The sequence below is a fragment of the Candidatus Accumulibacter phosphatis genome (assembly GCF_000024165.1).
Classification (GTDB): Bacteria; Pseudomonadota; Gammaproteobacteria; order Burkholderiales; family Rhodocyclaceae; genus Accumulibacter; species Accumulibacter phosphatis.
In genome coordinates this window covers 3,724,679-4,642,719 of the sequence record NC_013194.1, presented here as the reverse complement: position 1 = coordinate 4,642,719, position 918,041 = coordinate 3,724,679, and the positions used below count along the sequence as shown (strand labels likewise).

Sequence of the window (918,041 nt, the reverse complement as noted above, 5' to 3'; positions counted from 1 at the left end):
CGCGTGCCCGAGAACCAGGTACTGGACGATGAACTCGACATCGATGATGCCGCCGCGATCGTGCTTGATGTCGAAGCTGTCCTCGCTGCGCGAGGCGTGCTGGTCGAGCATGCGCTTGCGCATCGCCAGCACCTCTTCCCTGAGCTTGGCCAGGTCACGCGGCTGGCGCAGGATCTCGATGCGGATCGCCTCGAACTGCTCGCCGACGGCCGGGTCGCCGGCGCAGAAGCGGGCGCGCGTCAGCGCCTGGTGTTCCCAGACCCAGGCGTGCTGCAGTTGATACTCGCGAAAGGCGGCGATCGGACTGACCAGCATGCCGGAATCGCCGTTCGGGCGCAGGCGCAGGTCGACGTCGAAGAGCATGCCGGCGGAGGTCTGTGTCGACATCCAGGTGCTCATGCGCTGGCCCAGGCGCGCGTAGAGTTCGCCGGCATTGGCTTCGGGGTCGTCGTGCAGGTAGACCAGGTCGAGGTCGGAAGCGAAGCCGAGTTCCTTGCCGCCGAGCTTGCCGTAGCCGATGACGGCGAAGCGCGGCAGCTGCTCGGGATGCGGATGCCGGTGCTTGAGCTTCTGCCAGCAGAGATCCAGCGTCGTCTGCAGCATGATGTCGGCGAGCTCGCTGAGTCGGTCGGCAAGGTGCTCGACGGTGTGCAGGCCGGCGATGTCCTGCGCCAGGAAGTGGAAGACCTGGGCGTGGTGGGCTTCGCGCAGGATGTCCATTTCGCGTTCGGTGTCGCCGGCGTCCTGGGCCAGGCGTGCCTGCAGGTTGGTGCGGAACTCCTGCCAGTCGGTGCTGACGTCGAACATGCGCGAGTCGAGCAGTTCGTCGAGCAGGATCGGGTGGCGCGTCAGGTAATCGGCGGCCCACGATGAGCTGCCGATCAGCTCGGCGAGCTTCATCAGCGCCTGCGGGTATTGTTGCAGGAGAGCCAGGTAGGCGCCGCGGCGGCTGATCGTTTCCAGGAAATCGAGGCCGCGCCGCCAGGTGGCATCCGGCGTGTCGGTGGCGGCGGCGGCGTCGATCAGGCGCGGGCCGAGGGCGTCGAGGCGCTCGCGATTGCTGGCCGGCAGTTGCAGGTAGCGACTGCTGGCGCGAAAGCTGTGCAGACGCTCGAGCATCGCCTTCGGCTCGCGAAAGCCGAGCGTCGCCAGGGGTTCGAGCGAGTCGTCGCCGATCGCCGGTCCGTCCCAGATGCCGGCGAGCGGATGCGTGCCTTCCTCGGGTTCCGAGAAAACCTGCTCGAAGTGGCGAGCGACATTGGCCCGGTGCGCATCGAGAACGGCCAGGAAGGTCGTCCAGTCGGCAAAGCCCAGCGAAACGGCGATCTGCCGGCGCTCCGCGTCGCCCGCCGGCAAGCGGTGCGTCTGAGCGTCGTTCACGTATTGCAGCCGGTGTTCGAGGCGGCGCAGGAAGTCGTAGGCGGCCGCCAGTTCGCGCGCATGTTCGACCGGCAGCAGCCGGCGCTCGACGAGCAGTTCGAGGACCCGCAGCGTCGGTCGCGCCTGCAGCGCGGGATCGCGGCCGCCGCGAATCAACTGGAAGACCTGGGCGATGAACTCGATCTCGCGGATGCCGCCGGGGCCCAGCTTGATGTGCTCGGCCATTTCCTTGCGCGCCACCTCGCGGCGGATCTGCGCGTGCAGGGCGCGCATGGCATTGATGGCGCCGAAGTCGAGATACTTGCGGAAGACGAAGGGGCGGCCGATGTCCTGCAGCGCCGCGACCCATTCGGGCTGCAGATTGACGCCTTCGTTCATCACCCTGGCCTTGATCCAGGCGTAGCGCTCCCATTCGCGACCCTGCGCGATGAAGTAGTTCTCGAGCGACCCGAGCGAACCGACGAGAGCTCCGGAATCGCCGTTCGGCCGCAGACGCATGTCGACCCGGAAGACCTGGCCATCGCCGGTGGAATCCCCGAGGGCGCCGATCAGGCGCTTGCCGAGGCGCAGGAAGAAATCGTAGTTGTCGATGCGCCGGCCGGCGCCGGCCGTCTGCCCTTCCTCGGGGTAGATGAAGATGTAGTCGACGTCCGACGAGACGTTGAGCTCGCGTCCGCCCAGTTTGCCCATGCCGACCACCAGCAGGCGTTGCGGCTTGCCGCCGCTGTCAAGTGGCTCGCCGAACTGTTCCGCCAGTTGCCGATGCAGGAAGTCGAGGGCGAAGTTGGTGGTGATGTCAGCCAGTTGGGTCATGCTTTCGACGACTTCAGCCAGTGTCGCCACTCCGCCGAGGTCGCGGACGATCAGCGTCGCCATCACGCGCTGGCGCAGGCGGCGTAGTGCCCGCTTCAGTTCGTCATCGCTCGCCGGTGCGTCAGCGGCGAGCAGGCTGTGCATCTGCTCTGTGGTCAGCGCTCGCCCGGCGTGCTCGGCGAGCCAGGCGGCGATCCCGGGTCGGGCGGCGAGCAGATTGCGCAGATAGGGACTGTGTGTCTGAGCCGCCGCCCACGGGGGAGCGAGCGTGGCGGTCTGTGGGTTGCGGGGATCGACGGTGGGTTCCATTCGGCTCTCGTTCTCTGACCGTTCGCCGCGCGATGCATCGTCGGCGCTGATGAGTGAAGGCAAAGCCGCTACAATGGTCGCTTGCAGCGGCATCCCAATTATCCCGATATTCTAGTGACGGCGACCGTCTGTTGGCAAAAGTCTGTTCCAGGTGGCCGCCACTGATGCGGCAGGAGGACTTGCGCCCGGCGCTCTACCACCGCTTGCACTGGCTCGTGCCCATCGCTTCGCATCGGGTGGCACGCGCGATCTGGCGCTTCGTGGTGCGCGCCTTCTGGGTGTCCTATTTCGGTTTCGTTCTGCTTGTGCTGGCGCTGCGCTATCTCGTCTTGCCGAATATCGAGAGCTATCGGCCCGAGATCGAGCGCCAGCTCAGCGTCGGGCTCGGGCTGTCGGTTGTCATTGGCAAGATTGAGGCCAGCTGGGCCGGCCTCAATCCTGACCTGATCCTCTCCGACGTGCGCATTGCCGATGCACAAGGGCAGCCGGCACTGGCCTTTACGCGTGTCGAAGGCGTTCTCTCCTGGTCGTCGATTCCGCACTGGCAGTTGCGCCTGGGCTTGCTGCAGATCGCCGAGCCAACCCTGCATCTGCGCCGCGACGTGGACGGCCGCTTCTATGTCGCGGGGATCGCGGTCAGCCAGGATGGTGGCGACGGTAGCGTGGCGGACTGGATACTGGCGCAGCGACGCATCCGGGTGGAGGGGGCGACGGTGGTCTGGGAGGACGCCAAGCGAGAGGCCCCGCCACTGATTCTCGAAGACGTCGACTTCGCCCTCGACAACAATGGGCGACAGCATCGGTTCGGCCTGACCGCCATGCCGCCTGCCGAATTCGCCTCCCGAATCGATCTGCGCGGCGATTTCCGCGGCAGGAGTATCGAGCAGGCACAGTCCTGGCAGGGTCAGGCGTTTGTCCAGATCGACTACGCCGATCTGGCGGTGTGGCGTGCCTGGCTCGACTACCCGCTTGCCTTGCCACATGGCCGCGGTGCCGTGCGCGCCTGGGCGGGCTTTGCCGACGGCGGCTTGCGCGACCTGACCGCCGACTTCTCGCTGCACGATGTTAACCTGCGCCTGGCGAAGGACCTGCCGGAGCTCGACCTGGAGCGCATGTCGGGTCGGCTCGGCGCCCGTTTCCTGCCGGCCGGGATGAGCGTCGACGGTCGTCAAGTGGAACTTCTGACGCGTCGGCCGCGCGGCGAGCATGCTGAATCGGCGCCGGCCATTCACGTCGCACCAATGGATTTTCATCTTGACTGGCAACAGACGACCGGCAGCACGTCAGTGCGTGGCAACGCGACGGCCAACGTTCTCGATTTGGCCGCGTTTGCCGGGTTGGCGACGCATCTGCCGCTGGCCGGCGGAGCGCGCCAGTTGCTGAGCGATCTCGCGCCGCGTGGCCGCATCGACGAGCTGCGCGCCGCTTGGGACGGCAACGGCGACGGCTTGCAGACTTACTCCCTAAAGGCGCGCTTCGAGGATCTGGCGTTGCGGCCCAGGGCTTCCTTTCCGGGAGCGTCCGGGTTGTCGGGTTCGCTCGAGGCAAGCGAGCAGGGTGGCAGTGCCAGCTTGCGCGCGAAGAAGGTCAACATCGAGTTGCCGACGGTCTTCCCGGAGTCGTCCATCGCGCTGGATACGCTCAACGCCGAGGGCAAGTGGAAGATCAGCCAGGGCAGGATCGATGCCGAACTCGCGCGCGCCGAGTTTGCCGGGCCCGACGCTGCCGGCTCGGCACATGGGACCTTTCGCCACACCGGCGACGGGCCCGGCAGCATCGACCTTGCCGCCGCTCTCACGCGCGCCGATGCGCGCGCTGTCTGGCGCTACCTGCCGGGTGCCATAAACACCGACGCGCGTCACTGGGTGCGCGATGCCCTGAAGAAGGGGGCGGCCAGCGAGGGGAAGCTGGTTCTCAAGGGAGATCTGGCGAACTTTCCGTTTCTCGACAAGCGGCAGGGGCAGTTTCTGGTGACCGTCAAGGCGAACGACGTGACGCTGGACTACGGGACCGGCTGGCCGATCATTACCGGTATCGACGCGGATCTTCGTTTCGAGGGGAACGGCATGGTCGTCGATGCTCGGCGTGGCGCCATTCTTGGCGCCAGCCTGTCACAGACCCGCGCCGAGATTCCCGATTTCGATGCGCCGGTGTCGACGCTGAAGATCAAGGGCCGTGCCGAGGGAGAGACTGCCGAGTTTCTCAAGTACATCGTGCAGAGTCCGGTGGCTGCCCAGATCGACCATTTTACCGAGAACATGAGTGCCGGCGGCAAGGGCCGGCTCGATATCGGACTGGTGATTCCCCTTGAGGAAGCGCGTCTGGGCGAGTCGAAAATCGAGGGAACGTACGTCTTCCTGGCCAACGACGTGACTGTCGATGCGGCGCTGCCGCCGCTGCGACAGGTCAATGGCAGTCTGCATTTCTCCGAGAAGGATCTGCGGATACCGGAAATCAACGCCGTGCTCTTCGGTGGCCAGGTCAAGATCAAGGGCGGGGCGCAGGGCGGCAAGGTCATGGTGCTTGCCAACGGCTCGCTGGGCATGGACGAGTTGCGCCGTCGCCTCGAACTGCCGCTGCTCGACGCCTTGAGCGGAACCGCCGCCTATCGTGTCGAGGTGAGCAGCAAGAAGCGCAATGTCGAACTGGTCGTGGACTCGAACCTCGTCGGTGTCGCGTCGACCCTGCCGGCGCCGTTCGCCAAGAGCGCCAGTGAGGTGCTGCCGCTGCACTTCGAAAGCGCCGTCGTGCCGGCCGTGCCGCCGCGCAGCGGTCAGCCGGTGGCGCGCGACCAACTGCGCGCTACCCTCGGCAGCATACTGAGCATGCAATTGATCCGGCGCAAGCAGGGTGACGACAGCCAGCTCGAACGCGGTGCGATCATGATTGGTCGCCCGTTGGGCGCGCTGCCGGAGCGCGGCATCAACGTCGGCGTCACCACCAGGAGCATCGATCTGGACTCCTGGCAGGCCGTGCTGCGCGGCAGCGGCAAGGCCGGCGGATCGGCTTCGTCGCCCGCTTTGCCGTTGAACGTCGATGTCAAGGCCGACGAACTGCTGCTCCTCGGCAAGTACTATAACGACGTCACGGCGGCGGTTGCCGGTGCGGCGCCGCTATGGCGGGGGACGCTGCAGTCGCGCGAGGCGGCCGGCAGCTTTCAGTGGGATGGTACCGGCGCCGGAAAACTGGCGGCGCACTTCAGGAAATGGCGTCGCCCCGACAAGGAGAGCGCGAGCAGCCAGCCGTCCGAGGTGCTCAAGGAATTGCCGGCTCTCGATGTCGTCGTCGATGACTTCGTCATCGGCGCGCGTCGTTTCGGGCGCCTCGAAGTGCAGGCCCACAACGACGGCGGTATCTGGCGGCTCGACAAGGTCGACATCGTCAACCCGTTCGGCAGGCTGTCGGGCAGCGGGCAGTGGCAGCTCGCCAGCGGCAACCGCACGCAGCTCGACTTTGCCCTGGTCAGCACCGACGCCGGCAAGTTGCTCGATCGGCTGGGCTACCTCGGTGCCGTACGCGGTGCCAGCACCACGCTGGAGGGCAAGATCGGCTGGAACGGATCGCCGACCGCGCTGGACTACGCCACCCTCAGCGGCGACATGAAGCTCGATGTGGGCAAGGGGCAGTTCGTCAAGCTCGATCCCGGCGCCGCCGGCAAGCTGCTCGGCCTGATCAGCCTGCAAGGCCTGCCGCGTCGCCTGTCGCTTGATTTCGGCGATGTGTTCAGCGAGGGCTTCGCTTTCGACAGTATCAACGGGAAGATGACCGTCAAGGACGGCTTGATGCGTACCGACCGCTTGCAGCTGGACGGCCCGTCGGCGCGCGTCGTGATGCGCGGCGAAGCCGACCTGAAACACGAGACGCAGCGCCTGAACGTCACCGTGCAGCCTGAACTGGGCGGCAGTGCCGCCCTGGGCATCGCCGTCGTCAACCCCCTGGCCGGCGTTGCCACCCTGCTGGCGCACAAGGTGCTGCAGAATCCGCTCAACAAGATCTTCAGCTTCGAGTACCTGGTGACCGGCAAGTGGGACGATCCCAAGGTCGAGAAGGTCTCCGCGTCGGCCGTTCCGGCGGGGCCCACTCCGTGAACCCGAATTCCGACAGGAGCCAGCCATGAATCTGACTACAGGTGCTTTGCCGGGCGACTCGCAGAAGGTCGCTCGCCTGCGTGTTGCGGCGGTGCAGATGGTGTCGACCCCGCGCGTCGACGAGAACCTGCGTGTTGCCGCCGGCCTGATTGCCGACGCCGTCGCGCAGGGCGCCGAACTGGTCGCCTTGCCCGAATACTTCCCGATCATGGGCATGACGGATGGCGACAAGGTTGCGGTGCGCGAGTCGGATGGCCGCGGACCAATCCAGGACTTCCTCTCGGCGACGGCACTGGCGCATCGAATCTGGCTGATCGGCGGCTCGCTTCCCCTGTGGAGCCGGCACGCCGACAAGGTCCTCAATTCGAGCCTGGCGTACAATCCGCAGGGCGAGCGGGCTGCCCGCTACGACAAGATCCACCTCTTCGGATTCCGCCAGGGTAGCGAAAGCTACGACGAAAGCGCGACGATAGAGGCCGGTCGCCAGGTGGTGGCGTTTGCCACGCCTTTTGGACGCATCGGCCTGTCGATCTGCTATGACCTGAGATTTCCGGAGCTTTACCGGGCGTTTGGTGTCACAGACTTGCTGGTGATTCCGGCGGCCTTCACCGAGACGACCGGCCGGGCGCACTGGGAAATCCTGCTGCGCGCCAGGGCGATCGAAAATCAGTGCTATGTGCTGGCTGTCGCCCAGGGTGGCCAGCACGAGAACGGGCGCGAGACACATGGTAACAGCATGCTCGTCGATCCCTGGGGGAACATCATCGATCGCAAGCTGAAGGGGCCGGGAATCGTCATCGGCGACCTCGAGCGAGGGCGTCTAGACGAAGTCCGCGACAGTCTGCCCGCGCTCGCCCACCGCGTCATGTAAACGGCATTTGAGCGACAGCCCAAGGGCAGCCAACACGGATATCCAATGAACAGACAAGCCGCAACCCTCCTCGCGCAGGCCCAGAAGACCCTGCTGACGCCCTATGGCCTCGACGTTGCCGACCTGACGAAGGTCTTTGGCAAGATCATGGTGCATCAGGTCGATTATGCCGACCTCTATTTCCAGTACACCCGTTCCGAGGCCTGGAGTCTCGAGGAAGGGATTGTCAAGGCCGGCAGCTTCAGCATCGACGAGGGGGTCGGCGTGCGTGCCCTGTCGGGCGAGAAGACTGCTTTTGCCTATTCGGACGACATCAGCGCTCAGGCGCTCGGCGATGCCGCCGGCGCGGTGCGGGCGATTGCCGTTGCCGGCCAGCAGCGGCGCGTTCCGGCACTCAAGAAACGGAGCGGGCATGCCTTGTACGTGCCGCACGACCCACTGGCATCGCTCGACGCGGCCAGCAAGGTGAGCCTGCTCGAGCGGCTCGAGGCGATGGCGCGCGCCGAGGATTCGCGCGTGACGCAGGTCATGGCCCACCTCGCCGGCGAGTACGAGGTCGTCCTGATTGCCGGTAGCGACGGTCGACTGGCTGCCGACATCCGGCCGCTGGTCCGCGTTTCGCTGACCGTGATCGTCGAGGAAAAAGGGCAACGCGAGCAGGGCTCGGCGGGTGGCGGCGGCCGCACCGACTACGGCTACTTCACCGACGCCATGCTCGCCGGCTACGCACGCGACGCGGTGCATCAGGCGGTGACCAATCTTGTGGCTCGCCCGGCGCCGGCCGGCACCATGACGGTCGTCCTGGGTTCCGGGTGGCCCGGCATCCTCCTGCACGAGGCGGTCGGGCACGGACTGGAGGGTGATTTCAACCGCAAGGGTAGTTCGACCTTTGCCGGTCGCGTCGGCAGCCGCGTTGCCGCGCCAGGCGTTACCGTCATCGACGACGGCACGATCGCCGAACGGCGTGGTTCACTGAATATCGACGATGAAGGGAATCCGACGCAGCGTACGGTGCTGATCGAGGATGGCATTCTGCAGGGTTATCTGCAGGACGGCCTCAACGCACGCCTGATGGGTGTCGCGCCGACCGGCAATGGCCGCCGCGAGTCTTTTGCCCACCTGCCGCTGCCGCGCATGACCAACACCTCGATGTTGAACGGCGACAAGAGCGTCGAGGAAATCATCAAGTCGGTCAAGAAGGGAATCTACGCGGTCAATTTCGGCGGCGGACAGGTCGATATCACCAACGGCAAGTTCGTCTTTTCGATGTCCGAGGCCTATCTGATCGAGGATGGCAAGGTCGGTGCACCGGTCAAGGGCGCGACGCTGATCGGCAGCGGGCCGGAGGCGATGACGCAGGTGTCGATGATTGGCAACGACACCCGTCTCGACCCGGGTGTCGGGACCTGCGGCAAGGACGGGCAGAGCGTGCCGGTGGGCGTTGGCCAGCCCACCTTGCGCATCGACGGCCTGACGGTCGGCGGTACGGCGTAGTTCGCGCTCCGCGCAGCTCCAGCAGTTCGCCGGGCCCCCCAATACAGGCGTTGCGCGAGCTCTTGAGTGGGCGGTGCGAGTATTGAGGGGCGCTTGGCTCTTCCCGAGTACGGCGCGCAAGTCTGGCGCGGCTTATAATTCGCCGCAATCGTCGCTGTCGACCGGATTTTCCCATGACCCAAGTCTTCTCGAAGTTGTCCGCGGCACTGCTGCTGTTCTCGTGCTTCTTGCTGGCTGGCGCCGACGCTGCCGCTCTGGCAGCCGAAGAGAAACACGGCAGGGAGGCGACCCTGCACTACCACTTCCGGCCGATCGTCACCTTGCGGACGAGTCTCGTCGGTGCGAGCGCGGAGGATCGCGTGCGCCGCAGCCTGCTCCGCATCGAAAGTCTGACACCGAGCCAGATGGCGCAGCCGATCGAGCGGACGCCGTTTACCGTCGACGGTAAACGGGGGATCAGCCTGCACATCGGGCAGACAGTGCTCTTCAACGTCCTCGAAGGTGACCTCGACCCCGAGGAGAGGATTTCGCTTGAGGAAGCGGCGCAGCGGGCTGCTCAGGAACTCGCCGTTGCGCTGGAGGCGGCTGCTGCGCAGGGGCGTCCGCGAGTTCTCCTGACGGGAATAGGTCTGGCATGCCTTGCCACGGCAGTCGCCATGACCCTCTTCTGGCTGATTGGTCGTGCGAGGACCGTGCTGGTCGTTCGCCTGGAGCACTTCATCGATGCCCACAGCACTTCAAACAGGGTGCGCTGGGCGCGCCACGGCTGGCTGCTGGTGCAGCGGGTCACGCAACTGGTCATGGGTTTTCTCTGGCTGACCGTCGCTTATCTCTGGTTGACCTTCGTGCTGGCGCGATTTCCGCTTACGGAGCCGCTTGGCGACCGCCTCACCGAGTTCCTTTTCGGTCTGTTGGACACGCTCGGCACCGGCCTCGTGCATGCCATGCCGGCGTTGACGACGGCACTGATCATCCTGTTCCTCACCAAGGCCTTCAACGAAGCCCTCGGCAATTTCTTCAGGGCAGCCAAGGAAGGCCGAGTACAGGTTCCCGGCCTGCACCCTGAAACGGTGACGGCCACCCATCGGATCGTCTCGATTCTCGTCTGGGGACTCGGTATCGCCATCGCCTACCCGTTCATCCCGATGTCCGACAGCGACGCCTTCAAGGGCCTGTCGGTGATGTTCGGCTTCATGCTCACGCTCGGTTCCGCGGGGATCGTCAACCAGTTGATGAGCGGGCTGGTGCTGGTCTATTCGCGCGCGCTTTCGGTGGGCGACTTCGTCGATCTTGGCGAGACGGTCGGCGTGGTGAGCGAGGTCGGCGCGTTGTCGACCAAGATCATCAACATGCGCAACGAAGAAGTGACGATTCCGAATGCGGTTCTCGTCAGCAGCCCGATCAAGAACTACTCGCGCCTGGCCGGGGCGCGCGGCACGCTGGTGTCGACGAAAGTGACGATCGGCTACGACACTCCGTGGCGGCAGGTGCATGCGATGCTGATCGCCGCCGCCCAGCAGACTCCCGGCTTGCGAACGACTCCCAGCCCCTTCGTCTATCAGCGCAGCCTCGCCGACTGGTACGTCGAGTACGAGCTTTTCGCGCACATGGACAAACCGCTCGAGCGCGTGCCCGTGCTGTCGGCCCTGCATGCCAACATCCAGGACCAGTTCAATACCTATGGCGTACAGATCATGTCGCCGCACTTCGTTGTCCAGCCGTCCGGCAACGTCGTCGTGCCGCCCGAAAACTGGCGTCCGGCGCCGGCAGCCCCGGACACTCCGCACAGCGAGAGCTGAGACCCACGCCGCACCGCGGACCCTTTCCCGGGCTCCGCGGACTCCTGCCGCTGCGCGCCTTCCCAGGATTTTCCGATGCTCAGCTTCGCCGTTACCGTCTTCCTGTCAGCCTTTCTGCTGTTCCAGATCCAGCCGATCGTCGCCAAGATGATCCTGCCGTGGTTCGGTGGCTCCTCGTCGGTGTGGAGCATCTGCCTGGTTTTCTTTCAGGCCGAACTCCTGCTCGGTTATCTTTATGTACATCTGCTGCACGAGTCACTTTCGCCGCGGCGTCAGAACCTTGTGCATGGCGCACTGCTGCTGCTGAGTCTGGCGACGCTGCCGGTGATCGCCAGTCCGGCGGCGCAGGGGTCCGGGTTCGAGAATCCCACCTGGAACGTCCTGATCGTGCTCGCCGCCACAGTCGGCATGCCGTATCTGTTGCTGTCGACCACCGGGCCGCTGATGCAGGCCTGGTATGCGCGGTCGTTCAACAGCTTGATGCCCTACCGCTTGTACGCTCTCTCGAACCTGGCATCCATGGTCGCGCTGCTGAGCTATCCGGTGCTCGTCGAACCGTATTTTCCCGTTCGCTATCAGGGCTTGATCTGGTCGGTCGGCTATGCTTTGTTCGTTGTCGCCTGTCTGGGCAGTGCCTGGCAGTCATGGCAGGGTGTGGCGAGCGAGCGCGAAAGGACGGCGAGCCCCCCTGAGTCGACGCCTCGTCCTCCCTGGCGAGAGTGTCTGCTCTGGGTGGGTCTGGCGATGACCGCATCGATCCTGCTGCTGGCCATCACCCGGCATCTGACGCAGGACGTCGCGCCAGTGCCATTCCTGTGGGTGCTGCCGCTCAGCATCTACCTCCTGAGCTTCATTCTCTGTTTCGACGCGCCGCGCTACTACTATCGGCCGGGATTCCTGTGTGCGCTGCCGGTCGCCTTCGTGGCTCTCGACCAAGTGGTCGACAACCGCGGCATGTCGGTGCCGGCTCTGGTCGCGCTGCTGTCGGTCTCCTTGTTCGTCTTCTGCATGGTCTGCCACGGTGAACTGGTCAGGCGCCGGCCGCCGGTCCGTCACTTGACGCTGTTCTATCTGATGCTTTCGATCGGCGGTGCTCTCGGCGGCTCCTTCGTCGGGCTTCTCGCTCCAGCGCTGTTCAACGCCTATTTCGAGTTGCCGATTGGCCTGTTTCTCTGCGGCGCACTGGTGATCATCGTTCTCTGGCGTGAGCTCAAGCCGATGTGGCGCTGGTTGGCGCTTCTCGCCCTGCTCGCCTACGGCATCCGTCTGGGCGGGATCTCGGTCGATTACGTCGCCGATTACCGACGCGTTCTGCGCAACTTCTACGGCCAGCTGCGTGTCTCCGACGTCACTTACGAAGGACTGGGCGTCAGGCGGGCGATCTACCACGGCCGGATCAACCATGGCGAACAGTTCCTGGCGGTCGAGCACCGCCGACGGCCGACGGCCTACTATTGCGAGCTGTCGGGAATCGGTCAGGCAATTCGCAGCCTTGCCGGCGAGCAGCCTCGGAAGATCGGCATTCTTGGCCTGGGCGCCGGCACGCTGGCCACCTATGGTCGACGCGGTGATGAAATGCGTATCTACGAGATCAACGAGCAGGTCCTCGACCTGGCGCGCGAGGACTTCACCTACCTCGCCGACAGCGCGGCGCGGATCGTCCCGGTGCTCGGTGATGGTCGTCTGATGCTCGAGCGCGAGCCCGCACAGAACTACGATCTGTTGGCCATCGACGCCTTTTCCGGCGATTCGATCCCGACCCATCTGCTCACCCTCGAAGCCATGCAGGCCTACCTGCGGCAACTGAAGGACGACGGTGTGCTGGCGATACATGTTACCAATCGGTACCTCGATCTGCGACCTGTGGTCGCCGGTGCCGCCGCACAACTGGGCAGGACTGCCCTGATTGTCGATCTGGACCCGGATGACGGCGATCGCTTCTGCCGCCACTCGGTGTGGGTTCTGCTTGCCCAGCCCGAGCGAGCGGCGCAACTGGCGAAGGCGATGACGAAGGTCGAGCCGCTCCTTCCGCGGCCCGGCTTCAAGGTGTGGACCGATGATTTCTCCAATCTGTTGAACATTTTGAAGTAGGCCGTCCCGATGATCCGCTTTGCCACTACCGTTTTCCTGTCGGCCTTTCTGCTCTTCCAGATTCAGCCGATCATCGCCAAGATGATCCTGCCGTGGTTCGGCGGCGCCTCGTCGGTCTGGAGCGTCTGCCTGGTCTTCTTCCAGGCCGAGTTGCTGCTCGGCTATCTATACGTTCACCTGTTGCACGAGTCCTTGTCGCCGCGGCGCCAGAACCTGCTGCATGCCGCCCTGTTGGTGCTGAGTCTGGCCACCCTGCCGGTAGTTGCCAACCCGACTTGGGCGGCGACTCTGGAAAGCCCGACCTGGGGCGTTCTCGTCGTCCTTGCCGCGGCCGTCGGTATGCCCTATCTGCTGCTCTCGACCACCGGGCCGCTGATGCAGGCGTGGTACGCACGCTCGTTCGCGACGGTCATGCCGTACCGGCTGTATGCCCTGTCGAACCTCGCGTCCATGCTCGCCCTGCTGAGCTACCCGGTACTCGTCGAGCCGTATTTTCCGGTGCGCGATCAGGCGCTGGGTTGGTCGGCCGCCTACGTCGTGTTCGTGCTCGTGTGCCTCGCCAGCACCTGGTTGTCGTGGCAGCGGGCAGCCAGAGAGGAGATCCGGCCGACAACCACCAGCGACGAGCCGGCGCCACCTCCGGCGTGGGGTGAGTGTCTGCTCTGGGTTGGCCTGGCGATGACCGCTTCGATCCTCTTGCTGGCCATGACCCGCCAGTTGACGCAGGATATCGCCCCCGTGCCTTTCCTGTGGGTGCTGCCGCTCAGCATCTATCTGCTGAGTTTCATCCTCTGTTTCGACGCCCCACGCTATTACTACCGGCCAGGGTTCCTGCTGGCCCTGCCGCTTGCCTTCCTGGCCGTCGATAGGGTACTCACGGGCAGCAGCCTGCCGGTGCCGATTCTGGTCGCTCTGCTGGCGCTGTCGCTGTTCGTCTTCTGCATGGTCTGCCACGGCGAACTGGTCCGCAGGAGACCGGCCGTACGCCGTCTGACCTTGTTCTACCTGATGCTCTCGATAGGCGGAGCCTTGGGTGGAACCTTCGTCGGCCTGCTCGCCCCGGCGATCTTCAACGCCTATTTCGAACTCCCGATCGGCCTGTTTCTGTGCGCGGCGCTGGTGATCGTCGTTCTCTGGCGCGACCTGCAGTCGCGGTGGCGGTGGCTGCTTCTGGCGGCGCTGCTGGTCTACGGCTATCGTCTCGGCGATATCTCGGTCGATTACGTCAAGGAGTACCGACGCGTCTTGCGCAACTTCTACGGCCAGTTGCGCGTCATCGACGTCAGCGACGGCGACTTGGGCGTCAAGCGCAAGATGGTGCACGGCGTCATCTATCACGGTGAACAGTTCCTTTCGCCGGCGTTGCGCCGGCGACCGACCGCGTATTTCTGTGAGCTGTCGGGCATCGGCCAGACATTTCTTGGCCTGGCCGGCGATCAGCCCCTGAAGATCGGCGTCCTCGGCCTGGGAGTCGGAACGCTTGCCAGCTATGGCCGCAGTGGGGACGAAATGCGCATCTACGAGATCAACGAGCAGGTGCTCGATCTGGCGCGCAGCGAGTTCACCTACCTCGCCGACAGTGCCGCGCGGATCGTTTCGGTACTCGGCGATGCCCGTCTGATGCTCGAGCGCGAGCCAACCCAGAACTTCGACCTGCTGGTGATGGATGCCTTTTCCGGGGATTCCGTCCCCACCCACCTGTTGACCATCGAAGCGATGGAGGGCTATTTCCGCCACCTGAAACGCGACGGTGTGCTTGCTGTCAACATCAGCAACCGCTATCTCGATCTTCGACCGGTGGTCGCCGCGGCGGCCCATCGGCTCGGTCGGACCGCGCTGATCATCGAAGCCAGACCGGATCCGGGCGACCGCTTCTGCCTGTACTCGGTCTGGGTGCTGGTCGTGACACCCGAGGGCCTGGCGAGGCTGCCGGAGGAGATGAGAAGTGCCGAGAGGCTCGTACCCCGCCCCGGGTTCAGCGAGTGGACTGACGGCTTCTCGAATCTTCTCGGCATCCTGAAGTGAAGGGTGCGGCGACCGATCGGCAGCGGTAGACCTTCGATTGACGGTGCTTGATGGCGCGACATATACTGAAATCGGCGCTGTTGAGTTTCCTGTGCTTTCTCTTCTGGAGGAACGTCCATGCTGCCGCTGATTCCACTGGCTCTCTCCATCGTTCCCGAACTCATCAAGATGATTGCCGGCGACAAGGCCGGCGCGGTCGCCACTACGGTGGCGAACGTCGTGCAGGAAGTCACCGGAACTCCCGATGCGGCCGAGGCGCAGCGCAAGCTGGCCGCCGACCCGGCGCTGGCGGCGCAGTTGCGCGTGCGTCTTGCCGAAATCGCGCTGGAGACGCAGAAAGCGATGGACCTGGCGGCCGAGCAGCAGCGGCAGGCCGAGCTCGCGGCGATCCAGAAGGCGCTGGAGAATACGCAGGGCGCGCGCAGTACGATGGTGGACCTCGTCAAGTCCGGCAGCGCCATCGCCTGGGGCGCGCCGCTGGTCTCGGCAATCGTCACCGCTGGCTTCTTCATCTTCCTGATCGTCTTGATCCATACGGACCTCAGGGACAATCCGACGGTCGCCAACGTCATCAACATCACCGTTGGTGCGCTGGCCGCGGCCTTTGCCACGGTCGTGAATTTCTGGCTTGGGTCTTCGCAGGGGTCGCGCGACAAGGATGCGACCAATCGCTCACTCCAGGAAGCTGCGCTCAACCTGACGGCGTCGACGGCGGATCGGACCGAGCGTGCCGTGCAGGCGATTGCCGCGGCGGGGACGGCAAAGCAGGCCGCGCCGGCGGCGCCGACCGGCGACGCGAAGTTCGACAAGTGCTTGGCAGTGGTTCTCGATAGCGAAGGGGGCTTCAGTGACCACCCGCGCGATCGCGGCGGCGCCACCAATCTGGGCATCACGCTGCGTACCCTCGCCGACTGGCAGGGGCTGAAACTCGACGAACTCACCGCTGCCGACAGGGACAAGTTGCTTGCCGATCTCAAGGCGCTCACCCGTCGGGAGGCGGCCGAAATCTACCGCGCCAACTACTGGCTGCCGATGCGCTGTGGGGATTTGCCCGCAGGGATCGACCTGATGGTTTTCGACTTCGGCGTCAATGCCGGCTCGCGCCGGTCGGTGAAGCTGTTGCAGCGGGCAGCCGGGGTGACCGACGATGGCTCGGTCGGACCCAAGACGCTGGCGGCGGTGATGGCCGCCGATCCGCTGGCGATGATTGCCGAGATGGCGGACGAAAGGCTCGCCTACTATCGGTCGCTCGATAACTTCGATGCCTTCGGCGTCGGTTGGACCAATCGGACGCAGCAGGTCAGTGCTCTGGCGAGGGCGATGTCGGGCTGAGCGGCGCTTGCGTTACTGTTACTTCTTGTCCATTTCGCGCGCTGCCCGAATCATGTCCGCGTCAAGGACGGCAGTGTCGGTTCCATAGCAGCGGGTCATCTCGATTTCCTCGAACAGCGGCGCCTCGGCGCTGCGCTCGGCATGCGCAGACGTGCTCGCGCCGTAACGCTGCCCTTTCCAGCGGGCGATCATGATCTCCTGCTCCGTCAGCCCGGTCTTCATGCCAGCCGGGATGTCTGCACCAAGCTCGATGAGAACCTTGACGACTTCGTTGCGGCTGCCGCGAACAGCCATGGACAATGGGGACGTCGCTTGCGAGTTGTCCGGCAGGTTGACCTTGGCGCCGCGACTTACCAATTCGCGGACGATGTCGGCGTAGCCCATGAAGCAGGCGACGCCAAGCGGCAGGCCAGGGTCGCCGCGACCGTCGTCGATCTCGACTGAAGTGCCGGCATCAAGTACCGCCCGGACATCTTGAAGGCGGCCTGTTCGTATGGCTCTGAGCAGGTCAATGGCAGCGTTCACAATCGTTCTCCGATAAAGGCAACTTCAAGGCCGCAAGCGCTACAGCGTGTCGGTCCCGCCGGCAACCGCCGGCCGGCAGCGGAATCAGGTCAGAGGCTGGTCGCTGACGATAACGCCGTCGCCGTCAGCATAGATCCACTCCCCCGGTCTGAACGTCACGCCGCCGAAGCTTACGGCCAGATCGCGCTCGCCGACCCCCTTCTTGACACTCTTCAGGGGGTGCGTGGCGAGCGCACGGACGCCGATGTCGATCTGGCCGATGTCCCCGGAGTCGCGGATACAGCCGTACACGACGATTCCCTCCCACTGGTTCCTGTGGGCCAGAATGGCCAACTGGTCGCCGACCAGCGCGCAGCGCAGCGAGCCGCCGCCATCGATCAGCAGCACTTTGCCGTCGCCACTCCCGGCGAGCAGTTCGCGCACCAGTGAGTTGTCTTCGAACAGCTTCAGTGTGACGATCTGTCCGCTGAATTCGGGTCGCCCGCCGTAGCTCTGGAACATGGGCGCGACGACGCGCAGGCTGCCATCGCGAACCTTGTCTTCGTTGTTGTCGAGGAGGTCGGGAGTCTTGAAACTCATGGTGCTTGTCTCGTGTATTCAACGTCTTGGGGTAAAGGAAACGCCCCTGTATTCCTCCGCAGGGCGGCTGATGGTCGCTGCCTCAGGCGACGATTTCGGGTTCTTCCTCGAAGACCAGCCTGACGGTCTTGTCGTCGTTGAGGTCGACGGTGACGTGGCCACCGTTGGCCAGCCGACCAAACAGCAATTCGTCGGCCAGTGACGAGCGAATCGTGTCCTGAATCAGTCGAGCCATAGGTCGAGCGCCGAGGAGCGGGTCAAAGCCGCGGGCCGCGAGATGCTCCTTCAGCGCCGTGGTAAACACAGCTTCCACCTTTTTCTCGTGGAGTTGCGCCTCGAGCTGCATGAGGAACTTGTCTACCACCCGCAGGATGACGTCGTGGTCAAGCGCCCTGAAGGAAATCGTTGCGTCGAGGCGGTTACGGAACTCGGGAGTGAAGATGCGCTTGATTTCTACCATTTCGTCGCCGGCCTGCCGCGATGGCGTGAAGCCCATCGTCGTCTTCTGGATGGCCTCCTGCCCGGCGTTGGTGGTCATGATGATGACCACGTTGCGAAAGTCCGCCTTGCGCCCGTTGTTGTCGGTCAGCGTGCCGTGATCCATGACCTGCAGCAGGATGTTGTAGATGTCGGGGTGCGCTTTTTCAATCTCGTCGAGCAACAGGACGCTGTACGGTTTCTTGGTGACTGCCTCGGTCAGCAGACCTCCCTGGTCGAAGCCCACGTAGCCCGGCGGCGCACCGATCAGGCGCGACACGGCGTGACGCTCCATGTATTCCGACATGTCGAAGCGGATCAGTTCGTTACCGAGGCAGTACGCCAGTTGCTTGGCAACTTCGGTCTTGCCGACGCCGGTAGGGCCTGAAAACAGGAAGCTGCCGATCGGTTTGGTGGGATTGCCGAGCCCGGAGCGAGCCATCTTGATCGCCCTGGCGAGCGCGTCGATGGCGACATCCTGGCCAAAGACCACTGCCTTCAGGTCGCGATCGAGATTGCGCAGGTTGGTGCGGTCGTCGGTCGAGACGTGGGTCGAGGGAATGCGCGCGATCTTGGCAACGATTTCCTCGATGTCGATCTTGCCGATCAGTTTCTTCTGCCGCGACTTGGGGAGGATCCGTTGCGCAGCACCTGCCTCGTCGATGACATCGATCGCCTTGTCCGGCAGATGGCGGTCAGTGATGAAGCGCACCGACAGTTCGACTGCCGTGGTCAGCGCCGCGGCCGAGTACTTGATGCCGTGATGGGATTCGAAGCGCGACTTGAGACCCTTGAGGATTTCGATCGCTTCGGCGCTCGACGGCTCGTTCACGTCGATCTTCTGGAAGCGCCGCGACAAGGCGTGGTCCTTCTCGAAGATGCCGCGATACTCGTTGTAGGTGGTCGCACCGATGCACTTCAACTGGCCAGTGGAAAGCGCCGGTTTGAGCAGGTTCGACGCATCGAGCGTGCCGCCGGATGCCGATCCGGCACCAATCAGCGTATGAATCTCGTCGATGAACAGGATTGCCTGCGGGTTTTCGCTCAGTTGCTTGAGTACGCCCTTCAGGCGCTGTTCGAAGTCGCCGCGATACTTGGTACCGGCCAGCAGCGAGCCCATGTCGAGACAGTAGACATTGGCCTTGGCCAGAATCTCGGGGATGTCGCACTCGACGATCCGCCGCGCCAGCCCTTCGGCAATCGCCGTCTTGCCAACGCCGGCTTCGCCAACCAGGAGCGGATTGTTCTTGCGTCGCCGGCAGAGTGTCTGGATGACACGTTCCAGCTCCCGGTCACGACCGATCAGCGGGTCGATCTTGCCCTGCAAGGCAAGCGCGTTGAGGTTGATCGTGTAGCTTTCGAGTGGGCCGGCAGCGCTCTGCTGGTCACTTTCGGGCTCGCCCTCCTGCTCGCTGCGAGGCGCGCTCTGCGGCACCTTGCTGATCCCGTGCGAAATGAAATTGACCACATCGAGGCGCGTGACGCCCTGCTTCTGCAGGTAGTAAACGGCGTGCGAATCCTTCTCGCCGAATATGGCGACCAGGACGTTGGCACCGTTGACCTCCTTCCGTCCGGACGACTGCACGTGCAGGATGGCACGCTGGATCACCCGCTGGAAGCCCAGCGTTGGCTGGGTGTCGATTTCGTCCTCGCCGGAGACGGTTGGCGTGTGTTCGCCGATGAAGCGCACCAGATCCTTGCGCAGTTGTTCGAGGTTCGCGCCGCACGCGCGCAACGCTTCAGCGGCCGATGGGTTGTCGAGCAAGGCGAGCAGGAGATGTTCGACGGTGATGAACTCATGGCGTTTCTGCCGCGCCTCGACAAATGCCATGTGCAAGCTGACTTCCAGTTCCTGCGCAATCATTCAGTTTTCCTCCATTACGCACGCCAGCGGGTGCTGGTTGCTCCGTGCGAAGGTTGTCACCTGTTCAACTTTCGTCGCCGCCACGTCGCGCGGGAAAACTCCGCAGACGCCACGACCTTCGGTATGGACTTTGAGCATGATTCGCGTCGCGTGTTCTCGATCCATCCCAAAAAACCTCTGCAGAACCACGATAACGAAGTCCATCGGTGTGAAATCGTCGTTCAGCAACAGGACCTTGTACAGCGGAGGCGGTTTGAGTTGCGTAGGTCTTGCTTCGAGTAGGGAGCTATCCTGATGCTTTGTCGCCATGGGTCAATTCTAACCAGTCTTTCCGGATGCGCAATACCGACCTTGACCGATTTTGGACTGGGCGGCAGCGCGGCGAACGCTCGCTGCTCGAAAACACTTGACTCGTCTACCTGACTTAGCGTAAAAAGGCCGAATGTTTTTGGTCAGGCCACCGCGCGGAGCTTTTGTCTGTCTGTAGTTTCGGGTGTCGGGCGTTGATCTGGAAGCATGCAAGTCGGGCGTCGCCCGGATTCAGTCTTTTTTCAAGGAAGTGGCAATATGGCAACTGGTACTGTAAAGTGGTTCAATGACGCCAAGGGTTTCGGCTTCATTACTCCCGATGACGGCAGCGAAGATCTCTTCGCGCATTTCTCCGCGATCACCATGGGCGGATTCAAGACCCTCAAAGAGGGCGAGAAGGTTTCCTTCGACGTGACGCAGGGCCCCAAGGGCAAGCAAGCATCGAACATCTCGCGCGCTTGATTTTTTTCGGGTGTGCAACAGGGACCCGCCTCCGGCGGGTTTTTTTTGCCCGCCTTTCGGGCGGCGACCGAGATTCCGGGATTTCAGGCCATGTGCGAGCGCCCGGATCCCCGTATCGCAAGCTTGTGGCAAGCAGCCTCAGAGGCGGTAATAGTGGCCATCGGCGCTATCCTTGCGCATCGTGACGCAGCTTCCGATAGCGGCCGCCGTGGAAGATCAGCGGTTCGTCGGCATCCCCGCGGGAAAAACGGTGTACGCGGCCGACCAGGATGAGGTGGTCGCCACCGGGGTACTGCGCCTCGTTGGAGCACTCGAACCACGCCGAACAGCCTTCGATCAGTGGGACTCCGCCAAGCCCCTTGCTGACCTTCACACCGTTGAAGCGATCATTCTCGCGTGCCGCGAAGCACTCCGAGATCCACTGCTGATCGGCCGCCAGGACGTTGATTGCGTAGTGCCCGGCCTGTGCGAAGGCCGCAAGGCTCGGTGATGCGCATGACAGGCTCCAGAGGATCAGGGGCGGATCCAGCGAGACCGAGTTGAACGAACTGATCGTCACGCCGATTGGGCTGGCGTCGGGCGCCAGTGCCGTAACCACGGTAACTCCGGTAGGAAAGCTGCCCAAGGCGTCCCGGAAATCGCGGCAGACCAGATCCCTTGCCGTCAGCGTGAGGTCGTCAGCATAGGCCGTGGATGGCAACTCGGCGATCGCCGCCGCAGTGTCCGGACATTCCAGGAAGGCAACAGGGAGGCGCATCAGTCGATCCGAAGGCGTTGTTGAAGTAAGTGAAAACTCGCAGTCGACATGAACAAGCGGCCAGCGTTGGCGTCACGGACCCGATCCTTGCACCCGTGGACAACAATCCAAGCTTCGATGTTCGTGCGTGCCTGCTTAGCGCAGGCCTCGATTTCCATGGGCCCATACCCGACCGACCGCGGCTCCGATTATCGCCGCACAGCGTTTTTGTGTCGAGGCGATTCGAGTAGACTGTCATGGTGATCCTCTTGCCCGGGTGGCTGTTGCCATGGCTCTCGCTGACCGACAGCATCAGACCGTGACGCCTGCGCAGCCGGGTGTACTGCGCTACGGCTGGCGAGTCGTGTCGGGGTGCTGCCGCTGAACGGGCGCAGCTCAGGCAGATCGGACGGGGGACGCTGCCTGTGACGGCTGCTGCCGGCTTCCCAGATTGCCCGAGCTTTGCCGGTCGGGTCATCGCCTGGCAGGAAGCCAATGGTCGCCACGATCTGCCCTGGCAGCAGACGCGCGATGCGTATCGTATCTGGTTGTCCGAGATCATGCTGCAGCAGACGCAGGTGCAGACCGTGCTTCCCTACTATGCCCGCTTTCTTCTCCGCTTCCCGACGCTGGAAGCCCTTGCCGCGGCGCCGCTCGATAGTGTCCTCGAACTGTGGTCCGGGCTCGGTTACTACGCGCGGGCGCGCAACCTGCATCGCTGTGCGCAAACCGTTGTGGCCGAACGGGCGGGCACGTTTTCGGCCGATCCGATCGAAAACGCCGGGTTGCCAGGGATAGGACGCTCGACCGCGGCTGCGATCAGCGTCTTTGCCTTCGCTCGCCGGGCCGCCATCCTCGATGGCAACGTCAAGCGTGTCCTGGCGCGCTGTTTCGCTGTCGAGGACGCGGGTTCGACGGCGGCAGGCGAGCGCGCGCTATGGGCACTGGCCGAGTCGCTACTGCCGGACAGCCGTATCGAGAGCTACACGCAGGGGATGATGGATCTCGGCGCGACGGTCTGCAAGCGTCGCAAGCCGGCCTGCGACGCTTGTCCCTTGCGGGAGATCTGCGCCGCCTGGCGTGATGGCCGGCAGGCCGAACTGCCGAGGCGTCTGCCGGCAAGGACGCTCCCGGAACGGGCGAGCAGCGTCTTGTTGCTCACCGACGGCCGGTGTGTGCTGCTCGAACGGCGTCCGCCGGTCGGTATCTGGGGTGGTCTGCTGACCTTGCCCGAGGGGGGCGCTGACGCGGCTGAGGTCTTTGCGCTACGGCACGGCTGCCGTTTGCGGAGCATGCGAACGCTGGCGCCGGTCAGCCACAGCTTCAGCCATTTTCGACTCACCCTCACCGTGCTGTGTTGCGAGGTCGACGAGCGCAGGCCGGTTGCGGCGCAAGCCTTTCGGGAATGGCTACCCCTCGCGGACGTCGCCCGCGCCGCCCTGCCGGCGCCGATCAGGAAGTTGCTGCTGGCGCTGCCGCGCGGGGCGTGACGCCGCCGCCGCTCGGCGGGTGCCCCCATGGTCACGCCACGAAGCCCTGCAGGAAGTCTTCAAACGCGTCAACAGCCAGCGGGCGACTGAACAGGAAGCCCTGATACCCGTCACAGCCATGGCTGTCGAGGAACTGGCGCTGTGCTTCGGTCTCGACGCCTTCCGCAACCACCTTTAGTCCGAGACTGCGCCCCATGGTGACGATGGTTTGCGCGATGACCGCGTCACTCCGGTTCTCGGGGAGTCGGCAGACAAAAGCACGGTCGATCTTGAGTTGGTCGAGGGGTAGGCGGGTCAGGTAGGACAGCGACGAGTAGCCGGTGCCGAAGTCGTCCATCGAGAAGGTGACACCGAGCAGCTTGATGGCGTTCATCTTGTCGATCGTGTCGGCGACATTGTCCAGCACCAAGCTCTCGGTCAGTTCCAGCTTCAAGCGCGCCGGGTTGGCGCCGCTGTTGTCGATTGCTTGTCGAAGTAGTTCGACGAAGTCCGGCTGCCGAAACTGGCGTGCACTGACGTTCACGGCGACCTGCAGTTTGCGGGTCCGTGCGTCGACCGACCAGGCCTTGATCTGCGCGCATGCGGTCTCCAGCACCCATTGTCCAATCGGCACGATCAGGCCGGTATCCTCGGCCAGCGGGACGAACCTGGCGGGCGGAACGAGGCCATGGTGGGGGTGCTGCCAGCGCAGCAGGGCCTCGACGGCGAAAACGCGGCGCTGCGCGTCCACCTGCGGCTGGTAATGCAGGACGAACTGCTTCTGCTGCAGGGCCAGATGCAGGTCCTCTTCGAGCTGGCGCCGGTCACTGGCCGCCTCGTTCATGCTCGCGGTGAAGAACTGAACGTTGTTGCGTCCGGCCGACTTCGCGTGATACATCGCGGCGTCGGCATTCTGCATAAGGACTTCCACGCTCTCGCCGTCGGCGGGGAAGACGGCGATGCCGATGCTCGAGGTCGAGTGCAGAGCATGTCCTTCGATCTGGTAGGCCCGCGACAGCGCCTTGAGAATCTTGCCTGCCACGCGCTCGGCCGCCAACGCGTCGGCCCCGGTGAGCACGACGACGAATTCGTCACCGCCGAGACGGGCGACGACGTCGCTGTCGCGCACGCTGCTGCGCAGCCGCGCCGCAACCTCCAGCAAGAGTGCGTCGCCGACGTGGTGACCGAGGGTGTCGTTGATGTTCTTGAACCGATCGAGATCGAGGAACATCACGGCCACCGAACGACCGTGGCCCTCGCGTCGCGCCGAGGCCAACGCCTGATCGAGGCGTCCCTGCAGGTTCGAGCGGTTGGGGAGATCCGTCAGCGTGTCGAAATGCGCCAGGTGGCTGATCTTCTCCTCGGCCGCCTTGCGCTCGGAGATGTCGACGAAACTGCCGATGTAGTATTCAGTGTTCCCCTCGGCACCGCGAATCGTCGAGATCGATAGCCATTTCGGATAATAGCTGCCGTCCTTGCGGCGATCCCAGACTTCGCCCTGCCAATGGCCGGTGCTGTTTATCGCCTGCCACATGGTCCGGTATTCTTCCGCGCTCGTCCGGCCCGACGAGAGCAGACGAGGATCGCTCCCGCGCACCTCGTCGGCGGCATAGCCAGTGAGGCGGCAGAAGGCATCGTTGACCTCAAGGATGCGGTTGTCGCGGTCGCTGACCATGATGGCCTCGGCGCTGTGCTCGAAGGCTGCCGCCAACAGACGCAAACGGGTCTCGGTGACCCGGCGCTCGCTGATGTCGCGCCAGAGGGTGTGCAGGATGACCTCGCCGCGCAGGGTGATCGGCGTCAGCGTCACTTCAACGGGGACAGGGGAGCCGTCGGCGCGCTGGTGCGTCCACTCGAAGCGGTGATAGCCGATGCGCAGTGCGGCGGCGATCAATGCGGCCGCCTTTTCTCCGGAGGCCTGACCGTCGGGTTGCCTGGCTGGCGAGATGTCGGCCGCGTCGCGCCCGAGCAACTGTGCCTTGGATCCGTAGCCCAGCAGTTCGAGAGTGGCTCTGTTGCAGTCGATGAAACTGCCGTCCTTGAGCAGGAGCAGCGGATCCTTGGCATCCTCGAAGAGGCGGCGAAACGCTTCTTCACTTTCCTGGAGAAGCTTGTCGGCACGCAGGCGCTCGGTGACGTCCTCCTTGACGGCCAGATAATGTGTCACTTCTCCGTGGTCGCCAATAATCGGCGCGATCGACGCCTTTTCCCAGAACAACTCGCCGTTCTTGCGCCGGTTGTGGAAGAGCCCCGTCCACACCTTGCCTTCGAGCAGGGTTTGCCAGAGGCTTCGATAGGTGTCGGATGGCGCTTCGCCGGACTGCAGAATCCGCGGGTTCTGGCCGATGGCTTCGAGTCGCGAATAGCCGGTTACGCGTGTGAAGCTCGGGTTGACGTACTCGATCTCGGCATTGCGGTTGGTGATGACGATGGCCACCGGACTTTGTTCGACGGCTTGCAGCAGGTTGCGGGATTCCTCTTCGGCCTCGCGCCGCTCCGAGATATCGGCGAAAACCCAGATGCTGCCCGCATGTGGCTGGCTGGGGTCGATCGCCCGCCCGGTCAACGCTCCCCAGAACAGGCTGCCGTCCTTGCGGCGGAGCGTCAGTTCGCCACTGAAGTTCCGATTCTCGGCAACGACCGCGTAGGCGCGCGCGCCGATTTTTTCGAAGACCTCGATGGACGGGTAGAAGACTTGCGACGACTTGCCGATCAGTTCGCCCGGCGCATAGCCGAAGATCTCCTCAAGACGTCGGTTGCACGAAACGACGCAGCGTTGTCGGAGGTGTACGATGCCGACCAGAGCATTGCCGAGCAAGGTTTCCATTTCGGCAAGCAGTTGGCGGTTGCGCTCCTCCATCTCCTTTCGCTCACTGATGTCGGCAAGCACAGTGGCGATGACCGGCGGTTCGTCAGCCGTGTTGTGGACGACGAACAGCGTGTGGATGGCCGGGGTGGTCCGGCCGGAAAGCGAACGCAGCTCGATCTCGCCGGTCCATTGGCCGGCCGGGAGAAGCATCGGCAGCACCGCGTGCTGCAGTCGGTTGGCCTCCTCCCGGCTGTAGAACTGCTTGAATGAGTAGTCGCTGCAGGCGGCGCCCTGCGGCATGTCGATCATTCGCCGCAGCGCAGGATTCGCATACAGTAGGCTTCCATCGAGCTGCGCCATGCCGATACCCTGCCCGGCGTTCTCTGCCAGGCGCTGAAAGATCTCGAGTCGTTCGCTGTTGGCACGCAACTGTCTGTCACGTTCCACGAGGTCGGCCACGACCTTCGCTTCACGCTGCTCGCTGCGCCAGATCTGCAGCAGGAGTCCGGCCAACAGTGCGAGCAGCAGGCAGCCGCTGAAACCGACCACCAGCGCGCGCGTGCGCCAGCCGGCAAGGGCGTCGTCGTGGCTGATGCCGATGATGAAATAGAAGGGATAGTGCTCGATGCGTTGGAAGCTGTAGATGCGGTATACCCCGTCCGACTGCGCGGCGAACTGCAGCGTCGCCGTCCGCTCTCCGGAGTTCATCCGCTGGCGAGCGGGATGCTCGGGATTAAGGGGCTTGTTCACCGCGTCGGCCAGGTGTGGCCAGCGCACCACCAATCTATGGTCGTCGCTGCGGCGCAGAACGATCGAGCCCGTGCTGCCAAGATCGACGGCGCGAAAGAGCGCCTGGTACTGTTGGAGGTCAAGCACCGCCGTGACAGCGCCGAGAAAGTCCCCCTCGGCGGTGCGCAGGGCGCGTGCCACGATCAGGCTGGGCCGGTTCGTGGCACGCGAAACGAGCACCTCCGAGAAGACCAGTCCGGCGTGTGGGTCGTCGCGCAGAAGGCGAAAGTAGTCGCGGTCGACGACGTTGATGTGTGGCGTGTTGGCCCAGTCCGTGCTGTACAGCAGATCACCATGAGCGTCGAAAACCCGCAGACCGATCACTTCGCCGAAATTGAGCAGGTGGGAGTCGAGTTCGCTCGTCAATTCGCCCGATTGACGTTCCGATGCCTGGCGAGTCAGCCGGCCAACCGGGATGCCGCGTGCGAGTTCCTGGAGGACGGCATCGGTGCGTCGCAGCGTCGCGTCAAGGCGGGTTGCAAAGATGGTTGCATAGTTGCGAGTCGTCGTCTCGGCTTCGCGGATTTGTTCCTGATAGCTCAGCCAGACCTGCCACGTCAACAGCTGCAGCACCAGGAGCAGCAGAACGCCGAGGCCGATCAACAGCCTTCTGCGTTGCCTCAGGTTGCCGGTGAGTGACTTGGGTGGGATCATCGTACAAATACTGCAAGACTTCGTCGGCGAAGGCAAGGACGCCGCACGCTGGAGAACCGTCAGACCGCGGGCGACGACTCGCCGCTCAGGGCGGTTGCGTGCCGCTCGGGGACGTCTCCAGCCGGCCAATCGCCCAGCGTCCGCAGCCGACTCCGCAGGCCAGTGTCGCGAAGGCCGCCAGCCAGCCGGCCTGGCTGTTGCGGCCGAAGGCGTCGAGTGCCACACCGAAGGCCACGGGTCCGACGAAGGCACCGGCAAAGCCGATCAACGAGTACAGCGCGAGTGCCGTGCCGCGGATCCCCGCAGCCGTTTCGGTGAGCAGGCCAGCCGTCAGCGCGGCTGAATCGAGGTTCGTGCTCGCCGCGTAGATCAGGATCAAGGGCACCAGCAGGTGGCGCGACAGTTCACCCGCAAGGCCGACGGCGAGCGCCAGAGCGCACGACAGAGGCATGACACTCTTCAGCCAGCGACTACGCCCCCAGCGGTGCGCTCCTTCATTGCCGAGGATGCTGGCGGGCACCGCGAGAAAGGTCGCCAGCGCGGCGATCAATCCCGGTAGGCTCGTCCACGGGTGAGGCATGCTGGCGTTCAACCAGGTCAGGTAAGCGACCAGCCAGCCCCGGAAACCGAATAGTTCCCAGTTGTGGCCGAAGTAGCCACCGCAGAAGGCAAGGAGGCGGCGGTCGCGCAGGACCGTGGCCCAATGGCCGCCCGTCGCCCGCACGGTGGCCAGGACAGGGGCGGGCGCGACACCGCGCCAGACGAGCAACAGCGCCAGGGCTGCGCACGCCGCGGCGACGGCGAACAGCGATGGCCAGGGCAAGGCCGCCTGCACCACTTCGATCCAGAGATACGACAGGCCGGCGCCGACCCCGAAAGTGGCCGTGTAGAACGCCGTGCCACGCGATTGCGCGGCAACCGGCAGGCGATCGGTCAACGCCTTCAGTCCCGGCATGTAGGTTCCGGCGAGGCCGAGTCCAGCCAGCCACCACCAGCAGATCGCGGACCACAGGTCGTCTGCGAAGCCGCCGAAGCCGGCCATGGCGACACCGCTGAGGGCAGCGCAGGCGAGGTAGATGCGCCGCGCGTCGATACGATCGGTCAGGCTGACCAGCACCGGTACGGCGACGATGTAGCCGAGGAAGTAGATACCCGCGAGCCAGCCGGCTTCTGTCGCCGACAGCGACCACTGTTGCGACAGGCGAGGCAGCAGCGACGGCACCAGCGCAAAGCCGGCCATCGACACGGCTTCGGCACTACAGAAAGTGGCGATCAGCGTCAGCGACGAGCGCCCTCGGCTCATCACCGTGCATCGACGGGAGAGGCGGCTTCAGCGTCTCCCCAGCGCGGCATCAGCGAATGCCGGACCTGCAGTTGGTCAAGGATGCGTGCGACGACGAAATCCACGAGGTCCGCGACGTGTTGCGGATGGTGATAGAAGCCCGGGTTGGGTGGCAGGATGACGGCTCCCGCACGCACCAGACGCAACATGTTTTCGAGGTGAATCGCGGACAACGGTGTTTCGCGTGGCACCAGGATCAGTTGTCGGCCTTCCTTGAGGACCACGTCGGCAGCGCGCTCGATCAGCTTGCTCGCCAATCCTTGCGCAATGGCCGCCAGCGTGCCCATCGAGCACGGGCAGACGACCATCGCGTCAGGTGGGTTGGAACCGCTGGCAACTGGCGAGAACCATTCGTCACGGCCATAAACGTCGAGCCTGCCGGGCAAGGCGTGGTAGCGCTCGCGAAGGCTGGCGCGGGCCTCGCTGGCGCGCGCCGGCAACTCGAGTCCCATCTCCTGCCTGGCGACGATCTGTGCCACCTGTGAGTAGAGGAGTTGCACGCGGCAGCCGGCGGTGAGCAGGCATTCGAGCAGGCGAACGCCGTAGGGCATGCCGGAAGCACCGGTGAAGGCCAGGCAGACGGTTTCAGGCATTTTCGACCTCAGCGTTTTCGGTCTCGGTCGCGGTGGGCGGCAATTCGGCCAGCAGTCGCGCGGCAAGCAGGCCGTTGATGATACCGAAAACAAGCGCGGCCACCGCGAAAAAAGGCACCAGGAAGAACAGGCCATCATGCGGAATCAGCCATAGCCGCGCCAGAAGCAACTGTCCGCCGATGTGGGCGAAGGCAGCCAGGATGCTCCAGCTGACCGGCCCGAACCAGCGGCCCGGCAGTCGCCGCGCCAAGGCCAGGGCGAGCAGGCTGAACAGCGCGCCGGTGAGACTCATGAAGAAGCCGGGCGACAGAAAGTAGCCTAGTAGCAGGCTGCCGGCGAAGACGCGCAGGCCGCTCACCCATGCGGCTGCAACCCAGCCGTAACGCGCCAGGACAATCAAGGTCACGATGTTGGCCAGGCCCGGCTTGACGCCGGGCAAGGGAAGCGGAATGGCCGCGTCGATCAGTGACAGACCGATCGCCGCCGCGGCCAGTTGGGCGATGCGGTGGTCCTCGGGCGTCGTCGTCAGTTTGATCAGCCGGTGGGTATCGGGCATCGCGGGGTGTCGGTGGCAGGCGGGGGGAGCACGGACGTGTCTTGCGGCCTGCTCACGGATAGTGCCGGCGCGCGACAGTACAGCCGGTGGCCTCCGTGCGCCGGTCCGCCCAGCGCCGAGCTCGGTTCCCCGCCACGCCAGCTGTGTCTGCCGGCGGGGCTCATGGCTCCGAAATCGCTCTGCCGCGCGAAATGAAGGCCACCGAATAGCCGGCCTGGAATCGCGAATGGAGGGCCTCGATCGTCGGCGGGGAGACGGGCGCGGCAGCGTCCCACTTGATCGCATAGTTGGCACCGGAACCACCGGCGTTCTCGCGTAGTTCGACGAACAACTCGAAGGTTCCGAAGGGGGGTACGACCTTCGGCGTCGGAACCGAGTTACGAATCAGTGCGCCTTCGGTATTGTAATAGGGTGCGGCGACGATGCGGATCGGGTTGCTGGGGTCGGTGTTGCGGACACTGACCAGCACCGACATCAGGGTGCTGTCAGGGGTGCCCGAGGATCCGACGTTGCCGTGGCGAATGGCGGAGTAGATCGGCACATAGACCGTCTGGCCCTTGGTGGGAGCTTCGATGCCTTCGGCGAGAGCAGTCGGCAGCAGGCAAGCCAGGGTGAGGGCCGACGCCAGTCGGGCGCTGCAACCATAAACCTGGTGGCGGGATCGGGAGGAGTTGCGGGCAGGGTTCATGGAGAGCTCACTTTCTCGGGGTGGGTGGCACAGCAATTCTCGCTCAGGGGACAAACTGTGGGTAGCGGCGGCCGAAGGCCGGTCTGCCGGGCCGCCGGACGGCGACCCGAGGCTCAGACCGGCTGCTCTCAGACCAGCCTGACAGCCAGTTCGCCGACTCCCGCCACCCCCGCTGTCAGTACCTCGCCGCGTACCACCGCCGACACACCGGCCGGAGTACCGGTGAATATCAGGTCGCCGGCGGCGAGGGCAACATAGGTCGATAGATTGGCAATCACTTCGGCGACCTTCCAGGACATCTGTTCGAGATCGCCGCTCTGGCGCAAATCGCCGTTGACCTTGAGCCAGATCGCGCCGCGCGTCGGATGGCCAACCGCCGCGACTGGGTGAATGTCCCCAATCGGCGCGCTCTGATCGAAGCCCTTGGCCATGTCCCAGGGGTGCCCCTTGTCCTTGGCGCGCTGTTGCAGATCGCGTCGGGTCAGATCGAGGCCGACGGCGTAGCCATAGACCCAGTCGAGGGCTTGTGCCGGAAGGATATTGGCGCCGCCGCCGGCAAGCGCGACCACCAGCTCGACCTCGTGCTGGAGGTTGCCGGTGGCTGGCGGATAGCACACGTCACCGCCACCGGGGACCAGCGCATCGGCCGGCTTGCTGAAGAAGAAAGGCGGTTCGCGCGTGTCGGCGCCCATCTCCGCGGCGTGGTCGGCGTAATTACGGCCAACGCAGTAGACGCGGCGCACCGGGAACAGGTCGTCGGTGCCGAAGACCGGGACGCTGACGCGCGGGGGTGGTGGAAAGACATAGCTCATTGTGGCTCCTTGTGGTGGTTCAGATCGGGTTGTCGATGTCGACGAATTGACAGTCCAGGCCGAAACGCCCGGCCAGGTGTTCGGCGAGCGACTGGACGCCGTGGCGCTCGCTGGCGTGGTGACCGGCGGCGAGGTAGGCGACGCCGGACTCGCGCGCCAGATGCACCGTCTGCTCCGAGATCTCGCCGCTCAGGTAGAGGTCGACGCCCAGCCCGATGGCCTGCTCGAAAAGGCCCTGGGCGGCGCCCGAGCACCAGCCGACACGGCTCACCAGGCGTTCTCCGTCGCCGATGCGCAGGGGTACGCGCTGGAGTTCGTGGCTGACGCGTTGCGCAACCTCGGACAGCGTCATCGGCTTGGCAATCCGGCCCAGCCAGCCAAGGTCCTGCTCGCCGAAGCGAGCCTCGGCGAGCCAGCCAAAGCGCCGGGCGAGCTGCGCGTTGTTACCCAGTTCGGGGTGGCTATCGAGCGGCAGATGGTAAGCAATGAGGTTGATGTCGTGCCTGAGCAGCGTTTGCAGACGCGTCTTGCGAATGCCGGTGACGCGGCCATCCTCGCCGCGCCAGAACCAGCCATGATGGACGAGGACGGCGTCCGCGCCACGTTCGACCGCCGCGTCCAGCAGCGCCTGACTGGCCGATACGCCGGCGACCAGGCGCCTGACCTCAGAGCGTCCTTCCACTTGCAGGCCGTTTGGGCAATAATCCCGGAAGCGCCCTGCCTCCAGCAGATTGTCCAGGTAGCGTGTCAATTCGTCGCGTTTCATTCACTGGCTCCGGTTTTGTCCATGCGCAGGCTCTGGCTGATTTTTGCACAAACGGTAACGGTTGGTCTCGCCGTTCTCTTCGTGGTGAGCACGCTCAAGCCGGAGTGGCTGGGCAAGCGGCCGCTCGTCGGCGCCAGCGTCGTGGCTCTGCAGGAGTCGGCGATACCGACGCCGGCGTCCGCCGTGGCCACTTCGTTTCGCGAGGCAGCGAAAAAGGCGCTGCCTTCGGTAGTGCACATCTTCACCTCGCAGAAGATCAAGACGCGCCGTCATCCCCTGCTTGACGACCCGGTCTTTCGTCACTTTTTCGGTGACGGGGCGGAAGGCGACAACCCGCGAACCTCCGGGCTTGGTTCGGGTGTGATTGTCAGCCCGAGTGGCTATATTCTCACGAACTTTCACGTCGTCGAAGCTGCTGATCAGATCGAGATCGCTCTCAGCGACGGTCGCAATCTGAACGCCCGCCTAGTGGGCAGTGACCCCGAGTCGGACCTCGCGGTGCTGCAGATTACCGAGCAGAACGGCAAGGAACTGATCCTGCCGGCGATTACGCTGGGCAAGATGGAAAGCGTCGTTGTCGGCGACGTCGCGCTGGCCATCGGCAATCCTTTCGGTGTCGGCCAGACCGTGACGATGGGGATCATCTCCGCCCTCGGTCGCTCGCATCTGGGAATCAATGCCTTCGAGAACTTCATCCAGACGGATGCGGCGATCAACCCGGGGAACTCGGGCGGTGCACTGGTCGACAGCCAGGGTAACCTGATCGGCATCAACACGGCGATTTACTCGCGCTCGGGAGGCTCGCTGGGGATCGGTTTTGCGATCCCGATCTCGATCGCCAGGAACGTCATGGAGCAGATCATCCAAACGGGTAGCGTGACGCGCGGCTGGATCGGTGTCGAAGCACAGGAGATCTCGGTCGACCTGGCCGAATCCTTCGGCCTGCCGGATACCAATGGGGCACTGATCGCCGGTGTCCTGCGCGGTAGCCCGGCCGACGCGGGTGGAATCAAGCCGGGCGACATTCTGCTGGCTGTCGACGGCCGGCCGGTCAAGGATCCGCAGGGCATGCTCGACCTGATCGCCAGCCAGAAGCCTGGCGACACGGTGACGTTCAAGTTGCGCCGCCAGAACAATGTCCTCGACACCATGGTCAGGATCGGCAAGCGCGCGCCGCAGCGCCGCGAGCGCGAGCGCGAGTAGGCAGGGGCAGACCACGTATGTGCCAGCTGCTCGGCATGAACTGCAATGTGCCGACCGACATCTGCTTTTCCTTCGCTGGTTTTCAGGCGCGTGGAGGGGCGACTGACGTGCATGCCGACGGCTGGGGAATCGCCTTCTTCGAAGGTCGCGGCACGCGGGTCTTCCTCGACCCGCAGCCGTCGTGTGTTTCGCCGGTCGCCGAGTTGGTGCGCAGCTACCCGATCCATTCGAAGAACGTCGTTGCCCATATTCGCAAGGCCACCCAGGGCGCTGTCGCGCTCGAGAACACGCATCCGTTCATGCGCGAACTGTGGGGCCGCTACTGGATCTTTGCCCACAACGGCAATTTGCCCGACTTCTCGCCCGAACTCGACGGCAGTTTCACCCCCGTCGGTCAAACCGACAGCGAACGCGCGTTTTGCTGGTTGCTGCAAAACCTGCGGCAGAGCTTCGGCAGCCGGGCACCCAGTCAGCGCATGCTGTTCGAGACCCTGCATCGACTGACCCTCGATCTCGGCGCGCGCGGCGCCTGCAACTACCTCCTGTCGAATGGCGACTGTCTCTTCGCCCACTGCTCCACCCAACTCACCTACATCGTTCGCCAGGCGCCGTTTGCGGTGGCTCACCTGCGTGATCAGGATCTGAGCATCGACTTCAGCGCCGTGACGACTGTCGAGGATCGCGTCGCCGTGATCGCCACCGTACCGCTGACCGACAACGAGTGCTGGACGACAATGGACAGCGGCAGCCTTTGGCTGTTCGAAGAGGGGCGTCCGGTCAGGCATGAGGCGACCGTCGTCGGGTCGGCGTAGCGCCCTTACCCGGGTGGCGTCGTGGCGGCACGGCCGCGCTTGGCGGCCGGATCTGCAATCAGCTGTCCGGTTTCTGATCGCTTGGCTTCTGGTGGCCGAGATCCGCGATCGCCTTGTCCATTTCCTCGGCAGACATCGGCGTCCAGTCGGGCGCCGTGGTCGCGGTGTCCTCCGACGCGAGCGAGTCTCCTGGCGCGGCCGCGGGTGCCGCAGCGCGCGTACGCACGAAGCGCGCCAGGAACAGCCCAAGCTCGAAGAGCAGACACAGCGGAATCGCCATCATCAGTTGCGAAATCACGTCAGGGGGCGTGAAGATGGCGGCCACGACGAAGGCCCCGACAATGACGTAGGGTCGCCATTCCCTGAGCTTGGCGAGATTGACGATGCCGACCTGGACGAGGACGACCACCACTACCGGTACCTCGAAGGTCACGCCGAAGGCGATGAAGGTGGTCATCACGAAAGAGAGATATTTCTCGATATCGGTCATCCAGGCGACTCCCTCGGGGGCCACGTTGGCCATGAAGCCGAAGACCGTCGGAAAAACCAGGAAATAGGCGAAGGACATGCCGATGAAGAAGAGCAGAACACTCGCGGCGACCATCGGCAACGCCAGGCGCTTCTCATGCGTGTAGAGGCCGGGGGCGACGAAAGCCCACACCTGGTAAAGGACATAGGGAAGAGCGATCAGGAAGGCCACCATCAGCGCCACCTTCATCGGCACCAGAAAGACGCCGACGACATCCGTGGCGATCATCTGCCCGCCTTGCGGCAGCGTCGCCAGCAGAGGCTGCGCCAGCAGTGCGTAGAGTTCCTTTGCCCAGGGGAACAGGCAGACGAAGACCACCCCGATCGCGACGAGCGCCCGGATCAGCCGGTCACGCAACTCGACGAGGTGGGAAAGGAATGAGTCTTCCGGCTGGTTCATGGACCCGCTCAGGGCGTGCTCTTGGGCTGTTCCGCTGGGACCACCACCGGAGGGGCGGCCGCTGGTGCTTGCGCGTCGCCGGGCGAAGCCGGCTGCGCAGGCACCGCAGCCGGGGTCGGGGTCAGGCTCTCGGTGACAGACTGCGCCGTCTGGCGGACTTCCTGGACTCCGCTCGTCAGGCTTTGCTCGACGCTACGCGCCGAATCACGAATCTCCGATTGGAGTTTCTTCAGCTCGTCGAGCTGGATTTCGCGGTTGATGTCCGACTTGACGTCGCTGACGTAGCGCTGCAGGCGACCGAGCAGGAGTCCGGCGGTGCGCGCCACGCGGGGAAGTCGTTCCGGACCGATCACCACCAACGCCACGATGGCTATGACGATCATCTCGGAGAACCCGATATCAAACATTGGCGGCCGCTTGAATAAGTGACGGGGGGAAGGGCAGGCCGGGAGTTGGCTGCTGTCGGAAAACGCTATCGGAAACCAGCGGCTGATGTCGCCACTTCACGGGCGCCGCGCCTAGCTCCTGGTTTTCTCCCTGACCTCGCCTTCGATCGTTTGTCCGGCGTTGACCTGCGCGGGCGGCGCCGGCGGCGTGCCGCCCTCGGCCGGCTTGTCCTCGGCGGTCGCGTCCCGCATGCCATCCTTGAAGCCCTTCACCGCGCCACCGAGGTCGGAGCCGAGATTGCGCAGCTTCTTGGTGCCGAAAATCAGCAGGATGATGATCAGTACGATCAACCAGTGCCAGATACTCAAAGAACCCATGTCAGGCCTCCTCAAAGGTGAAACTCGGCGGTGTGCAGGTGGCGCGACTGCAAGGCGGGTAGCGCCCACGCAGCCCGTGGTCGGCGGTTCGTTCAGATCCGCTTGAGCATCGGCCCGACCGGGTCCGGGCCACCGACGATGTGTACATGCAGGTGCTGAACTTCCTGATGGCCGATCCGTCCGGTGTTGATGATCACCCGGAAGCCGTCCGGGCTGCCTTGCTCACGTGCCAGGCGGTCAGCAATCACGAGCATCTTGCCGAGAACCGGTGCGTCGGACTCGCTGACCGTTGCCAGCGACGTGATGTGGCGCTTGGGAATTACCAGCAGATGGACCGGACGCGCCGGATTGATGTCGTGGAACGCCAGGACGTCGTTGTCTTCGTATACCTTTCGCGCCGGGATCTCACCGCGGGCAATCTTGCAGAACAGACAGTCGTCCATGCTCAGGGTTTCCGCGATTTCTTTTCGTCGATGCCCGAGATCCCCTCGCGCCGCCGCATTTCCTGCAGAACGTCCTCGATCGACAGGCCATAGAAGGCGAGCAGGACCATCGTGTGATAAAGGACGTCGGCCGATTCCCAGACCACATGCAGGCGGTTGCCTTCCTTGCCGGCCATGATCAGTTCGGCGGTCTCCTCGCCGATCTTTTTCAGGATCGCGTCCGGGCCCTTGGCCAGCAGCTGTGCGGTGTAGGAAGTCTCCGGGTCCGCCTTGCGGCGTGCGAGCAGTGTTTCCGAGATCCGGTGCAGCATGTCCATGTTCATTTGCCGTAGATTTCCTTGGGTTCCTTGAGCACCGGGTCGGCCGCGACCCAGGAGTCCCCAGCCAGTTGATAAAAGAAACAACTCTCGCGGCCGGTGTGGCAGGCTATGCCGCCCACCTGGTCGATCGAGAGGAGAAGCACATCGCCGTCACAGTCGGCACGAATCGCTCGCACCCGCTGCAGACGGCCTGACTCTTCGCCCTTGCGCCAAAGCCGCTGGCGGGACCTGGACCAGTATACTGCGATCCCGCCGTCTACCGTCGCCTGCAGTGATTGCCGGTTCATGAACGCAAACATCAGCACCCGACCGCTGGCGGCGTCTTGCGCAATGGCTGGAATCATACCCTGCGCGTCCCACTTCAGGGCGTCGAGCCAGGGCTGGCGCGGGTCGAGATCGCTCACAGGCGGACCTCGATGCCGCGTTCTCGCAGGTATTCCTTGGCCTGGCGAACCGTGTACTCGGAAAAGTGGAAGATGCTCGCCGCCAGGACGGCATCGGCATGCCCTTCACAGACGCCCTCTGCAAGGTGCTGCAGATTGCCGACGCCGCCGCTGGCAATCACGGGAATATCGACCGCCTCGGCTACGGCGCGGGTCAATGGCAGATCGAAGCCATTGCGGGTGCCGTCGCGGTCCATGCTGGTAAGCAGAATCTCGCCGGCGCCGAGTTGTTGAACGCGGCGAGCCCAGGCGATCGCGTCGATACCGGTATTCCGGCGTCCGCCGTGCGTGAATACCTGCCACGCGCCCGGCGCTATCTGCTTCGCGTCGATGGCGACGACAATGCACTGGTTGCCGACCTTCGCCGAGGCTTCGGCGACGAGGTCCGGATTCTCGACAGCGGCGGTATTCATGCTCACCTTGTCGGCGCCGGCATTGAGCAGGCGGCGCACGTCGGCGACCGAGCGTACACCGCCGCCTACCGTCAGCGGGATGAAGACCTGCGCCGCGCAGGCCTCGACGATGTGCAGGATGATATCCCGCTGATCCGAGGATGCGGTGATGTCCAGGAAGGTGACTTCGTCGGCACCCTGTTCGTCGTAACGGCGGGCGATTTCCACAGGATCGCCGGCATCGCGCAGGTCAATGAAGTTGGTGCCCTTGACGACGCGACCGGCGGTCACGTCAAGGCAGGGGATGATCCGTTTCGCCAGGCCCAAGGTCAGTTACCGCCTGGCGCCTGGCCGTCGGCAGCGCTCATCGCTGCGTTGCACGGTCGGCCTCGGCCTGCGCCAGCGCAAAGTCGAGCGAGCCATCGTAGATCGCACGGCCGGCGATCGCCGCGCTGATGCCCTCCTGTTCGACGGCGCAAAGGTGCCGGATGTCATCGAGACTCGACAGGCCGCCGCTGGCAATCACCGGAATCAGAAGCGCTTGGGCAAGCTTCACCGTGGCCTCGATGTTGATCCCCGAGAGCATCCCGTCGCGCCCGATGTCGGTATACACGATGGCTTCGACCCCGTAGTCCTCGTACTTCCTGGCCAGGTCGACAACGTCGTGCCCGGTCATCTTCGACCAGCCGTCGACGGCCACCTTGCCGTCCCGGGCATCGAGGCCGACGATGATGTGGCCGGGAAAAGCGCCGCAGGCGTCGTGCAGGAAACCGGGATTCTTGACTGCCGCCGTACCGATGATCACGTAACTGACGCCGTCGTCGAGACAGCGTTCGATCGTGTCCAGGTCGCGGATGCCGCCGCCGAGCTGCACCGGAATGTCGTCGCCGACGGCCTGCACGATCTCCTTGATCGCCCGCTCGTTCTTCGGCTTGCCGGCAAAGGCGCCGTCGAGATCGACCACATGCAGGCGGCGCGCTCCCTGCGCCAGCCAGTGGCTCGCCTGCTCTCCGGGCGAACTGGAGAAGATGGTTACCTGGTCCATGAGACCCTGTTTGAGGCGGACGCACTGTCCCTGTTTCAGGTCAATCGCGGGAATGATCAGCATGTTGGAGGCGAAGGCAGAAGTGAGAAATTGAAACGATCAGAATGAAACGATCAGGACTCGGGTGGTCGATCACGGTTTCCAGGCGACAAAGTTGCCCAGCATGGCAAGCCCGGCCAGGGCGCTTTTCTCCGGGTGGCACTGAATGGCGAAGATATTATCCCGCGCCACCGCACTGGTAAAGGGGAGGCCATAATCCGTCGTGCCGACGACGCAGGATGCGTCGACCGGGGCGACGAAATAGCTGTGCACGAAATAGAAGCGGCTGCCGTCGGCTATGCCCTTCCACAAGGGGTGCCCGCGTGTTTGCCGCACCTCGTTCCAGCCCATGTGCGGCACCTTGAGCCGGTTTCCGGCGTCGTCGACCATCCGTGCCGCCGGGAAGCGGCGGACATCACCCTCGATCACTCCCAGCCCGGTCACATCGCCCTCTTCGCTGTGCTCGAAGAGCATTTGCTGGCCGATGCAGATGCCGAGGAATGGCTTGTTTCTCGCCGCTTCGAGGACGGCTGCGCGCAGGCCGCGCGCCTCGATCTCGTGCATGCAGTCGGGCATCGCCCCCTGGCCCGGGAAGACGACTCGTTCTGCACTGGCGACCACGGCCGGATCGGCCGAGACAAGTACCTGGCGGTCAGGGGCTACACGCACGAGCGCCTGCCAGACGGAACGCAGGTTGCCCATGCCGTAATCGACGACGACGATAGCCGCGTTCGCCGCCCCGCTTGTCGACATCAGAGAGAGCCCTTGGTCGATGGGATGCTGCCGGCGGCGCGTGCATCCGGCTCCACCGCCATGCGCAGGGCGCGACCGAAAGCCTTGAACACCGTCTCCGCCTGGTGGTGGGCGTTGTCGCCGCGCAGATTGTCGATGTGCAGGGTCAACAGCGCGTGATTGACAAGACCCTGGAAGAACTCGTGCACCAGGTCGACATCGAAGGCACCGATCATCGCGCGCGTGAAATTGACATGAAAGTCGAGGCCTGGCCGCCCCGAGAGGTCCACGACCACACGCGACAAGGCCTCGTCGAGAGGCACATAGGCGTGCCCGTAGCGACGCAGTCCCTGCTTGTCGCCGAGTGCGCGTGCCAGTGCCTGCCCAAGGGTGATGCCGATGTCTTCCACCGTGTGGTGCGCGTCGATGTGCAGGTCACCGCTGGCTTCGACGTCCAGGTCGATCAGTCCGTGCCGTGCAACCTGTTCCAGCATGTGGTCGAGGAAGGGTACGCCGGTGGCAAGACGGCACCGACCGCTGCCATCGACATCGAGACGAACGGTGATCCGGGTTTCTAGCGTGTTCCTGGAAACTTCTGCTTGCCGCATCGAGAGTCCATCGCAGGGTGGCGTGTCGGGTCTGGAAAAGCTTCGGCCGGGGGCTGTGATGACGGGGGCAGCAGCGCGCGGGCCGACGAACGCGCATGATACCATCTCGTGCTTCCCGTGCACCCCACCTGAGCCGCCTTTCATGAGCCGATACTGGAGTTCCCTCGTCCACCGCCTGACGCCTTATGTCCCTGGCGAACAGCCGAAGCTGCCGAATCTGGTGAAACTCAACACCAACGAAAATCCTTATCCACCGTCACCGCGGGTCGTCGCGGCGATTGCCGATGAACTGGCGAACGGTGGCCAGGCGCTGCGGCTTTACCCGGATCCGAATGCCGACCGCCTCAAGGAGGCGATTGCTGCGCGCTTCGCCGGGTTCGGCATCACGCCGCAGCAGGTTTTCGTCGGCAACGGTTCCGACGAGGTGCTGGCGCACGTCTTCATCGCCCTGCTCAGGCACGAACTGCCGATTCTCTTTCCCGACATCACGTACAGCTTCTACCCGGTCTATTGTGGTTTGTACGACGTCGCCTGGACGGCGGTGCCGCTCGACGAGAATTTCGCGCTCCAGGTCGACGACTACGCCGGCGCGAACGGCGGCATCATCTTCGCGAATCCGAATGCGCCCACCGGTTGTCTGTTGCCCCTCGCGTCGATCGAGCGCCTGCTCGCCGTGCATAGCCAGTCGGTCGTCGTCGTCGATGAGGCCTACATAGACTTCGGTGGCGACTTTGGCACCGACTCGGCGATAGCGCTGGTCAATCGCCATCCGAACCTGCTGGTGGTGCACACACTGTCCAAGTCGCGTTCGCTGGCCGGCTTGCGTGTCGGCTACGCGGTTGGCCACCCTGACCTGATCGAGGCGCTCGAGCGTGTCAAGAACAGCTTCAACTCATATCCCCTCGACCGCCTGGCAATCGCCGGCGCCGTCGCCGCTCTGGCTGACGAAAGACATTTCGAAACGACGCGGCAGGCGGTGATACACAGTCGCGAGACGCTGTGTCTGGCGCTGCGGTCGCTCGCTTTCGAGGTTCTGCCGTCGGCCGCCAACTTCATCTTCGTTCGTCATCCGCAGCGTGACGCCGGCGACCTCGCCGCCGCTCTGCGTCAGCGCGGCATCATCGTTCGCCATTTCCGGCTGCCGCGCATCGACCAGCACTTGCGCATCACCATCGGCACCGATGCGCAATGCGAACTCCTGATCGTGGCGTTGCGCGAGATCCTGAACTGATCGGCGAGTGCAGGTTTCAGGCTTCAGCCGTCGACGCGATACTCGGCCGAGCGGGCGTGTGCCGGCAGGCCCTCGCCATGCGCCAGCGTCGCCGCGATGCGGCCGAGGATCCGGGAACCCGCCGGCGAGACGCGGATCAGGCTGGTCCGTTTCTGGAAGTCATAGACCCCGAGCGGTGACGAGAAGCGGGCGCTGCCAGAGGTCGGCAGGACGTGGTTGGGCCCGGCGCAGTAGTCGCCGAGCGACTCCGAGGTATAGCGGCCGATGAAGATCGCGCCAGCGTGGCGGATTTTCGCTACCCAGGCGTCGGCATCGGCCAGCGACAGCTCGAGGTGTTCGGGGGCGATGCGGTTGGCGATGCGGCACGCTTCGTCGAGGTCGCGCACCTCGATCAGCGCGCCGCGGTTCTCCAGCGCGGCACGAATCACCTGCTGGCGCGGCATCGTCGGCAACAGTTTCTCCAGGGATGCGGCGACGCGCTCGATATAGACAGCGTCCGGACAGATCAGGATAGACTGCGCGAGTTCGTCGTGCTCGGCCTGCGAGAACAGATCCATGGCCACCCAGTCGGGCTCGGTATGGCCGTCGCAGATGACGAGGATCTCCGACGGGCCGGCGACCATGTCGATGCCGACGACGCCGAAGACGCGGCGCTTGGCGGCGGCAACGTAGGCGTTGCCCGGACCAACAATCTTGTCCACCTGGGGAACCGTCTGCGTGCCGTAGGCCAGCGCCGCGACCGCCTGTGCTCCGCCGATGGTAAACACGCGATCGACGCCGGCGAGCGCGGCAGCGGCGAGGACCAGCGGGTTGTGCTCGCCGGCCGGTGTCGGCACGACCATGATCAGTTCGGCGACGCCGGCGACGCGCGCAGGAATCGCGTTCATCAGCACCGACGACGGGTAAGACGCCTTGCCACCGGGCACATAGAGGCCGACGCGGTCGAGCGGCGTCACTTTCTGGCCAAGCAGCGTCCCACACGCGTCTGCACCGTCATCCACATATTGCCAGCTCTCCAGCGTTTGCCGTTCGTGGTAGCTGCGCACGCGTTCGGCGGCGGCTTCGAGTGCCTGCCGCTGGTCTGCCGGCAGACCGGCGAGTGCCGCCTGCAGTTCGTTCTGCGAGAGTTCCAGTTCGGCCATCGAAGTCGCACGCAGGCCGTCGAAACGCCTGGTGTACTCGATGAGTGCGGCGTCGCCGCGTGTCTTCACGTCCGCCAGGATGGCGGCGACCGTCTGTTCGACGGATGCGTCCTGCGCAGACTCGAAGGCCAGCAGGGCATCGAGGCGCGCGCCGAAATCGGCGTCGCTCGTGGTCAGGCGCTTGATGTTGATCATCGCTCCACCACGCCGGCAATGGCGTCGAGAATCGGCACGAGAAGCTCGCGTTTCAGTTTCAGCGCCGCCTGATTGACGATCAGGCGCGAGGAGATGTCCATGATGTGCTCGACGGCGATCAGGTTGTTGGCTTTCAGCGTGCTGCCGGTGGACACCAGATCGACGATCGCGTCAGCGAGACCGGCCAGCGGCGCCAGTTCCATCGAGCCATAGAGCTTGATCAGGTCGACATGCACCCCCTTGGCGGCGAAGTGTTCGCGCGCGATATTGACGTACTTGCTGGCAATCTTCAGGCGTGCACCCTGGCGTACGGCGTGGGCGTAGTCGAAACCGGCAGGGACGGCGACCATCATCCGGCACTTGGCGATGTTCAGGTCGATCGGCTGGTAGAGGCCGTCGCTGCCATGTTCGAGCAGAATGTCCTTGCCGGCGACGCCGAGATCGGCGGCGCCATATTGGACGTAGGTCGGTGCGTCGGTGGCGCGGACGATGACGACACGCACATCGTCACGGTTGGTCGGGATGATCAGCCGCCGCGAGGTCTCGGGATCTTCGAGCGGCGTGATTCCCGCTGCCGCCAGCAGCGGCATGGTTTCCTCGAAAATCCGGCCCTTCGAGAGAGCGATGGTGATGCCGTTCACGGCGCTTTTCCTGCGTGGCAAAGCCGGCATTCTACCGCAATGCCGTCGGCGGGGCTGCCGGCGCAGCGGTGGCAGCAGCCGGTGGCTGGTGCTGGTGGCTAGCGAACGGTTGTCCGAGGCCCTAGAGTTTGGGCATAAATGGCGTATGATTCGCGCGCAACGGCGCAAACGGAGTCCAAACCTCGTAGAAAAGCAAGAAGTATGCTGAGTGCTGGGCCACGTCGGGGGGCGTCCAGTCGTTCGCACGCGGTGAAACCGAGCAGCACCCATGCTCTTGCAGTCGCCGAAGACACCGGAGGAGTACTGAAAAATGGAACAAATGAGTCTTTACATGAACCTGGTCCTGATCCTGGTTTTCGTGGCCGGCAATGCCTTTTTCGTCGGCTCGGAGATCGCCATCTCATCGGCCCGGCGCAGTCGGATCAGGCAATTGGCGGAGGAGGGCGACAAGCGGGCGGCGCGCGTGGAGATGCTGCACAACGAGCCGGAGCGCTTCTACTCGGTGACCCAGGTGGGCATCACGCTGGTCTCCCTCGGTCTCGGTGCCGTCGGCATGGAGACGATCAGCACACTGACCGATCCGACCTTCGTCACGATTTTTTCGATGTTCGGCGACAGCGCGGCCCTGCTCAAGACAGCGCATACCGTGTCCTACGTCTTCGCCTTCATCGTCATTTCCTTCCTGCATGTGGTGGCCGGCGAACTGGCGCCCAAGGTTCTCGCCTTCCACAAGGCCGAGCAGTTGAGCATGGCCGTCGGCTGGATCATCAACTTCATGTACCTCACGTTCAAGCCATTGATCTACATCATGAAGCTGTCTTCGAACGGTCTGCTCTGGATCTTCGGGCAAAAGGATCTGCGAGGCCATGGGGAAAGCCACTTCACCATGTCGGTCGAGGAAATCCGCATGATCCTCTCGGCGAGCGAGAAGGACGGCACGCTGGACCCCGAGGAAACACAGATGATTCGGGGGGTGTTCAAACTCGATGAGCACACGGTGCGCGAGGCAATGGTCCCGCGGACGCGTATCCGAGCCCTGACTCAGGAAGACACGCTGGCCGATGCGCTACGGGTCTTCCGCGACGTGCCGCATGCCCGCTTTCCGGTCTGTGACAAGAGCCTCGACCGCATCACCGGGGTCGTCGCGATCAAGGAGTTGCTGACCGTGATGGCGGAAAGCAGCGGCCAGACGCTCGAAGAGGTGAGCCGGCGCCCCGTTGGCGAGTTCGCACAGGCGCCGTTCATCGTCCCGAACAGCAAGTCGCTGAGCGACCTGCTCAAGGAATTCAAGCATACCCGGCAACAGATGGCGATCGTCATCGACGAGTACGGCGGTACCGAAGGAATAATCACGCTCGAGGACATCCTCGAGGAGATCGTCGGCGAATACGAGGACGAGTTCACGCGCCAGGCGCGGCGTGTCAAGAAACTGGTCGGCAGCCAGTACGAGATCGACGCCTCGATGCGCGTCTCCGATCTCGAAACGCTGATCGACTTCCCCTTCCCGACCGACGACGACTACGTCACCCTCGCCGGATTGTTCTACAAAAAGCTCGGCAGCGTCCCGAAAGTCGGGGACACGGTGAAACTGGAAGGTGGCCAACTGACGGTGCTCGAGATGGACAATCACCGGATCACCCTGCTGAGGTTTGAAGACACGGCAGTCGGCGAGGACGGGGTCATCCGCCTGGTTGAAAACTCTTCAGCGCCGGATGCCAGCCCAGCGCCGGACGTCGGGCCACGCTCCTCATGATCGTTGCTCGAAGGAGCCCGGGGGGCGTCGCCCAAGCTTCACTGCCGCGGAGTTTGGGCAACGGCGCAGTGCTGCAACAGACGCTTCCGTTGGGGTCGGGGAATCAGGCGCTTTCAGGAACCGGCCGGGATCCTTCCGTTGACCGTGGATTGCGCCCGTGTCAGCGAACGCAGTCCACGGAGTAGACCGCCTTGCCGTCGACGATCGCCTTCACCAGGCCGTGAACGTCGGTTTCGAAGCCCGGGAACCGTTCGTTGAAATCGCGGGCAAACTGCAGGTAGCGAACGATCGTCGCGTTGAAGCGCTCACCAGGAATCAACAAGGGGATTCCCGGCGGATAGGGGGTCAGCAGCGTACTGGTGATCCGCCCTTCGAGGTCGTCGATGGGGACCCGGTCGATCTCCCGGTGCGCCATCTGGGCAAAGGCGTCGGTTGGCTTCATCGCCGGTTCCATGTCGGAGAGATACATCCGGGTGGTCAGGTGCGCGACGTCGTTGGCGGCATAGATGCCGTGGATCTGGTTGCACAGGTCCTTGAGCCCCAGTCGCTCGTAGCGCGGATTCTTCGCGAGGAATTCCGGCATGACCTTCCACAGCGGCAGGTTCTGATCGTAGCCATCCTTGAACTGCTGCAGTTCGGTGACCATCGTATTCCAGCGGCCCTTGGTGATGCCGATGGTGAACATGATGAAGAACGAATAAAGCCCACATTTCTCGACGATGATTCCGTGCTCGGCCAGATACTTGGTGACGATCGCCGCGGGAATTCCCCAGTCGGAGAATTCGCCGTCGACATCGAGCCCCGGGGTGATGATCGTCGCCTTGATAGGGTCGAGCATGTTGAAGCCTTCGGCGAGCATGCCAAAGCCGTGCCAGCGCTCGCCGGGCTTGAGGATCCATGCGGCGCGGTCTTCGATCGTCTCTCCCGAGAGATCGTCCGGCCCCCAGACCTTGAACCACCAGTCGGTGCCCCACTCCTTGTCGACCTTGCGCATCGTGCTGCGGAAGTTGAGCGCTTCGGCAATCGACTCCTCGACCAGCGCCGTGCCTCCCGGGGCTTCCATCATCGCTGCGGCGACGTCGCAGGAGGCGATGATCGCGTATTGCGGTGACGTCGAGGTATGCATCAGGTAAGCCTCGTTGAAGACATCGCGATCGAGTTTTCGCCCTTCGGAGTCCTGAACCAGGATCTGTGACGCCTGCGACAGGCCGGCCAGCAGTTTGTGCGTCGACTGCGTCGAGAAGATCATGGCGTCCTTGCAGCGCGGACGATCCGCACCGATGGCGTGGTAATCGCCATAAAAGTCATGAAAGGCGGCGTGCGGCAACCAGGCCTCGTCGAAGTGCAGCGTATCGATCGCGCCGTCGAGCATTTCCTTGATCTCCTCGACGTTGTAAAGAATGCCGTCGTAGGTGCTCTGGGTGATGGTGAGGACGCGTGGTTTTGCCTTCACCGCGCGGGCGAACGGGTGCGCGGCGATCTTCTTCTGAATGTTCTCCCAGCGGAATTCTTCCTTCGGGATCGGGCCGATGATTCCGTAGTGGTTTCGCGTCGGCATCAGGAACACCGGTATGGCGCCGGTCATCATGATCGAGTGGAGCACCGACTTGTGGCAGTTGCGATCGACGATGACCACGTCACCCGGCGCGACGGTCGAATGCCAGACGATCTTGTTCGACGTCGACGTGCCGTTGGTGACGAAGAAGAGGTGATCGGCATTGAAGATGCGCGCCGCGTTGCGCTCCGAGGCGGCCACCGGTCCGGTGTGGTCGAGCAACTGCCCGAGTTCCTCGACTGCATTGCAGACGTCCGCGCGCAGCATGTTCTCGCCGAAGAACTGGTGGAACATGCGCCCGACCGGGCTCTTCAGGAAAGCGACGCCACCGGAGTGACCCGGGCAGTGCCAGGAATACGAGCCATCCTCGGCATAGTGCGTCAGCGCGCGGAAGAAGGGAGGCGCCAGGGTTTCCAGATAGGCCTTGGCTTCGCGTATCACGTAGCGGCCGATGAATTCGGCGGTGTCCTCGAACATGTGGATGAAACCGTGCAACTCGCGCAGCACATCGTTCGGGATGTGGCGCGAGGTGCGCGTCTCGCCGTACAGGAAGATCGGGATGTCCTCGTTGCGGCAGCGAATCTCCTTGACGAAGGCGCGCAGGCCGGCGATCGTCCCCTCGCCCTTGCCGTCCCGGAAGTCCTCGTCGTCGATCGACAGGATGAAGGCCGATGCGCGGCTCTGTTGCTGCGCAAACGACGTCATGTCGCCGTAACTTGTGACTCCGAAGACGTCAAAGCCCTTTTTCTCGATGGCTTTGGCCAGCGCCCGGACACCCAGCCCGCCGCTGTTCTCCGAACGATAGTCCTTGTCGATGATGATTATCGGGAAATCGAAATGCATGGGGAATCCAGTACCAGATCAAGAGTGAGGGGACAGAAGCAGGAGCCGTGCCACACGTCCGGCAGCGGTGGCGATTGGCCGGCCGGTCGCCGTGCGGTGCTCCTGTCGTCGCACATGGGTCACATCTTCGGCAGCGTAACGCCCTGCTGACCCTGGTATTTACCGCCACGATCCTTGTACGAGGTTTCGCATTCCTCGTCGGATTCGAAGAAGAGGACCTGCGCAATGCCTTCGTGGGCGTAGATCTTGGCCGGCAGCGGCGTCGTGTTCGAGAACTCCAGCGTCACGTGTCCTTCCCATTCGGGTTCGAAGGGCGTGACATTGACGATGATGCCGCAGCGGGCATAGGTGCTCTTGCCGAGACAGATGGTGAGCACGCTGCGCGGAATACGGAAGTATTCGACGGTGCGTGCCAACGCAAAGGAGTTGGGCGGAATGATGCAGAAATCGCCTTTCACCTCGACGAAAGAGTTGGGGTCGAAGTTCTTCGGGTCAACGATCGTCGAGTTGAGATTGGTGAACAGCTTGAAGTCGTCCGAGCAGCGAATGTCATAACCGTAGCTTGATGTGCCGTAGGAGACGATCCGTCGACCATCGACCTCGCGCACCTGGCGTGGTTCGAAGGGATCGATCATGCCGTGCTGTTCCGCCATGCGGCGGATCCACTTATCCGATTTGATGGACATTGCTGGTCATCCGAGGTCCGGTCGTGCAGGAAAGGTGCCCATTCTACGGTGTCCGGGCAGCGGAAGGAAACTGCTGTCAGGCTTGTACGCGTTCGCCACGCGCCGCAGTTCCGTCAGGGTTGCCGACATACGCTTGTCACATTTCCGCCGCACCATGTCGGCCTGATCCCGCGGGTGACCAAAGATGACAGACAAGACGCGCATCATTGACGCGCTCGGCGAGCCGAAGCTGCTCTTGCCGGCGCTGGTCAACGAAGCATTGGCCGCCAACGACCGTGCCAAATTCTACTTTACGCTGCTGCAGATGGCGCAGGCGCACGCCGACGATCCTCAGCGCCGCACCTCGGAACTCGTTGCCGAACGTACCGCCGCCGGCGTCGATGAAGATACGCTGGATTCCCTGCCGATCCACAGCGCCAGGCTCGGACCGGGTCGCTACTGTGTTCCAGACGTCATGATCACTTCCCAGCGAGCCCTACAGGAATTGTTGAGCAAGCAAAAGCTGTACGAAGGCCTGCTTCATAGTCAGCACGGTGTGCGCCAGCCGATCGTCCAATCGCTGGTGCACCGTAAGCACGTGGCGGAAGTCGCCAGCCGACTGGCCGGCATGCCCAGCCAAGCGATCGACAGTCTGTTCTGTTCACCTACCGCCACGAGGATCTGCCGGTATTCCGCCTGCCCGGGCAACGCGCCCGCAGCCAGGTCGGCTACGCCTCCGGCTGTCTGGACCTCATCCTCGACCTTTACGGCGCTGACGTCGAGTACTCGGCTGATGTGCTGGAGAGTATCTACAAACGGCTTGGGGAAGTCGGCCGTCAGGTACTCAGCGAGAAGAGGAGCGACGAGGACGCTGCGACCGTACTCGCGGGCATCGCGGAGGTAGAAAACCTCAACGGACGCATCCGCGGCAACATCCTCGACACCCAGCGCGACCTACCTGATGCTGAAGAACCTCAAGACCGGCAGGAAACCGAAAGCGGGTTGACTGCGTGTCCGCTTGCCGCTGCGGTCGGCTCGGCGCGGCTTGCTCGTGGACGGCCAGCGGCATCGCCTGCCACGCGCGGATCAGATCCAACCGGCCGTCGAGGTGTTCGACGACGGCGGTGCAGCTATCGACCCAGTCACCGCAGTTGGCGTAGGTCAGCCCGTCCCGGGCTCCTGCTCAGCCGTAGCGTCCGCGTCGGGACGCGAACCGGCTGGCCGGGACGCAGGACACGGGTCGCGTGTTTGCTCATGGTGTGCCTTCCGCTTTGATCGCCCGTGTTTCAATACGCGGCGTCGCCTCCCCCAGCTGCGGGCCGAGCGACGCGCGGCGAGCGACCAGAGTTCCATACAGGCTGGCCAATTGTTGCGCCGGCCGATCGGCACCCCATTCGTGGGCAAAACGCAGGGCCTCGGCAGCGAGTTCGGCAAGCCGCTGCGGGTTACCGAGCATATCGATCAGTTGCTGCGCGAAGGCGTCCGGTGTCGTCGCGGCGGCGATGGCGCCGCGTCCCGGATCGACAATCGAGCGCGTGCCGAGGGCCGCGATGGCCAGTACCGGCAGGCCGCTGGCCAGCGCTTCGAGCAGCACGAGGCCCTGCGTTTCGGTTTGTGAAGCGAAGACGAAGACCTCGGCCGCAGCGTAGCAGTCACGCAGTGCGGTGTTCCGATCGAGGCAGCCGACAAACAGCACATGCCTTTCGAGGCCAAGCGCTATCGCGCGCGACCGCAGGTCGGGAAGCGTCGGTCCGTCAGCGGCGACGACCAGCAGCAACTCGGGGTCCGTCGCGCGCGCCCGCGCCAGCATGCTGAGCAGGAAGTCGATGTTCTTCTCATGGGCAGCGCGCCCGACGAAAAGGACGACGCGGCGGCGCGGCGAGATGCCGTGGCGAACACAAAAGCGCATGCCGTCGCCACGCGCGAACTGCGACTCGGGCAGTCCGGTGGGAATCACCTGTAGCGGTACGCTGACGCCGTAATCGCGAAGCGTGTCGAGCATCGGCGCCGAGGGCACGACGACCGCAGCGAGCGCGTTGCACTGCTGGCGCGCCAGGGTGCGGGCCGCGGTTCTGAGCCAGGTGCGCGGCAAGAGCGGGATGTAGTGAGAAAGATACTCCTCGAAATGCGTGTGTTAGGTGGCCAGACACGGCAGGCCGCGCTGACGCGCCAAACGCAGCGAAGCGTAGTGGGCGGCCAACGGTGTCTGGACATGCACGAGATCGAAGGTGGTACCGGCGAGAGCGCGATCGAGGTGATAGAGCGTGCTCGGCGACATCAGGCGATCTTCCGGATCGCCTGGCACCGCTCGCGATGGCACCCGGATGACGCGCCATTCGTCGCCACCGATCTCCCTTTCGGGGTAGTCCGGGACGACCAGCGTGCCCTGAATGCCGAGTTTCGCCAGGGCGGCGCGAAACGTCTGGATCGACGTCGAGACGCCATTGACGCGTGGGAAATAGACGTCGCTGACCATCAGCACGTGTAGCCCAGGTGTGCTCGGTGAGCCGCTTGCCGGCGGCGCAGAGTTGACTGCCGTCATCGCGCGCCCCCGGCCATGCCGATCGAGGCTCGGCCGCGCTGCTGCGCGTGGCCTGCGCCCATCTCGGGAAAGCACGCTCGCGGCAGCGGCAGCGTCGACCGAGTACGGTGACTGCGGTGTCTACAGTGATCGGGATACCTGCGCGAGCAGGTCCCGAACAGGCGGCAGGCCGGTTGGTCGCTCGCCCGCGGGCGGCGCCGGAGGAACTGTTGTTCCATGCGGTTCTCCATTCGTGTCTTCATGAGTTCTCATTCTCGAACCCCTGCGTGACGAATGAATGACCTTGCGGTTACGGAACGGTGGCAGCTCCTCGCGAAGCCGTCGCGCGCGCGCGGACGGCGGACCGATGTGGCGTTGCGCTGCTGTGCCGCCGGGCTCAGGTATTCTGCACGACAATGTTGGGAAACTTGGCGCTCATGTCCCTGGCGCGCTCGGCAACCTTGACGGCAATGCGGCGGGCAATCGTCCGGTAGATCTCGGCGGCGGGTGAGTCGGGAGCGCCGACCACCGTCGGGCGGCCCGCGTCGGTCAGTTCGCGAATCGCCAGCTCCAGAGGCAGGGCACCAAGGAACTCGGTGTCGTAATCCTTGCACATTTGCTCGCCGCCGCCTTCGCCGAAGATGTGCTCTGCATGGCCGCACTGCGAGCAGATGTGGATGCTCATGTTCTCCACCAGGCCGATGATCGGAATGCCCACCTTCTCGAACATCTTCAGGCCCTTGCGCGCGTCGATCAGGGCGATGTCCTGCGGTGTCGTGACGATCACCGCGCCGGTCACCGGCACCTTCTGCGCCAGTGTCAGCTGCGTGTCACCGGTTCCCGGCGGCATGTCAACCACCAGGTAATCGACGTCCTGCCAATTGGTCTGCTTGAGCAACTGCTCGAGCGCCTGAGTCACCATCGGGCCGCGCCAGACCATTGGTGAATCGATGTCGATCATGAAACCGATCGACATTGCCTGCAGACCATGCGCCAACAGGGGATCCATCGACACGCCGTCGCTCGACTCGGGTTTCTGACCGACCAGACCGAGCATTTGCGGTTGCGAGGGACCGTAGATGTCCGCGTCCAGCAGACCCACCACCGCTCCCTCCTGGGCCAGCGCCAGTGCCAGGTTGACGGCCGTTGTGCTCTTGCCGACGCCGCCCTTGCCCGAGGCGACGGCAATGATGTTCTTCACTCCGGGCAGCGGCTTCAAGCCACGCTGCACGGTGTGGGCGACGATCTTGACCGTGACATTGGCGCTGACGTTGCCAATGCCGGGGATCGTCCGCAGTTTCGCGATCACGGTACGCCGGATCTCGTCGACCTGGGTCTTCGCGGGATAACCCAGTTCAATGTCGAGCGCGACATCGACGCCCTCGACCTTGATGTTTCTTGCCGAGCGGGTCGAAAGAAAATCCTTCCGGGTATTCGGGTCGATCAATTCCCTCAGTGCCGTCTGCACGGCTTCAAGCGTTACGGCCATTCGTTGCAGCTCCTCTCATGGATACTTGAGTGATTTACTATAGTTTATCCGAAAATGCCGCACAATGCACGCGCTGACTACACCGGGCAGTGCGTTGACTGCGGCGATTCGTCTGCTAAGCTCCGGCCATGACAACGACCATCGCCCTGTCGCGCCCCTTCGACAGAACCTGGGTACTCGGCGCCATTCGGCAGATCGAGGCCGATTTCCAGCGTTCCAGCGATACCCACCTGATTCCTTTGCCCGTGCCCGGTTTTCCAGGCATCGACCTGTACCTGAAGGACGAGTCCAGCCATCCGACCGGCAGCCTGAAGCACCGGCTGGCGCGCTCGCTCTTCCTGTACGCACTGTGCAACGGCTGGCTGCGTGAGGGCAGCACGGTGGTCGAAGCCTCGAGCGGCTCGACGGCGATCTCCGAGGCCTATTTCGCGCGCCTCATCGGCCTGCCGTTTATCGCCGTGATGCCGGCGGCAACCTCGACCGAGAAGGTGGCGGCGATCGAGTTCCAGGGTGGTCGCTGTCATCTGGTCGAAGACGCGATGGCCATCTACAGCGAATCGCAGCGGCTCGCGGAAGAGTTCGGCGGTCACTACATGGACCAGTTTACCTACGCCGAGCGGGCAACCGACTGGCGTTCGAACAACAATATCGCCGAATCCATTTTCGAGCAAATGCGCCTGGAAAGGTATCCCGTTCCAAGCTGGTTGATTTCCAGTGCCGGCACGGGCGGTACGGTGGCGACCCTCGGCCGCTACGTCCGCTACCGTGCGCGGCCAACCCGCGTCTGCGCGGCCGATCCCGAGCGTTCGGTCTTCTTCGACCACTACGTGAGTCGCGCTCCCGGCCTTTGTCTGCAGGAAGGTTCGCGCATCGAGGGTATCGGCCGGCCGCGCGTCGAAGCCTCGTTCCTCCCCGCGGTGATCGACGCCATGGTCCAGGTGCCGGACGTCTGGTCGATAGCCGCCATGTACGAACTGTCGGCGCGACTGGGTCGTACGGTCGGCGCCTCGACCGGCACCAATCTGGTGGCGACGCTGGCCTGCATGGCGCAGATGCGGGCGAACGGCGAGGCAGGCTCGGTCGTCACGCTGCTTTGCGACTCCGGTCAGCGTTACGGGCACACCTACTACAGCGAGGACTGGCTCGAGCGGGCCGGCTTGAACTGCCCGCAGGAGCGCGCCGCTGTTGCCGCCACCCTCGATTCCGGGGAGATCGCCGAGGCTCTCTCGGCCAGTTGGCGTCTTGCCGGCGAACTGGCCAGCGCGCCTTGATGTAGGGCGCCGGTTCAGCCGCTCGCCGGCGGCGTATTCTGGCGCACCCAGTTGCGCCAGGCGGTAAAGACGGCCGGGTGTAGCGCGGCGATGACCGGGCGGCGCCAAACGTCGTCTGCGTCATAGTCGTCGTGGGCCAGGGTGCACATGCGCCCACCCGCTTCGCGCAGGATCAGGCTGCCGGCGGCGTAATCCCAGAGCATCTGACCACCGTGCAGGTAGAGATCGAGTCGACCGGCGGCGAGGTTGCACCAGTCGAGAGTCGAACTGCCGAAGTTGCGCTGCGAGTAGAAGGGCGGGTTGACGGCGATCTGGTCAGCCAGATGTTTGGGGATTCGCTTGAAGTCGACGCCGCCGACGGCACGCCCGATGTCCGCGTGCACCTGGCGCAGAGGCAGGCGGCGGCCATTGAGGTAGGCGCCATGGCCCTCGCGGGCATAGAACATTTCGTCGGTGATCGGGTTATAGGTTACCGCCAGGCGCGTTCGTCGTGCCCTCATCCAGGCGATGGACACGGCAAAGACGGGCAAGCCATTGATGAAGTTGGTCGTCCCGTCGATCGGGTCGATGCACCACAGCCCAAGGTTGTCGCTGTTGCCAGCGTGCCAGATGGCCTGTTGCTCGGCCGCCGTCATTTCCTCACCGATGATCGGGCAACCGTGAATCTCCGTCAGGCGTTCGAGGAGGAAATGCTGGGCGGCGAGGTCGGCCTCAGAACACAGCGAGCCGTCGTCCTTGCGCTGCCCGTGCCTGACGCGCAGGAAGCGCGGCATGATTTCTCGCTGCGCGACTTCGCGAACCAGCGCGACAGTGGCGTCGAGCATGCTTTTTAGTTCACTGTCAGCACTTGGCGGCTTGCTCCTGCGGTCTGGCTCGCTCATGATCAATCAGGAGCGCCACTTGATCGAGCAGCCCATGCTGGCGACCTGCTCCGCGGGTCCGCGGCCGCTCTCGGCAACCAGCCGCATTGCCTCGACCAGCTCGCGTCGCGCGTCAGGTGCGGCCGGCATACGGCCGCTGGCATCCAGACGCCCGCGGTACTGGAGTTCGAGCTGGCGGTTGAAGCCGAAGAAGTCCGGGGTGCAGACGGCGCCGTAGCGGCGGGCGACGTCCTGCGTCGCGTCGTACAGATAGGGGAAGGGGAAGTCGAGTTGTGCGGCGACGCGCTGCATGTTGTCGAGGGAGTCCTCGGGGTATTCGGCAGGATCGTTGCTCATGATCGCGGCGACGCCGATCCCCTGCGCCTGTAGCGCGCGCGCGTCGCGGCAAATGCGGTCGATGATGGCCTTGACGTACGGGCAGTGGTTGCAGATGAACATCAGCAAGAGCCCGTTCGGGCCGCGCAGCGTGGACAGCGAGTGACGCGCACCATGGGTGTCGGCGAGTTCGAAGTCGACGGCCGGCCAGCCGAAATCACAAACGGGGGTATTCAAGGCCATGATCGGCATGCCTCCAAACACAGCGAACGGGGAAGCTCTTATAATACCATGGTGAGTGCGCCCCGCTTTCATTGCCCCGTGCCCTTGGCGGTCGGCGCGCAGGTCGACCTGCCGGAGGTCGTCGCGCAGCATGCGGTCAAGGTTCTGCGGCTGCGACGTGGCGATGCGGTGACCTTGTTCACGGGCGCCGGCGGCGAGTATTCGGCGCGGATCGCCGGCATCGAGCGCTTGCGGGTCAGCGTGGAGATCCTGCAGTGGTTGCCCACCGAGCGTGAATCGCCGCTTTCGATCACCCTGGTACAGGCGCTGCAGGCCGGGGACAAGATGGACATGACGGTGCAGAAAGCCGTCGAACTTGGCGTCGATCGCTTCGTCCCGGTGATTTCGCGGCGCAGCGTGGTTCGCCTTGCCGATCAACGTGCCTTGCGCCGGGCCGAGCATTGGCGTGGAGTTGTCGCTGCGTCCTGCGAACAGTGCGGACGCAACCGCTTGCCGGAGGTCGCGATTCCGGAAAGCCTCGAACATTGGTTGATGCGGCCGCCGCCGCCGGGCGTTCTACGCCTGCTGCTGGCGCCGGTGGCAAGTTACTCGTTGGCGATGCTGTCGGGTCCGTCGGCGGACGGCCATATCGAACTTCTGGTCGGCGCCGAAGGTGGGCTGGCGCCGGAGGAAGTCCGGTTGGCGGCGCTGGCCGGTTTTCTGTCCGTACGTCTCGGGCCGCGTATCCTGCGCACCGAGACGGCTGGCCTGGCTGCCCTGGCGGCAATCCAGTTTTTGTGGGGTGACTTGAAGGAGGGAACTACTGATGTTTGAATCGGCAGAACTGGGACACAAGATCGACAAGGAAACGTTCAAGGCGGAAGAGCCCAAGTTGCGCGCGGCCTTGCTCGAAACGCAGGAGCTATTGCGCGAGAATGGTTCGTTTCCGGTGGTCATCCTGATCAGCGGCGTTGACGGGTCGGGCAAGGGCGAAACCATCAACGTCCTCTACGAGTGGATGGATCCTCGCTACATGTCGACGCATGCGTTTTACGCGCCGACTGCCGAGGAGCGCGCGCGTCCGTCGATGTGGCGCTACTGGCGGGCGTTGCCGCCGAAGGGCCGGATCGGGATCTTTGCCGGTTCCTGGTATTCGCAGCCGATCGCCGAACGGATCACCAACAGTCTCTCGCGCTCTGATTTCGACCAGCGCATGGATCAGCTCAATCGCTTCGAAGCGATGTTGGTCAATGAAGGTGCGCTGGTACTCAAGTTCTGGATTCACCTTTCCAAGGACGCGCAGCGCGAGCGGCTGAAGGCGATCGAAGCCAACCCGTTGACCAAGTGGCGAGTGACCAAGGCGAGCTGGGATCGCCTGAAGACCTACGACAAGCTGCAGGAGGTTGCCGGCCACCTGTTGCGTACGTCGAATACGCCCTGGGCACCGTGGATCATCGTCGAAGGTACCGACGACCGCTATCGCCACCTTACCGTCGGCAAGACGATCCTCGAATCGCTGCAGAAGCGCCTGGCCGACAAGCGTGACCAGAACTCGCCGGTAGCGCCGCCGTTCTCGCCGCGCATCGACCGGCTGGACGTGCTCAGTTCGCTCGACATGACGCAGAGCTTGACGAAAAAGGTTTACGAGACCGAGCTTTCGCTGTGGCAGGGGCGCCTGGCGGAACTGATGCGCCACGCCGAGTTCCGCAAGCGCGCCTTGATCCTCGCTTTCGAAGGTTCCGATGCGGCCGGCAAGGGAGGCGCCATCCGGCGCATCACCTCGGCGATGGATGCGCGGCAGTATCAGCTCGTGCCGGTTGCCGCACCGACCGAAGAGGAGCGTGCGCAGCCGTACCTGTGGCGATTCTGGCGGCACATGCCGCGTCTTGGGCGGGTCGTCATTTTCGATCGCACCTGGTACGGGCGCGTCCTCGTCGAGCGCGTCGAAGGGTTCTGCACTGATGCCGACTGGTTGCGCGCCTACTCCGAGATCAACGATTTCGAGCATGACCTCTGGCGAGCCGGCGGTATCGTCGTCAAGTTCTGGCTGCAGATCAGCGACGAGGAGCAACTCAAGCGCTTCGACGAGCGCGCGAAGATCGAGCACAAGCGTTTCAAGATCACCGAGGAAGACTGGCGCAACCGCGAGAAAGCCGGCGCCTATCATGAGGCGGTCTGCGACATGGTCGACCGGACCAGTTCCGGAACCGCGCCGTGGACGCTCGTCGAGGCCAATGACAAGCTGTTTGCCCGGATCAAGATCTTGCGGACGATCTGCGAACGGGTGGAAAAGGAGCTCAAAGTCGATCCGATGAAGCTTTCGCCGGTGGCTCCGCCGAAGGCAGTCAGGGCGGCGAGTTCGGCCGATGCCAAGGTCGAGGAGGTTAGTGAGGCCAAGGAGTCGAAGACCGAGGTGACCAAGGAATCACGCGCCGACAAGGCGAGAGAGGCCAAGGCCGCCAAGGCAAGAGAAAAGGCACGACCCGCGGCGTGATATGTCCGACGACCTGAGTTCTGCACACTTCGTCGCCTGGTTCCGGTCGGTTGCGCCGTACGTCAATCTCTTTCGCGGCAAGACCTTCCTCATCGCCTTTGGCGGCAAGGCCATCGCGGGCCAATTGGCGCGCACGCTGGCGTATGACGTCAACCTGCTCGCGGCGTTGGGTGTGCGGCTCGTGCTGGTCCATGGAGCACGGCCGCAGATCGAGGAATTGCTGCGCGAACGCGGAATTCAGTCGGTCTATCACGGCAACTATCGGGTCACCGACGCCAAGGCTCTCGATTGCGTGATCGACGCGGTGGGCAGCATCTACGTCGAGATCGAGGCCCTGCTGTCGCAGGGCCTCGCCGATACGCCGATGGCCAACAGCACGATTCGCGTCGTTGGCGGTAACTTCATTACCGCCAAGCCGGTCGGCGTGGTCGATGGGGTCGATCTGCAGTACTCGGGTCAGGTGCGCAAGATCGATGGTGAGGGCATCCGTGCGCAGTTGGGGCTTGGCAACATCGTTCTCCTGTCGTGCATCGGATCGAGCCCGACCGGCGAGATCTTCAATCTGGCGATGGAAGAAGTCGCCGAAGCGGTGGCCACCTCGCTGCTCGCCGACAAGCTGATTTTCCTGACGGACAGCCAGGGTGCGACCGATATCGACGGTGCTCTGCTCGACGAGTTGACGGTGGAAGCGGCCGAGCGTTTGATCAGTCTCGGCGACTGGTTGTCAACCGATGTCAAGCGCTACCTTCCGTGCGCGGCGCGGGCCAGTCGCGCCGGTGTCGGGCGCGTACACCTGCTCGGCTACGACGAGGACGGCACGTTGTTGCGCGAGCTGTTCACGCGCGATGGCGTGGGCACGGTGATCACCCGCGAGTCGCTGGAACAGCTGCGCGATGCCCGGCCCGACGACATTGGCGGCCTGGTGGCGCTGATCGAGCCGCTCGAAGAGGACGGCACACTGGTCCGTCGTTCGCGTGAACTGCTCGAGCGGGAGATCACGCGCTTCTCGGTGGTCGAACACGACGGCCTGATCGTCGCTTGTGCCGCGCTCTACCCTTACGGTGAGGAACAGGCTGAACTTGCCTGCCTGGCCGTGCATTCGCACTATCGCCGCTGGGGCTACGGCGCGCTGCTGATGAAGCGTATCGAGGCAAGAGCCCGCGCATCGGGGGTCAGGCGCCTGTTCGTTCTCACCACGGTGACCGCGCACTGGTTCAAGGAGCGTGGCTTCAGCAAGCGCCGCGTCGATGATCTGCCGGCCGAGAGACGTTTGGTCTACAACCTGCAACGGCGTTCAAGCGTATTGATGAAGGAGTTGTAGTTTACTGGCGGTTCCGGCGCTTTTCATGGTGCACCGGCGACGGTGACCGACCGCCACGGACGAACCGCCGAAAAATCACTGAGGAGTTGATTGCATGGCAAGAATGGTTAACTGTGTCAAGCTCGGTCGCGAGGTTGAAGGTCTCGACTTCCCACCGTATCCCGGCGACCTGGGTAAGCGGATCTATGAAGGGGTATCCAAGGAAGCGTGGCAGCAATGGGTGCGCATGCAGACGATGATCATCAACGAGAATCGCCTCAATCTCGCCGATGCCGCGCATCGCAAGTATCTGGCCGAGCAGATGGAGAGGCACTTCTTCGGCGATGGCGCCGACAGGGTGCAGGGCTACGTTCCTCCCTCCGCCTGATCGGCTGCACGCCGGCGGGCGGGTCAGGCGGCGGTCAGGGTGCGCACGCCGTCAGCCGTGCCGAGCAGGCAGACGTCCGCTGGTCGGCAGGCAAAGAGGCCGTTGGTGACCACGCCGACGATCTGGTTGATGCGCGTTTCCAGTTCGACCGGATCGGCAATCGGCAAGCCGCCGACATCGACGATCAGGTTGCCGTTGTCGGTGACGAAGCCCGCACGCCGAAGCGGCGTGCCGCCGATCTTGGCCAGTTCGCGGCGGACATGGCCAAGAGCCATGGGAATGACTTCGACCGGCAGAGGAAAGCGACCGAGCACCGGTACGAGTTTCGATCCGTCGGCAATGCACACGAACTTCCGGGCGACTGCCGCGACGATCTTCTCGCGCGTCAGCGCGCCACCCCCGCCCTTGATCATTTGCATCGCTGCGTTGATCTCGTCCGCGCCGTCCACATAGACGGGCAGTTCCTCGACCTCGTCGAGGTCGAAGACCGCGATGCCATGGCTGGCGAGTCGTTGCCTGGTCGCCTCGGAACTTGCGACGGCACCGCCGATGCGGTGCTTGATGGCCGCCAGCGCATCGATGAAGCAGTTCGCCGTCGAGCCGGTCCCGACGCCGACGATCTTTCCGTCGACCACGTGCGCGAGGGCCGCGTGCGCGACCGCCTTCTTCATTTCGTCCTGGGTCATCGCTGTCCTGTAGCGTGGTGGAAGGCCGCCATTGTAACCATCCACGGCGATCGAGGACAGCCGGCCCCAGCGAGCAACGCGGCCGACCGGGATGACGCGTCGACTCGCTATACTGGCCGGCCTCGAACCACGGCAAGGAGCAGCACGTGACTGATGAAAGCCCTTTCAAGGGGCAGACGGGTTTGCGGCGGGTCTGGAACGCGTTCCACTATTCGCGGGCGGGCTTGCGCGCCGCCTTTCTCGCGGAGGACGCCTTTCGTCAGGAGGTGCTGCTCGCTGCAGTGTTGGTTCCGCTCGCGCTCTGGGTGGCCCCGGACGGCGTCGGGCGGGCGCTGATGATCGGTAGTGTGTTGCTGGTCCTCATCGTTGAACTGCTCAACTCGGCGATCGAGGCCACCGTTGATCGGGTCTCGCTGGACCGGCACCCCTTGGCCAAACGTGCCAAGGATATCGGCAGTGCTGCGGTGCTGCTCGCCTTGCTCAACGTGCTTGCTGTGTGGGCCTGCGTTCTCCTCGGCTAGGACCAGATCTGCTGCGCCGGCGATCGGCAGGTGGCTTTGTGCCTGGCCGCTCGGTTGCCGTTCAGGTAAGGCGGCGCAGGTGCATCATGACCGAGATCCTGGCGCCCAGCCAGCCCAGGGCACCGCCGATTGCGGCCAACCTCGCGACGTCGCCCGGCGACAGGCTCTGCAGCGTGAAGCTGGCCCCATAGAGCCGCGTCAGCTCGCTGACCGGCGGGATCAGCAACTGGAAGCCGCCGGTTACCAGGAGCGCCGCGCATAGCCCGCCGAGAGCACCCTGCAGCATGCCGAAGTAATGGAGTGGTCGTCGGACATAGGTGTCGGTCGCGCCGACCAGCCGGGCAACCTCGATTTCGGCCGCCTGGGCGAGGATCTGCAGGCGAATGGTGTTGAAGGTGATGGTTACCAGGGCTCCCGCGAAGAGCGCGCCGAGCAGCATGACGACGAGTCTGCCGAGCCGCAGCAGAGCATCGAAGCGTTTCACCCACTCCGAGTCCAGTTGAACATGTGCCACTTTCGGCCAGCCAGCGAAGACCTTGGCCAGGTGTTCGAGCGACTCCGGCTGCGGGTCCGCTGGGGTGATGACAAAGGCGTCCGGCAGAGGATTTCTCGGCAGGCTGGCGATGATCTCCGCCATTCCTTCGGATGCCTGCAGGCGTTTAAGCGCCTCGTCCCGCGGAACGAAACGCCAGTTGCCGACGCGTGCCTCCTTGAGTCGTGACTCGATCTCGCTGACCTCGCGTTTGCCGGCCTCGAGGCTCAGGAAGATGCTGATCTGTTGCACGCCGGGCGTGTCGCTGGTCAGTTGGCGCAGGTTTTCGAGAGCCAGCCAACCGGCCGTCGGCAGGGTCAACGCGACGCCGACGACGAGCAGTGACAAGAGCGTGTTCAGCGGTGCCGCGGTCAGGCGGCGCAGCGCGTCGCGCAGGGCGGCCAGATGCTGGGCGAACCAGGCCTTCACGGCACGACACCGTCGGCGGACGGGCACGGCGGTTGTTCGGTCATCTGGCCGTGTGCCAGGCGGAGAACCCGCGGCCGCATGCCGGGCGGGCACAGCGGGTCGTGGGTGACGATCAGAACGGTCACTCCGACCTGCTGAAAGGCGCGGAAGATTTCGAGGATCTCGATCGCCGATGCGGCGTCGAGATTGGCAGTGGGTTCATCGGCAAGAATGATGGCCGGTCGATTGACGACGGCGCGAGCGATCGCCAGGCGTTGCTGCTCGCCGCCGGAAAGCGCGATCGGCAAGGTTCTTTCGCGGTCGTGCAGACCCACTTTGGCGAGTGCGGCCTGTGCTCGGCGCTGTGCCTCCTTCGCCGGGTGACCGGCAATGGCCAGCGGTAACAGCACGTTATCGAGTACGTTGCGATCGAAGAGCAGCTTGCGGTCCTGGAAGATCAGTCCGAGCTTGCGACGCAAATAGGGAATGGCGTTCCGGCGCAAGGCCGCAAGGTTTTGACCGTTGATCACGATGCTGCCCGAGGTGGGCCGTTCGATCGCCGCCAGCAGCTTGAAGAGCGTCGATTTGCCGGCGCCTGAGTGGCCGGTGAGAAAAACCATCTCGCCGGCGGTGATTTCGAAGCTGACTCCCTTGAGCGCTTCGCGGCCTTCCGGGTAGCGCTTGGTGACCTCGTTGGCGGTAATCACTCGAAGAGCGCGTCGACAAAATCGCGGGCACTGAACGGTCGCAGATCGTCGATGCCTTCGCCGACGCCGATGAAGCGGACGGGTTTCGGGCACTGGCGAGCGATGGCGGCGACGACGCCGCCCTTGGCCGTGCCGTCGAGCTTGGTCAGCACCAGGCCGCTGACCTGGATCGCCTTGTCGAAGGCCATCACCTGCTGCAAGGTGTTTTGGCCGAAGGTCGCGTCGAGGACCAGCAGCGTCTCGTGCGGAGCGGTGGGGTCGGCCTTCTGGATGACCCGCCGCACCTTGGCAATCTCGTCCATCAGATGCAACTGCGTCGGCAGGCGGCCGGCGGTATCGGCCAGTACGACGTCGATGCCGCGTGCTTTGGCCGCCGCGATGGCGTCAAAGATCACCGCCGCCGGATCGCCGGATTGCTGCGCAATGACCGTTACGTTGTTGCGTTCGCCCCAGGTCTGCAGCTGCTCGCGCGCCGCCGCTCGGAAGGTATCGCCGGCGGCCAGCAGGACGGACAGGCCATGAGCCTGAAAGTGCTTGGCCAACTTGCCGATCGAGGTCGTCTTGCCGGCGCCGTTGACGCCAGCAATCATGATGATGAAAGGCCGGTGCGAGGAAAGGTCGAGGGCCTCCTCGAGCGGTCGCAGGAGTTCGTACAGGGCTTCCGACAACGCGTGCTGAATGGCCTCCGGCGTTTCGAGCTTGTCGCGTTTGGCACGCATCTTGAGTTGATAGAGCAGGTGCTGGGTTGCGTCGAGGCCGACGTCGCTGGTCAGCAGCAGGGCTTCCAGCTCTTCGAGCAGTTCGTCGTCGACTTTGCCGCGCGAGAAAAGCGACTTCAGCTTGCCGCCAAATTGGGCGCGCGTGCGTGCCAGGCCGGACTTGAGACGTTGTCGCCACGAGCTGGCAGTCGGCGCCTCTGTGGGTTCGGCAATGGTTGGGTCGGCCGTGGGAGCTTGAACAGGGGATTTCTTGAGGAAACCAAACATGGTGCTTCCGTGTCTGAAAGGCGCTCGGGTGGGCAGGCAGTGGTAAGATGCCGGCGCGATTGCCCGACAACCTCAAATTCTATCAGAAGCGATTCATGCCCATGCGTCACGCGAGACTGGTTCCCTGGCTGCTGGCTCTGGCGCTGCCGGTAACGGTACTGGCCAACCCCTATGAACGTCAACTGGCGAATGGCCTGCGGATCATCGTCAAGGAGGACCGGCGTGCGCCGACGGTGGCGCACATGGTGTGGTACCGGGCTGGCAGCATGGACGAAAAGAACGGTACCACGGGTGTGGCACATGTCCTCGAACACATGATGTTCAAGGGGACGCCAGCGGCCGGACCCGGCGAGTTCAACCGCCGCGTGGCGGCGGCAGGCGGGCGTGACAATGCCTTCACCAGCCGCGATTACACGGCCTATTTCCAGCAGGTGCCGAAGCACAAACTGTCCGACATGATGCAGCTCGAGGCGGATCGCATGCGTCACCTGACGCTGGATTCCGGTGAGTTCGCGCAGGAAATCAAAGTGGTCATGGAGGAGCGCCGACTGCGCACCGAGGATCAACCGCAAGCCCTCCTCTTCGAGCAGCTGATGGCTACGGCATTGCAGGCGCATCCCTACCGGGTACCGATCATCGGCTGGATGAACGACCTCGAGAACATGACGGCCTCGGACGCGCGCGTCTGGTACGAAAGCTGGTACGTCCCCAACAATGCCTACGTCGTGGTCGTTGGTGACGTCGACCACGAGGCCGTATTCGAGCTTGCCGAGCAGCACTACGGTCCGCTGCCGGCGCGTGCCCTGCCGAACCGGAAGCCGCAGGATGAGCCCGCGCAAACCGGCATCCGGCGGTTGACCGTCAAGGCGCCGGCGGAACTGCCGATCGTGATGATGGCCTACAAGGTACCGGTCATCCGCGATGTCGCCCAGGACATCGACCCCTACGCGCTGGAAATGCTGTCGGCAGTTCTCGCCGGCCATGAGGCCGCGCGCTTTTCCAAGAACCTGATTCGCCAGCAGCGTCTGGCTGTCGAGGCGACCACCAGCTATCGTACGACGGCGCGTGGTCCGGGCGTTTTCTACCTCTATGGGTCGCCTAGCGAAGGGAAGACGCGTGCCGAACTTGAAGCGGGTTTGCGTAGCGAAATTGCCGACGTGCAGGAGAAGGGCGTGGCTGCCGACGAACTTGCGCGTGCCAAGGCGCAGCTGATTGCCGGGCAGATCTACAAACTCGATTCGATGTTTGCGCAAGCGATGGAAATCGGTCAGCTGGAGTCGGTGGGAATTGCCTACGCGGAGAACCGGCGCATCATCGAGAAGCTGCAGGCGGTGACCGCCGAGCAGGTTCAGGCGGTGGCCAACAGGTATTTTCGCGATGAGCATCTGACGGTCGCCGAACTCGACCCGCAGCCCCTGCCCTCGGCGCCACGTGCGCGCTCCGCTTTCGCCCCGCGTCATTGATTGAGAGCCTGACGATGAATCCTTGCCAGCTGCTGGTGTGCACGTTTCTCGCCCTGGCCGCGCAGTTGACCCAGGCCGGCCCGAAGATCGAGTTCTGGCAGGCGACTTCCGGCGCGCGCGTGTTCTTTGTCGAGAATCACACGCTGCCGATTCTTGACGTTCAGGTCGATTTCGCTGCCGGCACGGCTCGTGAAGCCCAGGGCAAGGCCGGCGTCGCCCAGTTGACGCGCGCGTTGCTCGACCTCGGCGCGGCGGGGATGGACGAGACGCAGATTGCCAGCCGGATGGCTGATCTGGGTGCGCAATTGTCGGGAGGAGTGGACCTCGATCGGGCGTCAGTCTCACTACGTACGCTGTCGATGGCTGACAAACGGGGCCCGGCGCTCGCCATGCTGCGCGCCATCCTGACCAGTCCACAGTTCCCGACGCAGGTCTTCGACCGCGAGCAGGCACGTTCCGTGGCCGCTCTCAAGGAGGCGCTGACGCGGCCGGACACGATTGCCAGCCGGGCGTTCTGGTCGGCGATGTATCCCGCGCACGCCTATGGCAGGCATGCGACGCCGGAGTCGGTGAACGCGCTGGGGCGGGCCGATGTCCTCGCCTTCCATGCGGCGAATTACACCGCGCAAGGTGCTACCGTCACGATCGTCGGCGATCTGTCGCGTTCGCAGGCCGGGTTGCTGGCCGAGGAACTGACCGGCGGCCTGATGCCCGGGGCGGTGGTCGGCCCCGTCGCTGTGCCCGAATTGCCCCTCGCGGGTGAGCAGCGGATTGCTCACCCGGCAGCGCAGGCACATCTGCTGCTCGGGCTGCCGGCACTCAAGCGCGGCGACCCGGACTTCTTTCCGCTGGTCGTCGGAAACTATTCGCTTGGCGGTGGCGGCTTCGTTTCACGTCTGATGAAGGAGGTGCGTGACAAGCGCGGACTGGCCTATAGCGTGAGTAGTTTCTTCCAGCCGCTGGGGCAGTTGGGGCCCTTCCAGATCGGCATGCAGACCAAGAAGGCACAGGCCAACGATGCCCTGAAGGTGACGCGTGAAGTCCTCGCGGCCTTCCTCGCGCAAGGGCCGAGCGAGGTCGAGTTGCAGGCCGCAAAGCAGAACCTGATCGGCAGCTTTCCTTTGCGCCTCGACAGTAATCGCAAGCTTCTGGACAATGTCGCGATGATCGGTTTCTACGGGTTGCCGCTCGACTATCTCGACCGCTATCCCGAGAACATCGAAAAGGTGACCGCGGCCGACATCCAGGCGGCGTTTGCGCGGCATGTGCGGCCCGAGCACTTGGTGACCGTGGTGGTCGCCGGGGAATAGTCTCCTGAACTCGGTGCGGATCATCGGCGGTGAATGGCGGCGGCGTGTCCTGCGCTTTCCCGCTTTGCCGGGATTGCGGCCGACGCCGGACCGCGTGCGCGAGACCCTGTTCAACTGGCTCGGGCAGGATCTGAGCGGGTTGTCCTGCCTGGATCTGTTCGCCGGCAGTGGTGCTCTGGGTTTCGAAGCCGCGTCGCGCGGAGCGGCGAGGGTGGTCATGGTCGATACGTCGGCAAAGGTGCTGGCGGCGCTGGCGGACAACGCCACTGCGCTGGGAGTGGGCAAGCGCGTGGAGATTGTCCGCTCGGATGCGGTAAGATTCGCGAGTTCTGCCGGGTTGCGCTTCGACGTCCTGTTTCTCGATCCGCCGTTCCATCAGGGCTGGATGGACCGTCTGGCACCCCTGACCGCAGACGTCCTGGCTGAGGATGGGGTGATCTACGCCGAGGCGGAAATGTGCCTGGAGAGCTGCGGGGTCTGGCGGACGGTACGCCAGGGCAGAGCGGGCCAGGTTTTCTATCACTTGATGCGGCGAGGCGAAGCTGATGGCGCTGAATAAGCGGGTGGCAATCTATGCAGGAACCTTCGATCCGATGACCCGCGGTCATGAGGATCTCGTTCGCCGCGCGGCCTGTCTGTTTGACCGGCTGATCGTGGCGATCGCCGAGAGCCAGCCGAAGAGGCCCTTCTTTTCGCTCGCCGAGCGAGTGGAAATGGCAGGGGAGATCCTTGCGCCCTACCCGAATGCTGAAATCTGCGGTTTCAACGGTCTGCTCATGGACTTCGTGCACGCCAAGGGAGCCAAGGTGATTATCCGCGGCTTGCGCGCCATTTCCGACTTCGACTATGAGTTTCAGATGGCGGGGATGAACCGGAATCTCTACCCGGAGGTGGAAACTGTATTCTTGACGCCGGGTGAGCAGTATCTGTTCATCTCGGCGACGATGGTGCGCGAGATCGCTCTTCTCGGCGGCGATGTCAGCAAGTTCGTCCAGCCAGCCATCGGTGGCCGACTGGCCAAGCGTGTGCGAGAAATTTCAACGACCTGAAGGAACAGCAAGCATGTCTCTGATTATCACCGACGAATGCATCAACTGCGACGTCTGCGAGCCCGAGTGCCCGAACGAGGCAATTTTCCAGGGTGCCGAGATCTACGAGATCGACCCGAGCAAGTGCACCGAATGCGTCGGTCACTACGATACTCCCCAGTGTGTCGAAGTCTGCCCGGTTGACTGCATTCCGAAGGATCCGGCACACGAGGAAAGCGAGGACCAACTGTGGGTCAAGTACGAGAAGCTGACCGGCAACACGGGGCGTGCGTGAAGCGGGGAGCCAGGTCTTCGCCACACTGTGTCGGACGACGGCCAGAAGTGCTGCGTCAGTCGCCCGCGGTGTTCTCGGTCGGTGTTGTCATTCCATCGCGGCCAGGGTGACGTCCCTGACCAGATTCAGTTGCGCGCGTCGTGCTCGGGAGGAGTTCGTATGGCGGGCAAGCTGCGCGCCGTCAAGCGGGCGCGACTTCGGCAGCGTGGCTGCCAACGGATCGACCGGCTCGTCGTTGCCCCGGAACTCATAATGTAGGTGCGGTCCGCTCGCCAGACCCGTCTGGCCGACAGTACCGATCGTGTCCCCCTGACGGATGCGTGCTCCTGGTCGGATTCCCGGCGCAAAGTCATCGAGGTGACCGCAAGCGGTCGAGTAAGCGCCCTGGTGCCTGAGGACGATCAGCTTGCCGTAGCCATTGCGAAAGTCGGCGGCCTCGACGATACCGTCGGCGACGGCGAGGACTCTGGTTCCCGTGGGCGCAGCGTAGTCGACCCCCTTGTGAGCTCGCCAGGTTTGCAGGATCGGGTGCAAGCGAGCGTCGGCAAATCCTGAAGTGACCCGCGAGAACTCGATCGGCGAGAGCAGGAAGGCCTTGCGCAGGCTCCGGCCGTCTGCCGTGTAGTAGCCGGTTGTTAACACCCCATACGCATATTCCGCACTTTCCAGGCAGGAGCGAATCCTAAGCTGTTGATTTGCTTGATGCTGGATTTTTCCGACGTTTTGTAGTGCCATAATAGTTCCGCCAGGGCCGCTGGGCCTCTTGCTTTTGTTGTACGATCGTGTGCATGTTCATCCGACAGACAAGAACGAGCAACAAGGCGACAGGAGAAGGCTACGTCACCTACCGGCTGGTGCGTACCGAGCGCATCGGTGGCAAGGTCCGTCAGATCACGGTGTTGAACCTCGGCCGCCATTTTCCGATCAAGTCGGAAGACTGGCCGATCCTGTGCAGCCGCCTGGAGCAGTTGCTCAATCCGCAGGCTCTGATCATGCCTTTGGAATGTTCGGAGTCGATTGAGCGCGCGGCGCAGCGCTACCACGCGCAGCTGGTTGCCCGCGCGCCGATGTTGGTGTCGCCGGCTGACGAGGCGGCCGGGTCGGCGGGCGAAGCTCGCCCGCCGGCTGATTTCCAGGAAGTCGATGTGGACTCCCTGCAGATGACGCAACCGCGGTCGGTAGGCGTCGAACACGCCGGTCTGCATGCGGCAAGCGAGCTGGGATTGATCGAGACGCTGAACGACCTGGGCGTCAATGGGGTGATGCAGGCCTCGATCCTGGGCAACCTGATCGGGAGAATGGGCCAGCCGGGGTCGGAACTGGCGACCTGGAACTGGCTGCAGCAGCACAGCGCCCTGGGCGAGTTGATCGACGTCGACTTTGGGTCGATGTCCCACATGAGCCTGTACCGCGCCTCGGATGTGCTGATGAAACATCGGGAGGTGATCGAGACGCGTTTATTCCGCACCGCTCAGACACTTTTTGATCTGCAGGAAACGGTCACCCTGTACGACCTGAGCAACACCTATTTCGAAGGCGAAGCCAAGCGCAATCCAAAGGCCAGGCGCGGACGGTCGAAGGAGAAGCGCAGCGACTGCCCGTTGGTGACGCTCGGTCTGGTGCTCGACGGCAGCGGCTTCGTCAGGCGTTCAGAGACCTTCGCCGGCAACGTTTCCGAGCCCGGCACGCTGGCGTCCATGCTGGCCGGACTGGGGGCGCCGGCGGGCGCGCTGGTGGTCATGGATGCCGGCATTGCCACCGACGCCAACGTCGTCTGGCTGGTCGAACACGGCTACCGCTATCTGGTGGTGCGTCGCGGCGGCAGGCGCCAGTTCGATGCGACACGCTCGGTGAGCATCGAGACGGCTGGTGAGGAGTGGTTACATCTCCAGAAGGAGCTGAGTCCGGATGGCCAGGAGCTCTGCCTGTATTGCCATTCGCCGAGTCGGCAGCTCAAGGAAGAGGCCATGCTCGCGCAATCCTGTGGGCGTTTCGAGGCCGGCTTGCAGCAAATGAGCGATGGACTGCAGAAGCCGCGCAGCGAAAAGAATCACGACAAGCTGCTGGAACGTCTTGGCCGACTCAAGCAGAAGAGCCGCGGTGCCAGCCAACACTACCAGGTCAGGCTGGTCACCGAGGAGTCCGGCAAGACGGTGACGGCGATCACCTGGCAGAAGGTGCCGGTTCCCGGCACGATGGCCACACATCCCGGCGTCTACTGCCTGCGGACCAACGAACTCGCCTGGGATGAAGAGAAACTCTGGCGCACCTACACGATGCTGACCGACCTGGAGAGTGTCTTTCGCAGTCTGAAAGGCGAGCTCGGCTTGCGGCCCATCTACCACCACAAGGAGGTCCGCTCGGACGGCCACTTGTTCATCACCGTCCTCGCCTACCAGTGCGTGCAGTTCCTGCGCGTGAAACTCAAGGCGGCGGGAATTACCGACAGTTGGGCGACCCTGCGCGATATCCTCTCGGTTCAGCGCCGGGTCACCGCCACCTTCAGTCGGCGCGACGGGCACTCCCTGCATGTCCGCAAAGCCACCGTCGCCGAACCCGATCTGCTGGCCATCTATCGCGCCCTGGGCATCAGCGCCGCACCAGGAGGGACCAGAAAACTCATCAGCTGAATCCGCGATTACGGGCTTGTAGTGCCACTTGAGTTCTTCTTGGCTCGCAACCAATTGATTCAGTTATGGGTTTCATGGGGCTTGTTAAAGATGGGGTAGGCCCCCTCCGCGTGTTCCGGCTGAAACCAGTAGGCTTGCAGAAGTCTCTGGTTGTTTCTGATCTCGGCCGCCAGCAGGCGGCCACTGCGGATCGTCTGGCCGCGGTGGGTCAGCGTCTCGTAGATCAGGGCGAATCGGTCCCCCTTGCGCAAATCGCGATGAAAATCGATTTCGCTGCCAAGAGTCTCGATCAGCTGGTTGGCGACGGCGTCGGGAATACCGGCGTGGTCGGTTGCGGCAAAAAGGGAGCCGTGGATCTCGCCGGCAGCCACGACAGTCCGCGACGCGAATTCGACAGCCTCTTCATGTGCCAGGAAGCCGCTGTCGCCACGTCGGATCACCAGCTTGGCATCCTTGCCGCTCCGCAGGACTTCGAGCGTGTGCAGTTCCCCGTTGGCTCCCGCCTCGGCTGTCACGATGGTGCCCGGCCGCAGGTACTGCGCCAGTCTTCGCGCTTGGCTGTCGCTCCGCAGAAAGGTGAGCGCGTCGCGTTCGGTAATGCCCAGACGGTCCAGCAGGCTGACGATCGTATCGCCCCGCCGCACGCGGTCTTCACGATGGAAGCGGGTGTTCGCCGCTTCGAGCAGGCTTACGGCCGGTGGCGGCAGCCGGTCGAGATCCGTTCGGATGTCGACACGAGTCTTCTCCGTGGCCGGTGCGACAGCAAACGCGGCGACCATGCCGAGCAGCGACACAGCACCGATGAAGGTTGCAGCCCAACGATGGCGCACGAGCCGATCGATGGCGGGATGCGAATGCGGTAAAATCGAAAACGCGTTGTTTTCCATAGGCAGATGGCGGGAAAGCGCCGCAGTCTAGCAAGAACCCCCCCACCAGAAGCCATCCAGGCAGAAAAGGTTTGCATGCGCGCTGTCGAAGAAGACCTCAAGCAGATCAAGCGCGGGTCGGAAGAACTGCTGATCGAGGCCGAGCTGGTCGAGAAGCTGAAGTCCGGGCGACCGCTGCGGATCAAGGCCGGTTTTGATCCGACCGCGCCTGACCTGCATCTGGGCCATACGGTGCTGATCAACAAGCTCAGGCATTTTCAGGATCTCGGTCATCACGTGATGTTCCTGATTGGCGACTTCACCGGAATGATCGGTGACCCGACCGGGAAGAATGCTACGCGACCGCCGTTGTCGCACGAGCAGATCCGCGACAACGCAACTACCTATCGCGAGCAGGTGTTCAAGATTCTCGATCCCGCGAGGACTGAGGTCTGCTTCAATGCAAGCTGGTTCGAGCCACTTGGTGCCGCGGGGATGATTCGCCTCGCTGCCCTGCACACGGTCGCCAGAATGCTCGAACGCGACGATTTTGCGAAGCGCTACCGTGGCGGGCAGCCGATTGCCATCCACGAGTTGCTTTATCCGCTATGTCAGGGCTATGACTCGGTCGCCATGAAAGCCGATGTCGAGCTCGGTGGCACGGATCAGAAGTTCAACCTTCTCGTCGGGCGCGAATTGCAGAAGCACTTCGGCCAGGCACCGCAGTGCATTCTGACCATGCCCCTGCTCGAGGGACTCGACGGCGTGAACAAGATGTCGAAGTCGCTCGGCAACTATGTCGGGATCGACGAGCCGCCTGGCGAGATGTTCGGCAAGCTGATGTCGGTTTCCGACGAGTTGATGTGGCGATACTTTGAGCTGCTGTCCTTCCGCAGCAGCGAGGCCATCGCGGGCTTCCGGCAGGATGCCGTCGACGGTAGGAATCCGCGCGAGATCAAGGTCCTCCTTGCTCAGGAGATCGTCGGGCGCTTTCATGGTGCCCAGGCAGCGCTGCAGGCGCTTGCGGACTTCGACGCGCGTTTCCGTCGGGGAGCGATCCCCGACGACATGCCCGAACTCAGCTTTCCCGCCACCGACCAGCCTTTGACGATCGCGCAGGTCCTCAAGCAGTCGGGATTGACGGCGAGTACGTCCGAGGCGCTGCGCATGATTGAGCAGGGCGGCGTCAGGATTGACGGTACTCGGATTGACGACCGCAACCTCGTCTTCTCGGCCAAAGCTTGCTTCGTCCTGCAGGTCGGCAAGCGCAAGTATGCGCGAGTCAGTATTGCCTGATTGACCGCTCGCCGCGCCGGAGTCGGCAGTAACGCGGCAGCGCACATTCAAATAGTCTTCCGATAGGGTTGACGCCCGCATCCTGGCCTGTATAATTCGCACCTTCGTTGCTCGACACGAGAATAAATCTGAGTAAAATCAGATCGTTAGATCGTGTTGGCGGAGGCTGAAGTGGCCCTTTGGGGCCGCGCAGGTGGTCAGGGGTGATTTCGGCGGATGTGTGAAAAAGAAGTGTTGACGCCGCTGGAATCGACTGTATAATGCGCCCCTCTCGCTGCTCAGGCAGCGCCGCAAGCTGGTTATCCAGTCTGTTGGCAAGCTCTTTAAAAACTAGACAACCGATAGGTGTGGGTTCTTGATCTGGGGTGATCTGCGCAAGCGGATTGCCGAGCAGATGGAGTAACTCGCACGGAAGTAAAGCCTGCTGGTCTGGAGGAATCTGGGCTGGTGGGACGTCGAGCGAGGGTTTGAGGATTTGAACTGAAGAGTTTGATCCTGGCTCAGATTAAACGCTGGCGGCATGCCTTACACATGCAAGTCGAACGGCAGCACGGGGGCAACCCTGGTGGCGAGTGGCGGACGGGTGAGTAAAGCATCGGAACGTATCCTGGAGTGGGGGATAACGTAGCGAAAGTTACGCTAATACCGCATATTCTGTGAGCAGGAAAGCAGGGGATCGCAAGACCTTGCGCTCTGGGAGCGGCCGATGTCGGATTAGCTAGTTGGTGGGGTAAAGGCCTACCAAGGCGACGATCCGTAGCGGGTCTGAGAGGATGATCCGCCACACTGGGACTGAGACACGGCCCAGACTCCTACGGGAGGCAGCAGTGGGGAATTTTGGACAATGGGCGCAAGCCTGATCCAGCCATGCCGCGTGAGTGAAGAAGGCCTTCGGGTTGTAAAGCTCTTTCGGCGGGGAAGAAATTGCACGGGTTAATACCCTGTGTAGATGACGGTACCCGAATAAGAAGCACCGGCTAACTACGTGCCAGCAGCCGCGGTAATACGTAGGGTGCGAGCGTTAATCGGAATTACTGGGCGTAAAGCGTGCGCAGGCGGTTTGGTAAGTCAGATGTGAAATCCCCGGGCTCAACCTGGGAACTGCATTTGAGACTGCCAGGCTGGAGTTTGGCAGAGGGGGGTGGAATTCCACGTGTAGCAGTGAAATGCGTAGAGATGTGGAGGAACACCGATGGCGAAGGCAGCCCCCTGGGCCAATACTGACGCTCATGCACGAAAGCGTGGGGAGCAAACAGGATTAGATACCCTGGTAGTCCACGCCCTAAACGATGTCAACTAGGTGTTGGGAGGGTTAAACCTTTTAGTGCCGTAGCTAACGCGTGAAGTTGACCGCCTGGGGAGTACGGCCGCAAGGCTAAAACTCAAAGGAATTGACGGGGACCCGCACAAGCGGTGGATGATGTGGATTAATTCGATGCAACGCGAAAAACCTTACCTACCCTTGACATGTCAGGAATCCCGAAGAGATTTGGGAGTGCTCGCAAGAGAGCCTGAACACAGGTGCTGCATGGCTGTCGTCAGCTCGTGTCGTGAGATGTTGGGTTAAGTCCCGCAACGAGCGCAACCCTTGTCATTAATTGCCATCATTCAGTTGGGCACTTTAATGAGACTGCCGGTGACAAACCGGAGGAAGGTGGGGATGACGTCAAGTCCTCATGGCCCTTATGGGTAGGGCTTCACACGTCATACAATGGTCGGTCCAGAGGGTTGCCAACCCGCGAGGGGGAGCCAATCTCAGAAAGCCGATCGTAGTCCGGATCGCAGTCTGCAACTCGACTGCGTGAAGTCGGAATCGCTAGTAATCGCGGATCAGCATGTCGCGGTGAATACGTTCCCGGGTCTTGTACACACCGCCCGTCACACCATGGGAGCGGGTTCTGCCAGAAGTAGTTAGCCTAACCGCAAGGAGGGCGATTACCACGGCAGGGTTCGTGACTGGGGTGAAGTCGTAACAAGGTAGCCGTAGGGGAACCTGCGGCTGGATCACCTCCTTTCTAGAGAAAAACCGGATCGAGAACTCACAACCTATCGGTTGTCACAGGCTGCACAAGCGGATGGGTCTGTAGCTCAGTCGGTTAGAGCATCGTCTTGATAAGGCGAGGGTCGTTGGTTCGATTCCAACCAGACCCACCAGCGAAACGACGGAGGGGCCGTGCGAAGGCAGGCAGTAAAGCATTTCTGGCGTCGGCTGGGGGTGTGGTTGCCGGTCAGCGGGGGATTAGCTCAGCTGGGAGAGCACCTGCTTTGCAAGCAGGGGGTCGTCGGTTCGATCCCGTCATCCTCCACCATCCGCGCCGAGTGAACCGTCAGGCCTGCGGGGTAGTGATCTACCCTGCAGGCCTGACCCTTTACCGGGTGAGTGCTCTTTAAAAAACTGGAAGAAGGTTGTATTGCTGGCGCCCCTGTGGGGGTGTTGGTAATACGGTTGTGATTGCATCGATCCCCCGCAAGGGGGAGCACACATGAGTTGCCTGTAGCTTGGGGTCTCGGAAGAGAGCTCAAGGTTATAGGATCAAGCGAATAAGTGCATGTGGTGGATGCCTTGGCGATTACAGGCGACGAAGGACGTACAAGCCTGCGAAAAGCTCTGGGGAGCTGGCAATGAAGCTTTGATCCAGAGATATCCGAATGGGGAAACCCACTCCGCAAGGAGTATCCCACGCTGAATACATAGGCGTGCGGAAGCGAACCCGGCGAACTGAAACATCTAAGTAGCCGGAGGAAAAGAAATCAACCGAGATTCCCAAAGTAGTGGCGAGCGAAATGGGAACAGCCTGCAAGTGATAGCGATTGCGTTAGCGGAAGTCTCTGGAAAGTGGCGCCGTAGTGGGTGAAAGCCCCGTACGCGAAAACCCGATCGTAGTACTAAGTTTGCGACAAGTAGGGCGGGGCACGAGAAATCCTGTCTGAACATGGGGGGCCCATCCTCCAAGGCTAAATACTCGTAATCGACCGATAGTGCACCAGTACCGTGAGGGAAAGGCGAAAAGAACCCCGGGAGGGGAGTGAAATAGATCCTGAAACCGCATGCATACAAACAGTGGGAGCCTCCTTGAGGGGTGACTGCGTACCTTTTGTATAATGGGTCAGCGACTTACGTTCAGTAGCGAGCTTAACCGAATAGGGGAGGCGTAGGGAAACCGAGTCTGATAAGGGCGCCTAGTTGCTGGACGTAGACCCGAAACCAAGTGATCTATCCATGGCCAGGATGAAGGTGCGGTAACACGCACTGGAGGTCCGAACCCACTAATGTTGAAAAATTAGGGGATGAGCTGTGGATAGGGGTGAAAGGCTAAACAAACTTGGAAATAGCTGGTTCTCTCCGAAAACTATTTAGGTAGTGCCTCAAGTATCACCGACGGGGGTAAAGCACTGTTATGGCTAGGGGGTCATCGCGACTTACCAAACCATTGCAAACTCAGAATACCGTTGAGTGCGAGCTTGGGAGACAGACATCGGGTGCTAACGTCCGGTGTCAAGAGGGAAACAACCCAGACCGCCGATTAAGGTCCCAAAGCCATAGTTAAGTGGGAAACGAGGTGGGAAGGCTTAGACAGCCAGGAGGTTGGCTTAGAAGCAGCCATCCTTTAAAGAAAGCGTAATAGCTCACTGGTCGAGTCGTCCTGCGCGGAAGATGTAACGGGGCTCAAACTATGCACCGAAATCGCGGATATCCGTAAGGATATGGTAGGAGAGCGTTCTGTAAGCCGTTGAAGGCGTCTTGTGAAGGATGCTGGAGGTATCAGAAGTGCGAATGCTGACATGAGTAGCGATAAAGGGAGTGAAAAGCTCCCTCGCCGAAAGCCCAAGGTTTCCTGCGCAACGTTCATCGGCGCAGGGTGAGTCGGCCCCTAAGGCGAGGCTGAAAAGCGTAGTCGATGGGAAACAGGTCAATATTCCTGTACCTCTTTGTAATGCGATGGGGGGACGGAGAAGGTTAGGTCAGCCGGGTGTTGGACGTCCCGGTTCAAGCGTGTAGGAAGACCTTTTAGGCAAATCCGGAAGGTCAATTCTGAGGCGTGATAACGAGTGGTCATTGACCGCGAAGTGATTGATACCATGCTTCCAAGAAAAGCCTCTAAGCTTCAGTTACAAGGAGACCGTACCGCAAACCGACACAGGTGGGCAGGATGAGAATTCTAAGGCGCTTGAGAGAACTCAGGAGAAGGAACTCGGCAAATTTGCACCGTAACTTCGGGAAAAGGTGCGCCCTGATAGGTTGTAGCCCCTCGCGGGTGAAGGCTGAAAGGGTTGCAGTGAAATGGTGGCTGCGACTGTTTAATAAAAACACAGCACTCTGCAAACACGAAAGTGGACGTATAGGGTGTGACGCCTGCCCGGTGCCGGAAGGTTAAGTGATGGGGTGCAAGCTCTTGATCGAAGCCCCGGTAAACGGCGGCCGTAACTATAACGGTCCTAAGGTAGCGAAATTCCTTGTCGGGTAAGTTCCGACCTGCACGAATGGCGTAACGATGGCCACACTGTCTCCTCCTGAGACTCAGCGAAGTTGAAATGGTTGTGAAGATGCAATCTCCCCGCGGTTAGACGGAAAGACCCCATGAACCTTTACTGTAGCTTTGCATTGGACTTTGAACCGACTTGTGTAGGATAGGTGGGAGGCTGTGAAGCCGGGACGCTAGTTCTGGTGGAGCCAACCTTGAAATACCACCCTGGTTTGTTTGAGGTTCTAACCACGGCCCGTGAATCCGGGTCTGGGACCGTGCATGGTAGGCAGTTTGACTGGGGCGGTCTCCTCCTAAAGTGTAACGGAGGAGTACGAAGGTACGCTAGGTACGGTCGGACATCGTGCTGTTAGTGCAATGGCAAAAGCGTGCTTGACTGCGAGACTCACACGTCGAGCAGGTACGAAAGTAGGTCATAGTGATCCGGTGGTTCTGTATGGAAGGGCCATCGCTCAACGGATAAAAGGTACTCTGGGGATAACAGGCTAATACCGCCCAAGAGTTCATATCGACGGCGGTGTTTGGCACCTCGATGTCGGCTCATCACATCCTGGGGCTGCAGTTGGTCCCAAGGGTATGGCTGTTCGCCATTTAAAGTGGTACGTGAGCTGGGTTTAAAACGTCGTGAGACAGTTTGGTCCCTATCTGCCGTGGGCGCTGGAAATTTGAAGGGGGCTGCTCCTAGTACGAGAGGACCGGAGTGGACGAACCTCTGGTGTACCGGTTATGACGCCAGTCGTATTGCCGGGTAGCTAAGTTCGGAAGAGATAAACGCTGAAAGCATCTAAGCGTGAAACTCGCCTTGAGATAAGATTTCCCTGGGGACTTGATCCCCCTGAAGGGTCGTGGTAGACCACCACGTTGATAGGCTGGGTGTGGAAGCGCAGCAATGCGTTAAGCTAACCAGTACTAATTGCCCGTGAGGCTTGATCCTATAACCTTGAGCAGCAACTCCGCACCGGACATCGGTTCCCCAGGAACCGTCAAAAAGCCGGTTCGAAAAGCAATCACAACTCCCCTTCTTCCTGCGCACCCCGCTTCAACGCGGCGTGCGAACCCCTTACGCTTGGCGGCCATAGCCCTTTGGACCCACCCCTTCCCTTCCCGAACAGGACCGTGAAACGAAGGCGCGCCGATGATAGTGCATACTTCATGTGTGAAAGTAGGTCACCGCCAGGCTCCCCTTCTACAAAGCCCTCACCGCAACCGCGGCGAGGGCTTTGTGCTTTGTACCGCCGACGATGCTGGTCGGTCGTCGACGCGTCACCGCCATGAACGATCCTCGCTTTGTGGACAGAGAACTGGTCGTTACCGGTGACGGCTCGCACTCGCTCTACCTGCCGGGCTGCGATGAGCACTATCATTCGGTGCATGGCGCGCTGCGCGAGTCGCTGCATGTGTTCATCCGGCATGGCTACGATCACGTGATCGCTGCTGCCGGCGGTCGAGTGCGAATTCTTGAAGTCGGGTTCGGTACCGGGCTTAACGCCCTGCTGACTTGGGAGCGCACCAACCAGGGCAGCGCCGATGTCGAGTACACCGCTGTCGAACCCTTTCCACTTGCAGCCGAACTCGTGCTCCGCCTGAACCATGCCGATAGCACCTCTACGCCGCTGGGGGGCGGCGTCTTTGCCGCCATGCATGGCTGCGCGTGGGGAACGGGCGTTCGTCTTGGGGACCGCTTCTCGCTTGTCAAACTGCAGACCCGAATCGAGGACTTCTCGCCTGGCGACGACTACGATCTGGTCTACTTCGACGCCTTTTCTCCACCGGTGCAACCAGAGCTCTGGACGCTGGAAATCTTCGACAAATTGCAGCGCTGCATGCGGCGCGGCGGGGTGCTGGTGACCTACTGCGCCAAGGGTGCAGTGAAGAGGAATCTCCGGGCTGTCGGCTTCGCCATCGAGAACCCGCCCGGACCGCCGGGGAAGCGCGAAATCACGCGGGCGACGAAGCGCTGAGCCATGCTCAGTGCGTCAGGTGCACGTCGCATGTCGTGTGCGCCAATCGCTGAGGCCGTCGAGTGCTGCGGGAAGATTCGGCAGCAGCAAGGTGCCGCTGGGTGATGCGGGCGCTCGGTGGGCGCCCGCGCCGCCAACCCACAGTTCGATGTGCGTCGGGAGGAGTTCACGCAACTGGTTGGCCAGGGGGCCTACCTGCCTTGCCGGAAAGGCTGCCGAAAACGACACGGCCACGATGTCCGCCTGATGAGCCACGGCGGCCATCTGGATGTCGAACAAAGGTGTCTGGGTGCCCAGCGAAATGCAGGTTGCTCCCTCGAGGACCAGCAGCGCCTCCGCCATCAACAGCCCAAGAACGTGCTGTTCGTCAGGGACCGTGGTCAGCAGGATGCGTGGTCGACCACCACTTTGCGGTAGGCTGCCGATCGCCTGGCGCAACAGCGCCTTCATCTGTTCCGTATAGAGATGCTCCTCGAAGACGGCAAACTCGCCGTTCATCCACGCTTCACCGACGGCGTGATTCAACCGCGCGACGACGTCCATGACGAAGCTCTGCAGTCCCAGTCGCATCATCGATTGATTGAGCGCATGGCGCAGTGCTGGCACGTCGTTGGCTTTCACGAGCCTGATCAGCTGCCGGATCAGGTCTTCACTCGGTCCCGGTTCGCCGTCCCTGGCTGGCGCAGACGCATTGCACAGACGAGCGAGTTCTTCGTCGCTGGCCGCACACAGCTTGCCGGGACGGTAACCCTGATCGATCAGACGCTTCATCAAGCGCAAGCGCTCGACCTGCTCCGCCGGATAGACGCGCTCTCCGTTGTGGTCCCGCTCCGGTTGCGGGAAGCCGTAGCGGCGTTCCCATACACGCAGCGTATCTTTGCCGAGGCCAGTGTCGCGCTCGACGGTACTAATAGTCATTGCTGGTCGAGCGCACATATTGTCCTGGGCAAGGGTCATGGATATTCCATATGAAGCTCACTATTCGCAAATAATAGCCAGAATCTACAACTATGTCCAGGACAAACTATTCATTCTTGCCGGGCAAGCGCGCTCCCGACACGTGCTTGCCGAGTCTTTGGCCGTCGCTGACGGGCGACACTGGGACGCTGCCCTTCCGGGACGCTGGCACGACCGCGGGTCTTGTGCGAGCTTTCTCCTGCACGCATTGCGGCTGTCCTATTTCGCAACTGCCCAGCATACAATACGGCCTCTGGCCAGACGGTCGGAGCTCTGGACGTTCGTCATCCCCGACGATGCGCAAGGTGCGCAGGGGCGGATCGAGCGGTTTGCCGGCAGCAAGAGAGGACTTGACATGACGAGCGCTTTGCCGCGGCTACCGCGGGTCGGTTTGCGACATCGGACGCCGGCTTTTGCTGGCCGTCAATGCGGGCAGTGTGCGCGGTGGCAGCCACCGCGCACACGTTGTTTCGCTGGTTGCCTCTGATGGTGACCCTGTCGGTTTCGCCTGCCCTTCGCCAACGCCGCCCGTGGCTCTACGCCTGCCTTGGCCTGCTGGCGGTCATCCTGGCGATCGGCGCCTACCGCTATTGGCACAAGGCTCCCCGTTACAAGGGTGTGTCCCGCCTGCAGGTCGACCTGCGCCAGCCTGAAATGCTGCTGGCCACCCGCAATCTGGCGCAAGTGCCCAAGGATGTCGCGGCGGCCCCCATACTTGCCGGCCTGGTGGACGAACAACTGGTCTTTCACTACGAAGAGGACGAGGCGCGGCTATCGTTGGAGGGCAGCTTGCGTCGTCTCGCCTACGAGCACAAAGTCGGCATCGAGGACCGTTTTCTCTCGATGCTGCTGGCCGGACCCGCGGAGATCGGCATATGGCGTTCGGGCAAGGGGCGCCCCGAGCACTTCGTCGCCAGGCTGGAACGTGGCGTGCTCGCCCGACTGAGCGAAGCGTTTGCCCGGATTGCGCTTGACGATCGGCAGTTGAAACTCGTCGGCAAGTTTTCCGTGGCTGGCGACGAGATCAGCTTGTATGCGCTCGATTACGGCGGCGGCCGCCAGTTGGCCTTTGCCGGACACGGCGAAAACTGGGTGTTTCTTTCCGATCCGGCGCTTGCCCTCGACAGCGAAGGCACATTGACCGGCGACGCCGAGACGGTTCTCGGCGAGTTGCTGCGCGGCGCCCACCCGTGGCAGGCGAAGCTGCCCGCGTCGGTGACCGCACAGCACTCCTTCGTGATCGGCCAGCAGGCCCTGACGCTCGGCTACGCGCACTTCCTGCCGGCGCTCGCCGGCCTGCGCTTCGACCACGCAGACGGCAATTGGCAGGCCAGTCTCCGCCTGAACCAGACCAGCGCCACCGCTGCTCTCGACACCGCCGGCATCTGGCGGGCTGTACCGCTGGGCGCGGCCTTATGTACTGCCCTGCCCGTTGATTGGCCGGCCACTGCGGCGCCGCTGGCCGTGTTGCTCGGCAAGGACGCCGTGCTGCCGGCCACCCTCGCTGCCCTGGACCCGATCGCCGCCGTCTGCTGGTTTGCCGGTTCCCGCCTCTCGGCGCCCCTCTTCATCGCGCGTGCGGCGACTGCCATGCCGCTCGATGCCGGGCAGTTGCTGGCCCGCCTGGCGGAAAAATCCTGGTCTGCCACGGGCGCCAAGGCCGCGGGCAAGGATGCCGAGAGCCAGATCCATGCCGTCACCGTTGCCTCCCGTCACGGTATTCGCCCACCGGACGGCGGCGCGCGTGCCTTCGAGCCCGCCCTGGCCTGGCGCGGCGGGCTGATCTTCTTTTCTCCCGATCGTCGCCAGGTGGATACGGCGCTCGATGTGGCCGGCAAGCGGGCGGCGGCACTCGGCGACGAGCCCGGCCTGCACGGACCCGGGTGGCTGGTCTTCGACCCGCCGCAGCTGGCCCGGCTATTGCGTTCGGAAGTGCAGGAAGTGCTGCCGGCGGACGAAGAATCGTATTTTCGTGAGGTCGCCCGCAACCGGCTCTGGCCACGCCTCGATGCCTGGGGGCAACAGCACCAGGCGGCCGTCGCGGTTCCTGGTGCCGGCGGCACAGATGGTTTCGTTACTCTCGACATCAGACCGCTGCAGGAGAGCGCCCGCTGATGCAACGCCGGCGATTCATCACCGCGCTCGGGGGAATGATCCTCGGCAGCGCATGGCGACCCGCGGCAGCACTCACTGCGGAGCCGTCGACACCATCCTCAGCTGGCGCGCTTGACGGCACACAATCCGACCGCTTTCGCGCCTGGATGGCGTTGATCGTCGCCGACCAGATTCGCCATGGCCCGTCGCCGCGCTGGTTTCATCGCGACTGTGCCGGCCTGGCGCGTTTCGCCGTCGGCGAAGCGCTGCGTCCGCACGACACTCGCTGGCGCCGCGCCAACGGCTTCACCGGCCGCCTGCCGCCGGAAGTTGACCTGCGCCCGGAACAGGCTTCTTTGCTCAAGGGATGGACGACGCTGGCGGGAGACCAACAGGCTTTCGTCACCGCCCTGGCCCTGGTCCAGAAGAACAGCCACCGGCTCGGTCGCGAAAGCGCCATGAGCAAACCTGGAGATCTGCTTTTTTTCGATCACGGCGATGACCAGCACCTGATGATCTGGATGGGTAGCTGGATCGCCTATCACACCGGCCAGCCACCTGCCGCCGCGGAGCAAGGCGCCGGCAGACGTCGGCCATCTCCCGAAATGGGTGAAGACAACGGCCTGCGTGCAGTCACGCCGGCTCAATTGCTGCAATGGAAGGACACACGGTGGCGACCACGCGACGACAACCCGAATTTCGCCGGCTTCTATCGCCTGGCCTTCTTGTCGCGCTGATCCTGGCGCTGCTCGGCCTTGCCGGACCCGGCACGGCTGGCGAGATGGCGGCCGCGAACTCGAACTATCGCCCCGCCGCCGGCGAGGAGTTCTTCCTGCTTGCCGAAACCAGCTACGCTTCCGACGAACAAGCCTCGGTACGCCTGGAAATCCAGCGCGACTCGGCCGAACTCGAGGAGTACGGCGGCGTCGATATCGCCATCTACCGTGTCCCCGATCCGCTCGCCTTCCTGCGTGCCCAGAGCAACCTGCACCGCGTCAAGGTGCCGGCCAAGCCGCAGCCCGAGGGCATGGCCAACATGCTCAAGCTTTCCTGGGACAAGATCTGGGCCAACACCCGCTTCGCCTGGAAGCGTCTATTCTCCCCGGCAGCGCGGCTGGCGACGACCGCCGCGGCTCCCGATCTGAAGACGCCGAACCAGATCCTGACGCCGACCCGCCTGCGCCATCCGCCAGCCTACGCGCCCCTGCCGGGCATGACGCTGAGCGACCGTTTCCGCTACCCCGTGCATCGCGCCAAACCGATCGTGCCGCCTGCCGACGTCAAACTGGCCGGCAGCAGCAGCGAGTTCCTGCCCAACAACGAGGGCAATGTCCGGGTTCCCCTCGGCCAGCGGGCGCCCGGCCTGTATCTGGTCGAAGCTTCGGTCGGCAAGCACCGGGCCGTGACGCTGGTTTTCGTCTCCGACAGCGTTGCCGTGACCAAGAACGCGGCCACGGAGATGCTGGTGTGGACCGCCCGGCGCAAGGATGGCGTCGCCGTCGCCGACGCCGATGTCGTCTGGAGCGATGGCGTCGGCGTCCTGAAGAGCGGCAGGACCGCTGCCGACGGTGTCGTCCGCCTGCCCGCCGCCAGCCCGGAGACCAGTTACGTTTACGGTCAGGATCCGGCGGGCGGCGTCTTCATCTCGGAAAACTTCTACCACGACAGCGAGATCTACAACGCCAAGATCTATGCCGTCACCGATCGCCCGCTCTACCGTCCGGGCGACCTTGTCCAGGTCAAATTCCTTGGCCGTGAATTCCGTAGCGCCCGTCGCTCGGAACCGGTTGCCAGCAGCGACATCAGCGTCACTGTCGTCGACCCGGCGGGGACTGAAGTCCTCACCCGCAAACTGCGCTACGACTCGGTGAAGGGCGGCGAGACGGACTTCCGCCTGCCGGCAGCGGCACAGGCCGGCGGTTGGGAACTCGTCTTCGCCAGGGGCGACGACAGCTACGGCGCCGCCTTCCGTGTCGCCGACTACGTCAAGCCGCATTTCGAGATCGACGTCGTCGTCGACAAGAGCGAATTCAAGACCCGCGAAGCGGTCACCGGGCGCATCCGTCTCAGCTATCCCGACGGCAGGCCGGTGGCCGGCGCGCTGGTGCGGCTCACCGCACGCGCGCAACCGCTGACCATGGTCGAGGGCGAGTTGCGCTACGGTGGACAGTTTCCGGTCGCCATCAAGGCCGACGAACTGAAGACCGGTAGCGACGGGGTGGCGGCCTTCAGCCTGCCGCCGGCCGACGATCCTGCCCGCTACATCCTGAGTCTGCTGGCCCAGGACGGTGCCGCCTACCGCGTCCGGGCGACCAAGGAAATCCTCATCGAGCGCGGCGCCACGCTGTGGCAGTTGAGCGCGCCCGCCTATTTCTCGCGTCCCGGCGAGAGCGTCGATTTTCGCTACACGCCGCAGGGCAACGCCAGTCCGGCCAGCCGGCCGACGCGCTGGGAGATTCTCCGTCTCGAGGACAGGCAGCGGCGCGACGGCGCACTGGCCGAAGGTGACAGCGCCCGGCTGCCCTTCCCCGAGCCCGGTTCCTACACCGTCAGTCTGCGCGACGCCAGGGGCAACCTGCTCGCGGCGACCAGCCACTGGGTTTCCGGTGAGGGCATGAAAGCGATTCCCGGCAGCGTCGAGATCGTCTTCGACAAGGAAAACTACCAGGCCGGCGAGACGGCGCACGCGCTGATCACCTTCCCGCAAGCGGTCGGCGATGCGCTGCTGACCCTCGAGCGCGATCAGGTCGAGGCGCACGCGCTGCTCAGCGGCAAAGCCGCCTGGCTGAGCGTCAGCCAGGTGGCGCCGGCGCAGTGGCGGGCGGACATTCCGGTTCGGGAAGAATACGGTCCGAATGTCACCTTTTCCGTCCTCTACCTGGCCAACGGCGACTACGTTTTCCAGAACAAGGGGCTGCGCGTCGCCGTGCCGACCGTCGACGTCGCCATCCGCACACCCCGCGAACGCTACGCACCGGGAGAAACCGTCACGCTCGAACTGGAAACGCGGGTCGGCGGACGGCCGACACCGGCACTGGTCAATCTCGGCGTGGTCGACGAAATGATCTACGTGCTGCAACCGGAAATCGCTCCGAGCATCGGCAACTTCTTCTACCACCCCCGCCGCAACAACGTGCGCACCACCGTCAGCCTGTCGTTCATCGGCTACGATCTGGCGCGACTGCCCGGCAAGGGCAGCGCGCCGGTTCGCCGCTCACCGTCGGAACGCGGCGTCAAAGTGCTCGAGCGCCCGCGCCGCGACGATACCGACACCGCCGGCTGGTGGCCCAGCCTGATGACCGGTCAGGACGGCAAAGTCAGCGTCAGCTTCCGCATGCCCGACGCGCTGACCCGCTGGCGCGTCACGGCGCGCGCGATCACCGCGGCTGGCGTGGTCGGCCAGCAGACGCGGCATGTCGAGTCGCACAAGGATTTCTACGCCAAATGGACCGGCCCGGCGAGCTTCCGTCTCGGCGACCGGCCGGCCGCCACTGTCGTCGCCTTCAACCAGACCGGCGCCGCTGCCAAGGTGCAACTCGCCGCCAACGGCGGCGGCCTTGCCCTACGCCGGGAGATCGACTTGCAGCCGGGGGCGAACAACATCCCGCTGCCGATCGACAAACCCGTCTCGGGCGACGTGGCGATCAGCCTGGCCCAGGGCGGCAAGGAGATCGACAGCCTGCGCCAGGCGATCAGCGTCCTGCCCGTCGGCTGGCTCTCTGAGCGCAGCCTGTCGCTCGATCTGCGGGATGCCGAAACGCGGCTCGCCCTGCCGGCCGATGCGCGCGACCTCAGGGTCAGCCTGGCGCAGGGGAGTGCCGGACAGTTTGCGCGCATCGCTGAAGATCTGCTGGAGTTTCCCTGGGGTTGCGTCGAGCAGACGGCCAGCCGTCTGCTGCCGCTCAGCTTCGCCTATCGCGGTCTGCCCGCCGACGCGCCGCGTGTGCGCGAGATTGCGCAGTCGCTGGCCACGCAGCGCCTGCGTCTGGTGCAGATGGCCGGACCGGAGGCAGTGTTCGGCTGGTGGGGGCCGGGCACCACCGACAGCGGCTGGCTCACCGCCTACGCCTACTACGCCGACTGGCACGCCGCGCGCGCGCTCGGCCTCAAGCTGCCGGCGACGCACTGGCGGCAGAGCCTGGAAGCCTACCGCAAGCACTCGGCCAAGGAGCCGCTGCCGCTGCGCGTGCTGGCCGTCTGGTTCATGGCCGAGATGGAGCTGCCGGTCCGTACCCTGGTCGAAGGACTGCTCCAGGAGGCCGCCTCGCTGCCCGCCGTCAAGCCCGTCAGCCGGGGTCGCGACAGCCTTTGGCTGAGCAACACGGCGGCTGCCGACGGCCTGAGTCTGGTGCTGATCGGCCAGATGGCGCGCCAGCAGCAGATCGGTATCGTGCCCGAAACGGCTCAGGCGATCGATGGCGCGCGCGAATCCCTGCGCGCCCAGCCGGAAGCGCTGGGCCAGGCGCTGCTGGCCATGGAAGGCAAGGGCGCCGCCAAGGAAGACGCGGCACGTTGGCTGGCGACGCTCAGCCCGGGTGCCGCCACCCTCGATCGTGCCCTGGCGCTGGCCTGGTGGAACAAGGCGCTCGGCGGCAGCGCACCGGCCGAAAGCGCAGCGCTGGGCCTTGCCGGCAACTGGCAGCGGCAGGGCGGCCCGCTCGGTGCGCCCACCTGGCGGTGGACCGACAAGACACTGCCCACCGCCATCACCCTGGCCAGCCCGCCGACGGCGCCGCTCACCGCTTTCGTCCGTTACCGCTCGGCCGAGCCGGAAAAGGGCACGCTGCCGGTGAAGATCGAACGGCGCCTCTATCGCCTGGTGGCGGTGCCGGTGGTCAAGGCGGACCCGGCCGCCGCCAAGCCGTCCGGCGAGCGGCGCCCCGCCAGCGCCGCTCTCGCCGGCGAAGCGGTCGAGTTCCGGGCAGAAGCCGCAAGCGACGGCGATCTGCGCGCCAACGACCTCTATCTCGAAGAGATCCGGCTCAGCCCCGCTGCTGGCCAATCGCCGCGTTACGGCCTGGTCGAGGTGCCGCTGCCGCCGGGTGCCGATGTCGAGCGCGGAACCTGGGGTATCCGCGTACGTGGGCTCGATGGCGACGCCGTCGTGCCGATGGAGAAGGCCCGCTACCAGCCGGGTGAGTTGTCCTACGCCGTGCCCGTCGACCAGCTTGCCGAAAGCCGCGTTTTCCGCCACCTGCTGCGCTTCGGCAGCCGCGGCAGCTTCGTCGTGCCGCCGGCGCGCTTCCAGCGCATGTATCAGCCGGAAGAGAAGGCTTTCGAGGCGGTGGCGGAACGGCGCCTGCAGGTGAAGTGATGCGCGGATTGCAGCCGGCGTCACCCCGCCCATCGCCTGCCCGGCAGCTCCTTTGCTGCCTGGCAGCGAGCTTGTCGCTGGCGGCCGCCGAGGCCGCCGCCGGCCCGGCGGTGGAACTGGTTTTCGGCGATCCGGAAGCGCCCACGGCCGTGCGCGTATCGGCGAGCGGCAGCGAATCGATGCCGGTGCCGGGAAACACGCCGCTCGGCAGCCTGTGGAAGCTCTTCGTGCACGTCTACCTGAGCGCTGGTGCGCGCAGCGTCGCCGACTACCGCTGCACGGGTGGCGACCCTGGCGAGGAATCGTATTGTTGCGCGCCCGGCGAAAGCATCGGCCGCGACGAAGCGCTGGCCAAATCCTGCGGGCTCTACTTCAAGCCGCGTCGACTCGGCGTCTCGGCGGCGGCTTGGCGTGCCTGGTGGACGCGTCAGGCGCCAGGTGCTCCCGCGTGGTTGTTGGATCTCGACAAGCTGCAGCCGGCGACCGAGGTCTCCGTCGCCTCCCTGCTCGCCGCGCTGGCGGCGATCGACGGTGAGCATCGGCGGACGACGATGGCGGCGCTGCAGCGCGTCAGCCTCGAACCGCGCGCGCGTCCTCTGCTCTCGCATCTGGGCAACGGCCTGCGTGTCAAGACCTGGAGCTGGCACGACGGCAAGGGACGGCGAATCGGCGGCTTCGCCGGCTGGCTCAGCGACGGCACCCCGGTGTGGCTGCGCGGCAGCGGCAGCAGCGCCCAGGTCATCGAGCAGGCGGCGCCATGGCTGGCTGGCCAACTGCCGCAAACGACTCCGCCCGACGAGGCCTGCGTGCGCGTCCGTTTCTTCAGCCGTTACCCCCTCGCCGAGGTTCTCATCGACGGCCGTCCGGCAGCCGAAGGCCCGCTACGCGGCCGCGTCGAGGCCCGCTTTGTCAACTCCCGGCGCCTGCTCTTCGCCAGTAGCGGCGAGCTCGGATTGAGCCGATCCGGTGGCCGGCCAGTCATCACTGGCCGCGTCGGACTGAATGACTACGTCGCCCGTGTCATCCAGCGCGAGGCCGGCGCGGAACCACCAGCCGCCGCCCGCGCGCTGGCGGTGGCCGCGCGCACCTATCTCGTCCGGCACGCCGGGCATGGCGGCGGTTGCTACGAGATCGACGACGACAGCCGCGCCCAGCGGGTTTCGCCGGCGCCGCCGGAAAGCGCCAACCTGCGCGTCGCCGAGTGGAGCGACGGCCTGGTCCTCAGCGGCGTTGCCGGTCGCTACCACCAGACCCGCAGTGCGCCGCAACAGCTCTCTTGGCAGGCCGCTATTGCCGGCGCTGCCGAGGGTGCGCGCTGGGACCAGATCCTCGAACGCGCCTATGGTGGCGCCGGCTTCAGTGTCGCCGGCGAGGCCGATGCCGGCGAATGCCAGCCGCTGGCCAGTGCCGAGAACTGGCTGGCTGGCCGCCAGGCGGGATGGAAGCGGCGGCTGGCCGGCATCCCCGGCTTCGAAGCGCCGGTGCCGTTGCCGCGCGTCTGCCGCCTCGAGCACGGCAACCCCTATGCCGATATCGAGCGTGGCCGCATCTACGCGACTGGCATCGGCAGCGCCAACGAGCGGCTGACACTCGCCCACGAATACCTGCATTTCGCGCTTGCCAACCATCCGCGCGGCCGCGACGAGGACTTCGTCGAAGAGACGGCGCGTTCGCTGCTCGGCACCCCCTGACCGCGATGCCCATGCTCACCATCACTCGCCACTTCGTTGCCCCGCTTCTCCTCGTCGCCGCCACTTGCATGATGGCTTGCACGGCTTGCGCGGCCGCCGACGGCGGCATTGCGCTCGACGGTCCGCGCGGTGGCTGGCGCAACGGCGCGCTCGCCGAGGACAGGGAATCAGCCATCGCCGCCGCCTATCCGAAGCCGCCGGTCGACCGCGGCGGCCAGAAGAACCGCACGCTGATCGAGGGGCAGCTCCGGCAGGCCGGCAAGAATCGCCAGCCCGGCCGGCTGATCGTCAACGGCATCGACATGCCGCTGTACACCGACGAACAGGGACGCTTCGTCAAGCCCTGGGCGTTCGGGCCGGGCAGCAACAGCGTCGAGATCGTCGCCCCCGGCGGCACGCGCCGCCGTCTGCAGTTCTACGAAACCCACGCCGAGAAGACGCGTAGCAAACTGCGCATCGTCCTCGGCTGGGACGATGCGCGCGCCGAGGTCGACCTGCATATTCTGACGCCCGACGGCGAGCACGCCTTCTGGGCGCAACCGCTGCTCCGCCGGGGTGGCGGTCTCGACGTCGATAGCGTCGATGGCGGCGGTCCGGAGATCTTTTCCACCGCCACGCCGCTCCCTGGTACCTATCTCGTCTATGTCAACTATTGGGGCAACTTCAATGCCGCCGGCTACAACTTCGACGCCGATGCGCACGACAAGCCGTTGATCACCACCCGCGTCACCATCGTCAGCAACGAGAACACCCCGGACGAACGGCAGGAAACGCTGGTCGTCCCCTTGCGTCGCGTCGGCGACCTGACCTTTGTCCGCGCCGTGCGTTACGGAGAGAAAAGATGAGCCGCCTCGCCCTGCCGCTGCTCCTGGCCTTGTGCGCGCTGCTCGCCGCCGCTGCGGCGCCGGCGCAGGTGATGCTCGACGCGCCACGCGGCGGCTGGCGGCACTCCGGCGGCGAACCGGCGCAGCACATGCAGGACGTCAATTACCCGGCCAGCCGGGTCAATGCCGGGAGTACGCGCAGTGGCGAGGACGGCGGCGAACTCGGCGCGGCGATCCGCGGCAGGATTGCCGGCGCTACCGCGGCAAAGCGGAAACAGCCGCACCTGCTGGTCGTCAATGGCGTCGCCATGCCGCTCAGCGTCAACCCGGACGGCTCCTTCGCGCGTCCCTACGCGTTTCCGCCCGGCGCCAACAGCGTCGAAGTGCGCACCCCGGACCGCAAGCTGGGGCGGCGCGTCAACTTCTACGACGCCAACCCGGCGCGCCAGCGCGTCGGCCTGCGCATCGTCCTCAGTTGGGACAGCGACATGACCGACATCGACCTGCACGTCATCTCGCCGGACGGCCAGCACGTCTTCTTCGCCGAGCGCCTCGGCAGGAACGGCGGCGCGCTCGACGTCGATGTCACCGGCGGCTACGGTCCGGAGATCTATGCGATCCCGTCGCCGCCGCACGGCAACTGGCAGGTCTACGTCAATTACTTCGGCGGCGGCATGAGCGGCATGAGCGGCATGGGCGGCGATGGGCAACAGGAAGGCCAGGAAATCACCATCGCCCAGGTCGCCATCATCACCCGCGAAGGCACGCCCGATGAAAAACTGCAGGTCTTCCGGGTTCCTTTGCGCCGCCCTGGCGAACTGACGCTGGTCAAGTCCTTCGTTTACCCGTGAGCTCGTGTCGCCTGCCGGTGGCCTGGCTGGCGGCCGTGTTGCTCGCCGCCTGGCGCGGCAGTTGCCCGCCATCCCGACAACTGGACAATCCCTGCTCGAAATCATACGCTTGGCACGGGAGTACACGGTGTTCGGGTCGACTTGAGGGGATGAAAATGAAAAATGCATTTCTTGTGGCTTGGCTGTTCTGGGCCGTTACCGCTTCGGCGGCCGTGCTGAATGTCGAATTCCATTTCTCGCCCTACACCGGCGACCGCAGAGCGGACAAGGTGGAGCAAGTCGCCGGCCAGGCGCGGGTGTTGGTCAACGGCGTTCCGGTTGCCAGACAGGACGTGGTCGCGCAGCAGGTGCCGGTGTTGTTCGAGCAGCGGGAAGTGGCCGCTGCCGTATGGGCACCGGCGGCTTCTCTCGGCAGCTCGGTGCGCAAGGGCAAGAACCGCCTCCGTATCGAATTCACGCCCGCCGACGGTAGCAAGCCTTATCGTGCGCTCTTTCGCTACGCCACCGTCACGGACCAGGTGATCCGCACGGAGACTTCGCCGGGGCATTTCTCGGAAACCAACCAGATAGGTGTGGGTGAAGAGGAGAAGAGCGTCACCGGCCCGGTGAGCTTCGAAAGGGAGTTCGACGCCGATTTTGTCGAAGATCGTCCCTGGCATCATCAGCCAGCGGTGACTTCGCTCAGCGACGCCGACCGCCAGTCCCTCAAACAGCTGGTGCGCGACCGCGCCGCCGCCTTCAAACCCGGCTTTCAGCCCATCTACCAGGAATTGTCCGGGATCACGAACAGTTCCATGCAACTCAATAGCGAAGCCATCAGGAAGTCCAAATGCCTGGACAAGGCCTATGCTGCCGGGGTGCGCATCGTCCCAGCCGCCGACCTTGACATCGTGACGACCGGCAACCCGGAAATCGTCGTCAGCGCCAAGTCCGGCCAATTGTTCGGTCCTGAAGACAGCAAGGCCTTCTCGCGCATCAAGGGCAACGACATGCAGATGTGCATCGGTGTCGTTCTCGGCGTCTACTACCCGCAGCAGATGTTGGTGGTGCGCGGCAGCGAGGACAAGTGGATGGTGGTCCGCTGAAGACCGCGCATGCCTGTCACCGTCGCGACGGATCAAGCCACCCTTGACGCCGCTGCGGCGGCACAGGTGTCGCTCGGCGCACCACGCGGGGGCCGGCGGCACCCCGGCGGCGAGCCGGCGCAGCACAGGCAGGACGTCAATTTCCCGGCCAGTCGGGTCAAGTCCTTCGGTTACCCGTGAGCGCGCGCTGGCTGCCGGTGGCCTGGCTGGCGGCAGTCTGTCTCGGTGCCTGCGGGGAGAAGCCAGCACCGATGCCGCTCGCGCACGACGCCTACGTCTGGCAGCGCCGCTGGCAGCCCGCGCTGAGCGCGGCACTGCGCGATTCCGCCGACCTCGTGGGCTCGTGGCGGATCCTCGCCGGCGAGGTCGATCGCCAGGGTCGATTCGAGCCGATTGCCGTCGACCGGGTGGCGATCGTCGCCAGTGGTCGCCCGGCGATTCCCGTTGTGCGCATCGCCGCGCCGCTGGCAACGCTCGACGGCGCGACGCTGATTGCCGATCTCGTCACCCTGCGCGGCGACTGGCCGACATCGGCGACGCTGGAAATCGACCACGATTGCGGTAGCCGCCAACTCGCCGACTACACGCGTTTCCTCGTCGCCTTGCGCCGAGCCCTGCCGCCCGGGCAGCGCCTGTCGCTCACCATACTGCCCGATTGGCTGGGCGCGCCAGAGCTGGACGACCTGCTGGCAACGGTCGACGAAGCCGTGCTACAACTGCATTCGCTCGACAAGCCGGCCCGCCGCCTGTTCGATGCCGTCGGCGCGCGCGCCTGGACGGCGAGCCTCGCCCGTCGCACCGACAAGCCCTTCCGGGTGGCGTTGCCGAATTACGGCTCGCGCGTCGTGCTCGACGGGCAGGGTCGTATCGCTGCCGTCGAGAGTGAAGTGCCGTTAGCTGCAGGGCAGGTCGGCGAAGGGCCCGGCGAAGGTCGCGAGCTGTTCGTCGCGCCAGCCACCGTCGCGGCCTTCCTGCGCTGGCTCGAGAAAGCGTCGCCGCGGCAGCTCGCCGGCGTCGTCTGGTTCCGCCTGCCGCTTGCCGGTGACCAACGCGCGTGGACGCCGGCCACCTGGCGCGCCGTGGTCACCCACCGCGAAACAGCGGTGCGCCTGACCGGCGAACTGCAGCCGGGCGACCGGCCGGGGCAGCAAGTCGTCGTGCTGCACAACGCAGGCGCCATGGATGGCACGCTGCCGGCCGCCCTGATCGTCAAGGCACCTTGCCGCGGCATGGCGGGCCGCAACGGCTATGTCCTCGAACGAGAAGGCGACGACAGCGTCTTCCTGCGCAGCCAGCCGGCGCTGTTGCGCGCCGGTGGCGAGGTCATCGTCGGTCTTGCAGAGTGCCCGTCGGGGAGTGGCGGGGTTCGCATCGATGAGTGAGCCGTGGCGAACGAGCCGAGCCTGGATGCTGCCTCGTTTCTCCCGGTAGCGGCCGGTCAGTCAGCGCGACGCGCGAGCGCCAGGTAGCGTTCCGTAGCGTCGTCGATAGACACAAGGCGCCAGCCAGCGCGTTCGAGCAGCACTCGCAAGCGTCCCGGCGCGATGACGTCGTCGTCGGATGGGGTTCGCCGATGGATCGCGGCCAGTGCGATGCGACCGATGGCATGGAAGATGGCAAGTTGAGCGTGCGGGCGCGCCACTCGTGCCCATTCCCGAAGGGCCCGCTCGGGGTCAGCCAGATGCGGCACGATGCCGCCGGCGTGCAAGGCGTCGACGCTGCCGGCGGCAATCGGCAGGCTGTGAACGTCGGCGAGCATGAGTTGGGCGACATCTGCACGACCAAGCACGCGCGCTGCTTCAATCATCTCCGGGGTGCAATCAAGCGCGACCACGCGGCCACCAGCGCCCACGGCAGCACGCAGGTACGGCGTTGCCGGGGCCGTGCCGCAGCCCAGTTCGAGCACCGTCATACCCGGCTGCAACCTGCTGTCCTGTACGGCGCGGGCGATCTGCGCCGCGTCCATGGCGGTGTATTGCTCCCAGCCCGCCGCACGCGGCGCAAAGAAGGCGCGAATACCGGTTAGATCAGCGATGCTCATGGCGTCAACCCGGCTTTCAGGCGCTGCGTGTTGCGCCCCAGAACGTCCAGTAGGCCCTCGTCGGCCTCGGGGAAGTTGATCAGCACCACCCTGCGTGCTCCGGTGACCTCGGCGAGTGCTGCAGCGGGTGCGGCATGGGCATTGTCGATGATCAGCGTCGGGGCGAGAGCCTTGATCCGGAGCAAGTCCGCGGGCGACAGGGGGCCCGGTCCGAAGATGGCGGCCGGATCAACGCCGAGGAGGCGTGCCCAGGGCACCATGAAGCGCTGTACGACGACCACCGGCGGGCGGTTCCCGGCCCGCAGCCGCAGCCGCGCGCTGCTTTCGCGCCAGACGGCATCATAGGCGTCGGCGAAAGCACCGGCCTGGACAAGGTTTCCCAGCACCGCGGCGATCGCTTCGACCTCCTTGCGGACGACCTGCGGATCGTACGTCGTGTTGATGGTCAGCATCTGCCCCCTGGCGCCAAGCGCATCGCGTAGCCGTGGGACGAAAGCCTCATAGCCGCCGACCAGCACGAGGTCGGCCCGCGATACCGCCATCAGGTCCGAAGGCCTCGGATCGTAGTCCGGTGGGTGCGTCAGGCCAGCCGGCGCGATCACCGTGAGATCGGTGCTACCCGCTGCACGCGCGAAGGCGGCAACCCAGGTCGTCGAGGCAACGACCGCGGCGGCACTCTGCGCAGCCGGAACAGCGACGAAGAACAGTGTCAGCGCGGCGACCAGGATGCGCATCATCGTTTACCTCGAACGACGTAGCTGGCAAGCGTGATCGCGGTCATGGTCAGGATCAGTACCGGGCCCGGTGGCTGGTCGCTCCACAGAGTGAGCAAGAAGCCGCTGACAGCGCCCACGGCACCGATCCCCACGGCCCATGCCAGGATGCCGTCGAAGGACTGCCCGAGATTGCGCGCAGCCAGCGCGGGGAGGAGTGTCACCGCGTCGACCAGCAAGGCACCAGTCAGCTTGATCGACGCGGCTACGGCGACCGACATCAGTACCAGCAGGCCAACCGTCAGTGCGGCCACTGGCACGCCGGAGCACAGTGCGAGTTCGCGATCATGCAGCAGCAGCTTCAACGAGCGATGAAAACGCAGCTCAAACGCTGCCAGCAAGGCCACGACGACTGCCAGTGCGACGATGTCGGCCGGTTGCGTGGCGAGTACCGACCCCCAGAGCCACTCGAAAGCCCGCGTCGCGTTGCCCCCGGCGATTGATAGCACGAGTAGCGCCAGCGCGATGGACAGTGTCATCAGCAGCCCGAGCGGACCGGCCAGTCCCTCAGGGCGGGCGGCGAGCGGCGCCAGTGCTGCGCCCGAGAGTGCACAAAGGGCCAGTGCAACAAGCAGTGGCTCGATCCCCAGAAGGGCACCCAGGGCCACGCCGAGCAAGGCGACATGCATCATCGCAAAGCGCAGAGGGACGACTTCCAGGCCGAGGATCCATACCCCGGCGATGGGCAGCCCAGCGCCGGCAATCAGGGTTGCGGCAAAGCCTCGCTGCACCGGGGCGAGGCGCAATAGCTCGGCGATGTCGTTCACGGCGGCAGTCCCCGCAACTCGCCGCCGGCGATTTCAATGATCCGGTCGCAGCACTCGGCGAGCGCCCGATCATGCGTAACGATCAGTGCCGATACCGGTACGCTGGCAAGCAGTGCGCCGATTTCCGCGCGGCCCGCGAAATCCAGCGCGGCGGTCGGTTCGTCGGCGAGCAGCAGTCCGGCACCCCGAGCCACGCAGGCAAAGGCGCGCGCCAGCCAGGCACGTTGCAGTTGGCCCCCGGATAGCCCCGACAGCGGGCGGTGCAGAAGAGTTTCGACGCCGGCCTGCAGCGCGGCTTCTGCCGCATCGGCCGCGCTGACCCTGCCGGCACTGGCGATCAACTCGTCGACCCGTAGCGGAAACCTGCCACCGTTCTGGCGCTGCGGAACAAATGCGATACGCCGCCGCCAGGCTCGCCAGTCGCCAGGGTCGCGTCCGTCCAGACGCAGCGTTCCCTGGGTCTGCGGGTGCAGGCCGAGCAGGGCACGCAGGAGAGTCGTCTTGCCCGAGCCATTGCCGCCAACCAGGGCGACGCGTTCTCCGGCAACGATCCGCAGCGACGCGTTCGCGACGACCGCTCGCGTGCCGACGTTGCAGCTCAGTCCGCACACCTCAAGCGTCGCCGCGTCCATGTTCAGAAGCTCGCTGATAAGCCGAGCTGTCCCGAGGTGCCCGGCATGGGATAGCCGGGACGATAGGCATAGGAGGCGTCGAAGAGATTCTCGACAAAGACGAAGACTTCACCCTTCTTGCCCAGGGCTGGCAGCGGATAGGAGAGGCGCAGGTTCGCCACCGTGAATCCATCGACCTTGTCGGTGTTGATGGCACCGGCCGCACGAGCGCGGTTCAGGGCCCATACTTCCGATTGGTATTGGGCATCGAAAGCAACGCGGATCGGTCCGGCCTGCCCATTGACACCGACAGTGAACGCCCGATCGGGCGTGTACGGCAGGTTGTCGATGCTTGGGTCAAGCAGAGTCAATCCTCCGAATACCGTCCAATCGGCACCAATCGCCTGGCGGATCGCCAACTCCGCTCCCCTGATCCGATACGAGCCGAGGTTGACGAATTGCGGTGGCGGCGGCACAGCCGGTGGGAAGCCGAAGACATAGCGATTTTTCACCTTGTCGTTGAAGATACTGGCGTCAATCTGAGTGGCTGATGTCGGCGAGAATTTCACGCCGATTTCGGCATGATCGAGCTCTTCTGCCGACAGCTGCTCCCAGCTCTTGCCAAGCGGCTTGATCAGATTGGACAGCACCGTGGTTTCCAGACCGGGATAGTTGATCCCGCGCGACACGTTGGCAAAGACCGTCAGCTTCTCGGACACCAGCGAAAGGCCGGCAAGTGGTGCGGTCTTGGACTCGAACTGGTTGGAATCGTAGAAACGGAGCGCCGCCGACGGTAGCAGAGCCCAGTCCTGGTTCAGCGGAACCTGCTGGCTCAGCGCCACGTAGGGCGACGTAATCCTGAATGTGGGCGTATCAAAAGTGCCTCGCGGGGCCGGAGCGACGCGCTCGTACTTGACGTCACCGGACGTCTGGTCATAGTCGACACCCGCCACAAGCTTGCCGCCTGTCCACGGAGAGAATTGCTCCTTCCAGCGCAGCCCGCTCATCTGGAAATTGGTCAGCGTGTCGCCATCAGGTGACGGTTGATCCAGCCAGTTGCCCTCGCCGCGGTTGGTATAAACGCGAAATTCCCCTCGCCAGTTTTCATGGACGTGCGACAGCCCGGCGGAGATCATGCCGGCCTGGGTATTGTACTGAGGCGCAATCGCCGGGGCGGCGAGGCGGTTGTCACCAGGATCGCGCGCCTTGTTATCCACATACACAAAGCTCGCGCTCGCAGTCCAGTTGTCGTTGAGGCGCAAGCCAATACGCCCGATCGCGTTGTTCAGTTGTCCGTCGGAATTGGCGCGCTGGCCGTTGGACTGGGCATGACCCTGGGCCAGCATCCAGTCGACGTTGCCCTGGCGGCCGAACAGGTTGGCTTGCTCGATGAAGGTGCCGAACGATCCTGCGGAAAGCCTGGCATCGCCATGCACCCCTTCTTCCGTGGCGCGCCTGGTTTCCAGATTGATCGAGGCAAAGTTGTTACCGTTGATCTGTGGTTGAGGGCTCTTGTAGACCGTGATCGACTGCATGCCATTGACCGGCAGCAGATCAAGCAGGGGGTGATTCCAGACGCCCATGTAGAACGGTAGTCCGTCGATATAGGTCTTGATTTCACTGCCTGGACGGCTGCCGCCCATGCCCCGGATGAAGATGGCGCCGCCCTCGGCACCACCGAACGCGCCGACCGGGTTGAAGCGGGATATCTCGACACCAGGCGTACGGCGCAAGGCAGAAGCGAGATCGACTGCATTCTGATCGCGCAACTGGTCCTGGGTGACAACCGCCGAGACGCTGGAGAAGGCGTCCACCCGCACTTCTTCGATTACCGGATTGGCCGTGATGACAACGCTGGGCAAGGTTGTCGTTTGAGCGGCAGCGGCACAAGAAAAGGCAAGCGAAATGGCCAGTGCGAGCTTTTGTTTCTTCATTTGGACGCTCCAATAGTAAGCAAATTATCAGATTTGTCTTACATGGCTGGACAGAAAAGCCGGCGGAGCCGGCTCCAAACAACGGCTACTTCCCCTGCAGATGATGGCAAGCCGCTGGACGAAGTGTGAACCAAATACTTATTTTCATACGACAACCCATTCCAGATCAATCCTTTTCGTTGGTAGTGTTCCGGATTGGCTCGCCAAGTGGCGCTATGACTTGTGGCAGGAGCTAATCAGCGGGCCGGACGGTAGTGAATGTGGGCTTCGCCATCCTCGTCGTGGGCGTGGTGGTGGTCGGCCTCCAGAGCGATCACGTTCAGCTTCCCGTGACGAACGCCGCTTTCCGCCATCAAGGTATCGGCAAATTTGCGGACGTCCGCGGTCAAGCCTTTCAGAATGACCGATTCCAGGCAGTTCTCGTGGTCAAGGTGGCTGTGCAGGAGCGCCACCGTCAGGTCGTGATGATCGTGCTGCAAACCTGTAAGACGTTCAGCGAGTTCGCGTTCGTGATGGTTAAAGACGTAGCAGAGATTGGCAACACAATGGCCCGCCGGCGGGTCGCGCTGGCGGTCGCTCTCGATCGCGCCACGGATCAGATCGCGCACTGCCTCCGAGCGGTTGCGGTAGCCGCGCGCGGCAATCAAGTCATCGAACTGTCTTGCCAGAGAGTCGTCCAGTGAAATCGTGAAGCGCTCCATGCCGCTTTCCCCCAGAAAACGCCGCACACCCGCGGCGGCATCACGATAATAACCTCGTAACGTCAGGCCGGCGCAAGCGGACGTGTTGGACGGCAATTGCCCCACTGGCGATCCCGGTGGCGGGGTCAAAACGTATAGACGAGGCGGACGGCAAAGCGGTCGCCGACAGATCCGGTGACGATGTCCTGGTTGCGGGTTGCCACGGACGCATTGTTGATCGCTGCCGGCGTGTTGGCGACCGGCTGGACGGCAGTAGGTGCCTGGAAGTCTCGAAACTGATAATTGGCGCTCAGTTGCAGGTTCGGCATGAAGAAGTGAGTAACGCCGAGCGTCCACTCCTCGACTCGGCGCTCATCCGCCGGCTGCCAGACGCCCGCCGTCGAGTAGAGCGTCTGATTGAGGCCCCAGCGCAGATCGAACCGCCACTTGTCGCCGAGATAGTAGCCGTAGTCGATGGTGTAACCCCGCGCCTTGTTGCCACGCTCGGCGGCGATGCTCAGATTGCCGTCGCCAAAGTTGCCGTCCACCACGTTGCCCGAGGGCGTGGTGAAGATCATGCCTTGACCGTACATGGCGTCGAAGCCGACCCGGTGCCGTCCATTGCCCTCGCCGAACAGTTCGCCCAGTGCCCGTACGCCCACACCGTAGCGGATCCGGTCGAAGGCCTCACTCTCGGTACCCGCGGCGTTGATCTCGAACTGGCGCTGACCCTGCTGGTAGTATCCGTAAGCCTTGATGCCGTGCTTGTTCGGCCCTTGGCCGCCTGGCAGGTCGTACTCAGCAACCAACTCGGCGTTGACATCCTTGTGCGGATTCAGATTCTCCCGCAGATGGATGCCATTGCCCCAACCCCACATCAGCGCATAACTCAGCGTCCAGCGGTCCAGCTTGAACGAATCGAAAGCCTGCACCCCCCAGTCGCGTCCCAGGTCGGCATCGTATCCGTAGGATGCGACACCACCGAGATAGCCCTGTCCCGGGATAGGCAGCCCGGTACGGAAGTAGGCGTTACTGCGGACAAAGATCTCCTGCTGCCATTGGGCCAGCGACGCGCTGACGAAGATGAACTCCGGTGGCGCGGCGCGCTGGATTTCCTCCGGGCCCGGCTTCTTGAACAGGCCGACGCGTACGCGCGCACCGGGGATGTAGCTGAAAGTGAGACTCGCGTCCTGCACCGAAGCGACCACATGGCGGCTGGTCTGGAACGGCAGGTAGTTGAAGAAGTTCTGTCCAGCGTTGGCCGCGAAAAAGTAGTTGATGCGTCCGGGAATCAGGTTGCCGCGGATGCCGGCCGTCAGATTGTCGAGGTTCGTTTCGCGGGTGTCGCCGAACTCCGGCGGCACGACGCAGGCGTTATGGTACTCGCCGTTGTTCAGCGCCGGACCGCCGGACGGTGAGCCGTTAGGCGTGCCGTTGGGCGCGCGCAGGCCGGAGAACGCGTCGCAGCCGTAGTTGTTGGCGTAAGTCAGCCAGCCAGCGCCGAAGAACCGGTACGCGCCGGTGTCTGCCGGTTCCGTTCCCTGCTGCATGATCCAGTCGGCCGCCTGCACCGCCGATGCGCCGCAGGCCAGCACGAATGACGCGGCCACAACAAACTCACGTGCCTTCCTCATTGTTCTCCCCCTTTGCAATTCAACCGCATCACTTTCACAGGGCTGGAAGTCTAGGCGCCCTTTCGGAGGCGAACAATGTGGCAAATTGTCTCAGTGGCGGGAGCGCATCAGCCATGCTGGGCCCTGTCTGGTGGCGTCTACGAGGACAGGAGCAGCGCGCGGGTGATGAGCGGAACATGACATGAGGGTTGATCAGGGAGTTGCTGCGACAATTTGCCGCATTCAATGAAGTGGAGAAGCACACTAAGATTCGGCCATACCATTCGAAGACGCGTAAACGTCAACCGTGCCGGGGGAGGCCATCATGCAAGACAGCCAGCAAGACTGGAGCGAAGAAGACGGGGAACTGACCTCACTGCTGCTCGGTGCCGGGTTCGCTCTTGCTTCCCTGATCATCCTGCCGGCGTTGGCGCAGCGGGTTGGCATCGGCAGCAGCCTGACGATCGCCCTGCGCGGCGCCTTGATGCGGGCTGCGAATCGGGTTTGAAGCCATGCCGCGGCGAGTTTTCGCCTGAAGCCATGCCCGTTGCTCGCCTCAGCCATCTCGCCCTGGTCACCCTCGCCTGTGCCGCGAGTTTGGTCGCCGCTACCTTCGCTGACGCCGCCTGGCTTCGTCAGCAGCGCGCCGGCGGCATGGCGCAAATGCGCGATCTGGTTGAGCAGCTGCAGCTCACCGATCTTTGCCTGTTCACCGAAGCCCGCTACACTCGCCATCTGTCGCAGGCCGACCTGCATTCGGCGTTCCAGGATCACCCGCTCGGCCTCGAACACTTCCCAACGGGTTCGCTGGTCTTGCCGCCGACCCGTCTGACTGCCAGCCATGAACGCCTGGATCGAGAAACAGAAGTACCTGATTGACTTCACGCTGTCTTCGCTGGCGCGGCGCAAGGCGAAGAACCTCGGTCTGCTGCTGGTCTATACGCTGATCGTTTTTCTGCTCGCTTCGGTGATGCTGTTCACCCACGCGCTGCGCCAGGCCGCCGCCGAAGTGCTGGTCGGTGCGCCGGAAGTGATCCTGCAGCGGATGGTGGCCGGTCGCCACGACCTGATTCCACCCGGCTATCTCGAACGCATCGGACGCATCCGCGGTGTACAGCATAAGGAAGGCCGCCTCTGGGGCTATTACTATGACCCGGTGGTCAAGGCCAACTACACCTTCATGGTCCCTGGCAACCAGGACATCGCGGCCGGCACGCTGCTCGTCGGCGCCGGCATGGCCAGGGCACGCGGGCTTGCTGTCGGCAACCTCATTTCCTTCCGCTCGTATTCGGGTAAGCTCTTCAGCTTCACGATCGCGCGCATCCTGCCCCACGACTCGGAACTGGTCAGTGCAGACCTAGTGCTGATCAGCGAAGCCGACTTCCGGTCCTTTTTCGCGATTGCTCCCGGCTACTTCACCGACATCGCGCTGTCGGTGGCCAACCCGCTCGAGGTGCGCAATGTCGCCGCCAAGCTGTCGCAGCAGTTCCCCGACTCGCGGCCGATCCTGCGCGAAGAAATCCTGCGCACCTACGAATCGATCTTCAACTGGCGTGAGGGCATCGTCCTGGCCCTCGCCTCGCTGGCCATCCTGGCCTTCGCCATCTTCGCCTGGGAGAAGGCTTCCGGCCTGTCTGCCGACGAAAAGCGCGAAATCGGCATTCTCAAGGCGATCGGCTGGGAAACCGGCGATGTCCTCAAGATGAAGTTCTGGGAAGGTGCGCTCGTCTCGCTGGCGGCTTTCCTGATCGGCTACCTCGCTGCCTACCTGCACGTTTTCCGCTTTTCTTCGTCGCTTTTCGCACCGGTCCTCAAGGGCTGGGCGGTGCTCTACCCGCGCTTCGAGTTGAGCCCCGTGATCGATGGCTTCCAGGTCGCCACGCTGTTCTTCTTCACGGTCTTCCCTTACGCGGCGGCGACGCTGGTGCCGATCTGGCGGGCAGCGATTGCCGACCCCGATGCCGTGATGCGCGGCTGAGCGAGACATGATCGAGCTGAAAGGCATCCACAAGGCTTTCAACACCGGCAGGGAAAACGAGTTCCATGCCCTGAACGGCATCGACCTGCATCTGCCGACGCAGCGCGTTACCGCGTTTCGCGGGCCGAGCGGCTCGGGCAAGACAACGCTGCTGTCGATCATCGGCTGCCTCTCACGGCCGACCAGCGGCCGCGTTCGCCTCGGCGAAAGGGACATCTCGGGGCTGCCCGAGCGTTTCCTGACCCACATCCGCCGCCAGACCTTCGGTTTCATCTTCCAGCAGTTCAACCTGATCAAGGGCCTGTCGGCACTGGAGAACGTCATGCTCCCCGCCTACCCGCTCGGCGGCAACTGGCGCGCATTGCACGAGCGGGCCGAGTCCCTGCTCGGCGATCTGCGTCTGGCGCATCGGCGGGCGGCCGCGATCGAGCACTTGTCGGGTGGCGAGCAGCAACGCGTGGCGATCGCGCGGGCGCTGATCAACGACCCGCAGATCATCATCGCGGATGAACCGACCGCCAACCTCGACACCGGGCTGGCCATGGAATTCATGGCTATCCTCGAGAATCTGCACGCCGTCGGCAAGACGGTGATCCTGACCAGCCACGATCCGCTGGTCGTCGATGCGACGATCGTTCATCAGGTGATCGACATGCGCGACGGCCGCATCGTCACGCCCGTGCCGATTGCCGAAGGCTGTGCATGATTTTCCAGCCGGCGATCATTGCGCTACTCCTGGCCTCGCTGGTCTGCGTCGGATTGCTGCTCGCCGCGGCGCCGCTGGCCATCGACATCATCCGCCACTGGGATATCCACAGCGGCAGCGAACGCCAGTTGCTGCTCGAACGCCGTACCTACCTGCTGTCGACGCTGCTGTCCTTCATCTTCGCGACCCAACTCGTTGCCCTGCTGCTCTTCGTCTTCAACGCCGACCGAATGTCATCGCTGTTCGTCGGCGCCATGTGCGCGGTCGGCACGCTCAAGGTCAATGCCTTCGGTTTCCCGGCGCTGATCGCGCAGATCGTCGTTTTCTTTCTCGCTTCGAGCTGGCTGGTGATCAACCACGTCGACACTCTCGCCCATGATTACCCGCTGGTACGCGTCAAATACCTCCTTTTGCTGATCCTGCTGCCCTTCCTGGTTGCTGCCGCCATGCTTCAGTTGCGCTACTTCCTCGGGCTCAAAGCCGATGTCATCACCTCCTGTTGTGGCAGCCTGTTTTCCGAAGAAGCGCCAGGCCTCACCGCCGATGCCGCCGCCTCGCCGCCTCTGCCGACGATGATCGTTTTCTACCTCACGCTGACGCTGGCCGCCGGCGCCGGGGTCCTCTACCGCCTGCGGCAACGCGCGGCCTGGCTGGTCGCGCTGCTGTCCGGCGCCGCCTTCGTCGTGACGATCGCCGGCGTCCTCTCGTTCGTCTCGCTCTACGTCTATGAACATCCGCACCACCATTGCCCGTTCTGCCTTCTCAAGCCCGAATACAGCTATCAGGGTTACTGGCTGTACCTGCCACTGTTTCTTGCCACGGCGGCCGGACTCGGCGTGGGTGCCGTGCAGCCCTTCGCCCGTGTTCCCAGCCTGGAGAGCGTCGTCCCGGCCGTCGGCAGGAGATTGGCGACGGTTGCCGCGGCGATGTTCGTTCTCGTCGCCGCCGTCGCTTCGCTGATGATCCTGAAGTCGCGCCTGATTCTGCTCGAGGGCTAGCATGCTCCGGAAACCGCTCGCCTTGCTGAGCTTCCTTGCGGCCCTGGCCTTGACGGCTTGCGATGAAGGCAACACCAACCGGCTGAACACCGGCGACATCGCTCCCGCTTTCGCGGCCAGCAGCCTCGGCGCCGTCCCTTTCAGGTTCCCCGACGACCTGCGCGGCCAACCGGTCGTCATTCGCTTCTGGGCCGACTGGTGCCGTTTCTGCGAAGGCGAAATGAAGGCCATCGAACGTGTCTGGCAGCGTCACAAGGATCAGGGACTGATGGTCATCGCGGTCAACGCCGGCCAGAACCGGCAGGACGTGGCCGCCTTCATCAGCAAGATCGGCGTCACCTACCCCGCCCTGCTCGACGAGAAGGCCGCGATTTCGCGACAATACGGCGTCGTCGCGCTGCCGACGACCTACTTTGTCGGCGCCGACGGCAGGATCCGTGGCAAAGTGCTCGGCGAAGCCGATGAAGCCACCTTTGAGCGCCTGACCGTGGACCTGTTGAAATGAGCGACAACCAGAGCTGTGACCTGTGCGGACTCGACTGCGGCGCCAAACCATTCGTCCTGCGCACGCCAGAGCGGAACCTGCGGTTCTGCTGCGAAGCGTGCCGCGGGATCTACCAGATGCTGCACGAGATCAATGAAATGCCGGCCAGATCGGCGTGCAATGACGACCGGAAAGTCTGAGGAAGAAAGGGAGAATCATGAACATGATGATGAACGAAGGAACGATGGGAGCTCTCGGGCACATGATGAGCAAACCGGTTGCGCAGGGCGCAGCGACAAGCGGCGGCCTTGCCGCTGGCGGGGTCGTCGGCCGCTCGCTGCTGCTCAATCCGCTGACGGTGCTGGTGGTCGGCGTGGCGGGCGGCGTCGCCGCCGGCTACCTGCTGCACCGCTACCGCAAGGAGATCGTCCTGGCCGTTTCGAAGGCCTGCAGCATCGGCAAGGACTTTGCGCTGCAGCAGAAGGAGAGCCTCGCCGATCTGATGGAAGAGGCCAGGGAGCGCGAAGCAGGGACGGCGCAGCCCGCCGGTGATGCTGCGGGTACGGGCGAAGCGGCCGCACCGGCAAACTAAGTGTCGTGAACACCGCCGGAGCGATACGATGACTTCGACCGCCGATCCCGACGCCCTGTCGAGACAGATTCTCGTCCGCCACCGCGAGCCGGGCCATGTCCGCTTTGCCCTGCCGGCTGAACTCTGCTCCCTGCCCGCGGCACGCACTATTGAAGCAGCGCTACGCCTTCAGGACGGTGTCTATCGGGTGACCATCCACGCCGCTGAGCACAAGCTGTCGGTGTTCTACGACGAGCATGCCTGCGATCTGCATGCTGTCGCGCGTCGGCTGTTCGCGGCGCTCGGCGAACTGCCCGCGGGCGACGATGCGAGAGTCCTGGCGTCAGGCGATGCTCTCGCCACTCCAGCGTCGGCCGCGAAGAAGGGGCGGGCCGGCGGCGGGCTGAACATCGAAGCCCGCGCCAGGCGAGCACTGCGCCGGATGATGCAGGCAATGGCCCGCCACCCGCAGTTGCGCGGCGTCCAGGCGCGCGTGCAACCGATCCTTGAAAGCGCGCTGACCGAGAAGGCGATCATCAACTTCCTCAACGACCTGCTTGCCTTCTACCTGATCCGCGTGCATTGGGACCTGATCACCCAGCGCTGGTTGCGCGAGCCGCTGAAGTTCCGCTACGCCTGGCTGACCATCTTCTACCTGGTCTTCCTGCTCGTTCGCTATCGCAAGAGTGGCGACGGCAGATGAGCGCCGAGGCCTACCGGAACTTCCGCGTCGCGCACCGGCTGATCCGGCGCGTGCGCGTGGTCGCCCCGCCGCTGGTCCGGAACGTCGAGCGCTGCTACATCCTCGAAATCCTGCTGCGCAAGCGACCGGAAATCAGCGAGGTGCGGGCAGTGCCCGAAATCGGCTCGCTGGCGATTCACTACGACCCCGGTCGCTTGCCCGAGCAGCGCCTGCTGGCCATCGTCGATGGCGTGCTCGGCAATCTGATCACCTGCCCGCCGGCGAGGCCGGCCGCGTCAGTCATCGACGGTGCGCCATTGCAGGAACACTCGCTGGCCATAGAGGGAATGAGCTGCGCCTCATGCGCGCTGCTGATCGAACTCTCGCTGCGCCGTGATCCGCGCGTGCAACTGGCCAACGTAAACTTCGCCGCGCAGACCGCGATCGTGCGCGGCACGCTCAGCCGCGACGACGTGTTTGCGCTGGTCGGCCGGCTCGGCTACCGGGCGCAGCCGATGGACACGCTGGCACAGCGCCGTCTGCTCGTCGAGCGCGAAAAGGGACAACTGATGCTGGCCAGAAAGCGGGTGATCGTGGCTGCGGCGCTGACCGCACCCGTGATGCTGCTCGGCATGGCCATGCATCGCTCGCCGACACTGCGCGTACTCGAATTCGCGCTGGCAACGCCGGTGTTGCTCGGCCCAGGCAGAGAGATCTTCGACCGGGCCTGGCGGCTCGCGCAGCAGAAAAGCGCGAACATGGACTCGCTGATCGCGCTAGGCGCGGGTGCGGCCTACCTGTACAGCCTGCCGGGCCTGTGGCGACCGAACCATCACGTCTACTTTGAGGCGGCTGCCGGGATCATCAGTTTCGTCCTGCTCGGCCGTTTTCTCGAAGAACGTGCCAAAGGGCAGGCCAGCGAGGCCATCCGCAAGTTGATCGAGCTGCAGGCGGAGACGGCTGTGCTCCTGTGCGACGGTCAGGAGCATCGCGTAGCGATCGATGAGGTCGTCCTTGGCGACTTGCTGCGCGTACGTCCCGGTGACCGCGTACCGACCGACGGCGTACTCGTCGACGGCAGCTCGGAGGTCAACGAATCGATGCTCACCGGCGAATCGCTGCCGGTCGGCAAGCGGGCAGGCGACAAGGCATACGCCGGCTGCCTCAACGGCAACGGCACGTTCACCTTGCGGGTCACCGCCGTCGGCGTAGACACGGTACTCGCCGGCATCGTCCGCCTCGTCGACCACGCACAGGGCAGCAAGCTGCCCGTCCAGAAACTTGCCGACCGCATTTCGGCGCGTTTCGTGCCGGCGGTCGGCGGCATCGCCGCCTTGACCTTCGGCGGCGGGTTGCTGGCGCGCAGCCACCCGACGACAGCCCTCGCACACGCCATCGCCGTGCTGCTGATCGCCTGTCCCTGTGCCCTCGGACTGGCGACACCGACAGCGATCATGGTCGGTACCGGTCAGGCGGCTCGGCGTGGTATCTACATCCGCAACGGCGAAGCATTGGAAACGGCCGCGAGGCTGACGACGGTGGTGTTCGACAAGACCGGTACGATCACCGAAGGCAAGCCGGTGGTCACCGATTTCATCGCCGTCGAAGGCGTCGATGAAACGGCGCTGCTTGCCCGCATGGCCGCGGCCGAAGCCTGCTCCGAGCACTTCCTGGCGCGGGCCATCTCTGCCTGGTGTCTGGCCCGCGGTGCGGCGCCAGCCGCCTGCAGCGATTTCGCAGCGATCCCCGGACGCGGCGTGCGCGCCAATTGCGAGGGTGTGCCGATGCTGATCGGCAACGCCGCACTGCTCGAGGAAACCGGCGTTGCCTGCATCGCCCAGGCGCAGCAGGTCGCGGTGCTCGCCGAACAGGGCAAGACACCGGTCTTCGTCGCCATGGGCGGCCGCGTCGCCGCGCTACTGGCGATCGCCGACCAGCCGCGCCAGGGCGCGCGCGACGCGATTGCCAGGCTCCATCGCCTGGGCATCGAGACGGTGATGGCCACCGGAGACCTGCGGGCCGTCGCACAGCACATTGCCCGCCAGGTCGGCATCGAGCGGGTGATCGCGCGTGCGACACCGGCGATGAAGCTCGAACTGATCCACGAACTGCAGCAGCAGGGCAAGCGCGTCGGCATGATCGGCGACGGCATCAACGATGCGCCGGCACTGATTGCCGCCGATGTCGGTCTGGCCATCGGCGGCGGTGCCGACATCGCTGTGGAAGCAGCCGACGTCACGCTGCTCGGCGGCGACATTGCGCGCGTTGCCGCAACCGTCGAACTGTCGCGGCGCACGATGAGCATCATTCGTCAGAACCTGTTCTGGGCACTCGGCTACAACGTCGTCGCCATCCCGATCGCTGCCGCCGGGCGCCTCAACCCGATGATTGCCTCGGCGGCGATGGCCTTCTCGTCGGTATCGGTGGTCAGCAACTCCTTGCGCCTGCAGAAGCACTGAGCCTTGGATCACAGCCAGCACCAGATGATGGTCGAGTTCTCCTACGGGCTCGCCTTCATGACCGGCGTGCTCGGCAGCGGCCACTGCCTCGGCATGTGCGGCGGCCTGGTGTCGGGCTTCTTCATGAAGCTTGGCGCCAAGACCTTCGCCCCCTACCTGGCCTACCATTGCACGCGCGTTGCGGTCTACGCCGTGATCGGCGTGATCGCCGCCGCCCTGGGTACCGTGCTGGTGCAGACGGGCTCTTTCGGAAAACTGCAGGGTCTGCTGCAGATCGTCGCCGGACTGGTCGTGACCCTGCTCGGCCTCGACCTGCTCGGCGTCTCGCCGTGGCGCAACTCGCTGGGCTTCGCGCCGCTTGCCTGGTTGCGCCGGCAGTTTGTCGCCGCTACCGCGCGGGGTGTCTTGCCCGGCGCGATCATCGGTGGCGCGATCAACGGCCTGATGCCCTGCTCGATGACCATGGCCATGGCCGTCAAGGCGACAACCGCCCCGTCGGTCCTCGAAGGTGGCCTGCTGATGCTGGCCTTTGGCGCCGGCACCCTGCCTTCGATGCTCTCGGCGAGCTTCCTCTTCGGCAAGCTCGGTGCCAGAACGCGCGGCTGGCTGCTCAAGGGCGCCGCTCTGTTCGTCATCGTTCTCGGCCTGGCGACCGTCTGGCAGGGCATCGCTTACTACCTGGTGATGCAGCGGCTGCTGGGTTGAACCAGAGGCGGTGCGACGATTTGCCGCAAGACGCAAGCAAGCGGGAAACCTACCGTTCCGGATGACCGCCGAGCCCGCTGGGCCGTGCGCCCGCCTACCTCAAGGAGCCTCATCGTGAACTGACGTGACTTGCTGAAACTCTCGCTGGCCACCACTGGCCTTGCCGCCGCCGCAAGCACCGCCCATGCTCAGCAGTCGTGTGCCATCGACGGCACACCGGCACAGTTCCTGCCCAAGATGGCGGTCGACCCCAGGGCCTGGGAGAACGACGTCGAGAAGTTTCCCAAGTGTCCGTACTGCGGCATGGATCGCCGACAGCATCACCACTCGCGGATGTTCATCGAGTACAGCGACGACCTGCACGACGGCGTCTGCTCCCTGCACTGTGCCGCGATCAGTCTGGCGGTGAATGTGGACCGCGAACCGAAAACGATCTGGGTCGCCGACAACGCCTCGATTGCGGAAATCAAGCCGCCGCTCGAAGTCGACCAGGCCACTTTGCTGATCGGCAGCCAGATCAAGGACCTCATGACCAAAGGCAGTAAGATCGCTTATTCGAGTGAAGCATTGCCGGCATCTGGGTCACCCGAGTTCTATGGGCTGACCCGGGTCGATGCGCACCAGGCGTTGAACTAAAGCGCTCCGCGCTGGTGTAGGCACCCCACCGCTTCTTCTTCCTTCGCGGTCACTCCCTGAGTTCGCTTTCCCCTTCACCCTCACCCTGACCCTCTGACGGCTCGGAACCACGCTTCCCACGCCGTGCGCAAATCCTCGATCCTCCTCGCTGCGGGGGACGTCCCCGCAGCAACCGAGGAGATTGTCATGAGTGAGCTGCGTGAAAGAATGAGCAACGCCATGTGCCTGCGGGGAATGGCGGCACGGGCCCAGGAAGCCTACATCGATGCGCTCGTCGGATTGGCGAAGTACTACCACCGATCACCGGCGGATTTGCGTGTCGAGGAAGTCCAGGCCTACCTGCTGCACCTGATTCGCGACAAGAAGCTCGCCTACGCGAGCGTCAATCAAGCCTCGTGTGCCTTCCGCTTCCTCTATCGGCGGGTACTCGGTCGCCCGGAAGCCGGCTTCGACATCCCGATGGCCAAGGTCCCCCAGCGCCTGCCGCAGATCCTCTCGCGCGAGGAAGTCGCGCGCCTGATCGACTCGGCGCGAACCCTGCGCGGACGAACGCTGCTGATGACCACCTATGCCGCCGGCTTGCGGGTGTCGGAAGTCTGCGCCCTGCAGGTGGGAGACATCGAGAGCGCCGCCGACCGCATGTGCCTCAAGGTCCGCCAGGGCAAAGGCGGCAAGGATCGCTACACACTTCTGTCGCCCCACCTGCTCGCGGCCTTGCGCACCTACTGGCGCGACACCCGGCCGCGGCTCTGGTTGTTCCCCAACCGGGCCGGCACCGGTCCGATGGAAATCCAGACCGCCCAGCGGATCTACTATGCGGCGCGCAACGCCGCCGGCATCGCCCCCGAAGGCGGCATCCACGGTCTTCGCCATGCCTTCGCCACGCACCTGCTCGAAGCCGGGGTCGATCTCTACAGCATCGGCCGACTCCTCGGCCATGGTCATCTGTCGACGACCTCGCGCTATCTGCATCTGGCGCGCTCAAAGCTGACCGGCCACCCCTCGCCTCTGGATCTGCTCGACCCACCCAGTTGAGCCAGCGCCAGTGACCCTGGCCGAGGTCTTTCGCCGGCACGGGCCGGCGTACCTCGCCAAGCACGCTTTGTCGTCCGTCAAGGCCAAGGTCTGGCGAGCGATCATCGCCTGTCGCACGGCCATCCTCGGCGGCCACGTCGAGACCTGTGACAGCTGCGGGGTGACGCGACACGTCTATCACTCGTGCCGCAACCGCCACTGTCCGCAGTGCCAGACCCGAGCCAAGGAGCACTGGCTGGCGAAACGGCGCCAGGAACTGCTGCCGGTGCCCTACTTCCACCTCGTGTTCACGCTGCCGCACGCGCTGCACACGCTGATCGCGCTACGCCCACGGGTGATCTACGAGGTCCTCTTCGCCGCCGCGTCGGCCACCCTCGCCGAATTCGCCGCCAACCCCCGCTGGCTGGGCGGCAAGCTGGCGTTCTCGCTGGTCCTGCACACCTGGAAGCAGAACCTCGGGCGGCATGTGCATGTGCACGCCCTGGTCGCCGGCGGGGCACTGACGGCCGAGGGAGAGTGGAAGTCGCCCAAGCGCGGCTTCCTGTTTCCGGTCAGAGCGTTGTCGCGGGTCTTCCGTGGCAAGTTCATGGCGGCACTGAGTGAAGCCCGAGGCGCGGGCCAGCCCCTGGCCGCCGCGCTGGCCGACGACAAGGTCTGGCGCGCCCTGCGCCAGCAATTGCTTGCGCACGACTGGGTGGTCTACGCGAAACAACCGCTCGGTGGCCCGGAGCAGGTCCTCGAATACCTGGGTCGCTATACCCATCGGGTGGCGATCTCGAACGAGCGTCTTGTCGGGATGGACGAGACGACCGTCCGTTTCCGCGTGCGCGCCACGCCGGGTAAGCGCGTGCTCAGTGTGCCGGCGGAGGAATTCATCGACCGCTTCCTGCTGCACGTCTTGCCGAGCGGCTTCAAGCGGATTCGGCACTACGGCCTGCTGGCTCCGGCGGCGAAGGCGACACAGCTATCCCTGGCGCGGCAGGCCTTGTCGGTACCGGAACCCGATCCGGTGATCACGGCGACGGTGGAGGACTTCCTGCAGCGCATCGGCGGCGCCGAGTGGGCGCGCTGCACGCATTGCCATGAGGGCCGCTTCGTTCCGACGGCGGCGATTCCGCCCCAGCGTCAGGCGACGCCGCCGAGCACATCCGTTCGCGCACCGCCATGAGCACGGCTGAACAGGGGCGCGGAGCCTCGCGGGTGACGCTGGGTGACGTTTGGCGGTCAAGGCCGCCAGGAGTGGACGCGTCGACGAGGGGCCCAACTCACGGTTCTGATCCGGGGTTGCGGCAACCCGACGGCTTGCTTGACTCCGCTGAGGCTCCCGCGACGATCCGGAAGGCTCTCGTGAACCCCGCGCCAGCGCGTCCGAACCCTATCCGCGGCTTGACCCAAGCCGCGGGACGCTTACAATCCCCATAAGTACCGCCGTCGAGGCGCTTCAGTCCAACGAGGTTTATCTGCCGCGGATGCGCCAGAGCTTGGACCCGGTGCTTTCGGCGCGGCCGATAAACGCTATTCGTTCTACGTCATCGACGACGAACGCCTGGCGGGGTGCGGCCCTTGAGGTAGAGCGTCTCGGAGGTGTCGCTCTTCATTGTTTGCGCAGCATTGGGGTTGGATCGGCCGATGATACGTCAAGCGAGGTTTGCCGGATTTCGAGCTTGCCCGAGTGCGTATTCGCTGCCCGGCTTTGGCCAAACTACCTATGGCGAGCGAGTTGTACCTCGCATGGGGTTCTTCATTTCGATTTAACGTTGATCGTCATCGTCGTAAAGGTACTTTCCCAATCCCCGTCAGCTTGCGGAGCACTTCGCAACTCCGTGCCCCGTAATAGCCAGCGGCCCGCCCGGTCCAGGCGAAACGTGACGCGCCCTTGCGAGTCAGTCTTGCGTATCAGGCCCCGCGATTTACCTTCATGGACGATCCCCAGCGGAAACATCGGCAAGGGTTTGCCCGTTTTCAGAACCCGCACCGGCAACGTATCACCTGCGTGAAAAGTGGTGGGGTCCTTCTCGGGGACGATCTCCAGCGCCAGGCCGACCGGCTCGGCCCACGAATTGTCGGGTCTTGGCGCGCCGACGCGGAGGAACGTCTTGGCTTCCTTTGTGTAAGCCTCGCGCCAGCGTTTCGGTTGTGCGGCCTTGTTCCATTGCTGCCTGACTGAGTCCGCAGCGCCTATCTCGTGAAGATATTCCTGCACCTGTCTCGGCGTCAGTTCGATCGTTCTTGGCTTGAGTGCTACCCAGCATGTTGCGATGCTCAGTCCAGGCATACTGGCGTGCAAGCGCAGTGACTTTGCTTCGGGCGAAAGGTCCGCAATGGCAAATCGCTGTGCTGAAAGCCGACAGCCTGCGCGATCGACTCGATCCGGCTTGATGGCCGCAGCGAGCGCAGGAAACGACATACCGCTGGTGAGGTCCAGTTGCACAAGGGACTCCGTCGGAACTGCGAAGCGGTTGGGAATCAGCCAGGTGTCGTGCGCCAGAGCGGGTGCTGAAGTCAGGACGGCCAGCCACAAGGTGAGGCCGGCATCGCGAAAATTCATGGCAAAAATCCATAAGGTGACCGGTGCAGTCTGGGGCAACCGGTCACACGCTACAACAGGGTTTTGTCCTGTGCGACGATTTGCCACATTCTTGCCACCGCGCCCGCGCTTTATCATCCGCGTCCAAATCCACGGTTGCCCGTCCTGCCTTTCGCAAACGGCCAACGATCATTCGACCCGCTAGGGTCATTCAATACCGGGGGTAGAGATGTTGCGAATAGAGCGGGTCGACTGTCTGATAATGGAGCGCCCGTTGGCTACGCCAATTTCCCTGGCCGTGTTCACGCTCTTTGCACAAGGCGCGCTGGCTCAGGAGGCGGTTGCGAACAAACCTGCCGTGCTGAGCGAAGTGGTGATCTCCGACATGAGCATCGATCCGCTGGGCCTCGACCAGAAGGAGCGGACGGGCAGCCGACTTGGCCTGACGCCACGGGAAACGCCGGCTTCGGTAACAGTCATCGATCGCGAGGTCTTCGAGCAGCGCGGCGCGCAAAATACCCAGGAAATCCTGCAGGGGGTACCGGGCATCACCACCTCGTCGGCGCCGGGTTCGCCGGGGGCGGTGTTTTACCGGGGTTTTTCCGGCGGTAGCGTGACGCAACTGTTCAACGGGATTACCGTGCAGTACGACGTGATCGCCGCGCGCCCGGTCGATAGCTGGATCTACGACCGGGTCGAGGCCATCGGCGGGCCATCGTCGTTTCTATTTGGCGCTGGTGCGGTAGGCGGTTCGATCAACTATGTGACCAAGCTGGCCAATCGTGACGGCAACCTGATTGAGGGCAAGGCGCGTTACGGCAGCTACAACGATCGGCAATTGGCGGCTGGTACCAATCAGAAACTGGGCGAGAGCAATTACCTCCGGCTCGACGTCAACGGTAGCGCGATGGACGGGTGGAGCGACGGTACCGAGCGTAAGGCTTGGCAGGCCGCCGGTTCGTGGCTGGCCGACCTGACGCCGCAGTTGAGCAGCACGGTGGCCCTGGAATACCAATACGAGAATGTCGACCGGCCGTACTGGGGAACACCCGTATTGAGACCTTTTAGCGGCGAGGTTGGCATCGACAATGGCACCCGCTTCAAGAACTACAATTCCCAGGATGGACTCTACAAGCAGACGGTTAAGTGGGGGCGCTGGATCCTGGAATATCGGGTGGATGACACCCTGAGTTTACGCAACACCTTCTATCATTACGATGCCCTGCGCGACTACCAGAACGTCGAGACTTACACCTTCAACGCCAACAACACCCGCGTGGTTCGGTCGAACGCGCTGCTCCAGCGCCACGACCAGAACCTGAATGGCAACCGCACCGAACTCAACTGGAACACCCAGATCGCCGGCCTGCCCAGTAACTGGCTGGGCGGGATCGACTACAGCCTCAACAAGCAGACTCGCTACCCGCTGTCGGTCGCCGGCCCGTTCGGTTCGGTCGATCCGTACCATTTCGTGACCGAGAACTTCTTCTCGTTGCCCGGGGTCAGCCAGGTCTACAACCCGGATCGCAGCAACCGGGTGACGACGCTGGCTCTGTTCGCCGAGAACCGGACCTTCCTTACCTCGCGACTGTCGCTGCTCACCGCTTTGCGCTGGGACGACATTGATCTGGAAGTGACCAACCACCGCACGCCGACCGCGACCAATCCGGCGTACTTTGAACGAAATTACAAACCCCTGACCGGCCGCGCCGGATTGATTTACGATTTGACCCCGGCCGCCAACGTCTACGTGCAATACAGTACAGCGGCCGATCCCCCGGCTGGTATCCTGGCCACCGCCTCGTATGCCCAGGTCGAGAACTTCGACTTGACCACCGGACGGCAGGTCGAGATCGGCAGCAAGCTCGGTTTCGACGAAGGCCGGGGTAATGCCACCCTGGCCCTCTATGACATCACGCGCAAGAACCTCTCGATGGCGGACCCCAGCAGACCTGGTACGACGATCCCGGTTGGCGAGCAATCGTCGCGTGGACTGGAGCTGGCAGCGACCTGGTTGATGACCAACAATTTGCGACTGTCCGGCAACTGGGCGCTGGTTGACGCCAAGTACGACAAATTTGTCGAAAACGTTGGTGGCGTCGGTGTTTCGCGCGCCGGTAACCGGCCGACCAACATACCGAAGCAGGTCGGCAATCTCTGGGTGGCTTACACGCCGATTGCCAATCTCGAAGTGGGCGGCGATCTCCGTTATGTATCGTCGCGCTACGCCGACACTGCAAATACTGTCTACGATGACGCCTATACGCTGCTCGGCGCCTACGCCGCGTATACCTTCGACAAACGGACCCGGGTGACCGCGCGCATCAAGAACCTGACCGACAAGGTGTATGCCGAAAGTTTCTCGGGATCGAGCATGATGTACCTCGGTGCGCCGCGCATGCTCGACGTCTCGATCCAGACTGCATTCTGAGCCACGCCGGCGCAGGGGTGGCGCGATGAGGCGGCCGGTCAACGTCAAGCGGACTCTGTTCATAACCCACCGCTGGGCGGGCATCCTGCTCTGCCTGTTCATGGCGCTGTGGTTCGTTTCGGGCGTTGTCATGATGTACGTCGGCTATCCGAAGTTGAGCATGGCCGAGCGTTTGCGCGTGTTGCCGGCTCTGGATCCGACAAGCTGCTGCTTGCCCGTGGGGTCTGTGATTGGCGCGCTTCCGGCCGGCGATTCGCCCCGGACGGTTCGTCTGACGTCGATCGGCGGCTTGCCGCACTACGTGGTCGGACTGAGCAAGAACCGCGAGCTGGCGATCGACGGCCGCAGTGGCACGCCGGTCGCCGCGGTCGACGCCAAATTTGCCCTGAAATCCGCAGCGGCCTTCGCGTCGCCTGCCGAGGCACGCTACCGAGACCTTGTCGACGAGGATGCGTGGACGCATTCCAAGGCGCTCGATGGGCATCGTCCGCTGCACCGGGTCGATATCGACGACGAGGCGCGCACCCTGCTTTACGTTTCCGGCCGCACCGGTGAAGTCGTGCGTCGCGCCAGCGCAACCGAACGGCAATGGGGGTGGATCGGCGCCTGGCTGCACTGGCTGTATCCATTTCGCGGTGGTGCCGTCGACCGGTGGTGGACGGAAATCATAATCTACACTTCGCTCGCCGGCGCCTTGCTGGGGGTAACCGGACTCGTCTCTGGCATTCTGCGCTGGCGCCGCCGCCCTTATCCGCACGGCAGCCGCAGCCCCTACCGGGACTGGTTGATGCGCTGGCATCACTGGTTGGGCCTGGCTTTCGGTCTGCTGCTCCTGACCTGGATCGTGAGCGGTCTGCTCTCGGTGAATCCGTGGCAGGTCTTTGACTCGGGGGCGCCACGACCGCAGTTGGCCAAGCTGGTGCTTGTCACCGACGGCCAGCATGACGAAACGCGGCGCGCCCTCCACTGCTTCAATGCCGCCGGACTACAGGTTCGGGAACTGGAATGGCGGCCCATGGGCGGCGAGACCTTTGTGCTCGCTCGCGATGGCGCCGGGCGTGGCCGCCTGCAGGGCGCCTCGGCTGATTGCGCACCGTTCGAGGCGCATGAACTCGACGCCCTGCGCGCTGCGGGGGAAAGCATGTTGCCGGATGCTCGGGTCAGTGGCGCCCGGCTGCAGAGCGCGTATGACTGGTACTACTATGATCGGGCGACGCACTCGATGACCGGGCACGTCGGGCGACCGCTGCCTGTTCTGGTGCTCGAATTCGATGATCCTGCGGCGAGCTGGCTGTACCTCGATCCGAAAACGGGGGCTCTGGTGCAGCGCCTCGATGACCATTTGCGGGTCAAGCGCTGGCTCTTCGCGCTACTCCACAGTTGGGACTGGAAGCCGCTGCTTGACCGGCGACCTCTTTGGGACGCGCTGCTCATTCTGGGCAGCGTGGGCGGGTTGCTGGTCAGCCTGAGCGGAGCCGTGCTGGGCTGGCGTCGGCTGCGCCGACAGTGAGGGCGACCTGCGATGCTGTCCGCGTTCGTCGCCTCTCCACTAGTCATGCGCTGATGATGCGTCCTCAGCCGGAAACCCTGGCCGGTCTGGCTTTCGTCCTCGCCCTGCACGCTGCCGCGCTCCATGGCTTGTGGAGTCATCGGCTGATTCCCTCGCCGCTCGAGGCGACAACCTTGTTCGTCAATTTCATCGCCCCGCCGGCACCGGAAAAAGCGGCAGAGCCGCAGCGCCCGCCGCCGCCCGCGCCAAGACCCGTCGAAAAGCCACGTTCCAGGCAGTTGGTGGCGCAAGCGCCGGTGCTCAAGGCGACGGACAGTACGGCCCCGCCGCCGCCGGAAACACCCGTCCCCGAGCCGGTCGTCCAGGCGCAGCCGATGCCGCTGCCCGCCGGGCCGCTGGCCCTGTCCACGGATCTGGCGACGGACTGCCCGGAGCGCCCGGCGCCCATCTACCCGCCACTTTCCCGTCGCCTTCGTGAAACAGGTCAGGTGGTGCTGCGCGTGGAACTGAACGAATCGGGAAAAGTGGCATCCGCCCACGTTGACCACAGCAGCGGCCATTCCCGGCTTGACGAAGCCGCCCTCAGCGCTGTGCGCGCCTGGCGCTGCACCCCGGCGACGCGAAGCGGACTCCGGGTGCGCGCCGTCGCCCTGCAACCCTTCAAATTCATCCTGCACGGAAACTGATCCATGGAACATGCCGCCATCAATAGCCTGGGCTTCGCCCATTTCCTTACCGAAACCGACGGGGTGGGCAGGAGCGTGCTCGCCGCCCTGCTGTTGCTCTCGATTGCCAGCTGGTACCTGATCGTTACCCGGGCCTTGGCCAACGCCATCGCCCAGCGCAGGGCGGAAGAGTTTCTCAGGCGCTTCTGGCAGGCGTCGTCATTGTCTGAAGTCGAAACAACGCTCGGCGCGCATGCTGCCGACAATGCCTTTGCCGCGCTGGCGCGCAAGTCTCTGGACGCGCTGGCCGACAGTAGCCGGGAGAGTCTCGCTGTGGCCGGCGGGATGGCCGAATACCTGACCCGGACCCTGAACAACGAAGTCGACCGCGAAGCGGCAAAAGCTGAGTACGGTCTCACCGTCCTCGCCTCCGCCGGTTCCGCCGCGCCTTACATCGGGCTGTTCGGCACGGTGTGGGGTATCTACCATGCCCTGGTCCAGATCGGCCTCTCCGGCCAGGGGACGCTGGACAAGGTGGCCGGGCCGGAGGGCGAAGCACTGATTATGACGGCGCTCGGGCTGGCCGTCGCCATTCCTGCCGTGCTCGCCTACAACGCCTTCAATCGGCGCAACCGGGTATGGCTGGCCCGCCTGGAATCGTTCGCCCACGATCTTTACGTGCTACTGACGGTGAAAGCTGGCAGTGGCCAGGCGGCCGCCCCTTCCGTGTCAGAGTGGCGCTGAGTCATGCCCGGGGGAAGCTTCAAGCGCTATCGCGGCAAGACGGCGATGGCGGAGATGAACGTCGTGCCGCTGGTCGATGTGATGCTGGTGCTGCTGGTGATCTTCATCGTGACCGCGCCGCTGCTGACCCATTCGGTCAAGATCGACCTGCCGAAGGCTTCGAGTAGCGTGAATATCACCAAGCCCGAACATATCGAGTTCGGCATTCGTGAAAGCGGGGATCTATTCTGGAATGGCGAGGCGGTGACAATGGATCTTCTAGCGTCACGCTTCGCTCCTGAGGCCGCCCGAGAGCCGCAACCGGAATTGCATATCAGGGCGGATCGTCACGTACATTACGAAAAAGTGGCACAGGTGATGGCGCTGGCAGCGAAGAGCGGGCTGGTCAGGATCGGCTTTGTTTCCGATCCCGCGCACTAGCAGCCTGTCGGACTTAGGGCGGGGGAAATCCGCAAACTTCACAATGCGGGATGAAAAGGCCGGGTTTCCCCGATTTTCCGGCTTTTTCGAGGGCGTTCCCCTGGTTTTTGCCTACTGTGGACGCAATGCGGCCAGGCGCTTCAAATTCCACGCCAGGCAGACCAGCGTCCACTCGCCAGTGACCTTCTTCAGACCGCGGAGCGAGAACTGGCGGAAACCCATCACCGATTTGATGATGCCGAAAACCGGCTCGACGGTCTGCTTGCGTAAAGCGTAGAGCGCCCGTCCGGCCTTGGTCTTCAGACGATGGGACAGGGTCTGCACGGGTGTGGCATTCTCGGGCAGTGGCGCTGGCTCGCTGTGGCGCTCCCGCCAACCCGGATGATGCTCGTCGCGAGCCACCGCGATCAGCGGCTCGATGCCGGCCGCCTCGCACGCCTGGATGTTCTTCTCGCTGCAAAAGCCGGTGTCGGCGATGAAGCAGTCCACGGCACCGAGCACCTCGGCCTGTGCCTTGAGCGCCGCCAGCATCGGCTCGACCTGCTCCTTGTCATTTGGGGCTTGCGCGACCCCGACCGCCACGACCAGCATCGTGGCGGCATCGACCCCGGCCTGGGCGTTGTACGCTTGTTCACGCCGCCACCGGCCACCGGCATGATGCGCGATTCTTCGTCGGTCAGATCTTGGCGACCGTCTGGCAGGGCATCGCTTCCTACCTGGTGATGCAGCGGCTCCTGGGTTGAACCAGAGGCGGTGCGACGATTTGCCGCAAGACACGAGCAAGCGGAAAACCTACCATTCCGGATGACCACCGAGCCCGCTGGGCCGTGCGCTCGTCTACCTCAAGGAGCCTCATCGTGAACCGACGTGATTTGCTGAAACTCTCGCTGGCCACCACTGGCCTCGCCGTCGCCGCAACCACCGCCCATGCTCAGCCGTCGTGTGCCAGCGACGGCACGCCGGCACAGTTCATTCCCAAAAGGGCTGCCGACCCCAAGGCCTGGGAGAACGACATTGAGAAGTTTCCCAAGTGTCCGTACTGCGGCATGGATCGCCGGCAGTATCATCACTCGCGGATGCTGATCCAGTACAGTGACGACCTGCCCGACGGCGTCTGCTCCCTGCACTGTGCCGCGATCAGTCTGGCGGTGAATGTGGACCGCGAACCGAAAACGATCTGGGTCGCCGACAACGCCTCGATTGCGGAAATCAAGCCGCTGCTCGAAGTCGACCAGGCCACTTTCCTGATCGGCAGCCAGATCAAGGGCGTCATGACCAAACGCAGCAAGGTCGCTTATTCGACTGAAGCGGCGGCAAAGGCGGCGATGGCCGCCAACGGCGGCGAACTAGGCCGCTTCGACAAGGCACTGCTTGCCGCCTACACCGACATGTCACAGGACGTTTCAATGGTTCGCAAGAATCGCGAAGAGCGACGCCAACGCGCCGCCAGGCAAGACAAGGGCTGAGGCTACCGGCGGTGATGACGTTCTACCGCTGGCTACTGATCACGCTTGGCGTGCTGATGTTGCTTTCCGGTGGCGCATCGGCGGCGCCAACGGACAAGCTCCCGAAACCCGGCGATCGCGATCTCTGCCCGGTCTGCGGGATGCTGGTGGCCAAATACCCGAACTGGATTGCGATCGTCGTTTACCGGGATGGACACGCCCACTTCTTCGACGGAGCAAAGGACCTCTTCAAGTACCTCGGCAATCTCCCCAGGTATGCGCCCGGACACAAGGCCGCTGACATTGCCGGCATCTGGGTCACCGAGTTCTACGGGCTGACCCGGATCGATGCCCGCCAGGCGTTCTACGTCATCGGTTCCGATACGCTCGGACCGATGGGGCACGAGTTCGTGCCCCTGGCCAACCGTACCGATGCCGAGGATTTTCTCAAGGACCACAAAGGCAAGCGGATTGTCAGCTTCGCCCAGACCACACCAGAATTGGCCGCCCGACTCGACAAGGGTAGCTTCGACTGAACGCAGGAACGGCTTTCTCGACACACGAAAAGGGATTTCGACATGACGAATGTGATCATCAAGCTCCTTGTGGCCAGTGTCTTCATCGGCGCGTTGGCTGGCTGTCAGAGCACGCAGCAGATGCTGCAGTCGCGCCAGCCGGTGGCGATGGATGAGGCCGTCAGCCGCGCGCGCTTCGAGATGAACTGTCCGTCCGCCACCGGCAGCGTGCTGAGCGAGACCGTGATCGAGCCCGCGCTCCAGTGCTTCCGCTGCAACGGCGTGCAGCGCGCGGAGTACACCGTCGGCGTGGCCGGCTGCGGCCAGCGAGCCACCTACATGGTTATCTGCCCGCTCGACGGTAGCGGGTGCTGGAGCGCAGGCGCGCGCAACGAGATCCGCTGAGTCTGTTGCCGGCAGCGGGCACCGCCCACCCACCCTGGCACCGCCTGCAGCGAAAGAGGGCAGGGTGGCACGCCCGCTTCCCAATCGGGCAGGTGCCTGGCCGACATCCCGGCGCAGGCGGAGCGCGGACGCTGTTGGCCTTTCTCCAAACCCCGGTGGCGACCAAGCTGCCCCAGGCCGAAGCCGACTATCTCGCGACCTTGAACGCGGTGCCCGGGCTCACTCTCTTCCCCTTCGCCGCTTGGTTCACATTGGACCGCTAGATCCCAAGGGCATCTTCAATTGTACGCAGGACCCGGTCGGGCCCCGAACAGTCACCACCCTTCAGACGCATCACCAGTTGCCGAAGGCGGCAACTGATCAAGGGAGCGTTCACCCTGCAAGGGAGTTGTTACTGTAGCGGGGCTGCCCGGTGACGCGCGTCCGTGCCGACGGCGCGCGCCTGCTGCAGTGGACCGGGACGGCGCTGCGGCCGTGGGACGAGGGCTTACCGAGCGCCTGACCCGACCACACACGCGATGGCGCTGTTGGGCGGGGCAGCGACGGAGTGTGTCTGCCAGATCCCGCGACAGTGCCGCAGTCCCACTGCGGCCGGCGAGGGCGGTAAAGGCGGCGGCGAGCGGCGCGTGGCTGCGCCGATCTGCCTGTCGCGCTCGCCGGCAGGCCTGGGTCCAGGTGGACAAAGATCGCCTGTTGTCCTGGACAAAATAACAAAACAGCTTGACATCCCCGGAATGCGAGCTTATATTTGAGCCAGCTTCTCAATTTGTCCAGGACAGATATATGTCTCACCTGCTAGCCCTCAGCTTCGCCGATGCTGCTCCGACCCTGCAAAACGCTTGTCCACGGCTTGCAAGCCTCGTTGACCGGAACCTGGCCAGGAGCATTGCCAAGGAGCTAGACACTGCGTCTTCGGCCCCGGCACGCCGGTCGACCCGTCATGTCCTGGACAGCCCGCAAGCCCCGGGGCTGACCCGCCTGCGTTCTCTGCTGCTGCCGGCGGTCGTGCTCTCGGTCGTTTTTGTCCTCGCGTCGCCCGCCTTGGCCGCCGACTCCTGCCCAGCTCTCCTCAACCACAGCTTCCCTTCGCTGCAGGACCAGAAGCCGCAATCGCTCTGCCAGTGGCAGGGCAAGGTACTGCTGGTGGTGAACACGGCCAGCTACTGCGGCTTCACCTCGCAGTACGACGGTCTCGAGAAACTCTACGCCCGGCTCAGGGATCGCGGCTTGGTCGTCGTCGGCTTTCCGTCGAACGACTTCGGCGACCAGGAGCCGGGCAGCAACAAGGAGATCGCCGAGTTTTGCCGGCTGACTTACGGGGTGCAGTTCCCGATGTTCGCCAAGGCCACCGTCGTCGGCAAGAACGCCAGCCCGCTGTATGCGCAACTCGCCAAGGCGTCCGGCGACGCGCCGCAGTGGAATTTCCACAAGTATCTGATCGACCGCAGCGGCACGCGGGTGCTGAGCTTCGGCAGCCGCGTCAAGCCGGACGACCGGGAACTGGTCGCCAGGATCGACGAGTTTCTCGGCAAGTAGGAATCCGGCTGCCACTCTCACCGATCACCCCGCGAACCCCGATAGCCCATTCTTTCGCTTCCCCGGAGAACATGCCATGAACGCACCAGACAGATTCTTCCTCGCCGATGTGCAGGCCAGTGCCGACCAGCGCCAACTGGCGATCCACAAGGTGGGAGTGAAGGGTTTGCGCTACCCGCTCGCCCTGCTCGACGCCGAGGGCAAGGTTCAGCACACGGTCGCCCAGGTGGCGATGTCGGTCGGCCTGCCGCCGGAGGTCAAGGGAACGCACATGTCGCGCTTTGTCGAGATCCTCGAACAGCAGCGGGCGCCACTGAACGTCAATCGCCTGTTGCGCATGTTCGAGGACATGCTGCTGCGGCTCGACGCCAGCAGCGGTGAGATCGAACTCGCCTTCCCGTACTTCATCAGCAAGGCGGCGCCGGTATCGACCGTCGAGAGTCTGCTCGACTACGACGTGCGGATGATCGTCGCCAAGCGCGCAGGGCAGGCGGCCGAACTGACGCTCGAAGTCGTGGCGCCGGTGACCAGCCTCTGTCCGTGCTCGAAGGAGATCAGCGAGTATGGTGCGCACAACCAGCGTTCGCACATCACGATCATCGCCAGGCTACGTTCGGGGATGACGCCCGACGAACTGGTGCGGCTGGCCGAGGAGGAAGCGTCGTGCGAGGTCTTCGGGCTGCTCAAGCGGCCGGACGAGAAGTGGGTGACCGAGCGTGCCTACGACAATCCGAAGTTCGTCGAGGACCTGGTGCGCGACATCGCCTTGCGTCTGATGAGCGAGCCGCGCATTGCGCAATGGACGGTCAAGTCGGAGAACTTCGAATCGATCCACAATCATTCTGCTTACGCCGAGATCAGCGGCGACAACGCCTGAACCGGGAGGATCCGAGGATGTATCGACCACAATCAGCGCAGCGCATCGCCGTCGTCGGTGCGGGTATTTCCGGTCTGGCGAGCGCCTGGCTGCTGTCGCAGAGACACGCGGTGACGCTCTACGAAGCCGGCGATTATCTTGGTGGGCACACCAACACCGTCGATGTGACGCTGGATGGCGTGTGCCATCCGGTCGATACCGGTTTTCTCGTCTACAACACGCACACCTACCCGAACCTGACGGCGTTGTTCGCCCATCTGGGCGTCGCCAGTGTGGAGACCGAGATGTCCTTTGCGGTCAGTCTCGAAGAGCCCGCGATCGAGTGGGCGGGGAGCAGCCTGGCGACCGTCTTCGGGCAGAAGCGCAATCTGCTGCGCCCCGATTTCTGGCGCATGCTCGCCGACATCCTGCGCTTCAATCGAGAAAGCGTCGCGTGGATCGAACAGCATCCGGACTACGGCGGCAGCCTGCGCGAGTTTCTCGCCGCCGGTCGCTACTCGCGGCCCTTTGCCGAGTGGTACCTGTTGCCGATGGCGGCGGCGATCTGGTCGTGCCCGGCCGGGCAGATGCTCGACTACCCGCTGGCCAGCTTCGTGCGTTTCTGTCGCAATCACGGCCTGCTGCAGGTCTTCGACCGGCCGCTCTGGCGCACCGTCAAGGGCGGTGGTCGCGAATACGTGAGGAAGTTGGCGAGCCACCTCGCCGACATCCGCATCGCCACGCCGGTGCGCGGCGTGCGGCGTACCGACGATGGCCTGCAAGTCATCACCGATGGCGCCGTCGGCCACTACGATCAGGTCGTTCTCGCCTGCCACAGCGACCAGGCGCTGGGCCTCCTCGCCGATGCGGCGACGCCTGCCGAGCGCCGCCTGCTCGGGGCGATTCGCTACGAGCCGAACCGTGCCGTGCTGCACAGCGACGCTGCATTGCTGCCACGCAATCGGGCGCTGTGGTCGGCGTGGAACTACCTGTCGAGTGCTCAGGAACTCGACCGCCGTCCGGTCAGCGTCTCCTACCTGATCAACCGTCTGCAGCCGCTGCCGTTCAAGACGCCACTGATGGTCTCGCTGAATCCGCAGCGCGAGCCGAAGGCGGAGTCGGTGATCGCCGAATTCGACTACGAGCACCCGATTTTCGACGGCCCGGCGATCGCTGCTCAGCGCGAGTTGCCGGCGCTTTCCGGGACGCGCGGGGTGTGGTTCTGCGGCGCCTGGAATGGCTATGGCTTCCACGAAGACGGGCTGAAATCGGCATTGCAGGTGGCCAACGGCCTGGGCTGCCATGCTCCCTGGCAGGGCGGCGAAGCGGCGGCGGCGCCGGCGCCCGCTTTCCGGCAGAAGACGGAACTCGCCGCATGAACGCGACGCCGGCTCGCCTCTTCTTCGGACAGGTCATGCATCGTCGCTTGCGGCCGGCGGCCAATCGTTTCGTCTATCCGGTGTACTTCTGTGTGTTGCCGCTCTCCGGCGTCAGCCAGTCGGCGAGCGCGCTGTTCTCGGTCAATCGCTGGAACCTCTTCAGCTTCCACTTCGCCGACCACGGTGCCCGCGACGGCTCGCCGCCGCTGCCCTGGATACGACGTCTGCTGGCGCAGGAGGGCATCCGTGCCGACGGCGAAGTCTGGCTGCAGTGTTTCCCGCGCGTTCTCGGTTTCGTCTTCAACCCGATCAGCCTGTGGTTCTGCCACGACCGCGCGGGCGACCTGATCGCCGTGCTCGCGGAAGTGAACAATACCTTCGGCGAGCGGCACAACTACCTGCTCGCGCATGCCGATGGCCGGCCGATCCGCGACGGCGAGACGCTGGAGCGCAGCAAAGTCTTTCATGTTTCGCCGTTCATGGCCGTTGCCGGCCACTACCGCTTCCGCTTCCATGCGCGCGCCGGCGAAGACGGCATGGCCACCTGGCGGCTGGCGCGCATCGATCACGGTGACGCCGCTGGCGACCTGCTGCATACGGCGATCTCCGGCAACGCCGAGCCGCTGAGCAGCGGTCCTCTGCTGAAAGCCTTCCTCCGTTTCCCGCTGATGACCCTGGGAGTGGTACTGCGCATTCACTGGCAGGCACTGAAACTGTGGGTCAAGCGCGTTCCCTTCTTTACCAAGCCTGAACCTCCACTTGAGGAGACGTCGCGATGAATGCCATGGAATCAACCCTTTCATCATCCCTTGCCCTGCCGGGCACGCGTGCGCGCACGCCGCGTAGCGCCAGGGTCGTGCTCGCCCTGCTGGAACGGATGGAGCACGGAACGCTGGAACTTCGTCTGCCCGACGGATCGCAGCATCGCTTTGGCGAGGCGGGGCACGCGCCGGGGCACGCGCAGGGGCACGCACACGCGACGCTCGATGTCGGTGCCTGGTCGATGTTCGACAGCGTTGTCGAACGCGGCGATGTCGGCTTTGCCGAGGCGTGGATCGCCGGCGACTGGCACAGCCCGGATCTCACCGCGCTGCTCACCCTGCTGGCGAACAATCGCGAGAGTCTGGCGCAGGCGGTTTATGGTCAATGGTGGGGCCTGCTGTCGGCGCGCCTGCGCCACTGGTTCAATGCCAACACGCGCGCCGGATCGCGCCGCAACATCATGGCGCACTACGACCTTGGCAACGACTTCTACCGGCAATGGCTGGACCCGACGATGAGCTATTCGAGCGCTCTCTACTCGAGCGACGCACCGCGCTCGATGGCTGCCGCGCAACTTGCCAAGTACCGGCGCATCCTGAGTCGTCTCGACTCTCGGCCCGGGCAGCGCGTGCTCGAGATCGGCTGTGGCTGGGGCGGCTTCGCCGAAACCGCGGCGCGCGAAGCCGGGCTCGAGGTCGTCGGCCTGACGCTCTCGCCGGCGCAACTGGAATTTGCGCGCGAGCGCATGCAGATCGCCGGGCTGGAACGGCAGGTGACCCTCGAGTTGCGCGACTATCGCGAACTGGCCGGCGAGCCGTTCGACCACATCGTTTCGATCGAGATGTTCGAGGCGGTCGGCGAACGCTGGTGGCCGACCTACTTCGCGACCCTGCAGCGGCTGCTGGCGCCCGGCGGGCGAGCCGTCGTGCAGAGCATCACCATTCGTGACGACCTCTTCGCGCGCTACCGTCGTGGGACCGATTTCGTTCAACAACATGTTTTCCCCGGCGGCATGTTGCCGAGTCCCTCGGTTTTCCGCCGGCAGGCCGCCAGGGCGGGGCTGGTGGTCGGCGACGCCTTCGCTTTCGGGCGCGACTACGCGCGCACGCTGGCCGAGTGGTCGGCCAATTTCGAACAGCGCTGGCCGACGATCGAAACACAGGGCTTCGACGAGCGCTTCCGCCGCCTATGGTGCTTCTATCTGGCGTATTGCCAGGCCGGTTTCAACAGCGGCTGCACCGACGTTCTGCAGGTCGAACTGGCGCACGCCCGATGAGAACGCTGATCGCCCTGCTGTTCCTTGCCTGCAGTGGCCTGGCGCAAGCCCTGCCGGAAGCGGTGCGCAAATCCGAAGCCGGTTGGCGGCAGTGGGGGAGCGGCGAAATGAGCTGGCTCGGCTTCTCGCTCTACCGCGCCACTCTGTGGGTCGTCGGCGAGCCGACGCCGACCCTGCCGGCGACTTCGCCTTCGGCGCTGCAGCTCGACTATTTGCGCGACATCCCGCGCGACCGGCTGGTGCAGACCAGTGTGGATGAAATGCGCCGGCTCGGCGCCAGCGAGGCGCAGTTGCAGCGCTGGGAGCCTGAGCTGCGGCGCGTTTTCCCCGACGTCAAGGAGGGCGACAGCATCATCGGTGTGCATTACCCGGGGCGCAGCGCTGCCTTCTACCACCGCGGCCGGGCGACCGGCGAGGTGGCGGATGCCGAGTTCGCGCGCCTGTTCTTCGCCATCTGGCTCGACCCGCGCAGCCGCAGCCCGAGCCTGCGCTCGGCGCTCCTCAAGCGGCCGGAGATCTGACCGTGCCTCCCGCCCAGGGCGTGACGCTCCCCAACCGGCAGTTGCTCGCCTACGGCGCACTCGGCTTGCCGCTGGCCATGGCGGCACTGCCGGTGTACGTGCATGTGCCGCGCCTGTACGCCGAATCCGCGGGCATGAGCCTGAGCCTGCTCGGCTCCTTGCTGCTGGCCGCACGCCTGCTCGACGCGGGCATCGATCCGCTGCTCGGCGGCTGGAGCGACCGGACGGCGAGTCGGCAGCGGCTGATCGTTCTGGCCCTGCCGTGCCTAGCACTGGGCATGCTCGCGCTGCTGCACCCGCCGGCAGTCGCGGCGCCGTTGTGGCTGCTCGCATCGATGCTGTGCACCTACTTCGGTTTCTCGCTGGCCAGCGTCGCCTATCAGGCGTGGGGCGCCGAACTCGGCCGCGATGCCGGCGAGCGGACGCGGCTGACGGCCAGCCGCGAGGGCTTCGGCCTGATCGGCGTCGTTCTCGCGGCAGCGCTCCCGGGGCTGCTGGCTAAGGATCTCGCCCAGGGACTCTCCGGGTTGGCGCAGCTTTTCCCCGTGTTGTTGCTGTTCCTGGCGAGTTGGACCCTGCTCGGCACGCCGCCGTCGGCCGCGCGCCTGCCGGCGAGCGGCGGCTTGCTCGGCAACTTGCGTGCTGTCCTGAACGATGGCCGCTTTCGCCGCCTGCTGGCCGTTTTCGTCGTCAACGGCATCGCCGCCGCCTTGCCGGCAACGCTGGTCCTCTTCTACGTCGCCGATGTGCTGCAGGCCGAAGCCTGGAGCGGTGCCTTTCTCGCGCTCTACTTCGTCAGCGGCGTCGCGTTTCTGCCGCTGTGGGTCGTCTTCGCCAGGCGTTTCGGGCGCGTGCGCACCTGGGTCGCCTCGATGCTCGTCGCCGTTGCCTCATTCGCCTGGGCCTGGGGATTGGGTGCCGGTGACGTCTGGCCGTTCGCCGTCGTCTGCCTGCTTTCGGGGGCGGCGCTCGGTGCCGACCTGACGCTGCCGGCAGCCTTGCTCGCCGACCTCTGCGAACGTCCGGCGAGCGATAGCGTCGCGGGCGGCGGTTCGGCGCAGGCTGGCGCCTACTTCGGCTGGTGGAACCTGGTCGCCAAGCTCAATCTGGCGCTGGCCGCCGGCCTGTCCCTGCCGTTGCTCGACCTGGTCGGCTACCGGCCGGGGGTGGCGGCGACGACGGCCGGTCTCGCCGCCGTCTATTGCCTGCTGCCGCTGGTCTTCAAGTCCATCGCCGCCGTCCTCGCGTGGCAATGGCGCAGCACTCTGGAGGTCTCTCGATGAAAACCCTGTGGCTCGCCTGCTTCACTTGCGGAATCCTCGGTCTCGGCGGTTGCGCCGGCACGCCGGTCGATCGTTACCAGGCCCAGCAGCCGGCGCTCGATCTCGCCCGCTACTTCAACGGCACGATCGACGGCTGGGGAATGTTCCAGGATCGTTCGGGCGAAGTGATCAAGCGCTTCCATGTCGTCATCGACGCCAAGTGGGAGAAGCGTGACGGGGTCGATGTCGGGACGCTCGACGAGAACTTTGCGTGGTCGGACGGGACGACGTCGCGGCGGGTGTGGACGATTACCCGCGTCGATGCGTCGCGCTACGTCGGCCGGGCCGACGACGTGGTCGGCGAGGCGCAGGGCGAAGCGGCCGGCAACGCGCTGCGCTGGCGCTACGTGCTCGCCCTGCCGGTCGATGGCCGCGTCTGGAACGTCGACTTCGACGACTGGATGTTCCTGATCGACGACAAGGTGATGCTCAACCGCTCGGCGATGCGCAAGTTCGGCTTCCACCTCGGCGAGGTGACGCTGAGCTTCACGAGGCGGTAAAGCGATGAATCCACGCATTACCGACTGGTCGGGAAAACGCGTCTGGCTGCTCGGCGCCTCGACGGGCATCGGCGCGGCGCTCGCCAGCGTGCTGCTGGCGCGTGGCGCGCGCGTGGCGTTGTCGGCGCGCAACGCCGCTCGCCTGGCGGAGGTCGCCGCTGCCGGCGGTGGGCAGGCGCTGGTCGTTCCCTGCGATGCCGCCGACGAAGCGAGTCTGCGCGCTGCCTGGGACGCCGTGCTCGCCGAATGGGGCGGTGTCGATGTCGCCCTGTACGTGGCGGGCGACTATCTGCCGATGCGCGCCTGGGAGCTCGATATGGCCAAGGCGCGGCGGATGATCGACGTCAATTTCGTCGCCGCCGTCTCCTTCGCGGCCTGCGTCGTGCCGCAATTGCTGCGTCAGGGCAACGGCCAGATCGGTTTCGTGGCCAGCGTCGCCGGTTATCGCGGCCTGCCGAAGTCGCTGATCTATGGTCCGACGAAGGCCGCGCTGATCAACTTCGCCGAGTCGCTGTACCTCGATCTGCAGCCGCGAAACATTGGTGTGCGGGTGATCAATCCGGGCTTCGTCGCAACGCCGCTGACCGCGCAGAACGATTTCGCGATGCCGGCGCTGCTCACTCCCGAGCAGGCGGCGCTGGCGACGATCGCCGGTCTTGCCGGCGGCGCATTCGAAATCCACTATCCGAAGCGTTTTACACGCGTGATGAAGTTGCTGGCGCATCTGCCATACCGCCTCTACTTCCCGCTCGTCCGCGTTCTCGGCGGCGCCAAGGGGAGTTCAGGATGAGCAGTACGACTGCCGTCGACGCTCTGGTCGCCTTCTTCGAGGGCTTGTGCCTCGAGACAGTGGTCCGTTTTCCCGAGTACTACGCGGACGATGCGTATTTCAAGGATCCGTTCAACGAGGTGCGCGGCGTCGCGCCGATCCAGCGCATTTTCACGCACATGTTCGGTCAGGTTGACGAACCACGCTTCGTCGTCCTCGAGCGCGTGGTCGCCGACAACGGCGCGTTGCTGGTATGGGAACTGCACTACCGGCTGAAGGGCTCGCGGAAGACGGCTGCGCCGCAAGTGATTCGCGGGGCGTCGCACCTGCGCTTCGACAGCGCCGACAAGGTGACCTGGCACCGCGACTACTGGGACGCCGCCGAAGAACTCTACGCCAGACTCCCCGGAATCGGCTGCTTGATGCGGCTTCTCAAACGTAAGCTGGCGGCCTGAACCCGCGCTGTGGTCGGCAGGCGGTGCCGCCCGGTGAAAGTCCAGCCGCGCACGGGAAGCGGAGGTTCATGTTGCAGCCGCCCACATTCAAGCTATCGGACTTGGCGCGCGACCTCGTCCTTCACCCGCTTGACGGCGGAGGAAGCCATCAAGCCTCTGCGTACGCAGGGATATGCCAAGGATGTGCTGCCCCGGGAGCAGCAGGTCGGCAGTGCATCCGTGAGGGGTCGCGGTGGCGTCCGGTGCTCAAGGGCAAACCCCAGGAAAAGTCCCCGAAACCGAGGCCATCTTCGCCAATATCCGGGAACATGACCGCGCTCACTACGCGCCGAGCAGCCTTCTCGCCAACACCGACTGCATATCACGACGCCCGTCAGCAATCAGATAGATGATGACTTGGCTGCCTGTGACACGGTAGATCACGCGGTACGGCTTGAAGAAGATCTGGCGGTACTCTTTGATGCCGAGGCCGACCAGTTCCTTCGGGTAGCCGCCGCGCTCCGGAAACCTCGACAAGCTCTCCACGGCCTCCATCAACTCATCCAGTACGTAATTGGCGTTGGCCACGCAGTCGACTTCGGAGATGTAGTCGTGGATGGACTCCAAGTCGTGCTCCACGCCCTCGGTGAGCAAAACCTCGAACTTGGCTGGTGCGCCTGCCATCAGGCAGTGGCTCGCTTGGCGCGCAGACGGGCGACGACATCGGCCACGGGCTTGAGCTTGCCAGCGGCCACATCCTGGTTGCCGAGTGCCAGGATTTTCAGCAAGGCCAGCGTTTCTTGGGTCTCTTCGAACGAGGCCACGTCCTGCAGGACGGCCTTGGCCTCACCGTTCTGGGTGATGATGAGGGGCTCACGCTGCTCAGCGAGGTGCCTCAGGACTTCGGCAGCGTTGGCCTTGAGGTAGCTGATCGGCTTGACTTGAGATGAGTAGCGCATGGCAGTGCTCCTGAGTCGTTTGAGACTGAATATAGTCTTTATATGGTCTTATCACAAGAGGCCTGAATCGGGCAGGTGGGTGCCATCAACGAGTTGTTGAAGGCGATGGGCCAGCCAGCAGCGTCACCAGTCGCCGACAACGGCGCGTTGCTGGTATGGGAACGGCACTACCGGCTGAAGGGCTCGCGGAGGACGGCTGCGCCAAAAGTGATTGCCGAGGCGTCGCATCTGTACTTCGACAGCGCCGGCAAGGTGACCTGGCACCGCGACTACTGGGACGCCGCCGGAGAACTGTACGCCAGACTCCCGGGAATCGGCTGCTTGATGCGGCTTCGCAAACGCAAGCTGGCGGCCTGAGCCTGCGCTGCGGCCGGCAGGCGTTACAGTCAGTTCGCGCGGATAGGGGGCTCGGCGAACGCGAGCACGACTTGCCGGGTCATCGCCGATTTTTTCTCGATCCGGGCGATGACGGCGCCGATCTCCGCGGCCAGGACTTCCTTTTCGAGCGGTGCGGCCATGTGAAAGCCCAGCCGCGCATAGTTGCATGTTACCGAGCAGCCGTTGACCGGACTCATGAGGTCTTTCTCCTCTTCGGCCCACGCGGCGGCGCCGAGAGGCGAATCATCGCTTTCATGGGTTGCCGGGACCCAATCCGAGACTGACGCTACTTCAGGCGAGCTCCTATACGCTCGCTGGTGCCGTTGGTTTCCCAATCCATTGTTCAAACCCCGCCAATGGCAATGGCTTGCTGAACAGGTAGCCTTGATAGGCGTGGCAGCCGCTCTCGGCGAGAAAATTGCGCTGTTCTTCGGTTTCCACTCCCTCGGCGATCACCGCCAGCCCAAGACTCTCTGCGAGGGCGACGATCATCTTTGCGATCGCTGCATCGTTGGCGTCGGTGAGCACCTCGTTGACGAAAGACTGATCGATCTTCAGTTGATCAAGCGGTAGGCGCTTCAAGTAAGACAGCGACGAATAGCCGGTGCCAAAGTCATCGAGAGAGAAGCCCACGCCCCTGGACTTGAGCAAGGTCATTTTGGCGATGATGTCCTCCACATTGCTTACCAGCAGGCTCTCGGTCAGTTCCAGCTTTAGCCTCTGCGGATTCGCGCCGGCGTCAGCGAGCACGGCCAGTACCTGATCGACGAAGTCGGTCTGGCGGATCTGATGGGCGCTGACATTCACTGCGACGGTAAGCTGGGCCATCTCGGGCTGTGACGCCCAGGTCGCCAGTTGGGCGCAAGCGGTCTCCAGCACCCATTGGCCCAACGGTAGGATGAGCCCGGTCTCTTCGGCCAGCGGAATGAACTCGGAGGGAGGCACCATGCCTCGGCGGCTATGATGCCAGCGGAGCAAGGCTTCGGCGCCCGTCAGGCGATGGCTTTCGCCAACGACCTGGGGCTGGTAATAAAGCTGGAATTGCCCCGCCTCGACTGCTTCGCGAAGGTCAGCCTCCAGCGCAACGCGGCTGGTTATCGCGGCCTGCATTTCCGGATCGAAGAATCGAATGGCGTTGCGTCCCGAGTCCTTCGCCTGATACATGGCCAGATCGGCCTGTTTCAGCAGTTCATCGACATTTGTCGAATGAGCCCCGAAGAGCGTGATGCCGATACTCGCCGTGCAGTGATAGTTCAAGGCATTGCGCCTACCGAGTTCGGCGTCGAATACAAGCCGGTACGGGCAGTCGAGCGCGGCGAGAATCTTCCCTGCCACTGCCTCGACCTGCGCAACAACCATACTGTCTGCGGCGAGGTCCTGGACCATCACCACAAATTCATCGCCACCGAGACGGGCCACCGTGTCGCACTGACGAACCGAGGATTTCAGGCGCTGCGCCACCTCAGCGAGCAGGCGGTCGCCCACGTCATGGCCTTGTGTGTCATTCAGAGCCTTGAAATTGTCGAGGTCGATAAACATGATTGCGCCTTGGTTCCGGCTGCGCGTACTGCCGGCCAGCACGTGACCCAACCGATCCAACAACAGCCGGCGGTTGGGCAACTGGGTCAGCGGGTCGTAGAAAGCCAGCTTGTGCAATTGATCTTCCACCGCCTTGCGCTGAGTAATGTCGATATGCGTAGCGACATAATGGGTGACAAGACCGCCTTGTCCTTTTACGGCGGAGATCGTGAGCCAGACGGGATACACCTCGCCATTCTTCCGCCGGTCCCAGACTTCGCCTTGCCATGCTCCGCAGCGCTGGACGGTCTCCCACATTGCATCGTCAAGGGCGGCGTCCTCGCGACCTGACGTGAGCATAGTCCGCTTCCGGCCCACGACGTCCTCGGCCGAATAGCCGGTCTCTTCCACAAACGCTCGATTGACCCGCAGGATCACGCCATGGGCATCGGTGACCATCATTCCCTCTTGGGAATCGAAGGCGATGGCGGCGATGCGAAGTTCCGCTTCCGCTCGGCTGCGCTCGGCAATTTCGCGATTCAACTCCTGGTTGGCTGACTCCAATCTCGCTGTACGTTCAAGAACCCGCTGTTCCAACTGTTCATTGAGCTCGCGAATGCGCATCTCCTCGGCCAAGCCTCGATCCATTACTCCGCGCGCCAGAACCCAAGCGCCGCCAAATACCAGCAACCAGACGGCGAGCAGGATGGCCAGCGCCTGAACCAGATTCCTGTTCGCCGCCGCGAGCAGATCTTGCTTCGATACGCCAACCACGACATGCAGCCCCACTTCGGGAAACTCGGGCAATGTGCTGACTGCCCATATCCGCGACACACCGCCAAACTCGAGATCCTCGCGTACCGCCCCAGCCGTTTGCTCCCGGGCAAATCGAAACAACGGCGAATCCGCAATCGACCTGCCACGCAACTTCTCGGTGTCGGGATGCCACGTAAAAACTGTTCCCTTGTTGTCCACCAGGGCGATCACTGCATTTCTTCTTGGCAGAGTCCGCGAGCGGGATTGCATGGTCTTATCCAGGTCCAGCGATGCGAGCAGAATAAACTTCAACTCGCCCATCTTGTTCCGCGCAGCATAGGCGATCTGTAGCACCGCGGTTCCAGTCAGGCGGCCGAAGGCCGCCTCGACGGCGAGTGGATTACCAGGGTTGAGGGCGTTCTGGAAATAACGCCGGTCGGCGAGGTTCATCGTCCTGCCACTGCGCAGCGAATCGCAGAACAGGTCGCCGCTCGGCTTTATCGTGAGTATCCCCGTGTACTGAGGATATTCGTTGAGTACGTCGGCGAGAAAGGCGGAGCAGGCCGCCTGGTCCCGCGTATCGAGCTCCGGCGCGCGCGCGAGTCCATAGTGAAGCTGGGCGGTGGCCCGAACTATATCCTTGAGATCCAGCGCAATCTCTTGCACTGACGCCGCCAGGTCTTCGCTCGCACCGGAAATCTCCGTATCACGGCGTTCGATAAACTGGATCCCAGCCACCAGCGCAGGGATCAGCGTCGCGAACAGGATCAGGAGCAAAAGCCGAGCGCGGATGCTCACAGGCCCCCCTCATCACTCGCCTCATCTATGCTGTTATCCGATCGTCCCTCGTTCTTTGCGACTGAGTTCCTCGCCAACGAACAGTGATCAGCCAGAAGCGACCGCCGGGGATCGGCCATGGCAAACCGGGTAACGACGGCGTCAATGGACAAGGCGACGGGCATGGCCTGACGCAGGGCCGGATCTCCCTTCAGAGTACCACCTTGCTGCATTAATTCAGTCGCTAACATAATCGCCTCAAAATCATAGCCTATTCCCAATCACTCTACACGATCGAGAGATCTCATCATCGGCCGGACTACTGTGGGACCCCTCGGTCCGTAACCCAAGATCATGGATTCCCGACCGTCTCGTACTGACCGGATGCGCACAGTCGATTCGAGGTCCCGGCGGGGAGCTGAAGCTGATGGGCCAGGCGCTTGGCGTGATGGGTGCAGGCTTTTCGCTTGCGCGCAACACACGCTGAATGGAGCGTGCAGCGCAACGGCATGCTCTGGCGCAATCCTCAACGGATATTACTTGTCAATCTCAAGACGGCACCAGGCGGCGTTGGCGACGATCGCCGGGTTCCCCCGCGACGCATTGGAAGTCAACTCAGCTATCCGAAGCAATTTACGCGCGTGATGGCGGCCTGAACCCGCACCGTGGTCGGCAGGCGTTACCGTCAGTTGGCGATGGTAGCGGGTTCGGCGAACGCGAGCACGACTCGCCGGGTCATCGCCGACTTCTTCTCGATCCGGGTAACGACGACGGCGCCGATCTCGGCGGTGTTGGAGACATGCGTGCCGCCGCACGGTTGCAGGTCCACGCCTTCGATTTCGATGACTCGGACCCGGCCCAGCCCACGTGGCGGCTGCACGCTCATACTGCGTACCAGGCCGGGGTTGGCATCCAGTTCGGACTCGGCAATCCAGCGCTGGCGGACCGGGCGTGCCTCGCCGACAAGGCGCGCCAAGCCGGCGGTGAGGGCTTCCTTGTCGAGCGGCTCCGCCATGTGAAAGTCCAGCCGCGCATAGTCGCAGGTTATCGAGCAGCCGTTGACCGGATGGGGGATCAACGCGCACAGCAGGTGCGTCGTGGTGTGGAAACGCATGTGGCGCTGCCGGCGGTGCGCGTCGAGGCGGGCGTGAACGATCTGGCCGATGCTGATCTGCGCGAGCCGGGCCTCCTGGCCGGCCGCCGGCACATGCAGGATTTCGCCGGCCTGCGCACCCTTGCGCGTGTCGGCGATTTGCAGATCACTGCCGTCGGGCAGGATCAGGGCGCCGCGGTCGCCAGCTTGGCCACCCCCCAGCGGGTAGAAGATCGTGCGTTCGAGTTGTACGCCGCGTTCGTCGATGCAAGTGATGCGCGCTTCGCAAGTGGTGAGCGTGGCGTCTTCGCGGAAAAGTTCGTCGGTCATGGGCGTTTCCATCTGTGCGTTGGCATGGGCTGTGCGACTGGTCGGTGCAACAGGGCTGCCCATCTGATCGATGCAGTGGCACGTCTGGCGAGCTGCGTCGGGCTATCCGGTGCGATCAGCGACACAAGACGCTACGCATCGTACTTCCCCAGCGTGCTGCTGATCGCCCCGGAGGGATCCGCGTAAGATTGACTTCGTTCGACAGCCATTCGAATACGCTGGATCGTGTCGCTGACCGACGCTCGTCGTGGCACCTCCAGCCCCAGGTCCCGTGCGATCGTGTTGATCGTTGCCGGATTCAATGGAATCCCGCCCGAGTCTATGGCCGCGATGACTTCTTTGGCTCGCTGTACCTCTGGAGGCAACTTGGCTCGGGTCACAAACAAGCCCTTCAGCCACTTCAACAGTCTTGGCCTTCGGTGAGGTATCACGATGCGTGGCCTGCTGAGATTGACAATTCTGTCGCTGACATCCGTTTTGGCACAATTGCTCGCGTATCCGCTGATGCCTGCCTGGTGTCCGGGCGGCAACAACGCAAACTGGAGGAACTAGTAGTTCGTTTCAACAATAGACATGAAGATTCGGCGATACTGACATGATTTCAAGACGTTTGTGTGTGAGGTGTGGTCATGTCGGGAAAGACGAGTCGGGTGGCACTGGCCTTGACGGCGGCGGAAGAGGAGATGCTCGGGGATCTGGCCCGGTCGAGAACGGCGCCGGTACGTGAAGCCGAGAGGGCGAAGATTCTCCTGGCGTACGTGGAGAACCGGTCGATTACTGAAGTCATGCGTCGAGTGGGAGTCGGACGTTCGACGGTGTACAAGTGTATCGACAAAGCCCTGGCCGATGGTGTGGCGGCTGGCCTGAAGGATGCCTATCATCGCCCGCATGAGCCTGAGATTGGCGAGGAGGCCAAGGCTTGGGTCGTCAGTTTGGCGTGTACCAAACCGAAAGATCATGGACGGGCAGCGGAAGTGTGGTCGATTTCGGCGTTGGCGGAATTTGTCTCGAGCCATGCCGAGGAGGTCGGCCATCCGCGTTTGGCGCAAGCGGGCAAGAGTACCGTCTGGCGGATTCTCAACGAGCGGCAGATCAAGCCGCACAAGATCCGCTATTACCTGGAGCGGCGTGACCCGGATTTCGACCGGAAGATGCAAGAGGTTCTGATGGTTTATCAGGATGTGGCTTTGTACCGGGAGGGGGCTGTTCATGATGCGCGTCCCAATCCGATCTACTCCGTGAGCGTCGACGAGAAGCCAGGTGTTCAGGCGCTGGGTCTGACGGCGCCGGACTTGCCCCCGGTGCCTGACAAAGCGGCCACCCTCGGGCGTGATTACGAGTACGTTCGCCATGGCACCGTCTCGATTCTGGCTGGCATCGATCTGCACTCCGGTCATATCTTCGAGCGAGTCGAGGATCGGCACCGTAGCGCCGAGTTCATTGAGTTGCTCAAGGATATCGACGCCCACTATCCTCCAGAGGCGCTTGTTCGTCTCGTCCTCGACAATCATTCGGCACACATCTCGAAGGAAACCCGGGCGTTCCTTGCGACGCGTCCTGGGCGCTTCGAGTATGTCCACACCCCCAAACACGGCTCGTGGCTCAACCTCATCGAGTGCGCCTTCTCGAAGATGGCTCGCACCTTCTTGCGACATATCCGCGTCAGTTCTCTAGACGAACTCAAGACACGCATCCGCCAAGGGGTCGACGAGATGAACGCGGCCCCAGTCGTCTTTCGTTGGAAGAAGTTCGATCTCGCCATAGCCTAATCTGTATAGGTTTTAACGGAACGCACTACTAGCATGGACATGAGCATCACTTCAGATGCGTTCGATCACAGCGCATCGGTCCCCAAGCTGTACACCTGCGAGGGTAAGGATGTTCCGCCGCCACGGGTCTGGAGTGGTGCAGCTGCTCGCGCAAGGAGTCTAGCACTGATCGTGGCCGATCCTGATGCGCCGAATCCTGCCGCACCATGCATGACTTGGGTTCATTGGGTGCTGCACAAGCTGCCGGTCAACAGCACAGGGCGGCCCGTGTCCGCCCATCGGTAGACACCGCTATTTCGACAAGCTGTACGCACTTGACGCCGTGCTGCCCGACCTGAAAAGACCGACCAAGAAGGCCTTGGAGGAGGCGATGGAGGGGCATCTCGCCGGGGAAACGCCATGGTGAATCGTTGCGAACCCGACGACTGAGCACGGTTCACGTTCGTGATGGAATTCGGCGCCTGAATGATCAAGCAGAGTGGTGCTGGAGAGATCTTGGCGCTCGCCACGATCGACCCGCTTGTGCACACCAGAACCGATCCGCTGCCCCGCCCTGCCGCGTGGCGTGGCAAGGAATGTCCGCTGTCGACTGCCAAGCCGAACGGCGACGGCATTGGCAGGTATCAGCCGGTGCTGAAGATCCGCTGATCGTAGGCGCGCAAAGCTGGCGGAGGATGCTTGACGGCTGGAGTCAACGAAAATGGGTCCGATAAGCGGCCCTTGAGGTTTGACGCGTCGGTGCCGGTCAGCATGGCGATCGCTCAGGCGAGCCGTCGGCTACGCCGCGGTGAGCGGGTCCGCATGCGACGCGCCGCACGGGGCTCGCTTGTCGGTAGCGTGATAGAGGTACGCGAGATGCGTAAGCTTGGCGACACCGGTCGCCAGCTTGCCCCGATCAGCATTGCTCTGTCGAGACAAAGAGGGTACGGTGCGCACGTCTCCGTGGCCCTGAGTCTGGACGCGGATCGTTTTCTGTTGTTTACGGCTTCCCCGCATGGCAGTCGGGCTGTGTTGGGCTTGCGGCCTGGCGCCGGCTGCTCCTTCCCTCCCCTGAATGAGGAAACCACCATGGCCATTACGCTGAAGCAGTACTGGAAAAACCGTGACGTCGAGTACGCCAACGAACTGACACCGACCATCATGGCCAACGCCAAGGAAACGGTGCGGCGCGCCAACCTTTTTCTCAAGCGCTATCATGATGCGACCGGCGCGACGGCGCCGGACGGCGTCAACAGTGGTTGGCGACCGCCTTCGGTCAATGCGGCGACCAAGAACGCGGCCAAGAACTCGCCTCACCTGACGGCGCAGGCGGTAGATCTGTCAGACGACGTCGAGGCGATCGACCGCTGGATCGCCAGTCCGGAGGGCCTGCAAGCCTTGGTCGATTGCGATCTGTATGCCGAGGCGCCCAAGGCCACTCCGCGGTGGGCGCACCTGCAGACGCGAGCCATAGCGTCAGGCAAGCGGGTCTTCAACCCCTGATCAACCGCCGATCGTCCTGGGGCGCGCAGCGCTGGAGCAGGAAATCCACCTGCTGCGCGCAACGAAGCTGGGTCAGTGCGCGCCTGCCGCGGCGCGCTGTCGCAACACTGCCGGGCCGGCGAAATGCGTTGGCCGCTGGCGTCCGCCCTGTCACGGGTCTTCGAGCCCCCAGGAAAACGTTGAACGCAAGGCGCCAAGGCTGACCTGCCCCTCGCGGCTGGGGACGCAGCCATCAAGCGCTTTCCGCAAGGCCGTTTCGCGTGTGCGGAGCCGGCGCGGAGCCGTACGGACAAGGAACCCGGGATGGTGGAGCGTCCATCGTTGAGTTCGTGAGGATGGGCAAGTATGGCCACCCTTGTTGCGACTTTCGATGATCTGGACGACTGTTTTCATTGACGATCTGACGATCGCTGAAGAATTTTCGGAGGCTTGCCAAGTATGACGAAACAAGCGTTTGCCGGAGTCCCGGTCTGGAGCGTGGCCGTCCCGGTAGCGGCATGCGGCATGCTTGTTGCGATCTGGGGGCTGGTGCCCGGCGCTCTCCTTCTCGCGTGTGCCGCGACGGCCTTGATCGCCTCGGTGCTCGTTGCGGTACACCACGCAGAAGTGATTGCACATCGTGTCGGGGAGCCTTTTGGCACCCTGGTTCTGGCACTTGCCGTCACGGTCATCGAGTTGTCGTTGATCGTCTCGATGATGCTGTCGGGTGGTGTGGAGTCGAGTGCCCTGGCGCGGGATACGGTATTTGCGACCGTCATGATCATCTGCAACGGGGTGGTTGGCCTGTGCCTTCTGGTCGGCAGCCTGCAGCATCGCGTCATCGACTTCCGTGTCGAGGGCACGACACCCGCTCTGGCGGTGTTGGCGACGCTGACGACGTTGACGCTGGTACTTCCCAACTTTACCTCGACGACGGCTGGGCCGACGCTGTCGGGCTCGCAACTCGTGTTTGCCGGCGTGGTGTCACTGGTCCTTTACGGCGTGTTCGTCTTCGTGCAGACCGTTCGTCATCGCGATTATTTCCTGCCGGAAGGCGATGGATCGACTGGTGAGCATGCGCAGCGGCCCAGCCTGTTCGCCACAGTGGCGAGTCTCGTCCTGCTGCTTGTTTCCCTGGTTGCCGTCGTTGGCCTTGCCAAGATTCTTGCACCAGTCATCGAAACGGCCGTCGACGGCGCAGGAATGCCCAACGCGGTCGTCGGCATCGCCATCGCCATGATGGTGTTGCTCCCCGAAACCATGGCTGCGGTACGCGCCGCGCGTCGCAACCTCATGCAGATCAGTTTCAATCTGGCGCTGGGATCCGCTCTCGCCACCATTGGTCTGACCATTCCCGCGGTGGCCGTGACGGCCATCGCGCTCGATCTTCCCCTGGATCTTGGTCTCCCGGCCAAGGAGATGACTCTTCTTGCGCTCACGCTCTTGCTCACGTCGATGACCCTCGCGGGAGGGCGTGCCACGGTCTTGCAGGGATCCGTTCATCTGGTGCTCTTTGCCGTGTTTCTCTTCCTGTCGATGGTGCCATGAATGCACGCGGGCGTCGGCGCAGGCTTCCCATACCCTTCCCGATGTCGGCCCTGGACTGACCACGTCATCCCGTCGCTGGCGTTCGCAGCAAGCCACCCCTGGGCGTCGATGTGTTGCCGGCAGGCGTTTCGGCGATGCGCGCCAGGGAAGATGCGGATCTGGCGCTGGAAAAACCTGCTGTTGCTGTGCATACTTGCGGCGCCCGCATGACCCCCTTTGCAGCGGACCCTTTCCTCCTCACCACTCGATAGGACGCACCATGATCAAACGAACTCTGCTTCTCGGCGGGCTTGTCGCAAGCCTTGTCATCGCCATGCCGGTCATGGCATCTGAATCGGTACTGGCCAGGATCAAGCAGTCGGGGACGCTGAAGCTCGGCTACCGCGAGAACTCGATGCCTTTTTCCTTTGTCGGCGACGACAAGCAACCGCGCGGCTACAGCGTGGACCTGTGCCGGATCGTCGCCGAGGATCTTGGCAAGCAACTGGATCTGCCTAAGCTCGACGTGCGCTGGGTACCGGTGACTGCGCAGAGTCGCTTCGAAGCGCTGAAGAGCGGCGCGATCGACCTGGAATGTGGCAATACGACACAGACGCTGGCGCGTCGGGCCGACTTCGATTTCAGTCTGATGACCTTCATCGATGGCGCTGGCCTGTTGTTTCTGGACGGTGAGGTGCCTTCCTCTCTGGAAGCGACCAAGGGTCAACGGGTCGCGGTGGTCGCGGGAACGACGACCGAGAAGACGCTCGAGGACTTGATCGCAGCAGGCAAGCTCGGCGTTTACCTGATCAAGGTGCCGGACCACGATGCCGCCTTGCGGGCCTTGAAGGACAAGACCGCCACCGCCTATGCCGCCGATCGCACGGTACTGATCACCACTGCGCTGGTGCGCGGGCAGGGGCAGGCCTTCGCACTGGCCACACTGCAGTTCAGCTACGAACCCTACGGATTGGCAATGCGTCGGGATGCCGACTTCCGTCTCGCCGTGGACCGGACCCTGGCCAGGCTCTACCGTTCCGGTGAGATCAGCCCGATTCTCGGCCGCTGGTTTGGGCAACTCGGCAAGCCGAACGATGCCCTGCAGGCCATGTTCCTCCTCAACGGCCTCCCCGAGTAGCTTACAGCGACTGGTGGCGGTCGCCCGATGCTTCGCCGTTGCCACGTACACGAAGGAGCGCGTTGGGCGACGCCAGGGCCGGGAGCGCTGTGCTTGGAAGCGGGCCGTGACTGGCCGGGGAGCCCCGCGGCAAGTTGCGAACAGGCGTGTTAAGCTGGCATTGATGCGGATCGACGTGGAGGAATGTCATGAGTGTACAAGTTCAGCGCCCAACCGGAGCCTTCATCGGCGCATCGTGGGCTGCCCTGCTGGTGGGTGCCGCCGCCTATCTGGTCGGCTTGTGGAATGCCAGCATGCAGCTGAATGAGCAGGGTTACTATTTCACGGTCTTGATGTACGGGCTGTTCGCCGCCGTATCGCTGCAGAAATCGGTCCGCGACCGGCTTGAGGGCATACCGGTTACCGGGATCTATTTTGGCCTTTGCTGGATCTCGCTGGCGTTGGCAATTCTCCTGCTGACGGTCGGACTCTGGAACGCGACGATTGGCTCGAGCGAAAAGGGATTCTATGCCATGTCGTTTCTCTTGAGCCTGTTCGGTGCCGTTGCCGTACAGAAGAACATACGGGACCTCGCTCCGTTCAGGTCGCTGGAGTCCGAGTCTGGCAGCGATCAATTCGGCGCCTGACCGACACGTCGCTAGCCAGGCGCACGAGGTTCGGCCACGCGCACCGTCAGCCGCCAGAATGGACGAAATGACCGGATGTGTGAGAGCCGGAATCGGAAAGTGCTCTGGTGCGGCGCTCCGGCCGTACCGGCTGGCGATCAGCGGCGGCGGCTGGGCCCGGCCGCGCCGGTGCGCTCGACCGCATGGGCAGCCACAGCGGCGCCTTTCTGCAGGAGTGCTACTCCCGACCGAACTCATGAGGGCTCCAGACGAGTCCGCACGTGCGACAGTCGGCCAACTCGTCGGGATCGCGCCGGCCTCGACCGGGCCGTGTCCCGCGCAATCGCGGGGTCGGTAATGGAACATCGTCTCGTCGAACTCGAGATTCGCCTCGGCCTGGCCGAGAATCTGGTGGACGAACTCAATCTCACGGTCTATCGGCAGCAACAGCAGCTCGATCTGCTGCAGGAGCAACTGCGGCACCTTCACCGCCAACTGGAGGAGGGCCTGGCCGCAGGCGGACGACGCCCCGCCAGCGAGGAGATTCCACCGCATTACTGACGGTCGAGACGGCGCTATGGCCCGCGGCTGTGGCTTTCTTGACCCTTCCTGTCAACCGCCGGCAGGAGCGAGCGTTATCTCCTGCAGGTATGACGAGCACGGATACTTCGACAGGAGAACAAAATGGGTAGCCTGAGCAACGAGTCTTTCGACCAGTTTCTGGATTCACTCAAGCAGGCGGGTGTTGAAATCAGCAATGAGTCTGAACTGCGTGAGCGGTTGGCCGAGGCGCAGCGCTGGCGGTTTGCCTTTGCTACTCTGGCCGCCAATGGCCGGCCGCTGGGGATTTCTTTCCATGATGCGACCAGGGGCGTCAACGAGGCAGACATTCACCGTGCCTTTGCGCGCTTCCAGTTTCCCGAGAGCTTGCAGAATTCGTTCGCTGTAAGCCTGCGCGCCGGCCACTGATTTTTCCCTTATCTGTCCGTCGCCACGACCGGCATCGCCGAGTCAGCCCATTCCTGTGTGGCTTCGGCTGTCGGGGAAGCCAAAGGCCCGCAATAGTGCGGGCCTTTTCGTCACCAGCTCTGCGTAAACCACGCAAGCCTGTTGAACGACGCCTCCTGTGTGCGTCATAATGGGAGCATGAACGATTCACCTCCCCAGGATCCGCGTCGCCGGCTCCGAGAACTTCTTGCCATCCCCGAGCGCGATCGAAGCGACGAGCAATGGGATGAGATCATCGAGCTCGAGATCACCATGGCTCCGGGCAACCGTGAGTCGGAGCGCCCGTCGGACAGGCCGCTCGAGCGGCAGCCGGACAAGCGCCCCGGTGTTCAGGGGCCCGGTCGACGTCCGGATCCGCGAAAAGTCGGACCGAGGCCCGTCGCCGGGCCGCGTCCCGACCCACGGCCGCCCGCTGCCCGGCCGGAAGTGGGAGCGGACGGGCAGTCCGACGCGCGCACGCCGAAGCGGCACGGCCGACGGCCAAGGCGTCCGCCGGAGACGCCGAGCGAAAGCTGAGCGCTTCGCCACCTCAGTTTTTCGCCGCCCTTCTTCTGATGCGCCAGGGCCTTTGGCGCTTCGATCTGTAGGGTGCGCGTGATGCGCGCCGAAATCCCTAGCGTTGTGCCATCTGTTGCTGAATCCGAGGCGTCGTCGCGTCTGGCCGCGACACCGGTTCGGGATCGCGCAGTATGAGGGTCGGCAGGGCAAAAGGCGCAAGCCGCTCGAAAAAGTCGAGCAATTCGAGTGCCGGCGAGTTGCGGAAGAACCTGGCCATCGGCGTCTCTAGCCAGATCTGGTCGGCGTGGGCCCAGATTTCGTAGGGCGTGTCGCCGAAGCCATCGTCGTTGCGGTCGAATCCTTCGTAATTGTCCCAATAGTTTCCTCGCCATTCGTTGCCGTCGATGTCGCCGCTCGCGCCGACCAGCGCTTGCCACAGGTTGTGCTCGAAGGAGTTGAACAGAACCAGGTGACCACCTCTCTCGCCGTAGAAGCTGATGCCGGTGACGTTGTGCGCGATGCGGTTGTCGATCACCGTGATGCGATTGAGTGCGTGCATCGGCGAGTCGGACAAGATGCCCACCGCACAGTGAATGATTTCGTTGCCATGGATCAGCGTCGTGCCGCTCTCCTTGAGGGCGATACCGGCACCGCTGGCATCGCCGGCATGCATGATCCGGTTGTTGCGTATGGTGAGGCCGTCGGAGTTGAGGGCGGTAATGCCGGTCGAATTGCCGGTCAACAGATTCTTCTCGATCAGCGTGCGGTGTGAGAACAGGAGATTCAGCGCTCGGCGGCTGTCGCTGACGCTGTTGGCGACGAAGCGGTTGCGCAAGGAATTGGTGATCGTGATGTCCCGGATGCGCGAGATGTCGTTGTTTTCCACGCGGTTACCCATGCTGTACCAGAGGCGGATGCCGTCGCCGCGATCGGCAGGCTCGTCTGGCCGGGAACGAATGCGATTGCCGATGATACGGTTGTCGTTTGCCCGCTGCAGGGTGATGCCGAACAGCACGTCATCGATGGTATTGCCTTCGATCACGTTGTCGCTACCGCTGTCGATCAGCAGACCCGAATCGATGGCGTCGTGCGAGCCTCCCGAGCGGGTAATGTGGAGTCCACGCAAGCTTGCGCCGCTCGTCCGTAGCGTCAGCACGGTTCCCTGGCCTCCACCGTCGATGGTGATCGCTCCCTTGCCATCGATGACCATCGGTCGACTGATCACGACGGGTCCAGAGTACGTGCCGGCTGGGGCATTCAGGGTGCCGCCCGTGGCGGTGGCGTCGATCCATGCTTGCAGGGGAGGCGGTGCGCTGACGGTGGCGCGCACCTCGCGCGACGACGAAACGAGTGGGTTCAGCAGCGCTGTGCCAAGCAGAAGGCCAGCCGACAGCACCAGCAGCGGTGGGGCATCGGCAATCAGTCGCCGGCGGACCGCAACCACAGGCACTTGCCCTTGCTGGCTTCCTGGATGGCGGTCAGCACCTGCTGGTGTTCAGCCAGTTCTTCCGGGCTGGCTCGCTTGACCTGCAGTGTCTGGCGCCGGCCTGGCGATGGTGTTCTGCCGGCGGTGTCCAGTCGACCGCCGTTGTCATCACCGAGGTCCATGATCAGGCTTTCCTGGCCGCGAGTCATCGCCAGGTAGACCTCGGCGAGAATCTCGGCGTCCAGCAAGGCGCCGTGCAAGGTGCGGTGCGAGTTGTCGACGCCATAGCGCTCGCACAGCGCGTTGAGGTTGTTCTTCTTGCCGGGGTGCAGATCCTTGGCCATCCGCAGGGTGTCGCAGACCCCGTGGCATACGGTGTCCACCGGGGCCATGTCGAGCAGTGCGAGTTCGGCGTTCAGGAAACCGACATCGAACGCGGCGTTGTGGATGACCAGTTCGGCTCCGCGCACGAAGTCGAGAAACTCGACGGCCACATCGGCAAAGCGTGGTTTGTCGAGCAGGAACTCCCGGCTGATGCCATGCACCGACAGGGCGCCGGCATCGATATCACGGTCCGGATTCAGGTAGCGGTGGAAGTGCCGGTTGGTGAGCCGCCGATTGCGCATCTCCACGCAGGCAATCTCGATGATGCGATGGCCGAACTTGTGTTCCAGCCCGGTGGTTTCCGTATCGAGAAAGATCTGGCGCATCGACGCTGTGCTCTGGGTGAACCTGATGATCGGTCTGGTGCCGCTTGCGGGCGACGTCAGCTGCCGTCGCCCGCAAGCGGGCGGCGGTTGGCGGTGCGCTGCAGTTCATCCATGCCGCGATTGGCGAGAGCGTCGGCGCGTTCATTGCCGCTGTGCCCGGCGTGCCCCTTGACCCAGCACCACTGAATGCGGTGTTCACCGGCGAGTTCATCGAGGCGTTGCCAGAGGTCGGCGTTCTTCACCGGCTTCTTGTCAGCGGTACGCCAACCGTTGCGCTTCCAGTTGTGAATCCATTCGCTGATGCCTTTCTGCAGGTACTGCGAATCGGTGTGAAGACGCACGCTGGCTGGCCTCTTGAGGGCCTCCAGGGCACGAATCGCGGCGGTCATTTCCATACGGTTGTTGGTGGTGTCCGGCTCGCCGCCCCATAGTTCCTTCTCGTGTTCGCCCGCCTGCAGGACGACCCCCCAGCCGCCTGGGCCCGGATTGCCACGACAGCCGCCGTCAGCGAATATGGTGATCACCACTTCATCGGTCATACGATTCGGCGTCCTTCTGGCTGACTACGGACAACACCTTGCGCGGCGCCTTCTGCTGCTTCCAACTCGGCAGGATCAAACGCATGGCATGGACGCGCTTGATCGCGCGCATCAGGTAGACGCCACCGGCGAAGCTCCACCAGCGTGCGCCGGTGGCTTCCATGAAGTGCCAACGCTTCAACCAGCGTTCATGTTCGCACGGTGGCACGTAGCAACCGAAGTCGACGAGATCGACAGCAAAGCCCAGCAACTGCAGCCAGTCCTTGAGACGCAGGACCGACAGGTAGTGACCATTCCAGGGAAAGTCGCGCGGGCAATTGGGGAGTCGGCGGCGCAGACCCCAGATCGAAAGCGGGTTGAAGCCGGTGATCAATACCTCGCCCTCGGGAATCAGCACGCGCTCGACTTCACGCAGAATCTGGTGCGGGTCGTCATGGAACTCGAGGACATGCGCCATGACCAGGGCGTCGATGCTGTGCGCGGCGAACGGCAGCTGACGCAGATCGCAGATGACGTCGACTGGACCCGACGCGTCGGCGACCTGGCGTAGCGGGATGCGGTTCTGGGCGAGCAGGTCGAGTTGCGGAAGGCCGAGCTGGATCGCGTTGTAGCCGAAAACGTCGGCAACCGTCGCGTCGATGCGCGCTTGCTCCCAAGCCATGACGTAGCGCCCTTGCGGGGTTTGCAGCCAGGCATCGAGGCCAGCAATTGACATTTTCCGCAGTTCTTCCAAAATTGACCAATGTTTGACGTCATCCGGATTCCGGCCTTCAAGGACAACTACATCTGGTTGCTGCGCAAAGGCGCATCGGCCGCCGTTGTTGACCCCGGCGATGCGCGCCCAGTTCTCGCCGTGATCGAGCGCGAGGGCCTGTCGCTGACCACAATTCTCGTCACTCATCACCATGCCGATCATCAGGGTGGGGTGGCGGATCTTCTGGCGCGCCATCCGGCCGAGGTCTTCGGACCGGCGGCCGAGTCCATCACCGGCATCAAACGCTCTCTGTGCGGCGGCGAAACCGTTAGCGTCGCGGGCTGCGCTGCCGACTTTCAGGTGATCGCCGTTCCCGGGCACACGCTGGGGCACATCGCGTATTATGGCTCAGGCTGCCTGTTCTGTGGCGATACCTTGTTCGCCGGCGGCTGTGGTCGGCTCTTTGAGGGAACTGCCGCGCAGATGCTCGAATCGCTGGCCCGGCTCAGCGCCTTGCCTGACGACACGGCGGTCTATTGCGCGCACGAATACACTCAGGCCAACCTGCGCTTCGCGCTGGCGGTGGAGCCTGGAAACCCCCGTCTGCAAAGGCGCGCGGAGGAGGTGGCTGTGGCCCGCGCGGCGGGTTTGGCGACCGTACCATCGACAATCGCGATCGAGAAGGCGAGCAACCCCTTCCTGCGTTGCCGTGAACCCGAAGTGGTGGCGGCTGCCCAGCGCAGAGTGCCTGGCGCGCGCGACGAACTGGCTGTCTTTGCCGCCCTGCGGGAGTGGAAGAACACCTTCTGAACCCGTCATCGGGCCAGCTTGCCGTGGGCCCGTGCGCCGAGGTCGTTGCGTGAGCCAGGCGTGACCAAGTCTATTGGAGCACGGCACGTCCACTTGATTGCCAGGCCCGACTGAGGGTGTCGACGACCTTGCCGGCATTGAAGGGCTTGATGATGAAGCCACCGGCACCGCCCTGAATCGATTCGCGGACGTTGTCGACGCTTGGGCTGCCAGTGACCATCACGACGACGGTTTCCGGGTGCATGGCCTTGATCGCCTGCAGCGCTTCGAGCCCGCCCATCTCCGGCATCATCACATCCATGCAGATGATGTCCGGCCGCAGGCGCTCGGCGAGTTCAAGCGCGACAACCCCGTTGCGGGCCTCGCCGACGACATCGTACTGGCTGCCGCGCAGGATGCTGCGCAGCAGCGTCCGCATCAAGTCGTTGTCGTCAACGAGCAACACTCTCGGTGCGTACGCAACCCTGCCTGTCGCATTTTCGATCACGAGTCTACCTCGGTACGCCGCCAGTTGCAGGGATCGGCATCGACTGGTTCATGGCCCGTCTTCCCGGCAGTCGGTGGCGCCATCTGACTGATGCTGCCCGGAGAGTCGACCGGCAAGCCAAGCCTTGCGCTCGCCGATAGCGTGGGCAGACTTCCCATCTCGTGGCACGGATGCTGCGTGTGCACGACAGCCGTGGCCGGCGATGGGCACGCTTTGGCTGACCGGCGCCGTCGCGAGTGCGGCCAGTGCTTCTTCGTGCTAAATTCAGGCTTCCTCCAGACAGCTCGCGGGCTGCCGCCATGACTGAAAAAAGCGATCCTCCCAAGGCAACTGCCTCCATGCAAACCAGAAAATACGCACTGGGTGCCATGCTCGTCGTGCTCGTCATCGGCGCTCTCGGTTTCCTTGTTCTTCCGCCTCTCGTCAAAACGATGCTGGTCGACAAGCTCTCGGAGGTACTGCACCGACCGGTGACCGTACAAAGCATCAGCATAAACCCCTACACGCTGTCCGTGCAAGTTGCCGGATTGGCTATCCAGGAGAAAGGTGGGGGCGAGACCGTTGCGGGCTTCGACAGCCTGTACGTCAACGTCGAATCGAGTTCGTTTTTCCGTGGCGGGCCGGTGATCAGCGAACTCAGACTGGTGGGTCCGGTATTCAGGATCGTGCGCCTGACTGACGGACGCTTGAACTTCTCGGACCTGATCGACGAGTTCATCGCCCGGCCGGCCTCGGACGACCCGACACCGGCATTCTCGGTCAACAACATCCAGATCAGCGGCGGCAAGATCGAACTCGACGACCGAGCGCTCGCCGAGAAACACCTGATCAGCGACGTCAACATTGCCTTACCGTTCATCTCCAGCTTGCCCACGGCCACCGAGATCTTCGTCGAGCCGGCCTTCTCGGCGTCGATAGACGGCTCGCCGCTGGTCGTCCAAGGCAAGAGCAAGCCTTTCGCCACGTCCCTGGAGAGCGAGTTGGCGCTCGATCTTCGCGACGTGCAACTCGCCAAATACATCGATTACTCACCCGTTCGCCTGCCCGTGCAGGTCGTCTCGGGGGCCCTCGACAGCGACCTGAAGCTGCACTTTCAACGCCATGGCAGCGGTCACTCGGCGCTTGCTCTGTCGGGCAGCTTCGTGATCAGGGACGTCGATGTCAAGGATTCGGCCGGCGCGCCCCTACTGTCCCTCAAGCGCCTGGAGGTGCTCGCCGGCACGCTTGACCCGCTGGGCGGGAAATACGCGATCGACCGCGTCACGGTCGATTCCCCGGACATTCATGCCCGGGTGAGCCGGCAGGGAGCGATCAACTGGATCGAGTTCTTCAGCCAGGAGCTGGCGGCCCGGAGTGCGTCGGTCCCGGAAGCGAAAGCGGTACCTGTGGAATGGTCGCTCGGCGAAGCCAGAATCACCGGTGGTGCCGTACGCTGGCTTGACGAGTCGCAAGTTCAGCCCTTCAACGCGAATCTTGATGGGCTCGAGTTTGACCTGAAGAATCTCGACAGTCGCGGCACTTCGCGGGCGCAGTTCAATGTGGCGTGGCGGCTCGAGGCGGGCGAGTGGCTAAAGAGCGCTGCCGTTTCGATCAAGGGCGGGCTGCTCGACTTGGCGAAGCGGGACGTGCTCATCGAGCAGTTTACGCTGAGCGGCACCAGAGCGCTGATCCGGCGTGCAGCGAACGGTCGCATCGAGTTCTTTCCAACGCCGCAACTGAAGGTGGTTGCGGCCTCGCAGAAGGATCCGGCGGGTCCATGGAAGGTGAAGGTCGTCAAGTATCGCGGCGAGGATCTGGGAGTGCGTTTCGAGGATGCTGCCGTTTCGCCGGCGGCGACACACACGCTTGCCGGGATGAATCTCGAAGCCGAGAACCTCTCGACCGAGCCTGGCAATACAGCCACGCTGGCCATTCGCGGCAAGCTCAATCGCAAGGGCGAAGTGGCAGTCAGTGGGACCGCGAAGATCCTCCCGCTGGCGATGGATCTCAAAGTTGACGCCAGGACGCTGGAACTGTTACCGCTGCAACCGTACTTCACCGAGCGGCTGAACATCGAGGTGACGCGTGGGCAGGTGACGATGAGCGGCGATGTCCAGTTGCGTCAGGCGGGTAGCGGGGCGGTCGAGGTGGCAAAGCTGACCGGCGGATTCTCCGGCCAGGTGACCGTCGGCGATCTCTACGCGATCGACAAAGTGAACTCGGCCGACTTCCTGAAGTGGAAGTCCCTGTACCTGGGGCACCTCGACGTGCGCCTGAACCCGAATTCGGTGTCCATCGGCGAGGTGGCATTGGCCGATTTCTTTGCCCGCGTGATCCTCAGTCGCGAGGGCAAGCTGAACCTGCTGCAGATCGTTCGTCAGCCGGATGCGGCGCCTGTTTCCGTGACAGCCAGGGCTGCCGACCAGGCGGTGGTTGCGGGCGACGGCAAGGCCGTCGCGCCGGTGGGCACCACTGACCAGCCACTGCTGCCCATCAAGATCGGGAAGATCACCGTGCAGGGCGGCGACATCAGGTTCACCGACAACTTCATCAAGCCCAACTACTCGGCGAACCTGAAGCGGATTGGCGGCAGCATCAGCGGGCTGTCGTCGGCCGCCGGCAGCGTCGCAACCCTCGCTTTGCGCGGCAGCTACGACAACATCGCGCCACTTGGCATCACGGCCAAGCTCAACCCGTTGGCGCCATCGCCATACCTGGACCTGGAGGCCGACATCAAAGGCATCGAGATGACCTCTCTGTCACCGTACTCGGGCAAGTACGCGGGTTATGCAATCGACAAGGGCAAGTTGTCGCTGTTTGTCAAGTACAAGATCGAAAGTGGGCAGTTGACTGCCGAGAACCGGATCTTCCTCGATCAACTCACCTTTGGCGATCCGGTGGACAGTCCGGAGGCGACCAAGCTGCCGGTGACGCTGGCGGTTGCCCTGCTCAAGAATCGCAGCGGCGAGATCGACATCAACCTGCCGATTTCCGGCTCGCTCAATGATCCCGAATTCAGCGTTGGCGGTCTGGTGGTCAAAGTGATCGTGAACTTGCTGATGAAGGCAGTCACCTCGCCGTTTGCCTTGCTGGGGTCGGTTCTCGGCGGCGGGGAAGAATTGTCGAACGTCGAGTTCGATTTCGGGCAGGCGGTGATTACCCCGCCGAGCCAGCCGCGTCTGGAGAAACTGGCCAAGGCGCTGCTTGACCGGCCGGCGTTGAGGCTCGAAATCGAAGGGCGCGCGGACCCGGAGAGCGATCCCGAGGGCTTGAAGCGTGATCGCCTGGCCACCAAGGTGCGGGCGCTGAAACGTGAGGATCTGACGAAGAAGGGTCTCGAAAGCGGGTCGACTGACGCGGTCGAGCTAGGTGCGAACGAGTATCCGGCCCTCCTCGAGCGCGTGTACCGCGCCGAGAAGTTTCCGAAGCCGCGCAACCTCGTCGGTATGGTCAAGGGGCTACCGGTTGAGGAGATGGAGAAGCTGATTCTCGCCAACTCGCCGGTCGATGAAGAGGATCTGCGCGACCTTGCCGATCGGCGGGCCAAGGTGGTTCGCGACTGGCTGCTGGCGCACCAGGTTCCCGGCGAGCGCTTGTTCATGCTGCCGGTCAAGCTCGCGAAGTCGGAACGCAAGGCAGACTCCGCCGAGCAGGCCAAGGGCAGCCGAGTCGTTTTCTCATTGAAGTAAGCCCGACGGCGCTACGGGCGCAGATGCCCACCGCCGTTACCGGAAAGCGTCGCCCATGAGTGAGGCCTGGTGGTACGTAGCGATCTTGACTGGCGTCGCGATGGTGGCGCTACAACTTCTCCTGTTGCTGCGCGCGGCGCTGGCCAGGGAGAGGCTGGACACGCGTTTGCGCGAGTTGCAGGGCGGACTCGAGCGGCTTGAAAGGGAATTGCGGCAGGAGATGGCCCTCGGACGACAGGAAGCGGCCAGCGCGGCGCGCGGCGATCGGGAGGAGCAGTCGTTGTCGGTAGGTCGACTTTCGCAGACACTTGCTTCGCAGATGGCCCAACTGGGCCATCTGCAGGCGCAGCAGCTCGAGTCTTTTGGCCAGCACCTGGCGCACCTGACGAACAGCAATGAGCAGCGTTTCGAGCAGTTGCGGCTGGCCGTCGAAGCACGCCTCGGGGTGATGCAGGCCGATAACGCAAGCAAACTGGAGGACATCCGGCGTACGGTCGACGAGAAGCTGCACGCCACGCTCGAGCAGCGCCTGGGCGAATCGTTCAAGCTGGTCAGTGACCGGCTCGAGCAGGTGCATCGTGGCCTTGGCGAGATGCAGACGCTGGCCACCGGCGTCGGCGATCTCAAACGTGTACTGAGCAATGTCAAGATCCGGGGCACTTGGGGAGAAGTGCAGTTGGCAGCACTGCTCGAACAACTGCTGACCCCCGAGCAATACGTCAAGAACGTGGTGACCCGGTCTGCCGGGAGCGATCGCGTCGAGTTCGCCATTCGTTTGCCCGGACGCGATCTGGGCGACGATGACCAGCGTCCCGTCTGGCTGCCGATCGACGCGAAGTTCCCGCTCGAAGACTATCAGCGCCTGCTCGACGCGCAGGAGCGCGGCGACCCGGCGGCACTCGACGCGGCCGTCCGGGGCCTCGAACTGCGACTGCGTGAAGAGGCGCGCAAGATTCACGACAAGTATGTCGAACCGCCCTACACGACGGATTTCGCGATTCTCTATTTGCCGACCGAAGGTCTTTATGCCGAGGCGCTGCGCCGACCTGGGCTGGTTGACGTCCTGCAGCGCGACTGGCGGATCTGCATCGCCGGACCGACGACGCTGTCGGCGCTGCTCAATAGTCTTCAGATGGGCTTCCGGACGCTCGCGATCGAGCGCCGGTCGTCGGAAGTCTGGGCCGTTCTTGGCGCCATCAAGACCGAGTTCGGCAAGTTCGGCGAGATCCTCGAGGCGACGCGCCGGAAGCTGGAACAGGCCAGCCGGAGCATCGAGTCGGCGGGTGTCCGGACGCGCCAGATCGAGCGCAAGCTGAAGAGCGTCGAGGCGCTGCCGGTGGCCGAGGCACAACTGCGGCTGGGAGACCTCGAGGAGATGGAGGCGGCTGACGAAGAGGTCTGAACGGGTGTGCTATCGCGGTGGGAGCGAGGTGCGAGCAAGGTGGCTGCCTCGCCACGCCGTCAGATGCGCTTAGAATGCGCTTTTCGGGAGGATGGTCGCACACCGTGAGCAAGCGCGTTGGACGTTTCGAGATCATTCGCGAACTCGGCCGGGGGGCTCAGAGTGTCGTGTATCTGGCGCGTGACCCGCATCTGCAGCGGCAGGTCGCGATCAAGACGCTGCACTTCTCGCGGCCTGATGCCCGCCAGAATCGCCAACTGCTCGAAGAGGCGCGCGTCGTCAGCCAGTTGCGCCACCCGAGTATCGTGCCAATCTTCGAGGCTGCCGAAGAGCAGGGTGATCTGTATCTGGTGTTTCAGTATGTGCCTGGCAAGAATCTGGCCGAGTACCTGCAACTCAGCGCTGGTTTGACGCCCGCCAGGGCGATCGCCATCATGCAACCGATCCTCGACGCCCTGGCGCATGCGCACGCTGCGGGAATCATCCACCGTGACCTGAAACCGAGCAACATCCTGATTGACGACGATGGAGTGCCGCGAGTGATGGACTTCGGCATTGCCACGCGCGCCGAAGGGCTGGCCACCGATGGAGGACAACTGGTCGGCACGCCGGCCTACATGGCACCCGAGTACATCCTGCAGCGCACGAGCAGTGAAAGGTCGGACATCTTTGCTGCCGGTCTCGTTCTGTACGAACTGCTCAGCGGGCAGCGTGCGCTTCCGGGCAGCGACATCAAGCAGGTGATGCGCCAGATTGCCGGCGAGGACATCAAGTTGCCGCCAGCGGCGAGTGCGGCGCTCGACGAGCGCCTGGTGCACCTGCTCTACCGGGCGCTGGCCCGCGATCCGCAGGAGAGATACGTTTCGGCGGTTCAGATGCGTGAGGCACTGGACGACTTCCTGTCGCCGGAAAGCCCGGCGCCGTCGGCGGACGGCCGGCAAAGCACGATCGAGTTCCTTCTCCGCCGGATGCGGCACAAGAGCGATTTTCCAGCTCTGTCCGAGTCAGTTGGCGCGATAAACAGGATCACTTCCTCGGAGACGCAGAGCATTTCCGATGTCTCGAACACGATCCTCAAGGATTTCTCCCTGACCAACAAGATTTTGCGGATGGTCAACTCGGCCTACTATCGGCAGGCCGGTGGTGGCAACATCAGCACCGTGTCGCGCGCGGTCGTTGTTCTCGGTCTGGACGCGGTACGCAACATTGCCATCACCGTGATGCTGTTCGATCACTTGCAGAACAAGACCAATAGCAATCAACTCAAGGACGAGTTCGTACGCGCCAATCTGGCCGCCATCCTGGCCAAGGACATCGGCAGCAAGATATCGGTACGGGCCGAAAATGAGCAGGTGTTCATCTGCGCGATGTTTCACAACCTGGGGCGTTTGCTGAGCCAGTACTATTTCCCCGAGGAAAGCGCCGAGATCAGACGCTTGATGCAGCAGAAGAGCTGCTCAGAAGACGCCGCAGCGCTGCAGGTGCTGGGTATTTCGCATGAGGATCTCGGTATCGCCATCGCCCAGACGTGGGGCTTTCCGCGGCTGATCGTGAACAGCATGCGCAAGCTGCCGGCCGGCAGCATTCGCCGCCCCACCAACTCGGAAGAGAGTTTGCGTGCCGTTTCTGCCTTGTCCAACGAACTGTGTACGCTGGTTGCGGAGGCGACGCCCGAACAGCAGCAAAGGGAGCTGCGCCGGCTCGTGACGCGTTTTGCGGAGGTGGCTCCTCTCAATGAGCCGGACCTGCGGCGGACTCTCGAGAGGTCGTTCGAGCAGGTGTCGCAGTTTGCCGCGACGATTCACCTCAATCTGCAACAGACGCGTTTCGGCAGGCAGATTCGCGCGTGGGGAGGTGCCACCGTGATTGCGTCGGTGGACGCGATCGATGCGACGCACGTGGACGGCTTGGCTGGGGCGGTGCTGTCCGATGTCGGACCGGACACCGAAGCTGACGACCCACTGGCCGACGGCGGTCGCGGCGACGTCCTTCTGCAGGCGGTGGCAGCAAGCAGTGAGGTCATTCTCCTGGCAGGGATCCAGGACGTCAGCAATGCCCTGGTCAGCGATTTCAAGCTCAATGACGTGCTGCGCATCATTCTCGAAACCATGTACCGGGCGAAGGGCTTCAAGAATGTCATCCTGTGCATTCGCGATGGGCGCAGCAACACCATGCTCGGGCGTTTCGGCTTTGGCCCCAATGCTCAGGAGATTGCCAGGCGCTTCCGGTTTTCGCTGGTCTTTGCGCCCGACATCTTTCATGCGGCGCTGGCGAATGGCGTCGACATCCTGATCAGCGACACCAATGACCCCAAGATCGCGGCGCGCATCCCGTCATGGTTCCGCCAGGCGGTTGACGCCGAGACCTTCGTTGTCTTTCCGCTCTGCCTCAAGAGCAATCCGGTGGCCATGATCTACGCCGACTGTGCGCATGCTGGCGAGATCGTGATTTCCGAAAAGGAACTGTCCTTGCTACGAACCCTTCGCAATCAGGCTGTGCTGGCGGTCAAGCAGTCGATCTGAGGCGGTCGTCGGCAGTGTGCTGCCCAGTGTGCGGGCGCCAGCTTTGGCGGGTAGTCATGCTGCGCGCCTACCAGAGCTTCCACCACGGTTCCCGACGATCGAGGCCACGCCGGTAGTAGTCGCTGTTCGGATAGTTCGTGCGCATGACCCGTTCGGCGTCGTCGCGCAGATCGTTCAGACCGAGCGAGTCGTAGGCCTTGACCATGATGAACAGCGCTTCTTCGGTAGCCGGTGCGTCCGGGTAGTTCTTGACCGCGTACTGGGCGCGGTTGGCGGCGGCAAGGTAGGCTCCGCGTTTCATGTAGTAGCGGGCGACGTGGAGTTCGAGCGAGGCCAGCGCATTGACCAGATACTTCATGCGCAGGAGCGCATCGGGCGTGTACTTGCTGTCGGGAAAGCGGGTCACCAACTCCCGGAACGCGTCGAAGGATTCGCGCGCGCCCTTCGGGTCGCGTTCGGTCATGTCCTGGTTGCTGATGGTACCCATGATTCCCAGGTCTTCGTTGAAGTTGATCAGGCCGCGCAGGTAATAGACGTAGTCCACATTCGGGTGGTTCGGATGCAGCTTGATGAAACGGTCGCAAGCGGCTACCGCCGAAGCGGGTTCCTGATCTTTCCAGTAGGCATAGGCGATCTCGATCTGCGCCTGCTGGGCGTAGCGGCCGTAGGGATAGCGCGACTCGAGCTTTTCGAAGTACTTGATCGCCTTGGCGTAGGAGCCGTCGTTGAGTGCGTCCTTGGCTTCGGCGTAGAGCTTGTTGGCCGACCAGCCTATGGTTTCATCCTTCTCCGCCGGCAGAAGACCGCAGCCGGCAATGAGGGCGGCGACAATAAGCGCTGCGATAACCGCTAAACTACGCATGATGGAAAACCCACAGAAGAAAAAGGCGCCGGCGGATGCGTCCATCAAGGACAGCGGGCCGGCCGATTATAGCGCAAACGCCGGAATCGCCCTGCGCGTGCCCACCGCTTGTGGCGGTCAGCGCCTGGATCAGGTGCTGGCCCGCCTGCTGTCGCAGCACTCGCGCAGTCGTTTGCAGGACTGGATCCGCGAGGGACGCGTTGCCGTTGGCGGCGCGGTAACTGTGGAGCCCCGCTTCCGGCTCTGGGGTGGTGAGACCATCGCTCTCACCGAGTCGACTGACGAGCGTGCCGAAGCCTCGGCCCCGGAGGAAATCCCATTGCGGATTGTCTTCGAGGACGACACCCTGATCGTCCTCGACAAGCAGGCAGGCTTGGTGGTGCATCCCGGTAGCGGGAACTGGCGCGGAACACTATTGAATGGCTTGTTGCACCACGCGCCGCAACTCGCCAGGGTGCCGCGGGCGGGCATCGTGCATCGACTCGACAAGGATACTACTGGGCTGATGGTGGTCGCGAAGACACTGGAGGCGCAGACCGACCTGGTACGGCAGTTGCAGGCACGCAGCGTGAAGCGGTGCTATCAGGCGCTGGTGCGCGGCATCGTCGAGGGTGCTGGAATCGTCGATGCACCCATCGGCCGCCATCCGACGGTACGCACCAGGATGGCCGTGGTGAGCGGCGGCAGGCCGGCGCGCACGCACTATCGGGTGCTGGAGCGCTTCGTTGCCTGCACGCTGATCGAATGCGCACTGGAGACCGGACGGACCCACCAGATACGTGTGCACATGACGTCGATCGCCCATCCGCTGGTGGGTGACCCGATCTATGGTGGCGGCGCCAGCCGTGTGCCGCAAGGAGCCGTATTTCCTCGCCAGGCACTGCATGCCTGCCGTCTGGCGCTGGTACACCCGGCGTCCGGGAAGGCGATGCTCTGGAGATCAGGCGTACCCGCCGACATGGCGGCGCTGATCGACAGGCTGCGCCTGGAATCGCTGGCGGCGCATGGCGCTGAGCAGTTAGCCGAGGGCGCGGACGACGAGGACGACTGGGATGAGGGCGACGATCGCGCAGAGATGATCGACCTGGGTGACGAGGATCCTGACGATGGGGACCTGGGTGAGCAGTGAGCACTGGATCGTCCCCGACTGGCCGGCGCCGGCGTCTGTTCGTAGCCTGATTACCACGCGTCACGGCGGCGTGAGTGCGGCGCCTTACGGCAGCTTAAACCTCGGCGATCATGTGGGTGACGATCAGGGAGCGGTCCACGAGAATCGCCGGCGGCTTGCCCTGAGCCTGCCGGCGCCGCCGTCCTGGCTGAATCAGGTGCATGGGACGAGGGTAATCGATATTGCCGATGTCGGTTCGACGCCGGTGCCGGCTGCCGATGCTGCCATCGCGCGCAGTGTCGGCGTCGTCTGTGGGGTGATGACCGCAGACTGTCTGCCGGTGCTGCTCTGCGACCGGTCGGGCAGCGTCGTCGCCGCCGCGCATGCCGGCTGGCGCGGCTTGCAGGCGGGCGTCATCGAGCGGACCGTAGCGGCGCTCGGCGTTGCCGAGGGGCAAGTGCTTGCCTATCTCGGGCCGGCCATCGGTCCGCTCGCCTTCGAGGTCGGCGACGAGGTGCGCATGGCCTTCGTCGACGCCCGCGCCGAGGCGGCAGCGGCGTTCACGCCGCTGAGCGATCGCCAGAGACGCGACAGAGAGGACTGCGGCGAGGGCCCTGTTCCTCAACCGGCGCTGGGGTTGCCGAAGCATTCGGGCAAGTGGCTGGCTGATATCTACCTGCTGGCGCGGCAGGCACTGGGCAGCGTTGGCGTCGAGGCCGTGTACGGTGGCGGTTACTGCACCGTGCATGAAGAGAACCGCTTCTTTTCGTACCGGCGTGACGGCGTGACCGGGCGGATGGCGTCGCTGGTCTGGCTGGCCGGCGAGTAGTCAGCGATCGGGCGGGTCGGCGTCGGCGTCGCGAGTCGATTCGGGGTTCTTGCGGGCGGCACGGCGGCGCCTTCCAGGGCCGCCGAAGAGCCAAAGCAGCAAAGCAAGCGGCAGCAGACCGTAGAACAGCAGGGTCAAGATCCCGCCAATGACGCTGGTTTCGGTCAGCGCCATCAACACGGTGACGTACAGCCAACCGATGGCGACGATGTACATCAGGGAATTATAGGCGGATGCAGCATTGTGCTGGTGGCTCCGTCTGTGCCGTGCGACATCCCATGCGCCGCAGGCAAGTGAGAGAGGCATGGGCAGGACAGGTCGGCATGTTGGCATTGACAGCGTGGATGCTGCAATACAGAATCACGGGTCGGGTTGCTCGGCAGATGCTGTAATCGTGGCGGTATGGTACCGTCCATTGTTTCAATCGTCCTAACAGAAAGGGAAGAGCTATGACGCAACGTGTTGCTTTGGTTACGGGGGCCATGGGTGGGATCGGTACGGCCATCTGCCAGGAACTGGCGAAGGCCGGTCACAAGGTGGTCGCCGCTTACCATCCGGAGTTTGACAAGCCGGAAGAATGGACGAAGGCCATGGCAGAAGCCGGTTTCAACGACTTCATCTGTGTTGCCGGCGACGTCTCCGACTACGATTCCTGCGTCGCCCTCACCGCCGAAGCCGAAGCCAAGGCGGGTCCGATCGATATTCTGGTCAATAACGCCGGCATTACCCGTGACAAGATGTTCGCACGCATGGAACTGGCACAGTGGAATGCCGTGATCTCGACGAACCTAAGCAGCCTCTTCAACATGACGAAGCAAGTGTCGGCGAAGATGGCCGAGCGTGGTTGGGGTCGCATCATCAACATCTCGTCGCTCAACGGCCTCAAGGGTCAGGCGGGGCAGACCAACTACTCGGCGGCCAAGGCCGGTGTGATTGGTTTCACCAAGGCGCTTGCCGCCGAGGTCGCGGCCAAGGGTGTGACGGTCAACGCCATCTGCCCGGGTTATGTAGCGACGCCGATGGTCATGGCGATCAAGCCGGAGATTCTGCAGGGCATCGTCGACACGGTGCCGATGAAGCGTCTGGCCAAGCCGGAAGAGATCGGTGGTGCGTGCGCCTATCTCGCTTCCGACATCGCCGGCTTCATGACCGGTTCGACGATGAACATCTGTGGTGGCCTCTACTATCAGTAAACGTTCTTCCTGTTGCAGGGTGTGCAGAACAGGCTCCGAAAGGGGCCTGTTTTTTTTTGCTGGAGTATAATTGTGTTGCACCGCACCAATGAGCGTCAAAGAGCGCCCCCCGAGTCATCTGCCCATGGAGGAATGATCGTCATGCCCGAGCAGCTACGACTGATCAAGAAATACCCGAACCGTCGTCTTTACGACACCAAGACAAGCGCTTACATCACGTTGAGCGATGTCAAGGATCTGGTGTTGTCGCGCGAGAATTTCAACGTCCTCGACGCCAAGACCGGCGAAGACATCACCCGCGCCATCCTTCTGCAGATCATCCTCGAAGAGGAAGCGGCCGGCATCCCCCTGTTCACGACCGACCTGCTCGCCCAGATGATCCGCTTTTACGGCCACGCGATGCAGGGCATGCTCGGCAAGTATCTGGAAACCAACATCAAGTCATTTGTCGACTTCCAGAAGAAGCTGCAGGATCAGTCGCAACAACTCTACGGCGAGAACAGCAGCCAGATGCAGAGCGACATGTGGTCCCAGTTCATGAACTTCCAGGGGCCGGCGATGCAGACGATGATGGCGACCTACATGGAGCAGAGCCGGAAGATGCTGCACCAGATGCAGGACCAGTTGAAGACCCAGACACGCACTCTTTTCACCAGCATACCGCTGCCCGGCTTTCCGTCGGATGCCGGGAAACAGTCCACTGACGCCGAGAAGTAGTTCGTTGCCCGGGAGTTCCGGGTCGGTCTCAGTTGCTGCCTTTCAGCCGTGGATTCGTGTGTGCTCCACCTTGCCACGCCCATTCGACAAAACGGCCCGCCAGCGCGTGCGCCGGACAGGCCGTGCCGAAACCAGCAGCGCCGCTGCGCTGCCTAGAGCTAGCTAGCGCAACAGTGCCACATAGGTCGCCGCGATGATGGCGGTGGTAATGACGCCACTGATGTTGGCGCCGAGTGCCTGCGGCATGACGATCGCTCCGGCGTTGGCCGAACTGGCGACCTTCTGGACGATCTTGGCAGTCGTCGGGACGCAACTGACTCCGGCAATTCCAATGATCGGGTTGTACTTTCCACCGCTCCAGAAATACAGGATGTAACCACCCACCAGGCCGCCGAGAGCCGAGATCGTCAGCGCCAGCATACCTAGCAGCAGCAGCTTCAATACCGTCGGCTCGAGCAGGGTATTGGCTTCGCAGAGAACGCCCAGCGTCAAGCCGAGGAAGAAGGTCGCTGCATAGAGAAAGACTTCGCCGAGAAGCTTGGTGAAAGGCTCGATACCGCTCTCGCGCACCGCGACGCCGAGGAACAGCGAGAAGAACAGGGGGGCGGCCACCGGAAAAAGCAGGCACAGCAGCGTACAGGCGACCACGGCGAAAGTGAGTTTCTGCGAGCGACTGATTTTCGGCCCACGATCGGAGGCCATGCTGATGCCGCGGATCCGCTCGGGTACCAGCCACTTGATCAGGTACGGATAGGCACCATAGGTCAGGCCTAGGTAGAGGTAGCCGACGACCGTGATCGGCACGAACAGATCCTTGGCCAGCACCAGCGAGGTGAACAGGACCATCGGCCCGTCGGCGCCACCGATGGTGGCGACGGCTGCGGCCTGGCCTGGATTGAGACCCAGCCAGATGGCGATCGGGAAAACCGCAATGGTCCCCAGTTCGGCGAAGAGCGCAATGAAGATGCTCTGGAACGGCCGCGCCATCACGTAACCGACATCGAGCAGGACGCCGATGCCCATGAAGACCAGGCAGGCGATCAGGCCGTTGCTGAAGGTCAACGTGTAGATGGGCTGCAGCCAGTCGATCTGCATGATGTTCATCAGATCGAGTGGATCGGACATCAACGGGTCGACGAACAGCGTTCCCATCTTCTTGGCGTCGAGGAACATCACGCCAGCGTTGACCGACGACATGCCCAGTCCCATCGGGATCATCAGCAGAGGCTCGAGAACGTTCTTCGAGCCCAGGTAGATCAGCAAGAAGCCGAGCAGCATCAGGAAGATGCGCCCGAACATGATTTTCGGTTCGGAGGCAACCAGCGTGGCGATGCCTTGGAACAGATCAAGAAAATGAATGCCTTCCATACGCTTCAGTCCTCGCGCCAGGCGGCAGGAATCGTCTGCCCGCGCATCGAGTTGCAAACGACAGGAACTCGTCGCTCCTGCCTATGGGCTTGGCTCAAGCGATGGTCAGCAGCGGCTGACCGCCCTCGACCGCGTCACCGGGTGCGACCAGCACGCGTGTGACCTGACCGGCGCGAGTCGCGATGACCGGGGTTTTCATCTTCATGGCTTCGAGGACCATCAACCGATCGCCGACCGCCACCGCCTGGCCGACCTTGACGTCGACCTCGACTACCACGCCACCCATCCCGGCAACCTCGTCGCCCGCCCCGGCGGAAGCCGTGGCTGGTCGCGGTGCTGCGGCCGTCGGCGCGGCGCTGGTGGCGCTGCCTGCGGCGGCTACCGCCATGGGGGCGGCAGGGGCGGGTGATTGCGGCGCCTGGCCGGAAGTAAGTTCGAGAACGCTGACCTCGTACTCACGTCCGTTGACGGTAACCTTGAAATGTCTGGGCATATCGTGCTCCTTCTATCTGGGGCCTCGGCCCGTGGGCCCCGGCGTATGGGAATGCTGGGAGGCGCGTGCGCCGGCTGCCCAGCCGTGACTGGTTGGTGCAATGTGCAGGATGCGGTGCGGTCCCATGGCTGCGAAGATCGCCGCAGACAGCGCGGCGACATCTTCATCGGGAACGCCGAGGCCGACCGGACAAACGGTTCCCGTCGGGATATCGAGCGGTTTCGTCTTTTCCATCCGGCCGGTCACCGAAACCATTATCTTGATCAGCACGGCAACCAGCACCGAGATGACGATGGATATGCCGTAGACCTGCAGCGCCTTGAAGATGGCGTCAGTCACCATGGGGTGTTTTCCTTCCGTTGCCGATTACATGGGAATGTTGCCGTGCTTCTTCGCCGGCCTGAGTTCGCGCTTGTCGAGAGTCTTGCGCAGGGCGAGGGCAACCATCCAGCGCGTATCCTGCGGTTCGATGACATCGGTGATGTAGAAATTGCTGGCCGACACGTAAGGCGAGGCGAACTCGTCACGATATTCCTGCGCCAGTTCCGCCGCCCTGGCCTGACGATCATCGGCCTGTTCAAGTTCTTTGCGATAGAGGATCTTGACGGCGGCCTCGGCGCCCATGACGGCGATTTCGGCCGTTGGCCAGGCGTAAACCATATCGGCGCCCATTTCCTGGCTGCACATGGCGAGATACGAGCCACCGTAAGCCTTGCGCAGGATTACGGTGATCTTCGGTGCGGTGCACGAACCGTAAGCCGAGAGCATTTTGGCGCCGTGGCGGATGATGCCGCCGCGTTCCTGCTCGACGCCGGGCAGGAAGCCCGGGACATCGACCAGGGTCACCACCGGGACGTTGAAGATGTTGCAGGTCCGGACGAAGCGGGCCACCTTGTCGGCCGCATTGAGGTCGAGCGCGCCCGCCATCACCATCGGCTGGTTGGCGACGATGCCGACGACGACGCCGCTGATGCGGGCGAAGCCGACGATCACGTTGCGGGCAAAGCCGGCATGTACTTCGAGGAGCTCGCCATGGTCCACCACCCGGCGAATTACGGAATACATGTCAAGCGGCTCTGACGGGCTGTCAGGAATGCAGTCGTTGATCGCCGGGTCTTCCATTTCCTCGATCGGCACGGCGAGATTGTGCGGCGGATCCTCGGTGTTGTTGGCCGGCAGATAAGACAGCAGTTGCTTGACCAGGGCGATCGCGTGCTGGTCGTCTTCGGCGACGAAGTGGGCATTGCCGCTGATCGTCGAATGCATCTCGGCGCCGCCGACCTCCGCCATCGTCGTCGCCCGACCGGTCACCGCCTTGATCACCTCGGGGCCGGTAAGGAACATGTGCGCGTTGTTGCGCGTCATGATCACGAAGTCCATCAGCGCCGGCGAGTAGGCGGCACCGCCAGCGCAGGGACCACAGATCACCGCGATTTGCGGGACAACGCCGGAGAGCAGGACATTGGCGTAGAAGACGTCGCCGTAGCCGGAAAGCGCATCGACACCCTCCTGAATACGCGCACCGCCCGAATCCTTGAACGCTACCACCGGCACGCCGATCTTCAGCGCATGACGCATGATGCGGGTGATTTTCCGGGCTTGCATCTTGCCCAGCGTACCGGCGACGACGCTGAAGTCCTGGCTGAATGCCGCCACCTGCGTGCTGCCGACGTAGCCGTTGCCCGCGATCACCCCGTCGGCGGGGAGCACGCGCCCAGCCATGCCGAAGGCAGTGGCGTTGTGCGCCGCATAGAGGCCGAGTTCCTGGAAAGTGCCCTCCTCGAACAGCGTGTCGAGCCGCTCGCGAGCCGACAGGAGGCCCTTGGCGTGTAGCGCTTCCAACTTCTCGGGACTGACGTTTTCAGTCAGTTTTGCACGCTTCGCGCGCAGCTTTTCGATCAACTCCGGTCGTATCGTCATCTGGATTCCTAACACGTGGCTAAGTTTGAACTAATTCTCATTCTCGCGGCAGCGGACTGCTGGCGACCTTCCGGCAGCGTAGTATCCATATTTTCGAATGTGTTGGCTAGTGTCAGGCGAAATTTTCTGCGCAGCTCGCAGCCGGCCTGCCGGCGTCTGGCGAAGCGGCTGACGGGCGGCGATTCGCTCGCACCACAGGGGCAAGACGTGCAAGACACGTCGGCCGGCCGCGGTGGCGACCGGCCGTGGCGCGACAAGAGCGGCGTGGGGTGGCAACCGTGTGGCGAGGTGGCCGCGTGCTCGATCGTCGCGAAGGACGGCGCCTGAGGGCGTACAATGCAGCCTGGCTGAGTGTCGCCCCGCCGGACCTCCGGCCAGCGCCCTCTTGCTACCGAGCAAATGGCCGGGGCAAAAAAAAGCCCTGATTAATCAGGGCTTGTCTTGATCTGGTGCCCAAGAGAGGAATCGAACCTCCACGGTGTTGCCACCACTAGGACCTGAACCTAGCGCGTCTACCAATTTCGCCACCTGGGCATTTCCAGCGAAGGCCGGATTCTATAGGAACACGAGTAAATGTCAATAAAGAAACTGTCGGCGATCCGGCGCAGCGATCCGTGGCTCGAGCGCGAAATGAAGAGATACGAACACCCGCTACCCTCGCGCGAATACCTGTTGCAGATCCTGGCGGAGCAGGGCAAGCCGGTGGGTTTCGAAGCGCTGTGCGCGCTGCTTGACATCGAGGGTGCCGAAGTCGATACGTTCCAGCGTCGCCTGCGGGCGATGGAACGTGAGGCACAACTGCTGCGCAACCGCAAGGGCTCTTACATCCTGCCCGAGCGCGCCAGTCTGATCGCCGGGCGCGTCGAGGGACATCCCGATGGCTATGGCTTCCTGATTCCCGATGATGGTGGTGAGGATCTGTTTCTCGAGGCTCGGCAGATGTCGAAGGTCCTGCATCGCGATCGCGCGCTCGTACGCGTCGTCGGTGTGGACCGCCGTGGCCGCCGCGAGGGGGTAATCGTCGAAGTCCTCGAACGGGCGAATAGCAGGATCGTCGGGCGCGTGCTGGTCGAGCACGGCATTACCTTGGTCGTTCCCGAAAACCGGCGTATCAACCAGGACATTCTGGTTGCGCCTGGTGGCACGAGTCTTGTCCGGTCGGGGGAGGTCGTGACGGTCGAGATCATCGAGCAGCCAGACCGGCATGCGAAACCCATCGGTCGAATCGTCGAAGTGCTCGGCGCCTACGCCGACCCTGGCATGGAGATTGAAATCGCGCTGCGCAAGCACGAGTTGCCATTCGAGTTCTCGAGCGCAGCCCTTGCTGAAGCCGCAGCGCTGCCCGACGGTCTGACGAGTTCGGAGTCGGAAGGCCGCACCGATCTGCGTGCGCTGCCGCTCGTCACCATCGACGGCGAGACGGCAAGGGATTTCGACGACGCGGTCTTCGCCGAAAAGACGGGGCGTGGCTGGCGACTGGTGGTGGCGATTGCCGACGTCAGTCACTATGTGCGACCGGGGATGGCGCTCGATCGTGAAGGACTTCAACGCGGCAACTCGGTGTATTTTCCGCGCCGGGTGATTCCGATGTTGCCGGAGAAACTCTCCAACGGCCTGTGTTCGTTGAATCCCGACGTCGATCGCCTGGCCATGGTTTGCGACATGAACATCGATGCGGGCGGCGAGATTGTGGACTACCGGTTCTATCCGGCGGTCTTCCGCTCGCAGGCGCGCCTGACCTATGACCAGGTATGGCAGTGGCTATCGGGATCTGCACAGCCGGAAAGCGACCGGGAACGCGCCCTGCAGCCACGCCTGCAAGCGCTGTATGGCTTGTTTCAGGTTCTCGGTGAGGCGCGCGGCAAGCGCGGCGCGATCGACTTCGAGACGATCGAGACGATGATGGTCTTCAATGACCAGGGCAAGATCGAAAGGATCGTTCCCACCCACCGTAACGATGCGCACCGCTTGATCGAGGAGTGCATGCTGGCCGCCAATGTGTGTGCTTCGGCCTTTCTGCAGGCGAATCGGCAGCCGTGTCTGTACCGGATCCATGAGGGGCCGACACCCGAGAAACTCCAGGCCTTGCGCGATTTTCTCAGGGAGTTCGGCATCAGCCTCGGCGGTGGCGACGACCCGACCGCCAGGGACTATGCCAGCTTGTTGGACAGTATCAAGACCCGTCCGGATGCGCAGTTGCTGCAGACGGTGATGCTGCGCTCGCTGCGCCAGGCGATGTACAGCCCCGACAATGTGGGTCACTTTGGTCTGTCGTACGAGCACTACACGCATTTCACATCGCCCATCCGGCGCTATCCCGACCTGCTGGTGCATCGCTCGATCAAGGCGCTGCTGGCAGCGGGGCGATACGCGCCGGGCAACTGGGAGGAGATCGGCTTGCACTGCTCGATGACCGAGCGGCGTGCCGACGAAGCGACGCGCGACGTCAGCAACTGGCTCAAGTGTTACTACATGCGCGACCGGATCGGCGAAACGTTTGCCGGCACCATTGCCGCGGTGGTGCCGTTTGGCGCCTTCGTCGCGCTCGACGAAGTCTACGTCGAAGGTCTGGTACATGTCTCGGAACTTGGCGAGGACTATTTTCAATACGATAGCGTCAAGCACCAGATGCTTGGTGAGCGGACCGGCAAGCGTTTTCGCTTGGGCGATCGCCTGAGCGTCAAGCTCGTCCGGGCGGATCTCGAGACCGGGCGCATCGACTTCGTACTCGCCGACGCGGCGTGAGCGGGGCGGCGGCGACCATCGGCCGTGGTCACCGCGCGCCGCGCAGCCGGTCTGGCCGGTCTGGTAAGCTTCGCCCTTGAGGATTCACCCCCTGGAATTGCTGGAGAGCGCGGACTACATCATGAGTGATCATCGTTATTCGTCGGCGGATATTGCCGTGATCGAGCGGGTCATCCGCGAGCGACGCGATATCCGGCACTTCGTTGCCGGGAAGCTGCCCGATGGCCTGCTCGGCCGCCTGCTGGACGCGGCCCATCTCGGGCCCTCGGTGGGCTACATGCAGCCGTGGCGTTTCGTGCGTATCGCCAGTGGCGACACGCGCGAGGCTCTGTGGCGCATCGTCGATGCCGAGAGGGTGGCGACTGCCGCCAGTCTGCCGACACGCGCCGCCGATTTTCTCAAGCTGAAGATCGATGGCATTCGCGAGGCGGCCGAGGTCCTCGTCGTCGCGCTCATGCCGGGCCGCGAAGCGCACATCTTCGGTCGGCGCACCTTGCCCGAAATGGACCTCGCGTCGACCGCCTGCGCGATCCAGAACATGTGGCTGCTGGCACGCGCCGAGGGAATCGGCCTGGGCTGGGTCTCCTTTTTCGATCCCGATGCGGTCGGCGAATTGCTGGCAATGCCAACGGGAAGCCGGGCGATCGCCATATTGTGCCTCGGACCGGTAGCCGAGTTTCCATCGGCACCGGTCCTCGAGACACAGGGCTGGGGTAGTCGCCTGCCGATGCACGAGGTGCTCTTCGAGGATCGGTGGAAGGCCGGTGCCGGTGCGACGCCCACAGCCTACTGACGAATCGGTGCTGTGGGAGAGCGACCAGTGACCGCGCTGGTCAGCCGACGCAATTTCCTGCGTGGCCGCTTCTCGCCGCGAACGGCGCCCCTGCGGCCGCCGTGGGCGCTCGCCGAAGCGGTTTTCCTGCAGGCTTGTACGCGCTGCGGCGATTGTCGAACGGCCTGCCCGACAAGAATCATTGTCGGTGACAGCGATGGCGGCGGCTATCCGGTACTTGATTTTGGCGCCGGCGAATGCACGTTCTGCGCCGCCTGCGTCAGCGCCTGTGCCAGCGGTGCCCTGCACAGGGTGGATGAGCAGTCCGCCTGGCGGGTGCGCGCCAGCATCACTGCGCCCTGTCTGGCGCAGCGGCAGGTCGAGTGCCGGATCTGCGCTGACCAGTGCGCCGCCGGCGCCATCGCCTTCCTGGCACGACCTGGCGGCATTGCTGCGCCAGTTGTCGACACTTCCCGTTGTACAGGCTGTGGTGCGTGTGTCGCGCCCTGTCCGACGCGTGCCATCCGTGTTGCTTGAGACGATCTCCTGCGCCTCGGGGCGAGGCGCCGCGGTACGCGAACCAATCACCAGGAGGTGACCATGACGAGCGGAGAGGCGCGCGAGGCTCGGTTTGACGAGCGGTCGCCCGAGATATCGACAAGGCTGCTGCGTGTGGTTACGGCGATGGTCGAGGAAACTCGTCCAGGGCGGGCCGGGCGCGTGAGTCTGACCAGCCACCTCGAACGCGACCTGGGCCTGGACAGTCTGGCGCGGGTCGAACTGCTGTTGCGGGTTGGCAGCGAGTTTGGCCGGTCGCTGCCGGACGCCGCACTGGCCGAGGCCGAGACGCCGCAGGACTTGCTGCGATTCGTGGCCAGTGCGGGTGTCGAGGCTTTCTCGGGCGAACTCGTCGAACTCGCGACAGCCAGCGGTCTGACCAGCGTTCCTGCCCAGGCAGCGACGCTGGTCGAGGTTCTCGAGTGGCACGCTGAACGCAATCCACAACGGACGCACGTCCTGCTTTACGGCGATGGCGGGAGCGAACAGGGCTCCTTCCGGGCGGAAGCGATTTCCTACGCCGAACTGCTGGAGCAGTCGCGCCGTGTCGCCACCTCTCTGGTGACGCGTGGTTTGCTGCCACGGCAAGCCGTCGCGCTGATGCTGCCCACCGGGCGCGACTACCTGACCAGCTTTTTCGGCGTGATGCTCGCCGGCGGCATTCCGGTGCCGATCTATCCGCCGGCCCGGCTCGCTCAGCTCGAGGACCACCTGCGACGGCACGCGCGTATCCTGGCCAACGCGGAAGCCGCGTTCATCATCACCGTGCCGCAGGCGAAAGGGGTGGCCGCGCTGCTGCGTGCGGAGGCTCCCAGCCTCACAGAAGTCCTCACCCCGGCAGAACTCGACAGCGAACCGATCGGCCTGCTTTACCGGGCTGCACCGGCAGACATCGCCTTCCTGCAATACACGTCGGGCAGTACCGGCGAGCCCAAAGGCGTTGTCCTGACTCACGCCAATCTGCTGGCCAACCTGCGCGCGATGGGCGAGGCGGTAGCGGTGACCAGCGACGACGTCTTCGTTTCCTGGCTCCCCCTTTATCACGACATGGGACTGATTGGCGCGTGGTTCGGGTCGCTCTATTTCGGTATGCGGCTGGTGTTGATGTCGCCGCTGGCCTTTCTCTCCCGGCCGGTGCGCTGGCTGCGTGCCATCTCCCATCATCGTGGCACCCTCTCCCCGGCGCCGAACTTCGCCTACGACCTGTGCGCGCGAAAGCTCGCCGACGCCGACCTGCAGGGGCTCGACCTTTCCTCGTGGCGGCTGGCGCTGAACGGTGCCGAACCAGTGAGTCCCTTGACACTTCAGGCCTTCGCGGAGCGCTTCGCGCCCTACGGCCTGCACCCCGAGGCGCTCACCCCGGTCTACGGTCTGGCGGAGTGCTCGGTCGGTCTGGCTTTTCCGCCGCTCGGGCGTGGCCCGCGCGTCGACCGGGTCCAGCGTGCAGCCTTGGTCGGCAGAAAGCACGCTCGGTCGGCCGACAGTGGCGACACTGATGCGCTGTGCGTGCCAGCCTGTGGGCGTGTCCTGCCGGGGCATGAAATCCGCGTTGTCGACGAGCAGAACGGCGAGTTGCCGGACCGCTACGTCGGGCGCCTGCAGTTTCGCGGGCCGTCAGCGACGGCCGGCTACTATCGCAATCCGGTGGCGACGCAAGCCCTGTTTCGTGACGGCTGGCTCGATTCGGGTGATTTCGCCTATACCGTCGACGGTGAGATCTATCTGACCGGCAGGGTCAAGGATCTGATCATTCGCGGCGGGCGCAACCTTTATCCCTACGAGCTCGAGCAGGCGGTGGGCAGCATCCCGGGCGTGCGTCGGGGCTGCGTTGCCGTATTTGCCAGCAACGATCCGGTCAATGCGACCGAACGCCTGGTGGTGATGGCCGAAACGCGCGAAGAGGACGCGGATCGGCGCGAGATTCTCCGGCAGAAGATCAACGAAGCGGCTGTCGCAGCGGTCGGCATGCCGGCCGACGAGGTGGTCCTGGCGCCGCCCAATTCGGTACTCAAGACGTCCAGTGGCAAGATTCGTCGCAGTGCCTCGCGCGACGCCTTCGAGCATGGCCTGATCGGCGCTGGCCGCGCGCCGGTACGCCTGCAGTTGCTGCGCCTGGCGGTCGCGGCGCTACGCGCCCGCTTGGCCGAATCGGTACTACGCGTCGCCCGGGGTGCCTACGGTGCCTGGTGCTGGACGGTGTTCACGCTGCTCGCCATACCGGTGATCGGGCTGGTTATCGCTTTGCGCGCGCCGCCAATCGGCCGCCGCGTGGTTCATCGCGCGGCGCGCATCTTCCTGTTTCTGGCGGCTATGCCGGTACCGCGTACGGCGACGGCGAAGCTCCCGTCATCGCCACACCTGCTGCTGGCCAACCACTGCAGCTATCTTGATGCGCTGGCTCTCTGTGCGAGCCTGCCACCGACGTGGGCCTACAGCTTTGTCGCCAAGCGCGAGTTCGTCGGACAGCCGGTGGTCCACACTTTTCTGCGTGCCCTCGGCACCCTGTTCGTCGAGCGCTTCGAGGCGTCGAAAAGCGCGGAGGACGTGGGCGAGATCGTCGCGGCGCTGGGGCGAGGCCAGAACCTTGTGATCTTCCCCGAGGGTACTTTCTCGCGAGAGGCAGGCCTCAAACCCTTCCGGATGGGGGCGTTCGTGAGCGCCGTGCGGGCGCATGTGCCGGTACTGGTCGGCGCTCTGCAGGGGACCCGCGCCATTCTCCGCGATCGGACGTGGATGCCGAGGCACGGGCAGTTGTCGCTCCACATTGGACAACGGCTCGTCCCGAGCGGTGACGACTGGGGTGCCGCGGTCCGGCTACGCGATGCTACGCGCCAGGAGATGCTGCGGCTCTGTGGCGAGCACGATCTCGAACGTTAGGTGCGCGGTCGGCGCCGCGCCAGGCAGGACGGCAAGTCTTGCCCGCGGCGGCGGCCAGCGTGCTTCAGTTCTTCCTGACCGGTTTCTTGACCGCGTCGCCCTTGAAGGTGTTGTCGACCAGGGGTGGCGCATCGACCTGCGGGACGTGACACTGAACACAGTTGTAGCGTCCGCCTGTGGCTTCGGCGTGCTTCTTGCCTTCGCGGTCGAGGAAATGGCTGTCACCGATCTTCGGCGCCTTCTTCTTCTGGTAGGTTGCGGCCGAGTGGCAATCGAGGCACTGGTTGCCTTCCAGGTTGATCTCGTCGAAGTTCTCGACGGCATGCGGGATCACGGGTGGCTGGGTGCTGAAAGTGCGTGCCACCGGCGCCTCCGTCCCCGGGCGCTTGCCGGAATAGGTCTTGACCTCGGGTGCCTGGTCAGGCGCGGCGACGTCGCTGCCGCGCATGGAGTTGGCGCCGTCGGCGGCAAGGGCCAGTGACGCCAGGCAACTCGCCACGATGGCGACGGTGAATTTCAGTGACTTGTGCATGATTGGCGCTCCCTCCACGTCAAAGGATGATGATTCTCGAGTACTTCAGTTGCCGCGAGTCGCAGCGTGCCGGGTGATCTGCGCACCGTTGTCGGGCGGATTCTTGTAGCGCAGGTCGAAAGTGAAAACGTCCTTGGAACAAACATCGATACAGCGCCCACAGTTGGTGCAGTTGGCGGCGAGAATGACCGGGCCGATCCCCTTGCCGGCGCCCTTGAGCGCCGGGCGAATGACTTGAGGTTCGGGGCAGACCTCGAAGCAATCCATGCAATCATTGCAGGCAGCGCGTTTCGACGCCGAGATGCGCAGCGGGCTCCATTTGCCGAGGACGCTGTAGAAGGCGCCGACCGGGCAGAGATGCCCGCACCAGCCGCGGCTCATCACGAACAGGTCGAAGGCGAAGACGGCCAGTACGACTGCCGACGCGGCCCCCAGTCCGAAGAGCAGGCCACGATGCAGCATCGACACCGGATTGACCAGTTCCCAGGCAATCGTACCGCTCAGCCCTGCCAGCAGCAGCGTCATCGCCAGTATCGCGTAGCGACTGCTGCGCGAGACATGCGCGCTCCCTTTGATGCCAAGCCGCAACCGTAGCCAGCCGGCGAAGTCGGTGACCAGATTGACCGGGCAGACCCACGCACAGTAAGCGCGACCGCCAACGAGAAAGTAGAAGACGGTAACGATCAGGGCGCCGATCAGTCCGAGCCTCGCGGGCACATGTCCGGCAACGAGCGCCTGCAGGACGACATACGGATCGCTCAGGGGCAGCGTCTCGAGCGTCAGGCTGTACGCAAGGTTGCCCTTGACGATCCACAAGCCGGCGAGCGGCCCCAGGAGAAATAAGGCGAGGAGCGACAACTGACTGGCCCGGCGTGCCAGCAACCACCTGTGCGCAGCCAGCCACCCCTTGGCGGCAACTGCTTCGGCGCCGATACGCTTGTTGTTCATCGCGCGTCCTTGCTGGACAGGCGCTTGCCCTGCTCAGTCCCCGGTTTGCGTAACGCGCTGTCGCCCTGTGCGGTTGGTTCGCCACCCAACCCGGGTGGCAGGCTGGGCAGCGGCGGGCTGCTACCTGGATCGAAGTGTCCTTCCAGTTTGACTCCCTCGGGCAGGCGGTCCGGTAGATCCACGAGGCCCTGGTCTTCGACCAGCGAGTGCCCGCCAGCCTTGGTCTTCTCTTCCCAACCGAGGCGGTAGTGCTCGCCGAGCGCGCCCTTGGCCAGTTTTGCCGGCAGTACCCGGATCGATGCCTCGTCGGTGACGCAAGCGTTCTCGCACTTGCCGCAGCCGGTGCAATGCTCGGAGTGCACCGTCGGAATGAACATCGTGTGGCGGCCGGTGCGGGTGTTCGGGCGTAGATCGAGTGTGATCGCCTTGTCGATCACCGGGCAGACGCGGTAACACACGTCGCAACGCATACCGAGGAAGTTCAGGCAGGTTTCCTGATCCGACAATACGGCGAGGCCCATCCGAGATTGGTTGATGTCGGTCAGGGCATGGTCGAGGGCGCCGGTCGGGCAGGCCTTGATGCAGGGAATGTCCTCGCACATCTCGCAGGGTCCGCTGCGTGCCGTAAAGTAGGGTGTGCCCGTGGCGACCGGCGATTCCGGTCGGGCCAGATCCAGAATACTGTAAGGGCAGTCGCGCACGCACATGCCGCAGCGGATGCAGGCGCCGAGGAAATCGCCTTCGGCGCCTGCCCCGGGTGGGCGAATCGCCAACGGCGGCCGGGCCTTCGCCTGCTTGGTGTAGGCCGCCAGCCCCAGGCCAAGTAATCCGACGCCGCAAAGCAGGCGGGCGGAATCGAGAACGAACTGACGCCGTGCCGGGCCTTTCAGGGCGCGGGGCGTCGCCTGGCTGGCGGTGGTTCCTGGCGTGGGCATCGCGTGAGGTGGCCGAAGCAGGTGGTCAGCCCGGGGCGGGCGATGCGCTGCCCGCCTAGGCACTCCCTGATTGTTCTGGGCGGGTCGATCAGGCCTTGATCACCTTGCACGCGCATTTCTTGAAGTCGGTTTCCTTCGAGATCGGGCAGGTGGCGTCAAGCGTCAGTTTGTTGACCAGGCGATGTTCGTCAAAGAAGGGCACGAAAACGAGCCCGACCGGTGGCTTGTTGCGCCCGCGTGTTTCGACACGCAACTGAATCTCGCCGCGCCGGCTGGCCACCTTGGCGACATCGCCACGCTGCAGTCCACGCTTCTTCGCGTCATCAGGATGCATGTACATCCAGGAGTCAGGCATCGCCTTGTACAGTTCGGGGACGCGTCGGGTCATTGAGCCGGTATGCCAGTGTTCGAGCACACGTCCAGTGCATAGCCACAGATCGTAGTCCTTGTCGGGCATTTCGGCGGCCGGTTGGTAGGGCAGGGCGAAGATCACCGCCTTGCCGTCCGGGTGGCCATAGAATCTGACCCCCTCACCCTTCTTGACGTAGGGGTCGTAGCCTTCGCGGAAGCGCCACAGCGTTTCCTTGCCGTCGACCACCGGCCAGCGCAAGCCGCGCGCCTTGTGGTAGGTGTCAAACTCGGCCAGATCATGGGCGTGGCCGCGACCGAAAGCCGCGTACTCCTCGAACAGTCCCTTTTGCAGATAGAAGCCGACCGCCTTCGATTCGTCGTTGTCGAAACCCTTGTAGGTCTGGCTGAGCGGGAACTTGTTGACCTGGCCATTGGCGTAGAGCACGTCGTACAGTGTCTTGCCCTTGTACTCCGGATTCTTGTCCAGCAGCGCCGCCGGCCACACTTCGTCGGTCTTGAAGCGCTTCGAGAACTCGATGTACTGCCACAGGTCCGATCTCGCCTGACCAGGCGCCTTGACCTGTTGACGCCAGAATTGCGTGCGCCGCTCGGCGTTGCCGAACGCTCCTTCCTTTTCCATCCACATCGCGGCCGGCAGAACCAGATCGGCCGACATTGCCGAGACGGTCGGGTAGGCGTCGGATACGACGATAAAGTTGTCAGGATTGCGCCAGCCAGGAAAGATTTCGTCGTTGACGTTCGGCCCGGCCTGCATGTTGTTGGTTGTCGTCGTCCAGTAGAAGTTGATCTTGCCGTCCTTGAGCAGGCGGCTTTGCGCGACTGCGTGCGCGCCGATCCAGTCCGGGATCGTGCCGGGTGGCAGTTTCCAGAGTTTCTCGCTGGCTTCCCGATGTTTTGGATTGGTCACCACCATGTCGGCCGGCAAGCGGTGCGAGAAGGTGCCGACTTCGCGAGCGGTACCGCAGGCGGATGGCTGACCCGTCAGCGAGAACGGGCTGTTGCCGGGTTCGGAAATCTTGCCGACCAGAAGATGCACGTTGTAGATCATGTTATTGACCCAGGTGCCGCGCGTGTGCTGGTTGAAACCCATGGTCCAGAAGGAAGTGACTCGGGTCTTGGGATTGGCGTAAGCCTGCGCCAGCGCCTCCAGCTTGTCTTTGGGTACCCCCGAGATCGCGTGCGTCTTGTCGAGTGTGTATTCGGCAACAAACGTCTTGAACTCGTCCAAGCTCATCGGGCTCGCGGCGGCGGGATTGCCTTTTGGCTTGCCGTCTTCGCCGGGGTAGCCGTTGTTCATCGCCACCTTCTCGAGTGGATGATTTGCGCGCAGGCCGTAACCGATGTCGGTAACGCCCTTCTTGAAGTTGACGTTGCGAGCGACGAATTCCTGATTCACCGCGTTGTTCTGGATGATGTAATTGCAGATGTAGTTGAGGATGGCCAAGTCACTCTGCGGCTTGAAGATCAGTTCGTTGTCGGAGAGTTCGGTCGAGCGGTGGCTGAAGGTGGACAGCACGTGGATCTTGACGTCCTTGCCGGTGAGTCGCCGATCGGTGACGCGTGACCATAGGATCGGATGCATTTCCGCCATGTTCGAACCCCACAGCACGAAGGCATCGGCGTGCTCGATGTCGTCGTAGCAGCCCATCGGTTCGTCGATGCCGAAGGTGCGCATGAATCCGGCGACCGCTGACGCCATGCAGTGGCGCGCGTTCGGATCAAGGTTGTTGGTCAGCAGACCGGCCTTCATCAGTTTCGCGGCGGCATATCCTTCCCAGATGGTCCACTGCCCGGAACCGAACATGGCGATGTTGCGCGGACCACCCTTCTTGAGTGCAGCCTTGCACTTGTCGGCCATGATGTCGAAAGCCTGGTCCCAGGAAACCGGGGTGAACTCGCCGTTCTTATCGAACTTGCCATCCTTCATGCGCAGCAGCGGCGTCGTCAGGCGATCCTTGCCGTACTGAATCTTGGACAGGAAATAGCCCTTGATGCAGTTCAGTCCCTTGTTGACCGGGGCGTCGGGGTCGCCCTGGGTGGCTACGATGCGTCCATCCTTCGTTCCCACCAGGACGCCGCAGCCGGTGCCGCAGTAACGGCAGGCGCCCTTGTCCCAACGCACGCCGTCATCCTTTCCCGGTGCCGCCTGTGCAAAGCCGGGAAGGCTGATGCCGGCGACACTGGCGGCGGCAGCCACCGCATGGCTCTTGATAAAGTCACGACGTGTCAAAGTCAATTTCATCTCATGCTTCCTCATCAGGATCGGGTTCGAACTGGTGGTAGACCATGGACGCCGAGAGCACGCCCGGCTGCTCATTGATCTGCGCAAAAAGCTTGGTCACTGCTTGAGTCGAGTCGGCCTCGATGGTCACGATCATTTGCCCGGATTCGGTTGCCACATGCACCTCGACGCCACCGAGCGCGCAGAGACTTGCCTTGACCCGGGTAATCGCTTCGGGCCGGGCATTGACCAGTACGCTGGAGATATTCATGAATTCGCGACGCTCCTGTGCACAGGTCGGCCGGTTGCTGTGCCGGTACCGTCCGGCACGGACCGTTACAGTCCTGCGTCAGACGGACACTCTAAGCCTCTCGCAGAAGCTTTTTCTTGATACAAATCAAGCGGAAAAAATATGAGAGCGGGATTCGCCGGGCGACGATCCGCGGTTGGCGGCGGGCGGGCGCAGGGGCCATGCACCGGCCCGGTCAGGGCTGCCGGAAGGGGACGCTCACGCAGCGAGCGGTCGCCGTCAGCGCAGTGATTGGTGCCGGGAAGCCTGCGGGCATTCCCTGCAGGAAGCCGCGGGCCAGATGACTGGGCACGCCGACGATAGCGAAAAAAAAACGCGGAACCGAAGTTCCGCGTCTTCCCTTTTCCTTGTCCCCGCGAGTGCCGTCAGGCCGGCATCCTGAACCTGGATTCAGTTGGGTCACTTTCCTCCCGCATCAGGTATGCCCGACATGTGGGGCACACACAACAGCAGTTTCGATGGTCGGCGACCGATGCCAATAAGCATTGGTCCAAGGAATCTATGACCTTAACAAACACCGCAGGGAACTCTCTCGAAGGCTGGGAGGAACTTTACGTTCCAGTCACTCCCCGGTTTGCTGCGGCTTCAGCACCGCCACAAGTTCCGCCTCCATGAAAGAAATTCTACGCCGAACGTCGTCGATGTCCAGCCCTATTTCAGATTCAATTTTCTGATGCTGCTCGGGGCTTTCCTGATTCCGGTGAAGGTGCTCGTGGGCAATATTCAGGGCGGCCATGACGGCGATCCGCTCGGATAGATTGCTTCTGGTCTTCTCGGCGATGTCGCGCATCTTGCCATCGACGTAGGCGGCGGCGTTGAGCAAGGCCGCGCGCTCCTCGGGTGGGCAGGCAACACGGTATTCCTTGCCGAGCAGGGTGATGTCGAGAAAGCTGGCTTCGTTGGGCATCAGATGCGGATTCTTCAGGCCTTGGCCTCTGGCAGTTGCAGGGCAAGCGCTTCCAGCCGGGCGAAAGCGGCTCCCATGCGCTCGGTGAGGCGGTTCTTGTCGGTTTCGGCGGCAGCGAGACGTTCGCGGAGTCCGTCATTCTCCGCGCGCAACGTCTGGCAAAGTGACACGACCTCGGTGATCCGGCTCTCGAGCGCATTGAGTTCATCAAGCATGGGCCAGACTATAGAGTCAAAAAGCTTGTTCGGTCAAGGCGTAAGAGGCGGTTCTCAAGGTGGTTTGTGCCGGCACCGGCGCTTTGTCTCGTAATCACGTAGGCGTCTGGTCCGAAGCGAGGTTATACTCCGCGCTTCCGCGGACCTCGGGTCGCGGGAGAGATCGTGCAAGGTGCCGCAATGCAGCTTTGCTGCAGCGGTTAAACGGGAAACAGGTGCGTGTTCATGCAACATCATGCCTGTGCTGTCCCCGCAACGGTAAGCGAGTGTGGGCGTGTCGATAGGCCACTGGGCGAAAGCCTGGGAAGGCGACATGTCAAGACTTGCAAGCCCGGATACCGGCCTTCGCACACATGGACGGAGGTGCCGCGGGGATGCGGACACGCAACGCTCGGCGCGCTCGCGCCTGTTGATGGTATCCCTGTGCAGTTCCGTATTTTTGCTCGCCGACCTGCGGGGACGCTCGTCGGCAACAGGGAGAAACCCATCATGCATCCAAGCCAGGCGCGCGCACATTCTGCCGCGAAACTGCTCACTCTTGTCGCCGTATTCTTGTCGACCGCGGCAAGCTCCGCTGACCTGCCCCTTGATCCCATTGTCGTCACCGCGACTCGCCAGCCAACACGCAGCAACGAGTTGATGAGTGACGTGTCGGTCATCACGCGCGAGGAGATCGAGCAGGCCGGCGAAACCTCGCTCGCACAACTGCTGGCAAGGCAACCGGGAATTCAATACATCGCGAACGGCGGTGCGGGGAGCAATAGCGGCGTCTTCATTCGTGGGGCGGCGAACAATCAGTCGATCCTGCTGATCGATGGTCAACGAGTCGGCTCGGCGACCACCGGCAGCCCAGCGCTCTCGCGCATCCCGCTCGACCAGATCGAGCGCATCGAAATCCTGCGCGGCCCGGCGTCGTCGCTCTACGGTGCCGATGCCATCGGCGGCGTGATCCAGATCTTCACCCGGCGCGGCGAGGGGCCGCCGCGTGTGAACGCCAGCACCGGCTATGGCTCCTACCAGACGAGCGACAGCACGGTCGGCGTGTCGGGCGGTACGGATCTCGTTTCCTACAGCGTGCAGGCCGGCTACATCGACACACGCGGTTTCAGCACGGTTCACAACAAGCAGGACAGCAATTACAACCCCGATCGCGATGGCTATTACAACAGGAACTTGAGTGCCAGCTTCGCCGTTCGCCCGGCCAAGGACCAGGAAATCGGTGCGAACCTGCTGGCCAGCCAGGGTACCAACCAGTACGACGCGAATGACTTTGGCCCTCTCGGTGCGGCGCCGAACTACAACAGCGACCAGACCGTCAGTTCCTACTCGCTTTGTTCGCGCAACCGCGTGAATGCGACGTGGACCAGCACGCTGCGTGTCGGGCGCAGCACGGACGATGCCAGGGACTATGCCGGCGCTGTCAGAAGTGCCTCCTTCCGCACCGACATGGATCAGGCGTCCTGGCAGAATGACATCAAGTTGCCGGTCGGCGAAGCGCTGCTGGCGGCCGAGTACACCCAACAGAAGGTGTCCGGTACGACCGACTATGCGGTCAGCGAGCGGACCATTCGTTCCTTGCTGGCTGGCTGGAACGGCCGCATCGACCAGCACCGCCTGCAGTTCAACCTGCGACGTGACGACAACTCACAGTTCGGTGGTGAAACCACCGGTTCTGCGTCGTACGGTTACCAGTTTACGCCGGAGTGGCGTGCGCACGTCTCCTACGGAACGGCGTTCCGCGCCCCGACATTCAACGAACTGTACTTCCCCGCCAGTTTCCTTTTCGCGGGTGGTAACCCGGATCTGAAGCCGGAGAGAGCGAAGAACGCCGAGGTGGGCGTCAACTGGGAACACGCCAGCCATCGCTTTGGGGCCGTCTTCTACAACAATGATCTCACCGACCTGATCGAATTCCGGCCACCGACTTTTGCGCCGGTGAATGTCAGTAAGGCCTTGTTGCGGGGCGCGACGCTCACCTACGATGGGCGTTTGTCGGGCTGGGGGTTGGGGGTCGCCATCGACTTTCTGGATCCGCGCAACGAGGAGAATGGGCCAAACAACGGCAATCGCCTGGCGCGTCGCGCCGAGCAGCAGATGAGCAGCTACCTCACGCGAACGTTCGGTAACTGGGAATTGCGTGGCGAGTGGCAACTCGTGGGCAATCGCTACGACGACCCGGCCAACCGCGACCGCCTCGGGGGCTACGGTCTGATCAACCTCTATGCGGACTATCGTCTGCAGCGTGACTGGACATTCTTTGCGCGCGCCAACAACATCTTCGACAAGTATTACGAGACGGCCGACAACTACGCGGCAGCGGGAGCGAACGTTTTTGTCGGTATTCGCTACGCGCCGAAGTAGGATACGGCATGCCCACCCGTCGCCGTGCCGTGCTGATTCTCGCTGCCCTCACCGGGCTGTCGCAGTTGAGCATCATCCTGGCATTGATGGTGGGCAGCATTCCGATCAGCCCGGCAGAGGTCCTGTCGACGCTTGTCGATCCCGGCGGCAGCATTGCTGCCGATGTGGTGCGCAATCTGCGTCTGCCGCGAGCCCTGACCGGGTTCGCCTGCGGTGGCTTGCTGGCGCTTGCCGGCGCGCTCCTCCAGGTCCTGTTGCGTAACCCATTGGCCGACCCTTACGTCCTGGGTATTTCGGGCGGCGCCGGCATCGGCGCCCTGCTGGCGATCATTCTGGGATTCGGGGTGGTGGGCGTCAACGGCCTGGCTCTTGGCGGCGCGCTCGGCGCCATGTTCCTGGTGTTTGGCCTGGCGCATGGCGACGGCGGCTGGACGCAGTCGCGCTTGTTGCTGACCGGCGTCATCGTCGCCGCCGGCTGCGGTGCCGTCGTCACGCTGATGCTGGCTGTCGCTCCCGACGATCGCCTGCGCGGCATGCTCTTCTGGTTGATGGGTGATCTGTCGCAAACCAGCGACCCGGCACTGACCCTGATCGTGCTCGCCGCGATCCTGCTGATCGCGCTGCCTTTTGCGCGCGAACTGAATCTTCTGGCGCGCGGCGCCGACGTCGCTCAGGCGCTCGGCGTCGCCGTTCGCCCCTTGCGCCGCGGCGTATACCTTGTCGCTTCGCTGGCGACCGCCGCGGCGGTGACGCAGGCGGGCGCGATCGGCTTCATTGGCCTGATCGTACCGCACCTCGTTCGCCTGACCATCGGCAACGATCAGCGCTTGCTGCTTCCTGCCTCGGTGCTCGCCGGCGGCAGCCTGCTGGTGATCGCCGACACCCTGGCGCGGACGATGCTTGCTCCGCAACAACTGCCGGTTGGCGTGCTCACGGCGCTGATTGGCGTGCCGGCTTTTCTCTTCCTGCTTTCCCGTGCGACACCCGGCCGGCACTGAGATGACTCGCCCCGCGCCCCTGCTGACAACCCATGGTCTACGCGTCGGTATTGCCGAACACACCTTTTGCCGCGACCTCGCTCTCACCGTAAGGGCCGGCGAGTGCTTGGCCATTCTCGGCCGCAACGGCGCTGGAAAGTCGACCCTGCTGTCGGTGCTGGCGGGCTTGCGCGAGCCGCAAGCCGGTGAGGTGCTGCTCGCTGGCGAGACCTACGCGAGGCTCGGCGCTCGGGCGAGCGCGCGCATGCGCGGTTGGTTGCCGCAAAGCCGAAGCGAGGCTTTCTCGTCGACGGTACTCGAAACGGCGCTGGTCGGGCGTCACCCGCACCTCGCACGTTGGGAATGGGAGTCCGCGACCGACGCGCGCATCGCCCGGCAGGCGCTAGCCGCCGTCGGTCTCGGCGATCTCGCGCAGCGCGACGTGCACACGCTGTCCGGCGGCGAGCGGCAGCGGCTGTCGATCGCCAGCTTGCTGACCCAGGCGCCGCGCCTCTACCTGCTCGACGAACCCCTGGCGCACCTCGATCTCAATCACCAGATTGCGACTCTCGAACTGCTGGCCGAGCTGACCCGCGACGGGCAGACAGCCTGCGTGATGGTCCTGCACGAGCCCGGCCTGGCGGCCAGGTTCTGTTCGCGCGCCTTGCTGCTTTTCGGCGACGGGACGACGCAGCAGGGCGCTTCTGACGAGGTCATTACCAGCGATTCGCTGAGCCGTCTTTACGGCTATCCTCTGCGCGAAATCGGTGACGGGCGGCAGCGCTGGTTCATGCCGGCGTAGGGACTGCTGGTCCGCTGGCCTGTCGACAATCGCCGGGGTGACGCCTGATGCTGCCAGCGGGGCGACGGTTGCGCGCCGTGGCCGGCCCGCCGACGTGCGTTCAGCCGAGGGAGCCGGACGCCTTCCTGCGGGCCGTCTGCCTGGCCTGTTTGCGTCGGTACATGTCGGCGTCCGAGCACTGAAGCAGGGATTCCACGTCTTGCCCATCGTCCGGGTAGATCGCCAGGCCGACCGCGGCGCCGGCTCTTGCCCCCGTCGCCGTCGGTGCCAGCGACAGCAGCGGTGTCTCCAGCAGGTGCTCGAGTTTGCTGCGCGCGCTCTCGGCGTCCTGGCGATTGTGCACGGCATCCAGCATGACGACAAACTCGTCGCCGGCGTAACGCGCCACCATGTCTCGACTGCGCAAGCCGCCGAGCATGCGCTGCGCTGTTTCCTGCAGCACCTTGTCGCCGACATCGTGGCCGAAACTGTCGTTGATATGCTTGAAATCGTTGAGGTCGATGAAGAGGATGGCGAAAGGGCGGGGGTCGGCGACGGCGTGCTGCTGGACGAGGCGGTCGTCGACCCGGCGCAGGAAGGCCTCGCGGTTGGCCAGACCGGTCAGTCGGTCGCTCAGCAGTTTGCTTTGCATCGCCCGGAAGCTCTTGGCGAGATCACCGATTTCGTCACGCCGAGTGACGTCCAGTGTCGCGTTGAAGTCGCCGTCGCCGACGTTGCGCGCGGCGGTCGCCAGCCGTTTGAGGTCGCCGGCGACCACCGACAGGACCATCAGGCCGATCACCACGGTCATCAACGATGCCAGCAGGGCGAGTCCGACGTTGCGCTGGTAGCTCTGCGTGACACCGCCAAGGAAGTCGCTGCGCGGGACAGCGATGACGATCGTCCAGTCCAGTCCGGCGGCATCCTGAAGGCGGGCGTAGGCCGCTTCCACCGGTTGGTCGTCGGCGGTGGCGAAAACGGCCGTACGGGGATGGGTGGCAGCCGCGGAATCAGGCAGCAGCTTGCGGATCTCGCGGTAGCTGTCTACCACCAGCGGATCCGCACTGGCCTCCGCGTTGAGTCGGGCGTTGCCGCCGGCGGCGTCCTTGCGCAAGTGCGGGCCGCGCGACGTGCCGATCAGGTTGCCGTCCGGTTCGACCACGTAGGCGATGCCGTTGGCGGTCAGTTTCAGCGAGCGCAGGAACTGGTTGACCTGTTGCAGCGACAGATCGGTAGCCACGACGCCCTGGAACTCACCCAGCGCGTTGTTGACCCGGCGCGCACGCGTGGCGACGAGCTCCTCGGTCTTGAAATCAATATAGACCGAGGTCCAGGTGTGCAGGGCTGAACTCTGTCCGGACTTGAACCAAGGCCGCTCACGTGGTTCGAAGACGCGGGTTTCGCTTACCGGCTCGCGCAACTCGCCAGCGATTCCGCTAAAGCGATAGATCCTTCGCGGGCCCTTGCCGCTGGTCCGCAGGCGCAGTTCGGCTTCCGTCTCCGAATGTCGCCAGAGGCCGAAGAACTCGCCGTTCCGATCGCCATAGTAGGCATAGTGATTCGGATCCCGATGCACCGAGGTGGCCAGCCAGAAGCGCGTACGCAGATTGTCCAGGTCGGCCCCGATGTGCTCAGGCGCGGCCACGCCACTGGGAAAGGCAGTTTCGAGAACGGCGCTGGCCCCGAACACATGCCGCTCGGCCGCCTGAGCGATACGGTATACCATCTCCGAGAGCAACTGGTTCGACAGCGTATCGACAGCCACGCGGCCTGCCGAATAGGACAGTCCGCCGATGGCTGCGGCCAAGAACAGAACCAGGACCACGTACGGCACGGTCAGCATCTGCCGCAGTGAAAGAAATTGAAGCAACTTCATTGGCTTTCGCCCGGAGCGGGTCGGTGGAAGGCGTGCGGGGGAGGGTGAGCACGCGGCGCTTGGCTGAACTCCCGTCAGTCGAATCGGCAGTCAGACAGCAGGTCTGACGAGGGACCCGGTCACGCAAATGCTATCGCCGTCGGCATCACGCCGCGGTGACTAATGTCACGCCGCAAGGCCGGCCGCCATTGGCTCCCGGCCGTCATCAGGGGGCTGGTGGCGAGACCCGCTCGCCCAGGCGGGATCGTATCCCCGATCAGTGGGCAGGCAGGGACTGTTCCGGCTCAGTCCGGTTGCCGCGGCAGGTCAGAAGCTGCCCTGACACTCGGCACATAGGCGAAGTCGGCGATCAGGATATGATTGTAAAACCAGCCGTTGATCAGAAACTTGACCGCCTCGGCAATCTCGTCGAGCGTCATCTGCTTGGCGTTCTCGAGCAGGTCGAAGAGCATTCGACGGAACTCGGCGTGCAGGCGCTTATGTGCCTCCAGGCCGGGGTAGCGGCACGCGGCCATCATTTCCTCTTCCTCGCGAAGATGCACCTTGACGTACTCGGTGAGCATCGCCAGGGACTTCAGCACCCGGATCTGTTCGCCGTCGCCCGCGAAGGTGGCGGCAAGCTCGAACAACTGCCGATGTTGCGCATCGATCTCCGGCAAACCCACTTCGATCTTCGATGACCACTCCGCCAGCTCAAATTTCATCTAACCTGCTCCATGCGTTTCAGTAAGGGTCACGCCAGCCGCTCATGAAGGGATCGGGCGCGTTGCCATGTCGATCTGATCGGAAAGCGTGAGCCACTGGTTTTCCAATGTCGTCATTTCGTCAGCAAGTTCCTTGAGGCGCCGGCCAATCACCGCCAGATCCTGTGGCGATAATGAGATGGCCAGGCGGGCTTCGAGAGAACGCTGCTCGGCCTGCAGCACGAGGAGGCTCTGCTCTATCCGTTGTTGGTCGCGCGCGAGTGCCTTGAGGTTCCCCGATGTCTTCTTTCCCGCGCTGACGGGGGCCGCGTCGCGGCTGGCTGGTTTTTTCGCATTCCTTGCCGACTCCCGCAGGCTCTCACGGTTGCGTCTGGCTTCGTCAAGCAGATAACGCTGGTAGTCATCGAGATCGCCGGCGAAATCCTGCACTCCCCCGCGCGTGACCAGCCAGAACTCGTCACACACCGACCGCAGCAGCGAGCGATCATGACTGACCACGATGACGGTCCCCTCGAATTCGTTGAGCGCCAGCGACAGCGCCTCGCGCGTCGCCAGATCCAGGTGGTTGGTCGGCTCGTCGAGCAGCAGCAGGTTGGGGCGTTGCCAGACGATCATGGACAGTACGAGACGCGCCTTCTCGCCGCCGCTCATCGTCCCCACCGTCTGCTTGACCATGTCGCCGCTGAAGTTGAACGAGCCCAGGAAGGTGCGCAGATCCTGTTCGCGGTCGCCCTGCCCGGTCGCCCCACTCTCTCTGGCCAGTCGCAACAGGTGTTCGAGAGGGGTGTCGCCGGGGCGCAGGACGTCGAGCTCCTGCTGGGCAAAGTAGCCGATGTTGAGTCCTTTCCCTTCACGGATGCTGCCGCCGGTGCACGCCAGGACGCGGGCTATGGTCTTGACCAGCGTTGACTTGCCTTGGCCGTTGGCGCCCAGGATGCCGATGCGCTGGCCAGCCATCACCGATCGTTTCACCTGCCGGACGATCACTGTTGCCGGTGTGCCGGCGGGTGAATCGCTCGCCGGCGGGTAGCCGAAGCAGGCATCCTCCATGACCAGCATCGGGTTGGGCAGGCTGGCCGGCGCCTTGAACTCGAAGTTGAACTCGGCGCTGGTCAGTATCGGCGCCAGTCGCTGTATTCTGTCGAGTGCCTTGACTCGGCTCTGGGCCTGTTTGGCCTTGGTTGCCTTGGCCTTGAAGCGGGAGATGAAGCTCTGCAGATGGGCAATCCGGTCCTGCTGCTTGAGGTAGGCGTTCTGCTGCAGTTCGAGTTGTTGGGCGCGCAGCTCTTCGAAAGCGCTGTAGTTGCCGCCGTAGCGTGTCAGCTTGCCATTCTCGAGTTGCAGCGTCACCGTGCTGACGGCATCGAGAAACTCCCGGTCGTGACTGATGACCAGCATCGTGCCTTCATAGCGCTTGAGCCAGGCCTCGAGCCAGACGAGAGCGTCGAGATCGAGGTGGTTGGTCGGTTCGTCGAGGAGCAACAGGTCGGACGGACACATCAGCGCACGCGCGAGCTGCAGCCGCATCCGCCAGCCGCCAGAGAAACTGTCGACCGGATTGTCGAGGTCGGTGGCCTTGAAACCCAGGCCGAGGATGAGCGCTTGCGCGCGCGCCTGGGCGTCGTGCGCCCCGGCGTCATGCAAGAGCATGTAGGCGTGTGCCAGGGCTTCGCCATCGCCCTTGGCTTCGGCCAGGCGCAGTTCGTCCTGGGCGGCCAGCAGGGCGGTATCGCCTGCGATCACGAACTCGGTCGCGCTGCATTCGCTGGACGGCATCTCCTGCGCGACCTGTGCGAGGCGCCAAAGAGCGGGCCGGAAGAATTCTCCCGCGTCCTCGTGCAGACTGCCATCGAGCAGCGCGAACAAGCTGGATTTGCCGGCACCGTTGCGACCGACCAGACCGACTTTCTCACCCGGGTTGACCGTCACCGACGCGCCATCCAGCAACACTCTGGCGCCGCGCCGCAGGGTGACGCTGTTAAGGGTGATCATGCAGGGGAACTCCAGTCAATTGTCCGGCGGCAACGGTTGGGCAGTACGCAGCGATCGGCTCTGCATCCGCGTCGGCGTGCCTCAGCGGAAGATCACGGTCTTGTTGGCATGCACCAGAACACGGTCTTCGAGGTGGTAGCGCAGCCCGCGCGCCAGGACAGCTTTCTCGATGTCCTTTCCGTAGCGGACCATGTCGTCGATCGTGTCGGAATGATCGATGCGAATGACGTCCTGCTCGATGATCGGCCCCTGGTCCAGGTCCTTGGTGACGTAGTGGCAAGTCGCCCCGATCAGCTTGACGCCGCGCTGGTGGGCCTGATGGTAGGGGCGGGCACCGACGAAGCTGGGCAGGAAGGAGTGGTGAATGTTGATCATCTGCCCCGGGTAGCAGTCGCAGAGGTCGGGGGGCAGAATCTGCATGTAGCGCGCGAGGACCATCGTGTCACCCTTGACTTCTTCGTAGATGCGGCGGATTTCGTCGTAGGCGGCTTGCCGGTTGTCCGGGTTGACCGGCACGTGGTGGAAGGGTATGCCGTGCCATTCGACCAGGGCCTTGAAGGCGTCGTGATTCGATATCACGCACGGGATCTCGATGTCCAGTTCCTTTGACTGCCAGCGTGAGAGCAGGTCGTAGAGGCAGTGCTCCTGCTTGCTGACCATGACCACGACGCGCCGTTTGACTGCCGAATCGGTAATTCGCCAATCCATCGACAAGGACTCGGCGAGTGGCCGGAAGCGTTCGCGGAATTCGGCGAGGTGAAAAGGCAGCGAGTCAGCTCTGACTTCCATGCGCATGAAGTAGCGGCCGTCATTGCCGCCGCCGTCGTCTGCGTGGTAGCTCGACTCGAGGATCCAGCCCTGATGCTGGGCAATGAAACCCGAGACGCGTGCGATGATGCCGACCTGATCCGGGCAGGATCCCGACAAGGTGTAGAAACGTTTTGAGTGCATCGAGTGGTTTGTCTAGGCTGGCGCGCGAGCCACGAAAGCTTTGTCGATCTCGCTACGCAGTTCGCTGTAGGAACGCGTCACCGGGAACTGCGGGAACTCGCGGATCACGTTCTCGGGTGGGTGGAAGAGGATGCCGGCGTGCGCTTCGCCGAGCATTGCCGTGTCATTGTAGGAATCGCCCGCTGCGACGACCGTGAACCTGAGATCCTTAAGGCGCCTTACGGCCTCACGTTTCTGGTCAGGCATGCGCAGCCGGTAGTTGACCAACCGGCCGCTGGCATCGGCTTCCAGGCTGTGGCAGAAGAGCGTTGGCCAGCCAAGTTGCCGCATCAGCGGGTGGGCGAACTCGTAGAACGTATCCGAGAGAATGATCAGCTGGTAGTTCTCACGCAGTCCATCGACGAAGGATCGGGCACCTTCGAGCGGGCCCATTTCAGCAATGACTCTCTGGATGTCGGCGAGGCCAAGCCGGTGCTCGGCCAGCAGACGCAGCCGATACTTCATCAGCTTGTCGTAGTCGGGTTCGTCTCGGGTGGTCAGCCGTAACTCGGGAATTCCGGTCCGGGTAGCGAACTCGATCCAGATTTCGGGGACCAGTACGCCTTCGAGGTCGAGGCAAACGATGTGCACGGGCGAACTCCCAGTGGCCGAGCATTGGCCGAAAGACGCGATTCTAACAAACGGGCTTGGCTTTGTCAGACTACAGCCCTGCTCATGCCTGCCTTGAGGCCTCCGCGTCCTTGAGTTTTGTCGGCCGATTCCGCATAGTGCGCGCTCTCTTTTCTTGCGCCTGTCCACTTTCAACTGTCGCCACCGATGCTGCCACCAATGCTGCTACCGATCGAAGAACGAACGAGCGAGAGAATCGCCCGGAGAATTGCCGAGGAAATCGGCTGCCGTCCACCCCAGGTTCTGGCCACCGCCGCGCTACTCGACGAAGGCGCCACGGTGCCCTTCATTGCCCGCTACCGAAAGGAAGTCACCGGCGGTCTCGACGACATCCAGCTGCGCCTGCTCGACGAACGCCTGACCTACCTGCGGGAGATGGAAGAACGTCGGACAGCCATTCTCCACTCGATCGACGAACAGGGACAGCTCAGCCCGGAACTGGCCGCCGAGATCAAGGCCGCTGAAACCAAGCAGCGCCTTGAAGATCTCTACCTGCCGTACAAGCCCAGGCGACGCAGCAAGGCGCAAGTCGCTCGCGAGGCCGGTCTTGCGCCGCTCGCCGAAGCCTTGCTTGCCGACCCGGGCTTGTCGCCCGAAGAAGAAGCGGAGCGCTACCTGAATGGCGAAGCCGGTTTTGCCGATGCGCGCAGCGTCCTCGACGGGGCCCGCCAGATCCTGATGGAGCAGTTCGCCGAAGACGCCGAACTGCTCGGCGAGCTACGTGCTTACCTCGAAGCGCACGGGGTCGTGAAGTCGACGGTCGTCGTCGGCAAGGAAAGCGAAGCGGCCAAGTTCCGGGACTATTTTGCCTACTCGGAAGCGATCGCCGCCATCCCCTCCCATCGCGCCCTGGCGCTCCTGCGCGGACGCAACGAAGACATGCTGCAACTGGCTCTGCTACTCGACAGCGATGTCGACGACAAGGCCAGTGGCGGCCCCAACCCCTGCGAAGCGCGCCTGGCGCGGCGCTACGGCATCGTGGACCGGGGCCGGCCGGCCGACCGCTGGCTCGCCGACACGGTACGCTGGGCCTGGCGAATCAAGATCTCCTTGCATCTCGAACTGGAACTGATGAACGCGCTGCGCGAGCGCGCCGAGGCCGAAGCGATCCGCGTCTTCGGTGCCAATCTCAAGGACCTCCTGCTTGCCGCACCCGCCGGCAAACACGCGACCATGGGTCTCGATCCCGGACTGCGCACGGGCGTCAAGGTCGCCGTCGTCGATGCTACGGGCAAGCTGCTCGACACCGCCACAATCTACCCGCATGAACCTCGCCGTGACTGGGACGGTTCGCTGCACACGCTGGCCGGGCTGGCGGCTAGACATCGGGTCGACCTGATCAGCATAGGCAACGGCACGGCCTCGCGCGAAACCGACCGCCTCGTCGCCGACCTGATCCGCCAGCAGCCGGCACTGCACTTGCGCAAGATGGTGGTTTCCGAGGCCGGCGCTTCGGTCTATTCCGCATCGGAGTACGCCTCGCGTGAATTCCCGGACATCGACGTCAGCCTGCGCGGCGCCGTTTCGATTGCCCGCCGCTTGCAGGATCCGCTGGCCGAACTGGTGAAGATCGATCCCAAGTCGATCGGTGTCGGCCAGTACCAACACGACGTCAGCCAGACCCGGCTGGCGAGAGCGCTCAACGCTGTGGTCGAGGACTGCGTGAACGCCGTCGGTGTCGACGTCAATACCGCCTCGGCGCCGCTGCTGACCCGAGTCTCGGGACTCAGCCCGACGCTGGCGGCAAACATCGTTGCCCACCGCGACACGCATGGCGCCTTCGCCAACCGGCAGGCACTCAGGGCGGTGCCTCGCCTCGGCGAGAAGACCTTCGAACTGGCCGCCGGCTTCCTGCGCGTCAACGAAAGTGACAACCCGCTCGACGGCTCGGCGGTACACCCGGAAGCCTATCCGCTCGTCGAACGTATTCTCGCCGACCTCAGGAAGAGCATCCGCGACATCATCGGCGACTCGCGCATGCTCAGAACGCTGGAACCGGAAAGATTCATCGACGACAAGTTTGGCCTGCCCACCGTCCGCGACATCCTCCGGGAACTCGAGAAACCCGGCCGCGACCCGCGCCCGGAGTTTCGGGCGGCGACGTTCCGGGAAGGCGTCGAGCAGGTCAAGGATCTGCAGCCGGGAATGATCCTCGAAGGCGTCGTCACCAACGTCGCCAACTTCGGTGCCTTTGTCGACATCGGCGTGCATCAGGACGGTCTGGTGCATATCTCGGCCATCGCCGACCGCTTCGTCAAGGATCCGCGCGCCGTCGTCAAGGCCGGCGACGTAGTCAAAGTCAAGGTGCTCGAGGTCGACCTGGCGCGCCAGCGCATTGCGCTGAGCATGCGACTCGCCGACGAGGTGCCGACGGCTTCGACGGCTGCTGCCGCACCGGCCTCGGCCAGGGCCCGGCAGCACCAGCACAGCCAGCCTGCGCCGACAGGCGCCATGGCCAGTGCCTTTGCCCGGCTGAAACGCTGAGCCGGTCGGCACTCGCCCGCCTCCGCTACAATAGCGAATCCGCCAGCCACCAGCGCGGTCTCCCGCAGAACCCTCCGACCAGCCCGCACGCTTACCGACACCATGCCCACGACACCCGGAAAAGCCAGTACCCGAGGCCGCAAGGCGGCCGCCCGAGGCGCTGCCGAACCTCGCCTCTCTCGCCAGCGCAAACCCGCCGACCTGCCGGTCGACGAGTGGCAGCGGGCGTTGCGCCGACAGTTCGGCCGCGAGCAGCCGTTTGCCCTCGAGAACCTCGGCGACGACCCGGTGTTCTCCGAGTTCGCGGTGTTCAACCCGGCCAGCCGCCGACGCTACCGCGTGGTGATTCGCGGCCGGCTTCCCGGTGACAACCACTGCTCGTGTCCGGACTTCGCGACCAACGACCTGGGCACCTGCAAGCACGTCGAGTTCGCCCTCGCCCAGTTGACGGCCCAGGCGGGCGGCAGCAAGGCCCTCGCCGCCGGCTTCCAGGGATCGTTCAGCGAACTCTTCCTGGACTATGCCGGGCAGCGACGGGTTCGCCTGCGTCTCGGCAGCGAATTCCCCATCGCCCTGCAGCCGATGGTGCGGCAGTTGTTCGATCACGCCCACGGCTGGCAGCTCTCGCCGCAACACTTCGCCGATCTGCCGGCCCTCGTCGACCAGGTGCGCGCAACGGGCCACGAGTTACGCTGCGATGAGGACGCGCTCGCCTACGTTGCCGAAGTCCGCGACGCCGAGATACGCCGACAAGCCCTCGCCGACGCCTACCCACAGGGCGCCGACAGTCCTGGGCTGGCGACACTGCTGAAAGTCGCGCTCTATCCCTACCAGCGTGCCGGCGCACTGTTCGCCGCGCGCGCCGGGCGTGCCCTGATCGGCGACGAGATGGGCCTCGGCAAGACCGTCCAGGCGCTCGCCGCGATGGAGATTTTTGCCCGTCATTTCGCCGCCGCACGCGTGCTGATCGTCTGCCCGACCTCGCTCAAGCACCAGTGGGAGCGCGAGATCGCGCGCTTCACCGAGCGCCGCGCGACGGTCATTGGCGGCCTGCGCGCCATTCGCCAGGCGCGCTACGCCCAGGACGACTTCTGCAAGATCACCAACTACGAAACGGTCAGCCGCGACCTCGACCTGATCGAAGCCTGGGCACCGGACCTGGTGATCGTCGACGAAGCCCAGCGCATCAAGAACTGGAACACGATCGCCGCGCGAGCGCTCAAGCAGATCGACAGCCCCTACGCGGTGGTGCTCACCGGCACGCCGCTCGAGAACCGGCTCGAAGAGCTGATCTCGATCGTCCAGTTCGTCGATCAGCACCGCCTGGGGCCGACCTGGCGTCTGCTCGACGAACACCAGCAGCGCGATGAGCGTGGTCGCGTCATCGGCTACCGCGACCTGCACCGGATCGGCGAAACGCTGGCACCGATCATGCTGCGCCGGCGCAAGGCGGAAGTTCTCGAACAACTCCCCGAACGTGTCGACAACACCCTGTTCATGCCGATGACGCCTTTGCAAGCCGACCACCACGAGGAAAACCGTGCCCAGGTGGCGCGGATCGTTCATCGCTGGCGGCACACCGGTTTCCTCTCGGAGAAGGACCAGCTGCGTTTGCACTGCGCCTTGCAGAACATGCGCATGTCCTGCAACAGCAGCTTTCTGCTCGACCACCAGACCGACGACGGTTTCAAGGCCGACGAACTGATCGCTCTGCTCGACGACATTTTCAGCGATCCGCAAGCCAAGGTCGTCGTCTTCAGCCAGTGGTTGCGCACGCACGAACTCATCATCCGCCGCCTCGCCGGCCGTGACTGGCAGCATGTTCTCTTCCACGGCGGCGTCCCGGGCGACAAGCGCGGCGCGCTGGTCGACCGCTTCAACAACGATCCTGCCTGCCGGGTATTTCTCAGTACCGACGCCGGCGGCGTCGGCCTCAACCTGCAACACGCCGCGGCTGTGGTGGTAAACATGGACCTGCCGTGGAATCCCGCCGTGCTCGAACAGCGCATCGGTCGCGTTCATCGTCTGGGTCAGACACGCGGCGTGCAGGTGATCAACTTTGTCGCCAGGGGAACCATCGAGGAGGGCATGCTGTCCGTGCTCGCCTTCAAGCAGTCGCTCTTCGCCGGCGTCCTCGATGGCGGCGACAGCGACATCGTCCTGCAAGGCACCCGCCTGTCGAAATTCATGGAGACGGTCGAGCAGGTTGCCGGCGCGATGGAAACCGAGGCGGCCAGCGAAGACGACAACCAGGGTGTTCAACCGCTGGACGCGATGCCGGAAGCAGAACCCGGCGGCGAGGCCGAGGAACTCGTCGAGGCGAGGGCGGCGGCCCCAACCGGCGCCGCTGCCGGCCAACCCACCGCCGACCTCGGCAGCGTGACGCCGGATCAATCGGCCACCGCGAGCACGCCCAAGCCGGTCGCCGCCGATCCGTGGGCGCCGCTACTGGCAGCCGGCGCGCAACTGCTCGGCGAGTTGGCCGCAGCCGCGCAGGGCGAGCGTCAGTCGCCCTGGATACAAACCGACCCGGCCACCGGGCAGCGCTACCTCAAGTTGCCCATGCCCGAGCCGCAGAGCGTGCAACGCCTCGCCGAAGGACTGCTGAGCCTGCTGGGCGATCGGCGATAGGCGCGATCCGGGAGACCGATTACCGTACCTGCCCGGGCCGGCGCGATCGCAACAGCGCCCGCCGTTTCACTCGCAAGTGACGCTCCAGGCCAGATCGGCGCCACCCTCGGTGCTGCTGTGGCCCAAGCTGATACGCCCACTGCCACGCAGAATGAAGTCCTCCCGGTTGAGGACCACCTCGCCGTCGGCGTCGGCCTGAACGTAGGTCCCGTTGGTGCTGCTGTCGGTCAACACGAACTTGTCGCGCCGGAACTCGATTCGCGCATGCGTGCGCGACGCGCATCGCACCTGCAGGGTGATGGTGCAGGCGGAGCCGCGGCCGATCGTGACGGCCTCGTCGCCGGGCCTGAAGGTCAGCGCGCCATCGACGTAGTCGAGTTGCAGCAACATCGTCGCCGCGCTCAGGTTGGGCACACTGCCGGTGATCACCGTCAGGTTGTCGACCTGCCAGATGACCTCGCAGATGGCGATCGACTCGGTCTTGCCGCGCACCGGAAAGCTGCCCATGCCGCGCGTCGAATCGCGTAGCTCGGGGGACATCATGTGCGCCGCCGCCTCGGTGGTGATGATCTGACCGGCCTTGGCCAGGTCGGTAATCCGCGCCGCCGTATTCACGGCATCGCCGAACACATCCCCGCTCTCCTCGATGAGGGGGCCGGCGTGGAAACCGATGCGGATCGACAGGCCATGCTGTGTCGCCGAGTCATCCTCGGAAATCCGGCTCTGCATCTCGCATGCCGCCTGCGCCACCGCGTCCGGGCTCGGAAAGACGCACATCAACTCATCGCCGATCGTCTTGATGACGCGCCCGCCGAACTCGGCGGTGACGGCGCGAAGCACACCGAGACAAGCGTCCACCAACCGCTTCGCAGCGCTGTCGCCGATCGTTTCGTAGAGCCTGGTGCTACCGGTGATGTCGGCGAAGAGAACCGCCTGTTCCATTTTTGCCCTTTGACCTCGTATCGGCAAGTATCATAGCGCCTGGCGGACGCGAAGCAAGTACGGCCCGCGCGCCAAACGCCCGGCCGGCCACTTCGGGATACCGCAGCTTGTCGGCCACCTCCGCATGCCAAACCAGGCGAGGCGTGGCGCGATTATAGTTCAGACGCCGTCGCTCCCGGACGCTCCCGCGAAAACGAACCTCCGACCGTCCCATGGCACGCAACACCATCGAAGTCAGCGAGCAGGCTGGCGTACGCTATCTCCATTTCGCTTCCACGTGGGTGCAGGGAGCGATGCGCGTGCAACGCCCGTATGCGCTCGAACTGATCTACACGCGCGAGATGATGGCCGGATTGCTGCTGCGCGACCCGCCCTGGCCCCGCGCGGCCCTGCTCATCGGTCTCGGCGCCGGGTCGCTGGCCAAGTTCATTCATCGCCAGTTGCCGGCCACGCAGATCACCGTGGTCGAGATCGATCCGCAGGTCGAACTCGTCGCCCGACTGCATTTCAAGTTGCCCGACGACCCATTGCGACTGCGCATCGTCATTGCCGACGGCGCCGAATACATGCTCCGGGGCGGCGCACTCTACGACTACATCCTGGTTGACGGCTTCGACCGGAACGCGCGCGCCGGGGTCCTTGACACCCTGCCATTTTACCAGGCCTGCCGCGCTCGCTTGAGCGACGAGGGACTACTGGCGATCAACCTGCTCGGCCGCGAGCGTGGTTTCCAGGCCAGCGCCGAGCGTATCGGCCGCGCCTTCGACGGCCGCGCAGTGCTCTTTCCCTCCTGCGATGGCGGCAATACGATCGCCTTCGCCACCGCCGGCGATCCGGTGGATCTTCCCTTCGTCGACTTGCTGGCCCGCGCCACGCAGTGCAGGCAGGCCACCGGGCTGAACCTGTTGCCGACCATCGCCGGCCTGCAGAAGGCCCACTGTCTGGCCAGCGATCGGCTTACCCTCTGAGGTCCATGCGCCTGAAGCGTTGCCCGGGACCCGGACAACGCCATGTGGACAGGCATGACGAGTATACTTGCGGCCTTTGCGTGCCCCGCAGACCCGTTCAAGAATCGGCCAAGCCATGACTCGACCCGATCTTTCATCCGCGTTGCCAGCGGCGACCCTTGGTGGACCGTCGCCACCGGCGCTGCCGGCCGACTGGTCGGCACGCCTGCAGGCTGCCGGCATGGCACTGGCCGAAGACGAGAGACTGCTCGCCTGGCTGGCGATCGACCTCGATGCATCGTTGCGCTTCGCTCCCGGGATGATCATTGTCACCAGCGAGCGGCTGCTGGCGATGTCGGCCGACGACACGCAGTGGCAGGCCTGGAACTACCGGCGCGGCCTGACGCTGGCGCGCCGCGATCACGCCGGTGTCGGCACCCTCGAACTGTGTGACGCCAGTTCGCTGCTCGGGCATTGGCGCTACACCCTCGGCAGCGATGTTGCCGCCGGGCGTCTGGTCGATCACTTCGCCCGCCAGCTCAGCTTCCGACTGACCGGGGAAATCCCGGCCGTATCCGCGCTCGCGCTGTGCCCGAACTGTGAGACACCGCTGCTCGCCGGCCAGGAAGAGTGCCCGGTGTGCAGCAAGGAGATCCACGAACCCCCGTCGACGTGGACCCTGTTGCGCCTGGGACGCTTTGCCCGCCCCTACCGGGGGCAACTGCTTGCCGGCTTCCTGCTGTCTCTGTTGACCACGGCAGCGACCCTGGTGGCCCCCTATCTGACGATGCCGCTGATGGACAACGTGCTGATCCCTTACCAGAACGGCAAGGCGATCGACCCCGGGCTGGTCGCGCTCTATCTGTCGGGCCTGCTCGGCTCGTCGCTGGTGGCCTGGGTGCTCGGCTGGGGCCGCACCTACATACTTGCGCTGGTGTCCGAGCGCATTGGCGCCGACCTGCGCACGACCACCTACGAGCATCTGCTGAAGCTGTCGCAGGAATACTTCGGCGGCAAGCGTACCGGCGACCTGATGGCGCGCATCGGCTCGGAGACCGACCGCATCAACATCTTCATTTCGCTGCACCTGCTCGACTTTGCCACCGACGTGCTGATGATCGTCATGACGACGGCCATCCTGGTATCGATCGACCCCTGGCTGGCCGCGGTGACCCTGTTGCCGCTGCCGATCATCGCCTGGCTGATCCATGTGGTTCGCGAACGGCTGCGCACCGGTTTCGAAAGAGTAGACCGAGTCTGGGCGGAGGTGACCAACGTGCTCGCCGACACGATCCCCGGCATCCGGGTGGTCAAGGCCTTTGCCCAGGAGCAACGCGAAGCGGCGCGCTTCCGCGCCGCCAATGCGCACAATCTGGACGTCAATGACCGGGTCAACAAGGTCTGGTCACTGTTTTCGCCGACCGTCACCCTGCTTACCGAACTCGGCCTGCTCATCGTCTGGGCTTTCGGCATCTGGCAGATCGCCAAGGACCAGATCACCGTCGGCGTGCTCACCGCCTTCCTCGCCTACATCAGCCGCTTCTACCTGCGCCTCGACTCGATGAGCCGTATCGTCTCGGTGACGCAGAAGGCAGCCGCCGGCGCCAAGCGAATCTTCGACATCCTCGACCACGTGTCGAGCGTTCCCGAGCCGATCAATCCGGTGCACCTGCCCAGCGTCTCCGGCCGCATCGAACTGCGCAGCGTCGGCTTCCGCTACGGGACGCGCAGCGTCACCCGCGACATCAGCATCGTCATCGAGCCGGGCGAGATGGTCGGCCTCGTCGGCCACAGTGGCTCCGGCAAGAGTACCCTGGTCAACCTGATCTCGCGCTTCTACGACGTCACCGAAGGAGCGATCCTGATCGACGGCGTGGACGTCCGTTCGATACCGGTCGCCGAGTACCGCAAAAACATCGGCCTGGTGCTGCAGGAGCCCTTCCTGTTCTTCGGCACCATTGCCGAGAACATCGCCTACGGCAGACCCACGGCGACGCGGTGCGAAATCATCGCCGCCGCGCGCGCCGCGCACGCCCACGAGTTCATCCTGCGTCTGCCGCACGGCTACGACTCGCTTGTCGGCGAACGCGGCCAGGCGCTGTCGGGCGGTGAACGCCAGCGCATCTCGATCGCGCGGGCCCTGCTTATCGACCCGCCGATCCTCATCCTCGACGAGGCCACCTCGTCGGTCGACACGACGACCGAGAAGGAGATCCAGAAGGCGCTCGACAACCTGGTGCGCGGCCGCACGACGATTGCCATCGCGCACCGCCTGTCCACCCTGCGGGATGCCAACCGCTTGGTCGTTCTCGACCGTGGCCGCATCGTCGAAGCCGGCAGCCACGATGAATTGATGGCTCGCGAGGGCCACTACTACCGCCTCTACCAGGCCCAGGCACGCAACGTCGACACCGAAGACCAGTTGCACACCCTTCGCGTCGACCCCAAGGACGAGGGAGACCGCGAATGATGGACCCACCCCCCTATCGATTGTGCCGCAACGCTTTCGGGCGGCTGGAGTGCACCGGCACCGACGGCGAAGTGCACGAGGGCGTCGTGCCGGTCCGCGCCTTTCCGATCACCGCCCCCGAGCACGGTATCGCCCTGGTCGATCCGCACGGCCGGGAACTCGCCTGGATCGACCAGTTGAGCGACTTGCCCGACGACTTTCGCATCCTGGTGGAAACCGAGCTTGCCCGCCGCGAGTTCATGCCCGAGATCAGGCGCATCGTCAGCGTCTCGAGTTTCGCCACGCCGAGTACCTGGGAGGTGCAAACCGATCGTGGCAGCGCGCATCTGATCCTCAAGGGGGAAGAAGACATCCGCCGCCTGACGGCGCCGGCACTGCTGATCGCCGACAGCCATGGCATTCACTACCTGATCCGTGACCGCCATGCACTCGACCAGCAGAGTCGGCGGTTTCTCGACCGTTTCCTGTGAGGCCAGGTCCGCCACCGGCATCGCCTGCCGGTCAGCCGATTGCCGGACCGGACGTTATGCCCACGAAGATCCCGGCCACGGCCCCGACGACCGGCCGCCCATTTCTCGCCAATGCGCGCCACCTTCCCGTGCCTGGACTGACGACATGAAGACAAAAGACATCAAGTTTCTCGAGATCCGCTACCTGCGCGGCCCGAACATCTGGACCTACCGTCCGGTCATCGAGGCGATCGTCGATATCGGCGAACTCGAAGATTTTCCGTCGAACACCATCCCCGGGTTCTATGAGCGTCTGACCGCCCTGCTGCCGTCCCTGGCTGACCATCGCTGCAGCTACGGCGAACCGGGCGGGTTTTTGCGACGCGTCCAGGAAGGCACTTGGCCGGCGCACATCCTCGAACACGTGACCCTCGAACTGCAGAATCTGGCCGGCATGCCTGGAGGCTTCGGCAAGGCAAGGGAGACGTCGACACGCGGCGTCTACAAGGTGGTCGTTCGCGCGTGGCACGACGATGTCACCCGCTCCTGCCTGCACGCCGGCCGCGACCTGTTGCTGGCGGCCATTCAGGACACCCCGTTCGACGTTGCCGCGACCGTCGAGCGCCTGGCCGACATGGCCGAACGCAAGCTGCTCGGACCGAGTACGGGCTGCATCGTCGAAGCGGCGACCGCCAAGGACCGTCGCATTCCGGCGATCCGACTGCTGGCCACCGGCAATCTCGTGCAACTCGGCTACGGCGCGCGCAGCCGACGCATCTGGACCGCCGAGACCGACCGCACCAGCGCGATTGCCGAGGGCATCTCGCGCGACAAGGACCTGACCAAGACGCTGCTGCAATCCTGCGGCGTGCCGGTTCCCGAGGGACGTCTGGTGGAGAGTGCCGAGGACGCCTGGGAAGCCGCCGAGGACATCGGCGTTCCGGTGGTCGTCAAACCATCCGACGGCAACCACGCGCGCGGCGTGTTTACCAATCTAATGGCGCGTGCGGAAGTCGAGTCCGCCTATGCGGCGGCCGTCGTCGAAGGCAGCGGCGTCATCGTCGAACGTTACGTGCGCGGCTCCGAACACCGGCTGCTGGTCGTCGGCGGCAAGCTCGCCGCCGCCGCCCGTGGCGAGATCGCCAAGGTCGTCGGTGACGGCAAGGCAACGATCAACGAACTGATCGACCAGCAGATCAATTCGGATCCCCGCCGGGGTGCGGCCGAAGAGTTTCCGCTCGACATCATCGATCTCGCCGACAACCCGGTCGCCCGTCTCGAGGTGTCTCGCCAGGGGTTCGCCCCGGATTCGATCCCGGCGGCCGGACGTGAAGTCCTCATCGTGCGCAGCGGCAACCACACCGACGATGTCACCGACCTCGTGCATCCGGACACCGCGGCCACGGTCTCCCTCGCCGCACGCATCGTCGGACTCGACATCGCCGGCGTTGACCTCGTTTGCGAGGATATTTCCCGGCCGCTCGACGGACAGCGCGGCGCCATTGTCGAGGTCAATGCCGGTCCGGGCCTGTTGATGCACCTGAAGCCCGAAACCGGCCAGCCTCGCCCGGTCGGTCGCGCCATCGTCGATGAACTGTTTCCCAATGGCGACGACGGCCGGATTCCCATCGTCGGGGTCACCGGCAGCTTCGGCAAGACCACCGTTGCCCGCCTGATCGCTCGCTTTCTGACGCTTGCCGGCCAGCATACGGGTCTCGCCTGCAGCCAGGGGCTGTATGTCGATCGGCGCTGCATCGCCCAGGGAGACAGCGCCAACTGGGGCTCCGCGCACCGCATCCTGATGAACCGCGCCGTCGACGCGGCCGTCTTCGAGAACGGGACGGACACGATTCTCGGCGAAGGCCTCGCCTACGACCGCTGCCAGATCGGCGTGGTTACCAACGTCGACGCCGCACAGCACTTCGGCCGTCACGACATCGGCACCCCCGAGCAGGTGTTCACCGTTCTCCGCACACAGGTCGATCTGGTGCTGCCGACCGGTGCGGCAGTACTCAACGCCACCCAGCCGATGCTGGTCGACATGGCGTCGCTGTGCGATGGCGAGGTCATCTTCTTTGCTGCCGACCCCGACTTGCCGACGCTCGTCGAGCACCGGACGCAAGGCAGGCGGAGCGTTTTCGTGCGCAACGGCAAGGTGGTGCTCGCCCGCGGCTTGGACGAGCAGGCGATCGTCAACCTCGAAGGTGTACCACTCACCGGCATCGAGCCTGGCAGCGGCCAGGTCGAGAACATCCTTGCTGCCGCCGGCGCGGCATGGGCGCTCGGCATCGCACCCGAGCTGATACGCACCGGCCTGGAAACCTTCACCATCACCTGAGTCGGCACGCCGTCGATCATTCCGCCGATCCCCAAGCCGCTCCGGGCTGAACCCGAAAGAGGAAAACGTCAATGCAAGTTTCGCGTATCCGCGCTCTGCGTGGTCCCAATCTCTGGAGCCGCCATACGGCGATTGAGGCGATCGTCTGCTGTACCGAAGATGAGCGCAACATCGACAACCTGCCGGGTTTCGAAACGCGACTGCGCGAGCGCTTCCCGGAACTCGCCATGCTGCGACCGCTCGGTCATGACGAAGCGGTCTCCATGGCGCAGGCGCTCGAGTTTGCGGCGCTCGGCCTGCAGGCGCAGGCGGGCTGCCCGGTGACGTTCAGCCGCACGGCACAGACCGTCGAGGTCGGCACGTATCAGGTGGTTGTCGAATACAGCGAAGAGGCGGTGGGCCGGTTGGCTTTCGAGCTCGCCGAGGATCTCTGCCGGGCGGCCGGCGAGAATGCCGCCTTCGACCTCGATGAGGCGCTCGACCGTCTGCGCGAACTCGACGAGGATGTCCGCCTGGGCCCGAGCACCGGGGCCATCGTCTATGCGGCGGTGGCGCGCCGGATTCCCTACCGCCGGCTTACTGAAGGCAGCATGGTCCAGTTCGGCTGGGGCAGCCGCCAGCGGCGCATACAGGCGGCGGAAACCGACCGCACCAGCGCGGTTGCCGAATCGATCGCCCAGGACAAGGAACTCAGCAAGGTTCTGCTGCATGCGGCGGGTGTGCCGGTTCCGAGCGGGCGGCCGGTGCTCAGCGCCGAGGACGCCTGGGCCGCTGCCTGCGAGATCGGTTGCCCGGTCGTCGTCAAGCCGCAGGACGGCAACCAGGGCAAGGGCGTCGCCGTCAACCTGGCCACCCGCGAACAGATCGAAGCCGCCTACGCGATCGCCTTCGAGGTCAGCGACGAAGTCCTCGTCGAGCGCTATCTGCCGGGTCACGACTACCGCTTGCTGGTGGTCGGCGACAAGGTCGTCGCCGCTGCCCGCCGCGACCCACCGCTGGTTATCGGCGACGGCGTCCACAGCATCCGCCAGTTGGTCGAGCGTGTTAACCTCGACCCGCGGCGTGGTGAAGGCCACGCCACCTCACTCACCCGGATTCGTCTCGATGAGGTGGCGCTGGCCCGCCTGACGAGCGCCGGACTGACGGCGGAGTCCGTGCCTGCACGGGGCAGGCGCGTGGTTCTGCGCAACAACGCCAATCTGTCGACCGGCGGCACCGCGACCGACGTGACCGACGACGTCCATCCCGAGTTCGCGGCCCAGGCGATCGCTGCTGCCCAGACGATCGGCCTCGACATCGCCGGCGTCGACGTGGTTTGCGACAGCGTCCTGCGCCCCCTCGAAGCCCAGGGCGGCGGCATCGTCGAAATCAACGCGGCGCCAGGGCTGCGCATGCACCTGCAACCGTCGTTCGGCAAGGGGCGCCCGGTCGGTGAAGCCATCATCGCCAGCATGTTTGCCGATGGCGACGACGCGCGCATTCCTCTGGTTGCTGTGGCGGGAACCAACGGCAAGACGACCACCGTTCGCCTGATCGCCAGCATTCTGGGCGAGCAGGGCCTGCGTGTCGGCATGACGACGACCGACGGCGTCTACGTCGAGGGTCGGCGCATCGACACCGGCGATTGCAGCGGCCCGAAGAGCGCCAGGAACGTCCTCTTGCACCCCGGCGTGGACGCGGCGGTGCTCGAAACGGCGCGCGGCGGAGTGCTGCGCGAAGGCCTCGGCTTCGACCGTTGCGATGTCGCGGTAGTCACCAATATCGGCCTTGGCGATCACCTTGGGCTTTCCTACATCAGCACGGTCGAAGACCTTTCGGTGGTGAAACGCGTCATCGTCCAGAACGTCACGCCCGTGTCCGGCGTCGCTGTCCTCAATGCCGCCGATCCGATGGTGGCGCGGATGGCCGATTCCTGCCCGGGAACCGTCACCTTCTTCGCCTGCGACCGCAATCATCCGCTGATGGCCATGCACCGAGCGCAGCGCAAACGCGTCGTCTACCGGGACGGGGATGCGCTCGTCGCCTCAGGCGGCGGTGTCGAACATCGGCTCGCGCTGGCCGCCATCCCGGTCACCCAGAAGGGCGCCATCGGCTTCCAGGTGGAAAACGCCATGGCGGCGGTCGCCGCCGCCTGGGCGCTGGGCGTGGACTGGGCGACGATTCGCAGCGGCCTGGCCAGCTTCGTCAACGATGCACAGACCGCACCCGGCCGCTTCAACGTGTTCAGTTATCGCGGTGCCACGCTGATTGCCGACTATGGCCACAACCCGGACGCCATTCAGGCCCTGGTCAACGCCGTCGACAACCTGCCGTCAGGCCCCGGCAGCAAGCGCTCGGTGGTCATCAGCGGTGCGGGTGATCGGCGCGACGAAGACATTCGCCGACAGACCGAGATCCTTGGGAGCGCCTTCGATCGGGTCGTGCTTTATCAGGATCAGTGCCAACGCGGTCGCGCTGACGGCGAAGTCCTGGCCTTGCTGCAACAGGGCCTGCAGAGCGCTCGGCGAGCCTCCGAGATACAGGAAATCCACGGCGAGTTTCTCGCCATCGACACGGCGCTGGCGGAATTGCAGGCGGGTGACCTGTGCCTTATCCTGATCGATCAGATCGAGGAGGCTCTCGACCATATCGCCAGGCGGCTTGCCGAGGGGTAGGAGGCGTCACGACCCTCACCTGCGGCACGGCGCTCACCCTCGTCGCTTGCCGGCCGCCGCCGTGCATCAGGCCGGCGGCGTTCGCAATGCCCAGGCAAAGCTACCCGTCGCTCCGGTAAAAAGAAGTCTCGTCGCGCCGTCGGTGCGCCGCAACCGGGCCTTCAGATCCTTGCCCGTCAGCGCCGTCAGCGGTGTTTCGGCCAACCGGATGAGCAGCGTGCTGACGCGTGTTTCGCCTTCCACGCTGTCGACGGTACACGCGACCCCACTGCACGCATTTTCCTTGCTGACCCCCACCTCATCGATCTGCACGGCAAGGCCGCTTGCCTCTGCCGCCATCTCGTTCACCACTTCGCTGAGCTGACTCAGAGTACGCAGGAGAGGTGCGACCTGGGCCGAGAGCCTGCGCCAGCCGACCTGCTGCTCGGCGCTCAGGGTCAGTTCGTGGCGTCGCAACTTGCCGGCCAGCGCAAGATAGCTGGCCAGTTCCTTCTCACCGCGCAAGGCATCGATCTTCTGGCGATGTCCCGCCACCTGCGCCGTCACCGCCGCGCGTTTCTGTTGCAGGGCGGCAATCTTCGCCTCGTAGCTCGACAGGTCCGGCAAGAGAACCAGCAGGACGCTGTCAAGCTCCCGACGCGACTGGGAATGCCGTACATGGAGGGTCTTCCCGGCCAGCGCGCAGGCTTCGGCAACATCGATGCTGACGTCGTCGGCGACGATTTCGCAGTTCGTCGCGTGGCCGATGATTACCTGGCTGCCCATGATCACACAGTTGTCCGCCCGCTTGACGTTGATGCAGCCGTGCTGCGCGGTCAGCGTCGATCCCGAGGCGACGCCATCGACGAGGATGTCGCCGTCGTCGTTGCTGGCGCTGCCGCCAACCAGATTGTGCTTCAGATGGACGACCCCGCCGGCCGACACGATGTTGCCGAAGACGTCGGCGTAGGCCGTGATGCTGCGGCACTTGACGATGCGTTTCTCCTGGATCTCACCGTGCTGCTCGTAGATTTCGCCGGTGAGCAGGAGATCGCCGGTGGTGCGCGCACTGACCCCCTCATGGCTGACGATCTTGTCGGCGACCGAGAACTGGTTGGTGCGCGTGTCGATGTGGAGAAAGCCATTCACGGAAGTCACCAGGAACTCGCCATCCTTGTCGCGGCTGACGCACGTGCCGGGACCCGCCATGCTCTCCAGGTCGAAGTCCCTGGGTGCGGGCGCCGGCAGGACTTCGCCACTGATGTCACGCCCGTCGACCCCGGGAGTGCGCGGCACCTTCTTCACCAGGCGTATCCCGGCGGCCACTTGCGGATAGCGGGTTTCGAACTGGCGGAGATCGACGCGTCCCCCGAGAAGCCGGCGTGGGGCGTTGTTGCGACGCAGGCCCGCCGCCTGCTCGACCATTTCGGCGTCCTTGCCCGGCACGAATGGCCGACTGCGCGCCACCACCCGCCGCACCGGCTTGTCGAGCTGGATCGCCTCCTGAACCGCCGCGACATCGATGCCGAAGCGCACGCCCTTTTCCCAGGCACTGGCGATGAACTCATCGATGTCGAGTTGGGTGCGCGCCTCGCTGGAGTGCTGGCCGCCACCACTCACCACCTGGCGGCCATCCTCGCTTTCCTGGATCACCGTCCGATCGATCACCGATTCGAGGTAGACCGGCTGAAACATGTACGCAACCTCGCCATTCTCGATCCGCAATCCCTTGTAGAGCGCCTGGCGTTCGGGCTGAAAACACGTGATGTCGGCAGCGACGAAGACTTCGTCGGCCACCTCCTTGCCGTCGCCCGGCGGATCGTCGTAAAGGAGCGCGATGAACTGGGAATAATCGAGAGCCCGGAAGTAGAGGCCGACGCCCACCACACGATTGACGAAATCGAGGAAGTCCGTTGCCGACTCGAGGCGCGACCGCTTGACGTACAAACCACGCTCATGCTGCACGATGAATCGCGACAGCGCGATCTGTCCTTCCTCGAGGTCGGCGAGATTGCCGATGGCACTTGCAGGATGTTCTGGCATGGCGGCAAACAGATCATGGTCGGGGCTGACCCGGCACGCTCACGAGCGTCCGCTGCGTCCGCGCAGCCGCCGGTGAGGCCTGTCGAATCAGGTCGAGGGAGGGTGTCGCGCCGCACCCCGCGAGCTGCCGCGAAAACCAGTCAGGGCAGGGCACCCGGCTGATCGGTGACGCTCGTCGCGACGACACCTCCATCGCTGCGAGCGTACCAGAAACGGCCGCCGACAGCACGATCTGTGCCCGCAATCGCCTCAGAACGGAAAGGTGCAGACCTCCTGAGGGGTCGCATGTGCCAGCTGACTGCAAAAGAGACGAGCATCGGCTGCGCGCGATGAAGTCCTTGCCGCACGTCAGCCTGTCGGCGGCGGCTGCGTTATGGGAAGGATGCCCGCCGCAAAACACGTGCGACTCGCTGTGTCCTCAGGGCAAGGGCGTCGTCAACCAGAAAGTCGACAGATCCTCTTGATGAGACTACCCATGCCCAGCCCATGCCGATTCGCGCCCCTGTTGCTCTGTGTGCTCGCCGGCTGTGTCAGCCTACCGCCGGAGGGCCCGAGCGTCACTGCCCTGCCGGGATCAGGCCAGCGCTTCGAGACCTTCCGGGCCGACGACGCCATGTGCAGGAGCTACGCCCGCGAGGCGATCGGACCGCAGAGTCCTGCGCAGGCGGCCGTCGATGCCGGTGCGGCGAGTGCCGCGATCGGCACGCTTGTCGGGGCGGCGCTCGGAGCAGCCATCAACGGTTCGCGGGGAGCCGCCGTCGGTGCCGGCGTCGGCCTGCTGGCGGGCAGCACGGCGGGAGTTGGCGCTGCCAACGCATCGAGTCAGGCGCTGCAGCAACGCTATGACCAGAGTTACGTACAGTGCATGTACGCGCGCGGCCACAAGGTTCCGGTGATCGGAGGCGTCGCCGTGAAGGACGGGAGTGCCGACGGTTACCAGCCGCCCCCCCCACCACCGGCCGGCCCGCCGCCACCGCGTCCGCCCGCGGGATCCCCGCCACCGCCACCACGTTAAGCTCCCTTGCGCCTGCGCTCGCCAGCGGTCCACCACTGCGCGGCCGCCGCGCCCGCCGGGCCAACGGAACAGGCTCGCCGCAAGGAGAGCGACCGCCGGTTGCCGCGGCGAGTGGGAGAAGGGACGGCTTCTGGCGTAAACTACGCGGCCAGCCCGCCGGAAAGACTCGCCATGCCCCGCTCGATACTGAAACTGCCGCGAAACACCGTCACCACCCATCCGGTCGACCGGTCGCCAACCCGCAAGCCGATCCGCGGGGGCAGCAAGGCGACGACGAGGTGGCCACAGAAAGTGGATCGCGACAACCGCGTGCCGGCCAGCGCGGGGCAACGGCCGCAGCGCACTGATGCACCAGACAAGGGAGCCGAGGACAGCCCCACCGGCGCTCGCGTTGCCGATCAACCGGGCAAGACCGCCCGGCCTGCCCAGGTTGCCCAGGCTGCCCAGGCTGCCCAGCCTGCCAGCCCTGCCAGCCCTGCCAGGCCTGCCAAAAGTTATCCTCCACGCGGCATCGCCCGCAGTACCGGCGTGCGCGCGGCGCCGCCGGTTCGAGTTGCGCAGGACGCAGTGGGCGAGCCCTTGCCGGCGATGCTTGAAAGCAGGCCGCCACCGGCGCCGGCCGAACCAACTCCACCTGCCACGGCCATGCCGGAAGCGGCGACTGCCGGCGACCGCCAACGCGGCCTGGCGAAGGAGCCGCCACGGCTGTCGAAGCTGGTGAGTCAGCTGGCCCTCTGCTCGCGGCGCGAAGCCGACGAATGGATAGAGAATGGCTGGGTGACAGTGGACGGTGTCGTCGTCACCCGCCTGGGCGCACGCGTCAGCCCCAAGGCGAAGATCGAGATCACGAACGCCGCCAGCCAACACCAGACGGCCAGCGTCACCATCGTGTTCAACAAGCCGATCGGCGACGCGGCAGCGCCCGACGCTGGCCTTGCCGCGATCGCCACGCTCATCCGCCCTGACACGCACTGGGCTGAAGACGGCACGTGCCGTCGTTTTCAGGCGAGTCACCTGCGTGGTCTGGCCGTCGCCGGCAAACTCGACACCGAGGAACACGGAATGCTGGTGTTCACGCAGGACGGCAGCGTGGCACGCCGCCTGACCGGCGGTGGCGCGCGCCTGGAAAACGAATACCACCTGCGCGTGCAGGGCGAGCTGTCGCCCGATGGTCTGCAACTGCTCCGGCACGGACTGTCGCTGGACAACGTCAGACTCGAACGAGCTCAGGTGTCATGGCTCAGCGAACAGCAACTACGCTTCGTCGTGCATGAGAACAGAAAGCGACAGATCCAGCGCCAGTGTGAACTGGTTGGCCTGCAGGTGACGGACATCAAGCGCGTTCGTATCGGCGGCGTATCGCTCGGCAAGCTGCCGCCGGGGCAATGGCGCTACTTGCGGCCCGACGAACGCTTCTGAAGCGGAGCCTGCCGCTGTGGACCCCACGGGGGGCCCAGGCGGCGGCTGCATTGGCCAGCGAGCGGCGTTGGCAGTCAGCACTTGCGGGCGCGCAAGGCTGCCGCTACCATCTGCCGAACCCCGTGCGCGCCGTCCGGCACCTTTTGGTCGACGCGCTTGTCTGACGCCTTTGCGAAGGCAACGTCAATGCTCAACAAGCGTTTGCCACAGGACCTTGCCGGCTGGCTGATGCTCGTCAGCGATGCCGAGATCCCGATTCTTCGTCAGACGGTGCGCCGCCTGGACAAGGCTCGGCAACAGGTCGAGCGGGTCAATGGCCGCGACATCACCGACATCGTGCTGCAGGATCCACTGCTCGCCGTGCGCGTAGTGGCTTTCATCCAGTCCGTCGGCAGCAAGCACCTGCGCAGCGACATCACGAACATCGCCAGCGCCGTCATGATGCTCGGTGTCGAGCCCTTCTTCCGCACGTTCGAGAAACCACTTGCCATAGAGAGCATGCTCAGCCAGCAGCCGCAAGCGTTGCTGGGCATGCTGCAGGTCGTTCTACGCGCGCAGCGCGCTTCGCGCTATGCGCACGAGTGGGCGTTCGCCCGCCACGACATGAACGTCGAGGAAGTGGCACTCGCTGCGCTGTTGCACGACCTCGCCGAGATCCTGCTGTGGTGCTTCGCACCCGAACTGGCCATGGAGATTCGCTCGCTGCTGCACGCCGACCGAAACCTGCGCAGCGCCAGCGTCCAGCAGCAGGTCCTTGGCTTTCCGCTGGCCGACCTGCAACTGGCCCTCTGTGAGGTCTGGCACCTGCCTGCCTTGCTGACCACGTTGATGGACGACGGCAACGGGCAGTTGCCCAGGGTGCAGAACGTCAAGCTGGCCGTCAATCTGGCGCGCCACTCGGTCGACGGCTGGACCGATGCGGCGATTCCCGACGACTTCGCCGCCATCGAGAAGCTGCTTCACATCAGTCGCGAAACGCTGCTCGCACGCCTGCAGCTACCGCCCGAACTCCTTCCCGGATTGATGTCCGGGCCGGCGGCCGGGCGAAGCGCGTCGCCGAATCGCCTGGCGTGACGGCTGCCGTGCCGGAGCGTCAGCGCTGACGCACGGCCGCGCGTCCGGGCAGTTGGGCGGTCATGGCTCCGCGTGCGCCGGTTGCGCCAACGACAGGTTTGTCATCTCGCGCCGGCGGATGCCGAAATAGAGCTGGCGCGGCCGGGCGATCTTGTATTCGGGATCGGCCAGCATCTCTTCCCACTGCGCCATCCAGCCAACCGTGCGGGCCAGCGCATGGATGGCGGTGAACATCGACGGCGGCACACCGATCGCCTTGAGAACGATGCCCGAGTAGAAGTCGACGTTCGGGTACATTCGCTTGTCGACGAACCAAGGATCTTCGAGAGCGATCCGTTCGAGCGCCATCGCCAGCCTGAACAGGCGATCGTCTTCGAGATCGAGCTCCTTCAGCACCTCCTGGCACACTTCGCGCATCAACTGCGCGCGCGGATCGTGGTCCACGAACACCCGGTGACCAAAGCCCGCCAGACGAAAGCCATCGCTGTCCGGATGGGCCCTGGCCCTTGCGCGGGCCCGCGAGATGTATTCACCGAGATGCGACGCGTCGCCGATTTCTTCGAGCAAGGCCAGGCTCGCCTCACTGCCGCCAGCGTGCGCTGGGCCAGACAGGCAGGCAATCGCCGCCGACACGCAGGCAAACGGGTTGGCGCCTGAGGAACCGGCCATGCGAACGGTCGCCGTCGACGCATCGAGGCCGTTGTCGGCATTGAGCAGCAGAAGCCGGTCCAGAGCGCGCACCAGTACCGGGTTCGGCCGATACTCCTCACACGGCGTCGCGAACATCATGTGCATGAAGTTGGCGGCGTAGCCGAGATCGGCGCGCGGATTCATGAACGGATCGCCAATCGTGTACTTGTAGGCCATCGCCACGATCGCCGGCATCTTGGCGACCAGCCGGTGGAAGCTGAGGCTGCGCTGCGCGGCATCGGAGAAGTCCGCCGCGTCATGATGAAACGCCGACAGGGCTCCGACCACGCCAACCATCACGGCCATCGGATGCGCGTCACGCCGGAAGCCCTGGTACAGCTTCACCATCTGTTCGTGCACCGGCGTGTGCTCGCGAACGGCCGACGCGAAGGACTGCAGTTGCGCGGCGTTCGGTAGCTCGCCGTTCTTGAGCAGATAAGCTGCCTCGAGGAAGCCGCACTGTTCGGCAAGTTGCTCGATCGGGTAGCCGCGATAGAGAAGTTCGCCCCGCTCGCCGTCGACGAAGGTGATCGCTGTCTTGCAGCTTGCCGTAGACGCGAAGCCCGAATCGTAGGCAAAGAAACCGGTCCTGGCGCCCAGGGTGCGAATGTCGAGGCAGTCCCTGCCATGCGTGGGCGCCAGGACGGAAAAAGACACGGGGTCTTCCCCGGCAACGGTCAAAATGGCCTTGCGCTCGCTGTTCATCGCTTTCCTTTCTTTCGGTTGATCAGCATCACAGCAGACGACGGCCAGCGTGGTAGCCGGCGCGCGTCCTTACCACTCGCGGGCCAAAGCGCACCCGCTGTCAACAACCGCCAGGGCGGCTCGACGCAACTGCCGGTAGCCCTGCCAGTCTGTGGCTGCGGGCAGCGCCGGAACCTGCCGCCCCGTCTTGGGGATTCCCGCACAAGCCGCGCACCGGCTTTGTGCCGTCGATCGGTGGTGCCCTGCACCCACTCGGCGACGCCAAGCCAACGCCGACCCGTCAGGACGACGATTCCGCCCGCGACACGCCGCGCTGGCATCGCTCGGCGGACAGGCAGCGCGCTGCCGTCGGACAGTGTCAAGCAAGACGCATGCCTACCCAGACGCAAGCCTTGCACGAATTTTGCTTGGCAGTCCTGTCTGTCCGAAATGGCTTTGCGCCCAGTCGCCCTGCGAGGGCGGTCGCCGAGGTGTCATCTGCCGCGAAGCCGGTGCGGACCCTGATCAGAGGAGTTAACCGATGAGAATGCCCAAGATTCTTCCCTGGCTTGCCCGTCGAGCCACCGTGAGCGATTCCCGTGCCGCCGTGCTGTGGGACGAGGCCTGCCGGCAGGCGGCGGCAGTGACTGGCGAGCGCGACACGTCGTGCTACTGGGGCGCTGCCCAGCAGAACCTCCTGTATCTGCTGGAGAAGGAACGCTGGCGCAGCAACCCGCCGCTGGTCTGGCCCTGGCTGCTGCTGCATGACGGACTGGCATGCTGGTCACGGCTGGCGAAGCGCTGGCTGGCGCCGGTCAGCTCCGCTGTCTCGGCCTGGCCGGCCTCCGCCGGCGGTACCCGGACTGGCGGCCGTGGCGAAGGGCATGGCAGGGCCCTGTCACCCATGCCTTTTCTACCGCGCCTGGCTCTGTCCGCAGCCAGGCCGCGCGCCGCGGTAGACGCGCGATGAAAGTGGAAATGGCGCTGCACGGCACGCTCATGGCTCGCTTGCGGAGCCGCCTGCAGGATGAGCAGAAAGCGCTGCGCGATCGCTTTCTCGCCGCTGGTGATGCACCGCTGCTGCTGCACGAGCGCTGCCGTCTGGTCGACGAAATCCTGCAGGAACTGTGGAGCGAGCTTTCCTTGCCGCCCTCGCTGGCGCTGGTGGCAGTCGGCGGATACGGTCGAGGCGAGCTGTATCCGGCGTCAGATGTCGATCTGCTGATCCTGCTGCCGGAGCTACCCGGCGAGGTGCTGACGGCACAACTCGAACGGCTGGTCTGCCTGCTCTGGGACATCGGACTGGAGACCGGCCACAGCGTGCGCACGCTCGAACAGTGCCTGGAGGAGGCAGCCGGCGATACCACCGTACAGACCGCGATGATCGAGGCGCGACTGCTCGCCGGCAGTAGCACCCTGTTCCAGGGGTTTCGTTCGCTGCTCAAGGGAAGTCTTGATGGGCGCGCCTTCTTTCAGACCAAGCGCATGGAACAGGAAGATCGTCATCAGCGCTTCAGCGACACGCCCTGTAGCCTCGAAGCCAACTGCAAGGACGGACCGGGTGGCTTGCGCGACCTGCAGGTCATTCTCTGGATTGCCCAGGCAGCCGACTACGGCAGGTGCTGGCACGATCTCGAGAAGCTCGGTTTCATCACCGACGAGGAGGGGCAGCTTCTCGAACAGAGCGAGGCCTTCCTGCGCCGTCTGCGCATACACCTGCACCTGCACGCCGGGCGCCGCGAGGACCGCCTGCTCTTCGAGTACCAGACCGCTCTCGCCGAACGCCTCGGCTTCACCGCCACTGCCGCCAGCCGGTCGAGCGAGCAACTGATGCAGGAGTACTACCGGACCGCCAGGACGATCGCCCAGATCAACAGCATCGTCCTGCAGAACATCGGTGCCGCGCTTTTTCCGCTTCCGGACGAACCGCCACAGCCGATCAACGAGCGCTTCCAGAAGACGCACGATCTGCTCGACGTCGTCCACGAAGGCGTCTTCGTCGACACGCCGGAGGCCATCCTCGAGGCCTTCCTGCTGCGCCAGCAACACAGCGACCTCAATCAGATGAGCGCACGCACGCAGCGCGCCCTCTGGCGCGCGCGCGATCTGGTGGACGACGCGTTTCGCCACAACCCGGACAACCGTTCCCGCTTTCTGGCAATCATCAAGCAAGGGCGCGGCCTGGTCCTGGAACTCCGCCGCATGCACCAGTTCGGCATCCTGGGCCGGTACCTGCCCGCTTTCGGACAGATCGTCGGGCAGATGCAGCACGACCTGTTTCATGTCTACACGGTCGATCAGCACATCCTGCAGGTAACCCGCAACCTGCGCCGGTTCACGATGGAGGAGTTCGCTCACGAGTATCCGTTGTGCACACGCCTGATCAGCGATCTCGGGGATCCGTGGATCCTTTACATTGCAGCGCTCTTTCACGACATCGCCAAGGGCCGCGGCGGCGATCACTCCGAACTCGGCGCGGTCGATGCCAAGCAATTCTGCGACGAACACTCGCTCGCCCCGGAGGACACGGAACTCGTCGTCTGGCTCGTGCGCCAGCACCTCGTGATGTCCCGCATCGCCCAGAAGCAGGACATCTCCGACCCTGCTGTGGTCGCCCGATTCGCCGTCATCGTCGGCGACGAACGTCACCTGATCGCCCTCTACCTGCTGACCGTTGCCGACATCCGCGGTACCAGCCCGAAGGTCTGGAATGCCTGGAAGGGCCAGTTGCTCGAGCAATTGTTCTCCGCCACGCGGCGTTTCCTGCTGTCGCGCGAGGCACCGCCGCTGCCCGAGGGTGCCATCGCCCACCGCCAGCAGGAAGCGTTGCGCCTGATGCGCTATCTGGCGCTGCCCGACGCGGCACACGAGCGTCTGTGGAAGGAGGTTGACACGGTGTATTTCCTGCGCCAGACGGCCGAGGAAATCGCCTGGCACGCCGATACGCTGCACGACTGCGTCGACAGCGCGCAGCCGGTCGTCAAGGCCCGCCTCAATCCTTTCGGCGAGGGACTCGAGGTGATGGTCTATACGCAGGATCAGACCGACCTCTTTCTACGCATGGTCGGCTTCTTCAGCCGTGCCGGCTACAACATCGTGGACGCCAGAATCCACACCACCCGCCATGGCTACGCGCTCGACACCTTCATCCTCTTCGACATCAGCGACCGTGACAGCGATCGCGCAATGATCACCTACGTCGAGCACGAACTCGCCGAGCGGCTGTCTCACCAGGCGCCGGTAGACGTGCCGGCGACTGGGCGCATCTCCCGGCAGGTAAAGCACTTCCCTTTGCAACCCCTGGTGAGCATCCAGCCGCTGGTCAGCCTCGAACCCGACGAAACCGGGAAACTGTTCGTGCTCACCGTCGTCGCTGCCGATCGCCCGGGATTGTTGTTCATCGTCGCCAAACAGTTGGCCGAGCACCATGCCAATCTGCACACCGCCAAGATCGCGACGCTCGGCGAGCGGGTGGAAGACACCTTCCTGATCAGCGGTAGCGAACTCGAGGAAAGCGCTGGCCGGGTCCGCCTGGAGACCGATTTGTTGAAGCATCTGCAGATCTGAGTCGGCCAGCCACCGCTGCGCTGCGCACCAACGAAGGGCATGCATCGCCGCCAGACCGCTTTCAGGACGGATCCGGCGTGGTAAGCTTTTTGCTTTGAGTATTCTGATCATTTGCCCTGGAGCCGACCGTGTCCATTCATGTAGCCCTCAATCACGTTACCCACTATCGCTACGACCGCCTGATCAGTCTCTCGCCGCAGGTGGTCCGCCTGCGGCCGGCGCCGCACTCGCGCACCCCCATCCTCAGCTACTCGCTGAAGGTCACGCCGGCACAGCATTTCATCAACTGGCAGCAGGATCCGCAGGCGAACTACCTGGCGCGTCTGGTCTTCCCGGAGAAGACGCGCGAGTTCTGCGTCGAAGTCGATCTCGTTGCCGAAATGTCGGTGATCAATCCCTTCGACTTCTTCCCCGAGCCCTACGCGACCAACTTTCCTTTCAAGTACGAGGACTGGCAGCAGGAGGAACTCGAGCCCTACCTGCACCGCCTGCCGCTGACGCCGCTGTTGCGCCACTTTCTCGATACGGTTCCGGCGGATCCACGCCCAAGCGTGGACTTCCTCGTCGATATCAACCGGCAAATCCAGGGCAAGGTCGGCTATGTGATCCGCCTCGAGCCCGGCGTGCAGACGCCCGAGGAAACGCTCAAACTTGCCCGCGGCTCGTGCCGTGATTCGGCCTGGTTGCTGGTGCAGGTGCTGCGCCATCTCGGGCTGGCCGCGCGTTTCGTTTCCGGCTATCTGATCCAGTTGGTCCCCGACGTCAAGTCGCTCGACGGACCTTCCGGCACCGACCACGATTTCACCGACCTGCACGCCTGGTGCGAGGTTTACCTGCCGGGCGCCGGCTGGATCGGCCTCGACCCGACCTCCGGCCTGTTCGCCGGCGAGGGGCATATTCCGCTCGCCTGCTCGCCGCAGCCGTCTTCGGCTTCGCCGATCACCGGCTTCACCGAGAAATGCGAATGCGAGTTCGAACACCGCATGCGCATCGAGCGTGTCTGGGAAGCACCGCGGGTGACCCGGCCATACAGCGAACAGCAGTGGCAGGCCATCGAGGCGCTTGGCCACCAGATCGACGCCGACCTGATCGATGACGATGTTCGCCTGACGATGGGCGGCGAGCCGACCTTCGTCTCGATCGACGACCACGATGGTGCCGAATGGAACACCGAGGCGCTTGGGCCGACCAAGCGTGTCCGGGCGGCCGAGATCTTTCACCGCCTGCGCGAGAAGTACGCGCCGAATGGCCTGCAGCATTTCGGCCAGGGCAAGTGGTATCCCGGCGAACAGCTTCCGCGCTGGTCGCTGAACTGCCTTTGGCGCTGCGACGGGGAGCCGGTGTGGAACGATCCGGCGCTCTATGCCGACGAGACACGCGACTACGGTGCCGACGAGGTGCTCGCCGGGCGCTTCCTGAAGCACCTCGCCGGAGCCCTGGCGATCGACCCCAAGTACGTCTTCCCGGCCTACGAGGACGTCTACTACTACCTGTGGCGCGAACACCGCCTGCCCGCCAACGTCGATCCTTTCGACGCCCGCCTCGAAGACCCGCTCGAACGGCGACGGCTCGCCCAGGTCTTCCGCCAGGGGCTCGATCAGGCGATCGGTCACGTGCTGCCGGTGGTACGCGCACAAGGTCGCTGGCAGAGCGGACCGTGGTTCCTGCGTGATGGCCGCTGCTACCTCGTCCCGGGTGACTCACCGATCGGCTATCGGCTGCCGCTCGATTCGCAGCCCTGGGTCGCCCGCGACGACTATCCCTACATCCATGCCCCCGACCCGACCCAGAGCTTCGCACCCCTGCGCCCGCACGCCGAGATCCGCGCCCAGTATGCCGTCAGCCACAGCGAGAGTCTGGCTGCCGAAGAGGCCGCGGTCACCGGCGAAGGCTTTGCCAGGCAGGCGCTCGACCGTGACGCAAATTCCCGCGCGCACGCCAGCGACGGCATCGATCGCCCGCCACAGCACCTGGAGTCGGCGGCGCTGGTCACGCGCACGTCGATCTCGGCACAGGCCCGCAACGGCGTTCTCTACATCTTCATGCCGCCGACAGAAACGCTCGACGACTACCTCGAACTCGTCACCGCCGTCGAGGCCACCGCCGCGGCGCTCGCTTCACCGGTGATTCTCGAAGGTTACGAGCCGCCGCGTGATCCGCGACTGACGAACTTCCGCGTCACTCCCGACCCGGGCGTCATCGAAGTCAACATCCAGCCGTCGGCTACCTGGGACGAACTCGTCGCCCGCACGACCCATCTCTACGAAGTCGCGCACCTGTCGCGGCTGACGACCGAGAAGTTCATGCTCGACGGTCGTCATACCGGCACCGGTGGCGGCAACCATTTCGTCTTCGGCGGCCTGACGACGCTCGACTCGCCCTTCCTGCGCCGACCCGATCTTCTGCGCAGTCTGATCAGTTACTGGCACAACCACCCGTCGCTCTCCTATCTTTTCTCCGGCCTGTTCATCGGCCCGACGAGTCAGTCGCCGCGTGTCGACGAGGCGCGCAACGATTCGGTCTATGAACTCGAGATCGCCTTCAGCCAGTTCCCACCGCCGGCCGCCAGCGGTGGCGAGTGTGTCGCGCCCTGGAGCATCGACCGAGCCCTGCGCAATCTGCTGATCGATTCGACCGGCAACACACACCGCGCGGAGTTCTGTATCGACAAGCTGTACTCACCCGACGGGCCCACCGGCCGCCTCGGCCTGCTCGAGATGCGCGCCTTCGAAATGCCCCCGCACGCGCAGATGTCGCTCGCTCAGCAACTCCTGCTACGCGCGCTGATCGCCCGCTTCTGGCGCACCCCTTACGCGCCCGAACGACTGATGCGCTGGGGGACCGAGCTGCACGACCGCTTCATGCTGCCGCACTTCGTGCAGCAGGACTTCAACGACGTCATCGACGAGTTGCGCGCCGCCGGCTATCCGTTGGAGAGCAACTGGTTTGCGCCGCATTTCGAGTTCCGCTTCCCGGTGCACGGCAGCATCTCGGCGCAGGGGATCGCGCTGGAAGTCCGACATGCGCTCGAACCGTGGCACGTGATGGGCGAGGAGGGTGCGGTCGGCGGTACCGCGCGCTACGTCGACTCGTCGCTCGAACGCCTGCAGGTCAAGGCGACCGGGATGGCCGGCGATCGCTACGTGGTGGCCTGCAACGGCCGCGCCCTGCCGCTGCGGTCGACCGGCAAGGTCGGCGAGTTCGTCGCCGGCGTCCGTTACCGGGCCTGGAACCCGCCATCGGCGCTGCATCCGTCGATCGGCGTGCACGCGCCGCTGGTTTTCGACCTCGTCGACACCTGGATGAAGCGCTCGCTCGGCGGCTGCCAGTACCATGTGGAGCATCCCGGCGGGCGTAACCCGGACCGCTACCCGGTCAACGCCAACGAAGCCGAGGGTCGCCGTCTGGCGCGCTTCACGCCGTTCGGCCACAGCCCCGGCCAGATCGACGTACAGCCGGCGCCAACCAACGCCGGCTTCCCGTTCACACTGGACTTGCGACGAAGCTGAAAAGCGACATGGGGCGAGTGGTCCGTCGCCTGCTCGCGGCCGGCAGCCGTCGGCAAGCGGCGGCAAGCCGGGCTACATTGGCGGCGTCTGCCGCGACGCCTGCTCCTTGACTGCCGCTTCCGAAATCGGCACACACCGGAAGAACACCTTCGGGTAGTCCGGCGTATTGACGCTTCCGTAGGACGAGCTGCTTGCCACGGGGATCATGTCCTTCTTCTGATCCCGGCAGTAGTCGACAGCCCGGTGGTAGTTCACCCAACCAGCCGTATCCGACATCATGTAGGTGTCGGGGCCGGTGGGAACGATGTTCGTCGAGCAGCCCGCCAGGATCAGTGCGGACAGCAAGCCAGCGCAAAAGCCCTTGTTCGCCTTCACAGACTTTCCTCCAGAGCTGACAACAAAACGGCACGTCGGACCGGGCCCGCGGGCGCCTCTCCTGCGCAGCCACCGCCGGCGACGTCCTGCCGGGAGAGATGCGGAGCCGGCCCAGGCACCGATGGGGTTGCAGGCAGCAGACCGTGTGATGGTAGCAAGAAACCGGTCTCTTTTCACTCGGCAGCGTGGCTGTCGCTCATGGCTAGAGTTACCGACATGCCGTCGTCGTCGTCAGGGGCGTGCCTGACCGGCCGCCGCCTGAGCGCCGCGCTTCTCCACTTCCCGCCGATACGACTCCAGAATACGCGCTTGCTCGGCCTGCAGGCGACGCAAGGCCTGCGCCAGGAGAGGCGTCCGCGTTTCGCCGATGCGCTCCGGCGCTTCGCGTGCGACCTCGTTCTGCGCCGCAACCCAGCGCCGTCCCGCCGGCGTCCGGAACAGCTTCAAGGCGGCGTCCATATCGCGCTCGGCCAGCTTTTCCCGCCACAGGTCGCGGTAGACGTCGCGTAACGCCGTTTCGCTGTTGGCGGCAGAGCACAGTCCTTCGGCGTAGCGCTGATAGGCAGCGACCAGCTCAACCCAATAGGGGGAGTCCGGGCCGAGTCCGCCGAAGTAGTCGGGCTGCGACTTGACCAATTGCCCGGGCGCCACCAAGCTCATCTCGTGCAGGCAGTGCCGGCCCAACTGCCGAGCCTGATCGGGCACGGCGAACAAGCTGAGCAATTCGTCGTACTTGCCGCCCGCCACGGCCGGCAACCTGGCGTTGGCCGCCGTCGGCTGGGTTGACGCGACCTGCCGTGCGAGGGCAAAGGCGGCGAGCGGTTGCCGGATGGCCTCGCCAAGAGAAAGGCGAGGGTCCGACTCGGGGAAATCCTCCCGGGTCTCGCGCGCGGCGATGAGCGGCCGAGCTCTTTCGAAGGCTTCGACGAAGGAATAGGTCTGGCGCAACGCTTCATCGAAATAGGCTTTGCCGAAATAGGTGAAATCGGCCTCGTTGCTGCAGCCGAAGGAGTTCCTGTCCGGTGCGGCCGCCGCGATCACCAGGGTGTTGTCGTCTTTCAGGGCGTCGATGAAGCCGCCGGAATAGCAGGCCGAGATGACGACGACGCGGCGCTTGATCCCCGCTTCGTCGAGCAACTCGCGCAAGCGTCGCGGATCGAGCGTGTTGAAACGCATGGGCCAGAAATCGAGGGCAAACTTGTGATCCTTCGAACCATGCGAAGTGAGGAAGAGGAACAGGATGTCCTCGTCGGGATCCATGATCGCGCCAATCCGCCGCAGCGTCAGGCCCAGGCTCGTGGCACTGGCGATCGGCGACTCGGCGACACTCTTCGGATTGTTGATCAGGAGCACCGAACGCCCCTCGGTGGCGAAGCGTTCGCGGAACAGCTCGGCGACCGAGCGCACTTCCCGCATGAAGACGTCCTGCCGGGAATAACCCGCCGCGCCGACGAAGTACAGATCGGTGACGCCCGGCCGCCCTGGCTTGAGGGCAGCCAGTTCGCGCTCGAGGAGCCGTGGTTGCAGGTAGAAAGCATCTTCGGCGACCAGCGACAGGTGCTTCCGCTCGAAGTCGCCGCTCGCTTCCTCGTCATGCGCCTCGATCCACAGCGAGCGGTCGTGGTAGACGACGCTTGCCGGCAGACCGAGGAGCAGGCCGGCAACGGCAACCACGGCCAGGCTGCGGCCGGCCGGCAGCCCCAGGAAACGGATCGCCGCGCCGGCAAAGGCCAGGGCAACCCACCACGGCGGCAGGTAGTCGATGGCCTCGCGCCATTCGCGCGGCAGGAAATCCGTCGCCGCGCCGACGGCGTGGAAGAGGAGCAGGTAAAGGGCCTCGACCGCCACCTGCACTGCCGCCAGCAAGGTCAGCAGCGCCAGCGTCTGCCGCTGACGGCGGGCCAGGCAGGCGACACCCCAGGCGGCGAAGAGCATCATCGGCACATGGAACAAGGCGCCGGGCAGACCCTCTTCAGAAAACACGCCGTCCGGTCCGACGCGAAGCAGCGCCTCGACGACGGGCAAGACGATGCCGAGCGCCGTCAAGGCGATGAACTGTGACCACGACGCTGACGGAAGGCGCGACGGCAGGGGCAGGAACGCGGCCAGACGCAGGCCCAGCCGTAGATACTGGAGGAAAGCGCGCCAGCCGGAAGGTCTGCCGGCCGACCCGACGCCGGCAACGGGCAGGTCGCGCGGCACGGTGGCGGCGGGTGTGCCGGTCGGCACCGCCGCGCCGCCGATCCGCTGCCGCAGCAGCGCAACGAAATCGGCCTGCTCGGCATGCGAAGCGAAGGCACTTGCCGGGACAGGGATGAAGCTGACGTCGTCGAGGTAGATCAGAAGATCGTCATTGGCCGTTTCCAGCGAGCGGATCGCCGGCCAGGCCACGAAGCTCGTGCCGTCGTCGCTGGCCCAGCGCAGGCCGTCGTCCTTGACTTCCAGGACGCGTCGCCCGCGGACAAAACAGCTTCCTTCGGCGATCCTGCGAAGCATGCTCTCCTGGAGCAGTGCCTGCTGGACACCGAGAACGACGACCCCGACGAGCAGCGCCAGCGCCGGCCACTTCCCTTCGCCGCCGCCCAGCCAAGCCTCGCTGACCAGCAGACCGACGGCCACAAAGACCATCCTGATTAGCAATGAGCGTCAGCTGCCCGAATCGAGCGCTGGGGCCGCGGCGCGCAGACTACCGCGGCGACCAGGAGCCGCTCGTTCAACGTACTGAGGTCGAATCGGCGGTTGAATCGGTAGGTGAAAGCCGCGAGGTACTGAGCGCCATACTTTCGAAAGGCAAGCGCGTGGTAGCAACCCGAAAAGCTGGTCTTGAGATTGCCCAAGACCGTGTTGACCCACTTGAACTCTGGCAGGTCCTTGGGCTTCCGCCCGGCGACGACGGTCGGCTGATGAACGCAGCCGGCGTCGGTGACGGCGTTGAAGCAAGCCAGACCATCCGACAGCACCGTCGATCCCGGTGCGAGGTTGCTCTTGGCCCACTCGGCAATTGCCTTCAGGGTAAAACCGGGAACCAGCGTGAGTTTGGCACGCAGGGGGTGGCCCTCATCGCTGAACGAAACCGCTGCCACGAACGGGACCTTGTTCTCCGAACCCCGCCCTGCCTTGCCGCCCGTTCGTTCGCCGCCCAGGTAAGCGTCATCGACCTGCACCTGGCCATCGAGCACATAGCGTTCTTCCCGCTGTTCCATCGCCCGCATCAGCTTGTGGTGGATAAGCCAGGCAGTGGGATAACTCACTCCCAGATACCGCTTCAGAGCCAGCGCCGACAGACCCGTCTTGGCCTGGCTGATGAGGTAGATCGCCAGGAACCACACGGTCAGCGGCAGCTTGGTGCCCTGAAACACCGTTCCGGCGATCAGCGAGGTTTGATGCCGACAGGCGTTGCACTGAAACACCTTGCACGCCCCCCCGCGCAGCACACAGTGCGCCCGCTCACCGCAGCGCGGACAGGAAAACCCGTTCGGCCAACGTGCCGCCTCCAAGGCTGCTGCGCACTGCGACTCGCTTCCGAAGCGCTGGGTGAACTCCGGCATCGACAAACCCGGTTGAAACTGGATTCGATTCATGGCCATGGCGCTGCTCTCCGTGTGGTGACGGAGTGCAGCATAAGCGTCGCCGGGCTCACCCGATGCGCCCGGCTGACGCTCATTGCTAATCAGGAAGACCATTATCAGGGTCGCCTGATACACCACCCGGCGAGTCCACGACGATCGCTGGCGCATCAGGCGCTGCTGATTGCGCTTCAATAACGTCGCATAGTGATCGGCGTCGAGTTCGTAGGCTATCGTGGTAAGCATTCGCTTCCTCGCCGGCTTCTTGGCAGGTTTGCCCGGCGGCCACTTCCAGGGGGTCGTCTGTTCGGTGGTGCCGCCCAACCATGTTAGCACGCCGGGAACTTCGAGCTCTGCCGGCGCTTGGCGTTGCGCCTATTCCTCACCAGCACCCGGTAGTTCGCCTGCGGTGCCCAGCACACCTCGTTCACACGAAGGATCACCACGAAGGCGAAGGGGGCCCTCACCATCACTGTCGGCAGCAGATGGTGCGGCTGTTCGGGGAGCGATTTCATGTTGGTGGCCTACGGTCCCGCGCCCGGCAGAACCAGCGGAACGAGAGGCGCCGTCCGACCCGCGCGGTGGCAAGCCGCCGCAACGCCAGTACGAGCCAGACGCGGGGCGCCAAAGGGACGAAGCCATGCTAGCGGCGCTGCAGCGTTTTCATTTAGTATCGTCACGACACGTCGACGAGCCCTATCAATGACCGCACGCCTGCTTAATCGCATCGCCATCGACGCCGGGGACCACTGGCGCAAGCCGCCCTTTCCCGGCACGAGCATTCGGGGCAGCCGACATCGGTCGCGAGAAAGTCAAGTAACGCTGCGGTGCCAAGGAGGCCTGACATGACCACGATTCAGATTGATTTGCCCGATGCGACCGTGCAGGCGGCGCGCGATGCGGGGCTACTGACGACGCAGGCTCTGGAGCGTCTGCTCAACGAGGCCATCCGTCGCCAACAGGCCGCCGATGCGCTGCTGTCCATCGCCGATCGTGTAGCTGCTGCGGGTATCCCACCGATGTCGATGGAAGAAATCAACGCGGAGGTCAAGGCGACACGTGCGGAGCGCCGACAGCGTGCTGCGGGTAGTCATTGACACCAATGTAATGCTCTCTGGCCTGCTCTGGCACGGCGCGCCGCACGTCTTGCTCGAGCATGTCCGCGCGGGCACGCTTGGCCTGGTAAGCAGTCCCGCGATCCTGGCCGAGTTGGAGAATGTCATCGCCCGCCCTAAGTTTGACGTGATCCTCGCACGCTCGAACACCTCGCGCGAAATCGCCTTGGCAGAACTGCGGTAATTGGCCGAGGTGATCGAACCGCCACGTCTGGATACTCCAGTCTGCCGCGACCCCGATGACGATGCCGTCCTCGCCCTGGCTCTCGCTGCTCAGGTCGGCATCACGTGCGAGGAAAAACACACGCCGTTTGGTGTCGTCAATGAAGGCAGTCGGTCCCTCCATCGGCCCTTCGGAAGCTCGGCGAGGACCAGGGATCTCGTCATCGACAGTCTCTATGCGTGGTGGGAGCGTCAGGCACCGGAGGCGTGTGCTCGCTTCACGCACATCCAGAACAAGGGCGATAACGAACTGGAGAGCAATTGTTGGCGCACGCAATGCATCAAACGGTTGATCGAGTTCGCCGATTACATCGGCAAGTCCATCCGCGGTCTCTACTATCCGCCGTACCACAGCAGATACGATCCGGTGCAGCGTTGCGGGGGAATCCTGGGAAAGCACTGGATCTGCGCCAAACTGACCAATACCCAAACGATGATGGAGTGGACGAAGAGCATGACCTCGGAAGGCGTTCATCCTGTCGTCGAACTGAGCCGTACGGCCTATGAAAAAGGAGTTGCCGTCGCCAAGGATGCCATGCAAGAGTGTCGAGGCCAGGCTAGAAAGAAATGCACTTTCCCCAAGCGGGACATCTTGATCCGCCTAGCCTGCCTGGTATGACTATTCGTGGCATTCACCTATCGCCATAAGGGAGAGACAGGAATGGACGAGGCGATCGTTGTCTTTTCTCGGAAAGGGATTTTCCAGACCACCATTGTCGCGCGCGACGTTCGCAGCCGGGAACATGCGCGCAAGCTGTGGCCCCTGGTGTCTCCCGGCGCATCACGGCAGATGGTGACATGGGTAGGTCCCTCCTTTGCAAGCGGGAAGTTGCGTCGACGATCCCATTTCCGCGTACTTCCTGCTCAGCACACCTTTAACCCCAAGGCGCACTTTGACGCCGAAGAAGCCAGCCGGTGGCGGGCCGTGCAGGAAAGTCGCGAACACCAGCTAGCGAAAGAACTTATCGCGGCCGAAATCTCCCGACGCCTGAATGCCGGGCTTGCGATGCCGTGGGCGTTCAAGGATATGGATGCGTCGGACTATCCGCTGGAAGGCAACCTCTTGCTGGGCGCCGATAAGGTGGAAACCGAGCACCCCCTGGACACGCCGTTCGGCAGTCAATTCCGGCTTGACGTTGCTGTGCTCGGACCGCCAGTCCAGGCCGAGCCGATGGTGCTGGGCGGCGTGGAAATCGAACTCGGCCACGCCTTCGACGGGCGCAAGGCACTGATCGGGAAATCGCTCGGATTTCCACTGATCTCTATCGACATCGCCGAGATGACGCTGGCCGAACTCACGTCCGAGTGGGCACAGCAAGTATTGACGGCGACTACGCGGAGCCACGAGCAAGGGCGTCGGCAGACCTACATCTATCTCCACGACTTGCTGTACCCCCTCCACGCGCAACTGCCGACGTTTCTCGACGACGAGCAGCGGCATCAGTTTCTTGTGTTTGCTAACGATGAAACCCTGAACAAGCTGGTGCGCTGGATGAACCTGCTCGCCGAAAAGCTGGAGTACCCGAAGGGCACGGTCGCCGTTGCCCTAGTCAATGGCAAGAACGACCAGTCACGCAAGATGCTAGAGCGTGCGGGACAGGTCGTTGGACCCGACTGGAGGGAATTCAACGGCCAGCGGTGCCTACGGCTGACCCTACCGCGCCCCAAAGGCCCAGCGGATCTCCAGGCCCATCGCTTCCACATGACGATGGCGCGCATCCTGCTGTCACGCACAGATGCACTCGTTGGATACAAGTATCGTAACGGCGTGGACAACAATCACCCCGAAGAAGACGTGTGGGTCGCGCATTGCTGGGTCGCTGACCGGAGAACCCATACCCAGTTCCGCGTATTGCCGAAACGGCTGGCCGAACCGGTCAATAGGTTGATGGCAGTCGTCTCGGACTTGCATCGTAACCACGAAACCCTCTCGCTGAGGGAGTCACGATGCAAGAAGAAGACGAGCTGAAGGTCTTCAGAACATTCGCTTGCCTGGTTTGACGTGTCTGCCAGGAAGATCTCGATGCCCCCAAACAGAGTTCTTGACAGCTCAAATAGGCAGCGATAGAGATGGTTTGTAGCCGCCGTCATTCGCACCCTCGAAGTCGTACTCGTACAGCGTGCACCTGCCCAGGCCAGGCTGTCTTTGTCCGAGAAAGAACGTGAAGGCATTCGGTGCCGCAACGAATAGATGCAGCGGCGGTCGATGTCCAATGCGCCTCTCATTGATCTGCAGCGCCAACGCTTCGGCGAGATCAAAGGCGTGCTGTCCACACCCAACGGACCGCGCGCCAGCGCCACAGGTCGGGCGCGCAATCAGCAGCGAACTCACCTCCGGCGACGAAACTGCAAGATGTGATTTCACGGCCTGAACCACATCATGGGTAAGGCATACCGCCACAGCCATGTCCCCTCCGCTCCCGTTCAGTGTCTCCAGCTCGAACGCCCATCTTGGCCACGACGGATCACGTGGCATGTCGCTGGAATGCCAAACATTGCGGTGCACGGTCCTCTGCTCGATCTCGACGCTTCGGCCAGACTTGATGTTCAGCACCGTACCGGCAGCAAAGGCCAGCGTGATGTGGGCATCGAGGATCAGACGCAGATGCTGGCTGTCTGTGGCCGCAGTCTGCAAAAAGCTCTTGAGCATCGGATAGAGCGTCGTTGCCCACGCGGCCTGGTCGCGGATGGCGCGCTCGTCGAAATGGGGAATCAAATCCAGCACGACCGCGCACCGATCCTCCAGCCGATCAAAGGGGTGCTCGAAGGATTTCACGCCGAACACCATATGTGTGCGGCCGTCTCCCGCCAGTAGCCCCTCCCTCTTGCAAGCTTTTCGGAACGTTTGTCGATCGAACTCCAGCCGACCTTGAGCGAGCCACTGGAACACCACGTCGTCATAGACGAAGCTGCTCTCGTTCACGGGTATGCGTCGCAGGCCACGGTTCTCGAACAGCAGGTCCAGGTTGTCCCGATGATCGTCAAGCGAAGTAGAGTCTGTGTCCAATGACAGCGTTCGAGCCAGAAGCATGAGTTCCTGATCATCAATGCCCAAGTGTTCGCGCCAGAGTTTCCGGACCTTGCCGGCTGCAGAGCGGTCCGTCGAGCCGTCGAACAGGTCCTTCAAACGTAACGTCTTCGATTTCTGGTGGATGTAGCTCCGCAGCGGATCAGTTTGTCCAATGCGCCAATTGGTGAGGAGCTTGAACCGGGCCCCAACGCCGTCACGTGCGTGAGCGACCTGCGCTGTACGGGCTCGCTGCAACAACGAGAACTTGTTCGCGTTGATCCACTCCGGATCGATCAGGTCGGCGTAGCCGAAGTCGCTGATGGATACGTGCCACTTGCACTGGATATGTTCTCGCAGGATGGGCCTGCCTTCTTGATCGCCGGGCGCACGATCAGCCGCATAGGCAACCCATACATCGTCGAAGCCCTTCGGACCCGACTCAAAGCCCACCATAGCTACAGGACTGGCCGGGTCCAACAGGCAAGCGGCCTTGCGCCAGAAGATTCTGGCCTGAAAGGCATCTCCGTCTCTGCGGACGGCTACGGCTTGGGTCATGGTAAATCCTTGTGAGAGAGACAGACAGGCCTAAGATCGTCCACGACGTTTTGTTACGTATCGCGAAACGGTGGCGTCGGCGACATTGACCGCGCCAGTTCGATGGCACGCGATGGATCAATTGGACCATCTGGGTACGCATCTAACACGATGGCGGGCAGCAACCGCTGCGTGATATCCGAATAAGTGAATCCGTAGGCGCACTTAGGTAGCTCGCCGGTTGCGGCCACGAGCGCCTGCAAGTCCGTGTTGCCAAACCCTGCATTCCCCAGGCGACGCGAGAGCACATCATACCGTTGCAAGGCATCTGGGCGCTCGAACACAAGGATGTCCGCTGCTCGACGACGCACAGCCGGGTCCAGTGCATTCAACCGATTGGTGCACATCAGCACCACCGCCGGAAGTCCTCCGTTCGCGAACCTGTCGATGCCACGGATGAACGCGTTAACGCCCGCCCGATCTTCATGGTGCATCTGATCGGATTCACGCGACTGGGCCAGTGCGTCGGCTTCATCGATCAACAGGATGACTCCCCCGCGTGCGGCGCCTCTGACCGATTTGAATTTACTGGCCTCATTAAATGCATGCTCAAACGCGGTAGAGACGAGTTGTGTCATCTCGCCGACGCGACCCTGGCCGCGGGAAGAAAGACTCAGTGGCAGCAGAGTGATGTCGATGTCTTCCTGGCGCGCCACCTTGTCGCCGATGGTCTCCGCCAACTCCGTCTTACCCGAACCAACATCGCCAGCGAGGACCACCAGCGGCGGGCGGCGGATGACGGCATCAAGCAGGCCAGCTGCATCTGCATGGTGCTTGTCTTGCCATTTCCGAAGCCCAGTCGGATTGATCAGGACGCCCAGCACGTTGGCAAGGCGCTTGATTTTTCCGTCCATCCCAACGAGACGCGCGAGGCGGCTCTGGGCGTCTGGGTCAGGTAGTGTTGTTGGGCGTTCAAACAAGCCTTGAAGGTTAGGTTGCTGGCTCATCAATAGCTCCTGACACTGGCGCGACCAAGTGAGCGGCCGCCAGATGAATAGGTCTTGTCGTTGGCGAAGTAGCCATTGCTGACAGCGGCTTCTGATCCACTTACACGCTGCAGCGGAAGCTGCTGCTTGATCGCTACACGCTGGTCCGCGGTTAGGGCGTGCCAATCTGCGCTGTACGTCAAGTAGCTGTGAAACTGCGCGCCACTGATGTTTTTACGCGGGAGCACGCGTCCAGGATCATCATCTACGCTGCCACCTGCCAGCTCGCTTGCGGTGTATCGTAAGGTGGGTTCAATCCACTTGTCGTCACGCTGAAAGCCGTAGGTGACGGTTCCGAGATAGCCCTGGCGCAGCAGTTCAGTGACTTCCCCCTCAAACTCCGCAATGCGTTCGTCGGTGAGATGCCCGTACAGGCGTTGCAAGCGTTTGAGGTCTGCCGACACTTTTGCAGCAAGGTGTCTGGCATGCGTCAGTGTGAAGGTCCGAGTTGCGGTTGCAGTAAAGCTGTAGCTCATGATGTTCAACCTTGAAAAGATGGGCCAAAGACTTTCTGCCAGTAGTGCAGCGTCAGTTCTTTGTTCGGCGCGGACAGCGCAGAATCAATGGCGTCACCTGCATCCAAAGCAGCATCGACGATGGCGTCGGCAGTTTCTGTCGTATATAGCCGCGAGACGTTGTTGATGGCGTTGATCGGATCGATGATCTGCACAGGATCGTCGATCTTGGCCACACTAGAAGCCTTGTAGTGATCCTCGAAGACAATTCGTTCGCGGAGGTTGGACTGCGCCACGTATGTGAAAAACGACTGTAGTGCTTCGGGGTAGTCGGAAAAGTCCACTCCGTCATCGCAAAGCTTGGCGAGGATCATCTCGATCATGAAGGACTTGAATCGGAAGTCGTCGCGCTCCAGCTTCATACGCCGTGCCCAAAACTTCACTAGGCGTACCACCTGCGCGAAACGGATCGGCTGAGCCCGCTTTCGCTTCGTGGCGAACTCGAGATGCAGGGGGATGCTGGTCTCCAGGAAAGATCCATCGTCCTGGCTGATCAGGTCGCCGCGCCAGTCGGGGAGTCCTGCATACAGGATCGGGACCACATCCACATCCAAGCCCGATCCCTGAAAAGATACAGTGACAGAGTAGGTTTGGGGCTTGACCTGCTCCGGACGGAAATTGGGGAATGCCTTGCGCAGGCGCTCTGCCAGGTAGTTCAGCAGTGCTCGGATGTCATGAGGAACGTCCGAGCCGCTGACGTACAGCGCCATGTCAATGTCGTTGAGCGAGCGTAGCGCGGTACCCTTGGCGAGGCTGCCCGACAGTTGGATTCGCTTGAGCGAGAAGTCCGGGTGCTCCGAAATGTAGCCCTCCAGCTTCTCGCGCAGCCGGCGCGCTTGCGCACGGTATTCATCCGCCTTGTCTTTGGGCAGATTGACCCGATCTTCCGCGAACCGCACAAGGTCGCGATGGTCGATATGGGTTCGGGACATCTCAAAGGCTCCTTATAAGGCAATGATGGCTCGTATCAGTGAATCATGATGATAAGTTCGGAATCGTGAACACGCAGAGATCTTACACCAGTCTTCTCGGATGTCAAACAAAAAGTTCGGTATCGTGATATTGTTCGTCCACGCATTCTGGATAGGAGACCGACCATGGCGACACGTCTCGGCGAGAAGCTGCGCGAGCTTCGCAAGGAGCGCGGGCTGACACTCGAAAAGCTGGCCGACCTTGCGGGACTCAGCAAGAGCTACCTCTGGGAACTTGAAAACCGCGAGTCCCAACGGCCATCAGCAGAGAAACTAACGGCACTGGCCGACGCACTAGACGTCGCTGCTACCTACTTCCTAGAAGAAGATGTTCGCGCGCCGGAGGAGCGGCATTTGGATGAGGCCTTCTTTCGTGGCTATCAGAAGCTTCAACCCGAAGCGAAAGAACAGCTTCGCAAAATACTGAGCACCTTCAAGAAGTCCTCGCAATGACCGAGGTCTGGACTCCACAGCGTGCAGCCAATCGGCTTGTGAAACTGGCTGAACTGTTCAGCGCAGCACATGGTGTGGACCGCTTTCCTGTGGAGATTCCGCCGCTCGCGATGGAGGCTGCCCGCATCTTTGGTTGGGCCGACCCGATTACTCAGGTCCAGGCAGCCAACATCAAGGGTTTCGACGGCGCACTGTTTCCTAGTGATGGACGGACGGAATGGCTGCTGCTCTACAGCGAAGCGGTGTCGTCGCCAGGTCGGGTGCGGTTCACTCAAGCCCATGAGCTTGGGCACTACATCCTGCACCGGCAGATCAGAGAATCCTTTCAGTGCAGCGATGCCGACATGCTGAACTGGTCCAAGGATGACAAGAACATCGAGGGACAAGCCGACCTGTTTGCGTCCTACCTGTTGATGCCCCTCGACGACTACCGTAAGCAGGTCACTACCACGGTTGACTTGGATGTGCTCGCGCATTGCGCTGATCGCTATGGGGTGTCACTGACGGCGGCGATACTGAAATGGCTGCAGTACACGGAAGAGAAAGCCGTGCTGGTGATGTCAACCGATGGCTTCATCAACTGGGCTTGGTCAAGCGAGCCGGCGGTCAAAGCCGGCGCCTTCTTTCGCACCAGCAATAGCGTTATCTCGGTACCCGACGGAGCGCTCGCCTCCAATCCCGAAATCAAGCATGATCGGGCAGGCGCTCAAATCTCTGCCTCCGTCTGGTTTCCGCATGCTCGGGGCGACACGTCGCTGCGGGAGATGAAGATTCATGCCAAGCAATATGACCGCACATTAAGCCTGCTACACTTGCCCCGCTCTGTTGATGTTTGGCCACCATGGGCCAAAGAAGAGTAAGTGCTACAGGGGTCTGGACGGGCCACCTTGCCGAGTAGCTGGTCTGAGCGGCGGCGGACTGCAACGGGGGAAGGCAGTGGACAGAGTTGTAGATTGAGCACCGCAAGACGGGTAACCAATAGTCCTGCCCCAAGGATCTGAGGGCCCCGGCGTGCCGCCGTCGCGCTGTGCATCGAGCCTCACTGCGCGAGTCTCGCCCCCGTCGGGGCTTCCATCGCTCCCTCCCTTTGCTCGGCTGGCGCCTCCGGCCCGGCTCGTTGGTCCGAGCCGTTCAGCATGGTCATTGCCCAGCAAGCGTCCATCAGTGTCGCGTGACCAGGCAGCTGTTCTTCCGCTAACCGTACCAGTGACAGGTGTTGCCGCAGACTACAGCAGCCCCGCCAGCGCCGCCACCCACGCCTCGGCGCTCGGCCGCAGGAGTTCGAGCAGCGGCAGCGGATAGACGCCGATCGCCAGGATCAGCAGCGCCGGCAACAGCAGCAGCGCCGTCTCCCGCGGCAGCAGGTCCGCGGCTTCGGCCACGTCGGAATTGTGCACCGGCCCGAAAAACGCCTGCCGGAACGGTGCCAGGAATGCCGCCGCCGCGAGCACCGTGCCGAACAGCGCTGCCAGTCCGGCGCCGGTATGGCTGTGCAGCGCGGCGACGATGATCAGCAGTTCGGCGGGGAAACCGCTGGTGCCGGGCAGGCCGATGCCGGCCAGGCCGAAGAGGAGGAAGAAGCCCGACAGCAGCGGCATGCTGCGCATGACGCCGCCGAGATGACCGATGTCGGTCGAACCGGTGCGGCGCTGCAGGAAGGAGAGGATCAGGAACCCGCCACCGGTCGACACACTGAAATTGAGCATCAGCAGCAGTGCTCCCTGCAGCGCGGAAACCGAGAATGAGGCCAGTGCGAGCACCACCAGCCCGACGTGCGACAGGCTCGCATAGGCGAGCACGCCGCGCAGATTGCTTTGCGCGAGCGCGGCGACACCACCGTAGAGGATCGCCAGGGTACCGAAGCCGGCGAGCAGCCAGTGCAGGTCGCGCGCCGCCAGCGGCGCGAGGGGAATGGCCAGGCGGATCAGCCCGTAGGCGCCGAGTTTGAGCCCGACGAGCAGCGCGGTGACCGCCGCCGGTGCACCCATGGCGATCGACGGTAGCCAGGTGTGGACGGGGACCAACGGCACCTTGACGCCGAAACCCACGAGCAGCAACAGGAAGACCACGAACTGCACACCCTCGGGCAGCGGCGTCGCCAGCAGCGTCGGCAGGTCGAAAGCCAGCACACCGCCTTTCGCCTGCCCGAAAACGGCGGCCAGCAAGCCGAACAGCAAGGGCACGCCGCCGGCCAGCATGACCAGGAAATAGCGCACCGCTGCCGCCTGCCGGCCGTTGCCGACGCCCCACAGGCTGACCAGGAAGTACAAGGGGAGCAGCGTGAATTCCCAGCAGAAGAAGAACAGGATCGTATCGAGGGCACAGAAGACGCCGAGCGTCGCCGCTTCGAGCAACAGCAGCAAGGCGAAATACAAGCCCGGCGACAGGGGCGATGCCGCAGCGGTGACGCGCCAGCCGGCGACGACCGCACCGCAGAAAAGCAGTGCCGTCGCCGGCAGGAAGAGCAGCGAGATGCCGTCGACGCCGACCAGATAGCGGACCCCGAGCCCGGTGATCCACGTCGCCGACTCGAGGAACTGAAAGTCGGGATTGCCAGCGTCAAAGGTGAACACGATCAGCAGCGACAGCAGCAAGGTCAGCACGCTCGTGCCGAGCGCCAGCCGCGCCGCCCAGGGCGGGCGCCGCCACAGCGCCGTCGCCACGGCGCCTAGCACCGGCAGCGCCAGGAGGGCAGTCAGCAAGGGCCAGGAGTTCAGCTCAGCCATGATGGAAATAGGCCGACAGTGCCTGCGTTGCGCTATCGGTAAGCTTCAGCCACGGCTCGGGCCAGAAGCCGGCGGCGAGCAGAACGACCAGCGTCGCACCGCCGACGAGGTACTCCATCGGCCGGGTACGCGCGATCCTCGCCGCCGGCACGTCGCGTGGCCGCGGTGCCAGGAAGGCGCGCTGGAAAGCCCAGAGCAGGAAACCGGCCGCGGCGACGTTACCCAAGGCCGTAGCAATCGTCGGCAGCGCGCCGAAGGTTTCGATCGACGCCTCGAGGACGAGGTGCGCGGCGTCGAAGCCCGGCGTCCCGGGCATGCCGAGGATGGCCAGGCCGCCGATCAGGAAGGCGACGGCGATGAAGGGGACGCGATCGAACAGGCCGCCCAGCCGGTCGAGGCTGGTCGTGCCGGTGCGGCGGTACACATAGCCGACCATCAGCAGCATCACGGTGATCGCCAGGCCGAAGTTGACGGCCAGCAGCAAGGCGCCCTGCAAGCCGGCCGGATGCAGCGTAAACAGGCCGATGACGATCAGGCTGGTATGGCTGACGACAGCAAAGGCCATCAGGCGGCGCAGGTTCGCCTGCCGGAAGGCCATTGCCGCCGCGAAAAAGACGCCGACCATGGCGAAGGCGACCACGTATGGCTGCCAGAGCATCACGGCATCGGCGGTCAGCGGCAGCAGGAAGCGCGCCATTCCGTAGATCCCCACCTTGACGCCGAGCAGCAGCACCGGACCGACGGCGATCAGGCCGTAACCGGCCGAGTTGGGCAACCAGCCGTGCAGCGGAAACAGCGGCGTGCGCACCGCCAGCCCGTAGAACAACAGGTAGAAGGCCGCCGACTGGTACTTGCCGATCTGCGGCGTCTGCAGCAGTTCGAACAGGTCGAAGCTCCAGTGACCGCCGACGACATCGACGTGGCTCCAGGCGAGGACGACGGCGCCGGCCACGAACAGGCACCAGCCGAAGAGCTGATACTGGAGGAAGCGCGACAGCGCGAGACTCTCCTCCGGCGACGAGGCCCAGCGCCAGAGCAGGTAGCCGACGAGTGCCAACTGGACGGCCGAGGCGGCGGCAAACCAGAGCAGGTTCATCGTGGTCAGCATCGTCATCAGCGACGCTTCGGTGAGCAGCAGGACGCTGAGCAGGCGCACCGGCGTGATCTGCTGGCGTGCCATGCCATAGAACGACAGCAGGGCCCCGAGCAGGGCCGTGAGCAGGATGAAGAGCACGCTGACGCCGTCGGCCGCCGCGTGATAGGCGAGCTGATCGACACGCTCGGCGAACTGCAGGACGCTCGTCGACACGTCGATGCGTGCGTACAGGTCGATGGCGACGACCAGTTCGCCGACGGCAAGAACCCGACCAAGGATGAGCGCCAGATCCTGTTCGCGCATGATCAGGAGCAGCAGCGCACCGGCCAGCGGCAGCCACTGCAGGGTCGCCAGCGGCGGATAGCCGACCTGTGCGGCCCAGAGCACTTCGTTCACAGGATCACCACGAAAGTTGCCATCACCATCAGCATCAGATAGCGCGGTTGTTCGAGCAGCGACTCGATCACATCGACATAGTGTCCGACGCGCTGCAGGCCGCGGGTCAGCACACCGTCGCCGCTGAGCAGCAGGCGGTCCTCGAGAAGCTGCAGCCGGTCGGCAAAGGCAAGCAGCGCCCGGCCGGCGATGCCGTGGCCACGAATCAGCGTGTTCGCCGTCTCGCCCGCAAGCAAGCTCGCAGCGCCGTGCGGCGCACCGAGAGGCGCCTTTTCATCCTCACGCGGCGCACCGATCAGCGGATCGATGAAGCGTTCATCGAGCGCCCGCACGTCGCGTCCAAGCGCCAGCGTCGGTCGCGTCAGCAGGTTGCTGGCCAGCGGCTCGATCCAGAAACGCTGCAGCGTCGCCGTATAGAGCCAGCCCTGGTTGGCCAGCCAGCGCGGCACTGGGCGTGCCGGGCGACGCACCATGTGCATGTACGCCGGCGCCAGCAGGAACTGGTACGCGCGCCAGGCCGCATGCAGGCCCGAATAACAGGCGGCCAGCCAGAAGAAGCCGAGGCCGCAGAGCAGGAACATCAGCCCGACCTGCGTCACGGTCGAGAAGATCAGTGCCGACTTGACGTCGCTCTGCACCAGCGCACAAAGGCCGCCGTACAGGGCCGTCGCCAGGCCGGCGACGGCGAGCAGCGCCAGCATGTCGGGCACCTGCACGAGCAGGCCCTGCAGCCGACAAAGCAGGTACACGCCGGCGTGCACCATCAGCGATCCGTAGAACACGGCGGACGACGGCGTCGGCCCTTCGAGCGCCCGCGCGATCCAGGGTGTGAACGGCAACTGCGCCGACTTGACCAGCGCCGCGAGCACGAAACCCAGCGCCAGCAGGCGTGCCGTGACCGTAGACAGGGTTCCGTCGCCGGCCAGCGCCGCCCACTCGACGCTGCCCACCGTCCACACGGCGAGGCCGATGCCGAGCAGGAAGCCGGCGTCGCCGACCCGGTTGGTGAGAAACACCAGCAGGGCATTGCCGGTGGCCAGTGGCCGCTCCCAGGCGTAGGCGATCAGCAGCCAGGAACTGAAGCCGGCCAGTTCCCAGCCGACGAAGGCCAACACCGCGTTGCCGGCGAGGACGATCAACAGCATGCCGGCAAGGAACAGGCTCATGCCGAAGAAAAAGCGCTGGAAGCCGCTCTCGCGATGCAGGTAGGTCGCCGAAAAGCGCAAGGCGATCCAGGCGATCAGGGCGACCAGTGTCGCCATCGGCAGGCTCCAGGCGTCGACGACGAACGATAGCCGCACCGGCACCGCACCGATCCACAACCATTCGCCCGCCACCACCGAGGTTGGCGACAGCCCGGCGAGCGCGGCCGTGTCGATGATCAGTAGCAGCAGCAAGGCGCCGAGCGCCGCGCCGCTGGCCAGCCCGGCGGTGCGCGGCTCCTGCGCGTCACCACCCCCGCGGCGCCGCAGCCGGCGCAGTCCGATTGCCGCCGCGGCAAGCAGCGGCAACACCGGCACCAGCCAGATCAAGCGGCTTGACGCCATGAGCGCGCCGGCGAGCGTTGCGAGTCCGTCGTTCATCGTGCCATTACTGGGCGGCGCAGCAGTGCCGGTGGCAGCGGTTCGTGGTGACCGGAGAACCAGTCGATCGAGCGCTCGACCTCGGCCAGTGGTGGCGTCGGCTCCGGCTGGTCGGCGTTCCAGAGTTGCCAGCCGCTGGCCGGGTCGAAGAGGTGAATCGTCGCCGTCTCCGGGTGCTTGGCGGCGAGAAGGATCCAGCCGTTGCCGATCAGCTCCTGCAGCGGCGGCTGTCGCTGATAGACGGCGGTGACGATCTCGAGTGTCTGCTCGACGATCACCAGCAGGCGCATCGGCTCGTGGACCTCGACCATCTGCAGGGGCAGGCCGGTGCGCAGGTCGGAACTGGCGCCCTGCATCACGCCGAACAGGCCGGCCAGATTGTGCATGACCTTGGAACCGCAGCCGAAGTGCTCGTTGTTGACGGTCGAGAAGTAGTATTCGAGGTTGATGCCGGCGCCGACCGGGCCCGCCGCCAGCAGGGTCGCCTCGAGCACGCGTCCTTCGACGTCGGGCAGCGGGTCGTAGGAGATCAGGAAGACGCGTCGATCGAAGAAGGCGCCGCGGCTGAGCGTACGGCGACCGACAAAGGCCGCGGCAACGGTCGCATGCCCCAGTTCGGGCCGCGCCTGGCCGATGTCCTGGCGGCGGTCGGCGAGATGTCGCTGCGCCCGCTGCGGCGAAGGCTCGCGCGGTGCCGAAGCGAAGCGCCGGCAGCGCTCGACGGCATGCAGCCGCGCGGCCTGCTCGCAGTCACGACGCAGCGCCGCAAACGCCTCACGGTGGCTACCGGGGATCCGGTCGACGTCGTACCAGACGAAGGTTTCGTCGCAGGTATTGTGCTCGGCGCCGATGAAGTGCGTGCCGTCACCGACGACGATTCCCTGCACCGCCAGTCCGGCGCGCACTGCCGGCCGGTTGGCCATCGCCGCGAAGACGCGCGCGTTCGGCCCGCCATGCCGGCCGGAACAGGCGCCGCAATCGTAGGCGGCGAGATGCGGGTTATTGCGACTGTCGGAACCGTGACCGACGATGACTACCAGCGGCGCCAAGTCCCTGGTCAGACCGATGGTGCGCAGGAAGCCGGCGACGCGCGCCGCCTGCTCGTCCTCGCTGAAACCCAGTCGCGGCGCCGCGGCGCTGGCGATGCGGGCCGCCTCGGCCGGCTCGGCGGTCAGCTTCAGCTCGCCCGCCGGCCGCTGCTCGAAGCGATCGCGCCAACGCCCAAGGAGTCGCCCGAGCCTTCCCGGGGCGAGCGTCCGCGCCAGCAGTCCGAGCAGTGCCGGCGGCGCGGCGACGATCGTCAGCAACGCCGCCTGCAGCCAGCCGCGCCGGCTACCCTGGTGCAGGCGTTCGCGCCAGACCAGGCGCGTCTGCCGACGCCGCTGATGCCGCTGTGCGGCCACCGCGGCAACGGCCGGCGCGGCCTCGCGCACCGCGTTCTCGGGCCGTACGACGATTGGGCAAAGGGCCGTCGGCACCTCGTCGTCGAGGCCTTGCCAAAGCATCGGGACACCGAAGAAGCCGGCGGCGCCGAAAGTCTCGAAAGCCGGATTGACTTCCTCGAGATGGCGGCGCGTTCCCTCCTCGCGATCGTCCATGCACAGCACGAACTGCGCCTGTGCTCCGCCCGCGAGCGTCGGTGCCCGGCCGTGATTGGCGATCAGGGCCGCCAGGATCTGCTGCCGATAGTGGTGCTCGTAGGCGAGCAGCCAGACCCGACCACGCTCGTCGGCGCTCAGCGAGACGGCGCAGGCGTGCAGCGCGGCTGCGCCGACCGCCCCCATTTCCCGCAGTTCGCGAGCGCAGAGTCCCAGCCTTTGCGCCAGCGAGAACAGCGGCCAGGCCGCCAGCGCCTGACGATCGCCCGCTGCTTCGGCAGCACGGCGCGCGTCGACCAGTTGCACGGCGAGCCGTTGCCAGTCATCCCCTTCTCCTGCCCCGCCCGGCAGGGCGAGGCGCGGCCAGACGAGATCGAGCATCTCCTCCGGCACTTGCCGGCTGCCGCAAGCGTGCCGCACCGACAGTTCGGCCGGGTGACGGACGAAATGCTCGCCGAGCGCCGGCAGCCGCAGCGGCAGACCCCAGACGCGGCGCACGAGTTGCTCGCCATACAGGCGTTCGAGGACGACCCGCACAGCGAGAAAGTCAGCCAGGCCGACCGGCGGGTCGCCAGCCACCGGGTGCGCCTCGCGCCAGCGGCACATCCCCGCCCAGCCCGGCAACTCCAGCGCCAGTCGCTGCAAGCAGGCGCACCACTGCGACTCCTCGACACCGAGCCGGAGCAGTTCGCCGGCAATGGCCTGCAGCGGATCCTCGGGCAGTTGCTCGATGTCATGCCGCGCCCAGGGAACTTCGTCGAGCTCCCATGCCCAGTCGCGACCGGCACTCTGTCGCCATGCCGCATAGAAACCCTGGCCGCGCGCCGGATTCCGCCAGGCCGCCAGGCCTTGATCGAGATGGGCGCAGAGGTGACGAATCAGCGTGGCGTGCAGCACTTCGCGTCGGTCCTCGCCGGTCAGGTGAGCGAGCAGGGCGCCGAGCGTCCACTCGCGGCCGAGACGCCCGAGCAGGTCCTGCCACAACACGGCGGCAGCCTCAGGCGAGGGCTCGCCAGGATCGCCCCCCTCGGCTTCGCGCCACCCCGCCGGTGCCACCGCGTGCAGTTCGCGCGCGGCCGCCCAGAGGTCGGCGACAGCGGCTCTTTCGTCGTCGCCGTCAAGCGCTGCGGCAGCCAGCAGACGTTGGCGCGCCGCCGCGTCGAGATCCGGCGGCAGCCGCTCGAAGGCGGCCATTTCCTCGCCCCGCCAGCGCAAACGAGCCGGTGAGGGCTTGTCCTGCGGGGTCAACAGCGCCGCCCGAATAAGCTGACTGCGGCTCAGTGGGCACGTCGCCTCGGCGAACATGGGGTCGTCGACGCCGCTGCCGAGAACTTGCCGCAGGGCCACGGCGAGATCGACTGCGGTCACCCGCCCCCGCCGGAACAGCTCACGGCAACGCTCTTCGGCCAGCCACGGACGCGCGCCGGCAAGGCGGGCAACCTCGCCCAACGCCTCGGCAAAGGGCAGGTGCTGAAAAGCGTGCAGAGTGTTGTGATGGACGAAATCACGCAAGGGCGCCTGCGCCGGCAGGAGGTGTCCCAGTCGGTGCACACAGGCCTCGATCTGCGCCCGGTGATCGGTGGCCGGCGCTGGAGAGTCGGCGCTCGATGCGGTGTTCGCTGGCGGCAGGTGCGAAGTCATCCGCAGTCTTCCCGCTCAGGCGCCGACCTGGCGCACCAGCCTGGCCACCGACGACGCCATCAGGCTGAGCAGTGGCGCCGGGTAGAAACCGATGCCGAGAATGCCGGCAATCAACAGTCCGGCCGCTGCCGACTCCGATCGCTTGAGGTCGGCGAAGGCGGTGACGCCCGCCGCTGCCCCGGCGAAAGGTCGTTCCGGCCCGGTCGACAGGCAGCGGATTGCGCGCAGGGCGTAGGCTGCCGAGATCAGGATGCCGATCGACAGGAGCACCAGCCAGCCACCCCAGCGGGCATAGGCGCCCACCAGTACCTGCAGCTCGGCCATGAAACCGGCGCTACCCGGCAGGCCAACCGACGCCAGCAGGGTGAACACGATGGCAACGGCAAAACGCGGCGCGCTGCGATTCAGGGAACCGTAGGCGCCGAGATCACGCGTATGCGTGCGCTCGTAGAGCAGGCCAATGAGCAGGAAGAGCAGGCCCGCCGCCAGCCCGTGCGCGACCATCTGCGTCACCGCGCCGCTGAGTCCGGCCGGGTTGAGCGCGGCAATACCGAGCAGGACGACGCCCATGTGCGAGATCGACGAGTAGGCGATCATCGCTTTCAGATCGGTCTGCCGCCAGGCCAGCACCGCGCCGTAGAGCAGGCTGATCAGCGCCAGCAGGGCCAGCCAGTCCTGCAGTGCCTGGACCGCCGCCGGCAGCGTCGCGGCGGCACGGATCAGCCCGTAGGCACCCATCTTGAGCAGAATGCCCGAGAGCAGAATCGAGATCGGGCTCGGCGCTTCGACATGTGCCAGAGGCAACCAGCCGTGCAGCGGCACGATCGGCATCTTGACGCCGAAGCCGAGCAACAGCCCGAGAAAAACGAGAATCTGCGTTTTCACCGGCAGCTCGGCGCCACCCGCCGCCATGTCGGCCATCGCGAAACTGTGGCCGGGTGCGGCATCATAGAGCAGCAGCAGGGCAATCAGCATGAACACCGAACCACCGAGCGTGTACAGGACGAAATTGAGAGCGGCCCGGTGTCGATTGGCTCCCCCGAGACGGTCGATCAGAAAGAACAGCGGGATCAGCGTCAGTTCCCAGCAGACGTAGAACAGTGACCAGTCGCGAGCGGTGAAGACGATCAGCAGCGAGGTTTCAAGGACCAGAAGCAGAGAGAAGTAGAGTCTCGCGCCGCTGCGGATGCCCGTCGAGGAGACGATGGCGACGAAACTCAGGAGCGTCGCCAGGACGACCATCGGCAAGGAAATGCCGTCCAGCCCCAACGCCAGATGTGATCCGACGCGCGGATTCCAGGGGCGTGTTTCGAAGAACTGGAACTCGGCGCCGGCCGGATCGAAATCGGCGACCAGCAGGCAGGCGCAGAGCATCGTCGCCGCCGCGACGATGCTGGCCAGGTGGCGCATGAGATCGACGCTGCGAGTCGGCAGCAGCGACAAGAGAGCGGCGCCGACCAGCGGCAGGAGCAAGAGTATTTTCAGCACGGGCAGGTGGCAGCAGCCGGCGACAATGGAGACCTCTGCCATGAGCCCCTTGAAATTCTTCTTCTCATGGACGACGATTATGCCAGTATTGGCGGCGCTCGCACCGCCCGATCGACAGTCCGGAGACCGTATTGAGCGAAGCCATCTGCCGAAAACTGCGTATTCGCGGCCGTGTCCAGGGCGTCGGCTACCGCTGGTCCCTATGCTCGGAGGCACAAAGACTCGGTCTCAGCGGCTGGGTCCGCAACCGGAGCGACGGCAGTGTCGAGGCACTCGTGCGGGGACCCGTCGAGTCGGTTGACGCGCTGATCGACTGGGCGCACCGCGGATCTTCGATGGCGCGGGTCGACGAGGTCCTCAGCCAGACAGGCAACGCTGCCGAGATTGCCGTGGGCGCCGGCTTCGTTCAGATCGCCAGCCGCTGATGCATCCGCCAACGCTGCCCGCGCGCGATGCCGGACGGCTCCTGCAACCAGCCGATCGCTCGGCCACCTCGAACAGGCGCTACCGAGCCGATCCAGGCACCGGCGGCCCGGCTGGCGAGGGGCGCTCATCCGGCTTCGGCAATCCGTACTTCAGGAGGTAGTAAGTCCACTTCAGGTATTCGTTGAAAACCCCGATGAAGGCGTATTCATCGGTCCACCACTTGGCAACCCACTCCGGTCGCGCGGCAGCGGCATCAACGTCGATTCCCGAACCGGCAAAAACGCGGCGGAATATCCATCGCGCCCGGCTGGTGTGGAACCAGTCGGTGACCAACAGGATCTTGCGCGGTTCCGTCCCGGATTCCGGCGCCCCAGCCTGCAGGTAGGCGAGGTGGTAGCGTGCCTCCTCGAAGGATGAAGTCGCGCGCGCCATGTCCTTGCCGTAGATGATGTGGATGCGGTCCTCCGGCACACCAAGGCGTACGGCCAGGTCTCTGGCCAGGAAGGCCTGACCGCGCAGTACGCCATACTCCTCGTAGAGGCTGGACTCGGGTTGCACGATGTTGATGCGCTTGGCGACACCCCGCCTGAAATACTCTGCCGCAGCCTCGACGCGGCGGCCCTCCACCTCGCCCATCATGATGACGATCGCCTCGTAGGAAGCGTCCGCCGGGGCCTCGCACACGCATAACAACTGGGCGGGGAGACGCAGAATCGGCGGCAGCCCGCCAAGAAACGCAACCATCGTCAACACCAGCGCCGCGACGATCGCCGAAGCCATGACGGGCCAGCGCCTTATCCAGCCCTGGGGCGAACGGTGGCGCGCACGGCGAGCGGAATCGTCATCCATGATCACTGGCCTTCGTTCGCGACCGTCAGCGGCAATTCGGGCAGCTCCCGTAAAAGGTCAGCTCGGCGCGTTCGCAACGGAAGCCCGCCGGAAGCGTCGCCGCGATCGTCGGCTGCAGCGACTCCAGGCAGAAGACGGAGCCGCAGCGGGCGCAATGAAAATGCGCGTGCCCGTGCCCTTCATCGACTGCCGCATTGAAGCGCCAGACGCGGTCGGTACCGGAGACGCGGTGGGCGAGCTCGTGCGTCACCAGCCAGTCGAGCGTTCGGTAGAGCGTTACCCGATCGTGCTCGACACCGCCGTCGTCGAGTGCGACGCCTACCTCGTCGTGGGAAAGTGGCCGACCGGCACGGCTGAGGATGTCGAGGACGGCAACCCGCGTGCGCGTGGCGCGGCCGCCGCGTGCGGCAATGCGCAAGGCACTGGCGGTCGGGGTGGTTTCGAGCGATGAGGTCATCGGTGAGGCAATCGCGGAAGGGTCAAAGCTGGTGTCGACCAGGGTGGCCGGCTTGCCGATCGCCGATCGATGATGCGACGCAGTTGCGTCCCGAGTCGTTCATTCATTCTCTCCAGAGAAACCATTCGCCATGGCTTGTCGACGTGCTGTGCTGTCGGTCGCCAGCTTTTCGGCACCCAATGTCCCATTATGCTGCCATCCGAGGTCAGCGCTCAATCGAGCCACGCTCACTTCAAGACGCCACGCCGCGGAATTGGCGACGCCGGCGATGGCAACGAAGCGAGCGTCGCGCTCGGGAACCCGGTCGACAAGCGATCGGCTTCGAGCAGGCGCCGTCTTGTCGACCAACTGCACGCCGGAAACGGGCGAAAGGAAGACCTGATTAGCAACAATCGTCAGCTGAGCGCATCTGGTGAGCCCAGCGGGGCTTAGCCTGGACTCCGTCACCACACGGAGAGCAGCACCATGGCCATGAATCGAATCCAGTTTCAACCCGGTTTGTCGATGCCGGAGTTCACCGAGCGCTTTGGAAGCGAGTCGCAGTGCGCCGCCGCCTTGGAGGCAGCCCGTTGGCCGAATGGGTTTTCCTGTCCGCGCTGCGGTGAGCACGCTCACTGTGTTCTGCGCGGGGGGTCGTGCAAGGTGTTTCAGTGCAACGCCTGTCGGCATCAAACCTCGCTGATCGCCGGGACGGTGTTTCAGGGCACCAGGCTGCCGCTGACCGTGTGGTTCCTGGCGATCTACCTCATCAGCCAGGCCAAGACGGGTCTGTCGGCGCTGGCGCTGAAGCGGTATCTGGGAGTGAGTTATCCCACCGCCTGGCTTATCCACCACAAGCTGATGCGGGCGATGGAACAGCGGGAAGAACGCTATGTGCTCGATGGCCAGGTTCAGGTCGATGACGCTTACCTGGGCGGCGAACGGACGGGTGGCAAGGCGGGGCGCGGTTCGGAGAACAAGGTCCCGTTCGTGGCAGCGGTCTCGTTCAGCGATGAGGGCCACCCCCTGCGTGCCAAACTCACGCTGGTTCCCGGTTTTACCCTGAAGGCAATTGCCGAGTGGGCCAAGAGCAACCTCGCACCGGGATCGACGGTGCTGTCGGATGGTCTGGCTTGCTTCAACGCCGTCACCGACGCCGGCTGCGTTCATCAGCCGACCGTCGTCGCCGGGCGAAAGCCCAAGGACTTGCCAGAGTTCAAGTGGGTTAACACGGTCCTGGGTAATCTCAAGACCAGCCTTTCGGGTTGCTACCACGCGCTTGCCTTTCGAAAGTATGGCGCTCAGTACCTCGCGGCTTTCACCTACCGATTCAACCGCCGATTCGATCTCAGGACTCTGAACGAGAGGCTCCTGGTCGCCGCGGTAGCCTGCGCGCCGCGGCCCCAGCGCTCGATTCGGGTAGCTGACGCTCATTGCTAATCAGGAAGGAAGATGCATGGCGTTTCACGAATGGGGATTTCTTCCCACAATGCGGGAAGAAATCCCCAACTATCTGTTCCTGAAACATAAAAAATACATCTTATGTCTTATATAAGACTGTTGCCCACAAGGGAAAAGGTCTTTATACTTTCACTCCATTGGTCGCCCCGAGTCGTTGCTCCACCGCTGTCTTGATTCGACTCCCCGGCGTCACCATTGCCCCACCCACATTCAATATTCTTGGAGAGGTAAACATGAGCACGAGAGAGCAGCAGATCGCCGAACTGGAGAAGGACTGGGCCGAGAACCCCCGTTGGAAGGGCATCAAGCGCGGTTACTCCGCCGCCGATGTCGTCCGCCTGCGCGGCTCCTTCCCGATCGAATACACCGTGGCCCGTCGCGGCGCCGAGAAGCTGTGGAATCTGGTCAATAGTGAGCCCTACGTGAACTGCCTCGGTGCGCTGACCGGTGGCCAGGCCATGCAGCAGGTCAAGGCCGGCGTCAAGGCCATCTATCTGTCGGGCTGGCAAGTGGCTGCCGATAACAACTCGTACGCGGCGATGTACCCCGACCAGTCACTGTATCCGGTGGATTCGGTCCCCAAGGTCGTCGAGCGCATCAACAACTCCTTCCGTCGCGCCGACGAAATCCAGTTCTCCAAGAACATCGACGCCGGCGACAAGGGTTACATCGACTATTTCGCGCCGATCGTTGCCGACGCCGAAGCCGGTTTCGGCGGCGTGCTCAACGCCTTCGAACTGATGAAGGCGATGATTCGCGCCGGTGCTGCGGGAGTGCACTGGGAAGATCAACTGGCTTCGGTCAAGAAGTGCGGGCACATGGGTGGCAAGGTCCTCGTGCCGACGCAGGAAGCCGTCCAGAAGCTGATTGCCGCTCGCTTCGCGGCCGACGTGTGCGGTGTGCCGACGCTGGTCATCGCCCGTACCGATGCGGAAGCCGCTGACCTGCTGACTTCCGACTGCGACGCTAACGACACGCCTTTCGTCACCGGCGAACGCACCTCGGAAGGCTTCTACAAGACGAGGAAGGGTCTCGACCAGGCGATCTCGCGCGCCGTCGCCTACGCCGAATACGCCGACCTGGTATGGTGCGAGACCGGCACGCCCGATCTCGAATTCGCCCGCAAGTTCGCCGAAGCCGTACGCGCCAAGCACCCGGGCAAGATGCTCGCCTACAACTGCTCGCCGTCGTTCAACTGGAAGAAGAACCTCGACGACGCGACTATCGCCCGCTTCCAGAAGGAACTCGGCGCCATGGGCTACAAGTACCAGTTCATCACCCTCGCCGGCATCCACAACATGTGGTACCACATGTTCGATCTGGCACAGGACTACGTCGCGCGCGGCATGACTGCCTACGTCGAGAAGGTGCAGGAGCCCGAGTTCGCAGCGCGCGACCGCGGCTACAGCTTCGTCTCGCACCAGCAGGAAGTGGGTACCGGCTACTTCGACGAGGTGACCACGGTGATCCAGGGTGGAACGTCGTCGGTTACCGCGCTCACCGGGTCGACCGAAGAAGAGCAGTTCCACTGAGAGTCGCCTGCAGGCCAACCGAAAGCCGCGCCCTGGCGCGGCTTTTTTCTTGCAGCAAGGCCTGAAACCTGCAGCCGTTTTCCCGCTATCCTTGGTCGTCCGCAACTCGCCAAGGGGCCAGGCACATGCGCCGTCGTTACCCACTGCATCTCCACATCTCGACGCTCTTCCTGGGACTGATCCTCGTCGTCTGCGCCGTCCTCGGAGGAATCGGCTACAAGCTCAGCCGGGATCTGCTGGAAGCATCTGCCAGCGACCTGACGACGCGGATCGGTCGTCAGGCTCTGGCGGAAATGCAGCACCTCATCGAACCTGCGGAGATGGCGACGCGCCTGCTGAGCCTGCAGCGGCTGACCGGAGCCAGCTCGTTGAGCGAACGCCTCGACAGCCTGGAATTCCTGCGCCAGGCACTCGACAGCTCGGCGGCCCTCTCGTCGCTGTATGTTGGTTACGCCAATGGCGACTTCTTCCTCTTCGGTCGCATCGGTCACGGCAGTGAGAGCGAGGCTTCGCGCGTACCGGCCGGCGCCACCTACGTCGTACAGAGCATCGAAAACACTGCCGGCGACGTACGCGGCCACTTCTTGTACTTCGACGCGGCGCTGAGGAAGCTGCGCGATGACCTCCGACCCGACTACGCGGCTGCCTACGATCCGCGGCAGCGGCCGTGGTACACGCAAGGACTGGCGTCCTCGACGCAGATCAAGACGCCACCCTACCTCTTCTTCTCCAGCGGCAAGGTCGGCACGACGCTCGCCAACCGCGCCGCCGACGGGCGTAGCGTGGTCGGCGCCGACATTCTGCTGCACACCCTCGGCCAGACGCTCGCTGGCCAGAAGGCGACGCCGGGCAGCCAGATGGTCCTCGTCAATTCACAGGGCTATGCGCTGGCCCACGAAGAGCATTCCCGGCTGCTGCTCAGTTCCGTCGCCAGCGATGGCCGACCATCGCTGGCGCGTATCGACCAACTCGGCGTGCCAGCCCTTGTCCCGCTGTTGGAGACCGTCCGCAACATGGCCGGTACGGCCACCCGGACGCTACGTGTCGAGGCCGGCGGCAGCATCTGGCGCGCGTCGGTCAGCCCACTGCGGCTCGAAGGGGTGCCGCCGCTCTACCTCGTCGCGGCGATTCCCGAAGACGAACTGATGGCGGGCGCATTGAAGCTCATCCACCACTCTGCACTCGCCACTCTGGCCGTCCTGCTGTGCACGATCCCCCTCACCTGGCTGCTCGCGCGCAGTATCTCGCGGTCTCTGGGCAGCCTCGCCAACGAGGCGGAAGCCATACGTCACTTCGAGTTCTCGCAGCCAATCAACGTCGAGTCGTCGATCAAGGAGGTCGGCCAGCTGGCGCTGACGATGGACCAAATGAAGCGCACGATCCGCCGCTTTCTCGACATCAGCCACGCGGTCGCCGCCGAGCAGAATTTCGACCGGCTGTTGCCGCGCCTGCTCGGCGACACCCTATCGGCTTCCGCGGCGCATGCCGGGGTACTTTACCTTGCCGAGGGGCAGCAACTGAACCCCGCCGTCGCGCTGTCGGCCGACGGCTCGCCGCTGGCCGGACGACTGCCATCGCTGACCCTGACCGCCTGCGGCCCTCTGCTCGACGCGGCGCTTGCCGCTGGCGCGGCGCGCGCCGCTCCGCTCGAGCCCGGCGATCGCAGCCGCCTGGGCTTCGCCGCGGCGGAGCTACCCGACCTCAGCCACGCCATCGCCGTCCCGCTGCTTAACCGTCAGGCCGAACTGGTCGGCGCGATGCTCCTGCTGTGCGCAACCGCTACCGACGACAGCCGGCTGAGCTTCGTGCAGGCGCTATCCGGTGCGGCCGCGGTGTCGCTCGAGAGCAAGGCGCTCATCAAGGCGCAGAAGGACCTCTTCGAAGCTTTCATCCAGCTGATCGCCGCTGCCATCGATGCCAAGAGCCCATACACCGGCGGCCACTGCGCGCGTGTCCCCGAGCTGACCAAGATGCTGGCGCGTGCCGCCTGCGCAGCCGACAGCGGTCCCTATCGTGACTTCCAGTTGAGCGAAGACGACTGGGAGGCAGTACACGTGGCCGCCTGGCTGCACGATTGCGGCAAGGTGACTACACCCGAGTACGTCGTGGACAAGGCGACCAAGCTGGAGACCATCCATGACCGCCTCCACGAAGTGCGCACGCGCTTCGAAGTGCTCAAACGCGACGCGCAGATCGCCTGCCTGCAGGCAATCGCCAATGGCGACAACGCACAGTCGGCGCGCCAGCGTCTGGCTGTCGAGTGGCAGCAGATCGATGACGATTTCGCGTTCGTCGCCGCCTGCAACGAGGGCGGCGAGTACATGCCGCCGGAGAGCATCGACCGTCTGCAGGCGATCGCCCGCCGAACCTGGTTGCGCACCCTAGATGACCGCATTGGGATCTCCCAGGAGGAGAAGTTGCGCAAGGCCGCGACACCAGCCGCAACGCTGCCGGTCGTCGAACCGCTGCTCGCCGACAGGCCCGAGCACCGCATCGCTCGGCCCGCGCGTGACGGTCTGGCCGACGACGACCCCCGCGGCTTCAGGATGCCCGTGCCGGCACTGCTGTACAACCGGGGCGAGTTGTACAACCTCTCGGTCGGCCGTGGAACACTGTCCGAAGAAGAGCGCTACAAAATCAACGAACACATCGTGCAGACCCTGATCATGCTCTGGCAGCTGCCCTTTCCCCGGCACCTGAAGCACGTTCCCGACATCGCCGGCGGGCACCACGAGAAAATGGACGGCAGCGGCTATCCGCGGCGACTGCGGGGTGACGAGATGAATCCTCTGGCGCGCATGATGGCGATTGCGGACATTTTCGAAGCCTTGACCGCCATCGACCGTCCCTACAAGAAAGGCAAGACCCTTTCAGAGGCGATTGCCATCATGTCACGCATGCAGCAAGAGCAGCACATCGATGCCGATCTCTTTGCGCTGTTCCTGCGCTCTGGCGTATACCTCGACTACGCCAGGGCATTCATGCGGCCGGAGCAGATTGACGCGGTGGACATCGACCGCGTTCTCGGCCGTAGATAAGCGTCCCTTCGCCTCGCCTGAAGCGTGCGACAGTCCTCGGCGCATGGCGACTGGTCACCACACTTCGTCGCATTAGAACCCACACGGTCAGGCCACGCCACAAACGGCAGGCCGGTGTCAGGATTCTTTACAGCCGTGGTCCGGATGCCAACCGCGTTGTGATAAATGCAACACTAAACGACTGTATCAATAAGCCATCCTTATTGCTCGGCACGCTCTTTGCTTATCCGGAAGCGTATCGCAGACCCACTCGCGGGCCGCCGTGACGGACCAAGCGCTGCCGGCGCGCGTGTTGTCGGCTGTGTGCCGCGCCAGTACGGGCCGCTTTTGGGCCGCCGGCGAGCCACCAGGGACGGCACGGCACCCTGGCGTGGGATTGGCACGGCAAGCCCAGCCGCCGCAAGGCCGAGTGCCGTCGCGAGTCGGAGGCTGTGCGGGCGAGGCGACGGCTTTCGGCGAGCCGAGAGTCCGTGTTTGCGAGCCGCTTTCGCCGGCAGTGTCGGAATGTCCGGTGAGCCCGCTCGTCCCCAACGCCAGCAAGACCGGCAGCAGCGAACAAACTGGCCAGAACGAAAAGAGTGTTCGAAAAGCGGAAAAAGATCACTACCCATCAAGAGAAACTAACCAATAATTTCATTTATTCATCGCCCAGATGGATACGCCCTCATCTCCGGGTTCGCGACACCAGCGCATCGATTCGCCAGCCCACTCCTCCGACCGTGAGTTTCCGCACCTTGAATTGGGAACACGGTTTGCCGATGGTCGAGCCTGCTGGAAACGGCGGCCGCTAACCGTCGGAGCACCCAGTTCAGCCGTCTGGTAGCCGCTTGCTACCCAACCGTCTCTTTACCCGGTTCCCCCCATGAGCACAAAAGTATGCGTCAAGTGCAAGCAGGAAAAGTCCGTGCTGGAGTTCCACAAGAACTCGCGCAGTTCGGATGGCCTGCACTCCTATTGCAAGGAATGCAACAGAGCGCAGGCTCTCGCGCATATCAAGGCCGAGAAAGCCAGAAAAGCGCTGCTGCGAGCAGCGAAAAAAGCGGCGGCCACCGCTGACGAATGACGCGTGCGTCTTCGGGACCAATTCAGCACCCCTCCGCAAATCCTCACCTGTCATCCGCCGAGTTGCCAAGCTCCCAATAGTGCGGATCACCAAACGTGGTCTTGAGCTGATCGATGAATAGCCGCACCCGCAATGGCAAATGCCGGCGTTGCGGAAACACGGCATAAATGCCTACCGGCGCCGTAGCGTAGTCATCGAGCAAGGACACCAACCGGCCGCTGCGCAAGTCGTCGCCAACCTCCCACATCGATCGCCAGGCCAGGCCCTTGCCGGCGAGCGCCCAAGCGTGCAGGACAGCCCCATCGTTGCACTCGAAACTGCCGGATACCTTGCGGTTTGCTCCTTCGCCAGCGGGTGATTCGCGCAGGGTCCAGCCGCGTTGCTGATCGAGTGACAGGCAGTTGTGGTGGGCCAGATCGGCCGGGGTGCGCGGTACCCCGTGGCGGGCGAGGTACACCGGGCTGGCGACGACGACGCGACGCATCTCGCCGAGCTTGCTGCTCGCCAGACTCGAATCAGCCATGTCGCCAATCCGCACCGCACAGTCGACCCCTTCGTTGAGCAGATCGACCAGGCGATCGGTCAGATCCAGACGCACCGTGACGCCGGGATTGGCATCCATGAAGGCCGCCACCAGCGGTGCCAGATGCCGGCGCCCGAAACCTGCCGGTGCCGACACCTTGAGATGCCCGCTGGCACGGATGCCACCCAGCGACACCGCCGCCTCGGCGTTCGCCAGTTCATTGAGAATCCGCTGACAGTCTTCGAGAAAAGCCTGCCCTTCAAAAGTCAGCGACAGTTTGCGCGTCGTGCGCAGCAACAGCTTGACACCGAGGCGGGCTTCGAGAGCATCGAGCCGACGCCCGATCACCGCCGGAGTGACCGACTCCGCCCTTGCCGCCGCCGACAGGCTGCCGCGCGTCGCCGAATCGACGAACGCCTGAATCTGCTTGATCTGATCCACGACGGTGATTTGATACCTCAGGTAAAAGATACTTTGATTCTATTCGCTCTTATCTTTCACTGCAGCATTTAATACAATCTCTTCATCGTCTCTCAACCCCTCGACTGGAGTCCTTCATGAGCCTGAACCTGCCCGCTGGAATGCAAATCAACGCGCCGATCCAAGCCGCCTACGAAACCATTCTCACCCACGACGCTCTGGCTCTGGTGGCCAAACTGCACCGGGCCTTCGAGAGCCGGCGCCAGGAACTGTTGCAGGCGCGCGTGGCGCGTCAGGTGCGCATCGACGCCGGCGAAATGCCTGACTTCCTGCCCGAAACGAAGCACATTCGCGAAAGCGACTGGAAAATTGCGCCGCTGCCGAAGGCCCTCGAACGTCGCCGGACGGAAATCACCGGCCCGGTGGAAGCCAAGATGATCATCAACGCCTACAACTCGGGCGCCGACTCGTACATGACCGACTTCGAGGACTCGAACAGTCCGAAGTGGGACAACCAGATCCAGGGCCAGGTCAACCTCTACAAGGCGATCCGCCGGCAACTGTCGTTCACCAACGAAGCCGGCAAGGAATACGCACTCAACGACAAGATCGCCACGCTGCAGATTCGCCCGCGCGGTTGGCACCTCGACGAAAAGCACGTGACCGTCGACGGGCAGCGTGTCTCCGGCGGCATTTTCGACTTCGCGCTGGTCCTCTTCCACAACGCCAGGGAGCAGATCGCGCGCGGCGCCGGCCCCTTCTTCTACCTGCCGAAGATGGAATCGCACCTCGAAGCGCGCCTGTGGAACGACATCTTCATCATGGCCCAGGAACACATCGGCCTGCCACGCGGAACGATCAAGGCCACCGTGCTGGTGGAGACCATTCTCGCCACCTTCGAGATGGAGGAAATCCTCTACGAATTGCGCGAGCACTCCGCCGGTCTCAACGCCGGCCGCTGGGATTACATCTTCTCGTGCATCAAGAAGTTCAAGAAGAACCCGGACTTCTGCCTCGCCAACCGCGGCGCGATCACCATGGAAGTCCCCTTCATGCGCAGCTATGCCCTGCAACTGGTGAAGATCTGCCACAAGCGCGGGGCACCGGCGATGGGCGGCATGAGCGCGCTGATCCCGATCAAGAACGATCCGGAAGCCAATGAAAAGGCACTCGCCGGCATCCGTCACGACAAGACGCGCGACGCCAACGACGGTTTCGACGGCGGCTGGGTTGCCCACCCGGGCCTGGTCGGGATCGCCGCGGAGGAGTTCCAGAAGGTGCTCGGGGAGCGCCCGAACCAGTGGGAAAAGCAGCGCGACGAGACCTTCACCGCCGCCGACTTCCTCAACTTCCAGCCGTCACAACCCATCACCGAGGCCGGCGTGCGCAACAACATCAACGTCGGCATCCACTACCTGGGCAGTTGGCTGGCCGGCAACGGCTGCGTGCCGATCCACAACCTGATGGAAGACGCCGCGACAGCCGAGATCTCGCGCTCGCAGGTCTGGCAATGGGTGGTTTCGCCAAAGGGTGTGCTCGACGATGGTCGCAAGGTCACCGCCGAGATGGTGCGCGGCATGATCGCCGAGGAACTGGCCAAAGTGAAGGCAACGGTGAGCGCCCAGGGCGAAGACACCGCCAGTTACGACCAGGCGGCTGTCATCTTCGACAAGATGTCGCTGACGCCGGACTACCCGGAGTTCCTGACCCTGCCGCTGTACGAGGCCATGGATTGATGTTGTCGGTCGGTTTCCGGGCCAGGATCCGGCGGGAACCGACCCACGCGGCGCACGCCGCCCTCGCGGAGCCGCGGCGGCGTCCGGCGGCGCCCGTGCGCCGAGCCATCTGGCCGACCAGTTGTGAGAGAATGCCGGACTTTCGCTTCCCGCTCGTCGCGCGCCAGGGCCGCTGATACTCCTGGCGCCGGTGCGGCGATGGGCAGCCGACGCGTTCTGCAAGGATGAGCCAACCGCATGCCCGATCTCGCTTCGCCGGTTTTCTGGGTGTCCGTATTCCAGATCATCGCCATCGACATCCTGCTCGGTGGCGACAACGCCGTGGTGATTGCTCTCGCCTGCCGGAAACTGCCCGCGACGCAGCGCAACAAAGGCATTTTCTGGGGCGTCTTCGGCGCCATCGGGCTGCGCGTCGTCCTGATCTACTTCGCCCTGCAACTACTGGCGATTCCTTATCTGAAGATCGTCGGCGGACTGCTGTTGTTCTGGATCGGCGTCAAGCTGGTTCTGCCCGAGCACGAGGACGCACACGGCACCGTGCAGGGCAGCACCACCCTGGCGGGAGCAATCAGGACGATCATCGTCGCCGATGCCGTGATGAGCGTCGACAACGTCATCGCCGTCGCCGGTGCGGCACACGGGTCGATCATTCTGGTCATTTTCGGCATTTCGGTTTCGATCCCGATCGTCGTCTGGGGGAGCAAGCTGGTATTGACGTTGATGGATCGTTTCCCGATCGTGATCACTGCCGGCGGTGCACTGCTCGGCTGGATTGGTGGCGGCATGCTGGTCACCGACCCGGCATTGCCCACGGCATGGCGAGACCTCATTCCACACAGCAACTACCTGGCATCAGGTCTTGGCGCGTTGCTGGTCATCGGCGTCGGGAAATGGCTCGCCAGCCGGCAGAGCGCAGCGCATTCGACCGTTGAGCTCGCCAGCGCGGCTTCCGAAACGACAAGGGAAGGAGATCGGAAATGAACCCTCTATGGTTGGTTCCGGTCGACGGTTCGCTGCATGCGCTGCGCGCCGTCGACCATGTCATTCGTGAAGCAGCCAGGAACACCATCGCACCGGCAATGATGCTGGTCAACGTGCAGGCGCCGCTGCCGTCCGATGTGACCCGATTCGTGGACAGCGGCGTCGTTCAGGATTACCACCGCGAAGCCGGCGAGGCGGCACTGGCGAGCGCGCGCGCCAGGGTCGAAGCGGCCGGGCTGTCTTGCTCGGCACATGTTCTGGTCGGCGAGACGGCACCAACGATTGTCGACTTTGCCAGGGAACAGCGCTGCGCCTTGATCGTCATGGGCGCGCGCGGCCTCGGCTCGGTGGCCGGCGTGTTGCTGGGTTCGGTCACCAATCGCGTCGTCCACCTCACCGACCTGCCGGTCCTGGTCGTCAAGTAAGGGTAGGCAAGGCCCGCTACAGCACGTAGCGCGACAGGTCCTCGTTTTCCGCCAGTTCGGCCAGGCGGCTGTCGACATAAGTGGCATCAATGGCCACCAGATCGCTTGCCTCCTTGCCAGCCGAGAACGACACTTCCTCGAGCAGCCGTTCCATGACCGTGTACAAGCGGCGAGCACCGATGTTCTCGGTACGCTCGTTGACCGACCAGGCAATCTCCGCCAGCCGCTTGACCCCCTCCGCGGCGAAGTCGAGAGTGACCCCTTCAGTCGCCAGCAGCGCCTGATACTGCTTGGTCAGACAAGCGTCGGTCTGCGTCAGAATGCACTCGAAGTCGGCCACCGAAAGCGAGTCGAGTTCGACGCGAATCGGGAACCGTCCCTGCAACTCGGGAATCAGATCCGAAGGTTTGGCCAGGTGGAAAGCTCCGCTGGCGATGAACAGCACGTGGTCCGTGCGAATCATCCCGTACTTGGTCGATACCGTGGTGCCTTCGACGAGCGGCAGCAGATCGCGCTGCACACCCTGACGCGAGACGTCGACGCCGTGTGTGTCGCTGCGCGAAGCGATCTTGTCGATTTCATCGAGAAAGACGATGCCGTTCTGCTCGACATTCCGCACCGCTTCGAGCTTGACTTCCTCGTCGTTGACCTGCTTCGCGGCTTCCTCATCGATCAAGAACTTGCGGGCCTCGGAAATCTTCAGCTTGCGTGATTTCTTGCGACCACCGCCAATGTTCTGGAACATGCCCTGAATCTGCGCAGTCAACTCTTCCATTCCCGGCGGCGCAAAGATCTCGGCCTGCATCGACGGCGCGGCGACCTCCACCTCGATCTCCTTGTCGTCGAGTTCCCCCTCGCGCAGGCGCTTCCGGAATTTCTGCCGTGTCGCACTGTCCTCGCTCGATTGCGCGTCGTTGAAGAAGTTTCCGCGCGCTGGCGGCAGCAGGACGTCGAGGATGCGATCTTCGGCAGCATCCTCGGCACGCGCACGCACCCCTTTCACAGCCTGCTCGCGGCCGCTCTTGACGGCGATCTCGACCAGGTCACGGATGATCGTCTCGACGTCGCGACCGACGTAGCCGACCTCGGTGAACTTGCTCGCCTCGACCTTGATGAAGGGAGCGTTGGCGAGTCGTGCCAGACGGCGTGCGATTTCCGTCTTGCCGACTCCGGTGGGGCCGATCATCAGGATGTTCTTCGGCGTGATCTCCTGCCGCAGCGGCTCGGCCACCTGCGCGCGCCGCCAGCGGTTGCGCAGCGCGATAGCCACGGCCTTCTTGGCCTTGCCCTGGCCAACGATGTGTTTATCGAGTTCGTAGACGATTTCCTGCGGGGTCATGGCCGACATTATGGTTCCAACACCTCGATGGTGAAGTTCTGATTGGTGTAGATACACAGCTCGCTGGCAATCTGCAAGGACTTGCGGACCACCTCGGCGGGATCGAGTTCGCTGTTTTCGACCAGCGCGCGTGCCGCTGACTGCGCAAAGGCGCCGCCCGAACCAATCGCGACGATGCCGTGCTCGGGCTCGACCACATCGCCATTGCCGGTGATGATCAAAGAATTATCGCGATCAGCCACGGCCAGCATCGCTTCAAGCCGACGCAATGCGCGGTCGCTCCGCCAATCCTTGGCCAGTTCGACCGCCGAGCGCAGGAGGTTCCCCTGGTGCTTGTCGAGCTTGGCTTCGAAACGTTCGAAGAGCGTGAAGGCGTCGGCCGTGCCGCCGGCAAAGCCGGCAAGGATCCGCCCCTGATGGATGCGCCGGACCTTGCGTGCGCTGGCCTTGATCACCAGATTGCCGAGAGTCACCTGTCCGTCGCCGCCCATGGCGACCCGACTACCGCGACGAACCGACAGGATCGTCGTACCGTGGTACTGCTGCATGCGTGACTCCGAATGGTTGCTTTGATCAGTTTCTGGCGAGAACGATTTCGGCGACGTTCTTCAGACCGACGACGCGAAACAACTCGGCAAGCAGGTGGTTGGGGTGGCGGAAGATGATCTGCCTGCCCGTGCGCTTGACCGTCGCCAGCACGTTGAGCAGGGCTCCGGCACTGAGGAAATCCATGCGCGTGACTGCCGCGCAGTCGATCAGGACCGGATCGTTCGCCGCTGCGTAGGCGAGCAGGTCGGCAAAGCGCGACGCTTTGACGTCACCCTTGACCACGTACACCTCAGTCACCAGTTCATCCGCTACCGCCAATTGCAGCGGTGTCTGTTCGCCCGCCTGCACCCGCTCAGGCTCCCAAGATGGCGGCGAAATCTCGAAAGTCACGGCGTAGTTGATCGCCACCTCCTCGAAGGCCTCGAGTTGCCCCCTTAGCTGGCAGAATTCGAGTTTCAGCAGCCAGCAGCCGCGGTCCTCCGCACAACCGGGTACCACCCGGCTGTCAAGCAGCGCGGAGATGTAGTCCCGACTCAGCAACTCGATCTCGCGACGACTTCTGCGTGCCTGCTGAAGCAGCAGGAGAAACCGCTCGCAGCCGGCCGCATCCAGACGACGCACCTTCGCCAGGTCGAGTCGAAGCTGCGGGTTCTTCTCGATTGCCTGACGCGCTGCCTCAAACCCAGCATCGTTGTCGCCAGTCAACTCGCCCTTGAACAACACAGTTCCCGCCGCCCTGGTGCGCGCGGGCGATACGGCAGCCGCCTCCCGCCAGCCAGGCGGCGATTTCTCGAAGGCTTGCGCGTACTCGATCTCGAGCGCCTCAAAAGCGGCCTTCTGGCCCGTCAGCCGGAAGAAATCGAAGAGCATCAGCCAGAGGCGCTCACCCGCGCCGGAACGGTAGAGGCGCGTCGACTTCTCCAGCAGTGAGCGTACCGCCCGATCCTGGCCATTCGCATACAGCATCGCTGCCTCTTCGGCGTCGGCATCGATCGGATCAACCTCGGCTTCGACCTGATACTCGGTCGCCACCTCACTGAAGATGAATTCGCTCAGTTCGAGTGGCGGCTCGTCAGGCTGCACGACCGGGCTGGCGAACGGGATATCCCCGCGCGCCAGCCCTGCGGGCGGGCGGGTTGCGGGCGGCTTGAGCTTGTCGTCAGGCACTCCGCCCGGCGCCGAGCGCGTCTCCTCGCGCGCGCGCGGAACGGCGGCTGGCCTCGCCGTCATCTTCTTTTCCGGCTTCTTGAAAAACGAAAATACCATCGGCGTGAAGGATTGCGGATAGATTCGCGATAAACTCGTCTTTTAACACATCGCCCGACACACTGCAATTTGAATGCGGCCAAGCGACGGCCCGCCCTTCAGGCAGTAGCACCATGCCTGCGCGTGCGTCACGACGTCCCCGTACGCAAGCTCGGTCAGGCAGAAATCCTTGCCGCTGGTTCTCCACGAACGCCTGGCAACGATGCCCGGCCGGGGCGACCGGGCATCGCGTCAACCGGCTGGTCCGGCGGCCGCCTTGCGCTGTTCGTCGGCAGTCTTCTTCGCCGACCGCTCGGCATCCTGCTTGGCCCGCTTGTCGAGCTTGGCTTGCCGGCTGGCTTGCTCCGCCACGGCCTTTCTTCGTCCCTCCTCGGCCTTCCGGGCCTTGTCGGCCAGCTTCTGTTCGCGCGCCGCGGCCTTGGCGGCCTCGTCGGCTCGGTAGATCTCGGCGCGCTCTTTCTGCTGGCCTTCGCGCAGTGGCAGATCCGCCGCGTGTTGCCCCTCTTTCGCGGCGAGCTCCTGCCTCTTCGCTTCACGCTCGAAATCGCGCGCCGGCTGATCGAGCCGGCGCGCTTCGACGATCGCCTCCGTGTAGCGCTTCTTGGCGGCGGCAAGACAATCGTTGACCAGGAACTTGCTGTAGCATCGGTCCTGGGCCTCCTTCTGTTGACGCTCGGCCTCGGCGCGCATCGCTTTGGCGCGCTCGCGCTGCGCGCTCGCCTGTTCGAGCGTTTGCGGAACCTCAGGCGGCGGCGTGGACTCAGCCCAGGCCGCACAACTCATCCACACCGACACAGCCAGCACTCGACAACCTCGCATTGAATCCTCCTCTCACACCTGCCAGTGGACTTGCCTGATGGCAGGGCACCAGCCAGCGCGCCGGCCCGCCCACCGCAAACACCCGTACACTATAGTCGAGGCGGGTTCCCCGGCACATCTTCCCGGCCCAAGGCTGGCGTTGTGCGCCCTCTGGCTCCTCTTGACGCTCCTGGCCAACTTCGCTTCCAGCCCGGTCTCGGCTCAGGTTCGGATCGGACCAACGACGACCGAGGTTGCGTTGCGTCCTTTCATCGAGGTTCTCGAGGATCCGGACGGACAGTTGACCATCAGTGACGTCGAGCAGCCGGAGATCGCCAGCCGGTTCCGCTACGTCGCCGGCAGCGGCGACCTCAATTTCGGCTATTCGGCTTCCGCCTACTGGCTGCGCATGACGTTCGCGCCCGAAGCGGGCGCGGCCAGGCGCTGGCTGCTGGAGATCGCCTACCCTTCACTGGATCAGTTGGCCGTGTTTGCCGACCATGGCGACGTCCGACGGCGACAGGACGCCGGCGATCTGCAGCCATTTTCGGCGCGACCGTTCACACACCGCAACTTCGTCTTTCCGCTGGACCTGCTTGCCGGCAGCGAGCAGCGCGTGCATGTGCGCATCGCCTCGAGCGGCAGCCTGACGCTTCCGGTGACGCTGTGGTCACCCGCCGCCCTGCATGGCAACGATCAGGTCGTCTATACCATCCTCGCCATCTACTTCGGCATGCTGCTGGCGCTGGGTCTGTACAACCTGCTGCTCTACGTCTCGCTGCGCGAATCGATCTACCTGGTCTACGTTGCCTTTGCTGCCGCCATGGTCATCGGACAGTCGTCGATGTTCGGGCTGGCCAACCAGTTTCTCTGGCCCGACTGGCCTACCTGGGGACACGTCGCGCTGCCGCTCGGCTATTGCCTTGCGGCCTACTTTGGCGCGCTTTTCACGCAGATGTTCCTGGGTACGAAACAGACGACACCTGTGCTCCACCGCTGGATTCACGCCTTGCAGATCGGTTTCCTGCTGACCGCGCTGACCGCGATCTTCTACGCCTATCGGCCGGCGGGAATCGCGACGGCGCTGCTCGGCACGGCGTTCGCAGTAACCGCGGTTGTCACGGCCGGTCTCTGCGCCGCGCGTGCGCAGCCCGGTGCGCGCCTGTTCCTGGTCGCCTGGAGTCTGCTGCTCCTCGGCGTGGCCATGATCGCCCTGCGCACACTCAACTGGTTGCCGAGCAACCTGCTGACGCTGTATGCGATGCCGGTCGGATCGGCACTGGAAATGTTGCTCCTGTCGTTCGCTCTGGCCGACCGGATTCATGTCGTGCGGCGTGAAAAGGAACTCGCGCAGGCCGAAGCGCTACGGGCCAAGGTGGCGGCGATGGACGCCCTGCAGCAGTCGGAGAGAACACTTGAACAACGGGTTGTGCGGCGCACTGCCGAACTGGCCGAAGCCAACGAGCGCCTGCGGCAGAGTGAGGCCGAACTGCGCAAGCTGGCGCATCACGATCCGTTGACCGGCCTGGCCAACCGCTCGCTGCTCTACGACGAACTGCGGCGGAGCATCGCGCGCGGGAAACGCGGCGGCGAAACGTTCGCGGTGCTGATGATCGATCTCGACGGCTTCAAACCGGTGAACGACACTTACGGTCACGCTGTCGGCGACCGCCTGCTCGAAGTGATCGCCCCACGCCTGCAGGAATGTGTTCGCGTCTCGGACGTCGTTGCCCGCCTCGGTGGCGACGAATTCGTCGTCGTTGTCGAGGGTGTGCTCGACCAGCATCAGGCGCTGGCCATCGGCGCGAAGATCATCGCCGTTCTCAGCCAGCCCCTGCACATCGGAGCGCACGACATCCAGGTCGGCGCCAGCGTTGGCGTCGCCCTGTGGCCGCAAGATGGCGACGACACCCAGCACCTGCTGCAATCCGCCGATCGGGCAATGTACTTGGCCAAGCAAGCGGGTCGCGGCTGCTGTCTGCCGGCCTCCGCCGCTGACGAGGCATGAGCGTCCCAAGGCGGCTCGGATTGCTGCTGCGCCCGGAATCGGGTTAAATTGGTGTACTTGGTGGCCGGTTGAAGCTGCCGTTCGGGGGGTCAGATGAAAATCGATATCGAACACTTCGGTCTCAAGGATGTGCCGGTTGATCCGGAGACCGTATTCACGTTTGCCGACGGAGTCGCGGGCTTTGTCGACTGCAAGCGTTTCAAGGTTTTCCACGAGGAAGGCAAGCCGACCGTCTTCTGGTTGCAGTCGCTCGACGATCCGTCGGTGATGTTCCCAATCGTGGCGCCGGAGACGCTCGATCTCGAATACCAGATCGAACTCGCCGATACCGACTGTGCTCTGCTTGGCCTGGAGAGGGCTGAGGATGCAGTGGTGGTGGTCATCGTCTATCGCGACGAGGCGGAGGGCGGGAAGATCGCCGCCAACACGCGTTCGCCGATCATTCTGAACCCAATCAACCGCCGGGCGATGCAGAAGGTCCTGCAGGAAGTTCATCCGACGCTGCTCTATCGTGCCCGCTGATTGCGACGTGTCGACAGTCGGCCACAGCCTGGGCTTGCGGTGCCAGATTCGCGATCATGGCTGAGGCCATTCGCGCATCGCGCCAGCGTGGACTATGGCATTGGCGCGAGGATCTGCTTGGCGCTCGGCGACTGTCGTTGCCCATCCCTCGACTCGGTGATCATGCGTGGGCAGATGGCGCCGGCCACCAACCATGAATCGCTGCCGGCGGCATTCGCGGGTCGTTGACCGCGCACGCCCTTGCGGCGAGGAATCTCGCCAGCCTGTCGGCCCGCGTGGCCTAAAGATTCGCCGCCGCATGCCGTATACGTTTCTTATGAGAAGAAATACAACGAGGGACGACCACTGACGAGGAGGAACTGGCGATGAGCGGAGTAGCCTGGAGGATGCGTGCGGCACTGGCCCTGCAGGTGGCCGCGGCGGCGCTGCTTGGCTGGTTGGGGAATGGCGTCTTCGGTGGCGGCCTCTACGGCTGGCTGGCGGCGCTAGGGCTTCTGGCGGTGGTTACCGTCGTGCTCGCCGCTTTCCTCGAGATGAGCGTGGTCGGCCGTCTGAAACGGCTGCAACGCGTGATTGCCACGATGTATGCCGACGGTGACCTGACACGTCGGGCAATCGTCGAAGGAAAGGACGAAATCGCTGCGCTGGCCGCCGACTTCAACCGCCTGATCGGGAGCTTTGCGACCATCGTCGGCAAGGTGCTCTTCAACTCGGTCGAAGTCGCCAATGCTTCCGGACAGCTGATCGACGACTCGAAGCGGGTGGCCTCGGGCTCGAAGCAGCAACGTGACGCGGCGCTGGCGACGGCCAGCGCGATGGGTGAATTGACCGAGAACATGAATCAGGTCAGTCGGAATGCCAGCGAAACGGCCGGGATTTCGGAGACATCGAACAGCCTGTCGACCGAGGGCATGCAGATCGTGCACAGCGCGGCGGCGGAAATGGAGCGGATTGCCGCCTCGGTGACGCAGTCGGCGCGGGTGGTATGTGCGCTCGGCGAACGCTCGAAAGCGATCAGTGGAATCGTCCAGACGATTCGCGAGATCGCCGACCAGACCAACCTGCTGGCGCTCAATGCCGCGATCGAGGCGGCTCGCGCCGGTGACCAGGGGCGCGGCTTCGCGGTGGTTGCCGATGAAGTGCGCAAACTTGCTGAACGCACGGCGCAGGCAACCGGCGAAATCAGTCAGATGATTGGCGCCATCCAGGGCGAGACGGAGAGCGCCATCACCAGTATCGAAGCCGGCACCGGGCAGGCCCGCAATGGCGCCGAACTCGCCCGGCAGGCGGCGCAGTCGCTCGAGCGTATCAATAGTGGTGCGCGCGAGACGATGGAAAAGGTCGAGGCGATTGCGGCCTCGGTTGGTCAGCAGGGTCGTACGGGGCAGAGCATTGCCGAGCATGTGGGCCGCATCCGCGAAATGGCGGAAACGAACAACGCGGTTACGGAGCAGGCGCTGGTCGCCGTTGACCACGTTCAGTGTCTGGCCGAGAACCTGCGCGAGATCAGCAACGTCTTCAAGCTCGGCCAGGCCGGCGAGCAGGCCGTCGCTACGCACGCCAGAATGCCCGAGATCGTTGGCCAGGCCGCGTTGGGCGTGGCGCGGATCTTCGAGCAGGCGATCGACGCGGGGAGAATCAAGATCGACGATCTCTTCGACGACCGATACCAGCCGATTCCCAATACCCGGCCGGCGAAGTTCAAGACCCGTTTCGACGACTACACCGATCAAGCCATCGCGCCGCTGCAGGAGAATCTGGTAGCGCAACACAACTGGCTGACCTACGCCATCTGCATCGACCGCAACGGCTATGTGCCGACTCACAACCGGAGATTCTCGCAGCCGCTGACCGGCAATGAAAAGGTCGATTTCGTGAACAACCGCACCAAGCGGGTCTTCGATGACCCGGTCGGCAAACGTTGCGGCACGCACCGGCAGCCGTTCCTCCTGCAGACCTACCGGCGCGATACCGGCGAGGTGCTGCACGACATCTCGGCACCGATCTATGTCAAGGGTCGCCATTGGGGTGGCTTCCGGATTGGCTACCAGACCGCGATGTGAACCGGCGTGCGGCGCTGCACGTGCAGCGTGCCATCAGTACGCAGCGGTGCCTGTTTGGATTAAGATGTCTTGAGAGACGCTGCTGCGGCTTTCGCTGCGAGGGAAAAGAGAAATGTCCGATCTACTGAAGAATATCGATGCTCGCACGAAGCTGGCGGGTACCAACAAGCTGGAGATTCTGCTGTTCATGCTCGGGACCGACGCCCGCACAGGCCGACGCGAAACCTTCGGGATCAATGTTTTCAAGGTTCGTGAGGTGATGCGCACGCCGCCGATCACTGCGGCGCCCGAGATGCCTCCGTCGGTCGAAGGGATGGTCAGCCTGCGCGGCGCGCTGGTCCCGGTCGTCGATCTTGCCCGTTATGCCGGCGTCGATACGCAGACCCCTCGCTCGATCATGATCGTCACCGAATACGCCGGGCATACGCAGGGTTTTCTGGTCGAGGGGGTGGATACCATTCTGCGTCTCGACTGGAGTCAGATGCGGGTGCCGCCGGCGATGCTCCTGGCCGAGATGGGTGGCCTGGTAACGGCGGTCACCGAATTGCCTGACGGTCGCCTGGTGATGCTGATGGACGTCGAGAAGATTTTGTCGGAAACGACCAACTACGACGACGAGAGCGTTTACCGCAATATCAAGCCGCTCGATCATCCGGGCCTGACGGTCTTCTTTGCCGACGACTCGACGGTGGCACGCAAGCAGATCCAGCGCACTCTGGACGCCATGGGCGTGAAGTCGCAGGCAGCGATCAACGGCCGCGAAGCCTGGGATGAACTGGAGAAGGTGGCGGCCTACGCGCAGGCGTCCGGCCAGAAAGTCACCGACCTGATCAGTCTCGTCCTCACCGACATCGAAATGCCGGAGATGGATGGCTACATTCTGACCAAGAGGATCAAGTCCGATCCGCGTTTCGTCGGCGTACCCGTGATCATGCATTCGTCGTTGTCCGGGATGTCCAACCAGCAACTGGGCAAGTCCGTCGGCGTCGATGAGTATGTGCCAAAATTCGAACCGCAGCGCTTGTCGGAAACGCTGACGCGCAGGCTGCTGGTGGGTACCGTGCCGGCGTTGCCAGCGGACCTGACCTAGGGATTTCTCGGGAGCGACAAGATGGATTTGGCTGAAAAGAAAAACCTGCTCGAGGGCGTGGACGCACGGACGCGGCTTGCCGGTTCGAACAAGATGGAGATCCTGCTGTTCTCCCTCGGTACGCGCGAGACGTTCGGGATCAACGTCTTCAAGGTGCGCGAGGTCGGGCGGACACCGCACATCACCAAGACGCCGAACATGCCGCGCGGCGTCGAAGGCCTGATATCCCTGCGTGGCAACGTCATACCGGTCCTCTCGTTGATTTCGTTTCTCGAGCATCAGGATCAACCGCATGAGTATGGCAAGACGATGATGGTCGCCGAATACTCCAAGCGCACGCTGGGTTTTCTGGTGCATGAAGTGGACCGGATCATTCGCGTGGATTGGGAGAAGGTCAAGGCTCCCGAAAGCGTCTTGTCGACCAATCAGGGTCTGATCACGGCGATTACCGAGCTCGACGACGGCAATCTGGTCTCGATTCTCGATGTCGAGCAGATCCTGGCGAATGCCTTCGGCGAGGCGATCATCGTCGATATCCCGCCGGTCAACATCGCTGAGGATCTGAGCATATTTTTCGCCGATGATTCGATTGTTGCCCGACGCAAGATCGGCGAGGTTCTCGACAAGCTCGGCGTCAAGCACAAGCATGCCACCAATGGCGCGGAAGCCTGGAGCCGCCTCCAGGCAATCGCCGCCCATGCTGCGCAGACTGGCCGGGCAGTGCGCGACGAGATCCGCCTGATCCTGGTCGACGCCGAGATGCCGGAGATGGACGGCTATGTGCTCACCAAGAACATCAAGGGCGACGCACGCTTTGCGGGAATTCCCGTGGTCATGCATTCGTCGCTGTCGTCGCAGGCCAATCACGCGATGGGGAAAACGGTTGGCGTCGACGCCTACGTCGCCAAATTCGACGCCGAGATCCTTGCCGACACGCTGCGCCCCTGGCTCGAGCGCTGAAAGGACAAAATGCAACCGGGAGTGAAGAATGGCTGATCCAAAGATGAGGATTCTCGTGGTGGATGATTTTTCGACGATGCGCCGTATCGTCAGGAATCTCCTCAAGGAACTGGGCTTCGCCAACGTCGACGAGGCCGAAGACGGCGTGATGGCGCTGCAGAAGCTGCAGAACGATTCATTCCAGTTCGTCGTCACCGACTGGAACATGCCGAATATGGACGGCCTGCAACTCCTGCAGGCAATCCGCCAGTCACCGGCGCTCAAGCACCTGCCGGTCCTGATGATCACCGCCGAAGCCAAGCGCGAAAACATCATCGCCGCCGCCGGGGCCGGGGCCAGCGGTTACATCGTCAAGCCATTCACGGCCGCGACTCTGGCGGAGAAACTGCAGAAGATTTTTGACAAGATGGGTGGCTGAAATGAGCGACGCCAACATGTCTGGTGATTCGAAGGATCTCGAGGATCTCTTCGACAGCATTGCCTCGGGAATCAGCGTCACGGCCGCACCGGCACCGGCGGTACCCTTGCCGCAGAGACCGTCGGTGATTCAGCAGTTGCGGGAAGGTGGCGGCGATCTGGACGACAATGACGAGTTGCAGGCCCTGTTCGATTCGGTTGCCGCGACGCGCGCCCCGAAACCTGCCGACAGTGGCGCTGACGCGTCCGAGGCTGGCGATTCGTGGCCGGGTCAGGACAAGGTCTTCCATCGCGTGGGGCAAATGGCAAGGCAACTGCACGACACGCTCGGTCAACTCGGTTACCACGAACTCCTGGAAAGCACTGTAGCGGCCATACCGGACACCCGGGACCGGCTTACCTATGTCGCCAACCTGACCGAGCAGGCGGCGTGCAAGGTTCTCAATGCGACGGACATTGCCAACCCTCTGCAGGAGGCTTTGGAGTCCGGGTCGGCCGCTCTGGCGGCGAAGTGGGACGCGCTGTTCGCCAATCAGATCGGCGTCGAGGACTTCAAGCGTCTGGCCGAGGAGACTCGATCTTTTCTCAAGCAGGGCCTGCCCGAGAAGACCGCGGCGACCAAGGCGCAACTGCTCGAGATCATGATGGCGCAGGACTTCCAGGATCTTACCGGGCAAGTGATCAAGAAGATCATCGCCGTCGCCCAGGAACTGGAGGCGGAGCTGATGGGGGTGCTGATCGAGACCATGCCCGGCGAACGGCGAACCGACTCGGTGATCAGTCTGCTCAACGGGCCGGTGATCAACGCCGACGGGCGTAGTGACGTCGTTGCGTCGCAGCAGCAGGTCGACGACCTGCTTGGCAGCCTGGGATTCTAGGAGCTTACGATGAGTGATTTTGCCGGGATGGAAGACCTGCTGCAGGATTTTCTGCAAGAAGCCGGTGATCTGCTGTCGGACGTCGACAACAAGCTCGTTGATCTCGAGCGGAGTCCCGATGATCATCGCTTGCTCAACGAGATCTTTCGTGGCTTTCACACGATCAAGGGTGGGGCCGGTTTTCTCAACGCCGTCGAACTGGTCAAGCTCTGTCATCTGACCGAGAATCTCTTCGACAAGCTGAGGAATGCCCAGATGACGCTGACGCCGGCCTTGATGGATACCATCATGGCGGCTACCCAGGGTGTGCGCAACATGTTTGCGGTGATCGCCCAGGGCAGACAGCCGGAACCTGCACCCGCGGACGTGGCGGCTACCCTGCGTGCCGCGCTCGAAGGTGAAGTCGAGGGGAAGCCCGATTCTCCGGCTCCCACGCCGGCGACCGGGACGCCAGCACCGGTGCCCGCGCCGACGGCCAATGTTCCAGCCGATGGCCCTGACTGGCAAGCGCTGCATGGGGCACTGACCGGTCGGCCGGCGGCGCTTCCGGCCGTAGCGGCGCCGGCCGCGCCGACGCCTGCGCATGAGACGGCCGGGCTGCAGCCGCATTTCCCGCCCGAAGGACGCCGCTCCACGGACAAGCCGGGTGCTGCGGTCAGCGGTGCGCCCTCGGGTCGGCGAGCTGACGAGAAGGCGGCTGCACGCGAGACCACCATCCGGGTCGACACGGCGCGGCTGGATCAGGTGCTCAACCTGTCCGGCGAGATCGGTCTGACCAAGAATCGCTTGACCAGCCTGCGCGCGGATATTCTCGCCGGCAGAACCGATACCGAAACGCTGCAGGCTCTCGATCAGGCGGTCAGCCAACTCGATCTGCTGGTGTCCGATTTGCAGAATTCCGTGATGAAGACACGGATGCAGCCGATCGGTCGCTTGTTCCAGAAGTACCCGCGGATTGCCCGGGATCTGGCGCGACAGTTGGGCAAGGATGTCGAACTGGCGCTGGTCGGGGAAGAGACCGAAGTAGACAAGACGATGATTGAGGATTTGGCCGATCCCCTCATTCACCTGATCCGCAATGCGGTCGACCATGGCGTCGAGTCGCAGGAGGAGCGCCTGGCCGCCGGCAAGCAGGTGAAGAGCATTGTTCGTCTGGAAGCGCGGCAGGAGGGCGACCACATCGTGTTGATCATTGCCGACGACGGTCGCGGCATGAGTCCCGAGCGGATCAGGGCGAAGGCGATCGAAAAGAACATCATCAGCGAAGAGGAAGCCAATACCCTTGATGAACGGCAGAGCCTCAACCTGATCTTCCTCCCCGGCTTCTCGACGATGGCTCAGGCATCGGCGGTATCGGGCCGCGGCGTCGGCATGGATGTCGTCAAGACGAACATTCAGAAGCTCAATGGCTCGATCGAGATCCGCTCCGAGCCTGGCAAGGGTTCGGTGTTCGTCATCTCGCTGCCGCTGACGCTGGCCATCCTGCCGGTTCTGCTGGTTTTGCTGGGCGATCAGCCGTTTGCGCTGCCGCTGTCGATGGTCAGGGAGATCCTGCCGATCGATCATGCGCGGATGCAGGAAGTCGGCGGCAAGGAAACCCTGGTCGTGCGCGGCGAAATCCTGCCGGTGATCGCCCTCTCGCGTTTGCTCGGCTGGCCGCAGGTGCAACGGCCCGAGTATGGCGTCCTGATGCAGACCACGGAGCGCAGTCTGATTCTCGCCGTCGACAACTTTGCCGGACGTGATGACGCGGTGATCAAGGCGCTCGACGATTTCCGTCCGCGCGGCGTCGCCGGTGTGACGACGCTCTCCAACGGGCAGATCGTCCTGATCCTGGACATGAAGGAATTGCTCTCCGATCTGGCCTCCCTAACGGATCGCGATGCGCGCACCGGCCATGCGCGGGCGCTGGAGTTCTTTGGCTGAAGCACCTTGGCGAACCCAGCTACCCAGGGAGCCGCGGCTCCCTGTTTTTTTGGGTTGCCGCAACAACTGTTGCTCTTCTGCCACTATCCAAGAATCCGTCTAAATAAACCCACATACGACTCTATTTTTTATGGTTTTTTCCTATAATAGCCTCGAGTACACTGGAAGCTCGAAATGGCTGAGGAAAGCGACCTCGAAAGAACCGAACCGGCGTCGGCAAGACGCCTCGAAAGGGCGCGCGAGGAGGGGCAGGTCCCTCGTTCGCGCGAGGTTGGCGCGTTCCTGATTCTGATCGTTGCGGCGGCGGCGTTCTGGTTCATCGGTCCTTGGATGGTGCAGCGGATGGCCGCGGTTTTCCGGCGAGGTCTGGCTTTCGATCACGGCCTGACGCGTGAGCCGCAGTTGGTGTTGGTTCGCCTGGCCGACCTGTCGGCCGACGCCTTGCTGTCGGTCGCCCCCTTGTTCGTGGCGCTGCTTGTCGCCGCCCTGCTGTCGCCATTTTTTGTCGGCAGCTGGAACTTTTCCGCCAAGGCACTGCAGCCGGACCTGTCTCGCCTGGATCCGCTGAAAGGCTTGTCGCGGCTCGTTTCCTGGAGTGGACTGGCGGAGTTGGTCAAGGCAGTCGCCAAGGCCCTGCTCGTCGGCGGGGTTGCCGTCGGCGTCCTGTGGAGCGAGCGTGGCGATCTGCTCGCCATGTTCGCGCAATCGGGCCAGCTTGGCCTGGTGAGTGCCGGCCACTTGCTCAGTTTCAGCTTTCTGGCCATCGTCTCGGCGATGCTGCTGATCGTTGCCATCGACGTTCCCTTCCAGTTGTGGCAGTACCATGACAAGCTCAAGATGAGTCGCCAGGAAGTCAAGCAGGAAAGCAAGGAACTGGAGGGTAACCCGGAGATCAAGGGTCGCATCCGCCAGTTGCAGCGGGAGGCGGCACGCAAGCGAATGATGGCGGCGGTACCGGCCGCCGACGTGATCGTAACCAATCCGACTCACTATGCGGTGGCCCTGGCCTACAGCAGCGGCATGCGGGCGCCCAAGGTGCTGGCCAAGGGAATGGGCGAGGTGGCCCTCAAGATACGCCAGGTCGGCGCGGAGAACGGGATTCCGATGATCGAAGCGGCGCCGTTGGCGAGAGCCCTGCATCGCCACGTCGAACTCGATCGGGAGATCCCGGCAGGGCTTTACGCGGCTGTCGCCGAAGTGCTGGCGTATGTCTATCAGTTGACCGCCTGGCGCCAGACCGGAGGCAGTCAGCCGCTGCCACCGCAGACCATCGCCGTCCCCGCAGACCTGCTCCCGGAGGCCCTGAATGGCTAGCGCGAGCATGGTCCTCCAGGATGTGTTCGTTCGCTTTGGCCAGCGGCAACTGGCCGGCCCGGTCCTGATCCTGCTGATCCTGGCGATGATGGTCCTGCCGCTGCCGGCGTTTGTCCTGGATCTCTTCTTCACCTTCAATATCGCCATTTCGGTCATCGTCATGCTGGTCGCGATGAGCGTCATCAAGCCGCTCGATTTTTCCGTCTTTCCGACGGTGCTGCTGGTGACGACGCTGCTGCGCCTGTCTCTCAACGTCGCGTCGACGCGCGTCGTCCTGCTCGAGGGACATACGGGTCCCGGTGCCGCCGGCCGCGTCATCGAGGCGTTCGGACACTTCCTGGTGGGCGGCAACTATGCCGTGGGACTGGTAGTGTTCACGATTCTGGTGGTGATCAATTTCGTGGTCATCACCAAGGGCGCCGGACGCGTCGCCGAAGTCGCCGCACGCTTCACGCTCGACGCCATGCCGGGCAAGCAGATGGCCATTGACGCGGACCTCAACGCCGGTCTGATCGGCGAAGACGATGCCCGCAAGCGGCGCGCGACGATTGCCGAGGAGGCGGATTTCTTCGGTTCGATGGACGGCGCATCCAAGTTCGTTCGCGGCGACGCGGTCGCGGGCATCCTGATCATGCTGATCAACGTCATTGGCGGTCTTTTCGTCGGTGTTCTCCAGCACAACCTGGACATCGGCACGGCCGCCAAGACCTATACCCTGCTGACCATTGGCGATGGCCTGGTCGCGCAGATCCCGGCGCTCATCATCTCGATTGCCGCAGGCATGGTGGTGACCCGCGTCGGCGATGCGCAGGACGTCTCGCAGCAGTTCATGGTGCAGCTCTTCAGTGATGCGAAGCTGCTCTATCTGACGGCGGCGATCATCGGTCTCTTGGGCCTGATTCCGGGTATGCCGAATTTCGTCTTTCTGCTCCTGGCCGCTGGTCTGGCGGCGATGGCCTGGAAGATCGAAAAACGCTCGCGGACGAGTGCTGCGCCAGCGCCGGTGGCGGTGGCGCCGGCCGCACCACGGGAAGCGCAGGAGGCCAGTTGGGCGGACGTGACGCCGGTTGACGTCCTCGGGCTGGAAGTGGGCTATCGGCTGATACCCCTGGTCGATAAAGGGCAGGATGGCGAACTGCTGCGTCGCATACGGGGCTTGCGCAAGAAATTCGCCCAGGAGGTGGGCTTCCTGGTGTCGCCGGTGCATATCCGCGACAATCTGGAACTCAAACCAAACGCCTACAAGATTCTCCTCAAAGGTGTCGAAATCGGCGATGGAGAAGCTTTTCCGGGAAGCCTGCTGGCCATCAATCCCGGTCGGGTCGCCGGGCAGGTTCCGGGTACGGCAACCCGGGACCCGGCTTTTGGCCTGCCGGCAGTCTGGATCGAGCCGACACTGCGGGAGCAGGCACAGGCTTATGGTTATACGGTGGTCGATGCGAGTACGGTCACCGCGACGCATCTCAACCACCTCATCCTCTCGCATGCTGCCGAACTTCTGGGGCGGCAGGAAACGCAGGCCTTGCTCGATCACCTGGCCAAGGAGATGCCCAAGCTGGTCGAGGACGTGGTGCCCAAGGCGATGCCGCTTGGCGTACTGCAGAAGGTGCTGCGCAATCTGCTCGAGGAGAGTGTGCCGATTCGCGACATGCGGACCATCATCGAAGCGCTGGCTGACAGCGCACCACGTTCACAGGATCCGGAGGTGCTGACGGCACAGGTGCGCATAGCGCTTGGTCGTTCGATCGTCCAGGATCTCTATCCAGGTGGCGCGGAAATGCAGGTGATGTCTCTGGATCCGCAGCTCGAACGCGTCCTCGTGCAGGCGGTGGCCGGAGGCGGCGATGGCGCGGGCATCGAGCCGGGGCTCGCCGACACGCTGCTGCGCGAAGCGGTTGCCGCGGCACAGCGCCAGGAGAGCGTCGGCCTGCCATCCGTCCTCCTGGTCCCGGCCAGTCTGCGGACGCTGTTGTCCCGCTTCCTGCGGCGCAGCATCAACCAATTGAAGGTCATCGCGCACAGCGAAGTGCCTGAAAACAGAATCATCAAGGTCACCTCGATCATCGGAGGCAGGGTATGAACGTCAGGAAATTCATCGCCGCAACGACGCGCGACGCGTTGCGAAAGGTCAAGGAAACTCTCGGACCGGACGCGATCATTCTGTCCAACCGCGCCATCCCGGGGGGCGTCGAGATCATGGCGGTCGCCGCCCGCGACATGGAGATGATAGTGCCCATCCCGGAGCCTGAGGCGGCACCGCGGGGTAACGAGAGCCCATCTGCAGTGTCCGTCGAGGCGAAGCCGGTGCGTGTGGCGCCGCCGCAGTCACCACAGCGGGCTGCCGCGCAAACGGCCGGGCAGCAGGCTGCCCAGCAGCCGTCCCGGCCGCTGCCGCCGCCAGCCGCGCGACCGCTGCCGCCACTCGTGGCGCGACCGCTACCACCACTCGATGCGTCACGGGCAGCCCGCGCGAGTGCTGCCAAGCCAGAGGCGGAAGTGGTTCCGGTGGCGGTGATCGACGAGATTCGCCAACTGCGCCGGATCGTCGAGCAGCAGCTCGCCGGCTTCGCCTGGGGGGAGTCCGCGCGTGCCGAGCCGGTCAAGACGGAGATGTTGCGGCAGATGCTCGACGCCGGTTTCTCGCCGCGATTCGCGCGCGAGTTGCTGGCTGACCTGCCGCACGATCTCGATGCCGGGCAGGCCCTGGGCTGGGTCAAGGGTGGGGCGGACCGTTCCCTGCTGACCATCAACAGCGAAACCGACATTGTCGACCGGGGCGGCGTGTATGCGCTGGTTGGGCCGACCGGTGTTGGCAAGACGACCACCACGGCGAAACTGGCCGCCCGCTGTGTGCTGCGCCACGGCGCCAGAAAACTGGCGCTGGTGACGACTGATGGTTACCGGATTGGAGCGCACGAACAGTTGCGCATCTATGGACGGATCCTTGGTGTCTCGGTGCACCTGGCCAGGGATGCCGAAGATCTGCGCACGACACTGACCGATCTCCAGCACAAGCACATGGTGCTGATCGACACGATGGGCATGAGCCAGCGCGATCGCCTGGTCAGCGAACAGGTGGCGATGTTCGGCGATAGCAAGGTCAAGTCGCTATTGCTTCTCTCGGCGACGAGCGGCGGCGATACGCTCGATGATGTCGTCCGTGCCTACAGCGGCCTGCATCTCGCTGGTTGCATTCTGACCAAGGTCGACGAAGCCGCCGGCCTTGCCGCATCGCTGGACGTGATCATCCGCCAGCGGCTGCGCCTGTTCTATGTTTCGAACGGGCAGCGGGTGCCGGAGGATCTGCATCTGCCCAATCGCACCTATCTGCTGCATCGCGCGTTCAAGGATCTGCCGGAGACTTCGCCGCATCGTCTGGATGGCGTCGAGCCAGGATTGCTGATGGCCACCTCGGCTGCCGGCATGCGCTCGGCGGGAGGCCAATGTGGCTGACTTTCGCGGAGACCAGGCGGCCGGGTTGCGCCGCCTTTTCGGCTGTCCGAGAGTACCTATCGTGACCTTTGCCGCGGGCAGTATCGGCGTCGGCAAGAGCGTGACGGTGGCCAACCTGGCCGCGGCGCTGGCTGCTCAGGGTCGGGAAGTCCTGGTGCTCGATGAGAACGCCGATGACAACATCGCCGCCTGCTTTGGCGTTGTCGCTTGCGGTGATTTGCAGGAGGTGATTGACCGCGAGCGATCGCTGGCGGAAGTGATCGTCTCGCTGGCGCCACGGATCAGTCTCTTGCCGGCGGTGCGCGCTGTCAGGCAACTCGCCCGGTTGGACGCCAGCCAGCAGCGGATCCTGCTCGACTGTCTCAGCGACATCGGGCGGCCGGCCGATGTCGTCCTGGTCGACGCGTCGCCTGATCATCCACTGGGTTTCTCGCCGCTCGGTCTTGCCACACACGAGACCGTTGTCGTCGTCGAACCCAACGTTGCGGCAATCACCGAAGCCTACGCGCTCATCAAGAAGGTCAGCCTGGGCTATTCGCGCAGACACTTCCGCCTCCTGGTGAACAAGGCCCGGGCCAGCGTCGAGGCGAAGGCGATACATGACAACATGGCACAGGTGGCCCGCAGCCGCGGCCTTGCCCGTCTGGACTACGCGGGCTGCGTGCCGATCGACGAGCATCTGCGCCATGCCTCAAGGCTGTGCCAGCCGGTTGCCGGGTTGTTTCCGGATTCGCCGGCAGCGCAGGCCTATCAGGCGCTAGCCACCGATCTGCTGGGCTGGCCAACGGCCGACGACGATGTCGGTGGGCTCGAACATTTCATGCAACAACTGCTACACTTGAGCCAACACATAGATCCGACCGCTATCTACGCCTGATAGCCACACCCATACGAATGTATAACGCTGCTGGTCAGCTCAACAGGGATCAGCTGGTCCAGCACTTCGTTCCGCTGGTCAAGCGCATCGCCTGCCATCTGATGGCTCGCCTGCCGGCCAGCGTCCAGGTTGACGACCTGATTCAGAATGGAATGCTCGGGCTGCTTGACGCCATCAGCCGCTTCGAGGCGACGATGGGCGCGCAGTTCGAAGCCTATGCGGCGCAAAGAGTGCGCGGTGCGATGCTTGACGGCCTGCGTGAGAACGACTGGTTGCCGCGCAGCCTGCGGAGCGATTGTCGGCGAATCGAGGTTGCCATTGCCCGACTCGAACAGGAACATGGCCGTGCGCCAACCGAGAAGGAGCTCGCGGATTCGCTGGGGATGGCGCTTGCCGACTATCAGAAGATGCTGCAGGATGCGCGGGGTCATCAACTCGTCTATCTCGAAGACATGGTTGCCGAGCGCGGCGAGGATTTCCTCGAGCGGCATCTCGTCGACGCCGATGCCGATCCTTCCAAACTGCTCGAGGAGGAGACCTTCCGCCGCTTGTTGGTGCAGGCGATCGATGGCCTGCCGGAGCGTGAGAGGTTGCTGATGGCGCTCTATTACGAGCAGGACCTCAACATGCGCGAGATCGGCGAGGTGATGGGGGTCACGGAATCACGCGTCTGCCAGTTGCACAGTCAGGTCGTGCTGCGGCTGCGGGCCCGCTTGTTTGGCGCTGATCAAGAGAAGAAGGCGAAACGCGAGACCCATGGATAGGATCAGCGTGCTTGGGCTGCTCATCGGCTTTCTGGCCATCGTTGGTGGCCAGCTCCTCGAGGGCGGCCATGTCGGATCACTGTCGCAGCCGACGGCGTTGCTGATCGTCGTTGGCGGTACCCTTGGCGCAGTCATGTTGCAGAGCCCGTATGCCACTTTCGTGCGCGGCATGCGGATGGTGAAGTGGGTCTGGTATCCCCCGGTCGTCAATCACCTGCAGCTGATTCAGCAGGTTTCCAGCTGGAGTCAGGTGTCGCGCCGCGAGGGCCTGCTGGCCCTCGACGCGATCGTCAACGAGCTGAAGGACGAGTTCATCCGCAAGGGCCTGCAACTGCTGGTGGATGGGGCTGAGCCGGAAAGGCTGCGGGAGGTTCTCGAGGTCGAGATCAGCACCTTCGAAGAGGAAATGAAGCTGTCGGCAAGAATCTGGGAAGCCGCAGGGGGATATTCGCCGACCATCGGCATTCTCGGCGCCGTCATGGGATTGATCCACGTGATGGAGAACCTCTCCGATCCGTCGAAACTCGGTGCCGGCATCGCGGTCGCGTTTGTGGCGACGATCTATGGCGTGGGCTTGGCCAATCTGGTCTATCTGCCGATGGCCAACAAGCTGAAGACGCACATCAATCGCCTCGTCGTGCAGCGCGAGATGATTGTCGACGGGCTGGTGGGTATCGCCAACGGCGACAACCCACGGATCATCGAGAGTCGTCTCCGGGGTTATATCTTCTAATCGATGGCACGTCGAAAGCGCGCAGAGGAGCATGACAACCACGAGCGCTGGCTCGTCTCGTATGCGGATTTCATCACCCTTCTGTTTGCCTTCTTCGTTGTGATGTACGCGCTTTCTTCTGTCAATGAGGGCAAGTACCGGATTCTCAGCAGTTCCATGGTCAGCGCCTTCCGCAACGTTCCGGTCAACAGCTCCGGGCAAACCCCGATGGTCGTGCCGACGCCCGCTTCGGTGACCAAGGCGAGTCTGGCGAGCAAGGCGCAGGAAGCAGTCAAGCAGAAGCAGCGCGAGAAGATGCGCAATGTCGCCAAGGAGATTCTTGAAGTCATGGCGCCGCTCATCGAGCAGGGGAAGGTGCGTGTGCTCGAAACCAGTCGCGGCGTCACCATCGAGATCAACGACAGCATCCTGTTCTCGCCGGGGCAGGCCGTGCTTCAGCCACAGCTCATCAAGGCCATGCAGTCGGTGGCGGAGGTGCTCGTCGCCGCAGACTTCCCGATCACCATTGAGGGACATACGGACAACGTCCCGATCAAGAATACGCAATTCCCTTCGAACTGGGAACTCTCGGCAGTGCGCGCGACCACGGTACTGCGCCTCTTTGCGGATGCGGGGATTGCTGCTGGACGCCTGACGGCGATCGGCTACGCCGACACCCGGCCGGTGGAGCCCAATCTGCTGGCTGACGGGCGGGCACGCAACCGGCGGGTCAGCATTCTGATCGACTCGGCTATTCCGGAGAAGGGCACCGAGGTCAATCTCCAGGGTCAGGCCGGCGTGCCCGGCGAAGCGCGCGCTGCAGGCGGGGAGGCAGCTGCAGCTTCTCCGCGGTAGACTGGGCTACGCGCTGTCGCTGATGCGGCGACCGCTAGCTGGGGTGTTTTGCCCGTCCGGGCCGTAAAGAGTGAGCGAGGCGTTGCTGCCGAGCAGTGCTTCCAGCGCCTGCGCGTTGTGCTGCATGCGGATCTGGATGAGTTCGCCATTTGCACGATTGACCTCGTGTGCTTGGCCGGCAAGCGACATCAGCAAGTTCCAGGCATCCCGGGCCCGGGTTTCCGAGGGGTGAACTGCCAACCAGGCGTCGATTCCGCGTCGATCCGCTGGCAAGCCGGCGGCGGCGAGCGCCTCGGTGCGCCCACTGCCGAGCGCCGTGATCTGTGCAGCGAGCTCGTTTTTCTGGCGTGCAAGGTCAATGAGTTCATCGACCTCGCCCTTGACCAGCAGGTCCTGTTCGAGTTCGAGGAGAGCGAGAAAACGCTGTACCGCAGTGACTTCGGCTTCGACTGCGTGCACCAACTCGAGGGTTGCTGCGGCCATCCGGCTTCCGGGAATCAGGCTTGCCGCTGAGAATCGACGAGTTCGCTGGCCGAACTGATCAGGCGGTCAGCGATTGCCTCGGGATTGATCGTGAAGCGACCTTCGGCGATCGCCTGCTTGATTTCCGAAACGCGGGCAGCGTCGAAAGACGCGACATCCCCGCTGCCCTGCAATTGCGCGGCAAGCTCACTCAGATGAACCTCTGCGGCAGCGCCAGCCGCCGGTTTGGCGACGGTCGTGCGTGGGCGCGCCTCACCGATCGTGCTGGCAGTGCTGGTTGTGCTTTCGATCTTCACGGTTGTGCCCCTTCAACGTTTGTACTCAATCTCTGTATCGGCATGCAGCAGAGGAACTTTAGCATTTTTTTGCCGCCCGACGGAATGCGCGTCAGTACGTCACCTCAACGATGCCCAGGCCCCGCGCGACACCGCTGACGACCTGTCCGGAAGCCGTGCGAACTTGTGCCACCTGGCCCTCGGAGGCGTTGTTCAAGGCCTTGCCCTCGTTGCTGACGGTGAAGCCGGTACCTGTCGACACCAGTTTGACGCTTTGCCCTTGCTGAACGGACCACGGAGCGATCAGCAGATCGCCCCGCAATGGCTGGCCTGCGGCGACGCTGCTCCGCACTGTCTTGCCTCTCGCCTGTGCCGGGTCGGTCAGGACGCCCGCCGGCAGGGCCCCGAGGTCTCCGCCCTGCATGAGCACGTCGCTGTCGGCGACGATCTGGCCGGCGGTGAGTTGGCGTGCGGTGAGCAGGTAGGTTCCGGCGACCCTGACCTGTACGGGCACATACACGGTCCACGGAGTCGGGCCCAGGCAGCGGATGCCGACGGTCGTCTTTCCCCACAGCCGGCTGCCGACAGGCAGGAACGGCTCGAAGGCGCTGCACGGTCCGCGTTTGGCGAACTGGTCGAGCGGGCCGACGCTGTAACTTACCTTGCCCGGCAAGCCCTGGGTCTGGCTGGTCAGGTACTGATCCAAAGCCACGGCCAGGGATGGTTCGGCAACAGCGCTGTGGGTGACGGCTGCCAGCAGCGCACAGAGCAGGTGCGGGAGTTTGCTCAGGGGGCTGATCCGGTTTCGAGTACTCATCCTCGCATTCTGCCTGATTGCGGTCCCATCGCGAAGACTGCCGGCCCGCTTCGCTCGTTGCAGGCAGCGGCCAGACCGGGGACCTTGGTCGGGCGACGAGCTGGACTGTCGGCCGCCCGGCAAGATTTGCCGGCAATCCGGCAAGTGACGGCCCTGCGCGCTGGCGATTTGCGACCGAAGGCTTGCCGGAAGCTGTTTTCTGGGTGTGGCACGCCAATTGCTTCGGTATCGCACATCCGAACTGCAGGTGAGGTCCCCATGGTCAGCATGCTTGACAGCGCGTTGTCGTTCCAGCAACAGGCGTTGACGCTTCGTGCCCATCGCCAGCAGGTGTTGGCGGCGAACATTGCCAACGCCGATACGCCGAATTACCGGGCGCGGGATTTCGATTTCGCAGCGGCGCTGCAGAATGCGGTCAGCGGCCGGAGTCAGGGCCAATGCGGGCTGACACTTGCCACCACCGCCGCAGGCCATCTGCCGGGTGACGCAGAGTTGGGGCAGATAGCCCTGAAGTATCGTCAGCCTGCGCAAGCCAGTGCCGATGGCAACAGCGTCGAGATGGACGTCGAACGCGCACAGTTCGCTGAGAATGCGTTCTTCTACGAGACGGGAACGACGTTTCTCACCGCGCAGATCCGAACGATGCTGACGGCACTGCAGGGGCAATAGCGGTGAGCATTCTCAACGCCTTTCAGGTCGCCGGCAGCGCTCTGACCGCGCAGTCGCTGCGCCTCAACGCGGTGGCCAGCAATCTTGCGAACGCCGACAGCGTGGTCGGTTCAGACGGCAAGCCGTATCGCGCCAAGCAGGTGGTGTTTGTCGCCACCCCGATGGGCAGTCCTGCCGCAGAAGGCGTACGGGTCAAGCAGGTCGTTGAGGACAGTAGTCCGGGGCGGCGGGTGTATGACCCGCGCAACCCGGCGGCCGACGACCGAGGGTACGTGACGATGCCCAACGTCAATGTGGTGGACGAGATGACCAACATGATCTCGGCCTCTCGTTCGTACCAGACCAACGTCGAAGTGATGAACACCGCCAAGCAACTGCTGCTCAAGACGCTGACGCTTGGCCAGTAGGCATACTCAAGGAGCGACTCATGGCAACCGTAGGAGCAACCTCTTCAGCCAGCGACGTTTTCGCCTTGCTCAACAGCAAATCTGGCGCGAGCGACGCGATGTCGACCAGTGAGGAAGTGCAGAACCGCTTCCTCAAGCTACTGGTGACACAGCTCAAGAATCAGGATCCACTCAACCCGCTGGATAACGCCGCAGTCACCAGCCAGATCTCGCAGATCAGTACCGTGACCGGAATCGAGAAACTGAACACGACGCTCGAGACTTTGCTCAACACCTTCAACGACGGGCAGTCGATGCAGGCGGCGGGGCTGCTCGGCAAGAGCGTCCTCGTGGCAGGTTCGCAGCTCGCTTTGACTGGCGGCAGGGCGAGCGGCGGTGTGAATCTCGGCGGGCCCGCCGACAGTGTCAAGCTGTCGATCATGGATGCGGCGGGCAGGGTAGTGCAGAGTCAGGAACTGGGCGGGCATGAGGCGGGCAACTTCAGTTTCGTCTGGGATGGCAAGAGCGATTCCGGCGCGGCGGTGCCTGACGGCAAGTACAGTTTCGTGGTCAACGCCGTGCGCGGTGGTGACAAGGTGCCGGCCGAGACACTTCAGGTTGGCACGGTTTCTGCTTTGGTAAGAGACAAGAATCAGTTCCAGCTTGACCTCGGTGTGCTGGGTAGAGTGGATTTCGACAAGGTGCAGCAGATTCTCTAGGGATAGGGGCAGGCATGAGTTTCCAACAGGGTTTGAGCGGCCTCAGCGCCGCGGCGACGGCGCTGAACGTGATCGGCAACAATGTGGCCAACGCCAGCACGGTCGGTTTCAAGGGCGCGAACGCGCATTTTGCGGATGTCTTCGCGTCTTCGCTGGGTATCGTCGGTGCCTCCCAGGTCGGGATCGGCGTGGGCGTTTCGTCGATCCAGCAGCAGTTCACCCAGGGTAACCTGACGACAACCAACAATGGCCTCGATCTGGCACTCAACGGCGGCGGTTTCTTTCGCATGAGCGACGATGGGGCCATCACGTATACCCGCAACGGTCAGTTTCACATTGACAAAGAGGGGTACGTGATCAACGACCTCAACCTTCGCCTGACTGGATACCCAGCCGATGCGCTGGGAGCCATCTCACCTTCCAGTCCCGTGGAACTGCAACTGTCTGCCAATCAGATTCCCCCGCGGGCGACGAGCGATCCGCTGTCGGGAAACCTCACGGCGGTGCTCAATCTCGACTCTCGGGACAAGGTTCCGCCGATTACGCCGTTCAACTTCGCCAATCCTGACACGTACAATTTCTCCACCGCCACCTCGGTGTACGACACGCTGGGCGTTGCCCACAACCTGACGACTTTCTACATCCTCAATGCGCCTACCGACCCGCCGGGTGGGGAATGGACGGTCTGGGCAACACTTGATGGAGCGGATCCCCAGGTACTGCCTGGCGGGAATCTGATCTTCGATACCTCGGGTGCACTGACGGCGGCGTCAGCCAAGCAGACGCTACCAACCTGGGCCCTGACCAGTGGGGCGGTGACGCCGTGGTCGCCAGGGCTTCTCGACTATACGGGAACAACACAGTACGGCAGCGAGTCGAGCGTCGACCGCCTGACGCAGGGAGGTTACAGCGCGGGCAGCCTCACGGGAATGGGTGTCGGCAGCGACGGTATCATTCAGGGGCGTTACAGCAATGGCCAGACGCGCAACCTCGGGCAGGTGGTTCTCGCCACGTTTGCCGATCCGAATGGCCTGAAGAATCTCGGCAACAATCAGTGGAGTTCGTCGTCGGCATCGGGTCCTGAACTGGTCGCCGCGCCGGGGTCAGGAAGCCGGGGTGTCATCCAGTCCTCCGCGATTGAGGATTCGAACGTCGACCTGACCAAGGAACTCGTCGACATGATTACCGCTCAGCGCAATTATCAGGCCAACGCCCAGACGATCAAGACCCAGGATCAGGTCTTGCAGACCCTGGTCAACCTGCGCTAGTTGGTGTGGCCGATTGAGAGGCGCCTGGAGGCCGTATGGATCGCCTGATCTACACTGCCATGAGCGGCGCCAAACAGGGCCTGCTCCTGCAGGCCGGCGTGGCGCAGAACCTGGCCAATGCCACGACCGTCGGTTACCGCGCGATGGAAAACAGGTTTCGCGCCGTGCCGATCCTCGGCTCCGGGCTGGCGACACGAGCCTTTGCCGTCGACGCGTCGGTGGCCAACGTCTTTCAGGAGGGCGCGCTGACGAGCACGGGCAGACCGCTCGACGTGGCGGTCCGCGGACAGGGCTGGATCGCCGTGCAGGGGCCGGACGGTCGCGAGGCGTACACACGTGCCGGCAACCTCAAGGCCGATGCGAATGGTGTGCTGCAGACCAGTTCCGGCCTTGACGTGCTGGGTGAGGGTGGGCCAATTGCGCTGCCGCCCGACAACAATATCGCGATCGCTGCAGATGGGACGGTCTCGGCGATTCCGCGCCTCGGGGCGGGAGCAATCAACAACGTCAATGTCGTCGGCAGGATCAAGCTGGTCAATCCGCCGGAAAGCGATCTGGTACGTGGGGACGACGGACTGTTCCGCACCCGAGACGGTGTGCCGGCCGTCGCCGACGAGACCGTCACGCTGGCTCCGGAAGCCCTCGAGGGGAGCAACGTCAATTCGGTGGACGCGATGGTCCGCATGATCAGTCTGGCGCGCCAGTTCGAAATGCAGATCAAGATGCTGCAGACGGCCGATGGTAACGCACGCGCAGCTACCCAACTGTTGACGATGAACCGCTGATGGAGACGATAACCGCATGATCCGCTCGCTATGGACGGCCAGTACCGGTCTCACCGCGCAACAGGTGCAGATTGACATCATTGCCAATAATCTGGCCAACGTCAGCACCAACGGCTTCAAGCAGGCGCGCGGCATCTTCGCCGATCTCCTCTATCAGACCTTGCGCCAGCCGGGAGCCCAGTCGTCGCAGACGACGCAGATCCCGGATGGTCTGCAGATCGGCCTCGGGGTGACGCCGGTGTCTACGGGGCGCATCTTCACGCAGGGCTCGCTGCAGCAGACTGGCAACGCTCTCGACATGGCCATCGACGGTGCGGGTTTCTTTCAGGTGCTGCTGCCGGACGGGACGACCGCCTATACGCGCGATGGGTCATTCCAGAAGGACAACCAGGGGCAGATCGTCACCGCCAATGGCTATCCCCTGCAGCCGGCGATCACCATTCCTGCGCAAGCTTTGACGGTGACCGTGGCAACCGATGGCGTCGTCAGCATCACACTGCCGACGACGACGGCACCGGTACAGATCGGGACCATACAGGTGGCCACCTTCGTCAACAACGGTGGGCTGCAGAGCGTCGGCGAGAACCTCTATCTGGAGACCGCGTCAAGTGGCACGGCGACCCCGAACACCCCCGGAACGAATGGTTCCGGCGTCGTCGTGCAGAACTACGTCGAGGCCTCCAACGTCAATGTGGCGCAGGAGTTGGTGCTGATGATCCAGACGCAGCGTGCCTACGAGCTCAACGCCAAGGTGGTCAGCACCTCGGACCAGATGCTGGCGCGTCTGACCCAACTATAAGGGGCCGATGATGCGTCGCCGTTCAATCCTCGGCAAGCTGCTGCTGCCTGCACTGCTCCTCTTGGCGGCATGTACGACCGTGCCACCCACCAACGTGCATCAGCCGATGACCGCGCGGCCCCAGTACCGGCCCGAGACACTGGCCGCCAGTCTCGCCGCGACCGGCAGCATCTACCAGGCTGGCGCCTCGCGGACCCTCTTCGAAGACCGACGGGCGCGTTACGTGGGCGATACGATCACGGTGACGATTACCGAGAACACCTCGGCGGCGACCAAGTCCAACACCGCCGTCAGCAAGACCGGCAGCATCAGTGCCGCGGCCGGACCGATCGTTGGTTTCCCCGGCAAGTCGTTCCAGGGTGGAGAACTGAAGGCCAACAGCAGCAACGTCGCCAGTGGCAAGGGCGATGCGGCCGCCAATAATGTGTTTACCGGCACGATCACGGTGACCGTGATCGAGGTGCTGCCCAACGGCAATCTGCTCGTTTCCGGCGAGAAACAAGTGGCGATTGGTCACGGGCAGGAATACATCCGCTTGTCGGGCGTTGTCAATCCCTACTTTGTCAACGCTGCCAACACGGTGGCCTCGTCGCAGATCGCGGATGCCCGTATCGAGTACAAGGAAAGCGGTACCATCAGCGAAGCGCAGGTGATGGGCTGGCTGGCGCGCTTCTTCCTTACCTTCCTGCCTTTTTGAGGAGAACGGCACGTGCCACAGATCATCAACGGTCAGGCTGTCGCGGGACTTCGGCGAGCGGCCGGGCGTCCCGGTCTGATCCTCGCCCTGATCCTCGCCCTGATGAGCGCTTCGGCGTGGGCCGAACGGATCAAGGATCTGGCTTCCGTGCAGGGGGTCCGCAACAACCAGCTGGTCGGCTATGGCCTCGTCTTTGGTCTCGATGGTACCGGCGACCAGACGACCCAGACGCCGTTTACCCAGCAGAGCATCATCAACATGCTGGCCCAGCTTGGCACGACGCTGGCGACGACCCAGTCCCTGCAGCTCAAGAACGTGGCGGCGGTGATGGTGACGGCCAGCCTGCCGCCCTTCGCCAGAATCGGGCAGCAGATCGACGTCACCGTCTCGTCGATGGGCAACGCGAAGAGTCTGCGCGGCGGCACACTGGTGATGACACCGCTGAAAGGCGCCGACGGCCAGATCTACGCGCAGGCGCAGGGCAGCCTGCTGGTTGGCGGCGCTGGTGCTTCTGGAGCGGGCAGCAAGGTCGCGATCAATCATCTTTCCGCAGGCCGCGTGATCGGAGGTGCCACTGTAGAGCGCGAAGTGCCGACCGCGCTGGGTCAGGGTCCCTTCATCCACTACGAGATGGCGACAACCGACTTCGGTACGACCCAGCGGGTAGTCGACGTGATCAACCGCGAGATGGGTCCGGGAACGGCACAGGCCGTCGACGGGCGGGTGGTTCGAGTTGTCGCGCCTGAGGAGAACGATCGCCGCGTCGCCTTCCTGGGGCGGCTCGAAAACCTGGACGTGCTCCCGGCCAAGTCCGTCGCCAAGGTGATCATCAATCCGCGTACGGGTTCGGTGGTCATGAACCAGACGGTGACGATCGAGTCCTGTGCAGTTGCACATGGCAATCTGTCGGTGGTGGTCAACACCGAGCAGAAGGTGAGCCAACCGAATCCGCTGGCTGGCGGACAGACGGTGACCACGACGCAGAGCGAGATCGACATCAAGCAGGGGGGTGGATCGCTACTCCAGTTGAAGGCCGGGGTCAAGCTCTCCGACGTGGTCAAGGCCATCAATGCATTGGGTGCCGGACCGCAGGATTTGCTCTCCATCCTGCAATCGATGAAGGCCGCCGGCGCTCTGCGCGCAGACCTCGAGATCATCTGAGCCAGCGGCCCCCAACAGCGCGAGGCAGCCCATGAAATCCACCGACGCCGTCAACAATCGCCTGGTTCTCGATCCGGCCGCCGCCGCGGATCTGCGCGTCAAGCTTCGACAAGATCCACAAGCCGGCCTCAAGCAGGCGGCGCAGCAGTTCGAAGGCATGCTGCTGCACTTGATGCTGAAGAGCATGCGAGACGCAACGCCGAGCGATGGTCTCCTGGACAGTCAGGAGAGCCGTTTCTTCACCACCATAGGCGATCAGCAACTGGCGCAGAATCTCGCCGTGCAGGCCCCGCTGGGCTTTGCCAAGCTGATCGAGAAGCAGATGGCGGCACAGATCAGCCCTGGTAGCGAACTCGCCGGGAATGCGTCACTGGACAGCTTGCGGCAGTCGCTGCTGACGCGTTACGCGGCGCCTGCCGTCTCCGGTCCGGCGCGACCCGGCGGTCAGCGCGTGCTTGCCGAGCCGGCGGTGAACCAGGCGGCACCAACGGGCGGGGCCGCGAACACGGCCGCCCCCTTGCCCGGCGCGCGGGCCTTCGTCGACCGTGTCTGGCCGCACGCCGTCGAGGCGGCAGCGATGACCGGTGTGCCGCCACATTTCCTGGTCGCCCACTCGGCCCTCGAGAGTGGCTGGGGAAAACGGGAGATCAGGACGGCTGATGGTTCGCCCAGCTACAATCTGTTTGGCATCAAGGCCGGGCGTGGCTGGTCGGGACCGACTGCCGAGGTGCAGACTACCGAGTTCGTCAATGGAGTGGCGCAAAGCGAACGCGCGAAATTCCGTGTCTATGGCTCCTACGCCGAGGCGTTTCGCGACTATGCGACGCTTCTCAGCAGCAAACCACGTTTCTCCGGCGTCATCGGCCAGCAGGATGGCCTGCAATTCGCGCGCTCGCTGCAGCAGGCAGGCTACGCCACTGACCCGATGTACGCCGACAAGCTGGTTCGCATCATTGGCGGACCAACGCTGCGGCAGGCGCTGGCCGTGGTTTGATGCGCGCCCGCCGCAGCGACTAAAGATCTGCGCCGAGCGACCGTTTACCGATTAATCGCAAAGGATCTCAGCCATGGGCACAGGAATGATCGGTAGCAGTCTCACTGGCATCAACGCTGCTCAGCTCGGCCTGCAAACCACCGAGCACAATATCGCCAACGCCAGTACCCCCGGGTTTTCTCGCCAGCGGACCGTGCAGGCGAGCAACCCCGGGGTGCAGTCGGGTGCCGGCTTCATTGGGCAGGGCACCCATGTGGCGACGATCGAACGAATGTACAGCCGCTTTCTCAGCGACCAGGTCAACCGCTCGCAAGCGAGCGCGAGCGAACTTGCCAGCTACTCGGCGCAAATCGCGCAAATCGACAACATGCTGGCTGACACGAGTACCGGCCTGTCACCGGCCTTGCAGGGTTTCTTCAAGGGCGTGCAGCAGGTGGCGGCCAATCCCACAGACCTGCCGAGCCGGCAGGCGATGATCTCCAGCGCGCAGGCGCTGAGCGGCCGCTACCAGGCGCTTGGCGTTCAACTGGCGCAGATGTACGACGGCGTCGACGCCGAAGTCGCCGCGAGCGTCACGGCGATCAACTCGTACGCCGAGCAGATAGCCTCGCTGAACGAGAGGATCGGGGTTGCCGCGGCGTCGACCGGGCAACCGCCGAACGATCTGCTGGATACTCGCGATCGCCTGGTACTCGATCTCAACAAGTTGGTGAAGGCGACGACGACGGTCAGCAGCGATGGCAACCTCAATGTCTTCATTGGCAGCGGCCAGCAACTGGTCGTCGGCTCCCAGTTCACCGCGTTGACGACCACACCATCGGCCAGTGACCGGTCCCGACTGGTGGTGGCGCTGAAAACCGCGATCGGCGTTCAGGAGATGCCCGAGCGTCTGATCAACGGCGGCAGTCTGGGCGGTCTGCTGGCGTTTCGCAGGGAATCGCTGGACAAGGTGAGCAACGAACTGGGGCGGAACGCGGCGTCCCTGGCCTTGACCTTCAACGCGCAGAGCGCTCTCGGTCAGGATCTCCTCGGTCAATCACAGCTGTCGTCTTCGCCAAGCAGCTTCACGCCGGCCTTTTTTTCGCTTCCCGCGCCGACAGTATTTGCGAATGCCACCAATCCGGCGGGCAGTCCGACGCTTACTGCTGCCTTCGTCGACCCGCCGCCTTACAGCGGCAACTTCTACACCGATCTCGGCAGCAGCGACTATCGCCTGAGCGGTGATGCCGCCGGCGTCACGCTGACCCGCCTGTCCGACAACAAGGTGTGGGCGGGGGCAGACCTGGCGGCGATCAATGCCGCCCTGGTGACCGACCCGCAGGGCTTCACACTGACAGCCTCGCTGGGTGACCTGACGGGCTCGAGCTACCTCATCCAGCCCACCCGTAACGCTGCGCTCAACATTTCGGTGAATCCGGCGGTGGTCGCCGACGCACGTCTGATTGCGGCCGGCGGGCCCGTCCGCACGTCCGTGGGAAAGGGAAACAGTGGCGCGGCGGTGATTTCGGCAGGCAGTGTCGGCCCCGGCTATCCTGGCGCCGTGCCGCTTGCCACGGGGCCGATCACGCTGCGCTTCCAGGACGGCAAGCTGCTCGACTTTCCGGCAGGTGCGCAGGTCTCCATCAATGGCGGCGTTCCCGCGGCCGTTCCGGTGGCTGGTCTGGACTACCGGAGCGGCGACAGCATCACGCTGGTCGACCCGGCGGTGGTGAGCACCCCTCCCGCTGGGTTCAGTTTCACGATCAGCGGTCTGCCCAACAATGGCGACACCTTCGTGATCTCGCGCAACACCGGTGGCACGGCGGACTCGCGCAATGCGCTGGCCCTCGGTCAGTTGCAGGTGCAGAACACGATGTCGGGCAAGACAGCGACTTACCAGGATGCCTACGCGCAGTTGGTCAGCCAGACCGGCAGCAAGACGCGCCAGATCCAGGTCAGTGGCGAGGCGCAACAGGCGCTGCTTGAACAGGCCCAAGCGAGCCGGGACTCGCTCTCGGCGGTCAATCTCGACGAGGAAGCGGCCAATCTGATTCGCTATCAGCAGGCCTATCAAGCGTCGGCCAAGGCTCTGCAGATTGGCGCCAATCTGTTCGAAACCATCCTGCAGCTCGGTTCCTGAGGAGCAAGCCATGCGTATCAGCACGAATCAAATCTACAGCGCTGGCGTGCGCAGCATTCAGCGGAACCAGGAGCAACTCGCCAAGCTGCAGAACCAGATTTCGAGTGACCGCCGGATGCTGACTCCAGCGGATGATCCCGTGGCTTCTGCGCGGGCGCTGACCATAACGCAGGCCAAGGGGCTGACCGCCCAGTACGTGGAGAATCAGCGTGACGCGAGCGATCGCCTCGGTCTGGTGGACAGCCAGCTCACCTCCTTGACGGACCTGCTGCAGAGCGCACGCAGCCGGGTCGTTCAGGCGAGCAATACGATCCTCGGCGATAGCGATCGCCAGGCAATTGCTGCCGAACTCGCGGCACGCTTTGACGAGATGCTGGGTATCGCCAATAGTCGGAATGCTCAAGGCGATTACCTGTTCGCCGGCTACCAGAGCGAGACGACGCCGTTTGCGCGCAGCGCCGCCGTGTCGCCGGCGTCGTCTTCGATCAGCTATTTCGGTGACGACGGCCAGCAACTCCTGCAGGTGGCTACGTCTCAGCAGATGGCGACGAGCGTCGCTGGTAGCGAGCTGTTCATGAACGTTCCGGAAGGCAACGGTACCTTCGCGATGACGGCCGGCCGCACCGTCACGGGTTCTCCCAACCTAGGCTCGGGGCTGATGGACTCGGGCTCAGTGCTCGACCAGGCGATGTGGCGGAACGCCTTGAACACCTTTCCCTGGCAGGGCACCGAGAGTCGTGGGCTGCAGATTCAGTTTTCGTCGGTCGCGGGCGTCAGCCAGTACCAGCTGTTCGATACCTCGACCCCGGCGCCCCCGGCAGCCGCCTTGCCTCCCATAGCCGTTAGTGACCCGCAACCCTTCACTCCCGGTATGGCCGTGCGCCTGGCCACGACGGCTCCGCCGGCGGCGGTGGCGACCGATTTTGGCGCTCAGGTCGTCATCAGCGGTTCGCCCGCCGATGACGATGCCTTCACGATCAAGCCCAGTATCAACAAGAGCGTCTTTCAGACCATGCAGGAGATCATCGATCTGCTGCAGGCGCCGCTGGCTTCGAGCACGGCGAGGACGGCCTTCTCCGGAGACCTAGCGGCGCACTTGACCAATCTCGACCAGGCGCTTGGCAATGTGAGCCGCGTGCAGTCCAGCGTCGGCGCCCGCCTGCAGGAACTGGAAGCACTGAGCAGCAACGCGTCGGCCGTGGACATTCAATACCAGCAGACGCTGTCGGATCTCCAGGACCTCGACTATGCGCAGGCGATCTCGGACTTCACCCGCCAGCAGGTCGCGCTTGAAGCGGCGCAGAAGTCGTTTGTCGCGATCAGCGGCCTGAGTCTGTTCAAGTACATCTGATCCACGGGAGGGAATGGCATGCGCGTCCTGGCGGCTTCTTGGGCTGCACTCTTGCTGGCCGCCTGTGGCACGATCGACTGGAACCCGCCGCCGCGTGTCGACACCAGCCGGCCTGACTACGCGTATGCCCAGTCGCCAAGTCCAACCGTCAGTGTGGAGCCAGCCAAGGCCGTCGCCCTCGTCGGCGCGGTGGGCTACGCGGTCAACCAGTATTCGGGGGGGGCCAACCTGGGGCTGGCCGCTGCCGCCGTGGTCGCCGCCTATGTGATCTACGATCCGCTGGCGCCCAACTGGACCATTGAGGAAAGGATCGTCGACGGCACGACCTACATGCTCTCGATGCGTGCAAAGAGCTTTCGCATCGGCGGCGATGGCGAGTCGGGGTTGATCCTGCGGCGGCGAGCGCTGCAGCTGCAGCGCGAACGCGGGTTTCCGGGCTTCCGGATTCTCGACTACGCAGAGGGGATCGAATCGAGCACGCCGTTTACCCATCGTTACGCCGAAGGAACGATCCAGCTCGTCCGCGCGGATCCCGGCAGGACGCCCTAAGGGGTGACGACCGCAAAATGGCCGAGCATTGACTGCAGCCCATTCTCGAACAGCTCCTGCAGGGGCGTTCCCATATACGACAGGCCGAAGAGCAGCGCGGCAAAGCCGAGGGCGATGGTCAGCGGAAAACCGATGGCCATCAGGTTGAGTTGTGGCGCCGCGCGGCTCAGGATAGCCAGCGCAAGGTTGCTGATCATCAAGGCGACGATGATCGGCAGGACGAGGAAGAGTCCTGCCGAAAAGACGATCGCCGCGGAGTTGGCCAGACTCGACCAGGTGGTGGCGCCCAGCCTTGGTCCGCCGATGGGGATCACAGAAAAGCTGTGTGTCAGGGTGGCGATCACCATCAGGTGGCCGTTGATGGCCATGAACACGAGCAGGGCCAGCAGACCCATGAATTCCGAAACGACGGCTGTCTGACCGGCGGTTTGCGGGTCATAGGCGCTGGCGAAGCCGAGACCCATCTCCAGGCTGACGATGTTGCCGGCCATGTCCACCGCACTGAAGACGAGACGCATGGCGAAGCCCATGGCCGTGCCGATGATCAGTTCCTGCGCGAGGATCAGCATGCCTGCGCCCGACGCCGGGTCGAGCGCAGGCATAAGCGGCAGTACGGGGGCAATCCCAATGGTGATGGCCAGGCCGAGCGCCAGGCGGACGCGCGCTGGCAGGGCTGGGTTGTTGAATGGCGGCGCGGCGGCGAGCAGGGCGAGGACGCGTGCCAGAGGGAAGAAAAAGGCCACTACCCAGGCGTTGATCTCGGCCGTGGTCAGGCTGATCATTCGCCAGTCAGCCGATGAGCAGCGGAATGCTCTCGAACAGCCGGCGAACGTACTCGACCATCAGCTGCAGCATCCACGGGCCGGCGAGCAGAAGGATCAGGAACATTCCGACCAGTTTGGGAACGAACGCAAGCGTCTGCTCGTTGATCTGTGTTGCCGCCTGGAAGACGCTCACGATGAGGCCGATGACCAGGGCGGCCAGCAGCAACGGCGCTGACAGCAGGAGGGTCATCTCGACCGCTTGCCGTCCAATATCCATGACCAGTTCAGGCGTCATGAGCCGAAACTCGCGACCAGCGACCCGAGCAGCAGATGCCAGCCGTCGACGAGGACGAACAGCATCAGCTTGAACGGCAGCGCCACCATTACCGGCGACATCATCATCATGCCCATCGACATCAGCACGCTGGCCACCACCATGTCGACGATCAGGAAAGGAATGAAGATGATGAAGCCGATCTGAAAGGCCGTCTTCAACTCGCTGGTCACAAATGCCGGGATCAGTAGACGCATCGGAATGTCGTCGGTCGACTGAAAGCGGGGGGCGTTGGTCATGCGGGCAAACAGGGCGATGTCGGCCTCACGCGTCTGCTTGAGCATGAACTTGCGCAGCGGCACGGCGCCGCGTTCAATGGCCTGGAGGTAAGTGATCCGGTTCTCCGACAGCGGCAGGTAGGCCTCCGTGTACACGGTGTCGAGCACCGGCGACATGATGAAGAAGGTCAGGAACAGCGACAGGCCAAGCAGCACCTGATTGGGCGGCGAGGTTTGCGTACCCAGCGCGTGGCGCAGCAAGGAGAGCACGATGATGATGCGCGTGAAGCTGGTCATCATCAACAGCGCCGCGGGGATGAAGGTGAGTGCCGTCAGTGTCAGCAGCGTCTGGATCGACAGCGTGTAGGTCTGGCTGCCACCGACACCCGGCGTGCTGGTCACCATCGGCAGCCCGCCAGCCTGTGCCCAGGCAGCCAGCGGCGACAGCAGTCCGAGCAGGAACAGCCAGCCGAAGGACCTAGCCGCCTTCACTCTTGCGCTCGACAATCTGCTTCAGCCACTGCGCGAAAAGTCTGTCACCCTCGCCGGTGGCTTTGAGTTCGCCCTTCGGCAGCGTATGCAGGGTACGGATCTGGCCGGGAACAAGTCCGACGATCAGCCAGGTGTCGCCCACTTCGACGAGAACTATGCGCTCGCGCGCCCCGAGCATCAGGCCGCCGACTACCCGCAGAGGTCCGTGGCTGCCAAAGCCCCGGCCGCCATTGAGCTTGCGCAGAAGGTAAGCAGCCAGAAAGAGGACGCCGATGACCACGGCCAGGCCGAGTACTGTTTGCAGCATGGTCGTTGCCGAAACGCCGGGCAATTCGGCGGCGGTCGTTTGGGCCACGGCGCGGCCCGAAAGAAGGGCGACGAGGATCTGCACGCCGAGCGTACCCGTGGAGCTGATTGATTTGAGGTGTCGAATCAAGATCGTCCGCCAACCGTTGGTACCGCTCGCTATCTTAAACCGAAAACCGCGGCTGAACGCTGCTTTCGCTGCGCAATGGCCGCTCACCACCCGGTCACGGGCCGACCCTCGGCCGGATCGCCGGACGGGGCGTCAGAGAAGCTCAGTGTCCGATCTTGCGGGCCCGTTCGGCCGGGGTAACGATGTCGGTCAGACGGATGCCGAACTTGTCGTTGACGACCACGACCTCGCCTTGCGCGATCAAGGTGCCATTGACGAACACGTTCAGTGGTTCGCCTGCCATCGCGTCAAGCTCGACGACCGAGCCATGGGCGAGCTGCAGGAGGTTCTTGATCGTTATCCGCGTGCGCCCGAGTTCGACCGCGAGCTGGACGGGAATGTCCAGGATCATGTCGAGTTCGTTCATCAGCGAGCCGCTGTTTCCCTGTTCGCCGAAGCTGGGGAAGATGTTGGCTGGCTGCGCGTTGGCTGCCGGTGCGGCGTCAGCCAGAGCCTGCTCGGCCATCGCCGCGGCCCAGTCGTCTTCGGCCGCACCGTCGTCTGCGGCAGGACTTCCGTAATCGTCTGGTTGTTTAGCCATTGCTTTCTCCCTGAGGAGTCTCCTGGTTCTCGATGGTCATGAAGTGATCGATCTTGATCGCGTACTGCCCGCCCTGCTGCCCGTAACGGCATTCCATCAGGGGCACATCGTCGACCTGGGCGATCACTTTCTCGGGAATGTCGATGGGAACGATGTCGCCGACCTTCATTTCGAGAATCTGACGAAGGCTGACGGTCGCTGTCGCGAGTCTCGCCGTGATCTCGACTTCAGCGTTCGTCAACTGTTTGCGCAGCATGATGACCCAGCGCCGGTCGGTCGACAGCTGGTCACTCTGCATCGTGCTGAATAGCAGGTCACGGATTGGTTCGATCATCGAGTACGGAAAGCAGATGTGCAGATCGGCAGTCGAGCCGCCGAACTCGATCGAGAAGGTCGTCGCGACGACGATCTCAGAGGGGGTCGCGATATTGGCAAACTGCGAGTTCATTTCGGAGCGCACGTACTCGAAGGTCAGGTCGTACACCGGCTTCCACGAGCGCGAGTATTCGGTGAACACCACCCCCAGCAACCCCTTGATGATGCGCTGTTCCGTAGCCGTGAAATCGCGACCCTCGACGCGCGTGTGGAAGCGGCCATCACCGCCAAACATGTTGTCGACGACGAGAAAGACCAGGCTCGGATCAAAGACGAACAGGGCCGTGCCGCGCAGCGGCTTGGCGTTGATGAGGTTGAGGTTGGTCGGTACCACGAGGTTGCGGGTAAACTCACTGTATTTCTGGACCCGGATCGAGCCCACCGAGATCTCGGTACTGCGATGCATGTAGTTGAACAGGCCGATGCGTAGGTAGCGGGCGAAGCGCTCATTGACGAGCTCGAGCGTCGGCATGCGCCCGCGGACGATCCGTTCCTGGGTTCCCAAGTCATACGGGCGCGGGCCATCGTCACCCTCGTCGGCCGCCTCGGGCTCGCTCGCCTCGCCGCTGACGCCCTTGAGCAGGGCGTCGACTTCATCCTGAGAGAGGAAATCGGCGCTCATCGACGCTCACTGAATGATGAACGATGTGAACAGAACCTCCTTGATGGGTCCGTCACGCTTCTTCCCCTTGCTGGCGGGCTCGATAATGCCGTTGATCTGTTCCTTGATCTCCTGCGCCAGGAGCTCCTTGCCTTCCTTGGAGATCAGTTGCGACGCCTTCTTGCTGGACAGCAGCAGGGTCAGGTCGTTGCGCAGCTTGGGGGTATACATCTTCAGGTGGTCGGCGACCTGGGCATCTTCGACCTCGAGTGACATAACGAGCTGCAGAAACTGGTCGCCGTTGTCAGGTACGAGGTTGACGGTGAATGCATCGAGGGCAACATAGATTGGCACTTCCCGATCAACCTTCTTCTTCTTGACCGGCTTGGCCTTTTCGACTGCGACTTCGCCGTCGTCATCCTGTTCCGGAGCGTGGCGCAACAGCAGGAAGGCAGTGACCGCGCCAAGGCCGAGAACGACCACCACCACGGCGATGATGATGATCAGCAGCTTCTTGCTGTTCTTCGCGGGTGCCGTTTCCACGCCTTCAGTTGCCGGCTTTGCATCCTTGGCCATTACGCGCTTCTCTCCCTGGTTTTTTCAGTCCGCCGCTGGTCTCGGCTCCGGGATCAGCTTGTCGTACCCAAGCCAGACGACAGGGGGCTAGGCGAAGGTGTCCACCAGCGAGCTGCCATGGCGCGTGATGGCGGCCGCCCCCGGAATGCCGCCAGCCGATCCGCCGCCAAGTATAGCCTTATCAGCCAGGATGCGGGGTCGTTGCGACGTGTCCTGCTGCCCGTCGGAGTGCTGCCGGAAGGATTCGCCGCCGACGCTGACCTGTCCCAGATCGATCCCCGCGCCGGCGAACATCTCGCGCAGTCTCGGCACGGCGGTTTCGATGGCGCCACGAACGTCCGGGTTCGGCGAAGCGAAGTGCGCGTTGGCGCCGTTCTTGTCCATGTGGATGGTGATCTCTATCGAGCCCAGTTGCGGCGGATTGAGAGTCAGTTGCGCGCCCTGCTTGTCGTTGCTGACGAACCACAAGAGCTTCTGGCCGAGATCGGTGGCCCAGGACCGGTCGTGTAGCGGCTTTTCGAGGGCTGGCACGCCCTGCAGGCGCGGAAGGCCGTGCAGGCTCGGCGGCGGCTGGACGTTGTTGCCGAAGAGGCCATCGCTGACTGTCGTCTCATCCAGAGCAGCGGTTACCTGCACCGCCGGCGTGGTGGCGACCTTGTCTGTCGATGCCGCCAGTTCCGGGAGCTGCGCGGTAGAGGCCGAAGCCCATGCAGTGGCGGCAAAATCTGCCGGTCGGCCGCCGCTTGCCTCCGTCGCCGGTGGTGGCGCGGCCGCGTCCTTGCCGGTCGCGGCCGGCACACCCCCAGGCGGTGGCAGCTGCGCTCCCGGCCCCGCTGCGGCGGGTATCCCCGCGCGGGTCTGTTCTGACAGCGTCGCTGCGACGCCCTCACTGGCATCAATGCGGGTCGGCTGCGGCGGCAGTGTCACGCCGAGTGCCGCCAGAAGTGCTGGATCGGTGGTTCCCAGGCCGGCGTCTGCTGAAGCCGGTTCGCCGTCATCCGGCGTCTCGCCGGTGGGGGACGTTCCGGTGCCGGCAAGCGGCAGACGCAGCAGAAGGCTGTCGACCTCCAGGCGATTGCCTTCCTGGCTGGCTGGCGATGGAACTTCTGCCACACTGAGCGGCAGCCCCAGCAGAATGCTGGCAAAGTCTCCGCCGACGCGCGCGCCGGCCGGCGCCGATGTTTCCCGTATTGTCGCCTCGCCGGGCGTCGCCGCGATCGGTGCCCGGGCGAGCGTTGGCACGATGGCAATGCTCATGATCGATCCTTTCTGCGGATGCAGGTGCAGCCAAGATCAAAGCAATTATCGCGCCAGATGAGGATCAGAGCCCTTGCTCGTGGTCCTTGGCGCGGGTGGCAAACTCATCCTGCGCCTTCTGCTCCTGTCGGAGTTCGCTCCTCACCTCACTGGCGCGATGCCGGTCGGCCAGCGCGTCGAAGGCTTTCAGTCGCGTCCGCTGCTGTTGCCAGGCTGTCTGACCGGCGGCCGTACAACCCTGTTGTACAAGGACGCTCTGCCGCTGCTGGTCGATGGCCTGGTCGAGACGATTCATGAACTCCTGGTAGTTCCGCCACTCGGGCTGTCCCAGGCCATCTTGCGCTGCCTGTCGGAAGCGGATCGAGTACTCATCGCGATACTGTTGCAGCATGAGGAGCTTGTTCTGCGCATCGCGCTCGGCAGCAATCAGGCGCGCGAGGCGTTGCGTCGCCTCGTCCGAGCGACTCTGCATCAGTTCGAGTACGGTTTGCAGGGAGAACGGTCTGGCCACGGCGAACTCGCCTAGTCCGGGTTCATGAGACGGGTTGTCATTCTAGCGCGCCCAGCGTCAGGCAGCGACGCCAAACAGTGCCTGCAACTCACGCAGACTGCTGGCGAAGTCCGCGGGTTGGGCCAGACTCTGCTGCAGGAATGACTCGAAGCGCGGATAGATGGCTATCGCCTGGTCGAGTTGTGGGTCGGACCCCGCGGCATAGGCGCCGACGCTGATCAGATCGCGTGAGCGCTGGTAGCGCGAAAACAGTCGCTTGAAATTTCGAATCTGTTCCAGATGACCGGGGCTGACCAGGTTGACCATGGCCCGTGAAATCGATTGCTCGATGTCGATTGCCGGGTAGTGGCCGGCATCGGCCAGGGTTCGCGACAGTACGATGTGTCCGTCAAGGATCGCTCGCGCGGCATCGGCGATCGGATCCTGCTGGTCGTCGCCTTCGGCGAGAACGGTATAGAAGCCGGTGATCGAGCCGCCGCCGTCGGCGCCATTGCCCGCCCGCTCCACCAATTGCGGCAGGCGCGCGAAAACCGATGGGGGGTAGCCGCGGGTGACCGGCGGCTCGCCGATGGCGAGCGCTATCTCGCGTTGCGCCATGGCGTAGCGCGTCAGCGAATCCATGATCAGCAGGACATGCCGGCCCCGGTCACGGAAATACTCGGCAATGCACGTCGCATAGGCCGCACCCTGCAGCCGCATCAAGGGACTGACGTCGGCCGGTGCGGCGATGACGACGGATCGGCGCAGGCCTTCCTCACCAAGGATCTGCTCGATGAACTCCTTGACCTCACGACCGCGCTCGCCGATGAGGCCGACGACGATGATTTCCGCCTCCGTGTAGCGGGCCATCATGCCGAGCAGTACGCTCTTGCCGACACCCGATCCGGCAAACAGGCCCATCCGTTGTCCCTGTCCGACACAGAGCAGGCCATTGATGGCACGCACCCCGACGTCCAGCGCCTTGTCGATCGGCGCCCGCGACATCGGGTTGACCGGCCGGCTCTGCAGCGGGCGCAGTGACCTGGCATGCAACGGACCAAGCTTGTCGAGCGGCCGGCCGGCCCCATCGAGGACGCGGCCAAGGAGGGATTCGCCGACCGGCACCAGTTTGGCGCGGTCGATCGAGCGTCGCCGTGCAGGCGGCAGACGACCGATCTGCGGTGGCGGGTGGCGCGTTTCGAGGGCGACGACGCGGGCCCCTGGCGACAGGCCATAGACATCTTCCGACGGCATCAGGAACAGCCGCTCGCCGTTGAAGCCGACCACTTCCGCTTCGATCGGCGAGCCGCCAAGCGGCGTGATGCGGCATGAGCTGCCGAGGGGCAGTTTCAGTCCGGACGCCTCCATCACGAGGCCGTTGATGCGCGTCAGGTGGCCGCTCGGCAGCAGCGAATTCACCTGGCCGGCGGCGCCTCGGCAACCATCGAGGAAGTGGCGCCAATTGGCGAGATGCGGGTTGGCGGCGGGTTCACTCATCGTGGGTTAACCTTGCCGTCCCGGTCGGCACTCGTCAGCCATTCGTCGCTGATGCCGATGGCCTCGACGACGCGTCGCCAGCGCGTCTCGAGCGTCGCATCCACCTCGCTGGCGCCGAGTTCGACCCGGCAGCCGCCCGGCGTCAACGCCGCATCGTCGATGATTCGCCAGTTGTTGTGCGACAGTTGGTCGCCGAGGCGACTGCGTATCAGCGTCGCGTCGTCGGGGTGGACGAACAGCAGCGGCTGTCCGTGATGGGCGTGCAGCGCCGTCACCGCCTCTCTCACTATCGGCAGCAGCAACTCCGGTTGCAGGCGTAGGCTCTGCCGCAACACCTGATTGGCAATCTCGACCGCGAGGACCAGCAACTGATCGGCGACGCCCTGATCGATCGTTGCGAGGGCCTGCTGCAGGTTGTCCAAAAGTGTCGCGAGTTGGGCCACCACCGCCTCGCCGGCAGCCAGTCCCTCGCGATGGCCATCGGCATAGCCGGCAGCTTGTGCCTCGCGATGCAGGCGCTCGATGTCTTCAGCGGTCGGCAGGGTGACCGCAGGCGGCGGCTGGCTTGCCGGCTCGGACGCGACTTGGACGGGGGGGTCCGTGGGCTCTGCGATCGGCGATGGCTGGGCGGCAGGCGACGGAGTGGGCGGAACCGTCTTGTCCTCGTCGAAGGCCGCAAGCTCCCAGCGCTGATAAGCGGTAAGCTTCTCCTTCGGGATCCACTGGGTCATGACCTTGGCCTGCTCAGACCATTTCCTCGCCGCCCGCGCCACCAAGGACGATCTGGCCTTCGTCGGCCAGGCGACGGACGATCTTGAGGATTTCCTTCTGTTCGCTTTCGACTTCCGAGAGGCGTACCGGGCCGCGCGACTCGAGATCTTCGCGCAGCATCTCCGACGCACGTTGTGACATGTTCTTGAAGATCTTCTCGCGCAAGGGTTCGGTAGCTCCCTTCATGGCCAGGATCAAGGATTCGGACTGAATCTCGCGTAGCAGGAGCTGGATCGCCCGGTCGTCGAGTTCGAGCAGGTTCTCGAAGACGAACATCTCGTCGAGCACTTTCTGCGCCAGATCGGGATCGTACTCGCGGATCGAGTCCAGGACGGCGGTTTCGTTCGCGCTGCCCATGAAATTGAGGATCTCGGCGACCGTTCCCGCGCCGCCCTTGGCGGCCTGTTTCATGCTTGCAGAGCCCGAGAGCAGGCGCAGCATGACGTCGTTCAACTCGCGCAAGGCCTCCGGCTGAATCCCTTCGAGAGTGGCAATGCGCAAGATCACGTCATTGCGCAAACGCTCGGTAAACTGATTCAGGATTTCGCCTGCATGATCATGGGCGAGGTGTACGAGAATGGTCGCAATGATCTGGGGGTGCTCGTTCTTGATCAGTTCGGCGACTGTCGGTGCGTCCATCCACTTGAGGCCTTCGATGCCGTTGGTTTCGCCCGGCTGCAGGATGCGCGAGATCAGGTTCGATGCCTTGTCGTCACCAAGCGCCTTGGTCAGCACCGAGCGGACGTAGGCGTCGGTGTCCACGTGCACCGCCGCCGATTCCTCGGCCGTTCGGTGGAAGTCGGCCAAGACCTCTTCGACGCGGGTGCGCGGCACCGACTTGAGGGCCGCCATGGCGTGCCCCAGTTTCTGCACCTCTTTCGGGCCGAGATGCTTGAGCACCTCGGCAGCGTAGTCCTCGCCGAGGGCAATGAGCAGAATCGCGCTCTTTTCGATACCGTCCTCAGCCGCCATTGGCACCCGTCCATTCCTTGATGATGTTGGCTACCAACTGCGGATCCTGCTGAGCCAGCGCGCGCGCCGCGGCGATTCTCTTTTCCAGCAGTTCGGCGGCCGTGGGCAGGTTCTCCGTGGCTTCCTCCTCACCTTCCTCTCCGGCAACCACGTCTATGCGGCCACCGACGCCGCTCTCGGTTGTCGCTGGTTTCTCGAGCATGGTCTTGAGCAGCGGGCGAACGACGCCGAGCAGCAGATAGGCGATGATGGCGGCAATCACACCATACTTCACGAGGTCCTTGGTCAGTGACACCGTTTCCGGGTCACGCCATGGCGGCAGGCCCTCGTCCTTGTCGATGACCGTGAACGGCGCGTTGGCGACCGAGATGGTGTCGCCGCGCTCCTTGTTGAAGCCCATCGCCTCCTTGACGAGGTCGCTGATCTGTTTCACTTCGGCGTCCGGTAGCGGCTTGTTGACCGCCTTGCCGTCCTTGGCGACTTCCTTGCGCTGATTGACCACGACGGCGGCAGACAGACGCTTGATCGTGCCCACTGCCTGGCGGACGTGCCGGATGGTCTTGTCGACCTCGTAGTTGACCGTCGAGTTCTTGCTGGTACTGATCGGTGGGCCGACGCTCGCGACTGGCGCCTGAACCCCGGCGACGTTGATCTGGCCGGGTACGGGAGGCGTCGCCGGGGCGGCACCACCGGCACCGGGTACCGGCGGTTGCGTCAGTGGCGCGGTCGCCGGTACCGGCGGCTGATTGCTGAGGGCGCCCGGAACGCCCTGCGCCGCTGGGCTGGTGCTTGCCGTTTCGCTGCTCTGCTGGCTGCGGATACTGATCTCCGGCGGCGTCGCGTTCGGTCGATGCGTCTCGGCGGTCTGTTCGCTCTGCGAAAAGTCGATGTCGGCGGCGATCTGCACGCGCGCATTGCCGGGGCCAACGATAGGCGCCAGGATGTCTTCGACGCGCTTGATGACGCTTGCTTCGACTTCCTGGATGTACTTGACCTGCGTCGGATCGAGGCCGGCTTCCAGCAGCTTGCTCTTCATCTGCGAAAGCAGCGCGCCGCTCTGGTCGAGCAGGGTGACGCTGGTCGGCGCCAGTTGCGGGACGCTGGCGGCAACGAGATTCTGAATGCCGGCGATCTGGCGTGGCTCGAGCGAGCGTCCCGGGTAGAGGTTGAGGAGAACCGACGCCGATGGTTTCAGCTCCTCGCGCATGAAGACGCTCGGTTTGGGAATGGCCAGATGCACGCGGGCCGCCTGAACCGCCGCGATCGACTGGATGGTTCGCGACAACTCGCCTTCCAGACCGCGCTGATAGTTGACCTGTTCGGCAAACTGGCTGACGCCGAACTTCTGAGCTTCCATCAGTTCAAAACCGACGGCACCGCCCCTTGGCAGTCCCTGCGCGGCCAGACGCAGGCGAACATCATGGACTCTGCTGTCGTGCACGAGGATGGCGCTGCCCGACTCGCTGAACTTGTAGGGCACGTTCATCTGTTCGAGCGCGGCGATGATGGCGCCGCCGTCCCGCTCGCCGATGTTCGAGAACAGCACTTTGAACTCGCCTTGTCTGAGCAGGGTAGCGGCGGCGATCAGCAGGGTGACGACCGCCGCGACCGAGACGATCAGCAGCACTTTCTGCCTGTTCGTCAGGCGCGCCAGTGCCTCGCGCGCGCGATCCAGCGGATTGTCCGCGCCTGCCGTCTCTGTGGTCTCGATTCCCGCTGCCGCCATGCTCGTGATACGTGACAAACCTGCGATAAAGCAGGAAAAAAGCAAAAAAAGGCTGATAATTGCTCGGCTATTGTAGCGGTTAACTGCAGCGGACTTTCCACTGGATGAGCGAAGTCACACAAATACCGGGCCCCGAACGCCAGGCGCAGGAGCTTCAACGCGCTTTCGACGTTTTCAATCAGGTTTCGCTGGCCTTGACGGAGTCTTACCAGGGGTTGCAAGGCCGCGTCGAGTCATTGACCGCCGAACTGGCCGTCGCCAATGGCGAGCTGCGACGGCAATACGAGGCCAAGGAGGCGCTGTCCGAGCGTCTGTCACTGCTGCTCAACGCCCTGCCGGCCGGCGTCGTCGTGCTCGATTGCGCGGCCTGTGTCAGCGAGGCCAATCCGGCGGCGTGCCGGATGTTCGGTCGGACGATCATCGGCGAGACCTGGTTGGCGCTGGCGCAGGCGAGACTGGTGGCCACCGAGGCACCGGACGAATGGCAGCTTGATGAGCGGCGGCTGTCGATTGTCGAAAGTCCGCTCGACTCGGCCGGCGGACGCATCCTGTTGATCCACGATGTGACGGCGGCGCACGCTCTGAAGGCCGAACTCGAACGCAATCAGCGCCTGGCGGCAATGGGCGAAATGGCGGCTTCACTGGCCCACCAGTTGCGTACCCCGCTGGCTACCGCCTTGCTCTACAGTGCCAACCTCTGTCAGCCCGACCTCGACGACGCGGCGCGCGTCCGCTTCGCCGGCAAGACCGCCGCGCAGCTCAAGCGGCTGGAACGTCTGATACAGGAGGTGCTGCTCTTCGCTCGCGGCGAGAGCATCGGCCGCGACACGATTCCAGTCTGGCAACTGCTGGCCGACGCTGCACAGACGGTCGAGCCGCTGTTCGCCGACAGGAAAGTGGCCTTCCGGGTCAACTGCGCTGCCGACGGTGTGGTCGTCACCGGCAGTCGCAAAGCCCTGGCCGGCGCCTTGGTGAATCTGCTCGAAAACGCCTTGCAGGCCTGCACGGCGGACGGCAAGGTGACGCTTGGCGCCAGTGTCGCCGATGGAGCGTTGCTGCTCGCTGTGCGCGACAGCGGGGTCGGTATCTCTCCCGAAATCCAGGCGCGTGTTTTCGAGCCCTTCTTCACCACCCGAGGGCAGGGCACCGGCCTGGGTCTGGCGATTGCGCTCGGTGTGGCGCGTGCCCACGGGGGTACGATAAAGGTGAGTTCGCTGCCGGAAGACGGGTCCGAGTTCGTTATCATGCTGCCTGTCGACGCGGTGGCAGGCCGAGAAGGTTGAGGAAGAGTGGAGCGTATGGCGAGTAGATTGCCGATACTGGTGGTTGAAGACGATCTTGCCTTGCGCGAGGCGGTATGCGATACGCTCGAGCTGGCCGGGCAAGCGGTCGTCGCTGCGGCAGGCGGTGAGGAAGCGCTGCAATTGCTGGCCAGGCAGACCGTCTCGCTGGTGGTCAGCGATGTGCGCATGCTGCCGATCGACGGAATCGCCTTGTTGAAGGAGATCCGCAGTCGCTTTCCGCACTTGCCGGTGGTCCTGATGACCGCCTTTGCCGATGTCGACCGTGCCGTCGAAGCCATGCGGGCAGGTGCCTGCGATTTTCTGCTCAAGCCCTTCGAGCCGAAGGCGCTGCTTGATCACGTGCAGCGTTATCGTCTGCCGGAGACGCTCGACGACGAGCGGGTTGTCGCCGGCGATCCGCTCAGCCGCAACCTCTTCGGCCTGGCCACGCGCGTCGCGCAGAGCGATACGACGGTTCTCCTGACCGGCGAAAGCGGTGTCGGCAAGGAGGTGGTGGCACGCTTCATCCACCAGCACTCGGCGCGGCGAAAGGGGCCGTTCGTCGCCATCAATTGCGCGGCGATTCCCGACAGCCTGCTGGAAGCGACGCTCTTCGGTCACGAAAAGGGCGCCTTCAGTGGCGCTCAGCACGCGCAGGTCGGCAAGTTCGAGCAGGCGCAGCATGGAACATTGCTGCTCGACGAGATCACCGAGATGCCGCTGGCGCTGCAGGCCAAGCTGCTGCGCGTCCTGCAGGAGCGCGAAGTCGAGCGGGTCGGTGGGCAGAAACCCGTGTCCCTCGATATCCGCGTCGTCGCGACGTCGAATCGGGACATGGCCGACGCTGTCGCCAAGGGCCTGTTTCGTGAGGACCTGTTCTATCGGCTCAACGTCTTCCCGTTGCTGATCCCGGCCCTGCGGCAGCGAGTCCAGGACATCATCCCGCTGGCCCGCCATTTCCTCGCCGAACATGGCGGTCGCGCTGGCCGCCCAGGGCTGCGTCTCGCCGCCGCTGCCGAGGAGGCGTTGCAACACCACACCTGGCCCGGCAACATCCGCGAGCTGGAAAACGTCATGCAGCGTGCGGTCATACTGGCGACGGGCGACGTCGTCGATGTCGATTCTCTCCACCTGTCAGCCGCCGTTCCCGCCGCAAGGCCGGCCGCGCAGTGGCCGCCAGCGGCCGTGCCGGAGCCGGCCTTCGCCGTGCCGCCGCCGGAGGCTCAGAAAACCGACAAGCTGCGGGAAGTCGAGCGCGAACACATCCTCGAGACGCTTGCCGCTGCCGGCGGCTCAAGAAAGCTGGCGGGTGAGCGACTCGGAATGCCCGAGCGAACGCTGCGCCACAAGTTGCGGCAGTACCGCCTCGAAGGTTTTTTGAAAGGCTGATCGCGGAGTTGGTCAGAATCTGGCCCACTTGTTGCTTTGATAAGCCAGAAAGCGTTTGGAGGAACGAATGGACACCAAGGGTATCGACCAGATGTTGAGCATGTTGCGCGCGACGTCGGCAGCAACCGGCGGCCGCCTGGCCGAGGCGCCGAGCGCTCCGGCAGCCGGGACGGACTTTGCCCAGGTACTGGAGAACTCGATTGCGCAGGTCAACCAGACACAGCAACAGGCGCAAGCGATGGCGGCAAGTTTTGCCGCCGGCAACAACACCGAGAACCTGCACGATGTGATGATCGCCCTGCAGAAAGCCAACATCTCTTTTCAGGAGATGGTCCAGGTTCGCAACAAGCTCGTTTCGGCCTATCACGACGTAATGAACATGCAGGTTTAGGGCGCCGCCCGGACGCTGGTGGCGCGGTCACGCGGGAGCCTCGCCCCGAGCACCGTGCGTTGCCGATCATCGGCAGTCCGATCCCGGCGCTGTCTGGCAGGCGAGGCGGAGCTCAGGCGATGCGCGCGGCGGTCCATGCCATGCCGTCGGCCATCGCCAGAATGGCGGCGATCAGCAGGGCCACGCAGAACGTGTAGTACGTCCTCGGGTTGTCGGCGCGGTCGGCGATCGCCAGGATGTGCAGGGCGCCCCAGGCGACGGCGAGGGCGGCGAACAGCGAAACGCCGAGCACCTGCATCTCGATGCTGTTCAGCGACAGCAGGCGGCCCGCCCGCCAGGGTGCGGCGAGAAAGACGCCGAACGTCCAGAACAGCGCGAGACTGCCGGCGGCGCACAGCGCGGCGCCGCCACGGGTGATCCATTTTTCCATTGAAGGTCCTTGTCTGGCCACGGCCGGATCAATTTGGCATGCGCCGGCACTGGCTCGGCGGTCAGTAGATGAAGCGATCATGCAACTCGCCCAGATTCAGCGCCAGCAGGATTTGTTCGAGGCGCGCGGCCGCGTTGCCGCGCTCTTCGCCACGCCGCCTGGCGATGATCAACTCGTTTTTCAGCGAGTGCTCCCAGCCGACGAGTTCGGTGACCGTCAGTTGATAGCCGTGCGCCTCGAGTTGCAGGCAACGCAGGGCGTTGGTCACCTGGCTGCCGAATTCGCGGGTGTGGAGCGGATGGCGCCAGAGTTCCGAGAGCGGCGTCGTCGCAAAGGACTCGTTCTTCTTGCGGCGCAGCAGCGCCGCGACTTCGGCTTGGCAGCAGGGGACGAGAACGATGAACTGCGCCCGCTTGTGCAGGGCAAAGCGGATGGCGTCGTCAGTTGCGGTATCGCAGGCGTGCAGGGCGGTGACGATGTCTACGCGCGCGGGCAGGGCCGGCGAATCGATCGCGTTCGCGACGCGCAGATCGTGAAAGCTCATGCGTGCGAAACCGAGGCGGGCGGCAAGCTCGCGCGAGCGCTCGACGAGTTCGGCGCGTGCCTCGACGCCGTAGATGTGCCCGGTGTCCCTGGTCCTGAAGAACAGGTCGTAGAGGATGAACCCCAGGTAGGATTTGCCCGCGCCATGATCGGCCAAGGTCAGGTGGCGGTCCTTGGCGAGGACTTCCTCGAGCAGCGGCGCAATGAAGTGGAACAGGTGATACACCTGCTTCAGCTTGCGCCGGCTGTCCTGGTTGAGTTTGCCGTCGCGCGTCAGGATGTGCAGTTCCTTGAGCAGTTCGATCGACTGTCCGGGCCGGATTTCGGGGATCGCCGACAAGCGTGTCCTGGGTTTGCTGGGGGAGAGGACGACATTCTAGCGCTTTGTCGGCTGTCGGCGCTTCGGCAAGGGTCGCAGGGGGCCGCGCAGGTGGGATAATGTCAATATCTTCCAGGAAGTCGGAGAAAGCATGGCCATCCAGTGGTATCCCGGTCACATGACCTCGGCGCGCAAGAAAGCGGCCGAGACCATGGCGTCGATCGACGTGGTGATCGAGGTGGTCGATGCGCGCCTGCCCGAGGCGAGCACCAATCCGATGGTGCGCGAACTCCGCCTGTACCGGCAACGTCCCTGCCTGAAGGTGCTCAACAAGGCCGATCTCGCCGATCCGCTGACCACGCGCGCGTGGATCGAGTATTACGGCCGCCAGGACGGCGTGCATGCCGTCGCGCTGTCGTGCAAGAAGCCTGGCGACGTGGCGCGGCTGCCCAGTCTCTGCCAGCCCTTGGCGCCCCACCGCAAGGACAACGGCAAGCCCTTGCGGATGCTGATCATGGGCATTCCGAACGTCGGCAAGTCGACGCTGATGAATGCTCTGCTCAAGCGCCGGATTGCCAAGGTCGGCGACGAGCCGGCAGTGACCAAATCGCAGCAGACCTCGCAGCTCGACGTTCGCCACTGGTTGACCGATACGCCCGGGCTGCTCTGGCCGAAGATCGAGTACCCCAGCGATGGCCTGATGCTGGCCGCCAGCAATGCCGTCGGCCGCAATGCGATCATCGACCAGGAAGTGGCGATCTTTCTCGCCGATCTGCTGCTCGCCCGCTACCCGGCAGTCCTGGCCGCTCGCTACGGTCTGTCGGTCGAGGCGGCTGACGATGTCGATGCGGTACATGTCATCGAAGCCATCGCCAGGCGCCGCGGCCTGCGCATGCGGGGCGGCGAAGTCGACCTCGAGAAAGCCGCGAAGGCCCTGCTGCAGGACTATCGTAACGGCGTTCTCGGTCGCATCAGCCTCGAGACGCCGGTCACGCGCAGCGTCATGCTGGCCGGCGCGCCGGCGACGGCCGGTTGACCGAAGCAAGATCGCCACCTCTCCGGCAGCCGCCTCGCTCATGCTCAGTTTCCTGCCTGCCCCGCTGATCGGCCTGATCGCCGCACTTCTGCTCGGGCTCAACTCCCTGTTCTGGGTACCCATCCTGCTGCTCGTGGCGCTGCTCAAGCTGATCCTGCCGTTCCAGGCCGTTCGTCGGCGCCTCGATCCGATTCTCGTCCGGATTGCCGAAGCCTGGATCGTCTGCAACAGTGGCTGGATGGCCCTGACCCAGAACGCCACCTGGGACGTCCAGGGTATCGCCGGGCTCGATGCGGGCGGCTGGTATCTGGTCAACTGCAATCACCAGACCTGGGCCGACATCCTGGTACTCCAGCACCTGCTGACGCGCCGCATTCCGCTGCTCAAGTTCTTCCTCAAGCGGCAACTGCTCTGGGTGCCGGTGATGGGACTCGCCTGGTGGGCGCTCGATTTCCCGTTCATGCGCCGGCACAGCGAAGACGTGCTCAGCAGGCACCCGGAACTGCGCGCCAAGGACCAGGCCGCGACCCGCCTGGCGTGTGAGAAGTTTGCGCTGATCCCGACCAGCGTCATGAACTTCTGCGAGGGAACTCGCTTCACGGCGCTCAAGCACCAGCGGCAGCAGTCGCCCTATCGCCATCTCCTGAAGCCGAAGGCGGGCGGCATTGCCCTGGCCATGAACGTGATGGCGGACAAGTTCCAGGCGATTCTCGATGTCACCATCGTCTATCCCGACGGGGCACCCAATTTCTGGCAGTTTCTCTGCGGCAGGATGAAGCGTGTGCGGGTGCGGGTGCAGACCTTGCCGGTGCCGACGGAACTGGCGAGAGCCGATTACGCGCGCGACCCGGCGGTTCGCGAGGCCTTCCAGCAGTGGTTGCAGCGGCTCTGGCAAGACAAGGATCGGCAGATCACGGACCTGCTCGAGGCGCGCTGACGATGATCGAGAACCCGCCGCTGGCATCCGTCCAGATCGTTCGCAGCAAGCTTCGCCGTCCGCGGGTCGTCGCCGACTTCGTTGCGCGCAGCGAGTTGCTGCGCCTGCTTGATGCCGGCAGCGAACTGCCGCTGACGCTGCTGTCGGCACCCGCCGGTTACGGCAAGACTTCGCTTCTGGTCCACTGGCTCGAGGGTCGGGACGCAGCTGCCGCCTGGCTGTCTCTCGACCGCGATGACAGCGAGCCGATGATTTTCGCCAGTTATTTCGTCGCTGCGCTACGCAGCGTTTTCCCCGCCGCCTGCGCCGAGACACTGGCCTGCCTGAATGCCTCGCCGCCGCCCTCTCTGGCCACTCTGGCGGGCAGTCTGAGCAACGCGCTGGAAGCGCTGCCCGCACCCCTGGTTCTCGTGCTCGACGGCTATCAGCACGTCGATTCGCCATCCACCCAGGCCTTGCTGGACCGCTTGCTGGCGCACCCGGCGAGTGGCCTTCGCCTGGTGATCAGCACGCGCCAGGACCCCCGCCTGTCGCTGGGCGCGCTGCGCGTGCGCGAGGCGATGGTGGAAATCCGCGTGCCGGACCTGCAGTTCGACGAACGGGCAAGCGCCACGCTGATCGAGCGCTGCGCCGGACGGGCAGTTTCCGGCGAGGACCTGCTCCACCTGCAGGCATGCACCGAAGGTTGGCCGGTGGGCGTGCGTCTGGCGGCGTTGGCGCTACGCAACGGTGATGACGCGGCCGCGGGTCTGGCGCGCAGCTTGAGCGGCGAGTCGCCGCAGTTGCAGCAGTACTTCGTCGAAGAGTTGCTCGCAGACCAGACGGCTGGCACGGTCGACTGCCTGCTGCGCACATCGATCCTCGACCGCTTCTGTGCCCCGCTGTGCGACGCGGTACTCTGGGAGGGTGCCGCCCTGGGGGAAACGCTGGTCAGTCAGGCGTTGCTGCGGGTGGTGTCCTCTGGCGCGATGCTCTGTACCGTCATCGACGATGGTCGCCACTGGTATCGCTACCGTCGCCTGTTCCGGGAGTTCCTGCAACGGCAGCTCAGCCTGCGCTGCACGCCGGCCGACATCGCCGAACTGCACCACCGGGCGGCAGCCTGGTTGGCGACGCAGGGTCTGCTCGAAGAAGCCATCCCGCATGCGCTGGCCGGTGACGGTGGGGCGGCGGCCGGGCAACTGCTGGCACGGCATCGCAATCTTCTTCTTGGCCGCGAGCAGCGCTGGCGTCTCGACCGCTGTCTGCGGCTGCTGCCGCCCGATACTGTCGAGGGCGATCCCGAACTGCTGGTTATGAAGGCCTGGCTGATGTATCACCAGGGGCGTCATGTCGAGATCTCGGCAGTCGTGGACCGCATCGAGGCGCTGATCGACAGCACGGTGGCCGGCATACAGTTGCCGGGCAGCGAGGCCTTGCGTGGCCACCTCCTGGCCTTGCGCAGCCTGCACGCCTACCTCGAGGGTCAGGCGGGCAGCGCCGTGGCGCTTGCCGAGCAGGCCTTGCAGCGTCTGCCAGTGGCGTGCGTGCACGCCCACGTCACGGCACAGGCGCTTCTCGCCGGCGGGCGGCAGGCCGCCGGCGATCTGGCCGGCGCGCGCGACGGCATCCGTCAGGCCCTGGCGCACGCCGCCGGGCCCATCGACGCCTGCCAGGCACCGCTGGTGGCCACCTTGTGCCTGATCGACTGGATGGCTGCCGACCTGTCGGCGCTGCAGTGGACGGCCGACCAGTACTACAACCTGGGCGATGCCCGCTTTGCCAGCGAGGCGAACGCCGCTCTCGGACGTTACTTCCTGGGCCTTGTCCAGTACCAACGCAACGAGCTGAGCCTCGCCGAGGCGACGCTGCTGCCGGCGCTCGCGCCGGAGCAGGCGCCGCGCCTCGGCTATCGCACCGAGATGTCATTCCTTCTGGCGGCAGTCTATCAGGCGCTCGGGCAGGCCGACCGGGCGCGCGCGATCGTTGATGCTGTGTGCGAGCGCCTCGCCGAGAAAGCCGATCTGCCGGCCCTGTTTCGCGCCCGCGCCTGCCAGGCGGATCTGGCGCTGCGCCAGGGCCGTCTGGCCGAGGCTCAGGATTGGGCGCGCAGTTTCGATCCGGGCCCCGTCCAGTTTGTCTACCGCTTCTTCAGTGCGCCGCACCTGACGCTCGCTCGGGTGTGGATAGCGGAGGGTAGCGACGAGAGCCGCAAACAGGCCGCCCGCCTTCTGCAACTGCTCGAAGCGCAGCTGACGTCCCGCCACAACGTGCGTTTTCTCGCCGAAGCGCTGGCCCTGCAGGCGCTGCTCGAGTATGCGCTGGGCGACGAGAGTGCCGCCGTCGAGCGTCTCGGACGCGCGCTCGCGCTGACCCGGACGGGAGGGTTCATTCGACTCTTCGTCGACCTTGGACAGGAACTCGTCAAGCCGCTGAAACTGCTGGAGGCCAGTATCGGCAATGCGCGCTACGCCGGGCAGATCCTCGCCGCGCTCAACGATGACTGGCTGGTGACCGCGGGTCGCCAACAGGTGGGCGCCGACCTTACCCGGCGTGAACTGAAGATTCTCAAACTGCTGGCGGTGCGCCTGAGCAATATCGAGATCTCGGAGGAGCTATGCATCTCGCGGGCGACCGTCAAGCGCCATACGCAGAACATCTATCGCAAACTGCGTGCCTCGAGTCGCCGCGAGGCGGTCGTCAGGGCCAGGACGCTCAACATCCTGGTCGACGGCTGAGCGGCGCTGCGCGAGTCGCCTGCCGGCGCCCTGGCTGGCCGTCACGGCCGGGTCGTGAGCGAGTTTTGACGAAGGCCTTCCACCGTAACGGCAAGGCCCGGCGGGGGTTTTCATTGACTTACGTCAGACATTCGCCCAGTTGCAAAAAAATGGCCCATTTCATGGCCCTTTCCGAGCCATTCCAGGCTTGTCGCTTTTCCGCATGATGGCATAATTGATCGTTATGCAGAATTTTCACATCAATCTTCACATCAACCGATTCTTTGCGAAAAGGGTGGACCGTCAATGGCGCTAGGCCGCGTGATCGCTGTCGTCTCGCAGAAGGGCGGCGCCGGCAAGACTACTGTCGCCATGCAAATGGGGGGGGGCTTCCATGCGATCGGCGCCACCGTGCTGCTTGTTGACCTCGATCCGCAGGAGAGTGCGTTTCGCTGGGCCGAATCGGCGCCACTGCTCGACTCGGACCTGCAACTCGACGTGCGCAAGATGTCCGGGCTGGAACTGATCAAGCACATCGGCGATTTGCAGGGCGAAGCGGACTACATCGTGCTCGATACACCGCCCTCGATCTACCACCCGTCGACGCTCGCCGCGCTGGCGGTGGCCCATCTGGCGGTGGTTCCGGCCGTGCCGAGTCCGACCGACCTGTGGTCGACGCTCGCCGTCGAGCGACTGATCCTCAACCGTATGGAGCAAAGCCATCGCCTGCACGGCTGCATTGTCCCGAACCGCGTACAGAACACCGCACTGGCAACGGATGTGCTTGAATTGTTGCATGAATTCACCTTGCCGATCCTCGATGCGATGCTTTGCCAGCGCAACGCCTATGCTCAAAGCGCGGTCATCGGGGCGTCTGTTTTTCAACTGGGCTCTGGTGCCGAAGCCGCGCAAGGCGAGGTCCGCAAGCTGATCGCAGCCGTTCTTAAACAACTGGGAGACACCCGATGACGACACCGACAAGTGCCAGCACCAACAAGACCGCTCTGCGGGCCAGCCTCAAGAAGGAAGACGAATCGCTCGCCGAGCGTCTGGTCGCTACCGATATACCGCTGGTCGCCACGCCCGAACCCGAGGCTCCGGTCGTCGCCCCCGTCGCCGCGCCGGCCAGTCCGCCGCCACTTGCCGCGGCACCGGCCCGCAAGGCCGCCGCCAAGCCCGCCGCCAAGCCCGCTACCGCCAAGCCCGCTACCGCCAAGCCGGCAGTGGCCAAGCCGGCTGCTGACGTGGTGCCGACACCGCCCGCGAAAGCGCCCGCCAAGGCGGCGAAAAAGGTGGCTGCCGTGACGGCGGCGACGACGAAAGCAGCCGAGCCGGTTACCGCAGCGAAAGCGAAGCCCGTGAGCCGGAAAGCGGCCGCCGCGGCCAAGCCGGTGGCGGCCAAGCCCGCCAAGCCCAGCAAACCTGTGAAAGTGGCGACGAAGGACAGCGCAGCCGCTGCACCAGCGACGGCAACGGAAGATGCAGGCAAGAAAGCCGCCAAGCTGGCGGCAACGGTAGCGAACATCGAGAAGGCGGCCAAGGAGAAGGGCGACAGGATCGTGCGCTACACGGTCGAGTTGCTGAAGAGCGAGGAGGCCGCCATTGAAGCCGTGCGTGCCGAACTGGCCAAGGGCGCCGGCTGGGCGGCGAGCAAATCCGACATCCTGCGCGCCGGGGTACGGGTGTTTGCCGAACAGCGGGTCGAGCAGATGAAAGAGTTGCTGGGCGCGCTGGCCACCCTCTCGAAGGGCAAGAAGAAGGGCTGATCGCACCAGATGTCTTTGGGCACGCTCGATGCGGCCGCGGTCGAACCGGCGCGCAGGCGATCCTCGGGAGTGCCCCAACGAGCGTGGGTAGTTATTTGGTAGTAGTTGGGGGGTGCCGACCATCGATCGGCGAAGACGGTTTTAACTGTGAACTGCTCGAAGGAGCAGATAACCAAGGGAGGTCGTATGTTTAGTAGTCTGATGCCGAATCGCAGTGAATTCTTTGAGCTTCTCACCGCGCACTCAGAACAGGTGGTGGCCGGGGCCAACGCAACCTTGCGTCTGATCAATGGTCTGGGCGATGCGGGCGCCAATCTTTCGGTGCTGGTCGACGAAGTCAATCAACACGAGCAGACCGGTGACCAGATCAAGGCCAAGGTGATCGGGCGGCTGCACCAGTCGTTCACGACGCCGATCAACCGCGACCAGATCCACGCGCTGATCAGTGATCTCGACATGACGCTGAACATCCTGCAGAGCGTGGCTAATGCCGTAGGCATGTACAGCATCAAGCAGTCGACGGTGGAGGCGCGCGAAATGGCCGCACTTAGCGCTGACGCGTGCCTGCGCCTGAATCGTGCGGTGGCGGCGCTGGGCGACAAGTCGCGTGGCGCGGAAACGCTCAACCTGTGCAAGGAAATCGAGGAAATCGAGTCGAAGGCCGACAAGATCCAGCACAAGGCGATCACCGCCCTGTTCCAGGACGGCGCCAACATCTGGCAGACGATGAAGTTGCGGGAGTTCTACTCGCTTCAGGAGGCGGTCCTCGACTCTTGCCAGGAAGCGGCCAAGATGATCGAAGAGATCCTGATCGAAAACTCTTGAGGGGCTGCGGAAAATGGAAGGCCTAAATATGAGCATCTGGACGCTGGGCTTGCTGATCGCAATCGCTCTGGCGTTCGACTTCATGAACGGGTTTCACGATGGCGCCAACTCGATCTCGACGATCGTCGCAACCGGTGCCCTGACCCCGAAACAGGCGGTGCTGTTCGCCGCGTTCTTCAACTTTGCCGCGCTGTGGGTGTTTGAACTCAAAGTGGCGGCGACCATCGGCAAGGGCACGGTCGACCCGAGTTTCGTTGATTACTACGTGATCTTCGGCGCCTTGATGGGGGCCTTGATCTGGAACATCATCACCTGGTATTACGGCATCCCGTCGTCGTCCTCGCACGCGCTGGTCGGCGGCCTGGTCGGAGCGACGGTGGCCAAGGCGGCTTCGGGTGCGCCGATCGTCTGGGCTGGTTTCGGCAAGATCCTTGCCTTCATCATCATTTCGCCGCTGGTCGGGGTAATCCTGGGTGGCTTGCTGATGGTGCTGGTCGCCTGGATTTTCCGAGGGACCTCGCCGTATCAGGCCGGCAAGTTCTTCAAGGGCGGGCAATTGATCGCCGCCGCCTTGTATAGCTTGGGCCATGGCGGCAACGATGCGCAGAAGACGATCGGCATCATCTGGCTGTTGATGATCACGGCCGGTGTAGCGACCAAGGACGTCGCGACGCTGCCGACTTGGGTGATCTACTCCTGCTACTTCGCGATCGCCTGGGGAACCTACCTCGGTGGCTGGCGGATCGTCAAGACCATGGGTACCAAGATCACCAAGCTCAATGCGGTCAGCGGTTCGTGTGCCTCGATGGGTGGCGCGATCGCTCTGGGGCTGGCGACCCTGGGCGGCATTCCGGTGTCGACGACGCATACCATCACCGGCGCGATCATCGGTGTCGGGGCGGCCACCGACGTCAAGGCGGTGCGCTGGGCGATCACTGCCAACCTGATGGTCGCCTGGGTGCTGACGATTCCGGCCGCGGGTCTGGTCGCTGCGATCTTCTGGTACCTCGGGACGAAGTTCCTGTAGCTCGGGAGCGCTTGCCTCACTGGCGCCCCGGAGACAGGGCGTCAGTGAGTGCCGGCCATCGGAACCAGTCAATAGTCGTCACCACAGTCAATCAAGGGAGTTACTCATGTTACCCAAGCGGTCCGAGTTTTTTGAGCTTCTCGCGGCACACAGCGAGCGCGTCCTGGCGGGGGCTAATGCCATGCTCCGCCTGGTCAACAGTCTGGGGGTCAGCAAGCAGGACGTTGCCGCGCTGGTCGAAGAAATCAACATGAACGAGACCAGTGCAGACCAGATCAAGGCGGATCTGCTGCTGATGCTGCACAAGTCCTTCGTCACGCCGCTCAACCGGGACCAGGTTTACAAATTGACGCTGGACATCGACAGCGTCATGAATGCTGTCCAGGATGTCGCGCAGGCCGCCAGCATCTACAACATCACCGAGGCGAATACCGAGTCGCACGAACTGGCATCGATGACGGTCGACGCCTGCACCCGCTTGACGCGCGCCATCGCGGCGCTGAAGGACCGGCAGCGCAGCCAGGAAACCGTCGATCTGTGCGTCGAAATCGAGCGCATCGAGGAGAAGTCCGTCGCGGTCATGTACAAGGCCATCAAGAGCCTGTTCGAGACCGAGGGCGACGATGTGGCCGCCTTGCGGGCGATGCGCCTGCGGCAGTTCTATGCGCTGCAGGAGAAGGTTCTGCGCGCTAGCAAGAAGTCGGCCCAGACGGTCGAAGAGATCCTGCTGCAGAATGCCTGAGCGATGACCAGGCGTGGCAACGCCTGGGCCGGAAGCGCAGCAAACGGGCGCCCCGAAGTCGGGGCGTTTCGTTTTTCTGGATCGGCAGCCGCGGCAGTCGCCCGCGGCTGCCTTGCCGAGCAGCGAAACCGCACCGCGTAGCCTGACGGGCGCCGAACTTCGGAATACAATTCGTGCGGGAGGCGGCAAGTGGCGCATTCGTTGCCGGGGTCGATGTCTACCCCTCCCACCCGTGCAGGATACCTTCAGTTGTGTCAGCGGAGACGCCCGATGTCGCTCACCAATCCGATTGCTGCCTTGTTCGGCAAATCGCCGTTCAAGCCCCTGCAACAGCACATGCGCATCGTCATGGAATGCGTCGGCGAAGTGCCTGCTTTGTTCCAGGCCCTGATTGACGACGATCAGGAACAGCTTGGCGAGTTGAAAAACCGGATTTTCATCAAGGAGGGGGAGGCTGACGCTGTCCGCGCGGATATGTGCGATCACCTGCCGCGCAGTCTGCTCCTGGCGGTGGACCGGCAGGACCTGCTCGAGCTGTTGGCGATGCAGGATGCCATCGCCGACACCGCGCAGGATATCGCCGGTCTGCTGGTCGAGCGCAGGATGGAAGTCCCGGCAGGCATGGCCGAGCCGCTGATGCGACTGGTGGCCCGTTGCGTCGACACCTGTGCACTGGCGCACAGTATCGTCGAGGAGCTTGATCAGTTGCTGGAGACGGGCTTCCGGGGTCGTGAGGCCGAGCGCGTGCAGGCGATGGTCGTCGAACTCGGGCACATGGAGAGCGACACGGACGTGATGGGAATGGACCTCGCGCGCGCCCTTTTCGCCGAGGAAGACAACCACAAACCGGTCTCCGTCATGTTCTGGTATCAGTTGATCCAGTGGGTCGGAACGCTGGCCGACTACGCCGAAAGAGTAGGCGAAACGCTGCGCCTGCTGATTGCCCGCCGATGAGCAGGGAGTCGGCAGCGTGACCAAGGCGGCCTGCCGGCGAGATTCGTCGGCGTCCGAGTCCGGATGCCGCACCTTCCCGTTCCGCCCTTGGACCTGCCGGTGAGGCGTTGAGCATGGAAATCATCGCTCAGCATCAAACCCTCTTCCTGGCGCTGGCTCTCGCCTGCGGCCTTTACATGACGTGGGGGATCGGCGCCAACGATGTCGCCAACGCCATGGGCACCACGGTCGGCTCCGGGGCTATCACGGTCAGGCAGGCTGTCGTTCTGGCTGCGACGATGGAGTTCCTCGGCGCCTATCTGGCGGGCGGCGCCGTGGCCGACACCATCGCCAAGGGCATCATCGATGGCGAGCTTTTCCGACCGGTGCCGCATTTGCTGATGTTCGGCATGATCGCCGCACTGCTCGCCACCGGCATCTGGCTGATGGTCGCCACGCTGCGTGGCTGGCCGGTGTCCTCGACCCATACGATCGTCGGCGCCGTGTGCGGCGTCGGCGTTGCTGCGCTGGGTGTGGACGCGGTGCAATGGGAAATGATGGCTGAGATTGTCGCCAGCTGGTTGATTTCGCCGGTGCTTGGTGGCCTCGTGTCGCTGTTGTTGACGCTGAGCATTCGCCGATTCATTTTCAATACCCGCGATCCGGTCGGCGAGGCGCGCAAGTGGGCGCCAGTGTATGCCTTTCTGGTCGGCTGGATCGTTTCGCTGATCGTCGTCGTCAAGGGGCTCAAGCACGTCGACATCACACTCGGCAACCTCGAAGGGCAGGTGCTCGCCGTGGCGATCGGTGTCGTCGTCGCCATCGCCGCCAGGTTGATCATGAACGGTGTGCAACTCGATGCGCGCGCCGACCGAGCCTTCCAGTACGCCAGCGTCGAGAGGCTGTTCATCCCGCAGATGGTATTCACCGGCGCGGCGATGGCCTTCGCGCACGGCTCCAACGACGTGGCCAATGGCATCGGCCCAATGGCGGCGGCGATTCAGATCATCGAAACGCAGGCGGTGTCGGCCACCTCACCGGTGACGCCGTTGATGTTGTTCATCGGCGGCCTGGGCATCGTCGCCGGTCTGGCGACCTATGGTTACAAGGTGATGGCCACCCTCGGTCACAAGATCACCGAGCTGACGCCAACCCGCGCCTACTGTGCCACCATTGCCGCCGCCTTTGTTACCGTGGCGGCTTCCGGCTTGGGTCTGCCGGTGTCGACTACGCATATCGCCGTCGGCGCCGTGATGGGCGTCGGCATTGCCCGCGGCATCGGCGCCCTGGATCTTCGTGTCGTCAGCGGCATTGTCGTTTCCTGGCTCGTCACCGTTCCGGTTGGCGCTATCCTGGCGGCGATCACCTTCCACATCCTGCGCGCGTCGTTTTCCTAGAATGGCGGCGACCCATCCAGCCGCCGGCGCGGCGTCAGGCGGTGCAGATCACCCCGGGGCGAGCGAAACCGGCGCCATTCCGGATCTGTCTACCCGACCTGTCGAGTCGCTGCAGAACTACAAGGGAATCGACTTCCCCGGTGACATCCGCTATCGCCAGATTCTGGTGACCGGTCCGCCTGGTGCCGGCAAGAGCACCTTGATCGTGCATCTTGGCGGCTGGTCGGAGGAAGGTTACCTCGACCTCGGCAAGAAGCATTGGTGGCGATCCGAGATTCTCTCGGTGCGGCCGCGGGAGATCCATCTGGGCATGCCTTTCGTGGGTCTCGACAACGCTGTATCGGTTTTTGATGCCGAGTTCCTCGATCGTGACCCGCTGCCGCCGGTGGATTTCGCTCGCCTGGTGTTGCCACCTCGCAAGCGCTTCTTCTTTTCCGTCGACTGGTATCGCCGTTACGTCTTCGAGTTCCTGCTCCCACCCGCGGATCTGGTCTTCGAGCGACGTCGCGAGCGGGCGCGGCATTGTACGCATCCGGTTGACGCGCAACTCAGCCTGGAGATCTGCGCCGCCCAACTCGAGGTGTTTCGCCAGGTCGCCTCGTTCCTGCATCGGCAGGGCTTCTACGTCTATGTCCGTGAAGGGACGGACAGCATCCCAAGGCGCTTTCTCGACGCACCGTTGCAGCCGTGAAGAGGCGCGCCGCCCGACGCCCGTTCAGAATTGCGAGCCTCTTCGCCTGGCTGAAGGCGTTGTCCGCGCGTTTGGGCTTCGGATGGGGCCATAACCTCAAACTCGGCGATGGCTATCGGCTCGGCAGCACCAAGGTGCGTATCCCTCTCGACGGCATTCCGATCGAGATCACCCTCGGTCTCAACGACAGGCGTCTGCATCTCTACCCCGAAACCCGCCTCAACCCGCGTGGCGAGACGGCTCGGCTCGGCAGCTTCATAATTTTCGATCCGCGTACCCACCTTCGCCGGATCGGCGGCTTTCTGCGCCTGAGCCCGAAAAACTGGCTGGCCCTCGGCTCGGGAGACGAGGTTCAGCAGGCGATTTTCGACTACCCACCGGCGGTGGACGAGCAACACCTCGTGGTGATCTATGGCCGCGACGCGCTGGTGTTTCGCAATCTGAGCGATGCCGGCACCGCTATCGCACCCATGCTCGATGAAGTCACATCGCTGCGGATGAGCAAGCTGCGGCGGCTGCGCGATATCTTCGGTGGTCCGCTTGAGCTATTGCCCCGCGATGAGGCCTTGCTGCTCATCGAAGCGGTCAATCTGCTCCTGCACGAGGAGATCTATCGCCCGCGGGACAGCCGGGGTCTGCCGGGCGGCTTGCTGGAATTGCCGCATACCGTGACCCCGATTCTGGTTGCCGACCTGCATGCCCAGGTCGACAACCTGCTGACGGTACTGAGCCAGAATGCCTTTCTCGAGGCGATCGAGGAAGGCAGTGCGGTCCTCGTCATCCTTGGTGATGCGGTGCATAGCGAGGTCGATGGGCAACTCAGAGAGATGGTTGGGTCGATGCTGCTGATGGATCTGATCTTCCGGCTCAAGCTGCATTTTCCCAAGCAGGTGTTCTATGTTCGCGGCAACCACGATTCGTTCTCCGAGGACATCGCCAAGGACGGCATCCCGCAAGGCCTGCTGTGGGCCAAGGAACTCAGTGAGCGCCGTGGCACGGCATATCTGAAGGCGATGGGCGAGTTCTACCGGCTGTTGTCCTACGTCGTCGTTTCCGAGGACTTCATCGCCTGCCATGCGGCGGCGCCGAAGACCAAGGTCAGTCGGGAAATGCTGGTGCAGATTCACGACCACCCGGGGCTGATTCTTGAACTGATCAACAACCGCCTGTACCGGGCGAATCGTCCGCAGGGCTACAACCGACGTGATGTGAAACGCTTCCGCCGCGCCCTGCAGGTCGAGCCCGGCACGCCCTTCATCGTCGGCCACACGCCCATAGATCGGGAGCAGACCCTGTGGCTGAACGTCGATGCGATTCGCAACCACCATGTGCTGTTCAGCGCACATCCCGACTGGGTAGGCGTTTTCACGCGTGTCGACGACACCATGATTCCTCTTGTTTACCCGGTGGATTCCCTGACGCCGATCATCAACGCATTGGCCGCGGAGCCGGGCTGAGTGCCGGGTCCGCTGTTCCGGTTGGCGCTGTCGACGCCCCGTCGTGCAGGCTCTCCTTGTGGTTTTGGGGCAACAGCCGATTGACCGCAGCCGCTGACACTGGCTATACTCCAAAAGTTTTTCTGGAATGCCGCCCGTCGCCACGGGGGGTGGCGAAAACGACCAAGAGGCCATATGGATTATCTTTTTTCAGCGGTGCTGGTAGTGCACATCCTGGCGGCGATGGGTGTGATAGGGCTCGTCCTGGTTCAGCACGGTAAGGGCGCCGACATGGGCGCGGCCTTTGGCAGCGGTGCCTCAGGGAGCTTGTTCGGGGCGACCGGGTCGGCAAATTTCCTTAGTCGCGCCACCGCCGTGCTTGCCACGGTGTTCTTCGTGACCAGCCTGTCACTGGCCTATATTGCTTCCAGCAAGCCAAAAACGACTGGCAGTGTGATGCAGGATGCGGTAAACTCGACGCCTGTTCCAGTACCGCCGGCGGGCAGCGTTGACAAGCCTGCGAGCCCCGCGGATCCTGATTCGAAAGCGAAAGATATTCCAAAGTAATTGGCTTTGACGGCCGCGGCGGGGAGTGCACTTTCCCTCGGTTGACTCGTCCGCTGGCTGTGGTAGTGCCGACGTGGTGAAATTGGTATACACGCTATCTTGAGGGGGTAGTGACTTCGGTCGTATGAGTTCGAGTCTCATCGTCGGCACCATGAGGAGCCAGCCGCAGCGGCTGGCTGCAGTCTGAAATGAAGTGCTTGTGGGGCGGATCATGCTGGAAAGCTATTTCCCGGTATTTGTCTTCATCCTGGTAGGCGTTGCGTTTGGTTTTGCGCCCGTTCTGACGGGTCTGATCGTGGCACCGCACCGGCCCGACAGCGAAAAGCTCTCTCCCTACGAGTGCGGTTTCGAAGCCTTCGAAGACGCGCGCATGAAGTTTGATGTGCGCTACTACCTGATCGCGATCATCTTCATCCTGTTCGATCTCGAAGTGGCCTTTCTCCTGCCCTGGGCGACGATCTTCAAGGAGATCGTGCACACCGATTCGGTCCGCTGGTTCGGTTTCATCGAGATGCTGGTTTTTATCGCCATTCTGGTCGTCGGCTACGTGTATGCCTGGGCCAAGGGCGCTCTGGATTGGGAGTGAGTAATGGGCATTGAAGGCATTCTTCAAGAAGGCTTCGTTACCACTACAGCCGACAAGCTGATCAACTACGTGCGTACCGGCTCCTTGTGGCCGATGAGTTTCGGACTGGCCTGCTGCGCAATCGAGATGATCCACGCCGGTTGCTCCCGCTACGACTTGGATCGCTTCGGCATCGTCTTCCGCCCAAGTCCGCGGCAGTCCGACGTGATGGTGGTTGCCGGAACCCTGACCAACAAGATGGCTCCCGCGATGCGCAAGGTCTACGATCAGATGGCGGAGCCGCGCTGGGTGATCTCGATGGGTTCCTGCGCCAACGGCGGTGGCTACTACCACTATTCCTACTCGGTCGTGCGTGGCTGTGACCGCATCGTCCCGGTCGACATCTACGTGCCGGGCTGTCCGCCGACCGCCGAGGCGCTGATCTATGGACTGATTCAGTTGCAGAACAAGATCCGTCGCACCAATACCATCGCCCGCTGAACCCAACCGACCGAGAGTGAGCCATGTCGTCCGCCACGCTGGAAGCGCTTAGCCATACCCTGCAAGAGCATCTCGGTGATCGCGTAAAGTCCCTCAAGGTAGCCCTCGGCGAAGTGACCGTCGAGGTGGATGCCGCCGACTACCTCGCCGTGATGCAAACGCTTCGCGACGAACCGGCATTGTCGTTCGAAGAGTTGATCGACCTTTGCGGTGTCGATTATTCGACCTACGCCAATGCGCCGCGCGCAGGCAGGCGATTTGCCGCGGTCAGTCACCTGATCTCCATCACCAGGAACTGGCGCCTGCGCGTTCGCTGCTTCGCGCCCGACGACGACTTCCCGTCGGTGCCGTCGGTGACCGGTGTCTGGAACGTTGCCGACTGGTTCGAGCGCGAAGCTTTCGACCTGTTCGGTATTGTCTTCCCGGGGCATCTCGACCTGCGTCGAATTCTCACCGACTACGGCTTCATCGGCCATCCTTTCCGTAAGGACTTCCCGATTTCGGGGTACGTCGAGATGCGCTATGACCCGGACCAACAACGGGTGATCTATCAACCGGTGACCATAGAGCCGCGCGAGGTAACGCCGCGGATCGTTCGCGAAGCGACCTACGGGAACGTCGAAAATGCCTGAGCTGCGTAACTTCACCCTGAATTTCGGGCCGCAACACCCGGCCGCGCACGGCGTCCTGCGGATGGTGCTCGAACTCGACGGCGAAGTGGTGATGCGTGCCGACCCGCACATTGGTCTGTTGCATCGGGCGACCGAGAAGCTCGCCGAAACCAAGACCTGGATTCAGTCGGTGCCTTACATGGACCGCCTCGACTACATGTCGATGATGTGCAACGAGCACGCCTATTGCATGGCGATCGAACGACTGTTGCAGATCGAGGTGCCGATCCGCGCTCAGTACATTCGGGTCATGTTCGACGAGATCACGCGCATTCTGAACCACCTCCTGTGGGTCGGCTGTCACGGCCTCGACGTCGGCGCGATGACCATGGTGCTGTACGCCTTTCGCGAGCGCGAGGATCTCGTCGATGCCTATGAGGCGGTTTCCGGTGCCAGGATGCACGCCGCCTATTACCGGCCGGGCGGTGTTTATCGCGATCTGCCCGATCGCATGGCGCAGTACAAGGAATCGAAGTGGAAGAGTGCGGCCCAGATCAAGCCTTTCAACGAGGCGCGCGGCGGTTCCCTGCTGGACTTCCTCGATGATTTCTCGAGCCGCTTTCCGAAGTTGCTCGACGAGTACGAAACGCTGCTGACCGACAACCGGATCTGGAAGCAGCGCCTGGTCGACGTCGGCATCGTCACGCCGGAGCGCGCACTGCAGCGCGGCTTTACGGGGCCGATGCTGCGCGGTTCGGGAATTGCCTGGGATCTGCGCAAGAAGCAGCCCTACGAAGTCTATGACCGCGTCGACTTCGACATACCGGTTGGCAAAACCGGCGACTCGTACGACCGCTACCTGGTCCGCATGGAGGAGATGCGTCAGTCGAATCGCATTCTCAAGCAATGCATCGACTGGTTGCGGCAAAACCCGGGTCCGGTGATGTCCGACAACCACAAGGTTGCGGCGCCGAGCCGCGAGGCCATGAAGTCGAACATGGAGGAACTGATCCACCACTTCAAGCTGTGTACCGAGGGCATGCATGTTCCGGAAGGGGAGGTCTATTCGGCGGTTGAGCACCCCAAGGGAGAGTTCGGCATCTACGTCATCTCCGACGGCGCGAACAAGCCGTACCGCTTGAAGATCCGCCCTCCGGGTTACGTGCACCTGTCGGCGATGAATGAGATGGTCTGTGGGCACATGCTGGCCGACGTGGTGACCATCATTGGTTCGCAGGACGTAGTTTTTGGCGAGATTGACCGCTGATGCTGACTTCAGAATCCCTCAAGAGAATTGACCGCGAGATTGCCAAGTACCCGGCTGACCAGAAACAGTCAGCGGTAATGGCGTCTCTCGCCATTGCCCAGGAAGAGCAGGGTTGGCTTTCCAGTGAAGCCATCGAGTTTGTTGCCGGGTATCTCGGCATGGCGCCGATCGCTGCCTACGAAGTGGCGAGCTTCTACAACATGTACGATCTAAAACCTGTTGGCAAGTACAAGGTATCGGTGTGCACCAACCTGCCGTGCATGCTTACCGGTGGCGTCGACGCCGGCGAGTACCTCAAGCAGAAGCTCGGAATCGATTACAACGAGACCACCCCGGACGGCCTGATCACCCTGAAAGAAGGCGAATGCATGGGGGCCTGCGGCGACGCGCCGGTGATGATCGTCAATAACCGTCGCATGTGTAGCTGGATGAATCCCGAGCAAATCGACAAACTGCTGGCGGAGCTCAAGTAATGGCGATCCTCGGTGCGATCAACCCGATGCTCAGCGTCGGTCTCGATGGTGACAATGCCTGGCGTCTGGCCGATTACGTCAAGCGCGGCGGCTACACCGCCCTGCGGCGCATTCTCGAAGAGAAACTGCCGCAGGAGTACGTCATCAACGAGGTCAAGAAATCCGTTCTGCGCGGTCGCGGTGGGGCGGGTTTCCCGACCGGCCTCAAGTGGAGTTTCATGCCGCGCTCGTTTCCCGGTGACAAGTACGTCGTGTGCAATTCGGATGAAGGCGAGCCTGGCACTTTCAAGGATCGCGACATCCTGCGCTACGACCCGCATTCGGTGATCGAGGGGATGGCCATCGCGGGTTTTGCGATGGGGGCAGGGCGCGGCTACAACTATATCCATGGCGAAGTGTGGGAGATCTACGAGCGCTTCGAAGAGGCGCTCGACGAAGCACGCGCAGCGGGCCTGCTCGGCAAGGACATCCTCGGTTCGGGCTTCAACTTCGATCTCTTCGCACATCACGGCTACGGCGCCTATATCTGCGGTGAGGAAACGGCCCTGCTCGAGTCGATCGAAGGCAAGAAAGGTCAGCCGCGCTTCAAGCCGCCGTTCCCCGCCTCCTTCGGGCTTTACGGCAAGCCGACAACCATCAACAACACCGAGACTTTTGCGTCGATCCCCTACATCATCAACCTGGGCGGCGAGCACTATCTGGAAGCCGGCAAGGCGAACAATGGTGGCACCAAGCTCTTCTCCGTGTCGGGTCACGTCAATCGGCCGGGAAACTACGAGATCCCGCTCGGCACGCCGTTCGCCACCCTGCTCGATATGGCGGGCGGCATGCGCGGCGGCCGGCAACTCAAGGGCTGCATTCCCGGTGGCTCGTCATCACCGGTGGTCCCGGCAGCGACGATGATGGACTGCACAATGGACTACGACTCGATCAGCAAGGCTGGTTCGATGTTGGGATCGGGTGCCGTCATCGTCATGGACGAGACGACCTGCATGGTGAAGGCGCTCGAGCGGCTTTCCTTCTTCTACTACGAAGAATCGTGCGGGCAATGCACGCCCTGTCGGGAAGGGACCAACTGGCTCTACAAGATCGTGCATCGTATCGAGCACGGCCAGGGGCGCGCCGACGACCTCGACCTGTTGGCGAGCGTCACGACCAACATCATGGGCCGCACCATTTGCGCGCTTGGCGACGCGGCATCGATGCCCGTCCAAAGCTTCATCAAGCACTACCGCGATGAGTTCGCCTACCACATCGAACACAAGAAGTGCCTCGTGCCCGTTGATGTCCAGCGTGCCGGCAGTGGCTTCTTCACGGCAACGGTTTAGGGTCCGACACGATGGAAATCGAAATAGACGGCAAGATGGCGCACGTGCCTGATGGCAGCACCATCATGGATGCTGCCCAGCAGGTTGGCGCCTATATCCCGCATTTCTGCTACCACAAGAAGCTCTCGATCGCTGCCAACTGCCGCATGTGTCTGGTACAGGTCGAGAAGGCGCCGAAGCCCCTGCCTGCCTGCGCGACGCCGGTGACCAACGGCATGAAGGTATTCACGCACTCCGAACTGGCTGTCAAGGCGCAGCAGGGCGTGATGGAGTTCCTGCTTATCAATCATCCCCTCGACTGTCCGATCTGCGATCAGGGTGGTGAGTGTCAGCTGCAGGACCTGGCGGTCGGCTACGGCGGTAGCGCGTCGCGTTTCCAGGAAGGCAAGCGCGTGGTCTTTCACAAGGACGTCGGCCCGCTCATCTCGATGCAGGAGATGGCGCGTTGCATCCACTGCACGCGTTGCGTCCGCTTCGGTCAGGAAATTGCCGGAGTAATGGAACTCGGCATGGCCAACCGCAACATGCATTCGGAGATCATGACTTTCGTCGGTCGATCGGTTGACTCCGAGCTTTCCGGCAACATGATCGACCTCTGTCCGGTTGGTGCCCTTACGTCCAAGCCGTTTCGCTATGCTGCGCGTAGCTGGGAACTGGGGCGGCGCAAGTCGATCAGTCCGCATGACAGCCTCGGTGCCAACCTGACGGTGCAGGTGAAAAACAACGTGGTCATGCGCGTTCTGCCACGTGAAAACGAAGACGTGAATGAGTGCTGGGTATCGGACAAGGACCGTTTTTCCTACGAAGCGCTGAGTTCACCGGCGCGGTTGACGAAGCCGATGGTGCGTATTGATGGCTCGCTGCGCGAAGTCGCGTGGAACGTCGCGCTCGACTACGTCACGCATGCGCTCAAGGATGTTGTCGGCACGAGCGGTGGCGAAGCGCTGGCCGCGCTCGCTTCACCACATGCCACGCTCGAAGAGCTCCATCTGCTGCAGAAACTGATCCGTTCACTCGGTTCCGGTAACGTCGATTTTCGCCCGCGGCGACGCGACTTCTCGACTGACGGCAGACTTGACGGCGTTCCGTGGCTTGGCCTCAAGTTGTCGGAAATCAAGGACCTCGATGCGGCGCTGGTGGTGGGCAGCTTCCTGCGCAAGGACCACCCCCTGTTTGCGCAGCGCCTGCGCCAGCTTGCCAAGAAATGGGGCAAGGTGAGCCTGCTGGCACTTGGTGCCGACGATCCACTGATCAACCTGCACGCCCGGATGAGCGTGTCGCCCGCCCGCTTGCCGCTCGCTCTGGCGGCTGTGGTCAAGGCCGCGGCCCAATTGAAGGGCGAGGCCGTTGCCGCTGAACTCGCCTCCGTCGAACCTTGCGCGACCAGCCAGGCGATCGCGAGAAGCCTGCTCGATGGCGAAAGGCGCGCGATATTCCTCGGCAACGCAGCCGAGCAGCATCCGCAGGCGGCGCAACTGCATGCCCTGGCGCTGGAGTTGGCGAGGCTGACGGGTGCCTCCTGCGGCTTCATCGGCGAGGCTGCCAACAGTGCCGGCGGTTACGTTGCGAAAGCCTTGCCCACCGCACTCAACGCTCATTCCATGTTCGCGCAGCCACGCCAGGCCTACCTCCTGCTCGGTGTGGAACCGGAACTCGATTGCCATGATCCGCAACTGGCCGTGTCCGCCCTCAAGGGTGCCAGGCTGGTGGTCGTGCTCACCCCGTTCAAGGACGGAGCGGCCGGCGACTACGCCGATGTTCTGCTGCCGACCGCACCATTCACCGAGACTTCCGGATCCTTTGTCAACAGCGAAGGCCGCTTGCAGAGTTTCACGGGTGTCGTCCGCCCTCTCGGCGACGCGCGTCCCGGCTGGAAGGTGCTGCGTGTGCTGGGCAACCTGCTTGACCTGCCAGGGTTCGACTACGACTCGAGCGAGCAGGTGCGCGACGAGGTGGCCCCGGGCGGTGAAGGTTTTGTCCAGGGTTTGAACAACGGCCTCCACAGTCTGGCGGTGTCGCTGCCGGCACCGACCGAGGCTCTGCAGCGTGTTGCCGATGTACCGATCTATGCCGCGGACCCGCTCGCTCGTCGCGCCGCCGCGTTGCAGAAGACCGCCGATGCCATGCCGCCGACGGCGCGCATGAACACGCAAACTCTGGCGGCAGTTGGCGTCGGCGACGGCGCCGCGGTGCGCGTTCGGCAGGGGAACGGTGAGGTTGTTCTCGAGGCCAGGCTCGACGACACGGTGCCGGAGGCCTGTGTTCGGGTCGCTGCCGCACATGTTTCGACCGCCGCGCTGGGCGAGATGTTCGGCGCGATCAATGTGGAGCGTGCATGATGGTGGATGCGCTGCAAGGACTGCTGCAAGGTCTTTTTGGGTCGCTGTTTCCGCTCGTCTGGACACTGCTCAAGATTGTTCTGATCATCGCCCCTCTGCTTCTCGCAGTCGCTTACCTGACTTTCTGGGAACGCAAGGTCATCGGCTGGATGCAGGTGCGCATCGGGCCGAATCGCGTCGGACCGTGGGGACTGATCCAGCCGATTGCCGACGGCGTCAAGCTGCTGCTGAAGGAAGTGGTGATACCTACCGGCGCCAACAAGGGCGTGTTCCTGATTGCACCGATGTTCGCTTTCGCGCCAGCTCTTGCCGCCTGGGCGGTTATTCCTTTCAACGACACGCTGGTGTTGGCGAATGTAAACGCCAGCCTGTTGTACATCATGTCGATCACTTCCATTGGCGTCTACGGGATCATTCTTTCGGGTTGGGCGTCGAACTCCAAGTACGCGTTTCTTGGGGGCATGCGTTCCGCGGCGCAGATGATCTCCTACGAAGTGGCCATGGGCCTTGCCCTGGTGGTGGTTCTGATGGTTTCGAACAGCCTGAACCTCGGCGATATCGTGAAAGCCCAGGGTGAGGGCTATTTCGCCGACAAGGGCTTCGGGTTCCTGTCCTGGAACTGGTTGCCGCTGTTGCCGATGTTCGTCGTTTATCTGGTGTCGATCGTTGCCGAGACCAACCGCGCGCCATTCGACATGGCCGAAGGCGAATCCGAGATCGTTGGCTTCCACGTCGAGTATTCGGGAATGGCGTTTGCCGTCTTCTTCCTTGCCGAATACGCCAACATGATCCTCGTATCGACACTGGCGTCGACCCTCTTCCTGGGCGGCTGGCTATCGCCAGTGGGCTTTCTGCCTGATGGCATCCTCTGGCTTTTCCTCAAGATCTCCGCTGTCCTGTTCTTCTTCCTCTGGATTCGCGCCACTTTTCCCCGTTATCGCTATGACCAGATCATGCGTCTGGGTTGGAAAGTGTTCATCCCCTTGTGTCTGATCTGGCTGGTCGTCGTCGGCTGCTGGATGATGTCGCCGCTGAACATCTGGAAGTGAGAGGCTAGTCATGGGTTCGATGAAGGAAGTTTTCAACAGCCTGCTGCTCCGGGAGCTTTTCAAGGGGATGTCGGTGACCGGGCGCTATATGTTTGCCCGCAAGATCACCGTCCAGTACCCGGAAGAGAAGACCCCGCAGAGCTTCCGTTTCCGCGGTTTGCACGCGCTGCGCCGCTATCCGAACGGCGAGGAACGCTGTATCGCCTGCAAGTTGTGTGAGGCCGTCTGTCCGGCGATGGCGATCACGATCGAATCGGATCAGCGCGACGATGGTTCGCGCCGCACGACGCGTTACGACATTGACTTGACCAAATGCATCTTTTGCGGTTTCTGCGAAGAAGCCTGCCCGGTCGATGCGATCGTCGAGACACGGATCTACGAGTACCACGGGGAAACGCGTGGCGACCTCTACTACACCAAACCGATGCTGCTGGCCAACGGTGATCGCTACGAAGCGCAGATCGCCGAAGACCGCGAGCTCGACGCGAAATACCGCTGACAGGCCGACACGATGGAATTCAAGACCTTCGTTTTCTATTTTCTCTCGGCGATCCTGGTTTTTGCCGGGCTGCGCGTGATTACTGCACGCAATCCGGTGCATGCGGCGCTCTTCCTCGTTTTGGCCTTCTTTACGGCGAGTGGCGTCTGGATTCTGTTGCAGGCCGAGTTTCTCGCCATGGCGCTCGTCCTGGTCTACGTCGGTGCCGTGATGGTGCTCTTCCTGTTCGTGGTCATGATGCTCGACATCAACCTCGATCGTCTGCGCGAGGGATTCTGGAGCTACCTGCCGCTGGGTTCGATCATTGCCCTGCTGATGGTCGCCGAGATGGGGCTGGTTCTCGGCGGCAATTACCTTGGCCTGTTCGAGAGCAGCGTCCGGCAGACGGGCGCCGACGAAAGCAACGTCCAGGCGGTCGGTCGCCTTATGTTTACCGAGTACGTCTATCCCTTCGAGTTGGCGTCGGTCATCCTCCTCGTCGGGATTGTCGCCGCCGTCGCCCTGACTCAGCGTGGCAAGCGAAAGAACAAGGCTGTCAATCCCTCCCAGCAGGTGTTCGTCAAGGCAGGGGAGCGCGTCCGCGTACTCCAGATGCCTGCCGAGAAGAGAGACTGACCGCGCTTGACGCGATATCTACACCGAGAATAAGACGGAGCGGCCGGGCAACCGGCCGCGCCATGCAGAAGGAATCAGGGAGGTACCTTGCTTACACTGTCCCATTTTTTGATCCTGGGCGCGATCCTTTTCGCGATCAGCGTCGTCGGTATCTTCCTCAACCGCAAGAATCTGATCATCATTCTGATGTCGATCGAGTTGATGCTGCTGGCGGTGAACATGAACTTCATCGCCTTTTCCCACTACTTGCAGGATCTTGCCGGGCAGGTTTTCGTTTTCTTCATCCTGACCGTCGCGGCTGCCGAATCGGCAATCGGGCTGGCGATTCTCGTGGTGCTGTTCCGCAACCTGAAGACCATCCATGTGGATGATCTGGACAGCCTGAAGGGTTGAACATGGAAATGCAAAAGCTCTACCTGCTGGTTCCTCTGGCGCCGCTCGTTGGCGCAATCATTGCCGGCCTGTTCTGCCGGGTAATTCCTCGCTGGGTGGCGCACACCGTAACCATCGCCGGTGTTGCCATCGCCTGTCTGGCCTCGTTGGTGATCTTCAAGGACGTGATGGCGGGCAACACCTACAATGGACCCGTCTACCAATGGCTGACTTCGGGCGAGTACCGCTTCGAAGTGGGTTTCCTGATCGATCAACTGACGGTGACCATGATGCTCGTCGTCACCTCGGTCTCCCTGATGGTACACATCTACACCATCGGCTACATGCAGGACGATCCCGGCTATAACCGCTTCTTCAGCTACATCTCGTTGTTCACTTTCTCGATGTTGATGCTCGTGATGAGCAACAATTTCATGCAATTGTTCTTTGGCTGGGAGGCCGTTGGCCTGGTTTCGTATCTCCTGATCGGCTTCTGGTACACGCGGCCGACGGCAATCTTTGCCAATCTCAAGGCCTTCCTGGTCAACCGCGTCGGTGACTTCGGTTTCATTCTCGGCATCGGTCTCGTTCTTGCCTACTTCGGAACGCTCGACTACGCCGCTGTTTTTGCCCTCGCACCGGCCGTGGCCGCCGATACCACCATTGCGCTGTTCGGTGAGAACCGCATTGCGCTGATGACCGCCATTTGCATCCTGCTGTTCATCGGTGCCATGGGCAAGTCGGCGCAGGTTCCACTGCATGTCTGGCTGCCCGATTCGATGGAAGGCCCGACGCCAATCTCGGCGCTGATCCACGCGGCGACGATGGTGACGGCCGGCATCTTCATGGTGGCGCGCATGTCTCCACTGTTCGAGCTGTCGGATACCGCGCTGTCCTTCGTCATCGTCATCGGCTCGATCACCGCGCTGTTCATGGGCTTCCTCGGCATCATCCAGAACGATATCAAGCGCGTGGTGGCCTATTCCACGCTCTCACAACTCGGTTACATGACGGTCGCGCTGGGCGTCTCCGCCTACTCTGTGGCGATTTTTCATCTGATGACGCACGCCTTCTTCAAGGCACTGCTGTTCCTCGGCGCGGGTTCGGTGATCATCGGCATGCACCACGATCAGGATATCCGCAACATGGGCGGTCTGCGCAAGTACATGCCGATCACCTGGATCACTTCCCTGATCGGCTCGCTGGCGCTGATCGGGACGCCGTTCTTCGCCGGCTTCTACTCAAAGGACTCGATCATCGAGGCGGTGGCGCTGTCGCACCTGCCGGGTGCCGGTTTCGCCTACTTTGCCGTAATGGCCGGCGTCTTCGTGACGGCCTTCTATTCATTCCGCATGTATTTCCTGGTCTTCCATGGCGAAGAGCGGTTTGGCAAGGCGGCATCGCATGGCCACGGCGCCGCCCATGGCGCGGCAGACAGCCATGCCAGCCATGATGATGACCATGCCAAGGCGGGCAGTGATCACGGCGCGCACGCCGACGACGAACCCGATGCGCACCACCATGGTCTCGCGCCGGGCCAAAAGCCGCACGAAACACCCTGGGTGGTGACTCTGCCGCTGATCATGCTGGCGATTCCATCCGTGATCATCGGCTACATCGGCATCGAGCCAATGCTCTTCGGCGACTTCTTCAAGGATGCAATCTTCGTCGACTCCGTCGCGCATCCGGTGATGAAGGAACTCGCCCACCATTTCCACGGGGCTTTCGCCATGGCGACACACGCCGTGACCACTGCGGTGTTCTGGCTGGCGTTCTTCGGTGTAGCTCTGTCGTGGTTCCTGTACATGAAGCGCCCGGACATCCCGGCAGCGATCAAGAGCCGTTTCGGGGGGGTGTACACCCTGCTCGACAACAAGTACTACTTCGACAAGTTCAACGACGTGGTTTTTGCCGGCGGTGCACGGCTGCTTGGCCGCGGTCTGTGGAAAGGCGGCGACGCCGGTCTGATCGATGGCATCATCGTCAACGGTTCCGTGCATCTGGTCGGCTGGTTCGCGGCCGTGGCTCGGCTCTTCCAGACCGGTCACATTTACCACTACGCTTTTACGATGATTATCGGCGTGTTTGTCTTGATGACCCTTTGGGTCACGCGCGCCTGAGCTAGAGAAAGACTGGGAACGATATGTCAGGCACGCCGCTTCTCTCTCTTGCCATCTGGATTCCGATTCTCGCCGGTCTGGTTGTCCTGGCGACCGGATCCGATCGCAATGCACCGCTGGCACGAATGCTGTCCCTACTCGGTGCTGTCGCCGGCCTGTTGGTGACGATTCCGCTCTATACCGGTTTTGACATGCTTACCCCGGCGATGCAGTTCGTCGAGCTGAAGACCTGGATTCCGCGTTTCAATGTCAACTACCATCTCGGTGTTGACGGTATCTCGATGCTGTTCGTGATCCTCAACAGCTTCATAACGGTAACGGTCATCCTCGCCGGCTGGCAAGTCATCGACAGCAAGGTGGCACAATACAACGCCGGTTTCCTGATCATGTCCGGTTTGTTGAACGGCATATTTTCAGCGCTCGACGGCCTGCTGTTTTACGTGTTCTTCGAGGCCTCGCTGATCCCCTTGTACCTGATCATCGGCATCTGGGGTGGCCCGCGACGCGTTTATGCGGCTTTCAAGTTCTTCCTGTTCACCCTGATGGGTTCGCTGCTTTTCCTGATCGCCCTGCTCTACATGTTCATCCAGTCGGGCGGCAGCTTCTCCATCCTCGACTGGCATCAGATGCCTCTCGGCAGGACGCCGCAGACCTGGCTGTTCCTCGCCTTCCTGATTGCTTTCGCTGTCAAGGTGCCGATGTGGCCGGTACATACCTGGTTGCCGGACGCGCACGTCGAGGCGCCGACCGGTGGTTCGATCGTCCTGGCGGCGATCGCGCTGAAACTCGGTGCCTACGGCTTTCTGCGCTTCTCGCTGCCGATTGCGCCGGATGCTTCGCATCAACTCTCTGGCCTGGTGATCGGGTTGTCGCTGATCGCCATCATTTATATCGGCTTCGTGGCGCTGGCACAGGAGGACATGAAGAAGCTGGTTGCCTACTCGTCGATTGCCCACATGGGCTTTGTTACCCTCGGCTTTTTCATGTTCAGCGCGCTGGGTGTCGAAGGCGCGCTGGTGCAGATGATTTCGCACGGCTTCGTTTCCGGTGCGATGTTCTTCTCGATTGGCGTGATGTACGACCGGGCGCATTCGCGACAGATCGCCGATTACGGTGGCGTTGTCAACAGGATGCCGAAGTTTGCGGCGTTCTTCATGCTGTTTGCGATGGCCAATGCCGGACTGCCCGCCACGTCCGGCTTCGTCGGCGAGTTCATGGTCATCCTGGCTGCCGTCGAATACAATTTCTGGGTGGCCTTCGCCGCCGCCTCGACGATGATCGTCGGTGCCGCCTATACCCTGTGGATGTACAAGCGTGTGGTGTTCGGAGCGGTGGCCAACCACCATGTCGCCGAACTCACCGACATCAATGGGCGGGAGTTCTTCATTCTCGCCCTGTTTGCCGTTGGCGCACTAGGCATGGGTCTCTATCCGCAGCCCTTTACCGAAGTCATGCACAGCTCGGTGAACGAGTTGCTGCGTCACGTCGCCCTCAGCAAGATCCAATAATTGGTAGCCGCTATGACTCTTGCCGACATGCAGTTCCAGACGCCTGATCTCCGCCTCGCGAGTGCGGAGATCTTCATGCTGGTGATGGCTTGCCTGATCCTGATCCTCGATCTCTTCGTCAAGGACAAGAAGCGGACCTTGACCTTCGTCGCGACGCAGTTGACCCTGGTCGGCGCCGCCGTGGTCACCTTTGCAACGACTTCCGGCGACATCGGCTATACCTTCAGCAACATGTACGTTGGCGACCTGCTGAGCGACTTGCTGAAGTTGCTGCTGTACCTGACGGTGATCGTGGTGTTGTTCTATTCGCGCGGCTACATCCTCGAACGCGAACAGATGGCCCGGGGCGAGTACTACACCCTGGCGCTTTTCGCCACGCTCGGGATGATGGTGATGATTTCGGCGAATCACTTCCTGACCGTCTACCTGGGTCTGGAACTGCTGTCACTGTCACTCTATGCCATGGTGGCGATGAATCGTGATTCGGTGCCGGCGACCGAAGCGGCGATGAAGTATTTCGTCCTTGGTGCGCTGGCCTCCGGCCTTCTCCTGTACGGCATGTCGATGATCTACGGCGCGACCGGTACGCTCGAGATCACGGGTGTCGCCGAGCGTCTGTATGCCGGTCAGGCAGACCGGACCATCCTTGTTTTCGGTTTGGTGTTCCTGGTGTCGGGTATCGCTTTCAAGCTGGGTGTGGTTCCATTTCATATGTGGATACCGGATGTCTATCATGGTGCACCGACCGCCGTCACCCTGTTCATTGCCACGGCACCCAAGCTGGCCGCTTTCGCAATCGTCGTCCGTATGCTGATCAACGGTCTGATCGTGCTCGCGCAGGATTGGCAGTCGATGCTGATCCTGCTTGCGGTGTTGTCGATGGCGATCGGCAACATCGCGGCGATCGCCCAGACCAACCTGAAGCGTATGCTCGCTTATTCGGCGATCTCGCACATGGGCTTCATGCTTCTCGGCCTGGTTACCGGAGTCGTCGGCGGGGATGCTCGTTTCGCGCTCAATTCCTACAGCTCGTCGATGTTCTATGTCATCACTTATGTCCTGACCAGCGCGGGCACCTTCGGGATGATCCTGCTGCTGGCGCGGGGTGGGCTGGAGTCAGATGAGCTTGATGACCTCAAGGGACTCAACAAGCGTAGCCCCTGGTTCGCCGCGATGATGATGATGATGATGTTCTCGATGGCCGGCGTACCGTTCTTCGTCGGCTTTTTTGCCAAGTTCTCGGTACTGCAGGCAGTTGTTGCAGCCGGTTATCTGTGGCTGGCCATCGTCGCCGTATTCTTCTCGTTGATCGGTTGTTTCTACTACCTGCGCGTGGTCAAGCTCATGTACTTCGATCAGCCGGCGTGCAGCACGCCGCTCGAAGCGCCATTGGACATGAAGATTCTGCTCTCGGCGAACGGCCTGGCCGTGGCGCTGCTTGGTATCTTCCCGCAGGCGCTGATGTCGCTGTGTGCTTTCGCACTGCTGCGTTCCCTCTGACCACCCCCCGATTGATCAGGACGCGCCCCGCCAGTCGGGGCGTTTCTTCTTTGGAGTTCCCGATGGACGACGCTAACGATCACCTTCGCGAGGAGTCGCTCGAGAGTACCCAGGTTTTTCGCGGCACGCTGCTTGACGTTCGCTGTGATCGGGTGCGCTTGCCGGATGGTGAGGAACGCCTGCGCGAATACGTGAAACATCAGGGAGCGGCTGTGGTCATCGCCGTGCTCGACGATGGCCATCTGCTCTTTGTGCGCCAGCATCGCTATCCCTTGCACCGTTCCTTCATCGAACTGCCCGCCGGCAAGATCGATCCGGGTGAGGAAATCCTCGACACCGCCGCCCGGGAACTGCGGGAAGAAACTGGACACCAAGCGGCTGAGTGGCGCCATCTCGGAACGATGCACCCCTGTGTCGGCTACTCGGACGAGCGGATCGAGATCTTCCTCGCTCGCGCCCTGCATCGGGAGTCCGCCCCGCATCCCGACCAGGGCGAGTTCCTCGACCTGTTGAGCCTCTCGTTGGATGAAGCGCTGGCGGCGGTCAGGAGCGGCGCCATAACGGACGCGAAGACCGTTACCGGCCTGTTCTGGGCCGAGAAGGTAGTCCGCACGGGCTGGTGATCAGCGGCTGGCAAGTCCGATCGCTGCCCGAAGCTCAGCGACCTCGAGTTCCAGACGGGCGACGCGTTCTTCGAGGCCGGTGTCTTCCTGAACGGTTTGGCGCCGCACTGCTTCGGTCGGCAGGGCGGCTGCGCCGCACAGCAGGTGCGCCCAGCGCTGCTCACGCGCCCCTGCCTGCCTTGGCAGTCGGGTCACCAGAGGGCCGCTGCTGCGGGTTGCCAGTTCCTCCAGATACGCCTCGACCGAGGACGCATCATCAAAGCGGTACAGTCGCTCGCTGTTGGCGCGTAGCTCGCTGATGGTCTGCGGGCCACGCAGTACCAGGACTGCCAGCAAGGCGACACTCGCTGCCGGCACCCCGTACACCCGGCCGAAGTTCTGCGCGTAACGCAGGACGCGCCCGGAAGCACCGTAGGTTTCGAGCACCAGAATGCGGCCGCGCAGATCCTCGAGCGCCGCTTGCACTTCGCTGTCAATAACGCTCGTCACAGGATTGTCAATTTGCGGCACATTAAGGCCAGCGAATCGCGGCGTAATGTGGCCAGCAGAAGTGGCTGTTTTAGCGGTTTCGGACGGGTCGGTTTTACGCCGTTTTCAGTCTTTTTGCAACGTGGCAAGTGGCGACCGGAAGGGTGTCCAGGGGACCGTGGAATAAATGCCGGCTGTTTGGCGTTTATGCCGCGAAAGCCCCTTGACACCCTGGAGGTCGCAGACGCTGACGGCAGTTGTCGGGGATGTTTTTTCATCCCCGGCGGCTGCCTCACGGCGAGTGCGGGGTCTGGGGCAGCGCCCCAGGGTTTGCTCGCCGCTGAGGGTCTAACGTGCGGCCGGGGGAGGCTTGGAAGCGTCCCTGCCCGCCGTGGCCTGGACGGGCGAGCGGACTTCCGGCAGGGGCCGCGGTTTGCGCCGGGTCTCGCCGTCGAGAATGATCTGATAAGCACGGTCGCGCAAACGGTCGAGCGTCGCCGCCCCCATCAACTTGTTGGGAAACGCCGCGCCCCACTCGTCGAAGTGCAAATTGCTGGTCAGCAAGGTGGTCGTGCGCTCATAACGGGCATCAATCAGATCGTGGAAATCCTCATCCTGCGGCGAGCGCATAGGACGCAGCCCGAAGTCATCAATTGCCAGCACATCGACGCGGGCCAGTTGACGCAGCTTGCGCTCAAAGGAATCGGTCGCCCGCGCCGCGTGCAGCTGAGCCAGTAGCTTGGCGTGCGAAATGAACAGGACCTCATGGCCGGCGCGCAGTGCGCAATGGCAGAGCGACTGGACCAGGTGAGACTTGCCCGTACCGGTCGGACCGGCGATCAGAACCGGCGCCTGTTCGAGGACGAATCGGCAGGTTGCCAGCTCGGCAATCAAGGCGTGATTGACCGACGGACTGTGGCTGCAATCGAAACGTTCCAGAGTCTTGTCGCCGACCACCTGCGCCTTGCGCAGGCGCTGGGCAAACTGACGCTGATCACGACGGGCGACTTCGTCCTCGACCAGCAACGCCAGGAAGTCGGTGTAGGCCAGCTTGGCCTCGATCGCCTGACGGTTTCTCGCCTCGAGCGAGTCGAGGATGCCGGACAGGCGCAGTTGCTTGAGCAGGGGTTCAAGTGGGAGCATGGGATTCATGAGAGGATTCCAGATAGATAAGGGATGAGCAAGGAGCGGCGCGCCGTGCGGCGGCTCAATGCAACAGATCGGAGGGTTGGCGGCGGAAGTGGCCGCCACTCAGATAGGGCGCTTCCAGCGTCGGCGCGTCGATCAACTCCGGCTGCTGGTCGAGTCCGGTCTGGAGGATCTGCTTGATCGTGCGATAGCTCGGCGTACCAAAGTTCAGCGCGCGGCTACACGCCGCGTCGAGTCGGTTGCGACCGAACTGATCGGCCAAGCGCAGCAAGCCCTGGACGGCGCGCAGCTGATCGAGCACACGCTTCGCGAACAAGCTCTCGACGACCGCCCGACAAGCCGGCCCGACCGCCGTGGCCTGGGTCAAGCACCACTGCGGATCGCGCATGAAGTAAGCCTGGGCGTCGGGTGGCAGATGATCCGCGACGGTCGACCGCGTACCCGCTTTGAACAGGCGCGGATGGATCGCCACCAGCTCGTGCTCGTGATAGAGGCGTACGACATCCGGCGTGATTTCCAACCACAGCGTCTGGTGGATCAGGCGAAACGGCGCTGAGTAGTGGCAATACGCATGCTGGACGTGGCCGTTGCCGTGCAGCTTGGCCTTAGCCCAGGTTGGGCACGTTGGCGCGACGGCGGGCAGCGGCTGCAGCAGCGCTTGCTCGGTTTCGTTGAAGCGCATGAGCGGCCGCTCACGCGTACTGCCGTGGAGGCGATTGCCTGCCTCGCCCTGAATCCACGCCTCTAATTGCGCATTCGCGTGCGCCAGGCTATGAAACTCGCGCAGCGGCATGAAGTTGCCCTTGACATATTTGACTCCCGACTCCACGCGGCCTTTCTTGGCCGGGTCCGCGACCGGACAGGGGTCGATTACAAAGGCATAGCCGAGCGCGAGTTCGGCGTAGGCGCGCTGCACCGTCGGCTCGTAGTAGCAGGCGCGCGTGATCGCGCACTTCGGGTTGTCTATCCGTACCTTGCGCGGGACGCCGTTGAACCACTCGAAGGCGTGCCGGTGGCAGGCCAGCCAGGTCTCGACGCTCTGGTTGCGCACCACTTCGGCGTACTGGTGCCGACTCCACGACAAGGTCATGACGAAGAACCAGGTCTTGAACACCTCGCCGGAATGGCGGTCGGTGATCAGCGGTCCCGAACCGAAGTCGACCTGCGCTTGTTCGCCGACGGCAAAGTCGAGCATCACGGTCGCCACCGGGGCGGGGGCCGCTTCGCTACGCAGGAAGCGATAGACGGCATGCACGCTGCCGCCGTAGCCGTACCGGCGGGCCAGCGCCTGGCGGATGCTGCTCACGGCAATGCCCTGACGGTGCCACTCGAGAACGTTCTCGCGAAAGGGCTCCACAGTGGACAGGTGGCTCGCGTTCTTGACCGCCCCGCCGCCCGCCGTCTGGTAGTAACGCGCCATCGTCGCGTCGTCCGGCAGCGGGCTCGTCGCCTCCAGCCAGTTCTGCGCGGCGGCGATGTCTCGCACACGTGCGACGGTGTCGCGCCCGACCCCCTGTGCTCGGGCGACCGCCCGATTGCTTTCGCCCAGTCGCAGGCGTTGAATCATTTGTCGTATTTCGTACATTTCGAACTTCCTGTTAGCCATTGCGCCTGCCCCCGGCAAAATTGCCAGAGGTTACACAATCGGAAGTCCAAAACCGCCTCTACTTGCCTTCTACGTGGCCTTATTGTGCCGCGATTGCTCTGGCCTCATTGCGCCGCGAGTCCAGTGGCCTCATTACGCCGCCACCGAAATGGCCTTATAGCGGCGCGAACTAACACAGGATCACGTGCAGATTTCTGATTGCACCCGGCAGTCAGGCTGTTGAGCGTCAGCGGATAGGCGTCGGGGGTCGTCTTCTCTTTCTCGATCAGTACGCCGAGGATGCGTGCTTCGAGGAAACTGAGAGTCGCTTGGTTGTCCGCCATCGGTAGTTGGGCTCCAGTGGATTACTTGGCGCAGGGGTCGGAGTACGACACTCAGGCGAGTCGCTGACCATGCTCCCGCGAGTCGAGAAAGCCGACACGGGGCCATTTCTCGCTGGTCACCTCCAGGTTGTAGCGAGTGCTGGCCAGGTAGACGGCATTGCCGTCGACATCCTTCGCCATTCGGTAAAGTTGCTCACGCTCGAAGTTGCGGCGCGTCGTCTCGTCGGGAAAAGTCAGCCAGCGGGCCGTGTAGATGTCGGCCGACTCGAAGATGGCATCGACCTTGTACTCGGTCTGCAGGCGCTGGGCGACGACTTCGAATTGCAGATTGCCGACGGCGCCGAGCAACAGCGCGCCGCTGGCAAGGTTCTCGAAGACCTGGATCGCGCCCTCTTCGCCGAGTTCCTGGAGCCCCTTCAGCAATTGCTTGCTCTTCAATGGGTCGCGCAGCCGGGCCACGCGGAAGAGTTCGGGCGAGAAATAGGGAATGCCCTTGAAACCCAGGTCTTCGCCCTCGCTCAAGGTGTCGCCGATGTGCAGGTTGCCGTGGTTGTGGATACCAATGATGTCGCCGGCGACGGCGTCCTCCATCAGCAGGCGCTCGTTGGCCATGAAGGTCAGCACGTTGGCCAGCTTCATGTCGCGATCGAGGCGAAGGTGCCTGACCTTCATCCCCGGCGTGTACCGTCCCGAACAGACGCGGAAGAAGGCGATGCGGTCACGGTGCTTGGGATCCATGTTGGCCTGGATCTTGAACACGAAACCCGAGAACGTCGCCTCGCCGGGCTGCACCATGCGGGCACCGCCGTCGCGCTCCTGCGGTGGTGGAGCCCAGTCGAGCAGCGCCTGGAGAATCTCCTGAACACCGAAGTTATTGATCGCCGAGCCGAAGAACACGGGCGATTGGCTACCGGCAAGAAAGCCGACCAGATCGAAGGGGCTGCTCGCGCTCTGAATGAGGTCGACGTCTTCGCGCAGCTTGCCGACCTCACCGGGAAACTGGGCATCGAGCAACGGATTGTCCAGTCCCTGGAGTTGCTCCGACTCACCGCGCCGCTCCTCGCCGGCAGCGAAGTGCAGCAGCCGGTCGTTCAGCAGGTGGTAGACGCCGCGAAACGTCTTCCCCATCCCGATCGGCCAGGTAATCGGCGCACATTCGATGCCGAGTACCGACTCGATCTCCTCCAGGAGGTCGAAGGGCTCGCGCACCTCCCGGTCGAACTTGTTGACGAAGGTAATGATTGGCGTGTTGCGCATTCGGCAGACGTTGAGCAGCTTGATGGTCTGCGCTTCGACGCCTTTGGCGGCGTCGATGACCATCACGGCTGCATCGACAGCGGTCAGGACGCGGTAGGTATCTTCCGAGAAATCCTCGTGGCCCGGGGTATCGAGGAGATTGATCGTGTGTTCCTGGTAGTCGAACTGCATGACGGAACTGGTTACGGAAATGCCGCGCTGCTTTTCCACTTCCATCCAGTCGGAGGTGGCGTGGCGGGCACTCTTGCGTCCCTTGACGGTGCCGGCGAGCTGGATGGCGCCACCGAACAGCAGCAGCTTTTCGGTGAGAGTCGTCTTGCCCGCATCGGGGTGGGAAATTATGGCAAAGGTTCGCCGCCGTGCGATGTCACGCAGAATCTCGGGCGGAAAGTGGAGATTGCTCTGGGTGGTGCTCATCAGGAAACTTTCGCCGGCAGGAAAAGAAAAGCCGCCGGCCGGGAAGATGCAAGCTGACCCGCTGGCGGTACGCAGCACGAACTATAGCAAGACTCGGGCCGAGCTGGAACCGCGGCGCCTGCCGCGCGGATTGAGCAAAGTCGCGCGTGATCGCGGTTCGCCCGCGCGCCGGCCGCGTCGGCGAATGTTCAGACGCGGCAGCGCTTTGTCAGATAAGGTGACGGCTCGCAAGTTCGTCCTTCAGCCACGCGTAACAGATGGGCGCCGCGACCAGACCGGCGAGGCCGAAGCAGCCTTCCATGACCAGCATCGCGGTCAGCAGTTCCCAGGCGCTCGCCCTGATCTGGGCGCCGACAATACGCGCGTTGAGGAAATACTCGAGTTTGTGAATCACGACGAGAAAGGCAAGCGAGGAGATTGCGACCCCCGGCGAATGCGCCAGACTGACGACGAAGATGACGCTGTTGGAGATCAGGTTGCCGACCACTGGCAGTAGTCCAGCCAGGAAAGTGACGACGATCATGGTCTTGGTGAGCGGCAGATGGACGCCGAACAGGGGCAGCAATACACCCAGATAGAGCGCGGTAAACAAGGTGTTCAGTGCCGAGATGCGCACTTGCGCGAAGACCACGCGCCGAAACGCCTCACCCAGACGAAAGATTCGTTCGGCGAGAGCCAGTGCCAGCGGCCCACTCGTGCCGGAGGCAGCACCTTCGCGCAGCGACACCATGCCGCCGATGACCATGCCGATCAGCACGTGGGCGAGCATGTGCCCCGTCTCCTTGCCAATCAGTTGCAGTTCGGCGGCATGCTCGCGCAGCCAGTGGCTGGCGCGCTCGCGTAGTGCCTCAACGTCCCGTGGCAGCAAATCGGCCAACCAAGCGGGCAAGGTCGAGCGTGAGGTCTCGATGATCTCAGCCATCTTGGCCAGCAGGGCGGCGAAACTACCGCCCTCGCTGCCCATGAAAGCCAAGACCCCGAGCACGGCCCCCGTCACGGCACCGACCACGACCAGCACCACCAGGCCGACGGCCAGACCCCTGGCGCGGGCGTTCGAGAGATGGCGCGAAAACAGTGGTGCCAGAACATGGACCAGTTCATAGACCAGCAGTCCCGCAATCAGGGCCGGCAGCAGGTGAATGCTGATCACCGTGACCATCGCTGCCACGGCCAGGATCCAGGCGGCGTAGTCTTGTGGGCCGGCCGGCCGGAGCGCGTTCAGGCGAGCCATCCTGGCGGCGGCTCATCGGTCAAGCGGGAGCCCGAGGTGAGCTCTTGACCCGTGGTCCCCAACCAGGCCAGCACGCCTTGACCGGCGGCGCGGCCGCTGGCCAGACACGCGGTGAGCAGGTAGCCGCCGGTGGGTGCCTCCCAGTCGAGCATTTCGCCGGCGCAAAAGATGCCGGGAAGACTGCTGAGCATCAGCCGCTCGTCGAGTGCCTCGAAGCATACGCCACCGGCACTGCTGATCGCCTCGTCGAGCGGCCGCGGGGCGAGAAGGCGCAGCGGCAGGCACTTGATGGCCGCCCCCAGGCGCTGAGGATCGACCATAGTCTCTGCCGAAAGGCATTCATGCAGTAGTCCGAGCTTGACGCCCTTGAGCCGCAGGCGGCTTTGCAGATGGCTCGCCAGCGAGCGCGCGCCACGCGGACGCGCCAGTTCCCTGATGACCCGCTCCTGGTCGTAGCCAGGCAGCAGATCGAGGTGCAGCGTCGCCGACCCACGCGCTTCGATCTCGTCGCGCAAAAGCGCCGAGAGAGCGTAGATGCCGCTGCCTTCCACGCCGGTTGCGGTGAGCACGAACTCGCCAAGCCGCTGGTGCCGAGCCCCGGTCCGGTCGAGGAAAGAGAGCACCACCGGCTTGACCGGCTGACCGGCAAAGCGTTCGCGAAGGTGCTGACTCCAGCCAACATCGAAACCGCAGTTTGCCGGACGCAGCGGGGCGAGCGCTACTCCGGCCTCGGCGAGGAAGGCGCACCAGCGTCCGTCCGAGCCGAGTCTGGCCCAACTTCCACCACCGACCGCCAATACCACCGCGTTCGCCTGGCAGCGCCGTTCGCCGTTCGGAGTGAGGAAGAACAAAGCAGTGCGTTCGCCGGTGCTGCGCGTCCAGCCGTGCCAGCGGTGGCGAACGTGAAACCGCACGCCGTTTGTGCGCAGGCGCTGCTGCCAGGCACGCAGCAGCGGTGCCGCCTTCATGCCGGCAGGGAAGACGCGTCCGGAACTGCCGACGAAGCTGTCGACCCCAAGGCCGCACATCCAGTCGCGTACGGCAGTGGGCCCGAAGGCGGCGAGCAAAGGTTTGAGGCGGTCCTCGCGGCCGCCATAGCGGCTGCAGAAGGCGGCGTCTGGCTCCGAGTGCGTAATGTTGAGGCCGCCCTTGCCGGCCATCAGAAACTTGCGGCCGACTGAGGGCATGGCATCGTAGAGATCAACGCCGACCCCGTGGCGGCTGATGGTCTCGGCTGCCATCAGGCCGGCCGGTCCGCCACCAATGACCGCGACCCGTTGTGCCGACGTCGTGCAGTCAACGCTCAAGCGACCACCAAGCGCGTCGGATCACTCAGGCGATTGCGTAGCCAGGTCAGCCCGAGGGCCGGGAGGGCGGCATCCAGTCGCTCCGGTTGCGCGGTGGCGAGTAGCCTCAGCTGGCCCCGACCCCGAGCCGATGCTCCGGCAAGCCGGACGCACTGGCGGGCGACCGCGTCGGCGACATCGACCAGCGACGCCCTCTGGGCGACGATCGGTTCGAGCGTCGGGCAAAGGAAGGCATAGTGGGTACAGCCGAGGACGATCTGGTCGACGCCGGCGGCGAGCAGCGGGGCGAGATGCTGGCGCGCTTCCTCGACAAAATCGGGATCCTCGAGGCGCAGGCTCTCCACTCGCGTGGCCCACCCCGGGCAGGGCTCCACGTCGACCCGTACCGATCCGGCATGTTGCCGGATAAGCTGCGCCAGGCGTTGGCTGCGCGCCGTCGAGGCCGTGGCGAGCACGGCGATCCGGCCGCTGCGTGACGCGGCCGCGGCCGGTTTGACGCCGGGTTCGACGCCGACCACGGGCAGCATGGGGAAGCTTTCACGAAACGCAGCGACGGCGGCGGCGGTCGCAGTGTTGCAGGCGACGACAATGACGCCGCAACCCTGGTCGACCAGGTGACGGCCGATACGCAGGACGCGGCTGCGGATGAACGCATCGTCCTTGTCGCCATAGGGAACGTGGGCGGTATCGGCGAGGTACACCAGGTCGGCTCGCGGTAGCGCGCGGGCGATGGCCGCCAACACCGAGAGCCCGCCGAGTCCGCTGTCGAAAACACCGATCATCCGCTAGCGTACAGCGCTAGCGGGCGGCAATCACCGCGACTTCCAGCAAGAAGTCGTGATGGGCCAGCTTCGCTTCGACGCAAATCCGGGCCGGAGCGGTGCCACGCGGAACCCAACGGTCCCAGACGGCGTTCACGGCGATGGCATCGTCGATATCGCGCAGGTAAATCGTTACCATGAGCAGCCGCGTCTTGTCGCTGCCGGCCTGCTCGAGGAGCTTCTCGACTCCGGCGAGGACTTCGCGTGTCTGCGTGGCGACATTGGCGTCAAGCGTTTGCGGCGTCTCGACGAGATAGATCGTGTTGCCATACGCACAAATGTCGGAATACCGTTGTGTCGTGCCGTGCCGCTCTATCGCCATGGGCTTTCTCCAGGAAAGGCGAAGCCGGCATACGGCCGGCTTGCTGTCCGTTAGGTAGGGGTATTCAGGCTACAGCGACCGGGATCTTGCCGATCCTGGCCTGCCATTCCTTGGGTCCGGTGTTGTGCACCGACGTGCCGGCCGAATCCACCGCAACCGTGACCGGCATGTCCTTGACGTCGAACTCGTAGATCGCTTCCATGCCGAGATCCGCAAAACCGACCACCTTTGCGGTCTTGATCGCCTTGGCCACCAGATAAGCGGCACCGCCGACGGCCATCAGGTAGGCCGACCGGTGCTTGCGTATCGCCTCGATCGCGGTCGGGCCGCGTTCCGCTTTGCCGACCATCGAGATCAGTCCGGTCTGGGCAAGCATCATTTCGGTGAACTTGTCCATGCGTGTGGCCGTCGTCGGACCTGCCGGGCCGACCGCTTCGTCGCGAACGGGGTCAACCGGCCCGACGTAGTAGATGACGCGGTTGGTGAAATCGACGGGCAGTTTCTCGCCTCTGGCGAGCATTTCCTGGATGCGCTGGTGGGCTGCATCGCGGCCGGTCAGCATCCTGCCGTTGAGCAGCAACGTCTGGCCGGGCTTCCAGGCAGCGACTTCGGCGGGTGTCAGCGCGTCGAGATTCACCCGCGTCGAGGTCTCTGTGTCGGGTGCCCAGTTGACCCTGGGCCACTCGGCAAGATCGGGTGGGGTCAGGACGGCTGGCCCGGAACCGTCGAGATGGAAGTGTGCGTGGCGAGTTGCGGCACAGTTCGGGATCATCGCCACTGGCAGGCTCGCGGCATGCGTCGGGTAGTCGAGGATCTTGACGTCGAGTACGGTAGTCAGACCACCGAGGCCCTGGGCACCGATGCCCAGCGCGTTGACCTTCTCGTAGAGCTCGAGGCGCAGTTCCTCAACGCGGTTGGCCGCGCCACGGGCGATGAGTTCGTGGATGTCGACCGGCGCCATCAATGATTCCTTGGCCAGCAGCATCGCCTTCTCCGGCGTGCCGCCAATGCCGATGCCGAGGATGCCCGGCGGACACCAGCCCGCTCCCATCGTCGGCACCGTCTTCAGCACCCAGTCGACGATCGAGTCGGAGGGGTTGAGCGCGTAAAACTTCGACTTGTTCTCCGAGCCCCCGCCCTTGGCCGCGCAGATGACTTCGACGTGGTGGCCGGGAACGATCTCGTAGTGGACGACCGCCGGCGTGTTGTCGCGCGAGTTCTTGCGCGCGCCGGCCGGGTCGAGAAGTACCGACGCGCGCAACTTGTTGTCGGGATTGTTGTAGGCCCGACGAACGCCCTCGTTGCACATTTCCTGCACCGACAGCGCGGCGTCCCAGTGCACGTCCATGCCGACCTTGAGGAAGATCACGGCGATGCCCGTATCCTGGCAGATGGGGCGGTGACCTTCCGCGCACATGCGGCTGTTGGTGAGAATCTGGGCGATCGCGTCGCGCGCTGCCGGGCTTTGCTCCCGCTCGTAGGCCGCGCCAAGCGCCTTGATGTAGTCGAGCGGGTGATAGTAGCTGATGTACTGGAACGCGTCGGCGACGCTCTGAATGAAGTCTTCCTGCTTGATAGTGGTCATTTCAGGCTCTCTTTGGTGGGTAGCGCGGGAAGCCCCGCTGCGGGTGTTCCGTCGTTCCGTCAGTGCTGCGCTCCGTGCTGCGACCTGCTCAGCGCGAGCGTCTGGGTCATTACTCGATCGACCCAGACCATGGACAGCGCGGAGAGGAGAAATACCGCATGGATGACGACCTGCCACTTGATCGTGTGCTCGTTCATGTTGCCGGCGTTGATGAAGGTTTTCAGGAGGTGGATCGACGAAATGCCGATGATGGCCGTCGACAGCTTGATCTTGAGCACGCCGGCATTGACGTGCGACAGCCATTCCGGCTGGTCGGGATGGCCTTCGAGGTCGAGTCGGGAGACAAAGGTCTCATAGCCGCCGATGATGACCATGATCAGCAGGTTGGCGATCATTACCACGTCGATCAGGCCGAGGACGACAAGCATGACCTCCGTCTCGCTGATGCGCGTGCTACTGAAAAACAGGTTGTGAATGAGGTGCCACAACTCGCTCATGAACAGATACACGTAGGCGCCCTGGGCGATGATCAGGCCGAGATAGAGTGGCGCCTGCAGCCAGCGGCTCCAGAAGATGAACATCTCGAGCTTGTCGACGGTGGGTTTCATTGATGCCATTTTGCTTCGGCTTCGTGGGTTCCTGGACGCTGAATTCTAGCATCAATGAAGGCCGGCTTTCGCTTGTGCCCACGCGCTGTGGCGTAAGTGGTGTGTAAGATTGGCGGCGTTTAATCGGCGGCAGTTGACGCGACACGGAGCGGCACTCTGGGGTATTGTCTAGCCGCCGCGCGGCGAGGTCGCCAACACTTGCTCACTTTCGCTGTCTGCCGCATTCGACGTCTTGAATCCTCTAACAAAATACTGCACAGGAGATCGAACATGTCACTGAACGAGGCCGTAACTTTCATTGAGCCATCCGCCGAGTTTGTCAAACAGGCAACGATTTCCGGCATGGATGCCTACAAGGCCTTGTGTGCCGAGGCAGCCAAGGACTACACGGGCTACTGGGCACGGCTGGCGCGTGAACACGTGTCGTGGAAGCAGCCGTTCACCCAGGTGCTTGACGAGTCCAATGCCCCGTTTTTCAAGTGGTTTGCCGACGGTACTCTGAACGCTTCCTACAACTGCCTCGACCGCAACATCGAGGCGGGTCTCGGCGACAAGGTGGCGATCGTCTTCGAAGCCGATGACGGCGCCGTCACCAGGGTCACCTACAAGGAATTGCTGTCCCGCGTCAGCCAGTTCGCCAACGGCCTGCGTGCGCGCGGTATCAAGAAAGGGGACCGGGTCGTCATCTACATGTCGATGGGTGTCGAGGGAATTGTCGCGATGCAGGCCTGTGCGCGCATCGGCGCCATTCACTCGGTGGTCTTCGGTGGTTTCTCCGCGCAGTCGGTGCGCGACCGGATCAACGACGCCGGTGCCGTCGCGGTGATCACCGCCGACGAGCAGTGCCGGGGTGGCAAGAAGATCCCGCTCAAGCCGGCCGTCGACGAAGGTATCGCCCTCGGTGGTTGCGAGTCGATCAAGGATGTCATCGTCCTCCAGCGCACCGGCGGCGCCTGCAACATGGTCGCCGGCCGTGACATCTGGTGGCACGACGTGATCGCCGGCCAGTCCGATGTCTGCGAGCCGGAATGGGTGGAAGCCGAGCACCCGCTTTTTCTGCTCTACACCTCGGGTTCGACGGGCAAGCCGAAGGGCGTGCAGCACTCGACCGGTGGCTACCTGCTGCATGCGATCGTGACGATGAAGTGGACCTTCGACCTGAAGCCCAACGATCTCTTCTGGTGCACGGCGGACATCGGCTGGGTGACCGGTCACACCTACATCACCTATGGGCCACTCGCCTGCGGCGGTACCGAGATCGTTTTCGAAGGCATCCCGACCTATCCCGATGCCGGTCGTTTCTGGAAGATGATCCAGGACCACAAGGTCAATATCTTTTACACGGCGCCGACCGCGATCCGCTCGCTGGTCAAGGCGGCCGATACCAATCAGGCGGTTGCGCCCACGCAGTACGACCTGTCGTCTCTGCGCCTGCTCGGGACGGTTGGCGAGCCGATCAATCCGGCCGCCTGGCAGTGGTACTACGATAGCGTCGGCGGCGGCCGTTGCCCAATCGTCGATACCTTCTGGCAGACCGAAACCGGCGGCCACATGATTACCCCACTGCCGGGCGTCACACCGCTGGTGCCGGGCTCCTGCACCCTGCCTTTCCCCGGTATCCAGGCTGCCGTCGTCGATGAAACCGGCACCGAGCTCGACTGGGGCAAGGGTGGCCTGCTCGTTGTCAAGAGGCCGTGGCCGGCGATGATTCGCAACATCTGGGGCGATCCCGAGCGGTTCAAGAAGTCCTACTATCCTGACGACTTCAATGGCAAGCTGTACCTTGCCGGCGACGGTTCGATACGCGATGTCAATACGGGCTATTTCACGATTACCGGGCGTATCGACGATGTGCTCAACGTCTCCGGGCATCGGATGGGAACGATGGAAATCGAGTCCGCACTGGTTTCACACCCGATGGTCGCGGAAGCGGCGGTGGTTGGCCGGCCGGATGATCTGACCGGCGAGGCGATCTGTGCCTTTGTCGTGCTGAAAGGGCCGCGGCCAACCGGCGAGGCAGCGAAGAAGATGATCAAGGAATTGCAGGATCATGTTGGCCGTGAGATCGGGCCGATTGCCAAACCCAAGGATCTGCGCTTCGGTGAGAACCTGCCGAAGACACGATCCGGCAAAATCATGCGCCGTCTGCTGCGTTCTCTGGCCAAGGGGGAAACCGTCGCGCAGGATGTGTCGACGCTCGAGAATCCGGCCATTCTCGAACAACTGCGCGGCTGATGTGGTGGCCGGCGGTGGTCCGCGTTGTTCTGCAACGCGCGACTGCCCGGCCGGTTCGTTGTCGGTAACGTGACCAGCAGGCCTGGCTCTGCCGCTCGACGGCAGAGCCAGGCAATCCGTAACAACTCCAAGAGGGTGAGCAGGAGTCGCCTGCCAGGCCGGCGTGTGCCGGCCTGTTCGTTTGCCCCGTTCGAGGAGCAGGGATGAGTAACAGTGCGACGGAGATGCTGGTCTCTGCAACGATCACCTTCCTGAGGGGCTACCCGCCTTTTGATCGCATGGAAGCGGAGGCGCTGCGCTTCCTCGTCGAGCACGTCAAGCTCGCGCACTATCCGAAGGGGGCGAGGATTCTGGCGAGTGAGATGGGTGTGGCGCGGACCCTGCACATCGTCCAGCGCGGCAAGGTGCGGGCCAAGCCCGGTGGCGGCGCCGGCAATGCCGAGCACTCGGCGGTCACTCTGGGTCCGGGCCAGTGCTTTTCGATTGGTGCGCTGATGGCCCAGCAGCCTTCGTCCACAGCCTACGTGGCGCGCGAGGATGTCTTCTGCTACGAGTTGCCGGCCGACGAGTTCTTCAGCCTGACGCAGCGGAGCACTGTTTTCAACCTCTTCTGCACGCAGTACATCGCCGGCCTGCTCGACCAGTCGCAGCAGCAGTTGCAGCTTCAGTTCGCCCAACGGGCGACCGAACAGAAAACGATGAATTCGCCGCTCAGCGCGATCGTCAAGCGCGAACCGGTGGCGGTGGCGCCGGAAACGTCGATTCGCCAGGTGGTCGAGTTGATGGCGAGCCGGCATCTCGGGTCGATGGTTGTCGTCGATTCCGCCCAGCAGCCGATCGGCATCTTCACGCTGTCGGATGTTCTCAAGCGTATCGTGCTGCCGGGGGTGTCTCTTGAGCAAACGATCGCCTCCGTGATGTCGCCCGCACCGCTTACCCTGCCGCTTGCTGCGAACGCCCACGATGCGGCACTGACCATGGCCATGCACGCTGTCCGGCATGTGCTGGCGGTCGACGAAGGAGGGCGCCTGAAGGGCGTGGTTTCCGAGCGCGACCTGTTCAAGCTCCAGGGTGGCGGCCTCCGGCAAATCCGCCACTCGATCGATTCGGCCGGGAGTATCGAGGTGCTGCGGCACGCCCGCGAGGATGTCCGCCAGTTGTCGCTGACCATGCTCACCGAGGGCGTCGGCGGCCAGGAGATCACCCAGTTCATCTCCACGCTGAACGATACGGTGACGCGTCGGATCATCGAGCTAAATCTCGATCGCCACGACCTCTACGGGATCGATTGGGCGTGGTTGTCCTTTGGATCGGAGGGGCGTGACGAGCAGACCTTCACCACCGATCAGGATAACGGCATCGTCTATCTTCTGACCGACCTCATGGATCGCGAGCAGACGCAATTGCGTTTTCTCGAGTTTGCCCGCGACGTCAACGACGATCTGGACAAGTGCGGCTTCCCCTTGTGCAAGGGCAACATCATGGCCAGCAATCCTGACCTCTGCCTGACGCTCGAGGAATGGGAGGAGCGCTTTGCGCGCTGGGTGCGCACCCCGGAACCGCAGGCGCTCCTGAACGCGACAATCTTCTTCGACTTTCGTCCGCTCTACGGCAGGTTCAACCTGGCACACCGCTTGCGGCTGTCGCTGTTCAGACAGACCCAGGGCAATCCGCTCTTCCTGCGCATGCTGGCGCAGAACGCACTCGGTGTGGCACCGCCTCTCGGCAGGATCCGGGACTTCGTCACCGGCGCCGATCCTGAGCATCCGGGCACTATCGACGTCAAGAAGTACGGTGTCCGCCTGTTTACGGACGCTGCACGCGTTTTCGCCCTGGCGCGTCAGGTCGAGGCGACCAATACGGTCAGTCGCCTCAAGAGGGCGGGCGCCTTGATGAACATTGCCAGGGATGATCTTGCGGCGAGCATCGAAGGTTTCAACTTCCTGCAACTCCTGCGCTTGCGGCACCAGCACTTTGAGCAGGAGCATGGACGGGCGGGCGACAATCTCATCAGGCCGGATGAACTGAACGAGATCGAGCGGCGCATTCTCAAGGAAGCCTTCCGGCAGGCGCGCAAACTGCAGGCGCGCCTGAAACTCGATTATCAGCTGTGATCATGGCCTGGTACTCGCGACTTTTCACCGCTCAGGAAGGACGCAAGCCTGGCTTGACCACGAGCCAGCAGCAGTCGATCGATGCCTGGCATGAGTTGCCTGCTGCCGACCTGCGGCGTTCCCACTACCGAACTCGCTACGTGGTGGTGGATGTCGAAACGACCGTGATCGGGGGGGACGCCGATCGCCTGGTGTCGCTTGGCGCGCTGGCGGTCGTTGATGGTCTGATCGACTTCAAGGATGTCTTTCAGGCGTGTCTGGCGAACGAGTCGGCGGACGGCGAGGCTGCATCTGACGGTCGGCCGCAAATCGAAACCGCTCGCATTGCTGCGGTCGATGCGATGCTCGCATTCCTGCGCTTCGCCGGCAAGGCGCCACTGATTTCTTTCCACGCTTCGTTCGCTGCGCAGCAGGTCGATCGCGCGATGGGCGAATGCCTCGGCGTCGCGTTGCGGCAGCCGTGGATCGATCTGGCCTGGGTGATGTCCGATCTCTTTCGTGATGTCGGCGATGACAGTCAGGGAGGTCTCGACGGCTGGCTCGCCCATTTCGACATCGAGAGCATCAAGCGCCACGACGTGGTATCGGACGCCTACGCGACGGCCAAGCTGTTGCAAATCACGATTGCCCGGGCGGCGCGCAAGGGTTTCGATAGCCCAAGCAGTCTTCTCGACCTTGAGAAGGCACGTCGTCATCTGCACCAGAGCGGCTAGACCTGCGACGAGCGATGGCCGACTACACCGTCCCGCTGCGTCGCTATTACGGTTCCTACACCGCTGGCTTCTTTGTCGTCATCGTCGCGCTGGCCGTACTTGAACGCTACGGGATGCCGCCGCGCTGGATCGGCTATTCCTTTCTTTTCCTGACCATATTCCTGTACGCCACGATTGGCGTACTGGCGCGGACGGCGAGCGTTTCCGAATACTACGTTGCCGGTCGGCGCGTCCCGGCCGTCTTCAATGGCATGGCTACCGGCGCCGACTGGATGAGTTCTGCGTCGTTCATGGGGCTCGCCGGGACGCTATATTTGTCGGGCTATCAGGGGCTCGCCTACGTGATGGGCTGGACCGGCGGCTATGTCCTGGTGGCCCTGTTACTGGCCCCCTATCTGCGTCGCTTTGGGCAATACACCATCCCGGACTTTCTTGCTGCCCGCTATGGCGGGAACCGGGCGCGTCTGGTCGGAGTCTTTGCGACAGTCCTGGCATCCTTCGTCTACGTGGTGGCGCAGATCTATGGCGTTGGCCTGATCACCAGCCGCTTTGTCGGCCTGCAGTTCGAGATCGGTGTTTTCGTTGGCCTGGCCGGCATACTGGTGTGCTCATTCCTTGGCGGCATGCGGGCCGTCACCTGGACACAGGTCGCCCAGTACACGATCCTGATCGTTGCCTACCTCGTGCCGGTCACCATTCTGTCGTACCAGGTCACCGGCGTTCCGGTGCCACAACTGACCTACGGCATGGTCCTGCAGAAGGTCCAGTCTCTTGAGGAAAAACTCTTCGATGAGCCTGCCGAAGTCGAAGCGCGCCGCCTTTTTCGCGAACGCGCCGATGGCTACCATGAGCGGATCCTGACGTTGCCGGCGTCGCTCGAAGAAGAACGACAACGTCTATCCGAGCGAATCAACGAACTGAAGACGGATAACGCTCAGATGCGTGAGGTGGTGGCCATCGAGCGCCAGCGCCGGGAGTTGCCCACGACCAGCGAAGCCGCCCGGGATTACTGGGAGAGCCTGATGCGACAGGCGGCACAGCGCGGGGCAGAACCCGAGCACCATGTCACCGCTTACCCGGGAGAGGGGGGCGCGGTGAACGATACTGCACGCCTCAATTTCCTTACCCTGGTCTTCTGTCTGATGGTCGGTACCGCCGCGCTGCCGCACGTTCTGATGCGCTACTACACGACTCCCAGCGTGCGCGAGGCACGCAACTCGGTTTTCTGGTCGTTGCTTTTCATTCTGGTGCTCTATCTCACCGCACCGGCGTACGCGGTCTTTGCCAAGTACGAGATCTACTCGACCCTTGTCGGCTCCTCGATGGCGCAGTTGCCCGTCTGGGTGAATGCATGGGGCAAGATCGGGCTGGTGTCGATCGAGGACGTCAACGGCGACGGCATTCTCCAGCTCGCTGAACTGTCGCTCAACCCGGATGTGATTCTCCTGGCGACACCCGAAATCGCGGGTTTGCCGTACGTGATTTCGGGGTTGGTTGCGGCGGGCGCTCTTGCCGCCGCCCTGTCCACCGCCGATGGGCTTTTGCTGACGATTGCCAGCGCATTGTCGCACGACGTCTACTACAAGGTATTCCGCCCGAACGCGACAACACAATGGCGGTTGGTGGTCTCGAAGTCGCTCCTTCTGGTAGTTGCCGTGCTGGCGGCGACCGTCGCGTCGCAGAAGCCGGCGACCATTCTGTTCATGGTCGCCTGGGCCTTCTCTCTGGCGGGTTCGGCGTTCTTCCCGGCACTCATACTGGGCATCTTCTGGAAAAGAGCCAATCCGACGGGGGCGGTCAGCGGCATGGTGATCGGCCTTCTGGTCACCATCTACTATATGGTGCGCGTCCAGTTCGATACCATCCCGTGGCTGGGAATTAACGGAATCGGCATGGAGCCCTGGCTCGGCATCCAGTCGACCTCTGCCGGTGTGTGGGGTGTCGCTGCCGGCTTTGTGACCATCATTGTCGTCAGCCTGTGCGGCAAGCCACCCAGCAAGGAAACACAGGACTTTGTTGAAAGTGTGCGTTACCCAGAGTTCGAACGCCCATGAGGGATGTTGCCATGAAGCAGAGGCGAGTCCAGGGCGCCAAGAGACGCGGCAAGGCCAGCTTTGGCGTCCATGGAATGGTGGAGCACATCCGTCAGGACGACGTTGGATGTTGCGCGCAGGGTAAGCACCTTTCGGTGATGCAGGCTGGCTGAATGCGACTCGCGCAAAAGCATCGTGATTACTGGCTGCGCAACCTGAAGCTGACGGCGGCCCTCTTGACGATCTGGTTCGTCGTCACCTTTGTCGTCAGCTACTTTGCCCGCGATCTTGGCGCCTTTACCGTCCTCGGCTTTCCCCTGGGTTTCTACATGGGCGCCCAGGGGGCACCGCTGATCTATGTGCTGATCATCTGGTGGTATGCACGCTACATGAACCACCTCGATCGTGAGTACGGTGTGAGCGAGGTGGATGGCGACGAGTGACGGTCTCAGGGCAGTTGTCGGCTGGCGTGTTGGCCGCGTCGCCGCTGCGGCCAACCGGGACTCGGCCGATCGTTACTACGATGATACCGCTTCACGCACAGCCGCCGCCAGCCTCTCGGCGGCTCTCAAGACCACGCTGGCGTCCTGGCCCTCGACCATTACGCGCAGCAGCGGTTCCGTTCCCGAGGCACGCAAGAGGACTCGACCGCAGCCATTCAGGTCGCTTTCGACTTCGCGCTGCACTGAGCTGATCAAGGGGTGCTCTTGCCAGGGGAAACCCTTGCTCAGGGCCACGTTGATCAACTTTTGCGGGTAGAGCTTCAAATCGCCAAGCAGTCGCTGCAGGTCGCCGCCCTCTTCGCGCAGAGCCGACAGCACCTGCAGGGCAGAGACGATGCCATCACCGGTGGTGTGCCTGTCGAGGCAGAGAATGTGACCGGAGTTCTCTCCGCCATACAGCCAGCCCTTCTGCTGCAGCATGTCCATCACGTAGCGGTCGCCGACGGCGGTGCGGACAAAGGGCACCTTGAACGCTGCCAGCGCATGTTCGAGGGCAAGGTTGGTCATCAATGTGCCGACGACACCGGCGACCGTGCCCTGGCGAAGACGGCTGCGGATGACGGCAAACAGCAGTTGGTCGCCGTCGTAGAGATTGCCTGCCGCGTCGACCATCATCACGCGGTCGGCGTCGCCGTCAAGCGCGATGCCGATGTCCGCACCCTGGGCGAGGACGGCTTCGCGCAGCGCCGCCGGTGCCGTCGCGCCGACCTCCTGGTTGATGTTCAGGCCGTTGGGATCGGCGCCGATGGTGGTCACTTCGGCGCCCAGTTCATGAAAGACATGCGGTGCGATGTGGTAAGCCGCGCCATTGGCACAGTCGACGACGATCTTCAACCCCCGCAAGTCATGCTCGAACGGAAAGGTGCCCTTGCAGAACTCGATGTAGCGACCGTCGGCGTCGTCGATCCGTCGCGCGCGTCCGAGACCGGCCGAAGGAACGCAGCTCAACGGTTCGTCCAGTGCCGCCTCTATCTCGGATTCGAGTTCGTCCGGCAGTTTGGTGCCGCGCGCCGAGAAGAACTTTATCCCGTTATCGTAGTATGGGTTGTGTGACGCGGAGATGACGATGCCCGCCTGCAAGCGCAGGGCACGGGTCAGATAGGCGATTGCCGGCGTTGGCATGGGTCCGACCAGACAGACATCGACGCCGGCTGCCGAGAATCCCGCCTCGAGGGCAGCTTCGAGCATGTAGCCTGAAATCCGGGTGTCCTTGCCGATCAGGACCGCCGGACGCTCACTTCCCTTGGCGTGATGGCGCCCGCTTTCGCGGGCGGCGAGCACCCGCCCCGTCGCATGGCCGAGACGCATAACGAAATCCGGCGTAATCGGGATTTCCCCGACACGCCCGCGCACGCCATCCGTACCAAAATACTTTCTCGTCACGATCTTTCTCTCCCCTGAGTCGCAGAGCAATGGCCGTCTGCCTGATGCTCGTTATTCTACGCAAACGCCGGGCATGGGGTTGAGAACAAACGCACGTGTCGTCAATCGGGGTCCAGGGCGGCCCGCACCGCCAGAGCATCGCGCGTCTCCTCGACGTCGTGAACGCGTACGATGTTTGCACCCCGCTGCACGGCCAGCACGGCGGCGGCGACACTGGCCGCGAGTCGACGGTCGACCGGACGCGAGGTGATGGCGCCAAGCATCGACTTGCGAGAGATGCCTGCCAGCAGAGGCAGGCCGGCAATCGACAACTGAGCGAAGTGGCGCAGGAGTTCCAGATTATGTTCCAGCGTCTTGCCAAAACCGAAACCGGGGTCGAGTATCAGACGATCTTTGGCGATTCCTGCTGCTCCAGCGACCGCCACACGGGATTCCAGGAAGGCTCGCACCGTGCTCACGACGCTGGTATATGCCGGTCCGTCCTGCATGCCAAGCGGGTCGCCTTGCATGTGCATCAGGCAGATCGCGCAGTCGCTGCGGGCGACCGCATCGAGCGCGCCAGGCATGCGCAGCGCGTAGATGTCGTTGATCATGGAGGCGCCGTGCGCCAATGCTTCGCGCATGACTTCAGGTTTGTAGGTGTCAACCGAAATCGGGATCCCGCAATCGCCAAGAGCCTCCAGGACCGGCATCAGGCGTCGTCGCTCCTCTTCGAGCGACGTCGGGGCGGCACCTGGGCGCGAAGACTCCGCGCCGATGTCCAGCAAATCGGCGCCTGCGTCAATTTGCTGGCGAGCCTGCCCGACAGCCCGATCAAGGTTGCCTGCCAGACCGTCGCCGGAGAAGGAGTCCGGGGTCAGATTGACAATGCCCATGACCAGTGGGCGGGTCAAGGGAAGCTCGAAAGCGCCGCAGCGCAGAATCGCCATGCAAGTCTTGTTGGCCGTTCACTGTCGCCGCGGCCGTGCGCTTCCTTCAGGCAGGAGCCGTGGCGCTCGGTGCGGCGTCGGGGGCGTTGTTGTCCGGCCTGCTCGAGGACCTGCTCTGCGGTTGCTTCGGTGGCCGCGGCGGCTTGCCGGCCATGATGTCGTCAATCTGATCGCTGTCTATGGTTTCGAGCTCGAGCAACGCCGTAGCCATGGCCTCGACCCGGCTACGGTTCTCTTCGAGGAGCCTGCGTGCCAGCGCATACTGCTCGTCGATGATTCGGCGAATCTCCGCGTCGACCTTCTCCATGGTCGCTTCGGACATGTTCTTGTGTGTGGTCACCGAACGACCAAGAAAGACCTCGCCTTCATTCTCGCCGTAGACCATCGGACCCAGTGCATCGGACATGCCATAGCGAGTGACCATGTCGCGGGCCATTTGCGTTGCCCGCTCGAAGTCGTTCGACGCCCCGGTGGTCATCTGGTTCATGAACAGTTCTTCCGCGATACGACCACCAAAAAGAACGGCTATCCGGCTCATCAGGTACACCCGGTCGTACGCGTAACGATCCTCTTCCGGCAACTGCATGGTCAGGCCTAGTGCCCGCCCGCGTGGGATGATCGTCACCTTGTGAACCGGATCGGATTTCGGCATCAGTTTGGCGACCACCGCATGACCGGATTCGTGGTAGGCCGTGTTGCGTCGCTCGTCTTCGTTCATGACCATGCTGCGTCGCTCGGCACCCATCATGATCTTGTCTTTGGCCTTCTCGAAGTCCTCCATGTCAACCAGGCGCTTGTTGCCGCGTGCGGCAAAGAGAGCGGCCTCATTGACCAGATTCGCAAGGTCGGCGCCGGAAAAACCGGGCGTACCGCGAGCGATGATGTCAGCCTTGACGTCGGGCGACAGCGGCACCTTGCGCATGTGGACGACGAGAATCTGCTCGCGACCGCGGATGTCTGGGAGTGGCACGACGACCTGGCGGTCGAAGCGCCCCGGACGCATCAGCGCCGGATCGAGGACGTCGGGACGGTTGGTGGCGGCGATCACGATGACTCCGACACTGCCTTCGAAGCCATCCATCTCAACCAGCATCTGGTTCAGTGTCTGCTCACGCTCGTCGTTTCCGCCGCCAAGACCAGCCCCACGCTGGCGGCCCACCGCATCGAGTTCGTCAATGAAGATGATGCACGGAGCGTGTTTCTTCGCGTTCTCGAACATGTCGCGAACACGGGCCGCGCCCACACCGACGAACATTTCCACGAAATCCGAACCGGAGATGGAAAAGAAAGGCACCTTGGCCTCGCCGGCGATTGCCTTGGCGAGCAGCGTCTTGCCGGTACCCGGGTTGCCGACGAGTAGCACGCCTTTCGGGATCCGGCCACCGAGCTTCTGGAATTTCGAGGGATCGCGCAGAAAATCGACGAGTTCGGACACTTCTTCCTTCGCCTCGTCGCAGCCCGCAACGTCGGCAAAGGTGATGGTGTTTGTCGATTCGTCGAGCAAACGCGCTTTGCTCTTGCCGAACGAGAAGGCGCCACCGCGGCCGCCGCCCTGCATCTGGCGCATGAAGAAGACCCAGACGCCGATCAGCAGCAGCATCGGGAACCAGCTGACGAAGATGCTCATCAGGAACGACTGCTCTTCTTCGGGCTTGGCTTCGATCTTGACGCCGTGCTTCAGCAGATCAGAGACCATCCACAGATCCGGCGGCGCGTAGCTGGTGAGCTTGCGGCCGTCGGTGGTCGTTGCTTTCAGCACGCGGCCCTCGATCACCACTTTGGCGATTGTTCCCTTGCCCACCTCCTCAATGAACTGCGAGTACTCCATTGACGACTGGGCTACCTGGCGCGTATTGAACTGGTTGAAAACCGTCATCAGCACGAGGCCGATTACCAGCCATATTGCCAGATTCTTGAACATGTTATTCAATGCTTCACCTCTTCTGCGTAGCCGGCGTCGGGACGTCTCCGGAAGCTTGACCATCTACCACGAAAACAGCATTCTAAACCGATTCAGGTGCGCTGAAGCAATCATGATCTCGGCACGCGGATCAGGTCTTCAGTGTCTTGCCCAGCAAGTAAATTTCCGGACTGCGGTCACGCGACGCATCCGGCTTGCGTGAGGCAACGCTCTTGAACGCTTTTCGCATCGCCGCGAGAAAATCGTCGAAACCATGCCCCTGGAAGACTTTGACCAGAAAAGCCCCTTCTGGTTTCAGCCACTTGCAAGCAAACTCCAGACCGAGTTCCGCCAGATGCATGCCCCGGGCCTGATCGCAAACCGCGATACCCGAGATATTGGGCGACATATCGGAAAGCACAAGCCCCACCTTCTTGCCGGCGAGTATGGTTTCCAAGCGACCGATGACGTCCGGTTCGCGGAAGTCGCCTTGTAGAAAGGTGACGTCTCGCAGGGGCTCCATCTCCAGCAGGTCCACCGCGATGACACGACCTCCGCCCTGCAGCCGCCTGGCCGCCACCTGCGACCAGCCGCCCGGGCTGGCGCCGAGGTCAACGATCACATCGCCCGAGCGCAGCAGATGATCCGTGTCGTCGATTGCCATCAGCTTGTACGCGGCACGCGAGCGGTAGCCTTCTGCGCGGGCGCGCTGTACGTAGGCGTCGCTGACATGTTCGCGCAACCACCTGTTGCTCGATGCGCTTCGATTCATTGGCCGAAACCCGCTAGAATGCGTTCCTCAAGAAAAAGGTGCCCAGCATGCTCACTCTCAGTTCCACCGAGCGCCGCAGTTTGCGCGCGCGCGCGCATTCGCTGCATCCGGTTGTGGCGATCAGCGACAAGGGCCTCTCCGAATCGGTCGTCAGGGAGATCAACGCCAGTCTGATCAGTCACGAGCTGATCAAGGTGCGCGTCCATAACGCTGACCGGCAAGTGCGCGAAGCGTTTCTCAACATGCTGTGTGAGCGCCTGCAGGCGGCGCCCGTACAGCATATCGGTAAACTGCTCGTGCTCTGGCGCCCGCAGCCCGCTGAACAGGTGCGCACTGTCCGACGCCATGCCGCACGCGCCGCGCCGCGCCTCAGCAAGCGTAGTTTCCAGGGGTCTGTGGAACGCTGAAGGATCGCGCAGCCGCTTCCCCGGGCTGACCAGGGCGTGCTTGCCTACTTGCTGCCTCGCCGGGAACTGAGCACGAGCAGCAATCCGAGCACGCTCTGAACGAGGTAGAGGATGCTCGACACGCCGTGCCATGTCGCGAAGCGATTACGCAATACACTTTCCATGACTTCCCGTGGTAGCGCGTCTGCCTTCAGTTGGGCGAGCAGCGGCTGGACGCCGAAGAGGCTGACTGCGCCGAGCACCAGCATCAACACCACCAGCCAGAACGTCCAGCGGCGCAGGGCGGCCATACCTGCGCGCAGGAGCATGTAGAGCAACAGGTACGCCGCGCAGCCCAGCCCAAGCCAGCCGATCAATTCGAACAGCTTGCCGGCGAGCCCGCCCGCCAACTGGCGGTCGGCGCTCAGCGCGGCGAACAGCGTCGGCGCCACCAGGTAGCCGATCGTCCACAAGCCCCCGACCCACAGCGTCAGCACTACGTCGTACAGGGCGTCGGTAAGGCGTCGCATCGCGAGGCCTACTCGTAGCGCACGTTGAGGACTTCGTATTCGCGAACACCGCCGGGCGCCTGGACCTCGGCGATATCGCCGGCAAATTTGCCGATCAGCGCCCGCGCGATTGGCGAATTGATCGAAATCTTGCCCGCCTTGATGTCGGCCTCATCTTCGCCGACGATCTGGTAACTCACGCGAGAGCCGGATTCCTGATCCTCGAGTTCGAGTGTCGCTCCGAAAACGCAACGGCCATCGGCGTCGAGCAGTTTCGGGTCGATGATCTGGGCATTGGCCAGCTTGCTCTCGACCTCCTTGATGCGTCCCTCGACAAAGCCCTGCCTTTCCTTGGCCGCATCGTACTCGGCGTTTTCGGAGAGGTCGCCATGGGAGCGTGCCTCGGCAATCGCCGCGATCGCGCGCGGGCGCTCGACAGTCTTCAGATGATGCAGTTCGGCTCGGAGTTTTTCCGCGCCATGGACGGTAAGGGGTATCTTGCTCATATCATTCGCGGCCAGCGGCACGCCATCGAAACCCCGGAAAGGGCCGCCGATGCGCGTCGGGGAGGTTAATCAGCTCAGTTGTGCGTGCAAGTCCTGTAGCGGGTAAACGACCAGCTCGCCGCGATTCCTGATCCCGGCTGTGGCGGCTTCGGCACCCCAGATCGTCGTGTAGATCGTCACACGTGCCGCCAGACCGGATGTCCGGATCGAGCGCGAATCGCTGATTGCCTTGCGCTTCTCGTCCACGGTGTTGATGATCAGGACAATCTCGTGGTTCTTGATCATGTCGACCACGTGCGGGCGGCCTTCGGTCACTTTGTTCACCGCCGTGACGGTAATGCCCGCGGCGGCGATCGCCGCGGCCGTGCCACGTGTTGCCAGAATAGTGAAGCCGCTCGCTCGCAGATCCCTGGCAATAGCCACCGCCTTCGGCTTGTCGGATTCCTTGACGCTGATGAACACCTGTCCGGCAGTCGGCAAGCGCACGCTGGCTGCCATCTGGCTCTTGACGAAGGCTTCGGAAAAGCTCAGTCCGATGCCCATGACCTCGCCGGTTGACTTCATTTCGGGGCCCAGGATCGTATCGACGCCGCGAAACTTGACGAACGGGAAGACCGCTTCCTTGACCGAAAAATAGTGCGGAATGACTTCCCTGGAAAGGCCCTGGCTGGCCAGCGACTTGCCGACCATGCAGCGGGCCGCAATCTTTGCCAGTTGCAACCCGGTTGCCTTGGAGACAAAGGGTACCGTCCGCGAAGCACGGGGATTCACCTCGAGAACGAAAACGACGCCGCTCTGGATCGCGAACTGCACGTTCATCAGACCACAGACCTTCAGTCCCCTGGCCATCAGTCGCGTTTGCCGGCGCAGTTCGTCCTGCAACTCGGCCGACAGCGAATAGGGAGGCAGCGAACAGGCCGAATCACCGGAGTGAACGCCGGCCTGTTCGATGTGCTCCATGACTCCGCCGATGAGCACTTCCTCGCCATCCGACAGGGCATCCACGTCCACTTCGATGGCGTCGTTCAGAAAACGGTCGAGCAGGACCGGGGAATCGTTGGATACCTTGACCGCTTCGCGCATGTAGCGTTCGAGGTCACGCGGGTCATGGACGATCTCCATGGCACGACCGCCGAGTACGTACGACGGGCGAACGACCAGCGGGTAGCCGATTTCGGCGGCCAGCCGCAAGGCTTCCGGTTCGGTGCGTGCGGTGCGGTTGGCCGGCTGCCTGAGGCCCAGTTGCTGCAGGAGCTTCTGGAAGCGCTCGCGGTCCTCGGCAGCGTCGATCCTGTCCGGGCTGGTGCCGATGATCGGTACGCCGTTGGCTTCGAGGTCGCGCGCGAGTTTGAGCGGCGTCTGGCCGCCATACTGGACGATCACACCCACAGGTTTTTCGACGGCGACGATTTCCAGCACATCCTCGAGCGTCAGCGGCTCGAAGTAGAGGCGATCCGAGGTGTCGTAATCGGTCGACACGGTCTCGGGATTGCAGTTGACCATGATCGTCTCGTAGCCGTCTTCGCGCATCGCCAGCGCCGCATGCACGCAGCAGTAGTCGAATTCGATTCCCTGGCCAATCCGGTTCGGGCCGCCACCGAGGACCATGATCTTCTGGCGGTTGCTCGGGTTCGCTTCGCACTCTTCCTCGTAGGTCGAGTACATGTACGCGGTGTCCGTCGCAAACTCGGCGGCACAGGTGTCGACGCGCTTGTAGACCGGACGCACTCCCAGCTCGTGACGGCGTTCGCGCACCGCCGTCTGCGTTGTCCGCAGCAGCGTCGCCAGGCGCTTGTCGGAGAAGCCGGCACGCTTCAGGTGCCAGATTTCGTCGCGCGACAGGGAAGCGAGCGGCCGGCTACGGATTCGTTCGGCTTTCGTGTAGAGGTCTTCGATTTGAGCCAGGAACCACGGGTCGATCGCCGTCAGTCGCTGGATCTCGTCGAGGTGCATACCAATGCGGAAGGCGTCGGCGATGTACCAGAGTCGTTCCGGGCGCGCTTCGCTGAGCGCCATCTCGATTTCCTCGCGGTCGACACTGCGTTCGTCGAAGCCATCGACGCCCACTTCCAGGCCGCGCAGCGCCTTTTGCAGCGATTCCTGAAACGTACGCCCGATGGCCATGACTTCGCCGACGGATTTCATCTGCGTCGTCAGGCGCGAGTCGGCCTCCGGGAATTTCTCGAAGGCAAACCGGGGCACCTTGGTGACCACGTAGTCGATCGACGGCTCGAACGAGGCCGGCGTCTTGCCGCCGGTAATATCGTTGGCGAGTTCGTCCAGCGTATAGCCGACCGCCAGTTTGGCGGCCACCTTGGCAATCGGGAAACCGGTTGCCTTCGAGGCCAGCGCCGATGAGCGCGAGACGCGCGGATTCATCTCGATGACGATCATGCGCCCGTCGCTTGGGCAGATCGCAAACTGCACGTTCGAACCCCCGGTGTCGACGCCGATCTCACGCAACACCGCTACCGAGGCGTCGCGCATGATCTGGTATTCCTTGTCAGTCAGCGTCTGGGCCGGCGCGACGGTAATCGAATCGCCGGTATGGACGCCCATCGGGTCGAGGTTCTCGATTGAGCAGACGATGATGCAGTTGTCGTTCCTGTCGCGCACCACCTCCATCTCGAACTCCTTCCAGCCGATCAACGACTCCTCGATGAGCAGTTCACGGGTTGGACTGGCCTCGAGGCCGCGCTTGCAGATGTCGACAAACTCTTCCTGGTTGTAGGCAATGCCGCCACCCGAACCGCCCATCGTGAAGGAGGGACGAATGATCGCCGGATAGCCAATCATCGCCTGCACCTGCAGGGCTTCCTCCATCGAGTGCGCGGCGGCCGAGCGCGCCGACGCCAGACCGATGCCGGTCATCGCCGTCTTGAACTTCTCGCGGTCTTCGGCCTTGTCGATGGCCTGTCGGGTGGCGCCAATCATCTCGACGCCGAATTTTTCCAGCACTCCGTGGCGGGCCAGATCGAGGGCGCAGTTGAGTGCCGTCTGTCCACCCATGGTCGGCAGCAGTGCGTCAGGACGTTCGCGGGCGATGATCTTCTCGACGACTTTCCAGGTAATCGGTTCGATGTACGTTACGTCGGCCATTTCCGGATCGGTCATGATCGTCGCCGGGTTGGAGTTCACCAGGATCACCCGGTAGCCTTCCTCCAGCAGCGCCTTGCAGGCCTGCGCACCGGAGTAGTCGAACTCGCAGGCCTGGCCGATGACGATCGGGCCGGCACCGATGATGAGAATGCTCTTGATGTCTGTGCGCTTAGGCATGTTGCGCCTTCGTATCGTGCATCATCGTCACAAACCGATCGAACAGGTAGGCGATGTCGTGCGGTCCGGGGCTGGCTTCCGGGTGGCCCTGGAACGAAAAGGCCGGCAAGTCGCTGCGCGCAATGCCTTGCAGGGAGCCGTCGAACAGCGAGGCATGCGTCGCCAGCAGGTTGCCGGGCAGACTATCACTATCCACGGCAAAGCCGTGATTCTGGCTGGTGATCAGCACCTGGCCGGTCCGCAGGTCCTTGACCGGGTGGTTGGCTCCGTGGTGTCCGAATTTCATCTTCAGTGTCCGGGCACTGGAAGCCAGGGCCAGGAGTTGATGGCCGAGGCAGATGCCGAAGGTGGGGAGGCCGGCGGCGAGCAGTTCCCGGATCGCCGTGATGGCGTAGTCGCAGGGTTCGGGGTCGCCGGGGCCGTTGGACAGGAAGACGCCATCAGGCCGCCGGTCGAGCACCTCGGCTGCCGAGGTCTGTGCCGGTACGACCGTCAGCCTGCAGCCGCGGGCGGCAAGCATGCGCAGGATGTTGTGCTTGACGCCGAAGTCGTAGGCGACGACGTGCCATTGCGCCACAGGCACCGGGCGATAGCCGGTGAGGCTCCACTTGCCGGCGGACCACTCGTAGGGTGTGGCGGTGCTGACGACCTTGGCCAGATCCATCCCGGCAAGACCGGGGAAGGCGCGAGCCTCGGCGACAGCCCGCGTTTCATCGACTTCGCCGGCCATGAGACAACCCGCCTGCGCGCCTTTTTCACGCAGGATGCGGGTGAGCTTGCGTGTATCGATGCCGGCGATCGCGACAATGCCGTGCTTCTGCAGATAGCCTCCCAACGTTTCCTGCAAGCGCCAGCTCTCGGCGCGAATCGGCAGATCACGAATGACGAGTCCGGCGGCATGGTTGCCCCGCGACTCGAAGTCATCGGCGTTGCAACCGACGTTGCCGATGTGGGGATAGGTGAGGGTGACGATCTGGCGGCAGTAGGAGGGGTCGGTAAGTATCTCCTGGTAGCCGGTCATCGCCGTATTGAAAACGACCTCGCCGCTCGTGCTGCCTGCCGCCCCGATGGCCTGGCCACGAAAAATCGTGCCATCGGCGAGGGCGAGGATCGCAGGCGGGAGAGTGGGTAACAAGGACACGCAAGACTCCTGTTGGTACTGCTGATGAATGCGTTGCCGGTCCGGGCTTCAGATACGCAAAAGCGGGACGGGCGTACGGCCCTCCCGCTCGGATACTCGCAAGCCGCAGGATTATACCGGAGCGCACCCCGCTTTTGGGCAATTCCACGCTGCGCATCGACTTCGGGAAGAGGTCGATGGCGTCATCGCCAGCCGCTACCAGGCGTTCCAGACCCCTTGTTGCCGGCGCGCAAAGCGCTCGATCTCGGGCTTCAGGCGATCCATTTCCGTGGTCAGCGAGTCGACAATCCGGGTGCAGCGTGTCCAGTCAACCGTATGCGCGGACTCCTTGGCGGCGCTTTCGAGTTCGACCGCCATGCCGCGCGCCTTCTCGGCGTGAAAAATGGCCAGCAGGCTCTTCAGCGTATGGGCGGCCAGCGAAAGCTGTGCACCCTGCCGGCCGTTGAGGCTCGATCTGATCTGGGTCAGGTGGTGATTCCACTCATCGAGCAGCATCTGGGCCATGGTCAGCAACAGATCACGGTCGCCGAGGTCACGCGCTGCCGCTGCCAGATCGAGCGAGGTGGCTGTGAGCGTGATGCCGCTCGGAGGCGGCGCTCCCAGGTCAGCGCTGTCTGCTGGCGCCAGGCAGCGATCCATTGCCGCATACAGGTCCTGCGGCCTGATCGGCTTGGCCAGGTAATCGTTCATTCCCGCCTGCAGGCAGCGGTCTCGATCCCCTTCCATGGCGTTGGCTGTCATGGCAATGATGCGCACCGGCCGGATCTCGTCAGCCATCACCCAACTGCGCCTCATTTCGCGCGCCCGAATCGATTCCGTCGCTTCGATACCGCCCATGACCGGCATCTGCATGTCCATCAGAATCACATCGAAACGCTTCTGCTCGAACTGCTCGATCGCTTCGGCACCATTATTGGCCAGCGTCACCCGGTACGCACGCTTCTCGAGCAGACGCCGGGCCAGTTCCTGATTGACCGGATTGTCTTCGACCAGCAGGACCTCGATGGCGCGCGCGCGACTGTCCACCGGATCTGCAGGGAAGTCGAACGACGCGAGAAATGGCGTCGCATCGTCGGCGGTTCCCGACACGAGTCTCAGGGCTTCCAGCAGATCGTCGGCGGCGATCGGCTTGACGAGATGGGTGCCAACACCGAGCGCCCGCAGGCGGCCCAGGTCCTGGCGCTGCTGTTCGGTGGTCAGCAGAACGATCAGTTTTTCCGGACAACCGCCTCCCTGCCACGATGTGGCCAGCGCCAGCCCTCCGGGCGGCGGCACCAGCGCGTCGATCAGCACGAAGTCGAAGGCGGCACCGCCGGCCCGCGAGTGGTCGATGATCTTCACGGCCTGCGCTGGATCCTCGACCACCGATGGTTCGATCCCATACTTCTGCAACGTTGCAGCGAGTTGCGCCGCGACGATGGGATGCTGTTCGAGCAGCAAAGCGCGCTGACCGGCGAACGACCGGCTAGTGGGTGCAGCGACGGCTGTCGGCTCGGCCGCAAAACGGCTGGTAAAGTGGAAACACGAACTCTGGCCCTCGACACTCTCGACCCCTAGTAGTTCGTTCCGTTAAAACATATACATATTAGGCTATGGCGAGATCGAACTTCTTCCAACGAAAGACGACTGGGGCCGCGTTCATCTCGTCGACCCCTTGGCGGATGCGTGTCTTGAGTTCGTCTAGAGAACTGACGCGGATATGTCGCAAGAAGGTGCGAGCCATCTTCGAGAAGGCGCACTCGATGAGGTTGAGCCACGAGCCGTGTTTGGGGGTGTGGACATACTCGAAGCGCCCAGGACGCGTCGCAAGGAACGCCCGGGTTTCCTTCGAGATGTGTGCCGAATGATTGTCGAGGACGAGACGAACAAGCGCCTCTGGAGGATAGTGGGCGTCGATGTCCTTGAGCAACTCAATGAATTCAGCGCTACGGTGCCGATCCTCGACTCGCTCGAAGATATGACCGGAGTGCAGATCGATGCCAGCCAGAATCGAGACGGTGCCATGGCGAACGTACTCGTAATCGCGCCCGAGGGTGGCCGCCTTGTCAGGCACCGGGGGCAAGTCCGGCGCCGTCAGACCCAGCGCCTGAACACCTGGCTTCTCGTCGACGCTCACGGTGTAGATCGGATTGGGACGCGCATCATGAACAGCCCCCTCCCGGTACAAAGCCACATCCTGATAAACCATCAGAACCTCTTGCATCTTCCGGTCGAAATCCGGGTCACGCCGCTCCAGGTAATAGCGGATCTTGTGCGGCTTGATCTGCCGCTCGTTGAGAATCCGCCAGACGGTACTCTTGCCCGCTTGCGCCAAACGCGGATGGCCGGCCTCCTCGGCATGGCTCGAGACAAATTCCGCCAACGCCGAAATCGACCACACTTCCGCTGCCCGTCCATGATCTTTCGGTTTGGTACACGCCAAACTGACGACCCAGGCCTTGGCCTCCTCGCCAATCTCAGGCTCATGCGGGCGATGATAGGCATCCTTCAGCCCAGCCGCCACACCATCGGCCAGGGCTTTGTCGATACACTTGTACACCGTCGTACGTCCGACTCCCACTCGGCGCATGACTTCAGTAATCGACCGGTTCTCCACGTACGCCAGGAGAATCTTCGCCCTCTCGGCTTCACGTACCGGCGCCGTTCTCGACCGGGCCAGATCCCCGAGCATCTCCTCTTCCGCCGCCGTCAAGGCCAGTGCCGCCCGACTCGTCTTTCCCGACATGACCACACCTCACGCACAAACGTCTTGAAATCATCTCAGTATCGCCGAATCTTCATGTTTATTGTTGAAACGAACTACTAGTCGGCCGCCCATCATTTGCACCAGATGGCGGCAGATCGTCAGGCCCAGTCCGGTGCCACCGAAACGTCGCGTCGTCGAATCGTCGCCCTGGGAAAACGCTTCAAAAATGGCGGCCTGCCGGTCAAGCGGTATGCCGATGCCGGTATCGCGAACGCTGAAGCGCAGGATGACTGACCCGCCGGCGCTTTCCTCGACCTCGACGGCCACGGCGATCTCGCCACGTTCGGTGAACTTGATGGCATTGCCGATCAGATTGGCGAGCACCTGCCGCAGCCGCGCGGGATCGCCGATCAATCTCCCGGGTACCGCGTCCGCCACCGCGACGATGAGCTCCAGTCCCTTGGCGTGCGCCATCAGCGCCTGCGCGCGCGCGACGTCATAGACCAGGTTCGACAAGGAGAATGGCACTTCCTCGAAGCGCAGCTTGCCGGCCTCGATCTTGGAGAAGTCGAGAATGTCGTTCACGATCGCGAGCAAGGACTCCGCCGAGGATTTGACCGTCTTCAGATAGTGGCGCTGCTCGGCGTCAAGCCGCGTATCGAGCGCCAGATCGGTCATGCCGATGATCCCGTTCATTGGCGTGCGAATCTCGTGACTCATGTTCGCCAGGAAAGTGCCGCGGGCCCGGTTGGCCGCTTCGGCAGCCTCCTTGGCGACTACGGCGGCTTCTTCGGCCTGCTTGAAGTCGCTGATGTCGCGTTGCAGCAGCAGCATGCGCAGCGGCTCGGCGCGTTCGTTGCGGGCGACTATTCGCCCTTTGAGCAGCAGCCACTGCCAGCCGCCGGTCCGGGTGCGCAGACGGCACGTCGTCCGGAAGAAACCGCACCTGCCGAGTGCGTGAGCGGCAAGCGCCGTGTCGAAGGCCTTCAGGTCACCAGGGTGGGCCTGCGCACGCCAAGCGACGATGCTGTCGGGCAGTTCATCCTTGGCATAGCCGAGGAGCGTCTTCCAGCGCCGGCCGGCGACGATCCGCCCGTCCTGCAGATGCCAATCGGAAAAGGCGTCACCCGACAGCGCGCTGTGCGCGCTGCGCTCGCTGACATACTGTTCGAGCAGGCGGTTGGCCGCTTCCAGCACGTGCGTCAGCGGCGCCGCGAGTTCGGGGGCACGGCTGGCCAGCGTCGACATCAACAGGTCCAGTTCACGCTCGCCGGCACCGCCAAGTGCCCCGGCAAGCTTTCTGGCAAGCGACGCGGTCTTCACTCCTAGTGCTCGCGGATGCGCTTCGGCCGGTGGTCAGCGCAGGCCGAGTACGTCCTGCATGTCGAAGAGGCCGTGCGACCGGTCGGAGAGAAAGCGCGCCGCGCGCAGACTGCCCAGCGCATAGGGCATGCGGCTGCCGGCCTTGTGACCGATCTCGACGCGCTCACCGACACCGCAGAACATTACCTGGTGATCGCCGACGATGTCGCCCCCACGAATGGTCGAGAAGCCGATGGTCGACGCCGGTCGCTCGCCGGTGACGCCCTCGCGACCGTAGATGGCACACTGGCCGAGGTCCCGGCCGAGGGCGTGCGCGACCACCTCACCCATGCGCAGTGCCGTCCCGGAGGGAGCGTCGATCTTGTGCCGGTGGTGTGCTTCGACGACCTCGACGTCGTAGCCATCGCTCATGATGCGGGAGGCCAGGTCGAGCAGCTTGAAGACGACATTGACGCCGACACTCATGTTTGGGGCGAAGACGATCGGGATGTCCTGCGCCGCGTTCGCAATGGCCGCCTTGCCGCTTGCCGCGAAGCCGGTGGTACCGATGACCATGCCGACGCCGTGGCGGCGGCAAGCTTCGAGGTGTCTGAGGGTGCCCTCGGGACGGGTGAAATCGATCAGGCAGGTGGAGCCGAGGATTCCCGCATCGAGATCGCTGTCCACCAGGACGCCGCAAGGCATGCCGACGAGTTCGCCAGCATCCTTCCCCAGCACTGCCGAGTCGGGCTGGTCGATGGCAGCCGTCAGCAGCGCTTCCGCGTCCTGCAGCGTTGCTTCGATCAGCATGCGTCCCATGCGGCCGCCAGCGCCGGCAATCGCAATTTTCATTCGCTTCATGTCAGAGCCCCACGCTTTCCAGCATCCTGCCAAAGAAACCCCGCTCGTCGGCCGGGGGCAGCGTAGCGCTGCCGTCGGTCGGCAGCGAACTCAGGTCGATCTCCCGCTTCCGCGACTCGGATGCGCTGGGTTGGTCGGTCGGCTGCGCCGGCGTCACGTCGCCGGCGACCCGCGTCAGCTTGCCCTCGGCATCGAAAAACACCGAAAAGCGGCGTGTCTCGACCTCTCCGGTGCGCCCCTTCTGCAGCCAGAAGAAGTAATCCCAGCGATTGGCATGGAACATGTCCGCCAATACAGGTGTGCCGAGTATGAAGCGCACCTGATCCATCGAAAGCCCGGGGCGCAACTGCGAAACCATTTCCTGGCTCAGGACATTGCCCTGCTGCACATCGATCCGGTACTCCTTGACGATGCGAGGTATCGACGAGCACGCAGACAGCATGCAGAGGACGATGGCGGCGCTGGCGAGTCTCGGGAGGATCATGTTCTGGTCGGAGCATGGTAAGGGATCAATAAGCCACGCGCGCTGAAGGTCGCGAGCCCGTGCCGGCTGCCGGATCGAAGGTGGCGCCGAGGGAAAGCTGGCGCCGATTCCGCGTAGCCGCCGACGAAGGTATATCATAACCGAAAATGCCACCCTTCCTTCGCCGCCGATCAAGGTAAGCCGATGAGCAATTCCGAAGACCTCAAGAGCATGGGGTTGAAAGCCACCCTGCCTCGCCTCAAGATCCTCGCCCTGTTCGAGAAGACCGAGGTTCGTCATCTCACCGCAGAGGACGTCTATCGCTTGCTGCTCGCGGAAAACCTTGACGTTGGGCTGGCAACCGTTTACCGCGTGCTCACCCAGTTCGAACAGGCAGGATTGCTCGAGCGCCACTACTTCGAATCGGGCAAGGCTGTTTTCGAGTTGAGTGCGGGACAGCACCATGATCATCTGGTCTGTATCGACTGTGGTCGCGTCGAGGAGTTCTACGATGCCGAGATCGAGCGCCGGCAAACGCGCATCGCCAAGGAGCGCGGCTTCCTCATTCGCGAGCATGCCCTTTATCTTTACGCCGAATGTACCAAGGCCAACTGCCCGCACCGCGGCACCGCATTCAGGAACGCCAGCGAGCGCAAGGTCGTGCCTGGCAACTGATTCTGCCTGCGGTTTGCGAGGCCGGCCGCTCGGCGTCGGGTGGGTCTGGGCGCTCGGCGCCGCCGCCCGGCATCAGTAAGGCCTGCCCGCCCGGGAGACAAACAGCTCGGGATTGACCATTGCGCCATTGAGAATGACGCTCCAGTGGAGGTGAGGTCCGGTCGCTCTGCCGGTCATTCCCGACGCGCCCAACGGCTGGCCCTTGACTACGGCCTCGCCGGGCAGGACGTCGATGCGATCGAGGTGGCAGTACATGCTGATCAGGCCGTTGCCATGATCGACGAAGACCGTCCTGCCGTTGAAGAAGTAGTCGTCAGCGGCAAGTACCGTGCCGTGGGCATTCGCCCTGACGGCAGCGCCGCGTGGGACGGCGATGTCGAATCCGGCGTGCGGCGCGCGTGGCTCGCCATTGAAGAATCGGCGGACGCCGAAACGCCCGGTCAGTCGCCCCTCCGCCGGCAGGACGAAGCTCGTATCGGTATCGGCGGCCTCGCGCCAGTGACGCTTCAGGCGCTGGATGGCGGCAACTTCGCCCTCGACCCGCGCCAGGTCGCCGGGCGACAACTGCACCTTGCTGCTGTCCTTCATCGTGATGCGCTGTTCCGGGTAGTCCTTCGCGCTGACCACGAAACGCACGCTGTGAGATTCTCCGGCCGCCTCCACGCGAAGCTCGTGCGCACCGGGGGGAGTGTCGAGGGCGAGGCCGGCGACGGCAACCCACTGGCCGCCATCGGCGGCGACCAGAACCTGCTGCTCGCCGAGCCAGGCACGCGGCTTGCCGTCGCCGGCGGCTAGCGGGCCAAGGGGAATCAGTGCCACGCCGCCGGGGACGCTGGCTGCCCTGGGCAGGCTGGCGAGTGCCAAAGACGGCAGCAGCAGGGCGAACAGCACGCTTCGGTGCCAGGAAGCGATGGCGGACAGGCTCGGCATGGTCCTGCTTCCTCAGAGCGCTGCGGTGTTGAAGGTGTCGCACTGGCGGATGTCGCCGCTGTCCATGCCGCGCCTGAACCAGCGCACGCGCTGCTCCGAGGAACCGTGGGTGAACGATTCCGGCACCACCTGGCCGCGCGTCTGCCGTTGCAGCCGATCGTCGCCGATCGCGGCGGCGGCCGTCAGTGCCTGCTCGGCCTCGCCAGGCTCGAGCATCTTCTGCATGCTGTCGGCGCGGTGGCCCCAGACGCCGGCGAAACAGTCGGCCTGCAGTTCGAGTCGCACCGACAGCGCATTCGCTGCCGCCTTGTTGCCGCTGCGCTGCTGCGCCGCGTGCACCTTGTCGGAGATGCCGAGCAGGTTCTGGACGTGATGACCGACTTCGTGCGCGATCACATAGGCCTGGGCAAACTCGCCGGGTGCGTGGAAGCGTTCCCTGAGGTCGCGGTAAAAGGCCAGGTCGATATAGACCTTCTGGTCGCCCGGGCAATAGAAGGGGCCCATCGCCGTCTGGCCCGTTCCGCATGCCGTCGGTGTTGCGCCGGAGAACAGGACCAGTTTCGGTTCCTGGTAGCGGCGCCCGACCTCGCTGAACACCGCGTGCCACGTCGTCTCGGTGCTGCCGAGCACCTTGGCGACGAAGGTCGCCATGTCATCATCGGCGGGCGGCTTGTGGGCCGGTCGGCTCGCTGCCGGCTGGCCGCCAGTGTTCGACGCCAGCCCGAGGATCACCGCCGGGTCGATCCCGAAGAAATAGCCGGCGGCCAGGGCGATCACCAGCGTGCCGATACCGACGCTGCCGCGCCCGATGCCGCCACCGCCGCCCCTTCTGTCCTCGATGTTCTGACTCTCGCTCTGATCCTCGATACGCATGGTGTGTCCCCACTGCATGTTTTCAATGCCCCAGATGTTAAGCATTAACGGAACGTTCTGCTAGCCAGGCGTCAGAGGGGAGGGAGAGGTGTTTGCTGGACGTTCGCGCTGGGGGAACCCGCGTTTGGTGTCGCGGTTGCCGCCACTGTGTGTGGTTGGTTGCGCAGCCCAGGTACTCATGCTGGCGCGACGCTGAACCGGGGATTGCCCCTGTTCCTGTGAGACAAAAGGATCGGGCGCTCACAAGGGCCAAGGCTCGCAGCGTTATCGTCGTTGCCGTGCCATGAGCTGATGGCCTCTTGCTTTCACGCCGGAAAAAAAGCGGTGAGGCCTTTGAAGCTCCTCACCGCTAGTCCAACAATAGGTTGCCGTACTTCCCGGCTCACTTTCCCTTACTTCATCTTGGGTGTGTAAGTGTCCATCACAATGTCTAGGCTCTTCTGGATCTCCTTGTTGTACGGCTTGTTGAGGACTGTCTTGTCCTTGAGCTGCCATCTCGGCGTACCGTCCGCCAGCGCTTGAACCAGCTGCCAACGATAGGTGAAGGTCTTGCCACTCAGCTTTTTCAGGGCGTCAAGCTGTTCGCTGTCGAGCACCTGCATCTTTTCAAGGTCCTTGAACTTGGCCGGATCGACCGTGATCCCCTCCACCAGGGCGTCGTCGATCAGCTTTAGTTCAGCCTTGTAATCGATATCGGGGAGGGCCGCATCGATCGCGCTTTTGAGCTTCCCTGAGCTGGGAAAAGCCTTGTCGCTCAAAACATCAAGCTTTGTGACATCCATCTTCTCGGCGTGCCGGGCGAGCACCTGCTTTGAGAGGCGATACTCTACCGGGTTGTACACCGTCTGGCCGAAGACATTCTGCAGGACGAACAGGAAGACGTAGCAGACCAGCGCCGAAACGATCGGCGTCTGTACCCACGCCCACGTGATTCGGCCGACGACGCCCCACTTGATGTTGCGCGCGTTCTTGATGAGGCCAATGCCAATCACCCCACCGACGACCGCCTGCGAACTCGATACCGGCACGAGCGGGATGGTAGGTAGCCCCATCGACGCCAGTGCAAACTCCAGATCTTCGGAGGCGAAGAGGAGGAGGACCAGCGACGTGGCGATGACCACCACGAAGGCTCCCACTGGCGTCAGCGGAGCGATCTCGCTGCCCACGGTGAGCATCACCTTCTTGGCGTAAGTGAAAACACCCACCGAGATGGCGACGCCGCCGAGTAGGAACAACTGCTGCAAGCCACTGAAGTCGAACAGGCCGAGGTCCAGATCCTTGAACGGATTGGCGCCAATAAACACCCCCATCACGTTACCGATGTTGTTCGCGCCCAGCGAGTAGGATCCGAGAACACCGGCAACCAGAAGCGCCATGCGGGTCCAAGCATCTTGGCGGATGATGTGAATTTTCGAGCGCGTCAGTACCTTCATCACGCCTAGATAGATCACGTAACTGAAGATGCAGGTCAGCAGCGGGCTGAGGACCCAGGTGGCGCAGATGGTCTTGAACACCGTGAAGTCGGTAGCCGATCCGGTAAAGAAGTTCCAGCCGATGATTGCCCCGACGATGGCCTGGGTGGTGGAGACCGGCAAACCCAAGACCGTCAGCCAGGCGACGACCGCCGCTGCCGCAAAAGCGGCCATGAAGGCGCCGCCCAGGGCGTTGATCGCACCGAGCTTGGAGAGGGTGTGCGCTGCTCCGGCGCCGCTGATCACCGCACCGATGATCACGCCGACGGTGATGATGATCGCGGCTGTCCTGAACTTGATCATCCGCGAAGCCACGGCCGTACCGAAGACGTTGGCAGCGTCGTTGGCTCCGAGTGACCAGCCTAGGAACAAGCCACTGGAAAGATAGAGGAATATCGTCAGATCCATGATGTCGAGTCCCCCTGGGCCTTAGTCCGAGCGCTTGATCGTGTAGATCGACAGCCAGTCGGCGACGTCCTCGGCCTGGTCGGCAATCTGGTCGATCTTGTCGACGAAACGGCGCAGGTGGGACTTTTCGGCGAGCGGCAGGGCCGAGGCAAAGATAGCTCGCTTGAGTTTGTCGGCGTGCTTGTCGGCTTCCTTCTCATAGAACATTACTTTGTGCAGGTGATCCCGAACGGACTGAACATCGCGCAGAAAGGCTCGGGAGGCGAGCACGGCACTCTCCACGGCGGAGCCGACATCTTCGGCCAGCTGATGAACGTCTGAATGCCACTCCTTCGGGAAGTTCGGCGCCTCGGTGCCGATGGACACCATGTTTTCCTTCATCACGTTTAGCAGCGCGTCCAGATCCTCGAGCATGCTCAATACGTCGCCGCGAAAGTCGGGGATGAGCGCCAGAGTGTAGAGTTGGTGCTCGATCAGGCGACGCAGTTCGTCGCCCTTGTGCTCGAGATCGATGATCTGCTGCTGCTTGCCCGCAAAATCGCTATGGCCCGATCCTGTCTCCAAATAAGTGGTAACGCCTGCCCGGAAGGAAATCGCCCCGTCCGAAAGGGTGTCCAGAAACGAGTCAAATTGCATCTCGACGTCTTTCGTTGTGCCGAACAGGCGCATTCTTTTCTTTTCCATCCTATCCCCCTCGCAAGATGTGGGCCGCGTTGCCCACCTGATTAAAACTGACTGAATACCCCAGTTCCGGCGGGCTTTCCACGCTAGCCGGATAAATGATTGAGCCGTAGCATCAACGGCTGACCGAGCAGTTTAAGGCCCCTTCCCGGCGTGTCAACTGGTTCAAGAGTTGTTCATTTCTGGCGAGGATGAAGATTTTGGCGATTTGCAAAACAATTCGCCAAGCAATAACCCGTTGTAGTAGGGCAAAAGTACATCACAGTGGGACTGTTTGAACGGTATGGCATAGTTCCCCGCACGACCTGCCGAGGGGCGGTTTTCGTGCGTCAGGCGGAGGCGGGTCGACGTGCTGCTAGCGCTGCAGCCCTGGCTGGTGGGTTCGCTCCGACTACCCTTCCGCCCGGTCGTTGCGCACTCGCCACCCCGCATGCCGCGGATAGCGTTGCTTATGGGTGTCTACACACCGAGGGCATTGACCGAAGCGACGCGGTTCCCGGCGATGGTCAGGCCCCGGTTGCGGAAAAGTTCAGTACTGCCACGGCGATCGATGGATACCTTGCCCATGTCGAAGCAGTGGCAGCGTACGCGGGGTGAGCACGCAAAGCACCTTCAGCCCCCGGTGAGCTGGCGACTGAGCTACTTGACGACGGTGACCGGCACCTGCGCAAAGTGGATGACCTTCGTCGTCACCGAACCCAGCAACAGGCCGGCGATGGCGGAGGCACCGCCGCTGCCCATGATGATCGTGTCGCAACCGATCTCCGCGGCGTGCCGGGCGATGGTCTGGGCGACGTCGCCGACCAGGATCTTGGCCGTGTAGGCAATGCCGGCCGCCTCGAGGCGCTGCCTGGCGGCCTGCAGCGTGTCTTCGCCTTCCGAGAGTTGCAGGGCGGCGATCTCGTCGGCCGTCAGTACGCGCCGGATCTCCCAGGAATCGATGGGCTGGCGCACATGCAGCAGATGTACTTCCATCGGTTCGCGCGCCTGCACCAGACTGATGAGATGATCGACGGCGCGCAGCGCGTTGTCGGAGCCTTCGAATGGAATGAGTGCCTTGAGCATCTTCTGGGTCCCCACGGAGTGTTCTGATGGTCAGGCGGCAGGCGCCGGGCGGCGAACGAGGTTCGGCACAGGTTGACCGCCTGCCCAAGCCGGGCTGGCAGCGAGCAAGGTCGGTCTGACGGCGTCGATGCCCTCGGCCTTGAGCCTGGGATGTGGCTGCCAGCCGAGGATGAAGAGCGGCGTGAGAAAGCCGACCACATAGCCCAGGGTGACGTGCCAGCCGTGCAGCAGCCAGCGTCCCGCCGACTTGGCCTCGGGAAACATGTTGGCCAGCGCGACGCCGGCCGAAGAGCCGAACCAGATCATCGAGCCGCCGAACTCGACGGCATAGGCGAGAACGCCCCAGTCGTAGCCACCCTGGACGAGCGCCAGCGCGGTCAGCGGGGTGTTGTCGAACACCGCCGAAACGAAGCCAAGCCCCATCGCCGTCTGCCACGACGCGGCGGGCAGCTTCTCGACCGGCATCATGGAGGCGCAGAGCACCAGCGAGAGCAGGAAGATGCTGCCCTTCAACCTAGATTCCTCTGTTGAAGCCGAGAACGGCGGCTAACCCGCTATGAACATTGGATTTTTCGAGCGCCCCCGAGCCACCCAAAGGGAACTGAGGCGCAGTTGCGAAAATCGGTCGCAAACCCTTGCCAATGCTAGCTTCCACCATTTTCAGTCGAGGCCCAACAGAGGAATCTAGGTTCAAGGCCTCCGGCAACAGGCTCCATTCCGGTCGGCGCAACGGCGTCGCGAGCAGCAGCGCCAACCAGACCGCCGCACCCAGGAAGGGGAAGCGGTCCGAAACCTCGGGAAAGAGCACATTGACCGTCACGTTGGTGACGATGGCGGAGAGCAGGATGAAGCCGACGATGGCCACACGCGCCCAGTCGATACGCGCAGCCTCACCGGAGTGCGCGACGATGGGCGAGTAGCGGTGCTGCTGCAGCGCCGCGGGAATCCCGCAGAACACCAGCGCCACTCCGGTAGCGACATAGGCGTGTGTGACGTCGAGCGGGCTGACGCCATCAATCCACATCATCGTGGTGGTGTCGCCGAGGACGCATCCCGAGCCACCGGCGTTCGAGGCGGCGACGATGGCGGCCAGATAGCCGATATGGAGGCGGTGGCGGAAGACGATACGCGCGACCGTGCCGCCAATCAGGGCGGCGGCGATGTTGTCGAGAAAGCTCAAGAGGACGAAGATCATGACCAGGAGGACGAAGCCTCCCTGCCAGCCGCCAGGGAGGTAGCGCGGCAAGGCGTCCGGCACCCGGCTTTCTTCGAAATGGCGTGCCAGCAACGCGAAGCCGAGCAGCAGCCCAAGCAGATTGCTGAGCATCACCGATTCATGCTGCAGGTGGATCGCCAGTCCGCCAAGCCCGGCGCCAAACTTGAAGCCGGTGAACTGCAGTCTGTCGACGGTGATCGTGGCCAGCCCGGTGAGCGCGACCTGCAGGGTGTAGTGGTGCAGTAGCGCAACGCCCAGAAGCGTCAGCGCAAAAAGGATGAAATCGACCGGGATGCCGAATAGGACGGGTCCTTCCGGGAGCGTTTCGGCGGCCCAGGCAGGGGGCCAAGAGCAAGCAGCAACAACAGGGCGTCCCCCGGACGGAGGCGGCTAAAGGGGTGCGCATGACAAGTGGCTCCTCGAAAGGGTTTGCAAGCGCGGTGTTCCGGCTGGCGAACAACGGCATCAGAAGCGGCGAATTCCAGCACCGAGCAGACAGGCGGGCAGTGAGTTGCCCTGCAGTCCGGGGCTCGGGTCAGTTAGAGTCGCGGGTCGATCGACCAGCCCAGCGCGTGGTCAGGAGTTCACCTTCCGGGCAGCAGAGAGTGCCTTGCCGCAACAAGCAAGGTGGCGCAAAGCGACAGCCTGCGGCCCGTCGCAGCCCCGATCTAGTCCTGCATGGCCATCAACTCCTTGTCGGAGTAACGCAGGCGCATAGCGAGGACCTTGGCGAGCGCTTCCACCAGATGGCAGGCAAGCCGCTTATGCTCCTCCTTGAGTCTTTCGAATTGCTCGCGCGGCAATACGTAGAGTTCGGTGTCTTCCAACGCCGTCGCATCGTTGAGGCGTGTCATTTCTGAAAGAAACGCCATTCCTCCGAAGAAATCGCCGCGTCCGTAAGTGAGCGCATGATGCGCAGCTGCTGGTCCGGCGCTCGGCAGTGTGATGCGGACTGCGCCCTTGAGAATTAGGTATAGTTCGTTTCCCGGGTCGCCAAACGAGTACACCTTCTCGTCCTTGAGCAGCGAGCGACGCTCCATTGATGCCTCGAGGTCCGCCAGCGTTTCGTCCTTGTGGTCGCTGAAGAGTTCGAAATCTTTCAGTTGTAGGGACGCGACCTCTGAGGGCTCGACGCTGCTTTCGCGAAGGGTCTGGTCTTCAATCCACTCCAGCGCGTCGTCAAGTTCCGGAAACACTTTGACAGAGTTGGTCATCTTGGTAAGTGCCATCTGGTCGAAGAACTCGCCGATATTCCGGCCATTGGGCAAAGTGCGAGACACGCCGCTGAATACCAGGACGGCGTCACGTTCGATCAGCGAGTCGCGGATTTGGCTTAACAGATGCACCGCCGTTACATCCACTGACTGTACGCGCCGCATGTCCAGTACGATGTACTTCCGTTTGCCGAGTTCCGGCTCGAGTGCGGTGTAAAGTTGGTCCTTGGTGCCGAAAAACAGGCTGCCCTGCAGTTCGAGTATGGCCGTTTGGGCTCCCTTCTTCTCCAGAAGGTCCATGTCCCGGGGCAAGCGGACTCTCTTCGAAAACCTGTTTCCCCCGTCCGTCGTGCCACGGATGACCGTGCTGCCCAGTTGTTCGCGGATGAACAGGAACATGGCCAGAGCAATTCCGACCCCCGATGCCGCGATCAGGCTATAGCCGACCGCCACGGCTACCACTGTCACGATCACGATGAAGTCGGACAGGGTCCACGGCGACTCGAGTAGGCGAAGACTATGCCGGTCTATCATTCGCACGCCGACAACGATCAGGATGCCGGCCAGCGCGGCGACCGGAATCCAGGCAATGAAGGTTCCGAGAAGAAGAAACGCGATCAACGACAGTACGCCCTCAAATACCCCCGAGACGCGGGTCTGGCCACCACTCGCCAGATTGACCAGTGTCGCGCCCATCTGTCCGGCTCCCGGCATACCGCCAGCGCAAGCCGATGCCACGTTGCCGAGACCCTGCGCGACAAGTTCACGGTTCGAGTCGTGACGGCTACGCGTCATCGTATCGAGAACGACTGCGGTCTTGAGCGTGTCGATCGACAACAACAACGCCAGGATCAAGGCTGTTCCGAATAGGCCTGCGATTTGACTGAGCTTGAGTTCGCCGATCTCGCGCCAGCGGCTTGTGACCGCCTCAAGCAGGCTTGAGGCGGTACCGCCCAGCGGACCGATGATCAGCTTGTTCCCTTCGATAACCAGCAGCTTCTCGTCCACTCCATAGGCCAGTGCGAAATAGGTGAGCACTCCCGACAGCAAGCCGAGAATGGCCGCCGGCACGATTCGCGTGATCAGCGGTGCCCCGAGCATTACGAGGATCGTCACGGAGCCGATGACTGCGCTCTGCCACTGCCACCACTCAGGCGCAATCAGGACCCGCCACCAGGAGTGGCCGCCGGGATCCCCGAGAAACTTCGGAATCTGACTGCCGATGATGATCAGACCGACACCTGTGAGATAGCCGCTGACCACTGGGAAGGGGATGTACTTGATCAAGCTGCCGATACCCATGAAACCGAGGAGCAACTGCATCATCCCGCAGATCACGCCAACGGCCGACAACATGAGTACGATGAAGGCAGGTTCGACCCCACGCTCCACGAGTTCAATAGCAAAGGCGGAGAGAAGCGCCGCGGCCGGCGCACACGGTGCGGTAATCAGGCGGTTGGTACCGCCGAGGGCCGGCGTCACCAACCCCAGAGCGGTCGCCCCGAGAATCCCGGCCATCGCCCCCAAGGCGGCGTAAACGGGCCCGATCGATGCATAGATCGTCACGCCGAATGCGATCGCCGACGGCAGCGCCACCAACATGGCGGCAAGACCACCCCAGAAGTCACCGACAAGCTTGTTATTGTTCGACGTCATGGTAAGTTCCACTCCACTCGCTCAGACTGCAATCCAGCCGTCAATCCTCCCCAACGCAGACGGTCCAGCCTGCCGCAACGAGAGCTATCCAATCCTGGACGAAAACAGCAGGCCGGCGACATGCTACCACCACCATCCCCGCCGAATTTCCAATGGAAGCCTGAGGAGTGTGCGGCATCTAACCGGAACCGGCCCATAACCGAGTGATGCGACCTCGTCAGAGTGTGACCGGCCCACCATGGCTTGCGCAACTATCGCCGATCGTCGAGTTAGCGCGAATGTCTGCGACGCCTGTTACCGGCACTGGCACGACCACCTCTCTTTCCGGTACGTACGTTCCTGTCGATAGATTCGGCGTGGTCCGCCAGACGATCGATCTCTTCGACGAGTTGCGCCAACGGGAGTTGCACCTCAAGGTTCAGCGTGCCGTCTGCGAAGATCTTCTTGATGAGTTGCGTCGACAGACGGTCTGCCTGGCTTTCGTACCGACTCACATACCGCTTGGTACCGCCGGCCGATCCCTGTTCCCACCACCGCGTACTCGGGCGATAACTATCGACAAGGGCGCCGACCGTGGCGCAAACTTGGTCGCTCAGTTCCTGCATGTCGAGAAGCAGATGCGAGGGTACCCGCCGCCCGGGGTTCGAGAAGCCGGCTTCGATGGCGAAAGCGGTAATTTGCCGCCTCATATCCTTGAGCAGACGGGTCACCCCGATGGTCAGTTCCGCCATTGCGGGAAACGGTCGTCCCAAAGCCGAGACCGAACTTCCACCGGTCTCGATCCGCGCCTGTAGGTCTTCGAGCGTTCGCAGGTGCTCGGTGATCAGTTTGGCCTGGTGCCAGCACGCACCGACTGCACCATTCTGCAGGTACACGTCCACGGCCGACCTGAAGACGGCGGTTGCGTCGGTAGTGGTATCTAGATAGCTATCGAGATCGCCTTCGATCGATGGCGAGACAGGGGGCCTGCTCGGTGTCTCGCGCATTTGCGTATTCACAATTACTACTCCTCCTTCAATTAAGAGATCTGGTGTCGGGCCAGCGCGGACGAAATTGCTCACTCATCCCGCCGGCCTTGCAAGTCCGTGGCGAGTCGTTGCGACCAATTCCTCAAGATGATGCCGGCGCCTACAAGCTCCTCGACGATGTCGTTCAGGTTCGCATACAGATCTTCCTGGCAGGAGGCGCCCACAACCGACGTGGGGTCAGGCTTCGGGGCGACTTGAGCCACAGGTGGCAAATGGCATTGTTGGTCGCTGGTTGTCGTTTCTCTGAGAGCAAGAGGATGGTGGCGGTCTATCGCGTCCTTGCAGCCGATTGCTTCGTGGGCATCAAACTCGGCGGCCGACGAGCCTTTCCTCAGTTGCGCGTAGCCATGCTGCAGGTTCCCAGCCGCATTCCGAATGACGGTCATCATCCGGCGAATGGCTTCGTCGGACTCCGAGCTCCACTCATGGAAATCCCGCCCAGTCACGAACAGGCGGGCAGCGGCCCGATCAATGGCGTCCATCGTCGAGCGGATCTCGTCGATACGCGGCGTGGGGTTGGGAATCGAGTCCAAGGCGGCGTAGTTACGTCGCTTCAGCTCTTCGCGGCGCTGTTCGAGTTCCAACAGTCGAACAGCATGCGCGGACTCCTTGCCCTCGATGATTTCGCTCGCTGTTGTGGCCACTTTGACCAGCAGTCGTGCCTGCCGATCGATCATGGAAACGAAATCCGCCAGTTCTGGCACGCTGACCACAGGACGTACTCGGCGCACAATTTTTGAAATGGGGGTCAGGGCCATGGTATTCACCTGTCTTCTGCTGCGATGATGGTCAGTGGGATGGCAGTCTGGACCCGGTTGGTTGATGCCCAGCAGGTCAAGCGCGACCTTCCGCCGGCTGCGAGACGATCTGTGTAAGCTACTGCCTTGGCCCGTTTCGAGCATCAATCGTGCCACTTGGTGACAACCAGCCGTTCTCGAATGAAATCAGCCCTGTTCAGGTGCAGGGCAGGCTCATGCAACGGACGGTGGGGGTGCAACAATATGCAACGATAAGCCCCTCTGCGCCCTGGCGAAAGCCGGTATTACGCAATTAATGCAGTGCGTTATGAAATATCACGAGCTAGCGCGCGAGACAACGAAGCGTTACACCTTCGGCGGGCAAAGGGCGCTGGACAACAGCGTCTCGGCGCTTTGCTGAGAGCCATCGCTGCGAGCGCGGTTGCATTTGCTGCAGGATCGGTCTAAATTGACGTCGCCAATCTCGGCAGCCACAAGGAGAAGCGTATGGGGAAACTGATCGCCGGCCTGATGGCCTTGGCGCTGGCGCTATCAAGTGCAACTGCTGTCGCCTGCTCGGCTGAGAAAGCCAAGGATGGCAAGAGCGAAATGAGCACCCCGGCGCAACCCAAGAACTGACTTGTCGGTGTCCGTAGCACGCGCGGCGCGTACCTCTGGTATCGCGCCGCGTTAGTTTTTGGCCGCCAGCGGCAGCAGTTGCGAAGTCGCCGGGTCAGGCGGCAGCCACCACTCCGGCGGCTTCAACCCCTTCCAGATCTCCAGTCCTCCGGTTCTACTCGCAGCTTGCCCGGCAAGCCGTGGGGTCGGCAGCGCAGTGGCCATCGCCGACGACCGTGCATTCGCGGCGTGACCGGTGCGTGAAGGTGATTCCCTGGTCATAGTGGCAGGCCAGTATGATGATCTTCCCCTGTCGCGAGACCGCGACTTGCGACGCGCGTGCGGCCTTGATCCGGTCGGCCGGCAATTCGCAGGACAGATAGGCCATGAAGGCGCCGTCCGCCGATTCCCAGGGAACGACGTTCTTGAGCTTGCGGTATTCCTGGTAGTCGGTGCACACCGCGGTGTCCTGCTGGTACATTCGTCGGTCGTCACTGCAGTAGCCGGTGAACGTGTATTGGAGATCGCTTTCGCGCGGGCAGTTGCCGACCGGCGTTGCGGTAGCGAGATCGGGGCAGGTCAGCCTTTCGCCGGCAGTGGCGGCGACCGCGCCGGTGAAGAGCAGACAGAAAACGAGTCGGCTTGGGTTCATGGAGTCGTGCTCCGATGGAAATCGGTGGCCCGCTGATCTCCGGCAGCCATGATCTCGCGAATGCGTTCGCCGATCTCGGCCGGTGGCACGGCATAGGCGAACTTGCGGATATAGCTGCCATCAGGTCCGAGCAGGAACATCCCCGCGGAGTGGTCAACGGCGTACTCGTCCGGTGGCGCACCGGGCTCCCGCACCTTCTCGTAACGGACCCGGAAGTTGTCGGCAGCACGTCGAATCAGCGCCGGCGAGCCGCGCAGGCCGATCATCCGTGGGTGGAAGAAGGTCACATAGGTGCGCAGGACGCTCGCCGTGTCGCGTTCCGGGTCGACGGTGATGAACACCGGCTGCAGCCGCTCGGCGTCGCTGCCCAGGCTGCTCATCACCAGCGACATCTCGGCGAGTGTCGTCGGACAGATGTCGGGGCAGAAGGTGTAGCCGAAGGAGATCAACTGGAAGCGACCGAGGAAGTCCTCATTGCTGACCGCGCGTCCGTTGGTATCCATCAGCAGATAGCGGCCGGTGATCCCCGGCGGTGGCAAAGCGTGCTCCTGCTCTGGGTCCAACTCGGAGGCCAGGGCCAGCACAGTCAGCAAGGTCGACAGCAGCGCGACGAGCAGACGCGTCAGCGGCATGCTCACCGCTCCGCGGCCGGCTGGCTGCCAGGCAGGATGGCCGGAAGGCGCTTCGCCAGACCCTCGAGTCGGATGGCGAAATCTTCGGGCGGTGGGCACCTGTCCGTATCCTTGCCTTGCGCAAGGAAGGCGGCGTTGGTTTCCTCCTCGAAGATCCCGCCGTAACGGCGGGTTTTCGGCGCATGGCGGATCATCAGCGCCTTGGCTTGACCGGCGATGGCCATCTGACCACAGGCCAGCGCCTGCCCATTGAGCTGTCCGAGTTCACGGATGGCGGATGGCGCGGCTTCCGGATCGGCAGCGGCCGCAGCCAGGAACAAGCTCAGGGTGACCAGCAGGGACAGGCGTTTCATCGGGGCTCCAGCGCTGATGGTTGATGCGGGGCGCCCGATTATAGTGGGATTGGCGGACGGCATTCCTTGATCGGCCTCAAGACGCGCCGCGGCCGCTCTCGCGCAGGTGGCGGTTCGCCATCCACTGTGGCGAAGCGCATGGAGTACATGGAGTACACTGCACGGTCCAACCTACCCCTGTCCGGTCATCGCCGGGCGCCGGATACCTGCAATGGCTCAACTCGTTCTTCTCCCCGGCAAGGATCGCTCGCTGGCCCGTCGGCACCCCTGGATTTTTGCCGGGATCGTTGACCGGCTGAATGGTCGCGCCCGGCCGGGTGACACGGTCGACGTCGTCGCCGCCAACGGTCGGCCCTTGGCGAGGGCGGCGTGGAGCCCCGAGTCGAAGATACGCGCCCGGGTATGGACGTTCGACCCCGACGAGATCATCGACGACGTCTTCTTCAAGCGCCACGTTCACGCCGCCGTCGCACGTCGTCAGGCGATGCCGGATTTGCGGGGGCAGGACGGTCTGCGGCTGATTCACGGCGAGTCGGATGGCCTGCCGGGCCTGATTGTCGATCGCTACGGTGACACGCTTGTGGTGCAGCTGACGGCCACCGGTCCCGAGAAATGGCGCCGGGCGATCCTTGCCGCGCTGCGCGAGGCGAGCGGCTGCGCACGCATCTACGAGCGGTCGGATTCCGATGTGCGCCGGCTCGAAGGACTCGAGCCGGTGACCGGCTGGGTGTTTGGCGAGGCGCCGGCCGAGCCGCTGGTGATCGTCGAGAACGGCGTGCGTATCGGGGTCGACGTCGTCGCCGGCCACAAGACCGGCTTCTATCTCGACCAGCGCGACAATCGCCTCTTGACGCGCGAGCTGGCCGGCGGCCGCACGGTGCTCAACTGCTTCTGCTATACCGGTGGTTTCTCGCTACAGGCCTTGGCCGGCGGCGCCACCAGCGTACTTTCGATCGACTCCTCCGGGCCGGCGCTGTCCACCGCCGTGGACAACCTGGCACGCAACCCCGAGCTTGCTGCCGATCGCGCCGAATGGCGCCAGGCCGACGTCTTCAGCGAGTTGCGGGTACTCAAGAGTGCCGGTCATCGTTTCGACTTGATCATTCTGGATCCGCCCAAGTTCGCGCCTTCCGCCCAGCACGCCGAACGCGCCGCGCGTGCCTATCGGGACATCAACGTCTGCGCGTTTCGTCTGCTCAATCCCGGTGGCCTGCTGATGACTTACTCCTGTTCCGGCGGCATCCGCAGTGAGCACTTCCAGCAGATCGTTACCGATGCGGCAATCGATGCCGGGCAGCAGACACGCCTTCTGCACCGCCTCGCCGCGCCTGCAGACCATCCGGTGGCGCTCAATTTCAGCGAAGGCGAGTATCTCAAGGGTCTCCTCTGTCAGGTCGATTGAGCCTGCTGCCGGTAGCACCGGCGCCGCCTAGCCGCCTCCCCAGATCTGCTGGACGCGTGCGTCGCGGCCGCAGCCCTGGCGATAATAGGCATAGCGGATCGGGTTTTTCTTGTAGTAGTCCTGGTGGTACTCCTCGGCCGGGTAAAAGGCCGACGCGGCGACAATCTCGGTCTCGATGCGCGGCAGCTTGCCGCTCGCCAGCAGGGTATCGCGGCTGCTCTCGGCGGCCTTGCGCTCGGCTTCGTTCTGCCAGTAGATGCCGCTGCGATACTGGCTGCCGACATCGCAGAACTGGCGGTTCTTCACCGTCGGATCGATGTGGCGCCAGAAGTAGTCGAGCAGTTGCCGATAGCTGACCTTCTGCGGGTCGTAGGTCACGCGAATCGCCTCGGTGTGTCCGGTACTGCCGGCGCTGACCTGTTCATAGGTGGGATTGACGGTGCGGCCGGCGGTATAGCCGGATTCCGCGGCAATGACACCCGGCAGTTTTTCGAAATCGGCCTCGATGCACCAGAAGCAACCCCCGGCGAAAATCGCCGTGCGAACTTCCGGCGTCCTCGCGTCCGGTGCGTCGGCCGCGCCGGCACCGGCGCTGGCGCCGAGGAAAAGCAGCGCCAGCGCGGTGGCGAAGCGGCGCCCGATCACGCGCGCAACTCCGGCAGTTTTTCGCTACGCGCAACGAACTGCAGAGCCACGCCATTGTTGCAGTAGCGTTTGCCGGTCGGCTTGGGACCATCGTTGAAGACGTGCCCCTGATGGCCGCCGCAGCGGACGCAGTGATACTCGGTGCGCGGATAGATCAGCTTGAAGTCGGTCCGCGTGGCGACGGCTCCGGGCAGGTAGTCCCAGAAGCTGGGCCAGCCCGTACCGCTCTCGTATTTCTTCGCGCTGTCGAACAGCGGCAGATAACAGGCGGCACAGATGAAAGTGCCGTCACGCTTCTCCTGGTTCAGCGGACTGCTCCCCGCACGTTCGGTGTCCTCCTCGAAGAGGACGCGATACGCCGGGAGCGGCAGCAGAGTCGCCCATTCGGCCTTCGATTTCTGCAGGCGGTTGCCGGTGCTGTCGCTCGCCGACGCGTGGCCGGGAGCGGCCATGGGCAGTACGAAGGCGGACAAACCGCCCAGCCATTTCAGTGATTGACGACGATCCATAAGGTTCTCCATAGACATGACATGTTCGGACTCTGCGTGTTGCCTGCCGGTGCCTGCCGGCCTGCCACCGTGAGTTGAAGGGCAGGGCCAGAGCCCTCCGCTGTTCGGCTGCAAAGCGTTTCGACAGTTCCCTGAGCCAGTGCTCCTTCTGATGCATTGTCGTTGCCGGACGCGCAAACCTTACGCCTTTCGCGTCGCCAAGGCAGGCGGACGTCGACTGTGTTCTAATCTACAGCCATGATGATCGTTCCTCGACTCGTCGTCGCGACGCCAGCCACATTCGAGGCCCAGGGCTGGGCGCTGCGGACGGCGGCGTCGGCAGCCGACCGGGGTCTGCATCCATGCCGGCGCTGAGCGCCGAACGGGCGATCCCGGTAACTGTCCTCACCGGCTTCCTCGGAGCCGGCAAGACGACCTTGCTCAACCATCTCCTGCGGCAGCCGGCGCTTGCCGACGCGGCGGTGCTGATCAACGAGTTCGGCGAAGTCGCCGTCGATCACCATCTGGTCGACAAGGTCGACGACAACATCGTCGTCCTCACCACGGGCTGCCTGTGCTGCAGCGCGCGCGGCGATCTGGCGCGCAGCCTGCGCGACCTGTTCATGCGCCGCTGGCGACGCGAGATCCCGGCTTTTTCGCGCGTGCTGATCGAAACGACCGGTCTGGCTGATCCGGCGCCGGTGCTCTACACCCTGCTTGAGGATTTCTTCATCGCCGAGCGTTTTCGCATCGACGGCGTCGTTACTGTGGTTGACGTCACCCACGCCAATGGCCAGTTGGCGCGGCATTTCGAGGCCGTCCGCCAGGTCGCGATGGCCGATCGGCTGCTGTTGAGCAAGTGCGATCTGGCAGTTCCCGACGCCGTTGCGGGGCTTGCCAGGCGCCTGGCGCGTATCAACCCCGGGGCACCGCAGATCCCGGTGTGTAACGGTGCGATCGATGCAGAACAGGTCATGGGCTGCGGTCTCTACGACCCGACCACCAAGACGGCCGATGTGCGCCGCTGGCTGGCCGCCGAGAAGGTCGCCGCGCAGGCGGCCCTGCCGCCGCTAGCGCACGGCGAGGACGTCAACCGGCACGACGCGCAGGTGCATGCCTTCGTGCTGCGCTTCGCCGAGCCCTTTGCCTGGCCAGAGTTTGCCGAGGCGATCGATGTCCTGCTCGCCACCTGCGGCGATCGTATCCTGCGGATCAAGGGCCTGATCGAAGTCGTGGATGAACGTGGACCGCGCATCGTGCATTGCGTGCAGCACATGCGCTATCCGGAAGCGATGCTGTCCACCTGGCCGGACGAGGACCGTCACAGCCGCCTGGTGTTCATTGTCCGCGGGCTCGCGCGTGCGATCGTCGAGAAGGCTTTCGCCATGTTCTGCGGGCTTTCCGTGGTGACCGACGCTGAATCGGTTCCGTCAGCACGCTAAGCTGACTGGTGCCATTGGGTGGGCGGTCGAAGTGGCTGCGCCAGCGAAGACGGAAGACATCGGGGCTGATGGCTGGCCGTCGGCGTTCTCCGCCGCCGCGAAAAACGCGCGATTCTGACGATCGCCCGTTTCGCCGCCCGATCGTCGGGCAGCGCGCAAGTGACCGCCTGCAATGCCGTGATGGCCTGCTGATAGCGTCGCAGGCGGAACAGTATCAGCCCCATGTCATACCAGGCGCTGGCCAGTGCCGATCCTTGGGTGCGGGCCGCCCGTAGGCAGTGAGTCGAAGCGTGCAGGCTGTTGGCGACGCCGGGTGGGGCTGGGCTATCGGCGTCGTCGCCAGCGGCGGCGATGAATGCCCGCAAGGCGTCGGCGCGGCGCCCGGTGCGGTAACAGAGCAGGCCCAGGAATTGCAGGGATACGACGTCGCCGGGGATAGTCTGTTGAATGCCGTTGGCAACCCGTTCGGCCTGTGCGAAATCTCCCTTTTGATACAAGGTACCGAGGAGCTCGAACAGTGCGTCGATCACCGGGAGATCCCCGTCAGGGAGTCGGCGCGGTAGCCGACCATCGCTGAGGGTGCCGGGAGGAGTTGACGCCTGGATGCCATGTCTGAATTCTGGAGTGTCGTCGGCGTTGCGGATAGTGCAAGACTTCCCGTCATTGGCGGGAATCTTTCCCGGTTGGTCTGCTGCGCGAGCATTCGCGATGCGCTGGTGTCTGGGTCATAATGAAGTCTGCGCGCGTCCCCACGTCCGGCCAGCCACCACAGTCGGGCGCTCACGGCGAGTCCCCGCCGGGCACCCTGCCGATGACCTTGCGACGCCATCTCCGGCAATGAGGCTACCATGTCCACATTGATCGACCCGTTGTGGGATACGATCGCCGTGCTCGACGAGCACGGCGTGATCGTCAGCGTCAACAAGGTATGGCGGGACTTTGCCGAGAGTAATGGTGGTAGCGCCGTGCTGGCGTCAGGGGTCGGCCTGGACTACCTGGCAGTCGTGCGTCGCGCCGCTGGCAGCGACGTCCTGGCGGCGGCGGCTCTTCAGGGGCTCGAGGAAGTCCTCAACGGGCAGCAGTCGATGTTCACGCTCGAGTACCCTTGCCATTCTCCCGACCGCGAGCGCTGGTTCGAGCTTTACGCCACCCCCTCCGCCACGGGTGTCATCGTCGGCCACCGGGACATCAGCACGCGCAAGCAGGCGCTTGTGCAGAGCGCTGCCCAACGCGGGCACCACCGGGACAACCTGAGTGCGGTGCTGAACAGCGTGTCGTCAATGATCGGCTACTGGGATCGCCATCTGCGCAACCGTTTTGCCAATCACGCCTATCGCGACTGGTTCGGCATCGATCCGGCGACGATTCCGGGCAAGCACATACGTGAAGTGATCGGCGAGGAGCGCTATCGCCTCAACCTGCCCTACATTGAGGCGGCATTGCGCGGCAGCGCGCAGCAGTTTGAACGGGCGATTCCTTCGCCGGATGGCCGCTCGGTGCGCCATGCGCTCGCACGCTACATCCCGGACATGGTGGATGGCGAGGTGGACGGCTTCTTCGTCGAGGTCACCGATGTCACCTCGGTCAAGGCAGGCGAGGAAGCCTTGCAGCGGGCTCAGGAGGTCGGCAGGCTGGGCAGCTACACGACTGACCTGTCCTCGGGCGTTTGGGTCGGCAGCCCGATGCTCGACCGGATCTTCGGCATTGGCCCCGAGTACGAACACAACACCGCCGGCTGGGAGCGGCTGCTGCATGCCGACGATCGGCAGGCCACCCTCGATGGTCTCCGGCACGTGGTCGCCACCGGCGCGGCATTCGACATCGAGTACCGTATCGTGCGCCCCGGAGATGGTGCCGTGCGCTGGATGCACGGCCTCGGTCGGGTCGAACGTACCGAGATGGGCACGCCCCTACGCCTGCTTGGCACGGTGCAGGACATTACGGAACGCAAGCTGGCCGAGCGGGCAACGCAGGTACTGCTGGACCAGAACACGCGTCTGGTACGGCAGTTGATGGATACGCAGGAGCGTGAGCGGGTGGCGCTGGCGCGCGAACTGCACGACGAACTCGCCCAGCATCTGACCGCGATCCGCGCTTTCGCCGCAGCTATCCAGCGCGACAAGGCGACTCCACACGAACGAATCCTGGCTGCCGCGCGTGCCATCGACGTTTCGGCGCGCGACATCTACGAGGTGTCGCACCGCTTGATGGAGGGCCTGCATCCGAGCATTCTCGACGCGGGCTGTATCTCCGAGGCTGTCGGCAGCCTGCTGGCGGGCTGGGGCCAGCAGCATCCGGAGATCGAATGGCGTGCGTCGTTGGCGGCCGGACTGATGTGCGACGGACCGCGTCGGCTGGCCATCTATCGCATCGTCCAGGAATGCCTGAGCAATATCGTCCGGCACGCCCGGGCCGAGCGTGTGCGCATCGTCCTCGCTACACGCCGAGGCCCGGATGGCGGCAGGCTGCGACTGGTGATTCGCGACGACGGCATTGGTATGGACGTCGGTGCTGCGCAAACCGGCTTTGGCCTGCTGGGCATGCGCGAACGGGTCCTAAGTCTGGGCGGCTCGCTGCAGATTTCCAGTGGCCGGGGAGCGGGCACGCGCGTGCGCGTGCTTCTTCCCGGCCACTGAGTGGATGTCCGACGCGTCGTCGCCGCCTGGCGAGCAAACCTTCAGGGTTCGACGAGGCCCTGCCGGATGGCGATCCGTGCCATCTCGGCAGGGCTGTCGACACCCAGTTTGGCTCGGATCTGGGTGAAATGATTGCTCACCGTCTTGCTGCTCAGGTTCAGGATGTCCGCGCATTCGGGCAGTGCGTGGCCTTCGCTGAGCAGCTTGAAGACCTGGAATTCGCGCTGGGTCAGCCGGTCGAACGATACACCGCCCGCGGGGAAATGGCGGTCCAGCAGTGCCGGCAGCATGTCGGGGCTGACGAAGGATTCCCTGCTCGCTATCCTCTTGATCGCCTGCAGCAGGGTGTCGATGTCGCTGCCTTTTGTGACGAAGCCAAGCGCGCCGGCCTCGAGCGCCCGTTCGAGCAGTACCCGGGAATTGTGCACGGTATAGACCAGGATGGCAGCTTGCGGGTCGCGACTGCGGATGCGTCTGATGGCCTCGATGCCGCCGAAACCCTCCATGCTCAGATCCATGACCACCGTGTCCGGACGCAGCGTCTGGTACTGGGCGTACGCCACCTCGCCGCTGGGGACGTCCAGTACCACCCGTAGGCCGGGATCGGAATCGATCACGCTTCGCAGGCCGGCGCGCAGGGCCGCGTGGTCGTCGACGACCATTACCGTGACCTGTTTGCCTGCTGCCTTCAAGACGTTGCCTCCCGCATCCGTATTCCCCGTCGATGTCGTTGCCAGCAGCGGATGCGCGGAGTCATCCCGTTGCGAGTAGCGGACGGGCGAGCCTGGCGCCCAGTGTGCCTCCATGTGCTCCCCCGGCGCCGTCATTCTAGCGCCCATGGCGGCTCATGGCAGCCCCTGGCGAACTGATCAGTGGGCGAGCCTGGGTTGGCGCGTCTGTTCTTGCCGACCGACAGCCATGTCGTTGATTGGCGGGTGCCCGCTGCAAACTGTTCAGCCACTACGGGTGGGCCGAGCAGATTGCCCTGTGCCTCATCGCAGCCTCGCGCACGCAGGAAGGCCATTTGCGCGGCGCTCTCGACTCCCCCGGCGACCGTCGGCAGGCCGAGATCGTGCGCCAGGCTGAGGGTAGCTGCGACGATCGCTGCCGCATCCGGATCCGTTGGCAGGCCGGTGACCAAGGAGCGATCGATCTTGAGCCTGTCGACGCGAAGGCGCCTGAGGTCGCTCATCGACGAACGCCCCGTTCCGAAGTTGTCGAGCGACACGCCGACGCCCAGCGTGCGCAACTTGTTGACCGTCGCGATGGCGGCCAGAGGATTGTCCATGACCAGGTTCTCGGTCAATTCGAGCTCGAGAAACGGCGGTGGTAGTCCTTCCTCGTCGAGAATCCGGGCGACCCGCTCGCTCAGGTTTGTCTGACGGAACTGCGCGGCCGAAAGATTGACCGCCACCCTCATGGGCGGCAGGCTGCGGTTTTGCCATCCGCGCATGTGGCGGATCGCCGTGCGGAGCACCCATTCGCCGAGCGCCAGACTGAGCCCAGACCCCTCGGCGATGGGGACGAACTCGAGCGGCGAGACCATTCCCAGTTGGCGGTGCTGCCAGCGCAGCAGCGCCTCGGCGCCGACCGGGCGGCGAGCGGCCATGGCAAAGCGCGGCTGGTACTGAAGGTGCAACTCGCCGTTCGCGATGGCGCGGCGAAGTTCGTTGCGGATCTGCCGGGTACGTGCCAATCGCTCCTGCATCTCTGCCGTGAAGAAGGAGTAGGCGTTGCCACCACGCGCCTTGGCACGATACATCGCGGCGTCCGCAGAGGTCGACAGGCTCGCGACGCTGTCTCCATCGGTCGGGTACATGGCTATCCCTGCCGATACCGTGCAGGTCAGCACATGTTGCTCGAGGCGATAGGATGGCGCAGTGATTTTCAGCAGTTTTTCCGCCACGTTTGCGGCGCCGTCCGCATCGGTATTGGGCAAGACCAGGACGAACTCGTCGCCGCCGAGTCGGCAGAGGGTGTCTTCGTCGCGGACGATGCTATCGAGTCGCGCGGCGACCTGGATCAGCAGTTCGTCGCCGATCCGGTGACCAAGCGTATCGTTGACGTTCTTGAAGCGATCGACATCGAGGAAAATCAGCGCCAGTGGTTCGCGAGCCCGGTGAGCTCGGCTGAGATCCTGCCGCACGCGCGCGTCGAGCAAAATCCGGTTGGCCAGACCGGTCAGGGGGTCGGCGTGCACCAGACGCTGGATACCGTCCTCGGCTTCCTTGTGCCGGGTGATGTCGACGAGGGTGTGCACGTAGCCGCTGACGAGCCCATCAGGGTCATGCATCGGGATCGTCGCCAGGCGAACGGCGATCTGCTGCCCATCCTTGCGCAGGCAGGTCGTGTCGCGCTCGCCTGCCGTACTGCCGGAACCGGCTCTGGCGAGCTGTGCATCAAGTCCGGCGTCCCCGGTGCGGTGGGGTGGCTGGCTCGGTCTGTCGTTGGGACCGGCTGGGTCGCCACTGTCGCGAAAGATTACTGGCGTCAGCTTGCCGATCAGTTCGTCCGCGCGGTAGCCAAGGATGGCTTCAGCGCATGGGTTGCAGGCGGTGATCACCCCTTGGGGGTCGGCGGCGACGATGCCGCAAGCGAGGCTGGCCAGGATCGAGGCTTTCAGCGCCTCGCTCCGCCGCAGCGCTTGGTCTGCCTGCCGGCGCTCGGCCGTTTTGCGGGCACGGCTGACAAGGCGCGGCGCCTGGCCGACCCTGGGGGCTGAAAGGAATGTGACGGATGGCGGCATGGCAGCGATTCAGTGTTTGAAAACCATCGGCCAATTCTCCCGTGGCGGTGACGCCGCGGATAGAGGGGAAACTCCCGCGAGTGACGGGAAAGTTTCCCGGTGCGGCGATGGTGAGCCGCCGCCGGTTCAGCCGATACCCTGGCTGGCGAGATACTCTTCGTAGTTGCCGAGGTAGTTGACGATCTTGCCGTCAAGGCGGATTTCGAGAACTCGTGTCGCCAGCGACGAGACGAACTCGCGGTCGTGCGAGACGAAGATCAGCGTTCCCCGGAATTTTTCCAGCGCCGTGTTGAGCGACTCGATCGATTCCATGTCGAGGTGATTGGTGGGTTCGTCCATTACCAGCACGTTCGCTCGCATCAGCATCAGCTTGCCGAAGATCATGCGCCCCTGCTCGCCGCCCGAGATGACCTTCACCGGCTTGCGCACTTCGTTGCCCGAGAACAGCAGACGTCCAAGCGTGCCGCGGATCAGCGTTTCGAGGTCGTCGCCGTCGGCCGCGTTGGCACGGGCGTAGCCGGCGATCCAGTCGGTCAGGTTGGTGTCGCTGCTGAAATCCTGCGCATGGTCCTGGGCGTAGTAACCGAGGCGTGCCTTCTCGGCCCACTTGATGGTGCCGCGCTGTGGTGTCAAGTCGGCCATCAGCAGCTTCAGCAAAGTGCTCTTGCCGACGCCGTTTTCACCGATGATCGCCAGCCGATCGCCGCCGTTGATCGTCAGGTTCAGCTTGTCAAAAATCTTGCGCGCGCTGCCCGGATAGGCGAAAGTCAGGTTCTCGATCTCCACTGCCTGCCGGTGCAGCTTCTCCTTGTCGTCGAACTCGAAGCGGATCCACGGATACTGGCGCGACGAAGGCTTGACGTCCTCGGGCTTCAGCTTGTCGATCAGCTTCATGCGCGAAGTGGCCTGTTTGGCCTTGGAAGCGTTCGCCGAGAAGCGGCGAACGAAGTTCTGGAGTTCGGCGATCCGCTCCTTCGCCTTAGCGTTGGCGCTCTGCTGACGTTCCCGGGCCATGGTCGACGCTTCCATGAAGTCGTCGTAGTTGCCTGGATAGACGGTGATCCTGCCGTAGTCCAGATCGGCCATGTGGGTACAGACCTGGTTGAGGAAGTGCCGGTCGTGCGAAATGATGATCATCGTGCTGTTGCGTTCGTTGATCACGTTCTCCAGCCAGCGGATGGTCGCGATGTCGAGGTTGTTGGTCGGTTCGTCGAGCAGCAGGATGTCGGGGTCGGCGAAGAGCGCCTGGATGAGGAGTACGCGCAGCTTCCAGCCGGGAGCAACGTCGCTCATCGGGCCAAAGTGCTGTTCCGCAGGGATGCCGACGCCGAGCAGGAGCTCGCCGGCGCGCGACTCGGCCGTGTAGCCGCCATACTCCGCAAATCGCGCCTCCAGGTCGGCAGCGTGCAGATAGTCATCTTCGGTGGCGTCCGGATTGGCGTAGATCGCATCCTTCTCGAGCATGCACGCCCACATGTCCGCATGCCCCATCATCACCACGTCGATCACGCGCTGATCCTCGAACGCGAACTGGTCCTGGCGCAGGTAGGCCATGCGTTCGTGCAGGTCCTTCGAGACATTGCCGGCGGTCGGTTCGAGTTCGCCGTCGAGGATCTTCATGAAGGTCGACTTGCCGGAGCCGTTGGCGCCGATCAGTCCGTAGCGATAGCCCTCGCCGAACTTGACCGAGACGTTTTCAAAAAGGGGCTTGGCCCCGAACTGCATGGTGACATTGTTGGCGACGAGCACGAAGAAACCTCGGTAAAATCATCAGGTTGCGAAAGGGCAATATTGTACCCCAGGGACTCCCCGTTTGCCCGTTTCGCACCGCCTGAAGAACCCGCGCGGTGTGGCTGCCGGGTCTGCCTTCGCCGGACCTTACCTGGGGATCGCTGCCTGCGCGGTGGGCTTGCCCGCTGACAGGAAGGAAAACGCGGCGGGGTCGGCAAGCCATTCGAGATTGATGCCGTCGATCAGGATCGTGATCGGCACCTCGTAGGTCCTGCCGGCGTGCAAGACGCTGGCAACGGCCTCGAAGCGCTTGTCGCCGCCTCCGGTCACCTGCACGCGGACGACCTCGGCACCGCTATCCTTGAACTGCGGATCACTGCGAAAGCGTTGCTGCATCGAAGTCCGCGTCAGTTCTCCGAGTTTCTCCGGCCCGGGGTAGCAGCCGGCGAGCACGAAAACAAGGGTCAGCAGCGCTGCTCTGAGCCGTAGGGTCGCGGGCCGCAACTACGTATCTCCTGTCGCTGCGGAGACGCACGTTGTCGCCGCCGCTTCCAGCAGGGTATCGAGTTCCACCCACAAGGGTTCGCACAGGCCCTCGCGATAGGCCGCGCGTCTGAACGCCGGATGTTCCCGGCTATAGACCTCGCGCAGCCCGCGCCGGTCGTCGATCAGGCAGGTGCGGACGTTGGCCAGGCGGTCGGCGACCTTGACCACCAGGGCCAGTTCGGCCGGGCCATCGACCGTCGCCAGCCGGGCGTAGGTTCGCGCCTTGCGTTCGGCGCGATTGGCGCCGGGGGCATCGGTCAGCAGGCCGACGCATTCGGCGATCAGGCGCCCGAAGTGCTGCCGGATGTCGGCTTCGCTCACCTCGGTGTCCTCGACCACGTCATGCAGATAGCCGATGACCTGCGCCTCGATGCCGTAGGGTGACAGCAGCCTGACGACGGCGTCGAGATGGAAGGAATACGGACGGGCGCCGTACATCTGGTCGCCATGCGCCGCCAGGGCGAAGGCGCGAGCTTGTTCGAGCATCTTGATGTCCCTTGTTTGTCATCGCCTAGCGGCGGTGCGGATCCGGGCGAAAAGTCGCCAGCAGCGCCTGGATTCCCTCCCACTGCTGTCGCCAGAAGCCGCTCTGTGCAGCGGATTCCGGCAACGGGCCGTGACTCAGTCCGGTCGCAGGCATTTCCTGTGCAAGGTACTGGGTACCGAAAATCTGGTCCCAGACCGGGAAGAGGACGGCGAAATTGCAGCCAAAGCGATATTGTCGGCCGGTTGGCAGCTCGAGAGCGTGGTGCCAGCGATGGTAGCGCGGGCTGACTAGCAGCCGTTCGCCGAGGCGCCCGAAGGACAGTCTGGCGTTCACGTGCGACAGGTTCTCGACGGTGCGGACGGCGATCAGGATGCCAACGAACTGACCCGGCGGTACGCCGATCAGCAGCGCCATGAGCGCGAACCAGAAGCCGCTGCTCAGGTCGTCGAGGAGGTGGTTGCGGCTGTCGGTCCATAGCGTCATCTGGCGCTGGCTGTGGTGGATGGCGTGCAGTGCCCACCACCAGCGCAGCGTGTGCGAGAGACGGTGGCGCCAGTATTCGGCGAAGTCGATCAGGATCAGGTAGGCGAGGAAACTCGCCAGTGGCCGAGTTTCCAGCGCCGGAACCAGGTCTTCGAGCTGTGGCGGGATGATGCCCTCGAAGCGCAGCCAGCCATCCACCAGGACGAACAGCGGCGCCAGCAGGGCGAACATCAGCAGGGGAATCACGCCGAGCCGGTCGAGGAACGAGTAGAGAACGTCCACCCGCACAGCCTGTCGGTCGGTCCACACCTCGATCGGTCGCAGGGCCTCGAGTGGTCGCAGCAGGAGGTAGGCGGCGGCAAGCTGCAGGACGCCGCAGAGGAAGAACTCGACGCCGTCGAAAGCCATTTCCAGATGGCTGCCCATGCCCATCGCCAGCAACGGCGGCTGCACCACCCGGTCGAGCAGCCAGCCCTGCAATTCGACGAACCCGTCGACGAAGGCGCTGATCATCGCTGCGCTCCTCGCGTGGCAAAGCAGAAACCGCGCTCCTGCAAGCCGCTGATCAGTGGTTCGAGCATCGGCGCAAAGGGGTCCTTGCGCGACCAGATGCCGAGATGGGCCATCACGATGTCGCCGTCCTTCAGCGTGTCGAGCGCGCGGCGGAGCAGGGTGGAATTGGGATAGGTTTCCGAAGGCAGTTCGTCGCCGAGAAAGCCGGCGGGCGCCCAGCCGACGTGCTGGTAGCCGCAGGCCTGGGCGGCGGCCAGCGTGTTGGCCGTCGTGCGGCCACCGGGAGCGCGCCAGAGGGGATCGAGCCGGCGTCCGGTGAGTTCCTGGAAGCGCGTGTCGGGGCGCTTCAACTCATCGCAGACGGCGCGCGCGTCGAGCGTTTCGCTGCGGCCATCCATCAGCCGGTAGCGCACCAGTCCGCCGCTGTCCTCGCGAAAGCTTCCGTGCCGCCAGGTATGGCTGCCGAAAGCGTGGCCTTCGGCGACGCGCGCCTGCCAGTAGGGCGCCCAAGTCGCATCGAGCGCCTGGTCGCCGCGGAAGGTCTTTTCCTGGGCCACGAAGAACGTCGCCTTGACCCCGTGCCTGGCCAGCGTCTCGGCAATGAACTCGGCATGGCGCATGTTGCCGGTGTCGAAGGTCAGGTAGAGCGTGCCCTTGCAGGCCGTCGCTGGCGCCGCCAGTGCCGCCGCAGCGGTCAGCATCAGGGCCAGGCCCTGGCCAAGGCGGGTCATGAAGGCGTTCATCGGAGACCGGCGTGGTTGAGGAAGAAGACGCCGTGCGGCGAACTGCCGACCGGGATCGAGACCTTCAGCTTCTTCGTGGTCAGGTCGATCACCTGCACCTTGCGGGCAAACCGTGCCGTCGCCCAGAGCTCCTTGCCGTCGGCGCGGACCATCATGTCGTCGGGTCCGCCGGGCACGTCGAACTTGTCCACGACCGTCATGGTCTTCGTGTCGAGGACGGAGATGCTACCGTTGACGGTGCGGTTGGAGACGAAGAAGTGGCGACCGTCGCCGCGCGGCTGGAGATTGTGGGCAGCGGTATCGGTGGCCACCTTCCTGACGCTGGTCTGGAAGCGCCATTCGATGACTTCGACGACGCCTTCGCCCATGCTGGCGACCAACAGATGCCGGTTGTCCGGCGCCATGACGATGCCCGCGGGCGTTGCGGCAACCGGCATCACCCAGGCGATCTTCTGTGTTCCCAGGTGAATGGCCATGACTTGATTGGAGTCCTGGAGGGTCACGAAAACGAACTCGCTGGCGTTGTCGAAGGCCATGTGCGAGGGCGCGCGCGGCGCCGGCAGGCGGGCCTTGAGCCGGAAGTCCACGGGGTCGTAGAGATCGACCCGGTCGAGACGTAGCGAGGTGGCGACGAACCACTTGCGATCGGGCGAGTAACCCAGTTGATACGGGTCGGAGATGTCGCGGATGCGCTTCTGCTCGCGACCGCTGACCGGATCGAAGAAGACCAGTTGATTGGCCGCGGCACAGGCGACGATCACCGACCTGTCGTCGGGAGTCGGCATCAGGTGGTGCGGTTCCTTGCACACGGTCGCCTTGCCGGTGACCTCGTAGGTTTCGGTATCGATCAGGCTGATCGTTCCCTCGGCCGAGTTCAGGGCGATCGCCAGGCCGGCCTCGGCGGCGATGTTCCAGGCGAGCAGCAGAACGACCAGCAGTTTTCCTGTCAGGCGGCGGATGGAGCTAACGGGGCAGGGGATCATCACGGCGGAAAAGGTGAAAAATATGCCAAGTATAAGGCCCTTCGCCCGCCTTCATGCAGCGTTCGCGCGGGCCTGATCATGCACGTCGAGGAACGCGGCACAGCCGACGAGCGAGTCGACCGGGCGAGATTCTGCCGCCGGCCTCTTACGCCACGCTGACAAGCGGCGAATCGGCACCGCGCCCGGGCAAGTGACGACGCCAGGGCAGGAAAAAGCGAGGGCATGCGATGTTTCCCTGGCCTTCTTGGTTACTGGGGCAGGCTGCTGCGGGCTTGCGGGTGGCCCCAGAAATTTCAGCCGGCGCCGGTGCCGGGATGCGCCTCCAACCAGCGTTGCCCGAGGGTGGTCAGGCGGTAGCGCTGGTTGCTACTACGTGGTTTGTCGGGCAGGGTCATCTCGATCACCCCGCGGGCCAAAGCCGGCTTAAGGTAGGCATTGCGGAAATGATCCTCGTGCTTTAGCGCCAGCGCCTCCTGAATCTGCTGCCGGGGCATCTCACTATCCAGGACGCGCAGTAGGCGCTCAACTTCCCCGGTGACTTCCCCGGTAACTTCTTCGGTGGCCGTGATGCCCCCCCCTTGCCAGAGGATGACTCGGCAAGCGGATGACAAACGAAATGCGGTCGTCATCCGGTTCAAAGAGTGGTGCAGGCGAGCCGTTGGCGGCCATCACCTTGAGGATTTTGGGGATGCCCGTCGAGCGGCATTCCGTCAGGTCCAGCTCCTTCAGGAATTCGCCGATCCCGGTTGCGGTAGCGGCGGCTGACCGCTCGGCCTGCCTGAAGGTCCTCCAGCTAGATGGATCGATCTGGGCCGGGGAAGCTGACGACGACCAACTCGTCATTGCTGATGCGCACTTCGATGGGCTCGCGCTCTTCGTAGGAACGGTGATAGACCGCGTTGACCAAGGCTTCCTCGATGGCGGCATAGGGAAAGTTCCAGACGCGCGTGGCCTCGGCCCGGTCAGGATGCTTGATGACCGTCTCGCGCAAGTAGTAGCGATCACCGCCCGCGCCTTCGGGAAACCAGATCACATCAATCTGCACGCCGAGGAAGACCCGCTCCGGTGTCTCATATGGCGCCCGGCAGTTCGACGTCCTGGAGCACGACTGTGCTGGGTGCTTATCGAGCGATGGGTGCACATAAGCTGACTGCGTCCAGCGCGGCCTCGCGCGGCGAACACGAATACCTGCGCGGGGAAATCCGGGTCTACCTCACCGACCGCTTCACCGTCGCCGGCAACGTGCGGCCCTGGCCGACCTCATGCGCCAACGCGCCGCATGCGTCGTAGCACCACTTTCTGAGAAGTTACTGGCATCTGCGCTAACTATCGTCTTTAATGTGGCTTGTGTCTGGCGGGTGGCGCCCTCGGCAGGTCGGGTGGGCAGGCCGGCCGCGGCGTTTCGGCCCGCTCGCCGGGACGGCCGCGGTGAAACCGGTCGGACAGGGTGTTCCTCGTGCGTTCTCACTGACAACCGTTTCCGAGAAGGAGTTCACGCCATGCAGTTCGCCAACCAGGCCCTCAAACAGCCGCGGCCAGCCAGTGTCCGCCGCAATGTCCGGCTGCCGCGCCGGCAGCACTATTTCCGGTCGCCGACAGACTGGCGAGACCAGGTCCTGTACTTCCTCCTGGTAGACCGTTTCAGCGACGCCGCCGAACCAACGCGCCCCCTGCTCGACCGGCATAATCTGGCCGCCGCCCGGCCGGCCCTCCCGAACGGGCAGACGTGGCGCTGGGACCGCTGGGCCGAATCGGGTGCTGATCGCTGGCAGGGTGGCACCCTGGCGGGCGTGCGCTCGAAACTGGGATACCTGAAACGGCTCGGGGTGACGGCGCTGTGGCTGAGTCCGGTCTTCAAGCAGCGCGCTCACCTCGACAGCTATCATGGCTACGGCGTCCAGGACTTTCTTGACGTCGACCCGCGCTTCGGTAGTCGCGCCGACCTCGTGGCACTGGTGGCCGAGGCACACCAGGCCGGCTTGCGGGTCATCCTCGACATCATCTTCAATCACTCGGGTTGCAACTGGGTGTATCCGGCGGATGCGCCGGGTGGGCCATCGACACCCTACTACACGCAGGGGCGCTACGCCTTTGGGGCGTGGCTTGGCGACAATGGACAGACGGTGGCGGCGATCAGCGGCGCCGAAGACGGTGTCTGGCCGAGCGAACTCCACAACCCGGAGTGCTACACGCGCGCCGGCAGCGGCAGCCTCGGTGCGGGCGACATCGACGATCCGTCTGCCGAGCACAAGCGCAGCGACTTCATCACCCTGCGGGATTTCCGGCAGGAGACGGTGCTCGGCGACCTGGCGCAGTGTTTCAAGTACTGGATCGCGCTGACCGACTGCGACGGTTTTCGCATCGATACGCTCAAGCACGTGTCGCTGGAAGACGCGCGCAATTTCTGCGGTGCGATCAAGGAGTTCGCCAGCAACCTGGGCAAGGACGACTTCTTCCTGGTTGGCGAGGTGGCGGGTGGCGACTACGCCGAGGACCGCTATCTGGACGTTCTTGACCGCAACCTGAACGCCACGCTCGACATCGGCGAGATGCGTCCGACGCTGAACGGCGTCGCCAAGGGGCTGATTCCTCCGAACGCCTACTTCGGCGGTTTCGACGCGCGCTCGGCGGGTATGGGTTCCCACCGCAATCTCGGCAATCGGCATGTTTCGATCCTCGACGACCATGACCACGTGTTCGGCCAGAAACTGCGCTTCGCGAGCGAAGCGGCTTCCGAGCGGCAGATCGCCGCCGGCGTCGCCATCCAGGCGTTTACGCTGGGCATCCCGTGCATCTACTACGGCACCGAGCAGAGCCTCGCCGGGCCGGAGCCGGCGGAGCGCTTCTGGCTGCCGGGCTGGGGAGGGTCGGATCGCTACCTCCGCGAAGCCATGTTTGGTCCTGCGCACCCACGCCGCAGCGGGCGAGACAGCCTGCTGGCGACGCCGGATCCCGACTTGCCCGGCTTTGGCCCGTTCGGAACCGCCGGCCAGCATTGCTTCGACGAGCAGAGTTCGGCCTTCACACGCATCGCCGCGATCAACGCGCTGCGCGCGCAGTATCCGTGTCTGCGTCAGGGCCGCCAGTATCTGCGCCCGATCTCCGTGCTCGGAGGCGCGTTCGAAATCCATGGGTCGGGCGAGTTGATCGCCTGGTCGCGCATCCTTGATGACGAAGAGCTGCTCTGCATCGTCAACGGCCATGGCACGGACGCGCGTGGCGCCGATGTTCTCGTGGACGCCTCGCTCAGCCCCACTGGTTCCGCGCTGCAAGTGGTCCTGAATACGGCTCAGGCCGGCAGCGGGGCCGCGTATGCCGGACCGCATGCGGTGGGTTCGAGTCTGCTGGTGAAGCGGACCGGCGGTGGCATAGCCTTTGTCGAGATACGTGACTTGCCGGCGTCGGAAGTCCTGGTTCTGGCGAACCATCCGCAGGCGGGTGGCGGCGATATCGTGCCGTAGGCGGCGCCGAGGCGGTCGGGTCAGGGACCACGGGTTCTCACCCGACTGCCTGCGCGTAGCTACCCCATCCGCAGCAGGGACAGTCCGCCGTTTCAGGCCTTCTTCTGGATCAACTCGATCTTGTAGCCATCGGGGTCCTCGACGAAAGCGATCACCGTCGTGCCGTGCTTCATCGGCCCGGCGTCGCGTACCACCTTGCCGCCACGCGCCTTGATCTCTGCGCAAGCCGCGTAGGCGTCGGCAACTTCGATGGCCACGTGACCGAAGCCGGTGCCGATTTCGTAGGCTGGCGTGTCCCAGTTGTGGGTGAGTTCGAGGACCGCTCCTGCCGATTCCGGGCCGTAGCCGACAAATGCCAGCGTGAAGCGCCCGCTCGGGTAGTCCTGGCGACGCAACTCGCGCATTCCCAGGACCTCGGTGTAGAAAGCCAGCGAGCGATCGAGATCGCCGACGCGCAACATCGTATGCAGGATTCTCATGTCTTCTCCTTACCAGTGTGGGCAATCGGCCGCGAGGCGCTTCAGTTCGTCGCGCGCGCTCCGGTAATCCGGGTACAGCCGCGCAACGATGGACCAGAAGCCAGGGCTGTGGTTCATCTCGCGCAGGTGCGCCACTTCGTGTGCCACCACGTAGTCGACCACCGGCGGTGGGAAATGGATCAGCCGCCAGTTCAGGCGAATGCCGGTCCGTTGGCTGCAACTTCCCCAGCGCGTACGCGCCGCCGACAGCGACAGACGCGGCACGCCAACGCCAAGCAGCGGCGCGTAATGGGCCATGCGTTCGGCAAAGAGTGCGCGCGCCCGTGCGCGCAGTACCTGCTCGAGCACGCGCGGCGCCTCTTCGGGGGAGCGCAGGCAGAGGGTGAGCGTCGGCTCGGCCATCTGGAGGTTCCACACGCAGCGATTGGCGCCGAGTGCGAGGCGGATTTCGACCGGGCTGCCAAGTACCGGCAGGCGTAGCCCATCGACGATCTGCAGCGGTGCCGAAGTCGGCCGAGTCCGCCATTCATCGAGCTTTTTCCGGATCCACTCGCCGTGCTGCAGGATCGCGGACTCGACTTCGCGCAGCGAGGCGCGGTGGGGTGCGCCGACGCGCAAGCCGCGATGATCGATGGTCAGACCGATCGTCCGGCGTCTGGCCCGGCGCAAGACGTAGGGGACTGTGCTCTCGCCGAGTTCGATCGTACGCGCGCTTTCGCCGACGGCTGGCCGGGTGCCTGACGGCAGTGTCTCAGGCCGCCACGGCATCGCCAGGAGCCGGGTAGCGGTGCGGCGAGAGACGCCGCATCTCGCCTTCGATCCAGGCGGCAGCCAGGGCATTGATCTTCGCCGCCGTCTTGCCGGCCGGGTCGATCGGCGGGCCGATGCTGACCGTGATCAGTCCGGGTGAGATGCTCAGGGCGCCGCGTCGCCACCGTTCGCCGGCGTCGTGCGCTACCGGTACGACGCGTGCCCCCGCGCGTACGGCGAGATGGGCGCCGCCCGGCTTGTAGCGACAGGTCTGTCCCGGCGCGACGCGCGTACCCTCGGGGAAGATGACGACCCAGTAGCCCGCCGAGAGGCGGTCACGTCCCTGGTCGAAGACCTGCTTGAGGGCATCCTTGGCGGCCGCCCGGTCGATCGAGATCATTTTCAGCGCCGCCAGTCCCCAGCCAAAGAAGGGCACGCGCAGCAACTCCTTCTTGAGCACGAAGACCAGCGGCGGAAAAATCTCCTGCAGGCCGACCGTCTCCCAGGCCGACTGGTGTTTGGCGAGAACCACCGACGGTTCGGCGGGAATGTTCTCGCGGCCGATCACCTGGTAGCGAATCCCGAGGACGTAACGGCAAAGGGCCATGAAGCCGACTCGCCAGACGGCGATGATGCGGTAGCGTACGGGCATCGGCAGCACTGCCGCCAGGGAGACGAGAACGCCGAAAGGCATTGTCAGTAGAGTGGCCAGCAACAGGAAAAGCGCAGAGCGAACGGCGACCATCACGACCGCAGGATTTCTTCGGCGGCGGTGGCCAGATCGGGGAAGACCTGCGTGCCTTCCGGGAGACAGTCCTCCGCCTGGGTCTGCGTGCCCTTGCCGGTCAACACGAGCAGTGGCCTGGCACCGACGGCCGCAGCGGCTTGCAGGTCGCGCAGCGAGTCGCCGACCGACGGCGTACCCACCAGGTCGACGTTGAAGCAACGGGCAATGCGCTCGAACATGCCGGTTCTTGGCTTCCGGCACTGGCAATCGGCTTCGATCGCGTGCGGACAATAGAAAATCGCGTCGATCCGTCCGCCGGCCTGCTGTACCGTGCGATGCATCTTTTCGTGGATGGCGTTCAAGGTATCCATGTCGAACAGGCCGCGACCAATGCCGGACTGGTTGGTGGCAATGATCACCCGATAGCCGGCCTGGCTGAGCTTGGCGATGGCATCGATGCTGCCCGGGATGGGCCGCCACTCGGCGGGCGACTTGATGAACTGCTTCGAGTCGTGGTTGATGACGCCGTCGCGATCGAGAATGACGAGTTTCATACGGCGAGCTTCGCGATGTCGGCGACCGCGTTGAGCTGGTCGAAAAGCGTTTTCAGGAGGCCCAGACGATTGCGCCGCAGCAGCGGCTCGTGCACGTTCACCATCACTTCGTCGAAAAAGCGGTCGACCTCGGGACGTACCGAGGCCACCACCTTGAGCGCATCGGCATAGTCCTCGTTGGCGACGTGCGAGCGGACCAGGGGGGCGATCAGGAGCACCCGCTGGAACAGGTCCTTCTCGGCGTCCTCCTCGAGCAGCGCGATGTCAGGCTCGGGGAAAGCCTCCTCGGTCTTTCTGAGGATGTTGCCGATGCGCTTGTTGGCGGCGGCCAGCGCCAGCGCTTCGGGCAGCGCCTGGAACCCGCTCACCGCCGCCAGTCTGGCGGGAACCAGATCGATGCGTGTCGGGCGCTGCGCGAGCACCGCCTCGACGACGTCGACCGAATGCCCGGCGTCCCTGAGCATTCCGCGCAGCCGGTCGAGCATGAAGGTGAGCAAGGGTTCATCGACTGCCTCGAGCTGAACTCCCTGCTGGATCAAGGTGCTCTTCGCTTCGTCGATCAGCTCGGCCAGGTCGAGCGGCAGCGGCGTCTCCATCAGGATGCGTAGCACGCCGAGCGCGGCGCGGCGCAGACCGAAGGGATCCTTGTCGCCGGTCGGCGGCTGGCCGATACCGAAGAAACCCACCAGCGCGTCGAGCTTGTCGGCCAGCGCGGCGGCGCAGGCGATGTTTCCCGCGGGCAGCGCGTCGCCGGCAAAGCGTGGGCGGTAGTGCTGTTCGATGGCGTCGGCCACCACCGGCAAGCCGCCTTCGTGCAGCAGGTAGTAGCGGCCCATGATTCCCTGCAGTTCCGGGAACTCGCCGACCATGTCGGTGAGGAGGTCGATCTTGGAGAACAGCGCTGCCCGCTCGGCCAGGTTGGCGTCGGCATGAAGTTTCTCGGCGATGCTGCGCGCGACCCGGCCGAGGCGCTGGGCGCGGTCGCCGAGCGATCCGAGCTTGTTGTGGTAGACCACCGAACCGAGACGGACGACGCGTGTGGCAAAGCCGTTCTTGCGGTCCTGGTCGTAGAAGAAGCGTGCGTCGGCGAGGCGCGGCCGCACGACCCGCTCGTTGCCCTGGATGATGCTGGCCGGATCGTCGACCTGCATGTTGGAGACGATCAGGAACTTGTTGAGCAGCTTGCCGGCGGCATCGAGCAGCGGGAAGTACTTTTGGTTCTGCTGCATCGTCAGGATCAGACACTCCTGCGGGACGTCGAGGTATTCCGCCTCGAAGCCACCGACATACACCGCCGGCCACTCGACGAGCGCCGTCACTTCGTCGAGCAGGCCGTCGGCCGGGTTGATGCGCGCCCCGAGCTTGCCGGCGGCAGCCGCCAGTTGCTCGGCGATCGCCGCACGTCGGTCGGCGAAGGAGGCGATGACCTTGCCGGCCAACAGGCTGGGCGCATACGCGGCCGGGTTGTCGACGACGATGTCGCCGCTCGCCAGGAAGCGGTGACCGAGCGTGCTGCGGCCACTGGCCAGGCCGAGCACCTCACCGGGGACGATGGACGTTCCGTGCAACAGGATCAGTCCGTGAACCGGGCGCACGAACTGGTGTTCGGAATCACCCCAGCGCATGACCTTCGGGATCGGCAGCTTCTTCAGGGCCTGCGCGACGATCTCGGCAAGATGCGCAGCCAGCGGCTCGCCCGCTTTCGCTTGCCGGGCAACGAAATACTCCGCTTTGCCGTCGCTCGTCTTATGCAACTGGTCGAAGGTGACCCCGGCAGCGCGCATGAAGCCTTCCAGCGCACGCGTCGGCCGGCCTTCCCCGTCCACGCCGCTGGCTACCGCCGGGCCTTTCCTTTCCAGAATGCGGTCGGGCTGTCGCGCGGCAACGTGGGTAATCGTCATTGCCAGCCGGCGCGGCGTCGCGTAGGGCGTACACACGCTGTCGTCGGCCGTGAACTGCTGGGCTGCGAGGGCGGAGAAGACCGTGTCGGCAAACGCCTCCGACAAGAGTTTGAGCGATTTCGGCGGCAACTCTTCGGTGCGCAACTCGATCAGGACGGTATCATTCATGGCAATTTCCCCTCGCCGCCGGCGGCCGGCCGGCACATCGGGAAGCCGAGCGCCTGGCGGGAATCGTGGTAAGCCTGCGCGACTTCACGGGCGAGCGCACGCACGCGGCCGATGTAGGCCGCACGCTCGGTGACCGAAATCGCGCCGCGCGCGTCGAGCAGGTTGAAGGTGTGCGAGCACTTCATGACCATTTCGTAACCGGGCAGGGCGAGGCCGGCAGCGATCAGGCGCCGCGCTTCCGATTCATGTTCGTTGAAATGACGGAACAGCATCTCGACGTTCGAGTGCTCGAAGTTGTACTTTGACTGCTCGACTTCGTTCTGGTGATAGACGTCGCCATAGGTGACCCGATAGCCGGGGCCTTCACCCCAGACCAGGTCGAAGACGTTCTCCACTCCCTGCAGGTACATCGCCAATCGCTCGATGCCGTAGGTGATCTCGCCGAGAACAGGTTTGCAGGGCAGCGAACCGACTTCCTGGAAATAGGTGAACTGCGTTACCTCCATGCCGTCCAGCCAGACTTCCCAGCCGAGTCCCCAGGCGCCCAGCGTCGGGCTTTCCCAGTCGTCCTCGACGAAGCGGATGTCGTGCCGGCTGGTGTCGATTCCCAGCGCCCGCAGCGAGTCGAGATAGAGATCCTGGATGTTGGCCGGCGACGGCTTGAGGACCACCTGATACTGGTAGTAATGCTGCAGGCGATTCGGGTTTTCCCCGTAGCGACCGTCCTTGGGTCGCCGCGAGGGCTGCACATAGGCCGCATTCCAGGGTTCGGGACCGATGGCGCGCAAAAAGGTGGCGGTGTGGAAGGTGCCGGCACCGACTTCGATGTCGTAGGGCTGCAACAGCGCGCATCCCTGTTTGTCCCAGAAATCCTGGAGACGAAGAATGACTTCCTGAAACGTGGGCATGGGAGAATTTCGGAGGGAAGCAGAAGACGCGATTTTACTTGGTTTCGCTGCGGACAAGCATTTGCTTGGGCGGGCCGGCGCAAGTGGGTCGGCGCGGCGCGCGAACCCCGCTGATTGCGCGGACGCCACCCAGGCAGGCGGGCGCTAGGTTTCGTCGGGCGCCGCCGGCTTCGGGCGCCGCGCAACGTAGTCGGAGAACTGCAGATCGTGCTGGACGATGTGCGTCACCAGCCAGCTGCGGATGAAACGGACGGTCTCCATGTCGACCCGCAAGGAGCCGGCGGCGAGCTCTTCCGAGAGACGGAAGATCGTCAGATAGAGATCTTCGTGCAGCGCGCAGTGCTCGACGAAGGCGGGATAGGCTTCCGCCTTCATGATGGCCTCCTCGTGCCGAAAATGCTGTTCGGCATAGTGAACCAGGCGATTGAGAATCTGCCCCAGGGCGCTGCGGTTCGTGCCGCCAACATGGGTGTCGTGGAAGGCGTTGATCAGGTCGAACAGGTAGCGATGCTCCTCGTCGATTTGCTCGACGCCAACCCGATACTCGTTCCGCCAACTCAGAAAGGCCATGGCTTCTCCCACTCGTCGCCGGCATCTTGCCACAAGAATGGTCTGCCGAGCCACCCAGGCGATGCGCCCATCGCCTGGGCCGGGATCGAGCCGTCGGTGGCGCCGGCGGGATGGCGCGGGATCGAGCGATAATGGCGGTTTTGCTGCAGGCGTTCGGCGCTCGCGAGGCGGCCGTCACAGAGCGCAAACCGTTGTCGCCATGAAGATCGTCTTTATCCACCAGAATTTTCCCGGTCAGTTCAAGCACCTCGCGCCGGCACTGGCCGCTGGCGGTGACGAGGTGGTCGCGCTCGCCATCAACAAACCGGCGTACGCGACACCGGGCGTCAAAGTGATCCTGCATCGGCCGCCAACGGCGGGCGCCGAAGCTCTCCGGGAGGCGCCGGTCGAAATTCAGGAAACTTTCGCCAAGACCGCACGCGGCCATTCCGTGGCCCGCTGCCTGATCCGCCTGAAGGAGGAAGGATTCGTTCCCGACGTGATCTGCGCGCACTCGGGGTGGGGTGAAGCCTACTTCATCAAGGACGTCTTTCCCGCAACGCCCTTGATCGTCTATGCCGAGTACTTCTACGGGACAGAAAACGGTGACGCCTACTTCGATCCGGAGTTCTCGCGCCCCAGCCTGGAAGGTCTGGAACGTCTGCGGTTGAAGAATACGCATCTTCTGCACGCGCTGGTGGCGGCCGACAGGGGGCTGTCGCCGACCACGTTTCAGCGCAACCGGCATCCGGAGTTGCTCCGGCAAAAAATCGCGGTCATTCACGACGGCATCGACAGCGAGCGCCTGCAGCCCGATCCGGCCGCCCGTGTGCACCTGCGCGGAGCCGGGCTGCAGCTGGGGCCGGCCGATGAAGTCGTCACCTTTGTCGCTCGCGAACTGGAGCCCTATCGGGGCTACCACATCTTCATGCGTGCGCTGCCGGAGCTGCTTGCCCTGCGTCCGCGGCTGCAGGTCGTCGTCGTCGGCGGCAATGGCGTCAGTTATGGTGCCGCACCACGCGCCGGGACGACCTGGAAGGACGTCTTTTTCAACGAAGTGGCCGATCGCCTCGACCGTCGCCGGGTGCACTTCGTCGGCAGGCTGCCGCACCCGGTGCTTACCCAGTTGATGCAGGTGTCGACCGTGCATCTCTACCTCACCTACCCGTTCGTCCTGAGCTGGTCGTTGATGGAAGCGATGAGCATCGGTTGCCTGATCGTCGCCTCGCGCACGGCGCCGGTCGAGGAGTTGATCGTGCATGGCCAGACCGGATTGCTGGTCGATTTCTTCGATACGCATCAGATCGCCACCACCGTCGCTGATGCGCTGCAGCGCCGCAGCGAGCTGGTGCCGCTGCGGCGGGCGGCACGCCAGCACATCGTGCAGGGATACGATCTGCAGACCCACTGCCTGCCGGCGCAGGTCGATCTCCTGCGCAGTGTTGCCCAGGCGAACGGTTCCTGAAGGGGAGAGTCTTGGCAAATTTCCTGCATGTCGGTTGCGGCAGGCAACGGAAGGACCGGACCACGGCCGGCTTCAACACGCCCGCCTGGCAGGAATGCCGGCTCGACATCGACAGGGCGGTGCAGCCCGACATCGTCGGAACCATCACCGACATGAGGCTGGTCGCCGACGGCAGCATGGACGCGCTCTATTCCTCGCACAACATCGAGCATCTCTACCCGCATGAAATCCCGCTAGCGCTCAGGGAGTTCCACCGCGTTCTCTGTCCGGACGGGTTTGCCGTCATCACCTGCCCCGACCTGCAGTCCGTTGCCGAACTGATTGCCCAGGACAAACTCATGGAACCGGCCTATCACTCCCCGGCCGGTCCGATCAGCCCGCTGGACATCCTCTACGGCCATCGCCCGGCGGTTGCCGCCGGCAACCTGTGGATGGCGCACCACAGCGGCTTTACGCTGCGCAGCCTGATGGGAGCCGTGCGCGAATCGGGATTCGCTTCCGTCATCGGCCGCCGCCGGCCGGCGCCGGCCTACGCGCTCTGGGTGATCGCCACCAAGACGCAACAGCCGGAATCCGCCTTGCGAACCCTGGCTGCTCTGCATTTCCCGCCCTGAACCGCAGCGCCCCCGTCGGGGCGCCGCGCTTGGCGTCTACTGCTCCAGGAATCCGCCGACGATCAGGAGGTCGATCCCCAATGTTGCCGGATGGGTCCCGGTCCCGAGTGTCGCGAAGGTCACCCCGTCGGCCCCGCCGGCCCCGTCGGCATCGTAGGCCAGTGTCCCGGTGTCGCTGTCGTAGCTCAGGTGATCGCTGAGACCCACCACGTCCCCGACACTGCCGAGCCCCGTGAACACGCTCGCCTTGAGCGCGATCCGGTCGACGCCGCTGACGAAGTCGGTGATCAGATCGGCATGCACCAGCGCGTCGGCGGTGTCGAAGACGAAGCGGTCGGCCCCCGAGCCGCCGGTCAGCCGGTCGCTGCCATCGCCGCCGCTGAGCGTATCGTTGCCCGCGCCACCGGCGATCGTATCGTTGCCCGCCAGTCCCGCCAGCGACTCGCTGCCCAGATACCCGGTGATCTCGTCGTCGCCGGCCGTCGGCACCAGCACCTTGGCGAGAATCGCCGTTGCCGACCAGGTGCTGCCGTCGGCAAAGCTGAACTGCTCGATCTGCCGGTTCAGGCCAAGCCCGCTGAAGGTCTCGTCGAAGAAATCGGTGATGCGCACCCCGTCGCCAGGCGCCCCGGCGAAGCGCACCACGAGATCGTTGCCGGCGCGCGCGACGCCGACCTCCGCCGGCCGGATGCCGACGTTGAACTTCAGCGTATCGACCTCGCCGACCGCCCCCAGGTCCTCAATCACCTCCTGGCCGAATCCCAGCCCGAAGGCGTAGGTGTCGCTGCCCGCCTCGCCGCTCAGCGTATCGTTGCCACCGCTGCCGGTGAGCGTATCGTTGCCATCGCCGCCGACGACCCGGTCATTGCCGGCGCCCCCGTCGAGCGCGTCGGCACCGGCATCGCCCGACAGCGAATCGTTGCCCAGGCCGCCGATCAGCGTGTCGTTGCCGGCCGCGCCGCCGAGCGTGTCGTTGCCGCCGCTACCGTTGATACTGTCGTTGGTGTTGGCGTAACCGCGCAACCAGTCGTCGCCGCTCGTTCCCTTGAGCAACTCGGCAAGAATCTGCGTCTGCGTCAGGGTGTTGCCGCTGCCGAGCCAGCGAATCTGGTCGATCGTGCCCAGGTTGATCAGGTCGTTGGTCAGGAAGTCATGCACGACCAGATGATCGACCACTTCGGCACCGGGCGTGCCGGAATTGACGGTGATCACCAGATCGTCGTAACTGTGCCAGCCGCGCGTCAGCGTCGTTTCACCGGAGCCGAGACCACCGATCGGGCTGGCCAGCACGACCGTGTCGAGCGAGCCAGCGAGGGGGTCGTTCTGCTCGATGATGTCGTCGCCGCCGCCGATGGCGAACTGGTAAACATCGCTGCCCGCCCCGCCATCGAGGAGGTCGTTGCCGGCGCCACCGGCGAGGGTGTCGATGCCCTCGCCGCCCTGCAGGTCGTCGTTGCCGGCACCGCCGCTCAGGCTGTCGTTGCCGAGACCCCCGGCGAGCGTGTCGTCACCACCGGTGCCGTTGAGCACATCGTTACCCGGCGAGCCGATGCGGGCAATCAGGTCGGCCAGGGGCTGCGGGCTGCCCCCACCGGCAAAGCGGATGACTTCGACGTTGCTGATCACGACCGTGTTGCCGCTGGGCAGATGCGTGAAGCGCGTCTGCGTCGTCGACGGGCGGCTGATGGCGTAGTCGATGAGTACGCCCTGCAGGATGGCGGTGTCGCTGCCGATGCCGCCGTCGAGCGTGTCGTTGCCGCCGCCGCCGTCGAGGGTGTCGTCGCCGTCGAGGCCGACGAGGAGGTTGGCACCGGCGTGGCCGGTGAGGGCGTTGGCCAGGGTGTTGCCGGTGACATTGACGGCGAAGGTGTCGCCCGCCGAGGTGACGATCGCCTCTTCGACGTTGGCTGTCAGCGTGTAGCCGGCGGTGCTGGTGAAGGCGATCTTCACCAGATCGAGGCCTTCGCCAACGGCTTCCGTGACGACGTCGCTGGCGATGTCGATCTGGTACTCGTCGTCGCCGCTGCCGCCGATGAGCGTGTCGCTGCCAGCGCCGCCGATCAGGGTGTCGTTGCCGGCCAGACCGCTGAGGAGGTTGGCGGCGGCGCTGCCGGTGAGGCGGTTGTTGAGTTCGTTGCCCGTGACGTTTACGGCGACTCCCGCGCCGGCGGTGACGGTGGCGTGTTCGAGCTGGGCGGCGAGCGTATAGCTGCCGGGAGCGGTGAAGGCGATGTTGACCTGGTCGGTGCCTTCCGTGTTCTGCTCGATGATGACGTCGGCGGCGATATCGACGTCGTAGATGTCGTCGCCGGGTCCGCCGATCAGGACGTCGTTGCCAGGGCCGCCAATCAGGGTGTCGTCGCCGGCGAGGCCGGCGAGGGTGTCGTTGCCGACCAGGCCATTGATGTTGTCGTTGCCGGCGGTGCCGGTCCAGTCGTTGCTAAGATTGTCGATGACGTTGTTCCAGTACTGGCTTCGCGTCTTCCCGCCATCGGCAAACGCGATGAACTCGATGCTACGCAGCACGATGTCTTCGCCGGTGCCGGCGTTGACCAGTCGGGTGTCGGTTTCGTTGACCCGGGTGATGCTGTAGTCGGCGAAGTTGGCGAGGACGACCAGTGTGTCGGCATCGGCACCGCCATCGACGGTGTCGAGCCCCGGGCCGGCCGCCAGCGTATCCGCGCCGGCCGCGCCGAACAGGCTGTCGTTACCGAGGCCGCCGAGGAGGCTGTCGTTGCCGAGGCCGCCATCGAGGGTGTCGTTGCCGGCCATACCGTCAAGGGTGTCGTCGCCGTCGAGGCCGGCGAGGAGGTTGGCCTGGCTGTTCCCCACCAGGTTGTTGCCGAGGCCGTTGCCGGTGAGGTTGACCCCCGGCGTGGAATTGCCGATCTGGGCATTCTCGACGTTGGCGGCGAGGATGTAGGTGCCGGCCGAGGCGAACAGGACATTGACCTGATCGGTTCCCTCGCCGAGGAGTTCGGTGATGACGTCCGCCGGAACATCGACCGTGTAGCTGTCGTTGCCGAGGCCGCCGACGAGGGTGTCGATGCCGGCGTTGCCGTCGAGCGTGTCGTTGCCGCCGAGGCCAGTGAGGAGGTTGGCGGTGGCGTTGCCGAGCAAGACGTTGTCGAGGGCGTTGCCGGTGACGTTCACGCCGGCCGTGCCGTTGGCGATGGTGGCCTTCTCGACGTTGGCGGCGAGCGTGTAGGTACCGCCGGCCGTGAAGACGACGTTGACGCGGTCGCTGCCGCTGCCCGCTCCGTCGCCCTCGGTGACGACGTCGCCGGCGACATCGACGACGTAGGTGTCGTCGCCGTCGAGACCGACCAGCGTGTCGGCACCGGCCAGGCCGTCGAGGGTGTCGTTGCCGGGGGTGCCGACGATCACATCGTTATTGGCGCTGACGATGTTGAGGTGGACGTCGGCCAGTGTGCGGGTGCCGTCGAGGAAGACGACCGACTCGACGTTGCGGAAGGTGATGTCTTCGCCGGTGCCGGCGAAGACCAGACGGGTGTCGGTGGCGTTCGGGCGGGTCCGCGTGTAGTCGGCGAAGTTGCCGAGGACGACCAGTGTGTCGGCATCGGCACCGCCATCGACGGTGTCGAGCCCCGGGCCGGCCGCCAGCGTATCCGCGCCGGCCGCGCCGAACAGGCTGTCGTTACCGAGGCCGCCGAGGAGGCTGTCGTTGCCGAGGCCGCCATCGAGGGTGTCGTTGCCGCCCTGGCCTTCGAGTTTGTTGTCGGCCGCGCTGCCGGTGAGGCTGTCATTGAAGTCGCGTGAGCCGAGGACGTCTTCGATGTTGTTGAGCGAGTCGGTGCCGCCGTAACCGTCGCTCGCCGTGCCCGTCGCCAGGTTGACGGTGACGCCTGCTTTGGAGGCGGTATATACGACCCGATCGGTGCCGCCCATACCATTGATGTTGTCGTTGCCTTCGCGTCCTTCGAAGGATTCGAAGATGTCGGCCGCGTTGCTGCCGGTCAGGGTGTCGTTGAAGGCCGAGCCTCTGACGCCTTCGATGCTGATCAGGGTGTCGGTGGTGCCGTAACCGTCGCTGGCGGTGCCGCTGCCTGCGCCACCCAGCGTCACGTTCACGCCTGCCGTGCTCAGGGTGTACTCCGCACGGTCGTAGCCGCGGCCACCGTCGATGGTGTCGTTGCCTTCGAGGCCCATGAAGAATTCCAGGGCGTCGTTGGCGGCGTTGCCGCCGCTGAGGGTGTCGGCGAACTTCGACCCGCGCGCGCCTTCGATGTTGCTCAGGGTGTCGGTGGTGCCGTAACCGTCGCTGGCTGTCCCGCCGGCCAGGTCGACGTTCACGCCTGCCGCGGCGTTGTCGTAGCGGACGAGGTCCAGGCCGCCGGCGCCATCGATGGTGTCGGCGCCAGCGCGGCCTTCGAATTGTTCCGTCAGCACCAGGTCATCCGAGCCGGTGAGTGTATCGGCATGGCTGGAACCGCGTACCTGGTTGATGTTGATGAGAGTGTCGTTGCCATCCGAGCCGGCGCCGGTATCCGCGGCGCTCGTGGCCGTGCCGGTGGCGAGATTGACATTGACGGCAACGGCGGCATTCTGGTAGCTGACCCGGTTGCTGTTTTCTCCGTTCAGGGTATCGGTGATGGCGCCGCCATTGATGGTGTCGTTACCCGCACGTCCTTCGAATACCTCCAGTGTCAGCGCCGCACTGCCAACCAGCGTGTCGTCTTGTGACGAGCCCTGTACATAGAAGATGTTGGCCAAGGTGTCGGTACCGCCCAGACCGTCGCTGGCGGTACCGGTGCCGGTGCTGCCGGTGCCGGTGATGCCGGAGAGGTTGACGTTGACGGCACCTGTGGAGTTGGCATAACTGACGGTATTGCCGTCGGTGTAGTTGATGCGGTCGGCTATGACGCCGCCGTCGATGCTGTCGTTACCGGCATCGCCCCGGAGAAAGTCGCTGCCGGCGCCGCCGAGTAGCGTGTCGTTGCCGGCGTTGCCGTAGAGCGCGTCGTTACCCGTCGACCCATTGAGCACGTTGGCCTGCGAATTGCCCTGCAGCGTGTTGTCCAGGGCGTTGCCGGTGAGGTTGACTCCCGGCGTGGCGTTGCCGATGCCGGCGTTCTCGACGTTCGCGGCGAGCGTGTAGGTGGCGCCGGCGGCGAGCAGGACAGCGACCCCGTCGTTGCCTTCGCCGGGGTTCTCGGTGACGACGTCCGCCAGGGTATCTATCGCGTAGAAGTCGTTGCCGAGGCCGCCGACAAGGGTGTCGATGCCCAGGCCGCCGTCGAGCGTGTCGTTGCCGCCGAGGCCAGTGAGGAGGTTGGCGGTGGCGTTGCCGAGCAAGACGTTGTCGAGGGCGTTGCCGGTGACGTTCACGCCGGCCGTGCCGTTGGCGATGGTGGCGTTTTCGACGTTGGCGGCGAGCGTGTAGGTACCGCCGGCCGTGAAGACGACGTTGACGCGGTCGCTGCCGCTGCCCGCGCCGTCGCCCTCGGTGACGACGTCGCCGGCGACATCGACGAAGTAGGTGTCGTCGCCGTCGAGACCGACCAGCGTGTCGGCACCGGCCAGGCCGTCGAGGGTGTCGTTGCCGGGGGTGCCGACGATCACATCGTTATTGGCGCTGACGATGTTGAGGTGGACGTCGGCCAGTGTGCGGGTGCCGTCGAGGAAGACGACCGACTCGACGTTGCGGAAGGTGACGTCTTCGCCGGTGCCGGCGAAGACCAGACGGGTGTCGGTGGCGTTCGGGCGGGTCCGCGTGTAGTCGGCGAAGTTGCCGAGGACGACCAGTGTGTCGGCATCGGCACCGCCATCGACGGTGTCGAGCCCCGGGCCGGCCGCCAGCGTATCCGCGCCGGCCGCGCCGAACAGGCTGTCGTTACCGAGGCCGCCGAGGAGGCTGTCGTTGCCGAGGCCGCCATCGAGGGTGTCGTTGCCGGCAGTACCGTCAAGGGTGTCGTCGCCGTCGAGGCCGGCGAGGAGGTTGGCCTGGCCGTTCCCCGCCAGGTTGTTGCCGAGGCCGTTGCCGGTGAGGTTGACCCCCGGCGTGGGATTGCCGATCTGGGCATTCTCGACGTTGGCGGCGAGGATGTAGGTGCCGGCCGAGGCGAACAGGACATTGACCTGATCGGTTCCCTCGCCGAGGAGTTCGGTGATGACGTCCGCCGGAACATCGACCGTGTAGCTGTCGTTGCCGAGGCCGCCGACGAGGGTGTCGATGCCGGCGTTGCCGTCGAGCGTGTCGTTGCCGCCGAGGCCAGTGAGGAGGTTGGCGGTGGCGTTGCCGAGCAAGACGTTGTCGAGGGCGTTGCCGGTGACGTTCACGCCGGCCGTGCCGTTGGCGATGGTGGCCTTCTCGACGTTGGCGGCGAGCGTGTAGGTACCGCCGGCCGTGAAGACGACGTTGACGCGGTCGCTGCCGCTGCCCGCTCCGTCGCCCTCGGTGACGACGTCGCCGGCGACATCGACGACGTAGGTGTCGTCGCCGTCGAGACCGACCAGCGTGTCGGCACCGGCCAGGCCGTCGAGGGTGTCGTTGCCGGGGGTGCCGACGATCACATCGTTATTGGCGCTGACGATGTTGAGGTGGACGTCGGCCAGTGTGCGGGTGCCGTCGAGGAAGACGACCGACTCGACGTTGCGGAAGGTGATGTCTTCGCCGGTGCCGGCGAAGACCAGACGGGTGTCGGTGGCGTTCGGGCGGGTCCGCGTGTAGTCGGCGAAGTTGCCGAGGACGACCAGTGTGTCGGCATCGGCACCGCCATCGACGGTGTCGAGCCCCGGGCCGGCCGCCAGCGTATCCGCGCCGGCCGCGCCGAACAGGCTGTCGTTACCGAGGCCGCCGAGGAGGCTGTCGTTGCCGAGGCCGCCATCGAGGGTGTCGTTGCCGCCCTGGCCTTCGAGTTTGTTGTCGGCCGCGCTGCCGGTGAGGCTGTCATTGAAGTCGCGTGAGCCGAGGACGTCTTCGATGTTGTTGAGCGAGTCGGTGCCGCCGTAACCGTCGCTCGCCGTGCCCGTCGCCAGGTTGACGGTGACGCCTGCTTTGGAGGCGGTATATACGACCCGATCGGTGCCGCCCATACCATTGATGTTGTCGTTGCCTTCGCGTCCTTCGAAGGATTCGAAGATGTCGGCCGCGTTGCTGCCGGTCAGGGTGTCGTTGAAGGCCGAGCCTCTGACGCCTTCGATGCTGATCAGGGTGTCGGTGGTGCCGTAACCGTCGCTGGCGGTGCCGCTGCCTGCGCCACCCAGCGTCACGTTCACGCCTGCCGTGCTCAGGGTGTACTCCGCACGGTCGTAGCCGCGGCCACCGTCGATGGTGTCGTTGCCTTCGAGGCCCATGAAGAATTCCAGGGCGTCGTTGGCGGCGTTGCCGCCGCTGAGGGTGTCGGCGAACTTCGACCCGCGCGCGCCTTCGATGTTGCTCAGGGTGTCGGTGGTGCCGTAACCGTCGCTGGCTGTCCCGCCGGCCAGGTCGACGTTCACGCCTGCCGCGGCGTTGTCGTAGCGGACGAGGTCCAGGCCGCCGGCGCCATCGATGGTGTCGGCGCCAGCGCGGCCTTCGAATTGTTCCGTCAGCACCAGGTCATCCGAGCCGGTGAGTGTATCGGCATGGCTGGAACCGCGTACCTGGTTGATGTTGATGAGAGTGTCGTTGCCATCCGAGCCGGCGCCGGTATCCGCGGCGCTCGTGGCCGTGCCGGTGGCGAGATTGACATTGACGGCAACGGCGGCATTCTGGTAGCTGACCCGGTTGCTGTTTTCTCCGTTCAGGGTATCGGTGATGGCGCCGCCATTGATGGTGTCGTTACCCGCACGTCCTTCGAATACCTCCAGTGTCAGCGCCGCACTGCCAACCAGCGTGTCGTCTTGTGACGAGCCCTGTACATAGAAGATGTTGGCCAAGGTGTCGGTACCGCCCAGACCGTCGCTGGCGGTACCGGTGCCGGTGCTGCCGGTGCCGGTGATGCCGGAGAGGTTGACGTTGACGGCACCTGTGGAGTTGGCATAACTGACGGTATTGCCGTCGGTGTAGTTGATGCGGTCGGCTATGACGCCGCCGTCGATGCTGTCGTTACCGGCATCGCCCCGGAGAAAGTCGCTGCCGGCGCCGCCGAGTAGCGTGTCGTTGCCGGCGTTGCCGTAGAGCGCGTCGTTACCCGTCGACCCATTGAGCACGTTGGCCTGCGAATTGCCCTGCAGCGTGTTGTCCAGGGCGTTGCCGGTGAGGTTGACTCCCGGCGTGGCGTTGCCGATGCCGGCGTTCTCGACGTTCGCGGCGAGCGTGTAGGTGGCGCCGGCGGCGAGCAGGACAGCGACCCCGTCGTTGCCTTCGCCGGGGTTCTCGGTGACGACGTCCGCCAGGGTATCTATCGCGTAGAAGTCGTTGCCGAGGCCGCCGACAAGGGTGTCGATGCCCAGGCCGCCGTCGAGCGTGTCGTTGCCGCCGAGGCCAGTGAGGAGGTTGGCGGTGGCGTTGCCGAGCAAGACGTTGTCGAGGGCGTTGCCGGTGACGTTCACGCCGGCCGTGCCGTTGGCGATGGTGGCGTTTTCGACGTTGGCGGCGAGCGTGTAGGTACCGCCGGCCGTGAAGACGACGTTGACGCGGTCGCTGCCGCTGCCCGCGCCGTCGCCCTCGGTGACGACGTCGCCGGCGACATCGACGAAGTAGGTGTCGTCGCCGTCGAGACCGACCAGCGTGTCGGTACCGGCCAGGCCGTCGAGGGTGTCGTTACCGGGGGTGCCGACGAGGGAATCGTTGTTGGCGCTGACGATGTTGAGGTGGACGTCGGCCAGTGTGCGGGTGCCGTCGAGGAAGACGACGGACTCGACGTTGCGGAAGGTGACGTCTTCGCCGGTGCCGGCATTGACCAGGCGGGTGTCGGTGGCGTTCGGGCGGGTCCGCGTGTAGTCGGCGAAGTTGCCGAGGACGACCAGCGTGTCGGCATCGGCACCGCCATCGACGGTGTCGAGCCCCGTGCCGGCCGCCAGCGTATCCGCGCCGGCCGCGCCGAACAGGTTGTCGTTACCGAGGCCGCCGAGGAGGCTGTCGTTGCCGAGGCCGCCATCGAGGGTGTCGTTGCCGGCCATACCGTCAAGGGTGTCGTCGCCGTCGAGGCCGGCGAGGAGGTTGGCCTGGCTGTTCCCCACCAGGTTGTTGCCGAGGCCGTTGCCGGTGAGGTTGACCCCCGGCGTGGAATTGCCGATCTGGGCATTCTCGACGTTGGCGGCGAGGATGTAGGTGCCGGCCGAGGCGAACAGGACATTGACCTGATCGGTTCCCTCGCCGAGGAGTTCGGTGATGACGTCCGCCGGAACATCGACCGTGTAGCTGTCGTTGCCGAGGCCGCCGACGAGGGTGTCGATGCCGGCGTTGCCGTCGAGCGTGTCGTTGCCGCCGAGGCCAGTGAGGAGGTTGGCGGTGGCGTTGCCGAGCAAGACGTTGTCGAGGGCGTTGCCGGTGACGTTCACGCCGGCCGTGCCGTTGGCGATGGTGGCCTTCTCGACGTTGGCGGCGAGCGTGTAGGTACCGCCGGCCGTGAAGACGACGTTGACGCGGTCGCTGCCGCTGCCCGCTCCGTCGCCCTCGGTGACGACGTCGCCGGCGACATCGACGACGTAGGTGTCGTCGCCGTCGCCGCCAAGAAGACTGTCGTTCCCGGCGCCGCCATCAAGGGTATCGTTTCCTTCGTTGCCGGCCAGCCAGTTGGCGCCGCTGGAGCCCAGAACGAAATCGCTGCGCGCCGAGCCGAAGATGTTCTCGATGCTGTTCAGGCTATCGGTGTCCCCGAACGAATCGCGCGCCATCAGGCTGCCGACCGTAACGCCACTGCCGTAGCCTGTGACTCCATTGACCGTGATACTGCTCGCGGAAAGGTTGACGATTGCGCCGTAGATTCCGCCATCCGTACCATCGGAATCGTTGTCATAGGCAGCCGTATCGGCAAAAGCGCCGCCGACGATGGTGTCGTTGCCATCGGCGCCGTCGAGCCATCCGCTCCTGTCGTCCCGGCCGCGAATGTAGTCGTCTTTCTCCGAACCTTCGATGGCAAGTTGTCCCGCCCCGAGAACGAACGAGTCCGTGAACCCGAAGCCATCACGGGCTGTCTTGCTGGCTAGCGTTACCCCGTTAGCGGTAATGCTGCCGTTGCTCAGGTTGACGATGATGCCCTGCGGCGTATCCCAGTATTGGGCCCAGACCCACGAAGCGGGGTCCGCTCCTCCCACGATGGTGTCATTGCCTCGACCACCCCGGAAGCCGATGAAGCCCGTCGTCCGCCCGGCGAAGAACACGTCGCCGTAATCCGACCCTACCACCCCATCCTCGATGCTGGTCAGCATGGTCTCGGTTACACCGTCGGCGTGCAGCACGTTCCCATCCGCCAGTGGGTGACCCAGGACATCCTGCGTCGTGCCGCTGAGATTGACAGCCACGCCAGCGGCTTCCTGGTAAAAGGTCGCCTCATCTTGCCCTGCGCCGCCATCGACTACGCTGTCACCCTTGAGCACGTGCAGTTCGTCATTTCCGGCGTCTCCATAAAGCGCATCGATGCCCGGGCCGCCGCTGAGTTCGTCATCGCCCTCGCCCCCGAAGAGCGTGTCATCGCCTTCGTTCCCGAAGATCAGGTCGTCGCCACCGCCCCCATTGATGACTTCGCCAGACGACGTTCCGATGAGGACATCGTTGCCTACGGTACCGGTCAGAAGGTTGGAGAAGGAGAAGGAGTACAGCGCGCTGCCATCGGCGAACGCCAGGGTTTCGATGATCGGGGCGCCGAGGAACTGATTCGTGACCGTGAGTTGCCCCTGTCCATTGAAGTCGATGACCAGGTCGTCGCCACTGCGGTAGAAGTTCCACCCGCTGTAGAGGTGCAGAGGGTCGGCAAGCTCGATCGTATCTGCGCCGCCGGTGTCGGAAATGACATCGTTGCCCGATCCCAGGCTGTACCGATAAATGTCATTTCCCAGCCCGCCGTTGAGGGCGTCATCAACGCTTCCTGCACTGCCGACCAGCGTGTCATTACCATCTGTCCCGTTGAAGATTGCCATGGCGAGTTCCTTTACGCGAAAACGATGATTTGCGGGAGTAGGGGCTTGTTACCATTCACGATCAGAGGGTAATCATAAGGCCATGTGCAGGCGGGCAGGGGATCAAAAAGCAAGAAAAAACCGCCCGCAGGCGGTTTTTTCTTGCGGCACAACGTGCCTTTTTCGGTCCTGTAGGCGAAGCTCTCGCCGTGACGTGGCCGTGACGGGTGCCGTCTTGCGGCAACCGCCTAGAGATTGGCCGAACGCCACCAGTTGCTGAAATCCCTCCGCAGAACGGCCTGCGAGAGCATCGGGTAATGGACGAGTTCACTGCCGATTCCCAGGTAGAAGCCGTTCTTGACCATTCGATACGGGAATTCGAGCGAGTGCACGCGGTGCACGAGCTTGTTCTGCTTCGACACCGGCCGCAGTTCCAGTAAGGCCTCGCGCAGGTGTTGCAGGAAGGAGTACGGCAGGTCGCCCTCCTGGCCGTTCGCCGGATCGCGCGCCAGGGGGCCGAGTCCGAGTTCGACAAAGCACATCCCGGGGAAGCGGAAGAACTTCGATGGCTTGGTGGTCACGTCGGCGTAGTAGGTTGCCGGGTCAAGGATGCTGACCACCAAGCTGTTGATGGGTGCCAGATCCTGGTACATGTGCAGTTCGGGTTCCGGTTTCGGCAGCCCGTTGCCACGGCTCAGACCCAACGTCGCGCCCATCGCGGTGGTCAGGTAAAGCTGGCCGATGGCATTCATCGTCAGGTGCTCCATCACCCGATACATCGAGATGTATACGGAGTTCTTGGGCGTGCCATCGGCCTTCGCCGCACAACGCGCATAGGCACCGTCGATATCGAAGTACTCGTGGCGGAAGGAGGGGTCGATCTCGAAGAACAGCGCCTGACCCTTCGACTTGAACTTGTGGCCCGTCGCGTAGTATTGCCCGAACCGCTCCGGCGGCAGCATGGAGGCGATCAGTGCTTCCGGAATCAGCGAGAAGTAAAGATGCATGGACATGGTTGAATCTCCCTGGAAATAGTCGACTTGGTTCGACATTCGTCATGTTCGGCGCGGCGGCGACTGCCCGGGGCGTTGTTGCGCCCTGGGCAGCGTCGGCGCGCGGATGCGGCGGACTGCCTGATGTTATCCATTCTCCTTCTTGGCGAGGATTCGCATCCCGTAAAAGCTGCGGAAGACGAAGACCAGATTCACGGCCAGGAACAGCGCCGCCAGAGCATAGACGAGTACCTGCTGCCCCTGCACCTCAAGTCCTACCGCCATCTCGACCGCCAGCAAGCCGAACAGCGTCGTGAACTTGATGATCGGGTTCATGGCCACCGAGGCGGTGTCCTTGAACGGGTCACCGACGGTGTCGCCAACCACCGAGGCATTGTGCAGGTCCGTTCCCTTGGCGTGCATTTCGGTCTCCACGATCTTCTTCGCATTGTCCCACGCGCCACCGGCGTTGGCCATGAAAACGGCCTGGTAAAGACCGATGATGGCCAGCGAAATCAGGTAACCGATGAAGAAGAAGGGTTCGATGAAGGCGCAGGCCAGGGTGCCGAAAAACACCGCCATGAAGATGTTGAACATGCCTTTCTGCGCGTAGATGGTGCAGATCTCGACGACCTTCTTGCTGTCCTTCTGCGACGCCTTGACCACCTCATCGAGCCGGATGTGCGTGCTGATGAACTCGACCGCACGGTAGGCACCGGTCGACACGGCCTGTGTGCTGGCGCCCGAGAACCAGAAGATGGTTGCCCCGCCGGCGATCAGGCCGAGCAGGAAAGGCGGATGCAGCAGCGACAGCTTGTCCAGATTGTCCGTCAGGCCGGCGGTGAGCAGCATGACAATGGAAAAAACCATGGTCGTCGCGCCGACTACCGCGGTGCCGATCAGCACGGGCTTGGCCGTTGCCTTGAACGTGTTGCCGGCGCCGTCGTTCTCTTCGAGCAGGAACTTGGCGGAACGAAAGTCGAGATCGAAACCGAAGTCCCTCTTGACTTCCGCCTGGATGCCGGGCACCTGTTCGATCATCGACAGTTCGTAAACCGACTGCGCGTTGTCGGTGACCGGCCCGTAGCTGTCTACCGCAATCGTCACCGGTCCCATCCCCAGGAAGCCGAAGGCGACCAGACCGAACGAGAAGACCGCGGCCATCATCGCTGCCTTGGCGTCGTCCGGATTGATCACCGCCGTCAGGTCGAACTGCGACACGACGTAGGCGCCGGACATCAGGCCGACGATGATGACGCCGATCCAGAACGCGGAGAAGTAGCCGGCGACGATGCCGGACAGGATGTTGAGGCTGGCGCCGCCTGCCTCCGACGCCGTGACCACTTCGCGTACGTGCCGCGAGTTGGTCGACGTGAACACCTTCACGACTTCGGGAATGATCGCGCCGGCGAGCGTGCCGAGCGTGATGATCAGCGAAAGCTGCCACCAGAGGTTGCTGTATGGCTTCCCGTCGAGGGCGAAGCTTCCCATCAGCAGATACGAGACGATGAAGGTGATGACCACGGAAACCACCGAAGTGATCCAGACCAGCGAGGTCAGCGGCGCCTCGAAATTGAAGCGCTGCTTGTTGCCATAGCGGCGCCGCGCGACCATCTGATTGCCGAGATACGAGATGCCCGAGGCGACGATCATCATCACCCGCATGACAAACAGCCAGACCAGTAACTGCACCTGGACGGCCGCTTCGGGTACCGCGAGCATGATGAAGCTGATCAGCGCCACGCCGGTGACGCCGTAGGTCTCGAAGCCGTCGGCCGTCGGGCCCACCGAGTCGCCGGCGTTGTCGCCGGCACAGTCGGCGATTACCCCGGGGTTGCGCGCATCGTCCTCCTGGATGCCGAATTCGATCTTCATCAGATCGGAACCGATGTCGGCGATCTTCGTGAAGATGCCGCCGGCGATACGCAGCGCCGCGGCGCCCAGCGACTCGCCGATGGCAAAGCCGATGAAGCACTTGCCGGCCAGGGCCGCCGGGACGAACAGCATGATGCAGAGCATGATCAGCAGTTCGGTCGAGATCAACAGCATGCCGATCGAGATTCCCGACTTGATCGGTATGGCGTAGACCGGATAGGGCTTGGCAGCCAGCGACGCGAATGCCGTGCGGCTGTTGGCCAGGGTGTTGATGCGTATGCCGAACCAGGCCACTCCGAACGAGCCGGCGATGCCGACCAGGGAGAAGGCCAGGATCATCGCCACGTCGGGGACGGGAAGCTCCTGGACGACATAGAAGTAGCCGATCATGATCACCGCGGTGAAGGCTTCCAGGATCAGCAGGAACTTGCCCTGCGTGAGCATGTAGGTCTTGCAGGTTTCGTAGATCAGTTCGCTGACTTCGGCCATCGAGCGATGTACCGGCAGGCGCTGAATCTGGCTGTAGATGACGGCGCCGAAGACCAGGCCGCCGAGGGAAACCAGCAGTCCCCAGGACAGGAGGGTCCATCCGGAGATCCCACCGAGGAATGTCACCAGGGAGACATCGCCAAGGTCGGGTAGAACGAGATTGGCCTCGGAGACGTGCTCCGTGGCCGCGAGCGCTGGCAAGGTCGCGGTGCCGATGGCAAAGATGAATGCCAGCAGCAGGTGACGGGCCAGGGAGCGCCATGGTGGCGCCAACGCAGAGTAACTGAAGGTCATTGGTTTTCTCCTTGAAAAAGAGTCGAAATCGTCTCGGTGGCTGCCGCCGAAGTCCGCGCACGGCAGACGGAAGCAGTGGAAATCCACTGGCGCCCCTTGGCCAGCCTATCCAGCCACCTTGCAAGTGTCAACGGTGCTAAAAAGCAAGTCTCGTGCCCGCAGCCCTTGGTCAGCTGAGTAGCGCATTGGTGAGGCGGCGCCGCGCTCCTCGCCGGCCAGGGGGGCAACGCATGCGGCCGAGACGCCAGCCGTCGTTGTCCTCTGACCGGCTTCCGGTGGTATGTCGAGCCGCCACCGCGACATGCCACCAAGCCGCGCCATTGCTGGCGCCGAGCCCATGACCAAGGCCGCTTCGCGGCGCATGGCGGGCATCGAGATGATGTGGCCTGGGCAGCCGTTGCGATGCCCGGCTCTCAGCTGATCACACCTTCTGTAATGAAAACGATAGAATCCAGACCGCAACCCAAAACGCCGCATTGCTTCACCGGAACCCTCCGCATTTTGTGGCGAGGGTACGTTTCCCGACAATTCATTATTTGAGAAAGCACACAACCATGACGATACATCTTTACTTCTCGCTGATTCCCGAGGCGCTGATCGCCTCGATGCTGAGCCCGGAGGAGTTCGGGCAATATTATTCGACCGGGCACCAGTTCAAGTCGAAGGGGCAGGCGATCTTCTTCGAGGTCGACCCCACCTTCCGCCACGAGTTTTTCAACATCGACGAGGGCTTCAAGCGCTGCACCCCACATCCCGACGGCACGCCGAAAAACTCGGTCTATATCTCGGTCTACCGCGTGCTCGAGCACATCCCGGTGAGCGCCCTCGGTAAGCTGTATCTGAGCACCGCCTATGGTCACACCCTGGCATTGAGCCAGGCCGACGCGCTACCGGCGAAAGACAGGGGCCTGCACATGTATCAGGACCTGACGCCGATCAACAGCCTGGTAGTGAGCGCCCAGGATCCGCAGACTTACTATTCGAGCATCACCAGCCAGCCAGCCAAGTTCATTCGCTTCCCCGGGCTGTGTTTCGTCGAGCTGGGGCTGGGCTCGCTGGCGACCGATCCCGCGAATGGTGCGGTTGGCGATCTGCCGTACTCGTTCATGCACCACCTGCGGGAGGCGTTGCTGGAAGTGGACCCGACCGGCAAGCAGAGCAAACTGGTGCATCGCGTGCATTCACTGGACTTCCCATATCGCATGGTCAAAAGCGGTTTCTATACGGGTAACGGCCCCGATCTGGCGTTTTACCCGATGCCGTCGCACGAGGTCTTGCGTCGCGATCACAACAGTTGGTGGCGTTCGGCCAACATGTAAGCTTCTTCCGCAAGGCGCCGCCGGCGAGGCCGTTTTCGGCGGCGGCTCCTTGTACGTCATTGCGCAGCCTGGGTCCCGGCTACCCGGCGTCAGACTCGTCGGACAGCGCCAGTTCTCCCTGGCGGGGTGGCTGTTCAGTCGCTGCGCCCTCTAGCGTCGACAGGGCGGTAACGCGCACACCGAGCAGGCGGATCCTGCGCTCCAGGCGGACACGGCGCACGCATTCGCCGGCAGCGCGGCGGATCACTTGCGCATCGGCGGTGGCGCTGGCGAGCGTCAGGTCGCGCGTGAGCGTCTGGAAGTCGGCGAAGCGCAGCTTGATGCCGATCGTGCGGCCGACGTAGCCCTTGCGCCGCAAATCCTCGGCGACACGCGTGCACAGGTCGGTGAAGATTTCGCTCAGTGCCGCGCGATCGTCGCGCGCATGCAGGTCGCGTTCGAAGGTCGTCTCGCGACTGATCGACTTCGGCTCGGAGGAAGTGACCAGGATGCGATCGTCGATGCCGTTGGCCGCAGCGAGCAGCCACGCGCCGTACGACCGACCGAAGTGTTGCTGCAGGCTGGCGCTTTCCGCCTGCGCCAGTTCGCCGATCGTGTGGATCCCCAGCACGGCGAGCCGGTCACTCGCTTTCGGGCCGATGCCGTTGATCTTGCGGACCGGCAAAGGCCAGATCCGCCGCGCCAGATCGTCGGCGCCGAGCAGGGTCAGGCCGTCCGGTTTGTCGAGGTCGGAACCGATCTTGGCGAGCAGTTTGTTGGCGGCGATGCCGATCGAGCACGACAGCCCGGTCGCCGCGCGCACGGCGTCCTTGATGCGCTGCGCGAGAGGTCGGGTCGGCTCCGGCAGTTCGCTCAGATCGACGTAGATTTCGTCGATGCCGCGGTCTTCGATCTGCGGGGCGATGGCCGCGACAGCCGCCTTGAACAGGCGCGAGTAGTGGCGATAGGCGGCAAAATCGACCGGCAGCAGGATCGCCTCGGGCGCCAGTCTGGCGGCTTTCATGATTCCCATCGCCGAGAATGCGCCAAGCGCGCGCGCTTCGTAGGTGGCGGTGGTGATCACGCCGCGACCGGCGTAGTCGCGCAGGCGGGCGAAGCGGCGGCTGCCATCGGCGAGCAGGACCGGTTGCTGGTCGCTGCGACCGCCGATCACCACCGGCTGTCCGCGCAATTCCGGGTAGCGCAACAACTCGACCGAGGCGTAGAAGGCGTCCATGTCGAGGTGGGCGATGCGCCGTGGCGGAGGGTTCACCCTTGCCTCCCGGGCGTCTGTTTCAGTACAGCAGGAATTCCTTGCGCTCCTGCTCCCAGGCTCCCTCGTCGGCCCGGCTGAGCGCGTCGAGGTCGGCCGGCGTCGCCGTCGGATCATCGACCCATTCGCGCAACAGCGGCGAGCCGTTGATCAGGTCGATTGCCAGCCGCTCGAACTCGTATTCGTAGGCGAAGTCGCGCCACAGCGGGTAGTCCGGCTGGAGTTGCCGAAGCGCCTTGAACGCCAGGCTCTGCAGGCGCCACGGGCGAAACGCGGTATGCCCGTAGTGGGCATCCTCGACATGAATCTGAATCCCGTTGCACAAGCGGCCCGCGTGTTTGTGGAAGGTCGGCTCGAACCAGCATTCGCGCAGCCGGCAGCCGTCCAGCCAGTCCGGAGCGAGCTCGTGCATGCGTGCAATGAGCCGGCTGGCGTCGAGGTCCGGTGCACCGAAAAGCTCGAGCGGGCGCGTCGTGCCGCGGCCTTCGGAGAGCGTGCTGCCTTCGAGCATGACCGTGCCGGCGTAGCAGCGTGCCATCGACACATTCGCTGCGTTCGGGCTCGGGTTGATCCAGGCGCGCTCGCCGAGCGGCCAGCCGTAACCGGGCGCCGCGTCGGGATTCCAGCCGTGCATGCGGACCACCGTGCAATCGACGTCAAGGCCGAGCGTGTTGATGAACCAGCACGCCAGTTCACCCATCGTCAGGCCGTGTCGCATCGGCAGTGGGCCGGCGCCGACGAAGCTTTCCCAACCCGGCCGCAGCCGCAACCCCTCGACTGGTCTTCCCGCCGGGTTGGGGCGGTCGAGGATCCATACCGCCTTGCCGTGCCGCGTGGCGGCCTCGAGCAGGTAGCGCAGGGTCGTGATGAAGGTGTAGATGCGGCAGCCGAGATCCTGCAGATCGACGAGCAGCACGTCGCAGCTGGCCAGCATGGACGGCGTCGGTCGGCGCACCGTGCCGTAGAGGCTGAACACGGGGATGCCGTGTACCGGATCGAGGAAGTCCGGCGACTCGACCATGTTGTCCTGCTTGTCGCCGCGCAATCCGTGCTGGGGGCCGAAGGCGGCGCTCAGCTGCAGATCGGGGAGGGCCGCCAGGGCGTCGATGGCGTGCGTCAGGTCGGCGGTGACCGACGCCGGGTGCGCGACCAGGGCGATGCGGCGGCCGCGCAGCGGCCGGCGCAGGTCCGGGTCGGCGAGCAGGCGGTCAAGTCCGGACTGCAGGACGGGCATTGGCGTTTCCTTCAGGCAAAGGCTGGCGGTGGTGCCAGTTCGAGGGCAAAACCAGCACGCTGGTGAAAGTCGGGCAGGGCCACCGGGTGGTGGAGCGCCCAGTAGCTGTGGCTGCCGTCGATGGTGTCGATGGCTTCGACGACGGCCGACAGCGCGATCTGCAGCGTCGCGTTCCCGGAAGTCGGTGGCAGGCACTCATGGGCAAGGACTGCCTCGAGTTCGAGCCGGCCGGCGGTCAGCGTCGCCCGCATCTGCGGTGGCGTGCACAGGGCTCGCGTCGTGTCGCGCTCACGGTACCCGGAGAAGGCGTAGGCAGCCCATTGGCCGGACGGCGAGAAGTTGAACTCGTGGTAGGCGGTTTCCCCGGCGACGCCGACGAATGCCTCGAAACAGGTATGTTCCCACAGCCCGTCGGCGCTGCCGGATGTCTCGGGTGCCGGGATCAGCAGGCGGGCCATGTCGCCGCGCAGACAGTAGGCCAGGTGAAGACCGCCGTCGGCAGAGCGCGCGGCGTGCACCTCGATCAGGCGCACCACGGGCGCCGGCGTGCGTGGGTGACGGACGAGGGTTACTGTAGACTGGCTGGGGAGCATCGGGTGGAGTCCGGCGTTGCGGGGGAGGCGATCGTGGATTCTAGCGTCTTCGACGGTGTTGTCGCTGCACCTTGTGGTCGATCGGTTCGCCTGTTTGGCGCACGCCGTCGCCGGTGCCGCGCCGAGCTCGCGTGGCGCCGCCTGTTGGCGGTCCGCATCGGCGAAATCAGCACGCCGCCAACCCGTTCCATTGGCAAAGAACGCGCTTGGCGTAGGCGAGCAGGATCCACAGCCAGAACACCAGGAAGAAGGCCAGCACGGGTAGGTGCCGATCGAGGATCGCCGTCGGCGCCAACCAGCGCGTGAGCCGGATCACCGGCCGGGTGACGACCTGGAACAGCCGGTAGATCGGATTGCTTGCGCGTCGGGCGCCGGCGAGCAGGCCGACGGCTCCCTGTCCGAGCAGCGACAGGAGGGCGACCTCGACCAGCGTTCGGACGATCGAGACGAGGAACAAGTCGGGGTGGTTCATGGGCTCGGCGCGGGGGAGTCACCGCCGTGCTGGTGTGCGCTCGGCGCGCGTGCGCGCCGGCCGTGCGACCCGAAGTGATGGTGGAGTGCGCGGCGCGCGGGCTTGATCGGCGTCACGGCCTCGGGCTCCAGTCGCTCAGTAGCCAAGCCGCCGTGGCAACCAGGTTGCCAGCTCCGGCACGGCGGCCACAGACAGTAGCGCGAGCAGCATCGCGGCGACCATCCAGCTCACCCAGCGCACTGTCGACTCGATGCTGACACCGGCGATGCGGCTGGTGACCATAAGGTTGACTGCCATCGGCGGCGTAAACTGGCCGATCGCCAGGTTCATCGTCATCAACACGCCGAACCACACCGGGTCCCAGTTGAAGGTGCGCATGATCGGCAACAGAATGGGCAGGAAGACGAGGAAGATCGAGATCGCATCGAGCAGCATGCCGGCGATCAGCAGCATCAGCATGATCATCACCAGCATCATCGTCTCGTCGTCGGTGAAGCCCAGCAGCAAGTGCGCGAACGCGTCGAAGGCGCCGAGCGTCGAACCGGCGTGCGCGAAGACGCTGGCCAGGGCAATGATGAGCATGACCACGGCGGCGATTTCCGCCGACTCGACGAGCACCTGGTACACCAGGCGCAGGGTCAGTGTGCGGTAAACGAAGAAGCCGACGCAGAGGCCGTAGAAGGCGGCAACCACGGCTGCCTCGGTGGGCGTGAACAGGCCGAGGCGCAGGCCGCCGAGAATGATCACGGGAGCGATCAGCCCCCACACCGCCTCGCGAAAGGTCTGCCAGAGGCTGGCCTCGCTGGCCCTGCTCTCGGCTCCCCAGCCTTCACGGATCGAGAAGTACAGTACCGGGATCAGCAAGGAGAGGCCGGCCAGCACGCCGGGAATCAGCCCGGCCGCGAAGAGCGCCGGCATCGATGCCTGCGGCACGAGGATGTTGTAGACGATGAAGGCCAGCGACGGCGGGATGAGGATCGCCGTGGACCCGGCGGCGGCGATCAGGCTGGCCGAGAACTCGCGCGGATAACCCTGCGCGGCCATGCCAGGAATCATCACCATGGCCACCGCCGCGGCATCGGCCGGACCGGACCCGGAAATGCCGCCGAGGAACATGCACACCAGCACGGCGACGATCGCCGGGCCGCCGGCGCGCTGGCCGACCAGCGCCGAAACGAAGCGGACCAGCCGCTCGGCAACTCCCGCGCGCTCGAAGATCATGCCGGCGAGGATGAACACCGGCAGCGCCAGTAGCGGGTACCTGGCGATCCCGGTATACACGTTGGTCGGCACCGACATGATGCCGAGTCCTTCGCGCTGGATGACGATCGCGCCGACCAGGCCGAGTGCGACGGCGAGCGGCGTGCCGAGCACGAGCAGAAAGGCAAAGCCCAGAAGGAGGATGAGGCTGCCTTCCGCGAGCATGTTCAGGCACCGCCCCTTTCGCTCGCGCCGCGCAGCAGCCGGAGCAGCCGCCCGCCGAGGCGCAGGGTGATCAGGGCGCAGAGCAGCGGCAGCCAGACGGTGTAGATCCACTGCGGCACGCCGATGCCGGGCGAGGTCGTTGCGTACTGCCAGTCGTCCAGGAACAGGTGGAAGCCGTAGAACGCGAGCAGGCCAAACAGCGCCATTCCGCAAAGCGTCACCAGCACCTCGATGCGGCGATGCGCGCGCCTGCCCAGCTTGCTGACGAAGTACTCCATGCGGATATGCCGGTTGCGGGCGAACGCCGCCGACGCGCCGGCGAGCGTCATCACCACCATCAGAAAGACCGAAACCTCTTCGGTAAAGGCGAACGACACGTTGGTCAGGTAGCGCACCAGTACGTTGGCGAAAGTGATGACGCAGATCAGCGCCATGGCGATGGCGGCAACGCCTTCCTCGACGCCGGTGCCGACGCGCGGCCTGTCCTCTGGCCGCGCGTCGGCACTGCCAGGGTCGGCCGTCGCTTCGCCGGTCAGCGAATCAGTAGCCGGCCGCGCGGCTGCTCCCGTCGGCGGCGCCTGCCGCGCGCTCACTTGCGGCGTGCGGCGACGGCCGCTTCCGCCTTCCTGACGAGATCCGGTCCGATCGTCTGCGCCCACTTGTCATAGACCGGGCGCGTTGCCCGGACGAAGGCCTCCTTCTCGGCGGGCGTCAGGCGCGTCAGCGTCGCGCCCAGCGCGGTGACCTCCTTGTACATCGCGTCGTCGCTCGCGGTCAGCCCCTTGCGGGCCAGCGCGATTTCCTGCCGGCCCGCGTCGATCGCCGCCTGGCGAACGAGCGCCCGATCCTCCGGGCTCCACGACTCCCAGACCTGCTTGTTGACGACGAAGATCAAGGGGTCCGCGAGGTAGCCCCAGAGCGTCACGTATTTCTGTCCGACGGTGTTGAGCTTTGCCGCCGTGTAGATGTGTAGCGGATTCTCCTGGCCATCGACGGCGCCGGAAGCGAGTGCCGGCTGCGCATCTGCCCAGCTCATCTGCGTCGGGTTGGCGCCGAGCGCGCTGAAGGTGTCATTGAAGATCGGCGAGCCGACCACGCGGAACTTGAGCCCCTTCATGTCGTCCGGCCTGCGGATTTCGCGCTTCGAGTTGCTGAGTTCACGGAATCCGTTCTCGCCCCAGGCCAGCGGCACGACGCCGGCCTTCTCGACCAGTGCGAAGATGTCCTTGGCCACTTCGCCGGAGGTCAGCGCATCGAGACCGGCGTGATCCTGCGTCAGGAAGGGTAGCGCGTACAGGTTGAGTTCCTTGACCTGTGGCGACCAGTTGATCGTCGAGCCGATCGCCAGGTCGATCGCCCCCTGCCGCACCGCGGCCAGTTCCCGCGTCTGGTCGCCGCCGACCAGCGAGGCGCCCGGATACATCTTGATGTTGATCCGCCCCTTGCTGCGTTCGCGCACCAGTTCGGCCCAGATCTCGCCGCCCTTGCCCCACGGGAAAGCCGGTCCGAGCACCGTCGACAGCTTGTACTCCGGCTTGTAGGCGGTCTCGGCAGCAATCACGGCGGCCGGCAGTGCCATCGCCGTCAGGGCGATCGCGAGGGTCTTGAGGATTCTTCGGCGCATCAGTTTCTCCTTTTGGCGGCGTTGGCTGAGGAAGCGGGCAGCGGACGCTTTCGATGCGGCTGCCAGCCAGCCGGAATTCTAGCGTGTCCGGCATGGTCCCGGACGCGCTCGCCTGCTGGACCGGGCGCCGGCAGCCCTGAAGCATGAGTCCTGCGACCCTGTGTTTCTGGGGCGTGGCGGTGGGTAGGAAAAAAAAGGTTTCGCACAAGGGGACTAGACAGCCGCGAGGACTTCTGGCAGGATAGGCGGAGCGTCATGGATCCACGTCTTGGCCGGAGGAATCACGGTGGTTGCAACGAGTGCCGGAGAATGGGTGCACTGTGGTCGCGTGTTCAGCGCCGCGGAGATCGCCGATCTCTGCGCGACGGTGGCGTGGCTGCCGGGATTGGCGCGCAAGGAGTTGGCGGCGACGGTCTGCGAGCATTTGGGCTGGACCACGCTGACGGGGACGGCGAAGATCAGTGCCTGCCTGGAGTTTCTGGAGCGTCTGCAGGCGGCCGGCCTGCTGGCACTGCCGGCGGTGAGGCCATCGCCGGCACGCCGTAGCGCACCCGCCGCCGCACCGGTCGAGCCAGTCGCCGAGCCGCCGGTGCACGGCACGCTGTCGGCACTCGGACCGGTGTCTCTGCAAGTCGTCCGCGACCCGCCTGTGGTGGCGCTGTGGGATGCGCTGGTGGCGCGCTGGCATCCGCTGGGTTTCCAGGGCGCCTTCGGCTACCGGCTGCGCTACTTCATCACGGCGGGTGAGCTGCGGCTCGGTTGCGTCCTGTTGTCCGGTGCCGCTCGGGCGGTGGCCGTGCGCGACGACTGGATCGGCTGGACGGCTCAGGCCCGCCGCGAGAACCTGCCGCGGGTGCTCAACAACAGCCGCTTCCTGATCTTCCCGCACGTCCGGGTGCCGCATCTGGCCAGCCATGTGCTTGGACAACTCGCGCGTCGTGCGCGCAGCGACTGGCTCGAACACTGGGGCTTCGAGCCCCTGCTGCTGGAAAGCTTCGTCGACCCGCGACAGCATGCCGGCACCTGCTACCGCGCTGCCGGTTGGCAATTGCTCGGAGAGACCAGCGGACGCGGGCTGGCCCGTCCTGGCCGGACCTATCACAGCACGCCTCGGCAAGTATGGGTCAAGCCGATCGGCCGCGACGGTCGGGACCGGCTGAACGCGCTGACCGGGCTCAGCCGGCCATGAGCACACCCTGCCGTCGCCCGACGCGTGCCGGCATCCGGGAGCAACGCCGCAACAAGAGACGGCAGGAGAAGGCACTGAACGCGAAGCGGCGCGCGAGGGGAGCCGTGGCCCACTCGCCCGCACCCTTGCCCAACGGATGCTCGGCCTTCGCGACCATCGCCGAAGAAACGGAGGCCCGCGAGGACGCCGTGAGCAAACAGGCGCGCCTCCTGCGCAACGAACTGCCGGCCTTGCTCGGCCAGCTGGAACAGATTCCCGACCCCCGAGACCCCAGGAAGCGCCGGCACAAGCTGACCGTGCTGCTGCTCTATGGCCTGCTGATGTTCGTCTTTCAGTTCGCTTCCCGGCGCGAGACCAACCGCGAGATGACCCGTCCGCAGTTCCTCGCCAACCTGCAACGGCTGTTCCCGGAGATCGAGGCCCTGCCGCACGCCGACACCCTGTATCGGCTGCTGCGCGACATCGACCTCGCCCACTTGGAACAGGCGCACGTCGACCTGGTGCGCCGCCTGATCCGCGGCAAGAGCTTCCGGCGTTATCTGATCAATCACTGCCATCCGATCGCCATCGATGGCTCGCAGAAGCTCGCGGGCGACACCCTCTGGGCGGAGGAACTCCTGCAGCGCCACGTCGGCAAGGACGAAACCCGCCATACCCAGTACTTCGTCTACGTGCTCGAGGCCAGCCTTGTCTTCCACAACGGTCTGGTCATCCCGTTGCTCAGCGAGTTCCTCGAACACGCGCTGGGCGACAGCGAAGCACAGAAGCAGGATTGCGAGCTGCGCGGCTTTGCGCGCTTGAGCGACCGGCTCAAGAGGCTGTTTCCCCGCCTGCCAATCCTGCTTCTGCTCGACGGCCTCTATGCCAACGGGCCGGTGATGCAGCGCTGCTTGCGCGCCCACTGGCAGTTCATGATCGTGCTCAAGGACAAGGATTTGCCCACGGTCTGGGAGGAGTTCCGCGCGCTGCAGCCCCGGCAGTTACCAACCCTGCAGCAGGACTGGGGACGACGCCAACAGCACTTCAGCTGGGTCAATGACATCGAATACGCTTACGGTTCCAACGGTCGTTGCCGGCTCAAGCTGCACGTGGTCGTCTGTGAGGAGCGCTGGCAAGGTGTCGATCAAGAGGCCAGGATCGTCACCGAAACGGCGCGCCACGCCTGGCTCTCCAGCCAGCCGCTCAGCCGCGAGAACGTTCATGAGCGTTGCAATCTCGGCGCCCGCCACCGCTGGGGCATCGAAGCGGGCTTCCTCGTCGAAAAGCACCAGGGCTACCACTACGAGCATGCCTTTGCCCTCGACTGGAATGCCATGCGGGGCTACCACCTCCTGATGCGCCTGGCGCATGTCTTCAATACCCTGGCGCGCTTCACGCGACAGCTCCGCGATCTGTATCGCCAGTTCGGCGTGCGCGGGGCCATCGCCTTCATCCGAAATTCCTGCGCTGGCCCCTGGCTCGATTCCGCGCGGATGCGCGCGCTCCTCGCCAAACCTTTTCTCCTGCAACTCGAGTGACCTGCCCAGGACGGCCCGAGAAACCACCCCAAGCCGCGTCCCCCGTGCCGGGACAGGCTCGCCCAGCGATCGGACCGGAGCTCCTGCCACCTATCGACACCCTCTTCACGCACCCCATACCACACGCGCATCCAGCCCTCACTTGCCGCCAGCCCCCCGCGATCTGACCGCTCCAGCGGCGAAAGCACGGGCCTCCGGCAAACGACCCCGATTCGGCAGGGTCATGCGTCAGGGCTGGGGCGCCGGCAACGAACTTTCCGCTGGTCGGCGACAAGCGGTACCATGCCGTGACTGGCGCCTGCCCAACCTTTCCTGGAGACGGAGAATGATCTACATCAGCTTTCACGGTGGCGATGTCAGCCCGGCGATCAACAACGTGTTCGTGTATGACGTGGTCGGCGGCAAGCCGGTCCGAGTGACGACGGCGGCTCTGCAGACGCCGGCGGGATCGCCGCCGCTGAGCGAATTGCGCGATCTGGTTTTCGGCCCGGCGGGTCATCTCTACGTCGTGAACGGTTACCGCAACGAGAGTCAGGTCCTCGTCTACGACGGGACTCCGGACGCCGATGGCAGCCACCCCTACCTCGGAATCTACGCTGATGCGAGCGTATCGAAGGCCGTCGCGCATCCCTTCGCCCTGGCGTTCGACGCGAGCGGCAACGGCTATCTGTCAAGCCAGGACAGCAATGTCGTCACCGGCCTGAAGCCGCTGGCCAGGAAGAAGCCAAGCGCTGCCCTGCCCGTTGCCGCTTACCTTGCCGGTTTGAAGAAGACGATGTTTCTCCGCGGAACCATGGTGGCTTCCTCGGTCGGCAAGCTCCCGGCCTCGCCGAAGCACGCGCCGTCGAGCCTGGGTAGGCCCCAAGGCCTGGACGTCGTCCTTGCCGCGGATGCGTCGAGGAAGCATCCGAAGCGGATGAAAGTCGCCCATTCCGTGCGCGATGTACTGGTTGTCGGTGACTCGCTCTACGTCGCTGACGAGCCTGGGAACTGCGTCAAGATCTACGATCTGCGGAGCGGTCCGGGGCGCGGTCAGTTGCAGGGCCAGATCGCTGCCGGCGCGTTTCTGCAGGCGCCGGTACACCTCCTGGTCAACGGCGATCACCTCTACATCGGCAGCTCGGGCACCGACACCGTACTGCAGTATCACCTGACCACAGGGGCTCTCGAGACCGTCGTACGGGGCGTCAAGACGATCTCGGGCATGTGCTTCGATTCCTCGGGAACCTTCTATCTAGCCTCACGGGATGACAAGGCCATCTACACCTGCGGCCAGGATTTCGGCACACCAGAGCTGTTTGTCGGCGCAGCGACCGACAGCGAGTTCATCGATTGCCCGGAGTTCGTCGTCTTTGGCGGTGCTCGGGCCTGATCCTCGTCAAGGAGATCCGCATGGGAACTTTCGACCATCTGAACGCTGGCCTGTCGGCCGTTGCCGACCTCGGCGAACTGGCCCGAGCGCTGCGCGAGTATCCGCACTTCTTTGGTCCGCGGATCATCGGCGCCGAAGTGACGCAAGCCATCCAGTACTTTCGCTCGCATCGCCACCTCACCGACCCCCTCGACCGTGCGCCCGACAACAGCGCCCGCCTGGTGGCCTACAAGCCGGCCTGGGTGCGGGTCTACGTACGCGGCAGTGCGCACGGCAGTGTGCAGATGACCGGCAAGGTGAAGGTCGAGCGGCGTGGGCCGGGCTACCTCGGCCTGTGGCAGGACGCCGGCGAGTTGGCGCCGGCCGCTCCCGGCGTCGTCACGGCCGAGGTCGCCCCCGACTACGCCGACGAACGCAGTACGCTCAGTTCGACGCTGAACTTCGTACTGCCGTCGGACATGGTGCGCGGCCTGATGCGGCTGACCGTCACCGTCTGGGTTGCCGGGCAGACGGCCGATTCCCCGATCGACAGCGAAGTGATCAACATCGATGCGACGCTGTTGCAGACGCTGTCGGTGCGTGGCCTGATGGTGGCTTACAACGGCCCGAACGCCGCCGCCACCATGACGCTGAACATTCCGGCGCCGACGGTTGCCGACTTGCAGGCGACGGCGGCGTGGACCCACACCACCAATCCGGTGCAGTCCGAGGGGGTGTTCTCGAGCGCCGGCACCGTCACCCTGACGACGCCGCTGACCGGCGCCGCGACCACGCCGGGCGGTTGCTCGACGGGCTGGTTCACCCTCAACGCGCTGCTCGCCGCCGCCAAGGCGAACGACGGCAACCGCAGCGATGTCATCTACTACGGCCTGCTGCCGAACGGTGTGCCGATGGGCCCGGTGATCGGCTGCGCATCGGACGGCGTGACCTCGGGTTCGATCAATGACGGCGTGACCATGGCGCATGAAATCGGTCACTTTGCCGGTCAGGCGCATGCCCCCTGCGGTACCCCCGGCGACGCGAACTACCCGGCTTACGAACCCTACGACCCGGCGGGAACGCCGCAGGCCTCGCTCGGTGAGTACGGGCTCGACATCAATAGCGGCACCATCCATCCGCCGACGCAGAAAGACTACATGTCCTACTGCAGCCCGCGCTGGATCTCGCTGTACACGCACGCGCGGCTGATCGACAATGCCGTTTTCTCGCCGACCTCGACGCACTCGCCGCTGCGCATCCCCGAACTCGTCGACCCCTGGTTGTGGCCCTGGGAATACATCCCCGATCCGCCGCCGCCCCCGTGGTGGTTCTGGCGGGACCACCTGCAGGTCTACCAGCCGCGCCCGGTCATCGTCATCACCGGCACGCATCGTCGCGACCGCAGCGTCGCCGTCGAGTCGGTGATGCGAGTCGACGCGCAGCCGACCGTGCACCGCGGACAGAGTGCCGACATGGTCGCCGAACTGATTGGGCGCGACGGGAATGTCGTCGCCTCGGCGCCGGTCATGCGCCTGCCTGCGCATGCCCACGGCGGTGGCTGCGGCTGCGCGTGTGGTCATGACGGCGGACCGGACGGTGAGGCGAGCGACTACAGCTTCCAGGCCCTGGTGCCCAACGTCGAGCCGGGTGCCGCCCTGCGCATCCAGCGCCCGGGCCGCGACGGCGCCGGCCAGGACAGTGTCGCCTGGGAACGCAAGGCCGCCGAGACACCGCCCCGCTTGCTGCGGGTCGATGTCAAGCTGCGCAAGGTCGATGTGCTGGTGCAGTGGTCGGTCGAGCCCGGCAGCGGTGACTTGCCCCTGCAGTTTTCCGTCCAGTTCTCGAAGGACGGCGGGCGCTCCTGGAACGGCTGTGCCGCCGGTCTGCGAGACTCCAGGCTTGCCGTTGACCTGGCCGCCCTGCCGAGCGGGTCGATCACCTTCCGGGCCCTGGTGCACGACGGATTCAACACGGTGGCAGAGAAAGCCAGGCCAATCGTGCTCAAACCGCGGGCGCCGGGCGTCACCATCATGAACCCGCCGGCCGATGGGTCGGCACTGCTCGAAGGCTCGCCCTTGCGTCTGTGGGTAGCCGTTGCCACTGCGAGCGGCAAACGCATCGAGCCCGAGGCCTGTGCTTGGACGCTCGACGGCGAGCCGGTCGGCAGCGGTCTCGAACTGTGGATAACGGCGCCGAAGGCCGGCTACCATCAATGTAGCGTGACAGTGCGCGATGTCGTCCCACTGACCGTCGGACGCCGCTTCATGACCTGGGACGGAGTGGAGTACCCCGGGCCGGACACCGGCGAGCCGACGCGCGGCAAGGGTGAGGGCGGAAGGCGAGGCAAGTGAGCCGAGCCGATGCGCCGAGCGGCGAGTGAATCCTGGTCAACCGATCGCCGGCACCATTCAGACAGTTGATTGGACGCCGCCGCGGATCTCTTGCTAGTGTCGCATTTTGACCTTCGACGAATCTGGTGCCGACGTTGGCGCCAGCCAGGGGGGCGAGCGATGAACGAGTTGCCGGCAGTGAATGGTTTCATCGGCGAATCTGCCGCTTTCCGGGCGATGCTGGCGATTCTCGCCAGGATCGCCCGCTACGACACCACCGTTCTGATCACCGGCGAAACGGGCAGTGGCAAGGAAATGGCGGCGCGTGCGATCCATTACCAGGGCCAGCGTCAGGACCGCCCGTTCATACCGGTCAACTGCGGAGCGCTGCCGGATCATCTGGTCGAGAACGAACTGTTCGGCCATGCTCGCGGCGCCTACACCGATGCTCGCGAGAGCCAGATCGGCCTGATCGCGCAAGCCGAGGGCGGCACGCTCTTCCTTGACGAGGTGGATGCGCTGACCGCCAAGGCCCAGGTCAGCCTGCTGCGCTTCCTGCAGGATGGCCAGTACCGCCGGCTGGGCAGCAGCCGTACCGAGAAGGCCGACGTGCGGATCGTTGCCGCCTGCAACAGCGATCTCCTCGAGAGTGTCGGGCAAGGGCAGTTCCGGGCCGACCTCTACTATCGACTGGCGGCCATGGACCTGCAGGTGCCGCCGCTGCGGCGCCGCGAGCATGACCCGGTGTTGCTCGCCCGCCACTTCATCGCCGAAGCCGCGCATCAGTACCAGCGAACGGTCCAGGAACTGCATCCGGATACCGTGCACTGGTTGCTGACCTACGCCTGGCCGGGCAACGTTCGCGAACTGCAGAACCGTATTCAGCGCGAATTCCTGCTCTGCGACGGGCCGGACATCCTGGTGCGAGACCTGGCTCCCGACAGCGATCGACGATGCCAGCCCGATCGCCGCCTCGGCTGCCCGACGACGCTCAATTTCAACGAAGCCAAGCAGCAGGTACTGAACGCTTTCGAGCGCAGCCAGTTGCAGCGCCTGCTCTCGGAAACCGGCGGCAACGTTTCGAGTGCAGCGCGTCTGGCCGGCAAGGAGCGGCGCGCGCTGGGCAAGCTGCTCAAGAAGCACGGCATCGAGCCGGACCACTTCCGGCGCAGCTGAAAACGCACGCGTAGCGCTCCCCCAGCGCTTCCCGGAAGCGGCTCGTCGCGACCTCGCCTGCATCCGCGCGCAGAGTCGGCGCGTATCTGCGATCAAGGGCTCCGAACAAGGACACCCGAGGCCACCGCAAATACCCCCTCTCTGAAAGGACGCTCCATGTTGATCAAGACCACTCCCGCCCAGTACAGCGCGCGCCGCAACTTTCTCGGCAGAAGCACCAGCATCGCCCTGTCGGGTGCCGCCGTCGCGCTGCTCGCCGGCAACTCGCGCCTCGCCGTCGCCGCCACCGGCAACCCGTCCGGCGACGTCAACATCCTCAACGTCGCGCTCGGCCTCGAGCACGAGGCGATCGCCGCCTACCAGGTCGGCGCCGAGAGCGGGTTGCTGCAGAAGCCCGTGCTCGACACCGCCGTCCTCTTCCAGAGCCATCACAAGCAGCACCGCGACGCACTGGTGGCGACCATCGAGAAACTCGGCGGCAAGCCGGTGATGGCCAAGTCGAACAGCGACTACGCGGCGAGTCTGGGAGCCGGCGGGCTGAAGTCGCAAACGGACATTCTGAACCTTGCCGCACGCCTGGAACTGGGTGCCGCCAATGCCTATATCGGCGTCATACCGGCTTTCTCCGAGAAGGATCTGGCCAAGGTCGCCGCCCGCCTGGCCGCCGACGAGACGATGCACTGGTCGCTGCTGGCGAATGCGCTCGGCAAGCCGGTGCCGATGGCCGCCCTCAGTTTTGGCGCGTGAAATGATCGTTGCCGAGCGACTGCTGCCGGCGGTTCTGGGGTTGGCCCTGGCGGGTGCCGCCGCGGCCGCCGACCCCGGGCGCGGTGCCGGTCTCTACGAGGCGCGCTGCGGTGCCTGCCATAGCCTCGATGCCCATCGCGTCGGGCCGCTGCACCGGGGCGTCGTCGGTCGCCGTGCCGGATCGGCTCCCGGATACGACTACTCACCGGCGCTGGCCGCTGCCGCCTTTACCTGGGACGCGGCCCTGCTCGATGCCTGGCTGAAGGATCCGGAAGCACTGGTTCCCGGCCAGCGCATGGGCTATTCGGTTGCCGATGCCAGCGACCGGGGCGACCTGGTGGCCTTCCTGCTGTCGGTATCGCGGCGCTGAAGCCGCCGCGGGGGGGCGGGTGAGCTGACCGGCCAGCGCCCACGTGCCTCCGCAGGTGGGCATAGCACGATGATTGCTTGCGGATTCCTGTCGCTTCAGGGGAGAGGAGACAATGGATCCGCAGCCGCGCCTCAGCGAGGTGGTAGACGCCATCCTGCGCTATCTGCACCACCACCCGGATGCTGCCGACACCGTGGACGGTATCTGCGAGTGGTGGCTCCCGCCATCCTGGTGCGTCGACAGTCAACGCGTCGAGGCGGCTCTCGCCCGTTTGCACGCGCAGGGGCTGGTGCGTCGGCGCGAGAATGCCGACCGGCACGTCGTCTATTCCGGCACCGGTGACGATTCCCGGCGGTTTCCCGGGCCGGGGTAGCCCGGCCGCGGCGGTAAGCGCCGACTGGTGCTGCAATTCGCCGTCGCAGTGGGTCAAGCTCAACCCACCCGGGTCGTCACGGACCCGGCCTTGCGCGCCTGTCCTGGCAGGCCGCCAGCCGCATGATCCACGGGCGGCGGTGGCGAGCCGGCGGCCATCAGGCCGCGAGCGCCATCGGCAAACCCCGGGTCGTCCTTGACCCGGGTCGGCGCGGCTACCACCAGCGAGGCGCGGAAAGGCGCAGCGATACAGGCAGTTGAAGCGCTGCCCAGCGCTGGCACGCAGCTTGCTGCAGATGACCGGCAATAGCCACGGGAATGGAAAACGCATGGCAGGCTTCACAGGCATCGCCGCGGTCGGGAAAAGCATCGAGCGGGTGCTCGCGCGCGCCTTTCTCGAACGTGAGCCGGTCCCCGGCAAGAAGACCAAGGCCGTGCTGATTCGCACCGAGGACCTCAGCGACAGCCAGTCGAAGGACAAGATTGGTGACAACGCGCTGTCGATCCTGCTCTACCGGGTGGACTTCAACAACACCATGCGCGCAGCCTGGTCGGCGGTCGGCAACGCCGATGGCCGCGGTCATCTGGCGCTCGACCTGCATTATCTGCTGACACCCTGGGCCGAGAACGCCGAGTACCAGCACATGATCCTCGGGCGGACGATGCAGGTGCTGGAAAGGGCGCCGGTCCTCTCGGGGCCGCTGCTCTATGCCCCGAGCCTGCCGGCGACCGTCGAATATGCCGGTGAACCGCAGGCGGCGCCGACCGACGCCGTGCAGCTCCTGCTTGAGGAGATCTCGACCGAAGCCCTGATGCGCACCTTCGACTCGCTGCCGAGCGATTACCGCTTGTCGGTGCCGTATCTGGCGCGCGTGGTACGCATCGATACCGCCGAAGCGTTGATCACGCCGCCGGTCACTGACGCCGATATCCGCCTGCGGGTCAGCACGTGAACACCGTCGCGACCGCCCGGCCGCTGGGCATCGAGGATACGGCCGAGGTCAGCCGCGTCAGCCATCGTTTGGCGCTCGGTATCCAGTGGCTGGACGCACTGACCGGGGCGCCGGTGGCCGGTGACTGGGTCAACGACCTCGAAGCCATCGGTACGCGTCCTGCGTTGTTGCGCTTCGAGCGCCACGCGCAGGCGCGCCAGGCCGTGCGGCACGCCGGCCGCTTGGCGAAAGTGCTGCGCCTCGCCGCGGCCGACAAGGTGGCGACGCCGCCGGTAGACGTCGCTGATGACCCGACCAATTTCGTCGTGCGGGCCTTTGCCCGCCGTGACCCACGCCATGCCGACTACCGGACCGACAACGACCCACGCCAGTACGTGCCGCGCCGGCTGTCGCTGACGCCGGTGCAGAGCGGCGGCGTGCCGCCGTCCTCGCTGGCCAACATCCGCACCGCCTGGCTGTGGCCCGGCGCTACCTACCCCTTGGCCGCCAACGCGTCGGCGATTCGCGGCTGCATCCGGCGCGGCGCTTCGCTGGCGAGCGCCTTGCCTGCCGCCTGGGCGCGCGTCGTGGTCACCCGCCCGGGCGCCGGGGTGGCCGACTTCGCCAGCGAAACACCACTTGCCTGGGCGCATGGCGACGATCGCGGCGAATTCCTGGTCGTCCTCGGGACGCAGGCCGTTCCCGGCGGCGTCATCCTGCCGGCGACCATGGCACTGCGCCTGTGGGTCTTCCTGGCGCCCGCAGTCACCCTGGATGCGGCGGATCCGCTGGCCAGCCTGCCACTCGAGGTCGCCGGCAGCGATCCGCTGAACGAGGTTCTCAGCGGCAGGGCGATTCCGGCGGGCTACATCATGCAGCCCGATTTCGTCGACATTACGCTGCCGCCGGGCGTCCTGTCAGGAGTAAGCGATGCCGACCTGCTCTTCGCCTAGTCGGCAGAATCGTCGGCTAAAGCAGGCGTTGCGGTCGATCCGCGGCGCCTTTTTGTCTCGTGACCACACCGTAGAACAGAGGGGAACACCATGCCCGAGTATCTAGCACCTGGCGTCTATGTCGAGGAGGTCAGCTTCCGCTCCAAGTCGATCGAAGGCGTGCCGACCAGTACCACCGGTTTTGCCGGCGTGACCCGCTTCGGGCCGGTGCAGTACTCGGCCGGGGCGACGACGACCAAGCCGCGCCTGATCACCTCCTACACCGAATTCGAGCGTGTCTATGGCAGTCTGGCGCCGCTCGACCTGGTGACTGGCGAGCGCACTGCCTACCTGGCGCACGCAGCGCGCGCATTTTTCAACAACGGCGGTCGCCGTCTGTATGTTTCGCGTGTCTTCGCGCCGGCGGCAGGTCAGCCGGTCGCCAACTACATTGCCCACCTGACCGTCCCGACGACGCTCGGAGCGGCGGCCTGGCGGGCGCGCTGGCCTGGCCAGGACGGCAATGCGCTGGTCGACACGCAGGTGCAGCGCAGCAAGAATCTGGCTTTCGAATACCCGATGGTCGTCGGCGACATTCTTGCCAGGCATACCTGGGGCGTGCAGGTGAAAAGTGTTCGCGCCGGCGCTGTCGTCGAAGTCAGCGCGCCCTTGCCGGTCGTTGCACCGAGCGGCAACGCGCCGCTGGTTGCCGGCAACCTGCGCGTCATCAGTGTCGACAGCGACGGCCGCCAGACCTTCATCGACAGCACCGGGCTGGCCGTGCCGGTCGCCGCCGGCTCGCAGATCGCGCTCGTCGAACTGCGCGTCATCGTCTACGGTCCTGAGGGTCGTATCGACGCCTATGACCAGCTCGGTGCGCACCGCGACCAGCGTCGCGACATCGCCAAGGTACTCGAGCTCGACGACCCGGAAGACGAGAACGCGATCGTCTACCTCGACTGGCTGCCCGGGGCCAACGCCTTCGCGCCGGCGGCGCTGATGGTCGGTCTGCAGGCGGCCGACAAGCGGCTGACCGGCGGCGGTGACGGTACGCTGCCAAGCCCTGACGACCTGTGCGGCAAGGAAGCCAACCCCGACGTCGTCGCCGAGCGCGCCACTGGCCTCGAAGCTCTCGGCGAACTCGACGACATCGCCATTGTCGCGCTGCCCGACGCCGGCGCGCTGCTCGACGACGACTCGATCCAGGCGGCGGCCGACCACCTGATCGCGCACGCCGAGAAGTATCGCTACCGGATCGCCGTCGTCGACGCCAAGGCCAACAGTTCGATCTCCGAGATTCGCGAGTTCCGCGGCAAGTTCGACAGCAAGTACGCGGCGCTCTATCACCCGTGGATCGAGATCCTCGATCCCCTGTTCCCGACGGTCCCCGGCACGCCGCCGCGCAAGCTGACGCTACCGCCGTCGGGCTTCGTCTGCGGCATCTACGCGCGTAACGATATCGAACGCGGCGTGCACAAGGCGCCTGCCAACGAGGTCGTGCGCGGCCTGACGAAGTTCGAGATCAACATCAACAAGGCGCGCCAGGACGTCCTCAACCCGGAGGGCGTGAACTGCCTGCGTTTCTTCGACGGCCGTGGCAACCGCGTCTGGGGTGCGCGGACGATGAGTTCCGACCCCGAATGGAAATACGTCAATGTCCGTCGCCTGTTCATCTACGTCGAGCACTCGATCGACAAGGCCACGCAGTGGGCGGTCTTCGAGCCCAACAACGAACGGCTGTGGACCAACATCCGCAGCATGGTCGAGGACTTCCTCTATGTCCTGTGGCGCGACGGCGCATTGATCGGCGCCAAGCCCGAGGAAGCCTACTTCGTTCGTTGCGATCGCACGACGATGACCCAGAACGACCTCGATAACGGCCGCCTGATCTGTCTGGTCGGCATCGCGCCGAGCCGCCCGGCCGAGTTCGTGATCTTCCGTGTCGGGCAATGGACTGCCGACAGCAAGAGCTGATTGAGGAGAAACCCAGATGGCAACCCAACGCAACAATCCCTACGGCGCCTTCAATTTCCTGGTCTCGCTCGGCAATGGCAGTGAGACCAGCGTCATTGCAGGGTTTTCCGACGCCTCCGGCCTCGGCACCGAGATCAACTACTCCGAATACCGCAACGGTAACGACATGGTCAACACGGTGCGCAAGATCGCCAATACCTTCAAGCAGGAGGACGTGACGCTCAAGCGCGGCCTGATCGGCTCGACCGACCTCTTCCAGTGGGTCAAGGACGTCCGTGAAGGCGGTGATGGTCGCCGCACAGTGACGATCACCGTCCTCGACGAGGCGCGCAATCCGGTCGCCGCGTTCAAGCTGACCAACGCGCAGCCGAAGAAGTGGGTCGGCCCGACCCTGGCGGCGAAAGGCGGCGGCGAGGTGGCGATGGAAGAACTGCACCTGGTCCACGAAGGCGTCGAGTACGTCTAGGGCTGAGGCGCGAGGCGCTAACCCTCACCGACCTGCGATCGACACGCCATGCTGACCCCGGTCCGCTCACCGCTCGGCGCTCCCGGCGTCTTCGCGCTACCCGACGTGCGCGTAACGGCGCTGAATCCGCAGCGCATGGATGTCTGCGCCTTCGTCGGCGTCGCGCCGCGTGGCCCGGCGCGCGTTCCGGTGGTCGACGAGACCTGGCCGCCGGGCTACCGCATGGTCAGCGACGTCGCGCGGCCGCTGCGGCGCAGTCAGGCGGTGCCGGTACGCAGTTTCGACGAGTACGTGCATCACTTTGGTGGTTTCGAAGGGCCGGGACTGTTGCCGCACGCCGTCGCCAGCTATTTCGAGCAGGGCGGTCGGCTGGCGTGGATCGTCCGCATCGTGCATGCGCGTGCCGGCGTACTTGCCGATGCCTGCGCGGTCGGCAGACTGAGCGGCACTTTCACGGCCGGTCTCGATTTCGTCGCCCGCAACGAAGGCGCGTGGGGCAACCAGCTCAGCGTCGCCGTCGGTTTCTCGACGACGGCGCTGGCCTTCACGCTCGACGCGCTCGACCGCTTGCTGGTCGACCCGCGCAGCCCGTTGGCGGTGGGCAGCTGTCTGCGCCTGACCAATGCGGCCGGCGCGGCGACGCTGGCTTTCTGCACGGGAATGCAGCGCGTCCGCGACCGCGAGCGGGCCCGCGAGCGCTGGTTGCTGACGCTCGACGTGGCGCCCGCGGCGCCGGCGGTACGTGCCGAGCTGGTCGGCGTCAACGTGTCGATCGGCGATGGCGCGGGCCGTCACGAGCTGTTCGAGAATCTGGCGCTGTCGCCTGACCATCCGGAGAGCCTGGCGAGCGTGCTCTGCGATCGTTCGACACTCGTCTGGCCGCACCCGGACTGGGCGGCGACGCGAGTCATGCCGCTCGACGCGCGCGTCGAGTCGCTGCGCGGCGTCAGCGCTGCCTTTGCCGGCGGGCGCGACGACTGGCCGACGATCGTCGCCGACGACTTCTTCGACAGCCTCTGGTCGGTCGCCGACGAGCATGCCGGCGCCGGCATCGCCGCGCTGGCGCACGCCGACTCGGTCACCCAACTCGTCGTCCCCGATCTCTACGTGCCGGCGCAATGGGCCGGCCCGGAGATCGTCGAAGAGCGGGTGACGAGCAGCGCCGGTGCCGAGTTCGCCGCCTGCATGGACGTCACGACGACCAGCAGCGCCAGCCGGGTGCCGCCGAGCGCGTTGTCGGGGCTGATCGTGGACCCGCGCACGCAGGCCGGGTTGGCGGCGATCATCGGCCTGCAGCAGCGCGTGCTCGAGTTCTGCGAAAGCACGCAGGCGCTGATCGCGCTGTTCGACGTGCCCCCCGGCCTGTCGCAGGCGCGCATCGAACAGTGGCGGGCGCAGTTCGACAGCGGCTGGGCGGCGGCTTACCACCCCTGGCTGGTGCCCGCCCGCCGGACTGCCGATGCGGCCGATCCGGCGCAGGCCCGCCGCGATCAGTTGCCGCCGTCGGCGGTTGCCGCCGGCATCATCGCCCGGCGCGAGTTCGAACGTGGCATCCAGTTCGGCCCGGCCAACGAGATCGCCCGCCAGATCATCCATGTCGCCGAGGCGCAGCCCGAGGGGCGTGCCGACGCGCTGCATCCGCAGGGAATCAACTGCTTCGTGCGCGGGCCTGACGGCATCGCCCTGGTTGCCGCGCGCACGCTGTCGCGCGAGCGTGACTGGCGTCAGCTGTCGGTGCGTAGGCTGATCCTGATGCTGCGGCGAACGCTGCTGGCCGAGATGCAGTGGGCGGTTTTCGAGCCGAACGGTCCGGCGCTCTGGCGTGACCTGCAGCACGCCATCGAAAGCCTGCTGCGCGGCCTGTTTCGCGCCGGCGCCTTCGTCGGGCGCAGCGAGTCGGAATCCTTCTTCGTGCGTGTGCATACGGATACGCCACGCCTCGATCGAGGCGAACTGCTCGTCGACATCGGCGTCGCGCCGGCCGAGCCGCTCGAATTCATTCTCGTCCGCCTGCGCCGCGACGGCGACGGCACGCTCAATCTCGAGGAGTGAGGCGGCCATGGCCGAGGTTCTGATCCTGCCCGCTTTCCGCTTCGAAGTGAAGCTGCTGCGCTCGCCCGACATCATCGCCGGCCGGCAGCGGCTGCCCGGCGCCGGTGACGGCTACAGTCCGGCGCAGGGCGCGACCTTGCTCGGCACCGGTGCTTTCCAGGAATGCAACGGTCTCGAGATCGAGATGGACATCCAGGAGTATCAGGAGGGCGGTCGCAACAACGGCACGATACGGCGCGTCGGACGCGCCAAATACCAGCCGCTGTTGCTCAAGCGCGGCATGTTCCATCAGCTCACCGGCGACGGCCAGGCGAATACCGACCTCTGGCACTGGCTGCAACGGATCGTCAATGGCGAGCGGCCGGTCGCGCGCTACGACGGCATCGTCTATGTGATGAGCGCCGACAAGACGGTGCGCGCCACCTGGATGTTCGATCGCGGCCTGCCGGCGAAGATTCGCGGCCCCGAGCTGAACGCCAGAACCGGCGAGATCGCCATCGAGGAGCTGTCGATCGCACACGAGGGGCTGCGCCTGCTGCCCGCCGAGGTGCCGGCATGAGCGCGCTGGTCAAGGCCCGGCTGGCCGAGATCGGCTCGGGCGAGCGCCCGACCGAGACGCCGAACACCTCGGTGGACGTGCAGTTCAACCCGACGACACTGCGCGTGCAGATCTCGAATCGCACCGCCGGCGGCACGCAGGCCGGCGCCCAGGCGCGCCAGCGGCCGGGTACCGGCGAGATGCAGGTCAGCTTCGACCTGATCTTCGATACCGCCGACGAAGGCAGCAGCGAAGCCGGCGTCAGCGTTCTCGACAGGACGGCGACGGTCGAGCGCTTCGTCCGTCCGCGCGGACCCCGTCCCGGCCAGGAGGCGCCGCCGCGCGTGCTCTTCGAATGGGGCAGCTTCCTGGTGCAGGGGACGATGGAGAGCGCCAACATCGACCTCGACCTGTTCGACGCCAACGGCGTGCCGTTGCGCGCCAAGGTGTCGGTCAGCATCAAGGGCCAGGATCCGCGGTGGACCTACACGCCGGCGCCGGCCAACGCCGCCGCCGCGCCCGGCAGTTCGCCGGCGCGGCCGGGTTCCGGCAGTGCGTTGCCCGCCGGGTCGCCGGGGACGCAGGGCAACAGTCAGTCGCCCGAGCGCATCGCCCAGGCGATGCCCGGCGAGAGTCTGGCGCAACTCGCCGCGCGCAACGGCTTCGATCCCAAGGCCTGGCGGGCGCTGGCCGAGGGGCTGAGCAATCCGCTGCAACTGACGCTCGGCCAGGAGGTGCCGCTTCCCGCCGGTGCCGGCCGCGGCGTCGCCGGCGGCAGCAACGGGCAGGGCGCCGACCCGGCACAGGCCGCCGCCAGCCTGCCGCTCGTCGCGGCGCCCGACAAGCCCGCTGGCGGTAGTCAGGCGCTGGCTCCCGGCAGCGCCGGCGGCATCGACCCGGTGCGCCAGGGGCAGGCGCTGGCCAGCCAGGGCGGCCTCGGTGGCGCGATCGCCGAGGTCAGGAGCGAAGCCCATCAGCAGGGTGCGAGCCGAAGCCTCTCGGCGTTCGGGCTGACGAGTGGCGAAGTCGCCGGCAGCGCCGACCGTCCGTGGGGTGCCGGCGTGCCGCTGCGACCGCGCTTCGGCAGTGCCCGGCCGGCAGCGCACCGCGACCCGACGCAACCAGGCTGGGCGACGGCCGGGAAGTCGCCGGCGAGCGGCGCGGCGCCGGTGACGACGGCCAGCGTCGCGCGCAGCACGATCTCCGGCGACTGCGGTTGCCGGGGCAGGCGCGCGCGCCGCAACCCGTGACAAAGGAAGAGACATGCCAATCGAAATCGGGGAAGTCAACGCTGAAATCGAGGTGGACGCGGGCGGTGCCGGCGCTGCTGGCGGCGAGCACGCGCGCGACGAGGCATCGGCCGAGGCCCTGCAGCGCTGGCAGGAACTGGCGCGTCGCGACGCCCAGTTGGCGGCGCGCGTCGAGGCCTGGGGTTTCGACGACTGAGTCGAGAATCGAGAAGCGGACCGCGAGACCGAGAACATGCCACTGATCCCGACTCCCCTGCAGGCATCGACGATCCCCGAGATCACGGTCGATGGGCGGGCGAACGCCGAACTGGCGCGCGACGTCTGTCTGCTGCAGGTGGACGAGGACCAGCATGGCCTGCGCCGTCTGCTGGCGACCTTCGTTGCCGTCGGGCCGCGCGCCGGTGAGCAGAACGAACAGCTCAACTGGCTCGACGGCCTTGTCCTCGACTTCGGCAAGGAGTTGCGCGTGGCGATGGGTCCGAGCGACGCGCGCACCGAGATGTTTGTCGGCAAGCTCAGCGCGCTCGAGCTGTCGATGGCGCAGGGCAGGGCGCCCGAGGTCGTCTGCCTGGCCGAGGACCGCCTGATGGACCTGCGCATGACGCGCCGTTTCAAGACCTACGAGAACGTCAGCGAGGCCGACCTCGTGCAGCAGATTGCCGGCGAACACGGCCTGCGCGCGCTCGCCGACGTCGCCGGGCCGACCTGGCCGCTGGCGCAGCAATGGAACCAGAGCGACCTCGCTTTCCTGCGCGAGCGTGCCCGGCGGCTCGCCGCCGAGGTCTGGGTAGACGGCGATGCCCTGCACATGGCGACGCGCGACAAGCGCGGCGGCAATGCGCTGACGCTGATCCAGGGCAGCAATCTGCTGCAGGTACGTCTGCGCGCCGATCTGGCGCAGCAGCGCAGCAAGGTCGTCGTCGGCGGCTTCGACGACGCCGACCAGGACGCCATCGACGAGGACGCCGACGCTGGCGCGATCGCTGCCGAAGCCCAGGGCAACACGCATGGCGCGCAGGTGCTGCAGCGCGCCTTCGGCGAGCGCGTCAGCTACCGCGTGCGCGACGTGCCGCTGGCCGACGCCGAGGCCAGCGCCATGGCGAGCGCGGCACTGCTTGGGCGGGCGCGGCGCTTCGTCAGCGTCAGCGGCGTCGCCGACGGCAATACGGCGATCCGTGTCGGCAGCCTGCTGCGCCTCGAGCGCGTCAGCCCGCTGTTCGAGGGCGACGGCTTCTACGTCACGCGCGTGCGCCACCAGTACGATCAGACGAGCGGTTACCGGACGCACTTCGAGGCCGAACGCGCCTGGCTCGGGAGGGCGACATGAGCGGTGACCCGCGCTTCCCGCGTGACGGCGAAGGGCCGCGCTGGTTCGGCCTGTACCCGGCGGTGGTCAGCGACCTCGTCGACCCGGACGCCAAGGGCCGTATCAAGGTCAAAATCCCCGCCTTCGGCGCTGCCGGCGAGGCCGTCTTTGCCTGGGCGACGCTGCTTACGCCCTACGCCGACAAGGACCAGGGTCTCGAGATCCTGCCGGAGGTCGATTCGCAGGTGGTGCTCGCCTTCGAGGCTGGCGACCCGGCACGTCCCTACATCGTCGGCGCCTGCTGGAACGGCAGCCGCTCGCTGCCGGAAGCGGCGGCTGCCGCCAACAACCTGCGCACGCTGAAAACGCGTGCGGGCAGCATGCTGCAGTTCGACGACACGGCTGGAGCGGCGAAGGTCACCGTGTCGATGGAGAGCGGCCACCGCATCGTTCTCGATGACGCCGCGCAGGAAGTCACCGTCGAGCACAGCAATGGTTGCCGGATCAACATCAACATCGCCGGCCAGGTGACCATCACCGCCAACGCGACGGTCGAAGTGAACGCCTCGGCGGTCAATGTGCATGCGCCGATGGTCAGTTGCGACGGCATCGTCCAGTGCACGACGCTGATCGCCTCGACCGGCGTCGTTTCGCCGAGCTACACGCCGGGCGCGGGGAACGTATGGTGATCACGCGCCAAGCCACCCATCCGGTGCCCAACTGGCGCCTGGTCGGGCCGTGGTATCGCTGGCCGCGCCCGGGCCTGCCGGCCGACGGCCGGGTCAGCCGGCCGGTGATCCAGAAATTCGCCGGCGACGACTTCATCAAGGACTTCCTGGCGCACCCGCAGCGTTCGCTCAAGTACGATGAAGTGATCGACGTCGTGAACAGCTACCAGCTTGCCGAGGCCGGATCGTTTGCCGCGAAGGTGCTGTGCATGCTGCCGCTGACCGCCGCCGGCAAGCCGGCGCCAAAATACGAAGCCGACGGTACGACTCTCGCCAAGGCGGCGGTCTACCGCGCCCGCCTGGCGCCGACCAGCCTGCGCAAGCTGTACCAACCGGCGCACGACCGCCACTACCTGGTCACCTGCGAACTGCATTGCGACGAGCCGGGTTTTCCGCGCGTTGCCCGCAACCAGGTCTGTCAGGCCGGCTTCGTCGTGCGCCGCCGGCGCAGCATCCTGCCGTCCGGGCTGAGCGCGCAGACCGTCACCGAACAGGCGAAGGCCGCACAGGCGATGGCCGCCGAGCTGCACGAGCTGCTGACGCTCGACACTAGCGCGACCGACCCGCAGGCGAGCGCCGGCCTGCGTGCCAATGCACTGCGCCAGCAGGCGCTGCTCGCCGAGCAGGAGAAACAGGCGAACTGGGCGGCACTGCTGGCCGACAAACGCGACAAGCTCGAGGCGGAACGTGCGCGCCTGCAGCGGTGGTACGACGAGCACGGTGTCACGGTGGACATCGACGCTTGGTTTCCGACGCTGCAGGAGGGCCGGACGAGCCGCGTCTACGGCGAGTGGCGGCATCTCGACAGCCCCGACGAACTCGTCGCCGACGTCACCGGCGGCGAGCAGTGGTACCCGCTGTTCCCGGTGGTCCCCGACCCGCGCGAAGCGCAGCATGACGCCGCCGGCCGCACGCTCTACTACGGCACGGTACCGACCGGTGGCCTGCAGCACGACGCCGGCGGCGCGGCGCGTTTCGACGACCTGATGACCTACGAGATCCGCTGTTTCGTGCGCGCGCACCATCCCTGTCCGCCGCGCGTCGGCAAGAGTCCGGACTGCCATGGCCCGCTGGTCTGGAGCCTGCCGAGCGAAGCCTTCCGCGTCGCCGCACCGTTCGACGTTCTCGGCGCCGCCAATCGGCCGATCACCATCAAGATGCCCGACCTGCGCGAACTCGCCGCGCAGGCGGCGACGCGGCCGCGCGGCAAGCTGTCGCCGATACGTTTCGTGCAGCCGCAGCACCTGTCGCCGAAAGTCAAGGACAACGCCGCAGACGGCGGCGAAATGGGCGGCGAGGCGATCTGCAGCTTCTCGATTCCGCTGATCACGATCATCGCGATGTTCGTCCTGAGCCTGTTCCTGCCGATCGTCGTCTTCATCTTCAACCTCTGGTTCCTGCTCGTTTTCCGTTTCTGCATTCCGCCGCAGATCAAGGTCGCCGCCGGCCTCGACGCGGCGCTGGCCGTGACGCCGCCGAAGATCGACCTCGACGCCGAGTTCAGCGTCAAGATCGAAGGGCTCGACACGCTGGTCGACCCGGACGACCTGCACGATGCCCTGACCACCGGCAGCGATTCGATGAAAACGCGGATCAAGAGCGATGTCGGCGTCGATGAAGACCCGGCCATCGACGACCTGAGCAACAACAGCCTGGGGCCGATCGACCAGACGCTGCAGGACAACGCCGCGCGATTGCCGGCGAGCGACGGCACGCTGCCGCCCCTGCCGCCGGTCGGCACGCCGCTGATCTATGAGGATCCGGTCGTCCCGGTCTGGCCACCTGCCGGAGCCACCCAATGAGCAGCCCAACGAGCAGTCAACTCAAGCGCTACGAACGTCTCGGCCAGGGGCTCGGTCAGCCGATCGTTCCCGACGATGCGGGGCGCCTGCCGCTGGTCGCCGGCCCGGAGAAGGTCCGCCAGGCGATCTTCACGATCCTCGACACCGAACCGGGCGAGCGCGTCATGCGCGCCGATTTCGGCTGTGGTCTGCGCCGCTTCCTGATGGCGCCGAACAACCCGGCGACGCGTGCCGGCATCGAGCGCGAGATCGCCCAGTCGCTGGCGCGCTGGGAGCCGCGCGTGCAGGTGATTGCGGTCAGGGTGTCGCCGACCGACGAGCGCGCGACGGTGCTGATCGAGATCCACTACGCGCATGTACTGGACGGTCGCCAAGACGTCCTTGTCTATCCCTTCTATCTGGAGCAGGCGTGATGACTGTCAACGCTTGCCCCAGCGCCGCCTTGCCGGTCGGAGATGAACCATGCCACTGATCGCCCCCATCCTGGACGACCGCAGCTTCGAGGACCTGTTCGCCGAGCTGCGCAACCGCATTCCGGTGTACAACCCGGCGTGGACCGATCACCTCGATAGCGACCCCGGGATCACCCTGTTGCAGCTCTTCGCCTATCTCGGCGAGGGACTGCAGTTCCGCTTCAACCAGATTCCCGAGGCGACGCAGATCGCCTTTCTCAAGTTGCTCGATCTGCCGATGCAGCCGGCACGTCCGGCACAGGCGCTGGTCCGCTTCGAGAGCAAGGTCGCCAACGGCGTCGTCCTCTACGGCGGCGATCAGGTGAAGGCCGGCAAGGTGCTGTTCACGCTGACCCAGGACGCGACGATCTGGCCGCTCGATTGCGTGACGGTCGCGCGCCGCAGCCTGCTCAGCGACGAGGAACTCGCCGACACGACAAGAGTGCGCGGTTTCATCGACGGACTCGATAGCGAACTGGGCGCCGCCGTTCAGGGCAGCGTAGACGCGGTCAGGCTGGCTCTCGGTGCGGACCAGCAGGTGGCGCCCTACGATGTGCTGACGCTCGCTTCCGACGGTCTGTCGGCGCCGGTCGATTTCTCGGCGACGGTCGATGCCTGCGTCTGGATCGGCGTGCTGAAGAACGCAGGCGTGATCGGCGATCCTCTCGCGGACCTCAAGCGCGTCGCCGGCCGAACGCTGCCGCTGTCGCTCGGCTTCGCGCCGGCGGCCTGGTATCCCGACATAGACCAAGTGGCCGCCTGCGGCGCCGGCGACGGCCCGTCGCTGATCTGGCAGGCATCGCTGGCGAAGCTCGCCAAGGACGGCAGCCCCGACTACACACCGGTGCGCGTCGCCGGCGACACCACCGCCGGTTTTACGCGCCAGGGCGTCGTTCGTCTCGAACTGCCGGCCGACCTGACGCCGCTCGGTGTGCCGGCGGCGCCGGTCGGGCTGGCGGGAACCGGTGACTTTCCGCCTGAACTCGACGACGACCGCGCCGAGCAACTCTGGTTCTGGTTGCGCGTCTGGCGCGGCGACGGCAGCCGCATCGGCGAGGTGCGCCTGCTGACGCTGAATGCCGTTGCCGCCGAGCAGACCGTCGCGGCGGCGGGCGAATTGCTGGGCAGCGGCAACGGCCAGCCCGGCCAGGTCTACCAGCTCGCCAACGCACCGGTGCTGCGCGATGCGCGCTACCCGGTGCACCTGCAGATCGAGGAAAGCGGCGTGTGGACCGACTGGACGCAGGTCGACACGCTCGACGCGTCGAGCGGGGCCGACCGGCACTTTGCGCTCGACGCCGAAGCCGGCACGCTGCACTTTGGCGAGCGCGTACCGCAACTCGGCGAGCGACTGCGCGTCGCCGGTTATCGCTGGGGCGGCGGTGCCGCCGGCAATGTCCCGGCGGCGGCGATCGACAAGCTCGGCGCCACGCTCAACGGGCCGCTGCCGCCCGAACCGCTGCGCCGGCCGGGGCAGGTGACGCTCAAATGCAGCAATCCGCTGCCGGCCAGCGGCGGTGCCGACAGCGAGAGCCTGGACGCGGCGCTGCGCCGTATTCCGAGCGAATTGCGGCGCAACCATCGGGCGGTGGCGCGCGACGATTTCGCCGAACTGGCGCTACAGACGCCGGCCGTCCTGCTCGGTCGCGCCGAGTGCCTGCCCCTGTTTCACGCCCCGAGCCGCAAGCGCCGGCCGGGAACGGTCAGCGTCGTCGTCTGGCCGGCGCGCGACGCGCAGCACCCGAACGCGCCGCTGCCCGATGCCTGGGAGTTGATGCAGGTATGTAGCTGGCTCGACCGCTGGCGCCTGGTGACTACCGAGCTGTACGTGATCCCGCCGACCTACCGGCGGATCGCGCTGGCGATTTCGCTGAAGGTGCGCGACGGCTACGGTCTCGATGCCGTCCGCGACTGGCTTGACATCCTGCTCCGCCAGTACCTGGCACCGCTGCCCCCTTACGGTCCGGACGGGCAGGGCTGGCCGCTCGGCCGGCGGCTGCTGGCGCGCGAGCTCGAAGGCGTGGCGATGCAGGTCGAGGGGGTCGAATACCTCACCGAGCTGCGTCTCGACGCCGCCAGTACCGACGCCGACGGCAAGGTGAGCTGGGCGGCGACCGAAATGCTGCAGATCGACGATTGGGAAGTCCCGGAAGTGGCCGGCATCATCGTTGTCGATGACGCGACCGCGCTGCCGGCACCGGGGACCGGTCTGGCGCCGCCACTGGCGCGGCCGCCGGTTCCCGTGCCGGTACTCAGGGATGTCTGCTGAGGGAACGCCATGCGCCTGATCCCCGATTCCGGCCTCCGGATACTGCGCGGCACTGCCCACTGGCAGTTGTGTGCGCTACGCGACACGGCGCGCGTCGACGACGTGGTGATGCTGGCGCCGGCTGCCGCGGTCGCCGACGACGGGGTTGCGGCCGCCGGACCCTTTGCCGGCGGCTATGCCGGAATGGTTTTCGACCAGCACTGCCGGCTCTTCCACCCGCGGCCGGAGGACGGCAAGGTCGACAGCGTGCTCTGGGGCGAGACGACTTCCCTCGGCGTCCATGCCGGCACGCCGCAGCCATTCGTGATTACCGCGGCCGGCACCGAAGTCGACGGCAGCGTCACCGGCGAACTGCCGCAGCGGCCGCTGGCGCTGGCGGCCGACAGCGCGGACTATCTGTACCTCGCGGATCCGGACAGCAAAGCGGTCTGGCTGGTCGACACCTGGCAGCAGGAAGTGGCGCGGCGAATCGAATTCGCCCACGCGCCAGTCGACCTCGCCGGTTGCGGTGGCGACGTCTTCGTCCTTCTCGCCGACGGTACGACGTGGCAACTGGCGGCCTGCGCGGAACCGCTGCGCACACCCTGGCCGGCGCTTCCCGGAGCCGAGCGGCTCGCCGTCTCGGCGGCGGCGCGCGGCGGGCATCTGGCCTGGGTGCTCGAGCGTGCCGGCCAGTTCGACGCCGCGCTGCACGCGCTTCACCTCGGCCAGTCGATCACCTTGCCGTTCTGTACCGACATCGCCAGCGAGGCCGAGCACCCCGAGTTCGGCGCCCTGCTCGTCGTCGCGCAACTGCCTGGCGACAACTTTCTGCGCCTGCGCCTGCTCGGCAATCAGCCGACGCTGCTGCCACCGCTGCTGGCGCCGCACTATGACGGACGCGGGATCGCGCTGGCGCCCGATTGCCGCATCGCCTACTGGACCGCGCAGGGCCTGCGCCATGCCGCACCAGCGCGCGCGCAATATCGTCAGCGCGGCCAGGTCTTTGCTTTCGCACTCGATTCCGAGCACGATCAGACGCCATGGGGTCGCCTCGTCGTCGAGGCGTGTATCCCCGTCGGCACCGGCATCCGTTTCCGCGCGTTCACTCGCGACGACCTGGAATTCGCCGACCCGATCGACGGCAAGGGCCTGGGCGGCGAGACGCCGGTGCTCTCGCAGCACACCTGGGACAGCGACGCGCGCGCAACGCAGGCGCTGTTCCGCGACCCCTCGCCGCGGCCTCTGACGCCGGCACCGGCCGACGGTTTCGCGCTCTACGACGCGCCACTGATCGCCTTGCCCGGTCGCTACCTGTGGCTGGTCTTCGAGTTCACCGGCACGCGCAGCAAGAGCCCGCGCCTGCGCAGCGCGCGCGTTGAGTATCCGGGCCACGACCTGCTGAAGAAACTGCCGCGCACGCTGTGGCGCGAAGCGGCGGCGCGCGACTTCCTCTACCGCTACCTGATGCCGCCGGCAGCGCTGCTCGACGAATGGCAGGCGGTTGCCGGCGACCGCCACCGCCTGCTTGATTCCCGGATTGCGCCCGAGTCCGCCTTGTCGTGGCTGGCCTCCTTCCTCGGTCTGGTCCTCGACGCGTGCTGGGCGCCGGCGGTGCAACGGCAGATGATCGCCGAAGCCGCGACGCTGTTCCGGACCCGCGGCACGCTCTCCAGCCTGCAGCGGATGGTCGAGATCCTCACCGGAGCAGAAGTCGTGATCATCGAGCACTTCCGCCTGCGTGGCGGTGGCGTCGTCGGCAACCCGCACGTAAATGCCTCGCAGGCCGTCCTCGGTGTCGGTTACCGGGTCGGCGGCGCGATCGGCGACCCGCGGCGACAGGCACTGGCCAGCGACAAGCCCGCTGCCGGCGATGACTTCGAGAACTTCGACGATTTCGCGCATCGCTTCACGGTCAGCGTCGTTGCCGCGCTCGACGCACCACAACTCGGCTGCGTTCGCCGCCTGCTCGAGTTGCACAAGCCGGCGCACACCGATTTCACCCTGTGCACTGCCGACAGCGGCATCCGCGCCGGGCTCGGCGCGCACCTCGGCATCTCTTCGGTGATCGGCAAGTCGGCGGGCTTCGCGGCGGGCGTGCTCGGCGACGCCGTGCTCGGTGCCGGCACCCTGCTCGGGCGGCCGGAACTCGATCGGGAGGCGACATGAGCCTGGCCATCGACCGCCTGCGTACCCGCTTCCACAGTTCGCTGCCGTTGCCGGCAGGACGTCGTGACGACTGGCTGGGGGCTTTCGCGGCAGCAGATGGCGACGCGCTCAGCGCCGGGCTGGTCGGCAACGACGAGTGGTTGTTCATTGCCCGCCTGCCCGTGGCCATGCGCTGGTCGTTCGATACCGAGGTGAGCGCGGTCGGTGCGCAATGGCAGGACGAACTGCGGCGTGCGATCGCACAGGCGCTGGCCGGCGAAGACGACTCGCTGCTCATCCGCTATGCCAGCCGGCGCGCGGCGATCGCCGACATGCTCTACCGCAGTGCGCTTGGCGAGTGCAGCCGGCAATGGGCGTGGCAGCGCATGCAGCTGATCGCGCGCGCCGGCTGCAGCGCCGACGCGGCGCTCGCCGCCGGGATTGCCCTGCTCGCCAGCGAGCCGCAGCAGGTGTGGCCGGTCATGCATCGGCTGCTCCTTGGCGAGCGCGCGACGGCGGCGCTCAGCGCGCTTTTGCGCGCCCTGCCGGCAGCGGCCTGGAGTAGTCTGCTGGCCGCCAGTCCGCGCACCGCTGCCTACGCCAGCGCCGTCAGCGCCGCAAAGTTCAGCGCCAGCGTGGCAAGCAGCAGCGAGTCGGCAAGCGCGCTGGCGGACGACCCGGCTACCCGCGACTGGCTGTCCTGGGCCGCGACGCGGGCGCCTTTTGCTGCCGAACATCTCGACATCCTGAGCGTTCTGCTGGCGGCACTCCGCTGGCCGGCGGCGGGGACCTCGGCGACTGTGGCGGGCCAACGCCTGGCCGCCGTGCGCGCCGAACTGAGGGCGGCGATCGGTGCCACGGAGCCGCTCAGGCTGGCCGTGCGCACGCCCACAGCAGGCGAAGCCGCGCGCCCTGCGACGGCGCCGCTGGCGGTTGCCGGCGCCGAGGTCGCGGGCAGCAGCGTCAGACCCTTGCCGCCGTTGCCCGAATTGCCGGATGTGTGCGCAGCGAGTGTCTGGCAGGAGACCGGCTGGGGTGGCCTGTTGTTCTGGCTCGCTCGCCTGCCGGCGAGCGGCGCGCTGACCTGGCTGGCCGAGCAGCCCGAGCTGCCGGCTGATGCCTTGCCGATGCTGCTGCGCGCGCTTGCCGATGGACTCGGGGTGCCCGCCGACGAAGCGGTGCGGCGGGCTTTCTGCGGCGGTGAGGAGCCTGCCGGCGAGATGCCGCCGCGGTTGGCCGAATACGCCGCGACGCTGGCCGACGCCTGGGCGGCCTGGCTCGCCGAGGCGGCGCCCGAGCTGGCCATCCCGCGCTTGCCCACGGTTTGCCGGCGGCGCGGCCGGATTCGCTGCGAGCCCGGCTGGATCGAACTCGCCTTGCCTCTCGATTCTGTGGACACCAGTACGCGTCGTCTCGGGCTCGATCTCGATCCCGGCTGGCTGCCCTGGCTGGCCTGCGTCCTGAGGATTCGCTATGACTGATCAAACCGCGCCGCGCGACAGTGCGCACCAGGAACTGGTCGGCGAGGTTCGCGCACACACCCGCCGGGAGCTTGCGCAGGTCGGCCTGCGCCTGGCGCGCAGCCTGACGCAGCGCTTCGTCGCCGACAGCGAAGGGGCGCCGGCGACGGGTCTTGGCGACCCCGCGCGCGACGCCGTGCTGCCGGCTCTGGCCTTCGCCGAGCGCTTCGCGCGCGAGCTGCCGCCTGCGCTGCAGCCACCGCCCGCGGCACACCCCCTGCTGCGCCTCGCCGGCCTGGCGCGCGCTCGCCAGTCGGCGGCGCTGTTCGAGGGTCTGCTCCTGCTCGCCTGCCTGCCGGAAGCGCACGAGGGTTTCGCGACGCTCTGCCGTCTGTTCCACCCGGCCGGGCTGCCGATGCCGACCGGCACGCTGGCCTTGCACTGGCTCGAATCGGAGAGCGCCGCCGGTGCCCGTGCCGTTCCGTTTGGCGTCCGTGACGCGGTCGAGGATCTGCTCCATTACTCGCCGTTCGCCAGCATGGGCCTGATCCGCCTGGTGGGGAGCGGGCCCTGGCACGGGCGCAGCCTGCAGGCTGGTCCAGGCGTCTGGGAGGCACTGATGGCGCGGCCGCCACAGCTCGACAACGGCGAACTGGTCGGCGGCTACGCGCAGGTGCCGGGGCTCGACGACTGGCTGGCGCTGCCGGCGGTCACCCAGGCGATCGTCGCGCTGCGCCGGGCTCTGCCTTGCCAGATCATGCTCGTCGGCGGCGATGCGGCGATGCGCGTGACACGCGTGCGCGCGCTCCTCGGCGCGGCGGCGGTGGTCGCCGTGCGCACGCGTAGCGACGGCGTCGAGGCGGACACGCGCGGCAGCGCGTGTGTCGACGGTTACGCCGCGGCGTTCATGCATCAGGCGTGCCTGTGGCTCGAGGCGCGCAACGACGAGGCGGCCGGCGATTCGGCAAGCGAACGGCTGAGCGCCAGGCTGGCGGCGGCACTGCCGAGCCTTCCCGAGCTGCCGCTGATTACCAGCGGGCATTCCGAGCAGCAGTCGCCGCTGCTCGGGCTGCCGCTGATTCGCCTGCCGGTGCAGGCGCTCGCGCCGGTTGCCCGCCGCCGCCTGTGGCAATGGCTGCTGCCCCAACTCGGCGAGCAGGCCAACGTCCTCGCCGCACGCTATCCGATCGACCCGGACGACGCGCGCGACGTCGTGCGCGATCTCGGATTGCGCCAGAGCCTGTCGCCACAACCGCTGGTGCTCGAGGAGGTTGGCGAATGCATCCGCGCCCGCACCACCTGGAGCAGCCGTCCGGGAATTCAGCGTGTGCTGCCGCGCGCCGGCTGGCCGGCGCTGCTCCTGCCGGACTCGGCGCGCCGGCAGTTGCAGCGCGCCGTGCGGCGGGTGCTGCAACAGATCACCGTGCTCGACGACTGGGGCTTTGCGCAGGGCCGTGGCGAGCGGCGCGGCGTGCGCATGCTCTTCTTCGGCACGCCGGGGACCGGCAAGACGCTGGCGGCCGAAGTCGTTGCACGGGCGCTCGGCGTCGACATGCTGGTCGTCGACCTGGCCAGCCTGGTGTCGAAGTGGATCGGCGAGACCGAGAAGAATCTCGCCGCGGTCTTCGACATCGCCGAACGTTCGCGGGCCCTGCTGCTCTTCGACGAGGCCGATGCCCTGTTCGCCAAACGCACGGAGACGCAGGACGCGCACGATCGCTACGCCAATCTGGAAACCGCCTATCTCCTGCAGCGGCTGGAGCGCTACGAGGGTGTCGCGGTATTGACGACCAATCTGCGCTCGAACCTCGACAACGCCTTTGCCCGTCGCTTCGAATTCATCGTCGAGTTTCCCGAGCCCGACGCGGCTGCGCGCGAAGCGCTCTGGCGGCTGCATCTGCCGGCCGGCGCACCGCTCGCCGACGATGTCAGCCTGCCCGAGCTGGCCGCGTGGTATGCGCTGTCGGGCGCGCAAATCAAGAGCGCGGCGCTGGCGGCGGCCTTCCTCGCCGCGGCAGCGGCCTGCCGGATTCATCAACGTCATTTCCTGCTCGCCGTCGAGAATGAATTCGACAAGGCCGGGCGTGCCCACCCGGGCTTTCCGCCGCATACCGTCTGGCCGGCCGAAGACGACGCCGACGACCTCGCCCCGATCACCCCGCAAGCACGCTGACAGGAGGAATTTCCATGCCCACGCTGACCCAATACTGGAACGACGAAGCCAGTCGTCTCGACCTCGCGCTGGTCGCCGAGCAAGCGTCGCTGGCGACGCTGCGCAACGCCCTGACGCTTGCGCAAGCGTCGCAGCGTGCGGCTGCGGATGCGGCGCGCAGCCAGGCCGATGCCGTCGCGGCGGCACGCCGGGCTTTGGCGGCGATCGCCATGCCGGCCGACGGCGACCCGCTGCTGGTGCGCATGGAGGACGCCTTGATCGGTTTGGCGGCAGCCCGCGTGGCGCTGGCCAATGGCGAACTCGCGGTGCAGCGGCTGCGCGCCGACCTGGCCGCTCGGCAGGGGCGTGCCGGCGCGCTCGCCAGCGAACTCGCCGAGGCACGACGGATGCTGGCGCAAGCCACCCAGGACGCGGCAACGCGTACGACAATGGGCGACGCGCTGACCACCGGCAGCCTCGCCGGCCTGGCTGCCGATGCCGCCGCGGCGCTGACCGGCTTCGGCGCCGATGCGCGCGCCCGCGTCGAGGGCGAATTCCCGGCCAGCGGCACGGCGGCCAAAGACTTCCTCAAACGCGTGCGGGCGCGGCGGGCGATCATCGAGGCATCGGCGACCAGCGCGGCCGGCGTCGAGACGGCTGCCTTCACGGCCAGCCACGCTGCGCTCGCGCAGGCGCAGCGCGCCTTCGACACGGCGCTGCAGGCGGTGAGTGCGCGCTTTCAGGCGGGGTCGGCGCTGGCCGCCGACGTGGCGACGCTCGAGCGCCTGGCGGCATTGCCGGTGGCGGTGCCTCCGACCAGCTTCCCGGTCCTGACGCCCTGGCAGCATGCCCGCCTGCACGACGCGAGCCGCAAGTCGGCGCGCGAAGCCGCTCTCGCCAAACTCAAGGCCGTCGATGACGCACAACTGGCGCTGCGCAGCGCGCAGGCCAGCTACGACCAGGCGCTGCACGCGGCCATGCAAGCCGAGCCCGACGCGACGCCGGCCCAGCTCGACGCGACGACGCTGAGCGTGCAGCGCGCAGCGCTCGACGGCAAGGCGGCCGATCTCGAAGCGGCGCGCACGGCAGTCGACGCCGGCGAGAGGGCAAGCCTGCAGGCCTGGTTCGCCGCCGTTCCAGACGCGCTCTGGGAAGCGCTGGAAAGCCTCGACAGCGCTCTGGCGCGGCTGACGCTGTTGTCCGGGCCGCCGGCAGCGGCCACGCTGCTGGCCGACCGGGATGCTGCCGAGGCCGCCCTGGTGAGTGCGCTCAGCGCGGCACGGCTGACGCAGCGCAAGGCGGCCGGGGCCGGCGCGGCGCACCTGCGGGCCAGTGCCGCGCAGTTGGCCGAAAGCGAAACGCAGCGGCAGCGTGCCGATGCGGTCGCCCGCAGCGCGTCCTTGTTCTGAGCACGGAGAAGACCATGAATGCGAACGACACCCCCGGACTCGGTTGCAGCGGGCTGCCGCTGATCGACCGTTGTGCGGCGAGCCTGCCCGACAATCCCCAGTGCGCGCCGAACTACCACTTCGGCATGCTGCTCGGCGTCGCCGACCTGCGCGCCGAGCAGGGTTTCCACGTCGGCCGCCTGCGCCGCCATCAGCGCCTGCTGCATGGCAGCGGTGTCGTCGCCGGCTATCCGGTGCGTTTCGACGCCGACGACTTCGAACTGCACGTTGGTCCCGGCTACGCGATCGACGCGTTGGGGCGCGACCTGCTGCTCGACAGCGAGCAATGCGTCAGTCTGCCCAAGTGGTGGGAAAAACACGCCGGCGACGACGAATTCGACGATATCGCCTCGGCCAAGGATGCCCGTTTCGACCTCGATGTCGTCGTCTGCTACGGCAGTTGTCTCGACCAGCCGGTCCCGGCGATCGCCGAGCCCTGTGCCGGCAGTGCGGCCGACATCGCCTACGCGCGACTCTGTGAAAACGCGCAACTGGCGCTGCTGCGCCATGTCGACGCGCCGCCTGCAGCCTCGCCGGCCCCCTATCACCTGCTCGGCCGCTGGCTGGGTCTGACCGCCGCGGCCACCGGCAGCGAAGGCAAGCCGCTGCCTGCCGAGCAGTGGCTCAACGACAGCCTGGCCGGCGTGCAGGCCTTGCCGGCCGCCGAGCAGGCGGCGGCGCGCGCCACGCTGCTGCGCGAGGTCAGCGCGCGCGCTGTTGCCGACATCTCGCCCTTCGCTCCGGCGCACGCGCCCGACGAGGCGGATCTCTGCCTGACCCTCGCCCGCCTGCGCGAGGTCCATGTCTGGCAGGACGCCAGCGGCTGGCAGGCCACGATCGGCAGCGTCGAACTCGCTACGCGCAACTCGCTGTTGCCGACGAGCCTGCTGCAGACCTTGCTGCTTGCCGAACCGCCGCCGGCAACGGCCGCCGCTGGCGCCGTCGTCGTCGCCGATGGCGCGACGCTGAGCGGCAGCGACGTCAAGCTCGTCTTCAGCCAGAAGCTGGCGCCGGCCAGCGTCCAGGCGGCGGCTTTCGGTGCCAGCGAGTACATCGACGACGAAGGCTGGAAGACCTTCACGCCGGCAGCGCCGGTATATGACGAAAGCGATCCCGCGCGACCCGGTGTGACGCTGACGCTCGACCGGGCGCCGGCCGGTTCGCGGTTGCGCATCACGGTCGTCGGCACGGGCAGCACACCGCTCCTCGGCGCCAATCTGATCCCCGCCGGTGCGCTGCATCCGGGCAGCGACGGTCGCAACCTCACCACCACCATCTTCAGGGGCTAGTCATGGGCAAAAACGAAATCACCGGCGAGACCGTCGAGATCAGCGTCAAGGACGGCGTCGCCTTCATCGAGCAGGCGAGCCCACTGACCCGCCTGCATTACTTCGACGGCCAGTTCCTGCGCGCCGACGCCTTCGCGCTCGAACAGGATTACCACCGCACACGCACGCGCCTGGCCAATCTTGCCGGTGGCTGGGGCGTGGTGCATGGCCTGGGAGTCGCCATCAGCGGCGCGCAGCTCACTGTCGGCGCCGGCTTGGCGGTGACCGCCGCGGGCAACTTCGTTCTCGCCACGGGCGAGATGCAGGCGGCAATTGCCGACTTGCTGGCCACCGCCGCGCCGGCGCCGGCGAGCGGCAACGCCGACTTCGCCGATTGTCTGGAAGCGGGCAAGGGCGGGGTCACGGAAACCACCGGGCTGGCCATCTACGAGATCACCGTCGGCCCCGTCGAAGGGCAGTGCGGCAACGAGCCGGTCTTCGGCAAACTGTGCGAGAGCGCCTGTGCGAGCGACTCGCGGCATCCGTGGTGGCGCGAAGGCGTCGTCCTGCGCCTGCGCCCGGTCAACCTGAAACTGCCGGCGAGCAGCGCCGTGGCGATGTCGCTGGTGCATCTGCGCAATCGCGTCGCTTCCGGTTATTTTGCCGCCGAGCCCTGGCTGACGGCGAGCGCCGTCAGTGCCGCGGGTCTCGCCGGCAATCTCTGGTGCGAGCCGGCCGCTCTGTATGGGCGCGACGAAGTGGTGATCGGCCTGCTCGTTCGCGAAGCCGGCATCAATCGCGTTCTCGACGCCTGGAGCGGCCGCCGCGAGCGCATGGATACGCAGGCGCGCGGCTACTGGCAGGGACGCATGACGATGCGCCCGTGGAACGTCTTCGTGGCGCAGATCCTGCAATTCCAGTGTCAGCTCAGCAGCCTCTTCGACGCCGGCAGCGTGGTCATCACGCCGGCCGACGACTGCGCCGAGTTACGCCTGCTGCTCGACAAGACGCGCAAGGAACTCGAAGCCCTGCAGAAGAAGTATCGTGACAGCGCCGAGAAGATCGTCCAGTCGTTTGCCGACAAGCCCAGCAAGAAGGGCGCGCTGGAAGCTGCCAACGAGGTGAAGATTGCCTATTCCGAGCTTTACGACCTGAGCAGTCAGCTTGCCGGGGCCGAGTTGGGCAAGGGCGTCCTGCCGGCGCAACGCATGCTCATCAACGCTGGCTTCATCGAGTTGCCGCCCGCCGGTTACCTGCCGGTAGCGGCCGGCAAGGTGGCGCTCGAGGAGCAACTCGCGCGCATCTTCGGTGAGGGGGTTGCGCTCCACTACCACGCGGTGCGTGCCGACGAGATTGCCCACTTGTTGAGCGAAGCGCAGCACCTGCAGCGCATTTCACTGACGCATGGCATCGACCGACCCGGTGAACTCGAGGAGGTCGAGATCTTCGTTCCCGACGGCCAGGTGGTCGACCTGCAGGCGCAGGCTGCCGGCACCTGGTGGCAGGTCGATATGCGGGCAGCGGCGCTGACGGTCTTCGACTTCGGGAGTGACGACGGCAAGTACGAAGCCGTGGACAAGGCATTCGCCGCGCCAGCCGAAGCCGCGGCGGCGGCCGATGGCACCACCGGTGCCGCCGCCGCGAATGCGGACTTCCAGGACCATGCCGGCAGCAAAGCCGACACGTCGCTGGCTACCCTGACGCTCTCGGGAATGGCGCGCAGCGAAGCGCGCGACGATGGCAGCTATGGTCTGACGCTGACCACCTCGACAGATCCAGCGGAGATTGCGGATCTTGCCCTCGACCGCAAGCAGAACCTGGGACGGCGTGTCGGTGGTTTCAGCGTCTATGTCGCCGGGGACGTGAGCGGCGATCCTTTCGATCTTGGCATCGGCGACGCGCTTGACGTCAAGGCGGAGCTGCGAGTGATCGCCGATGGCCGGGGCACCGCCGGCGCGGTGGCTGGCCAACTGACGGTCCTGTCGCGCCGGTCTGTGGACAGTTATGTCGAGTTGCTGGTGCAGATCGACATGGTGGCGATTACTACGGTGCATGGCGGAACGGAGACGCCGCGGCCGGACACCCGCCGCAGTACTTTGCGCCTGGCGATGCTGCGTCGGGGCGACGGCGACACCGGCAGCTTCATCCTCGACGATCAGCGGCACGACCCGGCGAGTTCGCCGGTGTTCGTCGACTGGCAGGACTCGCCGCGCCGCGCCACCCTCTCGGTGAGCACCGCCAGCGAGGCCGGCAAGGCCGTGTTGCAGCAACTGGTGCGCGCGCTGGTGAGTACCGATGCTTCGCTTTCCACCAGCGCGATGCTGGTGGCGCGTCAGGAGTTGCTGGTGATGAGCGCCCTGGCCGGCATGCCCTCGCCGGCGAGCGCGCTCGGTGTGTCGGTGATGAACACGCTGCTGGCCATTGCCGAAGTGACCGACGATGCCGCTTTCCTGGCTCGCGCGCGCCGGCGCCTGTTTCCGACGCTGGGCGTGCTGCCGGCGCAGCAGGTGCGCGCGGTGCAGGACTGGGTGATGTTCCGGCGTGCGCGTACGCATCTCTGCGGTCCGCTGTGCGCGCCGCTCGTCGTCCCGGCGGTCGAGGCCTTCCAGGTCTGGCACCTGCGGCTGGAGACACTCAAGGATGTCGACCTTTTGAAGGCCGCCCTCGACAAGGGCGATGCCGAGATCCTCGCGCGCTTCAAGTTCCAGCGCGTGGGTATTCTGCGCTTCCGTGACGAGAGCACCTTTGCCGAAGAGTCCGCCGACCGCGTGTTGGCGATGTGGCGGCTGGCGGCGCCGGCGCCGCAGGTGGTCCTCGGGCGAGTCTGGGAAAGCGCGCCGGCGACCGGGCAGGGCTGGCAGAACCACTTCCGCCTGCGCAACATGCTGCAGCAGATCGCCAGCCTGACCAAGCCGCCGGCGGCCGGCGAAGGGGCGCTGGCGGCTGTTCCGCCACCACCGCCGCCGCTCGCCGATCGCGCGCTCGATGGCGGCATGCTGGTGGTCAGCGTGCTCAGCGGCGAGACACGCAACGCACTGCTGATCTACGGTAACTGGGATGCCCCGAACCATTACCTGACCAAAGAGGCTCCGCGCAGTCCCATGGAGTTTTCCGACAACGCGCCGCAAGGCTCGGCACTGGCCAACTTCATCGCCTCGCTGAACGCCGACCAGCCAGTGCGTGGCGTCACTCTGGCAACGACCAAAGCAGCACCCGATGCCGGCGCTGCGGCGCGCCTGAAGACCGTGGTCGAAGCACTGGTGGCCGCCGGCAAGCCGGCTCCGGCAGCCGCCCGTCAGGTCGTCGAACAGATCAACACGCACGACCGCGGTCAGCTCAGCGAGATCGGGCTCGTCCCCGACGACTACGACGAAGTCATCTTCTTCGAACTCAACGACGGTTGATGAGGCCGACCAGCGATGCCTGCCGCCGCCCCGCCCGCTGCTGACTTCAAGAAACCGGCGACGCCGTCCGCGGCGGCCGGCCAGGCCGAACACGGCAAGAACCCGGCGGCCGCGGCAAGCAAGCCGGGGGAGCGGCAGGCCGACGCTGGCAAGCAGGCTCGGCAGGGGCCCGCTGGCGCGCCGCCGGCAACGGCGAAAGCCGGCGCGGCGGTACCTGCCAGCGGCAACCAGCAACGCTTCGACCGCATGGCCGTGCGCGCCAAGCTGGCGGTCAGCGAGCCGGGTGATGCCGTCGAACGCGAAGCCGATGCGGTTGCCGAGAGAGTCATGCGCATGCAGGAGTCGGTGGCTGCGCCGGCAGCGGCGCGTGGCGCTGCCCCGGCGAAACCGGCGGAGATCAAGCGCAAGGAAGATCCCCGGGCACGCGACCCCGCGCAAGGTGCTGCGGCGTCTGCCCCAGGCACCGGAGCAGCGGCGGCAAAGGTACAGACCGGCGCCGGTGGCCAGATCGCTCCAGGGAGCAAACCGGAAAAGGCGGCAGGACCTGGCGTGGCGCCTTCACTACAGCCGCCAGCAAACGGCCCCGCTGGCCGTCAGGAGGCGGCACCGATCTCCCGTGCGGTCGCCCAGCAGGAGCCGCAGACCACAGGCAGCACGCCACCCGCCGAGGAAACCGGGGGTGCCGAGCCGGTACGTGGTGCCGATGTCGGCAGTTCCATCAAGGACCAGCGGGGCCAGGGCGAGCCCCTGAGTGAGGACGTGCGTGCCCGCATGGAAGGCCAGCTCGGGCACGACTTCAGCCAGGTACGCATCCATCAGGACTCACGCGCCCACCAGTTGTGCAGGCATTTGGGCGCGCTCGCCTTCACCACCGGTAACGACATCTTCTTCGCTCGCGGCCGCTACCAGCCGAACAGCAAGGCAGGGCTGGCGCTGCTCGCCCATGAGCTCGCGCACGTGGTGCAGCATCAGGATTGCGGCCCGGTGATCGCACGCAAGATCGATCCGGAGATCGAAGACAAGTACAAGCCACGCAACCAGACGGCGACGGATGCCGCGCTCAAGGCGCTTGACCAGCTCGACATTCCCGCCGTAAAGGCGCGCCACCTGCCGCTCTACCAGGGCAATGCCTCAAGTGGAAACCTCAAGCGCAAGCGCGGCTACAGCCGTGGCAATCCTGCTCAGGTCGGCGTCTGGAATTCGGGCATCACGATCAGCGAAGCCACGATTCGCCAGAAGCTCAAGGACAGGGGCCTCAAGAATGTGCCCGACGATGCCGGCGAGTCTTTCAAACTCCAACTGGGCAACAAGAAGAAACCACAATCCAAGAGTATTGCGCAGTTGCAGAAGCTGCTGAAGATCCCGACCTGGACACGCCATGGCATGCCGGTGACGAATGGCTTCCAGGTCGATCACATCGTCGAGCTGCAGGTCTCGGGCGAGAATGGTACCGGCACGGGCAACAGCCTGGGGAACATGGAGTTGCTCGACCAGCCCAGCAACAGCAGCTCTGGTGGCGCGATTCGCGGCGCGATCTACAGCAAGGTTGACGCCTACCTCAACAGCTTCAAGGCCCCACAGCCCAAGCGCAAGACCTTCCTCAAGCAGCACGATCTCGTTTTCGGAGGCGTCGGCGCCAAGCTCAAGTCGGGCGCCAGCGCAGCCGACAGCGCCTGGTGGAACCTGACGGAGATCAAGGAAGCCAAACCGCTGGAAACCGCCGAGGCGACGCCGGATGTAGACGAAGAGGGCACCGACAAGGAATTCCTCCTGGCCGATGCGCCTGGGGGAATCATCATCCAGCGCATCAGCCACAAGAGCGGCCCGGGCAGCTTCGCGATCAGCGGCACGGCGCAATCCGCCATCTCCGGCCTCACCCTCAAGACCATCAACATCACCGAAGCAGCCAAGCAAGGCAGCGGAAATGTAGGCTCGATCGACGCCACCTGGAAGCTGCCCAAGAAGTGGTCCCACGCCAAGCCGGATGTGGCGCTCACGCTCAGCGGTGACGGGAAGTATCGCGGCTACCCCGCCAAGCTCGGCAAGCAATCGCTCCACTTTGAAAACCTGAGCCCGGTCGAGTTCGATGATATCCAGATCGATGATGGCAAGATCCTGGGCGAAGGGAAGCTGACGCCCTCGCTTCCCCTGCTCAATGCCCCGATCATGGTGCGGCTCGATGGCGACGACATCGAGTTCTACATCGAATTCAGCTCCGACCAGATCAATCTGAGCGCACCGGGCGTGACGGTCGATGAGGCCACGGTGCAGGCCGCCTACTCCGTAGCGCAAGGCTTCAAGCTGGGCGGCGAGATATTCTTCACCATCACCAATGTGGCCGACGGCTCGCTCAAGGCCACCTTCGCACAAGGCAGCGGCCTGTCGGTCGAAGGCAAGGTCGACTTTCAGAGCGAACTGTTCGACAAAGCCACCATCGCCGCCTCGTGGAGCGAGAAGGAGAAGTTCGGCGCCAGGGGCGAACTGGAAATCTCCAAGCCGGGCAAGATCAAGGGCATCAAGGCGGCCAAGCTCACCGTCGGCTACACCCAGCAAAGCCAGACCTTCACGGCCTCCGGCAATGCCGAGACCGATATCCCCGGCGTCAAGAACTTCACTGCCGACGCCAGGTTTCAGGACGCCGAGAACTTCAGCATCACCGGCAAGGCCGAGCTGGAAAAGCTGCCCGGCATCAAGAGCGGCAATCTCGACATGACGCTCGCCAAGGCCAAGGGTGCGTGGTCGCTGGAAGGCAAGGCCAGCGCCGTGCCCGACCTGCCCAAGGGTCTCAGCGGCAGTTTCGAAGGTAGCTACAAGGATGGCCTGGTCGACCTCAACGGCAAGCTCGGTTATGAAGACAGCAAGGTGTTCTCGGGTAGCGAGATATCGGTCGGCGTCACCAACGGTGGGGCGAGTGACGACGGCAAACCGCTTGCCAAGGGTGGTGGCAAGACCTACGTGGTGTATGGCAGCGGCAAGCTCAAGGCCAAGCTGACCGACACCATCACCGGTGAGGCCAACATCAGGCTCGACAAGAGCGGCAGCGTCTGGATCAGCGGCACCATTACGAAGGCCGAGGCCAAGCTCTTCGAGCGCTTCCCCAAGGAAGAGGATTCCCGCAAGACGCTCTTCGAAATGACCTCACCCAAGATCCCGGTACCGGGCTTGGCCATCTCTGTGGGTAGCGTGGCCGTAGGCCTCAATCTCTCGCTCAAAGGTGGCCTGTACAGCGATGCCTGGGTGGGGCCGGGCGGCTTCAAGAACATCAGCATCGGAGTCAAGGAATTCAATCCGGCCGAGACGACGATCGACAAGCTCAAGCTGTTCGGCGATGCGAAGTTCGAGGTGCCTGCCTATGCCGGGCTGGCCGCCGACCTGGATGCGCGACTTACCCTTGATGCCGGCATCGCCTCGGTGGGTGGCAGCGTGGGCGTCGAGGGCAAGGCGGGGATCGCACCCAAGATCGAGGCCAGTCCGAAGTTCTCCTGGAGTTACGACGATGGCCTCGACGTGGAGAGCGCTGTCACGGCCTCGCTGACGCCCGTGCTTTCGCTGGGCATCAACGGCAAGCTGTTCGCGGAAGCCAACCTCATGGTCAAGACCATCACCTTGTGGGAAAAGAAGTTCGACGGCCGCAAGTTCACGCTGGATCCCAAACTGTCGCTCTCCGCAACGATCTCGGCGGGCTACAACACCAGTGCCGGCAAGGTGAGATTCGGCCGGCCGGAGTTCAAGACGCCCGACATCAACGTCAGCGAACTGATGGGCAACATCATGGGCAAAGGCGACGAGCGCGTCGAAACCCATTATGACGAAGAACTCGGTATCTGCCGCCGTCGCGAATCCGGAGCGACCTCCCTAGCGGGAGCCGCCGATGCTAACCCAAACGGTGTACCAGCACCGCGCGATGCCATTGCCGCCCCCGGCATGCGTAGCGCCGCGCCAAACCCCCACGCCACTGCGCAACAACTCGATCGCGCCCAGCTTCTCGAACAGATCGGCGAAGGTGTCCCCCTGCCCGACCGCATTCGCAATGACTTCGAGCAGGCCATGGGCGTCGACCTGAGCCCGGTACGCATCCATACCAACCCTGGCGCCTTCGACACGGCCCGATCGCTGCAGGCGCGCGCCTTCGCTTTCGACATCCACATTGTGTTCGCGGCGGGTGAATTCCAGCCGCACAGGCCCGAAGGCAAGTCACTCCTGGCGCATGAGCTGACCCACGTACTGCAGTCGCGTGATGGCCTGACCGACATTGCGCGCGCCGTCGATCCGGAATCGTCGACCACGCACGAGGGCCGAGAACCGATCGCCCATGAGCTGGCGCACGTAGCGCAGCAGCAGGGCGGCGGCGATCCGATCGTTCTGCGCTGGCCGGCGGTGACGCGCACGCCGGCGCAGACCTCCGAGACGCCGGCGAGCATCCGGGCGATGACGCTGTCCGGCTTCTCGATGCTTACCGAGAGCCAGCTCGATTGGGCGACGAGCCCGGCCTTGCAGGCCGATGCGGCGGCGCTGGCGGCGTTCCGCGACCTCGATCGCTTTGCCGAGCGGCCGAACGTCCTCGCGGGGGCCGGCGATCTCAATGTCGGCGACATCATCACCAAGGGCATCCCGGCGATTTACGCGCCGCTCGAAAAATACGCCGAAGGAGCGGCGACCGACCACACCGCGTGGCTGCGTTCGACCAGCAACATCAACGAGGCCGAGAGCTGGGGGCGCGATCTGACGACGCTGGAAGCCGCCTGGCCGGCGGCCAACCTGTCGCTGGTCATGCGCGCGCCGCCGAATCCGGCAGCGAGCAAGGGACCGTTCGAGAAGCTCGTAGATCCGGCGGCGCCCGAACTGACTAATTTCGTCAGCTACCTGACGAGCTGCACGCCGGTCCTCTCGGCCAACGACGGCAGCGAAGTCGATTCGTTTCTGGATCTGCGTCGCGAAGGTGCCCTGCCGCATACCTATCACGGCCGCATCAACTATGCGCGCACCTATCACCATTTCACCAAGGGAACGCTCGACGGTCTGGTCGGCAACGAGGCTTGGCCGCCAGTGGCACAGTGGTCCTGGTCGCCGTTGCGGCGGCCGTTGACCGTCGTGCTCTACCCGGCAGTCGATGACAACGGGGCTTTCCATCGCAATCTTGGTCTGCAGGCGATGGTCACGAGCAGCGACATCCTGACCATCGTCATCGAAGGGCATGCGACGGTCGGCGGCTATCAGTCGCAACTGGCGCCGGTCGCCGCGCGCTATGGCATTAACGGCCAGATCCACCAGGCTCTGATCGGCGGGCACGGCAACTCGACGGTACTCAATCTGGCCGGCAGCGCCGGCGCGGCGATGACCGTCGACGCCCTCGGCACCAGCGGTGCGACGGGCGCCAACACGACGGCCCTGATGACGGCACTGACCGGCTTGATGAGCGGTAATCCGGCGCAGCGCCGGATCGTTCTCGATGCCTGCCTGACCAACTCGCACGCCGTCGGCACGGCGCTGCGGGCCTTGCCGGCGGACGCCGCCGCCGACGTCAACACGGCGATTGGTGCCGACCCCAGCCTGCGCGACGTGGTAGCGACAGCGGCCGGTCCAGGCGCCACGGTGCTTGGCGCCGACGCGTCGTTCGCGCCCTCGCAAACCACCTTCCTCACCCCCGGATCGACCGACATCGGCCTGAGCGTGCCCGGCGACCCCGATCTGGTCGCCGACAAGCTGGTTTACGTCGAATTCGGGACCGAACCGACCGGCTGTCTGCGCGCCGTACTCGAGTGCTGGGCCCGCGACCAGATCGCCGGCACGCACGCCTGCCGCGATGCCATGTTGCGCCGGATCGGCGCCGGGCGATCGACGCACGTCGCCGCGGCGGCGACAGATACCTGGCGCGAAAGCGTCATCCAGCCGCTTTACGATCTGGCCGCCAACCACTATTGGGGCAGCGGCGAGGCCATCCGTCAGCTTGGCGAACTGGCCGACCGGATTTTCGTCCTGTACATGGAGAACCACTCGTCTGCCGCCCAGATCGACAACGCGCTGGCGGTGATCGCCGGCAATGTCGCGCACGTCAATCAAGTATTCGGCCGCGTCACCGCCGACCCGACGAGTACCGGGAACATGCGCGTCGCGATCACGCTCGAGCAGGTGTGGATGCAGTACAACCACGCGCGTCGCGGCCAGTTCATGACCGAACTGGCCCGTTACGGCAGTTGCGCGCTGGCTTCCCCACACGTCGACATGAGCCTCGTCATGCCGCAACTGGCCGATCTGTTGCTCTTGCCACCGGTGGCGGCCCAGCTCAAGGTCGCCTTGCTGGCGGCACGTCATGCGCCGGTGAGCTCGCCACCGCCGTCGCCGCTGCCGGCGCACATCGCTTACCTGCGCGGCCTGCTCGGCGCCGGTCCGACGTTCCCGGCGGCAGCCGGTATTGATGCCGCGCTCGGTCCGCTGGGCTCCGAGGAAGACATCCTCGCGGCCATCGGCCGGCCGCTCGCGGGGGCTCCCGATCCGACCCGCCCACCCAATGCCAACATCAATCTCGGGCGTGCCGACGTGCCCGACCAGAACGAGTTCGCGGTGACGCCCCTGCGCCGGAACGGTGTGGTAGCGACGGTGCGCGACGATCTGATGGTACGCAGCCGCCCCACCACCGCGACGAACGCCAACATCTTTGCGCGCCTGCCCGGCGGTACCCGCGTGCAGGTCATCGGTGAATTCCAGACCTGGTACGTCATCGAGCAACCGGGCAGCACCGGCTTCGTGGCCAAGCGCTACATCACGCTGCTGCCCTGACCGGTCTGCGAAACGCCCCGGGTCCGGCAGGCCAGCGGGAGGAGAAATCCGGATCGGCCCCGCATCGGCACGCGCTCGCCCGGTAGCGGGATGTGCGTGCCGCCCTTGCGGCGTTCGCCGGCCTCAGAGCCGTTCGAACGGAATCGGCTTGCCGGTGAGGAATCCCTGGATGAGCCGGAAGCCCATGTCGCGGCAGATCTCCGCCTCGGCTTCGAGTTCGATGCCTTCGGCCAGTGGCACCGAGCCCAAGTCGAGCACCAGCTTGACGAGATCGCTGACGACGCGCCGCTTGCGGTCGCCGGCGAGGTGGATGTCGTGCAGCAGTCCCATGTCGAACTTGACGAAATGGGCCGGCGCTTCGCCGAGTTCGCTCAAGCGTGCCTGACCGGCGCCGAAATCGTCGTAGGCGAAGCGCACGCCGATATCGCGAAAGCGTGCGGCGAGATCGATCAGGCGCGCGGTTTCGGTCACCGCGGTCTCATGGATCTCGATCACCAGATCCAATTCTGGCTGGTGGCGGCGCAGATGGACCAGCGAGGCGAAGAACTCCCTGCTGAACGTTTCTTTCGGATGCGTGTTGGCAAACAAGGGAAAGCCCGGCAAGCGTGGTGCAATCTCCGCCAGGCTGAAGCGGCGGAAGGCGACGCTGAGCTCGACTTCGCGATCGAGTGCGGTGGCCAGCGAGAAGAGGCGAATCGGTGCCGACGGCAGTCGCGGGTGGTTGGCGCGACCGAGCAATTCGTAGGCGACGGTCTTCCTGCTGATCGAATCGACGATCGGTTGCGCGGCGCCCGACACGCCCTCGCCATCAAGGAGATCGAGGAACTCGGGCTCGTTGGGAACGAAGAGTTCCGAAAGCGCCAGGCCGTTGGGCACCAGCATGGTTCCCATCTGGTCGATGCGCGTCTGATCCAGCGCACGCATGCGCACGCGGAATTCGGCGGTTCCGAAATGCACGATGTCGTTCTCGTCGAGCAGGCACGAGCCTTCGATGCGGCGGCGACCGACGAAACTGCCATTGGTACTGTTCAGATCGGTCAATCGCAGGCGACCACTGATGTCCGCCGTCATTAGCGCGTGATTGCGGCTCAGGCCACGCGAAGCCAGCACCAGATCGTTCTTGGCATCACGGCCGATACGGAACGGCAATGGCGTGATCGGATAGGTGAAATGCGAGCCATCCGCGGCAATCGACTCGAGGAACCACTGCCTTTCCACGCTAAGCTCCGCTGATCATTGTGAAGGGGTAGTGACGGTTCCTGCAGTTGATCGTGAAGGCCATGTCAGGGTGTTGGGCTTCCGGTGGATGACGTACCGCTCGCGTGGCTGGCGGCACTTTGCCGGACAGGTGCCGGTCCGCCAGCGCCTGCCGTGATCCATGTCACCCCGATAGGGCTGCTGCCTGGCTGATCGCCGACCGACGGGAAGGCGGTTGTCCTGACGCGCGCCAGTATATTCGGCCCTGTCGACCGCCGTCAATCGCTAACTTGCCGACGCTTTGCGGGGAACCGGACGGGGGGGCAATACCGGGGCGCCTGAGCGTCCCGTCTGGCCATGATGGCGGTTTGACGTTGGGCGATCGTCGCTTACAATCCGGCACGCTTGCACGCTGTCGGCGCTCCCCCGCTGCCGTCGCTCTTCCCCAACGTTTGGTGACGCTTTCGCATGCAAAGACTCCTTGCTCTCGCCGGCCCGCTGCCGTTCATCGCCCTCGCCATCGTTGCTGCGGGCTTGTCGCTGGGCGTCGCGGCCTGGCTGTTTGCCGAGGTCTTCGCGGCGCCACTCGAGCCGCTGGCCGCCGTCTGGCGCTACCCGCTGACCGGCCTGGCCCTGGCCACCAGCTACTTTGCCTATGGCCTGACGTTGCTGCTGGTTGCCCCGGCATTGAACCTCCTGCTCGGGGGACGACTGCAACCGTATCGGGGCTCGGCGGTGTCGCTGACGGCACTGCGCTGGTATGTGCATTGCACGCTCACCCTGGTGGTTCGCTACTCGTTCCTCGAGTTCGTCACCCCTTCGCCGTTTGCGCAACTCTACTACCGGCTGATGGGAATGAAGATCGGGCGCAACGTCACCATCAATTCGACCGCCATTGCCGACCCCTCGCTGATCACCCTCGGGGACGGCGTCACCATCGGTGGCAGCGCCAGTGTCATGGCCCACTATGCGCAGGGCGGCTACCTGGTCATTGCGCCGGTCCGCCTCGGCGCCGGCGCGACGATCGGACTGCGCGCGATCGTCATGGGCGGCGTCGAGGTCGGCGACAAGGCCAAGGTGCTCGCCGGCTCCTTCGTCCTGCCGAACACGCGGATTCCTGCCGGCGAGACCTGGGGCGGGATTCCCGCGCAGCGGCTCGAACTCGAGCGCGGCGAGGAAGCGCGCGGCAACGGCCCAGGCGCCAGCTAGTGTGATGCCGGAACTGCCGTCACTGGAGGCCATCGGCCTGCGCTTGCTGGCGATCGCCGGCGGTCTGATCGCCTGGTTCGTCAGCCAGCGCCTGATCGGCGAGCGCCAGCTCGCCGCGGACGGGGGCATCTACGACCACCTCCACCGAGTCACCGCTGGTGCGAATGCCTGGCTGCATGCGCATCGCCGCACCGCCAACGCGCTGCTCATCGGCAGCTCGCTGGGCGTCGATGCGGTGACCCTGTTCGTTCTCGGCTACGCTGTCCTCGGTCCGAGTTTTGCGCCGTTCTGGGGCCTGCTGGGACTCTTCGTCCTCCGCCAGCTCAGCCAGGCCGTGGTCGCCCTGCCGGCACCGCCGGGAATGATCTGGCGCCATCCCGGTGTCCCGTCGCTGTTCGTCACCTATGCTGTCGGCAACGACTTCTTCTTTTCCGGGCACACCGCGCTGGCGGTCTACGGAGCCCTGCAGTTGGCGACGCTCGGCATCCCGGCTCTCACCGTTATCGGCATCGTGCTCGCCGGACTGCAGATGGCCGTCGTGATCGTGCTGCGCGCGCACTGGACTCTCGACGTGCTCGCCGGATTGTTTGCCGCCTTGTTGGTCGGCGCACTGGTCTGGCCGGCGTGAGCCACGAGGGGAAGCTGCCCGTTTCGCCGCTCCCGGAAGGCGCACGGCGCGCCATGGTCGTCCTGTACACGGATTTCGGTAGCGATGATCCTTATGTCGGGCAGATGAAGGCGGCCCTGTTGCACCATGGCCAGAGCACCCTCCCCATTGTCGACCTGCTGCATCGCGTGCCTGACTTCGATGTGCGGGCCGGCGCCCACCTGCTGGCGGCCCTGGCGACGAGCTTCGATTCCGGAACCGTCTTTCTCGCGGTCGTTGATCCGGGCGTCGGCAGTGATCGCCCGGCGGTAGTGATCGAGGCCGACGGCAAATGGTACGTCGGCCCGGACAACGGCCTTCTCGGTGTCGTTGCGGCGCGGGCACGCGTGCTGCGTACGTGGTGCATCGTCTGGCGTCCTCCCGGGCTCTCGGCGTCTTTTCATGGGCGCGACCTGTTCGCGCCCATCGCCGCACGTATCGCCACCGGCGATCCCCTGACGACAGAGCTCGTCGAATGTGCTGGCCTCGAGCACCCGCAAGCGGCCGACGATCTGGCTGCCGTCATCTACGTCGACCACTATGGCAATGCGCTGACCGGCCTTCGGGCGGCCACCGTTGGGCGGCAGGCGTGGCTCGCCGTCGGGACGGCGCGAGTCCCGCCGGCGCGGGTGTTTGCCGAAGTGCCGGTGGGGCAGCCGTTCTGGTACGAGAACAGCGTTGGACTGGTGGAGATTGCCGTCAATCGGGGCAGTGCCGCGTCGGAACTGCGTCTGGCCGTGGGATCCCCGGTGGTGCCGGAGGCGTGACCGCTGCGTGCAGTCACACCGTCGCTCCGATGGTGCCCGCCTGCGCCGTGAAGATTGGCGACGAGTCCGTGGAGAGGCTCTCGAGTAGATGACATCCGGGCGCGCCGCTGGGCGGTTGTTGCCGGCGCGACGCGGGGCATCGGCCGTAGGCAGCAGTCCATCGTCCCCGGTTCGTCGGGCTCGCGCCAGTTGATCGACGGGCTGGCACGACATCAGCGGTGAGGCCGGGCGGCAACTTTCGGCGACGGCATAGCGACGCGGCGTCGTCTGTGGCACTGTCAGACAAGGGGTGATCTGCGGTGCGGCTGAACCCTCAGCCAATTCCCAGTGCCTCCTGCACGACGTGCGCGGCGCGCACCGCGAGTTGCCGCGTGTCCATGCCTGCGAGCGAAGATTTCGTGAGCGCGCCAATCGCCCCCAGGCTGTCCTTGGTGTTGTGCTCGAGGTCTCCATGCGCACGGGCGCCGGCCACCGTATTGGTCACGTCCACGCCCTCTTGCCTGAGCGTGATGGCCATGAAGGCATCGCCCATGTTCTCCTGGAAGTTCCGATAATCGGCGCGGGACTTGATGGCCTGGAAGGACTGACGCACCGCGTCCGCATCGTAGTAGAGGCCATCGTCGCCGGCGCGAACGCACGCCTGCAGCGCATCGAGCTTGTCCGCCTCGCCGAGCATGAGCCGGCGCACGTCGGGATGTGCGATGGCACCCTCGTCGCTGCCTGCCCATTCGCGAATGGCGTCGCCGGCCTTCCCCGTGCGATCGTCGAGCGCGGCGACCGCGACGCCCCAGGCGTCGGCGCCGGACTGTTCGGCGTGGTGTACCACCATGTGGCCCGCCTCGTGCAGCAGTGTCATGCGCTCGGTCTGGCGGAGCTCGTCAGCGCCAAAGAGGCGGCGAAGGTCGCCGAAGGCGCCTTGCATGACGTGGTTGTTCGCGGTGTTGAAGGCGATGAGCGCGAAGCGTTCCTTGTTGCCCGTCTCCGGATCGACGCCGGTTGCCGCCAGAGCGGCCGCCGGCGCCATGTCCTGGCCGACGAGCATCTTGTTTCTGGCCACGCCACGCCCGAAACGGCTGCCCTCCTGGGCGCTACCGTTGACGTGCGCACGCGCGAAGCGTTTCGCCAGAGTCGAGACGCTTGCCGAATCATTCACGTCCATGTCCACGAACGTCAGGCCGAACTGCGCACCAACCGTACGTTGGAGCTCGGCGAGTTCCCGCTGGCGTGCCGCCGGCGAGAAGAGTCGCGCGGTATCGAGCGGCGGCGGCACCCTCCGCCGCGCTGGCGGACCGATGGTGGCCGGAGCCGGTGCGCCGGTGTCGGGCCTGGTGGCGGACACTCGCTTCATGCGCGGGCGGCCGCCGCTGGGGCGACGCCGGGCCGGCCGTGTTTGCCTTGTCGGCACGGCGCGCGCTGCGCGGGGAAAGCGGGGCAAGCGGGGCAAGCGGGGCAAGCGGGGCAAGCGGGGCGATGGCGGGTTGGACCCGGTTTCTGTGGGGGCCGTGCGCGTGTGTCCCTAATGGACTCGGACCTCGGAAGCAAGGTGGTCTCGTGGCGGGGCCCTGGCGTCCTACTCGGAATGCGCCGAGAGGAGGACTTTCGGTGCGAGTTCGACATGCTGCCTTTCGTTGCCCAGCCAGATCACACCATCCTGAACGGTGCATTGCAGGCGCATGGTACGTTCCGCCAGACCGGCCAGCGATTGTCCTTCCCCGGGACTCAGGGAGAGCACGCGCAGATTCTGTTGGGTCGTGAGCTTCTCGGAATTCTGCCGCCACCAGATGTCGGCGGCCCGACCGCCATAGCTGACGACAGTCACCCTGCGAGAGCCGTTGCAGGCGCGGCGAATGCTCTTCTCGGCCGGCAGGCCAACATCGATCCAGCACTCGATGTTGCCCGTCGCATCGATATCCCAGAGGTCCGCCTCATCGTCGGTTGACAGGCCACGCCCGAAGACCAGCGTTGCAGAGGCGTGCAGGATGAAGGCCAACAGACGGATCATCATTCGCTCGTCGGTTTCCGACGGATGACGGGCGATCGTCAGCGCATAGTCCGAGAAATGCCCTCGGTCGAGGTCGGCAAGTTGAAGATCCACCTTGAAGACGGTTGATTTGATTGCCATGGGGCACCCGGGAAAAAGTCAAGTATCGCATGTCGGGCTGCCCGCGCCGGGGACAGTCGCTGCAAGGATCGTGGCGGCTTGGCTCGTCTGCACGCTTTCGGCACCCTGCCGGGCAGCGTTCCGGTCCGTGCTTCACTGAGGCTTGCGCGTCTGCACCTCAGCCCACAGGGCCCTAGCAAACGCCTTCCAGGCCGGACCGCCGTGACTTTCGATGCCGACGCCCGCACTTTCCTCCATCGTCCTCAGCATGAGTGCCGCGAGACCGAACAGGTCGACCTTGGCCATCAGCCTGTGGTCGACGGGGCCGGACTCGGCGAGTCTGATGTCGCTGGCCGAGTGGTCCAGGGCTTTCCTGGCCAAGGCGCGCACCTGAACGTCGTCCGTCCAGTCGACCCCGAGAGCAAGGCCCTTCCTCTCGATCTCGAGCTCGATCTCCCTGGTGTCTGCGGCATAATCCTCGAAACCAGCCATCGTGTTCTCCATTCAGTCGAAATCCCTACTCTCCAGGGGACCGGTGTGGCCCCGGATCGTTCGCAATGGCCATCAATGCGGCGGCCCTGCGGCGCCGATCGGCTGAGTAGCGGGGTTCGATCGGCGCGGATGCCTGTTGCGGCGCTGGTTACGTACGGCGCAGCAACTCGGCCTGTCAGCAGACTACACCGGCGGCGGTGCTTCGCGGTCGCCTTCGCCAGCATGCGGATCGCCGCAACCGTCATGTCCGAGCGTCGGAGTGTCTCAGTTTTGCATCGTCGACACGCAGGGGAGCGTGCAAGCCGCCAATCGGGGTTGACAGGGCTCCCTCAACGCGGGGAACAATAGCACAAGCTTACATGGCCTTGGCCGACATAGTTGAAGTTGCTTGTGACGATTGGTGGCCGGGGGTGAAGCTCGTGCTGATCAGCACGCTGGGCGCTCAACAACTGCGCCGGCATGGCCGGCGCCAACGCGCTTGCTGGCCGCCAGTGGCCAGATGGGCTCGCTTCAGTGGGAGAAAGTCATGGATTTTCTGGATGACCCCGCAGCTCGGTTCTCTCCCGGTTCGGCAGGCAACTTCTCGATTCCCGATTCCTCGGAGATGGAGTTCCTCCGCCGGCAGGTGGCCACGATCGAAGCGTATGTGGAGCACTTTCCCTCGGATGAGCGGGACTTTCACGCGTTGGCATGGATCGAAGCCCATGCCAGCGAGTATCGCCATGAGTGGCAGACGCAGGCGGCGGCCGGACGGCCAGTGCCAGCAGAGCCTCCCCGTCGGGTACCCCCTTCCTCATCGACAAGAGTGTGATGGCAGCGAGCCAAATCAAGGACCGACTCGACTGTTCGATGCGACGGCGGCGCAAGCGAACTGCTCTGCGCAAGGCGCCCGATCAGTGCATCACGTTCTCGGGCGCCTGCGGTATCAGCGCCATCCGCCATCCGCCATGCGGCAATGCGATGGGCTGGCCTCCTACTTGGTCATGACGAGAGCCGGCGGCTGCCAGGTACCCTCTCCTGCCGGCAGGATCGACGGCGGCGTTTCCTTCGGCCAGTAGAGGCGCATCACCAGATAGATTTCGCCGTCCGGCGCCGGCAGCCAGTTGGCTTCCTTGTCCTTGCCCGGCGAATCCTTCTGGATGTAGAGCGTAAGCGAACCGTCCTTGTTCTTCTTCATGCCCGACATCATCGGCGAATTGATCAGGTAGCGGTTGATCGGGTTCTTGACCAGCAGCTGGTTCTTGGCGTCGTACATGGTGACTGACCAGAAGGCGTTGACCGGCGGGAACTGATCCTTGGCGAAGCCCAGGGTGTAGTTGTGCTTCGAACCGTCGAGCACCGTACCGTCTGCCAGGGTCTTGGCCATCGGATACATGGCCTCTTCGGCGTTGTTGCCGTAGATGCCGGCCCGTGCCGCGGCTGCCCGCAGCAGCCAGTCGCCGTTGTAGAAGGCGCGGTCGCCGAACAGGGAGCTTATATGCCAGCCGTTGATCGTCTTGCCGAGGCTGGCGACTTTCTCGCTGACCTTCTTGTCGCCTTCCTTCATGCCGAGCAGGATTGCGGCCTTGTGTTCGAGCGAGAGATCCTTGAAGGCGAACTTCTTGCCGGGGCCGATGCCGATGCTGGCCAGCTTGGCGCGGATCGCTTCTTCCTCAGGGCCGGCCGGGGCGAACTGCAGCGCGAGGTCGAGATAGTCGAAGAACTCGGTCTTGACCAGATCCTTGTCGAACTTCGGCCAGTCGACCGCAGCGGCGGCGGGCGGTGCCGGCTGGTTCAGGAATGCCGACAGCGACTGAATCTTGTAGCCGGCCTGGACTGCCTCGACGTTGGGCATGTCCTTCCCGTCGACAAGCTGCGTACGGAACGCGGCGAGCGAGAAGTCGGTGGTCGAGTGGAACACCCTCTTGATCCCCTGCGGGGTCTCGCCCTTCCAGCGCGGGCCGACGATCAAGTAATCGCCGGCTTCGCTGCCGGTGGCGCGGCTGCCGATGTAGCCGTAGTTGAAGGTGTTGCCGTCGTTGAGCATCACCGAGTAGTAACGCTTGGGATCGACGGCCGGCACCGAAATCACGACCGGTTCGGCACGCAGATCGAGCCAGGCCAGCGAATACGGAGTGTCGCTGTTGGGCGTCGGGATCGCCGTGTCTTCATAGGTGAAGACACGATGCTCGTTGTAGATGTTATTGAAAGGCGCCTTCCATTGCCCCGAGTTCTTGTCGAGGACGTACTCGTACATGACGCCGTAGTTCATGATGAGCGGCAGGCCGTAAACGAAGCCTTCCTCGGCGATGGCCTTGACTTCCGCGATGCCGGGGACGTGGATTTCGGCCTTCTTGTCGGCCACTTGGGCGGCGGTGACCGGGTCGGCCTTCTTTGCGCAGCCGGGAAGCCCGATTGCGGCGATGGCGCCGCAAAGCAGGGCGGTTAGCGTGATGTGCCTTGCTGGATGTGGATGCATTTGATTTTTCTCCATGGTTGCCTGCATGCGCGACAGATGCGGTCGATGACGCCGTTGAATACTGCCAAATCCGTTGCGTCCTCGCAATTGGCGTTCGACACTGGTGTTCGACACTTGGCTGGAACTTGAGCTGACCAACAGCAACCATACTCTTTTGACTACCGATGGCGGAGCAATGAATGCCGGATAGCAGCCGATCTTTCGCGGGTTGTTCTTGGGTCAGCTTGGCCGAGTCGCTGGCTTGGGCTTTTCGGCAGGTCTCCGAAACAGGCCGCCTTTCGGATGAATGCCCGGCGGGATAGGCGACCGTCCGCAACTGGCCGCAAGCTGCCCCACATCGATACGCCTTGGGCACCAACTTGCGCAGCCTCTGCCTTGCCTCCGCAACAAACGCGAGACCGGCGTCCTGTGTCTTGGGGCAGCGGCTCGCCCGACAGTTGGGATCTGCTAACACCGCGACCATTACCTTGCCAATCCTTGCCAATCATTGCCAATGATGCGCTGGTAGCGGCCACGGTGGACGGCGTCGGTCAGGGCTTCGGCCGTGGGCGTGAAGGCGCGGCGGAGCAGGGCGCCAGAGTGCGACTGGCTGTCGGTGCGACACGAAACCACATGAAGCGGCGAGGCGGCATTTCGACGATCGCACTCGACGGCAGCCTGGCGTCAAGATGCGTTCCTGACCTGCATTGCGACGGCAGCAGCCCATCCTTCGTCACGACTCGCCGATATCGGGCCGATCGGTCTTGCCGGCCCGGGGCACACCGTCATGACGCGCGTCCTCAGCTCCCGTACTGCTGGTGTGTAGCCCCGGCAGTTTCTGATCTGTCAGCCTCGAAAGACCACTCGATTTCGCCCTTCTTCCTTGGCCACATACAAACGCCGATCGGCTACCCGTACCAGCTCTTCGACAGTGATCTCCCCCACCGCCGCCAACTGGCTGGCCGCTACCAAGCCGACCGAGACGGTCACCGGAATCCGCTCTCGATTGAAAACAAAATCGGCGTTGGCCACCGCCAGCCGCAGCCGCTCGGCAAACTGCAGGCCGTTCTGCAAGCCGCCGATGGAGAATCCGTAAAACTCCTCGCCTCCATAGCGGCCGATCTCATCCTCATGCCGCTTGGTGGCCCGCATCACTTCCGCGAAGCCGAGCAAGACGTGGTCCCCGGCCTGATGGCCATGGGTGTCGTTCACCGCCTTGAAATGATCCAGGTCCAACAACAGAAAGACAAAGTCGTTGATGTGACCGCGGCGGAGATTGCCGATATTGATCTCGATGATCCGTTGGAGGATGGTGCGTTTCGGCAGCTTGGTCAGTTCGTCGAAATAGCCGATTTTCTCCAGCAGATCCTTCTGCTCCATCTCCTTGGTGACCTCGGTCAGGCAGCCAATGGAGAGACAGATCCGGTCCTCGACAAAGACCTCGATGTTGGCCTGGTCCTTCAGCCAGATCGTCTTTCCTCCCGGCAAGGCCAGCTGATAGACGAACTCGACCGCCCCCGCCTTCTTCACCTCCTCGCGCAAGCCGTCCTGAGCGCCACGCAACTCGGCCCGCGTGACGATCTCCTCCTCGACCTTGTGCTCCCGCTCCGCGTACCGGTAGAGCCGCCGATCGACGATACTCTGCCGAAAGACCTCGTCGACTTCCCCCCGATTGCAGCCGAGAAGGGCGAGAAACCGCGCTCCGACATGTTCATACCAGATGATCTTCTCGTGCTCGCGCCAGGCGGCGATATAGGGGATGATCGGCGAGGAAATCTTCTCCAAGGCTGCCATGGCGGTGACGCATTCCGTCAGCCGCTGGCACAGCCGCGGCGAAAACCCGCCCGCGAGAATCTTGCCGCCCGGCCCGGCCAAATCGCTTGCCCTTGTGTGCCCTTCGCTGTTGCTCATGATCATCCCCTCCGTTTCCTCGCCGGCTCCGGCTGCCAGGGCGGCGCCGGCCTTGAAGAGTATAGCGCCCACGGTCGATTACCTGCCGGCCGCCATCAGACGTGCGTTCAGCTTCGACCAGCGCCATAGCAGGGGCTGTTCAATCTCTGGCGCCTGTCGGCCGGAAACCGTTCGGTGAACTCCACGTCTGCACCATTGGAAAAAGCCGAGCACAGAATTCTTGTTGCACGCGCGCGAGGTGCGGCGAGTAGCGGCCGACGACGGCCAGATCGCCGATGGCGAGTTGCAGCGTAACCGGGCGCGAGAGCGTTATGGCGTCACGGAGACGTGGTGACCCAGGGTAACGCGATGCTTCTGAATCTGCTTCACAAAAATTGCGTCTGCGCTGCAGCCAGCAGGCGGAATCATCGGACTCTCTCCAGAGCCTGCGGTGTAAAGTAGCAAGCCTGCGCCGTCTGGCATCACAAACCAAGAAGCCGGCTCATGGCCATCAAGAAATCCGACTGGACAAAGTGGGGCGGCTGCAGCCACCGGAGCGGGACCATTCGCCTGAATACCGAGTTGGTCAAGAAGCCCAGGGACTTGCTTGAGTACGTCGTCGTACACGAAATGCTTCATCTCCTTGAGCCGACGCATGGCGAGCGCTTCGTGGCGCTTCTGGATCGGCACTGCCCGAGTTGGCGGGAGGCGCGTGCGGAACTGAATGAGTTGCCGCTGGCTGCGGAACGATGGAATGAGAGGTAGCTGAAGGCGGCATTTTAGCGGGCAAGCAGGCGTTGGCGGGCTGGCCGCTCCAGACCATGAGCGGCCGCTGAGTTCTGGTGTCTTGCTGACGGACACCGCGCCGCAAAGGTCATTCGTCACTCGAACGACTCAACGGCCAGTCTTTGTGTCAAGCGGTCGCCTGGGCAGCCAGATCACTGCCAGCCTCTCGGCCAATTTCGTCACACAAGCAGCGCTGAGCGAGGGGTAGGTGTCCAACAGCCAGCAGACCATGGGCGATTGAGCGGATAGCTCATCGGCTATTCCGGTCTGAGGAAACTACCTCGCACTTCAATTGTCGCAGTGTGGGAACTGACCCTATTGTCATGCAAGCCAAGCCTTGCAGTTCAATCGGACAGATCGACATGAGGGACAGTGTGCGAGTTTTTGACCTCGAGGGCTTATCTTGGAAACGACCTTCTTATGGATTTTGTCTGCTGCCCTGATTTTGTTGGGCCTGGCGGGCACCGTGCTGCCCGTGCTGCCGGGGACCGTGTTGGTTTGGGGTGGCATCGTGCTCGGCGCGTGGATAGATGACTTCACTCGTGTGGGCATGACCACCGTGGTGGTGGTCAGTGTGCTGGCAGTATTGGCCTGGGGTCTGGACTATGTAGCCGGGCTCATGGGAGCCAAGAAAGCCGGTGCCAGCAAAATGGCCCTGATGGGCGCGGCGGTGGGCACGGTGCTCGGACTTTTCATGGGTTTGGTGGGTGTGCTCTTCATGCCCCTGGCCGGTGCCGCCGTGGGCGAGTACCTGGCGCAGAAAGACCAAGCGCGCGCCGTCAAAGTCGGCGTCGCCACTTGGGTCGGGATCATGGTGGGGCTCATCGCCAAAGTGGTGCTGGCTTTCATCATGGTGGGCATTTTTGGCGCGGCCTTGCTGATTTGAATCCGCGTCCCGAGGCCAGCGGCCGTTCAGCGCAGCAGTGTGACGAGCAGTACCAGCACGCCAAGCGCCAGATTGATGGAGACCCAGTTGCGGATCTGTGCCAAGGCCGTACCACCAGCGACCCATTCAGACGCCGCAACCGCACGGTCCAGCGTCTTGTAAAGGACGAAGCGGATGTGCATGAAGATTGCCACCATCGCGACGCCAAGCACCGCCATGAAGGTCCAGGCCAGCGGCATTTCGAAACTGCCACCGGACTGGACCACTTGCTTGGCCACGCGGCCGAGCATCCACACACCGGTGGCCAACGTCAGCAACGAGGCGGCAAGTACGGCCTGGAAAAAGCGGCCGAGTACAGCGTGCATGAGTCGTAGCCGCACCGCCGGTTCGAACTGGGCGACGGCGGGGCGCAAGAAGAAGTGCGCAAACACCATGCCACCGATCCACACGATGATGGACAGCACATGCAGAGTCTTGAGGGTCGCATAGATCATTGAAGAAGCCCTTTCAAATTGAGACCCCGTGCCGGATCTACTCGCTCCCCAAAATCCATACCACGAGCCCGATCGGCGCTGCGGTCCCGCGAGCTTGCGCCAGGGTGTGCATCGACACCCGCTAGTTAGTCAAGGTCGCTGCTGCTTCGCATGGCCGCTGCAAGATCGGCGCCGTCATGTGTGCTCGCTGGCTGCGACCGGGCGGAGGATCACCATCACCACCAGCGTCACCACGGTCAGCGGTACGAAAAAGCCCATCATCACGCTCGAGAAGACCGGCAGCGCATCGTGCTGCTGCGCCGCCAGGATCAGGTAGGCCACGTAGGCAACGTAATAGCCGAGGAACACCCCGCCTTCCCAGCGCGCGATCTCGCGGCCAGTCATGAAAACCGGCAGGCAGGCCAGAGCCACCGCCAGCATCACCCAGATATCGAAGGCCAGCAGCGATGGCGCCATCGCCAGACCCAGGTTGCCCGACACCAGCCCCGATAAGCCCAGGCAGCCCAGGATGTTGAAGGTGCTGCTGCCGACGACGTTGCCCACCGCGATGTCGCGTTCGCCCTTGATCGCGGCTGCGATGCTCGTGGCCACCTCGGGCATGCTGGTGCCGGCGGCGACGATGGTCAGGCCGATGACGAGGTCGCTAACGCCCATGGTCTTGGCGAAACTGACCGAGGCCTGTACCAGGTAGTCCGAGCCAAACACCAGCGCCACCAGGCCGGCGGCGATCAGGCCGATCTGTGCCGCCCAGTGGCTGTCCCAGGCACCGGCCTCGGCGGGCTGGATCTCCTCGGCAAACTCGTCCTTCGCGGCCTGGGTCTCGCGGCGAGACTGGACGACCAGGAACACGGTGTAGGCCACCAGCAGGGCGAACAGGAAACCTCCGTCCAGGAACGAGAGCCTTCCATCCAGCGCGAGTGCCAGCAGCAGGAGGCTTGCGCCGAGCATGATCGGCACCTCCTGCCGGATCAGCTGGATATTGACCACCAGCGGCGCGATCAGGGCGCTGATTCCCAAAATGAACAGCACATTAAAGATGTTGCTGCCCACCACATTGCCAATGGCGATGTCGGTCTTGCCGTCGAGCACGGCGCCGAGGCTCACCGCAACCTCGGGCGCGCTGGTGCCAAAGGCGACGATGGTGAGCCCGACGACGAGCGGGCTGATACCGAAGGACATCGCCAGTTTGGACGCGCCGCGCACCAGCGTGTTGGCGCCGATGACCAGCAAGATAAGGCCGCCGAAAAACATGAGAAGGTTCATGATCGATCACCGGAGCTATAGACAGTGGTCCAACGCAGTGCCGCCCGCCTGACGCAGACAGCGACAAGGGTCGAGTTCCGCGCAGTCATCGCGTCGCACCAGTACGAGGACAGTATATCCGTCATGCGATCACCTGACTTGCCGGCTGAGGACCGGAACCGCTGCCGCGGCGGTGCCACATCGCGATGAGCAGATGCAGCCCTGCGCCCAGCAGGATCAGCAGCACGCTGCCAAGGCCCCAGATCACCCAAGTCAGCACGGTCAGGCCGCCGGCCAGCGCCGGCGCGGTGTGAAGCAGACTCTCGACGACCGGCGCGAAGCCCGAGAGCAGCGAGGTCATCGTCTGTGCGACCTCCGGCGGTACCCAGGGCGCCAGCCACTCCGGCAGACGCAGACCCTCGACAGCCGATGCGACGCCGGTCACCGCGCCGACATTCGAGACCGACCACATGGCGACCGCATGCACCGCCCAGGCCGCCAGCGACCATAGTGCAAAAAGGCCGAACACCAAAAACCAACTGAGTGCGTAGGACACGATCGCCTCCTGTCTGTAGAGCAGCAGTTCCTATTCTTGCACTATTCGAAGTTCGAATAAATCAGTTACAGTGCGATGAATTCATCCGTTTTTTCGATGTAAGTTCGAAGGCAGCGCGGCTGGCAGTGCTTGCTGCGGCACTGACCGCTACGGGGCTGCGTGCGATCAGCCGCGCTCCGGCTGCACGGGTTTCACCGCGGTGCGGACGAAGACTCGATCGTGGCGCGCAAAGTCTCATTGTTCGATGAGGCAGCACTCCACCGCCTCGGACCCGGTCTGCGTCTGGTCGCCCCGCACGCCGGACGTCTCGCGCAAGCGCAGGATATTCACCGAGTTGGGCACGTCAGGGCGTGTGCGCCCACGACACGGCGGTTGCGGCCTGGACCACCCATAGTCGTCGCGCCAGACCGTGTTACGCCAGCATGTAGGGTAGATGGATGTGCCCACCCAACACGAGGTCGGCCTCGAACACCTTGGCGTAGCACGCGTACGGGCGGGTCAGCCGCGCCCAAAGGTCGAACAATGCAATGTCGTGGTTGCCGGGGATAGCCAGAACTGGTGCCCCCAGTCGGTCGACGAAGACCTTGGCCGCGCGAAACTGGGCCGGCCGCGCACGCTGCGTGATATCACCCGACAGCACCACCATCACCGGCCGCTGCTGCGCTGCCAGGGCAACCAGAGCTTCAACCACCTTCGGTTGTTCGGTGCCGAAATGGGTGTCGGAGATCTGCAGCAGGACGCTCATGGCGCGGCCTCTGGCGCGTCTGTCGTGTTCGCTGCGCCAGTGGCCTGGAGCAGGTACAAGGCCTTGTCGAGGACACGAACGTCGATCGGCGCGCGCATGTGTGCCACCTCACCGTCAAATGCCACCACGACCTTCCTGCGGCCGGGTGCCAGCGTGGGCTTCACCACCATGCGGTGGAACTTGAAGCCCTCCACACCGGCAGCTTCCCCCAGCCTGCCCATCGCGCCATGCAGCATCAGCCCGATCATCGACAATGTGTCGACGGGCCGCAGCATCAGCGCGGCCATGCTGCCTTTGCCGGGCGTGCCGGCCGGGGTATCCACCGGCTCTGCACCGAACTGCTGAAGTTGCAGCCGGTTGTTACCCACGAAGAGCGTCAGCGTCTGCACGTCGCGAACCGAGGATGCTGTCTCGATAGGCGGGCGTAGTCGTCGCTGTGCGCGCAGTAGCGTGGCACAAGCCGCCACGAACGCCACCCAGCGGCTACGGCCGAACGGCCGCTTACGCGCTGACCGCCCCAGCCTTGCGCCGCCCGGGCGTGGGCAGCGCCGCAAGGGTGTCACGCTGCCGGATGTGTCACCAATGACCGAGAAAAGCACTCAGGCCAATCCGAAGATTGGCCTGAGTGCTTGATTCTGTTGGCACGCCCGGAGCGATTCGAACGCCCGACCCCTTGGTTCGTAGCCAAGTACTCTATCCAGCTGAGCTACGGGCGCCTTGCCGTGGTGAAGGGCGCCATTATACAGAGCGCCTGCGCCTGCCTCAAGTACTATGTTGAGGATTCCTGGCCGGCCAACGCCATGGCCAGTTAATGGTGACGGCGCCCGCCTCGCCAGTCAGTCGAGCGCGCGCCCGACGATCTCGAGGACATCCGCCGACAGGCCATTGGTCGCGCGCAGGGTTTCCAGCGTGCCGCGTGCGTGCTGCTGTCGGGTGGCGTCAAACCGGCGCCAGCGATCGAAACGCCGCGCCAGGCGCGCCGCCACTTGCGGATTGATGGAATCGAGCTGGGCGATCTGTTCGCCGAGGAAGTGGTAGCCGCTGCCGTCGGCGGCGTGAAAATGGACGTGGTTGTTGCCGAAGGTGTTGAGCAGGGCGTAAACCTTGTTCGGGTTGCGCAGATCGAAGCCGGGGTGAGCGAGCAAACCCCGGACGATCGTCAGCGTCGCCGGAAGACGGCTCGCCGCTTGCACCGACAGCCACTTGTCCACGACCAGCGCCTCGCCGTGCCAGCGCTCGTAGAAGGCCGCGAGCGCCTGCGCGCGCTCGCCGCAGTCGTCCTGCGCGAGTGTTGCCAGCGCCGCGAACTGGTCGCTCATGTTGTCGGCCGATACGAACTGGCGCATGGCCAGCCCTCTTGCTTCGCTGTTCTGCAACTCGCCAAGGGTGCTCAGGCAGAGGTTACGCAAAGCCCGCCGGCCGGCGGCTGCGGGTGTCGGTCGGTACGGCCCGCTCATGGCGAGCGCGTCGTAGCATTGCCGCAGGGGGGCGGCGAGTTTTTCGGCGAGGAAGCGGCGCAGTCCGTTGCGGGCATGGTGAAGTGCATCCGGGTCGACCACGGCCATTTCCTCGGCGAGGGTCGCTTCGCCGGGCAGCGTCAGCACTTCGGCGGCGAAGGCTGGATCCTCGGGGCCGCGCGCGAGAACCTGCGCGGCGGCGTCGACGAAGCTTGGCGGCCAGTGCACCGGCCGTCCCGCAGCGATCTCCCCGGCCGCGGCAAGGATCAGCCGACCGGCCAGGCGTTGCCCTGCCTCCCAGCGGTTGAACGGGTCGCTGTCGTGGGCGAGGAGGTGGGCGAGATCTTCATCCCGCCAGGCGTAATCGAGAATCACCGGTGCCGAGAAGTTGCGCAGCAGCGAGGGTACCGGCGGGCTTGCCACGTCCTCGAAGACGAACCGCTGTTCGCTCTCCGTCAGCGAGACGACGCGCGTCGTCGCGTCGCGTCTGCCGCCGTCGCAGTCCGAGGCCAGGTGCAGCGGCAGATCCTCGCCGGTCGGTCCGACCAGGCCGATCGCGATCGGGATATGGAATGGCTGGCTGCTCGCTTCCTCGACGCCGGTCGGTCGCGACTGCGCGAGGGTGAGGACATAGCGCCGTGTCGCCGGGTCATGGCTGCCGACGGCCCGGACGTGCGGGGTGCCGGCATGCGCGTACCAGCGCTTGAACTGCGTGAGGTCGACTTCCGAGGCGTCGGCCATTGCCGCGACGAAATCGTCGCAGGTCACGGCCTGCCCGTCGTGGCGCGCGAAATACAGGTCCATGCCACGCCGGAAGGCTTCCTTGCCGATCAGCGTGTGGATCATGCGCACGACCTCGGCGCCTTTCTCATAGACGGTGCTGGTGTAGAAATTGTTGATCTCGATGTACGAGTCGGGACGTACCGGATGCGCCATCGGGCCGGCGTCCTCGGGAAACTGCGCGGCGCGCAGCCCACGCACATCGCGAATCCGGGTGACCGCGCGGCTGTGCATGTCAGCGCCAAACTCCTGGTCGCGGAAGACGGTCAGCCCCTCCTTGAGCGACAACTGGAACCAGTCGCGGCAGGTGACCCGGTTGCCGGTCCAGTTGTGGAAGTATTCGTGGGCGACGACGCGGTCGATGTTCTGGTAGTCACCATCGGTGGCGGTGTCGGCGCGCGCCAGAACGTACTTGGTATTGAAGACGTTCAGCCCCTTGTTCTCCATCGCTCCCATGTTGAAGTCACCGACGGCAACGATCATGTAGTGGTGGAGGTCGCACTCGAGGCCGAACACTTCCTCGTCCCAGCGCATCGCCCGTTTGAGCGCGTCCATCGCGTGCGCGCACTGATCGAGCTTGCCGGGTTCGACGAAGACCGCAAGCTGGACGCTGCGCCCGCTGCAGGTCGTGAAGCTGTCGCGCAGCACGTCCAGTCGCGCGGCGACCAGCGCAAACAGATAGCAGGGCTTCGGGAATGGATCTTCCCAGCGCGCCCAATGACGGTCAGTCCCTTCGTCGCCACTCGCCACAGGATTGCCGTTGGCGAGCAGCACCGGCAGCTTGGCCTTGTCGGCGTGCAGGGTGACGGTGTAGCGCGACATGATGTCGGGGCGATCGGGGAACCAGGTGATTCTGCGGAAGCCCTGCGCCTCGCACTGCGTGAAGTAGCCGTCCTTCGAGCGATACAGTCCGCAGAGGCTGCTGTTGTGGTCGGCGTCGATACGCGTCAGCGTACTCAGCAACAACGAGTCCGGAGGCTCGGCAATGTTCAGTATCGTATCGGTGCAGCTGTAGGCGTTCGCGGCGAGGGGTCTGCCGTCGATGGCGACCGAGATGGTTTCGAGGCCGTGGCCATCGAGTTGCAGCGCTTTTCCGGGCGCGGCGGCCGGATTTCGCCGCAACTGCAGGTGGCTGTTGACCAGCACCTCGTCGGCGAGGAACTGCACGTCGAGGTCCACGGCATCGACCAGGAACGCGGGCGGCGTGTAGTCTTGGCGACGGACGATCTGCGGGGTTTCGGTTTTCATCGGTGGGTTCCTTTTTTCTGCCGGTCGCGTCTCCCCGGCGCTGCCGATCTGCCAAGGCGCCGGCGAGCACCCGCGGTCAGGGCTTTTTCAGCAAGCCGGCTCGGCTCAGTTGTTCGGCAACACCTTCCGCAAGTTTGCGGTAGCCGCTGGCGTTCGGATGAATGGGGTCAGCTTTCAGTGCCGGGTCGGAGAGGACGGCGGCAAGGACACCCTCGACGACCGGCAGCTTTTCTTCCCTGGCCAATTCGGCGTAGATCGTCGAGTCGGGCAATCTGCTGGTCGCCACGCCGATCAGCGACAGCTTCGGCACGGCGACCAGAACGACCGGGATGCCGGACTGCCTGATGGCGGCCACGATGGCGCGCAGGTCCTCCTTGACGGCTTTTTCCGGCCGCCGTCTCAGGAAGTCGTTGCCGCCCAGTTCGACGATCACCAGCGCTGGCCGGGTTTCGCCCAGCGCCGCCCGAATTCGCGCCTGCGCCGCTTCCGCGGTGTCGCCCGGGATGCCGGCGTTATCGATCTGCCAGCCGCTGATTGCGGCCAGGCGAGCCGGATAGTCCTCGCCGGGAGCCGCGCCACTGCCAAACGTGATGCTGTCGCCGAAGGCGAGAACCCGGCTGCCCGGTGGCAGCGACGCCAGCCGCGCCGAATCGTGGCAGCCGGCCAGCAGCAGGACGGCAAGCAGCAGCAGGCGCAGGCTACGCATCGCCGTTCAGTCGCGCGGGTAGCGTCTTGCGCGACTCACGGCAACTCGTCTCGATGCAGAAGGAAGACATACTGGTCGCCGGCGCTGGTGTCGAGCCACGTGAAGGGGGTGGTCGGGAACGCCGCCTCGAGTTCCTCGCGGTTGTGGCCGATCTCGACGACCAGCAGACCGTTGGCCTTGAGATGCTTGCGCGCTCCGGCGAGGATAGCGCGCGTCAGATCGAGGCCATCTTCACCGCTGGCCAGCGCCAGCTCGGGCTCCCGCCGGTACTCGTCGGGCAGGGTGGCCATCGAACTCGCCTTGACGTAGGGGGGGTTGGCGATGATCAGGTCGTAGCGGCGCTGCTTGAGGCCGGCAAAGAGATCTCCCTCGACGAGTCGAATTCGCGTCGCCAGGTCGTAGTCTTCAACGTTGCGCCTGGCCACCACGAGGGCGTCCGGCGAAACATCGACGGCGTCGATCCTGGCGGCGGGGAAGGCGTGCGCCGCGATGATGGCCAGGCATGCCGAGCCGGTGCACAGGTCGAGAACGGCGCCGACTGCCTCGGGATCGTCGATCCATGGCGCCAGTTGCTCGCGCAACAGCTCGGCAATGAAGGAACGCGGCACGATCACCCGCTGATCGACGTAGAAACGGTACTCGCCGAGCCAGGCTTCGTTGGTCAGGTAGGCGACCGGCAGGCGTTCACCGATGCGGCGTTCGATGATGCGCAGGAGACCGGCGCGCTCGGCGCTGGTGAGCCGCGCGTCGAGGAAGGGCTCGAGTCGATCGAGCGGCAGGTGCAGGGTGTGCAGCAGCAGATACGCGGCTTCGTCCCAGGCGTTGTCGGAACCGTGACCGAAGAACAGTTGCGCCTCGTTGAAGCGGCTGACGGCAAAGCGCAGCAGGTCGCGCAGTGTCGCGAGTTCGGTTTGCGCCTGGTCAAACATTGGCGGGCAGCAATTGCTCGAGGATCCGCCGATAGATGGCGGCCAGTTGCGGCAGGGCGACCAGGTCGACGCATTCGTTGACCTTGTGGATGGTGGCGTTGACCGGGCCGATCTCGATCACCTGCGGGCAGATCTCGGCGATGAAACGACCGTCCGAGGTGCCGCCCGCGGTCGACAGCTCGGCCTCGATACCGGTTTCGGCGCGGATGGCGGCGAGCGAGGCGTCGAGCAGGGCGCCGTGGCCAGTGAGAAAGGGCCTGGCGCCCAGCGTCCAGACGATGTCGTAGTCGAGCCCATGCCGTTCGAGGAGCGCACACAGTCTGGCCTGCAGTTCCTCCGGCGTGCTGGCGGTGGCGAAGCGGAAGTTGAAATCGATGTCGACGCTGCCGGGGATGACGTTGCCGGCGCCGGTGCCGGCGTGGATATTGGAAACCTGCCAGGTGGTCGGTGGAAAGAATGCGTTGCCGCGGTCCCATACGGTCTGCGCCAGTTCGGCGATGGCCGGCGCCGCCAGGTGGATCGGGTTCTTCGCCAGGTGCGGGTAGGCAATGTGTCCCTGAATACCCTTGATGGTCAGCTTCCCGGAGAGCGAGCCGCGGCGACCATTCTTGATCATGTCGCCGAGGGTGTCGACCGCAGTCGGTTCGCCGACGATGCAGTAGTCGATTGTCTCGCCGCGTTGCCGCAAGGCGTCGGTGACGACGACAGTGCCGTCGATGGCGTCGCCTTCCTCGTCGGAAGTGAGCAGGAAGGCGAGCGAGCCGCGATGATCGGGGCGGGCGGCGACGAAATCTTCCGCGGCAGTGACGAAGGCGGCCAGTGAACCCTTCATGTCGGCGGCGCCGCGCCCGTAGAGGACGCCGTCCCGGCGTACCGGTCGAAATGGGTCGCTGTGCCATTCGTCGAGTGGTCCGCTGGGAACCACGTCGGTGTGACCGGCCAGACAGAGCAGCGGCCGCTGGCTGCCGCGGCGTGCCCAGAGGTTGGTGACGCCGGCGCGGTTCATGAAATCGCATTGAAAACCGAGGGCTTCGAGGCGCCGGACGATGATCGGCAGGCAACCGCCGTCGTCGGGGGTAAGCGAGCGACAGGCAATCAATTGCTCGGCCAGCGCAGCGGTGGGGTCTGGCGGCGCTGCGCGCGTGTTGTCGGTAGTCATGGTCGGACCCCGTCTATGGCTCGTCACTGTCGTTGAGGCTGAGCGTGAACTCTTTGTAGGAAGGGCCGTCCGGGTCGGTAATCGATAACTCATAGGGTGTTTCGCTGGCCTTCTCTTCCCTTCGCGGATGGGTAGGCACCAGCTCGTTGTTGTTGATCAGCCACGACAGGTTCGTCGGTGAGTCGGCATTGTTGAGTGCTTCCTCGAGCGTGATCACGTCCGAGCGGTAGAGCCGGAAGAGATCCTGCTCGAAGGTCTGCGAACCGGGAGCGAGACTCTGTTCCATCGCTTCCTTGAGCGCCGGGATGTCGCCGTGTTCGACCAGTTCCTGCACGTGATAGCTGTTGAGCAGCACCTCGACGGCCGGCACCAGCTGGCCATCCTTGCGCTTGACCAGGCGCTGCGAAACGATCGCCTTCAGGCTGACCGAGAGGTCCATGTACAGCGAGGTGCGCGTGTCGATCGGGAAGAAATTGATCATCCGGTTGAGCGCGTGGTAACTGTTGTTGGCATGCAGCGTGCCGAGGCACAGGTGGCCCGTCTGCGCGTAGGCAATCGCCGCCTGCATCGTTTCCTGGTCGCGTATCTCGCCGATCAGAATGCAGTCCGGTGCCTGCCGCATGGCGTTCTTCAGGGCCTGGTTCCAGCCCAGCGTGTCCATGCCGATCTCGCGCTGATTGACGATCGATTTCTTGTGCCTGAACAGGTACTCGATCGGATCCTCGATGGTCAGGATGTGCCCCGTGCAAGTGGCATTCCGGTGGTCCAGCATCGACGCGATGGTGGTCGATTTCCCGGAGCCCGTCGAGCCGACGATGAGGATCAGGCCACGCCGTTCCATCACCAGGTCGCCGAGAACCGGCGGCAGCGACAGCGAATCCAGCGGTGGGATGTTGCCGAGGATGTAACGCACGACGATGGAGATCGAGGCGCGCTGTCGAAACAGGTTGACGCGGAAGTTGCCGAGCTTGGCGACGCCCAGCGAGAGGTTCATCTCCTTCGTCGCTTCGAAGATCTCGATCTGCTCGGCGTTCATCAGTTCGCCGGCGATCTTCTCGATCATCGCCGGCTCCATCACTTGCTGATTGACCGGCACGATGGTGCCCCGGATCTTGATGTGGATCGGCGCGCCGGCGCTGATGAAGATGTCCGAAGCCTGGCGCTCGGCCATCACCTGAAAGAGCTTTTCGAGGATCATTCGCTTGCCGCTGGTTCAGGTGGGTCGATCGGGGCGAATTCAGTCGCCACGCAGCAGGTCGTTGATGCTCGTTTTGGCGCGCGTCCCGGCGTCGACCTTCTTGACGATCACGGCGCAGTAGAGGCTGTAACTGCCGTCCTTGGCGGGCAGGTTGCCGGACACGACGACCGAACCCGGCGGCACACGCCCGTAGCTCACCTGGCCCGTTTCGCGGTCGAAGATGCGGGTGGACTGGCCGATATAGACACCCATCGAAATGACCGAGCCTTCGCCGATGATGACGCCCTCGACGACTTCCGAGCGAGCGCCGATGAAGCAGTTGTCTTCGATGATCGTCGGGTTGGCCTGCAGCGGTTCGAGCACGCCGCCGATGCCGACGCCACCCGAGAGGTGCACGTTCTTGCCGATCTGCGCACAGGAGCCCACCGTCGACCAGGTGTCAACCATCGTACCTTCATCAACATAGGCGCCGATGTTGACGTAGGAAGGCATCAGCACGACGTTCCGGCCGATGAAGGCTCCGCGACGGGCAGTGGCCGGCGGCACGACCCGGAAGCCGCCGCGCGTGAAGCGCTCGCTGTCGTAGCTCGCGAACTTGCTCGGCACCTTGTCGAAGTAGCGGAGCGGTCCGCCGTCGACCAGCACGTTGTCCTGGAGTCGGAACGACAGCAATACGGCTTTCTTGATCCACTGGTGGGTGAGCCACTCTCCGTCGATCTTTTCGGCAACGCGCAGGCTGCCCTCGTCGAGTCGGCCGAGGACTTCGGCAACGGCTTCGCCGATGGCAGCCGGAGCGCTGCCCGGCTGTAGTGCGGCGCGGTCTTCCCACGCCTTTTCGATGGTCTGCTGGATTGCCTGCATAGGTGTTGTTCCTAGAGTTCTGAAATGAATGAACGGATCCGTTCGGCGGCCTCGACGCAGTCTGCGAGTGGCGCGACGAGCGCGATTCGCACGAAGCCATCGCCTGGATTGACGCCCTGGGCGGTGCGTGCCAGATAACTTCCCGGGAGAACGACCACATTATAGTCGGCCAGTAGCCGGCGGGCGAAGTCGCTGTCGCTGATCGGCGTTCTCGCCCACAGGTAGAAGCCGGCGTCCGGCAGCGCGGTGTCCAGCACGTCGGCCAACTGCGGGACGACCGCCGAAAACTTCTCCGCGTACTGGCGGCGGTTGGCAACGACGTGCGACTCGTCGCTCCAGGCAGCGACACTCGCCGCCTGTACTGCCGGATTCATCGCGCTGCCGTGGTAGGTCCGGTAGAGCAAGAAGGAGTGCAGCGTCGCCGCGTCGCCGGCGACAAAGCCCGAACGCATGCCGGGAACGTTGGAGCGCTTGGACAGACTGGAGAACATCACCAGTCGCTCGTGACCGCGGCCGAGCAGCCGAGCCGCCTGCAGCGCGCCGAGTGGCGGCCTGTCTTCGGCGAAGAAGATCTCCGAGTAACACTCGTCCGAGGCGATGACGAAGCCGTAGCGGTCGGCCAGCGCAAACAGCTGTTGCCAGTCGTCGAGGCTGAGCACCTTGCCGGTCGGATTTCCCGGCGAGCAGACATAGAAGAGCTGCACGCGTCGCCACTCGGCCTCGCTCAGTGCCGCGAAGTCGAACGCATAATCATTGGCCGGCAGGGTATTGAGAAAGCGCGGTTCGGCTCCCGCCAGATAGGCCGCTCCCTCGTAGATCTGGTAGAAGGGGTTGGGGCTGACGACCAGCGGTGTGTAGCCGCGGGAGGGATCGATGACGGTCTGGGCAAACGCGAAAAGGGCCTCGCGCGAGCCGTTGACCGGGATGACCTGCGTTTGCGCGTCGATCCCGCTCAGAGCGTAGCGGCGTTCGAGCCAGGCGACAATGGCGGCGCGCAGTTCGCCACTGCCGAGCGTGGTAGGATAACTTGCCAGCCCGCCGAGGTTGGCCGTCAGCGCGTCCCGGATGAAAGCCGGTGTGGCGTGCTGCGGCTCCCCAATCGACAGCTTGATTTCGTGCAGGCGTGGGTTTGGCGTCACGCCGGCAAAGAGCTGTCGCAGCTTCTCGAAGGGATAGGGTTGCAGCTTGCTGAGGTGGGGTTTCACTGGCGCATGCTTCGGGTGGCGGGACGCTGGATTATAAGGGGCATCGAGTGGTGGTGAAAGGCATCCGGCGGCCATGAAAGACGCCAGCATGCTGCCGGCCGCGAGCGGCGGCGCCGGGCGCGAGCAGCGTCGGGCCGTCGCCGCCTTGCTGGTCGGTGCGCTGATCTGGGGCTTGATCTGGTATCCGTACCGGGTCTTGCGCGACGCCGGCGTTGATGGTGTTGCCGCCACGACCATCAGTTATGGGCTGGCCTTCCTGCTTGTCTGGCTGGCGCGTCGTTCGTCGACACCCGTGGTGCCGTCGTGGCCCCTGCTCTGGCTGGGACTGTCTGCCGCTGTCTGCAACCTCGGCTATGTACTGGCGACGCTCAGTGGTGATGTGCTGCGCGTTCTCCTGCTGTTCTACCTGGCGCCGCTGTGGACGGTTGTTCTGTCGCGCCTGCTGCTTGACGAGCGACTCACCGGTGCTGGTGCGCTGGCCATCGCGCTGTCGCTGGGCGGCGCGGTGACGATGCTCTGGCAACCGCGGCTCGGTCTGCCGGCGCCGCAGGACGCGGCCGACTGGCTGGGTCTGGCGGCTGGCTTCGCGTTTGCGTTGTTCAATGTGGTCTCCCGCCGGGCTTGCAACATCAGCGTCGAGAACAAGGTGCTGGCCGCTTTCGCCGGGGTGGTGACGCTCGGCGTGCTGCTCCTGCTGGCCGGCGTCGGCAGCGCCCGGGTGCCGCCCTCGGCGTCGCTCTGGGGCCTGCTCGCTCTGCTCGCCGTCGTCCTGGTGTTGGCCAATCAGGTGGTCCAGTTCGGCCTGGCGCGGGTCGCCGCCAACCGGGCGATCGTCATCATGCTCAGCGAAATCGGTTTTGCCGCCGTTGGCGCGTGGTTGCTCGCCGGCGAAGCGATGGCGCTGCGCGACTGGCTGGGCGGCGCGCTGATCATCTCCGCCAGCCTGATAACGGCGTGGCGCGGGGAGGATGGCACGCGGGCCTGAGGCGGAAGTCCGCTGCGCTGCGGCAAGGCGTACGGCCTACGTCGCCCCGCAGCACTTCTTGTATTTCTTGCCGCTGCCACAAGGGCAGGCGTCGTTGCGGCCGAGCTTGGGCGTTTCGTGCCGGATGGTCTTTACACTGCGCCGTGCGATCCAGAAGCGGTAGATGTCGGTAACCACCTGCGGCAGCCTTGCCTCGCACTCCTTGCGCATCTGCTCGAGTTCGGTGCCCGCCAGCCACTCCTCGCCGGCGGCGGCGGCCGCCGCTTCGGCGTCGCCGGTGAGCATGAACAGCGGGAAGAGTTGCTCGTCAAGGTAACAGATCTCTTCGCTGTCTTCCTTGTCGTCTGCTGCACCCAGGGCGTCGAACCAGTCGATCGGGGCGCTGTCGACCCCGTGCAGATAGGCCTGACACCAGGGGACGTAGTCGCTGTCATCGCTGGCGTCGCCTTCCTTGGCGTAGAGCAGTAGCACGGGTGGTTCGCCGCACGCCAGCCCCGCCGCCAGTTCGGCCGCCAGGCGGCGCAACAAGTCGGTCGCCTCGCGGCCAGTGTCGTCGGCGCTCGTTGCGGCATCGCCGAGCACTTCGCCCAACCACTGTGCCTCGGCCATCGGCTGTGGGCCCGCGAGGGCGGCGCACAGGTAGGCCTGCGCTTCATCGAGGCGCATCGCCTGCTGCAGAGAAGGATCGGCGAGCAGTTGTTCGAGGCGCAGGAGGTCGGCGTCGTTGAGGGGTGCCGCTGAGGTCATGTTGTCAGCCCCGGGTGCTGTATTGACTGGGAAGGTCGGCGAGTTGAACCGTCGCTGTCGGCGCCCAGCCTTCCTGGCGATACTCCGCGACGACCGTGGTGAAGATGCCGCCGCGCACGTAGAACTTCGCCGTCAGCTTCATGTAGCGTGGCCGGGTGGCGCTCACCAGATCGTCGAGGATGCGATTGCTCACTTCCTCGTGAAAGCAGCCGGTGTTGCGGAACGACCAGATGTAGAGTTTCAGGCTCTTCAGTTCGACGCAGGCCTCGTCCGGAACGTAATCGAGAAGCAGCGTCGCGAAGTCCGGCTGGCCTGTCTTCGGGCACAGGCAGGTGAATTCCGGGATTTCCATGTGTATGTGGAAATCTCTCTGCGGCGCCGGGTTCGGAAAGGTATCGAGAGTTTTCGCCGGCTCTGTGCTCATTGGGGCTCCGGATGCTATCCTGCGGGAAACGAATCGGACAGCCACAATGCTATCATAGCTGTTGATGCCTGAGTCTCGTACGTCTGTTCGCTTGTCGCCGCCTGCTTGGGTGTGCAGCATTGCCGGGCAGAGTCACCGCGTTTTCCGATTTCTCCCGGCGCGTTTGCGCGGACCGCGCTCCAGTTCTCGTTCATGCGCCTGACCAAACTGAAACTTGCCGGCTTCAAATCCTTCGTCGACCCGACGACGATCGCCCTGCCCGGTCAACTCGTCGGTGTGGTCGGTCCGAACGGTTGCGGCAAGTCGAACGTGATGGATGCCGTGCGCTGGGTGCTCGGCGAATCGAAAGCCTCGGAGCTGCGTGGCGAGTCGATGCAGGATGTGATCTTCAACGGTTCCGGCAGTCGCAAGCCGGTGTCGCGGGCAGCCGTCGAACTCGTCTTCGATAACTCGCTCGGTCGCCTCGGCGGACAGTGGTCGCAGTATGCGGAGTTGTCCGTCAAGCGCTTGCTGACGCGCAGTGGTCAGTCCGAGTATTACATCAACAACCTGCACGTTCGACGCAAGGACGTGACTGACCTGTTTCTCGGCACCGGTCTCGGGCCACGGGCGTATGCGATCATCGGCCAGGGGACGATCTCGCGGATCATCGAGGCCAGGCCGGACGAGTTGCGGGTCTTTCTCGAAGAGGCGGCCGGTGTGACCCGCTACAAGGAAAGGCGGAAGGAAACCGAGAATCGGCTGGCCGATACGCGCGAGAACCTGGCGCGCGTGGAAGACATCCGCCTCGAGCTGGGTTTGCAGATGGAGCGCCTCGAGGGTCAGGCCAGCGTTGCTCGTCAGTATCGTGAGTACAGCGACGACCTGGTGCGTCGACAGCACCTGCTCTGGCTGCTCCGCCGCAACGAGGCCCAGGCCGAGCGCGAGCGTCTGGCGCGCGAGGTGGCCCAGGCGGCGAACGATCTCGAGGCGCAGAATGCCGCCCTGCGTGACCTCGAAGCGCGTCTGGAGGCGGCGCGCGAAGCGCATTTTGCTGCCAGTGACGGCGTCCATGCGGCGCAGAGCGACCTGTTTGCGGCCAATGCCGAAGTCGCGCGGCTGGAGGCTGAAATCCGGCACCGCCGTGAATCCCAGCGCGAGTACGAGACGCGTCTTGCCCAGTTGACCGACGACCGCACGCACTGGCAGGCCCAGGCCGAGAAACTGAGCGACGACGACGAACGCTGGCGGAGCCTGCTGGCGCTCGCCGAGGAACGTGTCGAGCAGGGGCAGGCGCGCCTGGCGGCGCGGCATGAGCGCTTGCCGCTGGCCGAGGAGAGCCATGCCGTGGCGGTCGAGGCGGTGACCCGGCAGCGCGCCGAGATCGCCCAGGCCGAACAGCGGCTGCAGGTCGAGCAGGCCAATCGTGGACACGCGCAGCGTTCCCTGCAGATCATCGGTGGCCGGCGAGAACGCCTGGCCCTCGAGCGTCAGGCGATGCCGATACCCGATGACGTGGAGTTTGCCGACAAGCAGGAGCAGGTGCATGGCTTGCGTGAGCGGATCGGCGAGTTGCAGGAGATTCAGCAGGCCCAGCAACAGGATCTGCCGCGTCTTGAGCAGAACCGACGTGCGGTGCTGGCTGAGGTGCAGCATGCACAGAAAGAGCGCGCCGAGGCGAATGCCCGCCGGATGGCGCTGCAGCAGTTGCAGCAACGCCTGCAGACCAACGGCAAGCTCGACGAGTGGCTGCGCCGGCATGGATTGCAGCATGGCGCGCCGCTCTGGAAGTCGCTGCACGTCGACGCGGGCTGGGAGGATGCCGTCGAGGCGGTTCTCCGCGAGCGGCTCGGAGCGCTGGTGGCGACGCAAGCCGACCCGGCGTGGAGCAAGGACCGTCCGGGCAGCAAGTTGACTCTGCTGCTACCGCTGGCTGACGGCGAAGCGCGCGACGGCCACGGCGGTGCGCGCGACGACCGCCTGCTGGCGCGCGTTCGCTGCGACCATCCCGAGCTGTCGGCAATTCTTGCCGACTGGCTCGATGCGGTGCTGGCCAGCCCCGATCTGGCGACGGCCCTGGCGCGTCGGGCGGATTTGTCGGGGAATGCCTGTTGCGTGACGCCGGGTGGTGACATCGTCACTCGCCAGAGTGTGACGCTCTTTGCCCCGGACAGCGGCGAGCATGGCCTTCTCGAACGTCAGCGGGAGATCGACACGCTGACCGGGGTGATTGCCCAGCGCGAGGAGACGGTCGATCAGGCGCAGGCGCGGCTGGCGGCGATCGAGCAGAGTCTGGCCGATGCCCAGGACGCCGTGCAGGAGTCACGTCAGCAGCTGGGTTTGCTGCAGGATCGCGCGCATGCCATTCAGGTCGAAGCACTGAAGCTTGCGCAGGCCCGCGAACGCTTCCGCGAACGGCAGGCGCAGATCGACGAAAGTCTGGCCGAGATGGCCGTGGAGGAGGAAAGCGAGAGCGAACGCCGGTTCATCGCCGAAGCGGCGATCGACCTGCAGAGCGAGCGGGTGCGCGAGTTGCAGGCGGTGATGGTCGGCGCACGGGCGCGCCTCGAACAGGCCGAACGGGCACTGCGTGACGAGCGTGACCAGATCAATGCCGAAGAACGCGAGTTGCGCGAGGCGGAATTCTCGCAGCGGGAGTGTCGCAACAAGCTGGCGGAGCTGAGCAGCAGCCGCGCACTGGCGCAGCAGCAGCTGGAACGGATCAGCGATGATTTGGCGCGTTGCGAGGAAAGTGCCACCGCCATGCAGGCCGAGGATCTCGAGCCCGGGCTGCAGGTCGCGCTCAACCATCGGGTCGCTCGCGAGCATGCGCTGGCGCAGGCACGCGATGCGCTGGAAGCGGCGGCGAACGGCCTGCGCGCGCTCGACGAGGGGCGCATGAAAGTCGAGCAGAGCCTTGATCCGCTGCGCGATCGGATTGGCGAACTGAAGCTGCGGGAGCAGGCAGCGAGTCTCAATTTCGAGCAGTTGGCGAGCCAGCTGGCCGAGGCGAATGCTGACGAGGAGTCGTTGGCGGCCGACGTCGTAGGGGCGCGTGCCGGTCCCCTGCAGGCCGCGATTGCTGCGTTGCAGCGTTCGATCGACGCTCTCGGCGCCGTTAACCTGGCTGCCCTCGATGAGCTGGCGGCGGCGAGCGAACGCAAAGGCTACCTCGATGCCCAGTCGGAGGACCTGACCCAGGCGATGGAGACGCTGGAGAGCGCGATCCGGCGCATCGACCGGGAAACGCGGGATCTGCTGCAGGCGACCTACGATTCCGTCAACCGCAGCTTCGGCGAGTTGTTTCCGACGCTTTTCGGGGGCGGCGAGGCGAAGCTGATCATGACCGGCGACGAGATCCTGGACGCTGGCCTGCAGGTCATGGCGCAGCCGCCGGGCAAGAAGAACTCGACGATTCATCTGCTTTCCGGCGGCGAGAAGGCTCTGACGGCAATTGCGCTGGTATTCTCCATGTTTCAGCTCAACCCGGCGCCCTTCTGCCTGCTTGACGAAGTCGATGCACCGCTGGACGATACCAATACCGAACGTTTCTGCGCGATGGTGCGACGCATGTCCGGCCACACGCAGTTTCTGTTCATCAGCCACAACAAGTTGACGATGGAAATGGCGCAACAACTCGTCGGGGTGACCATGCAGGAATCCGGCGTTTCGCGCATCGTGGAAGTCGATATGGAAGAAGCGCTGCGCCTGCGCGAGCAGCTCGTTTAGGAATTGAAATGACCGACTTGCAAATGGGTCTGATCGGCCTCGGTGGCGCCGCCGTGATTGGCGTGCTGGGCTACAACAAGTGGCAGGAGCACAAGCATCGCAAGCTCGCCGAGCAGTTGCTGAACGTCCGCCAGGCGGACGTGCTGCTTGACGAGTCGCCACCCGGCGGCGCCAGCGCCGACGACTACGCCGGTGTTGATGGGGGAGCCGAGGCAGCCGACCCGGGCGCCGGCGGCGGGGCGAGGTCTGCCGGATCCGGTCACGAACGGGTCGAACCGCTGTTGCGGGTGGAACCTGCGCAGGACGACGGGGCGTACGAAGCGTCGGCGCCTTTCGCCGAGGACTCGGCGCGCGTCGCCCCGGCCTTCCTGTCGCCGCGCGAGGCACCGGTCGCGGGCCGCTCGGCGTCGCCACAGGCCGTGCCCGGTCGCCCTGACGATGCGCCGGCCAACGCCGGGGGTCAGGCGGCGCCGCTGTATCTGCTGTCGCCGATGATCGACTACATTGCGGCGATCGAGGTTGCTGAGCCGGCAGCCGCCTACCGGATTCGCGAGGGGCAGCGTGCGGCCCTGGTACGGATTGGCAAGGCCGTGAACTGGATCGGCTACAACGAAGACTCGCGCGAGTGGGAGCCGATCCTCGAGGACAGCGACAATGCCTACCGGCACATTCGAGCCGGGCTGCAGCTTGTCGACCGCAAGGGCCCGGTTCGCGACGGGGATCTCTCGGTTTTCCATGTCGCCCTGCTTGACCTGGCGACCGAACTGATGGGGGTCGCCGAGTTGCCGTTGCGCGAGCCCGCCTTGCAGGCGGCAGCGCAGCTCGACGAGTTCTGTGCTGGGGTCGATATTCAGATCGGTGTCAACGTCATCAGTCAGGGGCAGGTCTTCCCGGGTACCAAGCTGCGCGCCCTTGCCGAGTCGGCCGGCATGGTCATCGACGCGGACGGCCGCTTCGCCCGTTGTGATGACGAGGGCAACGTGCTCTACGTGCTGATCAACCAGGAGACGAAGGGCTTTTCGAGCGAGTCGATGCGGACCATGACTACGCACGGCGTGACCTTCCTGCTCGATGTGCCGCGCGTGGCCAACGGCGATCGCGTGCTGACGCAAATGGTCGAGCTGGCGCGTCGTTTTGCCGAAGCCCTGCACGGTGCGCTGGTGGATGACAATCGGCGCCCCTTGTCGGAAAGTGCTATCGAACCGATCCGTCGTCAGGTGGTGCAGTACCAGACGGCGATGGCCCATCGCCAGCTGCCGGCCGGTGGCCCGTTGGCGTTGCGCCTGTTCTCCTGAGGCAGAACCCGCCCGATGGGTGTCAGCGAACGTCTTCACAGCCTGCGCGCGGAGATCGAGCGGTACGATCACGAGTACTACGTCCTCGACGCGCCGTCGATCGCTGATGCCGACTACGACCGCCTCTTCCGCGAGTTGCAGGCGCTGGAGGCCGAACACCCCGAACTGGTGAGCAGGGACTCTCCGACGCAGAGGGTTGGCGGTGCGCCGCTGGCGGAGTTCGCGGCGGTCACACATGCGACAGCGATGCTGTCGCTGAACAATGCCTTTGCGGACGACGAAGTGGCGGCGTTCGACCGCCGTGTGCGTGAGGGGCTGGCGACGGACGGTGAGGTCGATTACTCGGCCGAACCCAAGTTCGACGGTCTCGCCGTCGGCCTGTCGTACGCAAAGGGCATCCTGGTCTGCGGCGCGACGCGTGGCGACGGTTCGACCGGCGAGAACGTAACGGCCAATCTGCGCACTCTGCGCAGCGTTCCGCTGCGTCTCCGCGCCAGCGACTGGCCGGCGGCCCTTGAAGTGCGCGGCGAAGTGCTGATGTGGCGCAGCGACTTCGAACGGCTGAACGCGCGCCAACGCGAGAAGGGCGAGAAGGAATTCGTCAATCCGCGCAACGCCGCTGCGGGCGGCCTGCGCCAGCTCGACCCGCGCATCACGGCTCAGCGTCCTTTGCGTTTTTTTGCCTACGGGATTGCTTCCGGCGAGCGTGCCGGCTTGCCGGCAACGCATTCGGCCCAGCTCGACCAGCTCGAGCGCTGGGGTTTTCCGGTTGCCCGGGAGCGGCGCCGGGTCACCGGCCTGGCCGGTCTTCTCGCCTACTATGCCGACATGGGCAGCCGGCGCGCTTCTCTGCCCTACGATATCGATGGCGTGGTCTACAAGCTCGACGATCTGGCTGCCCAGGAACGCCTTGGTTTCCTTTCGCGCGCGCCGCGCTTTGCCGTCGCGCACAAGTTTCCCGCCGAGGAGGCGGTCACCGAACTGCTCGATATCTCGATTCAGGTCGGCCGTACCGGGGCGCTGACGCCGGTGGCGCGCCTCGCGCCGGTCTTTGTCGGCGGCGTCACGGTGAACAACGCCACGCTGCACAACGAGGACGAGATTCGGCGCAAGAACGTGCGCATCGGCGACGTGGTCGTCGTGCGCCGCGCTGGCGACGTCATTCCCGAGGTCGTCCGGGTAGTTCCGGATAGGCGTCCCGCCGGGGCGCGCGAATTCGTCATGCCGACAAGCTGTCCGGTTTGCGGCTCGCGCGTCGTGCGCAGTGCCGACGAGGCCGTGGCACGTTGCAGTGGCGGTCTCTATTGCCCGGCACAGCGCAAACAGGCGCTGCTGCATTTTGCCTCACGGCGTGCCCTCGACATCGAAGGCCTCGGCGACAAGCTTGTCGAACAGCTCGTCGACAGTGCAATCGTGCGCACGCCGGGCGATCTCTACCGGCTCGGCTTGCTGGCTCTCGCCAGTCTCGAACGGATGGCCGACAAGTCGGCAGGCAATCTGCTGGCGGCGATCGAGAGGAGCAAGAGGACGACCCTGGCGCGTTTCATTTTCGCGCTCGGGATACGCAACGTCGGGGAAGCCACCGCTCGGGAACTGGCGCGTCACTTCGGTAGCCTGGATCGTCTGCTGGCTGCCGATGAGGATTCGCTGCGGCAGGTTCCTGACGTCGGTCCGACGGTTGCTCAAAGCATCCGCCAGTTCTGCAGTGAACCACACAATCTGGAAGTCATCGAACAGCTGCGTGCCGCCGGTCTCGTGTGGAGCGAAGGTGAGCCAGCGGTGCCGGCCGGTGGCGTCTTTGCTGGCCAGGTCTTCGTCTTGACGGGAACTCTGCCCTCGCTGACACGCGAAGCAGCCAAAGCGATGATCGAAGCGGCGGGGGGCAAGGTCAGCGGTTCGGTGTCGAAGAAGACGAGTTTCGTCGTCGCCGGCGCGGAGGCCGGCAGCAAGCTCGAAAGGGCGCTGCAACTGGGCGTGCAGGTAATCGACGAAGGCCAGTTGCTGGGCCTGCTCGAACAGACCATGGGTCCGTCGACGCCATGAGGCTGCCGCGCAAGGCTTCCGCTGCTCGGTCGCGCCGCCGCGGCAACGGCCGGCGCGAGCATCCGCCAAGTCAGGAGAAGACATGATCGACCCGCAGCAGGCGATGGCCATCCTTGCCGCCGCCGACCTCGTCCACTCGGCCGAGAGGGTCGCCGCCGCGGTCAACCGTGTGGCGCGCGAGATCAGTGAAAGACTTCGCGACAGCAACCCACTGCTGCTGTGCGTCATGCAGGGCGGCGTCCCCCTGGCCGGTCAGTTGATGACGCGACTGACCTTCCCACTCGAGTTCGACTACGTGCACGTCGGGCGCTACGGCCAGGCGACCAGCGGCGGCGAGCTGGCCTGGCGTGTCGAGCCGTCGATCCCGGTCAGGGGAAGAACCGTGCTGATCGTCGATGACATTCTCGATGAAGGAGTGACTCTGGCCGCGATTCGCGAGCGACTGCTGCAACTTGGCGCCGACGCTTGTTACACGGCCGTGCTGGCGGAGAAGATGAATGGCAGGCACAAGCCGATTCAGGCCGATTTCGTCGCGCTGACGGTTCCCGATCGCTTCCTCTTTGGTTACGGAATGGATGTTCGCGGCGCCTGGCGCAACCTACCGGCCATCTACGCCATTCGGGAGGACTGACATGCTTGCGGTGATCGGTGGCAGCGGTCTGACCCAACTCGCAAGCCTTGAGCTGGTGGAGCGTCAGCGGCGACGCACCCCTTACGGCGAGCCGTCGGCGGCCCTGAGCTTCGGCCGGATCAGCGGCTGTCCGGTCGTCTTCCTGGCGCGTCACGGCGACGACCATGGCATCCCGCCGCATCAGGTGAATTATCGGGCCAACATCTGGGCGCTGCGGGAGTGTGGGCCGGTGGGTATCGTCGCGGTCGCCGCCGTCGGCAGCATTCGTGCGAACCTCAGCCCTGGCGATCTGGTCATGCCGGATCAGATCATCGACTACACCTGGGGTCGCGAGTCGACCTACCATGAAGGACCGGAGAGGGCGGTCCGACATGTCGACTTCACCGAACCCTTTGATCGGCGGCTGCGCCAGCGTCTGGCCAGGGCCGCCGCAGCGATCGGTATCGACCTCGCTCACTCGGCGGTCTATGCCGCGACGCAGGGCCCGCGGCTGGAGACGGCGGCCGAGATCAATCGGCTCGAGCGCGACGGTGCCGACGTGGTCGGCATGACCGCCATGCCTGAGGCGGTTCTGGCGCGCGAACTGGGTGTTCCGTATGCGGCGATCAACGTCGTCGCCAACTACGCCGCCGGGCGCGGCGACAGTCGCGAGGGCATCAGCCTGGAGGCGATCCATGATGTTCTGGGGGAGTCCATGCATCAGGTCCTGGCAGTCATCGAAAGGCTTCTGACCAGCGATGATTAGACCCGTCCTCAGGATGGGCGACCCGCGCTTGGCGCGCAAGGCCGCTCCCGTCGAACAGTTTGCGACGCCGGCGCTGCACGCGCTGATTGCCGATATGGAAGAGACCATGCGCCATCTGGACGGTGCAGGTCTGGCCGCGCCGCAGATCGGTGTCGGTCTGCGGCTGGTGATCTTCGGGGTGGATCGCAATCCTCGTTATCCGGAGGCCGAGCCGGTACCGCGGACGGTATTGATCAACCCGGTGCTCTTCCCGCTTTCGTCGGCGACTGAAGAAGCCTGGGAAGGCTGTCTGTCGGTGCCCGGCTTGCGCGGCTGGGTGCCGCGCTGGAGCCGCCTGCGTTATACCGGCTTCGACGCCCGCGGCCGTCCGATCGATCGTAGCGTCGCCGGCTTTCATGCGCGCGTCGTGCAGCACGAATGTGACCACCTGGACGGCATCCTTTATCCGATGCGGATCCGCGACATGAGCCGTTTCGGTTTTGTCGAGGAGCTGTTTTCCGAGGGCTCCACCGGTGCAGTTGAATAGCAACTTCTTGAGGAGGGGGCCAGGCGTGGCGCCGCGATACCGAATTCTCTTTGTCTGCATGGGTAACATCTGTCGCTCGCCAATCGCCGAAGCGGTTACCCGCGCCATCGCGCAGCGCGAGGGCCTGGCGACGGCCTTCGAGCTGGACTCTGCGGGCACGCACGGGCATTACCACGCCGGTGAGGCGCCCGATGCGCGCGCCCGCCGGGTAGCGGCGAAGCGCGGCTACGATCTGTCGAGGATGCGCGCGCGTTCGGTCATCGACGCGGATTTCGGTCGTTTTGACCGGATTCTGGCGATGGACGAGGCCAACTTGTCGCTCCTGCGGCGCCAGTGCGCAGAGGAAAGCCGCTCGCGACTCGGTCTGTTTCTTGACTACGCTACCGGACTCGGGATCTCCGAGGTGCCCGACCCCTACTACGGTGCCGAGTCGGGTTTCGAACGCGTGCTCGACCTCTGCGAGTTGGCGGCAACTGGTCTTCTGGCGGCCTACAAGCGCGGAGAACTATCCCGGTAGTGCCGGCAGGCGGCGCCCACTTGTCGGCTGGTTTCGGCGAAATACTGACCAGTGGTGAACGCGCGGTGCCCTTGCTTTGGGCCGTGCCAGGAAACTTCCTGGTGCACCGCAGCAAATCCTGCTATAGTGAGGTGGCTGGCTTGCCGGCTAACGGTCTTGCAGGATCCATATGTACATCGTAGACGACCCGACCCTTGCGCTCCTTACCCGTTTCGTAGGGGAATCCTCCGATCATGGCCTCTCGGATGCGGAGTTCTTTCGCCGGCAGATCGCCGCGATCACAGAATACGTGGAGGCCTTTCCCGCGCACGAGCGCGAAGAGCGGGCGCTTGCCTGGATCGAGGCCAACGCCCGCCAATACCGTCAACACTGGCAGAAACACGCCGTGATCGACATTCTGGCGAGGACGCGCTGTCCCGATTGTCCTCTTGCCGGCGGTAAAGAGCGTCATCCGTGTGCCATCCACACTCGCTGGCTGAAGCTGTTGCAGCGCTACGCTGCGGATGAATTGTCTTCACACCAGTACGTGGAAAGCAGCCTGACGCTGCTGCGGGCACACAAGGACCTGCTCAGGGTGAGTCGACTGCATGCGTCGCTGCGGTCGTTGCCTTCGACGACGTTCTGTCGAGGCTGACAGGCGGCACGCTTCCCGGCAGGTGCCGGGTCTTCCACTCGCCAATCCACGGTTCCTTCCAGTGACGCCTGCCCCAGGCGTCTGGCACGGGTCAGCGGCGTGCACAGGGCACACATGCGCGGGCAGCATTGGCGGTGCGTCGGAGAACCGCGGCGCCTGACTCCGGCTTGCTTCCTGCACGACCGCCGCGGCAGAACTTCGATCACGCGGGCTCGTTTTCGGCTACCATGTTCCTGCTGGGGTTTCCCCTGGCTTTTTCGGCAGGTCAGCAACTCACCGTTGTTATCCGATGACTTTGACAAGGAGGTTTTTTGATGCTACGTCGATTGGCTGTTGTTTCAGCACTGGCCGTTGCCGGTCTTGTTGGTACGGCCTCGGCCGCTGAGTATGGTACTCCGGCGGAGGCCAAAGCCATGCTCGAAAAGGCGGTTGCCGCCGTGAAGGCTGACAAGCCCAAGGCCTTGGTGATGTTTACCAAGGGTGAAGGCGGCTTCAAGGATCGTGACCTGTATCCGTACTGCGGTGGTCCGGACGGGAACTTCACTGCGCATCCGACTCTGCTCGGCAAGAGCCTCAAGGATCTCAAGGACAAGGCCGGCAAACCGCTGGGCGAGGAAGTCTACGCCGCCGCCAAGGAGGGTGCGATTGCCGAGGTCAGCTACATGTGGCCGCGTCCCGGTCAGACCGATCTCGTCACCAAGGTCGCCTACGTCACCAGGATTGGCGATCAGGTCTGTGCGGTGGGCTACTACAAGTAAGCCTTCGCCAATGTCGTGGGCATGCTCGCGCCTGGTCCGGGCCGGCGACCCACAACGGTGGATCCGCGAGATCGTCCCCGAACGGCGGGGCGCTGCTTGCAGCGTGGCAGTTGCCGTTCGGGGAGGTCAGTAAGCAAGGCCGGTTACGTCGGCGCACGCGTAGCGCGGACCGCCGATCTGGCAGGCCCGGCACCGCGGTGCCTCAATAGACTTCGGGGATGAAGGTCTGGTCAGACAGAGGTGGGCGCACGTAGCCGCGCTCGTCCTGACGCGGCGGCAGGACGATTGGTTCGGGTGTCAGGTCCTCATAGTCGATCATGTTCAGCAGGTGCGTGATGACATTGAGGCGAGCCCGCTTCTTGTCGTCGCCATCGACCACATACCAGGGTGCCTGCTTGATGTCGGTGTGCGCAAACATGGCGTCCTTGGCTTTCGAGTATTCCACCCAGCGCGCCCGCGACTCGAGGTCCATCGGACTGAGTTTCCAGTGTTTCTCAGGATGGAAGATCCGCTTCTGGAAGCGGCGCTCCTGCTCCTCGTTGCTGACCGAGAACCAATACTTGATCAGGATGATTCCGCTACGCACGAGCATCCGTTCGAATTCCGGACAGGTACGCAGAAACTCGCGATATTCCTCTTCCGTACAGAATCCCATGACCCGTTCGACGCCGGCCCGGTTATACCAACTGCGATCGAACAACACCATTTCGCCGCCGGCGGGGAGGTGTTGGACGTAGCGCTGGAAGTACCACTGGCTCTGCTCCCGATCCGTCGGCGCGGGCAGCGCCGCCACTCGGGTGACCCGCGGGCTGAGGCTCTCGGTAATGCGTTTGATCGTACCGCCCTTGCCGGCTGCGTCGCGTCCTTCGAACAGGACCACCACTTTAAGCTTCTTGAACTTGATCCACTCCTGCAGTTTCACCAGTTCGATCTGCAGTTTCGAGAGAGTCTCTTCGTACAGCTTGGTCTTGAGCGCCGGCTTGCGGACGTGTACGGTCTCGCTCTGGCTGGCCTTGGCCTGGGCTGCGTCTGCCTTCTGCCCTGCCGGTGCTGCCTTGGCCACCTTGGGATTGGGAGTCTTGGCCTTGGTCGCTTTGGCGGGCGTGCTGCGCTCCCCATTCTTGCCATCGCCTTTCACAGCGTTCTTGCTTGCCGTCTTGGCGGGGACTTCCTTGACGGGCTCTGCTTCCTGTTGCGCGGTCACGTTCTCGATCTTGGCTGAATCGCCTTCCGGTACGACCTCTTCCTGGACAGTCTTGACTTCACTCATTGATGCCTCCTTGGTGTGGCTGAAAACGGGTAATAGATAAAACGGCGTCGTGGCAGAGCAGCGTGGCGCAACTGGCTGGTGCGGATGTCGTGCGGAGCTGCACGTCACGGTGCCCGGTGGAGGGGTAGGGCGCGACCGCGCCACATCCCGCCACACCGTAAGCTCACGGTTCAGTGAACGACAGGGACGCGCTGATCGCTGAAAAGGCGCACAGTACCCACGCTGGCACGGTCGGATCGCCGGCACACGCGGACGGGCAATGAACTGTCGGAGATCCCACCGCCTGGCGAGACGCCAGATTGGGTAGACGGGTGGGCTGTGGGGGACGGGAAACGGTCACGCCGCGTCAGGGTGGCGCGCGCCAAGGGACTGCAGGGGGTGGGCAGCCCCTGGTGTCCGGGGGGGCGAGCTTGCGGCCGTACTGTCGATGCGAGCGGCGGCCTCGATAGGTTCCTGAGTCGTTGGCATGGTTCCATTCCTCTTTGCGCCGGATGGTCCGGGGGCGCCAATTATCGCGCATTTTCTCGCAGGAATGCACAATTCTGCGCACGAAACGTGCAGTCCGGCGGGTTCTGCCGGCGACCGCCGGTGGTGCCGCGGGCGCCAGACGATTCTGCTGGCGACGCGTCGAACGACAGTAACGGATTGGTGCTTACGCGCGGCCTTGGCGCTCACCAGAGTTGACCCGCTCCTGCTCACCCGGACTGACCCACTGCCCGGGCTTGCCGCGCCGCATGTGAAAGAGAGAAGAGGTCCTGCCACAGGTAGGACGGTCTGGGCTGCTGAGATGGCGAGAGACGTGGCCCCGTTGATGCGCAACGGCTCCCGGTGGCGGTCGGTGTTCCTCGTGTGTTATCCGGAGCGATAGCGCCTCAGTCCGAAGGCGCGTCTTCCTGACGGTGCGGCAGAGAAGCCCCTCGCGGCGCGCGCAGTCCCCAACAAATTCGTCCCGGACCTCATAAGCCCTCCCACAGTCAGGAATCACTCCGGCCGCCGTATCTTCCCGCGCGACATCACGACCTCGTGCGGGGAGAACTCACCATGGAATTCCGGCAATGCCAGGCGTGCCAGGCCCCCTTTCGGCCACGCCCGCAAATTGCAGAGCAACGCTTTTGTTCCGCTGCCGCCTGCCAACGTGAACGGCGACGGCGTTGGCAGGCAACCAGGCGCCAGAACGATCCGGACTATCGCGAGAACCAGAAGCGGGTGCAACAGGCCTGGGCGGAGCGCCACCCGGACTATTGGCGGAACTATCGACGCCAACACCCGGAGTACGCCGAGCGCAACCGCGCCCAGCAGCGGCAACGCGCGCAGGACAAGGCGGCCGGGCAGATTGCAAAGATGAACGCGTCAAAGGTTGAAATGCCCCTTCCTTCAGGTACTTACCGTTTATCCCCGGTGGTGGACGCGTCGCTTGCAAAGAGTGACGCGTGGATGGTCGAAATCACTTTGATTACAGCAGCTTGCGCTTCACCGTGAAGGCCTGCTGAGATTGCAAAAGAAGACTCTCTCGCCTTGCCGCCGCCTGGCCGGTACGCTAGGTCCGACAGGAGGTATCTCGCATGGATAAGTTGGCTGCTGCGGGGGTTCTGAGCCTCGACTTGCACCGCCTCGATTTGCGCTATGCATCGCTTCGCTTGCCGGACCCTCCGGCGATCACGCGTCTGGCCAGGTCAATCGCGGCCGATGGTCAATTGGTTCCCTGCATTGCGGTCGCCGGGGAGGGCGAGGCGTTCATCCTGGTCGACGGCTATCGACGCATCGCCGCGTTGCGTCACCTCGGGCGCGATACGGCCGAGGTCGAATGCTGGCAGGCGGATCTCGCGCAGGCGCTGTTGGGCGTGTTGGCGCGGACGCGCAGCCGATCGTTTGCGCCGATCGAAGAAGCCTTCCTGTTGCGCGAGTTGATTTCGGGCGGGCAGTTGAGTCAACACGAAGTCGCCCGGCGTTGCGGGCGCGATGTGAGCTGGGTCAGTCGCCGTCTGCAACTGCTCGGGGGGCTGTCGGACGCCTTGCTCGAGGCCGTACGCCAGGGGCAGGTGTCGACCTGGGCGGCGGTCCGCATCCTCGGACCGTTGGCGCGCGCCAATAGCGCGCACGCCGAACAACTGCTCGCGACCCTGCGCACGACGCCCCTGTCAACTCGGCAATTGGCCAACTGGTTTGCGCAGTATCAACGCGCTGCGCGACCGGTGCGCGAGCGCATGGTCGAGTCGCCGCAGCTGTTGCTCGAAGCCGTCGCCGCTCGGCAGGAAGAGAAGGTTGCCGAACGTCTGCGCGAGGGGCCGGAAGGCGAGGTGCTCGCCGACCTGCGCATCCTGGAAGCCGTCGGTGCCCGTCTGAAGCGGCGTTTGTCCGCCTTGAGTTCGCCATCGACCGCTATGCCGCCCGCCGTCACGGCGGCGGTGGCTTCTTTGCAACCGGCGCTCGCGTCGCTTCAGCGCCATCTGACCAGGATTTGCCCGCATGATATCCCCCGAGATTCGTCAATCCGTCCAGACGCTGCATCAGCAAGGCCTGGCTGTTCGCGAGATCAGCCGGCTCTTGAAGCTGTCGCGTAATACGATTCGCCGCATCCTGCGAATGCCGGTTCTTGCCGACGCGCGCGAGCCCGCGTGCCCGGCGCCGGTACGCCTCTGGCTCCCTGCCGCTTTTGCGCGCGTGCGCGGCTATGGGGTCCGCCTACAGGAGATGCTGCAGGCGGAACTGGGCCTCCATCCCGGCTACAGCACGCTCACCCGATGGATCCGGGAAGCCGGTCTGCGCTCGCCGCCCAAACGCGCTGGCGAGTATGTCTTCGCGCCCGGCCAGGAGATGCAGCACGATACCTCGCCCCATCGCGTGATCCTGGCCGGCAAGACGCTGACGGCGCAATGCGCGTCGCTGATCCTGGCCTATTCGCGCTGCCTGTTCCTCCAGTACTACCCGCGCTTTACGCGCTTTGAAGCCAAGCAGTTCCTGCTCGAGGCCGTGCGCTTCCTGGCCGGCTGCTGCCCGACCTGCGTCATCGACAACACCAGCGTGATCGTCGTCGACGGCGCCGGCGACGATGCCGTGTTCGCGCCCGAGATGGTGGCGTTCGCGCGCACGCTGGGATTCGCCTTCCGTGCCCACCCGGTGAACCAACCCGACCGCAAGGGGCGCGTCGAAAGACCTTTTGCCTGGGTCGAAGGCAATTTCCTGGCCGGGCGGACGTTCGCCGATTTCGCCGACCTGAACCAGCAGGCGCGAGCCTGGTGCGAGAAGGTGGCGAATGCCAAGCCGAAGCGTGTCCTGGGGATGGCGCCAAGCGCGGCCTACGCGATGGAGAGGTCCTGTCTGCAGCCGCTGCCGGCGGTGTTGCCGCCGGTCTATCAGGTGGCCGAGCGGGTGGTCGATCTGTACGGCTTCGTGTCGATCGAGACCAATCGCTACTCGGTGCCCGAACGTTGGGTGGGCAAGACGCTGACGGTTTATCTGTACGCCAGCGAACTCAGGATCTGTGCCCGCGAGCAACTGGTCGCGGTCCACCCGCGGCTGATCGGCGTACGCGATGCCAAGCAGAAGCTGCCCGGGCATCACCCGACGCCGCAGCGTCAGGATCGTACCCCGCCGCCTGAAGCCACCTTGCTGCAGGGCCACCACCCTGTGCTCGACGCGTACGTCGCGGCGCTCGTCAAGCAGGCGCACGGGCGCGGGGTGCGGCCCCTACGCCGCTTGCTGGGGTTCCGGCGAAGCTACCCGGAAAGTCCCTTCCTCGCGGCGGTCGCGCAGGCGCTGAAGTTTGGTCTCTTCGACCTCGGCCGCCTGGAGGCGATGATCCTGCAGCAGGTGGCCGGGGACTTCTTCCGCCTCGACCGCGGAGACGACGATGCGTGAGCCGCTCAAGGCGCTGATTGCGCAGATGCGCTGGTCCGGAATGGAGCGCGTCCTCGACGAGGAACTCGACCTCGCCGAACGGCAGGGGACGCCGGTCCCCGAGGTGCTCTTTCGCCTGCTTCGCGCCGAAGAAGCGGCGCGGCGCGAGAAGAGCCTGGCCTATCGTCTGGCCCAGGCCCATCTACCCTGGCCGTGGACCTTGCAGTCGTTCCCCTTCGCCCGTCAGCCGAGCGTGAACAAGGCGCAGGTCCTGACCCTCGCGGGGCTCGACTTTCTGCGCCGCGGCGAGAACCTCCTGCTGATCGGCCCGCCCGGCACCGGCAAGTCGGGAATCGCCATCGGGCTCCTGCGCGAAGCGTGTCTGAATGGCTACCGCGCCCGTTTCTATAACGCACAGGCCTTGCTCGACGAACTGTATGCTTCGCTCGCTGACCGCTCGACGATTGGGCTTCTCAATCAGTTGTGCCGCCTGCCGTTGATCGTCATCGACGAACTCGGCTACCTCAACCTAAAGCCCGAGCAGGTCAACGCGTTCTTCCGCCTGATGGACCAGCGCTACAATCTGCGTCTGTCGACGATTGTCACAACGAATGTCGACCTGCCCGATTGGTACGAGTTGTTTCAGAAGAAACCGCTGGTCGATGCGCTGCTCGACCGCCTGCAGCATCGCTGCACCCTCCTGCGCTTGAGTGGTGCGAGTTTGCGCAGCGAGCCGGCTGGCTCCCAGGCAACCCAAACGACGGCCCCGACAGCTGCCTCCACCCGCGCGACGTCTCGCAGGAAGACCTCGCCAGACGACTCCGCGTAGCGCTTGAAGCCACCGGTGAACGGCGGTCGCTTGCTCGCCCAGCATCACCGTTGCTCCTCGATGACCGCCGCGTGGGTCGGACGCCTCAAACGCCGGTCTGCATGGCAGTAAGCGCGATACTGCCGCCCTTACTGCCACGCCCCAGCGTATCGCCCCTCCGCTGCGTCAAGGGACGCTGCGCCAGGCTGCGAAAAGCCGCAGCCTGCCCTTGACCCAGCTCCGGGGCGCCTCTCCCTCACCCCCCAAGGCTTCCGCCAGCCACGAAGAAAAAACCCTCCGCACGGCTTGGCGAAGGCCACTTCTTCAACAGCTTCAACCCTTGCACGCAGCCGCGCTTACCACCTAGGCCTGCGCTACCGCTGGCTCAATTCTCGTGAGCAAAAAAGGGTCAGGTTTCGTGAGCGTCAAGGCGCGCGGCGACGAAGATCGCGCCCGGGCGTTCGTCGGGTGGCTTGCGGCCTGCTGCTTCGCGCGCGCCAGTGCGGTCGGTCAGGTCGGAGTGTTGTGCTGCCAGTTGAGGACCCGCTTCCCGCTCCGCTGGCGGTGTTCGCGGCGAACCGACAAGGACGCGATCGCAGATAGGGGTGGGCGACTAATGGGTGACTGGTGGGCGGCCACCTGCCGCCACACTACGCAGGCGCAACAAAAACACCGCATCGGCGAAAAGCGCGACGCGGTGTTTCGGGGGATTGCGGGTTTGCGGTGTCAGCCCAGCTTGGCAAAGGCCTCGACGACTTCCGGCGGCGCTTGAACCATTTCGATCAGCACACCTTCTCCGGCGATCGGAAACTCGGGGCTGGCCTTCGGATGCAGGAAAGTGATGTCGAACCCGGCGGCACCCTTGCGGATGCCACCCGGCGCGAAGCGCACGCCATTGGCGGTCAGCCACTCAACCGCCTTCGGCAGGTCGTCGATCCACAGGCCGACGTGGTTGAGGGGTGTGGCGTGAACCGCCGGCTTCTTCTCGGGGTCAACCGGTTGCATCAGATCAACCTCGACCTTGAACGGGCCTTTGCCCATTGCGGCGATGTCTTCGTCAACGTTCTCGCGTTCGCTGACGAAGTTGCCGGTGATCTCGAGGCCGAGCATGTCGACCCACAGCTGACGAAGCTTCATCTTGTCGGGGCCGCCGATGGCGATCTGCTGGATACCCAGGACTTTGAATGGACGTTGTTGCATGTGATGTTCTTTCTATTGACAGGATCGAAATAAACGTTATGCCCGTGTTGTCTCAGTCGCGGGCAGAACGGCGTATTGCGGGGTTCGCAGCCATCTCACCACCGCGTGAAAAAGCCTCGACGTTCGCTTCGATAGTATCAGGGTCGTACAAATAATTCACCATCAGTCCATACGACTGTCGCCGGCCGCGCGCCGAGGTGTCCGCCAGATAGTTGAGGCGCTCGATGCGCGCCCCGTTGCCCAGATGGAAACGGGCAACCGGGTCGTAAGGACGTCCGCCTTTGTCGGGAGTCAGCAGGTAGCGCGCGGCAAGCCGCATCAGGCCATGCTGCAGGGCGCGTGCCAAGCGGTCATCATCGGCCCAACCATCGTCGGCGAGCAGCGTCGCCAGATCGCTTGCGTTGTCGATCTTCGTCGTCCCGGCCGCCTGGTGTCGCCTGATCCGCTCCAGATCGGCTTCGCTGAAAGCCTTCTGCCAGGCTTCCGGATTCTTCTCGGCCCAGCGACGGAAGGAGGGCAGGGGGGATAGGGTCGCAAAGTTGATGAGACGCGGGTAGTCGCGCTTCAGATCGTCGACCACGCGCTTGAGCAGGAAGTTACCGAACGACACGCCGCGCAGACCGACCTGCGTGTTCGAGATCGAATAAAAGATCGCCGTATTGGCGCGTGGCGCATCGAAGACCGGCGCATGCTCATCGAGCAGGGTCTGGACGTTGTCGGCGAGCTTGTCGGTCAGCGCCACCTCGACGAAGATCAACGGTTCCATCGGCATGCGTGGGTGGAAGAACGCGTAGCAGCGGCGATCGGAATCAAGGCGGTTCTTGAGGTCGCTCCAGGAACGGATCTCGTGCACCGCTTCGTACTCGATCAGTTTTTCGAGGAGCGTTGCCGGCGAGTTCCAGGTGATCCGTTGCAACTCGAGGAAACCCACGTCGAACCATGCGCTCAGACGGGTTTCGAGTTCTCGGTCGAGCGAGCGCAGGGCGGGATCCTGGCCAATCAGACGGAGCAGATCGGCGCGGAGATCGACCAGGAACTTGACGCCTTGCGGCAGGGCGGTGAATTGCGTCAGGACGCGCAGGCGAGACGAACGCATGGCATTGCGTAGCGCCGACTCGGCAGTCCACCGGTCGTTGCTGTCGATGGCTGCCTGGTAGTCGGCATGTGCCTTGGCGACCAGCTGCGGATCGGGGCCGAATTCGGTGGCAATGACGCGCAGGAACGTCGCGCGACCTTCGTCATCAAGACGCAGATAGGCTTCCGCGAGCCGCCCGGCGCGCTGCCTCGCCGAGATTTCGCCGCCGACGCCGCTGGCGCATTCATGCAGCAACTCGCGGATTCGCACTAGTTGCTTGCCATCGAGACCGCGGAGGCCGGGACCTTCGGCGAGCAGTGTGCGCACCTTGCGCAGCCCCCGGACAACAATTCCTGCAGGCATTTTCTTCTCCTCCATCCGCGACCGGCGGCGCCTTCGGGTCAGATGCGTCGGCGATGCGCGGAGACGACAAAAACGATTCCGAAGAGGACCATCGGCAAGGACAGCCACTGCCCCATGCTGATGGTGTGAGAGAGACCAAAGATACCATCATCCGGCGAGCGGAAATACTCGGCGACCCAGCGCAGAAGCCCATAGCCGATGAGAAACACGCCGGAAACGGCGCCGCGCGGCTGCGTGTTCCCTGAATACAACCAGAGGACGACAAACAGCGCGAGGCCTTCGAGGCCCGCCTGATAGATCTGCGATGGATGGCGCGGCAAATCGTCGACCCAGGGGAAGACCATGGCCCATGGCAAGGATGAATCCGCGGGACGGCCCCACAACTCGCCGTTGATGAAATTGCCGATACGCCCGACGGCGAGGCCGAGCGGCACCAGCGGCGCGATGAAGTCGGTGATCTCGAGCCAGCTCCTCGCGGTCTTGCGCGCGTACAGTGCCATCGCGACGAGCACGCCGAGGAAGCCGCCGTGAAACGACATGCCCCCTTTCCATACGGCGAGGATCTGCAGCGGGTGCGTCAGGTAGTAGCCCGGCTCGTAGAACAGCACCTGACCGAGCCGCCCGCCGATGATCACGCCGAGGACGCCGTAGAAGAGCAGATCGTCGAGTTGCTGGACGGTCCAGGATGCCTGCGAAAGCTGCGGATGCGTGCGGATGCGGTGTCGGCCGAGCCACCAGAACTGAAGGAAGGCCAGCAAGTACATCAGCCCATACCAGTGCACGCTCACAGGGCCCAGCTTGAGTGCGACGGGGTCGAACTGCGGATGAATCAACACGGCACCAACACCCTGGGGGCTTTCGGATAGAATCTCGATTATACCGCGCCACCCTCTGGCGTGTTCTCGATTGGAGATCGGCAATGCCCCACTATCGTTCCCGCACCTCGACCCATGGCCGCAACATGGCCGGCGCGCGTGCCCTGTGGCGGGCGACTGGAATGCAGGACGGCGATTTCGGCAAGCCGATCATCGCCGTCGTCAATTCCTTCACCCAGTTCGTTCCCGGTCACGTGCACCTCAAGGATCTTGGTCAGCTGGTTGCCCGCGAAATCGAGGCCGCCGGTGGCGTCGCCAAGGAATTCAATACCATCGCCATCGACGACGGTATCGCCATGGGGCACGACGGAATGCTCTACTCGCTGCCCTCACGCGACCTGATTGCCGATTCGGTGGAGTACATGGTCAATGCGCACTGCGCGGACGCCATGGTGTGCATCTCCAACTGTGACAAGATCACTCCGGGAATGCTGATGGCGGCGATGCGGGTGAATATCCCGGCGATCTTCGTTTCCGGCGGCCCGATGGAGGCCGGCAAGGTCAAGTGGGGCGGCAGGGTGATTGCTGTCGATCTCGTCGATGCGATGGTCAAGGGCGGCGACAGCAACTGTTCGGACGACGAAGTGGACGCCTTTGAACGGTCCGCCTGCCCGACCTGCGGTTCGTGTTCCGGCATGTTCACCGCCAACTCGATGAACTGCCTGACCGAGGCGCTCGGCTTTTCCCTGCCGGGCAACGGCAGCCTTCTTGCCACCCATGCCGATCGCCGGCAACTGTTCCTCAGGGCTGGCCGCCAGATCGTCGACCTGTGCCGGCGCTACTACGAGCAGGACGACGTTTCGGTCTTGCCGCGGTCGATCGGCTCGTTCGCCGCGTTCGAGAACGCCATGGCGCTCGACGTGTCGATGGGTGGTTCGACGAACACCGTCCTGCACATTCTGGCGGCGGCGCAGGAGGGCGGGGTCAACTTCTCGATGGACGACATCGATCGCATTTCGCGTCAGGTTCCGTGTCTGGCCAAGGTGGCGCCAGCCACGCCCGATTACCACATGGAGGATGTGCATCGCGCCGGCGGCATCTTCGCGATTCTCGGCGAACTCGATCGTGCTGGCCTGATTCATCGTGAGGTGCCGACCGTGCACGTGCGAACCCTTGGCGAAGCGATCGACGTTTGGGACGTGATGCGCACGCGCGACCCGGACGTGTTCGAGTTCTTCAAGGCGGCGCCGGGAGGCATCCCGACCCAGACGGCTTTCTCGCAGGGCCGCCGCTACCCGGAACTGGATCTGGATCGGACGCACGGTTGTATTCGTGACAAGGCCAGTGCCTATTCGCAGGAAGGCGGGCTGGCTGTGCTCTATGGCAACATCGCGAGCGACGGCTGCATCGTCAAGACCGCCGGTGTTGACGAGAGCATCTGGGTGTTCAGCGGCAAGGCGCGGGTATTCGAGAGTCAGGATGATGCCGTGCAGGCGATTCTCGGTGATCAGGTCAAGGCGGGAGAGGTGGTCGTCATTCGCTATGAAGGTCCGAAGGGCGGACCCGGCATGCAGGAAATGCTTTACCCGACGTCCTACCTGAAATCGAAGGGTTTGGGAAAGGTCTGCGCGCTGCTCACCGACGGCCGCTTTTCGGGCGGTACGTCGGGGTTGTCGATCGGGCACGCTTCGCCGGAGGCGGCGGAAGGCGGGGCGATCGGGCTGATCGAGGAAGGGGACGTGATCGAGATCGACATCCCGCGTCGCATCATCCATCTGGCGATTGCCGATTCGGAAATGGCCAGGCGCCGCGCCGCGATGGAGTCCACGGGCGAGGCCGCCTGGCGGCCGGCGGTCGAGCGCCGGCGGCTGGTTTCGCGGGCATTGCAGGCTTATGCCCTGATGGCGACTTCGGCGGCCACTGGCGCGGTCCGCGATCTCGATCAGCTGCACAGACGCTGACCAGAGGTGGCGCTGTCAACGCGCCTCGTTCTGGTGGCGTTCAGCGAGAGGTCACGTGTGCTGCCACCAGCCAGGCGGACAAGACGCTTTCCAAGGCGGCGAAACTGAAATAATATCGTGGCGTTTCAAACCACCTACCTGAACGGAGTTAAGAGCATGAAAGCAATCTACGTGAGCCTGCTGGCTGCTGCCGGCATTATGTCCGCTGGAGCTGTCTCGGCTGCTGACGAATCGGCGCTGGCCAAGTCCAAGGGTTGTCTGGCTTGTCACGCCGTGGACAAGAAGGTCGTCGGTCCGGCGTATCAGGAGGTTGCCAAGAAATACACCGCCAAGGATGAAGCCATGTTGGCCGAGAAGGTCATCAAGGGTGGCAAGGGTGTCTGGGGTCCGGTACCGATGCCACCAAATGCCTCGGTGACACCCGAAGAGGCCAAGAAGCTGGTCGGCTGGATTCTCAGCTTGAAGTGATCGCGTGACGAAAAGAAGACCGGCCAAGCGCCGGTCTTCTGTTTCAGGGTGGGCCGCGGCAACCAATGATGCATGCCAAGTGATCATATGCCGGTTGACAAGCTCCTGATGTGCTTGGACAATCCGCCGTTCGCCACCCCAACATAAACACAATATCGGAGATTGAACATATGAACCATTTACGTGTACCGGGTGTTCTTGTCGTTCTGGCCGCATCTGTGGCCGTGATTGGCTGCGGCAAGAAGGAAGAACCCAAGGCTGCGGCACCTGCTCCGGCCCCCGCCGCGGCGGCACCTGCGCCGGCGCCGAAGCCGGAGATGGTGGTCAAGATTGGCCACGTTGCACCGCTCACCGGAACGATCGCCCACCTCGGCAAGGACAACGAGAACGGCGCGCGCCTGGCGGTCGACGATGCCAACGCCAAGAAGATCGAAATCGACGGGAAGGTCGTCAAGTTCGAACTGCTCGGTGAAGATGATCAGGCCGACCCGAAGACCGGGACGGTCGTCGCCCAGAAGATCGTCGACGCCAAGGTTGCCGGTGTCGTCGGCCACCTGAATTCGGGCACCACCATTCCCGCTTCGGCGATCTACAGCCAGGCCGGCCTGCCGCAGATTTCGCCTTCGGCAACCAACCCGAAGTACACCCAGCAAGGCTTCAAGACCACGTTCCGGGTGATGGCGAACGACATTCAGCAGGGCTCTGTGGTCGGCACCTACGCGGTCAAGGACTTGGGCACCAAGAAGATCGCCATCATCGACGATCGTACGGCCTATGGTCAGGGGCTGGCGGATGAGGTCGAGAAAGCGGCCAAGGCCGCCGGTGCGACAATCGTCGCACGCGAGTTCACCAACGACAAGGCTACCGACTTCAAGGCGATTCTCACCAAGATCAAGGCCAAGAACCCGGACCTCGTCTTCCTGGGTGGAATGGATGCCGTCGGTGGTCCGATGCTCAAGCAAATGAAGGAATTGGGCATCAAGGCCAAGTTCTCGACGGGTGACGGAGGCTGCACACCCGAGCTGATCAAGCTCGCCGGTGCGGCGTCGGAAGGGGTGATCTGTACGCAAGCCGGCCTGCCGCCCGACAAGCTGCCGAACGGTCAGAAGTTCGTCGAGGACTTCACCAAGAAGTACGGCCAGATCCAGATCTACTCGCCGTACAGCTATGACGCTGTGATGGTCCTGGTCGACTCCATGAAGCGCGCCAACTCGGCCGACCCGGCCAAGTATCTGCCGGAAGTTGGCAAGACCTCCTATGATGGGGTCACCGGCAAGATCGAGTTCGACGCCAATGGCGATATCAAGAACGGCGCGATCACGGTTTTCGAGGTCAAGGACGGCAAGCTGGTGACCCTGAAGACCGAAGGCGGTGCGTCAGCGGCGGCTGCACCTGCACCTGCGCCGGCCCCTGCGGCTCCTGCGGCTGCTCCTGCTCCCGAAGCCAAGAAGTAAGGTATGGAAGGTTGCGAGGGGATGGCAGTTCGACTGCCATCCCCTCGTTCATCCTGCATCCGCTCAGCATGAACCGGGCCTCGCGTCCGCACGGCCATATCCCTGGTGCCATGAGTCGGAACCTTTGGTTCGCCACCAGCACCTTGTTGCGGAAAGCCTGACCATGGACACTCTCCTACAGCAGCTGATCAACGGCCTCACCCTGGGCGCCGTGTACGCGCTCGTCGCGCTTGGCTACACAATGGTGTACGGGATCATCGGCCTGATCAACTTTGCCCACGGTGAAGTGGTGATGATCGGGACGATGGTGGCCTTTACGGTCATCGTTTCTCTTGCCGGTTCCGGCATGTCACCACTGCTGGTTCTCGGGGTCGGCCTGCTGGTGTCGGTGGTGGTCTGCATGATTCTCGGTTGGGCCCTCGAGCGCGTGGCCTATCGTCCCTTGCGGCATGCGCCGAGACTGACGCCGCTGATCACCGCGATCGGTATGTCCATCGTGTTGCAGAACGTGGCGATGATCATCTGGGGCCGGAATTACATCACTTTTCCGCCGATGATCGACAAGAAGATCTATGAGCTTGGCGGGGCCAGCTTTACCAATGTGCAGGTCGCGATCGTCTCGCTCGCGGCGCTGATGATGCTGGGCCTCATTTATCTGGTGCACCGGACGCGCATCGGCATGGCCATGCGGGCAACCGCGCAGAACCCGCACGTTGCCTCGCTGATGGGCGTCGATATCAATCGCGTCATCGCCATGGCCTTTATCATCGGTTCCGCGCTGGGCGCGGTGGCCGGCTGCATGGTCGGTTCGTACTACGAGATAGCGCACTACCAAATGGGTTTCATGCTCGGCCTCAAGGCCTTTACGGCGGCCGTTCTCGGCGGCATCGGCAATCTTGCGGGAGCCATGGCCGGTGGCCTCCTGCTGGGCGTGATCGAGGCGCTTGGAGCCGGCTACATCGGCGATCTGACGGGAGATTTCCTGGGCAGCCACTACCAGGACATCTTCGCCTTCATCGTCCTGATCATCGTGCTGATGTTTCGTCCCTCGGGTCTTTTTGGTGAGCGCACGGGAGATCGCGCATGAACGGCCGCGTCAGGAAATCCATCCCTTGGCAACAGCACTGGCTGGGTCTGGTGCTGATCGGCGTTGTGCTTCTGGCCGTACCTTTCGTGGCGGCCCTGGGGGGCCAGGCATGGGTGCGCATCGCCAACTTTGCCATCCTGTACGTCTTTCTGGCGCTGGGCCTCAACATCGTCGTCGGCTACGCGGGTTTGCTGGATCTCGGCTATGTCGCCTTCTACGCCGTCGGTGCCTATGCCTATGCCTTGCTGGCGTCGCCTCATTTTGGCATTCACCTGCCGTTCTGGGTCATTCTGCCCGTCGGTGCCGGTCTGGCGTGCATCTTCGGCGTCCTGCTCGGTGCGCCGACGCTCAAGCTGCGGGGCGACTACCTGGCGATCGTGACCCTCGGCTTTGGCGAGATCATCCGCATCTTCATGAACAACCTCAACGCGCCGATCAACGTCACCAACGGGGCGCAGGGGATTACCCTGATCGATCCGATCCGTATCGGCGGCTTTTCGTTTGCCGATACCAGTACCATCCTGGGCGTGACGGTTTCCGGGCCGCAGAAGTACTATTTTCTGCTGGTCACCCTGGCGATCATGATCATCATGATCAACGTGCGCCTGCAGGATTCGCGAATTGGTCGGGCCTGGCAGGCCATTCGTGAGGACGAGGTCGCGGCCAAGGCCTGTGGAATCAATACCCGCAACATCAAGCTGCTGGCTTTTGCCATGGGCGCTTCCTTTGGTGGCGTTGCCGGCGGCGTTTTTTCAGCCATGCAGGGCTTCGTCAGTCCGGAGAGCTTCTCTCTGATGGAATCGATCACCATCCTGGCGATGGTCGTCCTCGGTGGCATGGGACACATCCCGGGGGTGATCCTTGGTGCTGTCCTGCTGACAGGTCTACCCGAGGCCTTGCGCTACGGCATCGAGCCTCTGCAGCGGGCGATCTTCGGGCGCATGATCATCGATCCGGAGAGTCTGCGGATGCTCGTTTTCGGCCTGGCGCTGGTGCTCGTCATGCGCTTCCGGCCGGCGGGCCTGTGGCCATCGTCGCAGCGCCGCCGCGAACTGGCCGAGAGCGCGGACTGATCATGAGCGAACACCAGATTCTTCTCGAAGCGCATGCGGTCGCCAAGCATTTCGGCGGCGTGAAGGCCTTGCATGACGTCTCGTTGACCATTCGGCGCGGCGAGATCTACGGACTGATCGGGCCCAACGGTGCCGGCAAGACGACCTTCTTCAACTGCCTCACCGGTCTTTACCGGAACGAAGGTGGACACTTCGTTTTCGACGGTGCCAGGCTGGCCGCCGATGCGCCGCACAAGGCGGCTGAAGTCGGGATTGCGCGGACGTTCCAGAACATTCGCCTGTTCGGCAACATGACGGCGATCGAGAACGTGATGGTGGGGCGACATCTGCGCACGCATGCCGGCGTGCTCGGGGCGATCACCCGCAATTCGGCGACGCGTGCCGAGGAGGCGGCGATTGGCCGTCGCGCCGAGGAACTCCTGCACTATGTCGGCATCCACGAGCGGGCGCACGACTATGCGAAACATCTTTCCTATGGCGACCAGCGGCGCCTCGAGATCGCCCGTGCCTTGGCTACCGAGCCGAAGCTGTTGGCGCTCGACGAACCGGCGGCCGGCATGAACGGTACGGAAACCGAGGCCCTGCGCCTTCTCGTCGAGGGTATCTGCCGCGATGGCGTAACGGTCTTGCTGATCGAGCACGACGTCAAGCTGGTCATGGGGCTGTGTGGACGCGTTGCTGTGCTCGACTACGGGGAGAAGATCTGCGAAGACGTGCCGTCGGTCGTACAGAGGGACCCGCGGGTTGTCGAGGCTTACCTCGGTGGCTCGGTGGCCTGAAGGGAACGGATGAATCATGCTCGAAGTTAACGGACTGCGCGTCTCCTATGGTGGTATCCAGGCCGTTCGCGGGATCACCTTCCACGTCAATGAAGGCGAGATGGTGGCGCTGATCGGTGCCAACGGTGCGGGCAAGAGCAGTACGCTACGGGCTCTCGCTCGGCTTCTCGACCCGGCCGGTGGCAGCGTCCGCTACCGTGGTAAGGAGCTTGTGGCGCTGCCGCCGCACCAGCTGGTTGGCGAAGGGATCGCGCTGGTCCCCGAGGGCAGGGGTGTGTTTCCGCGCATGACGACTGTCGAGAACCTGCGCATGGGTGCCTACGCCCGCAACGACAAGGTGGCGATCGAGCGTGATCTCGAGCAGGTTCTCTCGCACTTCCCTCGCCTCAAGGAACGCGCCCAGCAGTTGGCGGGTACCCTCTCCGGGGGCGAGCAGCAGATGCTGGCGATCGGCCGCGCACTGATGAGCAAACCGCGGCTGATGCTGCTCGACGAGCCGTCGATGGGTCTGGCGCCGATCATGGTGCAAAAGATTTTCGAAGTGATCTGTGCGGTGGCGAAGGACGGGATGACCATTCTCCTGGTCGAGCAGAATGCCAAGCTGGCACTCGAGGTAAGTCAGCGTGGCTACGTCATGGAGAGTGGCGAGATCACCGTTACCGACGAGTCGAAGAGGCTGCTTGCCGACCCCAAGGTCCGCGCCGCCTATCTCGGGGAATAGCCGTTGATCCTAGAGCTCCATCGCGTCGGCGAAAGTGAGGGCTTGTAGTTGGGCACGGTTGAATTGATCGGAGGTCAGGCCGAGCATGGCGGCCTGGTCGGCAATTGCCTCACCATCGTCGGCCTCGCTGGCCACTGCCAGGTCGAGGAAGGGCTGATAGCGACCCCCGTTACTCAGCAAAGCATCGCAGATCGGTTCCGGTAGGCGCATCGCCTCGAGCGCCTGCTCCATACCGACGCCAAGCAGCACGTCGAGCAGGGAAAAGGCGCCGGTGATGAACAGGTTGTCGTACTCCGACTTGTCAACCAGCCCGCTCGCCAGCAATTCCATCAATCGCGCTCTTAGCAAGGCGGTGTGCATCAGGGCCGGGGCCATCGGGTCCTTGCTGGCCGTTCCCAGCAGCAGTGACAACCAGCGATTGAGCTTTTCGTAGCCGAGCATATTGACGGCGTGCCGGAAAGACTGGATCTCGCAGGAGAGCCCAAAGCCGGCGGCATTGATGTAGCGTAGCAACTTGTAGGAAATGGCGACATCGAGCTTGAGTGCCGCCTCGATTTCCCGGATGTCAGCATTCTGGCGCACCAGATTGAGCACCCGCACGATGTTTGCCTGCCCGGGACTGAGGGCTTTCGCCGGCGCGCCTGTCGGTGACGTGAAGAACCATCCCGCTGCCGCTGTGATACCAGCTTCCAGGCAGGCTCGGAACTGCTCGCTGGTTTCGACATTGAAAGCGATACCGATGCCGTACGTTCGCGTCCGGGCGGTCAGCAGCTTGAGTTGACCGAGTTGGAACTGCTGCGCGTCGAAACCGATGAAGCGGAACTGTACGCCGGCGGACAGAGCCTGTGCCGCCTGCGGATCAAAGTGCAGGCAGATGGTCGGTTGGAAGGTTTGCAGAGCGGCAATCACGTCGGGCCCGGCCTGGCCGACCAGCGTCGTCGCCGGCAGTTCTATCGTCGCGTTGTCAGGTGCCGACCAGTCGAGGATGCCCGCCTCACAACCGGTCCGGCCACAACTGATGAACACCGGTTTTTCGCTCTGCGGCCAGACGTTGGCCAGTGCGCTCAGCGTGCTCACCGCATCGACGATGCTTGCCTGATCCCCAAGATGCAGCGTCAGGCGCGTGGCGATGATTTTGCTCTGGCGATTGACCAGAGGCTGGCGGGACATGAAAACTTCATTCATGCGGGTCAAGCCTTGTGTTCAGGTGGGTTGGGGCATCGATTGCATCGAGCGTATCGGCAGCAAAGTCGAACGAATCGGCAAAGAACTCGTCTGCCGGAAGATCGCAACGTGCCAGGAAATCCTGCCTGGCGGCGGCTACCATTGCCGGTGATCCACAGACATACGCCTGATAGTCGGAGAGATCGGTATGGTCTGCCAACGCGACGTGATGCACGAGACCTGTTCTGCCGTCCCATTGGGCCTCTGTCGGCAAGTCGGACAGCACCGGGGTGAAACGGATGTTGGCATGCAGCAATGGCCATTGTTGGGCAAGTTTTAGCAGGTAGAGGTCGGCGCGGCCACGTCCTCCCCAATAGACGTGCATCGGCCGCTGGCTTTCTTCCGCGATGGCGTGTTCGACGATCGCCTTGATCGGCGCAAAGCCGGTTCCACCGGCAACGAGCAACATCGGTTTGGTGGAGTCCTCGCGCTGAAAGAAGCTGCCCTGCGGCCCGCGCAAACGCACGATGTCGCGCTCCTTCATGGTGTTGAACACGTGACCGGTGAACTGCCCTCCCGGCACATGGCGAACGTGCAACTGCAGGACGGCATCGTCGTGTGGTGCATTGGCCAGCGAGAAAGCGCGTCGCCTGCCCTCCTTGAGCAGAATGTCAACGTACTGGCCGGCGAGAAACCGTAAGCGCTCATTGGCGGGCAGCTTGAGTTCGACGATCATGACGTCAGGCGCCGCGCGTGTCAGCTTGTGCACACGCGCCGGCAGTGTCCTCACCGGAATGTCCGCGAGCGAGCGGGCTTCGCGGCTTTCGATGCACAGGTCGCTCCTGGCTTGCGCGCAGCAGAAGAGTGCAAAGCCGGCCCGGCGGTCGGCATCGCTGAGAACCTCGAGTTGTGCCTTGCCGTGCTCGAACTCTCCGGTCAACACTTTGCCGCGACAGCTGCCGCAAACGCCATCGCGACAACCGTAAGGAAGGCTGAGTCCCTGACGCAGTGCTGCCTCAAGAATCGTCTCGTCAGGCTCGGCCTGAAAACTGTGCCGGCTCGGCTGGATGCTGACCTGAAAACTCATCGCCTCTCCGCTGATGTCCGAATCCGGTAAAATTGCGCAGTGCAAAAACTCTTGATCGTCGGTTGCGGTGACATCGCGCGCCGCATCCTGCCTCGCCTGCTGGGCCACTACCGCGTTTTCGCGCTCGTCCGCGACCCTGCGCAGCGTCTCTTCTGGCGCGATCTGGGCGCCCGCCCTGTCCTTGCCGATCTTGATCAGCCCGCAAGCCTGCGGCGTATCGCAGGTCTGGCCGACGTCATCCTGCATCTGGCCCCGCCACCAGCGGCTGACCAAGGGCGCGCGGCCGGTGAGCAACGCGATCCCCGCACACGCCGCCTGCTCGCCGCGCTGTCCCGCGGCCGGAGTCTACCACAGCGAATCGTCTACATCAGTACCAGCGGTGTCTACGGTGACTGCGCAGGCGCCTGTATTGACGAGACCCGTGCTCCGCAGCCGGGCACTGCCCGGGCTCGCCGGCGGCTCGATGCCGAGTACCAGTTGCGCGCTTTGGGGCGGCGTGGCGTCGTCGTCAGCATCCTGCGCGTTCCCGGAATCTATGCTGCCGATCGCCTGCCCATCGAACGCTTGCAGAGGGCATCCCCAGCGTTGCGGAATGAGGACGACGTCTATACCAATCATATCCACGCCGAGGATCTGGCGATGTTGACCTGCGCGGCGTTGCGCTACGGGCGCAGCAACCGAACGTACAACGCGACCGACGATTCGCAGATCAAGATGGGCGATTATTTCGATCTCGTTGCCGATCGCTTCGGGCTGCCCAGGGTGCCGCGTCTGTCGCGTCATCAGGCGCAGGAGCGGTTGTCGGCGCTGCAACTGTCATTCATGGGTGAATCGCGGCGACTGCTCAACCAGCGCGTCAAGACGGAACTGCGGGCGAAGCTGAACTATCCCCGCGTCGAGGATGGCGTCGCTGCGGCGTGGGCTGAAAGGAAGAGTTCGTGTTGATTGTCAAGGTGCTGCATCTGTGGCTGGTGGTCAGTTGGTTTGCCGGCCTTTTTTATCTGCCGCGTATTTTCGTCAATTTGGCGATGGTCGAGGCCGACAGCGTTGCCGAGCGTCAGCGCTTGCTGTTGATGGCTGGCAAGCTCTATCGGTTCATCACCCCGATCGGCATTCTGGCGGTTCTTTTCGGCTTGTGGCTGTGGTTCGGCTTTGGTTTCTCGGGCGGCTGGCTGCACGCCAAGACGGTTCTGGTCGTCGGGCTGCTTGGCTATCACGCCTATTGTGGTCGCCTCCTGCGCGATTTTCAGACCGGTCGGAATGTGCATGGCCACGTCTGGTTCCGCTGGTTCAACGAAATGCCGGTGCTCGTGCTGCTGGCGGTTACTTACCTCGCCGTCGTCAAGCCGTTCTAGACCACCGACCGGGAGTCAATCGTGGAAACGTTTTTTGCAAGCTGCCCGCGCGGTCTTGAATCTGTGCTGGTGGAAGATCTCATCGCGGCAGGCGCTGCCGATCTGAAACAGATACCGGGTGGCGTGCATTTCCTGGGCGAGTGGCCGGTTTGCTACTTCGCCAGTCTACATTCGCGGATTGCCACGCGTATCCTGTGGCGCGTGGCGCATGCCTCGTATCGCAAGGAGGACGACATTTACCATCTGGCGCTGGCAACGCCATGGCCGCGATGGTTTTTCCCCGAGCAGACCATTCGCGTTGACGTCAATGCATTGAAGAGTCCGCTGAAGAGCATCGACTTCGTCACCCTGCGCATCAAGGATGCCATCTGCGACCGCTTTCGCCGGGAGTCGGGTAAGCGCCCCATGGTCGACAGGCGTGAGCCGGAGGTGCGCGTACAAGGCTTCGTCAGCAGCGACGAGTGCACGCTCTATCTCGACACATCGGGCGCGCCACTGTACCAGCGCGGTTTTCGCCAGAAGACCGTAGACGCGCCGCTGAAGGAAAACCTGGCCGCCGGCATCCTTCGCCTCAGCGGTTGGCAACCTGATGTGCCGCTGTTTGACCCAATGTGCGGCAGTGGCACCTTTCTGGCCGAAGCTGCTCAGATCGCACTGGGCATCGCGCCGGGCGCCAGACGCGACTTTGCGTTTCAGCGGCTACGCCATTTCGACGCCGTGCTCTGGAACCAACTGGTCGATGCCGCTCGCTCCGCGGAGAAGCCGGCAAGGAATACAGGCATTTTCGGCAGCGACATCTCACCGGTTGCCGTGCGCGCCACGCTGGCCAATCTCGATCGCGCCGATCTGTTGCCGGTGGTTACCCTGAGTTCGGGTGACCTGCTGGCGATCGACGCGCCTGCCCCGGGCGGCATCATGGTCAGTAACCCGCCCTACGGCGAGCGGGTGTCCAGCGATGATGAACTGGCGGCATTCTATCCGCTGCTGGGCAGTGCGCTGAAACGCCGGTTTGCCGGCTGGAACTGCTACCTGCTGAGCGCCGACACGCGATTGCCGAAGCTGGTCCGCTTGACACCCAGCAAGCGGACGCCGCTTTTCAACGGTGCGCTGGAATGTCGCCTGTACGAGTTCAGGATGGTGGCCGGGACGAATCGAGCCACCGAGCAGGCGCGAGTGGCGAAGCAGCATCCGGAGCCGATGGGCTGAGTCGCGGCCCGGGACAAGGCGGTTCGCCAGGTGGCCTCGCGTGCAAATCAAGCATGCCGTGCGAGTGCCGCACGGCAGCTTGTCGGGCTACTGGACGATATCCAGATGACCGATGCCGGCGCTGAGATCCCGGTCTTTCGATTCCTTGCCATGCAGCTTGATCTGCAGGCGCAGGTCATTCAGCGAGTCGGCGTTGCGCAGGGCATCCTCGTACCTGATCTGCCCGCCCTCGTAGAGATCGAACAGCGCCTGGTCGAAAGTCTGCATACCCAGTTCGCGCGATCGCTTCATCACTTCCTTGATCTCATGCACCTGACCCTTGAAAACGAGGTCGGAAACGAGTGGTGAATTGAGCATGACCTCAATCGCCGGCACCCTTCCCTTGCCATCCTTCTTCGGCAGCAGGCGCTGGGAGACGAACGCACGCAGGTTGAGAGAAAGATCCATCAGCAACTGATGGCGCCGTTCCTCGGGGAAGAAGTTGATGACCCGGTCGATGGCCTGGTTGGTGTTGTTGGCGTGCAGCGTGGCCAGGCACAAGTGTCCGGTTTCGGCGAAGGCGATGGCGTAGTCCATGGTCTGGCGATCACGAATCTCTCCCATCATGATCACGTTCGGCGCCTGACGTAGCGTATTCTTCAGTGCTGTCTCCCAGGAGTCGGTGTCCACGCCGACCTCGCGCTGAGTGACGATGCACTTCTTGTGCTCGTGAACGAACTCGATGGGATCCTCGATCGTGATGATATGACCGTGGCTGTTACGGTTGCGGTGATCGACGAGTGCGGCCAAAGACGTGGTCTTGCCGGTGCCCGTGCCGCCGACAAAAATCACCAGACCGCGCGCGGCAAGCGAAATGTCCTTGAGTACCGGTGGCAATTCGAGTTCGTCAAGGGTCGGTACCACCAGGTTGATCGTCCGGCAGACCACCGCGACGCGCCCCTGCTGTACCAATGCATTGACGCGAAAACGGCCAATCCCGGTAGGCGAGATGGCAAAGTTGCATTCCCTCTTTTCTTCGAACTCGGCGGCCTGACGGTCGTTCATGATCGAGCGCGCCAGTTCCGCGGAGTGCTGGGGGAGGAGCGGTTGGTTGGACACCGGCATCACCTTGCCGTCAATCTTGATGGCCGGTGGAAAATGGGCCGTGATGAAGAGGTCCGACCCATTCTTCTGCGTCATCAGACGCAGCAACTCGTGCATGAACTTGAGTGCTTGATCGTGTTCCATGCTTTCTTTCTGCCCGCCAGACGGGCCCTAAGCGCCGGGGAAGACGTCCTTGTTGGCCGCCTTGCTGCGAGCCTCGCTTGCCGCAACGAGATTTCGCTTGACGAGCTCGAGCAGGTTGTGGTCGAGGGTCTGCATGCCATACTGCTGGCCAGTCTGCAGGGTGGAATACATCTGGGCGATCTTGTTTTCGCGGATCAGGTTGCGGATCGCTGGCGTGCCGATGAGGATTTCGTGCGCCGCGATTCGCCCCTGACCGTCCTTGGTCTTGAGCAGCGTTTGCGAGATCACGGCGCGAATCGACTCGGACAACATCGATCGGACCATCTCCTTCTCGGCAGCAGGAAACACGTCGATGATCCGGTCGATCGTCTTCGCAGCGCTGGAAGTGTGCAGGGTGGCGAAGACTAGGTGGCCGGTCTCGGCACCGGAGAGCGCCAGACGGATCGTTTCCAGATCGCGCATCTCGCCAACCAGGATGACGTCCGGGTCCTCGCGCAGGGCCGAGCGCAGCGCATTCTGGAACGACAGGGTGTGGGGGCCGATCTCGCGCTGGTTGATCAGGCATTTCTTCGACTGGTGCACAAACTCGATCGGATCCTCGACCGTCAGAATGTGGCCATACATCGTCTCATTGACGTGATTGATCATTGCCGCCAGGGTTGTTGACTTGCCCGACCCCGTCGGTCCGGTGACCAGCACAATCCCGCGCGGGTATTCCGAGATGTCCTTGAAGATCCTCGGGCAGTTGAGATCTTCGAGCGTCAGTACCTTTGACGGAATGGTCCGGAATACGGCAGCAGCGCCGCGGTTCTGGACGAAGGCGTTGACGCGAAAGCGCGCGAGGTTGGGAATCTCGAACGAGAAGTCGCATTCGAGCGTGTCTTCGTAGTGCTTGCGCTGGCCGTCGTTCATGATGTCGTACACCATGCCGTGCACGTCCTTGTGTTCCATCGCTGGCAGGTTGATGCGGCGCACATCGCCATTCACGCGGATCATCGGCGGTAACCCGGATGACAGGTGCAGGTCGGAAGCCTTGTTCTTGACGCTGAAGGCGAGCAGTTCCGTGATGTCCATCCGGTTCGGTCCTCGGGCGGTGAGCAGGGCGCAGTGCTATACTATGCAGAATCTGCGCAACGCCTGATTATGACCACACTTCCCGCCAAGCTGCAAGCCGTTCTCGCGCGAATCGCCTGCGCTGCACGGCGGTGGGGACGTGATCCGGCGGACGTCCTCCTGCTTGCCGTGAGCAAGACCTGGCCTGCGGAGTGCTTGCGTGAAGCCGCCGCCGCCGGACAGCGGGCGTTCGGCGAGAGCTATCTCCAGGAAGGCATTGACAAGGTCGCGGAACTGCGCGCCATGGGCCTCGAATGGCATTTCATCGGTACGCTGCAAGCCAACAAGACGCGCCCGGTCGCTGAGACGTTCGATTGGGTACATTCGCTCGACCGACTGCGGGTCGCCGAGCGCCTGTCCGCACAACGCCCGCTCTCCTTGCCGTCGCTGTCCGTCTGTCTGCAGGTGAATGTGAGCGGTGAGGCCAGCAAAGGGGGGGTTTCCCCGGCTGAAGCGCCAGCCTTGGCGCATGCGGTCGCCAGACTGCCAAAGCTGCGTCTGCGCGGTCTGATGGCTATTCCCGCGCCCAGCGACGACTTCGTTGAACAGCGCCGCCCTTTCCGCCGTCTGCGGGAGTTGTCGGAGCAACTGCGAGCCGACGGACTGGTGCTTGATACACTTTCGATGGGCATGTCGCAGGACCTGGAAGCGGCAATTGCCGAAGGTTCGACGCTGGTGCGCGTCGGTACGGCAATTTTTGGCGAGAGACACACAGCATGAGAATCACTTTCCTTGGTGGCGGCAACATGGCCAATGCGCTGATCGGCGGCTTGGTGAAGACGGGCTTTTCGACAGCCGACATCGCGGTTATCGAGTTGGGCGCGCAGGGACGTGCCAAACTCCGTCTGGTCTATGGAGTTCGCTGCTACGAGGCGCCGAGCGCGGCCGCACTGGACTGCGATGCCGTTCTCCTATCGGTCAAGCCGCAACAGATGCGGGAGGCCTGCGTCCCCCTGCTGAATCACCTCAAGCAGCAACTGGTCATCAGCATTGCTGCCGGACTGCGTTTGGCCGACGTTTCGCGTTGGCTGGGTGGCTACGGCAAGGTCGTGCGCGCAATGCCCAATACGCCGGCGCTGATTGGTGCCGGCATTACCGGTTTGTGTGCGATGCCGGCGGTATCGATGGCTGAGCGTCTGGGTGCCGAGCGCATCCTGCAGGCGGTTGGCAGCACCCTGTGGATCGCCGACGAGGTGCATATGGACGCCGTTACCGCCATCTCCGGTAGTGGTCCGGCGTACGTCTTCCTGTTCATTGAAGCCCTGCAGCAGGCGGCACGGGAACTTGGCCTGACGCCGGCACAGGCGCGCCAGTTGTCGATTGAAATGGTTCTCGGTTCGGCCAAGCTGGCCGCTCAGTCCGATGAAGCGGCGGGCGTCCTGCGTGAGCGTGTCACGTCGAAGGGTGGGACCACCGAGGCGGCCTTGCGGACCATGGAGGAGCGTGGCGTCAGGGAGGGTTTCATCGCCGGAGTCCTGGCGGCCAATGTGCGTGGCCGTGAGTTGGGTGACCTGCTGGGCAAGGACGATTGATGATCGCGCAGGCCGGATTGTTCCTGCTCGAAGTGCTGACCGGTTTTCTCAGCCTGGCCTTGTTGCTGCGCTTCTACATGCAGGCTTTCCGGGTTTCCTTCAACAATCCGGCCGGGTCTTTCGTGGTGGAAGTCACCAACTGGCTGGTCAGGCCGCTGCGCAAGGCGCTGCCGGGGCTCCTCGGCCTCGATCTGGCGAGCCTCGTGCCGGCCTATCTGCTGCAGTGCCTTTTCCTCTTCGTCGTCGTGTGGCTGGGCAGCGGCGCCGAGACGTGGTCGCTGTCGAGCTTGCTTCCCCTCCTTGGCTGGCGGGCTGTACTCGCTACCTTGCGCCTCAGCATCTACCTGTTGATCGGTGCGCTGCTGCTGCAGGCCGTTCTCTCCTGGGTCAGTCCCTATTCGCCGCTGAGCCAACCGGTGTCACAGCTCACAGGCCCCTTCCTGCGGCCGATCCAGCGTTTTCTGCCGCCGATTGCTTCCGTCGACCTCTCGCCGCTGATCGCCATTGTTCTTGCGCAACTCGTCCTGATGTTTCTCTGAGCCGTGGTTGACTGGCTGCGCGACGGCGGTGGTGCGATCACCGTGACGATCCATCTTCAGCCCGGTGCCAAGGCCAACGAAATCGCCGGGCGGCATGGGGATGCGCTGAAAGTGCGTATCACAGCGCCGCCGGTGGACGGTCGGGCGAACGCGGCGCTCGTCGATTTCCTCGCACAACGGCTGGGTCTGTCCAGATCCGCGGTCGAGCTGAAGAGCGGCCTGACGTCGCGGCGCAAGGTGTTGAGAATCAGCGGTGCGTCGGCCGAGGCGGTGCTCTGCCTGCTTGCTGAGTAAACCGGCAGGCGCCCCAGTCAGCCCTCGAAAACGATGCGTCCGCCGACCAGTGTCATACGCACCCGGCCGTTGACGTCACGACCGAGGAACGGTGTGTTCTTGCCCTGGCTGCGCAGCGCTTCCGGTGTAACGTGCCAGGCCTCGTCGGCATCGAAGATGCAGACATCCGCCGCACTGCCAATGCTCAGCGAACCCGCTGCGATGCCGAGGATGCTTGCCGGATCGGAGGTGATGCGGGCAAGTGCGCCGATCAGGGGCAGCTTCGCTTGTGTCGCCCACAGCAGGGTCAGTGGCAGTAGGAGTTCGAGGCCGCTTGCCCCGGGCAGAGCCTCAGCAAAAGGCAGTTGCTTGCCGTCGGCGTCGAGCGGAGTATGGTCCGAACAAATCGCGGCCAATCCGTCACTCGCGGCGGTGCGCAAGGCCTCGCGGTCCGCCGCCGAGCGGAGCGGCGGGTCGAAGCGCGAATTGCTGTCGAAGTAGCCGATGTCCGTTTCCGAGAGATGCAGGTGATGGATCGACACATCGCAAGTGACCAACACGCCCGACTGCCTGGCGGTTCGGATCAGGTCAACGCCGGCGCCAGAAGACAGGCGGGAAAGGTGCAGGCGGACACCTGTTTCGCCGGCCAGATGGAGGGCCGTGGCGATGGCCACGGTTTCAGCAGACACCGGAATGCCGGTCAAACCCAACCTTGAAGCGACTTCGCCATCGTGAGCGACCCCCTCGCGCGCAAGAAAATGATCCTGTGGGCGCAGGCGGACCGCATAGTCGAAGGTGGCTGCGTACTGCATCGCGCGCAGCAGGAGTTGGGTATCGATGATCGGATGCTTGGCCTGTGAGAAGGCGATGCAACCGGCGCGCGCCAGGCCGTTCATCTCGGCGAGTTTCTGGCCGGCCAGTTCCTGGGTCAGCGCGCCGATCGGATAGACCCGCGCCAGGCCAAGCGTTTCGCTGCGCCGGACGAGGCGCTCGACGAGTCCCGCTTCGTCGAGTGGCGGTTTGGTGTCCGGTGGGCAGGCCAGCGACGTGACTCCGCCGGCGACAGCGGCCTTGAGTTCCGATTCGATGCCGCCCAGGCGGGCCGAGAGATCGACCAGACCGGGGCAGACGATCAAGCCGCTGGCGTCGATCTGTCTATCCGCCGAGAAGCCCGCCGGAGGCTGGCCGATGGCCGCGATACGGCCGTCGGCAACGAACAGGTCGATCTGTTGGTCGAGGCCGCCGGCCGGATCGATCAGGCGGCCGTTCCGGATGTGTAGGTTTTGGCTGTGCATCGCTCAGTTCCCCGCGAGAATTCCCATGACCGCCATTCTGACGGCGATCCCGAAGGTGACCTGCGGCAGGATCACCGCCTGCGGTCCGTCGGCGACGTCGGAGTCGATCTCGACGCCGCGATTCATCGGTCCGGGGTGCATCACGATGGCGTCCGGCTTGGCCAGCGCCAGCATCGCCGGCGTCAGCCCGTAACAAGCGAAGTATTCGCGGGCGGACGGCAGCAAGGCGCCATTCATGCGCTCGTTCTGCAGCCGCAGCATGATGATTACATCACAGTCGCGCAGCCCGGCACGCAGATCGTGGCACACGCGAACGCCCATGGTTTCCATGGCCGTCGGCAACAGGGTCTGCGGCCCCACCGCACGCACCTCGGCGGCACCCAGCGTGGTCAGGGCGTGCAGATCCGAGCGGGCGACCCGTGAGTGGAGAATGTCGCCGACTACCGCTACCACGAGCTGGTCGAAATCCTTCTTGTAGTGGCGGATGGTGTACATATCCAGCAGGCCCTGGGTCGGGTGCGCGTGGCGTCCGTCGCCGGCATTGACGACATGCACGTCGTTCCGCCCGAGTCGGCGCAGGTGGTCGGCGATCAGGTGCGGCGCTCCGCTGGCCGCGTGCCTGACGACGAACATGTCGGCGTGCATGGCCACCAGGTTGTCTACCGTGTCGAGCAGGGTCTCGCCCTTGGCGGTCGAGGAGCGCGTCACGTCGAGGTTGATGACGTCCGCCGACAGCCGCTTGGCGGCGATCTCGAAGGTCGTGCGGGTACGGGTCGAGTTCTCGAAAAACACATTGAACACACTCTTGCCGCGCAACAGGGGCACCTTCTTGACGTTACGGTCGGAAACCTTGAGAAAGCTTGACGCCGTATCGAGAATGTGGATCAGCACATCACGGGGCAAGCCCTGGATCGACAGCAGGTGGGTCAATTCGCCATTGGCGTTCAGTTGGGGATTACGCATTCTCGGCGACACTCCATCGCAGACGGCCGTCGCTGTCTGCCGAGAGGATCAGTTCCTGCGCAGAGTCAAGCTGCACACGCCAGGGGCAGAAGTCGGCGCAAATGGGCAGCTCCCGCCGCCCGCGATCGGCCAGAACCGCGAGTTGGATGCTGGCTGGACGACCATAATCGAAGAGTTCGTTGATCGCCGCGCGTGTCGTGCGTCCGGTATACAGCACGTCATCGACGAGGATCAGTGGCCGTCCTTCGACGTCAAACGGCATCGAACTCGGCTTGACGCGTGCATGCAGGCCGCGTTCGCCGTAATCGTCCCGATAGAAGGACACGTCGATCAGGCCAATGTCGTTGGCCTGATCGAGCAGGTCGCGCAGACGCCGGGCAACCCAGACACCGCCACTGTGGATGCCGACCAGGAGCGTGCCGGGTCGGAGGTGGGGACGAATCAGCTCGGCCAGTTCGGCACACTGTGCTTCGGCGTCGGGGAGGTCAATTGAGGGCATCGGGATGGGCGTCGTCAGGGTTTTCGGGGTGGGTGGAGACGGGTGTCCGGTCCTCGCTAAGCACGCTATCGAAATAGCTCTGGAGGATCAGTTGCGCGGCTACGGCATCGAGATGTTTCTTTGCGCTGCGGCCATTGAGGCCGCTGGCGCGGAGCCGTTCCTGCGCATCGAACGAAGAAAGTCGCTCCTCGGCAAGGTCGACACCGAGACCGAAGCGACCGCGCAACTGGTCGGCGAAGCGTCGGCAGCGCGCGGTCATCGCGTGTGGCGTGCCGTCAAGCGAGGTCGGACGACCAACGACCAGATGGGTTGGCCGCCATTCGCCGATCAAGGCAGCAATCGCCGCAAAACGCTCGGTGTTGGCTTCGCCATGAATCGTCGTCAGCGGGTGCGCCTGACGCAACTGCCATTCACCAACGGCGACGCCGATACGCTTCTCACCGAAGTCGAACGCGAGTACCGTACCTGTCTGCGTGTCGGCTGGCTCAGGCATGCCCTGCCTCATCGGCAAGGTTGGTCAGATTGACTCCGAGCAGCTCGAGGGCCGAGGCGAGTCGCTCCTCGTACGGCAATTCGAACAGGATGCGCAGTTCGGCCGGCACGGTCAGCCAGGCGTTCTGGGCCAGTTCGTGTTCGAGTTGACCGGCAGACCAACCGGCGTAGCCAAGGGTTACCATCAGGTCGCGTGGCTGTCCGTGGCGCGCAACTGACTGCAGGATGTCGCGCGAACTGGTGAGGCCGACCTGCTCATTGACCGGCAGTGTCGATTGCCATTGGCCGATCGGCCGGTGGAGAACGAAACCGCGGTCGGTCTGCACGGGGCCACCAAAAAGTACGGGCAGATTGGCGAAGCTCTGGGCTTCGAGGGGAACGTCGATCTTCTCGAGGAGCGTGCCCAGGCTCATGTCGATAGGCCGGTTGACGATCACGCCCAGCGCACCTCGATCGTTGTGTTCGGCAATGTAGACCAGGGTCCTGGAAAAATACGAGTCCACCATCGCCGGCATGGCAATGAGAAAATGATGGGTCAGGTTGATGCTTTGCATGGCCTTATTCTAATCGGCGGTGACGGCCGACACAAAGGTAATCCACGGTGGATTCAATTCTTGTCTGGTTTCGTCGCGACCTACGTGACAGCGATCACGCGGCGTTGTGTGAAGCTCTGCGTCGCGGACGACGCGTCTTCTGTGCTTTCGTCTTCGATCGGGAGATCCTCGATGCTCTGGACCACGAGGCCGATCGACGGGTCGAGTTCATTCGCGAGTCGCTGGTCGAGCTTGATGCAGCACTGCGCACACGTGGCGGCGCGTTGCTGGTGCGCCATGGCTGGGCGACCAGGGAGATTCCGGACCTGGCTCGGGGGCTTGGCGTTGCTGCGGTGTTCGTCAATCGAGACTACGAACCGGGGGCCAAGCAGAGGGACGCGGCGGTCAGCGCGGCGCTGAAGGCCGACGGAATCGCTTTCGAGTCGTTCAAGGACCAGGCGATCCTTGACGGGGATGAGGTCTTGAGTCAGGCGGGACGGCCCTACACCGTTTTCACACCCTACCGCAATGCCTGGCTGAAGCGTCTGACGGACGATGATTGGTACCCACATCAGGCCGGATCCGGGGTGCTGGCGGCGACCCCTGCCGCCGATGGCGTGCCGCCACTGGCCAAGATCGGCTTCTCCGGCACGGATTTGCGGCGCCTCGGCATCGTGCCGGGTATGCGTGGCGGACGCCAGTTGCTGGCCGACTTTCTCGGGCGCATCGGGCGCTACCGGCAGCAACGCGACTTTCCGGCCGTCAAGGGGGTTTCCTACCTCTCGGTTCATCTGCGCTTCGGGACGGTCTCGGTTCGCGATCTGGTCGCCAAGGCGATTGCCGCTGGTGCCTTTCGCGAGGGTGGCGAAGGCGCCGCTACCTGGTTGTCCGAACTCGTCTGGCGGGATTTCTATTTCATGATTCTCGACAGGTTTCCGCACGTCGTCGAGCGCGCCTTCAAGCCCGCTTATGACTTGATCAATTGGCAAGCGGGCGCGCAGGCCGAGGACGCATTCAGCGCCTGGTGCGCCGGCCGTACCGGCTATCCATTGGTCGATGCCGCGATGCGACAGCTGAACAGCTCCGGCTACATGCACAACCGCCTGCGCATGCTGGTTGCCTCGTTCCTGACCAAGGATCTGGGAATCGACTGGCGGCTGGGTGAGCGCTATTTCGCAAGGCAGTTGAACGATTACGATCTGTCCGCCAACAACGGCGGCTGGCAATGGGCAGCGTCCACCGGCTGCGATGCCCAACCCTACTTCCGCATCTTCAACCCGGTGACACAGTCCGAGCGCTTTGACCCCGCCGGCAAGTTCATTCGCCGCTATCTGCCGGAGCTTGCCAACGTTCCGGACCGCTTCATCCACGCGCCGTGGCGAATGAGCTCCGTGGAGCAGTCAGCCTGCGGCGTGCTGATCGGCCGCACGACACCTGCGCCGCTGGTTGATCATGATCAGGCGAGACAGCGCACCCTCGAACGCTACGCGATCGTCAAGTCCCCCGCTGTTCCCTGATGTGCTGAGCTACCAGGCGCAGCAGCTCATCCTCCTGATAGGGCTTGCCGAGGTACTGATTGACGCCAAGTTCGAACGCGTACTGACGGTGCTTCTCGGCGGTTCGCGAGGTGATCATGATGACCGGCACTCTTTGCAGGCGCCTGTCGGCGCGGACGTTCCTGGTCAGTTCGAAGCCGTCCATGCGCGGCATTTCGATGTCGACCAGCATGACGTCGGGGACGAAGGCGACCAGCTGCTCGAGCGCGTCGATGCCATCCTTGGCAGTCATGATCTGGTAACCCTCCCTTGCCAGCAACCGGCTGGTGATCTTGCGCACGGTCAGTGAGTCATCGACGATCATCACCGTCGGCAACGTGGCGGTAACCGAGTCAGTCGCCATCGGTTCGCGTACGGTCGGCACCGGCGCCACGGGGGCGCCGCCGCGAGTGCGACTGGCCAGGGCTACCGGGTTGAGGATCAGCACGACCTGGCCGTTGCCGAGTACCGTTGCACCATCGACGCCGATCACGCGGGCGAGTTGCTGGCCGACGTTCTTGACGACGATTTCCTGATTGCCCAGCAAGCCGTCGACCTGCAAACCGATCCGGCCGGTACCGCTGCGCAAGAGCAGAACCCAGTACTGCTGGTGCTTTTCGGGTAGCGCTTGCGAGTCACCAAGCAGGTGGGGCAGGTAATGGAAGGGATAGGGATTTCCCGACCAGCTGGCAACCTTGGCATCCCGAATCCGGGCCAGCCCCTTTTCCTTGAGGTCGAGTACCTGCTCGATCATCGCCGACGGGATGGCGTACTCGCGCTTGCCCGAGCGTACCAGCAAGGCTTTGGTCACCGCCAGGGTGAGTGGTAGGTAGAGCCGGAAAGTGGTTCCCTGACCGATATTGGAAACGACTTCAATTCGGCCGCCCAGGCTTGCCACTTCGCTCTTGAGGACGTCCATTCCGATGCCGCGGCCAGACAGGCGTGAGACCTCACTGGCCGTCGAGATACCCGGAGCAAAGATGAGGTCGACGACCCGCGTCGGGTCCGCTGCCTCTTCCCGGGTCAGCAGCCCGGCTGCCAGGCCACGCTCGCGCAGTCGCTCCAGGTCGAGACCGGCGCCGTCATCCGAGAAACAGAGAATGACCTCATTGCCTTCCTGGGCCAGCGTCAGCGACAGCTCGCCGATCTCCGGCTTGCCCTTCGCCAGACGAACATCGGCCCTTTCCAGCCCGTGTGCGACGGCGTTGCGCAGGATATGTTCCAATGGCGCCAGCATCTTGTCGAGAACCGTTCGGTCGAGTTCCAGTTCGGCACCGCTGATCTCCAGGTTGGCCCGCTTGCCGATCTCCTTGGTTGCCTGCCGGACGATGCGGTAGAGGCGGTCGGCAATGCTGGCGAACGGGACCATGCGAACGGACATCAGCTCTTGCTGCAGTTCCCGGTTCAGGCGCGACTGCGCGAGGATGGCTGCGTTGGCATCGTCCAGATTCTTCAACAGACTCTGCTGTGCGGTCGCGACATCGTTAACCGATTCGGCCATCATTCGCGTCAGTTCCTGGAAGCGCGTGAAGCGGTCGAACTCCAGCGGATCGAAATCGGTGTGGCTCTCGTCGGTCAGCGCGGTGCGGGACTGCATCTGCAACTCGGCGTGCAGTTCGATGTCCCGCAACTGTCGGCGCAGGCGGATGACGTTCTCGGTCAGGTCGAGCAAGGACCCCTTGATGGAGCGCATCTCTCCTTCGATCCGCGAGCGGGCAATCGACAGCTCGCCAGCTTCGTTTACCAGCCGGTCGATGAGGTCGGCGCGGACGCGCAGAATCGCGCGCTGTGTGGCGGCATCTGTCTCGCCCTCCTGGGCTTCACGCTGGCTGGCGGGTGCCGCCTGTTCAACCGCGCCGGCCAACCCGCCGGCACTTGCCACCGATTCGACGTCAGCTTCGGCGACCACGTCGTCAGGCACTTCGACGAGTGCGTCGGAAGATTCGCCGCGCTGCAGGCTCTCGACGGCTTGCACGATGACGTCGAAGACGTTGTCGACATCGTCGATCAGTTCCGGTGCTGCCGGGCCGGCACGCTGCGCTTCCTCCATGCGCGTCTCGATGGCGTGCGTCAACTCGCCGAGATTCATCGCCCCGGCCATGCGCGCACTGCCCTTGAGCGTATGGAACAGACGAGCCAGTCGACGGACTACTTCGCTGTCGGCCGGGTTGCTGCGCCAGGCGCGCAGCTGCGTGGCAATGCCCTGGTTGAGTTCGAGCGCTTCCTCCAGAAACAACGGCAGGAGTTGCTCGTCAAGTTCGTCCTGCAACTGCGGAATCGGGATCGCCTTGGCATCGAATCCCGGCATGGCCTCGGCGCGTGCTGGCGGTGACGGCTGCCTGGCCTGTGGGAAACGCTCTTGCTCGCTGTCCGAATCGCCGGCAGCGGGAAGCTCTTCGGCCACCTGTTCGGGGTAAAGAGTGCCGAGCGCGTCGACGAGCTCGGGCGTGGCTTCGGGCTCGTGTTCGCTGGCCACGTCAGCGAGCATCAAGGCCAACTCGGCGATGGTCTGACGGATCGTCTCCAGCGCTTCGAGACTGTCGGGATGTGCCGCCTGATTGCGGCGTACCAAGCTGTGTTCGAGGGCGTGCGCGAGTCGGTTTACCGCTGCAATGCCAAGCGTCGCGGCGATACCGGCGAGGGTGTGGGCGGCACGATACATCTCGTGCTTGGTGGGTGCGTTCGGGTCGGCTTGAAGAGGCTCCAGCTCGCGCTGCAACGTGGCAAGATGAGCACCTGCCTCGGCGTTGAAGATTTCGACCAGGTCTGGAGCGAGGGCAAGGCGGCGCCGTGTCTTGGCTTCCTGATAGGCGACGGGCGCCTGTTCGCTGGTGGACTCTGGTTCGCTGTCTGACGGCAGTTCGCCTGCCTCCTCGCCGGCGGCGCCCATCGGCGCCACGACGGCGTCGCCGGTCCGCGGCAACTCGGTGGCGGCCTCGCTGCCTTGTCTGAGCGAGTCGGCGTGAGCGATCATGCTGCTGGCATCGGGCGCGCGCCCCTGGCCCGTTTTCAGGTGATCGACCCAGGCCAGGAAGACGCGGTAGGTCTGGGCAAGCAGGTCGAGAATTGCTGGCGTGACTTCCTGTTCTTGCCGGAGCCAGAGGTTGAGAACCTGCTCAATCGACCACGCCGCTTCACCCAGATCCTTCAGCCCGACCATTCGCCCACTACCCTTGAGGGTGTGAACTGAACGGCGGAGCGCAGCCAGCAGATCCGCATCATGGGGACGGGTCTTCAGGAGTTGGAAGTTCTGATCAATGCTGGCCAGTACCTCATCGGCCTCGTCAAGAAAGATGCCGAGCAGTTCGGCATCGACTTCCTCGCTCGTGGCCTGCGAGAGCTGCAGGGTTTCGGCCGATGGCTGTGGCGCTTCCGCCGTCTGTGGCTTGAGCGTAGCCATTGCTGCGTCGATCTGCTGGCCCGCGTCGCCACCGGCTGCGAGAGCCGAGAGGACGTGCTTTGTCTGCTGCCCGAGCTTCTTGTCGGCGACCAGATCGGCATCTTTTTGCAGCGCGGCGAGATTCTGCTGCACTTCCTGGAGCAGACCGGCGTCTGTGGGCTGCTCCTTGAGTGCCGCCAGCAGGCCATGCGCTTCACGCTTCTGCTGCTCCAGTTCCTGCTCGACCGTCGCCGCCGGTGCGTCGGCGGCCGCCTGGCGGGCGTTGCCGGACTGCATTTCGCTGACAAAGCTTTCGAAGTCGGTAGCGCCGTGGTGCAGTGCGTCGACGAAGAAACCGACCAGCGCGAGACGATCCGCCACACGGGCAAAATCAGCCTCCTGTGGGACATAGTCGGGTTCCGAGAAGGCTTTGACGTCGCTCGTGCACTGGCGGAGCACTGCCGCTGCACCATCGTGCCGCATCATCGTCAGGGCACCGATGACCTGACGCAGCGGAGTCTCCAGACCATCCAGGTCGGCGGGCTTCTCGGTATCGCGAAAGAACCCGTCGAGAACCTGTTCGATTTGTGCCAGATTGTTCTGAATTTCCCTGGCCACCTGCCCGACCAGCAGCTTTTCATGCGCCAGGCGGGACATTTCGTCGAGCGACGGGATCTCCGACTCAGGCTGCGGAGGCGTTCCGGAAATGCAGCCACGGAGCCGATCGACCATGACGTCAACCTGGTGCGAGAAACTCCGGTCGAGGTGCTGTATGTTTTCCTGAGCGTTCTGGGCGAGGAGAATCGCCGTGGCGGTTTCCATGGCCAGCGCTTCGTTGTGCCGTGCGGGTGTCTGAGCGAGCAGGCTGGCCACTTCGCCAATGGCCTGTACCAATCGACGATAGTCGGTGTGGTTGAGTTCGTCGACCAGTGCCGACAAGGTGCTGGCGTTGGCGCGAAATGCGGGTAGAGCCTGCGTCGTGCCGGCGCAGAACTTGTTCCAGCTTTCTTCGGTGGCAGCGATCGCTTCGCGCAAGCGGCGGCGCACGGACTCCAGGGCAACCGGCGTCTCCGGTGCTGCGCCAGGCATCAAGGCGGCCAGCGCGTAGGCCTCCTTGACGCGCAGCACCGCACGATCATTGCTGTCGGCGCTGCCTACGAGATACAGCGCATCGCGCATCAGGCGCTCGGCGACGTTGCTTGAGCCTTCGATGAGCCGACGAATTTGCAGGTCGATGCGGGTACACAGTTGTCTGGCATCGGCATCCGGCGGCAGGCTGCCCTGCGACAGTGCCGTCAGGAAGGCAGTGGCGACCCACCAGAAGGCACGCGCCGACGGCATCTCCTGGATGGCCTCGATGCGCTTGACGGCCTCGAGCATTTCCGGGACGCCGGCACAGTCCTTGGGCGCACGCAGCCAGCACAGGAGGCCGCGCTGAAAATGTGCCCGTTGTTGCCGTAGGGCCTGCTGCCGTTGGTTGCGGCCGATCTGCAGCGGCGGGCCCGCGCGGCGCTCGGGCCCGACCAGCAGGTTGGGGAAGAAGAGGTCGGTGGGCAGGACGCGCTCCTGGCCGCGCGCCAGTTGCACTTCCCGGTAAAGCGGCAGGAGCCGCAATGGCTGGTTTGGCTGGCCGGCGAGCAGATCATCCAGGTAGTGACGGAGCACGCCCATCGCTCGTTGAATCAGTTCCAGAGATGACGGTGCGGCTGGGCGCTGCTGCACTTCCATGGCCTCGAGCAGGGCCTCCATGGCCTCGCTGAACTGGGTGACACCGTCCAGTCCGACGATGGTCAGAGCTCCCTGCACCTGATGCAGATGGGTGCGGCAGAACTTGATCTGGGTCAGATCACCGGTGCCGTCGGCAGCACTCGCCGTAAATTGTCGCAGCGCTTTGTCGGCACGCTCCAGCGCGAGATCGATCTCGCTCTTGACCCAGGTCAGCGGGCCGATATCGAAGTCCGTTGCGGCATTCATCGGGGACAGTCTCTCCAGTCCAGTCTCGTGGCGCTAGTGATCAGGACACTTTGAAGCCGGCTACCGATCCTTTCAACTCCGTCGCCAGACCCGCCAGTTCGCCAACTGCCGTGGCGGTCTTCTCCGTGCCAGCGGTAGTCTGTCCCGTGACCAGAAGGATCTCCTGCATCTTGCGGGCCGCCTTGGTTGCCGAATCGGCCTGTTGGCGGGTCGCCGCCGCGATGTTTTCGATCAGCGCCGTCAGCGCTTGTGAAACCTCGCCAATTTCGGCAAGGGCCTTGCCTGCCGCGTCGGACAGTCTAGCCCCTTCGACGACGCCGCGGGTTGATTCTTCCATTGCCGAGACGGTGTCCTGGGTGTCGGTCTGAATCGTCCGGACGATCGCACCAATCTGTTTCGTCGCTTCGCCGGAACGTTCGGCAAGGCGCTGCACTTCCTCGGCGACCACCGTGAAACCGCGTCCCGCTTCACCGGCAGACGCCGCCTGAATGGCGGCGTTGAGAGCCAGTACGTTGGTCTGCTCGGTGATGTCCGAAATCAGCTCCACGATCTCGCCGATCTCCTGAGAGGATTCGCCGAGCCGCTTGATGCGCTTTGAAGTCTCCTGGATCTGCTCGCGGATCTTGTTCATGCCCTTGATCGAGGCCTCGACCGCCTGTGCTCCCTTGTCGGCGGCGGCCAGCGACTGTCGAGCGACGGTCGACGACTGCTTGGCATCGGCCGAGACGTTGGTCATCGACGTGGCCATGGCCAGCACCGACTGGCCAGTGGCCTTGATTTCGGTGGCCTGACGTTCGGCGGCGGCAAGCAACTCGGTGGAGGTTTGCTGAGCCATTCCAGTAGCCACCGTCACCCGGCTGGCGGCATCATTGATGCGGCCGACGAGCACGCGCAGTTCTTCGATGGTGTAGTTGATCGAGTCGGCAATGGCGCCCGTGATATCCTCGGAAACAGTGGCGGTGACCGTAAGGTCCCCGTCGGCGAGGTCGCCGAGTTCGTTCATCAAGCGCAGGATTGCGCCCTGATTCTGGCGGTTGAGCGATTCGGTCGCCTGCCGGCTCTGCTCGGCTTCTTCGGTCTGCCGCTGGCTTTCGGCAAGGTAGGTTCTGGCCAGCAGGAACAGCAGGCCGATGGCCAGAAGAATCAGCACAACCAGGACAATGCCATAGGCGGTACGCTTCAGCGCACCCGTCTGATAGGCTTGAGCGAGTTGGTCGGTCACCTCAAGCAGTTCTTCACTGTCGTGGAAGATCTGCGAACCTGCCTGCTTGGCAATCACCAGCCGCTGCATGTTGCCGAGAATCCCGCCAACTGCCGTCCGATACTCGGCGAACCGCGTTTCAAGTTCGACGAGTTTCTGTCTGGTGTCGGGGTCCGTTGTTGCGGCGATGCGCAGAACATCGCTGCCTTTGGTCAGACCTTTGAGCGTGTCGCGAAAGGTGTTGGTGTCCTTGCCCAGCAGGAACGCAATTTCCGGGTCGATGGCATTGCCGACCAACAGCGCACTGGCATTCTTGGCGATGCGTTGCGTCAGCATGACCAACTGGTTGGCGGCGGCGATTTCGCGGACACCTGCGTTGCCCTGCAGCTTGAGTGCGGCGATCTGTTCGGACAGCTCCAGCAACTGCGGATTCTTGTCGTTGATGGAGCCGACATCCTTGCCGAGCGAGATAAGATTGACTTCCATCTCCAGCAGCCGCGCGGCGCTCTTGTCGGTCTTGTCCCAGATCTGCGTCAGCGCAAGCAATTGTGGCTGTACGCCATCGGGCGAAGGAGGTACTCGCGTCCCGGCCAGTTCGCCGCCGTTGGTCAGTACTTCAAGGTTGGTCGCGAAGCTGTCACGTGAATCCTTGAGTTGCTTGAACGCTCCCGGGTCGCCCAGCAGGGCCAGCGTGGACGCTTTGGCCAGGCGCTGCGAGAGCATGCGCATGTCACCGGCGGCGGCGATGTAAGCGGTGCCGTAGGTCGCCTGACGGCTGTCGCGATAGACGACGGTGGCAATGATCAGCATGACCAGCAGCAGAGCGCCACCAAGGATCTGCAGTTGTTTGGCGACCGGGTACTTGCCCAGTATCGCCGACACCAGCGGAACGTGGCCCCTGCCCGTCGGCTCGTCCGCATCGACGGCGGAGCGCGCCATGAGAGTTTCGCCTGTCGAGTCCTTCGCACGGGACAAGAAACCTGGCAGCTTGGGTTTGAACTTCATCTTGCTTCTCCGGTTACCCTGGTTCGACAGTCTGGCTTGCGGTCGTCGAGGAGTGTTTGATGCCAAAGCGATTCAAGCGCCAATATCCATGAATGCATCGTCGGCCAGCAGTTCCCGCACCTTGAGCTTGCGCCAGCGACGGCCTTCGTTGTCGCTGTAGGTCTGCTGCGCCCAGGGCGGTGCCTGCAGATCAGGCGCTTCGGTATTCAGGGCCTCGGCATTGCGCAGTCCGATCATGCGCGTCACCAGCAGGGCGGCGTTGCTGCCATGGCGCGTACCGATCAACAGTAGGCGCGAACTGCCGTTCTGGGGCGTCGCTTCCTTGCCAAGAAAGGCGGACAGGTCAACGACCGAATACAGATTGCCGCGAATGTTGGCGATCCCCGCGAACCATGGCTTGGTCAGAGGCACGTCTGTCAGAGGTGACAGGGGAACGATCTCGCCGGAATCCGCCAAGTCGAGAAGCCAGTAGTCCGAGCCCGACTGCAGGCCAAGCAGGCCTGCGGCACTTCGGTCGCCCGTGCCGGCGAGTCGCGACGCCAGGTAGGACTGGAATTCGTGCAGGCGGATCTTTTTGGTCATGCCCTTTCTACCGCTCAGAGCGCCGCAATCTTGGCCAGCAGTTCCTGGCCGTTGACCGGTTTGACGAGATAATCCTGGGCTCCCTGCCGCAAGCCCCATATCTTGTCGGTTTCCTGGCCCTTCGTGGTGCACACGATGACCGGAATGTTGCGGGTGGCTTCGTCGCGGGTCAGGGTTCTGGTCGCTTGGTAGCCATTGAGCCCCGGCATCACGACGTCCATCAGAATCAGGTCCGGCAACTCGCTCTTCGCCTTGGCAATTCCTTCTTCGCCACTCTCGGCGGTAATGACCTCATACCCGTTGCTGCTCAGCAGCGTCTTCATCACATGCCGTTCTGTCGGCGAATCGTCGACGACGAGAATTCTCTTGATGGTCATGGCCTTTGGCTCCCTCCGCTGTCCGTCACCACGTCCGCTCCTCTCAGGCGGACGGAGGCGCAAAAGACGCCACCGTCTGCAGCAGGCTATCCTTGGTAAAAGGCTTGGTCAGGTACTGATCCGAGCCGACCATGCGACCACGCGCGCGGTCGAACAGGCCGTCCTTCGAGGACAGCATGATTACTGGCGTTGATCGAAAGCGCTGGTTCTTCTTGATCAAGGCACAGGTCTGGTAACCGTCAAGGCGCGGCATCACGATGTCGCAGAAAATAACTGCCGGCTGGTGGTCGGCAATTTTCGCCAACGCATCGAAGCCGTCCTCGGCAAGCAACACCTGACAGCCAGCCTGGACAAGGAAAATCTCAGCGCTGCGCCGTATCGTATTGCTGTCATCGATGACCATGACCTTTACGCCGCGCAAGTTTGCAGCTTCAGCCAATTGTCTCCTCCAGAGCGTTCCAGATAATTATTCTATGCGTCCCACCGAAGCGACGCTTTCGCCTTCTGGCGAGTACTATACCGCATTGTTTTCAGATCTCGACGATTTCAAAGTCTTCCTTGCGCGCTCCACACTCCGGGCAGGTCCAGTTGATCGGTACGTCCGCCCACCGCGTACCCGGCGCGATGCCTTCGTCGGGCAAGCCTGCGGCCTCGTCGTAAATGAAGCCGCAAGTCAAGCACATCCAGGTGCGGTAGGGCAGGTCGCGAGCTGTGTTCATGGCCAGTGTCAATTTTCGGTTAGAATCGGGTGGAAAAAGCGGAGATTCTAGCTAAAGGGGTCTCGCGCTGCCAAGACATTCTTTTCCCAGCCAAGTGCTTTGCTGACCACGCTCCGCCTTCATCTCCGCCTTTATGACTCCCCCATTTGCCGCGCCGTGCCGGCCCCTTGTTCTCACCTTCGCCGGCAGCGATCCGTCGGGAGGAGCGGGACTGCAGGCAGACCTGATGGCCATCTCGTCGATCGGCTGCCATCCGCTCTCGGTGACGACCGCGCTCACGGTGCAGGATACCGTCGGCGTCGTCGGCATCATGCCGGTTGAGTCGGAATGGGTGGAGGATCAGGCTCGGGCACTGCTCGAGGACATGCCGGTGGCCGCCTTCAAGATCGGCCTCTTGGGCAGTATCGACAACGTTGTGGTGATCGCCGGGATTCTCGCCGACTACCCGGGCATACCCCTGGTCCTTGACCCCGTTTTGGCGTCCGGACGTGGCGACGAACTGGCCGACAAGGAAATGATTGCCGGCCTGCGGGACCTGCTGCTGCCATTGACGACGATTCTGACGCCGAACACCTTCGAGGTCCGACGATTGTCGGCGGCGGATGACGACGATCAGGCAGGCGACCCGAGCCTGGGCGAGTGCGCGCAGCGACTGCTGCTCCTTGGCTGCGAGTACGTGTTGGTGACCGGCACGCACGCCAATACTGCGCGGGTGGTCAACAGCCTGTATGGGCAGCCGGGAGGCCTGCTGCGCAGCGACACCTGGGATCGGCTGCCCGGCAGCTACCATGGTTCGGGTTGTACGCTGGCTTCGGCCCTGGCCGCCCATCTGGCGCGGGGATGGTCGGTGGACGAATCCGTCTGCGCGGCGCAGGAGTACACGTGGCAGTCGCTGGCCGCCGGCTTTCGGCCGGGAATGGGTCAGTACATTCCCGATCGTTTTTTTCAGTGGCGCCACTACGATGGTACTCCGGATGGCTGAGCCGGCGAGCCACGGCTTGCGCGGTCTGTATGCGATCACCCCGGGAGGCGTGGCGCCGTCTGCTCTGTTGGCGCGGGTCGGAGCGGCATTGGCGGGAGGAGCTCGCCTGGTCCAGTATCGCGACAAGGACGCGGACGCGGTGCAGCGCGGCGAACTGGCACGCGCTCTGCGCAGTCTCTGCAAGCGGTTCGATGCGTTGTTGCTGATCAATGACGATCTCGCGCTGGCGCTCGCCGTCAATGCCGACGGCGTGCATCTCGGAGCCACCGACGGTGACCTGCGGGCGGCGCGCCAGACGCTGGGTCCTGGCCGCCTGCTTGGCGCCTCGTGCTATGCCGACTTCGAGCAAGCGCACGCAGCGGTGTCGGCGGGCGCGGACTACGTTGCTTTCGGAGCCGTCTACCCCTCCTTGACCAAGCCTCAAGCCGTTCGCGCGCCACTTTCGCTGTTCCGCCGCTGCCGAGCCGAACTGCGCGTACCGGCGTGCGCCATCGGCGGCATCACTTTGGACAACGCCCTGCCGCTGCTGGCCGCGGGTGCCGACCTGCTGGCAGTCATCACGGACCTTTTCGAGGCGGCCGACATTGCGTCGCGTGCCGCGGCCTATCAACGACTCTGCAAGGAAGCCTCCGCGTGATCTCCCGCAATCAGCAGCTTTTCGAACGCGCCCAACAGCGCATTCCGGGTGGCGTCAACTCACCGGTACGAGCCTTTCGTTCGGTCGGTGGGACACCACGCTTCTTCGTGACCGGTTCGGGTGCGCGCGTCACCGACGCAGATGGCACGAGCTACATCGATTACGTCGGCTCCTGGGGGCCTCTGATTCTTGGCCACGCCCATCCGGCGGTGGTCGCCGCCGTCTGCGATGCGGCAGCCCATGGGCTTTCCTTTGGCGCGCCCACCGAAAGTGAGGTGGAGATGGCCGAGTTGCTTTGCGACTTGCTGCCGTCGCTGGAACTGGTTCGCCTGGTGAGTTCCGGAACCGAAGCGACGATGAGTGCCATTCGGCTGGCGCGTGGATTCACCGGGCGCGACCTGCTGGTCAAGTTCGAAGGCTGTTATCACGGCCACTCGGACAGTCTGCTCGTGAAAGCCGGCTCGGGAATGCTCACTTTCGGCAATCCGAGTTCCGGGGGGGTGCCCGCCGATGTCGCGCGGCATACGCTGGTGCTCGATTACAACGATGCCGACGGACTCGCCGCAGCGTTTGCCGAGCATGGCGCGCGGATCGCTGCCGTGATCGTCGAAGTGGTGGCCGGCAACATGAACCTCATCGCGCCGCGGCCCGCGTTCCTCCAGGAGATGCGCGACCTGTGCAGCCGGCATGGTTCAGTCCTGATCTTCGATGAGGTGATGACCGGTTTCCGGGTCGGCGACAAAGGCGCGCAAGGCCTCTACGGCGTCACGCCGGATCTGACGACGCTCGGCAAGGTGATCGGCGGTGGCATGCCGGTGGGCGCCTTTGGCGGCCGGCGAGAGATCATGGCCAGGATTGCGCCGCTGGGCCCGGTGTATCAGGCGGGGACGCTGTCCGGTAATCCGGTGGCGGTGGCTGCCGGGTTGGCGACGCTGAAGCTGCTGCAGATGCCCGGCTTCCACGAAAGCCTGGCGCGGCGTACCCGTCAACTCTGCGACGGACTGCTGGCCGCCGCTGCCAAACACGGGGTGGTATTCTCGGCGCAGTCGATAGGCGGCATGTTCGGGCTGTATTTCCGCTCACAGTGCCCGCAGACCTACGCTCAGGTCATGGAGTGCGACACGGACGCCTTCAACCGGTTTTTCCACGGCATGCTCGATGCCGGTCACTACTTTGCTCCGTCGGCCTTCGAAGCCGGCTTCGTTTCGGCAGCCCATGGCGAGGCTGACATCGCCAGCACCATTGCCGCTGCCGATGCCGTTTTCCGGGCCTGGTGACGCGCGCTCCGGTTTGCCTGCTGCTGCTGGGGGACTTCACGGCACCTCCGCCGCAGGTCAAAGCGCGCCGCCGTGGCTCCGGCTGCGCGTCTTGCGATTCGAGAAGAACCGCAGACCGGCATAGGTAAGTCCGCCGACCGCGACCATGGCGGCGACAAAACCAGAGTAGGCGATCGGCCAGGGGATGCCCTGGGTCATCATCGAGAACTCGGACATGCCGCCCATGCCGGCCAGCACATTGATCGGCATGAAAACGACGCTGAGGATGGTCAGGCGTTTGATGTCCTTGTTCTGGTTGATGTTGATCGCGCTGTCGGTGGCGTCCATCAGGAAGTTGATCTTGTTGAACAGGAAGGCGGTGTGCCCGTCCAGCGATTCGATGTCGCGCAGGATCTCGCGCACGTCGTTGTGCTGCAGGTCGGACAGCACCTTGCCGCGGAGCAGGAAGGACAGCGCCCGCCGGGTGTCGAGAACGCTGCGGCGGGTGCGGCCATTGAGGTCTTCGGCTTCGGCGATGGCCGCGAGGATCTCTGCCGCCTCGCTGTCGCTGATACGCGAGCGCAACACTTGCGTGCCGACCTTCTCCAGTCCCGCATAGACGTCCTCGAGCGCATTCGCCGAGTATTCCACGTCGGCTGCATACAGGTCGAGGAGAACGTCCTTGCCGTCCGTGACGTAGCCAGGCCGGGTGCGCGCGCGTGCGCGCTGCAGGCGAAACACCGGCAGTTCCTCGCTGCGCACCGTAAACAAGACCTCGTTGTGCAGAATCAGGGCCACCGGGACGTTGCGCGATTCCTCTCGCGTGTCGAGCAGGAAGTCGGAGTGCAGATGAACCTCGCCGTCGTCTTCGACATAGAAGCGAGCGCTCGCTTCCAGGTCGGTCAGGCCGCCCGGATCGGGTATCTCTACGTCATACATGCTGCCGATCCAGCCGCGGATTTTTTTCGTTGGCGCAATCAGGTCCACCCAGATCGGGCTGACGCCCTTCAGATCGTCGGGGCTGGTGACCGCGATCTGACGCAGTCGGCCATCGCGGAGTTCGAAGGCGGTAATGGACGTCTTTTCGTTGCGGTAGTGGCTGTCATCGATCAACTCCTCGAGAACCTCGTCGGGAAGCAGTGCCAGGATCGGGTCGGCGCCTTCCTTGACCTCATCCCACACCACGAGGCGCTCATTGGAATCGAGCGCCTCGATGATGTAGGCAACCTCCCTCGCCGGCATCAGCTTGAGCTTCTGCCGAAGCTCCTTGCGATACTGGTGCTGGATCTCGACGCTGGCCTCATCGAGGTTGGGCGTCCCCTGCTCACGCACGAGTGGTGCCACGAGTTCTTCCACCCGCTTCTGTAGCGAGAGCAGCGAACGAACCTCGCTGAGGTGGACGTCGGCAATGCCCTGTTGGAGCGCTTCCGGGGTGGTGAATCGCTTGTTTTCTTCGCCCATGGCACTAACCCCTGTTGACGATCTGAATCCTCGAAGGGCTGGATTGTACTCCGCGTGAAGGGCGAAACCTACCGTTTCGAGGCCATTTGCGCCGTTCGCGAGGAGTTCGGGCGTTTCCTGGAAGCAACTTCCATTTAACGCGTGCGCTGTCGCCTGCGCGGGCAACGCCGGTACGCGCTGGTCTTTCCGGTCGGTCGGACGAGGGCATCCCGGATGGCGCGAGCCGCTGGCCGCAAGCCAGCTTTCGCGGCCGCCGATCTGTGAGAAGATGCTCGTCTGATCGAGTGGTCGTCAGAAACGGATCGCGGGTAGCCGGCCTTGCTGCCGGCAGGCAAGGAGTGCATGAGATGAGCTACGGAGCGCTTGCCGTGGCAGCCCTGGCGCTGGGTTTTCTGGTTACCGATGTGCTGGCGGACCGATTGCCACCGGCACCCACCGAACTGGGCAGCGTTCGTCGCAACGAACAAGGCAAGCTGGAAGCGGTCACGGTGCCGCCGGACAGTCCGTCAGCGTCGGGAGGAGCAACGCCAGGCTCTGCCCTGTCCAGGGAGCGGGGGCTGGGCAAGGCGCCGGAGAAGGGATCCGCGACTGCTGCCACCGCTACGACGATCGTCGTCGGTCCCCTGGAACGGATCCGGAGCATCAAGGAAGCGGCGCGGATCGCCCGCGATGGCGACACCATCGAGATCCTGTCTGGCGAGTACCGACAGCAGGCCGTGGTCTGGTCACAAAACCGACTGACGATCAGGGGAATCGGCAGGCGACCGGTGCTCATCGCCGACGGTGACAGCGCGGAAGGCAAGGCGATGTGGGTGGTGCGCAACGCCGACATGCTGATCGAGAACATCGAGTTTCGCGGTGTCCGCGTCCCGGATGGCAACGGTGCCGGAATCCGTTTCGAAAAGGGGCATCTGAAAGTCCTTCGTTGCGCGTTCTTCGACAACGAAATGGGCATTCTCACCGGCGGCAATACCGAGTCGGTGCTCGAGGTCGAGGACAGCGAGTTCGGCGATGCGCCGCGGCACGCCGGCGGCTTGCATCACCTTCTCTATGTCGGCACGATCGCTCGCCTGAGCGTCAGCGGCAGCCGGTTGCAGCAGGGCTTTCGCGGTCACCTGATCAAGTCGCGCGCGCGCGCGAGTTCGATCGTGTACAACCTGCTGGTCGACGGTGTCGGTGGCAGCGCCTCCTATGAACTCGAGTTCCCGAACGGGGGCCTGGCGTGGGTGGTCGGTAACATCATCGGCCAGAGCCCAACGACCGACAATCGCGACCTCATCTCATACGGCGCCGAAGGCCAGCGCTGGCCCGACAATGCCCTCTATCTGGCGCACAACACGCTCGTCGACGACAGGCTGGGGGGGCGCTTCCTGCGGGTCTGGAACGACCGGATGCCGGCAGGGACCGAGGTCTGGGCCATCAACAATCTTCTTGTCGGTCACGCCGAGTTCTCGCCGCAGGCTCCCGGTCGCTACGCCGGCAATCAGCAGGTCGACCGGTCGGCACTGGTCGATGCGGACGGCCTCGATTTCCGCCTGCCCGGCAACTCGCCGCTGCGCGGCAAGGCGATGGCGCCCGGGTCTGTACGTGAGCGTAGTCTGACGCCGGCTGCCGAGTTCAGACTTCCCGCCGGCACCCGCCCGCTGGTTGTCGGCAAGCCGCTGTCGGCGGGGGCGCTGCAGTGACCCGGGGACGTTCGCTGTCGCGGCTGCCCAGCCGCTGCCGGCCAAACTCCAGGCGATCGTTGGCGGACGCTAGCCGAGGCGCGCGAGCAGGCTCAGGAACTCTTCGGCACTCTGGAAGCCGACGACGCGTACGCCCTTGATCTCGTTGCCACCGGCATCGAAGAAGATGATTCCAGGCGGACCGTAGAGGCCGAAACGCTGCAACAGCGATCGGTCTGCATCCGAGTTGGCGGTGACGTCGGCCTGCAGCAGCGTCCAGCCCGCCAGTCTGGCCCGCACGCGCGGATCGGCGAAGGTGAATCGCTCCATTTCCTTGCACGACACGCACCAGTCCGCATAGAAATCCAGCAGCACCGGTTTGCCCGCCGTCCTGATCATGCTCTCGAGATCGCTCAGAGAACGCACGCGCGTGAACGCCAGCGGCCGGTTTTCGCTGCTCGCCGCAGTGCCGCGCAGCACCGACAGCGGCTGCAAGGGGTCGCGAGAACCCGCCAGCGTGCCGACCAGCATCGCCGCCCCGAAGAGCAGCATGACGATGCCGATGCCCTTCCAGAAACGCTGCCAACCCCTGGCATGTGGCGGTAGCGGGTCGAGTGCGTGCAGGTAGATCGCCGGAACAATCAGCAGCAGCCCCCAGGCCAGCATCTGCGCCACCACGGGAATCACCGGTGAAACCAGCCATACGGCGGTGGCCAGCAGGATCACGCCAAAGGCCTTCTTGACCGCTTCCATCCACGCGCCGGAGCGCGGCAGCAGCGTGCCGGCGGACAGGCCGACGGCGAGCAGGGGTGCGCCCATGCCGAGCGCCATCGAGAACAGCGCCGTGCCGCCGAGTATCGCGTCTCCGGTCTGGCCGATGTAGAGCAGTGCCCCGGCCAGCGGCGCGGCGACGCAGGGGCCAACGATCACCGCCGAGAGCGCACCCATCGCCGCCACGCCGGGTAGCGAGCCACCCTTCAGGTGGCCGGCTTGCTCCGATACCCGGCTCTGCAGGAAGGTTGGCAGTTGCAGTTCGTAGAAGCCGAACATCGACAGCGACAGGGCCACGAAAACCGCCGCCAGGATGCCCAGAACCCATGGATTCTGCAGCGTTGCGGCGAGCAGTGTGCCGGTCAGAGCCGCACTGACCCCGGCTGCGGCGTAGGTGACGGCCATGCCCAGGACATAGGCCAGCGACAGCAGGAAACCGCGCAGATGCGAGACGCCATGACCGTCGCGGCCAGCACCGACGATGATGCTCGAGAGAATCGGGATCATCGGAAAGACACAGGGCGTCAGCGACAGGAGCAGCCCGAAACCGAAGAAGCTGCCGACGAGCAGCCAGAAACCGCTGCTGCCGAAGAGTTGCGCGATCCGCCCCGATTCGTCGGTAGTCGTGGCCGGGGCAGGGCTGGAGGGCGCGGCCACCGCCTCTGTCGGGTCCGGGAGTTGCAGCGTCAGCTTTTGCTGCTGCGGCGGATAGCAGACGCCGGCGTCGGCGCAACCCTGCGATGTGACTTTCAGCGTCAAAGGCAGGGGTCCCGAACTGTTGCGCTCGACGGGCAGACGAATGCTGACCGAGTGGTAGTAGACCTCGACCTTGCCGAAGGTCTCGTCGCTTTTCTCCTTGCCCGGCGGCAACAGCGGCGTGCCGAGTTGCACCGTCGCCGGCTCGGCCGCGAAACGGAACTTGTCACGGTACAGATAGTAGCCCTTGGCGATCTCGAAACGCACCTCGATGCTCTGCCCGTCAATGGCGTGCGCCGTCGGCCGGAAGGCGACTGCCGGGTCGAGGAACTCTTCGCCGTGCACCAGGGTGGTCAGCAGGAGGAGGACGGTGAATAGCCAGCGGGTCATGAGTCGAGGCGGCGCGGGTCAACCGGTGCTGCGGGTTTCGCTGGCGACCCAGGCGAGATAATCGGGCAAGCCGCCGACGATCGGCAAGGCAATCAGTTCCGGGAGATCGTAGGGGTGGCGGCTCCGGATTGCCGCTTCGAGGTCGGCATAGCGCTCGCTGGTGGTCTTGATCAGCAGGGGAATCTCTTCGGCGGTCTCGACCACCCCCTGCCAGCGATAGAGCGAGTGGCATGGCGCCATGATGCTGACGCAGGCCGCCAGACGCGCTTCGACGAGTTCCGTCGCCAGCGCTTCGGCGGTCGGTCGGTTGGGCAGGTTGGTCAGCACAAGGAGGGCGGTCACGGGGCGCATTCTACTCCTCCCTGCCGCCAGCGAGCGACGACCACAGCGATCGTTGGCGGTCCGGCTGGCGTCGTCGAGGTTGAGCGCGTGGCGCCGGGGCAGGCACGCCACGCCGGAGGCATCAGGCGAGTAGTCGCCTTCGCGTCAGGGCGACGGCGATGCAGAAGGAGACGCCCGCCATGATGGTCAGCGCGGCCAGATGCAAGCCGATGGCGTCCGGCACCTGACCGAGCAGCAGCGGGCGGGCGAGCTGGATGGCGTGCGCCAGCGGCAGCCAGAACGCGGCGGCTTGCAGTGCCGCCGGCAACTGTTCCGTCGGAAAGAAGACGCCGGAAACCAGCAGCATCGGCGTGATGAACAGCGTGAAGTAGTACATGAAGAAGTCGTACGAAGGGGCCAGTGCGCAGACGATCAGGCCGAGCGCGGCAAAAGCGAGACCGGTCAGGAAAACGACCGGCACGATCCACGCGGCCAGTGGCCAGGAGGCCAGTCCTAGGCAGCCGACGACCAGCAGGATCGCTCCTCCCGCCAGCAGGCTCTTGCTCGCCGCCCAGACCAGCTCGCCGGTCACGACATGATCGAGCGACAGCGGCGTGTTGAGGATCGCCTCCCAGGTCTTCTGCACATGCATGCGCGAGAAGGCCGAGTAGAGGGCTTCGAAGGTCGCCGCGTTCATGGTGCTGGCAACGATGATGCCGGCAGCCAGAAAGCGCACGTAGTCCACGCCCTGCACCGCCGGCAGCATGCCGCCGAGACCGTAGCCCAGGCCGAACATGTAGATCAGTGGGTCGGCGAGATTACCCAGGATCGAGGGGATGGCGAGTTTGCGCCAGACCAGGAAGTTACGGCGCCACACCGGCAGCCAGTGCATGCCGGGGCGGGGCAGGGCCAGGAGGTTTCTGCGCATGTCTCAGTCCCTGAGGTCGCGACCGGTGAGCTTGAGGAAAACGTCTTCGAGGCTGGCGGCGCGATGGACGAAGCGCAGCGCCGTTTCGCCGGCTAGCACGGCGAGTAGTGGCGCGGCGTCGCGGCAGTAGAAGAAGGCCGTGTCGCCGGCCATCTCCATGCGCTCGCCAAGCTGCTCGTGAGTCTGGGCCCAGTTCGCGACGGCTTCGCCGAAGACTTCAACTACCTGCGGTTCGATGTGGCGCCTGATCAGCTCGCGCGGCGCTCCCTCGGCGATCAGACGGCCGTGGTCGAGAATCGCCAGGCGGTCGCACAGGCGCTCGGCTTCGTCCATGAAGTGCGTCGTCAGGATCAGGGTCTTGCCAAGGGCGATCAGGCGCTTCAGCCGGTCCCAGATCAAGTGGCGTGCCTGCGGGTCGAGGCCGGTCGTCGGTTCGTCGAGAAAGACGATGTCCGGGTCGTTGACCAGGGCGCGAGCCAGCGTCAGGCGCCTCTTCATGCCGCCGGAGAGCGACTGGATCGGCGCATGTTCCTTGCCGGTGAGTCCGGCGAAATCGAGCAGTTCGGGGATGCGGGCGCGCATCGCCGCTTCGCCGATGCCGAAGTAACGACCATAGACGGTCAGGTTCTCATGGGCAGTGAAATCCGGGTCGAGGTTGTCGAACTGGGGAACGACGCCGACGCGGGCGCGTGCCGCACCCGCGTCGGCCGGAACGGCCCGCCCGGCGAGGCGGATCGTGCCGCTATCGGGGATCGTCAGTCCCAGGCAGCAGCGCAGCGTCGTCGTCTTGCCGGCACCGTTCGGGCCGAGGAGCCCGAAACACGTGCCTGTGGGAACCGCGAAGTCGATGCCGGCGACCACCGCCTGGCCAGCGTAGGACTTGCCCAAGGCGACGACCTCGAGTGCCGGGCCGCCGCCAGCGGGGTTGAGCGCGTGGTTCGCGATCAGTGCCGCCATGCGCGGCTGACGATCTCGCGGATCACATGCAGGCGACGGTGGAAGAAGTGGTCGGCGCCGGGAACGACGATCACCGGCAACTCCAGCGGCTTTGCCCATTCGATGACGTTGGCCAGCGGCACGGTGGTGTCTTCGGATCCGTGGATGACGATGGTGTCTCCGGGCACGGCCTTGGTGTGGTAGCGGCGCGCGCCCTCGACGAAACCCGAAGCGGTGCCGACGAGAACCAGGCGCTGGGCTGGATGTCCGGCTTCCAGGAGCGCTTCGGCGACCCGCGTCTGCACATAGGCGCCGAACGAGAAACCGGCCAGCGCGATCGGCAGATTGCCATAACGGCACTTGGCTTCGGCAAGTACGGCCAGCAGATCTTCGGTCTCGCCCCGACCGTCGTCGTGCGTTCCCTCGGTGAGGCCGATGCCCCGGAAGTTCGGACGCAGCGCCACGTAATCGAGATGATTGAAGGTGCGCGCCAGCGTCTGCACGACCTTGTTGGTGTTACCGCCGCCGAAGAGCGGATGCGGGTGGCCGATCAGGGCGATGCCGCGTGGCGCGCCGGGGTTCTCGACGGTGATGTCGATCTTGCCGGCAGGTCCGTTGATCAGCAGTTGCTCCGCGTGCAGTCTCATCGCTTGCAAGTCCTTTCGCTGGCTCGGACGCGGCGACCCGGCGGGCGTCGGCGTGGCCGAGCGGGTGAGTAATCGCTCAAATGCGCAGCCGTTCGACGACGCGGCCGTGTACCAGGTGCTCCTGGATGATCTCCTCGATGTCCTCGTTGTCGACGTAGCTGTACCAGACGGCGTCCGGATAGACGACCAGCACCGGCCCGCTGTCGCAGCGGTCCATGCAGCCAGCCTTGTTGATTCGCACCTTGCCGGCGCCCTTCAGCCGCAGTTCGCCGATCCGATCCTTGGCGTACATCTGCGCTGCCGTCGCGCCAGCGTTGTTGCAGCAGGTCTCGCCCTCGCCGCGTTGGTTGCAGCAGAAGAAGACATGATGTCGGAAATGGCTCATGCGAAGGAATCCTCCAAGTGGTGGGCTGGCCGTGGCGTTCGATTCTAACCTCGTTTCGACAGTCGCAAGCCGGCGAGCGCGGCGACTGTTGGCGCTTTTTTTACACAGTGACGGTCGCCGGATCGCGTAGAATTCTGCGTTGCTGTCGTATTCGCTGTCTTCTGTCCTGTCCCTTGACGCGCCGAGCCGCGCTGGCTCTCACAGTGACAATCCCATGAGTAGTTGCGACGATCCCTTCACCGTTCTTGGCGTGCGCCGCGAGGCATCGCTCGATGAAGTCAAGCGGGCGTATCGTCGCCTGGCCATGCAGTGGCATCCGGACCGTAATTCGTCGGTGGCCGCCGAGGCCGAGTTCCGGCGGGTGCATGCCGCCTACGAGTTGTTCCTCGATCCGCAGCGAATGGCCGAATGGCAGCAGGCACAGACGACGATGACTGACGCCGGAGAGCCGGCGGGAACCGTCGGCGATGACTGCGTACTGCCGCTGGAACTTACCCTTGAGGAGGCGGCGCTGGGATGTCGCAAGGACATCGAACTGGTGGACAGCGTCGGCTGCCGGCGCTGTTGCGGCAGCGGCAAGCTGCAGCACGATCACCTGGTGCCCTGTCCGCGCTGCAGTGGCTGCGGCCGGGTGTCACGTGGCCGGGGCGGCACCAGCCGCTGTACCAGCTGTGCCGGGCGCGGCTACCTGCGCGAGACCGATTGTGCCGATTGCGCGGGCAGCGGCTACCGCCAGGAAACCCGCAAGCTGACGGTGACCGTGCCTGCCGGTCTGGTCGACGGCGAACGCCTGCGGCTTGCCCGGCAAGCACCGGTGAGCGCGACGTCGGGCCGGGAGACCCCGGCCGCCGGAGACCTGTACCTCGAGATCAGTCTGGCCGAGCACTCGCTCTTCGTCCTGCACGGGCGCGACCTCGTCTGCGAGGTGCCGGTAAGCGTCTTCCGCCTGCTCTGCGGCGGTCAGGTCGAGGTGCCGACCCTGAATGGCACGGCCTTGCTCGAGCTTTCTTCCGACCCCGGGCGCCCGTTCGAGTATCGCTTGTCCGGACTGGGCTTTCCCGACAGGCAGGGGCGTCACAAAGGTGATCTGGTCGTGCGCCTGCAGACGGTCGTCCCGGATATCGTCGGGGCGGCGGACGCCGTACTCCTCGAGCGCATCGAAGGACGGCAGGCGGCCGACCTGGCGCGCCGCGCGCCGCCTTTGGCGGCCTGGGACGCGCAGATGCGAACGCGTCGCCAGCCGTCTACACGCTGAGCATTGCTAGAGACGTCGTCCGAGTGCCGTCAGGTAGGGCAGGGCGACAAACGGCCACAGGCTGGCCACCCAGCGCGTCAGGCCGTTGAAGTTCAGGAAATGGCCTTGACGCCAGGTCGCCAGTGCCGCTTCCGAGTAGGGGTTGGCGGGCGTCAGGTTGACCAGCGCCGTGCCGGCCATCAGCGCAACACCCGCCAGCGCCACGCGCATCGGCGCCGGCAGCATCAACATCAGTGCGAGCAGGACGCCACCGATCAGCAGGCCAAGCTGGGCACCGGGAGTCAGCCAGGCGAGTGCCTCGTGCGGCGCGATCAGTACCGCCGCAGCGAGTGTCCTGATCGCCAGGGCCAGCACCAGGAAGGCGACCAGAATCAGATGCGGATGCGTCCGTTCGGCGAGCAGCGTGCGGGCAAAAAGCCCAATCACCAAGGTATTGCAGGCGATGACACCGGTTTCCAGGGCGAAGAACGCCGGCGCCGCATAGGGTACCGCCGGCGGCAGGCCGAGCACGCCGCGCAGGTCGCCGGTGCCGAAGAGCAGGGTTTCCGGCGACAGCTGGCTCATCAGCCAGAGGCCGATGAGGACCAGCCCGAGCTCGGCGTCGGGAATCGGCGCCAGCAGCTGCTGCTGGAACTGGCCGATGCGCCGGAAGATGCGCTTGCCGTTCCAGGCGCCGACGACGGCGCCGATCGCGGTTCCCAGGGTGTTGCAGGCCAGATCGACGTTCGACGGCACGCGTGAGGGCAGCCAGTTCTGCACGCATTCGAGCGCCAGGCTGAGCAGGCTGCCAATCAGCAGGGCAGCGATTGCCGGTGTCCAGCGCCAGGGCAGGTGGCGTAGCGCCAGGACCAGCAGAAAGCCCAGCGGCACGTAGACTGCGACATTGACCGACAGGTCGAAGACGGTCCAGTAGCGAGGCCAGCCGGCGTCGAGAAAGGCCAGCGGCGAGAGGCCGAGATCGCGCCAGTTGGCGAATGGGTAGAGGCTCGCGTAGGAGATCAGGACCAGGTAGGCGAGGGCCAGATAGAGGGGCAGCCGCGTTGGCCGGGGCAGCGGCAGCGGCAGCGGCTGCGGCGGTGTCGAGGGGTCGGTGAAGGCGGTCGGAGTGGGTGGTGATTGCTCCATCAAATGACCGCCGAGCGAAGGAAAGCGGCCATTCTATCGCTGCCGGCGACCATGACGCCGCCTTGAGTGGCGCCGATGCTCATTCGCCAGTCGGCCTGCGACGATGTTGATGCAGGGGTTCGGCGTGGTGAGTCTGGGCGGCGGCGCGGTGGTGGATCGCCGCATGCGCTTCGATGCCGGGCGTCGGCCGGCCGACCTTTTGTGGCAGCAGCGAGCCGGCAATCATGCCGACCAGACTGACGCCCAGGCCGATCAGCTGCGGGGGCACCAGTGGCTCGGCAATGAGCGCCTCGATCAACAGCCACGACGAGAGACCGCCGAGGATGGCGGCAAGTGCTCCCTGCGTCGTTGCGCGCCGCCAGTAGGCACCGAAAAAGAGCGGCACGAAGGCACCGGCGAGGGTGACCTTGTAGGCATTCTCGACCATCTTGAAGATCGACGCTTCCGAGTTGAGGGCGAAGCCGAGGACGATGGCGGTGAAACAGACCAGCGTCACGCGCATCATCCGCAGGAAGGCATGGTCGCCGGCATCCGGGAAGAAGCCGCGGACGATATTTTCCGAAAAGGCCACCGACGGCGCCAGCAAGGTCGCTGAGGAGCAGCTCATGATCGCCGAGAGGACGGCACCGAAGAAGATCGCCTGCGCGAATACCGGCGTGTGCTCGAGAACCAGCGTCGGCAGGACGAGTTGCGAATCGGTTTCGATCAGGGCATTGAACTGCTCGGGTGCGATCAGCGTTGCCGAGTAGGCAATGAACATCGGCACGAAGGTGAAGCAGAAGTAGAGCGAGCCACCGAGGACCGACGCGCCGATGGCGATTTTCGCGCTTCTCGCCGAGGTCACGCGCTGGAAGACATCCTGCTGCGGCACCGAGCCGAGCATCATCGTGATCCAGGCGCCAAGGAAGGTCAGCCATTCGGCGGCGCTGCCGGCAGGAAAGAAATCGAGCTTGCCGGCTGCCGCTGCCTGACTGACGACCACCTCGACGCCGCCCGTCATTCCCGAAACCAGGTAGCCGATGTAGAGCATGCCGCCCATCACCACGCCCATTTGCACGAAGTCGAGGATGGCCACCGACAGCATGCCGCCAAAGCTGGTATAGGTCAGCACGATCAGCGCCCCGAGGATCATGCCTGCCTGGGTCGGGATGGCGCCGGCGGTGACGACGTTGAAGACCAGCCCCAGCGCCTTGATCTGCGCCGAAACCCAGCCGAGGTAAGAGGCGACGATGCACACCGTGGTGAGCACCTCGACGGTCCGGTTGTAGCGCATGCGGAAGAAATCGCCGAGGGTCAGGACATTGAGCCGATACAGTCTGGTGCCGTAGAAGACGCCGGCAATGATCAGGCACAGGCTGGCGCCGAAAGGGTCGGCGACGACACCACGCAGGCCGTCCTTGACGAAGGTCGCCGACACCCCGAAAACCGCCTCGGCGCCGAACCAGGTGGCGAACACGGTCGCCGTGACTACCGGCAGCGGCAGGCTGCGGCCGGCCACCGCGAAGTCCTTGGCGTTGTGTACGCGCGTTGCCGCGTAGAGGCCGATGGCGATCGAAACGAGCAGGTAGACGACGACGAACCAGATCAGCATCCCGGTACTCCTGGTGCGAGTTCTCGGATTTTCGGATTTTTCGGACGACCCGTCCGCTTGCGGCCTCCCGAGGGAGGAACTGCGGCAGCCGGACGAATCGCTCCCTTCCGGAATTGACGCGGTCGTAGACCGGCGTGCCCGGAGCACTGCGCAGGGCGCGCCAGGAATTATGTCACGGCGAGGTGTGGCGCGTGAACGGGCAATCGCCGAGCGGGCGCGGGCGGCAGAATCAGCTCCCCGATCGCGGGCAGCTGTGCACCCCGAAGCGGCGCCGTTCCTCGTCGGTCAGGCCACGGCGCACGCGCTTCGCCACCTCGCTGGCAATTTCCTCGATCGGGCGACACTCGGCGCAATACCACAGGCGAACCGTCTGGTCCTTGCTGGTGGTGACTGCCGTCTTGCCGTCGGCGGAAAACTGCGCGCTCCACACTCCCCCCGAATGCCCGCGCAGCACCGGCAGCTCGCCGCCGCTGGTCGCGTCCCAGAGGCGTGCGGTCATATCGCCGCTGGCGGTCAGTACGCTCTTGCCGTCGGGGGAAAACTGCGCGCTCTCGACCGAGTCCTCGTGCCCGCGCAGGACATGCAGTTCGCGGCCGCTGGCCACCTCCCACAGGCGCGCGGTCTCGTCGAGGCTGGCGGTGAGGACCGTGCGGCCGTCGGGGGAGAAGCGTGCGCTGCGCAGGGCTTCCTCATGCCCGCGCAGGACGTGCAGCGCGCCGCCGCTGGTCGCGTCCCACAGGCGGGCGGTGGCGTCCCAGCTGGCCGTGAGCACCCGCTTGCCATCGGCGGAAAACTCGGCGCTGATGACGGGTGCCTCATGCCCGCGCAGAACCTGCAACTCGCGGCCGCTGCTCATCTCCCAAAGGCGTGCGGTTCTGTCGGAACTGGCGGTGAGCAGCGTGGCCCCGTCCGCCGCAAGCTGCACGCTGACTACCGGGGCTTCATGCCCCTTCAGGGTCCGCAGCTCACGGCCGCTGGCTGCCTCCCAGAGCCGTACGGTCTGGTCCTTGCCGGTGGTCAGCACCGTCATTCCATCGCGCGTAAACTGCCCGCTGAGGACCGCGCCATGGTGACCACGCAAGACGCGCAACTCGTGCCCGCTGACCACATCCCAGAGACGCGCCGTCTCGTCCAGACTGGTGGTCAGCACTCGCTGACCATCGGCGGAAAACTGCGCACCGACGACCGGCGCCTCATGTCCGTGCAGAACCCGTAGTTCGCGGCCGCTGGCCACCTCCCACAGACGTGCGCTGCCGTCGTCGCTGGCAGTGAGCAGCGTCCTGCCATCGGCTGAGAACTGCGCCAGCGAAACCGCGCCTGCGTGCCCAAGCAAGACGCCCAGTTGGCGGTTGCCCGAGGCTTCCCACAGCCGCGCGGTATGGTCGCCGCTGGCGGTGAGGACCGTCTTGCCGTCGCCCGAGAACTGCGCACTCCAGACCGCGCCCTCATGCCCGCGCAGATTGCGCACTTCCTGGCCACTGGTCATCTCCCACAGCCGCGCCGTCTTGTCGCCGCTGGCCGTCAGCACCGTTCCGCCGTCGGCGGACAACTGCACGCCCCACACCGGGCCCTCATGCCCGCGCAGAACGTGCAGTTGGCGGCCGTGGGTGGCGTCCCAGATCCGGGCTGTCTTGTCCCGGCTGGCGGTGAGGATGAACTGGCCGTCAGCAGAGAAGCGCGCGGCACGCACCGAGCCTTCGTGCCCGCGCAGAACGTGCAGTTCCCGGCCGCTGGCGACGTCCCAGAGGCGCGCCGTCCGGTCGTAACTGGCGGTGACCGCCCGCTGGCCGTCAGCGGAGAATTGAGCGGCCCACACCGCCCCCTGATGCCCGCGGAGAACCTGCAACTCGCGCGCGCTGGCGACGTTCCACAGGCGCGCGGTCCCGTCGTCACTGGCGGTAAGCGCGAACTGGCCATCGGCGGAGAACTGCGCACTCCAGACCGGCCCCGCATGTCCGCGCAGCACGTGCAACTCGCGGCCGCTGTCCACGTCCCACAGCCGCGCGGTTCGGTCGTCGCCGGCGGTGAGCGCCGTCTTGCTATCGGCGGCGAACTGGGCGCTCCAGACCGGGCCTTCGTGCCCACGCAGGACGTGCAGTTCGCGGCCGCTGGCGACGTCCCACAGCCTGGCAGTACGGTCTTCCGCGGCTGTGATCACCGTCTGCCCATCGGGGCTAAACGCCGCGCTCCCGACCGGGGCCGTATGGCCGACCAGAACCTGCAGCTCACGGCCGCTGGCGACATCCCACAGTCGCGCAGTGTGGTCTTCGCTGGCGGTGATGGCCGTTTTTCCGTCGGCGGAGAACTGCGCGACCCAGACCTTGTTGGCGTGCCCGCGCAGCACGGTCGAGTAGGGAAAGGCGTAGCCGGCCGCACGCAGGAGCGCGTCGGCCTTGCCGTTGGCAGCCACCTGCCGCGCCGCCAGGGCGACCAGGACGCTCTGGTCCGGATGCTCCCTGGCGAGACTCTCGGCGGTGGTCGCCAACTCGCCCGCAAGAGCCGCGCAGGCCATCGCTTCGGCTTCTACCTTGGCGCGTTCGGCCTGCCGCCAGGACCAGACGGCGACAACTCCCAGGGTCACGGCCACCAGTCCGACAGCGATCGCCACGCGACTGCGGCGACGCAGGACGACGTTGAAGGCCAGAGCTTGCTGCCGCTCGCGTTCGGCGCGCTGACGTTCCGCTTCGGCGCGTTGTGCCGCCGCCCGCTGCAACTGCGCCTCGGCTTCGAGGCGGGCGGTTCGCTCCTGCTCGGCCTGGTGTCGCAGGGCAGCGTCGTGCTCCTGCTCTTCCCTGAGCTTGTCCCGGCTCGACTGGATGTAGTCGTCGACCAGCGCATAGGCCCCAGCACCTTCGTAGCGCGCGGCCCAACCCGGCGGATGCACGCGCTCCTGCAGGCGCGCCCGCCAGCGCTGCGCCCGCTCGCAGTCGTTCGCGTCGAGCCAGCCGCCGCCCTCGCTTTGACGGCGGGCCGCACGCTGCCGCCACTCGCGCAGTTCGGCGAGGTCGCGGTCTTCCTCGGCGAGCCACTGGCGGAAGAGTTGCCACTGGCGAAACAGGCTCTCGTGGCTGATATCGATCAGATCGTCGTCGCCGATGTTGCCGCTGCCGCGCGGCAGGACGAAGCCCGCGTCCTCGGCACGGAAGGCGTCGATGACCGCGCGCAGGGCAGCGTACTGCGACTCCGGCACCTGCTGCTGCAGCTCACGCATCGTCTGCGGACGGCGCACCTCGCGCCCTTCGCGCCGCTCGACGAGGGCCAGAAAGAACTGGCGAGCGACCGCGCTCTGCTCGGCAGTCAGCGCGCCATAGATGTCCCAGGCGTGGTTGTCGATGGCGTGCGAGAGCAGCGGACCGCTTGCCGTCGCGACGCCATCGGCGTGGCGCGGAGCGCAGATCGTCTCGAAGTCGCCGGCGTCGATCTCGCGGCGTCCCAGCGCGCGCGCGCGCTGCCACATGCGCAACAGCGCGTGTTCGAGAATCGGCAGTTCGTCGTCACCGCCGAGTGCGTTGACCATGCGGTTGGCGAGTACTGGGTCGATGCTGCCGCCGACCAGGGCGAGCGGCGACACGATCACCGACCTGATCTGCTCCGGGCCGAGGCGTGGCGTCAGGTAGAGGCCGCTGTTGATCGCCTCCGGCAAGCCATGGAAGGCAACACAGTGGCCGAGAAAGTCCGAGCGCATGGTGATCACGATGTAGATCGGCAACGCTTCCCTGGCCGAGCGCAGCAGCAGGGTGATCAGGCTGTCCGCTTCGTCGGGGTTCTTCTGGCGGTAGCGGAAAATCTCCTCGAACTGGTCGACCACCAGCAGCAGCGACTCACCGACGAAATGCTCCGCCTTCTGGCGGTACAGGTCGCTGAGCGCCAGCGGGCTGGTGCCGAGGACCGCCGCGAGCGACGAGACGGCGGCGGCGCGGTCGGCGTTGTCGGCCCAGCGGGGATCTTCGGTGAGCGCTCGCGCGAGGTTGGCGAGAGGCGCATCGCCGGGCTGGAAGATGCAGACGTTCCAGGCGACTGGCGGCGTCACCTCGCCGCCGCCGCGCGGGTGCAGTGCGCCCCGGTGCAGGGCCGGAATGAGGCCGGCGCGCACCAGCGACGACTTGCCCGTGCCGGAGGCGCCGAGCACCGCGGTAAAACGCTGTTCCCGCTCGAGACTGGCGAGCAGATCCCGTACATGCGATTCGCGGCCGAAGAAGAGCAGCGACTCGTCCTCGGTGAAGGGCCGCAGGCCGACGTAAGGGGCGGGCAGGGTGAGCGTGATGCGCTTCATCGCCTACAGTCCGCGCAGAAACTCGCCGAGGCCGTCTTCGTCGACGGCGACGACATCGTCCGATTCGATACCGAACTCGCTGGCCACGGTGCCCTGTTCGAGGTACACGCCCCAGCGCTCGACCTCGAGACTGTTCTCGGCTACCTGGTTGAGAAAGTAGACCAGTCGGTTGTAGGCGGTCGCGTACTTGCTGCGGTCGGCGTAGATGGTGATACCGGCGCGGCACGGCCGCAACAGTTCCTTGACGTCGATCCCGTCGTTGCCCAGAGGCGCGCTCGGCGGCAGGCCGCGGACGTCGAACTGCTGTTCGCGGATGATCGTGCGCAGGCGGCCACTGACGACCGGCAGGCTCGCCAGATCGTCGAGGAAGACGAGCTTCCGGTGGGTGCGGGCCGCCGTCGGCAGCATCTGCGCGGTGGCCGCCACGCGCTCGCGGCGGGCCCGCTCGGCGCGCAGCCGTTCGATGATCTCCGCCTTGAAGGCCGCGAGGTGAGTGACGCGAAGGAACTCGGTGTCGAACAGACCGGCGTGCGCCGGGTCGCCAATCTGGTCCTTGTCGGGGAGGCGCTCGCACCACTGCATGATGGGCAGGCGCGCCTCCTGGGCGCGTTGAAACTGCAGTTGCGGCAGCGGTGCCGCAAAGCCCTTGCCCTTGCGGCCGGCGGTGGGCGAGAGCAGTTGCACGAACAGTCCGCTGCGCGCGATGTCTGCGGCCAGTGCGGTATCGAACTCGAGGGGCGTGAAGCCGACATAGTCGCCATCAGGGAGCACGACGATGCCTTCGGGTTCCAGCGCCAGCCTGACGGCTACGCGTTGCAGTTCGAGATCGTCGGTGGTATCCGCCAGGAGAACGGTTCCCAGCGGTGCCACAGCGGCTCTTGCTGAGCCGTCGGCATCAGGTCGGCGCGTATCGGCTGCCGGCGATGCGGGCAGTACAGTCGTCCGCAGGGCGCGCAGCCGGCTGTCGATGGCCATGCGCAGCTCGTTGAGGACGCTCCAGTAGTGAGCCGCGACTTCCTGGCCGCTGTCCTTCGGGCTCGGGTAGCCCGACAGCACAGGCGATGCCGCAGTGGCCGGCTGGTACCAGAACTTGGCATGGATCAGCCGCTTGCGCAGCGCGTGGATGATCGGTGGAACGGCAGTCAGCGACTCGAAGGGAAAAATCTCCACCACGAAGACGTCGGCCGGCTTCTCGGGGTCGCCCGAATGGGTGCGCACAAAGTGTTCGATCTCCCTACCGCACCAGCTCGAATCGACATAGTTCTGCGACAGCAGGACGAGCAGCAAGCGGCTCCGCTCGACCTTGGCCAGCAAGTCGCTGTCGAACTCGTCGCCCGGCTTGAGCGCGTGATCGATGAAGATGCGTTTGCGGAAGACGTTCGGGCCTTCATTGAGGTTGGCCGCCAGAGCGGTGACCCAGCCGACCGGGCTGGAGGTGCCGAGGGCGACGCCGTTGTCGGCATGAGCGTAGCTGACGAAGACGTCGAGAGATTCATCAGCGGGCATCGTTACCTCGACTGGCTGCGGGTGGTTGGCGACCCGTCAGCCGGTTCTGCGGCTGCGCGGCACGCTGGTGCAGGACAACGAGCCAGAACACCATCTCGGGACTCCAGGTACGAACGATCCCATTGTCGGGATGACCCGCTCAGCGGTGATCGGCGGTTCGCCAGTCGGCTGCAGGCAGGCGAACCACCTTGCGGCGACACCTGCGCCCTGGCTGGGCGACTATCCGGAACCGTTCGAGCGATATTATCTATACTATATCAATCCATGACGCACGCAGAGCACTTTCCGCCGCTTGCCGGGTCGGGTCAAGCCGATCGGGTGGACGCCGATGGACCCGCCTGGCGGCAGGAGGAGATTCCCGTTGCGCAAGGGACGATGGCGAGAAACCATTCGACGCCGGCCCCTGGCGTTGTTATTCTGAGAGACGCAGCGCCTGTCTGTTTCCTAACGAAGTGGAGCACTCAAATTGGGCAAGAAGCTTTATGTCGGTAACCTGAGCTATACCGTTGATCAGGGCGAACTCACCGCCTTGTTCGCCGCCCACGGCACCGTTGCCTCTGCGCAGGTGATCACCGACCGTGAAACCGGCCGCTCGAAGGGTTTCGGTTTTGTTGAGATGGGCTCCGATCAGGAGGCGCAGGCCGCCATCGCGGCACTCGCCGGCGCTAGCGTCGCTGGTCGCAATCTGACCGTCAATGAAGCACGTCCCCTCGAAAGTCGCGGCGGTGGCGGTTTCGCTGGGAGCCGTCGTGGCGGTACTGGCGGTGGCGGCGGTCGCGCAGGGGGCGGCCGCTACTGATTCACTCGGTCGCCTCACTGAGCCATGACCGTCTGGCGAAGTGAGGCGACCCTTCCCGAATTCCAACCGGTGTAGCCGCTGTCGCGGCAATGAGAGGACACGCCTTGGCAAAACCCAACTATCAGTTCGAAAAACGTCAGAGGGAACTCGAGAAGAAGAGAAAGCAGGAAGAAAAGCGGCAGCGCGATGCCGCGGCGAAGAGCCTGCCAGAGGGCGGCGCTTCCGAAAGTACCGCCGACGCGCCGGAATCGGCAGAGGCCGGCGGGCCGGCCAGCGTCGGCTGAGCAGCGCGAAAGCGCGTTCTCACCCGGCTTGACGCCGGCTGCTCCTGGCGCATCGGCGCTTGGGTTGACAGCGAGGGGGCACGGCAGGGATACTCGCCCCCTGCTGTTCGACCTCCTGCCAGTCGCCCCAATGCCCGTTGCATCGCTTCCCACCAATCGTTCGTTCGGCCTCCTGTTCACCGTGGTGTTCGCGTTGGCGGGCGGCTATCTGTGGTGGACTCACCTGGCGGGGCATGGCTGGTTCTTCGCTGCCGCCGCGCTGACCCTGCTGGTCACGCTGACGGTCCCGGACTGGTTGGCGCCGTTCAACCGCGCCTGGATGAAGCTGGCGGAACTGCTTAACCGCATCGTTTCGCCGCTGGTGCTCGGCCTCATTTTCTTTGGCATCTTCACGCCGATTGCCTGGGGCATGCGCTTGGCCGGGCGTGACGTGATGCAGCGGCGATTCGAACCCGAGTCGCCAACCTACTGGCAGGACCGCGATCCGCCCGGGCCCGATCCCGACGGTCTGCCGAACCAGTTCTGACAGGAAGCAACATGGGATTCATGGGCGAGTTGTGGCAGTTCCTCAAGGTGCGCAAGAAGTTCTGGATGTTGCCGATCATCATCGTCATGGTTCTCCTCGGCGGGCTGCTGGTCCTCGCGCAGGGGTCGGTCATTGCACCGTTCATCTACACGCTGTTCTAGACATGCGTGTTCTCGGCCTGTCCGCCTACTACCATGACGCGGCGGCGGCCGTCGTCGTCGACGGGCGCATCGTCGCCGCTGCGCAGGAAGAGCGCTTCACCCGGATCAAGCATGACCCGGCTTTTCCGCTCAATGCGGCACGCGAGTGCATCGCGCTTGCCGGGCTGCGTGCGCACGAAATCGATTTCGTGGCCTTCTACGACAAGCCCTTTCTCAAGTTCGAGCGTCTGCTCGAGACTTACCTGGCTTTTGCGCCGCGCGGGTTTACCTCGTTCCGGCACGCGCTGCCGCTGTGGCTGAAGGAGAAACTGTTTCAGAAGAGCATGCTGATCAAGGAGTTGTCGCAGCTCGACGCGAGTGTGGACTGGACTCCCCGCCTGCTTTTTTCCGAGCATCACCTCAGCCATGCGGCGAGCGCGTTCTTTCCGTCGCCGTTCGAGAGGGCGGCGGTACTGACCATGGATGGCGTCGGCGAGTGGACGACCACCTCGCTGGCGATCGGTTCGGGGACCGAGCTGAAAGTGATCCGCGAGATTCATTTCCCGCACTCACTCGGCTTGCTCTATTCGGCATTCACCTACTACACCGGCTTCAAGGTCAACTCCGGGGAGTACAAGGTGATGGGCCTGGCGCCGTATGGCGAGCCGAAGTACGCGGCGCTGATCCTCGAACACCTGATCGACGTCAAGGACGATGGCAGCTTCCGTCTCAACCTCGACTACTTCGACTACTGCACCGGCTTGACGATGACCAATCGCCGTTTCGCGGAACTGTTTGGCGGCCCGCCGCGTCAGGCGGACGCCTTGCTCGGACAGAAGGAGATGGACCTCGCGGCGTCGGTGCAGTCCGTCACCGAGGAGGTGGTGCTGAAGCTTGCACGCTCGGTCGCCCGCGAGACCGGTGAGAAGAACCTGTGCCTGGCGGGTGGTGTGGCGCTCAATTGCGTTGCCAACGGAAAACTCCTGCGGCAGGGCAGTTTCGAACGGCTGTGGCTGCAACCGGCGGCCGGCGATGCCGGCGGTTCGCTGGGCGCTGCGCTCGTCGCCGCGCACATGTACAAGCGTGAGCCGCGCCAGATCGCCGGTGGCGGCGATCTGATGCAGGGCTCCTACCTCGGTCCGCGCCATGACACGGCAGACAGTGCGCGGCGCCTGACGGTGCTCGGCGCGAAGTTCGACGTGCTCGGTGATGACGAGATCGTCGAGCGCTGCGCGCGTGCATTGGCTGACGGCCAGGCACTCGGCTGGCATCAGGGGCGCATGGAGTTCGGCCCGCGCGCCCTCGGCGGACGCTCGATCCTCGGTGACGCGCGCTCGCCGACGATGCAGAAACTGCTCAACCTCAAGGTCAAGTACCGCGAATCGTTCCGGCCGTTCGCGCCCGCCGTGCTGCGCGAGGACGTCGGCGAATGGTTCGCCATTGACGAGGACAGCCCCTACATGCTGCTGGTGGCCGACGTACTCGAACGGCATCGCATCGCGATGACGCCCGAGCAGCAACGACTTTTCGGGATCGACAAACTCAACGTGCCGCGCTCGTCGATTCCGGCCGTCACGCACGTGGACTACTCGGCGCGCATCCAGACCGTACACCGCGAGACCAATCCACGCTTCCACGCGGTGATCAGCCGCTTCAAGGCGCTGACTGGCTGTCCGGTGGTGGTCAACACCAGTTTCAACGTGCGCGGTGAGCCGATCGTCTGTACGCCCGATGACGCCTTTCGCTGCTTCATGGGCACCGAGATCGAGGCTCTGGCGGTGGGCAACTGCTTCCTGCGCAAGGAAGACCAGGATCCGGCGCTGAAGGAGCGCTACGAAGGCAAGTTCGATCTGGATTGACGCCGGCGCGACCAGCCGGGCGCAGCTCTGTCCGTCGCCGCACGTAGCTCGCCGGGCCGTCGGCCTGCCCGCACTTTCGGCCACCGGCCTGCCGGCGCGACCGCCCCTACTTTGACGAGACCGTTGCCCATGAAGAAAACCGCTCTGCTCAACGTCCTCCTGGTCGTTGCCAGCGTCCTCGCCACCCTGCTCGTGCTCGAAGTGGTGATCGAGAAGACGCTGCTCACGCGCATCCCGGTGAAGTTTCATTTTGCCCTCCCGTCCGGTCTGGCCGTACTCGCCCAGAGTTCGAAGGCCGAACGTCTGCCGGTAAACTACGTCGCCCTGGCCGGCGATTCCTATGCCCATGGCAAGGGCGACTGGCTGTTGCAGATCAATCCGCGCAGCAACGACCCCTTTCATTCGGCGCATGTCCTGCAGCAATTGACCGGCTACGACGTCATCACTTTCGGCAGGAGCGGTGCCAGCAGTGCCAAGGGCTGGGTGCGCGAACCGCTGTCGAAATACCGCTACATCCACGATGTCATCGACAGCGACCTGCAGCCGCCGAGGTTCATCCTGGCTTTCTTCTATGCCGGCAACGATCTCTCGGACAATTTCCTGCAGGTGCGCGACAGCTTCATCCCTGCCTACGGGGAAGCTGCGGTGCACGACGACGCGGCCTGGGACAGGTTCTTCAGCAAGGAGATTCGCACGAACAATGTTGGGCCGCACGGTTCCGCGCAGATCAATCGTGGCTGGCTGATGACGGCGGTGTTCAGGATCATCAAGCGCGAACTCACCGGCAAGGATGTCGAAACGGAAGTCGAACTGGCTGAGGAAATGGCGGCCCAGGGCAAGGACACCAATCAGGTCGTCATCGACGGCGTCTCGACGATGATTCCCGGCGGCCTGCAGGCACCGGGGATGGGACTCGACCGGCAGCAAACCGAGATCGCCTTCCTGGCCATGGCGAAATCACTGGCCCGCCTGAAGCAGGCTTTTCCGGCCAGTCAGGTGGTGGTGGTGTATGTCCCGTCGGTCATGGAGGTGTACGCTCTCGGCGCTGAGCAGGTCAGTGTCTTCAGTTCCCTGCCGCGCGAGGGCCAGTACGTGCAGGAACGCTTCGCAGCGGCCGATCTGGTGGCGCGCAGCACCGAAGTCGCCGCGCGTGTGGCCGCCGAAGCGCGCGCACAAGGGCTGCCGTTCATCGATACCCGCCAGGATCTCCGGGCAGCGGCTGCGCGCCACATCCTGCACGGCCCGAAAGACTGGTTGCACTTGAATCGTCTGGGCTACGAGGTGTTTGCCCGCTCGATGGCCTGCGGCATGGTCGCCAACAAGCTATGGCCCGAACAGGCCTGCCAGTCGGGAGTTGTGGTCAGCCAGTAGGGGAGCATTCGCCGGCCGCCGGCGGCCCCGGGGTCAGTCGTCGAGGACGACGCTGGTATAGACCTCCTGCACGTCGTCGAGGCCCTCCAGCGCGTCGATCAGCTTCTGCATGCGCAGCGCCTCGTCGCCGCCGAGCTGCGTTTCGTTTTCAGCCTTCATCGTCACGCCGCCGAACTCGACCTGGAAACCGGCAGCGGTGAGCGCGTCCTTGACCGCCATGTAGTCGTTCGGCGCGGTGATGACTTCGACCGATCCGTCATCGTTGGTCAACACGTCGTCAGCGCCGGCTTCGATCGCCGCGTCCATCAACGCGCCTTCGTCGGTGCCCGGCGCGAACAGCAATTGCCCGCAGTGCTTGAACTGAAAGGCGACGCAGCCGTCGGTGCCGAGGTTGCCGCCGTACTTGTTGAAGGCGTGGCGGACGTCGGCGACGGTACGCGTCTTGTTGTCGGTCAGGCAATCGACGATCACCGCGGCGCCGCCGATGCCGTAGCCTTCATACCGGATTTCGACGTAGTCGACGCCTTCGAGTTCGCCGGTGCCCTTCTTGATCGCGTTGTCGATCTTGTCCTTGGGCATGTTGACGCCCTTGGCCTTGTCCACGGCCAGGCGAAGGCGCGGATTGAAGGCCGCATCGCCGCCGCCCATCTTGGCGGAGACCGTGATCTCCTTGGCGATCTTGGAGAAGGAGGCGCTGCGCTTTTCGTCCTGGCGACCCTTGCGGTGCTGGATGTTGGCCCACTTCGAATGTCCTGCCATGCTGACCTCTTGTGATTGCTGGTGACGTGCGGGCCTTGCCGAAGGCAACAAATGGGCCCGCAAATGGTCGATAATCGAGCCCCGCATTCTAGCACTTCCCGCAATTTCGTCCGTTCCCGTTACCACTTTCCGGAGTCGATCATGGTTGCACCACTTGTCATCGCCAGACACGCAGACAAAGAGCTCGCCCTGTTGCCGGCGCTGGCCAATCGCCACGGCCTGATCACCGGCGCCACTGGCACCGGCAAGACGATCACCCTGCAACTCCTTGCCGAGCGCTTTTCGACGATCGGTGTGCCGGTGTTCATGGCCGACGTCAAAGGCGATCTGTCGGGTCTGGCGTCCGTCGGCAGCCTGACGCCGAAGATGGAGGCACGCCTGGCCACGCTCGGTGTCAAGGATTTCGCGCCGGCGAAATGCCCGGTGGCCTTCTGGGACGTTTTCGGCGCCCAGGGACACCCGGTGCGCGCGACGATTTCGGACATGGGGCCGGTACTTCTGGCGCGCCTGCTCAACCTCAACGACACGCAGGCCGGCGTGCTGCAACTGGTGTTCAAGATCGCCGATGACAACGGCCTGTTGTTGCTCGATCTCAAGGACTTGCGGGCGATGATCCAGTATGTCGGCGAGAACGCCAAGACCTTCACCAACGAATACGGCAACGTCTCGGCCGCGTCCATCGGCGCCATCCAGCGCGGCCTGCTGACGCTCGGCGAGCAGGGTGCCGAGGCGTTCTTCGGCGAACCGATGCTCGACATCGCCGACCTGATGCAGACCGACGACGGCAAGGGCGTGGTCAACATCCTCGCCGGCGACAAGTTGATGGGGTCGCCGCGTCTCTACTCGACCTTCCTGCTGTGGCTGCTTTCCGAACTGTTCGAGCAGTTGCCGGAAGTCGGCGACCTCGACAAGCCCAAGCTGGTGTTCTTCTTCGACGAAGCGCACCTGCTGTTCAACGAAGCGCCGGCGGCCTTGCTCGAAAAGATCGAGCAGGTGGTCCGCCTGATCCGTTCGAAGGGGGTCGGCGTCTATTTCGTCACCCAGAACCCGCTCGACATTCCCGACACCGTTCTCGGTCAGCTCGGCAACCGCGTCCAGCACGCGCTGCGCGCCTTCACGCCGCGTGACCAGAAGGCCGTCAAGGCCGCCGCCCAGACCTTGCGCGCCAATCCGAAGTTCGATGCCGAGACGGCGATCACCGAGCTTGGCGTCGGCGAGGCGCTGGTTTCCTTCCTCGACGAGCAGGGTCGGCCAGGCGTCGTCGAGCGAGCCTTCATCCTGCCGCCGGCATCGCGCATCGGCCCGCAGACGGCCGAGGAGCGCCAGGCGGTGATCAGGAACTCGGCGATCTACGGGCACTACGAGAACATCGTCGATCGCGAGTCGGCCTACGAAAGACTCAAGGGCTCACCTGCCGCCGCTCAGCCGAACGGTGGCGCACCCGCGCCTGGCGGTGAGCCGGCGCCGACGGCTACGGGGGGCGGCTGGCTGGGGGGCCTCGGCGATCTGTTCGGCGGTGGTTCCGGCAGCGGGCGGGCGCGCGGCGGCGATTCGGTGATCGAGACGGCCGCCAAGAGCGCCGCCCGCGCGATCGGCTCGCAGGTCGGCCGCGAGATCATCCGCGGCGTCCTCGGGTCCATCCTCGGCGGCGGTTCGCGGCGGCGCTGAGCCCGGCCGGCGGCATCGCCAGCCACGCTTTCAGCGGACCGTCAAAGCGTGATCTCCGTCTCCATCACCGTTACCGCCGAGCCGGACAGGATCACGCGCTCGCCCTGGATGGCGCAGCCGATCCTGCCGCCGCGTCGCGAAACCTGCCGCGCGGTCAGCGTGCGCTTGCCGAGTCTGGCCGCCCAGTAAGGCGCCAGCGCGCAGTGCGCCGACCCGGTCACCGGGTCCTCCGGAACGCCGTACTTCGGCGCAAAGAAGCGGCTGACGAAATCGACATCGCTGCCCGCTGCCGTAACGATGACGCCGCGCAGGTCGAGCTGGCTCAGCCAGGCATGATCGGGCGTGATCGCGCGCACCGCGGCCTCGCTGTCGAACACCGCCAGATAATCGCCGCCCGCCAGCACCTTGAGCGGTTGCCGGCCGAGGCCGGCGACCAGCGCCTCGGGGATGGCGCAGGCCTGCGCCGGGGTGGCCGGGAAATCCATGGCCAGCAGGTGGCCCTGGCGTTCGACCGAGAGGTCGCCGCTGCGCGTCGCGAAAGTGATCGTGCGGCCCGCATAGCCGAGGATGTCGAACAGGACATGCGCCGCGGCGAGCGTTGCGTGGCCGCACAGGTCGACCTCACTGACCGGCGTGAACCAGCGTAGATCGAAACAGTCTCCTGAAGGCACCAGAAACGCGGTCTCCGAAAGATTGTTCTCCTCGGCGATCGCCTGCATGATCCGGTCGTCGAGCCAGCTTTCGAGTGGGCAGACCGCCGCCGGGTTGCCTTCGAAGGCCCGCTCGGCAAAGGCATCGATCTGATATTGCTTGAGTTTCATCGTGTTCTCCGGTGGCATGAACGATGGGCGTATCTTACCCGCACGCAGGACGTTCAGCGACGGGCGCCTTTCCGCCTCGGCCGGCGATGGCCGTTTTTGTCCCGTCATTGTCCGAGCGCGGTATCGTTCATTTTTTCGCCTGGCTCTACGATGGCGGCAGGTCAAACAAAGGAGGTCTGGAAATGTCCGAAAAAGATGTCGTCGGGGGTTGTCGTGCAGCGCTGGTGGTGATCGATGTGCAGGAGTCCTTCCGGCACATGCCCTTCTGGTCCGAAGCCGATCTGCCGGCGTTCAGGGACGCCGTGCTGCGGCTCGATGCCGCTTGTCGGCAACGTGGTGTGCCGGTGGTGCACATTTTTCACGTCGGTCAGGCCGGGCCGTTTACCGAGGCATCGGGTCATGTGCGCGCGCTCGACTGGCTGCCCGGCTCGCCCGACGTGTGCTTCTTCAAGCACACGCACAACGCCTTCTCGGACACCGGCCTCGATCTGTGGTTGCGCCGCCACGGCATCGAGCGCCTGATCATTGCCGGCATCCGCACCGAGCAATGCTGCGAGACGACGACGCGGGTCGGCTCCGACATCGGCTACCAGGTCGATTTCGTCAGCGACGCGACGCTGACCTTCCCGATGACGCATCCGCTAAGCGGCCGCACCTACTCGCCGGCCGAGATCAAGGAACACACCGAACTCGTGCTGGCCGGGCGCTTCGCGCGCATCGTCGGCGTCGACGATTGCCTCGCCGCGCTGGGAGAAGCACATGCTTGAACTGCGCCCGAACTGCGAGTGCTGCGATCGCGATCTGCCACCCGACTCGCCGGCAGCGATGATCTGTTCCTTCGAATGCACCTTCTGTGCCGATTGTGCCGATACCCGGCTCGCCGGGCGTTGTCCCAATTGCGGCGGCGAGTTGCTGCGCCGGCCGATTCGCCCGGCGGACAAGCTGGCACGCTATCCGGCTTCGGCGCAGCGCGTCCGCCAGCCCTGCACCAGCCAGCCAGCGCCCGCCAGTTCAGCACCGGCAGGGCAGGACTGAGCGGATGCGTCCGCGCGATCTCGCTCTCGCCTTGCTGGTCGTCGCCGTCTGGGGCGTCAACTTCGCGGTCATCAAGACCGGCGTCGCCGAGGTGCCGCCGCTGTTGCTCGGCGCCCTGCGCTTCCTGCTCGCTGCCTGCCCGGCGGTCTTCTTCCTGCGCGCACCGAAAGTGCCCTGGCAGCTCTACCTCTCTTACGGGATGACCATTTCGGTCGGGCAGTTCGCTTTCCTGTTCTCGGCCATCCACGTCGGCATGCCGTCCGGGCTCGCCTCGCTGGTGCTCCAGTCGCAGGCTTTTTTCACGATGCTGTTCGCCGCCCTTTGGCTCAAGGAGAGCTGGCGCACCAGCCAGCTCGTCGGGCTGCTTCTGGCCGCCTGCGGCCTGGCGCTGATCGGCTCGGCGCACGGCGTGTCGATGCCGCTGCTCGGCTTTCTGCTGACCGTCGCCGCCGCTTCGCTGTGGGCGGCCGGCAACATCGTCACGCGTGCGGTCGCCGCTTGCGGACCGATCAACCAGCTCGCTTTCGTCGTCTGGGCGAGTCTCGTGCCGCCGCTGCCCTTCCTCGCGCTGTCACTACTGATCGAGGGCCGCCCAGCGATGGCCGCCGCGCTGAGCGACTTCAGCCTGCGTTCCTTCGCCGCCGTGGCCTACCTCGCCTGGGCGGCGACGCTGCTCGGCTACGGCTTGTGGACGCGCCTGCTGTCGCGCTACCCGGCCAACCAGGTGGCGCCGTTCAGCCTGCTCGTGCCGGTGGTCGGGCTGACGACCGGCTGGCTGGTGTTCGACGAGGTGCTGCGGCCGGTGCATCTCGCCGGTGGCGCGCTGCTGATGCTCGGCCTGGCGGTCAATCTGTTCACCACCCGCCTGCTCGGCTGGGCGAGGGCGCGGCCATGACACTGTCGGTCTGGTTCGTCCTCACTCCCAACGTGCTGATGCTCGATTATGCCGGGCCGGCCGAGGCGCTGCGCATGGCCGGCGAGATGGGGGCGGACATCGCGGTCCACACCTGTGCGCCGGTGGCGCAACTGCGCACTTCGCTCGGCGTCGAACTCGCCGGCCTCGCCGCGTTGCCGGCGCGACTGCCGCCCGACAGCTTGGTGATCGTCACCGGCAACGCCTGCGAAGCCGAGGATTACGCGCGCCCCGAGGCGCATGCCGTCGTCGCCTGGCTGCGCACGGCGGTGCAGGCGGACACGCAGTTCGCTAGCATCTGTTCCGGTGCGCTGCTGCTCGCCGCCGCCGGGCTGCTCGACGGCCGGCGGTGCACCACGCACCACAGCCTGATCGACGCCCTGCGTCTGGCCGCGCCGGCGGCGAAGGTCGAGGAGAATCGCGTCTTCGTCGACGACGGGCCGCTGCTGACCAGCGCCGGCATCACTACCGGCATCGACCTCGCGCTGTACCTGATCGAGCGGCACGCCGGCGCCGAACTGGCGGCGCGTGTCGCGCGTCGCCTGGTCGTCTACCAGCGCCGTGGCGGCAACGATCCACAACTCTCGCCGTGGCTCGCCCACCGCAACCACCTGCACCCCGCCGTCCATCGCGCGCAGGACGCGATCGCGCTGGATCCGGCGCGATCGTGGTCGGTCGACGAGCTTGCCGCGCAGGCCCATGTCAGCGCGCGCCATCTGACGCGCCTGTTTGCCGAGCACGCCGGGATCAGCGTCGTCGGCTATCAGCAGCGGCTGCGCGTCGCCCGGGCGCGCGAACTGCTCGCCGAGCGGCATCTATCGGTCGAGCGCGTCGCCGAGCTGGCCGGTTTTGCCTCGGCACGCGATTTCCGGCGTGTCTGGCAGCGCTATGAAGGCGGCACGCCGAGCAAGCGGCGCGCTGCGGATCGGCGAGGCAGCACCATCGGCGATTGCCAGCCGTCCTGACCCGCAGAGCGGCAAGGCCATCATGAAACTTCCCGGAATCAACGGCGTTTCCCCGACGACTTTCGGGCGTGCCGGGAGTCTGAGGCATCATTCGGCAGGCGTCTGCAATTGACTTGCATGCCCAGGAGTATGATGCTGGCTGACTACTTGCAGAGGGCCAAGTCATGAAAACTGCGACCATCGCCGATACCAGATCGCACCTGTCCGCGCTCCTTGACGAGATTGCCGGTGGCGGAGAGATCGTCATCACTCGCCGCGGAAAGCCCGTGGCGCGTCTTGTAGGCGAGCCGCCATCGACCCCTTTTGATTGGTCAGACCTGCGCGATTGGGTGGTGGCGGCGCCAGCAGCCTATGGTTTGAGCGTGGCCGAGATGCGTGAGCAGAATCTGTTGTGATCTATCTCGACGCGTGCGAAGTGTCACTGCCGATAGCAGTGCCCAATGGCGAAAGGAAGAGGCACGGCCACTGCCTTCCACCACGTCTACCGTCGTCGCGGCGCTTCGAGTAGCTCGCCACGAAGTTGGCACGCTGCACACGCGGCGTGATGCGGAGGGCCGGGGCGCCACGGCCGGCGATCGCAACCGCTCGGAAGAGCACAACGGCAAGGCCGCCAGGCCTTGCCGTTGTGCATGTTCTGTCCGTCACCTAGCGGTTCACGTCGACGACGACCCGGCCGCGCACCTTGCCTGCGAGCAATTCCGCAGCCACGGGAATCGCCTCCTCGAGGCTGATCTCGCGCGTCATGGCGTTGAGCTTGCCGAGGTCGAGATCGCGCCCGAGGCGCTCCCACGCTTCCTGACGCACTGCCAGTGGCGCCATGACGCTGTCGATGCCGTAGAGGGTGACGCCGCGCAGGATGAAGGGGGCGACCGTCGCCGGAAAATCCATTCCCCCGGCCAGGCCGCAGGCGGCAACGGCACCGCGGTAACGGGTCGTCGCGCAGGCATTGGCCAGTGTGTGGCTGCCCACCGTGTCGATGACGCCTGCCCAGCGCTCCTTGCCGATCGGCTTGCCGGGCGCCGACAATTCGTCGCGGTCGATGACCGAGGTGGCGCCGAGCGCTTTCAGGTGTTCGGCCTCGGAGACGCGGCCGGTCGACGCCACCACCTGGTAACCGAGCCCGGCGAGCAGCGCGATGGCCACACTGCCGACGCCGCCGTTGGCACCGGTGACGAGGACCTCTCCGTCTGCGGGTTTGATGCCGTGCTTCTCGAGTGCCAGCACGCAGAGCATCGCGGTGTAACCGGCGGTGCCGACGGCCATCGCCTGGCGCGGCGTGAAGCTGGCCACCAGCGGCACCAGCCATTCACCCTTGACACGTGCCCTCTCGGCAAGGCCGCCGCAGTGCGTCTCGCCGACGCCCCAGCCGTTCAGCACCACCTCATCGCCCACTGTCCAGGCCGGGTTGCGGCTGTCGACCACCGTGCCGGCAAAGTCGATTCCCGGAATCATCGGGAAGCGGCGGACAACCGGCGCCTTGCCGGTAATCGCCAGACCGTCCTTGTAATTGAGTGTCGACCGGGCAATGCGCACGCTGACATCGCCTTCCGGCAGGACGGCATCGTCGATGTCCTCGACGCGCGCCTGATAACCGGCGTCGTCCTTGGTGATCAGGATTCCCTTGAACATGGAGACTCTCCTTGGCTGTAGGTAATGGGACTGGGTGAGCAGAAGCACCGGAATCAACGCAATCAGCGCAATCAGCGCAATCAACGGCATCCCGGCGACAACTTTCGAGCCTGCCGACATTCTGAGGCAACAATCGCCGGAGGTTCACAAAATGGCCCGCTCGCCCAGGAGTATGATGCGGCCTGACCATTTTCCGGAGAGCTCAGTCATGAAGACAGCGACCATCGCCGATAGCCGATCGCACCTGTCCAGGCGCCTCGACGGCAGCGTCAGCGCCCACATGAGCAAGGTCATGGCCACGGGTTCGACGAGGAGCGGGGCAGCCAAGACGGGCAGCGGCCATTGCCATTCCGCTTGCCAGGGTCTCGCCGAGGCCAGGCCATGAAGCGGCGTGCGGCGTTGCAGCAACTGTCGCGGGAACACCACGGGGCGCTGGTGCTGACGCAGCGCATCGCCAAGGCTCGGGATGTCGCCGCGCTTGCTCGCCTGCTCGAAACCGTGCCAGCGACTTTCCGTCGCGAACTCGAGCCGCATTTCCGCGCCGAGGAAGAATCGCTACTGCCGCGCCTGGCGGCGGCCGGCGAAGGCGATCTGGTTCGCCGTACGTTGGCCGATCATCGCGAACTGCGCATTCTCGCCGCCGAGATTGCCGCTGGCGACGGCAGCCGTCTGCAGACCTTCGGCGCGGCGCTCAGTGCGCACGTCCGTTTCGAGGAGCGCGAGCTCTTCGTCACCGCCGAATCCGTCCTGCCGGCAGAGTACCTCGACGACGCCGGGCCGGCGCCTGCCACCGACCCGAGTACAGCACCGACAGAGCGATGAAAACGCCCGACTTCTTTGCTGCCATTCCGTGCATACGCCTGCGCGACCCGCTGGCCGACTTCCTCGGCGCCTGCGACGGCGGTCTCGTCGAATACAGCTACCTCGACGCCGTCAAGCTTGCCGGGCATTCGTGCCCGACCGTCGCCTCGGCCTACTGGCTGACCCGGCAGGCCTTGCGGGAACTATACGGTGAGGCGCAGCCCGAACGCGGCGGGCTGCGCGTCGAATTCGCCGCGGCCGCGGCAGATGGCGTCAGCGGCGTGATCGCCAACGTCGTCTCGCTGCTCACCGGCGCCGCCGGCGAGGGCGGCTTCAAGGGACTGGCCGGGCGCTACACACGCCGCGCGCTGCTCTCGTTCAGCGCCGACATCCCGCTCGAGATCCGCTATACGCGCCTCGACGGCCATGGCCAGGTCGATGCCGCGGCCCATCCGGCGCGCGTTGCCGCCGATCCGGCGATCGGCCCGCTGATGCAGCGCTGCCTGGCCGGACTCGCCGATGCCCACGAAATGCGGCGGTTCGGCGAACTGTGGCAGGAGCGCGTGCGTCGCCTCCTGCTCGAGCACGGCGACGATCCCGAGGTGTTCACGATTCGTCGTCGCGTCTGACCGGCACGCCACTCGCCGGCGGCCGCACGACTGGTCAGCGGCAAGCCGGTCATTCCTCGAGCAGGCTGCGCAGCATCCACGCCGTCTTCTCGTGGACTTCCAGGCGCTGCGTCAGCAGATCGGCAGTCGGTTGGTCGTTGGCCGCATTCACCACCGGGAATAGCTCGCGCGCGGTACGCGCCGTCGCTTCCTGAGCGGCAACCAGGTGGCGGATCATCTCCGTCGCCTTTGGCACGCCTTCCACCTCCTTGATCGAGGCGATCTTGACGAACTCCTTGTAGGTGCCGGGAGCCGGGTGGCCGAGCGCGCGAATCCGCTCGGCAATGACGTCGAGCGCGTTCCACTGTTCCGTGTATTGCCCCATGAACATCAGGTGCAGGGTGTTGAACATCGGTCCCGTGACATTCCAGTGGAAGTTGTGCGTCATCAGGTAGAGCGTGTAGCTGTCGGCGAGCAGGGCGGCAAGGCCTTGCGCAATCTTCTCGCGTTCGCCTGCGCTGATGCCGATGTTGATCGCGGGGGCGTGGGCTTTCTTCGTGTTCATCGTCGATTCTCCTTGCTTGCAGCAATGGGTCCGGGGTATTCGACATTGTCCGTTTCGGGAAATCATCGTGGTCGATGGCGTTGTCCCATTGTCGTCCCCCACCTGCCGGGAAGCCGCTGGTCGGCGTGCTCACCGGGCGAATGAAGTCTATGAACGGCAGCTTCCCGCGTCCAATTGATTGTCGGTATACGCTCGATTAACTTTCGACTACCGCGACTCGGCGGCTAAGGAAGGTCGCGCGTGCGCCTCGAAGACTTGACTTACCCTCGCGGAGCGTGATGAGTGAGTGTCGAAAGCTCGACGTCATCTCCTCGAGAGTGCTTGCAACTCTCCGACAATCGGCTTCACTTCGCTGAGAGTCGTCGCTCGGTCGCTTCCACGGACGGGCCGGCAACGCCTTACGACTGGCTGGACGACCGGCGCGCCCCTGATCCGCCGGACGTTCCGATGTTCTTGCGAAGACGGCCGTAGCGCCGGCTGCTCATCGGCGTGCACAATGCATCGAGCGCCGCGCCTGGGTCGGCCCCTTGGCCAATGCATAGCCTTCGGACGCGGCACTCACAACCTCGCGGGGAACGCCATCTCGGTGTCGTCGGCCTTCTCGTCAAGCCCGCGCCTACGCGCGACTGACGATCCGCGTCTGTCGGGCGGGGCACGATCGCGCTCGGGGTCGGCCTGATCCAAAACCGACGGGGATGGACGGGGTGAGGTTTCTCCCGTTTTCCCACAGCTGCTAGGCGAGAATGGGGGAAAGGAACGAAAGACTGCTCGCGTAGACTGAGCTTTCGAGCCGGCACCCATCCGTGGGTGACATACTGTGCTTCGCTTCGGATACTATAGTGCTTCGCTTCGGATACTATAGTGCTTCAGCCGGATCCGGTCGCGAAGCTGATCGAGCAACTTGGGTTCCGAAGGTGTGTTTTGCGTCGCGTCAGGTGTGTTCATCGTCGGTACCGTTCAATAAATCAAGAGGTTACAGAGGGTGATCCGTAGTATACACCTTGCCCTGTATGGTTATACACCTTTCTTGGTGTCTACTTCACGTTGGGCGTCATGTCGTTTATCCGCTTGGCTTCGCTCTCTGCCGCTGCTCGTTCGGAGAATGGGCCTGCGTGGTAAGTCATGGCGAGATCGTCAATCAAGCGAAATACACACCACCCGTTTCTCTCTCTGCTAAATCCTGCAACAAACATCTCAGTCATCTCCTGGCGTCAGCCGCCCAACAGGTCGCTCAAACGGACGGGCCTACGGCCCGCCGTTTAGCTTCGTCGTTAGGTCTTTCCCATGCCGAAAATTTCACCAGAGATCGCCTTCATCGTCGCGCTGATCGCGCTCGTCGGAGTCTTGATAAAGACTCTCGTGGACGTGTACATCGCCAGAAAGCGTGGGGATACCGATGAAAAACTTGTTGCGCTGAAGACGGAGCTAGAACGAAAGAACGCAGAGGCGCTAGAAACAGTTCGAACGGATTTCGCCGCACGCCTCGCCCGGTTGGCGCACGTGCATAGCGTGGAGCTAGAGCGCGTCAAAATGAGTCCGGAGCGGCTTCGACTATTGCTACCCAAACTTGAGGAGTTTCGGGGTCGGCTACAAGATCCGCGACTGAATGCGTTTCTGAACCTTGCCCACCTCCACAAGGCAGGGGTCTTCAACCCTATTGGTGCAAGCCCGGAGCAGATGCAGGCCCTGCCAGATTCCCTTGATGCCCATGCTGAGATCAAGAGGCTCTACGTTACCGACTACCGTGCTTACTTTCTTAGCAACTACGTGGAGCCGGTCGATCTCGCCGCGCGTCACGTTGAAGAAGTCGCCGATCGGCTCCAGGTAGTCCACCGCTCTGGCAACGAGGACGAGAAGTTCATGGCTACCGGCAATCTCTTGATGGCTCTAATGGCTTTTACCGAGAACCTGTCGAATAGCCTAGATGCGCAAGTCCGTGAACTCAGGACGATCTAGCGGCCTAACCGGCGCTTCCAGGGGACCGCCAACCGGCGGCGCTTCGCTTCGCTGGTTGGCGGTCCCTGAAGCTACACGTTAGAAACCATGAACCAAGCACAATCGCGGACATTTAGCATCGCCCAAACCATCTTCGCTGTTCCCGTGGCCATTGCCATTTGGCTGGCGGTCTATACAGCCGCCTATATGGCGCTTGGGCTACTCGACAGCGTGCGCGGACTCGGTGACGACTGGCTACAAAAGATATTCCGCGAACTGTTTACCCCCGGTGTCGGTGGTTATGTCGCCATTCTTGCCACAAACTCTTGGCTTTCTCGTGCCAATCGAAAAACGGTCTTCTGGGGCTTCTCCGTTCCCGTCTTTCTGTTCATGATCGGCTTGCCAATCGTCATGATCTTTTTCCTGCCTGACACCTTGACGTTTGTTTGGAGCGAGCAAATCATCCGTTGGTTGGGGGGGGCAGCCACACTCTTTGGCGCATGGTTTGCGCAAAAACGCATTGCCCAGCATGGTTTCTAACCCTACGCTCAACCTCGCGCCCTTCGGTCGCTGGACGCTGCGCGATAAAGCCGCGCAGCGCCGGTTAGCTTCACGTTAGGCTGTTGTAGAAAGAACCTTACTCAATGACTTTATTTCGTGGTGGCTGTCTATGTGGGGCCGTGCGGTACGAAACGACCTCTGATCCTTTGAACCAGAGGATATGCCACTGTAGGGCTTGTCAAAAAGTTATCGGCGCTGCCTTCAACGCTCGCGTGCTCATGCGCATCGAACATGTTGCTATCTCTGGCCCAATCAGCACATTTCACTCTTCAGAAACTCTTGAGCGCGGTTTTTGTTCGCATTGCGGTTCAAGCATTTTCTCGCGGCGTGTTGCTGCAGGAGTCATCGGCTTAACAGCCGGTAGTCTCGACGAACCGTCACTATTCAAACCTGACATGCATTTTTGGATATCTTCAAGACAACCGTGGCTAATAATTGCAGATAACCTGGCTCAATACCCAGAAGGCCCGCCATCTTTGGGCGATAAGCCATGAGTATTTACTGTAGTTGGCCTAACATTGCATTCGAAGCGACCTGCGCAAGAAGCCGCGCAGGCGCCTCAACTTTGCGTTATGCATAAGCCCACAGGAGACACAGTGTGGTGACAAAAGTTAGCAACCCACTTACCGTGGTAGCAATATTCGCAACCTTGGCTGAAGGTTTTGCGACCATTTCGCTGATTAACCTCTCCCCAGAGGTACAGGCCACTTTCATTTATTTCGTGATGGCATTTCCAATACTTATTGTCGGGGTGTTCTTCGCAATTCTGAACTAGAACCATACAGTCCTGTATGCGCCTAGCGATTTTGAAAACGAGGAAATGTATATCGAATCACTAAGAATTAAAGACGCCCTAAAATCACAGGTGATCGGAACCGTCACATCCGCTGTATCTGCTGAAGTCGCGCTATCGGCTGAACAGATTCAGCGCATTTCAGAGAAGGTTGGTGGAGTCGTTGAGCAAGCTTCGATGGACTCAAGGAAGGAGAAAATTCTTAGCATCCTTGCTGAGGGAGAAAAACCCACGGCAGAGATTTACGAGCACATGGGTGTCAGCAAGGTTTATGTATATCGCCTATTGAACGACCTGCTGGTGGATGGTCAGGTTGTTCAGCGAAAAGATGGTCGGCACGCACACTGGTCCCTTTCTTCTGCCGCGCACTAGGACCCATATGCATAACAATTCCGTCGAGCGGGACGGCCACAAGCTGCGCTTGTGGTTCCCTCCGCCTGCGGCTCCGGCCGCCCCTCACGTCAAACGTTAGGCGTCATGAACTCTCCGAGGCCCGATAGGCGGAAAGGAGGCAAGAATGAGATCCGCTGTCAACATTATGGAAGCAGCCGATGTGCTCGAGTCGAAGCACCGCCGTCTGTTCTTCTGGAGGCAACGACCGCCCGGATTCGACTCTGTTCGCGCTGAGATCGAGCAGCGCGCGCGCAGCCAAATGTCGAATGGCAGTGCCGCATGTAGGTATCAGGACCTCAGCGGTCAAGTTGCGCGCAAGATTGACAGACTCGTATTTCAGGTTCTGGCGATTCGGCAGACTGGCCGACAGTTTGATCTAAAAGTCACCTATCACCCACGAGTTTCGCAATGGGTCAGCGACGGCGGAAAGCGTGACTCCTGGGAGAAGTTTGAAGACTGCCACACTGAGCACGTGCAGTCATACGAATGGTATGGCGTCGAATTGCTGCTTCGCGAGGAGGTCCTCAAGTCAGATGGCGCCTAACGAATAAGGATAGATCGTGCGAAGCCACGATCTGATCCGTTTGTTGGACGAGCCCGGTCCCGGCTGCTCGATCTGGGAGGCCCTAGAAAACAAATCTTTTGGAATAATCTTACGGAATATGTTAAGCAGAGATTGCGCTGGCAAAACATGCGCTTGACCTGTCATATTCACCGTTGTCGCAGACGACAGGCAATGCCTACTGGACAAGAGAAAGCCGCAATTGTCAACGTTGAAGGCAGTTGCACTTCAGGCGCTTAGGGCGCCTCATATGGAAAGTGGCGATCCCGATTGAAACTTGCTTCAGAACGTGATTCCATCTTACATCTGTTATCAGAAGTGTTGAGGAAGTATCTTGACCCGACTGCCACGGACCGCCATCCTCCGCGTAGCGGCTTCGTCCAACGAATAAGGATAGATCGTGCGAAGCCACGATCTGATCCGTTTGTTGGACGAGCCCGGTCCCGGCTGCTCGATCTGGGAGGCCCTAGAAAACAAATCTTTTGGAATAATCTTACGGAATATGTTAAGCAGAGATTGCGCTGGCAAAACATGCGCTTGACCTGTCATATTCACCGTTGTCGCAGACGACAGGCAATGCCTACTGGACAAGAGAAAGCCGCAATTGTCAACGTTGAAGGCAGTTGCACTTCAGGCGCTTAGGGCGCCTCATATGGAAAGTGGCGATCCCGATTGAAACTTGCTTCAGAACGTGATTCCATCTTACATCTGTTATCAGAAGTGTTGAGGAAGTATCTTGACCCGACTGCCACGGACCGCCATCCTCCGCGTAGCGGCTTCGTCCAACCCCTCGCTCAAGCTGACCCGCTAACGCAGCTTAGCTCGAACGTTCGGCATCATGAGAGGCGACACGCCACATGCTCAACCAACGACTTAACGAGACATCGGAATGCAACTGAGATTGACGTATCAGGGATTGCTTCTTGGTGCAAATGGGAAAAACACTCGTGCCGCACACAAACACGAAATTCGTGTCGCACTTCATCAGCAACTCCGACATCATTGGGAGATACATCCATACCTGTCGAAGGTGGCGCTTCAGGATGCTGAAAACCCAAGCAAGTATCACATGATCCTTCCGTTTATGGAGGAGAAATACAGCCGGTTCGGCTGGCGCTTCGTGCCGCTTGTCACCGAGTTTTTCAAGGTTCGATGCTCGATTCAGATACTCCTACTAAGACCTGATCTCCCGGGAAGTATCATTCTATCCGGTGATATTGATAACCGACTGAAAACACTGTTTGACGCATTACGTTTGCCTCATAGTGTTGATGAGTTGGGTGGCGCGGACGCACCTTCTACGGAAGAGCTACCGTTGTACTGCCTCTTGGAAGATGACCGCTTGATCGATCACGTGTCTGTCGAGACGGATGTGTTGCTTCAGCCGGTGTCAACTACCAATCCAACCAAGAATGATGTCCGAGTTATCATCACGGTTAACTTGCGTCCGTATGTAATGACCACTAACAACATGGTGTTTGGATAGTGGTGCGCGACACAGAATCAGTGCGAATGATGCCGAACCCTACATACGAGAGGGACAGCCCAAAAGCAGGCTGCCCCTCAATTCTACGTTAGCGAGCTTATGGAACCGTACGAGCAAAACATCCTCCAGCACATCGAAAAGCACGGGTGCAGCGTTACCTCAGTGTTCGACCCGAAAGAAATAGATCCCCCATTTTCGTACTCCATCGGGATCGCCAAGTCATCCAGCGCACCGGAACTCATCATTGTCGGCCTCGGTTCCAAACTATCGCACTGGATGGTCAATGAGTACAACCGCCGGGTTCAATCGGGCGAAAGGTTTCTCCCCGGCGTTCACTACTTGGGTTTCCTTGAGGACTTCGCGGTTCAATTCGGCCCCGTCGCGCGTGAGCACCGGGAGGAGTACATGCGATCCGCCTGCTGGCTGCATGGCGGCTCCGAGTTCGACGCGCTACAACTGATCTGGCCCAATACTTCCGGTGTTTGGCCTTGGGACGCGGAAGCCTCAGAGTGGCTCCGCGCTAACCAGCCTTTGCTTTCGGGAAAGGTCGCGTGACGCCCGCTAACACTGCGGTCAGGGCCGCTCCCTCCGGTCGCTGGGCGCTGCGCGATAAAGCTCTGCGCAGCGCCCCTTACCTACAACGTTAGAGAGCAGTAGCTATGCCATCGCCCATAGATATCAACGGCAGCCCGGTAGCAGTTGGCTCAACGGTGCGACTCCTATCCCTTTCCGGTCAGTGGCTCGAAGATTTACCCACCGAGGAACGATCCGACGTTATGTCTATGGTTGGCGAAATCTTCGTAGTCGAGGAGATCGACGAGTACGGCCATCCATGGGTGCGTAAGTCCTGGCCCAATGAGGCCGAAGGCAAGTGCCACTCTCATTCAGTTGCACTTGAGCAGCACGAAATGGAGGTCGTTCAAAATGCTCTCTAACATCCCGGCGTTCTAGGGACAGTATATATTTCCCGCGGCTGTTTTCCGCGCCCTTTCAACGCCGCCACTTTGCCCTTTCGGGAGTTCTAGGGACAGTATATATAATTCCCGCGGCTGCTTGCCGCGCCCTGTCAGCACCGCCACTTTGACTTCTTCGGTCCTAATCCGTTAGGATCAGTTTCGTGTGCTGTCCCTGAAGTTTTGCCTTAGGAGGCTCTTCTATGTCGCCGCTCGAAGCAAAGAGAATCGTTGAGGCTCTCGCAAGTGGCATTGATCCTGAGACGGGAGAAGTTTTACCAGCGCAAAGCACGTTCAATAGTCCGCAGGTAATTCGTGCGCTGTTTGTCGCCGGGAAAGCTCTCGATAGGGCGGCAAAACGTGCAGAGCGCGACAATTCACTCCCCGGCAACGCTGGGCGTTCTTGATCCGATGAGGAAGACAACGAGCTTCTCGCCGTCTTTGACTCGGGTGCTCCTGTCAAAAGCATCGCGGCAAAGCATGGTCGAACCCAGGGAGCAATTGCCGCTCGCCTCGTTCGTCTTGGGAGAATCAAAGACCGTGCTGAAGTTTACGCCGAGGCCCAACTCATCGATCCACCGGACGCCGCGCGATAAACCCGCGCAGCATCGCTGCGAGCGAGTGCGAGGGGCAGTATATGTAATTCCCGCGCCTGCCTGCCGCACCGCATCAACGCCGCCATCTTGACCCCTTCGGCGCTAGTCCATAATGGCGTGTTTCGCATGTTGTCCCCGAAATGCCCATTCTTTAGAGCGCTTCACATAGCTCCACAACAAACGATGCGAAACGTCCTGTTCATCTGTAGCCAAAACCGACTTCGAAGCCCCACAGCGGAACAAGTCTTTTCTTCGCACCCGGGCATTGAGTGTGCATCGGCTGGTCTGAATCGCGATGCAGAAAACCCGGTGACAGGAGAGTTGGTCGAATGGGCAGAGCTGATCTTCGTCATGGAAAAGGCGCATCGAAACAAACTAAGCTCGAAATTCAGGAAACACATCAAGGGTCAGCGCATCATTTGTCTCGATATAACCGACGACTACGAGTTCATGGATCCACTTCTCGTCAAGCTTCTCAAAGCGAAAGTCACGCCGGACCTTCCATCGTTGAACTCATCAAGCTAGTGCGCTCTGACGCTTCCGTCGAGAGGGGCGTTCAAAGCCACGCTGTGCGTTCCCTTCGCGCTTCGCGTTACGGAACGCATCACATCGAGTGTTGAGCGACTCCGGTTATCTGCATGAAAGATCAATAAAGACGAGGGCTACCACGCCGATCCGTGCAACCGACGAAATAGTGATCGGTCTTCCAGCGACCAAAGTGTGGCCGCTGTTGGCTGACGTAGGAGGGTATCCTCGATGGTGGCCGAAGCACCTCGGAATACGGTTACTCTCCGGCGGCGAAGAGCCGCTTGGCACGGAGGTCGAAGTACGCCCCTCTGGTGGGCGGCATTTTCGCTGTCGGGTCGAAGCGGTGGACGTGCCGAAGCGCATACGGCTTCGCTATTACGGCGGGTTCATCGATGGCTACGGTGAGTGGCGCCTGGAGCCGCTGGGCGACAAGACGCGCGTGATCTACAGGCTCGAGGCGCAGGCACACGGCTGGCTGGTTGTACTCCTTGGCAAGGTGCTTGATCTTGGGCGCCTGCACTCTCGGTCAATGCGGGATGTTCTGCAAGACCTCAAACAGGTCTTGGATCAGGAACAGCGCCTCAGAACACAGGTCCAGTAGACGTGCGGCCCAACCCGGCGCTCAAGCTTGCTCCCTTCGGTCGGTGGACGAGTGCGATGAAGCCCGGCAGCTGCGGTTCGCTCTACGACAAGGCCGCATTCAGTCGATGCCTGCTCGACACGATGACTGAGAAGACGGAGATCTCGATGAGTGCTTTGGAAGCACCCTACTCGGTGGACGACATCGAGGCGCGAGTCCTGGCCGCCATACGAGTCGCCGGTTTTGACCCCGATCGATGCTTGGCGCCAGTGGAACTTGCGGCGCTTGGCCACTTTCGCCCGGGCGGACTTCGCGCTTCTCGCGTACCGCGAGATCTGGCGAACATTCGAGCCGAAGATCGTATTCTTGCTATTGGCGCCGGGCTGGCAGACCCTGCCAGGATGCTGGCTCCGTTCCCAGGTTGCCAGGTTGCGTGCATCGATTTGTCGTCCGACTATGGCGTCTCGGCGTTGCTGCTGAAGCGCGTCACCGGCCTTGAGGAGCGAATCGAAGTGCGCGTGAGTAGCGCTCTCGATACTCCGTTTGCCGGCAAGTCGTTTGATGTGGTGTGGATGCAGAATGCGGCAAGGACATCGGGGACACGCGGAAGCTCTATGAGGAAGTCCACCGCGTCCTCAAGCCGGGGCGGCCGATTCGCTTTCCAGGAGACGGTCGCCAGCGAAACCGCTGCCACCTGCTTTCCGCTACCTTGGGCGACGGGTCCGGCTGGAAATTCCCTGGTTTGTGCCGGGGAAATGAGAACCGTACTTGCCCAAAGCGGCTTCCCCGCAGTTTGCTTCGCGGACCTTGGTGAGAAGCTCTTGCCGCCGGCCAACAAGTGGAACTCCGGAAGGTGTCGAGCAGGCGGCTCGGAGTCTGTCGGTGTTTTCGTAGACAATCTCGCACGGAAGGCGGCGAGCGCGAAGCGCCGCCTCAGAGAAGGCGAGATCCGCCTTGTTTTTCGAGCTGTGTTCAGCGTCAAATAACGGGCCGCTCAGTACGGCCTGACGGGCTGGTCAACCGGAACTGTCGTCGACAGACCGGTTACCAGCAGGGTTGGATAAGAAAGGAAGCTCCTCATGAATCTTGGCTACCGCATTTTCGTTGTGGGTGACGACAACTCGATCACTCCGATCTCGCAGCGATCGTTTGATGACTTTTATCTGAAACAGAAGCCTTCCATGCAACGGTTTTCCGGATGCACGATCAACGTCGCGACCGTCGTCTACACCCTGGAAAACAGGAAACCCGAGCAGATCGTCGAAATCGATTATATGCGCGTAATGGTCGATAAGGACGGCGCATTCGATCAGGAGCACCATGCCGATGGTTTCCGCCTGATGGCCAATCGTCTGGAGAAGATTCTTTGCGAGAAACCGCCGGTCGGTGAGTCTGGCCCGGTAGTCAATGCGATCGAGAAGTTCGATGAAAGGCGTTGGTCTCAACTCCATCCGCAGTTACCTGGGCCTGCGCACAAGCGGATACTCGAGGTTCTGTTTGGCTCCAGGCATGCCATCTAGCATGGCGCTCGAACTCGCCCCTTGCCGTTGCTGAGCGGGCATGGCGCGGTCCAGGCATCGCTGCCCGGACGCCGATCCGCTGCGCCTGACGGTAGATCCAACCTGGCGGCGTATGACGTATGACGCCCTGCAGATACGGCAGGAGCGCGATCGTTCGGCGCCATGAAGCGGGAGTTCCTGGGCTTCACGGCCAGACGCAGCGGCGCCGAACGCAAGGAGCGTGTGCGGCAACTGGGCCGTCGGAAGAGAAGTACCAACTTTGCCGCCGTCGTCGCCGCGCTGCGAGAATCCCTGTCTGGTTGACAGGCGTAGTGCGGAAGCACCGAGGTGCTGAGCACTCGGCGCAACCTCGACAAGTGGGTACGCCGCAAGTTACGCTGCCACCTCGGGAACAAGTGGGGTCGAGTAGGCTAACGGGAACGGCGCAAGCGCTGCGTTGGGCCAGGGGAGGCGTGGAATGTCGGCAAGTCGGCGCACGGTCCATGGCGGGCGTCACAGCAGTCGGCCCCGTCGATCGCGCTCCCGATGCGCTGCTTTGAACAAGTGGGACTGCCGAGCCAGACGCCGCGGCAGGAATTCAATTCAACGAACCGCCGAATACGTGACGCCTTCGTGCGGTGGCGGGGGAGGCTGCGAGGCGTTCTCCTGTGCCGGTCGGGCGTCCTGAAAGCAGGTAAGCAATGGCCAAGCTCGGAAGCAAAGAAAAGCCCATCGTCGTTCGCGTAAGAAGCGAAGAGCGCGGTCGGTACGTCGCCCACGTTTGTGCACAGCATGGATGGGACTACATCATTGGCTTCGCGAACACCGAGGATATTTCGGATCTGGAGAAAGCGTTGAACCCTCCTCAGCCAGTACGGTCGGTCAAGGTCGGCCGCAACGACCCATGCCCGTGTGGGAGTGGAAAAAAACACAAGCAATGCTGTGGCTCAGGCTAGGGCAAGAGGAGTCACCGCCGTCGCATCCCTCTGTATCGAGATGCCCAACGCTTCATTGCCGCGGCGCGCGCGTGAATTCGGCCGTGTCGAGCAGCCGTGGGCACACCCGACAACGCTTCCCGCGAATGCTGGCAACCAGCTCCCTTCAGCGCAGCGCATCGTCACATGTTCGACGTAAAGGAGCCCCTATGCCTCTGCGCGCCGTGAGTGTCTCTATTCTGCTGATCTTCTGCGTTGCCTGTGGCGACGCATCAGGGTTTCGCCAACCCACCCTCGAGCAGCGCCTCGTGTCCGGAAGGGTGATCCAGGTAATCTCCTGCCGTCTCGTGTGGGGTATCGAGCATGGGGAGCGACACGCGAAGCAGGATTCGTTTGCCCTTGAGTACGTCACTTCGCTATCAGCTTCGGCACGAGACGAGCTGGATCGTGAAGTCCTCGACGTGTTCGAGTTGATCCGCCCGGTTTCCGAGCAGTGGGGCTTCTCTACGGCATCCGTGGCCGCCTTTCCTTCGCCGGAACGATCCGGGAAGTACGATGTCTTCACCTTTTCGCGGTCGACCGATGGGCGCTGGTCGGTCAGCCGGACGGCGGCCAAGGTCTTCAACACGGAATCCGGTCACAAGCTAGGGCACTCATGAGGGGCGTTCTAGGGGGCGTTCTAGGGACAGTATATAATTCCCGCGGCTGTTTGCCGCGCCCTGTCAACACCGCCACTTTGACACTTTCGGTCTTCGTCCGTTAGGGTCAGTTTCGTATGCTGTCCCTGAAATTTGTGATGGTGTCGCCGTCGGCAACCGAGACGACGGTACCGGCGAGGGTGTCGGCGTGGGTGGGGAGGGAAAGGAGGACGAGAATCATGAGGAACAGTCCGTGCTTCACTATCACCGTGCCCTCTTGTTCTCAGTTGTTCTAACAATCGCTGTCACGCGCCCATTCAGTCAGTGTCGCCTTGGTCACTAACCGCACACTAGAAGTCTCCCTTTGCCAATATTGCCCTGCCCGAGCGCACTTCCAGATACCCTCTGGGCCAGTACTCACCTCGTGCCGAACTCATTAACAAAGCGGGAAAACCCTCTTCTGCTGAACTCTCAAGGGCCGTCTAGCGGGGCTTGGCCAAGCAACCTTAGCTACCTTGCTTGAGCCATCGTGCCTTCGTCCCGGCCCAAGAGGACGGCGAGCTCACTCCTTTCGCTGACGTGCATCTCCCCGTGGGAGACGCTGTCGGCTAGTTGCTCCACCAGAGTGTCCATCGGAGGCAGAATGTACCGATCATGCAACGCCAGACGCGTCCCGTCATCTGGCAGGTTCCTGTTGAGGAACAACATATCTCGATCGTGCGCTGCCCGAAGATGACGGCAGACGAGACATACGGTGCGAATCATTGACGCGTGGAACAGACGAGGGGGTAGCCTACGGTGTACGAATGGGTTGGCAATCCTCGCGGGCGGCTCGGCGGGAGTATCGGCGAACTTGGCGCCAGTTGCCATCAGGTAGAGTGCCGCTGCGTCCTCGAAGATCAGGCGCTCGATCAAAGCACCTTTCTCCGTCTTGAACAGCGCCAACGGGTGACTGTCGGACTCGTCGTCTCTGATGGGCTCTCCAAGGCAGAGCAATCCGTACTCTAGGGCCGTGTAGACCCCCACTTGAACACAATGTGCGCTGTAGCCGAGGAGGCCAAGATCTCCCTGCACCGCCCGCATCACTATTGGTTTCCGAGTCGCTTCACGCAACGAGCAAGACTGAAGAACTCTTAGCAGGACCAATCCGTCCCATCGCGATGTGGTACTTGCCTCAAACTCGAAGACGTTCGGACACCAACGACCTTTAGAGCCCTCATCAAAGTTCAAGCGCATGAACTGGCTACCAGCGACGACACTACCCTCAAATATAAGGCGGCGGTTTTTCTTAAGAAACTCTAGTCGATCTTTTCCGGACTGGAGCTGCTTGTCTTCCAGATGGGTATCAGCGTACTGCTGCAGATACTGGAACGACCTAATCAGGTTCCGCGAGAAGCTCCTGACATTCCCGTTAAACACTTGATCCAAGACATCCCTTGCGGAGAGTGCCTTGCCCCGAGTCAACAGCGGGCGCCGCAGAGCTGAGATGTGCGAAGAACAGAACTCATTGAAAAACCAAACGAACAGATCACGGATTTCATCTGATGGCCTCGCCGTTCTATCAACGTCGCTATGGGCGGTATCTTCGTACCAAAAATTCAGTTTCCGCCAGAACATTCGCTCAATGTCCGGCGCCACGACTTCGAAGCGCCGCACCACGGGCATTGGCCTCTGCTGAAGGGCGCCGGTCAACAGCTGCCTAAACTCCGTTGCAGTGTCGTCGCGGAATACGAAGACACAGCGATCGAATGGAAGGCAATGGCCACCCCCACAACGATACTGCGTCAGTTCCCTGAGATAGTCTAGGTACCACGAGCGCGCGCAGCGCTCGCCCAGCCACATCGAACGCGGCGCGTGCTCATCTGCCCGGAGGTTGTCGACACCATCAAAAACAAGGATCAGCCGCGGTCGCACTCCTGCATTTTTTTGGTACGTCGTCGTCACGAAATCCCAGGCAGCCCGAAAGAGCTGGCACGCTTCCACCGCAGAAACGTCGTTCTGGAGCACCCCGAAATACCATTTCAGATCTTGGTCCTGCCCCACAGAGAACATGTTCGTCTCGACTTGTCGCCTTCTTCGTTGCTCAGTGAGTCGCACCAGCTGCCATTTTGGCAGCAGTTCCGGAGCTGCCTCAGTGAGGTAAGCCTCAAAGGGGGAGAGCAGCACACCTGGCGGCCAAGTGGCCTCCCTGCCAAAAGCGGGTTGGAACACTACGTCATTCACAGCATAACTAAGGATGACCGAGAAGGCGTGAAGCGCCATGTACTCGTTCACAGTCAACGCTGGCAGTCTCCGTGCGTAGCGAATGCGTTCGTCGTTGAGGGCATGCAACTTCGCTATATCGGCACGGAGCCACGTGGTGTGCGCCATCTGCAGATCCCCGTGATTGACCGTAAGAACATAGTTTGTCAGCGCAGTCTTCCCTGATCCCCGTCTACCGACAACTTCGGCAAACCGTTCGCGACCTGATTTCAGAAAGCCCTTGAACTCTCCAGCCGATCGAGCCATCAAGCTTGGCTCGACGATGGTGTCGCCGTCACTCGAGGGCAACTCTTCGTCTTGAACAAATAGCTTCTTCAGTAACGCAGCCTTAGAAGGGTCGCTTGGGTTTGCAGACTGCCAGCCAAAGACCTTGTCCAGTTGGATAAGCAAGCGGCTCGGAGACTCGACAGGATTGTCGCGATCCTGGTCCACTAGTCCGCTATAGCCAACTCCTTCCGTGTCAACTGGCGCGGCCATAAGCCGCCTGATTGCGTCGCGCACCGGCATGACAACCCCCCATTTTCTTGTCTTCGGGCATGGGGCCCATGATGATCACTAGGGCCCGACGAGTAGTAGCGTTATAAGTGAAATGCCACTTAATGGTAGCATTCTCCCAGCGATCGATCACGAGCGTCAAGACTGTGCTCCCGAAAGATACCTGACTGGCGCCGCTGCCCAGACCCATCTAAAGGATAATTGAGTATGAAATGGCAGCATGTTCGCCGATCCGTATCAAAGCCAGCGATCCTCTGGTCTTGCCTTGCAATTGTTGCGTGGCTACTGTTCGTCGTAGCCGCGCTTAGCACGTCATCACCAAGTTGGTTGCCGGACGTCGTGTGGTCTATCCTCGCTCTACCTGCTGATGACGGAGTCCTGGAGGCGAGGGGGCAGTTCGGCGACTCGTTTGGCCCTTTCAATGCATTGGTTTCATCTTTGGCATTGGTGGGCGTCATCTCGACGCTCGCGCTCCAACAGACAGTCGCCAAGCAACAGCAGTTTCAGGAGCAACTCTTTCACGCCGTAGCGGCGTATCAATCTCTCCTGGAGAGTTTTGAAACCAACTATCGTACCAAATCTGGGGAGCCAGGCTCTCTCAGAGGTCGCTCAGCGTTACAGAATGCGTGGCAGCACTATGTTGTCGGGCCCTTCTTGAGAAGTTGCAAGGCGCCGGGTATGGACGACGTTGCCCGCAACGTAGGTAGCCTCTTTTTTGGCGAGACAGTGGGCTTTGCAGCGACTCAGGGCGCGATCGAGTCAGTCGACCGACAGGTTGCTGGCTGGCTGTCCACGGACGGGGCGACGGCGGCACTGGAGGTGCTGGGGCAAGCTTGGTGGGCTCTCTATTCCTCCCATAGACACCATCTCGACGCACTGTTTCGCGCATGGTACACCGTACATCGGATACTCAATGAAGCGCCCAACTACAGTGTGACCGTCGATGCACAGCGCCTATACGCGGCTAGTTTCCGGGCTCAAATATCCTGGATAGAGATGGTGTACATGCTAGCAAACCAAAGTGCCTTGCCGCACAACGCGATGTTTCCACGCGCATGCCGATACGCCAACTACTTTTGCGCGTATGACAACCTCGCCACCACAGGCGATGTCACTGTGACCCTGCTTGTGGAGGTGGCGAAAGCACGAAAGGCGAACCCATCCGGCAATGAGCTGACTCGCGCCGCATTCTCGCGCTAACACCGTTAACTTGAACCCAACCAGGTCCCTTCAGCGCAGCGCATCGTCACATGTTCGACGTAAAGGAGCCCCTATGCCTCTGCGCGCCGTGAGCGTCTCTATTCTGCTGATCTTCTGCGTTGCCTGTGGCGACGCATCAGGGTTTCGCCAACCCACCCTCGAGCAACGCCTCGTGTCCGGAAGGGTGATCCAGGTAATCTCCTGTCGTCTCGTGTGGGGTATCGAGCATGGGGAGCGATACGCGAAGCAGGATTCGTTTGCCCTTGAGTACGTCACTTCGCTATCACCTTCGGCACGAGACGAGCTGGATCGTGAAGTCCTCGACGTGTTCGAGTTGATCCGCCCGGTTTCCGAGCAGTGGGGCTTCTCTACGGCATCCGTGGCCGCCTTTCCCTCGCCGGAACGATCCGGGAAGTACGATGTCTTCACCTTTTCGCGGTCGACCGATGGGCGCTGGTCGGTCAGCCGGACGGCGGCCAATGTCTTCAACACGGAATCCGGTCACAAGCCAGGGCACTCATGAGGGGCGAACGCCGATGGGCGCCCTGCCCGGCATGGCAGCGGACTGTCTTCGCTCGCCGCCATGCATGATCGCCCGCATGTCATTCGATAGGAGAGCAGACGATGAGCACAGGCACGATTCGACTTCACCGGGTTCTGCGCGCGCCTCCCGAACGCGTCTACCGCGCGTTTCTGGACGCTGACGCGGTCGCCAAGTGGCTTCCGCCATACGGTTTCACCTGCACGGTCCACCACATGGATGCAAGTGTTGGCGGCGCCTACAGGATGTCGTTCACCAACTTCGCGAGCGGCCGCGCTCACTCCTTTGGCGGCGAGTATCGCGAACTGGTGCCCGCCGAGAAAATCCGCTACACGGACAAGTTCGACGACCCGAACCTGCGCGGTGAAATGCAGACGACGGTAACCCTGAAACCGGTGTTGTGCGGAACCGAACTCGAGATCGTGCAGGAGGGGCTTCCCGAGGTCATCCCGGTCGAGATGTGCTATCTCGGTTGGCAAGAGTCGCTCGCGCAGCTCGCCAAGCTCGTGGAGCCGGAGATCCCGGACCAATAGGCTGACGCCTGGCGAACTTCGCTGGCGACGCGTCGCCGGATCTCAGGCGAGCTTCCGCCGGCGCTCGATGACGAGGCGAATCTGCGAGACGATCGCCGAGACCGAGCCGATGCGGTCCGGCGCAATCTTGCCGTCCACGAAGCGGGAGAGCAGCCAGGCGGCTATCGTGTCGAGTTCTTCCTCGATGCCGTCCAGGCGCTCCAGCGGGACCTCTTTTGCCTCGCGCAGCATGGTCGAGAGTCGCGCGAGGTTCTCACTGCAGGATTTCCACTTCCTCGTAGACCCGGTGGTGCATCGCAATCGCCTTCGCTTCGTCGAGGGCGACGAACTTCGGTGGTTTTCTGGTCGCCTTGACGATCGTCTTGACGGCGTCGCTGATCGCTCCCGGACCGGCCGGTCCCATGACGACGACGGCAGCCACTTTCCTGTCGCGAAGCTCCACACCGAGGTCTGCCGGAGCGATCGTGACGAGATTGGCCGTTTGCCGGCCATACGACTCGACCACCGTGGCGAGGAGAGGATCGATCGTCGCCGCATCACTCGCAATGCCGATCTTCTTGCCGACGAGATCCTTCATCGCCGTCACTGACGAGTGTGCCGAAGCCATGAAAACGAGATTGATCCGTCTGACGATCAGCAAGGTTCCGCCGCTGGCCGCCGCCGGGTGATCGCTTCTGACGACGGCCAGATCGACCTTGCCGTCTTGTAACGCTTCGGCGCTTTCCTGGAGGTTCGCGGTCTCGGTCAGAGCCAGACGGACGCGTGGGCGCTGCTCGGCAAGTTCGCGCCGGAACGCGGCAATGAACTTCTGGCCATCGCTGTCGATCGGGCCGGTGGCGATGCGAATCGTGTAGTTGGGCGAGAACATCCAGGGAGACCAGGTCCACGCGGCGATGACGGCACCGGCGACGAGGATCAGGAATCCGACAATGGCGAGGGTTCTATTCATCGCGATTGTCTCCGGGAGGCGCTGGTGATGCGTTGCCAGGAACCACGGTAGCTCCGCCGTTCACGAAGACAGCAGGCATGGTCGTCAGCGCTCGGGAAACGGCGCCAAGGTCCTACCGGCGTTCGCCACGCAGAATTTGGCGGCCACTCTTGGGGCTGACGAGAGTCTGGTTTCCAATCGTTGACGGTGGAATTCGCCGGCAGGCCTTTCCCTTGTCCCGACAGCCAACTAGAATTGCCGGCAAAGGGCTTCCTTCAGAATAGCGAAAAACATGAAACGTCTCATCATTCTGCTGATCATCGCCGCAGTGGGTTGGTACGGCTACGGCAAGTACCACGACCGTCTTGCGGCACAGCCTATGGGCAAGGCGGAAGCGCAAGGGACGCGCTTGCCGGCGCAGGCTTCTGCGAACTTGGAGAGCACTGGCGCCGCCGCATTCAAGTGCGACGGCCGTACGCACTGTTCGCAAATGACTTCCTGTGCCGAAGCGACGTACTTTCTGAGGAACTGTCCCGGCACGAAAATGGACGGGAACAATGACGGCATCCCTTGCGAACGGCAATGGTGCAAGTGATGGCTCGTGCTCTGTCGAGTGCGTCATCCAGTGCAGGTTGCGGGGAAGCCGCGTAAGGCAGCGGCGGCGTCGAGCCCTGTTGATCGCTGGATCCGGCAATGAAGTGTGCCTCGCGGTCGCGCCTCCGGCGACAGTTGGCGAAGATTGACCTTTATCGACGTTCCCCGGAGCCCTTGCAAGGAAATCCACCGATGCTCGAAGTCACCTGGTTGTTGTTTGTCGTCGCGTCGCTTGTCCTGATCGTCACGCCGGGGCAGGACATGATCCTCGTCATGTCCCGCTCGATCGCGCAGGGGCCAGCCGCGGGGGTGGCCACGGCCGCCGGCGTGAGCGTTGGCCTCGTCGGCCACACGGTGCTTGCCACCCTCGGGCTGGGGGCCATCCTGCGCGCATCCGAGTGGTTGTTCCTGGCGCTCAAGCTCGTCGGTGCAGCCTATCTCGTCTATCTGGGGTCCCAGCTCCTGCGTACGAGGAGCCACGAGTTCGCGGTTTCTGCCGGTGCGCCACGCTCGTTGTGGCGGCTGTTCTTCGACGGCGCGCTGTCGAACGTCTCCAACCCGAAGATCGCCGTCTTCTACTTCGCGTTCCTGCCGCAGTTCGTCCTGCCCGGCGCCGCGCACCCGACGCTGTCGGTGTTTACCCTGGGACTGGTGTTTGCCGGCCTGACGTTCCTCGTCAAGGGGCCGGTTGGCCTGGGCGCCGGCTTGCTTTCCGGTTGGCTGCGGTCGCGTCCGCGTGTTCTTGTCTGGCTGTATCGCTTCAGTGGCACGGTGCTGGTCGGACTGGGCCTCAAGCTGGCGTTTGAGCGCCGGGCCTGAGGGCGGCCAGAGGTCATGTCGAGTCGGCCATCTCCGGCAGGCGCGTTGCCTGTGCCGAACGCCACCCCGTTGGCTGAACCAGCGGCGCTGGTCGCCTGTCTGTTGCGGGCCGGTGGTCCTGCAGCCATCCACTTCGCTTCGTGCTCTTGAGGAGAATGAACCATGGGAATCAGTAACGAAACGGTTCGCCGGATTTTCTCGCACCTGGAGTCAGGATCGGGAGACGCGTTCTTTCGGCATGTTGCCGACGATGTCGACTGGACGGTCCAAGGGACGCACCCGCTGGCCGGCCGATACCGGTCGAAGCAGGACTTTCATGCCCACACGTTTGCGAGACTCAACCGGGTTCTGCCGGGTGGGACGCAACTGCATGTCGAGAGCGTGCTCACCGATGGCGACTGGGCGGTGGTGGAACTGCGGTCGCATGCGACGGCGATGAACGGGATGCGCTTCGACAACCGGTATTGCTGGGTGATGCGCTTCGCCAATGAAGTGATCGTTGAAGTGAGAGCCTATCTTGACTCGGCGCTCGTTCAGGAACTGATCGACGAGAATGAGGGCTGAACGCGAAGCCTGAGCGGCCTTGCCTGCCCGCCGCCTGCGAAGCGCACCGCCCGAGTTGCGGCGGCACGCAGGCATGCGCCTACCCGAAGCGGATCGCGTGGTCTTCGCCGCTGGCCCGGAGCTGTTCGGTGATGTCGTACTGCACGCCGAGGTAGTAGATGACCTTGCCCTCGCGATCCACGAGTGGCCGAATCGACAGCCGGTTGAAGAACAACTCGCCGTTCTTGCGGTAGTTCCGCAACGTCACCACGCAACTCTCCTGCTTCGCCAACGCGGTGCGGATCGTTGTCAATGCCTCCTGTTCACGGTCGTCGCCTTGCAGGAAGCGGCAGTTGCGGCCCACGACTTCCTCTTGCGAGTAACCGGACAGATCCTCGAAGACCTTGTTGGCATAGACAATGGGATTGTCGGGCAGGTCCGGATCGGACAGGGTGATGCCATTCACGCAGGCATCGAGGATCTGCGTAAGAACGTAGGGAATCAAGCCATCGTCTTTTGCCGTCGTGAACATCAGAGTCTCCGTAAGTCTCAAAACCTGCAGGCAATGCCGGTCCTCCGGCATTGCTAGCCGTTGTCCAGCATTTGCTTCTCGATGAGCAGCTTCAGCTTGCGTACGGTGCGCCTGGCGCCGTCCTGTACGGCGATGCGCACCAGTTTCTCGAATGGGCGAATACGTGGCTCCAGCGCTTCCAGTTCGAACGTGAAAGACAGCGAGGTGGCCGAGCCTTGATCGGCGAATTCATAGATCGAGCGATAGGGAGCCGAGACGCCCTCAAAACAGATCCGCTTGAGCGGTTCGAGCTGGACCACCGCGAAAACAGATTCCGACTTGTGGCCCTGATCGACGCGCACCTGGCGGGCCTGGAAACCGGTTCGCACCGGCCCGGCCGAAAGCGGTTCCAGACTCACCACTTCCGGCGACCAGCGAGGATAGTTGGTGACGAAATCGAGGGCGACGAACTGGTAGACCCGGTCAATCTCCTCAAACACCAGAACGTCAGCTGTTGCGGTGATCATTACTTGTCCTCCGCCGTCGGGGCGCAGTGCGGCGTCATCGAGTCGGCAGCGCTGGCTTCGATCCTCGTGCCGAATCGGCAGGGGTTGGGCCGCGACGCGCCCTGAATGGTAGACGAAATGCCGCGGCATTGCCCGGCAATCGACGGCCTTTCCAGGTTCGGCCACGGCAGGTCAGTCGCTGCGTCTCGTGCCGTGCGTCCCGCCGTCGGGCGCGTGGGCGCGGTGCCGGCAGCAGCGCCGCCCGCCAGCGGCCCCGCCTCGCGCGCCCTGCGTTCGCCGCCAAACGCCGATCGGCAGGCCCACATGGTATAAATGCCAGGATGCATGACCCACAACCCTTGCCGCCGTCCGGTCAGCGCGGCGGCTACCGCTACTACGATCTGGTGATGGTGGCCTTCGTCGCCGTGTACCTCTGCTCGAACCTGATCGGGCCGGCCAAGGCCGCGCAGGTGACGCTGCCTGTCTTTGGGCCGCTGACGTTCGGCGCCGGTGTCCTGTTCTTCCCCATCTCCTACATCTTCGGCGACATCCTGACCGAGGTGTATGGCTATGCGCGTGCCAGGCGAGTGATCTGGGCCGGGTTTTCCGCGATGGCCTTTGCGTCGCTGATGGCGGCGGTGGTCGTGCATCTGCCGCCGGCGCCCGAGTGGCGCAATCAGGCCGCCTACGAGATTGCTTTCGGATCCACCTGGCGGATCGTGCTGGCCTCACTGACGGCTTTCTTCTGCGGCGAGTTCGTGAACTCCTTCGTCCTCGCCAAGATGAAGATCCTCACGCGCGGGCGCTGGCTGTGGACGCGCACCATCGGCTCCACCATCGTCGGCGAGGGTGTGGACTCGCTGCTCTTCTATCCCCTCGCTTTCTATGATTCGGGACTGATCCCGAACGAGATACTGTGGAAGGTGATGGTCTCCCAGTTCGTCGCCAAGGTGATGGTCGAGGTGGTGTTTACACCGCTCACGTACAAGGTAGTCGGCGCCTTGAAGCGCGCCGAGCGCGAGGACTACTACGACGTGCGGACCAACTTCACGCCATTCAGCCTGAAGGCCTGACTGGTACGGGATTTTTTCGCCGTTTTTCCGGGAGGAACTCTGATGCTCGATCCACGTGGAGCGACCGGGCGCCTTCAGGGCACATCTGGGCTACACTGACAAATGATGCAGCCATCCCGGCTGCCACGTGACGCGAGGTCGGTGCCGTTCCGGTAAGCAAGAACGTCCTGCGAGTGTTCCTGTCCTCCCCGGGCGACGTGGGGCGGCAACGCGACATCGTCCGCGGCGTGATCACCGCGCTGAACGCCGATCCCCTGATGGCCGACCGCTGCTGCGTGCTGGAGGTGGTCGCTTGGGATACCGAGGGTGCTGCCGTGCCCCTAAGCGCCAACCGCTCGCCGCAGGAGTCGGTGAATGCCTACCTGTCGCTGCCGCGTGAGTGCCATCTGACGATCGTCCTGCTCTGAGGGCGCCTCGGCACACCGTTGCCGCCGGAAAACCGGCGGGCCGACGGGACGGTCTATGAATCGGGCACGGTCTGGGAACTTGACGACGCTCGCAGCGCCGGCCGCGATGTGTGGATCTACCGTTGTTGCGAGGCACCCAAGGTCGCGTTGAATGACCCCGAGAAAACACAGAAAGAAGAGCAGTATCGCTGCCTTGAGGCCTTTGTGGCCGGTTCGCGGGCGCCGGATGGGTCGCTGCGTTTCGGCGTCCACGAATTCCTCCACGACCAGCAGTTCAGCGGTCTGGTGCGCGAGCACCTGCGGCAGTTCGTCCGCCAGGTGGCACCGTCGACGGTGCCCACGCCCAAGCCGGCGGTGATCGCATCCGTAGTTGGTATCGAGCCGCAGGTCAGCGCGGCGGACCTTGCCGATCGCCTCGACCGCCTGATTCAGTTGTGCGACCGGGAGGATGTAAGCGACCTGTTTACCGCCAAGATGCGCCAGCGGGTCAAGCTCGCGAAGCCTGGCGGCGGCCTCCTGTGCATCCTGCCGGGAGGTGTCAATTTGCGGCACATTAAGGCCAGCGAATCGCGGCGTAATGTGGCCAGCAGAAGTGGCTGTTTTAGCGGTTTCGGACGGGTCGGTTTTACGCCGTTTTCAGTCTTTTTGCAACGTGGCAAGTGGCGACCGGAAGGGTGTCCAGGGGACCGTGGAATAAATGCCGGCTGTTTGGCGTTTATGCCGCGAAAGCCCCTTGACACCCTGGAGGTCGCAGACGCTGACGGCAGTTGTCGGGGATGTTTTTTCATCCCCGGCGGCTGCCTCACGGCGAGTGCGGGGTCTGGGGCAGCGCCCCAGGGTTTGCTCGCCGCTGAGGGTCTAACGTGCGGCCGGGGGAGGCTTGGAAGCGTCCCTGCCCGCCGTGGCCTGGACGGGCGACCGGACTTCCGGCAGGGGCCGCGGTTTGCGCCGGGTCTCGCCGTCGAGAATGATCTGATAAGCACGGTCGCGCAAACGGTCGAGCGTCGCCGCCCCCATCAACTTGTTGGGAAACGCCGCGCCCCACTCGTCGAAGTGCAAATTCGGCATTATGGAGCAGCCACCCCCAGCGGCTGACGCTCAGCCCGGCGAAAATTCTCTTGTTTTCAACGAACAGGAGCATTGTTCATGGCGGAGAGCCACGTGGTTACGGCCCTGATCAGCAAGCGCGCCGAACTGGCTGGGCTGATCGAGCATCATCAGAAGGAAATGGATCGTCTGGCGGATGATCTGGCCCACCTTGACGCCACCCTCAAGCTGTTTTCCCCGGAGATCGACCTGCGGACGATCCGGGTCAAGGCCCACCGGATGCGGAACCGTTTCTTCCGCCCGGGGGAATGCCAACGCCTGGTTCTGGACATCTTCCGCGAGGCTCAAGGCGCAGCGCTGAGCAGCCGCCAGATCGGCGAAGCGCTGACGGCACGCCGGGGTCTGGAAGCGACCACCGTCATGATCGAGCAGATGCGGAAGAACGCCATTGGCGTCGTGCATCGCCTGGAGCGTAGCGGCACCCTGATCCCTGCCGGCCGTGACGGGCACGGCGCCACCTGGGCGGTCGCCTGACGCTTTCACACCGCCAGGCTTTCCCCCAGTCGGTGGTTGCCCTGCCAGTACCCGCACCAATCCCGACTCACCAGGGCACGGGCGCACTTGCCGAGGATGTCCCGGAAGATGTCGCCGTTGCTCCAGCGCCGGGTGTCTTCCCGGTAGGCCATCTCGTTGGCGTAGTTGTCGAGGTACTTCGGAGCCGCCTTGTGGATCTGGCCGATGTGGAAACGGCGGAAGCGGGAGAAATACGATTCCGCCAGGTTGTTGGTCGTGCCGTCATCGGCGCGGTACTCCTTGCCGTGGTTCACCCGGCGAACCTCGTACTTGGCAGGGAGCCGGTCGTAGGCGTCCGATTCGTCGGCACAGATCACCGCACCTGGCGCGATGTAGGCTGGCGCCAGTTTGCCGAGGTCGGCCTGGTTCTCATTCTTGACGATGAAGGTCAGCGTCTTCTTGGCCCCGGCGTTGCCGGCCTCTACCTCCGCCTCGGTGTGCGCCTGACGCATCACCAGGATGCAGCGCTTGTCCGGGTCTTGATTCTCTGCCAGGCGCCGGTCTACCCGGTCTTCCTTCTTGTTCTCCGGCCGGACCTTCCCGCCGACATACGCGCCATCCACGTGTATCTCGCCCTGCAGAGCGGATTCCTCCCGGCCCACCAGCAGGCTCTCCCGGATCTTGTGCAACAGCACGTAGGCAGTCTTGTGGGACACGCCCAGGTCGCGACCCACCTGCAGCGCGGAAATGCCCTTCACGGCGTTGGTGAACAGGATCACGGCCGCCAGGTACAGGCGCAGCGGCAGCTTGTGGAAGGCGAAAATCGTTCCGGACGTGACCGAGAAATCCTCCTGGCAGCCCGCACAACGCCAAATCTTGCGGGCCGGGCGAAAGTAGTGCCGGTGCGCCATGCCGCAGTGCGGGCAGACCACTTCCTCCCCGTCGCCCCAGCGCGCCTCGCGGAACAGGGTAAACGCGTCGTCGTCACTCATCGCCAGGACCTGAACCACGGACAGGGTACGGGCTTTGGCTTTCAGGAGGAAATGTAAACTCATCGCACGGGCTCATGGGGTTGGGGCATGAGCCGCAGTGTAGGGCGCTATAGGCTCACAGAATGAGCTCGCCAGAAAGAACAGGGGCGGCGGCGTCGCCAAGCCCGGCGGACGAGTGGGGTGGCTGCTCCATAATGTCGTGCAAATTGCTGGTCAGCAAGGTGGTCGTGCGCTCATAACGGGCATCAATCAGATCGTGGAAATCCTCATCCTGCGGCGAGCGCATAGGACGCAGCCCGAAGTCATCAATTGCCAGCACATCGACGCGGGCCAGTTGACGCAGCTTGCGCTCAAAGGAATCGGTCGCCCGCGCCGCGTGCAGCTGAGCCAGTAGCTTGGCGTGCGAAATGAACAGGACCTCATGGCCGGCGCGCAGTGCGCAATGGCAGAGCGACTGGACCAGGTGAGACTTGCCCGTACCGGTCGGACCGGCGATCAGAACCGGCGCCTGTTCGAGGACGAATCGGCAGGTTGCCAGCTCGGCAATCAAGGCGTGATTGACCGACGGACTGTGGCTGCAATCGAAACGTTCCAGAGTCTTGTCGCCGACCACCTGCGCCTTGCGCAGGCGCTGGGCAAACTGACGCTGATCACGACGGGCGACTTCGTCCTCGACCAGCAACGCCAGGAAGTCGGTGTAGGCCAGCTTGGCCTCGATCGCCTGACGGTTTCTCGCCTCGAGCGAGTCGAGGATGCCGGACAGGCGCAGTTGCTTGAGCAGGGGTTCAAGTGGGAGCATGGGATTCATGAGAGGATTCCAGATAGATAAGGGATGAGCAAGGAGCGGCGCGCCGTGCGGCGGCTCAATGCAACAGATCGGAGGGTTGGCGGCGGAAGTGGCCGCCACTCAGATAGGGCGCTTCCAGCGTCGGCGCGTCGATCAACTCCGGCTGCTGGTCGAGTCCGGTCTGGAGGATCTGCTTGATCGTGCGATAGCTCGGCGTACCAAAGTTCAGCGCGCGGCTACACGCCGCGTCGAGTCGGTTGCGACCGAACTGATCGGCCAAGCGCAGCAAGCCCTGGACGGCGCGCAGCTGATCGAGCACACGCTTCGCGAACAAGCTCTCGACGACCGCCCGACAAGCCGGCCCGACCGCCGTGGCCTGGGTCAAGCACCACTGCGGATCGCGCATGAAGTAAGCCTGGGCGTCGGGTGGCAGATGATCCGCGACGGTCGACCGCGTACCCGCTTTGAACAGGCGCGGATGGATCGCCACCAGCTCGTGCTCGTGATAGAGGCGTACGACATCCGGCGTGATTTCCAACCACAGCGTCTGGTGGATCAGGCGAAACGGCGCTGAGTAGTGGCAATACGCATGCTGGACGTGGCCGTTGCCGTGCAGCTTGGCCTTAGCCCAGGTTGGGCACGTTGGCGCGACGGCGGGCAGCGGCTGCAGCAGCGCTTGCTCGGTTTCGTTGAAGCGCATGAGCGGCCGCTCACGCGTACTGCCGTGGAGGCGATTGCCTGCCTCGCCCTGAATCCACGCCTCTAATTGCGCATTCGCGTGCGCCAGGCTATGAAACTCGCGCAGCGGCATGAAGTTGCCCTTGACATATTTGACTCCCGACTCCACGCGGCCTTTCTTGGCCGGGTCCGCGACCGGACAGGGGTCGATTACAAAGGCATAGCCGAGCGCGAGTTCGGCGTAGGCGCGCTGCACCGTCGGCTCGTAGTAGCAGGCGCGCGTGATCGCGCACTTCGGGTTGTCTATCCGTACCTTGCGCGGGACGCCGTTGAACCACTCGAAGGCGTGCCGGTGGCAGGCCAGCCAGGTCTCGACGCTCTGGTTGCGCACCACTTCGGCGTACTGGTGCCGACTCCACGACAAGGTCATGACGAAGAACCAGGTCTTGAACACCTCGCCGGAATGGCGGTCGGTGATCAGCGGTCCCGAACCGAAGTCGACCTGCGCTTGTTCGCCGACGGCAAAGTCGAGCATCACGGTCGCCACCGGGGCGGGGGCCGCTTCGCTACGCAGGAAGCGATAGACGGCATGCACGCTGCCGCCGTAGCCGTACCGGCGGGCCAGCGCCTGGCGGATGCTGCTCACGGCAATGCCCTGACGGTGCCACTCGAGAACGTTCTCGCGAAAGGGCTCCACAGTGGACAGGTGGCTCGCGTTCTTGACCGCCCCGCCGCCCGCCGTCTGGTAGTAACGCGCCATCGTCGCGTCGTCCGGCAGCGGGCTCGTCGCCTCCAGCCAGTTCTGCGCGGCGGCGATGTCTCGCACACGTGCGACGGTGTCGCGCCCGACCCCCTGTGCTCGGGCGACCGCCCGATTGCTTTCGCCCAGTCGCAGGCGTTGAATCATTTGTCGTATTTCGTACATTTCGAACTTCCTGTTAGCCATTGCGCCTGCCCCCGGCAAAATTGCCAGAGGTTACACAATCGGAAGTCCAAAACCGCCTCTACTTGCCTTCTACGTGGCCTTATTGTGCCGCGATTGCTCTGGCCTCATTGCGCCGCGAGTCCAGTGGCCTCATTACGCCGCCACCGAAATGGCCTTATAGCGGCGCGAACTAACAGGAGGCACGCGCGAGGGGCACCGGGGCTTCCTGGAGCGGGTGCGGGAGTACGAGATGCGCCACCAGATTCCCGGCGTGCAGCCGGAGCAGGTGGTCCTGGTACAGGTGGTCGGCAAGCTGCCGCTGACCACCCCGGAAACCCTTGGCGTTTCGATCCTGCGCGGGATTCGCGAGGGCGTGCGCAATCCGGACCTGGAATCGTGGAGAGACCTGCAGCGCTGGATGAACGCGGAAAAGTGCCGTATCTTCATTCTCGCGCTGGAGCCGACTACTGAGGTTATCCGCGGCAGGGAGCGTGTGTTCCTGGACAACGCCGCCGTCTGGTTGGGCCGCTGGGTAGACAAGGCCGCCAGCCATCTCTTCGTGCTCGTCGCCTGCCTCCGCTACGAGCCCGCCGAGCGTGGAGCGGGGCAAATCAGCGAGCAGGAGCGCGTGCGCCAGGAAGTGGAAGACTTTACGCCGCCGCTGCCGATCGCCGGACTCATGCCGGAGATCGTCAAGCTGCCCGAACTGCCGCCGATCACCTTTGACGAATGGGACGCCTGTGTCGCTGCTGGCGGCTGCCGGTACAAGGGTGATGATTCCGGCTGGGGCCGGGGCAGACGGCCGGTCATCAAGGTGACTCCGACCGACGCCCGGAACTACGTCGTGTGGCTATCCAAGAAGACCGGTGAAAAATATCGGCTGCTGTCGGAAGCTGAGTGGGAGTATGCGGCGCGAGCAGGTAGCACTGACGCCTACCCCTGGGGCAAGGAGCCAGGGACGAATCGGGCAAACTTCTACGGATCGGGTAGCCAGTGGAGCGGTAAGCGGACAGCTCTGGTCGGCAGCTTCGCGGTGAACAAATTCGGGTTGCACGACATGATCGGCAACGTGGTCGAATGGGTCGAGGATTGCTATCACAATCGCTACTTCGGCGCGCCGGCCGACGGTAGCGACTGGGGGGGGCAGAGAATGTCGGACTGGGGAGCCAAGCCACGAGGGGTGGGCCGTTGCTCCGGGTGATACCGAATTCTGGTACTACGTTCAGCGCGGAGGGAGTTGGCACGATAACTCCAGGCGCGCACGTTCGGCCAAGCGTGGCTGGGGTGAACCCGGCGACCCCTTTTGCGTCCAGGGTTTCCGTGTGGCCAAGACGCTTCCCTAGCGCAGCGCAGGATGCATGGCTTTTTGCGCTTTGCCCCTTTACCCCTCCACACTCTCATGGGCGGCGAATCGCCCCAGCGCCTTTGCTTTGCGGCCGCGATCTGGTCGTCGGACAGCGGCGGCACACTGGGCAGCGCTTGCGACGCGCACCGAGTTCAACGGGCGCGCCGCAAGGACAGCGTGTGTGTAAGGTCTGCAATCAGGCGTCTTGTAACGTGCGCACATCCGGCGTACATTTTGGTGTTCGTTTTCTTGTTCATTTCCGGAAATTCGCCATGACCAGCACCGCCATCAAGGAAAGCCGCCTCAACATCCGCTGCGACAAGCGTGCGCGCGAACTGCTCGAACGCGCGGCCGCTTACTCGCACGTCAGCATTTCGGAGTTCGTGCTCTCGCAGGCCGTGGCTTCAGCCGAGCGAGTGGTCGAGGCAAACGCGTCAATCACCCTGCAAGCGGCGGATTTTGAGGCTTTTCTCGCCGCTCTCGACGCGCTCGATGAGCCAAACGCTGCACTGCAGCGCGCCTTCCAGCGCCATGCAAGTAGCCTCCGGAAGTGAGTGCTTATCGCATCAGGCCGCTCGACACCGCACTGGATGTCGCTGCTTTTCACTGCGGCAGCTCGCCGCTCGACGAGTACATTTGCCGCTATGCCTCGCAAGATGTGCGGAAAGACGTGGCGCGTGTTTTCGTTGCCACGCCCGACGATCAGCCGGAGCGATTGGCGGGGTTCTTCACCCTGAGCGCCGGCAGCGTCGCTTGCGGCGATCTGCCGCCTGCGCTCGCGCGCAAGCTGCCTCGCTATCCGGTGCCGATCGCCCTGATAGGTCGGCTTGCCGTCGATACGCAGTTTCAGGGAAAGGGCCTGGGGTCAATTCTGCTGGCCGACGCCTGCGCGAAAGTCGTGCAGGCCGGTGCGGTGCTGGCCGTCGCCGGCATTGTCGTCGATGCCAAGGATCAAGCCGCCGCTGCGTTCTACACACATTTCGGCTTCGTTCCTTTGCCCGGCCGACCCGACCGCTTCTTACTGCGCGCGAGCCTGCTGCCGAAAGACCAGCGTCGTGGATCGGGTTAACGCAGCGTAGCTCGACGTGGTTGCGGGGGTTGTCGGGTTACGGCCTGCGGCCTGGCCCGACCTATGGGGCGATGGCGCTCCGACGCTCGCTCACGCCGCGTTTTCCTGGCCGCCGGCCGGCGCGCGCAGTTGCTGGCGCAGCGCGTCGCGTCTGGCGCGGGCCTGCAGCACCGACGCCGCCTTGACGTGCCCGAAGCCTCGAATCTGCTCCGGCACGCTCGCCAGTTCGATGGCGCCGGCCAGCGTTTCGGGTTTGAGTTGCGCCAGGATCAGTTCGATATCGGCCTCGTAGTCGGTGATCAGTTGCCGTTCCATGCGCCTTTCCTCGGTCCTGCCGAAGGGGTCGAGGAGCGTGCCGCGCAGGCCCTTGAGCCGGCTCAAGCAGGTGAACGCGGTCATCATCCAGGCGCCGTAGCTGCGTTTGCGGATTCTGCCTGTCTGCGGATCCGGCCGGGCGAGCAGCGGCGGCGCGAGATGGAAGCGCAGGCTGAAGTTGCCTTCGAAGGCTTCGCACAACTGCCGGCGGAATGCCGGATCGGCATGCAGTCGCGCGACTTCGTACTCGTCCTTGACCGCCAGCAGCTTGCAGTAGGCGCGGGCGACGGCTTCGGTCAACGCTGTCGATTGCAGGGGCGCTTCGGCAGCGCGGACGCGCTCGACCAGTGTGCGGTAGCGTTCGGCGTAGCGTGCGTCCTGATACGCGGTGAGGGTTTCGACGCGGCGCTCGATCGTCTCGTCGAGGCTACGCGAGATCGGCCGCGCCGTCGGCGTGCCCGCCGGTTGCAGCAGGCGGCGGACGGCTTCCGGGTCGTGCGCGGCGCGCCGGCCCCAGAGAAAGGCCTGGCGGTTCTTCTCGACGGCGGCGCCGTTGAGTTCGATGGACTGGTCGATCGCTGCCAGCGAGAGCGGCACCAGTCCGCGTTGCCAGGCGACGCCGAGCAGGAACAGGTTGCCGTAGAGCGCGTCGCCCATCAGGCGGCGGGCCATCTCGGCGGTGTCGAGGAATAGCGTCCGGCCGGCGCCGCAGGCTTCGTCGACGCGGGCCTGCATCGCCTGCTGCGGAAACTGCCAGTCGGGGTTGTGCGTGAATTCGGCGGTCGGTGTTGCGGCGACGTTGACGACTGCCCGCGTCTTGCCGGCAAGAACCTTCGACAGGGCTTCGGCGCCGGCGGTGACCACGAGGTCGCCGCCGATCACGGCGTGCGCTTCGCCGGTGGCGATGCGCGCGGCATGCAAGTCCTCGGGTCGGTCGGCAATGCGCAGGTGCGAAAAGACGGCGCCGAATTTCTGCGCCAGGCCGGTCATGTCGAGAACCGAGACGCCCTTGCCGTCGAGGTGCGCGGCCATGCCGAGCAGGGCGCCGAGAGTGACGACGCCGGTACCGCCGACGCCAGTGATCAGGATGTTGAAGGGGTGCCGGGTGTCGGCGAGTACGGGGTCGGGAAGCTTGGCAAAAGCGGTGGCAAACGCGTCGTCGAAAGCGCTGGCCGAGGCGCCATCGTCGGTGGCGATGGCGCGGCCGGCGCGCAGTCTGCCGCCTTCGACGCTGACGAAGCTCGGACAGAAGCCATTGACGCAGGAGAAATCCTTGTTGCACGACGACTGGTCGATCGCGCGCTTGCGACCGAACTCGGTCTCGACCGGTATCACCGACAGGCAGTTCGATTGCACACCACAGTCGCCGCATCCTTCGCAGACGGCCGGGTTGATGAATACCCGCCGCGCCGGGTCGGCGAGCTTGCCGCGCTTGCGGCGACGGCGCTTCTCGGTGGCGCAGGTCTGGTCGTAGATGAGCACCGAGACGCCGCGATGTTCGCGCAGGTCGCGCTGAACCGCATCGAGCTGGTCGCGGTGGTGGATCGGCGTATGCGGAGCCAGGCCACGCACACCCTCGTACTTGGCGGGTTCGTCGGTGACGATGACGATCTTGCTGATCCCCTCGGCTTCGAGTTGCCGGGTGAGCTGCGGGACGCTCAGGCTGCCGTCCACCGGCTGGCCACCGGTCATCGCGACGGCGTCGTTGTAGAGGATCTTGTAGGTGATCGAGACTCCGGCGGCGACCGATTGGCGGATGGCCAGCAGCCCGGAGTGAAAGTAGGTGCCGTCGCCGAGGTTGGCGAAGATGTGCTTGACGTCGGTGAACGGCGCCTGGCCGACCCAGGTGACGCCTTCGCCACCCATATGCGTGAAGGTGGCCGTGCTGCGGTCCATCCAGGTGACCATGTAATGGCAGCCGATGCCGGCGACGGCGCGCGAGCCTTCGGGGACGCGCGTCGAGGTGTTGTGCGGGCAGCCGGAACAGAAGTAGGGCGTGCGCTGAATCGTCGCCAGCGCTGCCGCGCCGGTCGGGGCGGTGCTCGGCGCGGGCGTCGTCGGGCTGTTCTGCTTGGCTTCGAGCAGCGCCAGCCGTTCGACGATCGCCGGCGACGTGAAGAAGCGGTCGATGCGGGAGGCCAGCGCGCGCGCGACCTGGGCGACCGACAGTTCGCCGGCAGCGGGCAGCAGCCAGTCGCCGTGCGTCAGGTGGCCGCTGCCGGTGGGCAGCAGCGACCACTCGCCCTTCTCGTCGAACTTGCCGACGACGCGTGGCCGGACGTCCTCGCGCCAGTTGTAGAGTTCCTCCTTGAGCTGGTACTCGATCAGTTGCCGTTTCTCCTCGACGACGAGGATCTCTTCGAGCCCCTCGGCGAAACGGCGGACGCCGTCGGCCTCGAGCGGCCAGACCATGCCGACCTTGTACAGGCGAATGCCGATGCGCGCGGCCAGCTCGTCGTCGATGCCGAGTTCGGTCAAGGCCTGGCGCACGTCGAGGTAGGCCTTGCCGGCGGTGATGATTCCGAGACGGGCAGGCGACGCCGGGTCGGCGCTGTCGATGACGATGCGGTTGAGCTGGTTGGCGCGGCAATAGGCGAGCGCCGCATAGAGCTTGCGGTTGAGCAGGCGGGCTTCCTGTTGCAGCGGCGGGTCGGGCCAGCGGATGTTGAGTCCGTGCGCATCGTTCTCCGGCATCGCGAAGTCGTCGGGCAGGCGGATCACCGTCGACAGCGGGTCAATCGCCACCGAGGCCGACGTCTCCACCGTATCGGCCAGGGCTTTCATCACCACCCAGCAGCCCGAGTAGCGGCTCATCGCCCAGCCGTGCAGGCCGTAGTCGAGATACTCCTGGACGTTGGCCGGGTAGAGTACGGGCATCATCACTGCCTTGAAGACGTGCTCGGTCTGGTGTGGCAGCGTCGACGACTTGGCCGCGTGGTCGTCGCCGGCGATCACCAGAACACCGCCGTACCTGGCCGTGCCGGCTGCGTTGGCGTGCCGGAAAACGTCGCCGCAGCGATCGACGCCTGGGCCCTTGCCGTACCACATGGCGAAGACGCCGTCGTAGCGGGCTCCCGGAAACAGATTGAGCTGCTGCGTTCCCCACACCGCGGTCGCCGCGAGATCTTCGTTGACCGCCGGCTGGAAGACGATGCGCTGGGCGTCGAGGTGTTGCCTGGCTTTCCAGAGCGCCTGATCGAGCCCGCCGAGTGGGCTGCCACGGTAGCCCGAGACGAAGCCGGCGGTGTTCAGTCCGGCGGCCTCGTCGCGCAGGCGCTGCAGCATCGGCAGGCGAACGAGGGCTTGTGTACCGGTCAGGAAGACGCGTCCCGAGGTGGCCGTGTAGCGGCTGTCGAGCGTGGTCGCGAGATCGCTCATTGCTTCTCCTCCGTAGTTGTCAACGCCTCTGCCGCTTTTCGTGGGTTCCCGGTGAGCCGACAACCCGTCTGACCGCTGCCGTGCGCCGAGGTTGCGCGGTGCCGGCTGGGCCGTGGTGCTCAGCCTGCGGGCAGTATCTTGCCGGGATTGAGCAGGTCGTGCGGGTCGAGCGCCGCCTTGATCGCCCGCATCACCGCCACCGCGTCGGCACCGTGCTCGCGTAGCATGAAGCGGGTCTTGCCGATGCCGATGCCGTGTTCGCCGGTACAGGTTCCGGACATCTGCAGGGCACGCTCGACGACGCGTTCGTTGATCCACTCGGCCTCCTGCAGGTCTCGCGGGTTGGCCGGGTCAACCAGGACGACCAGATGAAAGTTGCCGTCGCCGACATGACCGAAGAGGGCGATCGGGATGGCTACCTGGGCGATGTCTTCGTTGGTGCGCTGGATGCACTCGGCGAGACGCGAAATCGGCACGCAGACGTCGGTCGGAAAGGCGCGGCAACCCGGTTTCAGGCGCAGGCAGGCAAAGTACGCGGCGTGCCGCGCCTGCCACAGGCGGCTGCGCTCTTCGCTGCGCGTCGCCCACTCGAAATCCTGGCCGCCGAGGGCGCCGGCGATTTCCTGCACGGTCTGTGCCTGTTCGCCGACCGCAGCGGGGCTGCCGTGGAACTCGAAGAAGAGCGTCGGCAGTTCCTTCAGCGCCGTATGGCTGTGGCGATTGACGGCCGACAGGGTCAGCGCATCGAGCAACTCGACGCGCGCCACGGGAACGCCGAGCTGGATCGTCTGGATCACGGCCTTGACCGCCGCATCGATGTCGGCGAACACGCAGACCGCCGCGGACATCGCTTCCGGGATCGGGTGGAGCTTGACCGTCAGTTCGGTGATGATGCCGAGCGTGCCTTCCGATCCGATCAGCAGGCGTGTCAGGTCGTACCCGGCCGAGGACTTGCGCGCCCGGCCACCGGTCTGGATGATGCGACCGTCAGCCAGGACGACGGTCATGCCGAGGACGTTGTCGCGCATCGTTCCGTAACGCACGGCGTTGGTTCCCGAGGCACGCGTCGCCGCCATGCCGCCGAGCGAGGCATCTGCACCGGGGTCGATCGGGAAGAACAGGCCGCTCCCCTTGAGCGCAGCGTTGAGCTGCAGGCGGGTAACCCCGGCCTCGACCGTCGCGTCGAGATCGTCGGCGTGCACGGCGAGGATCCTGTTCATCCCGGCGAGACTGATGGTCAGGCCGCCGTGAATCGCCAGAACCTGTCCTTCGACCGAACTGCCCGTGCCGTAGGCAATCATCGGCACGCGATGACGATGGCAGAGGGCCGCCACCTCGGCAACTTCCTGCGTGCTCTCGGCGAGCAGGACGCCATCCGGCAGGGCCGGCTCATGAATCGACTCGTCGCGCCCGTGCTGGAGGCGGATCGAGTCGCCTTGCGAAAAGCGCGAGCCGGCTCGCTCACTGAGCAGCGATGCGACTTCTCCGGATAGTGGCCGGTGGGTAGGCGACGGGACGCTCATCATGGTCTCTGGCTCCTCTCAGGGCGATTCGCGTGCGGGCAGCTGCCCGATTCTACGGCGTTGTCTGTCGGAGGGTGTCGAAAAAGCTGGGGCGGGCTCGGTCTTGTGCGCTAGAATACTGCCCGGCTCCAAAAATCGTTTGACAGCTCGGCCCAAGGGCGTCAGAATCGAGGGTTCTTAGTTGGAGGGATACCCAAGTGGCCAACGGGATCAGACTGTAAATCTGACGGCTCTGCCTTCGAAGGTTCGAATCCTTCTCCCTCCACCAAAATCGCCGCTGTTGGTTACGTTTTTCAGGCGTGTACGGGTAATGGTTTTGCGGGTGTAGCTCAATGGTAGAGCTGAAGCCTTCCAAGCTTATGACGAGGGTTCGATTCCCTTCACCCGCTCCACGTAGCGGCCGCAAGATTGCTTCAGGCTTCTCGAACGACGCCCATGTAGCTCAGCGGTAGAGCACTCCCTTGGTAAGGGAGAGGTCGACAGTTCAATTCTGTCCATGGGCACCACCGTTTGGTGCTGCAGATTCATTATTTAACTTTAACGTCTTGAGGTACCGGTAATGGCCAAGGGAAAATTTGAACGTACGAAGCCGCACGTGAATGTGGGGACGATTGGGCACGTTGATCACGGAAAGACGACGCTGACGGCGGCGATCACGACCATTCTGGCGAAGAAGTTCGGCGGAGTGGCGAAGGCCTACGACCAGATCGACGCGGCGCCGGAAGAGAAGGCGCGCGGCATCACGATCAACACGGCGCACGTCGAGTACGAGACGTCGAAGCGGCACTATGCGCACGTCGACTGCCCGGGTCACGCGGACTACATCAAGAACATGATTACCGGTGCGGCGCAGATGGACGGCGCGATCCTGGTGGTGTCGGCGGCGGATGGCCCGATGCCGCAGACGCGCGAGCACATTCTGCTGGCGCGGCAGGTGGGCGTGCCGTACATCATCGTCTATCTGAACAAGTGCGACATGGTCGACGACGCCGAGCTGCTCGAGCTGGTCGACATGGAGGTTCGTGAGTTGCTGTCGAAGTACGACTTCCCGGGCGACGATGTGCCGATCATCCAGGGTTCGGCGCTGAAGGCGCTGGAAGGCGACACCGGCGCGCTCGGCGAACAGTCGGTGATGGCGCTGGCGGATGCGCTCGATGCGTACATCCCGACGCCGGAGCGGGCGGTGGACAAGCCCTTCCTGCTGCCGCTGGAGGACGTTTTCTCGATTTCCGGCCGGGGCACGGTGGTGACCGGGCGGGTGGAGCGCGGGGTGGTCAAGGTCGGCGAGGAAGTCGAGATTGTCGGCATTCGGCCGACGATCAAGACGACCTGCACGGGCGTCGAGATGTTCCGCAAGCTGCTCGACCAGGGCCAGGCCGGTGACAACGTCGGTGTTCTCCTGCGCGGCATCAAGCGTGAAGACGTCGAGCGTGGCCAGGTTCTTGCCAAGCCGGGTTCGATCAAGCCGCACACGCACTTCACGGGTGAGGTTTACGTGCTGTCGAAGGAAGAGGGTGGTCGTCACACGCCGTTCTTCAACAACTATCGCCCGCAGTTCTACTTCCGGACGACGGATGTGACCGGCGCGATCGCCATGCCCGAAGGCGTCGAGATGGTGATGCCGGGCGACAACATCCAGATGACCGTCAAACTGATCTCGCCGATCGCCATGGAGGAGGGCTTGCGTTTCGCCATCCGCGAAGGCGGCCGCACCGTCGGTGCCGGCGTCGTGGCCAAGATCATCGAGTAGTTCCTTTCAGGCTTCGTGGTGGCTCCGTTCGCGGAGCCACCACAGTCTCTGCCGCAGGGGCATAGCTCAACTGGCAGAGCGTCGGTCTCCAAAACCGAAGGTTGGGGGTTCGATTCCCTCTGCCCCTGCCATCAACAATCATTGCGGACCCCATGGCCGATAAGTTCAAGTTTGCGTTGGCGGTATTGCTGCTTGCGGCCGGCATTGCTGGCTTCTACCTTCTCGCCGGGCAGGCGATGATCCTGCGCGTCCTCGCTGTTCTCGCCGGTACCGGCCTGGCCGCCGCCGTTGCCTGGCAGACCGAGCAGGGCCGCCTGTTCTTCGGCTTCGCGAAAGAGGCGTCGACCGAAGCCAAGAAGGTTGTCTGGCCTTCGCGCAAGGAAACCATGCAGACCACGGGTCTGGTGTTTGCCTTCGTGGTGGTGATGGCTCTCTTCCTGTGGCTGACCGACAAGGGTCTCGAGTGGGTTCTGTACGATCTGGTGCTGGGGTGGAGAAAAACATGAGCATGCGCTGGTACGTCGTACACGCCTATTCTGGTTTCGAGAAGAGCGTGCAGCGCGCCCTCCTGGAACGTATACAGCGCCAGGGCATGGAGGAGTCCTTTGGTCGCATCCTGGTCCCCGTGGAGGAGGTTGTCGAGCTCAAGATGGGGCAAAAGAGCATTTCCGAACGCAAGTTCTTCCCCGGCTACGTGCTCGTGGAAATGGAAATGAACGACGACTCCTGGCACCTCGTCAAGAGCACTCCGAAAGTGACCGGGTTTGTCGGCGGTACTGCCAACAAGCCGTCGCCGATTTCCGAGAAGGAAGTCGCCAAGATCATGCAGCAGATGCAGGAAGGCGTGGACAAGCCGCGTCCGAAGGTTCTTTTCGAGCCGGGCGAGGTAGTCCGTGTCAAGGATGGCCCGTTCACCGATTTCCATGGCGCCGTCGAGCAAGTGAACTACGAGAAGAATCGTCTGCGCGTGTCGGTGACCATTTTCGGCCGTCCGACGCCGGTTGAACTGGAGTTTGCCCAGGTCGAGAAGGCCTGACCCTGAATAATCAGCGCGGTGCGTGCAAGCTTTCTTGGCGTACCGCAGTAGGGCGGCTCCCGGGCCGCGTTTGTCGTTTGGGGAGCGCTCTCGAGAGCGCGTTTGCACCCGTCTAGAGGAGTTGCATCGTGGCAAAGAAAATCATCGGCTATATCAAGTTGCAAGTGCCGGCGGGCAAGGCCAACCCTTCGCCGCCGATCGGACCGGCGCTGGGCCAGCGCGGTCTGAACATCATGGAATTCTGCAAGACCTTCAACGCCCAGACGCAAGGGCTGGAGCCGGGTCTGCCGATTCCTGTGGTGATTACCGCCTTCGCGGACAAGAGTTTCACCTTCATCATGAAGACGCCACCGGCAACGGTTCTGATCAAGAAGGCGATCGGTATCCAGAAGGGCAGTGCCAAACCTCATACCGTCAAGGTGGGTACGCTGACGCGTGCCCAGTGCGAAGCGATTGCCACGCAGAAAATGCCCGATCTCACCGCTGCTGATCTGGAGGCTGCCGTGCGCACGATCGCCGGCAGCGCGTACACGATGGGCGTCACGGTGGAGGGCCTCTGAGATGGCAACCATCAGCAAGCGTCAAAAGGCCTTCAAGGGAAAAACCGATCGCAACAGCAGCTTTGCACTGGTCGATGCGCTGAAGTTGGCCAAGGAACTGGCGACTGCCAAGTTCGACGAATCGATCGATGTTGCCGTCTGCCTGGGTGTCGATCCGCGCAAGTCGGATCAGATCGTTCGTGGTTCGGTGGTGCTGCCGGCCGGTACCGGCAAGACGGTCCGCGTGGCCGTCTTCGCGCAGGGCGAGAAGGCGGCGGCGGCCCGGGAAGCGGGCGCCGATATCGTCGGCTTCGAGGATTTGGCCGCCGAGATCAAGTCCGGAGTGATCAACTTTGATCGCGTGATTGCCACCCCCGACGCGATGCGAGTAGTCGGACAACTCGGTCAGATTCTCGGGCCGCGCGGTTTGATGCCGAACCCGAAGGTCGGCACGGTGACCATGGATGTGGCGACCGCCGTCAAGAACGCCAAGGCGGGTCAGGTGCAGTACCGCACGGACAAGGGCGGCATCATTCATAGCACGGTAGGCCGCGCCTCGTTCGAAGTCGATCAGTTGGCGATCAACGTCAAGGCGCTGGTCGATGCCCTGATCAAGGCCAAGCCGGCGACGTCCAAAGGTCAGTATGTGCGCCGGATCGCGCTGTCGAGCACGATGGGTCCGGGCATTCGCGTGGATTCGACCACGTTGTAGTGAGCATTAGCGGATCGCTCTTGCCATGAGAGCGGTCCGGCAAGGAACTTTGTTGGGCTGTCGACGGTGCCATCCGGCCGTGCCGGCAGATCGTCAAAGACCGCAGGTGTCGAGGGCGGTTGCCTTGGACTTAAGTGTGCAAGCGGCCTGCGTAGACGGTGCGCCCCGAAAAGGATTTTGCAGCGACGAGCGTCATGCTGCCAGCCCTGATCCAGGTCGCCGTGGGTGCGGCGCTTCCTGCCGGAAGCGCCGTGTGTTGACTTGATTGGAGGAAGGGCCTGTGGGTCTCAATCTTGAAGAAAAGAAAGCCGTCGTGGCTGAGGTGTCGGCAAAGATCGCCAGTGCCCAGACGATCGTCGTGGCTGAGTACGCCGGCATGCCGGTGGCTCATCTGACGCGTCTGCGCGCGCAGGCTCGCGCCTCGGGTGTTTACCTGCGCGTGCTGAAGAACACCCTGGTGCGGCGAGCGGTTGAAGGGAGTGTGTTCGCCAGTCTGGGCGAGCACATGACCGGGCCGCTGATTTACAGCATCTCGGAGGATCCGGTTGCGGCGGCGAAAGTGCTCAACGATTTCGCAAAAACGAATGACAAGCTGATCCTCAGGGCCGGCAGTTATTCCGGCGACGTCCTGGACAAGGCCGGTGTGCAGGCGCTGGCCTCGATTCCGAGTCGCGACGAACTGCTTGGCCAGTTGCTTGGCATCATGCAGGCGCCGGTGACCGGTTTTGCCTGTGCGCTCGCGGCTCTCGCCAAACAACGAGAAGAAGCAGTTGCCTGATCGCGCTGTCGGTTCTTACGAGTCTAAAGATTTAGGAGTTTACTGATTATGGCTATTACCCAAGAAGACATCCTCGAAGCCGTCGGTTCGATGACGGTCATGCAATTGAACGATCTGGTCAAGGCGTTCGAAGAGAAGTTCGGGGTCTCCGCCGCCTCCATGGCGGTGGCTGCGCCCGGTGCGGCTGCCCCGGTCGTCGAGGAGCAGACCGAGTTTACCGTCATGCTGATGGCGGCAGGGGAGAAGAAGGTCGAGACCATCAAGGTCGTTCGCGCGGCTACCGGTCTTGGTCTCAAGGAAGCGAAGGATCTTGTCGACGGGGCACCGAAGGCCGTCAAGGAGGCCATCTCCAAGGCCGATGCCGAAGCCCTCAGAAAGCTGCTCGAGGATGCTGGAGCCAAGGTCGAGGTCAAGTAGTTCCGGTCACACAAGCTGGGCTGACAGCCTTTCGGCTGTCAGCCCTTTTGTGCTTTTCCGGAAACAGCTTTGCGTCTTCCCACTTCCCGGACGCCAGGCTGAGCAGCGTGCAAACGCAATGATGAGTAGCCCGAGCAGAGTCGCCACCGGCCTGCTCCTTGCTGTCCTAATCGTATTGCGTTTGTCCGTTGCGGTCCGGCGGGTCTTGCGACTGTCGCCGGTGCATGCTAGAGGATTTGCCTTCTGAGTTCGGAGCGACCATGACCTACTCATACACCGAGAAAAAGCGTATCCGCAAGAGCTTCGCCAAGCGCGCCAGCGTTCTTGACGTGCCGTTCTTGCTGGCCACCCAGCTCGAGTCCTTCACTGCTTTCCTGCAGGCCAACGTGCCGGTGGCGCAGCGCAGGAACCAGGGTCTGCAGGCGGCGTTTTCCTCGATCTTTCCGATCGTCAGTCACAGTGGCAACGCGCGCCTCGAGTTTGTCAGTTACGCGCTTTCCGACCCGGCTTTCGACGTCACCGAGTGCCAGCAGCGCGGCCTGACCTTCGCCTCGGCTCTGCGCGCCAAGGTGCGTCTGGTCATTCTCGATCGCGAGACGCCCGACACCATCAAGGAAGTCAAGGAGCAGGAAGTCTACATGGGCGAGATTCCCTTGATGACCTCCACGGGTTCCTTCGTCATCAATGGTACCGAGCGAGTCATCGTCTCGCAGCTTCACCGCTCGCCGGGAGTGTTCTTCGAGCACGACCGGGGCAAGACGCACAGTTCGGGCAAGCTGCTCTTCTCCGCACGCGTGATTCCCTATCGCGGTTCGTGGCTGGATTTCGAGTTCGATCCGAAGGACCTGCTCTTCTTCCGTGTCGACCGGCGCCGCAAGATGCCGGTGACCTCGCTGCTGAAAGCCATCGGTTTGACGCCGCAACGGATCCTGCGTGAGTTCTTCGAGTTCGACACCTTCCATGTCGGCGGGAAGATCATCGAGTTTGCGCTCGTTCCCGAGCGTCTGCGTGGCGAAGTGGCTCGCTTCGACTTCAACGACCCGTCCGGGAAGCTGATCATCGCCAAGGACAAGCGCATTACTGCCAAGCACATCCGCGAACTGGATGCCGCGGGTATCAAACAGGTCGCGGTGCCGGATGACTTCCTGATCGGTCGGGTGGTTGCCGAGGAAATCGTCGATCAGAACACCGGCGAGATCCTGGCCAATGCCAACGAAGAGATCACCGAAGGCTTGCTGGCGAAGCTTGTCGAAGCCGGTGTGGCGACCTTGCAGACCCTCTACATCAACGACCTCGATCGGGGCGGCTTCATTTCGCAGACGCTGCGTACGGACGAAACGGCAACCCGACAGGCGGCACGCATCGCCATCTACCGCATGATGCGACCGGGTGAACCGCCAACCGAAGAAGCCGTCGAGATCCTCTTCAATGGCCTGTTCTACTCTGACGATCGTTACGATCTCTCCGCCGTCGGCCGCATGAAGTTCAACCGGCGAGTCGGCCGCAAGGCCGTCGTCGAGCACAAGGTCATGCTCAAGCATGTGCCGTCGAAGCGCGAAGGTCTCGTCAAACTGGTCAATGAAGTGGTGAGTGACTCGGTGCCTGTGGTCGACCAGGTCATGGCCGAATTGAGCTACGGGCCGCGCGCAGTTGCCGAAAACCTCACCCAAGAGGCTGCCGTAACCCTGTTCGAGCAGTTGAAGGCCATGGGTGCCACCGGCGAGGTGCGCGAACAACTGACGCTGTCGCCGCGCGACATCGTCGAGGTGATCAAACTCCTCGTCGAACTGCGCAACGGACGGGGTGAAATCGATGATATCGACCACCTCGGCAATCGGCGCGTTCGCTCGGTGGGCGAACTGGCGGAGAATCAGTTCCGGGCGGGTCTGGTGCGCGTCGAGCGGGCGGTGAAGGAGCGCCTGTCGCAGGCCGAGTCGGACAATCTGATGCCGCACGATCTGATCAACGCCAAGCCGATCAGCGCTGCCGTCCGCGAGTTCTTCGGATCCAGCCAGTTGTCGCAGTTCATGGACCAGACCAACCCGTTGTCGGAAATCACCCACAAGCGTCGCGTTTCGGCCCTCGGTCCGGGCGGCTTGACGCGCGAGCGTGCCGGCTTCGAAGTGCGCGACGTACACCCGACGCACTACGGCCGAGTTTGCCCGATCGAGACGCCGGAGGGTCCGAACATCGGCCTCATCAACTCGCTGGCGCTGTTCGCGCGCACCAATGAGTATGGTTTCCTCGAGACTCCCTACCGGAAGGTGGCGGATGGTCGAGTCAGCGATCAGATCGAGTACCTCTCGGCGATCGAAGAGGGGGCCTACATCATTGCCCAGGCCAACTCGGATCTGGGCGAGGGTGGGGTGTTGATGGATCAGCTGGTGACCTGTCGGGAGAAGGGTGAAACGATCCTCGCCGAACCGGCGCGTGTGCAGTACATGGATGTAGCGCCGAGCCAGATCGTGTCGGTGGCGGCGTCGCTGATTCCCTTCCTCGAGCACGACGACGCGAACCGTGCCCTGATGGGTGCCAACATGCAACGCCAGGCGGTTCCTTGCCTACGCCCGGAGAAGCCGCTAGTCGGCACCGGCATCGAGCGTACGGTTGCCGTCGACTCGGGCACGGCGGTGCAGGCCAAACGTGGCGGCAAGGTGGACTACGTCGACGCCTCGCGCGTCGTGGTGCGCGTCAACGACGATGAGACAGGACCCGGTGAAGTCGGTGTCGACATCTACAACCTCGTCAAGTACACCCGCTCCAATCAGAACACCAATATCAACCAGCGGCCGCTGGTCCGCGTTGGCGATCTGATCGCGCGCGGTGATGTGGTCGCTGACGGCGCGTCGACCGACAAGGGTGAGCTGGCCCTCGGCCAGAATATGCTGGTCGCGTTCATGCCGTGGAACGGTTACAACTTCGAGGATTCGATCCTGATCTCGGAGCGCGTCGTGGCGCAGGACCGTTTCACCTCGATTCACATCGAGGAACTGACGGTGGTCGCCCGCGACACGAAGTTGGGTCCGGAGGAGATCACCCGCGACATCGCTTCTCTTGGCGAGTCGCAACTGTCGCGTCTCGATGAATCCGGAATTGTCTATATTGGCGCCGAAGTCGAAGCCGGCGACGTTCTCGTCGGCAAAGTGACGCCGAAGGGCGAGACGCAACTGACGCCGGAAGAGAAGCTCCTGCGGGCGATCTTTGGCGAGAAGGCGTCGGACGTCAAGGATACCTCGCTACGCGTGCAGTCGGGAATCGCCGGTACGGTCATCGACGTCCAGGTGTTCACGCGCGAGGGGATCGAGCGCGACAAGCGCGCGCAGTCGATCATCGACGACCACTTGCGCAGCTACAAACTCGATCTGGCCGACCAACTGCGGATCGTCGAGCGCGATGCCTTTGCCCGCGTCGAGCGACTGATCGTCGGCAAGCCGGCCAACGGCGGGCCGAAGCGACTGGCGAAGGGTACGCTGGTCGTGCAGGAGTATCTCGACGGCATCGAGCCGCATCACTGGTTCGACATCCGGATGGCCGACGAAGAAGTTGCCCATCAGCTGGAATCGCTGCGCGAGGGCCTGGAACAGACCCGCAAGGGCTTCGATATTGCCTTTGAGGAGAAGCGCAAAAAGCTGACCCAGGGCGACGAACTGCCGCCGGGCGTGCAGAAGATGGTCAAGGTCTATGTCGCCGTCAAGCGCCGCCTGCAGGCGGGTGACAAGATGGCCGGACGGCATGGTAACAAGGGCGTCGTCTCACGTATCGTGCCGGTGGAGGACATGCCTTACATGGCCGACGGCCGGCCGGTCGATATCGTCCTCAATCCGCTTGGCGTTCCTTCGCGGATGAACGTCGGCCAGATTCTCGAGGTGCACCTCGGACTGGCCGCCAAGGGCCTCGGCATCAAGATCGGCGAGATGCTCAGCCGACAGGCCAACGCCAACGAGGTGCGTGGATTCCTCGAGCAGATCTACAACGGCACCGGCAAGTCCGAAGACCTCGACCAGCTCAATGACGTCGAGATCAACGAAATGGCCGGCAACCTGGAGGCGGGAGTTCCCTTTGCGACCCCGGTTTTCGACGGCGCCAAGGAGTCGGAGATCAAGTCGATGCTGGCGCTGGCCGGCATGCCGGAATCCGGGCAGATGACCCTCTACGATGGTCGTACCGGCGAACAGTTCGAGCGTCAGGTGACGGTGGGTTACATGCACGTGCTGAAGCTTCATCACCTCGTCGATGACAAGATGCACGCCCGCTCCACCGGTCCGTACTCGCTGGTTACCCAGCAGCCGCTCGGTGGCAAGGCGCAGTTCGGCGGCCAGCGTTTCGGCGAGATGGAGGTCTGGGCGCTGGAAGCCTATGGCGCCTCCTATGTGCTGCAGGAAATGCTCACGGTCAAGTCCGACGACGTCAATGGCCGGACGAAGGTCTACGAGAACATCGTCAAGGGCGACCACAAGATCGACGCCGGCATGCCCGAGTCCTTCAACGTACTGGTCAAGGAAATCCGCTCGCTGGCGATCGATATTGATCTCGAACGTTTCTGATTGTTTGCCAAGGGGTGAGCGCTGAAGGTTTTGGTCCGACCCGCCTCGCCGCTATTTGCCCCCGACGCCTCACTCCTTACTGGAGCAAAAGATGAAAGCACTGCTTGATTTGTTCAGACAGGTGACGCAGGAAGAGCAGTTCGATGCGATCACCATCGGTCTCGCATCGCCGGACAAGATCCGCTCGTGGTCCTACGGCGAAGTGAAGAAGCCTGAGACGATCAACTATCGTACCTTCAAGCCGGAACGCGACGGCTTGTTCTGTGCCAAGATTTTTGGCCCGATCAAGGATTACGAGTGCCTTTGCGGCAAGTACAAGCGGCTCAAGCATCGTGGTGTGATCTGCGAGAAGTGCGGCGTCGAAGTGACGCTCGCCAAGGTTCGTCGCGAGCGCATGGCGCATATCGAACTTGCCAGCCCGGTCGCGCATATCTGGTTTCTGAAAAGCCTGCCCAGTCGGCTGGGCATGGTTCTCGACATGACACTGCGCGACATCGAGCGCGTCCTCTATTTCGAGGCCTTCGTCGTTTTCGATCCGGGCATGACGCCGCTGGCGCGCGGCCAGTTGCTGACCGAGGATGACTACCTGGCCAAGGTCGAGGAGTATGGCGACGACTTCTACGCCGCCATGGGGGCCGAAGGGATTCGCGAGTTGTTGCGCTCGATCGATCTCGGACGTGAAGTCGAGGGTTTGCGCTCGGAGCTCGAGACGACCACCTCGGAGACCAAGAGCAAGAAATTCTCGAAGCGTCTGAAGATTCTCGAAGGCTTCCAGAAGTCGGGGATCAAGCCCGAGTGGATGGTGCTCGAGGTGCTACCGGTCTTGCCGCCCGATCTCCGCCCGCTGGTGCCGCTCGACGGCGGACGTTTCGCTACCTCGGATCTCAACGACCTCTATCGTCGGGTGATCAACCGCAACAACCGCTTGAAGCGTCTGCTCGAACTCAAGGCGCCGGAGATCATCGTACGCAACGAGAAGCGCATGCTCCAGGAAGCGGTGGACTCGCTGCTCGACAACGGCCGGCGTGGCAAGGCGATGACCGGTGCCAACAAGCGCCCCCTCAAGTCCCTGGCGGACATGATCAAGGGCAAGGGTGGTCGTTTCCGCCAGAACCTGCTCGGCAAGCGCGTCGACTACTCGGGGCGTTCGGTGATCGTCGTTGGGCCGCAACTCAAGCTGCACCAGTGCGGTCTGCCGAAGCTGATGGCGCTCGAGTTGTTCAAGCCCTTCATTTTCAACCGTCTCGAGGTCATGGGCTTGGCGACGACCATCAAGCAGGCGAAGAAGATGGTCGAGACGCAGGAAGCGGTGGTCTGGGATATCCTCGAAGAGGTGATTCGCGAGCATCCGATCATGCTCAACCGTGCGCCGACGCTGCACCGCCTTGGCATCCAGGCCTTCGAGCCGACGCTGATCGAGGGCAAGGCGATCCAGTTGCATCCACTGGTCTGTGCCGCCTTCAACGCTGACTTCGACGGCGACCAGATGGCTGTGCACGTGCCCTTGTCCCTCGAGGCCCAGATGGAGGCACGGACGCTGATGCTCGCCTCCAACAACGTCCTGTCGCCGGCAAATGGCGAACCGATCATCGTTCCCTCACAGGATATCGTCCTCGGTCTCTATTACGCCACGCGGGAGCGCATCAACGCTACCGGCGAGGGCATGCTCTTCCCCGATCTCGCGGAAGTGACGCGCGCCATGCAGGCCGGTTCGCTTGACCTGCACGCCCGCATTTCGGTTCGCATCACCGAATACGAGCGCGATGGCGAGAGCGGCTGGCAGGAAAAGGTGACGCGCTACGACACTACGGCCGGCCGCGCGCTGCTCTCGGAGATCCTCCCGAAAGGCCTGCCTTTCAGCCTGATCGACAAGCCGCTGAAGAAAAAGGAAATCTCGAAGCTGATCAACGCCGCTTTCCGCCGCTGTGGTCTCAAGGAGACCGTCGTTTTCGCCGACAAGTTGATGCAGAACGGCTATCGCCTGGCCACTCGAGCCGGCATTTCGATCTGTTCCGACGATATGCTGGTCCCGGCGAAAAAGCGCGAGATCGTTGCCGAAGCGGAAGCCGAGGTCAAGGAGATCGAGAACCAGTACACCAATGGTCTGGTGACCAATGGCGAACGTTACAACAAGGTGGTGGACATCTGGGGCCGCACCGGCGACAAGGTTGCCAAGGTGATGATGGAACAGCTCGGCCAGGTGGAAGTGACCAATCGTCAGGGGGAAAAGGAAAAGCAGGATTCCTTCAATTCCATCTTCATGATGGCCGATTCCGGCGCGCGTGGTTCGGCAGCGCAGATTCGCCAGTTGGCGGGCATGCGGGGTCTGATGGCCAAGCCGGACGGCTCGATCATCGAGACGCCGATCACGACCAACTTCCGTGAGGGCCTGAACGTTCTTCAGTACTTCATCTCGACGCACGGAGCACGCAAGGGTCTCGCGGACACCGCCCTGAAGACGGCCAACTCGGGTTACCTGACGCGCCGACTGGTCGACGTGACGCAGGATCTGGTGGTCATCGAGGATGACTGCGGGACGACCAATGGCGTCACCATGAAAGCCCTGATCGAGGGGGGTGAAGTGATCGAGGCGCTGCGCGAGCGCATTCTCGGTCGGGTCACGGCGTCGGACGTCGTAGACCCCGACACCGAGGAGACGGTCATCGAACAAGGGACCCTGATCAGTGAGGATCATTGTGATCTGATCGACCAGGTCGGCATCGACGAAGTCAAGGTGCGTACGCCGTTGACCTGCGACACGCGCTACGGCCTGTGCGGCAAGTGTTACGGGCGCGACCTCGGGCGCGGTTCGCCGGTAAACGTCGGCGAGGCGGTTGGCGTGATCGCCGCACAATCCATCGGCGAACCGGGAACGCAGTTGACCATGCGCACCTTCCACGTCGGCGGTGCGGCCTCGCGTGCCGCAGTTGCCAGCCAGGTCGAGACGCGCAGTGCCGGTGTCGTCCGCTTCACCGCCACGATGCGCTACGTGACCAGTGCCAAGGGCGAGAAGATTGTCATCACGCGCTCCGGCGAGATCCTGATCACCGACGACAACGGTCGCGAACGGGAGAAGCACAAGGTTCCCTATGGCTCGACACTGCAGGTCGTTGACGGACAGGCAGTTAAAGCCGGCGCCAGACTGGCCAGTTGGGATCCCCACACGCGCCCGATCATCGCCGAGTACTCGGGTCTGGTGAAGTTCGAGAATGTCGAGGAAGGCGTCACCGTCGCCAAGCAGATCGACGAGGTGACCGGGCTGTCGACGCTCGTCGTCATCGATCCGAAGCGGGGCGGCAAGGCTCCGAGCAAGGGCCTGCGTCCGCAGGTGAGACTGTTCGATCCCGCGGGTGACGAAGTGAAGATGCATGGCAGCGATCACCCGGTGACCATCACGTTCCAGGTGGGCGCGATCATCAATGTCTTCGACGGGCAGCAGATTTCCGTTGGCGACGTGCTCGCGCGCCTGCCGCAGGAATCGGCCAAGACGCGAGACATCACCGGCGGTCTGCCACGTGTGGCGGAACTCTTCGAAGCGCGCACCCCCAAGGACGCGGGCATGCTGGCCGAGTTCACCGGCACCATTTCCTTCGGCAAGGACACCAAAGGCAAGCAGCGGTTGGTGATCACGGACCTTGACGGCATCACCCACGAGTACCTGATCCTCAAGGACAAGCACGTCCTGGTGCACGACGGCCAGGTGGTCAACAAGGGCGAGTCGATCGTCGACGGTGCGCCCGATCCCCACGACATCCTGCGCTTGCTGGGGGTCGAGGCGCTGGCCATCTACATTACCGATGAAGTGCAGGACGTCTACCGCCTGCAGGGCGTGAAGATCAACGACAAGCACATCGAGGTGATCGTTCGCCAGATGCTGCGGCGCGTCAATGTGCTCGACCCCGGAGACACCAAGTTCATCAAGGGTGAGCAAGTCGAGCGTGCTCACCTGCTCGACGAGAATGACGGGATGCTTGCCGAAGGCAAGCTGCCCGCAACCTACGAACACGTGTTGCTGGGGATTACCAAGGCCTCGTTGTCGACCGATTCGTTCATTTCCGCGGCCTCCTTCCAGGAAACGACGCGGGTGTTGACCGAGGCGGCCATCATGGGCAAGCGCGACGAGTTGCGCGGACTCAAGGAGAACGTCATCGTCGGTCGTCTGATCCCGGCCGGGACGGGCCTCGCCTACCACGCTACGCGCAAGAAGAACGCGGCGGGCGAGGACATCGCAGCGGGAAGCGGCTGGCTGGAAGAGGACTTGGCGCGCAGCGAAGAGAATGCTCAGGACGCGCCTGTTGGTTGACTTGCAGCCCGTTAGTCCCTAAAATCGCCGGTCTTTGTCGCCGACGCGAACGCCGCGTTGGTTTGTCGTGAAAATCGCCAAGGCGGCCTTTGGTCCGCCTTGGTTTTTTGCAGACGCCCCGTGGTCTCCATGGTGGTTTCTGTACAGAACATAGGGGTGGGAACATGCCAACCATTAACCAGCTCGTGCGCAAGCCTCGTGAGGCGATTCGCAGCAAGAGCAAAGTGCCGGCCTTGGGGAATTGCCCGCAGAAACGCGGCGTCTGCACACGGGTGTACACCACGACGCCGAAAAAGCCAAACTCGGCGCTGCGGAAGGTTTGCAAGGTACGACTGACGAATGGCTTCGAGGTGATCTCGTACATCGGCGGCGAAGGCCACAACCTTCAGGAGCACTCGGTCGTTCTGATCCGCGGTGGCCGTGTCAAGGACCTGCCGGGCGTTCGTTATCACACGGTGCGTGGTTCGCTGGACACCCAGGGAGTCAAGAAGCGCAAGCAGAGCCGTTCCAAGTATGGCACGAAGCGGCCGAAGGCTGCCTGAGTCCCCGTCCGAGTACGGGCCGCTCCTGGTGGGCGGCTGGGAGGGAAGGTCGCCCGACCCTTCGACTGAATTGTGACTATGAGAGGTTGTTATGCCACGTCGTCGTGAAGTACCGAAGCGCGATATTCTGCCCGATCCGAAGTTTGGCAATGTCGAAGTTTCGAAGTTTGTCAATACGATCATGAAGTGCGGGAAGAAGTCCGTAGCCGAGCGCATCGTGTACGGTGCCTTTGATCTGATCGTCAGCAAGACCAGCAAGGATCCTCTTGAGGTCTTTGGTCTGGCGCTAGGCAACATCAAGCCCCTGGTCGAAGTGAAGAGCCGTCGCGTCGGTGGTGCCAACTACCAGGTGCCGGTCGAGGTCCGCCCGAGTCGTCGGATGGCGCTTGCCATGCGTTGGCTGCGCGAGTCGGCGCGCAAGCGTTCCGAGAAATCGATGGGTCAGCGCCTCGCCGCCGAAATGCTCGAGGCTTCCGAGAGCCGCGGCGGCGCCGTCAAGAAGCGCGACGAAGTCCACCGTATGGCCGAGGCCAACAAGGCGTTTGCGCACTTCCGGTTCTGAGGCGTCAGCATCGCTGTCTTCCGACGACGATCGTTCTTTCTTAGTGAAGGTTTATTACCGTGGCACGCAAAACCCCCATCGAGCGTTACCGGAACATCGGTATCAGCGCGCATATTGACGCCGGCAAGACGACGGCGACCGAGCGTATCCTGTTCTACACCGGCATCAACCACAAGATCGGTGAAGTGCACGATGGCGCCGCGACCATGGACTGGATGGCTCAGGAGCAGGAGCGCGGAATCACGATCACTTCGGCGGCGACGACCTGCTTCTGGAAAGGCATGCAGCTTGATCGCCCGGAGCACCGCATCAACATCATCGATACTCCTGGGCACGTTGACTTCACGATCGAAGTCGAACGTTCCATGCGGGTGCTCGACGGGGCGTGCATGATCTACTGTGCCGTCGGTGGGGTGCAACCGCAGTCGGAGACGGTGTGGCGTCAGGCGACGAAGTACAAGGTGCCGCGGCTTGCCTTCGTGAACAAGATGGACCGTCAGGGCGCAGATTTCTTCAAGGTCGTCGACCAGATGCGGATTCGCCTGAAGGCCAATCCGGTGCCGATCGTCATTCCGATCGGTAAGGAAGACTACTTCGAAGGTGTCGTCGATCTCATCAAGATGCGGGCCATCTACTGGGATGAAGCCTCGCTGGGAATGAAGTTCGATTATCGCGACATCCCCGCCAGCCTTCAGGCCGAGGCGGACGAGTGGCGGAGCAAGATGGTCGAGGCCGCCGCCGAATCGTCGGAAGAGCTGATGGACGCCTACCTGGAGCAGGGTGAGTTGAGCGAAGCTCAGGTCATCAAGGGTCTGCGTGATCGGACGATTGCCTGCGAGATCCAGCCGGCGCTGTGCGGCACCGCCTTCAAGAACAAGGGCGTGCAACGCATGCTCGATGCGGTGATCGACCTGCTGCCGTCGCCAGTCGATATTCCGCCGGTGACCGGAGAAAAGGAAGACGGCGAACTCGCTACGCGTGAGGCGTCCGACGATGCCAAGTTTTCCGCGCTGGCCTTCAAACTGATGACCGACCCGTACGTCGGTCAACTGACCTTCATCCGGGTCTACTCCGGTGTCTTGAAGACGGGCGATACTATTTACAACCCGACGAAGGGCCGCAAGGAGCGTATCGGTCGCGTGCTGCAGATGCACGCCAACAACCGCGAGGAAATCAAGGAGGTGCTGGCTGGCGACATCGCTGCGTGCGTCGGCCTCAAGGAGGTGACGACCGGTGAGACGTTGTGCGACCCATCGGCGGTGATCACCCTTGAGCGGATGATCTTCCCCGAGCCGGTGATTCACGTGGCTGTCGAGCCGAAGACCAAGCCGGACCAGGAGAAGATGGGTATCGCCCTGGGTCGCCTGGCGCAGGAGGATCCGTCGTTCCGCGTGCGTACCGACGAGGAGTCGGGGCAAACGATCATTTCCGGCATGGGCGAGTTGCACCTCGAGATCATCGTCGATCGGCTGAAGCGCGAGTTCGGCGTCGATGCCAACGTCGGTGCGCCGCAGGTGGCTTACCGCGAGTGCATCAAGAAATCGGTCGAACAGGAAGGCAAGTTTGTCAAGCAGTCGGGCGGGCGTGGTCAATACGGTCATGTCTGGTTGAAGATCGAACCCAATGAGCCGGGCAAGGGCTACGAGTTCGTCGATGCGATCAAGGGGGGCACCGTACCGCGCGAGTATATTCCGGCGGTGGACAAGGGCTTGCAGGATGCGGTCACCAGCGGTGTACTGGCCGGTTTTCCTGTGGTCGACATCAAGTTCACGCTGTTCGAAGGCTCCTACCATGACGTGGACTCCAACGAGAACGCTTTTCGCATGGCCGCCGCCATAGCCTTCAAGGACGGTATGCGGCGGGCCTCGCCGACTCTGCTGGAGCCGATGATGGCGGTCGAGGTCGAGACGCCGGAAGACTACATGGGCAACGTGATGGGCGATCTGTCGAGCCGCCGGGGCATGGTACAGGGTATGGAGGACCTGCCCGGCAACATCAAGGCGATCAAGGCCGAGGTGCCGCTGGCCGAGATGTTCGGTTACTCGACCACCCTGCGCTCGCTGTCCCAGGGTCGCGCGACCTATTCGATGGAGTTCAAGCACTACGCCGAAGCGCCGAAGAACGTCGCCGAGGCGGTAATCAACAAGAAATGACCATGTTACTGAGGATACGCTGATGGCCAAGGGAAAATTTGAACGCACGAAGCCGCACGTGAATGTGGGGACGATTGGGCACGTTGATCACGGAAAGACGACGCTGACGGCGGCGATCACGACCATTCTGGCGAAGAAGTTCGGCGGAGTGGCGAAGGCCTACGACCAGATCGACGCGGCGCCGGAAGAGAAGGCGCGCGGCATCACGATCAACACGGCGCACGTCGAGTACGAGACGTCGAAGCGGCACTATGCGCACGTCGACTGCCCGGGTCACGCGGACTACATCAAGAACATGATTACCGGTGCGGCGCAGATGGACGGCGCGATCCTGGTGGTGTCGGCGGCGGATGGCCCGATGCCGCAGACGCGCGAGCACATTCTGCTGGCGCGCCAAGTGGGCGTGCCGTACATCATCGTCTATCTGAACAAGTGCGACATGGTCGACGACGCCGAGCTGCTCGAGCTGGTCGACATGGAGGTTCGTGAGTTGCTGTCGAAGTACGACTTTCCGGGCGACGACGTGCCGATCATCCAGGGTTCGGCGCTGAAGGCGCTGGAAGGCGACACCGGCGCGCTCGGCGAACAGTCGGTGATGGCGCTGGCGGATGCGCTCGATGCGTACATCCCGACGCCGGAGCGGGCGGTGGACAAGCCCTTCCTGCTGCCGCTGGAGGACGTTTTCTCGATTTCCGGCCGGGGCACGGTGGTGACCGGGCGGGTGGAGCGCGGGGTGGTCAAGGTCGGCGAGGAAGTCGAGATTGTCGGCATTCGGCCGACGATCAAGACGACCTGCACGGGCGTCGAGATGTTCCGCAAGCTGCTCGACCAGGGCCAGGCCGGTGACAACGTCGGTGTTCTCCTGCGCGGCATCAAGCGTGAAGACGTCGAGCGTGGCCAGGTTCTTGCCAAGCCGGGTTCGATCAAGCCGCACACGCACTTCACGGGTGAGGTTTACGTGCTGTCGAAGGAAGAGGGTGGTCGTCACACGCCGTTCTTCAACAACTATCGCCCGCAGTTCTACTTCCGGACGACGGATGTGACCGGCGCGATCGCCATGCCCGAAGGCGTCGAGATGGTGATGCCGGGCGACAACATCCAGATGACCGTCAAACTGATCTCGCCGATCGCCATGGAGGAGGGCTTGCGTTTCGCCATCCGCGAAGGCGGCCGCACCGTTGGTGCCGGCGTCGTGGCCAAGATCATCGAGTAGTCGGCAAAACCTCGGGCGGGGCTTGAACCCCCCCGTCCATCGCTCTTTGGAATATGACATGCAAAGCCAGAAAATCCGAATCCGCCTGAAGGCCTTTGACTATCGCTTGATCGATCAGTCCGCGCAGGAGATTGTTGAGACCGCCAAGCGTACCGGTGCAGTCGTTCGCGGCCCGGTGCCGTTGCCGACCCGTATTCAGCGCTTCGACGTGCTCCGCTCCCCGCACGTGGACAAGAGTTCGCGCGACCAGTTTGAAATGCGTACCCATCTCCGTTTGATGGACATCATCGATCCCACCGACAAGACTGTTGATGCGCTCATGAAGCTTGACCTGCCAGCGGGCGTTGACGTCGAAATTAAGTTGCAGTAAGGGCGTTGTAGCGGCTATAATCGCCGCCTTTCGTCGGGCAGCTGTGCTATTGACACTGCCCGTTTTTGTTAGTATCGCTCGCCGGCCAATCGTAGCCGGTCTGAGGAGAATAACCATGAGTCTAGGCCTTGTTGGGCGCAAGGTTGGCATGACGCGCATCTTCACCGACGACGGAATAAGTGTCCCGGTGACCGTGCTCGATGTGTCCAATAATCGCGTTGCCCAGATCAAAACGCCCCAGAACGACGGCTATTCGGTCGTTCAGGTAGCCTTCGGCAAGCGTCGCGCGTCGCGGGTGAGCAAGCCCCTGGCGGGGCACCTCGCCAAAGCCGGTGTCGAAGCCGGCCACGTCCTGAAGGAGTTTCCTGTATCGGTTGCCGAACTCGCCACGCTCAAGCCTGGCGACCAAATCAGCGTCACCATCTTTGCGGTCGGTCAAAAGGTCGACGTGACCGGCAAGACGATCGGCAAGGGCTTTTCCGGCGGCATCAAGCGGCACCACTTTTCTTCACAGGGCGCCGCGCACGGCAACTCGGTTTCGCATCAGGCGCTGGGCTCCACCGGCATGGCGCAAGACCCCGGTCGCGTCTTCCCGGGCAAAAAGATGGCTGGTCACCTCGGTGCTGTCAAGCGCACGCAGCAAAATCTCGAAGTCGTTCGGGTCGACGTGGATCGTCAGTTGCTGTTGCTCAAGGGCGCAGTGCCCGGCTCCAAGGGGTCGGATGTGATTGTGCGTCCTGCAGTCAAGGCGGGGGCATAAATGGAACTCAAGCTGATCAATGAGCAAGGCCAGGAAGCCAGTCGTCTGGAGGCATCCGACGCACTGTTTGGCCGTGAATACAACGAGGCGCTGGTGCATCAGGTCCTCGTTGCCTATCAGGCGAACGCGCGTAGTGGCAATCGCGCGCAAAAGGATCGTCAGGATGTGCGGCACACGACCAAGAAGCCGTGGCGCCAGAAGGGCACCGGTCGGGCGCGGGCGGGCATGTCTTCATCACCGATCTGGCGTGGCGGCGGCCGGGTCTTCCCGAGTTCACCGGACGAGAACTTCAGCCAGAAACTGAACCGCAAGATGTATCGCGCCGGCATGGCAGCAATCCTGTCGCAGCTTGTTCGCCAGGATCGGCTGGCCGTTGTCGACACGCTGTCGATAGCTGCTCCGAAGACGAAGCTGTTTGCCGCAAAGATCAAGGATATGGGCTACGAGTCAGTGCTCGTGATCACCGACGATCTTGACGAAAACGTCTTCCTGGCGGCGCGCAACCTGCCGAATGTGCTGGTGCTGGAAGTCAGCCAGACCGACCCGGTGTCGCTGATCCACTTCCCGAAAGTGCTGGTGACCAAGGGTGCGCTGGCCAAGTTTGAGGAGATCCTGGGATGAATCACCAACGTTTGATGCAGGTGTTGCTCGCTCCGCAGATCTCCGAAAAGGCCACCTATGTGGCAGACAAGTATTCACAGGTGATCTTTCGTGTGACGTCCGACGCAACCAAGCCCGAAGTAAAGGGTGCCGTCGAACTGCTGTTCAAGGTTTCCGTGGAATCTGTCCAGATTGCCAACGTCAAGGGCAAGCAAAAGAAGTTCGGTCGTGTCATGGGCCGGCGCAGGAACTGGAAGAAGGCCTATGTGTGCCTCAAGCCCGGTCAGGAGATTAACTTCGTCGATGGGGGGGTCGTCTGATGGCGCTCGTCAAAGTCAAGCCGACTTCACCTGGCCGCCGTGCGGTCATCAAGGTCGTCACTCCGGGGTTGCACAAGGGCGCGCCCGTTGCCGGGCTGATCGAGTCCCAGTCCAAGCACGCCGGCCGCAACAACAATGGACACATCACGACTCGCCACAAGGGTGGCGGCCACAAGCAACACTATCGGCTGATCGATTTCAAGCGTAACAAAGATGGGGTTGCCGCCCAGGTGGAGCGCCTCGAATACGATCCCAACCGTACCGCGACGATAGCTTTGCTCTGTTACGCGGATGGGGAGCGTCGCTACATCATCGCTCCCAAGGGTCTGGTGGTCGGGCAGCAGGTGGCGAGTGGTTCGGAGGCGCCGATCAAGGTCGGTAACACCCTGCCGATACGTAACATCCCGGTAGGTACCACGATCCACTGTGTCGAGATGGTTCCGGGCAAGGGTGCGCAACTGGCGCGTTCAGCAGGCACCTCGGCGCAGCTGCTGGCCCGGGAGGGCGTGCACGCCCAGCTGCGCCTTCGCTCCGGAGAGATCAGGCGGGTGCACGTCGAGTGCCGGGCGACTATCGGTGAGGTAGGTAACGAAGAGCACAGCTTGCGCTCGATTGGCAAGGCAGGCGGCAATCGCTGGCGCGGCATTCGTCCCACGGTTCGTGGCGTCGCGATGAACCCAATCGATCACCCGCACGGTGGTGGCGAGGGCAAGACAGCGTCCGGTATGCACCCGGTCAGTCCTTGGGGTACCAAGACCAAAGGCTATCGTACTCGTCGCAACAAGCGCACGACTTCGATGATCGTGCAGCGCCGTAGTAACAAACGCTAGGGGATAGAGAACCATGGGACGTTCCGTTAAGAAGGGCCCGTTTGCCGATGCCCATCTGCTGAAAAAAGTGGGCGTGGTGCGCGCCACGGGCGACAAGCGCCCGATCAAGACTTGGTCACGCCGGTCCACGGTGCTGCCGGATTTCGTTGGTCTTACCATTGCCGTTCATAACGGCAAGCAACACGTTCCGGTCTACGTGACCGAGAACATGGTTGGGCACAAGCTCGGCGAGTTTTCGCTGACTCGTACCTTCAAGGGCCACACGGCTGGCAAGAAGGCAAAGAGATAGAGGAATGAATATGGAAACTCGTGCTGTCTTGCGCGGCGTGCGCCTGTCCAGCCAGAAGGGGCGATTGGTGGCCGATCAGATACGCGGCCTGCCGGTCGACAGGGCGCTGAGCATTCTGACGTTCAGCCCCAAGAAGGGTGCTGCGATCATCAAGAAGGTCCTCGAATCGGCCATCGCCAATGCCGAGCACAACGATGGTGCTGACATTGACGAACTGACGGTGAAGACGATCTGCGTCGAGAAGGGAACCGTTCTCAAGCGCTTTACCGCGCGGGCGAAGGGTCGCGGTAACCGGATCGTCAAGCCGACCTGTCACGTATTTCTGACCGTCGGCAACTGAGGAACTAGAATGGGACAAAAGATTCATCCTGCCGGGTTTCGTCTGGCGGTCACGCGTGACTGGTCGTCGCGCTGGTATGCCAACAAGAAGAACTTTGCCGGCATGCTCAATGAAGACATCAAGGTTCGCGAATACCTCAAGAAGAAGCTCAAGCATGCGTCCGTCGGGCGCATCCTGATCGAGCGGCCGGCCAAGAACGCGCGGGTCACGATCTTCTCCGCCCGCCCGGGCGTCGTCATCGGCAAGAAGGGCGAGGAGATTGATCACCTCAGGGTCGCCCTGCAAAAGATCATGGGCGTTCCGGTGCATGTGAGCATCGAAGAAATCCGCAAGCCGGAGCTGGATGCCCAACTGATCGCCGACTCGATCACCCAGCAGCTTGAGAAGCGCATCATGTTCCGCCGCGCCATGAAGCGCGCGATGCAGAACGCGATGCGTCTGGGTGCGCAGGGCATCAAGATCATGAGTTCTGGTCGTCTGAACGGTGCCGAAATCGCACGCCGCGAATGGTATCGCGAGGGTCGCGTGCCGTTGCACACGCTGCGCGCCGACATCGATTATGCGACCTCGGAGGCGCTGACCACCTATGGTCTCATCGGCGTCAAGGTATGGGTATTCAAGGGAGAGATCCTGAATCGCCAGGAGCAGGCGGCCCTGTCGCCAGAGGCGGCGGCCGATGAGCGCAGGCCGCGGCGTACGGCGCGCCCCGGGGAGACGACGGACAGACCGGCTCGCCCACCGAAAGCGCGGATCGATGGTGCTGAGGAAGCCGTAAAGTCGGATGGGGTGGCTGGAGAAGCGAAGGCGCCGGTGAAACGAGTAAGAAAGGCAGGAACAACAGATGCTGCAGCCAGCTAGAAGAAAGTACCGGAAGGAGCAGAAGGGTCGCAACACCGGGCTCGCGACGCGTGGGGCCAAGGTAAGCTTCGGCGAGTTCGGCCTCAAGGCGATCGGTCGCGGGCGGTTGACCGCCCGACAGATCGAGGCTGCTCGTCGGGCAATGACCCGTCACATCAAGCGCGGGGGCCGTATCTGGATTCGTGTCTTTCCCGACAAGCCGATCTCGAAAAAGCCAGCCGAAGTCCGGATGGGCAGCGGCAAAGGCAACCCCGAGTACTGGGTTGCCGAGATCAAGCCAGGCAAGGTTCTGTACGAGATGGATGGGGTCAATGAAGGCTTGGCGCGCGAAGCGTTCGCCCTGGCCGCCGCAAAGCTGCCGATTCCGACGGTTTTCGTTACGCGTATGGTGGGTTGATCATGAAAGTCAGCGAACTCAGAGCAAAAACCGTGGACGAGCTGAATCTGGAGCTCCTGGAGCTGCTGAAGGCCCAGTTCGGGCTACGGATGCAGCTTGCCACCCAGCAGCTGTCGAACAACAGTCAGATTGGCAAAGTGCGTCGGCAGATTGCGCGCGTACGCACGCTTCTTCGTGAAAAGGCAGTGCAACAATGAGCGAAACCACCACCAACAAGCGTACCTTGGTAGGGCGCGTCGTCAGTGACAAGATGGACAAGACCGTCACGGTCGTGGTTGAGCGTCGCGTCAAGCATGCGATGTATAACAAGATCATCGTGCGCTCAAGCAAGTACCATGCACACAACGACGACAATCAGGCGAAAGCCGGTGATCTGGTGGAAATTCAGGAGTCTCGTCCGCTGGCGAAGACCAAGGCCTGGATCGTGACCCGCTTGCTCGAACGCGCAGTTGCGGTCTAACGCTTGCGTTTTTGCTATTGGCCGCTATAATAGTCGGCTTTCCCCTGCCCGAGTAATCCTTTCACGCTTGGGCGTTCCTACCCCTACGGGTTCCAAGACTGACCGCCAACGCGGGCCAAGTTGGAGTGACAGATGATTCAAGTACAGACGATTCTCGACGTCGCCGACAATACTGGCGCTCGCTCGGTGATGTGCATCAAGGTGCTCGGCGGCTCCAAGCGCCGTTACGCCGGCATCGGTGACATTATCAAGGTCACGATCAAGGATGCAGCGCCGCGTGGGCGTGTCAAGAAAGGCGATGTCTACAGCGCGGTGGTCGTGCGTGCCGCCAAAGGTGTGCGCCGTGGCGACGGTTCCCTGGTCAAGTTCGACCACAATGCGGCCGTCCTCCTGAATAACAAGATGGAGCCGATAGGTACCCGTATCTTCGGGCCGGTAACGCGCGAACTGCGCGGCGACCGTTTCATGAAGATCGTGTCGCTGGCGCCAGAAGTGCTGTAAGGAAGGTCATGGAAAAGATTCGCAAAGGCGACGATGTGGTCGTCATCGCTGGAAAAGACAAGGGTAAGCGCGGCTCGGTGGTTCGCCGTATAGACGCCGAACATGTGCTCGTTGATGGTGTCAATCGGGTCAAGAAGCATGTCAAGCCGAATCCGGTAAAGGGTGTCGTCGGCGGGATCATCGAGAAAGAGATGCCGCTGCACATTTCGAATGTTTCGCTCTACAACCCGGCGACCAAGAAGGCCGACCGCGTCGGTTTCAAAACCCTTGGAGATGGCACGAAGGTGCGGTTTTTCAAGTCGAATGGCGAAGTGTTGGGGGCCTAAGGAGCAGTCATGGCGCGTTTGCTGGATTACTACAAGACCACGGTGGTCGCCGAGCTGACCCAGAAGTTCGGGTACAAGTCGAGAATGGAAGTGCCTCGCATCACCAAGGTAACGCTCAACATTGGTGTGGGCGAGGCCGTTGCCGACAAGAAGGTGCTCGACAACGCCGTTGGCGATTTGACCAAGATTGCCGGTCAGAAACCGGTGGTTACCAAGGCTCGCAAGTCGATTGCCGGCTTCAAAATCCGCACCGGCTATCCGATCGGGTGCATGGTAACGCTGCGCGGGCCACGTATGTTCGAGTTCATCGATCGGCTCGTTACCGTCGCGCTGCCGCGGGTGCGTGATTTCCGGGGTATTTCGGGGAAAGGCTTTGACGGCCGTGGGAACTACAACATGGGCCTCAAGGAGCAGATCATCTTTCCGGAGATCGAGTACGACAAGATCGATGCGTTGCGTGGCATGAACATCAGTGTCACTACTACTGCCAAGACCGACGCCGAGGCGCGTGCCTTGCTTGGCGCGTTTAAATTTCCCTTCAGGAACTGAGACGAAATGGCGAAACTCGCTGTGATCAACCGCGGTGAAAAGCGGCGCAAGATAGTTGAAAAGTATGCCAAAAAGCGTGCCGAGTTGGTCGCAATCATCGGTGACGAAAGCCGGCCGCTCGATGAACGCTTTGAGGCGCGCCTGAAGATGCAGTCACTGCCAAGGAACTCAAGCCCGGTCAGGCTGCGTAACCGTTGCGAGATGACGGGTCGCCCTCGTGGTGTCTATCGGAAGTTCGGTTTGGGTCGTGGCAAGCTGCGCCAATTCGCGCTGCAGGGCGAGGTCCCGGGGATGATCAAGGCTAGCTGGTAGGCAGGAGAAAACGAAATGAGTATGAGCGATCCGATCAGCGACATGCTGACACGCATCCGAAATGCCCAGATGGCAAGCAAGGCCTCCGTCGCCATGCCGTCTTCAAAGGTAAAGATTGCCATCGCCCAGGTCCTCAAGGACGAAGGCTATGTCGAAGACTTCGCCGTCAGCGAAAACAGCGGCAAGCCGCTGCTCGTGATAGGGCTGAAGTATTACGCTGGCCGGCCAGTGATCGAGCGGATCGACCGTGTGTCGCGGCCGGGTCTCCGTATCTACAGGGGGGCTGACAACATCCCTCAGGTCATGAACGGACTTGGAGTGGCCATCGTGTCAACTCCCAAGGGTGTGATGACTGACCGCAAAGCCCGCGCCAGCCATATCGGCGGCGAAGTGCTGTGCATCGTCGCGTAAGGGGTAGCCATGTCCCGCGTTGCTAAGAACCCAATCGTCGTCCCGGCCGGTGTGGCGGTAGACATCACGACGGAACGTATCTCTGTCAAGGGCCCTCTGGGAACCCTTGAATTTTCCGGTAACTCGGCGGTCTGCGTCGAGCAGGAATCGGGTAGCCTGCTGTGCAAACCGGTGCCAGGTGCCGCCAATGCCGACGCGCTGTCAGGTACGGTTCGGGCGGTGGTGAATAATATGGTGGTCGGCGTGAGCAAGGGTTTCGAGCGCCGCCTCAATCTGGTTGGTGTGGGCTACCGGGCACAGGCGCAGGGTGACACGCTCAACCTGACCCTTGGCTTTTCGCACCCGGTTGCGTACAAGTTGCCCAAGGGCATAAGTGCCGAGACGCCGACGCAGACCGAGATCGTGATCAAGGGAGTGGACCGCCAGCTCGTTGGTCAGGTCGCGGCCGAAGTTCGTGCTTATCGCAAACCGGAGCCCTACAAGGGCAAAGGCGTGCGCTATAGCGACGAAGTGGTCGTGATCAAGGAAACGAAGAAGAAGAAATAAGGGTGCTTAGATGATTGAGAAGAAACAGGCGCGTTTGCGCAGAGCTCGCAAGACCCGGGCCAAAATCGCCGAACTCAAGGCCGTGCGCCTGTCGGTTCACCGCAGCAACTGCCACATCTATGCCCAGGTGATTTCGGCGTGCGGTTCCAGGGTTCTGGCTGCGGCTTCGTCCCTCGAACCGGGGTTGCGCAAGACCTTGAGTAACGGCGGCAATATCGAGGCGGCGAAAACGATCGGTCAACTGATCGCGGAGCGCGCCAAGCAGGCCGGGATAGAGCAGGTGGCGTTTGACCGTGCCGGATTTCAGTACCATGGGCGGATCAAGGCGCTGGCTGATGCCGCCCGTGAAGCCGGTTTGAAGTTCTGATCAGACCGCAAAGAACTGGAGTAATCAATGGCTAAACCGCAAAGCAGAAAACCTCAGCAAGCTGAGAAGCCCGACGACGGTATGCGCGAGAAGATGATCTCGATCAACCGTGTGACGAAGGTAGTCAAAGGGGGCCGCATCCTTGGTTTCGCGGCGTTGACCGTCGTGGGCGATGGCGATGGTCGGATTGGCATGGGTAAGGGCAAGTCGCGCGAAGTTCCGGTGGCGGTTCAGAAGGCGATGGAAGAAGCCCGGCGAAATCTGGTGAAGGTGAGCCTCAAGAACGGCACCTTGCAGCACACGGTAGTCGGTCATCATGGCGCATCGCGCGTGATGATGCAGCCAGCGCCGGAGGGTACGGGAATCATCGCCGGCGGCGCGATGCGCGCCGTTTTCGACGTCATGGGGATGGCCAACGTCGTAGCCAAGGCGCATGGCTCGACCAATCCCTACAACATCGTTCGCGCGACGATCAACGGCTTGCGCGCGATGACCACGCCAGCCGAAGTCGCGGCCAAGCGGGGCAAGACCGTTGAAGAGATCCTGGGATAAGATATGGCCGAAAAGACAGTAAAAGTGACGCTGGTCAGAAGCCTGATCGGTACCAAAGAGTCGCACCGTGCCACCGTGCGGGGCCTGGGCCTGCGTCGTCTGAACAGCAGTTCAACTCTTGAGGACACCGCGGCGGTGCGCGGGATGATCAACAAGGTTTCCTATCTCCTGAAGTGCGAGGGCTGACATGAAACTCAATACTGTCGAGCCGGCCGAAGGCTCCAGACCGGCCAAGAAGCGTCTGGGCCGTGGCATAGGCTCGGGTTTCGGGAAGACTTGCGGACGGGGGCACAAAGGTCAAAAGTCACGTGCCGGCGGTTTCCATAAGGTGGGCTTTGAGGGCGGCCAGATGCCGTTGCAGCGCCGCTTGCCGAAGCGCGGCTTCAAGTCCTTGACCAACGCCTTCAACGTGGAGGTGCGGCTGTCGGAACTCAATTCCCTGCCGCTGGAGGAGGTGGATTTGTCGACGCTGAAGCAAGCGAACCTGATCACGCAGCATGCGCTGTCGGCGAAAGTCGTTCTGTCGGGCGAGATCACCCGCAAAGTCGTTCTCCGGGGCGTTGGAGCAACGGCGGGTGCCCGTACGGCGATTGAAGCCGCCGGTGGCAGCGTTGCTGAATAACGAGTCCACAGAGGTGATCTTTCTTGGCAACTAGTCCAGCTACGGTCAGCAAAGGGGGGAAGTTCGGCGATCTGAAACGTCGCCTGTGGTTCCTCCTGGGGGCTCTGGTTGTGTACCGGATTGGTTCCCACATTCCGGTGCCGGGGATAGATCCGCAGGTCCTGAGCGAACTGTTCAACAAACAGCAAGGCGGCATCCTCGGCATGTTCAACATGTTTTCGGGGGGCGCACTCTCACGCTTCACGATTTTCGCGCTCGGCATCATGCCCTACATCTCGGCCTCGATCATCATGCAACTGATGACGCATGCTAGCCCGCAACTCGAGGCGCTGAAGAAGGAAGGCGAAGCCGGGCGACGCAAGATTACGCAATACACGCGTTACGGCACCGTCTTTCTGGCGCTTTTCCAGGGAATCGGTATCGCCGTGGCTGTGGAATCCCAGCCGGGACTCGTGCTCGATCCTGGGATGATGTTCCGGTTCGTGACGGTGACCACCCTGCTCACCGGTACGATGTTCCTGATGTGGCTCGGTGAACAGGTGACCGAGCGTGGTCTCGGCAATGGGATATCGATCATCATCTTTGCCGGTATTGCCGCTGGACTTCCCAATGCCATCGGTGGTCTGCTGGAACTCGTGCGGACCGGTGCCATGCATCCCCTGACGGCGATCGTCATCAGCCTGCTGGTCGTGGTGGTCACCGCGTTTGTCGTGTTCGTCGAACGAGGACAGCGCAAGATTCTCGTAAACTACGCAAAGCGGCAGGTCGGTAACAAAATCTATGGCGGGCAGAGTTCGCACCTGCCGTTGAAGTTGAACATGGCGGGGGTGATTCCGCCGATCTTCGCCTCGTCAATCATCCTGTTCCCGGCGACGATCGCTGGTTGGTTCGGCTCGGGAGAATCGGTGCGCTGGCTCAAGGATATCGCTGGGGCGCTTTCGCCTGGACAACCGATCTACGTGATGCTGTATGCGGCGGCAATCATCTTTTTCTGCTTCTTCTACACGGCGCTCGTCTTCAATTCTCGGGAAACGGCCGACAATCTGAAGCGTAGCGGCGCCTTCGTTCCCGGGATTCGTCCCGGTGAGCAAACCGCACGCTACATCGACAGAATACTAATGCGGCTGACACTTGTCGGTGCCGGGTATATCACGATCGTTTGCTTGCTACCGGAATTCCTGATCCTGAAATGGAATGTGCCGTTTTATTTTGGCGGCACTTCCCTGCTGATCATTGTGGTAGTGACCATGGACTTCATGACGCAGGTTCAGGCCTATGCCATGTCACACCAGTACGAGAGCCTCTTGAAGAAAGCGAACTTCAAGGGTTCCGGATTACCGGCGAAATAGGATGGCCAAGGAAGACTTGATTGAAATGCAGGGTGAGGTGATTGAAAACCTTCCCAACGCTACGTTCAGGGTAAAGCTGGAGAATGGGCATGTCGTGCTGGGGTTTATTTCCGGCAAGATGCGCATGCACTATATTCGGATCCTGCCCGGCGACAAAGTGACGGTGCAACTCACTCCTTACGATCTGAGTCGCGCGCGCATCGTCTTCCGCGCCAAGTGAAGATTCTCGACGCAACAATCCGGCGTGGGGTCGGCTGGCCCGGCTGTCGGGGAATCAGGAGTTAATCATGAAAGTGCTGGCATCTGTAAAACGCATCTGCCGGAAGTGCAAGATTGTCCGGCGGCATGGCATCGTGCGCGTGATCTGTTCGGATCAGCGTCACAAACAGCGTCAAGGTTGACCGCGGCGACCCACTTTCGTGAGTCGTGAGTCGGTTGAAGGCAATAACTGTAAGTTTCGATTAATTGGGGTGAAACGATGGCCCGCATCGCAGGCGTAAACCTACCGAACCATCAGCATGCCGAGATTGCGCTTACCGCGATCTACGGTATCGGGCGTCCGCGCGCGCAGAAGATCTGTGATGCCGCCGGCGTTACACGGTCCACAAAGATGAAGGACTTGACGGAAGCCGAACTGGAACGTTTGCGCGACCAGATCGGAAAGCTCTCGGTCGAGGGCGATCTGCGCCGCGAAGTCACGATGAATATCAAGCGCTTGATGGATCTCGGCTGCTACCGCGGTCTTCGTCATCGCAAGGGGCTGCCGTCGCGTGGGCAGCGTACGCGAACCAATGCGCGTACCCGCAAGGGGCCGCGCAAGCCCATCGCCGGCAAGAAATGATTAGGAGCTAGATCCAGACTATGGCCAAGACTGCTGTAAAAGTTCGCAAGAAAGTCAAGATCAGGAAGAACGTGGCGGAGGGAGTCGCTCACATTCACGCGTCTTTCAACAATACGATCATCACCATTACCGATCGCCAGGGCAATGCGCTTTCGTGGGCGACCTCGGGCGGCGCCGGCTTCAAGGGCTCGCGCAAGAGTACGCCTTTCGCTGCCCAGGTTGCAGCGGAGGCTGCAGGAAAGGTGGCGGTGGAGTGCGGAGTGAAGAACCTTGAAGTACGCATCAAGGGACCAGGTCCGGGGCGGGAGTCTTCTGTGCGTGCGCTCAATGCACTCGGGATGAAGATCACGGCGATCACCGATGTGACGCCGATCCCCCACAATGGTTGCCGGCCGCCCAAGAGGCGTCGGATTTAAGGAGAAGAAAAAGTGGCTCGCAACCTCGACCCAAAGTGTCGTCAGTGTCGCCGTGAAGGCGAGAAGTTGTTCCTCAAGGGAGAAAAGTGCTTTACCGACAAGTGCGCTATCGAGCGTCGCTCGTACGCACCGGGTCAGCATGGTCAGAAGTCTGGGCAGCGACTGTCCGACTATGGCGTCCACCTCAGGGAGAAGCAGAAGATTCGTCGTATTTATGGCGTTCTTGAGGGGCAGTTTCGCAAGGTCTACAAGGAAGCCGACCGTCGTCGGGGTGTCACTGGCGAGGTGCTGCTGCAGTTACTGGAGTCTCGTCTCGACAGTGTGGCTTATCGCATGGGTTTCGCGGCTTCGCGTTCCGAGTCTCGTCAGGTCGTCCGTCACAATGGCGTGCTGGTCAACGGTCGCCGCGTGAATATTCCGTCCTATCAGGTCCGTCCCGGCGACGTCGTTGAAGTCTGCGAGAAGGCTAAGGCTCATCTTCGCGTCAAAGCAGCGCTCGCGGCCGCCGAAGCTCGTGGCTTTCCAGAGTGGGTCGAGGTCGACGCGAAGGCTGCCAAGGGTGTCTACAAGGCGCACCCAGAGCGTAGCGAACTGCCGCCGACGATCAACGAGAGTCTCGTCATCGAGCTCTACTCGAAGTAGTCGCGGTGAGGCTTGACGGAATCAGGCAAAGGACAGTACATGCAAAGCAGTGGACTATTTAAACCGCGCATCATTGATGTGCAGAGCTTGTCGCCGGTGCATGCACGAGTGGTGATGGAACCGTTTGAGCGGGGCTATGGCCACACTCTCGGCAATGCCTTGCGACGTATTCTGCTTTCGTCGATGCCTGGTTATGCGCCGACCGAGGTGAGCATTGACGGCGTGCTGCACGAGTACTCGACGATCGATGGCGTTCAGGAGGATGTCGTTGACATCCTCCTGAACCTGAAGGGCGTTGTCTTCAAGCTGCACAACCGGGAAGAGGTCGTTCTCCACCTGCGGAAGGAAGGTAAGGGGGTCGTGCGGGCTGCCGACATCGAGGTGTCGCATGACGTCGAGATCATCAATCCCGAGCACATCATTGCGCACCTCTCCGCGGGTGGGAAACTGGCCATGGAACTAAAGGTCGAGAAGTCGCGCGGTTATCTGGCGGGTAACCTGCGCGAGTTTGGCGACGGCGGCAAGAGTATTGGCAAACTCGTCCTGGATGCCTCATTCAGTCCCGTGCGGCGCGTCAGCTATGCGGTGGAGAGCGCGCGCGTCGAGCAGCGGACCGACCTCGACAAGCTGATCATGGACATCGAAACCAATGGCGCGATCGAACCTGAAGAGGCGATCCGCACCGCGGCCCGGATCCTGATGGAACAACTTTCGGTGTTTGCCGACCTTGCTGGCACGGCAATGCCCATCGAGTATCAGAAGACTGTTCAGGTGGATCCGCTGCTCCTGCGCCCGGTTGATGACCTCGAGTTGACAGTTCGCTCCGCGAACTGTCTGAAAGCCGAGAACATCTACTATATCGGCGACTTGATCCAGCGGACGGAGAACGAGTTGCTGAAAACGCCAAACCTTGGCCGAAAGTCGCTCAATGAAATCAAGGAAGTCTTGGCGGCACGCGGACTTACCTTGGGCATGAAGCTCGAGAACTGGCCGCCGGCCGGGCTCGAGAAATAGTCTGCCGGAAAAGAACAGGAAGGAATTGATATGCGTCACCGTTTGGGTCTCCGCAAACTGAATCGTACCAGCGCCCACCGCTTGGCGATGTTGCGCAACATGACCGTCTCGCTGCTTCGCGAAGAGACCATCAAGACCACTTTGCCGAAGGCCAAGGAACTTCGTCGGGTGGTCGAGCCGATCATTACCCTGGGCAAGAAGCCGAGCCTCGCCAACCGCCGTCTGGCCTTCGACCGTCTGCGCGACCGCGATATGGTCGTCAAGGTTTTCGACGAACTCGGGCTGCGCTACGCCACGCGAAATGGCGGTTATCTGCGGATCCTGAAATGCGGTTTCCGTGACGGCGACAACGCACCGATGGCGTTCGTCCAGTTGCTCGACCAGCCCGAGGCCGCCAGCGATGCTGGCTCCGGAGGCAGCGACGCCTGACGCGGGTTGTCGTCAGGACGGCGAACAGCCAGGCAATGCCTGGCTTTTTCGTGCTCAGTTGGGCAGGGGCGGGTTGACTGGCAACCCGCCTGCCGGCAATTCGTTGGATGTTTCTTCGAGCTGCTGCAAGGCCCACATTTGGGCATAACGACCTCCGTCTTCGAGTAGTTGAAGGTGTGATCCTCTTTCGACGATGCGCCCGGCGTCCATGACCAGGATCTGGTCCGCATTCATGATCGTGGACAGGCGGTGGGCAATTACCAACGTGGTTCGGCCACGCGCGGCGTTGTCGAGACTCGCCTGGATTGCCTTCTCCGTCTTCGAGTCGAGGGCGGATGTGGCCTCGTCGAAAATGAGTAAGGGTGGGTTCTTCAAGAGTGCGCGGGCAATGGCGACGCGCTGTTTCTCGCCGCCGGAGAGTTTCAGGCCGCGTTCCCCGACCCGGGTTTGGTAACCATCAGGGAGCAGTTCGATGAATCCGGCGAGTTGCGCCGCTTCGGCCGCCGCCACCACTTCCTCGTGACTTGCCTCTGGGCGACCGTACTGGATGTTGTAGTAAATAGTATCGTTGAACAGCACGGTGTCCTGCGGCACGATACCGATCGCGGCGCGCAGGCTGGACTGTGTCAGTTGGCGCAAGTCGGTACGGTTGATCGAGACGCTTCCGGCACTGACATCGTAGAAGCGGTAGAGCAGGCGTGCCAGTGTTGACTTCCCGGAACCGGACTCGCCGACGACAGCGACGGTTCGCCCGATCGGGACGTTGAAGTCCACCCCGTGCAGGATCTGCCGGTTCGCGTCGTAGAAGAACTCGACCTGGTTGAAGCGAACCTCGAGTGGCCCGGTGTCCAGGGTGAGGGCCCCTGGAGCGTCGGCGATCTCCCGGTTGACGGCAAGCAGATCGAACATACGCTCGATATCGGCGAGGGCTTGCCGGATCTCTCGGTACACTACTCCGAGGAAGTTGAGCGGCATGTAGAGCTGAATCAGGAAGGCGTTGACGAGCACGAGGTCGCCGATCGTCATCGTGCCTGCCACGACGCCGCTGGCCGCTCGCCACATCATTGCCGTGACACCAAGTGCGATGATGATCTGCTGCCCCAGGTTGAGCCAGGAAAGCGAGACCTGACTTTGCGTTGCGGCGTCCTCCCAGTGGCACATCTGAGCGTCGTAGCGGCGCGCTTCAAACTCCTCGTTGTTGAAGTACTTGACGGTTTCGTAGTTGAGCAGACTGTCGACGGCGCGCGTGTTGGCCGCGGAGTCGGCTTCGTTGGCCTTGCGTCGGATGCCGATACGCCAGTTGCTGACCTTGACAGTGAACACGATATAAGCGGCGAGTGATGCCACCGTTATCAGGACAAAGGAAACGTCGTAGCGAGCAAGAAGGATCGCCAGGACTAGGGTGATTTCCACCAATGTCGGCAGGATGGAATAGAGCGTGTAGCTGATAAGGCTCGATATTGACCGGCTACCACGCTCCACATCGCGCGAAACGCCGCCGGTCTGTCGTTGCAGATGAAAGCGCAGCGAGAGCGCATGCAGGTGCCGAAATACCTCGAGAGCGATCCGGCGCACTGCGCGTTGTGTGACCCGGGCAAAGAGAATTTCGCGCAATTCTGCAAACAGGGAAGTGGAGAAGCGTAGGGCACCGTAGAGCAGGAGCAACAGCGCCGGCAGCGCCATTGCTTGCTGAGGAGCGCTAAGGCCGTCGATCATTTCCTTGAACACCAGCGGTACGCCAACGTTGGCCAGTTTCGCGGAAAGCAGGCACGACAGGGCCAGGAGCACTCGCCACTTGTACTGCCACAGGTACGGGACGAGTTTGTTCAACGTCAGCCATAAGTGGTTGTCGTCCGTGGGCGCACGATCGGCGGCAGGGTAGGGGATGGCTGAGCGGCGCATGATGATGGCTTGTCGATTGGGTGGTTGATCTGGTGAGTATGCCCTGTTGCCAAGGTCGCTCTCAAGCCCGATGCCCAAAGATGCACAAAAGTCTTGCATTCGCGGGCGTATGACCTTAAGATTCAAACGAACGTTTGAGCGAAGTCAGGTTGTCGGGTAGCTCCGCTTTTCGTGTCTCAACTTTCCAGGGTCAGCAAGTGCATGTCCGATCAGAAAACCACTCACGACACCCGCGACCGCATTCTTGATATCGCCGAACGCCTGTTCATGGAGAACGGCTATGAAGCGACGTCAATGCGGATGATTACCGGCGCCGCTGAAGTCAATCTGGCCGCCGTGAACTACCATTTCGGATCGAAGGAAGCCCTGCTCCGCGAGGTGTTTCGCCGCAGACTATCCTGGCTCAACCGCGAGCGCCTGCAGGCGCTCGACAGGCTAGAAGGGCAAGCTGGAGGGGCCCCGCTCAAGCCATCGCAGATCCTCGAAGCCTTTTTCGGAACGCTGCTGCGCATGGGCGAGGATGAGGCGCTCGGCGGGATGACCTTTCTGCGCCTGCTCGGGCGGACCCTGACCGACCCGGCCGAGTTCATTCGCAACTTCTTTGCCGGTGAGTATGCGGAGGTGATTGATCGCTACAAGCTGGCATTGTTTCGCGCCTTGCCCGACGTTCCGAAGGCGGAGATCGTCTGGCGCCTGCATTTCATGCTCGGCGCGATGTCCTATGCCATAGCCGGTACCGACGTGCTCCAGGTCGTGACGGGTTGTGGACTGGGGGACCTCGCCGGCGAGAGCGGGAGCGATGGTCCGGGCGACCTGGTCGTGGCCAGGCGCCTGGCCCAACGGCTGATGCCCTTCCTCCTCGGCGGACTGCGGGCACCACTGCCGCAGTCGATCGATTTGCCTAGCCAACAACAAGAGCCGTCGCGCTAGATGGCCATGGATGTCAGTAGCAAGCTTCACGATGCACGATTCAACACCCAAAACCAATGACAGGAGAAACAGCAATGATCACAACGGTCATCTCGGTACTCATCGGGATCACACTGGTGAGTATGATCGTGCTGTTCAGCGTTCGGCCGCTGCGGCGGGCGCTGATCAGCCGGTCAGTTTTCAAGACCTACAAGCGCATCTTGCCGCAAATGTCCGACACCGAGCGTGAGGCGCTTGAGGCCGGCACTGTGTGGTGGGATGGCGAGTTGTTCCGCGGCAACCCCGATTGGCGCAAGCTGCTGGCCTACCCGGTGCCGAAACTCACCGCCGAGGAACAATCCTTCATGGACGACGAGGCCGAACAGGCCTGCGCGCTGGTCGACGACTGGCAGGTAACCAGCGAACTGTACGATCTGCCTCCGCAAGCGTGGCAGTTCATCAAGGACAAGGGTTTCCTCGGGATGATCATCCCGAAGAAATACGGCGGCCTGGAGTTCTCTGCCTACGCCCATTCGCAGATCGTGACCAAGTTGTCCACCCGGTGTTCCGCACTGTCGGTGTCAGTGATGGTGCCCAACTCGCTCGGCCCTGCCGAACTGCTGCTGCACTATGGGACAGAGGCGCAGAAGAACCACTACCTGCCGCGATTGGCCAAGGGTCTAGAGATTCCCGCTTTCGCGCTGACCAGCCCGTGGGCTGGTTCCGACGCGGCATCGATCCCGGATGTCGGCATCGTCTGCAAAGGCATCTGGCAGGGCAAGGAAGTGATTGGCATGCGAGTCACCTGGGACAAGCGGTACATCACCCTGGGGCCGGTGTGCACCATCCTTGGGCTGGCGTTCCACCTCTTCGATCCGGACGGCCTGCTCGGTGGCAAGAAGCATATTGGCATCACCTGCGCCCTGGTGCCGCGCGACACCCCGGGTGCCGAGATCGGTCGTCGTCACTTCCCCTTGAACGCCATGTTCATGAATGGACCGACGCATGGCAAAGACGTCTTCATGCCCCTGGACTACATCATCGGCGGCCCGGCAATGGTCGGGCAGGGCTGGCGCATGCTGATGGAGTGCCTGGCGGCGGGTCGCTCGATCTCGCTGCCGTCATCGAATGCCGGCATGGCGCAGCTGACGGCACGCACGGTCGGTGCGTACGCGCGCGTGCGCAGCCAGTTCAAGACGGCAATCGGCCGCTTCGAAGGGGTGGAAGAGCCCTTGACGCGAATCGGCGCTTACACCTACATGATGGACGCGGTGCGCAAGATGACAGCCGGCGCCATCGATCTCGGGGAGAAGCCATCGGTGGTCTCGGCGATTGCCAAGTACCATGTTACCGAGCGTGCCCGTCAGGTCGTCAACGACGGCATGGACATCGTCGGTGGCAAGGGCATCTGCCTCGGACCATCGAACTTCATCGGTCGCGCCTATCAGCAAATACCGATCGGCATCACCGTCGAGGGAGCGAACATCCTGACGCGCAGCATGATCCTCTTCGGGCAGGGGGCGATCCGCTGTCATCCCTACGTGTTGAAGGAAATGAAGTCTGCCTTCAATGCGGATGGCGCTCAGGGTCTGCGAGACTTCGACGAAGCGTTGTTCGGTCACGTGGGCTTCACCGTCAGGCATGGTGTCGGCGCGCTCTGGAAGGGGCTGACCGGCTCCCACTTCGTGTCGGTGCCGGACAACGTCGCACCCGAGACCAGGCGCTACTACCAGCAACTGACGCGGTTCTCGGCCGCCTTCGCCTTTCTCGCGGATATCTCGATGCTGGTAATGGGTGGCGAGCTGAAGCGCCGCGAAAAACTCTCTGCACGCCTGGGTGACATCCTGTCGATGCTCTACCTGTGTTCGGCCACGCTTAAGCGGTATGAATCGGAAGGGCGCCAGCAAGCTGACGCGCCGTTGATGCACTGGGCCATGTGGGACGCGATGTACCAGGCACAAATGGCGTTTGACGGTGTGATCGCCAATTTCCCGGTGCGCTGGATCGGTCGTTTTCTCTATCGCATCGTCTTCCCGCTCGGCCATCCCTACGACGTCCCGTCGGACCGGATTGGCCACAAGGTCGCCAAGCTCCTGATCGAACCATCGGCTTCACGGGATCGGCTGACGGCCGAGGCCTACATACCGAAGACCGAGAGCGAGGCGGTCGGCGCCCTCGAACTGGCGCTCGTCGCAACCATCGAAGCCGAGCCGATCGAAGCCAGAATTCGCGCGGCCGAGAAGAGTGGGGCGCTGGCGAACAACCCGGATGCCAACGTGCGCGACCTCGCGCATGCCGCGTTCGCGGCCGGCATAGTCTCGGCGGCGGAATATGCCGTGCTCAAGCGGCGCAACGAACTGCGTGATATCGTCATTCATGTCGACGACTTCCCGCACGATCTCGGCCGTGCCCGGCAGCAGCCGCTGCTGCACAAAGCAGCCTAGATCGTCATCAGCTGCGGACAGAGGCACGGATCTTCCGTGCCTCTGTCTTTCGCTGACCAGCGCAAACGGAGGATAGCAAGTGGAATTCCCGGCCGTGTATGTCGTCGATGGCGCTCGGACGCCATTCCTCAAGGGGCGCAATGCCCCGGGGCCATTCAGTGCGAGCGATCTGGCAGTACAGGCTGGACGCGCGCTCCTGATACGCCAGGCTTTCGCGCCAGATGACCTCGATGAGGTGATTCTCGGTTGTGCGAGTCCGTCGCCCGACGAAGTGAATATCGGCCGCGTCGTCGCGTTGCGTCTCGGCTGTGGTCACAAGGTGCCGGCGTGGACGGTGATGCGCAACTGCGCCAGCGGCATGCAGGCGCTCGACTCGGCAATAGCCAACATTCAGAACGGGCGCTCGCAACTGGTCCTCGCCGGTGGCGTCGACGCGCTGTCGCATGCGCCCTTGCTCTACTCCGAGGCGATGGTGCGCTGGTTCGCGCAGATGATGCAGGCGAAGACGATCGGCCAGAAGATCGGCTCCTTCGTCCGGCTGCGCCCGTCGCAATTGCTGTCGCCGGTGATCGGTCTGCTCAAGGGGCTGACGGACCCTGTCATTGGCCTGTTGATGGGACAGACCGCCGAGAACCTCGCCTGGCGCTTCGGAATCTCTCGCGAACAGATGGATCAATACAGCGTCCGCAGCCACCAGCGGGCCGTCGCCGCGCGCACCGCCGGCCATCTCGGCGAGATCGTGCCGCTGGTCGACGCCAGGGGTAAGGTCTACGGCGAGGATGATGGCGTGCGTGCGGATTCGAGCCTGGCCGGGCTGGCCAAGCTGAAGCCGTTCTTTGACCGCAAGTATGGCCGCGTCACCCCGGGCAACAGCTCGCAAATTACCGACGGTGCGGCGTGGCTCATCCTGGCGTCGCAGGCCGCTGTCGACAAGTGGGATCTGCAACCGCTCGGTCGGATCATCGACAGTCAATGGGCCGGCCTTGACCCGGCGCAGATGGGTCTTGGCCCGGTGCACGCGGCAACGCCGATCCTGCAACGCCAGGGGCTTGCGTTGGCCGACGTCGACCTGTGGGAAATCAACGAGGCCTTTGCCGCACAGGTGCTCGGCTGCCTCGCCGCATGGGAGTCGGACGAGTACTGCCGAGAGCAGCTTGACCTGCCGGCTGCGCTTGGCACAGTTTCCCAGGAACGTCTCAACGTCGATGGCAGTGCCATCGCCGTCGGCCACCCGGTCGGCGCTTCCGGTGCTCGCATCGTCCTGCATCTGTTGCACGCCCTGCGCACTGCCGAGGCCAGGCGCGGCATGGCGGCCATTTGCATTGGTGGTGGCCAGGGTGGGGCCATGCTGGTCGAAAGCATGGCCTGAGCGCAAGCGGCCGGCAACAACAAGGGAAACTGATGAACATCAATTCGAACAGTTATCGGCACTGGCAGCTCGAAGTCAACGCCGAAGGCGTGGTCTGGGCGACTCTCGATAAGGTCGGCGAGTCCACCAACTCGCTATCTGCCGCGGTGATGGACGAACTTGCGCGGATCCTCGATGAACTCGACAGCCACCCACCGAAAGGGCTAGTTTTTCGTTCCGGGAAGCCTGCCGGCTTCATCGCCGGTGCGGACATCCAGGAGTTCTCGCTGGTCGATAGCGCCGAGAGAGGCATCGAACTGGTCGCGCGCGGCTGGCAACTCTTCAACCGTCTGGCGGCAGTCTCCTATCCGACGTTGGCGCTGGTGCGCGGCCACTGTCTCGGCGGTGGTCTCGAACTGGCGCTGGCCTGTCGTTACCTGCTGGCGGTCGACGAGCCGACGACGCGGATGGGCCTGCCGGAAGTCATGCTGGGCATTGTTCCCGGCTGGGGCGGAATGTTGCGACTGCCCGAACGGATCGGCCCGCAGGCCGCGCTCGACATGATGCTCACCGGCAAGACCATCGATGCGAAGAAGGCCAGGCGCCTTGGTCTCGCCGACGATTGCGTGCCGGCGCGGGTCATGGACAACGCGGCGGCCTCCCTGGTGCTGGCGGAGCAGCCGCGCCGCCGTCCGCCAATGTTGCAACGTTTGCTCAACGGTCCTTTCAAGGGGCTGGTCGCCGCAGGTGCCAGGAAGCAGGTGGCCAAGCGTGCGCGCGCCGAGCACTATCCGGCACCCTATGCGATCATTGACATCTGGGCTCGTTACCAGGGCAATGCGTTGGCCGCCCCCGAACTGATCGACAACATTTTTCGCTCAGCGACAGCGCGCAATCTGGTGCGCGTGTTCTTTCTCCAGGAGCGTCTCAAGGGCTTCGGCAAAGGTACCGAGTTTCGGGCGCGACGCGTGCATGTCGTTGGCGCCGGTGTGATGGGTGGCGACATCGCCGCCTGGTGCGCGCTGCGCGGGCTGAGCGTCACGCTGCAGGATCAGGGCATGGAGCGTATCGCTCCAGCGCTGCAGCGTGCCTATGCGGTCTGGCGCCAGCGTGTCCGCGATGCGCGCGAATTGCGCAACATCATGGACCGGCTGATACCGGATCCCGACGGACATGGCGCCCGGCATGCCGACGTGGTGATCGAGGCCATCTTCGAAAACCTCGACGCCAAGCGCGAACTGCTGGCGAGCCTCGAACGCGTGATGAGGCCAGAGGCGCTGCTGGCGACCAACACATCGAGCCTCAAGATCGAAGATCTGCGTGGCGTGCTGACCCGGCCGGCGCGGCTGATCGGCATTCACTTCTTCAACCCCGTCGCCAAGATGCCGCTCGTCGAGGTGGTTGCCGCCGAGGGCTCCGATCCGGAGATTGTCCAGCGTGGCAACGCCTTCGTCAGACAAATCGACCGTCTGCCGCTGCCGGTGCGCAGCGCGCCGGGCTTCCTGGTGAACGCTGTCCTCGGCCCCTACATGCTCGAAGCGATGCGCGCCGTCGACGAAGGGCTGACACCGGAGACCATCGACGAAGCGATGCTCGCCTTCGGCATGCCGATGGGTCCGATCGAACTCATCGACATGGTCGGACTCGACGTCGCCATGGCCGCCGGCAGCAGCCTTGCCGGCGCCGGGGCGACGCCGCCGGCGTGTCTGCTTGCTCGCTTCAATGCGGGTCACCTCGGCAAGAAGGTCGGCAAAGGCTTCTACGACTATCCCAATGGCCGACCGGCCAAGGGGCCAGCCGGGGCAGTGCCGGCCGGTCTGGCGGCACGCCTCGTCAAGCCTCTGCTCGAACGTACGCAGCAATTGGTCAGCGACGGAATCGTCGCCGACGCCGACCTCGCTGATGCCGGAGTCATTTTCGGCACCGGCTTTGCTCCCTTTACCGGCGGACCGCTCAACTACCTGAGGAATCAACATGCCTGACACGATCAGCCAGTTGCCGGACAAACAACCGATTCTGCGTGTCATGCCGATGCCGGCGGACGTCAACCCGCAGGGCGACGTCTTCGGCGGCTGGATCATGGCGCAGGTCGATGTGGCCGGCGCGATTCCTGCGATGCATCGGGCACGCGGTCGCGTCACAACCGTGGCGGTGAACTCCTTCCTGTTCAAGCAACCGGTGTCGGTCGGCGATGTCGTGAGCTTCTTTGCCGAAGTCATCGACACGGGCCGCACGTCGATCAAGGTCAGGGTCGAGGTTTACGCCGAGCGCCACCCGGCACAGCCGATCACGGTGAAAGTGACCGAAGCTGTATTGACTTATGTTGCGATAAACCAACACGGAGAGAAGCAGCAGTTACCAGGAGTCATGTAGTTAGAGATTTTTCTTGCAAGTGGTTCTAGGATGGTCGGGCAAATCGCTTGTAACGAGTGGTAGAAAAGCCACGAACCGATCACATCCTAGGGGGAGTTGAACATGTCGCGACAGATCTCGATGAAATTGATTCCAGCGCTGCTGCTGGGAGTCTTCTCCGGCGCGGTGGGCGCCTCAGGCTTTCAGTTGCTGGAGCAGGGGAGCGGCCTGGGCAATGCCTACGCCGGCTCGGCAGCGAAGTCCAACGATGCCAGCACAATCTTCTGGAACCCGGCGGGGATGACGCAACTTGGGCCGCGCGCAGTCTCCGGCGGCTTGACGGCGGTCAAGGCCAGCTTCAAGTTCGACGACAAGGGTTCCCAAGTGGGCGAGTTCGGCCCCGGCGGGCGGATGGGTGCCGGTGACGGTGGCGACGCCGGCAACTGGGGTTATATTCCGAATGGTTATCTCTCCTGGGCGCTGACCCCAAATCTTTATGTTGGCTTGGGGATTGGCGCGCCGTTCGGGCTGAAAACCAAGTACGACGAGCCCTGGCGCGGAAGTGCGCAGTCCAATGAATTCGACATCAAGACGATGAACATCAATCCGTCGATTGCCTTCAAGGTGAACGACATGGTGTCACTGGGTGCCGGTGTCAGCTGGCAGAAAATCGAGGCCGACTATTATCGGCGGCTAGCCATCAACAGCTCGCCGCGCTTTGGGGCCCTGCCGCAGGTGACATCGCATATGAGCATCGATGATGACGCCTGGGGCTGGAACATTGGCGCGCTGTTTACGCTCTCGCCGGCGACCAAGGTCGGTCTCTCGTACCGCTCGACCATCCAGTATCATACCGAGGGCAAGGTGAAGCTGACCGGTGACGGTACGCGGGCGGGTGACGCCACAGCGGTTGCGCTCAGAAATGCCGGCGGAGCCAGTGACGTCAAGGCCGACCTCAAGGTGCCGGACACCTTCATCCTGAGCGTGACGCAGAAGCTGAGCGATCGCTGGGAACTGTTGGGCGACGTCTCCTGGACGGGGTGGAGTTCGATCAAGAATGTCGACATCTACCGAACCTCGGGACCACAGAGCGGCGCACTCGCTCAGACTCTCGATGCGAACTTCCAGAACACGTACCGGATTGCCCTGGGGGCGACGTATTCCCTTTCCGAGGCGCTCAGACTCCAGTTCGGACTGGCCTACGACCAGACCCCGGTCAAGAATTCGACATCTCGCCTGACTTCGCTGCCGGACAACGACCGTACGTGGTTCACCTTCGGCACACAGTGGAAGCCAGCCAAGGAACAGACTCTGGAACTTGGCCTGGCTTATCTCTATATTTCGGATACGAAGATCAACAAGAACGAAACGACAGCCAATCCGCTGACGAATCGTGGCACCGTGATCGGCGACTACGATTCCAGCGTCTGGATTCTTGGCGCGCAGTACTCGCTGGCTTTTTGATCGCAGCGCACACCTCCTGGCAAAAAAAGCCCCGGTTTCCGGGGCTTTTTTTTTGCCTGACAAACCTGCCTCCCGGAAGTCACCAACGCCGATTACGGCTTGACGCGCCAGCCCAACGGCGTATAATTCAAACGTTCGTTTTAGCGGTTTTGTGCAGAGCCGCTGCGGGGTGTTCCCGGCGAGCGTAGACGACCCAGACTACAAAAGGAGGACAGCTTGAGCAACTTCATCGTACGCAAGGCCGCCGTACTCGGAGCGGGCGTGATGGGCGCGCAGATTGCCGCGCACCTCGCAAATGCCGAAGTGCCGGTGGTGCTTTTCGACCTGCCGGCCAAGGAAGGCGATCCCAGCGGAATCGTCAGGAAAGCCATCGACGCGCTGAGAAAGCTCGAGCCGTCGCCGCTGGCTACGAAGGACCGCGTCACCTACATCGACGCCGCCAACTACTCGCAGCACCTCGATCAACTCCAAGACTGCGACCTGATCATCGAGGCGATCGCCGAGAAGATGGAGTGGAAAGACGACCTGTATCGCCAGATCGCGCCGTTCATCGCGCCGACCGCGATCATCGCCTCGAATACCTCGGGCCTGTCGATCAACCGCCTGTCGCAAGGGTTGCCGGAGGCGCTGCGTTCGCGCTTCTGCGGCATTCATTTCTTCAACCCACCGCGCTACATGCACCTTGTCGAACTGGTCGCGACCCGCAGCACGGATCCGTCGCTCCTCGACAACCTCGAGTCGTGGCTGGTCTCGCGCCTCGGTAAGGGTATCGTGCGCGCGCTCGACACGCCGAACTTCGTCGCCAACCGTGTCGGAGTTTTCTCGATGCTGGCCGTCATGCACCACACCCAGCGGCTCGGACTCGGTTTTGATGTCGTCGATTCGCTGACCGGCCCGATCATCGGTCGTCCGAAGAGCGCCACCTACCGCACCGCCGACGTCGTCGGCCTTGACACCCTGGCGCACGTCATCAAGACCATGCAGGACACCCTGCCGGAAGACCCGTGGCATGGCTATTACGGTGTGCCGGGCTGGTTGGCTGCGCTGATCGGCAAAGGGGCCCTGGGGCAGAAGACGCGCTGCGGCATCTTCCGCAAGGATGGCCGCGCGATCAAGGTGCTCGACCTTTCACTGCAGGACTATCGCGACAGCGCTGCCGATATTGATCCGACGGTGCTGGCCATCCTGAAGAACCGCAACCCCGCCGAGAAGTTCGCCCAGTTGCGAGCCAGCGAGCATCCGCACGCACAGTTTCTGTGGGCGATCTTCCGCGACATCTTTCATTACACCGCCTTCCACCTGGCCGACATCGCCGACAACGCGCGCGATGTCGATTTCGCGATGCGCTGGGGCTTCGGTTGGGCGCAGGGTCCGTTCGAAAGCTGGCAGGCTGCCGGCTGGCAGGCGATCGCCGACGCCGTCAAGGCCGACATCGACGCGGGTCGGGCGATGAGTCCGGTGCCGCTGCCGGCCTGGGTCTTCGGCCCAGTGGCGCAGGCAGGCGTGCATACCGCACAGGGTTCATACTCGGCGAGCGCCGACGCCTACCGGCCGCGCTCGACTCTGCCGGTCTATCGGCGACAGGTCTTTCCGGAGCGCGTCCTCGGCGAAAAGGCCGTCGCCGGCACGACGGTGTGGGAGAACGAGGGCGTTCGCCTGTGGACCTTGCCGCAGGTCGACGATGGCATTGCCATCGTCAGCATCAAGACGCGCAACCATACGCTGGGGCGCGACGTCATCGTCGGTCTGCAGGAAGCCGTTGCCCGTGCCGAGACCGGTTACCAGGGATTGGTTCTCTGGCACGAGGCGCCTTTTGCCTTCGGCGCCAACCTCAAGGAAGTTGCCGAGGCGATCGCCGGCGGCGAGTTCGAGCTTCTGGAAAGATACGTCGCCGAGTTCCAGAACGCATCGATGTGCCTCAAGTACGCCAAGGTGCCGGTGGTCGCGGCCGTGCAGGGAATGGCCCTCGGTGGCGGCTGCGAGTTCCTGATGCACGCGGCTAAACGGGTCATCGCGCTGGAGAGCTACATCGGTCTGGTCGAAGCCGGCGTCGGCCTGATCCCCGCTGGGGGCGGCTGCAAGGAGTTCGCCATCCGCGCCGCGCAATACGCCGCGAAGACTGGCGGCAACGATCCCTTCGAGTTCATCCAGCCGGTGTTCATGACCATCGCCATGGCGACGGTGTCGAAGAGCGGCGCGCAGGCCAGGGAACTCGGCTTCGCCCGCGAAACGGACAAGGTCGTCTTCAACGCCAACGAACTGCTCTACGTCGCGCTGCGCGAAGCACGCGGCTTGGCCGAAGGCGGCTACTACCCACGCCTGTCGCCGCGCGCCATCAAGGTCGCCGGTCGTACCGGCATTGCCAACTGCGAGATGATGCTCGCCAACATGAAGGAAGGCGGCATGATTTCGGCGCATGACTACGCAGTCGCCAAGGCGGCGGCAACGGCGCTGTGCGGCGGTGACATCGAGACCGGCTCACTGGTCGATGAGCAGTGGTTGCTGAGCGTCGAGCGCAAACTCTTCGTCGAACTGCTGAAGAACCCGAAAACCCAGCAGCGTATCCAGCACATGCTGGAAACCGGCAAGCCGCTGCGTAACTGAGCGAGCAAGGAGAACAGATCATGAACAAACAGATTCAGGACGCTTACATCGTTGCCGCGACGCGCCTGCCGGTCGGCCGGCGCAAGGGCATGTTGGGCCATGTTCGCCCGGACGACATGCTGGCGCACGCCATCCGCTCGGTGATGGCGCAGGCGCCTGGGCTCGACCCAGCGCTCGTCGAGGATGTCATCGTCGGTTGCGCGATGCCGGAGGCGGAGCAGGGGATGAACGTCGCCCGCATCGGCCTGCTGCTGGCCGGACTGCCGAACTCGGTGCCCGGCATCACCGTCAACCGCTTCTGCGCTTCCGGCGTGCAGGCGGTGGCGATGGCGGCCGACCGCATCCGCCTTGGCGAAGCCGATGTGATGATCGGCGCCGGCACCGAAACGATGTCGCTGATGAACCAGATCATGGGCAACAAGATCGCCCTGAACCCGGCCATTTTCGAGAAGGAAGAGAACTACTCGATCGCTTACGGGATGGGCATCACCGCCGAAAAGGTCGCCGCGCAGTGGAAGATCTCGCGCGACGATCAGGACGCCTTCGCCGTCGCCTCGAACCAGAAAGCCTGTGCGGCGATCGCCGCCGGCCACTTCCGGGCCGAGATTTCGCCCTACGCCGTCAAGGCACGCGTTCCCAACCTGCGTACCAGCGAAGTGGCCGTCAAGGAGTACTTGGCGGAGAATGACGAGGGGCCACGTTCCGACAGCAGCCTCGAGGGCCTTGCCCGGCTGCGGCCGGTTTTCGCTGCGCGCGGTTCGGTGACTGCCGGCAACAGTTCCCAGATGTCCGACGGTGCGGCCGCCGTGCTGGTCGTTTCGGAAAAGATCGTCAAGCAGTTCGACCTCAAGCCGCTGGCTCGCTTTGCCGGTTTCTCGGTGGCCGGCGTGGCGCCCGAGATCATGGGTATTGGCCCGATCGAGGCGATTCCGCGCGTGCTCAAGCAGGCCGGAGTCAGGCAGGACGAGGTGGACTGGTTCGAACTCAACGAGGCCTTCGCCGCGCAGTCGCTGGCCGTGATGCGCACCCTCGACCTCGATCCCGCGAAAGTCAACCCGCTCGGCGGCGCGATCGCCCTGGGTCACCCGCTCGGTGCCACCGGCGCCATCCGCACCGCCACGCTGGTGCATGGGCTGCAGCGTACCGGACAACGTTACGGCATGGTGACCATGTGCATCGGCACTGGCATGGGGGCCGCCGGGCTGTTCGAAGCGATCCGCTAGATCGCTGCTGCCCGTCGCCCGATCCTCGTCCGGTTTCCGGACGAGGTTTTTTTTCGTCCGGCCGCCGTGTGGTCGAGATCCGGTCGAGTCCTCGACGCCCGGCGACGAGCCGGGCGCGAGCGCCGGCGGCGGCAAGACGGCTGTTGAGGCCGGGCAGGTGTCTGGCATAATGTCTCCCCGAGACAGTCACGAAGGCGCGCAATGGATATCGACCTGCTGAGCAGTCTGGGCTGGCGCGAAGGCTTGATCGCGATCATCGCACTCCTGGTGCTATACATCCTGGTCATGTTCTTGCGCATGCGGCGCCTGCAACGTGAACTGCGCGTGGCCGGCGTATCGCCGCGCGTGGCGCAGTCGGCTGTCGCTGCCTATGCGGCGGCCCAGGATCCGGAGTCGATCCCCACCGTCACGCCGGTGGAACCGGTCGCACCGGAAGCGCCGGTGGCGGCCGCTGCCGCCGTCGAGACCACCCCCCGGGTCGCTGCCGACGCGCCCGAGTTTCCCTGGAACGAGCCGCCGCCGGAGATTCCCGGGCAGGTGCTGATTGACGCGCTGCAACGGGAAGTCTATCAACTGCGCTGCGAGGTCGACGAATTGCGCGGCGAAGTCCTGGCGGCGCGCGAGGATTTTCGGCGCCAGTTGGCGCAGACGGAGGGCGCTGCGTTGGAGGCCAGCTCGCCGGTGTACAACGGCGCGATGCAGATGGCGGTTCAGGGGCACGACGCGACCACCATCGCCCATCACTGTGGCATTGCGCGGGCTGAGGCGGACCTCGTCGTTGCGCTCGCACGCAGTCGCAACGAAGGCATCTGAGAGGAAAGCGCGGGCAGGTCATGGCAACCCGACAGACAGGCAAGGCGCCGCCGCCGCTCGCACAGCCGGCACCAGCACCCATTGCGGGCGCTGACGAGAATGGCCCGTCCGACCTCAAGCGCCAGTTGCTTTGGCGAATGGGTCTTGCCGGGCTGATGATCCTGGCCTTGCTGGCGGCGCTGGCGGTGTTCGACGCGGTAAACACGCCCGATGAGCCGGTGACACCCCAGTTCAGCGAACCCGTTCCGGTCAGAAAGCGGGAACTGGTGCAGGCGCTGACGCCCGCCGCAGCACCTGCCGAAGCACCCGCCGAAGCACCTGCCGAAGCACCCGCGGCCGTCCCGGTGCCGGCGGAGCCGGAAGCGACCGCTGCACCGCTTGACCGATCGCGAACGGCCGTCGCCCTGGTGCCGCGTTCCGAAGGCATCGCCAGGCCAGTGCCGCCGCCGCCCGCGGCAGAGTCGCCGAAGGCGCCCGCCAGCGGCGGCGTTCCCGCGGCAGGCGAAGCGCCGCCGGCAGCGCCGCGTCCGGCGACCGGTTATGCCTGGCAATCGAGCGTCTTTCCGGACCTCGCCCGGGCCGAGGAAGTGCAGGCGAAGCTGGCGCAGGAAGGTATTCCCGCCTCGCTCGAGACGCGCTTGCGGGTGGGGCCGTTCCGCAGTCGTGCGGAAGCCGAGGCGGCGCGCCGCAAGCTGAAAGCACTCGGGCTCGACGCACTGACGCTGGTGGGTCCGGGCGGCAAGCCCTGATCGATCAGCCGCCGTTGGCCGGCGTCTGACGGCGCAGCCGCCGCGCGAAAACCGCCATCTCCTTGGCCGCCTGGATATCGCCCTTCGCTTCGGCGACGACGATTCCCTGCGCGTAGGCGGCGAGCGCTTCAGTGCTTTGGCCGCTCTCGGCGAGGGCTTTGCCGAGCAGCTTCCAGGCCGCCGAATAGCCGGCGTCGCGCTCGACCGCTGCCCGCAGATGACTGGCGGCGACGGCGGCGTTGCCGGCCTTGAGATACTCGTTGCCGAGTGAATAGCGCAGCAGGGCCCCATCGCGCGGGCCGCCGAGCAGTTTTTCCAGGTTGGCGATGATCGCGGTCGTCATTTACTATCTCCCGTTTCAATCCCATTGTAGAGGACAGCACCATGGCCAGAACGATCATTTCAAGCACCTTGGCGCCGGCGGCAATCGGCACCTATTCGCAGGCCGTCAAGGTGGGCGATACCGTCTATCTTTCCGGGCAGATCGGCCTCGACCCGACGACCATGCAACTCGCCGAGGGCATCGACGCCCAGATCGTGCGTGTCTTCGACAACCTCAAGGCGGTGGCGGAAGCCGCCGGCGGCTCACTGGCGGATGTCGTCAAACTCAATGTCTTTCTTACCGACCTGGCGCATTTCAAGACGGTCAACGAGGTCATGGGCTGCTACTTCTCCGAGCCCTTCCCGGCACGCGCCGCGGTCGGGGTCGCGAGCCTGCCGCGCGACGCGCTGGTCGAGGCCGACGCGGTGATGGTGGTCGGCGGCTGATGCCGACGGCGGACGAGATCGACGCGCCGCCGGCAATCAGGAGCAGGTTGCGCAAGCTCGGTATCGAACGACCGGACGACCTCGTCCTCCATCTTCCCCTGCGCTACGAGGACGAGACGCGCGTCACGCCGATCGCCGAGGCGCCCGTCGGCTGGCCGGTGCAGGTCGAAGCCGTGGTTCTCGACGTCGCGCTCCGGCAGGCGCCTCGACGTCAGCTTGTGGCACGCGTCAGTGACGCCGGCGGCGAAGGCAGCACGCTCTTTCTGCGCTTCCTGAGTTTCTACGGCAGCCAGAAGAGCGGCCTGGAGGCAGCGCGCGACGCCGGGCGCCGGCTGCGCATCTTCGGCGAGATACGCGACGGCTTCCTCGGCCGCGAGATGGTGCACCCGCGCTACCGTTTCCTGTCCGACGACGAGAACGGGGGCGAGAGCGACGTCGACGCGCTGCCGCCGTCGCTGACGCCGGTTTACCCGAGCACCGCCGGCCTGGCGCAGGGCACGCTGCGTCGCCTGATCGCGCGCGCGCTACGGGCTGCCGATCTGGCCGAGCTGCTGGCAGACGGCTGGCGCGAGCAGCACGCGCTGCCATCGTTGCCGGCGGCGGTCGCGTTTCTGCACTCGCCGCCGCCGGCCGTCGACGAATCGGCGCTGCAGGCGCGCGCGCATCCGGCCTGGCGGCGAATCAAGTTCGACGAGTTGTTGGCGCAGCAACTGGCGCTGCGTCGCCTCTCGCTGGCGCGTCGGCGTCAGGGCGCGCCGGTGCTCGCCGTAGCCGGCGAACTCGCCCGTCGGCTGCAGGCGGCGCTGCCCTTTGCCCTGACCGGCGCCCAGCGGCGGGTCGCCGCCGAGATCGCCACCGACCTCGAACAAGCGCACCCGATGCAGCGGCTGCTGCAGGGCGACGTCGGTTGCGGCAAGACGATCGTCGCCGCACTGGCCGCCTGCCAGGCGATCGAGGCCGGCTATCAGACGGCCTTCATGGCACCGACGGAGATCCTCGCCGAGCAGCACTACAGCAAGCTGCGCGCCTGGCTCGAGCCGCTCGGCATCGAGGTAAGCTGGCTGGCCGGCAGTCTCGGCGGCAAAGCCAGGCAGGCGAAGCGGCAACAGGTCGCGACGAGCGCGCAACTGGTCGTCGGTACGCACGCGCTGATCCAGGAAAGCATCGATTTCGCCCGTCTCGGCTTGGCGATCGTCGACGAGCAGCATCGCTTCGGCGTCGTGCAGCGCCTCGAGTTGCGACGCAAGGGCGTCAATCCGCACCAATTGATGATGTCGGCGACGCCGATCCCGCGTACCCTGGCGATGAGCTACTACGCCGACCTCGACGTCTCGGTGATCGACGAACTGCCGCCGGGTCGCTCGCCGGTGAAGACCCGGTTGTTCTCGGACACGCGCCGGGCCGAAGTCATTGCGGCGGTACGCGCCGTCGTCGCTGGCGGCCGCCAGGCCTACTGGGTCTGCCCGCTGGTCGAGGAATCCGCGAAGCTCGAACTGCAGGCGGCACTCGACACCTGGGCTGCACTCACCGCCGAACTGAGCGATCTGCGCGTCGGTCTCGTCCATGGCCGCCTCAAGGGCGACGAGAAAGCAAGCGTGATGGCCGCTTTCGTCGCCGGCGAGATCGACGTGCTGGTGGCGACGACGGTCATCGAAGTCGGCGTCGACGTGGCCAACGCCAGCCTGATGGTCATCGAGCACGCCGAGCGCTTCGGCCTGTCGCAGCTTCACCAGTTGCGTGGGCGAGTCGGTCGCGGCGCCGAGGAGTCGGTTTGCGTGCTGCTCTACCAGCAACCGCTGTCACGGACCGCACGGGCGCGGCTGAAGATCATCTTCGAGCACACCGACGGCTTCGAGATCGCCAGACAGGATCTGCGCCTGCGTGGCCCCGGCGAGTTCATCGGCAGCCGCCAGTCGGGCGTGCCGTTGCTGCGCTACGCCGACCTCGAAAGCGATGCCGACCTCGTCGAACTGGCGCAGCAGATGGCGGTGCAGTGGCTGCGCAACGATCCCGAACGCGTCGGGCGTCACCTGCGGCGGTGGTTCGGCCAGCGCGAGGAGTTGCTCAGAGCCTGAGGCTGCTCAGAGCCTGAGGCCCGGCGAACTCAGGCGACGCGAAAATAGGCCACCGCTTCGCGTAGCTGGTTGGCGAGTTGCTTGAGTTCGACCACCGAGGCGGCGTTGCCGCGCATCGTCGCCGTCGTTTCCTCGGTCATCGACGCGATGTGCTGGACATGGCGCGCGACGTCGTTGGCGACGGTGGCCTGCTCTCGGGTCGCCATCGCCACCTCATGCACGCGCTCGCTCGACTCCTGCGCTTGCCGGTGGATCTCCGCGAGCACGCTGCTCGCCGCACGTGCCTTGTCGAGGCTCAGGGTGACTTGCGGGGCGGCCTCCGCCATCGCCTCGACCGCCATTTCGGTATCCGCCTGGACGCTGACGACCATGGCGGCGATTTCGTTGGTGGCCTTGCTCGTACGTTCGGCGAGTTTGCGCACTTCGTCGGCGACGACGGCAAATCCCCGACCCTGTTCGCCGGCGCGCGCCGCCTCGATGGCCGCGTTCAAGGCCAGCAGATTGGTCTGTTCGGCAATCTCCTTGATCGCGCTGGCGATGCCGCCGATATCCCGCGAACGCGTCGCCAGTTGCCCGATCTGCTCCGAAGAGCGGGCGACGATCGCCGAGATCTTCTCGATCTCGTCGGCGGAAGCACTGACCAGCACTCGTCCCTGCTCGGCGCTGGTCGCGGCAGCGCTCGAGTTCTCGCCGGTGGCGTGCGCGTTCTGCGCCACCTCGTTGATGCTCACCGTCAGTTCCTCGATCGAAGCGGCGGTGGCCGACGTCGAGTTGGCCTGCTCCTCGGCAGCGCGGCTGGTTTCCTCGGTGGCCACGGAAATCTGGCTGGCGCGGCTGGCCAGCGCACCGGCCAGCCGGTCGATGTCGGCGATCAGTCCGCGCAGGCGGTTCTGCATCTGCGTGATCGACTGCATCAGACTACCGCTGGTGAGCCGGTCGGCGTGCAGCTCCTGGCTCAAATCGCCGGCGGCAATGCGCAGCGCGATCGCCGAGGCGTCCGCCGGCTCGCCGCCAAGCTGGCGCAGCACCCCGCGGCCGATCACGAAGGAAACGCCGGCGAGCAGCGCAACGACCAGCGCGATGATCAACGACGAGTTGATCGCCTGGCTGCGGAAGGCCTGGTCGACGTCGTCGAGGTAGATGCCGGTCCCGTAAACCCAGCCCCAGGGCTTGAACTGGGCCGCGTAGCTGACCTTGGCGACAGGTTTGTCGCTGCCGGGCTTGGCGAAAGCGTAGTCGACGGCGCCGCCACGCTCGCTGGCCAGAGCCGTTCGCACCAGTTCCTGGATCAGCGGCTTGCCACTTGGATCGCGCATCTCGGCGCCGCTCTTGCCTTCCAGTTCCGGCTTGACCGGGTGCATCACGAAGTGGTGTTGCGTATCGAGGATGAAGAAGTACTCGCCGCCGCTGTAGCGCATCTGGCGCAAGGTCTCGGCAGCGTGCTTCCTGGCTTCGTCCTCGCTCAGCGCGCAGCTCCTGGCGAGATCGTGAAAGCGGGCGATGACGCTGCCGGCGAACTCGGACTCGTCGGCGCCGTGCGCCGGTTCTTACAGGCGCAGCGCCGCCGTCAGGGACTGCACGTCCTCGGCCGACTCCTGCATGATTTCGCTCAGCGTTTCCTCGCCGATCAGCATGTCGATCGATGCCGCCATGCCTTCGCGCGGGCAGCCGTCGAGGTCGCGCAGCGGGCTTTCGACGGGCGCCAGCTCGTCGGCGAGCAGCAGCGTATCGCCAAGCGACGTCGGCGGCATGGCCAGGAAGCCCTGCCAGCACACCTCGATCGCGTCGATGACCGCCTGCGGGACAGACAGCGCCTTGAGCACGGCACGCCCGACATCGGCTTCGCCCGTTTCCGTCCACGCCGAAAAATCCTCGTCGAGCAGGCCCGGATACTCGCCGGCGCGCGAAATCAGGTAGAAGGCACCGACTTCGTGGACGATGCCGGCGAACATCGCCGTCTCCGGGTCGAGATGCGTCACCTTGCGGGCGATGACATGCGCCAGCGCCGCCACGTGCGCGGTGTGCTCCCACAGTCGCGCTGCCAGTTGGCGGTCGGCAGCCGATGTGGTCACGGCCAGCTGGCGGGTGACGACGGCAGTCGCCAACGAGCGCAGGTAGCGAAAACCGAGCCGCAGTACCGCGCTGCGGACGTCGGTGATGGCCCGGCCGGAGGCGCCGAAGGCCGTCGAGTTGGCGAGTGCCACGACCCTCGCCGCCAGCAAGGGCTCGGCCTTGATCAGGCGAGTCGCCTCGTCCACCTGGCAATCGGGATCGCCAAGGGCGCGCTGCAGCTTCATCGCGACCAGCGCATGCGTTGGGAAGCTCACCTCGCCACGCTCCAGTTCGGCGGCGATCTTCCGGAGGATCTCATAACGTTCCATGGCAGCGTTCAATCCTTTCCTCGGCGCTCACCGGGGTTTCTGGTAGATCGTCGGCTTCAGTCCCGTCAGCCGGTCGGTGATGCCATTCAGCGATTCCGAATGGCCGACAACGAAGTAGCCGCCCGGTTTCAGGCAGGGCAACATGTTCTCGATCACCTTGCGCTTCGTTTCCGCGTCGAAGTAGATCATCACGTTGCGCAGGAAAATGACGTCGAAGTCGCCGACGCCGCTGATCGGCAGTGTCAGGTTGACCTGCGCGAAGCTGACGTGCTGCTTGAGCCGGCTGTCGATCAACAGCCGGCCTTCCTGCGAGCGCACCCCCTTGAGGCAGTACTTGCGCAGGTAGGCTTGCGGAATGCCGGAGATCCGCTCCTGCGAATAGACGCCGGCTTGCGCCCGGGCGAGAACGGTGAGGCTGATATCCGAGCCGAAAACCTCCCACGCTCCTGCGCCGCGATGCTCGGCAAGCACCATCGCCATCGAGTAGGCCTCTTCACCGCTCGAACTCGCGCCGCTCCAGATCCGGAAAGTGCCCGGCCCACGCTGTTCCTCGACCAGGTTGCGCAGAAAGTCGAAGTGCTGCGGTTCGCGGAAGAAGTAGGTTTCGTTGGTGGTCAGCAGATCGACCATCTGCTGGACTTCGTCGGGATCCTGGCCGGAGGCCAGCAGCCGGTAGTACTGCGTGTAGGTGGCAAAGCCGTGGTGCGCAAGACGGCGGCCGAGCCGGCCGACGAGCAGAATGCGCTTGGCGTCCGACAGGCTGATCCCGGCCAGCCGGTAGATCAGTCGCTGGAAGAGCGCGAACTCCTGGTCGGTGATCGGGGATCCGGAATCGTTCATGTTCTCTCAGAAGAGTTCGATGTCGGTCTTCTTCGGCGCGACGACGAGCGTGTTTTCGTAAGCGCTTTCGGCCTCGGCGATGCTCTGGTTGGTCTGGCCGCGCTTGCAGAAGGCCTCGCCGGTCTGCGGGTCGAGAATCACCTTGCGCGACCACGGGCCCATCAGGTCCGAGGCCAGCAGGGCAATCTGCTCGCGCGCCAGCCACTCGCGCGCGAACTCGGCGTTGCGCTGGCCGATGCTGACGCCGGTCAGCGACGAGACGACGTTGCCGCCGCCGAAGGCCTTGCCCTGCAGGCGCTTCTTCTGGGCGCCACGGGCAAGCATGCCGTTCATCAGTGCTTCCATGCAGTAGTTGCCGCAGAGCAGCATGTCGAGGTCCTTGTTGGCCGATCGCTCGAACTTGGGCAGCATGAAATGGTTCAGACCGCCGATCCTCAGTTTCGGGTCCCACAGACAGACGGCGACGCACGAACCGAGGAGGGTGGCAATCGGCCGATCGGTTTCGATGGCCCAGCCGCCGGGATTGATGTTGCGCGCCAGGCGCTCGAGATCGCGCGGGTTGCTCATGCGGCGCTCCCCGGTGACGGCTCAACAACTGGCTCGGCAAGTGGTTCGGCAACTGGCTCGGCCGGCGCCGGCCGCGTGATCGTGGTCACGTCGTCGTAGAGCACGGCGAACTGGCCGGGTTCCGGGCAGTAGACGGTGATCCGGTAATGGCGGCCGAGGTCGTTGCTGAAATCGTCGAACTGCGCGCAGTCGCCGGTCAGTGCCACGTTGGCGTAGCGCGCGAGCCAGCGGCTGTCGGGCGGCTGCAGAAGTGTGCGGGCGCAGCGCCCGAGGATCGCGGAGCGGGTCAGGCCGGTGATCGCCTCGAACGCCGGGTTGACCTCGAGAAAACGGTAATCGCAGGCCTGGCCGTCAGCGTCGAGGACTATCTCGTGCAGCGCGAAGCCGGCCGTCAGCGACTCAAACAGGCCGCGGAAGCGGCGTTCGCCGGCGTGCAGGGCGGTCTCCGCCGGATCGCGGTCGGCTGCCGCGGGGTGGGCGGCGTTCGCGGCCGCCGGCACGCCACCGAGAAGCGGAATCGTCAGCACCAGGTAGCGCGTCGTGCGGGTCGGCGTATCGTCCGCGAACGGCGTCAGCGACCAGCAACACGCGCCGATCTCTCCGGTCGCGCCGAGGTCCGCGGTGCCCGGCCGACGCGTAACGGCCTGGGCGATCCCCGAGTCGCGGACCCGGCGAAAGATCGCCTCGACAGTGGTCTGCGGGAAGATCTCGAAGTAGTTGCGGCCGGGGAAAAACTCCGGCGCCTGGTCATTGGCTGCCGCATAGCGCGAATTGACGCGCAGAAAGACGAAGTCCGCATTCAGGACGGCGACCGCCAGACCGGTGTTCTCGAAAACCGCTGCCCACGGCGAGGCGGCATCGAGGCCGTCGAGGAGTTGAGCTTCGCGGTCAGCGCGGGAGGCGGTGGCGGAGGCCATGTTCAGGGTCTTGGCAAAGGTCGGGATGGCGTCGTCGCAGCGGAGCTCACGCCGGCCGGTGGGCAGACGCCAGATGGCCGTCTTCCTCGATCTGGAAGAAGGTCATCAACTCCTGCAATTGTGCCGCCTGGCCGCCCATCTCCTCGGCCGTCGCGGCAAGTTCCTCGGAGGCCGAGGCGTTCTGCTGCGTCGCCTGATTCAACTGGCCCATGGCGCCGTTGATCTGGCCGACACCCGAGTTTTGCTGGTGGCTCGCCGAAGCGATCTGCTGGACGAGATCGGAAGTCTTACGGATCGACGGCAGCATCGCCGTGAGCAGCGAGCCGGCGCGCTCGGCGAGTTTCACCGAATCTTTGGCGACGTTGCCGATCTCCTGCGCGGCGACCTGGCTGCGCTCGGCGAGTTTCCTGACTTCGGCTGCGACGACGGCGAAACCCTTGCCGTGTTCGCCGGCGCGCGCTGCTTCGATGGCCGCGTTGAGCGCCAGCAGGTTGGTCTGGTAGGCGATGTCGTCGATGATGCCGATCTTCTCGGCGATGCTCTTCATCGCCTCGACCGTACTCGCCACCGCCGTGCCGCCTTCCTCGGCTTCCCGCGCGGCTTGGCTGGCGATGCCGTCGGTGATGCGCGCGTTCTCGGTGTTCTGCACGATCGACGCGCCCATCTCCTCCATGCTGGCGTTCGTTTCCTCGACCGAGGCCGCCTGTTCGCTCGCCGACTGCGACAGCGACTGGGCGGTCGCCGAGACCTGCCCCGCGGCATTGCCCAGGTTGTCGGCAGCGGCGCGTACATCGCCGATGATCTCGCGCAGCTTGCCGACCATCGCCTGCATCGCCGTCATCAGTTGGCTGACTTCGTTGCTCCCGCGCGCTTCGATGTCCACCAGCAGGTCGCCTTCGGAGAGTCGCTGCGCGGCATCGGCGGCAACGCGCAGCGGCTGCACGACGAGGCGATTGATCAGCAGCAGCAGGATCGCCGACAAGGCCAGCGAGAGCACCAGCGTGGCGCCGATCATCAGCTTGCGCACCTTGTCGGCCAGGCTGAACAGCTCGTCGGTATAGACGCCCGCGCCGACGATCCATTGCCAGTCGGCGAATTCGTTGAAGACGACGATCTTGTTGCGTGGCGACGTTTCGCCGGCCTCCTTGTTGATCCACGGGTAGACGATCTCGCCGTTGCGCTTGTCGAGAATCTCCTGGATGAAGCGGCGTCCGTCGCTGTCGGTCGCCGCGGCGATGTTCTTGCCCTCCTGCGCCGGATGGATCACCAGCGTTCCCGCCGTTTCGCCCGGTCGAGCGTCGAGGACGTACACGTAGCCGGTGTCGCCGAGCTTGATCTTGCGGATCGTGTTCTTGAGCTGATCAAGCGAGGCCATGATGTTCATCCCGACGAACAGGGCGCCGACGACGCGGCCCTGGGCGTCCTTGACGGGCCGATACTTGGCCATGAACTGGCGACCGAACAGCGTCGCCTTGCCGCTGTAGTCCTGTCCGGCAATCAGGCTCGCGTAGGCGGGGTGATCCTTGCCGAGCAGGGTGCCGGTCATGCGTTCTCCCTTGTCGTTCTTCAGCGACGTGGCGATGCGCAGGAAGTCGTCACCCTGGCGAGCGAAGATCGTCGCAACGCCGTTGCCGCCCGGGGTCGCGGCGACGATCGCGTCAACCTCGGTCGTGCGTCCGTTGAGGAGCTTGTCGGCGACGCGCAGTTCCGGTGTCTTGGCCGCCGAGTCACCCGCGGTGAAGCTGCCGGGAAGCGCTGCCGCCAACTGGGCCAACCAGGTGTCGGCCTGTTCGCGCAGCAGCGCATCGGTCTGCGCCAGCATGTTCAGAATGAACTTGTTCGTCTCGTGCAGCTTTTGCGTCTCGACTTGCCGATTGATCGAGGCGACGTAAGACGAAACGAACCAGCCGAAACCGCCGAGCAGCAGCACCGTGCTGACGAGGACCAGGGCGGCGATTTGCAGACGCAGCGATCGGTTCAAAAAACCAAGCATGCTGACTCCCTCGGGTGAAGACGGTCGGTGACTTCGGTTGGCAGACCAAGGCGGCAGCGCCGATCCGGGTCATCGACGTCTGTCGCTCAGAAGCGTTCGAAATCATGTTCGGAAGGGGCCACGGCGGCAACGCGCCCTGGTGCCCGGGGACGCGCTGCCGGCGCGGCAGCGCGCGCGGGGCGAGTGGCGCGCGCGGCGGGGGCGGTCCTTCTCGCGGCGGCCGGCGAGCGGCCGGCGTCGGCGAGCTGGAAGAAGGTCATCAGTTCCTGCAACTGGCCGGCCTGGCCGCCGAGTTCCTCGGCGGTGGCGGCGAGCTCTTCGGAGGCCGAAGCGTTCTGCTGCGTCGCCTGGTTGAGTTGGCCCATGGCGCCGTTGATCTGGCCGACGCCGGAGGACTGCTCCTGCGAGGCGGCAGCGATTTCCTGCACCAGATCAGAAGTCTTGCGGATCGACGGCACCATCTCGCCGAGCAGCGAGCCGGCGCGTTCGGCGAGTTTCACCGAGTCCTTGGCGACGTTGCCGATTTCCTGCGCGGCGACCTGGCTGCGTTCGGCGAGCTTCCTGACTTCGGCGGCAACGACGGCGAAACCCTTGCCGTGCTCGCCGGCGCGCGCCGCCTCGATGGCGGCATTGAGCGCCAGCAGGTTGGTCTGGTAGGCGATGTCGTCGATGATGCCGATTTTCTCGGCGATGCTCTTCATCGCCTCGACGGTGCGGCCGACGGCTTCGCCGCCTTCGACGGCCTGCCGGGCGGCGGTCGACGCCATGCCGTCGGTGACGCGGGCGTTCTCGGTGTTCTGCACGATCGAGGCACTCATCTGCTCCATGCTGGCGGTGCTTTCCTCGACCGACGCCGCCTGCTCGCTGGACGACTGCGACAGCGACTGCGCGGTCGCCGAGACCTGGCCCGAGGCGTTGCTGAGCTTGTCGGCAGCGTTACGGACATCCCCGATGGTTCGCCCGAGCGTGTCCCGCATCTGCGCGAGGCTGGCGAGCAGACTGGAGCCGTCGCCATCCTGGAGACGAATGTCGACGGCCAAGTTTCCCTCGGTAATCGCGCGCGCCACGGCCACTGCGTCAGCCGGCTCCCCGCCCAGAAGACGCAGCAGATCTCGACCGATCCAGGCAAGCGCGGCGACGGAAAACAGGGTCGCCAGTGCGGCGACGACGATCAACGCGTAAACCCCGCGCCGCGCGGTATCCTGAGCGATGATCGTTGCTTGCTCGTTGCGCTTGGTCTGTACCTCGATCAGCTTCGTCAGAGCCTTGACGGTCGCGGCTCCCGACAGGAGGATCGTGCGTGCCCGGAATTCCTTGGCCTCGTCCGTCTTACCCTGTTCCATCAAAGCCAGCCACTTGGGTCTATCGCTCCGGTATGGCTCATACGCGGAGCGGAATTCATCGATAGCGCGGCGTCCTTCCTCGTTAACCGCTGTCTTGGCAAAGCGGCCGATCGCGTCCTCGAGCTGTCGGAACTGCTCGGGACTGTCGTTCACCACCTTCGTCCGAGTTGCCGCGTCCGTGCTGCCGGCGTATTGCGACACGCCGAAGCGGAGTTTCCACATCGCGTCCTGCGCCGAAGCCAGCGCGGCATTCCCCTCGACTCCGCCCTGCTGGGTATCGGTCAAGGCCGCACGCAGGGTGGACTGCATGTACCATGCAGCGCCTCCGATCGACGAGGCGAGAACGACGATGAGCAGGCCGATGACTACCAAGCGTTTTTTTAGCACTGCGATTTCTCCGTATATGGTGAGCGGTTTCTCTCGGCACGCCGAGCGGTGCGGGGTGGATCAGACGTTGCTTCCAGCATGGTCGGCGAGCGCGGCGAGCGTCGCAATCTCGTCGACCGACAGTACTCTGACTATGTTGAGGATGATGACGAACCTGCCGGCGACCTTGCCCATTCCCTGGATGAAGTCGGCGCGGATGCGGGCGCCGAAGGAGGGTGGCGGCTCGATTTCGCTGCCGGGAATCTCGATCACTTCCGAGACCGCATCGACCATGATGCCGATGTCGTGGCGAAAATCGCCTTCGCTGACCTCGAGGATGACGATGCACGAGCGTTTGCCGATCTGGCTCTCGGCACCGCCAAAGCGGGCGGCGAGGTCGATCACGGGCACGACGCTGCCGCGCAGGTTGATGACGCCGCGGATGAAGGGCGGCATCATCGGGATCTCGGTGAGGTTGCCGTACTCGATGATTTCCTTGACGTTGAGGATGGCGACGGCAAACATCTCGCCGCCGAGCAGGAAGGTGAGGTATTGCTGCGGGCCGTCGGCGGCGGCCTGGTGGGCTTCGAGCGCGGCTGCCGCCTGTCTGGCGAGCGCGTTGACGGGGCCGCCAGCGGGACGGTTCTGGGCGATCTGGGTCATCGAGGGCTCCTCAGAAACGTTCGAAATCGTGTTCGGAAGGCGCCACGGCGGCGACCCGCCCCGCTGTCCGCGGACGCGCTGCCGGCGCGGCGGTGCGCTGGGCGCGCGCGGCGGGGGCAGTCCTTCTCGCGGCGGCCGGCGAGCGACCGGCGTCGGCGAGCTGGAAGAAGGTCATCAGTTCCTGCAACTGGCCGGCTTGGCCGCCGAGTTCTTCGGCGGTGGCGGCGAGTTCCTCGGAGGCCGAGGCGTTCTGCTGCGTCGCCTGGTTGAGTTGGCTCATGGCGCCGTTGATCTGGCCGACACCCGAGGACTGCTCCTGCGAGGCGGCGGCGATTTCCTGCACGAGATCCGAGGTCTTGCGGATCGACGGTACCATCTCGCCGAGCAGCGAGCCGGCGCGTTCGGCGAGTTTCACCGAGTCCTTGGCGACGTTGCCGATTTCCTGCGCGGCGACCTGGCTGCGTTCGGCGAGCTTCCTGACTTCGGCGGCAACGACGGCGAAACCCTTGCCGTGCTCGCCGGCGCGCGCCGCCTCGATGGCGGCATTGAGCGCCAGCAGGTTGGTCTGGTAGGCGATGTCGTCGATGATGCCAATTTTCTCGGCGATGCTCTTCATCGCCTCGACGGTGCGGCCGACGGCTTCGCCGCCTTCGACGGCCTGCCGGGCGGCGGTCGACGCCATGCCGTCGGTGACGCGGGCGTTCTCGGTGTTCTGGACGATCGAGGCGCTCATCTCTTCCATGCTGGCCGTGCTTTCCTCGACCGACGCCGCCTGCTCGCTGGACGACTGCGACAGCGACTGCGCGGTCGCCGAGACCTGGCCCGAGGCGTTGGAGAGATTGTCGGCGGCGGTGCGTACCTCGCCGATGATCTCGGATAATTTGGCAATCATCGCCTTGATGCCGGCCATCATGCTGCTGGAGTCGTCGGCACGGGTGTCGACGTGCACTGCCAGGTTGCCCGCGGCCACTTGCGCGACGATTTTCGCCACATGCGCCGGCTCACCACCCAACTGCGCCAGGATGCTGCGCGTCAGCAGCACGCCAAGCAGGGCCGAGACGAGGATGGCGCCGGCGATGAGGCTGCTGGTGATGATGAGGGTACTGTGGTACTTGGCGGTGGACGCGTCGTATTCCTGCTTCGCGACAACGAGTTGCAGGTCGATCAACTCGCCGATCTTGCCGCTGATGGGGTCAATCGTCGCGTACAGCGGGCCGTCGAATTCGCCCGCGCGGCCGGCCAGGCTGCCGCGCTTGTCGGCGAGAAATGCGGCAAGGCGCGCGACGTCCCGGTTGGCGGCAGCGAAAAGCGCTTCGGCTTCCTTGGCCAGGCGGGCTTCGTCGGCGGTCAGCGTCGTCGCCATATAGGCTTTCCATTCCTGGGCGATCAGCGTGCTTGCTTCACGCACGCCCTTGGCCGCTTCCTCGGCGTTCATCCGGCCGGCATTGAGTTTGTTGGCGGCATCGATGATCGCCACCGCGTAGGCGTCGGCGATTAGCTTGAGCTGCTTGAGTGGAACGACGCGGTCGTTGTAGACCCTCGCCAGACCGTCATTGGTCGCTCGCATGCCGAGCAGCCCTTGCGCTCCCACCAGGAACAGGAGGAGGCAGAGAAAACCCAGGACGGCGATCAGCCTGAGCTTGATGGTAAGACGGCCTGACATGGGTTACCTCGTCTTGATAGTGGCTGGTGATGGAAGGCTGCGAGCCAGGGCGGGCTTGCCGCGTGCCCTGGCCATTACGGGGAAGCGATCGACCGGCCAGCGCCGTCATGCCGCGCCGCTGCTCGTCTCGGCGCTGGCGACCTGCGCGAGCAGCGCAATCTCGTCGACCGACAGCACCCTGACGATGTTGAGGATGATGACGAACCTGCCGGCGACCTTGCCCATTCCCTGGATGAAGTCGGCGCGGATGCGGGCGCCGAACGAGGGTGGCGGCTCGATTTCGCTGCCGGGAATCTCGATCACTTCCGAGACCGCATCGACCATGATGCCGATGTCGTGGCGAAAATCGCCTTCGCTGACCTCGAGGATGACGATGCACGAGCGTTTGCCGATCTGGCTCTCGGCACCGCCAAAGCGGGCGGCGAGGTCGATCACGGGCACGACGCTGCCGCGCAGGTTGATGACGCCGCGGATGAAGGGCGGCATCATCGGGATCTCGGTGAGGTTGCCGTACTCGATGATTTCCTTGACGTTGAGGATGGCGACGGCAAACATCTCGCCGCCGAGCAGGAAGGTGAGGTATTGCTGCGGGCCGTCGGCGGCGGCCTGGCGGGCTTCGAGCGCGGCTGCCGCCTGTCTGGCGAGCGCGTTGACGGGGCCGCCAGCGGGACGGTTCTGGGCGATCTGGGTCATCGAGGGCTCCTCAGAAACGTTCGAAATCGTGTTCGGAAGGCGCCACGGCGGCGACCCGCCCCGCTGTCCGCGGACGCGCTGCCGGCGCGGCGGTGCGCTGGGCGCGCGCGGCGGGGGCAGTCCTTCTCGCGGCGGCCGGCGAGCGACCGGCGTCGGCGAGCTGGAAGAAGGTCATCAGTTCCTGCAACTGGCCGGCCTGGCCGCCGAGTTCTTCGGCGGTGGCGGCGAGTTCCTCGGAGGCCGAGGCGTTCTGCTGCGTCGCCTGATTGAGTTGGCTCATGGCGCCGTTGATCTGGCCGACACCCGAGGACTGTTCCTGCGAGGCGGCGGCGATTTCCTGCACGAGATCCGAGGTCTTGCGGATCGACGGTACCATCTCGCCGAGCAGCGAGCCGGCGCGTTCGGCGAGTTTCACCGAGTCCTTGGCGACGTTGCCGATTTCCTGCGCGGCGACCTGGCTGCGTTCGGCGAGCTTCCTGACTTCGGCGGCAACGACGGCGAAACCCTTGCCGTGCTCGCCGGCGCGCGCCGCCTCGATGGCGGCATTGAGCGCCAGCAGGTTGGTCTGGTAGGCGATGTCGTCGATGATGCCGATTTTCTCGGCGATGCTCTTCATCGCCTCGACGGTGCGGCCGACGGCTTCGCCACCTTCGACGGCCTGCCGGGCGGCGGTCGACGCCATGCCGTCGGTGACGCGGGCGTTCTCGGTGTTCTGGACGATCGAGGCGCTCATCTCTTCCATGCTGGCAGTGCTTTCCTCGACCGACGCCGCTTGCTCGCTGGACGACTGCGACAGCGACTGGGCGGTCGCCGAGACCTGGCCCGAGGCGTTGGAGAGATTGTCGGCGGCGGTGCGTACCTCGCCGATGATCTGCGAGAGCTTGCCGACCATCGTTTGCAGCGCCGCCATCAACTGGCCGACCTCGTCCTTGCTGTCGACCTTGATGTTGACCGACAGGTCGCCTTCGGCGAGCGCGTTGGCGGCGCTTACCGCCTCACTGATCGGTCGCGTGATCGAGCGTGTCACCCAGAAAGCGAAGCCGATGCCGATGAGGAAGGCACTAATCGCCAAGACGAGGACAATGACCTCTGCCTGTTCGGCCGACTTGTCGGCCGCCTCGCCGCTCTTCTTCATCAGATCGACCTGGAAGTCGATCAGTGCGGTAATTGTCGCGACATAGTCGTTGTGAACCTTGCGGAATGGGCCCATCAACTGCGTGATGGCCTCCTCGCGCTTTCCCGACTTGGCGATCTCAATGAACTTGTCCAGCTCGGCGCCGTAAGCCTTGCCCTTGTCAACTACCGCGGCGAGTGCTTTCTTGTCCGCTTCCGAGGTGCTGACCTTTTCGAGCTTGGCAAGCGCTTCGCCGGCCGCCTTGCGCGCTTCGGGAATGCGTTCGAGTTCCTTCTGGATGTCGTCCGGCTTGCTGGAGAGCATCGCACCGCGCGTCGCGCGTGCGACGACATTGACCTGGTCGATCACGTCGTTGGCCCAGACCGTCTTCGGGAAGCGATCTTTGAGCATGCCCGTGATCGCCCCGTTGAGATGGTCAAGCCGGTTGTATGATGTCGCCGCGAGGGCGGCCATGAGGACGAGGACGAGGCCGAAGCCCAGGCCGAGCCGGGCGCCGATGCGAAGGTTCTTGAACATGATTTTTCCTTACGAGTGGCAGTCAGTCTTGGGTGGAAAAAGCGAAACTTGCTGGCGACGGCGGGCGGCCGCGTCAGGGCGAGACGGCGACTTCGCGGCGTGGCGGCGCCAGTCGCCGCTCTTCGCTGCTGCCGACGAGACTGACCAGCGCCGGCACGTCGAGGATCAGTGCGACCTCGCCGGTGCCGAGGATGGTCGAGCCGCCGATGCCGCGCAGGTGCTTGAAGAGAACGCCGAGCGGCTTGATCACCGTCTGGAATTCGCCGAGCAGCGTATCGACGACCAGGCCAGCCTTCTTGCCGGCGTACTGGACGATGACCACGTTCTGGCGACCGGGCACCTCGCCACCGATTTCGAACAGCTCGCGCAGGCGGACGAAGGGCAGGACTTCGCCGCGCAGGTTGAGGTAGTTGCGGCTGCCCGGCGCGTCGGCGAGTTCGATGCATTCGACGACCGATTCGAGCGGCACGACGTAGGCGGCCTTGCCGACGCCGGTCAGGAAGCCGTCGATGATCGCCAGCGTCAGCGGCAGGCGGACGGTGAAGGTCGATCCCTCGCCTTCGACCGTACTCACCTCGACGCTGCCGCGCAGGCTCTGGATGTTGCGGCGGACGACGTCCATGCCGACGCCGCGGCCGGAGATGTTGGTCACCTGGTCGGCGGTCGAGAAGCCGGCCTCGAAGATCAGGTTGATGATCTCGTGGTCGGAAAGCGTCGCTGCCGCGTCGATCAGCCCCTTGGCGATGGCCTTGGCGCGGATCTTCTCTTTCGGCAGGCCACCGCCGTCGTCGATCACCTCGATGATGATGCTGCCCGAGTCGTGGTAGGCGTTGAGCTGCACGGTGCCGTTCTCGGGTTTGCCGCGCTCGGCGCGTAGCGCCGGCGCTTCGATGCCGTGGTCGATGGCGTTGCGCACGAGATGCATCAGCGGATCGCCGAGTTTCTCGACCACCGATTTGTCGAGTTCGGTGTCGGCGCCGGTGATCACCAGGTCGATGCTCTTGCCCATCTCGCGCGCGTTGTCGCGCACCACCCGGTTGAAGCGGTTGAAGGTTTCGCCGATCTGCACCATGCGCAGTTGCAGCGCCGAGTCGCGGATGTCCTCGACCAGACGCAGCAGTACCGAGGTCGATTCGCTCAGCTCGGACTGGCCGCTGCGCTGGGCCAGCAGGTTGGCGCCGGCGCCGGCGATGACCAGTTCGCCGACCAGATCGATCAACTGGTCGAGCTTGTCGGCGTGCACGCGGATCATGCGCGCTTCGTTGGCCTTCTTCTCGCTGACCACGGCCTGGCGGCTGGCGGCAGCCTCGACGATCTCCTTGTGCACGACTTTCTGGCCGACGAGAATGTCACCGAGCGGCGTCTGCGGCGCCGGCGTTCCCTCGACAGCCGTCGGCAGGGATTGCGCGGTGAGGCCGGCGTCGAGTTCGGCCTGCGTCAGCGCGCCGGAGCGCACGAGGATCTCGCCGAGGCGCATGTTGTCCTCGGGAAGTTCGTTGATCAACTTCAGGTACTCGTCGATCTTCGAGTTGGGCGGCAGGATGTGCAGCGTGCAGTCGTCGCGGACGAAGTCGAAGACGTTCTCGATCTGGGCCTTCGAGGCGCGCGTCTGGAAGCGCATCTCGAAACCCAGGTAGCAGCATTCGGGGTCCATCTCGTCGGCCGCGGGCATGGCGTCGGCGAGGGTGGTGATGGCGATGATCTCGCCGAGCGAGGCGAGGTAGTGCAGGAAGGATAGCGGGTCGGTACCGTTCCGGAGCACGCCGGGACCGAAGCGGACGGAGATGTGCCAGGCGTCGGTGACGACCATGCCGCCGCCGGACGCGGCCAGTGCGGCCTCGCGCTCGATGGGCATCGCGCTGGGCGCTGCGCCGCCGCCGAGGAACTTCTCGGTCAGCGCCGCCAGCAGCGCGTCGCCGCGTGCCTGGACGGCAGCGTCGGGTAGCGGCAGGCCGGCGACGAGGACGTCGAGCAGCGCGCCGAGGTGGTCGCAGCATTCGAGCATGACTGTCGACAGTTCGCCGCTGACGGCGATTTCGCCGTTGCGCAGCTTGTCGAGGACGTTTTCGACCTTGTGCGTGAAGGCTTCGATGAAGTGGCATTCGACGACGCCGGCGCCACCCTTGATGGTGTGTGCGGCGCGGAAGATGGCGCCGAGATTGTCGGCGTCGTCGGGCGACTGCTCGAGCTTGAGCAGGCCGTCTTCCATGGCGAGCAGCTGGTCGCGGCTCTCGGTGACGAAGGTGCTGGTCAGTTCGTCCATCGGGTTCTCTCCTCGTTCTTGCGTTCGATCGTTGTCGGCGGCGGTTTCAGGCGTTGGCGGAGATGACCATCGGGTCGCCGAAGACGCCGACCAGATTGCAGAAGTCGAGGATCTGCTGGACGGCCGGGCTGTGGCCGCTGATCGTCAGGCGCTTGCCCTGCTGCAGCACTTCGCGCTTGAGCAGCATCAGCAGTTGCAGGCCGGCGGTGTCCATTTCGGCGACGCCGGAAAGATCGAGTTCGAGGTGATCCGCCGCCGCCAGCGCGGCGAGCAACTGCTCCTTCTGCGCTTGCGCCTGGTAGATCGTCATGTCGTCGTCGATGACAAGGCGGTTGGCCGGGGAAGCCTTCATGGTGATTTCCTCCTGGGTGCGCCTGCGGCGCGGTTCAGAACAATTCGACGTTGTTCGACTTCGCCGGCGCGGCGGGCGCCGTGGCGGCGGTGCCGGGCCGACTGCCGCCAGCGCTGCTTCTGCCGCTGCCGCTGCCCGTATCCATGGCCTGGTGGTGAGCATGGCGCTGCTGGTCCATCACGTAGGTCGAGAACACCTCCTGCATCTGCTTGGCGAGGGGTTCGATGGCGTCTTCGCGGCGGACGTCGATGCCGCGTTCGATGACTCCGGCCAGCGCGTCGGCGTGCGTGTCGAGGCGCTCGATGCCGCTGATCACCTGTTCGATCTGCTGCCGCGTCACGTCCTGGAACTGCACGCTGGCCAGCGTATCCATGAACATGGCGCCGAGCTTGCCGCTGCTCTGGCTGATTGTTGCGAGCAGCGCGCGCTCGCGTTCGGTGAGGGTCGCGTAGCTGTTGCCCAGCAAGGCGAGTTGCTGCGCGAAGCGTTCGAGGCTGTCGCGTTCCTCGGCGATGTGCGAGTGCGCGAGCTTGTCCTGGGACTGGCTCTCGATGATGCGGGCGACGGCGGCGATGCCGTCGTTGATCTTCTTGACTGCGGCTTCGGTTTCGTGCGAAAGCTTGCGTACTTCGTCGGCGACGACGGCGAACCCACGGCCAGCCTCGCCGGCGCGGGCGGCCTCGATGGCGGCGTTGAGCGCGAGCAGGTTGGTCTGGCCGGCGATATGCTTGATCAGGTCGACGAGGGTCTGCAGCGCCTTGGCTTCGCGAACGGCTTCGGCGCTGCGCGCCTGGTCTTGCGCCGTCTCGTCAATGCGCTGGCCAATGAAGGCCTTGAGCTTGTCGATCAGCTCCTGGTTGGCGCCGAGGGTTTCTTCGGAAGCTTGCGCCATCGTTTCCGCGTCGCTGGCGGCGTCGGCGACGAAGCGGTTGAGATCGGTGACGACGTCGTCGATGGTCTGCAGGCGCGAGGTGACGTCGTAGGCGGCTTGCTCGGTCTGCTCGACGACGCTGCGCAACTGGCCGACGAGAACCTTGTTGAAACGCGGCATCTCGCGCAACTCGGGCATGGCGACGCGCTGGCAGACCTTGTTCGATGGGCAGGGCGGGCGCTCGTCCTTGAGCTGACTGTCGATGCCCATGTGTACGTCGTGGTAGAGGGCGCGCGAGATGCTCTGCTGAACGGCGACGAAGAGAAGAAGACCGCACAGCGTCATCAAGGTATCGATGCTGCGATCGCCGAGTCCGAACGTGCGCGCGAGAAATTCGTTGTACAGATCGTGGATCAGGAAGACCACGATGACGGCCACGACGGTCGCGGCGATGCCGGTGATCAGCGTGCGCTGGTGGTACTGCCGATAGAGCGGCGTGAGCGGGGTGGCCATCGTGCCGGCCTACTTGATGACCAGCTTGATCGTGTTCAACAGGTCGTCGGCGGTCGCCGGCTTGACGATCCACCCGGACGCGCCGGCGGCTTTCGCTTCGACCTTGCGGCTCTGCTGCGATTCCGTGGTCAGGAAGAGGATGGGCAGGAAGCGGTAGGCGGGCAGCGCGCGCACCTTCTTGATCAGTTCGATGCCGTTCATGCCGGGCATGTTGAGGTCGGTGATCAGGAGGTCGACCTTGACCCCGGCGCTGAACTTCTTCAACGCCTCCTCGGCGTTGGCGGCTTTCTCGACGGCGAATCCGGCCTTGCCGAGAATGCTCGAGACGCTGAGCAGGATGGTCGCCGAATCATCGACGAGGAAAATCGTTTTCGCCATGGTGAGCCTTCTCCGATGCGGTGCGGCCGGCGCTGGGGCAGCGCTGCCGCTGGGATGACAATCTGATGGGGGCGGAGAATAGCGGCGCCGGCGGGGTTCGGCTATCCGGAAATACACCCGGGCGGGTCGGTAGAAATACGGAGGGAGACGGCGTCGTGGGTCGGCCGGGCGCCGCGCAACCCGACAGGCCGTGCGAGAAAGCGGCAGACGGCGAGGCGCCGGCTGCCGGCGGCGGCTATTGGGCGCTGGGCTTGCTGCCGATGACCTGGCCGACGAGGTCGATGACGCTGTTGGCGCCAGACTTTTCCATGATGCGGGCACGGTGCGTTTCGACCGTGCGCTCGCTGATGCCGAGGTCGGCGGCGATCACCTTGTTGCGCTTGCCGCTGACGATGCCGTCGAGGACCTCGGTCTCGCGCGCGGTCAGCGATTGCCGCCAGTCGTCGGTCACGGCGCGGCTGCCAGCGCGCCGCTCCTCGGCCAGACGCAAGGCGGCGTTGACCCGCTCGATGAGCTGCTGGACGTTGAACGGCTTCTCGAGGAAGTCGAAAGCGCCCAGGCGCATGGCGCGCACCGCCGTCGGCACGTCGGCGTAGCCGGAGAGAAAGATCACCGGTACATCGGGGCTCTGCTGCCGCAGCCAGTCATGGATTTCCGGGCCGGTGATGCGCGGCATGCGGATGTCGAGCAGCACGCAGCCGGTGCCGCCGGGTTGCCAGCGACGCATGAAATCCTCGCCGGAGGCATATTCCTCGGCGACCAGGCCGATGCTGGCGAGGATTTCGACGAGGAAGCGGCGAACCTGTACGTCATCGTCGACGATGCAGACGGTGTGTGTGCTGGGGGATGTCATGGGCTTCGTGCAGGCTTGGCGAGGCGATATCCGACGGTGGGAGAGGGATATTCTATCCGCAATCGGTAAAAATACGGAGAATGCACGGGAAAGTCCGTATGCCCCGGCGGCGCCTGGCGCGCTATCGTTGGGGCTCTGCGCGCCGTAGCACACCTTTTGGGCCGAGCGATGAAAGAATCTGCCACAACACCCCGCGTTCTCTCCCCGCCGGCCGCGGGTGGGCAGGGGAACGCCTGATGGCGCGCGCGCGCGCCTTTCGGCCGCGTCGCTTCCGCTTCGAGTGGTTGCTGCTGACAGCCGCCCTCCTGGTCCTGGGGGGCTCGATCGGCCTGTCGCTCGCCCTGCAGTACCAACGCGTCGAGCAGGAAGAGAGTGACCGGCTGCGCGCGGCGGCGCAGGTTTTGGGCGAGATGATCGGCCAGCGACTGGCCGGCGCGGAACGTGCCTTGAGCACGCTCGACCGGGAACTGGCGCCGTCGAATGGGCCGGCGCACGCTACGCCGATGCTGCCGCTGAACGCCATCGCCAGCGCCCTCGATGGCATCCGCGTCGTGCGCGTCGTGGACGCGCGCGGCCGGGTAGTCGGCTCCAGTCGTGCGGAGCCTCTCGGCGAGGATTTCAGCGCGCGCGAAGCGTTCAACTCGGCGCGCCAGCGGCGCGAACCGGCAATGGTTCTCACCGCGTCGCCGGCGCCCGCCAGGCCTGGGGGCCAGGTGTTCGAACTGTCGAGAGCGATTCCGGACGGCCGCGGCGGCTTCGCGGGTGTGGTCGTCGCCGAACTCGACGCCGACTACTTCAGCGTTCTGGTCGATTCGCTGCGCTATGCGCCGGACGTGTCGGTGTCGGTCGCCGATGCGCGGGGCCGGGTGCTCCTGCTCGTGCCACCATCGCCCGGGGACGCGGGCCGGCGCCTCGACGGGACGGCGGCGGCGTTCGCGCACCATCGCGCCAGCGGCCAGGTGGCGACGCTGATGCGCGGTGTCAGCGCGTCGCTCGCCGAGGCGAGTGGCGACGACGTGGTGCTGGCGATGCAAACGGTGCGGCACGCCGCCGGCGGGCTCGATGAGGATCTGGTCGTCGGCGTCGCCCGCAGGCAGTCGCTGATGCACGTCAACTGGCGCCTGGAGGCAGCAGTCGAGAGCGGCCTGTTTCTTGTTGTGGTGCTCTCGTCGGTATTCGGCCTGAACGTCGTGCAAGGTCGCCAGCGCCGCATCGATGCGATCGCGGCGGAGCGCAGCGCCGAGCAGCGAGCGGCGGCCGAGCGCCTGCGTCTGGCGGCCGATGCGGCGGGTCTCGGCGTCTGGGAGTACGATCCTGTCGGCCGGCGCCTGACCTGGGATGCGTCGATGTACGGGCTCTACGGTGTGGCCGAGGGGGATCCGGTGAGCCAGTACGAGGACTGGCGGAAGCGTGTGCTGCCCGACGACCTGCCCCTCGCCGAAGCCGCGTTTCAGGCATCGATTGGCGATCGCGCCCAGTTCCGTATGGATTTTCGCATCCGCCGCGGCGACGGAGCTATCCGCATGATCAGTGCGCTGGGGCGGCCGTTCTGCGCCGCCGAAGGGGCGCCGCTGCGGGTTATCGGCACCAATCAGGATGTGACCGAACGCTGGCAGGTCGAGGCGGCGGTGCACGCCAGCGAGGCGCGCCTGAAGGCCGTTTTCGACGTTCTGCCGGTGGGTATTTCGGTGACCGACGCGGCGGGGATGATCGTCGACTGCAATGCGGCGTCCGAGCGGCTGCTCGGTATCAGCCGCGAGGCGCATTTCGGGCGTGGCTACGCGGCGTGTTTCGGGCGCATGCGGCGTCCGGACGGCAGCCGCATGGACAGCGACGAGGAGCCGGCGCGACGGGCGTTGAACAGCGGCGTCGCGGTCTTCGACGTCGAGATGATCGTCGAAACGCCGGACGGCGAGCGCTGGCTGTCGGTGAGCGCCGTGCCGGTCGGGTCGCCGGCGCCTGTGCTCGGTCGGCGCGAGGACGCCGCCGGCGGTGCCGGACCCGAAGAAGCGCGCGGCGTGGTGATCGCCTATGTGGACGTCGGTGCGGCGCGGCGCAGCGAGACGGAGTTGCGCAAGCTCTCGCGGGCGGTCGAGCAGTCGGCGGCAGCGGTGCTGATTACCGATGTCGATGGCGCGATCGAATACGTCAATCCGGCAGCCTGCGAGGCCTACGGGTATTCCGCCGCGGACTTGCTGGGCGCCAGTCCGCGCGTCTTCGCATCGGGCTTGACGCCGCTGGAGACGTATCAGTCCTTGTGGTCGACGATTCTCGCCGGCCGCGTCTGGCGCGGCGAACTCGAGAACCGCCGCCGCGACGGCAGGCTGATTCACCAGGCGGTATCGATTTCGCCGGTACGCGACCGCGGCGGGTTGATCACCCATTTCGTGGCGATCACCGAGGACGTGTCGGCGCGCGTCGAAGCCGAACGCATGAAGGACGACCTGAAGACGCGGCTGAGCCGGGTCGAACGGATGGAGGTGATGGGGGCGATGGCCGGCGGCGTTGCCCACGACTTCAACAACATCCTGGTCGCCATTCTCGGCTTCTCCGGTCTCGGCAAGACGGTGTTGCGGGCGGCGGGCGGTCCCGAGCGCGTGGTGTCGTACTTCGAGGAGATCGAAATCGCCGGCGAGCGCGCGCGCGCCCTCGTGCAGCAGTTGCTGGTCTTCTCGCGTGGCGGGTCGCTGAAGGTGGATACCATCGACTTGCCCGACGTGGCGCATGAAGTGGTGACGCTGGTGGCCTCGTCGTTCCCCGCCTGCGTGACGCTGTCGGCGCGCATGGCCGATGATCTGCCGGCGCTCGAAATGGATCGTTCGCACCTGCATCGCCTGTTGGTCAATCTGTGTGTGAACGCCCGCGACGCGATGGACGGTCCGGGATCGGTCGTCATTTCGGCGCGCCCGGTGCACGTCGAGGAAGCGCAGATTTGCGCTTCCTGCCATGCGGAGTTTTCCGGCGAGTTCCTGCGTATTGCTGTCGTCGACCAGGGCCACGGTATCCCGGAAGCGATTCGCAACCGCATTTTCGAGCCCTTCTTCACGACCAAGGACGTGGGCTCGGGGTCAGGCATGGGTCTGGCGGTGGTGCACGGCGTTTCGCATCTCTACGACGGGCACTTGCAGATCGTCGCAGCGCCGGACGGCGGGACCGAACTGGTGGTTCTGCTGCCGCGCCGCGTCTGGCATGTCGACGCGCCGCTTGCCGGCGCAGCTCAGCCGGCGAGCGGCCTGTCTCCGGCCAGCGCCAGCCAGCCGCGTACGACGCGGTAGGCGACCCACAGACCAAGGATGACGATCAGAACCCAGGCGATCGGAATGCCGATGATCGTGATCACCAGCAGGCCGTAGACGAGCAACCACAGCAGCGTGAACCAGAAGGTCCGGATCTGCCAGCGGTAGTGGCTGTCCAGCCAGGTTCCCGCGACCTCGCGGCGCTTCAGGTAGTTGAGAACGACGGCAATCAGCGACGGCACGCCAAAAACGAAGGCGCCGGCCACCGTCGCCGCGCCGGTGACGCCGACCACCACCGCCAGCGCGTGCAAACCGTAGATGACGTGGCACCAGGCGCGCGCACCGTCGAGGTTTACGTGCGGAATCAGTTCGTCGTTCATTCGTCTCTCCAGGATCGCCGGTGCCGTGCCGACAGAGCGGGATCGCCACGCCCTTGCCGAGGCACCGGCAGGCTGCTGCCGCTCACAGTCCCAGCTCGCCCCACAGCGCATCGACCCGCTGCTTCACCGCCGCGTCCATGACGATCGGCGTTCCCCATTCGCGACTGGTCTCGCCGGGCCATTTGTTGGTCGCGTCGAGACCCATCTTGCTGCCGAGACCGGCGACCGGGCTGGCAAAGTCGAGATAGTCGATCGGCGTATTCTCGGCGATCAGCGTGTCGCGCGCCGCGTCGACGCGCGTCGTCATCGCCCAGATCACCTCTTTCCAGTCGCGGATATTCACATCGTCATCGACGACGATGATGAACTTGGTATACATGAACTGGCGCAGGAAACTCCAGATGCCGAACATCACGCGCTTGGCGTGCCCCGGGTACTGCTTGCGGATGCTGACCGTCGCCAGGCGATACGAACACCCTTCCGGCGGCAGGTAGAAATCGACGATCTCGGGGAACTGCTTCTGCAACAGCGGCACGAAAACTTCGTTGAGCGCGACGCCGAGCATCGCCGGTTCGTCGGGCGGCTTGCCGGTATAGGTGCTGTGGTAGATCGGCCGCGCGCGCATCGTCAGCCGCTCGATGGTGAATACCGGAAAACGCGCCTGTTCGTTGTAGTAGCCGGTATGGTCGCCATACGGTCCCTCGAGGGCGCTCTCTGCCGGATCGATGAAGCCTTCGAGAACGATCTCGGCGGAAGCCGGTACCTGCAGCTCGGAACCCAGGCATTGCACCAGTTCGGTCTTGGCGCCGCGCAACAGGCCGGCGAACTGGTATTCGGAGAGCGTGTCGGGCACCGGCGTCACGGCGGCCAGGATCGTCGCCGGGTCGGCACCGAGAGCCACTGCCACGGGAAAGGGCTGGCCGGGATGGGCCAGGCAGTGCTCGCGGAAATCCAGCGCGCCGCCGCGATGCGCCAGCCAGCGCCATGATCACCTTGTTCGCGCCGAGCACCTGCTGGCGGTAGATGCCGAGATTCTGGCGCGTCTTGTGCGGTCCGCGCGTCACCGTCAGCCCCCAGGTGATCAGCGGCGCCGCGTCGCCCGGCCAGCACAACTGGATCGGCAGGCACGCCAGGTCGACCTCGCGGCCCTCCCGGACGATCTCCTGGCAGGGCGCCGACGAGCGCAGTCGCGGCGCCATGTTGAGCACCTGCTTGAGGACCGGCAGCTTGTCCCAGGCGTCGCGGAGTCCCTTTGGCGGTTCCGGCTCCTTGAGGTAGGCGAGCAGCTTGCCGACCTCGCGCAGCGCCACTACCGACTCCTGCCCCATGCCCAGCGCCACCCGCCGCGGCGTGCCGAAGAGATTGGCGAGCACCGGCATCGTGTGGCCGCGTGGATTCTCGAAGAGCAGCGCCGGTCCGCCGGCACGCAGCACGCGGTCGCAAATCTCGGTCATCTCGAGCCGCGGGTCGACCTCGACGGCGATGCGCTTGAGTTCGCCGATGGCTTCCAGTTGCGCGATGAAGTCGCGCAGGTCGTGATACTTCATCGAATGCGGTAGGCGTAGTGACAGCCGACGCAGGCAGCGGTCAGCGAGGGCAGTGCGGCGATCGTCCGCTCGCGGTCGCCAGTGGCGGCAATGCGCGCAAAGGCGCTCGCCGCCTGGTGCCCGTCCATGCCGATGGCGTGCATCGCCGGCGGCATGTGCGGTCCCGGTCGGGCGTCGAAAGGCTGGCTGCGATGCTTGCCCATCGCCGAGACGCCAAGCTCCTTCTCGGCGAGTGCGCCAGCCTCGGCGAGCTTGCCGGCCGCGACCAGTCCGAGGATCTCGTTCAAGGCCAGCAGGTTGGCACGCATTTCGGCGCGCAGATTGGCTTCCGCGGCGGCAGGCATCGGCGCCAACTGGCGCGCGTCCTCGGCAGCGTGCAGAGCCCCCACCAGCAGAAGCAGGGGCAGGAAAAGCGCAGATCTCATCGAAAGAACCCCTTTCGGACCAGGGAATCGAGGGCGATGCCGGCAAAGACGCTGGCCCCGAACCAGTTGTTGTGCAGGAAGGCCTTGAAGCAGCGCGCCGGATCGCGCTCGCGGATCAGCGTGTAGTGGTAGGCGGCAATGCCGGCGGCGACCGCCAGTCCGGCCCAGAAGCACCAGCCGAGGCCGATGCGGTAGGCGACCGCGCCGATCAGGCCGAGCGCCAGAGCATAGCAGATCATCACCACCGCCACGTCGGCCTTGCCGAAGGTGATCGCCGACGTGCGGATGCCGATGCGCAGGTCGTCGACGCGATCGACCATGGCATATTCGGTGTCATAGGCAATCGCCCAGAAGACGTTCGCCAGCAGCAGCCACCAGGCTTCCGGCAGCACTCGCCCAAGCTGCGCGGCGTAGGCCATCGGGATGCCGAAGCCGAAGGCAACGCCGAGATAGGCTTGCGGAATGGCCAGGAAGCGCTTGGTGAACGGATAGCTGGCCGCCAGAAAGAGTGCGGCCACCGAAAGGCCGATCAGCAGCCAGCTCTCGAACAGCAGGACCAGCGCAAACGCGCAGAGGACGAGCCCGGCGAAGAGGAACAGGGCTTCCTTGGTAGACACCTGACCGGAGGCCAGCGGCCGGTTTCGGGTTCGTTCGACGTGCGGATCGAAGTTGCGGTCGGCAAGGTCGTTGATGACGCAGCCGGCGGAACGCATCAACACCGTCCCGAGAACGAAAATCCACGCCACCATCCAGTGCGGTTCGCCGCGCGCCGACAGCCAGAGACCCCAGAGCGTCGGCCAGAGCAGCAGCAGGATGCCGATCGGCCGGTCCAGACGCATCAAGCTTTCGTACAGGTCGATGCGTTCGCGCAGGCGTGACCACGAGATTCCCATGCGCGGTATTCTAACGCCAGTCGCCGCGCATGCCGGCGACGATCTCCTGCAGGTGCTCGGGAGTCGCTGCCGCCGGTGGCACCGGCGCGCCGACGCTCAGCGCGATCTTCGAGAACATGCCGCGGCGCAGCGGCTTGCTCATCGCCGGCCCGTCCTTGCGGCTGAAGAAGCTGCCCCACAGACCTTGCAGGGCCATTGGAATCACCGGCGCCGGGGTGCGCGTGACGATCCGCTGCACGCCCGGGCGGAACGGGTAAAGTTCGCCGGTGTCGGTGATCTTGCCTTCCGGGAAGATGGCCACCAGTTCGCCAGCAGCGAGCGCCTTGGCCACCTCCTCGAAGGCCGCCTCCATCATCGCCGCATCCTCGCGCGCCGGCGCAATCGGGATCGCGTGCATGTGGCGGAAGACGAAGCTGATCAGCGGTGTGCGGTAGATCCGGTAGTCCATCACGAAGCGGATCGGCCGCCGACTCGCCGCGGCAATGACCAGCGGGTCGACGAAGCTGACGTGGTTGCAGACGAGGACGGCCGCGCCCTCTTCGGGGATGTTTTCCAGCCCCTTCTGCTGCAGGCGGTATACCGAGTGGATCAGCAGCCAGGCGATGAAGCGCAGCATGAACTCGGGTACCAGGCTGTAGATGTAGATCGCCACCGCCGCATTGCAGACGCCGGCAACGCCGAACAGCGCCGGAATCGACAGGCCGTCGCCGAGCAGGCCGGCCGCCGCCAGCGAGCCGACGACCATGAACAGGGCATTCAGGATGTTGTTGGCGGCGATGATGCGCGCGCGCTGTTCCGGCGCGCTGCGGATCTGGATCAGGGCATACAGCGGCACGATGAAGAAGCCGCCGAAGAGGCCGAGCGCGAAGAGGTCGAAGAGCACCCGCCAGGTCTCGTGCAGCGCCAGCAGCCCGAGCAGCGGCAGCGGCGCGCCGGCCGGCAGCAGCGTCGGCGAGGCAAAAGCCAGGTCGATGCCGAAGATCGTCAGGCCGATCGAACCGAAGGGAACCAGGCCGATCTCGACGTGTCCGGCCGACAGCCTTTCGCAGAGCAGCGAGCCCAGGCCGATGCCGATCGTGAATATCGCCAGCAATAGCGTCACGGAGGTCTCGGTGCCACCGAGAACGTTCTTCGCGTAGGCCGGGAACTGCGCCAGGAACAAGGCGCCGTAGAGCCAGAACCAGGAGATGCCGAGGATCGACAGGAAGACCGTGCGGTTCTCGCGCGCAAAACCGATGTTGCGCCAGGTCTCCGCCAGCGGGTTGAGACTGACCACGAGTTCCGGCGCCGGCGCCGGCGCCGACGGGATGCCGCGGCTGGTCAGGTAGCCGAGGACGGCGATCACCAGCCCGGCATAGGCCACCCAGGTCGGATGGTCGGCGGCACCGGCGAGCAGGCCGCCGGCGAGCGTGCCGATGAGGATGGCGACGAAGGTGCCGGCCTCGACCAGCGCGTTGCCGCCGACGAGTTCGTTCTCGCGCAGGTGTTGCGGCAGAATCGCGTACTTCACGGGGCCGAACAGCGTCGAATGCAGGCCGAGCAGAAACAGCGCGGCGAGCAGCACCGGCAGGCTGTGCTGTGTGAAGCCGAGCAGGGCGACGCCCATGATGACGATCTCGAGCAGCTTGACGAGGCGCGCCAGCTTCGCCTTGTCATACTTGTCGGCCAGTTGTCCGGCGGTGGCCGAGAAGAGGAAGAAGGGCAGGATGAAAATCCCCGCGGCCAGGTTGGTCAGCACCTCGGGCGCGATCGCCGTCCAGCTCGCCGCCTGAAAGGTCAGCAAGACGATCAGCGCGTTCTTGAACAGATTGTCGTTGAACGCCCCGAGAAACTGCGTGCCAAAGAACGGAGCAAAGCGACGGGCCTTGAGCAGGTCGAACTGGGAACTCATACGGTCTTCCTTTCAAAGAAGGCGCGCGTCTCGAAGATGGCCGGAGCAAAGCGCTGACCCCGCGAAGACAGGTGTCGCTTGAGCACGAAATCGAAGAGCAACGGATTATGCTGCCTGACAAGCTCGAGCACCACTACCGCCGACGGCGGCAGCAGACCACGGGCGGCAAAGTCGGCGGGCGAAATCAGTGGCACGATGCCGGGCAGCGGGTAGTCCGAGCCGTTCAGCAGGCGGGGATGCCATTCGCTGCGCTCGATCAGGACGCGCAGGATTTCCTCGCTGCGGTTGCGCTGCGTCAGCGCCGAGATGTCGGCAAAGAGGAGCTTTTCGTAGCGCGCCTCGCCCATCAGCCGCGCAAAGAGGTCGAAGCAGGCCACCTGCGGGCCGTTCTCCCCCTGGTCCAGGTCGACGGCACTGCCGAGCGAAGCGCAATGCGCCGCCACCACGCGCACGCCGTGGTCGAGCGCCCGGCGCAGGAGCAACGGGTTGCCGTAGGCCTCCTGATCGCCGCCATGTACCGCCTTCTCTTCACCGGCGTGGCTGATCAGCGGCAGGCCGGCGGCGGCCAGGGCGGCATAGAAGCGGTCGCAAAGCGGCGACGACGGATCGATTCCCATTGCCGGCGGCAGCCACTTCACCGCCAGCGCGCCGCCGGCGACAGCCGCGGCGAGTGCCTCGACGCAATCGTTGCGATACGGGTGAATCGAGGCCGCCCACGCGAAGTACTGCGGATGCCGGGCAGCAACCGCCTGGGCGTAGGCATTGGGCGTGTAGAACGAGCTACGTTGCCGACTGGCGCGTCCGTCGACATCGTGGAAGCGGTCGAAGGCGAAGAGCAGCAGCCGTGCTCCGGGCCGCAAGCCGTCGACGAGGTTCTGCATGCGCTCGACGTAGCTGTCATCGACTCTTCCGGGCGCGTCATGGACGCAGCCGGCATTGAGATAGAACAGGCGTTGTGCATACTGCAGCGGATGGAAAAGGCTCTCCATCTGCGGATTCACCTCGATGCCGCTGCCCGAGTCGCCGGTGCCGACCAGATGCACGTGGCAGTCGAGGAATTGCCGCGCGTCGACTCCCTCCCACGCCCAGCGAATCAGCTCGTCCACGGCCGGAGTGGGCGGTAGCAACGCCTGGCAGCTGTTGAAGAGGCTTCCTGAACGCTGCGCGACGACCCCTGACAGGGTCAGGCCACCCAGGGCCAGGCCACCGAGCAGCAGGCGGCGCCGCGCCGGTGTCATCTCAGTGTCTCCGCTTGCCGCAGAACACGCTCAGCTGCCGCAGGCTCACGCCGACTCCTGCAGATAGCGCAGGACATTGCCGAGGCACTCTTCGAGGAACGGCGTGTTGACCCAGAAAAAGACTTCCTTGCCGACCTTTTCGGAGCGCAGCACTTCGGCCTCCCGCAAGGTTTTCAAATGATGCGAAACCGTCGACCGGGCAAGCGTCGACACCTCGGCTATCTGGCCGACGTTGAGGCGTTCGCCGCCCTCGAAGAGCAGCAGAATGCGCTGCCGATGCTCGTCGCCAAGCGCCGAGAAGACTCTCGACATGGCCTGCCATTCGCAGGGAATCTGCCGACCGTAATCGCGCCTCATGCTCTGCTCCCGCTGACGACACACTGAATATCATATCGACAAGTGTAGTTATGTCGATATGGAAGTCAAGGGAAATCTCGCTCGTTCGCCTGCCAGGGCAATAGGCAAGGGCACGCATTCGGCCTATAGTTCAGCGTTGGCGGCCACCGCGCATCGGCCGTTGGTCGCCTGGATGGCCTGCACTCATGAGACGGTTCCTTCGCTGTTTCCTCCTCCTCCTCGGGCTCGCGACGCCGCTCCTGCACGCCGCCGTGACTGCCGACCAAGTGCCGTCGCCACGTGTGCTGCGGGTGGCGATCGACGACAACTACCCGCCTTACGTGTTCCGCGATGCGCGCGGGCTGGTGACCGGCTACCTGGTCGATCTCTGGCGCCTGTGGGAAGAAAAGACCGGCGTGCGCGTCGATCTGCTGGCCAGCGACTGGGCGACCGCGCAGCAGCGCATGAGCGACCGCCAGGCGGACGCCATCGACACCATCTTCCGTACCCCGGAACGCGAACGCACGCTGGATTTCTCCCCAGCCTATGAATCCATTCCGGTGTCGATCTATACCCATAGCAGCATCGGCGGGATTGTCGATCTCGATACCTTGCGGGGTTTCCTGGTCGGTGTGAAAGCCGGCGATGCGTGTGTCGAGACGCTGGCGGCTGCCGGGATCACCAGCGTCCAGGCGTTTGCCAGCTACGAGGATCTGGTGGGCCAGGCCGTGGACGGAAAGGTCCGGGTGTTCTGTCTGGACGAGCCGCCGGCCAACTACCTGCTCTACCTGTACCAGGCCGAGCGTGAGTTCAACAAGGCGTTCTCGCTTTACTCGGGCCAGTTTCACCGGGCCGTCCAGAAAGGCGATGCCGCCACGCTGGCGCTGCTGCAGCGCGGCTTCGCCGCCATTTCCTCCGACGAGGAGCAGGCTCTGCGGCGCAAGTGGATGGGAATTCCCTTTGTCCTGTCGCCGCATACGCGCTATCTCGGCTACGCGCTGCTGGCCGGGTCGCTGGTAGGAGCGCTGTTGCTGATCTGGGTGGTGACCTTGCGGCGCCTCGTGCGGCAGCGGACGGCGACGCTCGAAGCCACTCTGGACGCGATTCCCGATCCGCTGTTCGAGCTCGGACTCGATGGCCGTTACCACGATTGCCATACCCCGCGCGCCGATCTGCTCGCCGCACCGCCCGATGCGCTGATCGGCAGATTGCTTACCGATGTCCTGCCGGCGGCAGCGGCGGCCACCTGCCTGTCGGCCCTGCGCGAGGCACAGGCCACTGGTCACTCGGCCGGCCAGCAGTTCGAGCTGCCGCTGCGGGGGGGCAACTTCTGGTTCGAACTGTCGGTGGCCCGCAAGCCGACCGGAGTCGGCCGCGAGCCCCGTTTTGTCGTGCTTGCGCGTGACATCAGCGAGCGCAAGCGCGCCGAGGCCCGCTTGCGCATGGCGACCGAAGCCACGCAACTGGTCTTCTGGGAACTGGATCTGCTCAGCGACCAGCTTCGTTACGATACGAGCATGTTGCAGGTGCTGGGGCTCGATCACGGCGAGGATCCGGGGAGTACGGGGGCGCTGATGGAACTGGTGCATCCGGATCACCGCGCGGCGTTGACGGAAAGCTTCCGCGCGGCGATGGCCTCGGCCGAGCCGGTCTTCAGTTTCGAGCATCAGATCGTCACGCATTCGGGCGAAGGCGTCTGGCTGCAGACGCGAGGCCGTGTTGCCCAACGCGATGCGGCGGGGCGGGCGGTACTGGCGGTCGGCACGGCAATGAACATCACCGACCGCAAACGAGCGGAGGCCGCCTTGTTGCGGCGCAGTGAACAGCTCGTGCAGCTTTCGGCTGCCAGTCAGGAGATCAACAGCGAACTCGACATTCCGGTGATCCTGCGCCAGCTCATCGCCGCTGCCCTCAAGGTCACCGGCGCTGGCGGTGGCGCGGCGGCGCGCATTGCCGGCGGGCAGATGGTCTTCGCCGAGTACAACCGCGGTGGCCAGTTGCTGCCGGTCGATTACCGTTTTTCGCCGGGCTACGGCGTGCCTGGTCGGGTGATGCAGACGCGGAGCTTTCATCTCAGCAACGATGCCGAGCACGATCCCTGGGTGATCCCCGAGATTCGCCAGGCGATCGGCTTCGACTGTCTGCTCGACATGCCGATCATCAGCCGCCATGGCGAGTTGCTCGGTTGTTTCGAGATTCACAACAAGCCCGGTGGCTTTGGCGATGGCGACGTGCGCCTGCTGCACGGGCTGGCGGCGAGCGCCGCGGTAGCCCTCGAGAACTCCGCGCTGCTCGCCGAACGCCGGCAGGTGGAGCAAGCGCTGCGCGAGAGCGAGGCGCTGAAGGCATCGGTCCTGGCGAGTGCGGCGTGCGGCATCGTCGCCACCGATCCGCAGGGGCTGATCACGGTCTTCAACCCCGGCGCCGAAGCGATCTTCGGCTATGCCGCGCACGAGGTGGTGGGCAAGGTGACGCCGACGCTCTGGCACGACGCCGAGGAGATCGCGGCGGCGGCCGTGGCGCTGAGCCGGGATCTCGGTTGCCGCGTGGAAGCCGGCTTCGACGCGCTGGTCGCGCGGGCGCGCTGCAGCGGTCAGGTGGATGAGCGGGAGACGGCCGGCGTGCGCAAGGACGGACGCCGCATCACCATTCGGCTGGCGGTTACCGTGATGCGCGATGCCCAGGGCGCGCTCGCCGGTTACCTGGGAACCATCGTCGACATCACCGCCCAGAAGCAGGCGGCGGCGCAACTGAATCTCGCTGCCAAGGTCTTCGAGCAGGGTGGCGAAGGGATCGCCATCACCGATGCCGCGTGCAACATCGTGATGATCAATCAGGCTTTCACTCGTATCACCGGCTACAGCGAGGTCGAGGTCCTCGGCCGCAATCCGAGCCTGCTCGCCTCGGGGCGACACGATCAGGCCTTCTACCAGAGCATGTGGGAGTCCATCGAATCGCTGGGCCATTGGCAGGGCGAGATCTGGAACCGGCGCAAGGATGGCAGCGTCTATCCCGAGTGGCTCCTGATCAGCCGGGTCGACGGCGATGGCGCGCCTACCCACTATATCGGCACCTTCATCGACATCACCCAGCACAAGGAAGCCGAGGCCAGCATTCAGCGTCTGGCGCATTTCGATGCACTGACCGGTCTGCCCAACCGCAGCCTGCTCGAGGAGCGGGTCAGGCACGACCTTGCGCGTGCGCATCGCGGCCGTGAAGCGCTGGCGCTGATGTTCGTCGACCTGGACCGTTTCAAGAATGTCAACGATTCGCTGGGTCACCGGGTGGGCGACGCCCTGCTGATTCAGGTGGCCGAGCGACTCCGGCGTGCCGTGCGCGACGAGGACACTGTTTCCCGCCTCGGCGGCGACGAGTTCATCGTCGTTCTGCCGAGCACCGACGCCGACGGCGCGGCGCATGTCGCCGCCAAGCTCCTGGAGGTGATGGCGCCGGCCTATCGTATCGAGCAGCATGAGCTGACCTGCTCGCTGTCGGCGGGAATCGCCATGTACCCGGCCGACGGCGAGAGCTTCGAGGCGCTGTCGATGAGTGCCGATACGGCGATGTATCGTGCCAAGCAGAGCGGCCGCAATGCCTACTGTTTTTTCACGGCCGAGATGCAGGAGCGCTCGGCACGCAACCTGCAGATCGAGAACGACCTGCGGCGGGCGCTCGAAAACGGCGAGTTGCGCCTGCATTACCAGCCGCAGTTCACGCTGGCCGACCGGCGTCTGGTCGGTGCCGAGGCACTGCTGCGCTGGCAGCATCCGCAACTCGGCATGGTCTCGCCGGTCGAGTTCATCCCGATCGCCGAGGAGTGCGGACTGATCCTGCCGATCGGCGAGTGGGTGCTCAGGGCGGCGGTCAGCCAGTTGCGGGTCTGGCAGCAAGAGGGTTTGCCGCCGATGACGGTTGCCGTCAACCTGTCGGCGGTGCAGTTTCGCCAGGCGAGTCTGACCGATGTGGTCTCCCGCATTCTCGACGCCGAGGGTCTGGCGGCGCAGTTTCTCGAACTCGAGTTGACGGAAAGCGTCGCCATGGACAATCCGCTGGCCGCCATCGCGACCATGGACAAACTGCGCGCGCTTGGCGTACGCATGTCGATCGACGACTTCGGCACCGGCTATTCGTCAATGAGCTACCTCAAGCGCTTTCGCGTACACAAGCTGAAGATCGACCGCTCGTTCGTCGCCGATCTCGCCGCCGACCCGGAAGACGAAGCGATCGTCACGGCGACGATCAGCCTGGCGCGCGACCTCGGCCTGCAGACGATCGCCGAGGGTGTCGAGAGCGAAGCGCAACTCGCTTTCCTGCGTGCGAAGGGCTGCGATGAAGCGCAGGGCTATCTGTTCAGCCGGCCCTTGGCGCCAGCCCAGTTCGCGGCTTTCGTGCGCGCTCACGCTTAGTCATCGTGTGGCGCTGCCCGGGAGTTCGCCGGGAGCACCCCGGCGGCCGCGTGGTCGCCGTTTCCTGCGGGGGTTTGCCGGCGGCAACTCAGCGCTTCGTCACCCAGAGCAGCAGGGCATCGATGGCCGGTTTCGCGAGTCGAGCCTTCGGGTCGTTGATCAGGCAGACGACGATCCAGCGCCTGCCGCTGTTGTCGAGCGCGTAACCGGCGATTGCCCGCACGCCCTCGAGATAGCCGGTCTTCAGGTGCGCGCGGCCGGTCGCGGCGCCGTCGTTCAGCCGTTTGCGCAAGGTGCCATCGACGCCGGCGAGGGGTAGCGAGGCGATCAGTTCGGGCATCACCGGGCTTTGCCAGGCGGCACGCAGCAGTTGAGCCAGCCCCTGGGCCGAGATGCGCTCGCTGCGCGACAGGCCCGAACCGTTGTCGAGCACCAGTTCGGGCAGCGTCAGTCCCTTGCCCTGCAGCCAGCCGGCGATCTGGCGGCGCGCTCCCTCGGCCGTCGCCGGGCGTTCGCCGTCGAGGCTCAGAAACAGTTGGCGGGCCATGACGTTGTTGCTGTACTTGTTGATGTCGCGGACGATCTCGCCGAGCGTCGGCGATTCCTGGACGGCGACGGGGCGCGCGGTCACCGGCGTGCGTCCTTCACGGACGCGCCCGCCGAGGCTGCCGCCGAGTTCCCGCCAGAGGGCGCGGAACAGGCTCTCGACCTGCACGTCGGCCGTCCACGGCGCGAGGTGCAAGGCCTTCTCCCCGCAGGCGGCCGAAAAACTGCCGGCGAGCTCGATGCTGAGGCCACTGATCACGGGCTTGATCTGTTCGCGCCAGTCGCCGCAGGCTTCGCGGCCGAGAGTCAGGCGATTGACGATTCGCAGGCCCTCGGCCGGCGTTTCGGCGATCACCTTGACTGCCTTGCGCGCCGGGTCAGGCTGCAAGGTGAGGCGCACGCTCTTGAGGTTGACGAGCAGGGCGTCGGGGCCGGCATTGTAGGGACGCAGCGGTTCGTTGTCGAACTCGCCCGGATCGTGCGCGGCCAGCGCAAAGGCGCTGCGATCGAGGACTAGGTCGCCACTGATCTCGCTCAGTCCGCGCGCCCGCAACTGGCGCAGCAGCAGCCAGAACTGCTCGAGCGCGAGTTTCGGATCGCCACTGCCGCGCAGATAGAGGTTGCCGTCGAGTCGGCCGTTGTTCGGTACGGCTTCGGTAAGGATCTCGGTCCGCCAGGTGTGGGCAGGCCCGAGCAGTTCGAGGCTGGCGTAGGTGGTGACCAGCTTCATTACCGAGGCCGGGTTCATCGCTTGCCTGGCATTGTGGCTGAGCAGTGCCGGCCCGCCATCGACCGGCTGCACGACGATGCCGAGCGAACGCGCCGGGATACCTGCTTCCTGCAGCGCTTCGCTGACGGTAGCCGGCAAGTCCGTCGTCTGCGCCGCCGGCGCGCCGCCGCCAAGGACGGCGAGCAGCGCCAGGAAGATCAGGCGCGCGGCGGTGGCGACGAGCGCTTGCCGCGTCGGCGCCGGCGGCCGGGGGGCGGCTGGCCGCGTGACGAGCGTGTCTTTCCGGTCGGCGCCCGCCGTCGTCGGCGCGCGCGAATCGTTCAGCCGTGCTCCCAGGGTGGCTGGTGGCGGAGGAACTCGCCGAGGAGCGGGCCGAGTTGTGCGAGCATCAGGTCGCTGCGTCCGGCCAGCCAGGCGCGCACGAGGTCGCTGTGGTGGCCGGGGAGGGCCTGCATGGCAAGCTGCTCGGCGACCACGATATCGTTCATCTGGCCGAGCAGTTCGAGCAGGCCGGCAGCGCTCTGGTGATAGCGCTGCATGCGCCGCAAGGGAAACAGCGGCGCGAAGAACTCGAGTGCGTAGCGCAGACGCTTCAAGGCCACGCGCAGGGCATGCCGGGCTTCCGGATTCGCATCGCGGGTTTCGGTCGCCAGCGCCGCCACGCGCTTGGCGCGCTTGTTCAACGAACGCGGCGCGAACCCGCCAATCGGTGGCTTCTTGCTCTCCGCCAGGGCGACGCTGGCGGCGGTGAATTCGAGCAGTAATTGCGAGTAGGTGGGCGAGGTCATCGCCGCCCTGGCCTGCTTGCGGCAGGCGGTCAGGTGTGTTCTGGCCTCGTTCTCCAGCCGCCGGATGTCGCTGTGTTCCGGAAACGCCTTGCTGATCGGCGGCAGGATCTCGGTGATCAAGACGTCCCAGTTGCGCGTGTCGCCGAGCTGATTGGCGAGCGTGCGCCAGCGCGGATCGAAGTTGCTGACGTAATCGGCCGGCAGCAACGGTCGCCACAGCCGAATCGCCGAACGCAGGCGGCGCATGGCCACGCGCGCCTGATGGATGTACTCGGGGGCGTCGGTGTCGCGGACGCCGCGTTCGTTGCCCTGCAGTTGTCCCAGGCAGGAAAACACCGTGCTGCGGAAGACCGCGATGGTGGTCATGCCCATTTCCAGTACCGCATTGGTCGCCCTGACCGGTGCCAGCGCCGTGTCGGCGGCCAGCCGGTAGCCGCGCTCGGCCTTGCTGGCGCCTTCCGGATGCAGCGGCAGCTCGGCCTGCAGGGCGACGGCGGCGGCGAACAGCTCATCGACGCTGCCCTCGAGTAGTTCGAGTTCGACCTCGCAAATGGGGTCGCTACGCTCGCCGGCGATGATCTTGCCGCGGTCGAGCGCGACCTCGATGCGCGTTCCGTCCTGCGGCGTGAGAATCCAGAGGCTGCGCATGAAGTCGGTGGTAAACACCGGCACCAGCTCGGACGTCACCGATTCGAGAAAGCGGCGGAGCTTCATGTTGTCGACATGCGCGAAATCGAACTCGCCCGGTTGGCTGGCAACCTCCCACTCGCGCCGTTGTGCCAGCCCCCCGGGGGAGGGCGCGTCGCTCTTCACGGTCAGCAACCACTCGCTGCCCTTCTGGCGGTAGCGTACCGCGAGGCGCTTGCGCTGAAGGCGCAGGTCGGCGGTGTCATAGTAGGTATTGACCAGTTGCTGCCGCAGCGGCTTGCTGTCGGCGAGCAGCGGGTGTGCCGGCAGGCGGCGGGCGGCGCCTGCCGGCAGGCTCATCTTGATCTCGGTTTCCAATGCCATTCCGGGTGTCTCCTCGTGAGGTATTGTGGGTGCGACAGACTTCAGTGATCGTAAAGGCGCAGTTTCTCGACATCCGGGATGTGGATCCTGCGGCCTTCGACGACGATCAGTCCCTTCTCCGACAACTCATGCAGTATGCGCGAGAAGTGCTCCTGCGTCAGATTGAGGCGCGAGGCGATCACTCCCTTGTTGGTCGGCAAGGTGACGGTGATCACTTTCTCGGCGTCGCCGAACTGCTCCCGCAGCAGGTAGCCGATGATTCGCTGGCGACCCGAGTGCAGCGAGTACGATTCCACGTCGGTGATCAGGTGGTGCAGACGCATCGACAGGCCGGCGATCATCTTGCGACCGAGCTTGGGGTCGCTGTTGAGTTCCTCGATGATCGCCGTCTTCGAAATGTGCAACAGCAGTGAGTCGGCCAGCGCCTGTGCATAGACCATGAACGGCCGGTCCATGAACATCACGGCTTCGCCGAAGGTCTGACCCTGCCCGAGGATGTCGACGACCTTCTCGCCGCCCTGGGGCGACGTGAAGGCCAGCTTCACCTGTCCGTACACGATCAGGTGGAAGCCGCTCGGGGTGTCTCCCTTGTGGAACAGGATGTCGCCGCGCGCCGCCGCGACTTCGCGCGTGCCGCGGGCCAGACGCGCGATTTCTCCCGCGTCCAGTTCATTGAACAGCGGCACGTGCGCCAGGAGCGCCAGGAGCGCCTCGATGTTCATGCCGTGCTGGTGTGAGTGCATGTCGCTTCCGCAAATGTCGGCCAGAAAGCTGCCGAAAGTCGGCAATATTCGCATCTGTGATGGTCAGGGGCAAGCCTGTCGCCAACTCCGGGCGGTACATGCCGTTTTGATACCCGCAAGCCCATCCGCCAGGCGTGGTCCGGGAGGGAACGGCACCAGCGGCTGCAGTTGTCATATGCCGCTGCCCGGCCTTATACTCATACGATTTTTCGCGCGCGAGGCAGCTTTGGATTCGCCACAGACAAGGGTTTCTCCGGCAGCCTCCGCTGCCCCGGCAATCGCTTCGGGAACGCCAGCGGGTCTGGCGCGCGCCTGGTTGTGGCTGGGCGTGCTGGCACTGATCGGTTCCGGCGTCCTCGCCGTGCTTTTGGTCTTGTCCAGAACGCCCGGCATTCAGGATGTCTTTCCCTTGAAGGATCTGTTCCGCGCGGCACTGGTGGTGCACGTCGACCTGTCGGTGGCCGTGTGGTTCATGGCCTTTGCCGCCGTGATCTGGTGCGCCGTCGGCGGCAGCGGCCTGGCATCGCTGGGCTGGAGTGGCGTCGGCCTGGCGGCGCTGGGGACGGCGCTGATGAGCGTTTCCCCCTTCTTCCCGGGGGCCGAGCCGGTGCTCAACAACTATATTCCGGTGCTCAGGCAGCCGCTGTTCTTTGCCTCCCTCTGGATCTTCGCCGCCGGCGCGAGCCTGACCGTGCTGCGCGCGCTGATCACCACCTGGCCGCGGCCTTTTCTGGGCGAGCCACTGCGGCTCGGCGCTTTTCTGGGCGCCGTCGCCGCGTTTCTGTCACTCGCCGCCTTCTTCTGGTCCTGGGCGATGGTGCCGTGGATCGAGGAGACGCACTATTACGAAGTATTGTTCTGGGGTGGCGGACACACGCTGCAGTTTCAGCATGCGCTGCTGATGGTCGTCGCCTGGCTGTGGATCGCCGCGCAGGTCGGGCGGCCGACGATGGCCTCGTTGCGCGCGGTTTCGGTGCTGTTCCTGGTTGCCGCTGTGCCGCTGCTCGCCGTGCCGGCGATCTACCTGCTCGTCCCGGCCGGCTCGTTGCCGCACATGGAGTTCTTCGCCAAGCTGATGCTCTGGGGCCATCCCTACATGGCGCCGCTGATCCTGCTCGGTGTCCTGTCGCTATGGGGCCTGCGCGGCGTGCCGGCCGATCCGGCCAAGTCGGCCTTCGTCGCGTCCTTCACTCTGTTTGCGCTCGGCGGCGTGCTCGGCTACATGATCCAGGGCGTCAACGTGGTGATTCCGGCGCACTACCATGGTTCGACAGTCGGCGTGACGCTGGCCTTCATGGGGCTCGCCTACGTGCTCCTGCCACACCTGGGCTTCCAGCCGGCAGCAGGCCGGATGGCGCTCTGGCAGCCCTACGTGTATGGCTTCGGCCAACTCGTGCATGTGCTCGGCCTGGCATGGTCGGGCGGCTACGGCGTCCAGCGCAAGGTCGCCGGCGCCGAGCAGTTGCTGACGACCTTGCCGCAGAAGATCGGCATGGGAATGATGGGCCTCGGCGGCCTGATCGCCATCATCGGCGGCTTGATGTTTGTCGTCGTTTGCCTCAAGGCGATGTCGCGGCGCACGCCGGGATGAAGCCGCAGCACGCGCTTGCTCTCGCCGTGGTGGCCGGCGTGCTGACGCTGGCAAGCATCGGCTTCCTCGGCTACCGTCTGCTTGAGCAGAGCCGTTCGGTCACCGATGGCGTCCCTGCCGGTCTGATCTCGTCACAACAGTTGACGCCCGAGGACGCTCAGGCAGCCGCCGACGCAGTCATGCGGTTGACGCTGCCCGACCTCGCCGGGCGCCAGCAAGCGATGGCGCAATGGCGGGGCAAGGTGCTGGTGGTCAATTTCTGGGCCAGTTGGTGCGCCCCCTGCGTCGAGGAAATGCCGGCCTTTGCGCGTCTGCAAAGCGAGTACGTGGGCCAGGGTGTGCAGTTCGTCGGCATCGGCATCGACGAGGTCGAAAACATGCAGTCCTTCGTCAAGACCCGGCCGGTGACCTACCCGCTGCTGGCGGCCACACCGGCGATCAGCGACACTCCGGGCCTGCGCATCAAGGGCCTGCCCTTTACACTGGTCATCGCTCGCGACGGGCAGTTGGCGATGAGCCGCCTGGGGCGGCTTGACGAGGCAAAGCTGGAGCCGATCCTGCGCCGGTTGAGCGGGCAGTAAGCCGGCCGGCGCGCCGCAAGCTCGGCCGCCGGCCCATCGCCGGTCGCGAGTCCGCTCAGTGCCTGCCGTGCGCGGATGCCTGCTCCGCTTCAAGGAGCGCCTGCGGCTTGCGCACCGGCGCGTCGACCCTGCTCATGCTGCCGTCGTCGAAGGTGAGTGTCAGCGCTACCGTTTCACCTTCTTTGAGAGGCTGTCGCAGGTCGATCAGCATCACGTGGTAGCCGCCGGACTTCAGTTCGGTTCGACTTTTCGCCTTGATCTCGATCGCGCTGACCTGGCGCATGCGCATGAGGCCCTGCTCGTTGGTGTGGGAGTGCAGTTCGACGGCGCGCGCCACCGGGCTGTCGGCCTTGACCAGTCGGCGGTCGCTCGTACCGTTGTTGGCGATGGTCATGAAGGCGGCGCTGTTCGGGGTGCCCGGTGGCACCATCCGCACGTACGGGGCGACCACCGTCAGGTCGGCTTCGCCGGCCAGGGTGGACAGCGGCATGGCCAGTGCGGCGGCGAGGGTGATGGCTGAGCTGCGGAACTTCATGGCCTTGAACTTCTCCGGTGGGCAAGTGCTGGTGGGGTCGGGACAGCCGTGGCAGGTGGGGCCGATCATCGGCTGGCTGCGCTCGCCAGTTGCTCTCGCACGGCGGCGACGATCTGTGTCGGCGTGGAGGCGTGCGGCAACGCGCCGGTCAGCCGGCCCTGTGGGTCGACCACGTAGGTCGCCGACGAGTGGTCTACGGCGTAGCGCCCCTCGGCGTCGGGCGCCTGCTTGTGGTAGCGGGCTCCGTATTGTTCGGCGACCCTGGCGATCTGCGCTGCCGTGCCGCTCAGGCCGACGATTTGCGGGTGAAAGAACGGCGTGTATTCCTGCAAGCGGGCAGCGGTGTCGCGCTCGGGGTCGACCGAGATGAAGATGCCCTGGACGCGTTCGCGTTCATTCGGTGCGAGTTCGGAAAGCGCCTGCGCCAGCAGCGACAGCGACGTCGGGCAGACATCCGGGCAATAGGTGTAGCCGAAGTAGATGAGAACCACCTTGCCGCGAAAGTCGCTCAGCCTGACGTTCCCCTGCGCTCCCTGCAGGGTGAACTCGCCGCCCGCCGGCGGGGCTGTCGCCGCCGGCAAGCGCTCGTGTGGCGCAATCCTGGCGATCGGCCGCGGTGGCACCGGCTCCCAGAAGACGGCGAGGAGGATCAGGATGGCACTCAGCGCGGCGATCAGCGCCATCAGCAGGGTTTTCGTGGGCATGTCGGTGCGGCCCTCGCGTCAATGGCCGGTGACGAAGCGGAACGGTACTGCCACCACGGCCAGGGCGGTGTGCACGAGGAGCGTCGCCTGCCATTCCATGGTCCCCGTGATACAGACCGGCAGGCTCGCCTGGCCGCGGAAGTGCATGCCGTCCGCCTGACGTTCTAGCTGCGGTCGGTTGTAGCCCATCTTCATCTCGGTGCCGGCAAAATCGACTTCGACCTTGCGCACGTCGCCTCCCCGGAAGGTGGCCTCCACCTGCAGCGGCTTGAGCGCCGGGATCGGCCGCGGGTCGATCGAGAACTCGAGTTGCGTCCCGTCAGGCAGCGTCGCCATGCAGGGCTGGCGACCCGGATCGCAACTCGACAGCGGCAGGGCGACATCGGTTTTCGGGTTGAGCAGGGGCGCCAGCTTGTAGCCGATGACGCCGAGGATGGCGAGTCCCAGCAGGATGGCTGCATCGATCAGCAGGTTCTTGGTCATCAGGTCGGTGTGGCGTGTGTTGTTGCGGTCGTTGACTTGGGGGACTCCATTGTCGCCGAGAGCCAAGGTCTCCCGGACAGGAGGGCAGACACCGGCGTCGAGCGTCGGTGGCAAGTGGGCGCAACTGCGATTGTGCGGCGCAGCAGCTTGGCAAAATTTTGATCCACCTTAAATTATCCGCCAGCGCTTGCGACCACAATGTGCGGCATATTGCCGCAGTGGCGGATTGTCGCAGGGCGATGGGGATGATGAGGGTACAACCCGAACCGACAACAGGGAGAGTCAAGATGAAATTCCGCACCAAGCAGGTCGCGCCATTGCTGCTCGCAGCAGGGTTCGGCTGCGCCGCCGTCGGCATCGCGTATGCCGCCGAATCGCTGCAGGACGTCATGAAGCGCCGCAACCTTTCACAGCAGGATCTGCTGGCCGCTTCGAAGACCTATGTGCCGACCGGCAAGCGCGACGAGTTCGTCGCCTTCTCGTCGGGCGGTCAGTCTGGGCAGGTGATCGTCTATGGCATTCCCTCGATGCGCATCCTCAAGTACATCGGCGTGTTCACGCCCGAGCCCTGGCAGGGTTACGGCTTCGACGAGGAGTCGAAGGCGGTTCTCCGGCAAGGCAGCATCGACGGCAAGGAAATCAACTGGGGCGATACGCACCACCCGGCGATATCCGAGACGCAGGGCAAGTACGACGGCCAGTTCCTGTTCATCAACGACAAGGCCAACCCGCGTCTGGCGGTGATCGACCTGCGCGACTTCGAGACCAAGCAGATCGTCGTCAACCCGATCTTCAAGTCCGAACACGGCGGCGCCTTCGTCACGCCGAACACCGAGTACGTGATCGAGGCCGCGCAGTATGCGACGCCGCTCGAGAACAAGAAGTTCTACCCGCTCGAGGAGTTCAACGAGAAGTACCGCGGCGGCGTCACCTACTGGAAGTTCGACCGCAAGGCAGGACGCATCGATCCCAAGCAGTCGTTCTCGCTCGAGTTGCCGCCGTACAGCCAGGATCTCTCGGATGCCGGCAAGGGCCCGTCGGACGGTTGGTCGTTCACCAATTCCTTCTGCAGTGAGCGCTACGTCGGCGGCATCGAAAAGGGACGGCCTCCTTATGAAGCGGGCTGCTCGGCCAAGGATACCGACTATCTGCACGTGATCAACTGGAAAAAGGCAGCCGAACTGGTGGCTGCCGGCAAGGCGAAGAAGATCAATGGCCACGACGTGCTGATGATGGACACCGCGATCAAGGAAGGCATCCTCTTCCTGGTGCCGGAACCCAAGTCGCCGCACGGCGTCGATGTGACTCCGGACGGCAAGTTCATCACCGTCGCCGGCAAGCTCGACACGCACGTCTCGGTGTATTCCTTCGAGAAGATCCAGGCGGCGATCAAGGCCGGCAAGTTCGAATCGAAGGATCCCTACGGCATCCCGGTGATCAATATGAAGGACGCGCTGCATACCCAGGTGCAGCTCGGCCTCGGGCCGCTGCATACCCAGTACGATGCCAAGCCCTGCGTCGCCTATACCTCGCTGTACGTCGACTCGCAGGTCGTCAAATGGAACTTCTGCGAAGGCAAGGTGCTCGACAAGATCAGCGTCCATTACAACATCGGTCACCTGATGACGATGGAAGGTGATTCGGTCGATCCCAAGGGCCGCTATCTGGTTGCCCTCAACAAGCTGGCGATCGACCGTTTCGTGCCGGTCGGGCCGCTGCATCCGCAGAACCACCAGTTGATCGACATCAGCGACGACAAGATGCAACTCCTCTACGACATGCCCTTGCCGCTCGGCGAGCCGCACTACGTGGTCGCCATCGAAGCCGGCAAGCTCAAGCCAGGCGTTCGCTACAAGGTCGGCACCAACAGCCGGACCGACCAGCCGAACCCGGGTGCGGTACGTGCCGGTGAAGAGAAGACGGTCAAGAAGGGCAACAAGATCGAAGTCTTCGGGACGCTGATCCGCTCGCACATCACGCCCGAAACGATCGAAGCCGAAGTCGGCGACGAAGTCACCATCCACCTCACCAACCTCGAGAGGGCACAGGACGAGACGCACGGCTTCACGGTTTCGACCTACAACGTGCACGCCTCGGTCGAGCCCGGCAAGACGGTCACGGTCAAGTTCAAGGCCGACAAGGAGGGCGTCTACCCGTACTACTGCACGGAGTTCTGCTCGGCGCTGCACCTCGAGATGCAGGGCTACCTGCTGGTCAAGCCGAAGGGCTGGAAACCGACCAAGACCGCCGGTACGGCGGGCGCCAACTACACCGAGGCCGACTACAAGACGCAGCTGAAGAAGGTGGCCGATACGCAGGCGGTGATCGACTCGGTCGTCGGCTACATCACGAGTGTCAATTACAAGGACTTCCCGGACGTGGTCAACATGATGGACGACGCCGTCGATCAGCTGGGCAAGATCAAGGACGCCAAGGCCAAGGCTGACGAAGCAGCCGGCAAGAAGGACTGGAACAACGCCGCGCTGTGGACCGAGCAGATCTGGCAGTACCAGGTCAAGGCTGCCGACCTCGGCCTGCGCGCCAAGACCTACCTCGAGCAGAACGGCGCCAAGAAGGTCAAGTAAGCCAGGTCATTCGTCTTGATGCAACTCAAGGCAACTCGGCGGGGAGCAGAGTTACTCTGGTCCCCGTTTTCTTATCAGGAAGGAATCGCCATGAACAAGCTGATGGCTCTTGTCGCACTCGCCGCACTCGCCGCGCCAGCCCTGGCCGCACCGGCCGTCGACGGAGCAAGACTGTACACCGAGAAGACCTGCAACGCCTGCCATGGTCCGGCCGGCAACAAGGCCTTGATGCCCGACTATCCGAAGATTGCCGGCCAGAATGCCAAGTACATCGAGAGGCAGATGCTCGACATCAAGAGCGGGGCGCGCGCGAACGGCAACTCGGCGGCGATGAAGGGCGTCATGCACCTCGTCAGCGATGACGAGATCAAGGCGCTGGCCGACTACATCTCGAAGCTCAAGCCCTGAGACGGCACGCGCGCGCTGTCTCCGCGGCAGGCACGCATGACTTGACAATTATCAACGTCAGACACCGGGGCGCTTGTTAGATTGGCACGTATCGATCCTCAAACAGTAGGGAGTGAGCAATGAAAAAACTGATTCTGGCGGTTTCCCTGGCGATGTTTGCCGCGGCCGCCGCGCACGCTGCGCCACCGGCACCCAAGGCGCAGGGCATTGAGGGCAAGGACTACAAGTGGAACGCCCAGGAGGGCGAGAAGAGCGAGGCGCTGAAGCTCAAGGGCGACAAGAAGCGCGGCGAGGAAGCCTACGAGGTATGCGGTGCCTGCCACCTGCCGTCGGGCGCCGGTCGTCCAGACGGCACCTTCCCGCAACTCGCCGGCCAGCACACTACCGTGCTGATCAAGCAGATGGCCGACATCCGGGCCGGCCTGCGCGACAACCCGACGATGTATCCGTTTGCCGCGACGCTGACCGACCCGCAGGAACTGGCCGACGTCGCCGCCTATATCGAGCAGCTATGCATTCCCGTCGAGCACGGCAAGTACGACGGCAAGGATCTCGACAAGCAGCTGGCGACCGGCAAGGAGCTGTACGAGAAGGAGTGCAAGGAGTGTCACGGGCAGAACGGTGAGGGGGTCAAGGACAAGTTCTACCCGGTGATCGCCGGCCAGCACTACAAGTACCTGCTGCGCCAGATGACCGAGATCCGCGACGGTCACCGGCGCAATGCCAACCCGGACATGGTCAAGATCATCAAGAAGTACAACAACGATCAACTGGTTGCCATTTCGGCCTACCAGTCGAGCCTGGTGATGCCGGGCAACATGTGCAAGGCCAAGGCACCGGCCAAGAAGAAGTAGCCCCGAGGATCGAAGCATGTCAGCAGCACCCGCCAGCAAGTCGAATCTGATCGTCACGGCACTCACCGCCGTGGCGACGGTACTGATGATCGTCGCCTACTTTTCGCCGATCTGGTGGGTCTCGCTGACGGCACCGAACTACCCGCCGGACGCCTTTCCAGACGGGATCCGCATCCATTTCCACTTCAACGGCGTCTTCAACGGCTGCAAGGCCGCCGGCAAGGGCACGCGCATGGCTGGCGAGATCATCCAGAAGGATATCTCGCACGAGGACGAACGCTACAACCCGATCACCGACAAGGGCAAGGACATCGATAAGGGTGCGCAGGGACTCGACTGCGTGCACGAAATGAACACCATCAACCACTACGTCGGCATGTTCCCGATCGCCACCGGCGCGCCGGTCGAGAAGCCGCTCGCCAAGTTCTTCTTCGGCTTCTTCACGGTGATGCTGCTCGGCTTCATGGTTCCCCGGCGCAAGACGCGCGTTCTCGTTCTGGCCGCCGGTTTCACGCTCGTCGCCGCCTGGATGCTCGTCGACCAGTACGTGCTCGGCGGGTTGGCGACGCACGTCGCCAACTACGTCAGCGAAACCGCGACCTTCTTCAACGAGCCCGAGAAGATCCGCGTCTGGGGCGACAACGTCACCAAGGTCACGCATCTGGTCATCGCCGGTACGCTCCTGGCGATGCTCGTCGTCGTCATCGGCGTCGCCCGGATTCGCGGCTTCTCGTTGCTGTTGGCGCTGGTTCCGGCGCTGCTGCCGGTCTTCTTCGTCATCACCTACGCCGGCTGGCTGTGGTTCTTCGGACACAACATGCATCCCTGGGGCGCTTTCACGGTCAAGCCTTTCATGCCGACGGTCTTCGGCGAGGGCAAGGTGGCGCAGTTCTCGACCTACTCGTATCCCTACTGGGGCTACGCGCTCCTCGTCGGCGTCATGGTCTGCCTGCTGCTGGCGCTGCTGATCCGGCGCAAGCAGGTGCGCGAGGGGTCGGCGGAGTAGGCCATGTTCAGCCGTCTGCTCGCGGCCGGGCTGGCTGGCGGGCTCGCCCTGTTCGTCCTGCCCTCACCGGGCGCCGAAGACGCACTGACGGCCCTGCAGCGCAGTGGCGCGCGCGGTAGTGGTCGCGTCGATGTGGCCGAGTCGGGCCGTAACGGCGCGATGGGCGCGCCGGCCGCCGCCGGCTGGGGCAGCATCGACGAGACAGCGACGATCCCGACCGTGCCACGCGTCCCCGGATTGCCTTTCCTGCAGGATCTGATCAACGCGGCGCCCGCCGGCTCGCTCCTCAAGCTCGACCCGGGACGCTATTCCGGGCCGGTGGTGGTCAACAAGACGCTGACCATCGACGGGCAGGGCGCCGTGACCATTGATGGCGGTGGCAAGGGAACGGTCTTCGTCCTGGAAGCGAACCAGGCCCTCGTGCGTGGCCTGCACCTGACCAATTCGGGCTCGTCGCACGATTCGGACGATGCCTGCCTGAACGTGCGCGGCGACCACAACGTGATCGAGGATCTGCGCATCGACAACTGCCTGTTCGGCATCGATCTCAAGAAGTCGAACGACAACGTCGTGCGCGGCAACACCATCCGTTCGAAACCCTTCGACCTCGGGACGCGCGGCGACAGCCTGCGGCTGTGGTACAGCCACCGCAACCTGATCGCCGGCAATGTCATCGAGGATTCTCGCGATATGGTCGCCTGGTACTCGAACGACAACCGCTACCTTGACAACGCTGCCCGGCGCAGCCGCTATTCGATCCACTTCATGTTCGCCGCCAACAATCTCGTCGAGGGCAACCGCTTCTACGACAACGCCGTCGGCGTCTATGTGATGTATTCGGGTGGCGGGGCGATCCGCAACAACCTGTTCTCGCACGCCAACGGGCCGACCGGCATGGCGGTCGGCTTCAAGGAAGCGTCCGACGTCGTCGTCGAAGGCAACGAGATCGTCTACTGCGGCGTCGGCGTCGGCCTCGACATGTCGCCTTTCGAGCCCGACAGCACGATCACGATCCGCGCCAACCGGATTGCCTACAACGGCGTTGGCGTCAGCTTCCTGGCCGACAAGGAAGGCACGCTCGTCGAGGGCAATTCCTTCGAGGGGAACCTGACGCAGGTCGCCCTGGGCGATGCCGGCAGCGCACGCCACAACGTTTGGCGTGGCAATTACTGGGATGACTATCAGGGCTTCGACCGCGATCGCGACAATGTCGGCGACCGGCCGCACGAACTCTACGCGTACGCCGATCAACTCTGGATGGAGGTGCCTTATGCCCGCTTCTTCCGCAATGCTCCGATGATGGAGATGCTCGATTTCCTCGAGCGCCTGGCGCCGTTTTCGACGCCGGTGCTGTTGTTGCGTGACGTTCGGCCCGTATTCGAGAAATCCCGCACGAGCAGCGAGAGGGCTGGCCAATGAGCGATCCGAAAAGTGACGACAAAACCCTCGAGGCGACTGCCGTGACGCCTTCAGAGAACCCGCCCGCCGGCAGCAAGCGAGCGCCGGTGCGCAGGCAGGCCAACCGGCGCCGCTTCATTCGCTCGGCGGTCATGCTCGGTGGCGTGCTTGGCCTGGCCATGTTGGGCTACATCCCGGTGGCCAACGCCCGCAACCGGCGTCTGCGGCCGCCGGGCGCCCTCGAAGAAGGCGATCTCCTTTCGTCGTGCATCAAGTGCGGTCAGTGCGTGCAGGTCTGCCCGGTAGCGGCGATCCGGCTCGACGACATCGCCAGCGGCTTCGGTCTCGGCGTGCCCTACATCGATGCGCGCGCGCAAGCCTGCGACTTTTCCTGCGATGCGGTGCAGTGCATCCTGGCCTGTCCGACCGGCTCACTGACCTACCGCAAGCCGGGCTCGCTCGGCACGCGTGCCGGCATGCCGCTGGCCCGGCCGCCGGTGCTCAAGGCCAAGGAAGCCGACGCCGAGCCGACGCTCAACCTTGCCGAGCGCATCGGCGTGGCGCGCCTGTCGCGGCCCGACGCGTGTCTGGCGGTGCAGGGCAGGCGCTTCAGCGGTCAGGCGCGCGGTGCCGACTACCGCGGGCGCTTGCGCTACGTGGCGGTCGATCGCTGGAAACCGATCGGCGTGCGCGACCATCCCTACGAGCGCGATCTCTGCAACCTGTGCGTCAGCGAGTGCCCGATCAAGGAGGCGATCACCATGGCCGAGACGATCGCTGCCGACGGCAGCAGGCACTACCGCCCGCAGGTGCTCGAGCAGTGCGTCGGTTGCGGCGTTTGCGAAATGATCTGTCCAGTCGAGCCGACGGCGATCGTCATCGATCCCCGTCAGCCCTGGAGCGCGTGATGAGCCAGTTCGAGCGCCTACGCGTGATGTTCGGCGCCGCACCGCGGAAGTCTGTCCTGGTGACGCCGGAAGCGCAGCAGGTGCACAGCCTGAAGCGGATGACCAAGGCCGATTTCGAGGCGCTCAAGCAGCACGCCCGCGATCACCAGCTGGTGACCCACAAGTGGCGCAATCGCCGCTGGGCGGTGCTGCTCCTCGTCAACCTGTTGTTTACCTTATCGTTCTGGCTCGACATCCAGATGCTCGAGGGAGCGCTGACCGCCTCGCGTCTGGTCGGCTTTCACCTGATCGACCTCAACTCGGCGCTGCAGGTGATGCTCGCGCACAAGCACATCATCGTCAATCTGTTCATCGGCACGGCGACCGTTTTCGTCATCTGGGCGCTGCTCGGCGGGCGCTCGTTCTGCTCCTGGGTCTGCCCCTACCACCTGTTGGCCGAGTGGTTCGAGTGGCTGCACCTCAAGCTGGCGGCCCGCAAGCTGGTCAGCGACCACGAGTTCCACCGCGGTGTGCGCTCCGTGTTCTGGGTCGTCTTTGCGGCGCTGGCGGTGCTGACGGGCTACACGGTTTTCGAGACCATCTCGCCGACCGGCATCCTGTCGCGGGCGCTGATCTACGGGCCGTCACTGGCGCTTGGCTGGGTCTTGCTACTGCTGGTCTTCGAGGTCGTCTACTCGCGCCGCGCCTGGTGCCGCTATGTCTGCCCGATCGGTTTGACCTATGGTATGGCGGGCGCCATTTCGCCGCTGCGGGTCGACTACCGGCTGGAGAAGTGCTTCCACGAAGGCGATTGCCGCAAGGTCTGTCTGGTGCCGCATGTCCTTGACGTGGTCATCAAGGGGCGGGCCGCCGCGTTGACCACGCCGATCGGTCCGGACTGCACGCGCTGCGGTCTCTGCGTCGACGTCTGTCCGAGCGGGGCGCTGGTCTTCGACGTCAAGGGCTTGCAGAAGCTGCTCTGAGGAAGCGCACCCATGATCCGTTTCGCAAATGTCGGCAAGGATTTCAGGAAGCATCGCGTCCTTGACGGCGTCACGCTCGAGGTCGCGCTCGGCGAGCGTATCGCGCTGATCGGCTCGAACGGTGCCGGCAAGACGACGCTGATTCGCTGCCTGCTTGGCGAATACACCCACCAGGGAACGGTGACGATAGCCGGCGGTGCGCCGCGCAGCGAGCGGACGCAGGTGCTTGGCAAGATCGGCTTCGTGCCGCAGTTGCCTCCGCCGCTGAAGATGCCGGTCGGCCAACTGGTCAGCTTCGCCGCCGCCGTCTGCCGGTCGGACGCCGGGCGCATCCATGCCGTTGCGCGCCGGCTGGGACTCGCGGTCGACGAGATCCTGACCCTGCCGTTCAACCGCCTGTCGGGCGGCATGAAGCAGAAGCTCCTGATCGCCATTGCCCTGGGGCGAGATACGCAGGTGCTGGTGTTGGACGAACCGGCAGCCAATCTCGATCCGGAAGCGCGCCAGATCTTTTTCAGCCTGCTCGCCGAGCGGCTCGACAACACGACGATGATCATTTCCAGCCACCGCCTCGACGAGGTCGCGTCGCTGGTCAATCGCGTCGTCGAGATGGACACCGGCAGGATCGTCCTTGATGATCGCGTTGCCGAGGAGTCGAAACTGTCGGCGCTGTTCCAGGTGCACCTGACGCTGGCACGCGCTGATGCGGCGATTGCCAGGACGCTGGCCACGTGGCAGTTTGCCGACCGGCGCGCGGGGGTCGAGTGGCACGGCACCGTTTCCGGGCCCGACCGGCTCCGCTTCCTGGGCATGGTTGCGCGTTATGTCGGGCTGCTGTCGCGCATCGAAATGCAGGAAGTGGACGCGAAGGTCGTCTTCCAGTGAGGCGGCGAAGCGCATGAGGCGACGTCGTTTCCTTGCCGCCTTGCTCGGGAGTGGCGTTGGCGTTTCGCTTGCTGCCTGCAGCCGCGAGCCGGAGAGCGGACCCGTCGACATCAAGTGGGACCGCGATACCGACACGCGCTGCGGCATGGTGATCAGCGACAGGCGCTTCGCGGCACAGATTCGCGATCCTCGGCGCAAGGTCTGGAAGTTCGACGACATCGGTTGCGCCGTCTTCTGGCTGGCCCAGCAGGCCTTCAACGAGGAGACGCCGCAGACCGAGTACTGGGTGGCCGACCAGCGCACCGGCGCCTGGCTGGACGCCCGCCAGGCGCATTACCTGCCAGGCAGGAAGAGCCCGATGGGCTACCATTTCGCGGCGGTAGCCGCCCCCGAAGCCGGTACGCTGTCGTATACGGAAATGAAGCAGCGCCTCCTGGCGCGCGGCAAATGAATCGACTCCCATGAATGCACTGCTGCTGACCGCCCGCCTGGACATCGTCGAGTCGCTGCGCGCGCGCTGGTTCCTGATCTACAGCCTGGTTTTCGGCGGTATCGTCGCGCTGCTCTTCGCCTTTGGCCTGACCGAGTCGCGCGTGCTCGGCTTCATCGGCCTGTCGCGCCTGCTGGTGACCTATATTCAGCTGACCATGGCGATCCTGCCGGTGTTCGTCCTGATCACGACGGTGCGCTCGGTGGCCGGCGACCGCGAGGCCGGCGTTTTCGAGTACCTGCTGTCGCTGCCGGTATCCTTGTCCGCCTGGTTCTGGGGAAAGATTGTCGGTCGCTACGTCGTCATCTTCCTCCCGGTGTTCGTCGCGATGTTCGCGGCCGTGTTGTGGTCGCTGTTCAAGGCGATCGAAGTGCCCTGGGGGATGTTCTTCTACTACACCGGGTTGCTGGCGGCCATGGCCTGGTGCTTTCTCGGCATCGGCATGCTGATCTCGACGCTGGCGCGCAGCACCGATGTGGCGCAGGGTGCAGCGTTCATGGTCTGGCTGTCCATGTTGTTGTTTCTCGATCTGATCCTGCTCGGGATCATGATCCAGGGGCGGGTCGCGCCGGAAGTGGCGGTCGGCATCGCGCTCCTCAACCCGCTGCAGGTCTTTCGTACCGCGGCGCTGGCGATGTTCGACCCGCAACTGATCGTCCTGGGTCCGTCGGCTTACGTCATTCTCGATCTCTTCGGCAGTAGCGGCTATCGTGTCTATGCCTTGCTCTATCCGTTGCTGATCGGTTCGTCGTGCGCACTGATCGGCTATCTGACGTTTCGTCGCAGTGATCTGCCGTGAGCCGAGGACGGCGATGAAGCGCCTGCTCGTCGCGCTGCTGTTTGCCCTGCCCGGCGCGACCGGGGCGGCCGACGGACTGGCGTCGGCCGCCCCCCTCTTTGCATTGACGCTGAACAGCGCCGATGGCCAGTCGGTCGCGCTGGGCTCGCTCAAGGGAAAACCGCTGCTGGTCAACTTCTGGGCACGCTGGTGTCTTCCCTGTCGGCGGGAGATTCCCGATCTCGCTGCGGTGCACGCCAGATACCGCGGCCGCGGACTGGTCATCGTCGGCATCGCCGTCGAAGACGACGCCAACCGTGACAGCGTGCGCGAGTTCGCCACGGCCTACGAGTTGAACTACACCTCGCTGATCGGCGGCATGCCGGCGAGCATCGACCTGATGCAGACGCTGGGCAACGGCAAGTCCGGCCTGCCGTTCACCGTCGTCATCGACCGGGGTGGCAGGATCCGCAGCAGCAAGCTCGGCGCGATGAGTCAGGCCGAGATGGTTGCCGCGATTCAGTCGGTCCTCTGAGCGGCGGCGCAGCGATGGTGCCGCGCCAGCGACGATGTCTCGCCGATCGGCGATTCGCACGATCCGGCGGAACGTGCTTGCGACAAGGCCGCCACTGTGACGATAATGGCCGGTGCGAAGTGAGCCGAAAGCGGGCCGAAAGCGGGCCGATTTTCTGCGCCACGGGCGCTGGATGGATGACGATGAACAGACTGTTTGCCCTACTGTGGATTGCCCTGCTCACCGGTTGTGCGGCGCCGCCCTTGCGCGGTACCGGCGACCTCGGTCTCGTCATCGAGCGTGCCAGCGGTCAGGTCACCCTCGTCGACACGAGTCGGCGCGAGCCCTACGCGCGCATCGGTGGATTCGGCGACCTGTCGCATGCTTCGGTGGTCTATTCACGCGACGGCCGCTATGCCTATGTCTTCGGCCGTGACGGCGGCCTGACGAAAGTCGATATGCTGACGGCGCGAATCGTCAGGCGCGTGCTGCAGTCGGGCAATGCCATTGGCGGCTCGATCTCGCAGGACGGCCGCATCGTCGTCGCCCAGAACTACACTCCGGGCGGCATCAAGGCTTTCGATGCCGAGACCCTCGAACTGCTCTCCGAAGTGCCGGCCGAATATGCACCCGGGAGCTTCTCGAAAGTCGTCGGTCTTGCCGACCTGTCGGGCAACCGCTTTGCCTACGCCCTGTTCGATGGCGGCGAGATCTGGGTGAGCGACTTCTCCGATCCGCGGCGGCCACGCACGCAGCGCTATCCGGCCGGGCTGCAGCCGTATGACGGACTCGTCACTCCCGATGGCCGCTACTATCTGGCTGGCCTGTTCGGTGAGGACGGCGTCGCCCTGCTCGATACCTGGCAGCCGGAGCAGGGTAGCCGCCGCATCCTGGCGAACTACGGGCGCGGCCAGGAGAAGCTGCCGGTATTCAAGATGCCGCACCTGCGCGGCTGGTCGCTGGCGCAAGGCAATGCCTACCTGCCGGCAATCGGCCGGCACGAAGTGCTGGTCGTCTCCGGCAGCAACTGGCGGGAAGTCGGCCGCATCAAGGTCAAGGGCCAGCCGGTGTTCGTCATTGCCCGGCCCGACGGCCGGCAGGTGTGGGTCAACTACGCGTTCCCCGACAACGGCTGGGTCGAGGTGATCGACACGCTGACCGGGCAAGTGGTGCGTACTCTCGAACCGGGGAAAGCCATCCTGCACATGGAGTTCACGCCGCGCGGCGAGCAGGTCTGGATCTCGGCACGCGACGACGACAAGGTGCTGATCTACGATACGGCGACCTTTGCCAGGATCGGCGAGTTTACGGCGCAGGCGCCGAGCGGCATCTTCTTCACCAGCCGCGCGGGGCGGACAGGATTCTGACCGCGATGACCGACGACGCGCTCGACTTCCGTCTGCTCAACGATTTCCAGCGCGATTTCCCGCTGTGTTCGGCGCCGTTTGCCGAGCTGGCCTCCCGCCTGGGTGTCGCCGAGAGTGCCGTCCTGCGCGTTCTCGAGGTGCTGCGCCGCGAGGGCAAGGTGGCGCGCGTCGGCGCGGTCTTTGCCCCCAAGCGGATCGGCGCCAGCACTCTGGCGGCGATGGCCGTGCCGCCGGAAAAACTGGATGCGGTGGCGGCGGCAGTGACGCGCTTTCCCGAGGTCAACCACAATTACGAACGTGAGCACCACTACAACCTCTGGTTCGTCGTCACCGCCGGTTCGGAAGGGCGCCTGCAGGCGGCGCTGGGGGCGATCGAGTTGGCGGCGGGGCTGTCGCTTCTCCAGTTGCCCCTGCTGCAGGAATACCACATCGACCTCGGCTTCTCGCTCGACGGGAAGACCGACAAAGCGGTGCCAGGCAACGTGCTAAGGCGGGCTTTTGTGCCTCCGACACCGCTCGGCGAGATCGAGCGTCGTCTGGTGATGGCCCTGCAGGAGGGCTTGCCGCTGTTCATCCGGCCGTTTTCGGTCCTCGCCTCGCGTGTCGGCTGCGACGAGAGCGAGGTGATCGAGCGTATCCGTCGCTGGTGTGCCGAGGGAATCATCAAGCGCTTCGGCGTCATCGTCAGGCATCACGAGCTGGGCTACACGGCCAATGCCATGCTGGTGCACGATGTCCCCGATGAACTCGTCGGCCAGATCGGCGAGACCCTGGCGCGCGAAGCGGGCGTCACCTTGTGCTATCAGCGCCCGCGCGTTCCGCCGGAGTGGCCCTACAACCTGTTCTGCATGCTCCACGGCCAGGCACGCGCCGAGGTCGAGGCGCGGATCGCCGAGCTGCGGGCCCGCCTGCAGCTCGGCGAGTATGCGCACGATGTGCTCTTCTCGCTCACCCGCTTCAAACAGGGCGGTGCGCGCTATGCGTGAGGCGTTGGCGGCAGCCATCATCGACGCCACCGATCGCGCGATCATCGATCACCTGCAGGGTGGTTTCCCGATCTGCGAGCGGCCTTACGCGCAAGCTGCCGCTGCGCTCGGAATCGGCGAGGACGAGTTGCTCGAGCGCCTGCAACGCCTGCTCGACGCACGCGTGCTGACGCGCTTCGGGCCCATGTTCCAGGTGGAGCGGATGGGCGGTGCCTTCGTTCTCGCGGCGATGCGCGTTCCCGAGGCCAACTGGCAGCAAGTGGTCGACATCGTCAACGCGTTTCCGGCGGTTGCCCACAACTATCGGCGCGAGAGCGACCGCGCTTGCCCGTTCAACATGTGGTTCGTTCTGGCGACCGAGACCGCCGACGGCATCGCTGCCGCTGTGCGCACGATCGAAGCCGCCAGCGGTCTGCCGGTTTTTGCCTTCCCGAAGCTCAGGGAGTACTTCGTCGAGATGAAGCTCCCGGTACGCGCATGAGCGAATCCTTCGACGCCGTCGATCGCCGGCTCGTGCAGGCGACCCAGGCTGGGCTGCCGCTGGTCTCCCGTCCCTACCATAGCCTGGCCGAGCAGCTCGGGATTACGCCCGCGGAGGTGATGGCGCGGCTGGCCCGCCTGCTGGAGAGCGGCATCGTCCGCCGTATCGGGGCGGTTCCCAACCACTATGCCATCGGCTATACGGCCAACGGGATGAGCGTCTGGGACGTGCCCGACGAGCGCATCGACGAACTCGGCGAACGCGTCGGCGCGCTCGATTTCGTCACCCACGCCTATCATCGGCCGCGTCGGCTGCCCGAATGGCCGTACAACCTGTTTGCGATGGTGCATGGCGGATCGCGTGCCGAGGTGTTGGCCAAGGTGGCGGCGATTGCCGAGCTTCTCGGGCCCGTTTGCCGCGCGCACGATGTTCTGTTCTCGACCCGGATTCTCAAGAAGACCGGCCTGCGGCTCGGCGCCTGACGCGCCTCGGGCAGGATCGCTGCGGGCCGCGCCGGTACGTCAGGGGTGAGCCGTGCCTGGTCGGCCAGTTGCCGACAGAAGCGACGCTCGACTCAAACGAGTTCGCGGTCTCTGCGATCGCGCAGTTCAGGAATCTTCTGACGCTCCCTGAGCCAAGCGGAGAACTCGCCACCGAGTTCGGGGTGAATTTCCGCCAGGACAACACTGGCCTGCATCAGCCCCAGCTTGCTGCCGCAGTCGTAGCGCTCGCCGTGATAGCGATAGGCGAGTACCTGCTCGGTCGCCAGCATCGCCGAGATGCCGTCCGTCAACTGGATCTCGCCACCGCTACCGCGTGGCTGCTCACGGATCATGTCAAAAACCGCCGGGGTCAGGATATAGCGGCCAGCAATCGCCAGATTCGATGGGGCGACGCTCGGGTGAGGCTTCTCGATCAGGCCCTCGACGTTCACCAGATCGGACGACACGGCCTTCCCCTTGACGATCCCGTAGCGCCTGGTCTGGTCCTTCGGCACCTCCTGAACGGCCAGGATGCTGCACTGATGCTCGGCGAACAAGTCGGTCATCTGGCGCATGATCGGCGGCTCGCCGAGCATCAGGTCGTCGGCGAGCAGCAGCGCAAAGGGTTCACCACGAACCACACGTTCGGCGCATAGCACCGCGTGGCCCAGGCCGAGGGCCCGCGGCTGGCGTACATACACACAGTCCATATCGTCCGGCTTGATCGAATGCAGCAGGGCGATCAGCGCGTCGTTGCCAACGGCGCTCAGTTCGGCCTCGAGTTCGTAGGCCGTGTCGAAGTGATCCTCGATAGCGCGCTTGTGCCGCCCAGTGACGAAGATCATTTCCCGAATTCCAGCCGCGTAGGCTTCCTCGACAGCATACTGAATCAGGGGCTTGTCAACCACCGCCAGCATTTCCTTCGGGCTGGCCTTGGTCGCCGGCAGGAAGCGCGTGCCGAGACCGGCGACCGGGAAGACTGCTTTCTGAACGTTCTTTCGGACCATCATTCGGATTTCCCCTGCATTCGTCCGGGCCCGCTACCTGGACGAGTCGTCAACTCGTTGGCGTGCTCGCCCGCAACCCATTCTACTCCGGCTCGTTGTGCAGGCCGCGACCTTTCAAGCAGTCCTGGTCGCCGGCCCGCCGCGGGGGCGCCTCGACGCGCTGGTCACCGATCCTGTGAGCATGGTCACCGCAATCGGTCGGGCCACTCGCTACGGGATCCGGCAGACGGATCAGCGCGGATTCCCGGGGTCGGTCTTCGCCTGCCTGGCGTCCTCGATGGTCACGTGCAGTGGCGAACTCGGGTCGAAGTGCAGGTCACGCTGCGGGAAGGCCATGGCGATTCCCGCCTGCTCGAACTTGCGGTTGATGGCCTTGTGCAGGTCGGTCACCGTCGCGCTCCGGTGATCGATATCGTCGACGAAGGCGCGCAGGGTGAGCGTCAGCGAATTGTCGCCGAAAGCATCGAAGCTCACCCCGGGCTTCGGGTCGGCGAGAACGTGTTCGTGCTCGTCCGCCGCCTCGCGCATCAGTGCGTGTGCACGGTCGATGTCCGTGCCGTAGGCGACGCCGACGCTCACCTTGACGCGCGTCACCGGGTCCGACAGCGACCAGTTGAGCAGGCGGCCGGTGATGAACTCCTTGTTCGGCACCACCAGTTCCTGGCGGTCGGCGTTACGAATGGTGGTGGCGCGAATGCGGATCTTGGTGACTACGCCATCGGTATTGCCGACGGTGATCAGGTCGCCAACCCGCACCGGCCGCTCGAACAGGATGATCAGGCCGCTGATGAAGTTGGCGACGATCTCCTGCAGGCCGAAGCCGATGCCGACGCTCATGGCGGCCGCCAGCCACTGTACCTGTGACCATTGCGCGCCGAGGGTGTAGAGCGTCAGCAAGGCGCCGCCGGCGACGATGCCATAGGTCGTCAGGGTGGTGGCGGTGTAGCGGCTGCCGGAAGACATGCGGAAGCGCTCGAGCAGGATCATGTCGAGTACGGCTGGCAGTCGCTTGGCCAGTGTCACCGTGCTGATCAGATAGATCAGGGCGACGCCGAGATCGGCGAGTGTGATCGGCAGGCGTCGATCCTCGCCATCGACGGTCGCCGAGCGATACCACAGCGTGATGTCGTCGAGGATCGTCAAGGCCGGGAAAACTGCAGACCAGATGGCGTAAAGGCCGGCCAGGGCGAGCAGCGTGGTGACGATGCCCAGCAACTCGCGGCTGTCCTCGTCCACCGCCGTCAGGTCGAGCTCGGCGTATGCGGTTGGCGGGGCGTTGCCGTCAGGTTCGTCCGGCGTAACGCCTACCGCTGCGTCGGTTGCGGATTCGCCGGCGCGTTCGTTGCTGGCGATCTGGTAGCCGGCGCGTTGGCGCAACAAGGTCAACCAGCGCCAGACGAGCCCATGCAGCAGGATCAGGCCGCAGGCCAGCCAAAGGCTCAGGAGCAGGGAATGCATCATGATCATCGCCGAGTAGACGTAGCCGTTCAGGGTCGTGGCGAGGATCACAAAGGGCGTCGCGACCAAGGCGGGGAACCATAGCGGCTGCAGGCGGAAGATCAGCGCCGGCTGGGCCTGGCGGCGCAGGTGCGCCACTGCGCCACGTGTGGGGTGAAACACGCGGTAGAAGAACACGGCCACCGTCAGGGTCAGGAACAGCAGCGCCAGCCGTGCGACGGCACCGCCGGTGTGTGCTGGATTCAGGTCTACGGCCAGTCGCCCGACGACATAGGCCGGAATGAAGACCCACAGCAGACGTCCGAGTTCGACCCGCAACTGGTGGGTGGCCGGCTCGGGCCACCGCAAGTGCGCCGTGGCCAGTCCTCCGGGGAGGCTGATCTGGCGCAGCGCGAGAAGCATGTAGAGATTGATCGCGACCGCGTTCAGGCCGCCACCGACGGCGTGCGCGAGTGCTGTGCTGTGCGTATGCCCTTGCAGGAGCCCGCCGGTGACGGCGACCAGCAGGGGCAGTGGGCCCGCTTTCAGTAGCGTCCAGCCGCAGGCGCGCAGGGTGTGCCGGAAGCTGTCGGCGCCGGGTTCGCCGACATGCCGCGCGGTGCGTTCGATTGCCGCGGTCAAGGCGCCTTGCTTCCACGTCAGGACGAGTGCGAGCAGCACGCTCAGCCAGAACACGGGCGAGGGAAAGACCTGTTGCTCGAAGGCGCGCACGACATCCGACCGGCGTGCGGGCGCGAGCAGCAACCGTACCTCATCCGGCAGTCGAAGAACGTCATCTGGCTGCGTTCTCGATTGCGTGCCGAGCCAGAACAGGTGCTTCTCGAGAAAGGAGTCGTAGCGGCGAGCCGCCTCGCGCATCTGGTTCTCGGCGGTGTGCAGCTTGCGCAAGCGGTCCAGATAGATCGCCTCGCTCTCCAGTTGCTGGGCGAGCAGAGTCCGCCGCTGCTCGACCAGGGCCTGCAGCGTGTCGTGCAGGGAGTCCGTCTGCCCGGCGGGAAGTTCGGCGGCGAGTGCGGCGACGGCTGCCGGACCATTGGCGAGGCGCGCCGCCTCATCGAGCGAGCGCAGGCGTTGCACGTTGACCTCGGCAATCTTCTGCGCGAGTTCGCGGCCCTTGCGTTCGTACACCTTCAGGTCCGGCAGTGCCTGGCGATGGGCGAGCAGCAGCGGGCCGAGGCCGGCACTGAGTGCGCTGATCTCCGTCGCCGCCTGTTCGCGCCTGTGGTTGGCCCGAATCTGTTCGGCCAGTTGCACTGCCTGCGCCTGCTCCTTGTCCAGCGCCGCGAGCGGGTGGGTTACGGCGTTCAGATCCCTGGCGAGTACGAGGTTGTGCTCGGCAAAGGCGGCCAGGGTCGGGCTCAGCCCGCGCACGGCGTCCAACATCCGTTCCGCTGCCTGTTCGGCCTGTTCGGCCTGTGCCACCCGCCAGGCGTTGTTCAGTGCCTTCAGATCCCTGACGTGCTGGCCGATGCGCTCGATCTTGGCGGTCTTCTCGTCGCGCGTCGCCGCGAGGAGATCCCATTTCATCGGCAGGCTGAGGAGTTCCTGGTCAAGCGCCTGGATCTGCGTGCTGAGGGCGGCATAGCGGGTTTCCAGGCTCCAGCGCCTGGCCTCGCTCAGTCTCTCCGGCTCGTCCGCAGGCGGTGGGCTCTGCAGGGCGGCGGCAATCGCCCGCTGCTGCTCCTGCGCCGTCGCGAGAGTCTGGCGGATAGCCGTCGGTCGGTTTTCCTGATAGGCCAGCTGTCGCTCGATGTCGGCGCGCAGGGCCTGTACCGCCGCGAGGTCGGCCTCCTCGCGCTTGAGATCGCGCGCGATCTGCACTCCGCCGGCGGCCGCGTCGGCGACCTTGGTGGCAGACGGCTGGGCCGCCTGCAAGGCGGCGGTCCGCTGGCGGACGAGATCCGTCTCCTGCGGTGCCGTGCGCATGATCTCGGCGAAAGCGTCGGCGCGCGCCGCGTGGGCGTCGATCTTCGTCAGGTTGCTCAAGCTGTCGCGGTAGAGGGCGATGAGATCGGCGCGACTCTTGGCGTCGAGTTCGGGGTTGCCTTCCGCCTCGCTGATCTTCGCCTGTAGCACCTCCCCAGTCACCAGCAGCGGCGCTGCGCTGCGACGGCCGGCTGGCGCTGTCGCGTCGCTGGCCGCCAGGGCGCCGCACCACAGCGCGAGGATGAACAACAACGACAAAGGCCGCAGGCAGGCTGGCACGGTTTTCGACATGCAGCGCATTCTGGCACAGGCAGTTAGGTCCGCCAAGGAAAAGGCGATTACGGCATTAGCCGTCGGCGTCAGCTCTGGAGCGGGCGCTTTCGGGCGCCCGTCGGGGGTCAAGGGGGGAGTCAGCGGCAGCGTTTGAGCACGGGTGGTTTGACCACGTCTGAAACGGGCTCCTATAATTGACAGGACGTCATGGGAATCCCTGGCCTGACTACCGCTGCGTCCTCCGGGCAAACGTCGCGCAGAAGCCGGTAGACTGCGCGGTCGTCGTGGGAACCCGCAATTGGTGGATGCGGGCCAGCCGCGCCGCCGGGTACAAGATATCGCTGCCGCCACACCGAGACCAATCGATGTCCAAGATCACCGCCCTGTGGCTGTTGCTTTGCCTGTTTCTGATTCCCGGCTGCGTGACGGCGGACGACGTCACTTTGAGTGCGCTCATGCAGAAGGGTGAGCACCATGCGCTGATCAAGGAAATCCAGCCGCGGCTCGACAAGGGCGGCGAAGTCACCAGTTTTCAGCTCTTGCTGCTCGGCAGCGCCTATTATGAAGTCCGCCGCTACCAGACGGTGCTGACCGTCGCCGACCTCATGGACAAGCGGGTCGCCGCCGGCGATGACAACTTTTTCGGCGGGGATTTGTCCGTGTATCCGGCGATCTTCCGTGCGGCGACCTATCTCGACCAGGGCGAATACGCCAAGGCCATCGACTTCGCGGCTCGAGCGGGTAGCCGTCTGAAGCAGAACCAGATCTTCTACCGAGCGCAGCTGATCCAGATCAGCAACATCCTCGGCGTGGCGAACGCCTTTCTCGGTCATCGCGAGGTGGCGCGCGAGCACCTGGCAGTCATCAGCCGGGTTGACCTCGAGAAGAGCAACCTGGGCCCCGAGAAATTCATCGCCATGGCGCGCATCCACATGGCACTGAAGGAATACGGGAAGGCCCTGCTGAGCGTCGACGACCCGCGCGCAGAAGTGCCGGCAAGCCTGAAGATCCATTACGACCCCACCTTTCAGGCGGTGCCGCGTTTTTTCATCCGTTGCAAGAGCCTCTACGAAACCGGCAAGCAGGCGCAGGCCAAACAGGGTTACGACCAGTTGCTGACGCACCCGCAGATCAGCCAGTTCGGTGGCATCCACTGGCGTGTATTGCAGGACCGGGCACGCATTGCGCAGACCGAGGGTGCCATCGCCGAGGCCATCAAGATGCTCGAAAAGGCCATCGAGATCATCGAGCAGCAGCGATCGTCGATCGACAGCGAATCCGGTCGCATCGGTTTCGTCGGCGACAAGCAGTCGCTCTATCACGCGCTGGTCCCGCTGCTGCTCGCGCACGGGCTCGAGGCCCGCGCCTTCGAGTACGTCGAACGTTCGAAGGCGCGGGCACTCGTCGATCTGCTTGCCACACAGAAGTCCTTTGCCGCGCGGCCGCGCGAGGCGCAGGGCGGCGACATCCTGCTCAGGCTGATGGGTGCCGAGTCGGATCTGGTGGCGCTCGCGGCCCCGGAGCAAGTTGCCGCGACGCGCAGCGTCGCGGCTTACGAAATTCGCAGGAGCCTCAAGGCGCAGGCGCCGGAACTGGCTTCGCTGGTCAGCGTGGCGAGTACGCCCTTGAAGGAGATTCAGCAGTCGCTGCAGCTCGACGAGGCGCTACTCGAGTACTACTATACCGACCAGGATCTGGTGGCGTTCGTCGTCGGCAGAGAGGGTCTCAAGGCGGTCAGACTGGAGCGTGCTGGCCTCGAAGACAGGGTCATCAAGTTCAGGGCATCGCTGAGCAACGCCGATTCCCGCGATTACCTGCCGCAGTCCGAGCAGATCTACAACCGCCTGTTCAAGCCACTGCTCGGCTCGCTGAAGGTCCGCAAACTGGTCGTCGTCCCGCATGGCGTCCTGCACTACCTGCCGTTTTACGCGCTGCGTTCCGAGCGGGGGTTCCTGATCGACGACTACAGCCTGCGCGTCGAACCGAGCGCCAGCGTTCTGCAGCTCATTGCGGGGCGTCGGGACAAGGCCGTGACCACCGCCCTCCTGCTCGGCAACCCCGATCTCGGCAACGCGCGCCTCGACCTGCAATTCGCGCAGGAGGAGGCAAGCTCCATCGCCCGCATCCTGCCCAACGCCAAGGTCCTGCTGCGGCGCCAGGCGACGCCAGATTTCGTCAAGCAGCAGGGAGGGCGGTTCCCGATCATCCACTTCGCCGCGCATGGCCTCTTCAATCCGGCGGAGCCGATGAACTCCGCCGTGCTCCTGGCGCCGGACCGGAGCAGCGACGGTCGGCTGAAGGTCAGCGACCTGTATTCGCTTAGCCTGGATGCGAATCTGGTGACGCTGAGCGCGTGTCAGACGGCGCTTGGCAAGGTGACGACCGGCGATGACGTGGTCGGTTTTGCGCGCGGTCTGCTCTACGCCGGCGCCAGTTCAATCGTCTCCAGCCTCTGGGATGTGGACGATCTTGCCACGCGCGACCTGATGGTCGGCTTCTATCAGAACCTGGCCCAGATGGACAAGCAGGAAGCGCTGCGCCAGGCCCAGATCAACACCCGGAAAAAGTATGAGCATCCCAATTACTGGGCTGCTTTCATCCTCACCGGCAACGCCCGCTGAGAAAACCCGCGGGTCGCTCGGCTCCTTGCCGTGCCGTAGTTGTTCGGCGCTCGCGTATGCGCTCAGGCGCATTCCTGGGTGGACAGGCGACCTCGTGCAGGCCCATGTGACGCTGGACCAGGGTGGGGGGTCAGCGCGAGAGCGGACGCGGTAGAATGGCAGTCTTCCCACTCCTCTGGCCTGAACCGATGATTCCATTTCGCGCGCCATTCCTGCTGGCCATTTTCTTGTTGCTCACGCTTGCCGGTTGTGCCACCCGCCCAGTCAATCCGCCGATCACGCAGGCCGACCCGAAGACGGGTTACCGCTTCGAGGTGCGTCAGGCGCACGCCAGGGAAAAGGAAAACCTTGTCATTCTCGCCTTCTCGGGCGGCGGTACGCGCGCGGCGGCCTTTTCCTACGGAGTCCTCGAGTTTCTTCGCCGCACCGAGGTAACGGGAGCGCAGGGCCAGACTGTGCGCCTGCTCGATGCCGTCGACGTCATCACCGGCGTCTCCGGTGGCAGCTTCACCGCGCTGGCCTACGGCCTGTACGGCGACAAGCTGTTCGCCGAGTACGAACAACGCTTCCTGAAGCGCGATGTGCAGGGCGAGATCATTGCCCGTACGTTCAGCCCGCGCCATTGGGGAGCGCTGTGGTCCCTGGGCTGGGGTCGTTCGGAACTGGCGGCGCAGTTGTACGACGAGATTCTCTTCGATGGGGCCACTTTCGGCGATCTGGACCGCGGCCGGGGCCCCCTGATCCTGGCGTCGGCCACCGACATCTCGACCGGCGCCCGTTTTGTCTTCAACCAGACTACCTTCGACGTCCTCTGCTCGGATCTCAATGCCGTGCGGTTGTCGCGCGCCGCTGCCGCGTCGTCGGCCGTACCGGTGGTGCTCTCGCCGGTGACGATCAACAATTATGGCGGCGGTTGCAACACGCAGTTGCCCGGCTGGGTGAAGGTGTTTTCTTCAGCCGCGGAACCGCCGCGGCCGGCGGCGCGCGCGATCCGCTCGCTGAAGGACCTGCAGGCCTACGGGGACGGCGTCCACCGGCCCTACCTTCACCTCGTCGACGGCGGCGTCTCCGACAACGTCGGCATGCGCGCGGTGCTCGATGCGCTCGAAATTTCCCAGGCCCTGCACGAGGTGGGCGCACCGACGCCGCTCGACCGCGCCCGCCGGATCATCGTCTTCATCGTCAATTCACTGTCGTCGCCGCCGACCAACTGGGACGAGTCCGAAGTCCCGCCCGGCACCATCAGCGTCCTGCTGAAGTCGGCCGGCGTGCCGATCGACCGCTACTCGTACGAAGCGGTCGAACTGCTGCGGGACATGGCGGCGCGCTGGCAGACCTTGCGTCTGATCGGCCAGTCGCCAGGCATGGCCGCCAACAAGGATCCCGTGGTTGCCGCCGCGCTGCGCGTGCCGAACGCCGAGATCTATGCCATCGATGTCTCGTTCCCAGCGCTGAAGGACAAGGACGAGTTGGCCTATCTGAATGAACAGCCGACGTCGTTCGTGCTGCCCGACGAGGCTGTCGATCGCCTGCGCGCGGCAGCCGGAACGATCATCATGGACTCGCCGGAATTCCAGCGCCTGCTCAAAGACGTCGGCGCGCGGATCGTGGCCGAGCCGCCGCGCGCGCCGGCAGCGTCCGCCGTGAAATAGCGCACCCCGTTACCGAGCGCGCTCCTGTGATCGCATCTGGCCGGCCCGCTGGAGATCCGCAGAGCGGGTGACCAACAGCCATGCCTGAGCCGAACGCACGCGACTCCTCGCTGGTCGCCTGTCCCGACTGCGATCTGCTGCAGCATCTGCCACCGATTCCGCCGGCTGGCTCGGCACACTGCGCGCGTTGTCATGCGCGCTTGTGGCGCCACAAGGTCGATTCGCTGAATCGGACGTTGGCGCTGGCGGTTGCCGCCGCGTTTCTGTTGCTGATCGCCAACAGCGTGCCGATGCTCGGCCTGGCAGTGGCCGGTCGCGAAGCCTTCACGACGGTGATCGGCGGCGTGCTGGCGATGTGGCGCGACGGTAGGCAGGAGGTTGCCATACTGGTGCTGTTCACGGCCGTGATCGCGCCGGCGTTCGAGATCGCCTGCCTGCTCGCCGTCGTGCTCGCCGTACGCCGGCCGCCGGCGCCTGCCTGGGCGGGCAGGCTGCTGCGCGCCTACGAGATCCTGCGCGAGTGGAGCATGATCGAGATCATGCTCCTCGGCGTTCTCGTGGCGCTGATCAAGATCGCCGAACTGGCGACGGTGATTCCCGGCCTGGCCATGTTCGTCCTCGGCGCACTGGTCTTCCTGCTCGCGGCGATGGCCGCGGTCTTCGACCCGCGCGATGCCTGGGCGCGTGTCGGCTGGGTCGCCGGCGCCTCGACACGGCCAGGGGAGGGCGGACGATGAACGCCCAGCCGGCGACCGCGATGTCGCTCGGGCTGGCCGGCTGCGAGGTCTGCGGGCTGGTCTCGCGACCGCTGGCGGGGCAGCCTCCGCACTGTCCGCGTTGTGGCGAGAGGCTGCATTTTCGCCGCCCGGCGAGTATCGAACGTTGCTGGGCGCTGGTGATCGCGGCGCTGATCCTCTACCTTCCGGCCAACCTGCTGCCGGTACTGACCACCTACACGCCGCTCGGCAGTCAGACCGACACCATCATGCAGGGCGTCGTCGAGCTGTGGTCGCCAACGTCGTGGCCCCTGGCGATCGTCGTCTTCGTCGCCAGCATCACCATCCCGCTCGGCAAGCTGATCGCCCTGGCCTACCTGCTGATCACGGTGCAGCGGGGTTCGCCCAAGTCGAGCCGGCAGCGGGTACGGCTCTACCGCATGGTAAAGTTCATCGGCCGCTGGTCGATGCTCGATGTCTTCGTCGACACCTTCGTCGTCGCCCTGGTACAGCTCAAGCCGCTGATGTGGATGGCCCCGGGCCCCGGAGTGATGTTCTTTGCCGGTGTCGTGGTGGTGACCATGGTCGCGGTGAACTGCTTCGACCCGCGCCTGATCTGGGATCTGCCGCAGAAGGAATGCCATGCCTGACCACGAGACGCTGCCCGATCTCCCCGAAGCGACGTCGCTCGCCAAGCGGCGAACACGCCTCTCGCCGGTGTGGATCATTCCGATCATCGCCGCACTGCTCGGCGGCTGGATCGTGGTGCAGAAGATTCTTGCCGAGGGGCCGACGATAGAAATCAGCTTCAGCTCGGCGGAAGGCCTCGAGGCGGGCAAGACAACGGTCAAGTACAACGGCGTCGACGTCGGCACGGTCGAATCGCTGAAGGTTGCCGCCGATCGCCAGCGCATCAATGCGCGTGTGCAGATGGCACCGGAAACCCGCGACTGGCTGCTCGAGGATACGTCCTTCTGGGTGGTCCGCCCGCGTATCGCCGGTGGCAGCATCACCGGGCTGGGGACGCTGCTCTCCGGCTCCTACGTCGGCATGGCGATCGGCAAGAGCGATTCGCAGGCAAGGTCGTTCACCGCGCGCGACGTGCCGCCGGTGGTGGCCGGCGGCACGCCGGGACGCTTCTTTCGCCTCAAGGCGGCGACGCTCGGCTCGCTCGACTACGGTACGCCAATCTATTTCCGGCGCATCCAGGTCGGGCAAGTCGCCTCCTACAGCCTCGACCAGGACGGACGCGAACTCACCGTCAGGATCTTCGTGAACGCGCCCTACGACCAGTTCGTCAAACCCGAGACGCGTTTCTGGCAGGCGAGCGGGCTCGACTTCTCGCTGAGCGCGAACGGGCTCAACGTCCAGACCGAGTCGCTCGCGTCGCTCTTGATCGGTGGGCTCGCCTTCGACACGCCGGACCTGAACGTCCAGTCCGAGGCCGCCGCGGCGGAGACCAGTTTCGAACTGTTTGCCGACCAGGCCGTGGCCATGAAGGCGCCGGAACGTGGGGCGACGCAGTACGTTCTCTACTTCGACGAATCGGTGCGCGGGCTGTCGGCCGGCGCGCCGGTGACCCTGCTCGGGCTGCCCATCGGCGAGGTCGTCTCGGTGCGTCTCGATGCGGGTGATCGGAAGAAACTGCAGGTGCGCGCGCGCGTGCTGGTTGCCGCCTATCCGCAACGTTTCCTCGATGTTCTCGCCGACCCGCAGGAACTGACCGGCGGCAAGGTGCTGACACCAGCGCTCAGGAAATCAATCATCGAGCAACTCGTCGCGCGCGGCTTGCGTGCGCAGTTGCGCACCGGCAATCTGCTCACCGGCCAGCTCTACGTCGCGCTCGACTATGCTAGCAACCCGGCCAGCGCGAGGATCGACTGGCTGTCCGAGCCGCCGGTCTTCCCGGTGATGAAGGGCGGGCTGACCGATATCGAGGCGAAACTGACGAGCATTCTCGGCAAGCTCGAGCGCCTGCCCATCGACGCCATCGGCAGCGAACTGAAGCAGTCGCTGGCGGCGCTCGGCGCGACGCTGAAGAACGTCGACACGCTCGTCAAACGCTGGGACGGCGAACTGACACCCGAATTGAGCGCGACGCTGGTCGAAGCGCGGCGCAGCCTAGCCGCCGCCGAAGGTGCCTTCGCTGCCGCCGGCAAGACGATGGCGCCAGGCTCGACAACGCTTGAGGACCTGCGCGCCACGCTGACCGAAGTGAAGCGCGCCGCGCAGTCGATGCGCGGGCTGACCGATTATCTCGAGCGCCATCCCGAGGCGCTGATCCGTGGCAAGAGCGAGGAGGGGCAATGATCAAGGCTGCTCGGCAGGGATTCTCCTGGCTGACCGTTCTGCTCGCGGCAACGCTTGCCGGCTGCGCGTCGCCGCCGTCGCGCTTCTACACGCTGGCCGCCATCGCCGGGCCGGACGGCGGCGCCCCGGCCGCCTATGCGGTTGCCGTCGACAGCGTCAGCATCCCGGCGATCGTCGACCGGCCGCAGTTCGTCGTCCAGAAAGGGCCGAACCGCGTCGGCATCGACGAGTTCAACCGTTGGGCGGCGCCGCTGGCCGCCAACATCGCGAGCACGCTCGCCGCGAACCTCGGCGTTCTGCTCGGCACCTCGCGTGTGGTCGCCGGGCCCTTGGCCGCTAACGTCGATCCGGCGTACCGGGTGACCGTCGACGTCCAGCGCTTCGAGTCGGTGCCCGGCGAAACGGTCAGCTTGGATGCCGTCTGGCTGTTGCGCCGGCCGGGCGCCGCGGCGACCACCGGCGGCCGCAGTACGCTGCGCGAAGCGGTCCAGGGTGAGGGCTACGAGGCGCTCGCGGCGGCGCATAGCCGGGCGCTCGCCGGCATCAGTCGCGACATCGCCGCGGCCATTCGCGTCGAGGCGGGCCGCAGCGCCGCGCAATGATCGTCGGTGGCCCGCCGACATCGCCCGGGCTGGCGTAGCGCCCCGGCTCGCCGGCGTCCGGCGCGGCGCCCGTCGGCCTTGCCCTTTGTGGGTGAATCGTTCATCATCCGGCGCGCTATCGGGAAGGCATCGTGAGGGAACGCCAGTACATTGCTCGTCGGCAGTCGGAATGGGAGGCCTGGGACCGCTGGCTGGTGCCGGGAAAGCGCGCTGCGGCCGCCCGCCCGGCAACCGACGCGATCGCCGCCGCCGACCTGCCGCACCGCTTCCGCTGCCTGTGCCATGACCTCGCCCTCGTGCGCGACCGGAATTACTCGGCGGCGCTCGGCGACGATCTGCACCGGCGGGTGCTCGCCGTCCACCAACGTATCTACGGTGCCGGCAAGCCGGAGGGCGGCGCGGTTCTGCGCTTCCTCGCCGGTGGTTTTCCGGCACTGGTGCGCCGCGAGTGGCGGGTCGTCACCGCCGCGTTCCTTCTCCTGCTGGTGCCGCTGCTGGCGATGCTGGCGGCGATTCAGATCTGGCCGGATGCCGCCTACCTGCTCCTGGCGCCGGAAACCGTCAGCGAGATCGAGGACATGTATTCGCCGTCGGCCCGTCATCTCGGCCGCCCGCGTGCGGCGTCGAGCGAATGGGCGATGTGGGGCTTCTACATCGCCAACAACGTGCGCATCGATTTTCAGGCCTTTGCCGGCGGCATCGCCTTTGGCCTGGGAACGATCTTCTACCTGCTCTACAACGCCCTGTTCATCGGCGCGGTCGCCGGCCACCTGACGCAGATCGGCTTCACGGCGACCTTCTGGGGCTTCGTTGCCGGCCACAGCGCCTTCGAACTCACCGGCGCCGCGCTGTCCGGCGCCGCCGGTCTGAAACTCGGGATCGCGCTGGTCGCGCCGGGTCGGCGCAGCCGCCTGGCGGCGCTCAAGGAGAACAGCCGCGTTGCCGTCCAGCTCCTCTACGGTGCCGCCCTGCTGACTTTTCTCGCCGCTTTCGTCGAGGCCTTCTGGTCGCCTCTCCAGGGAATGCCACTGACCCTCAAGGTCGGTGTCGGTATCGTTCTCTGGCTGCTTACCGGCGCCTACCTGTTGTTCGCTGGACGCCCATCGCGTGCGGCTTGAGGACATCGCCCTCCACTTGCGCCGGCGCAGCCCCTGGGAGGCGCTCGACCTCGGCCAGGCGATGCTGCTGGCCTGGTCGCGGCAAGTGTATGGCGCCTGGTTCGCCACCTACTGGCTGGCCGGCATCGTCATCGTGCTGCTTCTCTGGCCGTGGCCCGAACTGGCCATGTTCGTTCTCTGGTGGCTGAAGCCGCTGTTCGACCGGGTTCTCCTGCTCGTCTTCAGCCGCTCGGTATTCGGTGCCGCGCCCAGCGTGCGCGAGGTGCTCAGGGAAGTGCCGCGGCTGTGCCGCGGCCCCGGCGTCCTGTCGGGCCTCAGCTTGCGTCGTTTCAGTCTGGCGCGTTCCTTCCTGCTGCCGGTCTGGCAGCTCGAGGAGCAGCGCGGCGCCGACGCACGCGCGCGTTTCCGCCTGCTCTCCCGCCGCTACCGCGGCTATGCCGTCTGGCTGACCTTTTTCGGCGCCAACATGTCCACGGTCCTGCTCTTTGCCAGCCTGGCCACGCTGCTCGCGCTGGCGCCGGCAGACAGTCACAACCTGTCGCTCTGGGATTGGTTCAGCGACGACGCCTCGCGCACCCGCGGACTCGTCGGCAACCTGGCGTTCATGCTCGCCGAGACGGTGGTCGAGCCGCTCTACGTGGCCTCGGGATTCTCGCTCTACCTGAACCGGCGCAGCGAGCTCGAAGCCTGGGACATCGAGCTCGGATTGCGCCGCCTCGCCGAACGCCGGGCGGCTTCGCCCGTACTGCCGCCACTGCTGGTCGTCCTCGCCATTGCCCTGTTGTCGCCGTTGTCGGCGTCGCCGCCGGCGCGTGCCGCGGAGCCACCGCCGGTCGGCGCTGCCGCCAGCGAGCAGGAGGAGCCGCCCGTCGACGAGCCGGACGACGATCTGTCCGACGAGCCGCCCGCCGCGCCGGCCGCTACCGGCGTGCCGCCCGGTAGGCGCGCGCCTTCGCCGAGTGCGGCCAGGCAGGCGATCGACGCGGTCCTTGCCGACCCGGTCTTCGGGCAGCAGAAGGACGACTGGACCTGGCGCTGGCGACGGCAGCAGCAGGACGCGCCGAAGGACGACGCGCGCCCCTGGCTGAAGGCGCTGGGCCAGGCGATCGAGTTCCTTGCCGAGGTGCTCAGGGGTCTGGTCTGGATTGTCGCCGGTCTCGGCCTGGCCGTGGCCGTCTACTTCGTGATCCGCTACCGCGAGCGGCTGCTTCCGGCAACCGTGCGTACGGCACCGGAGTTCCTCTTCGGGCTCGACCTGCGTCCCGACTCGCTGCCGGCGGACATCGCCGCGGCGGCGCGCGCGGCCCTCGCCCGCGGCCAGGCCGTCGAGGCACTGAGCCTCCTCTACCGGGGCGCCCTGGTGGCCCTGATTCAGCGTCAGCAGATCGAGTTCGCCGTCGGCGACACCGAGAGCGAGTGCCTGTGGCGCGTCGCCGGGCGGCTGCCCGAGGCGGCCGAACGCTGCTTCGCCGATCTCGTCGACACCTGGCGCCTGGCCGCCTACGGCCGCCGGCCGGTGGCGGTGGCGCGCGTCGAGGAACTCGTCGCCGGCTGGGATAGTCATTTCGGCCAGGCGGCGGCGCGGCCATGACGCGGCGCGTCGTCTGGACCTCGCTTCTGCTGGCGGCCGTGCTGGCGGTTTTTGCCACGTGGCTGATGTTGAACCTCGAGCGGGTGCCGACGCAGAAGCGCGAACCGCCGCAGAGCGAGGCCAGGCGCAATCCGTGGCTGGCCCTCGAGCGCTTCACCGCGCGCATGGGCGGCCAACTGACGCGCGCGTCGGACGCCCGCATCCTCGACCGCCTGCCGGCCGGCAGCCTGCTCCTCGATCGGCAGCGCGCTCACCTGTTGACGCCCGAGCGCCTGCACCGGTTACTCGCCTGGGTCGAGGCCGGCGGTTACCTGATCGCCGTCGCCGAGCATCCCGGCGTTGCCGATCCGCTGCTCGACAGCCTGGGCGTCAAACGCGTCGCATCGCCGCGCAAGCCGGCGCGTCAGGCGCCGGCTGTCGTCGATGTCCTTGTCCCCGGCGCGGCGCAGCCGCTGAAGCTGGCCGCCGGCGGCTATCTGCTGGCTGCCGGCGAGCGACAGCCGGCGTGGAGCGCCGGGCAGCGCGGGCGCGGCGAGCAGGTGCTGCATTTTCACCTCGGGCGTGGCGAGGTGACCGTCGCCGCCGCGTTCGACGGCCAGTTGAGCAACCGGCACATCGGCGAAGAGGACCATGCCGATCTGTACTGGTCGCTGCTGCGCCGCTACGACCCGTCACCGCAACCGCAGGTTCTCCTGCTCTCGCGCCTGCAGATGCCGACCCTCTTCGCCTGGCTCTGGGAGAACGCCTGGGCGGCGTGCACCGGCGCCGCGCTGCTGATCGTCCTGTGGCTGTGGCGAATCATCCCGCGCTTCGGCAGCGTGCGGCCGGAGGCGCCGGCGGGGCGCCGCGAGCTGCGCGAGCATCTGGCGGCGATCGGCCGCTACCAGTGGCGCTCGGGCGGCCTGGCGGCGCTGCTGACGGCGGCGCGCGAGCATTTTCACGCCCGGCTGCTGCGCCGCCAGCCAACGATCGCCGCGCTCCCGGCGACGGCGCAGCCGGCGGCGCTGGCGGCGCTGAGCAATCGGCCGGCGGTGCGCATCGCCGCCGCCCTCGACGGACCCGTCGACAGCCCGCACGCCTTTACCGACGCCCTGCGCACCCTGCGCAACCTGGAACGCGACCTCTGAGATCCTCGACATGAATACACCCGCTTCGCCCGCTACCATTCTTCCGGAAGAGAAACTGCAGCAGGCGCGCCAGCTCCTCGAGGCACTGCGCGGCGAACTTGCGAAGGCCGTGATCGGCCAGCGCGCGGTCATCGACGAAGTGCTGATCGGTCTGCTCGCCGACGCGCACGTGCTGATCGAAGGCGTCCCCGGTCTCGGCAAGACGCTGCTCGTCAAGGCGCTGGCGCGCAGTTTCGGCGGCCAGACGACGCGCATCCAATTCACTCCCGACCTGATGCCTTCCGACGTCGTCGGGCACACGCTCTTCGACGCCGCGACGGCGCGCTTCGTCACTCGCCAGGGGCCGGTGTTCACGCACCTGCTGCTCGCCGACGAAATCAACCGGGCGCCGGCGAAGACGCAGTCGGCGCTGCTCGAAGCGATGCAGGAGAAGCAGGTGACGCTCGAAGGCAAGGCCTCGGCGCTGCCGCGCCCGTTCATGGTGCTGGCGACGCAAAACCCGATCGAACAGGAAGGCACCTATCCGCTACCGGAAGCGCAGCTCGACCGCTTCCTGCTCAAGATCCGCATCGACTACCCGAGCGAGGCCGAGGAAGTGGCACTGACCCGCCAGGTGACGCAAGCGAAGACCGGCGCCGACCTCGATGTCGAGGCTGTGGCGACGCTGATCCAGCCGGCGACGGTGGTTGGCCTGCAGCAGTGGGCGGCGCACGTCAGCGTGGACGAGCGGGTCGTCGCCTACGCCGTGGCCATCGTGCGTGCGACGCGCGAGACGCCGGGCCTGGCCAGCGGCGCTGGCTCGCGCGGCCCGATCGCGCTGGTGCGCGCGGCGCGCGCGCGCGCGCTGATCGCCGGGCGCGCCTTCGCGACTCCCGACGACATCAAGGCCGTCGCCCTGCCGGCCCTGCGTCACCGCGTGACGCCGGCTGCCGAGGCCGAGATCGAAGGCCTCGGTGCCGACGAGCTGTTGCGCACGCTGCTCGAGCGCGTGCCGGCACCGCGCCTGTAGATGCTGCTGCTCCCCGCCCGCCGCCTGCTGATCGCCGCCGCGCTGTGGCTGGCCCTCGGGCTGGCCGCCAGCTTCGCGCCGGCGCTGCTCGGCGTCTGGCAGGCGGCCGGCGCGGCACTGCTCGGCCTGGCGCTGGTTGATGGCCTTGCCGGCCGGCGCCGCCGCGGCCGCGTCAGCGTGCGCCGCGAGCTGCCGCACAGCATGCCCGTCGGCACCTGGCAGACGGTCGGCCTGCGCCTGAGCAGCGAAGCCGGTGCGGCGCGCGGCTGGCTGGTCGACGGCCACCCGGCCGCCTTCGTCAGCGAGGGGCTGCCCGTGCCCTTTGCCCTCACGCCGGGACGCTGGTTGCGCGTCGCCTACCGCGTCTCGGTGAGCGAGCGCGGACGGCAGGTATTCGACGGCGTCAGCCTGCGCCTATCGTCGCCACTGCGCCTGTGGCAAGTGCAGGAGAGCGTCGCCGTGCGCGACGAAGTGCGTGTCTTCCCGAACTTCGCACGCATTGCCCACTACACGCTGCTGGCGACCGACAACCGCCTGTCGCAGATCGGCATCCTGCAACGCCGCCGTCGCGGCGAGGGCATGGAGTTCCAGCAACTGCGCGACTACCGTCAGGATGATGCGCCGAAGCAGATCGACTGGAAGGCGAGCGCGCGCGTCGGCCGCCTGATCTCGCGCGACTACCAGGACGAGCGCGACCAGCAGATCGTCTTCCTGCTCGACTGCAGCGCGCGCATGCGCGCCCGGGACGGCGACCTGTCGCACTTCGATCACACGCTCAACGCCCTGCTCTTGCTCGCCTACGTGGCGCTGCGCCAGGGCGACGCCGTCGGCCTGGCGACCTTCGGCCATCCCGGGCCGCGCGTCCTGCCGCCCGGCAAGTCGGTGGCGATGGTCAACTCGCTGATGAAGGCGGTCTACGACCTGCAGCCGTCGCGGCAGGTGCCCGATTATCTGGCTGCCGGCGAAACGCTGAGCCGCCATCTACGCAAGCGCGCGCTGGTGATCCTGGTCACCAACCTGCGCGACGAGGACGACGATACGCTGCTGCCGGCCGTTCGGCACTTGCGGCGCCGGCATGCGCTGACCGTCGCCAGCCTGCGCGAGCCGGTACTCGACGAACTGCTGGCCGCGCCGGTCGGCGATTTCGACGCCGCCCTGACGCGCGCCGCCGGCCTCGAATACCTGCAGGCTAGGCGCCGGCAGGTGATGCGCCTGCAGCACGGCGGTGTGCATGTCCTCGATGTCGGCGCCAGCGAGTTGCCGGTGGCGCTGATCAACCACTACTGGGCCAGGAAGCGTGCCGGGGCCTTGTGCTGATCGCTTGCCGCCAGTACGCAACTGTACGGAAATCGAGGCGCTCGGAGACTCGCTTGCCTGTTTCGGAGAATCGCCTGCGACTCTCCAGGACTCGACTTCATCCCCCGGGAGAAGGGCGCTAGCCGGCTGACGGCGACGACCGTCGAGTTGTTCAAGACCTTGGCGCAGCTCGCCAAGACCGAGGTCCTGGTCATCGACGAGTGGGCGCTGGCGCCGCTGACCGACGAGAGCCGCCGGGATCTCCTCGAGATCTTCGATGACCGCCATGGCACCCGCGCGACGATCATCACCAGTCAATTGCCGGTCAAGCACTGGCATGCCGCGATCGGTGACCCGACGCTCGCCGGCGCGATTCTCGACCGTCTGGTGCATCAGGCGCACGTCCTGGATCGCGATGGCGACTCGCTACGCAAGAACGGCAAACCCGAATGAACCGCCGGGCCCATCTGACGAGTGATGGGTTGGTGTCGTGGCGTGGGGAAAGCGCTCTGACGACCCGAGCGCCCTTGCCGAATCGAAGGGCTTCCCTCACTCCTGACCCCGCCCCCGAGGGCGGGGAAGTCTTCGCCGCCGGACAGGCTCGGGGGCGGGCCGCGAAAGTAAGTATTCGGTGAACCCGTAGTCGGAGGCGGCGGCCGATAGTCGGCGACTGAGCAGATGGCGGAGGGCTGAACACAGAAGCCGAGTTTGGGTAGACTTCGACGTATGGGCTCTGGATCGGACATCTCGTACGCAGGACCATCGACAAGCAACGGCAAGCCGACGCCGTTTGCCCAGGTGATGGTGACGCTGAGCAAGGAAGCGGAGATCAAGCTCCGGTCCGAGGCCAATTACTGGAAGAGTCAACATCAACAAGCGCTTGCCCGTTTGGCGCAGCGGGAGGCTGATCATCGCCTGGCGATGGCGCAAGCAGCGGCGCGTGAGGCGGCTTTGCGCAGCGAGTTGGAGAAGGCCGAGGGCAAACTCCGGGACTTGCAAAAGCGCCTGTTTGGCCACAAGTCCGAGCGTCGTTCGAGGACGGAAAAGGACGCCGCATCGAATGACCAGAAGTCGGTGAGGCCGCGAGGCCAGCGGCCGGGAGTCGCCGGTCACGGACGGAGGCTCGAAAGCCACTTGCCGGCACAGGTCGAAACCATCGAACTCGACTGCCCCCATTGCCCGGAGTGTGGTCTCGGCTATGCCGACTTTCCCGGCACGGAAGACAGTGAAATTCTCGAAATAGACGTCAAGCCGTACCGGCGAGTAATCCGCCGGCGGCGCTACCGGCGGACCTGTCGGTGCCCCGGGACGCCGGGCATCCTGAGCGCACCCCCCCCCGGCGCGGTTGATCACCCGCGGCAAGTACGGGGTGTCGATCTGGGTGCACCTTCTGCTCGCCAAGTTCTCGTACGGCCAGCCGACTCATCGGCTACTCCGAGACTGGTCTGACTACGATCTGACGCTCTCGCCCGGAACCCTTACTGGCGGACTACGCGCCTTGGCCCCGCTATTCGAGCCGCTGGAAGACGCGCTGCGTTGCCGACTGCAGAGCGAGAATCGCTGGCACGCGGATGAAACCCGCTGGATGGTGTTTGCCGAGACCGAAGGGAAGATCGGTCATCGCTGGTACCTGTGGGTGTTTCACTCCGAATCGGTGATTCACTTTGTGCTTGACCCGACGCGATCGGCGCAGGTGCCGATCGCAGAACTGTCCGCCAGCCAAGGAGGGATCGTCATCTGTGATCGCTACTCGGGCTACAAGAAGCTCGCGAGAATCCTTGGGACGATCCTTCTGGCCTTCTGCTGGGCCCATCAACGGCGTGATTTCATCGAGTTGGCCAACGCCCATCCGGAGCTCTCGGAATGGGCCCTGTCCTGGGTCGAACGGATTGGCGAGCTCTACCTCTTGAACGACGCGCGCCTTGCCGTGCGCGCCGATCCGGTTCAGTGGGCCGCACGTGACGACGGCTTGCGGCAAAGGGTCACGCAAATGGCGAGCCAACGCGAGGCCGAACGGGCGAACCCGGCGCTCAAGGCCCCGGCCAGGAAGGTGCTGCAGAGCATGCAGAAGCATTGGTCCGGCTTGACGGTGTTTGTCGACCACCCTGAGGTGCCGATGGACAACAACGTCGCCGAGCGGGACCAACGCACGCCCGTCGTCGCCCGCAAGAACTTCTACGGTTCCGGCAGTCCGTGGTCGGGCGCCCTCGCGGCCACGATGTTCAGCTTGCTGATGACGATGCGCCTGTGGGGGATCAATCCCCGCACGTGGCTGACGGCGTATCTGGACGCCTGTACGGCGAATGGCAGCCAGCCGCCGGCGGACCTGAGTGTCTTTCTGCCCTGGGCGATGGACGCTGACCTGCTGGCACAGAGGCGTCGTGCCGCGATGGACCCGGCCGACCCCATCGACAGCTCATGAAGCCTTATTGCGGGCGTCAGTTCACCCTTGACGAACTGCAGACCCTCCGCCACCTGATCGAGGCCAACCCCAGTGCCAGCCGCGCGCAGCTCTCGCGTCAGGTGTGCGCGCTCCTCGACTGGTTCAAGCCGAATGGCGAGCTGAAGGACATGACCTGCCGAGTCGCCATGCTACGCATGCAAGCGGACGGCCTGCTCACCCTGCCGGCGGCACAACGGTGCGCCCCTCGCCAACCCGAGTATCTCGCCACCGCCGCTACCGATCCCCTGTTACGTCCGCCCCTGTGAAAGGCCTGTAGTGGGTTGGCTATCCCGCTAACGGCGAGGAAGAAAGCAGGAACGGAGCCGGAAGGAGAGTGGGACGGGGAAGGTCAAGGAAGGGCTGGGACAGCTCTGCTATCGTGGGAAGCTTGACGACCACCCGGAGAGAAAGGAGCCCAGCCCATGCAACGAATTGTAGCCGGCATCAGCACGCTTGAGCAGCACCTGGAGACGGTGAAGGGGAAGCGCGAGGTCTATCGACCGCCGTCGTGTCCGCACTGCGGAATCAAGCTCCTGTGTCAGCACGGGTACTACTACCGGAAGGCCGATCGGCGAGTGCAGCGGCCCTCGCTCAACCCGGTGCCGATCTGCCGTTACCGCTGTGGCGGTTGCCGGCGCACCTGTTCGCGCCTCCCCGAGTGCATTGCCCCACGGCGTTGGTACGACTGGTCGGTGCAACAGAACGCCCTGTCGGCTCGACTCGACGGCCGGCCTGTCGGCGGCGGTGGCGACGACGGACAGCCTGCCATGCGCAGTACCGGTCGCTGGTGGGCCTGGCTCCAGGCTCGCGGACCGATCTTCGCGTTTTCTCTGCGTTGCCGCTTTCGCGAGCTGGGTCGGGCGAGTGACTTCACGGGGTTCTGGCGCCAGGTGTTCGCCACGCTCGGCCTGCCACGAGCCATGGCCTGGCTGGACCGGGAGATGAGCGTCCCATGATCGGCTGATCCCCAAACGGCGGCAGACAGTGGGGGCCCCGCCCGGGCGGGGCCCCCACACACTTTGCGACTGTCATTGACGCGGCGATTGCGCTTTGATGGCGACTCCCATTTTTCACGAGGAGTGGTCATGAACGAAATCGATCCGCAAGCCCTGTTTCGCTTCTCCGTCCTGGGTCCGCTGATCAGTCGGCAGCGGCTGGCGCGGGGTGAGCTGCAAAAGAGCCTGCGTGAGCTGGCAACGCGCGAGTACGTCATCCCCGGCACCGATCGGCGCTTGCTCGGCGAGAAGACGATCGAGGGGTGGTACTACCGCTACCGCGCGCGCGGCCTCGATGGGCTGATCCCGAAGGTGCGTGCCGATCGCGGCCAGTCGAAACTGTCGGCGTCCGTCCAGGCGGCTATTCTCGCCGCCAAGCGCGAGAATCCCCGGCGCTCGATTCGCCAGATCCAGCGCGTGCTCGAGATCGGCGGCATCGTCGCGCGGGGCACCCTGTCGCGCTCGAGTCTCCACCGCCTGCTCCAGCAACACGGTCTGTCGCGGCTCCCCGGCTCGGCGAGCCTGCCCGAGGAGAAACGCAGCTTCGTCGCCGCCTGCGCCGGTGAGCTCTGGTACAGCGACGTGATGCACGGCCCACGCGTGCCGATCGGCGGTCGTTTGGGCAAGAGCTATCTGGTGTCGCTCTTCGACGACGCGTCCCGGCTCGTCGCTCACGGCGCCTTCTGCCGCGGCGAGACGGCGCTGGACATTGAAGGCGTCCTCAAGCAGGCGCTCCTCAAACGGGGCGTACCGGTCAAGCTAGTCGTCGATAACGGTGCCGCCTATGTCGCGCAGACGCTACAGGGGATCTGCGCGCGTTTGGGCATCGTCCTGGTCCATTGTCGGCCCTACGCGCCCGAGAGCAAGGGGAAGATCGAGCGCTGGCACCGGACCTGCCGCGATCAGTTTCTCAGCGAGGTCGAGGAACGCCATGTCCTGAGTCTGGACGATCTCAACGCGCGGCTGTGGGCCTGGCTGGAGCAGGTCTATCACCGCACCCCGCATGACGGCCTTGAGGGCCAGACGCCGCTCGCTCGGTATCAGCAGGATCTGCCGAAGATCCGTTTGCTGGGGCCACTGGCGGCGACGCTCGATACGCTGTTCCTGCACCGCGTCCGCCGTTTGGTGCGCAAGGATGGCACGGTGTCGTATCAGGGCGGGCGCTTCGAGGTGCCTTTCGAACTGACGGGCAAGACCGTTTGCCTGCGCGTCGATCCGCACACCGAGACGGTGGTCGGCGTCGAGAACGACGCCGGCGAGTTGATCGGCCGGGCGACACCGCTCGATGCGTTGGCCAATCGCGATCGGCGGCGACGTCAGCCGGACCCGGTGGCGGCCGTACCGGTCAAGCGCCCCGCTGGGCCGAATCTGGTCGAGCTGGTGTATGAGCAGTACTACGGCCGCCAAGGAGACTGAAGATGGAACTGCAACACTTTGGGCTGCGCCACTCGCCGTTGGGCAAGGAGACCCGCGAGTTGTGGGACGACGGGATGCTCACGCGCTTGCGCGAGCGCTTCCAGTGGTTGCTGCAATCGCCGGGGATCGGGCTGCTCACCGGCGAGGCGGGAGTGGGCAAGACGGCAGCGCTGCGGGCGGTGACGGCGACGCTCAATCCGCATCGCTATCAGGTGATCTACCACGCGGAGACGGACTTCGGCCGCCTCGATCTGTATCGGTGCCTGGCGCAGTCGCTGGGCCTGGCACCGAGCTATCGGCGGGCGCTGTTGTGGCGGGAGATCAAGGCGCATATCCACCATCTGGCGGATGGCAAGCAACTCCTGCCGGTGTGGATCCTCGACGAGGCACAGAATCTACCGCCGGACTTCTTCCGCGATTTCCCGGCCTTCCTCAACTTCGCTTTCGACTCGCGCGATCTGATGAGTGTCTGGCTGGTCGGTCATCCGGTGCTCGCGCAGACGCTGCAACGCGCCCCATATGCGGCGCTCGCCGGACGCATTCAGGCGCGCGTGCACTTGACGCCGGTGTTCGAGCGCGAGCGCTTTGCGCGACTGATCGAGCATGGGCTGAAGAGCGCCGGCAACTCGTCTACGCTGCTCACCGATTCCGGCATGGAGATCTTGCGCCAAGCGAGCAAGGGGCTGCCCCGGAATGCGGCGCGCATCCTGCGCACCGCCATGCGTCTGGCGCTGCCGCGCGGGCTCAATCATCTGCCCGACGAACTGTTGCAACTGGCCATCGAGGAACTCCGATGAGCCGCCGTCGTCACGCTGGCTTCCCCGAGGGTCTCTCCGACGACGCCGCCGCGGCGCTTTGCGACTTCCTCTTCCAACTCGCCACCGCCTGCGAGAGTCACTATCTCGTGCAACTGCGCCGCCATCACGATCGCCAAAGGAATCTGTACGATCCCGAGGACCCCTGGCGCTTTCCGCCTAACGCTCCCCGATCCCGATAGGCCCCTTGTCCCACCCTGTCGCCGGAGCCAGTCCTCCCGGCGACAGCGTGGGACTTTCGGCTTGTCTCACCCCGAAATAGCTCGGGACAAAGAATCCAGAATAGGGCGGGACGTAACATCCCCAATCGCTGCTCGTGCGGCCAGTGCATGAGCTGCCGCCGCTCCACTTGCGCCAAGTCTCCGGTTCGGCCCACTCCCGGCTGTGGAACGAGTACATCGCCCGTTACCACTATCTCGGCTACACGCCCATGGCCGGTAGTCAGAGCCGCTACTTCGTCTTCGCCGGTGAGCATCGGGTTGCCTTGTTGAGCTTCGGCGCCAGTGCCTGGAAGCTCGCCGCACGCGAGCGCTTCATCGGCTGGCAGGAGGACGAGCGGCAAAGAAACCTGCCGCTCGTGGTCAACAATGCCCGCTTTCTGATCTTGCCCTGGATCCAGTCCAAGGGCTTGGCCTCGAAGATCCTCGCGATCATCCACAGGCAACTGCCCAACGACTGGCTGGCGCGCTACGGCTACCGCCCCGTGCTCCTCGAAACCTTTGTCGAGACTCCCCGTCATCGCGGCACCTGTTACCAGGCCGCCAACTGGATCAAGGTCGGTCAAACCACCGGACGCGGCAAGAAATGCCCCACGTCCAAGCCTATCCTGCCGATCAAGGATATCTGGCTCCATCCCCTGCACAGGAACTTCCGCTCAATTCTGTGTCGCTAGCGCCGATCGTCAAGGTCAGACTTGGCCCACGGGTTCACCGAATACTTACCCGCGAAACGCCGCAACGCACCCCAAGCCCTTGAGCGTACTCGCGTCTCGGCCCCGGTAAAGGGTTCGCTTCGCCGGGCTGCGCCCGCCCTTGACAGGCCCCTCAACGCACTCTCTCTGCTCGCGACTGTGCTCATGCCAGTCCCTTCGCATCGCTGCCAGGCCTCGCGAGTGGCGGCCCCTTCCACACCAAAACAACATCGCGGCCGAGTCATCCCTCGCCGCCCTCCTGCACAAGCCGCGCCGTCTGGCGGGCGCCCGTGGACAACTCTGCGCTTTGCTCCTGCCAGGCGTCAGGCACGCCACCACCGACGCCTCGGTTTCAGGGGTTTCTTGCGCGCCAGCGCACAAGCAGTGCGTTACTGCGTAACGCTCACCAGGAGGTAAAAATGGCCAAGACCAACGCGCAACGCCAGTCGGAATACCGGGAACGTCATCTGAAAGGTCAGGACGGACAGGGGAATCGGCTGAATGTCGTTATTGATTTCCACGCCAAACGTGCCCTCGAACGCCTGGCATTCAGTTACGGCGTAACGCAAAAAGCATTCCTCGAGAGGCTACTGCGTCAGGCCGATGGTGACGCCGCGGACCAGGCGTCGAGGCTTCCCAAGGGTCTCGCCGAGGACTACGAAAAACAACGCCCACTGGGTCCGGAACTCGTTACGCCGTAACGAACCTTGCCTCTACCAGCCGGCACCAAAAAGACCAGAGACATTTGTTCGGGTGAGCTACAAACTTGACCCAAGCAAGCGTCCTGGAGTACAACCCTTTCACCCCGCGTTGCTACGCTGCGACTGTCCAGTTTGCGTGGAATACACAGTTCTGATCATGAAGCCGTCAGAGGAAGACAACGCTAATTCAATGACCATCTACTCACAACGTCAGCGATGCCGCCGTGACCCGGCAAGATTCTCACCCTAGAACCTCATGAAAGATCCGCGCTGGACAGCGATCTCGGAATCAAACTTTGCCTGGGAAAAGGCGGCGCTCGATTGGCTGCGTGATCGACTCTCGGATCGCGATCCCTGGCACGTCTGGTCGAACTTTGAATTCATCGACGACGAAGGCAAGGTCAATGAGGTGGATGCCTTGGTGCTCTCGCCCGTGGGCATCTTCCTGGTCGAGGTCAAGAGTCGCCCCGGCGTTCTCACCGGTGATGCGCATACCTGGACGTGGCGTACTGACGGGCGTGACTACGCCTACGACAACCCCTTGATTCTTGCGAACCGCAAGGCCAAGCGACTGGCGACGCTGTTGCGTCGGCAATCGTCGGTGATCAAGGCGAGGTCCCGGGTGCCGTTCATCGAGCCACTGATCTTTCTCTCGGCGATCAACGCTGACGCTTTCAGGCTGTCAGGTAACGGGCGCTCCGGCGCCTTTCTCAAGGGTCGTCCCGACACCAGCAACGACGACGGGATCATCGCCCGCCTGGAGGGCACCGGGAATTACCCACCCACTGGACCGCTGCTCGGTCACGAACTGGGGCGTGTGGTTTGCCGCGCCGTTGTCGAAGCCGGCGTGCGCCCATCCAACAAACACCGGCGCATCGCTGACTATCAGTTGGGCGCCCTCATTCAGGAGGGCGAGAATTATCAGGACTGGGCGGGAGAGCACGTTTCGGCCGGTGTCCGCCGTCGCGTCAGGATTTATGGCTACGCCCTGGCGTCGACCGTTGACGCCCGGCAATCGCTGGTGCGGCAGGCGACGCGCGAGTTCCAGATTCTCGAGGGCGTGGATCATCCCGGCATCCTCAAGGTGCGCGATTTCAAGGAAAGCGAACTCGGCCCGGCCCTGCTTTTCGACTACAACCCGCAGGGCCGACGACTCGATTTCCTGCTGCGCGAGCAAGGCAATCAGCTCAACGCCGACCAGCGGCTGTCCATCCTTCGGCAACTGGCGGAAACCCTCAAGTATGCCCACCAGAAGAAGCTGATTCACCGGGCACTATCACCACAAAGCATCCTCGTCCAGAACCAGGATGGCGCCCCACTCAAGCTCGCCATCATGAACTGGCAGCTCGCCGCGCGCGGTGGGCAAGGGACGGAGCAGTCGAATCTGACGGCTCTTGGCGCATCGGCTGGAACATTGGCGCGTACCGTCGGAACCCGGCACGTTGAAAATTACCTGGAAGATCCGGCGAGAGTATTTCTCGCACCGGAAGCCCTCTGGGATGGCGCGCCAACTGGACCCCACCTCGACGTCTTCTCGCTCGGCGCCATCGCCTGGCAGGTGTTCACCGGCGCGCCGCCGGCAACCAGCGCCTCCGAGCTGCAACAGAAACTCCGGGCCGGCAACGGATTGCGCATCTCCGATGTGCTGGATGGCGCCGGCCGGGCGCTGCAGGACCTGATCCAGTTCTCGACCTGCCCGGACGTTTCTGCCCGCCTCGGCTCGGTGACGGATTTTCTTGAATACCTCGAACTTGTCGAGGATGAACTGACTGCGCCGGCCGAGTTGGCCACAGTCGATCCAGCTTCCGCCAAGTCAGGCGACCCCATCGATGGCGGTTTCACCGTCGTCCGTCGTCTCGGCAAGGGCTCGTCATCCGATGTGCTGCTGGTCACTCGCCGCGGCAACGCCGAAGAGCTGGTCCTCAAGGTTGCCCTCGACGCCAGCCACAACAGGCGCCTGCTTGCCGAAGGGGAAGCGCTGCGCAAGCTGCGCCACGCCAATATTGTCGAGTGGCGCGAAACGCTGACCGTTGCCGGCCGCACGGCGCTGCTGATGAGCAGTGCCGGCAAGGACACGCTGGCTCATCTCCTGCGCAACAACCGCCCCTCGCTGGATCTCGTCCGGCGTTTCGGCGAGGAACTGCTGCAGACAGTCGTCTATCTGGAAAACGAAGGCATCTATCACCGCGACATCAAGCCCGACAACATCGGACTTTGCCCGTCGTCGCATAGCGGTCGCCTGCAACTGGTACTGTTCGACTTCTCCCTGTCGAAAGCTTCCGTCGACAACATCCAGGCCGGCACGCGCCCCTACCTCGATCCCTTCCTCAGCCTGCGCAAGCCGCCACGCTGGGACATTTACGCCGAGCGCTTTGCCGCAGCCATGACGCTCTACGAGATGCTCACCGGCACACTGCCGGGCTGGGGCGACGGCGTCTCCGACCCGGCCGTGATCGAGCCCGAAGTCACGCTCGATGTCACCCTCTTCGACCCCAACCTGCGGGAAGCCTCGGCCGCCTTCTTTGGCAAAGCTCTGCGTCGTGATTTCCGCGAGCGTTTCGACAACGCAGAAGACATGCTGCGTGACTGGCGAAAGATTTTCGACCAGGCCGACACGCAAACCGCAGCCGATCCCTTCGAGGTCATCGCTCTTCGTGCGACGCGGGAAACGGCCATTGGTGAGCTCGACTACAGCGTTGAAGCGCAGAACGTTCTCGACCGCATGGGGATCCACAGCGTTCGCGAACTGCTCGCCGTCGACCGCGTCCGTTTCCGCTACCTCAAGAGCGTTGGCGACAAGGTGCGCAAGGAAATTCGGGGCACCGCCAAGCGCCTCGCCCAGATTCGTCCCGATCTCGTTGCCGGCACGCCCACTGTTCTCGATACCGATGCCGGCAAGAGCGGCATTCGCAGCCTCGACGAACTCGCCAACCACCTCTTCCCGAAGCGCGCCGCAGCCGACGAGCGCCCGGATGACGATGCGCTGGCGATCTACCTGGGCCTGGAGACAGCCGAAACGGGCACCGAGAATGAACGAAACGCCACACTCTGGCCCACTCTTGGGGACGCAGCGCAGGCAGCGGGAATTGCCCGGCCGGCCTTGACCCATGCGATCGTCGCCTCGCGCGCGCGCTGGATCAGGTCAATCGCCATCAGCGAAGTGCGCGAGGAACTGGCCATCACGCTCAGCGCCAGTGGCGGCGTCATGGCCGTCACCGAAGCAGCCAGCTCGCTGCTGGCGAGCCATGGCTCGATAGAGCAGGACGACGCCAATCGCCTGCGGCTCGCTGCTGCCGTGCTGCGCGCCGTCAGCGAAACCGAAGCCGACCTCGCGCAACCGCGCTACCAGGTATTCCCCGGCGCTGCAAAGGGCGCCGTACCGCTGGTCGCGGCCAGTGTCGACCATGCCGACTACGCACTCCGACTCGGCGCCGCCGCCGACAGCGTCATCGCCGCCGATGAAGAAACATCGGCTGGCGAAAGCCTGCCGACACCGCAACAGGTGATTGAAAGGCTCGAAGCGGTGGATCGTCCCCACACCGTTGCCGCCGTGTCCACGCAGCGGCTGGTGAAGCTTGCGGCAGGTTGCAGCCAGCGCGCGGCAGTTTCCAGTCGTCTGGAACTCTATCCCCTGGCGATGGCTGCCCAGCGCGCCATCCGGATCGCCATGGGCTCCCTGATCGGCCCGCGTGTCCTCACCGAGAGCCAGGTACGCGAACGCATCATGGGGCGCTACCCCGATGCGGAGCCCCTGCCCGGCCGGCCGTCGCTGGACAGCCTGCTCGGCGCAGCAGGTTCCGATCTCGTCTGGCGCCATGACGGCGAAGACGGTCCCGGCTACTACTCCGCGCACAGAGGCTTTGGCCCTTCGGCGGGAACGACCACCTTCCTGCACCGTCCCGACACGGTGGCCGACGACGACCAAAGCGAAGAAGTCCTCGCCGCACGCCAGTTCGACGACAGGCTCAAGCACGCCATCAAATCGGGGGGATTTCTGGTGTTGACCGCCGCACCGCGGCTGGCGCGCCACGCCGAGGCGGCACTGCGGCGCACCATTGCCGGCGCCGACTTCCTGCCGATCAGCCTCGACCGCATCGTGCTCGAATCACTCAAGGAAGAAGCACTGCAGCGCAAGGTCGGCTGGAGCAAGGTCCTCGAAGCCGACATCGGCGGACCGGGCTCGCGCGACTGGAGCAACCTCATCCGCCTTGCCTCTTTCGCCAGGGCGCGTATCAGAGGAAAGCTCACCGCTCAGGGCAAATCGCTGCTGCTTCTCGATCCTGGCCTGCTGGCAAGGCTGGATTTGCTGGACCTGATCAGCGACCTGCAAAGCATGGCCGGCAGGGCCGACGGGATTTTGTCGGTCTGGATGCTGGCGCCAATGGCTGGCCAGGGCATGCCAACGCTGGATGGCGTACCGATTCCCGTGATTACGCAGGCCCAGTGGGCAAGGGTTCCAGACCGATGGCCAGGCCATTCTTCTCGCACCGCTGCCTGAATGACGAATCAACGACCCATCATCGAGCTTCCTGCCGTTCCCGGGCAAAGCCGGGAACGGCAGGAAGCGCCGAACCATGAAGGAATCCCCTCGTGATCAACGCCGCCGCCCTCCTGCGCGACCTCAAGCGCCTGACCACGACGATCGAATCCGACCTCCGCGAGCGGCTGGCCGCGACGCCGGACCTCGATGCCTCGTTGGACAACGAATGGCAGGCCGCCCGCAACGCCGGGCGAATGGCTGCGACGCTGCACGACTTCAAGGAAGAAGCCATCACCCAGGCCGCCGTGCATTGGTTGCTGATGGGCGTGTTCATCCGTTTCCTGGAAGACAACAGCCTGATCGATCGCCCCTGGTTGAGTGCCGCCAGCCCGGCCCAGCGGGCGCTGGCGCAGGACCGGCACGAAAGCTACTTCCGCGCCCATCCGGGCGACAGCGACCTCGAATACCTGCTCGCCGCCTACCGCGACGTCGGCCGGCTGCCCGGCCTGGGGCCGCTGTTCGACGAGCGGCACAATCCGCTGTTCCGCCTGGCCGTCTCCGGCGACGGCGCGATGGCCATCGTTGGCTTCTGGCAGAAGATCGACCCGGACACCGGCACGCTGCTCCATGACTTCAGCGACCCCGAGTGGAGCACGCGCTTTCTCGGCGACCTCTACCAGGATCTTTCCGAAGCGGCGCAGAAGAAGTTTGCGCTGCTGCAAACGCCGGAATTCGTCGAGGAATTCATCCTCGACCGCACGCTGAACCCGGCCATCGCCGAGTTCGGTTACCGCGAAGTGCGGCTGATCGACCCGACCTGCGGTTCCGGGCACTTCCTGCTCGGCGGTTTCGCCCGCCTGCTCGAATGCTGGCAGAAGAACGAACCCGGCCGCAACGCGCGCGATGCCGTGCAGCAGGCGCTGAACGGCATTTACGGCGTCGACCTCAACCCGTTTGCCGTCGCCATCGCCCGCTTCCGTCTGTTGATTGCCGCGCTCAAGGCCTGCGCTGAAACCAGTCTCGCCGAAGCGCCGAACTTCAGGTTCAACCTCGCCGCCGGCGACAGTCTGCTGCATGGCCCGCGCCTTGGCCACGGCCAACTCGCACTCGGCGGCGAGGCCGAAAACCTCGGCCGTGGCGCGCTCGCCCACGCCTTCGCCAGCGAAGACCTGCCTGATCTCAACCGCATCCTCGGCCAGCGTTACCACGCCGTCGTTGGCAATCCGCCCTACATCACCGTCAAGGACGCGGCGCTGAATGCTGCTTACCGGGCGCGCTACCTCACCTGCCACATGAAGTATTCGCTTGGCGTGCCCTTCACCGAGCGCTTCTTAGAACTCGCCATTCCCGGTAGCGAGCGCGAGCCGGCCGGCTACGTCGGCCTGATCACTACCAACAGCTTCATGAAGCGCGAGTTCGGCAAGAAGCTGATCGAGGACTTCCTGCCGCGCATCGACCTCAGCCACGTCATCGACACCTCGGGCGCCTACATTCCCGGCCACGGCACGCCAACGGTCATCCTCTTCGGTCGCAACCGGGCGCCGCTGACGTCGGTGGTGCGCACCGTCATGGGCATCAAGGGCGAACCCTCGACCCCGGACGACCCGGCGCTGGGACTGGTCTGGCGGGCGATCGTCGAGCAGGTCGATGTCGCCGGCAGTGAATCGGCATTTGTGTCGGTGGCCGATACCCCACGTTCGACCTTTGCAAAGCATCCGTGGAGCATCGGCGGCGGTGGCGCGGCGGATTTGAAGGAGATGCTTGAGTCGGGTAGTGAACGCACTTTGGGCGATGTTGCGAATGTTGGTGTGGGTGTTGTTACGCTCGAAGACGACGCCTATCAGATTCCAAGCGATCTTGTAGGCCGCAGATCTTTTCCAAAGGAATTCGTTCGTGGATTCGTCGTGGGTGACATTGTTCGAGACTGGTTCTTCAACACGCATTCGGTTGCCGTGTTTCCCCATGTGGACAAATCATTCCAAGCATCTCTTGCGCCGGAGATTTATCGTTGGCTTTGGCCGTTGAAGACTGGTTTGTCCAACCGAATATGGTTCAAGAAAACACAATTGCAGCGTGGTTACGAATGGTTTGCCTATGGCCATATCTCAGCGGAAAAATTCAATACTCCACTCACCATCACCTTCGCCTTCTACGCAACTCACAACCATTTTGTTCTTGACCGAGGTGGCAGGGTTTTCAATAGAACAGCGCCAGTTATCAAGCTGCGGGCGGCGGCGAGCGAGGGGGAGCATCTGGGCTTGCTTGGTTTACTCAATTCGTCGGTAGCATGTTTTTGGTTGAAGCAAGTCGCTCAAAACCGAGGAAGTACCGTCGATGGCAAGGGGGCACGACAAAGAACTGACCCTTTCGAGGATTTCTATGAGATCGGTGCGGGGATAGCAGCTAAACTCCCTCTCGTAACGCTAGATTGTTATGACCTTACTCGTCGACTCGATGATCTCTCTCAGCATTTGGATGACAATAGCCCCGCTGCCATTGTTTCCGCCACACGGACGAGAGCGGCACTTGTCGCCGCAAGATGCGAGAGCGTTTCTCTGCGACGGCAAATGATCGCGACCCAGGAAGAACTGGACTGGCGCTGCTATCAACTTTACAGCCTGACGCAGACCGAACTCACCCACCCGCAGCCGCCAGACATTGCCCTCGGCGAGCGCGCCTTTGAAATCGTCCTCGCCCGGCGCATCGCCGCCGGCCAAGCCGAAACCACCTGGTTTGCCCGCCATGGCTCAACACCGATCACCGAACTGCCCGCCCACTGGCCGGCCGATTACCGCTGCATCGTCGAAGCCCGCATCGCGCTGATAGAATCCGACAAAGTCATCGGCCTGATCGAACGCCCCGAGTACAAGCGCCGCTGGGCGTCGACCGCGTGGGCAGAACAGGAGCAGACCGCCCTCAAGGGCTGGCTGCTCGACCGCCTGGAATCGTCTCTGAAAGACGCTGCGGCCGACACCCCGAGCCTGACCAGCACCAACAAGCTGGCCGATCCGTTACGGTCCGACACCGATTTCATGCAGGTTGCCGAACTGTATGCCGGCCGCTCCGATTTTGACGTGGCGCTACTGGTGGCAAACCTCGTGGCCGGCGAAGCAGTGCCCGTGCTGCCCGTTCTGCGCTACAGCGAAGCCGGCCTGCGCAAGCGCGCCGAATGGGAGCGCACCTGGGACTTGCAGCGCCGGGAAGATGCGGTCGACGCCGAGACAAGCGACGAATCGGAACGCCGGCGGCGCAAGACCGCCGAGATCGGCGACATTCCGGTGCCGCCCAAGTACAAGTCGAGCGATTTCCAGAAGACCGACTACTGGCGCCTGCGCGGCGGGCTCGATGTACCGAAGGAACGTTTCGTCAGCTTCCCGCACTGCAGCCGCGACGCCGACGGCAGCCTGCTGATCGCCTGGGCCGGCCTCAACCCGCTGCAACTCGGCACCGCCATCGCCACCTGCTATCTCGACATGAAGGACAACGAGGGCTGGCATGCCGAGCGGCTGAAGCCCTTGCTGGCCGGCATCGCCGAACTGGCGCCCTGGATCAAACAGTGGCACAACGACCCCGATGCCGAACACGGCACCCGCATGGGCGACTATCTGGATGGCTTCGTCGATGAAGAAGCCCGCGACCTCGGCTTGACCCGCGAGGCCGTAGTGGGCTGGCGGCCGCCGGCGACTACCGTTCGTCGCGGTCGACGGCCGGCGATTTGAGGAGGATGACCATGAATGATCCTGCAAGAGGCAGCGGCAAAGGAGTCTTGTGCCATGCGCCTTAAGAAAATCACCTTGAATAATTTCCGCTGCTTCGAGTCCTTCGAGGTAACGCTCCACCCAAGACTGAGCGTGTTCGTCGGCGAAAACGGGGCCGGCAAGACCGCCGTCCTTGATGGCATCGCCACCGCATTGACGCCTGTACTGAACTATCTTTCGTCGGCAAACCAGCGGCTCACCGGTCGGGGTATTGCGGATGCGGATTTCCGCGTTGAACCGGCGACAGTCCGCTCGGGCAAGGAGCGCTGGAAATTGGCTGACTTCGCGCAGGTTGTCGCGGAAACCGTTGACGGTCTGAAATGGGACTATTGGCGGCCTTCTGGTACCAAAGGACAGGAACCGAAAACCAAACACGGCCTGACTGAACTCAAGAGTCGCCTGCAGACCATCTCGGAAAGCTACAAATCTTCGGCGCCTGCACTGACGCCTGTGTTTGCCTATTTTGGCGCGCGGCGAGGCTATATCGAGGTGCCGGAACGCTTGCGCGAAAGCAAGGAAAATTATGCCTATCCAACCTCCGCGCTGATCGGTGCGCTCGATTCCTTGAGTGATTTCAAGGAACTGCTGAAATGGTTCGACCGAGAAGAAGCCTCCGAGTTACGCGCCAACAAAGGTGTTGCAAGCGATGATTACGCTCCTTCTCAGGCGCTTGATGCCGTTAGAGAAACCATCAAGACATTACTCGATGGAAGTTACCAGAATCCCTGTTTCAATCGGGACCACAAATTTGTCGTGGAACCATCTGACGGCGGCGCCCCCTTGCTGGTGACTCAACTGAGTCAGGGGTATCAAAGTATGTTGGCACTTGGCGTTGATTTCGCGCGCAGGCTGGTTTTGGCCAACGGTCACATGAATTATGGCGACCAGAATTCGATTGCCATCGCTCTCGAAGAACTTCATACCTTGCGCAGACCCGATGAAGTAGCTGAAGATCTCCCCCTTTCCGCACCGCTGATCGCCCCCGCCATCATGCTGGTGGATGAAATCGACCTACATCTTCACCCCTCGTGGCAGCAACGCGTGTTAGATGATTTGATGCGTGCTTTTCCGTCGACGCAATTCATTGTGACCACCCACAGCCCGCAGGTTATCAGCACGGTCAGGCGAGAAAATATCCGCGTATTCAGTACAGACACGGACGGCAGGACCGTGGCGACCGAACCACTGGCAAACCCCTACGGCCAGCCCAGCGGCGATGTTCTGCAGAGTGTGATGCTGGTTAACCCCCAGCCCCCAGTGGATGAAAAAAGTGACCTTGATCGCCTGACGAATCTTGTCGATCAGGGGCGTTACGAGTCAGACGAAGCCAAAGATTTGTTTCGCCGGCTTGGACAAGCCTTGGGGCCCGGACATCCTCAAATGCTGCGCTTACAGCGGAGCGTCAGCCGCCAGACTTTCCTGGTGCAAAGGGACGGTGAGGGATGAGGCATGTTGCACCGACAGGCGCCGGGCCCGTAGCACTTTCACAGGCAAATCAAACGCCCCCAGAATCATCAGATGAAGTAACGCGTCGCTGGCATGAGTTTGCACCGAGCAAGCAAGCAGTCATCGATCGCCTTCTGCAAGATCAGTACATGCTTTGTTGTTACAGCGAGTTGCGTGCGGATTTGTACGGGCTGGGTTATCACATCGAACATATTGAAAATAAGAGCCAGAATCCGCAACGAACCTTTGATTGGTCCAACCTTGCTGCAAGTGCCTTGAGTAGTGACGAGGGCTTGCCCAAGCTGGCTTCGTACCGCGCTGCCATCCCAGGCAAGGTTGAAGTGAATTTTGGTGGCCATGCTCGAGAAAAGCAGAATCAAGTTGATACGGTGCAGTTCGTTTCGATCCGTGACCCGCAGTGCGCTTCCTATTTCGCTTATCTGTCCAATGGCGAAATGGGGCCGAATCTGAATCGCAGCCTGGCAGATCAAGCCAGGGCCGAATACACAATTCGGCTGTTGAACCTGAATAGCCCCTATCTCGTCACCTTGCGCCGAAATCTTTGGGACGAGCTGGATGCGCTTTTGGCGCAACATTTGGATAAGGGATGGAGTATTGAGCACTTGTGTCAGGGAGAAATGACTCCTCATGGTCGCCATACAGCTCCCCATTATCTCCCGGCACTTAACTCTTTTTTTAGTCTGACGCGCCAGTTCTTCGGCCCTGTAGCCGAGCAAACCTTGCGGCAATACGCGCCAGGACTTGTATGACATTGAAAGTTTCTTCGTCAAGCAAGGCGGGCGGACCTGCGCTCGGCATTTCCCGGGATGAGCGGGTTTTCGCCGCAGAACCTGTGTTCGATGCGTCAGTTCTTTGTGATTTGTCGGGATGCGCTAATTCTCCAACAGATTGTTGGAGAAATGCCCAGAGACTGGATTGAGCAGCGCCTCTGTTCGACAAGAAAAGGAGTAGCACATGCAAGCTTATAAAACCTATGCACGGGTACAGCCAAGCGGGGATCTGGCCCTCAGCCACTTGCCCTTTGCTCCCGGTTCGCTGGTCGAGGTGCTGGTTGTCGGGTCGGAGCGGAATTCCGCAGAGCGTGAGCAGGAATGGAGCCGGTTGATGCAGATGGTTCAAAGCCTGCCACAGGCCGCGACGATCCGTGATGCCGATATTGCGGCGGAAACCGATGCGACCCGGGCCGCACGATGAAGGTGCTTGTCGATTACCTGATTACCGGCGATAGCGACTTTAGCGAAGCGCGCCGTCTGATTCCGCAGGTCAAGATCGTCAGCGTGCGTGACTTTGCCTTGGCTGTTGGACTGGATTCGACATGACGCTGATTCGTGAACTGATACCGATCCCCGAGCGGGTCCATCAAGGGGACTTTGTCCTCAAACTGTCCGATGGCGTCCGGGCCGCGGACGAAACACTCGGCAATTACGTGGTCACGCCGCAGTTGGCACAGGCTTTCGACAATGCCCTGGCCTTCATCCAGTCGGCACTGGCGACGCGCCAAAGCAAGGCAGCCTACCTGCATGGCAGTTTCGGTTCAGGCAAGAGCCATTTCATGGCGGTGCTGAACCTGCTTCTGGCCGGAAATGTTCGCGCCCGCTCGATCAAGGAACTGGCCAGCGTCGTGACCAGGAGCAACGCCTGGACCGAGGGCAAGAAGTTCCTGCTGGTTCCCTATCACATGATCGGTGCCCGCAACATGGAGTCGGCCATTCTCGGCGGCTACGCCGACCATGTGCGCAGCATCCACCCCGATGCGCCAGTGCCCGGCTTCTACCTGGCCGAGGGGCTGTTTCGCGATGCCCAGCAACTGCGGGCGCGCATGGGCGATGACGCCTTCTTTGGCAAACTGAACGAACACGCCGGCAGTGCCGACGGCTGGGGCGAGCTTTCCGGCGGTTGGGATGCCGGCAGCTTCGAAGCGGCGATGCTGGAATCACCTCGGGGTGACGAGCGTAGCCGTCTGGTCGGTGACCTGATTTCGTGTTTTTTTAGCGCCTACGCCTCGGTGGCCAGCAGTAGTGGCGGTGGCCAGGGCGAGGCGTTTGTCAGCCTCGACGATGGACTCGCCATCCTTTCCCGCCACGCGAGCGAACTCGGCTACGACGGTGTAATCCTCTTCCTCGACGAGCTGATTCTCTGGCTGGCGAGTCGGGCAGCGGACGTCGCGTTTGTCAGCAGCGAAGGGTCAAAGCTCTCGAAACTGGTCGAGGCAGCCAATGCCGATCGTCCGGTGCCCTTGATCAGCTTCGTGGCGCGTCAGCGCGACCTGCGCGAACTGGTCGGCGACAACATGGCCGGCGCGATGCAGATGCAGTTTGCCGACGTGCTCAAGTACTGGGAGGCGCGCTTTCACAAGATCATCCTGGAGGACCGCAACTTGCCGGTCATTGCCCAGGCCCGCGTTCTCAAGCCGGCGACCGAATCAGCCCGTCAGGTGCTGGACGCGGCTTTCGAGGATTTCGCCAACAGGTCGAGGACGGTGACCGACACGCTGCTGACATCGAACGCCGACCGCGAGATGTTCCGACTGGTCTACCCGTTCAGCCCGGCTCTGGTGCAGACCCTGGTGGCGGTGTCGAGTGTGCTGCAACGTGAGCGCACAGCCTTGAAGCTGATGCTGCAACTGCTGGTTGACCGCCGCGACGACCTTGAACTGGGCCAGATCATCCCGGTAGGTGACCTGTGGGACGTGATCGTCGATGGTGACGAGCCCTTCTCGGACGCCATGCGTCTGCATTTCGACAATGCCAAGCGCCTCTTCAGCCAGAAGCTGGTGCCGCTGCTCGAACGGACACATGGGGTCGTCTGGCAGGATCTGCGCAACCCGCAGGCCCATGCTGCGGTCGACCCTGTGCGGGCACGGAATTTCCGTAACGACGCCCGCATCCTGAAAACGCTGCTGCTGGCGGCCCTGGTGCCCGAGGTCGAGTCGTTGAAGGCCCTGACGGCGCAGCGACTTGCCGCCTTGAATCATGGCTCGGTGAAGTCGCCGATTCCTGGCCGCGAGGCGCAGGACGTATTGAAGAGGTGTCGTGACTGGGCGGGCGAAGTCGGCGAACTCAAGATCACCGACGAGCAGAATCCGGTAATCTCGATTCAGGTCACCGGGGTCGATATCGAGCCGATCGTCAAAGGCGCCGAGGGGCACGACAACACTGGCAACCGCCGGCGCAAGATTCGCGAGATGCTGTTCGGCGAACTCGGCATTCCGGATAGCAACGAGCTGTTTACCCGTTTCTCGTTCTGGTGGCGCGGCACCCTGCGCGAGGTCGAGGTACTGTATGAGAACGTGCGCGAACTGGCCGATGATCGGCTACGCGGGCGTGAAGGGGCGTGGACGGTCATTCTCGACTTCCCTTTCGACGAACCCAACCGCACCCCGGCCGATGATCTTGCCCGCCTGGACCGCTACACCGGCGAAGGCTCGCAGACGCTGGTCTGGCTGCCAGCCTTCCTTTCGGAAAAGGCCCTGAAGGATCTTGGGCGCCTGGTGGTGCTCGACTACATCCTGACGGGCGAGCGTTTCAACGACTACGCCGCGCATCTGGCGCAAGTGGACCGGGCACAGGCACGTTCCCTGGCCAAGAATCAGCGCGATCAACTGCAGCAGCGCCTCAAGCAATACCTCGAGGTCGCCTACGGAATCGCCCAGGATCCGCGCGAAGCCGTCGACCAGAAGCTCGGAGTGGCCGACCAGTTCCGCACGCTCGACCGGACATTCCAGCCGCAGGCGCCGGTGGGCGCCAATCTGCGCGAGGGATTCATCAACCTGCTGGACCAGTTGTTCACCCACAGGTATCCGGCACACCCGCAGTTCGAGACCGAGATCAGGATCGCCGTGCTCAAGAAGGTCGAGGCGGAGCTGGTTCGGGCGCTTGAGGACAAAGACCAGCGCGTGCATGTGGCCGATCGCGCGCTGCGGCAATTGACGCTTGCAGTGGTCAATCCCCTGCGCCTGGGCAACATGGGTGCGACCCATCTCGCGCTGGAGAATCACTGGCGCACTCATTTCCTGCAAAGACAGGCTGCGGATGGTGACCCCGGCGCGCCGATCACGGTCGCCCGAATGCGCAAATGGATCGACGATCCGAGCCCGATGGGCTTGCTGCCGGAAGTCCAGAATTTGATCATCCACGCGTTCGCAGCGATGACCAATCGTTCTTTCTTCCTGAACAACGGCCCCTATCCGCCGACGCTTGAAAACACACCGAACGAGCTTGAGTTGCGCGAGCAGGCACTGCCCGGTGAAGACGATTGGAAAGTGGCGATCCGGCGCGCTGGCCTGTTCTTCGGACTGACGGTGGCGGAATCGTTGAATGCGGGCAATGTGGCCCGACTGAAGGATCAGTTGACCACCGAAGCAAGCGCCAGGCTTGCTCCGCTGCAGGATTACGCCAAGGCACTGGCCGTGAAGTGGCGGAGTCTTGGCAATGCCGGACGGGATTCCGATCGGCTCAGGACAGCCGAGGGTGCTGCGGCTCTGCTCCTCGGCATGACATCCGCCAATGCCGACGTGATCAGCACCCTTGCGGGCGCGGCAATGGCGACGACAGAGGCAGCTTACGGGCAGACCATAGGCAAGGCGAAAGCGCTTGACGAGGCTTTGAAGACGACAGACTGGGAACTCTTCACCGCCGTGATCGCGCTCGTGGATCACCGCCGGGTTGCCGCCCAATCGATGCGGGAACGGCTGGCGGAGATACTGGCGAGTGACGAGCATGCAATTGGCCTGAAGGCGGCCCTGGCCGAGCAAAAGAACAAGGCTTTGAAGCTGCTGACTGACGCGCCGCCGAGGCCAGAGCCTGAGCCACCAAAACCAGGGACTCGAGTCATTCGCGAAGAGGTCAAGAAGGACCTGGCCGTATCCGATGCGATCAACTCTCTTGATGAAATTCGTGCGGAACTTGTGAAGGATGCCGACTACCGACTGAGCATCTCGTGGAAAATCACGAAGAAGGGCTAAGCAGGTGAATGTATTGCTCAACCCGTCGGCCCGCCAGATCGTCGCCCAGGTCGATGCGGTTCTGCGCCACGATAGAACAGCAGCGGTGATCGCCATTCGTGCGCAGCACAACGAAGACTGGCCATCGACGTTGGCGGTTGGCGATCGGGAGTTTTCAGTGGCCTGGTGTCCGTCGCCGATTGCGGTTCGGGAACGACTGCTGGCGCTTGCTGACGGGGCGATGGCCGATGCAGGCCAGGTATCCAGCGAATCGCCAGGGAAATTGCCTGGTCTGGTGGTATTGACGCCTCTGTCCGATCATGTGCTGGGCGCCGACGTGCTTGCACGGTTTTCGCGTGGCAAGGTTTTTTCGGTTGAAGCGTGGGATATGTTGCGCCATGCGTTTCAGGCCAAGGCAATCGATTCGCGGCTTGCTCGCTGGTCCTGGGTTGCCGAGGCACTGTTGGAGAATCTGCCGGCAGGCGGCTATCCACCAGTCGCCGGCGGCGTTCTCGATGTTGACGCGGCCTGGTCGCAGGTCTTGCGCTGCGTCCTTGGGATGACCACCGAACATGCGGGGCGTCCCGACCTCGCTTCGGTGTTGCGCTGGACCCTCTCACCCGAGGCAACACGTCGCTACGGCGATCTTCATGAGAAGGCACGCCAACAGGTCGGTGAATGGTTGATCGAGATTCTCGGTTCCTGTGGACGGTTGGTCGCGCAGGTGCTGGAGGCGGGCTACGGCGGCGAGTTGCTGCCGATCGCCCTGGTATGCGGCATGGTCCTCAAGCGGCCTGACGACACGCCGCTTGCACCGGAATTGCTGGCCGCGGCCGTGCGGCTGGAGCGCTACACCGGCGGGACGCCAATTCCGCAGCGTGAGGGACTGCGTTTGCATGCGGCGGCCGTTCAGGTCACAAAAGCCATGGATGCTTCGACTTTGATGCCCGTCCTCGATGTGGCAGACCAGCTTGTTGCATCCCTTCACCTGATGGCGTTCGCCGAAAGATCCAGCGACTTGTCTTCAGGGTTCAGCGCACGCCTGAGCATTTTCGCCAACGCAATTACAGAATTTCTCGCAACAGGGTCCGAGAAGAAGCCGGCTGCTCGCTCGGCTGCCACGGCTGCGGTGCTGGTCGTGGGAGGCTCCGTCAAAGAGCATCGCCTCGCGGTTCATCAGGCACACGGGGTGCGCCGTGTCGAGATGGCCATGCGGCTGGTCCGCTGGCTGTCGAACGCTGAGCCTGGCCAACACATCGGGCTGGATTCGTTGGCGAAGTCCTATGCCGACGAAGGCGCATTTGCCGACTGGGCACGCCTTGCCTTGATGGGAAGCGATGACCTGGCGGTCGTGACTCGTGCCTACAGTGCTTTGCGCGAAGCGGCCCGGGCGAGACGCGAGTCGTCAAACAGGCAGTTCGCGCTGGCTCTGTCCGCCTGGAATCAGGGGGGATGCCCAAAGCTCGACCATGTCGTCCCGGTAGAGCAGATCATCGCCGACGTGCTCGCTCCCGTGGCAACGCTGGCGCCGGTGCTGCTGCTGGTCGTCGATGGCCTGTCGTTTCCGATTTATCGGGAATTGCTTGAGGATGCACAGCGACAAGGCTGGAATGAAGTTTTGCCGAGTGCGCAGGAAAAGGCATCGGTTGGCTTGGCGACCATTCCATCGATCACCGAGATCTCCCGCACCAGTCTGTTTTGCGGAAAACTGCTGCAAGGTCAGGCAGCCAACGAGAAGACCGGCTTTGCCCAGCATCCCGCACTCATCCCCCTCGTACCATCGAACCGGCCTGGTGCAAGACCGGTCTTGTTCCATAAAGGTGACCTGACATCGGCCAGCGATGGCGTCGCCCTGTCCGAGGTGGTGCGCGATGCCATCGGCAGCCGAGAGCGAAAGCTTGTGGCCGTTGTCTTCAACGGTGTCGATGATCACTTGTCGGGCTCGGCTCAACTGAACCACCGCTGGGCGCTGGATGACCTGCGCCTGATCAAGCCACTTCTCTACGAGGCACGCAACGCCGGGCGCCTGGTTCTGATCACTGCCGATCATGGTCATGTGATCGACGAGGCCACACATGCCCTTGCGAATCCGGCGCAGGACAAGGCAGTTGCGAGCTATTCAGATCCCGCAACGGGTGATCGCTGGCGAACTGTTGCCGGCGCTCCTGTCTCTGCCGAAGAGATCATGCTCTCCGGCGGGCGGGTGATGACACCGCATGGGCAACGGCAGATCTTCGTTCCGTGGAGCGAAACCCTGCGGTATGGCTCGCGGAAGAACGGCTACCACGGCGGCATCAGTCTCCAGGAAATGCTGGTCCCGATCACGCTTCTGACTACTGGCAGTGTGCTGCCAGAGGGTTTGCGCCATGCACCCAGCGCCGCACCCGCCTGGTGGGAGCTTGCTGCCGAGACAAGCCCCGCGTCCCCCGGCTCTCAGGCTCAGGCCAAAGCGCTCAGCAGGAAAAGCAGGCCGCCAACACCAATAGCCGCGGGACAGCAGTCCTTGTTCGAACTGCCAGCGCTTGGGGTGGTTCAGGCCACGGCAGTCGAGCAGGACTGGATTGCTGCATTGCTTGAATCGACGGCATTCCTGTCGCAGAAACAGTGGGTGGCTCGTGCTGGTGTGACGGATGAAGAGATCCGGGCGCTGCTGGAAGCCTTGTCGGAGCGAGGCGGAAAAGTGTCCAAGCAAGCCCTGGCTGCACGCTTGGGCATGCCTTTGCTGCGGGTTTCCGGCTTCGTCAGTGCAGCGCGTCGCCTGTTGAACGTAGACCAGGCTCCTGTGCTTAGCCTCGATGAAGCGGAGGGGACGGTCGGGCTGAATCGAGCGCTCCTTGAGACGCAGTTTGGTGGGCGCACCGGGAGAGCACAATGATCAGTCCAGCCCGTCGCTCGGAGATCATCGATGCCTTGCGTCGGGGTACGGTGCCGCGGAATGGCCTGGATGCTTTCGCAGTCGGCGTTGACCGCCTTCAGGCGACGCTCGACAACGAACTCTCGTCGGTCAGTTCGGGGGGCGCTGTGTTCAAGGCGCTGCGCGGCGAATATGGCAGCGGCAAGACGTTCTTCGGTCGCTGGTTGCAGGAACGGGCGCGTGCCGCCGGCTTCGCCAGCAGCGAGGTGCAGATCTCGGAGACAGAAACTCCTCTGCATCGAATGGAAACGATCTATCGTCGCCTGATCGAGCGGCTTGCCACGGCCGACGCCGGCGAAGGGGCATTCCGCGGGATCATTGATGGCTGGTTTTACGTTCTCGAGCAGGATGTACTTGCCGATGGCCAGCTTGACCCGAACGATGCGCAAGGGCTGATGGCCGCTACCGGCGTGCTCATGGAACAGCGACTGGCAAGTATCAACAAGGTGGCTCCCGCGTTTTCGGCAGCCCTGCGCGCGTATCGCGAAGCGGTGGCGCGCGGGGAAACGGCCTTGGCCGAAGGCCTGGTGAGCTGGGTATCCGGACAACCGAACGTGGCAGCACAGATCAAACGGACGGCAGGCCTCAAGGGCGATATCGATCACTTCGGTGCTGCAAGTTTTATCGCTGGGGTCTTGGCAATCCTTCGCGATTCGGGCTACCAGGGATTGATCCTCGTAATCGACGAGGTCGAAACTTTGCAGCGAATGCGGGCTGACACCCGGGAAAAAGGGCTCAATGGTCTGCGCCAATGGCTCGACGAGATTGATGCGGGTCGCTTCCCCGGGTTGTACCTGATGATCAACGGCACGCCTGCGTTCTACGATGGTCCGCAAGGGGTGCAGCGGCTGGCGCCCCTGGCGCAGCGCCTGCATGTTGATTTCAGCACGGAGGCTCGATTCGATAATCCGCGCGCGGTGCAAATCCGCTTACCCAACTTTGACCTTGGATTGCTGTCGCAGGTTGGTTGCAAGGTTCGCGACATTTTTGCCGAGGGTGCCGTCGATGCGGATCGTGTTCGGTCCCTCGTAGACGACAGTTATGTGCATGACCTGGCCGTCGCCGTCGCGGGAAAGCTTGGTGGAAAGGTTGGTGTCGCGCCACGGATCTTCCTGAAAAAACTGGTCGCTGATGTTCTGGACCGTGTAGACCAGTTTGCTGATTTTGATCCCCGCCAGCACTACGCGCTGACGCTTGCGCCCAACGAATTGACACGTTCCGAGGCGGCAGCCTCGGGACTTTCCAGCATTGATGCCATTGAACTCGACGTGGAATGAGCGAAGAGCAAGCAGCCTTTGATCGCTTGCATCCAGCCGTTCAGCATCACATCGTCAATTCGCTGGGGTGGAACGGGCTGCGTCCTACGCAGCAGGCGGCAGTAGCCCCTATTCTCGATGGGCAGCACTGCATCCTTTTGGCCCCCACTGCCGGTGGGAAGACCGAGGCGGCGATATTTCCTGTTCTCTCGCGGATGCTGTCGGAAGACTGGCGCGGCTTGTCCGTGCTGTATGTTTGCCCGATTCGCGCGCTCCTGAATAACCTGGAACCTCGCCTTTCCTGCTATTTCGGCTTGGTAGGACGACGTGTCGGCGTCTGGCATGGCGACATCAGTGACTCGATCAAGAAAAGAGCGATCAAGGATCCTCCGGACCTTTTGCTGACGACACCCGAGTCTCTCGAAGGGATGTTGATTTCGGCAAACGACGACAAGCGAAACCTGCTTCTTGGCGTCGGCTTGATTATTGTCGATGAGCTGCACGCCTTCTGCGGTGACGATCGCGGGTGGCATGTGCGGTGCCTGATTCAACGAGTTCAGCGACTTGCTGGGCGGCGAATCCAGGTACTGGGATTGACCGCTACCGTTGGAAATCCGAAATTTTTGATCGACTGGATGCTTCCCGGCCAGCCAACGACTGTCATTGGAGCGGGCCATTCCGGAATCGACGCTGACCTAACTATCGACTTTGTTGGTTCGCTCGAAAATGCGGCGACAGTCATCTTCAAGTTGCATGCTGGCGAAAAGCGCCTGGTTTTCTGCGATAGCCGGGCGAAGACGGAAGAACTCTCGGCAGTCCTTCGCGGTTTTGGGGTCCGGACGTTTGTCTCTCATTCCTCGCTATCCGCAGATGAGCGGAGACAAGCGGAAAAAGCATTTGCCGAAGAGCCGAATTGCGTCATCGTTGCGACATCCACGCTGGAACTTGGGATAGATGTCGGTGATCTGGATAGGGTCATCCAGATCGATGCACCTGGTTCGGTAGCGTCGTTTCTGCAGCGTATGGGGCGAACAGGCCGGCGCAAGGGAGAAATGCGGAACTGTTTGTTCCTTGCGACGGACGACGAGGGGCTCATGATCGCCAGTGCAATCGTTCGCCTCTGGCGCGAAGACTTTGTCGAACCGATAAATCCTCCGGTAGCGCCATGGCACTTGGTCGCACAACAGGGAATTGCGCTGATCCTTCAAAGCCGTGGGCTGGAGAGAGCAAGCCTTGAATCGCAATTGACTGACATCTTTTTCGATCTCGACTCGAACAAGATTTCACAAATTATCAGTACGATGCTTTCTCGTTCCATTCTTTGGGAGGACGAAGGAATTGGTGGGCTGATTGGCTTGGGGGAGGTGGGTGAAGATGAATTCGGCCGTCGCCACTTTGAGGCCATCGTTTCCACCTTCAATTCTCCGTTGCTACTGACAGTCCTACATGGTCAGCGTGAATTGGGTTTTGTTGACCCAATGAGCATTCGGACAAATGACGAATCGGCGCCGACGCTGATTCTGGCGGGCAGATATTGGCGAGTGGTGACCTCGGACTGGAGGTCGCGCGTGGTCTATGTCGAGCCTAGCGAAAACAGGGGGAAGGCTTCATGGCTAGGATCGTCACGAGCGCTTCGTCTTGAACTTTGCCAGAAAATTAAGGCGCTATTGATTGATCGCAAAGTCCCGGCTGTTCTTTCGAACCGTGCGAAAAATCGACTCGACAATCTGTCATCCTCGTTTGCTTTTCTTGAGGTTGGCAAGACCACTGCTGAAAAGACTGTTGGCGCCAACCAACCGGAATGGAGATGGTGGACGTTTGCTGGTGGCGCGGCCAATTTCTTGTTAGCCGAGATGATGACCCTTTCAGGGAACAAATCAATTGGCCACGACAATTTTTCTATCAGGCTAACTTTCCCGCCAAACGTGGCAGAGGGAATGGCATTACCTGTTGAGCTTACTCAACAAGGAGAAAAGCGGATAAGGCAAATCGGTAAGGACCTAAAATTTAGTCGATGCCTCGAAGATGCCGACGTTGCCGCAGTGATCAAACCTCGACTACTAGATCGGGGAGGTGCGGCCTCGATTACGGCACAGGCAATAGTGGCATCGAACGAGTATTTCGCGCCACATCAGTCACGGGACGCGCCCTGAACAGGGCTCCCGCGCCTTTGCTCTGCTCGCCAGCCTTATCGAAACCTGTCGCCGTCGCGCCGCTTCTGCCTGGCAGTACCTCGGCACCGTCATCGCCGCCGCTCGCAAGGGTTTGCCGCTTCCCCCCATCCCTGTTATCCCGGCAACAGCGTAGGGGAGTGAACGATTACCCTGTCCCCATATTTTCTGTCTCGAAGTTCTCTACCTCGGTCGTTTCGGGGAACGTTTGCCATTTCAAGGAGGCACTATGCCATTTGATACGTCTGTTCTGCCAGTCTTCCTCGCCGCCTCCTTCGTGCTGCTCATTACGCCCGGGACGGATGTCGCATTTGTTGTGGCTACCGGTGCGACCCAAGGTCGCCGTTCGGCCCTCTGGGCCTCTGCTGGTATTGCATTGGCCATGTTTGGGCATGCCGTCCTTGCCGCTGTCGGTGTTGCGGCAATCGTCGCCACGTCGCCGTTGGCGTTCGATGCCATCCGCCTTGGGGGCGCCGCCTACCTGGTGTTTCTCGGCTGCAAGTCGCTTCGCGCCAAGCCTTTCGAAGCCGGCGCTCAAACTACCGTGCGTTCTCCATTCGAGAATTTCCGCCGTGGGTTCCTTACGAATCTTCTGAACCCGAAGGCCATCCTGTTCTCGGGTGTGTTTCTGCCACAGTTCGCGTCTCCGGCCTTCGGGCCGATATTCGAGCAAATTGTTGCTCTCGGTGCGGTGTTGGCGCTTCTTGGCCTGCTATTCCAGGCGGCCGTGTCCGTCGCCAGCGGCAGCCTTGGGCAATGGTTGCTGTCGAGTCCTCGTCGTCAGGTAATGCTTGAACGCCTGATGGGTGTCGTCTTCTTGGGGCTTGCCGCCCGCCTTATCGTGATGGAGCGCAAGGGCTGACGAACAGGCTTGGATGGCAGGCGCCACAGCAGCGGGTGATGACTGCCGAGTGGCGAGGCCCTGGTCTTGTGGGTACGCATGGCCTTCTCCTCCCTCTGCCGGTTAGGCGTCGCAGTTCAATAGCGGTAGCGCAACTGAGCAAGAAGCAATGCATCAGCTTCAACTCGATACACCATGCGGTGTTCGTCAGTGATCCTTCTTGACCAAAACCCAGACAACGCATGTTTCAGTGGCTCCGGCTTGCCGGGTCCAGAAAAAGGTTCGCGTTTAACTTCTTGGATCAACTTGTTGATCCTCTCGACAATCTTGCGATCATTATTCTGCCAATACAAATAGTCGTCCCATGCATCGTCAGAGAAGATCGACTTCACTGTGGCAATTCCCGCTCAATGCCTTTTCCAGAGGTAAGCTGCGCAACGGACGAGAGAAGACGCTTTGCATTGGCAGGACTTCGCAGAAGGAACGCCGTCTCTTCAAGTGCGTTGTAGTCCTCAAGAGACAGCATCACAACGGATTGTTCTCCATTGCGAGTAATGATCAGCGGCTCATGATCATCACAAACACGATCCATTGTCTTGGCCAGGTTGGCGCGAACAGCGCTGTAGGTGATGGCGTCCATCAGAAGGCCCCTTTGTACATGTACGCGCTATTGTGCAGCAACACCATTTCTCTACAAGCGTGGCGTCGCGCCGCTTAACCATTCGCGCAACGGGATACATTGCGGCGTGCCGCCATGTGAGGCATTGATCGAAGAATCGGGTTTCGACATCCGACGCATTGCCGCAGCGATTCGCAAATCTGAAGTGCAAGGCGAAGCAGAAGGTTGGAAACATAGCCCTGCGCCGTTACAGGCGTTGCCCGGTTCTGCATTCCGACGCACTCGCTTCGCTTGCCACTGAGTTGCGAAAGCTGCGAACGTACCAGGGTTTGTCTCCGCAATGTCGGCGCAGCGCTTCGAGAGACCCTGGCTGGTCGGATAGCGTGCGGCGAACGCCTATGCGACCCAAGTGGCAGCAAGACGAGCATCGCTGGTGACCGAAATTGCTTGGTGACTACTGTCGCGTACCGGAATGAGTGGAAGCAACTGGCGCTGGCGGCTAGCAGCGAGGGAGCGGCAATGGGAGGGGATGGCGGGTTTTTGACCGTCCAGCCCCCGCCTTTGGGTAAGATGCTGGTGATGATCCGGACAGCGGTGCGGCTGGATGATGTTGCCCAACGACAGGATCCGTGGCAAAGCCTCACTGAAACCGCTGCTTTCCACCCTTTTCGCATAATCTCTGGAAACCCATGAAGACCGTTCGGGCGTACGGCTTCACTTCCCGCTGGCGAATCGGCACGGTGCTCCTCTGGCTGGTTCTCGCTTGCCTGCTGCCCGGAATACTCGGTGTCGCGATCTTGTTCGCGCGCGAGTACCTGAACGGCCGCGCTCAACTGGAAAGGGACATGATCGCCACGGCGCGTGCGATGGTTCAGGCCGTCGATAGCCAATTGTTGAAGGCCAGGACCGTCGGCGAGGTCCTCTCCACGTCCAGTGTGCTTGCCCGGCGTGATCTGGCGGGATTCCATCGACGGGCGCGCGAGGTCGTCGCAGTGACGAAAGTCGGCATGAATGTCGTGCTCAGCGACGAGGGTGGCCAGCAACTGGTCAATACGCTGCGGGAATTCGGCGAACCCTTGCCACGCCACGGGAATCCGGAGATTCTCCGTCGAGTCCTGGCGACCGGCCAGTCGGTGATTTCGGAAGTCTACATCGGTGGGGTGCTGCACAAGCCTGTAGTGAGCATTGACTTGCCGGTGATCCTCGACGGCAAGGTGGCGTATGTCTTGAGCATCGGCCTGGTGCCGGATGATTTCAACGCTATCCTCGCCGCGCAACGCTTTCCGCCGGGCTGGGTATCGGCGATATTCGACAACACCGGCACGATCGCCGCGCGGACTCACGCGCCGGACGAGTTCGTCGGCCGGAAAGGAACGCTCGAGTACATCCAGCGAATCGGCGAGGCCCTGGAAGGCTCGATGAAGACAGTCACACGCGAGGGAATTCCGACCTTGTCCGTCTGGAGTCGCTCATCGGTCACCGGCTGGAGTGTCGGCATCGGCATTCCACGGGAGATTCTCGAACGCGATCTGATGCACACGATGACCTGGTTGTCCTTGGGCCTGGCGACCTTGCTCGTCATTGGGCTCGGTTTGGCGTGGATGGCGGGGCGGAAAATAGCCGCTTCGGTGCGCGCACTCACCGCACCGGCAGTAGCCCTGGGCAAGGGGCAGTTGGTGCCTGTTCCCGAGGTGTCTATCCAGGAGTCGGCCGAGCTTGCGGCGGCGATCGGTCAAGCCGGCGAATTGTTGGCAGCACGCACCGCCGCCTTGCTGGCCGCCAATCGGGAACTCGCACAACTTGCCCAGGTGGACGCGCTGACCGGCCTGCAAAACCGCAAGTCAGCCAATGAGAGGCTACGACTGGAATTTCTACGCTTGCAGCGGTCGAGCAATCCTTATGCCGTTCTGTTCATGGATATCGATTTCTTCAAGGAGATCAACGACACCTATGGCCACGAAACAGGCGATCAAGTGCTTCGGCACATGGCAACTGTCCTCACAGCCTCATTGCGACAAACCGATTTCGTCGCCCGCTATGGTGGGGAAGAATTTCTGGCCATCCTGTCGGAGACGAATGCCGAGGGAGCACTGACGATAGCCGAGATCGTCAGGAGCTCGGTTGCCCAGCAAGCTTTCCCGGGGGCAAGGCAAGTCACCTTAAGTATCGGCGTAGCCATGGCGCTGGGCGAGGACAAGGATGAGGAAAGCGCAGTGCGGCGGGCAGATACGGCGCTCTATCGGGCCAAGGAAGACGGTCGCAATGCGGTTCGCTCTTGCTGACCGAATCGGGTCTGCTCACGAAACGGCAAAAATCGTACCCGAAACCTCGCGACTTGTCCGTAGCTCAAGTGGACCGCTGACTTCATCGGGAACGTCGTCGACGACGGGCTACGTGATGCGCTTTTCACTTTTCGCCCATCAACATCAAGGCGCCGGAGTGAATGGAATAGCGAGTCGGCGCCGACCTGCCGCTGGAATGCCTCACGGATCCTCCGGCCGGATGCACCAGGATGTCGGTGGGCAGCGTCGCCAGGATGAAGCGCGCATTGCGGCTCGCCACATCGGTGCGAAACATGGCCAACAGGTCCTCGGTGATCGCCCACGCCTCGATCCAGTCGACGTCCAGGCCCCTCCGACTCGTCCGCGTGCTCAGGGTTGGGGACGCACCATGAACCAATCCGGTGCGTCGGCGACACGGCGGGAAGATCGCGGGTCAGCAGGCGCGCCACGCCGTCGGGTGCTCGCGGCGATAGTCCGCGTCAATTGCTGATGGCGCTGACCAGGTACTGCCGGGCCGCAGAGCGGGCCGGCGCGCTATAGTACGCGCTGCGTCGTCGGTCTCTGAACCTGGGCGGGCGCGGCGGCAGACGTTCCTGCCGTATCTGGACTGCATGGGGGGCAACAATGAGTATCGACAGCAATCCGTTCAAGGCACCCGTGGCGCGGGTGCATGACCACATCGAGTCGATGATGGGGAACTTCATTCCCGAGGGGCGGCGCGTGCCGACCGGCAACGGCTACCAGTGGCTGTTGCGTGGCTGGCAGATGTTCCGGAGTGCGCCGGGTACCTGGGTCGGCATCAGCGTCGCCTTGATCGCCATCATGATGGTCATCGGCATGATTCCGGTCGTCAATCTTGCCGTGAACCTGCTCGGTCCGGTGTTCATCGGCGGCATCATCATCGGTTGCCGGGCGATCGAGGAGGGCGAGGGTCTGCGCTTCGCGCACCTCTTCGCCGGTTTCTCGACCCGGCTTGGTGGTCTGCTGCTCGTCGGGCTGCTCTATCTGCTGGCCGTGCTGGGCGCCGCGGCCATTTTTGGCATCGTCGTCGCCGTCGGTGCGTTTGCCGGTGCCGGTGCTTCGGAGCCGACCTTGGCGGTCATTATCGTCGCCGTCTTGGTCCTGATGGTCGTCTTCGTGCCGCTGGCGATGGCCGTCTGGCTGGCGCCGCCGCTGGTGGTGTTTCACGACTTCTCTGCCTTTCAGGCGCTCAAGGCGAGTTTCTTCGCGGCTTTGCGGAACTCGCTGCCTTTTCTGGTCTACGGCTTGTGCGTGCTGCTCGCGGCCATCGTCGCCTGCCTGCCGCTGTTTCTCGGCTGGCTGGTGCTGGTGCCGGTGCTCTATGCGTCGATGTACGCCTTCTACCGGGACGTGTTTTTCGAGCCGTGAACGCCGCTGCTCGCCTGGACACCATCCAGCGCATCGCGACGCCGGAAGGCTGCGAGATCGACCTGCGGGTGGCCGGACCCGTGGCGCGCGCGCGCGCCTGGTTTCTCGATTTCCTGGTCCGCTTCGGCGTCTGGCTGCTGCTGGCGATCGCCGGGTCGGTGATCGGTGATTTCGGGATCGGCCTGCTGCTCGTCGGCGCTTTCCTGCTCGAGTGGTTCTATCCGATCGTCTTCGAGGTGTACCGGAACGGCCAGACGCCGGGCAAGAAGGCCTGCGGGCTGGCGGTCGTCCATGACGACGGTCGCCCCGTCGGCTGGAGCGCCGCGTTCATCCGCAACACGCTGCGCGGCATCGACTTCCTGCCGTTCTTCTACGCTACCGGATTCGTCGCCAGCCTGCTCAACGCCCAGGGCAAGCGCCTGGGCGACCTCGCCGCGGGCACGCTGGTGGTGCATGTCGAAGCCACGCCGCGGCAGGTCGTCGGCGCGCACCACGATGTGGGCAGCGAAGCGCCGCCCTTCCCGCTGACGCGGGAAGAGCAGCTTGCCATCATCGAATATTGCCAGCGCGCCGCGCTGCTGACGCCCGAGCGGGCAATCGAGGTGGCCGCCGCCGCCGGCCCCTTGATCGCCGGCCTGGGCGGCGAGGCGGCACAGCGCCGCCTGCTGCGCATCGGCAATTTCCTGCTCGGCAGCCATGCCGCAGCATCCAACTCCTGACCCAGGAAACGTATCGACACCATGAACAGCTACCCCGGACCCGCTCTGGTCACTCTCGCCACTTCGTTTCTGCTCTTTGCCTGCGCCGCCTATGTCGGCCGCTGTCGAATGCGCCTGGGCATCAAGGCGCCGGCGACCACGGGTCACCCGCAGTTCGAGATCGCCTATCGGATCCAGATGAACACTCTCGAGAACACCGTGCTCTTCCTGCCGGTGCTCTGGGTATGCGCACTCAGTCTGTCGAGCCTGTGGGCGACCGCCCTCGGCGCACTGTGGCTGGCCGGTCGCGTGTGGTACGCACTGGCTTATGCGCGCGACCCGAAGACGCGCGGCAGCGGTTTCCTGCTGTCGATGCTCTGCTTCGGCGCGCTCGGGGTCGGCGGCGCCTGGGGTGTGCTGCAAGGGCTGCTCGCCTGAGCGCCGACGCGTCCCGGGCGGCGGCTCCGGAAGCGCCGGCAGCGGCGGACGTGGGCGACGCGGGCGACGCGAAAGCCCAAGGCCAGGTGGCCGAGCGCCGGCTGCAACCGCTGCGTGCGTTGCTGCCTTATCTGGCGCCCTACCGCGGGCAGATCGCCCTGGCCTTGCTGTTCCTGCTGCTGGCTGCCGCTTCCACGCTGGCGCTGCCTTACGCGGTGAAGTTGCTGGTTGACGGCGGGCTCGCGCTGCCGACAGCGGTGGACCTCGGCGAGCGGCGACTTGCGATTCGCGACTACTTCCTGCTGCTCTTTGGCGTCGCGCTGGTGCTTGGCCTGGCTACCGCCGCGCGTTTCTACATGGTGAGCTGGATCGGCGAGCGGGTGACCACCGATCTCCGGCAGGCCGTGTACGCGCATGTGCTGCGGCAGAGTCCGCAGTTCTTCGAGACGCTGAAGACCGGCGAGGTGTTGTCCCGGCTGACCACGGACACGACGGTGATTCACCATGCGGTGGGCTCGAGCGTCAGCATGGGCTTGCGCAATCTGGTGCTGCTCGCCGGTGGCTTGACGATGCTGTTGACGACGATGCCGCGGCTGATTCTCACGGTTGCCGGCATCGTCGTTCTCGTCGTGCTGCCGGCGGGGATCATCAGCCGCCGCGTGCGCAAGCTCTCGCGCGCCAGCCAGGACCGCCTCGCTGATACCAGCGGCATTGCCGGCGAGATTCTCAACGCCATTCCCGTCGTCCAGAGCTATACCCGCGAGGCTGCCGAGGCGGCACGCTTCCACGTCGCCAACGAACAGGCATTCGCTACCTCGCTGCGGCGCACCGGAACGCGCTCGGCGCTCACCGCTTTCGTCATCGTCGGTGTCTTCGGTTCGCTGCTCTACGGCATGTACGGCGGTGTTCAGGCCGTTCTCGCCGGCGAGATCACGGCCGGCGAGCTGAGTCAGACGGCGCTCTACGTGATGGTCGTCGCCGGCAGCGTTGCGGTGCTGGCGGAAGTCTGGGGCGACTTGCTGCGCGCTTCGGGAGCGACCGAGCGTCTGATGGAGCTGCTCAGCGCACGTTCGCCGATCGGCGAGCCGGCGCAGCCGGCGCCGCTGCCGGTAGCGGCAGGTGGCCTGCGGGTGGCTTTTGCCGGAGTGCGTTTCGCCTATCCGTCACGGCCGGCGCAGGCGGTGCTGCGGGGGCTCGATTTCACGATCGAGCCCGGGCAGAGCGTCGCGCTCGTCGGGCCGTCCGGTGCCGGCAAGACGACTGTCTTCCAGTTGTTGCAGCGCTTCTACGACGTCGGCGAGGGAGCCATCCGGATCGACGACGTCGACCTGCGGCGCCCGCGCCTGGCCGAATTGCGGGCGCGCATCGCCGTGGTGCAGCAGGAGGCGGTGATCTTTTCCGGCAGCATCGACGACAACATCCGCTACGGAAAGCCCGATGCGGCCGATGACGAGCTGCGCTCGGCCGCGCGCGCGGCTTTTGTCGACGAGTTCGTGCAGCGACTGCCCGAGGGCTATGCCACTTTCGTCGGCGAGCGCGGCGTGCGCTTGTCGGGAGGGCAGCGCCAGCGCATCGCGATCGCGCGCGCGATCCTCAAGAATGCGCCGCTGCTGCTGCTGGACGAAGCGACGAGCAGTCTTGATGCCGAGAGCGAGCGCGTCGTGCAGGCCGCGCTCGAGGCGGCGATGAGCGGCCGCACGACGATCGTCATCGCCCACCGTCTGGCGACTGTACAGGGGGCCGACCGGATACTCGTCCTCGACCACGGGCGGGTGGTCGAGGATGGCACGCACCCGGAGCTGGTCGAGCGTGGCGGCTTGTATGCGCGCCTGGCCGCGCTGCAGTTCAGCGCCTGAGAGCTGCCGTCACGGCGCCGCGCTGCCGCTGCGCCGCCGCGCCGCTGTCCATCTACTGGTTTGGCTGGTCGCTGCGGGCCACGGCGAGGTCGCCGTCGGGCGGGCGATAGAGAGCGGCTTCCTGGAACAGCCACTCGCGAAAGGCGACGACGGCGGCGTGCTGCTCGTCAGCGAGGCGACAGACGAAAAAGTACGAGAAGGGCGACTCGATGGCCATCGCGAAGGGACGCCGCAGACGTCCGCTCGCCAGATCGTCGACGGCCAGCGTGTGCCGGGCCAGGGCCACGCCCTGGCCGGAGGCGGCGGCCATCAGCATCAGGCTCGAGTCGTCGAACACCGCACCGCGCTGCGGCTCCTCGACCACCACGCCGGCGGCACCGAACCACGGTTGCCATAGTTCATCGTTCGAGCGCAGCAACGGCAGTCCGGTCAACTGCGCCGGGCTGACCAGCGCGTGGCGAGCGATGAACTCGGGCGAACAAACCGGGTAGTACCAGTCCTTCATCAACAGTCGGCAGCTCAGTCCCGGGTAACGGCCGTGGCCGAAACGCAGGGCGACGTCGGCTTCGCCTCCCTTGATGTCGGCCAGCCGGGCGCTCGATTGCACTTCGACATCGAGTTCGCGATGGCAGGAAATGAAGCTGCCGAGCCGCGGCAGCAGCCAGCGCGCGGCGAACGATGGCATGCAGGTCACCCGCAGACGGCGGTAGTCGCGTGCGGCGATCAGTTGTTCGGTCGCCTTGCCGATCTCGGCGAGTGCCCGCGAAACCCGTTCGGCATAGGCGGCGCCCTGCGTCGTCAGTTTCAGGCCGCGGCCGCTACGTTCGAACAGGGCGACGCCGAGGTAGTCCTGCAACTGTCGCAACTGGTGACTGACCGCGCCATGCGTCAGGTGCAGCTGCGCGGCTGCCTTGGTGACGCTCTCGCTGTCGGCGGCCGCAACGAAAACGCGCAGACTGCCCAGCGGTGGACTACGTCGACTATCTGTCAATTTGCTTCACATGTCACGTGAGAACAATTCGATTGTACTTGCTCCGCCCGACGATGAAAATGCTCCTGTCTGTTCAAGACAAGACCGGACAGAAATCATCGCCAGCAAAGGAGACCCCCATGCAAGATCTGCTACCCTACATCGAGTTTGAAGTGCGTGCCGCCGAGGCCGTTTCCCTCGACCGGATCGCCGGCTGGACAGTCATCTCGCTCGGCACGCGTGTCTGGCTGACCGAAGAGAAGGGCGGCCGAGATATCTGGCTGCTTCCCGGCGACCGCCATCGTGTCGCGGGTGTCGGCAAGGTCGTCGTCGAGCCGTGGCCAACAGCCGACGCGAACGCCGATCTGCCGGCGAGGATTCGCCTGGCACCGCCGGCGGGAACCTTTGGCCGGCGCTGGTGCCTGCCCAAGCTCAGGCTGGCGCGTGTCGCTGCGGCCTGGATGTGAGCGTCCGGACGGATTCCCGGATCGCATCAACCATTGATGATTGGAGAAGAACCATGACGGACTTGACGGCAGGCGAGCCGCACCAGTTGCTCGGTCTCTACGATTCACCCTTCGTGCGACGAGTGGCGGTGACGATGCATCTCTACGCGATTCCCTTCACGCACCTGTCGCTGTCGGTGTTCCGGCACATGGATGCCATGCGGCCGCTCAACCCCCTCTTCAAGGTGCCGATGCTGACCTTGCCGAACGGCGAGAAGCTCTTTGAAAGCGCCTACATTCTCGACTATCTCGACGAACTGGCCGGCGAACGCGATATCTTGCCGCTCACCCCGCGCAGCGGCCCCGAGCGGCGGCAGGTGCAGCAACTGATGGCGCTGGCGATCGTCGCGACCGAGAAGGCGGTGGCCATCGAATATGAGCGCAAGCGCCCCGGCGAGCTGCAATGGGCCGACTGGACGGGCCGCCTGCGCGGCCAGATGCGGCAGGCATTCGCCATGCTCGAAGAACGGCTCGCCGGCGACTTTCTGGTCGGCGGTCGCCTGACGCAGGCGGACATCACCACCGTTGCCGGGATCGGTTTCGTTCGTTATGTCCTGCCGCACGAGTGGCCGGCGGGTGATTACCCGGCGCTCAGCGGGCTCGCCGACAGACTCGAAGCGAGCGCCGCGTTCAAGGCCGTGCCGATCGAGGAATGAGTGGCAGCGCGCCGCCGACGGATCAGACGAGGATTTGGACTGGCCAAGTGAACCGTCGGCCGGCGTGTCTCCGCAAGCTGTTGGCGGTTCATGCCAATGGCAGGGAAAGTGTACATTTGCAGCAATTTCGGAGGATGGGGCTGATTTCCCTCGCGGCTGGCAAGAGCACGCTTGCACGCGCGCGCCGGACCGTATCCACACCACGCGCCGGTTAGCGGCAATTTCTCGCGGCGTCCATCCGCGGGACGGTGGGCGAGCTAGCGTTGCGGGAAAACCACGTTCCACCCGGCGCCGCGCGAAAAACTTCTTCTTGGCGACGTCAGAGGCGTATACTTCACTTGCGGTTGACGCGTTGGGCCGTTGAAATATCTTATCAACCTTGCTACTGGAGCTGAACATGGCCACCAAGAAAAAAGCCAAGAAGCCGGCGCCGAAGTGATGGCGCCTGACAGGCAAGTCCTGTCTTGAGAATGACACCGAAAGCAGACGTGAGTCTGCTTTCGGTGCTTTATGCGGCCAACATTGACTTGCCTGGTGTTGGCCCTGATAGTCTTCCTGCGGCGGGAAGGTAGCGCGTCCCGTCAGCGGTTCACCGGCCAATTCGCGTGCCGCCTTCGACGACCTTTCAGCCAAGAGACTTCCTGCGCTATTTCGTGAGTCCGGCTGCCTTTGGCATGCTGGTCCTGATCATCGTCCAGGAAGCGGGCAGTGCGACGACCACCTGGCTGGTCATTCAGATCGCGCGCGACATTGCCGAGGAGCACATTACGGCGAGGGACTTCGTCGAGATCGTTGTTGTCCAGACCGTCTCCTACATCGCAGGCGCGGTGAGCTGGATCTTCGCGGAGCGGGCGGGCTTCGCGGCCTATGCGCGCTACATGCTCGATTTCGCGCGCCGCAACCGCTCGCGGACGGCCTTGCTGGCCGATGGCGGGGCACGCGAGCAGGTCGAACCGTTCCTGACCAATGAGACCTTCGATGTCAGTTTCGATCTGATCTACAACCTGCAGTACTACTTGCGGCTGTTCTTCCAGCTGCTTTTCAACGCGCTGGTACTTGGCTTCGAAATAGACGCCGGCTTGCCGATTGCCTTTGCCGCCGTGTTCGTCATCCTCATCACGCTGCAGTGGCTGCTGCAAAAGCCGCTCGCCGCCGCCTTCCTGCATAACCAGCGCATGACCAACCGCATGCGGGCGCGGACCTACAATGCCTGGGACAACATTTTCAGCGGCAACCGTTACAACTTCACCCTCTGGCACCGGGATTTTCGCCAGCGGGTGGGTAACGCCGTGGTCGCGCAGATCAGGGCGATTCTGGCGCGTGAGGGCTGGAGTGCGATCAGCGGCGTCATCGCGCTGGTCGTCGTGCTGTCGACGACCGCCTGGGTGGCCATCCAGGACGCCGGCAACACCACGCTGTTGATTGCCCTGGCGGCGACGCTGCCGCGCCAGATCGAGATGACGCTGGACATGCATCAGCTTACTGGCGGTCTGACCGATCTCGTTGCCGTATGGACGCGTATCCGCGGCGTTTGCGCCCACATGCATCCGGCGGCGGACACGGAGTTCGTCGCGCGCATCGACTTCGAACGCCTTGTCCTCAGGGAAGGCGAGCGGGAGTGGGTCTGCGATTCGCTGGCGGATGCCGTGCATCGCGTCCTCGCCGTGCCGACCGGCTTGGTCGGTGTGCGCGGTGGCAACGGCAGCGGCAAGTCCACGCTGCTCTCGGCGCTGAAGTGCCGTCTGCGCGGACAGGCCTACTATTGGCCGACGCACGACCGGCTGGTATTCGAGTTCAATGCCGGCGCGCCGGCACCGGGTCTGTCACCGGCCGATTCGACGCTGGATCCGGATGCCGACGCCGAGGACGCCAGCGAGATCAGTGTGGCGGAAGAAATCGAACAGAAGAAGGGCTACTCCTCGGGCGAGCGCCAGTTGCGCGTACTCCAGGAAATCGTCGCGAAGACGGATTGCCAAGTCTATCTGCTCGACGAGTGGGACGCGAATCTTGACCTTGCCAATCGTGCCGCGGCCAGCGCACTGGTCGGGCAACTGGCGCAACGCGCGCGCGTGGTCGAGATTTCCCATCGCGATCGGCACTAGGCACGGCGACGGCATCGCCGCAGGAAGTCTGCTTGCGGGCGTTACTACGGGTCACGACTCCGCTGCGCTTTTCCCAGCAGTTCCCCCATTGACGCGCCCGGCCAGGGCGGTGCCAGGTCAGGGCGCCATCAATGCGCCCAGGCGCCGTACCGCGTCATCGATCTCCGGCGTGTGCGGGTTGCCGCAGTTCAGGCGCAGGCAGTTCCGGTACATGCCGCTGGCGGAAAAGAGTTCGCCGGGCACGTAGGCGACGCCAGCGGCGATCGCCCGGGAGTGGAGGGCCGTGGTGTCGATGTCGTCGGGTAGCTCGAGCCAAAGGACGAAACCTCCCTGAGGCTCGGTGACGCGTGTGGCGGCGGGAAAATGCCGCGTTACGGCGGCGATCATGGCCTCGACCTGGCGCTCGTAGGTGCGCCGCAAACCACGCAGGTGACGCTCGGAAGCACTGGATTCAAGGTATTCGGCGAGGACGAGCTGGGTGATCGAATTGGTGCCGCCGCTGGTGATCGTCTTCTGCAGGGCGATCTGCGGCCGGTAGCGGCCGCCGGCGACGAAGCCGATGCGTAGCGCCGGCGACAGGCACTTGGAGAACGAGGAGCAGAGCATGACATTGCCTGTCCTGTCGAAAGCCTTGATCGGCCAGGGCCGCTCGGCGCCAAAGTGCAGATCGCCGTAGATGTCATCCTCGATCACCGCCACACCGCGTTCGGCAGTCAGCTTGGCCAAGCGGCGCTTGTTCTCGTCGGGCATCATGCTGCCAAGCGGATTGCTGGCGTTGGGTACCAGCAGGCAGGCGGTCACCTTGCCGTCGCGGGTAGCGAGATCGAGCGCCTCGATCGACAAGCCATGGCGCGGATCGGTCGGGATCTCGAGGGCCTTCAGCCCGAGGGTCTCGATCAGTTGCAACATCAGGTAGTAGGCGGGCGATTCGACCGCCACCGTGTCGCCCGAGCGAGTCGCGGCGCGCAGGCAAAGGCTGAGGGACTCGGTGCAGGAGTTGGTGATCACGAACTCGTCGGCGGCCAGCGGTCCGGCCCAGGCCACTGAGCGCAGCACCAACTGCCGCACCAGCGCCGGTTCGTCCATGTTGATGTGACTGCCGCCCTCGAGCAGCCGGGGATGGCGCCTCGCGACACCCCCGTAGAGCCGCTGCAGGGCCGCCAGCGGCAACAGGGTAGAGGCAGGCAGGGCGGCGGCCAGCGGGGCGACGCCGGGCTGCATACCGCTTTGCAGCACCCGCATCAGCCGCTGGCTGACGTCCACCGGCACCGGCTCGTCGGGCGTCGACCGCGCGTTGGGCGACGGGCGCCGCGTGGCCGCATGGCGAACGAAGTACCCCGATTGCGGCCTGGCCTCGACGAGGCCTCGATCTTCGAGTTGCCGCAGCGCCTGCAGCACCGTCGATACCGACAGTCGCCGCTCGCGCGACAGGCGTCGTACCGAAGGCAGACGTTCGCCGGGCCGCAGGTTGCCGGCGACGATGATGCCGCCGAGATCTTCGGCCAGAGTTTCATAACGTAACAGTCGAGTTTCCATAGTTACCTACCAGCACAGTTCTTGCCGCAGCGGGACAGCACAGTTGAGCATTGACAAGACTGTGCTGATTACAATTCGTCTTTTCTGTCACTGTACCACTACTCGCGGTCGCCGTAGACTGCTCGCTGTCAAGACAACGAACGGAGAGAATGTCATGGGCCTCGATTTTTTCGACAGCGAACTGTGCCTTGCGGAGAACACACCGATCCGGCTTCGCTCCGCCAAGGGCGTGCGCGTGATCTGTACGGCCGGACGGCTCTGGCTGACCGTTGAGGGCGAAGCCGGCGACATCCTTCTCGCGCCGGGCGATAGTCATCTCATCCGCGGCCGGGGCCTGGCCTTGCTGGAGGCGATCGGCAGTGGGCGTGCGCGGTTCGCGCGCCCCGTCTCGCGGCCGGCCAGACTCTCGGCGGGTCGCCTTGCGGCTCTCTGGCGTGCCAGTCGCGACTTCGTGCGCATCCCGAATCGCGTGGCCTTGCCGCTGCGTGCCTGATTGGCGAAGCGGCGGTGCTCGCCGCCGCCGCGCTTGCCGGCGCCTGGCTTTTTCGCACGCCTGCTGCACGCGTCGCTGCTCAAGGTATAGTATTGGTGCCTGATCTGGCAGTGGCAGGTGCGTCGGCGGGCCGCGAATCTCCTCGGGCTCGGCTGGCGGCGCCAAGACCCGGTTGACGTGGAGTGCCGGGCCTGAGGGCGCCTCCTGCGTACCCGTCCGCGGGTACCGGTGTGCACGTCGGTCCTTTCGGGGAACGCCCGGGCGGGGTCGTGGAGCGTACCCTTGAGGCGCCTGCAATCGCCGTTCCGGTTGATCTGACGGGCACGGCGGGCGCTTGCCGGCCGCAGGTCTGTCGCCTCGAAAGGATTCTCGATGACCGATCCGTCTTCGCCACCACCGAAACGCAAGCCTCCCGCTGCCCGGCGGGTAGCGGGCAAGTCTGCCGCCGCTGCGGGCGAGAAGGCGAGTGCGCCCGCTGCCGAACCTGGATTGGTGGATCAGGTACGGGCGATGGCAGGCAGGCTGCTCGACATCAGTTCTGCCGCCGGCGTCGCCGGGCGGGCGCTGCAGACCGCAGGCAAGGTGTCGCGCGCGTTGCGCGAAGGGCAAGCGCTGGAGGCGGCCAGCGAGGTCGTCAGAGCCGTGTTGCCGAGCGTCGGCGAGCCCGCTGCCTGGGCCAGGACCGGCGCGAGCATCCGGGGGATGCGCGAGGCCGCGGGGCTGACCATCGCCGAGGTCGGCGCGGCGATAGACCTCAAGGACCCGTCGTTGATCGAGGCCCTGGAGAACGGCCGGATGGCGCTGTCGTTCGAACTGATTCTGCGTCTGGCGGCGGTTTTCGGGCGCAGCGACCCGATCGGCTTCGTCATGGGTCTCACGCGCAGTTCCAATCCGGATCTGTGGAAAACCCTTGAAGGGCTTGGCGTCGGCAAGCTGGTCTTGCAGACGGTGCGCGAACACCAGTTCGTCAATGTTTACCGTAGCAACGACGAGGCCCGAGGACTTACCGACGAGGAGTTCGCCGAGATCCTCAGCTTCACCCAGGCGGCCTTCGAAATGGCGATGGCGCTGCGCAGCCGCCATGCGAGCGGGAGCGCAAGACCTGTCGGCGAGACCGGCGGGTGACGCAGGCACTACCTGCCCCGGCGCATAGCGCAGCGGCCGCCTGTCGAGAGGCTGGGTCGCCGGCGAACTCCGGTGGTGGCCGGGCGCGTGGCGGCTGCTTGCATGGCGGGACTATTTCTGATATTTAATCGGGTTTTTCGCAATCAGAAGAACAGGGTCCTCCGATATGGCTGAAGACGTGCTGCAGAAGCAATTCTCCCCTTACGTGCCGAAAGCTGGCGAGGAGTTCATGAGCAGCGCCCAGTTGGCGCATTTTCGCGGCATTCTGGAAGCCCTCAAACAGCAGTTGATGGAAGACATCGAGCGCACGGTGCATACGATGAAGGATGAAGCGACCGTCTTCGCCGATCCCAATGATCGCGCGAGCCAGGAAACCGACATTGCCATCGAGCTTCGTAACCGTGACCGTGAGCGCAAGCTGATCAAGAAGATCGAGGAAACCATTGATCGCATCGATAGCGGCGACTACGGCTATTGCGCGGCCTGCGGTGTCGAGATCGGTATCAAGCGTCTGGAGGCGCGTCCCACGGCGACGCTGTGCATCGACTGCAAGACGCTCGAAGAGGTGCGCGAGAAACAGGTCGCCAAGTAGCCCGCTCAGCGCGGTCGGCCAGCGGCCGCGCTGAATGACCGGCTGGATAAGAAAAAGGACGCCAAGGCGTCCTTTCTCATGCTGCCGCGGTTCGCTGGAACGTAGCTGGTTATGGCGCCGGGGCAGCGGCGGTGGCACCGCCTTCTTCAGCGGTAAGCGCTTTCATCGACAGCCGAACGCGGCCCTTTTCGTCGGCTTCGAGCACCTTGACGCGGACTTTCTGGCCGTCCTTGAGGTAGTCGGCAACCGCGTTGACGCGCTCGTTGGCGATCTGCGAAATATGCAGCAGGCCGTCGCGTCCCGGCAGGATGCTGACGATGGCACCAAAGTCGAGAAGCTTGAGTACCGTGCCGTCGTACACCTTGCCCACCTCGACATCGGCGGTGATCGACTCGATCCGGGCTCGCGCGGCACTCGCGGCTTCGCCGCTGACCGAGGCGATGGTGATCGTTCCATCGTCCTTGATGTCGATCGTGGTGCCGGTTTCCTCGGTGATGGCGCGAATCACCGCGCCGCCCTTGCCGATCACGTCGCGAATCTTCTCGGGGTTGATTTTCATGGTGTACAGGCGGGGCGCGTAGGTTGACACCTCCTCGCGGTGCCCTGACATCGAGCCCTGCATCTGCTTGAGGATGTGCAGGCGGGCTTCGCCGGCCTGCGCCAGCGCGACCTGCATGATCTCCTTGGTGATCCCCTGGATCTTGATGTCCATCTGCAGCGCCGTGACTCCGGCCTCGGTTCCGGCTACCTTGAAATCCATGTCACCCAGATGATCCTCGTCGCCGAGGATGTCGGTCAGCACCGCGACGCGATTGCCTTCCTTGATCAGCCCCATCGCGATTCCGGCCACGTGGGCCTTCAGCGGTACGCCGGCGTCCATCAGCGCCAGCGAGGCGCCGCAGACGCTGGCCATGGAGCTCGAACCGTTCGACTCGGTGATCTCGGAGACGACGCGAATCGTGTACGAGAAGTCCTCCGGCGCCGGCAGCACGGCAAGCAGGGCCCGCTTGGCAAGACGACCGTGACCCACCTCGCGGCGCTTGGGCGTGCCGACGCGTCCGCATTCACCCGTCGCGTAGGGCGGGAAGTTGTAGTGCAGCATGAAGCGCTCGCGGTACTCACCGGACAGCGCGTCGATGATCTGCTCGTCGCGACCGGTACCCAGCGTCGCCACGACGATCGCCTGCGTCTCGCCGCGCGTGAACAGGGATGACCCATGCGCACGTGGCAGCACACCCGAACGGATCGCGATCGGTCTGACCGTGCGCGTGTCGCGCCCGTCGATTCGCGGTTCCCCGGCGAGGATGCGGCCACGGACGATGCGTGCCTCGACGGCGGAGACCATGTTGCGCACGGCATTCGCGTCAGGAGCGTCGTCATCGGCGGTCAGGGTTTCCACCGCATAGGCGGTGACCTCCTTGAGCCGCTGGCTGCGCAGTTGCTTGCTGGTGATCCGGTAGGCTTCCTGCAGTTCGGCCTCAACGAGTTGATTGAGCTTGCCGTGTACCGCCTCGTTGCGCGCCGCCGGCGTCCAGTCCCACTCGGGTTTGCCGGCCTCATCAGCGAGTTCATTGATCGCGTCGATCACCACCTGCATCTGCTGGTGTCCGAAGACCACGGCACCGAGCATGACCTCTTCGGACAGTTCCTTGGCTTCCGATTCAACCATCAGGACGGCCGCCTGCGTGCCGGCGACAACCAGATCGAGCAGGCTTGATTTCAGCTGCGTGGCGGTCGGATTGACGACATACTGACCGTCCACGTAGCCCACGCGAGCCGCACCGATGGGTCCGTCGAAGGGAATGCCGGAGATCGTCATCGCGGCAGATGCGCCGATCAGCGCCGCGATGTCGGGGTCGATTTCCGGGTTCAGCGACATCACCGTCGCGACGACCTGCACTTCATGGTAGAAGCCATCGGGAAACAGCGGACGCAGAGGACGGTCGATCAGGCGCGAAGTCAGCGTTTCCTTTTCGGAAGGGCGCCCCTCGCGTTTGAAGAAGCCGCCAGGAATCTTGCCGGCCGCATAGGTCTTCTCGATGTAATCAACGGTCAGCGGGAAGAAGTCCTGGCCGGGCTTGGCCGTCTTGTTGCCGACGACGGAGACCAGAACGACCGTGTCATCGATGGAGACCATGACGGCACCGCCAGCCTGGCGGGCGATTTCGCCGGTTTCCATGGTCACCTGGTGGGCGCCGTAAGCAAAGGTTTTCTTGACGATATTAAACATTGTTTCCTTTCTCAATTGTCTGGCACGTGCCTGCCCACGACTCCGGCAGGCATTGCAGCCGACGTGCCCATTGGCCGACGGGGCCGCCGCAGCAAGAACAGCGGCACAGCCCGAAAGGGGGCTGGCCGCTGACGGCTTCTTCGAGTTGCCCGCATCTCCGACCGCAGCGCGGATCGGCGAGCAGGCTTATTTGCGCAGGCCGAGACGCTGAATCAGCGCGCGGTACGAATCAACGTTGGTGCGCTTGAGGTAGTCCAGCAGTTTGCGGCGACGACTGACCATGCGCAGCAGTCCGCGCCGCGAGTGGTTGTCCTTCTTGTGTTCCTTGAAATGGCCGGTCAGGTCATTGATGCGTGCCGTGAGCAGGGCTACCTGGACTTCGGAAGAACCGGTATCGCCGGCCGCACGCTGGTAGTCAGCCATGATTTGCGCTTTCTGCGCAACATTGATCGCCATGTCAAACTCTCTTTCGTGAATAACGGCGCAGCCCCGGTTTGATAGAGCGAACGCCAGATGGATGAAGGTGCTTATTCGCTTGGCGAAGCGAGGGCGCGATTCTAACTTGCGGTCAGCCTTGCGGCAAGCGGAAGAATTCCTCCCGCGTCCGCAATTGCGCCCTGGCACGGGGCACCTGCGCCAGGGCGCCGCCTATTTCGTCTTGTGCGCGCAGCGAGCCAGTTCGCCGGAGGTGTTGATATTGCGGAACGCTGCGGCCTCATCGTCGAAGGCGACGTGAACTGCCCGCAACGTTCGGTACCAGAGAGCCATCTTGTGCTCGCCACCGGCAAGGAACTCAGCCAGTTGCGGGAGAAGCTCGCGGCGGCAGAGACAGAAGGCCGGTTGTGGCTGGTCGAAGGTTCGCGCCGTGGCGACATCACTGCCGGTCATTACCATCGCGGTGTGCAGGCGAGCCACAAGATCGGCCGGCAGAAAGGGCGAGTCGCAGGGGACGGCAGCCACCAGCGAATGGCTGGCGTGCGCCAGGGCGGCATGCAGACCGGCAAGCGGACCCGCGAAGCCGGGGACCAGGTCAGCGATTACCGAATAGCCGAGAGTCGCGTAGTCGGTGGCGTTCTGATTGGCGTTGACCAACAGCTGTTCGACCTGGGGCGCGAAACGTTCTGCTACCCACTGGACGAGCGGCTTGCCGTCCAGTAACTGCAGGCCCTTGTCGACTCGGCCCATGCGGCGGGCCAGACCACCGGCAAGAATCACCCCGGTGATCGGTTCGCGCGGCGTCCGCGGACTTCCGTCTGACTCAACCAAAGCCGGGGAGCCAGCCGCTCTGCTGGCCAGGGGCGACGGCTTCCAGCGTGCCCTGGAAAAGGGCTTCGATCACCGGCGGCTCGCGCCAGCGCTCATTCATGAAGGTCAAGCCCGCTTCCTCGACCAAGGCGCCTTTCCAATAGTGGTTGGCGATCGTGTCAAGCGTAGACAAGCTGAGACTGTGCGGGAGGCGCAGGTAGTCGAGCCAGCTCGAATCATGAAACGAGCACAGATAGGCGCCCTTGCTGCGTGCGCACACGAGCGTCCGTCCAAACACCCGTGCTGGATGCTTGGCGCGGAATGTTTCTGCGTCCACGCGTGTCGCGAACAGCAGCAGGGCGTGCAGGCGGCTCGGAAAGTGCCGATAGAGCCTCTGCCGGAAATACTCCAGGTGATACTCGGCAAAGTAGTTCTGTACGGTGGTGAACTGGTCTTCGGGCAGCGACTTGCCGAAGGGATTGCCGACCAGGACATCCCAGCCGGGCAGTTCGGCATCCTCTTCCAGCCAGGCGTACAACTCGAGGGTGGTGTTGTCCCTGAGCAGGTGGTCCATCAACGGCTGCCCGCCTTCACTCTCGGCTCACTTGCTGCGGCTGAACTTCTCGACGAGCTGTCCCAGTTTCTGCGCGTGCTGACGCGCCAGCGCCTCGGCCTCGCGCTGCGTTCTGCGCTGTTCCGCCTGTTTCTTCAAACGGTCCTTGACCAGCTCGGCGGCATGGGTACGGTGTGTGGCCATGATCTCGCCGGCGGGGTTGCCGTCGAGGTCGACCCTGGCGGTCGCCTTTTCGGTCGTCTTGAGGTAGCGCAAGGAGTGCGTATGGATCCCCAGTGCAATCCGTAACTCCTTGCGATTGAGGTCGGGCAGCCGCGCCAGGAGTTGCTTGTCGATACCGATCGCCAGCGGCAGGCAGTCGCGGAAGACCGGGAACTGCTCCTGAAGTTGCTTCAATAGCTGGCGGGCGTTTTGGCCAGGCAAAGGGCCAGGGGTGGGGGTAGTCATGAAGTACGGTGGGCTCGTGTCAGAAGTGAATGCCGCGCATGATCTGCGAGAAAGCGATCTGGTCAGCGGTTTGCTCGGCGGACTCCGGTTTCTTCTGCGCGGCGGCGCTGGAGTCCGGGAACATCCGGAAGCTGGTATTCATCATGATCTGGGCCGCTTTCGGCGTCAGCGAGTGGAGCAGGGCGCCGAAGATCCCCAGCCTGGTGGCGATGCGCACCGGCTTGTGGATGATCGCTTCGACGATCATGTCGGCCGCATCGTCCGGAGACAGCGTCGGCACCTGGTCATAGAGTTTGGTCGGCGCAATCATCGGCGTCTTGACGAGTGGCATGTTGATCGTCGTGAACTCGATGCCGCGATCGGCGAACTCGGACGCGGCACAGCGTGCCCAGGCATCCATCGCCGCTTTCGAGGCAACATAGGCCGAGAAGCGCGGGGCGTTGGTCAGTACGCCGATCGATGAGATGTTGATGACGTGTCCCTTGCGCTTGGCGATCATTCCGGGCAGGAAGCCCATCGTCAGGCGCAAGGCGCCAAAGTAATTGACTTCCATCGTCCGTTCGAAGTCGTGGAAACGATCGAATGAGTTCTCGATACCACGGCGAATCGATCGCCCGGCGTTATTGACCAGGATGTCGACGCCGCCATACTCCTCGGTCATCAGCTTGACGAAGGCCGCACATTGTTCGGGGTTGGCAACGTCAACCGCATGCGTGATCAGGCGCAGACCGTTTGCTTCGAACTCGCGTCGCGTTTCGTCGAGGGCCTGCGCATCGCGGGCGATGGTGACGGCGATCGCGCCACCTTCGGCCATCTTGCGGACCGTAGCCTTGCCGATCCCGGAGGAGCCACCGGTGACGAGAACGACCTTGCCTTCGATCTGGCCGCGTAGCGTCTGATCGATGAACAGATCCGGGTCGAGGTGGCGCTCCCAATAGTCCCACAGACGCCAGGCGTAGCTGTCCAGCGGTGGTACGGCAATGCCGGTGCCCTTGAGCGCGCGTTGCGTTTCCCGGCAATCGAAGCGGGTCGGGTAGTTGACGAAGTCGAGAATGTCGTCGGGCAGGCCGAGATCCTTCATCACCGCGTTGCGGATGCGGCGAACCGGCGTCAGGGCAAACATCGCCTTGCGCATCGAGCGCGGAATGAAGCCAAGCAATGCGGCATTGACGCGCATCGCCATTTCCGGCGCGTGTGCCGCACGCGCGAAAGTATTGAGCAAGTCGCCGACGCGCATCGGCGTCGGGTCGGTGAGGTGGAAGCAATTGCCGTCTTCGTTCTCCAGATGGGCAATGTGGTCCATGGCGGCGACGATGAAGTCCACCGGTACGACATTGATGCGACCGCCTTCGATGCCGATGGTCGGCATCCACGACGGGAACATCCTGCGCATTTTCTGGATCAGCTTGAAGAAGTAATAGGGGCCGTCAATCTTGTCCATTTCCCCTGTACGCGAGTCGCCGACGACGATGGCCGGACGGAAGATGCGCCACGGCACCTTGCACTCCTTGCGCACGATTCCTTCCGAGTCGTGCTTGGTGCGGAAGTAGGGGTTGTCGAGGTTCTCCGCCTCTTCGAACATGTCTTCGCGAAACAGTCCTTCGAACAGCCCGGCAGATGCTATCGAACTGACCAGGTGAAAGTGTCGGGCGCCGATTTCCTCGGCCAGGCGAACCGTGTTGCGGGTACCGTCCACGTTGGCCCGCTGCTGGTCTTCGGCGCTTGCCTTGAGGTCGTAGATGGCCGCGAGGTGGAAAAAGTGCTCGATGGTGCCTTTGAGCTTCTCGACGTCGGCTTTGGCCACGCCAAGCTCAGGTTGCGTCAAGTCGCCGACGATCGGGATGACGCGCGTCGCGTCGGTGCCCCAGTACTCGTACAATTCCTGGAGTCGCGGTAGCTCGACGGCGCGTGTCAGGAAATGCACGACGGCATCGGGGCGGGTCAACAGCTTTGCGACAAGCCGCTTGCCGATGAAACCGGTGGCGCCGGTCACGAAGTAATTCATTGCTGTCTCCTCGAATTCATGGTCATCTCCCCGGTAGCATGTTTTTGGTAGACTGCCGCAATCTAGAGGCGGTTACCCAGACCTTTAGTGTGCGTCCTCTAGATATTGTCACTACACTGGCTTTCTAGGGCAAGCGAAAAACTTGTTGACCTTTCGATCACGACGTTCAAGGAGATGAAAATGGGCAAGAAACTCAAAGAATTGGCTGGTGGGCTGACGGAAAACCAACTGGCATCGACGGTCAAGGAATCCGCACAGCAGATCTGGCTGGCCGGTCTCGGTGCCTTTGCCAAGGCGCAGGAGGAAGGCGGCAAGGTATTCGACGCGCTGGTCAAGGAGGGCGAGAGCATTCAGTCGAAGACGCGCCAGATGACCGACGAGAAGATCGCACAGGTTGCCGGCAAGGCGGCGGGGACCTGGGATCGCCTCGAGCAGGTTTTCGAGGATCGCGTCGCGCGTGCCTTGGGGAGCCTCGGCGTACCGAGCAAGCAGGATATCGACAGCCTGTCAAAGCGCGTAGTCGAACTGAGCGCCGCGGTGCAGGCACTGACGGAGGGGAAGGCAGTGGCCAAGACCACTGCCAAGCCAGCCGCAAAGGATGTTGCGGCGGCGGCTGAGTCGGTGGCCGCCAAGCCCGTCGCCAAGCCCGCTGCTGCCAGACCAGCGGCCCGGAAACCTGCCGCCGCGAAGCCGGTTCCGCCGGTGACGCCGGCCGATGTGCTGAGCACCCTGCCGCAGACCAGCGAGTGATCCTGGCGTCCAGAGACCCGCTTGCCGACCCGCACGGCTTGTGTCGCAAAGGTGGCCAGCGCGTCATGCTTGACGCTTGCGCCGGCGACACAGCGGGTGCGGGTTGTGCGGGGGCCTGAGGATCTCCATCGGGCGGCGCACGGCGCTGCCGACAGTGGCATGTGAGCATGCCGACACGCGCCAAGACGATGCTGCCGGGCGTGGCTGTGATGCCGCCGCCGGCACGGCTTTCCCAGACGAGAGGGCTTCATGGCTGCTGCAACCAGATGTTCGAAAGTCGGGCTGGCGCTTGCCGGCGGTGGTCCGGTGGGTGGGATTTACGAAGTCGGGGCAATGGCGGCGCTGGCCGAGGCACTCGATGGCGTGGACTTCAGCGCTTTCGACATTTACGTCGGGGTCAGTTCCGGTGCCTTCATCTCGGCCGCCGTGGCCAACGGGCTGGGGCCAGCGACGCTGGCGCGGATGCTCGTGGAGAATGATACGGACGAGGTTTTCGATCCGGAAATGCTCCTCCGTCCAGCGTTCGGTGAGTACTTCCGGCGTGCGCTATCGCTGCCGGTGCTGTTCTGGTCCTCGCTCCGGCAGTATCTGTCCGACCCTTGGCATCTGCGTTTCGTCGAGGCTTTTCAGGGCCTCAGCCATGCGATCCCAGCCGGGGTTTTCAACAGTGCCGGAATCGATCAACTACTTCGGAAGCTGTTTTCGACGGGCGGCCGATGCAACGATTTCCGGCAGCTCAAACACCGTCTGTTCATCGTCGCGACTGATCTCGACACCGGCGAGTCGGTGGCCTTCGGTTCGCCGGGGCATGATGACGTGCCGATTTCGGTTGCCGTGCAGGCGAGCGCCGCCTTGCCCGGCTTGTTCCCGCCCGTGCGCATCGGCGAGCGCTATTTTGTTGACGGTGCCTTGATCAAGACCCTGCATGCGTCCGTGGCGCTGCACGAGGGCGCCGACCTGGTGATCTGCCTCAACCCGCTGGTACCCTTTGATGCCCGCCTGGCGGCCCAACGTCCGCCGCAGGAAAAACCGACATCGGCTCCTGCGCATCTGGTAGATGGAGGGCTGCCGGTCGTCCTGGCGCAGACCTTTCGCGCCATTATCCACTCGCGAATGCGCACCGGCATGGACCGCTACCGGCTTGAGTTCGCAGGCAAGGACGTGATCCTGTTCGAGCCGACGCGCGACGATGCGGCGATGTTCTTCACCAATGTATTCAGCTATCGTGGCCGCAGCCGCCTTTGCGAGCATGCCTACCAGCGCACGCGCAGCGATCTCTACCGGCGTCGCCATGAACTGAGGCCGATCCTCGAGCGCCACGGTATCCACCTCAACCTCGGGGTGCTGAAGGACCACAGTCGTTCGCTGCTGTCGCGCAAACGCCGCCCGGATCTGGCGAGCAGCGCCAGCGCGCTGGATTCGTCGCTGCGCGATCTCGAGGTCTGGCTGCAGACCCGGCGGGCGTGATCCGGCCAGCTCGACAACCCCATCCTTCTGGCTGGCATTCCCTGACCTGATCAGCAATGCTATGCTGGTCGCCGACGACGGCCAAGGAGAGAGAGTCGATGGAAGGGAAACCAAAGCGGCGAACTCGCGAGCGAATCATCGAAACCAGTCTGCGGCTGTTCAACGACTTTGGTGAGCCGAACGTGACGACCACGGTCATTGCGGATGAGATGAACATCAGCCCGGGCAACCTCTATTACCACTTCCACAACAAGGACGAGATCATCGAGGCGATCTTTGCCTCCTTTGAGCGGGAAATCGAGGAAACACTTGCCGCGCCGACCCGCCGCCAGGCGAACGTCGAGGACATCTGGCTGTTCCTGCACCTGCTCTTCGAACAGATTTGGAAGTATCGCTTCTTCTACCGCGACCTGAACGATCTGCTGACTCGCAATCGCGTCCTGGAAATTCACTTCAAGCAGATCCTGGCGCACAAGGTGAGAACGGCGACGAGCCTGTGTGAAGGTTTGGTGACGGCAGGAGCGATGCGTGCTACCACTGACCAGATGCGCGCGCTGGCAACGAACATGGCGGTGATCGCGACCTACTGGCTGTCGTTCGAGTACGCTTGCGACCCGCGCGGCAAGGTCGAAAGCGGCCGTCTCGGGCGCGGCGTGTATCAGGCGATGGCCATGTTGTCGCCATTTCTGCTGGGCGAGGCGAAAGGCCTGCTCGACAAATTGTCAGGCGAGTACGTCGGCTAGTGGGACTCTGCGTTGCACTTTGTTCTTGTTAAAAATATTAAGGATATTCAATGGCCTGGAAGAAATTTCCCTATTCCGATACGGGTTTTGCCTACCCTGGTGCGGCTCTGCAGAAGAACTGGGCGCGTCTGCATCGTGGCGACTGTGAGCCGTTTCCCGAGGATGCGAAGGTGCAGGATGCATGGCGTAGCTATCACGCCGGGGAGTTCGGCAAGGCGGTCGAAACAGGTCTCGCCTGCGGTATCGCCGGTTACAACGTGGCCAACAAGGCGGCGACCATCTATGCCAATTACCTGGAGAGCGACGACGAGCGAAAACGCAGTCTACTCATGGAGGTCGCTCAGCGTTGCGAGGAGCAACACGAAAAGACGCCGCACGACGCCAACGCCTGGTATCTCCACGCTTTTGCGCTGGGTCGTTACAGCCAGAGCATCTCGGTGGTCAAGGCGCTCGCCCAGGGTCTCGGTGGCAAGATCAAGAACAGCCTGACGCGGGCGCTGGAGATCGAACCAGGACACGCCGACGCGCATGTGGCGCTCGGTGCCTATCACGCCGAAGTAATCGACAAGGTTGGGGCGCTGGTCGGTGGGCTGACCTACGGGGCCAAGAAGACTACCGGCAACGAGCTTCTCGAAACCGCCCTGAAGCTCAATCCCGACTCGGCGATCACGCGCATCGAGTATGCGAACGCGTTGGTGATGATGTTCGGCAAGGCGAAAATGAAGGACGCCGAGCGTCTCTACCAGGAAGCCGCAGCGTTTACCCCGATGGATGCCATGGAACGTCTCGACGTCGAAGCGGCCAAGGAAGAACTGGCGGACTGACTGTCACCCCGCGCGTGCGCGCCGTCCGCTGCCGCGCCGGGTTGGACAGGGTGCCCGCGGGGTCGTCAGGCTCCGGCCAGGGCGAGCATGTCTTCTTCCACTGCCTCCGGCCAGCCAAGCCGATCCCAGGGTTCGAGAAGGACCAGCCAGAGGAGTTTCTCGAACTCGTCGGCAAAGCGGCCAACGATTTTCTCGGGGTCATCGACCATGTTCTTGTCGGTGATCAGTCCGAATTGCACGCGGCCGTCGTAGGAAAGAATGCTGACGCCCATGCCGATTTCGCCCGCTTGCGGAACCCACACCATCTGTTGCTCGATCCGGCTGCCGGCAAAGAAGCGGCCCTGCTGAAAGCCGGGGACGTTGGTCATCACCGCTGTCGTCTTGTCCGCAAGTTGGTTGAGTACCTTGTCCTGCACGAATTTTGGCGCCATGCCTGCCGCGCCGATGAGCGAGAAGGTCAGCATCGCCTGATGCGAGCCCTTCAATGCTGCCATCCTGGCGCGTGTCGCGTAGAGCCGGGCGAGGGGATTCTCGATACCGATCGGTAGTTCGAGGGTGACGAGGCCAAAATGGTTGCCGAGCTCGCCGATGTCGCTGGCTGTCCGCAGATTGACCGGAACCATGACGCGAATCTCGGCCCGGCCCACCGCATCGCCTTGCGCCGCGAGGTAGCTACGCAGGGCGCCGCCAACCGAGGAGAGCAGCGTGTCGTTCACCGAGCAGCCGAGAACTTTGCCGACGGCCTTGATGTCTGCGAGCGAGATGGGCTCGGACCAGGCCACGCGTTTGACCGTGCCGGCCTTGCCTTTGAAGCGTGTGACGCTGTCGCTGGGAAGCAGCGCGAGTTTGCCGACTTCCTGGGCGATCGCTCCGGCAAAGCGCGCGTAATCGCGCAGCGTTCCCGGATCCTGACGCAAGCCGAGGTAGTGACCCCAGAGATGGCCGCCCACGCGGATCGAGGCCAGGGCGACGTCGCTGAGCGGTTCGAGAACCAATCGCCAGAACGGGTCGCCAGCGTCGCCCTGATGCTCGTCAGTGTCTCTCGCGGCAAGCGCGCTGGCGTCCGTCTCCGCCTCCGGTCCGCCATCCTCGCGAGCGTTGGCGCGCTCGTCGGTGAGCGAGTTGATGACGCCAATCAGGGCGATACCGTCGGCAATCGCGTGGTGGATGCGGACGACCAGTGCCGAGTTGCCTTTGGCGGTGTCGACGAGGTTGAATTCCCAGCGCGGTCGCGCCGGGTTGAGCGGCGTGCTGGCCATCTCGGCAACGAACTTCTGCAACTCCGCTTTGCCGCAGGGGGCGGGGAGCAGCGAATGACGGACGTGTGCATCGATGTCGAAGTCGGGATCATCGACCCACCACGCACCTTCCGCATCGAGTATCGCGATCTGCTGGAAGCGTCGGTATCGGCGCAGCCGCAGGGCGACCGTACGCTTGAAGCGCTCAGCGTCAATGCGGCCCCTGAACAGCATCACACCGAGGATCTGCATCAGGTTCTCGGGCCGGTCCATGCGCAGCCAGGCCGTGTCGACGTGGGACATCGGTTCGCGCGAACTCATGGCGTCTGCTCCCGGAGGAAATGGCAAGCTCATATAATAGCAAGTCATTTCATCGCATCATCGACCGGAGGAGTTTTTCATGAGCGATCTACACGCCCAGTTCGAGACGGCTGTTGCCCGTTCCAAGACCTTGCGCGAGCGTCCGGACAATGCCACCTTGCTCAGGCTTTACGCGCTTTACAAGCAGGCGAGCGACGGTGATGTAGACGGCCGACGGCCCGGGTTTACCGACATGGTTGGTCGCGCCAAGTACGATGCCTGGGCTGCGCTCAAGGGAACAGCTTCCGACGACGCGATGCACGAGTACGTCTCCCTCGTCGACAGGCTGCTCGGCGGTTGACGCCCTTCCCGCCGCGCTTGCGCTCCGGCGTGTTCAGGTCGGGAAGTTCTCGTCGAAGAATCTGTGAACCTCACGCTCTATGGTCGGCTTGAGCGCAAAGAGCAGGAATCCGAGGTGGATGTGGAGGGTGACTTCGCTGTCGTCGAGCGACAGTTCGCCGGTAAGCCCGGGCCGCTTGAACCGCATGACATCGCCGTTCCAGGCGTAGTCCAGGTCGAACTCCTCCTTCAACTCGGAGGCCATGTGTTCAGCTGAGCTGCGGGCGTCGGCGCGGGTCTTGCCATGTTGGCGGCGAATGTTGATGTCGCTCATCGGAGATGTCCTGTCGTGTTAGCCGATTTCGGCACAGAGTGAGCGGAATGCGGCGAAGCGCCGCGGGTCGATGTCGCCTTGGTCGAGTGCCGCGTGGAGGCTGCAGTCCGGTTCCCGATTATGGCGGCAGTCGCGGAAACGACATCGGCCGAGCAGCGGGCGGAACTCGATGAACGCCTGCGCCAGCTCGTCCGCCGACAGATGGCGCAGGCCGAAAGCCATCAGCCCCGGTGAGTCAACCAGCGCGGATCTGGCGTCAAGGTGATAGAGTCTGGTGTGTGTCGTGGTGTGCTTGCCCGCGTTGAGGGCTTGCGAGATCTCGCAGGTTGACGCTTTGGCGCCGGGAATCAGGGCATTGATCAGGGTCGACTTGCCCATTCCGGACTGGCCGATCAACAAACTCGTTTGCTCTTCCAGACAAGGCAGCAGGAGCGCGCTCTCGGTGCGGGCGCAGAGCTTCAGCACCGGATACCCCAGTTTCTCGAATGGCGCCAGTGTCCTCGCGGCGCTGGCCACAAGACCGGCAAGATCACACTTGTTGAGCACGATCACGACCCGGATCCCCTGGGTTTCCGCGGCGACGATGCAACGTGTGAGCAACTCATCGGAAAATGGCGGCTCGGTGGCGACGACGATGACGATCTGTGTGACGTTGGCGGCAATCAGTTTTTGCCTGAACTTGTCGGAGCGGTAGAGCAGGGTCTTGCGCGGCTCGAATGAGCTGACTACGCCTTGGGCGGCATTTGTCGGCTGCACGATCACCTGGTCGCCGCAGGCGAGTTCGCTCTTCTTGCCGCGCGGAAAGCAGAGCAGCGTCGTACCGTCGGCCAACTCCACCCGATACTGTCGGCCATACGCGGCGACGACGGTGCCCGCGCGTCTCAAGTTCCTGCCAGTGCCTCGACGTGGGCAGCACAGATGAAGTCGTTTCGCGACAGGCCGCCGACGTCATGCGTGCTGTAACTTACCCTGACCCGACCGTAGCCGACTTCCAGGTCGGGATGGTGGTTCTGACGTTCAGCCAGCCAGGCCACGGTGTTGACGAAGAGCAGCGTGGCAGCATAGCTGGGAAAGGTGAAATCCTTCCGGAGAACGCCGGTGTCGGCAATGCTCCAGCCGGGTAGCGATCCGAGCAGGGCATTTGCCTGGCCTGGATCAAGCAAGTGCTGGCTGCCGCGCAAGGGACGGCAGTGTTCGAGGGCAAGCGACGGTTCGGTGTTCATGGTCGAGGTCTCCGGTGCTCGGTTCAGGCCGCCTGCAGGCGGGCGATACGCAGGGCGGCGGGCGGATGCGAGTCGTAGAACAGCGAGTGTAGCGGGTCGGGAGTCAAGGTTGCGGCGTTGTCTTCGTAGAGCTTTACCAGCGCGCTTGCCAACTGTTCGGCCGAGGCGTTCTCGGCCGCGTAGCGGTCGGCTGCAAACTCGTCGCGGCGCGACAGGAGGCTGAGCAGCGGCGTCAGCAGGAAAGCGAAAACGGGCCCGACCAGGAAGAAAAGCACGAGCCCGAGTGCCGTATTTCCGGTGACCAGTCCCAGGCCGCCATAGAACCAGGGGGCATCGATCAGTTGGCCGAGGAGGGCGAGAAAGGCCAGCGACAGCGCAAAGAGCATGCCGATTCGCTTGAGCACGTGTCGGTGGCTGAAATGGCCAAGTTCGTGCGCGAGCACCGCTTCCACCTCCGCAGCTTGCAGGCGGCAGAGCAGCGTGTCGAAGAAGACAATGCGCTTCGTCTTGCCGAAGCCGGTGAAATACGCGTTTCCGTGGTTGGATCGCTTCGACCCGTCCATCACGAAGAGTCCCGAACTGGCGAAGCCGCAGCGCGTCAGCAGCGCCTCGATGCGTTCTCTCAGCCCGGCGTCGTCGAGTGGTGCGAACTTGTTGAACAGGGGCGCGATCCAGGTCGGATAGACGAACAGCATCAGCAGATTGAAAGCGCACCAGAAGACCCAAACGTAGAGCCACCACAGGCTACCCATTCTCTCCATCAGCCAGAGCACGGCGAGCAACACTGGCGTCCCGATGAGGATGCCCAGAGCCAACTGCTTCACCAGGTCGACAAGAAAGAGTCCGAGCGTCATGCGGTTGAAGCCAAACTTCTCTTCGATGACGAACTGACGATAGAGCGCGAGCGGCAGATCGAGGAGTCCGGAAATGGCGATGACGCTGAAAATCACGACCACGCCGTAGACGAGGCCGTCGAGTCGCGTCGACCAGAAGTCGTGCAGCGCCTGGAGGCCGCCACCGAGGGTGAGGGCGAGCAGGACGGCGACCTCGGCGACAAGGCCTGCACGACCGAAGTGGGTGCGTGCCACGGTGTAGTCAGCAGCCTTCTGATGCGCGCCAAGTGCGATCCGTTCAGCAAATCCGGGGGGAACCTTCTCTCGGTGCGCGCTGACGTACGAAATCTGACGGCGTGCCAGCCAGAGGCGCAAGGCGGACATTACCAACAGGGCGGCAAGAAAGGCGAGAGTCAGAATGTTGTCCATGGGTCTGTGACACAATACTGCTTTTCAAGGTTCAGACGGATTATATGGCACAGGATGCGAATCACCTCGTTTGGCTGGACATGGAAATGACCGGTCTTGATCCGGAGCGCGAGCGGATCATCGAGCTGGCCATCGTCATTACCGACGGTCAACTCGCGACGCTTGCCGAGTCGCCCGCATGGGTCATCCATCAGGACGACACCTGTCTGGATGCGATGGATGAGTGGAACCGGAAGACGCACGGTCGCTCGGGACTGATTGAGCGGGTCCGCGTGTCCGCACTCGACGAGGTGGCAGTCGAAGCAGCAGCGCTGGCCTTCGTTCAGGAATGGGTTCCGCAGGCAAGCAGCCCGCTCTGCGGCAACTCGGTCGGGCAGGATCGCCGCTTCATGGTGAAGTACTTGCCGCAGTTCGAGGCCTGGTTTCACTATCGCAACCTTGACGTGAGCACGCTGAAGGAATTGTGTCGGCGCTGGAAGCCGGAATTGGCGAAAGGTTTCGTCAAGAAGGCGGATCACACGGCGCTTGGCGACATCCGGGAATCCATCGAGGAACTGAAATACTACCGCGAGCATTTCATCAGGCTCTGAGCAAGTAGCGCCCGCTGCCGGCGAACCCCCCCTCAACCGGCGAGCTATGGCGCTTTTCTTACGTCACGCCGGTAGAGTTGCAGTTTTTCGGCGTCACGCCGGTCGCTGGGGCGTCCGCCCTCCCACACCTTCCGCCAGCCGCCAGCGGCGATCGCACCCTTGTCCCTGGGCAGGCCATGCATCAGTAGCCAGTCACAGTCGAGACCGGCTTCCGACCGGGTGGTGAGCGTGCGTATTCCGTCAAAGTAGTCGAGAGAAGCGAGAATGGAGTCGGCAACATTGGTACTGGCGATGCAATTGCGCGTCTCGGGCAAGGCTCTGGCGAGCGATGCCGACACCGGTCGGTAGGTCTTCCCGTGGTCTACCCACGGCATCAGCAGTGTCGCAGTCAACAGCCAGAACAGGGTCAGGCCAGCCATCCAGTGCATGATCCCACGCATTGGCGAGCGCGGACTGGTGGCGATCAGCCAGCACCAGACGGCAGTCCCGAACAGGGCGAGGCCGACAGCGGGGATGCTCAAGTGACCGATGAAACCTGGCTCGAGTCGGCTGGCCTGACGGGCGAGCCTTTCCGGCCAGCCGAACACCGTCGCGCACCACGCAACCCAGACGACTCCGGCGAAGACGCTGAAGGTGATCATGCCGAACCAGTCGAAGGCGTTCGCGGCGCCGCGCCGCAGGGAGGTGATGCCGGGAACGGCGAGCAGCACCAGTGGCGGCAGCAACAGCAAGGCAGGCGCGCTGCGCGCGCCAAAGCAGTAGCTGACGCCCAGAAGTACCATCAGGAAGGCAACCACCGGCAGAGCCAGTGGCCGCGTCGTAAATTGGCGGCGCTTTGCCCAGAGCGTCCAGCCGGCCAGGGGAAAGGCGGGCCAAGCGTACCATGGGAGCATCATCACGAGGCCCCACAGGTTGACGAGAGGTTGGGCGCTGGCGTGCAGTTGTGTCGACTCGCTTCGCCAGAAGGCCGCCAGGTAGTCAGGTGAGTTTGCCAGCAAGGCGATCAGCCATGCGCCGCCAAGAGCGGCGGCCAGGAGCAGCGAACCGACGAGCAGTAGCGCCGCTTGTTGCCGCTTTTCCGATCGCCAGACGACGAAGGCGGCCAGTGGCACGAGCGGCAACATGGGGGGCAGGCCGTTGGCAAGAAAGCCGAGTCCCAGTGCCGAACCAAAGTAGCAGGCGCCCGCGACAGGCTTTCGGCCGAGCAGGAAGAGCCCCCAGTAGGCGGCGGTGTGCGCCGTCAAGGCAGCGAGCATCGGCTGCGCTTCGTGCGCGTGGAAAAGGAAACCAATGCTGCCGGCCAGCAGTAGCGGTGCGGCCGGCGCTGCCTCGCGGCCATGCAGTTCGCGTGCCGCGAGCAGTATGAAAGCAAGTGCGAGCAGGGTGCATAGGCCGCTGGCCAAGCGGGCTCCCGCATGTACCGGGAGCAACCAGGAAAACACGTGGCTGCTGGCTGCCGCCACCCAATAATAGAGGGGGGCGTCGGGATAGGGACGGCCGGCAAGGCCAGGCGTTAGCCAGTTACCGTTCGCGACGATGTCGTGGACTATGCCGATGGTCAGGGCGTCGTCGTTCTTCCAGGGGTCGTGGCCGACCAGACCGGTGAAGATGTAGAGGGCGAGCAGCACCGCCAGGGTCCAGCCGCTGGGCGGCAGCGGAATTCCCTTGAAGCGGGGATGCTCCGGGTGTGCTGGCATCTGCAGTGGGTGTGGCGGGCGCGCTGGCTATGCGAGCGAAACGAAAAAGGCAGCCGCGGGGCTGCCTTCTCTATCGACTCCTGTCGGCCTAGCGGGCCGGCTCAAGCCGACTTGCGAATGGCCCCGTACTTCTGGTTGAACTTTTCGACTCGCCCGGCCGTGTCGATGATCTTCTGCTTGCCGGTGTAAAAGGGATGGCAAGCTGCGCACACTTCGACATGCAGAGCCTTCTTCATCGTCGACCGGGTGGTGAAGGTGTTGCCGCAGGAGCATGTCACCGTGATTTCGTTATAGGCGGGGTGGACGTTGGCTTTCATCTGGTGCTTTTCCTGTATGTTGAATCAGGCGGCCCATCGTCAGGCGTTGACAGCCGGGACATGGCGCCCTGAGAAAAATCCCGATTATCGGCGATTTTTGTCGCATCTGCAATTGCGAGTCGTGGCAGAAAAGTTGCCGACTGCGTCGGCTTCCTTGGCCGACGAGGAACGGGCAGCGATGGCGCTACCGCTCAGCGGCGCATCGAGTCGAAGAACTCGCCGTTGTTCTTGGTGGCCTTGATCTTGTCGAGCAGGAACTCCATTGCTTCCAGATCATCCATGTTGTACAGGAGCTTGCGCAAAACCCACATCTTTTGCAGGACGTCCGGCTTGAGCAGGAGTTCCTCGCGGCGGGTGCCGGACCGGTTGACGTTGATCGCCGGGTAGACCCTTTTCTCGGCCATTCGACGATCAAGGTGGATCTCCATGTTGCCCGTGCCCTTGAACTCCTCGTAGATGACGTCGTCCATGCGGCTGCCGGTATCGATGAGCGCAGTGGCGATGATGGTTAGCGAGCCGCCTTCCTCGATGTTCCGTGCCGCACCAAAGAAGCGCTTTGGCTTCTGGAGAGCGTTGGCATCGACGCCACCGGTGAGGACCTTGCCGGAGGCTGGTTGCACGGTGTTGTAAGCGCGTGCCAGGCGCGTGATCGAGTCGAGCAGGATGACCACATCGCGCTTGTGTTCGATCAGGCGTTTGGCTTTCTCAATGACCATTTCGGCCACCTGAACATGACGGGTCGCCGGTTCGTCAAAGGTCGAAGCGACGACTTCACCACGGACCGAGCGCGTCATTTCCGTAACTTCTTCGGGGCGTTCGTCGATCAGCAGCACGATCAGGGTGACGTCCGGGTGGTTGGTGGTGATGGCGTGTGCGATGTGTTGCATCATCACGGTCTTGCCGCTCTTTGGGCTGGCGACAAGCAGACCTCGCTGGCCTTTGCCGATGGGTGCGATGATGTCGACGATGCGACTGGTAATGTTCTCTTCGCCCCGGATGTCGCGTTCGAGCTTGAGGTGTTCGGAGGGGTGCAGGGGCGTCAGGTTCTCGAAGAGAATCTTGTTCTTCGACGCCTCCGGGGCCTCGCCATTGATCTTGTCGACCTTGACCAGAGCGAAATACCGCTCACCGTCCTTCGGCGTACGGATCTCACCCTCGATCGTGTCACCGGTATGCAGATTGAAACGCCTGATCTGGCTCGGGCTGACGTAGATGTCGTCGGTGCTGGCGAGGTACGAGGTGTCCGGGGAGCGCAGGAAGCCAAATCCATCGGATAGCGTCTCCAGGGTGCCATCGCCGAAGATGGTCTCGCCTTTCCTGGCCTGATTCTTGAGCAACGCGAAGATGAGTTCGTGCTTGCGCAGCCGGTTTGCTCCTTCGACGTTATTGGTGATGGCCATGTCGAGAAGCTGGCTTACATGGAGTGCCTTGAGTTCGGATAGGTGCATGTGCTGAAGACGAAGAAGGGAAGGGCCAGGCGGGCGGCGGGAGCCGCGACGAAAACACGTGCTGAAAAATTGCCTCGGACCGGGCGGGAACAACTATGGGGGGAGGACGCCTGAAGGTTCTGCGCGGGTTTGTGGTTCGCGATGGGTCAGGTGCCGTCCCATCGAACCTGCAGGCGGAGGGTAACGACTTTACAGATTGCTGTCAATGAAGGTGATCAGTTGTGACCGCGACAGCGCGCCAACCTTGGTGGCTTCGACATTCCCGTTCTTGAACAACATCAGCGTCGGAATGCCGCGGATCCCGTAGCTGGCCGGGGTCTTCTGATTGTCGTCGATGTTCAACTTGACCACCTTCAGCCGTCCGGCATAGTCGCTGGCGATGTCGTCGAGGAGTGGCGCAATCATCTTGCATGGACCGCACCATTCGGCCCAGTAGTCGACGAGAACCGGTTGGTCGGATTGCAGTACATCGATACCGAAGTTGTCGTCTGTGACGTGATGGATGTGTTCGCTCATTAAGAAGCCTCTTGCAGGAACTGGGGTGAGATGCGCGTGGTTGCGGGTCGAAAGGCGAACTCAGTGGCACGCCTGTCCAGCCAGCCGTGCAATGCTAGCGAAAAAAACCCGTCAAGGGAAGCCGCCGCTCTGTCTCGTCGGCGGCAAATGCGCTATAGTTTCCGTGTTTCATTTTCCCGAATCGAGACAATGGCCTACGTCGTTACTGAGAGTTGCATCAAGTGTAAGTTCACGGATTGTGTTGATGTCTGTCCTGTTGATTGTTTCCACGAGGGTCCGAATTTCCTGGTGATCGATCCCGACGAGTGCATCGATTGCACGCTGTGTGTTCCCGAGTGCCCGGCGGAAGCCATTTTTGCCGAGGACGACGTTCCCGACACACAGCGCGCCTTCATCGCGCTCAATGCCGAGTTGGCCAAGGCCTGGCCGACGATCGTCGAGCGTAAGGATCCCTTGCCTGACGCAGACGAGTGGAACGGCAGGGCAGACAAGCTGAAGTATCTCGAGCGATGAGGTCCATGGCCGACTGACTTTGCGTCTTCATCGCCTGTGCCTGCAGGAGGCGACCCTGCCCGCTCGTCTGGTACAGGTTGACTGTCGCGACAGGCTGTCGGCAGATGACGGGTAGTGCGATGCACAGACATACACACACATACAATATGACTCAGGAGGAGAGCAAGTGGAGAAGATTTGGCTGAAGAGTTACCAGAAGGGCGTGCCCGCCGAGATTGACCTGCAGGAGTTCCAGTCGCTCGGGGAACTCTTCGAGAAGAGCGTCGCGCAGTATCGCGACCGGGTCGCCTATATCAACATGGGTGTCGAGGTGACCTTCGGAGAACTCGACAAGCTGTCAAGAGATTTCGCCGCGTATCTGCAGTCGGTGCTCAAGCTGCCCCGCGGCGCGCGGGTGGCGATCATGATGCCGAACGTGCTCCAGTACCCGATCTGCATTTTCGGCGCCTTGCGCGCCGGCTATGTGGTGGTGAACGTCAACCCGCTGTACACGCCGCGCGAACTCGAGCACCAGCTGAAGGACTCGGGGGCAGACGTCATCGTGATACTCGAGAATTTTGCCGTGACCCTCGAGCAGGTTCTGACGAGGACGCCGGTCAAGCACATCGTCATGGCGCGCCTCGGCGACATGCTCGGCTTTCCGAAAGGTGCCGTCGTCAACTTTGTCGTAAAGTACGTCAAGAAGATGGTTCCGGCGTGGAGTCTGCCACGTGCCGTCAATTTCCGCACGGCTCTCGCCAAGGGTGCCTCGGCGGAACTCAAGTCGGTCGCCGTCTCTCAGGAGGATCTGGCTTTCCTGCAGTACACGGGTGGCACGACTGGTCTTTCGAAAGGGGCGATGCTTATTCATCGCAACATCCTGGCGAATCTGGCGCAGGCGCACGCGTGGATTCAGCCGGCACTCGGCAGCGAGCAGCACATGGTCGTCACGGCGCTGCCGCTTTACCATATCTTTGCCTTGACGGCGAACTGCTTCACCTTCTTCAAGATTGGTGCCAGCAACCTGCTGATCACCAATCCGCGCGACATTCCTGGCTTCGTCGCCGAAATCGGCAAGTATCCATTCACGGTGATCACTGGCGTCAACACCCTGTTCAATGCGCTGCTCAACAATGATGCCTTCTGCGCCCTCGACTTCAGCAAGCTGAAGGTTACACTCGGTGGCGGAATGGCCGTTCAGAGGGCGGTCGCGGAGCGTTGGAAAGCGGTTACCGGCAAGCCGCTGATAGAGGCCTATGGTCTGACCGAGACATCGCCGGCGGCGACCATCAATCCGCTCGACATTCCCGAGTACACCGGCGCGATTGGTGTGCCGATCTCGTCCACCGAAGTCGCGATTCGCAATGATGCGGGTGCCGATGTGCCGCTCGGCGAGCGCGGTGAGCTTTGCATCCGTGGGCCGCAGGTGATGAAAGGCTACTACAATCGCCCTGAAGAAACCGCGAAGGTCATCATGCCAGACGGTTTTCTCCTTACCGGTGACATCGCGGTCATGGACGAGCAAGGTTTCGTTCGCATCGTCGACCGCAAGAAAGACATGATTCTCGTCTCCGGCTTCAACGTCTACCCGAACGAGGTCGAGGACGTCGTCGCCCAGCATCCCGGGGTACTCGAAGTCGCCGCCGTCGGCGTGCCGCACGACAAGTCGGGCGAAGCGGTCAAGATCTTCGTGGTCAAGAAGGATCCGTCGCTTACCGCGGAGGGCCTGATCGCACATTGCCGCGAGCATCTGACGGGCTACAAGGTGCCGGGGCAGGTCGAATTCCGCGCCGAGTTGCCGAAGACCAATGTCGGCAAGATTCTGCGCCGCGAACTACGTGACGAGGCGCTGAAGAAGGCCTGACTGGCCGGCCTTTGGGGGCGCTGCTGGGGCTCATCGCGCGGCAGTGCCTCCGGGTGATTCCGGTTGCCAGGTGGACGACAGTGCTCGATCTCAATCCTTGGTTGCGTACTGCTGCAGAACTTCGGTGGTCATCGGATGCTTGTTCCTGGAAGCATAGAACAGGGGCGTTCTGTCGTCCTTGTCCTTGCTTCGCGGATCGGCGCCACGTTCGATCAGCAAGCGGGAGATCTTGGGCTGGCCGGTCGCAGCCGCCAAGTGGAGTGGTGTTTGCCCGGCATCGGTCGCCGCATTCACATCGGCCTTCCTGTCGAGCAGAAGTTCCATCTCCTGGCGGGCGCCAGCGAGCACCGCTGCATGCAGGGGTGTCATGCCGACACGGTCCCTGGCATGAATATCCGCACCGCTGGTCAGCAGACAATCCGACACTTTGGTACGGCCATAAAAGGCTGCCATGTGCAGCGGTGTCCTGCCCAGCGCGTCGGTGACGTTGACGTTTGCACCCGCCGCGACGAGCGCCTTGACTTCCGGCAGATCGCCACGGCTCGCGGCGCGCGCGAGTGGCGAGGCCGCTGCAAGCACTTCGACGGTCGCTGCTGGCGCGGCTGGGGGCTTGGCTGTCGCCGAGGGTTCTTTCTCGGCCTGCTTGCTGCAACCGGCGATGGCGAGCGAAAGCATGGCAAGGCCAAGGAGCGTGGCGCGGGATGCGGCTATGTTCATATGCGAGACTTTCCTGCCCGATGAAGCTGCAGTTCGTGTGATCCCCGGTCTTCGATGCGACGGCGTGGGTGTCGTGACGGTGACTCCAAGACATCCCGGCCGGGTCATGCCAAGGCGGTTCGGGACTCCGCCTAGCTACGGCTCCACGCCGGTCCGTCACATCTTCGCGGGTTCCCGGCGCGTGCCGATGTCGCATTCGTGCTTGGCGACCCGCGTTGCGCATATTACCATCGCCGCTGATGTCAGTTCGCTTCCTTGCGTGCGACGCTGGCTGGCCATCACGTGGCGGGTCGCCTCCGGCGATGATCGCGCGGTGGTCGCTGCCGGTTAAGGCAGCGCCTCCATCAGGGGATAGGGGATACGCAGGTCGCCGACGCTTACCACCCATCACTTTTAATGTAATCTCTCATTACTACGAGGCAACACATTGAGAGACGATGGGAAAGACAGATAAGTTAGCGGATGAGGTACGGTTTGGTCTGGAAGAGGCCCTCCCTGGGATGCGCAAGACGATCCTGAAAAAGCTACCGCTAGCGGTGGCGGCGATGATTCAGGCGCGCACACCGAACACGATGGAATTGTCGACGCTACTGGCGCTGAACACGGAACGTGCGGACATGCGCGAGCAGTGGTTGCGGCGACTGCTGACGAACCGGCTGATCCGCAGTGCGGGGGTGCTTGAACCCTTCGCTCGCCGAGCGCTGGAGCAAGCGGCGGCGGGAGGACAGACGATTCTGCTGTCGATGGACCAGACCGACTTGGGCGATCGCTTCGCGGTATTGATGATCAGCGTGCGCCGCGGCGACCGATCGCTGCCGCTGGTGTGGCGGATCGAGGAAGGCGAGGCCAATATTGGCTTTGCCGGGCAGCAGGTGCTGCTGGAGGAGGTACGGGCGTGGTTGCCCGAAGGCGCGGCGGTGATGCTGCTGGCGGATCGATTCTACCCCTCCGTGGCCTTGTTCGAGTGGCTCCTCGCGACGGGCTGGCAGTATCGGCTGCGCCTGAAGGGGAACCTGTTGGTTGATGTCGGTTGCGCTGGCATCGGGACCACCGGCGAGTTGGCCGCCGGCGTGCGTGAGCGCTATGAGGCGAATGCGCGTCTGTTCGAAGCGGGCATCCCAATGGCGATTGGCGTGCTGCATGAGCCTGGACACCCCGAGCCCTGGATCATCGCGATGGATTGTCCGCCCAACCGGGCCGCGGTCCGAGACTACGGCGCGCGCTGGGCCATCGAACCGATGTTCTCGGACTTCAAGAGCCGCGGCTTCCGCCTGGAGGATACGAAACTCGAAGCGCCCAAGCGTCTCGATTGCCTTATCCTGATCATGGCGCTGGCCATGTACTGGTGTGTTCAGGCCGGGCAGGAGGACGCCCGCTGCAATCCCACCGCCACTGAAAAAAAGCCCGTGAGCAGACCGACCCCAACCATTGGAGTGTCCGCAAAGCCTATCGCAGTGCCCTTTCCTGGTTCAAACGCGGCCTCCGCCTTCTCTTGAGACGCGCTGCCAGCGCACTGCCTCTTCCCAAGTTCTTTCAGGGGGCCGAAACATGATAGGTGGTAAGGTCGCCGACGCAACACGCTTGACTGCCTGGAGGGTACTGCCATGTTGATCCGTATCGATCGTTCGACCTTGCTGATGGTCGACTTGCAGGAGCGTCTTCAGCCGGCCATTCACGAGGCTGAACGGGTACTTGAAGCCAGTCTGTGGCTCACCCGACTGGCACAGCGGCTGGGTGTCCCGGTGATCTGCACGGAGCAGTATCCGAAAGGTCTGGGGCCGACCCTGCCGGTCTTGCGGCGCTTGCTGCCGGACGCATGCGTGGTCGAGAAGCTTCATTTTTCGGCCGTTCCGGAGGGAGGACTGTGGAATCGTTGCGGGGGCGATCGTGCGCAGTTCGTTGTGATCGGAACGGAGGCGCACGTCTGTGTGCAGCAGACGGTGCTCGACCTGCTTGCTGCGGGTCGCCGGGTTTTCGTCGTCGAGGAGGCCGTCGGATCGCGGCGATCTGCCGACAAGGAACTGGCCCTGGCACGCATGCGTAGCCACGGCGCGGACATCGTGTCGCGCGAAATGGTGGCCTTCGAATGGTTGCGACAGGCGGGCACCGACGTTTTCCGCGAGATCAGCCGCGAGTTCATTCGCTGAGCGGACGTGGTAGCGGCAAAGTCGGCCGGCACGTCCGGCTGGCGTCACTGCGAGCGTTGGAGAGCGGCTCTGTTTTCGGCTACAATCTGGATTTCCCGCTGCAGTCATCTCCATGATCAAATATGTATTCGTCACTGGCGGCGTGGTTTCATCCCTTGGCAAGGGAATCGCAGCCGCGTCGCTGGGAGCGATCCTCGAGTCGCGCGGCATCAAAGTCACCCATCTCAAGCTCGATCCCTACATCAACGTCGATCCCGGAACGATGAGTCCGTTCCAGCATGGTGAAGTGTTTGTCACCGAAGACGGCGCCGAAACCGATCTCGACCTGGGTCACTACGAACGCTTTACCAATGCGCGCATGGAACGGCGCAACAACTTCACGACCGGCCAGATCTACGATTCCGTGATCAAGAAGGAACGGCGCGGGGAGTATCTCGGCAAGACAGTTCAGGTGATTCCGCACATTACCGACGAGATCAAGGCCCACATCCGGCGTGGAGCGGAGGGGGCAGATCTGGCGATCGTCGAGGTCGGTGGCACGGTTGGCGACATCGAGTCGCTTCCCTTCCTGGAGGCGATCCGCCAGATGGGTCTGCAGGAAGGGCGAAGCAACGCCTGTTACATGCATCTGACACTGGTTCCCTACATTTCGACCGCGGGTGAGCTGAAGACCAAACCAACGCAGCACTCCGTCAAGGAGTTGCGGGAGATCGGCATTCAGCCCGACATCCTTCTGTGCCGCACCGATCGACCGATTCCCGAGGACGACAAGCGGAAGATGGCCCTCTTCTGCAACGTTCAGCGTGAGGCCGTGATCGAGGCACGCGATGCGGATTCGATTTACAAGATCCCGGCCATGCTGCATGACCAGATGCTCGACGAGATCGTCTGCCATAAGCTCGGGATCCTGGCCAGGGCCGCTGATCTGAGTGTTTGGAAGACGATCGTGCACGCGCTGGAACATCCGGAACGGGTGCTCAATGTGGCCTTTGTCGGCAAGTATGTCGACCTGACCGAATCCTACAAGTCGCTGACCGAGGCGCTGGTCCATGCCGGCATCACCACGCGCAGCAAGGTCCAGGTCAGCTACATCGATTCCGAAGAGATCGAGAGAAACGGCTGTGCCGCCTTGCAAAGCATGGACGCGATCCTCGTTCCTGGAGGTTTCGGGCGACGTGGCACGGAGGGCAAGATCGCGGCGATTCGCCATGCCCGCGAGCACAGGATTCCCTTTCTCGGCATCTGCCTCGGCATGCAACTTGCGGTCGTCGAGTTTGCGCGCGATGTGGCCGGCATGAGCGGCGCTCACAGTACCGAGTTCGACCAGGATTCGCCGTACCCGGTGGTCGGCCTGATCACCGAGTGGCAGGACGCGTCCGGCCGCCTGGAAAAGCGGGACGAGAACTCGGACCTCGGCGGTACGATGCGGCTGGGTGGTCAGATCTGCAAGCTCGTTGACGCGACGCTGGCCCGCGCCATCTACGGCCAGAGCGAAATCATCGAGCGCCATCGTCACCGCTACGAGGTCAACAGCCTGTTGCTCGGCCGCCTCGAAGAGAGCGGCCTGGTGGTTTCCGGGCGGGCGCCGGTAACCGACCTGTGCGAGATCATCGAATTGCCAAAGGACGGAGCGACCGCTCACCCGTGGTTCATCGGCTGTCAGTTTCATCCCGAATTCACCTCCTCCCCGCGGCGCGGACACCCCCTGTTTACCTCGTTTGTTCAGGCGGCAGCAGCGCACCGGGCCAAGGCATGAAGCTGTGCCACTTCGAGGCCGGGATCGACCAGCCGTTGTTTCTCATCGCCGGTCCTTGCACGGCAGAGTCTCTGGATTTGTGTCTCGAGGTTGCCGGGCAGATGCACGAGATCTGTAGTCGCCTCGGCCTGCCGTACATTTTCAAGGCCTCCTACGACAAGGCCAACCGTAGTTCAGGCCGTTCGCCGCGCGGACCGGGCCTTGACGCCGGCCTGCAGATCCTTGCCGAGGTGCGCCGTCAGATTGGCGTTCCGGTGCTTACCGACGTGCATCGCGAACAGGATATCGCTGCCGTGGCGTCCGTCGTTGACGTGCTGCAGACGCCAGCCTTTCTCTGTCGTCAGACCGACTTCATCGAGGCCGTTGCCGCCTCCGGCAAGCCGGTAAACATCAAGAAGGGGCAGTTCCTCGCGCCGGGCGACATGCGCAACGTCGTCGCCAAGGCCAGGGAGGCCGCGGCTGGTGCCGAGTCAATCATGGTTTGCGAGCGCGGTGCATCGTTTGGCTACAACAACCTCGTTTCGGACATGCGCAGTCTGGCGATCATGCGCGAAACGGCTTGTCCGGTCGTCTTCGATGCTACGCACTCGGTGCAGCTACCCGGTGGACTGGGGAGCGCATCCGGCGGCCAGCGCGAATTCGTTCCGGTACTGGCGCGGGCTGCGGTCGCGGTGGGGATTGCCGGGCTTTTCATGGAAACCCATCCGCGCCCGGAAACGGCCCTGTCCGATGGGCCGAACAGCTGGCCACTGGCGCGAATGGAAGGTTTGTTGACGACGCTGGTGGCGCTCGATCGAGCGGTCAAGTGCGCTGGCTTCGAGGAACTCGTCTGACATGAATGCGCCGGACGTTGAGGGATCATCACTCCAACATTATTGACAACAAGGGAAAAATCATGAGCTCTGTCGTTGACGTTGTCGCCCGCGAGGTTCTCGACTCGCGCGGCAATCCCACCGTCGAATGTGACGTTCTGCTCGAGTCCGGAGTCATGGGGCGGGCCGCTGTGCCTTCCGGCGCTTCGACGGGGTCGCGCGAGGCCATTGAGCTGCGCGATGGTGATTCCGCCCGCTACCTGGGCAAAGGCGTGCTACAGGCCGTCGAGAATGTAAATACCGAGATCTCCGAGGCGATCATTGGTCTCGACGCGCAGGAGCAGGCGTTCATCGATCAGACGCTGATCCATCTCGACGGTACCGACAACAAGGCGCGCCTCGGTGCCAATGCGATCCTTGCTGTCTCGATGGCGGTGGCCAAGGCTGCTGCCGAGGAGTCGGGATTGCCGCTGTACCGATACTTTGGTGGGTCCGGGCCGATGCAGATGCCGGTGCCGATGATGAACATCGTCAACGGTGGCGAGCATGCCAACAACAGCCTCGACTTTCAGGAGTTCATGATTCTGCCGGTGAGTCAGAACTCGTTTCGCGAGGCACTGCGCTGCGGTGCCGAGGTCTTCCAGGCCTTGAAGAAGCTGCTGCACAAGAAGGGGTTTTCGACGGCAGTGGGTGACGAGGGTGGTTTTGCACCCAACCTCGGTAGCCATGCCGAAGCGTTGGAGTTGATCATGCACGCGATCGAGAATGCCGGTTATGCTCCTGCCGAAGATGTCCTGATTGGCCTGGACTGTGCCGCCTCCGAACTCTACAGAGACGGACGGTATCACTTGGCTGGCGAGAACTTGCAGTTGAACTCGCACGAACTGGTCGATTATCTCGCCAATCTGGCCGATCGCTTTCCGATCGTCTCGATTGAAGACGGCATGGCCGAGGGCGACTGGGATGGCTGGAAAGTGCTCACCGCTCGTCTCGGGAAAGGCATCCAGATTGTCGGTGACGACGTCTTCGTCACCAATACCCGGATCTTCAAGGAAGGTATCAAACAGGGCATCGGCAACTCGATCCTGATCAAGATCAATCAGATTGGCACCCTCTCGGAAACCTTTGCCGCGATCGAAATGGCCAAGCGGGCTGGCTATACGGCAGTGATTTCCCATCGCTCCGGAGAAACCGAAGACAGCACGATCGCCGACATCGCCGTCGGTATGAATGCGCTGCAAATCAAGACGGGTTCCCTGTCACGTTCGGACCGAATCGCCAAGTACAATCAACTGCTGCGCATCGAGGAAGATCTCGGTGATACGGCAGGTTATCCTGGGCGTGACGCTTTCTACAACCTCTCCTGACCGAACCGCCCGCTGCTGTGCGCTGGCTGGCTGTTACGCTACTCGTGCTGATTGTCCTGCTGCAGCATCCGCTGTGGCTGGGCAAGGGCGGTTGGCTGCGGGTCTGGGATGTCGATCGGCAGTTGCGACAACAGCAGGATACCAACAAGCAGCTGGAGATGCGCAACGCTGGGCTCGACGCCGAGGTGCGAGACCTGAAACAGGGTTACGACGCGATCGAGGAGCGTGCGCGCTTTGAACTCGGTATGGTCAGGCAGGACGAAGTCTTTGTGCAGATTCCCGACAAGCCGGCGTCCGGACAGGTTGTTGCCCCAGTCGCCGACAAGGCTGCGGCCAGGCCCGCGACGGCGAAGGAAGCGGTGAAACCAGCGGCGCGATAGCCCGCTGGCGTCGCCTGTTGGCTACTCGCACGGCGTCGGCCTGTTCGCGCCCTGTGGTCGTGCCCAAAGATGCTGTCGCCGAGCTGCATGCTGTGCGCTTCGCCGGACATCGATGCCGCTGCTCCTCCTGTCCGCTGGTCCTGGTCCGGCCCGACCGCGGTGATCGATCGCCCCGCAGTCGCCAGCTTGCCGTGTGCTTCCGTTGTCGCGTTGTTGTAGTCAGGTGCCGGAACCTTGGTAGAATCGGCGTCACCCGCTCGCTTCCGTGCGATCGGGAAGGGTCTTTGAGGGGGCACCATGCTGAAAGCAGGAGAGGTAGCTCCGACGTTCGTCCTCCCCGATGCGGATATGGAACTTATCGATATTGCCCAGTTTCAGGGCAGGAACAATGTCATTCTCTTCTTTTATCCCAGAGATGACGCACCGTGCTGCACCTTGCAGGCCACCGATTTCTCCGATCATGAGGATGAGTTTGCGCGGCTGGATTGCAGGGTCATCGGCATCAGCCGCGACGACTGCATTCAGCATGCGGAGTTCCGGGACAAACACGGGATTTCCGTGTCCCTTCTGTCGGATGCGGAAGGGTCGGCTTGTGAGCAGTACGGTGTCTGGCAGGCGAAAGAAGTGGCCGGTGTCAAGAAGTACGGCATCCTGCGCTCGACTTTCGTCATCGACAAACAAGGTGTCCTCCGCCTCGCGCTCTACGGAGTGAACGCCAAAGGCCATGCGCTCCAGATGTTGCGCGCGGTTAAGGAACTGAATTCATGAACATGCATGTTGCCAAGAATACCGTTGTCACGCTCGACTACAGCGTCACCGATGTTGATGGTGATCTGGTCGATGCCGGTCAGGAGCCGCTCGTCTATCTGCACGGGGGTTACGATGACATTTTTCCGCTGATTGAAGAAGCTGTGCACGGCAAGACCATCGGCCAGTCCGTGATCGTGAAGATGCAGCCAGACGATGCCTTTGGCGAGTACGATGCGGCGCTGGTCCAGGTCGAACCGCGCGGCCAGTTTCCCGACGAGTTGCAGGTAGGCATGCAGTTCGAAGGCGTGCCGGAAGGCGCCGACGATGACGATGATGATGAGGACGTGCTGATCTATCGCGTGACGGAAATCGCCGAGGACAAGGTGGTTCTTGACGGTAACCACCCGCTGGCCGGAATGGCTCTGGTGTTTACCTGCACCGTGACCGATGTTCGACCGGCCACCGCTGACGAGATCAGACACGGGCACATGCACGACGACGAATGCGACGACGACGATTGAGCATCACTTGCGGAAAGCCGGCCGATCACGCCGCTTGCCGTCGGGCCTGCCGGCGGCCCCCAGCTGGCCCGTCGCCGTTGTCCTTTTGCCCGCCACGACCGCTGGGCGTTCGCTGAAGGCCAGGCAGGGAGAGGCTCGTCGCCGCGCCTGCGGCTGGACAGTCGGCGTGATGCTGAGGCCGTGATGTGAGATCGGGCCTGTCGACGGTTGCTGTACCGCGGGTTCTGTTGCGTGGCGATCGGGGCCCGCGCGTTGCCTTGGTCGGGCGGCCGCGCACTGGCAAGAGCGCTCTGTTTCTAGCCGCGTCGAGTGCTTCGCCGCAGCACCAGAGACTGCTGCGTGACGGCGATGCCTATGACGAATGCCTGGTTGACGTCGGTCTGGAACAGGTCTCGCTGGTCGATCTGCCAGCGCTCGTCTCCTTGCACTCGCTGAGCGTGGCCGATCGCGTGGTCATCAAATACCTCCTCTGGGGCGATCACTGGCCGCCGGTGGCTGCACACGAGGCCGATCAACCCGTGGTTGCTTTCAACCCGCCCGATGTGTTGATTCATGTCGTCGATGCAACGACGCTGCAGCCGGATCTCGAGCTGTGCTTCGAACTGAGCCTGCTCGGCAAACCACTGGTGATTGCCCTCAACCGTGTCGACGAGGCGCGTCACAAGGGCTTGTACATCAACGCCCGCGCGCTGTCGGATCGACTCGGCGTGGCCGTGGTGCCGACGGTCGCGCACATGGGCCTGGGTGTCGCCGATCTGTTTGCGGCGGTGCTGGCGGCGGCCCGCAGCAAGGCACCGGCAGTTCCGCAGTTGCCCAGCGCCCACATCGATGCCAGTCTCAGGGATTTGCGCTCGCTGCTCGCCCGCTGCGAGGTCGAGGAGGCTTTTCGCGTACCCTGGCCGTTCCTGCTGATGCAACTGGCCGAGAACGATGACTACTTCCTGCAGGAACTGGCCTGCCATTTCCCGACGCTGCTGCCAGCCGTGATGGCGGCGCGCACCGACGCAGAAATCCATCTGCCGCGCCCGCTGTCCGAGGAGTTGCACGCTGACCGTCATCATCGTGCGGCTGTCCTGTTCGAGAACGTGACGCGCTTCGGTGGGGCGGCCGACGCCGATCGCTGGCAGCGTTTGCTCGACGGCGTGTTCCTGCATCCGCAAGGCGGCCTGTTCGGGAGCATGGCGGTTTTCGCTTTGGTGCTGTTGATGGTGTTCAGGGTCAGCTCGATCCTCGACGCCTGGACTGCGGCGCCACTGATGGAGTGGGTACAACAGTGGCAGCCGGAGTCGACCGCAGGTGTTGTCGGGCGTGCTGTCGCTGACGGTCTGATCGGTCTGGTCGGTATTGCCGTTCCCTACATGCTGCCGCTGGTGTTGCTGCTGGTCGCGCTCGAAGAATCCGGAATCATGCACCGTGTCGCTTTCGTCGTTGACCGCGGCTTTCACCACATCGGCTTGCACGGCAGTGTCGCCTCGTCGTTCCTGGTCGGTCTGGGCTGCAACGTACCGGCCATATCGCTGGTGGCCACGACGACCGGTGGCAAGGACCGACTTGTCGCCACGCTGCTGCTCGCCTTCGTTCCGTGTTCGGCGCGCTCGGCCATCATTCTGGCCATGGGTGGCAAGTACCTGGGCTGGCTGGGCGTGATGGCGATCTTTGCGCTGACCGCCGGCGTCCTGGCGGTTCTGGGTCGACTGCTCACCCGGCGCTACCCGGAAGCGGCTGTCGGGCTGATCCAGGAGATTCCACCTTATGCGCTGCCCGACTGGCGTGGCGTGCTGCGCAAGACCTGGGAACGGACCCGGGACATCGTGACCATCGTCACGCCGCTGCTGGTCGCCGGCAGCGTTGTGCTGGCCCTGCTCAATCACTTCGCTGCCGACAAGGTGATCAACTTTTTGCTGCTGCCGGTCACGACCTGGTGGCTCGGCCTGCCGGCACTGCTTGGCGTGCCGATCCTGTTCGGTATCCTGCGCAAGGAGCTTTCGCTGCTGATGGTCTATCAGGCGTTGGGAACGCTGGAGATCGTGCCGCTGCTCGACTGGGTGCAGATCGCGACTTTCCTGGTTTTCCTCACCTTCTACATCCCTTGCGTGTCGACCTTCGCAGTGATGATCCGGACGATTGGCTGGCGCGAGGCCTGGTTCTCGATCGGTCTCTCGGTGAGCGTCGCCCTGCTGATCAGCGGTGCCGTTCGCCTGCTGCTCGAGGTCTGGCGCGCGTTGTTCCTCTGAACGTCGCTCGCTAACGCAGCAACTTGCCGGCGCGATTGAGGATGGTGATGTCGACGAAGCGCGATCCTGCGTGTCTGTTGGCCGAGAAGGTGATGAAGACGCCGCCGGCGTCGTAGTTCTTCATCGCCTCGAGGGTGTCGCGCAGCTTCTTGCGTGTCGGGTTTGGACCGGCACGGCGCAGCGCTTCGACCAGCACCTTGGCGCCGAGGTAGCCCTCGACAAAGGTGTGATTGGCGGTCACTTCCTTCGGGGCGAACTTTGCGAAGTTGTCCTGAACTTCCCGGATCAAGGGAACGGCGCGACTGTTCGGATCGGGAACGACCTGCGTGAGGACCAGTCCCTCTGCTTTGTCCGCACCGATCCGACTGACCACCTGAGCGGCATCGGTCACCGACAGCGCGACGAACTGCGCGAAGTAACCCGCGGCGCGTGACTGTTTCACGAACTCAGCACTGGCCGCCGTGTTGGCGATCATGATCACTGCCTGCGGTTTGGCTGCCCCGATGGTCTTGACGGCGGCTTCGACTTCGGTCGTGTTCTTCGCGTAGGAACCTTTGGCGACCAGAAAGCCGCCGGCTCTGGTGATGGCCTGTTCGGCGCTGGCCAGCACGTCGAGCCCGAAGGCATCGTTCTGGAAAAGGATCGCGAAGCGCGTGTAGCCAGTGGTTACGTACTGCTCGGTGATCTTCTCGACCTCTTCAGCATAGCTGGCGCGGGTGATGAACAGAAATGGGTCGTTCCTGCGCACCAGCGACGCGGCGCCGCTACGGACGGCGATCAAGGGAATACCGGCTTCGCTGAGGACTTTCTGCTCGAGCATCGCTTCAACGTTGCCGGTGCCGACGAAACCGATGAATGCCAGTGGCTGCGACTCCTTGAGCATGGCGCGGGCGAGACGGACGGTCTCGTCGCTCTTGTAGCCGTCGTCCTTCGCGATCAGGCGAAGCGTGGCGCCGTGGACTCCGCCCTCCGCGTTTACCGGGTCAAAGCAGAGCTGCGCGCCGGCGCGCATGTGGCTTCCGGTCGGGGCCAGGGGGCCGCTGAAAGCGGCGATCTGGCCGATGACGATTTCGCCGGCGGCCGACGTCAAAGGCCCCAGGCCAAGCAGCAGCAAGGTCCAGGTGCTGCACAGAAAAGAGATGAGCTTCATGGTCCCGTCCTCACGACGCCGTCTAGCGTACCAGTCTAGAGCCTGTCGTGTTGCGTGTCGACAGGCACTGCTGCCGTGCGAGCGTTCCATGGCGCTGGTGCGGGTAGATCTCGAAGCGAAAGAGCGGCGGATGGTCGGTGTCGATGATGACCTTCACCCACCCCATGAACGGGTAGCCAAAGGTCTCGAGGCGGGTGAAGTTGGCAATTGGCAGACGCGATGTCGGATGGCGAAGCGGTTGGTCGATACGCTGCCGGTGCGTGTCGCCATGCACCAACAACACCTGACCGGAGAAGTCCAGGGTCTCCTGGCGTAGCGCTGCAAGCAATTGCCGATAGCCAGCGTGCGTCAAGCCTGCGGCATGCTCCTTGAAGCCGGGGTTGCCCTGCATGACGATGACGATTCCGAGTGACTGCTCGTGCCGGGCGTCGGCAAAGCCCTGCCGGAGCCAGTCGATGAGCACCGGGTTGCGGGCGACAAACTCGTTGCTCGGCACGCTACCGATACCAACCCAGTACCCAGGCGGCGGCAGTCGACCCATTCGTTGTCGCCGGGGACGTAGATCAGGGGGGCTGGCGAGGCGTCAAGAAGGCTCCGACGATTTTCGAAGAGTTCGTCGCTGCAGACCGCCCCGCTGTCCTTGAAGTCGCCGGCGTGGACGATGGAGCTGACGTGGGCGGCGGCAACATCCTCGAGCATCGGCCCCAGCTCGCGCGCTTCGTAGCTGTTGTACGGCGTGTCGCCGATCACGGCGAAGCGCCATGTTTCGGCCCCGACAGGGTGGGCAAGGAGTAGCGCGATCGCCAACAGCAGCGCTGTGATCATCCAGCGAAGGCGCGTCACGTGAGTAGCGACTTCAGCTCGTAGAGGGCGTCGAGTGCCTCGCGTGGCGTCAGTTGATCGGGATCGATCGACGCCAGGCGCTCGACAGCCGGGTGGATCGGAAGCTCGCGCTCGTCGGCGGCGTTGGCCAGTGCCGTCGCGAAAAGATCCGGTTGCAGAGGGTTGATCGACGCACGTTGCTCGAACTCGCGCAATTGGCGGCGCGCCGCCCTGACCACCGGCGACGGAATGCCGGCGAGTGCGGCGACCTGGATTCCGTAACTCTGATTGGCCGGGCCTTCTTCGACCGCGTGCAAGAAGACGATTCGCTGGCCATGTTCGACCGCATCCAGATGGACGTTCGCCAGTTCTCCATACTCGTTGGCCAGCAGTGTCAGTTCGAAGTAGTGGGTGGCAAACAGCGTCAGACAGCGGTTCTTTTCGATCAGGTGGCGGCAGATGGCGAAAGCCAGTGCCATCCCGTCGAAGGTCGAGGTTCCGCGTCCGACTTCGTCCATGAGTACCAGGCTGCGTTCGGTGGCGTGATGCAGGATGGCCGCCGACTCGGTCATCTCGACCATGAAGGTCGAGCGTCCGCCGGCGAGATCATCGGCTGCGCCGATGCGGGTGAAGATCTGATCGAGGGGGCCGAGAACTGCACGCGTCGCCGGTACATAGCTGCCGACGTGGGCGAGTAGCGCGATCAGGGCGGTCTGCCGCATGTAGGTCGACTTGCCGCCCATGTTCGGGCCGGTGATCAGCAGCAGGCGACGCTCGTCGGTGAGGCGAGTTTCGTTGGCGATGAAGGTTTCTCCACCGGCGAGTTGGCCTTCTACCACCGGGTGCCGCCCGCCCTCGATCAGCAGCCCCGGCTCCGAGGAAAAGAGGGGTCGGCAGTAGTTGCGCAGGCGCGCCGACTCCGCGAAGCCGGCGAGCAGATCGAGCGAGGCCACGGCGTGCGCAATTGTCTGCAACTGCTGTAGATCTGCCTGCAAGCTCGTCAAGACGCCTTCGTAGAGCAGCTTTTCGCGCGTCAGAGCGCGCTCCTGTGCCGACAAGGCCTTGTCTTCGAAGGCCTTGAGCTCGGGAGTCAGATAGCGTTCAGCGTTCTTGAGGGTCTGTCGGCGCCGATAGTCGTCCGGCACCTTGGTGGCGTTGGCGTTTGTCACCTCGATGTAGAAGCCGTGCACGCGGTTGTACTCCACCTTCAGATTGGCGATGCCCGTGCGTTCCCGTTCGCGCGCCTCAATCGCAAGCAGATAGGCGCCGCAGTTGTCGTTCAGCGTACGCAGTTCGTCGAACTCGGTGTCGAAGCCGCCGGCGATGACGCCGCCGTCGCGTATCAGGGCAGCGGGTTCGGGCAGAATGGCACGGCTCAGCAAGTCGAGCGCGAGCGCGGGGGTGGTCAGCTGCGCATGCAACTCCGCGAGCATCGGCGCCGCTGTCGCGGCGAGTGGCGCGCGCAGTGGGTCGAGACGATGCAGGCTGTCGCGCAGGCTGGACAGGTCGCGTGGGCGTGCTGTAAATAGTGCGATGCGACCGGCGATCCGTTCGATGTCGGCAAGACCACGCAGGCTCTGCCGCAGCTCGCGCAGCGTGCACCCACCGTCGTCGAGGAGCATCGCAATTGCCGCATGACGGGCGCTTGGGATTGCCGGGTCGCGCCACGGGTGATGGAGGGCGTGGCGCAGCAGTCGCGAACCCATCGCCGTGCTGCAATTGTCGAGCAGGCTGTAGAGCGTCGGCGCCGGCTGACCGCGCAGCGTTTCGGTGAGTTCGAGGTTGCGGCGCGTCGCCGTGTCCATGCCGAGAAAAGTGGCATCACGTTCGACGATCAGCGCCTGCAGGTGGGGGAGGGCGCGTGCCTGTGTCGCCTGCGCATAGCGCAGCAGGGCGCCGGCAGCGGCGATCGCCGGCCGCAGGCCGTCGGTCCCGAAACCGGCAAGCGAACTGGTGCCGAAATGCGCACAGAGTTCGCGCTGCGCGGTTTCGCTGTCGAAATGCCAGTCGGGCCGCCGCGCCAGCACGGCGTCCGGCGCGAAACTCGGTACCAGGCTTTCCGGTACGATGATCTCGGCCGGGCGAATGCGCTCGAGGGTGGCCGCGAGTTTCCCCGGGGCCACCTCACAGACACGGAAATCGCCGCTCGCCAAGTTGATCCAGGCCAGGCCGGCGAGCTGTCTGGTCACAGACAGGGCGAGCAGCAGTGTGTCGCGTTTCTCGTCGAGCAGTGCGGCGTCGGTCAGGGTGCCGGGTGTAACGATACGGGCAACGGCGCGCTCGACCGGCCCCTTGCTGGTTGCCGGGTCGCCGATCTGCTCACAGATGACTACTGATTCGCCGAGCCTGACCAGTTTCGCCAGATACTGCTCGACCGCATGGTAGGGCACACCGGCCATCTTGATCGGTTGTCCGGCCGATTGACCGCGCGTCGTTAGCGTGATGTCGAGCAGGCGCGACGCTTTCTCTGCGTCGTCGAAGAACAGCTCGTAGAAGTCGCCCATCCGGTAGAAGAGGAGGAGGTCTGGGTGCTGCGCCTTGATACGCAGGTACTGCTGCATCATTGGCGTGTGGGCTGCTTCTGGCCCTCTTGCTACGTCTTGATTTGTGTGCATATTCCTGTCGCGTCGCTGAGTTGCTTCGGGTCAGTGGTCGTTTCTCCACAGCTTCAAGGTGCAGCCACAGTTTGCTGCGCTCAGCTACGCGCGGCCTGTCGGTCCAGCTTGCGGGCGCAGTCGCCGTAAGCTGAACGGGCGCGATCGACGGTCCCGACAGTGCGACCGAGAGGGTACCCCGGCGTTGGCTGCGAGATTACTTTGCTGCTGCGTTGGCAGTATCTTAACAGCGCGGACGCACCCGGCATCGGTCGCGCAGCGTACGGGAAGCGCAGGACGGGACCTTGACTCACCGAGACGATGCTGCGCGAGATGCGACGCTGGGGGTCGAGCCACGCGCAGCCGGCAGGCTGCGGGGGTCCAGCGTGGACGACGCCAAAGCCGCGCAAGCTGTCGTTTTGACGGGGGACTACCGTCGGGTACAATTCCCCGGGTGTTATCCTCTTGCCGTCACAGGTCGGTTGTTCCCGTGGCTGCAGCTTTCGTTCTCGGCGCGGGAGACAACGGCCATGGGACAGGTTTCAGGCGACTTGTCGGCGAGCTTCCATTGCCGCGATGCAAGCTTTGGATCACAAGTCAATCATGATGCAGACGTCTGCCGGGCGATGTGGTCAACCGGCGGCATCCGCCCGGCTGTTTCCGCAGACCGCAAGACGACTGGCCTGCCCGCGCGGGGCGCCGCATGCCCTGCACCGTAGTAGCCATACCTACTTTATCATCGCCATGCAAAGGAGATTGTCATGCCGAAGAAGGCCGCTTTGCTCACGGTCCACGGAATGGGTCGCACCGAGGAGGACTACAACGCGCAGATCGTCAGTGACCTGCGTCATCGACTGGGCCAGTTGTTCGGCAGCCTGCATGTTGGCAAGGTCTACTATCAAGACGTCCTCCAGCCGAATGAGGACCGCGTCTGGAAGTCGGTGGCGAGCCGCGTCAAGTGGGACGATCTGCGAAAGTTCGTGTTGTTTGGTTTTGGTGACGCCGCGGGACTCGAGAGCGGCAAGGAGCCGATAGGCAGCGATTACGCAAAGGCGCAAATCAAGATTGCGCGCGAGCTATTGCTTGCCCGCGAGGCGATGTCCATGAGCGGTCCCGTCTTGATCCTTGCCCAGTCTCTGGGATGTCAGGTGACGTCCAACTATTTCTGGGACGCACACCAGGCAGCGATGGGGAATCCTCCACGGGTCGGCATCTGGCAAGACATCGGGCGCGTTCAAGCGCAGATCACCGGTGGCAGACCGCTGACGGGCGAGGAGATTTCCTTCCTGCAGGGAAAGTCGTTCCGGCTCTTCATCACCACCGGCTGCAACATCCCGATTTTTGTCGCCGCTCATGCCAAGGAGGATATCGTACCGATCCGGCCCAACGAGCACTTCGAGTGGCACAATTATTATGACCAGGACGACGTCCTCGGCTGGCCGTTGGCCGACATGTCCGACGAATATGCCAGGGTGGTCACCGATCATGCGGTCAACGCTGGCAGCGGGATCATGGGTTGGCTCCTGAAGAGCTGGAATCCGATGTCGCACACGCAGTACTGGGGTGACACCGAGGTTCTGGATCCGCTTGAGGCCAGACTCCGTTCACTGCTTGCGTAGCTGGCATGCTTGCCCGCTGCTCGACGACGTCCGTGACCAATGCCCCGACTGGCAGGTATCCCCGCGAAGTCCGCGCCAGGTGTGCTCGCTCCCCCCACGCGTGACGCCTCGCTGTGCGCACTTGTTCCGATAACGTGAGGTGTACGGCAGGCAGCGGTGCTGCAAGCGGGGCAAGCCGCAGGTTGTCGCTATGCCGACTGCTGCCGTCGCTCGCTCCGCCGATCAACGTTTTCCCCGACCACGCACGCCTGCCCGGTTCCTTGCGGGCGACGCACGGCGCCGACACGACGTACTGGCGGCACGCCCGGAATCGGCCGGGATCCTCGCCCTGGTCCCGTCAGAAACGCCCGCTTCCCGGCACCGATCTTTCGTGACAAATGCAACTTCGCTTCGTGAAATGCCAGGTCGGTGGCTGCTCGGACCGTTGATCGCTCCCTACCCGGCGGCGGTGGCTGTCAATGGCTGCGAAACCGACCGAGGGTTGCTTTCAGGGCGCTTGCCTTGGTGGTTCGGTAGAGGATCGAGCGAGGTGGGCACACGTCAATGGTCTACTCGCCCGCTTGGTTGGTGGCGCAACGGGAGGGTGAGGGGAGTCGGGCTTGTCGTGCAGGCGTGGCTGCTGCTATCCGTTGAGGTCGGCGCCGGCGAGCAAGACGTCTTCGTCACTCGCAGCGCCGGTGGCAACCCGGTTTTCTCGGATAAGGCAGCGCCCGGTGCTACACCGGTAACGCTGTCCCCGCTCAACGTGATCGAACCGATCCCTGTCGGCAAGACACTCCCGGCGGTCAGCGTGCCCCATGAAACCGCCAAACCAGCGGCGGCAGCGCCTGCCTACCGGCGCTTCACGATCGTCTTCCCGGAAGACGAAGGTAGCGTCGCCGCGAACACCGCGCTCTTTGAAGTGCGGGTCGCTCCGGAACCCCCGCTGCAATTGGGAGAGGGCCACTCGATTGCCGTCAGCATCAACGGTCGGTCGGTCGGGCAGCGCTTCACCGCCACCGAGTTCGTGATAGCACCGGAGTTCTGGGGGGATGCGTTGCCGCCAGTCAACCAGCGCTATCAGCTCGATGCAGCGATCGTCGACCGCGATGGCAGGGTGCTGACGCGCGCCCGACCGGTGAGTTTCTACCTGCGCCAGGTCGCTGGCATCTTTCCCCGTCCCTATATGCCGCCGCCGGTGGGGCGGCCAGTGCCGCTACCCATGCCGGGCCAACTGGACCGGGCGCAGCCGCCAGCGGTGCGTATGGAGAAGACTCCGCCTGCCAAGCCGCGCCAGACACAGGGGCTGCTCGATCGTTGAACCGCCACCGCATTGGTGTCGGTCGTTCCTCGACTGTGGCGGTTGACGCATGCCAGTGACCGCATGAGTGAATCGCTGTCGAGGACGCGTAGTCGGCGCGCCTGTGTGTGTACTGCTCATCGGTGACCAATCTCGGTCGGCCATCATAAGAATGTTCGATTGACTGTTGTGCCGACGCTGTGGATACTCGGGACGATGCGGTTGAACTGCATATCCGTATCAATTCCATTCCCCATTTTGGTAGACAAGGAGGACACGCATGCGTACGCTCAATATAATGCTATCAGGATTGCTGATGACCGGCTTGGCGGCGACGGCAAACGCTAGCGGTGGCAAGGATGACTGGCAAAAGCGGATTCCCGAGTGTGGCAAGGACACCAGGGTCGTCAAGCTTGTTGACTATGATGAGGGGATGAGTGCCGCGAGCGGTGACGCGACCGACGTTCCACCGGTCAAGATCGTCACCTTCAAAGAAAAGAAGAAGAAGGGGTGCTGGATCGACGTGAAAGATCTCCACCCAACACAGTCGGCGGTGGGAATGGGCGCAGCGGCGTGCAAGTCGGGCAAGATCACGCGCAAGGCCAAGGACGGCAAACTCAACGACTGGCTGCTCGAGGACAATCGCTGGGTTCCCCTCGTGCGAGGCCCGGGCGGGAAGTTCTACCTGACCGACCATCACCACCTGTCGGCCGCCGTGTACAACGCGGACATCCCCGACAAGCAGAAGAAACTTTACGCCTACCTGCTCAGGGATTGGTCGACCATGAAGGAGGATGCCTTCTGGAAGAACATGGAAAAAGAAAACCTGACGTGGCTGAAGAGTCCGGACGGGCTGGCAATTTCGCCGAAGGATCTGCCGTCGAAGATCAGCCGCTTGCAGGACGATCCGCTGCGGACTCTTTCAGCCTGGGTGCGCGGCAGTTGCGGCTATGTCAAGTGCAATCCGCCCGGGGTGACCGATGAGGATGCCGAAGGCACCTGCGCAGCCCAGTATTCGGATGTCGCGTGCGCCAGCGCCTACTTCCTCGAGTTCAAGTGGGCAGCGCATCACGCCACTGTCCCGGAGGTGAAGGCGGCTCTCAGCGAGAGTGGCGCGTGTTCGCAACAGGCTCCCTTGAATCAGGAATGCCTCGATCGTCAGCGCGAAAAGCTGGCCAAGGCCCTGCCTGCGGCGATGACGGCGGCGGCCGCACCAGCAGCGCAGGCCATCGTCGGCCAGGGTGCCGGCTATAACCCGAAGGCGCACGAGGGCGTTGTGCCACCGTGCGAATGAGCGGCTGCCGCTTTGACGCTTGACGCCGCGGCGCGTCGCGCCTAGATTCCCTGACTTGGGCCTTGTGTTCAGGTCAGGGAAATCCTCATGAGAATCGGTACTCCGCTTTCCCCCGGCGCCTTGCGCGTCATGCTCCTCGGTGCCGGCGAACTCGGCAAGGAAGTGATCATCGCCTTGCAGCGCTTGGGCGTCGAGGTGATCGCCGTCGACCGCTACGCGAACGCTCCCGGGCAGCAGCTTGCGCACCGCGCGCACGTGCTCGATATGACCAACGGCGCGACCTTGCGCGCGCTGATCGACAAGGAAAAACCACACATCATCGTTCCGGAAATCGAGGCCATTGCTACCGACACGCTGGTCGAGGTCGAAGCCGAAGGGCTCGCCGAGATCATCCCGACGGCACGCGCTGCCCGGCTGACGATGAACCGCGAAGGCATTCGCCGGCTGGCCGCCGAGCAGCTCGGCCTGCCCACTTCGCCGTACCGTTTTGCCGATTCGCTGCCCGAACTGCGGGCGGCGATCGACAGCGGCATTGGCTACCCGTGCATCGTCAAGCCCGTGATGTCGTCGTCCGGCAAGGGGCAGTCGATGCTGCACGGTGCCGGGGACGTGTCACCGGCCTGGGAATACGCTGCCAGCGGTGGCCGCGTCAATCAGGGACGCATCATCGTCGAAGGCGTGATCGACTTCGACTACGAAATCACCCTGCTGACCGTGCGTGCGCGCAGTGAAGATGGTGCCATCCAGACGGCGTTCTGCGAACCGATAGGTCACATCCAGGTTGCCGGCGATTACGTCGAATCCTGGCAACCGCAGCCGATGGCGCCGCTGGCGCTGGCACGGGCGCGCGAGATCGCCGCGGCGGTTACCGGCCAGCTTGGCGGACGCGGTGTTTTCGGCGTCGAGCTGTTCATCAAGGGCGAGCAGGTCTGGTTCTCGGAAGTCAGCCCCCGTCCGCACGACACCGGGCTGGTGACGCTGTGTTCGCAGCGCTTCTCCGAGTTCGAGCTGCATGCGCGCGCCATCCTCGGGCTGCCGTGCGACACTGGCCTGCGCGAGCCGGGGGCTTCGGCCGTGATCTACGGCGGCCTGGACGCAAGCGGAATCGTTTTCGACGGCATCGCCGCCGCGCTGGCGGTCCCGCGCAGCGATCTCCGGCTGTTCGGCAAGCCGGAGTCGTTCCGCAAGCGCCGTATGGGCGTTGCCATCGCCAACGGCGATGACGTGGCGCAAGCGCGCGAGCGTGCCAAACGAGCGGCGAGTCTGGTCAGGCCGGGATTGGCCGCCGCTGGTCGGTAGCGGACGTCGACTTGCCGGAGCGTTCCGGGATCTTGCCGCGCTTGCCCGCGTTGACTTGCCGTCGCTGTCGTGCATCCAGGGAGGCAGGCAGTTGCCCCACGGTTGGACATGGCCACACGATAGCGCATGCCGTGTGGCGGCCGACGGCTCCGCGGTCGCCGTAAGCACGTGTGTTCCATCTTCCGGCGGTGTCCTATAATTCGCGGCTTGCTCAACCGCGACGAGGACGTTGACGATGCGCTTCACCGCTTGCTTTCTCATGGCCCTCCTTGTTTCGACGCTCGCTCGTGCCGAACTGCCCTTCTGGGGGAACAAGGCCTCCGATGCGGCGGAAACGGCGCCTGCCGCCTTGCCCATCGGGCATTTCGTATGGGCACCGCAGGTGGCGCCCGAGGGACCCATCGTCGTCGTCGTCAGCCTCGACGAACAGATTGCCTACGCCTACCGCAACGGTGTCCGTATTGGCTATGCCAAGGTCAGTACCGGAAAGAAGGGCTACGCGACGCCGACTGGCGTGTTCACGACGCTGCAGAAGGACAAGGATCACCATTCGAAGACCTACAACAACGCGCCCATGCCCTACACCCAGCGGTTGACCTGGGACGGCGTCGCTCTCCACGCTGGCGGCGTGCCGGATTACCCTTCCTCGCATGGCTGCGTCCACCTGCCCTCAGAGTTCGCCCGTCTGCTTTTCGAGGCAAGCCCCCTCGGCATGACCGTCGTTGTCGGTAACGCGCACTCGGCGCCGGTGGACGTCGCTCATCCGGCCATGCTGGCGCCGGTCGATGCCCATACCGGCCAGCCGGTCGAGACGCCGAAGCTCGCCGTCGCGGAAGAGTCGCGCTGGGAGCCCGAGAAAGTGCCGCATGGACCGGTGTCGCTCTTGCTGAGTGGCGCCGATCGCCGGCTATTGGTGTTTCGTAACGGCGTCGAGATCGGCCGCAGCAGGATCGCCGTCCGGGACCACGGGACCCGCCTTGGGACGCACGTCTATACAGTGACGGGTATGCAGGCCGACGGGCGGCCGAAGTGGACGGCGGTAGGCATTCCGGGTCACGCCGGCGATGCGAATGCGTCACTCGATCCCGAGCAGACGCGGGGCGTGCGCATACCCGACGAGTTCGTCCTCAAGCTGGGTCCGCTGCTGACGCCGGGAGCCACGCTGCTGGTCACCGACGCGGAGATCCTACCGCACCACACGGGCAGCGCCCTCACGGTGTTGACCGACAAGGCTCCCGAGGCCGCGCTGTGATAGTGGCGGCTCGTCGGCTGCAGCATCCGGTGAGTCGTGGGGAGAGCGAGTGCACATGGCGTGGAGGCGGCGCTCTGGCGCGGCGTGTGCTGATCGTCGCCACCGTGTTGGCGGCCAACGCCACGATGGTTCGTGCCGAGCCCGCTCTGGCGGGCGCCTTGGCGACGGCGGCGCCAGCGGTCGACAGCCGGGTGCTCGAACTGGCCGTTGCGTCGCTCGACTGCGCCCAGCGCAGTACGTCGGCAGCGGCGAAGCGTCTGGCGGTGATAGATTACTCGCTGCCGTCTACCCAGCCACGGCTGTGGGTCTTCGACCTGGGAACACGCACTCTGCTGCGCGAGGAGCACGTCGCGCACGGCCGGGGCTCAGGTGACAATCATGCGAGCCGTTTCTCGAACGAGCCGGGCAGCCTGCAGTCCAGCCTGGGGCTGTTTCGCACTGCCGAGAGCTATGTTGGTCGCAACGGTTACTCGCTTCGCCTCGAAGGCCTCGAACCCGGCATCAACGACCGCGCTTTCGAGCGGGCGATCGTCATGCACGGTGCGCCCTACGTCAGCGACGAGGCGATGCGTCAACTAGGCCGCTTGGGAAGAAGCCTGGGTTGCCCGGCGGTGCGTCCGGAGATTGCGACGGAACTGATCGACGAGATCAAGGGTGGCCAGTACCTATTCGCCTATTACCCGGATCGCGAGTTCCTTGCCGCGTCGAGCCTGCTCGCCTGTCCCGCTGCCACGGCGCCGCTTTCCGATGGTGGTGCCTACGCCGGCTGGTCGGAGGCCGCCGCGCCGTCCGAGCTACGCTGACAGGCAGGCGGCGCGAGCTGACATGACGTCGCAAGACATGCTGGAGCGACGCTTCGTTCGGCATCCGGTGGACATACCGATCGAGATCGTTGCCGATGATTTGAATCGGGGGACGCTGCGCCGGTTGAAGGACGTCGGTCTCGGCGGGCTGGCGTGTCGGTCGGATCGTTCGCTGCCGATCGGCGCGCGCGTGGTGATCACGATTCCTCTTGTGCAACCCCCTTTCAGCGCGCCGGCTGCGGTCGTCTGGTGCCGTCGCGGCGAGCCCCATTTCGAAGTGGGTATCCGTTTCACCGATTCTGCCGACCTCTTCGCGGCTCGCATGGTGGAGCAGGTCTGCCAGATCGAGCACTATCGCCGGGAAGTGCGGCATCGGGAAGGGCGCGAGCTTGATGCCGAGGCGGCGGCGCAGGAGTGGATTGCGCGTTACGCCGACCAGTTCCCGTCGTTGGGTAGCCGTCACTGAGCGGAGATGGCATCCGGCATATGGCGCGCGAGAAGATCCCGGTCACTGCGGCGGTGCGCGTATTGCGGGCTGGCCGCGTGGTGTTTACCGACCACTGCTACGCCTACCAGGCGCGCGGAGGTACCGCGGTGAGCAGCCGCGAGCTGGGTGTGGACGAGCGCGTGATAGTCAAGACGCTGGTCATGGAGGACGAGCGCAGGCAGCCGCTGATCGTGTTGATGCACGGCGACTGCGAGGTATCCACCGGCAAGCTCGCCCGGCACCTCGGCGTCAAGACCGTCGCTGTCTGTCATCCGGATGTTGCCAGTCGACACTCGGGCTATCTGGTCGGTGGCACCAGCCCCTTCGGCACGCGCAAGGCGATGCCCGTCTACCTCGAGCGGAGCATCCTCGACCTCGAGAAGATCTACATCAATGGTGGCAGGCGAGGCTATCTGGTAGGCATCGCGCCGCAGGTGCTCGTCGACCTCCTCGAACCCGAACTGGTCGATGTTGCCGTCTGATAGCGTCCGACACTCCTGCCCCCGGGTATCACGCTTGCCTGATCCATTCTCAGCGCGACCGCATGAACGTTGTGCACCGAGGTCGTGAAACCGATGCGGCATCGTGCCTGCCGACCGCTCGAAGGCGCTGACCAAGTCCTTGATCGACTCGGCCAGTGCGGACCACGGCAAGTCTGTTCTCTCCCCAGTCTACGCTTTGAGATTGCCGACCGAGTTCCTGGTCAACCGCAGATAGTCAAGGACCAAGTCGAGATTGCGGTTCAGGTGGGCCATTTTCTGCGCGATGCTGGTGGGCCCAGCGAGCATGGACAGCGCCCCGAGAAATCGGCCATAATCGCGAAATCTGTCCACGGCGCCGGTCATGAAGTTCCTTTTCGATCTTTTTCCCGTCATCCTTTTCTTTATAGCCTACAAGTTTGCCGGCATCTACGCGGCGACTGGCGTTGCCATGGCGGCCACCTTTGCGCAGATCGGCTGGTTGTGGTTCAGAGGCCGCAGGATCGACACCATGCTGTGGGTCAGCCTGGTGATCATCACGGTCTTCGGCGGTATGACTTTGGCGTTGCATGACGAGACCTTCATCAAGTGGAAGCCGACGGTGCTCTACTGGGCCTTCGCGGCGGTGCTGCTTGGCGGCACCTTGTTCTTCAAGAAGAATCTGATGCGCACCTTGCTGGCCGAGCAGATGGAACTGCCGGAAGCGGCCTGGAAGACTGTCAACTGGTCATGGATCGGCTTCTTCCTGTTCATGGGCGTCGCGAATCTCGTTGTCGCCTTCAATTTTTCCACCGACGACTGGGTCAACTTCAAACTGTTCGGCGGTATGGGGCTGATGCTGGTTTTCGTTCTTGGCCAGGGGCTGCTGCTTTCGAAATACCTCGAGGAGAACAAATGATGCTCTACGCCATCGTCGGCGAAGATCGACCGGACTCGCTTGCTCAGCGCCTCGCCGCGCGGCCGGCGCATGTCGAGCGCCTGAGGGCGCTGCAGGACGAAGGCCGCCTGCTGCTCGCCGGTCCGTTTCCTGCGATTGATTCGCCGGACCCGGGGCCAGCCGGCTTCTCGGGCAGCTTGATTGTCGCCGAGTTCGCGTCGCACGAAGCCGCCACTGCCTGGGCTGATGCCGACCCATACGTTGCGGCTGGCGTCTACCAGAAGGTCATTGTCAAGCCATTCAAGAAAGTGCTGCCAGCGTGAGTCTGCCTGCAGCTGCCGAAGCTGTCGATGCGACGGTTCGCGAACGGCTCGCGCTGCTGTCGCCAATTCGCCTGGAACTGATCGACGATTCGGCCCGGCACGCTGGCCACGCTGGTGCGCGAGGCGGTGGCGGTCACTATCGGCTGCTCATCGTCGCCGCCGTTTTCGCCGGTCAGACGCGGCTGGCCCGTCATCGGGTCATCAATCAACTGCTTGGCGACCTTATTCCGGCCAGGATGCACGCCCTGAGCATCAAGGCAATGACCCCCGAGGAAGCCGCCTCGCCGGCTTCGGTCGCTATCTGATTCCCCAGCTTCACCTCATCCACCCCAACAGAAGGAAATCCAGAAAATGCACAACCTCTCCAAGCTGGCAGGCGCACTGCTCCTCGGCGCGCTGATCTCGTTACCGGCGACTGCCGCCGAAAAGGCCAAGAGCGCGGGCGCGGCCGGCGCCGTTGCCACCGTCAACGGGGTCGCCATCTCGCAGACCGTCGCCAATGCATTTGTCGCCGAGCAACAGGCACAGGGCGCTCCCGACAGTCCGGAACTCAAGAAGGCCGTGCGTGAAGAGCTGATCCGCCGCGAGTTGCTGGTCCAGGAAGCGAAGAAACTCGGCCTCGACAAGAAGCCGGACGTTGCCGCACAGGCCGACCTCGCACGCCAGGCGATCTACATTCGCGCTTTCGTTCAGGACTACGTCAAGAAGAACCCGATCAGCGACGAGCAGGCCAAGGCGGCGTACGAACGGATGAAGAGTCAGATGGGCAGCACGGAGTACAAGGTGCGCCATATCCTCGTGGAAAAGGAAGACGACGCCAAGACGATCATCGTCAACCTGAAGAAAGGCGCCAAGTTCGATGAACTGGCCAAGCAATCGAAGGACCCGGGTTCGAAGGAGAAAGGTGGCGACCTCGGCTGGAGCAGCACGGCCAATTACGTGAAACCCTTTGGCGATGCGGTGGCCGGTCTGGCCAAGGGCAAGTTCACCGAAACCCCGGTGAAGACCGATTTCGGCTATCACGTGATCCTGGTGGAAGACAGTCGGCCGCTGACGCCGCCGCCGTTCGACCAGATCAAGCCGCAAATCAATCAGCGCCTGCAGCAGGAGCAACTCCAGAAATACGTCGCGGAACTGCAAAAGAAGGCGAAGATCGACTAGGCAGACTGCTGCAGCGAGAAAAGGCGCCGACCAGTTCGGCGCTTTTTTTGTGCACGGGTCGGCACCGGCAGGCGTGCCTGGCGGTGCTCTTTCGGCGAGTGCCTGGTCGCCTAGGCGACCCACTGCCGCGCATTGCGGAACATGCGCAGCCACGGCGAATCGTGCCAGCCGCGCGCGTCCCAGTCGGCCGGGTGCCAGGACATCTGCACGCTGCGGAAGACGCGTTCGGGGTGCGGCATCATGATCGAGAAGCGACCGTCGTCGGTCGTCAGGCCGGTGATTCCTGCCGGCGAGCCGTTCGGATTGTACGGATAGGTTTCCGTCGCCTTTGCCGCCGAGTCGATGAAGCGCATGGCGACGAGCGCGCGCGCCTGTTGCTCGGCAGCCGCGAAGACGGCGCGTCCCTCGCCATGCGAAACGACCACCGGCAGGCGACTACCGCCCATTCCGGAAAAGAAGATCGACGGCGACTCGGCTATCTCGACCATCGAAAAGCGCGCTTCGAACTGCTCGACCCGATTACGTTCGAAACGCGGCCAGGCGTCGGCGCCGGGAATGATGTCCTTGAGCGCACTCATCATCTGGCAACCGTTGCAGACGCCCAAGGCAAAGCTGTCGGCGCGCGCAAAGAACGCCGAGAAGGCGGCACGCGCCCGTTCGTTGAACAGGATCGTCTTCGCCCAGCCCTGACCGGCGCCGAGCACGTCGCCGTAGGAGAATCCACCGCAGGCGACGGCACCCTTGAAGTCGTCGAGAAGGATGCGGCCGGTGAGGATGTCGCTCATGTGTACGTCGATGGCCGCGAAGCCGGCACGATCGAAAGCGGCGGCCATCTCGACGTGGCCATTGACGCCCTGTTCGCGGAGGATCGCCACGCGCGGGCGAGTCCCTGTGTTGATGAACGGTGCGGCGACGTCGTCCGTGGGATCGAAGCTCAGCGTCACCGACAGGCCGCCGTCGGTGGCGTCGCCGATCCGGTCGTACTCCTGCTGGGCGCACTCCGGGTTGTCGCGCAGTTGTTGCATGCGGAAGCTGGTCTCCGACCAGGCACGCTGCAGATCGACGCGCGTCTCACTGAGCACGGCCCGGGCATTGCGGATGATGCGGATCTGGTCCCAGCGATTGGGCGAGCCGATGAATTGCGCGCAGCTTCCCAGTCCGGCTGACCGGAGCACGCCCATGACCTGGCCGCGCTGCTCGCGCCGGATTTGCACCACGGCACCGAGTTCCTCGCAGAACAGGGCGCGCATCAATATCTCGAAAGAACGGCCGTTGAGCAGTTCGGGACGCTTTTCGTTGCCATCGACGTCGCTCATCAGCGGGTCGTAGCACAGACCGTCGGTGTCGATCGAAACGCCGCAGTGTCCGGCAAAGGCCATCTCGCAAATGGCGGCAAACAGCCCGCCGTCCGAGCGATCGTGGTAGGCGAGCAGCAGGTTGTCGGCGGCGAGTTGGCGAATGGCAGAGAAGAAGGCGACGAGGCGCGCCGGATCATCGACATCGGGTGCGTCGCTGCCTGTGGCGTTGTGGACCTGTGCCAGCGCCGACCCCCCGAGGCGGTTGCGGCCGGCACCGAGATCGATGAGCAGGAGATCGGTCTCCCCGGCATCGAGGACCAGTTGCGGGGTCAGCGTCCGGCGCGCATCCTGCACGCGCGCGAAGCCGGTGACGATCACCGACAACGGCGATACCACCTGCTTCCGGCAATCGCCTTGCTCGCCGTCACCTTCCGTCCAGCCGGTTCGCATCGACAGCGAATCCTTGCCGACGGGTATCGAGACACCGATCGCCTGGCAAAGATCGGAAACTGCCCGCACCGTGTCGAACAGTCGCGCATCTTCGCCGGGGAAGCCGGCGGCGGCCATCCAGTTGGCGGACAGTTTGACGTCGCCGAGCGTCGCGACGTCGGCGGCGGCGAGATTGGTCAAGGCTTCGCCAAGCGCCATCCGACCCGAAGCGGGCGCGTCGATCACCGCCAACGGTGCGCGCTCGCCGATCGCGAAGGCCTCGCCGAGATGCCCCTGAAACGACATCAGAGTGACTGCCACGTCGGCGCACGCTACCTGCCAGGGGCCGACCATCTGGTCGCGCGCGGTCAGGCCGCCGACGCTGCGATCGCCGATGGTGATCAGGAAGTTCTTGTCGGCCACGGCCGGCAGACGCAGCACGCGATAGGCGGCTTCCTGCAGGTCGACCGCGGTAGCGTCGAAGGGCACCGTCAGCGGCGGCAGGCGGTCGACGGCACGCGTCATGCGCGGCGGCTTGCCGAGCAGGGCGTCCATGTCCATGTTCACCGGTTCATTGCCGAAATGACTGTCGCTGACCACCAGGCGCGTTTCCGCGGTGGTGACGCCGACGATTGCCGAAGGGCAGCGCTCGCGCTCGCACAGCGCCGAAAACTCGCCGAGGCGGCCGGGCGGCATGGCCAGCACGTAGCGCTCCTGTGCCTCGTTGCACCAGATCTCGGCCGGCGACATGCCGGGCTCCTCGATGTTTACGGCACGCAGTTCGAAGCGCGCCCCGCAGCCGGCGCCGTGCGCCAGTTCGGGCAGGGCATTCGAGATGCCGCCGGCACCGACGTCATGCACCGAGAGGATCGGATTGCCGTCAGCGGCTGCCGAGCCGTCACCGCTCGGCGCACCCATCTGCCAGCAGCGGTCGATGACTTCCTGGGCACGCCGCTGCATTTCGGGGTTGCCGCGCTGCACCGAAGCAAAATCCAGATCCTCGCTGTTGCTGCCGGTGGTCATCGAACTGGCCGCGCCACCGCCGAGGCCGATGAGCATGCCGGGGCCGCCGATCTGTAGCAGCAGCGTGCCGGCCGAAAGCGTTTCGGCCTTGAACGACTGGCTGGCCGAGATGTTGCCGACGCCGCCGGCGATCATGATCGGTTTGTGGTAACCACGCACCAATTGCTGGTCACCGGTGAACTGCTCGTAGGTACGGAAATAGCCTGCCAGGTTGGGCCGGCCGAACTCGTTGTTGAAGGCGGCTGCGCCGAGCGGACCCTCGAGCATGATGGCCAGCGGCGAGGCGATGCGTGCCGGGCGTCCGTAGGTGGCCGTCGCGCGCTCCCACGGCTGGAGTGCCTCCGGAATGTTGAGGTTGGACACCGAGAAGCCACACAGGCCGGCTTTCGGCTTCGAGCCCCGCCCGGTGGCGCCTTCGTCGCGGATCTCGCCGCCCGAGCCGGTGGCCGCGCCTGGGAAGGGCGAAATCGCCGTCGGGTGGTTGTGCGTTTCGACCTTGGCAAGGATGTGGGTCAGCTCTTCGTGATACGCGTAGCGACCATCCGCCCCAGCATGGAAGCGCGGCACGCTGGCGCCTTCGATGATCGACGCGTTATCGGTATAGGCGACGATCGTTCCTGCCGGGTGCGCGCGGTGCGTTTCACGGATCATGCCGAACAGCGTTTCGCTGCGCGGCTGCCCGTCGATGACCCAGGACGCGTTGAAGATCTTGTGCCGGCAATGCTCCGAATTGGCCTGCGCGAACATCATCAATTCGACGTCGGTCGGGTTGCGCCCTGCCCGCACGAACAACTCGACGAGGTAATCGACTTCGTCGTCCGACAGGGCCAGCCCAAGCCGGGAATTGGCGTCGATCAGGGCTGCGCGACCGCCACCCAGCAGATCGACACCGGTCAGTGGTCGCGGGGCAAAATGGCGGAACAGATCGGCGGTCTGTGCGGGGTCGTCGAGCACCGTCTCGAGCATGCGGTCGTGCAGCAACGCCGCGATATCGCGCCTGTCGGTGGCCGACAACTTGCGCCGTCGCGCATGCAGGAGGTAGGCGACGCCGCGTTCGATGCGCTCGATCGTGTGCAGACCGCTGTTCCAGGCGATGTCGGTGGCCTTCGACGACCAGGGCGAGATGGTCCCGATGCGCGGCGTGACGAGGAACAACTGGCCGCGCTCGCTGTTCGCTTCCGGGCGTTCTTCGAGGAGTGCCGAGAGTTGCCGACGCTCGCTGTCGGTCAACGGCTGCCGGGTCGCCACAAAGTGCCAGTACTCGGCGGTGATGATGCGTACCCCGGGCACGCCGGCGGCCAGAGCCTGCTGCAGACGCTGCAGGCGGAAAGAGGACAGGGCGGGGGCTCCGCGGAGGGTGAGGATGTCGGCCATGGCGCGCTGCAGAGAAGGGCAGGCAAGCCTGCGTTAAGGAAGCGGAGGCGCGATTATAGCCGACGCCGGCAGAGCAGCCCCTGGACAGGTCAATTACAATTGGCGCGAAACTCGCCCATGCCGCGCGTGAAACTCTTCTATACCGACACTTTCGTTTTGCCTTTGCCGCCTGGCCATCGCTTCCCGATGGAGAAGTATGCGCGCCTGCGGGAGCGCTTGCGCGCCTCCGGCCAGTTTGCCGACGCGGACTTTCGCAGCCCCATGGCGGCCAGCACCGAGCAGCTTTGCCATGCCCATGTCGCCGAGTACGTCGCGCGCGTCTGCCGCGGTGACCTGAGTGCGGCCGAGATCCGGCGTATCGGCTTTCCCTGGAGCGAAGGCATGGTCGAGCGGTCGCGGCGTTCCGCCGGTGCAACGATCGCCGCCTGCCGGATAGCGCTGCAGGAGACCTGCGCGATCAATCTGGCCGGCGGTACCCACCACGCGCATGCCGACCATGGCGAGGGTTTCTGCGTGTTCAACGATGCGGCGGTCGCCGCGCGCGTGCTGCGCGCCGAAGGATGCGTGCAGCGGCTGGCCGTGGTCGATTGCGACGTCCATCAGGGCAACGGCACGGCGAGCATCTGCGCCGAAGATGCCTCTGTCTTCACCTTCTCGATCCATGCCCAGAAGAACTTTCCTTTTGCCAAGGCAATCAGCGACCTCGACGTCGGGCTACCCGACGGTACCGGCGATACCGTCTACCTGCAACAGCTGGCCTGGGCACTCGACCAGGTGTTCGCGCGTGCGCGGCCGGACCTCGTCATCTATCTGGCTGGCGCCGACCCCTACTGCGATGACCGTCTGGGTCGCTTGGCGCTGACCTTCGACGGCCTTGCCGCACGTGATGAAATGGTCTTCGCGGCGTGCCGCGACCGGCGCGTGCCGGTCGCGGTGGCGATGGCCGGCGGTTACGCGCACGTGATCGACGATACGGTCAGCATCCACTGCCGGACGGTACTTGCCGCACGGCGAATCTTCGACCCCTTGTTGGGCTAGGATCTGTCAATGAACACACGCACCCGATCACAGGCGCTGTATCGCGCCGCCGACCTGCGGACCATCGAGACGCTTGCCGTCGATCAGCCGCTGATGCAGCGTGCCGGTCTGGCCGCCGCCGATCTGGCAACATCGCTTTGTCGCTTGCAGGGGGCGGCAGTGCTCGTTCTCGCCGGGCCGGGCAACAACGGCGGCGACGCTTTCGTTGCCGCACGGCACTTGCGCGAACGCCGATTCACCGTGAGCGTGGTTTTTGCCGGGGAAGTCGGCCGCCTGCCGGCTGATGCGGCGACGGCCTACCGGCGCTTCATCGACGACGGCGGTAGCGTTCTCGACGGCATACCGAATGGTCTGCGCTGGTCGCTGATCATCGACGGGTTGTTCGGCATCGGGCTACAACGACCGGTCGGCGGCCGCCATGGCGAGCTCGTCGCGGCGGCCAATGCGCTCGCCGTTCGCGACCACTGTCCCCTGCTCGCTCTTGACTGCCCGAGCGGTCTCGACGCGGACACCGGCAAGCTCTGCGGCACGGCGATTCGGGCCAGCCACACGATCACCTTCATCGCCGGCAAGCCTGGCTTGCTCACCGGTGATGGCCCGGACCACTGCGGTACGGTTTCGGTCGCCGCCCTCGAGCTCGATGCCGAGCGGCTGGCGAATGCTAGCGCGCATACGATCGGTACCGACTTGTTCGTCGATTACCTTTGCCCACGCGCCAGGAACAGCCACAAGGGCAGCTACGGCAGCGCCGGTGTTCTCGGCGGGGCGAGCAGTATGGTCGGCGCGGCCTTCCTGGCGGGACGCGCTGCCCTCAGGCTCGGCAGCGGCCGCGTCTACCTGGGATTGCTCGACCCGCAGGCGCCGACGATCGACCCGGTACAGCCGGAGCTGATGCTGCGCCAACCCGCTGCCTTGCTGGCTGTCGGGCTGACGGCCCTGGCCTGCGGGCCGGGGATGGGCGGCGGCGAGGTCGCGCTGGGCCTCCTCGAGCGGGCCTGCGCGCTTGATCTGCCGTTACTGCTCGATGCCGATGCACTGAATCTGCTGGCCGCCGAGAGCCGGTTGCAGAGGGTGCTCGCTGAACGCCGCCAGTGCCCGTCTCCGCTGCTGCTGACGCCGCATCCGAGCGAGGCGGCACGCCTGCTCGGCGCCGATACCAGCGTCGTCCAGGCCGACCGCGGCGCGGCCGCGCTCGAACTCGCCAGCCGCTACCAGGCTCTGGTGGTGCTCAAGGGTTGCGGCAGCATCGTCGCCACGCCTGACGGGCGCTGGTTTGTCAACACAACCGGCAATCCCGGCCTCGCTGCGGCCGGCACCGGTGATGTCCTCAGCGGTCTGGTCGTCGCACTGCTCGCACAGGGCTGGCCGGCCCTCGAGGGCCTGCTCGCGGCCGTGCATCTGCACGGCTTGGCCGCGGACGAGCGCGTTGCCGCTGGCTGCGGACCCGTCGGCCTGACTGCCAGCGAAGTCATCGATGGTGCACGCACCTGCTTCAACCGCTGGGTCGCGCAGGGGCGGTAGCGCTGCGGCGGCCGCCGTCCTTGTCTCTCAAGCCTGGGCAAGCCGCAGTTCGGCAGCGAAGCCTCGATCGACCTCGGGAAGCGACAGCCTGCCGCCGTGCGCACGCGCGACCAGATCAGCCAACATCAGACCGAGTCCGGTGTGGCCCTCGTAGGCTTGCGCGGCGATCGCCTCCTGGAGTTCGCCGCGCTGGGCAGCGCTGACCCCCGGCCCGTCGTCGTGTACGCGCAGCGCAGCGCTCGCTGGCGTCGACACGATGACATGGCTCGCACCGTTGCGCAGCGCGTTGTCGAACAGGTTCAGCAGTGCCGCTGCGAGCAGGTCACCGTCGGCGGAAAGCGTCTGCGATGCCTCCACGGTGATGGACAGTCCTTCGATCGGCAGGCGCCCAACCAGGGACGCGAGATCCAGGGGCTGGCGTCGCAGGTCAACGCCGCTGCGGAACAGCGTCAGCAGCGCCGTCACGACGCGCTGCAGGCGGGCGGCAGCGCTACGCACGCGCTGCAGGCGGGGTTGCAGCTGCGCTGGGCATTCGCGCAAGGCCACCGCGAGCTGGGCATCGATACCGGCCAGTGGCGTGCGCAGCGAGTGTGCCGCATGCGCGGTGAAGGCGCGCTCATGCGCCAGACGACGCGCGAGTCGGTCGGTCAGCGCGTCGATGGCGGCGTGCACGGGTCGCAGCTCGGCGCGCTCGGCCGCGCCGAGAGTGGCGCCGAGGATCAGGGGATCGTGCCGGGCGAGTCGCTCAGCCAGATGCTCGAGGGGCAGCAACTCCTGCCGGAGGCGCGCCCGCAGCCACAAGTGAGCGAGCAGTGCGATGGCGAGCGTGGCGAGTGCGGCGCTCAAGGCGACCTCGATTTTCGCCTCACGACGTTCGTCCTGACTCTGGGCGACATAGAGCAGGTGCGTGCCACCCGCCAGGTGAGTGCCGAAGACGCGCCACGCCGGTACGTCGGCGAAGCCCGTGGACGGAGTTGTCCGTAATGGGTGGGTGGGCGCCAGCGGTGAAGCGAGAAGAATACGTGCCCCGCTGCTTGGCGAATACTCCACCACCTGCCAGGTGAAGCGGCCGCTTGGCGCTGGCGTCGTCGCTTCGTTCGTCTCCTTCGGCGTGCCGGCCACCGCGCTCGTCTCGCTGGGAGTGGGCAACGAGGCGTCAAGCACCTGGGCCGCCGCCAGCAGGGTATCGTCGAGCAGTTCGTCTATCTCCTGCTGCACCGCCAGGCACACGGCAAGCGACACCGACAGGGTCCATAGTACCGACCAGCCGAGCAGGGCGCGCGTCACGCGTGTCCGGATCGACGGCAGGCCTGATTTCATGCCTGTGCCGCAATGCGGTAGCCAAGCCCGCGTACGGTTTCGACGAGATCAAAGCCGAGTTTGCGTCGCAGGCCCGACACATGCACCTCGATGGCGTTGCTCGCCAACTCCGCTTCGAAGCCAAGCACCAGTCGCTCGAGGTCGGCTTTGGGGACGATGCGTCCGGCGCGCAGGACCAGAGCTTCGAGGATCGACCACTCGCGGCCGGTCAGCTCGATGCGTTGGCCGGCCAACCAGGCGCTGCGCGCCGTCAGGTCGACCTCGACCCTGCCGAAGGACAGCCGCGACGCCGCGCCGCCGGCGCTACGCCGGCACACCGCCCGCAACCGAGCCGACAGTTCTTCCGGGGCGAACGGTTTGACGAGGTAGTCGTCGGCGCCGCTGTCGAGGCCCTGAACACGGTCGCTGAGCAGGTCGCGCGCGGTCAGCATCAATGCCGGAGTACTGTCGCGGGCACTGCGCCGCGCACGCAGCCAAGCGAGGCCGGAGCCATCCGGTAACTGCCAGTCGACGAGCAAGGCGTCGTATGGCTCGCCGCGGTAGGCCGTTGCTTCGTGCAGGCTGCGGCACCAGTCGACGCGGTGGCCCTCGCCGCTCAGGAAGTCGCGCAGGCCCTCGCCGAGCAGTTCGTCGTCTTCGATCAGTAGCAGTCGCATGGGTGTCGGAACGGCCGCTTTGTCGCGGATGGTCAAGGCCGGACATTGTGCCGAAGAATGCTGTTCATGGCCATCGGTGGCCGGCCGGGGAGCGCGCCGTGCAGGGCCCACTTCAGTTCGCGCGACGAGATCGTCAACGCCTTCGACAACGCTGTTGTACAGCGACCACGTTCTGGCCTGCCTGCTGCGGCGTCATCACCCGAGCGGGCCGCACCGTGGTGACGTTGGCGTCGCCAAAGACTCAGCGGCATCGCCTACAAAGTGGAGAACATCGCCGCAGCCTCTTGCTGGCCCAGTTCAAAATAGCGCTTCTGAGCGCTCCGGTCCTTTAGCGAAATGGTCATGCTCTCGAGGTCCTTCGGCCGCAGAACGTGCAAAGGCTTCGCGTAATAGCGCCGGCCACCGATCTCCGCGCTTTGCTGGCCCATGGCCTCGAGCATTTCGTTGATCAGGGTCGCCTGCGCGAAGATGCGGGCGTTGGGCAGCGTCAGTTGCATATCGCTGACCAGCAGATGTGTGTCGATGCCGTTGAACGGCAGGATGAACGACTTGGCGTGGTAAAGCTTGTCAAGTTCCCGGTGGTAGTCGTAGTCGGTGAAATCGACGGCAATGATCTCGTCGACGTCGTCGTCCTCGAACAGCGTTCGCAGCGGCGTGTTGTCGAGATAGCCACCCTCGATGTAGTAGTCGCCGTCGATGGTGATGGCCTTGAAATAGGGAATGGTGGTGATCCCGGCGAGGAAGGCGTCCATGAAGACGTCCAGGCTGGCATCGTCGATGGTGGGCAGGATCTCATTGACGTTGAACGACCTCCCTTGCCGCCGGCTGAGATTGGTCGCACGGATGTCCCAGCGCATCGCCTTGAGATGCTCGGCCAGCAGTTCGCGTCGTCGGGGATCGTCGAGGAGGAGCGATTTGCGGCAACTGTCCTTGTCAACAGTGAACAAGTGCGTGCCGGTGGGCAGCAACTGGGGGCGCAGACCCAGAAAGTTGGAAAAGATCTGGAAAATGTCGGTGACGTCAAGGCGGACCGTACGCGTCAGGACCGGTGGCAACTCTTCGCTCTGCCAGTCCCAGAGGAGGTAGTCGATAACGATGTTGTTGCCGGAACTGGTCGACGTGAGATGCACGACCGCGACGTCGTTCTTCTTCAGCCAGACCAGCACGCCTTCCGTATAGAAGCTCCGATAGCCGCCACCCGATGCCACGAAACCGTATCTGGTCATGCGCATTTCCTTCGCGTGTTGGTAAGGTTCTGGCGAGCCTGAAAGTCATGCTCAAGTGCTCGTGTATAATACTCCGCCTATCCGCTGGGCAATGCGCTTCCTGTCCCCGACTCTCCCCTGAAACAGTCCTTCCCGAATGAGACTTCAGCGCGACATCCAACGCGGTCAGTCTGCGATTGTCGTCTGCGGCAACGGCCATGCGCGTCCTGGTGACTGGCGCTGCGCAGGCGGCTCGACCATCCCGCGGCGCCAGTGAGCGAATGAGTCGCCGCGTGACCTGGCTACTCTGGATCGTCCTCGCGGCGGTCTGGTTCGGCACGCTCGGCCAGCGCGCGCTGACACGCCCGGACGAAGGTCGCTACGCGGAAATCCCGCGGGAAATGGCAGTCAGCGGCGACTGGCTGACACCCCGCCTCAACGACATCAAGTATTTTGAAAAGCCCGCTCTCCAGTACTGGGCGACAGCCGCCGGCTTCAAGGTTTTCGCTGACAACGAGTGGACAGCACGCCTCTGGCCGGCGCTGACCGGCTTTTTCAGCATCGTGCTGGTCTGGTGGACCGGGCGCCGGCTCTGGGGGGCGCAGGCGGGCCACCTGGCGGCCGCTATCCTCGCGAGTTCGCTTCTCTTCGTTGGCATGGGCCATATTCTGACCCTGGACATGGGGCTATCGTTCTTTCTGCAGGTGGCGTGGACGGGCTGTCTTTTTGCCCAACAGGAGGACCGTCTGACCAGTCGGCGCTGGATGCTCCTGGCCTGGGCAGGGCTGGCGCTGGCGGTCCTGTCCAAGGGTATCGTCGCCCTGGTCTTGACTGGCGCCACGCTGGTCGGCTACACGCTGCTCAACCGGGACACCTCGCCATGGCGGCGGCTTTCGCCCCTGGCCGGTCTGGCCTTGTTCCTGATCGTCGCCGCCCCCTGGTTCGTCGCGGTTTCCGTGGCGAACCCCGAGTTTCCCCATTTCTTCTTCATCCACGAGCACTTCGAGCGATTCCTCAGCACGGTCCACCGCCGCGACGAGCCGCCCTGGTTTTTTCTAGCGGTATACAGCCTCGGCGCCCTGCCATGGACACTGCTCCTGCTGCAAGCCGTGCCCAGGGCCTGGAGTCGGGGTGTTGCCCGCACGTTCAGTCCGGAGCGCTTCGTGCTGCTCTGGGTGTTGACAACTTTCGCCTTCTTCAACGTGTCCGGTTCCAAGATGGCACCCTACATCCTGCCCATTTTCCCGGCGCTGGCCTTGCTCGGCGGACGTCATGTTACCGACTTGTCGCGGCGAGCCTGGCTGATTCACCTGGCACTGCTGGCCGTGGTGGCGCTCGCCGGCCTGGTGCTGGCCCCCCGGACAATGGACCTGGTGGGCCAGGAGTACACGCCGGCGATGCTGCAAGGCGTAGCCACGTGGCTGAGCGGCGCCGCTGCAGTTTTTCTGGTGGCCATCATGGGCGCGGCGGCGCTGGTCTGGCGACACCGCCAAGCGGCTGCGGCGATCGTCCTGGCCGTTGGCGGATGCCTGGGCAGCAGCGCGCTGCTTCTTGGCCACGACCATCTCTCACCCTACACGTCCACCCGGGACCTGGCCGCCCAGGCATTGCCCCGGATCAAGCCTGGCCTGCCCTTCTACAGCGTTCTCTCTTACGAGCAGACGCTGCCTTTCTATCTCAAGCGGACACTGACTCTGGTCGCCAACCAGAATGAGATGGACTTCGGCCTCGAGCACGAGCCGCAGAAATGGATTCCCACCGTTGACGAGTTCAAGGCGCGCTGGCGCGAGGACCGAGGGGCCTACGCGGTGATGAAGATCGATGTCTTCGAGAAGCTTCTCGCCGAGGGTCTGCCGATGGCCGAGATCGCCCGCAACCGGCGCTACGTCATCGCCGAGAAGATCAGCACGCCTTCCGCGCCTCGCTCGAGCGAGGGGTGCGCGACAGCGGTGTCCGGCGCGCCGTCCCCGTCGGCCAACCCTTCGCTCGGCGAGCGAGCATGCGACGGAGCCATACGTTGAGATGACCACGATAGCCTTCATCCTGATCCTCACCGGCGTGCTGCTCAACGCCGCCGCGCAACTGCTGCTCAAGGCGGGCACCAATGCCATCGGCCATTTCGATTTCCAGCTCGACAACGTCATCCCGATCGGCATGAAGATCGCTGGCGAGCCGTTCATCATCGGTGGCATGGCTTGTTATGCGGTCAGCGTGGTGGTCTGGATCATGGCCCTGTCGCGGGTGCCGGTGAGCATTGCCTACCCGATGCTTTCGATCGGTTATGTAGTCAATGCGGTGATTGCCCACTACTGGTTCGGCGAGGTGCTGGTCCTGCAGAAGCTGTTGGGTATCGGCTTCATCATCATCGGCCTGCTCCTGGTGGCCAACTCGTGAGCGCAACGTTTCTCCCCTTCACCCGTCCATCGATCGACGAGGAGACCATTGCCGCGGTTGCCGACGTCCTGCGCTCCGGCTGGATCACCAGCGGTCCGCAGGTACAGGCCTTCGAGGCTGCTCTCTCGGATTTCTGCGGCGGCCGCTGTGTGCGTGCTTTCAACTCCGGCACTGCTGCCCTCGAAGTGGCACTGCGCCTGGCGGGGGTCGGTGCCGGTGACGAGGTGATCAGCACCCCCTTGACCTGGGTGGCCACGGCCAACGTGATCCTCGAAGTGGGCGCCACACCGGTGCTGGTGGACATCGATCCGGCGACCCGGAACCTTGACCTCGATTTGCTCGAAGCCGCCATTACGCCGCGGACGAGAGCCCTCATCCCCGTGGATCTCGCCGGTCTGCCCGTCGACCGTGATCGCCTCTACGCCATCGCCGCTCGGCACAGCGTGCGGGTAGTCGAGGATGCGGCGCAGTCCCTCGGCGCGTCCTGGAACGGCAAGACGATCGGCAGCACCGGCGACTTCGTCGCCTTCAGCTTCCACGCCAACAAGAACCTGACCACCGGTGAGGGCGGGGCGCTGGTCCTGCCGGCAGACATCGGCCCTGAGCGCTGCGAGCTTCTGCGCCTGCAGGGCGTCAAACGCCAGCCCGATGGCAACATGGACGTGGACGTGCTGGGAGGCAAGTTCAATCTCACCGATATCGCTGCCGCCATCGGCCTGGGCCAGCTCAAGCGCCTGCACGGGTTCACCGAGCGGCGCCGGGTGCTGGCCCGGCGATACTTCGAACGGCTTGACCCGGCCCTTGGCCTGGAACTGCCGCCAGCGGACTTCGCCAACAGCAACTGGCACATGTTGCAGCCGCTGTTGCCGCCGGGCACCGACCGCGGGGCCTTTATCGCGGCGATGAAGGAGCAGGGCATAGGCGTTGGCGTGCATTACCCGGCCTTGCACCGGTTCACCCTGTATCGCGGCCTCGGCTTCCGGGCCGGTCAGTTCCCGCATGCCGAGGATGTGGGTGCCAGGACGGTTAGCTTGCCGCTGTTTCCGGCGATGACCGAGGCTGACGTGGAACGTGTCTGCATGGCCCTCGCCAAAGCACTCGAGCGTTGAGCCATGCGCACCCCTGAGATCTCCGTGGTCATTCCGGTTTACGACGAGGAAGCCGGCCTGCAGACCCTCTTCGACCGCATCTACCCGGCGCTTGACCGGCTCGGCGAGTCCTACGAGGTCATCTTCGTAAACGACGGCAGCCGCGACCGCTCGGCGGCCATTTTGCGCGAGCAATACCAGAAGCGACCCGAAGTGACGCGCGCCATTCTCCTCGCCGCCAACGCCGGCCAGCACATGGCGATCCTCGCGGGTTTCGAGAAAGCACGTGGCCAGATCATCGTGACGCTGGATGCCGACCTGCAAAACCCGCCGGAAGAGATCGGCAAGTTGATCGCCAAGATGCGCGAAGGCCACGATTACGTCGGCAGCATCCGCCGCCGGCGCCAGGACAGCCTGTTCCGCAACTGGGCGTCGAAGGCCATGAACCGCCTGCGCGAGACGACCACGCGCATCAAGATCACCGACCAGGGGAACATGTTGCGAGCCTATTCCCGCAGCGTGGTGGATGCCATCAATTCCTGCCGCGAGGTCAGCACCTTCATTCCGGCGCTCGCCTACACCTTCGCCCGCCACCCGACCGAGGTGATGGTGGAGCACGCCGAGCGGGCCGCCGGCGAGTCCAAGTACTCGCTGTACAGCCTGATCCGTCTCAACTTCGACCTGATGACCGGTTTTTCACTGGTGCCCCTGCAATGGTTCTCGATGCTCGGCATCGTCGTCTCCATGGGGTCGGCGGCGCTGTTCGTCCTGCTGATCGTGCGCCGAATCCTGCTCGGCCCGGAAGCCGAGGGGCTGTTCACCCTCTTTGCCCTGGTCTTCTTCCTGATTGGTCTGGCGTTGTTCGGCATCGGCCTGCTCGGTGAATACGTGGGACGCGTTTATCTGCAGGTGCGCCACCGTCCCCGCTACCTGATCGAAGCCGTGCTGGAAGAAGGCGAATGAGCGCTGCCCCACGCGCCGTCGTCTTCGCCTACCACAACGTCGGTGCCCGTTGCTTGCGGGTGCTGATCGCGCATGGCGTCGACGTGGCCCTGGTGGTCAGCCACGCGGACGATCCTGCGGAGAACCTGTGGTTCGAGCGGGTGGCGGACCTGGCGGGCGACTACGGCATCCCCGTCGTGACGCCCGAGGATCCCGGCACGCCCGAGTTCGTCGCTCGGGTGCAGGCCCTGCGACCCGATTTCCTCTTCTCCTTCTACTACCGCCTGATGCTTTGTCCCGCCTTGCTGGCCATCCCGCGCGGCGCCTACAACATGCATGGCTCGTTGCTGCCCAAGTACCGCGGCCGGGCACCGGTGAACTGGGCGCTGATCCACGGTGAGCGGGAAACCGGCGCCACCTTGCACCGCATGGTCGACAAGCCGGATGCCGGCGAGATCGTCGCCCGGCAGGCGGTGCCGATTCTGCCCGACGACACGGCGCGCGAAGTTTTCAACAAGGTGACGGTCGCCGCCGAACTGGCCCTGGACCGAGTACTGCCGGCGCTGCTCGCGGGCACCGCGGCGCACGCGCCGCTCGACCTGAAAGCGGGAAGTTATTTCGCTGGGCGCAAGCCGGAGGATGGTCGCATCGACTGGGCCCAGCCGGCCGCCGTCGTGCACAACCTGATCCGCGCCGTTGCCCCGCCCTACCCGGGTGCCTTCTTTGACCTGGATGGCCGCCGCATCGTCATCACGCGTAGCCTTTTCCGGCCGGGCGAGACCGGGCCGGCCGGGCAGCCAGCGCTGTATGCGGACGACACGCGACTGCTGGCCCGTTGCGCCGACGGTGGGGTGCTGAGAATTCTCTCCCTGGAAGTCGACGGCGAAGCCATTCCTCCCTCCGCGCTGCCTGCACGAGTGGGCCAGCATCCTATTCCCTTGCTCTGAATCCCATGAAAAAAGTCCTCATTCTCGGCGTCAACGGCTTCATCGGTCATCATCTCTCGCAAAGCATCATCGCCAGCACCGACTGGGAGGTCTATGGCATGGACCTCAACAGCGAGCGTGTCGCGGACCTGTTGGGCCACGAGCGCTTCCATTTCTTCGAGGGCGACATCACCATCAGCAAGGAGTGGATCGAGTATCACGTGCGCAAGTGCGATGTGATTCTGCCGCTGGTGGCGATCGCCACGCCGGCGACTTATGTCAAGGAGCCGCTGCGGGTTTTTGAACTGGACTTCGAGGCCAACCTGCCGATCGTCCGCCAAGCGGTCAAATACCGGAAGCGCGTCATCTTTCCTTCGACTTCCGAGGTGTACGGGATGTGCCAGGATCCCGAATTCGATCCCGAGAATTCGCCACTGGTCTACGGCCCGATCAACAAGCCGCGCTGGATCTACGCCTGCGCCAAACAGATGATGGATCGCGTGATCCACGCCTACGGCCAGCAGGAGGGTTTGCAGTACACGCTGATCCGCCCCTTCAACTGGATCGGCCCCGGCCTGGATTCGATCCACACGCCAAAGGAAGGCTCGTCGCGGGTGATCACGCAGTTCCTCGGCCACATCGTGCGCGGCGAACCGATCAAACTGGTCGACGGCGGTGCGCAGAAACGTTCCTTTACTTACGTGAGCGACGGCATCGACGCCCTGATGAAGATCATCGAGAACAAGGACGGCGTCGCCAACGGCAAGATCTACAACATCGGCAATCCGAAGAACAACTACTCCATTCGCGAACTGGCGACGCTGATGCTGGACCTGGCCAGGGAGTACCCGGAATACGCGGCCTCCGCCGCCCGGGTGAGGGTCCTGGAGACCTCCTCCGCAGAGTACTACGGCTCGGGCTACCAGGATACGTTTCACCGGGTGCCCAAAATCGACAACACCCGGACCGATCTGGGCTGGGAGCCGAAGGTCCGTTTCGAGGACGCGCTGCGGGGGATTTTCGAAGCCTATCGGGGTGACGTGGCCGAAGCGCGCAAGTTGATGGATTGACGATAGTCACGGCGCATGCCTCAACTCGTCCTCAAAGTCGACGTCGACACGTACCGCGGCACCCGGATCGGCGTGCCGCGCCTGGTGGAACTGCTGCGCCGTTACGCTGCCGACGCTACCTTTCTCTTCTCCCTGGGTCCCGACCACACCGGCCGCGCGATCAAGCGCGCCTTCCGTCCGGGCTTCATGCAGAAGGTGTCGCGCACGTCGGTGCTCTCCCATTACGGACTCAGGACTCTGATGTACGGTACCCTGCTGCCGGGACCGGACATCGGCCGGCGTTGCGCCGACCTCCTGTGCGGCGTCCGCGATGCCGGCTTCGAGACGGGCATCCACTGCTGGGACCACATTTCCTGGCAGGACGGCGTCCGCGGCGAGGGTCCGGCTTGGACGGAACGGGAGATGGTGCTGGCCGCTGACCGCTACGCCGCTCTCTTCAAGGCTGCTGCCACCGTCCATGGTGCAGCCGGTTGGCAGATGAATCTGCACGCCCTGCGCCTGATCCGGGATCTGCGCTTTACCCACGCGTCCGACTGTCGCGGCTGGCGGCCTTTCATCCCGGTGTGGAATGGCGAAGAGGTCAACGTCCCGCAACTGCCCACCACCCTGCCGACGCTGGACGAACTGATTGGTGTGGATGGGCTCGACGAGACAAACGTCCACGAGCACCTCCTGTCGCTGACGCGGGAAGCTCCTGCCACCGGCCACGTATTCACGCTGCACGCCGAGCTGGAGGGCATGAAGCTGTTGCCTGTGCTCGAAAAGCTGCTCCTGGGCTGGCAGCAGCAGGGCTATACGCTGGCTGCCTTGCGCCAACTGCGCGCGGAGCTGGACCCGGTGACGCTGCCTCGCCACGAGATAGTCTGGGGCACGGTGCCGGGTCGCTCTGGCGAACTCCTGGTGCAGGGAGCCGAGATACGCCGAGAGGCTTTGCGTTGATTCGCAGCGTTCGGCTGCAGGAGGGGGATTGACATGAAAATCACGGTCATCGGTACCGGCTACGTGGGGCTGGTTTCCGGCACCTGTTTGGCCGACGTCGGCAATGACGTTCTCTGTCTCGACCTCGATGCTGAAAAGATTCGCCTGCTTCAGGAAGGGAGTATCCCGATTTTCGAGCCAGGCCTCGAGTGGATGGTCAAGCGTAACGTGGCGGCTGGTCGCCTGCGCTTTACCACCGATATCGAAGAAGCCGTGGACCATGGTTTGCTGCAATTCATCGCCGTCGGCACGCCCCCGGATCAGGACGGTTCTGCCGACCTGGATAGTGTGATGGCGGGCGCGCGCAATGTCGGTCGCTTCATGACGGAGTACAAGGTCGTCGTGAACAAATCCACGGTGCCCGTGGGCACGGCCGAACAGGTAAGCGCCGTCATTGCCGATGAGCTTGCTCAGCGTCGGCTGACCATCGAATTCAGCGTCGTTTCCAATCCCGAGTTCCTGAAAGAGGGCGCTGCTGTTGACGACTTCATGAAGCCGGACCGTATTGTCGTCGGCGGTCAGGACGCTCGTGCCCTGGACCTGATGCGCGAGCTATACGCCCCCTTCCAGCGTAACCACGAGCGTTTGCTGATCATGGATGTGAAAAGCGCGGAGTTGACCAAGTACGCCGCCAACGCGATGCTGGCGACACGCATCAGTTTCATGAACGATCTGGCGAACCTGAGCGAAAGTCTGCAGGCGGATATTGAACTGGTGCGCAAGGGCATTGGTTCCGACCCCCGGATAGGTTTCGACTTCCTGTACCCCGGCGTCGGTTACGGCGGCTCATGCTTCCCGAAAGACGTACAGGCCCTGCTGCGCACGGCGCGCGCCGCGGGTCATGAACTCAAGGTGGTGCAGGCGGCGGAGGAAGTCAACCAGGCCCAGAAGGCGGTGCTCACGCAAAAGATCGTCAAACGCCTCGGCGAGGACCTGTCGGGCATGACGATCGCTCTCTGGGGCCTGGCGTTCAAACCCAACACCGACGACATGCGTGAGGCGCCCAGCCGCGTGCTCATCGCGGACCTGTTGGCGCGGGGTGCGCGCGTCCGGGCCTATGATCCCGCAGCGACGCGTGAGGCACAGCGCATCTTTGCCGGCGAAACGCGCATCGAGTTTGCCAGCATGCCGATGGAGGCCCTCAAGGGTGCCGATGTATTGGCGATCGTCACGGAGTGGAAGGAGTTTCGCGCCCCGAATTTTGCGGCGATCAAGTCGCTGCTCAAGACGCCGGTGATATTCGACGGCCGCAATCTCTACGATCCCGCAGTGCCCCGCCGGGCGGGGCTTGAGTACTTTTCGATCGGTCGTCGGTAGCGCTGGTCCGCGCCTGGGCCGTCGCACTCGTCCCGCCTGGGATTGGCCGACGGCAGCGACGCTACTTTTCGTTGCGCCAGTCGCGCAGGGTGTCCCGGCGTGGCAGGGGAGGCGCCTTGTCGCCGCCGCGGGTCCTGATGAGGGGGATCGCGGCGCCGAGAACGAAGACGACACACAGACCAAAGACGATCCACCCGGCGTTCATTGCATCGCGCCCGGGAGCAAAGTTCCTGCCCGGGACGGGCGGCAGGTCGTCGCGGTGAACGCGGTGCGCTCGACGACCCAGGTGGCCGCATCGCCACAGCGGCTCACGGTCCGCTCCCGGGCAAGCGCTGGAAGAGTCCGCGCAGGGTACTCTGCAGATCGGCCGGCAGGAGCACGAGCTTGGCGTTGTCGGACTCGGCGATCCGCGTGAGGCTGGTTATGTATTTTTCGCCGAGTAGGTACAGCATCGGCAGTTCGTTGTTGCCGAACGCCCCATTGACCTTGGTGATAGCCTGCGACGATGCCTCGGCGAGGGTAACCTGGGCTTCCGCATCACGCTTGGCCGATTCCAGGCGCGCTTCGGCGGTCAGGATCATCGACTGTTTTTCGCCTTCGGCGCGCGTCACCATGGCCTTGCGCTCGCGCTCGGCCGAGGCCTGCATTTCCATGGCGCGCTGCATCGACTGCGAGGGTTTGATGTCCTGGATCTCGACCGATTTGACGGTCAGACCCCAGTCCAGCGCTTCGTCGGCGACCCCGGCTTTCAGGCGTGCCTTGATGGTGTCGCGTGACGACAGTGCCTGATCCAGCTCCATGTCGCCGACGATCGAGCGCAGGGTGGTCATGATCATGTTGCGAATGGCCTCCGAATAATCCTGGACGCCGTAAACGGCTTTCACCGGGTCGGTGACCTTGATGAAGGCAATGGCGTTGACCACGATCACGGCATTGTCGCGCGTGATCACTTCCTGTTCCTGGACATCGAGAATGATGTCCTTGGTGGTCACCTTGTAGGAGACGATGTCGACGTAGGGAATGATGAAGCGCAGCCCCGGCAGCAGTGTCATGCAATACTTGCCGAGGCGCTGCACGATCCACTCCTCGCCCTGCGGAACGATGCGCACGCCGTAGGCGACGGTGACCGCGACGAACACGAGAAGGACGAGTGAAAAAACGGTCATGCCGGTCATCTTGCTTTCTCCACTTTGATGTAGCTCCCTTCGACGGCGACGGCGCGAACGCGTTCGCCGGCCTGAATCGTCGTTTCCGAATAGCATTCCCAGGAATCGGAGCCGAGAATCGGCTTCTGAAAACGCACCTGACCACGGCTATCCGGGGTGATGCTGGCCACCAGGATGCCGACCTCGCCGGCTACGGTTGCCGCCGAGGTGCCGACTGCGGTCATCGTGCGAGGCTTCAGATAGCGGAACCAGATGGCGACCAGCGCCGCCGACAACGCCGCCCAGAGCAGGATCTGGGTCGAAAAGCCGATGTCGGGTGCGGCTAGCAGGATCAGTCCGACGCCGGCCGCGGCAATCCCGAACCAGACGACAAAGAAGGCGGGGATGGCCATCTCGGCCATCGTCAGGGCGAGTCCGAGGACGATCCAGTGCCACCATTCGGGCGAAAACACGTGCGGTTCCTCCGTTTGCCCGCGCGCGACTGTCGGCGGCAGCGCATCGGCGGAGCGCCTGGATCCGCGGAGCCACGGAGCGGGAAAGCCTGGCGATTAGACGCCATAACGTCGCCGCTGGCAAGTGATGCGGGCGATCCCGGTGGCGGTGGCCACCGGCAGGTGTTCCCGCCGACCGGGGCACCGCGACGCTGCGGTGGGTCGTGTTGGATTGACAGAAACGACCCCGAAAGACAGAATCGCCGAAGGACACGCAGGAGCCAACGCAGGAGCCAACTTTCGGAGCAGCGCATGAACAGTCAATTTGCATCGGTTGCCGATCTGGACGAGAAGCGCACGACTTTCGTCCGGCTGTCCGAGCACTGCTGGGGTTACACCGCCGAGGGTGACCCGAACACCGGCGTCATCATCACCGACGAAAGCGTCCTGATCGTTGACACCCTCGCCACCCCGGTGATGGCGGGGCGCCTGATCGCCGAGATTCGGCGGCTTACCGACAAGCCGATCAAGTACGTCGTGCTCTCCCACTACCACGCCGTACGCGTGCTCGGGGCCGCAGCTTACCGCGGCCAAGGCCTGCAGGAGATCATTGCCAGTCAGGGCACCTACGAGTTGATCGTCGAGCGAGGTGCGCAGGACATGCAATCGGAGTACGAGCGCTTCCCGCGCCTGTTCCAGGCGTTCGAGTCGATCCCGGGACTGACTTGGCCAACGCTGGTCTTCCGGGAATCGCTGACGCTGTGGATGGGCGGCCTGGAGGTCTGCGTGATGCATCCCGGTGCCGGCCATACCCGGGGGGACACCGTCGTCTGGGTACCGTCCGAACGCGTGCTGTTCTCCGGGGACCTCGTGGAATGCGATGCCGCGTGCTATACCGGCGACGCGCAGCTGGCGGACTGGCCGGCGACGCTGGCGGTGATCCGCGCGCTCGGCGCCGATAAGCTGCTGCCGGGGCGCGGACCGGCGCTGACGAGCCCGGGCGAAGTGGCCAGGGGTCTCGACTACACCAGCGATTTCGTCGGCACCCTGTTTGCGTGTGCGAGGGAAGCCGTCGCCGCCGGAATGAACCTCGAGCAGGCGATGGCGCATACACGCCGGGCGATGGATCCGAAGTTCGCGCATGTCTTCATCTACGAGCATTGCCTGCCCTTCGACGTGGTCCGCGCCGTCGATGAAGCGAGCGGCATCAGCCATCCGCGGATCTGGACCGCCGAGCGTGACAAGGAAATGTGGCACGCACTGCAGGCAAAGGGCTGAGGCGCGACGCCGCCGCCGAGCGATACAGAAAGATCGGAACCGATCCGTGCTGAGTACCTACGGGCATCCGCAGTACGCCTATGTGCCGCCAGTCGAATTGCGTGCAGGGGCGACGCGACGGTACGCGGTGGTTGTCGTCGGCGCCGGCCCAGTCGGTCTGGCGGCGGCGATCGATCTGGCGCAGCGCGGAACCCCCGTGCTGCTGCTCGACGACGACGACACGGTTTCGGTCGGCTCGCGCGGCATCTGTTACGCCAAACGCGCGCTCGAAGTGCTCGACCGGCTTGGCGTCGGCGATGGCTGTGTCGCCAAGGGCGTCAGTTGGAACGTCGGGCGAACCTTCTTTCGCGACGACGAGGTCTACAATTTTCAGCTGTTGTCGCAGCCGGATCACAAGCGTCCGGGAATGATCAACCTCCAGCAGTACTACCTTGAAGAGTTTCTCGTCAAACGCGCACAAGAGCTGCCCCTGGTCGATCTGCGCTGGAAGAACAAAGTCGTCGCCGTGTGCCAGAGTGACGACCTGGCGACGCTGCAGGTGGAGACGCCGGACGGGGTTTACGCGCTCGAGACCGACTGGTTGATCGCTGCCGACGGGGCCCGCAGCAGCCTCCGCCGGATGCTCAACCTCGAGGTCGAGGGCAAGGTCTTCATGGACCGTTTCCTGATCGCCGACGTAGTGATGAAGGCCGATTTTCCTGCCGAGCGCTGGTTCTGGTTCGACCCGCCGTTTCACCGCGGGCAATCGGTGTTGCTGCATCGGCAGCCCGACAATGTTTGGCGTATCGATTTTCAGCTCGGCTGGCAGGCCGATCCAGAGGAAGAGAAGAAGCCTGAGCACGTGATCCCGCGGATCAAGGCGATGCTCGGTGACGATCGTCAATTCGATCTCGAGTGGGTCAGCGTATATACCTTCCAGTGCCGGCGGATGCGGGATTTTCGTCATCGGCGGGTGCTGTTCGTCGGCGACGCGGCGCACCAGGTCAGCCCTTTCGGCGCGCGCGGCGCGAACTCGGGAATCCAGGACGCCGATAATCTGATCTGGAAACTCAATCTGGTCCTCGATCGTAAGGCACCCGAAACGCTGCTCGACAGCTACGCCGAAGAACGCGAGTTGGCCGCTGACGAGAACCTGATGAACTCGACGCGATCGACCGAGTTCATCACTCCGGGTAGCAGTGCTTCGCTGACGTTTCGCAACGCCGTGCTCAGCCTGGCGGGCAGGTATCCCTTCGCGCGCGCCCTGGTCAACTCGGGCCGCCTGTCGGTGCCGTCCGTCCTTGAGGGGTCGTCGCTGAATACGCCTGACTCGGAATGCTTTCGCGGCGAGATGATCCCCGGTGCGCCGATGGACGACGCACCGCTGCGTGAGGCCGGACGCGAACTCTGGCTGCTCGACGCCGTGCGCGACCGCTTCATGTTGTTGTGCTACGTCGATACGCCGGCTGCCGTCGATGCGACGACCCTGGCGGCGCTGGCACCACTCGGTGCGGCGCCGGTCGCCGTCGAGGTCGTGCTGGTGGCCGCTCGCGACGGCGTGGCACCGGGGGGCTTGCGCGTCCTCGAGGACAGCGCCGGCCGTTATGCCGAACGTTACGATGCCAGGAACGGTACGGCCTATCTGGTGCGCCCCGATCAGCATGTCAGCGCGCGCTGGCGCACGATCGACAGCGAACGGGTTCTTGCCGCCCTGGCGCGTGCAATCGGCAGGGTCTGAGAGGAAGTCCCCATGGCGACACTCAACACGGCGGCGAATTTCAGCGATCCGGATAAACGCTACTTTCGCGCCTTTTCTCCCGGTGACGACTTCTATGAGGCATTGATCGACGCGCATCGCGAGCTTTCCGACGCGCAGAGCGCGCTGCTCAATGCGCGCCTGATCCTTCTGCTCGCCAATCACATTGGTGATCTCAACGTAGTGCGTGAGGCCCTGAGTATCGCCCGCGAAGACGTCTAGGAGCCACCGTGATGGCCTGGGCGACGACGGCAGCGGGCCGGCGGGGGCCGTGCGGGGTTGGCTGGTGAACTGGTGGCAGGCCTTGCTGGCGGCACTGGTCGGCGTGCTGGGCGCATTCATTGCCCTTCATCATCCTCTGGCGCCGGTCTTGCTGACCTTCGTCTTTGCGGCCTGGTCGCTGGCGGTTTTCCTGCGTCCGGCGATCTGGCCCTTTGTCTTGCCCGCGCTGCTGCCCGTCGCCGGCTTCGCCCCCTGGACGGGATGGGTCGGCGTCGAAGAGTTCGACGTGCTCGTCCTCGGTGCGGCAACCGGAGCGCATGCGCGCCTGGCGATGGGAGCTACGGGGGAAGGGCAGGCATTTCGCCTGACGCGGATCTGTCTCGGTCTGATGGCCTTGTCCTGGCTGCTGGCGCTCCTGCGCGGCCTCCTGGGCGCGGGCAGCTTCCGCCTGGAGTGGTTTCAGGCCTACGAGGACCCCTTGAACAGCCTGCGTGTCGCCAAGAGCTTCCTGTTCGTTCTGCTGCTCATGTCACCCTTGCGCCAGTTGCTGCAGAGTGCACCGGCGCTGCTTGCCGGGCGTCTGGCGGCAGGAGTGGCGACCGGTCTGGGGCTGGTCAGTCTGTCGATCGTCTGCGAGCGTACCGGCTATCCCGGACTGTTCGACTTCTCAACCCCCTATCGCGCCACCGCGCTATTCTGGGAAATGCACGTCGGCGGTGCAGGACTCGACGCCTTCCTGGTCCTGGCCGTACCCTTTGCGGCCTGTATGGTGCTGCGCGCGCCGACCGCGCTACGCTGGCTGCTCGGTGCGCTGCTCGCGGTCGTCGCCGGCTATGCGTGTCTGACGACCTTCTCGCGCGGGGTCTACCTGGGAGTCGCGGTGGCGCTGACGGCGCTCGCCTGGCGGCTGTCGATAGCGCGGCGGTTACCGCAGGCATCCGTGCCGACTGGGCAAGCAACGCCCGATGCGCCGCTAGCGGCGCCGGAACCCTGGCGGCTATGGGGTGGGCGCGGGTTGCTGCTGGTGCTGGTCCTGGAAGGTGTCGTCGTGCTTGGCTTTGGCGACTTCATGAGCCGCAGACTGGCGGCGAGCGAGAACGATCTGGGAGGGCGCCTGCAGCACTGGCGAGAGGGCCTCAGCCTGCTGCGCGGGCCGTCTGATCTCCTGTTGGGAATGGGGCTCGGGCGGTTTCCGACAGACTATTCGCAAAGCGTGCCGGGGCGCGAGATGCCGGGTCGACTGCGCATCGTCGGCAAAGGCGACACCCGGCACCTGCTCATCTCCGGATCTCGCGACGACACACGCCGTGGGACGTTCGAACTTCTCCAGCGGGCGCCGACCGGCGGCGGGGTGTACGCCGTCGCGATGGACATACGTGCGCCACGAGCAGTCGGACTGAGCATCGGTGTTTGCCGAAGGCATCTGCTGCGTGATGCGGCCTGCGTGCGCACCGGCTTTCTGGTGCCCGATGCGCGCGGCGAATGGCGACACGTCGCCGCATCGTTCACAACTCCGCACGGCGTGGGCGGGGCGTCGCAGCGATTCGGGCTGGGATTCCTGGTGCTGCGCCTCGAAGGGCCGGGCGATCTGGTCGAGATCGACAATCTGAGCTTGCGCGATGCGGCGGGCAACGAACTGCTGCGCAACGGTAACTTTTCGGGTGGGCTGGCGCACTGGTTCTTCGGGGTTCGGCACTACTATCTGCCCTGGCATGTCGACAATCTCTTTCTCGAGGCGCTGATCGACCAGGGAGCAATCGGGCTGCTGTTGCTGCTGGTCCTCATGGCGACGGCGTTTGCCAACCTGCTGCGCGGTCCGGGACGCGAGCACGTCCTTGCGCCCTATCTGCTGGCCGCGCTGGCCGGTGTCGCGACCGTCGGGACGTTTTCCAGCGTGCTCGACATGCCGCGGTCCGCGTTCCTGTTCTTCCTGCTGCTATGCTGTGCTCTGTTCCTCGACGGGCGCGTCGGCACAGATCCCTCTCACGTTCGCCCACTGCCTCGAGAGCACCCTAATGGGTGCTCCGCATAGTATAATAATAGCATAATTGAATTTCTGGTTAGGCATTAAGTAGAATGATTTCAATGTGTTGCGAATGTTTCCTCAAGTTTGTCGAATCGTTTGGATGGCCGGCCAGAGGGCCTGCGTCGGCCGCTTTCCGCAATCGTCAGGTGCTTGTGCATTAGGTCACGGTCTGCAGTTCTCCTGAGTGATAGCCTTCGTTGTGTGAGATTCACGAAGTTTTCTTGACGTGAAACGGCAAGAAATCCCGCCGAGAATCGATCATCAACGAGAAGTTTTCAGGTTCGTACTTGCAAGGGGTCCATCGTGATCAAGGTATTCAATCATTGGTTTCATCGGAAGACTCTTGCCCAGGTTGCCGTCGACCTGATGTTCCCGGTGGTCTGTGTGATGCTTGCGGCCATGTGGATCGGGCGGGGAGGGCAGCCTTCTCTTGACAAGGTGAGTTTCTATGCCGTGGTTTTCGCGCTGACGATGATCATCCTGAACGCCTGGCTGGGTATTTATCAGCGGGTGCATGACCGCACGCGGACGGAGACACAGGCGCGCGCTGTCTTGTCGCTGTACCTCGCCATTCCGCTTGCCTACCTCGTGTTTTCCGTGTTGGCGGTTGCCGAGGTTGATCGCGGGTTCATGCTGCTATCGGGTCTGGCAGCGCTTTTCGCGACGCTGGTGCATCGTGTCCACTCGGCGCACAGCCGCACGGGCTCGCTGTTGAGCCATCGGGTCTTGGTCTTCGGTGTCGGCAAGGAGGCCGAGAACGTCGGCCGTGTGCTGCGCAAGTCGGATCCCGACATTGAGATCGTCGGCTTCTATCCCAGTCCCACAGATACCGAGATCGTTGTTCCTGCCCAGGTTATCCTGTCGCAGGCCATGTCGTTGTCCGACACGGCACATTCCCTGAAGGTCGATGAGATCATCGTCGCGGTGCGTGAGCGGCGGGGTGGCGCGCTGCCCTTGCGCGAACTCCTCGAGTGCAAGCTTTCGGGAGTCAAGGTGCTCGATCTGGCCAGCTATTTCGAACGGGCGCTCGGGCAGATCCGCATCGATTCCCTGCGGGTAAGCTGGTTGATCTTTGGCGAGGGCTTCCGGCAGAGCTGGCGCCGGGCGAGTGTCAAGCGCCTGTTCGACATCGTCGCGGCTTCCTTCCTGCTGCTGCTTTCCCTGCCGGTGATGCTGGTGACGGCGATCCTGATCGTTCTGGAAGACGGTTTTCCGGTCTTCTACCGCCAGGAACGGGTTGGTCTGGACGGGCGCCTGTTCAAGGTCATCAAGTTTCGCAGCATGCGCAACGACGCCGAGAGCGACGGCAAGCCACGCTGGGCGACGGCCGATGACGACCGCGTGACGCGCGTTGGCCGCTTCATTCGCAGGGTGCGGATCGACGAATTGCCGCAACTGTATAGTGTGCTCACGGGCGACATGAGTCTGGTCGGACCACGTCCGGAGCGCCCGTTCTTCGTCGACCAGCTGACCCGTGATATCCCCTTCTATGCCGTGCGCCACAGCGTCAAGCCAGGTGTTACCGGCTGGGCGCAGGTGAGCTATCACTACGGTTCAACGGTCGATGATTCCATCCAGAAGCTGCAGTACGATCTGTACTATGTCAAGAATCACTCGCTGTTCCTCGATTTGGTGATTCTCTTTCAGACGGTCGGCGTTGTGCTGACGGGCAAGGGCGCTCGATGACTCTTCCGCAGGGGGCTGCGGTGCGTCGGCGGGTGGCGACGCGGGAGGATTGCAGGTCGTGATGGACAGCAAAATGGCGATGGTGGCGGCGTGGAGCTACGGTATGGCCGGATTCCTCGCGGCTTTCCTCATGCTCTATCTGGCGTCCGGTTGGCGAACCGGTGGGCGCAGTCGCGCGATGTTTCTTGCGGTTGCCATCTCGGCGGTGTGGGGGATGCTGGGTCTGGCCTTCGCGCTGACCCAGCAAGGCGTCTTTCTTGCCGGCAGCCTGCTCACTGACGCGCTGCGCTTTGGTGGATGGTCGCTATTCCTGCTGATTCTGATCAAGCCGGAGTCCACTGAAGCCGAGCCATGGTCGCGGCGCCTGGGTTGGCTCGGCGGCATGGCCATGCTGCTGACGGTTGCCGGTTTCGGCTCGCAGGCCCTGGTTGTCTTCGGCATCGACTTCCCGGTGCCCACACAACGCGCTGCCTTGTTCGTCTCGCTGGCGATGAGCGTCTTCGGTCTGCTGCTGATCGAACAGCTGTTCCGCAAAGTGTCGCCTGACTTTCGTTGGAGTATCAAACCCCTGTGTCTGGGCCTGGGTGGTGCCTTCCTGTTCGATCTCTACCTGTACTCGGATGCCCTCCTGTTCAACCGGGTGGACGTGGACGCCTTCAGCATTCGTGGCTTTGCGCATGCCCTCGGTTTGCCCCTGGTGGCGCTTGCGGCGGTCCGCAGCCATGACTGGAAACGAAGGTTGGTGATGTCGCAGCGCGCCGCGCTGCAATCGGTGACGCTCCTGATCGTCGGTGTTTACCTGTTGTTCATGGCCTCAGCTGGCTACTACGTCCGTTTCTTTGGTGGCGAGTGGGGGCGGGCCGTACAGATGGCCCTGCTCTTTGCGGCCCTGCTGGTCCTGGTGGCACTGACCTTTTCAGGTTCCATGCGAGCGCGTTTGCGCGTGCAGGTTGGCAAGCATTTCTTCAGCTACCGCTACGACTATCGCGAAGAATGGTTGCGCTTCACGCAGACGCTCTCCGCGCAGGGTGGCTTCTCCGCCATGGGACAGCACGTGGTGCGCGGGTTGGCCGACATGGTCGAGAGCCCTGGTGGTGCGCTGTGGCTGAAGGATCCGTCGGGGCGCTTCTTCGCGCAGGCCGCTTGCTGGAACACGCCAATTTCGGCGGCGACCGAAGATGACGGCAGCCCTCTGTGCAACTTCCTGCTCGATAGCGGCTGGGTGATCAATCTTGAGGAGTACCGTTCTCTGCCACGTCGCTATGATCGCCTCGACCTTCCCTCGTGGCTCGTCGAAGTCCCCAACGCCTGGCTGGTCGTGCCCCTGACGACCGGGAACGAACTGATCGCTTTCGTCGTGCTGGCGACTGCGCGAACCAGGATCGACGTGAACTGGGAAGTCAATGACCTGCTGAAAACTGCTGCGCGGCAGGCCGGCGCCTTTCTCGGGCAGATGCAGGCCAGTGAAGCGCTTCTCGAAGTCCGGAAGTTCGATTCCTTCAACCGCATGTCGGCGTTTGTCGTTCATGATCTGAAGAACATCATTGCGCAGTTGTCGTTGATGCTCAAGAACGCCGAGCGTCATCGCGACAACCCGGAGTTCCAGAAGGACATGCTGATGACCGTCGAACACTCGGTCGAGCGCATGCGGCAATTGATGATGCAATTGCGCGAAGGCGCGACACCGCTCGACGGACCGCGCGGTATCGATCTGGCTGATGTGATGCGTCGGATCCAGAACGCCAAGTCCGGCCAGGGGCGGGATGTGGAACTGAACATCGAGGAGCGCCTGGTCGCGCGCGGGCACGAGGACCGGGTCGAACGGGTGATTGGCCATCTCGTGCAGAACGCTCTGGACGCCACCGATCCCGATGGGCGCGTCTGGGTCAGGCTGGCGCGGCAAGGAACGAATGCTCTCGTCGAAGTCGGCGATACCGGCCATGGAATGAGTCCGGAATTCGTCCGCGAACGTCTGTTCAAGCCCTTCCAGACGACCAAACCGACAGGGATGGGAATTGGCGCCTACGAGAGTTTTCAGTACGTCCATGAACTGGGCGGCAAGCTGTCGGTCGATAGCGCCGTTGATGTCGGAACGCAGGTGAGCCTGCTACTGCCACTTTTTGATGCCGGCAGCGGAGCAAAGTCCGCCAGGCCACCTAAGGAGTCTGAATGAGTTCGGAGAAGTTGCCTCACCTGCTCATCGTCGAGGACGATCGAGCGTTGCAGAAGCAGATCCGCTGGGCGTTCGACCAGTACGAAACACTGACCGCCGATGACCGTGAGAGCGCACTGGTGCAGGTGCGACGTTATCAGCCGCCGGTAGTGACGATGGATCTCGGCCTGCCCCCGGACGCCGATTCCGTCTCCGAAGGCTTCAAGTTGCTCGAAGAAATGCTCACCCTGGCGCCGGACACCAAAATCATCGTCCTGACCGGCCAGAACGATCGGGCCAACGCGCTTCGCGCCGTTGCGCTCGGTGCCTATGACTTCTTCGCCAAGCCGTTCGAAATCGAGATGCTCGGTCTGACGATCCAGCGTGCCTATCGGCTATACGAGTTGCAACAGGAGAACAAGCGACTGCAGGCAATGCAGCAGCCCGATGTCCTGTCGGGTTTGCTCACCCGCGATCCGGAGTTGCTGCGTGTGTGTCGCACGATCGAGCGAGTGGCGGTTACCGATGCGACGGTCCTGCTGCTCGGCGAGAGCGGAACCGGCAAGGAACTTCTCGCGCGCGGCGTGCACGAGTCATCGCCTCGGCGTCGCGAGCGGTTCGTGGCCATCAACTGTGCGGCAATTCCCGAGAACCTGCTCGAGAGCGAGCTTTTTGGCTACGAAAAGGGGGCGTTTACGGGTGCGGCCAAGACGACTCCCGGCAAGATCGAAACCGCCAACAACGGCACGCTGATGCTGGACGAGATCGGCGACCTGCCGCATTCGCTGCAAGCCAAGTTGCTGCGCTTTCTGCAGGAGCGCGTCATTGAACGCATCGGTGGTCGGCAGGAAATCCCGGTCAATGTGCGCATCGTTTGTGCCACGCACCAGAATCTCAAGTCCCTGATCGCCGAGGGGCGTTTCCGCGAGGATTTGTTCTATCGACTGGCGGAAATTGTGGTAAATATCCCCCCGTTGCGCGCTCGCTCTGGCGACGCCGCATTGCTGGCACACGCTTTCGTAAGACGCTTTGCCGAGGAACAGAATCGTGGTGGCATCAGTCTGCGCGAAGATGCCCTACGGGCGATCGACGCACATTCCTGGCCGGGCAATGTGCGGGAGCTTGAGAACTGCATCAAGCGCGCGGTCATCATGGCCGACGCCAACCAGATCACTGCCGATGACGTGGGCTTGTCTGGCGCTGGGGACAACGAGAAGGGCGTGCTGGATCTGCGCCATGCCCGCGACGACGCGGAAAGGCGGGCAATCATCGCCGCCCTGGCGCGTGCCGACGGCAATGTCGTCAAGGCCTCGGAGCTGCTGGGGGTTAGCCGTCCCACGCTGTACGACCTGATGCATCGATTTGGACTCAAGTAGGGTTTTTCCAGAGCACATCCATCCACTCCACGAGGGCAACCATGAATACTGGTAACTCCATGAGCGGGCTGCGCAAAGCAACCGTCTCGGCACTGCTGGCGACTCTTCTCCTGGTGGGCTGCGGGGGAGAGAAGCCGGAGGCGATGCTGGCGTCGGCCAGGGAATACCTGGCCAAGCATGATCACAAGGCGGCCGCCATCCAGCTCAAGAACGCGTTGCAGAAGAATCCCGAACTGGCCGAGGCACGTTTTCTGCTCGGCAAGGCGCTGCTCGACGGGAGCGATCCAACGGGTGCCGAGATCGAGTTCCGGCGGGCGCTGGAGTTCAAGTATCCCGCCGACCAGGTGACACCGCTGTTGGCCAGGTCCATGCTGATGCGGGGCCAGGCCGACAAGGTGATCAAGGAATTCGGCAAGGCTGAACTCTCTTCGCCCGAGGCCAGGGCCGACCTGCAGACCGCGCTTGGCCAGGCCTATCTGATGCAGAGCAAGCCGGACCTGGCGGAGGCGGCGTTTGCGGCGGCGCTGCTTGCCCAGCCCGGCTATCCATCGGCATTGATGGGGCAGGCGAGGATGAAGGCCGGCCGGGGCGACTTGCCAGGGGCAGTGGCGCTGCTCGACGTGAGCCTGGAGAAATCGCCCAAACTTTACGAGGCCTGGCAACTCAAGGGCGACCTGCTGGCGGCACAGGGTGACAGCGCCGGGGCGATGGTCGCGTATCGGAAGGGTCTCGAGATCAAGCCGGACAATCTCTCGGCGCACTCGGCAATCATCCGCGGACTGCTCGCCGAGGGCAAGCTCGATGAGGCCGTGAAACAACTCGACGCGATGAAGAAGGTCTCGGCCAATCATCCGCAGACCCAATACCTGCGGGCGATGGTAGCTTACCAGCAGAAGAACTATCCGGTCGCCCGGGAAGCCGTCCTGCAGATGCTCAAGGCGGCGCCGGAGAGCCCTTATGGTCTGCAGCTGGCCGGGCTGATCGAGTACGAGCTGAAAGCCTATCCGCAGGCCGAGGCCTATCTGCAGAAAGCGCTTCCGCGAACACCCGAACTCGGCATTGCGCGGCGCGTGCTGATTGCCAGCTACCTGCGTGATGGCCAGCCGGGCAAGGCGATGAATGTCATCGAGCCGGTCCTCGACAAGATCGACAAGGATTCGAACATGCTGGCACTTGCCGGCCAGGTATTCATGCAGAATGGTCAGGTCGACAAGGCCGGGACCTACTTTGCCAAGGCGGCCGCCCTCGATCCCAAGAACACGGGCAAGCGCACTTCTCTGGCGATGGTCAATCTGGCCAAGGGTGACAGCGATGTGGCGTTTCGCGACCTCGAACAGGTGGCGGCTGCCGACACCGGTAATCGCGCGGATCTGGCGCTGATCGCCGCCCACCTGCAGCGCCGCGAGTTCGATCAGGCCCTGAAGGCAATTGCTTCCCTCGAGAAGAAGCAGCCGGACAACCCTCTGACGCACAACCTGCGGGGTACGGCACTGCTCGGCAAGCGCGACATGGCCGGCGCCCGCAAGAGCTTTGACAAGGCCGTGGCGCTTAATCCCGCCTACTTCCCGGCAGCGGCCAATCTGGCCAACCTGGATCTGGCGGAGAAGAAGCCCGACGAGGCCCGGAAGCGTTTCGAGGCGGTGCTGGCCAAGGATCCGAAGAGCATACAGGCGCTCCTGGCGCTCGCCCAGATGCGTGCCAAGGCGGGTGGCAGTACCGAAGAAGTGGCCAGTCTGATCAACAAGGCAGTGACGGCAAATCCGACCGAGCTGGCACCGCGTCTGGCGCTGATCGGCCTCTACCTGGGCAAGAACGAGGTCAAGAGTGCCCTTTCAGCTGCCCAGGATGCCGTTGCGGCGCTCCCGGACAAGCCGGAGATCCTCGACGCCGCCGGACGCGTTCAGCAGGCGGCCGGTGACTTCAATCAGGCGCTGGCGACCTACGGCAAGCTGGCCGCGCTCAAACCGGATTCCCAGCTGGCCTACCTGCGCATGGCCGAAGTCGAGGTGGCGGCGAAGAACAAGGATGGCGCGCGGCAGAGCCTGCAGAAGGCGCTCAAGGTGAAACCGGATTCGCTCGAGGCACAGCGCGGAATCATCATGCTCGACCTCGACGCCGGTCGTCTCACTGACGCCCTGACCGTTGCCCGGGACGTGCAGAAGCAGAGGCCGAAAGAAGCCATCGGCTACATCTTCGAGGGCGATGCGCAGGCCTCGAAGAAGGCCTGGGCGGAAGCCGTCAGCGCCTATCGCGCCGGGCTGAAGTCGGCGCCTGCCGACGGCGGCGAACTGGCGCCGAAGCTCCACTGGGCATTGCTGGCCGGTGGCAACGCCGGCGAGGCCGACAAGTTTGCCGAGACCTGGCTCAAGGATCATCCCAAGGATGGACGTTTCCGTCTCTATCTGGCGGAGTCGGCAAGCGGCCGCAAGGATTACGCCGGCGCGGCCAGGCAATATCGCGCCCTGCTCGAGACGCAAGCAAACAACCCCGCGGTGCTCAACAATCTGGCCTGGGTCGCCGGGCAGCTCAAGGACCCGAAGGCGATCGAGTATGCCGAGAAAGCGAACAAGCTGGCGCCCAATCAACCGGCACTGATGGATACACTCGCCACTCTGCTGGTCGACAAGGGGGACACGGCGCGCGGCCTCGATCTGTTCAAGAGGGCCCTGGAGACGGCTCCGCAGGCCGCGGCGATTCGTCTCAACTACGCCAAGGCCCTGATCAAGGCCGGGCAGAAGAACGAGGCCAAGAACGAGTTGGAACAGATCGCGAAGCTTGGCGACAAGTTCCCGGCGCAGGCCGAAGTCGCGCAGTTGCAGAAAGGCCTGTAGCCGTCCAGGACACCGCTGCGGGTACAACAACAACACTCTCAGGATGGGAAGTTAATGACTATAGTTGCTGTGGTTGGTTTGGGGTACGTTGGTCTGCCTCTCGCCGTCGAATTTGGCAAGAAGGGTCGGACCATTGGGTTCGATCTGTCGGCAAGCAAGGTGGCGCATTATCGGCAGCATGTCGACCCGACGGGCGAGGTAAGCAGCGCCGATCTGGCGGCAGCGGTGCACCTCGAGGTCGGCACGGATCCGGCCGCCCTCGCCGAGGCGGATTTTCTGATTGTCGCCGTGCCGACGCCGGTCGACCAGGCGCATCAACCCGATTTCGCACCGCTGATCGGCTCGTCGGAAGCGGTCGGCAGGAACCTGAAGCGGGGCGCCACCGTGGTCTTCGAGTCGACGGTCTATCCCGGCGCGACCGAGGAAATCTGTATTCCGATCATCGAGAAGCATTCGGGAATGAAGTGGAAGAAGGATTTCTTCGTCGGCTATTCGCCTGAGCGGATCAACCCGGGCGACAAGGAGCGGACGCTGACCAGGATCGTCAAGGTGGTCTCCGGGGATACCCCGGAAACCCTCGAACGGGTCCGCGAGGTGTATGCCAGCGTGATCACCGCCGGCGTCTATCCGGCGTCCAGCATCAAGGTGGCCGAGGCCGCCAAGGTCATCGAGAACACCCAGCGCGATCTCAACATCGCCCTGATGAACGAGTTGGCGATCATCTTCGACCGCATCGGCATCGACACGCTCGAAGTCCTCGAAGCCGCCGGCAGCAAATGGAACTTCCTGCCTTTCCGCCCTGGCCTCGTCGGCGGCCACTGTATCGGCGTCGATCCCTACTACCTCACCCACAAGGCCGAGATGCTCGGCTACCATCCGGAGGTGATCAATGCCGGGCGTCGCATCAACGACGGGATGGGCAAGTTCATCGCCGAGCAGACGGTCAAGCAGATGATTCGCAATGGCTGGCAGGTCAAGGATGCGCCGATCATCGTGCTCGGCCTGACCTTCAAGGAGGACTGCCCGGACCTGCGCAACTCGCGCGTCATCGACGTGATCCGCGAACTCGAGTCGTATGGCGCCAGGGTGTTCGTGCATGAACCGGTTGCCGATGCCGACGAAGCTCGGCACGAGTATGGCGTCGCATTGACCGATTGGGACGATCTGCCGCAGGCGGCGGCAATCGTGGCCGCCGTTGGCCACCGCCAGTTCAAGGAGCGGCCGCTGACGGATTATGTCGGCAAGTTGCAGCAGCGTGGTGTCCTGACGGACGTCAAGAGCATGTTCAACGAGGCCCAGCTGGTATCGCAAGGGGTAACGGTGTGGCGTCTCTGAGTTCTTCTCTTTCCCCCTTCGCGGTCCTCGGCAAGCGGCTGACGGCGCAGCCGGCGCGCTGGCTGGTGACCGGAAGTGCCGGCTTCATCGGCTCGCATCTGGTCGAGTCGCTGCTTCGACTCGACCAGACCGTCGTCGGGCTCGACAACTTCGCCACCGGTCATCGCCGCAACCTCGACGAGGTTCGCTCGCTGGTGACCCCGGCGCAATGGTCGCGCCACCGTTTCGTCGAGGCCGACATCTGTGACCTGGACGCCTGTCGCGAGGCGTGCCGCGGCATTGACTTCGTGCTCCATCAGGCGGCGCTGGGCTCGGTTCCGCGCTCGCTGGCCAATCCCGTGGCGACCAATGCCGCCAATGTGGACGGCTTCCTGAACATGCTCGTCGCGGCGCGTGATGCCGGGGTCAGGCGTTTCGTCTATGCGGCGTCGAGTTCCACCTACGGTGATCATGAGGCGTTGCCGAAGATCGAAGAGCGCATCGGTCGGCCGTTGTCCCCGTACGCGGTGACCAAGCTGGTCAATGAGCTCTACGCCGAAGTGTTTGCGCGCTGCTATGGCCTGGCGCCGATCGGTTTGCGGTATTTCAACGTTTTCGGCGCCCGCCAGGATCCGGAAGGTGCGTACGCCGCGGTGATTCCACGGTGGACGCGGGCGATGCTTCTTGGCGAGGAGGTGAAGATCAACGGCGACGGCGAGACCAGCCGTGACTTCTGCTTCGTCGACAATGCGGTGCAGGCAAACCTGCTGGCGGCGACGACCGACGATCCGGCGGCGGTCAATCAGGTCTATAACGTCGCGGTCGACGATAGAACATCGCTGAATCGGCTGTTCGACATGCTTCGCGATGCGCTGTCCGACTTCCGGCCTGACGTACGCTCGCTGCGGCCGGTGTACGGCGGCTTTCGGCCCGGCGACGTCCGTCATTCGCAGGCCGACATCGACAAGGCCAGGCGTCTGCTCGGCTACCTGCCGAGCCACCGGCTCGAAGACGGGGTACGCGTGGCGATGCCGTGGTATGTTTCCCGTTTTGCTGTCGCCGACGAGGTCTGTCGATGATACCCGCCTGCTTCCGCTGCCCGGCCCTGGTGCGCCAGGGTTCTCTGCTGCTCTGCGGCCTGCTGAGCATGGCAGCCTTCGCTGCCGGAGAAGCTCCCCGCGAGGCGGATGCCGAGCGCTTGCTGGCGCTGCGCAAGGAAGCCCTGGCGCACGAGCATGGCGAAGGCGTCGCCAAGGATCCCGCACGCGCGGCCAAACTGTACTGCGACGGCGCCCGTGCCGGCGATCCCGAAGCCCAGTTCAGTCTCGGCTGGATGTATGCCAACGGCCGTGGCCTCGAACGCAATGACGCGCTGGCTGCGTACTTTTTCGATCTGGCGGCGAAACAGGGACACGCGCAGTCGCAGAAAATGAAGCGTTTCGTCGGCGATCCGACCAGCGAGGTGCCGGAGTGCATGCGACCGGCACTGCCTGTCGACGACGGCCAGGATGTCATCGTGCCGAGCAGCGAAACCCAGAGGCAGGTCGTTGGCCTGGTCAACCAGTTGGCGCCCGAGTACGGTGTCAGTCCGCGGCTGGCCCTCGCCGTCATCCGGGCCGAATCCAACTTCAACCCGGCGGCACTGTCGAACAAGAATGCACAGGGCCTGATGCAGTTGATCCCCGATACCTCGGCGCGCTTCAACGTCAAGAAGCCGTTCGACCCGGAGCAGAACCTGCGTGGTGGTCTGGCGTACCTGCGCTGGTTGCTGGCCTATTTCGAAGGCGATGTCAGCCTGGTGGCCGCGGCATACAACGCCGGCGAGGGTGCGGTGAATCGTTACCGTGGCGTGCCTCCGTATGCGGAGACGCGTGGCTACGTCAAACGGATCATCGGCCTGTTCAAGCGTGACGATCATCCTTACGACTCCAGGGTCACGACTCCCTCTCCGGAGTTGCCGCGGATTCGCTTGACCAAGGGCTCCTAGAGCGCATGCGGACGCTGAAATGCTTGCTGATGGCTGCCTGGATCGCGGCCTCGACCCTGTTGGCCGGCGCCGCGTCGGCGGAACTGGCGGAGGTGATCGAGCGGGTGAAGCCCTCCGTCGTTGTCATCGGCACCTATCAGCTGACGCGCAGCCCGCAGTTCGTCATGCGGGGCACCGGTTTCGTCGTCGGCGACGGGCGTCAGGTGGCGACCAACTCGCACGTGCTTCCCGAAGTGCTCGACACGGCCGCCGGTGAAACACTGGTCGTCGCGTCACGCGCGGGGCCAAGCGGCGCGCAACAACGGTCGGCCAGAGCGGTCGCTGTCGACAAGGCGCACGACATCGCCCTGTTGCGAATCGACGGCCAGGCCCTGCCGGCCCTGACCCTGCATGACTCGGCGCCGGTCAGGGAGGGTCAGTCGATCGCCTTTACCGGCTTCCCGATCGGCAGCGTGCTGGGACTGACGCCGGTGACGCACCGCGGCATCATCTCGGCGATTACGCCGATCGTGCTGCCGGGGGCGAACGCACGCCAGCTCAATGCCCGGGTCATCCAGCAGATCAGGAGCGGCAGCTTCGATGTCTACCAGCTCGATGCGACGGCATATCCCGGCAACAGTGGTGGTCCCCTTTACGAGGTCGGTCGCGGCGAAGTGATCGGGATCATCAACATGGTGTTCGTCAAGGAGAACAAGGAATCCGTCCTCAGCAAGCCATCGGGGATAAGTTTCGCCATCCCCATACGCTTCCTGCGCGAGCTGATGGAAAAGCCGAATCCTTAGTCGACCGGCGCCGCCTCGTTGGCGGTGGCGATGCGCCGACAGCCTCCGGGTCTCCCTGGCTTGTCGACCGGTTCGCCGCAGCGGGGCGGCGACCGGCCACGAATGTCGCGGCCCGAGCGGGTCGGCAGGCCGGACGGGCCAGCTTCTGGTAGCATGCGTGCTGCTTTCGACGAACAATCCATGACCGCCTCGCTTTCCGAAGTCTTTGCCGCCGACGGCCCACTGGCGGCAGGTGTTCCCGGCTACCGCTTGCGTAGCCAGCAACTGGCAATGGCCGAGCACATCGCCGCGGCGATGGCCGACAACCGTGTGCTGGTTGCCGAGGCGGGGACAGGGACCGGCAAGACCTATGCCTACCTCGTGCCGGCAATGCTCTCGGGTGGCAAGGTGATTGTGTCAACGGGGACGCGCAACCTGCAGGATCAACTCTTCGCGCGCGACATTCCGACCATCCGCAAGATCCTCAAGTCGCCGATCAGGATCGCACTCCTCAAGGGGCGAGCCAACTACCTGTGCCACTACCATCTCGCACGGTCGCTGGCCGACGGTCGCTTCCTCTCGCGCGAGGATGCCGGGTATGCACAGCGCATCGCGCGCTTTGCGAAGAAGACGCTTACCGGTGACAAGGCGGAGTGTGCCGATGTGCCGGAAACTGCCAGCGTCTGGGCAATGGTGACCTCGACGCGCGACAACTGTCTCGGCCAGGACTGTCCGAATCACAAGGAGTGCTTCGTCCTGGCGGCGCGTCGCGATGCTTTGGCTGCCGATCTGGTGGTGGTCAATCATCACCTGTTCTTTGCCGACGTGATGCTGCGCGACGAAGGTACGGCGGAACTCCTGCCGGCATGCAATGCGGTGATTTTCGACGAAGCGCACCAGTTGCCGGAAGTTGCCAGCCTGTTCTTCGGCGACAGCGTCTCGTCGGCGCAGCTTCTCGAACTGGCCCGGGATACCCGGCTCGAGGGCGTCGCCTCGGCGCGTGATTGCCTTGATTTGCCGGGTCTTTGCGACCAGCTCGAAAAAGCGACTCGCGAGCTGCGCCTGACCTTGCCCCTCGAACCGGCCCGCTACGCGCTGCTGCAAATCGAGGCACGCCCGGGTTTCGCCGGCGCTCTGGCGACGGTCATCGGCGACCTGCAAGCGCTCGCCGCGTTGCTGCAGACGCAGGCCCAGCGTGGTGAAGGGCTCGAAAACTGCTGGCGGCGTGCTGGCGAGCTGCTGGCGCGCCTGCAGTCCTGGCAGAGCGGCGCCAGCGCCGACTTCGTCCGCTGGGGCGAGACCTTCAGCCACTCGCTGCAGCTCAACGCCACGCCGCTGGTGATTGCCGAAATCATGCAGAAGCAGATGAGCGGGCATCCGCGCGCCTGGATCTTCACGTCGGCGACGCTTGCCGTACAGGAGGATTTCGCCCACTACTGCAGCGAGATGGGACTGGCGGAGGCCTGCTCGGCGCGCTGGGAGAGTCCCTTCGACTACCCGCGACAGGCCTTGCTGTACGCGCCACGCAACCTGCCCGACCCGAATAGCCGGGACTATGCCGAGGCGGTCGTCGCCGCCGCGTTTCCCGTTCTCCAGGCGAGCGGCGGCAGAGCCTTCTTCCTGTGCACGTCCTTGCGGGCAATGCGCCGGACGCATGAGTTGCTGAGCGAGCAACTGCAGCGCGCCGGGCTCGACCTGCCGTTGCTGCTGCAGGGTGAACGCAGCAAGAACGAACTGCTCGAGCGCTTTCGCCGCCTCGGCAATGCCATCCTGATCGGCAGCCAGAGCTTCTGGGAGGGCGTCGATGTGCGCGGCGATGCACTGTCGCTGGTCGTCATCGACAAGCTTCCCTTTGCGCCGCCGGACGATCCGGTGCTGTCGGCGCGCATCGAACGGCTGCGCGGCGAAGGTCGCAACGCCTTCATGGAGTATCAGCTGCCGCGCGCCGTGATCAACGTCAAGCAGGGGGCGGGGCGCCTGATCCGGGACGAAACGGACCGCGGCGTCCTGATGATCTGCGATCCGCGGCTGATCGGCAAACCCTACGGCAAACGCATCTGGCGCAGCCTGCCACCGATGAAGCGTACCCGCGAACTCGCCGAAGCGGTGGCCTTCTTTGCGCCGGAAGCGGCGCCCTGATACGCATGGACAATGAGCGCCTGCGGTCGCTGACCGATCTCTTGCCGGCTGACTGCCGCGCTGCCGCGGAACTGCTCAATCGCGGTTGCGCCTGCATCTCGGTGGATCATCAGTCGCTGAAAGCCGCGCTCGAGCACGGTGAAGGAGCGATTTCACACGCCGACCTGCTGGCGACGCGACCGCATCTGTTTTCCGACAGCATGGTTTTCGTCAGCGAGGCACACCTCTTGCGGATGGCGAAGACCGTCGCCGCGCTCGACCGCGTGGTCGCCTTGCCGGCTTACCAGGAAAGAGTGCTGGAGTACGCGCCGCCGGTCGCTCGCCACTCGCCCGGAGCTGCCGGCGTCTTTCTCGGCTACGATTTTCATCTCGGCCCGGACGGTCCCTGGTTGATCGAGATCAACTCGAACGCCGGTGGCGCGCTGCTGAACGCGTGCCTGCTGCGCGCCCAGCGTGCCTGCTGCGAACCGGTGGCGAGGATGATGCCGGCCGCACTGCCGGACGCAGCGGCGTTCGTCGCCATGTTCCGCGAAGAATGGCGTCTGGCCGGTCGCGATTCTCGGCTCCGACCGCTGACGCGCATCGCCATCGTCGACAGCCTGCCGGCCGAGCAATACCTGGCACCCGAGTTCGAACTCTTTCGCCAACTCTTCGAGGCGAACGGCATCGCCGCCATGATCGCGGACCCGGCGGAGCTGTCGTTCGACGGCGAACGCCTCGTCTGTCGTGGGCAAGCGGTCGACCTCGTCTACAACCGGCTCACCGACTTCGCTCTCGAAGAGCCGCCCCAGGCGATGTTGCGCGCGGCCTATCTGGCCGATGCCGTGGTCCTGACACCGCATCCGCAGGCGCATGCGCTGTTCGCCGACAAGCGCAATCTGGTCGCCCTCGGTGACGACGCGTGGCTCGCCCGCATCGGCGTCGACGACGAGGACCGACAGTTTCTGGCGAGCAGCATCCCGCGCACCGAGGAAGTCACCGCGGAGAGGGCGGAAGCCTTCTGGACCGGCCGCAAGCGCTGGTTCTTCAAGCCAGCCGCGGGTTTCGGCAGCCGGGCGACGTATCGTGGAGACAAGATGACCCGGCGCGTGTTCGAGGAAATCGCACGCGGCGGCTACGTTGCTCAGGCGGTGGTGGCACCGTCGGAGCGGCGCCTGCTGATCGATGGTGTCGAACAGGACTTCAAGCTCGATCTGCGCAATTACGTCTATCGCGGTGTCGTTCAGCTTGTCTCGGCCCGCCTGTACCGGGGCCAGACGACGAACTTCCGGACTCCCGGTGGCGGTTTCGCCGCCGTCGTTCCGGTGTCCTGCAACGCGCAGCCGGGAAACTGCCGATGAGACTTTTCGGCATCGCCGGCTACTCCGGCTCCGGCAAGACGACGCTGATGGAAAAGCTGCTGCCACGCCTGACGGCCCGCGGACTACGCGTATCGGTAGTCAAGCACGCGCATCATGATTTCGATATCGATCGCCCGGGGAAGGACTCGTTTCGCCATCGCCAGGCGGGCGCCACCGAGGTCCTTCTCGCCAGCAGCGCCCGCTGGGTGTTGATGAGCGAGCTGCGCGCGGATCCCGAGCCGTCGCTGGCGGAATACGTCGCGCATTTCTCGCCCTGTGATGTGGTGCTCGTCGAGGGGTTCAAGCAGGAAGCGATCCCGAAGCTCGAGGTCTATCGGCCAGCCAACGGCAAACCGCCGCTGTGGCCCGAAGACCCGGACATTGTGGCGGTGGCGTCCGACCAGAGGCCGTTGGCAGATCGTCCAGGCGACCCCGTCTGGCTGGATCTGAACGACACGGAGACGATCGTCCGTTTCATCCTCGATACGCTGCAACTTGCTACGCTCCAACCTGGAGGAAACCGGCATGCTGTCCTTTGAAGAGGCGCTTTCACGCTTGCAGCGTGGTGCACCGACGGTTGCCGAAGTGGAGTGGCTACCGACCCTGGCGACGGCTGGGCGAGTTCTCGCCCAGGCACAGCACGCCACGGTCGACGCGCCGCCGCTCGACAACTCGGCGATGGACGGCTACGCGCTCGCCGTTGTCGACGTGCCCGCTGCGGCGACGCGCTTGCCCGTGTCGCAACGGATTCCGGCCGGCAGCGTCGGCACCCGGCTGCAGCCGGGGACCGCCGCACGCCTGTTCACCGGCGCGCCGATCCCGCCCGGTGCCGACGCGGTGGTGATGCAGGAGTTGTGCGCGCACGCCGGCAACGAGGTGGTGATCAATCACCTGCCGCAAGTGGGCGAGCACATCCGGCGCGCGGGAAGCGACATCGCCGCCGGCAGCGAGATTCTGCCGGCTGGACAGCGCCTGCGGCCACAGGACACGGCCCTCGCGGCGTCCGTGGGGATCGCGCAGCTGCCCGTCTTTCGCCGCTTGCGCGTCGCCGTGTTGTTCACCGGCGACGAACTGCGCATGCCTGGCGAGCCACTACCACCGGGAGCGATCTACAACGCCAATCGCTTTCTCCTCACCGCCCTGCTCGAGCGTCTCGGCTGCGAGGTTCGCGACCATGGTCAGGTGCCCGACGATTTCGCGGCAACACGGGCGGCGCTGCGCAAAGCGGCGCGCGACAGCGACCTGATTCTCACGTCGGGCGGCGTTTCCGTGGGTGAGGCAGATCACGTCAAGGCAGCCGTCGAGGCGGAGGGTCGGCTCGACATGTGGAAGATCGCCATCAAGCCAGGCAAGCCGCTGGCGTTTGGTCAGATCACTGCGGACGTGGGCGAGGTGGCCTTCATCGGTCTGCCCGGCAACCCGGTGTCGAGCTTCGTCACTTTCCTGATGCTGGTTCGGCCCTTCGTGCTCAGGCGGCAAGGGGTTGGCCAGATCACCCCGGCGAGCTATCGGCTGCGTGCCGATTTCGACTGGTTGCAGCCGGATGCGCGACGAGAATTCCTGCGCGCAAGAAGCGGCGCCGACGGCAGTGTCGAACTCTTCGCCAACCAGAGCTCGGGCGTCCTGACTTCGGCCGTCTGGGGTGACGGTCTGGTCGACAACCCGCCGCAACAGATCATCCGGCGTGGCGATACGGTTCGCTTCCTGCCGTTTAGCGAGTTGCTTGCCTGAGGAGGGCTGATGAAGCTGAAGATTCTTTACTTTGCCGGCCTGCGCGAGACGCTTGGCGAGAGTGGCGAGGACGTGGACCTGCCGGCAGCGGTGGGCGATGTTGCCGGCCTGATTCGTTTCTTGACGGCGCGTGGTCGCCAGTGGGAAGCCCTGGGCACGTACCGGAACCTGCGTTACGCGGTGAACCAGGAAATGGCGCGACTCGATACGCCAGTCGTCGATGGTGACGAAGTGGCCTTCTTCCCGCCGGTGACCGGTGGCTGAAATGGTCGTTCGCGTCCAGGAAGCCGATTTCGACGTTGGCGCCGAGTTGGCGGCGCTGCGCGGCAAGGATCCACAGATTGGCGCACTGGCTTCCTTCGTCGGCCTCGTGCGCGAGTTGAACGACGGCGCCGGGGTATCCGAACTGACGCTCGAGCACTATCCGGGAATGACCGAGAGAGCGCTGCAGGCGATCGTCAGCGAAGCCTGTCGGCGCTGGGCGATCATCGACGCCCTGGTGATTCACCGTGTCGGCCGACTCTTGCCGACCGATCAGATCGTCCTGGTAGCCGTTGCCGGGGCGCACCGGGGCGACGCCTTTGCCGCCTGCCAGTTCATCATGGACTATCTGAAGACGCGCGCGCCGTTCTGGAAGCGCGAACTGACGCCCGAGGGTGCGCGCTGGGTCGCGGCGCACGCAGCCGACGACGAGGCCGCGGAGCGCTGGCAGACCTGACACGGGCGTTCTCGGCAAGCATCGAGAACGCCCCTGCGGATCATCTCGCGCCGGCCCTTTGGCTTCTCCCGCCCAGCGCACGGCTGAGCCTGCCGCGGTGGGATGCGGGGCGCGGACGCGACCGACGCCGGTGAGTCGCCGCCGCACGTCCTTCGCACGGGAAGCTCGCTGCACCGGGAATTTGCGGCGAGCACGTTGATTTGGCGCTGGCCGTCCCCACTTGCGGTGCATGACCACACTTCCCTGGAGGATAGCAGCATGCGCCTGGACAAACTGACCACCAAGTTCCAGCAGGCTCTCGCCGATGCGCAGAGTCTCGCCGTCGGACATGACAACCAGATCATCGAACCGCAGCACCTGCTGCTCGCCCTGCTCCAGCAGGATGACGGCTCGACGACTTCGCTGCTGGCGCATGCCGGAGCCAACGTGCCGCCGTTGAAGGCGGCGCTCGTCCAGGCCATCAACCGCCTGCCGAAAGTCGAAGGGCACGGCGGCGAGGTGCAGGTCGGGCGCGATCTCACCAACCTGCTGAACCTTACCGACAAGGAAGCGCAGAAACGGGGCGACCAGTTCATTGCCTCGGAAATGTTCCTGCTCGCCTTGTGCGACGACAAGGGCGAGTGCGGTCGCCTGCTCCGGCAGCACGGACTGGTCAAGCAATCCCTGGAGCAGGCCGTCGCCTCGCTGCGCGGCGGCCAGGCCGTCGATAACCAGGAGGCCGAGGGGCAGCGCCAGTCGCTGAGCAAGTACTGCATCGACCTCACCGAGCGCGCCCGCCTTGGCAAGCTCGACCCGGTGATCGGGCGCGACGATGAGATTCGCCGGACGATCCAGATTCTCCAGCGGCGTACCAAGAACAATCCGGTCCTGATCGGCGAGCCGGGTGTCGGCAAGACGGCGATCGTCGAAGGCCTGGCGCAGCGCATCGTCAATGGCGAAGTCCCGGAGACGCTGAAGGGCAAGAAGGTGATGAGCCTCGACATGGCCGCGCTGCTCGCCGGCGCCAAGTATCGCGGCGAATTCGAGGAGCGCCTGAAGGCGGTGCTCAAGGAGATTGCCCAGGAAGAGGGGCAGATCATCGTCTTCATCGACGAGTTGCATACGATGGTCGGCGCCGGCAAGGCCGAGGGCGCGATCGACGCCGGCAACATGCTCAAGCCGGCGCTGGCGCGCGGCGATCTGCACTGCGTCGGCGCGACGACACTCGACGAGTACCGCAAGTACATCGAAAAGGATGCCGCGCTCGAGCGCCGCTTCCAGAAAGTGCTGGTCGAGGAGCCGACGGTCGAATCGACGATCGCCATCCTGCGTGGCCTGCGCGAGCGATACGAGCTGCACCACGGCGTCGACATCACCGACCCGGCCATCGTCGCCGCGGCCGAACTGTCGCATCGCTACATCACCGACCGCTTCCTGCCGGACAAGGCCATCGACCTGATCGACGAGGCGGCGGCGCGCATCAAGATGGAGATCGACTCCAAGCCCGAGGTGATGGACAAGCTCGACCGCCGCATGATCCAGCTCAAGATCGAGAGGGAGGCCGTGCGCAAGGAGCGCGATGACGCCTCCAAGAAGCGCATGCATCTGATCGAGGAGGAGCTCGTCAAGCTCGAGCGCGAGTATAACGATCTCGACGAGGTCTGGAAGGCCGAAAAATCGCAGGTGCAGGGCAGTGCGCACATCAAGGAAGAGATCGACAAGCTGAAGCTCGAGCTGGCTCAACTGCAGCGCGAGAACAAGTGGGACAAGGTCGCCGAGATCCAGTACGGCAAGCTGCCGCAACTCGAGGCGCAACTGACCGTTGCCGAGAAATCGGGCGACGGTGGCCAGCACAACAAGCTGCTGCGCACCGAGGTGGGTACCGAGGAGATCGCCGAAGTCGTCTCGCGGGCGACTGGTATTCCGGTATCGAAGATGATGCAGGGCGAGCGCGAGAAGCTGTTGCAGATGGAAGAACGGATGCATCAGCGCGTCGTCGGGCAGGACGAGGCGGTGCGTCTGGTCGCCAATGCCATTCGCCGCTCGCGCGCCGGCCTCGCCGACCCGAACCGCCCCTACGGTTCCTTCCTGTTCCTCGGCCCGACCGGGGTCGGCAAGACCGAGCTGTGCAAGGCCCTGGCCGGCTTCCTCTTCGACTCCGAGGAGCACCTGATTCGCGTCGACATGAGCGAGTTCATGGAGAAGCACTCGGTGTCCCGGTTGATCGGTGCGCCGCCCGGCTATGTCGGTTACGAGGAGGGCGGCTACCTGACCGAAGCCGTACGCCGCAAGCCCTATTCGGTAATCCTTCTCGACGAGGTGGAGAAGGCGCACCCGGACGTCTTCAACGTGCTGCTGCAGGTCCTCGACGACGGGCGGATGACCGACGGGCACGGGCGGACCGTCGATTTCAAGAACACCGTCGTCGTCATGACGTCAAACCTCGGGAGCCAGATGATCCAGCAGATGGCTGGCGACGACTATCAGCTGATCAAGCTGGCTGTAATGGGTGAAGTGAAAACGTATTTCCGGCCCGAGTTCATCAACCGGATTGACGAGGTGGTTGTATTCCACGCACTGGACGAGCAGCATATCAAGGCGATCGCCAGAATCCAGCTCGCCTACCTCGAAAAGCGCCTGGCGCAGCTCGAGTTGCGGCTGGAAGTGGCGGATAGCGCGCTGGCCGAAGTGGCGACGGCCGGCTTCGATCCTGTTTATGGCGCGCGCCCGCTGAAGCGCGCGATCCAGTCGCAACTCGAGGATTCCCTCGCCATGGCCATCCTCGAAGGCCGTTTCGCCGCAGGCGATACGATTCGCGTCGCCTGCGACAGCGGCATCATGCGCTTTGACAAGGCCTAGAGGAGAAGGCGGTGAAATGGCGCGGAACTTGCTTCAAGTTTACGTGCCTAGAAGATTCGGAAGGCTTGTGTTGAACGAATCGGGACGCTGTGGAGCATTGAGCCCGCCACCTGGAAAGGAGTACGCATGAACATCGTATACAACAGTCAGCACTACGCGATCGTCGCCTACCCGGTGCAACAGGGCTTTGAGCTGGTGGACAAGGCGGCCAGCCGCAGTCTTTTCGTACAGGGGTCGGTGGCCAGGGACTTGCGTCGGGCGATCGACGGCATTCCCGACAGCGAGCGCGACGAAGAGTCGATCGACGCGCTGCTTGACGAGTACTGCGCTGGTGCGGCGCGGCCGATCGTCGTGCACTGAGTTGGGGCGTGCCCGTCGGCCTGTGGCGTTGAGCCGGCCGGCGGGCACGGGCGTATAATGTGCGCCTTGGGCAGCACAGTCTGCAGGCCGTTTTCTAACCTCTGGGAGCAGCAGCGATGGCTTTGTACGAATCCGATCACACCGTGTTCATGCGCGAGATGATGGCCAAGAATCCAGAATGGCTCGAGGACCAGCGCCGGGGCCGGGCGATCTGGTGGGACAGGAAGGTCGACCTGAACGAGGAAAAGTCCCGCCGGGAGTCTACCGAGGCGGCACGTCCCTATCCCTACGACGTGAACTTCGAGCAGTAACTCCGCTTCGAGCAGTAACTCCGCCGTACGCCGTACATAGCGCTCCACACAAGAAAGCCGCCGGGCGATTCTCGCCCGGCGGCTTTTCTCTGCCTGTATGGCGGGGCCGGAGACTTCGGCTTCGCTGAACTGGACGCGTTGCCTGTCTCCCCGGCCCCTGGAAGCGCTGGCTAGTTGTTCAAGGGTTTGATGACGCGCTTGACGGCGGGGTCATCGGGGTGTGGGTGAATCGTGAAGCCAAGCTTGCTCATCAGGTTGAACATCTTGGTGTTCATCGACAGCACGTCGCCAACGACGGTACGGTAGCCCTTGGCGCGCGCGCATTCAATCAGTGCGCTCATCAGCTTGCGACCGACGCCATGTTTCTGCCAGTCGTCGGCAATCGCGAGGGCGAACTCCACCGATTCGCCATCCGGGTTGGTGACATAGCGCGCGACGCCGATCTGCACTTCTTTACCTTCCTCGTTGTGGAGGGTCGCCACCAGGGCCATTTCGCGGTCGTAATCGATCTGGGTGAAGCGCACCAGCATCGTCTGGGTCAGTTCGCGGATGGTGTCCATGAAGCGGTAGTACTTGCTTTCATCGGACATGGAGATGACGAACTGTTGCTCGCGCTCGGCATCCTCCGGGCGGATCGGTCGAATCGTCACGACGCGGCCATCCGGGAGCTCCCAGTCCTGGATCAGATGGACCGGGTAGGGGTGGATGGCCATGTGCGAATAGCGGTCGCCGGATGCCGCGGCATGATCGATCATGATGCGCGCGTCGGCGGCGATGGCGCCGTTCTCATCGACGATCAACGGATTCAGATCCAGCTCCTGCAGCCAGGGCAGTTCGCAGATCATCTGCGAGACGTGCAGCAGCACATCCTCGAGCGCCTCGAGGTTGACCGCCGGCATGTTGCGAAACTCGCCGAGCAGTTTCGAAGCCCGAGTGGACGAGATCAGGTCGCGCGCCAGGAAGCGGTTCAGCGGCGGCAGGGCGACCGCGCGGTCGCTGAACACCTCGACCTCGGTGCCGCCGGCGCCGAAAGTGATGATCGGGCCGAAGATCGGGTCGCGTGAGACGCCGATCATCAGTTCGCGGCCGTTCGGGCGGGCGAGGTAGGGTTCGATCGACAGACCGTTGATGCGCGCCGTCGGGTGCCGCTTCTTCACCGTCTCGATGATGTCGTGGTAGGCGTTGCGCGCCGCTGGAGCATTGGTGATGTTGAGGCGAACGCCGCCGACCTCACTCTTGTGCAGGATGTCGGGCGAATCGATCTTCATGCCGATCGGAAAGCCGATTTGCTCGGCCAGCAGCAGCGACTCGGTAGGCGTGTGCGCCACCATGGTTTGCGCCACCGGAATGCGGAAGGCGCGCAGAATCGCCTTCGATTCCATTTCCGAAAGCAGCTTGCGGCGTTCCTGCAATACCGCCTCGATCAGCATCTTCGCACCTTCGGTTTCCGGGCGCGCATGCTTCGACAGGGGGGCCGGCGTCTGCAGCAGCAGCTTCTGGTTCCAGTAGTAGGTCGAGATGTGGTAGTACAGCTCGACCGCCGTTTCCGGCATCCGGAAAGAGGGAATGCCCGAATCCTCGAGCAGCGCCCGCGCCTCATGCACCTGATCCTCGCCCATCCAGCAGGTGAGGATCGGCTTGGCGGTCAGCAGGTCGACCTCGATCACCGCCTTGGCGACTTCCATCGGCTGCGTCATCGCCTGCGGCGAAAGCATCACCAGGACACCATCGACTTCCGCATCCTCGGCGACCGCCAGGATGGCGTCGTAATAGCGCTTCGGGGTGGCATCGCCCTCGATGTCGACCGGATTGCGTTGCGACCAGGTCGGCGGCATGGCGGCGTTGAGCGTCTGGATGGTCGCGGTGGACAATTCGGCGAGCGGAATCTCGAGGTCGCCGGCACGGTCGGCGGCCATTGCGCCGGGTCCGCCGCCGTTGGTAATGATCGCCAGTCGCTTGCCTTGCGGGCGGAACTTCGAGGCCAGAGCCTTGGCCGCGTAGAACAACTGCCCGATGTTCTTGACGCGGACGACGCCGGCCCGGCGTACCGCCGCTTCGAAAACGATGTCGGAACCGGCGGCCATGCCCGAATGCGTCTCGACCGCGGCCAGGCCGCCGGCGTGCCGCCCGGCCTTGAGCAGCACGATCGGCTTGATGCGCGCGGCCGAACGCAGGGCACTCATGAAGCGGCGCGCGTCACGGATGCCTTCGACGTAGAGCAGGATGTAGTGGGTGAGGTTGTCGTAGATCAGGTAGTCGAGGATCTCGCCGAAATCGACATCGGCGGTGCCGCCCAGCGAGATGACGCTGGAAAAGCCGATCCGGTTGCTGGTCGCCCAGTCGAGGACGGCCGAGCAGATGGCCCCCGACTGCGAAACCAGCGCCAGATGACCGATGTTCGCATGCACGCGCGCGAAGGTCGCATTCAGGCCGAGATTCGGACGAATGATGCCCAGGCAGTTGGGGCCAAGGAGGCGGACGCCGTAGCTGCGGGCAATCTCCATCATCTTGCGCTCGAGCGCGGCACCCGAGTGCCCTGCCTCGGCGAAGCCGGAGGTGATCACGATGGCGTTCTTGACGCCGCTGCGGCCGCATTGCTCAATGATCTTCGGGACCGTCTGCGGGCGCGTGACGACCACCGCCAGTTCAACGCGGGCACTGATCTCCTCGATCGACTTGTAGGCCTGCACGCCGGAGATCGTGTCGTGGGCGATGTTGATCGGGTACAGGCGCCCCTTGTAGCCGGAATCCAGGATGTTCCTGAAGAGGACGTTGCCGACGGAATGTTCCTGGTCCGAGGCGCCGATGACGGCAACCGACTTGGGTTCAAACAGGGTAGTGAGATAGTGGTGTTCTAACATGATGGGGTCCATTCACCTCTGGTTGGCGAGGCGCGGTACAGGTGCGATGTTGCACCGCATCAATTTACCACAGGCTGCCTGAAAAGTCTCTAAGCCGGCGCGTGTAATGACCCACAGGCGTGACATCGAGCACACTCGGAGCACTGCTGGTTCACCGGTGTCGTTCAGTCGACGGGTGCCGGTCTACCCGTGGCCAGGACGCTCTCGATCCGGATATCGGATTGCAGCGTGCGGTACATCGGGCACTTGTTGGCGATCGCCAGCAGGCTGCTGCGTTGTTCCGATGTCAGATCGCCCTGCAGGGTGATCGTGCGCGAGATCCGGTCGACCTTGCCGTGCCCTTCGACGTCGATGCGATCGTGGGCCAGTTCGACGCTGATGCCGGTGAGCGGCAGTTTCTTGCGCTCCGCGTACATGCGCAGGGTGATCGAGGTACACGACCCGAGGCTGGCGAGGAGGAAATCGAAGGGAGCCGGGCCGGTATCGGCGCCGCCCATGGCGACCGGCTCGTCGGCGATCAGGTGGTGCTTGCCGACACGAATGCTCTGCTGGTATGGTCCCTGGCCACTCTCGCTGACCACGACGGGTTGGTCGTGCTTGTCGTGTTTTTCGTGCTTGTCTCTTGCCATTGAGCAATCTCCCGAGGACGCCGACCATGATAAAGGAAGGATTGCCGCCAATGACGGTTTCTTGCGCCGAATCCGCCACTTCGGCCTGGGTTCGCCGCTTTCTGCGGCTGATTCCCGAGGGCGCCGAGGTGCTCGATCTCGCTTGCGGCGCGGGTCGACATGCCCGCCTGCTCGCCGCAGCCGGCTACCGCGTCGAGGCGGTGGACCGGGATGCGCAGGCGCTGGCCGCCCTGCACGACGTCGACGGGGTGAACGTCCGTCAGGCGGACCTCGAGGCCGGCGCCTGGCCCTACCACGGGCGCCTCTTCGCCGGCATCGTCGTCACCAACTACCTGTTTCGTCCGCGGCTCGACGAACTGCTGGCGGCGCTGGCCGAACCAGGCGTACTGATCTACGAGACCTTCATGGTCGGCAACGAGCGTTATGGGCGCCCCAGCAACCCGGAGTTCCTGCTGCGCTCGCAGGAAATGCTCGCTTGGGTGCGGCAGCGCGGCTGGCGGTTGCTGGCTTTCGAAGAAGGCAGCGTCGAGTTGCCGAAGCCGGCCATGGTGCAGCGCCTGTGCGCGGCGCGCGGTGCGATCGCCGGCCGGCTCTGACTAGCCGCCGCAGATGCGGCGCGCCACCGCCTCGACCCCTGCCGGCGTCAGATCGTCGGTGGTGACGGTTTCCGGCGAATCGAATCCCGCGTAATTGCGGCTTTGCGAACGGCTGTAAAGCGGGTCGTAGTGCTGTTCGAGCAGTTCGCCGACCAGTGGGCGCCATTGGCCGTCGCAGGCGTAGTCGCGCCAGCGCAGGAAGGTTTCCGTACTGTGCATGCCCCGCAACGGCTGCAGGCAGGCGTTCAGCCACTCGGGCGCCGCCAGGAAGTAGTCGTAATCGCGCAGAAGAAAGTCGACGCGCGCGGCGAAGGACGCCTCGATGTTCACGCACTCGCCGGCGCGCATCGTTTCGATCAGCGCCGCCGGCAGATGCAGCGAGCCGATCTTGCGGCTCTCCGCCTCGACATAAACCGGGCGCTCGAGGTCGAAGGCCTGGATCGTCGTCAGCAACCGCGATTCGAACATCCTCTGCGACGGCTGCGGCGCGTCGGGCAGCACGCCAAGTACCGAACCCTTGTGACAGGCGAGTTCCTCGAGGTCGAGGATCTGCTCGCCGAGTCGCCCGATGGCCTGCAGGATGCGGCTCTTGCCGCTGCCTGTCGCCCCACAGATGACCTTCAGGCGCAGCTGGCGCGGCAGCACCGCCAGGCTCTCCATGACCAGCCGGCGATACGTCCGGTAGCCGCCTTCGAGTTGTTGCGCATCCCAGCCGATGCGCCGGAAGATGTGCGTCAGCGAGCCGCTGCGCTGGCCGCCGCGCCAGCAGACGACCAAGGGCCGCCAGGTCTTCGGCCGCTCGAGAAAGCGCGCCCGCAAGTGCCGGGCAATGTTCTCGGCAACGTGCGCCGCGCCGACCTTGCGGGCCTCGAATGGCGAAACCTGCTTGTAGAGCGTGCCCACTTCGATGCGCTGTTCGTTGTCGAGCACCGGACAGTTGATCGACCCCGGAATGTGATCGTCGGCAAACTCCGCCGGCGAGCGCACATCGATGATCTCGTCAAAGGAAGACAGCTCGCCGAGGTGCCCGACGCAAGTGATGTCATGTTTCATGCCGCGGCAGCCCCTGGGTCAACGGCCGGTCATTTTAGCAGCGGCGCCAGCCCGCGCCAGACATTGTCGAGCAGCAGCGGTTGCGCCTCGGCGGTGGGATGGAGATTGTCGGCCTGAAAGAGCTGTGCCTGTGTCGCCACGCCGTCGAGCAGGAAGTCGACCAGCGCCACCTTGCGGGCCTTCGCCACCTCGCCGAAGGTGTTGTGGAACTGCACCGCGTAGGCGCCGTAGTTGGGCGGTATGCGCTGGCCGACCAGCAGCACCCGCGCCTTCTTCTGCTGGGCGCTGGCGACGATGGCGCTGAGGTTGTCGCGCAACTGCGTCACCGGCAGGCCACGCAGGCCGTCGTTGGCGCCGAGTGCGACGATGACCACCTGCGGCGCGTGCCGCTCCAGCGCCGCGTCGATGCGCGTGCGCCCGCCGCTGGTGGTTTCTCCCGAGATGCTGGCATTGACGACGCTATAATCGAGCTTCTTCTCCTGCAGGCGCTTGCCCAGCAAGGCTGGCCAGGCGGCATCCTGGCGAATCCCGTAGCCCGCCGAGAGCGAATCGCCGAAGACCAGAATCGTTCGTGCCGCCTGGGCCGCCGGGGCGAGCAGCATCAGTCCGGCGAGCAGCAGCCAATGAAAGGTGGGAAAACGGAGCATGGTTGGAGACGCATCGATGGTCGTTGAGGTTCGCGATCTTGCCAAACGTGTGGATAACGGTGGCGAGCCGTTGACCATTCTGCACGAGATTTCGTTCGCCGTCGCTGCCGGCGAGACGGTGGCCATCGTCGGCGCTTCCGGTTCCGGCAAATCGACGCTGCTCGGCCTGCTGGCCGGCCTCGATCTGCCGAGCAGCGGCTCCGTCGCCCTCGCCGGCGAGGATCTCGGCGGTCTCGACGAGGATGCGCGGGCCGTCCTGCGCGGGCGCCTGCTCGGCTTCGTCTTCCAGAGCTTTCAGTTGCTGCCCTCGCTGAACGCCGTCGAAAACGTCATGTTGCCGCTGGAACTCGCCGGCACGCCGAATGCCCGTGCCGGCGCCGAGTACTGGCTGCAGCGCGTCGGCCTTGCGCAACGCCTGCGCCACTACCCGAAGCATCTCTCGGGCGGCGAGCAGCAGCGCGTCGCGCTGGCGCGTGCCTTTGCGCCGGGACCGCGACTGGTGCTCGCCGACGAGCCGACCGGCAATCTCGACGCGGCGACCGGGCATCAGATCATCGAGCTGATGTTCGCCATCAACGCCGAGCGCGGCACGACGCTGATCCTCGTCACCCACGACGAGGAGATCGCGGCGCGTTGCGCGCGCCGCCTGCGCATGCACGCCGGGCAGCTCGAAGAGATCAAGTGAGCAGGATCCCCCTGGCGGCGGCGACGCCGCTGCGCACCGCCGCCTCGAGCGTCGCCGGGTAGTCGGCGCACACATAGTCCCCGGCCAGCCAGAGTCCGGCCAGCGCGGTTCTCGCGGCTGGGCGCGGCAGCCCTGGGCGGCACGAAAACGTCGCGCGCCGCTCGCGGATCACCTGCTGCCAGAGGACCGGCGGTAGCCGGGTACCCAGCGCCGCCGCCAGCTCGTCATGCAGTGCCGCGACCAGCGTTGGATTGTCGGCATGTTCCCAGGCGCCGCTGCCGCTGAGGACGAAAGCGATCACTCCCGCCGTGCCGCACAGCCCGCCGCGATCGAAGGCCCACTGCCCGAACCGGCCGTCGCCCTGTGCCGCGAGACCGAGCATCGGCAAGGGCAGGCGCACCTCCGGCGGATAGCCGCAATAGACCGTGCCGATCGGCTCCCAGCGGTAGTCGGCCAACAGTCGTGCCACCGGCCCGCTTTGCTCGTTCCCGGCGAGCAAAGGCGCCGCCTGCTGCGGGCCGGTGGCGAGCACCACGGCAGCAAAACGCTCACCGCCGACAACGAAGCTGGCGTTGATGCTCGCCACCCGCGTCGACAGGCGGATTTCCCCGCCGTGCGCCGCGATGAAGCTCGCCGCTGCCGCCGGGAACAACTGGTCGAGGTCGGCTGCCGGCAGCAGCAGGTCGGTCGCCGCGCGATCACTGCCGAGACTGTCGCGCAACGTATTGACGAAAATCTGCGCCGAAGCCTGTTCGGGCGCGGTGTTCAGCGCCGCCAGACAGAGCGGCTCCCACAGGCAGCCGCGCAGGTTCCCGTGCTGCGCGTGGCGATCGAGCAGCGCCGCTACCGTGCAATCGTCGCCCAGCCGATAGTTCGTGGCCTGCAGGAAGCGCATGAAGCGCACGGCCCGGAGCTTCTCGGCCAGGCTGGCGCCGCGCGTGCCGAGCAGGCCTACGGCCAGGTGCCACGGTGCCGGCAGGCGCGGCAAGCGCAGCCGGAAAGGAGCCGGCTGGCGGCCCGGGAAGGCGATCTCGAGCGGCATTCGTTCGAGCAGACGATCGGGATGGTTGCCGACCACCTGCATCAGGCGCAGCGTCTCGCGATAGGCGCCGACCAGGATGTGCTGGCCGTTGTCCAGCCGGCGTCCGTGGGCCGAGACGCTACGCGCGCGCCCGCCAAGCTGCCTTGCCGCCTCGAAGACGGTGACGCCGACCCCGGCGCTCACCAGTTCGACGGCAGCTGCCAGACCTGCCCAGCCACCGCCGATCACCGCCACCCTCATCCACTCACCCAGGTCCGCCAGGCGATCCACAGCTTGCGGATCGGCGTCAGCGACGTACGTTGCGTGAGCACCTGGCAGCCGTCCCGCCGGATCTCGTCGAGCAGCGTGCGGTAGATCGCCGCCATCATCAGGCCCGGGCGCTGGGCGCGGCGGTCGATGGCCGGCAGTTCGTCGATCGCCTGTGCGTAATAGCCTTCGGCGCGCTCGATCTGGAACTCCATCAAGCGGCGGAAATTGTCGCTGTGGCGGGCATTGAGGATGTCGGCGGCGGGTACCCCGAAGCGCTGCAGCTCGTCGATCGGCAGGTAGATGCGGCCCATGCGTGCATCTTCGCCGACATCGCGAATGATGTTGGTCAACTGGAAAGCGAGGCCGAGATCGTGTGCGTACTTCTGAGTCTTGCGGTCCTGATAGCCGAAGATCTCGGCGGCGAGCAGTCCGACGACGCTGGCGACGCGGTAGCAATAGAGCGACAGCGCCTTGAAGTCGAGATAGCGCGTCTGCTGCAGATCCATCGCCATGCCGTCGATGATTTCCTGCAACTGTTCCTCCGGCAGATGGAATTCGCCGCTTGCCGCCTGCAGCGCCTGCGTCACCGGATGTTGCGGCTTGCCGGCGTAGAGGCCGCTCAATTCCTGCCGCCACCACGCCAGCTTGGTGGCGGCGATCTGCGGATCCTGGCACTCATCGACGACATCATCGACTTCCCGGCAGAAGGCATACAGCGCGGTTATGGCGCGCCGCTGATTCTGCGGCAGGAAGAGGAAGCTGTAGTAAAAGCTGGAGCCGCTGCGGGCAGTCTTCTCCTGGCAGTACTCGTCGGGTGTCATGGGTGATCTCGGGGTTTCCACAGGGCCGCAATTCTGGCATGAATTACATGAATTACATGAACAAGACGCGTTTGCCGATGTGCAGCCAATCGCCCGCACCGAGAACCGGGCGCTGCCGGAAAACATCGCCGCGAACCTGGCGAATCCTCTCCAGGATGCGCAGGCCGCCCTGTACGGTCAGGCGGATTTCCCAGCCCATGCGCCCCGGCAGTTGATGGACCAGCGGCGCGCCGGCGAGCATCAGGCGGCGCGTGCGCTCGCACTCGAAATCGAGCAGCGCCGCCCATTCGGCACTCGAGCAGCCGTCGGCGATCTGCGCCTCGGCAATGGCGAAGCGCGCGAGGTCGGTCTGCGGCAGATAGACACGATCCTTCCGCCAGTCGATGGCCACGTCCTGCCAGAAATTGACGAGCTGCAGGGCGCTGCAGATCCAGTCCGAGCGCTGCAGGTTCTCGTCACTCGTGGTCCCCACCAGATGCAGCAACAGGCGGCCAACCGGATTCGCCGAGCGCCGGCAGTAGTCGAGCAACTCCGGATAGTCGGCGTAACGCTTCTTCACCACATCCTGCGCAAAGGCGTCGAGGAGGTCGCGCAACAAGGGCACCGGCAGCCGCCACTCGGCGACGATCGCCGCCAGTTCCGTAAAGGCCGGCCGCAGTGGCGGCTCGCCGCGTTCGATACGCGTCAGCTCGTCGCCGTACTCGGCCAGGCCCTGGAGCCGGACGGCATCAGGGGAATCGCCCTCATCGGCGATGTCGTCGGCAGCGCGGGCAAAACGGTAGATCGCCTCGATCGGTCGGCGCAGGCGCCGAGGCAGCAGCAGCGAGGCAACGGGGAAGTTTTCGTAATGGTCGACAGGCATCTGGGCGGGTAATGGCAGTGGATCGCTCGGCGTCGGGCTGGAAAGGGAAAGGGAACGGTGAGAGAGCTCGTTACGAAGCCGAGGCGGCGGCATCGACCAGTGAGCATGACCGCAGCAACGTCGACTCTATTTTTGACCCGCCCGGACGCGGGACAACAGTGGCAGAATGCCCTCACGTGCACCACCCCCCTAGCCTCACCTCAGCCCGGCGCAACCTCCATCGAATCACCGTAGGTTTCGATCCCCAGCCGCTGCGCCACCTGTTGCGCACGCGCATCAATCATCGGCGAAACCACAATCAGCCGGTCGGCCTGGCGCTGGTGCCGCCGCTCATAGAAGCGGGCCTTCCTTTCGAAGATATACATTGCTGCCTTGTCGATTGAGGACTTCAATTCGCAAATCAGGAGCAAACCGTTCTTGATGATCACGTCCAGTTCCACCTGGTCAGGACGCCCAAACACGACGCCTTCATCATCGTACTCGTTGATATTCAACACCTGCACCCCGAAGGTCTGTTCAAGAATTCCGGCCAGCGCATCGCGGAAAGCCTTTTCCGATTGTGTGCCCCATCGCGCGCCCAAGGCCCCGATGGTGCGATCATGCCTTCTGGCCTGCGCCATGATCTCTTCGTGAACGCGGTTGAAGCGTTGCTCAGATTCTTCCCACTTGCGGTTCTGTTCGTGCCACTGGCGCGCGTCCTCGTCCCACTTGCCCGACTGCTCGTCCCACTTACGCGACTGCTTGTCCCACTTGCGCGCCTGCTCCTCCCGATCACGACGCAATTCGGCCAGAATCTCGTAGAACCTGTCCTGGGTATCCGCCCGGGCGGCGTATTCCTGACGAGTGAGTTCCAGGATGTAGGCTCGCAACTCGGGATCTTCCCGCAGCCAGACCGGCAACTCCCGCTTGATCACTTCCTTCAGAGATTCCGTGTTCATCGATCACCTTCCTCATGCGCTGCCCAACGATGAGCCTCGGTGCCATGGCATCATGGGGGGACGAAATCTAACGGCACCTGCGAAACGAGTATAGGTGCGCAGCGCAAGCGCGGTCAATGCGGGGAAGTCCGCGCTTCCGAAGAGTGATCTGCTTAGCTGAGCAAGGCGTTCACGCCACGTCAACGCCAGCCCATTCGCACTGGCTGGCATTGTCGAATCCGTTACCGTACGGCACAGAACCTGAGCAAAGTCCAGGTTCCATAGGCAGGGTTCGGGTAGAATGAAACGCTTTCTGTCAGCCGGGGTTGCAGGGGGCAGTGTGATAGCCAGTTACGAATCGGCTGTGGTGGTATGGGCCAGCGAGCAGGCCAGTCTCATTCGTGCCGGGCGGGTCGAGCTGCTCGACCGCGAGCACGTCGCGGAAGAGATTGAGAGCGTCGCCAGGAGCGAACAACGCGAATTGGCGAGCCGCATGGCGGTCCTGCTGGCGCATCTGCTCGAGTGGCAATACCAGATGGATAGGCGGCGAGCCAGTTGGGAAAAGACCATCCTGGCGCAGCGCAAGGAAATTGCCTATGGGCTGCATGACACCCCCCAGCCTCGTTCCCAAGCTCCAGGAAGCGCGATGGCTGGAGATGGTCTGGGCCGAGGCGCTTGCCCAGGCTGTCGGGGAAACCGGCCTCGACTGTTTTCCCGACGCCTGCCGGTGGGCGATGCGGGAGGTCCTCAACGAAGGGTGGTTACCCGACACCGCGGAACACAGCCGTCACAGGTAGCGGACTTGCTGCTGCTACAACCGAACATCCCTTGCGAGACGCGTGCTCTCGCTCTTTAGCCAATCGACCATGAACAAAATCATCCAGGGCAGAAAAATCCGCATCGGCATCGTCGGTTGCGGCCGTATCGCCAGGAACCATTTCGCTGCCGTCGAAACCCATTCGGATAATCTGGAACGTGTTGACCCTCGCAGGCCGAGTGGCCTGCACCGCAAGCAGGCAGGAACCGCCGCCCGTCACAGAGTGAACCTGATCACCGAGCCCCCTCTCGTGGCCCGGCGCGCAGAATCGCGCCGGTCTGGCCAGAGCGTGTGACGAAGCCAGGGTGCACTGCTTCGTCGTCAAGGAGAACCGCCACAATGTCACGCTTCGTCTGCTCAATTGGAGCGTTCTGGAAACGCGTATCGGGAAGATCTCGGAGGTGCCGCGCGACTTCGTCTGGACCCGCCCGGGAAGGTATGGCAACTCCGTCAAGTGGCCCGGCACCGGCGAACGCGTCGGCGGAACGGCCATGAAGCAAGCCCGCCATTGGCTCGATAGGACCGACGTCCTCTGTGGTGAACTCGAATCCCGCGCCGAGCGTCGCGAAGCGCCGGGTTCGCGGGCGGTATCGATCGGCGCCTGCCGCTCACCACACGGTGGTCGCACCGGGTTGCTGCCAGTGGAACGCCGGGAGCGCTGCGGATGAGGATTGCAGTCATCGGCGGCGGCATCAACGGCCTGTGTTCAGCCTGGCGGCTGGCCAAGAGTGGCGACGACGTTACCGTGTTCGAGCGCGCTCGCGTGATGGAAGCCACCAGTGCTGCCTCGTCGAAAATGCTGCATGGTGGGCTGCGCTACCTCGAGACGGGTCAGTTCCTGTTGGTACGCGAGGCACTGCGCGAGCGCGACGCCTGGCTGGCGCGTGCGCCGCGCCTGACCCGGCCACTGCCAATACTGTTGCCGGTCTACCGGAGTAGCCGTCGGCCGATGTGGATGCTGGCGGTAGGCATGAAGCTCTACGACCTCCTGGCTGGCAAGTCGAGGCTACCGAAGAGCGAAGCGCTGACAAGGGAACAGGTCGTGACACTGGCGCCGACGCTGAAGACCGACGATCTGCTCGGCGGCTTCCGCTACCACGATGGCCAGATGGACGACCGGCGCCTCGGACTTTGGGTAGCCGAGCAGTGCCGACAAGCCGGCGTCGTCATCAAGGAAAGAGTAGCCGTAGGCTCCGTTTCTCCAGACGGAAGGCTGACGTTGGCGACAGGCGAGCCGTTGGCGTTCGACCAAATTCTCAACATCGCCGGCCCGTGGGCGGAAAAACTCCTTACCGACAGCGGTATCGAGCCCCGGTATCGTCTCGACGTGGTTCGCGGCAGTCATCTCGTCGTCGCCTGTCCCTGCGAGCATGCCCTGCTGCTCGAAGTCCCCGGGGACAAGCGAATCTTCTTCGTGCTACCGTGGAAGGGTCGCACCCTCATCGGCACCACTGAAGTCCGTCAACCTCTGGACGCGCCGATAGCCTGCAGTGACGAAGAAACCGACTACCTTCTCAAAGCCTACAATCACTTCCACAGCCGGCCGATCTCAGCGGCCGATATCGTTGAAACCTTTGCCGGAATTCGGCCGTTGGTCAAGTCCGCCGGCGATCCAACCCGTGCGCGTCGTGATTACGCCTTCCAGCGCAACGGGAAGCTGCTGAGCGTCTTCGGCGGCAAGTGGACCACTAGCTTGGCCCTGGCTGACAAACTAAAACGAAGGTTACATTGAAAGTGACAGCACAGATCCCGACTGCCGCGATCGGTGAGCATTATGTCAAGCCCTCCGCGCCCATGACCGGCGTCCCGGCCCGACAGACCGGTTGGAGGCGCGAGAGTGGAGAGTGGCTATCGCTGCCCGCCGTTGGCGAAGGTGGGGCGGTCTGCCTGTACACCGGCACAGGAAATCGCCGAGTGGCCGGTCATCGACGGTGGGAGGAGAACCATCTATGCAAGTAGAAGCCATATATGACCACGGTTGGCTTCAACTGCTACCGGGAGTTAATGTGAAGCGTTCGAGAATCCGACTGACGGTGATCATTCCCGATCATAAAACGGTACCCGAAGCAACCACTCAAGCGGATCCATTCCCGGAAGACAGCTATTCCAGCGGGGGAGACTCTAAAGGAGCACCCCAACCGCGGCGCTCTGTCCGCGAAGCCGTCAAGGAAATCCTTGGGTCTTGGAAACGAACGATCGTGAGCGGGCTACCTCCGAGCGACGAAGAGCACGATCGCCTTCGCGACGAGCGGTGGTAGGAAGAGTGGCGTGACCGTCGATGAGCGTTTCGTGTTCGATGTCCGCGTCCTTATCGATCAAGGGCTGACACCGGAAGGTGCGGACGCTGTACGAGGTGCGTTAGCGCATTCGTGGGAATCGAACCTTTGCAGATTGGCGAGTTCCGCGATTTCGGCGAGGCTAAGATTAATCGCAGTTCACCGCGTCAAGGACGAGGGTGGCGTTGACGCGATCGCATGGTCGCTTTTCAGGCGGCTGACCATGGACCAGTTGAACCGGGCCAAGGGGCTAAGTAACCGGGGTTACAAACAGAGCAATCGTTACCCGCGAGCCAGTGATCTTGAAGCCCCTCAGATGGCTGCCAGTGAGCGCTTCCGCGCCGAGGGGGCTGCGGCTGGTTTCTGCTTACCCGCGCGCCACGGGCTCTTACGGGTCGGCTTCCATCGAAGCCTTCTTGGTATCGCCGGTCTCACCGCCGCTGCGTGGTGCTATCGATTCGGGCTCGCCCTCGTGCCCACCAGGATCGTGTTTTATAAGCGGGCTGTATAATGAACGCGGGACTGCCTTGGCGATTGGGCCCCGTGCTTCTACAGCTCTTGATAAACGGTTTCGGCAAAGCGTTAGGCTTCGTCCGCGAAGTGCTCATATCGAGTGTTTTTGGAGTCTCGGGGGTGACTGACGCCTTTTTTGCTATTCAACAGTTGCTGGTCTTTGTTTCTAGCTTCATGATGGGGGCGTTCAACCTTGCATTTGTACCGCATTACATAAGGAGTGAGGCAGCTGGCGGTGGTCCGAGCTTCCTCCGGCCGGTGATGTGCTGGCTTGGCGGGCTGGCACTTCTGCTGACTGTCGCCTTAGCAGTGCTGGATTCCACACAGCTGGCAGTGGTTCTTGGTTTTGCGCCGCCCAATGAACTGCTCAAGCGTTTCGCCAGCATTCTTGCATTCTCGATCCTGCCTACTGTCTTAGTTGGCCTTGCTTTTGGTGTCTTGCATGCCGACCGCCGCCATAATGAAGCCACTTTGCTAAGTGCCACGGCGCCGGCGACTATGCTAATTGTTCTCGTGGTGTTCTACTCCGTTTCGTCCACACGCGATAGCATGACTGCTGCTTTGCCGTGGTCGTATCTCTTCGGAATGGCCTTCGCTGGTTTCATTGGCCTTACGGTCTTGCTGCGCCGTTTGGCAGGGGGGGGTACTAGCGATGCGCCAAATTTATCATCTTTTATGCGATCACTTGGATCAGCATCTCTCGAAAACGTCGGGTTTAACATTAACCAGCTCTCCAATTTTTATTTTGCGGCACGTCTTGGAGATGGCCTAGTGGCGATTAACGCGTTTGCGCTGCGAATTGGGATGCTGCCGCTCAATTTGATAAGTTCGCAACTGGGGCAGATTTATCAGAGTTGGGCTGCTCGGTCACTGAGTGCAGGCCGGCGGCCGACGGGATGGGTGTTCCTGTGCCTTTGCCTGCCTAGTGGACTGATCGCCCTATTGATGGTCAGCCTAGACGACGCTATCGTGCGGTTGGTCTATGAGCGCGGCCATTTTGGTCCAACCCAGACACGCTTGGTTGCGGACCTTCTGGTTCCGTACTCAGCATACTTCTTTGTGATGTCGACTAATCAACTCGCGGCTCGACACTGCTTTGTGCTTGGGCGTGGAGCCTTGTACATGAAGCTGATGCTCTTGGCTTACGGGGTTGCCCTCGTTGGGAAACTAGCGTTTTCAACCAGCCTAGCTAATGTCATCTGGGTTTGCGTGATCTCGGAGGGAGCTGTAGCTCTATGGCTGACCACCCGAATCCTCCTCAAAGGAAGTGAAGTGTGAGTGTTCTAATTTCGCTGATGTTCATGATGTCTCTTGCGCTCGTGGTGCTCCCCGGCAGTGTGTACGGGCTTTTGGCTCGAGGCCTAATCACCGGGGCGTCCATCCTGACTCTCGCGGGCCTCGGGTCCTCAGGCTGGCGGATCAACCACGCTGAGAGGCGCTGGCTTGTCCTCGGAATGACCTACGTGATCTGCGGAGTTTTTTCGACAATGGACTCATCTCGCCCGGAATTGGGGTGGCTTGACGCCGCTCGCCAAGCTTTCATGGTGGCTACGACATTTGTCCTGATGGTCCATTTTAGGCGCATGGGAAACAGCCGGGTCTTTCGGAAACTGTTGGTCATCCCCGCATTGATTGGTGCAATCACGCTGATCGGCGGTTTCTTGTTAATTATGGGTCCTCCAAGCCCGGCCAACCTGATGGAGTTCGCCGCTTACAAGTTTGAGATGGACGCCCGGTATGGCCTCAACCCGAATCCATTATCCTTTGCGATGTTGCTTGCCTTTGTGCTGAACTGGCAAGGGTACGGACGGCGCTGGTGGTTTTACCCTTATAGCCTAACAGTTCTCCTGGCCTTGGTACTGAGTGGCGCCTTGACCAGTATCCTAGCGTTGGGAGTCGCCGGTGGGATTGCGTGGCTTCTACGGCGTCCGCCGTCGAAGATGGTGGTCCTCTTCATGTTACCCATCGCTGCTCTTGCCTTCGTGGCCGGCGCGACGATTCTTGACGATCAAGCACTACTCCAAGCGTTGTACTGGCTCAGCGACGTTACGACGGGCCGCTCTGAGCTGTGGAGCGGCGCTTTGGCTAAGTTTATGGACAAGCCCTTTCTTGGGTGGGGGGCGCTTACCTGGGACACTGATCTAACACGCTATCTCACGCTATACTCAAGCAACCTCGAACGTTTTACGAGCCTCGATTCAGGCGCCTTCCATAATGCCTACCTCACTATATTGACCGAGAAAGGGCTTCTGGGATTTTCCGTCAGCATGATTATGCTAATCTATGTGTTGAGGGCAAGCCTGTGGCTATTCTGGAAGCGACAGCAACTTCACGGGGATGACCGACTCGTTGCAGCTCTTGCCCCCACGTGGGTGTTGCTTCTTGTTGTACGTGGCTTGTCGGAGCACGGTGGGCTGCTTGGGTATGCAAACGGAGGTGTCGACTTCATGGCTTATGCAGGAGCAGCGCTCGTGTTGGCTGCTTCAGTGCGAAGTAACACAATGCAACGGACAAAGAGGGAAGTGACGTGTTAGAGGGCCACGAGGTGCTATTGATTCAATGCACGCAAGCCAGCAAGTCAGGGGCTGCGAAATACGTGAGTGAGCTATTCGGCGCTATTCGTTCGAGTTATCCGGATGCGGTGTTGGTTTGCCCGGAGGATTTCGAGTATCTCGGGACGTTCCCGAAAGACAAACTGAGGGTGTTCTGTTCACTACGGGCACGGCGGCGATTCGGTAAGCTTCTTGAGATGGGCAAGCAGTTTTTACAATGTTCAGCTATAATTCTTGACTTGAAGCACGCCGCAAAATCAGCCCATACTCTGGTGCATTTCAACTTTCCGGGAATACCATTTCTTTCGCTTCTTCAGATGTGGCAGTTGTCACGTAGGCATGTTCGTCTCGTGCTGACCGTTCACGACGTCTACCCACATCGGTGGCTTCTGCCTGTTTGGCTGCGCATAATTGAGATCAAGATCCTGACCGCTTTGTATCAGGCTCCCGACGCATTGGTAGTCCATCATTCCAGCCAAAAGGAGACATTGATAAGAGATTTTGGTGTTCCTGCCGATTCCGTGACAGTCACTTCCCATGGCGTTTTTTCTCTGTGTGATCGACCGTTACCCTACACACGTTCGGAGGAGTTTCGCGTTCTATGTTTTGGGGCCATACGCAAGAACAAGGGAATTCATCTCGCTATCGAGGCCGTGCAGAGACTGCGGGCAGAAGGTTTGCCGGTGACTCTTGTGATCGCTGGTGCTGTGAGTCAGGGAGAAAGGTTATATTGGGGTGAATGCGAGGCGTTGGTTGCGCGTGCACCGCAAGGGATTGATGTCGTGGCACGCTTTATTGGGGAAGAAGAAGTTCGCGGGTTGTTTGAATGCTCGCATCTGGTCGTGCTCCCTTACACGGATTTCTACTCGCAAAGTGGTGTCGCAACCATGGCCCTTTCAAGTGGCCGGCCAATTGCCAGTACGACGGCAGGGGGGCTCGGCGAGTTACTGGGCGATGGAAAGTTCGGTTTCGAGATTGGCGAACCGACCGTAGGTGCGTTGATGAGAGCAATCCGTGAGGCTACGGATGTCGGACACGATCGGTTGCAGGCAATGGGTGCTGAAGCTTTCATGACGCTGCAACGAGACTATTCGTGGCGTGAGGCTGCTAAGACTCAGGCGAAGTTGTACGCTGCGGTTGTCGACGGGTCGGCAATTGGCAGCACTTGTACATCGTAGGTGTCAAACCTATCCGGGATGCTGAGTCGTCGAAAAAGGAGGGTCGTGACGCCTCTTGCCCCGGCTGGTGTTAGTGTTGGCTCAGTGACAGATCGCAGTCACGGTTTCAGAAATAACGTGCTGCGAGCGCGCTTTCAGTAGGCGGTCGGACTGGCGCTTCGAGGTGAGCTAGGAGTGCTGTTGACCCATAGCGTTGGCGTGTCCCAACTCTTGGCGCCGCAGAAGTGTTCAAGGAAGTAGCCCTAGTGGAGAGTAGGGAGGCGATGGAAGCTGATTCACGGTACCGGCGCCCCTGGTCGGGGAGGTTTGCTTTAGCTGCAGCACTGGCCATTCTGGGGCTTTCGGTAGCCTCTGCCGCGGACTTCGTTTCTCGGCAGAAGCCTTACCAGTTAGATCCAGAGCCGAACTACAAAACCTACTCGAAGGAGACAGTAGCGAAGGCACTCACGGACCAGCAGTTCACAAAGGGAATCTTATGGACGTCCGATGGGAGCCTTGGCTGGAAGGAGACGCGTGGGGTGGCGATCACCGTAGATCTTGGGCACATCGTCCCGGTTGAGTCAGTGGCGATTCGAACTGCCCGACGTTTCGCTGCTGGCGTAAGCTTTCCCTATCGCGGAATGGTCTATCTTAGTGCAGATGGAGAGCGGTACGAGTTTGTCGGCGATGTCGTTAACGATGTGGGTGGGCACGAAGGACCCTACGAGGAGAGACGGTTTAGCCTTTCTGGGTTGGGACGCTTGGCCCGCTATGCCCGTCTGGAAATCATTTTGCGGGGCCGTTATTTTTTTACCGACGAGGTGGAAATCGTCGAAGCGGTAGCCGGAACAGAACTGAAATCGACCATTGATTTGGGAGAGATTCCTGCCGACGTTTCACGCCGCGTCACTGCTTCGCGTACCGTCGACGCAAGCCGTCGTGCGATGCGCGCTTTGGATCGGCTGGGCCTTCCCTCGGGCCCAGATACCGTCGCGCGGCGAGCCGCCGCATTGGCTAAGCGCTTTCCCAACGAGGAGTTCGTGATCGACACGGTTAATCCTCTGGCGCACATTTCGCCTCTGACGTTGCCGAAGGGTCAGGCAGAGGCAGATTACAAGATACTTATACCCCAGGGGAGTTGCGATTATCGCGCGTTCACGTTAAGCAATCCGGCTTCCATACCGTTGCGCGTTCGGTTCACCGAATCAGCGCAACAAGCGGCCCTGACAGCAGCTCTCTTTGAAGCCAAGCCAGTCTTGACAGCAAGCTTAGAAACGGTTTTCGACCCACTGGTACCTGTGGGCCCCATCTACGACATCGCGCCGGGAGAGACCGTGATGCTGTGGCTAAAATTGTGCGGTGAGGGAAGGCATACCCTTCGGATCGACGGTTCTCGTAAGCGCTTTATCGCTACCACCGACGTGGAAAGGGCTGCAACCATTGACAACCGCTCCTTTCTGGCATCGGTTGTTTGGGCATATCCAGGCCATGGCATGTTGGCTATGCGGGGCGACTTAGCTCGCGCAGACCTGTTGGCCCATCATACAAGTGTTGCAGTCATTCCTCCAGCCATGCTTACGCCGTATCGGTCCGTCGACTTTAAGGGGTTTTCTAAAGTCATTGAGAAATATACTGGCGTGAGCATCGTCCTGCTGTTCCTGGATTTTCGACGAAATGCCCCGCAACTTGCTGATCCTGTTTGGCGTCGACAATTTGTTCAGTGGTACCATGGGATTATCGATAGTATCCGGAGCGTCGGAAGGAGCGATGTACGGGTTTTCTTATACCCGTATGATGAGCCTGTTGGTGAAGAGATTGTGATGGCGCACGAGGTAATTCGGTGGATGCGTAGCGAGTTGGCTGGCGTGAGACTTTTCGCGACGATTGACAACCGATCCGCCTTAGCTCTGGTTTCACTGGTGGATATTGCATGCGTGGCTGAAGGTCTATCCAGTGACCCTGCTGTCGTTGAAGGTTCCAAGGTGTGGCTCTATAACATGCGGGGACCCGGGAAGGACAATCTGGCTTATAGTTACTATCGGCTTATGCCTTGGCGTGCTTATGCTAGAGGTTTTGGTGGCGTCGGCTTTTGGAGTTATGGCGATATATATGGAAGCGCCTGGGACGATTTTGATGGGCGACGTCCCGATTTTGGCGTTGTGTACGAAGAAGGTAACCAGTCTCTGCTTAGCAGCAGGCGTTGGGAAGCGTGGCGACTCGGTCTAGAGGATGCGGCACTACTTGCGCGGTATGCCTCGATGTTCGGCAATCAGGCGGCAAGGAGACTTGCCGTTGATGTCATTTCTAGCCCAAACGACGAATGGCGTGCCACATCCACGCGCCGTCTAGTGTTGGAGAGCATTAAGGGAAGCCCGCCAGGCAATCGCTAGGTCGCTCGGTGGGACGTGCCGTTACCAAGGAGTGCGAATTCTCTTCGGGCATTGACGCACGCATAGTGTACGGCTACGCGGCTTTAACTAGTTGGTTATCCTGCTACTTTCTGGTGATTCCTCTCTTTCCATTGGGATAAGTTGCCTCGCGGACGATCACAGTTTTTGATACCGGGCTGCGTCTGTAGTACCATCGACGCCACCGAGTATATGATAAGGGTCGAAATCGCTCGTAGATGGGTTAAGAGCGGTAAGTCGGTGTCTTCTTCTGGCCTTGTATTCGACGGCAGTCGTCAGGATGCTTCGGCGTGTTGCTGTGTGACTTCATCTGAGTATTTTAAATGAAGGATCTGTTGATAGTTGGCAAGATTCCCCCGCCAATTGGCGGAGTTACAATTCATGTTAGTCGTCTATGGGCGTATTTTTGTTCTCGTCGCGATTGCTCGTTCCTGCATTTGAAGGATTTGTTTACTGGTAGAGGGATTAGTTCCGTTCTCGGTCATCGGATAATTCACCTGCACACGTCTAATGTCTATTTGCGGCTTGTATTCGCGGTTGTTGGGCACATCCTGGGGAAGCGTACGATAATTACATACCACGGTAATCTGTCGCGTTACTCCTGGCTGAAAAACGAGGCGGATTATTTGTCATTACGTTGGTGTTCGGTGCCAATCGTAATCAACAGGGGCAGCCACACGTTGGCACGCGGTATGAATCCTCGAGCGCAACGGGTTTCAGCCTTTATCCCGCCTTCTGATGTGCAGCCACTGCCGTTGGCGACCTTGGAAGTCATTGAGAGAATTAAATTGCGGCAGAGAGTGTTTTGCACGAATGCCTTTAATGTGACATTCGACAAGCACGGCTTAGAGATTTATGGAATTACCAATCTCTTGTCGCGCTTCTCCCTGCGATCAGATTATAAGCTGATCATTTCGGACCCAACGGGGAGCTACAAAGCGTTCGTCAGGGTCAATGCTCCAGATCTGATCGATGTTCCACATTGGATCTGCTTTCCGCATGATTTTTGCGAGGTGATAAAGCTTAGCGAAGGATTTATCCGGAACACGAGCACCGACGGCGATTCTATTTCAGTCAGGGAGGCACTTTACCTGGGCAAACCCGTTTTCGCCACCAATGTGGTAGATAGGCCAGAAGGGGTCCTTGCGTATCGTGACCTCGACGAGTTATTTGCTTTACTACAGTCGGGTACAACGTCGAACGTAGGTGCTGTCGAGCCGAACACCATCGAGGTGCTGATCGACATTTATAAGGAGCTTGGGTTGGGCAGAGAACCGTAGTTCTAATTTGCAGTGCGCTGGTGATTCATGGGTTCGGTGTCAAGAGAGATTGGGCAATGTGGGTCAAGAGGGGCGTTTGCGACGATGAGAGCGGTGCCGCCGGGAGCAGAGAAGGAATAGGTGCTAACGAGGACATGGAGATCAATGAAATGAGCAGTGCTGTAGACTGGTTAAATCGCAGACTTTATCCATCTTATTCGCGAAACTGGGATGACGAGCTTTTCCGCGAGAGGATTATCGCGTATTTGCATCCTAGCTCAGTTGTGCTCGACCCTGGCGCCGGTGCGGGGATTGTACCGCAAATGAATTTCCGTGTAGCCGTGGGGCAGATGTGTGGGGTTGATTTGGATCCAAGGGTGATCGACAACCCAATGCTCGACGAAGGGCGCGTGGCTAAGGCGGCTGGCATACCCTATGAGGATGGCCGGTTCGATGTGGTGTTTTTCTGTTCAAGACGCGGAACAAGTGGCACTACATGCCGACCATAGCGCGGTTTACGCCACATGGATTTCACCAGTATGTCAATCGTTTGCGCGGGCGACCCGAGGTCGCTACGTGTCCGACCCGTTACCGCGCCAATACGCGGCGCGATGTGGCCCGGCTGGCTGAGGACTCCGGGATGTTGTTGGAGCGAGTTGAGCTTGTCGAGGGTCGCCCTGAGTATCTGCGCATGACCTGGCCTTTGTACTTGCTGGGTGCAGCGTATGAGCGATTAGTGAATTCTTGCGGGATATTCTGGCCGTTACGTGTTCTTCTGGTCGGGACGTTGCGCGAGCCCGGGTGGAAAGAGTACCGGAGCGTGTAGTGTTCGGATCTGCGGTGAGCGGTTTGACATGTCGCGCTGGTACAAAACTGGGGGTGAGTGCGGGAAGAAATTGGGGTGGCCGACTGTGGGGTCGCGCGCATGAGTCTATGCTGGCCGCGAGCGTGCAGGTGGGTCGCCTACGTCGGGCTGTCGGATTGCATTTCGCACGGTTCGTGAGCTGAATTGTTGGTGGTCATAGGTAAAGAGATGAAACAGATTCTTCAAGACTTGAAAACCGGCGCCACCTGTGTGGCGGAAGTACCGTGCCCGCGTGCGACCACCGGTCAGTTATTGATCCGCACTTCACGCTCGCTGATTTCCGCTGGCACTGAACGGATGCTGGTGGATTTCGGGAAAGCAAACCCGATTGAAAAGGCTCGTCAGCAGCCGGACAAGGTGCGCATGGTCCTGGAAAAGATCAAGACCGACGGATTGATGCCGACGCTCGATGCGGTGCGCAACAAGTTGGGGCAACCCGTGCCTCTGGGTTACTGCAACGTCGGCGTGGTACTGGAGGTTGGCAGGGGCGTCGAGGGCTTTGCCGCAGGCGATCGGGTGGCGTCCAACGGGAAACACGGCGAGGTCGTGAGCGTACCGGTGAACCTTTGCGCACGCGTTCCCGACGCGGTGAGTGACGACGCCGCAGCGTTTGCCGTCATCGGCGCGATTGCGTTGCAGGGTATCCGCCTCGTGCAGCCAACGTTGGGTGAGGTCGTGGTGGTGACTGGCCTAGGCTTGATTGGCCAGCTTGCGGTGCAACTGCTTCGTGCGAATGGCTGTCGCGTCTTGGGGATCGATTTCGACCCGGCCAAACTGATGATGGCCAAGGCGTTCGGCGCCGAGGTAGTTAACCTGAGCGCCGGGGAAGATCCCGTTCGAGTGGCGGAGCGGCTTTCCCGGGGAAGGGGGGTCGATGCGGTGCTGGTGACAGCGGCTACGAGGAGCAGCGAGCCGATACATCAGGCGGCTCTCATGTGTCGCAAGCGCGGGCGCATTGTGCTGGTGGGAGTTACCGGGCTCGACTTGTCTCGTGACGATTTCTTCAAGAAGGAATTGACCTTTCAAGTGTCTGCTTCCTATGGCCCTGGCCGTTATGACCCAAACTATGAGGAGAAAGGACAGGACTATCCGGTTGGATTTGTGCGCTGGACTGAGCAGCGGAACTTTGAAGCTGTACTGGATATGCTGGCCGATAGCCACCTCGACGTTCAGCCGCTGATGTCGCATCGCTTCAAGCTGGATGAGACTGAAGCGGCGTATGCGGTGGTTGGCGGTAGCGAGCCTTCCCTGGGTATCTTGTTGGAGTACCCCACCCGTGAGGAAAAGAGTGACGCGGAGATGAGGGCGGCGACGGTTTGCGTGGGGGCGCACAAGCCAGTTGCCGGGACCGGGCAGGCTCCGGTGGTGGCGTTTGTCGGGTCAGGCAACTACGCTACGGGCGTGCTGATCCCCGCCTTCAAGGAGGCTGGCGCCCACCTGCAGTCGGTTGCATCAAGCACCGGGGTGAGTGGGGTGCACGCTGGTAAGAAGCATGGCTTTGTCGAGACCACCACGGATACCGACAAGCTGTTCAGCGACCCGACGGTGGATGCTTTGGTAATAAGCACCCGTCACAACAGCCACGCGGCGTTTGTCTTGCAGGCATTGCAGGCCGGCAAGCATGTCTTTGTGGAAAAGCCGATTTGTCTGACGTTGCGAGAGCTGGATGAGATCGAAGTGGCGTATTCCCGGCTGCATGAGCTGGGCACTGCACCGTTGCTGATGGTTGGTTTCAATCGGCGTTTTTCGCCACAAGTGGCTAAGGTCAAGTCGCTTCTGACCGGGGTGACCGGGCCGAAGTCATTTGTGATGACTGTCAATGCGGGCGAGATTCCGTCGGACCACTGGACGCATGACCGCGAGATTGGTGGCGGGCGTGTCATCGGGGAAGCATGCCATTTCATTGATTTGCTGCGATTCTTGGCCGCTAGCCCCTTGGTAGCGCACACTCGTATGGCGATGGATTCAGCGAATGGGGATACCGTGAGCCTACAGTTGGGCTTTGCTGACGGTTCCATCGGTACAGTTAACTATTTCGCGAATGGTTGTAAGGCGTTTCCAAAGGAGCGCCTGGAAGTCTTTGCAGGGGGTCGGGTGTTGCAGCTTGACAACTTCCGAAGACTGAAGGGCTACGCCTGGCCAGGGTTCAAGGACATGAATCTGTGGCGGCAGGACAAGGGGCAAAAGGCGTGCGCCGCAGCTTTTGTCAACGCGATTCGCGGTGGGGCCGTTGCGCCGATTCCGTTCGCAGAGATTGTCGAGGTGAGTCGAGTGTCGATCTTGTTGGCTTCGTAGACTTTGGGTGTGGATTGGGCGCGCCTTGTTGGGCCAACCGACTGGCCACTGGGTATCTATGGTGCCGTCGAGTCGGTCTGGGCGCTTGGAAATGGGGTGCGGTTGCGTGGACAACATTCGGTGGCAGGTCAGCGGGATAGCCAGGGGCTCGGACCCAGGATGGTGGTGATAGCGTTGCGATGGCGCGCTCAGTTACCCAAAGGAGTCCCTTGAGAGATGGGTATCGGGCGTATCTTGCTGTTGCTCCGTACGATTCGTCACCTGCGGACCGAGCAGGTGCTCTATCGCCTCTATTACCGTTTGGCCAAACCGCTGGTCGCGCGGCTCGCGCTGGCACCCATTAGGGTGGCAGTTCGACGGTCTTGGTCCGAACCGTGGTCGGCTCCGCTTACTTCACCGCGTAGCCACTTGACGGCAGGGGTTTTCGAGTTTCTCGGGGAGCGTGGCGAGGTGAAGGAACCCTCTGACTGGAATTCGGATAAGCACGCGAAACTGTGGCTCTACAATCTTCACTATCTCGACGATCTCAATGCCGTCGACGCGGACACACGTGCCGAGCAACAGGGATGGCTGATTGAGCGTTGGATCCACGACAATCCATCTCTCACCGGGAACGGCTGGGAGCCCTACACCCTTTCCTTGCGGCTGGTGAATCTGGTCAAGTGGTGTGCACGGCAGGAGCAGGTGCCTGCCGAGTGGCTCGACAGCATCGCTAGGCAAGCCCAGGCTCTTGCGGCACAGGAGGAGCGCCACATTCTGGCCAACCACCTATTCGCCAACGGCAAGGCGTTGACGTTTGCCGGCACCTTCCTTGGGGGCGATTCGGGGAGCCGCTGCTTGCACCGGGGACTAGGTATTCTGGACCGAGAGATCCCCGAGCAGTTCTTGGCTGATGGCGGTCACTTCGAGCTATCGCCGATGTATCACGCGACCCTGCTGTGGGATCTCTGCGACTTGCTGAACCTGGCCCAGAGGAGTGGATTGCCCGAGCTTTCTGAGCGCGCTCCGGCCTGGCATGGCGCTATCGAACGCGGCATGGCGTGGCTGGGGCACATGTGCCATCCCGACGGTGAGATTGCCTTCTTTAACGATGCAACGTTCGGGATTGCCCCACGCTCCGCGCAGATCACAGCGTATGCGAGGGCATTGGGTTGTCCCGGTGACGAGGCCGTGGTGCGACCACTTCTGCTGAACCATCTTGTGGACACGGGTTACATCGTCGTCGAACTTGGCTCGGGTGGAAAGGCCTTGCTGGATGTGGCCAACGTGGGTCCGGATTACCAGCCGGGTCACGCCCACGCCGACACTCTCAGCTTTGAGTTGAGCCTCTTTGGTGAACGCGTTCTGGTTAATTCAGGGACATCCCGATATGGCGAAGGCGCGGAACGTCAACGCCAACGAAGTACGTCAGCACATAACACCGTTGAAGTCGACGGGGAAGATTCCTCTGAGGTATGGGCTGGCTTTCGGGTCGCTCGGCGCGCCCGACCAATCGCGCTGGAGTTCTGGCGAGATGTCTGGCAGGACGGTGAAAGAGTGGTGGTACGCTGTTCCCACGACGGCTATCGGCGGCTCTCAGGATCCCCCATCCATCGCCGCCAGTGGGAATTCCGTACCGGTGGTCTGCGGGTCATCGACGCGATAACCGGAGGTTTCCGCCAGGCCGTTAGCCGCTTCCACCTTCATCCGGATGTCCGGGTGACAGGCGATCGAGAGCTACGCTTAGCGGGCGGACAAGTAGTTCGCTGGTCGGTTACGGACGGACACGCGCAGATGGTGCCATCAACGTGGCATCCAGGATTTGGGGTTTCCGTATCCAACCAATGCATTGAAGTGCTGTTCGAGGGCGCTGCGGTGGTGGTTGATTTCGATTGGGCATGAGATGCATATCCTCTTCTTGACAGACAATTTTCCGCCGGAGGTAAATGCCCCCGCGAGTCGAACCTTCGAGCATTGCCGTGAGTGGGTCAAGGCGGGCAATCAGGTGACGGTCATCACCTGCGTCCCAAACTTTCCGATGGGCCGAGTCTATGACGGATACCGAAACAAAGTCTGGCAGGCAGGGGACATGGACGGAATTCGCGTCGTCCGGGTCTGGTCCTACATCACGGCCAATGAGGGCTTCGTCAAGCGCATCCTGGACTACCAGAGCTTTATGGTTGCAGCCACTTTGTCTGCCCTTTTCGTCCGCCACGTCGATGTGGTGATCGGAACCTCTCCCCATTTCTTTACCGTCTGCGCGGCATGGGTAGTCAGTGTCCTAAAGCGGGTACCGTTCGTGTTTGAGCTGAGGGATTTGTGGCCCGAGTCGATCAAAGCCGTAGGCGCCATGCAGGACTCAGCGGCTATTCGATGGTTGGAGCGGCTAGAGATGTTCCTGTATCGGAAGGCGAGTCTGATTGTTACTGTCACACACTCTTTCCGTGACAGGTTGATTGCGCGGGGTATCAGTAGCGGCAAGATCAGCGTGGTTACCAACGGGGTAGATATGTCCCGCTTCAGACGGATGCCCAAAGATCAAGGTCTGGTGGCCGAGTTAGGCATCGCGGGCAAGTTTGTTGCCGGTTACGTCGGAACTCATGGAATGGCGCATCACTTGGAAACGATCCTGGATGCCGCCGAGAAGCTTTGCGCCGAGGGCTTGGGAGAGGATATTCACTTGGTCTTGCTTGGCGACGGTGCTCGTAAGGGGGCACTGAAGCAAGATGCCCGTCGGAGAGGACTCAGCAACGTGACGTTTGTGGACTCCGTGCCCAAGGACCAAGTCGCCCGCTACTGGTCCGTGCTCGACGTGTCGATCATTCACCTGAGGAAAACGGATCTGTTCACGACGGTCATCCCTTCAAAGTTATTCGAGTGCATGGGAATGGGATTGCCCGTTCTACACGGTGTGGCCGGCGAGTCTGCGGATATCGTACGCATGGAAGATGTGGGAATCGCTTTCGAGCCGGAAAACTCTGCCCAACTGGTTCTGTATCTCAAGCTTTTGCGACAGGATCGGCAAGCCTATGAACACTACCGGTCAAATTGTTTTGTCGCTGCCGAGAAATACGACCGAAAAATCTTGGCTGTGAAGATGGTCGAATTGCTCCGCGGCCTGAAAACCGATCCCGATTAGCAATAATCGTCAGATGAGCGCATCTGGTGAGCCCAGCGGGGCTTAGCCTGGACACCGTCACCATACGGAGAGCAGCGCCATGGCCATGAATCGAATCCAGGTTTAAACCCGGTTTGTCGATGCCGGAGTTCACCCAGCGCTTCGGAAGCGAGTCGGAGCACGACGAAGGTGCCGTCTGTGGTAGCACTTGTGAACTGTAATCATTCACTCCCCTACGCGGTTGCCGGGATGGCGGGGATCGTGGGGAGCTGCAAGCCTTTGCGGGCGGCGGCGATGACGGTGCCGAGGTACTGCCAGGCGGATGCTCCGCGACGGCGACAGGTTTCGATGAGGCTGGCGAGGAAAGCGAAGGCGCGGGATCCCTCTTCAGAGCGTGTGCCGTGGCTGATGGTGCGCGAAATCACCCAGTGCCGAAGCGCCTGTTCCGCGGCGTTGTTGGAAAGCGGCAGGTGGGGCTCGGCAACGGGACGCAGGATCACGTCCCAGTCGTAGAGGAATTCGCGCACGACGCTACGCAGCACCGAGTGGTCATCCATCCGATGGGCTTCGCACAGGTGCCGCAGTCGCTCAATCTCGTTCGCGTAGCGGGCCGGGAGTCCTTCCGGCGGCGGATCGATCCGCGCCGCGTAGATGGCGGCCATCAGCGTCTTCATGATGCCTTCCATCTCTTGCCCCACCCCGGAGACTCGCGCGTCGCTCGATTCGGCCAGCCCTCTCAGTTTGCGCAGCAGGTGCGGCCAGCAACGCAAGCGGTTTGCCCAGGCGCGATAGACGCCGTAGCCATCGCTGATGAGCAGGCCGGCAAAGCCGTCCTGCAGGGCGTTCTCCAGCATTTCCCGGCTGCGTGGGCCGATCAGGAACAGCACCGTGTGGGTCGTCACCAATGCCCACAGCCACAGCAGCGTGCCGGACTCCGGCCACGAGGTCTCATCGACATGCAGTTGCGCTGCCTGCACGATGTCGGCCACCAGGGCGTCCTCCAGCGGCAGACTGGCGCGGCCCGCTTCCCGGATGGTTTCGTCGATGACGCCCGTACTCAGCGTCAAGTCGAACAGTTCCATCAGCAATTCGCGAATGCTCGCCCGCGACAGGCGCATGCGCACCGCCAGCAGGACGATCACCCCGGCCAGCCGGGGACCCACGAGACGCCATTCCCCGAGCTCAACCTTCTCCCATTGCCCGTCGGCCGGCGCCCGCCAAGCTTGCGCACGGCTGACATGGCCGCAGGAGCAGCTCACTTCAAGCAGCGTGTGACGGGTGACGCTGAACGTCAACCCGATCAGGCTCTCGACCGGCGGCGCAATGTCGACTTCGTCCCAAGCCGTGTAAGCCTGCGACGCGGCATCCGCCGACAACACTGCCGCACAAGCGGCGCAGATCTCGGGACGGTGCTCGCACCGGGCGGTGATCGCCAGCTTCTGACTGCGACCATGACCTGGACTGCCCGGTTGCTTGCCGGGCCGCTTCCCAGACCCCTTCTTGGCCGATTGCCGCTGCCCATCAACCGGTGGAGCCTGTTCCGTCTCTTCCGTAGAGCTTCCAGCCGTCTCCGCGGCGACGTCGGCATTGCCGCGCTCGTCCGCCGCGCCATTCTGTTCCTCCGAGCCACCTGTCTTCGCCCAGGGCGGTTGGCTGGTCGGCGGACGCGAGCTGTTGTCCGGGTTCTGATTCAGCCGATCCTGCAACTCCTTTACGTCGTGCAACAGCCGCTTCGACACTTCCAGCAAAAGCTCCGCCGGCAGCTTCTTCAGCCACTCGTCGTTCATCTGGAACAGGTCATGTTTGCTCAGGTGCATCGTGCCGCGTCTGTCAGGTCGTCTGCAAGTTCCGCAACTATGCCATACAAATCATCAGGCTGGCAGCTTTTCTTAAGGGGGTGTGAACGATTACTGTGAACTCATGCAAAGAAGAAATCATTGCCGTGCAAATGCGACTGGCCGACGATCTGGATCTGGTTGCTGCCAAACGCCAACACCATGTCCGCACCGACAATCTGAACGCCGGCATCGCCGTTATCCAGGGTGCCGTCGATGTTGGTGTCGAGCGCGGAAAAACCCGTGACGCCGAGCGCGCTGCTAAGCTGGATCACATCCTCCCCCGGCGTGAAGTCGTTGATCCGGTCTGTGCCGAAAGCGGTGTCGAAGACAAACCTGTCGCTTCCGCCACCGCCAAAAAGAATGTCGTCACCGACCCCGCCCTCCAGTATGTCGTCGCCGAGGCTCCCATCCAGCGTGTCGCGGCCAGCGAGGCCGATCAAAATATCGTTAGCGATGTTGCCGCTCACCCTGTTTGCGAGTTCATTGCCGGTGAGCGCCGCAGCGGTGCTGTTGCTGAGGTAGAGGTTTTCGATGTTGTCCAGAAGGCTGTAGTCGCCGTAGCTGTACACGCTGTCGATCCCTTGCTTCGCCATTTCGATAGCAGTATCCCCGGCGCCCGCGTAGTAGGCGTCGTCGCCGAGGCCGCCGGCGAGGACGTTGGCGGCGCTGTTGGCACTGCCGTAGAGGGTATTGGCGAGGTCATTGCCGGTGCCGGCGATGGCTGAGCTGCCCGTCAGGTACAGCCGTTCGACATTGGCGCCGAGCGTCCAGCTGATATCGCTGTACACGATGTCGTTCCCCTCACCTGAAAACTCCACGACGGTGTCGCCAATACCCACATAGTAGCCGTCGTCACCAAGGCCGCCCGCGAGGACGTTGGCAGCGCTGTTGGCATTACCGTAAAGGGTGTTGGCAAGCGCGTTGGCGGTCCCGGTGATTGCCGCGCTGCCCGTGAGGTATAGTCGCTCGATGTTGCTACCCAATGTCCAACTCATGCTGCTGTACACGATGTCGTTTCCCTCGCCGAGTAGTTCCACGACGCTGTCGCCGCTGCCCACGTAATAGCCGTCATCGCCGAGGCCGCCCGCGAGGACATTGGCGGTACTGTTGGCATTGCCAGCCAGTGTGTTGGCAAGTTCGTTACCAGTGCCGGCGATAGCTGCGGTCCCCGTTAGGCACAGTCGCTCGACATTAGCGCCGAGCGTCCAGCCGACACTGCTGTAGACGCTGTCGTCTCCTTCACTTGCCAATTCAACGATGCTGTCGTTGAGGTTGTCAATGTAGTAAGTGTCATTACCTGCCCCGCCGATCAGAGTGTCGGCACCCAAGCCTCCGTCGAGTGTGTCGCTGCCGAAAAGACCGATCAGGATGTCGTTACCGATGTTGCCGCTCACTCTGTTGGGCAGTTCGTTGCCCGTGAGCGTCGCGGCAGCACTGACGTTGAGGTACAAGTTTTCGACGTTCGCCGAGAGACTGGCGTCGCCGTAACTGTAGACCTTGTCGCTTCCTTCGTCTGCCATTTCACTGATCGTGTCGCCCTCGCCAGCGAAGTACGTGTCACTCCCGAGCCCGCCGATGAGTACATTGGCAGCGCTGTTGCTGTTGCCATAGAGCGTATTGGCAAGTTCGTTGCCGGTTGCGTTGATGGCTGCGTTACCGGTCAGAGAGAGCCGTTCCAGGTTGGCGCCGAGCGTCCAGGCGACACTGCTACAGACGATGTCGTTTCCCCCGCTGGCCAGTTCAACGATCGTGTCGCCGCTGCCAACATAGTAGGTGTCATCACCGAGCCCACCACTGAGGACATTGGCAGCGCCGTTGCCGTTGCCGTAAAGCGTATTGGCAAGCTCGTTGCCGGTTGCGCTGATGGCCGCGTTACCGGTTAGGGAGATCCGTTCAAGGTTGGCGCCGAGCGTCCAGGCGACAGTGCTATAGACAATGTCGTTTCCCTCGCTGGCCAGTTCAACGATCGTGTCGCCGCTGCCAACATAGTAGGTGTCATCGCCGAGCGCACCACTGAGGACATTGGCTGCGCCGTTGCCGTAAAGCGTATTGGCAAGTTCGTTGCCGGTTGCGCTGATGGCCGCGTTACCGGTTAGGGAGATCCGTTCAAGGTTGGCGCCGAGCGTCGAGGCGACACTGCTGTAAACAATGTCGTTCCCCTCACCAGCCAATTCGACGACGTTGTCGCCGAGATTGTCCACATAGTAGCTGTCGTCACCAACCCCGCCGATCAGCGTGTCCACGCCGATGCCACCGTTGAGGCTGTCATTGCCAAAGCCGCCGGTAATCACGTTCGCTGTTCCATTGCCGGTTCCGCTGAAGCTCCCCGTCCCGACAAAGGCCAGCTTCTCCAGGTTGGCGCCGAGGACGTAGGCCGCCAGGGTCGTCCGGACGGTGTCGTTGCCGCCTGTAGCCGCTTCCACGAGCACATCGCCGGCCGAGTCGACGACATAAACGTCATCGCCCACCCCGCCTTCCAGGGTATCGGCCCCCGGGCCCCCATCCAGCAAGTCGTTGCCCCGCCACCCGCGCAACGAGTTTGCCGCGTCGTTGCCAATCAGCACGTCATTGCCATCGCCGGTGTCCGCATTCTCGATCACGGTGCCTGCGGAGATCACAACGGTTTGCCCGTCAATCGACGACGAGTAGCCGGGTCGCAGATCCAGGAGGGTGTCCGAGGCGATTGAAGCCGTGTTCACGTTGTCCGTCCCGCCCAGGTCGGAGAGCACTCGCCGCGCAGGGTCGGCCGGCGCGAGAACGCTGAACTTGTCAGTATAGACGTAGGTATCGTTGCCCGGCGCGTCGCCGTAGGCGCGAAGAGTCCAGTTGGTGAGTATTCCCGACGCGCCAGACTGTGTATCGGCAATCGTCAGCGTCCAGTCTCCAGCCGAGAATTCGCCCCAGTCACGAGTTGTGGAGAAGGTGAAGGCGATATCTGCCTGCGAAGTGGCGGGGTTGTGGAACAGGAGACTCTGTGTGCCGTCGGGGGCGGTCAGGGTGATCTGCAACTGGCCGATGCTGGCGTGCGTCAAGAAGACATCGACCTCGACGTGGTCGATGCGCAGGTTTTGCGTCAGGGTGATGGTGCGCGAGAGGCTGCCGACATCCGGAATGGCGACGGGCCCGGACGCCGCGCCGCTCGTCACCGATTCGTTGCGCGAGGTCGATACGCCACGCCAGCTCTCGGCGACTCGCACGGCGGCGAACGCATCGACCAGGCCGAAGCCGTAGTCGTAGCTGACGTGCATGGGGCCACCATTCCAGTTGTCCGCGCCGTTCAACGACCATCCGGTGGTGGCGCCGGTCTGGACCGCGGTGGCGGCCAGGATTTCCTGGACATCCCGCCAGCCGAGTCCCGGGTTGGCATCCAGCATCAGGGCGGCCACGCCACTGACGATCGGCGCCGAGAAGGAGGTTCCGCTCATCGTGGCGTAGTCCCCGCTCGAGTAACCGGACGCACCGAGTCGATCGGTAGTAGGGACGCTCTGGCCGGGTGCCGCGACGAGGAGGGCGGCTCCCGGCGTCGAGAACCAGGTGACGTTACCGGCGCTGTCCGTGGCGGCGGCCGCGATGATGCCTCGATTGTTCTGGAAACCGTGGTAATTGACGTCCTGACCGGAGGTTCGCCCGTTGCCTGCGGAGAATACGACGATCGTGCCCAATCCGTTGCGTCCCACATCCAGTGCATTCTGGAGAGCGTTGCGAATTGGCGCGAAGCCCGGATAGAGGAAGCTGTCCTCCAGGAAGCCGCCAAAGCCCCAGCTATTGTTGGCGATGTCCACCGCGGCCATCCACTGGAACGCGTCCAGGACTTGCTGGTCGGTGCCGTTGCTGCCAAAGCCGATACGGAAGCCGGCGACGCTCGCCTCGGGCGCTACCCCGGCGCCGCCGGCCGAGTTGTTCAAGGCGGCAGCGATCACTCCCGCCACAGTGGTGCCATGCATGTCGGTCGGGTCGCTCGGGTAGGCGTCGGCATCGCCGTCGCGCCCGTCGTAATCGAGGGAGCTGGCGTAGTTGCCTGCGAGTTCCGGGTGGTTGTAGTCGACGCCGTCATCGATCACGCCGACGATTACGCCGCTGCCACGGTAATCGTCCCACACCTTGACGACGTTGACGCCTCTGGTCCCCCCGGTGCTTCCCCAGAGGTGCCAGTAGCCGGAGAGCGAGGGGTCGTTGTACGTGGCTTGCGGCGTGCTGCCGGAGATGGTGGGCAGGGGGAGCGGGAAGACCGCGTTTTCTTGAGTCATCGCCGGATGTCCTTAGCGCTTGTCGATGATGCTGGGCTGATGCCAGAGCGCGCGC

General features: G+C 63.9%; 815 protein-coding genes, 9 tRNA genes, 3 rRNA genes, 1 other RNA gene, 14 pseudogenes and 1 riboswitch (1 of these 843 cut by a window edge). Of the genes and pseudogenes, 511 read left to right on the top strand and 331 right to left on the bottom strand.

Features of this window, described 5'->3' with window-relative positions:
• Positions 1-2,502 carry the 5' portion of a bifunctional [glutamate--ammonia ligase]-adenylyl-L-tyrosine phosphorylase/[glutamate--ammonia-ligase] adenylyltransferase gene (glnE, locus tag CAP2UW1_RS20205; protein WP_041568777.1) on the bottom strand. Its footprint begins 243 nt before the window's first position, so the window shows 2,502 of its 2,745 coding nt (coding positions 1-2,502); its start codon is at positions 2,500-2,502; its stop codon lies beyond the left edge, outside the window.
• Between the two features lie 53 nt (positions 2,503-2,555).
• On the opposite strand from glnE, the gene CAP2UW1_RS20200 reads away from it, so the two are divergent.
• The 7 genes from CAP2UW1_RS20200 to CAP2UW1_RS24170 all read left to right on the top strand — a co-directional run bounded on the left by CAP2UW1_RS20200 (position 2,556) and on the right by CAP2UW1_RS24170 (position 16,202).
• Positions 2,556-6,590 carry a YhdP family protein gene (locus CAP2UW1_RS20200; RefSeq protein WP_199931521.1) on the top strand — a complete coding sequence of 1,345 codons (4,035 nt, stop codon included), beginning with the start codon at positions 2,556-2,558 and terminating at the stop codon, positions 6,588-6,590.
• A gap of 25 nt (positions 6,591-6,615) precedes the next feature.
• Entirely contained in the window at positions 6,616-7,461 is an 846-nt protein-coding gene (locus CAP2UW1_RS20195; protein WP_015768474.1) for a carbon-nitrogen hydrolase family protein, read from the top strand.
• Between the two features lie 45 nt (positions 7,462-7,506).
• Positions 7,507-8,955, top strand: coding sequence for a metalloprotease TldD (gene tldD / locus CAP2UW1_RS20190; protein ID WP_015768473.1), 1,449 nt, complete (start codon positions 7,507-7,509; stop codon positions 8,953-8,955).
• Positions 8,956-9,128: 173 nt separating this feature from the next.
• The gene (locus CAP2UW1_RS20185) at positions 9,129-10,754 is read left to right on the top strand and encodes a mechanosensitive ion channel family protein (RefSeq protein WP_015768472.1); all 1,626 of its coding nucleotides are present in this window, start codon (positions 9,129-9,131) and stop codon (positions 10,752-10,754) included.
• Positions 10,755-10,829: 75 nt separating this feature from the next.
• A complete protein-coding gene (locus tag CAP2UW1_RS20180; protein ID WP_015768471.1) occupies positions 10,830-12,845 on the top strand; it encodes a spermidine synthase in 2,016 nt (671 codons plus the stop codon).
• Positions 12,846-12,854: 9 nt separating this feature from the next.
• Positions 12,855-14,870 carry a spermidine synthase gene (locus tag CAP2UW1_RS20175; protein WP_015768470.1) on the top strand — a complete coding sequence of 672 codons (2,016 nt, stop codon included), beginning with the start codon at positions 12,855-12,857 and terminating at the stop codon, positions 14,868-14,870.
• 117 nt (positions 14,871-14,987) lie between these two features.
• A complete protein-coding gene (locus CAP2UW1_RS24170) occupies positions 14,988-16,202 on the top strand; it encodes a glycoside hydrolase family 108 protein (protein ID WP_015768469.1) in 1,215 nt (404 codons plus the stop codon).
• A gap of 18 nt (positions 16,203-16,220) precedes the next feature.
• Here the strand turns inward: CAP2UW1_RS24170 and CAP2UW1_RS24165 are convergent, their stop codons facing one another.
• The 4 genes from CAP2UW1_RS24165 to clpS form a co-directional block, all read right to left on the bottom strand.
• Positions 16,221-16,727 carry an ankyrin repeat domain-containing protein gene (locus CAP2UW1_RS24165; protein WP_015768468.1) on the bottom strand — a complete coding sequence of 169 codons (507 nt, stop codon included), beginning with the start codon at positions 16,725-16,727 and terminating at the stop codon, positions 16,221-16,223.
• 84 nt (positions 16,728-16,811) lie between these two features.
• Complete coding sequence (rraA, locus tag CAP2UW1_RS20160; protein WP_015768467.1) at positions 16,812-17,306, bottom strand: ribonuclease E activity regulator RraA; 495 nt, start codon at positions 17,304-17,306, stop codon at positions 16,812-16,814.
• A gap of 82 nt (positions 17,307-17,388) precedes the next feature.
• Positions 17,389-19,647 (bottom strand): ATP-dependent Clp protease ATP-binding subunit ClpA, encoded by a 2,259-nt coding sequence (gene clpA, locus CAP2UW1_RS20155; RefSeq protein ID WP_015768466.1) that lies wholly within the window; start codon positions 19,645-19,647, stop codon positions 17,389-17,391.
• Complete coding sequence (gene clpS, locus CAP2UW1_RS20150) at positions 19,648-19,956, bottom strand: ATP-dependent Clp protease adapter ClpS (RefSeq protein ID WP_015768465.1); 309 nt, start codon at positions 19,954-19,956, stop codon at positions 19,648-19,650.
• Between the two features lie 258 nt (positions 19,957-20,214).
• On the opposite strand from clpS, the gene CAP2UW1_RS20145 reads away from it, so the two are divergent.
• Positions 20,215-20,418: a cold-shock protein gene (locus CAP2UW1_RS20145; protein WP_015768464.1), complete on the top strand. Its 204-nt coding sequence runs from the start codon at positions 20,215-20,217 to the stop codon at positions 20,416-20,418.
• Between the two features lie 166 nt (positions 20,419-20,584).
• Here CAP2UW1_RS20145 and CAP2UW1_RS20140 read toward each other — a convergent pair whose 3' ends face one another.
• A complete protein-coding gene (locus CAP2UW1_RS20140) occupies positions 20,585-21,175 on the bottom strand; it encodes a flavin reductase family protein (protein WP_015768463.1) in 591 nt (196 codons plus the stop codon).
• 404 nt (positions 21,176-21,579) lie between these two features.
• Between CAP2UW1_RS20140 and mutY the strand changes: the two genes are divergently transcribed.
• Positions 21,580-22,644 (top strand): A/G-specific adenine glycosylase, encoded by a 1,065-nt coding sequence (gene mutY, locus CAP2UW1_RS20135; RefSeq protein WP_015768462.1) that lies wholly within the window; start codon positions 21,580-21,582, stop codon positions 22,642-22,644.
• A gap of 31 nt (positions 22,645-22,675) precedes the next feature.
• On the opposite strand, the gene CAP2UW1_RS24160 is transcribed toward mutY, so the two are convergent.
• The 7 genes from CAP2UW1_RS24160 to CAP2UW1_RS20100 all read right to left on the bottom strand — a co-directional run bounded on the left by CAP2UW1_RS24160 (position 22,676) and on the right by CAP2UW1_RS20100 (position 31,632).
• Positions 22,676-26,875 carry a bifunctional diguanylate cyclase/phosphodiesterase gene (locus CAP2UW1_RS24160; RefSeq protein ID WP_015768461.1) on the bottom strand — a complete coding sequence of 1,400 codons (4,200 nt, stop codon included), beginning with the start codon at positions 26,873-26,875 and terminating at the stop codon, positions 22,676-22,678.
• Positions 26,876-26,960: 85 nt separating this feature from the next.
• On the bottom strand, positions 26,961-28,178 hold the full coding sequence (locus CAP2UW1_RS20125) for an MFS transporter (protein WP_015768460.1): 1,218 nt from the start codon (positions 28,176-28,178) through the stop codon (positions 26,961-26,963).
• Entirely contained in the window at positions 28,178-28,810 is a 633-nt protein-coding gene (locus CAP2UW1_RS20120) for a flavin prenyltransferase UbiX (RefSeq protein ID WP_015768459.1), read from the bottom strand. The genes CAP2UW1_RS20125 and CAP2UW1_RS20120 overlap by 1 nt, the downstream gene beginning before the upstream one ends.
• On the bottom strand, positions 28,803-29,366 hold the full coding sequence (locus tag CAP2UW1_RS20115) for a Gx transporter family protein (RefSeq protein WP_015768458.1): 564 nt from the start codon (positions 29,364-29,366) through the stop codon (positions 28,803-28,805). Before CAP2UW1_RS20115 ends, CAP2UW1_RS20120 begins: the two co-directional genes overlap by 8 nt.
• 160 nt (positions 29,367-29,526) lie before the next feature.
• Entirely contained in the window at positions 29,527-30,054 is a 528-nt protein-coding gene (locus CAP2UW1_RS20110; protein WP_015768457.1) for a DUF3124 domain-containing protein, read from the bottom strand.
• 128 nt (positions 30,055-30,182) lie between these two features.
• The gene (locus CAP2UW1_RS20105) at positions 30,183-30,866 is read right to left on the bottom strand and encodes a fumarylacetoacetate hydrolase family protein (protein WP_015768456.1); all 684 of its coding nucleotides are present in this window, start codon (positions 30,864-30,866) and stop codon (positions 30,183-30,185) included.
• 19 nt (positions 30,867-30,885) lie between these two features.
• Positions 30,886-31,632 carry a Nif3-like dinuclear metal center hexameric protein gene (locus CAP2UW1_RS20100; RefSeq protein WP_015768455.1) on the bottom strand — a complete coding sequence of 249 codons (747 nt, stop codon included), beginning with the start codon at positions 31,630-31,632 and terminating at the stop codon, positions 30,886-30,888.
• Between the two features lie 21 nt (positions 31,633-31,653).
• Here CAP2UW1_RS20100 and CAP2UW1_RS20095 point away from each other — a divergent pair, with 21 nt between their 5' ends.
• Entirely contained in the window at positions 31,654-32,835 is a 1,182-nt protein-coding gene (locus CAP2UW1_RS20095) for a trypsin-like peptidase domain-containing protein (protein WP_015768454.1), read from the top strand.
• A 17-nt stretch (positions 32,836-32,852) separates the two neighbouring features.
• Entirely contained in the window at positions 32,853-33,647 is a 795-nt protein-coding gene (locus tag CAP2UW1_RS20090; protein ID WP_015768453.1) for a class II glutamine amidotransferase, read from the top strand.
• A gap of 58 nt (positions 33,648-33,705) precedes the next feature.
• Here the strand turns inward: CAP2UW1_RS20090 and tatC are convergent, their stop codons facing one another.
• The 10 genes from tatC to hisB form a co-directional block, all read right to left on the bottom strand.
• The gene (tatC, locus tag CAP2UW1_RS20085) at positions 33,706-34,575 is read right to left on the bottom strand and encodes a twin-arginine translocase subunit TatC (protein WP_015768452.1); all 870 of its coding nucleotides are present in this window, start codon (positions 34,573-34,575) and stop codon (positions 33,706-33,708) included.
• 8 nt (positions 34,576-34,583) lie between these two features.
• Positions 34,584-34,982, bottom strand: coding sequence for a Sec-independent protein translocase protein TatB (tatB, locus tag CAP2UW1_RS20080; protein ID WP_015768451.1), 399 nt, complete (start codon positions 34,980-34,982; stop codon positions 34,584-34,586).
• A gap of 111 nt (positions 34,983-35,093) precedes the next feature.
• Positions 35,094-35,339, bottom strand: coding sequence for a Sec-independent protein translocase subunit TatA (tatA, locus tag CAP2UW1_RS20075; protein ID WP_015768450.1), 246 nt, complete (start codon positions 35,337-35,339; stop codon positions 35,094-35,096).
• A gap of 92 nt (positions 35,340-35,431) precedes the next feature.
• Positions 35,432-35,782, bottom strand: coding sequence for a histidine triad nucleotide-binding protein (locus CAP2UW1_RS20070; RefSeq protein ID WP_015768449.1), 351 nt, complete (start codon positions 35,780-35,782; stop codon positions 35,432-35,434).
• Positions 35,783-35,784: 2 nt separating this feature from the next.
• The gene (locus tag CAP2UW1_RS20065; RefSeq protein ID WP_015768448.1) at positions 35,785-36,105 is read right to left on the bottom strand and encodes a phosphoribosyl-ATP diphosphatase; all 321 of its coding nucleotides are present in this window, start codon (positions 36,103-36,105) and stop codon (positions 35,785-35,787) included.
• Positions 36,102-36,506 (bottom strand): phosphoribosyl-AMP cyclohydrolase, encoded by a 405-nt coding sequence (gene hisI, locus CAP2UW1_RS20060; protein WP_015768447.1) that lies wholly within the window; start codon positions 36,504-36,506, stop codon positions 36,102-36,104. Before hisI ends, CAP2UW1_RS20065 begins: the two co-directional genes overlap by 4 nt.
• A complete protein-coding gene (gene hisF / locus CAP2UW1_RS20055; protein ID WP_015768446.1) occupies positions 36,503-37,264 on the bottom strand; it encodes an imidazole glycerol phosphate synthase subunit HisF in 762 nt (253 codons plus the stop codon). Before hisF ends, hisI begins: the two co-directional genes overlap by 4 nt.
• A 37-nt stretch (positions 37,265-37,301) precedes the next feature.
• Entirely contained in the window at positions 37,302-38,045 is a 744-nt protein-coding gene (hisA, locus tag CAP2UW1_RS20050) for a 1-(5-phosphoribosyl)-5-[(5-phosphoribosylamino)methylideneamino]imidazole-4-carboxamide isomerase (RefSeq protein ID WP_015768445.1), read from the bottom strand.
• Positions 38,046-38,114: 69 nt separating this feature from the next.
• Positions 38,115-38,774, bottom strand: a complete 660-nt coding sequence (hisH, locus tag CAP2UW1_RS20045) for an imidazole glycerol phosphate synthase subunit HisH (protein WP_015768444.1) — start codon at positions 38,772-38,774, stop codon at positions 38,115-38,117.
• Entirely contained in the window at positions 38,774-39,361 is a 588-nt protein-coding gene (gene hisB, locus CAP2UW1_RS20040; protein WP_015768443.1) for an imidazoleglycerol-phosphate dehydratase HisB, read from the bottom strand. Before hisB ends, hisH begins: the two co-directional genes overlap by 1 nt.
• A 142-nt stretch (positions 39,362-39,503) precedes the next feature.
• On the opposite strand from hisB, the gene hisC reads away from it, so the two are divergent.
• Complete coding sequence (hisC, locus tag CAP2UW1_RS20035) at positions 39,504-40,592, top strand: histidinol-phosphate transaminase (protein WP_015768442.1); 1,089 nt, start codon at positions 39,504-39,506, stop codon at positions 40,590-40,592.
• Positions 40,593-40,615: 23 nt separating this feature from the next.
• Here the strand turns inward: hisC and hisD are convergent, their stop codons facing one another.
• Together hisD and hisG are read right to left on the bottom strand one after the other, a co-directional pair.
• Positions 40,616-41,929, bottom strand: coding sequence for a histidinol dehydrogenase (gene hisD, locus CAP2UW1_RS20030; RefSeq protein WP_015768441.1), 1,314 nt, complete (start codon positions 41,927-41,929; stop codon positions 40,616-40,618).
• Positions 41,926-42,570, bottom strand: coding sequence for an ATP phosphoribosyltransferase (gene hisG / locus CAP2UW1_RS20025; protein WP_015768440.1), 645 nt, complete (start codon positions 42,568-42,570; stop codon positions 41,926-41,928). The genes hisD and hisG overlap by 4 nt, the downstream gene beginning before the upstream one ends.
• Positions 42,571-42,880: 310 nt before the next feature.
• Between hisG and CAP2UW1_RS20020 the strand changes: the two genes are divergently transcribed.
• Positions 42,881-44,323 carry a hemolysin family protein gene (locus tag CAP2UW1_RS20020; RefSeq protein WP_015768439.1) on the top strand — a complete coding sequence of 481 codons (1,443 nt, stop codon included), beginning with the start codon at positions 42,881-42,883 and terminating at the stop codon, positions 44,321-44,323.
• 160 nt (positions 44,324-44,483) lie between these two features.
• Here CAP2UW1_RS20020 and CAP2UW1_RS20015 read toward each other — a convergent pair whose 3' ends face one another.
• On the bottom strand, positions 44,484-46,721 hold the full coding sequence (locus tag CAP2UW1_RS20015; RefSeq protein WP_015768438.1) for an arginine/lysine/ornithine decarboxylase: 2,238 nt from the start codon (positions 46,719-46,721) through the stop codon (positions 44,484-44,486).
• A gap of 119 nt (positions 46,722-46,840) precedes the next feature.
• Positions 46,841-47,407 carry a dCTP deaminase gene (gene dcd / locus CAP2UW1_RS20010; RefSeq protein ID WP_015768437.1) on the bottom strand — a complete coding sequence of 189 codons (567 nt, stop codon included), beginning with the start codon at positions 47,405-47,407 and terminating at the stop codon, positions 46,841-46,843.
• 184 nt (positions 47,408-47,591) lie between these two features.
• Between dcd and CAP2UW1_RS20005 the strand changes: the two genes are divergently transcribed.
• Positions 47,592-48,290: a hypothetical protein gene (locus CAP2UW1_RS20005; protein ID WP_015768436.1), complete on the top strand. Its 699-nt coding sequence runs from the start codon at positions 47,592-47,594 to the stop codon at positions 48,288-48,290.
• A gap of 6 nt (positions 48,291-48,296) precedes the next feature.
• On the opposite strand, the pseudogene CAP2UW1_RS26245 reads toward CAP2UW1_RS20005, so the two are convergent.
• The 4 genes and pseudogenes from CAP2UW1_RS26245 to apbC all read right to left on the bottom strand — a co-directional run.
• Positions 48,297-48,557: pseudogene (locus CAP2UW1_RS26245) on the bottom strand (hypothetical protein); the annotation flags it as partial.
• 81 nt (positions 48,558-48,638) lie between these two features.
• Complete coding sequence (locus CAP2UW1_RS20000) at positions 48,639-49,478, bottom strand: glycosyltransferase (RefSeq protein ID WP_291912119.1); 840 nt, start codon at positions 49,476-49,478, stop codon at positions 48,639-48,641.
• A gap of 42 nt (positions 49,479-49,520) precedes the next feature.
• Positions 49,521-49,928: a glycosyltransferase gene (locus CAP2UW1_RS26240; RefSeq protein ID WP_291912116.1), complete on the bottom strand. Its 408-nt coding sequence runs from the start codon at positions 49,926-49,928 to the stop codon at positions 49,521-49,523.
• A gap of 376 nt (positions 49,929-50,304) precedes the next feature.
• Complete coding sequence (apbC, locus tag CAP2UW1_RS19995; RefSeq protein WP_015768435.1) at positions 50,305-51,396, bottom strand: iron-sulfur cluster carrier protein ApbC; 1,092 nt, start codon at positions 51,394-51,396, stop codon at positions 50,305-50,307.
• 128 nt (positions 51,397-51,524) lie between these two features.
• Between apbC and CAP2UW1_RS19990 the strand changes: the two genes are divergently transcribed.
• A complete protein-coding gene (locus CAP2UW1_RS19990) occupies positions 51,525-52,667 on the top strand; it encodes a PLP-dependent cysteine synthase family protein (protein WP_015768434.1) in 1,143 nt (380 codons plus the stop codon).
• Positions 52,668-52,681: 14 nt separating this feature from the next.
• On the opposite strand, the gene CAP2UW1_RS19985 is transcribed toward CAP2UW1_RS19990, so the two are convergent.
• Both CAP2UW1_RS19985 and CAP2UW1_RS19980 read right to left on the bottom strand, forming a co-directional pair.
• On the bottom strand, positions 52,682-53,491 hold the full coding sequence (locus CAP2UW1_RS19985; protein ID WP_015768433.1) for an inositol monophosphatase family protein: 810 nt from the start codon (positions 53,489-53,491) through the stop codon (positions 52,682-52,684).
• Between the two features lie 63 nt (positions 53,492-53,554).
• Complete coding sequence (locus CAP2UW1_RS19980; RefSeq protein WP_015768432.1) at positions 53,555-54,106, bottom strand: thioredoxin family protein; 552 nt, start codon at positions 54,104-54,106, stop codon at positions 53,555-53,557.
• A 48-nt stretch (positions 54,107-54,154) separates the two neighbouring features.
• Between CAP2UW1_RS19980 and CAP2UW1_RS19975 the strand changes: the two genes are divergently transcribed.
• From CAP2UW1_RS19975 to CAP2UW1_RS19960, 4 genes are all read left to right on the top strand, one after another.
• Complete coding sequence (locus tag CAP2UW1_RS19975) at positions 54,155-54,919, top strand: 16S rRNA (uracil(1498)-N(3))-methyltransferase (protein ID WP_015768431.1); 765 nt, start codon at positions 54,155-54,157, stop codon at positions 54,917-54,919.
• Positions 54,912-56,579 (top strand): polyphosphate:AMP phosphotransferase, encoded by a 1,668-nt coding sequence (gene pap / locus CAP2UW1_RS19970; RefSeq protein ID WP_015768430.1) that lies wholly within the window; start codon positions 54,912-54,914, stop codon positions 56,577-56,579. The genes CAP2UW1_RS19975 and pap overlap by 8 nt, the downstream gene beginning before the upstream one ends.
• A 1-nt stretch (position 56,580) precedes the next feature.
• Complete coding sequence (argA, locus tag CAP2UW1_RS19965; protein ID WP_015768429.1) at positions 56,581-57,900, top strand: amino-acid N-acetyltransferase; 1,320 nt, start codon at positions 56,581-56,583, stop codon at positions 57,898-57,900.
• Between the two features lie 94 nt (positions 57,901-57,994).
• Positions 57,995-58,267, top strand: a complete 273-nt coding sequence (locus tag CAP2UW1_RS19960) for an oxidative damage protection protein (RefSeq protein ID WP_015768428.1) — start codon at positions 57,995-57,997, stop codon at positions 58,265-58,267.
• A 23-nt stretch (positions 58,268-58,290) separates the two neighbouring features.
• Here the strand turns inward: CAP2UW1_RS19960 and rpiA are convergent, their stop codons facing one another.
• Positions 58,291-58,953 (bottom strand): ribose-5-phosphate isomerase RpiA, encoded by a 663-nt coding sequence (rpiA, locus tag CAP2UW1_RS19955; RefSeq protein WP_015768427.1) that lies wholly within the window; start codon positions 58,951-58,953, stop codon positions 58,291-58,293.
• Positions 58,954-59,099: 146 nt separating this feature from the next.
• On the opposite strand from rpiA, the gene CAP2UW1_RS19950 reads away from it, so the two are divergent.
• On the top strand, positions 59,100-59,474 hold the full coding sequence (locus tag CAP2UW1_RS19950) for a diacylglycerol kinase (RefSeq protein WP_015768426.1): 375 nt from the start codon (positions 59,100-59,102) through the stop codon (positions 59,472-59,474).
• Between the two features lie 61 nt (positions 59,475-59,535).
• On the opposite strand, the gene ftsX is transcribed toward CAP2UW1_RS19950, so the two are convergent.
• Genes ftsX through ftsY form a run of 3 tightly spaced genes read right to left on the bottom strand, consistent with a single transcriptional unit; the run spans position 59,536 to position 62,107 of the window.
• Positions 59,536-60,435 (bottom strand): permease-like cell division protein FtsX, encoded by a 900-nt coding sequence (ftsX, locus tag CAP2UW1_RS19945; protein WP_015768425.1) that lies wholly within the window; start codon positions 60,433-60,435, stop codon positions 59,536-59,538.
• A complete protein-coding gene (locus CAP2UW1_RS19940) occupies positions 60,432-61,121 on the bottom strand; it encodes a cell division ATP-binding protein FtsE (RefSeq protein WP_015768424.1) in 690 nt (229 codons plus the stop codon). Before CAP2UW1_RS19940 ends, ftsX begins: the two co-directional genes overlap by 4 nt.
• The gene (gene ftsY / locus CAP2UW1_RS19935) at positions 61,118-62,107 is read right to left on the bottom strand and encodes a signal recognition particle-docking protein FtsY (protein ID WP_015768423.1); all 990 of its coding nucleotides are present in this window, start codon (positions 62,105-62,107) and stop codon (positions 61,118-61,120) included. Before ftsY ends, CAP2UW1_RS19940 begins: the two co-directional genes overlap by 4 nt.
• Positions 62,108-62,202: 95 nt before the next feature.
• Between ftsY and CAP2UW1_RS19930 the strand changes: the two genes are divergently transcribed.
• Genes CAP2UW1_RS19930 through CAP2UW1_RS19910 form a run of 5 tightly spaced genes read left to right on the top strand, consistent with a single transcriptional unit; the run spans position 62,203 to position 66,203 of the window.
• Positions 62,203-63,570, top strand: a complete 1,368-nt coding sequence (locus tag CAP2UW1_RS19930) for a M16 family metallopeptidase (protein WP_199931520.1) — start codon at positions 62,203-62,205, stop codon at positions 63,568-63,570.
• Between the two features lie 14 nt (positions 63,571-63,584).
• Positions 63,585-64,880, top strand: coding sequence for a M16 family metallopeptidase (locus CAP2UW1_RS19925; protein WP_015768421.1), 1,296 nt, complete (start codon positions 63,585-63,587; stop codon positions 64,878-64,880).
• Between the two features lie 4 nt (positions 64,881-64,884).
• Positions 64,885-65,439 carry a 16S rRNA (guanine(966)-N(2))-methyltransferase RsmD gene (rsmD, locus tag CAP2UW1_RS19920; protein ID WP_041567941.1) on the top strand — a complete coding sequence of 185 codons (555 nt, stop codon included), beginning with the start codon at positions 64,885-64,887 and terminating at the stop codon, positions 65,437-65,439.
• Positions 65,426-65,929, top strand: a complete 504-nt coding sequence (gene coaD / locus CAP2UW1_RS19915) for a pantetheine-phosphate adenylyltransferase (RefSeq protein WP_015768419.1) — start codon at positions 65,426-65,428, stop codon at positions 65,927-65,929. The genes rsmD and coaD overlap by 14 nt, the downstream gene beginning before the upstream one ends.
• A gap of 13 nt (positions 65,930-65,942) precedes the next feature.
• Positions 65,943-66,203, top strand: coding sequence for a YfhL family 4Fe-4S dicluster ferredoxin (locus CAP2UW1_RS19910; protein WP_015768418.1), 261 nt, complete (start codon positions 65,943-65,945; stop codon positions 66,201-66,203).
• Positions 66,204-66,290: 87 nt separating this feature from the next.
• Here CAP2UW1_RS19910 and CAP2UW1_RS19905 read toward each other — a convergent pair whose 3' ends face one another.
• A complete protein-coding gene (locus tag CAP2UW1_RS19905; protein WP_049778618.1) occupies positions 66,291-66,845 on the bottom strand; it encodes a M23 family metallopeptidase in 555 nt (184 codons plus the stop codon).
• Between the two features lie 146 nt (positions 66,846-66,991).
• Here CAP2UW1_RS19905 and CAP2UW1_RS19900 point away from each other — a divergent pair, with 146 nt between their 5' ends.
• Positions 66,992-68,833 (top strand): IS1634 family transposase, encoded by a 1,842-nt coding sequence (locus tag CAP2UW1_RS19900; protein WP_015768417.1) that lies wholly within the window; start codon positions 66,992-66,994, stop codon positions 68,831-68,833.
• Between the two features lie 59 nt (positions 68,834-68,892).
• On the opposite strand, the gene CAP2UW1_RS19895 is transcribed toward CAP2UW1_RS19900, so the two are convergent.
• A complete protein-coding gene (locus CAP2UW1_RS19895; RefSeq protein ID WP_049778617.1) occupies positions 68,893-69,720 on the bottom strand; it encodes a peptidoglycan DD-metalloendopeptidase family protein in 828 nt (275 codons plus the stop codon).
• Between the two features lie 75 nt (positions 69,721-69,795).
• Here CAP2UW1_RS19895 and tyrS point away from each other — a divergent pair, with 75 nt between their 5' ends.
• From tyrS to mnmD, 7 genes are all read left to right on the top strand, one after another.
• Positions 69,796-70,995: a tyrosine--tRNA ligase gene (tyrS, locus tag CAP2UW1_RS19890; RefSeq protein ID WP_015768416.1), complete on the top strand. Its 1,200-nt coding sequence runs from the start codon at positions 69,796-69,798 to the stop codon at positions 70,993-70,995.
• 477 nt (positions 70,996-71,472) lie between these two features.
• Positions 71,473-73,010, top strand: a 16S ribosomal RNA gene (locus tag CAP2UW1_RS19885).
• Positions 73,011-73,072: 62 nt separating this feature from the next.
• Positions 73,073-73,149: transfer RNA gene (locus CAP2UW1_RS19880), tRNA-Ile, on the top strand.
• Positions 73,150-73,228: 79 nt separating this feature from the next.
• Positions 73,229-73,304 (top strand) — tRNA-Ala (locus CAP2UW1_RS19875).
• Between the two features lie 222 nt (positions 73,305-73,526).
• Positions 73,527-76,413 (top strand): 23S ribosomal RNA (locus CAP2UW1_RS19870).
• Between the two features lie 131 nt (positions 76,414-76,544).
• Positions 76,545-76,658 (top strand): 5S ribosomal RNA (gene rrf / locus CAP2UW1_RS19865).
• Together the 16S, 23S and 5S rRNA genes with 2 tRNA genes alongside form the textbook arrangement of a ribosomal RNA operon.
• A 92-nt stretch (positions 76,659-76,750) precedes the next feature.
• On the top strand, positions 76,751-77,440 hold the full coding sequence (gene mnmD, locus CAP2UW1_RS19860) for a tRNA (5-methylaminomethyl-2-thiouridine)(34)-methyltransferase MnmD (protein ID WP_081444306.1): 690 nt from the start codon (positions 76,751-76,753) through the stop codon (positions 77,438-77,440).
• A 15-nt stretch (positions 77,441-77,455) separates the two neighbouring features.
• Here mnmD and CAP2UW1_RS19855 read toward each other — a convergent pair whose 3' ends face one another.
• Entirely contained in the window at positions 77,456-78,397 is a 942-nt protein-coding gene (locus CAP2UW1_RS19855; RefSeq protein ID WP_015768414.1) for a MerR family transcriptional regulator, read from the bottom strand.
• Positions 78,398-78,841: 444 nt separating this feature from the next.
• On the opposite strand from CAP2UW1_RS19855, the gene CAP2UW1_RS19850 reads away from it, so the two are divergent.
• The 9 genes from CAP2UW1_RS19850 to CAP2UW1_RS19815 all read left to right on the top strand — a co-directional run bounded on the left by CAP2UW1_RS19850 (position 78,842) and on the right by CAP2UW1_RS19815 (position 91,638).
• Entirely contained in the window at positions 78,842-80,512 is a 1,671-nt protein-coding gene (locus CAP2UW1_RS19850; RefSeq protein ID WP_199931519.1) for a DUF2138 domain-containing protein, read from the top strand.
• Positions 80,512-81,228, top strand: a complete 717-nt coding sequence (locus tag CAP2UW1_RS19845) for a DUF1175 domain-containing protein (protein ID WP_015768411.1) — start codon at positions 80,512-80,514, stop codon at positions 81,226-81,228. The genes CAP2UW1_RS19850 and CAP2UW1_RS19845 overlap by 1 nt, the downstream gene beginning before the upstream one ends.
• Positions 81,162-85,805, top strand: coding sequence for an alpha-2-macroglobulin family protein (locus CAP2UW1_RS19840; RefSeq protein ID WP_041567939.1), 4,644 nt, complete (start codon positions 81,162-81,164; stop codon positions 85,803-85,805). The genes CAP2UW1_RS19845 and CAP2UW1_RS19840 overlap by 67 nt, the downstream gene beginning before the upstream one ends.
• A 71-nt stretch (positions 85,806-85,876) precedes the next feature.
• Positions 85,877-87,496 (top strand): YfaQ family protein, encoded by a 1,620-nt coding sequence (locus CAP2UW1_RS19835; RefSeq protein ID WP_049778616.1) that lies wholly within the window; start codon positions 85,877-85,879, stop codon positions 87,494-87,496.
• 5 nt (positions 87,497-87,501) lie between these two features.
• A complete protein-coding gene (locus CAP2UW1_RS19830) occupies positions 87,502-88,341 on the top strand; it encodes a YfaP family protein (RefSeq protein WP_015768408.1) in 840 nt (279 codons plus the stop codon).
• The gene (locus CAP2UW1_RS19825) at positions 88,338-89,171 is read left to right on the top strand and encodes a YfaP family protein (protein ID WP_015768407.1); all 834 of its coding nucleotides are present in this window, start codon (positions 88,338-88,340) and stop codon (positions 89,169-89,171) included. The genes CAP2UW1_RS19830 and CAP2UW1_RS19825 overlap by 4 nt, the downstream gene beginning before the upstream one ends.
• Before the next feature lie 155 nt (positions 89,172-89,326).
• Positions 89,327-90,256: a hypothetical protein gene (locus CAP2UW1_RS19820; RefSeq protein ID WP_015768406.1), complete on the top strand. Its 930-nt coding sequence runs from the start codon at positions 89,327-89,329 to the stop codon at positions 90,254-90,256.
• A 9-nt stretch (positions 90,257-90,265) separates the two neighbouring features.
• Positions 90,266-90,436, top strand: coding sequence for a hypothetical protein (locus CAP2UW1_RS25790; RefSeq protein ID WP_015768405.1), 171 nt, complete (start codon positions 90,266-90,268; stop codon positions 90,434-90,436).
• A complete protein-coding gene (locus tag CAP2UW1_RS19815) occupies positions 90,433-91,638 on the top strand; it encodes a DUF3142 domain-containing protein (protein ID WP_015768404.1) in 1,206 nt (401 codons plus the stop codon). Before CAP2UW1_RS25790 ends, CAP2UW1_RS19815 begins: the two co-directional genes overlap by 4 nt.
• Positions 91,639-91,694: 56 nt before the next feature.
• Here CAP2UW1_RS19815 and CAP2UW1_RS19810 read toward each other — a convergent pair whose 3' ends face one another.
• From CAP2UW1_RS19810 to CAP2UW1_RS19780, 7 genes are all read right to left on the bottom strand, one after another.
• On the bottom strand, positions 91,695-92,297 hold the full coding sequence (locus tag CAP2UW1_RS19810) for a class I SAM-dependent methyltransferase (RefSeq protein WP_015768403.1): 603 nt from the start codon (positions 92,295-92,297) through the stop codon (positions 91,695-91,697).
• Complete coding sequence (locus CAP2UW1_RS19805) at positions 92,294-93,034, bottom strand: metal ABC transporter solute-binding protein, Zn/Mn family (RefSeq protein ID WP_015768402.1); 741 nt, start codon at positions 93,032-93,034, stop codon at positions 92,294-92,296. The genes CAP2UW1_RS19810 and CAP2UW1_RS19805 overlap by 4 nt, the downstream gene beginning before the upstream one ends.
• Positions 93,031-93,837 carry a metal ABC transporter permease gene (locus CAP2UW1_RS19800; protein ID WP_015768401.1) on the bottom strand — a complete coding sequence of 269 codons (807 nt, stop codon included), beginning with the start codon at positions 93,835-93,837 and terminating at the stop codon, positions 93,031-93,033. Before CAP2UW1_RS19800 ends, CAP2UW1_RS19805 begins: the two co-directional genes overlap by 4 nt.
• Entirely contained in the window at positions 93,834-94,469 is a 636-nt protein-coding gene (locus tag CAP2UW1_RS19795; RefSeq protein WP_015768400.1) for an ABC transporter ATP-binding protein, read from the bottom strand. The genes CAP2UW1_RS19800 and CAP2UW1_RS19795 overlap by 4 nt, the downstream gene beginning before the upstream one ends.
• A 2-nt stretch (positions 94,470-94,471) precedes the next feature.
• Entirely contained in the window at positions 94,472-96,382 is a 1,911-nt protein-coding gene (locus tag CAP2UW1_RS19790; protein ID WP_015768399.1) for a TonB-dependent receptor, read from the bottom strand.
• Positions 96,383-96,618: 236 nt separating this feature from the next.
• Entirely contained in the window at positions 96,619-97,083 is a 465-nt protein-coding gene (nikR, locus tag CAP2UW1_RS19785) for a nickel-responsive transcriptional regulator NikR (protein ID WP_015768398.1), read from the bottom strand.
• Between the two features lie 125 nt (positions 97,084-97,208).
• Positions 97,209-98,696 (bottom strand): hypothetical protein, encoded by a 1,488-nt coding sequence (locus tag CAP2UW1_RS19780; protein ID WP_015768397.1) that lies wholly within the window; start codon positions 98,694-98,696, stop codon positions 97,209-97,211.
• A gap of 304 nt (positions 98,697-99,000) precedes the next feature.
• On the opposite strand from CAP2UW1_RS19780, the gene CAP2UW1_RS19775 reads away from it, so the two are divergent.
• The 14 genes from CAP2UW1_RS19775 (at position 99,001) to CAP2UW1_RS19710 (ending at position 110,097) form a co-directional block, all read left to right on the top strand.
• Positions 99,001-99,183 (top strand): hypothetical protein, encoded by a 183-nt coding sequence (locus tag CAP2UW1_RS19775; protein ID WP_015768396.1) that lies wholly within the window; start codon positions 99,001-99,003, stop codon positions 99,181-99,183.
• Positions 99,184-99,215: 32 nt separating this feature from the next.
• Complete coding sequence (locus tag CAP2UW1_RS19770) at positions 99,216-99,554, top strand: hypothetical protein (protein WP_015768395.1); 339 nt, start codon at positions 99,216-99,218, stop codon at positions 99,552-99,554.
• Positions 99,517-100,653 carry an ABC transporter permease gene (locus CAP2UW1_RS19765; protein WP_015768394.1) on the top strand — a complete coding sequence of 379 codons (1,137 nt, stop codon included), beginning with the start codon at positions 99,517-99,519 and terminating at the stop codon, positions 100,651-100,653. Before CAP2UW1_RS19770 ends, CAP2UW1_RS19765 begins: the two co-directional genes overlap by 38 nt.
• Before the next feature lie 7 nt (positions 100,654-100,660).
• Positions 100,661-101,359 (top strand): ABC transporter ATP-binding protein, encoded by a 699-nt coding sequence (locus CAP2UW1_RS19760; RefSeq protein ID WP_015768393.1) that lies wholly within the window; start codon positions 100,661-100,663, stop codon positions 101,357-101,359.
• Complete coding sequence (locus CAP2UW1_RS19755; RefSeq protein WP_015768392.1) at positions 101,356-102,357, top strand: hypothetical protein; 1,002 nt, start codon at positions 101,356-101,358, stop codon at positions 102,355-102,357. Before CAP2UW1_RS19760 ends, CAP2UW1_RS19755 begins: the two co-directional genes overlap by 4 nt.
• Position 102,358: 1 nt before the next feature.
• Positions 102,359-102,862 (top strand): TlpA disulfide reductase family protein, encoded by a 504-nt coding sequence (locus CAP2UW1_RS19750; protein WP_015768391.1) that lies wholly within the window; start codon positions 102,359-102,361, stop codon positions 102,860-102,862.
• Positions 102,859-103,041, top strand: a complete 183-nt coding sequence (locus tag CAP2UW1_RS19745; RefSeq protein WP_015768390.1) for a hypothetical protein — start codon at positions 102,859-102,861, stop codon at positions 103,039-103,041. Before CAP2UW1_RS19750 ends, CAP2UW1_RS19745 begins: the two co-directional genes overlap by 4 nt.
• Positions 103,042-103,058: 17 nt before the next feature.
• Entirely contained in the window at positions 103,059-103,433 is a 375-nt protein-coding gene (locus CAP2UW1_RS19740) for a hypothetical protein (RefSeq protein WP_199931516.1), read from the top strand.
• 28 nt (positions 103,434-103,461) lie between these two features.
• Complete coding sequence (locus tag CAP2UW1_RS19735) at positions 103,462-104,115, top strand: hypothetical protein (protein ID WP_015768388.1); 654 nt, start codon at positions 103,462-103,464, stop codon at positions 104,113-104,115.
• The gene (locus tag CAP2UW1_RS19730; RefSeq protein ID WP_015768387.1) at positions 104,112-106,553 is read left to right on the top strand and encodes a heavy metal translocating P-type ATPase; all 2,442 of its coding nucleotides are present in this window, start codon (positions 104,112-104,114) and stop codon (positions 106,551-106,553) included. The genes CAP2UW1_RS19735 and CAP2UW1_RS19730 overlap by 4 nt, the downstream gene beginning before the upstream one ends.
• 3 nt (positions 106,554-106,556) lie before the next feature.
• Entirely contained in the window at positions 106,557-107,258 is a 702-nt protein-coding gene (locus CAP2UW1_RS19725; protein WP_291913125.1) for a sulfite exporter TauE/SafE family protein, read from the top strand.
• Between the two features lie 129 nt (positions 107,259-107,387).
• Positions 107,388-107,894 carry a twin-arginine translocation pathway signal protein gene (locus CAP2UW1_RS19720; RefSeq protein WP_015768385.1) on the top strand — a complete coding sequence of 169 codons (507 nt, stop codon included), beginning with the start codon at positions 107,388-107,390 and terminating at the stop codon, positions 107,892-107,894.
• 186 nt (positions 107,895-108,080) lie between these two features.
• Positions 108,081-108,929, top strand: coding sequence for a tyrosine-type recombinase/integrase (locus tag CAP2UW1_RS19715; protein ID WP_015768384.1), 849 nt, complete (start codon positions 108,081-108,083; stop codon positions 108,927-108,929).
• A gap of 10 nt (positions 108,930-108,939) precedes the next feature.
• Entirely contained in the window at positions 108,940-110,097 is a 1,158-nt protein-coding gene (locus CAP2UW1_RS19710; RefSeq protein WP_015768383.1) for an IS91 family transposase, read from the top strand.
• Positions 110,098-110,670: 573 nt separating this feature from the next.
• Here the strand turns inward: CAP2UW1_RS19710 and CAP2UW1_RS24155 are convergent.
• Positions 110,671-111,477 carry a DUF4198 domain-containing protein gene (locus CAP2UW1_RS24155; RefSeq protein ID WP_015768382.1) on the bottom strand — a complete coding sequence of 269 codons (807 nt, stop codon included), beginning with the start codon at positions 111,475-111,477 and terminating at the stop codon, positions 110,671-110,673.
• A gap of 241 nt (positions 111,478-111,718) precedes the next feature.
• Here CAP2UW1_RS24155 and CAP2UW1_RS19700 point away from each other — a divergent pair, with 241 nt between their 5' ends.
• Genes CAP2UW1_RS19700 through CAP2UW1_RS19680 form a run of 5 tightly spaced genes read left to right on the top strand, consistent with a single transcriptional unit; the run spans position 111,719 to position 117,226 of the window.
• Positions 111,719-113,887 (top strand): TonB-dependent receptor, encoded by a 2,169-nt coding sequence (locus tag CAP2UW1_RS19700; RefSeq protein WP_049778614.1) that lies wholly within the window; start codon positions 111,719-111,721, stop codon positions 113,885-113,887.
• 25 nt (positions 113,888-113,912) lie between these two features.
• Entirely contained in the window at positions 113,913-115,397 is a 1,485-nt protein-coding gene (locus CAP2UW1_RS19695; RefSeq protein WP_015768380.1) for a PepSY domain-containing protein, read from the top strand.
• Positions 115,398-115,450: 53 nt separating this feature from the next.
• Positions 115,451-116,083 (top strand): energy transducer TonB, encoded by a 633-nt coding sequence (locus CAP2UW1_RS19690; RefSeq protein WP_015768379.1) that lies wholly within the window; start codon positions 115,451-115,453, stop codon positions 116,081-116,083.
• Between the two features lie 3 nt (positions 116,084-116,086).
• Positions 116,087-116,806, top strand: a complete 720-nt coding sequence (locus CAP2UW1_RS19685; RefSeq protein ID WP_015768378.1) for a MotA/TolQ/ExbB proton channel family protein — start codon at positions 116,087-116,089, stop codon at positions 116,804-116,806.
• 3 nt (positions 116,807-116,809) lie between these two features.
• A complete protein-coding gene (locus tag CAP2UW1_RS19680; protein ID WP_015768377.1) occupies positions 116,810-117,226 on the top strand; it encodes an ExbD/TolR family protein in 417 nt (138 codons plus the stop codon).
• Positions 117,227-117,337: 111 nt separating this feature from the next.
• Here the strand turns inward: CAP2UW1_RS19680 and CAP2UW1_RS19675 are convergent.
• A pseudogene (locus CAP2UW1_RS19675) lies at positions 117,338-117,921 on the bottom strand (transposase); the annotation flags it as partial.
• Positions 117,922-118,083: 162 nt separating this feature from the next.
• Between CAP2UW1_RS19675 and CAP2UW1_RS19670 the strand changes: the two are divergent.
• The 13 genes from CAP2UW1_RS19670 (at position 118,084) to CAP2UW1_RS19610 (ending at position 128,967) form a co-directional block, all read left to right on the top strand.
• The gene (locus CAP2UW1_RS19670) at positions 118,084-118,692 is read left to right on the top strand and encodes a nitrous oxide reductase accessory protein NosL (RefSeq protein WP_015768376.1); all 609 of its coding nucleotides are present in this window, start codon (positions 118,084-118,086) and stop codon (positions 118,690-118,692) included.
• Between the two features lie 14 nt (positions 118,693-118,706).
• A complete protein-coding gene (locus CAP2UW1_RS19665; RefSeq protein WP_015768375.1) occupies positions 118,707-119,207 on the top strand; it encodes a nitrous oxide reductase accessory protein NosL in 501 nt (166 codons plus the stop codon).
• 51 nt (positions 119,208-119,258) lie between these two features.
• On the top strand, positions 119,259-119,591 hold the full coding sequence (locus tag CAP2UW1_RS19660) for a hypothetical protein (protein ID WP_291913964.1): 333 nt from the start codon (positions 119,259-119,261) through the stop codon (positions 119,589-119,591).
• Positions 119,592-120,560: 969 nt separating this feature from the next.
• Positions 120,561-121,127, top strand: a complete 567-nt coding sequence (locus CAP2UW1_RS19655; protein ID WP_041568751.1) for a glutathione peroxidase — start codon at positions 120,561-120,563, stop codon at positions 121,125-121,127.
• 76 nt (positions 121,128-121,203) lie between these two features.
• Complete coding sequence (folE2, locus tag CAP2UW1_RS19650; protein WP_015768372.1) at positions 121,204-122,004, top strand: GTP cyclohydrolase FolE2; 801 nt, start codon at positions 121,204-121,206, stop codon at positions 122,002-122,004.
• 17 nt (positions 122,005-122,021) lie between these two features.
• A complete protein-coding gene (locus CAP2UW1_RS19645; RefSeq protein WP_015768371.1) occupies positions 122,022-123,362 on the top strand; it encodes an NAD(P)/FAD-dependent oxidoreductase in 1,341 nt (446 codons plus the stop codon).
• A complete protein-coding gene (locus CAP2UW1_RS19640; RefSeq protein ID WP_015768370.1) occupies positions 123,359-124,141 on the top strand; it encodes a DUF1365 domain-containing protein in 783 nt (260 codons plus the stop codon). The genes CAP2UW1_RS19645 and CAP2UW1_RS19640 overlap by 4 nt, the downstream gene beginning before the upstream one ends.
• Complete coding sequence (locus CAP2UW1_RS19635) at positions 124,138-125,400, top strand: SAM-dependent methyltransferase (protein ID WP_015768369.1); 1,263 nt, start codon at positions 124,138-124,140, stop codon at positions 125,398-125,400. Before CAP2UW1_RS19640 ends, CAP2UW1_RS19635 begins: the two co-directional genes overlap by 4 nt.
• Positions 125,397-125,921, top strand: a complete 525-nt coding sequence (locus CAP2UW1_RS19630) for a chalcone isomerase family protein (protein ID WP_015768368.1) — start codon at positions 125,397-125,399, stop codon at positions 125,919-125,921. Before CAP2UW1_RS19635 ends, CAP2UW1_RS19630 begins: the two co-directional genes overlap by 4 nt.
• 2 nt (positions 125,922-125,923) lie before the next feature.
• Complete coding sequence (locus CAP2UW1_RS19625; protein ID WP_015768367.1) at positions 125,924-127,204, top strand: MFS transporter; 1,281 nt, start codon at positions 125,924-125,926, stop codon at positions 127,202-127,204.
• Complete coding sequence (locus tag CAP2UW1_RS19620) at positions 127,201-127,743, top strand: DUF3833 domain-containing protein (protein ID WP_015768366.1); 543 nt, start codon at positions 127,201-127,203, stop codon at positions 127,741-127,743. The genes CAP2UW1_RS19625 and CAP2UW1_RS19620 overlap by 4 nt, the downstream gene beginning before the upstream one ends.
• Before the next feature lie 4 nt (positions 127,744-127,747).
• On the top strand, positions 127,748-128,533 hold the full coding sequence (locus tag CAP2UW1_RS19615) for an SDR family NAD(P)-dependent oxidoreductase (protein WP_015768365.1): 786 nt from the start codon (positions 127,748-127,750) through the stop codon (positions 128,531-128,533).
• Entirely contained in the window at positions 128,530-128,967 is a 438-nt protein-coding gene (locus tag CAP2UW1_RS19610; protein WP_015768364.1) for a nuclear transport factor 2 family protein, read from the top strand. Before CAP2UW1_RS19615 ends, CAP2UW1_RS19610 begins: the two co-directional genes overlap by 4 nt.
• Positions 128,968-129,288: 321 nt before the next feature.
• Here CAP2UW1_RS19610 and CAP2UW1_RS19605 read toward each other — a convergent pair whose 3' ends face one another.
• Together CAP2UW1_RS19605 and CAP2UW1_RS19600 are read right to left on the bottom strand one after the other, a co-directional pair.
• Positions 129,289-129,630, bottom strand: coding sequence for a type II toxin-antitoxin system RelE/ParE family toxin (locus CAP2UW1_RS19605; RefSeq protein ID WP_015768363.1), 342 nt, complete (start codon positions 129,628-129,630; stop codon positions 129,289-129,291).
• On the bottom strand, positions 129,630-129,905 hold the full coding sequence (locus CAP2UW1_RS19600; RefSeq protein WP_015768362.1) for a type II toxin-antitoxin system Phd/YefM family antitoxin: 276 nt from the start codon (positions 129,903-129,905) through the stop codon (positions 129,630-129,632). The genes CAP2UW1_RS19605 and CAP2UW1_RS19600 overlap by 1 nt, the downstream gene beginning before the upstream one ends.
• Positions 129,906-129,980: 75 nt before the next feature.
• On the opposite strand from CAP2UW1_RS19600, the gene CAP2UW1_RS19595 reads away from it, so the two are divergent.
• A complete protein-coding gene (locus CAP2UW1_RS19595) occupies positions 129,981-130,262 on the top strand; it encodes a hypothetical protein (protein ID WP_015768361.1) in 282 nt (93 codons plus the stop codon).
• Between the two features lie 29 nt (positions 130,263-130,291).
• Here the strand turns inward: CAP2UW1_RS19595 and CAP2UW1_RS19590 are convergent, their stop codons facing one another.
• From CAP2UW1_RS19590 to CAP2UW1_RS19570, 4 genes are all read right to left on the bottom strand, one after another.
• The gene (locus CAP2UW1_RS19590) at positions 130,292-130,480 is read right to left on the bottom strand and encodes a hypothetical protein (protein ID WP_041567936.1); all 189 of its coding nucleotides are present in this window, start codon (positions 130,478-130,480) and stop codon (positions 130,292-130,294) included.
• Between the two features lie 106 nt (positions 130,481-130,586).
• Positions 130,587-133,355 (bottom strand): bifunctional diguanylate cyclase/phosphodiesterase, encoded by a 2,769-nt coding sequence (locus CAP2UW1_RS24150; RefSeq protein ID WP_015768360.1) that lies wholly within the window; start codon positions 133,353-133,355, stop codon positions 130,587-130,589.
• A 664-nt stretch (positions 133,356-134,019) separates the two neighbouring features.
• Positions 134,020-134,757, bottom strand: a complete 738-nt coding sequence (locus CAP2UW1_RS19575) for an alanyl-tRNA editing protein (protein WP_015768358.1) — start codon at positions 134,755-134,757, stop codon at positions 134,020-134,022.
• A gap of 131 nt (positions 134,758-134,888) precedes the next feature.
• Positions 134,889-135,161 carry a hypothetical protein gene (locus tag CAP2UW1_RS19570; protein WP_199931515.1) on the bottom strand — a complete coding sequence of 91 codons (273 nt, stop codon included), beginning with the start codon at positions 135,159-135,161 and terminating at the stop codon, positions 134,889-134,891.
• A 225-nt stretch (positions 135,162-135,386) separates the two neighbouring features.
• On the opposite strand from CAP2UW1_RS19570, the gene CAP2UW1_RS19565 reads away from it, so the two are divergent.
• The 9 genes and pseudogenes from CAP2UW1_RS19565 to CAP2UW1_RS19530 all read left to right on the top strand — a co-directional run bounded on the left by CAP2UW1_RS19565 (position 135,387) and on the right by CAP2UW1_RS19530 (position 142,226).
• Positions 135,387-136,526 (top strand): IS630 family transposase, encoded by a 1,140-nt coding sequence (locus CAP2UW1_RS19565; protein ID WP_015768356.1) that lies wholly within the window; start codon positions 135,387-135,389, stop codon positions 136,524-136,526.
• A 33-nt stretch (positions 136,527-136,559) separates the two neighbouring features.
• Positions 136,560-136,932, top strand: a pseudogene (locus CAP2UW1_RS24810) (YbhB/YbcL family Raf kinase inhibitor-like protein).
• 59 nt (positions 136,933-136,991) lie between these two features.
• Complete coding sequence (locus CAP2UW1_RS19560; protein WP_015768355.1) at positions 136,992-137,174, top strand: hypothetical protein; 183 nt, start codon at positions 136,992-136,994, stop codon at positions 137,172-137,174.
• Between the two features lie 420 nt (positions 137,175-137,594).
• Positions 137,595-138,008, top strand: coding sequence for a M15 family metallopeptidase domain-containing protein (locus CAP2UW1_RS19555; RefSeq protein ID WP_041567934.1), 414 nt, complete (start codon positions 137,595-137,597; stop codon positions 138,006-138,008).
• Between the two features lie 438 nt (positions 138,009-138,446).
• Positions 138,447-139,535, top strand: coding sequence for a calcium:proton antiporter (locus CAP2UW1_RS19550; protein WP_015768353.1), 1,089 nt, complete (start codon positions 138,447-138,449; stop codon positions 139,533-139,535).
• Positions 139,536-139,794: 259 nt separating this feature from the next.
• A complete protein-coding gene (locus tag CAP2UW1_RS19545) occupies positions 139,795-140,652 on the top strand; it encodes an amino acid ABC transporter substrate-binding protein (RefSeq protein WP_015768352.1) in 858 nt (285 codons plus the stop codon).
• A gap of 188 nt (positions 140,653-140,840) precedes the next feature.
• Positions 140,841-141,278, top strand: a complete 438-nt coding sequence (yiaA, locus tag CAP2UW1_RS19540) for an inner membrane protein YiaA (RefSeq protein ID WP_015768351.1) — start codon at positions 140,841-140,843, stop codon at positions 141,276-141,278.
• Positions 141,279-141,614: 336 nt separating this feature from the next.
• The gene (locus tag CAP2UW1_RS19535; protein WP_015768350.1) at positions 141,615-141,818 is read left to right on the top strand and encodes a SlyX family protein; all 204 of its coding nucleotides are present in this window, start codon (positions 141,615-141,617) and stop codon (positions 141,816-141,818) included.
• 123 nt (positions 141,819-141,941) lie between these two features.
• Entirely contained in the window at positions 141,942-142,226 is a 285-nt protein-coding gene (locus CAP2UW1_RS19530; RefSeq protein WP_015768349.1) for a hypothetical protein, read from the top strand.
• Positions 142,227-142,878: 652 nt separating this feature from the next.
• On the opposite strand, the gene nosD (CAP2UW1_RS19520) is transcribed toward CAP2UW1_RS19530, so the two are convergent.
• The 4 genes from nosD (CAP2UW1_RS19520) to CAP2UW1_RS19505 are packed head-to-tail and all read right to left on the bottom strand — an operon-like array spanning position 142,879 to position 146,153.
• On the bottom strand, positions 142,879-144,213 hold the full coding sequence (nosD, locus tag CAP2UW1_RS19520) for a nitrous oxide reductase family maturation protein NosD (RefSeq protein WP_199931514.1): 1,335 nt from the start codon (positions 144,211-144,213) through the stop codon (positions 142,879-142,881).
• Positions 144,183-144,899, bottom strand: a complete 717-nt coding sequence (gene dnaQ / locus CAP2UW1_RS19515; RefSeq protein WP_015768347.1) for a DNA polymerase III subunit epsilon — start codon at positions 144,897-144,899, stop codon at positions 144,183-144,185. The genes nosD (CAP2UW1_RS19520) and dnaQ overlap by 31 nt, the downstream gene beginning before the upstream one ends.
• Positions 144,900-144,955: 56 nt before the next feature.
• Positions 144,956-145,438, bottom strand: a complete 483-nt coding sequence (rnhA, locus tag CAP2UW1_RS19510) for a ribonuclease HI (RefSeq protein WP_015768346.1) — start codon at positions 145,436-145,438, stop codon at positions 144,956-144,958.
• Positions 145,428-146,153 carry a class I SAM-dependent methyltransferase gene (locus tag CAP2UW1_RS19505; RefSeq protein WP_015768345.1) on the bottom strand — a complete coding sequence of 242 codons (726 nt, stop codon included), beginning with the start codon at positions 146,151-146,153 and terminating at the stop codon, positions 145,428-145,430. The genes rnhA and CAP2UW1_RS19505 overlap by 11 nt, the downstream gene beginning before the upstream one ends.
• A 27-nt stretch (positions 146,154-146,180) precedes the next feature.
• Between CAP2UW1_RS19505 and gloB the strand changes: the two genes are divergently transcribed.
• Positions 146,181-146,942, top strand: coding sequence for a hydroxyacylglutathione hydrolase (gloB, locus tag CAP2UW1_RS19500; protein WP_015768344.1), 762 nt, complete (start codon positions 146,181-146,183; stop codon positions 146,940-146,942).
• Between the two features lie 70 nt (positions 146,943-147,012).
• Here gloB and CAP2UW1_RS19495 read toward each other — a convergent pair whose 3' ends face one another.
• Positions 147,013-147,387, bottom strand: coding sequence for a response regulator transcription factor (locus CAP2UW1_RS19495; RefSeq protein ID WP_291912173.1), 375 nt, complete (start codon positions 147,385-147,387; stop codon positions 147,013-147,015).
• Between the two features lie 278 nt (positions 147,388-147,665).
• Here CAP2UW1_RS19495 and CAP2UW1_RS19490 point away from each other — a divergent pair, with 278 nt between their 5' ends.
• The 3 genes from CAP2UW1_RS19490 (at position 147,666) to CAP2UW1_RS19480 (ending at position 155,021) form a co-directional block, all read left to right on the top strand.
• A complete protein-coding gene (locus CAP2UW1_RS19490; RefSeq protein WP_199931513.1) occupies positions 147,666-151,097 on the top strand; it encodes a DUF748 domain-containing protein in 3,432 nt (1,143 codons plus the stop codon).
• A 55-nt stretch (positions 151,098-151,152) separates the two neighbouring features.
• A complete protein-coding gene (locus CAP2UW1_RS19485) occupies positions 151,153-152,499 on the top strand; it encodes a DNA recombination protein RmuC (protein ID WP_015768341.1) in 1,347 nt (448 codons plus the stop codon).
• Positions 152,500-152,603: 104 nt separating this feature from the next.
• Complete coding sequence (locus tag CAP2UW1_RS19480) at positions 152,604-155,021, top strand: serine/threonine protein kinase (RefSeq protein ID WP_041567931.1); 2,418 nt, start codon at positions 152,604-152,606, stop codon at positions 155,019-155,021.
• Positions 155,022-155,088: 67 nt separating this feature from the next.
• Here CAP2UW1_RS19480 and CAP2UW1_RS19475 read toward each other — a convergent pair whose 3' ends face one another.
• The gene (locus CAP2UW1_RS19475; protein ID WP_015768339.1) at positions 155,089-155,883 is read right to left on the bottom strand and encodes an outer membrane protein assembly factor BamD; all 795 of its coding nucleotides are present in this window, start codon (positions 155,881-155,883) and stop codon (positions 155,089-155,091) included.
• 1 nt (position 155,884) lies between these two features.
• Here CAP2UW1_RS19475 and rluD point away from each other — a divergent pair, with 1 nt between their 5' ends.
• Entirely contained in the window at positions 155,885-157,012 is a 1,128-nt protein-coding gene (rluD, locus tag CAP2UW1_RS19470; RefSeq protein WP_015768338.1) for a 23S rRNA pseudouridine(1911/1915/1917) synthase RluD, read from the top strand.
• Positions 156,990-157,820, top strand: a complete 831-nt coding sequence (pgeF, locus tag CAP2UW1_RS19465) for a peptidoglycan editing factor PgeF (protein ID WP_015768337.1) — start codon at positions 156,990-156,992, stop codon at positions 157,818-157,820. The genes rluD and pgeF overlap by 23 nt, the downstream gene beginning before the upstream one ends.
• Here the strand turns inward: pgeF and CAP2UW1_RS19460 are convergent, their stop codons facing one another.
• A complete protein-coding gene (locus CAP2UW1_RS19460) occupies positions 157,821-158,036 on the bottom strand; it encodes a hypothetical protein (protein WP_015768336.1) in 216 nt (71 codons plus the stop codon).
• Between the two features lie 233 nt (positions 158,037-158,269).
• Here CAP2UW1_RS19460 and phbB point away from each other — a divergent pair, with 233 nt between their 5' ends.
• Together phbB and phaR are read left to right on the top strand one after the other, a co-directional pair.
• Positions 158,270-159,013 (top strand): beta-ketoacyl-ACP reductase, encoded by a 744-nt coding sequence (gene phbB, locus CAP2UW1_RS19455; RefSeq protein ID WP_015768335.1) that lies wholly within the window; start codon positions 158,270-158,272, stop codon positions 159,011-159,013.
• Positions 159,014-159,154: 141 nt separating this feature from the next.
• Positions 159,155-159,730, top strand: a complete 576-nt coding sequence (gene phaR, locus CAP2UW1_RS19450; protein ID WP_015768334.1) for a polyhydroxyalkanoate synthesis repressor PhaR — start codon at positions 159,155-159,157, stop codon at positions 159,728-159,730.
• Positions 159,731-159,892: 162 nt separating this feature from the next.
• Here phaR and CAP2UW1_RS19445 read toward each other — a convergent pair whose 3' ends face one another.
• The 5 genes from CAP2UW1_RS19445 to CAP2UW1_RS19420 all read right to left on the bottom strand — a co-directional run bounded on the left by CAP2UW1_RS19445 (position 159,893) and on the right by CAP2UW1_RS19420 (position 164,045).
• Entirely contained in the window at positions 159,893-161,098 is a 1,206-nt protein-coding gene (locus tag CAP2UW1_RS19445) for a sodium ion-translocating decarboxylase subunit beta (RefSeq protein WP_015768333.1), read from the bottom strand.
• Between the two features lie 94 nt (positions 161,099-161,192).
• Positions 161,193-161,591: a biotin/lipoyl-containing protein gene (locus tag CAP2UW1_RS19440; RefSeq protein ID WP_015768332.1), complete on the bottom strand. Its 399-nt coding sequence runs from the start codon at positions 161,589-161,591 to the stop codon at positions 161,193-161,195.
• Between the two features lie 12 nt (positions 161,592-161,603).
• Positions 161,604-161,933: a hypothetical protein gene (locus CAP2UW1_RS19435; protein WP_015768331.1), complete on the bottom strand. Its 330-nt coding sequence runs from the start codon at positions 161,931-161,933 to the stop codon at positions 161,604-161,606.
• Between the two features lie 24 nt (positions 161,934-161,957).
• Positions 161,958-163,511, bottom strand: coding sequence for an acyl-CoA carboxylase subunit beta (locus tag CAP2UW1_RS19430; protein WP_015768330.1), 1,554 nt, complete (start codon positions 163,509-163,511; stop codon positions 161,958-161,960).
• A 447-nt stretch (positions 163,512-163,958) separates the two neighbouring features.
• A tRNA-Leu gene (locus tag CAP2UW1_RS19420) sits at positions 163,959-164,045 on the bottom strand.
• A 39-nt stretch (positions 164,046-164,084) separates the two neighbouring features.
• Between CAP2UW1_RS19420 and rnr the strand changes: the two genes are divergently transcribed.
• The 4 genes from rnr (at position 164,085) to CAP2UW1_RS19400 (ending at position 170,463) form a co-directional block, all read left to right on the top strand.
• Positions 164,085-166,256 (top strand): ribonuclease R, encoded by a 2,172-nt coding sequence (gene rnr, locus CAP2UW1_RS19415; protein WP_015768329.1) that lies wholly within the window; start codon positions 164,085-164,087, stop codon positions 166,254-166,256.
• A gap of 121 nt (positions 166,257-166,377) precedes the next feature.
• Positions 166,378-167,049, top strand: a complete 672-nt coding sequence (bluB, locus tag CAP2UW1_RS19410) for a 5,6-dimethylbenzimidazole synthase (protein WP_015768328.1) — start codon at positions 166,378-166,380, stop codon at positions 167,047-167,049.
• Positions 167,050-167,076: 27 nt separating this feature from the next.
• A complete protein-coding gene (napF, locus tag CAP2UW1_RS19405; protein WP_015768327.1) occupies positions 167,077-167,565 on the top strand; it encodes a ferredoxin-type protein NapF in 489 nt (162 codons plus the stop codon).
• A 63-nt stretch (positions 167,566-167,628) separates the two neighbouring features.
• Positions 167,629-170,463: an AMP-binding protein gene (locus tag CAP2UW1_RS19400; protein WP_015768326.1), complete on the top strand. Its 2,835-nt coding sequence runs from the start codon at positions 167,629-167,631 to the stop codon at positions 170,461-170,463.
• A 64-nt stretch (positions 170,464-170,527) separates the two neighbouring features.
• Here CAP2UW1_RS19400 and CAP2UW1_RS19395 read toward each other — a convergent pair whose 3' ends face one another.
• From CAP2UW1_RS19395 to CAP2UW1_RS19365, 8 genes are all read right to left on the bottom strand, one after another.
• Positions 170,528-170,995, bottom strand: a complete 468-nt coding sequence (locus CAP2UW1_RS19395; RefSeq protein WP_015768325.1) for a nitrate reductase cytochrome c-type subunit — start codon at positions 170,993-170,995, stop codon at positions 170,528-170,530.
• Positions 170,996-171,040: 45 nt separating this feature from the next.
• Entirely contained in the window at positions 171,041-171,943 is a 903-nt protein-coding gene (gene napH / locus CAP2UW1_RS19390) for a quinol dehydrogenase ferredoxin subunit NapH (protein WP_015768324.1), read from the bottom strand.
• Positions 171,940-172,878 carry a ferredoxin-type protein NapG gene (gene napG / locus CAP2UW1_RS19385; protein ID WP_015768323.1) on the bottom strand — a complete coding sequence of 313 codons (939 nt, stop codon included), beginning with the start codon at positions 172,876-172,878 and terminating at the stop codon, positions 171,940-171,942. Before napG ends, napH begins: the two co-directional genes overlap by 4 nt.
• Before the next feature lie 88 nt (positions 172,879-172,966).
• Entirely contained in the window at positions 172,967-175,492 is a 2,526-nt protein-coding gene (gene napA / locus CAP2UW1_RS19380) for a nitrate reductase catalytic subunit NapA (protein ID WP_015768322.1), read from the bottom strand.
• A gap of 1 nt (position 175,493) precedes the next feature.
• On the bottom strand, positions 175,494-175,742 hold the full coding sequence (locus CAP2UW1_RS19375) for a chaperone NapD (RefSeq protein WP_015768321.1): 249 nt from the start codon (positions 175,740-175,742) through the stop codon (positions 175,494-175,496).
• A 385-nt stretch (positions 175,743-176,127) separates the two neighbouring features.
• A non-coding RNA gene (gene ssrS / locus CAP2UW1_RS26360) (6S RNA) lies at positions 176,128-176,310 on the bottom strand.
• Between the two features lie 33 nt (positions 176,311-176,343).
• A complete protein-coding gene (locus CAP2UW1_RS19370; RefSeq protein ID WP_015768320.1) occupies positions 176,344-176,688 on the bottom strand; it encodes a cell division protein ZapA in 345 nt (114 codons plus the stop codon).
• Between the two features lie 14 nt (positions 176,689-176,702).
• Positions 176,703-176,903, bottom strand: coding sequence for a hypothetical protein (locus CAP2UW1_RS19365; protein WP_015768319.1), 201 nt, complete (start codon positions 176,901-176,903; stop codon positions 176,703-176,705).
• 156 nt (positions 176,904-177,059) lie between these two features.
• Positions 177,060-177,264: riboswitch (cobalamin riboswitch) on the top strand.
• Between the two features lie 128 nt (positions 177,265-177,392).
• Here CAP2UW1_RS19365 and CAP2UW1_RS19360 point away from each other — a divergent pair.
• The 3 genes from CAP2UW1_RS19360 to CAP2UW1_RS19350 are packed head-to-tail and all read left to right on the top strand — an operon-like array spanning position 177,393 to position 181,043.
• The gene (locus CAP2UW1_RS19360; RefSeq protein WP_015768318.1) at positions 177,393-179,264 is read left to right on the top strand and encodes a TonB-dependent receptor domain-containing protein; all 1,872 of its coding nucleotides are present in this window, start codon (positions 177,393-177,395) and stop codon (positions 179,262-179,264) included.
• A gap of 8 nt (positions 179,265-179,272) precedes the next feature.
• Complete coding sequence (locus CAP2UW1_RS19355) at positions 179,273-180,262, top strand: FecCD family ABC transporter permease (RefSeq protein WP_015768317.1); 990 nt, start codon at positions 179,273-179,275, stop codon at positions 180,260-180,262.
• 1 nt (position 180,263) lies between these two features.
• Entirely contained in the window at positions 180,264-181,043 is a 780-nt protein-coding gene (locus tag CAP2UW1_RS19350; RefSeq protein WP_015768316.1) for an ABC transporter ATP-binding protein, read from the top strand.
• 100 nt (positions 181,044-181,143) lie between these two features.
• Here the strand turns inward: CAP2UW1_RS19350 and CAP2UW1_RS19345 are convergent, their stop codons facing one another.
• From CAP2UW1_RS19345 to thrH, 5 genes are all read right to left on the bottom strand, one after another.
• Positions 181,144-182,898: a diguanylate cyclase domain-containing protein gene (locus tag CAP2UW1_RS19345; RefSeq protein ID WP_041567929.1), complete on the bottom strand. Its 1,755-nt coding sequence runs from the start codon at positions 182,896-182,898 to the stop codon at positions 181,144-181,146.
• A 284-nt stretch (positions 182,899-183,182) separates the two neighbouring features.
• Positions 183,183-183,602 (bottom strand): bacteriohemerythrin, encoded by a 420-nt coding sequence (locus tag CAP2UW1_RS24145; RefSeq protein WP_015768314.1) that lies wholly within the window; start codon positions 183,600-183,602, stop codon positions 183,183-183,185.
• Between the two features lie 42 nt (positions 183,603-183,644).
• Complete coding sequence (locus CAP2UW1_RS19335) at positions 183,645-185,594, bottom strand: ABC-F family ATP-binding cassette domain-containing protein (RefSeq protein ID WP_015768313.1); 1,950 nt, start codon at positions 185,592-185,594, stop codon at positions 183,645-183,647.
• A gap of 81 nt (positions 185,595-185,675) precedes the next feature.
• The gene (purU, locus tag CAP2UW1_RS19330; protein WP_015768312.1) at positions 185,676-186,545 is read right to left on the bottom strand and encodes a formyltetrahydrofolate deformylase; all 870 of its coding nucleotides are present in this window, start codon (positions 186,543-186,545) and stop codon (positions 185,676-185,678) included.
• Between the two features lie 12 nt (positions 186,546-186,557).
• On the bottom strand, positions 186,558-187,175 hold the full coding sequence (thrH, locus tag CAP2UW1_RS19325; protein ID WP_015768311.1) for a bifunctional phosphoserine phosphatase/homoserine phosphotransferase ThrH: 618 nt from the start codon (positions 187,173-187,175) through the stop codon (positions 186,558-186,560).
• A gap of 198 nt (positions 187,176-187,373) precedes the next feature.
• On the opposite strand from thrH, the gene CAP2UW1_RS19320 reads away from it, so the two are divergent.
• Together CAP2UW1_RS19320 and CAP2UW1_RS19315 are read left to right on the top strand one after the other, a co-directional pair.
• Positions 187,374-189,698, top strand: a complete 2,325-nt coding sequence (locus CAP2UW1_RS19320; protein WP_015768310.1) for a Tex family protein — start codon at positions 187,374-187,376, stop codon at positions 189,696-189,698.
• Between the two features lie 102 nt (positions 189,699-189,800).
• Complete coding sequence (locus CAP2UW1_RS19315; RefSeq protein WP_015768309.1) at positions 189,801-192,329, top strand: DEAD/DEAH box helicase; 2,529 nt, start codon at positions 189,801-189,803, stop codon at positions 192,327-192,329.
• A gap of 66 nt (positions 192,330-192,395) precedes the next feature.
• Here the strand turns inward: CAP2UW1_RS19315 and CAP2UW1_RS19310 are convergent, their stop codons facing one another.
• Complete coding sequence (locus CAP2UW1_RS19310; RefSeq protein ID WP_015768308.1) at positions 192,396-193,271, bottom strand: adenylate/guanylate cyclase domain-containing protein; 876 nt, start codon at positions 193,269-193,271, stop codon at positions 192,396-192,398.
• Positions 193,272-193,483: 212 nt separating this feature from the next.
• Here CAP2UW1_RS19310 and CAP2UW1_RS19305 point away from each other — a divergent pair, with 212 nt between their 5' ends.
• From CAP2UW1_RS19305 to cphA, 5 genes are all read left to right on the top strand, one after another.
• A complete protein-coding gene (locus tag CAP2UW1_RS19305) occupies positions 193,484-194,239 on the top strand; it encodes a fused MFS/spermidine synthase (protein WP_015768307.1) in 756 nt (251 codons plus the stop codon).
• A gap of 115 nt (positions 194,240-194,354) precedes the next feature.
• A complete protein-coding gene (locus CAP2UW1_RS19300) occupies positions 194,355-196,688 on the top strand; it encodes a cyanophycin metabolism-associated ABC transporter (protein WP_049778612.1) in 2,334 nt (777 codons plus the stop codon).
• Positions 196,685-197,158 (top strand): cyanophycin metabolism-associated DUF1854 family protein, encoded by a 474-nt coding sequence (locus CAP2UW1_RS19295; protein ID WP_015768305.1) that lies wholly within the window; start codon positions 196,685-196,687, stop codon positions 197,156-197,158. The genes CAP2UW1_RS19300 and CAP2UW1_RS19295 overlap by 4 nt, the downstream gene beginning before the upstream one ends.
• A 145-nt stretch (positions 197,159-197,303) precedes the next feature.
• Positions 197,304-199,475: a cyanophycin synthetase gene (locus CAP2UW1_RS19290; protein ID WP_015768304.1), complete on the top strand. Its 2,172-nt coding sequence runs from the start codon at positions 197,304-197,306 to the stop codon at positions 199,473-199,475.
• A 71-nt stretch (positions 199,476-199,546) separates the two neighbouring features.
• Positions 199,547-202,129 (top strand): cyanophycin synthetase, encoded by a 2,583-nt coding sequence (gene cphA, locus CAP2UW1_RS19285; protein ID WP_015768303.1) that lies wholly within the window; start codon positions 199,547-199,549, stop codon positions 202,127-202,129.
• 66 nt (positions 202,130-202,195) lie between these two features.
• On the opposite strand, the gene CAP2UW1_RS19280 is transcribed toward cphA, so the two are convergent.
• Positions 202,196-204,151 (bottom strand): flagellar assembly protein A, encoded by a 1,956-nt coding sequence (locus CAP2UW1_RS19280; protein WP_015768302.1) that lies wholly within the window; start codon positions 204,149-204,151, stop codon positions 202,196-202,198.
• Between the two features lie 475 nt (positions 204,152-204,626).
• On the opposite strand from CAP2UW1_RS19280, the gene CAP2UW1_RS19275 reads away from it, so the two are divergent.
• From CAP2UW1_RS19275 to CAP2UW1_RS19265, 3 genes are all read left to right on the top strand, one after another.
• Positions 204,627-205,166, top strand: coding sequence for a glycine zipper family protein (locus CAP2UW1_RS19275; protein ID WP_015768301.1), 540 nt, complete (start codon positions 204,627-204,629; stop codon positions 205,164-205,166).
• A gap of 171 nt (positions 205,167-205,337) precedes the next feature.
• Positions 205,338-206,585: a pseudouridine synthase gene (locus CAP2UW1_RS24800; protein WP_015768300.1), complete on the top strand. Its 1,248-nt coding sequence runs from the start codon at positions 205,338-205,340 to the stop codon at positions 206,583-206,585.
• Positions 206,586-206,771: 186 nt separating this feature from the next.
• Entirely contained in the window at positions 206,772-207,659 is an 888-nt protein-coding gene (locus tag CAP2UW1_RS19265) for an HDOD domain-containing protein (RefSeq protein WP_015768299.1), read from the top strand.
• Between the two features lie 60 nt (positions 207,660-207,719).
• Here CAP2UW1_RS19265 and gltA read toward each other — a convergent pair whose 3' ends face one another.
• Positions 207,720-209,054 carry a citrate synthase gene (gltA, locus tag CAP2UW1_RS19260; RefSeq protein WP_015768298.1) on the bottom strand — a complete coding sequence of 445 codons (1,335 nt, stop codon included), beginning with the start codon at positions 209,052-209,054 and terminating at the stop codon, positions 207,720-207,722.
• A gap of 520 nt (positions 209,055-209,574) precedes the next feature.
• Here gltA and CAP2UW1_RS24140 point away from each other — a divergent pair.
• The 3 genes from CAP2UW1_RS24140 to CAP2UW1_RS19245 all read left to right on the top strand — a co-directional run bounded on the left by CAP2UW1_RS24140 (position 209,575) and on the right by CAP2UW1_RS19245 (position 216,109).
• Positions 209,575-210,003, top strand: a complete 429-nt coding sequence (locus tag CAP2UW1_RS24140; RefSeq protein WP_015768297.1) for a hypothetical protein — start codon at positions 209,575-209,577, stop codon at positions 210,001-210,003.
• A complete protein-coding gene (locus CAP2UW1_RS19250) occupies positions 210,000-212,600 on the top strand; it encodes a [protein-PII] uridylyltransferase (RefSeq protein ID WP_015768296.1) in 2,601 nt (866 codons plus the stop codon). Before CAP2UW1_RS24140 ends, CAP2UW1_RS19250 begins: the two co-directional genes overlap by 4 nt.
• Positions 212,601-212,728: 128 nt before the next feature.
• On the top strand, positions 212,729-216,109 hold the full coding sequence (locus tag CAP2UW1_RS19245; protein WP_015768295.1) for a transglutaminase family protein: 3,381 nt from the start codon (positions 212,729-212,731) through the stop codon (positions 216,107-216,109).
• 72 nt (positions 216,110-216,181) lie between these two features.
• Here CAP2UW1_RS19245 and CAP2UW1_RS19240 read toward each other — a convergent pair whose 3' ends face one another.
• The 3 genes from CAP2UW1_RS19240 to CAP2UW1_RS19230 form a co-directional block, all read right to left on the bottom strand.
• Positions 216,182-216,484: a hypothetical protein gene (locus tag CAP2UW1_RS19240; protein ID WP_015768294.1), complete on the bottom strand. Its 303-nt coding sequence runs from the start codon at positions 216,482-216,484 to the stop codon at positions 216,182-216,184.
• A gap of 231 nt (positions 216,485-216,715) precedes the next feature.
• On the bottom strand, positions 216,716-219,103 hold the full coding sequence (locus CAP2UW1_RS24135) for a C13 family peptidase (protein ID WP_015768293.1): 2,388 nt from the start codon (positions 219,101-219,103) through the stop codon (positions 216,716-216,718).
• Between the two features lie 14 nt (positions 219,104-219,117).
• Positions 219,118-220,071 carry an IS1595 family transposase gene (locus CAP2UW1_RS19230; protein ID WP_015768292.1) on the bottom strand — a complete coding sequence of 318 codons (954 nt, stop codon included), beginning with the start codon at positions 220,069-220,071 and terminating at the stop codon, positions 219,118-219,120.
• Between the two features lie 824 nt (positions 220,072-220,895).
• On the opposite strand from CAP2UW1_RS19230, the gene CAP2UW1_RS19225 reads away from it, so the two are divergent.
• The 4 genes from CAP2UW1_RS19225 to CAP2UW1_RS19210 are packed head-to-tail and all read left to right on the top strand — an operon-like array spanning position 220,896 to position 223,356.
• Complete coding sequence (locus CAP2UW1_RS19225; RefSeq protein WP_015768290.1) at positions 220,896-221,147, top strand: hypothetical protein; 252 nt, start codon at positions 220,896-220,898, stop codon at positions 221,145-221,147.
• Positions 221,128-221,349, top strand: a complete 222-nt coding sequence (locus tag CAP2UW1_RS19220) for a putative toxin-antitoxin system toxin component, PIN family (RefSeq protein ID WP_015768289.1) — start codon at positions 221,128-221,130, stop codon at positions 221,347-221,349. Before CAP2UW1_RS19225 ends, CAP2UW1_RS19220 begins: the two co-directional genes overlap by 20 nt.
• A gap of 9 nt (positions 221,350-221,358) precedes the next feature.
• Entirely contained in the window at positions 221,359-222,006 is a 648-nt protein-coding gene (locus CAP2UW1_RS19215; RefSeq protein WP_015768288.1) for an ISAzo13-like element transposase-related protein, read from the top strand.
• A gap of 42 nt (positions 222,007-222,048) precedes the next feature.
• On the top strand, positions 222,049-223,356 hold the full coding sequence (locus tag CAP2UW1_RS19210) for a hypothetical protein (protein ID WP_015768287.1): 1,308 nt from the start codon (positions 222,049-222,051) through the stop codon (positions 223,354-223,356).
• 81 nt (positions 223,357-223,437) lie between these two features.
• On the opposite strand, the gene CAP2UW1_RS19205 is transcribed toward CAP2UW1_RS19210, so the two are convergent.
• Genes CAP2UW1_RS19205 through CAP2UW1_RS19190 form a run of 4 tightly spaced genes read right to left on the bottom strand, consistent with a single transcriptional unit; the run spans position 223,438 to position 227,424 of the window.
• The gene (locus tag CAP2UW1_RS19205) at positions 223,438-224,952 is read right to left on the bottom strand and encodes an SAVED domain-containing protein (RefSeq protein WP_015768286.1); all 1,515 of its coding nucleotides are present in this window, start codon (positions 224,950-224,952) and stop codon (positions 223,438-223,440) included.
• A 53-nt stretch (positions 224,953-225,005) separates the two neighbouring features.
• A complete protein-coding gene (locus tag CAP2UW1_RS19200; RefSeq protein WP_015768285.1) occupies positions 225,006-225,938 on the bottom strand; it encodes an AAA family ATPase in 933 nt (310 codons plus the stop codon).
• Positions 225,938-226,453, bottom strand: a complete 516-nt coding sequence (locus CAP2UW1_RS19195; protein ID WP_015768284.1) for an HORMA-1 domain-containing protein — start codon at positions 226,451-226,453, stop codon at positions 225,938-225,940. Before CAP2UW1_RS19195 ends, CAP2UW1_RS19200 begins: the two co-directional genes overlap by 1 nt.
• A 5-nt stretch (positions 226,454-226,458) precedes the next feature.
• Positions 226,459-227,424: a CBASS oligonucleotide cyclase gene (locus tag CAP2UW1_RS19190; RefSeq protein ID WP_015768283.1), complete on the bottom strand. Its 966-nt coding sequence runs from the start codon at positions 227,422-227,424 to the stop codon at positions 226,459-226,461.
• A gap of 165 nt (positions 227,425-227,589) precedes the next feature.
• Between CAP2UW1_RS19190 and CAP2UW1_RS19185 the strand changes: the two genes are divergently transcribed.
• Together CAP2UW1_RS19185 and CAP2UW1_RS19180 are read left to right on the top strand one after the other, a co-directional pair.
• Entirely contained in the window at positions 227,590-227,916 is a 327-nt protein-coding gene (locus CAP2UW1_RS19185; RefSeq protein ID WP_015768282.1) for a helix-turn-helix domain-containing protein, read from the top strand.
• Positions 227,913-228,776, top strand: a complete 864-nt coding sequence (locus CAP2UW1_RS19180; RefSeq protein WP_015768281.1) for an ImmA/IrrE family metallo-endopeptidase — start codon at positions 227,913-227,915, stop codon at positions 228,774-228,776. The genes CAP2UW1_RS19185 and CAP2UW1_RS19180 overlap by 4 nt, the downstream gene beginning before the upstream one ends.
• A 366-nt stretch (positions 228,777-229,142) precedes the next feature.
• Here the strand turns inward: CAP2UW1_RS19180 and CAP2UW1_RS19175 are convergent, their stop codons facing one another.
• The 5 genes from CAP2UW1_RS19175 to CAP2UW1_RS19155 are packed head-to-tail and all read right to left on the bottom strand — an operon-like array spanning position 229,143 to position 238,486.
• Entirely contained in the window at positions 229,143-230,642 is a 1,500-nt protein-coding gene (locus CAP2UW1_RS19175) for a complex I subunit 4 family protein (protein WP_015768280.1), read from the bottom strand.
• The gene (locus CAP2UW1_RS19170) at positions 230,635-232,134 is read right to left on the bottom strand and encodes a complex I subunit 4 family protein (protein WP_015768279.1); all 1,500 of its coding nucleotides are present in this window, start codon (positions 232,132-232,134) and stop codon (positions 230,635-230,637) included. Before CAP2UW1_RS19170 ends, CAP2UW1_RS19175 begins: the two co-directional genes overlap by 8 nt.
• The gene (locus CAP2UW1_RS19165; protein WP_015768278.1) at positions 232,131-233,717 is read right to left on the bottom strand and encodes a proton-conducting transporter transmembrane domain-containing protein; all 1,587 of its coding nucleotides are present in this window, start codon (positions 233,715-233,717) and stop codon (positions 232,131-232,133) included. Before CAP2UW1_RS19165 ends, CAP2UW1_RS19170 begins: the two co-directional genes overlap by 4 nt.
• Complete coding sequence (locus CAP2UW1_RS19160; protein WP_015768277.1) at positions 233,714-236,956, bottom strand: DUF2309 domain-containing protein; 3,243 nt, start codon at positions 236,954-236,956, stop codon at positions 233,714-233,716. The genes CAP2UW1_RS19165 and CAP2UW1_RS19160 overlap by 4 nt, the downstream gene beginning before the upstream one ends.
• Positions 236,957-236,971: 15 nt before the next feature.
• The gene (locus CAP2UW1_RS19155; protein ID WP_015768276.1) at positions 236,972-238,486 is read right to left on the bottom strand and encodes a complex I subunit 4 family protein; all 1,515 of its coding nucleotides are present in this window, start codon (positions 238,484-238,486) and stop codon (positions 236,972-236,974) included.
• A gap of 89 nt (positions 238,487-238,575) precedes the next feature.
• Here CAP2UW1_RS19155 and CAP2UW1_RS19150 point away from each other — a divergent pair, with 89 nt between their 5' ends.
• Positions 238,576-238,869 (top strand): acylphosphatase, encoded by a 294-nt coding sequence (locus CAP2UW1_RS19150; RefSeq protein ID WP_015768275.1) that lies wholly within the window; start codon positions 238,576-238,578, stop codon positions 238,867-238,869.
• 79 nt (positions 238,870-238,948) lie between these two features.
• Here CAP2UW1_RS19150 and CAP2UW1_RS19145 read toward each other — a convergent pair whose 3' ends face one another.
• The 3 genes from CAP2UW1_RS19145 to CAP2UW1_RS25785 all read right to left on the bottom strand — a co-directional run bounded on the left by CAP2UW1_RS19145 (position 238,949) and on the right by CAP2UW1_RS25785 (position 240,668).
• Complete coding sequence (locus CAP2UW1_RS19145; protein WP_015768274.1) at positions 238,949-239,650, bottom strand: YdcF family protein; 702 nt, start codon at positions 239,648-239,650, stop codon at positions 238,949-238,951.
• A gap of 94 nt (positions 239,651-239,744) precedes the next feature.
• Complete coding sequence (locus tag CAP2UW1_RS19140; protein ID WP_015768273.1) at positions 239,745-240,176, bottom strand: Fur family transcriptional regulator; 432 nt, start codon at positions 240,174-240,176, stop codon at positions 239,745-239,747.
• 99 nt (positions 240,177-240,275) lie between these two features.
• Entirely contained in the window at positions 240,276-240,668 is a 393-nt protein-coding gene (locus CAP2UW1_RS25785) for a hypothetical protein (protein ID WP_199931512.1), read from the bottom strand.
• Between CAP2UW1_RS25785 and CAP2UW1_RS19130 the strand changes: the two genes are divergently transcribed.
• The 4 genes from CAP2UW1_RS19130 (at position 240,642) to CAP2UW1_RS25780 (ending at position 247,249) form a co-directional block, all read left to right on the top strand.
• Complete coding sequence (locus CAP2UW1_RS19130; protein ID WP_015768272.1) at positions 240,642-241,595, top strand: IS1595-like element ISCap3 family transposase; 954 nt, start codon at positions 240,642-240,644, stop codon at positions 241,593-241,595. The two genes, CAP2UW1_RS25785 and CAP2UW1_RS19130, sit on opposite strands and share 27 nt — an antisense overlap.
• 254 nt (positions 241,596-241,849) lie before the next feature.
• Positions 241,850-243,148 (top strand): isocitrate lyase, encoded by a 1,299-nt coding sequence (gene aceA / locus CAP2UW1_RS19125; RefSeq protein WP_015768270.1) that lies wholly within the window; start codon positions 241,850-241,852, stop codon positions 243,146-243,148.
• 125 nt (positions 243,149-243,273) lie between these two features.
• A complete protein-coding gene (locus CAP2UW1_RS19120; RefSeq protein WP_015768269.1) occupies positions 243,274-246,186 on the top strand; it encodes an HD domain-containing phosphohydrolase in 2,913 nt (970 codons plus the stop codon).
• A gap of 862 nt (positions 246,187-247,048) precedes the next feature.
• The gene (locus tag CAP2UW1_RS25780) at positions 247,049-247,249 is read left to right on the top strand and encodes a hypothetical protein (protein ID WP_015768268.1); all 201 of its coding nucleotides are present in this window, start codon (positions 247,049-247,051) and stop codon (positions 247,247-247,249) included.
• Positions 247,250-247,292: 43 nt separating this feature from the next.
• Here CAP2UW1_RS25780 and CAP2UW1_RS19115 read toward each other — a convergent pair whose 3' ends face one another.
• The gene (locus CAP2UW1_RS19115) at positions 247,293-248,213 is read right to left on the bottom strand and encodes a LysR family transcriptional regulator (protein WP_015768267.1); all 921 of its coding nucleotides are present in this window, start codon (positions 248,211-248,213) and stop codon (positions 247,293-247,295) included.
• A 116-nt stretch (positions 248,214-248,329) separates the two neighbouring features.
• On the opposite strand from CAP2UW1_RS19115, the gene aceB reads away from it, so the two are divergent.
• The 3 genes from aceB (at position 248,330) to CAP2UW1_RS19100 (ending at position 251,334) form a co-directional block, all read left to right on the top strand.
• Positions 248,330-249,928, top strand: coding sequence for a malate synthase A (gene aceB / locus CAP2UW1_RS19110; RefSeq protein ID WP_015768266.1), 1,599 nt, complete (start codon positions 248,330-248,332; stop codon positions 249,926-249,928).
• Between the two features lie 237 nt (positions 249,929-250,165).
• Entirely contained in the window at positions 250,166-250,909 is a 744-nt protein-coding gene (locus tag CAP2UW1_RS19105; protein WP_015768264.1) for a TerC family protein, read from the top strand.
• Positions 250,906-251,334 (top strand): universal stress protein, encoded by a 429-nt coding sequence (locus CAP2UW1_RS19100; RefSeq protein WP_015768263.1) that lies wholly within the window; start codon positions 250,906-250,908, stop codon positions 251,332-251,334. Before CAP2UW1_RS19105 ends, CAP2UW1_RS19100 begins: the two co-directional genes overlap by 4 nt.
• Before the next feature lie 16 nt (positions 251,335-251,350).
• On the opposite strand, the gene hslU is transcribed toward CAP2UW1_RS19100, so the two are convergent.
• From hslU to CAP2UW1_RS19080, 4 genes are all read right to left on the bottom strand, one after another.
• A complete protein-coding gene (gene hslU / locus CAP2UW1_RS19095) occupies positions 251,351-252,682 on the bottom strand; it encodes an ATP-dependent protease ATPase subunit HslU (protein WP_015768262.1) in 1,332 nt (443 codons plus the stop codon).
• Positions 252,682-253,221, bottom strand: coding sequence for an ATP-dependent protease subunit HslV (gene hslV / locus CAP2UW1_RS19090; protein ID WP_015768261.1), 540 nt, complete (start codon positions 253,219-253,221; stop codon positions 252,682-252,684). The genes hslU and hslV overlap by 1 nt, the downstream gene beginning before the upstream one ends.
• 25 nt (positions 253,222-253,246) lie before the next feature.
• The gene (locus CAP2UW1_RS19085) at positions 253,247-254,452 is read right to left on the bottom strand and encodes an STAS domain-containing protein (protein WP_199931511.1); all 1,206 of its coding nucleotides are present in this window, start codon (positions 254,450-254,452) and stop codon (positions 253,247-253,249) included.
• Between the two features lie 267 nt (positions 254,453-254,719).
• Positions 254,720-255,307: a biopolymer transport protein TolA gene (locus CAP2UW1_RS19080; protein WP_015768259.1), complete on the bottom strand. Its 588-nt coding sequence runs from the start codon at positions 255,305-255,307 to the stop codon at positions 254,720-254,722.
• A 238-nt stretch (positions 255,308-255,545) separates the two neighbouring features.
• On the opposite strand from CAP2UW1_RS19080, the gene CAP2UW1_RS19075 reads away from it, so the two are divergent.
• The 15 genes from CAP2UW1_RS19075 to motD all read left to right on the top strand — a co-directional run bounded on the left by CAP2UW1_RS19075 (position 255,546) and on the right by motD (position 273,125).
• Complete coding sequence (locus CAP2UW1_RS19075; protein WP_199931510.1) at positions 255,546-257,294, top strand: diguanylate cyclase domain-containing protein; 1,749 nt, start codon at positions 255,546-255,548, stop codon at positions 257,292-257,294.
• Between the two features lie 93 nt (positions 257,295-257,387).
• The gene (gene fliW / locus CAP2UW1_RS19070) at positions 257,388-257,816 is read left to right on the top strand and encodes a flagellar assembly protein FliW (RefSeq protein ID WP_015768257.1); all 429 of its coding nucleotides are present in this window, start codon (positions 257,388-257,390) and stop codon (positions 257,814-257,816) included.
• A 365-nt stretch (positions 257,817-258,181) separates the two neighbouring features.
• Positions 258,182-259,879 carry a methyl-accepting chemotaxis protein gene (locus tag CAP2UW1_RS19065; protein ID WP_015768256.1) on the top strand — a complete coding sequence of 566 codons (1,698 nt, stop codon included), beginning with the start codon at positions 258,182-258,184 and terminating at the stop codon, positions 259,877-259,879.
• A 112-nt stretch (positions 259,880-259,991) separates the two neighbouring features.
• The gene (locus CAP2UW1_RS19060) at positions 259,992-260,969 is read left to right on the top strand and encodes a chemotaxis protein (protein ID WP_015768255.1); all 978 of its coding nucleotides are present in this window, start codon (positions 259,992-259,994) and stop codon (positions 260,967-260,969) included.
• A 21-nt stretch (positions 260,970-260,990) separates the two neighbouring features.
• A complete protein-coding gene (locus tag CAP2UW1_RS19055; RefSeq protein WP_015768254.1) occupies positions 260,991-261,929 on the top strand; it encodes a chemotaxis protein in 939 nt (312 codons plus the stop codon).
• A 28-nt stretch (positions 261,930-261,957) separates the two neighbouring features.
• Positions 261,958-262,347, top strand: a complete 390-nt coding sequence (gene cheY / locus CAP2UW1_RS19050) for a chemotaxis response regulator CheY (protein ID WP_015768253.1) — start codon at positions 261,958-261,960, stop codon at positions 262,345-262,347.
• A gap of 1 nt (position 262,348) precedes the next feature.
• Complete coding sequence (cheZ, locus tag CAP2UW1_RS19045; protein WP_015768252.1) at positions 262,349-263,224, top strand: protein phosphatase CheZ; 876 nt, start codon at positions 262,349-262,351, stop codon at positions 263,222-263,224.
• Between the two features lie 9 nt (positions 263,225-263,233).
• The gene (locus CAP2UW1_RS19040) at positions 263,234-265,150 is read left to right on the top strand and encodes a chemotaxis protein CheA (protein ID WP_015768251.1); all 1,917 of its coding nucleotides are present in this window, start codon (positions 263,234-263,236) and stop codon (positions 265,148-265,150) included.
• 174 nt (positions 265,151-265,324) lie between these two features.
• Positions 265,325-266,464 carry a flagellar biosynthesis protein FlhB gene (gene flhB / locus CAP2UW1_RS19035; protein ID WP_015768250.1) on the top strand — a complete coding sequence of 380 codons (1,140 nt, stop codon included), beginning with the start codon at positions 265,325-265,327 and terminating at the stop codon, positions 266,462-266,464.
• Positions 266,457-268,544, top strand: coding sequence for a flagellar biosynthesis protein FlhA (gene flhA / locus CAP2UW1_RS19030; RefSeq protein WP_015768249.1), 2,088 nt, complete (start codon positions 266,457-266,459; stop codon positions 268,542-268,544). The genes flhB and flhA overlap by 8 nt, the downstream gene beginning before the upstream one ends.
• On the top strand, positions 268,541-269,917 hold the full coding sequence (gene flhF / locus CAP2UW1_RS19025; protein WP_015768248.1) for a flagellar biosynthesis protein FlhF: 1,377 nt from the start codon (positions 268,541-268,543) through the stop codon (positions 269,915-269,917). The genes flhA and flhF overlap by 4 nt, the downstream gene beginning before the upstream one ends.
• 61 nt (positions 269,918-269,978) lie before the next feature.
• Entirely contained in the window at positions 269,979-270,794 is an 816-nt protein-coding gene (locus tag CAP2UW1_RS19020; protein ID WP_291912828.1) for a MinD/ParA family ATP-binding protein, read from the top strand.
• 17 nt (positions 270,795-270,811) lie between these two features.
• Positions 270,812-271,558, top strand: a complete 747-nt coding sequence (locus CAP2UW1_RS19015; protein WP_015768246.1) for an RNA polymerase sigma factor FliA — start codon at positions 270,812-270,814, stop codon at positions 271,556-271,558.
• Positions 271,551-272,291, top strand: a complete 741-nt coding sequence (locus CAP2UW1_RS19010; RefSeq protein WP_041567924.1) for a flagellar motor protein — start codon at positions 271,551-271,553, stop codon at positions 272,289-272,291. Before CAP2UW1_RS19015 ends, CAP2UW1_RS19010 begins: the two co-directional genes overlap by 8 nt.
• Before the next feature lie 3 nt (positions 272,292-272,294).
• Positions 272,295-273,125, top strand: coding sequence for a flagellar motor protein MotD (gene motD, locus CAP2UW1_RS19005; protein ID WP_015768244.1), 831 nt, complete (start codon positions 272,295-272,297; stop codon positions 273,123-273,125).
• 6 nt (positions 273,126-273,131) lie between these two features.
• Here motD and CAP2UW1_RS19000 read toward each other — a convergent pair whose 3' ends face one another.
• The 3 genes from CAP2UW1_RS19000 to flgA all read right to left on the bottom strand — a co-directional run bounded on the left by CAP2UW1_RS19000 (position 273,132) and on the right by flgA (position 274,700).
• Complete coding sequence (locus tag CAP2UW1_RS19000; RefSeq protein WP_015768243.1) at positions 273,132-273,608, bottom strand: flagella synthesis protein FlgN; 477 nt, start codon at positions 273,606-273,608, stop codon at positions 273,132-273,134.
• Between the two features lie 14 nt (positions 273,609-273,622).
• Positions 273,623-273,904: a flagellar biosynthesis anti-sigma factor FlgM gene (flgM, locus tag CAP2UW1_RS18995; RefSeq protein WP_015768242.1), complete on the bottom strand. Its 282-nt coding sequence runs from the start codon at positions 273,902-273,904 to the stop codon at positions 273,623-273,625.
• 91 nt (positions 273,905-273,995) lie between these two features.
• The gene (flgA, locus tag CAP2UW1_RS18990; protein ID WP_015768241.1) at positions 273,996-274,700 is read right to left on the bottom strand and encodes a flagellar basal body P-ring formation chaperone FlgA; all 705 of its coding nucleotides are present in this window, start codon (positions 274,698-274,700) and stop codon (positions 273,996-273,998) included.
• A 258-nt stretch (positions 274,701-274,958) separates the two neighbouring features.
• Between flgA and flgB the strand changes: the two genes are divergently transcribed.
• From flgB to CAP2UW1_RS24130, 12 genes are all read left to right on the top strand, one after another.
• The gene (gene flgB, locus CAP2UW1_RS18985) at positions 274,959-275,369 is read left to right on the top strand and encodes a flagellar basal body rod protein FlgB (protein ID WP_015768240.1); all 411 of its coding nucleotides are present in this window, start codon (positions 274,959-274,961) and stop codon (positions 275,367-275,369) included.
• A gap of 2 nt (positions 275,370-275,371) precedes the next feature.
• Positions 275,372-275,776 carry a flagellar basal body rod protein FlgC gene (gene flgC, locus CAP2UW1_RS18980; RefSeq protein ID WP_015768239.1) on the top strand — a complete coding sequence of 135 codons (405 nt, stop codon included), beginning with the start codon at positions 275,372-275,374 and terminating at the stop codon, positions 275,774-275,776.
• Between the two features lie 20 nt (positions 275,777-275,796).
• The gene (locus tag CAP2UW1_RS18975) at positions 275,797-276,474 is read left to right on the top strand and encodes a flagellar hook assembly protein FlgD (protein ID WP_015768238.1); all 678 of its coding nucleotides are present in this window, start codon (positions 275,797-275,799) and stop codon (positions 276,472-276,474) included.
• A 14-nt stretch (positions 276,475-276,488) separates the two neighbouring features.
• Positions 276,489-277,742: a flagellar hook protein FlgE gene (gene flgE / locus CAP2UW1_RS18970; RefSeq protein ID WP_015768237.1), complete on the top strand. Its 1,254-nt coding sequence runs from the start codon at positions 276,489-276,491 to the stop codon at positions 277,740-277,742.
• Positions 277,743-277,777: 35 nt separating this feature from the next.
• Entirely contained in the window at positions 277,778-278,527 is a 750-nt protein-coding gene (locus CAP2UW1_RS18965) for a flagellar basal body rod protein FlgF (RefSeq protein ID WP_015768236.1), read from the top strand.
• A 16-nt stretch (positions 278,528-278,543) separates the two neighbouring features.
• Positions 278,544-279,326 carry a flagellar basal-body rod protein FlgG gene (gene flgG / locus CAP2UW1_RS18960; protein ID WP_015768235.1) on the top strand — a complete coding sequence of 261 codons (783 nt, stop codon included), beginning with the start codon at positions 278,544-278,546 and terminating at the stop codon, positions 279,324-279,326.
• Between the two features lie 7 nt (positions 279,327-279,333).
• The gene (locus CAP2UW1_RS18955) at positions 279,334-280,023 is read left to right on the top strand and encodes a flagellar basal body L-ring protein FlgH (RefSeq protein WP_015768234.1); all 690 of its coding nucleotides are present in this window, start codon (positions 279,334-279,336) and stop codon (positions 280,021-280,023) included.
• A gap of 102 nt (positions 280,024-280,125) precedes the next feature.
• On the top strand, positions 280,126-281,184 hold the full coding sequence (locus tag CAP2UW1_RS18950) for a flagellar basal body P-ring protein FlgI (protein ID WP_041568724.1): 1,059 nt from the start codon (positions 280,126-280,128) through the stop codon (positions 281,182-281,184).
• 31 nt (positions 281,185-281,215) lie between these two features.
• Positions 281,216-282,178: a flagellar assembly peptidoglycan hydrolase FlgJ gene (gene flgJ, locus CAP2UW1_RS18945; RefSeq protein ID WP_015768232.1), complete on the top strand. Its 963-nt coding sequence runs from the start codon at positions 281,216-281,218 to the stop codon at positions 282,176-282,178.
• A 73-nt stretch (positions 282,179-282,251) separates the two neighbouring features.
• Positions 282,252-284,297, top strand: a complete 2,046-nt coding sequence (flgK, locus tag CAP2UW1_RS18940) for a flagellar hook-associated protein FlgK (protein ID WP_015768231.1) — start codon at positions 282,252-282,254, stop codon at positions 284,295-284,297.
• Positions 284,298-284,307: 10 nt separating this feature from the next.
• A complete protein-coding gene (flgL, locus tag CAP2UW1_RS18935) occupies positions 284,308-285,648 on the top strand; it encodes a flagellar hook-associated protein FlgL (protein ID WP_015768230.1) in 1,341 nt (446 codons plus the stop codon).
• A gap of 18 nt (positions 285,649-285,666) precedes the next feature.
• Complete coding sequence (locus CAP2UW1_RS24130; protein ID WP_015768229.1) at positions 285,667-286,197, top strand: hypothetical protein; 531 nt, start codon at positions 285,667-285,669, stop codon at positions 286,195-286,197.
• On the opposite strand, the gene fliR is transcribed toward CAP2UW1_RS24130, so the two are convergent.
• From fliR to fliF, 13 genes are all read right to left on the bottom strand, one after another.
• Positions 286,194-286,979, bottom strand: coding sequence for a flagellar biosynthetic protein FliR (gene fliR, locus CAP2UW1_RS18925; protein ID WP_015768228.1), 786 nt, complete (start codon positions 286,977-286,979; stop codon positions 286,194-286,196). The two genes, CAP2UW1_RS24130 and fliR, sit on opposite strands and share 4 nt — an antisense overlap.
• Before the next feature lie 7 nt (positions 286,980-286,986).
• Positions 286,987-287,256 (bottom strand): flagellar biosynthesis protein FliQ, encoded by a 270-nt coding sequence (gene fliQ / locus CAP2UW1_RS18920; protein ID WP_015768227.1) that lies wholly within the window; start codon positions 287,254-287,256, stop codon positions 286,987-286,989.
• Entirely contained in the window at positions 287,253-288,005 is a 753-nt protein-coding gene (fliP, locus tag CAP2UW1_RS18915) for a flagellar type III secretion system pore protein FliP (RefSeq protein ID WP_015768226.1), read from the bottom strand. Before fliP ends, fliQ begins: the two co-directional genes overlap by 4 nt.
• Entirely contained in the window at positions 287,992-288,441 is a 450-nt protein-coding gene (gene fliO / locus CAP2UW1_RS18910; protein WP_015768225.1) for a flagellar biosynthetic protein FliO, read from the bottom strand. The genes fliP and fliO overlap by 14 nt, the downstream gene beginning before the upstream one ends.
• Before the next feature lie 142 nt (positions 288,442-288,583).
• Positions 288,584-289,021, bottom strand: a complete 438-nt coding sequence (fliN, locus tag CAP2UW1_RS18905; RefSeq protein ID WP_015768224.1) for a flagellar motor switch protein FliN — start codon at positions 289,019-289,021, stop codon at positions 288,584-288,586.
• On the bottom strand, positions 289,014-290,018 hold the full coding sequence (fliM, locus tag CAP2UW1_RS18900) for a flagellar motor switch protein FliM (protein ID WP_015768223.1): 1,005 nt from the start codon (positions 290,016-290,018) through the stop codon (positions 289,014-289,016). Before fliM ends, fliN begins: the two co-directional genes overlap by 8 nt.
• A gap of 6 nt (positions 290,019-290,024) precedes the next feature.
• The gene (locus CAP2UW1_RS18895; RefSeq protein ID WP_015768222.1) at positions 290,025-290,573 is read right to left on the bottom strand and encodes a flagellar basal body-associated FliL family protein; all 549 of its coding nucleotides are present in this window, start codon (positions 290,571-290,573) and stop codon (positions 290,025-290,027) included.
• Positions 290,574-290,660: 87 nt separating this feature from the next.
• Complete coding sequence (locus CAP2UW1_RS24125; RefSeq protein ID WP_015768221.1) at positions 290,661-291,830, bottom strand: flagellar hook-length control protein FliK; 1,170 nt, start codon at positions 291,828-291,830, stop codon at positions 290,661-290,663.
• Between the two features lie 64 nt (positions 291,831-291,894).
• Positions 291,895-292,341 carry a flagellar export protein FliJ gene (gene fliJ, locus CAP2UW1_RS24795; protein ID WP_015768220.1) on the bottom strand — a complete coding sequence of 149 codons (447 nt, stop codon included), beginning with the start codon at positions 292,339-292,341 and terminating at the stop codon, positions 291,895-291,897.
• Between the two features lie 57 nt (positions 292,342-292,398).
• Positions 292,399-293,817, bottom strand: a complete 1,419-nt coding sequence (gene fliI, locus CAP2UW1_RS18880; RefSeq protein WP_015768219.1) for a flagellar protein export ATPase FliI — start codon at positions 293,815-293,817, stop codon at positions 292,399-292,401.
• Entirely contained in the window at positions 293,814-294,548 is a 735-nt protein-coding gene (locus tag CAP2UW1_RS18875) for a flagellar assembly protein FliH (protein WP_015768218.1), read from the bottom strand. Before CAP2UW1_RS18875 ends, fliI begins: the two co-directional genes overlap by 4 nt.
• 13 nt (positions 294,549-294,561) lie before the next feature.
• The gene (gene fliG / locus CAP2UW1_RS18870; protein ID WP_015768217.1) at positions 294,562-295,560 is read right to left on the bottom strand and encodes a flagellar motor switch protein FliG; all 999 of its coding nucleotides are present in this window, start codon (positions 295,558-295,560) and stop codon (positions 294,562-294,564) included.
• Entirely contained in the window at positions 295,550-297,286 is a 1,737-nt protein-coding gene (fliF, locus tag CAP2UW1_RS18865) for a flagellar basal-body MS-ring/collar protein FliF (RefSeq protein WP_015768216.1), read from the bottom strand. The genes fliG and fliF overlap by 11 nt, the downstream gene beginning before the upstream one ends.
• 104 nt (positions 297,287-297,390) lie before the next feature.
• On the opposite strand from fliF, the gene CAP2UW1_RS18860 reads away from it, so the two are divergent.
• The 3 genes from CAP2UW1_RS18860 (at position 297,391) to fliE (ending at position 300,349) form a co-directional block, all read left to right on the top strand.
• Positions 297,391-298,569 carry a sensor histidine kinase gene (locus CAP2UW1_RS18860; RefSeq protein ID WP_015768215.1) on the top strand — a complete coding sequence of 393 codons (1,179 nt, stop codon included), beginning with the start codon at positions 297,391-297,393 and terminating at the stop codon, positions 298,567-298,569.
• Between the two features lie 15 nt (positions 298,570-298,584).
• Positions 298,585-299,958 (top strand): sigma-54-dependent transcriptional regulator, encoded by a 1,374-nt coding sequence (locus CAP2UW1_RS18855; protein ID WP_015768214.1) that lies wholly within the window; start codon positions 298,585-298,587, stop codon positions 299,956-299,958.
• 67 nt (positions 299,959-300,025) lie between these two features.
• Complete coding sequence (gene fliE, locus CAP2UW1_RS18850; RefSeq protein WP_015768213.1) at positions 300,026-300,349, top strand: flagellar hook-basal body complex protein FliE; 324 nt, start codon at positions 300,026-300,028, stop codon at positions 300,347-300,349.
• Between the two features lie 112 nt (positions 300,350-300,461).
• On the opposite strand, the gene CAP2UW1_RS18845 is transcribed toward fliE, so the two are convergent.
• Both CAP2UW1_RS18845 and CAP2UW1_RS18840 read right to left on the bottom strand, forming a co-directional pair.
• Positions 300,462-300,779: a hypothetical protein gene (locus tag CAP2UW1_RS18845; RefSeq protein WP_015768212.1), complete on the bottom strand. Its 318-nt coding sequence runs from the start codon at positions 300,777-300,779 to the stop codon at positions 300,462-300,464.
• 61 nt (positions 300,780-300,840) lie between these two features.
• The gene (locus CAP2UW1_RS18840; RefSeq protein ID WP_015768211.1) at positions 300,841-301,662 is read right to left on the bottom strand and encodes a class I SAM-dependent methyltransferase; all 822 of its coding nucleotides are present in this window, start codon (positions 301,660-301,662) and stop codon (positions 300,841-300,843) included.
• Between the two features lie 130 nt (positions 301,663-301,792).
• Here CAP2UW1_RS18840 and ylqF point away from each other — a divergent pair, with 130 nt between their 5' ends.
• From ylqF to CAP2UW1_RS18695, 29 genes are all read left to right on the top strand, one after another.
• Entirely contained in the window at positions 301,793-302,677 is an 885-nt protein-coding gene (gene ylqF / locus CAP2UW1_RS18835; protein ID WP_015768210.1) for a ribosome biogenesis GTPase YlqF, read from the top strand.
• A 40-nt stretch (positions 302,678-302,717) separates the two neighbouring features.
• Positions 302,718-303,614: an acyltransferase gene (locus CAP2UW1_RS18830; protein ID WP_015768209.1), complete on the top strand. Its 897-nt coding sequence runs from the start codon at positions 302,718-302,720 to the stop codon at positions 303,612-303,614.
• 2 nt (positions 303,615-303,616) lie between these two features.
• Complete coding sequence (locus CAP2UW1_RS18825) at positions 303,617-306,331, top strand: LuxR C-terminal-related transcriptional regulator (RefSeq protein WP_015768208.1); 2,715 nt, start codon at positions 303,617-303,619, stop codon at positions 306,329-306,331.
• Positions 306,332-306,616: 285 nt separating this feature from the next.
• Positions 306,617-307,279, top strand: a complete 663-nt coding sequence (locus CAP2UW1_RS18820; RefSeq protein WP_015768207.1) for an AAA family ATPase — start codon at positions 306,617-306,619, stop codon at positions 307,277-307,279.
• Positions 307,276-308,076, top strand: coding sequence for a hypothetical protein (locus tag CAP2UW1_RS24120; RefSeq protein ID WP_015768206.1), 801 nt, complete (start codon positions 307,276-307,278; stop codon positions 308,074-308,076). Before CAP2UW1_RS18820 ends, CAP2UW1_RS24120 begins: the two co-directional genes overlap by 4 nt.
• 147 nt (positions 308,077-308,223) lie before the next feature.
• Entirely contained in the window at positions 308,224-308,901 is a 678-nt protein-coding gene (locus tag CAP2UW1_RS18810) for a DUF47 domain-containing protein (protein WP_199931509.1), read from the top strand.
• A gap of 13 nt (positions 308,902-308,914) precedes the next feature.
• Complete coding sequence (locus CAP2UW1_RS18805) at positions 308,915-309,928, top strand: inorganic phosphate transporter (protein ID WP_015768204.1); 1,014 nt, start codon at positions 308,915-308,917, stop codon at positions 309,926-309,928.
• Between the two features lie 106 nt (positions 309,929-310,034).
• Entirely contained in the window at positions 310,035-310,670 is a 636-nt protein-coding gene (locus tag CAP2UW1_RS18800) for a DUF47 domain-containing protein (protein ID WP_015768203.1), read from the top strand.
• 270 nt (positions 310,671-310,940) lie between these two features.
• Positions 310,941-311,624: a TIGR00153 family protein gene (locus CAP2UW1_RS18795; protein WP_015768202.1), complete on the top strand. Its 684-nt coding sequence runs from the start codon at positions 310,941-310,943 to the stop codon at positions 311,622-311,624.
• 113 nt (positions 311,625-311,737) lie between these two features.
• Positions 311,738-313,000, top strand: coding sequence for an inorganic phosphate transporter (locus CAP2UW1_RS18790; protein WP_015768201.1), 1,263 nt, complete (start codon positions 311,738-311,740; stop codon positions 312,998-313,000).
• A gap of 1 nt (position 313,001) precedes the next feature.
• A complete protein-coding gene (locus tag CAP2UW1_RS18785; RefSeq protein WP_015768200.1) occupies positions 313,002-313,691 on the top strand; it encodes a P-loop NTPase family protein in 690 nt (229 codons plus the stop codon).
• A 59-nt stretch (positions 313,692-313,750) separates the two neighbouring features.
• Positions 313,751-315,148 carry a metallophosphoesterase gene (locus CAP2UW1_RS18780; RefSeq protein ID WP_199931508.1) on the top strand — a complete coding sequence of 466 codons (1,398 nt, stop codon included), beginning with the start codon at positions 313,751-313,753 and terminating at the stop codon, positions 315,146-315,148.
• Between the two features lie 174 nt (positions 315,149-315,322).
• A complete protein-coding gene (gene secG, locus CAP2UW1_RS18775) occupies positions 315,323-315,694 on the top strand; it encodes a preprotein translocase subunit SecG (RefSeq protein WP_015768198.1) in 372 nt (123 codons plus the stop codon).
• Positions 315,695-315,761: 67 nt separating this feature from the next.
• Positions 315,762-315,846, top strand: a tRNA-Leu gene (locus tag CAP2UW1_RS18770).
• 59 nt (positions 315,847-315,905) lie between these two features.
• Positions 315,906-316,280, top strand: coding sequence for an NADH-quinone oxidoreductase subunit A (locus CAP2UW1_RS18765; protein ID WP_015768197.1), 375 nt, complete (start codon positions 315,906-315,908; stop codon positions 316,278-316,280).
• A gap of 3 nt (positions 316,281-316,283) precedes the next feature.
• Entirely contained in the window at positions 316,284-316,760 is a 477-nt protein-coding gene (locus CAP2UW1_RS18760; protein ID WP_015768196.1) for a NuoB/complex I 20 kDa subunit family protein, read from the top strand.
• Between the two features lie 23 nt (positions 316,761-316,783).
• Positions 316,784-317,392 carry an NADH-quinone oxidoreductase subunit C gene (locus CAP2UW1_RS18755; RefSeq protein WP_015768195.1) on the top strand — a complete coding sequence of 203 codons (609 nt, stop codon included), beginning with the start codon at positions 316,784-316,786 and terminating at the stop codon, positions 317,390-317,392.
• Positions 317,385-318,638 (top strand): NADH-quinone oxidoreductase subunit D, encoded by a 1,254-nt coding sequence (locus CAP2UW1_RS18750; protein ID WP_015768194.1) that lies wholly within the window; start codon positions 317,385-317,387, stop codon positions 318,636-318,638. Before CAP2UW1_RS18755 ends, CAP2UW1_RS18750 begins: the two co-directional genes overlap by 8 nt.
• Positions 318,638-319,111 carry an NADH-quinone oxidoreductase subunit NuoE gene (nuoE, locus tag CAP2UW1_RS18745; protein ID WP_015768193.1) on the top strand — a complete coding sequence of 158 codons (474 nt, stop codon included), beginning with the start codon at positions 318,638-318,640 and terminating at the stop codon, positions 319,109-319,111. The genes CAP2UW1_RS18750 and nuoE overlap by 1 nt, the downstream gene beginning before the upstream one ends.
• A gap of 26 nt (positions 319,112-319,137) precedes the next feature.
• The gene (gene nuoF / locus CAP2UW1_RS18740; RefSeq protein WP_041568715.1) at positions 319,138-320,439 is read left to right on the top strand and encodes an NADH-quinone oxidoreductase subunit NuoF; all 1,302 of its coding nucleotides are present in this window, start codon (positions 319,138-319,140) and stop codon (positions 320,437-320,439) included.
• Between the two features lie 11 nt (positions 320,440-320,450).
• The gene (gene nuoG / locus CAP2UW1_RS18735) at positions 320,451-322,778 is read left to right on the top strand and encodes an NADH-quinone oxidoreductase subunit NuoG (protein WP_015768191.1); all 2,328 of its coding nucleotides are present in this window, start codon (positions 320,451-320,453) and stop codon (positions 322,776-322,778) included.
• On the top strand, positions 322,775-323,827 hold the full coding sequence (gene nuoH / locus CAP2UW1_RS18730; RefSeq protein ID WP_015768190.1) for an NADH-quinone oxidoreductase subunit NuoH: 1,053 nt from the start codon (positions 322,775-322,777) through the stop codon (positions 323,825-323,827). The genes nuoG and nuoH overlap by 4 nt, the downstream gene beginning before the upstream one ends.
• A 10-nt stretch (positions 323,828-323,837) precedes the next feature.
• Positions 323,838-324,326, top strand: coding sequence for an NADH-quinone oxidoreductase subunit NuoI (gene nuoI, locus CAP2UW1_RS18725; protein ID WP_015768189.1), 489 nt, complete (start codon positions 323,838-323,840; stop codon positions 324,324-324,326).
• Positions 324,327-324,338: 12 nt separating this feature from the next.
• Complete coding sequence (locus CAP2UW1_RS18720; RefSeq protein ID WP_015768188.1) at positions 324,339-324,941, top strand: NADH-quinone oxidoreductase subunit J; 603 nt, start codon at positions 324,339-324,341, stop codon at positions 324,939-324,941.
• Positions 324,942-325,028: 87 nt separating this feature from the next.
• The gene (gene nuoK, locus CAP2UW1_RS18715) at positions 325,029-325,334 is read left to right on the top strand and encodes an NADH-quinone oxidoreductase subunit NuoK (protein WP_015768187.1); all 306 of its coding nucleotides are present in this window, start codon (positions 325,029-325,031) and stop codon (positions 325,332-325,334) included.
• Between the two features lie 2 nt (positions 325,335-325,336).
• Positions 325,337-327,433 (top strand): NADH-quinone oxidoreductase subunit L, encoded by a 2,097-nt coding sequence (nuoL, locus tag CAP2UW1_RS18710; protein WP_015768186.1) that lies wholly within the window; start codon positions 325,337-325,339, stop codon positions 327,431-327,433.
• A gap of 23 nt (positions 327,434-327,456) precedes the next feature.
• Positions 327,457-328,941, top strand: a complete 1,485-nt coding sequence (locus CAP2UW1_RS18705) for an NADH-quinone oxidoreductase subunit M (protein WP_015768185.1) — start codon at positions 327,457-327,459, stop codon at positions 328,939-328,941.
• A gap of 27 nt (positions 328,942-328,968) precedes the next feature.
• Positions 328,969-330,441 carry an NADH-quinone oxidoreductase subunit NuoN gene (nuoN, locus tag CAP2UW1_RS18700; protein ID WP_041568713.1) on the top strand — a complete coding sequence of 491 codons (1,473 nt, stop codon included), beginning with the start codon at positions 328,969-328,971 and terminating at the stop codon, positions 330,439-330,441.
• Positions 330,442-330,503: 62 nt separating this feature from the next.
• A complete protein-coding gene (locus CAP2UW1_RS18695; RefSeq protein ID WP_015768183.1) occupies positions 330,504-331,064 on the top strand; it encodes an NUDIX domain-containing protein in 561 nt (186 codons plus the stop codon).
• On the opposite strand, the gene CAP2UW1_RS18690 is transcribed toward CAP2UW1_RS18695, so the two are convergent.
• The 11 genes and pseudogenes from CAP2UW1_RS18690 to CAP2UW1_RS18640 all read right to left on the bottom strand — a co-directional run bounded on the left by CAP2UW1_RS18690 (position 331,065) and on the right by CAP2UW1_RS18640 (position 342,158).
• Positions 331,065-331,553 carry a DUF480 domain-containing protein gene (locus tag CAP2UW1_RS18690; RefSeq protein WP_015768182.1) on the bottom strand — a complete coding sequence of 163 codons (489 nt, stop codon included), beginning with the start codon at positions 331,551-331,553 and terminating at the stop codon, positions 331,065-331,067. It lies immediately after the preceding gene.
• A 327-nt stretch (positions 331,554-331,880) separates the two neighbouring features.
• Positions 331,881-332,684, bottom strand: coding sequence for an IS21-like element helper ATPase IstB (gene istB / locus CAP2UW1_RS18685; RefSeq protein ID WP_012806914.1), 804 nt, complete (start codon positions 332,682-332,684; stop codon positions 331,881-331,883).
• Between the two features lie 55 nt (positions 332,685-332,739).
• The gene (gene istA, locus CAP2UW1_RS18680) at positions 332,740-334,266 is read right to left on the bottom strand and encodes an IS21 family transposase (protein WP_012806915.1); all 1,527 of its coding nucleotides are present in this window, start codon (positions 334,264-334,266) and stop codon (positions 332,740-332,742) included.
• A gap of 191 nt (positions 334,267-334,457) precedes the next feature.
• Positions 334,458-334,610 (bottom strand): annotated as a pseudogene (locus CAP2UW1_RS18675) (DUF480 domain-containing protein); the annotation flags it as partial.
• Between the two features lie 51 nt (positions 334,611-334,661).
• Positions 334,662-336,284, bottom strand: coding sequence for a peptide chain release factor 3 (locus CAP2UW1_RS18670; protein WP_015768180.1), 1,623 nt, complete (start codon positions 336,282-336,284; stop codon positions 334,662-334,664).
• A 208-nt stretch (positions 336,285-336,492) separates the two neighbouring features.
• Positions 336,493-337,515, bottom strand: a complete 1,023-nt coding sequence (locus CAP2UW1_RS18665; protein WP_015768179.1) for an AI-2E family transporter — start codon at positions 337,513-337,515, stop codon at positions 336,493-336,495.
• Positions 337,503-338,822, bottom strand: coding sequence for a TIGR03862 family flavoprotein (locus CAP2UW1_RS18660; RefSeq protein WP_015768178.1), 1,320 nt, complete (start codon positions 338,820-338,822; stop codon positions 337,503-337,505). Before CAP2UW1_RS18660 ends, CAP2UW1_RS18665 begins: the two co-directional genes overlap by 13 nt.
• The gene (murI, locus tag CAP2UW1_RS18655) at positions 338,819-339,604 is read right to left on the bottom strand and encodes a glutamate racemase (protein WP_015768177.1); all 786 of its coding nucleotides are present in this window, start codon (positions 339,602-339,604) and stop codon (positions 338,819-338,821) included. The genes CAP2UW1_RS18660 and murI overlap by 4 nt, the downstream gene beginning before the upstream one ends.
• Positions 339,605-339,620: 16 nt before the next feature.
• Complete coding sequence (locus tag CAP2UW1_RS18650; RefSeq protein ID WP_015768176.1) at positions 339,621-339,965, bottom strand: RidA family protein; 345 nt, start codon at positions 339,963-339,965, stop codon at positions 339,621-339,623.
• A 64-nt stretch (positions 339,966-340,029) separates the two neighbouring features.
• Positions 340,030-341,550, bottom strand: a complete 1,521-nt coding sequence (locus tag CAP2UW1_RS18645) for a fumarate hydratase (protein WP_015768175.1) — start codon at positions 341,548-341,550, stop codon at positions 340,030-340,032.
• 59 nt (positions 341,551-341,609) lie between these two features.
• A complete protein-coding gene (locus tag CAP2UW1_RS18640) occupies positions 341,610-342,158 on the bottom strand; it encodes a TIGR00645 family protein (RefSeq protein ID WP_015768174.1) in 549 nt (182 codons plus the stop codon).
• A 270-nt stretch (positions 342,159-342,428) separates the two neighbouring features.
• Here CAP2UW1_RS18640 and acs point away from each other — a divergent pair, with 270 nt between their 5' ends.
• From acs to CAP2UW1_RS18615, 6 genes are all read left to right on the top strand, one after another.
• Complete coding sequence (gene acs, locus CAP2UW1_RS18635; protein WP_015768173.1) at positions 342,429-344,393, top strand: acetate--CoA ligase; 1,965 nt, start codon at positions 342,429-342,431, stop codon at positions 344,391-344,393.
• Positions 344,394-344,596: 203 nt separating this feature from the next.
• Entirely contained in the window at positions 344,597-346,507 is a 1,911-nt protein-coding gene (locus CAP2UW1_RS18630) for a DUF294 nucleotidyltransferase-like domain-containing protein (protein WP_015768172.1), read from the top strand.
• 53 nt (positions 346,508-346,560) lie between these two features.
• A complete protein-coding gene (locus tag CAP2UW1_RS18625) occupies positions 346,561-347,220 on the top strand; it encodes a 3'-5' exonuclease (RefSeq protein ID WP_199931506.1) in 660 nt (219 codons plus the stop codon).
• A gap of 14 nt (positions 347,221-347,234) precedes the next feature.
• Entirely contained in the window at positions 347,235-349,274 is a 2,040-nt protein-coding gene (locus CAP2UW1_RS18620; protein ID WP_015768170.1) for a sodium:solute symporter family protein, read from the top strand.
• Positions 349,275-349,285: 11 nt separating this feature from the next.
• On the top strand, positions 349,286-349,426 hold the full coding sequence (locus tag CAP2UW1_RS25775) for a hypothetical protein (RefSeq protein WP_015768169.1): 141 nt from the start codon (positions 349,286-349,288) through the stop codon (positions 349,424-349,426).
• On the top strand, positions 349,427-349,696 hold the full coding sequence (locus CAP2UW1_RS18615; RefSeq protein WP_015768168.1) for a DUF4212 domain-containing protein: 270 nt from the start codon (positions 349,427-349,429) through the stop codon (positions 349,694-349,696).
• A gap of 75 nt (positions 349,697-349,771) precedes the next feature.
• Here CAP2UW1_RS18615 and glmM read toward each other — a convergent pair whose 3' ends face one another.
• The 4 genes from glmM to CAP2UW1_RS18595 all read right to left on the bottom strand — a co-directional run bounded on the left by glmM (position 349,772) and on the right by CAP2UW1_RS18595 (position 354,740).
• The gene (glmM, locus tag CAP2UW1_RS18610; RefSeq protein WP_015768167.1) at positions 349,772-351,139 is read right to left on the bottom strand and encodes a phosphoglucosamine mutase; all 1,368 of its coding nucleotides are present in this window, start codon (positions 351,137-351,139) and stop codon (positions 349,772-349,774) included.
• Between the two features lie 101 nt (positions 351,140-351,240).
• Positions 351,241-352,068 (bottom strand): dihydropteroate synthase, encoded by an 828-nt coding sequence (gene folP, locus CAP2UW1_RS18605; protein ID WP_015768166.1) that lies wholly within the window; start codon positions 352,066-352,068, stop codon positions 351,241-351,243.
• Between the two features lie 46 nt (positions 352,069-352,114).
• Positions 352,115-353,998, bottom strand: a complete 1,884-nt coding sequence (gene ftsH / locus CAP2UW1_RS18600) for an ATP-dependent zinc metalloprotease FtsH (protein ID WP_041567922.1) — start codon at positions 353,996-353,998, stop codon at positions 352,115-352,117.
• Positions 353,999-354,119: 121 nt separating this feature from the next.
• A complete protein-coding gene (locus CAP2UW1_RS18595; protein ID WP_015768164.1) occupies positions 354,120-354,740 on the bottom strand; it encodes an RlmE family RNA methyltransferase in 621 nt (206 codons plus the stop codon).
• A 47-nt stretch (positions 354,741-354,787) separates the two neighbouring features.
• Here CAP2UW1_RS18595 and CAP2UW1_RS18590 point away from each other — a divergent pair, with 47 nt between their 5' ends.
• A complete protein-coding gene (locus CAP2UW1_RS18590) occupies positions 354,788-355,147 on the top strand; it encodes a YhbY family RNA-binding protein (RefSeq protein ID WP_015768163.1) in 360 nt (119 codons plus the stop codon).
• A gap of 44 nt (positions 355,148-355,191) precedes the next feature.
• On the opposite strand, the gene CAP2UW1_RS18585 is transcribed toward CAP2UW1_RS18590, so the two are convergent.
• The 9 genes from CAP2UW1_RS18585 to CAP2UW1_RS18545 form a co-directional block, all read right to left on the bottom strand.
• The gene (locus tag CAP2UW1_RS18585) at positions 355,192-355,656 is read right to left on the bottom strand and encodes a DUF4149 domain-containing protein (protein ID WP_015768162.1); all 465 of its coding nucleotides are present in this window, start codon (positions 355,654-355,656) and stop codon (positions 355,192-355,194) included.
• Between the two features lie 8 nt (positions 355,657-355,664).
• The gene (gene greA / locus CAP2UW1_RS18580) at positions 355,665-356,141 is read right to left on the bottom strand and encodes a transcription elongation factor GreA (protein ID WP_015768161.1); all 477 of its coding nucleotides are present in this window, start codon (positions 356,139-356,141) and stop codon (positions 355,665-355,667) included.
• 69 nt (positions 356,142-356,210) lie between these two features.
• A complete protein-coding gene (carB, locus tag CAP2UW1_RS18575) occupies positions 356,211-359,417 on the bottom strand; it encodes a carbamoyl-phosphate synthase large subunit (RefSeq protein ID WP_015768160.1) in 3,207 nt (1,068 codons plus the stop codon).
• Entirely contained in the window at positions 359,410-360,552 is a 1,143-nt protein-coding gene (gene carA, locus CAP2UW1_RS18570) for a glutamine-hydrolyzing carbamoyl-phosphate synthase small subunit (RefSeq protein WP_041568709.1), read from the bottom strand. Before carA ends, carB begins: the two co-directional genes overlap by 8 nt.
• Positions 360,553-360,753: 201 nt before the next feature.
• Positions 360,754-361,998 (bottom strand): response regulator, encoded by a 1,245-nt coding sequence (locus tag CAP2UW1_RS18565; protein WP_049778610.1) that lies wholly within the window; start codon positions 361,996-361,998, stop codon positions 360,754-360,756.
• A 145-nt stretch (positions 361,999-362,143) separates the two neighbouring features.
• Complete coding sequence (locus tag CAP2UW1_RS18560) at positions 362,144-363,283, bottom strand: IS630 family transposase (protein WP_015768158.1); 1,140 nt, start codon at positions 363,281-363,283, stop codon at positions 362,144-362,146.
• Between the two features lie 30 nt (positions 363,284-363,313).
• Positions 363,314-364,567, bottom strand: coding sequence for a PAS domain-containing hybrid sensor histidine kinase/response regulator (locus tag CAP2UW1_RS18555; protein ID WP_049778609.1), 1,254 nt, complete (start codon positions 364,565-364,567; stop codon positions 363,314-363,316).
• Positions 364,568-364,600: 33 nt separating this feature from the next.
• The gene (gene dapB, locus CAP2UW1_RS18550; protein WP_015768157.1) at positions 364,601-365,407 is read right to left on the bottom strand and encodes a 4-hydroxy-tetrahydrodipicolinate reductase; all 807 of its coding nucleotides are present in this window, start codon (positions 365,405-365,407) and stop codon (positions 364,601-364,603) included.
• Between the two features lies 1 nt (position 365,408).
• Complete coding sequence (locus CAP2UW1_RS18545; RefSeq protein WP_015768156.1) at positions 365,409-365,891, bottom strand: outer membrane protein assembly factor BamE; 483 nt, start codon at positions 365,889-365,891, stop codon at positions 365,409-365,411.
• Between the two features lie 183 nt (positions 365,892-366,074).
• Between CAP2UW1_RS18545 and fur the strand changes: the two genes are divergently transcribed.
• Complete coding sequence (gene fur / locus CAP2UW1_RS18540) at positions 366,075-366,545, top strand: ferric iron uptake transcriptional regulator (RefSeq protein WP_015768155.1); 471 nt, start codon at positions 366,075-366,077, stop codon at positions 366,543-366,545.
• A gap of 72 nt (positions 366,546-366,617) precedes the next feature.
• Here fur and CAP2UW1_RS18535 read toward each other — a convergent pair whose 3' ends face one another.
• The 7 genes and pseudogenes from CAP2UW1_RS18535 to CAP2UW1_RS18505 form a co-directional block, all read right to left on the bottom strand.
• Entirely contained in the window at positions 366,618-367,475 is an 858-nt protein-coding gene (locus CAP2UW1_RS18535) for a peptidoglycan DD-metalloendopeptidase family protein (RefSeq protein ID WP_015768154.1), read from the bottom strand.
• 12 nt (positions 367,476-367,487) lie between these two features.
• Entirely contained in the window at positions 367,488-368,348 is an 861-nt protein-coding gene (ypfJ, locus tag CAP2UW1_RS18530) for a KPN_02809 family neutral zinc metallopeptidase (protein WP_015768153.1), read from the bottom strand.
• A gap of 392 nt (positions 368,349-368,740) precedes the next feature.
• A complete protein-coding gene (locus tag CAP2UW1_RS18525) occupies positions 368,741-370,228 on the bottom strand; it encodes an inorganic phosphate transporter (RefSeq protein WP_015768152.1) in 1,488 nt (495 codons plus the stop codon).
• Positions 370,229-370,249: 21 nt separating this feature from the next.
• Positions 370,250-370,897: a DUF47 domain-containing protein gene (locus CAP2UW1_RS18520; protein ID WP_049778608.1), complete on the bottom strand. Its 648-nt coding sequence runs from the start codon at positions 370,895-370,897 to the stop codon at positions 370,250-370,252.
• A gap of 651 nt (positions 370,898-371,548) precedes the next feature.
• The gene (locus tag CAP2UW1_RS18515) at positions 371,549-371,974 is read right to left on the bottom strand and encodes a universal stress protein (RefSeq protein WP_015768150.1); all 426 of its coding nucleotides are present in this window, start codon (positions 371,972-371,974) and stop codon (positions 371,549-371,551) included.
• Positions 371,975-372,004: 30 nt separating this feature from the next.
• Positions 372,005-372,490, bottom strand: a pseudogene (locus tag CAP2UW1_RS18510) (citrate transporter); the annotation flags it as partial.
• Positions 372,489-373,301, bottom strand: a complete 813-nt coding sequence (locus CAP2UW1_RS18505) for a hypothetical protein (RefSeq protein ID WP_049778607.1) — start codon at positions 373,299-373,301, stop codon at positions 372,489-372,491. The gene CAP2UW1_RS18505 and the pseudogene CAP2UW1_RS18510, both read right to left, overlap by 2 nt.
• Positions 373,302-373,310: 9 nt before the next feature.
• Here CAP2UW1_RS18505 and CAP2UW1_RS26235 point away from each other — a divergent pair, with 9 nt between their 5' ends.
• Positions 373,311-373,436 (top strand): hypothetical protein, encoded by a 126-nt coding sequence (locus CAP2UW1_RS26235; RefSeq protein WP_363319312.1) that lies wholly within the window; start codon positions 373,311-373,313, stop codon positions 373,434-373,436.
• A gap of 422 nt (positions 373,437-373,858) precedes the next feature.
• Here the strand turns inward: CAP2UW1_RS26235 and CAP2UW1_RS18500 are convergent, their stop codons facing one another.
• The 3 genes from CAP2UW1_RS18500 to CAP2UW1_RS18490 all read right to left on the bottom strand — a co-directional run bounded on the left by CAP2UW1_RS18500 (position 373,859) and on the right by CAP2UW1_RS18490 (position 377,846).
• Positions 373,859-376,072, bottom strand: a complete 2,214-nt coding sequence (locus CAP2UW1_RS18500; RefSeq protein ID WP_412566836.1) for a SulP family inorganic anion transporter — start codon at positions 376,070-376,072, stop codon at positions 373,859-373,861.
• 257 nt (positions 376,073-376,329) lie between these two features.
• Positions 376,330-377,121, bottom strand: coding sequence for a hypothetical protein (locus tag CAP2UW1_RS18495; RefSeq protein ID WP_291912420.1), 792 nt, complete (start codon positions 377,119-377,121; stop codon positions 376,330-376,332).
• Positions 377,118-377,846, bottom strand: a complete 729-nt coding sequence (locus CAP2UW1_RS18490; protein ID WP_015768147.1) for a hypothetical protein — start codon at positions 377,844-377,846, stop codon at positions 377,118-377,120. The genes CAP2UW1_RS18495 and CAP2UW1_RS18490 overlap by 4 nt, the downstream gene beginning before the upstream one ends.
• Before the next feature lie 486 nt (positions 377,847-378,332).
• Here CAP2UW1_RS18490 and CAP2UW1_RS26230 point away from each other — a divergent pair, with 486 nt between their 5' ends.
• Positions 378,333-378,464, top strand: coding sequence for a hypothetical protein (locus tag CAP2UW1_RS26230; protein WP_015768145.1), 132 nt, complete (start codon positions 378,333-378,335; stop codon positions 378,462-378,464).
• Between the two features lie 154 nt (positions 378,465-378,618).
• Here the strand turns inward: CAP2UW1_RS26230 and CAP2UW1_RS18485 are convergent, their stop codons facing one another.
• Genes CAP2UW1_RS18485 through CAP2UW1_RS18475 form a run of 3 tightly spaced genes read right to left on the bottom strand, consistent with a single transcriptional unit; the run spans position 378,619 to position 380,080 of the window.
• On the bottom strand, positions 378,619-379,095 hold the full coding sequence (locus CAP2UW1_RS18485; protein ID WP_015768144.1) for a hypothetical protein: 477 nt from the start codon (positions 379,093-379,095) through the stop codon (positions 378,619-378,621).
• Positions 379,092-379,727 (bottom strand): SCO family protein, encoded by a 636-nt coding sequence (locus CAP2UW1_RS18480; RefSeq protein WP_015768143.1) that lies wholly within the window; start codon positions 379,725-379,727, stop codon positions 379,092-379,094. The genes CAP2UW1_RS18485 and CAP2UW1_RS18480 overlap by 4 nt, the downstream gene beginning before the upstream one ends.
• Positions 379,728-379,729: 2 nt before the next feature.
• Entirely contained in the window at positions 379,730-380,080 is a 351-nt protein-coding gene (locus CAP2UW1_RS18475; RefSeq protein WP_015768142.1) for a hypothetical protein, read from the bottom strand.
• A 211-nt stretch (positions 380,081-380,291) separates the two neighbouring features.
• On the opposite strand from CAP2UW1_RS18475, the gene CAP2UW1_RS18470 reads away from it, so the two are divergent.
• Complete coding sequence (locus CAP2UW1_RS18470) at positions 380,292-381,482, top strand: class I SAM-dependent rRNA methyltransferase (RefSeq protein WP_015768141.1); 1,191 nt, start codon at positions 380,292-380,294, stop codon at positions 381,480-381,482.
• 27 nt (positions 381,483-381,509) lie between these two features.
• Here CAP2UW1_RS18470 and msrA read toward each other — a convergent pair whose 3' ends face one another.
• Both msrA and msrB read right to left on the bottom strand, forming a co-directional pair.
• Positions 381,510-382,127, bottom strand: coding sequence for a peptide-methionine (S)-S-oxide reductase MsrA (gene msrA, locus CAP2UW1_RS18465; RefSeq protein WP_015768140.1), 618 nt, complete (start codon positions 382,125-382,127; stop codon positions 381,510-381,512).
• A complete protein-coding gene (msrB, locus tag CAP2UW1_RS18460; protein ID WP_015768139.1) occupies positions 382,124-382,636 on the bottom strand; it encodes a peptide-methionine (R)-S-oxide reductase MsrB in 513 nt (170 codons plus the stop codon). The genes msrA and msrB overlap by 4 nt, the downstream gene beginning before the upstream one ends.
• Before the next feature lie 341 nt (positions 382,637-382,977).
• On the opposite strand from msrB, the gene CAP2UW1_RS18455 reads away from it, so the two are divergent.
• Positions 382,978-384,057 carry a CobW family GTP-binding protein gene (locus CAP2UW1_RS18455; RefSeq protein WP_015768138.1) on the top strand — a complete coding sequence of 360 codons (1,080 nt, stop codon included), beginning with the start codon at positions 382,978-382,980 and terminating at the stop codon, positions 384,055-384,057.
• Here the strand turns inward: CAP2UW1_RS18455 and CAP2UW1_RS18450 are convergent.
• The gene (locus CAP2UW1_RS18450) at positions 384,054-384,587 is read right to left on the bottom strand and encodes a tetratricopeptide repeat protein (RefSeq protein WP_041567918.1); all 534 of its coding nucleotides are present in this window, start codon (positions 384,585-384,587) and stop codon (positions 384,054-384,056) included. The two genes, CAP2UW1_RS18455 and CAP2UW1_RS18450, sit on opposite strands and share 4 nt — an antisense overlap.
• A 318-nt stretch (positions 384,588-384,905) precedes the next feature.
• Between CAP2UW1_RS18450 and CAP2UW1_RS24115 the strand changes: the two genes are divergently transcribed.
• The gene (locus CAP2UW1_RS24115) at positions 384,906-386,693 is read left to right on the top strand and encodes a PAS domain-containing protein (protein ID WP_015768136.1); all 1,788 of its coding nucleotides are present in this window, start codon (positions 384,906-384,908) and stop codon (positions 386,691-386,693) included.
• Positions 386,694-386,734: 41 nt separating this feature from the next.
• Here CAP2UW1_RS24115 and CAP2UW1_RS25770 read toward each other — a convergent pair whose 3' ends face one another.
• From CAP2UW1_RS25770 to CAP2UW1_RS26225, 9 genes and pseudogenes are all read right to left on the bottom strand, one after another.
• On the bottom strand, positions 386,735-387,532 hold the full coding sequence (locus CAP2UW1_RS25770; protein ID WP_199931505.1) for a response regulator transcription factor: 798 nt from the start codon (positions 387,530-387,532) through the stop codon (positions 386,735-386,737).
• Complete coding sequence (locus CAP2UW1_RS18435; protein ID WP_015768134.1) at positions 387,517-389,439, bottom strand: putative bifunctional diguanylate cyclase/phosphodiesterase; 1,923 nt, start codon at positions 389,437-389,439, stop codon at positions 387,517-387,519. Before CAP2UW1_RS18435 ends, CAP2UW1_RS25770 begins: the two co-directional genes overlap by 16 nt.
• Positions 389,440-389,565: 126 nt before the next feature.
• A complete protein-coding gene (locus tag CAP2UW1_RS18430) occupies positions 389,566-391,188 on the bottom strand; it encodes an ABC-F family ATPase (RefSeq protein ID WP_015768133.1) in 1,623 nt (540 codons plus the stop codon).
• 129 nt (positions 391,189-391,317) lie between these two features.
• A complete protein-coding gene (locus CAP2UW1_RS18425; protein WP_015768132.1) occupies positions 391,318-391,674 on the bottom strand; it encodes a hypothetical protein in 357 nt (118 codons plus the stop codon).
• A complete protein-coding gene (locus CAP2UW1_RS18420; protein WP_015768131.1) occupies positions 391,675-392,202 on the bottom strand; it encodes an HD domain-containing protein in 528 nt (175 codons plus the stop codon).
• A 25-nt stretch (positions 392,203-392,227) separates the two neighbouring features.
• Positions 392,228-393,199: a sterol desaturase family protein gene (locus CAP2UW1_RS18415; protein ID WP_015768130.1), complete on the bottom strand. Its 972-nt coding sequence runs from the start codon at positions 393,197-393,199 to the stop codon at positions 392,228-392,230.
• Positions 393,196-393,930 carry a polysaccharide deacetylase family protein gene (locus CAP2UW1_RS18410; protein WP_412566835.1) on the bottom strand — a complete coding sequence of 245 codons (735 nt, stop codon included), beginning with the start codon at positions 393,928-393,930 and terminating at the stop codon, positions 393,196-393,198. Before CAP2UW1_RS18410 ends, CAP2UW1_RS18415 begins: the two co-directional genes overlap by 4 nt.
• A gap of 8 nt (positions 393,931-393,938) precedes the next feature.
• Positions 393,939-394,925 carry a YncE family protein gene (locus CAP2UW1_RS18405; protein WP_015768128.1) on the bottom strand — a complete coding sequence of 329 codons (987 nt, stop codon included), beginning with the start codon at positions 394,923-394,925 and terminating at the stop codon, positions 393,939-393,941.
• Between the two features lie 293 nt (positions 394,926-395,218).
• Positions 395,219-395,991: pseudogene (locus CAP2UW1_RS26225) on the bottom strand (Fic family protein); the annotation flags it as partial.
• A 65-nt stretch (positions 395,992-396,056) separates the two neighbouring features.
• Here CAP2UW1_RS26225 and CAP2UW1_RS24100 point away from each other — a divergent pair.
• Together CAP2UW1_RS24100 and CAP2UW1_RS18395 are read left to right on the top strand one after the other, a co-directional pair.
• Positions 396,057-396,215, top strand: a complete 159-nt coding sequence (locus CAP2UW1_RS24100) for a hypothetical protein (RefSeq protein WP_199931503.1) — start codon at positions 396,057-396,059, stop codon at positions 396,213-396,215.
• Between the two features lie 209 nt (positions 396,216-396,424).
• Positions 396,425-398,386, top strand: coding sequence for an alpha-amylase family glycosyl hydrolase (locus CAP2UW1_RS18395; RefSeq protein ID WP_015768126.1), 1,962 nt, complete (start codon positions 396,425-396,427; stop codon positions 398,384-398,386).
• A 92-nt stretch (positions 398,387-398,478) separates the two neighbouring features.
• Here CAP2UW1_RS18395 and gloA read toward each other — a convergent pair whose 3' ends face one another.
• From gloA to CAP2UW1_RS18360, 7 genes are all read right to left on the bottom strand, one after another.
• On the bottom strand, positions 398,479-398,865 hold the full coding sequence (gene gloA, locus CAP2UW1_RS18390) for a lactoylglutathione lyase (RefSeq protein ID WP_015768125.1): 387 nt from the start codon (positions 398,863-398,865) through the stop codon (positions 398,479-398,481).
• Positions 398,866-398,874: 9 nt separating this feature from the next.
• Positions 398,875-399,633 carry a M48 family metallopeptidase gene (locus tag CAP2UW1_RS18385; protein WP_015768124.1) on the bottom strand — a complete coding sequence of 253 codons (759 nt, stop codon included), beginning with the start codon at positions 399,631-399,633 and terminating at the stop codon, positions 398,875-398,877.
• Positions 399,617-400,360 (bottom strand): lysophospholipid acyltransferase family protein, encoded by a 744-nt coding sequence (locus tag CAP2UW1_RS18380; RefSeq protein WP_015768123.1) that lies wholly within the window; start codon positions 400,358-400,360, stop codon positions 399,617-399,619. Before CAP2UW1_RS18380 ends, CAP2UW1_RS18385 begins: the two co-directional genes overlap by 17 nt.
• The gene (gmhB, locus tag CAP2UW1_RS18375) at positions 400,360-400,896 is read right to left on the bottom strand and encodes a D-glycero-beta-D-manno-heptose 1,7-bisphosphate 7-phosphatase (RefSeq protein WP_015768122.1); all 537 of its coding nucleotides are present in this window, start codon (positions 400,894-400,896) and stop codon (positions 400,360-400,362) included. The genes CAP2UW1_RS18380 and gmhB overlap by 1 nt, the downstream gene beginning before the upstream one ends.
• Positions 400,893-402,965, bottom strand: a complete 2,073-nt coding sequence (gene glyS, locus CAP2UW1_RS18370) for a glycine--tRNA ligase subunit beta (RefSeq protein ID WP_015768121.1) — start codon at positions 402,963-402,965, stop codon at positions 400,893-400,895. The genes gmhB and glyS overlap by 4 nt, the downstream gene beginning before the upstream one ends.
• Positions 402,962-403,873 (bottom strand): glycine--tRNA ligase subunit alpha, encoded by a 912-nt coding sequence (gene glyQ, locus CAP2UW1_RS18365; RefSeq protein ID WP_015768120.1) that lies wholly within the window; start codon positions 403,871-403,873, stop codon positions 402,962-402,964. The genes glyS and glyQ overlap by 4 nt, the downstream gene beginning before the upstream one ends.
• A gap of 144 nt (positions 403,874-404,017) precedes the next feature.
• A complete protein-coding gene (locus CAP2UW1_RS18360) occupies positions 404,018-404,443 on the bottom strand; it encodes a bacteriohemerythrin (protein ID WP_015768119.1) in 426 nt (141 codons plus the stop codon).
• 199 nt (positions 404,444-404,642) lie between these two features.
• On the opposite strand from CAP2UW1_RS18360, the gene CAP2UW1_RS18355 reads away from it, so the two are divergent.
• The gene (locus CAP2UW1_RS18355) at positions 404,643-405,887 is read left to right on the top strand and encodes a glycosyltransferase (RefSeq protein ID WP_015768118.1); all 1,245 of its coding nucleotides are present in this window, start codon (positions 404,643-404,645) and stop codon (positions 405,885-405,887) included.
• Positions 405,888-405,898: 11 nt separating this feature from the next.
• On the top strand, positions 405,899-406,501 hold the full coding sequence (locus CAP2UW1_RS18350; protein ID WP_015768117.1) for a class I SAM-dependent methyltransferase: 603 nt from the start codon (positions 405,899-405,901) through the stop codon (positions 406,499-406,501).
• A 36-nt stretch (positions 406,502-406,537) separates the two neighbouring features.
• Here the strand turns inward: CAP2UW1_RS18350 and CAP2UW1_RS25105 are convergent, their stop codons facing one another.
• The 3 genes from CAP2UW1_RS25105 to CAP2UW1_RS18335 form a co-directional block, all read right to left on the bottom strand.
• Positions 406,538-417,526, bottom strand: a complete 10,989-nt coding sequence (locus tag CAP2UW1_RS25105; protein ID WP_015768116.1) for a calcium-binding protein — start codon at positions 417,524-417,526, stop codon at positions 406,538-406,540.
• A 227-nt stretch (positions 417,527-417,753) separates the two neighbouring features.
• Positions 417,754-418,518, bottom strand: a complete 765-nt coding sequence (locus CAP2UW1_RS18340) for a hypothetical protein (protein ID WP_015768115.1) — start codon at positions 418,516-418,518, stop codon at positions 417,754-417,756.
• A gap of 126 nt (positions 418,519-418,644) precedes the next feature.
• The gene (locus CAP2UW1_RS18335; RefSeq protein WP_015768114.1) at positions 418,645-421,155 is read right to left on the bottom strand and encodes a sodium-translocating pyrophosphatase; all 2,511 of its coding nucleotides are present in this window, start codon (positions 421,153-421,155) and stop codon (positions 418,645-418,647) included.
• A 554-nt stretch (positions 421,156-421,709) separates the two neighbouring features.
• Here CAP2UW1_RS18335 and CAP2UW1_RS18330 point away from each other — a divergent pair.
• Positions 421,710-422,474 (top strand): hypothetical protein, encoded by a 765-nt coding sequence (locus CAP2UW1_RS18330; protein ID WP_015768113.1) that lies wholly within the window; start codon positions 421,710-421,712, stop codon positions 422,472-422,474.
• Between the two features lie 79 nt (positions 422,475-422,553).
• On the opposite strand, the gene dinB is transcribed toward CAP2UW1_RS18330, so the two are convergent.
• From dinB to CAP2UW1_RS18295, 7 genes are all read right to left on the bottom strand, one after another.
• On the bottom strand, positions 422,554-423,726 hold the full coding sequence (gene dinB, locus CAP2UW1_RS18325) for a DNA polymerase IV (RefSeq protein ID WP_015768112.1): 1,173 nt from the start codon (positions 423,724-423,726) through the stop codon (positions 422,554-422,556).
• Positions 423,727-423,748: 22 nt separating this feature from the next.
• Positions 423,749-424,960 carry an exo-beta-N-acetylmuramidase NamZ family protein gene (locus CAP2UW1_RS18320; RefSeq protein WP_015768111.1) on the bottom strand — a complete coding sequence of 404 codons (1,212 nt, stop codon included), beginning with the start codon at positions 424,958-424,960 and terminating at the stop codon, positions 423,749-423,751.
• Between the two features lie 11 nt (positions 424,961-424,971).
• Positions 424,972-425,553, bottom strand: coding sequence for a DOMON-like domain-containing protein (locus CAP2UW1_RS18315; protein ID WP_015768110.1), 582 nt, complete (start codon positions 425,551-425,553; stop codon positions 424,972-424,974).
• A gap of 166 nt (positions 425,554-425,719) precedes the next feature.
• Complete coding sequence (locus CAP2UW1_RS18310; RefSeq protein ID WP_015768109.1) at positions 425,720-426,025, bottom strand: hypothetical protein; 306 nt, start codon at positions 426,023-426,025, stop codon at positions 425,720-425,722.
• Between the two features lie 135 nt (positions 426,026-426,160).
• Positions 426,161-427,450 (bottom strand): TRAP transporter large permease, encoded by a 1,290-nt coding sequence (locus CAP2UW1_RS18305; protein ID WP_015768108.1) that lies wholly within the window; start codon positions 427,448-427,450, stop codon positions 426,161-426,163.
• A gap of 2 nt (positions 427,451-427,452) precedes the next feature.
• Entirely contained in the window at positions 427,453-428,043 is a 591-nt protein-coding gene (locus CAP2UW1_RS18300; RefSeq protein ID WP_015768107.1) for a TRAP transporter small permease, read from the bottom strand.
• Positions 428,040-429,077, bottom strand: a complete 1,038-nt coding sequence (locus tag CAP2UW1_RS18295; RefSeq protein WP_412566874.1) for a DctP family TRAP transporter solute-binding subunit — start codon at positions 429,075-429,077, stop codon at positions 428,040-428,042. Before CAP2UW1_RS18295 ends, CAP2UW1_RS18300 begins: the two co-directional genes overlap by 4 nt.
• Positions 429,078-429,360: 283 nt before the next feature.
• Here CAP2UW1_RS18295 and CAP2UW1_RS18290 point away from each other — a divergent pair, with 283 nt between their 5' ends.
• The 8 genes from CAP2UW1_RS18290 (at position 429,361) to CAP2UW1_RS18255 (ending at position 438,127) form a co-directional block, all read left to right on the top strand.
• Complete coding sequence (locus CAP2UW1_RS18290) at positions 429,361-430,263, top strand: DUF4338 domain-containing protein (RefSeq protein ID WP_015768105.1); 903 nt, start codon at positions 429,361-429,363, stop codon at positions 430,261-430,263.
• Positions 430,260-431,780, top strand: a complete 1,521-nt coding sequence (locus CAP2UW1_RS18285) for a transposase family protein (RefSeq protein WP_015768104.1) — start codon at positions 430,260-430,262, stop codon at positions 431,778-431,780. Before CAP2UW1_RS18290 ends, CAP2UW1_RS18285 begins: the two co-directional genes overlap by 4 nt.
• 325 nt (positions 431,781-432,105) lie before the next feature.
• Positions 432,106-433,152, top strand: a complete 1,047-nt coding sequence (locus CAP2UW1_RS18280) for a hypothetical protein (protein WP_015768103.1) — start codon at positions 432,106-432,108, stop codon at positions 433,150-433,152.
• Positions 433,153-433,172: 20 nt separating this feature from the next.
• Entirely contained in the window at positions 433,173-435,482 is a 2,310-nt protein-coding gene (locus tag CAP2UW1_RS18275) for a zinc metalloprotease (protein ID WP_015768102.1), read from the top strand.
• 159 nt (positions 435,483-435,641) lie between these two features.
• Positions 435,642-436,637: a sigma-54 interaction domain-containing protein gene (locus CAP2UW1_RS18270; protein WP_015768101.1), complete on the top strand. Its 996-nt coding sequence runs from the start codon at positions 435,642-435,644 to the stop codon at positions 436,635-436,637.
• A gap of 156 nt (positions 436,638-436,793) precedes the next feature.
• Positions 436,794-437,384, top strand: coding sequence for a ferritin-like domain-containing protein (locus tag CAP2UW1_RS18265; protein WP_015768100.1), 591 nt, complete (start codon positions 436,794-436,796; stop codon positions 437,382-437,384).
• Position 437,385: 1 nt separating this feature from the next.
• Entirely contained in the window at positions 437,386-437,754 is a 369-nt protein-coding gene (locus CAP2UW1_RS18260) for a c-type cytochrome (protein ID WP_015768099.1), read from the top strand.
• Between the two features lie 112 nt (positions 437,755-437,866).
• The gene (locus CAP2UW1_RS18255; RefSeq protein WP_015768098.1) at positions 437,867-438,127 is read left to right on the top strand and encodes a MarR family transcriptional regulator; all 261 of its coding nucleotides are present in this window, start codon (positions 437,867-437,869) and stop codon (positions 438,125-438,127) included.
• Between the two features lie 59 nt (positions 438,128-438,186).
• Here the strand turns inward: CAP2UW1_RS18255 and CAP2UW1_RS18250 are convergent, their stop codons facing one another.
• Positions 438,187-438,408: a hypothetical protein gene (locus CAP2UW1_RS18250; RefSeq protein ID WP_041567916.1), complete on the bottom strand. Its 222-nt coding sequence runs from the start codon at positions 438,406-438,408 to the stop codon at positions 438,187-438,189.
• Between the two features lie 47 nt (positions 438,409-438,455).
• Between CAP2UW1_RS18250 and CAP2UW1_RS18245 the strand changes: the two genes are divergently transcribed.
• From CAP2UW1_RS18245 to CAP2UW1_RS24090, 20 genes are all read left to right on the top strand, one after another.
• On the top strand, positions 438,456-439,079 hold the full coding sequence (locus CAP2UW1_RS18245; RefSeq protein WP_015768097.1) for a DUF4255 domain-containing protein: 624 nt from the start codon (positions 438,456-438,458) through the stop codon (positions 439,077-439,079).
• Positions 439,076-440,011: a hypothetical protein gene (locus CAP2UW1_RS18240; RefSeq protein ID WP_015768096.1), complete on the top strand. Its 936-nt coding sequence runs from the start codon at positions 439,076-439,078 to the stop codon at positions 440,009-440,011. The genes CAP2UW1_RS18245 and CAP2UW1_RS18240 overlap by 4 nt, the downstream gene beginning before the upstream one ends.
• A gap of 90 nt (positions 440,012-440,101) precedes the next feature.
• The gene (locus tag CAP2UW1_RS18235) at positions 440,102-441,964 is read left to right on the top strand and encodes a phage tail sheath family protein (protein ID WP_015768095.1); all 1,863 of its coding nucleotides are present in this window, start codon (positions 440,102-440,104) and stop codon (positions 441,962-441,964) included.
• 16 nt (positions 441,965-441,980) lie between these two features.
• A complete protein-coding gene (locus CAP2UW1_RS18230) occupies positions 441,981-442,430 on the top strand; it encodes a phage tail protein (RefSeq protein WP_015768094.1) in 450 nt (149 codons plus the stop codon).
• 48 nt (positions 442,431-442,478) lie between these two features.
• The gene (locus CAP2UW1_RS18225; RefSeq protein WP_015768093.1) at positions 442,479-444,482 is read left to right on the top strand and encodes a phage tail sheath family protein; all 2,004 of its coding nucleotides are present in this window, start codon (positions 442,479-442,481) and stop codon (positions 444,480-444,482) included.
• Positions 444,483-444,489: 7 nt separating this feature from the next.
• Positions 444,490-445,041: a phage tail protein gene (locus CAP2UW1_RS18220; RefSeq protein WP_015768092.1), complete on the top strand. Its 552-nt coding sequence runs from the start codon at positions 444,490-444,492 to the stop codon at positions 445,039-445,041.
• Positions 445,038-446,270: a CIS tube protein gene (locus tag CAP2UW1_RS18215; protein ID WP_015768091.1), complete on the top strand. Its 1,233-nt coding sequence runs from the start codon at positions 445,038-445,040 to the stop codon at positions 446,268-446,270. Before CAP2UW1_RS18220 ends, CAP2UW1_RS18215 begins: the two co-directional genes overlap by 4 nt.
• Before the next feature lie 13 nt (positions 446,271-446,283).
• Positions 446,284-446,466 carry a hypothetical protein gene (locus CAP2UW1_RS18210; protein ID WP_015768090.1) on the top strand — a complete coding sequence of 61 codons (183 nt, stop codon included), beginning with the start codon at positions 446,284-446,286 and terminating at the stop codon, positions 446,464-446,466.
• Between the two features lie 36 nt (positions 446,467-446,502).
• Positions 446,503-447,597 (top strand): phage late control D family protein, encoded by a 1,095-nt coding sequence (locus tag CAP2UW1_RS18205; protein ID WP_041567915.1) that lies wholly within the window; start codon positions 446,503-446,505, stop codon positions 447,595-447,597.
• Complete coding sequence (locus CAP2UW1_RS18200; RefSeq protein WP_041567914.1) at positions 447,594-448,265, top strand: phage baseplate assembly protein V; 672 nt, start codon at positions 447,594-447,596, stop codon at positions 448,263-448,265. The genes CAP2UW1_RS18205 and CAP2UW1_RS18200 overlap by 4 nt, the downstream gene beginning before the upstream one ends.
• A complete protein-coding gene (locus tag CAP2UW1_RS18195; protein ID WP_199931501.1) occupies positions 448,193-450,106 on the top strand; it encodes a hypothetical protein in 1,914 nt (637 codons plus the stop codon). The genes CAP2UW1_RS18200 and CAP2UW1_RS18195 overlap by 73 nt, the downstream gene beginning before the upstream one ends.
• Positions 450,103-450,519, top strand: coding sequence for a GPW/gp25 family protein (locus CAP2UW1_RS18190; RefSeq protein WP_015768088.1), 417 nt, complete (start codon positions 450,103-450,105; stop codon positions 450,517-450,519). The genes CAP2UW1_RS18195 and CAP2UW1_RS18190 overlap by 4 nt, the downstream gene beginning before the upstream one ends.
• A 49-nt stretch (positions 450,520-450,568) precedes the next feature.
• The gene (locus CAP2UW1_RS18185) at positions 450,569-452,827 is read left to right on the top strand and encodes a putative baseplate assembly protein (protein WP_015768087.1); all 2,259 of its coding nucleotides are present in this window, start codon (positions 450,569-450,571) and stop codon (positions 452,825-452,827) included.
• A 9-nt stretch (positions 452,828-452,836) separates the two neighbouring features.
• Positions 452,837-454,975, top strand: coding sequence for a phage tail protein (locus tag CAP2UW1_RS18180; protein ID WP_015768086.1), 2,139 nt, complete (start codon positions 452,837-452,839; stop codon positions 454,973-454,975).
• Positions 454,972-456,435 (top strand): hypothetical protein, encoded by a 1,464-nt coding sequence (locus CAP2UW1_RS18175; RefSeq protein ID WP_015768085.1) that lies wholly within the window; start codon positions 454,972-454,974, stop codon positions 456,433-456,435. The genes CAP2UW1_RS18180 and CAP2UW1_RS18175 overlap by 4 nt, the downstream gene beginning before the upstream one ends.
• Positions 456,428-458,587 (top strand): ATP-binding protein, encoded by a 2,160-nt coding sequence (locus tag CAP2UW1_RS24095; RefSeq protein WP_015768084.1) that lies wholly within the window; start codon positions 456,428-456,430, stop codon positions 458,585-458,587. Before CAP2UW1_RS18175 ends, CAP2UW1_RS24095 begins: the two co-directional genes overlap by 8 nt.
• A gap of 14 nt (positions 458,588-458,601) precedes the next feature.
• Positions 458,602-459,975, top strand: coding sequence for a hypothetical protein (locus CAP2UW1_RS18160; protein ID WP_015768083.1), 1,374 nt, complete (start codon positions 458,602-458,604; stop codon positions 459,973-459,975).
• Between the two features lie 14 nt (positions 459,976-459,989).
• Positions 459,990-461,303, top strand: coding sequence for a hypothetical protein (locus CAP2UW1_RS18155; RefSeq protein WP_015768082.1), 1,314 nt, complete (start codon positions 459,990-459,992; stop codon positions 461,301-461,303).
• A gap of 2 nt (positions 461,304-461,305) precedes the next feature.
• Positions 461,306-464,686, top strand: coding sequence for a hypothetical protein (locus CAP2UW1_RS18150; RefSeq protein ID WP_015768081.1), 3,381 nt, complete (start codon positions 461,306-461,308; stop codon positions 464,684-464,686).
• A 15-nt stretch (positions 464,687-464,701) separates the two neighbouring features.
• Positions 464,702-471,463, top strand: a complete 6,762-nt coding sequence (locus CAP2UW1_RS24090) for an eCIS core domain-containing protein (protein ID WP_015768080.1) — start codon at positions 464,702-464,704, stop codon at positions 471,461-471,463.
• A gap of 123 nt (positions 471,464-471,586) precedes the next feature.
• On the opposite strand, the gene CAP2UW1_RS18140 is transcribed toward CAP2UW1_RS24090, so the two are convergent.
• On the bottom strand, positions 471,587-472,681 hold the full coding sequence (locus tag CAP2UW1_RS18140; protein WP_015768079.1) for an EAL domain-containing protein: 1,095 nt from the start codon (positions 472,679-472,681) through the stop codon (positions 471,587-471,589).
• A 447-nt stretch (positions 472,682-473,128) separates the two neighbouring features.
• Here CAP2UW1_RS18140 and CAP2UW1_RS24085 point away from each other — a divergent pair, with 447 nt between their 5' ends.
• The 3 genes from CAP2UW1_RS24085 to CAP2UW1_RS18125 are packed head-to-tail and all read left to right on the top strand — an operon-like array spanning position 473,129 to position 475,282.
• Positions 473,129-473,869 (top strand): DapH/DapD/GlmU-related protein, encoded by a 741-nt coding sequence (locus CAP2UW1_RS24085; RefSeq protein WP_015768078.1) that lies wholly within the window; start codon positions 473,129-473,131, stop codon positions 473,867-473,869.
• 4 nt (positions 473,870-473,873) lie between these two features.
• Entirely contained in the window at positions 473,874-474,497 is a 624-nt protein-coding gene (locus CAP2UW1_RS18130) for a phosphatase PAP2-related protein (RefSeq protein ID WP_015768077.1), read from the top strand.
• Between the two features lie 53 nt (positions 474,498-474,550).
• On the top strand, positions 474,551-475,282 hold the full coding sequence (locus CAP2UW1_RS18125) for an SAM hydrolase/SAM-dependent halogenase family protein (protein WP_015768076.1): 732 nt from the start codon (positions 474,551-474,553) through the stop codon (positions 475,280-475,282).
• 313 nt (positions 475,283-475,595) lie between these two features.
• Here CAP2UW1_RS18125 and CAP2UW1_RS18120 read toward each other — a convergent pair whose 3' ends face one another.
• The 3 genes from CAP2UW1_RS18120 to CAP2UW1_RS18110 form a co-directional block, all read right to left on the bottom strand.
• Positions 475,596-476,630: a hypothetical protein gene (locus CAP2UW1_RS18120; protein WP_015768075.1), complete on the bottom strand. Its 1,035-nt coding sequence runs from the start codon at positions 476,628-476,630 to the stop codon at positions 475,596-475,598.
• A gap of 222 nt (positions 476,631-476,852) precedes the next feature.
• Entirely contained in the window at positions 476,853-477,404 is a 552-nt protein-coding gene (locus tag CAP2UW1_RS18115; RefSeq protein WP_015768074.1) for a YaeQ family protein, read from the bottom strand.
• Between the two features lie 132 nt (positions 477,405-477,536).
• Positions 477,537-477,875: a hypothetical protein gene (locus CAP2UW1_RS18110; protein ID WP_015768073.1), complete on the bottom strand. Its 339-nt coding sequence runs from the start codon at positions 477,873-477,875 to the stop codon at positions 477,537-477,539.
• Positions 477,876-478,401: 526 nt separating this feature from the next.
• On the opposite strand from CAP2UW1_RS18110, the gene CAP2UW1_RS18105 reads away from it, so the two are divergent.
• Positions 478,402-478,686 (top strand): hypothetical protein, encoded by a 285-nt coding sequence (locus CAP2UW1_RS18105; RefSeq protein ID WP_199931500.1) that lies wholly within the window; start codon positions 478,402-478,404, stop codon positions 478,684-478,686.
• Positions 478,687-478,848: 162 nt separating this feature from the next.
• On the opposite strand, the gene CAP2UW1_RS18100 is transcribed toward CAP2UW1_RS18105, so the two are convergent.
• Both CAP2UW1_RS18100 and CAP2UW1_RS24080 read right to left on the bottom strand, forming a co-directional pair.
• The gene (locus tag CAP2UW1_RS18100) at positions 478,849-480,333 is read right to left on the bottom strand and encodes a DUF1254 domain-containing protein (RefSeq protein ID WP_015768072.1); all 1,485 of its coding nucleotides are present in this window, start codon (positions 480,331-480,333) and stop codon (positions 478,849-478,851) included.
• 825 nt (positions 480,334-481,158) lie between these two features.
• On the bottom strand, positions 481,159-482,295 hold the full coding sequence (locus tag CAP2UW1_RS24080) for a GGDEF domain-containing protein (RefSeq protein ID WP_015768071.1): 1,137 nt from the start codon (positions 482,293-482,295) through the stop codon (positions 481,159-481,161).
• 435 nt (positions 482,296-482,730) lie between these two features.
• Between CAP2UW1_RS24080 and CAP2UW1_RS18090 the strand changes: the two are divergent.
• Together CAP2UW1_RS18090 and CAP2UW1_RS18085 are read left to right on the top strand one after the other, a co-directional pair.
• Positions 482,731-482,967, top strand: a pseudogene (locus CAP2UW1_RS18090) (M48 metallopeptidase family protein); the annotation flags it as partial.
• A 424-nt stretch (positions 482,968-483,391) separates the two neighbouring features.
• The gene (locus tag CAP2UW1_RS18085) at positions 483,392-483,874 is read left to right on the top strand and encodes a DUF456 domain-containing protein (protein WP_015768070.1); all 483 of its coding nucleotides are present in this window, start codon (positions 483,392-483,394) and stop codon (positions 483,872-483,874) included.
• Positions 483,875-483,900: 26 nt separating this feature from the next.
• Here CAP2UW1_RS18085 and CAP2UW1_RS18080 read toward each other — a convergent pair whose 3' ends face one another.
• The 13 genes from CAP2UW1_RS18080 to dapC all read right to left on the bottom strand — a co-directional run bounded on the left by CAP2UW1_RS18080 (position 483,901) and on the right by dapC (position 496,454).
• On the bottom strand, positions 483,901-484,368 hold the full coding sequence (locus CAP2UW1_RS18080) for a CopD family protein (RefSeq protein WP_015768069.1): 468 nt from the start codon (positions 484,366-484,368) through the stop codon (positions 483,901-483,903).
• Positions 484,369-484,542: 174 nt separating this feature from the next.
• On the bottom strand, positions 484,543-485,631 hold the full coding sequence (locus CAP2UW1_RS18075; RefSeq protein WP_015768068.1) for a calcium/sodium antiporter: 1,089 nt from the start codon (positions 485,629-485,631) through the stop codon (positions 484,543-484,545).
• A 121-nt stretch (positions 485,632-485,752) separates the two neighbouring features.
• Positions 485,753-486,166: a hypothetical protein gene (locus tag CAP2UW1_RS18070; RefSeq protein WP_015768067.1), complete on the bottom strand. Its 414-nt coding sequence runs from the start codon at positions 486,164-486,166 to the stop codon at positions 485,753-485,755.
• A 412-nt stretch (positions 486,167-486,578) separates the two neighbouring features.
• The gene (locus CAP2UW1_RS24740; protein ID WP_081444227.1) at positions 486,579-486,911 is read right to left on the bottom strand and encodes a metallophosphoesterase; all 333 of its coding nucleotides are present in this window, start codon (positions 486,909-486,911) and stop codon (positions 486,579-486,581) included.
• The gene (locus CAP2UW1_RS18060) at positions 486,908-487,300 is read right to left on the bottom strand and encodes a diacylglycerol kinase family protein (RefSeq protein ID WP_291911006.1); all 393 of its coding nucleotides are present in this window, start codon (positions 487,298-487,300) and stop codon (positions 486,908-486,910) included. Before CAP2UW1_RS18060 ends, CAP2UW1_RS24740 begins: the two co-directional genes overlap by 4 nt.
• Before the next feature lie 250 nt (positions 487,301-487,550).
• A tRNA-Arg gene (locus CAP2UW1_RS18055) sits at positions 487,551-487,627 on the bottom strand.
• A 120-nt stretch (positions 487,628-487,747) separates the two neighbouring features.
• Positions 487,748-490,396: an aminopeptidase N gene (pepN, locus tag CAP2UW1_RS18050; RefSeq protein ID WP_015768066.1), complete on the bottom strand. Its 2,649-nt coding sequence runs from the start codon at positions 490,394-490,396 to the stop codon at positions 487,748-487,750.
• 76 nt (positions 490,397-490,472) lie between these two features.
• On the bottom strand, positions 490,473-491,102 hold the full coding sequence (locus tag CAP2UW1_RS18045; protein ID WP_015768065.1) for a GDSL-type esterase/lipase family protein: 630 nt from the start codon (positions 491,100-491,102) through the stop codon (positions 490,473-490,475).
• 35 nt (positions 491,103-491,137) lie between these two features.
• Entirely contained in the window at positions 491,138-492,031 is an 894-nt protein-coding gene (prmB, locus tag CAP2UW1_RS18040; RefSeq protein ID WP_015768064.1) for a 50S ribosomal protein L3 N(5)-glutamine methyltransferase, read from the bottom strand.
• A complete protein-coding gene (dapE, locus tag CAP2UW1_RS18035) occupies positions 492,024-493,190 on the bottom strand; it encodes a succinyl-diaminopimelate desuccinylase (RefSeq protein WP_015768063.1) in 1,167 nt (388 codons plus the stop codon). Before dapE ends, prmB begins: the two co-directional genes overlap by 8 nt.
• Positions 493,191-493,203: 13 nt before the next feature.
• Positions 493,204-494,388, bottom strand: a complete 1,185-nt coding sequence (locus tag CAP2UW1_RS18030; RefSeq protein ID WP_015768062.1) for a PilT/PilU family type 4a pilus ATPase — start codon at positions 494,386-494,388, stop codon at positions 493,204-493,206.
• 39 nt (positions 494,389-494,427) lie between these two features.
• Complete coding sequence (dapD, locus tag CAP2UW1_RS18025; RefSeq protein WP_015768061.1) at positions 494,428-495,249, bottom strand: 2,3,4,5-tetrahydropyridine-2,6-dicarboxylate N-succinyltransferase; 822 nt, start codon at positions 495,247-495,249, stop codon at positions 494,428-494,430.
• Positions 495,250-495,260: 11 nt separating this feature from the next.
• Positions 495,261-496,454 (bottom strand): succinyldiaminopimelate transaminase, encoded by a 1,194-nt coding sequence (gene dapC, locus CAP2UW1_RS18020; protein WP_015768060.1) that lies wholly within the window; start codon positions 496,452-496,454, stop codon positions 495,261-495,263.
• A 73-nt stretch (positions 496,455-496,527) separates the two neighbouring features.
• Here dapC and CAP2UW1_RS18015 point away from each other — a divergent pair, with 73 nt between their 5' ends.
• A complete protein-coding gene (locus CAP2UW1_RS18015) occupies positions 496,528-497,439 on the top strand; it encodes a DMT family transporter (RefSeq protein ID WP_015768059.1) in 912 nt (303 codons plus the stop codon).
• 36 nt (positions 497,440-497,475) lie between these two features.
• Here the strand turns inward: CAP2UW1_RS18015 and CAP2UW1_RS18010 are convergent, their stop codons facing one another.
• Together CAP2UW1_RS18010 and queF are read right to left on the bottom strand one after the other, a co-directional pair.
• The gene (locus tag CAP2UW1_RS18010; protein WP_015768058.1) at positions 497,476-498,186 is read right to left on the bottom strand and encodes a YecA/YgfB family protein; all 711 of its coding nucleotides are present in this window, start codon (positions 498,184-498,186) and stop codon (positions 497,476-497,478) included.
• A gap of 4 nt (positions 498,187-498,190) precedes the next feature.
• Positions 498,191-498,610, bottom strand: coding sequence for a preQ(1) synthase (gene queF, locus CAP2UW1_RS18005; RefSeq protein ID WP_015768057.1), 420 nt, complete (start codon positions 498,608-498,610; stop codon positions 498,191-498,193).
• Positions 498,611-498,802: 192 nt separating this feature from the next.
• Between queF and smc the strand changes: the two genes are divergently transcribed.
• The 9 genes from smc (at position 498,803) to CAP2UW1_RS17960 (ending at position 509,467) form a co-directional block, all read left to right on the top strand.
• Complete coding sequence (gene smc, locus CAP2UW1_RS18000) at positions 498,803-502,318, top strand: chromosome segregation protein SMC (RefSeq protein WP_015768056.1); 3,516 nt, start codon at positions 498,803-498,805, stop codon at positions 502,316-502,318.
• A gap of 8 nt (positions 502,319-502,326) precedes the next feature.
• The gene (locus CAP2UW1_RS25100) at positions 502,327-503,613 is read left to right on the top strand and encodes a cell division protein ZipA C-terminal FtsZ-binding domain-containing protein (protein WP_015768055.1); all 1,287 of its coding nucleotides are present in this window, start codon (positions 502,327-502,329) and stop codon (positions 503,611-503,613) included.
• Between the two features lie 15 nt (positions 503,614-503,628).
• Positions 503,629-505,656, top strand: a complete 2,028-nt coding sequence (ligA, locus tag CAP2UW1_RS25095) for an NAD-dependent DNA ligase LigA (RefSeq protein ID WP_015768054.1) — start codon at positions 503,629-503,631, stop codon at positions 505,654-505,656.
• Between the two features lie 82 nt (positions 505,657-505,738).
• Positions 505,739-506,287 carry a hypoxanthine-guanine phosphoribosyltransferase gene (locus tag CAP2UW1_RS17985; protein WP_015768053.1) on the top strand — a complete coding sequence of 183 codons (549 nt, stop codon included), beginning with the start codon at positions 505,739-505,741 and terminating at the stop codon, positions 506,285-506,287.
• 1 nt (position 506,288) lies between these two features.
• Positions 506,289-507,032, top strand: a complete 744-nt coding sequence (locus CAP2UW1_RS17980) for an S-methyl-5'-thioinosine phosphorylase (RefSeq protein ID WP_015768052.1) — start codon at positions 506,289-506,291, stop codon at positions 507,030-507,032.
• Positions 507,025-507,558, top strand: a complete 534-nt coding sequence (def, locus tag CAP2UW1_RS17975) for a peptide deformylase (protein WP_015768051.1) — start codon at positions 507,025-507,027, stop codon at positions 507,556-507,558. The genes CAP2UW1_RS17980 and def overlap by 8 nt, the downstream gene beginning before the upstream one ends.
• Before the next feature lie 25 nt (positions 507,559-507,583).
• Entirely contained in the window at positions 507,584-508,075 is a 492-nt protein-coding gene (locus tag CAP2UW1_RS17970; RefSeq protein WP_015768050.1) for a low molecular weight protein-tyrosine-phosphatase, read from the top strand.
• 169 nt (positions 508,076-508,244) lie between these two features.
• A complete protein-coding gene (locus CAP2UW1_RS17965) occupies positions 508,245-508,709 on the top strand; it encodes a hypothetical protein (protein WP_015768049.1) in 465 nt (154 codons plus the stop codon).
• A gap of 314 nt (positions 508,710-509,023) precedes the next feature.
• Positions 509,024-509,467, top strand: a complete 444-nt coding sequence (locus CAP2UW1_RS17960; RefSeq protein WP_015768048.1) for a cache domain-containing protein — start codon at positions 509,024-509,026, stop codon at positions 509,465-509,467.
• A gap of 202 nt (positions 509,468-509,669) precedes the next feature.
• Here CAP2UW1_RS17960 and ppk2 read toward each other — a convergent pair whose 3' ends face one another.
• Complete coding sequence (gene ppk2 / locus CAP2UW1_RS17955) at positions 509,670-510,671, bottom strand: polyphosphate kinase 2 (RefSeq protein ID WP_015768047.1); 1,002 nt, start codon at positions 510,669-510,671, stop codon at positions 509,670-509,672.
• A gap of 1,107 nt (positions 510,672-511,778) precedes the next feature.
• On the opposite strand from ppk2, the gene CAP2UW1_RS24730 reads away from it, so the two are divergent.
• The 4 genes from CAP2UW1_RS24730 to istB (CAP2UW1_RS17940) all read left to right on the top strand — a co-directional run bounded on the left by CAP2UW1_RS24730 (position 511,779) and on the right by istB (CAP2UW1_RS17940) (position 515,403).
• Positions 511,779-512,216, top strand: a complete 438-nt coding sequence (locus tag CAP2UW1_RS24730; RefSeq protein WP_015768046.1) for a hypothetical protein — start codon at positions 511,779-511,781, stop codon at positions 512,214-512,216.
• Between the two features lie 83 nt (positions 512,217-512,299).
• A complete protein-coding gene (locus CAP2UW1_RS17950) occupies positions 512,300-513,298 on the top strand; it encodes a ParB/RepB/Spo0J family partition protein (RefSeq protein WP_015768045.1) in 999 nt (332 codons plus the stop codon).
• Positions 513,204-514,595 carry a Mu transposase domain-containing protein gene (locus CAP2UW1_RS17945; RefSeq protein ID WP_041567750.1) on the top strand — a complete coding sequence of 464 codons (1,392 nt, stop codon included), beginning with the start codon at positions 513,204-513,206 and terminating at the stop codon, positions 514,593-514,595. Before CAP2UW1_RS17950 ends, CAP2UW1_RS17945 begins: the two co-directional genes overlap by 95 nt.
• Complete coding sequence (gene istB / locus CAP2UW1_RS17940) at positions 514,588-515,403, top strand: IS21-like element helper ATPase IstB (RefSeq protein ID WP_015768044.1); 816 nt, start codon at positions 514,588-514,590, stop codon at positions 515,401-515,403. Before CAP2UW1_RS17945 ends, istB (CAP2UW1_RS17940) begins: the two co-directional genes overlap by 8 nt.
• Positions 515,404-516,108: 705 nt before the next feature.
• Here istB (CAP2UW1_RS17940) and CAP2UW1_RS17935 read toward each other — a convergent pair.
• Genes CAP2UW1_RS17935 through lgt form a run of 3 tightly spaced genes read right to left on the bottom strand, consistent with a single transcriptional unit; the run spans position 516,109 to position 518,856 of the window.
• Positions 516,109-516,582, bottom strand: a complete 474-nt coding sequence (locus CAP2UW1_RS17935) for a VOC family protein (RefSeq protein ID WP_015768043.1) — start codon at positions 516,580-516,582, stop codon at positions 516,109-516,111.
• Positions 516,583-516,634: 52 nt separating this feature from the next.
• A complete protein-coding gene (locus tag CAP2UW1_RS17930) occupies positions 516,635-518,020 on the bottom strand; it encodes a malonyl-CoA decarboxylase (protein WP_015768042.1) in 1,386 nt (461 codons plus the stop codon).
• Positions 518,021-518,058: 38 nt separating this feature from the next.
• A complete protein-coding gene (gene lgt / locus CAP2UW1_RS17925; RefSeq protein WP_015768041.1) occupies positions 518,059-518,856 on the bottom strand; it encodes a prolipoprotein diacylglyceryl transferase in 798 nt (265 codons plus the stop codon).
• Between the two features lie 83 nt (positions 518,857-518,939).
• On the opposite strand from lgt, the gene ilvD reads away from it, so the two are divergent.
• From ilvD to CAP2UW1_RS17890, 7 genes are all read left to right on the top strand, one after another.
• Positions 518,940-520,796 carry a dihydroxy-acid dehydratase gene (gene ilvD, locus CAP2UW1_RS17920; protein WP_015768040.1) on the top strand — a complete coding sequence of 619 codons (1,857 nt, stop codon included), beginning with the start codon at positions 518,940-518,942 and terminating at the stop codon, positions 520,794-520,796.
• A 156-nt stretch (positions 520,797-520,952) separates the two neighbouring features.
• Positions 520,953-521,264 (top strand): c-type cytochrome, encoded by a 312-nt coding sequence (locus tag CAP2UW1_RS17915; protein ID WP_015768039.1) that lies wholly within the window; start codon positions 520,953-520,955, stop codon positions 521,262-521,264.
• Positions 521,265-521,434: 170 nt separating this feature from the next.
• Positions 521,435-522,718: a branched-chain amino acid ABC transporter substrate-binding protein gene (locus CAP2UW1_RS17910; protein WP_015768038.1), complete on the top strand. Its 1,284-nt coding sequence runs from the start codon at positions 521,435-521,437 to the stop codon at positions 522,716-522,718.
• Between the two features lie 163 nt (positions 522,719-522,881).
• Entirely contained in the window at positions 522,882-523,805 is a 924-nt protein-coding gene (locus tag CAP2UW1_RS17905; protein ID WP_015768037.1) for a branched-chain amino acid ABC transporter permease, read from the top strand.
• A complete protein-coding gene (locus tag CAP2UW1_RS17900) occupies positions 523,802-524,878 on the top strand; it encodes an ABC transporter permease subunit (protein ID WP_015768036.1) in 1,077 nt (358 codons plus the stop codon). The genes CAP2UW1_RS17905 and CAP2UW1_RS17900 overlap by 4 nt, the downstream gene beginning before the upstream one ends.
• Before the next feature lie 2 nt (positions 524,879-524,880).
• Positions 524,881-525,657, top strand: coding sequence for an ABC transporter ATP-binding protein (locus CAP2UW1_RS17895; RefSeq protein ID WP_015768035.1), 777 nt, complete (start codon positions 524,881-524,883; stop codon positions 525,655-525,657).
• A gap of 16 nt (positions 525,658-525,673) precedes the next feature.
• The gene (locus tag CAP2UW1_RS17890; RefSeq protein WP_015768034.1) at positions 525,674-526,378 is read left to right on the top strand and encodes an ABC transporter ATP-binding protein; all 705 of its coding nucleotides are present in this window, start codon (positions 525,674-525,676) and stop codon (positions 526,376-526,378) included.
• A 9-nt stretch (positions 526,379-526,387) separates the two neighbouring features.
• Here CAP2UW1_RS17890 and CAP2UW1_RS17885 read toward each other — a convergent pair whose 3' ends face one another.
• Positions 526,388-527,563, bottom strand: a complete 1,176-nt coding sequence (locus CAP2UW1_RS17885; protein ID WP_015768033.1) for an EAL and HDOD domain-containing protein — start codon at positions 527,561-527,563, stop codon at positions 526,388-526,390.
• The gene (locus CAP2UW1_RS17880) at positions 527,556-528,629 is read right to left on the bottom strand and encodes a CDP-6-deoxy-delta-3,4-glucoseen reductase (RefSeq protein ID WP_015768032.1); all 1,074 of its coding nucleotides are present in this window, start codon (positions 528,627-528,629) and stop codon (positions 527,556-527,558) included. The genes CAP2UW1_RS17885 and CAP2UW1_RS17880 overlap by 8 nt, the downstream gene beginning before the upstream one ends.
• 39 nt (positions 528,630-528,668) lie before the next feature.
• On the opposite strand from CAP2UW1_RS17880, the gene CAP2UW1_RS17875 reads away from it, so the two are divergent.
• Genes CAP2UW1_RS17875 through CAP2UW1_RS17865 form a run of 3 tightly spaced genes read left to right on the top strand, consistent with a single transcriptional unit; the run spans position 528,669 to position 531,190 of the window.
• Positions 528,669-529,574: an SDR family oxidoreductase gene (locus CAP2UW1_RS17875; RefSeq protein ID WP_015768031.1), complete on the top strand. Its 906-nt coding sequence runs from the start codon at positions 528,669-528,671 to the stop codon at positions 529,572-529,574.
• A complete protein-coding gene (locus CAP2UW1_RS17870) occupies positions 529,568-529,984 on the top strand; it encodes a CopD family protein (protein ID WP_015768030.1) in 417 nt (138 codons plus the stop codon). The genes CAP2UW1_RS17875 and CAP2UW1_RS17870 overlap by 7 nt, the downstream gene beginning before the upstream one ends.
• A gap of 21 nt (positions 529,985-530,005) precedes the next feature.
• The gene (locus CAP2UW1_RS17865) at positions 530,006-531,190 is read left to right on the top strand and encodes a THUMP domain-containing class I SAM-dependent RNA methyltransferase (RefSeq protein ID WP_015768029.1); all 1,185 of its coding nucleotides are present in this window, start codon (positions 530,006-530,008) and stop codon (positions 531,188-531,190) included.
• A gap of 87 nt (positions 531,191-531,277) precedes the next feature.
• Here the strand turns inward: CAP2UW1_RS17865 and CAP2UW1_RS17860 are convergent, their stop codons facing one another.
• Both CAP2UW1_RS17860 and CAP2UW1_RS17855 read right to left on the bottom strand, forming a co-directional pair.
• Complete coding sequence (locus tag CAP2UW1_RS17860; RefSeq protein WP_015768028.1) at positions 531,278-532,417, bottom strand: PilT/PilU family type 4a pilus ATPase; 1,140 nt, start codon at positions 532,415-532,417, stop codon at positions 531,278-531,280.
• Between the two features lie 27 nt (positions 532,418-532,444).
• On the bottom strand, positions 532,445-533,491 hold the full coding sequence (locus CAP2UW1_RS17855) for a type IV pilus twitching motility protein PilT (protein WP_015768027.1): 1,047 nt from the start codon (positions 533,489-533,491) through the stop codon (positions 532,445-532,447).
• Between the two features lie 69 nt (positions 533,492-533,560).
• On the opposite strand from CAP2UW1_RS17855, the gene CAP2UW1_RS17850 reads away from it, so the two are divergent.
• The 4 genes from CAP2UW1_RS17850 to CAP2UW1_RS17835 are packed head-to-tail and all read left to right on the top strand — an operon-like array spanning position 533,561 to position 535,895.
• Positions 533,561-534,250 (top strand): YggS family pyridoxal phosphate-dependent enzyme, encoded by a 690-nt coding sequence (locus CAP2UW1_RS17850; RefSeq protein WP_015768026.1) that lies wholly within the window; start codon positions 533,561-533,563, stop codon positions 534,248-534,250.
• Positions 534,247-535,062, top strand: a complete 816-nt coding sequence (proC, locus tag CAP2UW1_RS17845; RefSeq protein WP_015768025.1) for a pyrroline-5-carboxylate reductase — start codon at positions 534,247-534,249, stop codon at positions 535,060-535,062. Before CAP2UW1_RS17850 ends, proC begins: the two co-directional genes overlap by 4 nt.
• A complete protein-coding gene (locus CAP2UW1_RS17840; RefSeq protein WP_015768024.1) occupies positions 535,062-535,601 on the top strand; it encodes a YggT family protein in 540 nt (179 codons plus the stop codon). Before proC ends, CAP2UW1_RS17840 begins: the two co-directional genes overlap by 1 nt.
• Positions 535,602-535,604: 3 nt before the next feature.
• On the top strand, positions 535,605-535,895 hold the full coding sequence (locus CAP2UW1_RS17835) for a DUF167 domain-containing protein (protein WP_015768023.1): 291 nt from the start codon (positions 535,605-535,607) through the stop codon (positions 535,893-535,895).
• Positions 535,896-535,912: 17 nt separating this feature from the next.
• Here CAP2UW1_RS17835 and CAP2UW1_RS17830 read toward each other — a convergent pair whose 3' ends face one another.
• From CAP2UW1_RS17830 to CAP2UW1_RS17810, 5 genes are read right to left on the bottom strand one after another with little or no spacing between them, the layout of a single operon-like run.
• Positions 535,913-537,169, bottom strand: coding sequence for a dihydroorotase (locus CAP2UW1_RS17830; RefSeq protein WP_015768022.1), 1,257 nt, complete (start codon positions 537,167-537,169; stop codon positions 535,913-535,915).
• Between the two features lie 3 nt (positions 537,170-537,172).
• A complete protein-coding gene (locus CAP2UW1_RS17825) occupies positions 537,173-538,132 on the bottom strand; it encodes an aspartate carbamoyltransferase catalytic subunit (RefSeq protein WP_015768021.1) in 960 nt (319 codons plus the stop codon).
• A complete protein-coding gene (gene pyrR, locus CAP2UW1_RS17820) occupies positions 538,125-538,631 on the bottom strand; it encodes a bifunctional pyr operon transcriptional regulator/uracil phosphoribosyltransferase PyrR (RefSeq protein WP_015768020.1) in 507 nt (168 codons plus the stop codon). Before pyrR ends, CAP2UW1_RS17825 begins: the two co-directional genes overlap by 8 nt.
• A complete protein-coding gene (ruvX, locus tag CAP2UW1_RS17815; RefSeq protein ID WP_015768019.1) occupies positions 538,618-539,124 on the bottom strand; it encodes a Holliday junction resolvase RuvX in 507 nt (168 codons plus the stop codon). Before ruvX ends, pyrR begins: the two co-directional genes overlap by 14 nt.
• A complete protein-coding gene (locus CAP2UW1_RS17810) occupies positions 539,117-539,677 on the bottom strand; it encodes a YqgE/AlgH family protein (protein WP_015768018.1) in 561 nt (186 codons plus the stop codon). The genes ruvX and CAP2UW1_RS17810 overlap by 8 nt, the downstream gene beginning before the upstream one ends.
• 47 nt (positions 539,678-539,724) lie before the next feature.
• On the opposite strand from CAP2UW1_RS17810, the gene CAP2UW1_RS17805 reads away from it, so the two are divergent.
• Positions 539,725-541,173, top strand: coding sequence for a cryptochrome/photolyase family protein (locus CAP2UW1_RS17805; protein ID WP_015768017.1), 1,449 nt, complete (start codon positions 539,725-539,727; stop codon positions 541,171-541,173).
• On the opposite strand, the gene CAP2UW1_RS17800 is transcribed toward CAP2UW1_RS17805, so the two are convergent.
• From CAP2UW1_RS17800 to CAP2UW1_RS17775, 6 genes are all read right to left on the bottom strand, one after another.
• Positions 541,151-546,544, bottom strand: a complete 5,394-nt coding sequence (locus tag CAP2UW1_RS17800; RefSeq protein ID WP_015768016.1) for a hybrid sensor histidine kinase/response regulator — start codon at positions 546,542-546,544, stop codon at positions 541,151-541,153. The genes CAP2UW1_RS17805 and CAP2UW1_RS17800 overlap by 23 nt on opposite strands.
• 40 nt (positions 546,545-546,584) lie before the next feature.
• Positions 546,585-548,684 carry a methyl-accepting chemotaxis protein gene (locus CAP2UW1_RS17795; RefSeq protein ID WP_291911042.1) on the bottom strand — a complete coding sequence of 700 codons (2,100 nt, stop codon included), beginning with the start codon at positions 548,682-548,684 and terminating at the stop codon, positions 546,585-546,587.
• Between the two features lie 138 nt (positions 548,685-548,822).
• A complete protein-coding gene (locus CAP2UW1_RS17790; RefSeq protein WP_015768014.1) occupies positions 548,823-549,332 on the bottom strand; it encodes a chemotaxis protein CheW in 510 nt (169 codons plus the stop codon).
• Between the two features lie 14 nt (positions 549,333-549,346).
• Positions 549,347-549,709: a response regulator gene (locus tag CAP2UW1_RS17785; RefSeq protein ID WP_015768013.1), complete on the bottom strand. Its 363-nt coding sequence runs from the start codon at positions 549,707-549,709 to the stop codon at positions 549,347-549,349.
• 43 nt (positions 549,710-549,752) lie between these two features.
• Positions 549,753-550,112, bottom strand: coding sequence for a response regulator (locus CAP2UW1_RS17780; RefSeq protein WP_199931731.1), 360 nt, complete (start codon positions 550,110-550,112; stop codon positions 549,753-549,755).
• A gap of 127 nt (positions 550,113-550,239) precedes the next feature.
• Positions 550,240-550,428: a rubredoxin gene (locus tag CAP2UW1_RS17775; protein ID WP_015768011.1), complete on the bottom strand. Its 189-nt coding sequence runs from the start codon at positions 550,426-550,428 to the stop codon at positions 550,240-550,242.
• A 133-nt stretch (positions 550,429-550,561) separates the two neighbouring features.
• Here CAP2UW1_RS17775 and thiD point away from each other — a divergent pair, with 133 nt between their 5' ends.
• The 3 genes from thiD to hemL are packed head-to-tail and all read left to right on the top strand — an operon-like array spanning position 550,562 to position 553,324.
• The gene (gene thiD / locus CAP2UW1_RS17770; protein ID WP_015768010.1) at positions 550,562-551,410 is read left to right on the top strand and encodes a bifunctional hydroxymethylpyrimidine kinase/phosphomethylpyrimidine kinase; all 849 of its coding nucleotides are present in this window, start codon (positions 550,562-550,564) and stop codon (positions 551,408-551,410) included.
• Positions 551,403-552,047: a thiamine phosphate synthase gene (gene thiE, locus CAP2UW1_RS17765; RefSeq protein WP_015768009.1), complete on the top strand. Its 645-nt coding sequence runs from the start codon at positions 551,403-551,405 to the stop codon at positions 552,045-552,047. Before thiD ends, thiE begins: the two co-directional genes overlap by 8 nt.
• Positions 552,044-553,324 carry a glutamate-1-semialdehyde 2,1-aminomutase gene (hemL, locus tag CAP2UW1_RS17760; protein WP_015768008.1) on the top strand — a complete coding sequence of 427 codons (1,281 nt, stop codon included), beginning with the start codon at positions 552,044-552,046 and terminating at the stop codon, positions 553,322-553,324. The genes thiE and hemL overlap by 4 nt, the downstream gene beginning before the upstream one ends.
• Before the next feature lie 57 nt (positions 553,325-553,381).
• On the opposite strand, the gene CAP2UW1_RS17755 is transcribed toward hemL, so the two are convergent.
• Positions 553,382-554,764, bottom strand: a complete 1,383-nt coding sequence (locus CAP2UW1_RS17755) for a CorA family divalent cation transporter (RefSeq protein WP_015768007.1) — start codon at positions 554,762-554,764, stop codon at positions 553,382-553,384.
• 347 nt (positions 554,765-555,111) lie between these two features.
• On the opposite strand from CAP2UW1_RS17755, the gene CAP2UW1_RS17750 reads away from it, so the two are divergent.
• Positions 555,112-556,449, top strand: a complete 1,338-nt coding sequence (locus CAP2UW1_RS17750) for a right-handed parallel beta-helix repeat-containing protein (protein ID WP_015768006.1) — start codon at positions 555,112-555,114, stop codon at positions 556,447-556,449.
• A 69-nt stretch (positions 556,450-556,518) separates the two neighbouring features.
• On the opposite strand, the gene dsbD is transcribed toward CAP2UW1_RS17750, so the two are convergent.
• The 6 genes from dsbD to CAP2UW1_RS17720 all read right to left on the bottom strand — a co-directional run bounded on the left by dsbD (position 556,519) and on the right by CAP2UW1_RS17720 (position 561,502).
• A complete protein-coding gene (gene dsbD, locus CAP2UW1_RS17745) occupies positions 556,519-558,285 on the bottom strand; it encodes a protein-disulfide reductase DsbD (protein ID WP_015768005.1) in 1,767 nt (588 codons plus the stop codon).
• An 18-nt stretch (positions 558,286-558,303) separates the two neighbouring features.
• Complete coding sequence (cutA, locus tag CAP2UW1_RS17740) at positions 558,304-558,636, bottom strand: divalent-cation tolerance protein CutA (RefSeq protein WP_015768004.1); 333 nt, start codon at positions 558,634-558,636, stop codon at positions 558,304-558,306.
• 112 nt (positions 558,637-558,748) lie between these two features.
• On the bottom strand, positions 558,749-559,534 hold the full coding sequence (locus CAP2UW1_RS17735) for an ABC transporter permease (protein WP_015768003.1): 786 nt from the start codon (positions 559,532-559,534) through the stop codon (positions 558,749-558,751).
• Between the two features lie 3 nt (positions 559,535-559,537).
• Complete coding sequence (locus CAP2UW1_RS17730) at positions 559,538-560,491, bottom strand: ATP-binding cassette domain-containing protein (RefSeq protein ID WP_015768002.1); 954 nt, start codon at positions 560,489-560,491, stop codon at positions 559,538-559,540.
• Positions 560,479-561,117 carry an alpha/beta hydrolase gene (locus CAP2UW1_RS17725; RefSeq protein WP_015768001.1) on the bottom strand — a complete coding sequence of 213 codons (639 nt, stop codon included), beginning with the start codon at positions 561,115-561,117 and terminating at the stop codon, positions 560,479-560,481. The genes CAP2UW1_RS17730 and CAP2UW1_RS17725 overlap by 13 nt, the downstream gene beginning before the upstream one ends.
• Before the next feature lie 76 nt (positions 561,118-561,193).
• A complete protein-coding gene (locus tag CAP2UW1_RS17720; protein WP_015768000.1) occupies positions 561,194-561,502 on the bottom strand; it encodes a (2Fe-2S) ferredoxin domain-containing protein in 309 nt (102 codons plus the stop codon).
• A 214-nt stretch (positions 561,503-561,716) separates the two neighbouring features.
• On the opposite strand from CAP2UW1_RS17720, the gene CAP2UW1_RS17715 reads away from it, so the two are divergent.
• Positions 561,717-562,757: a DnaJ C-terminal domain-containing protein gene (locus CAP2UW1_RS17715; protein WP_015767999.1), complete on the top strand. Its 1,041-nt coding sequence runs from the start codon at positions 561,717-561,719 to the stop codon at positions 562,755-562,757.
• A 6-nt stretch (positions 562,758-562,763) separates the two neighbouring features.
• Here the strand turns inward: CAP2UW1_RS17715 and CAP2UW1_RS17710 are convergent, their stop codons facing one another.
• The 4 genes from CAP2UW1_RS17710 to CAP2UW1_RS17695 form a co-directional block, all read right to left on the bottom strand.
• Positions 562,764-563,882: a VanZ family protein gene (locus tag CAP2UW1_RS17710; RefSeq protein ID WP_015767998.1), complete on the bottom strand. Its 1,119-nt coding sequence runs from the start codon at positions 563,880-563,882 to the stop codon at positions 562,764-562,766.
• Between the two features lie 79 nt (positions 563,883-563,961).
• Entirely contained in the window at positions 563,962-565,473 is a 1,512-nt protein-coding gene (locus CAP2UW1_RS17705) for a sodium:solute symporter family protein (RefSeq protein ID WP_015767997.1), read from the bottom strand.
• 229 nt (positions 565,474-565,702) lie between these two features.
• Positions 565,703-569,746 (bottom strand): NACHT and WD repeat domain-containing protein, encoded by a 4,044-nt coding sequence (locus CAP2UW1_RS24075; RefSeq protein WP_015767996.1) that lies wholly within the window; start codon positions 569,744-569,746, stop codon positions 565,703-565,705.
• Between the two features lie 3 nt (positions 569,747-569,749).
• A complete protein-coding gene (locus CAP2UW1_RS17695; protein ID WP_015767995.1) occupies positions 569,750-571,252 on the bottom strand; it encodes a toll/interleukin-1 receptor domain-containing protein in 1,503 nt (500 codons plus the stop codon).
• 466 nt (positions 571,253-571,718) lie between these two features.
• On the opposite strand from CAP2UW1_RS17695, the gene CAP2UW1_RS17685 reads away from it, so the two are divergent.
• From CAP2UW1_RS17685 to CAP2UW1_RS17665, 6 genes are all read left to right on the top strand, one after another.
• Positions 571,719-572,051: an RNA recognition motif domain-containing protein gene (locus CAP2UW1_RS17685; protein ID WP_015767994.1), complete on the top strand. Its 333-nt coding sequence runs from the start codon at positions 571,719-571,721 to the stop codon at positions 572,049-572,051.
• A 104-nt stretch (positions 572,052-572,155) separates the two neighbouring features.
• Complete coding sequence (locus CAP2UW1_RS17680) at positions 572,156-572,335, top strand: hypothetical protein (protein ID WP_041567907.1); 180 nt, start codon at positions 572,156-572,158, stop codon at positions 572,333-572,335.
• 130 nt (positions 572,336-572,465) lie between these two features.
• Complete coding sequence (locus CAP2UW1_RS17675) at positions 572,466-572,861, top strand: SxtJ family membrane protein (protein WP_015767992.1); 396 nt, start codon at positions 572,466-572,468, stop codon at positions 572,859-572,861.
• Between the two features lie 11 nt (positions 572,862-572,872).
• Positions 572,873-573,022, top strand: coding sequence for a DUF5989 family protein (locus tag CAP2UW1_RS25765; protein ID WP_015767991.1), 150 nt, complete (start codon positions 572,873-572,875; stop codon positions 573,020-573,022).
• Positions 573,023-573,024: 2 nt separating this feature from the next.
• Positions 573,025-574,860: a carbamoyltransferase family protein gene (locus CAP2UW1_RS17670; RefSeq protein WP_015767990.1), complete on the top strand. Its 1,836-nt coding sequence runs from the start codon at positions 573,025-573,027 to the stop codon at positions 574,858-574,860.
• Between the two features lie 129 nt (positions 574,861-574,989).
• Entirely contained in the window at positions 574,990-576,231 is a 1,242-nt protein-coding gene (locus CAP2UW1_RS17665) for a GDSL-type esterase/lipase family protein (RefSeq protein WP_015767989.1), read from the top strand.
• 33 nt (positions 576,232-576,264) lie between these two features.
• Here CAP2UW1_RS17665 and CAP2UW1_RS17660 read toward each other — a convergent pair whose 3' ends face one another.
• Positions 576,265-576,990 carry a YebC/PmpR family DNA-binding transcriptional regulator gene (locus CAP2UW1_RS17660; protein WP_015767988.1) on the bottom strand — a complete coding sequence of 242 codons (726 nt, stop codon included), beginning with the start codon at positions 576,988-576,990 and terminating at the stop codon, positions 576,265-576,267.
• A 141-nt stretch (positions 576,991-577,131) separates the two neighbouring features.
• Here CAP2UW1_RS17660 and CAP2UW1_RS17655 point away from each other — a divergent pair, with 141 nt between their 5' ends.
• Positions 577,132-578,658 carry a helicase HerA-like domain-containing protein gene (locus tag CAP2UW1_RS17655; protein WP_015767987.1) on the top strand — a complete coding sequence of 509 codons (1,527 nt, stop codon included), beginning with the start codon at positions 577,132-577,134 and terminating at the stop codon, positions 578,656-578,658.
• Positions 578,659-578,699: 41 nt separating this feature from the next.
• Here CAP2UW1_RS17655 and CAP2UW1_RS17650 read toward each other — a convergent pair whose 3' ends face one another.
• The gene (locus tag CAP2UW1_RS17650; protein ID WP_015767986.1) at positions 578,700-579,479 is read right to left on the bottom strand and encodes a PhzF family phenazine biosynthesis protein; all 780 of its coding nucleotides are present in this window, start codon (positions 579,477-579,479) and stop codon (positions 578,700-578,702) included.
• 182 nt (positions 579,480-579,661) lie between these two features.
• Between CAP2UW1_RS17650 and CAP2UW1_RS17645 the strand changes: the two genes are divergently transcribed.
• The 5 genes from CAP2UW1_RS17645 (at position 579,662) to CAP2UW1_RS17625 (ending at position 582,787) form a co-directional block, all read left to right on the top strand.
• The gene (locus CAP2UW1_RS17645) at positions 579,662-580,246 is read left to right on the top strand and encodes an isochorismatase family protein (RefSeq protein ID WP_015767985.1); all 585 of its coding nucleotides are present in this window, start codon (positions 579,662-579,664) and stop codon (positions 580,244-580,246) included.
• On the top strand, positions 580,239-580,514 hold the full coding sequence (locus tag CAP2UW1_RS17640) for a DUF1272 domain-containing protein (protein WP_015767984.1): 276 nt from the start codon (positions 580,239-580,241) through the stop codon (positions 580,512-580,514). Before CAP2UW1_RS17645 ends, CAP2UW1_RS17640 begins: the two co-directional genes overlap by 8 nt.
• 4 nt (positions 580,515-580,518) lie before the next feature.
• On the top strand, positions 580,519-581,409 hold the full coding sequence (locus CAP2UW1_RS17635; protein ID WP_015767983.1) for an O-acetylserine/cysteine exporter: 891 nt from the start codon (positions 580,519-580,521) through the stop codon (positions 581,407-581,409).
• Complete coding sequence (locus tag CAP2UW1_RS17630) at positions 581,406-582,392, top strand: GlxA family transcriptional regulator (RefSeq protein ID WP_015767982.1); 987 nt, start codon at positions 581,406-581,408, stop codon at positions 582,390-582,392. The genes CAP2UW1_RS17635 and CAP2UW1_RS17630 overlap by 4 nt, the downstream gene beginning before the upstream one ends.
• A gap of 164 nt (positions 582,393-582,556) precedes the next feature.
• Positions 582,557-582,787, top strand: coding sequence for a type II toxin-antitoxin system Phd/YefM family antitoxin (locus CAP2UW1_RS17625; RefSeq protein WP_015767981.1), 231 nt, complete (start codon positions 582,557-582,559; stop codon positions 582,785-582,787).
• Between the two features lie 250 nt (positions 582,788-583,037).
• On the opposite strand, the gene acuI is transcribed toward CAP2UW1_RS17625, so the two are convergent.
• Positions 583,038-584,021: an acrylyl-CoA reductase (NADPH) gene (acuI, locus tag CAP2UW1_RS17620; protein ID WP_015767980.1), complete on the bottom strand. Its 984-nt coding sequence runs from the start codon at positions 584,019-584,021 to the stop codon at positions 583,038-583,040.
• Between the two features lie 208 nt (positions 584,022-584,229).
• Here acuI and CAP2UW1_RS25760 point away from each other — a divergent pair, with 208 nt between their 5' ends.
• From CAP2UW1_RS25760 to CAP2UW1_RS17605, 3 genes are read left to right on the top strand one after another with little or no spacing between them, the layout of a single operon-like run.
• The gene (locus CAP2UW1_RS25760; protein WP_199931499.1) at positions 584,230-584,406 is read left to right on the top strand and encodes a hypothetical protein; all 177 of its coding nucleotides are present in this window, start codon (positions 584,230-584,232) and stop codon (positions 584,404-584,406) included.
• Entirely contained in the window at positions 584,403-584,843 is a 441-nt protein-coding gene (locus CAP2UW1_RS17610; protein WP_015767978.1) for a hemerythrin domain-containing protein, read from the top strand. Before CAP2UW1_RS25760 ends, CAP2UW1_RS17610 begins: the two co-directional genes overlap by 4 nt.
• Complete coding sequence (locus tag CAP2UW1_RS17605) at positions 584,840-585,451, top strand: hypothetical protein (protein WP_015767977.1); 612 nt, start codon at positions 584,840-584,842, stop codon at positions 585,449-585,451. Before CAP2UW1_RS17610 ends, CAP2UW1_RS17605 begins: the two co-directional genes overlap by 4 nt.
• A 49-nt stretch (positions 585,452-585,500) precedes the next feature.
• Here the strand turns inward: CAP2UW1_RS17605 and CAP2UW1_RS17600 are convergent, their stop codons facing one another.
• Complete coding sequence (locus CAP2UW1_RS17600; protein ID WP_015767976.1) at positions 585,501-585,995, bottom strand: Dps family protein; 495 nt, start codon at positions 585,993-585,995, stop codon at positions 585,501-585,503.
• Positions 585,996-587,279: 1,284 nt separating this feature from the next.
• On the opposite strand from CAP2UW1_RS17600, the gene CAP2UW1_RS17595 reads away from it, so the two are divergent.
• The 15 genes from CAP2UW1_RS17595 to CAP2UW1_RS17530 all read left to right on the top strand — a co-directional run bounded on the left by CAP2UW1_RS17595 (position 587,280) and on the right by CAP2UW1_RS17530 (position 597,475).
• Positions 587,280-587,951: a hypothetical protein gene (locus CAP2UW1_RS17595; RefSeq protein ID WP_015767974.1), complete on the top strand. Its 672-nt coding sequence runs from the start codon at positions 587,280-587,282 to the stop codon at positions 587,949-587,951.
• 87 nt (positions 587,952-588,038) lie between these two features.
• Positions 588,039-588,470: a hypothetical protein gene (locus CAP2UW1_RS17590; protein ID WP_015767973.1), complete on the top strand. Its 432-nt coding sequence runs from the start codon at positions 588,039-588,041 to the stop codon at positions 588,468-588,470.
• A gap of 104 nt (positions 588,471-588,574) precedes the next feature.
• Positions 588,575-588,985, top strand: a complete 411-nt coding sequence (locus CAP2UW1_RS24725) for a GFA family protein (RefSeq protein WP_015767972.1) — start codon at positions 588,575-588,577, stop codon at positions 588,983-588,985.
• Between the two features lie 107 nt (positions 588,986-589,092).
• Entirely contained in the window at positions 589,093-589,266 is a 174-nt protein-coding gene (locus CAP2UW1_RS26220) for a hypothetical protein (RefSeq protein WP_412566834.1), read from the top strand.
• 45 nt (positions 589,267-589,311) lie between these two features.
• Entirely contained in the window at positions 589,312-589,656 is a 345-nt protein-coding gene (locus tag CAP2UW1_RS24070; RefSeq protein WP_049778599.1) for a winged helix-turn-helix domain-containing protein, read from the top strand.
• A gap of 145 nt (positions 589,657-589,801) precedes the next feature.
• Positions 589,802-590,221: a hypothetical protein gene (locus CAP2UW1_RS17580; RefSeq protein WP_015767969.1), complete on the top strand. Its 420-nt coding sequence runs from the start codon at positions 589,802-589,804 to the stop codon at positions 590,219-590,221.
• 907 nt (positions 590,222-591,128) lie between these two features.
• Positions 591,129-591,725, top strand: coding sequence for a hypothetical protein (locus CAP2UW1_RS17570; protein WP_015767968.1), 597 nt, complete (start codon positions 591,129-591,131; stop codon positions 591,723-591,725).
• Positions 591,726-591,824: 99 nt separating this feature from the next.
• Positions 591,825-592,280: a DUF4262 domain-containing protein gene (locus CAP2UW1_RS17565; protein ID WP_015767967.1), complete on the top strand. Its 456-nt coding sequence runs from the start codon at positions 591,825-591,827 to the stop codon at positions 592,278-592,280.
• 601 nt (positions 592,281-592,881) lie between these two features.
• Positions 592,882-593,085, top strand: coding sequence for a hypothetical protein (locus CAP2UW1_RS25755; RefSeq protein WP_015767965.1), 204 nt, complete (start codon positions 592,882-592,884; stop codon positions 593,083-593,085).
• Positions 593,086-593,457: 372 nt separating this feature from the next.
• Positions 593,458-593,799 (top strand): low molecular weight protein tyrosine phosphatase family protein, encoded by a 342-nt coding sequence (locus tag CAP2UW1_RS17550; protein ID WP_015767964.1) that lies wholly within the window; start codon positions 593,458-593,460, stop codon positions 593,797-593,799.
• A gap of 88 nt (positions 593,800-593,887) precedes the next feature.
• Positions 593,888-594,403 (top strand): SRPBCC family protein, encoded by a 516-nt coding sequence (locus CAP2UW1_RS24720; protein ID WP_081444224.1) that lies wholly within the window; start codon positions 593,888-593,890, stop codon positions 594,401-594,403.
• A gap of 56 nt (positions 594,404-594,459) precedes the next feature.
• Positions 594,460-595,368: a class I SAM-dependent methyltransferase gene (locus CAP2UW1_RS17540; protein ID WP_199931498.1), complete on the top strand. Its 909-nt coding sequence runs from the start codon at positions 594,460-594,462 to the stop codon at positions 595,366-595,368.
• A gap of 93 nt (positions 595,369-595,461) precedes the next feature.
• Positions 595,462-595,902: a hypothetical protein gene (locus CAP2UW1_RS17535; RefSeq protein WP_015767961.1), complete on the top strand. Its 441-nt coding sequence runs from the start codon at positions 595,462-595,464 to the stop codon at positions 595,900-595,902.
• Between the two features lie 680 nt (positions 595,903-596,582).
• A complete protein-coding gene (locus CAP2UW1_RS24710) occupies positions 596,583-596,837 on the top strand; it encodes a PBPRA1643 family SWIM/SEC-C metal-binding motif protein (RefSeq protein WP_015767960.1) in 255 nt (84 codons plus the stop codon).
• A 188-nt stretch (positions 596,838-597,025) separates the two neighbouring features.
• Positions 597,026-597,475: a hypothetical protein gene (locus CAP2UW1_RS17530; RefSeq protein ID WP_015767959.1), complete on the top strand. Its 450-nt coding sequence runs from the start codon at positions 597,026-597,028 to the stop codon at positions 597,473-597,475.
• A 106-nt stretch (positions 597,476-597,581) separates the two neighbouring features.
• Here the strand turns inward: CAP2UW1_RS17530 and CAP2UW1_RS25745 are convergent, their stop codons facing one another.
• On the bottom strand, positions 597,582-597,722 hold the full coding sequence (locus CAP2UW1_RS25745; RefSeq protein ID WP_015767958.1) for a hypothetical protein: 141 nt from the start codon (positions 597,720-597,722) through the stop codon (positions 597,582-597,584).
• A gap of 242 nt (positions 597,723-597,964) precedes the next feature.
• Positions 597,965-600,223, bottom strand: a complete 2,259-nt coding sequence (locus tag CAP2UW1_RS17525; RefSeq protein ID WP_041567900.1) for a hypothetical protein — start codon at positions 600,221-600,223, stop codon at positions 597,965-597,967.
• Between the two features lie 195 nt (positions 600,224-600,418).
• On the opposite strand from CAP2UW1_RS17525, the gene CAP2UW1_RS17520 reads away from it, so the two are divergent.
• The 3 genes from CAP2UW1_RS17520 (at position 600,419) to CAP2UW1_RS17510 (ending at position 602,485) form a co-directional block, all read left to right on the top strand.
• Entirely contained in the window at positions 600,419-601,411 is a 993-nt protein-coding gene (locus CAP2UW1_RS17520; protein WP_015767955.1) for a hypothetical protein, read from the top strand.
• Between the two features lie 73 nt (positions 601,412-601,484).
• Complete coding sequence (locus CAP2UW1_RS17515) at positions 601,485-601,934, top strand: SH3 domain-containing protein (protein WP_015767954.1); 450 nt, start codon at positions 601,485-601,487, stop codon at positions 601,932-601,934.
• Positions 601,935-602,035: 101 nt separating this feature from the next.
• A complete protein-coding gene (locus CAP2UW1_RS17510) occupies positions 602,036-602,485 on the top strand; it encodes an SRPBCC family protein (protein ID WP_015767953.1) in 450 nt (149 codons plus the stop codon).
• A gap of 42 nt (positions 602,486-602,527) precedes the next feature.
• Here the strand turns inward: CAP2UW1_RS17510 and CAP2UW1_RS17505 are convergent, their stop codons facing one another.
• On the bottom strand, positions 602,528-602,716 hold the full coding sequence (locus CAP2UW1_RS17505; RefSeq protein WP_015767952.1) for a hypothetical protein: 189 nt from the start codon (positions 602,714-602,716) through the stop codon (positions 602,528-602,530).
• A gap of 22 nt (positions 602,717-602,738) precedes the next feature.
• On the bottom strand, positions 602,739-603,434 hold the full coding sequence (locus tag CAP2UW1_RS17500; RefSeq protein ID WP_015767951.1) for an ABC transporter substrate-binding protein: 696 nt from the start codon (positions 603,432-603,434) through the stop codon (positions 602,739-602,741).
• Between the two features lie 271 nt (positions 603,435-603,705).
• On the opposite strand from CAP2UW1_RS17500, the gene CAP2UW1_RS17495 reads away from it, so the two are divergent.
• From CAP2UW1_RS17495 to CAP2UW1_RS17485, 3 genes are all read left to right on the top strand, one after another.
• Positions 603,706-604,008, top strand: coding sequence for an excalibur calcium-binding domain-containing protein (locus CAP2UW1_RS17495; protein ID WP_015767950.1), 303 nt, complete (start codon positions 603,706-603,708; stop codon positions 604,006-604,008).
• 191 nt (positions 604,009-604,199) lie between these two features.
• The gene (locus tag CAP2UW1_RS17490; protein ID WP_015767949.1) at positions 604,200-604,826 is read left to right on the top strand and encodes a LysE family translocator; all 627 of its coding nucleotides are present in this window, start codon (positions 604,200-604,202) and stop codon (positions 604,824-604,826) included.
• Positions 604,827-604,988: 162 nt separating this feature from the next.
• Positions 604,989-605,390 carry a nuclear transport factor 2 family protein gene (locus tag CAP2UW1_RS17485; RefSeq protein WP_015767948.1) on the top strand — a complete coding sequence of 134 codons (402 nt, stop codon included), beginning with the start codon at positions 604,989-604,991 and terminating at the stop codon, positions 605,388-605,390.
• A 79-nt stretch (positions 605,391-605,469) separates the two neighbouring features.
• Here the strand turns inward: CAP2UW1_RS17485 and CAP2UW1_RS17480 are convergent, their stop codons facing one another.
• The gene (locus CAP2UW1_RS17480; protein ID WP_015767947.1) at positions 605,470-605,901 is read right to left on the bottom strand and encodes a PAS sensor domain-containing protein; all 432 of its coding nucleotides are present in this window, start codon (positions 605,899-605,901) and stop codon (positions 605,470-605,472) included.
• 53 nt (positions 605,902-605,954) lie between these two features.
• A complete protein-coding gene (locus CAP2UW1_RS17475) occupies positions 605,955-606,407 on the bottom strand; it encodes an SRPBCC family protein (protein WP_015767946.1) in 453 nt (150 codons plus the stop codon).
• A 320-nt stretch (positions 606,408-606,727) separates the two neighbouring features.
• Between CAP2UW1_RS17475 and CAP2UW1_RS17465 the strand changes: the two genes are divergently transcribed.
• Together CAP2UW1_RS17465 and CAP2UW1_RS25740 are read left to right on the top strand one after the other, a co-directional pair.
• Complete coding sequence (locus tag CAP2UW1_RS17465; RefSeq protein ID WP_015767945.1) at positions 606,728-607,459, top strand: queuosine precursor transporter; 732 nt, start codon at positions 606,728-606,730, stop codon at positions 607,457-607,459.
• A gap of 173 nt (positions 607,460-607,632) precedes the next feature.
• Positions 607,633-607,866 (top strand): hypothetical protein, encoded by a 234-nt coding sequence (locus tag CAP2UW1_RS25740; protein ID WP_015767944.1) that lies wholly within the window; start codon positions 607,633-607,635, stop codon positions 607,864-607,866.
• A gap of 858 nt (positions 607,867-608,724) precedes the next feature.
• Here the strand turns inward: CAP2UW1_RS25740 and CAP2UW1_RS26355 are convergent.
• A pseudogene (locus CAP2UW1_RS26355) lies at positions 608,725-608,928 on the bottom strand (IS21-like element helper ATPase IstB); the annotation flags it as partial.
• An 84-nt stretch (positions 608,929-609,012) separates the two neighbouring features.
• Here CAP2UW1_RS26355 and CAP2UW1_RS17455 point away from each other — a divergent pair.
• Positions 609,013-609,447, top strand: a complete 435-nt coding sequence (locus CAP2UW1_RS17455; protein ID WP_015765733.1) for a hypothetical protein — start codon at positions 609,013-609,015, stop codon at positions 609,445-609,447.
• A gap of 5 nt (positions 609,448-609,452) precedes the next feature.
• On the opposite strand, the gene CAP2UW1_RS17450 is transcribed toward CAP2UW1_RS17455, so the two are convergent.
• From CAP2UW1_RS17450 to istA (CAP2UW1_RS17440), 3 genes and pseudogenes are all read right to left on the bottom strand, one after another.
• Positions 609,453-610,481, bottom strand: coding sequence for an IS1595 family transposase (locus CAP2UW1_RS17450; protein WP_015766238.1), 1,029 nt, complete (start codon positions 610,479-610,481; stop codon positions 609,453-609,455).
• A 136-nt stretch (positions 610,482-610,617) separates the two neighbouring features.
• Positions 610,618-611,226 (bottom strand): annotated as a pseudogene (locus CAP2UW1_RS17445) (ATP-binding protein); the annotation flags it as partial.
• 55 nt (positions 611,227-611,281) lie between these two features.
• The gene (gene istA, locus CAP2UW1_RS17440; RefSeq protein WP_012806915.1) at positions 611,282-612,808 is read right to left on the bottom strand and encodes an IS21 family transposase; all 1,527 of its coding nucleotides are present in this window, start codon (positions 612,806-612,808) and stop codon (positions 611,282-611,284) included.
• A 250-nt stretch (positions 612,809-613,058) separates the two neighbouring features.
• Between istA (CAP2UW1_RS17440) and CAP2UW1_RS26215 the strand changes: the two genes are divergently transcribed.
• The 3 genes from CAP2UW1_RS26215 to CAP2UW1_RS17425 all read left to right on the top strand — a co-directional run bounded on the left by CAP2UW1_RS26215 (position 613,059) and on the right by CAP2UW1_RS17425 (position 615,222).
• Positions 613,059-614,009, top strand: coding sequence for a formylglycine-generating enzyme family protein (locus tag CAP2UW1_RS26215; protein ID WP_015767943.1), 951 nt, complete (start codon positions 613,059-613,061; stop codon positions 614,007-614,009).
• Positions 614,010-614,425: 416 nt separating this feature from the next.
• A complete protein-coding gene (locus CAP2UW1_RS17430; RefSeq protein ID WP_015767942.1) occupies positions 614,426-614,707 on the top strand; it encodes a type II toxin-antitoxin system TacA family antitoxin in 282 nt (93 codons plus the stop codon).
• Complete coding sequence (locus CAP2UW1_RS17425) at positions 614,704-615,222, top strand: GNAT family N-acetyltransferase (RefSeq protein WP_015767941.1); 519 nt, start codon at positions 614,704-614,706, stop codon at positions 615,220-615,222. The genes CAP2UW1_RS17430 and CAP2UW1_RS17425 overlap by 4 nt, the downstream gene beginning before the upstream one ends.
• A 90-nt stretch (positions 615,223-615,312) precedes the next feature.
• Here the strand turns inward: CAP2UW1_RS17425 and CAP2UW1_RS17420 are convergent, their stop codons facing one another.
• On the bottom strand, positions 615,313-618,915 hold the full coding sequence (locus CAP2UW1_RS17420; protein ID WP_015767940.1) for an indolepyruvate ferredoxin oxidoreductase family protein: 3,603 nt from the start codon (positions 618,913-618,915) through the stop codon (positions 615,313-615,315).
• A 119-nt stretch (positions 618,916-619,034) separates the two neighbouring features.
• Complete coding sequence (locus CAP2UW1_RS17415; protein WP_041568675.1) at positions 619,035-620,438, bottom strand: FAD-binding oxidoreductase; 1,404 nt, start codon at positions 620,436-620,438, stop codon at positions 619,035-619,037.
• A 183-nt stretch (positions 620,439-620,621) separates the two neighbouring features.
• Between CAP2UW1_RS17415 and CAP2UW1_RS17410 the strand changes: the two genes are divergently transcribed.
• The 46 genes from CAP2UW1_RS17410 to rplQ all read left to right on the top strand — a co-directional run bounded on the left by CAP2UW1_RS17410 (position 620,622) and on the right by rplQ (position 653,088).
• Positions 620,622-620,706 (top strand) — tRNA-Tyr (locus CAP2UW1_RS17410).
• Positions 620,707-620,756: 50 nt separating this feature from the next.
• Positions 620,757-620,830, top strand: a tRNA-Gly gene (locus CAP2UW1_RS17405).
• A 39-nt stretch (positions 620,831-620,869) separates the two neighbouring features.
• Positions 620,870-620,944: transfer RNA gene (locus CAP2UW1_RS17400), tRNA-Thr, on the top strand.
• A 53-nt stretch (positions 620,945-620,997) separates the two neighbouring features.
• Positions 620,998-622,188, top strand: a complete 1,191-nt coding sequence (tuf, locus tag CAP2UW1_RS17395; RefSeq protein WP_015767927.1) for an elongation factor Tu — start codon at positions 620,998-621,000, stop codon at positions 622,186-622,188.
• A gap of 55 nt (positions 622,189-622,243) precedes the next feature.
• Positions 622,244-622,319 (top strand) — tRNA-Trp (locus tag CAP2UW1_RS17390).
• Positions 622,320-622,340: 21 nt separating this feature from the next.
• The gene (secE, locus tag CAP2UW1_RS17385) at positions 622,341-622,694 is read left to right on the top strand and encodes a preprotein translocase subunit SecE (protein WP_015767938.1); all 354 of its coding nucleotides are present in this window, start codon (positions 622,341-622,343) and stop codon (positions 622,692-622,694) included.
• Positions 622,691-623,224, top strand: coding sequence for a transcription termination/antitermination protein NusG (gene nusG, locus CAP2UW1_RS17380; RefSeq protein ID WP_015767937.1), 534 nt, complete (start codon positions 622,691-622,693; stop codon positions 623,222-623,224). Before secE ends, nusG begins: the two co-directional genes overlap by 4 nt.
• A gap of 128 nt (positions 623,225-623,352) precedes the next feature.
• Complete coding sequence (gene rplK, locus CAP2UW1_RS17375; protein ID WP_015767936.1) at positions 623,353-623,784, top strand: 50S ribosomal protein L11; 432 nt, start codon at positions 623,353-623,355, stop codon at positions 623,782-623,784.
• 1 nt (position 623,785) lies between these two features.
• On the top strand, positions 623,786-624,475 hold the full coding sequence (rplA, locus tag CAP2UW1_RS17370) for a 50S ribosomal protein L1 (protein ID WP_015767935.1): 690 nt from the start codon (positions 623,786-623,788) through the stop codon (positions 624,473-624,475).
• Between the two features lie 280 nt (positions 624,476-624,755).
• Positions 624,756-625,253 (top strand): 50S ribosomal protein L10, encoded by a 498-nt coding sequence (rplJ, locus tag CAP2UW1_RS17365; RefSeq protein WP_015767934.1) that lies wholly within the window; start codon positions 624,756-624,758, stop codon positions 625,251-625,253.
• Positions 625,254-625,301: 48 nt separating this feature from the next.
• Positions 625,302-625,670: a 50S ribosomal protein L7/L12 gene (gene rplL / locus CAP2UW1_RS17360; protein WP_015767933.1), complete on the top strand. Its 369-nt coding sequence runs from the start codon at positions 625,302-625,304 to the stop codon at positions 625,668-625,670.
• 260 nt (positions 625,671-625,930) lie between these two features.
• A complete protein-coding gene (gene rpoB, locus CAP2UW1_RS17355; protein WP_015767932.1) occupies positions 625,931-630,214 on the top strand; it encodes a DNA-directed RNA polymerase subunit beta in 4,284 nt (1,427 codons plus the stop codon).
• A gap of 91 nt (positions 630,215-630,305) precedes the next feature.
• Positions 630,306-634,517, top strand: a complete 4,212-nt coding sequence (rpoC, locus tag CAP2UW1_RS17350; protein WP_015767931.1) for a DNA-directed RNA polymerase subunit beta' — start codon at positions 630,306-630,308, stop codon at positions 634,515-634,517.
• Positions 634,518-634,681: 164 nt separating this feature from the next.
• Positions 634,682-635,059 carry a 30S ribosomal protein S12 gene (gene rpsL, locus CAP2UW1_RS17345; RefSeq protein WP_015767930.1) on the top strand — a complete coding sequence of 126 codons (378 nt, stop codon included), beginning with the start codon at positions 634,682-634,684 and terminating at the stop codon, positions 635,057-635,059.
• Between the two features lie 91 nt (positions 635,060-635,150).
• Entirely contained in the window at positions 635,151-635,621 is a 471-nt protein-coding gene (gene rpsG / locus CAP2UW1_RS17340) for a 30S ribosomal protein S7 (protein WP_015767929.1), read from the top strand.
• 59 nt (positions 635,622-635,680) lie between these two features.
• The gene (gene fusA, locus CAP2UW1_RS17335) at positions 635,681-637,774 is read left to right on the top strand and encodes an elongation factor G (RefSeq protein WP_015767928.1); all 2,094 of its coding nucleotides are present in this window, start codon (positions 635,681-635,683) and stop codon (positions 637,772-637,774) included.
• A gap of 22 nt (positions 637,775-637,796) precedes the next feature.
• Positions 637,797-638,987 (top strand): elongation factor Tu, encoded by a 1,191-nt coding sequence (gene tuf, locus CAP2UW1_RS17330; RefSeq protein ID WP_015767927.1) that lies wholly within the window; start codon positions 637,797-637,799, stop codon positions 638,985-638,987.
• A 58-nt stretch (positions 638,988-639,045) separates the two neighbouring features.
• A complete protein-coding gene (gene rpsJ, locus CAP2UW1_RS17325) occupies positions 639,046-639,357 on the top strand; it encodes a 30S ribosomal protein S10 (RefSeq protein WP_015767926.1) in 312 nt (103 codons plus the stop codon).
• Between the two features lie 115 nt (positions 639,358-639,472).
• On the top strand, positions 639,473-640,117 hold the full coding sequence (gene rplC / locus CAP2UW1_RS17320; RefSeq protein ID WP_015767925.1) for a 50S ribosomal protein L3: 645 nt from the start codon (positions 639,473-639,475) through the stop codon (positions 640,115-640,117).
• The gene (gene rplD / locus CAP2UW1_RS17315) at positions 640,118-640,738 is read left to right on the top strand and encodes a 50S ribosomal protein L4 (RefSeq protein ID WP_015767924.1); all 621 of its coding nucleotides are present in this window, start codon (positions 640,118-640,120) and stop codon (positions 640,736-640,738) included.
• Positions 640,735-641,037, top strand: a complete 303-nt coding sequence (gene rplW, locus CAP2UW1_RS17310) for a 50S ribosomal protein L23 (RefSeq protein WP_015767923.1) — start codon at positions 640,735-640,737, stop codon at positions 641,035-641,037. Before rplD ends, rplW begins: the two co-directional genes overlap by 4 nt.
• Positions 641,037-641,867 (top strand): 50S ribosomal protein L2, encoded by an 831-nt coding sequence (gene rplB, locus CAP2UW1_RS17305; RefSeq protein WP_015767922.1) that lies wholly within the window; start codon positions 641,037-641,039, stop codon positions 641,865-641,867. Before rplW ends, rplB begins: the two co-directional genes overlap by 1 nt.
• 13 nt (positions 641,868-641,880) lie before the next feature.
• On the top strand, positions 641,881-642,156 hold the full coding sequence (rpsS, locus tag CAP2UW1_RS17300) for a 30S ribosomal protein S19 (RefSeq protein ID WP_015767921.1): 276 nt from the start codon (positions 641,881-641,883) through the stop codon (positions 642,154-642,156).
• A gap of 10 nt (positions 642,157-642,166) precedes the next feature.
• Positions 642,167-642,496, top strand: coding sequence for a 50S ribosomal protein L22 (gene rplV, locus CAP2UW1_RS17295; protein WP_015767920.1), 330 nt, complete (start codon positions 642,167-642,169; stop codon positions 642,494-642,496).
• 9 nt (positions 642,497-642,505) lie between these two features.
• On the top strand, positions 642,506-643,354 hold the full coding sequence (gene rpsC, locus CAP2UW1_RS17290; protein ID WP_015767919.1) for a 30S ribosomal protein S3: 849 nt from the start codon (positions 642,506-642,508) through the stop codon (positions 643,352-643,354).
• Positions 643,338-643,751, top strand: a complete 414-nt coding sequence (gene rplP / locus CAP2UW1_RS17285; RefSeq protein ID WP_015767918.1) for a 50S ribosomal protein L16 — start codon at positions 643,338-643,340, stop codon at positions 643,749-643,751. Before rpsC ends, rplP begins: the two co-directional genes overlap by 17 nt.
• A 2-nt stretch (positions 643,752-643,753) precedes the next feature.
• Complete coding sequence (gene rpmC / locus CAP2UW1_RS17280; RefSeq protein WP_015767917.1) at positions 643,754-643,948, top strand: 50S ribosomal protein L29; 195 nt, start codon at positions 643,754-643,756, stop codon at positions 643,946-643,948.
• Complete coding sequence (gene rpsQ, locus CAP2UW1_RS17275; protein WP_015767916.1) at positions 643,945-644,211, top strand: 30S ribosomal protein S17; 267 nt, start codon at positions 643,945-643,947, stop codon at positions 644,209-644,211. The genes rpmC and rpsQ overlap by 4 nt, the downstream gene beginning before the upstream one ends.
• A 132-nt stretch (positions 644,212-644,343) precedes the next feature.
• Positions 644,344-644,712, top strand: a complete 369-nt coding sequence (gene rplN / locus CAP2UW1_RS17270) for a 50S ribosomal protein L14 (RefSeq protein WP_015767915.1) — start codon at positions 644,344-644,346, stop codon at positions 644,710-644,712.
• 8 nt (positions 644,713-644,720) lie between these two features.
• On the top strand, positions 644,721-645,038 hold the full coding sequence (gene rplX, locus CAP2UW1_RS17265; protein WP_015767914.1) for a 50S ribosomal protein L24: 318 nt from the start codon (positions 644,721-644,723) through the stop codon (positions 645,036-645,038).
• Positions 645,039-645,047: 9 nt separating this feature from the next.
• Positions 645,048-645,587 carry a 50S ribosomal protein L5 gene (rplE, locus tag CAP2UW1_RS17260; protein WP_015767913.1) on the top strand — a complete coding sequence of 180 codons (540 nt, stop codon included), beginning with the start codon at positions 645,048-645,050 and terminating at the stop codon, positions 645,585-645,587.
• A 6-nt stretch (positions 645,588-645,593) separates the two neighbouring features.
• The gene (gene rpsN / locus CAP2UW1_RS17255; protein ID WP_015767912.1) at positions 645,594-645,899 is read left to right on the top strand and encodes a 30S ribosomal protein S14; all 306 of its coding nucleotides are present in this window, start codon (positions 645,594-645,596) and stop codon (positions 645,897-645,899) included.
• A gap of 15 nt (positions 645,900-645,914) precedes the next feature.
• A complete protein-coding gene (rpsH, locus tag CAP2UW1_RS17250) occupies positions 645,915-646,310 on the top strand; it encodes a 30S ribosomal protein S8 (protein ID WP_015767911.1) in 396 nt (131 codons plus the stop codon).
• A gap of 9 nt (positions 646,311-646,319) precedes the next feature.
• Positions 646,320-646,856: a 50S ribosomal protein L6 gene (gene rplF / locus CAP2UW1_RS17245; RefSeq protein WP_015767910.1), complete on the top strand. Its 537-nt coding sequence runs from the start codon at positions 646,320-646,322 to the stop codon at positions 646,854-646,856.
• Positions 646,857-646,869: 13 nt separating this feature from the next.
• Positions 646,870-647,223, top strand: coding sequence for a 50S ribosomal protein L18 (gene rplR / locus CAP2UW1_RS17240; protein WP_041568673.1), 354 nt, complete (start codon positions 646,870-646,872; stop codon positions 647,221-647,223).
• 27 nt (positions 647,224-647,250) lie between these two features.
• Positions 647,251-647,775 (top strand): 30S ribosomal protein S5, encoded by a 525-nt coding sequence (rpsE, locus tag CAP2UW1_RS17235; RefSeq protein ID WP_015767908.1) that lies wholly within the window; start codon positions 647,251-647,253, stop codon positions 647,773-647,775.
• A gap of 3 nt (positions 647,776-647,778) precedes the next feature.
• Positions 647,779-647,961, top strand: coding sequence for a 50S ribosomal protein L30 (rpmD, locus tag CAP2UW1_RS17230; RefSeq protein ID WP_015767907.1), 183 nt, complete (start codon positions 647,779-647,781; stop codon positions 647,959-647,961).
• 1 nt (position 647,962) lies between these two features.
• A complete protein-coding gene (gene rplO / locus CAP2UW1_RS17225; protein ID WP_015767906.1) occupies positions 647,963-648,397 on the top strand; it encodes a 50S ribosomal protein L15 in 435 nt (144 codons plus the stop codon).
• Positions 648,398-648,420: 23 nt separating this feature from the next.
• The gene (secY, locus tag CAP2UW1_RS17220) at positions 648,421-649,746 is read left to right on the top strand and encodes a preprotein translocase subunit SecY (RefSeq protein WP_015767905.1); all 1,326 of its coding nucleotides are present in this window, start codon (positions 648,421-648,423) and stop codon (positions 649,744-649,746) included.
• A 1-nt stretch (position 649,747) separates the two neighbouring features.
• Positions 649,748-649,966 carry a translation initiation factor IF-1 gene (gene infA / locus CAP2UW1_RS17215; RefSeq protein ID WP_015767904.1) on the top strand — a complete coding sequence of 73 codons (219 nt, stop codon included), beginning with the start codon at positions 649,748-649,750 and terminating at the stop codon, positions 649,964-649,966.
• A 67-nt stretch (positions 649,967-650,033) separates the two neighbouring features.
• A complete protein-coding gene (gene rpmJ / locus CAP2UW1_RS24690) occupies positions 650,034-650,147 on the top strand; it encodes a 50S ribosomal protein L36 (RefSeq protein ID WP_081444221.1) in 114 nt (37 codons plus the stop codon).
• 77 nt (positions 650,148-650,224) lie between these two features.
• Positions 650,225-650,587 carry a 30S ribosomal protein S13 gene (rpsM, locus tag CAP2UW1_RS17210; protein WP_015767903.1) on the top strand — a complete coding sequence of 121 codons (363 nt, stop codon included), beginning with the start codon at positions 650,225-650,227 and terminating at the stop codon, positions 650,585-650,587.
• A 20-nt stretch (positions 650,588-650,607) separates the two neighbouring features.
• A complete protein-coding gene (gene rpsK, locus CAP2UW1_RS17205; RefSeq protein ID WP_015767902.1) occupies positions 650,608-651,003 on the top strand; it encodes a 30S ribosomal protein S11 in 396 nt (131 codons plus the stop codon).
• Positions 651,004-651,015: 12 nt separating this feature from the next.
• The gene (gene rpsD, locus CAP2UW1_RS17200; protein WP_015767901.1) at positions 651,016-651,645 is read left to right on the top strand and encodes a 30S ribosomal protein S4; all 630 of its coding nucleotides are present in this window, start codon (positions 651,016-651,018) and stop codon (positions 651,643-651,645) included.
• Positions 651,646-651,684: 39 nt separating this feature from the next.
• Positions 651,685-652,659 carry a DNA-directed RNA polymerase subunit alpha gene (locus CAP2UW1_RS17195; protein WP_015767900.1) on the top strand — a complete coding sequence of 325 codons (975 nt, stop codon included), beginning with the start codon at positions 651,685-651,687 and terminating at the stop codon, positions 652,657-652,659.
• A 30-nt stretch (positions 652,660-652,689) separates the two neighbouring features.
• Positions 652,690-653,088, top strand: a complete 399-nt coding sequence (gene rplQ / locus CAP2UW1_RS17190; RefSeq protein WP_015767899.1) for a 50S ribosomal protein L17 — start codon at positions 652,690-652,692, stop codon at positions 653,086-653,088.
• Between the two features lie 54 nt (positions 653,089-653,142).
• Here rplQ and CAP2UW1_RS17185 read toward each other — a convergent pair whose 3' ends face one another.
• A complete protein-coding gene (locus CAP2UW1_RS17185) occupies positions 653,143-654,990 on the bottom strand; it encodes an ABCB family ABC transporter ATP-binding protein/permease (protein ID WP_015767898.1) in 1,848 nt (615 codons plus the stop codon).
• Between the two features lie 201 nt (positions 654,991-655,191).
• Here CAP2UW1_RS17185 and CAP2UW1_RS17180 point away from each other — a divergent pair, with 201 nt between their 5' ends.
• The 10 genes from CAP2UW1_RS17180 (at position 655,192) to CAP2UW1_RS24045 (ending at position 668,896) form a co-directional block, all read left to right on the top strand.
• Positions 655,192-655,920: a TetR/AcrR family transcriptional regulator gene (locus tag CAP2UW1_RS17180; RefSeq protein WP_015767897.1), complete on the top strand. Its 729-nt coding sequence runs from the start codon at positions 655,192-655,194 to the stop codon at positions 655,918-655,920.
• Positions 655,921-655,994: 74 nt separating this feature from the next.
• Positions 655,995-658,343: an acyl-CoA dehydrogenase gene (locus CAP2UW1_RS17175; protein ID WP_015767896.1), complete on the top strand. Its 2,349-nt coding sequence runs from the start codon at positions 655,995-655,997 to the stop codon at positions 658,341-658,343.
• Between the two features lie 79 nt (positions 658,344-658,422).
• Entirely contained in the window at positions 658,423-659,712 is a 1,290-nt protein-coding gene (locus CAP2UW1_RS17170) for an acetyl-CoA C-acetyltransferase (protein WP_015767895.1), read from the top strand.
• A gap of 32 nt (positions 659,713-659,744) precedes the next feature.
• Entirely contained in the window at positions 659,745-661,673 is a 1,929-nt protein-coding gene (locus tag CAP2UW1_RS17165; RefSeq protein WP_015767894.1) for a 3-hydroxyacyl-CoA dehydrogenase NAD-binding domain-containing protein, read from the top strand.
• Positions 661,666-662,064, top strand: a complete 399-nt coding sequence (locus CAP2UW1_RS17160; protein ID WP_015767893.1) for an acyl-CoA thioesterase — start codon at positions 661,666-661,668, stop codon at positions 662,062-662,064. The genes CAP2UW1_RS17165 and CAP2UW1_RS17160 overlap by 8 nt, the downstream gene beginning before the upstream one ends.
• A 102-nt stretch (positions 662,065-662,166) precedes the next feature.
• Complete coding sequence (locus CAP2UW1_RS17155; protein WP_015767892.1) at positions 662,167-663,507, top strand: OmpP1/FadL family transporter; 1,341 nt, start codon at positions 662,167-662,169, stop codon at positions 663,505-663,507.
• A 216-nt stretch (positions 663,508-663,723) separates the two neighbouring features.
• A complete protein-coding gene (locus CAP2UW1_RS17150; protein ID WP_015767891.1) occupies positions 663,724-666,111 on the top strand; it encodes a 3-hydroxyacyl-CoA dehydrogenase/enoyl-CoA hydratase family protein in 2,388 nt (795 codons plus the stop codon).
• A 20-nt stretch (positions 666,112-666,131) separates the two neighbouring features.
• Positions 666,132-667,334, top strand: coding sequence for an acetyl-CoA C-acyltransferase (locus CAP2UW1_RS17145; protein ID WP_015767890.1), 1,203 nt, complete (start codon positions 666,132-666,134; stop codon positions 667,332-667,334).
• Between the two features lie 201 nt (positions 667,335-667,535).
• Positions 667,536-668,147, top strand: coding sequence for a DUF2802 domain-containing protein (locus CAP2UW1_RS24050; protein ID WP_015767889.1), 612 nt, complete (start codon positions 667,536-667,538; stop codon positions 668,145-668,147).
• A gap of 20 nt (positions 668,148-668,167) precedes the next feature.
• Entirely contained in the window at positions 668,168-668,896 is a 729-nt protein-coding gene (locus tag CAP2UW1_RS24045; RefSeq protein WP_015767888.1) for an SPOR domain-containing protein, read from the top strand.
• A 4-nt stretch (positions 668,897-668,900) separates the two neighbouring features.
• Here the strand turns inward: CAP2UW1_RS24045 and CAP2UW1_RS17130 are convergent, their stop codons facing one another.
• Positions 668,901-669,239, bottom strand: coding sequence for a tetratricopeptide repeat protein (locus CAP2UW1_RS17130; protein WP_015767887.1), 339 nt, complete (start codon positions 669,237-669,239; stop codon positions 668,901-668,903).
• Between the two features lie 41 nt (positions 669,240-669,280).
• Between CAP2UW1_RS17130 and CAP2UW1_RS17125 the strand changes: the two genes are divergently transcribed.
• Both CAP2UW1_RS17125 and recG read left to right on the top strand, forming a co-directional pair.
• Positions 669,281-669,664, top strand: coding sequence for a RidA family protein (locus CAP2UW1_RS17125; RefSeq protein WP_015767886.1), 384 nt, complete (start codon positions 669,281-669,283; stop codon positions 669,662-669,664).
• Positions 669,664-671,739 carry an ATP-dependent DNA helicase RecG gene (gene recG, locus CAP2UW1_RS17120; RefSeq protein ID WP_015767885.1) on the top strand — a complete coding sequence of 692 codons (2,076 nt, stop codon included), beginning with the start codon at positions 669,664-669,666 and terminating at the stop codon, positions 671,737-671,739. Before CAP2UW1_RS17125 ends, recG begins: the two co-directional genes overlap by 1 nt.
• 29 nt (positions 671,740-671,768) lie before the next feature.
• Here the strand turns inward: recG and CAP2UW1_RS17115 are convergent, their stop codons facing one another.
• The 17 genes and pseudogenes from CAP2UW1_RS17115 to CAP2UW1_RS17040 all read right to left on the bottom strand — a co-directional run bounded on the left by CAP2UW1_RS17115 (position 671,769) and on the right by CAP2UW1_RS17040 (position 690,046).
• Positions 671,769-672,827, bottom strand: a complete 1,059-nt coding sequence (locus tag CAP2UW1_RS17115) for a methyl-accepting chemotaxis protein (RefSeq protein ID WP_366915832.1) — start codon at positions 672,825-672,827, stop codon at positions 671,769-671,771.
• Positions 672,828-672,848: 21 nt separating this feature from the next.
• Positions 672,849-673,250 (bottom strand): annotated as a pseudogene (locus tag CAP2UW1_RS26210) (cache domain-containing protein); the annotation flags it as partial.
• Positions 673,251-673,286: 36 nt separating this feature from the next.
• The gene (locus tag CAP2UW1_RS17110; protein WP_015767883.1) at positions 673,287-674,120 is read right to left on the bottom strand and encodes an HDOD domain-containing protein; all 834 of its coding nucleotides are present in this window, start codon (positions 674,118-674,120) and stop codon (positions 673,287-673,289) included.
• Positions 674,121-674,147: 27 nt separating this feature from the next.
• On the bottom strand, positions 674,148-674,960 hold the full coding sequence (locus CAP2UW1_RS17105; protein WP_015767882.1) for a CheR family methyltransferase: 813 nt from the start codon (positions 674,958-674,960) through the stop codon (positions 674,148-674,150).
• Between the two features lie 6 nt (positions 674,961-674,966).
• A complete protein-coding gene (locus CAP2UW1_RS17100) occupies positions 674,967-675,527 on the bottom strand; it encodes a chemotaxis protein CheD (RefSeq protein ID WP_015767881.1) in 561 nt (186 codons plus the stop codon).
• Positions 675,524-676,444: a PAS domain-containing protein gene (locus CAP2UW1_RS17095; RefSeq protein WP_015767880.1), complete on the bottom strand. Its 921-nt coding sequence runs from the start codon at positions 676,442-676,444 to the stop codon at positions 675,524-675,526. Before CAP2UW1_RS17095 ends, CAP2UW1_RS17100 begins: the two co-directional genes overlap by 4 nt.
• 46 nt (positions 676,445-676,490) lie before the next feature.
• Positions 676,491-678,437: a methyl-accepting chemotaxis protein gene (locus tag CAP2UW1_RS24685; RefSeq protein ID WP_015767879.1), complete on the bottom strand. Its 1,947-nt coding sequence runs from the start codon at positions 678,435-678,437 to the stop codon at positions 676,491-676,493.
• Between the two features lie 86 nt (positions 678,438-678,523).
• Positions 678,524-680,167 carry a methyl-accepting chemotaxis protein gene (locus CAP2UW1_RS17085; RefSeq protein ID WP_015767878.1) on the bottom strand — a complete coding sequence of 548 codons (1,644 nt, stop codon included), beginning with the start codon at positions 680,165-680,167 and terminating at the stop codon, positions 678,524-678,526.
• Between the two features lie 60 nt (positions 680,168-680,227).
• Positions 680,228-680,809: a chemotaxis protein CheW gene (locus tag CAP2UW1_RS17080; RefSeq protein WP_015767877.1), complete on the bottom strand. Its 582-nt coding sequence runs from the start codon at positions 680,807-680,809 to the stop codon at positions 680,228-680,230.
• Between the two features lie 10 nt (positions 680,810-680,819).
• Positions 680,820-682,472: a methyl-accepting chemotaxis protein gene (locus CAP2UW1_RS17075; RefSeq protein WP_015767876.1), complete on the bottom strand. Its 1,653-nt coding sequence runs from the start codon at positions 682,470-682,472 to the stop codon at positions 680,820-680,822.
• 105 nt (positions 682,473-682,577) lie between these two features.
• Positions 682,578-683,165: a chemotaxis protein CheW gene (locus CAP2UW1_RS17070; protein ID WP_015767875.1), complete on the bottom strand. Its 588-nt coding sequence runs from the start codon at positions 683,163-683,165 to the stop codon at positions 682,578-682,580.
• A 10-nt stretch (positions 683,166-683,175) separates the two neighbouring features.
• Complete coding sequence (locus CAP2UW1_RS17065; protein WP_015767874.1) at positions 683,176-684,816, bottom strand: methyl-accepting chemotaxis protein; 1,641 nt, start codon at positions 684,814-684,816, stop codon at positions 683,176-683,178.
• Positions 684,817-684,889: 73 nt separating this feature from the next.
• On the bottom strand, positions 684,890-687,079 hold the full coding sequence (locus CAP2UW1_RS17060) for a chemotaxis protein CheA (RefSeq protein WP_015767873.1): 2,190 nt from the start codon (positions 687,077-687,079) through the stop codon (positions 684,890-684,892).
• A 46-nt stretch (positions 687,080-687,125) separates the two neighbouring features.
• On the bottom strand, positions 687,126-687,431 hold the full coding sequence (locus CAP2UW1_RS17055) for an STAS domain-containing protein (RefSeq protein WP_015767872.1): 306 nt from the start codon (positions 687,429-687,431) through the stop codon (positions 687,126-687,128).
• A gap of 34 nt (positions 687,432-687,465) precedes the next feature.
• On the bottom strand, positions 687,466-688,815 hold the full coding sequence (locus CAP2UW1_RS17050) for a methyl-accepting chemotaxis protein (protein ID WP_015767871.1): 1,350 nt from the start codon (positions 688,813-688,815) through the stop codon (positions 687,466-687,468).
• 9 nt (positions 688,816-688,824) lie between these two features.
• Complete coding sequence (locus tag CAP2UW1_RS17045; RefSeq protein WP_015767870.1) at positions 688,825-689,193, bottom strand: response regulator; 369 nt, start codon at positions 689,191-689,193, stop codon at positions 688,825-688,827.
• Positions 689,194-689,428: 235 nt separating this feature from the next.
• Complete coding sequence (locus CAP2UW1_RS17040; RefSeq protein ID WP_015767869.1) at positions 689,429-690,046, bottom strand: response regulator transcription factor; 618 nt, start codon at positions 690,044-690,046, stop codon at positions 689,429-689,431.
• A 236-nt stretch (positions 690,047-690,282) separates the two neighbouring features.
• Between CAP2UW1_RS17040 and CAP2UW1_RS24040 the strand changes: the two genes are divergently transcribed.
• Positions 690,283-693,321, top strand: coding sequence for a PAS domain S-box protein (locus CAP2UW1_RS24040; RefSeq protein ID WP_015767868.1), 3,039 nt, complete (start codon positions 690,283-690,285; stop codon positions 693,319-693,321).
• Here the strand turns inward: CAP2UW1_RS24040 and CAP2UW1_RS17030 are convergent.
• The 7 genes and pseudogenes from CAP2UW1_RS17030 to CAP2UW1_RS17000 all read right to left on the bottom strand — a co-directional run bounded on the left by CAP2UW1_RS17030 (position 693,264) and on the right by CAP2UW1_RS17000 (position 700,013).
• The gene (locus tag CAP2UW1_RS17030) at positions 693,264-693,662 is read right to left on the bottom strand and encodes a DUF4870 family protein (RefSeq protein ID WP_015767867.1); all 399 of its coding nucleotides are present in this window, start codon (positions 693,660-693,662) and stop codon (positions 693,264-693,266) included. The two genes, CAP2UW1_RS24040 and CAP2UW1_RS17030, sit on opposite strands and share 58 nt — an antisense overlap.
• 82 nt (positions 693,663-693,744) lie before the next feature.
• Positions 693,745-695,209, bottom strand: a pseudogene (gene ubiD / locus CAP2UW1_RS17025) (4-hydroxy-3-polyprenylbenzoate decarboxylase).
• Entirely contained in the window at positions 695,206-695,634 is a 429-nt protein-coding gene (locus CAP2UW1_RS17020; RefSeq protein ID WP_015767866.1) for a cytochrome c, read from the bottom strand. The pseudogene ubiD and the gene CAP2UW1_RS17020 overlap by 4 nt, the downstream one beginning before the upstream one ends.
• Positions 695,631-696,527 carry a 4-hydroxybenzoate octaprenyltransferase gene (ubiA, locus tag CAP2UW1_RS17015; protein WP_015767865.1) on the bottom strand — a complete coding sequence of 299 codons (897 nt, stop codon included), beginning with the start codon at positions 696,525-696,527 and terminating at the stop codon, positions 695,631-695,633. The genes CAP2UW1_RS17020 and ubiA overlap by 4 nt, the downstream gene beginning before the upstream one ends.
• A 10-nt stretch (positions 696,528-696,537) precedes the next feature.
• Entirely contained in the window at positions 696,538-698,418 is a 1,881-nt protein-coding gene (locus tag CAP2UW1_RS17010; RefSeq protein WP_015767864.1) for an MFS transporter, read from the bottom strand.
• Entirely contained in the window at positions 698,415-699,656 is a 1,242-nt protein-coding gene (locus tag CAP2UW1_RS17005) for an amidohydrolase family protein (RefSeq protein WP_015767863.1), read from the bottom strand. The genes CAP2UW1_RS17010 and CAP2UW1_RS17005 overlap by 4 nt, the downstream gene beginning before the upstream one ends.
• 45 nt (positions 699,657-699,701) lie before the next feature.
• Positions 699,702-700,013, bottom strand: coding sequence for an ArsR/SmtB family transcription factor (locus CAP2UW1_RS17000; RefSeq protein ID WP_015767862.1), 312 nt, complete (start codon positions 700,011-700,013; stop codon positions 699,702-699,704).
• 185 nt (positions 700,014-700,198) lie between these two features.
• Between CAP2UW1_RS17000 and CAP2UW1_RS24035 the strand changes: the two genes are divergently transcribed.
• Entirely contained in the window at positions 700,199-704,398 is a 4,200-nt protein-coding gene (locus CAP2UW1_RS24035) for an EAL domain-containing protein (RefSeq protein ID WP_015767861.1), read from the top strand.
• 88 nt (positions 704,399-704,486) lie between these two features.
• Here CAP2UW1_RS24035 and dacB read toward each other — a convergent pair whose 3' ends face one another.
• The 3 genes from dacB to CAP2UW1_RS16980 all read right to left on the bottom strand — a co-directional run bounded on the left by dacB (position 704,487) and on the right by CAP2UW1_RS16980 (position 708,216).
• Entirely contained in the window at positions 704,487-705,812 is a 1,326-nt protein-coding gene (dacB, locus tag CAP2UW1_RS16990; RefSeq protein WP_015767860.1) for a D-alanyl-D-alanine carboxypeptidase/D-alanyl-D-alanine endopeptidase, read from the bottom strand.
• A gap of 182 nt (positions 705,813-705,994) precedes the next feature.
• Complete coding sequence (locus CAP2UW1_RS24680) at positions 705,995-707,473, bottom strand: CYTH and CHAD domain-containing protein (protein ID WP_015767859.1); 1,479 nt, start codon at positions 707,471-707,473, stop codon at positions 705,995-705,997.
• A gap of 41 nt (positions 707,474-707,514) precedes the next feature.
• Positions 707,515-708,216, bottom strand: a complete 702-nt coding sequence (locus tag CAP2UW1_RS16980; protein ID WP_049778681.1) for a Crp/Fnr family transcriptional regulator — start codon at positions 708,214-708,216, stop codon at positions 707,515-707,517.
• A 175-nt stretch (positions 708,217-708,391) separates the two neighbouring features.
• Here CAP2UW1_RS16980 and CAP2UW1_RS25730 point away from each other — a divergent pair, with 175 nt between their 5' ends.
• Positions 708,392-709,807, top strand: a complete 1,416-nt coding sequence (locus CAP2UW1_RS25730) for a cbb3-type cytochrome c oxidase subunit I (protein ID WP_015767857.1) — start codon at positions 708,392-708,394, stop codon at positions 709,805-709,807.
• Positions 709,804-710,388, top strand: a complete 585-nt coding sequence (locus CAP2UW1_RS25725; protein WP_015767856.1) for a TlpA family protein disulfide reductase — start codon at positions 709,804-709,806, stop codon at positions 710,386-710,388. The genes CAP2UW1_RS25730 and CAP2UW1_RS25725 overlap by 4 nt, the downstream gene beginning before the upstream one ends.
• 55 nt (positions 710,389-710,443) lie before the next feature.
• Here CAP2UW1_RS25725 and CAP2UW1_RS16965 read toward each other — a convergent pair whose 3' ends face one another.
• The 3 genes from CAP2UW1_RS16965 to CAP2UW1_RS16955 form a co-directional block, all read right to left on the bottom strand.
• Positions 710,444-710,923: a copper chaperone PCu(A)C gene (locus CAP2UW1_RS16965; RefSeq protein ID WP_041567896.1), complete on the bottom strand. Its 480-nt coding sequence runs from the start codon at positions 710,921-710,923 to the stop codon at positions 710,444-710,446.
• A gap of 65 nt (positions 710,924-710,988) precedes the next feature.
• The gene (locus CAP2UW1_RS16960; RefSeq protein ID WP_015767854.1) at positions 710,989-711,627 is read right to left on the bottom strand and encodes an SCO family protein; all 639 of its coding nucleotides are present in this window, start codon (positions 711,625-711,627) and stop codon (positions 710,989-710,991) included.
• An 18-nt stretch (positions 711,628-711,645) separates the two neighbouring features.
• A complete protein-coding gene (locus tag CAP2UW1_RS16955; RefSeq protein ID WP_412566832.1) occupies positions 711,646-712,224 on the bottom strand; it encodes a hypothetical protein in 579 nt (192 codons plus the stop codon).
• Between the two features lie 173 nt (positions 712,225-712,397).
• On the opposite strand from CAP2UW1_RS16955, the gene nosZ reads away from it, so the two are divergent.
• The 15 genes from nosZ to ahbB (CAP2UW1_RS25720) all read left to right on the top strand — a co-directional run bounded on the left by nosZ (position 712,398) and on the right by ahbB (CAP2UW1_RS25720) (position 726,214).
• Entirely contained in the window at positions 712,398-714,695 is a 2,298-nt protein-coding gene (gene nosZ / locus CAP2UW1_RS16950; RefSeq protein ID WP_015767852.1) for a Sec-dependent nitrous-oxide reductase, read from the top strand.
• 90 nt (positions 714,696-714,785) lie between these two features.
• Complete coding sequence (locus tag CAP2UW1_RS16945; RefSeq protein ID WP_015767851.1) at positions 714,786-715,103, top strand: c-type cytochrome; 318 nt, start codon at positions 714,786-714,788, stop codon at positions 715,101-715,103.
• Between the two features lie 119 nt (positions 715,104-715,222).
• The gene (locus CAP2UW1_RS16940) at positions 715,223-715,957 is read left to right on the top strand and encodes a c-type cytochrome (RefSeq protein WP_015767850.1); all 735 of its coding nucleotides are present in this window, start codon (positions 715,223-715,225) and stop codon (positions 715,955-715,957) included.
• 16 nt (positions 715,958-715,973) lie between these two features.
• Positions 715,974-716,963, top strand: coding sequence for a hypothetical protein (locus tag CAP2UW1_RS16935; RefSeq protein ID WP_015767849.1), 990 nt, complete (start codon positions 715,974-715,976; stop codon positions 716,961-716,963).
• 3 nt (positions 716,964-716,966) lie between these two features.
• Positions 716,967-718,382, top strand: a complete 1,416-nt coding sequence (gene nosD / locus CAP2UW1_RS16930; protein WP_015767848.1) for a nitrous oxide reductase family maturation protein NosD — start codon at positions 716,967-716,969, stop codon at positions 718,380-718,382.
• The gene (locus tag CAP2UW1_RS16925) at positions 718,379-719,269 is read left to right on the top strand and encodes a 4Fe-4S dicluster domain-containing protein (protein ID WP_015767847.1); all 891 of its coding nucleotides are present in this window, start codon (positions 718,379-718,381) and stop codon (positions 719,267-719,269) included. The genes nosD (CAP2UW1_RS16930) and CAP2UW1_RS16925 overlap by 4 nt, the downstream gene beginning before the upstream one ends.
• Positions 719,269-720,231, top strand: coding sequence for a NapH/MauN family ferredoxin-type protein (locus CAP2UW1_RS16920; protein WP_015767846.1), 963 nt, complete (start codon positions 719,269-719,271; stop codon positions 720,229-720,231). Before CAP2UW1_RS16925 ends, CAP2UW1_RS16920 begins: the two co-directional genes overlap by 1 nt.
• A gap of 12 nt (positions 720,232-720,243) precedes the next feature.
• Complete coding sequence (locus CAP2UW1_RS16915) at positions 720,244-721,116, top strand: ABC transporter ATP-binding protein (protein WP_015767845.1); 873 nt, start codon at positions 720,244-720,246, stop codon at positions 721,114-721,116.
• A 13-nt stretch (positions 721,117-721,129) separates the two neighbouring features.
• Positions 721,130-721,567: a hypothetical protein gene (locus tag CAP2UW1_RS16910; RefSeq protein ID WP_015767844.1), complete on the top strand. Its 438-nt coding sequence runs from the start codon at positions 721,130-721,132 to the stop codon at positions 721,565-721,567.
• Between the two features lie 10 nt (positions 721,568-721,577).
• The gene (locus CAP2UW1_RS16905; RefSeq protein WP_015767843.1) at positions 721,578-722,405 is read left to right on the top strand and encodes an ABC transporter permease; all 828 of its coding nucleotides are present in this window, start codon (positions 721,578-721,580) and stop codon (positions 722,403-722,405) included.
• Positions 722,406-722,418: 13 nt separating this feature from the next.
• Positions 722,419-722,919, top strand: coding sequence for a TlpA family protein disulfide reductase (locus tag CAP2UW1_RS16900; protein WP_015767842.1), 501 nt, complete (start codon positions 722,419-722,421; stop codon positions 722,917-722,919).
• A gap of 182 nt (positions 722,920-723,101) precedes the next feature.
• Positions 723,102-724,265, top strand: coding sequence for a cytochrome D1 domain-containing protein (locus CAP2UW1_RS16895; RefSeq protein ID WP_015767841.1), 1,164 nt, complete (start codon positions 723,102-723,104; stop codon positions 724,263-724,265).
• 5 nt (positions 724,266-724,270) lie between these two features.
• The gene (ahbB, locus tag CAP2UW1_RS16890; RefSeq protein WP_015767840.1) at positions 724,271-725,251 is read left to right on the top strand and encodes a siroheme decarboxylase subunit beta; all 981 of its coding nucleotides are present in this window, start codon (positions 724,271-724,273) and stop codon (positions 725,249-725,251) included.
• Positions 725,244-725,732: an AsnC family transcriptional regulator gene (locus tag CAP2UW1_RS16885; RefSeq protein ID WP_015767839.1), complete on the top strand. Its 489-nt coding sequence runs from the start codon at positions 725,244-725,246 to the stop codon at positions 725,730-725,732. Before ahbB (CAP2UW1_RS16890) ends, CAP2UW1_RS16885 begins: the two co-directional genes overlap by 8 nt.
• Positions 725,729-726,214 carry a siroheme decarboxylase subunit beta gene (ahbB, locus tag CAP2UW1_RS25720; protein WP_015767838.1) on the top strand — a complete coding sequence of 162 codons (486 nt, stop codon included), beginning with the start codon at positions 725,729-725,731 and terminating at the stop codon, positions 726,212-726,214. Before CAP2UW1_RS16885 ends, ahbB (CAP2UW1_RS25720) begins: the two co-directional genes overlap by 4 nt.
• Before the next feature lie 92 nt (positions 726,215-726,306).
• Here ahbB (CAP2UW1_RS25720) and galU read toward each other — a convergent pair whose 3' ends face one another.
• The gene (gene galU, locus CAP2UW1_RS16875; protein ID WP_015767837.1) at positions 726,307-727,224 is read right to left on the bottom strand and encodes a UTP--glucose-1-phosphate uridylyltransferase GalU; all 918 of its coding nucleotides are present in this window, start codon (positions 727,222-727,224) and stop codon (positions 726,307-726,309) included.
• 228 nt (positions 727,225-727,452) lie between these two features.
• Positions 727,453-730,896, bottom strand: coding sequence for a mechanosensitive ion channel domain-containing protein (locus tag CAP2UW1_RS16870; protein WP_015767836.1), 3,444 nt, complete (start codon positions 730,894-730,896; stop codon positions 727,453-727,455).
• Between the two features lie 347 nt (positions 730,897-731,243).
• On the opposite strand from CAP2UW1_RS16870, the gene CAP2UW1_RS16865 reads away from it, so the two are divergent.
• From CAP2UW1_RS16865 to CAP2UW1_RS16715, 33 genes and pseudogenes are all read left to right on the top strand, one after another.
• On the top strand, positions 731,244-733,499 hold the full coding sequence (locus tag CAP2UW1_RS16865; RefSeq protein WP_015767835.1) for a CHAT domain-containing protein: 2,256 nt from the start codon (positions 731,244-731,246) through the stop codon (positions 733,497-733,499).
• Between the two features lie 155 nt (positions 733,500-733,654).
• Entirely contained in the window at positions 733,655-735,151 is a 1,497-nt protein-coding gene (locus CAP2UW1_RS16860) for a patatin-like phospholipase family protein (RefSeq protein ID WP_015767834.1), read from the top strand.
• An 80-nt stretch (positions 735,152-735,231) separates the two neighbouring features.
• Positions 735,232-735,888, top strand: coding sequence for a paraquat-inducible protein A (locus tag CAP2UW1_RS16855; protein WP_015767833.1), 657 nt, complete (start codon positions 735,232-735,234; stop codon positions 735,886-735,888).
• Complete coding sequence (locus tag CAP2UW1_RS16850; protein WP_015767832.1) at positions 735,885-736,517, top strand: paraquat-inducible protein A; 633 nt, start codon at positions 735,885-735,887, stop codon at positions 736,515-736,517. Before CAP2UW1_RS16855 ends, CAP2UW1_RS16850 begins: the two co-directional genes overlap by 4 nt.
• Positions 736,510-738,177 carry a PqiB family protein gene (locus tag CAP2UW1_RS16845; RefSeq protein ID WP_015767831.1) on the top strand — a complete coding sequence of 556 codons (1,668 nt, stop codon included), beginning with the start codon at positions 736,510-736,512 and terminating at the stop codon, positions 738,175-738,177. The genes CAP2UW1_RS16850 and CAP2UW1_RS16845 overlap by 8 nt, the downstream gene beginning before the upstream one ends.
• On the top strand, positions 738,174-738,779 hold the full coding sequence (locus CAP2UW1_RS16840; RefSeq protein WP_015767830.1) for a PqiC family protein: 606 nt from the start codon (positions 738,174-738,176) through the stop codon (positions 738,777-738,779). The genes CAP2UW1_RS16845 and CAP2UW1_RS16840 overlap by 4 nt, the downstream gene beginning before the upstream one ends.
• Positions 738,780-738,910: 131 nt before the next feature.
• On the top strand, positions 738,911-739,897 hold the full coding sequence (locus CAP2UW1_RS16835; RefSeq protein ID WP_015767829.1) for a stage II sporulation protein M: 987 nt from the start codon (positions 738,911-738,913) through the stop codon (positions 739,895-739,897).
• Entirely contained in the window at positions 739,887-741,488 is a 1,602-nt protein-coding gene (locus CAP2UW1_RS16830) for a DUF4129 domain-containing protein (protein WP_015767828.1), read from the top strand. Before CAP2UW1_RS16835 ends, CAP2UW1_RS16830 begins: the two co-directional genes overlap by 11 nt.
• Positions 741,485-742,615: a DUF4350 domain-containing protein gene (locus tag CAP2UW1_RS16825; RefSeq protein WP_015767827.1), complete on the top strand. Its 1,131-nt coding sequence runs from the start codon at positions 741,485-741,487 to the stop codon at positions 742,613-742,615. Before CAP2UW1_RS16830 ends, CAP2UW1_RS16825 begins: the two co-directional genes overlap by 4 nt.
• Positions 742,616-742,625: 10 nt before the next feature.
• Positions 742,626-743,624 carry an AAA family ATPase gene (locus tag CAP2UW1_RS16820; RefSeq protein ID WP_015767826.1) on the top strand — a complete coding sequence of 333 codons (999 nt, stop codon included), beginning with the start codon at positions 742,626-742,628 and terminating at the stop codon, positions 743,622-743,624.
• Complete coding sequence (locus CAP2UW1_RS16815; RefSeq protein ID WP_015767825.1) at positions 743,625-744,941, top strand: DUF58 domain-containing protein; 1,317 nt, start codon at positions 743,625-743,627, stop codon at positions 744,939-744,941.
• 153 nt (positions 744,942-745,094) lie between these two features.
• Positions 745,095-745,373, top strand: a pseudogene (locus tag CAP2UW1_RS16810) (ATP-binding protein); the annotation flags it as partial.
• Positions 745,374-745,646: 273 nt separating this feature from the next.
• Positions 745,647-746,369, top strand: a complete 723-nt coding sequence (locus tag CAP2UW1_RS26205; RefSeq protein ID WP_412566831.1) for a hypothetical protein — start codon at positions 745,647-745,649, stop codon at positions 746,367-746,369.
• A complete protein-coding gene (gene tnpC, locus CAP2UW1_RS26200; protein WP_412566830.1) occupies positions 746,290-747,342 on the top strand; it encodes an IS66 family transposase in 1,053 nt (350 codons plus the stop codon). The genes CAP2UW1_RS26205 and tnpC (CAP2UW1_RS26200) overlap by 80 nt, the downstream gene beginning before the upstream one ends.
• Positions 747,339-747,629 carry a hypothetical protein gene (locus tag CAP2UW1_RS16795; RefSeq protein WP_015767824.1) on the top strand — a complete coding sequence of 97 codons (291 nt, stop codon included), beginning with the start codon at positions 747,339-747,341 and terminating at the stop codon, positions 747,627-747,629. Before tnpC (CAP2UW1_RS26200) ends, CAP2UW1_RS16795 begins: the two co-directional genes overlap by 4 nt.
• A gap of 156 nt (positions 747,630-747,785) precedes the next feature.
• Positions 747,786-748,319, top strand: coding sequence for a DUF6431 domain-containing protein (locus CAP2UW1_RS16790; RefSeq protein ID WP_015767823.1), 534 nt, complete (start codon positions 747,786-747,788; stop codon positions 748,317-748,319).
• 129 nt (positions 748,320-748,448) lie between these two features.
• The gene (locus CAP2UW1_RS16785) at positions 748,449-749,774 is read left to right on the top strand and encodes a DDE-type integrase/transposase/recombinase (RefSeq protein WP_012806770.1); all 1,326 of its coding nucleotides are present in this window, start codon (positions 748,449-748,451) and stop codon (positions 749,772-749,774) included.
• Between the two features lie 2 nt (positions 749,775-749,776).
• Positions 749,777-750,571, top strand: a complete 795-nt coding sequence (locus CAP2UW1_RS16780; RefSeq protein WP_012806771.1) for an ExeA family protein — start codon at positions 749,777-749,779, stop codon at positions 750,569-750,571.
• On the top strand, positions 750,568-750,771 hold the full coding sequence (locus tag CAP2UW1_RS16775) for a hypothetical protein (protein WP_015767822.1): 204 nt from the start codon (positions 750,568-750,570) through the stop codon (positions 750,769-750,771). The genes CAP2UW1_RS16780 and CAP2UW1_RS16775 overlap by 4 nt, the downstream gene beginning before the upstream one ends.
• A gap of 143 nt (positions 750,772-750,914) precedes the next feature.
• Complete coding sequence (locus CAP2UW1_RS16770) at positions 750,915-751,481, top strand: Druantia anti-phage system protein DruA (protein WP_015767821.1); 567 nt, start codon at positions 750,915-750,917, stop codon at positions 751,479-751,481.
• A 437-nt stretch (positions 751,482-751,918) separates the two neighbouring features.
• Entirely contained in the window at positions 751,919-752,200 is a 282-nt protein-coding gene (locus CAP2UW1_RS16765; RefSeq protein ID WP_015767820.1) for a hypothetical protein, read from the top strand.
• Positions 752,201-752,456: 256 nt separating this feature from the next.
• Complete coding sequence (gene pglW, locus CAP2UW1_RS16760; protein ID WP_015767819.1) at positions 752,457-756,698, top strand: BREX system serine/threonine kinase PglW; 4,242 nt, start codon at positions 752,457-752,459, stop codon at positions 756,696-756,698.
• 92 nt (positions 756,699-756,790) lie between these two features.
• A complete protein-coding gene (gene pglX, locus CAP2UW1_RS16755) occupies positions 756,791-760,399 on the top strand; it encodes a BREX-2 system adenine-specific DNA-methyltransferase PglX (protein ID WP_015767818.1) in 3,609 nt (1,202 codons plus the stop codon).
• A gap of 15 nt (positions 760,400-760,414) precedes the next feature.
• A complete protein-coding gene (locus tag CAP2UW1_RS16750) occupies positions 760,415-761,884 on the top strand; it encodes an AAA family ATPase (protein WP_015767817.1) in 1,470 nt (489 codons plus the stop codon).
• On the top strand, positions 761,881-762,654 hold the full coding sequence (locus CAP2UW1_RS24665) for a retron system putative HNH endonuclease (protein WP_015767816.1): 774 nt from the start codon (positions 761,881-761,883) through the stop codon (positions 762,652-762,654). Before CAP2UW1_RS16750 ends, CAP2UW1_RS24665 begins: the two co-directional genes overlap by 4 nt.
• Before the next feature lie 205 nt (positions 762,655-762,859).
• Positions 762,860-763,099 (top strand): hypothetical protein, encoded by a 240-nt coding sequence (locus tag CAP2UW1_RS16740; protein WP_015767815.1) that lies wholly within the window; start codon positions 762,860-762,862, stop codon positions 763,097-763,099.
• A complete protein-coding gene (locus tag CAP2UW1_RS26195) occupies positions 763,096-763,224 on the top strand; it encodes a hypothetical protein (RefSeq protein ID WP_015767814.1) in 129 nt (42 codons plus the stop codon). Before CAP2UW1_RS16740 ends, CAP2UW1_RS26195 begins: the two co-directional genes overlap by 4 nt.
• A complete protein-coding gene (locus tag CAP2UW1_RS16735) occupies positions 763,221-766,868 on the top strand; it encodes a hypothetical protein (RefSeq protein WP_015767813.1) in 3,648 nt (1,215 codons plus the stop codon). Before CAP2UW1_RS26195 ends, CAP2UW1_RS16735 begins: the two co-directional genes overlap by 4 nt.
• Positions 766,869-766,872: 4 nt before the next feature.
• Positions 766,873-769,722, top strand: a complete 2,850-nt coding sequence (gene pglZ, locus CAP2UW1_RS16730; protein WP_015767812.1) for a BREX-2 system phosphatase PglZ — start codon at positions 766,873-766,875, stop codon at positions 769,720-769,722.
• Entirely contained in the window at positions 769,719-771,038 is a 1,320-nt protein-coding gene (brxD, locus tag CAP2UW1_RS16725; RefSeq protein WP_015767811.1) for a BREX system ATP-binding protein BrxD, read from the top strand. The genes pglZ and brxD overlap by 4 nt, the downstream gene beginning before the upstream one ends.
• Positions 771,035-773,170 carry a DEAD/DEAH box helicase gene (locus CAP2UW1_RS16720; protein WP_015767810.1) on the top strand — a complete coding sequence of 712 codons (2,136 nt, stop codon included), beginning with the start codon at positions 771,035-771,037 and terminating at the stop codon, positions 773,168-773,170. Before brxD ends, CAP2UW1_RS16720 begins: the two co-directional genes overlap by 4 nt.
• Positions 773,136-773,324, top strand: a pseudogene (locus CAP2UW1_RS26350) (IS66 family transposase); the annotation flags it as partial. The gene CAP2UW1_RS16720 and the pseudogene CAP2UW1_RS26350, both read left to right, overlap by 35 nt.
• A gap of 93 nt (positions 773,325-773,417) precedes the next feature.
• Positions 773,418-774,050, top strand: a complete 633-nt coding sequence (locus tag CAP2UW1_RS16715) for a LysE family translocator (RefSeq protein ID WP_015767809.1) — start codon at positions 773,418-773,420, stop codon at positions 774,048-774,050.
• 116 nt (positions 774,051-774,166) lie between these two features.
• On the opposite strand, the gene CAP2UW1_RS24660 is transcribed toward CAP2UW1_RS16715, so the two are convergent.
• Both CAP2UW1_RS24660 and CAP2UW1_RS24655 read right to left on the bottom strand, forming a co-directional pair.
• Positions 774,167-774,421 (bottom strand): Txe/YoeB family addiction module toxin, encoded by a 255-nt coding sequence (locus CAP2UW1_RS24660; protein ID WP_015767808.1) that lies wholly within the window; start codon positions 774,419-774,421, stop codon positions 774,167-774,169.
• Positions 774,418-774,669 (bottom strand): type II toxin-antitoxin system Phd/YefM family antitoxin, encoded by a 252-nt coding sequence (locus CAP2UW1_RS24655; protein WP_015767807.1) that lies wholly within the window; start codon positions 774,667-774,669, stop codon positions 774,418-774,420. Before CAP2UW1_RS24655 ends, CAP2UW1_RS24660 begins: the two co-directional genes overlap by 4 nt.
• 668 nt (positions 774,670-775,337) lie before the next feature.
• Between CAP2UW1_RS24655 and CAP2UW1_RS16710 the strand changes: the two genes are divergently transcribed.
• Positions 775,338-776,930, top strand: coding sequence for a diguanylate cyclase (locus CAP2UW1_RS16710; protein ID WP_015767806.1), 1,593 nt, complete (start codon positions 775,338-775,340; stop codon positions 776,928-776,930).
• A gap of 124 nt (positions 776,931-777,054) precedes the next feature.
• Here CAP2UW1_RS16710 and CAP2UW1_RS25705 read toward each other — a convergent pair whose 3' ends face one another.
• Entirely contained in the window at positions 777,055-777,225 is a 171-nt protein-coding gene (locus CAP2UW1_RS25705; protein ID WP_015767805.1) for a hypothetical protein, read from the bottom strand.
• Positions 777,226-777,554: 329 nt separating this feature from the next.
• Between CAP2UW1_RS25705 and CAP2UW1_RS25700 the strand changes: the two genes are divergently transcribed.
• Genes CAP2UW1_RS25700 through CAP2UW1_RS16685 form a run of 4 tightly spaced genes read left to right on the top strand, consistent with a single transcriptional unit; the run spans position 777,555 to position 781,311 of the window.
• Positions 777,555-778,319 (top strand): BPSS1780 family membrane protein, encoded by a 765-nt coding sequence (locus CAP2UW1_RS25700; RefSeq protein ID WP_015767804.1) that lies wholly within the window; start codon positions 777,555-777,557, stop codon positions 778,317-778,319.
• Positions 778,316-779,038 carry an RDD family protein gene (locus CAP2UW1_RS25695; protein WP_015767803.1) on the top strand — a complete coding sequence of 241 codons (723 nt, stop codon included), beginning with the start codon at positions 778,316-778,318 and terminating at the stop codon, positions 779,036-779,038. The genes CAP2UW1_RS25700 and CAP2UW1_RS25695 overlap by 4 nt, the downstream gene beginning before the upstream one ends.
• Before the next feature lie 21 nt (positions 779,039-779,059).
• On the top strand, positions 779,060-779,455 hold the full coding sequence (locus CAP2UW1_RS26190; RefSeq protein WP_015767802.1) for an MAPEG family protein: 396 nt from the start codon (positions 779,060-779,062) through the stop codon (positions 779,453-779,455).
• 50 nt (positions 779,456-779,505) lie between these two features.
• Positions 779,506-781,311 (top strand): ABC transporter transmembrane domain-containing protein, encoded by a 1,806-nt coding sequence (locus tag CAP2UW1_RS16685; protein WP_015767801.1) that lies wholly within the window; start codon positions 779,506-779,508, stop codon positions 781,309-781,311.
• A 52-nt stretch (positions 781,312-781,363) separates the two neighbouring features.
• Here the strand turns inward: CAP2UW1_RS16685 and gcvA are convergent, their stop codons facing one another.
• The gene (gene gcvA, locus CAP2UW1_RS16680; protein WP_015767800.1) at positions 781,364-782,302 is read right to left on the bottom strand and encodes a transcriptional regulator GcvA; all 939 of its coding nucleotides are present in this window, start codon (positions 782,300-782,302) and stop codon (positions 781,364-781,366) included.
• Between the two features lie 119 nt (positions 782,303-782,421).
• On the opposite strand from gcvA, the gene CAP2UW1_RS16675 reads away from it, so the two are divergent.
• The 3 genes from CAP2UW1_RS16675 (at position 782,422) to CAP2UW1_RS16665 (ending at position 785,545) form a co-directional block, all read left to right on the top strand.
• Complete coding sequence (locus CAP2UW1_RS16675; RefSeq protein WP_015767799.1) at positions 782,422-782,748, top strand: DUF2917 domain-containing protein; 327 nt, start codon at positions 782,422-782,424, stop codon at positions 782,746-782,748.
• Between the two features lie 53 nt (positions 782,749-782,801).
• The gene (locus CAP2UW1_RS16670; protein ID WP_015767798.1) at positions 782,802-783,443 is read left to right on the top strand and encodes a glutathione S-transferase family protein; all 642 of its coding nucleotides are present in this window, start codon (positions 782,802-782,804) and stop codon (positions 783,441-783,443) included.
• A 605-nt stretch (positions 783,444-784,048) separates the two neighbouring features.
• Positions 784,049-785,545, top strand: a complete 1,497-nt coding sequence (locus tag CAP2UW1_RS16665; RefSeq protein WP_015767797.1) for an ATPase AAA — start codon at positions 784,049-784,051, stop codon at positions 785,543-785,545.
• A 117-nt stretch (positions 785,546-785,662) separates the two neighbouring features.
• On the opposite strand, the gene CAP2UW1_RS16660 is transcribed toward CAP2UW1_RS16665, so the two are convergent.
• Positions 785,663-787,081: an aminotransferase-like domain-containing protein gene (locus CAP2UW1_RS16660; RefSeq protein WP_015767796.1), complete on the bottom strand. Its 1,419-nt coding sequence runs from the start codon at positions 787,079-787,081 to the stop codon at positions 785,663-785,665.
• A gap of 154 nt (positions 787,082-787,235) precedes the next feature.
• Between CAP2UW1_RS16660 and CAP2UW1_RS24020 the strand changes: the two genes are divergently transcribed.
• From CAP2UW1_RS24020 to dksA, 3 genes are all read left to right on the top strand, one after another.
• A complete protein-coding gene (locus CAP2UW1_RS24020) occupies positions 787,236-787,574 on the top strand; it encodes a DUF2917 domain-containing protein (RefSeq protein ID WP_015767795.1) in 339 nt (112 codons plus the stop codon).
• 372 nt (positions 787,575-787,946) lie between these two features.
• On the top strand, positions 787,947-788,699 hold the full coding sequence (locus tag CAP2UW1_RS16650) for a helix-turn-helix domain-containing protein (protein ID WP_015767794.1): 753 nt from the start codon (positions 787,947-787,949) through the stop codon (positions 788,697-788,699).
• Positions 788,700-788,865: 166 nt separating this feature from the next.
• Positions 788,866-789,291, top strand: coding sequence for an RNA polymerase-binding protein DksA (gene dksA / locus CAP2UW1_RS16645; protein WP_015767793.1), 426 nt, complete (start codon positions 788,866-788,868; stop codon positions 789,289-789,291).
• Between the two features lie 109 nt (positions 789,292-789,400).
• Here the strand turns inward: dksA and pnp are convergent, their stop codons facing one another.
• From pnp to CAP2UW1_RS16615, 6 genes are all read right to left on the bottom strand, one after another.
• A complete protein-coding gene (gene pnp, locus CAP2UW1_RS16640) occupies positions 789,401-791,521 on the bottom strand; it encodes a polyribonucleotide nucleotidyltransferase (protein ID WP_015767792.1) in 2,121 nt (706 codons plus the stop codon).
• A gap of 186 nt (positions 791,522-791,707) precedes the next feature.
• Complete coding sequence (gene rpsO, locus CAP2UW1_RS16635; RefSeq protein WP_015767791.1) at positions 791,708-791,977, bottom strand: 30S ribosomal protein S15; 270 nt, start codon at positions 791,975-791,977, stop codon at positions 791,708-791,710.
• Between the two features lie 192 nt (positions 791,978-792,169).
• Positions 792,170-792,787 carry a molybdenum cofactor guanylyltransferase MobA gene (mobA, locus tag CAP2UW1_RS16630; RefSeq protein WP_015767790.1) on the bottom strand — a complete coding sequence of 206 codons (618 nt, stop codon included), beginning with the start codon at positions 792,785-792,787 and terminating at the stop codon, positions 792,170-792,172.
• Positions 792,780-793,340, bottom strand: a complete 561-nt coding sequence (locus tag CAP2UW1_RS16625) for a hypothetical protein (protein ID WP_015767789.1) — start codon at positions 793,338-793,340, stop codon at positions 792,780-792,782. The genes mobA and CAP2UW1_RS16625 overlap by 8 nt, the downstream gene beginning before the upstream one ends.
• Positions 793,341-793,367: 27 nt before the next feature.
• A complete protein-coding gene (locus CAP2UW1_RS16620; protein WP_015767788.1) occupies positions 793,368-793,787 on the bottom strand; it encodes a ProQ/FINO family protein in 420 nt (139 codons plus the stop codon).
• A 19-nt stretch (positions 793,788-793,806) separates the two neighbouring features.
• Positions 793,807-795,792: an SDR family oxidoreductase gene (locus CAP2UW1_RS16615; RefSeq protein WP_015767787.1), complete on the bottom strand. Its 1,986-nt coding sequence runs from the start codon at positions 795,790-795,792 to the stop codon at positions 793,807-793,809.
• 180 nt (positions 795,793-795,972) lie between these two features.
• Here CAP2UW1_RS16615 and CAP2UW1_RS16610 point away from each other — a divergent pair, with 180 nt between their 5' ends.
• The 4 genes from CAP2UW1_RS16610 (at position 795,973) to CAP2UW1_RS16595 (ending at position 799,576) form a co-directional block, all read left to right on the top strand.
• The gene (locus CAP2UW1_RS16610) at positions 795,973-796,542 is read left to right on the top strand and encodes a phasin family protein (protein WP_015767786.1); all 570 of its coding nucleotides are present in this window, start codon (positions 795,973-795,975) and stop codon (positions 796,540-796,542) included.
• 249 nt (positions 796,543-796,791) lie between these two features.
• Positions 796,792-798,009: a patatin-like phospholipase family protein gene (locus CAP2UW1_RS16605; protein ID WP_015767785.1), complete on the top strand. Its 1,218-nt coding sequence runs from the start codon at positions 796,792-796,794 to the stop codon at positions 798,007-798,009.
• 98 nt (positions 798,010-798,107) lie between these two features.
• Complete coding sequence (locus CAP2UW1_RS16600; RefSeq protein WP_015767784.1) at positions 798,108-798,752, top strand: TetR/AcrR family transcriptional regulator; 645 nt, start codon at positions 798,108-798,110, stop codon at positions 798,750-798,752.
• 50 nt (positions 798,753-798,802) lie between these two features.
• Positions 798,803-799,576, top strand: a complete 774-nt coding sequence (locus tag CAP2UW1_RS16595) for a tetratricopeptide repeat protein (RefSeq protein ID WP_015767783.1) — start codon at positions 798,803-798,805, stop codon at positions 799,574-799,576.
• Positions 799,577-799,641: 65 nt separating this feature from the next.
• On the opposite strand, the gene CAP2UW1_RS16590 is transcribed toward CAP2UW1_RS16595, so the two are convergent.
• Positions 799,642-801,135 carry a wax ester/triacylglycerol synthase family O-acyltransferase gene (locus CAP2UW1_RS16590; protein WP_015767782.1) on the bottom strand — a complete coding sequence of 498 codons (1,494 nt, stop codon included), beginning with the start codon at positions 801,133-801,135 and terminating at the stop codon, positions 799,642-799,644.
• 79 nt (positions 801,136-801,214) lie between these two features.
• Between CAP2UW1_RS16590 and CAP2UW1_RS16585 the strand changes: the two genes are divergently transcribed.
• A complete protein-coding gene (locus CAP2UW1_RS16585) occupies positions 801,215-801,475 on the top strand; it encodes an acyl-CoA-binding protein (RefSeq protein ID WP_015767781.1) in 261 nt (86 codons plus the stop codon).
• A gap of 33 nt (positions 801,476-801,508) precedes the next feature.
• Here the strand turns inward: CAP2UW1_RS16585 and CAP2UW1_RS16580 are convergent, their stop codons facing one another.
• Genes CAP2UW1_RS16580 through CAP2UW1_RS16565 form a run of 4 tightly spaced genes read right to left on the bottom strand, consistent with a single transcriptional unit; the run spans position 801,509 to position 804,272 of the window.
• Complete coding sequence (locus CAP2UW1_RS16580) at positions 801,509-801,787, bottom strand: polyhydroxyalkanoic acid system family protein (protein ID WP_015767780.1); 279 nt, start codon at positions 801,785-801,787, stop codon at positions 801,509-801,511.
• Positions 801,788-801,805: 18 nt separating this feature from the next.
• Positions 801,806-802,672, bottom strand: coding sequence for a ribosome small subunit-dependent GTPase A (gene rsgA / locus CAP2UW1_RS16575; protein WP_015767779.1), 867 nt, complete (start codon positions 802,670-802,672; stop codon positions 801,806-801,808).
• Entirely contained in the window at positions 802,669-803,010 is a 342-nt protein-coding gene (locus tag CAP2UW1_RS16570; protein WP_015767778.1) for a 4a-hydroxytetrahydrobiopterin dehydratase, read from the bottom strand. The genes rsgA and CAP2UW1_RS16570 overlap by 4 nt, the downstream gene beginning before the upstream one ends.
• A 23-nt stretch (positions 803,011-803,033) precedes the next feature.
• Positions 803,034-804,272, bottom strand: a complete 1,239-nt coding sequence (locus tag CAP2UW1_RS16565) for a M48 family metallopeptidase (protein WP_015767777.1) — start codon at positions 804,270-804,272, stop codon at positions 803,034-803,036.
• Between the two features lie 44 nt (positions 804,273-804,316).
• Between CAP2UW1_RS16565 and orn the strand changes: the two genes are divergently transcribed.
• Positions 804,317-804,862 carry an oligoribonuclease gene (gene orn, locus CAP2UW1_RS16560; protein ID WP_015767776.1) on the top strand — a complete coding sequence of 182 codons (546 nt, stop codon included), beginning with the start codon at positions 804,317-804,319 and terminating at the stop codon, positions 804,860-804,862.
• A gap of 44 nt (positions 804,863-804,906) precedes the next feature.
• Here the strand turns inward: orn and CAP2UW1_RS16555 are convergent, their stop codons facing one another.
• The 4 genes from CAP2UW1_RS16555 to trxA form a co-directional block, all read right to left on the bottom strand.
• Entirely contained in the window at positions 804,907-806,559 is a 1,653-nt protein-coding gene (locus tag CAP2UW1_RS16555) for an ArnT family glycosyltransferase (RefSeq protein ID WP_015767775.1), read from the bottom strand.
• A 101-nt stretch (positions 806,560-806,660) separates the two neighbouring features.
• Positions 806,661-806,876 carry a 50S ribosomal protein L31 gene (gene rpmE, locus CAP2UW1_RS16550; protein WP_015767774.1) on the bottom strand — a complete coding sequence of 72 codons (216 nt, stop codon included), beginning with the start codon at positions 806,874-806,876 and terminating at the stop codon, positions 806,661-806,663.
• Positions 806,877-807,067: 191 nt separating this feature from the next.
• Positions 807,068-808,324: a transcription termination factor Rho gene (rho, locus tag CAP2UW1_RS16545; protein WP_015767773.1), complete on the bottom strand. Its 1,257-nt coding sequence runs from the start codon at positions 808,322-808,324 to the stop codon at positions 807,068-807,070.
• A gap of 189 nt (positions 808,325-808,513) precedes the next feature.
• Entirely contained in the window at positions 808,514-808,840 is a 327-nt protein-coding gene (gene trxA, locus CAP2UW1_RS16540) for a thioredoxin TrxA (RefSeq protein ID WP_015767772.1), read from the bottom strand.
• A 189-nt stretch (positions 808,841-809,029) separates the two neighbouring features.
• Between trxA and fdxA the strand changes: the two genes are divergently transcribed.
• Positions 809,030-809,353 carry a ferredoxin FdxA gene (gene fdxA, locus CAP2UW1_RS16535; RefSeq protein ID WP_015767771.1) on the top strand — a complete coding sequence of 108 codons (324 nt, stop codon included), beginning with the start codon at positions 809,030-809,032 and terminating at the stop codon, positions 809,351-809,353.
• A 166-nt stretch (positions 809,354-809,519) separates the two neighbouring features.
• Complete coding sequence (fadD, locus tag CAP2UW1_RS16530) at positions 809,520-811,196, top strand: long-chain-fatty-acid--CoA ligase FadD (RefSeq protein ID WP_015767770.1); 1,677 nt, start codon at positions 809,520-809,522, stop codon at positions 811,194-811,196.
• Positions 811,197-811,286: 90 nt separating this feature from the next.
• On the opposite strand, the gene CAP2UW1_RS16525 is transcribed toward fadD, so the two are convergent.
• Positions 811,287-811,913, bottom strand: a complete 627-nt coding sequence (locus CAP2UW1_RS16525; RefSeq protein ID WP_015767769.1) for an ankyrin repeat domain-containing protein — start codon at positions 811,911-811,913, stop codon at positions 811,287-811,289.
• Between the two features lie 437 nt (positions 811,914-812,350).
• Between CAP2UW1_RS16525 and CAP2UW1_RS16520 the strand changes: the two genes are divergently transcribed.
• The 9 genes from CAP2UW1_RS16520 (at position 812,351) to CAP2UW1_RS16480 (ending at position 821,880) form a co-directional block, all read left to right on the top strand.
• Entirely contained in the window at positions 812,351-813,409 is a 1,059-nt protein-coding gene (locus CAP2UW1_RS16520) for a transposase (protein WP_012806944.1), read from the top strand.
• 108 nt (positions 813,410-813,517) lie between these two features.
• Positions 813,518-814,060: a hydrolase gene (locus CAP2UW1_RS16515; protein ID WP_015767768.1), complete on the top strand. Its 543-nt coding sequence runs from the start codon at positions 813,518-813,520 to the stop codon at positions 814,058-814,060.
• A gap of 112 nt (positions 814,061-814,172) precedes the next feature.
• Positions 814,173-815,816 (top strand): CTP synthase, encoded by a 1,644-nt coding sequence (locus CAP2UW1_RS16510; RefSeq protein ID WP_015767767.1) that lies wholly within the window; start codon positions 814,173-814,175, stop codon positions 815,814-815,816.
• Positions 815,813-816,649 (top strand): 3-deoxy-8-phosphooctulonate synthase, encoded by an 837-nt coding sequence (gene kdsA, locus CAP2UW1_RS16505; protein WP_015767766.1) that lies wholly within the window; start codon positions 815,813-815,815, stop codon positions 816,647-816,649. The genes CAP2UW1_RS16510 and kdsA overlap by 4 nt, the downstream gene beginning before the upstream one ends.
• Before the next feature lie 62 nt (positions 816,650-816,711).
• Positions 816,712-817,995: a phosphopyruvate hydratase gene (gene eno / locus CAP2UW1_RS16500; protein ID WP_015767765.1), complete on the top strand. Its 1,284-nt coding sequence runs from the start codon at positions 816,712-816,714 to the stop codon at positions 817,993-817,995.
• A gap of 17 nt (positions 817,996-818,012) precedes the next feature.
• Positions 818,013-818,375 (top strand): cell division protein FtsB, encoded by a 363-nt coding sequence (gene ftsB, locus CAP2UW1_RS16495; RefSeq protein ID WP_015767764.1) that lies wholly within the window; start codon positions 818,013-818,015, stop codon positions 818,373-818,375.
• A gap of 297 nt (positions 818,376-818,672) precedes the next feature.
• Positions 818,673-819,143, top strand: a complete 471-nt coding sequence (locus CAP2UW1_RS16490) for a peroxiredoxin (RefSeq protein WP_015767763.1) — start codon at positions 818,673-818,675, stop codon at positions 819,141-819,143.
• A gap of 2 nt (positions 819,144-819,145) precedes the next feature.
• On the top strand, positions 819,146-819,646 hold the full coding sequence (locus tag CAP2UW1_RS16485) for an FKBP-type peptidyl-prolyl cis-trans isomerase (RefSeq protein WP_081444291.1): 501 nt from the start codon (positions 819,146-819,148) through the stop codon (positions 819,644-819,646).
• Positions 819,647-819,831: 185 nt separating this feature from the next.
• Entirely contained in the window at positions 819,832-821,880 is a 2,049-nt protein-coding gene (locus tag CAP2UW1_RS16480; RefSeq protein WP_015767761.1) for a ferrous iron transporter B, read from the top strand.
• 10 nt (positions 821,881-821,890) lie between these two features.
• On the opposite strand, the gene CAP2UW1_RS16475 is transcribed toward CAP2UW1_RS16480, so the two are convergent.
• The 3 genes from CAP2UW1_RS16475 to mutS form a co-directional block, all read right to left on the bottom strand.
• Positions 821,891-823,030: an ABC transporter substrate-binding protein gene (locus CAP2UW1_RS16475; protein WP_015767760.1), complete on the bottom strand. Its 1,140-nt coding sequence runs from the start codon at positions 823,028-823,030 to the stop codon at positions 821,891-821,893.
• A 22-nt stretch (positions 823,031-823,052) separates the two neighbouring features.
• Positions 823,053-823,571 carry a hypothetical protein gene (locus CAP2UW1_RS25690; protein WP_041567886.1) on the bottom strand — a complete coding sequence of 173 codons (519 nt, stop codon included), beginning with the start codon at positions 823,569-823,571 and terminating at the stop codon, positions 823,053-823,055.
• Positions 823,572-823,869: 298 nt separating this feature from the next.
• Positions 823,870-826,467, bottom strand: coding sequence for a DNA mismatch repair protein MutS (gene mutS, locus CAP2UW1_RS16465; RefSeq protein WP_412566829.1), 2,598 nt, complete (start codon positions 826,465-826,467; stop codon positions 823,870-823,872).
• Positions 826,468-827,207: 740 nt separating this feature from the next.
• Here mutS and CAP2UW1_RS16460 point away from each other — a divergent pair.
• From CAP2UW1_RS16460 to CAP2UW1_RS16425, 8 genes are all read left to right on the top strand, one after another.
• Complete coding sequence (locus CAP2UW1_RS16460; protein WP_015767758.1) at positions 827,208-828,065, top strand: hypothetical protein; 858 nt, start codon at positions 827,208-827,210, stop codon at positions 828,063-828,065.
• Between the two features lie 604 nt (positions 828,066-828,669).
• Entirely contained in the window at positions 828,670-829,365 is a 696-nt protein-coding gene (locus tag CAP2UW1_RS16455; RefSeq protein WP_015767757.1) for a hypothetical protein, read from the top strand.
• A 259-nt stretch (positions 829,366-829,624) separates the two neighbouring features.
• On the top strand, positions 829,625-830,638 hold the full coding sequence (locus CAP2UW1_RS16450; RefSeq protein ID WP_015767756.1) for a ParB/Srx family N-terminal domain-containing protein: 1,014 nt from the start codon (positions 829,625-829,627) through the stop codon (positions 830,636-830,638).
• Between the two features lie 87 nt (positions 830,639-830,725).
• Positions 830,726-831,937, top strand: coding sequence for a formate-dependent phosphoribosylglycinamide formyltransferase (purT, locus tag CAP2UW1_RS16445; protein WP_015767755.1), 1,212 nt, complete (start codon positions 830,726-830,728; stop codon positions 831,935-831,937).
• Between the two features lie 235 nt (positions 831,938-832,172).
• The gene (locus CAP2UW1_RS16440; protein WP_015767754.1) at positions 832,173-833,189 is read left to right on the top strand and encodes a L,D-transpeptidase; all 1,017 of its coding nucleotides are present in this window, start codon (positions 832,173-832,175) and stop codon (positions 833,187-833,189) included.
• A gap of 125 nt (positions 833,190-833,314) precedes the next feature.
• The gene (locus tag CAP2UW1_RS16435; protein ID WP_049778678.1) at positions 833,315-833,992 is read left to right on the top strand and encodes a murein L,D-transpeptidase catalytic domain family protein; all 678 of its coding nucleotides are present in this window, start codon (positions 833,315-833,317) and stop codon (positions 833,990-833,992) included.
• A 22-nt stretch (positions 833,993-834,014) separates the two neighbouring features.
• Positions 834,015-834,458: a PilZ domain-containing protein gene (locus CAP2UW1_RS16430; protein ID WP_015767752.1), complete on the top strand. Its 444-nt coding sequence runs from the start codon at positions 834,015-834,017 to the stop codon at positions 834,456-834,458.
• A gap of 20 nt (positions 834,459-834,478) precedes the next feature.
• Entirely contained in the window at positions 834,479-834,961 is a 483-nt protein-coding gene (locus CAP2UW1_RS16425) for an aminoacyl-tRNA deacylase (protein WP_015767751.1), read from the top strand.
• A gap of 189 nt (positions 834,962-835,150) precedes the next feature.
• Here CAP2UW1_RS16425 and CAP2UW1_RS25685 read toward each other — a convergent pair whose 3' ends face one another.
• Complete coding sequence (locus CAP2UW1_RS25685) at positions 835,151-835,324, bottom strand: hypothetical protein (protein WP_199931492.1); 174 nt, start codon at positions 835,322-835,324, stop codon at positions 835,151-835,153.
• Here CAP2UW1_RS25685 and CAP2UW1_RS16420 point away from each other — a divergent pair.
• The 4 genes from CAP2UW1_RS16420 to CAP2UW1_RS16405 are packed head-to-tail and all read left to right on the top strand — an operon-like array spanning position 835,323 to position 837,319.
• Positions 835,323-835,856, top strand: a complete 534-nt coding sequence (locus CAP2UW1_RS16420) for a septation protein A (RefSeq protein WP_015767749.1) — start codon at positions 835,323-835,325, stop codon at positions 835,854-835,856. The two genes, CAP2UW1_RS25685 and CAP2UW1_RS16420, sit on opposite strands and share 2 nt — an antisense overlap.
• A complete protein-coding gene (locus CAP2UW1_RS16415; RefSeq protein ID WP_041568644.1) occupies positions 835,856-836,158 on the top strand; it encodes a YciI family protein in 303 nt (100 codons plus the stop codon). Before CAP2UW1_RS16420 ends, CAP2UW1_RS16415 begins: the two co-directional genes overlap by 1 nt.
• Positions 836,155-836,463, top strand: coding sequence for a BolA family protein (locus tag CAP2UW1_RS16410; RefSeq protein ID WP_015767747.1), 309 nt, complete (start codon positions 836,155-836,157; stop codon positions 836,461-836,463). The genes CAP2UW1_RS16415 and CAP2UW1_RS16410 overlap by 4 nt, the downstream gene beginning before the upstream one ends.
• 46 nt (positions 836,464-836,509) lie before the next feature.
• Positions 836,510-837,319: a peptidylprolyl isomerase gene (locus tag CAP2UW1_RS16405; protein WP_015767746.1), complete on the top strand. Its 810-nt coding sequence runs from the start codon at positions 836,510-836,512 to the stop codon at positions 837,317-837,319.
• Between the two features lie 110 nt (positions 837,320-837,429).
• Here the strand turns inward: CAP2UW1_RS16405 and purL are convergent, their stop codons facing one another.
• Positions 837,430-841,443: a phosphoribosylformylglycinamidine synthase gene (gene purL, locus CAP2UW1_RS16400; RefSeq protein ID WP_015767745.1), complete on the bottom strand. Its 4,014-nt coding sequence runs from the start codon at positions 841,441-841,443 to the stop codon at positions 837,430-837,432.
• 126 nt (positions 841,444-841,569) lie between these two features.
• Between purL and CAP2UW1_RS16395 the strand changes: the two genes are divergently transcribed.
• Together CAP2UW1_RS16395 and CAP2UW1_RS16390 are read left to right on the top strand one after the other, a co-directional pair.
• Positions 841,570-842,481, top strand: coding sequence for a histone deacetylase family protein (locus CAP2UW1_RS16395; RefSeq protein WP_041568642.1), 912 nt, complete (start codon positions 841,570-841,572; stop codon positions 842,479-842,481).
• Between the two features lie 9 nt (positions 842,482-842,490).
• Positions 842,491-844,002 (top strand): bifunctional ADP-dependent NAD(P)H-hydrate dehydratase/NAD(P)H-hydrate epimerase, encoded by a 1,512-nt coding sequence (locus CAP2UW1_RS16390; RefSeq protein ID WP_015767743.1) that lies wholly within the window; start codon positions 842,491-842,493, stop codon positions 844,000-844,002.
• Positions 844,003-844,029: 27 nt separating this feature from the next.
• Here CAP2UW1_RS16390 and CAP2UW1_RS16385 read toward each other — a convergent pair whose 3' ends face one another.
• The 3 genes from CAP2UW1_RS16385 to CAP2UW1_RS16375 form a co-directional block, all read right to left on the bottom strand.
• The gene (locus CAP2UW1_RS16385; protein WP_015767742.1) at positions 844,030-845,322 is read right to left on the bottom strand and encodes a sensor histidine kinase; all 1,293 of its coding nucleotides are present in this window, start codon (positions 845,320-845,322) and stop codon (positions 844,030-844,032) included.
• A complete protein-coding gene (locus CAP2UW1_RS16380; protein ID WP_015767741.1) occupies positions 845,319-845,978 on the bottom strand; it encodes a response regulator transcription factor in 660 nt (219 codons plus the stop codon). Before CAP2UW1_RS16380 ends, CAP2UW1_RS16385 begins: the two co-directional genes overlap by 4 nt.
• Before the next feature lie 254 nt (positions 845,979-846,232).
• Positions 846,233-847,204: a patatin-like phospholipase family protein gene (locus CAP2UW1_RS16375; RefSeq protein WP_015767740.1), complete on the bottom strand. Its 972-nt coding sequence runs from the start codon at positions 847,202-847,204 to the stop codon at positions 846,233-846,235.
• A 272-nt stretch (positions 847,205-847,476) separates the two neighbouring features.
• Between CAP2UW1_RS16375 and CAP2UW1_RS16370 the strand changes: the two genes are divergently transcribed.
• From CAP2UW1_RS16370 to CAP2UW1_RS16335, 8 genes are read left to right on the top strand one after another with little or no spacing between them, the layout of a single operon-like run.
• A complete protein-coding gene (locus CAP2UW1_RS16370) occupies positions 847,477-849,204 on the top strand; it encodes an ArnT family glycosyltransferase (RefSeq protein ID WP_049778593.1) in 1,728 nt (575 codons plus the stop codon).
• Between the two features lies 1 nt (position 849,205).
• On the top strand, positions 849,206-849,577 hold the full coding sequence (locus tag CAP2UW1_RS16365; RefSeq protein WP_015767738.1) for an SMR family transporter: 372 nt from the start codon (positions 849,206-849,208) through the stop codon (positions 849,575-849,577).
• Positions 849,574-850,686 (top strand): DegT/DnrJ/EryC1/StrS family aminotransferase, encoded by a 1,113-nt coding sequence (locus CAP2UW1_RS16360; protein WP_015767737.1) that lies wholly within the window; start codon positions 849,574-849,576, stop codon positions 850,684-850,686. Before CAP2UW1_RS16365 ends, CAP2UW1_RS16360 begins: the two co-directional genes overlap by 4 nt.
• Before the next feature lie 3 nt (positions 850,687-850,689).
• On the top strand, positions 850,690-851,628 hold the full coding sequence (locus CAP2UW1_RS16355) for a glycosyltransferase (RefSeq protein WP_015767736.1): 939 nt from the start codon (positions 850,690-850,692) through the stop codon (positions 851,626-851,628).
• A complete protein-coding gene (locus CAP2UW1_RS16350; protein WP_015767735.1) occupies positions 851,625-852,554 on the top strand; it encodes a formyltransferase in 930 nt (309 codons plus the stop codon). The genes CAP2UW1_RS16355 and CAP2UW1_RS16350 overlap by 4 nt, the downstream gene beginning before the upstream one ends.
• A 5-nt stretch (positions 852,555-852,559) precedes the next feature.
• Positions 852,560-853,603 carry a bifunctional UDP-4-keto-pentose/UDP-xylose synthase gene (locus CAP2UW1_RS16345; RefSeq protein WP_015767734.1) on the top strand — a complete coding sequence of 348 codons (1,044 nt, stop codon included), beginning with the start codon at positions 852,560-852,562 and terminating at the stop codon, positions 853,601-853,603.
• A 15-nt stretch (positions 853,604-853,618) separates the two neighbouring features.
• Positions 853,619-854,542: a polysaccharide deacetylase family protein gene (locus CAP2UW1_RS16340; RefSeq protein WP_015767733.1), complete on the top strand. Its 924-nt coding sequence runs from the start codon at positions 853,619-853,621 to the stop codon at positions 854,540-854,542.
• Positions 854,543-854,575: 33 nt separating this feature from the next.
• Positions 854,576-855,898, top strand: coding sequence for a UDP-glucose dehydrogenase family protein (locus CAP2UW1_RS16335; RefSeq protein WP_015767732.1), 1,323 nt, complete (start codon positions 854,576-854,578; stop codon positions 855,896-855,898).
• Positions 855,899-855,959: 61 nt separating this feature from the next.
• On the opposite strand, the gene CAP2UW1_RS25680 is transcribed toward CAP2UW1_RS16335, so the two are convergent.
• From CAP2UW1_RS25680 to CAP2UW1_RS16325, 3 genes are all read right to left on the bottom strand, one after another.
• On the bottom strand, positions 855,960-856,103 hold the full coding sequence (locus CAP2UW1_RS25680; RefSeq protein ID WP_015767731.1) for a hypothetical protein: 144 nt from the start codon (positions 856,101-856,103) through the stop codon (positions 855,960-855,962).
• A 103-nt stretch (positions 856,104-856,206) separates the two neighbouring features.
• Positions 856,207-857,073: an SPFH domain-containing protein gene (locus CAP2UW1_RS16330; RefSeq protein WP_015767730.1), complete on the bottom strand. Its 867-nt coding sequence runs from the start codon at positions 857,071-857,073 to the stop codon at positions 856,207-856,209.
• On the bottom strand, positions 857,070-857,516 hold the full coding sequence (locus tag CAP2UW1_RS16325; protein ID WP_015767729.1) for an NfeD family protein: 447 nt from the start codon (positions 857,514-857,516) through the stop codon (positions 857,070-857,072). Before CAP2UW1_RS16325 ends, CAP2UW1_RS16330 begins: the two co-directional genes overlap by 4 nt.
• Before the next feature lie 291 nt (positions 857,517-857,807).
• Here CAP2UW1_RS16325 and CAP2UW1_RS16320 point away from each other — a divergent pair, with 291 nt between their 5' ends.
• The 21 genes from CAP2UW1_RS16320 (at position 857,808) to CAP2UW1_RS16220 (ending at position 884,300) form a co-directional block, all read left to right on the top strand.
• On the top strand, positions 857,808-858,773 hold the full coding sequence (locus CAP2UW1_RS16320; RefSeq protein ID WP_015767728.1) for an MBL fold metallo-hydrolase: 966 nt from the start codon (positions 857,808-857,810) through the stop codon (positions 858,771-858,773).
• A 46-nt stretch (positions 858,774-858,819) separates the two neighbouring features.
• Positions 858,820-860,490 carry an FAD-dependent oxidoreductase gene (locus CAP2UW1_RS16315; RefSeq protein ID WP_015767727.1) on the top strand — a complete coding sequence of 557 codons (1,671 nt, stop codon included), beginning with the start codon at positions 858,820-858,822 and terminating at the stop codon, positions 860,488-860,490.
• A 12-nt stretch (positions 860,491-860,502) separates the two neighbouring features.
• Positions 860,503-860,730, top strand: coding sequence for a DUF2783 domain-containing protein (locus CAP2UW1_RS16310; protein ID WP_015767726.1), 228 nt, complete (start codon positions 860,503-860,505; stop codon positions 860,728-860,730).
• Positions 860,731-860,794: 64 nt separating this feature from the next.
• A complete protein-coding gene (locus CAP2UW1_RS16305) occupies positions 860,795-862,762 on the top strand; it encodes an O-antigen ligase family protein (protein ID WP_199931491.1) in 1,968 nt (655 codons plus the stop codon).
• 297 nt (positions 862,763-863,059) lie between these two features.
• Positions 863,060-864,442 carry a TIGR03013 family XrtA/PEP-CTERM system glycosyltransferase gene (locus CAP2UW1_RS16300; RefSeq protein ID WP_015767724.1) on the top strand — a complete coding sequence of 461 codons (1,383 nt, stop codon included), beginning with the start codon at positions 863,060-863,062 and terminating at the stop codon, positions 864,440-864,442.
• A 61-nt stretch (positions 864,443-864,503) separates the two neighbouring features.
• Positions 864,504-866,615, top strand: coding sequence for an XrtA/PEP-CTERM system histidine kinase PrsK (gene prsK / locus CAP2UW1_RS16295; RefSeq protein WP_199931725.1), 2,112 nt, complete (start codon positions 864,504-864,506; stop codon positions 866,613-866,615).
• On the top strand, positions 866,612-867,970 hold the full coding sequence (gene prsR, locus CAP2UW1_RS16290; protein WP_015767722.1) for a PEP-CTERM-box response regulator transcription factor: 1,359 nt from the start codon (positions 866,612-866,614) through the stop codon (positions 867,968-867,970). Before prsK ends, prsR begins: the two co-directional genes overlap by 4 nt.
• Before the next feature lie 41 nt (positions 867,971-868,011).
• Complete coding sequence (prsT, locus tag CAP2UW1_RS16285) at positions 868,012-870,801, top strand: XrtA/PEP-CTERM system TPR-repeat protein PrsT (protein ID WP_015767721.1); 2,790 nt, start codon at positions 868,012-868,014, stop codon at positions 870,799-870,801.
• Positions 870,802-870,855: 54 nt separating this feature from the next.
• Positions 870,856-872,136 carry a nucleotide sugar dehydrogenase gene (locus tag CAP2UW1_RS16280; RefSeq protein WP_015767720.1) on the top strand — a complete coding sequence of 427 codons (1,281 nt, stop codon included), beginning with the start codon at positions 870,856-870,858 and terminating at the stop codon, positions 872,134-872,136.
• Complete coding sequence (locus CAP2UW1_RS16275) at positions 872,124-873,194, top strand: SDR family oxidoreductase (protein ID WP_015767719.1); 1,071 nt, start codon at positions 872,124-872,126, stop codon at positions 873,192-873,194. Before CAP2UW1_RS16280 ends, CAP2UW1_RS16275 begins: the two co-directional genes overlap by 13 nt.
• Positions 873,191-874,102, top strand: a complete 912-nt coding sequence (locus CAP2UW1_RS16270; RefSeq protein WP_015767718.1) for a transglycosylase SLT domain-containing protein — start codon at positions 873,191-873,193, stop codon at positions 874,100-874,102. Before CAP2UW1_RS16275 ends, CAP2UW1_RS16270 begins: the two co-directional genes overlap by 4 nt.
• A 29-nt stretch (positions 874,103-874,131) precedes the next feature.
• Positions 874,132-874,884, top strand: coding sequence for a S1C family serine protease (locus tag CAP2UW1_RS16265; protein WP_291911811.1), 753 nt, complete (start codon positions 874,132-874,134; stop codon positions 874,882-874,884).
• Positions 874,885-875,064: 180 nt separating this feature from the next.
• Positions 875,065-877,002, top strand: a complete 1,938-nt coding sequence (locus tag CAP2UW1_RS16260; protein WP_041567882.1) for an ATP-dependent DNA helicase — start codon at positions 875,065-875,067, stop codon at positions 877,000-877,002.
• Between the two features lie 5 nt (positions 877,003-877,007).
• The gene (locus tag CAP2UW1_RS16255; protein ID WP_015767715.1) at positions 877,008-878,342 is read left to right on the top strand and encodes an ATP-grasp domain-containing protein; all 1,335 of its coding nucleotides are present in this window, start codon (positions 877,008-877,010) and stop codon (positions 878,340-878,342) included.
• Entirely contained in the window at positions 878,339-878,881 is a 543-nt protein-coding gene (mobB, locus tag CAP2UW1_RS16250; protein ID WP_015767714.1) for a molybdopterin-guanine dinucleotide biosynthesis protein B, read from the top strand. Before CAP2UW1_RS16255 ends, mobB begins: the two co-directional genes overlap by 4 nt.
• Positions 878,868-880,073 carry a molybdopterin molybdotransferase MoeA gene (locus CAP2UW1_RS16245; RefSeq protein WP_015767713.1) on the top strand — a complete coding sequence of 402 codons (1,206 nt, stop codon included), beginning with the start codon at positions 878,868-878,870 and terminating at the stop codon, positions 880,071-880,073. The genes mobB and CAP2UW1_RS16245 overlap by 14 nt, the downstream gene beginning before the upstream one ends.
• A gap of 9 nt (positions 880,074-880,082) precedes the next feature.
• Positions 880,083-880,337: a molybdopterin converting factor subunit 1 gene (moaD, locus tag CAP2UW1_RS16240; protein WP_015767712.1), complete on the top strand. Its 255-nt coding sequence runs from the start codon at positions 880,083-880,085 to the stop codon at positions 880,335-880,337.
• Between the two features lies 1 nt (position 880,338).
• A complete protein-coding gene (gene moaE, locus CAP2UW1_RS16235) occupies positions 880,339-880,791 on the top strand; it encodes a molybdopterin synthase catalytic subunit MoaE (protein ID WP_015767711.1) in 453 nt (150 codons plus the stop codon).
• 258 nt (positions 880,792-881,049) lie between these two features.
• On the top strand, positions 881,050-883,629 hold the full coding sequence (clpB, locus tag CAP2UW1_RS16230) for an ATP-dependent chaperone ClpB (RefSeq protein ID WP_015767710.1): 2,580 nt from the start codon (positions 881,050-881,052) through the stop codon (positions 883,627-883,629).
• 126 nt (positions 883,630-883,755) lie between these two features.
• Positions 883,756-883,989, top strand: coding sequence for a DUF3567 domain-containing protein (locus tag CAP2UW1_RS16225; protein ID WP_015767709.1), 234 nt, complete (start codon positions 883,756-883,758; stop codon positions 883,987-883,989).
• Positions 883,990-884,105: 116 nt separating this feature from the next.
• Positions 884,106-884,300, top strand: coding sequence for a DUF3460 family protein (locus tag CAP2UW1_RS16220; RefSeq protein ID WP_015767708.1), 195 nt, complete (start codon positions 884,106-884,108; stop codon positions 884,298-884,300).
• A 170-nt stretch (positions 884,301-884,470) separates the two neighbouring features.
• Here the strand turns inward: CAP2UW1_RS16220 and CAP2UW1_RS16215 are convergent, their stop codons facing one another.
• Complete coding sequence (locus tag CAP2UW1_RS16215) at positions 884,471-887,161, bottom strand: bifunctional acetate--CoA ligase family protein/GNAT family N-acetyltransferase (RefSeq protein ID WP_015767707.1); 2,691 nt, start codon at positions 887,159-887,161, stop codon at positions 884,471-884,473.
• A 164-nt stretch (positions 887,162-887,325) separates the two neighbouring features.
• Entirely contained in the window at positions 887,326-887,790 is a 465-nt protein-coding gene (locus CAP2UW1_RS16210) for an OsmC family protein (protein WP_015767706.1), read from the bottom strand.
• Positions 887,791-887,840: 50 nt separating this feature from the next.
• Here CAP2UW1_RS16210 and CAP2UW1_RS16205 point away from each other — a divergent pair, with 50 nt between their 5' ends.
• Entirely contained in the window at positions 887,841-888,386 is a 546-nt protein-coding gene (locus tag CAP2UW1_RS16205) for a class I SAM-dependent methyltransferase (RefSeq protein ID WP_041567881.1), read from the top strand.
• Here the strand turns inward: CAP2UW1_RS16205 and mnmH are convergent, their stop codons facing one another.
• Together mnmH and CAP2UW1_RS16195 are read right to left on the bottom strand one after the other, a co-directional pair.
• Positions 888,387-889,439, bottom strand: coding sequence for a tRNA 2-selenouridine(34) synthase MnmH (gene mnmH / locus CAP2UW1_RS16200; RefSeq protein WP_015767704.1), 1,053 nt, complete (start codon positions 889,437-889,439; stop codon positions 888,387-888,389).
• A 29-nt stretch (positions 889,440-889,468) separates the two neighbouring features.
• The gene (locus tag CAP2UW1_RS16195) at positions 889,469-890,086 is read right to left on the bottom strand and encodes an arylesterase (RefSeq protein ID WP_015767703.1); all 618 of its coding nucleotides are present in this window, start codon (positions 890,084-890,086) and stop codon (positions 889,469-889,471) included.
• Positions 890,087-890,102: 16 nt separating this feature from the next.
• On the opposite strand from CAP2UW1_RS16195, the gene CAP2UW1_RS16190 reads away from it, so the two are divergent.
• Complete coding sequence (locus CAP2UW1_RS16190; RefSeq protein WP_015767702.1) at positions 890,103-890,771, top strand: ABC transporter ATP-binding protein; 669 nt, start codon at positions 890,103-890,105, stop codon at positions 890,769-890,771.
• Here CAP2UW1_RS16190 and hpnE read toward each other — a convergent pair.
• From hpnE to CAP2UW1_RS16170, 4 genes are all read right to left on the bottom strand, one after another.
• Entirely contained in the window at positions 890,764-892,083 is a 1,320-nt protein-coding gene (gene hpnE, locus CAP2UW1_RS16185; protein ID WP_291911802.1) for a hydroxysqualene dehydroxylase HpnE, read from the bottom strand. The two genes, CAP2UW1_RS16190 and hpnE, sit on opposite strands and share 8 nt — an antisense overlap.
• On the bottom strand, positions 892,050-892,883 hold the full coding sequence (hpnD, locus tag CAP2UW1_RS16180) for a presqualene diphosphate synthase HpnD (RefSeq protein WP_015767700.1): 834 nt from the start codon (positions 892,881-892,883) through the stop codon (positions 892,050-892,052). Before hpnD ends, hpnE begins: the two co-directional genes overlap by 34 nt.
• Positions 892,884-892,935: 52 nt before the next feature.
• On the bottom strand, positions 892,936-893,745 hold the full coding sequence (gene hpnC / locus CAP2UW1_RS16175; protein WP_015767699.1) for a squalene synthase HpnC: 810 nt from the start codon (positions 893,743-893,745) through the stop codon (positions 892,936-892,938).
• 200 nt (positions 893,746-893,945) lie between these two features.
• A complete protein-coding gene (locus tag CAP2UW1_RS16170) occupies positions 893,946-894,683 on the bottom strand; it encodes a PD-(D/E)XK nuclease family protein (protein WP_015767698.1) in 738 nt (245 codons plus the stop codon).
• Between the two features lie 280 nt (positions 894,684-894,963).
• Here CAP2UW1_RS16170 and CAP2UW1_RS26185 point away from each other — a divergent pair.
• The 15 genes and pseudogenes from CAP2UW1_RS26185 to CAP2UW1_RS16110 form a co-directional block, all read left to right on the top strand.
• A pseudogene (locus tag CAP2UW1_RS26185) lies at positions 894,964-895,227 on the top strand (DUF29 domain-containing protein); the annotation flags it as partial.
• A gap of 31 nt (positions 895,228-895,258) precedes the next feature.
• Positions 895,259-895,459 carry a DUF29 family protein gene (locus CAP2UW1_RS26180; RefSeq protein WP_412566828.1) on the top strand — a complete coding sequence of 67 codons (201 nt, stop codon included), beginning with the start codon at positions 895,259-895,261 and terminating at the stop codon, positions 895,457-895,459.
• 42 nt (positions 895,460-895,501) lie between these two features.
• Positions 895,502-895,774, top strand: a complete 273-nt coding sequence (locus CAP2UW1_RS25675; protein WP_199931489.1) for a Gfo/Idh/MocA family oxidoreductase — start codon at positions 895,502-895,504, stop codon at positions 895,772-895,774.
• A 10-nt stretch (positions 895,775-895,784) separates the two neighbouring features.
• On the top strand, positions 895,785-896,147 hold the full coding sequence (locus CAP2UW1_RS24015) for a hypothetical protein (RefSeq protein WP_049778592.1): 363 nt from the start codon (positions 895,785-895,787) through the stop codon (positions 896,145-896,147).
• Positions 896,144-897,211 carry a glycerol-3-phosphate dehydrogenase/oxidase gene (locus CAP2UW1_RS16155; RefSeq protein WP_015767697.1) on the top strand — a complete coding sequence of 356 codons (1,068 nt, stop codon included), beginning with the start codon at positions 896,144-896,146 and terminating at the stop codon, positions 897,209-897,211. Before CAP2UW1_RS24015 ends, CAP2UW1_RS16155 begins: the two co-directional genes overlap by 4 nt.
• A 536-nt stretch (positions 897,212-897,747) precedes the next feature.
• Positions 897,748-898,266, top strand: coding sequence for a hypothetical protein (locus CAP2UW1_RS26175; RefSeq protein WP_041567879.1), 519 nt, complete (start codon positions 897,748-897,750; stop codon positions 898,264-898,266).
• A 32-nt stretch (positions 898,267-898,298) separates the two neighbouring features.
• The gene (locus tag CAP2UW1_RS16145; RefSeq protein WP_199931488.1) at positions 898,299-899,546 is read left to right on the top strand and encodes a lipid II flippase MurJ; all 1,248 of its coding nucleotides are present in this window, start codon (positions 898,299-898,301) and stop codon (positions 899,544-899,546) included.
• Positions 899,543-900,802, top strand: a complete 1,260-nt coding sequence (locus CAP2UW1_RS16140) for an O-antigen ligase family protein (RefSeq protein ID WP_015767693.1) — start codon at positions 899,543-899,545, stop codon at positions 900,800-900,802. Before CAP2UW1_RS16145 ends, CAP2UW1_RS16140 begins: the two co-directional genes overlap by 4 nt.
• Positions 900,796-901,998 (top strand): glycosyltransferase family 4 protein, encoded by a 1,203-nt coding sequence (locus tag CAP2UW1_RS16135; RefSeq protein ID WP_015767692.1) that lies wholly within the window; start codon positions 900,796-900,798, stop codon positions 901,996-901,998. Before CAP2UW1_RS16140 ends, CAP2UW1_RS16135 begins: the two co-directional genes overlap by 7 nt.
• Before the next feature lie 224 nt (positions 901,999-902,222).
• Positions 902,223-904,367, top strand: coding sequence for a hypothetical protein (locus CAP2UW1_RS16130; protein WP_199931487.1), 2,145 nt, complete (start codon positions 902,223-902,225; stop codon positions 904,365-904,367).
• 341 nt (positions 904,368-904,708) lie between these two features.
• Positions 904,709-905,665, top strand: coding sequence for a hypothetical protein (locus tag CAP2UW1_RS25670; protein WP_015767690.1), 957 nt, complete (start codon positions 904,709-904,711; stop codon positions 905,663-905,665).
• Between the two features lie 134 nt (positions 905,666-905,799).
• Positions 905,800-906,153, top strand: a complete 354-nt coding sequence (locus tag CAP2UW1_RS25665) for a methyltransferase domain-containing protein (RefSeq protein ID WP_199931486.1) — start codon at positions 905,800-905,802, stop codon at positions 906,151-906,153.
• Positions 906,154-906,677: 524 nt separating this feature from the next.
• Positions 906,678-908,804: a bi-domain-containing oxidoreductase gene (locus tag CAP2UW1_RS16120; RefSeq protein ID WP_015767689.1), complete on the top strand. Its 2,127-nt coding sequence runs from the start codon at positions 906,678-906,680 to the stop codon at positions 908,802-908,804.
• Between the two features lie 216 nt (positions 908,805-909,020).
• Positions 909,021-910,685 carry a heparinase II/III family protein gene (locus CAP2UW1_RS16115; protein WP_015767688.1) on the top strand — a complete coding sequence of 555 codons (1,665 nt, stop codon included), beginning with the start codon at positions 909,021-909,023 and terminating at the stop codon, positions 910,683-910,685.
• A gap of 1 nt (position 910,686) precedes the next feature.
• A complete protein-coding gene (locus CAP2UW1_RS16110; RefSeq protein WP_015767687.1) occupies positions 910,687-911,922 on the top strand; it encodes a glycosyltransferase family 4 protein in 1,236 nt (411 codons plus the stop codon).
• A 212-nt stretch (positions 911,923-912,134) separates the two neighbouring features.
• On the opposite strand, the gene tnpC (CAP2UW1_RS16105) is transcribed toward CAP2UW1_RS16110, so the two are convergent.
• The gene (gene tnpC, locus CAP2UW1_RS16105) at positions 912,135-913,718 is read right to left on the bottom strand and encodes an IS66 family transposase (RefSeq protein WP_012806762.1); all 1,584 of its coding nucleotides are present in this window, start codon (positions 913,716-913,718) and stop codon (positions 912,135-912,137) included.
• 101 nt (positions 913,719-913,819) lie between these two features.
• On the bottom strand, positions 913,820-917,986 hold the full coding sequence (locus CAP2UW1_RS24005) for a S8 family serine peptidase (protein WP_015767686.1): 4,167 nt from the start codon (positions 917,984-917,986) through the stop codon (positions 913,820-913,822).
• Positions 917,987-918,041: the final 55 nt, after the last annotated feature.

Bases quoted from the DNA above. Each gene is read 5' to 3' on its own strand.
- CAP2UW1_RS18420 (WP_015768131.1), bottom strand. From the start codon at position 392,202: ATGCTCGAACAAGCTCGCGCCTTCGCCCTGGCGGCGCATGGCGACCAG.
- rpsM (WP_015767903.1), top strand. From the start codon at position 650,225: ATGGCCCGCATCGCAGGCGTAAACCTACCGAACCATCAGCATGCCGAG.
- CAP2UW1_RS17810 (WP_015768018.1), bottom strand. From the start codon at position 539,677: ATGCAAAGCATCAACCTGACCCATCATTTTCTCATTGCCATGCCGGCG.
- ligA (WP_015768054.1), top strand. From the start codon at position 503,629: ATGGGTGTCAGCGAACGTCTTCACAGCCTGCGCGCGGAGATCGAGCGG.
- CAP2UW1_RS17175 (WP_015767896.1), top strand. From the start codon at position 655,995: ATGATCACAACGGTCATCTCGGTACTCATCGGGATCACACTGGTGAGT.
- CAP2UW1_RS17000 (WP_015767862.1), bottom strand. From the start codon at position 700,013: ATGAGGCGCGATTACGGTCGGCAGATTCCCTGCGAATGGCAGGCCATG.
- CAP2UW1_RS18080 (WP_015768069.1), bottom strand. From the start codon at position 484,368: ATGATCTATGCGACCCTCAAGACTCTGCATGTGCTGTCCATCATCGTG.
- CAP2UW1_RS18115 (WP_015768074.1), bottom strand. From the start codon at position 477,404: ATGGCAATCAAATCAACCGTCTTCAAGGTGGATCTTCAACTTGCCGAC.
- napH (WP_015768324.1), bottom strand. From the start codon at position 171,943: ATGAACAACAAGCGTATCGGCGCCGAAGCAGTTGCCGCCAAGGGGTGG.
- dapD (WP_015768061.1), bottom strand. From the start codon at position 495,249: ATGCAGGCAATCCAGCAGACCATCGAAAAGGCGTGGGAAGACCGCGCC.
- istB (WP_015768044.1), top strand. From the start codon at position 514,588: ATGCGTGAGCCGCTCAAGGCGCTGATTGCGCAGATGCGCTGGTCCGGA.
- CAP2UW1_RS18395 (WP_015768126.1), top strand. From the start codon at position 396,425: ATGCAGTTCGCCAACCAGGCCCTCAAACAGCCGCGGCCAGCCAGTGTC.
- CAP2UW1_RS17725 (WP_015768001.1), bottom strand. From the start codon at position 561,117: ATGAGACTGCACGCGGAGCAACTGCTGATCAACGGACCTGCCGGCAAG.
- pap (WP_015768430.1), top strand. From the start codon at position 54,912: ATGTTTGAATCGGCAGAACTGGGACACAAGATCGACAAGGAAACGTTC.
- bluB (WP_015768328.1), top strand. From the start codon at position 166,378: ATGAGTGATCATCGTTATTCGTCGGCGGATATTGCCGTGATCGAGCGG.
- fliI (WP_015768219.1), bottom strand. From the start codon at position 293,817: ATGAGTGAACCCGCCGCCAACCCGCATCTCGCCAATTGGCGCCACTTC.
- CAP2UW1_RS24115 (WP_015768136.1), top strand. From the start codon at position 384,906: ATGTCCACATTGATCGACCCGTTGTGGGATACGATCGCCGTGCTCGAC.
- CAP2UW1_RS16795 (WP_015767824.1), top strand. From the start codon at position 747,339: ATGAAGCCTTATTGCGGGCGTCAGTTCACCCTTGACGAACTGCAGACC.
- purT (WP_015767755.1), top strand. From the start codon at position 830,726: ATGAGAATCGGTACTCCGCTTTCCCCCGGCGCCTTGCGCGTCATGCTC.
- CAP2UW1_RS24155 (WP_015768382.1), bottom strand. From the start codon at position 111,477: ATGAATTTTCGCGATGCCGGCCTCACCTTGTGGCTGGCCGTCCTGACT.
- tldD (WP_015768473.1), top strand. From the start codon at position 7,507: ATGAACAGACAAGCCGCAACCCTCCTCGCGCAGGCCCAGAAGACCCTG.
- CAP2UW1_RS17055 (WP_015767872.1), bottom strand. From the start codon at position 687,431: ATGAAGGCTTCCCCGGCCAACCGCCTTGTCATCGACGACGACATGACG.
- CAP2UW1_RS24725 (WP_015767972.1), top strand. From the start codon at position 588,575: ATGACTTTATTTCGTGGTGGCTGTCTATGTGGGGCCGTGCGGTACGAA.
- CAP2UW1_RS17800 (WP_015768016.1), bottom strand. From the start codon at position 546,544: ATGAATGCCGCAACGGACTTCGATATCGGCCCGCTGACCTGGGTCAAG.
- CAP2UW1_RS19225 (WP_015768290.1), top strand. From the start codon at position 220,896: ATGACCACGATTCAGATTGATTTGCCCGATGCGACCGTGCAGGCGGCG.
- rplV (WP_015767920.1), top strand. From the start codon at position 642,167: ATGGAAACTCGTGCTGTCTTGCGCGGCGTGCGCCTGTCCAGCCAGAAG.
- CAP2UW1_RS17655 (WP_015767987.1), top strand. From the start codon at position 577,132: ATGGTTGCACCACTTGTCATCGCCAGACACGCAGACAAAGAGCTCGCC.
- CAP2UW1_RS18335 (WP_015768114.1), bottom strand. From the start codon at position 421,155: ATGACCTTCAGTTACTCTGCGTTGGCGCCACCATGGCGCTCCCTGGCC.
- CAP2UW1_RS25755 (WP_015767965.1), top strand. From the start codon at position 592,882: ATGTCGCCGCTCGAAGCAAAGAGAATCGTTGAGGCTCTCGCAAGTGGC.
- CAP2UW1_RS24730 (WP_015768046.1), top strand. From the start codon at position 511,779: ATGGAATTCCGGCAATGCCAGGCGTGCCAGGCCCCCTTTCGGCCACGC.
- CAP2UW1_RS19985 (WP_015768433.1), bottom strand. From the start codon at position 53,491: ATGCTCGACGCCACTGTCGCGCTGGTTCGCGAAGTCGCGCAGCGAGAA.
- CAP2UW1_RS16765 (WP_015767820.1), top strand. From the start codon at position 751,919: ATGGCCAAGACCAACGCGCAACGCCAGTCGGAATACCGGGAACGTCAT.
- CAP2UW1_RS19320 (WP_015768310.1), top strand. From the start codon at position 187,374: ATGCTGCTACCGATCGAAGAACGAACGAGCGAGAGAATCGCCCGGAGA.
- CAP2UW1_RS18360 (WP_015768119.1), bottom strand. From the start codon at position 404,443: ATGGCCTTTCTGAGTTGGCGGAACGAGTATCGGGTTGGCGTCGAGCAA.
- CAP2UW1_RS16945 (WP_015767851.1), top strand. From the start codon at position 714,786: ATGAACAAGCTGATGGCTCTTGTCGCACTCGCCGCACTCGCCGCGCCA.
- CAP2UW1_RS16270 (WP_015767718.1), top strand. From the start codon at position 873,191: ATGATACCCGCCTGCTTCCGCTGCCCGGCCCTGGTGCGCCAGGGTTCT.
- rpmD (WP_015767907.1), top strand. From the start codon at position 647,779: ATGGCCGAAAAGACAGTAAAAGTGACGCTGGTCAGAAGCCTGATCGGT.
- CAP2UW1_RS18010 (WP_015768058.1), bottom strand. From the start codon at position 498,186: ATGACCTCAGCGGCACCCCTCAACGACGCCGACCTCCTGCGCCTCGAA.
- CAP2UW1_RS19805 (WP_015768402.1), bottom strand. From the start codon at position 93,034: ATGATGCGCATCCTGGTCGCCGCGCTGACACTGTTCTTCGTCGCTGTT.
- CAP2UW1_RS16220 (WP_015767708.1), top strand. From the start codon at position 884,106: ATGGCTTTGTACGAATCCGATCACACCGTGTTCATGCGCGAGATGATG.
- CAP2UW1_RS16775 (WP_015767822.1), top strand. From the start codon at position 750,568: ATGAGCCGCCGTCGTCACGCTGGCTTCCCCGAGGGTCTCTCCGACGAC.
- CAP2UW1_RS16610 (WP_015767786.1), top strand. From the start codon at position 795,973: ATGGGCAAGAAACTCAAAGAATTGGCTGGTGGGCTGACGGAAAACCAA.
- CAP2UW1_RS16845 (WP_015767831.1), top strand. From the start codon at position 736,510: ATGCCTGACCACGAGACGCTGCCCGATCTCCCCGAAGCGACGTCGCTC.
- CAP2UW1_RS18200 (WP_041567914.1), top strand. From the start codon at position 447,594: ATGAGCGGTGACCCGCGCTTCCCGCGTGACGGCGAAGGGCCGCGCTGG.
- CAP2UW1_RS17570 (WP_015767968.1), top strand. From the start codon at position 591,129: ATGCAACTGAGATTGACGTATCAGGGATTGCTTCTTGGTGCAAATGGG.
- fliQ (WP_015768227.1), bottom strand. From the start codon at position 287,256: ATGACGCCTGAACTGGTCATGGATATTGGACGGCAAGCGGTCGAGATG.
- phbB (WP_015768335.1), top strand. From the start codon at position 158,270: ATGACGCAACGTGTTGCTTTGGTTACGGGGGCCATGGGTGGGATCGGT.
- CAP2UW1_RS18505 (WP_049778607.1), bottom strand. From the start codon at position 373,301: ATGCTCAGCAATCTGCTTGGGCTGCTGCTCGGCTTCGCGTTGCTGGCA.
- CAP2UW1_RS17515 (WP_015767954.1), top strand. From the start codon at position 601,485: ATGCCTCTGCGCGCCGTGAGCGTCTCTATTCTGCTGATCTTCTGCGTT.
- CAP2UW1_RS19350 (WP_015768316.1), top strand. From the start codon at position 180,264: ATGACTCGCCCCGCGCCCCTGCTGACAACCCATGGTCTACGCGTCGGT.
- CAP2UW1_RS25765 (WP_015767991.1), top strand. From the start codon at position 572,873: ATGGGATTCATGGGCGAGTTGTGGCAGTTCCTCAAGGTGCGCAAGAAG.
- ahbB (WP_015767840.1), top strand. From the start codon at position 724,271: ATGACCGACGACGCGCTCGACTTCCGTCTGCTCAACGATTTCCAGCGC.
- istA (WP_012806915.1), bottom strand. From the start codon at position 334,266: ATGTACGAAATACGACAAATGATTCAACGCCTGCGACTGGGCGAAAGC.
- flhF (WP_015768248.1), top strand. From the start codon at position 268,541: ATGAACGTCAGGAAATTCATCGCCGCAACGACGCGCGACGCGTTGCGA.
- tatA (WP_015768450.1), bottom strand. From the start codon at position 35,339: ATGGGTTCTTTGAGTATCTGGCACTGGTTGATCGTACTGATCATCATC.
- purL (WP_015767745.1), bottom strand. From the start codon at position 841,443: ATGGCCGACATCCTCACCCTCCGCGGAGCCCCCGCCCTGTCCTCTTTC.
- CAP2UW1_RS17825 (WP_015768021.1), bottom strand. From the start codon at position 538,132: ATGCGTAATCCCCAACTGAACGCCAATGGCGAATTGACCCACCTGCTG.
- fdxA (WP_015767771.1), top strand. From the start codon at position 809,030: ATGGCCTACGTCGTTACTGAGAGTTGCATCAAGTGTAAGTTCACGGAT.
- dsbD (WP_015768005.1), bottom strand. From the start codon at position 558,285: ATGACCCGCTGGCTATTCACCGTCCTCCTCCTGCTGACCACCCTGGTG.
- hisC (WP_015768442.1), top strand. From the start codon at position 39,504: ATGAGCCGATACTGGAGTTCCCTCGTCCACCGCCTGACGCCTTATGTC.
- CAP2UW1_RS19430 (WP_015768330.1), bottom strand. From the start codon at position 163,511: ATGACGATACGACCGGAGTTGATCGAAAAGCTGCGCGCGAAGCGTGCA.
- CAP2UW1_RS16670 (WP_015767798.1), top strand. From the start codon at position 782,802: ATGACGGACTTGACGGCAGGCGAGCCGCACCAGTTGCTCGGTCTCTAC.
- dksA (WP_015767793.1), top strand. From the start codon at position 788,866: ATGGCTGAAGACGTGCTGCAGAAGCAATTCTCCCCTTACGTGCCGAAA.
- thiD (WP_015768010.1), top strand. From the start codon at position 550,562: ATGACTCCCCCATTTGCCGCGCCGTGCCGGCCCCTTGTTCTCACCTTC.
- CAP2UW1_RS17420 (WP_015767940.1), bottom strand. From the start codon at position 618,915: ATGAGCGATCTCGCGACCACGCTCGACAGCCGCTACACGGCCACCTCG.
- flgJ (WP_015768232.1), top strand. From the start codon at position 281,216: ATGAAATCCACCGACGCCGTCAACAATCGCCTGGTTCTCGATCCGGCC.
- flgA (WP_015768241.1), bottom strand. From the start codon at position 274,700: ATGAGTACTCGAAACCGGATCAGCCCCCTGAGCAAACTCCCGCACCTG.
- CAP2UW1_RS18120 (WP_015768075.1), bottom strand. From the start codon at position 476,630: ATGAAGCGAGTGTCCGCCACCAGGCCCGACACCGGCGCACCGGCTCCG.
- acs (WP_015768173.1), top strand. From the start codon at position 342,429: ATGTCACTGAACGAGGCCGTAACTTTCATTGAGCCATCCGCCGAGTTT.
- CAP2UW1_RS19900 (WP_015768417.1), top strand. From the start codon at position 66,992: ATGTTCATCCGACAGACAAGAACGAGCAACAAGGCGACAGGAGAAGGC.
- CAP2UW1_RS20185 (WP_015768472.1), top strand. From the start codon at position 9,129: ATGACCCAAGTCTTCTCGAAGTTGTCCGCGGCACTGCTGCTGTTCTCG.
- CAP2UW1_RS19730 (WP_015768387.1), top strand. From the start codon at position 104,112: ATGAGCGCCGAGGCCTACCGGAACTTCCGCGTCGCGCACCGGCTGATC.
- CAP2UW1_RS18310 (WP_015768109.1), bottom strand. From the start codon at position 426,025: ATGAACCACCCCGACTTGTTCCTCGTCTCGATCGTCCGAACGCTGGTC.
- rplA (WP_015767935.1), top strand. From the start codon at position 623,786: ATGGCAACCATCAGCAAGCGTCAAAAGGCCTTCAAGGGAAAAACCGAT.
- ruvX (WP_015768019.1), bottom strand. From the start codon at position 539,124: ATGCCTGAGCCAGCCGACACGCAGACAGGTACGGTACTCGCGTTCGAC.
- mnmH (WP_015767704.1), bottom strand. From the start codon at position 889,439: ATGAAACATGACATCACTTGCGTCGGGCACCTCGGCGAGCTGTCTTCC.
- CAP2UW1_RS16345 (WP_015767734.1), top strand. From the start codon at position 852,560: ATGAAAAAAGTCCTCATTCTCGGCGTCAACGGCTTCATCGGTCATCAT.
- CAP2UW1_RS18210 (WP_015768090.1), top strand. From the start codon at position 446,284: ATGCCAATCGAAATCGGGGAAGTCAACGCTGAAATCGAGGTGGACGCG.
- dnaQ (WP_015768347.1), bottom strand. From the start codon at position 144,899: ATGCGCCAGATCTTTCTCGATACGGAAACCACCGGGCTGGAACACAAG.
- CAP2UW1_RS19335 (WP_015768313.1), bottom strand. From the start codon at position 185,594: ATGATCACCCTTAACAGCGTCACCCTGCGGCGCGGCGCCAGAGTGTTG.
- rplW (WP_015767923.1), top strand. From the start codon at position 640,735: ATGAATCACCAACGTTTGATGCAGGTGTTGCTCGCTCCGCAGATCTCC.
- CAP2UW1_RS19640 (WP_015768370.1), top strand. From the start codon at position 123,359: ATGAACGCGACGCCGGCTCGCCTCTTCTTCGGACAGGTCATGCATCGT.
- CAP2UW1_RS19145 (WP_015768274.1), bottom strand. From the start codon at position 239,650: ATGGCTTCGGCGATCGTCGCGGCGCTGGTGTTGACGATGGTTGCGTTT.
- CAP2UW1_RS18330 (WP_015768113.1), top strand. From the start codon at position 421,710: ATGACGATACATCTTTACTTCTCGCTGATTCCCGAGGCGCTGATCGCC.
- CAP2UW1_RS16860 (WP_015767834.1), top strand. From the start codon at position 733,655: ATGGCAGTCTTCCCACTCCTCTGGCCTGAACCGATGATTCCATTTCGC.
- CAP2UW1_RS24140 (WP_015768297.1), top strand. From the start codon at position 209,575: ATGAGAATGCCCAAGATTCTTCCCTGGCTTGCCCGTCGAGCCACCGTG.
- CAP2UW1_RS18205 (WP_041567915.1), top strand. From the start codon at position 446,503: ATGCCACTGATCCCGACTCCCCTGCAGGCATCGACGATCCCCGAGATC.
- CAP2UW1_RS16960 (WP_015767854.1), bottom strand. From the start codon at position 711,627: ATGCCCACGAAAACCCTGCTGATGGCGCTGATCGCCGCGCTGAGTGCC.
- kdsA (WP_015767766.1), top strand. From the start codon at position 815,813: ATGAAGCTGTGCCACTTCGAGGCCGGGATCGACCAGCCGTTGTTTCTC.
- CAP2UW1_RS19795 (WP_015768400.1), bottom strand. From the start codon at position 94,469: ATGGACGCGGCGACGCTTGAGGTGTGCGGACTGAGCTGCAACGTCGGC.
- CAP2UW1_RS17880 (WP_015768032.1), bottom strand. From the start codon at position 528,629: ATGAGTTTTCAGGTCAGCATCCAGCCGAGCCGGCACAGTTTTCAGGCC.
- CAP2UW1_RS19205 (WP_015768286.1), bottom strand. From the start codon at position 224,952: ATGACCCAAGCCGTAGCCGTCCGCAGAGACGGAGATGCCTTTCAGGCC.
- CAP2UW1_RS19530 (WP_015768349.1), top strand. From the start codon at position 141,942: ATGGGTAGCCTGAGCAACGAGTCTTTCGACCAGTTTCTGGATTCACTC.
- CAP2UW1_RS19080 (WP_015768259.1), bottom strand. From the start codon at position 255,307: ATGCGAGGTTGTCGAGTGCTGGCTGTGTCGGTGTGGATGAGTTGTGCG.
- infA (WP_015767904.1), top strand. From the start codon at position 649,748: ATGGCCAAGGAAGACTTGATTGAAATGCAGGGTGAGGTGATTGAAAAC.
- CAP2UW1_RS18245 (WP_015768097.1), top strand. From the start codon at position 438,456: ATGGCAGGCTTCACAGGCATCGCCGCGGTCGGGAAAAGCATCGAGCGG.
- CAP2UW1_RS19360 (WP_015768318.1), top strand. From the start codon at position 177,393: ATGCATCCAAGCCAGGCGCGCGCACATTCTGCCGCGAAACTGCTCACT.
- smc (WP_015768056.1), top strand. From the start codon at position 498,803: ATGCGCCTGACCAAACTGAAACTTGCCGGCTTCAAATCCTTCGTCGAC.
- CAP2UW1_RS18235 (WP_015768095.1), top strand. From the start codon at position 440,102: ATGCCCGAGTATCTAGCACCTGGCGTCTATGTCGAGGAGGTCAGCTTC.
- CAP2UW1_RS19620 (WP_015768366.1), top strand. From the start codon at position 127,201: ATGAAAACCCTGTGGCTCGCCTGCTTCACTTGCGGAATCCTCGGTCTC.
- CAP2UW1_RS19550 (WP_015768353.1), top strand. From the start codon at position 138,447: ATGACGAAACAAGCGTTTGCCGGAGTCCCGGTCTGGAGCGTGGCCGTC.
- orn (WP_015767776.1), top strand. From the start codon at position 804,317: ATGGCACAGGATGCGAATCACCTCGTTTGGCTGGACATGGAAATGACC.
- recG (WP_015767885.1), top strand. From the start codon at position 669,664: ATGCCGACGGCGGACGAGATCGACGCGCCGCCGGCAATCAGGAGCAGG.
- CAP2UW1_RS19600 (WP_015768362.1), bottom strand. From the start codon at position 129,905: ATGCGCTACTCATCTCAAGTCAAGCCGATCAGCTACCTCAAGGCCAAC.
- CAP2UW1_RS17165 (WP_015767894.1), top strand. From the start codon at position 659,745: ATGAACATCAATTCGAACAGTTATCGGCACTGGCAGCTCGAAGTCAAC.
- CAP2UW1_RS17500 (WP_015767951.1), bottom strand. From the start codon at position 603,434: ATGAATAGAACCCTCGCCATTGTCGGATTCCTGATCCTCGTCGCCGGT.
- nuoH (WP_015768190.1), top strand. From the start codon at position 322,775: ATGATGGTGGATGCGCTGCAAGGACTGCTGCAAGGTCTTTTTGGGTCG.
- CAP2UW1_RS24095 (WP_015768084.1), top strand. From the start codon at position 456,428: ATGACTGATCAAACCGCGCCGCGCGACAGTGCGCACCAGGAACTGGTC.
- prsT (WP_015767721.1), top strand. From the start codon at position 868,012: ATGAATACTGGTAACTCCATGAGCGGGCTGCGCAAAGCAACCGTCTCG.
- CAP2UW1_RS17705 (WP_015767997.1), bottom strand. From the start codon at position 565,473: ATGCTGATCTGGTTCGTCGTCGTCTACCTGCTCGTTTCGATCGCCATC.
- CAP2UW1_RS19820 (WP_015768406.1), top strand. From the start codon at position 89,327: ATGAAAAATGCATTTCTTGTGGCTTGGCTGTTCTGGGCCGTTACCGCT.
- purU (WP_015768312.1), bottom strand. From the start codon at position 186,545: ATGCACTCAAAACGTTTCTACACCTTGTCGGGATCCTGCCCGGATCAG.
- rpsE (WP_015767908.1), top strand. From the start codon at position 647,251: ATGGCTAAACCGCAAAGCAGAAAACCTCAGCAAGCTGAGAAGCCCGAC.
- CAP2UW1_RS16910 (WP_015767844.1), top strand. From the start codon at position 721,130: ATGAGGCGACGTCGTTTCCTTGCCGCCTTGCTCGGGAGTGGCGTTGGC.
- CAP2UW1_RS18955 (WP_015768234.1), top strand. From the start codon at position 279,334: ATGATGCGTCGCCGTTCAATCCTCGGCAAGCTGCTGCTGCCTGCACTG.
- CAP2UW1_RS16585 (WP_015767781.1), top strand. From the start codon at position 801,215: ATGAGCGATCTACACGCCCAGTTCGAGACGGCTGTTGCCCGTTCCAAG.
- CAP2UW1_RS17180 (WP_015767897.1), top strand. From the start codon at position 655,192: ATGTCCGATCAGAAAACCACTCACGACACCCGCGACCGCATTCTTGAT.
- fliW (WP_015768257.1), top strand. From the start codon at position 257,388: ATGAAAATCGATATCGAACACTTCGGTCTCAAGGATGTGCCGGTTGAT.
- CAP2UW1_RS19590 (WP_041567936.1), bottom strand. From the start codon at position 130,480: ATGAGTCCGGTCAACGGCTGCTCGGTAACATGCAACTATGCGCGGCTG.
- CAP2UW1_RS20105 (WP_015768456.1), bottom strand. From the start codon at position 30,866: ATGAGCTATGTCTTTCCACCACCCCCGCGCGTCAGCGTCCCGGTCTTC.
- rpsL (WP_015767930.1), top strand. From the start codon at position 634,682: ATGCCAACCATTAACCAGCTCGTGCGCAAGCCTCGTGAGGCGATTCGC.
- CAP2UW1_RS17855 (WP_015768027.1), bottom strand. From the start codon at position 533,491: ATGGACATCACGGAACTGCTCGCCTTCAGCGTCAAGAACAAGGCTTCC.
- CAP2UW1_RS18225 (WP_015768093.1), top strand. From the start codon at position 442,479: ATGCTGACCCCGGTCCGCTCACCGCTCGGCGCTCCCGGCGTCTTCGCG.
- rplO (WP_015767906.1), top strand. From the start codon at position 647,963: ATGAAACTCAATACTGTCGAGCCGGCCGAAGGCTCCAGACCGGCCAAG.
- galU (WP_015767837.1), bottom strand. From the start codon at position 727,224: ATGATGGTCCGAAAGAACGTTCAGAAAGCAGTCTTCCCGGTCGCCGGT.
- trxA (WP_015767772.1), bottom strand. From the start codon at position 808,840: ATGAGCGAACACATCCATCACGTCACAGACGACAACTTCGGTATCGAT.
- CAP2UW1_RS16965 (WP_041567896.1), bottom strand. From the start codon at position 710,923: ATGAAGTTCCGCAGCTCAGCCATCACCCTCGCCGCCGCACTGGCCATG.
- CAP2UW1_RS19665 (WP_015768375.1), top strand. From the start codon at position 118,707: ATGACGTTCTACCGCTGGCTACTGATCACGCTTGGCGTGCTGATGTTG.
- CAP2UW1_RS19645 (WP_015768371.1), top strand. From the start codon at position 122,022: ATGTATCGACCACAATCAGCGCAGCGCATCGCCGTCGTCGGTGCGGGT.
- CAP2UW1_RS19440 (WP_015768332.1), bottom strand. From the start codon at position 161,591: ATGCCCAGACATTTCAAGGTTACCGTCAACGGACGTGAGTACGAGGTC.
- CAP2UW1_RS18705 (WP_015768185.1), top strand. From the start codon at position 327,457: ATGTCAGGCACGCCGCTTCTCTCTCTTGCCATCTGGATTCCGATTCTC.
- CAP2UW1_RS16355 (WP_015767736.1), top strand. From the start codon at position 850,690: ATGCGCACCCCTGAGATCTCCGTGGTCATTCCGGTTTACGACGAGGAA.
- CAP2UW1_RS16895 (WP_015767841.1), top strand. From the start codon at position 723,102: ATGAACAGACTGTTTGCCCTACTGTGGATTGCCCTGCTCACCGGTTGT.
- CAP2UW1_RS18755 (WP_015768195.1), top strand. From the start codon at position 316,784: ATGTCGTCCGCCACGCTGGAAGCGCTTAGCCATACCCTGCAAGAGCAT.
- CAP2UW1_RS24035 (WP_015767861.1), top strand. From the start codon at position 700,199: ATGAGACGGTTCCTTCGCTGTTTCCTCCTCCTCCTCGGGCTCGCGACG.
- CAP2UW1_RS17520 (WP_015767955.1), top strand. From the start codon at position 600,419: ATGAAATGGCAGCATGTTCGCCGATCCGTATCAAAGCCAGCGATCCTC.
- CAP2UW1_RS16440 (WP_015767754.1), top strand. From the start codon at position 832,173: ATGCGCTTCACCGCTTGCTTTCTCATGGCCCTCCTTGTTTCGACGCTC.
- rpsG (WP_015767929.1), top strand. From the start codon at position 635,151: ATGCCACGTCGTCGTGAAGTACCGAAGCGCGATATTCTGCCCGATCCG.
- CAP2UW1_RS20120 (WP_015768459.1), bottom strand. From the start codon at position 28,810: ATGCCTGAAACCGTCTGCCTGGCCTTCACCGGTGCTTCCGGCATGCCC.
- CAP2UW1_RS19575 (WP_015768358.1), bottom strand. From the start codon at position 134,757: ATGACCGACGAACTTTTCCGCGAAGACGCCACGCTCACCACTTGCGAA.
- CAP2UW1_RS18280 (WP_015768103.1), top strand. From the start codon at position 432,106: ATGATCTACATCAGCTTTCACGGTGGCGATGTCAGCCCGGCGATCAAC.
- rluD (WP_015768338.1), top strand. From the start codon at position 155,885: ATGGAAAACCCACAGAAGAAAAAGGCGCCGGCGGATGCGTCCATCAAG.
- CAP2UW1_RS17930 (WP_015768042.1), bottom strand. From the start codon at position 518,020: ATGCCTGCAGGAATTGTTGTCCGGGGGCTGCGCAAGGTGCGCACACTG.
- CAP2UW1_RS16280 (WP_015767720.1), top strand. From the start codon at position 870,856: ATGACTATAGTTGCTGTGGTTGGTTTGGGGTACGTTGGTCTGCCTCTC.
- fliG (WP_015768217.1), bottom strand. From the start codon at position 295,560: ATGGCGGCTGAGGACGGTATCGAAAAGAGCGCGATTCTGCTCATTGCC.
- CAP2UW1_RS18485 (WP_015768144.1), bottom strand. From the start codon at position 379,095: ATGAACCCAAGCCGACTCGTTTTCTGTCTGCTCTTCACCGGCGCGGTC.
- rpoB (WP_015767932.1), top strand. From the start codon at position 625,931: ATGACCTACTCATACACCGAGAAAAAGCGTATCCGCAAGAGCTTCGCC.
- CAP2UW1_RS19200 (WP_015768285.1), bottom strand. From the start codon at position 225,938: ATGAGCCAGCAACCTAACCTTCAAGGCTTGTTTGAACGCCCAACAACA.
- istA (WP_012806915.1), bottom strand. From the start codon at position 612,808: ATGTACGAAATACGACAAATGATTCAACGCCTGCGACTGGGCGAAAGC.
- flgG (WP_015768235.1), top strand. From the start codon at position 278,544: ATGATCCGCTCGCTATGGACGGCCAGTACCGGTCTCACCGCGCAACAG.
- flhA (WP_015768249.1), top strand. From the start codon at position 266,457: ATGGCTAGCGCGAGCATGGTCCTCCAGGATGTGTTCGTTCGCTTTGGC.
- CAP2UW1_RS18220 (WP_015768092.1), top strand. From the start codon at position 444,490: ATGGCCGAGGTTCTGATCCTGCCCGCTTTCCGCTTCGAAGTGAAGCTG.
- CAP2UW1_RS24075 (WP_015767996.1), bottom strand. From the start codon at position 569,746: ATGAAGCGCATCACGCTCACCCTGCCCGCCCCTTACGTCGGCCTGCGG.
- greA (WP_015768161.1), bottom strand. From the start codon at position 356,141: ATGAGCAAGATACCCCTTACCGTCCATGGCGCGGAAAAACTCCGAGCC.
- CAP2UW1_RS16490 (WP_015767763.1), top strand. From the start codon at position 818,673: ATGCTGAAAGCAGGAGAGGTAGCTCCGACGTTCGTCCTCCCCGATGCG.
- CAP2UW1_RS26180 (WP_412566828.1), top strand. From the start codon at position 895,259: ATGGGCTGCATGACACCCCCCAGCCTCGTTCCCAAGCTCCAGGAAGCG.
- CAP2UW1_RS17735 (WP_015768003.1), bottom strand. From the start codon at position 559,534: ATGCGCAGAAACCTCCTGGCCCTGCCCCGCCCCGGCATGCACTGGCTG.
- CAP2UW1_RS18155 (WP_015768082.1), top strand. From the start codon at position 459,990: ATGAATGCGAACGACACCCCCGGACTCGGTTGCAGCGGGCTGCCGCTG.
- CAP2UW1_RS17795 (WP_291911042.1), bottom strand. From the start codon at position 548,684: ATGGCGCGCTCCGCCGTCGATGCGGACGAGCCGACGGGCAGGGGCCAC.
- hisD (WP_015768441.1), bottom strand. From the start codon at position 41,929: ATGATCAACATCAAGCGCCTGACCACGAGCGACGCCGATTTCGGCGCG.
- CAP2UW1_RS16565 (WP_015767777.1), bottom strand. From the start codon at position 804,272: ATGGACAACATTCTGACTCTCGCCTTTCTTGCCGCCCTGTTGGTAATG.
- CAP2UW1_RS24120 (WP_015768206.1), top strand. From the start codon at position 307,276: ATGACGACACCGACAAGTGCCAGCACCAACAAGACCGCTCTGCGGGCC.
- CAP2UW1_RS19565 (WP_015768356.1), top strand. From the start codon at position 135,387: ATGTCGGGAAAGACGAGTCGGGTGGCACTGGCCTTGACGGCGGCGGAA.
- aceB (WP_015768266.1), top strand. From the start codon at position 248,330: ATGAGCCTGAACCTGCCCGCTGGAATGCAAATCAACGCGCCGATCCAA.
- CAP2UW1_RS19400 (WP_015768326.1), top strand. From the start codon at position 167,629: ATGACGAGCGGAGAGGCGCGCGAGGCTCGGTTTGACGAGCGGTCGCCC.
- CAP2UW1_RS17715 (WP_015767999.1), top strand. From the start codon at position 561,717: ATGAGTAGTTGCGACGATCCCTTCACCGTTCTTGGCGTGCGCCGCGAG.
- fliE (WP_015768213.1), top strand. From the start codon at position 300,026: ATGGACACCAAGGGTATCGACCAGATGTTGAGCATGTTGCGCGCGACG.
- CAP2UW1_RS17080 (WP_015767877.1), bottom strand. From the start codon at position 680,809: ATGACCCAGATCGCCCAGAACCGTCCCGCTGGCGGCCCCGTCAACGCG.
- CAP2UW1_RS19195 (WP_015768284.1), bottom strand. From the start codon at position 226,453: ATGAGCTACAGCTTTACTGCAACCGCAACTCGGACCTTCACACTGACG.
- CAP2UW1_RS19275 (WP_015768301.1), top strand. From the start codon at position 204,627: ATGCCCAGCCCATGCCGATTCGCGCCCCTGTTGCTCTGTGTGCTCGCC.
- CAP2UW1_RS25105 (WP_015768116.1), bottom strand. From the start codon at position 417,526: ATGGCAATCTTCAACGGGACAGATGGTAATGACACGCTGGTCGGCAGT.
- CAP2UW1_RS16475 (WP_015767760.1), bottom strand. From the start codon at position 823,030: ATGAAGCTCATCTCTTTTCTGTGCAGCACCTGGACCTTGCTGCTGCTT.
- CAP2UW1_RS18355 (WP_015768118.1), top strand. From the start codon at position 404,643: ATGAAGATCGTCTTTATCCACCAGAATTTTCCCGGTCAGTTCAAGCAC.
- ypfJ (WP_015768153.1), bottom strand. From the start codon at position 368,348: ATGCGTATCGAGGATCAGAGCGAGAGTCAGAACATCGAGGACAGAAGG.
- CAP2UW1_RS20090 (WP_015768453.1), top strand. From the start codon at position 32,853: ATGTGCCAGCTGCTCGGCATGAACTGCAATGTGCCGACCGACATCTGC.
- CAP2UW1_RS18030 (WP_015768062.1), bottom strand. From the start codon at position 494,388: ATGATCCTCGAAAAGCTCTTTCAGGTGATGGCCGAGCGCCAGGCTTCG.
- CAP2UW1_RS19100 (WP_015768263.1), top strand. From the start codon at position 250,906: ATGAACCCTCTATGGTTGGTTCCGGTCGACGGTTCGCTGCATGCGCTG.
- CAP2UW1_RS16515 (WP_015767768.1), top strand. From the start codon at position 813,518: ATGTTGATCCGTATCGATCGTTCGACCTTGCTGATGGTCGACTTGCAG.
- CAP2UW1_RS17775 (WP_015768011.1), bottom strand. From the start codon at position 550,428: ATGAACACAGCTCGCGACCTGCCCTACCGCACCTGGATGTGCTTGACT.
- CAP2UW1_RS16625 (WP_015767789.1), bottom strand. From the start codon at position 793,340: ATGGACCACCTGCTCAGGGACAACACCACCCTCGAGTTGTACGCCTGG.
- CAP2UW1_RS19370 (WP_015768320.1), bottom strand. From the start codon at position 176,688: ATGCCCAACGAAGCCAGCTTTCTCGACATCACCCTGCTCGGCAAGGAA.
- CAP2UW1_RS19630 (WP_015768368.1), top strand. From the start codon at position 125,397: ATGAGAACGCTGATCGCCCTGCTGTTCCTTGCCTGCAGTGGCCTGGCG.
- CAP2UW1_RS17475 (WP_015767946.1), bottom strand. From the start codon at position 606,407: ATGATCACCGCAACAGCTGACGTTCTGGTGTTTGAGGAGATTGACCGG.
- CAP2UW1_RS17490 (WP_015767949.1), top strand. From the start codon at position 604,200: ATGCTCGAAGTCACCTGGTTGTTGTTTGTCGTCGCGTCGCTTGTCCTG.
- CAP2UW1_RS16780 (WP_012806771.1), top strand. From the start codon at position 749,777: ATGGAACTGCAACACTTTGGGCTGCGCCACTCGCCGTTGGGCAAGGAG.
- CAP2UW1_RS19310 (WP_015768308.1), bottom strand. From the start codon at position 193,271: ATGGAACAGGCGGTTCTCTTCGCCGACATCACCGGTAGCACCAGGCTC.
- CAP2UW1_RS17695 (WP_015767995.1), bottom strand. From the start codon at position 571,252: ATGCCCGCTGATGAATCTCTCGACGTCTTCGTCAGCTACGCTCATGCC.
- CAP2UW1_RS16980 (WP_049778681.1), bottom strand. From the start codon at position 708,216: ATGCACTCACACCAGCACGGCATGAACATCGAGGCGCTCCTGGCGCTC.
- CAP2UW1_RS18765 (WP_015768197.1), top strand. From the start codon at position 315,906: ATGCTGGAAAGCTATTTCCCGGTATTTGTCTTCATCCTGGTAGGCGTT.
- CAP2UW1_RS17850 (WP_015768026.1), top strand. From the start codon at position 533,561: ATGACCACACTTCCCGCCAAGCTGCAAGCCGTTCTCGCGCGAATCGCC.
- CAP2UW1_RS24070 (WP_049778599.1), top strand. From the start codon at position 589,312: ATGTATATCGAATCACTAAGAATTAAAGACGCCCTAAAATCACAGGTG.
- CAP2UW1_RS18750 (WP_015768194.1), top strand. From the start codon at position 317,385: ATGCCTGAGCTGCGTAACTTCACCCTGAATTTCGGGCCGCAACACCCG.
- CAP2UW1_RS18545 (WP_015768156.1), bottom strand. From the start codon at position 365,891: ATGATCCTCCCGAGACTCGCCAGCGCCGCCATCGTCCTCTGCATGCTG.
- mnmD (WP_081444306.1), top strand. From the start codon at position 76,751: ATGAACGATCCTCGCTTTGTGGACAGAGAACTGGTCGTTACCGGTGAC.
- tyrS (WP_015768416.1), top strand. From the start codon at position 69,796: ATGCGCGCTGTCGAAGAAGACCTCAAGCAGATCAAGCGCGGGTCGGAA.
- CAP2UW1_RS19445 (WP_015768333.1), bottom strand. From the start codon at position 161,098: ATGGAAGGCATTCATTTTCTTGATCTGTTCCAAGGCATCGCCACGCTG.
- CAP2UW1_RS17505 (WP_015767952.1), bottom strand. From the start codon at position 602,716: ATGCTGCGCGAGGCAAAAGAGGTCCCGCTGGAGCGCCTGGACGGCATC.
- fliN (WP_015768224.1), bottom strand. From the start codon at position 289,021: ATGGCTAAACAACCAGACGATTACGGAAGTCCTGCCGCAGACGACGGT.
- gmhB (WP_015768122.1), bottom strand. From the start codon at position 400,896: ATGAAACTCGTCATTCTCGATCGCGACGGCGTCATCAACCACGACTCG.
- CAP2UW1_RS17660 (WP_015767988.1), bottom strand. From the start codon at position 576,990: ATGGCAGGACATTCGAAGTGGGCCAACATCCAGCACCGCAAGGGTCGC.
- CAP2UW1_RS16905 (WP_015767843.1), top strand. From the start codon at position 721,578: ATGAATGCACTGCTGCTGACCGCCCGCCTGGACATCGTCGAGTCGCTG.
- CAP2UW1_RS17670 (WP_015767990.1), top strand. From the start codon at position 573,025: ATGCGTGTTCTCGGCCTGTCCGCCTACTACCATGACGCGGCGGCGGCC.
- CAP2UW1_RS16605 (WP_015767785.1), top strand. From the start codon at position 796,792: ATGGCTGCTGCAACCAGATGTTCGAAAGTCGGGCTGGCGCTTGCCGGC.
- ilvD (WP_015768040.1), top strand. From the start codon at position 518,940: ATGCCCCACTATCGTTCCCGCACCTCGACCCATGGCCGCAACATGGCC.
- rpsK (WP_015767902.1), top strand. From the start codon at position 650,608: ATGGCCAAGACTGCTGTAAAAGTTCGCAAGAAAGTCAAGATCAGGAAG.
- CAP2UW1_RS25700 (WP_015767804.1), top strand. From the start codon at position 777,555: ATGAGTATCGACAGCAATCCGTTCAAGGCACCCGTGGCGCGGGTGCAT.
- CAP2UW1_RS17050 (WP_015767871.1), bottom strand. From the start codon at position 688,815: ATGGCCACCCCGCTCACGCCGCTCTATCGGCAGTACCACCAGCGCACG.
- CAP2UW1_RS18150 (WP_015768081.1), top strand. From the start codon at position 461,306: ATGGGCAAAAACGAAATCACCGGCGAGACCGTCGAGATCAGCGTCAAG.
- CAP2UW1_RS16110 (WP_015767687.1), top strand. From the start codon at position 910,687: ATGCATATCCTCTTCTTGACAGACAATTTTCCGCCGGAGGTAAATGCC.
- rpoC (WP_015767931.1), top strand. From the start codon at position 630,306: ATGAAAGCACTGCTTGATTTGTTCAGACAGGTGACGCAGGAAGAGCAG.
- CAP2UW1_RS17790 (WP_015768014.1), bottom strand. From the start codon at position 549,332: ATGACCAAAAAGATCCGCCTGCACGAATTCCAGTCCTACCTGGCGTCG.
- CAP2UW1_RS20070 (WP_015768449.1), bottom strand. From the start codon at position 35,782: ATGGACGACTGTCTGTTCTGCAAGATTGCCCGCGGTGAGATCCCGGCG.
- CAP2UW1_RS19780 (WP_015768397.1), bottom strand. From the start codon at position 98,696: ATGAGGAAGGCACGTGAGTTTGTTGTGGCCGCGTCATTCGTGCTGGCC.
- folE2 (WP_015768372.1), top strand. From the start codon at position 121,204: ATGAACGCACCAGACAGATTCTTCCTCGCCGATGTGCAGGCCAGTGCC.
- flgB (WP_015768240.1), top strand. From the start codon at position 274,959: ATGGTCAGCATGCTTGACAGCGCGTTGTCGTTCCAGCAACAGGCGTTG.
- CAP2UW1_RS18045 (WP_015768065.1), bottom strand. From the start codon at position 491,102: ATGCGTAGCCTGCGCCTGCTGCTGCTTGCCGTCCTGCTGCTGGCCGGC.
- CAP2UW1_RS18615 (WP_015768168.1), top strand. From the start codon at position 349,427: ATGCGACTCGCGCAAAAGCATCGTGATTACTGGCTGCGCAACCTGAAG.
- CAP2UW1_RS16265 (WP_291911811.1), top strand. From the start codon at position 874,132: ATGGCTGCCTGGATCGCGGCCTCGACCCTGTTGGCCGGCGCCGCGTCG.
- tatB (WP_015768451.1), bottom strand. From the start codon at position 34,982: ATGTTTGATATCGGGTTCTCCGAGATGATCGTCATAGCCATCGTGGCG.
- prsR (WP_015767722.1), top strand. From the start codon at position 866,612: ATGAGTTCGGAGAAGTTGCCTCACCTGCTCATCGTCGAGGACGATCGA.
- CAP2UW1_RS19175 (WP_015768280.1), bottom strand. From the start codon at position 230,642: ATGGCTGAGCTGAACTCCTGGCCCTTGCTGACTGCCCTCCTGGCGCTG.
- CAP2UW1_RS18830 (WP_015768209.1), top strand. From the start codon at position 302,718: ATGCTCAGTTTCCTGCCTGCCCCGCTGATCGGCCTGATCGCCGCACTT.
- CAP2UW1_RS16310 (WP_015767726.1), top strand. From the start codon at position 860,503: ATGGCGACACTCAACACGGCGGCGAATTTCAGCGATCCGGATAAACGC.
- CAP2UW1_RS19015 (WP_015768246.1), top strand. From the start codon at position 270,812: ATGTATAACGCTGCTGGTCAGCTCAACAGGGATCAGCTGGTCCAGCAC.
- CAP2UW1_RS18265 (WP_015768100.1), top strand. From the start codon at position 436,794: ATGTTGATCAAGACCACTCCCGCCCAGTACAGCGCGCGCCGCAACTTT.
- CAP2UW1_RS24005 (WP_015767686.1), bottom strand. From the start codon at position 917,986: ATGACTCAAGAAAACGCGGTCTTCCCGCTCCCCCTGCCCACCATCTCC.
- CAP2UW1_RS25680 (WP_015767731.1), bottom strand. From the start codon at position 856,103: ATGAACGCCGGGTGGATCGTCTTTGGTCTGTGTGTCGTCTTCGTTCTC.
- clpS (WP_015768465.1), bottom strand. From the start codon at position 19,956: ATGGCGACAAAGCATCAGGATAGCTCCCTACTCGAAGCAAGACCTACG.
- CAP2UW1_RS19690 (WP_015768379.1), top strand. From the start codon at position 115,451: ATGATGCGTCCTCAGCCGGAAACCCTGGCCGGTCTGGCTTTCGTCCTC.
- fliR (WP_015768228.1), bottom strand. From the start codon at position 286,979: ATGATCAGCCTGACCACGGCCGAGATCAACGCCTGGGTAGTGGCCTTT.
- CAP2UW1_RS17665 (WP_015767989.1), top strand. From the start codon at position 574,990: ATGAAGAAAACCGCTCTGCTCAACGTCCTCCTGGTCGTTGCCAGCGTC.
- glyQ (WP_015768120.1), bottom strand. From the start codon at position 403,873: ATGCCCACGTTTCAGGAAGTCATTCTTCGTCTCCAGGATTTCTGGGAC.
- nikR (WP_015768398.1), bottom strand. From the start codon at position 97,083: ATGGAGCGCTTCACGATTTCACTGGACGACTCTCTGGCAAGACAGTTC.
- CAP2UW1_RS24100 (WP_199931503.1), top strand. From the start codon at position 396,057: ATGGGTGCACATAAGCTGACTGCGTCCAGCGCGGCCTCGCGCGGCGAA.
- CAP2UW1_RS18190 (WP_015768088.1), top strand. From the start codon at position 450,103: ATGAGCAGCCCAACGAGCAGTCAACTCAAGCGCTACGAACGTCTCGGC.
- CAP2UW1_RS17510 (WP_015767953.1), top strand. From the start codon at position 602,036: ATGAGCACAGGCACGATTCGACTTCACCGGGTTCTGCGCGCGCCTCCC.
- CAP2UW1_RS24655 (WP_015767807.1), bottom strand. From the start codon at position 774,669: ATGGACGCCATCACCTACAGCGCTGTTCGCGCCAACCTGGCCAAGACA.
- CAP2UW1_RS24125 (WP_015768221.1), bottom strand. From the start codon at position 291,830: ATGAGCATTGCCATCGTGCCAACGCTCGCCCGGGCACCGATCGCGGCG.
- CAP2UW1_RS25730 (WP_015767857.1), top strand. From the start codon at position 708,392: ATGCCGCTGCCCGGCCTTATACTCATACGATTTTTCGCGCGCGAGGCA.
- dcd (WP_015768437.1), bottom strand. From the start codon at position 47,407: ATGTCCATCAAATCGGATAAGTGGATCCGCCGCATGGCGGAACAGCAC.
- CAP2UW1_RS20005 (WP_015768436.1), top strand. From the start codon at position 47,592: ATGACAGACAAGACGCGCATCATTGACGCGCTCGGCGAGCCGAAGCTG.
- CAP2UW1_RS25705 (WP_015767805.1), bottom strand. From the start codon at position 777,225: ATGTTTCGCACCGATGTGGCGAGCCGCAATGCGCGCTTCATCCTGGCG.
- CAP2UW1_RS20175 (WP_015768470.1), top strand. From the start codon at position 12,855: ATGATCCGCTTTGCCACTACCGTTTTCCTGTCGGCCTTTCTGCTCTTC.
- CAP2UW1_RS17485 (WP_015767948.1), top strand. From the start codon at position 604,989: ATGGGAATCAGTAACGAAACGGTTCGCCGGATTTTCTCGCACCTGGAG.
- CAP2UW1_RS17010 (WP_015767864.1), bottom strand. From the start codon at position 698,418: ATGAGTTCCCAGTTCGACCTGCTCAAGGCCCGTCGCTTTGCTCCGTTC.
- CAP2UW1_RS18130 (WP_015768077.1), top strand. From the start codon at position 473,874: ATGCCGGAACTGCCGTCACTGGAGGCCATCGGCCTGCGCTTGCTGGCG.
- hslU (WP_015768262.1), bottom strand. From the start codon at position 252,682: ATGTCGGCCATGACCCCGCAGGAAATCGTCTACGAACTCGATAAACAC.
- CAP2UW1_RS19120 (WP_015768269.1), top strand. From the start codon at position 243,274: ATGCGCCGTCGTTACCCACTGCATCTCCACATCTCGACGCTCTTCCTG.
- CAP2UW1_RS19535 (WP_015768350.1), top strand. From the start codon at position 141,615: ATGGAACATCGTCTCGTCGAACTCGAGATTCGCCTCGGCCTGGCCGAG.
- CAP2UW1_RS24020 (WP_015767795.1), top strand. From the start codon at position 787,236: ATGGGCCTCGATTTTTTCGACAGCGAACTGTGCCTTGCGGAGAACACA.
- CAP2UW1_RS17455 (WP_015765733.1), top strand. From the start codon at position 609,013: ATGGCGGAGAGCCACGTGGTTACGGCCCTGATCAGCAAGCGCGCCGAA.
- CAP2UW1_RS19555 (WP_041567934.1), top strand. From the start codon at position 137,595: ATGGCCATTACGCTGAAGCAGTACTGGAAAAACCGTGACGTCGAGTAC.
- CAP2UW1_RS16340 (WP_015767733.1), top strand. From the start codon at position 853,619: ATGCCTCAACTCGTCCTCAAAGTCGACGTCGACACGTACCGCGGCACC.
- CAP2UW1_RS17480 (WP_015767947.1), bottom strand. From the start codon at position 605,901: ATGTTCACGACGGCAAAAGACGATGGCTTGATTCCCTACGTTCTTACG.
- tuf (WP_015767927.1), top strand. From the start codon at position 637,797: ATGGCCAAGGGAAAATTTGAACGCACGAAGCCGCACGTGAATGTGGGG.
- CAP2UW1_RS26195 (WP_015767814.1), top strand. From the start codon at position 763,096: ATGAAGGTGCTTGTCGATTACCTGATTACCGGCGATAGCGACTTTAGC.
- CAP2UW1_RS16415 (WP_041568644.1), top strand. From the start codon at position 835,856: ATGCTCTACGCCATCGTCGGCGAAGATCGACCGGACTCGCTTGCTCAG.
- CAP2UW1_RS24130 (WP_015768229.1), top strand. From the start codon at position 285,667: ATGCGCGTCCTGGCGGCTTCTTGGGCTGCACTCTTGCTGGCCGCCTGT.
- CAP2UW1_RS18410 (WP_412566835.1), bottom strand. From the start codon at position 393,930: ATGACCCGCCTTGGCCAGGGCCTGGCCCTGATGCTGACCGCTGCGGCG.
- CAP2UW1_RS18640 (WP_015768174.1), bottom strand. From the start codon at position 342,158: ATGAAACCCACCGTCGACAAGCTCGAGATGTTCATCTTCTGGAGCCGC.
- glyS (WP_015768121.1), bottom strand. From the start codon at position 402,965: ATGAATGATACCGTCCTGATCGAGTTGCGCACCGAAGAGTTGCCGCCG.
- CAP2UW1_RS16390 (WP_015767743.1), top strand. From the start codon at position 842,491: ATGAACACACGCACCCGATCACAGGCGCTGTATCGCGCCGCCGACCTG.
- CAP2UW1_RS18515 (WP_015768150.1), bottom strand. From the start codon at position 371,974: ATGCTCAAGGCACTCATTCCATTCGAAGGCTCCGACAACGCGCTGCGC.
- CAP2UW1_RS19295 (WP_015768305.1), top strand. From the start codon at position 196,685: ATGATGGACCCACCCCCCTATCGATTGTGCCGCAACGCTTTCGGGCGG.
- CAP2UW1_RS16430 (WP_015767752.1), top strand. From the start codon at position 834,015: ATGACGTCGCAAGACATGCTGGAGCGACGCTTCGTTCGGCATCCGGTG.
- clpA (WP_015768466.1), bottom strand. From the start codon at position 19,647: ATGATTGCGCAGGAACTGGAAGTCAGCTTGCACATGGCATTTGTCGAG.
- CAP2UW1_RS24090 (WP_015768080.1), top strand. From the start codon at position 464,702: ATGCCTGCCGCCGCCCCGCCCGCTGCTGACTTCAAGAAACCGGCGACG.
- CAP2UW1_RS17650 (WP_015767986.1), bottom strand. From the start codon at position 579,479: ATGAAACTCAAGCAATATCAGATCGATGCCTTTGCCGAGCGGGCCTTC.
- CAP2UW1_RS19925 (WP_015768421.1), top strand. From the start codon at position 63,585: ATGAATCCTTGCCAGCTGCTGGTGTGCACGTTTCTCGCCCTGGCCGCG.
- CAP2UW1_RS19790 (WP_015768399.1), bottom strand. From the start codon at position 96,382: ATGAAGAAACAAAAGCTCGCACTGGCCATTTCGCTTGCCTTTTCTTGT.
- folP (WP_015768166.1), bottom strand. From the start codon at position 352,068: ATGGCGATTCTGCGCTGCGGCGCTTTCGAGCTTCCCTTGACCCGCCCA.
- CAP2UW1_RS17625 (WP_015767981.1), top strand. From the start codon at position 582,557: ATGAAAACTGCGACCATCGCCGATACCAGATCGCACCTGTCCGCGCTC.
- CAP2UW1_RS16525 (WP_015767769.1), bottom strand. From the start codon at position 811,913: ATGAACATAGCCGCATCCCGCGCCACGCTCCTTGGCCTTGCCATGCTT.
- CAP2UW1_RS17640 (WP_015767984.1), top strand. From the start codon at position 580,239: ATGCTTGAACTGCGCCCGAACTGCGAGTGCTGCGATCGCGATCTGCCA.
- CAP2UW1_RS19505 (WP_015768345.1), bottom strand. From the start codon at position 146,153: ATGTCAATTGCTGGCCTCGATGCCTGGCTGCAAACCCCGCAAGGGCGC.
- CAP2UW1_RS26215 (WP_015767943.1), top strand. From the start codon at position 613,059: ATGCGCCACCAGATTCCCGGCGTGCAGCCGGAGCAGGTGGTCCTGGTA.
- dapB (WP_015768157.1), bottom strand. From the start codon at position 365,407: ATGAAGCGAATGAAAATTGCGATTGCCGGCGCTGGCGGCCGCATGGGA.
- rpsC (WP_015767919.1), top strand. From the start codon at position 642,506: ATGGGACAAAAGATTCATCCTGCCGGGTTTCGTCTGGCGGTCACGCGT.
- CAP2UW1_RS19230 (WP_015768292.1), bottom strand. From the start codon at position 220,071: ATGGCCATGAATCGAATCCAGTTTCAACCGGGTTTGTCGATGCCGGAG.
- CAP2UW1_RS24685 (WP_015767879.1), bottom strand. From the start codon at position 678,437: ATGCTTGGTTTTTTGAACCGATCGCTGCGTCTGCAAATCGCCGCCCTG.
- CAP2UW1_RS19685 (WP_015768378.1), top strand. From the start codon at position 116,087: ATGGAACATGCCGCCATCAATAGCCTGGGCTTCGCCCATTTCCTTACC.
- CAP2UW1_RS18535 (WP_015768154.1), bottom strand. From the start codon at position 367,475: ATGCCGAGCCTGTCCGCCATCGCTTCCTGGCACCGAAGCGTGCTGTTC.
- CAP2UW1_RS18845 (WP_015768212.1), bottom strand. From the start codon at position 300,779: ATGGAAAAATGGATCACCCGTGGCGGCGCCGCGCTGTGCGCCGCCGGC.
- CAP2UW1_RS17785 (WP_015768013.1), bottom strand. From the start codon at position 549,709: ATGACCATCAAGAGAATTCTCGTCGTCGACGATTCGCCGACAGAACGG.
- CAP2UW1_RS17890 (WP_015768034.1), top strand. From the start codon at position 525,674: ATGCTCGAAGTTAACGGACTGCGCGTCTCCTATGGTGGTATCCAGGCC.
- rraA (WP_015768467.1), bottom strand. From the start codon at position 17,306: ATGAGTTTCAAGACTCCCGACCTCCTCGACAACAACGAAGACAAGGTT.
- tnpC (WP_012806762.1), bottom strand. From the start codon at position 913,718: ATGCACCTGAGCAAACATGACCTGTTCCAGATGAACGACGAGTGGCTG.
- CAP2UW1_RS17610 (WP_015767978.1), top strand. From the start codon at position 584,403: ATGAAGCGGCGTGCGGCGTTGCAGCAACTGTCGCGGGAACACCACGGG.
- secG (WP_015768198.1), top strand. From the start codon at position 315,323: ATGGATTATCTTTTTTCAGCGGTGCTGGTAGTGCACATCCTGGCGGCG.
- CAP2UW1_RS18965 (WP_015768236.1), top strand. From the start codon at position 277,778: ATGGATCGCCTGATCTACACTGCCATGAGCGGCGCCAAACAGGGCCTG.
- nuoL (WP_015768186.1), top strand. From the start codon at position 325,337: ATGGAAATGCAAAAGCTCTACCTGCTGGTTCCTCTGGCGCCGCTCGTT.
- napG (WP_015768323.1), bottom strand. From the start codon at position 172,878: ATGCCCACGCCAGGAACCACCGCCAGCCAGGCGACGCCCCGCGCCCTG.
- CAP2UW1_RS17985 (WP_015768053.1), top strand. From the start codon at position 505,739: ATGATCGACCCGCAGCAGGCGATGGCCATCCTTGCCGCCGCCGACCTC.
- CAP2UW1_RS18860 (WP_015768215.1), top strand. From the start codon at position 297,391: ATGAGCGAAGTCACACAAATACCGGGCCCCGAACGCCAGGCGCAGGAG.
- CAP2UW1_RS16620 (WP_015767788.1), bottom strand. From the start codon at position 793,787: ATGACTACCCCCACCCCTGGCCCTTTGCCTGGCCAAAACGCCCGCCAG.
- CAP2UW1_RS16570 (WP_015767778.1), bottom strand. From the start codon at position 803,010: ATGAACACCGAACCGTCGCTTGCCCTCGAACACTGCCGTCCCTTGCGC.
- CAP2UW1_RS20095 (WP_015768454.1), top strand. From the start codon at position 31,654: ATGCGCAGGCTCTGGCTGATTTTTGCACAAACGGTAACGGTTGGTCTC.
- CAP2UW1_RS19740 (WP_199931516.1), top strand. From the start codon at position 103,059: ATGAACATGATGATGAACGAAGGAACGATGGGAGCTCTCGGGCACATG.
- CAP2UW1_RS17110 (WP_015767883.1), bottom strand. From the start codon at position 674,120: ATGGAACGTTATGAGATCCTCCGGAAGATCGCCGCCGAACTGGAGCGT.
- CAP2UW1_RS19355 (WP_015768317.1), top strand. From the start codon at position 179,273: ATGCCCACCCGTCGCCGTGCCGTGCTGATTCTCGCTGCCCTCACCGGG.
- CAP2UW1_RS16385 (WP_015767742.1), bottom strand. From the start codon at position 845,322: ATGAAATCAGGCCTGCCGTCGATCCGGACACGCGTGACGCGCGCCCTG.
- CAP2UW1_RS16735 (WP_015767813.1), top strand. From the start codon at position 763,221: ATGACGCTGATTCGTGAACTGATACCGATCCCCGAGCGGGTCCATCAA.
- CAP2UW1_RS18760 (WP_015768196.1), top strand. From the start codon at position 316,284: ATGGGCATTGAAGGCATTCTTCAAGAAGGCTTCGTTACCACTACAGCC.
- CAP2UW1_RS25670 (WP_015767690.1), top strand. From the start codon at position 904,709: ATGAAGGATCTGTTGATAGTTGGCAAGATTCCCCCGCCAATTGGCGGA.
- CAP2UW1_RS18795 (WP_015768202.1), top strand. From the start codon at position 310,941: ATGTCGCTCACCAATCCGATTGCTGCCTTGTTCGGCAAATCGCCGTTC.
- CAP2UW1_RS25790 (WP_015768405.1), top strand. From the start codon at position 90,266: ATGCCTGTCACCGTCGCGACGGATCAAGCCACCCTTGACGCCGCTGCG.
- CAP2UW1_RS17885 (WP_015768033.1), bottom strand. From the start codon at position 527,563: ATGAATGAAGTTTTCATGTCCCGCCAGCCTCTGGTCAATCGCCAGAGC.
- CAP2UW1_RS16435 (WP_049778678.1), top strand. From the start codon at position 833,315: ATGGTTCGTGCCGAGCCCGCTCTGGCGGGCGCCTTGGCGACGGCGGCG.
- CAP2UW1_RS19395 (WP_015768325.1), bottom strand. From the start codon at position 170,995: ATGCACAAGTCACTGAAATTCACCGTCGCCATCGTGGCGAGTTGCCTG.
- CAP2UW1_RS17525 (WP_041567900.1), bottom strand. From the start codon at position 600,223: ATGCCGGTGCGCGACGCAATCAGGCGGCTTATGGCCGCGCCAGTTGAC.
- CAP2UW1_RS17945 (WP_041567750.1), top strand. From the start codon at position 513,204: ATGATATCCCCCGAGATTCGTCAATCCGTCCAGACGCTGCATCAGCAA.
- CAP2UW1_RS17145 (WP_015767890.1), top strand. From the start codon at position 666,132: ATGAACAAACAGATTCAGGACGCTTACATCGTTGCCGCGACGCGCCTG.
- CAP2UW1_RS17830 (WP_015768022.1), bottom strand. From the start codon at position 537,169: ATGCACAGCCAAAACCTACACATCCGGAACGGCCGCCTGATCGATCCG.
- apbC (WP_015768435.1), bottom strand. From the start codon at position 51,396: ATGGCCGTAACGCTTGAAGCCGTGCAGACGGCACTGAGGGAATTGATC.
- motD (WP_015768244.1), top strand. From the start codon at position 272,295: ATGGCACGTCGAAAGCGCGCAGAGGAGCATGACAACCACGAGCGCTGG.
- napA (WP_015768322.1), bottom strand. From the start codon at position 175,492: ATGAAATTGACTTTGACACGTCGTGACTTTATCAAGAGCCATGCGGTG.
- CAP2UW1_RS16935 (WP_015767849.1), top strand. From the start codon at position 715,974: ATGTCAGCAGCACCCGCCAGCAAGTCGAATCTGATCGTCACGGCACTC.
- aceA (WP_015768270.1), top strand. From the start codon at position 241,850: ATGAGCACGAGAGAGCAGCAGATCGCCGAACTGGAGAAGGACTGGGCC.
- hslV (WP_015768261.1), bottom strand. From the start codon at position 253,221: ATGCAGCAGTACCACGGTACGACGATCCTGTCGGTTCGTCGCGGTAGT.
- CAP2UW1_RS17095 (WP_015767880.1), bottom strand. From the start codon at position 676,444: ATGGCCTCCGCCACCGCCTCCCGCGCTGACCGCGAAGCTCAACTCCTC.
- coaD (WP_015768419.1), top strand. From the start codon at position 65,426: ATGGCGCTGAATAAGCGGGTGGCAATCTATGCAGGAACCTTCGATCCG.
- mobB (WP_015767714.1), top strand. From the start codon at position 878,339: ATGAGACTTTTCGGCATCGCCGGCTACTCCGGCTCCGGCAAGACGACG.
- CAP2UW1_RS17415 (WP_041568675.1), bottom strand. From the start codon at position 620,438: ATGAGCGTCCCGTCGCCTACCCACCGGCCACTATCCGGAGAAGTCGCA.
- CAP2UW1_RS19060 (WP_015768255.1), top strand. From the start codon at position 259,992: ATGTCCGATCTACTGAAGAATATCGATGCTCGCACGAAGCTGGCGGGT.
- CAP2UW1_RS18455 (WP_015768138.1), top strand. From the start codon at position 382,978: ATGCCGGCGCTGAGCGCCGAACGGGCGATCCCGGTAACTGTCCTCACC.
- CAP2UW1_RS17900 (WP_015768036.1), top strand. From the start codon at position 523,802: ATGAACGGCCGCGTCAGGAAATCCATCCCTTGGCAACAGCACTGGCTG.
- CAP2UW1_RS18255 (WP_015768098.1), top strand. From the start codon at position 437,867: ATGGATCCGCAGCCGCGCCTCAGCGAGGTGGTAGACGCCATCCTGCGC.
- brxD (WP_015767811.1), top strand. From the start codon at position 769,719: ATGATCAGTCCAGCCCGTCGCTCGGAGATCATCGATGCCTTGCGTCGG.
- CAP2UW1_RS18650 (WP_015768176.1), bottom strand. From the start codon at position 339,965: ATGGCGATAGAGCGGCACGGCACGACACAACGGTATTCCGACATTTGT.
- yiaA (WP_015768351.1), top strand. From the start codon at position 140,841: ATGAGTGTACAAGTTCAGCGCCCAACCGGAGCCTTCATCGGCGCATCG.
- CAP2UW1_RS20195 (WP_015768474.1), top strand. From the start codon at position 6,616: ATGAATCTGACTACAGGTGCTTTGCCGGGCGACTCGCAGAAGGTCGCT.
- CAP2UW1_RS17535 (WP_015767961.1), top strand. From the start codon at position 595,462: ATGAATCTTGGCTACCGCATTTTCGTTGTGGGTGACGACAACTCGATC.
- CAP2UW1_RS19180 (WP_015768281.1), top strand. From the start codon at position 227,913: ATGACCGAGGTCTGGACTCCACAGCGTGCAGCCAATCGGCTTGTGAAA.
- cutA (WP_015768004.1), bottom strand. From the start codon at position 558,636: ATGCGCCCCGTGACCGCCCTCCTTGTGCTGACCAACCTGCCCAACCGA.
- CAP2UW1_RS19745 (WP_015768390.1), top strand. From the start codon at position 102,859: ATGAGCGACAACCAGAGCTGTGACCTGTGCGGACTCGACTGCGGCGCC.
- prmB (WP_015768064.1), bottom strand. From the start codon at position 492,031: ATGTTTGACCAGGCGCAAACCGAACTCGCGACACTGCGCGACCTGCTG.
- CAP2UW1_RS19300 (WP_049778612.1), top strand. From the start codon at position 194,355: ATGACTCGACCCGATCTTTCATCCGCGTTGCCAGCGGCGACCCTTGGT.
- CAP2UW1_RS17860 (WP_015768028.1), bottom strand. From the start codon at position 532,417: ATGGAACACGATCAAGCACTCAAGTTCATGCACGAGTTGCTGCGTCTG.
- CAP2UW1_RS19765 (WP_015768394.1), top strand. From the start codon at position 99,517: ATGAACGCCTGGATCGAGAAACAGAAGTACCTGATTGACTTCACGCTG.
- CAP2UW1_RS19190 (WP_015768283.1), bottom strand. From the start codon at position 227,424: ATGTCCCGAACCCATATCGACCATCGCGACCTTGTGCGGTTCGCGGAA.
- CAP2UW1_RS18645 (WP_015768175.1), bottom strand. From the start codon at position 341,550: ATGACCACTATCAAGCAGGAAGACTTCATTCAGAGCGTCGCCGACGCG.
- nuoG (WP_015768191.1), top strand. From the start codon at position 320,451: ATGGAAATCGAAATAGACGGCAAGATGGCGCACGTGCCTGATGGCAGC.
- flhB (WP_015768250.1), top strand. From the start codon at position 265,325: ATGGCTGAGGAAAGCGACCTCGAAAGAACCGAACCGGCGTCGGCAAGA.
- CAP2UW1_RS19760 (WP_015768393.1), top strand. From the start codon at position 100,661: ATGATCGAGCTGAAAGGCATCCACAAGGCTTTCAACACCGGCAGGGAA.
- CAP2UW1_RS19290 (WP_015768304.1), top strand. From the start codon at position 197,304: ATGAAGACAAAAGACATCAAGTTTCTCGAGATCCGCTACCTGCGCGGC.
- CAP2UW1_RS16590 (WP_015767782.1), bottom strand. From the start codon at position 801,135: ATGAGTTCGCGCGAACCGATGTCCCACGTCGACACGGCCTGGCTGCGC.
- CAP2UW1_RS18215 (WP_015768091.1), top strand. From the start codon at position 445,038: ATGAGCGCGCTGGTCAAGGCCCGGCTGGCCGAGATCGGCTCGGGCGAG.
- CAP2UW1_RS18525 (WP_015768152.1), bottom strand. From the start codon at position 370,228: ATGGATCTGACGATATTCCTCTATCTTTCCAGTGGCTTGTTCCTAGGC.
- CAP2UW1_RS19605 (WP_015768363.1), bottom strand. From the start codon at position 129,630: ATGGCAGGCGCACCAGCCAAGTTCGAGGTTTTGCTCACCGAGGGCGTG.
- CAP2UW1_RS18620 (WP_015768170.1), top strand. From the start codon at position 347,235: ATGGCCGACTACACCGTCCCGCTGCGTCGCTATTACGGTTCCTACACC.
- CAP2UW1_RS19475 (WP_015768339.1), bottom strand. From the start codon at position 155,883: ATGCGTAGTTTAGCGGTTATCGCAGCGCTTATTGTCGCCGCCCTCATT.
- nusG (WP_015767937.1), top strand. From the start codon at position 622,691: ATGAGCATGCGCTGGTACGTCGTACACGCCTATTCTGGTTTCGAGAAG.
- CAP2UW1_RS18820 (WP_015768207.1), top strand. From the start codon at position 306,617: ATGGCGCTAGGCCGCGTGATCGCTGTCGTCTCGCAGAAGGGCGGCGCC.
- ubiA (WP_015767865.1), bottom strand. From the start codon at position 696,527: ATGGGAATCTCGTGGTCACGCCTGCGCGAACGCATCGACCTGTACGAA.
- CAP2UW1_RS25690 (WP_041567886.1), bottom strand. From the start codon at position 823,571: ATGGGTCGACTGCCGCCGCCTGGGTACTGGGTTGGTATCGGTAGCGTG.
- CAP2UW1_RS16925 (WP_015767847.1), top strand. From the start codon at position 718,379: ATGAGCGATCCGAAAAGTGACGACAAAACCCTCGAGGCGACTGCCGTG.
- cphA (WP_015768303.1), top strand. From the start codon at position 199,547: ATGCAAGTTTCGCGTATCCGCGCTCTGCGTGGTCCCAATCTCTGGAGC.
- CAP2UW1_RS17915 (WP_015768039.1), top strand. From the start codon at position 520,953: ATGAAAGCAATCTACGTGAGCCTGCTGGCTGCTGCCGGCATTATGTCC.
- prsK (WP_199931725.1), top strand. From the start codon at position 864,504: ATGGACAGCAAAATGGCGATGGTGGCGGCGTGGAGCTACGGTATGGCC.
- rplD (WP_015767924.1), top strand. From the start codon at position 640,118: ATGGAACTCAAGCTGATCAATGAGCAAGGCCAGGAAGCCAGTCGTCTG.
- CAP2UW1_RS16115 (WP_015767688.1), top strand. From the start codon at position 909,021: ATGGGTATCGGGCGTATCTTGCTGTTGCTCCGTACGATTCGTCACCTG.
- CAP2UW1_RS25770 (WP_199931505.1), bottom strand. From the start codon at position 387,532: ATGGGCGCTAGAATGACGGCGCCGGGGGAGCACATGGAGGCACACTGG.
- CAP2UW1_RS17065 (WP_015767874.1), bottom strand. From the start codon at position 684,816: ATGTTCAAGAACCTTCGCATCGGCGCCCGGCTCGGCCTGGGCTTCGGC.
- gloB (WP_015768344.1), top strand. From the start codon at position 146,181: ATGTTTGACGTCATCCGGATTCCGGCCTTCAAGGACAACTACATCTGG.
- CAP2UW1_RS16580 (WP_015767780.1), bottom strand. From the start codon at position 801,787: ATGAGCGACATCAACATTCGCCGCCAACATGGCAAGACCCGCGCCGAC.
- rplB (WP_015767922.1), top strand. From the start codon at position 641,037: ATGGCGCTCGTCAAAGTCAAGCCGACTTCACCTGGCCGCCGTGCGGTC.
- CAP2UW1_RS16330 (WP_015767730.1), bottom strand. From the start codon at position 857,073: ATGACCGGCATGACCGTTTTTTCACTCGTCCTTCTCGTGTTCGTCGCG.
- rplX (WP_015767914.1), top strand. From the start codon at position 644,721: ATGGAAAAGATTCGCAAAGGCGACGATGTGGTCGTCATCGCTGGAAAA.
- CAP2UW1_RS17450 (WP_015766238.1), bottom strand. From the start codon at position 610,481: ATGAGTTTACATTTCCTCCTGAAAGCCAAAGCCCGTACCCTGTCCGTG.
- CAP2UW1_RS19000 (WP_015768243.1), bottom strand. From the start codon at position 273,608: ATGGCCGCAGCAACCCTCGAGTTGGTGCACGCAGTCGAAGCCGAAGTC.
- rplC (WP_015767925.1), top strand. From the start codon at position 639,473: ATGAGTCTAGGCCTTGTTGGGCGCAAGGTTGGCATGACGCGCATCTTC.
- CAP2UW1_RS19825 (WP_015768407.1), top strand. From the start codon at position 88,338: ATGAGCCGCCTCGCCCTGCCGCTGCTCCTGGCCTTGTGCGCGCTGCTC.
- CAP2UW1_RS19185 (WP_015768282.1), top strand. From the start codon at position 227,590: ATGGCGACACGTCTCGGCGAGAAGCTGCGCGAGCTTCGCAAGGAGCGC.
- pnp (WP_015767792.1), bottom strand. From the start codon at position 791,521: ATGTTTAATATCGTCAAGAAAACCTTTGCTTACGGCGCCCACCAGGTG.
- pglW (WP_015767819.1), top strand. From the start codon at position 752,457: ATGAAAGATCCGCGCTGGACAGCGATCTCGGAATCAAACTTTGCCTGG.
- CAP2UW1_RS17755 (WP_015768007.1), bottom strand. From the start codon at position 554,764: ATGGGCGAAGAAAACAAGCGATTCACCACCCCGGAAGCGCTCCAACAG.
- CAP2UW1_RS26205 (WP_412566831.1), top strand. From the start codon at position 745,647: ATGGGCTCTGGATCGGACATCTCGTACGCAGGACCATCGACAAGCAAC.
- CAP2UW1_RS17635 (WP_015767983.1), top strand. From the start codon at position 580,519: ATGCGTCCGCGCGATCTCGCTCTCGCCTTGCTGGTCGTCGCCGTCTGG.
- proC (WP_015768025.1), top strand. From the start codon at position 534,247: ATGAGAATCACTTTCCTTGGTGGCGGCAACATGGCCAATGCGCTGATC.
- CAP2UW1_RS18305 (WP_015768108.1), bottom strand. From the start codon at position 427,450: ATGCTCGCGGAAGGCAGCCTCATCCTCCTTCTGGGCTTTGCCTTTCTG.
- CAP2UW1_RS17070 (WP_015767875.1), bottom strand. From the start codon at position 683,165: ATGACCCAGATCGCCCAGAACCGTCCCGCTGGCGGCCCCGTCAACGCG.
- CAP2UW1_RS25665 (WP_199931486.1), top strand. From the start codon at position 905,800: ATGGAGATCAATGAAATGAGCAGTGCTGTAGACTGGTTAAATCGCAGA.
- CAP2UW1_RS17130 (WP_015767887.1), bottom strand. From the start codon at position 669,239: ATGACGACCGCGATCATCGCCAACCTGGAAAAACTGCTCGGCGGCCCG.
- CAP2UW1_RS16420 (WP_015767749.1), top strand. From the start codon at position 835,323: ATGAAGTTCCTTTTCGATCTTTTTCCCGTCATCCTTTTCTTTATAGCC.
- CAP2UW1_RS24680 (WP_015767859.1), bottom strand. From the start codon at position 707,473: ATGGCATTGGAAACCGAGATCAAGATGAGCCTGCCGGCAGGCGCCGCC.
- argA (WP_015768429.1), top strand. From the start codon at position 56,581: ATGTCCGACGACCTGAGTTCTGCACACTTCGTCGCCTGGTTCCGGTCG.
- CAP2UW1_RS19375 (WP_015768321.1), bottom strand. From the start codon at position 175,742: ATGAATATCTCCAGCGTACTGGTCAATGCCCGGCCCGAAGCGATTACC.
- CAP2UW1_RS18595 (WP_015768164.1), bottom strand. From the start codon at position 354,740: ATGAATCGAAGCGCATCGAGCAACAGGTGGTTGCGCGAACATGTCAGC.
- CAP2UW1_RS17155 (WP_015767892.1), top strand. From the start codon at position 662,167: ATGTCGCGACAGATCTCGATGAAATTGATTCCAGCGCTGCTGCTGGGA.
- rnhA (WP_015768346.1), bottom strand. From the start codon at position 145,438: ATGACCGATGAAGTGGTGATCACCATATTCGCTGACGGCGGCTGTCGT.
- CAP2UW1_RS16940 (WP_015767850.1), top strand. From the start codon at position 715,223: ATGAAAAAACTGATTCTGGCGGTTTCCCTGGCGATGTTTGCCGCGGCC.
- CAP2UW1_RS19770 (WP_015768395.1), top strand. From the start codon at position 99,216: ATGCCCGTTGCTCGCCTCAGCCATCTCGCCCTGGTCACCCTCGCCTGT.
- CAP2UW1_RS19975 (WP_015768431.1), top strand. From the start codon at position 54,155: ATGGTGAGTGCGCCCCGCTTTCATTGCCCCGTGCCCTTGGCGGTCGGC.
- CAP2UW1_RS16380 (WP_015767741.1), bottom strand. From the start codon at position 845,978: ATGCGACTGCTACTGATCGAAGACGACGAACTGCTCGGCGAGGGCCTG.
- CAP2UW1_RS19635 (WP_015768369.1), top strand. From the start codon at position 124,138: ATGAATGCCATGGAATCAACCCTTTCATCATCCCTTGCCCTGCCGGGC.
- flgE (WP_015768237.1), top strand. From the start codon at position 276,489: ATGAGTTTCCAACAGGGTTTGAGCGGCCTCAGCGCCGCGGCGACGGCG.
- CAP2UW1_RS17105 (WP_015767882.1), bottom strand. From the start codon at position 674,960: ATGAACGATTCCGGATCCCCGATCACCGACCAGGAGTTCGCGCTCTTC.
- CAP2UW1_RS24710 (WP_015767960.1), top strand. From the start codon at position 596,583: ATGGCCAAGCTCGGAAGCAAAGAAAAGCCCATCGTCGTTCGCGTAAGA.
- CAP2UW1_RS19910 (WP_015768418.1), top strand. From the start codon at position 65,943: ATGTCTCTGATTATCACCGACGAATGCATCAACTGCGACGTCTGCGAG.
- CAP2UW1_RS16450 (WP_015767756.1), top strand. From the start codon at position 829,625: ATGCGTACGCTCAATATAATGCTATCAGGATTGCTGATGACCGGCTTG.
- CAP2UW1_RS16615 (WP_015767787.1), bottom strand. From the start codon at position 795,792: ATGAATTACTTCGTGACCGGCGCCACCGGTTTCATCGGCAAGCGGCTT.
- hpnC (WP_015767699.1), bottom strand. From the start codon at position 893,745: ATGCCTGTCGACCATTACGAAAACTTCCCCGTTGCCTCGCTGCTGCTG.
- rplQ (WP_015767899.1), top strand. From the start codon at position 652,690: ATGCGTCACCGTTTGGGTCTCCGCAAACTGAATCGTACCAGCGCCCAC.
- rpmJ (WP_081444221.1), top strand. From the start codon at position 650,034: ATGAAAGTGCTGGCATCTGTAAAACGCATCTGCCGGAAGTGCAAGATT.
- CAP2UW1_RS16190 (WP_015767702.1), top strand. From the start codon at position 890,103: ATGGTCGTTGAGGTTCGCGATCTTGCCAAACGTGTGGATAACGGTGGC.
- rpsH (WP_015767911.1), top strand. From the start codon at position 645,915: ATGAGTATGAGCGATCCGATCAGCGACATGCTGACACGCATCCGAAAT.
- rpsQ (WP_015767916.1), top strand. From the start codon at position 643,945: ATGAGCGAAACCACCACCAACAAGCGTACCTTGGTAGGGCGCGTCGTC.
- CAP2UW1_RS17100 (WP_015767881.1), bottom strand. From the start codon at position 675,527: ATGAGCAACCCGCGCGATCTCGAGCGCCTGGCGCGCAACATCAATCCC.
- CAP2UW1_RS19345 (WP_041567929.1), bottom strand. From the start codon at position 182,898: ATGAAGTTGCTTCAATTTCTTTCACTGCGGCAGATGCTGACCGTGCCG.
- CAP2UW1_RS18125 (WP_015768076.1), top strand. From the start codon at position 474,551: ATGGTCGTCCTGTACACGGATTTCGGTAGCGATGATCCTTATGTCGGG.
- def (WP_015768051.1), top strand. From the start codon at position 507,025: ATGATTAGACCCGTCCTCAGGATGGGCGACCCGCGCTTGGCGCGCAAG.
- rpsN (WP_015767912.1), top strand. From the start codon at position 645,594: ATGGCGAAACTCGCTGTGATCAACCGCGGTGAAAAGCGGCGCAAGATA.
- CAP2UW1_RS17780 (WP_199931731.1), bottom strand. From the start codon at position 550,112: ATGGTCATCGATGACAGCAATACGATACGGCGCAGCGCTGAGATTTTC.
- CAP2UW1_RS19130 (WP_015768272.1), top strand. From the start codon at position 240,642: ATGGCCATGAATCGAATCCAGTTTCAACCCGGTTTGTCGATGCCGGAG.
- CAP2UW1_RS26230 (WP_015768145.1), top strand. From the start codon at position 378,333: ATGGGGAAACTGATCGCCGGCCTGATGGCCTTGGCGCTGGCGCTATCA.
- CAP2UW1_RS17840 (WP_015768024.1), top strand. From the start codon at position 535,062: ATGATCGCGCAGGCCGGATTGTTCCTGCTCGAAGTGCTGACCGGTTTT.
- CAP2UW1_RS17960 (WP_015768048.1), top strand. From the start codon at position 509,024: ATGCTACGTCGATTGGCTGTTGTTTCAGCACTGGCCGTTGCCGGTCTT.
- CAP2UW1_RS16855 (WP_015767833.1), top strand. From the start codon at position 735,232: ATGCCTGAGCCGAACGCACGCGACTCCTCGCTGGTCGCCTGTCCCGAC.
- CAP2UW1_RS19750 (WP_015768391.1), top strand. From the start codon at position 102,359: ATGCTCCGGAAACCGCTCGCCTTGCTGAGCTTCCTTGCGGCCCTGGCC.
- CAP2UW1_RS16785 (WP_012806770.1), top strand. From the start codon at position 748,449: ATGAACGAAATCGATCCGCAAGCCCTGTTTCGCTTCTCCGTCCTGGGT.
- CAP2UW1_RS19960 (WP_015768428.1), top strand. From the start codon at position 57,995: ATGGCAAGAATGGTTAACTGTGTCAAGCTCGGTCGCGAGGTTGAAGGT.
- CAP2UW1_RS18285 (WP_015768104.1), top strand. From the start codon at position 430,260: ATGAGCACACCCTGCCGTCGCCCGACGCGTGCCGGCATCCGGGAGCAA.
- rho (WP_015767773.1), bottom strand. From the start codon at position 808,324: ATGCACCTATCCGAACTCAAGGCACTCCATGTAAGCCAGCTTCTCGAC.
- CAP2UW1_RS19895 (WP_049778617.1), bottom strand. From the start codon at position 69,720: ATGGAAAACAACGCGTTTTCGATTTTACCGCATTCGCATCCCGCCATC.
- mutS (WP_412566829.1), bottom strand. From the start codon at position 826,467: ATGCACACAAATCAAGACGTAGCAAGAGGGCCAGAAGCAGCCCACACG.
- CAP2UW1_RS17005 (WP_015767863.1), bottom strand. From the start codon at position 699,656: ATGACACCGGCGCGGCGCCGCCTGCTGCTCGGTGGCCTGGCCCTGGGT.
- CAP2UW1_RS19460 (WP_015768336.1), bottom strand. From the start codon at position 158,036: ATGTACATCGTCGCCATCGGTTGGCTGTACGTCACCGTGTTGATGGCG.
- hpnD (WP_015767700.1), bottom strand. From the start codon at position 892,883: ATGACACCCGACGAGTACTGCCAGGAGAAGACTGCCCGCAGCGGCTCC.
- CAP2UW1_RS19435 (WP_015768331.1), bottom strand. From the start codon at position 161,933: ATGGTGACTGACGCCATCTTCAAGGCGCTGCAGGTCTACGGCATATCC.
- CAP2UW1_RS16510 (WP_015767767.1), top strand. From the start codon at position 814,173: ATGATCAAATATGTATTCGTCACTGGCGGCGTGGTTTCATCCCTTGGC.
- CAP2UW1_RS17600 (WP_015767976.1), bottom strand. From the start codon at position 585,995: ATGAACACGAAGAAAGCCCACGCCCCCGCGATCAACATCGGCATCAGC.
- CAP2UW1_RS19165 (WP_015768278.1), bottom strand. From the start codon at position 233,717: ATGAACGACGGACTCGCAACGCTCGCCGGCGCGCTCATGGCGTCAAGC.
- CAP2UW1_RS24045 (WP_015767888.1), top strand. From the start codon at position 668,168: ATGGCAACCCGACAGACAGGCAAGGCGCCGCCGCCGCTCGCACAGCCG.
- CAP2UW1_RS17910 (WP_015768038.1), top strand. From the start codon at position 521,435: ATGAACCATTTACGTGTACCGGGTGTTCTTGTCGTTCTGGCCGCATCT.
- CAP2UW1_RS18490 (WP_015768147.1), bottom strand. From the start codon at position 377,846: ATGGCCCTGACCCCCATTTCAAAAATTGTGCGCCGAGTACGTCCTGTG.
- CAP2UW1_RS18875 (WP_015768218.1), bottom strand. From the start codon at position 294,548: ATGACCCAGTGGATCCCGAAGGAGAAGCTTACCGCTTATCAGCGCTGG.
- CAP2UW1_RS16225 (WP_015767709.1), top strand. From the start codon at position 883,756: ATGAACATCGTATACAACAGTCAGCACTACGCGATCGTCGCCTACCCG.
- CAP2UW1_RS19990 (WP_015768434.1), top strand. From the start codon at position 51,525: ATGACAACGACCATCGCCCTGTCGCGCCCCTTCGACAGAACCTGGGTA.
- CAP2UW1_RS16790 (WP_015767823.1), top strand. From the start codon at position 747,786: ATGCAACGAATTGTAGCCGGCATCAGCACGCTTGAGCAGCACCTGGAG.
- CAP2UW1_RS25685 (WP_199931492.1), bottom strand. From the start codon at position 835,324: ATGACCGGCGCCGTGGACAGATTTCGCGATTATGGCCGATTTCTCGGG.
- CAP2UW1_RS26190 (WP_015767802.1), top strand. From the start codon at position 779,060: ATGAACAGCTACCCCGGACCCGCTCTGGTCACTCTCGCCACTTCGTTT.
- CAP2UW1_RS18380 (WP_015768123.1), bottom strand. From the start codon at position 400,360: ATGGTCGCCGTTCGCTCTGCGCTTTTCCTGTTGCTGGCCACTCTACTG.
- CAP2UW1_RS17075 (WP_015767876.1), bottom strand. From the start codon at position 682,472: ATGTCAGGCCGTCTTACCATCAAGCTCAGGCTGATCGCCGTCCTGGGT.
- CAP2UW1_RS25725 (WP_015767856.1), top strand. From the start codon at position 709,804: ATGAAGCCGCAGCACGCGCTTGCTCTCGCCGTGGTGGCCGGCGTGCTG.
- rpsO (WP_015767791.1), bottom strand. From the start codon at position 791,977: ATGGCGATCAATGTTGCGCAGAAAGCGCAAATCATGGCTGACTACCAG.
- rpmC (WP_015767917.1), top strand. From the start codon at position 643,754: ATGAAAGTCAGCGAACTCAGAGCAAAAACCGTGGACGAGCTGAATCTG.
- CAP2UW1_RS19085 (WP_199931511.1), bottom strand. From the start codon at position 254,452: ATGACGGCGAGGCCAGCCGCCGTTCCGCGCGCGCGCGAGGAGACGCGC.
- CAP2UW1_RS18480 (WP_015768143.1), bottom strand. From the start codon at position 379,727: ATGCCGCTGACGCGTCTGCTCGTCGCGCTGCTGTCGACCTTGCTGACT.
- CAP2UW1_RS17630 (WP_015767982.1), top strand. From the start codon at position 581,406: ATGACACTGTCGGTCTGGTTCGTCCTCACTCCCAACGTGCTGATGCTC.
- CAP2UW1_RS17720 (WP_015768000.1), bottom strand. From the start codon at position 561,502: ATGAGCCATTTCCGACATCATGTCTTCTTCTGCTGCAACCAACGCGGC.
- CAP2UW1_RS16715 (WP_015767809.1), top strand. From the start codon at position 773,418: ATGCCATTTGATACGTCTGTTCTGCCAGTCTTCCTCGCCGCCTCCTTC.
- rplE (WP_015767913.1), top strand. From the start codon at position 645,048: ATGGCGCGTTTGCTGGATTACTACAAGACCACGGTGGTCGCCGAGCTG.
- CAP2UW1_RS25100 (WP_015768055.1), top strand. From the start codon at position 502,327: ATGACCGACTTGCAAATGGGTCTGATCGGCCTCGGTGGCGCCGCCGTG.
- CAP2UW1_RS18100 (WP_015768072.1), bottom strand. From the start codon at position 480,333: ATGCATCCACATCCAGCAAGGCACATCACGCTAACCGCCCTGCTTTGC.
- CAP2UW1_RS26240 (WP_291912116.1), bottom strand. From the start codon at position 49,928: ATGACGGCAGTCAACTCTGCGCCGCCGGCAAGCGGCTCACCGAGCACA.
- fliM (WP_015768223.1), bottom strand. From the start codon at position 290,018: ATGAGCGCCGATTTCCTCTCTCAGGATGAAGTCGACGCCCTGCTCAAG.
- CAP2UW1_RS16740 (WP_015767815.1), top strand. From the start codon at position 762,860: ATGCAAGCTTATAAAACCTATGCACGGGTACAGCCAAGCGGGGATCTG.
- CAP2UW1_RS17040 (WP_015767869.1), bottom strand. From the start codon at position 690,046: ATGACATCCCCCAGCACACACACCGTCTGCATCGTCGACGATGACGTA.
- CAP2UW1_RS17465 (WP_015767945.1), top strand. From the start codon at position 606,728: ATGCATGACCCACAACCCTTGCCGCCGTCCGGTCAGCGCGGCGGCTAC.
- hisA (WP_015768445.1), bottom strand. From the start codon at position 38,045: ATGCTGATCATTCCCGCGATTGACCTGAAACAGGGACAGTGCGTCCGC.
- CAP2UW1_RS17710 (WP_015767998.1), bottom strand. From the start codon at position 563,882: ATGGAGCAATCACCACCCACTCCGACCGCCTTCACCGACCCCTCGACA.
- CAP2UW1_RS17125 (WP_015767886.1), top strand. From the start codon at position 669,281: ATGGCCAGAACGATCATTTCAAGCACCTTGGCGCCGGCGGCAATCGGC.
- CAP2UW1_RS19105 (WP_015768264.1), top strand. From the start codon at position 250,166: ATGCCCGATCTCGCTTCGCCGGTTTTCTGGGTGTCCGTATTCCAGATC.
- CAP2UW1_RS16870 (WP_015767836.1), bottom strand. From the start codon at position 730,896: ATGTCGAAAACCGTGCCAGCCTGCCTGCGGCCTTTGTCGTTGTTGTTC.
- CAP2UW1_RS19545 (WP_015768352.1), top strand. From the start codon at position 139,795: ATGATCAAACGAACTCTGCTTCTCGGCGGGCTTGTCGCAAGCCTTGTC.
- CAP2UW1_RS16255 (WP_015767715.1), top strand. From the start codon at position 877,008: ATGGACAATGAGCGCCTGCGGTCGCTGACCGATCTCTTGCCGGCTGAC.
- CAP2UW1_RS24145 (WP_015768314.1), bottom strand. From the start codon at position 183,602: ATGAAATTTGAGCTGGCGGAGTGGTCATCGAAGATCGAAGTGGGTTTG.
- CAP2UW1_RS19980 (WP_015768432.1), bottom strand. From the start codon at position 54,106: ATGGCCTTGAATACCCCCGTTTGTGATTTCGGCTGGCCGGCCGTCGAC.
- CAP2UW1_RS18160 (WP_015768083.1), top strand. From the start codon at position 458,602: ATGCCCACGCTGACCCAATACTGGAACGACGAAGCCAGTCGTCTCGAC.
- msrB (WP_015768139.1), bottom strand. From the start codon at position 382,636: ATGGATCGTCGTCAATCACTGAAATGGCTGGGCGGTTTGTCCGCCTTC.
- CAP2UW1_RS19930 (WP_199931520.1), top strand. From the start codon at position 62,203: ATGCCCATGCGTCACGCGAGACTGGTTCCCTGGCTGCTGGCTCTGGCG.
- CAP2UW1_RS16485 (WP_081444291.1), top strand. From the start codon at position 819,146: ATGCATGTTGCCAAGAATACCGTTGTCACGCTCGACTACAGCGTCACC.
- CAP2UW1_RS16920 (WP_015767846.1), top strand. From the start codon at position 719,269: ATGAGCCAGTTCGAGCGCCTACGCGTGATGTTCGGCGCCGCACCGCGG.
- secE (WP_015767938.1), top strand. From the start codon at position 622,341: ATGGCCGATAAGTTCAAGTTTGCGTTGGCGGTATTGCTGCTTGCGGCC.
- nuoN (WP_041568713.1), top strand. From the start codon at position 328,969: ATGCAGTTCCAGACGCCTGATCTCCGCCTCGCGAGTGCGGAGATCTTC.
- CAP2UW1_RS17595 (WP_015767974.1), top strand. From the start codon at position 587,280: ATGCCGAAAATTTCACCAGAGATCGCCTTCATCGTCGCGCTGATCGCG.
- CAP2UW1_RS18520 (WP_049778608.1), bottom strand. From the start codon at position 370,897: ATGCGCCTGTTCGGCACAACGAAAGACGTCGAGATGCAATTTGACTCG.
- CAP2UW1_RS24160 (WP_015768461.1), bottom strand. From the start codon at position 26,875: ATGATCCCACCCAAGTCACTCACCGGCAACCTGAGGCAACGCAGAAGG.
- CAP2UW1_RS25775 (WP_015768169.1), top strand. From the start codon at position 349,286: ATGAAGCAGAGGCGAGTCCAGGGCGCCAAGAGACGCGGCAAGGCCAGC.
- CAP2UW1_RS18560 (WP_015768158.1), bottom strand. From the start codon at position 363,283: ATGTCGGGAAAGACGAGTCGGGCGGCACTGGCCTTGACGGCGGCGGAA.
- CAP2UW1_RS25760 (WP_199931499.1), top strand. From the start codon at position 584,230: ATGAAGACAGCGACCATCGCCGATAGCCGATCGCACCTGTCCAGGCGC.
- rplL (WP_015767933.1), top strand. From the start codon at position 625,302: ATGGCTATTACCCAAGAAGACATCCTCGAAGCCGTCGGTTCGATGACG.
- rpiA (WP_015768427.1), bottom strand. From the start codon at position 58,953: ATGACCCAGGACGAAATGAAGAAGGCGGTCGCGCACGCGGCCCTCGCG.
- CAP2UW1_RS19715 (WP_015768384.1), top strand. From the start codon at position 108,081: ATGAGTGAGCTGCGTGAAAGAATGAGCAACGCCATGTGCCTGCGGGGA.
- fliF (WP_015768216.1), bottom strand. From the start codon at position 297,286: ATGGCGGCAGCGGGAATCGAGACCACAGAGACGGCAGGCGCGGACAAT.
- CAP2UW1_RS18415 (WP_015768130.1), bottom strand. From the start codon at position 393,199: ATGATCAGCGCCTTCGTCGACGGGTTCGTCGAATTGCAGGGCTGGCTG.
- queF (WP_015768057.1), bottom strand. From the start codon at position 498,610: ATGAGCACAGAGCCGGCGAAAACTCTCGATACCTTTCCGAACCCGGCG.
- CAP2UW1_RS17950 (WP_015768045.1), top strand. From the start codon at position 512,300: ATGGATAAGTTGGCTGCTGCGGGGGTTCTGAGCCTCGACTTGCACCGC.
- CAP2UW1_RS18975 (WP_015768238.1), top strand. From the start codon at position 275,797: ATGGCAACCGTAGGAGCAACCTCTTCAGCCAGCGACGTTTTCGCCTTG.
- CAP2UW1_RS18475 (WP_015768142.1), bottom strand. From the start codon at position 380,080: ATGAAACGCCTGTCCCTGCTGGTCACCCTGAGCTTGTTCCTGGCTGCG.
- CAP2UW1_RS17935 (WP_015768043.1), bottom strand. From the start codon at position 516,582: ATGCAACAACGTCCATTCAAAGTCCTGGGTATCCAGCAGATCGCCATC.
- CAP2UW1_RS26235 (WP_363319312.1), top strand. From the start codon at position 373,311: ATGCTGCAGGTGGATCGCCAGTCCGCCAAGCCCGGCGCCAAACTTGAA.
- CAP2UW1_RS19155 (WP_015768276.1), bottom strand. From the start codon at position 238,486: ATGGCAGAGGTCTCCATTGTCGCCGGCTGCTGCCACCTGCCCGTGCTG.
- CAP2UW1_RS18585 (WP_015768162.1), bottom strand. From the start codon at position 355,656: ATGCGACGCCTTACCGACGCCCTGTACGACGTAGTGCTGACGCTGTGG.
- CAP2UW1_RS17550 (WP_015767964.1), top strand. From the start codon at position 593,458: ATGCGAAACGTCCTGTTCATCTGTAGCCAAAACCGACTTCGAAGCCCC.
- CAP2UW1_RS16820 (WP_015767826.1), top strand. From the start codon at position 742,626: ATGAATACACCCGCTTCGCCCGCTACCATTCTTCCGGAAGAGAAACTG.
- CAP2UW1_RS24665 (WP_015767816.1), top strand. From the start codon at position 761,881: ATGAGGCATGTTGCACCGACAGGCGCCGGGCCCGTAGCACTTTCACAG.
- CAP2UW1_RS16365 (WP_015767738.1), top strand. From the start codon at position 849,206: ATGACCACGATAGCCTTCATCCTGATCCTCACCGGCGTGCTGCTCAAC.
- CAP2UW1_RS16375 (WP_015767740.1), bottom strand. From the start codon at position 847,204: ATGACCAGATACGGTTTCGTGGCATCGGGTGGCGGCTATCGGAGCTTC.
- CAP2UW1_RS17580 (WP_015767969.1), top strand. From the start codon at position 589,802: ATGAGATCCGCTGTCAACATTATGGAAGCAGCCGATGTGCTCGAGTCG.
- rplF (WP_015767910.1), top strand. From the start codon at position 646,320: ATGTCCCGCGTTGCTAAGAACCCAATCGTCGTCCCGGCCGGTGTGGCG.
- CAP2UW1_RS24040 (WP_015767868.1), top strand. From the start codon at position 690,283: ATGGCGCGCGCGCGCGCCTTTCGGCCGCGTCGCTTCCGCTTCGAGTGG.
- CAP2UW1_RS17045 (WP_015767870.1), bottom strand. From the start codon at position 689,193: ATGGCGAAAACGATTTTCCTCGTCGATGATTCGGCGACCATCCTGCTC.
- CAP2UW1_RS17530 (WP_015767959.1), top strand. From the start codon at position 597,026: ATGCCTCTGCGCGCCGTGAGTGTCTCTATTCTGCTGATCTTCTGCGTT.
- CAP2UW1_RS19305 (WP_015768307.1), top strand. From the start codon at position 193,484: ATGGCACGCAACACCATCGAAGTCAGCGAGCAGGCTGGCGTACGCTAT.
- CAP2UW1_RS16460 (WP_015767758.1), top strand. From the start codon at position 827,208: ATGCCGAAGAAGGCCGCTTTGCTCACGGTCCACGGAATGGGTCGCACC.
- rpsJ (WP_015767926.1), top strand. From the start codon at position 639,046: ATGCAAAGCCAGAAAATCCGAATCCGCCTGAAGGCCTTTGACTATCGC.
- CAP2UW1_RS19560 (WP_015768355.1), top strand. From the start codon at position 136,992: ATGATCAAGCAGAGTGGTGCTGGAGAGATCTTGGCGCTCGCCACGATC.
- CAP2UW1_RS20180 (WP_015768471.1), top strand. From the start codon at position 10,830: ATGCTCAGCTTCGCCGTTACCGTCTTCCTGTCAGCCTTTCTGCTGTTC.
- CAP2UW1_RS19040 (WP_015768251.1), top strand. From the start codon at position 263,234: ATGAGTGATTTTGCCGGGATGGAAGACCTGCTGCAGGATTTTCTGCAA.
- CAP2UW1_RS18275 (WP_015768102.1), top strand. From the start codon at position 433,173: ATGGGAACTTTCGACCATCTGAACGCTGGCCTGTCGGCCGTTGCCGAC.
- CAP2UW1_RS19700 (WP_049778614.1), top strand. From the start codon at position 111,719: ATGGAGCGCCCGTTGGCTACGCCAATTTCCCTGGCCGTGTTCACGCTC.
- CAP2UW1_RS19695 (WP_015768380.1), top strand. From the start codon at position 113,913: ATGAGGCGGCCGGTCAACGTCAAGCGGACTCTGTTCATAACCCACCGC.
- CAP2UW1_RS18695 (WP_015768183.1), top strand. From the start codon at position 330,504: ATGGACGACGCTAACGATCACCTTCGCGAGGAGTCGCTCGAGAGTACC.
- CAP2UW1_RS17965 (WP_015768049.1), top strand. From the start codon at position 508,245: ATGTACATCGTAGACGACCCGACCCTTGCGCTCCTTACCCGTTTCGTA.
- CAP2UW1_RS19055 (WP_015768254.1), top strand. From the start codon at position 260,991: ATGGATTTGGCTGAAAAGAAAAACCTGCTCGAGGGCGTGGACGCACGG.
- ylqF (WP_015768210.1), top strand. From the start codon at position 301,793: ATGGCCATCCAGTGGTATCCCGGTCACATGACCTCGGCGCGCAAGAAA.
- CAP2UW1_RS16660 (WP_015767796.1), bottom strand. From the start codon at position 787,081: ATGGAAACTCGACTGTTACGTTATGAAACTCTGGCCGAAGATCTCGGC.
- CAP2UW1_RS18180 (WP_015768086.1), top strand. From the start codon at position 452,837: ATGCGCCTGATCCCCGATTCCGGCCTCCGGATACTGCGCGGCACTGCC.
- CAP2UW1_RS18720 (WP_015768188.1), top strand. From the start codon at position 324,339: ATGGAATTCAAGACCTTCGTTTTCTATTTTCTCTCGGCGATCCTGGTT.
- CAP2UW1_RS17185 (WP_015767898.1), bottom strand. From the start codon at position 654,990: ATGCGCCGCTCAGCCATCCCCTACCCTGCCGCCGATCGTGCGCCCACG.
- flgK (WP_015768231.1), top strand. From the start codon at position 282,252: ATGGGCACAGGAATGATCGGTAGCAGTCTCACTGGCATCAACGCTGCT.
- CAP2UW1_RS19680 (WP_015768377.1), top strand. From the start codon at position 116,810: ATGCCCGGGGGAAGCTTCAAGCGCTATCGCGGCAAGACGGCGATGGCG.
- CAP2UW1_RS19485 (WP_015768341.1), top strand. From the start codon at position 151,153: ATGAGTGAGGCCTGGTGGTACGTAGCGATCTTGACTGGCGTCGCGATG.
- CAP2UW1_RS20115 (WP_015768458.1), bottom strand. From the start codon at position 29,366: ATGCCCGATACCCACCGGCTGATCAAACTGACGACGACGCCCGAGGAC.
- pepN (WP_015768066.1), bottom strand. From the start codon at position 490,396: ATGAAAACCGAAACCCCGCAGATCGTCCGTCGCCAAGACTACACGCCG.
- CAP2UW1_RS18670 (WP_015768180.1), bottom strand. From the start codon at position 336,284: ATGAGCACCACCCAGAGCAATCTCCACTTTCCGCCCGAGATTCTGCGT.
- CAP2UW1_RS19065 (WP_015768256.1), top strand. From the start codon at position 258,182: ATGAGCGGAGTAGCCTGGAGGATGCGTGCGGCACTGGCCCTGCAGGTG.
- CAP2UW1_RS20100 (WP_015768455.1), bottom strand. From the start codon at position 31,632: ATGAAACGCGACGAATTGACACGCTACCTGGACAATCTGCTGGAGGCA.
- phaR (WP_015768334.1), top strand. From the start codon at position 159,155: ATGCCCGAGCAGCTACGACTGATCAAGAAATACCCGAACCGTCGTCTT.
- CAP2UW1_RS16170 (WP_015767698.1), bottom strand. From the start codon at position 894,683: ATGAACACGGAATCTCTGAAGGAAGTGATCAAGCGGGAGTTGCCGGTC.
- CAP2UW1_RS19280 (WP_015768302.1), bottom strand. From the start codon at position 204,151: ATGCCAGAACATCCTGCAAGTGCCATCGGCAATCTCGCCGACCTCGAG.
- CAP2UW1_RS18950 (WP_041568724.1), top strand. From the start codon at position 280,126: ATGAGCGCTTCGGCGTGGGCCGAACGGATCAAGGATCTGGCTTCCGTG.
- CAP2UW1_RS17605 (WP_015767977.1), top strand. From the start codon at position 584,840: ATGAAAACGCCCGACTTCTTTGCTGCCATTCCGTGCATACGCCTGCGC.
- CAP2UW1_RS17905 (WP_015768037.1), top strand. From the start codon at position 522,882: ATGGACACTCTCCTACAGCAGCTGATCAACGGCCTCACCCTGGGCGCC.
- CAP2UW1_RS18260 (WP_015768099.1), top strand. From the start codon at position 437,386: ATGATCGTTGCCGAGCGACTGCTGCCGGCGGTTCTGGGGTTGGCCCTG.
- CAP2UW1_RS20125 (WP_015768460.1), bottom strand. From the start codon at position 28,178: ATGAGCCGAGGGCGCTCGTCGCTGACGCTGATCGCCACTTTCTGTAGT.
- rpsS (WP_015767921.1), top strand. From the start codon at position 641,881: ATGGGACGTTCCGTTAAGAAGGGCCCGTTTGCCGATGCCCATCTGCTG.
- CAP2UW1_RS16650 (WP_015767794.1), top strand. From the start codon at position 787,947: ATGACCGATCCGTCTTCGCCACCACCGAAACGCAAGCCTCCCGCTGCC.
- thiE (WP_015768009.1), top strand. From the start codon at position 551,403: ATGGCTGAGCCGGCGAGCCACGGCTTGCGCGGTCTGTATGCGATCACC.
- CAP2UW1_RS16915 (WP_015767845.1), top strand. From the start codon at position 720,244: ATGATCCGTTTCGCAAATGTCGGCAAGGATTTCAGGAAGCATCGCGTC.
- rnr (WP_015768329.1), top strand. From the start codon at position 164,085: ATGTCAATAAAGAAACTGTCGGCGATCCGGCGCAGCGATCCGTGGCTC.
- CAP2UW1_RS20110 (WP_015768457.1), bottom strand. From the start codon at position 30,054: ATGAACCCTGCCCGCAACTCCTCCCGATCCCGCCACCAGGTTTATGGT.
- cheZ (WP_015768252.1), top strand. From the start codon at position 262,349: ATGAGCGACGCCAACATGTCTGGTGATTCGAAGGATCTCGAGGATCTC.
- CAP2UW1_RS24050 (WP_015767889.1), top strand. From the start codon at position 667,536: ATGGATATCGACCTGCTGAGCAGTCTGGGCTGGCGCGAAGGCTTGATC.
- rplN (WP_015767915.1), top strand. From the start codon at position 644,344: ATGATTCAAGTACAGACGATTCTCGACGTCGCCGACAATACTGGCGCT.
- CAP2UW1_RS16350 (WP_015767735.1), top strand. From the start codon at position 851,625: ATGAGCGCTGCCCCACGCGCCGTCGTCTTCGCCTACCACAACGTCGGT.
- moaE (WP_015767711.1), top strand. From the start codon at position 880,339: ATGGTCGTTCGCGTCCAGGAAGCCGATTTCGACGTTGGCGCCGAGTTG.
- CAP2UW1_RS19365 (WP_015768319.1), bottom strand. From the start codon at position 176,903: ATGCTTGATGAACTCAATGCGCTCGAGAGCCGGATCACCGAGGTCGTG.
- flgL (WP_015768230.1), top strand. From the start codon at position 284,308: ATGCGTATCAGCACGAATCAAATCTACAGCGCTGGCGTGCGCAGCATT.
- CAP2UW1_RS17750 (WP_015768006.1), top strand. From the start codon at position 555,112: ATGAGCTACGGAGCGCTTGCCGTGGCAGCCCTGGCGCTGGGTTTTCTG.
- CAP2UW1_RS18630 (WP_015768172.1), top strand. From the start codon at position 344,597: ATGAGTAACAGTGCGACGGAGATGCTGGTCTCTGCAACGATCACCTTC.
- fur (WP_015768155.1), top strand. From the start codon at position 366,075: ATGAGCAATTCCGAAGACCTCAAGAGCATGGGGTTGAAAGCCACCCTG.
- CAP2UW1_RS18895 (WP_015768222.1), bottom strand. From the start codon at position 290,573: ATGGCCAAGGATGCAAAGCCGGCAACTGAAGGCGTGGAAACGGCACCC.
- CAP2UW1_RS19775 (WP_015768396.1), top strand. From the start codon at position 99,001: ATGCAAGACAGCCAGCAAGACTGGAGCGAAGAAGACGGGGAACTGACC.
- CAP2UW1_RS19830 (WP_015768408.1), top strand. From the start codon at position 87,502: ATGCCCATGCTCACCATCACTCGCCACTTCGTTGCCCCGCTTCTCCTC.
- CAP2UW1_RS18590 (WP_015768163.1), top strand. From the start codon at position 354,788: ATGCTCACTCTCAGTTCCACCGAGCGCCGCAGTTTGCGCGCGCGCGCG.
- istB (WP_012806914.1), bottom strand. From the start codon at position 332,684: ATGAATCCCATGCTCCCACTTGAACCCCTGCTCAAGCAACTGCGCCTG.
- CAP2UW1_RS24800 (WP_015768300.1), top strand. From the start codon at position 205,338: ATGCCCCGCTCGATACTGAAACTGCCGCGAAACACCGTCACCACCCAT.
- dapE (WP_015768063.1), bottom strand. From the start codon at position 493,190: ATGACTACCGACAACACGCGCGCAGCGCCGCCAGACCCCACCGCTGCG.
- CAP2UW1_RS18855 (WP_015768214.1), top strand. From the start codon at position 298,585: ATGGCGAGTAGATTGCCGATACTGGTGGTTGAAGACGATCTTGCCTTG.
- nosZ (WP_015767852.1), top strand. From the start codon at position 712,398: ATGAAATTCCGCACCAAGCAGGTCGCGCCATTGCTGCTCGCAGCAGGG.
- CAP2UW1_RS17195 (WP_015767900.1), top strand. From the start codon at position 651,685: ATGCAAAGCAGTGGACTATTTAAACCGCGCATCATTGATGTGCAGAGC.
- CAP2UW1_RS16405 (WP_015767746.1), top strand. From the start codon at position 836,510: ATGCACAACCTCTCCAAGCTGGCAGGCGCACTGCTCCTCGGCGCGCTG.
- acuI (WP_015767980.1), bottom strand. From the start codon at position 584,021: ATGTTCAAGGGAATCCTGATCACCAAGGACGACGCCGGTTATCAGGCG.
- CAP2UW1_RS18185 (WP_015768087.1), top strand. From the start codon at position 450,569: ATGCCACTGATCGCCCCCATCCTGGACGACCGCAGCTTCGAGGACCTG.
- CAP2UW1_RS16555 (WP_015767775.1), bottom strand. From the start codon at position 806,559: ATGCCAGCACACCCGGAGCATCCCCGCTTCAAGGGAATTCCGCTGCCG.
- CAP2UW1_RS17495 (WP_015767950.1), top strand. From the start codon at position 603,706: ATGAAACGTCTCATCATTCTGCTGATCATCGCCGCAGTGGGTTGGTAC.
- murI (WP_015768177.1), bottom strand. From the start codon at position 339,604: ATGATCGGTGTTTTCGACAGCGGACTCGGCGGGCTCTCGGTGTTGGCG.
- CAP2UW1_RS17980 (WP_015768052.1), top strand. From the start codon at position 506,289: ATGCTTGCGGTGATCGGTGGCAGCGGTCTGACCCAACTCGCAAGCCTT.
- CAP2UW1_RS17540 (WP_199931498.1), top strand. From the start codon at position 594,460: ATGAAGCCCGGCAGCTGCGGTTCGCTCTACGACAAGGCCGCATTCAGT.
- CAP2UW1_RS18110 (WP_015768073.1), bottom strand. From the start codon at position 477,875: ATGGCTGGTTTCGAGGATTATGCCGCAGACACCAGGGAGATCGAGCTC.
- CAP2UW1_RS18340 (WP_015768115.1), bottom strand. From the start codon at position 418,518: ATGTCCATGCATCTTTACTTCTCGCTGATTCCGGAAGCACTGATCGCC.
- CAP2UW1_RS18075 (WP_015768068.1), bottom strand. From the start codon at position 485,631: ATGAACCTTCTCATGTTTTTCGGCGGCCTTATCTTGCTGGTCATCGGC.
- CAP2UW1_RS18790 (WP_015768201.1), top strand. From the start codon at position 311,738: ATGGAAATCATCGCTCAGCATCAAACCCTCTTCCTGGCGCTGGCTCTC.
- CAP2UW1_RS20065 (WP_015768448.1), bottom strand. From the start codon at position 36,105: ATGAACATGGACATGCTGCACCGGATCTCGGAAACACTGCTCGCACGC.
- CAP2UW1_RS16850 (WP_015767832.1), top strand. From the start codon at position 735,885: ATGAACGCCCAGCCGGCGACCGCGATGTCGCTCGGGCTGGCCGGCTGC.
- CAP2UW1_RS16675 (WP_015767799.1), top strand. From the start codon at position 782,422: ATGCAAGATCTGCTACCCTACATCGAGTTTGAAGTGCGTGCCGCCGAG.
- nuoF (WP_041568715.1), top strand. From the start codon at position 319,138: ATGCTCAGCGTCGGTCTCGATGGTGACAATGCCTGGCGTCTGGCCGAT.
- CAP2UW1_RS16885 (WP_015767839.1), top strand. From the start codon at position 725,244: ATGCGTGAGGCGTTGGCGGCAGCCATCATCGACGCCACCGATCGCGCG.
- CAP2UW1_RS16245 (WP_015767713.1), top strand. From the start codon at position 878,868: ATGCTGTCCTTTGAAGAGGCGCTTTCACGCTTGCAGCGTGGTGCACCG.
- CAP2UW1_RS16750 (WP_015767817.1), top strand. From the start codon at position 760,415: ATGATCCTGCAAGAGGCAGCGGCAAAGGAGTCTTGTGCCATGCGCCTT.
- CAP2UW1_RS19755 (WP_015768392.1), top strand. From the start codon at position 101,356: ATGATTTTCCAGCCGGCGATCATTGCGCTACTCCTGGCCTCGCTGGTC.
- nuoI (WP_015768189.1), top strand. From the start codon at position 323,838: ATGGGTTCGATGAAGGAAGTTTTCAACAGCCTGCTGCTCCGGGAGCTT.
- hisH (WP_015768444.1), bottom strand. From the start codon at position 38,774: ATGTCGACAAGCGGGGCGGCGAACGCGGCTATCGTCGTCGTCGATTAC.
- CAP2UW1_RS17565 (WP_015767967.1), top strand. From the start codon at position 591,825: ATGGAACCGTACGAGCAAAACATCCTCCAGCACATCGAAAAGCACGGG.
- rplP (WP_015767918.1), top strand. From the start codon at position 643,338: ATGCTGCAGCCAGCTAGAAGAAAGTACCGGAAGGAGCAGAAGGGTCGC.
- CAP2UW1_RS18665 (WP_015768179.1), bottom strand. From the start codon at position 337,515: ATGGCTCGCCTGAACGCGCTCCGGCCGGCCGGCCCACAAGACTACGCC.
- hisB (WP_015768443.1), bottom strand. From the start codon at position 39,361: ATGCGGCAAGCAGAAGTTTCCAGGAACACGCTAGAAACCCGGATCACC.
- CAP2UW1_RS17590 (WP_015767973.1), top strand. From the start codon at position 588,039: ATGAACCAAGCACAATCGCGGACATTTAGCATCGCCCAAACCATCTTC.
- CAP2UW1_RS16720 (WP_015767810.1), top strand. From the start codon at position 771,035: ATGAGCGAAGAGCAAGCAGCCTTTGATCGCTTGCATCCAGCCGTTCAG.
- pyrR (WP_015768020.1), bottom strand. From the start codon at position 538,631: ATGCCCTCAATTGACCTCCCCGACGCCGAAGCACAGTGTGCCGAACTG.
- CAP2UW1_RS16260 (WP_041567882.1), top strand. From the start codon at position 875,065: ATGACCGCCTCGCTTTCCGAAGTCTTTGCCGCCGACGGCCCACTGGCG.
- CAP2UW1_RS16195 (WP_015767703.1), bottom strand. From the start codon at position 890,086: ATGCTCCGTTTTCCCACCTTTCATTGGCTGCTGCTCGCCGGACTGATG.
- gloA (WP_015768125.1), bottom strand. From the start codon at position 398,865: ATGAGAATCCTGCATACGATGTTGCGCGTCGGCGATCTCGATCGCTCG.
- CAP2UW1_RS17645 (WP_015767985.1), top strand. From the start codon at position 579,662: ATGTCCGAAAAAGATGTCGTCGGGGGTTGTCGTGCAGCGCTGGTGGTG.
- moaD (WP_015767712.1), top strand. From the start codon at position 880,083: ATGAAGCTGAAGATTCTTTACTTTGCCGGCCTGCGCGAGACGCTTGGC.
- CAP2UW1_RS18470 (WP_015768141.1), top strand. From the start codon at position 380,292: ATGGCTCAACTCGTTCTTCTCCCCGGCAAGGATCGCTCGCTGGCCCGT.
- CAP2UW1_RS17895 (WP_015768035.1), top strand. From the start codon at position 524,881: ATGAGCGAACACCAGATTCTTCTCGAAGCGCATGCGGTCGCCAAGCAT.
- CAP2UW1_RS18385 (WP_015768124.1), bottom strand. From the start codon at position 399,633: ATGCCGTGGCGGCCTGAGACACTGCCGTCAGGCACCCGGCCAGCCGTC.
- CAP2UW1_RS18800 (WP_015768203.1), top strand. From the start codon at position 310,035: ATGTTACCCAAGCGGTCCGAGTTTTTTGAGCTTCTCGCGGCACACAGC.
- CAP2UW1_RS16155 (WP_015767697.1), top strand. From the start codon at position 896,144: ATGAGGATTGCAGTCATCGGCGGCGGCATCAACGGCCTGTGTTCAGCC.
- CAP2UW1_RS20020 (WP_015768439.1), top strand. From the start codon at position 42,881: ATGGAACAAATGAGTCTTTACATGAACCTGGTCCTGATCCTGGTTTTC.
- CAP2UW1_RS16320 (WP_015767728.1), top strand. From the start codon at position 857,808: ATGAACAGTCAATTTGCATCGGTTGCCGATCTGGACGAGAAGCGCACG.
- CAP2UW1_RS19010 (WP_041567924.1), top strand. From the start codon at position 271,551: ATGGATAGGATCAGCGTGCTTGGGCTGCTCATCGGCTTTCTGGCCATC.
- CAP2UW1_RS16825 (WP_015767827.1), top strand. From the start codon at position 741,485: ATGACGCGGCGCGTCGTCTGGACCTCGCTTCTGCTGGCGGCCGTGCTG.
- CAP2UW1_RS16900 (WP_015767842.1), top strand. From the start codon at position 722,419: ATGAAGCGCCTGCTCGTCGCGCTGCTGTTTGCCCTGCCCGGCGCGACC.
- CAP2UW1_RS17160 (WP_015767893.1), top strand. From the start codon at position 661,666: ATGCCTGACACGATCAGCCAGTTGCCGGACAAACAACCGATTCTGCGT.
- CAP2UW1_RS18825 (WP_015768208.1), top strand. From the start codon at position 303,617: ATGATCGAGAACCCGCCGCTGGCATCCGTCCAGATCGTTCGCAGCAAG.
- CAP2UW1_RS16215 (WP_015767707.1), bottom strand. From the start codon at position 887,161: ATGTTAGAACACCACTATCTCACTACCCTGTTTGAACCCAAGTCGGTT.
- CAP2UW1_RS19735 (WP_015768388.1), top strand. From the start codon at position 103,462: ATGACTTCGACCGCCGATCCCGACGCCCTGTCGAGACAGATTCTCGTC.
- cheY (WP_015768253.1), top strand. From the start codon at position 261,958: ATGGCTGATCCAAAGATGAGGATTCTCGTGGTGGATGATTTTTCGACG.
- CAP2UW1_RS19610 (WP_015768364.1), top strand. From the start codon at position 128,530: ATGAGCAGTACGACTGCCGTCGACGCTCTGGTCGCCTTCTTCGAGGGC.
- CAP2UW1_RS18785 (WP_015768200.1), top strand. From the start codon at position 313,002: ATGGCGGCGACCCATCCAGCCGCCGGCGCGGCGTCAGGCGGTGCAGAT.
- CAP2UW1_RS17030 (WP_015767867.1), bottom strand. From the start codon at position 693,662: ATGAACGACGAACTGATTCCGCACGTAAACCTCGACGGTGCGCGCGCC.
- CAP2UW1_RS16815 (WP_015767825.1), top strand. From the start codon at position 743,625: ATGCTGCTGCTCCCCGCCCGCCGCCTGCTGATCGCCGCCGCGCTGTGG.
- CAP2UW1_RS19160 (WP_015768277.1), bottom strand. From the start codon at position 236,956: ATGACTTCGCACCTGCCGCCAGCGAACACCGCATCGAGCGCCGACTCT.
- CAP2UW1_RS19855 (WP_015768414.1), bottom strand. From the start codon at position 78,397: ATGACCCTTGCCCAGGACAATATGTGCGCTCGACCAGCAATGACTATT.
- pgeF (WP_015768337.1), top strand. From the start codon at position 156,990: ATGGGGACCTGGGTGAGCAGTGAGCACTGGATCGTCCCCGACTGGCCG.
- CAP2UW1_RS19250 (WP_015768296.1), top strand. From the start codon at position 210,000: ATGAAAGTGGAAATGGCGCTGCACGGCACGCTCATGGCTCGCTTGCGG.
- CAP2UW1_RS20140 (WP_015768463.1), bottom strand. From the start codon at position 21,175: ATGCGCCTCCCTGTTGCCTTCCTGGAATGTCCGGACACTGCGGCGGCG.
- CAP2UW1_RS16120 (WP_015767689.1), top strand. From the start codon at position 906,678: ATGAAACAGATTCTTCAAGACTTGAAAACCGGCGCCACCTGTGTGGCG.
- CAP2UW1_RS19810 (WP_015768403.1), bottom strand. From the start codon at position 92,297: ATGAGCATCGCTGATCTAACCGGTATTCGCGCCTTCTTTGCGCCGCGT.
- CAP2UW1_RS20015 (WP_015768438.1), bottom strand. From the start codon at position 46,721: ATGCATTTCGATTTCCCGATAATCATCATCGACAAGGACTATCGTTCG.
- CAP2UW1_RS18435 (WP_015768134.1), bottom strand. From the start codon at position 389,439: ATGCCGCCATCCGTCACATTCCTTTCAGCCCCCAGGGTCGGCCAGGCG.
- CAP2UW1_RS19265 (WP_015768299.1), top strand. From the start codon at position 206,772: ATGCTCAACAAGCGTTTGCCACAGGACCTTGCCGGCTGGCTGATGCTC.
- CAP2UW1_RS17730 (WP_015768002.1), bottom strand. From the start codon at position 560,491: ATGGCGGCACTGATCGCGAACCACGCGCTCAACCCCGCTGGCGGCGGC.
- nosD (WP_015767848.1), top strand. From the start codon at position 716,967: ATGTTCAGCCGTCTGCTCGCGGCCGGGCTGGCTGGCGGGCTCGCCCTG.
- CAP2UW1_RS18270 (WP_015768101.1), top strand. From the start codon at position 435,642: ATGAACGAGTTGCCGGCAGTGAATGGTTTCATCGGCGAATCTGCCGCT.
- CAP2UW1_RS18105 (WP_199931500.1), top strand. From the start codon at position 478,402: ATGGATTTTCTGGATGACCCCGCAGCTCGGTTCTCTCCCGGTTCGGCA.
- CAP2UW1_RS17060 (WP_015767873.1), bottom strand. From the start codon at position 687,079: ATGGACGAACTGACCAGCACCTTCGTCACCGAGAGCCGCGACCAGCTG.
- CAP2UW1_RS18230 (WP_015768094.1), top strand. From the start codon at position 441,981: ATGGCAACCCAACGCAACAATCCCTACGGCGCCTTCAATTTCCTGGTC.
- nuoE (WP_015768193.1), top strand. From the start codon at position 318,638: ATGCTGACTTCAGAATCCCTCAAGAGAATTGACCGCGAGATTGCCAAG.
- CAP2UW1_RS16520 (WP_012806944.1), top strand. From the start codon at position 812,351: ATGGGAAAGACAGATAAGTTAGCGGATGAGGTACGGTTTGGTCTGGAA.
- CAP2UW1_RS16840 (WP_015767830.1), top strand. From the start codon at position 738,174: ATGATCAAGGCTGCTCGGCAGGGATTCTCCTGGCTGACCGTTCTGCTC.
- CAP2UW1_RS16210 (WP_015767706.1), bottom strand. From the start codon at position 887,790: ATGGCAAGAGACAAGCACGAAAAACACGACAAGCACGACCAACCCGTC.
- CAP2UW1_RS19845 (WP_015768411.1), top strand. From the start codon at position 80,512: ATGCAACGCCGGCGATTCATCACCGCGCTCGGGGGAATGATCCTCGGC.
- CAP2UW1_RS17675 (WP_015767992.1), top strand. From the start codon at position 572,466: ATGCCCGTTGCATCGCTTCCCACCAATCGTTCGTTCGGCCTCCTGTTC.
- carB (WP_015768160.1), bottom strand. From the start codon at position 359,417: ATGCCTAAGCGCACAGACATCAAGAGCATTCTCATCATCGGTGCCGGC.
- rpmE (WP_015767774.1), bottom strand. From the start codon at position 806,876: ATGAAAGCCAACGTCCACCCCGCCTATAACGAAATCACGGTGACATGC.
- CAP2UW1_RS20145 (WP_015768464.1), top strand. From the start codon at position 20,215: ATGGCAACTGGTACTGTAAAGTGGTTCAATGACGCCAAGGGTTTCGGC.
- eno (WP_015767765.1), top strand. From the start codon at position 816,712: ATGAGCTCTGTCGTTGACGTTGTCGCCCGCGAGGTTCTCGACTCGCGC.
- CAP2UW1_RS16600 (WP_015767784.1), top strand. From the start codon at position 798,108: ATGGAAGGGAAACCAAAGCGGCGAACTCGCGAGCGAATCATCGAAACC.
- CAP2UW1_RS19615 (WP_015768365.1), top strand. From the start codon at position 127,748: ATGAATCCACGCATTACCGACTGGTCGGGAAAACGCGTCTGGCTGCTC.
- CAP2UW1_RS18175 (WP_015768085.1), top strand. From the start codon at position 454,972: ATGAGCCTGGCCATCGACCGCCTGCGTACCCGCTTCCACAGTTCGCTG.
- CAP2UW1_RS17430 (WP_015767942.1), top strand. From the start codon at position 614,426: ATGACCAGCACCGCCATCAAGGAAAGCCGCCTCAACATCCGCTGCGAC.
- ahbB (WP_015767838.1), top strand. From the start codon at position 725,729: ATGAGCGAATCCTTCGACGCCGTCGATCGCCGGCTCGTGCAGGCGACC.
- CAP2UW1_RS18805 (WP_015768204.1), top strand. From the start codon at position 308,915: ATGGAAGGCCTAAATATGAGCATCTGGACGCTGGGCTTGCTGATCGCA.
- gltA (WP_015768298.1), bottom strand. From the start codon at position 209,054: ATGAACAGCGAGCGCAAGGCCATTTTGACCGTTGCCGGGGAAGACCCC.
- CAP2UW1_RS18315 (WP_015768110.1), bottom strand. From the start codon at position 425,553: ATGCTCCCCAGCCAGTCTACAGTAACCCTCGTCCGTCACCCACGCACG.
- CAP2UW1_RS18320 (WP_015768111.1), bottom strand. From the start codon at position 424,960: ATGCCCGTCCTGCAGTCCGGACTTGACCGCCTGCTCGCCGACCCGGAC.
- CAP2UW1_RS16205 (WP_041567881.1), top strand. From the start codon at position 887,841: ATGACGGTTTCTTGCGCCGAATCCGCCACTTCGGCCTGGGTTCGCCGC.
- CAP2UW1_RS25780 (WP_015768268.1), top strand. From the start codon at position 247,049: ATGAGCACAAAAGTATGCGTCAAGTGCAAGCAGGAAAAGTCCGTGCTG.
- CAP2UW1_RS16335 (WP_015767732.1), top strand. From the start codon at position 854,576: ATGAAAATCACGGTCATCGGTACCGGCTACGTGGGGCTGGTTTCCGGC.
- CAP2UW1_RS24170 (WP_015768469.1), top strand. From the start codon at position 14,988: ATGCTGCCGCTGATTCCACTGGCTCTCTCCATCGTTCCCGAACTCATC.
- tatC (WP_015768452.1), bottom strand. From the start codon at position 34,575: ATGAACCAGCCGGAAGACTCATTCCTTTCCCACCTCGTCGAGTTGCGT.
- CAP2UW1_RS18405 (WP_015768128.1), bottom strand. From the start codon at position 394,925: ATGATCCCCTGCCCCGTTAGCTCCATCCGCCGCCTGACAGGAAAACTG.
- tuf (WP_015767927.1), top strand. From the start codon at position 620,998: ATGGCCAAGGGAAAATTTGAACGTACGAAGCCGCACGTGAATGTGGGG.
- CAP2UW1_RS24740 (WP_081444227.1), bottom strand. From the start codon at position 486,911: ATGAGCGTCCTGCTGCAGATCTCCGACACCCATTTCGGCACCGAACAA.
- CAP2UW1_RS19140 (WP_015768273.1), bottom strand. From the start codon at position 240,176: ATGACCTCATCGCTCGAAACCACCCCGACCGCCAGTGCCTTGCGCATT.
- CAP2UW1_RS16865 (WP_015767835.1), top strand. From the start codon at position 731,244: ATGTCCAAGATCACCGCCCTGTGGCTGTTGCTTTGCCTGTTTCTGATT.
- CAP2UW1_RS16425 (WP_015767751.1), top strand. From the start codon at position 834,479: ATGGCGCGCGAGAAGATCCCGGTCACTGCGGCGGTGCGCGTATTGCGG.
- ftsY (WP_015768423.1), bottom strand. From the start codon at position 62,107: ATGTTTGGTTTCCTCAAGAAATCCCCTGTTCAAGCTCCCACGGCCGAC.
- CAP2UW1_RS19210 (WP_015768287.1), top strand. From the start codon at position 222,049: ATGGACGAGGCGATCGTTGTCTTTTCTCGGAAAGGGATTTTCCAGACC.
- CAP2UW1_RS17020 (WP_015767866.1), bottom strand. From the start codon at position 695,634: ATGAGATCTGCGCTTTTCCTGCCCCTGCTTCTGCTGGTGGGGGCTCTG.
- CAP2UW1_RS24085 (WP_015768078.1), top strand. From the start codon at position 473,129: ATGCAAAGACTCCTTGCTCTCGCCGGCCCGCTGCCGTTCATCGCCCTC.
- clpB (WP_015767710.1), top strand. From the start codon at position 881,050: ATGCGCCTGGACAAACTGACCACCAAGTTCCAGCAGGCTCTCGCCGAT.
- CAP2UW1_RS18015 (WP_015768059.1), top strand. From the start codon at position 496,528: ATGAAAGACGCCAGCATGCTGCCGGCCGCGAGCGGCGGCGCCGGGCGC.
- CAP2UW1_RS16710 (WP_015767806.1), top strand. From the start codon at position 775,338: ATGAAGACCGTTCGGGCGTACGGCTTCACTTCCCGCTGGCGAATCGGC.
- CAP2UW1_RS19315 (WP_015768309.1), top strand. From the start codon at position 189,801: ATGCCCACGACACCCGGAAAAGCCAGTACCCGAGGCCGCAAGGCGGCC.
- CAP2UW1_RS16595 (WP_015767783.1), top strand. From the start codon at position 798,803: ATGGCCTGGAAGAAATTTCCCTATTCCGATACGGGTTTTGCCTACCCT.